This is a genomic window from Pedobacter sp. PACM 27299 (assembly GCF_001412655.1).
Classification (GTDB): Bacteria; Bacteroidota; Bacteroidia; order Sphingobacteriales; family Sphingobacteriaceae; genus Pedobacter.
Genome location: NZ_CP012996.1, coordinates 634,385 through 1,557,130 on the forward strand (window position 1 = coordinate 634,385; position 922,746 = coordinate 1,557,130).

Below are 922,746 nucleotides of genomic sequence, written 5' to 3' on the forward strand. Positions count from 1 at the left end.
ATTGAACATTCCAATGTGGAACTGAAGCGTAAACTTTTGAATGTGCAGAATGGAAATAAAGGCTTTGGAGAGCACATCAGCTCTTTAATTGTCATCACCGGAAAGCTGTCTTCCTTTTTCGCCTATGAAAGAAATCAGGTGTATATCGATGGAGGAATGTTCGCAATGTCTATCGTGTTGGGCTTGCATGCAGAAGGATTAGGGGTTTGCTGCCTGAATACCAGTTATGCTAAAAAGCAGTATGAAGCATTTACAAATTCCATGGAAATGGACAGCGACTGTGTTCCGATCATGTTTTTAGCCGTCGGAAACCTCAAAGAGAATTACAGTGTCGCCATCTCTGAGCGCAGACCATTGACAGATATAGTGGAAGTAAGGTAGTAAACGTAATTTTTAATATATAATTGATGAACAAGTTAAAAGAAGTATTTAAAGGGATTTATGTAGAGTTTTTCTGGTCTTTAGCCCTTTTCTGTTCCCTTTTTATAAAGGGTAAAAAGGACGCGAAGAAAGTATTGGTACTTCCTGCAGCCAATTTAAATGGTGGATTTGGAGAGGACATTATGATCACTTCCTTTATCAATAACTTCGCAAATGATGCGCAGGTTTGTATTTTAAATGGCCATAAAATTATTCGTGAAGACTATAGAGCGATCAATAAAAATGTGGTGTTTCTGGATGGCTTTAATGAAAAGGTTAATTTTCTTAAGCTGTTGTTGCTGATCAAAGATTGTGCTTTAGTGTATGTCATTGGAGCAGACATCATGGACGGTACGTATCGCATTCATAATTCTATCAACCGCCTTAGGGTGATTGAGCTGGCACATCGCATTGGCGTGAAAGCCCAAATCTCCGGATTTAGTGTCAGCAAAAACATATTGCCAGTGGTGAAAGCGAAGTTTTCATCGGTTGCAAAAGATGTTAAATTGAAAATCAGAGATGTAGAATCTTATGTAAGAATGAAAGATTTTATTCCTGCAGACCGATTGATCCTAACCAATGACATCGCTTTTATCTGTCCTGATTTACCTGGAGTTTATCAAACTGAAACTTTTGATGCCTATAAGACATGGGTTCATAAAGTAAAAGCCAGCGGTAAAACGGTAATTGGTGTTTGTCCAAATGCAATTCAAGCAAAGAAAATTGGGTTTGACAAGTATCTTTCTGGTTTCAAGAGCCTGCTGGAGGGATTTTTAGATGCGGGAGATTATGCTTTTGTATTTCTTTATCATGACATCAGACCGATTTGTGATGAGGCCAGCGATAGCACCATCAGTCGGATTCTGGACGGCTACTTCAGCGCTAAAAACCTGGACTGCTTTTTTACCGATCAGATTAAAAATGGGGTGGAGCTTAAAGGCTACGTTTCACTGGTAGATTTTACCATCACGGGAAGGATGCATTTGGGGATATCAGGGCTGACTTATTCGAAGCCGATGTTTGGCGTTTCTTATGCCAATAAGTTCGAAGGAATGGTAAAACTGTTTGATATTGATCCGAACCTTTGCCTGATTGATTACGATAAGCTGGACAATTCAAAAGAAAAGATCCGCCTGTTTACGGAAAACTTCCCAGCAATTCAAAATAGTGTCCATAAGCACATCAGTAGTGTAAAATTAGAAACCACTAATAACTATACCTATGGGTAAAGGAATATTATTATTTCTGATCATCTTCTGCTATATCTTTAGATCGGTAGTTCTTAAATCTAAAAATAAGGACACCAAATTTTTGTGGGTTAGTTTTTTTATTTTCTGCATTCCTTTTGAATTTGGAAAAGCATTAAACACCCCAAAGTTCAATGATATCGCCGGAACAGTACAGCCAATATATATCATTTCCTTAACCATAGGATTGATCATTGCGGTATTGCCCTCGGCAAAAAGAAGATGGATGGAGTATTCCTTTAAACCCAATAACTGGGTCAATTGTGTGTGCCTGCTGCTCCTTTTGTCCTTTCTGAATCCTTATAATTCTTTCCCTACAGGAACTTGGGTATTGGCCATCTTTTTCTTGTCGAACATCCTTTTATTTAAAATGCTCAGCAGTTTTCTGAGTATGGAAGATGTACTGAATGGCCTGTTTGATGGTTTAATGCTATTGACAGTTGCACAGTTTTTTCTGGCCATCTGTTTTCCAGTACTGGGGATATCTGCAGTCACCAAGCTGTTCCATGAATCAGCTGAAATATGGGCTACCAGATTGGATACCCGAAGCGGGGCAGTAGGCTTCTTTAACCATCCCGGCAGACTGGCTTTATTTATGGTGATTACCGCCGCGTTTTTCCTCGCTACCTACCTTTATGATTTTAGAAAAAAAGCCAGTAAAATGGCGCTGATTCTTTGTGTACTGATTATATTTTTAACGTATTCCAGAACTTCATATTTAGCCTTGATCATCACGCTTTCCAGCTGTTATTACCTCAATAAAAACGCACATAAAAACCTTTTTTCTGTTGGTAATATTTTGAAGTTCGTGGTACCAACGGTACTGGCCCTCGTTTATCTGATCGCTTATTCTCCTTTAAGTGAACTTTTCATGGGAAGTGATTCCTCTGATCAATATGACAACCGCATGGTGCATTGGCTGATGGCCCTTCATTTATTTGATGCTTCACCAATTATTGGTGTTGGCTTAAATGGTCACCTTTCTTACTTATCCCAACACCTCGGTATTGTCAATCAAATGACGACAGACGATTTTTTTGCCATCAATCCCATCCATAATATCCACCTGATTGTCCTCGCAGAAGTGGGGATTACAGGCATGATCTTATGGATCGGCTTTTTATTTGGCAACATCTTTAAAGCTAAAAAAGAAATTAGTAAAGGGCATAATGAAATCCTTTCCCTCAGTATGATCGGCTTATTTATCGCCTACATCATTTACGGACTTAGTGGCTGGGCTCCATTCTCAACCGCCATACTACCCATATTTCTTTTCATCACCTTTTTTTCAATTAAATATAGACAACAATGAGGAAGATATTAATTGTTACCCCCTATATGCCATTTCCTCTAAATTCAGGAGGCAGGATCGCCCAATTCGAATTCGATAACGAATTGCGCCATCATTTTGACATGACCATTGCATTTACCATGAAAGCTGAAGAGCAAAAAGATTTAGAGCAGCTGAAAGTCTTATGGCCAAATGTGAGTTTTAAACCCTATCTGATTACTGAGCAATCCCTTTCCGGTAAGATGAGTTCTGTACTATTCCGCTTCTCAGAATTTTCAAACCGTTTAGTTGGTAAAGGTGTGTTTTCTGCCTTTTGTAAAACAAATTTAGATCGGCTGCTGAAAGTAAATACCACACTTTTCAGGTCCAAAAGCTTTGGCTTTCCCCGCGGTTTTATCGACCATTTCAGGAATGTCCTGCTGGAGAATAACTTCGAATTTGTACAGGTAGAATTTCATCAGTTGATTTCCTTTGCTAAATATATTCCCCGCAGTTCTTACCGGATCTTCGTCCACCATGAGCTGCGATTTGTAAGAGAAAAAAGAGAACTGGAACTTTTCAGTTTTCAATCAGGTTTTCTAAACCGGGTATACAAAAAGAACAAATCATTTGAGCTGTCTGCACTGGAGAAATATGATATGGTCTGTACACTTTCAGAAGTAGATAAGGTCATTTTGGAAAAAGACCTGAAAACAGCGCGACTGGTTTCTTCTCCTGTTCCCATTAAAGCGATGGCATCCGGAACGAACTATTCTTTTGATCATAAACTAGTCTTTTTGGGTGGAGAAGATCATTTCCCAAATAAAGAAGGACTGGATTGGTTTCTACGAAATTGCTGGACAGGCTTGAAAGCAAATTACCCTAAACTGGAATTGATGGTGGTCGGAAAATGGCACCAGAGCAGCATCGCTGAATATGAAACTGAGGTAGCGGCCGTAAACTTCATGGGCTATGTAGAAGACCTATCTGCGGTACTGGCAAACAGCATCTTTATTGTTCCTATTCGTATCGGCAGTGGGATTCGTATGAAAATTATTGAAGCGGTAAATATGGGGATTCCTTTTGTGTCTACAGAAGTAGGGGTGGAAGGACTATGCTTTAAAAATGGAAAGGACTGCTTAATTGGCAATACGCCACAGGAGTTCTGCTCTTCTATTGCCAAGCTCATTGAATCCAATGATTTAGGGCCCCGTTTGTCAAAAAATGCACTGCATACGTTGAATGAAGAGAATTCTTATCAGAAGTTAATGGATAAAAGATTGGCTATATATAATTAATCGCTTAACCAGCAGACTAGAGGCAAGCACAGCGCAATAGCTTAGTAAAAACACAGACAATTTGATAGGAAATGAAAAATATTGAAAAGGAATCGCCAATGTTTCAGCAAAATAAATCAACGATGATGGAGAACGAGCAAAATACTAAACCGAAATTACTTGTTTTAGTAGTGCTGTATAAAAAGATGATTTCAGAATCTCCCACGATTAAATCTCTTTTGCTCCAACACAGAGATTTATTTGAGCTGGAACTGGTGATCTGGGACAATAGTCCGGAAAGGTGTCCAGACGATCAGATCTATGAACTTGAAAAGGAGTTTAGCAAATTTCAATACCGATGGACATCAGAAAATACCTGGCTTTCGAAGCTTTATAATAAAGTGTTGTCTGCCTGTACCTACGATTATGCTTTATTGCTGGATCAGGATACAGACATTCCACTTTATTATTTTGATAAGCTGAAAGATGCCCTTTCCAGATTTCCAAAAATTGCGCTGTTCCTGCCCTTGGTACTCCATAAAGAAAAAGTAGTAAGCCCAGGCGCCTGGGTTTATTTCAAAGGAAAACACTGGAAAAAAATAAAAACAGGAATCATCCCGGCAAAGAATGTATTGGCCATTACCAGCGGGATGGTGATTTCTGCAAAGGTGTTTTTTGAGCATCAAATGAAATTCGATGAACGCTTAAGCCTTTATGGAATTGACACAGGATTTATGCTCAGCTTTTCAAAATTTGAGAAGCAGCTGTATGTATTGCCCATCAAATTTGATCATGATACGGTATTGTGGTCTAATCCTTCTGCCGATGTCATGTTGGGCCGGTTTAGGAATTTGAAAAGCACCTGGCCTAAGATTTTATCTGATAGGCCTGTAGCAAGGGTGCTGGTTTATTTTTACAGTATGGCGGTGTCTTTTAAACTGGCACTGAAGTATCAGGACCTCCGGTTTTTGAAATAAAACTTGATGGATTAGTATTGGTTTTAATGGCCTTACTGCTGACGTACACGAAATAATGCGAAGACAGAAAATCGAGGCTTTGATCCTCACTGAATAACTTTTAAAATATAATCGCCGAATAATGAATATCATTTGCGTACACCAGAGTGCTGATATGTATGGTTCCGACCGGAGTTTTTTACAAGTTGTAAACTACCTGAGCCTATCGCCCAACTTTGAAAAGATCACCGTTATTCTTCCAAGAAATGGCCCATTGGTGCTGGAACTGGAAAAATTAAAGGTGGAAATCATTTTCATGAACCTTTCATTATTAAGTAAAACTTATTTGATGAAATTTCAATGGGGGAAGATCATTTTTCCTTTGTTTTCATTTTCCGCTAAAAAGAAACTGTTTGACCAATACGATGTAGTCTATGTAAACACTTCAGTGATTCTTGACTTTTACCTGTTGGCGCCCTTTCTGAAACAAATGAAAATTATTCATATCCGGGAGATTCCAAATCGGATGATCAGCAAAGTATTGTCTTTCTTCTTGAAAGGGGCTAACTCAAAAATCATATTCAATTCCCAGTCTACCTTAAAGAGTTTTGATCATTTAGCACAAAGTCTGGTGATTCACAATGCATTTGAAGGCTTTGCTAAAGTCAAAGACAGCCCCGAAACAGGAGCAATTCCTGAAACAAGAGCGGCGATTCCTTCCGAAACTGCGGTATTGACGCCTTCCGGTCAAACACCATTAAAGGTATTGCTGATTGGCAGGATTAACAGTTGGAAAGGACAGGATTTTACCATTGAAGCCTTAACATTAATCGCCAATGCAAATGTATTGTTGAGAATAGTGGGGAGTACCTCCGCTGGAAATGAACAGATGGTGCTGGATTTAAAGAAAAAAGTAATTCAGCTTGGCTTAATAGACAAAGTGGAGTTTCTGGGCTTTGTTGCTGATACGGCAGAAATTTATAGCTGGTCGGATGTAGTGATCGTACCGAGTACCAAACCTGAACCTTTTGGTAGAATTGCGATTGAAGCGATGAGCCTAAATAAACCGGTTATTGCAGCCAATCATGGTGGATTGCCAGAAATCATTGCGCATGGTTACAGTGGGTTTTTATTTGAACCGAATAATAAAGCTGAGTTTGTAAAGGTACTTCGCCAGTATATCGACGACCGGGATTTGTTGAATAAGCATGGCCGGAATGCGAAAATGGTATTTGAGGAAAAGTTCTCTTTAGTTGGTTTTTATAAAAAATTAGATGAAGCTTTTAAAAATGAACCCGTTTAAAAGAACTCAAAGAATAGCAAAATGAAAAAAATAATCTTCTGCTCTTTTCTACTTTATATCGCCTTATCGGGGATGCCGATCAATCCGGTTTACGGACAAAATGATCAGGCAGCCCATTTAAAAGTTGGTGCTTATTATTTTGATGGCTGGACAGGAAAAACCAACCACATTACCAAATCACTAACAGAGAATTATAAGGAACGTGCTCCCGTTTGGGGCTGGGTAACCAGTAAGCCAGAGATCATTCGCAAGCAAGTGGCCGCTGCGGTCAACGCAAACCTTGATTTTTTTACCTTTTGCTGGTATTACTCTGATCTTTCCAGGAAGAACCTGGAGGAACCCAGAAATAATGCACTTCAGTTGTTTGTCAATTCAAAAGATAAACAAGGACTGAAATTCAATCTGCTGGTGGCCAATCATTATGGATATATCATCGGCCCTGCCGATTGGCAGAAAGTTTCCAGTGTATGGCTTGATCTTTTTCAAAACAAGGCATATCTGAAATTTAATGAGAAACCTCTGATCTCCTTTTTAAGCTTAAAGATGCTGATGAGTTCATTTGGTTCTGCGCCAAAAATTAAATCGGCTTTAGATCAATTGAGAGCCGATGCCCTGCGTCGAGGAATGAAAGGGCTAAGTATTGGGATCAGCATTACACCGGATGAAAAAGAAATCGCCCTCGCTAAACAGTGTGGATTTGATGTCCTGACAGGCTATAATTACCATGACCAAACCTTAGTTAATGGACAGTCGGTTAGTCCGGCCAGTGCGATCCCTAAAAGAGAAAAGGCGGTTTGGACTAGCTTTTTGAAATTTGATATGCCTTATATCCCAGTGAGTACATTAAACTGGGACCCGCGGCCATGGGATGAAATGAATAAGATCAGTAAGCCTTCCCCTCATTTTAAAGGATATGCTCCGGAATCGGTTTATCAGACAGTGAAAGGGTTGAAAGAATGGACGCTCCAAAATAATCCGGCTAAATCGAATGATCAGATCGCAGTGCTTTATGCATGGAATGAATATGGTGAAGGCGCATGGTTAACCCCATCTGTGATTTATAAAAATGGACTGCTAGAGGCAGTTAAGAAAGCTTTAAAAAACTAATACGTTAATGAAAACAATATTTCAATCGATTATCAGAAAGAGAAATCCTGCTTTCAAATTTGATGAAAACATCAGCAGCCGAACTTTATTCAATCTGGCATTCAGTAAAAGTATGGAGCTGCTGAGGGGGATGCTGTTCCAGATTTTTCATTTGAAAAAGCCAAAGCCTATCTTTTTGGGCAGGGGAGTGAGGACCTTTAATAACCAGCACATCAGCATTGGAAAATGGGTTAAAATTGATACTGGGGTATACCTGAGTGGATTGGGTAAAGGAAAATTGATAATTGGTGATTCTTCTGGAATTGGAGCTTATTCTCAAGTGATCATTTCTACTTCATTTAACAATTTAGGAGAGTTTATACATATTGGTAAACAGGTAGGAATCGGACAATTTGCAAGTATTGGGGGCTCCGGGGGTGTTTCGATTGGAGACCATACGATCATTGGACAATATTTTAGCTGTCACCCGGAAAATCATAACTACAATGACCCGGGTAAATTGATCAAAAATCAAGGAACTACCCGTGCTAAAATTACTATTGGGCAGAACTGCTGGATAGGAGCCAAGGTAACTATTCTCGCAGGCGTTTCCATTGGGGATAATTCAATCATAGCTGCAGGAGCGGTGGTCAATAAAAGTATGCCTGCAAATTCTATTATTGCCGGCGTTCCTGCTCGCGTGATTAAAGGAACTTACGATAGAAATGGGCTTTTAATTTAAAACAGGTAAGATGTTTAACAAGAGGAAAAGGTTTAAAAATATTGTTTTAGCAGTTTTATGTACGCTGATTATAGGTGTTGGTGCTCCGGTGTATGGACGTAGTTTGTCAGATTCCATCCCTTTAAAAGTATTGATTCTGGGCAACAGCATTACCTGGCATGGCGCAAAGCCTGCAGTAGGCTGGTCTGGCAACTGGGGGATGGCGGCAAGCGCCGCAGATAAAGATTTTGTGCACCTGCTGAAGTCCAGGATAAACGGACTGAGTCCGCAGACGGAATTTAAATTCGCCAATATTGCAGATTCCTTTGAAAGGAAATTCTGGAAATATAATAACGCAGATTTCAAGAAATTCGGCGACTGGCATCCGGATTTAATTGTGCTGGAAATAGGGGAGAACATCAACGATACCTTAGCAGTAAGATACCAGCTAGGCAAGTGCCTGGGACGTTTAACCACTGAGTTGTCCAAAGGGAAATCAGTTAAAGTCTGCCTGGTAGGCAGCTTTTGGCCAAACCAGCATATAGACCAGATCATGAAATCAACTGCTAGCAAAAACAGTTGGATCTACGTAGATCTACAAGGTATTTATAAAGATAGAAATGAAAATACTGCCATTCAGCAATACCAGAATCAAGGCGTAGGGATGCACCCTTCCGATGCTGGAATGGAACATATAGCAAATAGAATCTGGAATGAAATACAACACTTATTTAAGTAATCTATAATGAAAATAGCAATTATTGGTACCCGTGGTATCCCAAATCATTATGGAGGATTTGAGCAATGCGCGGAATATTTAGCATTGGGTTTGGTAAAAAAAGGACACGAGGTTTTGGTTTATAATTCGCATAACCACCCTTATCAACAGGATAAATGGAATGGTGTTGACTTGCGTCATTGTTATGACCCTGAATACAAACTGGGGACGGCCGGGCAATTTATCTATGATTTGAACTGTATTCTTGATGTGAGAAAGCGAAAATGTGATGTGATTCTTCAGTTGGGCTATACCAGTGGCTCGGTTTGGGGATGGCTGCTGCCAAAGGATGTGGTGGTGACTACCAACATGGATGGACTGGAATGGAAACGGACCAAATACTCCAATAAAGTCAGGAAATTCCTGCAATGGGCAGAAAAACTAGGTGTACAATATAGCGATCACCTGATCTCGGATTCTATCGGCATACAGGATTACCTGAAGGAAAAATACAATGCGGACTCTACCTTTATCGCCTATGGCGCCACCTTGTTTAAGGAGCCTACGATAGGTATTCTTAAAAGTTACGACTTGCTTCCTTATCAATATGATATGCTGATTGCCAGATTGGAGCCTGAGAATAGCATTGAAATCATCCTGGATGGCGTCGCAAAGGCAAATGTGAAACGCCCGTTTTTGGTGGTTGGAAAGCATGAAACGACTTACGGGAATTATTTAAAAGAGAAGTTCGAAGCTCATCCGCAAATCAAGTTTATCGGAGGCATTTACAACATAGATATTTTGAATAACCTGCGTTACTATTCGAACATTTACTTTCATGGGCATACCGTTGGTGGAACCAATCCTTCTCTGTTAGAAGCAATGGCATCCAATAGCTTAATGTGTGCCAATGACAATCCTTTTAACAGGTATATTCTAGGGGATGACGCGATCTATTTCAGGACGGCTGAGGAAGTAGCTGATCATTTGAAAACGGTCCGTTATGACCTTGAAAAGTATCAAATGATGAGGAGGAACAATTGTGATAAGATTACAGAAATATACGATTGGGAATTGATCGTGAATCAATATGAAAAACACCTTCTGGAGGTGAAAGGTGTATTTACAAGGTAGTGGAATGAGATCCGGGGGGATGTAATTCCTTAGGCAGTATGGCAACGCATTTTACCGCGTTCCAATACTGCCGGGAATTCTTTTAAGTACCTGTTTGTTTCCACCTTTTAGGCTATTGAAAATCCTTTTTCAATTTCAGCATCAGGCCAAAGGAGTTGTTCAATAATTTTCCCTGATCCAATGCTGAGGCAAAACCTGCACTATAGCCATTTTTCAATGGTTTAGTACCCTCTAAATAGTAGGAAAACTGATTCACCTTTTGAAATATTTCATTATTTACCGGACTTTTTATATTCCCTGTAGAATTTCCGTAAATGCTGGTTCCAAAGGTTCCATAGTTATTGGAATAGGTGATTTTAGTCATGAAATCCCAGTTATAAAGCCTTCCGGTAAGTCCAGCATGAAGAGCTACTACCCGGTTGTTAATGAAGTAATCAGACTTTTTTACTGCCTGTCCTGCACGTGCGTCATGTCTGGGAGTGATCAATGGATTTCCCATTCCCATACCCTGGTAAGACCAACCCTCTACATAATAAAAGTTGTTGTAATAATCTTCGTCCCCCGACTTGGTGAACGTAGACCATGGGTATCCAGCCTGATCTTTTGAATAGAAGTATTCCAGTAATAGCTTCTTCCAGGCAAAACCTGAGCTTTTCGGGTCAAATCGTTTGTTTTCCAACGTAACCCCGGTTAACCCATCTTTGATGTTGGCCAGTTTCGATAAAGCACCCACATCATAAAAAGTTTGTCGGTAAAGCATCACCTTGAGGTCATTGAAATCATATTCCGCACCAATGTCGATGGAGCCCAGCTGGTTTCCGATTTTAGAAGTCGGAACCCCTTTTGTGCCATACGATTTGCCGGTCACTACATATAAAAAGGTTTCGGCAGGGGAGAGTTTGAAATTGCTGCCATAGGCAGCTTGTTCATTCCCCCAAAATACCTGGTGGTTGAATCCCCCATACATTTTTAAGCGCCAGTCTGCTTTTCCTAACCTTACATATAAGGACTTCTGATGGAAATAGCTGACCGGTTTAGTGTCGTTGATATAGTATTTAATAGTGGGGCCAGCAATGATGCTGTCCAGGATTTTTGTTCTTCCCAGCCAGCCATGCACAAAGTTTCCTTTCACAGAAAATAATCCGCCGAAGATGGGTATACTGTAGTAATTTGGGATAGAGAGCTCTAGCTTTGGTATGCCTGGTGCATTTCCGGAGACCGAAAAGTTACCCGTACTGAGCACCGTATCGCCATTTAAACCCATCACATCTTTTGACCTTCCCGCTTTGAGCTGAAAGATGCCCATTCGTCCTTTAGCATAAGCGGAGATCAATTGAATGCTTGAGCCTTTTCCAGCATTTGCCCTGGCTTCTAATCCAAATCCCCAGTCGAAAAGCCGTTTCTTGCCGAGGCTGTCCGTACTATAATCTTTCTCCGCTTTTCCCAGAAAACTTCCTGATATGCCGGAGAGCGGGACCGAGCCAAATTGGTTGGATCGCATCCAGAAAGGAACAACGTTATTCGTCGTGCCTATGGCTTGTGCCTCCACTGCGTATTTAATTTCAGGTTGCTGTGCCTGAACTGCAGCGGAAATTGTCAAAAGCAATAGTGTGGGGAGAAGCGCGTGTTTTACTTGTTGGATGCCATTCATATAGGAAGGGGTTTTAAGTAAGCTTATACATAGTGATTTCCATAGGTTTCTGCCATAGTTTTTACGACGTCTTTAATTTCCTGTTCCTGGTCTTTTGGGTAAATAAGTAAGGCATTGCCATCATCCACGACAATAAAATTATCGAGACCTCTGATGACTGCCAGTTTGTTTTCATTGATCTGAATGATGCTGTTTTTGGTGTCTTTGACATTGATCTGAGGGGCAGAAATGACGTTTCCTGCCGCATCTTTAGCTGCAGATTCATGTAAGGATGCCCAGGTGCCCAGATCAGACCAGCCGAAATCTGCCGGAATGGTGTAAATGTTATCCGCCTGCTCCATGATGGCATAATCGATAGAAATATTTGGAGCTTTTGGATACTGTGTGTCAATAAAAGCCCTTTCTTCCGGAAGATTGTAATATGGAGTTCCAGCTTCAAACAGCTCATGAATGCTGCTGGTATATTGCTTCAAAGCCTGAATGATTGATTTCGCCTTCCAGATAAAGATTCCTGCATTCCAGAGGTAATTTCCTTCTTTCAGGTACTCCATCGCAGTGGAAAGATTCGGTTTTTCCCTGAACTTCTCCACTTTATATATGCCTTTTTCACTTTCAGCCCCGTATTGAATATAACCATATCCGGTATCTGGCCGTGTTGGACTGATGCCTAAAGTAACCAAGGCCTCATGGGTATCGGTATATGCCAGGGCCGCGCGGATTTTCTCTATAAAAATAGCCTCATATTGTATAAAATGGTCGGAAGGAGCGACAACCAGATTGGCATCCGGGTTCAGTGCAGCCAGCTTAAAAGAAGCGTAGGCAATGCATGGTGCCGTATTGTTTCTGCTGGGTTCGCAAATCAGCTGGTCTGGAGAAATTCCAGGCAATTGTTCCTGCACAAGCTCACTATACTGACTATTCGTGACAATATAGAGGTGTGATGCCGGGCATAATTTCAGGAAACGCTCATAGGTGATTTGTAATAATGACCTTCCTGTTCCTAAAATATCTAAAAACTGCTTCGGAAAATGATTACGGCTTTTTGGCCAAAAGCGACTGCCCACACCGCCGGCCATAATCAGTACATAATTGTTTTTATCCATGTTTTTCAGGTGTTATAAAGACACAAGTTCATTTAGATTACCTGTGAGGTCTGCTTGATCTCCCTCCTCAGCTGCGTTTGCACCAGGAATAATTAAAGACCTTCCAATGCTATTATAATAATATCCTAAGTCGATCATTTTTTGAAGATCATATAGATTTCGGCCATCAAAAATGACTTTATGGTCCATGGTCTCCTCCATCTTTTCAAAATCTGGATTTCTGAAAACTGACCATTCTGTTGCGATTAACAGTGCATCTGCGCCTTTCAAAGCATCATATTGGTTGCTGGCATAACTGATTTGATCACCTAATAGGGCCTTGATATTATCCATTCCTTCAGGGTCAAAAGCAGTGATTGTTGCACCATTAAGTAGCAGTCTGCTGATGATGTATAATGCTGGTGCCTCCCTGATGTCGTCTGTTTCAGGCTTGAAAGCCAAGCCCCATAATGCAAAATGTTTGCCTTTCAGATCCCCTTTATAATATTTCAAAACCTTATCTACCAGTACCGTTTTTTGTTTTTCATTTACGGTCATGACTGCTTTTAAAATCTGGAAATCATATTGATTTTCTGCTGCTGATTTCGACAGTGCCTGTACGTCTTTAGGGAAGCAGCTGCCACCATAACCAAGACCAGGGAATAGAAAACGCTTGCCAATCCGTTCATCAGAACCAATTCCCATACGCACTGAATCCACATCGGCATAAACCAGCTCGCATAAATTAGCAATCTCATTCATGAATGTGATTTTAGTGGCAAGAAATGCGTTTGCAGCGTATTTAGTAAGTTCCGAAGACTTTTCATTCATAAACAAAATCGGATTTCCGGACCTGACATAAGGTGCATACAGCTCGGTCATCAGTTTCTTTGCCTTTTCACTTTTTGTCCCGATCACTACGCGATCTGGTTTCATAAAGTCTTCAACTGCAACTCCTTCTCTTAAAAATTCAGGATTGGAAACGACATCTACTTCTACAGCCGTATTGGCTTTGAAGACTGCCTTTACCTGATCTGCCGTACCCACAGGAACGGTAGATTTGTTGACAATCACTTTATAAGAAGTGATCAGTTTTGAGACATCTGCTGCAGCACCAAGGATATAAGAAAGATCTGCATTACCATCTCCACCCGGCGGCGTTGGCAATGCCATAAAGATAATCTGTGCATCTTTAATCGCCATGGCCAGGTTGGTAGTGAAACTCAACCTCTTTTGAGAGATGTTTCTCAGAAACAAAATGTCCAGTCCTGGTTCATAAATTGGAATAATCCCATGCTGCATCTTTTCAACCTTCAGCTGATCAATGTCTACACAGATCACCTCATTTCCTGTCTCAGCGAGACAAGTACCGGTCACTAAACCGACGTACCCTGTTCCTATTACCGCGATTTTCATAAATGATTTAATTTTTAATCTTATTTTATTGTAAAAATACCCATCATTTTGCGAAATGAAGTCCTGTGTATGTTGTTAATGTTGTTGTTTTTGTTAAAATACCTATTTGTGGGGAGCTTTTTATTCCGTAATGGAGTTAATTTTGGTGAATGTTATTGCGTTTTTAATCTAGCGGGATTATTTCCTGTTGTTATTTTTAATAATAATTGATTTTTTGAGTAGTGTTTATTGATAATGCTTTAATAATTCAAACTAATTTATCCAAATCCAGATGCAGACTCGTTATTTGTACTTACTTAGATACATTTTGCCAATTATCGATGTGGCAATGCTTAATTTAATCTATGTCTTAGCTTATTATCTTACGGAATATCTGGGAAAGACAGTTTCTTATGAGCTTTGGCGTCATTATATGGTCGTTTGTAACCTTGCATGGCTGTTTAACTCAGCAATTTTTGGTCTTTATACAGATTATGGCTCCAGAAAGTTGGAAAGAATTTATAGAGGAACCTGGAGAAGTGTGGCCTTACACGCGGTGATTTTTGCTTTATACCTGCTGTTTTCAAGGGATATTGAATTTTCAAGGACTTTTTTAGTGGTGTTTTATGCCTTATTAGTGTTCGGATTTGTACTGAATCGTTTTCTTGGGACGGCTTTTCAGTCCCTGCTGGTCCATAAGTTTAATGTCAGTAAAAAGGTGGCTTTGATTGGGGTAAACCCAACAGGTTTAAGGTTGGCTCATTACCTTGATCGTCAGTATAATATAGATTTTTATGGTTATATTGATGACGGAAGCCGCATTTATGCGGACGAAAACGGTCGCCTATCCACAAACTTCATCTCAAAAATGGGAAAAGCTGCATTAAACGGAGTGAAAGACATCTACGTCTCTTTGGAACCGCATAAAATGGCATTGGTACAGCCGTTTTTGCAGGAAGCCGATAAACATTGTCTCCGTGTAAAATTCATTCCCGATATGGCCACTACCATCGCCACACCTTATACCATTAGTTACGTAGGTGGGGAATTTCCTGTCATTTCACTAAGAAAAGAACCATTGGAAAGTATTGGAAATCGCTTCAAAAAACGTGCTTTCGACATTGTTTTTAGTCTGGGTGTGATTGTCTTTCTGATGAGCTGGCTTTATCCATTAATCGCTATTCTGATTAAAATGGAAAATAGAGGGCCAGTGCTGTTTAAACAGCTTAGAAGCGGGCGCAACGACGAGCCTTTCTATTGTTATAAGTTCCGGAGTATGAAGGTCAACAACGACAGTGACCAGAAACAGGCAACAAAAGATGACGATCGGATCACCGGTATCGGAAAGTTCCTGCGTAAATCCAGCCTGGATGAACTTCCGCAGTTCTTTAATGTATTAATGGGTAATATGAGCGTAGTGGGACCAAGGCCGCACATGCTGAAACATACAGAAGAATACCGCGCCATCATCAACCAGTTTATGGTGAGGCATTTCCTGAAACCAGGCATCACCGGATGGGCACAGGTAAACGGCCTTAGAGGAGAAACAAAGGAAGAAGGCGCTATGCAGAAACGGGTGCAGCACGATATTTGGTATCTGGAGAACTGGACCGCTATGTTAGAAGTAAAGATTGTGTTTATGACAGTCATCAATATGATCAAAGGAGAAGATAATGCCTATTAACAGCTTTTAAAGTATATAAAATGAGGAAAAAGATTTTAATTACCGGGGGAGCGGGTTTTATTGGCTCTCATGTAGTCAGACAGTTTATTAAAAAATACGCTGATTACGAGATTATTAACCTGGATAAGTTGACTTATGCAGGTAATCTGCTGAACCTTAGGGATGTGGAAGATGCCCCAAATTACCGTTTCATCAAAGGAGACATCACCGATTCGACATTCATAACGGAATTTTTTTATCAGGAAAAACCCGATGCAGTCATTCACCTGGCCGCCGAATCGCATGTGGATCGCTCCATTAGCAACCCTATGGAATTTGTGATGACCAATGTAATCGGGACGGTTAATCTATTAAATGCAGCAAAAGAAATCTGGAAAGGCGAGTATGCCCATCATCGTTTCTACCATGTGAGTACGGATGAAGTATATGGCTCTTTGGGCGAAATGGGGATGTTTACTGAAAAAACAGCTTATGATCCACACAGCCCATATTCCGCCTCAAAAGCAAGTTCAGATCATTTTGTTCGCGCTTACCATGATACTTATGGCTTGGATGTAGTCATTTCTAACTGTTCAAACAATTATGGATCTCATCATTTTCCGGAGAAATTAATCCCATTGGCGATTAATAATATCAAAAATAATAAGCCCGTTCCCGTATATGGAAAGGGGGAAAATATCAGAGATTGGCTTTGGGTAGAAGACCATGCTGCGGCAATAGACCGGATCTTTCACCAGGCTAAAGCTGGCGATACCTATAATATTGGAGGTCATAATGAGTGGAAAAACATAGACCTGATCCATTTGCTATGTCGGATAATGGACGAAAAACTCGGCCGTGAAGCAGGGGCATCCGCAGCGTTGATTACTTATGTAACAGACCGTGCAGGCCATGATCTTCGCTATGCCATTGACTCCAGCAAATTACAGCATGAACTGAACTGGACGCCTTCTTTGCAGTTTGAAGAAGGATTGGCGAAAACAGTAGATTGGTACCTGGAAAATGGCGAATGGTTAGAAAACGTAACTTCAGGGGTATATCAGGACTATTACAACGAACAATATGCAGCACATGAGCAATAAAAAAATACTTGTTTTTGGCGGACTTGGGCAGCTCGGTCAATGTTTGAGCAAAGTCACTAAAGACCGTAATACCGCTTCTTTTGTTTTTCTGGATGAAGTAGTTGGAGATATCCTGGATCTGGATAAATTAAGCCTTTTGTTTCAAAAGGAATCCCCGGAATTTGTCATCAATTGTGCGGCCTATACGGCAGTAGATAAAGCGGAAGATGAACCTGAGCTTTGTGAAAAGATAAACAGTATCGGGGCGGCAAATCTGGCTCGGTTCTGCGCAGAATTTAAAGCCACATTGATCCATATTTCCACTGATTTCGTTTTTGAAGGGAATGTGCCTGCCCTATTGAAAGAAACCGATGCGGCCTCCCCAATCAATGTTTATGGGAAGACCAAATTGCAGGGAGAAATGGAAATTGCGAAATGTCTGGAGGCGCATTACATCTTGCGCACCAGCTGGCTGTATTCAGAATTTGCAGGTAATTTTGTGAAAACCATGCTTAAACTGGGTTCGGAACGCGAAGAACTGAGTGTCATAGTGGATCAGGTAGGTACCCCAACTTATGGGGTAGACCTCGCTGCGGTAATTCTTGACCTCGTTGATTCCGGTCAGAAAGCTTATGGGACCTACCATTATAGCAATGATGGCCTGTGTTCCTGGTATGATTTTGCAAAAGCAATTTTCGAAATCAGCGGTGCTAAACTGACGGTTTATCCCATTCCAACAAGTGCTTATCCTACCAAAGCCAGGCGTCCGTCCTTCTCTGTGATGGATAAAACTAAAATTAAAACCACATTTAACCTTGAAATTCCTTATTGGAGAGCTAGTCTGGTTAAGTGTATTCACGCAATAAAATAAAGCATACATGAAAGGAATTATACTTGCCGGGGGAAGCGGTACGCGTTTACACCCTTTAACCCTGGTAATGAGTAAGCAAATGATGCCGGTTTATGATAAGCCGATGATTTACTACCCATTGTCTACTTTAATGCTGGCAGGCATTAACGAGATCTTAATTATATCAACACCGCATGACCTTCCTAATTTTGAGAAATTGCTGGGTGATGGTACTCAGCTGGGCTGTAAGTTTTCTTATGCCGTACAGCAGGAACCGAATGGTTTGGCACAAGCCTTCGTGATTGGTGCAGATTTTATCGGAACAGACAAAGTGGCATTGGTACTTGGAGATAACATATTCTATGGGGATGGAATGGCCAGGTTATTGCAAAGCAGCGCTGATCCTGAAGGTGGGGTGGTCTTTGCATATCCCGTGTCAGATCCTGAACGTTATGGGGTTGTAGAATTCGATGCCAACAATAAGGCCGTTTCTATCGAAGAGAAGCCAGCTCTTCCTAAATCTGATTATGCCGTTCCGGGCCTGTATTTCTACGATAATTCTGTAGTAGAAATCGCTAGAAACATTAAACCTTCTCCAAGAGGGGAGTATGAAATTACAGACGTAAATAAGGTCTATCTGGAGCAGGGGAGGCTTAAAGTAGGGGTGTTGAGCAGGGGAACAGCCTGGTTAGATACCGGTACTTTTGCTTCCTTAATGCAGGCAGGACAGTTTGTACAAGTTATCGAAGAACGTCAGGGATTAAAGATCGGATGTATTGAAGAGGTCGCTTACCGTATGAACTTTATTGACCGGGAACAGCTGTCTAAAATTGCTGCTCCATTGGTCAAAAGCGGTTATGGCGCCTACCTGTTAAAAATGATTAAATAGAGCATTCTCGTGTATTTTTTTAACTCTATTGTTTTCTTTTTTCAGCATAGTTTATAATATTTTTAGTCGTATTTTCTCTAATGACTTTTTTAAAATATAGAAATCTTATGTTAGGTATTGATTCTTGTATTTTCGGACAGTTTTGTAGGTAAATCATACAATTTTAAGCCTTAATAATCTGTCATTTTAGACAAGTGTTGTATTTAGGCCGATCTGATCGGCCAAATTTTTCATAAATTACTATAAAAGCATCCTTTTAACTCAGTGTAATCCATTTATTGAATCCCTGTTCAATAAAATCACTAGTTATAGGGATGCTTTTTTTGGGTACTTGGATTAGTTTTTGTGGTTAAATGGTCATTAGAAATTCAATTCCGAAGGAATTTTTCATTCCTGGAGGTTGTGAATCATTTGAGTTTCTTTTAAATTAAAATAACTAGTTTTTTATGCTGATGCTCATCCTTAGTTTATGTCTGTTCAAATCCACATTGCTCTTCATTCGAAGCAATAATCTTCCATTTGTATCGTTTTTCAATTGTCACTTTATTGATACCTTCTGATGAGGCAAGTTGAAATTTGTTCAAATCAGTCGAAAATGATGGTTTTTGATTGGAGGAAAGAGGAGGCGCCTTAAGAGAATAACTAGTTACACCCTTTTAAATATGAATCTAATCAATCCATAATTATTAATCTAATCCCTATTTACAATGTTAAATTATTATCTTAATTCTTTCGCTTTACGAGTCGTGAGCGAAACCAGTCAACGCTATGATGAGCGATCTTTAGACGTCAATTTGTTAATGAATAATTGTATCTGGTAGCAGTTTGGGGTTATCTACTTTTAACCTCCCAGCGCCTTTCAGTTTACATTTTTAGAGAAGATAAAGAACCCGTTTTTTATTTTTTTAATCTATTTAATTAACCTTATGGAATCTAATAACAACGTCATACACGATACCTGGAACAGGTATAGTGATTTTTACACACGTTCGACTATAGCCCTGCCTGAAGTGAATTTAGATCAGTTTTTGCCCTCATTTCTTAGCTCGGGCAACTTTTACTATTTAGTTGATTTTTGCGATAAAAAAATCAAATATATAGACCCGGGTATTGCAGATGTTTTAGGCCTTGACCCTTCATCCGCCACTGTAGATGATATTTTAGGACGTATACATCCTGAGGATGTCAATTACGTAGCCCAGACTGAATCAGCAAGCGTTCGATTTATGCTGGATCAAATGAACAAAGAAAGCATTAAGAGCTATTATAAAACATCTTATTGTTTTCGGTTTAAATTGGCAGATGGCAGTTATGAATTGTTTCACAATGAATCTGTTTACCTTTCAAAAGATGATTCAGGACGAATCAATCAGGTATTGCACATTCATACCAATGTGAACCACATCACCTCTGTCAATAATTATATGCCTTCACTGGTAGACACAAAAGGAATCAAGAAAGTTTGGCCGGTAAATGTCAGCCGTGATCCGGAAAGCCAGCCCTTGAATTTGCAGTTCAGCAAAAGAGAAATGGAAATCATTAAACTGATTGCATTGGGCTATAAAAGTGAAGAGATTGCGGATAGCTTATTCATCTCTCTGCACACGGTGCATTCACATCGTAAAAATATCATTAGGAAGTCTGGCGTCAAAACCAGCTCTGAACTGATTAGCTTATGTGTGAGAGAAGGCTTGATCTAACCTGAATCTAATCAAATAAAACAGCCTGTATTTCAATGAAATACAGGCTGTTTTGCTAAAAGTAATTTATCCGACCGTCACTAGTAAACGATGAGGGATTTTTCTTTCCTCCATAAAACACAGCCTTTCATATTTATACTCATTGACCTTGACAGTGTCCTGTAGATCCTGAAATATGGCAATCATAAGATCGTAGACCATAATACAATTGAGGTTGAGCTCATTTCTTTTGAAAATCTGCAGGCTTTCATTGGAATATTCATAAGCTTGTACAAATTCTCCACGCAGTCTGAGTTGATTGGCTTGTACCATTCTAAACATACATTCCGAATATTCTGTCAGCTTAAACCTAGTTCTGTTATGGTGAATTTCAGATAAAATACGCTCCAGCTGATCTGTTTTTTTTCCAGGCTGAATTTTTGACTTCGCCAGAGCAAAAATGTTCATGATAAATATGGGGAAAGCAGTCCTTTTAGAGAAAATCCTGGGCTGCTGTTTCCTGATGGCCTGCACAATTTCCAAGGTGCCCTTGTCTGTTCCGTAAAAGGTATTGAGCAGGATCAAAAGCAAGTAGGAGATGCCCTGCCTGGTATCCAATGTGGTTCGGTTTTCCAGAAATGGATAGTTAAAGTGCTCAAGATCCTTAATCAGAGGGTGGCTGGCATCTGCCCGGTTGCTGAGCTTCAGGTAAATCAGCCAGCAAACTTCATACGGACTGATAAACCAGTTGCTTAAATCCATGGCTGCAATTTTAGTCAGCCTCAGGGCAATGCTGTCCTGATCCATGCTCATCACGTCAAAAATGGCTAGGATACTTTGGTAAATCGCCCTGTTTTCATCATTGTCGGCCACATCTGCCAATACGTTGACTGCTTCTTTATAGCAGGAGTCGACGAAATCAAAGTTGATCAGCTGTTTGATCAGGATATCATGTAATTTATGCTCAGTCAGCAATTTAAAGGTATCCGGACTATAGCGGGCACGGAACCTGATGTTCTCTGCAATAAATAAAATAAGGTAATTGCGCTCAAAATAGTTGATTTCCAGGTCGAATACATGTGCCAATGCCCCAAAATCACCAATTCTGATGATAAAACGAATGGTCCATTGTATCAGGTGAAACCTCACATTGCTGTTTTCGTAATTGCGCTGAATGTATTCAAAGAAAGTCCAGTTGACTTGCAGGTGGAACTTTTCCAGCAGCTCAATAAATAAAAAATATTCGAAGAGATGCGGGTAAATAAAACGAACAAATTCTCTTGGCTGGTAATCATCCTGACTCTTTTCCTCCACCAAAATACCTTCGGAAACCAGTTCCATGTACGCATTTTTAAAAGCCGATAATTCTGCAATCAGCAAGTCTTTCGGTACTGAATTAGCGTTCTTGCCATATTCAGTGAGCTGAATAACTTTTTTTAAGAAAAGAATCTTCTCCGTATAGTAATTGGATTTATATATTTTTTCCTGAATGAACCTCGAAATCAGTTCATGGAAAGTAATGCTGCTCGAATAGTTAAAGTAAGGATCTTCTTCCTTCAGCTGATAATAAAGCTGGATATAGAGAGGGAATTTTAATTGAGATTTGAGTTTCGGATTTAACTCATGAACATCTGAATGGTTGATCTTATCAATAATCCGGTCAATCTCTTTACCTGTGAGGGGAGGTACATTGGAAACTTCATTGTGATTGAAGTAATTTCCAGTAAACCACTTAGACCTTAAAAATGCAGAATGTCTGATACAATCGTAGAATCTGGTCCAGGTAGTAGAACGCATGCTCATCACCAATTTTATCGAATCATTGTGCTCAATACTGCAAATGAAACTGATGATGTTTTCAAACATCTGCTTTTTTAAATCCCTTTTAACCATCACTTCAGAAAAGCCATCAATAATGACGACAAACTTTCTGCCCGTGGCCTTATGATTTTCTCTGATCAGTTCCAGGAGACTTTCGTGGTGGGGGATGCCCAATTGTATTTTTAGCAGATCCTCAAAACTGATGTTGTGCTGATCAGGATTGAAAATGTTATTGGCAAAGAGAAATAATACCGTAGAATCTAAATGCTGAGCAGTTTCTCCATGAAAAAATTTTTCTACTAAATGACTCAGTAAAATCGTTCTGCCATAGCCTGGCTGTGAAATGAAACAGGTATAACTATAATCACTTTTGAAAAAATCATCGAAATCATGTTCGGCAAACTTTCTACTGATGGTCATCTCATAAGGTATACCAGACCTGTTTTTAATGCCTTTTAACGTGAAATTCGTTACTTTTTTAGCATTCATCCGGATATCAGCCCAACTGTTGACCGGAGCTTGTGTGTTGGAGGGGAGTGCGCGGGTCCAAGTTTGTGGATCCTCCTTGTTTACGTACTCAGAAAGTGTCGTTAGCGTGAATTTAGAAAAATTGTGTTTCACAACAGCAAAACCAAACAACCGTTTGATCGTCGTTTCGCTGACGTTTTTATTGAGCGTTTTGCTGATTTCAATGGAGATCCTTTTACAATCAGCGGGAGTGATGGTTCGAATTCCTGTTTTTAATAGGATGAGACTCTTCACTTCATTTAGGGTAAATATATCCTCCATATGTAGTCTGAGTGAGCATTAATTTCTTAAACTAAACGAATATAATGCTTTCAGTACAATAATGAACAGGTGTAAATCAAGTAAAAACTGAATAAATATCCTTGTTGACGTATAAATATCTGCTGATTAGGTTTTTATACCTGTTTTTGTACAGGTTGAGAAAAATTGTCCACAGCAAAATGAACAAAATGAATAAGAAAATCATTTTGTTTTACTTAAATGAACAATTCGAACAGATCTAACGAGCGTGCGTATGATTAAAATTGCACTAAAGTAAAATTTAATCGTCCCAATTCCGCTCCTATGAAATCTACATCTACCCATTCGGGAAAGCTTAGAAACTTAAAGGTAATAAAATTTATTCTTATAGGTTGTATCTTTCTAACGCTAAATAATTTTAAAACGTATGCACAGGTAAAAAATTATGCAACGGTAACTCCTTCGACTGGTGCGTTTACCTATCCCGTAATTTTAACAGGTGAGGGGCCTGCTGTAGTTGATGCAACAGGAGGCTCCGTCGATGACCCTGGAAATGCAGCAACAGGAGGAACCGGGACATCCGCAACGATGAATGCGAATTTTATCTCTATCTTGGGCGTGTTGGGTTCTAATGGAGAATCCTGGTTGCAATTGAAATTCCCGCAGCCGGTAGGAGCAGGAAAAACAACTTATATCCGTTTTGACGCACCTACCATTACTAAGGGGGTTCATCTTGATTTACTGCAGATTGTAGGGAATTTGACAGGTTTGATTAAAAATAACCTGGTGAAATTTGAAGCTTATAAAGATGCCAATGCTGGCTCGATTGGAACGCTTGTAACGGATGCTAATCTTCAGGCTGGAGTAGTTCAGGATGCTAATGGTTTTACTTATTTCGCAGTAACTTCCTCTTCAGCATACAATTCGATACGCATCAAATTGAGCCTGAAGTCAAAATTACTCAGCCTTTCAGTAGCCTCAACACTGAGTATGAAGGTGTATGATGCCTTTACAATTTCACCCGCTGCTGGAGGAAATTGTTCAACAGCGGTGCTGGCAAGTACTGGCGAATCAACAGGAGTAAATGTAACCTTATCTTCATTAATAACCAACCCTGCACTTGCTGCAGATAATAACATCAATACTTTTTCTATACTTAAAGCAGGTTTAGTTGGTGTTGGATCAACAACAGCCCAATCCATATACTTTAATCAATCTTCTGATGCAAATGCAGTAGCTAAAATCTGGCTCTCTGTTCCACCAAGCTTATTGACCGTAAATTTATTCAATGGGATCCAATTCCAGGCCTATAATGGAAATACGCCAGTTGGATCTCAAGTTGCTGCCAGCTCTCTTCTTGGAGGACTGGACTTATTAGGACTTTTTGCAAACACAAAACCTATTCCCGTTTATTTTACTCCTGGTGGATCCTTTGACCGCATCCAGGTGATTATGAGCAACGTAGTTGCGCTTGGATCAAACATTGTAGGCGGCGGACTGAATATACATGAAGTAGAAGTAACGGTGCCAAAGCCATCTCTAGCTGGTGTAACTAATGGCGCCTTAGCGGGGGTCTGCGGAAATACAGTGAATCTAGGTATTACTTCCCCAGCAAGTGGTACCACTTATACCTGGTATCGTAAAAGCGGATCTTCGAAAGTCTCGCGTGGAACGAGCACAAATGGAACTTTTACAGAACAACTAACTAACCCTGGAACTTACACATACTACGTGTCTGCGCTAAAAACAGGATGTACGGCAGAGTCAGACTTGGATAGTGCAACGGTTACCCTAACAGCGATTCCGGTTTTACCAATAGTAACCGCAAACCCAATATGTTCCGGATCACCTGGAATTTTTACGGTAACTAATGCTGAAGCTGGTGTGGTTTACAACTGGTATACTGGTAATACAGGTGGAGTTCCGGTATTTTCCGGCAGCACTTACACCACCGGTCCTTTGTTGGCTAATGCTACTTTCTACGTGGAAGGAGCAAACGGCAGCTGTTTAAGTCCAAGCCGAACGCCAGTTACCCTTACGGTAAATGCAATTCCTGCAGATGCACAGGTGATCACCAACAATGTGATCATCAGCAGCGGGCAAACAGCAACCTTAAACGCGATTCCAACTACCGCAGGTAGTACGATAAGCTGGTACACTGCCTCATCAGGTGGCGCGGCTATCGCAACAGGAAATACCTTCACAACTCCGGCACTAACTACGCCAACCACTTACTATGCCGGAACGATCAGTGACGGTGGCTGCCCAAGTGTAAATCGTGTCGCCATATCGGTCACTATTGCCCCGGTAGGCACAGGATTGAATTGTAAAACAGCAAATGCGCAAACGAATGGCGTGGAAGGATTACTTTGTGTTGGATGTGCAATCGTGGATCCAACGTTTGCAGTTGACAATATCCCAACCAATTTTAGCTCGATACATGCGCCGGTTAGTTTGCTTGCTGCAGCTTATCAGCGACTGATTTTCCCTGCTGCGGGTATTGCTACGGATAGCATCCGCTTAACATTGGCAGTTCCAGGCGGACTGGCAGATGTTTCCCTACTTGGGGGAATTACTATAAATGTCATGAATGGCAATACTGTGGTCAGTCCTTATCAGATTAACTCTGGATTGGTACACTTGCAATTATTACAGGATGGTCAGACCGTTAAAGTAACCGTACCTGCAGGAGGAGTTTATGATAGAGTAGAACTGAGGCTTTCCGGAGTGGTACAAGCACTTACTACACTGAATGTGTACGGTGCAGAAGTGATCTATCCGAATCCAGTGATCAGTGCCGGAACAACAGTTTGTTCAGGAACAGGAACAAACTTAACCGCCACAGCTGTAGCTGGTACTACACTGAGCTGGTATGCAAACGCAACAGGAGGAACAGCACTGGCTACTGGAAATACTTATTCGCCGACAAATTTAACTGCTACCACTACTTATTATGTGGAAGTAGCCAGAGGCGGCTGTGTCAACACAGACCGTGTAGCGGTTGTTGTAACGGTGAATCCGGCAATCGTATTTGCAGCGACGACCTTAAACAATGCAACCATAGGTTCTTCTTATACTAAGCAGCTAAATGCGGCCACTGGTGGAACACCAGCCTTTACTTATACGCTGGCTTCTGGTAGTACGCTGCCTACTGGATTGAGCTTGTCCAGCACAGGTGTGATTTCAGGAATACCATCTGCATCCACCGCTCCAGCTGATTTTGCTTTCTCTGTGATCGCGAAAGATAGCAAAGGATGTGTGGCAACTGCAGCTTATACCTTCAAACTAACTCCGGCATTAGCTTTGCCAGCAGCAACACTACCTAATGGAGTGGTCAGCGTAATTTATCCAAACCAACCGCTGCCAGTAGTCACTGGTGGAACAGGTCCATATACTTATGTAGTCACTGGCACGCCTCCGGGAGTAACTTTCAATAATGACAATACCAACCCTGGCATTTCAGGTACCCCAACACTTGCCGGTACTTATACGGTAAAAGTGACGGCCACGGATGCCAATGGAAATAGCATCAGCCAGAACTATACCCTGATCGTGAAAGACCTGTTGGTATTGCCTCCAGCAACATTAGCCAATGGTACAGTAGGTGTCAATTATCCAGCGCAAACCATTCCGGCTGCTATCGGCGGAACTTCACCTTATACTTATGCGGCTACAGGAACGCCTCCAGGATTAACATTTAATACCAGTACCCGTGAAATTTCCGGAATCCCAGCAACTGCAGGTACTTATACCGTGCAGGTTACAGCGACCGATCTCGAAGGAAAAACGGTAAGTAATAATTATCCGCTAACTATCGGCCCTGCATTGGTACTTCCCCCAGCTACTTTGGCTGATGGTAATGTAGGGATAGCTTATACACCTCAAACTATTCCTTCTGCGATTGGTGGAACATCACCTTATACTTATACTATCGCTAACCTGCCATTAAACCTGACTTTCGATCCCATCACAAGGGTAATCTCAGGAACACCTGCACAATCCGGTGCTTACAGCGTCATTGTAACGGTAAAAGATCAGACGGGAGCTACGGCAAGCAATACTTATGCTTTAAGAATTATCGGTGCTTTATCTCTGCCATCTGCAGCTTTGGCTGATGGTACAGTAGGCACAGCTTATCCACCAGTAGTGCTGCCTTCAGTAACTGGCGGAACAGGACCTTATACTTATACCTCGGCAAATGTGCCAACGGGATTGAGTTTCGATCCAGCAACAAACACGTTGTCGGGAACACCAGCAATTGGCGGAACATTTACTTTCCAGATCACTGCAAAAGATGCAGCCAATAATAGCACCACTACAGATTTTGTGATTAAAGTAAAAGTAGGAGATCCTACAGTAGCAGCTGCCAGCACCTGCGCTGGATCAACGGCTACACTTAGCGTCACGAATGTACTTTCAGGCGTAACCTATAACTGGTACGCCGCAACAGGAAGCACCTCGATCTTTACCGGCAATTCCTTTACGACACCAGCATTAACTGCCAACACTACTTATTATGTAGAAGCAGTTTCTGGTACAGCAGTAAGTAACCGCATCCCAGTTGCCGTAACAGTAAGACCTGCAGCAACTTTAGCTGTAGTGACTGGAAACCAAATCATCAGTGCCGGACAAACAGCTACCTTACAAGCCACTGCAGATGCAGGAAATACCATCAGCTGGTTCAGCAATTCAACTGGCGGTGTGGCATTAGCCACAGGAAATAGCTTTACTACACCAATATTAAATACCACCACCACTTATTATATTGAAACTCAAAATACTGCTGGTTGCGTAAGCGCCACCAGAGTTCCGGTAACTGTTACCGTAACCGGCCTGCCAACTAACACCAATTGTAACGCGGCAACAGGTCAGCAAACTGCAATTGATGGGGTTTGTTTATTGTGTGGTATTACAGACGCGGGTGCTTCCACAGATGCAGACCCAGCCACATTCACGTCTATTCGTTTAACGGTTGGTGTTGGTGCAACTGGTTATCAGCGCTTAATCTTTGCGAATCCTGGAGTGGCAACCGACAGTATCCGTCTGGATCTTGGCTTCCCTGTAGGACTAGCTGATTTAAGTGTGCTGAGTGGCGCAACTGTGACCGTTTTCAACGGCACTACATCAGTGAAAAGCTATCCTTTAAATTCTACGCTCATCCACCTTTCTCTGTTAAGCCCATCAAGGCTGACCGCTACATTTGCAGCCACTGGTGTTTATGATAGGGTAGAGATTCGTTTCGGCGCATTGGTTTCTGCATTAAGTACGCTTAATGTGTATGGTGCCACCGTGATCTATCCAAACCCAACAGTAGCAAGTACAGGTCAGACGACCTGTGCAGGAAATACCACTACTTTAACTGCAACAGCAAATGGAGGGACTACCTTAAAATGGTATGCTACCGCAAACAGCGGTACGGTATTGGCAACAGGGCCTAGCTTTACTACTCCGGTTTTAAATGCAACCACTACCTATTATGTAGAAGTAAGTAAAAATAATTGTGCCAATACGGAGCGTATACCGGTTACAGTAACCATTACACCCGCACCCTCAGCACCAGTATTGGCCAGCGTATCAGCAGTATGCTATGGTAGTACTGCGAGCCTGACCGTAAATAATGCAACACCAGGATTAAATTACAACTGGTACACTTTGGCAGCAGGAGGTACTGCTGTATTCACAGGTGCAACATTTGTAACACCTGCTTTATTAGCCAATACTACTTATTATGTAGAAGCTGCCAGTCCGGGATGCGGCGTGTCTACCCGTACTGCGGTACCGGTAACGGTGAACCCAATAGTAGCATTACCACAGGTGACTGCTTCTGCAACTACGGTGAATGCCGGACAAACAGTGATTTTAAACATCAGTCCAGTCGCAGCGGATGTGACCTATAACTGGTTTACAGACGCGGCTTCAACAACTCCAGTGTATACTGGCTCTACTTTTGTAACGCCGCCACTATTGGTGAATACCACTTATTTTGTAGAGGCAAAATCAAACCTGACCGGTTGTCTTTCTTCAAGCCGTGTTCAGGTCACTATCACTGTAAACAATGGAGGTAACCCAAATCCAGTGCCTTGTCAGGCTGCAGTTTCGGAAACACATGGTGTAGACGGAGTAGCCTTACTTTCAGGAGTGTTTAACCCTGAACTTGCATTTGATAATGATACCCAAACCGGATCCTCATTATTGATGCCAGTAGGAGCATTGGGAGCTTCAGTTTATCAGCGCCTTAATTTTGGCAGCATCTCCACTGTAGGCGATACTGTTAAGGTTCTATTAAATACACCAGGTAAATTATTATCACTTGGTTTATTGTCAAATATTCAGATTGGAACCTATAACGGAGCCAACAGTAATAACGATGGAGTTCAAATCAATAATCAACTGGTGAACCTGCAGCTATTGAGCAACAATACACAGGCCTTGCTGACTTTTGTGCCAAAAGTACCTTTTGATCAGGTAGAAGTTCGCTTGAATTCTGGTCTCGCGGGTGTATTGTCAAGTGTGAACTTAAACTATGCACAGAGAGTGATGCTGGCGCCAACATTGACGGTTGCCAATCCAACCGCATGTGCCAATCAGGCGGTTACTTTAACAGTACTGAATCCAAATCCAGGCCTGATCTATACCTGGTATGATGCCACAGGTGCAACGGTACTTTCGACAGGACCAACGTTTAGCCCAACAGTAACCGCAAACACGATTTTCTACGTGTCGGCGAATGCGGGAACCTGCGCCAGCTATAAAACAAAAGTTTCCGTAACGGTAACGCCAATTCCTGATGTGCCAACCTTGGTGAATGCCAATGTTGAAACCTGTTCAGGAAGTGATGTGGTACTTACTGTAAAAGACCCAATGCTTGGCGTAACTTACAGATGGTACGACAGCAATAATATACTTCAGGCAGGCAAAGATGGGACTACATTTACCATTCAGAATGTAACTGCCAATACCTCCTATTCAGTAGAAGCTTTCATCAGCTCTTGCGGAATCAGTTCTGCCGCTAAAGCAACAGCTTCGATTACTGTAGGTAACTTAAGTAATCCAGTATTGCTGCCAGCATCAGTAACGGTAAGCTCTGGTGCTCCTGCAATATTGACAGCAACGTCAAGTACTGCCGGTGCAGTATTTAAATGGTACACTTCAAATGTGGAACCAGTTCCATTCTTTACTGGTGCAGTATTACAGGTTCCAGGAGTAGTAAATCCTGGTCCGGGTAACCTCGTGACTACCTATTATGTGACTGCAGAAATCCCAGGCGGATGTGTTTCTCCTACCAGATCTACAGCTACAGTTACCGTACTTCCTGCTGGCCTGCCAGTAGATGCACCTTGCGAATATGCTTCCGTTCAAGTAGCTGGAGGTGTAGACGGTGTGGGTGTATTAGCAGGTCTGTTTAATCCAGAAAAAGCAGTTGACAATTCCGCAACTACCGCTTCTTCACTAGTGATGCCAGTAGGCGTTCTAGGTGCCTCAGTTTATCAGACAGTTGGATTCACTAGCCTGTCGAATATCGGAGATACCGTTCGTGTACGTGTGACTGTCCCAGGTAAACTACTGGATGTAGGCTTGCTGTCTTCTATTGAATTGACAACTTATAACAACTTAGTAAGTAATGGCGACATAATTACGGTAAGTAATCCTTTAGTTAAACTTGATCTGTTAACGAATAATAGCGAAGGAATCCTTTCTTTCGTACCTGCAAAACAATTTGATGCAGTAGAATTGAGGTTGAGATCAGGACTGGCATCAGTGCTAAGTACTGTCGATCTGAACTATGTACAGCGCGTACAAATTGCACCAAAAGTATCAAGCACAACAGCTTCCGCTTGTGTGGGAACCGGTGCTGTGCTGAGCGTGCTGAACCCTAATGCTGGTTATACTTATAAATGGTATATCGGAACAGCAGCAACAGCCGCTGCAACAGGTCCTACTTATACGACCGCAAATAACCTTGCCCTAGGTAGCTACGATTATTATGTAACTGCTACACGCAACAATTGTGAAAGTGCAAAAACTAAAGTAACGGTGACGATACTGGCTGCACCAGATGCACCGGTAGCAGTGGCAGGAAATCCATTAACTACTTGTCCAAATCAACCAGCTGTCCTGGCCGTAACTGGAGTAGCAGGTGTGACTTACAACTGGTATGATGCTTTAACAGGTGGAAATGTACTGGCTTCAAATACCAGTACCTACACTACTGCTGCAAACCTGACTTTGGGTGCTCATGATTTCTTCGTAGAAGCAGTCAATGGCAATTCATGTGTGAGCACATTGGCGAGAACAAAAATCACCATTACGGTGAATCCTTTAGCTACACCAGCAGACATTACTGTAACAGGTGCTGACCTTCCTTTCTGTGGCACGACAAAAGCAACACTAACGGCAAGCACCGGTGCAGCGGTAATCAATCCTAAATTCGCCTGGTATACTGATGCGGCATTGACACAATTGGTATCCAGCAATGCAGTTTACGAACCTACCATTACTGCCAGCACGACTTTCTTTGTAACGGTGTTTGGAGATAACCTGTGTTTGGGTAACGCGGCAAGTGCGAAAGTAGTTAGCATTGTAGTGAATATACCTGCAACTGCAAATGACATTACCGTAACCGGAAATGAAGCTTCATTCTGCGCAGGAGCGAAAGCCAGTTTAAAAGCAGCAAGCACCATCAGCAACGCTACATTTGTATGGTATAGTGATGAAAACTTGACGACTGAGGTTTTCAGAGGACCAGTATATGAGCCAATAGTTACCGTAAGCACTACTTTCTATGTGAGTGTGAGCGGCGACAATAAATGTCCAAACCTTCCTGGAACAGGTAAAGCAGTCGCAATCACTGTCAATACTCCTGCAATTGCAAACGACATCACCGTAACCGGTGCAGATGCCGCTTTCTGTGCAGGTACAAAAGCAAGCTTAAGAGCGAGCAGCGTTGGTATTGATAATCCGACTTACATTTGGTATGCCAATGAAGGTTTAACGCAAGAGGTATTCAGAGGTTCATTATACGAGCCAATAGTAACCGCAAACACTACTTATTATGTAGTGGTTAGCGGAACGAATAAATGTCCAAACAATGTTGGAAATGCAAAAGTAGTCACCATTACCATGAATACACCTGCAACAGCAGGAGATATCATGCTGGATGGGAACAATAACAATTACTGTAAAGGATCTAAAGCAACCTTAAAGGCGAGCAGCACTACTGTGAACACTCCGGTGTTTACCTGGTACAACGATGTAGACCTGACGGATGTTGCTTTCAGCGGTCCGGTGTTTGAACCAGTATTGAATGCCACTACTACGTATTATGTCACTGTAAGCGGTGCCAATAGATGTGAAAATGTTAGAGGAACTGCGAAGGTAATCACCGTAGTGGTGAATCCGCCAGCCACAGCAACCGACATCAATATTGCAGGTAACAGCGCACCATTCTGTGTGGGCACCAAAGCATTATTAACAGCGGGCAGCGACAATGTGGACAGTCCGATATTTACCTGGTATAGCAACCCTGAACTGACAATTATAGCTTCAACAGGTCCGGTATTCGAACCTGTAGTAAACACCACTACCACTTATTATGTAACGGTAGCAGGTACCAACAAATGTCAGAATACCATGGGCAATGCCAGAATTGTAACGCTGGTTGTAAACCCACCAGCGACAGCTGCAGACCTTATCGTTTCAGGTGCAGAGACCGCTGTTTGTGAAGGGACATCGGTGAAATTAAATGCATCGAGTACCACGGTAAGTAGCCCGGTATTTACCTGGTATACCGATATCAATTTAACAAACGCGGTCTTTACAGGCCCAGAATTAGAAAAGGTGTTTACCGCCAGCACTACTTATTATGTGACCGTAAAAGGGGCCAATAAATGTGAAAACCTTCCTGGTACCGCTAAGATGGTTACAGTAACCGTAAACGCATTGCCAGAAGTACCGGTGATTGTAAATGCTGCAGGAGGCGGTGTGTGTGCAGGCGATGGAACTACCTTAAGTGTACAAACGCCAAGATCAGGCACGACTTACGAATGGTATGATGCTGCATCTGGAGGTACTTTACTAGGCAGCGGTTCCACTTTCTCAACAGGTTCACTATTAATGACTAAAGATTTCTACCTGCTGGCCACCAATACTTCCGGTTGCGGTCTGGTAAGCGGAAGAGTTAAAGTAACCGTAAATGTCAATGTGAAACCGACTGTGCCTTCTGTAGTATCGGCCGCAGTAAATGCATGTTCAGGTACTTCCACAGTATTAACGATAGCGAATCCGGTAAATGGAGTTACCTACAATTGGTACAACACTGCAGCTGGTGGGTCAATCCTGGGAACGGGTGTTAACTTTAACACCGGACCAGTCTTAAGTACCACTACTTTCTATGCAGAAGCCGCAACAGCTACTTGTACCAGTGCCAGCAGAACGGCAGTAGTCGTATCGGCAACTGCATTACCAGCCGCACCAGTATCAGTTTCGGGCAATACCGATCCATTCTGCAGCGGAAATACAAGTGTACTGACAGTGAACAATCCTGATCCAAGCCTGACTTACCAATGGTTTAGTGCAGAAGTTGGCGGTGCTCCTCTGGCAGAAGGCAATAGCTTTACTACACCAGCCCTGGCAGCCACCACTACTTACTATGTAGGCAGTAAAAATACAATTACCGGATGTATCAGCAGCAGCCGTACCGCGATAGTGGTGACCATCCTGCCTAAATTGACCGCTCCGGTAGTCGTAGTTCAGTCGGCTACAGCAACAAGCGTGACCTTCGGATGGGCCGCAGTAACAGGGGCAAGAGCTTATGAAGTGTCTGTTGATAATGGCAATACCTGGCAGTCACCAAGTTCAGGAACACCCGGAACCACACACACCATCGAAGGCTTGAAACCAGATCAGCAAGTAACGATCAGAGTAAGAGCAACAGGACAGCTGGCTTGTCAGCTAAGTGATGCCGCTGCTCTAAGTGGAAAAGCAGAAAATCCAATCGGCAACCAGGTGTTTATACCAAATACATTCACACCAAATAACGACGGTAAAAATGATATACTGTTTGTCTACGGAAATACAATTGCTAAAATGAAACTGCGCGTGTACAACCAATGGGGTCAGTTCCTTTTCGAGTCCAACAACATTCAGAATGGATGGGATGGTACTTACAAAGGCCAGTTACAGCCGAATGGAGTATATGTCTACCAGTTTGAAGCCGAGTTGAATGACGGTACTAAAACAACTAAAAAAGGAACAATAACCCTATTGAGATAATTAAAAACACATTTGTAATGAAGAACCTAATTAGAATTATTATAGTAAGCGCGTTTTTAAGTTTGGGAACAGAAAGGGTTATCGCACAGATAGACCCACACTTCTCACAGTATTATGCCAACCCCTTATGGCTAAACCCAGCCCTAACGGGGGTAACTGATGGAGATTATAGAGTATCTATCAACGCAAAGCAACAGTGGGGGACGATTTCTAATTCGTTTTTAACCGGGGGCGCGTCATTTGATATGGCCCCCGTTAAAAATCTAGCGTTCGGAGCCATGGTTTTAAATCAGAGTGCCGGTGATATCGGCTACAACTACCTGAACGCCCTGGTGTCTGCCGCTTATCGGATTCACTTCGGACAAACCGGATTGAATATGATCAACTTCGGAGTGCAGGCAGGGATTCTCAACAAAAGTTTTGATGCCTCCAAAATCACGCTGGGAAGTCAGTTTAACCCCGTTACCGGTTACGATCCCAACTTTGGTATCAATGAAAACTACTCGGCCACCAATTCACTCGTTCCCGATGTGAATGTAGGGTTGATGTATTTCGATGGAAATCCAGACCAGACGGTCAACGTATTTGGTGGTGCCACAGCAGCACACATCCTCCGACCTAACGATAAGTTTTTAGGCGCAGATGTCAAAATGCCCATCCGTTATGCCGCGCATGGCGGAGCAAGGGTAAGGGTAACCGATATGTTAGACATTACACCCAATGCTTTGTACATGAGACAAGGGAATGCCAGAGAAACTTCCTTCGGTGCCTATGCCAAGGTTATGTTAAATACAGAAGCCGACCTGATGTTTGGTACAAACTACAGGGTAGATGATGCAGCAATTGCCTTCTTCGGACTGAACATTAAAAATATGGTATTTGGATTAAGTTATGATTTCAATACTTCAAGCCTAAACAAGGCCACCCGAAGCCAGGGTGGATTGGAATTGTCTGTCTCCTTTACCAGAAGAAAAGGAATTATTGGCCCTAACTTCTTTTGCCCAAGATTATAACCCTACCTATCATGAAACTTAGAATATTACTCGTTTTTATGTTGCTGGCCAGTATGGCTTCTGCTCAGTTTGTAACCAATAGTAAAAGGGTTGCAGATGTATATTATCAGAATAAAGAATATTATGCTGCTGCCGAATATTATAAAAAAGCACTGCAGATCTCTTCCGATTCCGCTGGCTTTGTCGTTCCTTATGGCTTTGTCAGCAAGCTTCAGCCAGACAACCCGAAAAAAGAAGATTATGAATACTGTGTCTATCAATTGGCGGAATCTTTGAGACAGTACAAGAACTTTAGAGATGCCGAAAAGTGGTATGAAATTGCCGTAGGCTTCAATAACCCTAAATTCAATCTTGCGAACTTCTGGTATGGCGTTACCTTAAGAGCCAACCAGAATTATGATCAGGCCATTACCGCTTTCCAGACTTTTCAAAATAAATATAAAAAGCAGGATGAATATCAGGAACGTGCGAAAATAGGGATCGCTTCCTGCCAGTTTGCCCTTTTTGAAGTTAGCCATCCAAGACTGTACAGCCTCAGCAGATTGAACAACGAGATCAACCAGAAAGGGTCAAATTATGCCCCTTTAATGAGAGGCAGTATTTTATATTTTACTTCCTCCAGACCTACAGATACTAAAAGCAAAAGTATCATCCTTTCAGATGATAAAAGCAATGCAAAGGTGACCAGGAAAGAAAGCCCTTACATCAATGCGATTTATGAAACTGCTGGCAACCCATTGAATGAAAAGATCACGATCAGCAAAATTCCAAGTACCCTGAAAGGAAAAGATGTGGCGGCACCAGCCTTTCTCCCAAATGGGAGAACAATGTTCATGACTGTGTGGACTGCCAAAGACAACAGAAAAATTTACCAGAGTACACGTAATTCCTCTACAGAAAGTTCAGCATGGTCTGAGCCGGTTGAACTGGGTGGAAATGTAAATATCAATGGCTTCAATTCCATGCAGCCCTTCGTAAGCAGAAATGGAAAATACCTGATCTTTTCTTCAGATCGCCCTGGTGGAATAGGAAAATATGATTTATGGTATTGTGCGATTCGTCCGGACGGATCCCTTGGTCAGGCCGTTAATATGGGGAATACCATCAACACTGCCGGTGATGAAGAAGCACCCTACTACAATGTGAGAACGAAGAAATTACTCTATAGCAGTAATGGAAAAGTAGGATTGGGTGGCTTCGATTTTTATGAAAGTGAAGGTGATTTCGACAGCTGGTCGGATCCGCGTAACCTCGGCTATCCTTTCAACTCTTCCAAAGATGATCTTTACTTTACGCCTGTAGATGGTGATGATGTGGAAGGTTACATCAGTTCCGATAGGGAGTCTTTGTGCTGCCTGGAGCTCTTTTACCTGAAACGTGAATTCCTGAATGTAAGAGGCCAGATCATCGATTGCGAAACAAAAAAACCATTGGAAAATGTCATCGTAACGGTATCAGATTCCCTGCAGGAATTTAAGTTTACCACTGGTTCGGATGGCAAATACAATTTTAAACTGAATACCAATCGCCAGCTGCAGATTACCGCAGAAAAAACAAAATATTTCACTAAGAAGCTGCATTATAACTATGATCAGCTTGCCCAAAAAGACACATTGATTACTGAGGAAATTTGTCTGATCCCGAATGATGTACCGATTCGTTTAAAGAATGTGCTGTATGAATTTAATAAAGCCGAGCTGACGGAGGCCTCCAAAGCAGAACTGGAAATCGTATACAATGTGATGATGGATAATCCATTAGTAGCAATCGAATTGAGTGCCCATACCGATACAATAGGCTCCCAGGTTTATAACCTTGACCTCAGCAATAGAAGGGCTAAATCATGTGTCGATTACCTGGTCAGCAGAGGAATTCCCGCAAGCCGTATGGTCAGCAAAGGTTATGGGTCGACCATGCCAGTTGCGCCGAATTTCCTGAAAAATGGAAAAGATAATCCTGCCGGAAGAGCACTCAACAGACGTACGGAATTTAAAGCCATTAAAAACAAAGAGTAATAAGATAAACATAGATTCCCGGTTTAACCCCCGATTGGTAAAACCCGTTTTAAAGCGGATATATCAATCGGGGGTTTTACTTTGATTTCATGGTAACTCATTGCTAAATGCTCCTCAATTACAAGATAAATTTTACTGATAATGAATACTATCCTGATTTCTATACTTAGATTTGTGAATGAAACACTCAGAAAGTCATATTCAAATGGTCGCAGACACACTCATGCCTGGCTTCGTACCCAATGATCCTAATGAAACTACCCTGATCTTTCACTTTACTTTACCTCCGGATGAGAGCTATAAGGTGGAATATCTGAAATCTGCTAAAAACATCTGGGAATTTAGCAACGCTGAAAAAGTGGAACGCTAATAATTACAATTATTTTTTTTAAGAACCCCCCGGAATTTAATTACTTTTGATTGATATTCAGTGTGATAGCTGGATTGGTGTGAGGGCACCTCTATTTAAAATAGGATAATAAATATTTAATTGCAATAGCGTAGTTAAATAGGCTATTAAATCATCAAACTGAGTAATAATCTCCCGGAGTTTGCTGGGGGCTTATGATCTGTTTTTGAGCTTTTCATTATACGAGTAATGGGCAGCTTACCCGCATCTGGCCTGGTTATTGCAAAAAGATGCTATAGGGTGTGATTAATTTGTAATATGATTTTCTTCCTGTATACCATAGAGATACGCCATATCATGGGGTATGGTAATTGTTAAACGGTAGGTAACTAGATCTTAAAAAATTGGAAAATAACTTGGGGGGGGTCTTAGTTTCATCGAATGAAGAGGCAAGACTGGAAAATTTAAAAAAATACAAGATACTTTATACGAAAACTGAACCTTATTTTGATCAGCTGGCTGCGATTACTGCAACGATGATGAATACACCTATTGCGATGATCAATTTCGTAGATAAGGATGTAGTCTGGACAAAGGCCGATCAGCATGGACAAGCCGGCAAAGAAATAGAGCGAGGATCGAGCCTCTGCTCGCTGGCCATTCTAAATGAGAGTGTTACCGTATATGAAGATTTAATTCAAAATCCAGCATTGGTGTCTAATCCACTGTATTTAGGAGAATCCGGCCTGCGCTTTTATGCCGCTGCGGCCATCACTACCAACGAAGGGTTTAGAGTGGGGGCAGTTTGTATCGTAGATAAAAAGCCTCGTGTATTCGGAGAAGAAGACCGTAAAAAGCTGGAGAAAATTGCCTTGATGGTCAGACTGGAAATGAACAAAAGAATTGGAATCTCTTAAACAGTAATGCCTTCTTTTCTCAGGATGTAATTGTAAATTCCGGTAATTGGTTTCTGGTAGATCTTTCCTACGTGGATATGGTTCTTAGTACAGATTTCTCTCAGGATGTCCTGGTAGTAAAAGGCAATGGAGCCTACAAAATGGCAATTCAGCGTTTTATAATTGTTATACTCTTTGATGTTACTGTCTACAAATTCCTGAAATCCAGCCCTTAGAATGTGCTGAATGTAAGGATGATCAGTATGATCAGCCATGAAACGGCTTACTGAAGCCAGATAGGTATTTGGAGAGGGCATCTGATACAATTGTGTCACTACCGTCTCTTTGTCGATCTGATAGGCTTTCGCGAAAGCTGCGGAAAGTTCCGGAGGCATAGTACCATAAAGATATCCAGTGATCATCTTGCGGCCGAAAAACGTGCCCGAACCCTCATCTCCCAGTACATAACCCAATCCATGATGGCCGCTGTGTACATTCTTGCCATCATAATAAGAAATGTTAGAACCAGTGCCTAGAATACAAGTCAATCCTTCCTGATCACCGCAGGTCGCATACGCAGAACCAATCAGGTCATGCTCCACAGAAACATAAGCCTGGGTAAAAAAAGAAGAAATTCCGTTAGAAATCACTTCCACCTTATCCGGTGAAGAGCACCCAGCGCCAAAAAAGTAAATTTCCTTCACCTGATCTGCATAAGCGGCAATTTCCTTCTTCTTAGAAAAAAGTTTAAATATGTCCTGCGCATTCAAAAAATAAGGGTTAATTCCTTGGGTGCTAAAGCTAATGGTTTCTTCCGGGGTGTATCCCATCCAATCGGTTTTAGAAGAACCGCTGTCTGCTACTAGTATCATTCGCTAAAAATAACAATCTTATTGAATATTTAACGTTCCACTGATTTCTTTTAAGCTGATTTCTGTTAGTTTTGCCTGATATTGGGCATCTAAATAACGGGTAATAGCCGTTATAGAATTCTTTTGTGCCTCTCTGAGCTCCAATGGAGCGATACTGCCTAGTCGGTATTTCTCGAGCGTAATGTCCAGATTTTGTTTAGCGATGTCCAGATTGTGCTGCTCCACTTTCAGTAAGTCCAGATTCGTCTGGTAATTCTGAAAAGCAGTGAGCAGCTGTGCATTTAAATCCAGTCTGGTTTTCTCCAGGTTCAGCTCCGAGGAATTGATTTCTATTTTCGCATTGCGCTCATTCTGGCGCTGTAAAAAGCCATTAAAAAGATTCAGACTGGCCGTTACACCATAAGTGAAACCCTGGGCACGAAACTTCTGGTTAAATCCCGTCGGACTCGTGCTATTCGAAAACTCATAACCACTATTCAGACCAACCGTAGGGTACCGCTGTCCTTTTACCTGTTTTAAAGCCAGCTCGGCAATCTTTTTATTGATGAAAGCAGACTGTAATGTCGGACTCAACTGCTCGGTTAAACCGGCCAGTTCCGTATAGTTCAGGTTTTGTGCTATCCTGATGTTTTCATCTACTTCAAAAACCAGGTTAAGATCGCGGGCCATCACCTGGTTTAATGTCACCATGCTGTTTTTTAGCAGGTTCTTCTGCTGCAGATAAGCGGAAGTATCTGCATTATAATCCACGGTTGCGGCCAATACATCCAGTTTTGATCCCCTGCCAATGGCCAGTTTGTTTTGTGCAATGGTTAAGCGCATCTTAGAAATGTCTAATGATGTATCCGCTGCCATCACCAATTGCTGCTGTCTGGCAATGGCATAATAACCACTGATCACATCGGCAACGGTAGTGAGGATGGTGCCTTTTGCAGTTACCTCTCCCAATTTCTGTAATTCCTTCAAACGGTCGTAGTTTGCAAACATCTGGAAGCCATCAAAAACTGTCCAGCCCAGCGAAGCACCATAATTCTGGTTGGTACTTCTTACGCCATCCGATTTTTTTTCTACACCTGTTGCTGCGGTTTGCACCGTATTCTGTTTGCTGCCACCCTTACTATAATCAGCGGTCAGCTGTGGCAGCATACCTGCATTTCCAGGATTCACATTGTTTTTCGCAATGCGGATGTCATTGTTCACGAGCTTAATGTCGTAATTGTTCTTTAATGCAGTGCTGATGGCCTCTTCCAGACTCAGTTTTTGCTGTGCAAAACCAGTACTGCCCAGTAGCAACAGGGCAATGCTGAACAAGAGGTTTTTGCTTTTTAGAAGCTGATAGCTTGGAAACTGGATCATGATTTCTTATCGTTTTTTTCTGACGCTTCTTCTGCCAATGCGGCTTTCAGCGAAAGTTCTAATTCTGTATTTGCTTTGTGTTCTTTTGACCAGTAGGAATAAATAGCCGGGATCACAAATAAGGTCAGGATCAAGGCGAACATGGTTCCTCCAACGATCACAATTCCCATCCCCATCCTGCTTTTTGCAGCAGCGCCTAAAGCCATTGCAATTGGCAATGCCCCGATGGCAATCGCCAGACTGGTCATTAAAATTGGCCTTAACCTGGAAACAGAAGCTTCCCGGATGGCATCATGCACGCTTTTACCGGTTTCTTTCAGCTGGTTGGCAAACTCCACGATCAGGATCCCGTTTTTGGTCACCAGACCGATGAGCATAATCGTCCCAATCTGACTAAAAATATTCCAGCTTTGCCCGAAAAGCCAGAGCGATAAAAATGCACCGGCAACGGCCATTGGTACGGTTAAGATGATGATGATCGGATCAATAAAGCTTTCAAATTGTGCGGATAAAATCAGGTACACCAGCAATAGCGCCAGGCCAAAGGCAAACATGGTATTGGAAGAACTTTCCTTGAAATCTCTGGATTCTCCACCAAGATCTGTAGAGAAAGATTCGTCCAGAATTTTCTCAGAAATCCGGTCCATGGCCGCAATTCCTTCGCCAATACTTTTACCTGGAGCTAAACCTGCGGAAACAGTAGCAGAGATGAAACGATTATTTCTATACAGTTGCGGCGGACTGCTTTTTTCAATTGCCGTCACCAGGTTATCAATCTGGATCAGCTCGCCCTTGTCATTTCTGACATATACTGAACTTAAATCCAAAGGATCTTTACGGTCGTTCATCTCAAACTGCCCGATCACCTGGTATTGTTTGCCATTCATGAAGAAATAAGAGAAACGCTGTCCGCTCAATCCCAATTGCAGCGCAAGGCCGATATCGGAAACGGATACCCCCAGATTTCTCGCCTTATCCCGGTCAATGGTCAAATCAATCTCCGGTTTATTAAATTTCAGGTCTACATCGGAGGTCGTAAAAGTCGGATCTTTAGCCACCTCATCCATAAACAAAGGCATTTTTTCACGAAGCTTTTCGAAGTTTTGTGCCTGAATGATATAGTTCACCGGCAATCCCCCACGACGGCCCACAGAAATGGTAGGCTGCTGCGTAACGACAACTTTCCCTTCCGTATAACCTCTGGTAATTTTAGTCAGCTTGGCAGCAATTTCATCCTGTGTCCTGCCACGGTCGCCCGGATCACTTAAGCCCATCCGGATGAAACCACTATTCGTAGATCCCGAACCTCCAAATCCTGGAGAGGTGATGGTAATATTTACCTTCGTTTCTGGAATAGAATCACTGATCATCTGCTGGATTTTCAGCATGAAACGATCCGTGTATTCAAAAGAAGATCCCTCAGGGGTAGTGACCCTCATATTGATGGCACTCCTATCGTCATAAGGGGCGGTTTCTTTCGGTAACAGCTGCCAGAAAAGCCCGATAACAGCCACACATACTACAATAATCGGAATGGCCAGCCATTTTTTATCCAGGAATTTATTCAGATTTTCCGCATAACTTTCATTCAGCCTCACAAAATATGGCTCAGTCATGTTGTAAAACTTCGATTTTTTATGCCCCGTTGATTTCATCAGGTAGGCATTCAGCATCGGTGTTAGCGTTAAAGATACGAATGCCGAGATGAGGACCGCGGCACCGATCACGATCCCGAACTCCCGAAAGAGCCGGCCCACAAATCCTTCTAAAAAGATCACCGGTAAGAATACAGCGGCCAAAGTGACTGAGATCGAAATCACCGCAAAGAAAATCTCATTGGAACCTTTAATGGCAGCTTCAAAAGGAGAATAGCCTTCTTCCACTTTCTTGAAAATATTTTCTGTGACTACAATCCCGTCATCCACCACCAGACCAGTAGCCAGTACAATCGCCAGGAGCGACAATACGTTGATCGAGAAGCCGAAAATGTACATGATAAAGAAGGTGAATACCAAGGATACAGGAATGTCAATTAATGGACGGATGGCGATAGCCCAATCCCTAAAGAACAGGTAAATGATTAGGATCACGAGTACCAGGGACAGCATAATGGTTTCTGCAACTTCGGTCACCGACATTTTGATGAACTTCGTATTGTCTAAAGAGATATTTAGTTTAATATCTTCTGGGATGTCCTTTTTTAACTGCTCAAATCTTTTATCGAATTCCTTGGAAATTTCCAGGTAATTGGCCCCCGGCTGTGGGATCAAGCCCACGGCAACCATTGGTTTTCCCGATTCCCTTAAAATGGTTTCTTCGTTCTCTGAGCCTAAAGCGGCATAACCGATGTCCTTCAGACGCACCACCTGATCTCCGTCGTTTTTCAGGATCAGGTTATTAAATTCATCTTCATTGGTCAGTTTACCCAATGTTTTTACAATCAACTCCGTATTGGCTCCGGTAATTTTTCCGGAAGGCAGCTCTACGTTTTCATTGTTCAGGGCAGTCACGATGTCCTGTGTAGTTAAACCATAAGCCGCCAGTTTATCCGGAGAAATCCGGATGCGCATCGCATATTTCCGCTGTCCCTGAATTTGTACACTGCTCACACCGGTAATGGTTTGGAGACGGTCTGCAATCACATTTTCAGCATAATCACTCAGCTCCATGACATTCCTTTTATCACTTTGAATGGTCATGGTGATGATGGCATCGGAGTTGGCATCCGCTTTACTCACTACCGGATTTCCATCAATATCTTTCGGTAAACTTCTTGCTGCCTGAGAAACTTTATCCCTCACGTCATTCGCCGCGTCATCAATGTCTTTGTTCAGGTTAAATTCTATGGTAATATTACTGCTTCCCTGATTACTGGAAGAAGAAATGTTCCTGATCCCATCAATTCCGTTGATAGATTTCTCCAGAGGTTCTGTTATCTGTGACTCAATAATGTCTGAATTCGCTCCAGGATAGGAGGTTCTTACCGAAACTACGGTAGGATCGATGTTCGGGTATTCCCGGACACCCAGAAAATTATAGCCGATCACCCCAAAAAGGAGGATCATGAGGTTCATTACGATGGCCAGAACGGGCCTCTTTATACTGGTGGTTGAAATACTCATAAATAAAACTTAATTTTTAACCACAGTTACTTTCACAGGAGCATCCTGCTTTAAGGCCATTGCACCAGTAGTGAGCACGGTATCACCCACTTTTAATCCCGAAGTAATTACAATATTTTCCGCAGTACGCGTTCCCGCTTCCACAGGAATCTGCTGTGCTTTTCCATTTTTGCTGATGAAGACTGTTTTTCCTTTTAAGACCGGAATGATGGCTTCATTTGGAATGAGGATCGCATCTTTTGCTGTGCTTAGCGCCAGTTTAATTTTTGCAAATGAACCCGGACGAAGTTCCTGATCTGGATTAGGAACCAATGCTTTTATTTGTAAAGTTCTGGTTGCGGTATTGATGCCCGGCTCAATCGCATATACCCTTCCCGTAAATGTTTTCGGATAACCATCAGTGGTAAAGGAAATGTCAGCACCTGATTTAATCTGTCCGATGTATTTTTCCGGAACAGAGAAGCTCAGTTTTAAGGGGTTGATGCTGGATAAATTGGCGATCACCATCGTAGGAGTTAAATAAACACCTTCAGAGATAGAGCGCAAGCCTATTTTTCCATTAAATGGGGCATAAATAGCAGTTTTTGCCAGCTGCGCACGCACCAGCTGTACCTGGGCTTTTAAAGATTGCAGGTTGGCCAACGAGGTATCATATTCTTCCTGACTAATTGCGCCTTTATCCAATAGCTGTTTAGAGCGGTTTTCATTGGTTGCACTCAAACTTTGTTTGGTCAGTGCATCCTGTAATTGTGCCTGTATGTCGCGGTCGTTGATTTTTACCAGCAAACTGCCTTTGGTTACATTAGAGCCTTCTTTGAAATTAATTTTGGTCACCAATCCTGATACCTCCGAACGCAGGTCTACAGTTTCATTGGCCTCCAGTGTTCCGGTGATGTCTATATTGCTGTCAAAATCACCCGTAGAAACTACCATTCCATTCACTTGTAAACCCTTTGCCGGAGCTCCCTTGCCTTTCGACATTCCGGGGCCGTCGCCGGCAATTTTTTTATTCGCTGAAATCCGATAGTAAACTAAATAGGCGATGCCTAGAGCGATGAGGGTATAGATAATGTACCTTAGTTTCATATTTGTGTGGTGTGTGGGGTAATGTAACAAGCAAAAATATTTATTTAAACCGCCTCTAATCGCTTGTATTAAGGATGTTACAGCTTAATTGTCAATTTAAAGGCAAGCAAAAAAGGATAAGTCATAAATTTGCGAAACAGTATGACCCTTGAAAAGGCAGATGGTTTAGCGTAATTTAGGCAATTCGTATAATAATTGTGTGACAAAAGGAAAAGACCGGTGAGGCGCTTAACTGAGCCGATGAAAAGATCTGGGAAATATTAAAATCAGCAGGAAACAATTCAATGAAAAAAACAGTAACAGGATTAGTATTATTACTATCATTAGGTATGACCGCAAAATCGCAGGTGAAAGTAGATTTCGAGGTGAGCTTTATAGAGCCACAAGCCCACTATGTGGAAATGGAAATGAACATTTCCGGATTAACAAAAGACTATGTAGATGTAAAGATGCCAGTATGGGCACCAGGTTCTTACCTGATTCGTGAGTTTGAGAAAAGTGTAGAAGATTTTACGGCTACGGCGAACGGCAAACCTGCAAAATTTGAGAAAGTAAGAAAAAATGCCTGGAGGGTCTATTCAGCAAAAGCGAAAAACGTAAAAATTAAATATAGAGTGTATGCATTTGAAGTTTCGGTGCGTACTTCTTTCATAGACGACCGCCATGCTTTCCTATCGAGCACTGGTATTTTCATGTATCCTGATGGAATGCTGAACCTGCCAAGTACGGTAAAAGTGATCCCTTTTAAAGGATGGACACAGGTATCTACAGGTTTAGAGCCGGTACCAGGAAAGGCTTTCACCTATACAGCAGCAGATTTTGATATTTTATTCGATAGCCCTATAGAAGTGGGGAATCAGGATATCTTCGAATTTGAAGCTTCCGGTGTAAAACATACAGTAGCGATGTTTGGTGGTGGTAACTACGATAAAGAGCGCTTGAAAGTAGATATGGCGAAAGTTGTGGAGCAGGGAACCGCTATTTATGGCGAAAACCCGAACAAACATTACACCTTTATTGTGCATAACTTTTCAAGAGGCGGCGGCGGTTTAGAGCATTTAAACTCTACGGTACTTGGCGCTTCCCGCGATGCTTACAATACACCAGAAGGTTATTTAGGCTTCATGAATCTGGTAGCTCATGAATATTATCATTTATGGAACGTGAAAAGAATGCGCCCGATCGCTTTAGGCCCATTTGATTACGACAATGAGAATTATACCACCAACTTATGGGTATCGGAAGGTTTCACGTCTTACTATGAGAACAAACTGGTATTGCGTGCAGGTTTTATAAATCAGCAGGAATTTGTAGATGGATTGGTAACCGCAGTAGCCAATGTATCCAATACACCGGGTGCTAAAGTACAGTCTGCAGCAGAATCTAGTTACGATGCCTGGATCAAAGGATACAGACCAAATGAAAACTCTAACAACACGGGTGTTTCTTATTACAGCAAAGGTGAAGTAGTAGGTCTATTGATGGACATCGAAATTGCGAATGCAACAAAAGGAAAGAAAAGTCTGGATGATGTGATGAAAGCGATGTACCTGCAAGGGAAAAAATTAAACAGAGGATATACTGATGCTGAATTTAAGGCAATGGTAGAAAAAATCAGCGGGCAGGATTTTACTGATTTCTGGGCTAAATATGTGACAGGTACGCATCCATTGGAGTATGATAAATACTTAGGATATGCAGGGATCAAGGTCAAAAATGAAAACGAAGGAAAACAAATTCCTTATGTTGGTGTAGCAGCAAAGAAAACTGAAGGAAGAATTTTCATCTCTGCAGTATCGAGAAATTCGGCTGCATGGGTAGACGGCCTGAATGTAAATGATGAACTGATCAGCGTCAATGGTGTTCCGGTACGCGCAGTGGTTTTAGACCGTATGCCGGTGATTGCCAACAGCAAAGTAGGTGAGGTCATTACAGTGAAAATAGCAAGAGATGGCTTGGAAAGAGATTTCAAGGTAACGCTAAAAGCGAATCCAAACTTAAAACTACTAGCGGAAATGGATCCTAATGCCAGTGCCACGGCAGTTGCGGTACGTAAAGGCTGGATGGGTATTTAAATCGCTGGATAACCTATAAAAAAAGGGTTAATCTGCATAAACTTATGCAGATTAACCCTTTTTTTAATTCGTTTTTTTACGAAATTAGAACGTGAAACGGATAGATAGTCCTACGCCAGAAGCGTCGAAATCTGTTTCAGGAACCAATCCGATTGCTGGTTTCCAGTCTAAAGAAAGGTTAATTGGTGCATCAGCAAATTTGTAATCCAAACCTAAAACACCGTCTACTCCTAAATAAAGGTCGCTGCCATTGTGTGGTTTGTATTTAACAGATCCTACGGTACCACCAATACCATAGTACCAGTTTAAACCTGCAGCATTGTTGATCGGGTTATAGATTTCATATAAACCAGTTACGCGGAAATAATTCGAATGATCCGTAGATCTAAAGTTGGCAATTAAATCTATCATTTTATTTCCACCCAATGTTGTTTTGAAAGTCACACCGTTCGCAGCACCAAAGCGACCACCGATAGCATTCTTGTAACTTTGCGCGTTTGAAGTGGATTGGAATGCAAACGTAGCAATCACTGATAGACAAATAATAGTAAGTAATTTCTTCATAATTGTGTTTTATTTAATTTTTATAGCTGATTCGTGTCATAACAACTATTGTGCCGTATTCAACTTAAAGGGCTAATCGTGTAACATTTTAGTGGTGACTTAAGGTCTGATTTGGCGCTAATCACCTGATTTAATGGCGTTTTTGTCTTCCTTAGTCAGGCTCTTGGTATGAAAAACAAAATAGGCACCTGGTAGCGAGGATAATGCCGAAATGCTGTAAAATAACAAGCTGATTGTGATCGCTACCTGCGGATCAAGTACAAAATACTTCGCGCCATACATGAATACCAGTTCTCTTGCGCCCAGACCACCAATAGTAAGTGGAAATAAAGCCAATAAAGAGGAAGCCATAAACAGTAATATATAAGGTAGGAATGGCCCATCAACCCGCAAAGTATACAATATAAACAGGGCGCAGAGCAGCTGACAGGTTTGTCCGCCCAATGCTTTGAGGTGGATCATTAAAAACGAAGGGACATATTGCTTAAACCACAACTTCAATATCAGGTAATAGCCGGCAGTTCCCAGAATGATCAGGATCCATGCCCAATAAGCGGGGATAGGCAATCCGGTTGTTCTGGAAAGCAGCAGCAACAGCAATACGGTGAGTGCCCACAGACCACTCAGTTTGTCCATAAATACAGCGGTCACTAATTTACGCGTCTCGATGCCATATTCTTTACGCAGCAAAAAGATCTTATAGCCGTCGCCGCCAATTCCGCCAGGAAGAAACATATTGTAAAACATGCCCAGCAGGTATAATTTATAGTTGAGCCATTCCGAAAGCTTCAAGCCGATGCATTCAAAAAAACTTCTGACCCTGGAAGAGGCAAACAATTGAGAACATATAAAGGCAATAAAAGCGCCGGCTAATGGAACTGGATCTGCTTGTGCGACAGTTGCGCGGGTCTTTTCCAGATCTACATTGCTGAATACCCAGAATAAAGCGCCAGCGGTAAGCAGCACCTTGATCAGGATTTTAAAAATGGAAAATAGGGTTTTTGACTTTATCATGTCGCTTATATTGGTTTGGATACCCGCTTCACAAAAGAAGCAATCGTCACAAACTCTGCGTTTTTCTGTTTTAATTTATGGATAAACTGATCCATTCTGCTGATCATTTTCACACCGGTATTCTTGCGTACATATCCTGGAAAGCCAAAGCGCTCCGGATCATCCAGATCGGTGAATTCCCATGGATGAAAATAAACATTCAGGTAACCATCCGTTTTTATAGTCCAGCGGGCCATAGCCGTATACAGCCACAATGGAAGGTTATGGAAAGACAGCCAGAACAATGGGAACCTGATCAGTGGTGTCACTGAAGCCGGGATCTGCAAGACCTTGTCTGTTTTGAAATGAGTTCTTGGCAGGTGCAGGTTATTGTATCGGCCCGGCAGCCAGGTTGGATTAATCGAGCTGTTGTATTCATAACCTGCATTTTGTATGTCTAGATCATCGGTAGGCTGCATTCTCGCCATGCGGTATCCGATAACGGGCGCCTGAATGATCTTTTCCAGTTCCAGTCTGGAAGAAAGCAAATGCTCTACTTTGAAATCAGAATGGTAATATCCGTGAGATGCCAGTTCATGGCCCTGATCCAATATTCGCTGAATCGTTGCAGGCGCATTCTGCGCAAAAATAACGGTGCTAAAAAACGTTGCTTTTACCTGATAGCCTTCCAATATATCCAGTATCGCTTCCGTACCTGCAATAGAGATGTCCATTTGATCTTTAAAAGAGATCTCTTTATGGTATTCGAAGGGCATATCAAACTCTTCGATATCGAAACTTAGTAGTATCACGTGTGTTGTTTTTTAGCTTTTTATATTTGTTGACCGAACGATGTAATTCGGCCTTAATTTGACCTGCATAAACATCTTTCCAAGGTATATTCCAATAATACCCAGAATGATCAGCTGTAAGCCTCCAAAAAATGCAATGGTCATAATGATGGATGCCCAGCCAGAAACTTCGTGTCCAAAGGTAAAGGCATAGAGTACATAGGGCAAATATAAGACGGATATTCCGGAAAAGACAAATCCCAGGTAAACGACATTGTACAATGGCTTTATTGAGAAGGAGGTGACGCCTTGCAGCGCTAAACCAACCATCTTTTTAAAAGTATATTTAGAGCTCCCCGAAAATCTTTCTGCGGGGTCATAGCTGACCGCATATTGTTTAAAGCCGATCCATTTCACTAAACCACGTAAAAATGGTTCATTCTCATGAAATTCTTTAAAAACATCCACTACTTTTCGATCCAGCAGTCTGAAATCTGAGGCCCCCTGATCCAATTCCACAGAGGCCATCCGGTTCAGGACCTGATAGAACAATTTTGAAGTGATCCGCTTTTTAAAAGGCAGTCTTTTATCTTCATTTCTGATGGTATAAACCACTTCGTGGCCTTCTTCCCATCTTTGAATCAGCTCCGGAATCAGCTCCGGCGGATGCTGCATGTCACCATCCATACAGATCACACCCGCACCGCGCGCATGGTCCATCCCGGCTTTAACGGCCTGCTGATGTCCAAAATTACGGGAAAATTCAATATGAAAAATATGATCACTATGTTTGGCCATCATTTCCAATACGGCCATGGTGCTGTCTGTACAGCCATCTGCCACAAAAATGATTTCAAATGTATAGTTCGGCAAGCCAGCGAAGACTTCCCGGATACTGGCCGCAATTACAGGGATATTGTCTGCTTCATTGTAAGCAGGAATCACCACGGAGATTAACCTTTGATTAGTCATGAGCCGGAATGGATTTTCTAAAATCTACGGTCAACATCTGATATACGATGGTCAGCCAAACCAATACACAAGGTAATGCTTTTAAAGAATAAGGCATAATATAGGTTCTTCTGATGTGTCTCGGAAATAAATCTGAAGGGGAGAAACTGGTCAGTAACATGGCAAAAACAAATAGGGCAATGACCCACCATTTTTTTGGATCCGGCTGGATGATGAACCAGATGGCTACGCCCAGCATGGCAATAATATAGGTTGGCGATTCTGAACCACTGCTGAAGATCACAGTAAATATCAAAACCGAGCTCAGCATCATCAGTTGAAAATCAGTGCTTTTATATTGGCTCACACGAAGGTAAGGCAAGGCAAATAAGGCTAATCCTCCCAGCAAAAACGGGGTGTTTGGAATGGAAGCATCCCCGGAGATGCGCCTCACCATTCCCATGACGGAAATGTCCTGCATAGAAACCAGGGAGGCATTCAGTGAGTTTTTATAGATTAAGGATTCCTTCCAGTCAATATGAGAGGACCAGACAAAATTCAGGTCTGAAAGCACTGCAGGTAAAAATGTCAGTATCGGCAATAATATCAGTCCACCGACAACAAACTTTGTTTTATTCTTCGCAAAGAAGAAGAAAGCCAGTCCAACGATGCCATATAATTTCACTAAAAAACCAATGATGATCATCGCTGCAGCTTTGACTTCCTGCTGTTTATAGATAAAAGAAAAAGCGAGTAAGATCAAGCCGGTCAGCGCTACATTGAACTGGAAACTCAATAAGGCAGTGAGTGCCTCATGTAAACAGATGATGGCTACCCAGGACTGCTGTTTCTGCTTAATCGGCAGGTTATAAATCCCCCAATACAAGACCAGTGCATTACACACGTTCCATAGAACGGCTCCGAAAGCATCCGGTAAAAGTGCGAACGGAGCGATCAGCAGGGCAAAGAATGGGCCGTAGTGATTGCTGTCCAGATACAGCAGCGGATTTTCTGTATATAAATTCAGGTGGTTTATGCTATGCCAAAATACATGCTTGAAAATTTTGTAATTGTTGTAAGTGCCGTGTAAATACTGTTTGGTAGCTGAAACGACTGCAGCAATCAGGTATAAGCCCAGTATTACTTTTTTATCCAGGATAAATGCAACTAAGCGGTTCGGAGCTTTGCTTGGAATAGACATTGAAGACATAGATGCAAATGTGTGTGTGTTCCTGTTTTAATCAGTCGAGCTTGGTATTGATCAATACGATTAGGGATGTCGCTGGATCTCTTTGCTTACAGGTGTTTTTCTTAATCTAATTAATTTGGTAAATGGTTTTTTATAGCGCTCGCTAGCTGCGGTCTATGCTTTTTATGGAATAGCACGCTTTAATAAGCAAAGGTAAATTTTCGGCATATATAATAGATGATTTGATTGAAAATATGTTACATTAATTAGGGGAATAATTAAAATCAATTTAACTGAGGCTCAATGAATCTAACATGGCTTTGGAATGGCGTTTAAAGCGATCGGTTTAAAACACAAAGCTGTGATTGAATTTTTGATTGAATTCAGATCGCTGAAAACTGAGGCTATTTTCGGGAGATTACGGTAGGATAGTGCACAAAATCTTCTCCTGATTATTCTTGGAAAAAGAAAACATACCATTATAATAATTGGTTTTAATAGCACTAATAATTTGTTAGATTTGAGAAAGACCAGGTAATAATTATAAAAATAACCGTTTATGGCTGTAAATATCACACGCGTATTTGATTTACTTCAATACAATTTAGAGAATTTTCCCAAAGAGGAGTTTATAAGTGGTAAGGTTAAAGGGGAGTGGAAAAAATATAGTACCCAGCATTTTTGTGAAACGGTGGATACACTGAGCAGAGGTTTGCTGGGGATCGGTGTCAAAAAAGGGTCAAAGGTTGCTGTTATGTCTGCCAATCGCCCGGAATGGAACATTACAGACTTCGCAATTATACAGTTAGGTGCCTACCAGGTACCTTTATACCCGACATTAGCGGAGCATGACATTAAGTTTATTTTGGAAAATGCAGCTGTGAATGTTGTTTTTGTAGCGGATGAACTGATCTATCAAAAAGTAAAAATAGCTGCTGCAGAATTGACATCGGAGCTGAAGGTGTATAGTTTCGATCCGGTAAAAGGAATTCCCTCCTGGGAGGAATTGCTGGAGGCAGGGAAGGCTCAGGGCGGACTGGACTTGGAAGTTTACCGTGCGGAAGTGAAAGCTGATGATATTTTAACCTTAATCTATACCTCTGGTACTACAGGTACACCAAAAGGAGTGATGCTGACCCATGACAACCTGGTGAAAAATTTTGAAAAGTCTTCGGTGCTGGTGCCTCCTGGACTCCACAAGGCATTGAGCTTTTTACCATTATCGCATATTTTTGAACGCATGATTGTGTACCTCCACATGTACAAAGGAGCATCAGTATATTATGCAGAAAGTATGGAAACTATTGTGGGCGACATACAATTTGTGAAACCCAATGCTTTCTCTACTGTTCCACGTTTGCTGGAAAAGGTATACGATAAAATTATGGAGAAAGGAAAGGAATTAACAGGCATCAAAAGAGGCATATTTTTCTGGGCGCTTTCCGTTGCGGAAAAATTCGAATTCGATAACGGTCCTTTTTATAAGTTCAAACTCGGCATTGCCAGAAAGCTGGTCTTTAAGAAATGGCAGGAAGCGCTGGGCGGCGAAATTGTGGTGATTGTTTCTGGAGGAGCTGCTTTAAACGCGCGTTTATGCAGGATTTTCTGGGCAGCAGGAATGCCGGTCATGGAAGGATACGGCTTAACAGAAACTTCGCCGGTGATCACGGTAAATTATATCGGGGCCACCAGATTTGGAACTGTAGGGCCGCCGATTGATGGCGTAGAAGTGAAGATTGCTGAAGATGGGGAAGTATTGGCCCGCGGACATAACATTATGAAAGGCTATTATAACCATCCAGAACTGACTGCTGAGTCTATAGACAAAGACGGCTGGTTCCATACCGGAGATATTGGCGAACTGATCGAAGGCAGGTTCCTGAAAATCACCGATCGTAAAAAAGAAATCTTTAAAACGGCAGGCGGCAAATACGTAGCTCCACAGATGCTGGAAAATAAATTGAAAGAATCCCCTTTGGTGGAGCAGGTAATGGTACTTGGTGAAAACAGAAAGTTTCCATCGGCCTTAATTATTCCTACTTTTGCAGCGCTGAAAACCTGGTGTGCTAAAAAGGGAATTGCTTATACCACCAATGAACTGATGATCAAAGATCCGCAGGTATTGAAAAAGTATGATGAAATTGTTGCTTTTAGCGGCAAGGAGTTTGGCAAATGGGAACAGGTGAAACGCATTGCATTGCTCTCCAAAGAGTGGAGCATTGAAGGCGGTGAGCTGACCCCTAAACTGAGCTTAAAAAGAAAGGTCATTCTGGAGAAAAACGGACTGATCATAGAAAAAATTTATACAGATGCAGCGGATTATAAGGGCTAGATTATTTTTAAATATCAATGGGTTTTTGCTGATTACGGCCGTCCTATTATCAGGATGTGCAGGTACTCAGCCGGCTAGGAAAAATGAGAAAGACTACCGCAATGGGATGGTAGTTTCTGCCAGTCCTTTTGCCTCGAAAGTAGGGCTGGACATTTTGAAAAAAGGTGGAAATGCGGTGGATGCCGCAGTAGCCGTCCAATTTGCACTAGCCGTAGTATACCCCAATGCCGGAAATATCGGGGGCGGTGGTTTTATGGTTTATCGCGCTGCGGATGGCAGCAGCAATACCCTTGATTTTAGAGAAAAAGCCGGTGCTGCAGCATCAAGAGATATGTACCTGGATCAATCTGGTGCACCTATTGTCGATAAAAGCCTGTATGGGCAGCTGGCAGCTGGTGTTCCCGGTTCAGTTGCAGGTATGGTGACCGCACATGAAAAATATGGAAAATTGCCTTGGGCAACTTTAGTAGAGCCGGCAATTTTACTCGCCAGAAATGGTTTCCCCCTGAGCAAGCAGCAGGTGGGAGAGTTCAATGAGCTTCGCGAAAAATTACTGCAATTCAATCCGGATGGTACCGCTTTGCTGAAAGATGGCAAATGGACCGAAGGGGAGCTGCTGAAACAGGAAGAACTGGCCAGTACGCTGGAGCTGATCCGTGATCAAGGAAGGGCAGGGTTTTACGAAGGTAAAGTGGCGGATCTTTTATTAAAGGAAATGAATCGTGGTGGCGGTATCCTGACTAAAGCAGATTTACAACACTATCAGGCGATCTGGCGCAGGCCGATCACCGGAACATATAAAGATTACCGCATCATTACCATGCCTCCCCCATCCAGTGGAGGAATTGCGCTGATTCAGCTCTTGAAATCTGTGGAGCCATTTCCATTGAAAAAATGGGGATTCCAGCAGGATTCTACCGTACAGCTCATGGTGGAAGCAGAAAGAAGGGTGTATGCCGATCGTGCCACGCATTTGGGTGACCCAGATTTCTATGACGTTCCTGCAAATGCATTAATGAAAGATCAGTACATTAAGGACCGGATGAAAAGCATGGACTGGCTAAAGGCAACGCCCAGCGCTTCAGTTAAAGCAGGTGCAGTCCAGGGAAAAGAACATGAAGAAACCACGCATTATTCTATTGTAGATCAGGAAGGGAATGCAGTTTCTGTAACCACTACCCTGAACGGCTCCTATGGTGCAACAGTAGTAGTGAAAGGCGCAGGATTTCTACTCAACAATGAAATGGATGATTTTTCTGTGAAACCAGGGGCAGCCAATATGTATGGCCTGATTGGCGGCGAAGCGAATGCAATCGCGCCAGGAAAACGTATGCTGAGCTCTATGACGCCTACTATTCTTGAAAAAGATGGAAAACTATTCATGGTCGTGGGGACGCCTGGAGGATCGACGATTATAACGTCTGTTTTTCAGACCATTCTAAATGTGATCGAATTTGACCATAATATGCAGCAGGCAGTGTCTGCTAAACGTTTTCACCACCAATGGTTACCCGATTTGATCTATACTGAAAAAGGAGCAATAGATTCGATCACCCGCGTTAAACTGCAAGCTAAAGGCTATATCATTGCACCAAGAGGACCAATGGGTAGAGTAGACGCAATCCTGAAAACAAAACAAGGTGGTTATCAGGGTGCTGCAGATCCGCGTGGTGATGATCAATGGCTCGGTTGGTAGCTGTCTGAAATTCCACACACTTATTTTCAAATTACAGTCGTTTAAAGCAGTTTAAATAATTGGCCTGAGTATTGAATTGATTTCAATGATTAAACATTGTAATAATTTATTCAATACTTATCTTATGAAACAAAATCTATTTAAAGCCCTGCCTGTAGCTTTTGCTGCGCTCCTAATCGGAGGTTCTGTTCAGGCACAGGATCAAGCAGGTACAACCTCAAATCAGTTGACTACCTGGTCGATTGGCCTTAATGCTGGGGTTTTAACTCCTTTATCTCCTCTTGGTGGACATAATGATTTCTCTAATATGAAATCCAGCTTAGGTTACGGACTTTATATTAAGAAACAAATTACCCCTTATTTCTCCCTGCGTTTAGACGGAGTGAGAGGTAAATTGAAAGGTGATAACTCTGAAAACTGGAAAAGCGGTTCGCCAAATGCCAGTCCTGTAAATGCTTTTGAAACTAACCTGGACTATTCAGGAACTTTAAACGCAGTGGTAAATTTATTTAACATCAGTATGTTCAATGCGAACAGTGCAGTACAATTGTACGCTTCTGGTGGTGCTGGTTTAGCGGGTTACAAAGTGAAAACTTCAGCAACCTCTGGTGGTGCATTAGTAGACTATGCTGGTGGTAAAACAATTTCGGAATTGATTATTCCAGTTGGATTAGGTGCTAAATTTAAATTAGCAGACCGTGTAAACTTAGATTTAGGGTGGACTGTTAACTTTGTTGATGGTGATAATCTTGATGGTTATGCACGTGGTAACAGCAGCGATAAATATAACTACGGTTATGCAGGTTTAGAGTTTGCCTTAGGAAAAGGATCGAAACAATTGGCATGGCATAACCCGGTAGCTTTGACTTACGAAGAAGCTTTATCGGCAAAACAAACCGCAAATGCATTAAAAGCTGAGAATGATAAATTAAGAGGCGAAATGAACGACCTGTTAAAAGATTCTGATGGCGATGGTGTTGCGGATAAATTGGATAAATGTCCAGGTACTCCAGCAGGCGTTGTTGTTGACGGTTCTGGCTGTCCATTGAAAATCCCTGTACCAGTAATTCAGGAAAAAGTAATCATCACTGAAGCTGACCGTAAGGTAGTAGAAGAAGCGATTAAAAACTTAGAGTTTGATTTAGGAAAAGCAACGATCCGTGATAAATCTTACGCTACTTTAAACCGTGTTGCAGCATTATTAGTAGAGAAAAACTTTAGCCTTAAATTGGCAGGTCATACTGATAACACTGGTTCTATGGCTTTAAACTTACGTTTGTCGAAAGAAAGAGCGGAAGCTGTGAAAGCTTATTTAGTATCTCAAGGTGCTAATCCTTCACGTATTGAAGCAGTAGGTTATGGTCCAAACCAACCAATTGCAACGAATAAAACTGCCGCTGGTCGTCAACAAAATAGAAGAGTAGAATTTACACTTTACTAGTCGGTATTTAAATACTGAAAAGAAAACTGCCTTGCGATGAGCAAGGCGGTTTTTTTTGTGCTTAACTTTTTGAAGACATTCCATTTTTGTGATTTCATTTAAGGGAATTAGAGGGGCTTGGTAGGGCCCCTCTTCACAAATTTGCTTTCAAACCCTGTTTCAAGGGCGATTTTAAATACGATTAATTACTAATAATGTTAGTAATTAATTAAAGGTTATAAGAGGTGTGCTATTGTTTATTAGTATCTTGGTGTTTTATAATTCTAACCATTAACCCCTTGTATCATGGCAATATTCGCAGTTGGCCCTTTTGGGCGCCCTTCCGGGAAAATAGGAAACGTAGTCTTTTATGAATTAAACGGACAAATAGTGGGTCGTGGGATCGGAAAGGCAGGAAAGCCCAGCAAAAAACAATTGGCTAACCGTCAGGCCATGTCAGCGACCATGGATTTTTTGAAACCGATGACTGATTTTATCAATGTGAGTTTTAAATCGGAAGCCGAAGGCAGCTTGAAAAACCCGCATAACCTGGCCACCTCTTATAATAAGAAAAACGCTTTAACAGGTGAATATCCAAATATTCGGGTTGATTATACCAAAGCCATCCTCAGTAAAGGGCAGCTGGAATCGGCAAACCAATTAAAAATCAGCAAAGGAGAAAATGGTCTGCATTTGAGCTGGGATTCGAGTGTTGCTGAAAATGGCGAAAATGATGACTTGCTGATGGTCATGATCAGCCATCCGGGCAGAAAACGTGCAAGCAGCTATTTAAATGCAGCAAGAAGAGTAGAGGGGATTTGTTATCTTCCACTTGCTAAGGATTGGATGATGGAGGAGCAGATGGAAATTTATGTCTGTTTTAAATCGGCGAATGGCAAGTTGATCTCCGATAGTACCTATGTAGGTAATCTGAATGGTGCTCCAGCAACTAAAGAACAAAAGGCAGTAGAAACACAGTACCATGCGACGAAAACCCGCTATGATTTGGTGGCCGCTAATTACGATAAAAAAAGACTGGATTTTGCGGAGGGAATCCCTGAAAGCAAGGCCTTCCGCTGTCTGGAAACAGAATACTTCGCTTTAAAAAGTAAGCTGCTCATGCTGCAGGAAAAACCTTCCTGATCATCTGGAAAAATATTCTTTTTATAGGTCTGTTCCAGGCTTTTCTGTGTGTTTATCTCTCCTGTCTTTCTTGCTGCTGAAATAAAATAATATTTTTTTTCTTTGCTTGCATTTGATTTATTTATTCGATAGCTTTGTTATGCAAGCATAGTAATTAATGAAACAACAAGAGACAGTAGATTATTTCCTGAAAGTGGTTTGGCAGAACGTTTCCAACACTTATAATCAGATCGCTTCCGGGTTCGGAATCACGCAGGCCATTGGCTATGTGCTGATCAATATTGAGAAAGAAGGGACTGCGGTTTCTAAGCTGGCCGGTTTGCTCGGGGTGAAGGCTACCAGTTTATCAAGAATGCTAAACAATATGGAAGAACAGGGGTTAATATATCGGGAGACTTCGATCGGTGATAAGCGGTCGGTAAAAGTTTTCCTGACCGATTTAGGCAGGGAGAAAAGACTGCTCGCAAGAGAAGTGGTGATCTCTTTTAATGAATACCTGAACAAGCATTTTAGCAATCAGGAAAAAAATAACCTAATCTCGTCCTTACAGAAACTGAATAAACTTACACTGGCATATAAAATTCCTACTGAAAATTATGAACAAGAAGATAAATAGAGTAGCAGTATTGGGCTCAGGTATTATGGGTTCACGTATTGCTTGTCACTTTGCGAACATTGGAGTTGAAGTACTTTTATTGGACATTGCACCAAAGGAACTCAGCGCAGAGGAGCAGTCGAAAGGACTGAGTCTGGACCATCCTGCAGTTAAGAATCGAATTGTAAATGCAGCATTGCAGAATACGGTGAAAACTAATCCTTCACCTGTTTACAGCAAAAAGGTCTTGAATAAAATCACAACAGGGAACTTTACGGACGACATGTCAAAGATCGGCTCTTACGACTGGATCATTGAGGTGGTGGTAGAAAACCTGGACATCAAAAGAAAAGTATTTGAACAGGTAGAGCAATTCCGTAAACCGGGATCATTGGTCACTTCGAATACTTCGGGAATCCCGATCCATTTAATGGCTGAAGGAAGATCTGATGATTTTAAAGCCAATTTCTGCGGAACTCACTTCTTTAACCCGCCTCGTTACCTGAGGTTGCTGGAAATCATTCCTACACCGGATACCCATCCGGAACTGGTGGATTTCTTAATGCATTACGGAGATAAATTTTTAGGAAAAACGACGGTACTATGTAAGGATACCCCGGCATTTATTGCCAATAGGGTAGGTGTATACTCCATTATGGCTTTACTGCATCTGGTAGAGAAAATGGACCTGACTGTAGAAGAAGTTGATAAATTTACCGGTCCTGCTTTAGGCAGACCAAAATCGGCGACTTTCCGTACCACTGATGTGGTGGGATTAGATACCATGATTAAAGTTTCTAAAGGACTTTATGACAATTGTCCGGAGGATAAGGCACATGAGCTGTTTAAGCTTCCTGCTTACGTAGAGAAAATGGAAGCCAACAACTGGTTGGGCGATAAAACAAAACAAGGTTTTTATAAAAAAACAAAAACCGCAGATGGCAAAACAGAAATTTTAGCGCTAGACTTAAAAACCCTGGAATACCGTCCTCAGGAGAAAGTGAAATCGGCTACGCTGGACACCACCAAATCTATCGAGAATGTAAAAGACAGGATGAAAGTTTTTGCCGCAGGAAAAGATAAGGCCGGAGAATTGTTCCGCGCTTCTTTCTTCGGATTGTTTGAATATGTATCGGATCGCATTCCGGAAATCTCTGATGAGCTATACCGCATTGATGATGCCATGCGTGCCGGCTTTGCCTGGGATTTAGGCCCTTTCGAAGTTTGGGATGCCGTAGGCATTGCCGATGCAATTGAAGGTATGAAAAAATATGGCCATGAGGCTGCGCCTTGGGTGCATGAAATGCTGGCTGCCGGACATACTGCTTTCTATAAAGTTGAAGGTGGCGTAAAGAAATATTATGACATCCCTTCGAAAAGCTATAAAGCAGTTCCGGGAACAGAGGCCTTTATCATTCTTGATAATTTAAGGGCAAATAAAACGATCTGGAAAAATGGCGGTGCTTCTATCATTGATCTTGGTGACGGTATCCTGAATGTTGAATTCCATTCTAAAATGAATACGATTGGCGGCGATACATTACAGGCGATCAATAAAGCAATAGACCTTGCGGAAAAAGAATACAGAGGGGTAGTGATCGGAAACGATGGCGCCAATTTCTCTGCCGGTGCAAATGTGGGCATGATTTTCATGATGGCGGTAGAGCAAGAGTGGGAAGAGTTAAATCTGGCCATCCGTATGTTCCAGAATACTTCGATGCGCATCCGTTATTCTTCGATTCCGGTAGTAGTTGCTCCGCATAATTTAACACTTGGCGGTGGCTGTGAATTTAGTTTACATGCGGACCATGTGCAGCTGAATGCCGAAACTTATATGGGCTTGGTAGAGTTTGGCGTTGGGGTGATTCCTGGCGGCGGCGGTACCAAAGAGTTCGCTTTGCGTGCTTCCGATGAATATAAAGAAGATCAGATTGTACAAAATGTATTAAAAGACAGGTTCCTGACCATCGGTATGGCGAAAGTTTCCACTTCCGCTGTTGAAGCCTTTGAACTGGGTTATCTGCAGAAAGATAAATATTCGATTTCGATGAACAGAAGCCGATTGATCGCCGATGCGAAAGCAAAAGCAATTGAACTGGCAGATGCAGGATACACGAAACCAGTACCTCGTAAAGACATCAGGGTGTTGGGTAAACAAGGTTTAGGCATTGTTTATGCCGGCGCAAACACGATGTATTCCGGTCATTATATTTCTGAACACGATAAGAAAATCTCTGAAAAATTGGGTTGGGTGATGTGTGGTGGAGATCTTTCCTCGCCAACAGAGGTCACAGAACAGTATTTGCTGGATCTGGAAAGGGAAGCCTTCCTATCGCTTTGCGGAGAACGTAAAACACTGGAGCGAATTCAAAGTATTGTGACCAAAGGGAAACCTTTAAGAAACTAATTTTTTTCTATTAAAAGACACAAACATGCAAGAAGCATATATTATAGCAGGATATCGTACCGCAGTGGGCAAGGCTCCCCGTGGTGTATTTCGTTTTACCAGAGCTGATGATTTAGCGGCAGATGTGATCAGACAGCTAGTGGCCTCAGTGCCTAATCTGGATACGACACAAATTGATGATGTGATTGTTGGAAATGCAACTCCTGAAGCAGAACAAGGCCTGAATATCGGTCGTATGATCTCGCTGATGGGATTGGATACCGATAAAGTACCGGGCGTAACAGTCAATCGTTATTGCGCTTCAGGATTGGAAACTATTGCAACAGCAGTGGCAAAGATCAAAAGCGGTATGGCAGATTGTATCATTGCCGGTGGTGTAGAAGTAATGTCGGGCATGCCTTTTGGTGGTTGGAAAGTTGTTCCTAATCCTGATGTGGCAATGAAAAACCCGGATTGGTATTGGGGAATGGGCTTAACCGCAGAAGCAGTGGCCAATGAATATAAAGTAAGCAGGGAAGATCAGGATGCTTTCGCCTTTCAATCGAACATGAAAGCGGTGGAAGCGATCAAAAACGGTCATCTGAAAGCTGGCGTTGCGCCGATCAGGGTAGTAGAAAATTACCTGGACGGCAATATGAAAAAGAAGACACGCAGTTATGTGGTGGATACTGATGAAGGACCAAGAGCGGACACTTCTCTGGAAAAACTGGCCAAATTGAAACCTGTTTTTGCAGCGGATGGCAGTGTGACTGCCGGTAACTCTTCACAGACTTCTGATGGTGCAGCCTTTGTACTGGTCGTTTCTGAAAAGAAAATGAAAGAATTAGGCGTAGAGCCGATTGCTCGGTTAGTGAGTTATGGCATTGCTGGTGTTCCACCAAGAATTATGGGTATTGGACCGATTGAAGCGATTCCGAAAGCTTTAAAAATGGCAGGTATGAAACTGGAAGAACTGGACCTGATCGAACTGAATGAGGCTTTCGCTTCACAGTCTCTGGCCGTGATCCGGACTTTAGGTATCGATGCTGAGAAGGTAAACGTGAACGGTGGTGCCATTGCACTTGGACACCCGCTAGGTTGTACCGGTGCTAAATTATCAGTGCAATTATTTAATGAATTGAAACGAAGGGATCAGAAATATGGTATGGTAACCATGTGCGTGGGTAGCGGACAAGGTGCTGCCGGAATTTTCGAAATGCTTTAATAAAATATTATGGAAACTACAGACAAAAAAACAATTAAAGGTGGAGCGTTTTTAATTACAGAAACCAATTACCAGGATGTATTTATTCCTGAAGAATTTGATGAAGAGCAGCAAATGATTGCACAGACCTGCCGCGATTTTCTAGCAACAGAAGTGTATCCAAACCTGGATCGTATCGACACCCAGGAAGAGGGCTTGATGCCTTCGTTAATGGATAAAGCTGGTGCACTCGGTATATTAGGGGTTTCCATTCCTGAAGAATTTGGTGGCTTTGGCAAGAATTTCAACACTTCGATGCTGGTTGCTGATGTGATTGGTGCTGGTCATTCCTTTGCTGTAGCACTTTCTGCACATACAGGAATCGGTACATTGCCTATCTTATATTATGGAAATGAAGCGCAGAAAGCGAAGTACATTCCTAAACTGGGAACCGGCGAATGGAAAGCAGCATACTGCTTAACAGAACCTAATTCTGGTTCGGATGCCAATTCTGGAAAAACTAAAGCAAAGCTTTCTGAGGATGGGAAACATTACCTGATCACTGGTCAGAAAATGTGGATCACGAATGGTGGTTTTGCTGATATATTTATTGTGTTCGCTAAGATTGATGACGATGCCAATTTAACTGCTTTCATTGTAGAGCGTGATTTTGGGGGCATAACCATGAATCCGGAGGAGCATAAAATGGGAATCAAAGGTTCTTCTACCAGACAGGTATTCTTCAATGATTGCCCGGTTCCAGTAGAAAATATGCTTTCTGAACGTCAGAACGGCTTTAAGATTGCCGTGAACATTTTGAACATTGGCCGTATTAAATTGTCGGCAGCAGCGATTGGTGCTTCAAAAGCAGTGATTGATACCGCGATTAATTATTCAAACGAAAGAATTCAATTTGACCGTCCGATTTCTAAATATGGTGCCATCAGGTATAAATTAGCAGAAATGGCGGCAAAAGTGTATGCTGTAGAATCGGCCAACTATCGCGCAGGTCAGAATATTGACGATGCGTATGAAAGATTGGTTGCGGGAGGAATGGATGCGAGTAAAGCCAAACTGAAATCTACCGAAGAATATGCGGTAGAATGTGCAATCCTGAAAGTTTGGGGTTCTGAAGCATTGGATTACGTAGTAGACGAAGGGGTGCAGATTTATGGTGGTATGGGGTTCTCCGCGGAAGCGCCAATGGACCGTGCATATCGTGATGCTAGGATCAACAGAATCTTTGAAGGGACGAACGAAATCAACAGGTTATTAACAGTAGATATGATGTTGAAGCGCGCCATGAAAGGTGAGTTGGATTTGATGACGCCTGCTACTGCTGTAGCTGCAGAATTAATGTCTATCCCTGAATTCGGAGAAGAAGATGACGCGTTATTCGCGGCAGAAAAGAAAATTATTAAAAATCTGAAAAAGGCGACTTTAATGGTGGCGGGTGCTGCGGTTCAGAAATTGATGATGAGCCTTTCTAAGGAGCAGGAGATTTTGATGAACATTGCAGATATGGCCAGCTATGTTTATGTAGCAGAATCAGCGATGTTGAGAACAGAAAAGTTGGTGAGCCTTCGTGGTGAAGCCGCTTGTGAAGGTCAGCTGAACTTAATGCGTATCTATTTTGTGGAGGCGGTTGATGCTTTGCAAAAAGCGGGTAAAGAAGCTTTATGGGCATTTGCTGATGGAGATGAGCAACGCATGATGATGGTAGGTTTACGCCGTTTCACTAAAATGGAAGCCTTCAATGTGAAAGAAACCCGTCAGAAGGTTGCACAGCAAGTAATTGCTGCCAATAAATATTGCTATTAAGGTATATATTCATAATTAAACTGAACGCTCTTAATCTGATTAAGGGCGTTTTTTTTGTGGTCCCTTTTCTATTTGTTAAAATTGGTTAAAAATTGCGGCATCGCCAATAAAAGACTATTTTTGTCTATTATGTTAAAAAACAAGATTTTGCTGTTGTCGTTTTTGCTATGCGGTTTATTTGCTGCATGTGAGAAGACTCCTCCTTACGACTCGGAGAAACAGTTGGAATTGGACGCGATAACGATACAAAAATATAAGGACAGTACCAGAACAACTTTTACGGTAGACCCTTCTGGTTTGAATTATCAAATTACGGCCGTAGGGACAGGAACAGTGTTCCCAAGATTAGAAGATAGTCTGGTAGTGTATTTTGATGCCCATGTGTTAAAGTCAACGGCGTCTTTTCAGACGATTCCGGAAACAGATTCGGTGACGGTAAAGCTTGCTGATGCGATGAAAGGCTGGCAGATCGGCCTTCCGAAAATCACTAAAGGAGGCCAGATCAGGCTGATCATTCCCTCTGCTTTAGCTTACAAGGATTTTTCCGGCGCCAAAATTCCGCCATTTGCCATATTAGATTATACCATTACCCTAAAGAATATAAAATAGAAAATACAAAATGATTAAAAAGTTATCACTTTATACCATTGCCTTGCTGGCGACCATCGTTATTTTTAGTTCCTGTAAAAAGGAGTATGAGTCAGTTCAGACGATAGATGATACTAAACTGGCGGACTATTTCGCAAAAAACAACATCAATGCAATTGCGGATTCTGCTAAAACCGGTTATTTTTATGTGCCTGCACAGCCTGCTGGAAGTACAGATGCCAACAACTATAAACTGACGGATTCTGTGCGTTACCGCATCACAGTATCAGCATTTTCTAACGGAGCTGTATTTGCGACGACGCCTACTTATCGTAATGAAGGACAACGGGTGGGTACCACATTTGGATTTTTCGGTAAATCTATTCCTGCCATCTCTCAGGTACTTAGAAAGTTAAATCCTGGTGCAACGGTAAAAATTTACCTGCCTTCTTACCTGGCTTTTGGTAGAAATGGATTGCCATCTGTAGGCATTGCTTCAAATGAAATTATCGTAGTATCAATTACTACTTATAAAGAAAGTCAAGCGGTTCTGAATGATGGACTGATACAGGCTTATTTAGCAGCGAATTCAATTACTAATGCGGTTAAAGATCCTTCTGGCATATATCTGCAAACCACTACAGTGGGCACAGGAACAGAGGTCATCAACCAGAATTCTTTAGTGAACTTCAGTTATGTATTGAAGAGTTTAGACGGTGGCCTGAATCAGGAAGCCAGCATGACTTCTATGCCTAAAAAGTTAATTCCAGCATTTAGAATTATGCTGCCAAAATTCAGTAAAGGTTCTAAAGTAAGGATGTTTATTCCTTCCGGACTGGCTTATGGAAATGCGTTAGTCACTGATCCTAATGGTGGTGAGTCTATTCCTCCAAATTCAAACCTGGATTACAGCGTAGAAGTATTAGAAGTAACCAACTAAAATATAATGGCGGCATTATTCATTTAATGCCGCTTTAAAAACTTTCAAGACCCTTTCTCTGGCAAAAGCATGTTCTACCATTGGTAGGGTGTGCTTTAATTGTTTATAGGCAGGAACCCAACGGTCTACATATTCCAGCTTCGGGTCAAATTTCTTCAGCTGAAGTTCCGGATTAAATACCCTGAAATAGGGCGCAGCATCATTTCCTGATCCGCAAGCCCATTGCCATCCACCTACATTGCTGGCCATTTCATAATCCAATAGTTTTTCTGCAAAATAAGCTTCTCCCCATCGCCAGTCGATGAGCAAATGTTTACATAGGAAACTGGCTACCACCATACGTACACGATTGTGCATGTATCCGGTTTGGTTGAGCTGCCTCATACCCGCATCTACTAAAGGATAACCGGTATTTCCCTGGCACCAGGCCTCAAATTCATCTGGATGGTTTCGCCATTTGATCAGGTCGTATTTAGGTTTGAAGGATTTGGTTACAGTATGTGGGAAATGAAATAAAATCATCTGGTAAAAATCTCGCCAGGCCAGTTCCGAAAGCCATTTTGAAGCGTTTTGTTCCAATGCCGTTTTTGCGGCTTTCCGGATACTAATGGTACCGAAACGCAGGTGCATGCCAATATGGGAGGTCGCATCCGCTGCCGGAAAATCTCTGTTGAGTTCATAACCATCCAGCTTGTCTTCAAACTCTTTTCCTGGAAATGGCTGATTGCTTTTTTCAAATCCCAGGTCATTTAAGGTAGGGATTGGAAATGCTGCACCTGGCCAGAAGTTGTTGAAATATTTTTCGGTAGGGTAGGCGCGGAGGTAAAAGTTGTTGAGCTTTTGCTGCCACTGTCTAAAATAAGGCGTGAATACAGTATAAGGAAGACCATCTGCTTTGGTGATTTCATTTTTTTCGAAAATCACCTGGTCTTTGTAGCTGTAAAATTGAATGTTGGCTGTTTGTAGCTGTTCTTTGATGTCTGCATCTCTTTTGATGGCATCAGGTTCATAATCCTGATTGCAATACACAGCATTGATCTGATGGGTTTGAATTAACGCTGCCCAGATGTCTGCTGGTTTGCCGTGTTGAATCAGGAGGGAAGAACCCTGGTTTTTCTGGAGCTGATCGCTGAGCGTACTCAACGTTTGATGGAGGAAATTGACCCGGGCATCTTGTTTATTGGCCAGTTTGCTCAGGATATCCGTATCGAAAATGAAAAGCAGCAGCACCGGATAATCGCCTTTTAGAGCATGGTAAATGGCTGCATTGTCTTCCAGTCGCAGGTCTCTTCGCAACCAGCAGATGTTAATTTTAGGCTTCATATCGGGCATTTGAACGTTTAATGAGGGGTGGTTCGTTTTTTCTTCCTATTTAGTCTGGTAAATATCGGCTAAAGCCAGCTCTAATTCCGAATATTTAAACTTAAATCCGGTATTGAGTAGTTTTTGAACACTGGTATTATTGCTGCTCAAAACCACTGCAGAAAGCTCTCCAAGGATGATTTTTAAAACAAATTCAGGTACGTTAACCGGCCATACCGGTCGATGCAGCTGTTTGGCAATCGCTTTGGTAAGCGTGATATTGCTGACCGGATGTGTTGCCGCTGCGTTGTAAGCACCGATATAACTATCATTTTCTGCGGCAAGTGTAAACATTTCCAGGATGTCATCCAGGTGTACCCATGGCACCCATTGTTTGCCATTGCCCAGACCTGCGCCGAAGAAGTAACGAATTGGCTGTTCTATTGCTTTTAATGCCCCACCCTCTTTTGCAAGGATGACGCCAATCCTCCATTTTACGACTCTGATCCCCATGGATAGTCCTTGATCTGCTGAGGCTTCCCATTTCGCGCAGCATTCTGCGAGAAACCCGCTGCCATTCGGACTTTCTTCGGTTAGGACTTTGTCGCCCGCATCTCCATAATAACCAACTGCTGCTGCAGAAATAAAGGTTTTAACAGGGGCGTTGTGTTCTTTTATAGTTTTATATAATAGCTGAGCGGATAATACACGGCTGTCGATGATTTTTTTCTTGCGGGCAGCAGTCCATTTTTCTCCGGCAATATTTTCCCCTGCGAGGTGGATGACGGTGTCTATGCCCGACAAACATTCCGGATCTATTTTGGATTTGTAGACATCCCATAAATATACTTTCACATCTTTGATGGGGGTTGCTTTTCTAGAGAGCACCGATACTTGATGACCTTTTTCTATTAAAATTGGGATGAGCTTTTTGCCTACCATCCCGGTAGCTCCGGTAATTAGAATGTGCTTATTCATAATTAAATAACCAATAATTGTGTGATTAGTTTAGTTATCGCAATTAATCTTCAAATGTTTGTTGCGGTTATGTAAATATTACTTTAGTAATTCGTACTAAGCTAAAAATTCGTATATTTTTGTGGAATTGATATTTAATTGACCTTCCTTAATGAAATCTAAAAGAATACTAGTCTGGTTTAGAAACGATCTTCGATTACACGACAATGAAATGTTGGTTGAAGCACTTGCTAAATCTGAAAGTATTTTACCGGTTTATTTTTTTGATCCTCAATATTTTCACGAAACCAGGTTTGAAACTTTGAAAACCGGTATCCATCGGGCAAAGTTTTTATTGGAAAGTGTGGCTGCCTTAAGGTTGTCTTTTCAGCAGCTTGGCGGAGATATTCTACTGATTCAGGGAAGTCCGGAAGAATTCATGACAAAACTACTGGAAGATTTTGATATTTCTGAAGTCTACCACCATCGCGAGGTCGCGCCTGAGGAAACTTCCATCTCTACCAGAATGGAGGATCTTTTATGGAAGCAGAAGATCAATTTAAAACACTTCATCGGTCATACCTTATATAATAAGGAAGACCTTCCTTTTCCAATCAAGGATATTCCAGACGTTTTTGCACAATTCAAGAAGAAGACAGAGCGTGATGCTATAGTAAAGGCTTGTTTTTTAAGTCCGGAGGAGATCAGTTTTGTTGAAAATGAAGATTGGGGTGTTTTGCCAACGCTTGCTGATTTAGGATTTGAAGTACAGCCAGATGATTTTCCTGATGGGGCACAGATCGGCGGTGAGGATGCTGGATTAGCACACCTTAAGGAATTGCTGCTGGAAGGGGCAGAAATTCATCAAAAGCCAGTAAAAAACACAGGTGATAAGCAAGGTTTTGCTTCCAGATTATCGGGATGGCTGTCCTTAGGCTGTCTATCACCAAGAAAAGTATACTGGAAGTTGAAGGATGCGGAAGCAGAATTTGGCGGCAATGGAAATTTTAATCAGATTTTGCTGGGCTTATTGTGGCGTGATTATTTCCGTTTTATGTTTAAAAAACACAGTATTGCCTTTTTTCAGGAACCTGAAGATTTTGAAAAAGAATTTTTTAGTCCGACGGAAATTGGGCATCCTGACTTGCTGAAATGGAAAAATGGAGCTACGGGACACCCGATTATTGACCGCTACATGCAGGAACTGAATGTGCAGGGGTATATTACCCATACCGGGCGTTTATTGGTGGCCACTTATCTGATTCATGTTTTAAAAATCCACTGGACCAATGGTGCAGTTTATTTTGAGGAAAAACTGATTGATTATGCGCCGGCTAGTAATTGGGGTAACTGGGCAAATGTTGCCGGAGTAGGCAAGGACCTGAAATCGAAAAACACTTTCGATCTGGATAAGCAGATTAAGCTCTTGGAGACCGCGGTTTCTGATGCAGCTTCTATGGCTTAAATCCTGAAACAAAGGCAGTCTTCTTTTGTGGGATTAAAGCACATACCACCCGGGTATGGGAGCTGGTGGTTTTTCCTTTTATGAAGAAACTGGGCCTGCTGTGGCAAAGCGGAGCAGTTGATCCTGCACATGAACATTTTGCCTGCGATCTGATCCCTGAGCGGATCATTATAGAGCTCAATAAAGTGGGGCAGCCACCGATTTTAAAAACCAAGAAATTCCTACTTTTTCTGCCTCAGGCTGAAATGCATGAAAATGGCCTGCTTTTTGCAAAGTATTTAGTGAAAAGCCGGGGGCATGAAAGTTTGTACCTCGGATTGGAAACTCCTTATTCAGATCTTAAAAAAGTTGCAGACTCGTATCGGCCGGATTTTGCTTTTACTGTTTTAACTTCTTTAAATCTGGGGAAAAATATTAATAAAATTATAGGTAAAGTTATGGATCACCTCAACGTGCCCCTATTAGTGACAGGCAGTTTAATCTCTGAATTTGATGTCCTTGTACAGGATCGGCTTACGCCGCTAAAGAATGTCCGTGATATGACGGATTTTTTGGAATATTTATAAAGAAAATTGCCTTACTTAATAGGTAAAATCCTAATTTTGCTTCAATATAGCATATTCACACATAATGGATAATTTATCTTATCTCAGCGGCGAAAACGCCGAATACGTAGAGTCCCTTTATCAAGCATTTAAGGAAGATCCCAATTCGGTTGAATTTGGTTGGCAGAAATTTTTTGAAGGCTTTGACTTCGGGAGAAGCTCATCTCCGGTTACAGGAGAAGAAACCCCTGAACATTTCCTAAAAGAAGTTAGTGTTTTAAACATGATCAACGGTTACCGTCAGCGTGGCCATTTGTTTACACACACTAACCCGGTTAGAGAAAGACGCAAGCACTTGCCAACTTTAGATCTGGTAAATTTCAATTTGTCTGACGCTGATCTTGATACTGTATTCAATGCAGGTATTGAGCTGGGCATCGGAGCGGTTAAATTAAGCGAAATTGTTGCTTTCTTAAACCAGACTTACTGCCGTTCGATCGGTGCGGAGTACAAGTACGTACGTACTCCTGAAGTATTGTCATGGATTGAGAAAAAAATGGAGAGTGTTCGTAATACGCCTAATTTCTCTATTGAGGAGAAAACAAGGATCCTGACTAAATTGAATGAAGCTGTATGCTTTGAGAACTTCCTGGGTACAAAGTTCCTGGGGCAAAAAAGATTCTCTTTGGAAGGTGCTGAGGCATTGATTCCGGCATTGGACTCTGTGATTGAAAAAGGTGCCGCTTTAGGTATTGAAGAGTTTGTGATTGGTATGGCGCATCGTGGAAGGCTGAACGTTTTGGCCAACATTATGCAGAAATCCTATAAAGATATTTTTGCTGAATTTGAAGGTAAAGGATATAGCGCAGAATCTCCGTTTGGTGGTGATGTGAAATATCACCTGGGTTATTCTACGGATGTAACCACCAACAATGGCAGCAATGTTCACTTGAGTTTATGCCCTAACCCTTCGCACCTGGAAACAGTAAACGGAGTGGTAGAAGGGATGACCAGGTCGAAAATTGATTTCAAATATGATGGTGATGATGCTCGCATTGCACCAATCCTGATTCATGGTGATGCTTCTATCGCTGGTCAGGGAATTGTTTATGAAGTCATTCAGATGGCAGGACTAGACGGTTATAAAACTGGCGGTACGATTCACCTGATCATCAACAACCAGATCGGTTTCACGACGAATTATAAAGATGCCCGTTCGAGTACTTACTGTACAGATATTGCTAAAGTAACCTTATCGCCAGTTTTCCATGTAAATGGAGACGATGTTGAGGCCTTGGTTTATGCAATTAACCTGGCTATGGAGTACCGTCAGAAATATAAAAATGATGTGTTCATCGATATTTTATGTTACCGCAGATTCGGTCATAATGAGTCGGATGAGCCTAAATTTACTCAGCCTTTATTATACAAAGCTATTGAGCAGCATGCAAATCCTCGTGATATCTATGTTGATCAGCTGGTTAAAGAAGGTAAATTAGAAGCATCTGCTGCGAAAACAATGGAAAAAGATTTCCGTGGTATTCTGCAAGGCTGCTTAAATGAAGCAAAAGCGATCACTTCTACGTATCAGGATGTGAAATTTGGTGGCGCATGGAAAGACATGCGTATTGCTACCGTGAAAGATTTCGAAGTTTCTCCGGATACTTCAGTAGATGAGGCGACTTTACTAAGCGTTGCAGAAAGCATCAGTACTTTGCCTTCAGACAGAAAGTTTTTCAAGAAAATTGAGAAGCTTTTTGATGAGCGCAGCAAAATGGCAAAAACTTCTCATGTGTTCGATTGGGCAATGGGTGAGCAATTGGCTTATGGTACCTTATTAAACGAAGGCAAACGTGTTCGTTTAAGCGGTCAGGATGTAGAAAGAGGAACTTTCTCTCACCGTCATGCCGTATTAACTTTAGAAGATTCTGAAGAAGAATACATCCCATTGGCGAATGTTTCTAAAGATCAGGCTTCTTTTGATATTTACAATTCACACTTGTCTGAGTATGGTGTATTGGGTTTTGAATATGGTTATGCCATGGCAAATCCAAATGCATTGACGATTTGGGAAGCACAATTTGGTGATTTCTTTAACGGTGCTCAGATTGTAGTTGATCAATATATTGCCAGTGCAGAAACTAAATGGCAGCGTGAAAATGGTTTGGTGATGTTATTGCCTCATGGTTATGAAGGTCAAGGTCCGGAACACTCTTCCGCACGTATTGAGCGTTTCATGGAGCTTTGTGCAGATTATAACATGCAAGTAGCCAACTGTTCAACACCAGCGAATTTCTTCCATGCGATCCGCAGACAATTTAAACGTGATTTCAGAAAGCCATTGGTGGTATTTACGCCGAAAAGTCTTTTACGTCACCCTGCCTGTGTATCTAAATTAGCCGATTTCACGGAAGGTAAGTTCCAGGAAGTAATTGACGATGCAAATGTGAAAGCTGCTGAAGTAACGAGAGTATTGTTCTGCAGTGGTAAGATCTATTATGAGTTGTTAGAAAAACAACAAAAAGAAGCGATCAATCAGGTAGCTATTGTAAGGGTAGAGCAATTGTACCCAACGCCAGTAGCACAGATGGAAGCGGTTTATGCGAAATATAAAAATGCAACTGAAGCGGTTTGGGTTCAGGAAGAGCCTGAAAACATGGGTGCATGGCCATATTTGTTACGTAGACTAAGAAAAACTATCTTTAGTGATATTGAAGTGATTTCAAGAAAAGAAAGCAGCAGTACAGCTTCTGGTTTTGCAAAACAACATGCTGATCAGCAAGCGTATATTTTAGCTAAATCTTTTGAATTACCTGTTTCTAAAGGAGATAAAGACATCGCTAAAAAGTCTGTGAGTAAAGTATATAATGTAGATTAGAAAATATAATACATCAGTTATGAGTATAGAAATAAAAGTTCCGCCAGTAGGCGAGTCAATTACCGAAGTTGTTTTATCACGTTGGGTGAAAAATGATGGTGATGCAGTAGAAATGGATGAAGTAATTGCGGAATTAGAATCTGATAAAGCAACTTTTGAATTAACTGCAGAACAGGCTGGAACTTTAAGGATTGTAGCTGCCGAAGGTGATACCCTGGCAATAGGTGCAGTTGTTTGTAATATTGAAGAAGGTGGAGCTGCTCCTGCAGCGAAAGCTGAAGAGGCACCTAAAGCCGCTGTTGCTGAAGATAAAGCTGCTGCTCCTGTAGCTGCTGCAAAATCTGGTGATAGCTATGCAACTGGTACTCCTTCTCCTTCTGCCGGAAAAATTCTTGCTGAAAAAGGCGTAGACGCTGCTGCTGTAAAAGGTACTGGTGTTGACGGTAGAATCACTAAAGAAGATGCGTTAAAAGCAGAAAAAGCAGCGCCTAAGAAAGCTGCATCTCCTGCTGCTCCAGTTGTAGCTGCTGTTGCAGGTGCAAGAGGAGAGCGCAGACAAAAGATGTCGCCATTGCGTAAAACTGTTGCCAAACGTTTGGTAGCCGTGAAAAACGAAACAGCGATGTTGACTACTTTCAACGAGGTAAACATGAAGCCAATCATGGACCTTCGTTCGAAATATAAAGATCAGTTTAAAGAAAAATATGGTGTTGGTCTAGGTTTCATGAGTTTCTTCACGAAAGCAGTTTGTGAAGCAGCAAAAGATTTCCCGGCAGTAAACGCTAGAATCGATGGCGAAGAGGTAGTTTACAATGATTTTGTAGATGTTTCTATCGCGGTTTCTGCACCAAAAGGATTGGTTGTTCCCATCATCAGAAATGCAGAAAGCATGACTTTAGCTCAGATCGAGAAAACTGTAATTGAATTGGCTACTAAAGCTCGTGATAGCAAATTGACTATCGAAGAGATGACAGGTGGTACATTTACGATCACTAACGGTGGTGTATTTGGCTCTATGATGTCTACGCCAATCATCAACTCTCCACAGTCAGCGATTTTAGGTATGCACAATATTATTGAGCGCCCTATCGCAGAAAAAGGTGAAGTTGTGATTCGTCCGATGATGTATTTAGCATTGTCTTATGACCACAGAATCATTGATGGTAGAGAATCAGTAGGTTTCTTAGTAAGAGTGAAACAATTATTAGAAGATCCAGCTAGATTGCTGTTAGGTATCTAAACTTGGTTTTAAGGAAATAAAAAATCCCCGTATCCTATGATGCGGGGATTTTTTGTTTGTGGTTTAGGTGTATTTTATTGGTTTAATCTACTTTTCTGACTCTTCCAGATCCTGAAGATGCTTTGCTTACTGAGCTTGGATTTCCAGTGTAGTTTACGCTTCCTGAACCACTGGTAGCTGCATCAATGCTTTTTTGTGCATCAATATAAACTGATCCGGAACCGCTAACGTGTGCATCCACATTTTCTGCTGAGAATGCTCTGCCAGAAAATCCTCCGGATCCACTCACTGCGATGTCTGCCTTTTTTGCTTTTCCGCTGATGTTTAAACCACCGGAACCGCTCACTGCTGCATCAAAGGTCTGCGTATTCACTGTAGCTTTAATGCTTCCTGATCCGCTAAGCGCTACATCTAGGGAATTGGTATTGATGGTTTGTTCTACTTCAATACTTCCTGATCCAGATAAGGCCAGACTGGTTAGTTTTTTAACCGTGATGTAAGCCGTAACCCTGGTATTGTTGGAGTTATTCTTGAACCATCGTTTCCATTCTGAGTTTTTAGGTCTTATAGATAGCGTACCATCTTTCACTTCTGTGATCAGCTGATCTATAGCTTCCTGGTCACCTTCCAGCCTTAAGCTTTCTGTATTTCCTATTTTTACATAGGTTTTGATGGAACCTCCAATGGCAATGCCCGTGAAATTGCTCACTTTTCTTTCTTCATCCAATAAATGGGAAGCACTGATTCTTATAGGTGAAGTAGCCTGACTGTGTAATCCCAGGCTCAATAATGCGAATGTTAGTATTAAACTTAATCTTTTCATATTGTTTCGGTTTTCTATAAGACGCCAGGCCATTCCCAATTGTTGCAGAGTTTTGTGATTATTTATAATATATTTTTAGTTTTTATATAAAAGTTAGGGTCTGCTTGAAAATTAGCCTGATTTACACCAGTTGTTAAAGTGATGGTTTTCCATTTGGTGCTTGGGTAGATGAAAGAAAATTCTGCGGGTTTCAAGCTTACTTTTACCGGCATATCGAAATCTTTAACGGTTTCTGTCCAGCGATACGTCAGTTTGTTTCCCTCAATTTTATATTCCAGTGTGGGCACCATTGTGGTTCTTAAATACTGGTCAAAGATTTTATTAAGCTTCAATCCGCTTTGTTTGGCGATGTAGTTTTCTATTTCTTCAGTAGTCACCGTTTTATGGTAAAAGGTTTTGTTCAAGCCTCTCAGAATCCCTCTGAACTTCTCATCATCGTTGATCAATTGTCGGATGGTATGCAGCATATTGGCTCCTTTATAATACATATCGCCTGAACCTTCATGATTGACACCGTAGATTCCAATGATTGGAATGTCGTTGGCAATGGCTTTTCTGATGCCAATTACATAGTCGGAAGCCGCTTTTTTTCCTTGCGTAGATTCTGTAAACAATGCTTCAGAATAATTGGTAAAGCTTTCATGGATCCACATATCAGCAATATCTTTGGAGGTAATGTTGTTTCCGAACCACTCATGACCGCTTTCATGGATGGTGATAAAATCGAACTTCAATCCCCATCCGCTACCGGAAAGATCTTTGCCTAAATAACCTTGTTTGAACTGGTTGCCATAGGCAACTGCGCTTTGGTGTTCCATCCCAAGGTGTGGTGCCTGAACCAGTTTGTAACCGTCTTCATAAAAAGGATATGGGCCAAACCAATGTTCGAATGATTTCAGCATGGGTTTTACATCGGCATCCCAATGTGGGCGTGCCTGGGCGCTGTCTTCTTTTAAAGCCCAGTAGTCAATGCTGAGTTTTCCCTTTTCACCTAGAAATTCATCGCTCCAGTGTGCATATTTACCAATATAAAGGGCAACATTATAGTTGTTGATCGGATTGCTGACTAACCAATTGTACTGCGTATAGCCATCCGGTTTTTCAACGACACTTTTTAAGCGCCCGTTGGAAACGTCCTGAAGTCCTTTAGGGACACTAATACTGATCATCATGCTGTCTACTTCATCGCTTTGATGGTCTTTTGTTGGCCACCAGCTGCTGGCACCTAATCCCTGACAAGCCATAGACACCCAGGGATTTCCTGATTTGTCTTTACTGAAAATGAAGCCGCCATCCCAAGGCGGGGTTTTAGCAATGATCGGATTCCCCGAGTAAAAAACAGTAAAACTTTCTTTACTGCCTTTTTTGATGCTTGCTGGAAAGTTCACAAATACGGCATTGAATTCTCTTGTGAAAGGGAGCTCTTGATTTTTGTAGACCACTTTCTCTACTTTCAGGTTGGCGAAAAGGTCAAACTGCAGTTTGTTAAAATCCTGAGTAGCGGTAAAGCGGAATTCATTGCTGCCAGTGATGAATTTCTGGTCTATGTCGACTTTCACATCCAGGTGGTAGTAATTGATGTCGTAACAGCTGCGCAATGGACTTAAACTCCCTCTAAGTGTATCCGCGCGATTGAATGTATGTTTTTCTTTGAGCAGCTGTGCTTTACCCAGCTGATGGATGCTGAGTAAAGCCAGTAGTGTATATAATAACTTCTTCATTTTTAAATTAAGGCTTTAACACGGTCACAGATACCGCTGAGGCATTATTGGCATCATGATAAATGCGGTGTGTCGCTTTCTGGAAGTCACTGTCGGCAGCATGGTAAATATCTGTGAATACCTGTGGATTTCTATCTACCAATGGGAACCAGGAGTTTTGTACCTGAATCATGATGCGGTGGCCTTTTTTGAAAGTATGGGCCACATCAGGAATGCTGTAGTCCACTTTGGTGATTTGTCCAGGAATAAATGGCTCTGGTTTTTCGAAGCTATTTCTGAATTTTCCGCGCATTACTTCTCCGCGCACCATCATTTGATAACCTCCCATAATGATGTTTTTAGGGTTTGGTTCCATTGGAAGGGCATCTTCCGGATATACGTCAATCAGTTTAACTACATAATCTGCATCTGTTCCCGTAGTCGAAACTACAAGATTTGCCGTTAAGGGGCCTGCAAGAGTAAGGTCTTCTGTCAGGACTGCGGTTTGAAAAACCTGTACATCTGGTCGACGTGCGGCAAAGCGCTGGTCATCGATCATGTATTCTCTGGTTCTTCGGGCCTGGACGCCATCCTGATAAGGAACGGGGGCATTCGGGTCACTTTCATATTGGTTAAAGCTGTTGGTTGCGGTTGGTTTCTCAAAACTCAACAAGCCCTCTGGCTGGAAATAAAGCATTTTATTCTCCGTGTTTTTTGGTGGCCAGGTTTCAAAAGCTTTCCATTCATTACTGCCGGTGACAAAGATATTGGCTTCTGCGAGTTTCGCATCGGCAGCATCTTTCAGGTATTGCATAAAGAAAGGGAATTCCAGGTTTTTCTGATAGCTCGTGCTGGTGGCTTGTCCGAAATCAATGTCTCCGAAGCTTTCACCTGTGCCTCTAGACCATCCGCCATGGAACCATGGGCCCATGACCAGGTTATTTTTGGCGCCAGGATTTTGATCTTCAATCGCTTTATAGGTATGTAATGCACCATAAGCATCTTCTGCATCAAAGAAGCCGCCAACCACTAATACTGCTGGTTTTACACCTTTTAAATGCGGTCTGATGTTCATGTTCTTCCAGAACTGGTCATAGGTGCCATGTGCCATCAGGTCATTCCAGAACTTAATGCTATCGCCGAAGTATTTTTGCTTGGCATTTTTCAAGGCACCAAGGCCAAGGTAAAAACGGTAATTGTCTGCGATTGGGTATTTAAAAGGTTTTGGGCCTTTATCAGGGGTAATCGGTTTTGGTCTTGGAACGCCAAAAGAAGAGTAGAAACTGAAGGCATCGGCCAGCATGAATGCACCATTGTGGTGGAAATCATCTCCCAAAAACCAGTCGGTAACGGGTGCTTGCGGAGATACGGCTTTCAGGCCTTTATGGGCGCCAGGTAATGCTGCTGTGGAGTAAAAGCCAGGGTAAGAAATCCCATAAATACCGGCTTTCCCATTGTTAGATGGGATGTTTTTGATCAGCCAGTCGATGGTATCATAAGTATCCGAGCTCTCATCAATGTCTTTTTTACCTTTTTTCTGATCGTTGTGAGGCCTGACATCTACAAATTCACCCTCGCTCATCCATTTTCCACGTACATCCTGGTACACGAAAATAAAGCCTTCTCTCAGGAATAATGGGGAGGGGCCAAGCGTGGTTTTGTATTTATCTTCACCATAAGGTGCAACCGTATAAGGTGTTCGGTTGATCATAAATGGATATTTTTGGTTTTTATCCTTGGGGATATAAATGGCAGTAAATAATTTAATGCCGTCGCGCATTGGAATATTGCGTTCGATTTTGGTGTAATTCTGGCGTACATACGCGGAATCAGATAACTGTGCGAAGCCAGAGGTTCCTGCGAAAAGCAGCAGGATGGCTAGCCAGGAAAATTTAAAGCGGGTCATGTTAGGTATTGTTTTTATGGAAGCTTAAATATACAGAAATCGCGACTTGATTTTTGAGAATGTAACATTAAAGATGAGGAAAGAATTGCTTTTAGGGGGATTATTAGGATAGGTTTATTAACTTTGTTCCACAAAAAAAATCCTTAATATGCAATACGATGTAGTTGTTATTGGCTCGGGCCCGGGCGGTTATGTTGGCGCAATCAGATGTGCTCAACTTGGCTTAAAAACGGCAGTGATAGAAAAATATAAAACTTTTGGCGGTACCTGCTTAAACGTAGGCTGTATTCCTTCAAAAGCATTGTTAGACTCTTCAGAGCATTATCACAATGCTGCACATACTTTCCAGACTCATGGAATCAACCTGAAAGATTTGAAAGTGGATATGCCACAGATGATCGCTCGTAAGGATGATGTGGTAGCTCAGAATACTGCCGGAATTCAATACCTCTTCAAAAAAAATAAGATCGATTCTTTCCAGGGATTGGGTTCTTTTGTAGACAAGAACACGATTCTTATCACTAAAGAAGACGGAACTACAGAAACGATTACTGCTAAAAATGTGATCATTGCTTCAGGTTCTAAACCAACAGCATTGCCATTTTTACCAATCGATAAAAAGAGAATCATTACTTCGACGGAAGCTTTGAATATCAAAGAAGTGCCGAAAGAAATGGTAGTCATTGGTGGTGGCGTAATCGGACTGGAATTAGGTTCTGTGTACGCACGTTTAGGTACTAAAGTATCTGTAGTGGAATTCATGCCTTCGATCATTGGTACAATGGACGCTGGTTTAGGAAAAGAATTGCAGCGTGTATTGAAAAAATCTTTAGGCATGGAGTTCTTTATGGGGCATAAAGTAACTGGTGCAACTGCCAAAGGCAAACGTGTAACGGTAACTGCTGAAAATTCAAAAGGCGCTGCTGTAAGTATTGAAGCTGATTACTGTATCGTTGCAGTAGGCCGTACGGCTTATACTGAGGGATTAGGGTTAGAAAATATCGGCATCAAAACTGAAGATCGCGGCAACAAGATCCCTGTAAATGAGCATTTAGAGACTTCGGTTCCTGGTGTTTATGCAATTGGTGACGTAATTAAAGGTGCAATGCTTGCGCATAAAGCAGAAGATGAAGGTATTTATGTTGCGGAAACTTTAGCCGGACAAAAACCACACATCAACTACAACCTGATTCCAGGTGTAGTATATACCTGGCCGGAAGTAGCTTCAGTAGGATTTACTGAAGAGCAGCTGAAAGAAAAAGGTACGGCTTATAAGGCTGGTTCATTCCCTTTCAAAGCCAGTGGACGTGCAAAAGCAAGTATGGATACGGATGGTTTCGTAAAAGTATTGGCTGATGCGACTACAGATGAAATTTTAGGTGTACACATGATCGGTCCACGTGCGGCGGATATGATTGCTGAGGCTGTGGTAGCTATGGAATTCCGTGCTTCAGCAGAAGACATCGCAAGAATTTGCCATGCACACCCAACTTATACAGAAGCATTAAAAGAAGCGGCAATGGCTGCAACTGAAAACAGAGCGATTCATATTTAATCCTCGTTTTGATCTTACAAAGAAACCTCAAGTAATTGGGGTTTCTTTGTTTATGAGCTATTGTAAAAGGCTCAATCCCTTTGCTTGCCTGGTAAAATCTTTTAATAAATCGATCGTCTTAAAAGCCCTGCTAATTGTTGAACATAAAAAAGAGGAATCTGCATTTAGCAGATTCCTCTTTTTTATTTGATGATCCGGGCGGTTTAATGTTTACCGTCCAGGTCGTATTCTTTAACGTCTTTATGATCATAAGGTTCTGCGATCAGTTCTTCCATCGACTGGCCTTTTTTATTAAAGCCAAATTTAGTTAAGATGTTGTCAAAGATCTGATACATTACCGGTACTACAATCAGCGTCAGGAATAGAGAACTGGTTAGTCCACCTACGATTACCCATGCCAGACCGTTTTTCCATTCCGCACCGGCACCACTGGCCAATGCAATAGGAAGCATACCGATTACCATGGCAATCGTGGTCATTAGAATCGGACGTAAACGTGCATGGTTGGCCAGAATAAGTGCCTCATGTGTAGATTTACCTTCTGCTTTCATCTGGTTCGTAAAATCGACCAGGATGATCGCATTTTTCGCTACCAGACCGATCAGCATGATCAATCCTAAGATGGTAAAGATACCTAATGAGTTGTTTGTGATGGCCAGGGCAAGTAAAGCACCGATTACCGATAGAGGGATCGAGAACATTACGACTAGCGGATAAACGAAACTATCATATAACGCTACCATGATCAGGTATACTAAGATCACCGAAGCCATCATCGCGATACCTAAAGTACCGAAACCTTCACTCTGGTTTTCCTGGTCACCACCCCATACATAACTTACGCCAACTGGTTTTTTCAGTTTACCATTGTTTTCCAATTCTATCAGTTTATTCTGTAATTCGGTTACGATCGTACCTGTTGGTCTACCGATAGACTGCGCTTTTACAGAAACAGAAGTACTCTTATCTCTACGTTCCAGCTGACTTGGGCCTGAACCTTCTTTAATATCCGCAAATTGAATTAATTTTACTTTATCGCCTCTGTCGTTTATGAAAGTTAGGTTCCTTACGTCGTCGATGTTACGGCGATCGAAGCTTTGGAATTGAATGTTGATGTCGTACTCGTATTCACCTTTACGGTATTTACCATCGGTATTTCCACTAAATGCAGTTTGCATGGTCATACCTACAGTTTGCAGGGTCAATCCTAAAGCAGCCATTTTATCACGGTCTACCTGAACATTGATCTCTGGACTACCTTTCTCTACAGATAATTTCACCTCTGCAGATCCTGGAATTCCTCTTAATACCTCCATTGCACCTTCTGCGTATTTCATCGCACTATCCAGGTCGGATCCCATTACGACAAGGTCGATAGGGGCGTTTTCTGCGATACCTAAAATACTGATCGGTACTGTTTTTACTTTCGCACCAACCAGTGATTTCGACAATTCACGACTCACTTTCGTGGCATAAATATCCGAAGCATCTGCACGGTCTTTACGTTCTACTAATTTTACGTTGATCTCAGACTTGTAAGCAGTAGCCTGAGAAGCCCCCATATCACCACTGGATTGTCCAACGGTAGTAATCATTTGAGTGATCTCTGGTTTTTTCACTAAGAAAGCTTCTGCTCTTTGAGTAAACTGGTTTGTTTTTTCCAGAGAGGCATCTTTTGGAAGTTCAATCTGTACCAGGAACTCACCTTTATCACTCTTAGGGAAAAACTCTGTACCGATGAAACCACCGATTGTTAATCCACATGAGCTCAATAACAGCATGAATACACCAATAATCGTAATGGCTTTATGACGTAAAGTCCATTCTAAAATACCAGTTACCCAAACTGTAAATTTATGCAATTGCTTTTCGAACCATAAGATGAAACGTCCGAAAGCATTTTTGCCTTCAATTTTTTCCAGTTTACCGAAACGAGATGATAATAAAGGAACGATAGTAAATGAAGTCACTAATGATAGTAGGGTTGCAATAATTACCACCACACAGAATTGACGCAGGATATTAGAAACTAATCCTGAACTCACTGCGATCGGGAAGAACACCACCACAATTACTAAAGTAATCGATACTACGGTAAAGCCAATCTCTGCGGTTGCATCATAAGCAGCACGAACACGGTTTTTACCCATCTCCATGTGTCTGTAGATGTTTTCCAATACTACAATCGCATCATCCACCAGGATACCTACCACCAGGGAAAGTCCAAGTAAAGACATCAGGTTTAAGGTGTAACCGAATAAGCTCATCCCGATAAATGTAGCAATCAGGGAAGCTGGAATGGATACCATTACAATTGCCGCGTTCCGTAAACTGTGCAGGAAGAAGAGCATTACGAAAGCTACCAGGACAATTGCCATGATTAAATCGTGGATTACCGCATCAGCTGATTCTAAAGTAAAGATCGAACTGTCGTTGGCAATGATGATTTTCAAATCGTTTGCTTTGTAGTCTTTTTCAAGGGTAGCCACAATTTTGTGCATGCCTTTACTTACTTCTACCGCATTCGCATCAGATTGTTTAATGATCTGAATGGCGATCGCACCTTTTCTATCGATACGTGCAATTTTCTCTACTTCTTTTTGTGCATCCTGTACGTCAGCAACATCGCTTAATCTGATTTGAGCACCAGTTTTGCTCGTGGCCACGATCAGGTTTCTCAATTCGTCAACGGTTTTGAATTTACCGGAAAGACGGATCAATACATCCTGATTTTCAGTTTTCACACTTCCTGTAGGGAAGTCAAGGTTGGAGGTTAAAATCGCTTGTTGAATTTGAGGAATAGAAAGGTTGTATCCTTCAATCTTAGCTGCGTTTAAGCCCACTACGATTTCACGCTCAGAACCACCTACCAGGTTGACCTGCGCCACACCTGAGACCCTGGAAAGGATTGGGGCAATACGCTTATCGATCAAATCATAGAAAGCCGCATCATCCATTTTCGCGGATGCCGACATGGTGATTACCGGTAAATCATCCAGTGAGAATTTATTCAGGGAAGGCTGTTTCACATCCGTTGGTAAATCTGCAAGGATGGAGTTTACTTTACGCTGTGCCTCATTCAAAGATAAATCCACATTGGCTTTATCATTTAAGGTGATGGTCACTACGGATAAACTCTCATAAGATACCGCGTTTAGTTTTTTAATGTTCTCCATGGAGGAGACGGCATCTTCAATCTTCTTGGTTACGGTATTCTCTACCTCATTAGGTGAAGCTCCGGGATATATAGTGGAAATCGAGACTACATTGTTAGAGAACTTTGGTAATAATTCATAGCTCAGGCTAAAGTAGCTCAATAGCCCCATCAGCGTTAGCGCGGTAAAAACCACGATAACGAGTGTTGGGCGCTTTATAGAAATTTCTGTTATTTTCATCAGAATAGTTTTGTTATATATTCATGCTAAGGTGTTGGTTATTTTACAGGAACAACCGGCGTTCCATCAACTAAGTTGATTTGTCCACTGGTGATCACTGTTTCGCCTTCTTTCAGGCCATCCAGCACTTCAACATTTTCTCCAAGGATTCTACCTGCAACTACTTTACGCAATACTGCTTTATTTCCTTCACCCAATACAAAAATCTGGTTGCTGCTTACACTACCGAAGAATGCACCACGAGGGACGATAATGGTAGGGGCAAGGTGTGGGAATTTGAATACTGCAGTACCGTACATACCTGCTTTAAGTGTGTTTTTCTTGTTATTTTCTACTAAGATTTCTACTGGAAAGTTTAGAGAAGCATCTGCTTTAGCAGCAATGAAAGTTACTTTTCCCTGGAAGTCATCTGTTGGGAAAACGTTTGCTTTAATTGGTACCTGATCGCCAATGTTGATGTTAGCTACCTGCGACTCATCTACATTTACCTTAAGTTTCAATTTAGACACGTCTACCAATTCAAACAATTGTGTACCCTGTGCATTTGCATACGCACCAACTTCCACATATTTTTTGTTCACCACACCATTGATCGGAGACCTCATGTTCGCATCACTTACTCTTTTTTGTGAGCTCTGCAGTCTTAGTCTTGCGTTTTTAACCGCCAGTTTTGCCTGATCTAATTGTTGCTGCGTTACTCCGCCAGTTTGGAAAGAGCTGGCATATCTTGCTTCATCTCTGATTGCATTTTGTAAGGTTGCTTCTGCAGTTTCTTTATCCGTATTTAAGATTTCTGCATCGATGCGTGCTAAAGGCTGACCTTTAGTTACTCTATCGCCTTCTTTAACATAAATAGCAGTCACACGGCCAGCGATTTCCGCCATATAATTCAATTCCTGAATTGGAGCAAATACACCGTTAACGCTAAAATCAAGGTTAATAGGCTCTTTTTTCGCTACTTCAGTACGAACAGAAATTGCACCGCTACCTTCCGCAACAATTGCCGTTTTCTCTGCATTTTTCTTTTTATTGTTTTTCAACACCAGGGCGATCCCGACTATGGCAATTATGATTACTAAGGCAGTAATTATTCCTTTTTTCATTGTAGTAGTGATTTTATATTTCCGTTTGATTTGATTAATTGAATTTCGGCAATCTTATAGTTCAATAAGGCCTGGGTATAGCTGTTTTGTGCTTCTGTAAGTGCATTTTCTGTATCTAACAAGTCAGTTAAAGCAGCAAGACCATTGTTATAATTGTTTTGAGTGCTGTTGTAAATCTCCTGAGCAAGCAATACGTTTGCGCGTTGAGAGTTAATGGTATTTACACTGTTTTTCAATTGGATCTTTGCATTCTCATAAGCAAGGTTTAACGCATTGCGCGTCTCTCTTCTGTCTTCCGTTGCTTTTTTCAAATCTACATCTGCCTGACGAACTCTGGAACGGGTAGCGAAGCCATTGAAAATCGGTACTTTTAAAGTTACACCAACTGCTGAGGCGCCATACCAGAAAGCTTCACCGTTTTTCTTAAATAAATCGAATTTATCGCTCTGTCCGGTGTAAGAATAGTTGGCTGCTAAAGCTAGCGTAGGGTAGTATTCTGCTACATAGGCCTTACGCTGTAAAGTCAGCAGGTCTTTTTGGATGTTTAGCAGTTTCATCTCCGTTCTGTTCTCCACGTTTACAGAATCTGCAAAAGTAGGAAGTGTCGGATTGTGGTCTAATTCTGATTTAGGTAATACAATTGCGGTTTCTACTGGCATGCCCATAGAGAACTTCAATTGGTTTTCTAATTGAACGATGGCGTTTAAAGTCTGCTCACGTCTGGTTTCCAGGTTGGTCAGGTTTACCTTGATTCTATCCACATCAATTTTTCTGGCCAAACCGTTTTTGTACTGGTTGCCAATGATGTTTTCTACCACTTTCACATTTTTGATATTGGTATCGATCACATTCAGTTGCTGTCTGTTCACCAATACCTGATAATAGTTGTTGGCTACCTGCTCAATGATCTGCTCGTCGGTTAACTCAGCGCTGGCATTATAATAGCTTTCACTGGTTCTGGCTGCTTTCAAACCAGTAAAAACCTGCTGGTTAAACAGCTGCTGGTTCAATTGCACACCTGCACTTGAATTCCATGCTCTACCCATTTTGAAGGCTAAATCTGGTCCAACTACCAACTGCCCAATGATTGGATTATACGTTAATCCGGCATTTCCAGTTACTGATGGAAGCGCCTGAGCTCTGACCTCCTCTGTTTTATAACGACCACCTTCGATGTCCAATTTCGCTTTGCGCGTATTTGCACTGTTCTGAATGGCGTAGTTTAAGGCGTCTTTGAGAACCAGCGTTTGCTGTGCGCTTGCTACATTAGATAATAATAATCCCAGCAGCAGTAGCGGGATCAGTCTTACCTGTTTAATTATAGTATTCATGTTTATTATAATTTGTGGTCTATTGTTATGTAAATCCGTCTGTTATTTTATTGTTGTTCTTATCGTATTATTCATGACGTTTTAACCATGCTATGGTTATTTTAAGCCTTTGATAAATATCTTCGACAGCTGGTGCTGTTTCTCTAATATGGTCTTCATTTCCTTTTTGCTTGGGAATAACTCTTTATTGCCATGGAGTAAACATAGGGAAGTGATTCCCGCCTGACTGTCCAGATAAAGCTCCGCTATTTTGTAAGGATCAACAGGAGCGATTTCGCCATTATCGATTGCACGCTGTAAAACTTTGGCATGGAAATCTTCATTTTTAGCCTTCATCTCCAGGAATGATGCCCTAAGGCTATCAGAATTCAGAGAGGCATCCGGACTGCTGCCTGAAAGGTGCAGCATATAGTATTTTTGAAAATAACGATGTCTGATCTCTACAAAAGCCGCTAAACATTCTTCTACTGTAGTTTTTGTGGCCTGATCTTTTTCCAGTGCTTCAAAATAATCGCTGAAAATCTTCACAATTACAGCCAGTACCAGACTGCTTTTGTCCGGGAAATAATAATATAAAGAGGGTTTAGAGACGGACAAATCGTCTGCTATTTCGTTCATTGTGGTTTTGTTGATGCCATAATGCATAAACCGCTTGATTGCGCCCTCAATAATCAATTCTCTTTTTTTATCTGTCTCTACCATTCTACTTTTCTACTTTCTGACTTTTTTATTTCAACAGTCAAAAATACTACCATAATTTATTAACTAGGATTTTGTCATGAAAATCCAATGAAAATTACTTTATGATGACATATTTATTCTGGCTGAGCTTTTAATCCGCTTAGAAAGATGTCAGCAAACATTTTCTCTTTTGAAAGATGAGTTTAAACTGCTCTTTTCCTGGGAACATACTTTTGTCTTTAGACAGGATGTTGAAATGAATACCAGATAAGGCATCAATGAATATTTCGGTGGCGAGTTTAGTGTCACTGATAAAGAACTCTTTATTCGTGACCCCACGGCTAAATAAAGAGCCGATAATGATGAATTCGAAAGTTCTGGCCTTGTGGAATTTTTCCGCCAGGTTTTCTGGAAGTTCATTTCCTATGATCTGACTGGACTCCAGTATGTTGTAGTATTTTTGAATAAAAGCCTGTCTTTTTTGTAGCAGTTTAAGGACGCCTTCGCTAGCAGTTTTCGTTTTGTCAATAGATTTCACCAGATCTCTGCTGATGATTTGCATGAGGTGCTCTATTGCACTTACATAGAGGCTGAGTTTATCAGGGAAATAATAATAAAGCAATGCTTTAGAGAAGGAAATGTCCTTTGCGATTTCGGTCATGGTAGTTTTTGCTAAACCATAATGGGCAAAACGCTTTAAAGCCGCCTCAATAATTAAAATTCTCTTCTTATCCTGATTTTCCATTTAGATTTTTTGTTCCCGCTGCGATGATAAATACTGTTCTTTAAACAATAGAGACGAAAAATAGGCAATTTTTTTAAATATTTATTTAATCATATTGATTCCCCTCCCGAACAATTACATTTGTAGCCTATAGCAAATCTTTCATTTTAACTATGAGTATCTTCCAACAAAATACTTCCCTTAAACCTTATAATACGTTTGGTATCGCTGTTAACGCCCGTTATTTTGCAGAAGTAATTACAGCTGCAGATTTGCAGGAACTGCTGAATTCAGAACTGCTCCATACACAGTCCTTATTGATTTTAGGAGGGGGCAGTAATGTCTTGTTGACCAAAGATTTTGGAGGATTGGCGCTAAAAGTGAGTATTCCAGGGATTTCTGCTGTGGCGGATGAGGATGAAGTGCTGGTTACCGCAGGAGCTGGCGTAGTGTGGAATGATTTTGTGAATTACTGTGTGCAGTATGGTTATGCAGGTGTGGAGAATCTAACGCTGATTCCGGGTACGGTAGGAGCCTCTCCAATACAGAATATTGGTGCTTATGGCGTAGAACTGAAAGATGTATTTGAATCTTGTATCGGACTAGAGCTGGCTAGCGGTACATACAAGTCTTTTAGCCACGCAGATTGCCGCTTTGGCTATCGCGACAGCATTTTCAAAAATGAACTCAAGGGTCAATACCTGATTACCGAAGTTTGTTTTCGTTTAAGTCGTATAGCGAAAATTAATACGCAATATGGTGCTATTCAGGAGGAGTTGGCTAACCGCGGTATCAGTACACCAACCATCGCAGATGTATCTGCTGTGGTGGCTCATATCCGGGTGAGTAAATTACCCGATCCTTCTACGATAGGGAATGCCGGAAGCTTCTTTAAGAACCCGGTAATTGATCAGGTTGATTTTCAAAAGATCTACGAAAAATTCCCGGAAGTTGTTCATTATCAAGTTCCTCAAGGTAAAGTGAAGCTGGCGGCAGGCTGGCTGATCGAGCAATGCGGCTTTAAAGGAAAGATCGTCGGGGAAACAGGGACCTGGAAAAATCAGGCATTGGTACTTGTCAACCATGGACAGGCTACTGGACAGGAAGTGTACAGTTTTTCAGAAAACATTATAAATACGGTGGAGGCCAAGTTTGGTGTAAGATTGGAAAGAGAAGTAAATATTTTGTGACATAGGGCTCGTAGTTATAGCTAACCCCGAAAAACAATTTCTTAATATTGGTGTTGATTTTTTGGTACTAATGTTGTATAGCCTTTGGTGTGTAAGATTGAACAAACTAGCGAGCGCCACTCATAAATCTTTGTTTGTTTGCCTTTTTAACCATAAAACTTAAAACATTATGACAAAAAATGAATTCAACCTCCAACTAAACGACCATTCGGTTTCTTTGCAGTCATTCGCTTTAAATTTTACCAAAGATATTGAGGATGCAAATGACTTAGTACAGGACACCATGTTGAAAGCTGTAACTTACTACAGTAAATTTAAAGAAGGTACCAATTTAAAAGGATGGTTATTTACCATCATGAAAAATACCTTCATCAATAATTACAGACGACTGGTGAAAACCAACGCTTTAATTACAAAATCTGACGATATCTCTTCTGCTAATCTGCACTACAGTGCTTCTAAAAATACGAGCGACAGCAAGTTCATCATAGGCGACATCAATAAAGCTTTAGCTACGCTTCAGCCAGAATATTATGTGCCATTTATCAAATACTTTGAAGGGTATAAATACCATGAGATTGCGGAGATTTTAGATATTCCAATTGGAACTGTAAAAACCAGAATCCATGTAGCCCGCCAGATCCTTAAAAAATATCTGAAGACTTATTCAAAAGAAATCTTGGGAGCCGAAATCATGTAATCCTGAAGAAAAGATATATAAAGTGCCTTAATGTAATGTTGAGGCACTTTTTTTTGCTCAAAAAAGAAAATTGCTAAACGGGGTCAAAAGCATATTTTTGGGCTAAACTAAATGATCAATGAACCTTACTTATCTGCTGTTGGCATTGGGTATGCTGCTGATTCCCATCTTGCTGCTCTTTGTTAAAAAAACAAACCTCAACCAAACCATAAAATTTGCCATTCCTGCGGTGCTTGTCACTGGGTTACTCTTTTCCTTTTTCGCTACATTGTTCGTGATTTTTGGTGCATGGGTCTTTAATCCTACTTATTTATCAGGCATTTCTATTTGGTTGATCCCAGCAGAAGAAATGCTGTTTTATATGACGAGCTGCCTGGCAGGAATTGCCATCTATCAGGGATTAAACGTATTTTTTCCAGAAAACTCCCTGGATAAATTCAGCCTTTCAATGAGTAACCTGATGCTGGGGATTTGTATCGCCATGCTCTTTTTTGCGCACCTGAAATGGTATAGCACAGTGACCTTTGGCTTTCTTTTTATATTGATCCTTTACATAGAATACGTCAATAAATTGCGATTTAGTTATCGGTTTTACCGGGCCTATGTATTGAGTTTAGTGCTATTTTATATAGCTTATGGTGTAATTTCCCTACTTCCGGTGATCTCCTATAAGGACACGCTTGATTTACGAATCGGTTATATTCCTTTTGAAAGTCATTTTTACTTTATGGGGATGCTGCTATTGAGTGTTTATTTATTTGAATGGTTTAAAAGCAGGGCTAAAGGCTAATGGAATTACCACTGTATAGTAAACAGCAATTGGCTTTACGCAATGGACAGGACAAACCGGAGATCTGGGTGGCTTATCAAGGGATCATTTATGAGGTAACGGAAAGTCGGCTATGGCGAAACGGAAAGCACTATGAACATTGGGCAGGGCAGGACCTCACGGAGGAACTCGCCGATGCACCGCATACAGAAACTGTCTTTGAAAAATTCAAAGCAGTGGGGAAATTGAAAGTATAAAAAGGAGTGCTGATTTTCAGCACTCCTTTTTATTTTAAGCCGCAATCACTCTATTTGAGACAATATAGCAGGCTGGTTATAGGTTTTCAACTAAGCTTCAATCGTAAATGAACTCAGTTTCACAAATTCCTGAATACGGGCTGCAACTTCTTCATCCGTTAAGTTTAAGATTTTTTCTGTTCCGAATTTCTCTACACAGAAAGAAGCCAAAGCAGAACCATAGATGATGGCATTCTTCATGTTGTTGAAGTTTACCGTTCCTACTTTTGCCAGATAGCCGATAAAACCACCTGCGAAAGTATCACCAGCTCCTGTTGGATCAAATACTTCTGCTAATGGCAATGCCGGTGCAGAGAATATTTTGTCTTCATGGAATAACAATGCACCGTGCTCACCTTTTTTGATGATCAGGTACTTTGGACCCATTGCTAAGATTTTCTTAGCAGCTTTCACCAATGAATATTCTCCTGACAATTGACGGGCTTCTTCATCATTGATGGTCAATACATCTACCAATTTGATGGTTTCTAAAAGATCATCCATCATGATGTCCATCCAGAAGTTCATCGTATCCAAAACAATGAGTTTTGGTCTGTTTTTTAATCTTTCTATCACCGTACGCTGGATCACTGGTGTTAGGTTACCTAACATCAGGTACTCACAATCCTGGTAATTCTCCGGAATGATCGGATCGAAATCTGCTAAAACATTCAGCTCAGTGACTAGAGTGTCTCTGCTGTTCATGTCATTGTGGTATTTTCCTGACCAGAAGAAAGATTTTTCTCCTTCTTTTATTTGTAATCCTTCGGTATCAATTCCGTGTGTATTAAATGTATCAATGTCTTCTTTATGGAAGTCATCACCAACAACAGCGACGATTTTCACCTTATCATAAAAATAAGATGCAGCTAAACTTGCGTAAGTAGCGGCTCCACCGACTATCTTATCTGTTTTTCCGAAGGGAGTTTCAATAGCATCGAATGCCACAGTCCCTATGATTATCAGGCTCATAGATATTTTCTTAAAATTATTTTAAAATATTTCGTTACAAATATTGCATAAATAAATTAAAACCCCTAATATTGCATTCCCAAAACGAACGAAACTTAATGTTGTTTAAGACTTCAAAAAGCCGTTTATTTTGGTAGCCAGTACTCCTTCTTAGCTCAGCTGGTTAGAGCATCTGACTGTTAATCAGAGGGTCGCTGGTTCGAGCCCAGCAGAGGGAGCAAAATTTGAAAGCCTTTCAGTGAAAACTGAAAGGCTTTTTTTGTTAAATGCGATTTAAAATTAAACAGGCTATTGTCGGATCAATGCCAAAAGTTGTGGAGCAAGAGATAAAATTATAGCTTTGTCTATCTATATCCCATTTTATTTGGATCAATGCCAAAAGTTGTGGAGCAGTGGTTTGAATTTCGCTGTTAAGCATACAATTGTGTAAGTCTGAAAAGGAAGAATTCAATATTTTTGACGCCTCTAAACTGAGCTCTAAAAGCTTTGATTTTGGCGTTGAAAGATTCGGCAGAAGCGTTTGTAGATCTGCGATCAAAGTAGTTTAATATGGTCTGATAATGATTCTGTATCGATCTTGCAATGGTGTTGAAAGCCTTGAAGCCAGTTTGCCTGACTCTTTCGTGCCATTTAGCCAGCTTGGCCAGTGCAAAGACCTTATTCTTTGTGTTTTCAAATAGCTGACTAAGCCCCATACTCAGCCCATATGCTGTTTTAAGATCAGGAAATCTTTCAAATAGAAGCTCAGCACGATCCTTTTGGCTTTGGGTCCAATCGGCAGGCTTTTTATACAATACGTATCTTCCCCTGGCGAGTAATTGCTTGACCGTATCCCCGTTATGGAGTACTTCCGGATGAAAAGGGTGGCCTGTTTTCTTTGATTGCTCAATGGCTTCATTTTCGATATCCATCGCTTCCCATCTATGTTTAATCCGCATTTCCTGTAGCGCTTCGGTAGCCAGTTTCTGCACATGGAAACGGTCAGTGACTCTGATAGCTCCTGGAAAACAACGTTTGCAGATTAGTTCCATATTACCTGCCATATCCAGGGTAATCTCGGTCACCTTTTTTCTCAGCCGTTCAGGAATTTGTTGCAATACAGAAATCACCGTTTCGGCTTTAGTTCCCGCTACAATAGCCACGATAGCCCCTTTTTTACCTTTAGCAGCTTTATTGGTGATAATAGTATAAAGTTCACCATGGGACAGACTGGTTTCATCAATGGAGAGCTGTTCACCAAGATTCTCCGGGTATAATAGCCATTGTTTTGCATGTGCTTTTTGATCCCAGCTTTTAAAGTCGCTGAGGTAATCACGGTACTGACGAAGCAGGTTTTTGACCTTTACACCATAAAATGAACTGATCGTATCAACGCTACTCGGGGCTGTATCGATTGATTTCTTTTAAAAAAGCCGCGAAATCTCCTGTCATTCGCGTTCCTTTCTCAACTAAAGTCCAATCCCGGTAGATCACTTTGCCGCTTTCCAAATTGATCCAGCGCCGGCGTTTGATATGATAGAAGACCTTATGTCCACGAATGGGGAAATCCTGAACCACGATCTGCGGGAAAAAACCTTTTGACTGCACCTTGAGCGAGCCCCATTCTGTAGGCAGTTGATTGAGTTCTTCCAACTGAATATGAAAAGTGTCAGGGTCTTCAATGGCATTGGTAAATTCAAAATTCTCTATGATAAATTCCGGTAAAAACAGACGAAGTAAAGTGGTGCTCGCAGAAGGCATAAATAAAAGGATCAATCCCAAATGTTGTGGAGCAAAACTGATTTTCTGTTGTTAAGCATACAATTGAGTTAGTCTGTACAGGAAGAATTCTATGTTTTTCACGCCTCTAAACAGATTTCTGAAAGCCTTTATTTTTGCATTAAAAGATTCTGCGGAAGCATTAGTAGATCTGTTGTCAAAGTAATTTAATATAGTCTGATAATGGTTCTGTATAGATCTTGCAACTGTATTGAAGGCTTTAAATCCTGTTTGCCTTACTTTTTTATGCCATTTGGCCAGTCTGGCCAATGCAAAGATTTTGTCCGTTGTATTTTCAAAGATTTGACTAAGCCCAAAACTGAGGCCATAGGCTGTTTTAAGATCGGGAAACCTCTCGAATAAGAGCTCTGCACGGTCCTTTTGACTTTCTATCCAGGCAGAAGGCTTTTTATACAATACATATCTGCTACGGGCAAGCAACTGCTTGATGGTATCTCCATTATAGAGTACTTCCGCTTGAAATGGCCTACCTGTCTTTTTTGATCTTTCTATAGCTTCATTTTCCTGATCCATAGCTTCCCATCTGTATTTGATCCGCATTTCCTGTAGTGCCTCGATAGCCAGTTTCTGTACATGAAACCGATCGGTCACTCTGGTTGCTTGCGGAAAACAACGTTTGCAGATCAATTCCATGTTACCAGCCATATCCAAGGTGACTTCAGTGACCTTTTTTCTTCCCCTTTACGGCATTCTTTTCAACACGGAAATAACGGTTTCCGCTTTCGTGCCTGCTACAATGGCAACGATAGCCCCTTTCTTACCTTTTGCGGCTTTGTTGGTAAGGATGGTATAAAGTTCACCATGGGATAGACTGGTCTCGTCTATAGAAAGCTGTTCACCAAGATTTTCCGGATATAACAGCCACTTTTTTGCATGCGATTTTTGATCCCAGCTTTTAAAGTCACTGAGGTAATCACGATATTGACGAAGTAGATTCTTAGCTTTTACACCATAGAATGAACTGATGGCATCAACGCTACTCGGCGCTGTATCGATTGATTTCTTTTAAAAAAGCCGCGAAATCTCCAGTCATTCGCGTTCCCTTTTCTACTAAAGTCCAATTCCGATAAATCACCTTGGACGTTTCTGTATTGAGCCATCGGCGTCTGCGGATATGAAAAAACACTTTATGCCCACGGATAGGAAAGTCTTGAATTACAATCTGAGGGAAAAAGCCTTTGGACAAAACTTTGATCCCATCCCACTCTGAGGGAGGATTATTCAATTCTTCAAGTTCGATGTGGAAGGTTTCACTATCCTCAATAAGCCCTTTGAATTCAAAATTCTCTAGTATAAAATCTGGCAGAAATAATCTGAGAAAGGATGCAGTACCTGATGGCATAAATATAAAACTGTATGGAAATGCAAATCTATATTTTTATCGCATGCTCCACAACATTTGGGATTGATCCGTAGTTACGCCGTTCTTTTCCTGAACATAGTTTTTGTCCTTTGTTTCAGTGTCTATTTTGTTTTGATCCACATCACATCGCGTGTTTGTATGAACATCAAAGCTATATTCTATCTTGTCTTTTTTCTTCACAGTCAGTTGCGTACACTCGTAGTATGTTCTTACTGCCTCTGATTTCTTTGAGCAGGATAAACTGAGTGATATTGCTAGTATAGCTAAAAATATTTTCTTCATAGGGTCTTGGAAATTGAGCGTCTAAAATCAGTATTATCTAAGATTTATTTTAGCTCATTCTAACCATAAAATAGTTGTGAATGGGATTTGAACACCTATAGCGACACATTGTGCTCATTTTAAGCTCTTGTATTTTTAAGGCGATATCAAAAGCACACTTCTTATACAAAGTATGTAGAAGACTCATCATATTTTGGTTTTAACGGAAAGGTTTTTCAGTGTTCAGAAAAAAATCTATATTTGATCATTATAAAAATTAATGTTCTTAGTTCTCAGAAAATCAAGTCAGTATAAAAAAATACTGACAGCAGCTTAAAAGCTACATTCCTTCCGCAGTACAATATTCTTCCATAACACATTATTGGTGATACTTTTTATGGGTCAATCTATACAGGGCTTTTAAAAATTATGCAACTGACCCGTAATCTACATCAGAATGACATCGTGCTGGAAGGTTGAACCGTCTCAATAGAAATGAAGGATTTGAATTTACTTAGATGCTGAGCACTCCACATTTAAACAAAAATGAAAAATAAAATTTTAAAGAATGGCAAATAAATTAGACAAAATAGTCATCGTAGATATAGAAGCAACTTGCTGGAATACGGGACAGCCCAAAGGAATGGAAAGTGATATTATTGAGGTTGGTGTGTGCCTCCTGGATATTCGCAGCGGCGAAATCTCTGAAAATAGAGGAATATTAGTAAGGCCAGAACGGTCTGAGATCAGTGTATTTTGTACTGAACTGACTACCATCACCCCGGATATGATTGAAAAGGAAGGGATCGCATTTAAAGAAGCCTGCAGCATTTTACAAGATCAGTATTTGTCGCAGGGAAGACCTTGGGCAAGCTTTGGCGCATACGATCAGAAACAATTTCAGAAGCAATGTATTGCGATGGGGATTGGATACCCTTTTGGCCCTTCTCATATCAATGTAAAGACACTATTTGCATTAAAAAAGAAGTTATCCCATGAAAAAGGAATGTCGGCTGCTTTGAACTTATTGAAGATCCCTCTGCAAGGAACCCATCACCGTGGTGTTGATGATGCAAATAATATCGCCAAAATACTATACTGGATTTTAAGCTAAAGCTATCCTAAACATCAAAAAATCTGTTTTAATTATGGATTTGCTGTTAATTTGCATCTTCCTATTGAAATATGAAATATAGCTTCTTCCTTTTTATCGCTTTCCTATCCTTCCAGATTTCCACATTTGGACAACCTAAAAAAGTTCAACCACTGCATCAGTTGATGCAGGCAAACGCAGATTCCACGTTGGTTCTAGAGTTTACCAGCAGCTGGTTTCATTTTCCATCCTACTATCTGCTTAGCAAAAAAGACAATATCATCAGCTGCTACACCTATGAATTAGCTGAAAAACCCGGTGCTTTCGGGCCTACGCCAGCAAAGATTTCTGAGGCGATGTTTCAGCTTCAAATGAAAATACTTTCCGAACCAATGGATATCAATAATTTTTTTAGGAGTTACCTGGGAAAGCTCGAAGAACGGAAACAGTTTTGGAATCAGGTGGCTGCGCTTCAGCCATGGCAGCTGAAAGACGATGCTATGGAAGGCGATCGTTGCCCGGCAGCTCCTCATACCCATGCTGAACGCGATGCTCCGGTGGTTTATGATGGAGGCGGGATACAGCTCTATTTGATCACAAAAGCAGAAATCAAAATGCTTGACTTTGATGCGCCTCAATTTTATGAGGAAAATTGTCCGGGGAGGCCAGGCAGAATTGCGATCAACAAAATTGCCACTTTGTTTAAAGGTCATTTCTTACCTGAAAAAACTAAACGCTAATGATTTGCGCTATCCTGAACAGTTTTCTCTGCGTTCATCCCCAAAATCACGACAGTCCTGTACTTTATCTTTTTTATTGTGATTAATTCCGTTGATTTGTTTTCAAATAGCGGATTTTGAAAACTAAACCTTTATCACTTTATTGGAAATGTCAGCTGCTAGGCTGGACCAGCGCTTCCTCGTATTGGACGCTGCAAGGACTGCTGACTGGTGGTTTTCGTCTGGATCTGGCCTTGCTGCAATTGATTACAGATGTGTTAATCTATGTATTGATTACGCATTTGTATCGTAATTTCTCCCGCAGCCAGCATTGGCAGGACTTGCCCTTACGCAGTTTGTTTAAAAGAATTCTACCTGGCATAGTGGTAATGGGTATCATTTATACCATCGTTACCGTACTTAAACTCTATGGCATCCGGCTGCTTTTTTCTTTAAATTCTCAACAGTCTTTAACTGATTTTTTCAAGGAAAATGGGCTTGGGATCTTCATGGCAGGCATCCGTTTAATGGCCATTTGGTTATTAGCGTACCATCTCTATCATTATGCGAAAAGAGAACTTCGACTCGCAAATCAAAACGCAAAGCTGGAATTAAACTTTAAACAGGCACAGTTAGATAACCTTTACATGCAGCTCAATCCGCATTTCTTATTCAATGCGTTGAATACCATTAAATCGCTTAGCTATAGCAATCCCGCAGCTGCAGGGCGAGGAGTGGATTTGTTGAGTGAACTTTTGCGGGCAGGACTTTATCGTGGCAATGCCATGTTAATGCCTTTAGATGACGAACTTGCGCTGGTGAAGGATTATCTGGAGCTTGAGAAAATGCGGATGGGAGAAAGATTGACGTTTAAAATAGAAAGTGATGTGTCGTTTTCCATCATTCCAGTGCCGAGAATGAGTATTCAAGGACTGGTAGAGAACGCAGTGAAACACGGAATCGCTGTGAAGAAAGAAGGTGGATTTATCCATGTTGTCCTAAGCAATAAATCAGAGCAGCTCTGTATTGAGGTGACTAGTCCAGGCAAATTATCCAGAAATCATGATAAAGCTGGAATCGGTCTTGCCAATCTGGAAGAAAGGCTGCAGATTATTTATACTGGCAATGCACAGTTCGAAATTTATGAAAATGAAGAGGGCGTATGTGCCGTAATTAAAATTCCTTTGCAATGAAAATTATCAGGGCATTAATTATTGATGATGAGCCAGGGGCGAGGATGGAGCTCATACGGATGCTCAAAGCGTATCCCCAGGTCAGAGTTTTAGCAGAAGCCTCAAATGCAGATGAGGCGGAAAAATTGATTGGACTTTTGAAACCAGACCTGATATTTTTGGACATTCAGATGCCAGGCCGTTCGGGTTTTGAGCTATTGGAAGATCTGGACTGCTTACCGATCGTAATATTCGTTACCGCGTATGATGAGTACGCTTTGAAAGCCTTTCAGGTAGCTGCGCTGGACTATTTGATGAAGCCGGTCAGGGAGGAGCGTTTCGCTAAAGCCATGAATCAGATATTTGAACGGACTGCAGTTAAGGAGGAAGCTTCGGTTTTTGTGAAAGATAAAGACCGGCATCACCTGATCAAATGGAGTACAGTGTACCTGATTGAGTCTTTAGATAACTACGCCAGGCTGTATTTTGGAGAAGAGCAGGTATTGCTGAAAACTTCCCTCAACCAATTGGAGGGAAAACTGGACAAACACACGTTTTTCAGGGCTAATCGCAGTCAGCTAATTAATTTGAATCATATTAAAACCATTATTAGGCAAGCCAATGGGATGTTGGTCAGGATGGGCACTGGTGAAGAAGTGCGTATCTCAGAACGGCAGGCCGTTAAATTCAGAAATTTAAATCAATAATAACATTTGATCATCATGAAAAAGAACAGAAAAACCTTCGGTATGGCCATGCTATGTCTTTTATTTAGTCATTTAGGTTTTGGCCAAACGCTGACTTTACCGGATAAGGTAAAGTATGACATCGCAGATAGCGTGTTGATCAAAGCCCCCAATGGCATTACTTTATCCGCTGTAGTGGTCAGGAAAAAGGGTGCTCCTTTGCAGCAGCCAACTGCATTAATGTATTTTATTTATTCAGATACTAAAAGAAGTCTGATGGAGGCTAAATACGCTGCAGACCATGGTTATGTAGGAATTGTGGCGGATGCGAGGGGTAAGCGGCTCAGTCCGGATGATCCTGTACCTTATGAGCATGAGGCGAAAGATGTGAATTTGGTGATCGATTGGATCGTGCAGCAACCCTGGAGTGATGGACGCGTAGCGATGTATGGAGGAAGTTATTCTGGCTTTGCACAATGGGCGGCAGCGAAATACTTGCACCCTGCATTGAAAACTATTGTGCCTTATGTGGCTGCAATTCCCGGATTAGGGCTTCCTATGGAAAACAATATCTTTTTATTGGCCAATTACCAATGGCCGTTTTATGTAACCAATAACAAATATACTGATGATGCGGTCAATAATGATGGGGCACGCTGGCGAGCTATGCGCATGAAATGGTGGGAAAGTGGACTGGCGTACAATAAGGTTGACAGTTTGGATGGTACTCCGAATCCCTGGCTGCAGAAATGGTTGTCACATCCGGATTATGATACTTATTGGCAATCCATGGTTCCTTTTAAGCAGGACTATGCGAAAATTAATATCCCTGTTCTGACCATTACCGGCTACTATGATGATGGGCAGGTGTCGGCATTGGAATATTTGAGGGAGCATTACAAATACCGTCCCAATGCGGAACATTACCTGATTATTGGCCCTTATGATCATTTTGGAGCACAAAAAGGAGGCATTCCAAACTTACGGGGTTATCAGGTTGATGAGCGGGCGCTGATCAATACCCGGGAGATTACTTTTCAATGGATGGATTATATCCTGAAAGCCGGGAAGAAACCAGAACTGCTCCAGGATAAGATCAATTTTGAAGTGATGGGGGCCAATACCTGGCGTCATGTTCCTTCCCTGGATCAAATGGAAGCTTCTAAAATTCGCTTTTATCTGGACAAAACCGGAGAAGAGTATCGGCTTTCCCCACTGAAACCTGTTCAAGGCAGTTTTACGGATCAAACTGTCGACATGAGGGATAGAACCACCATGAACAACGATTATTATCCTGATCCGATTGTCAAAGATGAAATCGACAAAAGTAACGGCTTGTTCTTTTTAACTAAGCCATTTGATACTGCTGTTTCTGTAAGTGGTTCATTGGAAGGGGAACTAAAGGCGATCATCAATAAAAAAGATATGGATGTTGGCTTGACTTTATATGAGCTGACACCAGATGGGCAGTATTTCCAACTTTCCTATTTTTTAGGCAGAGCAAGTTATGCCCATGACAGCAGCAAACGAAAACTATTGTGTCCTGGAAAGGAAGAAACGATTCCTTTTTACCGCTCCAGGGTATTCAGCAGGCAGCTTAAAAAGGGAAGCCGTTTGTTATTGATGCTCAATATTGACAAAAATCCGTTTGCAGAGATCAATTATGGAACGGGAAAGCAGGTGAGCAGAGAAAGCATGAAAGACGCGGGGGAGCCTTTAAAGATTAAGTGGTCAACACAAAGCTATATAGATCTTGGTATCTCCAGCGCTGAGCAGTAAGCCAATTGACCTTTCAGGCACATTATTTGTATTTCTATGGTAGTCCTTTAATTTTCAACCCATTAAATGCTTACCTATGAAAAAATTACTACTACTTTTTATGCTTTCGGCTGTTAGTTTATTTAGCTATAGTCAAGTGCCAGCCGCTATAGACACCGCTAAAAGGTGGACTATCCATGGAGAGAATACTTTTTTAATTAACCAGAGTTCTTTTACCAATTGGGCAGGTGGAGGCGTTAATGCCTTTGCTGGAAATTTGTTATTTAACTACGATTTTAACTATAAAAAGGACAAATTGAGTTGGGATAATAAAGTGATTCTTGGCTATGGCCTGAGTAAACAGCAAGATATTGGTGTACGAAAAAACGATGATAAGATCATCCTGAATAGTTTGGTCGGGTATAAAGCAGCCAAATATTGGATGTATACTTTTTACGCCAATTTCCAAACACAGTTTGCTAATGGTTATACGTACCCTGCTTCTGGCAGAACGTTAATTTCTACGGCTTTTGCCCCCGCTTATTTAACTTTCGGACCCGGTTTTGCCTATAAACGTTCGGATAACTTCAGGGTGAATATTTCTCCAGCAGCAGCGAGGATTGTAATAGTGACCAATAAAGAATTATCTGATGCAGGTGCTTATGGCGTAGATCCGGGTAAGAAAAGCGATTTCCAATTCGGTGCTTCGCTGGATGCTTATTATAAAATCAACCTGATGGAAAATATTAGTTTTGAGAACATTCTGAAACTATATTCCAATTACCTGGATAAACCTCAAAATGTGTATACGGACTATACTGCGAATCTTTTCCTGAAGGTGAACAAATTTGTATCTGTAAATGCTGGTGCACAATTTATCTATGATGACAAAACAAAAATCGCTAAAGATGATGGATCTGGAGAATCCCGTTCCGTATTGCAAATAAAACAGATCTTTGGGGCTGGTTTAACTTACAAATTTTAACATGAAGTTCCTTTATCTGTTTATCGCAATCATCGCCGAAGTATTTGCTACCAGTGCTCTAAAAGCCTCGGAGCAGTTTTCTAAGCCCCTGCCTTCTATTATTGTAGTGGTCGGTTATGTGTTGGCCTTTTACTTTCTCAGTTTAACATTAAAAACCATACCTGTAGGCATTGCTTACGCGTTATGGTCGGGCGTGGGCATTGTATTGGTTTCAGCAGCCGGGTATTTTCTGTATAAACAGACTTTGGATTTACCGGCATTGCTGGGTATTGGATTGATCATTATCGGTGTGATTGTGATCAATGTGTTTTCAAAATCTGCCGCGCATTAAAAAGGAAAATAGCTCCATTTGATGTTTTCATGTGAACCCCAACAGTTGAAAGAAAACTTTTGGGGTTCATTTTAGCGCATGGTCAGTCTGTTTTAAATATTAGCGCTTCTCTATTTACATGAGAACTTTGTTTTCAATCACATTTGTTCTTTCAGATCACACCTTCTATTTTAAATCAGACCATTTCTTTTTTAAATATCTCTTCGATCACTTTGATTTCTTCCGCATAGATGGTCTTCTTTCTGGTCGAGAAATACAGCGTATTTTCAATCACATCATTTCCTTCCCAGATCACTTTCATCTGTCCGCTTTCTATTTCTTTTCGACATAAAAAGTCTGGAATGATGGCTACACCATTTTGTCCGCTGATACAACGTACAATAGAGCTCAGGTTTGGTACAATGTAATTGGGCTTGAAGTCTGGGCGCTTATTAAAGTTAAGGTGCCAGAAACGCCTTAAATGCTCCATATCGGCAGTAGTGCCATACCAGGTTTGCTGTTTCAGCCAGGCATGGACCTCTTTCATGTCTCCTTTTTGCAGCAATTCCTCAAAACCACTGGTGTCCGTTTTGCTGCCGGCAACAAGCACAATCTTCTCTTTTGAAAAGGGCAGGTAATTGATATTATTGGAATCCCCTTTTTGTGGGGTGATGATCAAGTCAAGGATGCCATTATCGAGGTCGCTGAGCATTTCCGGATATTCTCCGAATTTAATAATCACATTAAATGGGAGGCTTGGTAAATAAGATTCCAGGGTAAATTGAAAAGTTTCAAAACACATCCCGATGCTGATGGTGGGTGTATCCTTTTCTGTACTCTTATGAAAATGATGCTCCGCAGTTTCCAGTTTTGTGATTGCATCCAAGATGTAATTGTACAACACTTTACCTCTTTCCGTAGAGACCATTTTCCTGGAAGTCCGGTCGAATAGTTTATACCCTACATAGGCTTCTAAAGAATTGAGGTGTAAACTGACCCCAGGCTGAGAAATATACAATACCTCTGCTGCGCCGGTTAGCGTTCCCGTTTCATATATCGCTTTAAATGTTCTGAACCATTCTAGATTAACCATTTGCTATTTATTATAGTTGTACTGTGTGATTGTTTTTCTATTATAATTATGATACAAAGATATGATTTAAGTTATTTTAATTATAGAGTAAGTCTGCTTAATTTTGTATCATCAAAAAGATAATAAGATTTATGATCCAGATCATTAGGTGATTAAGGATCAAAATCGTTTAAAGGTTAAACAAAAATGCTGAACCTAAGATCAGCGCTAAAAAAGATAAAAATGAAAATATTTGTGATAAATGGTGGACAAGCTTTCGGTCATTCTGGTGGCCGCTTTAATGCAACAGTTGCTGCAGAAACAATTAGCTTTTTCGAGAATCAACCTGGTTTTGAAGTAAAATCGACAAATGTGAATGATGATTATGATCCTTTAGCAGAGGTAGAAAAATACACCTGGGCAGACCTGGTCATTTATCATACTCCCATCTGGTGGTTTCAGGTGCCTCATGGATTGAAAAAATATATTGACGTGGTTTTTACCGTAGGACACAATAGAGGAATTTATAAAAGTGACGGCCGTTCTGCAGAAAATCCAGCCATTAACTATGGTACAGGTGGATTGTTAACTGGTAAAAAGTATCTATTAACGACTTCCTGGAATGCGCCAAAAGAAGCTTTTACGCTTCCCGGAGAGTTCTTTGACCAAAAAAGTGTGGATGATGGCCCATTATTCGGATTCCACCGCATGAACGCTTTTACAGGGATGAAACCATTGCCAAGTCTGCATTTTCATGATGTGGAAAAGAATGCAGATGTGGAAACTGACTTGAAGAGATACCGGGCACATTTAGCTGCGCTTTTTATTCCCGACGCTAATGCAGGGAGCTTGCAGGAATCTGAGCTTGAAGCGTCCGCCTTGTAAAAATTGCAGTCAGTGAACGACTTGTTTTTGTGCCTAACTCTGGAAAATGATGCATCTCAAATCATTCATTTTAGAATCAAGCAACCGACCTGAAAAGGGTCGTTTCCACAGTGAAACGGCCCTTTTCTTTTGATAGGTAAAAATTAGTTATTTCTTTATTTGCCACCCTTTTAATGGTAACTTAGAATAATAGATAATTCCTTATGTCGAATATTAAACTGATTATTGAAGAGCGAGCGAGTAATATTGGTAATTTTATGGTGGGCAGGCTGCTGCCATTCCGTGAAAAAAGAATGGTAGGCCCATTTGCTTTTATCGACCACATGGGGCCTGTTTGTTTAAGTGACCATGAAAATCTTGATGTTCCTCCACATCCACATATCGGACTTTCTACGCTTACTTATCTTTTTGAAGGCAGTATTATGCACAAGGATAGCCTGGCAAATGAAATTGAAATTAAACCTGGACAAGTCAACTGGATGACCGCCGGAAAGGGAATAGTTCATTCCGAACGTACACCTGCCCACTTACGTCATTCTGATAAAATGCTTCATGGCTTACAAATTTGGGTGGCCTTACCCAAAGATCTGGAACACATGGAACCCGAATTTTTTCATGTAGAGGCTGAAGATATTCCATTCTGGGAACAAGATGGTGTCTCTATTAAACTGATCGCTGGTACTGCTTTTGGAAAGCAATCTCCGGTACCTGTTTACAGTCCGCTTTATTTCCTGGAATTGAAAACAAAAACGCGTAAAACCGTTAAAATTGGCGAAGATTTATTCGGAGAAAGTGGATTGTACATCTTAGCGGGCGCGATCGAAAGTGAAGGATTTACCTATGAACCGAAACAGCTGCTAGTCGCTAATGACAGTAAACTGTGTGAATTTGTGATGCAGGAAAATACGACGGTCTACCTATTTGGCGGTACTACTTTTCCAGAGGAGCGTTTTATCTATTGGAATTTTGTGGCTACTTCTAAAGAAATTATTGAACAGGCTAAAAATAAATGGCTGGAGCAGTCTTTTGAAAGAGTCCCTGGAGAAACAGATTTTGTTCCTTTGCCAGAGCAAGGGAGGAGTATAAAAAGTTAGATTTAAATTTATTCTTATGAAAATTGAACATCTAAATGAAAATAAAGGTGGCTATTTTAAAGCTGTAAATGAAGGCAAGACTGCGGCAATTATGAACTATGCCTGGGCTGGCCCGGGAAAAATCGTAATCGAGCATACAGAGGTCAAGCCAGATTACTCCGGACAAGGTTTAGGAAAGGATTTAGTATTCGCAGCGGTAGACTATGCCAGGCTACAGAAAGTAAAGATCCTTCCACTGTGTCCATTTGCTAAAAGTATCTTCAATAAGAATGAATCACTGAATGACGTGCTTTTTTAAAAGTTGAACCGGCTATCCCCCGCAATGGTGCCGGTTCCCCCCATAATAGAAATTCATTAATATCCAGATAATGAACGATTCAAATAAACAGTAGATTAACGCTATTGAATAGTAGTATTATTGGTTAAAGCGCTCATGGAAGGCGCGATCCAATTCCTCTCTGTGCATGGGATGGGCAAGGCTGATCAAAGCTTTGGCTCTTTGTTTTAAGCTCATTCCAAACAAGTTAACTTTGCCATATTCTGTCACAATCCAGTGTACATGCCCTCTGGTGGTCACTACGCCAGCTCCTTGTTTCAGGAAAGGAACAATTCTGGAAATGCCTTTTGAGGTTATGGAAGGGAGGGCAATGATTGGTTTTCCACCTTCAGAGAGGGAGGCACCATGGATAAAATCCATTTGTCCGCCAATACCGGAGTACTGATAAGTACCCATAGAATCCGCACAGATCTGACCGGTTAAGTCCAGCTCGATCGCTGAATTAATGGCAGTTACTTTAGGGTTTTTTCTAATGATGCTGGTATCATTTGCATAAGAGATGTCCATCACACGAACAATAGGATTGTCATTTACAAAATCATATAATTTCCGAGTGCCGATCATAAAAGAGGTGATGGACTTGCCGCGGTTTATCTTTTTAAGACTATTATTGATCACCCCATTTTGAATTAATGGAATCACCCCATCGGAAAGCATCTCTGTATGTAAGCCCAGATTTTTATGGCCGGTTAAGTTTTTCAATACCTGATCAGGAATACCGCCAATTCCCAGCTGCAGAGTGGCGCCATCTTCTACTAAAGAGGCAATATGTGCACCGATGGTAATCGTTGCTTCACTGGTTTTTGCAGAATAATCCACCTCTGGTAATTCCTGTTCAAAATAAACCAGGGAGTTAATGGCAGAAATGTGTACAAAACCATCACCATGTGTTCTCGGCATTTTTGGATTTACCTGGGCGATGATATGTTTTGCGGTATCTACCGCTGCTCTGGCAATGTCTACAGAAGTTCCTAAGGAGCAATATCCATGGGCATCAGGCTCAGAAACCTGGATCAGGGCCACATCAATCGGTAAAAATCCTTCTTTAAACAGTTTTGGAATCTGACTTAAAAAAATGGGGATGTAATCTCCATTCATGCTATTGGCTACCGCCCTGGTATTTGCCGATACGAATAGGGAATTAAAGAAAAAGCTTTCGCGATAAGGGCTTTGATTGAAATCAACATCTCCAAGTGTAGTGATGCTGGTGATCTCTACATTTTTAAGTTCCTGATGTCTTTTTTGTAAGGTTTTAATCAGGTGAACCGGCGTAGCGGCACTGCCATGAATAAATACGCGATCACCTGATTTAATGGCTTGCAGGGCTTGTTCTGCGGTAGTATAGTTTGGAACATTCATAGGTTTTGATGCTGCTTTAAGGAAATTTGGAGTTAGACTCCTTACCTAACAAAAAGGTAAGGATTTTGTGCTAAATCTCTTTACAAATCGCCGTAAAGCAGCTGATCTAAATCATGAAAATAACTGACCTTCGTCAGCTAGGCTCCTGCCTGATCCTGGAGCTCTTTCTGCAATATCTTTGAGGTTTTACCATTTCCGTCATGACTCCATCCCGGAGGATTAAACATATATTTCAGTTTATTCTTCCATCCCGGTGCTTTTTTAACATCATCAGAAAGTGCAATCAGCTCATGAAAAATAATATTTACTGCGCCCTGGCCTTCCGGCTGTGTGGTTAAGCCATAGTGGATTTCCTCTTCCGGTATTTCCTCCTGAAAAGTACCGAACCAGCGGTCCCATAAAATCAGAACCATACCCATGTTTTTATCCAGATAACGCACGTTACTGGCATGGTGAACGCGGTGATGTGAAGGTGTCACAAAGATATATTCGATCCATGGATGAAGTTTTCCGATGGCCTGCGTATGCACGAGATTGCCATAAATCTGAGTAATCAGGTAGGCGAAAAGTATGTCAAAGGCATTGAAGCCCATAAAAGCCAGTGGCAAATAGAAAAATACGCGGTATAGAGGTTCAAATACGGTAGACCTGAAACCTGTGGTCAGGTTGAAAAATTCCGAAGAATGGTGGGTCACATGCATCGCCCAGAATAGGCGTACATAATGGCCAGTGGTATGCAGCAGCCAGTAAAGCAGGTCCTGAGCCAGAATCAATACGATCCAATACAGCCACACATTGGAAATTTCAAACAGACGATAATGCTCGTAACAATAATCCAATAGGAAGAAAGTGGCAGTTTTCATGGTCAGGTTAACGATAAACGCTACTGCCATCAGGTACACATTGGTTAAAGTATCACGTCCATGATACACTTTTTTATCATGGACGTAACTAAAGTACATTTCTACTAAAGTAAGGATTACAACAAAGCCAAAGAGGGCAACAATGCTCAGGTTTTTGTCTACTAATTCATTCATCTTATGGGATCACTAACGTTCTTTTTTCTGTGGTATGTGCACTGAAAAAGCCGAGTGCGCCATTTGTTATATTGCTCAGTGGATTGGCAGGGGCAGCTCCATTATCAGAGCCTTCCGCAGCAGACAGACTGAAAAGGTAAAGGTAAACAGAAGGATCAATACTATGCATTTCGATACCTAATTTGTCTCCTTTTTTAAAGTTCCTTGACAAATCATCGGTTTTGTTTTCAAAAATGACAGCCGTTGTTACTTCCTGACCGGGAGTGAATTGATCGTTCATCATGCTGTAGTTCCTTTGACGTCTGCCATTGTGAAACAGCTCAAACCAGTAAAAGTTTGTCACGTTTGCCGGATCCTTATATTTTACATAAGTGGTGACTTTCAAGCTGTCAAAATCTTTGGCTTTCAGGTAAAAATCATCAAAAGGGACTACTAAAGGCATAGTGCTGGAAGCTTTGAAAGTTTCACCTTCTACAACAACAGTCAAATGATAAGTTTGACCTGGAATACCGGTTAAAGTTGATAATTTATATACCCCCGGACTATCTTCCAGCAGGGTATAAGCAGTGCCATTGTTTTCTATCTTCACTACTGCACCACTCAATCCGCTAAAAGGGTTGGTATCCTTAAAGTTTCTGGTTTTGCTGAGCAATACAGTACAGGAACCAGGTTCATTGGTAAGCGTACCTTCAATCACGTATTTTACTTCGTTATCCTTGTATTTTAAGTCGATCACCTTTTCACAGGAACCTAGTAATATAGGGAAGAGCAGGAGGATATAAGCTATGTTTTTCATGTGGGTATTTTTGTAGGGTCTTTAAAATTTGAAATCGTAAGAGATGGAAGGAACGAACCTAAACAGACTGGTTTTTACCGCTTCTGTTATGTTTGGTTGATTTTCATTCTCACGGAAAGCGATTCTGTAAGCATTTGCTCTGCCATAAGCATTGTACAAGCTAAAGCTCAGTTCAGAAGAGAAGTTTTTTCTCTTTTTCAAGATATGGGTAGCACCAACATCCAATCGGTGATAAGCAGGCATACGGTCTGCATTTCTCTCGGAGTAATAAAAATAACTTTCTCCAAGTAAGGTATATTTCGCATTAGGGAAGGTTACGGCATTTCCGGTTGCAAATACCCAGTTGGCAGAGAAGGACCATTTCTTGTTCAGCTCATATAGAGCCACAATGGAAATATCGTGCGTCCGGTCTTGTCGGGTATTGTACCAGTCATTGTTGTTGATGCCATCTACCTGTCTTTCTGATTTAGAAAGGGTATAAGCCAGCCATCCGGTTAGTTTTCCTGTTTTCTTCTTCAACAGCCATTCCACACCATAAGCACGTCCTTTACCAAAAAGCAATTGCGTTTCTATCGGTTTATTGGTATAAATATCTGCCCCATTTCTGTAGTCGATCTGGTTTTTTAAGTCTTTGTAATAGGTTTCTATGGTCAACTCATAACGGTCTCCGCTTAGGTTTTTATAATAACCTAAGGATACCTGATCGCTAAGTTCCGGTTTAATGATGTTCGTACTAGCTGTCCACCTGTCTATTGGCGAAGCAGAATTGGAATTTGAAATCAGGTGTAAATTCTGTGCATTACGTACATAAGATGCTTTAATGGCTGCAGATTCAGAAAGTTGGAAGGAGGCTGCAATTCTAGGTTCCAGATTCACATAAGTTTTCACCACTTCTCCTCTTTTGTAGGTAGTTTCTGAAGTCACCTGCCCGGCAGGGTTGATGTCATAGTAAGTGCCTTTACCCAGAATACTGAACGCGGATAAGCGCAAACCATACGTTAAGCTGAAACCATCAGAAACTTTCCAGGTATTACTCGCATAAATTGCATTCTCTAAAGAGTAGCGGTTTTCCAGATCTTGAGAAACCATGCCTGAATTACCTTCTGCACGTACTTCTCCTGGTTTAATCGTATGAAAAATAGAATTTAAACCAAAACTCAGTGTGTTGTTCCCATTGATATACCATTGCAGGTCTTCTTTGAAGTTCCAGTCTCTGATTTGAGAAAATAGGGATAAAGAGCTTTCATCTTCTTCGGCCTTGATCTTATAATTGTAATTACTAAAAATCAGGGAGGTATTGGAGAATAGTCTGCTGTTGAACAAGTGATTCCAACGGACAGTAGCCGTCGCATTTCCCCAGTTGATTCCGGCCAGCTGATCGGCAGCCAATACATCTCTTCCAAAATATCCGGATACGAAGATCCTGTCTTTCTCGCCCAGAATATAATTCGCCTTCGCATTTACGTCATAGAAATAAAGACTGCTGCTATTAATCGTGGAGTCATTAGAAAGTTTCAGGAAGGCATCCAGATAAGTTCTACGGGCAGAAATGAGGAAGGAAGACTTCTCTTTTTGTATCGGTCCTTCTACGTTTAAGCGGGCAGCAATCATTCCGACACCACCGCTGACGCCAAATTTCTGAAGATTTCCATCGTTCATTTTTACATCCATCACAGACGATAATCCACCGCCATATTGTGCAGGCATGCCACTTTTATAAAGCGTTACATTTTTAATTGCATCAGAATTGAAGGTAGAAAAGAAGCCTAAAAGGTGGGAAGCGCCATATACTGGTGCTTCATCCAGCAGGATCATGTTCTGATCTGCACTGCCTCCGCGGACAAAAAAGCCTCCAGAGCCTTCTCCTGCAGATTTTACACCTGGTAAAAGCTGCAGTGTTTTGATTACGTCACGTTCTCCAAGTACCATCGGAATATTTTTCGTTTCGGTCAGGTTGATGCGTTCCATTCCCATCTGGGGATTTTCAATGTTTCTCCTTGCGCTGGTAGAAGTGATGCTCACTGTTTCCAGTTCATTGGCATCTTCTTCTAAAAGAATATTCAAGCGCATAGGCCCATTCAGGTCGACTGTTTTCGTCATACTGCGGAAACCAATGGCCGAAACTTCTATTTGCTGTGTTCCTTTTGGCAAGCTGATCGAATAAAAACCATATTCATTACTTAAGGTCGCCACTTTAGTTCCAGCCCATCTTATGGTAGCAGCGATCAGCGTTTCTCCGGTTTTAGAAGAAGAGATCGTACCACTTAAACTGTACTTGTCTGCGCTCTTTGCCGGATTTGCCGCCGGATCGGCCATCGGCTTTTTTGCTTTCGTCGCGTCATATTGCAGGTGAATCTCCTGGTCCAGCGCATTGAATTTAAAAGGCTGACCAGTAAGTGCCATCGTCAGCACCTCATTTAAGGTTTTATTTTTAGCCTCTACAGAAATCTTTACCTTACTATTGGCCACTTGCTCATTGTAAGTAAATTTCACCTGTGTCAGTTTACTGATCTTGTCCAAAGCAGTTTTTAAAGGTTCTTCTTTTAGGCTGATGCTCAATCGCTTTTCTAATGGTGTTTGTGCATGAGCCTGCATTTGTATCAGGAGTAGGAATAGTAACATCAAGGCAACAACTGCCAGGAACCTTTTAGGTCCGTATTTTTTCATAACTTTATATTAAATGTTGATTTTATTTGCCCTTAAGTTCTCAAGGCTGGGGCATTTGAAATTTATTGAGGTAATTGTCCGGTCTTCTTTTCTAGAAACCGGACATTTATTTTGTGATTACATACTGCCCTCCATTTTTTTCCCAATTCGTTTCCATAACCGTGCACAGCTTTTTCAAGGTTTGTACCAGATCAGTGTTCATGTTGAGATGACCATAGAAACGATGATTTTGTAATTCTGGAGCAAGGCTGATCTGCACTTGATATTGCATTTCCAGGTCTTCTGCCACTTCAGAAAGCGGCGTTCCTTTATAATCGAAGAGCCCAATCCGTCTGTCCAGGAGATCTTTGGCATCCGGGAAGTTTATAGTACTCATTTTTTCTTCTTTCTTATTCACAGATACGCGCTGATTGGCGGTAATAATGGCTTCTGTAGTTTTTCCATTTGCATCAAATGATACGGCGACCTTTCCAGTCACCAGCGTAACATTGATGTCTTCCTGATCGGCATAGGCCGATAAGCTGAAACTTGTACCCAAAACACGGGTGCTAACCTGTCCAGATTTGATGATGAAAGGATGCTGAGTGTCATGGGCCACCTCAAAAAAGGCTTCTCCATCCAGGCTCACCAAACGATGTGCTCCTTCAAAAGCAACCGGATAAGTTAATTTACTATGTGGACTTAGCCATACTTTTGTGCCGTCCGGAAGCTGTATTTGCCGACGGCTGCTCGTTACACTGGCAATTTCCATTTTTGCAGCACCTCCAATACTTTGCTGCAATTCAGCACGGTAAAAGTAAATTCCGCAAAATAAGAGCAATACTGCTGCAATTGCTGCTGCATACCTAAACATCGGATATAACTTTTTGGCTGCAGCCGAATTAGTTATTGCGGCGACTTTTTGCTGGCTTTCCTGTGCTAGGAAATAAGGAATTAAACCCGTTTCCGGTGCCATCGGAGTCTGATCCCAAGTTGTAGACAATAAATTTTGGAGCTGGTCAGCCTCTTTCCCTTTTTGGATAAGGTTAAAAAAACGGTTCAGTTCTTCCGCAGTACAGCGGTTGCTTAAATACAGTTGATATAGATGCGCTAACTCTTCTTTTTCTTCCATGACTACTTACTATACAACTGTAAGCGCAGGTAGGACTAGTTGGAATGAAAATAATTTGAGGAAGCAAGAATAAAACAGATGACCCCACCATTTTTGCGGACATAGTCCCGGACAAATTTGCTGGCTTCCACCATGTGGTTTTTCACGGTGTTTTTAGAAATACTCAACTTTATGGCGATTTCCTCATGGCTCAGTTCTTCTGTGCGCACCATTTGATAGATTAGTTTCTTTTGCGCAGGAAGCTGTGCAATGGCTTCTTCATAGATCTTTCTCAGCTCTTTTTCGAGCAATTTATCTTCCGCGCGACTGTTATTCTCGGCTATACGCAGAAATACTTCTTCCTGTAAAGCCTTTTCACGGGCAATCTTTTTCAGGTGATTGAGCACATGGTTTAACGTAATTTTCTTAATGTAACCCTGAAAAGAAAAATCGGTATTGATCTGTTCATGTTTTTGCCAGATCCTGATAAATACTTCTTGTACAATCTCTTCGGCCGTATCAGCTGATTTGCTGAGCTGATACGCATAGCTATACACCTTATTTCGATACTGATTGTAGATTTTTACAAATGCAAGCTCATCTCCCTCCTTCAATTTAGTGAGTAGTTCTTTGTCCTCCAGTTGCTCCGATCTTTGTATCTCCATGAATATCCGGCTCAATGTTAAAAAAAATAAACAAGAAAACAGAAGAGGAGATCTTTAATCGCTGCTTACCTGCCGGTAAGATCTACTATAAATTCATCGAATAATCTAGCTTCATGGTCGTTATTCTCAGTATTCTTACCAGAAAGGGTGTAATATTCGCCCTTGATAGTAAATTTAAAAGGTGTTTTTTCAATGGCAATTCTGAGGAAGCCATGCTTGTTGTCACAATAGTTTTCCAAGACCACCTGCTCTAGTAACTCGTTTTCCGTTTGGTAATCTGGTTCCTCCGGATCTGCCAAAGCATGAAGTTCGTCGAAACCACCCGCACCTGCAACCACAAAAGGAAGGGTTTTTCCATCCGGATATTGCTTGGTAAAACGCTGGTAATTGTGCACATGACCGCTGAAAATCAGATCTGGCTTTACACCTGCCGCTTCAAAAGAAGTTTCTAAAAATTCTACCATCGGCATGCTGGAGCCATGATTTACATCCGCCGAATAGGGCGCATGGTGCATACATACAATGATTGCCTTTTCAGAGCTATATTTCGCAGCATGTTTCAGCTCTTTTATAAACCAGTCCTGCTGCTCTTTTTTTATGCAGCCAAACTTCGGTACGTTGGTGTGGAGGCCGATAATGGTAGCTAATGGGCTTTCCATTGTCCAGTATACATTGGGCTGTACCTGACTTTTTCTGCTGATCCCTGATCCGAAATGAAGCGTAGCAGGGCAGGTATTGCAAAATGCGGTGTAGAAAGCTTCCAGAGGTTCGTAATGTTCGCTTGAATTTGGATTCACATCCGTATCATGGTTTCCGGCAATCGCGTAAATAGGGCCGGGATAGCTTTCATAAGGTTTCAAAAACTGATCTTCATATTGATCTGCTTCTCCATAATGGTAAACAAGGTCTCCTAAATGATATAAAAAAGCAGGACGCTCTTCCGGGCAGGCCGCTTGCAAGTACTGCTGGGCCATTTGGCTGGCGATCTGTTTTTGCAGATCAGGCTGTTTGAATCCGCCGGTATCTCCCACCATATGGAATACCATTGCCTGCGGTCTAGGGTTATCCGATTTTACTTCCAGATTTAAGCGGTAAGGATAGCTTCCTGTTGGTGATGGCAATGGCTGGAAAGTATGACTGTCATCTACCGGATTTTTTTTAAAAACTGCTTTATAAAGAATCTTTGTACTGATCATCGTCCTATGTTTTTGATTTACTATGAAGTTATAAGGCTCATGTTAACTGAGCATTAAGGATTAAATATTTAACGTAAATTTAAAGGAGAGGTCATACCGGCTGCCATATTTCTATCAATTGTTGACATTGTAATGTTAAAAATCGAATAGCCCTGACATACAGCTGTCATTAGCCCCTTTAAATTTGCAGTATAAATCATTAACGCATTAAAAATTAAAAAATGGAAAAAGTAACATTAACGCCCTTCTTTGTAGTGGGCATTTCAGTGGAGACCAGCAATGACCCAGGTAAAGCAGCTATTGATATTCCTGGGTTGTGGGCCAGGTTTATCGGCGAAAATATTGGGGCAAAAATTGTAAACAAACTTCGTGATGAAATATACAGTATTTACACCGACTATGAAGGCGACTACACCAAGCCCTATACCACTGTAATCGGTTGTGCAGTTCCAAATCTGGAAGAAATTCCTGAAGGAATGCGTGGAGTGACTATTGCTGGTGGTTCTTATCAAAAGTATGCGTTGAAAGGCAACATGCAGGAAGGATTAGTTTTTAATGCCTGGCTAGACATCTGGAAATCAGGAATATCGCGTGCTTATACCACAGACTTCGAAGTCTATGGCGCCAAAGCACAAAACCCGGAAGCAACAGAAGTAGATATTTTCATCGCAGTCAGCTAATTTCAGCAGGCTAACCACCGATTCCATATCTTTTATTAAATTTGATATATACCTATATTATTTTTATATGATAAATATCAAAAAATCGATTGGAATCCAAGTGGTTGCAGGATCTATGTTGCTGCTTTCTGCCTGCAGCAGTTCCGATAAAAACAAGGAATTGCACTCTGGAATTGTCCTTAAAAACATGGATACCACTGTTGCTCCTGGTAACAATTTCATGGAATACGTAAATGGAACCTGGATTAAAAACACCAAGATTCCTGCGGATAAGTCTTCTTACGGCGCCGGTGCTATTGTGAACGATAAGGCACAGGAGGATGTGAAAGCCATCATCGAGAATGCAGCCAAAGACAAAGCTGCAGAAGGATCTGATCAGCAAAAGATCGGTGATTTTTATGAGTCTTATATGAACATGAAAGTACGTGATTCCATAGGATTAGCACCAATGCAAGCGGAATTTAAAAAGATTGATGGCATTACTTCCAATAAAGATCTTGCTGCTTATTTCGCTTATGCGAACAAAATCGGGAACTATATTCCTTTTAGTGTAGGGATCATTGAGGATTTTAAAGACCCTAAAAAATATATGCTATACACCTGGCAAGGTGGTTTAGGTTTACCAGAAAGAGAATATTATTTGCTTCAGGATGCTAAATCAAAAGAAACACGTGCCAAATATGTAATGCACATAGAAAAGATGTTAGGACTTGCAGGTGTTCCTGATGGGAAAGCAAAAGCCGCTCAAATCATGGCATTAGAGACTTTATTGGCTTCTAAACATATGAAAAAAGAAGAAACCAGAAACATGGCCGGCCTTTATAATAAGTATGCCATCAAAGATTTGGGTAAATTGACTCCTGATTTTGACTGGACTACTTTATTGACGGAAGCTGGTGTTAAAGGTCAGGACAGTTTGGTAATCACTCAGGTAGCTTATACGAAAGACCTGAATGCGATCTTCAAAAGTACCCCATTGGATACCTGGAAAACCTATTTGAAATGGAGTGCATTGACAGGAGCTGGTTCGGCACTGACGACTGCAATTGACGAAGAGAATTTCGATTTCTATGCAAAAACACTTTATGGTGTAAAAGAACAAAAACCAAGATGGCGTAGAGCAGTAGATGTGGTGAATGGCAGCCTTGGTGAAATGGTGGGTAAATTATATGTAGAAAAACATTTCCCGCCTGCCGCAAAAGAACGCATGCTGAAACTAGTGGACAACTTGTTGAAATCTTATGAAACCAGCATTAAAGAACTAGACTGGATGAGTCCTGAGACTAAAAAACAAGCTTTAGTGAAAATCAGTAAATTCACTCCGAAAATCGGATATCCTGATAAATGGAGAGATTATTCTTCTTTAAAAGTAGTGAAACATGACCTTTACGGAAATGAGAAACGTGCTGCTGAGTTTGAGTACAACCGCAACCTGAACAAATTGGGCAAGCCAGTAGATCGTTCAGAGTGGGGCATGACACCACAAACGGTGAATGCTTATTACAACCCGACATTGAACGAAATTGTATTCCCTGCGGCGATCTTACAACCTCCTTTCTTTGATATGGATGCTGAAGACGCGGTAAATTATGGTGGTATTGGTGCGGTAATCGGTCACGAAGTAGGACATGGTTTTGATGATCAAGGCAGTACTTTCGACGGTGATGGTGTGATGCGCAACTGGTGGACTCCAAAAGACAACGAAGAATTTAAAAAGAGAACTCAGGCGCTGATTGCACAGTACAGCGCATTCCAGGTATTCCCGGATCTGAAAGTAAACGGTGCATTTACTTTAGGAGAGAACATCGGTGACCTTGGTGGTTTAAGCATCGCTTTAAAAGCCTACAAAACCAGCTTAAATGGTAAGCCAGCACCAATAATGGATGGTTTCACAGGTGAGCAAAGGGTATTCATCGGTTGGGGTCAGGTTTGGCTGAACAAATCAAATAATGAATCCTTGAGAAATCAGGTAGGTACAGACCCACATTCTCCAGCTAAATTCAGGGTAAACGGTGTGGTTAGAAATATCCCGGACTGGTATACTGCATTTAAGGTAACAGCGAAAGATTCTTTATACCTGGCACCAGAAAAAAGAGTTAAAATCTGGTAAGCTAAATTGAAAATTTGGTAAGCTGGAAATAGAATACCAATAAAGCAGCCGGTTCTGTACAGAACCGGCTGCTTTATTTAAAATATAATTTGTTTAACGCTTGTAAAACCTAGCTGCTGATATAGCTTTCCAGTTGAGAAATCGTCTGTTTTTGATCTTCTATGATAAATTTCACGACGTCACCAATAGAGACCATCCCAATTAATTCCTCGTCCTGAATCACCGGTAAATGTCGGATGTGTTTATCCGTCATCGTTTGCATACAATGGTCCAGGCTATCTGCTGTGGATACTGTAATTGGCAAAGCCGTCATGACTTCATGGATTGGCGTATCTACAGAGGTCTTCCCCTGAAGAATGATCTTTCGGGCATAATCCCTTTCCGTAAAAATTCCTAATAATTTACGCTCCTCCATAATGAGCAGCGCACTGATATTTTTTTCCATCATTACCTGGAGTCCATCTAGCACCGATACATCGGCGGAAACGGAAAAAATTTCAGCTGATTTAGTGCTGAGTAATTGTTTTACGGTTTTCATAACACATTAATAATTAGCTAATTAAATTTAACGAATTAAAAGCTAATTTCCAATATGTACAGCCGAAATATTTATTTAACCATCATTGGCAAAATTTCTTCTACGTAGGTACGCTCATTTGCCAATCGGGGAACTTTATGCTGTCCACCTAATTTGCCTTTAGATTTTAACCAGTTATAAAAGGTGTTATAAGGTGCATTGTGCACTTTGGGTCTGCGGAGTGCCATGTCTTTAAAACGCTTGGCATCATAGTCTGAATTTACTTCACGAAGTGTGGCATCCAAAATGTCGACAAATTTTTCAAAATCATTAGGTTGCTGATCAAATTCTATGATCCATTCATGGCCTCCAACCTCTTCTCCTTTAAAATAAATAGGGCAGGCGGTATAATCCTTAAAGACGGCACCGGTTTCGGTACAAGCCTTACAAATGGCCTGTTCTGCATTGTCGATAATGACTTCTTCGCCAAAAGCATTGATGAAATGTTTAGTGCGGCCAGTAATTTTAATGCGGTAAGGGGACAGACTGGTAAATTGTACGGTATCACCAATCATATAGCGCCAAAGGCCGCCATTGGTAGAAATGATGATGGCGTAATTCTTATTGAGCTGTACCTGGTCTAAAGATAAGGTATCTGGATTTTCGCTATCCAGCAGTTCAATGGGTAAGAATTCATAGTAAATGCCGTAATCCAGCATCAATAAGAGTTCATCAGAGTTGACTTCATCCTGAATCCCGAAAAATCCTTCCGAAGCATTATAAGTTTCCAGATAATACATCTGGTTACAAGGGATCAATTCTTTAAACTGTTCTCTATAAGGTTTAAAATTTACTGCACCATGGATGTAAAGTTCCAGGTTTGGCCATACTTCCAGCAGGTTGTTCTTACCAGTAATTTCCAATACCTTTTTCGCTAAAACCAGTGTCCAGGTAGGTACGCCAGCGATATTGGTGACGTTTTCTTTGATGGTCGCCTCTGCCATCTTTTCCATTTTCTCCTCATAATTGTCCATCAGGGCAATGGAAATGTTTGGCGTCCGGTAATATTCGGCCCACATCGGTAGATTTTTGATTAATACGGCTGATAAATCACCATAAAAGGAATCTTCATTGAGCTGATTGATCTGGTGGCTACCTCCCAGTACCAATCCTTTTCCAGTTAAGATCTGGTTGTCCGGACGGTTGTTGCAAAAGATCGATAACAAATCTTTTCCACCTTTGAAATGACATTCCTGTAATGATTCTTCGGAAACCGGAATGAATTTACTCCGGTCGCTGGTGGTGCCTGAGGATTTGGCAAACCACTTAATTTCTGTAGGCCAAAGGATATTTTGCTCGCCTTTGAGCATCCTTTCTATATATGGTTTTAAGGTATCGTAGTTTTGTATGGTTACCCTTTGTTTAAACTGTCTGGGGATAGAATAGAACGGTAGTCATATTTGGTTCCCCATTCTGTATCAGCAGCACTGGAAATCAGTTTCTGAAACCATTCCTCCTGTACATCATGTGGATATTTCATGAAAAGCTCAATCTGATGGACGCGCTTTTTCATATACCAGGTAAAAATCGAATTTACTATAGCCATGTGTTGGGGTAATAAAGGGTTATAATTTTTTAGTACGGAGCACGAAGTTCGAGCCCAGGTATACGCGTCTAACCATCTCATTGGCAGCGAGCACTTCTGGTGTTCCAGATTCTAATATTTTACCTTCAAATAGTAAATAGGCCCTATCGGTGATGGAAAGTGTTTCCTGCACGTTATGGTCGGTAATTAAGATACCTATATTTTTTTGTTTTAATTTATGAACGATGCCTTGAATTTCTTCTACGGCAATAGGATCGACTCCTGCAAATGGCTCATCGAGTAAGATAAAGTTCGGACTGGCGGCCAATGCTCTTGCGATTTCCGTTCTGCGGCGTTCTCCACCGGAAAGTAGATCGCCCCGGTTTTTACGCACCTTATGCAAGCTGAATTCATTGATGAGCTCATCTAGTTTTTCATGACGTTCTTCTTTCCCCATTTTAGTCATTTCCAGGATGGCCATAATGTTATCTTCAACAGATAGTTTTCGGAATACAGAAGCTTCCTGAGCCAGGTAACCAATCCCTTTCTGAGCCCTTTTGTACATGGCATCAGAAGTGATGTCTTCGTCATCTAAAAAAATAGTGCCTTCATTAGGTTTGATCAAGCCCACAATCATGTAAAATGAGGTGGTTTTTCCCGCACCGTTAGGCCCAAGTAAACCCACAATTTCTCCTTGGCTCACAGAAAATGAAACGTCATTTACAACGGTTCTCTGTTTGTACTTTTTGATTAGATTCTCAGCTCTTAATATCATTTATATCTTAATCTCAAATGTTTATATGGTACGAATGATCGCTAATTAATTTTTATTCCTTTGATGTTTAACTGCAAACGTCGCTGTTCTCTCCAAATGTTTTCTTCAATAGTATAACAAATAGAAAAGGGTTTGTTTGATTGCAAAAGGCTTTCATATTCTGCCAGGCCAAATCCAATGCTTTCAAAAATAACTGAATTTTGTTGTTTTATACTCAATTTTAAATGTTTTGTAGCAACAACATGTGGCTTTGCCGCCAAACTCAGTCCATGGCTCACAAAAACAGGTGCCGGATTGTGTGGTCCGAAGGGTGCCATCTGTGAAATGATGCGTTGAAACTTGCCGTCAATCTGTGAAAACTGAAGCTCGGTATCAATCTTGATTTTCGGAGAAAGCATATCTTCAGTAATGCTGGAAGACACAATTTCTTCAAATCTATCGGCAAAAGCATCAATATTTTCTGGCTTCATGGTGAGGCCTGCTGCAAACTTATGTCCACCAAATTGAATCAGTAAATCCTGACATCCCAATAAGGCTTCATACAAGTCGAAACCAGGTACCGACCTTGCTGATCCCGTCAATAATCCATTCGACAAAGTAAGAACGATGGTTGGGCGGAAATATTTTTCCGTCAAGCGGGAGGCCACAATCCCAATCACTCCTTTATTCCAGCTTTCATGGTAAATTACTGTAGTCTTTTTATGAATTAAAATGTCACAGTCGGCAATTCTTGCGAGTGCTTCAGCGGTAATCGTATGATCTGTTGTTTTTCGATCTGTATTTTGCAGGTTGATGAACTCACTTTGTTCCAATGCCAGGTCGTCTTCTGTACAAAGCAGCATTTTTACGGCTTGATTGGCATGGTCCATTCTGCCGGCAGCATTGATTCTTGGTGCCAGAGAGAAGATCACATCAGTTAGGGTGTAATCTTTGTTTTTCCCAGAGATTTTCATCAATGCCCGTAATCCCATGGAAGGGTTGGTATTCAATTTAACGAGCCCATGGTAGGCCAATATCCGGTTTTCATTTTCAATAGGCACAATGTCTGCACCGATACTCACCATCACCAGATCCAGGTATTGTTCATATGCTGCTTTAGGTAATTGGTGCTGGATACTATAAGCCTGCGCCAGTTTAAAGCCAATACCACAACCCGCAAGTTCTTTAAAAGGGTAGGAGCAATCCAGGCGTTTAGGATCTAAAACAGCTATTGCTGCGGGTAATTCATCGCCTGGTAAATGGTGGTCGCAAATGATAAAATCTACGGATAAACTATTGGCATAAGCGATTTTGTCTACTGATTTAATTCCGCAGTCCAGGGCAATGATCAGGGTAATTCCTTGCTGTTTCGCGTAATCAATACCGGGTGTTGAAATCCCATAACCTTCTTTATGGCGGTCGGGGATGTAATACTCAATAGTGTCGGTAAATTGGCTGAAGAAACTATAGGTCAGCGCTACAGAAGTAGTACCATCCACGTCATAATCACCATAAACCATGATTTTTTCTTGATTGCTGAGGGCAAGGTCAATCCTGGCGATGGCCTTATCCATGTCTTTCATCAGGAAAGGATCATGTAGTTTGGCCATATCCGGCCTGAAATAATCTTTTGCGGCATCAAAAGAAGCGATGCCTCTTTGTACTAAAACTTCGGCTAAACTCTGATCTATATTTAATTGCTGTGCAAGTGTGTCTATGGTTTCAAAATCATCATTTACTGCCTGCACCCATATTTTTTCCATTAGTGTCTCTTGTATTTTTTTCGAATTATCGATTCTTGCAAGGAAGATTTGTGAATTGCGCCGACCGCTGTTGGTTTTGACGCTGGTATGAAGCGGATTTCAGCCAGGTTCCCTATCTTTGCAATGAATCGTAAATATATCATTTAATTATTTCTTCTTAAAATAACTACGCCATTGCAAGTATTCACTTTGTTCGAAGGCACCTATTCTGTAGATGCCACCAAAAAATTTTTACCATTTAACCCTGCTGTAGATCAGCCAAAAGACCGTCCGGCTTCTCTGTTTATCAATGTACAACCATTTTTAGTAAAAATGGAAGATCAGTTGATTTTGCTGGATACCGGATTGGGCTATAGCAATGAAGATGGGCAATTGATCTTGCATGAAAATATAAAAAAAGCGGGTTTTGATCCGGAAGATGTGACCTTGGTATTGATGTCTCATTTACATTTCGACCATTCAGGTGGGATGATTCATCATGTAGGCGACAAGATGGAGCTGAGTTTTCCGAATGCTGTCTATGTGATTCAGCGCGGAGAATGGGAGGGTGCTTTTACTAATCCTTCCTCTTCTTATCATACCGAAATTTTTGAATTCCTGCAGCGCAATGCACAATTGGTATTTATTGAGGGTTCCGGACAATTTACAGCGGAGATCAGTTATGAATTAACTGGCGCACATACGCCTTTTCATCAGACCTTCTTATTGGATGATGGCACAGATAAAGTGTTTTTTGGGGGTGATGTTTTGCCTGAGCCGGAAGAGTTACTCAGGAAGTTCATTGCCAAATATGACTTTGATGGCAGAAAAGCAATGGAACTTCGGGAAGTTTTCGGGGAGAAAGCAGCTGCGGAAAGCTGGAACTGTTTATTTTACCATGGCAAATCCAGGGCTACAGGCTTCGTAACTTTAACCGATGGTCAGTTTAAGATTCAATAGAATTCTGCTCAATTATTTTAAATAGCTCAGTCAGGCGTTCAATAGAAAGGGGTTTAGAGATAAACCCTTTCACACTTTGATAAGTCTTCGCTTTTTCAATATCATTCTCATATACCGAAGAAGACAGCATATACATGTCTATTTTTTGATTGATATTTAACTGTCCATAAGCATCCAGGAATTCCCATCCATTCAGTACCGGCATATTAATGTCGATCAGCACCAAATGCGGCAATGGTTCCTGTAAAGAAAGCATCATGGTGATATAATCAATCGCCATTTGTCCATTAGTCTTGGCGACCATTTCTACGTTGAACCCCGTTTTTTCTACTATTTTTTTTATAATGAAGATGTTAATGTCGTCATCATCAATAACAAGTAGCTTAATTTTTGAGGTCATCATAAATTTCAAAGGGTAACTGTAAAATTGTTGTGTGTAATATATAAAGTTATGAAATATGTAGCTATGGTAGAAGCGGTATCTGTTATGTTACAAAAAAAAGGCCACTATACGATAATGGCCTTTTTTTATATGAAATAAATAGAATTATTTTTTTGCTACCAGTTTAACCGAAAGCTCAAATTCGTCATTGATCATTTTATTTCCGATTTCTGGGAAAATGGTTTTTGACCTGAATTTGATGTCATATTTAGTTCTGTCAACGATGATTTTGTCGGCAGTTGCAGTTACTGAACCGTCAGCATTCCAGGCTAAAGTAGCAGGGAAACTAATTGGTTTTGTAATGCCTTTGATGGTTAAGTCTCCATTTACAGTTACAGCAGCGCCATTTCCGGTTACATTTTTAATCACAAATGTTGAGGTAGGAAATTTGTCGGCACCAAAAAAATCTGCATCCTTCAAATGTTTTTCTAAATTGGCACTATTGTCGGCATCTTTAATGCTGTTCATATCCAATACAAAATTACCAGCAGTTAACTTTTTTCCAGTGAAGGATAAAGCACCTGATTGTAAGTTGATCGTGCCATTGTGACCGCCTGTCAATTTTTTTCCAATCCAGGTGATCGAGGATTTCGAAGCGTCTACTTTATAGGTATCCGCTTTAAACACCGGAGCAATAAATGCAGAGGTAGTCATCACTACTAAAAGCAGTGCTAATGAGGTTAATTTTAGTTTCATATCCTTGTTTAATGGTTGAGTTACAGGCCCGTTTAGACCTTTTAATATATTTAAGACCTAAATATATTAAAAGGTTTAACGAGGCAGGTAAATATTTTAAACAGTTTCTTCTTCCATGTAACTTTCAATCGGCGGGCAAGCGCAAACCAATGACCTATCGCCAAAGGAATCATTTACTCTACCTACTGAAGGCCAGAATTTGAAAGCTGCAACATAAGGAAGTGGGAAAGCAGCTGTTTGTCTGCTGTAACCATGATTCCATTCATCAGCCGTTACAATTGTAGCGGTATGAGGTGCATTTTTCAATGGGTTATCGGTTTTGTCTAATTGACCATTTTCTACTGCAGTTACTTCTTTTCTGATCGCAATTAAAGCATCGCAGAATCTGTCTAACTCATGTTTCGGCTCACTTTCAGTAGGTTCTACCATTAGCGTTCCCGCTACTGGGAAAGATACTGTCGGGGCATGGAAACCATAATCCATTAAACGTTTTGCAATGTCAACTACCTCAATACCGTAGTTTTTGAAGCCTCTGCAATCCAGGATCATTTCGTGTGCACAACGTCCATTTGCACCGGAGTATAATACTGGGTAATGCTGCTCTAAACGCGCTTTCATATAGTTGGCGTTAAGAATTGCATTTTTCGTTGCATTCATTAATCCGTCGCCACCCATCATTGCGATATATGCATGAGAGATCACTAAGATCGAAGCTGAACCCCATGGCGCAGAAGATACTGCAGGGATAGATTTTTCTTTGTTGATATCCACCACTGCATGAGCTGGAAGGTAAGGAACCAGGTGTTTAGCTACACCGATTGGACCCATACCAGGACCACCACCACCGTGAGGGATACAGAAAGTTTTATGTAAATTAAGGTGACAAACGTCAGCACCAATGTTACCTGGGCTGGTTAATCCTACCTGAGCATTCATGTTTGCGCCATCCATGTAAACTTGTCCGCCATTTTCATGGATGATGTTACAGATATCGATAATGCTTTCCTCAAATACACCATGTGTAGATGGGTAAGTCACCATTAAGCAAGAAAGGTTTTCTTTGTTCTCTTCTGCTTTGATCTTTAAATCGGCAACGTCAATATTACCGTTTTCCAAAGATTTCACGATGATGATTTTCATTCCAGCCATTGCTGCAGAAGCCGGATTGGTTCCATGTGCAGAAGAAGGAATTAAAGCCACATTACGGTGATGGTCACCGCGATCCTGATGGTAAGCTCTGATCACCATTAAACCTGCATATTCACCTTGAGCACCAGAGTTTGGCTGTAAGCTCATGGCTGCAAATCCAGTGATTTCACTCAACCATTTGTCTAGCTCATTGAAAACAGTATAGTAACCCGCAACCTGATCTGCCGGAGCAAATGGGTGGATTCTACCGAATTCTGGCCAGGTTACCGGAATCATTTCAGTAGTTGCATTTAGTTTCATAGTACATGAACCTAAAGCGATCATCGAGTGACAAAGAGAAAGGTCTTTTGCTTCTAATGATTTAATATAACGCAGCATTTCATGCTCTGAATGGTGCGAGTTGAATAGTGGGTGTGTTAAGTAAGCAGAAGTACGTTGCAAAGCAGTTGGAATCACTGTTGCAGGATTTTCTTCAGACATTTCAACGCTATCCGCAGCGATACCTTTTACTTTCGCAAAGATTTTCACCAATAACTTCACATCTTCCAGGTCTGTAGTCTCATCTAAAGAGATGGTCACTACGCTGCCATTGTAGTTTAAGTTGATCTCATTGTCTACACATTCTCTATGGATAGAATCAACAAGGTGACCTAAGTCTAACTGAATAGTGTCAAAGTAAGATTTATTCAATTGTGTATAACCCGCTTTCTCTAACGATTCAGCTAAAGTTACTGTCAATCCATGCGTACGTTCTGCGATCAGTTTTAATCCTTTCGGACCGTGATAAACTGCGTAGAAACTAGCCATAATCGCTAATAACGCTTGTGCAGTACAGATGTTGGAAGTCGCTTTATCTCTACGGATATGCTGTTCCCTGGTTTGCAAAGCCATACGTAAGGCGTAGTTGTTATTGCTGTCGATCGTTACCCCGATGATACGTCCTGGAATAGAGCGTTTGTACTCATCTTTAGTCGCGAAATAAGCAGCATGAGGACCACCAAAGCCCATCGGTACACCAAAACGCTGAGTGGTACCTACCACGACATCAGCACCCCATTCACCTGGAGGCGTCAATAAGGTTAAGCTTAAAAGATCCGCAATTACGGTCACTTTTACATTTACACCATGAGCAGTATTAGCGAAACCGGTATAGTCGAAAACCTCACCATTACCAGCTGGGTATTGAATGATTGCACCGAAGAATTCTTCATTCAGTTCAACCGTTTGGTGATCGCCGATCACTAATTCAATTCCAAAAGGATTGGCACGGGTTTTTAAAATATCAATTGTTTGTGGGAAGATCAATTCTGAAACGAAGAATTTCTTCGCATTTGAGTTTTTGCGCAAGCTGAATTGCATGAACATCGCTTCAGCAGCAGCAGTACCTTCATCCAATAGAGAAGCATTTGCGATTTCCATACCTGTAAGGTCGATTACTAAAGTCTGGAAATTTAACAGGGCCTGTAAGCGACCTTGTGCGATCTCTGCCTGGTAAGGCGTATATTGAGTATACCATCCTGGATTTTCCATCACGTTACGCAAGATTACTCCTGGGGTAGTGGTGTCATAATATCCCTGACCGATATAAGATTTAAATACTTTGTTTAAGGAAGCAGTTTTCTTTAAGCTGCTTAGGTAATCCTTTTCAGATTTCGCCCTTGGCAGGTTTAATGGCTGTTTTAACCGGATCGATTGAGGAACCGTTTGTTCTATTAACTCGTCAACAGAACCCAAACCAAGGGTGTCTAACATGGCATTGGTATCCTCTGTATTAGGAGCAATGTGACGATCTTTAAAGTCTTCTTTGTAATGAATATTTAAGCTCATGAAATCTATATATAAAAAGTTCCGCAAAGGTAATAAAAAATACACTTAGCTCTAAGCGGAATTGATCATATATCGCTATTCTCCAACGAGTATCCAACCACTATCTTTTTTATACTTTAATTTATAAGATTTAGTGATGTAGTTACTAGCTGTGCCCTTGTTTTTCAGCCAGATAGCAAAATCATTTGGCTCTTTTTTTAAGGATACCGTCACACGTGCCACTTTCGAATCTCCTTTGATCATGGTGATCGGTTTCTCTGCATCCATCACATAGTCTAATGCACGAAGCGTAGCCTGAGAAACATTCTGTTTTAAAATGTAAGGTTTACTTTTGTCTGTTAAGACAATTTTATAAGTAAACACGCTGTCTTTCGACAAGAATTTCTTTTTTTGATCCTGCAGGTCAAGGGTTACCCAGCCTTTTTCCTGCAGGGTCTTATATTTTTCTAATGCTAACTTATCATTTTTACTCTTAAACCTGATTTCACCCACTTCCATTTTTACCTCTTCATAAACCGGGTTGGCTTTAAGATAGGTTTCAATGACATCTGTTGCGGTACTTTCGTCTAAATTCTCAGCGGCACCTTTACAGCCTGTGATGAACAAAATAAACAATGCGGAAATGGTCAGTAAATTCAGATTTTTCATAAGAGGGATAGGTTAATTTTGCAATTGACGGAGGTACATTTGAATGGTATTTTCCAGGCCAAGGTAGAGGGCGTCGCTGATTAAGGCATGGCCGATGCTGACTTCCAGTAATCCCGGGATGTTTGCTGCGAAATATTTTAGATTTTGTAAATCGAGGTCGTGACCAGCATTGATGCCTAAGCCCAATTCATTGGCAGTTTTCGCAGCGGCGATATAAGGTTTAATGGCTTGTTCGCGGTTTTGATGATAATGACGGGCATAGTCTTCCGTGTACAATTCAATGCGATCTGTACCACTTGCTGCGGCTGCTTTCACCATTTCTTCTACGGGATCTACGAAAATAGAAACGCGGATGCCGGCCGTTTGAAACAGCTGCACCATTTCTTGCAGATAATCCTGGTGTTTAATGGTATCCCATCCATGATTTGAAGTGATTTGGCCTTCTGTATCGGGTACTAGTGTAACCTGAGCAGGTTTATTGGCCAAGACCAGGTCAACAAATTTCTGCTCTTTACAATTTCCTTCAATGTTAAATTCTGTAGCGATAACTGCTTTTAAGTCGAACACATCCTGGTAACGGATATGTCTTTCGTCCGGACGCGGGTGAACCGTAATGCCCTCTGCTCCAAAGCGCTCACAATCCAGCGCTACCTTTACTAAATCTGGATTATTTCCGCCGCGACTATTTCTTAAAGTCGCAATCTTATTGATGTTTACAGATAAATTTGCCATGACGTAAAAATAGCGGATTATTTCCTTATTTTGTTCTAAGCAATGCTCCTAATTTATTAAGCCATTCTTCATGAAGTTTCTTTTTACATTTCTATGCCTGTTGAGTTTACAAAGCCTGGTGCATGGACAGGATGCAAAGACAGATCCGAAAGGTTTTCCAGTGATTGCACATCAGGATACGCTGTTTTACATCCAGAATAGGTTAGGCTCATTGTCTGCAAAGGAACGTGCAGAAAGAACTTCCGAGAAAGTCGCGAAATTGGCTGACGACCTGCTTTTTGTACCTGATTCGGTGAAGGTGGTTAAAGATTCCCTGGTGATGGATATTGCCTATAAAGGTGATATTCTGATGAGTTTATCTAAGCTGGATGCCGATTCTGTTCGGATGGATATGGACGTGCTGGCCAAAACTTATCAGCAGATCATTGTGGACAATGTGACAGAGTATAAGAAAGAAACCGATGTGGTAGAACTTCTGAAGCGTGCCGGGCTGGGGATTCTGATCCTTTCCGTACTTGGGGCTTGTCTTTTTTACCTGAATAAGTTTTTCAATCGCTTTCGAGGATGGATTAGTAAAAGACTTCATCAAAAACTGAGTAAACTTAAAATCAAAGACTACGAGCTGATCAATCGGAAAAGTGAACTTTTACTGATCAACAAGGCCCTGCATTTGGTGAAATTTGTATTGATGTTTTTATTGGTATATCTGACCTTACCCTTGGTATTTCGTCTTTTCCCATGGACAAAACCTTTGGGTGATCATTTGATGAACTTTGTACTGAATCCGCTGAAAAATATCTTTTCATCGCTGATCAATTTCATTCCTAACCTGATCACGATCCTGGTCATTTTCTTCGTCTTCCATTATGTGAAAAAGCTGATTAAATTTTTAGCAGGGGAGATTGAATCAGAAAAATTAAAGATCAATGGATTTTATCCTGACTGGGCAAAACCAACTTATAATATCATCAAACTGGTGTTAAATGCTTTTATGCTGGTGGTGATCTGGCCATTTATTCCAGGTTCCAATTCGGAAATCTTTAAAGGGGTATCGGTGTTTTTAGGACTGCTGATTTCTTTTGGATCTTCTTCTGCGATCAGCAATGGTGTAGCGGGAATGGTGATTACCTATATGCGTCCTTTTAAAGTAGGGGATGTAGTGAAAATAGGAGATATTACCGGTTCAGTATTGGAAAAATCCTTGTTGGTCACCCGTTTGAAAACAATTAAAAATGAAATCATTACGATTCCGAATAGCGCCATTCTGAATGGAAATACGGTCAACTATACGAGTTTATGCGTAGGAGAAGGTTTGATTATACATACGACACTCACATTAGGTTATGATATTCCATGGGCTAAAATCCATGAATTGCTGATTGGCGCTGCATTGGCTACAGAGGGAGTGATCAAAGAAAAACAGCCCTTTGTACTACAAACCAGCCTGGACGATTGGTATGTTTCTTATCAGCTGAATGCGTATGTATCAAGGCCGGATATAATGGCGGTGATTTATTCGGAGCTCCATAAAAACATTCATGAGGCTTTTGATGCAGCAGGAGTAGAGATCATGTCGCCGCATTACCAGGCGATGAGGGACGGAAATGCGAGTACGCTGCCTAATAAAGCAGTAGCGGATACAGGTGGTTTATTACCAGATTCAAAAGTTTAATCCTTAGCGCCTGCTATAAAAAAAGGGATGTTGTGTGAAACAACATCTCTTTTACTTTTTAAGCCTAGGCTTGTATTTTAAGTTTTTAGCGGATTTACATCCGCTAAAAACTTAATTTGCTTTAGTATCTGTAAGCCTCAGGTTTGAATGGACCTTCTACAGGAACGCCAATATAATCTGCCTGGTGCTGATCTAGAACGTCTAATTCTACACCGATTTTAGCTAAGTGTAAACGTGCTACTTTCTCATCTAAGTATTTAGGAAGCACATAAACTTTATTCTCATAATTAGCGGTGTTCGTCCACAATTCTAATTGCGCTAAAGTCTGGTTAGTGAAAGAGTTAGACATTACGAAACTTGGGTGGCCAGTAGCGCAGCCTAAGTTTACCAAACGTCCTTCAGCCAATAAGATGATATCTTTACCGTCGATGGTATATTTATCAACCTGTGGTTTGATTTCCACTTTAGTATCACCATAGTTGGTGTTTAACCAAGCTACATCGATCTCATTGTCAAAGTGACCAATGTTACAAACGATTGCTTTGTCTTTCATTACTTTAAAATGTTCTGCACGAACGATATCACAGTTACCAGTAGTAGTGACGATAATATCAGCTTCTTTAACAGCAGTAGCGAATTTCTTCACTTCATAACCTTCCATTGCTGCTTGTAATGCACAGATCGGATCAATTTCAGAAACGATTACACGTACACCTTGTGAGCTTAATGATTCTGCAGAACCTTTACCCACATCACCGTAACCGGCAACAACAGCAACTTTACCAGCCATCATTACATCAGTTGCACGACGAATCGCATCAACCAATGACTCACGACATCCGTATTTATTGTCGAATTTAGATTTAGTTACTGAATCGTTTACATTGATTGCAGGTAAATGTAAAGTGCCATTTTTCATGCGCTCATATAAACGGTGAACACCAGTAGTCGTTTCTTCAGAAAGACCTTTGATGTCTGCAATCAGCTCAGGGAACCTATCGAAAACCATGTTGGTTAAATCACCACCATCATCTAAGATCATGTTTAATGGCTGACGCTCAGGGCCGAAGTGTAAAGTTTGTTCAATACACCAGTCGAAATCTGGTTCGTTAAGACCTTTCCATGCATACACCTGAATTCCTGCAGCAGCAATTGCAGCAGCAGCATGATCTTGTGTAGAAAAGATATTACATGATGACCAGGTTACTTCTGCACCAAGTTCTACCAATGTTTCGATCAAAACAGCAGTTTGAATCGTCATGTGTAAACATCCTGCGATGCGTGCACCTTTTAATGGTTTCGAAGGACCGAATTCTTCGCGTAATGACATTAGTCCTGGCATTTCTGCTTCGGCTAATCCAATTTCTTTACGACCCCATTCCGCCAGTGAAATGTCCTTAACTTTATAAGGGACATAAGTTGTCTCTACTGATGACATATTTCTATATTTAAATGATTAAATGCGAACTTTTACCTTGTTCTTCATAGGCTCAGCATAGTTTTGCTGGAACCTTTTTGGAAACAGGCTAATTATGCGACAAAATTACACAATAGTTTGGCCAATTTCAAAACCGTTTCATTAGCTGTCAGATAGGAGAGTTGGTTATGACACAAGAAGGATAAAAGAATTATATTAGAATGATGGAGATACAAGGCATGGATACTGGTCGGGAAGAGACCTGCATTCCCAAAGCCTCTGGAGGGGGATGCTATAGGGTTTGGATAGCAGAGACTATCGCAACCCCTTCCGAGCCCTATGGCAATGTGCTTCTCTTCCCGATCACTACCCGACCACTTTCTCGTCTTTTTTTATTTTTTATTTAAATAAGGTTCAACGTGTATGAGGGTATCTTTTATATGAAGATTTGAGGCTCGCAATTCGTCTTTCACCTGATGGGCGATTTCATGTGCATCAAATACATTGGTATTTCCATCCACTTCAATGTGCATATCTACATAGTAGTCCAGTCCCATCTTTCTTACATAACATTTCTCTACTTTTTTAACTTCTATATGTAAAGAGGCAATATGGCTGATTGCGGCAACTAATTCGTCGGAAGGGGCTTTGTCCATGATTTCTTCAAATGCCGGACGGATGATCTTGAAAGCATTGTAGATGATGAAAAGACAGGCAAAAAGCGCAGCCCAGTCGTCCGCGCCTTCGTAACCTTTACCCAGAAAAATTGCGATGGAAATACCAATAAAGGCGGCAATTGAGGTAATGGCATCACTCCTGTGGTGGTAAGCATCGGCAATCACTGCCTGGCTGTTGATTCGCTTTCCGACCGCATAAACATAACGAAATAGGATTTCCTTTGCTGCAATCACCAGCAGCAGCACGATTAAGGTGTAGCTTTTTGGAAGTTCGTGCGGGGTATTGATAAAAGCGATCGAATGGTAGGCAATCCATCCTGCAGCAGCCAGCAGGAAAAATCCAATGAGGATTGCAGCTACAGGTTCGGCCTTCCCATGGCCATAAGGATGGCCTTTGTCTGGCGGTCGCTGGGCATAAATCAGGGCAACCCAAAGTAATCCTGAACTGATCACATCTGCTCCCGATTCCGTGGCATCGGCAATCAAGGCATAAGATTGGCCAAGATGACCGGAAATCCCTTTTACAAAAATTAAAATAATACTAATGATGATACCCAATTGGGTAGTACGGATGGCTTCCGAGGAAGGGCTTCTTTTTGCCTGCTCCATAAAAAAATAAAAATGTATAAATGACCCCAATTGAAAATTTGAGGAGTCGGCCTGGACAATTAATCTAAACTAAAAAGGAGGGTTGAGGTGGTCTGTAGGGTTTCCCGGAAAGTCTGGAAATTTCTTTTTCCCTATAAAAAAAACATAATTCATTGGGTTTGCAAGATTGGTTTGGGCTAAGCTCAAAACAAGGCTCTTGACAGAACAATAGTTGATGATGGCCGTATAAGATCTTTTTAAAAGGGAGCTTCATATCCTGCTTGCTATCATTGTCCACAATGTCCTTTCCCCAGTAATGCATGGAAAGAAAATCAACAAAGTTGATGTTGGGATTGCGGGAGGTATGATCAATGTAATGAGATACGAGTAAGGGAGCTTTGAAAAGCTCAGCTATCGCCGAACCAGATAAAATACAGGTAACCAGAAAGTAGATCATCACCCTTTTCACGACGCAAATGTACTCATTTCATCACAATTCAATTGCCCTTGGCATGGATTTAGCTAAACTGCCATCAAAATTACCTTAACCTATTTAAATTAGCCAAATCCTATGAAAATTACCACTCTATTATTGCTCTCAAGCCTACTGATATGCTTTGGATGCCGTTCACAAAATCGCATGACATTAAATTCTACACCATTGAAGATTGAAAAAAAAGCAGATTATGCTAAAGTACAGCCCTATTATGAACTAGATTTTAGTGCAGCTTTTTGCTTATTTGAGGTCAGGGTTAATGATGTATTGGTCTTTACGATGAACCTGGACGGACAGACTTCTACTATGATTCCAATCAATTCAGCTATTTTAGAAAGTGGAAAACAACAAATTGCGATTACAGTACTACCCCTGGCTGGTCAGAAGTTTTTAAACCCAAGCGCTCAGTTTAAATACAATATCAAAGTTTTTGATGCAGCTAATGAGCTCAATTTTAAGGAGCAGCTTCCCGGAGAATATGCTGTGGCGAAAGTGGATCCTTCGAAGAAACAGACCATACTTACACAAAGTGCCGATTTTAACGCAGAGCTGCCTTACACCATCAGAGCTTATCAAAATTCTACTGATCTCACTTCAGTAAGCGGATTAAAAGATAAACTGAATGATGCGTACCAGCAACTCTCAGCGCTCATCAAAAAAGGGGAGGTAGAGCAAATTAAAAAATTGATAGCCAATAGAGAAAGTGTCGCTGCGGTTACCATGTACCTGAGTAAAGAAGAATCAGATGATCGGATGGAAGGTATTGTCAGTAATCTAAAATCAGGATATAAACTAGCACCTATTCCTGCAGATGCCCTTGTAAAGATTTTTGGTAATGGAAAGCTTGCTACTTTAATCAGGCCTAATGGCGAGCCGGCTTTAATCCTGAAAAATGAGAAAGATCAGGAGGAACTGCAGTTGGAATTCACCTTTTTTATTCCTGCTGGTAAAACTGATCTTGAAATTATCTAGCTGAAGCTTTAACCATTTCGGATGATATGTATTTGAGAAAGAAGAAATGGGAAATTTTGCTTTTGGATAAACTAAAAAAGCCTTTCAGTATTACTGAAAGGCTTTTGCTATTTTGCTCCCTCTGCTGGGCTCGAACCAGCGACCCTCTGATTAACAGTCAGATGCTCTAACCAGCTGAGCTAAGAAGGAGTACTGGTTACCAAATAAACGGCTTTTTGATGCTTTAAGCAACATTAAGTTTCGTTCGTTTTGGGAATGCAATATTAGGAGTTTTTAGCCGATTATAAAAGTACTATTACAAGTTTTTTTTAGATTTTAAATTAAGCCCTTAGTTTAGTGGGGGTTAAAATTCATTTTTTATTTCCTAAAAACCCTCGAAACAGGGTTAAGCAGCATTAAATAGGTAAAATCAAAGTAATTTAAAGGTAAAATCAGAGGCGAAGCCGATGTATTTCTTTGATGGTAATGCACGTTGCTGTACATTTGTATGGATTAATGAATTAAAGAAAGAAAATATGTATCCTGAATATTTAGTAGAACCAATGCGTGCAGAACTTACTAAAGTAGGTTTCGAAGAGATGAAAACTGCAGCAGATGTAGATAATGCAATCGGCACTGAGGGTACCGTTTTTGTAGTGGTAAACTCTGTTTGTGGTTGTGCAGCAGCAAATGCTCGTCCTGCAGCAAGATTGGCAGCAGCAAATGAAAAACATCCTGATAAATTGATTACTGTATTTGCAGGTATGGAAAAAGAAGCAGTGGACAGAGCTAGAGGTTATATGATGCCTTTCCCTCCATCTTCTCCAGCAATGGCTTTATTCAAAGATGGTAAATTGGTTCACATGATCGAACGTCACCAGATTGAAGGCAGACCAGCACAAATGATCGCTGATAGCTTGATTGGTGCTTTTGAGGAACACTGCTAATTACTGCCAAATATTAGGCATATAATATATTAAAACAGGGGCTGGTTGTTAGAAACCAGCCCCTGTTTTGTTTAGGTTGTATTTAACCTTATTTTTTTTGTCGGGGGGTATACCTGATCTTTATCCTGTCTTCCAGGTAGATATAATATTTGCTCGACAGATCAGCTTTAAAAATCTTTATTCAGCAGTTTTTCCAGTTCTCCAAAAGAAACGTTCATCCGTACTCTTCCTTGTTTTGCATAAGCGATTTCGCCAGTTTCTTCAGAAATAATGACGGCAACAGCATCCGTAGTTTCGGAAACACCGATCCCAGCTCTGTGGCGTAAACCAAATTGTGGAGGGAGTTTGTCGTTATCTGTTAAAGGTAAAATACAACTGGCACTTTTGATTTTGTTTTCTGCAATGACTACGGCACCATCGTGCAGTGGACTGTATTTTTGAAAGATACTTTCCAGTAATCTTTTAGATATTTTCGAATCAATCACCTCACAGCTGTTGGCGAAAAGCTGATCGTCATAAAACTTAACAAATACGATTAAAGCCCCTGTACGAGATTTTTTCATGCTTTTGCAAGCATCAATGATTGGTTTAATGCGCACCAGATTATCTCTTTCAATATTTTTACTGCCGAAAATATAACCCCACCAAGCTTTATTCTGCTGTAGGAAGGTGTTTTTTCCAATCAACAACAGGAAACGCCGGATCTCCGGCTGAAAGATCACAATCAAGGCGATGATCCCCACGCTCATGAACTTGTTGATAATGGTAGAAAGTAACCTCATATTGAGCTGATCTACCGCAAACCAGATGATCAGAATGATCAGCATGCCCAGCAGTAAGTTTACCGCCAGCGTGTTTTTTATCAGGTTGTAGATATAGTAAATAAGGAGTGCGACAAATATAATGTCCACCACATCCGTTAATGATACTCTTAGAAAATCGAAATCAAATCCTTTCATTATGCCCAAGTTAGGTATTTTTTGATATTAATCGCGAGCATGCTTTTTTAATGCGATCTGGTTTTCTCTACCAGGGCAATACATTCTGCCGCTGCTTTTACATCGTGTACCCTTAGTATGCCCGCGCCTTTCATCAAGGCGATGGTATTTAGAATAGTGGTGCCGTTTAGGGCCTCTTGTGGATCATTTCCAAGAAAATTATAAATCATCGATTTCCTGGAGAAACCTACCAGCAATGGCAATTCAAAAATATCCAATTCTTCCAACTGGTTTAGCAATTGATAATTTTCATCGGTAGTTTTTGCAAAACCAAAACCTGGATCAAGGATGATGTCCTTTACACCTAACTTTCTTAAGGACGCTATCTTTTGAGAAAAATAATCCACCAGATCCAGGCCGATATTCGAATAACCGGTTTGCTGCTGCATATTTTGCGGAGTGCCGCGCATGTGCATCAGAATATAAGGAACTTGTAAATCAGCTGCGGTTTGGAACATGGCCTCATCCAGTTCTCCTCCGGATATGTCATTGATCAGATGTGCTCCGGCCTCTATACTTTCCTTTGCTACTTTCGCGCGGAACGTATCAATGGAGAGCCAGGCTTCAGGGAATTTTTTACTGATGATTTCTACCATAGGTACCATCCGGCTTAATTCTTCTGCTTCACTAACTTCTGCAGCACCGGGACGAGAAGAATATGCGCCAATGTCTATGAACTTAGCACCCTCATTCAGAAAAGTTTCCGTTCGTCTTAAAGCGTCATCGGCATTGTCAATTCTACTGTTATTGTAAAATGAATCCGGGGTCAAGTTGAGGATTCCCATCACCGTTGGCTTGCTGATATCTACAAGCCTGCCTTGCAGGTTTAGTGTGGTCTTTCGGTTTAAAAATGTATCTTTAGCCATCGTATAAAACAAAAATACGGTATTTAAATAGCTTTAAACTAAATATTTTAATTGTTTTGGCAACAAACACCTCAAAAGAATTCGATTCAGTAATTGCGGTTTGTAAATCGCTTTTTATAAAGAAAACAAAGGACTATGGAACGGCATGGCGCATACTTAGGCCGTCCTCCATTACCGATCAGATTTTCATCAAGGCACAGCGCATCCGTACCCTGGAAGATAAAAAAGTTGCTATGGTAGATGAAGGCGTTATTCCCGAATATATAGGCATCATCAATTATTGCGTGATGGGGATGCTGCAGCTGGAACTGACCGAAAATGATCCTTATGATTTGGATCCTGATCATGTAGAACAGCTTTATGACGAGAAAGTAACCCTCACCAAAGACCTGATGTTCGCTAAGAACCATGATTATGGAGAAGCTTGGAGGGATATGCGTGTGAGTTCTTTAACAGACCTCATCCTAATGAAAATTTTAAGAGTAAAACAAATAGAAGATAATGCCGGTAAAACATTAGCCTCAGAAGGGATCGATGCCAATTATCAGGACATGCTCAACTATTCTGTTTTTGCATTAATTAAACTTGGCCTGAGATAATGAAGAAAATTGCCCTAAATTTTGCCAGAATATTTGTTGGCGTCCTGTTTATATTCTCAGGACTGATCAAAGCGAATGACCCATTGGGCTTCGGTTATAAATTACAGGAATATTTTGAGGTCTTTCACCTGCCTTTTTTAAGTGGGATTGCTACCGGAATTGCCATCTTACTTTGTGTGATGGAAATCGTGCTTGGGGCATTACTGCTTTTCGGCTTCTGGGCTAAAAAGGTGACGGCGGGCTTATTGGTGGTGATCATCTTTTTTACTTTCCTAACTTTCGTTTCCGCATTTTTCAAAGTAGTAACCTCTTGCGGTTGTTTTGGAGACGCCATTCCTTTAACGCCATGGCAGTCTTTCTCTAAAGATTTAGTGCTGCTGGTGTTGATCATTTACCTTTTCCTATATAAGGATTTAATCCGCCCAATTACCAACAACCGGAGTTGGCAAAGCGCTTCTTTGGCTATTGTGTTGTGTGCTTCGCTGTTGTTCAGCCAGTATACTTATAGCAGATTGCCGATTTTGGACTTCCTGCCTTATAAGGTAGGGGCGAGTATTCCTGAATTGATGGCTATCCCTCCTGGAGCTCAGCCTGATGAGTTTCTGATCATGTATAACTTGAGCAATAAGAAAACAAAAGAGAAGAAGGTGATGAGCGACAAGGATTACCTGAAAACGGAAATCTGGAAAGATGAAAACTGGGAAATTGTAGGTACGCCTGAAAAGAAACTGATCAAAAAAGGATATGAGCCGAAAATTAAAGATTTGCTGATCAGTGATGCCTCGGGTACAGATTATACGAAAGAACTGATTGAAAATCCTTACTATAACCTAGTATACGTAGCCTATAACTTGAACGATACAGATGAAGAAGCAATCGCTAAATTAAACGCATTGGCGTTAAATGCTGCGGAACAATTTAACATCAGGACGGTACTGCTGACTTCCAATTCTGCACAGGATGCCCTTGCTTTCAGTAAAAAAATGAAACTGTTTACAGAAGTATTTTATGCGGATGCTGTTCCTTTGAAAAGTATGGTAAGGGCGAATCCAGGTGTATTACTGCTTAAAAACGGAGTTATTGTCAATAAATGGCATTACAATGCAGTGCCTTCTTTTGAAGTGCTTTCAGAAAAATATTTTAGTAAATAACCGATGTTTGCTTATGCCCTCAAGAAGTCTTTCTATGGACTGGCGGTAATGCTGGGGGTGCTGAGCGTGGTCTTTTTATTGTTTAATGTATTACCGGGCGATCCAGCCAGAATGACGATGGGGCAACGCTCCGACGTGCAGTCGCTGGAGGCTGTCCGAAAAGAATTTGGCCTGGATAAATCCAGGCCAGTTCAGTTTTTTCTATACCTCAACGATCTTTCTCCTATTAGTATTCATGAAGACAATGCCGAGAACCACAGCAAATATCACTATGTGAAATTGCTGCACATTGGGAACGAAGTACTGGTTTTAAAGTGGCCTTACCTCCGTAGGTCTTACCAGACTAAACGTGAGGTTACCATGATCTTAAAAGAAACAGTTCCCAATACTTTTGTACTGGCCTTATCGGCAATGATTTTTGCCACTGTAATTGGGGTACTTCTAGGTGTCGTTTCTGCCGTACATAAGGATACCTGGATTGATAAAGCGGCAAATTCATTTGCCATTCTGGGGATTTCTGCTCCTTCTTTTTTTGCAGGAATTATCATCGCCTGGTTGTTTGGCTTCGTCTGGAGCGATTATACCGGCCTGAATATGTCGGGCAGTCTATATAGTTATGATCCTTTTAAAGGGGAAATAATGACCTGGAAAAACCTTTTGCTGCCCATGCTGACGCTAGGCTTGAGGCCATTGGCCATCATCGTACAGCTCACCAGAAGTGCGATGCTTGATGTGCTCGCTCAGGACTATATCAGAACTGCGAAGGCTAAAGGTTTGAGCAGGCATGCGATCATTTACAAACACGCCTTAAAAAATGCTTTAAATCCTGTCATTACTGCGATTTCCGGTTGGTTTGCAGGATTACTGGCAGGTTCTTTTTTTGTAGAATATATTTTTGGATACAATGGCTTAGGGAGGACCACCGTTACTGCGCTGGAAATGTCAGATTTTCCGGTAGTGATGGGCTCAATTCTTTTTATTGCCTTTATATTTGTGGTGATCAACATTCTGGTAGACTTATTATATGCCGCTGTTGACCCCAGAGTTAAACTTGCTGAATAAAAATGAAGATATTTCTGATAGGATTTATGGGTTGTGGTAAAAGTACGCTGGGTAGAAAACTGGCGACTAAGCTAGGGTATGATTTTATTGATCTGGACCATCAGATTGAAAAACTCGTAGGGATGTCTATTGGTGCTTATTTTGCGGCCAATGGGGAATCTGCCTTCAGGATCTTTGAAAGTAAAACACTAAAAGAGTTTAATTACCCAGACAACTGTGTAGTGGCCACAGGTGGGGGAGCACCTTGCTATTTTGACAATATGCAATGGATCAATGACAATGGGTTATCCGTTTATATAGAAATGCCCCCTGCGGCATTAGCGAAAAGATTGGAAAGTGGAAAAGATAAACGCCCTTTACTAAAAGACATGAATGAAGAAGAATTAATTGCTTTCATTGCCAGTAAACTGGAAGAACGTAATCCTTTCTACCAGCAAGCAAGTCAGGTTGTAAATGGCATCAGCCTTACGCCCGATGCTTTAAGAGTATTGGTGCTATCGGACGTTTAAAGACCTTCTAAAGGTCTTCTTTCTCAAATTGTTCTTCGATAAATTTGATGTGGGTTCTGCCATGCGGCGCAGGATTACCATCTTCATCTACATTCACAAATACCATTTTATCAATGGTCAGAATACTTTTCCTGGTGATCTTGTTTCTAACTTCGCAGCGCATCGTTAAAGAGGTATTTCCGAAATCGGTTGCAGTGATGCCCATTTCTATAATGTCGCCCTGTTTTGCTGAGCTGACAAAATTGATTTCTGAGATATATTTAGTGACTACCCTTGGATTGCTGAGCTGTACAATTGCATAAATCGCCGCTTCTTCATCGATCCAGCGGAGCAAGCTACCGCCAAACAAAGTCCCGTTAGGATTTAGATCTTCTGGTTTTACCCATTTTCTAGTGTGAAAATTCATAAGCCTTATTTTATTCAAAATTAATCATTTAAGGCTTAATGAATCTCAGGTCGGTGTAAAGAATCAGTCGGTGTAAATGAATGGTACTTTTACGACCTCGTCTTTTTCTTCATTTGGTAGTCTACGGAGTAAGGACCTGAACCTACCACCCAGAATAGGACCAGCAGCATCAGTACAATGATGGAAAGCCATAATTCTGAATTTAGGAATGAAAATCCTCTGGATAAGTTAACAAATAGTATTGCACATACCAGAATTGGAATCTGGATCACTACGGCAAACCTCGTCAGCAGACCAAGTACAATCAGTAAACCACCTACCAGATGGACAAATCCAATTACATGAACTGCTACGCTTGCCATCATCCCTGAAAAACTAAACACATTATTTTGCAGCAGTAAATCCTGTAAGGCCGCTGTGTTGCTCACAATCGCGATACCCTTACCAAAAATAAGTAAACCTAAAACAATCCGTACCGCATCCAGCCATTTGGCATGGTGCAGGTCTCCCCAGTGTTCAATCCTTTGAATAACAGTCATGATATACCTCCTTGTTTTTGAAAAATGCTACTTGAAGTTAAGGAGAATAATCAAGATTATCAAGGGTTATTTGTTGGTTAATTTGCTGCTGTTCAGTCGCTTATTTGTCCTGTGGATTTGAGATTTCAAGAGCTGAAAGACAAATGATAATTTCTGTTCAAAAACGATGTTTTTACACAAATTCTGTTTGACTAGTGCCTTTGTTTTAGTTAAGTGGTTGTTTTTCAGTGATTAATGAGCCTTAAAATAATTTCCCATGTCACCACTTCGATAGGTTTTGTAGTTTATATTTGCCATGTATGAATTAAAATATAATCCCCTATTATCTTGAGATTCTAATACATTGATCAACGTTCTCATTTTTTTGTTGATTACCCGCTTGCATTTAGGCGTTATTGCAAGAGGGATTTATAAAACGCATTAATAACATTCAATATGTCCCCCCTATATTGAATTATCCCTCTTCATGGCATTCGGTAGGAATGCCATGAAGTTTGTTTTTTCAGTATTTTCTTATTTTGTATCTATATATGATCTCTTAATAAATTTTTTAAAAATAAATATACCCTAATGAAAATCAGCCAATTGATGCTTCAGACTGTGTTTTTGCGGAATTTTACTTCTTATTTTAACTAATAAAATAATTAATTATTGTTATTTTTCCAGAAAATTCAAAGTGATTTTAAATAAATTCCTTTTTATTGCATGGTTTTTGTATTTGAACCTAAAATTTATTTATTATATTAAAATTTTCTTCCAAACCATTCGTTAGCACTATTGTCCAGTTGTCCTTTATAAGAATCCAGTATTGATATGGTTAAAAAAGAACCCACAGAAGCCATTAAAAGCCGTTTATTAACGGAACGTAAGCTGATAGATGCAGTTGGTGCGATTATTAAGGCTAAAGGCTACCGTGCATTGGGCGTGAACGAAATCGCCAGGGAGGCCAAGGTCAGTAAGAAACTGATTTATCGGTATTTTGAAAACGTAGACCGCCTGATTGAAACCTATGTAATTGAAAAAGATTACTGGTTGTCGCATAAAAAACACATTTCCAGCGACATTGAGGGTATCAATAAAAAAAGCGCCTTAATTGATACCATTTCCTCTCTTCTTGAAAAGCAGTTTGAGTATTTCTGGAATGAGGAAGAAATGCAGAAGATCATTTTGTGGGAAATCTCAGAAAGAACCATCTTGCTGGACAGCGTGTGTAAAGTAAGGGCAGAACAGGGAGATGTATTGCTGGAGATGTCGGATCCTTATTTCAAGAACTCTCCGGTGAGTTTGAGGGGGGTATCAGCGCTGCTGGTTTCTGGAATTTATTATATGGTACTTCATGCGAAGAAAAATGACAGCACCATCTGTGGATTGGATATTAATTCAGAAGCGGGAAGAGCGGAAGTGAAGAAATCCATTAAACATATTATTGAATGGGCATTTCAGGCAGGTAAAATTAAAAATAAGACTATTTAAAAGTATCGAACTGCGGCTGCAGGATGGCCGAGAAAGTCGTTCTTGGTGGCAGATTAAGATAAGGGTAAGTCACCTTCGATAAATACAGCCCTTGCGGATGTGCAGGGGTAATCAGTCTAGGTGTTTCTTTACTGATCAGATGATGCTCAAATTCATCCACACTCAATTCCCCTTTACCGATTTTTAACAATTGGCCCATGATGATCCGAATCATCTTGCCTAGAAAGCGATTAGAGGAGATTTGGAAGCGTAAACGATCTCCACTGCTGTCTACGGTCAATTCTGCCGATTTCACATAACAGAGCGTATGCTCGTACTTATCCGGACTAGTGCAAAAAGCACGGTAATCCTGGTATTGAGGCAGCAATGCTGCGGCCTGTTTCATTTGATCAAAGTTTAGATCAGGTAAAAGGTAGTAGGCACTATGTCCGTTAAGAAAAGGGCTTTTATAAGTATGCATAAAATAATCATAGCTGCGCTGTACGGCATCAAAACGGGCATGAGGTAAGCCTTCCATTGGAATGATGTCAAAAACGGCAATACTGGCTGGCAACAACTTATTTAATCGAAACATCAGGTCGAAATCCCATGGCTGTTCTATATCCATGTGAAAAAAGAACTGACTGGCATGAACATGAGCATCGGTACGGCCACAGCCATTGATAAATATTGGGGTTTTCAGGATCTGTGTCAGTGCATTTTCGATCACGCCCTGTACATTCATCACTCCGGGTTGTTTCTGCCATCCATTAAAATGAAGGCCATGGTAGCCTATGTGTACGAAATACCTCAATGTCTTATCTTCTTGCTCTTTTATTTAACTCTTCTATTGGCATATTCATCATCCTTCCAATTGGCTGTTTGCCTCTGTAAGTAATCACTCTCAACATCGTTGCATCTTTTGGCGGTGTTAGTTTTTCCGTATACTTCGGATAAAAGCGATCCGGGAAGGAGTTGTCGAAACTGTAATAAATATCCAGTCCTGTGATTTCCGTGCTCAATTCAATGATCAGCTGTTTATCGGCAGACCTGCTGACTTTAAAAATAGGGTCATATACACTAGGCGCGTATTTCGTTTCCGCAACATCCAGGCGCTGAAAGTGCTGTTCTACTCTTCCAAAAAAGTTCTCCCAGTTTTTCTTTTCTTTAGGCGACCATACGGATTCCGCAATGGCCATCCCTCTTGGCCAGGTCATGTATTCGGCCTGACGGATATTGGTAACCTGCTCTGTCCATAGGTTGGCTTGTCCGCCTTTAATGTATTTCGGATCCACACCTGCAGGAATGGGATCAAATTCGTAGGCTTTACTCAAACGTAGGGAAGCATATACTCTTGGTTCTGTAATCTGGTCGGCCTGCATATAATCCAGGTAAGCATAAGTACTGGGACTCATCACCACTTCATGTTTTTTCATTGCAGCATCGGCTCCATTTTTTACACCTCTCCAGCTCATCACTGCAGCACTTGGAGAAAGATCCCCATCCATGATCTCATCCCATCCCATGAACTTTTTACCTTTGGATTCTACAATTGCCTGTACTCGCTTTTCAAAATAGCCCTGTACCTGATGCATATTCTTTAATCCTTCTTTCTGCATCAATGCTTTAATGGCATCGCTCTTTTGCCAGAAGTTAAAAGGGGCTTCATCCCCACCCATGTGGATATATTCGAATGGGAACAATGCGGCTACCTGGGTAATCACACTATCTAAAAAGCTGTATACTTTTTCATTCGCCGGGCAAAGGGTGTTGTCTACCAAGGCGGTTGGCGGTGCTCCTCTTGACCAGTCCATGATTCTTTCGCCAGAGCGAACACGGTAATTTTCTGCACCTGAAGTACAGGAAAGCTCTGGGTAAGAAGCTATGGCGGCTAAACTATGACCCGGGACGTCAATCTCCGGCATGATGTTCACAAACCGATCCTGTGCGTATTGAATGAGTTCTTTTAAATCCTCCTGGGTATAAAAACCACCATAAGTACGGGGCTCATCTGGTGTAGGTGGGATGAAATTTCCGAATTCTCCAGTTTTCTTCACGCTCCATGCGCCTACTTCGGTCAGTTTTGGAAAACCTTTGATTTCTATTCTCCAGCCTTCATCATCGGTGAGGTGTAAATGAAGTATGTTATACTTATAGCGAACCATTGTGTTGATGTATTGTTTTACTTCTTCTTTTGTGAAGAAATGGCGGGCTACATCCAGCATTAGGCCTCTCCAGCCTACACGCGGGTAATCGGTAATGTCTACGCAGGGTGCAGACCAGGTTTGTGCAGCTACTGGTTCTTTACTTTCTATTTCTTTAGGGAAGAGCTGTATCAGGCTCTGTGCGCCATAGTATAAGCCGGCTGCTTTATTGGCCCTGATCAGAATTTGACTGGTTTTAACGGTCAGCTGATAACCTTCGTTTCCTAACTGTGGATTTTGTTTATCATTTAAGATTAACCTGATTTGCGCATGATCTCCAGCATGGCCGCTCAGTACAGAGACATATCTGCCGGTAGGAACAGACAATCTTTCCTGTAGGAAAGCAGTTACTTGTTTCAATTCCGGGATTGCCGGGGCATGGATGGTTACATTTTCAGGTAAGATGAAATGACCAGCTTGTTTAATCACAGAAACAGGTTCTGGAATGATGGCAATTTCGGTAGGAAGCAGGTTTGATATTGCCGGCTCCGTCATCGTTGTGGTAGCTGGTAGAGGCCCCTGGCTATAACCAGCTGCGCTGATCATACCACTCAATACCAACAGAAATAATCTCTTCATAGCAAAGGTTAACCGTATTTCTTATGTTTAAAAACTGTCGCAATTTATCAATAAAAAGGCAGATAATGTGGCGATCCTTTTATTTTAAAGCATCCAGTACCTTGAATAGCTTCTTGTTAATGCCTGATCCGTTATAATTATTGATGTTGATTACGATGACGTATTTGTTGCCTGTTTTGTCTGTATAATATCCGGCATAGGCAGAAACATCGGCAATGCTGCCACTTTTTAACTTCATGCCGTTGTTGTCCGGGATTGATTTATAGAAGTCTGGAAACCAGGTTTCTTTTTGTGATTGAAAAAGGATTTCGGCCATGGCCAATGGGGTGACTCTGGTGGCCGGCGATAGTCCGCTGCCATCTACAATGTTCAAAGCACGTCTGTCCATCCCTTTTTGCGCCCAGAAGTTGATTTCTGTTTGTGCTCCATTGGCGGTGGTTGGTAGTTTGCCGGATTTCCAGGCCAATGTTTTTAGCAGGTGTTCTCCGTATAAATTGACACTTTTTTTATTGAACCAATACACCATTTCCGATAAGGTAGGAGAGGAGATCGTGATTAGTTTCTGTTGAACAGCGGGTACAGTTTGCTGATCTACAGCGAGCAGTCTAGCAGTAGTTGGGGGTAATAGTGTGGCAATACCTATTCTTTTCAGGGTATCCTGTAAACGAAATGCAGCGTCATAAGCAGGGTTAGGTACGGCAGTAGAGACACCTGGTTTGGAAATTCCCAAGGCCCAGGTTCCGCGAAGGTAGGCCAGGTTGCCATCAGGAGGCAGGTAGGAATACGCATGGTCACCGCTGCCCTCAGCACCAGCTTTCAACTCATTTATGATTTTAAGGTAAGGCATTTCCGGAACTACCTTTAAAATAGATACCGGTTGATCTTTAGAGTTGCTGGCTTTCAGGTGGATGTCGAACTGGTTTTCGCGCCAGCTGAGTGCGGATGGACCGGCACCGTAATAATTGCCGATATCTTGCCAGATCCAGCCATCAGGTGTGCTTTGCGTTCCCCAGATGCTGTCGTCACCAATGATTTTACCTTCAATTTTTTTAATTCCTGCGCGCTGTATGGCTGTTACCCATTGCTGCAGGATGTAATTTTCTTTAGTGTTTTCGTAGCGCCAGGAGCCTAAGGTAGGATCTCCGCCACCAACGATGATGAGGTCTCCTTGTAAAGTGCCATCTGGAGTAATCTGGCCGCTGTAAGCAAGGGTAGTTTGGTATTGGAAATCTTTGCCGAGCATGCTGAATGCCGTTGCAGAAGTAATGGTTTTCAAAGTGGAAGCTGTGGCCAGGCCCAATTCTTCATTTTTGCCTAGCAATAGCTTTCCGGTATTTGCGTCCAGAACGCAAAGGCCAATGATCGCATGTTTTGCCTGACCATCATCTTTTAATATCTGATAGGCTTGTTCCAGTTTTTCCATTGGAGTTTGGGCCTGGGCAAGCTGCTGTAAAAGGATCAGGGATAAAAAGACAATGTTTCTGACAATATTCATAATTGGAGGCAATGTAGCTATTAACGAAAAATTGAGGTACAGATTGCCTTTTACAGCGTTCCATACCTCAATCATTTATTTTATGGATGGAGAATTAAACCAGTTCGTTTTTAACCAGGTATTCTGCAATCTGTACCGCATTGGTTGCTGCACCTTTACGAAGGTTATCTGCAACGATCCAAAGGTTCACCGTGTTTGGCATAGATTCATCACGTCTGATTCTTCCCACAAATACTTCATCTTTTTCATGAGCATCCTTTGGCATTGGGTATTTCAGGTTGGCAATATCATCTACCACAACGATTCCTGGAGTTTTAGCCAATAATTCTCTCAATTCGATGACGTCAAATTCGTTATCAAACTGGATATTTACTGATTCAGAGTGGCCACCCATTACTGGAATACGAACTGTAGTCGCTGTTAAACGGATACTGTCGTCGCCCATAATTTTATTGGTTTCCTTGATCATTTTCATCTCCTCTTTTGTGTATCCGTTTTCTTCGAAAACATCAATCTGAGGGATCACGTTTAAATCGATAGGGTAAGCATAAGCCATTGGCCCATCCATGATGCCTTTACGTTCATTCATCATTTGCTCTACTGCTTTAACGCCAGTTCCTGTTACAGACTGGTAAGTTGAAACTACCACACGTTTGATCTTATATTTATCATGTAATGGTTTTAAAGCCACTACCATTTGAATAGTTGAGCAATTTGGATTGGCAATAATCTTATCATCAATAGATAATTCATGAGCATTCACTTCTGGTACCACTAATTTCTTAGATGGGTCCATGCGCCATGCCGATGAGTTGTCAATTACTGTGGTTCCTGCTTCAGCGAAACGTGGAGCATGTTCTAATGAGGTGCTGCCACCTGCAGAGAATAAAGCAATATCAGGTTTCATTGAAATTGCAGTATCCATGTTTACAATCGCATACTTCTTACCCTTAAAAGTGATTTCTTTACCAACACTTTTTTCGGATGCAACCGGAATTAACTCGGTCAACGGGAAGTTACGCTCTTCTAACACTTTTAACATTACGGTACCTACCAGACCGGTGGCGCCTACAACTGCAATTTTCATTTCTTTAATTGGTTTTTTATAGTTCTTATTAATTTATAGTATTCAGTTTTTTGTAATAAGTTCTTTTTATCATTGGCTGATTTCGGCCATATTTTTCAAATATGGTGAAATTTTTGTGCTTTTTGATGCTAAAGTACTCAAAACTTGCATTTTAATGCGCTTTAAAGATCATTAGAGAGGTATTCCCTCTGCTCACTGATCTTTAGGATTTAGTCAAAGATTTGTGGTCATAAAAAAGGGAAGTAGTTTTCGTAAACCACTTCCCTTGATATTTTAAGATTTTATTTTTCTTAAACCAATTCGCGACTTACGTAATCAAAGCTTTGCTTAATGCTAACAAATGGATCCTTGGAGAAATTCTCTTGTTCCACGATGGCATACTTCAATCCTGCCTGTTTGGCATGTTTAAAGAAAGATTTAAAATCAATTGCACCGGTACCAACCTCTGTATTGATGCCATGGTTCGCTTTGTCCATGTCCTTCACATGCCACATTGGGAAACGTCCTGGATATTTATTGAAGAAAGCAACCGGGTCATTACCAGATCTTACTACCCAGTATAAGTCCATTTCAAATTTTACAAGATTTTTGTCAGTTTCAGTCAGCATTATCTCATATCCTGTTTTGCCATCATATTTCTTGAATTCAAAATCATGGTTATGGTAAGCCAGTTTTAATCCTGCTTTCTTACAGATTACGGCAGCCTGGTTTAGGCGTTCCGCAACTTTTTTGTAATCATCAAGGCTTGATCTTAAGTTTTCACCCATCCATGGAATGGTTAGGAAATCCATCTTCAGTGCGTTTGCGCCTTCGATAGCAATTTTCAGTTCGTCCTGGTTTCCGTCTTTTAAGAAAGAATCCAAACCAAAGTGTCCGCTAGGTGCGATCAGTCCATTGTTATCCAACAGGCTTTTGAAGGCTTTAGGTGCCATACCGAAATAACCGTCTTTTGCAGAGTAACCGTAAGTTTCTACTTGCTTATAGCCTGCCTTAGCCACTTGCTCAATCACACCTTTAGGGTCTTTACCGATCACTTCTCTCAAAGTGTACAGTTGAAGTCCGACAGGTTTTACTTTAGCAAAGGCATGTGCAAATGAAGGAAACAACAGGGCTCCTGCTGCAGCCATACCTGCGTTTTTTATAAATGTTCTTCTAGAGTTCATAAGTTTTGATTTATACGTCACAAATATTTACGGCGTCTCTTAGAGATTTGATTTTATCTTTATACTTAGGAATGAATTCCTGCGCCAGATAACCTTTAAATCCCGTTGCTAATATAGCTTTTATAATTGCAGGATAAAACAACTCTTGAGTATCGTCTATTTCATTTCTTCCGGGAACACCCGCAGTATGATAATGAGAGATGTATGGATGGTATTTTTTGATGTTGCTGATGACGTTACCCTCATCGATCTGCATGTGGTAAATGTCGTACAGCAATTTGAAGTTTTCTGAGCCCAGTCTTTTGGCCAGTTCAGCTCCCCATTTGGTGGTGTCGCACTGATAATCAGTATGGTCAACTTTGCTGTTCAGCAATTCCATTACTAAAACTACATGGTGTTTTTCGGCAATACCGATCACTTGTTTCAGGCCTTCTACACAATTGTTGAGGCCGGTTTCGTCATCTTTTCCGCGTCGGTTTCCACTGAAACAGATCAGTTGTTTATAACCTGCTGCGGCAACTTTCGGAATCATTTCCGAGTAATTTTTAATTAATGTTGCATGAAATTTAGGATCATTCCATCCATCCACAAGGTTAATTTCTGCGCCATTACACATGGAAGAGTCCAAACCATGCTTCTTTAAAGTAGGCCAGCCGGCAGGACCAACCAGGTCGATCGCCTTAATTCCTATCTTTTTGGCTTCGATACACAGGGCATCTAATTCCATATCACCGAAACACCATTGACATACTGAATGGTTTACATTTCCTTTTAATGCGGTAGACTGATAAGGCTCCATAGCAAAACTTGGCAATGCTGCCGAAACGCCTAAAGCGGCGGTTCCGGCAACTATGTTTTTCAATGCAGATCTCCTGCTTAATTCTTCGGCCATTATAGATTTACCTGAGTTTCTACTTTTTTCTTATCAGTGAAGAAAACAGCAAACAATAAGAATACCACTAATGCGATTCCTGAAGGAATGATCCATACCATTTTCCAATCGAATGAGCCATCGGCGAGTTTATAGGTATCTGTAATGTATCCAGCTACTTCAAAACCGATTAGCATTCCTACACCATAAGTTGCTAAAGTAATCAGTCCCTGTGCAGAACTTTTGTATTTATCACCTGCAATAGAGTTGGTGTAAATCTGTCCTGATACAAAGAAGAAGTCATAGCAAATTCCATGAAGGGCAATACCAATGATCAGCATAAAGCCTAAATCACCAGCATTTCCGTACGCAAAAAGGGCGTAACGTAAGCACCATGCCAGCATACCTACCAGAATCGTTTTCTTAAAACCGAATTTCGTAAAGAATACCGGAAGCAATAACAGGAACAATACTTCAGAAATTTGTCCGATCGTCATTTTTCCTGTTGGATCCTGCACGCCTACATTAGATAGGAAAGGGTGTGCATTCTGATAATAGAAAGCCAGAGGGATACAAATCAAAATTGAAGAGACAAAGAAAATCGCGAAGTTTTTATCTTTTAATAATTTTAACGCATCTAAACCAAGGATGTCTGAGATTTTTACTTTCTCACCAGCAACAGCTTTTGGCGGTGTTTTTGGCAAGGCAAAGCTAAACAGCCCCATCACTAAGGAAGCAATACCTGCCATTAAGAAAGTATTTTTAAGCAAACCTGCTTTTGCACCTTCTGCAGTATCCCAGTGGAAGTAGAAACTGATCAATAAACCAGCAACAATCCATCCGATCGTTCCAAATACCCTAATAGTAGAGAATTCTTTTTCAGGATCTTTCATCTGATTGAAGGAAACTGAGTTGACTAAGGCCAGGGTAGGCATAAACAGAATCATGTAAGCCAGTACATAAGGGTAAAATACGCTGATGTCTGTGGCATTATACATTTGATACATGAGTACGGCACCGATTAAGTGCAGCACACCAAGGATCTTTTCTGCGTTAAAATAACGGTCAGCAATCAGTCCAATGATGAAAGGAGCAATGATTGCGCCCCAGCTTTGGGTAGAGAATACTGATGCCGACTGGCCACCTGTTGCATTGAGGTTGTTCCCCAGGAAGGTACCTAGTGTCACAAACCATGCGCCCCAGATGAAAAACTCCAGGAACATCATGAATGACAGTTTGATGCGGTTGTTAAGGTTCATTGTTTATTTCTTTTTTTATTTGGTGTAATATTTTAGCGTTTCCTACGCCTATCGGTTAAAGCTCTTTAATCAGGATGTTGCGGAACCATACCTCATCACCATGATCTTGCAAAGCAATTTTTCCGGTCTTGAATGTAGCAAAACCTTCCCAATTTGCAAACTTACTGCCGGCAACCAGCGCTTTAAACTGGTCGTCCCAAAGGGTAGTTTGTACTACTTTTACCCCATTTAATTTTAGCTCCAATTTACCATTTTTGCTGATGATCTCTGCAGTATTCCATTCTCCGACAGGTTTAACTGGCTCTGAGTTGCTCTTAATCAGGTCATAAAGATCTCCTGAACGATGTTTGGTGATTTTTCCATCCGGGTGACCTTCATTGTCTAATACCTGCATTTCCAAGCCTGTGCTATAGGTAGCTCCATACTTTGGCTTGTCTTCATGAACATAAAAAATAATTCCACTATTCGCTTTTGGTGCTACTTTCCAGTCGATTTTCAAGTGGAAGTTGCTATATTCTTTATCGGTCACTAAATCGCCACCACCTTTATTTCCAGCTTTAGGGTTAAAATGAAGCGTACCATCTGTCACTTCCCATTTTTCACCTGCGGTATCCTGGCCGTAAGTATGCCATCCTTTGGTTGTTTTACCATCAAAAAGTTTGGTAAATCCTTTGCTTTTGGATTGCGCATGACTATTGCTTGCAGCGAATACTGCGGTAAGCAGTATCGCTGAGAAGATATATGGTTTCATAATTTTTCTTTTTAGATTAAAAAAAGGAGGGTTAGTTTACCATCCTTTACGGTAGTCGCGTTTCACGAACTGGTTCACGGCATCAAAATTGGTCACTTTCATGTTGTTATTGTCCCAAAGTAATTTGATATCTCTTCCAGGGAAGGTTGCTCTTCCTTTATCATTTTTCACTTGAACATCCGTTCCTCTGATGGCTAGATTTGCCATCAATAAAGCTTCTGTCAGCGGGCCGGCAATATCGAAAGGAGAACTCAGCTCTTTCTTACCATACCCAGCGATACAACCTTCTACCCACTGGGCATAATGGCCATCTGCACCACCAGGAACACGCGCGAATTTCGCAGGAACTTTGATGTCTTTATTTTTACTCAATGGCAATAAACGAGGGTCTGCACTATAAGTACTGGCCATCATTTTTCCTTTGGTACCGATAAATAGTGTACCATTTCCACCATCACCAAAAACTTCATTTGCTTCCAGTTCTTCTGGTCTTTCCGGCTGAATACCGCCGTCCATCCAGTGAACTACAACGTCACCTTTAGTTTTATTGGTTTTAGGGAACTTCAAAGTCACGTGACTTGAAGGAGGACAGCTATCAGGGAAATATCCACGTTTAAATTCATCCACATAGACAGAGCCTACACTAGCTTGAACTTCTGTTGCATATTTCAGGTTCAGTACGCTGAATGGAGCTTCCAATAGGTGACAACCCATATCGCCCAATGCACCTGTTCCGTAATCCCACCAGCCTCTCCAGTTAAATGGAACCAGTTTATTTACGTAATCCTTGTAAGGAGCGGTACCTAACCATAAATCCCAATCCAGGTCTGCAGGCACTTCTGCTTTATTTGCCGACCATGGAATACCCTGGGGCCATACCGGACGATCTGTCCAGGCATAAACCGTATGAACATCACCAATTAAACCTGCATCATACCATTCTTTCATTTGTCTTGGGCCATCATTTGAAGCACCCTGGTTTCCCATTTGTGTCACCACTTTGTACTTCTGTGCTGCTGCAGTTAATGCACGGGCTTCGTAAATGTCGTGAGCCAGTGGCTTTTGAACATACACGTGTTTTCCCAGTTGCATGGCGCCTAAAGCAATGATGGCATGACTATGATCGGGGGTTGAAACAGACACTGCATCGAAGTTTTTATGCTCTTTATCGAACAATTCACGGTAATCCCTATAGTATTTTGCTTTCGGGAATGCCTTTACACTGGCTGCAGCCCTTGAATCGTGTACATCGCAAAGAAAACCGATATCGGCTTTTCCGCTTTTGTAAAAGTTCGCGATATCTGATTGTCCTTTACCTCCTGCACCGATTCCGGCGATAATCAGGCGGTCACTAGGCGCTATAAATCCTGGTCCGCCTAAAACATGACGGGGAACAATCATAAATGCTGAAGCAGCAATTGCAGTGGTTTTTAGGAAACTTCGTCGTGACGAAGTCTCCTGGTTTTTTTTGGTTTCTTCCATGGTTTATATTTGGTTCTGTGGTTCAGGTTATTTTTTCAGGGATAGAATGTAACGTACCATTTCTTTGGCATCGTCTTTCGAAAGGTTAGCATGTGGTGTCATTGGAACTTCACCCCAAACACCTTTACCACCTTCAATAATTTTGGTCGCCAGTTTTTCAACTGAGGCATCGTCATTTGCATATTTAGCCGCAATCTCTTCGTAAGTTGGGCCGATTACTTTGGTTACTTTATTGTGGCAGCCGATACAGTCAGAAGTGGCAATTAATCTTTCTCCTGGGTGTTTTTCTGTGGATGAACTCGTTGCTGCAGGTGTACTCTCAGTGGTTGCTGTGGTACTGGTAGAACTTGATTCCGGACTTCCGCAGGAAGCTAGAACCGAAATAAAGCAGGCAAGGATAAATAGTGTGTTTTTCATCTTAATGTGTGTTAATATATTATAGTCCTAAAATTTTATTGTTGAAGTCGTCATTTCCACCGGAAGCAGCGAAGTCATCGAATGCCCTGTCTGTTACCGGAATGATCAGCTTGCTGATCAGCTCTGCACCTTCTTTGGCACCAACTTGTGCGTCCTTAATTACGCATTCCCATTCCATTACCGCCCAGCCGCTATAATCGTACTGCGCCAATTTACTGAAAATGGTTTTGAAATCTACTTGTCCATCACCTGGAGAACGGTACCTTCCGGCACGGTTTGCCCAGCTTTGGTAACCACCAAAAGTTCCTTGTTTTCCAGTTGGGTTAAACTCAGAATCTTTTACATGGAAAGCCTTGATGCGCTCATGATAGAAATCGATGTATTGAATATAATCCAGTTGTTGTAATACAAAATGAGAAGGATCATACAGCAGACAGGCACGTGGGTGATTGTTTACTTTTTCCAGGAACATTTCGTAAGTGATGCCGTCAAAAAGATCTTCACCAGGATGAATCTCATAGCATACGTCCACTCCACAGTTGTCGAACTCATTCAGGATAGGTGTCCATCTTTTAGCCAGTTCGGTAAAAGCAGCGTCTACCAATCCTTCCGGGCGTTGCGGCCAAGGGTGGAACATGTGCCATAAGAGCGATCCACTAAACGTAGCATGCGCATTTAAGCCCAGGTTTTGTGAAGCTTTCGCCGCATATTTCAACTGCTGAACGGCCCATTTGGTTCTTTCAGCAGGGTTATTCTTTAAATGATCTGGAGCAAAGGCATCAAAAGCAAGGTCGTAGGCTGGGTTTACAGCTACCAGCTGCCCTTGCAGGTGCGTAGATAGTTCTGTAATCTCTAATCCGTAAGACGCTACTTTTCCTTTTAATTCATCTGCATAAGTCTTGCTTTCTGCGGCTTTTTGCAAATCAATGAATCTTGGATCAAGCGTTGGCATTTGAATACCTTTAAATCCTAATCCCGCTGCCCATTCACAAATGGCATCCAAAGAATTGAATGGCGCTTCATCACCGATAAACTGAGCCAGAAATACTCCGGGGCCTTTAATTGTTGTCATGATGTTTATATGTTAAAATCAAACCACTTTTGATCAGATGCAGAAGAAGCAACTACATTTTCAATAAATGCCATCCCTCTTACACCATCTTCCACTCTAGGGAAATCCAGCATTGCCTCAGTAGGTTCCTGCCCCTGACTGATTGCGCCGATGGTTAAGGCAAAGTTTCTGTAAATATTAGCAAAAGCTTCCAGATATCCTTCCGGGTGACCACCAGGAACACGGGTATTGTGTTTAGCAGCGTCAGAAAGGTAGGCTTGTCCGGCGCGGTAAATTTGTGCCGGTTCGTTTAACCATTTTACGATTAAGGTATTTGGTTCCATCTGGTGCCATTCCAGGCCTCCTTTTTCACCGTATATTTTAATTTTTAATGCATTTTCTTCACCTGCAGCAATCTGTGAAGCGATTAAAACACCATTCGCACCATTGTCGAATTTTAACAATACGTTTCCATCATCGTCTAATCCACGTCCTGGTACTACAATGTTTAAATCTGCGCAAAGTTTGCTGATTTTTAAGCCGGAGATGTACTCTGCCAATTGTGCGGCATGTGTACCGATATCGCCCATACAACCGCTTTTGCCACTTTTAGCAGGGTCGGTGCGCCATGCAGCGCCAGCATTGCCTTCACGTTCTGTTAAGGTGCTCAACCATCCCTGAGGATATTCTACCATGATTTTTCTTATGGCACCCAGTTTACCTTCTTTGACCATCGCTTTGGCTTGTTTCACCATCGGGTAACCAGAATAAGTATGGGTAAGGCACAAGATCAATCCTGTTTCTTTAACTTTTTCCTGTAATTGCTTTGCTTCTTCAAGTGACAAGGCAATTGGTTTTTCAATCACCACGTTAAAACCATGATCTAATGCCATCATTGCAGGTGCAAAGTGGGCAAAATTAGGCGTTACAATGGTCACGAAATCAATGCGTTTATCAGCAGGCAGCTGACTCTCTTTTTCAATCATTTCCTGATAATTCGCATAAATGCGGTCATCATCCAGGAAAAGCTCCTGTCCGGATTGTTTACCAACTTCAGGGTTGACGCTCAAGGCGCCACAGCAAAATTCAACCTGACCATCCATGTTTGCCGCAATGCGGTGAACGGCTCCGATGAAGGCATCTTTGCCACCACCGATCATCCCCATTCTCATCTTTCTGTTGTTCATCAGAATATTTTGTTTTTGTTGTTTTTAAAGTATCTAAACCGACTTAGCAGGGTTTAAACATAAAACCTGCATACCGGCTTTTACCAGTATGCAGGTTAATATTAAAGGTTTCCTTTTTTAAGTTCACTAACGGCAAAATCACAAGCCCTTGCGGTCAATGCCATATACGTTAATGAAGGATTCTGACAAGCAGCAGAAGGCATACAAGAACCGTCAGTTACGAATACGTTTTTCACTTCGTGCATTTGGTTCCATTTGTTCAATACTGATGTTTTAGGATCTAATCCCATACGTGCAGTACCCATTTCATGGATCGCCATACCTGGAGTAGAACCATTATCATAAGTGTTTACATCTTTGATTCCTGCGGCTTCCAGCATTTCAGCAGCATCGTTCATCATGTCTACGCGCATTTTCTGCTCGTTTTCTTTGAATTCACAATCAATTGCCAAAACAGGTTGTCCCCATTTGTCTTTTTTACTTTTGTCGATATATACACGGTTTTCATGGTAAGGAAGAGACTCTCCGAAACCACCTAAGCCCATATTCCAGCTACCTGGAACTGTTTGCTGATCTTTGAACTCGCCGCCAAATGCCATTTCTGCCACATCAGCATGCCAGTTTCCACGACTTGCGCCACCTTGGTAGCCGAAGCCCCTTACGTAGTCACGTTTGTCGCTGCCCACATTTCTATATCTAGGTACGTAAATACCATTGGCTCTTCTACCATAAGTGTATTTGTCATCAAAACCTTCTGCTCTTCCTGAAGCACCGCAACGGAAATGGTGATCCATTAAGTTGTGTCCTAGTTCACCACTCGCATTACCTAATCCATTTGGATGTTCTGCTGAAGTTGAATTTAACAACAGGAAGGTAGAACCTAAAGTCGAACCGTTTACGAATACAATTTTTGCATAGTATTCGATGTGCTCATTAGTTTCAGAATCAATGATGACTACACCTTTCGCTTTTTGCGTTTCTTTATCATAGATGATCGTATTCACTAATGAATAAGGACGAAGGGTCAAGTTACCAGTAGCTACCGCAGCAGGAAGGGTAGACGACTGTGTGCTAAAATAAGCACCAAACGGACATCCTCTGCTACAAAGGTCGCGGTATTGACATTTACCTCTACCACCATGTTCTACGGTTAAGTTAGCCGTACGGCCGATGGTCAGGATTCTCGACTTATTGTATTTACTTTCAATTCTTTTCTTTACATCTTTCTCCACACAGTTCATATCCATTGGAGGAAGGAACTGCCCGTCTGGGAAATGAGGATAGTTTTCTGCCTGGCCGCTGATTCCTGCAAATTTCTCTACATAATCATACCAAGGCGAGATGTCTTTATAGCGGATTGGCCAATCTACACCATGACCATCTTTTGCATTTTCTTCAAAATTCAGGTCACTTAAGCGGTAACTTTGACGGCCCCACATCAGCGATTTACCACCTACATGGAAGCCCCTGTACCAATCAAAACGTTTTACTTCAGTATACGGGCATTCCAGGTCATTTACCCAAAAGCTCTCATTGAATTCCTGATAAGGATAATCTCTTTTCTGTACCGGATGGGTTTCTTTCTGTGCTTCGGTTAATCTGCCGCGGTGTTCAAACTCCCATGGCTTTTTCATAGCCGTAGTATAGTCTTTGATGTGCTCCACGTTCCTGCCTCTTTCAAGCAATAGAACTTTCAAACCTTTTTCGGTTAATTCTTTTGCAGCCCAGCCGCCACTGATTCCTGATCCTACAACGATGGCATCATAAGTATTTTGCGCCGTTGCTTTAGTATTTAAATTGCTCATGTTTAATTTTTAAAAAGGTTTATGCCCAAACTTTTTGACCTGGTTTTAAATCCACACAACCGTCATAACGGCCAGGGATCTGTACATAGGCTTTCGCCTGTGTCGCACCAATTTCCGAAGTGAAATAACCCAGTAAGGTTAAATCTCTAGCGATCGCGAAGAATTGAGGTTTTGTTTTAGGTTTATCCTTTGGCGTCATTGCATTGCCTGGAGCCTCCTTTTCAGATTTTTTCTGAGTAATGTTTTCTTGTTGTTTCTCTAATTCGTCTTTTTCCGTTTTGCTTGCTGCAATGGTGGCTTCTCTTACTTTACCCAATAGCTCATTGCGCTGTGGTACAGAGATTTCCAGGAATGACTTTTTGTAGGTGTCCTGACATTGTTTTTCAAGATCTTCCAGACCTTTCACGAATGCTTGCTGTGCGTCTTCCGGGTAGCATTCCTTTACCATCATTACGATGAAAGGACCCACACCAGCTGCTTTTGCTCCTGGTGTACTTGTGGTAGGGATGATGATATCAGCAACTTCCGTGATGACCTTTTCCTGATCGGCAGAAAATAAGTTGGCGGCTGTTTTATTAGATGGTGAAGTGCAACTATCTAAAAATACTCCGATAGTAGTTGCAGACAATGCGCCTCCCATTAAAAAGGCAACACTTTTCACTGCTTCTCTTCTATTCATACTAGGCTGTTTAGGTGTTTTTATATGGTTAAAGTGTGTTTTGTTTTGTAATAATAAGCAAAAAATAATGGTTAGTGTGCGAAATACACAATAAATCTAATATATCATGTTTTTGTTACTTAACCAAGTTTTTACTGAGTAGGAGCAGGAAATGAACAGAAATTGTGGATAATTTTAACCTGATTTTCAGGCTTTGCCGTATTCCTAAAACGTTATTTCTATGAAATTAGTCTACCCTATTTTTTTGAGCAAAATTCTATTCGTTTATCTCTAGGGTTTAGTTGTCTTTTACCCATAAATGGGGGGCTAAAAGAAGGACAAAAATCACAAAAACAGATAAATCATAAACATTTTATAGAGGTTTGTTTCGTTTTTTTAACTTTGTCCAAATCCATACAAAAATTCATGATTGAGAAAATATTAGTATTAGGTTCTAACGGTCAGATCGGCACTGAATTAGTAACCGCCTTACGTAAGACTTACGGTGAAAGTAATGTAGTTGCTTGTGATATCCGCAGACCAGATTATGACATCAAAAATTCAGGACCATTTGAGTTCGTAAACGTACTTGAGAAAGACATTCTGAACAGCATTTTTCAAAAGTACAAACCTACTCAGGTTTACTTATTAGCGGCATTACTATCCGCTACAGGCGAGCAGAATCCTAAATTAGCATGGGACCTGAACATGAATGGCTTGTTGAATATTTTAGACCTTGCCATCGTTTATAAAACAGCAAAAGTTTACTGGCCAAGTTCTATCGCTGTATTCGGACCAAATTCTCCAAAAGACATGACGCCGCAATACTGTGTAATGGACCCAAATACGGTTTATGGAATCAGTAAATTGGCAGGAGAACGCTGGTGCGAATATTATCACCAGAAATTTGGATTGGATGTACGCAGTATCCGTTACCCGGGATTGATCAGCTGGAAAGCTGCGCCAGGTGGTGGAACTACAGACTATGCGATCCATATTTTCCATGATGCGTTAACCAAAGGCAGCTATGCTTCTTTCTTAAATGCAGAAACTGAATTGCCAATGATGTATATGGATGATGCCATCCGTGGTACGATTGAATTGATGGATGCCGAAGCGAGTAAAATCTCTATCCGTTCCAGCTATAACTTCGGTGGTGTTCACTTTACTCCGGAAGTACTCGCTTCAGAAATCAGAAAACATATTCCAGATTTTAAATTATCTTACACAGATAATGATCCACGTCAGGACATTGCCAACAGTTGGCCACGCTCTATCGATGATCGCTTTGCTCAGAAAGACTGGGGATGGAAGCCGGAATTTGATTTGTCGAAGATGACAGTGGATATGTTAAAGAACTTACAGAATAATCATTAATAAGGGAATTCCTTAAATAAAATATACAATGGGTAGAGCATTTGAGTTCAGAAAAGAAAGGAAATTTAAACGTTGGGCTAAGATGGCCGTACAATTTACCAGGATAGGTAAAGAGATTGTAATGGCGGTTAAAGATAACGGCCCTTCGCCGGAGACCAACTCCCGTTTGCGTACAGCGATTCAGAATGCAAAGGCAGTAAACATGCCTAAACATACGGTGGAAGCGGCAATTAAAAGAGCATCCAACAAAGACGAAAACGGTTACGAAGAGTTTGTTTATGAAGGATACGCACAGCATGGTGTGGCCATCCTGATTGAAACCGCAACTGATAATACGAATAGAACAGTAGCTAACATTCGTAGTTATTTCAATAAAACTGGTGGTACATTAGGTAAAACAGGCTCTCTGGACTTTATCTTCAACCGAAAGTCGATCTTTCGTTTCTTACCCGGCGAAAAAGACCTGGAAGAATTGGAGTTTGAATTGATTGACGCAGGTTTGGAAGAATTATATCTGGAAGCCGACGAAGAAGGAAATGAGATTGCAGTAGTACAAACTGCTTTTGAAGATTTTGGAAAAATGCAGAAAGCATTAGAAGAGATTGGCGTAGAAATGAAAAGTGCGAAATTAGAGCGCATCTCTTTATCTACGATTCCAGTAACAGAAGAGCAGGCAGCAGATGTATTCAAACTGATTGACAAACTGGAAGAGGACGATGACGTTCAAGCCGTTTATCACAATATGGCAGAATAATTGCCGCTACTTTTTCTTTTGATTAGAAAATAGCCATGGCAATAGTTTGGGATCTGCAAAGGCAGCGTCCCAACTGTTGTGATGGGCATCCGGATACAAAGTCAGCTTAGGCTCTTTTCCCAATACTTTGAGCTGATCCGAAATCATGGTAGAAAAAACTACAGGAACTACCTCATCTTTCTCTCCATGGAAGATCCATAAAGGCACATTTTTATATTTTTGAACATTGGCTACATTATCGCCACCACAAATAGCAATCGCTGCAGCGAAAAGTTTAGGCTTGCGTCTTAACAGTTCATAAGTTCCCATTCCACCCATTGAAAGTCCACCTACATAGACCTGGTCATGGTTGACGTAGGGTTTGTCCATAAAGTTGTCAATCATACCCAGTAAAGCTTTCATCGATTTTGTAGGCTTTCCTCTCTTTTGAAAATTGAAGGTTCTATTCCCGTTTGCATCTTTATCGAAGGTCACATTTGCCCAGAAACTATCTTCCGTACATTGAGGGAAAACGATGATGGCGGGGAATTGTTGCCGGATTTCTGGCTTCAGGAATAGTTTTCCACCATGTGTCAATTGTTTCTCATTGTCATTGCCACGCTCTCCGCTTCCATGTAAAAAGAATAGGATAGGGTATTTTTTATCCGCGCTAAAATTTTCCGGAAATAAGATACGGTAAGCAATACTGTCTTTGCCTTTGATAAAGCTTCCTCTATCATATTTTTTGAAGTCCTGCGCTGTTGAACTCAGGCTAAAAACGAGGAGTAGGATGGAGAGTGTTGACTGGATGCGGCTCATGATTCAAACTTAAACATTTTAAGAATCATTTAAAAATAAAGAACCCCTGTTGGTGATTTGCCAGCAGGGGTCTAACTATTTTATTTTGTCAGTTGAAATGGTATTTCCAGGTTATCTCTGGAATTGGTTCCTATAAATAATTTGAAATCGCCAGGTTCTGCGGCAAACTTCAGTTCTTCATTAAAGAACTTCAGTTCTTCCTCAGAGATTTTAAAACTTACTTCTTTGCTTTCTCCAGTTTTCAGGTCGACCTTTTCAAATCCTTTCAATTCTTTAACAGGGCGGGTAATACTGCCTACTAGATCGCGGATGTACATTTGCACCGTTTCTTTTCCTGCATAATCACCAGTGTTTTTTACGGTAACTGTAGCTGTAATACTCTCTCCAGGTTTAAAGCTGTTTTTGCTCAACCTTAGGTTGGAATAATTGAAGGTAGTATAGCTTAATCCGTAACCAAAAGGATATAGGGGTTCGTTGCTGACATCCAGGTAATTAGACCTGAATTTGCTGAACCATTTGCCTTCTTCCAGTGGTCTGCCGGTATTTTTGTGACTGTAATACAATGGAATCTGTCCTACGTTTTGTGGGAAAGTAGCTGTTAGTTTTCCTGATGGATTTACTTTTCCAAATAATACATCAGAGATTGCATTTGCGGCTTCGGTACCACCAAACCAAACATTTAAGATGGCAGGAACATTTTCATCTTCCCACTTCAGCGTCAATGGCCGGCCGGTAAATAAGACCAATACCACAGGTTTTCCGGTTTTTAGCAATGCTTTTAATAGGCGCTGCTGATTCTCTGGAATGTCCAGGTTGGTACGGCTTGAGCTTTCGCCTGTCATTTCTGAACTTTCGCCCAATGCAGCGATTACTACATCTGCATTTTTAGCGGTAGCGACTGCCTCAGCAATCATTTCTTCTTCAGAGCGCGAGTCTCTTGGCAGATCTCTGCCGAACATAGTGGCTCTTTTCTGATATTCAGGATCAGTTAATAGGTTAGATCCTTCACTGTGTAGAATTTTAAGGCCAGGTGCTGCATTGGCTTTTAATCCTTGCAGCAGGGAAATGGTATTGGCCAAATCACTGTTAACGCTCCAGGTTCCGGGCATATTTGTTCCTGTATTTGCCAATGGACCGATTAAAGCAACCGTTCCTGTTTTCTTCAATGGCAGCAATTGACCTTGATTTTTTAGCAGGACAAAACTTTGTGCCGCTGTTTCTCTGGCAACTTTCAAATGTTCTGGTTTAAGAATTTCCTTTTTTGCACGTGCTTCATTGCAATAGCGGAAAGGATCTTCAAATAGACCTAATTTGTATTTTGCTTCTAATACAAGTCGACAGGAATTGGTCACTTGCGCTTCCGTTACTTTTCCTTCTGCTACTGATTTTTTTAGCGTGCTTAGAAATCCTTCACCTACCATATCCATATCTACACCGGCATTTAAAGCAAGTGCAGAAACAGTTTGCAGGTCTCCCAATCCATGGTCAATTAACTCATTTACAGCCGTATAATCAGTTACTACAAGGCCATTAAACCCCCATTGTTTACGTAATAAATCAGTCATCAGCCACTTATTAGCCGTGGCTGGAACACCGTTAATGTCATTGAAAGAAGTCATGATACTGCCCGCACCTGCATCTAGGGCAGCTTTATACGGAGGAAGGTATTCATTATACATTCTGTTCAAACTCATATCTGTGGTATTGTAATCTCTGCCAGATTCGGCAGCGCCATATAGGGCAAAATGTTTTACACAGGCCATCATGGTATTGTATTTAGAAAGATCGTCGCCCTGATATCCTCTAACCATTGCTTTGCCGATTTCGGAACCCAGGTAAGTATCTTCTCCTGATCCTTCAGAAATACGACCCCATCTTGGGTCTCTTGAAATGTCCACCATAGGTGAGAATGTCCAGTTTAATCCGTCAGCGGTAGCCTCAACAGCTGCAATTCTTGCTGTTTTTTCGATCAATGCTAAATCCCATGTGGAAGATAACGCGAGTGGAATTGGGAAAGTAGTTTTATAACCATGGATCACATCCTGGCCGAAAATAATGGGAATTTTTAAGCGGGTTTGCGTTACTGCAATTTCCTGTGCCTTACGGATTCTGGCTGGCGTAGTTAAGCTAAACATACCGCCTACCTGACCTTTTTTAATTTTGCTTTCTACATCTGTGCTGACCACAGAACCTGTAGTGGCTTCACCGCCGGTTAACAGGTTTAACTGGCCAATCTTCTCTTCCAAAGTCATTTTGGACAGCAGGTCTTTTATGAATATATTCATCTGCTGATCGGTATTCGCTTTTTTCTGCTGCGCGGAACTGCTGCTAAAGCTAAAAATCGCGGCCAGCAAAAATAAGTACTTCGCTTTTCTCATTATTGTGTGATTATAGGTGTTTATTTATGGTTTAACCAGGAATGGTTTAATTTCTTTGATCCAAATGGCATAACCATTCGAGTTCATGTGCAGCATATCTTCCAGAAAAAGTTCCGGGCGCAAGGCTTTTTTATTTAACATTTTACTGTTCACATCCAGGAATTTTGTGTTTGGATAATGCTGCAGATATTCTTGAATCAGCAGATTGGTATGCGCATTTGTAGCAGCATACTTAGTTCTGGAAGGACTGTCTTTAATGGAAATGTATAAAACAGGGACTGCCGGATATTTCAGTCTGATGTTATTGAAAAAAGTGGCAAACCGGTTTAGCGTTTCAAGCGCACTTTGGCCGTCTGTAGCGATGTCGTTTTCGCCGCTGTAAATTACCACCTGACGCGGTTGGTATGGATAAACCAGATCTGCGATATAGTAATTGGCTTGAGCAAGCGTAGAGCCCCCAAAACCTCTGTTGATTGCAGCGTAATCTTTGAATACTGTTTCCAGATCTTTCCAATGTTCAAAAGAGGAACTGCCAACAAATAAAATACCGTTTTTAGGCGGCATGGAGATGCTGTCTTTATGCTTAAATTCTTGTATTTCTTTCCAGAATGCTGGTTTTTGCTGCGCTTTAACGAATACTGTACTAAGGACGAATACCAGAAGGAAGTAGTAAAATCTTTTCATTTTTTTGTTTATTTAAATCTGTTTTTTGCGAGTATAAAGGTTCTTTGCCCTTTATACTCGTAAAAAGGGTAAAAATAAGGATACACCTTCAGCAGGTGTGACAACCTATTTAATCGCCGGGCTGCTGAATCCTAATTTCGTCAGGCCATTTTGAACAGCTGGGCTACTCATGAAAAGCTTCCACAATAAACCGGTACGGTGGTTTTCTATCATCACGATAATCGGTCCCTGATCGATGGCCAGGTGCGATTTTGCCACCCAATTGTGCTGCTCACTAAAAGCATCGGCAAATCCATATTCCGTCCATAGCTGATCGCCTTTGTCCTCATAAAAATGTCTCAAAGCCTGCATAGAGTACTCTGGAGTGTATGGGAAGGCGGATAAAGCAGCAGTAGGCGTAATGACACCCAGATCCTCCGTTGGAGAATGTGCCGCATAACCTTGCCAGCTGTCGCTTGCCGTTAAGCCCCAGCTGTTGGCTCCATAACCTTTATAATGTTTTGGGTTTTCTATGCAATGTGCCCTATTGATCAGGGTATGGTTTCTATTTTGTTCCCAATAATCTGCATAGCGATCTTTCAACCCTCGTGGATCTAATCCTAAATAGGAATATTGAGAGAAGAATAATGGGCCGCCACCATCAAAACCTAATGGCAAAGTGATTTCATTGAACTTTTTACCGTTTAAAAATGTATTGCTCATTGCCCATCCTTCATGATAAACTCTCGGGTCTATGGAGAATTTTGGGGAAGATGCCGCGAGCACATAAGTGATCAGACATTCATTGTAACCTCTGATCTGATGGTCCATACTCCAGCCATTGTTTGGGCTCCAATGCCAGTAAAGGACTTTCTGACCCTGGGTAAACCAGTTCCATTCAATCCCTTCCCACATCCATTGGATTTTGTTTCTAATGTCTCTTTCTGTGGCGTTATCGGCAGTATAATATTGTGCTGCGGTCAATAATCCCTGAAAAAGTAAAGAAGTTTCCACGATGTCAGCGCCATCATCTTTCGGGCTGAAGCGGATCACTTTACCGGTTTCTCCATTTAACCAATGCGGGAAAGCGCCATGAAACATATCTGCCTTCCATAAAAAGTCTACAATTTTTTTTGTCCTCTCGGCAGCTTGCTCGCGGCTAATGAATTTTCTTTCTGAAGCGACGATGGTGGCCATCACGCCAAACCCTGTACCACCTGTGGTGACTACTTCATTGCCATATTCGAAAGCAACATTACTGCGTTCTCTTGCCATACCGCTTACCGGATGGGCGAAATCCCAGAAATAGCGGAAGGTCTGTTTCTGAACCAGGTCCAGCAGCTGATCGTCTGTTAGGTTTTTCTTTATTTTCAGGTCAGCTTTAATGCTTTCTGTGTGTTTTTGCTGGGCATTCAGCTGATGAGTTGAGCAAATCAGGCTTAACAGTAAAAAGGTATGTAGTAAGTTTCTCTTCATTTTATGGTGTGTTTATAAGTTGGGGCTGGTAAAGCCTAATTTTCTCATTCCTGTTTTTACTTCCGGGCTGTTCATGAAAAGTTTCCATAACAGCTGACTGCGGTGGTTTTCGATCATGATGATGATCGGGCCCTGGTCTATCGCTAAGGTAGAGCTGGCAAACCAGGCATCATGCAGGGAGAAGGCATCGGTAAAGCCATAATCTCCCCAGATTTTATCTCCCAGTTTGTAGTAATAATATTTTAAAGCCTGCATGGATTCTTTAGGTGTATAAGGAAAAGAGGCGAGGGCTGCGGTAGGGGAAATCACCCCATTGTCATTCGCGGGTTCATGGGCAAGGTATCCGTTGATGTCGTCGCTGGCGGTCAGTCCCCAGCAGTTCTCGCCATAGCCATAAAAACCTTTTACATTTGCTTTTGCATAGTTATAATGGTTGAGGGCATGGATTTTCGTCTGATTTTCATAATTGCCATAAGCATCAGATAGACCGTTCGGGTTGATGCCTAGGAAGGAATAATGGGAGAAAAATAATGGGCCGTTCATGCTGTTTTTCATGGTGCCATTACTGGCCCAGCCATTGTCGTAGACCGTTTTTTGAATCGGGTGACTTGTAGAAGAAGCGGCCATCACATACGTGATTAAGGCTTCATTCCAACCTTTGACGGGTAGGTTCATTTCCCAGCCTACTGTCGGACTCCAATGCCAATACAGGCTATTGTCTTTCACAAACCAATCCCATTCTACTTCATTGTAAATACGGGTAATGTCGGTTCTTAAGGTCGTTTCTGCAGGATTCGCTGCATCAAAAAATTGTCGGGCAGTTAACATGCCCTGCATCAATAAGGAAGTCTCCACCAGGTCGGCACCATTGTCTTTCGGACTGAATGGGACCACTGCTCCGGTATTGCCATTCATCCAATGCGGATAGGCACCATGAAAGCGCTGAGCCTTGTTTTTCAGAAAGGCAACGATCTTTTGCATGCGTTCCAAACCTTGGTCCCGGCTAATGAAATTCCGATGGATACCTGTCACCAGGGCCATCATTCCAAAACCAGATCCTCCACTGGTGACGATGTCAGCGGAAGTATTTCGCTCTCTGGCCAGGCCGCTTCCTGGATGTGCGAAATCCCAGAAATATTTAAATGTTTGTTTCTGCACTAAATCCAGTAAGGCATCTTCCGCAATCACAGGGAATTTGTCGGCCTCATCTACCGCGGTGATCAGGTTTACGATAATAGGGATATTTAAATTCTTCCCTTTATCGGAAGTTAAATTCGTTTGTACGTCTAGAAAGTATTTTGTGATGGCCTGGAGAGGCTCTACAGGCTTTACAACAAGTGTTTTGTCCTGATCTTCATAATTTAGCTCCAGTTTAACAGGAACACCATTTTTGTCTTTAATGACCACTGCTTTTGCTGCAGAACTTTTATCAATGACTGCGGAAAAGGAAAGCTTGAACACCGGACTGGTATTGATGCCATAATAACTGAACCCGGCAGACGCTTCATTTACTTTTATTTTGCTAAAGGTAAATGAATCAGTAATGGGGGCTACAGGCTCAATAGGCTTAGCGGTATCCTGCTTTGAGCAAGAAAACAACAGCAATGAAATGAGTACCAGAAGACAATGTCTTAGCTGCATTGAGATAGGGGCTTTTAGCTTAAAAAGCGTTGCAGAGCTGTGTCTGCAACGCTTTATGATATAGGATTTTTGGATTATTTTCCTTTACTTTCTAATTTAGATAGGGCACCGATTTCATCAGCTGTCAATGCTTTATTATAAATTCTGACTTCATCCAGCTTGCCTGTTAGGTTAGCAGCCCAGCTTTCTTTATTTCCTGCAGTAGTTAAACTTGGGGTAGTTTGAAATTGTAAGGTTCCAAAAACCATTTTCGTTGCATTCTGGAAAGTTAAGGGGCCGTTATTTGGAACGGTCAGTGCTTTTAATTTTCCGCCATTGATGTAAATGATGAAAGTAGAACTTACCTGATCATAACTCAAAGCAAGGTGTGTCCATTTTTTCCAGATGCCTGGAACCTTGAAGTTTTCTGATTGTGTAAGGACGCCATTGTTGTTCACACGGAATTGAATCACACCATTGTCGGCATCACCACCATTTTCCAGGAAGATGACTAAATTACCCCATCCTGCTGCGGAATTTGCGATGTCAATCAGGCCTGTTGCACCAGTGTTCAGCTCAGAATTGAACCATAATGTGGTCGTAAAACTTTTTAGTTTCTGTACTTCTGTTGGTGTATCAGAAACCACATATCCCGCACTGGATCCTTGTAAAGCATTGCCTTTAGTACCTGCTGCAAATGAAGTGCTGGTGGATACGCCGCTCACTTTAGAAACACTATCAATTAAACTGCCGTCGAAAGCCCAGTGTGCAACCAGACTAGCTGAAGCCACTTCTTTACTGCTGGTGTACCCACCAATATTTAGTGCTGGTGCATAACTCGAAGGATCGAATTTTTTGGTACAGGAGCTAACCGCCAGAGAAAGGGCTGCTGCTGATAATATATAGAATAATCTTGTTTTCATTTCTTTTCGTTAAATAAGATTAATAACCTGGGTTTTGCGTAAGGACACCAACACTCAGTTCAATCTGAGTATTTGGAATTGGCCATACTTCATTTTTATTTGCTTTCCAGCCTTTAGGCCCAAATACTACTGCAGCACGTCCTTGGCGAATCACATCAAAATAACGATCTGATTCCATCGCTAGTTCTACCTGTCTTTCATGGTAGATGGCTGCACGCAGTGCGGTTTGGTCTGTAGTGGTTACTTTAGGTAAGATCGCTGGATTTCCCTGTCTTGCTCTTAATCTCACTTGTTCTATAGAAGAAAGTGCCTGACCCGAATTACCCAATTCATTCGCAGCTTCTGCATTCATTAACAATACATCTGCGTAACGGATTACCCTTACGTTCTGCTGTCCACCTCTTGGATTGTTATTATCGTAAGGTGTAGCAAATGGAACATAAGGTTTGTGGCTGTATCTTACTGGATCTCCAGGAGCAGAAGTGATTAAATCTCCCTGAGGAGTGGTATTGCCTACGAATAGAATAGTACCTTCTCTACGCGGATCACCAGTTTCAAAAGCTGCTGCCAGTTCAGCAGATGGGGTGTTAAAACCCCAGTAGCCGGCTTGGTCCCTTACGCCTTGCACTTGTGCATACTGACTATTACTGGCATCTTTTGTACCAGGATTATACTCGCACTGAATCTCAAATACAGATTCAGAGCTGTTTTCATGATTCAAACGGAACACGGATTGATAATCTGGCAGAAGGCTATATCCTAATCCCATTACCGTATTGGTTAAGCTCAGTACCAGTGGCCATTTCTGTTGATACATGGCTACCTTGGCATGTAGTGCCAACGCGGCTCCTTTTGTTGCACGGCCAACATCGGCAGTCGAATAACTTGCTGGTAGTACTGCTGCAGCGTCATCCAGGTCTTTTTCAATTGCCGCATATACTTCCTCTCTTGAAGCTCTTGGCTTGTTAAATTGCTCAGGAGTACTAGGTACATTTAGGTGTAATCTTACGCCACCAAAAGCCCTTACCAATCTGAAGTAAGAATATGCCCTTACAAATTTAGCTTCTGCCAGGAGGCGGCTTTTTAGATTCGCATCCATTTCTATGCCTGGGACGTTATCCAATACCTGATTACAAAGGTTGATATTTTGGTATTGACCTTCCCAGAATCCAAGCACCTGTCCATCGGTAGAGGTAACTCTGAAATTTTCAAAATCGTTCAGATAACTAGCATCATTTGTGGAACTTCCTTTGTCTGCTTCATCAGAGGCAATGCTTTCTACAGCCAATGCTGGAAATGCGGTATTAGACCAGCTGCGTAAATTTCCATAAACGGCATTTACACTAGCTAATGCATCATCCTGAGATTTCCAGAATGTTTCTGCTGGTTGTTTGGCTTGTGGGGGAACATCCAAGAAACTTTTGGTACAAGAGGTGCTGAGTAAGATGGTTCCTGTGATGACTATTGCGCATGCTTTACGCAGCGCGGTATGGTTATATATTTTCATTTCCGGATCAATTAAAAGGTAACGTTTAGACCTAAGTTATAAGTGGCATACAGTGGGTATACATTTGCATCTATACCTGCACTCAGTGGGGTGTAATTACCCACGGTAGGTTTCCCGATTTCCGGGCTGAATCCTTTGTATCCAAAAAGGTTTACAGGATTTTGAGCATTTGCAAATATTCTTACTTTCTGCATTTTCCACTTGTTCAGTAAGTTGGAAGGCAAGGTATAGCCAATTTGTACATTTCTTAATCTGATGTAATCTCCTTTTTCAACAAAGAAAGAGTTTGGCGCTGAGTTTTTAGTAGTTCCTATGTTTGCAGAAGGGTAGGTGCTTGAACTGCCTTCACCATGCCATCTGTTTTTAAAGAAGTCTTCGGTGAAATTCTCATTACCATACCTTACACCAAGGTTCGCATTATAAATACTAACTCCAGCAACACCCTGGATGTCCAGAGAAAGGTCAAAGTTTTTATATGCGAAAGTAGTATTCAGCGCATAGTTGAATTTAGGGTTAGGGCTTCCAAGAGATACACGGTCTTTACCGTCAATCACGCCGTCACCATTTTGATCTACATATCTGAAATCACCCGCCTGTGCATCTTTCTGAGCAGAAGCTAAAACTTCGGCTGCATTTTGGAAGATACCATCCACTTTATAGCCAAAGAACTCACCAATTGGCCTGCCAAGAACAGTGCGTGTTGCAAGGGAGCCATTTGCTAGCCCTTCACCGCCACTATAAATAGGGTTTCTACCTGTTACTACTTTAGTGACTTGGTTCTGGTTGTAACCAAAGTTTCCACTGATGGAATAAGTTAATCCGCCTTCTGTTTTATCTCTCCAGTTAGCAGTGAATTCAAATCCACGGTTCCTAAGGTCGGCTTGATTACCAACTTGTTTTGCTGCAGCTAATCCTAAATCTGATGCTACTGGGATCTCAAAAATGGCGCGTTCAGTTATTTTGTTGTAATAATCGGCTTCAATACTTAACCTGTTATCTAAGAATCCTGCTTCTAAACCAATATCAGTTCCTGAACTACGTTCCCAGTCGATAAATAGAGGCGTAAGCTGATCAACAGACTTACCAGTATAGGCAACGCCATTAAAATAAGCCACATAACCACCTTTTGAGAAATGACGCGCTGAGTTGGATTTGTAGGAACCCCTGCATTTCCAACTTTACCCCAACTACCACGTAGCTTTAAATTGCTGAAAATCTCCTGACCTTGCATAAACGGTTCATTGCTGATCACCCAACCTGCACCGATAGAAGGGAAATAACCCCATGGGTTTCCATTAGAATAGAATTTTGAAGAGCCATCTGCACGCATCGAAGCATTTAACAGGTAGCGGTTCTTAAAGGCATAATTTACACGACCAAAGTAGGAGGCTGCAGTTTGTAGATTTCCGCCATCCAATATCGAACGTCCTGCTTCATTACCTAAAGACAGGTAAAGGTCGCCTTCACTAGAGTATGGTACGTTTAAAGATTTACCATTGATGAAATAATTTTTGTTACGTTGTGCCGTTTGCCCAGCTAGTACCGTTAAATTATGGTCACCAAATGTGTTTTTATAAGTCAGCGTATTCTCAACGATCCAGTTCCTGTCTTCTGTTCTGTCGATACCAAGGATGCTGGTCTCATTACGCTGTGCATTTGTGGCTTTATAAACCGGAGTATAGCTCCTTACCTCAGCTTGTGAGAAATCACCACCAAAACTGGTTCTGAAAGTTAAACTTTTAAGAATTTCCAGTTCTGCATAAATGTTTCCAGTGAACTTGTAGTTTTTAGATCTTCTATTAAAGTAATCAATAGTTGCTTGTGGGTTTGCACCTGCGCCACTACCCAGACCAAAATCATTAGGATCTCCGTAAGTACCGTCTGCATAATAAACAGGGACTACAGGTCCGGCAGTAAACATCTGACGAAATATAACATTGTCAATATCTTTTGAGTTACTAGCCGTTCCAGAAACGTTGTAACCTACCTTTAATGGTTTCAATACCTGGAATTCGCTGGTTAATCTGGCAGTATAACGGGTGTAGTTATTACCTTTTACAATACCATCCTGATCTAAATAACCAAGAGATAAGTTATAAGTGTTTTTCTCACCGCCGCCGCTGATGGATAACTGGTGGTTATTTACCTGTGCATTTCTAAGGATTTGACCGTACCAGTCAGTTCCTTTTCCGAAAGAAGCAGGATCTTTGAAAAGCAGGTCTTCATTTTTGGAAGCGTAGATTTCATTAATAATTGTTGCATATTGAGTGGCATCTGCCATTTTCACTGGATTGGTGACACTTTGGAAACCAAATGTTCCATTGTAGTTTACAACTGCGTTACCTTTTTTACCCCTGTTGGTGGTTACTAAAACTACCCCATTGGCCGCTCTGATACCGTAGATAGATAAACTTGACGCATCTTTCAGGATACTCATGTTCGCAATATCTGCAGGGTTTAAAAAGCTGATGTCATCATACCAAACACCATCTACTACGTAAAGCACACCTGTGTTACCATAGATGGTACCGGTACCACGAATCGTGATGAGTGGCGAAGCACCTGGAGCACCATTATTGGTGATAGAAACACCTGCAACTTTACCCTGTAAAGCACTTACCGGGTTTACAGAAGCTTGCTTGGAAATTTCTTCTCCTTTTACGCTGGCTACAGAGCCTGTCACATCGATTTTTCTTTGTGTACCGTAACCCACTACCACCACTTGTTCCAGTTCCTGTGAGGAAGAAGCCATTGCTATATTAATGGTTGTTCTATTGTTTACCGGTACCTCCTGTGTGACATAACCGATATAAGTAAATACTAATGTAGCAGTCGCCGGCGCAGTGATGGAATAGTTTCCATTGGCGTCTGTTTGTGTTCCTGTTGTTGTTCCTTTTACCTGTATACTTACAGCTGGAATACTGATTTTATCACCGCCATCTGTTACCTTTCCTTTTACAGTAATCTGCTGTGCAAAGGCAGAATAATTAAAAAGAAAACAGAGAAATGCTAAAACAGAAAATTTTGTAAAGATTCTTTTCATGCTCGTTTAGGTTATGTTTTATTTGATGGTTAAATCTCTATTACTATTCGGGTTATTGCAAAATTTTGACCTATACATGAATACGTCAGCACTGGTGTGTAGTGCATAATGGCGATTTTCTAAGGTGGTTTTTAGTCTAAATACCCTATTTATGACGTTTAAATACCATAAACAGGTGTTTCAGTTCCATCTAAAAAAATGAAGGTTTGTGGGGTTAAAAGAGTGGCTTTGTGTAGTAATGATGTAGTGTTATAGCTCCATTAAGAACTCTACAAGGTTCTTATCATGGGGTATTTCAAGCTTTTTACGTAGCCTGTATCTCCGGATTTCTACTCCTCTCAGAGAAATGTTAAGTAAAGATGCCATTTCTTTACTGCTCATATTCATATGTAAATAGGCACATAACTTCAGGTCATTTGGTACGAGATCCGGATGATTACCCTTTAGTTTTTTGAAAAAATTCTCATGCGCTTCATTGAAACTTCCCTCAAATAAATGCCAGTCGCGTTCGTCATTCATCCCTTCATCAATTACTTTTTGGATCTTCCTCGACTGATCTTCCGAAAGTGGTTTGCCCTGGCCATCTTTTAGTTTAGCAATCTCCTGACTGAGCTTTTGCAGTAGCTCATTTTTATAGACCAGGCTCATGGCCGAATTTGCTAATTCCCTATTTTTACCTGCCAGTTCTATCTGCAATTTTTCAGTTTGCAGTTTGATAATCTGGCGCTCATTGGCTTCTGCCTCTTTCTTTAAGAAAATCTCTTTTTCTGCCTGAATTTTCTTCTCAATTGCTTCCTGATCTCTCTTTAATTTGAGCTCATAAAGACGTTTTGCCGCAATGAACAAGGCAATGCCGCAAAGCCCATAAAATGCGATGGCCCAGTTGCTGGCATAGAAGGGTGGTAACACCTGGAATTCAAAGGTAGTTTCCTCAGGCAGCACCTGGTCATTGATTTGAGCACGTACCCGGAAGGTATAGTTTCCCTGACTAAGGTTAGTGAAATCTTTCTGTGAAGCAGTGCTCCATTCCGACCATTGGTTGGAATAGCCCTCCAAAAAGTACTGAAACTTGATTTTAGCCTGTCGGTAATAAGGCAGGGCATAGGAAATGCGAATGTTATTTCTGGAATAAGGGATTTGCATTTTTGATGCTGCATTCCCAATCTCACTCAATACCTGATAAGTATCTGTGATGTCTTCTATCTTCCTGATCAGTACTGCGGGTAAATTTTGTTTATTCAGGTTTGCAGAGTTGTTGTTCCCGTTGTAGATCACGAAACCATCATCAACGCTAATCAGGTAGATGTTATCACTGATCTTGCTGATGTTCTCATAATATTGGACCATCCTGCCATCCAGGATATTGAACCTGTTGGAGTCAATACTGAGCTTTCCGGATTCTGTGAGGTTCACCAAGGCCATTTTGCCCCGGTTAATGAACCAGTATTTTGCTTTGCCAGCATTAATAATTTTGTTGGCAGTAGCAAAGCCCTTTAATTCTTTATTAAGCTCGCTGTAGTTTTTAAAGCGGTTGCTGATGTCATCATAGATGTAAAAGCCTTTATCTGAAGAGAAAACCAGGTTGTTTTCGATCTTGAAAATATTGATATTATAGTCGTCTGGTAAACCATTTTTCTCATCATAAGTCCTGGTGGCGATTACCCTGCTCAAGTCAGGGCTCAACGTTAGCTTATATAAACCTTTATAAGCATGACTCACCCAAATATCTCCTTTACTGTCTCGCTCTACATATCTGGATGGTGCATCAAAATTGGCTATCTTGTTGTGGTAGCGCCACAATCCCCTGGCATCTTTCTTGTAAATGACCAGGCCGTTATAGGTTCCCTGAATCAGACAATCCTGTCCATCATCGAGCTTCTTTATGGTCCAGCCCCCATTGGCACTGGATGTTTTCTCTAATTTATTACCGGTTACATTAAAAGTCCCATTGTTATGTCCGCAGATCAACTGACCATCAATGACCGTCAGCTCCCATACCTGTCCCTGAGAATGTGGAATCAGCTTGAAATCAAAAGAATTGAAGGTGTTTTGTGTACCGGATTTCCAGGGACTATAGAACAAACCCTGATTGGTTCCCAGGTATATGGTATTGTTGTAAATCAGACTGGAATAAACGGTTCCAAACTGACCGGTTTTGTCAAAGTAAAAGTATAAGGGAGAGTTTAATTCTACACGGTCTATTCCATTATCGAGCCCTGCCCAGAGGTTCTGATCCTCATCGGCATAAAGACTCAGCACGGTATTGTTTTGCAGACCACTGGATTTGTTGATCTGCTGAACCACATTTCCCTGCTCATCAATAATGATTAATCCGTTTAAGATGGTACCATAAGCATAATACTTATTTAAAACCTTTACCCCATTATTGAGTTGAAAGGTTTTTAGAAAGTTATTGGCAGGTGTATTAAATGGGCTGAAAGTCTGGCCATCATATAAGAATAGACCATCCTTGCTGGTCCCAATGAGCAGTTTGTCCTCCTGATAAGGTAAGATAGACAGTACGTCGGTTGAATTGGCAGGGGTACTGCCTTTTAATGGAATTAGCTGATCGCCTTTCAATTCAAATAAACCACTACTCAATACTTCCACAAAGAATCTTTTTCCCACCTGGTGGAGGAAAAGGAAAGGTTTGGAAGCATTAATGGCTTTTATTTTATTGTTCTCATAAATGTAAATGGTAGAGAAGGACTGAAAGAATACCCTTTTCCCGTCGGAACAGATTTTCCAGATTTCGTCTTTTACCGGATTGGTCTTAGGAACTAGTTTCGTTAAAGAGGTATAGGTTAATTTATCATCTTTATAGGACCAATAACCTAATTCTCCAAAACCACCTGTGTAGATGATTCCAGAAGGATCAGCAAGTACAGACCGTACGATTTGTCGGTTGGGTAATTTGTACTGCTGCCAGTATTTGCCGTCGTAAGTCAGTAAACCCTGTGCATTTCCAAAATAAAGGATGCCATTTTTACCTTTACTAATCGACCAGTTTTGATTGCCGGATAGGTAAAGTGACTTTGGATAATTCTGGACATACGGCACCCCGATACTTTTAATATCGTCTGCTTTAGCAGCAAGGGAAATGAGTGCAAATAAAATATATAATATAAGGTATTTCCCTTGATTGTTCTTCATGAATGCTGATAACTCCTATTTAGAAGCGGTATTTACAAGCTGAGGTACTTTAACGTAATAACCAGTTCCGTCGTATTGACGTTTTCTTGGGTGTGTAGTACAAGCTACAGAACAGCAGCCTTCTAATTCTTCTCCGCAGGCATCACATTGTGTAATGTGTTCATTACATTCTGGATTTGCACAGTTGATCATTTTTGGCGTCACTACTCCGCAGGAGTAACAGGTAGATACGATACTCGGATTTACCGAATTCACGTCCACTGCAATCCTGTTATCGAAAACATAACATTTACCGTCAAAATCTTCTCCACCGGCTTCTTTTCCATATTTGATGATTCCACCATGTAATTGGTATACATCATTGAAACCATGGTGCAGTAGGAGTGCCGATGCTTTTTCGCATTTGATACCGCCTGTGCAGTAGGTCAGGACTTTTTTGTCTTTGTATTTGGCCAGTTCATTGATTTGTTCCGGGAAATCCCTGAAGTTTTCGATGTCTAGTGTAATGGCATTTTTGAATCTGCCTAAATTGTGTTCGTAGTTAGAACGCACATCCAGGATGATCACATCTTCTTCTTTAATCATCTTCTGAAATTCTACTGGCTCCAGGTGTTTTCCTGTACGCTGATTAGGATTGATGATGTTCGGATCTTTTAATCCTGAATGCACAATTTCGTCTTTATAACGGCAGTGCATTTTAATGAAGGAGGGCTCATCGACTTCGTCGATCTTAAACTCTGTTTTGGCAAAACGCTCATCCGCATGAATGGCTGCCATATAAGCTGCTACATTTTCTGTAGTTCCCGAAATAGTACCGTTCAGACCTTCATCAGCCACGATAATACGGCCAACAAGGTTTAAAGATTTACAAAAAGTAAGGTGAGTGGCAGCAAATTGTTCTGCGTTTGCTATAGGACTATAGCAATAATAAAGTATGGTCTGGAATTTTTTCATATCGTCATTGATACTGTTGCATACAGCGTTTAATGTGGCACAAAGTTAAGAAAGATAAACGAGATTGAAAAAGCTAAATCGCAGGGGTTCTGCCCCCATCCACTCTGATACTGGTTCCGGTCACATAGGAAGCTGCAGGAGAAGCGAGGAAGGCGACCACATTGGCGATTTCTTCCGCTTGTCCGAACCTAGCCATTGGAATACTGGAAATCATACTTTTTTGAACGTTTTCCACGCTCGTTTCCTGACTTGCAGCCGTACTTTCAATTAAACTGCCCAGTCTGGCGGTATCTGTTAATCCTGGCAGGATATTGTTGACCGTGATTTGATAAATGCCAACTTCATTGGATAAAGTTTTAGCCCAGGAAGCAACTGCTGCACGGATGGTATTGGAAACGCCAAGGTTTGGCAATGGTGTTTTGATGGAAGTGGAAATGATATTGATGATCCTGCCGTAGCCTAATTTTTTCATTCCCGGAAGGACTGCTGCAGCCAGCAAATGATTGCCAACAAGGTGCTGCTGAAAAGCAGATTCAAAATCTTCAGGACTCGCTTTGGTAATTGGACCTGCTTTGGGACCTCCCGTATTGTTGATTAAAACCGCAACAGGGTGACTAGAGGTAATTTTATGAATGGCATCCGATAACTGCTGCTTTTGAGAAAAATCCGCAATAGCATAGCTGTGCTGCTGCTGTCCATTTTGCGAGAGTTCTGCAACAGCTGCTTTCAATCCATCTTCATTTCTGGCCATGAGGATACAATTGGCGCCTAAACCTGCTAAAACTTTTGCCGTCGCCAATCCAATGCCTTGAGTACTCCCGCAGATTAACGCGTATTTTCCTTTTAATGAAATGTCCATGATGCTATTTTATTTTAAACTTATAGAAAATTTATGAGGTAACAATGTTTTTATCCTGTTGTTGGAGGATTGGAATATTGTTAAGTTTGCCTTCGTCATTATAAATCAGCGGGTGATTTGTGAGACGGAATAAATTTAAACACAAAAAATGACCAAAATTTCTATGAAACCAGTGCTATTGGCGGCAGGCCTTTTATTTAGCGCAGGTAGTGGATTTGCTCAGGATAACCTGGTAAATGCACTAAGCAACAACCACAGTACAGATAGTAAAAATAGCTTTACTTTTACCCCGGTAATCAATGCAGAGGCGACTTTTGTAAAAAACCAACAGTCTTCAGGAACTTGCTGGAGCTACAGTACCAATTCATTCCTGGAATCAGAAATGATTCGTGCGGGTAAAAAACCAGTAGATCTTGCTGATATCTTTACTGCACGTAATGTGTATGTTGAAAAAGGAATCAACTATGTACGTATGCATGGAGCCTTAACTTTAGGAGATGGCGGTGCTTGTCATGATGTGATCAATATGTTTGCTTTATATGGTGCAATGCCGCAATCTGCTTATGACGGTAGAAACTACGGTACAGCGACTAATAAATCTGACGATATGAACAAGCTGACTAAAGCTATTCTTGATAAAGCAGTAAATGCACCTTCAGGAAAGTTTGATCCAACCTGGAAAGCTAAATATATCTCAACGATCGATTCATGTTTAGGTGCTGTTCCAGAGAAATTCACGTTTGAAGGAAAAGAATATACACCTAAAACCTTTGCTAAAGAAGTAGTAGGTATTAATCCAGCTGATTATGTAGAACTTTCTTCTTTCACTACTGCTCCTTACTACACTAAAGCGGTATTAATGGTACCGGACAACTGGTCTTACGATCAGGTTTACAATGTACAGATGGACGACATTACTAAAGTGATCGACAATGCATTGAAAAAAGGATATACAGTTGCATGGGCTACAGACGTAAGTGAAAAAGGCTTTAGCTGGAAAAATGGTGTTGCTTTTGTTCCGGAAAAAGATTTCGAAGATATGTCTAAAGAAGAACGTGCTACGATGTTTAATGGTCCTAAACCAGAGAAAGAAATCACAGTAGAGATGCGTCAGGCAGCTTTCGATAACTACCAGACTACGGATGATCATGGTATGCAGATTACTGGTATCGCTAAAGATCAAAATGGTAAAGAATATTACATCGTGAAAAACTCATGGGGTGTAACGAACGATTATAAAGGGTACTTATACGTGAGCAAGAACTTTGTGAAATACAAAACCACTGCTTTCTTGTTAAACAAAAAAGGTCTTCCTTCAGATATTCGTAAGAAATTAAGTCTTTAATTCTATAAAGATGAATTGAAAGGCGGCTCCATAATCTGGACCGCCTTTTTTATTTTCTGAACATTTACTGAGGTTTGTTGTTGAATTTATATATAAAATGAGATTTATGAAGGTGTTTATAACTAGGGTCATTCCTGAAGAAGGTCGGCAATTATTGGAAGAAGGAGGAATTGAAATCCAGGAGTGGAAGGAGAAAAGGGCATTGACCCGGGAGGAACTGATTGCCTATTGCAAGCAAAGTGATGCCTTGTTGAGTGTGAGTACAAAGCTGGATGCGGCGTTTCTGCAAGCTTGTTCCCATTTGAAAGTAATTGCTTTACACTCGGTAGGCTTTGATCACGTAGCTATAGATACTGCAACCTCTTTAAATATTCCCATAGGAAATACGCCGGGTGTATTGAGTGCTGCAACAGCAGATACCGCCTTTTTATTGATGCTGGCCACTTCCAGAAAGGCATTTTACCTGCATAAAACCATTGAAAGAGGAGAATGGGGATTTTTTGATCCTACGGCCAATCTTGGTATAGAACTCCGGGGAAAGACACTGGGTGTTTTTGGACTGGGGAAAATTGGTTTAGAGATGGCCAGGTGCTGTAAAGCTGCATTCGGTATGAAAATAATCTACCACAACAGATCCCGAAATGAATCCGCAGAACAGGAATTAGGTGCAGAGTGGGTATCGTTCGAAAACTTGCTGCAACAAAGCGATGTCATTACAGTACATACCGCCTTAACCGAGGAAACCGCTGGGAAATTTGACTGGGCTGCATTTAGCCTGATGAAGCCCTCCGCGATCTTTATCAATACCGCAAGAGGGGCGATCCATCAGGAAGAGGATTTACTAAAAGCGCTGGTAGAAAGAAAGATCTGGGGCGCAGGATTGGATGTTACGAACCCTGAACCCATGAGACCCGACCATCCGCTACTGCAAATGCCCAATGTTTCTGTACTGCCGCATATTGGTTCCGCCACCGAAGAAACCCGTGCCGCCATGTCTGTCTTAGCAGCTAAAAATATTATTGCAGGTTTAAAAGGAGAACGAATTCCTTTTCCGGTAAATCCAGAAATCTATAAATGATTTCTGGTCACCTTACCCTTGACCAGAAATATACGTTTGATGGCCTTCCGCTGAAGAACAGTATCTCCCATATAATCCGGATTTAAGGAACGCAGTATAATCTGCTCTGGATCCTGATGTTCAAAAAGCAGTTTCACTGTGGTGATGTTGTTGGAAATTTCATCCGTCACCATCAGGTAGGCTTCTCCCCATTGAATGATCTCTCTGTTTTTAATCTCTTTGACGATAATGATTTCTCCATTGCTGAATTTAGGATACATACTGTCTCCGTAAACTGGGAGGTAAGCATCGCAGTCATTAAAAGGAAGGTAATTTACATAGTATTCCGGTGATTCCTGAAATACATTGAGTTCTCCTACGGTAATCTCCCCAAGGTTTACATTAAAATAAGGTACGCCCTCTTCTACCTGTGGTAGATGTTCATCCGAACCTGCCGACCTTAAAAACATCTCACCCATTCCTGTATTTAAATACCTCGGATTGATTTTATGGTAATCAATGAGGTCTTTCGATAATCTTTTCCCGATATTTCTTCTTCCGCTTTCTATAGAAGAACAATTCCCAATGTGTTTGGTAATCGGATGATAGAATTGTATCAGGGTCATTTGTTTTGCATAACGGATTTCCCTGAGCCTGGCGCCAGCTTGGTCGCTCTCTGAATAAATGTTTTTCCTCATAGCTTTAATTTTTATACACATTAATTTTTGTTACGATTAATTATACGTAAGATTGTGTTAATTATTTAGCTAATATAATATTTTAAAGTTTACAATTTGCACTATAAATTAATTAAATGTATTATGAGGAGAAGATATGATATGCTGGGAGTGCCTGGATTCAGGTACCTGGAAGACGAAGAATTAGAAAATCCACTTTTAGTGGTAGAAGAATTTTTTGAAGCAACTGAACTGGAATTGTTCAGGCAGGAACTCAGGCTATTTTTTGCGTTGGCCTTTAGTAATAAAGCTTATAAAACTGGTAAGTTATATGAACCTGCCAGGCAGGCCACGATTCATCAGCGCATCACGCGCCTTTTGGAAATGGCATGGCTGATCCTGAGCAACGATCGGATTGATTTGTCTATGAAAGCGGGAGATCCTTTGTTCCAGGTTTCCGGAATGTGGAGAAGGAAAGGTTTTATTGAAGTTGGAAAAAGAATGAAAGATGACAAAATGAAGTACTGCCGGGTATTAGAAGACGAAGAGATCAATAATGTGAAACTTGTATTTGAACAGCTCTTTCAATATCAATCCTTAGCTGCATGGCAGGATGAACTGGATATGCTGTTGTTCTATAGCCTTGGCGATATTCCTATGTCCGATGAATGTGAAAATGCTCAGGTATCCTTCCCGATGCTCGAACTCCTGGAGCGGCTATTGGAAACTGTTCATGTCATGTATGAACTTCGTATTAAAGGAGATGAAGGATGGAAAATACTGCCTGTAGATGTTGCTATTCAGAACAAGGACTATCGGTTTTTCCCACCCCATTTGATCATGAGTATTGTTCAGCAACATACGCTGATACCGGTTTAAGCGAACATTAATTGCTGAGGCTATAGGACAGTCTCAGCAATTAATATTTCTAAGGGTTTTAGAATCCGTAAGACAATCGGAATCCATGGTTGACTCTTTTATTGCCGTCATAAGCAAAGCCATAAGCGGCTCTAAAGATGAGGCGCTGCAGTCCGAAGTAAAACTCTGTATAGTTTCTTTTTAATGGCTGACTCAGGTAACTTACCCCCACCAGTTCTTCCAGTTTTAACTTACGAAGAATCGGTATTTTACTGCTGAACCTTCCGGAGAAGTTATGTTCAAAATGAGCCTCGAAATATTCGCGGTCTGTACTGAACAGATAAAAATCGAGGAATAGGAATTTCCTCATATTCGGCACGCTAAACAAAGAATTGTTACCGCTGAAATGTTTAAACTCCGGATAATACACCTGATTGTTATTTAGGAATTTACCAGCGCCAATCACAATGGAAGAGTAGCCCCATAGTCCAGAACTAATCCTGTTTTGAAAAATTTCAGCGGAGAGGAGGTCATAATCCACATCACTGCTCATGATACCCTTAATGCCTTTTTTATAAGATAAACTAAAGGTGGGATATTTCGATTCCAGGTAAATTTTACGGTCAGGCATCGTCATGTAATTTTGCCCAAATGTATATTTTAAAGAGGCATCAACACTGAACGATTCATAGGTAGGGAACAAGGGTGTCTCTGTTTCAGGGGTAAAAGGATTGTTGGATGTGAATTCCTCCTCCTTCAAATCTCTGATTTTAAAACTAGTGGTATTCACTAGGTTGTAGTTTTTGCTGTAATTTACTTTTAAGCTACCCATTAAACCATTGGCCAGCTCTCTCTCGGTTCCAATGTTAACAAATTCTTTCTTGTAAAATTTCGAGAAGTTGGTTTCAAAAAGAAGGGAGTTGAAGGAGTTTCCAATCAAACTCATACTTCCAAGATTGTTCAAATCGAAGATTCCGGATCCGCCACTGGCAGTAATACTGGCACGTTTAACCGCATCATAGTAATAGGTTCCACTAATTGATGCAGTGAGTTCTTTGTTGGATAAACCATAACGTACCTCTGGTCTGATTTGGTAATATTCACCATATTCCAGACGTTTTGTATACGTAATGCCATACCTCATCCCAAAACCTTCTACCGTATTGTAAAATAAAGCTGGTAGGATCGGATCAAACCTTAAGCTTTTCTTATCATAGCGATTATTAAGTGTGTAACCACCAATTAATAGCTTAAATGGACCGGGTTTATTATTTGCTTTTTCTACGGAATCCAGGTAATGTTTGGATGTTTTTAAGGCAGCCAGGCTATCTTTTCGAATGTAATCACGACTTTCGTCCTGCGTAAGCGGGATAGGTCTGTTATTTAACCAAAACAAAGAGTCTTTTTTATTGACTGCTTTCGTCACTTTTAAAATCTCTCCATTAAAGTAGTTTTTTGGGAATTTAGGATGCGTGTCATAGTTGCTGTATACACCTACATAATAACCTTCGAATTTAAAGCCAAATACATTCCCATTAAATTGGAAGTTGATATTAGAAGGCAGATAGGCCTGCTCGACCTTCAAAAATTGCTGGGAAATTTTTAAGGTGTCTATTAAATTGATGCCTGAACTTTTAGTCAGGTATACATCCGCATTCACTAAATGCCAATTGTCGTCAATGATGTAAATGATCCCATGGAAAACCGGATCATGGTCTCTTTTAGGGATGACCTCGATCTTGTTCACGGTTTTCCCGTTCTCTATCACTATACCTAATAATTTATATTTATAAAAAGATAGGGCATTATCGGCAATAGGGGATACAAAGCCGCGTGCGCTGAGTGTATTTTCCAGCAAAATATTCTGATAGAAATTAATGATCAGGTCTGAAGCTTTATTGAAACTGAAGGCATTATTTCTGCCAGCCACTTTAGAAGAAATCATCTCTTCATGTATTTTATCCGGCAGTTCGAAAGAGAATAAAGAAGTAGATTCTGATAAATAAAGGATTCCTTTTCTATTGGTATCTAGGTTCAGTGTCTTCTGGATGTCTCTGCCAAAGAATTTTTTTGGTGCACCTACAAGCTTTTGAACACCTTTAATGTAAACATCAGCGGTATAAGCCGGGACTTCCCTGAGGTGCTGTTTCCTTTTTTTGATGGCTTGCCTGATAATTTCGTAAGCAGGGTCCTCTGCATTTCCATCAATGGTGACGCCGGATAAGCTATAGGATTCCTGGGTTAAAATCACGTTTTCCAGGGTTTCCTCGCTAATGGTGATATTTTTCTCTACCGCCTTATAACCAATCGCTTTATAGACAATGGTAAAGCTGCCTTTATTTAAAGCAAGCGCATAAATACCATCCACATTTGCAGAAGTACCTTTTGTAGTGTTTTTAACATATACAGAAGCAAAAGGAACGACATCCCCATTTGTATCTTTAATATTCCCTTTTAATTTGTACTCCTGAGCAAATAGGGCGCTGGCTGCGATAAGTATCAGTAAAAGCGTAAGTTGGATTCTCTTCATAAATGGATTAATGCATAAATATCGGATATGTATTCCTAGTTAACAGCAAACTTTTGTTAAAGTTTGTTAATGGGTATTGCACAAGGTTGTTCAGGTAAGACGATATTTTTATAACTTTGGTTGCAACAAGCAAATAATAGTATGTATAAAACATTACAACCTGTTCTTCAACAAGAATTGGAGCAAATAGAAAAAGACGGTTTATTTAAACGTGAACGTGTGATTGTTACCCCACAAGGTGCAGATATCAAAATTAGTACTGGCCAGGAAGTGATCAACTTCTGTGCTAATAACTACTTAGGTTTATCTTCTGATCCACGTGTAACGGAGGCAGCCAAGAAAGCTATCGATAAATATGGCTACGGAATGTCTTCAGTACGTTTCATTTGTGGTACTCAGGATGTACATAAAGAGTTGGAAGAGAAATTATCTAAATTCTTAGGTACAGAAGATACCATTTTATATGCTGCGGCTTTTGATGCGAATGGTGGTGTTTTTGAACCTTTGCTAAATGATCAGGATGCCATCATCTCTGATGAATTGAACCACGCTTCTATTATTGACGGGGTACGTTTGTGTAAAGCAAAACGTTTCAGGTATAAAAATGCAGATATGGCTGATCTGGAAGCACAGTTAATTGCTGCTAAAGATGCAAGACACCGTATCATTGTTACTGATGGTGCTTTTTCTATGGACGGTGTGATCGCTCCATTGGATAAAATCTGTGATTTAGCAGATAAATATGAAGCATTGGTGATGATTGATGAATCACACTGTACAGGTTTTATTGGAAAAACTGGTCGTGGAACACACGAGCATTTTAACGTCATGGACAGAGTAGACATTATTACAGGTACTTTAGGTAAAGCTTTGGGTGGTGCATCTGGAGGTTTTACTGCTGGTAAAAAAGAAATTATTGACATGTTACGTCAGCGTTCACGTCCATATTTATTCTCTAACACTTTAGCTCCGGCAATTGCAGGTGCTTCTGTTGCAGTATTAGATATGTTGAGTGAAACGACTGATTTAAGAGATAAATTAGAAAGCAACACGGTTTATTTCCGTAAGAAAATGACTGAAGCTGGTTTCGATATTAAAGAAGGTGTTCACCCAATCGTTCCCGTGATGCTTTATGATGCAAAATTAGCACAGGAATTTGCTGCTAAAATGCTCGAAGAAGGTATTTATGTAGTTGGTTTCTACTATCCGGTAGTAGCGCAGGGCAAGGCGAGAATCCGCGTACAGCTTTCTGCTGCTCATGAGCAACACCATTTAGATAAAGCAATTGCAGCATTTACGAAAGTAGGTAAAGCACTTGGTGTGATCTAAAACATTAACGCTGAGTCCAATTTCTAGTCGGACATCACGTTCAAGTTGATTTTTGGACTCAGCGATTATAAAAATATTATATAAATAGCTGTATATTTGGCCTCATGTTACAAGAGAAGATAACACAATATACAGCTGAAATAAATGCGTTTTCTACGGATAACGCGGATGAGTTAGAGCAATTCCGAATCAAGTTCCTTGGTACAAAAGGAATCATCAAAGATATTTTCGATGAGTTTAAGGCGGTTTCACCTGAGGAAAAAAGAGTCCTGGGTAAAGTTTTAAATGAGTTTAAGCAATTAGCGGAAGCTAAATATCAAATGCTTAAAGATCAAACTGAAGTAGCCGATACGACTAAGGACCTGGGTTTAGACCTGACCTTACCTGGTGAAGGTTTTGAAATTGGTGCCCGTCATCCACTGGCATTGGTAAGAAGGGAGATTGTCGAAATTTTTAACAAATTAGGCTTTATTGTAGCTGAAGGTCCCGAGATTGAGGACGATTGGCATAACTTCTCTGCACTAAACTTTCCTGATGAGCATCCAGCACGTGATATGCAGGACACTTTCTTTATTAAGAAAGGTGGAGAAAAAGGGGATATCGCTTTGCGTACCCATACTTCTTCCGTTCAGGTGAGAATGATGGAAGAAGGAAAACCACCGTTCAGAGCGATTATGCCAGGTCGTGTGTATCGTAATGAAGCAATTTCGGCAAGAGCACACTGTTTCTTCCACCAGATAGAAGGTTTGTATGTGGATGAAAATGTTTCATTCGCCGATTTAAAACAAACGTTGTTCTATTTTGTACAGGAATTGTATGGTGAAGGCACAAAAGTTCGTTTCCGACCTTCTTATTTCCCTTTTACAGAGCCTTCTGCTGAGATGGATATTTCTTGTACCATTTGTAAAGGTGCCGGATGTCAGCTGTGTAAGCAAAGTGGCTGGGTAGAAATCTTGGGCTGCGGTATGGTAGATCCGAATGTATTGGAAAACTGTGGCATCGATTCAAAGCAATTTAGCGGTTTCGCTTTCGGAATGGGAATCGAACGTGTAGCAAACTTAAAGTTTGAAATCAAAGACTTGAGGTTATTCTCTGAGAATGACGCTCGCTTTTTGAAACAATATAAAACATCGTTGATATAACCTAAATGATTAAAAAGATAACCGGCGCATTTGTAGTCTTACTGCTTTTTGTAGGTTGTGGGAAGGACGAAGGAATGTACATTCCTAATGTCCTTGTCAACTTCCAGATCACAGAAGCAGAGTTTAGCATCAAAGCAACGGACAATATCTTATTAGTCGACAATCAGGGAGTTGCAGGCTTGATGATCATTAAACTTGCTCCTAGCAGCTATGTGGCCTTTGATCGCTGTAGTTCAGTAAATCCTGAACAGCGTTGTAAAGTAGTTCCGGATAATAATTTGATTACGGCAACTGACCCATGCAGCGGTGCTAAATTTTTACTGCTTGACGGCAGTCCGCAGAAAGCGCCGGCTGTTCGTTATTTAAAGGTATATCGCACCTCTGTTGGAAGCGGTGGAAGGATAAACGTATCTAATTGATGGAACCAGAGAAAATAAAAGAAAGCATAATCAGGGCTGCAAAGGAGTTGTTCAGAAAATATGGTTATCACAAAACAAGTGTTAACGAAATTGCGAAGAAAGCCAGAATTGCCAAGGCCACTATATACAAATATTTCGAGAGTAAAGAACAGGTTTTAGATGCGATCTTAATGGATTATCTGGATTTAAATCTCCATGAAATCCTAAAGAATAAGGCACAATTTTCTAATGAGGAAGAGCATCTGACTGCATTGGTGATGAAAACCTGCAGGTTAACCTATACTGTTTGTAATGAGTTTATAGGCTGGGACTTTGTGAGAGAGAATGCAAATTCTCAGGAGTTCCTAAAACACTTGTCGGATCAATTAGAATCTCTATTGCTTTCTGCTTACCTGGAACTGGATCATTTCAAAAATAATCCTTCACGTAAAGAAGGACTGGCCTTCTTATTGAAAGCTAGTAAAAGCATTGTCTTTTCATTTGCCTTTACTTCGGTAAGTGATTCGGATGTAAGAAAGAACTTTGTAAGTTTCCAAAAGGAACTCCTGCCTTTTCTGGTAAAAGCAGCGTTGTAAACTAATGGAAATGTTCCATGATATTGAAAACCTCCTGAAAATTCAGGAGGTTTTTTTATGCAGCAAAATGCTGAAATCTGCCTGATTCCGAGCATAATTTTGTTAAAAGAGGAGGAGAATACTGGTCGGGAAGAGATCTGCTTTTTTTGGGGGTTCGAAAGGGGTTCGGTTAGGGTTGCTGTAGTAAACATTGCAGGACCCCTACAGCAACCCTAACCGAACCCCCTGCAGTATCTATAATAAGTCCGATCTCTTCCCGACGAGTACCCGACCAGTACCCCGGTTTTTTATTCGATTTTTAATCATGAATTCTCGCTTCCTGATTAATGGTGTTCAGCTAAAAGCAGAAGATCCCAAATCCTAAAACAAATTCTCTTAAAACCACCTACCTAAACTTAAAATAATCTTTACAAAATGATAACGTATACCGTTTTGGTATTCGGTATAAAAAGACTTAACTTAGTAACGTTATCAACGTGTAAAACAATGAGTAAAGAGGTTTTGGAAATTTCTGTTTTGGTTGATGAGAAGTTTGATATGAGCTTTAATCTGGTTGAAGGCATCTTTGGTTTTATCCTTCGTGTTTTTGATAAGTAAAAGATAACATTGAACTTTCTTATTGAATAGGCTTTAAGAGCCTCAGGGAAATCTCTATGTCTTAAAATTCCATTTTTTCTTCCTGACCATAACTGCTGCTCAATTTAGAACTGATCTACCTGATCATCATTGAAAAACATTTACAACGCAATGAAAAAAAACTTAAATTTGCGGCATAATGAGTAGAAATAGAAAATCCGGAACGGTAACCATTATCCCCAATTTAAGTATTATTGATATTGCCGAAGAAGGCAAGGGAGTAGGTAAAGCAGATGAGTTGGTGGTATTTGTGGATAAAGCCGTACCCGGCGATGTCGTTGATGTTCGTGTTGTAAAAAAGAAAAAGAATTTCGCTGAGGCCGTAATTGAGGCTATACATGTGAAATCTGAGTTGAGAACGGATGCATTTTGTCAGCATTTTGGTACTTGTGGCGGCTGCAAATGGCAGCACATGGACTATAGTGCTCAATTGACATTTAAACAGAAAAATGTAGAAGCCGCTTTGCAAAGGCTGGCTAAAATTGATATCTCCTCCATGGAGCCGATTTTAGGATCAGCAGAGAATAAATACTATAGAAATAAATTAGAATATACCTTTTCAAATAAACGCTGGCTAAATAAAGCAGATATGCCGGTGATTGCAGATGCTGAAGCTTCAGCTGATGAGCATGCTGTAGTTGAAGAGATCGCTTCCCCAGAAAAAGCGGAAATGGAAATGAATGCTTTAGGTTTCCACGTTCCTTTGCGTTTTGATAAAATATTAGACATTGAGCATTGCTATTTACAGGCAGAACCTTCCAACACTTTGAGAAATAAAGTGAGAAGTTATGCTTTGGAAAATGGAATCAGCTTCTATGATCTGCGTAACCATGAAGGTGCTTTAAGAAACCTGATCATCCGTACCTCTTCTACAGGTGAAGTAATGGTTGTGGTGGTGTTCGCATACGTGGAACAAGCACAGGTAGATGGTATGATGGAATACCTGAAAGTGAACTTCCCTGAAGTGACTTCTCTTTTATACATCATCAACCAGAAGAAAAATGATACTATTTTCGATCAGGAAGTAATTACTTACGCAGGAAGAGACCACATCTTTGAAGAAATGAATGGACTGAAATTCAAAATTGGTGCGAAATCATTCTATCAGACCAACTCTTTACAAGCTTTTGAATTGTATAAGATTACGAAAGAGTTTGCTGGTTTCAGCGGAGATGAACTGGTATACGATTTATATACTGGTGCTGGTACGATTGCCAACTTTGTAGCAGGTAGCGTGAAGCAGGTAATTGGTGTTGAATATGTGCCTACGGCAATTGAAGATGCTAAATTCAACTCGAATTTAAACGGAATCAACAATACCACCTTCTATGCAGGTGATATGAAAGATATTTTAACCACTGATTTTATTGCAGCGCATGGTAAACCTGATGTGGTGATCACAGATCCACCAAGAGCAGGTATGCATGCAGATGTTGTAGCCAGATTGCTAGAGATGGAAGCAGAGAAAATTGTGTATGTGAGCTGTAATGCAGCGACCCAGGCAAGAGATTTAGCCCTGTTAAAAGAGAAATATGAAGTAGTACGCATCAAACCTGTAGATATGTTCCCGCATACACAGCATGTTGAAAACGTAGTGCTGTTAAAATTTACCGGTCTGACTACTGTTGAAGTAGCAGAAGCTAATTAGATAAAAATGGATATTGAAGAGTTATTGCCTCTGCAGGACCCTGAAGAAGGTAAAAAAGAGGATAAAAAGAAAGTAAGTCCATTGGTGAGTTTAGAAAAAGACCTGGAATTGTATTCAGATTCGATCAAAGAGGTATCCATCGCGATTCTCAATGAAGGGATTTCTACGCATCCAATCTTTGTAGCACACCAGCATACAGTTTCCATAGGAGAGATGATCCTGGACAGAACGGAGTTAAATACCGACTGGACCATTCAGGCTTCGACCTTGGATGAGTTTGTGCAAAAAGGGATTATCAACCCTGAGAAGAAAGCACTATTCTTGAAAAGTTATAAAAAACCACAGGAATTTATGTGTGTATTTGTGATTGTTCCTGAAGGCGCAAACTTCATTTATTATCCTTATAAAAAATAAAAGACCATAAAAAATCCCTACCAGGTAATACCTGTGTAGGGATAAACTAAAAACTAATGGTCTAAATTATTTTACATGAATCACATCTCCGCTTTTTGAGTTAGAGGTCTTATTCAATGCTGCATTTCCTTTATAATGGATATCACTGCCGCCACTTGCACTCGCTTCTAATCCTTTGTTTACATATACATTCGCATCTGAACCACCACTGGAAGTTACTTTTGCGTAATCACTGATCAGCTGGTAAGCATGTACATCACTGCCGCCACTGCTCTCTATGATCATATTTTTCACTGTTCCTTTAAGTTTTGCATCTGAACCGCCGCTTATCGTCACTTCCAGATCATCCGCCTGGATGTCTAAAGAAAGGTCGGCCCCACCAGAAGCACGCAGACTTAATTTTGGTGTTTTAATGGTATTCTGACTATAAACATCACTGCCGCCGCTAGCGGTAATGGCTTTCAAGGTTTTATAGTTCACATAAACCTTAACGCTTTGTCCTTTAAACTTTCTTCCCCAGCCTTGATTATCCTTGTATTTGATGTTTAAGCCTGAGCCATTCTTTTCAACTATCACATTTTTTAAAATCTCTTCATGGCCAGTCACTTTAATGTTCTCAGAATTACTCTGGGTAAGATAAAGGTCTATTCCGCTGGAAACAGTAACTTCATTGTAATTCGTTAAAGGGATATTTTTGTCTTGCTGTGCTTTTGCTGGTATCGTTAAGATGGAAAAAGCTAAAAGTACAGGTAGTGCTGATTTAAATAGTAAGGTGCTTTTCATGGGATTTCTGATTTGGTTACATGGATTAGACACCATTCCTGCCTAAACGTTGCAGGATTTGGAATTTATTTTTTAAATATTTGAATATACCCCTTAAAATCGTTCTTTTTGTAGTATAAACTAGTAAATAACAAATGGCAGAATCTCAATTGCTTATTCTTGACAAGAAGCAGATACAACAAAAGATTAATAGGATTGCTTACCAGATACTGGAAGATAACCTGAATGAGAAGGAAATTGTATTGGCTGGAATATGGGATCGTGGGTATAAAGTTGCCCTTCGACTAAAGAAAGTATTGGCCAAGATTTCAGACTTGAAAATTACCATGTTGAAAATTGAGCTGGATCGCTTAAATAGCAAGCTAGTTGCCAATACGGATCTTGATGAGAGCCATTGGAAAAATAAAGTCATCATCCTAGTTGACGATGTACTGAATAGCGGAAAAACATTAGCTTATGGATTGGGTGTTTTCCTGAATACCCCGCATAAAAAGATCAGAACCGTAGTATTGGTAGATAGAAGCCATAAAATATTCCCTATTGCAACGGATTTTGTTGGCTTACAGATGGCTACTGTTTTAAAGGAACATGTAGATGTAGTGATTGATGTAGCAGGAGAAGAGGATCGCGTTTATTTAAGTTAATCTTGGATTTAAGGCATATTTTTCTCATTTTAGAGAGATGTACCCTTCCCGTAAAAGCAAGTTAATTTTTCAATTCTTTTCTTGGTATAGCGCTTATATCATAAAAAAGGATTTTTCAAGCTATACTTACGACCGGCTGGAGGTAAAGGAGGACGAGGCGATATTGCTCCTCGCCAATCATTTTAGCTGGTGGGATGGTTTCCTAATGTTTCAATTGAATAAGGTCGTTTTTAAGAAAGAATTCCATGTGCTGGTCAGCGAAGAAGATTATCAGCGGCGATGGTATTTAAAATATCTCGGTGCTTTTGCTTCCAAAGTGAAGGGGAAAGATGTGGTTAAAACACTGGCTTATGCCGGACAGCTATTAGATGATCCTCAAAACTTAGTCCTTTTATTTCCTCAGGGGAAGCTCTACACCAGTTATGTGAGCAATATCTCTTTTGAAAAAGGGGTGATGCAATTGATCAATGCTTCAAAGAAGAAATTTCAAGTGGTATTTTCTGCTACACTTACTGATTATTTTGACAAAAGAAAGCCAATGGCAAAAAGTTATCTCTGTACCTGGGTGGCGGAAGAGTATATCAGCTTGCAGCTGCTGAAAAGAGAATACAACAAACATTACAATGGGGCAATTCATAGACAAAGCAAAAAGTCTGCATGATCTTTTTTCTTTATATCGTACTCGTCTTTTTGGTCCTTCGTTTTTCAGTTACTCTGTTTAATTTTCTTTCTAACCCTAAAATGGGGAATTATGGCAGGTCTTTTACAGACAAAGTGCTGATCATCATAAAAGTTCATCAATCTGAAGAAGAAGCAGAGAAATTGATCGCCAGCCTATCCGCACAGGATTATAAAAATTATGAGATCTTAATTCAGCCGATTCATAGCCCCGATGTCGTTGTCGCAGAGAAAGCTGCTTACTTTCTATTTCTGGATGCAGACACTGTAATTCAAAGAGGATTTATTAACAGTCTGATTTATCGGACTACTGTGTTTAAACTCGCGATGCTGAGTGTGATTCCTACTCCCCGAATTTCTGGATTTATAGCCAACTGCATGTATCCCCTGACAGATTTTGTATTATTGAATTTATTTCCTTTAAGGTTAGTTCGCCTGTTGAAACATCCTTCGTTTTCTATGGCAAATGGTGCTTGTTTGTTCTTTGATGCGGAGATTTATCGCCAATACGAATGGGATGAGGCCCTTAAATCTTCCAATCAAGCTGCGCTCGAAATCATGAAAATGGTCAAACAGGAAAAGCTAAATGCGGACTTGCTGCTGGGAAATAAATTGATCTATCAGAAAGAAAGTAAGCCTGATGTAGCTGGTGTTTCAGGGCGCCTGATGCTTAATTTCAATCAGCAGCCGATCGTTGCCCTTTCCTATCTAATATTAGTAATCGGCGGCCCAATTGCCATGGCGCTTACTTTAGCCCCTGTATTTCTGCTGCTGCCCTATGGGCTGATCTTTTTATCAAGAATGATGATCGCTTATCTGACTGCGCAAAAACCTTTTCCATCCATCTTGTACCATCCATTACAAATGATCAGCTTAACCTGGCTGGTGGTTCATCAATGCTGGAAAAGCTTTCTTGCTGTATTTAAGTCTAAGAATTAGCATATCAGACGTCAGAAATAGCATATCAAACTCTTTTTATGTAATTTTGTGACTGTATGAGGTCACTTATTAAATAATTTATGGGATACGATTTAGCCGTCACAATAGATAAAGCATCAGGATTTTGTTTCGGAGTAGTATATGCAATCGATATGGCTGAAGATATTTTAGACCATGAAGATTATTTATATTGCCTCGGCGACATTGTGCATAACGATGAAGAGGTAAAGCGATTAACCGCTAAAGGACTTCGTATCATCGATCATGAGCAGCTGCAGACCTTGAAAAATGAAAAGGTTTTGATCAGAGCACATGGGGAAGCACCTTCTACTTATCAGCTGGCGATGGAAAATAACCTGATCCTCATTGATGCTTCTTGTCCGGTAGTGTTAAAATTGCAGAACAGGATTAAAAATTCGCATGACGACGATGAGCAGATTCTGATTTTCGGAAAACATGGTCATGCGGAAGTGATCGGTTTACAAGGACAAACAGATGGGAAAGCCATCGTATTTCAGGATCTCGCAGAATTGGATCATGTGGATTTACCTTCAAAATTCACTTTATATAGTCAGACGACCAAAAGCACGGATAAATTCTACCACATCAAAGATCAGCTGCTGAGCAGAGGATATGAAGTGAAAGCAAATGATACCATTTGTCGCCAGGTGTCTAATCGTTATGGGGATCTGGAGAAATTTGTGGTTGATTTTGATAAGATCATCTTTGTATCGGGCAAGAAATCTTCAAATGGAAAGGTCTTGTACGATGTCTGCAAAAAATACAATCCCAATGCCTACTTTATTTCAAATGTGGAAGAAATCGATCAGAGTTGGTTTGCTGCAAATGATAAGGTCGGGATTTGTGGGGCCACTTCTACGCCAATGTGGCTAATGGAACAGGTAAAATCAACTTTAGAATCTTATTAATACATTATTACATCATAAAAAAGTAATTATTGGTTTTCCCAGTAGAGATACCGGGTTATAATCATTTGATTAATTATTTTTGCTAAAATTATGGGAAAAAAGGGCATACTGCTAGTGAATTTAGGAACTCCGGATAGTCCGGAAGTAAGTGATGTACGAACATATCTTGATGAGTTCTTGATGGATGAGCGTGTGATTGATATCAACGCATTTCAGAGAACATTATTGGTGAAAGGAATTATTGTTCCTTTTCGCAGCCCTAAAACTTCTAAGTTATACAAGGAGATCTGGGATGAAAATGGATCGCCTTTGTTATATTACAGCAAAATCCAGGCAGCGATGCTTCAGGAGAAACTTGGCGAGGAATACCAGGTTGAATTGGCCATGCGTTATCAAAATCCTTCCATTGCTTCTGGTCTGGACAGGCTAAAAGCTGGATTGGTAGAAAGTATCCAAGTGATTCCATTATTCCCGCAATACGCCTCTGCAAGTACAGGGTCGGTGATCCAAAAGGTAATGGAACTGGTGAGCAAATGGCAAACGGTTCCGCCAATCAGCTTCATCAACTCTTTCCATGATAATGAATTGATGATAGATACTTTCGCTGAGAATGCGCAAAAGTATCAGCCGGAAAGTTATGATCAGATCTTATTTAGTTTCCATGGCCTGCCAGAAAGACAATTAAAAAAATGTGACCATACCGGCCAGCATTGCTTGAAAAAAGACGATTGCTGCAGTACCTTGACCAATGTGAACAAGTTTTGCTATTCTGCACAGTGTCATGATACCGCCAGATTAATCGCTAAAAGATTGAACATTCCTGCTGAAAAGTATTCTGTATGTTTCCAATCGAGATTAGGAAAAGAACCTTGGGTACAGCCTTATACCAGTGATGTTTTAAAAGAACTTGCGGAAAAAGGTAAAAAGAGACTTTTGGTATTCTGTCCGGCTTTTGTGGCAGATTGCTTAGAAACACTTTATGAGGTAAGCGTGGAATATCATGAAGAGTTCAGAGCTCTCGGCGGTGAAGAAGTTCAGTTGGTAGCCAGCTTAAATGACGACCCCAAATTTATTGATGCGCTAGTTGAAATGGTGAAACCATCATAAACATCATTTCATAACTGATAGTAAACAATAGTTTCTGATGATGAATTAGAAATTACGAGTAATATAATCCAGGATCTGACGGGTAGAACCGGTTTTATTCTGTACATACTTCTGGGCGATCTTTCCCGCAGCTGCATTCTTTTGGAATTGTAGAAAAGCGGCAGAAAGATCGCTTTCTGTTTCAATACTAATTGCTGCTCCAATTTCAATCAGGTCTTTTGCCTCTTGGAACTTAGCATATTTAGGACCAAAAATTACGGGAATTCCATAAGCAGCAGCTTCCAGTGTGTTGTGAATGCCTGCCCCGAATCCTCCACCGATATAGGCAATGTTACCATATTGATAAAGCGACGAAAGCATGCCGATGTTGTCTATAATTAGGGTTTTGGCAATTTTTTTACTTCCTTTTAATAGTTCGGAATGCGTAATTGCTGCGGGAATAAGTTTTCTCAGTGCTGCAATATGTGAATCGTCTGTTTCATGAGGTGCAATGACGAATTTCCAGTCTGGGTGCTGGGCAATAAGAACAGCGATCAACTGCTCATCTGCCGGCCAGCTGCTGCCCGCAATAAATACTGGATCTGATCCGCAGAAATCTGCGACTTCCTGAATGGTTTTTGGCGATTGTGCATTTTCGGCCACACGATCGAAACGGGTATCTCCACTTAAACTTACATTTTCCAAATGGATTCTTTTTAATAAGTCAACGCTCTCCTGGTTTTGAACGAAAAAATGGGTGACGAAACTTAGGATTTTCCGGTTAAAGGAGCCGTACCATTTGAAAAATATCTGATCTGGCCGGAAAATTCCGGAGATCACATATAAAGGGATGTTGTGCTGATGCAAGACTTTGAAATAATGATACCAATATTCATACTTGGTGAAGATGGCAATTTCAGGTTTAATCGCTGCAATGAACTTTTTGGCATTTGCCTCAGTATCTAAAGGCAGATAAAAAACACCAGCTGCCAAAGCATAGTTTTTTCTGATCTCATATCCCGAAGGAGAAAAGAAGGTAACGACGATATTTTTATTGGGATAAAGGGTTTTAATCTTTTCCAAAACAGGTCTTCCCTGCTCGAATTCGCCCAATGAAGCGAAATGAAACCATATATTGGTTTTAGAAGGATCCAGTGTTTTTTCTATTTGCTCAAAAAGTTGAGTTCTACCCTCGATAAACAGTTTGGCTTTTGTGTTGAATAAGGAAAATACGCGCAGCACTAATCCATAAAAAGAGATTCCTATATTATAAAGCCAAAGCATTTTGTGTGTTTATTTATTATCTTAGCCGAAGATACTTCATTAAAATTAAAACGTAATTAATATATGAAAATAGCTGTTATTGGAACAGGATATGTGGGTTTGGTAACTGGTACCTGCTTAGCAGAAACTGGAAACAAAGTAATTTGTGTAGATATAGATGCTGCTAAAGTTAAAAAGATGCAGGATGGTCAGGTACCCATCTATGAACCAGGCCTTGACGTGTTATTTCATAGAAATATTGCTCAGGGAAGGTTAACTTTTACGACAGATCTGGCTCATGGCATTCAGGATGCACAGATTATATTTATGGCTTTACCAACTCCTCCCGGAGGTGATGGCGCTGCCGATCTTTCCTATATCCTTGGTGCAGCAAAAGATATTTCCAAATTGGTTACAGAGTACAAAGTGATTGTCAACAAATCTACCGTTCCAGTAGGGACAGCAGATAAAGTGCGTGCGGTTTTTGAAGCCAACACGAGCATAGAAATTGATGTGGTTTCTAATCCTGAATTTCTTCGTGAAGGGGTAGCTGTAGAAGATTTCATGAAACCCGATCGCGTGGTGATCGGTACAAGAAGTGAAAGAGCACAGAAGTTAATGGCTGAATTGTACGGGCCTTATGTGAGACAGGGAAATCCGATCCTGTTTATGGATGAGCGTTCTTCTGAGCTGACAAAATATGCAGCCAATTCTTTCCTGGCTACGAAGATTACATTCATGAATGAAATCGCAAACCTTTGTGAGATTGTGGATGCTGATGTAGATGCGGTACGTAAAGGAATTGGTTCTGATGCCAGAATTGGCAAGCGTTTCCTTTTCCCTGGAATCGGTTACGGAGGAAGCTGCTTCCCTAAAGATGTTCAGGCTTTAGCTAAATCTGCCGATGAGCATCAATATGATTTCCAGATCCTGAAAGCGGTGATGGAGGTAAACGAGAAACAAAAGACAGTTTTGGTAGACAAGCTGTTGAAATATTATAAAGGTGACCTGAAAGGCAAGCATTTTGCTTTGTGGGGATTAGCATTTAAACCAGAAACTGATGATATCCGCGAAGCTCCAGCGTTGTATATTATCGATGAACTGCTGAAACATGGTGCGACTGTTGCTGCCTTTGATCCGGAAGGAATGGAGAATGTGAGACGTCTTCTAGGTGATAAAATCAGCTTCGTTGCCGATCAGTATGAAGCTTTGCAAAATGCAGATGCACTATTGATCGCTACTGAATGGTCTGTTTTTAGAAATCCTGATTTTGAGAAAATGGAAGAAAACCTGGGTAATAAAGTGATTTTTGATGGACGTAATTTATATGACCTGGAAAAAATGATCGATTTGGGTTATTATTATAATAGTATTGGCCGTAAATTAATAGATTAATGGGACGTAAAAGAGTATTGATTACCGGAGCAGCAGGCTTCCTGGGTTCACATTTATGTGATCGTTTTATTAAAGAAGATTATCATGTGATCGCAATGGATAACCTGATCACCGGAGACCTTGAGAATATTGCACATTTGTTCAAACTGGAAAATTTCGAATTTGCACACCATGACGTATCAAAATTCGTTTATGTAGCAGGGGATTTGGATTATATCTTACACTTCGCCTCACCGGCAAGTCCGATTGACTATCTAAAAATACCAATTCAAACGTTAAAAGTAGGTTCATTAGGTACACATAATTTATTGGGTCTGGCAAAAAGTAAAAATGCCAGGATGCTGATCGCTTCCACTTCTGAAGTATATGGAGATCCAAATGTAAATCCACAGCCGGAAGAATATTGGGGTAATGTAAATCCAGTTGGTCCTAGAGGGGTTTACGATGAGGCAAAACGTTTTCAGGAAGCAATGACTATGGCTTACCATACTTTCCATGGTTTAGAAACCAGAATTGTAAGAATATTCAATACTTATGGTCCAAGAATGCGTCTGAATGATGGCCGTGTTTTACCGGCTTTTATCGGACAGGCATTACGTGGAGAAGACCTGACCGTATTTGGTGATGGTTCTCAAACCCGTTCTTTCTGTTATGTGGATGATTTAGTGGAAGGTATTTACAGGTTATTGCTGAGTGATTATGCCATGCCAGTGAACATCGGTAACCCTGATGAGATCACCATCAAGCAATTCGGTGAGGAAATTATTAAGCTAACCGGTACCACACAGAAATTAGTGCTGCGTGATTTGCCCGTTGATGATCCTAAACAAAGACGTCCGGATATTACTAAAGCCAGAGAACTTTTAGGCTGGGAGCCTAAAGTGAGCAGGGCAGAGGGTTTGAAGATTACTTATGAATATTTCAAATCTTTGCCAGCAGAAGCATTGGTGAATAAAGAACATAAAGATTTTACAACTTATAACCGCTAATATATAATAATGTCGAAAATACTAGTAACTGGTGGTACCGGTTTTATTGGATCACATACTGTCGTTGAGCTTTACAATGCTGGATATGACGTAGTGATCGTTGACGATTTTTCTAACTCTAATCCGAAAATCCTTAAACAGATTGAAACCATTACCGGAAGAGTACCTGAATTCGTTGAATTGGATTTATGTGATGAAGTAAAAGTAAAAGCATTCGCTGCAGCAAATACGGACATCTCAGGAGTAATTCATTTTGCTGCATTTAAAGCAGTAGGTGAATCTGTTCAACAGCCTTTAAAGTACTATAGAAACAATTTTTATTCTTTGATTAATGTCATCAATGGCTTTAATAGTAAGGTAAATCTTGTGTTTTCTTCTTCTTGTACAGTCTATGGTCAGCCAGATGTACTGCCAGTAACGGAAGCTGCACCAGTTAAAAAAGCAGAGTCTCCTTATGGCAACACCAAACAGATCGCGGAAGAGATTTTGCAGGAAAGCTGTGCTGTAACGCCTGAATTAAATGTGATTGCTTTGCGTTACTTTAATCCGGTAGGGGCACATGATTCTGCATTAATCGGCGAATTGCCAATCGGGGTTCCACAAAATCTGGTTCCTTTTATTACGCAGTCTGCTATCGGAAAACGTGGACCGATTACTGTTTATGGAAATGATTACGATACCCCAGATGGCAGCGCAATCAGAGATTATATCCACGTAGTAGATTTAGCTAAAGCGCATGTGGCTGCAATCCAAAGATTGGAAAACAATCATGCGGAAACAAATTATGAAGTTTTCAATTTAGGAACAGGCACAGGTACTACTGTATTACAGGTGATTGAGGCTTTTGAAAAAGCAACAGGTCAAAAATTAAGCTATACCATTGGTGCAAGAAGAGAAGGTGATATTGAAAAAGTTTGGGGTGACGTGACTAAATCTGCTAAAGATTTAGGGTGGACAGCTGAACGTGATATCAATGAGATGATGTCTTCTGCATGGAACTGGGAGAAATATTTAAAAGATAACCCATTTTAGATGTTATTGAGCGAGCATAAAGACCTCAAGCTGGAAATTAAATCCCTTCCTGAAAAGGAAAAGGATAAGCTGTTGCTCCGGTTGATCGCGAAAGATAAGATCCTGACGGAACACTTGCATTTTTTATTAATGGAAGGGGAGCAGGATTTGGTAGACAGGCAGGAGCAGCTTAGCGGCCGTATTGATGAGGAAATCGAAGAGCTGATGTCCAATAGAAGAAGGAATGCCAAAGAAGCGTTACTTAAAATGAGGAAGCTAAACGGCAGTATTACCCACCATTTTAAAGTGACGAAAGACTTGAACTCTGAAATTGAATTGCGAATTCATCTTTTCAAAGGGATTCCCATTGATTTTAATGAAGGGGTATTTTCTGCACTGCATAAGTTCAATGAAAAGTTAATGATCTATTTTGCTAAGTCTGTGTTTTCAGTATATAATAAGTACCTCAAAATGCACGAGGAAACTCAATTTGACCTTAAACCAAGTTTTAATGAAGTTCTAGCAAAATTGTATCAGCATAAAACAGCTCCTGTTGCTGAAGAATTAGGTTTGCCTAAAGAAATTTAAGGTATACCGAGTATTTAAAATGAAATACCTATTGAAATGAAAAAGAAAATATTAATCACGGGTGGCGCTGGATTTATTGGTTCACATGTAGTACGCCGCTTTGTGAGCAACTATCCGGATTATGAAATCCTAAATCTTGACGTATTAACGTATGCAGGAAACCTGGCAAACTTAACAGATGTAGAAGATTTGCCAAATTATCGCTTTGTGAAAGCAGATATTACTGATGCTGTAGCCATGAACGATTTATTTGAACAGGAGAATTTTGATGCAGTCATCCATCTGGCCGCCGAATCTCATGTAGACAGGTCAATTGCTGATCCAACTGCATTTGTAATGACCAATGTAATTGGTACGGTTAACCTTTTGAATGCTGCCAGAGCACACTGGAAAGGTGATTATGATAAGAAACGTTTCTACCATGTGTCTACTGATGAAGTATATGGCGCATTGGGTGAAACCGGAATGTTTACAGAAACTACTGCTTATGATCCGCATAGTCCTTACTCTGCCTCAAAAGCATCTTCTGACCATTTTGTGAGGGCTTACCATGATACTTATGGTTTAGATGTGGTCATTTCTAATTGCTCAAATAACTATGGTTCTCACCATTTCCCTGAGAAATTGATCCCTCTAGCGATCAATAACATCAAGAATAACTTGCCTGTTCCAGTTTATGGAAAAGGAGAGAATGTGAGAGACTGGCTTTGGGTAGAAGACCATGCACGTGCGATTGATGTGATTTTTCATGGTGCAAAAACGGGTGAAACGTATAACATCGGTGGACATAACGAGTGGAAAAATATCGATTTGATCCATTTATTATGTGACATCATGGACCGTAAGCTGAACAGAACAGCTGGTGATTCTGCGAAGTTGATCACTTTTGTGACTGATAGAGCTGGACATGATCTGCGTTATGCGATCGATTCTACGAAATTGCAGCACAAATTAAACTGGGTACCAAGTCTTCAGTTTGAAGAAGGACTGGAGAAAACAGTAGAATGGTACCTGGAAAATGAAGAATGGCTTTCGAATGTGACTTCTGGAAACTACAAAGCTTATTACGAAACACAATATCAAGGCAGATAATAGTTGCTGCTGATCAACAATAAAGGCCATCTTTAAGAGATGGCCTTTATTGTTTTTATGAAGTTTTATAATTACTCATATCTTAAGGCTTCCACAGGATCTAATTTGGATGCTTTTTTAGCCGGGTAATAACCAGACATGATACCAACAAGTACACAAAGTACGAATCCTCCAAAGATCCACAGCCATGGAATGATAAAGGAGCCTCCCATTGCCAATGAGATTACGTTCCCTATGGTGATTCCGAGGAAGATTCCAAATGCACCTCCCATCAGACATATAATCACCGCCTCAATTAAAAATTGTTTACGGATCACGGATGGATTTGCGCCAATCGCTTTCCTGATGCCTATTTCTCTTGTTCGTTCCGTAACAGAGACCAGCATGATGTTCATTAAGCCAATAGAGGCACCAATCAGAGTAATCGCACCAATCGCAATTCCGCCCCATACCACATATTTTAAGTTCTCAAATAGGGTTTGGGCAATGGCATCACTTTTTATGATCTCAAAGTTATTAGGTTCTGCAACTTTAACTTTTCTAATGTTTCTGAATTCAGCGGTAGCTTCTCCAATAATGTCTTCCTGCATCTCATTGTTGGGCACCATCACCACTATATTGTAAGAAGGATTCCCATTAGAATTAATTTTCTTGGCCTTTAATAAAGGGACATAAACGGCTCTGTCTCCAGAGAACCCCATACTGGATCCCTTTGAAGCCAGTAAACCGATTACTTTTAGTCGGGTACCACCAACGTTAATGATTTTATCAATAGGAGATTCTTTCTTGAATAATTTTTCACTGACCTCACTTCCGATGATGCATACGTTATTTCCGTTCTCCACTTCTGTGGTAGTAAAATTTCTGCCAGAGGTGAGTTCAAGTCCCATAGAATTCATTCCATTTTCATCAATTCCCTGAATATTAATGTTCGGATTGGTTTTTTCCGTTCCATATTTGATGGTGGCACCATAAGTTACCATGACATTGATGGCTACTGTTGCAGGGGTTTTTAGCTGGTTCTTAAAGGCAATTGCATCTTCGTAACGAATGGTCTTGAAGGGTTTAGGTCTTTTTCCACCTCCTCCGATCCGGATGCCTACTCCGCGATTTCTAATAGTAAACGAATTGGCACCCATGCTGGAAAAAGCTTCTGTCATACTGGTTTTAACCGCATCCAGGGTGGTTAGAATTCCTACTAAAGCAGATAAACCTATCGCAATGATCAACGCGGTCAGCATGGTACGCAACCGGTTACTTTTTATAGATTGTATGGCAATTCTTACGTTTTCTGTATAGGTCATTCTTTAGAAATAAGATTCTTGAAGGGATAAAAATAAAAAGTCCCGTTGTTAAGACAACGAGACCTGTTATAATGTTACAAAGGAAACCTAATTCCTATATAAAAATCTATTTAAGCAGAGAAGCTGGTGCCACAGCCACATGTGCTGGCTGCATTAGGGTTGTTGAACGTAAATCCTCTTGAATTTAGTCCGTCTTGCCAATCTACCTGCATGCCCATTAGATACATCTGGTGTGCTTTATGCATGAAAACCTTGATGCCATCAATGATGTATTCCTGATCTCCTTCTTTTTTTTGATCGAAACCTAAAACATAACTCATTCCTGAGCAGCCACCACCTTCTACTCCTACACGTAAGCCGAAGTCGTCAGCGATTTCTTGTTGGTCTTTTAACTTAAAAAGTTCTTTTACAGCAGTTTCTGTAAAGGTAACCGGTGCAAATGCGGTATCAACTGTATTACTCATGTTATTTAAAATTAGGAATAACAAATATAAATAAAATGTACATTTTTGTCAGGGTTATCGCTAATTATTACGGTATTTAAACAAAGGAATGAGTATAGAATCTATATTAACAGCAGTAGTGCCCATAACAGTTGCCGGAGTAGTGACCGTTTCTGTAGGTTACTATCTGATCAAGAACGACATTGATAAATATTTTAGATGGAGATTTGCCAGTAAGAAAGACGAAAGAACACAGTTATTTGCTTTGCGCCTTCAAGCTCATGAACGCTTAATTGTATTTGTAGAAAGAATTAACCCAAGTAATTTATTGCTTCGGGTATATATGCCTGGGATTTCTGTGCTAGAACTTCAAGCAGCGATTTTGAATGAAATCAGGTCTGAGTATCAGCACAATGTGACGCAGCAGCTGTATGTTTCTGAAAGAATATGGAATGTAATTCGTAAACTAAAGGATGATACTTTAGCGATGGTGAATAATGGCGTTCAGGGCCTACCTGAGCAAGCTACAGGAATGGATTTAAGTAAAAAAGTGCTGCAGCAGATGGCAGAAATTGCAGATAATCCTTATGATTTGACGCTGGATCTGATTAAAAAGGATATTCATCAATTGTTTTAATTATGGAAAAGAAGAAGATTACGACCACTTCAGGGATAGAAATCAAAGAATTATATACCAGCGCAAAACCGATGACGGAATTGCCTGGAGAGTTTCCTTATACCAGAGGGATTCAAAAGGATATGTATCGGGGTCGTCTTTGGACGATGCGTCAGTACGCTGGATTTTCTACTGCTGAAGAATCGAATAAGCGCTACCATTACCTGTTGAAACAAGGGACCATGGGTTTATCTGTTGCATTTGACCTGCCCACGCAGATTGGATATGATTCTGATCATGAAATGTCTGAAGGGGAAGTCGGAAAAGTAGGAGTAGCCATAGATTCTTTGAAAGATATTGAGATCCTATTTGATGGAATTGAACTTCAAAAGATTACCACTTCAATGACCATCAATGCCACAGCCTCTATTCTGCTGGCTATGTATATCGCGCTGGCAAAAAAGCAGGGTGCCGATATCAGGCAGATTTCTGGAACAATACAGAATGATATTTTAAAAGAATATGCAGCAAGAGGAACTTATATCTATCCTCCTAAATCTTCTATGAGGATCATTACAGATATTTTTGAATACTGCAGCAAAGAAGTGCCCAAATGGAATACAATCTCTATTTCAGGATATCATATCCGGGAAGCAGGTTCTACAGCAGTGCAGGAGCTGGCTTTTACTCTGGCAAATGGTAAGGCTTACTTAAATGCGGCTTTAGAAAAAGGGCTGGATATTAATGTCTTTGCAAAACGCCTTTCTTTTTTCTTTAATTGTCATAATAATTTTTTTGAAGAGATCGCTAAGTTCCGTGCAGCCAGAAGGATGTGGGCCAAAATCACTAAAGATTTAGGAGCTACAGATGAAAAAGCACAGATGCTGCGTTTTCACACACAAACGGGCGGCTCTACGCTAACCGCACAGCAGCCGTTAAATAATGTGATCAGGGTGACCAGTCAGGCCATGGCAGCAGTGCTGGGTGGTACACAGTCTCTACATACAAATGGTTACGATGAGGCACTATCACTGCCTACAGAGGCAGCAGCTAAAATCGCTCTGCGTACACAGCAGGTCATTGCCTTTGAAAGTGGAATTACAGATACAGTTGACCCATTGGCAGGTTCTTTCTTTGTGGAAAACCTAACTGATGAAATTGAAACTGCCGCACAGCTTTATATTGATAAAATTGATGCTATGGGCGGATCAGTGAATGCTATAGAAAATGGATATATCCAGAATGAAATCGGTAATGCCGCTTACCAATATCAATTGGAGATCGAAGATGGCAGCAGAGTCATCGTTGGCGTCAATAAATTCACTCAGGAAAAAGAAGGAATTAATGATGTATTTACCATCGATGAGTCGATAAGAACCATTCAAACAGACAAGTTAAATAAGTTGAAATTTGAGCGGGATTCGGCAGCTGTGGAAAAAGCTTTGAACGATTTATTACGCGCTGCAAAAGGACGAGAAAACTTAATGCCTTTTATTCTGGTAGCTGTAGAGGCATATGCGACGCTAGGTGAGGTTTCTGATGTGATGCGTAGTGTTTTTGGTGAATATTAAAGGGTATGTTAAAAAATAGTTATCCACATAATAAATTCAGGTTAAGTATGCTAATTCTCTGCTATTTAAGTGCTTACTGAATATATTAAAATTTAGTTTTTTTTGTTGATAATTTTTTGAATATTCGATATCTCGAAAGGGCATTATCAATGTGTCCATATCGTCCCTGTTAACCAACTAATTGTATCATAAAAATGGAAAAAACTTGTACCGAAGTATGGAAAAGCTGTCTCCAAATTATAAAGGATAACATACCCGGCCAGAGTTTCAAAACCTGGTTCGAGCCAATATCCGCTCTTAAGTTGGATGGCAATGTTTTAACAATACAAGTACCGAGTTTATTCTTCTATGAATGGCTGGAAGAACACTATGTTGGACTGCTGCGAAAGACAGTTAAGAAGCAGCTTGGTGATGACGGCCGACTGGAATATAATATTGTGGTAGACAAATCTTCGAAAAGCGGTTCTCCTTATACCACCAATATGCCGAGTAATGGCAATGGGGCGGAGGCTAAGTTTCAAACCATGCCGATTCCGGTTTCTATCAATAAAGACATCAGAAATCCATTTATCATACCAGGGTTAAAGAAACTGACCGTAGATCCTCAATTGAATTCTAACTATACTTTCGACAATTATATAGAGGGCGATTGTAATCGTTTAGCACGTTCGGCGGGTTATGCCGTTGCTGCTAAGCCAGGTGGGACTTCCTTTAATCCTTTAATGATTTATGGTGGAGTAGGGTTGGGTAAAACTCATCTAGCTCAAGCGATAGGCAATGAGATTAAACGAAACATGCCAGATAAATTGGTGATTTATGTTTCTTGTGAAAAATTTTGCCAACAGTTTGTTGATTCGTTAAAAAATAACACCATTAATGATTTTGTGAATTTTTATCAGGCAATGGATGTTATTATCATGGATGATGTACATAATTTTGCAGGGAAAGAAAAAACTCAGGATATATTCTTCCATATTTTCAATCATTTACACCAGTCAGGAAAGCAGGTGATCCTTTCTTCTGATAAAGCGCCTAAAGATTTGGCCGGATTAGAAGAACGCTTGCTGAGTCGTTTTAAATGGGGATTATCGGCCGATCTTCAGATTCCAGATCTGGAAACCAGGATTGCGATTCTTAGAAAGAAGATGTATGCCGATGGCATTGAGCTTCCTAATGAAGTTGTAGAATATGTAGCGCATAATATTGATAATAATGTCAGGGAGCTGGAAGGTGCAATGGTTTCCCTTTTAGCGCAGTCTACTTTAAATAAAAAAGATATTGACTTGAATCTTGCGAAGCAAATGTTGAAGAACTTCATCAAAAACACTTCAAAAGAGATCTCCATGGAATATATTCAGAAATTAGTTTGTGAATATTTTGAAGTTCCTGCAGATATGGTTAAATCTCCTACAAGAAAACGTGAAATCGTACAAGCCAGACAGATTTCCATGTATTTATCTAAGAGTCATACGAAGTCTTCTTTAAAAACCATAGGAGCATTTTTTGGTGGCAGAGATCACTCGACAGTGATTTATGCCTGTCAGACGGTAGAAGACTTAATTGATACAGACAAAAAATTTAAGGGCTATGTGCATGATATTCAAAAGAAACTAAAAATGACCTAGCTTTTAGTGGGTTGTTTACAAAAAAAGGCGTTGCTAAAGTTTTTAAACTTCAGCGGCGCCTTTTTATTAGAGGATAAATCTAAGTAATTATTTCATCGCTTCCAGCTTCATCAGGCCATAAAACAAGGCAGAAGCGTGTAAAGATTGAGCAATTTGATTGTCCATTAGTAGTTGTTTAACTGCTGGAATACTGTATTTCTCTACGGTCAGGATTTCATGTTCATCCAGGTGCTGTTCCTGTGTTTTAACACCTCCGGTGAGGAAATAGGTAAAAGTGACATTATCTGAGGTTGCGGGATTTGGATAAAGTGTAGCTAGGTGACTGATCGTTTTGAAGGTATAGCCGGTTTCTTCCAGTAATTCTCTTTTTACTGCATCTTCCGGCTTTTCATCTCCATCAATCACTCCACCTGGGATTTCCAGTGAGATAATATCTGCACCATGACGGTATTGACGCACCATGATGATCTCATTGTCTTCGGTTAATGCCACCGCATTCACCCAGTTTGGGTATTCTAGTACATAATAATCATCTTTTGTTGTTCCATTTTGGAGCTTACAGGTATCTATGCGTAAAGTTGCCCATCGTTCTTTCACCAGATATCTGGATGAAATCTTTTGCCATTTTAGTATTTCCATGTTAAGGATTAAAGGTATTGCTGGATCTTTTTTTGTCGATCCATGTTGGTCATGCTGATGATATGGTATTGCTTCTCCAGCATTTTATAAATGAGTTGTAATTTTTCTGCAATCAGTTTGTTCCTTCCCGTTTGCTGGGAAGGAGCTAGGTCTGCATAAAGGAATTGGCTAAACATATCCAGTTTTTCTGCTGGAAATTCTTTAGAAAGAAGGAAGGTGTTGAATTCCTCCTGAGTATAAGTTAGCAGTTCTTCTTCGGTGATTTCAAATTCTTTAAGTAAGGATTCTTTGAAAAGATCTTCAGCTGCCTGTAGTTTTCCTTCTAATTTTAGTCCCATAATTCGGGCGAGTACCTGAGCCAGTTTTTGAATCTCAGCGGTCATTAAGTCTCTTCTAAGCATAATATTTACCAGCTACCACTACTGCCTCCACCACCAAAACTACCTCCGCCGAAGCCGCCAAAGCCGCCGCCGCCACTACTGCTGCCACCGCCGAAGCCACTTCCGCCAGAACCTCTTCCTCCGCCCAATAACATGCTCCAGAAAAGTGCATCTGCAACACCTCGACTACCGATCACCTGACCACCCCCACCACTGCCGCCACCTTTTTTAAGGACTATAATTACTACGATAACGATGATGATAATCACGATGATACCACCGGCTCCCCCCTCACTTTTTCCAGCTTTAGGTTTGTCGTTTTTGTATTCTCCTTTGGTATAACTGATGATGGCATCTGTACCAGCCTGCAGGCCTCCGAAATAGTCACCTGTTTTAAAATAAGGCTTGATGTCATTGTCTATAATTCGGCGAACGTATAAATCAGGGAGTGCCCCCTCTACACCATAACCAGTCTGGATGGATATCTTTCGATCTCCCAGGGCTGCAACAATCATGATGCCGTTGTCTTTGCCTTTTCCACCTACGCCCCATTTTCTACCTAGTTCCAATGCATATTCACCAATATCATAATCACCTACGGATTTTACAATCGCAATAGCAATCTGTGTAGAAGTCGAATCGTCAAAGGCTACGAGTTTTTGTTCGAGCTGCTGGAGTTGAGCAGGAGTTAGTGTTCCTGTATAGTCATTCACCAGTTTGTTTGGTTTAGCAGGAAAGTCCTGTGCGAAACCTAAAGTTGAAATGAGGATAAATAAGAAAGCTATAATTAGTTTTTTCATGGCTTTACGGATTTATACTGGTCCATAAAGATAATTTCGTTGGGTAATTCATTGATATCACCTCCTTCATAAGGGAAAAAGGTGGCTAGTTTTTCTCCTGCTAACATGATTCCGGCAATAATTCCTTGAACCAGGTTACCACCAGAGAAATGTGCAGTCATGGCAACTTTTGTTGTTTCCCAAAAGTCTTCCGGGACTACTTTGTTGATGCCGCTATCGCCAATGATGGCAAATTTATGGTCAATATAAGCAAGGTAGATGAGTACGCCATTGTGCCTTGAGGTTTTTTCCATGCCTAATTTGGCGAAGTAGGAAGTTGCTTTCTCAATAGGGTCGCCTTCGCAATGTTTATCTACTGCGATTCTGATTTCGCCTGAAGTCGCTTTCTCGGCTTCTGAAATCGCATTGGCTATTAATTCTTGTTCTTGTTCTGTGAAAATTCCCATAATAGGATAACTGTATAAAGATAAGGGTAATCTGTGTTTTAACTAAAACACAGATTACCCTTAAATGTTGTGACGGTATTTTAGAATTCTACTTTTGGCGCTTTTTCTGCACCAGCATCGGCTTTAAAGCCTGCTTTTTGACTAAAACCAAATATGCCGGCAGTCAGGTTATTTGGGAAAGACCTTACTTTGGTATTATAGATCTGTACTGCTTCATTAAAATCTTTACGCGCAACAGCAATTCTGTTTTCTGTTCCTGCAAGTTCAGCAGAAACATCTCTGAATTGTTCCGTGGCCTTTAATTCTGGGTAGTTTTCAGTAACCATTAACAAACGTCCAAGCGCCTGACTCACCTGTCCTTGTGCTGCCTGGTATTTTTCAATATTTTCTGGAGTTAATTTATCAGGGTCAATCGTTACCTGAGTCGCTTTAGCACGTGCTTCTGTAACTTGAGTTAAAGTAGATTGCTCGAACTTAGCCGCGCCTTTAACGGTATTTACAAGGTTGGGAATTAAATCTGAACGTCTTTGGTATTGGGTTTCTACCTGGTTCCATTTCGCCTTTACATCTTCATCTAATTTAACCAGACCATTGTAGCCACACCCGCTTACGACTACCAATAAAACTAAAATACCGACTATTGCTAATACTGTTTTTTTCATAATTTCTGTTTTTAATTGACCTGATCGCTAACCGTTGTTATGTTCAGGTTTTGCGTTTTTGTTTTTCTAGTGTTAATTTACACATTAGAACTCAATTTCCGTACCTTTGTTACTAATCAGCATAAAAACATGACAGGTTTTTACAAAAATGACGAATCAGCCTGTAATTCTCAGTAATCGGCATTTTTGTCAGTCATTAACTCATTCATTAAGGCCTTTTTGCACTACTTCGCTAGATTAGCACTTCTATCATCACCCTAGGAATTCCTATATTTGCAGCGGTTCAGGATAAAAACCTGACATATTTATGCAAAAAGAAATAGAAATTACCCTGGCTCCTGAAGATGTTGAACAGGAAGCAATCTTAAAAAATGCCTTATCTGAGGTCTTAGAAATCAAACAAACACGAATTAAAGGATATAAGATTTTAAAACGATCTATCGATGCGCGCTCTAGAAGAGTGATTTATCGCCTGCAAGTAAGGGTATTTATTGATGAGGAGCCTGTGATAGATGTTTTTGAGATAAATTATCCAAATGTGAGCGATAAAAAGCCTGTAATTATTGTTGGAGCCGGTCCTGCTGGTTTGTTTGCTGCTTTACAATGTATCGAAAATGGATTTAAACCTATTGTTTTAGAACGTGGTAAAGATGTAAAACAACGTAGAAGGGATCTGGCGGCGATCAATAAGGACGGGATCGTAAATACAGAATCCAATTACTGCTATGGGGAAGGTGGTGCAGGAACTTATTCTGATGGTAAACTCTATACCCGATCCAATAAACGTGGTGACATAAATAAGGTATTGCAGATATTTGTGGAGCATGGTGCAACTGAGGATATTTTAGTAGACGCGCGTCCACATATTGGTACAAATAAACTACCTCAAATTATAACCGCTATCAGAGAACGGATCCTCAGTGCCGGTGGCGAGGTACGCTTTGATCAGAAAGTGACTGATTTACTGATTGATTTTGGGAAAATTAAAGGTGTGGTGATCAATGGGGAGGGGAAATTGATGGCTGATGCGGTTATTTTAGCCACTGGGCACTCAGCAAGAGATATTTATGAGTTATTAAATAATAAAAATATTCTCGTAGAAGCTAAGCCTTTTGCACTTGGTGTGAGAATCGAACATCCTCAGGCCATCATTGATGCCGCTCAATACCATTGCGACATTCGCAGTGAGTTTCTGCCGCCAGCTTATTACAGTTTGGTGGAACAGGTTGGAAGTAGAGGTGTTTTCTCCTTTTGTATGTGCCCAGGTGGAATTATTGCCCCTTGTGCTACCCACGACGATGAGATTGTGGTAAATGGATGGTCTCCCTCTAAAAGAAATAATCCATTCGCCAATTCAGGAACTGTGGTACAGATCACACTTGATGATGTAAAAGGAACAGATCCATTAAGGATGATGAATTTTCAGGCGGAAATTGAACGTGCCGCTTTCCAGCTAGGAGGAGGGAGTCTTGTTGCACCAGGACAAAGAATGGTGGATTTTGTAGAGAATAGGGTGTCCATTGATTTGCCTAAAAACTCGTATCTGCCAGGAACAAAAAGTGTGATGCTAAAAGATACTTTACCCGATTTTGTGGCTTCAAGCTTAAGAAATGCGCTGCCACTTTTTGGAAAGAAAATGAAAGGTTATTATACCAATGAAGCTATTCTTGTAGGAGTGGAAAGCAGAAGCTCTTCTCCAGTTCGTATTCCAAGAGATAAGGACACTTTTCAACACCCGCAAGTTGCAGGTCTGTTTCCTTGTGCGGAAGGTGCTGGTTATGCAGGAGGGATTGTTTCTGCCGCAATTGATGGGGTAAACTGTGCAAATGCGATTTTTAAACTAGCTTAATAGAAACAGATTTGTGTTTTTGTTGTTTATTTCGTCGGGAGGATGAATTGTGAATAGGCTTGCTTATTAATTTAATGCGTTTTGACTTGGATAGCCGGTTATGACTCTTGGTTTAGCCCATTCGCTTGTTCATTTGATTACTTGTGGATCAGTTTGATTTACTTCTGAAGATTGAATCGCTTTGTAATTTTTGCTGGCGCTGCGTTTAATTTTCTGCAGGAAAACTCCTTCCAAAAACATTTGAATACTCATCACAGTTTTTATGCTGCGATTTTTTAAGTAAACCTAAATATTTACAAAATGAAAAATACATTAATTATTGGGGCTTCCCCAAATCCCATGCGTTATGCTTTTAAAGCTGCTCATATGTTGAAAGCAAAAGGGCATCCCTTTGTTAATGTTGGCGTGAAAAAAGGAGAGGTTGCAGGAGTAACTATCGAGCAGCCAGGAACTGTACATGAAGATATTGATACGATTACTTTATATATAGGTGAAGATATACAACATAACTATTATGATTATATCCTCCAAACTAAACCTAAAAGAGTAATTTTTAATCCAGGTACAGAGAATGAAGAGCTTGAATCTCTTTTGAAAAAGAATAATATAGAGTCGGTAGAAGCTTGTACTTTAGTTTTACTATCTACAGGGCAGTATTAAATAGAAGTTATTAGTACCGGACAGGTCTAATATTGTTGATGAAATCGATCCTATTATATATACTATACCATTAAGACTACTAGATGCGCATCATGTTTTTCTAGTTCGTATATTCTATGTTAAATCTATGTTATTCTTTTGTGCTGTAATTCATGTAGTTAGAGGTATGATACAATTATAAGGGTAATATTGTTTGCAGAGCCGGTTAATTTTCCTACTTTTGCATCCCGCTTCGGAGGAAGGGTTTGAGTGAAAGGGATACAGAGAGAAGATTTTGAAAGATTGCAGTAGGACTTTGTTAAAGTCGGTTTTGCCGGTTTAACCACCAGAAAAACAAAAAGATTTATTTTCAAATAAAGCTTGACAATAACAAAAAGATTTCTACCTTTGCAGTCCCAACAAAAACGGGGGTTACCAAACGGAGTTTGATAACAAAACAAAAAAGACTGAAACAATCGAAATTCGATTGCAACATATAAAGAAGATCCGCGAGGTGATTCGAGAAGTTCATTAAAGAGATGTCATTTATAAACGTAGCGAGGTACAGATAGTACAGTTTCAAAGTACATGAAAACCAAAGCTATTATTTCGAGTCAGAAACTGACAGACAATACAAAAAAGAATAAAGACTATTATTAACAAGTTAAGAATGGTCAGCGTTCAAACACAACATTTTACAATGGAGAGTTTGATCCTGGCTCAGGATGAACGCTAGCGGCAGGCCTAATACATGCAAGTCGAACGATACCGAGAGGCTTGCTTCTCGGGAAAGTGGCGCACGGGTGCGTAACGCGTATGCAACCTACCTCAATCAGGGGGATAGCCCGAAGAAATTCGGATTAACACCGCATAAAATCACAGGATAGCATTATCCAATGATCAAATATTTATAGGATTGAGATGGGCATGCGTGTCATTAGTTAGTTGGCGAGGTAACGGCTCACCAAGACCACGATGACTAGGGGATCTGAGAGGATGACCCCCCACACTGGTACTGAGACACGGACCAGACTCCTACGGGAGGCAGCAGTAAGGAATATTGGTCAATGGAGGCAACTCTGAACCAGCCATGCCGCGTGCAGGAAGACAGCCCTCTGGGTCGTAAACTGCTTTTATTCGGGAATAAACCTACTTACGTGTAAGTAGCTGAATGTACCGAAGGAATAAGGATCGGCTAACTCCGTGCCAGCAGCCGCGGTAATACGGAGGATCCAAGCGTTATCCGGATTTATTGGGTTTAAAGGGTGCGTAGGCGGCTTATTAAGTCAGGGGTGAAAGACGGTGGCTCAACCATCGCAGTGCCCTTGATACTGATGAGCTTGAATACACTAGAGGTAGGCGGAATGTGACAAGTAGCGGTGAAATGCATAGATATGTCACAGAACACCGATTGCGAAGGCAGCTTACTATGGTGTCATTGACGCTGAGGCACGAAAGCGTGGGGATCAAACAGGATTAGATACCCTGGTAGTCCACGCCCTAAACGATGAATACTCGCTGTTAGCGATACACAGTTAGCGGCTAAGCGAAAGCGTTAAGTATTCCACCTGGGGAGTACGGTCGCAAGATTGAAACTCAAAGGAATTGACGGGGGCCCGCACAAGCGGAGGAGCATGTGGTTTAATTCGATGATACGCGAGGAACCTTACCCGGGCTTGAAAGTTAGTGAATCATTTAGAGATAGATGAGTGAGCAATCACACGAAACTAGGTGCTGCATGGCTGTCGTCAGCTCGTGCCGTGAGGTGTTGGGTTAAGTCCCGCAACGAGCGCAACCCCTATGTTTAGTTGCCAGCACGTTAAGGTGGGGACTCTAAACAGACTGCCTGTGCAAACAGAGAGGAAGGAGGGGACGACGTCAAGTCATCATGGCCCTTACGTCCGGGGCTACACACGTGCTACAATGGATGGTACAGAGGGCAGCAAGCTGGCAACAGCAAGCAAATCTCAAAAAGCCATTCACAGTTCGGATAGAGGTCTGCAACTCGACCTCTTGAAGTTGGATTCGCTAGTAATCGCGTATCAGCAATGACGCGGTGAATACGTTCCCGGGCCTTGTACACACCGCCCGTCAAGCCATGGAAGTTGGGGGTACCTAAAGTATGTAACCGCAAGGAGCGTCCTAGGGTAAAACCGATAACTGGGGCTAAGTCGTAACAAGGTAGCCGTACCGGAAGGTGCGGCTGGAATACCTCCTTTCTGGAGTAGTTCAGACTACTCGCTACGTAAATGATATAAATGACAATAAAATCTCAAAAGAAAAACCCATAGAATGAAGCATCATAAGTGTTTCTGACTAAGCGAGGGAGTGGATGAGGCTACAGGGATTGTGAATGAGACACCTCAGAACAATTACCGAAGCTGAATTTAACCTAGTCCCGTAGCTCAGTTGGTTAGAGCACTACACTGATAATGTAGGGGTCAGCAGTTCAAATCTGCTCGGGACTACATATATACTCTAAGGGGGATTAGCTCAGCTGGCTAGAGCGCCTGCCTTGCACGCAGGAGGTCAACGGTTCGACTCCGTTATTCTCCACATTACCCGGTCTAAATACGAGAGGCCATAAATATAATTGCCAGCAGGCAATTAGGGGAACTAAAGTTCTTTGACATATTGGAAGAAGTTAATAAAGAAGAGCAAACAACAATAGAGACGTTGTTAGCTTGGAGGGATGAAGTAAGCAATTACGACAAACTAAGAAGATAACGACAATCAAAAAAAGCATTTCCATAGGCGCAAAAGGCTATGGAGAGAAGAAAGTAAATAAGAGCACACAGGGGATGCCTTGGCTCTCAGAGGCGATGAAGGACGTGATAAGCTGCGATAAGCTTCGGGTATTAGCAAATATGAATTAATCCGGAGATTTCCGAATGGGGAAACCTGGCTAGTTGAAGACTAGTCGTACAATGTACGCAAACCTGCCGAACTGAAACATCTAAGTAAGCAGAGGAAGAGAAAATAATAATGATTTCCTAAGTAGTGGCGAGCGAACGGGAAAGAGCCCAAACCAGTTATGTTACGGCATAGCTGGGGTTGTAGGACTACGATATGGCATTAATGAAATGAAGTGGAACAGGATGGGAAGCCTGGCAATATAGAGTGAGAGCCTCGTACACGTAAGTAACATTAGTCTAGTAGTATCCTGAGTACCGCGAGGTCGGAGACGCCTTGTGGGAATCTGCCGGCACCATCCGGTAAGGCTAAATACTCCTGAGAGACCGATAGTGAACCAGTACCGTGAGGGAAAGGTGAAAAGAACCCCGAACAGGGGAGTGAAATAGAACCTGAAACTGTGTGCTTACAAGCGGTCGGAGCGTCCAGGTGGCGTGACGGCGTGCCTTTTGCATAATGAGCCTACGAGTTACTCTTCTCTGGCAAGGTTAAGTGTTTAAGACACGCAGCCGCAGCGAAAGCGAGTCTGAATAGGGCGTATAGTCAGGGGAGGTAGACGCGAAACCTTGTGATCTACCCATGGACAGGTTGAAGGTGCGGTAACACGTACTGGAGGACCGAACCGATAAACGTTGAAAAGTTTCCGGATGATCTGTGGGTAGGGGTGAAAGGCTAATCAAACTGGGAAATAGCTCGTACTCCCCGAAATGTTTTTAGGAACAGCGTGGTGGTTAAGTTATATAGAGGTAGAGCTACTGATTGGGTGCGGGGGAGTCAAATCCTACCAAATCCAGACAAACTCCGAATGCTATATAATATACACTGCAGTGAGGCCCGGGGTGCTAAGGTCACGGGCCGAGAGGGAAAGAACCCAGACCATCAGCTAAGGTCCCCAAGTTATAGTTAAGTTGAACTAACGAGGTCCGATTGCATAGACAGCTAGGATGTTGGCTTGGAAGCAGCCATTCATTTAAAGAGTGCGTAACAGCTCACTAGTCGAGCGATCGGGCATGGATAATAAACGGGCATTAAACTATACACCGAAGCTATGGGTAATATTAATATTACGGTAGGGGAGCATTCCAGCGGCAGCGAAGTTATGACGTAAGTTGTGGTGGAGCTTCTGGAAAAGCAAATGTAGGCATAAGTAACGATAAGGCGGGAGAGAAACCCGCCCACCGAAAGGATAAGGTTTCCTGATCAACGCTAATCGGATCAGGGTTAGTCGGGGCCTAAGGAGAACCCGAAGGGGAAATTCGATGGACAACTGGTTAATATTCCAGTACTTTTTATAACTGCGATGTGGGGACGGAGTAGTGACACTGCCGCGATCTGACGGAATAGATCGTTAAAGGGCGTAGGTATTAGGACTGTAGGCAAATCCGCAGACCTAGCTGAAACCCGATAGTACTGCAAACCTTCGGGGGCGTAGATAGCGCAGGTAATCAGACTTCCAAGAAAAACCGCTAAGCTTCAGGTTATAAAAACCCGTACCGCAAACCGACACAGGTATCCGGGAAGAGAATTCTAAGGTGCTCGAGTGAATCATGGCTAAGGAACTCGGCAAAATGGCCCTGTAACTTCGGGAGAAGGGGCGCTGGTAGCAATATCAGCCGCAGTGAAAAGGCCCAGGCGACTGTTTAACAAAAACACATGGCTTTGCAAAATCGAAAGATGAAGTATAAGGCCTGACACCTGCCCGGTGCTGGAAGGTTAAGAGGGGATGTCATCTGTTAAAGGAGAAGCATTGAATCGAAGCCCCAGTAAACGGCGGCCGTAACTATAACGGTCCTAAGGTAGCGAAATTCCTTGTCGGGTAAGTTCCGACCTGCACGAATGGTGTAACGATCTGGGCGCTGTCTCAGCCATGAGCTCGGTGAAATTGTGGTCCCGGTGAAGACGCCGGGTACCCGCAACGGGACGGAAAGACCCCATGCACCTTCACTACAATTTAACATTGACATTGGATACAAGATGTGTAGGATAGGTGGGAGACTGTGAAGCGGCATCGCTAGGTGTTGTGGAGTCAACGTTGAAATACCACCCTTTTTGTATTCGGTGTCTAACCCCTTTCGGGGGGGACATTGTTTGATGGGTAGTTTGACTGGGGTGGTCGCCTCCAAAAAGGTAACGGAGGCTTTCAAAGGTAAGCTCAATACGCTTGGTAACCGTATGAGGAGTGCAATAGCATAAGCTTGCTTGACTGTGAGGCAGACAAGCCGAGCAGGGTCGAAAGACGGATATAGTGATCCGGTGGTTCTGCATGGAAGGGCCATCGCTCAAAGGATAAAAGGTACGCTGGGGATAACAGGCTGATCTCCCCCAAGAGCTCATATCGACGGGGAGGTTTGGCACCTCGATGTCGGCTCGTCACATCCTGGGGCTGGAGAAGGTCCCAAGGGTTCGGCTGTTCGCCGATTAAAGTGGCACGCGAGCTGGGTTCAGAACGTCGCGAGACAGTTCGGTCCCTATCTGTTGTGGGCGTAGGAATTTTGAGTGGGGCTGACCTTAGTACGAGAGGACCGGGTTGGACTAACCTCTAGTGAATCTGTTGTTCCGCCAGGGGCATTGCAGAGTAGCTACGTTGGGAATAGATAAGCGCTGAAAGCATCTAAGTGCGAAACTAGCCACGAGATGAGAATTCCATATAGGACCGTAGCAGACTACTACGTTGATAGGTTACAGATGTAAAGGTGGTGACATCAAAGTCGAGTAATACTAATCATCCGAAGCTTTCAAGAGCAATAAACTGTTGTTTGTTCTTCATAATAACTTCTTTCAATAATATGTCACTGTTTGTGGGCCATAGGATATGGTTCGTGTATATGGGAATACCGATAGCTTTTGCTAAGGATACCTGATACGGAAAAGCAAACAATAAAAATATTTAGGTGCCTATATCGGCGGTGTCTACCTCTTCCCATTCCGAACAGAGAAGTCAAGCCCGCCAGAGCCGATGGTACTGCGGTAACACGTGGGAGAGTAGGTCGGTGCCAAATCTTAAAGGAAGCCTGTAGGAAACTACAGGCTTTTCTTTTACACATAACAAAGAACTCTAATTAAAGTATTAAAAATATTTAGGTGCCTATATCGGTGGTGTCTACCTCTTCCCATTCCGAACAGAGCAGTCAAGCCCACCAGAGCCGATGGTACTGCGGTAACACGTGGGAGAGTAGGTCGGTGCCAAATCTTAAAAGAAAGCCTGTAGGAAACTGCAGGCTTTTCTTGTTTACAGGGATTTTTTATTGGGAGCATACCATCTGTGCTTTCCTAAGTTTAGTTTCCCCTGGGCTGGACCCTGCTGAGGTATTGAGCTGGTCTATGTTTTTTAAATTTTGATCTCTTATTGAAACCAGGACTCATGCAGGAATGGGCGCTGCTGCTGGATTGGCGTCCTGATAGCTTAGATTTGAAGGATCAATGCCAAAAGTTGTGGAGCAAGAGATAAAATTATAGCTTTGTCTATCTATATCCCATTTTATTTATGCCTTCTGCGAGCACCACTTTACTTCGTCTGTTTTTACCGGAATTTATCATAGAGAATTTTGAATTTACCAATGCCATTGAAGACCCTGACACTTTTCATATTCAGTTGGAAGAACTCAATCAACTGCCTACAGAATGGGGCTCGCTCAAGGTGCAGTCAAAAGGTTTTTTCCCGCAGATCGTGGTTCAGGATTTCCCCATTCGTGGACATAAGGTCTTCTATCATATCAAACGCCGGCGCTGGATCAATTTGGAAAGCGGCAAAGTGATCTACCGGGATTGGACTTTAGTTGAGAAAGGAACGCGAATGACAGGAGATTTCGCGGCTTTTTTAAAAGAAATCAATCGATACAGCCCCGAGTAGCGTTGATACGATCAGTTCATTTTATGGTGTAAAGGTCAAAAACCTGCTTCGTCAGTACCGTGATTACCTCAGCGACTTTAAAAGCTGGGATCAAAAAGCACATGCAAAACAATGGCTATTATACCCGGAGAATCTTGGTGAACAGCTCTCCATTGATGAAACCAGTCTGTCCCATGGTGAACTTTATACTATTATCACCAATAAAGCTGCTAAAGGTAAAAAAGGGGCTATCGTGGCTATTGTAGCGGGAACTAAAGCCGAAACGGTGATTTCTGTATTGCAACAAATTCCTGAACGGCTGAGAAAAAAGGTGACCGAGATTACCCTGGATATGGCAGGTAATATGGAACTAATCTGCAAACGTTGTTTTCCAGGAGCTATCAGAGTCACTGACCGTTTCCATGTGCAGAAACTGGCTACCGAAGCGCTACAGGAAATGCGGATTAAACATAGATGGGAAGCGATGGATATCGAAAATGAAGCCATTGAGCAATCAAAGAAAACAGGCCACCCTTTTCATCCGGAAGTACTCCATAACGGGGATACGGTCAAGCAATTACTCGCCAGGGGAAGATACGTATTGTATAAAAAGCCTGCCGATTGGACCCAAAGCCAAAAGGATCGTGCTGAGCTTCTATTTGAAAGATTTCCTGATCTTAAAACAGCATATGGGCTGAGTATGGGGCTTAGTCAGCTATTTGAAAACACAAAGAATAAGGTCTTTGCACTGGCCAAGCTGGCTAAATGGCACGAAAGAGTCAGGCAAACTGGCTTCAAGGCTTTCAACACCATTGCAAGATCGATACAGAATCATTATCAGACCATATTAAACTACTTTGATCGCAGATCTACAAACGCTTCTGCCGAATCTTTCAACGCCAAAATCAAAGCTTTTAGAGCTCAGTTTAGAGGCGTCAAAAATATTGAATTCTTCCTTTTCAGACTTACACAATTGTATGCTTAACAGCGAAATTCAAACCACTGCTCCACAACTTTTGGCATTGATCCGATTTGAATGCATGAGCAGGAAATGTTGTACCTGAACATAGCTTGTCAGCAAGGGATCCTGAAATTGGGTTTCATCTCTTACTGCTGGTTGCCTAGCTAAATTATCTATCATATTTGCTTAAACTGCCTTTTCTTGTATTTGAAAAACGTATTACAGCATACAGCAGCTCTTAATGCACAGACTAATTATAAGGATTTTAAATGCATTTATTTCCTGTACTTACTATTCTTCCATGATTGCTGGCCAAACTTGTTGTTTAAAGAGGCGGTCAAGCACCGGATAACTGAACCACAAAAAACGATTACCGTATGCTCATCATTCATCATTACCGGAGAGCTGATCAGCTCCCATGATATCAATGATTATAAAGCGAGTTGTATACTATAAGTCTGGGTCGATTCATCTGTTTATAGTCTGCTGTCTCTCTGGGAGGTCAGGATCTGCCCGTATGTAGCGCTGGAAAGTTTAAACTTTATTTTGAAACAGGGATTTTTGCAGCTGGCATTTCAGTTTTGAGGTTAATCCCATCAATTTTTCTGGGGCTTACCACAAAAGATGACGTTTTTACTGATCATTCCTAGGTTAAGAGCGCATCTGTTCTGTGGATTTTAATCCGAATCATACCTTATTGCCGCAATGGCTTCAAATTAGTTTCAATTATTTCAAACAGCGATATCTATAGAATACGTCTAATGTACAGGGAGTTGGGGACTACTGCTGCGAATGCGCATATTGAAAACCCTTCATAATCGATCCTAAACCGATTATTTTAAAATTAATGTTTGCAGAGCCGGTTAATTTTCCTACTTTTGCATCCCGCTTCGGAGGAAGGGTTTGAGTGAAAGAGATACAGAGAGAAGATTTTGAAAGATTGCAGTAGGACTTTGTTAAAGTCGGTTTTGCCGGTTTAACCACCAGAAAAACAAAAAGATTTATTTTCAAATAAAGCTTGACAATAACAAAAAGATTTCTACCTTTGCAGTCCCAACAAAAACGGGGGTTACCAAACGGAGTTTGATAACAAAACAAAAAAGACTGAAACAATCGAAATTCGATTGCAACATATAAAGAAGATCCGCGAGGTGATTCGAGAAGTTCATTAAAGAGATGTCATTTATAAACGTAGCGAGGTACAGATAGTACAGTTTCAAAGTACATGAAAACCAAAGCTATTATTTCGAGTCAGAAACTGACAGACAATACAAAAAAGAATAAAGACTATTATTAACAAGTTAAGAATGGTCAGCGTTCAAACACAACATTTTACAATGGAGAGTTTGATCCTGGCTCAGGATGAACGCTAGCGGCAGGCCTAATACATGCAAGTCGAACGATACCGAGAGGCTTGCTTCTCGGGAAAGTGGCGCACGGGTGCGTAACGCGTATGCAACCTACCTCAATCAGGGGGATAGCCCGAAGAAATTCGGATTAACACCGCATAAAATCACAGGATAGCATTATCTAATGATCAAATATTTATAGGATTGAGATGGGCATGCGTGTCATTAGTTAGTTGGCGAGGTAACGGCTCACCAAGACCACGATGACTAGGGGATCTGAGAGGATGACCCCCCACACTGGTACTGAGACACGGACCAGACTCCTACGGGAGGCAGCAGTAAGGAATATTGGTCAATGGAGGCAACTCTGAACCAGCCATGCCGCGTGCAGGAAGACAGCCCTCTGGGTCGTAAACTGCTTTTATTCGGGAATAAACCTACTTACGTGTAAGTAGCTGAATGTACCGAAGGAATAAGGATCGGCTAACTCCGTGCCAGCAGCCGCGGTAATACGGAGGATCCAAGCGTTATCCGGATTTATTGGGTTTAAAGGGTGCGTAGGCGGCTTATTAAGTCAGGGGTGAAAGACGGTGGCTCAACCATCGCAGTGCCCTTGATACTGATGAGCTTGAATACACTAGAGGTAGGCGGAATGTGACAAGTAGCGGTGAAATGCATAGATATGTCACAGAACACCGATTGCGAAGGCAGCTTACTATGGTGTCATTGACGCTGAGGCACGAAAGCGTGGGGATCAAACAGGATTAGATACCCTGGTAGTCCACGCCCTAAACGATGAATACTCGCTGTTAGCGATACACAGTTAGCGGCTAAGCGAAAGCGTTAAGTATTCCACCTGGGGAGTACGGTCGCAAGATTGAAACTCAAAGGAATTGACGGGGGCCCGCACAAGCGGAGGAGCATGTGGTTTAATTCGATGATACGCGAGGAACCTTACCCGGGCTTGAAAGTTAGTGAATCATTTAGAGATAGATGAGTGAGCAATCACACGAAACTAGGTGCTGCATGGCTGTCGTCAGCTCGTGCCGTGAGGTGTTGGGTTAAGTCCCGCAACGAGCGCAACCCCTATGTTTAGTTGCCAGCACGTTAAGGTGGGGACTCTAAACAGACTGCCTGTGCAAACAGAGAGGAAGGAGGGGACGACGTCAAGTCATCATGGCCCTTACGTCCGGGGCTACACACGTGCTACAATGGATGGTACAGAGGGCAGCAAGCTGGCAACAGCAAGCAAATCTCAAAAAGCCATTCACAGTTCGGATAGAGGTCTGCAACTCGACCTCTTGAAGTTGGATTCGCTAGTAATCGCGTATCAGCAATGACGCGGTGAATACGTTCCCGGGCCTTGTACACACCGCCCGTCAAGCCATGGAAGTTGGGGGTACCTAAAGTATGTAACCGCAAGGAGCGTCCTAGGGTAAAACCGATAACTGGGGCTAAGTCGTAACAAGGTAGCCGTACCGGAAGGTGCGGCTGGAATACCTCCTTTCTGGAGTAGTTCAGACTACTCGCTACGTAAATGATATAAATGACAATAAAATCTCAAAAGAAAAACCCATAGAATGAAGCATCATAAGTGTTTCTGACTAAGCGAGGGAGTGGATGAGGCTACAGGGATTGTGAATGAGACACCTCAGAACAATTACCGAAGCTGAATTTAACCTAGTCCCGTAGCTCAGTTGGTTAGAGCACTACACTGATAATGTAGGGGTCAGCAGTTCAAATCTGCTCGGGACTACATATATACTCTAAGGGGGATTAGCTCAGCTGGCTAGAGCGCCTGCCTTGCACGCAGGAGGTCAACGGTTCGACTCCGTTATTCTCCACATTACCCGGTCTAAATACGAGAGGCCATAAATATAATTGCCAGCAGGCAATTAGGGGAACTAAAGTTCTTTGACATATTGGAAGAAGTTAATAAAGAAGAGCAAACAACAATAGAGACGTTGTTAGCTTGGAGGGATGAAGTAAGCAATTACGACAAACTAAGAAGATAACGACAATCAAAAAAAGCATTTCCATAGGCGCAAAAGGCTATGGAGAGAAGAAAGTAAATAAGAGCACACAGGGGATGCCTTGGCTCTCAGAGGCGATGAAGGACGTGATAAGCTGCGATAAGCTTCGGGTATTAGCAAATATGAATTAATCCGGAGATTTCCGAATGGGGAAACCTGGCTAGTTGAAGACTAGTCGTACAATGTACGCAAACCTGCCGAACTGAAACATCTAAGTAAGCAGAGGAAGAGAAAATAATAATGATTTCCTAAGTAGTGGCGAGCGAACGGGAAAGAGCCCAAACCAGTTATGTTACGGCATAGCTGGGGTTGTAGGACTACGATATGGCATTAATGAAATGAAGTGGAACAGGATGGGAAGCCTGGCAATATAGAGTGAGAGCCTCGTACACGTAAGTAACATTAGTCTAGTAGTATCCTGAGTACCGCGAGGTCGGAGACGCCTTGTGGGAATCTGCCGGCACCATCCGGTAAGGCTAAATACTCCTGAGAGACCGATAGTGAACCAGTACCGTGAGGGAAAGGTGAAAAGAACCCCGAACAGGGGAGTGAAATAGAACCTGAAACTGTGTGCTTACAAGCGGTCGGAGCGTCCAGGTGGCGTGACGGCGTGCCTTTTGCATAATGAGCCTACGAGTTACTCTTCTCTGGCAAGGTTAAGTGTTTAAGACACGCAGCCGCAGCGAAAGCGAGTCTGAATAGGGCGTATAGTCAGGGGAGGTAGACGCGAAACCTTGTGATCTACCCATGGACAGGTTGAAGGTGCGGTAACACGTACTGGAGGACCGAACCGATAAACGTTGAAAAGTTTCCGGATGATCTGTGGGTAGGGGTGAAAGGCTAATCAAACTGGGAAATAGCTCGTACTCCCCGAAATGTTTTTAGGAACAGCGTGGTGGTTAAGTTATATAGAGGTAGAGCTACTGATTGGGTGCGGGGGAGTCAAATCCTACCAAATCCAGACAAACTCCGAATGCTATATAATATACACTGCAGTGAGGCCCGGGGTGCTAAGGTCACGGGCCGAGAGGGAAAGAACCCAGACCATCAGCTAAGGTCCCCAAGTTATAGTTAAGTTGAACTAACGAGGTCCGATTGCATAGACAGCTAGGATGTTGGCTTGGAAGCAGCCATTCATTTAAAGAGTGCGTAACAGCTCACTAGTCGAGCGATCGGGCATGGATAATAAACGGGCATTAAACTATACACCGAAGCTATGGGTAATATTAATATTACGGTAGGGGAGCATTCCAGCGGCAGCGAAGTTATGACGTAAGTTGTGGTGGAGCTTCTGGAAAAGCAAATGTAGGCATAAGTAACGATAAGGCGGGAGAGAAACCCGCCCACCGAAAGGATAAGGTTTCCTGATCAACGCTAATCGGATCAGGGTTAGTCGGGGCCTAAGGAGAACCCGAAGGGGAAATTCGATGGACAACTGGTTAATATTCCAGTACTTTTTATAACTGCGATGTGGGGACGGAGTAGTGACACTGCCGCGATCTGACGGAATAGATCGTTAAAGGGCGTAGGTATTAGGACTGTAGGCAAATCCGCAGACCTAGCTGAAACCCGATAGTACTGCAAACCTTCGGGGGCGTAGATAGCGCAGGTAATCAGACTTCCAAGAAAAACCGCTAAGCTTCAGGTTATAAAAACCCGTACCGCAAACCGACACAGGTATCCGGGAAGAGAATTCTAAGGTGCTCGAGTGAATCATGGCTAAGGAACTCGGCAAAATGGCCCTGTAACTTCGGGAGAAGGGGCGCTGGTAGCAATATCAGCCGCAGTGAAAAGGCCCAGGCGACTGTTTAACAAAAACACATGGCTTTGCAAAATCGAAAGATGAAGTATAAGGCCTGACACCTGCCCGGTGCTGGAAGGTTAAGAGGGGATGTCATCTGTTAAAGGAGAAGCATTGAATCGAAGCCCCAGTAAACGGCGGCCGTAACTATAACGGTCCTAAGGTAGCGAAATTCCTTGTCGGGTAAGTTCCGACCTGCACGAATGGTGTAACGATCTGGGCGCTGTCTCAGCCATGAGCTCGGTGAAATTGTGGTCCCGGTGAAGACGCCGGGTACCCGCAACGGGACGGAAAGACCCCATGCACCTTCACTACAATTTAACATTGACATTGGATACAAGATGTGTAGGATAGGTGGGAGACTGTGAAGCGGCATCGCTAGGTGTTGTGGAGTCAACGTTGAAATACCACCCTTTTTGTATTCGGTGTCTAACCCCTTTCGGGGGGGACATTGTTTGATGGGTAGTTTGACTGGGGTGGTCGCCTCCAAAAAGGTAACGGAGGCTTTCAAAGGTAAGCTCAATACGCTTGGTAACCGTATGAGGAGTGCAATAGCATAAGCTTGCTTGACTGTGAGGCAGACAAGCCGAGCAGGGTCGAAAGACGGATATAGTGATCCGGTGGTTCTGCATGGAAGGGCCATCGCTCAAAGGATAAAAGGTACGCTGGGGATAACAGGCTGATCTCCCCCAAGAGCTCATATCGACGGGGAGGTTTGGCACCTCGATGTCGGCTCGTCACATCCTGGGGCTGGAGAAGGTCCCAAGGGTTCGGCTGTTCGCCGATTAAAGTGGCACGCGAGCTGGGTTCAGAACGTCGCGAGACAGTTCGGTCCCTATCTGTTGTGGGCGTAGGAATTTTGAGTGGGGCTGACCTTAGTACGAGAGGACCGGGTTGGACTAACCTCTAGTGAATCTGTTGTTCCGCCAGGGGCATTGCAGAGTAGCTACGTTGGGAATAGATAAGCGCTGAAAGCATCTAAGTGCGAAACTAGCCACGAGATGAGAATTCCATATAGGACCGTAGCAGACTACTACGTTGATAGGTTACAGATGTAAAGGTGGTGACATCAAAGTCGAGTAATACTAATCATCCGAAGCTTTCAAGAGCAATAAACTGTTGTTTGTTCTTCATAATAACTTCTTTCAATAATATGTCACTGTTTGTGGGCCATAGGATATGGTTCGTGTATATGGGAATACCGATAGCTTTTGCTAAGGATACCTGATACGGAAAAGCAAACAATAAAAATATTTAGGTGCCTATATCGGCGGTGTCTACCTCTTCCCATTCCGAACAGAGAAGTCAAGCCCGCCAGAGCCGATGGTACTGCGGTAACACGTGGGAGAGTAGGTCGGTGCCAAATCTTAAAGGAAGCCTGTAGGAAACTACAGGCTTTTCTTGTATACCGCCTTTTTTTCTGAAAGGGTTCAGTAAGCTGTATAGTTGCGATGCCACAAATTAATTTAAACAGTAACTCTGTTTTGGTCTTTAGCCTATATTCGTTCTAACTTTAGTTAATAATCAATTTATGCCTTAGAGATCCATTGTGTGTATTTATATGAGATACTGCTCAGAAGCTGTTATTCTGAATGCTAACGATCTCTATTCTGTCTATTAGCCATCATCTTTATATTGAGCTTTATTCAATCGATTGTTATAGTATTTCTATAAGTTATTCATTTTTTACTGAAGTAGTAATCTCAAGGTATAAGGAAATTGGTTCAATCTCGATTCTTTTTGTTAAGAACTTAGCATACCTGTAAGGAACTGATCTTTAATATAAGCCAAATAGGAAATTTTAAATGGTAGTAGTGGCTGAAGTTCTGTTATGAATTACGAAGATTTATTTTAATTAATAGGAATTCAAGAGATAGAATATTGAAAAATGAAGCTTATTGCAAATATCTCCCCTAATGGATTATTAACAACATTCCTATTGAATTATGCATAACTGAAATTAGGGGCTAATTCGATTTTAGAGCAGTATTAGTCAATAGGAGAGAACTGAGGGCATGTAAAGGTTTTTCCTGATGTTAGAGTGACAAAGTAGATTGTTAATTGCCTACAAAGCACTAAAACTTGACTGAATCTATTCAAACAAAAGATAAGGTCCAGGCATTTAATCATAAGCGCTTTCGATTATTGACCAGGTCGGCTTAACCTATTTTGTGATTTGTGTTATAATTTACGAAAACTATTTTGAGTGTTCATCAGTGATATTGTTTGCATTTATTGTGGTTTTTACTAGCTGATTTTACTACATATTTCTGTTGGGGATTAGATTTGTATTTATTTTCTGGAAATTTACCTTATTGTTATTGCTATTTAATTATTAATTTGAATGTTGAATATTTCACCAGATTCTGTCTTGATGGTCCGATTTTTTGAACTAAAAAAAGAATCAAATATTTTTGATTGAAATTAAAAATTTATTGAAATCAATCTATATATTATACAATATTTTGTTAATTATGGTATTTTTCTGGTCATAACGATCAAAAATAATTTTCAATTTTAGATTTAAGTGTCTAATTCCGTCCTGAAAACGCTCAGGTTTTGTTTTTTTGGTTTAAGTAAATAGGGTGTTTTTTTGAAGTGTTTTAGCTTTATTTGACGATAGTTATTGGCTATTTTTAGCGTAAAATAAATCGTTTTTTTGAGCAAAAACCTATTGAAATTGCAATGGGCGTTTTCGTAAATAACTGATAATAAACCGCTTTAAACGCAAAAAAGCTCACATTTCTGTGAGCTTTTAACGGTAGCGGGGAGCAGGATCGAACTGCCGACCTCAGGGTTATGAATCCTGCGCTCTAACCATCTGAGCTACCCCGCCGGGCGATCTTCTTTTCTAAAGAGTTGCAAATATAGAAAAAAATACTTTCCTTTAGAAATAAATAAAAAAAAAATTGTCCATTAGTTCAGAATGTAAGGATCCATCGATGTCAGAAAAGAAAAAGTTTACGTTAGAATATGAATTGAGATCATCCCCACGAATTTTGTTTAGCTTTATTAGCGAGCCAAATGGCTTGTCTCAGTGGTTTGCCGACGATGTAATTTTCCGTGACCAAGTTTATACATTTACATGGGATGATGAAGTACAAAAAGCGAAGCTTTTAAGTATTAAAGAGAATAAATTGGTGAAATTTAAATGGCTTGATGATGAACCGCATTGTTATTTTGAAATGGAAATCGTTCAAGACGAATTAACGAACGATGTTGCACTTTCTATTACAGACTTTGCTACTGAAGATACACTTGCAGAACGCACCTTAATATGGGATAACCAGATAACCTATTTACATAGTGTGCTTGGAGCATAATTTTTCAGTTGCTTTGTTTACCTTTGCATATTGAAAAAGATTCATTTACTTCTGCTCAAAGCATTTATTAGGCCTTTTTTCGTCACATTTTTTATTGTGATGTTTATATTATTGATGTTCTTTTTATTTAAGTACGTCGATGATTTAATTGGAAAGGGCTTTGAATGGTATGTAATTCTAGAGCTGATGTACTATGCATCAGCTGCTAATGTTTCAATGGCACTTCCACTTTCGATCCTATTGTCGTCTATAATGACTTTTGGAACACTAGGTGAGAACTATGAGCTGGTTGCTATAAAGTCTGCAGGAGTATCACTTCAAAAGGCAATGATGCCTTTATTGGTATTAATTGTATTTATAGCCATTGGTTCTTTCTTATTTTCTGACGTGATGTTGCCAAAGGCCAATTTAAAGTTTGGCTCTCTATTGTGGGATATACGAAACAAGAAATTATCTTTTCTAATTAAGGAGGGGGTATTCAATAATAGTATTCCAGGATATTCCATAAGAGTAGATAAAAAGGGTGAGGATGGTGTTACTCTAGAAGGCGTAATGATCTATGACCATACGAGTAATAGTGGAATAGCAAAAATCATCATCGCGAAAGAAGGGAAAATGGCTAGTGATGATAAGAATCTTCTTTTAAAGTTAAAGAATGGTGTGAGGTATGAAGAGTCAAGTGGTGAAAATACTTCTTATAACCCAAGGCAACAATTCACCCGAATGCGATTCAAAGAAACAGATCAAAAATTTGATATATCTAGTTTTAAAATGAATCGTACAGATGAGCAAGGTTTTAGAAATAATACCCAAATGCTCAATCTAAAAGGATTAGTCAAAAAACGGGATTCTTTAACAAAAGAATTAGATAGCGTCAATAAATTTGCTGGTATGACTGTCGCTAGTTACTTTAAACAGAATAACTATGTGAAAGGGTACACTAAGGTCAACACGGCTGAAAAGAAGATTACAGGCCCTGTTTTGAGGGGTTTACCGGTTGGAGATCGATTAAGGTCTATTCAGTCTGCAGTAGATCAAGCTAAGACTATTAAGGAAACTGTATCAGCTAGATTAGCTGATCATTCGGATAAGGTCCGTAATATTATAAAAGTGGAGATTGAGTATCAAAAGAAATTCACTTTGGCGGTGTCATGTCTGCTCTTGTTTTTCATTGGTGCGCCATTGGGTGCAATTATTAGAAAGGGAGGGCTAGGCTTGCCAGTGGTGATGGCAATCGTATTCTTTTTAATTTATCATATCATCGCTACAGTAGCTGAGAAATCTGCGATAACAGGCACATTAGCTCCTTTCTTCGGACCTTGGCTCGCTATTATTATATTATCTCCTGTAGGGGCATTTCTGACCTATAAAGCGACTGTTGATTCTGCCTTATTTGATATTAATGCGATTAAACAATCGATAACAGGTCTTTTTAAAAAGAAAAAACAGCGATCAAAATCTAAGGTATAACCTAAGCTAACTATAAATTATACTGGCGGATATTCATTACTTATTTATGATATTTTAGCGAAGGATATTGAATAGGAAGGTTGTAACTTTGTACTTAATCTTAATAGTTAAACAAGCAGCTAATCTTAGTGTTTGTACATAGATATATTTCAAAAAATGGAAATCAAACTTAATGCAATAGAAGAAGCTATTGCTGAAATACAAGCTGGTAAAGTGGTTATTGTTGTTGATGATGAAGACAGAGAAAATGAGGGAGACTTCCTGACTGCTGCTGCAAATGCAACTCCCGAAGTAATTAACTTTATGGCGACCCATGGAAGAGGATTAATATGTGCTGCTTTAACAGAAGAGAGATGTGACGAACTTGGTTTGGAACTGATGGTAGGCAAAAATACGGCTGCTTATGAGACAAATTTCACAGTGTCTGTTGATTTAATTGGCTATGGCTGTACCACTGGGATTTCTGCATCAGATAGATCAAAGACGATTCAGGCATTGATCAACCCAAATACAAATCCTGATGAATTAGGTAAACCCGGGCATATTTTTCCTCTGAGATCCAAAGATGGCGGAGTATTGAGAAGGTCAGGTCATACTGAAGCATCAGTTGATTTGGCTAGATTGGCCGGCATGGAGCCAGCTGGAGTTTTAGTAGAAATTATGAAGGAGGATGGCGAGATGGCTAGACTCCCTGATCTTGTAAAGATTGCTGCTCAGCATAACCTCAAAATCATCTCAATAAAAGATCTTATTGCTTATAGATTGAGTAAAGAAAGTTTAATTCAAGAAGAGGTAACAGTTAATCTTCCTACTCAATGGGGAGACTTCAAGATGACAGCTTATACACAATTAGATACTGGTGCCACTCATTTAGCAATAAGTAAAGGGGAGTGGACAGCGGATGAACCTGTTATGGTGAGAGTCCATAGCTCATGCGTTACCGGAGATATCTTTGGCTCTTGCCGCTGTGATTGCGGCCCTCAGCTGCATAAAGCAATGGAAATGATTGATAAGGAAGGTAAAGGACTAATCGTATATATGAACCAGGAAGGAAGAGGTATTGGTCTGGTTAATAAATTAAGATCATACAATCTTCAGGATGCAGGATTTGACACTGTAGAAGCTAATATAAAATTAGGTTTTAAAGGGGATGAGAGAGATTATGGAGTTGGGGCACAGATACTAAGAGCTCAAGGTATTTCAAAGATGAGATTGATGTCGAATAATCCTACAAAACGTGCCGGGCTGACTGGATATGGATTAGAAATTTTAGAGAATATTTCGATAGAAATTGAAAGTAATATACATAATGAGCAATATCTGAGAACCAAACGTGATAAAATGGGACATCAGATTATGAAAGGATAATCAACTATTTTTTAGGATTATTTTTTTGCTGTTCATTAAGAATAGCCTCTTTATTAATTAATTGCCTGGTTTTTGGGGTTTCCCCATGCTGGGCTTTTTTCTTTTGGTCTCTTTTGTATTGTCCAGTGATTTTTTTCAAAAACTCTCTAAAACTATCAAACTGCTGTGTATAAACTAGCCCCAATGCAGTTACATTATTGTTTTGATTGATCCCTGAAGTTGTAAAGATCGTTTGCTGCGTTGGAGGTTTATTGGATAATTTTCCAACCAGAGTTCCGTCTTTTTTGATTAAACCAAGAATTTCGACCTCGCCTCCTACATTGTTTCTGGAAAATCCATTTAATGACAAATCGTTGGTGCTTCCTCTGTTTACTATACCTGCATTTAGGACCACGCGATCATTAAACAATCTGAAGGAAGCATTTGCTTCAGTTAATGAGCGCACATTAAAATCAACAAAGTCTAGATTCAAAGAAGAGAGTACATTGTTAAGTTGATTAAATAATAATTCCGTGGCTGTACTGGTTACTCCACTGGTTAGCTGTTTTCCTAAGTCTTCATTTCCTGTTCCTGGAGCAAAACTTCTTCTAATAATTAAGCTCAGAGCTTGTAGATTGAGGTTGTTTGAGTCATTGAAATAAGCTTGCATTTCTTCTTTAATAGCCGGATTGGATGGAAAGAAGATATCCAGTTTGATATCAGGCTTTAATAATAGGCCTGATAAACCCATTTCTACTTCCGTTAGCACACGCTCATCCTTATTATTACCATCTCTATTCGCGGCAGTATATAGGTCTCTTAAACTTGTTCTAAGAGAATAAATGGCTTTCAATTGTATTTGAGCCATAGTTGGGTTGCCAGTCCAGCGAATAGTACCACCTTGTCTTATGCTGAATTTTTTATTAATGACTTCCTGAGCCGTAAAATCGAAACTACCATTTTCAATGATGTAATCTCCTGACATGTCAAAATCACCCTGGCTATTGATTTTTAAAGTCAGGTCGGTTGCATTTCCTCGTCCGCTTAGATTACCTAAACTGGTGAAAATATTTGCGACACTATTAGGGTCTACATCCAGTTTTAAATTCATGGTAAGTCCATCAAAACTGTTTTGTTTTTTTACAATTTTGGTAGTGTCTTTACTTACAAAGGTGATGAAATCCTTGCTAGAAACTGTTTCAGAGCTATTCAACGGTAAATTAAATACGGTTCCTTTTTCTGTTTTGGCGTCAATATCGATGTACATGCGATTAGTTGGGCCTTTGAAAATGAAAGTTCCTGTACCGTAAGCCTGACCATAATAAACAGGATTATCTTTTTCTGTGGTATTTAAAGCCATGAAGTTCGTCGCTTTGATAACGGCGTCAATGGTAGGGTTATCGAGGTTGTTTAAATCTACAGTACCGTTGGCAATAGCCTGATTATTATCTACATCTAAAAGCTTTAAATTATGCACTTTAATCACACTATTGTCGATGGTAACCTGATCATTTAATGTATAGGCCGTTTGCAGATAATTGATCGTCATTTTCCCTTTATCAAATGATACTTCTCCGTTGATAGCTGGCTTTTCGAATGGACCTTTAACGGCGAGATCTGCAGAAATATTACCTTTTAATTTTGAAACAAGCTTTTTCACAAAGGGTTCTAATACGGCCATTTCAGTTTCATCCAACTTAATATGGAGATCTATCTCTTTCTTCTCCAGATCAAGGCTCCCCCTTGCTTTTAAGGTCTCTTTATCGCGACTCATGATACTAGTATAGATGTTCGCTACATTCTCCGCTTGATGAAAAGATGAAGTATCCGTGAGACGTCCAATATAAGTGTCATTAAAGTTAAGGGAATCAATAGTGATATGATCTGATATTTTCGGAGATTTTAAAACGTGATAGAGTTTTGTTTCACCGTTTAATTTTCCTGCGAGCTTAACTCCCAGGGTTTTTACAAATGGATTTATTGTTTTAAGGTCAAACTGGTTAAAACCAACCTTGAGTAGGTCTGTGGGGTCATTTGATAGAATACCATCTATAGTTAATAATTGCGGTCCGTTACTAAGGTCAAAATTACTAATTTGAGTTTTTCCATCATGGAAACTGATTCTAACTTTCTCTTGAATTTTCCAATCCTCATTGTTTATTTTCAAAATAGAGGGTAAGATCGTGATACGACCTATTGTGTCTGTCGCAAATTCAACCAGTCCGTTTAAATCCAGTGAGTTGGCATCGTCCGCATTTGCGAGTTTGACATTCAGGCTTAAGCTATCATTTCTAAGAATATTCGAAATATTCACATTTTTTATATACAAACTATCATTCAGGTCTACACGATCTGAGGTGATAATAGCCTGTAACTGATTTGTAGAGGTGTTTTCATCTACAATGATATTATTGACTACTATACCTTTATACTTTAGCTTTTTTACAAACCCATTGATAGTTGCCACATTTTTTTGTGAGTCAAAATTTCCAAGAAAAACAGCCTGATCTTCTATTTCCAGACCTGGTACCAAGAGCTGTGCAACGGGTTCAAATTTTTTGATTTTAAGGTCAAATTTGAAGATCTGATCTTTATAATTGACGATGTCTGCTTTTAATGATGGAATATATGTTTTTGCGAGCGCTTTATAATAGGATGGAAGTGTATTTAGATCGTACTGACCCTTAATACTTGCATCTAAGATATCTGAATTGACAGTTAAGCTTCTATCTTTACCCATTCCACTAGCACTCAACTGGATTGAATCGATATGGTATATGCCTTTAACATTATTAAGCTGAACGTGTTGTAAAAGAAGATTTCCCTGAATATTATCTAAATTATTTCCTGTAAAATTGGTGCTGAATATCGCATCAATCTGAAGTGAATCTTTGTAGAGCTTCAGTGCTTTTAGTCTGGCATTTTTAATGTTGGCTTTAAAATTAAACTCTGGAAGTTTTCCATTTAAATTTACTCCTCCATCAAAGACCATCTTAAGATTTTTGTCATCTACTTTCAGACTGCCATCAAAATACTTTTTCTCAAAAGTTCCATCTATTTCGATATTTCTATACCTGTAATTATTAAAATCAATGTACTCAATATCTCCATCCAATCGTTCGGTAAGATTTTTGATCTCTGTTCCTCTGCCTTTGATGTTTAACGCTGCTGTAATTTTTCCCAAGCTTTTTTCATTGATCAGGTCGCCTAAATTAAAATCATAGGTTTTTACATTGCCCGAATAGGAAGGAACTCCTTGTTTATCAATTTTCATATTGACATCAGAGACCAGGCGGCCAATTTTTGTTTTAAACTCGCCATAGGCGATAAAATCATTTTGGAAGCCAGTAAAGGAACCATTAAAATTTACGTTACCAAATTTGGAAATGATTTCAGGGATTTTCTTCGCTTTTTTTCCCGTTACACTACTGAGTAAATCGTCCAGATCTTTTTTATTGGTTCCTGCCATCTCGATTTTAAGGTCCATAAAGGTCTCCTTAAGAACTGGCAACCCTTTAAGGGTAAAATCTCCCTTAATGTGTGTCGCTTTTCCTGCTTTAATCGCTAGTTTTTTTGCACGAAGATTTTTGACCAGACCTGTAATTTGTCCATCTACGTCTAGTTCTAAATTCATTTGATCTAGTTCAGAAGTAAAATAGGATACATCTCGGGAAGCAATATGACTATCCTTAAAACTGGCTTTCATTCTTACTTTGTTCACATAGTCTCTGAAGTCTCTGTACCGGCTAAAGCTCATTTTAAAGTAATCCTTTAACCTGGAATGATTGGTTTCCAGTAACAAACGTTCCAACTCTATTTTATTAGAATCTACTGTAGCGAATGTGGTTAAGTTTTTAAGATAGAAGCCACTTTTTTCCTTGAATGTCAGATTTTTGATATTTGCTTGGAGAATGTGGTCTGTAGTGTTTAATTTTTCAAGAATACCATTCAAATTACTGAGCTGGACATCTTCAAAATTAATACCTCTTATTACGGTATCGTATTTATAGTTTTTGTACCTGAAACCAAAATTATTCAGGATAACACGATCGAAAGTTACTTTGAAAGGCTGCTTCTTTTTTACGGTAGGTGCCCCGGAGTCAAAGTAATCGATGATGAAATCTAGATTTGTGGTTCCGTCTTTATAAGTTTTGAGGAAAAACGCGCCGTTATTTAGTTGTACGGTATTGACATCTACAATTCTTTTTTTGAGAGAAAGCTGGTTTAGATCAACTAAAAATTTGGGGGTGTTTAACAGTGTATCCTTTTGTTGATCGAGTACCAGTAAGTTCTCCAGAACAAGGGATTTAAATGGTTTGATGTAAATTCCCGATAAGGATATGGTTGTATTTAGTTCTTTAGATAAATAATCAGCTGCTTTTTTTGCGACAAAAGTCTGCACAGGCTTGAATTGAAGCGCGAATAATAGAATCGCAACTAGTAATAACACTGATGCAACAAACCAAAGAAGTATTTTTAATAGTTTTTTAATAGTTTTGTAGCTTAATAATAATAATCATTGTGCCAATAATCCTCGCTATAGAATCTTCTTGTGATGAAACTTCGGTTGCTATTTGTAACAACGGCAAAATTACTGCCAATGTTATTGCAAACCAAACAATTCATGAAAATTATGGTGGTGTAATCCCTGAACTTGCTTCAAGGGTGCATCAACAAAATATTGTCCCTGTTATACAGCAAGCCTTAATTAATGCTAATGTAGACAAAAAGGAGCTAAATGCTGTCGCTTTTACCCGTGGACCTGGCTTATTAGGCTCATTATTAGTCGGAGTTTCATTTGCTAAATCGTTCGCTTTGGCGTTAAATTTACCACTAATTGCCGTAAATCATATGCATGCACATATTTTGGCTCACTTTATTGATGATCCAAAACCTGCTTTTCCTTTTTTATGTCTGACAGTTTCTGGCGGTCACACTCAGATTGTGTTGGTAAAGGATTATTTTGATATGGAAATTGTGGGGGAGACACTTGATGATGCCGCAGGAGAAGCGTTTGATAAAACTGCAAAAATTTTAAACCTTCCATATCCTGGTGGACCATTGATTGATCGGCATGCGAAATCAGGAAATCCTCTGGCATTTAAATTTCCAGAACCTCAGATTAAAGAGCTGGATTTTAGTTTTAGCGGTTTAAAAACGTCTATCTTATATTTCATCCGAAAGCAAGAAAAGGAAAACCCTGACTTTATATCGGAACATTTAGATGATATTTGCGCTTCAGTTCAATATAGTATTGTTCATATTTTGTTGAACAAATTGAAGAAGGCTGCTCAACAATATGGAATTAAGGAAATTGCAATTGCTGGTGGGGTTTCTGCAAATAGTGGCTTACGTGATGGATTGGAAAAAACAGCTATGGACTTAGGTTGGAATGTTTATATTCCAGCTTTCGAATATTGCACGGATAATGCAGCAATGATTGCTATTGCGGGTTATCAGAAATACTTAAATGCGGATTTTGTGGGACAGGATACTGCGCCATTATCCAGAATGAATTTTTAATATAAGAACAGCTAATTATGAGTGCTACGAGTTTTATTTTTTTCGGCTTAATGCTGATTCCCTTCATCATTTTTATCATTTGGTTGATAAAACAGGATAAACAGAAAAATTACCTTGGTTTAGCTGTTTTGCTAGCTGCAATTATTGTAGCCATTATTGTGGCTATTTATGTTGATGCAAAATACATGAAACTTCAGTAGTCCATCAAGATTCATTTAATGGATCCAGAAGATAAACATAAAAAAAGGGGTGATCAATTGATCACCCCTTTTTTTATGTTACGCCCATTAGGCATTCAGCATTATGCTTGTGCAGGAAGTTCTTCCAGTTTATCACCGGTTACTTCTGCTCTGATTTTTGCTTCAATTTCTTCAGATAATTCAGGGTTATCCAATAACAATTGTTTTACCGCATCTCTTCCCTGACCAAGTTTCGTTTCTCCATAGGAGAACCAAGAACCTGCTTTTTTAATGATATTAAAATCAACACCTAAGTCGATAATTTCACCTACTTTAGAAATACCTTCTCCGAACATAATGTCGAATTCAGCAATCCTGAAAGGCGGAGCAACTTTATTTTTTACAATTTTTACTTTTACTCTATTTCCAGAAACTTCATCAGAATCTTTAATTTGAGAAGTTCTACGGATATCTAAACGTACTGATGCATAGAATTTTAATGCATTACCACCAGTAGTAGTTTCCGGGTTACCGAACATCACACCAATTTTTTCACGTAATTGGTTGATGAAAATACAGCAACATCCTGTTTTTGCAATCGTTCCGGTTAGTTTACGCAATGCCTGTGACATTAAACGTGCTTGTAATCCCATTTTAGAATCACCCATTTCGCCTTCAATCTCTGCCTTTGGTACCAATGCCGCAACAGAGTCAATTACAATGACATCAATAGCTCCTGATCTGATCAGGTTATCAGCGATCTCTAAAGCCTGCTCGCCATTGTCTGGTTGAGAAATCAATAGGTTATCTACATCAACGCCTAATTTCTTTGCATAATTTTTATCAAATGCATGTTCTGCATCGATAAAAGCTGCAATTCCACCCTTTTTCTGCGCTTCTGCAATAATATGCGTTGCTAAAGTTGTTTTACCAGACGATTCAGGACCGTATATTTCTATTACTCTTCCTTTTGGAACACCACCAATGCCTAAAGCAATGTCTAAACTGATAGATCCTGTGGAAATAGATTCAATAGGCTCTACAGCATTGTCGCCTAATTTCATTACGGTACCCTTACCATAAGACTTCTCTAACTTATCTAAAGTAAGTTGTAATGCTTTTAATTTGTCTGCGTTTACGCTCATATTGTTAAATTCTGGGAGTAAGATAAAATATTACCGTTGGAAGAACAAATAACCTTACTTACATGCTAATTATCTTAGCAAAGATAACGATTGTTTAATGTAAAGCAAGAAATAAAATAATTATTATTTGATCAAGCCAGTGTGTCGCTAATTATTTTAGTTTTTTTATTATTTTGTTGAAAATATTTACAAATATTGGTGATCTCACAAATGCTGCATTTCGGGGATCTGGCCAGGCAAACATACCTTCCATGTAAAATTAGCCAGTGGTGAGCCACATGAATGGTGTGCTCAGGTAGGTGCTTTACCAGGTCTTTTTCTACAGCGAGCGGCGTTTTTCCTGCTGAGAGGCCGATTCTCCTGGAAACTCTATACACATGGGTATCTACAGCCATTGCAGGAGCATTGTAAATGACAGATGCGATTACGTTTGCCGTTTTTCGACCTACACCCGGCATCTTTTGTAATTGGTCAATATCAGAAGGAACCACATTATTAAAATCATTTAATAACATTTGGGCCATTCCTACCAGGTGTTTTGCCTTGTTATTCGGGTAACTCACACTTCTAATGTAATCAAAAACGATATCTGGAGTAACCTCAGACAAGGCTTTTGCATTTGGAAAACGTTGAAAAAGTGCAGGTGTTACCTGATTGATTCGTTTATCCGTGCATTGAGCAGAAAGAATTACGGCCACTAATAATTGGTATGGATTATTGTAATGCAATTCCGTTTCAGCATCTGGCTGTTTGGCTGCAAAGTGTTCGACAAAAAGTTTGTACCGGTCTTTTTTGAGCATGCGCAAATATAATGAGAAGAACTTAGGAAGGATTCATAAATCTACAGGAAAAAATAGCAAACTATAAATACTGGCTTACAGATGATGTACTATTCAAAATCGTCTGGCTGTCCTTCCTCCAGAATAGGTGGAAATGCTGAAGGAATATAGAAAAAACTGCTAATGAGTTGAAAATAAGCAGTAAAACATTTAAAATGAAAAAGCTGCCAGTAAATCTGGCAGCTTCAATTCGTTTTTAAATTACTTGGCTCTGGAGTAGGCTAAAATTTTCGCGATGGTTTCATCGGAAGGATTTTTCCTTAAGCCATCCAGTTGGGGCCTAATTTGGTCATAGAACATCGTATCGAGTTCTATAACTACATCTGCAGCAGGTTTTTCCTGCTTTTGCACTGAGCAATTTAACTGGTTAAAAGAAGTAAAAGTTTCCATCATAAGCAACAATAAATGTTCGTTCACTAATATAAACGTTATTGTTTTACATTTATTTTAACCTAAACTACATTTTATGTAACTAGTTTGTTGCATCTTTTCCGGCGCATTACCTCGATTTTTCAGAAGGGGAGTATTGCTGATTTAAAGGGCGAATTACAACTCATTCGACCTGTAATATCAACAATTATCAAATGAGAGTAAACGATCTTTAATATGGATTTATCAGGAAATTTCTTTCACTTTCATCATTTTTCTTAGATTACTCAAAGCATAGCGCATCCTTCCCAAGGCGGTATTAATGCTTACGTCTGTAAGTTCTGCAATTTCTTTAAAACTCAGATCGGCATAATGGCGCATAATGAGCACTTCTTTCTGATCATCCGGCAATAAATGAATCATTGCGCGAAGGTCAAAATGTGTTTGTTCTCTCAGCATCTTTTCTTCAGCACTTTCTTCATGAATCTGAAGTAAGTTAAAGATGTCTGTACCGTCGGCGCTAGTAATGATAGGTGCACGTTTTTCACGTCTAAAATAATCGATCACTAAGTTATGCGCAATTCTCATTACCCAAGGTAAGAATTTACCTTCTTCATTGTATCGACCAGATCTAAGCGTATTGATCACCTTTATAAAAGCATCCTGAAAAATATCCTCTGCGAGGTATTGATCTTTTACTAAAAGATAGATGGAGGTGTATATTTTCGACTTGTGTCTTTTGAGAAGCTCTTCTAAAACCGATTCCTCACCGGTAAGATATGACTTCACCAAGTCCTGATCACTATATAATTCTAATTTCATAGGAGTATCCGTACTAATAAGTTCCCTGCTAATTGCTATAAAATACTTAGTAGATGTTTTAATCGATATCTTTCTCCTGTTAGTTAGTGGTTTAGTTTGTCTGTTAGTTCCCCAAAAGAACCAATTTTTTATCAGAATCCAATAGAAAAACTGTTAAAAAAAATTAAAACCGGATCGAAGGCCTTATTTTTGCATGAGCTCAAAAATGGCAATATTGCTTTTTTTGGGTTATCTTAGCACTATTCTATCCATATTCAATGAATAACGAAATCGATAAAGATCCACATCAACATATCATTATAAAGGGTGCCAGAGTCCATAATCTGAAGAATATAGACGTTGCAATCCCTAAAAACAAACTAGTGGTCATCACCGGAATGTCAGGTTCAGGGAAGTCATCCCTGGCTTTTGATACGCTATATGCCGAAGGTCAAAGACGTTATGTAGAAAGTCTTTCCTCTTATGCCCGCCAATTTATGGGTAGAATGAACAAACCGGATGTAGATTATATTAAAGGGATCGCACCAGCAATTGCGATTGAGCAAAAGGTGATCACTTCAAATCCGAGGTCTACAGTAGGTACTTCTACAGAAATTTACGACTACCTGAAGCTATTGTTTTCCAGAATAGGCAAAACCTTTTCACCGGTATCGGGCGAAATCGTGAAAAAAGATACGGTGAGCACAGTGGTGGATTTTATCTCTGGATTGGAGCCGGAAAGTGTAGTCACGATTTTTTGCCCATTATTTCCGCACAACAACAGGTCTATTAAAGAAGAATTGGCGGTATTACTGCAAAAAGGTTTTCTTAGAATCTTTTATAAAGGAGAGATTTTGAAAATAGAAGGCATTCTTGAGGATACTTCATTTGAAGATTTTGAACTGTCGGATGCCGATACCGTGAGAATTCTGATCGATCGGATTGTGGTGAATACAGATGAGGAAACCTTAAGCCGTGTGGCGGATTCTGTGCAAACAGGCTTTTTTGAAGGAAAAGGTGATCTATACGTAGAACATGATGGTAAATCGAATCATTTCTGTGACCGTTTTGAACTGGATGGCATTCGTTTCGATGAACCAACGCCTAATTTCTTCAGTTTCAACAACCCTTATGGTGCTTGTAAAAAATGTGAAGGCTACGGAAATGTAATTGGAATTGACGAAGATCTCGTGATTCCTGACAAGAGTAAAAGCTTATATGATAATGCAATCGCCCCATGGCGAGGAGAAAAAATGCGCGAATGGCTGAATAAGCTCATTAAGAACGCAGATAAATTTAACTTTCCTATCCACCGTCCATTTAACGAGCTTACTGAAGTGCAGCAAAGGTTGATCTGGACTGGGAATAAGTATTTTGCTGGATTAGATGCCTTTTTCAAAGAATTGGAAGAGCAGACGTTTAAAATTCAATACCGGGTAATGCTGTCCAGGTATCGTGGAAAAACCGTTTGTCCCGATTGTAAGGGCTCAAGATTACGCAAGGATGCTTCCTATGTGAAGATCAACGGCAAGTCAATTATTGATGTGGTTTTGATGCCTTTGGAAACTATCCTTAATTTTTTCAATCATTTGAAGCTATCTGATAATGATACAAAAATTGCAAAGCGACTATTGGCCGAAATTAGTAGTCGCGTACTGTTCTTAAATAACGTAGGGTTGGGCTATCTGACCTTAAACCGCTTATCTAACACCTTATCGGGTGGAGAATCGCAAAGAATTAACCTGGCCACTTCCTTAGGAAGTAGTTTGGTGGGTTCTATTTATGTTTTGGATGAGCCAAGTATCGGTTTACACCCAAGAGACACCAATAAACTGATTGAAGTACTCATCTCTTTGAGAAACGTTGGGAATACGGTTTTGGTGGTCGAGCATGAAGAGGAAATGATGAAGGCTGCAGACCATATTATAGATATAGGCCCTGAAGCGGGAACTCATGGTGGTCACCTCGTATTCAGCGGGACTTATAAAGAAATTATAAAAGATAAAAACAGCCTTACCGGACGTTACCTTTCCGGAGCCGAAAAGATTGCAATTCCTACGATGAGAAGGACATGGAAAGACCATGTGCTGATTAAAGGTGCCAGGGAAAACAACCTGAAAAATATTGATGTGAAATTTCCTTTAGGTGTTTTCACTGTAGTGACTGGTGTTTCTGGAAGTGGAAAAACCAGTTTAATCAAAAAGATCTTATATCCTGCTTTACAAAAGGCGATAGGTAACTATGCTGGTGAGCAAACCGGTGCTTATGATGGCATTTACGGGGATTATGAATTGGTGAGTCAGGTAGAAATGGTAGATCAGAATCCAATTGGCAGATCATCCAGATCCAATCCTGTAACCTATGTAAAGGCCTGGGATGATGTAAGGGCATTGTTTTCAGCTTTACCTGCTTCAAAAGCTGCCGGCTTAAAGCCTGCGGCATTCTCCTTCAACGTGGAAGGCGGACGCTGTGATGTTTGTCAGGGGGAAGGGGAAGTGAAAATTGAAATGCAATTCATGGCCGACATTTATCTTCCTTGCGAAGCTTGTGGCGGAAGAAGGTTTAAGCAACAGGTACTCGACATCACTTATAATGATAAAAATGTTGCGGATATCCTGGATATGACCATTGATGAAGCCGTTGGATTTTTCAAGGGTGAACCAAAAATTTTAACTAAACTACAGCCATTAGTAGATGTTGGCCTAGGTTATGTACACCTTGGTCAGTCTTCAAATACCTTATCTGGTGGAGAAGCCCAGCGCATCAAACTTGCTTCATTTTTGATCAAAGGAAACAATGCAAACAAGACCTTATTCATCTTTGATGAGCCAACAACTGGTTTGCATTTCCACGATATCAAGAAACTGCTGATCGCTTTGAATACTTTGATTGAACAAGGAAATACAATTCTGGTGATAGAGCACAATATGGACATGATTAAATCTGCGGATTGGATCATTGACATTGGTCCGGAAGGTGGCGATAAAGGTGGTCATGTTGTTTTTGAAGGTACGCCAGAAGATTTGGTATCCGCTAATTCATCATATACTGCGAAGTATTTATCAGCACACATGAAATAATTGTATCTTCGCGCATGCTATTTTTAACACTCTTTTTAGGGATAATTTTGAATATGGTTGGATACATTCCTCCGGGAAATATCAACCTGACAGTAGTTCAGATTACGATTACCCGAGGAATCAGACAGGCACTTTATTTTATTGGCGCTTTTTCCGCAATAGAGATACTGTTCACTTTTGGGGTGATGAGATTTGTACAATGGCTTTCCAGTGAGATTCAATTGGGCAGTATTATTGACGTGGTGATGGTCTTCATGTTTGGGATTTTGGGAGTGATTACCTGGAGATCAAGAAAGGAGATGCCGAAGGCCGACTATTCAAAAAAAGACAGTATTAAATATGGAATGCTGCTTGGGGTAGTAAATCCTATGCAAATTCCATATTGGTTATTTGTTGGAACTTATCTGATTTCTAAAGAGTGGATCGACATTGGTTACCTTTCTTTAACGGTTTTTAGTATAGGATCAGGGATCGGTGCTGCTTTAGCATTATATGGTTTTGCGCGTTTTGCACAGTATATACAGGAGAAATTTACGTTAAGCAGTTATGTAGTGAACAAAGGTATTGCCTTGTTGTTTTTTGCATTATCTGCTTATCACATTGTAAAAATCATCTATATCTATGGCTTCAAAAAATAGAAATGAATCTTTCATTTGAAGCCAATAGGGTATTCTTCAAATCTTAATTATTGGGTTTAGAGAAAGGGATCAGCTTCTTTACTGCTTAAGAAATTCAAGGTTCCATATCTTTTCCGCTTTTCTTCCGATGATCCAGAAAGATGCTGCAAGCACGCAAAAGAAAACTGCCTTATGCCAGCTGTCCCAGAAATATTCGAAATAGCGGGTATAAAGATTGATGAAAAGAAATGTAATACCGAATTCCCTTGCAATGTCATCTCTGTATTTTAAGCCGATAAATATACTGATGACGCAAGCTGATGCAGAAACTATGGCCCAATAGAATAAGCTCAGCTGTCTTACGCCATACCACTCCTCTAATGTGCCGAAATTTCCAAATACAGAAAGCAGCCATAATGAGAAGAAAAGATACATCATACCTATAATGTAAGTGATCTGGAAAAAGTGGCCCAGGCTTCTGGCTGAGGGATTGATAGCTGATGCTTCTTTTTTAGGAAGGGATTCTCCTACTTTTGTAGCTTCAGGCAATACTGCTGTTTCCAATGACCTGTTCTCTGCAGTCGCTGTGCTTTCTGATGGAGTCGTTCCTGAAAGTGTTCTTTTGCGAAATAAGGAAAAGCTTTTAATGTGGGCAGAAGAACCTTTCATCAAGAACGATGAGGCGGTGAGTACAAAGCCAAAGCAGACAAAGCGTAAGGGGTAATTCATGCCTATAAAGTACCAGTTTCCTCTGGATAAGTAACCGCTTTCCGTCCCAAACCAGGCGCCTAGAGAAATCAAGGCAAATGCCCAGATCAGTCTGGATTGGAAAATATAGGCGAGAATACCATAAATGAATACTGCAATGAGGAGTAACAATGAAAAGTGTGTGCCGCCGGCATGAATCGCTTTTCCTAAATACGCGATGGCATTGGCGGTGAGCATCACGGCAGTAAAGACCAATGCTTCATTGCTAAATACTTCCTGCGACTTTGTTTTTTTTCTTTTGAAACTTAGGTAATACAAATAGCCTGCAGCAATTGCAGAAAGCAAACTGATCACACCATCAGAAGTCTGATACAAGCTTTCCAGATATTTGAGCACTTTATTGTCTACCAATAATGCACCAAGGGAGATAACCCCACAAGCCATTGCAATCCAAAAAGAATATTGAGCTAACCTTCTCCAATCAAAATGCTTTGTCTCATAACTGCTGCGTAGCTTTTCGACCTGTGCCGGACTCAATAATTTTTGTTCCTGCCAATGTTCGAGCATCTCCTCTAAAAATTCACTTTTCTCAGCGTCTAGTTTCATTAAAATGTAGGTATGATTTTTAAAAGCATGGTCCTAAATTAAGCTTATATATATGATTTATCGTATAATGATCTCGATTAATTCCTTTTTAAGGAAAACTGTTTTATTCGTATCATCACGCAATAAAAATATAAACATCCTAATACTGGTATAGGTTTCCTGCTGCATTGAATGATAGAATTCTATCTACTGATCGCTCCATCGATCTTACTGTCTAACAGGTTATGGATCCCTTTATTAACTGTTGTTTTCAATGCCTTTAAAATAAAAAAGCCCCCAAAAAATATTTAAATTTTGGGGGCTACTCTAAACTTCTGGGCTATACAAGCTGAATTTGACAGCTGTAGAATGCAGGTCCGGGGACTCTATAAATCGTTACAAACACTTTGCAGCACAGGCAGCAAAATCATAATTGCTATATCCTGGTATAGATTTCTGGTTAACTGAACAATTCTGGTACCTTCTTGCTGTTACCAACAATCCATACGATATCTTCATTTTCGAATACCAAATTAGAATCCGGATTTAATATTCTTTCTCCTTTTCGTTCTACGCCGACAACCAGTCCCTGGGTTTTTTCACGGATTCCAGAACTGCGGATACTTTGTCCATAGACTGGAGAACTGCTGTTAATGACAATTTTTTGTAATGTCATATCCTTTTTAGGGAAATGAGATTCTTCCAGCAATTCCTCTTTTACACCTTCAAATAATGGTTTAATAGCGGCCAGCTGGTCATCCGTACCAATTACCAATACCTTATCATTCGGATATAATCTTTCGTCCCTTGCTGGCGTTGGAATCATAATTTTTCCACGTTCAATCAAGGCAATATTGATCCCATATTTTTCTCTTATCGACAAGTCGATCAATGTTTTTCCAACCAATTCTGATTCTGGAGCCACCACCAATTCTGCAAGGTGGGTATCCCAAGGCAAAATTTCTGGCTGTTCATTTTGTTTTTCACGAGCATTCAGGTTCAACAGGAACCTGCTTTCCATTTTATTATAGAATCCTTGCAGCTTTCTGGAGAAGATGAACATACCTAGAATGATCAGTGCAATGGCCACCACTACAGCAATCCAATTGCTATAAAATTGATAGATCAGGAAGCCAACAAAGAATAGCGCCAATGAAATTCTCAGCACCTCTAAAGCTACCAATGGGCCACGTGTATATTTCTTATTCAGCCATAAATGAGAATAGGCTTTTTTCTCTATTTTTCTAATCGCCAATGCCCATAAGAATGGGGTCATGAGGATCAATGTCAGGATTAAACTGATGATAATTCCATTATGACCGTTGATGATGTTTTCTGTAATAAAAGGCTGCAGGTATTTTGAACCCAGGAAAACAATGGCAATTATGATCACTGAGTGAATAATTGTATTAAAAGTATAAGATTTCAAAAGTACTTTCCAGTCGCTCATGGTGGTAATACCAGCGGTACTTGAACTGTATCTATTGATCGCTTCCACCCATTTTTTAGGCAGCGTACGCTCCAGGAAATTGTAAAAAGGTTCAGAAGCCTGGATTAAATAAGGCGTGGTAAAAGTAGTGATTGCAGAGACTGCTACCGCGATAGGGTATAGGAAATCACTGGTTACTTTAAGTGTTAAGCCAAGTGTGGCGATAATAAATGAAAACTCCCCGATTTGTGCTAAACTTAAACCTGTTTGCACAGAAGTTTTTAAAGGCTGACCGGAAAGTAAAGCTCCCATACCAGAGCTCAGGAACTTTCCTAAAATCGTAGCGATGGTAATCACAAAAATTGGTACTGCATAATCGATCAGGATACTTGGATCGATCATCATCCCTACAGATACGAAAAATATCGCTGCAAAAAGATCTTTTACAGACTTCGTCAGGTGCTCAATACGTTCTGCCTGAGTGGTTTCTGCCAGGATGGAACCCATAATAAAAGCACCAAGAGCAGGAGAGAAACCAACTTTAACGGCCAGTAATACCATTAATAAACACAAGGCAATAGAGACAATCAGCATCGTCTCATCATTCATCAGTTTCTTCGTCGCTTTCAGGAAAGTAGGCACTAAGAAAATACCACCAATGAACCATAAAATCAGGAAGAAACTAAGTTTTAGAATAGAGATCAGCATATCTGCACCTGCAAACTGCTGACTGACGGCTAGGGTAGACAATAATACTAATAACAAAATAGCCACTAAATCTTCTACAATCAGTACCCCGAAAACTAGTCCGGCGAACTTCTTATGTTTTACGCCAAGCTCTTCAAATGCACGGATAATGATCGTTGTAGAAGAAACAGAAAGAATACCTCCGAGAAAAATACTGTCCATCGTAGACCATCCCATCACCTTACCAGCGGCAAAACCAATCAAGAGCATAAATACGACTTCCACAATTGCAGTAATGGAAGCGGAACCGCCTACCTTGACCAGTTTCTTGAAACTGAACTCCAGTCCTAAGCTAAATAGCAAGAAGATCACCCCGATTTCTGCCCAGATGGTGATGCTGGCATTGTCGGTAACGGTAGGGATGAAATTAATATGTGGGCCAACCAGAAGTCCGGCAAGGATGTATCCCAGTACCAGTGGCTGTTTTATTTTTTTAAATAATAGAGTAGTGATCGCAGCTGCGGCAAGTATTAAACCTAAGTCAGTGATTAATACGGGTAAATGTATCATAGAAAATGTGTTTTTTTAAAGTTATAAAATAATATCGATGGGATTTCGACAATATTTAGCTACCAAAAAACATGTTTAGGATATAGAAAATTGAAAATATATGCATATCCAAAATTCTGAAATACGTGATACGTTCTGGTAATGACCAGTGGAATATATAATGTTTTATCCGCATTTCTTAGAAAGAACCAAGGCGTGTAGGATTGTTTTTGTGTCGGATGACTGATATAGGAAATGTCCTCAAAAAAGACCTTTTTTAAAGAAGTGCGTGCCTTAGAAAGTGGATTGAAATAGTGTTTCTTGGTGCTGAAATTGGATTTGCTCACATAAGGGCTCACCTGATCAACACCTTTTCCTTGTGCGGTTTGCAAGGAAATTACCTGGCTGAAAAATAAAAATATAGCAGATAATAAAAACCTCATTGCCGTAAATATAGCAAAAAAAAGCCTTTTTTCCGAGTAAAAAGGCTTTTAAATGCGGGTTACTTCGTTTTTTCGAAATAAGCCAAAGTAGCTAATTTATCCTGATGGAGCTGAATTTTAAGCGTCTCTAAACCTGTAAATTTCACATCATGACGTAAAAACTCGAGAAAAGTCATCGTAATATATTGACCGTAGATCTCTTTATTGAAATCGAAAATGTTGACTTCAATATTTCTGGTCATGCCGTTAATGGTTGGGCGCTGCCCGATATAGGCCATTCCCTTATAAGATTCAGTGCCCATGTCAATAGTTACGGCGTAAATTCCGTCCGAAGGGATCAGTTTATAAGTCTCTTCGAGAAAGATGTTTGCTGTTGGAAAACCAATCGTTCTACCGATTTTATCGCCTTTAATTACCCGGCCATGGATAGAAAAATTATAGCCTAAATAATTTGCAGCCAAGGCTACCTCACCATTCAGCAATGCTTTTCTGATTTTCGTAGAGCTTACCCCTACATCATCCACATCCTGCTCTGCGATCTCTTCAATTTTATAGTCGAATTGTTTGGATAACATTTCAAGTTCCTGCAATCCCCCTTTACGGTCTTTCCCAAAGCGGTGGTCGTAACCTACAATCAGCTGTTTAATGCCTATGGTGTCCACTAAAATGTTTTTAATGTATTCTGCAGGACTAAGGTTAGAAAAGTCTCTGGTAAAAGGAGTGATGATCAAATGATCAACGCCTAATTCCGAAAGAATCTTTATTTTCTCCTCTATCGTGTTGATCAGTTTCAAATCCTGGTTTTCAGGATCGATGATCATTCTTGGATGCGGAAAAAAGGTCAGTATTACACTCTCGCCACCAGTAGATTTTGCCAGTTCACAAAGTCTTTTGATGATTTTCTGATGTCCATAATGTACTCCGTCGAAAGTTCCTATAGTGGCAACGGCGTTGTCTAATTTTTTAAACTCAGAAAGATGGTGATATGTTTTCATCAGCTTGTTTTATGATTGTTGTTTTTGCTGCAGGTTTAATTGGTGGTTCTGGTTTACTATGGTGTTGTTTTTTACTATGGTCTTATTATTTATAAAGGCGTTTCATCTTTTTGACTGTGTCTTAGCGATCATGCTATGACTATCTATTGTGAATACGGCATCAAATTAGTTAATGTAAGGACTGCCGTTTCAGCACTACGCCACCTTTAATGTCTGCAATCTGCTGCTGGACTACAAAAGCATCTGGATCAATGTTCCTGATTTCTGTTTGCAGTTTTCCCATTTCCAGCTTGGTCAGTACTGTGTATAAAATGTCGATGTCTTTCTTTACGCCGTAACCGCCTTCTCCTTTATAAATGGTAACACCGCGTTTCATAGTTTCAATAATGTATTCTTTGATCTCATCGCTTTTATCTGAAATGATCGTAACACCTGTATATTGTTCCAGGCCGTTCACTACAAAATCAATGGTATTGGTGGCCGATAGATACGTTAAAATCGCATACATGGCCGTTTCCATACCTAGAAATATCGCGGCAAAAGAAAATATAATGATGTTTAATATCAGGATGATATTCCCAACGGTGAGCATGCTATTTCTACTGATGTACAAAGCCAAAACTTCTGTACCATCAATCACGCAGCCGCCTCGCATGGCCATTCCGATTCCTCCTCCAAGAAAGAAACCACCAAAAAAAGCGATCAGCAATGGAACGTGGGTAACCGGCTGAAAAGGGAGTACCACCAGGAAAATCGCCAGTGCTGTAATTGCCAGGGCAGTTTTTAGCGCAAATGCTTTTCCGATTTGCTTGTAACCGAGAAGAATAAAAGGAATATTGATGAGTATGATGAGGTAGGAGAGTTTCCAACCGGTTAGCGTACTGATCAAAAGAGAAATACCTGTAACCCCACCATCAATGAAATTATTGGGGATCAAAAAGCTTTTCAAACCAAAACAGGCAGATACGACGCCACAAGTAATCAGTAAGAAGTCTTTTAAGGACCTTGCATTTTTACTTTTAAAATGGCTTTGCATCACATATTAGATTTGTGGCGCTGCTGGAGCAACCGGTAATTCTTTTTTACTACGTAGGTGAGCAACTAAATCTGCCACTTCATAAGCGTTTTCTAAAGAGAAATTTCCGCTGCGTGTACGTGTTAAAGCAGATAGGTAAGCCCCATTGTTTAAATGTTTTCCAAAATCGGAGATCAGCGACCTGATATAAGTTCCCTTACTGCAAACAATCCTGAAGTCAACTTCCGGAAGGGCAATACGTGTGATTTCAAATTCAGAAACCGTCACAAAACGCAAACGAAGTTCTGTTTCTTCACCACGACGTGCTTTTACGTATAAGCGTTCACCGTTTACCTTTACGGCAGAATGTGCCGGTGGGTATTGCTGAATATCTCCTGTGAAAGGTGCAGTAGCGGCATAAATTGCCTCCTCAGTGATTCCGTCTATAGGATATTCCTGATCTACTACAGTCTCCATATCAAAAGAAGGAGTAGAAGCACCCAGGATCATTGTTCCTGTATATTCTTTATCTTCCGCTTGAAATGTATCAATTTGCTTGGTTAATTTTCCGGTGCAAAGGATCAGTAACCCTGTAGCCAGAGGATCTAATGTACCCGCATGACCCACTTTCACCTTTAAGGGTTTTAGCGAATTTCTAATTTTTCCAACTACATCAAAGCTGGTCCACTGATAAGGCTTGTTGATGAGTAACAGTTCACCTTCAGCAAAATTAAAGTCTGGAAAGGTCTTCGTATTTAAGTTATTTTCACTCTCTGTCATTGCAATACACGCTATTTTTTAATACGTTTTCTTTGTAATTTTTTTTGTTGATCAAGGTTTTCAAATGAGAAAAAGCTGGTCAACCTGTTTTATCAAATTCGTTTTTCCGGTTGATCAAGGTTTTCAAATGAGAAATCCACTAAGCAAGCTGTTTGTCAAACTCACTTGTCCGGTTGGTCAACGTTTTCAAATGAAGACCCATCAAGCAACCTTTTTTGCAAAAGACTGAATTTTTTAAATCAAGTATAGCTTTAGCCAGTTTTAATGCTGATTAAATCGCCAGGTCGATTCCCGAGAAATAAAGCGCGAGAATAACCACCCCAATAATAATTCTATAATAACCAAAAACCCTGAACCCATGTTTCGATAAAAACCCAATAAATGATTTTATCGCAATAATCGCTACAATAAAAGCAATTACGTTACCAAAAAGCAAAAGTTTGATGTTATCTCCATTTAACAAATGAGCACCTTTTAAAAGCTTATAACCTGTTGCTGCGCACATCGTTGGAACGGCTAAAAAGAAGGAGAATTCTGCGGCTGCATGTCGGGTTAATTTCTGCTGCATACCACCGATAATGGTCGCTGCACTTCTGCTTAAACCTGGAAATACAACTGCCAATACCTGGAAACAACCAATTTTAAAGGCAGACATGTTGGTGATGTCGGCTTCATGATCAATCTCTGGATTTTTAAACACTTTGTCGATAAAGAGCAGCACAATACCACCTAACAACAAGATGACCGCAATAAAGATCGGACTTCCCAGTTTATCATCAATAAAATCATTGAGTAAATAGCCAAATCCCAATGCAGGAATTACAGCGATCAGGAGTTTCACATAAAACTGCCATTTACTGAAGTCAAAAAACTTCTTCCAATACAGCACAACAACAGCTAGAATTGCGCCCAGTTGTATGGCAACTTCAAATAGTTTTACAAATTCATCATTTCCAATTCCCATTACTGCACTGGCAATCACCATGTGGCCGGTAGAAGAAACTGGCAAAAACTCCGTTAGCCCCTCTATAATAGCGAGGATCAGGGCCTGTAAATAGTTCATAGAGGCAGGTTATTTTTTTAGAATGGCATAAACTCCAAAGGCAAATCCAAATAACACCGTCATTGGTGCTAAAGTGGTTTTTCTGAAGTCGTAAATATCAGTGGTTCCCATCATTAAGATAAAGCCCAATACTACAATTGCGATGCTGATCAATAGCAATTGATAGTTCTTTTTTGTAAAAACAAGTTCAGATTTGCTTTCCTGATTTACAGGAACTGTTTTTTTCTCTGTCATTAGTTATAAAGGTCGTAAATTTTTAAACGTAAATATTTGCTGACTGCAAACGCAGTGCTGATGGCGGTAATAAAGATACCAACGCCTACTAAGCTCAGCAATACAATACCAAATTCTGTATAATTTCTTAGAATAATGATTTCAGGAATTTCTCTTTGTGCATAATACAAAATACCCAACAGAATTAAAATCGCGATAAATGCAGCGATTAAACCATGTAATGCTGCCAATAGAATGAAAGGCTTGCGGATAAAGTTTCTGGTAGCGCCAACCAATTGCATACTTTTAATTAAAAAGCGCTGCGAATAAATGGCCAGACGGATGGTATTGTTAATTAAAGCAATGGAAATCACCAATAGGATCGCTGCAAAAGCAAGGATAATCAAACCAATGGTATTGATGTTTTTATTGACCATATCAATTAAAGAGCTTTGATAAATCACCTCTTTAACCACCGGATTTTTTGCAATGCTTGCTTTTAAGGCGTCAATACTTTTATTATTGGCATAATCTGCTTTCAAATAAACATCCACAGTGGAAAGTAAGGGGTTATATCCTAAAAAGTTTACGAAATCTTCGCCTAGATCGGTGGTCAGATTTTTTGCCGCCATCTCTTTATTCACATATTGTGTGTTTTTGATCGCTGGATTCGCATTCAACTCCTTTTGGAAAGTTAAAACATCCGCTTCTTTTGCGCCTTCATCCACAATGATGTTCAATACGATATTCTCTTTAACGTAGTTGGAAAGATTTTTTGCATGTACTAAAATCAAACCCAACATACCCAGCATCAATAGCACCAAAGCTATACTGAAAATCGTAGAAATATAAATGGTTTTTGTCTTCTTAGAAGCATCGCTAACTTCAAATTCTTCCATGTATGTGTTTTTATGTTGTGCGAAAATAAAAAAATATAAGCAACTAATTTAAAATTATAGCCTTTATCCCTATTTAATCTTTAAAACTACAACGTCTGATCGCTTAAAATAGTTTAGCAAGCCAGGTTATATCCTTCCTATTTTAAAGAAGAAACATTAGTCTACGCAATTCTTGTGTAACATTTTTGTACCAAAACGGAATGTTTAGCGTTATTTTCGTGTTGGCGATCAGATTGGAGCATATAATGAATACCATGCTGTGCTCCGGATTAAATGAGAAAGTCAATCCAACCTATTTAGTAAAATCAATTGAAAAACAACAAAACCACCTATGAAGAAACAACTTACTTTCGCTACAATGCTGCTGCTTTTCATGGCAGGGATCGCCACGGGATGTAAAAAGGAAACTGGAGCAGACAGGTCACTAAAAAAGAAAATAGAAGGCAAGTGGCAGGTCTCCAAAGTAGAAACAACAATTGAAGGGACAGCAATGACGACCTATACCGGCATTCCAACCGATTTTTTCGAATTCCGCAATGACGATAATGACCAGGTAGAAGTAAGTATCGGAGCACAGCGGACACTCGGCACCTATGCTACGCTGGCAAATGACGACCTGAACCTGTCTTTATCCGGAAAAATACTCAAAAGTGTAGTGAACACCATTACCGACAATAAGTTTGAATTCACGGCCACCGTTGAGGGCTCTAGTCCTAAAGAAGTCAGAAAATACTACTTGAGCAGATAAAATTAAAGACAATAGCATCCCTATTCGCTAAACGCTGCCCTATTGTTTTCAAAAACAATATGGGCAGCTTTTTTTATATTTGCCTGAAGCCCTCCAATTTGAAAACCTCAGGGCTGGTATATGACGGAAAACAACGGCAATTTTTTAGGCTCCTTACCGAGATTTCTTAACCAGAATACCATTTTTTGTTACCTGTTAAAATGGACCATCATCTGTATTTTGGTGGGTGCTGCTGCAGGAACACTTTCCGCCTTGTTTCTTAGCCTTTTAAATTTAGCAACCGATTTCAGAAACAGTCATCCTCAGATGATCTATCTGCTGCCATTAGCCGGTTTTTTTATCGGCTTCATTTATTATCATAAAGGAAAGGGTGTAGAAAGAGGAAACAACCTTGTTTTTGATACGATCCACAATCCTAAAGATGTGATCCCATTTAAAATGACACCTTTAGTGTTATTTGGTACCATCATCACCCATTTGTTTGGTGGTTCTGCAGGACGGGAAGGAACGGCTTTACAAATGGCTGCCTCAACTGCTGACCAATTGCACCAACCTTTTCAGCTTAGCCATTCCGATCGGAAAATCCTGCTGATTGCCGGATTAAGTGCCGGTTTTGCGGCTGTTTTTGGTACGCCATGGGCAGGTGCTGTGTTTGGAATTGAAGTATTACTAATGGGTAAAATCCCTCAGAAATCTATATTCCCTGCAATTGCAGCCGCATTTATTGGCGCTTATGTAACCGGATTATGGGGCGTAGGACATACCCATTACCACATCAACTTTGTGCCTAAAATATCCATGATGGGTGTGCTTTATAGCATTGTGGCCGGTCTTGCCTTCAGCATTGCTGCAGTTTCCTTTGTCAGGGTCACCGATTTACTCTCCTCCATTTTCAAAAAAATAGAATATCCGGCAATTCGTCCCGTCATTGGCGGTTTTATTGTGCTTGGAATTGTGCTGCTGCTGGGTACCTATAAATATATTGGATTAGGAATTCCGGTCATTGTAGCTGCTTTTCAACAAGCTTCACAACCAGCCGATTTCGCCTGGAAAATCTTACTCACCGCCATCACACTAGCCGCCGGATTTAAAGGCGGAGAGGTAACCCCATTGTTTTTTATCGGTGCCACGCTTGGCAGCGCGCTAGCTGTTTTTCTACCCCTGCCAGTTGGCCTGCTTGCAGGAATGGGCTTTGTAGCCGTGTTTGCCGGAGCCGCTAAAACACCAATTGCCTGCTGTATCATGGCTTTCGAATTGTTTGGTGTTTCCTGCGGATGGTACGTCGCCATTGCCTGTGTGATTGCTTTCCTCGCCTCCGGACACCATAGTATCTACAATGCGCCTGAAAATAAAAGCCCTAAACATTTACTTTTTGGCAGGCTGGGGATTTAACAGCGGCAATCCTGCTAGTAAATCCATCAAAATAAAGCCCCTAAACGACCTATTTTAGAAAGCGTTTCTAATCCAATCTTTATTTCCTTATTTTCGCGCTATATATAAGGATATAAGGCAAAGCTGTAATGGATTATCAATTTAAAGAAATAGAACAAAAGTGGCAAGAGTTTTGGGCTAAAAATCAAACGTTTAAAGCAGAAGATCAGTCTGCGAAACCTAAGTTTTACGTACTGGATATGTTTCCTTACCCTTCGGGAGCAGGCTTACATGTGGGCCACCCGCTCGGTTATATTGCCTCCGATATATTTACCAGATATAAAAGGTTAAAAGGATACAATGTATTGCATCCGATGGGATATGATTCTTTTGGTTTGCCAGCAGAACAATATGCGATTCAAACCGGTCAGCATCCGGCATTAACTACGGAAACCAATATCAATACTTACAGAAGACAATTAGACCAGATCGGTTTCTCTTTTGATTGGAGTAAAGAAGTACGTACCAGTGACCCTGAATATTATAAATGGACACAGTGGATCTTTATGCAGCTGTTCAATTCCTGGTATAACAAGGAAACTGACCGCGCGGAAGACATCACCAGCTTAATAGAAAAATTTAATGCTTCAGGCAGCACTGATGTAAAAGCCGTTTGCGATGAAGATACCAAGTCTTTCCTGCCAAGCGACTGGGCCACAATGACCCCAGAAGAAAAACAGGAAGAACTGTTAAAATACCGTTTAACTTATCTTAGAGAAAGTACGGTAAACTGGTGCCCGGCATTGGGAACAGTATTGGCAAATGATGAGGTGATCGGTGGATACTCAGAACGTGGTGGCCATCCGGTTGAGCAAAAGAAAATGATGCAGTGGAGCATGCGCATTTCAGCGTATGCAGAGCGATTGCTGCAAGGATTAAACACGATCGACTGGCCAGAGCCGGTAAAAGAAATGCAGCGCAACTGGATTGGAAAAAGTGTGGGCGCAAGCGTTCGCTTTAAAATCGAAGGTGCAGCAGACCTAAGCGGATTAACCCAGGATTATATTGAAGTATTCACCACTCGTGTAGACACAATTTTTGGTGTTTCTTACCTGGTGCTCGCACCAGAGCATGAGTTGGTGACTGTTTTGACTAAGCCAGAGCAACTGGATGGTGTAAATAACTATATCGCTCAAACGAAGAAAAAGTCTGAGTTAGACCGTATGTCTGATGTAAAAACCGTTTCCGGTGCATTTACAGGTTCGTATGTGATCAATCCGGTAAGCGGCGAACGCGTACAATTGTGGATCGCAGATTACGTATTGGCAGGATATGGAACAGGTGCCGTGATGGGCGTGCCTAGCGGTGATCAGCGCGATTGGTTATTTGCAACTCATTTCAATTTACCAATTGTACAAATCTTGGATGGTCAGAAAGACATCGAAGTACAAGCAGATTCGACTAAAGAAGGTAAATACATCAACTCTGGTTTCATCAATGGGATGACTTATGCTGAAGCTACAGAAACCTTGAACAACTGGTTAGAAGCGGAAGGCGTAGGAAAAGCGAAAATTAATTACCGCATGCGTGATGCGATCTTTGGTCGCCAGCGCTATTGGGGAGAGCCAATTCCAGTATATTTTAAAAACGGATTGCCTTACCTGATCAAGGAAGAAGAATTACCTTTATTACTTCCTGAAATCGATAAATATTTACCTACAGAAAGTGGCGAACCGCCATTGGGAAGAGCTGAAAACTGGAGTTATGATGATCAGTATGAATATGAATTGAGCACCATGCCAGGTTGGGCAGGTTCGAGCTGGTATTGGTACCGATATATGGACGCCAATAATCATTCGGCTTTTGCTTCGGAAGAAGCCATTGAATATTGGAAAGATGTAGATTTATACATTGGTGGTGCAGAACATGCTACCGGGCACTTATTGTACAGTCGCTTTTGGAATAAGTTCCTGAAAGATCTTGGACACGTAAAAGCGGAAGAGCCTTTCAAGAAACTGATCAACCAGGGTATGATTCAGGGAAGATCTAATTTCGTATACCGTGTGGTAGATGAAGAAGGAAAAGGAACGAATACTTTAGTTTCCTATGGACTAAGAAAAGACTATAAAACTACGCCGCTGCACGTTGATGTAAACATCGTAGAGAATGAAATCTTAAATATTCCTGCTTTTAAACTGTTCAGACCTGAATTTGCTGATGCAGAATTTATCCTGGAAAATGGAAAATATATCTGTGGTGTAGAGGTAGAGAAAATGTCTAAATCTAAATTCAATGTTGTAAATCCTGATGTATTGATCGCCAGTTATGGTGCCGATACTTTGAGAATGTACGAAATGTTTTTAGGACCATTGGAACAGAGCAAACCATGGAATACCAATGGAATTGAAGGCGTATTTAAATTCCTTCGTAAATTCTGGAGGTTATTCCATAATGATGCATGGGTATTCCATGTGAGTGATTCAGTTCCTGCAAAAGCAGAATTGAAAGCATTGCATAAAATCATTAAAAAGGTGCAGGATGATGTGGAACGTTTCTCGTTCAATACTTCTGTTTCCAGCTTTATGATTGCTGTGAATGAGCTGACTGAGCTAAAATGTAAAAACCGTCAGGTATTAGAAGACCTGGTTGTGGTACTTTCTCCTTATGCACCACATATCTGTGAAGAACTTTGGGCAAATCTAGGCCATGATGCAGGAAGTTTATCTTATGCAAAATATCCGGAATTCAATCCTGCATATATGGTAGAAGATGAGTTCTCGTACCCGGTATCCGTAAATGGGAAAACCAGGTTGAACCTTAATCTAAGTCTGACTTTAGAAGCTAAAGAGATCGAAGAGATTGTATTGGCAGATGAGCAGGTGCAAAAATATCTGGAAGGTAAAACCCCTAAAAAGGTGATTATCGTGAAAGGACGTATTGTGAACCTTGTGATCTAATCAAATGTTCCTATTTTGAATAAAAACGCGCTGGGCATTATGTTCAGCGCGTTTTCTGTTTTAGTAGTGTTCGTGTCTTCTGGGGTTTTTATGAAGCTCTGGCAAAGCCGAGAGTCGGTCTTACTAGAGCATTGGGCCCTACAAGGCCCTACCAGCCCCCTGCTGGAACGCTCTTAGTACTCTGGAAGTGTAGAAGCCAAATAAAGGACATTTAGATTTCCTCCCGCTTTTTCATTCGGCTTTTTCTTTGGAATTTTTTTTTGGATTTGTTTTCACCGGTCAAAAAATGCAATTCACCGTAAAATAATTGCCAGAAATCTAAAATCTATAGTCCTGAATTGTAACAATAGATACCTTCGTTAGACTAAATAACAAACCGGAAAGCGAGTTGGTAATTGATTTGTCCGCAAGCTTCAAAATTAACATTTAAAATGAAAAAACTGATACTCTTATTTTTTGGTCTGGTACTTACAATTGGGGCAAAAGCTCAGTTTCCAATGGGCGGGGGAACTGCAAAAAAAATGGTTACGGGAAGGATCACCGCCTTAATCCTGGACTCTCTAACTAAAAAACCAATCGACTATGCGACTATTTCTTTAATTAAAAACAAAGACAATAAGTCTGTTAACGGAGCAGTAACCGATGAGCGCGGGAAACTGAGCTTGTCTAATATCAGTCCGGAGGAATATAAACTGTCTATCGGGTTTATGGGCTATAAAACAAAAATTATAGCCGTTAAAACCACCCCGGAAAAACCGGATTTAAATGTGGGAACGATTTATCTGAGTCCAACAGCAAGCAATCTGAAAGAAGTAGCCATCACCGGTCAGCAGTCATTAATTGAAAACAAAGTAGATAAAATTGTTTACAATGCAGAGCAAGATATCACCAATGCTGGTGGAGATGCAACTGATGTGATGCGTAAAGTTCCGATGTTATCAGTAGACGTTAACGGAAATCTTCAAATGAGAGGAAGTGCGGTACGCGTGCTGATCAATGGAAAACCATCAGGAACGATGGCTAACAGCGTAGCTGATGCCTTAAAAATGATTCCTGCGGAGCAGATTAAAAGTGTAGAAGTGATCACCAGTCCATCGGCAAAATATGATGCAGAAGGCTCTGGTGGAATTGTCAATATCATCACGAAAAAGAAATCTGCAGAAGGAACCAGTGGAAGTGTGAATGCTTCTGTAGGGACCCGTTCCAACAATGGGGCCTTCAATCTGAACGCAAAAACCGGACGTTTATCGCTAAATACAAGTCTTGGTGTAAACCATGCTTACCCTCAAAACTCACAGGTACGGTCCTTAAATAGTTCCACAAGACCTGACGGGAGCTTGAGTACAGTGTCTCAGGATGGCTTTTCAAAATGGTCACGTGTAGGCTACAATGGAAGTGCAGGCCTGGATTACGACTTCAATAACTACCATAACATTAGCAGTACTGTTAAAATAAACAGATTTTCTAATGGTGGCCCAGGAAGTTCCGCAATTTTAACCAATGGTTATCCATCTACAAATATTAGAGATATGGATATGGGATTCAATAATTTGGATTGGAATATCGATTACAGGAAAACCAGTAAAAAAGAAGGAGAAGAATTCAGTGTTTCTGCTCAGTTAACCACCGGAAGAAATACCAGCGACTATAGCAATAGAACTGTTTTCGATCAATTATTTTACCCAGCGAATGGTGATCCAGCTTACATCCCTGCTGATATTGTGGATGCAGGATCAAATACGGGAAAAAATAATGAGTATACTTTGCAATCGGATTACGTGTATCCATTCAGCAAAACAACGATTCTTGAAACTGGTGTGAAAGGGATCTTTAGAAATATCCTGAGTACCTATGGGGAGTCGCTTCAGGATTTCGATTACGATCAGAATGTAGCTTCGGCTTATGCCGTACTGGGTTTCAAGCTGACTAAGAAAATCACTGCTAAAGCAGGGGTAAGAGGGGAATATACCAATATTAATGCAATTTCTGGTCATAAAGACAAGTTCGGTAATGACTATACCAACCTTTTTCCAAGTTTGATTTTATCACAAGCTTTAAAAGGTGGAAGTACCATCAAATTGAGTTATAACAAAAGAATTCAACGTCCGAGTTTATTTTATTTGAATCCATTTGAAAATAAAAGTGACCCATACAATACCTTACGTGGTAATCCAGAATTAGATCCTGAATTGACACATAACATGGAATTGGGCTATTCTACCTTTATCAAAGGATCGGTGATTAACGCTTCTGTTTTTTACCGTACTACTGAGAATGTGATTGAAAGTGCCATTTTGCCAATCGATGGGACGGCAGCAACAGGCCAAAGGTTTTTGACTACCTACCTAAATATTGGCAGAAGCCAGTCTTATGGAATGAACGTGTTTGCAAGTTATAACCCTAAGCCAAAATGGACTCTAATGACCAACCTTGGCTTGAATACTTATGAAGTAAATAATTCTTCCAGCAATATAAATACGGGTAATTTTGTAAATTATACGGTCTTTGGACGTTCTGCTTATGCTTTGCCGGGTGGTTGGAATACAGAAATCTGGGGTGTCATCAATTCTCCAAAAAGAACTTTCCAGGGTAAAACAGATGCGATGTATTTCTATGGTGGCGCAGTGAAAAAAGAGATCATGAAGAAACAAGCCAGCATCGGACTGAATGTCTTGAACCCCTTCAGCCGTGATTTAGTGATCAATACGGTGAATAAGGGAGCGAACTACGAACAATCTACCAATATCCATTATCCATTGCGTTCTTTCGGTGTCAATTTCAGCTATAAGTTTGGTAAGTTGAAATTTACACAGCCTAAAAAAGGAGTGAAAAATGATGATGTGAAAAAAGAAGAGCAAGGAGGAATGGGCGGGGTTCAAAACTAAGCCTGTTCGATTCCTGAATTCTTTTAGAAGATTTTGCTGTTAAGACAGCATACCTTAGGGTTAAAAAACAATAAAAAAGACCTTTCCCTGAAAAGCGGAAAGGTCTTTTTTATTGTTTTTTAACCCGTTTTAAAATCATCAGATTTAATGGATTCGAAGGGTACCCGCTAATGTTATTTTGCAGCATCACCAGAGATTGATCATAAAGGATCGGAACAATGTTCGCGTAGGTCATCACCATACTGTCCATCTTTTGATAAAGTTTAAACCTTTTCTGCGGATCGATTTCATAATAACTGCTTTCAAATAATTTGTCGTAGTCTTTATTGAAATATCCGGTATAGTTAGGGCCATCAGGTACTTTGTTTTTGGAATAAAATACCGCAAGATAATTTTCGGCATCGCCGTAATCTGCAATCCAGGAACCCCGGAAAAAGTTGACCGCATTTTTGGACATCATATCCCTTAAACTGGCATTTGGATTCGCATCCACTTTTACTTTTATACCAATTGCAGCCAACTCTCCTTGTATAAATTCCATCAGGTCTTTATAAGTGGTAGAAGTGCTCAGGGTAATTGGCGGCATTCCTTTTCCATTTGGAAAACCGGCTTCCGCCAATAACCGGGCTGCTTTTTCAGGTTCATAATGGTATCCTTTTACCACGGTACTGTCGAAACCAGGCATACCCTGTGGCATAAAGCCTGCGGTAGCCGGAATACCTATGCTATTTCTGAGGTATTTGATCAGCTTCGGCTTGTCGATCGCATAATTTATCGCTTGCCGTACTTTTAGATATTTTACCGGAGAGTTTTTTGAAATGCTTTTAGAAGTGTCTACCAAGAATCCCAGGTATTCGGTACAGAGGTAAGGGCTTTTGATCATTTGAAACTTTCCTTTGTATTTGCGGGTCATATTTCCGCTCTTGCTGAGGATGTCATCGCGATAGCTGCCGTCCACTTTATCAAAAAAATCAAGGTCTTTTTTGATGAAATTCATGAAGGCGCTTTGCTTATCGCTGATAAAAGTAACTTTTACAGCATCTAGGTAGGGCAGTTGATGTCCATTGTCTTTTTCCCAGTATTTTTCATTTTTCAGGAGTACCAGGATTTCATCTTCCTTCCAGTATTTAAATTTAAAGGGTCCGGTGCCAATCGGGTGGTTACGGAAGTCTTTTCCATAATGTTCTACCACTTCTTTAGGTACTACTGAGGCATATTGGGCGGTCAGCAAGCTCAGGAAAGGAGGGAAGGGCTTGGTCAGTTTAATTTGAAAAGTAGAGTCGTTGAGCGCGATGAAGCTATGCTGGTCTTTTACTTTGTCACTAAAGATCCAGCTTCCGGAAGAAGCCACTTTAGGATCTATTAATCTGTAAAAGCTATAGGCAAAATCATCAGCTACTACTTTTCTGCCTTTTCCCCCAGCAAACGTTGGGTCATCATGGAAATAGACATCATCTCTCAAATGAAAAGTATAGCTCAAACCATCTTCCGCGATTTCCCAGCTTTTCGCAATGCAGGGCATGGTGTTTAACACACTGTCGATTTGTACCAGGCCATTGAAAACCTGGTTCACCATCCATAGTGCATTCTGGTTGCGGGCAAAGGCAGGATCAAGGGAAGTCAGGTTTTGGTCCAGGTTGATGTTGAACACTTTTTTTTCCTGTTCTTCGGCCTTTCTACCGCATGCTGTGAAGACAAACAGTAATAATCCGTAAAAAATATGGCTGATAATACGACGCATCGGTGTAGGAATACTAATTTTGCACAAAGTAATAAATAAAACAATATGTCTTTTTTAAATGCGGTTATAAATAAGGTGGAAGATGAAGTGCTCAATGAAATGCTTCAGGAGCGTGTGGATCTTGTCCAGCATAAAATAAAATTTATGGAGAAGGTATCTGTTGCCTGTCTGGATACCGAAAATCATTTAAACTGCGATCTGGAAGGCGTAATTAATGATGCTGGCGGTATTTTGCAGGCAGACATGAATCAGGCAAGGGTGATCATCTATGTGGAGCAAGGCGCAAGCATGCTGGGAATGATGGGTGTGGTTCCTTCTTTACTGCAAAAAGAATGGCCTGCTGTAGAATACAACAGGGTTTACTTATTGGACGATCAGGCTGCGGCAGCTGCTACTCCGCAAGAATGGGTAGCCTTATTGGAAGACATCGTAGAAATGTTATACCCTGGCTATTTTGTTTTCGGCAATGAAGGCAAAAGCTGGAGCAGTTTCGGTGTATAAACCGGATTAATATGCTATACCCGATTAAAACGCGATAAACTTGTCCATTTGCTGATTGGTGAATTTTAAGGTATCTTCCTTAAAAATCTCATCCAGCTCATTCAGCTCGGTTTTGATAATGGAAATGTGGATCCTTAATGGCAGTACATTTAAGTGAAGGTAGCTGCAAACCCCGCCGAAATGATCGATGCCACGGATATTCCCATATTTTCCAGAAGAGAGCCCTACTAAAGCGGCTTTTTTATCGTAGAAACTGTCTGGAAACTGACAGGCATCAATGAAAGTTTTTAGCACACCAGGGAAACTCCCATTGTATTCCGGGATGACGAACAAAAATTTACTGGTTCTGGTCATCATTTTCTGGATGGGTTCGAACTCCGGACTGCGCTTTCCATATAAGTCGGAAGCGATCAGGTTGTCTGGTAATTGTTCCAGACTGAAAAGCTGGGTTTCTAATCCTTTTTCTGCCAGGACTTTTTGATAATATTTTGATACTTTCAGCGTATTACTTCCAGGTCTATTGGTTCCCGAGATGATGGTGATCATGTAAAAAATTGTTAATAAGATGTGTAAAACACTATATTGGCGCTATGCAGTAAGTGTCAAATTGTTTGTATCTTAGCTAATCGTTAAAATGTGCCTAAATCAATACAAAAATAGCATTTTTTATAGATTTAAATCGGGTAACAATAAGCCTTCAGTAAATAATTGGTAATTATTAGAAAGATAAATGAGTAAAATTATTGCATTGGCAAATCAAAAAGGTGGTGTAGGTAAAACGACTTCATCTATAAACTTAGCCGCAAGTTTAGCCGTACTGGAATACAGAACTTTACTGGTTGACGCAGATCCGCAGGCTAACTCCACCTCAGGTATCGGCTTTGATCCGAGAAGTATTAAAAATAGCATCTACGAGTGTATCATCAATGATATCGAACCGATGGATGCCATTCAAAAAACAGAAACCCCTAATTTAGACTTGCTGCCGGCGCATATCGACCTGGTAGGAGCGGAAATTGAGATGATCAATCTCAATAACAGGGAATATAAAATGAAAGCGGTGCTGGAGAAGGTAAAGGATCAATACGATTTTATTATCGTGGATTGTTCTCCATCATTAGGTTTAATTACCATCAATGCGCTGACTGCTGCGGATTCGGTAATTATTCCGGTTCAATGCGAATATTTTGCATTAGAAGGATTAGGTAAATTACTGAACACCATTAAGATTGTTCAAAACCGCCTGAATCCGGAATTGGAAATTGAGGGGATTTTACTGACGATGTATGACGTGCGTTTACGCCTTTCAAACCAGGTGGTAGAAGAAGTGAGAACGCATTTCCAGGATTTAGTTTTTGAAACCATTATTCAAAGAAATACACGCCTGAGTGAGGCGCCAAGTTACGGTATATCTGTGATCATGCACGATGCCAACTGTAAAGGGGCGATCAACTATTTGAACCTGGCACGCGAAATCGTTCGTAAAAACGGATTGGTAACGGAAGTGCAGGATGTAAATAAAGCAATTATATAAAACTATTTTAATGACATCTTTTCAGCGAAAAACAGGTTTAGGTAAAGGATTAAGTGCGCTTTTAGATGACAGCGATTCGGTGAATCCACCGAAAAACGGAGTCAATCCTGTAAGCGAAAACAGGCAGGAAAATAGCAATAACAGCGCTATTGGACACATCAAAATCTCTGATATTGATACCAATCCCTACCAGCCGCGTACGGAGTTTGATCAGGTTGCTTTAATTGAACTTTCTGAGTCGATTAAGGTACAGGGTCTGATTCAGCCGATCACCGTAAGAAAGCAAGCAGGAAATCGTTTCCAGCTGATTTCAGGTGAACGCAGGTTAAGGGCTTCTAAGCTGGCTGGCCTGACGGAAATCCCTGCCTATGTGCGCAATGCCAATGATCAGCAAATGCTGGAAATGGCCTTAATTGAGAACATTCAACGTGAAAACCTGAATGCAATTGAAGTGGCACTGTCTTTCCAAAGAATGCTGGAAGAATGTAATTTAAAACAAGACCAGCTGGGCGAACGTGTGGGTAAAAACCGGACTACGGTGACCAATTACTTAAGACTGCTGAAATTGCCTCCATCGATTCAAATCTCGATCAGAGACCAGAAAATATCCATGGGTCATGCCCGTGCATTGATCAATGTCGAAGATGTAGAAAAGCAACTATACATCCACCACGAAATCCTGGATAAAGGCCTTTCTGTAAGGAAAGTGGAAGAGTTGGTGAGAGGGATCAATAGTTTGGACCTGAATGCCAAGCGTCCTAAACAATCCAATGGCGTGTCTTTTGAATACCAAAAATTGCAGAAAGACCTCGCTACAAAATTCTCTACGAAAGTGAAATTGAAAGTGGGAGAGAACGGTAAAGGTGCAATTGAAATTCCTTTTATGTCGGAAGACGACCTGAGCAGAATTTTAGAATTATTGGATTGGTAATGTCAAAGGCTTTTCTTTTGTCAGGATGCTTGTTTTTTGCTGCGATTGGAGTTAAGGCACAGGACGTGACACCGCTAAAAAAAGATAGTACCGCTGCAGTGGCAGCTCCGGTTAAAAGTAAAACAGATACTTTAAAGCCTAAATATATAAATCCTGGCAAAATTGCCGGTCGGCAGGCGATGCTGCGTTCTGCAATGTTACCAGGTTTGGGGCAGATTAGAAGTGGTTTTAATTTATATCGTGGGTTAAAAGTGGCGGGTATTTATACTGGCGCAACCCTATTGACTCTTTCTTATATTGATAATAACAACAGTTACCATATCTTTCTTACGGAATTACAGACCAGGGCAAAAATAACAGCCTATAATCAGGCAGTCGCAGCGAATGGTGGAACTCCACCTCCGGGGCTTGTGGAGCCGCTTGAAAAGCCAGATCAAAATTACGCTGCCGTAAGTGATGCCAATCTGGTGACTGCAAAGGACACGTATAGAAGAAATAAAGATGTGATCCTGTTCTCCTTTGTGGGCTTGTATCTATTGAATATCGTAGACGCCTATGTGGATGCCCGACTAAAATATTTTGATGTAGGGGATGTATCTGTGAAGCTGGCTCCCACCATGATGAATAACAGTACCATGTACGGCAGCAACAGCATCAATGGATTAAACCTGCCTGTACCAGGAATTAAATTAGCCGTCCGTTTTTAATTGACCCGGACGATAACAGCATAAAATTATTAATTGAACCAAAAAAATGAAAATAGCACTATTGGGTTATGGTAAAATGGGTCAGATCATTGAGCGTTTTGCCCTGGAAAGAGGCCACGAGGTGGTTTTGAAAATCAGCTCATCCAATCTGGATGACCTCAACACAGCTAACTTGTCGAAGGCAGATGTAGCCATAGATTTTAGTATTCCAGATGCCACAATAGGAAATATTTACCGTTGTTTTGAAGCCAATGTACCTATTGTTGTAGGTTCTACAGGATGGTACGGCCAATTGCAGGAAGTAAAAGATGAATGTTTAGCCAGTAACAATACGCTGCTGTATGGGTCAAACTTCAGTATTGGGGTAAATATATTTTTCCATATCAATCAGGTTTTAGCGAAAGTAATGAATAACTTCCCCGCCTATGACGTACAGGTAGAAGAGATTCACCACACTCAGAAGCTGGATTCACCAAGCGGAACCGCCATGACAATTGCTGAAGGGATCATTGATGCCTTAGACAGTAAGAAAGAATGGGTAAATGAATTGGTAGGTACTCCTTTTGAGGAGGTGATTAAAAAGGACCAGGTGCTGATTGAATCACACCGTATTGAACATGTTCCAGGAACACATACTGTAGTGTATAGTTCTGAAGTGGACGAGATTGAGATTAAACATACCGCACATAACCGTGCTGGTTTTGCTTTGGGTGCTATAGTTGCAGCGGAGTGGTTGCAAAATAAACAAGGCTTTTATAACATAGCCGATATATTTAATTTTAAATAGAAAAGTATGAATTGGAAATTCTGGCAAAAGAATAAAGATGCCAAGCCAGGTAAGAAAAAAACTAAAAGCCGCGAATGGTTCGATGCCATTTTATTTGCGGTAATAGCAGCCACCATCATCAGGGTGTTTTTCATTGAAGCCTATACGATTCCTACTGCCTCGATGGAAAGATCCCTTTTAGTAGGCGATTTCTTATTCGTGAGTAAAGTGAATTATGGTGCAAGGATTCCTATGACCCCTGTTGCCTTTCCTTTTGCGCACCATACGATGCCAATTACCGGCACAAAAGCGTATTGGGATGGCGTACAATGGAAATTCCGTAGGTTACCAGGCCTTTCGGATATTAAAAGAAATGATGTCGTGGTATTCAATTATCCGCAGGGAGATACGGTTGCTGTAGAATATCAGGATCAGGATTACTACCAGATGGTGCGTTCTTTAGGATGGAAACAGGTGAATAGCCAATTTACCATTGTGAGCAGACCTGTAGATAAAAGAGAGAATTATATCAAAAGATGTATCGGAATTGCCGGTGATACCATCAGTATGAAAAGCGGTTTGGTTTACCTGAATGGCAAGGCTGATCCACTAAAAAACACCGGACAGATTTCTTATGAAGTAGTTTTTAAAACTTCAGATGTGAACTTTAAAGTATTTGAAGATATTGGATTTAATGTTTCTGACGAAATTTCTGCGATTGGTCAAAATAATTACCAGTTTACAGGTACGGCTGAAATGTTGGATAAGGTGCGTAAACTGGATTTTGTACAGTCGGTGAAAGAGATTACGGAGCCTGCAGGTAAAAGAGATCCGGATATTTTTCCTTTTGATCAGAACAGAGATTGGAATGTAGATAATTTCGGTCCAATCATCATCCCTAAAAGGGGCTGGACGGTTAAATTGGACAGTGTAACGATGCCGCTTTATGAAAGAAGCATTCGTATTTATGAAGGAAATAAGGTAGAGAAATCCGGTAAAGGATGGCTGATCAATGGCCTTGCTGCGGATAGCTATACTTTCAAAATGGATTACTACTGGATGATGGGCGATAACCGCCACAGATCTGCGGATTCCCGCTATTGGGGTTTTGTACCGGAAGATCATATCGTAGGAAAAGCATTGTTCATCTGGATGAGCTATGATACCAACGGTTCTTTCTTCAGTAAAATCAGATGGAATAGGTTGTTTAGAGGAATCAACTAATTTTACTTAGCTATTTTTATGGACGGCTGATGCATTGCATCAGCCGTTTTTGTTTATAAGCGATTTCCCAACCAATAGTACCCTATCTATACGCTTCATCGCTAAATCTTTATGCGATTTCAATTCAAGTTGGCTTCACTTTAAAAATAATTTAAAAAGTATGCTTGCTTTGTGGTAAATAAATTTTAAGTTTGAGCTATTAAACCACAAACTTTTGACAGCTAGTACCAAAAAATATCGTCAGTTAAGGACAGATGTAATTAAACACTTGTATTACGGTAAGATGTTAACTCTTGCTGAATTGAGCAACCTTACACATAAAAGTCTGCCTTTGATTACCACCATGGTGAACAACCTGATGGCTGACGGATATGTGCTGGAATATGGTTTGGCACCGTCTACAGGGGGCAGAAGAGCATTGACTTTTCTTTTGAATAAAGAAAAACAAAGCTATATCATCGCTGTTGCGATGGATCAACTGGTGACTCAGGTAGTGATCTATGATTTGCTGAATGAGGTACGTATAGCCGCTGAACTTTTTCCATTTGCTTTGAATGGGGATCCGACAAATACGATAACCCTGATTGAATTCCTGAAAAATTACATCATCAGATCCGGCATTCCACTGGAGCAAATATTAGGTCTTGGCATTGGTATGCCAGGTTTTGTAAATGCGGCGGAAGGAGTGAACCATACTTTTTTTAAAATAGAAGGGCAGGGGAATCTAAAGGAACATTTGACAAAAGAATTGGGCCTGCCCGTATTTATCGACAATGATTCCAGTCTGATTGCATTGGCTGAATTGAAGTTTGGCATGGCTAAAGAGCGGAAGGATGTAATGGTAGTGAATGTAGGCTGGGGAATTGGCCTGGGGATGATCATCAATGGCAGCTTGTTTAGGGGACACAGCGGTTATGCAGGTGAGTTTAGTCACATTCCACTATCACAGAGCAATAAATTGTGCGCTTGTGGTAAACAGGGTTGCCTGGAGGTCGATACTTCTTTATTGGTATTGGTGGAAAGGGCCAAATTGCAAATTAAAAATGGGATGAAATCTAGTCTGGAACTAAGTTTTCTGGACGAAAGTAAACTCCATGGAGATCATTTTCTGGAAGCAGCTAAAGCGGGGGATCCTTTAGCAGTTTCTATTATGGCAGATGCTGCTTTTCTAATTGGAAAAGGGCTGGCCACTTTAATCCACATCATTAATCCCGAATTAATTGTGTTGGGAGGACGAGGCGCAATCGCCGGCAAAATGATGATGGCGCCAATTGAGCAGGCCATTCATGAATTTTGCATCCCCAGACTGGCAGAGCATACAGAGATCAAAGTATCCGCATTAAATACGGAATCTGCTCTGCTTGGCGCCGCAACGCTCGTTATTGAGAACTGTAATTTTAACTAAATATATGCGTAACCGCTTTTAGTGTAGGGATAGGCTAAAAGCATTTAACGTAACAGGATTAACAACTATTAACCAAATTTTAACAATTAAATCTTTATAAGATGAAACAGATGTACTTGAAGTGTATGGCCGTTTTGTTATTGAATGTAATAACAATAGCTGCTTATGCTCAGCAAAAGGTTACCGGGTCGGTAACAGAAAAATCAGGGCAGCCCATCCCTGGTGTGAGTGTTACAGAAAAGGGGACAAAAAATGGAACCTCCACAAATGGAGAAGGTAAATTTAATATTTCTGTAAAGTCTGGTGCCGTATTGGTGTTTTCTTCGATTGGTTTAACCACAAAAGAAGTAAGCGTTGGCACATCAGCAACTTTAAATGTAGTGCTTCAGGATGAAGAAAATAAATTGAATGAAGTGGTAGTAACTGCCCTTGGTATTAAAAGAGAGAAAAAATCTCTGGGTTATGCCATGCAGGAAATTAAAGGAGAATCTTTGGTGAATGCCAGGGAACCTAACCTTGTAAACGCACTCTCAGGTAAGGTAGCAGGTTTGCAGATTAGCCGTTCCAGTGCAGGACCAGGTAGTTCTTCTAAAATCACTTTAAGGGGTAATAACTCTTTAACAGGAGATAATCAGCCATTAATAGTAGTGGATGGAGTACCAATGGATAACTTTACTGGTGCTAAAAACAATGACTTTAATAATCCAAGTTTGGATATGGGTAATGGTTTAGCAGACATCAACCCAGAAGATATCGAAAGTATGTCGGTGCTGAAAGGCCCTTCTGCTTCGGCGCTTTATGGTTCAAGAGCTGGTAATGGAGTGATCTTGATTACAACAAAATCAGGAAAAGCTCAGAAAGGTCTTGGGATCACAGTGACTTCTTCTTTAGGTATCGAAAGTATTTTGACCGGACCGGATTTGCAAAATTCATTTGGTCAAGGTGAAAATGGTGCATTTGGAAAGACTTCTAACTTAAGTTGGGGACCAAAAATTGAAGGACAAACGGTAAATAAGTGGAATGACCAGGATGCACCGTTAAACAGTTACGATAACATTGGAAACTATTTCCAAAATGGGATTTCGCTGAACAATGGTATCTCCTTCCAACAACAATTTGATGGAACATCTATTTACACTTCCTTAAATCGTGCAGACGATAGAAGTGTAATTCCAGGTGTGAAATTGACCAGGACAAACTTATTGGCAAGAGCAGTGAGCAAGTTCGGAAAAGATAAAAAATGGACTACAGATACGAAGATTCAATACATGAATACTAACGCGGAAAACAGACCGATGTTAGGTTCCAGAAGTGAGAATAATTTCTCCACTCTTTATAATCTTCCAAGATCATTAGATATTCGTGATTTTAGTGCTGCAAAAACAGACGCTGGAAAAATGTTATGGTACGGTGGTGGTAGTCAGGTGAATCCTTACTGGGCTCGTAAATATAATCTTAACCAAGACACAAGAGACCGTTTCTTAATGAATGGGTCATTAAAATATGAATTCAATAGCTGGTTAAATGCAGAAGTTAAAGCTGGTGCTGATATCTATACTACTAATACAGAAGCAAAAGTATACGGAGGTAGCCCAATCGTTTCTACCGGAAGATACAGTACTGGAAAACGTACGTTCACAGAAACGAATTTCAGTGGTTTATTGACTGCAAGAAAAGATAATTTATTTAGCAAAGTTGGTGGTGCCTTCACTTTAGGAGGAAACTTAATGACCAATAAACAGTCTGAACTTACAGCCAATTCTGGTGAATTTATCATTCCTGATTTCTTCTCTGTAAACAATGGTGTAAATAATCCAGTGGTTACTGAAGATTATAGAAAGAAACAGATCAACTCTGTATATGGATCTGGACAGTTAAACTGGGATCAGTATTTATTCCTTGATTTGACTTTTAGAAATGACTGGAGCTCTACTTTGAGTAAAGCCAACCGCTCTTATTTTTATCCTTCTGTAAGTACTTCATTTGTGTTTTCTGATATGATCACTAAAATTGGAGGTACTTTGCCATCCTGGATGAGCTACGGAAAGTTTAGGGCTTCTTATGCAGAAGTGGGTAATGACCTTCCTGCTTATCAGTTGTATAACACTTATATTGTTGGTAAAGACCCTAATGGTAATGCCATCGCGGGAAGAGATAAAGTATTATATGATTCTTCGGTAAGAAGTGAGTTGATTAAAGCGATTGAAGTTGGTGCTGAAATGAGATTCTTTGATAGCAAATTTGGTTTTGACATTGCTTATTACAAGTCAAATGCAACAAGACAGCTGTTAAACATTCCTATGGATCCTTTAAGTGGTTATGAAAGTAAAAAGATCAATGCTGGTGATATCGAAAACCAAGGTTTTGAAGCCATGCTTGATGCCAAAGTTCTGACAGGTGAAAATTCATTGAACTGGAATATGACATTAAATTTTTCCACTAATAAAAATACCATAAATGCGCTAAATGATGAAATTGGCAAGTACCCACTGGGTGGTTTCGATGACCTTCGTGTATTGGGTGTGGCAAGAGCAAAATATGGCGAGATTTATGGTAGTAAATACCTGAGAGTAGATGATAAATCGAGTCCTTTCCATGGTCAATTGATTTTGGATGCTGATGGATTGCCGCAAAGAGGTGAGCAAGAAGCAAGGTTGGGTAACCAACAGGCGACCGCTTTACTGGGCTTTACAAACAGTTTTTCTTATAAAGGATTTGGATTGTCGTTTCTGGTAGATGCGCGTTTCGGTGGCCAAATTTTCTCTGGTACAAATGCAGCAATGCAAAGAAATGGAACGTCAGCAGTGACTGCTCCAAATGGCTTAAGAGACAATATGGTGGTAGATGGCGTGATCTTGAGTGGTGGTCAGTATGTTCAAAATACCACTGCAGTTTCACCACAAAAATACTGGCAGAAAGTTCATAGCTACGGTAACTTAGGTATTTCGGAGGCAAACATTTATGATGCTACAAATATTCGTTTAAGAAATGTTCAGGTAAGCTATGATTTACCACGTAAATTCCTGGCTAAAACTCCATTGCAAAAAGCTAAAATTGGATTGTCATGCAATAATGTATGGTTGATTTCTGGTGACATGAATGGTATTGATCCAGAGTCTGTTTATTCTACAGGCAGCAATGCAACAGGATTTGAGAACTTTAGTGCACCAACTACCCGCACTTTCTTATTTAACCTGACGCTTGGCTTCTAAATTTATTAACCTTAGGACATTCCTTAATTAAAAAAGATTTTGATGAAAACAATTATAAAAACCTCATGTATGCTGCTTGCAACGAGCTTGCTGCTGGTATCATGTAAGAAATTCGAAGACACAAATGTAAATCCTGTAGCCGCCAGTGGTGATCAGGTTCAACCGGAATATTTTCTAAATAATTCCATCATCGGTGCACAGCAAAATCCGGATATTGCAGAAAGAGCATTCGTTCTTTACTGGAAAACGGCAGGTCACCAGCATAGTAATGGTGGTTTGTCATCAGGTAGTTATGACGACTCTTATACCATCGCTTATTATAATCAGGTAGCTACCTGGTTAAACAATGCAAATACTGCAATTAAAATTGCTGCAGATAAAAAAGCTTCAGGTACTGATGCCCCATATACAAAAAACGTAGCTCAGGTAGCAAGAATCTGGAGAGCATACTTGATGAGTGAGATGTCTGATAATTTTGGTCCTATTCCTGTAAAAGGATTTGAGGGTACTAATCCTGAATTTAATGACGTAAAAACAGTTTACTATTATGCATTGGCAGAATTAAAAGATGCCGCTGCTCAGATTGATGTGAATGTAGCAAATACAGATGCGTTGAAAAAGCTTGATCCTTCTTATAATTATGATTATACAAAATGGGTAAAGTATGCAAACTCAATGCGCATGCGTCTGGCTATGAGGTTATCTGAAGTTGATCCTGCAAAAGCTAAAGCTGAATTCGAAGATGCTGCAGCCGGAAGTAAATATATCACAGTTATGAATGAAGCCTTTCAGGTAGCAGAAAGACCAGGATGGGACCCACTTACAGGGGTAATGAGTAGAGAATGGAACGCGCAATTTATATCGGCCTCCTTAAATAATCTTTATCTGGGACTTGGTGGTGTGAAATCTGCTGATCAATTGGACGCTTCTTTTGCTGCTTCGATTAAACCTGCTAATTGGTTAGGTTTAAAATTCGACCAGCACTTTACTTCAAAAACAAATAATCCATCAGCTGGATATTGGTTTGACGGTCTTCCAAATACGATAGATCCTCGTGCTTATAAAACCTTTATTATTCCTGGTGATTTTATTAATCCAGATTTCAATGCTTATCCATCATGGACTTCAGATGCTAAAAATACGGTAAGAGATCTGTTGGGCAGTGACGATAAGACATTGCTGTCGATTAATGCTAAATATACCTGGAATGCCTCTAATACTGGTGATTGGGGTGTTAAAGGAACCAGAAATCAGGTGAGAGCCTTCGTAGGTACTATGCCTCGTTTATCGAATAAATTTAGAACCAGTAATTCAACACGTATTTTCTTTGCACCTTGGGAAACCTATTTCCTATTGGCGGAAGCTGCTGAACGTGGCTGGGCAACACCAATTTCAGGTAAAGCAGCTTATGAAGCAGGTATTAGATCCAGCTTCGAGTATTGGAATGTTTCCAATTCGGTAGGCAGCTATTTAGCTTCTGAAGATTACAATAGAGTAGGTACTTCAGTAAGCTGGGATCATATTGCTGAGCCTGGCAATAGCCATACCATGGATTATAAAGATGGATACACAGGTGTAGCAGGTGTTGCAACAGTATTGTACCCTAAAAATGATTTGTATAAAAATGGTGCAGTTAAAAATGACCGTTTAACAAAAATCATTACTCAGAAATTTATTGCACAAACTCCTTGGCTTCCATTAGAAGCATGGAGTGATCAAAGACGTTTAGGTTTACCGTTCTTTGAGAATCCTGCAATAGAGAACTTATTGCCTAATTTACCGGCTTTAAATAACAGTAACTATATGACGGGAAATGTGAAGTTTTTCCCTCAGCGTTTAAGGTACCCTTCAGGTTTAAAGGATACGAATGCTCCGGGTTATGAACAAGCATTAAGCGCTTTAAATGGTGCTGATGAAGTATTGACTCCATTATGGTGGGCTAAGAAATAAGTTTTCTTATTCACGAAAAACCCTGCAGATCTTAGATATGCAGGGTTTTTCTGTGTTAATAGGTAATCTTTATAATGATTTTATCCAGGTCACCAGCTCATCGCGGGTTTTGCCTGTTTTCTGCTGTAATTTGCCATACATTTCATCTTCTTTACCTTCTTCGTACTTCAAGTCATCGTCGGTTAGATCGGCATAAGCTTGTTTTACTTTTCCCTTAACTTCGTTCCATTTTCCTTTTAATTCCAACTTATCCATAGTTCTTTTTTTAAATGATTAACAATAAATAGATACCTAAAGAACAGCTGTTAAAAATATTTGTTTGATTTTATGTAACCTTTTGGGCTTTTCGTTCATCTCCTATACAGAGATTACCGGACCACTAAACACCAGAATCAAATGAAAAAAATCATTTATCTACTCTTATTTACAACTTGTATTACCCAAACTTCCTGTACGATGATGATCAAAGGACTCGTCAAAAAGGTAGTCAAGCATTACGATGATCACATCGATATGAATGTATCTTCCTTCCAGCTGATGGATAACAAAGGAAAACTACAGTCTTTCGCAAATCTATATACCGGGAAGACCGTTTACTTATACACCTGGGCAGATACGAGCAGTCGGCCGCCGCATGATAAAAATTATAATGACCTGAAAGCACGTTTCGCTCCTTATCCGGATGTGGTGTTTGTAGATTTATTTATTGGATCAAATGAAAAATCATGGTTGGATTTTGAAAAGAAGAAGCCGGGGACAGATCAATATTTTCTAGTTAAAAACGGAGCTGCTGAAGCATTTTTGTCGGACTTGGAAGGATCCACTGTTGTTCCATTTATTGTTGGAAAAGACGGGAAAATGCTGGCCTTTAAGGCCCCTAAGCCACAAGATAAGATCTTAGTTGATTATGTACTTTTCGAGGCCAGACAAGGCATAGATGGCACCACTTCAGCGAAGAAACTGATCAAAGGGGTGAACAGTCAACAAAAGTTCAAAACTGAAGCGCTGAATAACTGGTATAAACAGCATTTTAACGTGACTGAAATAGATAAATTATCTTTTGGAGCTTCCTCCACTCAGTAGCATATTTAACTTAAAAAGGCCGGCTTAGAAAAATCTAAGCTGGCCTTTTAATAGGTTTTTTTTAAAAAATCGAGGTGGCTATTTCTGAGACTTTTCGATGATCTCTTCCACAACGGCTGGATCCAGCAAGGTGCTGATGTCGCCGAGATTACTGATATCGCCTTCCGCGATTTTTCTTAAAATGCGTCGCATGATTTTACCTGATCTTGTTTTAGGTAATCCGCTTACAAAAAGAATTTTATCGGGTTTAGCAATTGCACCAATTACACGGGTTACGGTTTGTAAGATGTCTTTACGGGTAAGATCTGCATCATTGTGGATATTAGGGAAAATGACGAAAGCATAAATACCTTGTCCTTTTACCTCATGCGGGAAGCCGACTACTGCACTCTCCACTACACCTGCGTGCATATTGATCGCGTTTTCAACTTCTGCAGTACCGATACGGTGACCGGATACATTGATCACATCATCTACTCTGCCTGTAATTCTATAATAGCCATCTTCATCTCTTAAGCAGCCATCACCAGTAAAGTAAAGGTTTTCATAAGTAGAGAAGTAGGTCAGTTTGCAGCGCTCATGATCACCATAAGTGGTTCTGAGCATTCCTGGCCATGGAAATTTAATACAAAGGTTACCATTCACGCCATTTCCCTCAATTTCTTTTCCGTTCTCATCCACCAGGATCGGTTGAATACCCGGTAATGGTAAGGTAGCGAAACTAGGTTTTGTTGGGGTTACGAAGGCAATAGGAGAGATCATGATGCCACCGGTTTCTGTTTGCCACCAGGTATCTACAATCGGGCATTCTCCTTTTCCAATGTTTTCATCAAACCAATGCCATGCTTCTTCATTGATCGGTTCTCCTACGGAGCCCAATACGCGAAGAGAGCTCATGTCGATGCCGTTTAAAGGCTCTAGTCCGAAGCTCATTAAAGAACGGATCGCCGTTGGCGCAGTATATAAGATGTTTACTTTATGTTTTTCTACCACCTGCCACATTCTGGAAGCATCCGGATAAGTAGGGATACCTTCAAACATCAGGGTAGTTGCACCTTGAGAAAGCGGGCCATACACGATGTAAGAGTGACCGGTGATCCAGCCAATGTCAGCAGTACAAAAGAATACTTCGTCTTTCTGATAGTTAAATACGTTAGAGAAAGTATAGCCTGCATAGACCATATAACCGCCAATGGTATGAACAACCCCTTTTGGTTTACCGGTAGAACCTGAAGTATATAAGATGAACAACAGGTCTTCTGCATCCATTTCTTCTGCCGGACAGTTGGTATCTACCAGTTTAATTTCATCTTCCCACCAGATGTCGCGGCCTTTCAGCATGGATACTGGTGTTCTGGTATGGGTTAAAACGATGACACGTTCTACGGTTGGGCATCCGATCAGGGCATCATCAATCACTTCTTTCAATTGAATCTGCTTGTTTCCTCTGAATGCACCATCAGCAGTAATCACCACTTTACATTCTGCATCATTGATCCTGTCGGCAATAGATTTGGCAGAAAATCCACCAAAAACTACAGAGTGTACTGCACCAATGCGGGCGCAGGCCAATACGGCAACTGCAAGTTCCGGTACCATTGGCATGTAAATACAGACACGGTCGCCTTTTTTAACGCCATTCTTCTTCAGCACGTTTGCGAAACGGCAAACTTGCTCATGCAGTATTTTATAACTTAGGGTAATGCTGTCTTTTGTTGGGTCGTTAGGCTCCCAGATAATGGCCGGTTTATCTCCATTTTCTGCCAGATGACGGTCGAGACAGTTTTCTGTGATGTTTAATTTAGCGCCCTCGAACCATTTGATGTTTGGTTCTGAGAAGTTCCAGGATAGTACTTTATCCCATTTCTTTCTCCACAAGAAATTATCAGCGATCCCTGCCCAGAATTGTTCAGGTTGGTCCACGCTCAACTTATAAGTTTCTTGATACTCTTCAATCGAATTAATTTGCATGATTTGGTTTATGTCAACAACTAAAACTCAAATATAACTTTATTCAGTTCTTGTCAAAATTTTAATATGATGTTTTAGCCTTGTTTTTTATATGATTTTTGTAAGAAAGGCGGAATATTGATGCTTTTATTGTAATTTATTAGGTATAAAAGGAAAATTTTTATGCTCGACATGTTCTCTTTGCATAATTCGTTCCGCCTGCTTTACAATATCCGGTTGAGCTACAGCTAAATTATTGTTTTCCTGTGGGTCATTGGTCAGGTCATAGAGTTGAATCTGGGCATTTGGGTTTTTGATGACTCCTTCTTTTATAGCTTTCCATTTTCCGATTCGTACCGCCTGGCGACCACCATCTTCATGAAATTCCCAATAAAGAAAAGAATGCTGGGCCTGTTTTCCCTTTTTTAATAAGGTAGGCAGTATAGAAATGCCATCGGTATTGGGAGGTGCCGGTTGTCCGGTGATTGCGGAAAATGTAGGAAAGAAGTCCCAGAAGGCACCAATATGGTCTGACACTTGTCCGCTTTTAATTTTCCCAAGCCAGGAAATGATCATAGGTTCCCTGATGCCACCCTCGGTCAGCTGTCTTTTGATTCCTTTAAATCCAGCACTGCTGTTAAAAAACTCCGGTTCATTGCCGCCTTCGCGGTGAGGGCCATTATCACTCGTAAAGACTACCAAAGTGTTTTTATCCAAACCCAAAGTTTTTAGTTTCGCCAGTACTGCACCAACATAGTTGTCCAGGCGACTCACCATTGCCGCATATGCGGCATGAGGATAGGCTTGTGGCTGGTATCCAAGGCCATTCCAATCTTTTTTAACTCCTTTGGGCTGTTCATTGAATTTTTTCTTATAGTATTCAAATGAGGCATCGCCATCCGGTAACTGGAGTGCGGCATGCGGCAGCGTGTAGGACAAGTACATAAAGAAAGGTTTGGATTGATTGGCTTCCATGAAGGATAAGGCACGCTGCTGGATCATTTCCGGCGCATAATCATTCTGCTGGCTGTTTGTATTGTTGAGCTCCACGCGTTTTTCATTGTCCCAAAGGTGATCCGGGAAAAAGTTGTGCGATTGACGCTGACAGTTGTAGCCATAAAATTGATCTATTCCCTGTTTTACAGGATCACCTTCTGAACCCGGAAATCCCATTCCCCATTTACCAAAACAACCGGTGATATAGCCTGCTTTTTTGAACATTTCCGGCATGGTGAAAGTAGCGTCTGGCAATGGCAGCTGACCTTCCGGTTTAATTTCATAGTTTCCTCTGATCGGGCTGTGTCCGGTATGAAGACCAGTCATCAAGGAGGCTCTGGAAGGGGCACAGACCGATGTCCCTGCGTAAAATTGGGTAAAGCGAATGCCATTGGCAGCGAGACGGTCGATGTTTGGCGTTTCAATCAGCTGCTGTCCATACACACCTAAATCTCCATAACCCATATCATCCGCCAGTATAAATATCACATTTGGCTTTTGCTGAGCTGCTGCAAATAGGGCAAAGGTGCTGATTAGCACCGTGAAAATTGATCTTTTCATATTCTTGCTTTCTTTAAAAGGGAGCAGCATTGATGCTGCTCCCGGTAGATTAATAACCTGGATTCTGTTTCAAGGCTGGGTCTGCTAATATTTCTTTTAATGGTATGGCGTATAAATACATCTTGGGTGCTGCAAAACTCAGCTGATCTACTGTAATTGGGGTATAGGTAAAGGTATTTCCTTGTTTTACAATCTTCATTCCTCTTACCGCGGAATTTCCTACCTGTTCCGCAATTTTCCAGCGTCGGATGTCCCAGAAGCGCTGCTCTTCAAAAGCCATTTCAATCCTTCTTTCATTTTGAATCGCCTTGCGCATTTCTGTCTGACTCAGGTCTGTTCTAAAGCCATGAGCATAACCGGTTGCTGTACCCAGCGGTATTCCTGCACGGTTTCTGATCAGTTTTAACTGTGTTAAAGCTTCCGCCTGATTTCCTGTTTCATTGATGGCTTCCGCATAGTTGAGCAGAATTTCTGCATACCTGAAAATAGGGAAATTATGTGTTTGATCCTGATAGGCAGTTGCGGTGCCAAAAAGTCCAAGGAATTTGCGCATGTAATAACCGCTGCGGGTTTGCAGGCGCATTCCTCCGGGCCTGTCTAAACCTCCCTCAAATGTTTCCACCGCTCTGTTCAGCCAGCTGGCGCCGTTAAAGAAAACGGTTAAGCCTAACCTTGGATCTCTGTTGGCATAGGGGTTTTGGGGGTCATAGGGCAGTGTAGGAGTGGTGGCATCAATCGCCCTGCCATCACTCATAGGAAAAGCGTCTACCAGATTTTGGGAGGGATTTACATATCCATTGCTGGCATTAGGTTCGGCAAAGCCGATAGGTGCATTTGCCGTTTCCAATGTTCTGTTTTGTCCTTTTTGATAAGCCAGAATGACTTCCGAATTTTTCCTGTTCAGAAATGCGCTGGTAAAAGCAGGGGTTAGGCTGTAGACATTTAAATTGATCAGGTCTTTGGCTGCATTTGCTGCCGCAAGCCATTTATTCTGATCATTAGCAGGGTTGTTTAGCGGACTGGCCGCATACAATAGAACTCTCGATTTTAAAGCATAGGCGGCTCCTCTGGTAATGCTGCCAAGAAAAGTATCCAATACCGGCTCTGTTCTCAGCAAAGGCTTAATGGCCTCGCATTCACTTAGGATATACTGCAGACACTCGTCGAAAGTGTTTCTAGGGATATTGCTCAGGTTATCATGTAAACCAAATACCTGATCTCCGAGCAGTGGTACGCCACCATATCTTTTGAGCAGTTCAAAATAATTCATGGCCCTGATGAAGCGGGCCTCTGCTTTCCAAAACTTGAGGGACACAGCATCATAGGGTACCACGTCAATCTTAGATAGAAATATATTTACTTTTCTAATGGAGATATAACTGGTTGCCCAGCGGTCGTCTGGATTTGTTCCGGCAGTGATTCCTGATTTTGCCAGCAGCTCTATCGGGCTTCCATATCTGGAAGCCAGGGCATCATCAGTAGCCGCATCCAGTACCACATTGTCTATCCGGTTAAATCCATCCGGCAAATAAGTATACAGGTCATTTCGCACCCATTGGGCATAGGTGCCGTTCTTGTCAAACTGATCGTAGATGATATCTGGGTTCACCAATTCATTCGGTACCTCTTCATATTTCTTGCAGGAAGAGATCAGTATTCCTATATATAACAGGATTATAATTTTCGCTTTCATAATTTTTTTTAGTTGATAACTCCTAAAATTTAACTGTTAAACCACCGTTAATCATTCTTTGTAAAGGGTAATCCAGACTTAATCCTTCAGGATCAAAGCGCTTAATTTTTGAGAAAGTAAGCAGGTTGGCTCCATTGACGAACAAGCGTACCTGTTTCACTTTGATTTTTTGCAGGAAACTAGTCTGCAGTTTATAGGCGATTTCTGCATTTTTTAACCTTAAAAAGTTTGCTTTTTGAATCCAATAAGAAGAGCTGACGTTATTGTTGACGTTGGGTCCTACAGATAAGCGAGGATAGGCAGCGGTATTGGCCGTTTCTGGGCTCCAGCGCTCGAGGTGCTGCTCAAAAGCATTACCTGTTCCATTATTCTGAAAAGCCCATTCTCCTAGACCCGTGACCATCAGGTTTCTGTTCGTAATGCCCTGGAATAAGACAGACAACTCGAAATTCTTATAGTCAAAGCCGAGGCTAAATCCATAGTAAACTAATGGTTTGTTGCCCCCAATCGCGGTTACGTCGTATTGATTGATGACACCGTCATTGTTCAGGTCTTTATATTTAATGTCACCTGGCTGAGATTTATAACCTTCTACAACTGGGCCTTCACCAGCAGTTTGCACATAGCCATCGGCTATATATCCGTAAAGCTGTTCCATTGGCTGTCCTTTTTTTGCCATCCAGCTATAAGGCATTGCAGGTTCATCGTTTTCAAGGACTTTGCTGCGGTTTACAGAAATGTTACCACTGATATGATAGCCAAAGTCACCGGTTTTATCCTTCCATCCGGCAGTAAATTCCAGACCTGATAACCTGGTTTTGCCAAGGTTTTCTAAAGGGTAAGCGATGCCTAAAAGCGAAGATGCTTGTCCGCGGATTTGTAATACATCCGAATAAGTATTGCTGAAATAATCGGCTTGTACATAAGCTCTATTATCTGCAAAGCCCATATCTAAACCGGCATCAAATTTCGTAGATTTTGAAGCGGCAACTGAAGTTGGCAAGCCAGCTTCCTGGGTTCCCTGTACTGCCGAAGGGCCTGTACCGAAGTAATAAGCACTCCCAGTATTGATATAAGAATATAGATACGCATAGTATAATGGGTCGATCATCCCCACTTTCCCGTAAGTGGTCCTCAGTTTTAAGGTATTCAGAAATCCATCTTTGCTAAAGAAATCTTCTTTGTTCATGTTCCAGCTCAGGCCAGCGGCAGGATAAAAATCGTATTGTTTTCCCTTTTTGTACCAGTTGTTTCCGCTGTAAGCAGCTGTGGCTTCCAATATATATTTATCTTTAATGCTGTAATTTGCAGAGACTCTTCCGGTATTGAAATTTTGAGGCAATTGACTATTGCTTCTATAAGTCTGCAGGTTATAAGCCAGGACCACATCCAGTTTATTGCCATCTGCTTCATGACCATAGCCAGCCGAACCTTCTGCGAAGAATTGCTGATTTCTATTGGTGACCGAAGAAGTATTTACCTGGGAGGTTTGTGTCCCATATCTCTGGTAGCTAGGCTGACCGGTAACTGGGTCAATCAGCAGTTGAAAAGTCTGAAAGTTTTTACTGCGGTCGATCAGCTGTAATGATTTTGCATAGAATGAAATGTTCGCTTTGATCCACAATCCCTTCCAAACATCATCCATCTGCCGGGTTAGGGCAAGGTCGCCAAAGCCATCTGATGTAGAGTTTCTGGTATATCCTCTATAGACAGACTGACCATAGATGTTATTACTGAATAATGCATTTCCACCCAAAGATCCATCTGGATTTAGCAGGGGATATGCACTTGATGGGGTGTTCAATAAACTGTTGTAAATTACATTACCTGTTGATCCGGGTGAGTTTTGATCCGCAATGCTTGAATAGAGATTAATGCTTCCTTTCAGACGCTGTGTCAGCTGCATTTCCAGGTTTGTTCTGAATACAAAACGCTCATAATCTGTATTGGTATTGTAGGTGTTCTGAGGAAGGGACTTTAATAAGCCCTCTTGCTTTAAATAATCCAGAGAGATAAAATAATTGACGTTTTTATCTGCGCCTTCCGAATTTAGGTTGTACCTGCTAAATGGCGCGTTTTTTTTAAAAATCTGGTCTTTCCAGTTTACGTTGGGATACAGAAAAGGATCGGAACCATTTTTATAGGCTGCAATTGCTTCGGGACTATAAATTGGCTGACGGCCATCATTTCTGAGTGCTTCATTGTAAAGTGTGGCATAGTCACCTGCTGAAAGTGCTTTTCGCTCCTTCAGACTGCTGCTCAGTCCAGTTTGTGCGGTCGCTTCAAAAGAATAACCCGCTGCTTTTTCTCCTTTTTTTGTGGTGATGAGTAAGACACCATTAGCCCCTCTGTTGCCATAAACTGCAGTAGATAATGCGTCTTTTAGCAGGGTTACCGAGGCGATTTGTTCTGGATTGATTCCGCTAAGGTCTCTGGGAATTCCGTCTATGACGATCAAAGGTACCCGACCTCTAAGCAGCACAGTTGGGGCATCCAGTCCGGGCTGTCCGGTAATTTGCAAGGTGTATAATCCAGCCAGTCTACCCGATAAAGTATGGTAAATAGAGGAGGCTGGGTTGGAAGTGAAGGCTCTTCCACCTTCCAGTACACCGATTGCGCTGACTTGTCTGAGTTGGATACTGTCGGTCTTCTCTTGTGCTTTTCCTCCGGCGACGGAGAAAATAACGATGCCTGTTTGCAGCATTAACAATCGCTGATGGCGTCGAATGGTATGATATAAATATGAGATCATGAGTTGCGGTTTAAGATTGATTGATAAATTCCATATCCTGCTGGATTACCATCCTGGATTTTGCTTTACTTCTCTGTTGATGCTGATTTCGGCAGTTGGAATAGGGAATAAGTAACTGTTTACTTTGAAGTACCGGGCGGTTCTTACGTTGATTTCCGCATAGGTATAAGTGTTACCGGTTTTGGTAATCCTCATTCCTTTTAGGAATTTACCATCATATTCTGCCCCCAGTTTCCATCTTCTTAAATCGAAGTAGCGCTGCTCCTCAAAAGCCAGTTCAATAAACCTTTCGTTTTGAATGAGCAGTCTGGCATTACCCTGTGTCATTGAAGCTGGGATACCATATCTGGAATCGGCTCCAGCATCTATTCCTGCACGTTTTCGCATGGCGATTAGTTGATTCAATGCGGTGTTTGTCTGTCCGCTTTCATTGGCTGCTTCTGCATAATTTAGCAGAATCTCCGCATAACGAATTAATGGTTGACAGCGTTGTGTATTGGCGGTACTGTTTCCATAAACCAGCTCATCGCACATTTTGCGGCAGTAATATCCGGTATTGGTAGCTGTATTTGCTGTTGCGGCCTGGATTCCATCCTGAGCGGCACCAACATAGGTGTATACAGGTGCCATGGCATTTAAGCGGCCATCAAAATACATTGCCCCATTGTAGATTACGGTATAATCTAGTCTTGGATCTCTGTTGGCATAAGGATTTGCGGCATCAAAACCTGATCCTGCTTCTCCTTTGAGTTTGCCGTTTTTCATTGGAAAGGCGTCTACCAATTGCTGAGAAGGGTAGATTAGAAAACTTCCTCCTCGGGTAGGTGGCAACCAGTTGCCTTCAAACAGTTTATTGTTGCCCAGCATTCTTTGAAAAATTGCCTCCGGATTGACTCTATCCAGGAACATTTTATAGAAACCATTTCCTGGTCTGGTGGTATTGTCTTCTACCAGTTGGTATTGATTCAGATCCATCACTTCCTTACTCGCATCCATTGCTTTCTGCCATCTGCTCGCATCTGCATTTGGATAGGCAGTTAATGGAATTACAGCCGCGTCTGTGGCGAGACTCCCTCCATTAAATAATGGGCTGGCAGCAGAAAGTAGCACTCTTGCTTTTAAGGCCAATGCGGCTCCCTTGGTTACCCTTCCATAATCCAGTCCCTGATTGGTTAAAGGCAATTGTGCGGCAACAGCATCCAGTTCAGCAACCACATAATTTACGCAGGCCTCATAGCTTGCCCTCGGATCAGTATTGGGGGCAGCCAGTCCTTTCACTTCATCTCCAACCAGTTGTACGCCTCCATAAAATTTCAGCAGAAAATGATAAAAATAGGCCCTCAAAAACCTGGCTTCTAATTTCGATTTTGCTTTCAAATTTGCTGATAAGGGGGCGTTATCGGCATTTTTAAGGTAGATGTTTGCCATTCTTATCCCAGTATATAAAAATGTCCAATCGTCATTGTTAGCCTTAGTAAAAGCAGTTCCAAAGCTACCCTGAAACATTTGAATGGGTACATTCTGACCACCTGGCCAGCGCGATTCCGCTTCATCTGTTGCGGCAGCAAAAGGTGCTCCCAGACTGTTCACTTCTACGGGATCCGATTGAAAAGCTACGCGGCTGTAAATTCCCAGCAGAAAAGCGGAGGTCCTTGCGCTATCTGCAAATACAGTCGTTTCATCCAGATCATTAGTGGATTGGCTATCCAGGAAACTGTTTGCTTTTTTACATCCTGTTGAAAGCCCAATAAACAAGGCAATACCTATTGTAAGTGTATAATATATCTTTTTCATAATTTGTCCTATTTAAGCGTTACCGATAATCCGATGTTTATTAACCTGGTAGTTGGGTATACATATCCATATACATCACTGGCCACTTCAGGGTCAAACTGATAGCGCTTGTAGAAATCGGAAATGGTAAAAAGGTTGTAACCATTGGCATAAATACGGACTGCATTTAGGCCTAATTTATCTGCAAATCCTTTTGGCACCCGGTACCCAATCTCGGCAGAGCGCAGACGCAGGAAATTGGTACTCGTTGCCCAGAAAGTGGAAAGGTTGCCTGATGGGTTCATATAAGTTCCGGCGAAAGTGGTGGTCAATGCCGGGAAAGTAGCGGTATTTGCAGTTTCCTGGGTCCACCTGTCTTTGTGGAATTCCTGCAGCTGAGTTTTGAAAGGAACAGCGGAATCAAAACCGGTATAAGATTCGCCATTTAAATTAGATTGGAATAACATAGATAGGCTAAAACCTTTATAATCGAATCCGATAGTGGTACCGATCACGGTGTTTGGTACGTTGGGATTACCTACGTAAGCCATATCCTCTTTATTGATGATGCCATTGCCATCTAAATCCTGATATTTTAACCAGCCTGCTTTGATGGTTCCTGGAGGTCTGGCCACTGCAGGGTTATCTACCTCTTCCTGACTATAGAACTGCCCGGTCCAGATGTATTTTTTGGCAAGCCCTACAGAAAGACCTGTTCCCCTTTGCCATGGCTTGGAAGGATCCACTTCGGGCTCATCCATAAATACGATCTTGTTCTTTGCATAGCTGAAATTTGTTTTGATGCTATAGCCCAGACTGCCGATTCTTGATTTATGGGTCAGCTCTATTTCAAAACCTTTATTAGAAACGGCACCAAGATTTACAGGCGGTAAGGTTTCCTTAGGTACGCCATACGCTGCAGGAACGGTTTGTCTGTTGATCAGGATTTTATCCCTGAAGTTGTCAAAGTAATCAAAACTACCACTCAGTTTACCGCCAAACATGGAGAAGTCCAGACCTATATTGGCTTTGCGTTCTGTAGCCCAGGTCACGTCGTTATTTCCAAGTTTACCTTCAAAGATGGTCGGGAAAGCATTGGCTGTTTCTCCAAGGTTATAGCCAGATCCGTTACTGTAAAAACTTTCATAACCATATTGGTAACCAGCAATATCATCACTTCCCGTATAGCCATAAGAACCTCTGAATTTAAACATCTCCATAAATGGAATCGCATGCTCCATAAAAGATTCCTTGGACAGGTTCCATCCTGCAGATACTGCAGGAAACCAGGTATACCGCTTTTGAGAGGTGAAATTGGAGGAGCCATTGTAGGCACCACTTACTTCAAACAGGTATTTTTCTTTAAAATTATAGGTTCCTCTAAAGGTATATCCCAGAAAGTTATTAGGTGGTTTTGCTGCCACAATTTTACTGGAACGGTTATACAGGAGGAGCCCGGCAACATCGTGGTCTCCAAAAGTCCGCTGGTAGGTTAGAATCCCCTGGTAGGTAATGATTTTAGCCGGTAGATCTGCACCTGCTCCAGTATAACTAAGGCTTAACGGAGCTACACGATATACGTTAATGTCTTTTGGGGTGTAACTACCATCTGTGGGATTATAATAAAAGGAAGGGATTGCGCCTCTGCTGAGTGTACGTGTAGCAGCATTATTATTTGAATAGGCGAATAGTCCTTTTAACGAAAGCCCTTTTGTGATGGCGTCTAATTTCTGAACTGCAGAAAAGTTAGCACTCAGGAAGTTGTTGAAATTTCTGTTGTAGCCACTTAATGCAACGATGGCTGCCACACTATTCATTCCATCTCTAGGCGAAAAAACTGCTGGATTAGCAAAGCCAAAACTGCCGTCAGGATTGTAAACCGGATAGGCGTAAGCATTTACATATTCATATTGGGTCATCTGGAAGCCCAGGTTTCCAACATCCGGCGCATTTTTCTCACTGAAAGTACCGTTTAGATCCAAGCTTAATTTTAGGGAAGGCGTGGCATCGATGTCTAAATTAGATCTGAATTTATAGCGTTTAAAATAATAGTTCGTATTGATTGGTGATTTGTCTGGCACCGGCATTGCACCTTTATATTCCAACTTATTGAATAAACCATCTTGAAATAAATAGCCTATGGAAGTGAAATATTTCACTTTTTCAGTACCACCAGAAATGTCTACATTATGGTCTGTTTGAATGGCGGACTTGCCGAAGACTTTGTCGTACCAATTGATGTCCGGATGTCCGTAAGGATCTGTACCGGATTGAAAAAGTTCCAGGTCTTGGGGGGTAAACTGAGGTTTCTCATTGTCATTTGCCAGGGCCTCATTACGGAGCAGTGCCGCATCATAGGAACCAAGCGCTTTAAAAGGAGAAATGGCAAGGTTCAATCCGACTTCCGACCTTACATTGATGACTGGTTTGCCAAGTTTGCCTCTTCTTGTGGTCACGAGGATGACTCCATTCGCTCCTTTAATCCCATAAATAGAGGTGGAAGCGGCATCTTTAAGAATGGAAACATTTTCAATTTCATTTTGGTCAATCATTGCAAACTGACTCAATTCATATTCGATGTTGTCCACCAGAATCAATGGAGCGGTAGAGAAACCGGAAAGCGTACTGACACCCCTTACGTAGATCTGAGCGGCATCATTACCCGGTTGGCCGGTTCTCTGCAAGGTCGTTAAGCCGGTCACTTTACCAGTGAGCATGTTCTGTAAACTTGCGCCTGGTGTACTATTGATTTCTTCCCGGGTTACCTGGGCCACAGAAGACGTAACGGTCGCTTTCTTTTGTTTACCATAGCCTACAATGACCACATCGCCACCTAATTCCATGGCAGCAGGAACCATTTTGATGAGCACATTATTAGTCGCTTTTACTTCCTGGGTATTATACCCAACATAGCTGATCACCAGGATATCATCGTTTAATAAGCCTTTAATGGCAAACTTTCCCTGACTATCAGTAATGGCGACTTGTCCGCTGCGCTTTACTTTTACAGTTGCGCCAGGAATGCCTTGTCCGGTTTCATCCAGTACTTTTCCGGCAGCATCATTCATCAGGATCATCTCTAAAGGGGAGGGGAGCTCCACTTTAGAGATTTTGACGGTAATGGTTTTATTTTTAATGGAATAGGTTAATGGCTGATTGATGAATACCTTTTGTAAGGTTTCTTCTAAGGAGAGCCTATCTACGTTAATATTTACCGGGTTGGCTTTTTTTATGGTACTGGAGATATAAACCAAATCATATCCACTTTGCTTTCCAATCGCCTTTAATACCCGTTCCAGTGAAGCATTTGTTCTGGATAAAGTGATTTTATTTTGAGCATAGGTGGATGCACTGACTTGCATCAATACCGTAAGACTCAATAACAGGGTTAATTTCATGGTTAGTAGTATCTTATCCTTGACATAGGATGCCCTATACGAGTTAAAATCGTAAAATTTCATACATTTGGTTTGTTTAGGTTTGAGACAAACGCCGGCACATGAGTATGCACCGGCAATTCATCAATTTTGATTTTCTAGCTTATTTTTGAATGGGGCCTGAACACAATAGGCCAGGAGCGCTCCAACGCTTCTGGTCCTTATCCAGTCCAACGATTCGAAGTGTAAAGTTTACTTCATAACGGTGATCCTCCTTCCTTCTACTTTAAATCGAACCTGTTCCAGGGATTCCAGTGTATTTAGGATTTCTGAAAGGCTTCTTGATTTTGAAGCGATTCCTCCGATTTCCACATTTTCTATTTCACCTTGATAAACAACGGTTATATTGTATACCCTTTCCATGTTTCTCATGATGGTTTTTAGGTCTCCATCAAGAGATATATAGCCATCTTTCCAGGCTAATGCCTCTTGGAGGTCGACCTTTTTAACGTTTAATTCTCCATTTTCTAAAACGGATTGCTCACCGGGTATCAGTGTTTTGTATTGGCTTGCAGCGGATTGTTTTTTGTTTCCTGACTCCATATTGACGAGTACGCTTCCTTCTGCAAGGGTGGTTTTTACTGCGGGCTCATTCTGGTAGGCATTGATGTTAAAATGTGTTCCTAAAACTTCTACTACCTGCCCTCTGCTGATGACTTTAAAAGACATCCCCTGGTGTTTTGCCACTTCGAAATAGGCTTCACCACTGAGGATAACTGTTCTTTCTTTGCCCATAAACTGTGGTGCATATTTTATAATGGACATCGCGTTTAGCCATACTTTAGTCCCATCAGGTAGGTTGACCTGATATTTACTCCCAGCGGGTGTGGAGATACTATTGTAATCGGATTGATTTTCTTTTTGATTTTTTGAAGGATTGGTTAATTGTCCTCCCTCAATGTCGTAGATCAACTGCCCATCAGAAGTTTTGGTAATTTTTATACCGGATTGCTCAGCGATTTTACCGTTAGCAGCATCGGTGAGGCTGATTTTTTTACCATTGGCCAGCGTGAGCACAGCTTTATTTTCCGGTGCATTGATGGTGTAGTCCTCGTGTGCTCCATATTGGAATGGCTTTTCAGGATTCGAATCCTGCTGCATGAATAGATAGACGGATAAACTGATCAGGACAATTGCTGCGGCGGCATATCGATAAATTGTGCTCAGCCGGTAGTGTTTAACCGGTTTTGGAAGGGCTTTATCTTTTATTTTATCTAATAATTCCGGGTCAGGCAGGTCGTAGCTGAGTGCTTCAGTCAGCTTTTTCTCATACCTGGAAAGCAATGCCGAATAGGCATCATCGTCTAGCCCGACCAGGTATTCATTGAATGCCTGGTATTCTGCTGTGGAAGCAATTCCTTTGGAGAACTGATCTAAAATGTTTTCTATTTCCTGCTTTTCCATGTCTTCGATTACTTGTAAGACGGAGCCGATTGAAAAAAGTACACCTGCTTTTCTGAAGAATTATTGAAATAAAAATTCTAACTGGAAAACACGCTGAAGAGATTAAGAAAGGATAAAAATGAACCAACACAATAATGGCCAGCCGGTTTTATGACGCAGCTCCTTTTTAATGATGTTGATGGCTTCATAAAGCTGTTTTTTTACAGCGGATGAAGAAATATGGAGTGCCTCAGCGATTTCATCTATAGACATCTCCTCCTCCATGCGCATGTCAAAAATCCTGCGTCTTTGCGGAGATAAGCCCTGTAGTGCCCCCTTTGCAATTTTATAATATTCGTCATAAACCAATTGATCATGGACGGAGGCGAGCTCCTTGCTGACCGCATTTCCTACCTTGTTGATCAGGCGTAACTGTGAATCCTGACGCCCCCGTTGGTCCAGCAGTTGATTTTTCGCCATTTTAAAAAGATAGGATTCAAAAGAGCGCAGTCCGATGATCTTTTCTTTTCGCATCCATACTTTAAGGAATACGTCCTGAATGACTTCTTCTGTATCCTCCTTATTCTGATTGGCAAATGGATAAATAAAACGGTAAAGTTTTGGTACATAGGTGTTATATAGAGCAGCAAATGCTTCCCAGTCCCCTGAAGCTACCTTCTCTAATAATTCCTGATTTTCAATATTCGTTTGCAACCCCCTAATGTTAACAATAATATTACGTTCTATAAAACTTGCTCAAGTTACATTTTATTCAGACTCAGATGTTATTTTTTTGGCATATCCATCAATTTATTTAGCAGGATTGCTGCTGTTAAATCAGCGCATAATTTACGTATATATTATCGCTGCCGTTAAACTTTAAGGGGGGATGAGTTGTCTATGGATAGATAGCTAATCACAAACTATGAGCAAGCAGTTATACGATCAGATTTCAGGGACGTTAAGAAGAGCGGAACTGGCGAACCAGCATTACCAGACGGAATCCTTAAAATGGAACCTTGATCCGAATAAGTCCGCGCATCAGGAAATGAGAGCAGCATTAAAAGAAATCTACGAAGTCTGGATTCCACTCAGGATTGTATCGATCATGAAAGCGATAGCGCTTCCAAGGTTAAATCAATTAATCTTACATGAAGTACTGCATCCGGAACTTCATACTTTTCAACCGGCTTATGGTGTAACCCCAACTTTATACCATTTGGAAGAATATAAACCGATATGGTTACAGCAATTGGGAGCTCAGGAAAAGCCGGAACTGATACATTATATCAACGATTTGCGGAGATATGTCTTACAATTTGAAAACCTGCTGGGCGATTTAGAAGAATCTGTCACTTCATAATCCGCATAAATGTTGTATATTGCACCCCGAGAGCATCCAGGGTAGGGATCTGGGCAGCAGTCCGTAACACGCTGTAAATAAATTCAAAATATTTTAGATACCTACTTGATGATTACAAATATTTTATTGATATTTGCACACTCTTAAAAAAATTAAGAAAACATAATTAACACTATATTTAAAGGCATGTCTAGAGTTTGTGATTTAACCGGAAAAATGGCAATGACAGGTTTTAATGTTTCTCACTCAAACGTTAAAACTAAGCGTAAGTTTTATCCCAACTTACAACTTCAGAAATTTTATATTCCTGATGAGGATCGTTGGATAACACTGAAAGTTTCTACTTCAGCTATCAAAACCATTAATAAAATTGGTATTACTGAGGCGATCAATCGCTTCATGAAAAAAGGATATTTGTAAATAACATTGGTTGATGTGAATCGACCTTAAGATTAATAAAATGGCAAAAAAAGGTAACAGAGTACAAGTTATTCTAGAGTGTACGGAGCATAAAACTAGTGGCATGCCTGGTATGTCTAGATATATCTCTACTAAAAACCGTAAAAACACTACTGAGAGATTAGAATTGAAAAAATTCAATCCAGTTTTGAAAAAGGTAACTGTACATAAAGAAATTAAGTAATACATTTAGTATTTAACTAAATACAATCTATTTAGATCATGGCAAAAAAGGTAGTTGCAACCCTTAAAACGGGAAAAGGTAAAGAATATTCGAAAGTTATTACGATGACTAAATCACCTAGAACAGGTGCATATTCTTTCAAAGAAGTTATTGTTCACAACGATCACGTTCAAGATGCTATTGCATCCAAAAAATAATTTTAATATTTAATTATATTAAAGCCGTCCCTTTTAAATGGGAGGGCTTTTTTTGTTTAATTAGACATTGTATGGGTTTATTCGATTTTTTCAAGAAAAAGGAAACTGCTCCCGAAGCGCAGGAAGCTCTAGACAAGGGTTTAGAGAAAACTAAAGAGGGCTTTTTGAGTAAAATCACGAAGGCCGTTGCGGGTAAGTCGACAGTAGATGATGATGTACTCGATAGTCTTGAGGAGGTTTTAGTGACTTCCGATGTTGGTGTAACTACCACCCTGAAAATTATTGACCGTATACAAGCTCGTGTAGCTAAAGACAAGTATTTATCCACCTCAGAACTGCAGCGTTTGCTGCGCGATGAGATACAATTGATGCTTTCTGAAAACAACAGCAATGACTTCCGTAAGTTTGAATATGGACAGCACAAGCCTTATGTGATTATGGTAGTGGGTGTAAATGGGGTAGGTAAAACCACCACCATTGGTAAACTTGCCCATAAACTGAAAGCTGAAGGGTTGAGCGTAGTTTTAGGTGCAGCCGATACTTTCAGGGCAGCAGCAGTAGAACAGATCAAACTTTGGGGAGAACGCGTTGGCGTAAGGGTAGTCGCACAGGCAATGGGTTCAGACCCTGCTTCTGTGGCTTTCGACACTTTGCAATCTGCAGTCGCCAATGGCGAAGATGTAGTGATCATTGATACTGCCGGACGTTTACACAATAAAATTGGCCTGATGAATGAATTGGGTAAAATTAAACATGTGATGGAAAAGGTAATCCCTTCGGCTCCACACGAAATATTATTGGTGTTGGATGGTTCAACTGGGCAAAATGCCTTTGAACAATGTAAACAGTTTACCGAGGCTACCGACGTAAATGCATTGGCCATTACCAAACTGGATGGTACCGCTAAAGGTGGTGTCGTGATCGGAATTTCTGATCAGTTTAAAATCCCAGTAAAATATATAGGCGTTGGCGAAAGCGTAAACGACCTGCAATTATTTGACAAAAAAGCATTTGTAGACAGCTTGTTTAACTAGTTTTTAGTTCAACAGAAGAATTCTACACCAAATAAAAAATCATGAATACAAAAACCACATCTAAAATCATTCCTGTTAAAAAACCTAAAATCAATGTCATTACTTTGGGTTGTTCTAAAAACCTGTATGATTCAGAAGTTTTGATGGGTCAGCTTCGTGGCAATAGCATGGATGTGGTCCATGAATCCGATAAAATGGGCAAAGATGATATTGTAGTCATCAATACCTGCGGTTTTATCGACAATGCCAAGCAAGAATCAATTGATACTATTCTTCAATATAGCGAACTTAAAGACGCCGGTAAAATTGCCAAAGTAATTGTAACCGGTTGTTTATCTGAAAGGTATAAGCCGGAATTGGAAGCGGAAATCACCAATGTAGATGCTTTCTTTGGAACCAATGATCTGAACAATATCTTACATTCCTTAGGTGCTAATTATAAGCATGAGCTGATTGGAGAAAGGTTATTGACCACTCCATCTCACTTTGCTTATTTTAAAATTGCAGAAGGCTGTAACCGCCCATGCTCTTTTTGTGCCATTCCTTTGATGCGTGGAAAACACGTTTCCAGAGATATGAATGAGTTGGTAAATGAAGCAAAAATTTTAGCCGCTAACGGTACAAAAGAATTAATTCTGATTGCACAGGATCTGACTTATTATGGTTTAGACATTTACGGAAAACGTAACCTGGACGAATTGCTAAGACGTCTTTCTGATGTAAATGGAATCGAATGGATCAGGTTACAATATGCTTATCCTTCAGGTTTCCCAATGGAGATTCTGGATGCAATGAACGAGCGTGATAACATCTGTAAATACCTGGATATGCCTTTACAGCATATTACAGATAATATGTTGAAATCTATGCGTCGTGGAATCACGAAACAGAAGACCATTGATATTGTGAACCAAATCAGAGATAAAGTGCCGAATATCGCCATGCGTACTACTTTAATTTGTGGTTACCCAGGTGAAACAGAAGCCGATTTCGAAGAGATGCTGAGCTGGGTGGAAGACACGAGGTTCGATAGATTAGGTTGTTTCACTTATTCTCATGAAGAAAAAACTCATGCTCATGACCTGGTTGATGATGTCCCTGCAGAAGTAAAACAGGAACGTGTAGATGCCATCATGGAATTACAGCAAGGGATTTCTTATGAGATCAATCAGGAAAAAATCGGTCATACCTATAAAGTACTGGTAGATAGAAAAGAAGGTGATTTCTTTATTGGAAGAACTGAATTTGACTCTCCTGAGGTTGATAATGAGGTTTTAATTGATGCTAAAACAGGTTATGCGGCTAATGGAAGCTTCGTAAATGTGAAGATTGACAGGGCAGAAGATTTTGATCTATATGGACAAATTGTAAAATAAATTTGTGATGTATTGACTTCTGGTTTATTAACTTAAATTCGTAGCAATGCAGGCCAAATACATCTCTTACCAGGAAACCAATGCCTTCTCCACCGCTGTACTCGATTACATCGACGGAAAGGACCAGTTAAGTGCTTTTTATAAGTACACACCGGATTTCGAAGGCTTTGCTAAAGCCATCGCTAACCGCGATTTTAAAGGAAATAGGTCTGTATTGACTGAGGTTCTGAAAAAGCAATATACCACCGTTGAAGCACCCGCTTTAGTGGAACAAAATATACAACTTCTAGCTGATGACCGGACTTATACCATTACCACCGGTCATCAGCTTAATATCTTTACGGGTCCACTTTATTTCATTTACAAGATTGTCACAGCCATTAACCTTGCAAAAGAGTTAAAGGAGAAGTTTCCGAATGAAAACTTTGTCCCCGTTTATTGGATGGCTACCGAAGATCATGATTTTGAAGAGATCAACCATGTGAAAATCGAAGATAGGAAGCTCAGCTGGAATAAAAATGCAGCCGGAGCCACTGGAAGATTAAGTACCAAAGACATCACAGAAACATTATTGGCTTATAAAGGCTATCTCGGCATTAGCGAGAATGGTTTGCAATTGGCCGAATTGGTCGAAAGGGCATACGGAACACATGGGAAACTTTCTGATGCCACCAGGGAACTGGTCAATGGGTTATTTGGAAAGTATGGATTGGTCTGTGTAGATGCAGATGAACCCGCGCTAAAAAAGGAATTTGCGCCTATTATCGAAGCAGATATTATTGGTCAGCATAGCTTTAAGCATATTTCTGAAAGCAATGCTGCTTTGGAAGCCAAAGGTTATAAGACTCAGGTAAACCCTAGGGAAATCAATTTCTTTTACATGACAGACCAGTTAAGGGAACGTATTGTAGCAGAAGATGAAGTATTTAAGGTGATGAATACCGACATTCAGTTCAGTCTCGATGAATTAAAAAAAGAAATCAGCGAGTTCCCGGAACGTTTTAGTCCGAATGTGGTGATGCGCCCGGTGTATCAGGAAGTGATTTTGCCAAACCTGGCCTATATCGGTGGAGGTGCAGAACTGACTTATTGGTTACAGCTAAAAGCAAACTTCGATTATTATCAGGTAGATTTTCCGGTTTTATTGCTTAGAAACTCCGCATTAGTGATCGATAAACGTTCTGAATTAAAAATGCAGATTCTTGGTATCAGTCATAAAGATTTGTTTAAAAATAACGAAACACTTAAAAACGATTGGATCAAAGCCCATGTTAATTTACAGCTGACATTGGGGGATGAGCAACGTACATTGAGCGCCATTTTTGATCAGATTAAGCTCAATGCTTATAAAATAGATAAAACACTTTCGCAATCGGCTGATGCTGCTAAAACTAAAGCGCTAAAATTGATCGTCAACCTGGAGAAGAAAATGCTGCGCGCTGAAAAGCGAAAGCATGATACTTCTTTATCACAGATTGACAATTTAAAAGGGAAACTTTTCCCAACAGGGGTGCTGCAGGAGCGGGTGCTGAATATTGCACCTTTATATGTAGCCTATGGCGATGAGTTTATCGCTTCCCTGATTTTGAATTTCAAACCATTGGACCATCAGTTTACGGTTCTATTTGCTTCATAAAAATGATTTTTCACACTTTTACAGAACAAAATTTACGTCAATTTACGGAAAGGGTATTCCTGAAAATGGGATGCCCTGCAGTCGATGCGCAATTGGCAGCAGATGTATTGCTAAAATCAGATTTGCGTGGAATAGATTCTCATGGAGTAGCCAGGTTAAGCGGCTATGTTAGATTATGGGAAAAAGAACGCATCAATGCGACACCTAACGTGCGTGTGGTTCATGAAACGCCAACTACTGCCACAGTAGATGGAGATGCAGGACTAGGACTGGTAGTGGCTCCTTTTGCCATGAAAGTAGCAATAGAAAAAGCAAAGATCTATGGGAGTGGATGGGTAGCGGTTAAAAATTCTAATCATTTTGGAATTGCCGGATATCATGCTTTAATGGCGGTAGAACAAGATATGATTGGGGTAAGTATGACCAATGCAAGTCCGTTGGTTACACCAACTTATGCGAATGAAAGGTTACTGGGTACCAATCCGATGTGTTATGCTTTTCCTGCTGGAAAGTATCCTCCGGTAGTGGTGGATATGGCTACCGCTGCGGCAGCAAATGGGAAGTTGGAAATCGCTCAAAGAGCAAATCTGCCGATCCCAGAAGGCTGGGTACAGGATAAAGATGGAAATGTTTCTACAAATCCACATCAATTGAAAGATGGTGGGTCTCTTTTGCCTTTAGGCAGTGATAAAGACCATGGCAGTCATAAAGGATATGGGCTTAGTGCTACGGTAGATATTTTATCAGCAGTGCTGTCAGGGGCAAATTATGGTCCTTGGGTGCCTCCTTTTGTGGCTTTCCTGGAACCATCAGCCAATCCTGTTGGACAAGGTATCGGACATTTCTTTGGTGCGATGCGCATTGATGGCTTCCGTCCGGCAGCAGATTTTAAAGATCATCTGGACAATTGGATTGAACGTTTTCAATCTGCAAAGACGATAAAAGAAGGTCAAAAAGTAGTGATTCCGGGAGAGCCGGAGTATGCTTTTGAACAGGAACGTAGAGTTCAGGGAATTCCAATTATCGATGTGGTAGTGAATGATCTGAATGAACTTGCGGAAAAACTAGGGATTGAAGGCTTAGCCTAATGGATATCATGTTTATAAAGAAGCCTGATCACAATCGTGATCAGGCTTCTTTATTTTAGGAATTTGCCTTCCGAATATTTGTTTTAGTAACCAAATATTTGTTCTAAGCTCAATTTGTTGAAGGTTCCGAATTTCTCCATATCTTCTAATTTTACTTTCTTATCGGAAGCTACAATACAGTAATTGTATGGTTTGTTGGCCACACGTGCTGCATGGAAAGCCTTGATATCTGTAAAAGTTAAAGGTTTCAATTCATTGTATTCATCGATTCTTCCATCATGGTCGATTCCTAGTTTTTTATTGGCAAAATAGGCTGCTATAATTCCATCCTTAGTGATTCTGCTGGTTTCTATCGAATTCATAGCATTGTATTTTGAAGCTTCAAATGATTTTTCCGATTCAGGAAGATCGTTTAATAACTCATTCATTCCTTTTACCGCATCATTCATTTTATCCGCCTGACTGCCCACATAAGCAACCATTGCATATTGTTTGTCGTCACGATCAGGAGCAGCGAAAACTGCAAAAGTGGAATAGGCCAATGCTTTAGATTCCCTGATGGTCTGGAACACAATTGAACCCATACCGCCACCAAAATAACTATTGAAAAGTGTCACTTTTCCTGCTAAATCGCCTTCATATTTACCTGCATTTCTTACCCAGCGCACTTCAGACTGCACCATGTCATAGTCTGCAAAATAAACCTGACTATTTGCATTTTCCGTGTAAACGAATTTCTTTGCTGCCGGTGCAGCAACAAATGCTGCAGGTAATTTATGCAGCTTATTGATGTTTGCACTGAAAGTAGCCTCATTTTGCGGACCATAATACGTGATCGTATGCTGATAGTTTCTCAGGTTGTGCAAGATGGCCAATAGCTCAGCAGAGCTAATGTTGTTTACCTCTTGATTGGTTAAAGTAAAGTTAGTTGGATTCGCTGAACCAAATTGTGCATAGCTCATCAAGCCGCTTAGGATAGCTGCTTTATTTAACTTATTGTTTTCTCTTGATTTAAGAATTCTACTTTTTAGTTCCGTTAAAGCCTGTTCGTTGGCTTTACAGTTGGTCAGGATATGCTCTACCAAAGTAACAGCCTTATCAAAATTTTCCTGTAAGCCGCTGATGTTAATCGTAGCCACTTCATTGCTCACATTAAAAGTATAATTACAAGCAATGTTATAGAATTCTTTACTGATTTCTTCTGCGCTGTATTTATCAGTGGCTAAGAAAGCAAGATATTGAGCTGCATAAGGTATTAGTTTGTTGTTGTAGGCACCCATCTCGAAGCGATAAGATAGACGGAAAATGCTATTTTCTTTATTCTCTACGGTGATGACCTCTGCGATTCCTGCATTACCGAAATTTAGGTCTTTCTGGAAATCCAGGAATTTAGGAGCAATAGGTGCGGATGGTAATGCCAATAGGTTTTTAGCAAATGGGGAAGTTTCTGTCGCATTGGTTTGTACTGGAGTAATGGTCGGTTTCTCTACCTTGGCGATGCTTTTATCTTCTCCTTTATGTTTATAAGTGGCCACATAATTCTCTTTGAAAAACTGGTTGGCAAATTCAATCACTTGTTTTTTCGTGATTTTTGCCATCGCATCCTGTCCATTTAAAGATTTGTCCCATTTAGTGGCACGGTTCAAGATAAATTCATTGGTGACGGCCTCAACACGGAAAGCATTCTCATCAAAAGACTGTAATAAGCTCAGTTTCTGATTGGCAACAGTTGCCTTAATCAGGCTTTCATCAAAATCTCCTTTTTTAAGAATATTCAGCTGATCCAATAACAATTGCTGCGCCTGCTCTAAAGTTTGTCCTTGTTTAGGCTGTGCAGTGAGGAAGAAAATTCCGTAATCCTTCATCTGCTGATAACCTGCGGATGCACGAAGTACTTTTTGCTGTTTATTCAGGTTAATATCCAATAAACCCGCTTTACCATTAGAAAGAATACTGGAAATCAGGTCTAACAACAAGCTTTGCTGCGTGTTTTCTGCAAAACCTCTGTAAGATAATCTTACGCTTTCTGCGCTAGGGCCATAAATGTCTAGTTTCTGAATTTTCGTTAATGGTTTTTCTGGTGCTGGCTGATACAGTTCAACAGGTTTTGATTGCATGAAAGAGAAAGACTGATCCACCTTTTTGATCATTTCATCCGGATTGAAATCTCCGGCCATAGCAATGGCCATGTTATTTGGTACATAGTATTTGTTGTAATACTTTCTGATTTCTACCAAAGAAGGGTTCTTTAAGTGTTCTACCGTGCCAATGGTCGTCTGCTGACCATAATTATGAGTCGGGAATAATAATTCTGCTGTCTTCTCATTAATTTTCCAGGAATCATCATCTAAGCCCCTGTTTTTCTCTTCATACACTGCTTCTAATTCCGTATGGAAAATACGGAAAATAGGATTACGGAATCGCTCTGCTTGTAAAGCAAGGAATTTATCGGTCGCATTTGAAGGGAAATCTTCATTGTAAACCGTTTCCTCATACCAGGTATGTGCATTTGTCGACTGCCCACCGATTGCTTTCATCATTTTATCATACTCATTGGCGATAGAATAATTAGAAGCTTCACCAGAAGTTTTATCAATCTGTGCGTAGATTTCTTTTCGTTTTGCCGGATCAGTTGTTTTATTGTATTGCTCATAAAGACCATCGATTTTATCCAACAATGGCTTTTCTTTTGCGAAGTCCAAGGTGCCGAATTTATCTGTTCCTTTGAACAACAAGTGCTCCAGGTAATGCGCCAATCCGGTTGCAGTACGCGGATCTGTATTACTTCCCGCTCTTACACTCATTCGGAATTCAATGGTTGGTTCTTTCGTGTTTGGGGATAAAATCACTGTTAAGCCGTTCTTCAAGGTATAAAAACGTGATTTTGTCGGGTCATTGGTCACATACTTATAAGTATATCCACCCGAGCTCGCCGTTTTCCATTGAAAACCGGATTGAGCCATTATACTCGACCCTGCAATTAGAAAACAGGCGAGTAGCAGTAATTTTTTCTTCATGTTTAATAAGTTATAATCCAAATATACTGGGAAAGTCGATTATGTCCTTAACATTCTATCTAATTCTCGTATTTTTGTGGGTATGAAGAAGCAAAATTCTAAACCTAATATTTTAGTGGTAAACGATGATGGAATCACAGCTCCGGGCATAAAAAACCTGATTGAAGTGATGAGAGAGCTGGGGAATGTAGTGGTGGTTGCACCAGACGGCCCGCAATCTGGAATGGGACATGCCATTACCATCGGAAAACCATTGCGTTTTGATCGCGTTGATCTTTACGAAGGCGTAGAAATGTATAAATGCTCGGGAACTCCTGTAGACTGTGTAAAGCTGGCCGTAAATAAGATCTTTAAAGGTCAGAAACCGGATTTATGTGTTTCTGGGATTAACCATGGATTGAATAACTCCATCAATGTCATCTATTCAGGAACGATGTCTGCTGCGGTGGAAGGAGCAATTGAAGGCATTCCATCGATTGGGTTTTCTCTGGATGATTTCTCCGAAGGTGCGGACTTCAGCCACTGTAAGAAATTTATTAAAGTAATCTCTGAAGAAGTATTGAAAAATGGCTTGCCGCAAGCCACCTTACTCAATGTCAACTTCCCAAAAGGAGCAGATTTGAAAGGAATAAAAATATGTCGTCAGGCCAATGCCAAATGGGCGGAAGATTTCGATGAGCGTAAAGATCCTTACCAACGTCCTTATTATTGGTTGACCGGAGTTTTCCAAAATAACGATAAAGGGGAAGATACAGATGTATGGGCATTGGAACATGGTTTCGTATCCGTAGTTCCAGTACAATTTGACTTAACGGCACACCATGCCATCCCTGTATTGAACACCTGGACATTTGATGTTTAGAAGAATTAAAGATTCGGTATTTATAGGACTGGGAGTCGGTATACTGGCTCCCGGTATCCTTGGCAGCATTTCCTGGTACCTGATGCACCGTTATGCTTTTTTGGCCAAGGCTGATTTATTGTTGATCGCCTCTATCGCCGTTAACGCTTTACTACTCCAATACTTTTTTAAACTTAATAAGGAAAATACAGGAAGAGGCATTATCAGTGCTACATTTCTTTGGGCTTTCCTCTTCTTTTTTTATAAAATCAACCAATAATGAGATACTATTTAGTAGCTGGAGAAGCCTCCGGAGATTTGCACGGTGCCAACTTAATGAAAGCACTAAAACTGGAAGATGCAGCTGCGGAGTTTCGCTATTATGGGGGTGATAAAATGAAAGCAGAAGGAGGGAAGTTGAAAAAGCATTACTCCGAAATGGCTTTCATGGGCTTTACAGAGGTGGTCATGAATTTGAGAACCATCTTCAGGAACATGAAAGCCTGCAAAGCAGATGTATTGGCTTACCGTCCTGACGTATTGATTCTAATTGATTTTCCAGGTTTTAACCTTAAAATTGCGGAATTTGCGAAGGCGAATGGGATCAAAGTAGCCTATTATATCTCTCCAAAAGTATGGGCATGGAACCAGAAAAGGGTATTAAAAATTAAGAAAATTGTAGATCAGCTTTTTTGTATTTTACCATTTGAGGTTGATTTCTATAAGAAATGGGGGATGGAGGTCAATTATGTAGGGAATCCCTTGCTGGATGAAATTGCATTATTTGTCCCGGATCCTGAATTCAGGACCAAACATCAGCTGAATAAAGATATTGTGGCCTTACTGCCTGGTAGTAGAAAACAGGAAATCGAGCGATTACTGCCGGATATGTTAAGTGTAACTGCTGCTTTTCCTGATCAGCAGTTTGTAGTGGCTGCTGCACCTAGTTTTGATGCCGCTTATTACCAGCAATTTATAAATACGGTAAATGTGACCCTTGTTTTCGGACAAACCTATCAGTTGCTTCATGTGGCCAAAGCAGCTATTGTAGCTTCCGGAACTGCAACTCTTGAAACGGCTTTATTCCATGTGCCACAGGTAGTCGTTTACCGTGGGGGTAAAATCTCTGTTGCGATTGCGCGGATGCTTGTAAATATCCGCTTTATCTCCCTGGTAAATCTGATTATGGATCGAAAAGTAGTGACCGAACTTATTCAGGAAGACTGTAATACCCAGCAGATCACCAATATCTTAAAAGACTTGCTTTATACCGAGGTTAGAAACACGATGTTGGCAGATTACGAAGAATTATCCGGTAAAATGGGAACTGCTGGTGCCTCAGAAAGAACCGCAAAACTCTTAATTTCCGACCTAAAAGGCCGTTAGATGGCTCAATAAGCTGATTTGTATTTAGTTTCACATAATATTTGATATTTAGAATATATTCTTTATTATTGATTTAGTAAAACGTATTAGTTCTTTACTAGTGCTTTTTAATAAAACGATCATTAACCAAAATATAACCAGATATGAATGATTCTACTTTTATTACACTACCCTTTGGCCATTTTTTAAAACGTATTAGCTTAGGTTTTTAGCCATAGTCCCTTTCCTTATTTGATTTTAAACGATTCCCGTTTTATGGCTGCCTGATCTTGAAATCAGGAAGGAATTTTTATGCCTTATTTTTAGGAATGGTAAAAGATTAGTAAAAGGGTTTACTACAGCTAATGCACAAGTTAAATTCACCAAATAGACAACCTAATATTCACTTTAACCGAGCACTATGAATAAATAAGCTAACTAGACTTTTCATGCTAAATCATTAAAACGGTTTAGTCCCCGTACTTAAAAAAGCTTCAGCAATGGAGATTGCATCTAGGGAATGCAAAACAACCAAATAACTAACCTAAATATAAATACTAATGAAAATTAAAAACTTAGTTTTTGCAGGGCTTCCTTTGCTCTGTTTAACGGGAATGCAGGCGCATGCTACACCAGCGGAGCTGATGATAAAGGCTGCTAAATCCCATTCTACTTTTTTGTTTCCTAATGCCACTCAGAAAATATTAATCACCGGAACAGTAGTAGATGAAAATTCTCAACCTGTGCCTGGTGTAGGCGTTAAATCATCGAAAAATAATAAAGCTACCGTAACTGATGCTTCAGGTAGGTTCAGTATTGAAGTTGAAAATGCGACAGATCAGCTGACATTCAGCTATATCGGTTATGAAACTCAAACTCGTCAGGCAGGATCAGGTGCTGCTCCACTGCAAATTAAATTAAAACCAGCCTCTGGGGTAGATCTGGATGATGTAGTGGTAGTAGGTTATGGAACCAGAAAAAAATCTGACTTAACGGGAGCTGTAGGTTCTGTAAAAGAAGAGCAATTGAAAGAACGTCCGGCAGCATCCTTGAACCAGGCATTGGCAGGACGTATTCCCGGAGTACAGGTGAACTCTAACTCTGGTCGCCCGGGTGGACAAACGAATATCCGTATCCGTGGTTTCAGTTCCATCAAAACAACTAATAATCCTTTATATGTTGTGGATGGGGTTATTCTTCCAGTAGGTTCACAAACGCAAAGCAGTAATGCGATCGACTTCCTGAATCCTGGAGATATCGCCTCTGTAGAGGTGTTAAAAGATGCTTCTTCGGTAGCGATTTACGGTGCCAGAGGTGCTAATGGGGTGATTATGATCACCACTAAAAAAGGTACTAATACGGGTAATAAAATCTCTTATGATGTAGATTTTAGTGTGCCAACTATTGGACCAAAGCGTGTGAAAATGCTGAATGCTCAGGAATTTATTGATGTAGAAAATTTAGCTTACGATAATGCTAAAATCTATGATCCTGCAGGATGGGCGAATAATCAATATGTAGATCCAAGAATAAAAAGAAAGAATTTGCCACTGCTTTTTAATGCAGATGGAAGTCCCATATATGATACCGATTGGTTTAAAGAATCCACTCAGAATAAACTGTCTCAAAATCATCAGCTTGGATTTACCGGCGGTAATGCAGAGAATTCTTATGGTTTATTCCTGAATTATAGAGATGACAATGGATTACTGAAAAACTCCTATCTGAAACGTTATTCTGGAAGGTTTGTGATGGATAGCCAGATGAAGAAATGGTTGAAAGTAGGTGGAAGCTTAAACTATACCAATCAAACAGAAAATCTGGTAGATATTGGTACCGGTGGACTGAATTCGGTAAGGATGATCACAGAAAGTTTCCCTTTTCTACCTGTTAAATATCCTGATGGTACCTGGGCAGATAATCAAAATTATCCGGGCGCAGAAGGTGGATCCAACCCAGTGCATATCCTGACAGATCGTAAATATCTTTTGCAAACACAGAATGTATTAGGGAATGCTTATGCAAACCTAAACCTTGCAGAAGGATTGGAGTTTCGTTCAGTTTTAGGCGCAAATGTGGTGACCCGTGGACGTTCTGAATACAATGGACGTAGCCTTTACGGAATCTCTTTTGATCAGAAAGGAACGGCTACGCTAGACAATAATAGAGAAACCTATTGGTCATTTGAAAATTACCTGACTTATAATAAACGTTTTGCCAAAGATCACGCGGTTACTGGTTTGTTAGGTATATCATGGCAGGAAACTAATATCTTTGGCTTCGCTACAGGCGCAGAGAACTTCTCCAGTGATTTTCCACAATACAACAACCTGATCGGGGGAAGTAAACCTACTCCGGGAACATCCAGAGCGGAAAGATTTGGATTTAACTCTTATTTCGGGCGTTTAAACTATAGCTACAAAGATAGATACCTTTTCACGGCTACGGGTCGTGCGGATGGTTCTTCTAAATTCGGAGAGAACAGTAAATATGCATTCTTCCCATCTGCGGCGGTAGCGTGGAAAGTTTCAGAAGAGGATTTTATCAAAGAAAGCAGGGTTATCTCTAACTTAAAATTACGTGCCAGTTATGGGGTGACAGGTAACTCTGAGATTCCTAGTTATTTATCAAAAGGTGTTTTGGGTTCAGGTTATGCCGCCATTATCAATGATACAAGGGTAGCTGGTGTAGGTACAAATCGCCTGGCTAATCCAGATTTGAAATGGGAAAAAACCGCACAGTCAGACCTAGGTGTGGAATTGGGATTATTCAATAACAGGGTGAACCTGGAAGCAGATTTATATTACCGTAAAACCTCTGATATGCTCTTGGATGCACCGGTGCCTTTAACCAGTGGTTATTCCTCGATTACCAAAAACATTGGCAGCATGGAAAACAAGGGCTTGGAATTTGCGATCAATACTGTAAATATCAGTACTGATGATTTTAGCTGGAATACCAGTTTTAATATTTCAATGAATAGAAATAAAGTGCTTTCATTGGCTACACCAGCAGATATTTTTGGTGTAGGAAATCCTGGGTTTACCAATGAAACCGGAATCATCCGTGTGGGTGAGCCAGTAGGTTCTTTCTGGGGATTAACCCGTCTTGGTACCTGGAGTGAGAGCGAGCGTGCAGAAGCTGCTAAGTACAATTATAGAGCAGGTAAACCAGTTCTTCCAGGTGATATTAAGTACCTTGATAAAAATGGTGATTACCAGATTAATGATGATGACCGTGGAATTATCGGCAATGGCAGCCCTAAAGCCTGGGGTGCTTTCTCTAATACTTTTAAATATAAAAAGTTTGATCTGACTGTAGAGATTCAGTATTCTGCAGGTAATGATGTGTTAGATATGACGAAACACTCTGCTGAAGATCGTGTAGGAATTGCAAATAGCTATGCTTCTGTATTAAATGCATGGACTCCGCAAAACCAAAACACGCCAATTGCTGCTATTCGCGATACCAGGGCTGGTTATGTGACCAATGTGGATAGCCACTGGGTAGAAGATGGTTCATTTATTCGTGGTAGAAATCTTTTACTAGGTTATACATTTGCGGAAAATATCACCAAGAAACTGAAAATAAACCGATTGAGAGTTTATGGTAGTGTGCAGAATTTCTTCCTGGCCACTAAATTCTCTGGTAATGATCCTGAAGTAACTACGTATTCCAATGCTTTTGCGCAAGGACAAACGTTCTTCGATTATCCTAAGCCAACTACTTTTATGCTGGGCTTAAATGTGAGTTTATAGTTCTAAAAATTGTCAATACTAATTAAAAGATCATGAAATTAAATATAAAATCTTCAAGTAAAATCCTCCTGATTGCAATGGTGGTACTTGGAACAGGGTGTAAAAAATTCCTGGAAGAAACAGATCCTTCAAACTTAACTCCGGAAACTTATTATACCATTCCTGAGCATGCGGAAGCTTCTATCGCTGCTGGATATGCACAGACTCGTTTTATCGGAAATGGTGCAGGTATCTTTGCTGCCAATTTCTCTATGCTGGAATTGGTAACTGGTACAGCAAAGACCGAGACCGGACAAAACTCAGATTTGAACAATCTTGCTGGCTTGTCTTTTACAGGAGAAAACCTATTGGTTAGAAACTGGTGGGCTGGCTTGTATAATGTAATTGCTCAGACAAACCTGACTTTGCAAAAAGTACCGGGAATTAACCCAATGGATGCTACAAGAAAAGCACAGGTTCTGGGTGAAGCGAGATTTTTACGTGCATGGGCTTACTTTTATCTGGTGAGGTTATATGGAGATGTGCCATTGATTCTATTACCACAGAGCACAAGTTCTGCTGATTTTTATCCTACAAGAACGGGGACAGAAGCAGTATATGCGCAAATTGTTGAAGATTTGACCATAGCAGAAACAGCAGGTTTGCCTTGGCAGCAGTCGAGTGGAACTGCAAGTAAAGGAGCAGCAAAAGCACTATTAGCTAAGGTCTATCTATCAATGGCTGGATTTCCTTTAAATAAAGGGACAGCATATTATAAACTGGCTGCTGATAAGTCGCTGGAAGTCATTAAAGATGGTGGCTTCGGATTATTTGACACTTATGGAGAGCTGCATAGCCTAGCTACTGAAAACAAAAAAGAACACATGTTCGAGATTCAGTATTTGGCTGCTGTAGCGACTAATCCGATGCAGCAGTTATTATTGCCAAACTTCAAAGATGTTTCGGCTTATAGTGATGAAGTAGGAAGTACAGTGCCAACAGTGAATTTCTACAATTCTTATGAGGCTGGTGATTTAAGAGCAAAAGATAGAGAGGGATTCTTTTACACTTCTTATTATACCGGTGGAAATGGTGCATTGAAACAGTTAAATGCGCCTTACATCTTTAAACATTTTGATGTAGTTGCCAATGGAACTTTAGGAACAGCAGGTACTGCTCAAAGCAGCTTAAACTGGCCTCAAATCCGCTATGCGGAAGTGCTGTTGACTTATGCAGAAGCACAGAATCGTGCGGATGGAACACCAAATCAAGCGGCTTATGATGCTGTAAACGCCATCAGAAAGCGGGCTTTATTAACTCCATTGTCTGGTTTAGGTCAGGCGCAGTTTGAAGAAGCAGTATGGCGCGAACGCTGGCATGAACTATGCTACGAAGGAATTACCTGGTTCGATATGGTACGCTTAAGAAAAGTGTATAATGAAACGACCAATGGTTTTGACAATTTCGTAGGACATGCTTTTGCAGCAACACCCAATGTGATTTTGGCAGAGAAACACTTACTGTTTCCGATACCAACTGTGGATTACAAAAACAACCCTAATCTGAGACCTCAGAATCCAGGCTATTAATTGATTCTATAATAAAACGGATGCTCATAAGGCATCCGTTTTATTGTTTCGAACCTGATTTGATACGGAATAGTTGTTTAATCCATGATCAAATTATTTTTAATTGCAAAGTCATACAAAGTATTGTAGAATCTCCAATTTCTAGTTTACGCGATGATGTTTTTTCTATGGTATAAATCGTGAATTCGGAAAGGTACAGTCGCTCTGCAATTTCTTTAGTTCTCCTATTCTGACATACCATGCGAATAATTTCTACCTCTCTTTTACTGAGTTTATGCTTAGTAAGGAAATCATCTAAATAGGAAGGAGATGCAGTTTTAATAAGTCCAAACCATTATTTACTGTATCAATGACGCTTAACTGAGCGTCTTTTTCCAGATAAGCTTGTATACCTTCTTAAATAGCAGGATGATCATCTGCCATAATGATAGAAATCTTCATTAGGGTCGAATTGTCTGTATTCCACCCTAAATTAGAAAATGTAATTGAGTTTACGGTGTCAAACTGTTTTTCTTTTTTACTGATTCTAGCATGTTATCCAGTGTGTTACGGTCTAATAGTGATCCTTTTGTAACCACCGCATAGATTTTTTGAGTAGCACTGATGTTTTGTAATGGGTTTTCATTGAGCAAAAGAAGGTCTGCTCTTTTCCCTTTTTGCAGACTACCATAAGCGGTCTTATTTAAGAAAGCCGGTGAATTGATCACCGAAGCCTGGAGTGCCTGCAAAGGTGTTAAGCCATACTTTACCATCAATTCTAATTCCTTATGGAGGCCGATGCCCGGATAAGTATAAGAGTTCAGGTAACCGGCATCTGTTCCAGCCATAATTTTCACACCTGCTTTTTGTAAAAGTGGAAGTGTTTGTACGGTTTTTTCAAACAACTGCTGTCTGAATTGAATGGCTTCAGCATTGTCTTGTTCTACTCTTTTTACACGACCTACATAAGTTTGCTGCAATCCTTTGCCAATGTACTTCAGATAATCATCATTTTTATGATTGTCTTGATCAAAATAAGCAAGAATATAGCTCAAGGATAGGGTAGGTGTTAAGTACATTCCATGTTTGGCCATATTCTTATAAGTGGCCATGGCTGCGGTTTCGTCAAAAGTATCCATCACTTTTTGATTGAAGGCTTTTCCTTTTAGTTTTCCTTCGGCTACTTCTTTAGATATTTCTTTTTCTACTTTGGAACCTGCTTTTAGTGCATAACCCAAATGTTCTACTGAGCTTAATCCAGCTGCGGCGATTTGTTCCATCGCAATTGAATTTGGGATATGCGCCGATACCCGAAATCCTTCGGCACGTGCCAAACGGATACTTTCTAAAAACAGTTCCGGGCTTAAAGTATTGTCTGTGATCTTTACAAAATCTACTTTTATCCTTTTCAAAGAATCTAAAGCGGCTTTGATTTCTTTGGTGTTTCCAACTTCTATGTCGCCAATCCAGCTGGAGTTATAGCCTTCCAATTTCGGACCTGAGGTTAGGATAGTTGGTCCCTGCAGTTTTCCTGCCGCAATTTCGTCCCTCCACTGCAAAACACTCAGACTAATATCTGCGGCAGCATCGCGGATGGTCGTGATGCCGTAAGCAAGATATAATGGCAATAGGTTTTTGTTTTCTTCAATCAATGCTGTCCCGCCACCAAAATGCATGTGGTTATCCCATAAACCGGGCATTACATATTTTCCTGTAGCATCTACCGTTTGGGTAGCGGTGTATTTAGAGCGCTGGCTTTCCGGAAATACGGCCGTAATCAAGCCGTCTTTTATGGCAATACCTTGCTTAGGAATTAGCTTTCCTGTTTTTATATCAATAATTGTCGCAGATTTAATTAATAAATCAACAGTTATTTTTTGTGCAAAGGTGATTTGGGCAAAAAGGCACCCAATTAAAATCAGTGATAGTTTTTTCATGTTTTATTTTCTTACTGCGGCGTTTTCCAGGATGTTTATCATCTCTTTAAATTTTTTCTTTCTAGCATGATCCAAAGCAGTCACACCGTTTTTGTCTTTAATACTGAGGTTGGCTCCGGCATCTACCAGCAGGTGTACAATTTTTACGTGTTTTGGTCCGCCGTCACTTAAGATCACGGCTTCTAGTAGTGCAGTCCAGCCTAGTCGGTTGACATGGTCAATAGGGTAGAATTTATCTTTCAGTAATTCCTCCACAACGGCCAGGTGCCCCTTTTCACAGGCAGGAATTAAAGCCGTTCCATTATATCTATTGAAAACCTTATAATCGGCTCCGGATTTTAGGCACAGTTTCAATATTTCGAGCTGTCCTGCGGCTCCGGCATATAAGAAAGGACTATTTTGCAGGTTATCCTGAGTATTTACATTGGCTCCAGCATCAATTAATAGTTTGGCCATTTGTACCTGATTCAGATAGGTGACTGCCATCAGCGGTGTTTCTCCTTTTTCATTTTTCAGTTCCAGGTTTGGCTTTTTACTGAGCCATACCTTCATTTCTGATAGATTTTGTTGGGCAATGATCTGGAAGATCTCATTTGTGCTGCTAGTCATCGTTTTTTCCTGAGAACAGGCGGTTAAGGTGTTTAAGCTGAAAAACAGCGAACACAGTAATAAAGTCATGCGGTATTTCATACACAAATTTATCTTTCTAAAAAGAAATGGAGTAGGACAGGTTAGCACATCAAGGGTACTAATTATTCATCTTGCGGAATTCTTGGGGGGAGAGGTCTGTATATTTCTTGAAAAATCTCGAAAAATAAGAGGAATCGTTAAATCCGAGGGTATAGGCAATCTCCTTAATGTCGAGCTGTGTTAAGCTCAATAACCTTTTTGCTTCCAGTAAAATCCGATCTCTGATCAAATCACCAGCGGTAATTCCGGCTTTTTTTCTACATACCTGATTCAGGTAGTTTGGGGTTACACTCATTTCATTCGCATAAAATCCAACTTCACTGTGTGCTGTATAATGCTGCTCGAGTAAGGCCAGGAAATTATTAATAATCCGATGATCCGGTGCATATTCATGCACATCAAAATTTTCAGAATACCATCTTTTCAGAAGTAAGAGTATGATTTGTAAGCGGGTTTGAATCAGGTCAATGTGAAGGTCGTCAGAAAGGACTTCTTCCTCTTCAATTTGTTTCAGCTCTAGAATTAAAGTTTGGTATTGCGCTGCTGTAAGGGGTAAGTATGGTGCTGCTGATAGATTGAAATAAGGAAAACGCTGACTTCCTGAAAGCAAAAACTTCATGGAAAAAAGGATTTGATAACCTGAAGTATCGGGAGATAAGTTCCATTGATGTGCTTGTCCCGGAGCAAGAAAAAACAACATCTGATCCTTTACCTGATGTTCTTTAAAATCTATAGTATGAGTGCCGCTTCCTTTTTCAATCAATAAGATCATATAAAAATCATGCTTATGGGCATGAGGAATAACCGTCATATTGATGGGTTGGTGGTGGACGAGTTTAAAATCCTCCTTAGTATAGGGAAGGTTGAAAATTTGTTCAATGCCTACAGTTGGTAATAGCATTTTAGGGGCCAATGAATAGGATCAGGCAATTAAAGGTATAAATAATTGTAATATGGTCTAGAATTTTGTGAAACTATCTTTTTTTATGCTGGCTTAGCCATTTTCTTTTGAAAAAGTATAAGTCATCTTATGAATGTGGTAATTGATGTCTTTATGAACCATTGTCATCGCAGGATCTGGACAGAATTTGAAGCCAACTGATTCGTAGCATTTTATTGCCGCATCATTCTTTTCCCAGGCAAATAGGTCAACAGCAGGAGTAGGGTAATGTTTCTTGATTTCTTCTAACAGCAATCTTACAAAATATCGTCCTAATCCTTTTCCCCTGAGTGCCGGATTTCCAACTAATATTCTTGCTAGTCTGGGTTTGCCACTTTCCTGGGGGATAATTTCTCCAAAGGCGAATGCGGTTTCCTCACTAGTATATCCGATATAAAAACGACGTTCCGGATGTGAAGCCTGATATGCAGTAATTTGTTGTCTGCTCAATGGATAAGAAAAATCTGTTCCGGCGAATTGAAGCAGGATTTCCTCATCAGTTACCCAGGAAGTAAGGAGGTCAAAATCTGAAGATTCATAAGGTTTGAGCATGCTGTCTGTTTTTGATTATTCTGCTTGCTTATTGTGGATAAATAATGGAACGGAATGATGGCTATATTGAAAATAGTGATTTCTAAGTCCCCTTTTTACTAAGGAAACCAGAAATGAGGTGTTGGATTAGATCGCCTAATTTTTATGAATTAGGCAGGCTCTTTTTTTTTAAAAAAGCCTGCCAGTTTTTTCTGAAGGACTTTGCTATAAAAATCAATAACTATTTACATTCGAAAGTTAATTTTTCTTCATGATTATATTCATAGCTATTTGAGCCAGAAATAGCACTCTGTTTCTCTTTTATGCTGATGATGTTTCCTTTAGCATCCTTCTCATAATTAAATTCAAAGGACTCAATAGTGTTAACTGAATTTTCAGAATGCGTCTCTACTGATACCACTTTTGTAGCAAGATTTTTAGATTTTTTACCAAAAAAACTGACTAATATTTCATTTACATCATCATGGAAAATTGCATCAAATACTTTTCCAGCAACGATATCATTGGAGAGTTCATCTGTACCATAAGTGAGGGTGGATAAAGTTTTTTCAACTACTCCTGCAGTAGTCGTACGTTCAAAAACTACATTGGTTAAATTGCCAGCAGTGTAGGTGAATGTTTGGGTTTCTGTAGTAGCATTGTTTGTTTCAGGATCTATATACTGCTTTTTTACCATTGATAAATAGCCATCAGAATTGTAGGTGACATTGGAAACTGTCTGCAGGTAATCGTCTGGGTAACTTGCAACTCTTCCTTGCGCGTCTAACGTATAAACCAGTTGTTCAGTTTCTTTTTCGCCTTCATAAATCAATTCAAAATTCATCGTGATTTTACTTTTTTCATAATTAATCGTTGCAAATTCTGTTGATTTCAAGGTATGAAAATCTATTCTTGTCACTTTCTGTTTTGCATTATAACTGAAGAATCTTTTATAGGAGTTTATCTCTTCACCAGAGGTCGTTATATAGTCACTGCTGGTGACAAGGCATTCACTTAGTTTTTCAATGGGCTCTTCTATTGTAATTTCTGGGATTCTTTTTGAGCATGACGCAAGAGTCAGCAAGCTGATGGTAGAGAGCATTAAAAATATTTTTTTCATGTGGTGTTTTGATTTTTTCATCGAATGTCCCTATCCGACTGGTTCTTGATTTTAGTCGCATGGGACTTAACTGAATCTGAAAATTACATGTTTCTACCAAATGGAAGCAGCTATGAGTCCTTCCTAAAGCATAGTGAGTAATGACTGAAGTTTTTGAGATTTTGGTTAATGCGAGCGTAATTTTTTTGGTAAATAGGTTTGGTTAAATGTACGAATGATTATTAGAAATAACAGCTGTTATTTCTAATAACTATTGAATGAAATCTTTTTTTGAAAGAAATAGCCGGCTTTAGGTTAATTGTAGATGAATTTTGAGCCATCTTTAAGTATCTGTTCTCGGATCTGAAGTACGGAGCTACTAAAAGCAACATTAGTTCTAACATGTTGATTCATAAAGAATTTATTGATAACGAGTAATGATGGTACTTTGTTCTCTAAAAGGGATTTACCTGAATGTGTGCCCCAAAGCTTACCATCCCGGGTATAAATTTTACATTCTAAATCAATATAGATTTGCTCTTTGCTGTTAAACAAAAAAACCTTTCTGTTTTCAAGAAAGGTTTTTTTATTGGAGTGGGGGGAGGAGGATTCGAACCTTCGAAGTCTTGCGACAACAGAGTTACAGTCTGTCCCATTTGGCCACTCTGGTATCCCCCCATTTTGTCTTTCTATCACACTCATTTTACCCGTAAAAACTTTCAAATGAAAGTAGATAAGTTTCCTCCTCATATTTTATCATGTAATCTGAGTATGAATGTCCAGTATCAATGAGCTCGTAAACTTCAAAGTCTTTTGTTCCAAATAGAGACCAGATGGAATACAATACCCTGTTTTTTATCATATCAAGCCAGTGAACATTGATATTAATCTTTGCATTCTTAAAAGATTCTCCTAATATCTCCAATATTCCCTTTAATGTATCAAAGCCAGAGGTCTTTATAGACATTAACTTCTTTGTGAAGTATTCGGGAGTGTTATTTGACCATCTAAAGCAGGTAAGCTCATCATTGAACTTCCTGAATGTATATTTGTTTTCTATGTATTCATTAACAAGGTTATCATAACATCCTGCCATTTCGAAATAATTTTGGATCAACTGGATTTTATAATCTTTATCAAATGCCTGTCTAAAGTGTACGGGAATGCTGGGTAAATTGAATTTAGAAAGACCTTTGGCAAATTGGGTAATAAACCAAATTTCATCCCATTCATCAGAGAGATCAGTATCATGTAGATTAAAGAAGTTCTCCCAAAACCATTCTTCCGGCAGTAACCTACCGTCTTTCTCAATCCAGAACTCTGGTTTACTTTCATCTGTTATTTCAATCTGGCTCTTTCCAAGTATGTCAACGTTATTCGATTCATCTAAAACATAATATATATAGGTGTCGATACCTAGTATTAAATATTCAGTTGGATTAGACCTTGCAATGCCATCCATTAATTGCGTTTGCTTTCCTTTCATAGTTCTATAAAACGTGTATTAACTGTAATTCAGCATTGAATGTACTTTATAATCAGATAGCTTTTATAAACGAGTTTAAATTACTTCGAATTGAATAATGGTATTGTGAGAAGATATCGTGCTCAATGTGCACAGAAAATCTGCTTTTAAAGCAAAAAACCTTCCAGGTTTCACTGAAAGGTTTTTCTATTGGAGTGGGGGGAGAAGGATTCGAACCTTCGAAGTCTTGCGACAACAGAGTTACAGTCTGTCCCATTTGGCCACTCTGGTATCCCCCCATTTTGTCTTTCTATCAAATAAGCGAAATCGCTTATCAACGGAATCAACTAAGTAAAAACTAAAAGCTTCAGATCCCTGAAGCTTTTTAAGGGTGGAGAATAGCGGAGTCGAACCGCTGACCTCTTGCCTGCCAGGCAAGCGCTCTAGCCAGCTGAGCTAATCCCCCTTGTGGCTTATGCTGGCAAAAATAGCAATTAGTTCCTGTAAAGCAAATTAAAACATATAATGGGCTAAAAAACAGGTTATTATTTTTTAAGTGGCCCAGTAAACTTCACAAATAGGTGCTAGATTCATTTATTACCACCTTTCATTTGCAATGATTTTATTTTTTTGCAATGTTTTATCGGGTAATTTATCAGCCATCGGAACAGCACTGCGCGGCTATTATAATAAATGCTGAGTACATTGAGTATACGTTAACCCTATGGGAATCATTTGATCACCGATCCAGATCTGTGACCTGTCAAATTTGCTCACCTTATTTTTAGCCACAATAAAAGTGCGATGGGTACGAATGAATTTTTTAGCTGGTAAGAGCAGCTGCAGTTCATTTAATGGAATTCTGCTGCTTAACAATTTATCACCGATTAAATGGATTTGAGTATAGTTTCCGGAAGCTTCAATATATAGTATGTCATCGAACTGAACTTTTATCTGCTCATACCCATCTTTAATGAAAATTGAGCTAATAGGATCAATGTTCGTGGATTTATTTCTTAAATTATATAATTCTTGGGCCTTATTACAAGCTTTTAAAAATCGCTGAATAGAGAAAGGTTTCAACAGGTAATCTATCGCATCAAGCTCAAAACTTTTTACCGCATGTTCAGAATACGCGGTGGTAAAAATGACCATAGGTGGATTGCTCAGCGTGTTAAAAAAGTCAATGCCACTGATGTCAGGCATTTTGATGTCGAGAAAGATCAAGTCTGTCTTATTTTCCTGCAAATGTGTTAGCGCATGGAAAGGATTTGTAAATGTGGCCTGTAGTTCTAAAAAAGGAACCTTGGAGGCATGAGCATTGACTATATCCAGGGCTATTGGTTCATCATCTAAAGCGATTGCGATCATATCTAAAGTTATTTTATTTCTTCCAGATCAATGGTTAAATGAATGAAAAATGTGGAAGCAGTTTCTCTGATAATCAATTCATGCTGCTGTGGATACAGTAATGCTAAACGCTGTTTTACATTTTCTAAACCGATGCCACTGTGGAACTTTTCAGGATCGTTTATGGTCTTTAGGTGGATGCTGTTCTCCACATCAAAATACAATTTATTGGTGCTGGTTTGGAGCATGATCCGGATATGTGACGGAGATTGCATGCTGATTCCATGTTTAAAGGCATTCTCTACAAAAGGAATAAGGATCATTGGTGCAATCTGTAGATCATTTATCTGTTCTTCAATTTGAGTCTCTATCAGGATATCAGGTGACTTCAATACCCTTAATTTCTGTAAGGCAATATAATTCTTTAAGTATTCTGTATCCCTTGATAAAGAAATTTTATCTTCCATATTTTCATGCAGCATAAAGCGCATCATATCCCCTAGCATTTGTATGCCATCACCGGTACGCTGGGCTTCTTCCTGGATGGCAGTCCCATATAATGTATTTAAAGCATTGAATAAGAAATGTGGATTGATTTGTGATTTTAAAAAGTTCAGATTGGCATCAGACTTCCCCAATTCTGTTTTCAGATTTTGAATTTCTTCTGTTTTTTTCTCATTTCTGGATTTGTAGACATTCCAGGAAAATAAAGGGACAATGAGAATTTGGGTAAGGAAATTTTGTAAGCATATAATGATGGTGCTATCATCATGAGGCTGCTGCTGATAAAAGAAGATGAAGAATATTAAGCCCAGAGGGATGAAAGATACCAATGTCAGCAGGAATGTTTTGCCCATAAACCTTAGGAACCGGTAATTCTTATGTTCGAGCGCTGGGAGTACATAGTGTAAGGAGTATAGGTAGGTTAGAATCGCAATCGGGGCAACTAAGGCTAAATAGTTGATCACTAGGTATGTGGAGTGTAATAAGACAGTTGCCCCGTATAAAAACGAAGAAATGGCAAATAGTAAGGTTAAATCACGGTACAATTGGTTGCTGGTGTTTTTCTTATTACTCATGACATGCAGGACTAACATTTTTATAGAGAGGAGAATAAAAAAGTAGACGCTGATGATGCCCATTGGGAAAGAAGCATACATGAAGAGATAGATCAGTAACACTGCATTTGAAGCAGTTTCATTTGCCTTGTCAAGTTCAGCACTCACGTATAAGGCAAGAAGATAATAACAAATGGCAGTCACCACATAACCGAATAACATGGACATCCACACTGTTTGCCCCTGTAGGATGGTGGAGCGATTTAGATTAAAAATTGTGCTGATCAGCAGATCCAGGATTAAAAAAGCTGTGACCACCCATAACTCTATTTTTGTTGATTCTTTTAATTTTATCATTTTTCTTTGCTAATGTACTATGGTGTGTAATTCTCTAACACAATAGTACATAAGTTATCCTGATTGAATATAGAAATGGGCTGAAACTACTGATATATGGGCTGAATCTCAGTTGCCTGAGTTTTTATGAAATATCCGCTACAAAATAGAATCTGACAAGCATTTCTGGTCACCCTTATTTTTCGCCAAATTGCCTGGATCATTATTTAGTTCTTTTTTTTCCTTATAAAATACCTGCTTTTCATCAGATTGACCTTCATAATGACTGAAAATACCTAGCTTAGAATCAGCTAACCAAATTGAGCATTAAAGAATGATGATATCAGATATATACAGAGAGAAATCTCCGCTGTCAGAGAAAGATTGTTTTGTAGTTTTTGACCGGACCAAATCATCATTTACCTTTCCTGTACACGTACATCCTGAGTATGAATTGAATTTTGTAGAAGGAGCAGCCGGGGCAATGCGCATTGTTGGTGATTCCATTGAGACGATAGGGAATAAGGATTTAGTTTTTATCGCTAATCCTGAATTAAAACATGCCTGGAAAGATGGAGAAGGCATGGCGACTGATATTCATGAAATCACTTTACAGTTCCACCCTTCTTTAATCGAACAGTGTTTAGATAAAAAGCAATTTCAAAGTATTCAGGAGTTGTTTCGAAAAGCAGCTAAGGGAGTGATTTTTGGCCGGGAAACGACGGAAAGAGTTCTTCCGCTTTTGAGAATAATTACCATGGAAAAGGATGGTTTTTATTCTGTGATGAAGCTATTTATTTTACTGTATGAATTGTCAAAAGGGGAGGATGTCAGAGCGCTTTCCAGTGCTTCATCTCCGGAAATGACCACTAATGAAATTATGGTTAATAAGCTACATGGTTATATTTCGGGTAATGTTTCTAGGATGATCTGCGTATCCGATGCTGCTGCGGCCTTAAATATGAGCCGTTCTACTTTTGCCCGCTTTATAAAAAGCAATACGCAGATGAATTTCAGCGATTACCTGTTGGATTTCAGGATCAAAATGGCCATGCAAAAGTTGAAAAAATCTACTCCTATTGCGGAAGTGGTGTCGCATTGCGGATTTAATAGCATCTCTTATTTCTACCGCGTATTTAAAAAAGCAAAAGGAATTACCCCTGCCGAATTTCGCGACAGTCATAAGCAACAGCAGCAACTGATCATTTGAGGCAATAGTTCATGATTTGATATCAGTTCCTCTTCCATCAAAAACTCTTCGATTTGAGTGTTAAAGCACATGTACATTGGAGGTTAAAACTTGTCCATATTCATAAATCAGCAATTTTAAGGTCAATCATCTGGAAATAGGTGAAAGAAAAGAGCAAATAGTTCAAGTCTGTTGAGCGAATTGTGCAATCAGATTTCTGTCGATTTTGATTTAATGTGCTGATTTTAATGTGTTTGTCAAATTTTTTAAGCCTTAAATGAAATCAACACTGTCAAGCCTATTTTCTGTTAGATCCCTGATATATATCCAATATCAGCCCTTTTTACTCCTCTTTTACGCGATTTCGTGCTAAATAAAGAACCAAAAGTCCAATTCAAATGAGCAAATTATGCAATTTCTCAATTTCGTTTTCGGCTAACTTATAACCTATAAACCAAATCAATATTAATGTATGAGACAGCATTGCTTATCGTTCGGTTGCCGAAAGGTGATCGGAGGAGATCAAATGCCCTGTTCCTTAATAAACCAAATAAAACCAAATATGAAAAGAATTGTACTAATGCTATTCCTTGCTGCAATAAGCCTGTCTTCATGGGCACAGCAAGTGATGACTGTGAAAGGCACAGTCAAAGACACCGGCAATAACCCTTTGTCTGGTGTTTCCGTTGTGATAAAAGGCTCTCCCGGGGGCACGATGACAGATGTTAATGGAAATTTCAGCACCAATGCGGCCAAAGGAAAGGTGCTTGTTTTTTCTTATGTAGGCATGCAGAAAACAGAAGTTACAGTAGGAAATTCCACCAATATTCAAGTAGTCATGGAAGATGATGATCAGTTGAATGAAGTAGTGGTGGTAGGTTATGGTACGGTTAAAAGAAAAGACCTGACTGGTGCTGTAGCTTCTTTAACTGGTAAAGAAATGCAGGCAGATGTAGCAAAAAGCACAAGTGGTGCATTGCAGGGACGTATTGCAGGGGTTTCAGTTTCTAGTGTGAGTGGCCAGCCAGGCGCGGGAATGAGCATTGACATTCGCGGTTTGAGCTCATTGGGTTCAAACACGCCTCTATATGTGATTGATGGCGTATATGGCGATATCAATATGGTAGATCCTTCGGATATCGCTTCGCTTGATGTCCTTAAAGATGCTGCGGCAGCAGCGATTTACGGTTCACGTGCAGCTAATGGCGTAGTATTGATCACGACCAAAGGTGGTAAGAGAAATACTGCGGCTACCATTACTGCCAGTTTATATACCGGAGTTCAGAAAATTGCAAAAAAACTGGATGTATTGGATGCGCAGGAATGGAAAAATATCATGAATCAAAGTGGCTATTTACCAAAGGAAGCGATAGATTTCCAAGGTCCAGGCACCAACTGGCAAGATGAAGTTTATCGTACTGCTCCGATTTCAAAAGCAAATGTAGGCATCACCGGAGGTTCAGAAACGAGCACGTATAATGTTTCTGCAGGTTATATCAACCAAAAAGGAATCCTGATCAATTCTGGATATGAATCCGTTAACTTGCGTACAAAAAACACCTTCTCTTTCTTTAATAATCATTTACGTATTGGAAATACATTGATGTTGAATACCTCAGAGAAACAAGATAATCGACTGACCATCACAGATGCATTGCGTCAAAATCCATTGTTAGCGGTATACGATCCAAATCAGCTGGGTGGTTATGCAGGTATCTTACCTTGGATGAAAAATATGGACAATCCTGTCGGAGCTTCCAGGTTATTTGATAACAAACTAAATAAAACAGACATTCTCTTGAATGCTTATGGAGAGGTAGACCTGGGCATTGAAGGATTAAAATACAAATTGAATTTTGGATACAACAGGAACATAGGGAACTATTATAATGCCAATGCTCCCTACAATTTTGGATCTGGTGCAATCCAATCCAGACTAAGTCAATCTGCTAATTTTAACACCCAGTGGCTAATTGAAAATACCTTGCATTTTGACCGTACTTTCGGTAAACATACCATTTCGGCCTTATTAGGTTATTCTTCTCAGGATAATAAAAATCCTGCTTTTGGTGCCAGTCGTACTGATATTCCTTTTGGAACAAGTACGATCGGTGCAGGTTCTACGCTTCAGCAGGGAACTTCCGGCTCTTTACAGGAATATTCATTAGTGTCCTTATTTTCCAGAGCCATGTACAGCTATGATTCGAGATATCTGTTTTCTGCTTCCGTTCGTAGAGATGGATCTTCGCGCTTTGCAGATGGCCACCGTTATGGGGTGTTCCCTTCTGTTTCTGTCGGCTGGAATATCATGAATGAGCAGTTCTTTGGCAGCTTAAAAAACACAATTAGTGAGTTAAAAGTCCGCATGAGTTATGGGGTGCTTGGAAACCAGGAAATTGGCAACTATGCAACTCAAAGTATCAGCAGCAGCGGAATCAATTATATTCAGGGTGGAACCTGGTGGATGGGCAGCAATACCGGTATCACTTGGCCTTCACCGAAAAACTTAACCTGGGAAGAGACAAAAACCAAAAATATAGGTTTGGATGGCAGCTTCTTTGGAGGTAAGTTGTCGCTAACCGCTGATTATTATATCCAGCAAACTGACGATGTGTTATTGAGCATCGCTATGCCAGGTTCGACAGGTATCAATGGCAGTCCGACTATGAACGCCGGTATCATTAAGAATAAAGGTTTTGAAATGCTGTTAAACCATAAAAATACGATTGGTGAAGTCAGCTACAATATTGGCGTCAATGGATCTGTAGTAAGAAATAGAGTAGAAGCAATTACTGTAGGTAGCTCAAAGCAAGAATTTGGAGGCTATAATCCACAAGGAGAAGGAACCATTACCTGGGCAAAAGTAGGTGATCCGATCGGTGCATTTTATGTGATTAAAACTGCTGGTTTGTTCCAAACAGATGCAGAAGCACAAGCTTATAAAACTCCAGCAGGAAAGGTAATTCAGCCGAATGCTAAAGCTGGTGATATCCGCTTTATAGATTACAATGGTGATGGACAAATTACTGATGACGATCGTCAATATGCTGGTAGTCCATTCCCGGATTTCAGCTACGGTATCCGTGGTAGTATAGCTTACAAAGGTTTCGACCTGGGTATTTTCTTTGATGGTATGAAAGGAAATAAGATCTACAATTATACCCGGGCACGTATGGAATCTATGAATGAGTTTACCAATTTCGGTGCTAATGTGTTGAATGCTTGGACGCCGGACAATAGAGATACGGATGTTCCCCGCTTTACGCAGCAAGATGAGAATAAAAATAGTCGCCGTGTGAGTGATCGCTGGTTAGAAGATGGTTCCTTTTTCCGCTTGAAAACCATAGAACTTGGTTACACTTTCTCTAATAACCTGGTCAGCAAAATCCATGTTAGAGACCTAAGAGTCTTTACTTCCATGGAAAATGTGTTCATCGCGACTAAATATAAAGGGTATACCCCGGACCTTGGTCAGAATGACGATCAGAATGGCGGTGGATCAAGCACCATGTCCAGAGGAACAGACCATGGCCGTTTCCCTTCTTCAAGGACCCTGATTTTTGGTCTCCAATTAAGTTTTTAATCATAAAAAAAAGCTAAGCATGAAAACGAATATATTGAAGCAACTGTCTTTTGTTGCAATACTGGCGATCTCTATAGGAGGTTGTAAAGAAGCTGATTTTCTGGACAAAGTGAACCCAAATCAAGCTGTAGAGAAAACTTTCTGGGTTTCCGAAGCGAATGCACAATCAGCAATAGCTACTGTTTATTCTCCTATCCGCGGACAAATGTATGGCTACTATGGAGGCTATACCGGATGGCATACCATGAACCGCGCAGATGATGTCTGGTTTATTTTAGGGGAGGAGATGCTGAATTGGGAACCGGCTACTTATACGAATACCGCGAATACTGCAGAAAGTGATTTCGGCAGGTTATACAATACCATCAACCGTGCAAATGTCGTGTTGAATAACATTAAGAGAGTGCCAATGAGCGAGGCAAAAATCAATGAACTTTCTGCCGAAGCAAGTTTCCTGAGAGGCTTTGCCTACTTTCTGTTGGTGACCAATTTTGGAGATGTACCATTACGCTTGATTCCTGCTACCGAAAGTACGGATGAAATCATGAAGCCATCTTCTCCTGAAGAACTGGTATGGAAACAAATCGAAGCTGATTTTAAAACAGCAAAACAATATTTACCAATTGTACGCCCAGCAGCAGAAGCAGGAAGGGTAACTAAAGGTGCTGCGATTGCTTATTTAGGGAAATCGTACAATTATAGAAAGATGTATACAGAAGCGGAAGCAGAATTGAGTATCCTCATGAAAGCCCCCTATACCTATGACCTGACCACTAAATTCGAAGATAACTTCAATGAAAATACAGAGCTAAATAAAGAATCTGTTTTTGAGTTAATTTATGACGGAAGCTTTGGTAGTGGCTCCTGGGGCTCTGAAGAAGCCACCAGTACGCAGGGCTTTGTGATTCCTAACTTTGTGGGTCCTCAGGGAACAGGCGGCTGGTTTAAATGGATGCCAACAGCAGCTATTGTGGCGGATTTTGTGGCGGAAGAAAGACCTGCTGGTTCAGATACCAGATTCGACAAAAGAATGTACACCAGTTTCTTCTGGAAGCATTCGGATTTTGAAACAACGATACCTGATGGTGCCTGGTTTGGTAACCTCTCTTTTGACCAGATCTGGGATGCTTCGGCGACGAAACGTTTGAGAGGAGAGCCGGATTATCCAACCATAAATGGTAAAAAAGGTCGCTTCCTGATCAAGAAATTTACCAATTTTTACAAGAATGAAGCCGATGCAAACAGCATGTACAATCAGAAAAACCAGAACAATAACCTACGTTTAATGCGTTTTTCAGAAGTACTTTTACTGCATGCAGAGGCCGCAATAAAAACAGGTAAAACAGGGGATGCAGCCAATGATTTGAAGCGTATCCGCGACCGTGCAGGCCTGGCTAATAAAACATGGACTGGGACAGAGGATTTATGGAAAGAAGTAATTCATCAGAATGAACTGGAATTCTTCTTTGAAGGTCACCGGTTCTTTGACCTGAAACGTTTCTATACCTATCCTGAGATGAAACAAATTTTGGTAAACAATAAAAAACAAGGTGCTGATAACTTCCAGGCCAAACATTTTTACCTGCCAATTCCTCAGAATGAACTGAATACAAATACTGCGATTCAGCAGCATCCTTTATGGAGATAATAAAATGAATAAAAAAAATAAAAAGGTGGGCCGGAGATTTATTCTTTCCCGCCTTTTTTAATAGATCATGAAATGATTGGAAATAGATGTTATGGGCTAAAAACAGGAATATTGTGCTTTATATTCCTATGCTTTACGGCTTGTAAGAAAGACAAGGTGGTGATTCTTCCTGCGGGAACAGCGTTCCAAAATTCCTTGGAAGGGATGCTGAATAATGGCATTCTTCTCAACAGTTACAGCAAAGAAAAAGAGAGTTATGTTTTTCATTTTGAGACCGGAGATATTGAAGTTCCAGAAGCGCTGGTACTGAATATCCAGGATCAGCCTGATCTTTGGAAAACAGTAATCCAGTTTAAAGATAAAGTTAGTCTTGCGATACCTTCTAAAGGAAGTTCCCTGGATTTTATGGTAAAGGATAAAGCGTTAAACCCTTCTGGATTTAATCCTTTGGCAGCAACAGTAGAGGTATTGCTGCCCGGAAGGGGACGGGTACAGGTAATTGTGGAAGGAAAGCCAGGTACAAATGGGAGTATACAGCATCTGTTTCTCGCTTCAAACCCCAGACAAACCATTCCGGTATTCGGGCTGTATGCCAATTATAACAATCGGGTGGCTCTAGTCTTTACAGATATGGAAGGCAAGGAGCGTGGGCGTACCTATATCCAAATACAAACGGCGGCATTGGATCTGAAGGCTTTTCCTGCTTTTGAAACCGTTGTGGCACAAAAAAGCCGTATGGAACCTGGATTAAACCTGGTGAGTTACCCCGGCGAAAGTGAAATCGATACCTCCTGTCCTTATATGGTTGATGCGGATGGCGAGATTCGTTGGATATTGCTGTTGAAACAATCGCCGAAACTACAAAGATTAGCAGCCTCAATAGGTTTAAAAAGAATGAAGAATGGGAATTTCCTTAGCGGAGATGGACAGGAAAGTCGTATTGTGGAGATCGATCTGTTCGGGAACCTGGTTAAAGAATGGGATTTGAAAAAATTAGGCTATACTTTCCATCATGAAGTAACGGAAGCTGCGGATGGCAATTTTCTAATTACTGTTTCTAAATCCGCAGCGCGTCTGCTCAATGGGAAACCAAGAATTAATGATCATATCATTGAATTAAACCCATTATCAGGTACGGTTGTGAAGGAATGGGATTTGGCCAATATGCTGGATACTGCCCGTTACGACCATCAAGGTGATTTGTCGGGCGTAGATTACAGTCAGACACCAGTGAATTGGGCACACAACAATTCCATTGCAGCAATGGGGCCTGATTTCCTCGCGACAGTACGTTTTCAGGGCATCATGTCTTTTACGAGAGGAGGAGCATTGAAATGGCTGATTTCACCGCATAAAAATTGGAGCAGCGCTTATCAGCAATATTTATTATCACCCCTGGATGCAAAAGGACAGATGATTACTGACCCAAAGGTAATTTCTGGTGCGATTGCACATCCTGATTTTGACTGGTCCTGGGGAATGCATACACCTGTACTCATGCCAGATGGCAACATCTTGGTTTTTGACAATGGATATAACCGTCATTTTAAGGCTAAAACACTGGGTAGTTCAGATGGATACAGTCGGATTGTAGAATATAAGGTAGATGAAGCAAAGAAAACGGTGCAGCAGGTATGGGCTTACGGAGAAAGCAGGGGAGCGCAAGGTTTTTCTGCGGCACTTTCCGGGGTTCAGTATCTGCCGGCAACAGGTCATGTGCTATTCTGTCCGGGGATGGGCGTGAAAACGAATAATGGATTAGGAGGAAGAGTGGTAGAACTTGATCCGAAGACAAAGGAAGTAATTTATGAATTGGAAATTACAGCACCTAGTGTTTCCGCTTTCCATCGGGTCACACGGATGCCTATGTATCCAGATAATAAGTAATTATCTAAATAAGCCAATGGCTTCCTTTATGGAAGCCATTGGTGTTTAAATCCAGGCTGTTCGCCCATTTGATAATTGAAGTTAATTTTGCGGCCTGCATATTCCAGCACATCACAAATGCGGACAGGCATATTTAAACTACATTGATAGATTTCCAAACGTTCTTCTTCAAAAGTGGTAATTTCCGTGAGGAGCTGGAGCGACTGTTCTTGAACCACTTCATCGGGAATTTGGATACATACCTGTTCATGAACCTTACAGTCTGTTCTTCCAATAGTATAAATATCTCCCAGATGGATTCTTTCAGGATGGAAATCCGATTGCGTTAGTCTGGTGTTTTCCTGTTTGTAATTTAATAACTGGGCGGAAACCCGTATGTTTTCAGGGATGAATATAGCTTTTTCCTGCATCTGTGGAATCAGGTTTAGCATGATGGCGACCTGAGGCTCTTTTCTTAATGCATTTAACATCGTTTCAGAGATGACCAGATGAATGGCCTGATCTGCTGGAAATGTATATTGAGTCGCGTCAGCACAAATCCATTCCTCAACATAGGCTTCCAGGTCTAATTCCCGATATAATTTCTTTGATGCAGTTAAGGAACGTTCATTGATGTCTAATAGGTGGAACCTGATTTCTTCAGGACTGAATAAAGTAGTAAATGGGGTCACTAAAGTTGCATAAGGTCCACAGCCTGCGTAAAGAATGTGTAACTGCTCAGCAGGAAAAGATTGCTGAAGTTTTAGAATCGCCTTATGGATACCTCGGATGAACATCGCTGTTCGCTGTATTTCCAGTAAACAATGTGCTGCACCAGTAGGTGAAATGGCCTTCCCAGAAGGTAAATATAGATCTGTATCGTTCATGTCTCCTGCCGAAATCTCAGTATGAGAGGAATAGAGCCGATGTAGCTCATGAAGGTCATCGTAGATGTCTTTGAAATTGTTGGGTTTGAATAAGAGGGTCTCTGTCGACTGTTTTAATATCATTGTGGCGTTATATTTGATTTGAAAATACACAAAAAGAATTTAGGTTATAAATTATCTATATCTTCCTGCTATGAAAAGAGCGATGATCTATATTTTCTTAATGATCGGTATGATCGGTATGATGGGTTGTCGGAATAGCCAGCCAGTTACTCCGCTTCATCAGCAGACAGTACCTGTCATCAGTCATTATGTAACCAACAATTTTCCCCATGATACGAGCTTATTTACAGAAGGGTTCTTGTTTCATGCAGGCAGGTTGGTAGAAAGTACCGGTGCTCCGCTACAACTTACAAATACCCGCTCATTAATTGGTATTCAGGACCTGAAAACCGGAACACTGGATATTAAAGTGGTATTGGATAAAGCAAAATATTTCGGAGAAGGAATCGCGATCTTAAAGGGGAAATTATACCAGCTGACCTATAAAAATCAATTGGGATTTATTTACGATGCCAGCACATTTAAAAAGATCTCGGAGTTTAAATATGCGAATTTAGAAGGCTGGGGCCTGACTACCGATGATAGAAGTCTGATCATGAGTGATGGGACTGATAATATAACCTACATCAGCCCGAATACCATGTCGCCATTAAAAACAATTTCAGTAACGGAAAATGGACAGCCACTTACGCAGCTGAATGAGCTAGAATTTATTAAAGGTTATATCTATGCAAATGTATACGGTACCAGCTTTATCGTTAAAATTGACCCCTCAAATGGTGATGTTGTAGGTAAACTGGACCTGACTAAGGTCGCTGTTACCGAGAAAAACATGAATTCCGGGGCTGCGGAAATGAATGGGATCGCTTATGATCCCATCGCCGATAAGGTATACATCACCGGTAAATTATGGGCACATATTTACGAAATTGACTTCAATAAATAAACCAAATTACATGAAAATTTATACCTTATTGTTCTTTATGAGCTTTATGGCAGTATTTCAGCTGCGAGCTCAGGAGGAAAGAAAAGACTTCAAACAATTTTATGATCAGCATCAGCTAAAAGGTGTTTTCGTACTTTACGACCAGAAAAAAGACCGCTACCTTTATTATAATAAGAAGGAATCAAATAAAGAATTTCTTCCTGCCTCTACTTTTAAAATCTGTAATTCTTTGATTGCCTTGGAAACCGGTGTGGTTAAAGATCAGTACGAGGTTTTTAAATGGGATAAACAGCAGCGTAGAATTCCGGAATGGAATGCCGATACCGATATGAAGCAGGCATTTAGAAATTCTACAGTTTGGTTTTATCAAAATCTAGCGGCAAAAATAGGCGAAGAGCAGATGAAATATTGGTTGCATGAGCTCGAGTATGGCAATGAAAATACTTCTGGAGGAATCAATGGCTTTTGGCTTTGGGGTGGATTAAGAATCACAGCAATGCAGCAAATTGACTTTTTACGAAGATTACAGGGAAATAAACTGCCGCTTTCTAAACGCAGTATGGAAGTCGTAAAGGAAATTATGATCTCTAAAAACGTTGATGGAAAAGTGGTTCGTGAAAAAACTGGTGCTACCAAACAAGATGGATCTTACCTGGGTTGGCATGTTGGCTACCTGACTACAAAAGACAATGTCTACTATTTTGCCAATTGTATCCAGACAGAAGACAAAACTGAAGGTTTTGAATCCGGCAGGACAGAAATCACTTTCCAGATCCTTCAGCAGTTGAATATTTTAAAAAAATAGAAAAACTAATCCCATCGTTCTATATTTAAGCGGCAATCATCACTGTATTCATATGAATTACATCCTAAGGAAACTCCTGGAGAATTATAAAGAGAATATTCGATTGAATTTAAACCTTATTAGAATATTTATCGCAATGCGCTTCACTGGGAGTGCATTTTTATTTAAAAGTAAAAGTTTTGTAAAATAAATAAGTCTAAGTACTTGTGTATTAATTACACTATGATTATATTGGTTTAACGGTATTTTTATTAAAGTGCCAAAATATTGACCAAACGAACCAAATCATTAATTAAATCCTAAAGCTTATGTAGCGTAATCTTAACTAACCCGATTATTAACTATCCTAACCAAATATCTTTATGCTTAAAATCACACCAACTCTCAAAAGGGGCACTCTCCTTTTGCTGGCTTGCCTGTCCCTATCCTTTGGGCTCAGCGCGCAAGTCAAAGTCACCGGTAAGGTTACCAGCAGTGACGACAAGTTACCCATTATCGGTGCTACCGTAAAAGTCAAGAATACGGCCATAGGAACGCTGACAGATCCGAACGGCGCTTTTGCAATCAATGTCAAACCTACAGATATCCTTTCCGTCTCTTTTGTAGGTTATGTTACCAAAGAAATCCTTGTAGGTAAGCAAACCAATATCAATATTGTATTAAATCCAGATGCGAATAGTTTGAACGAAATCGTGGTTACTGGCTATACCAGTCAGCGTAAAAAAGACCTGACCGGTTCAGTAGCTGTTGTTAATATTACACAGTTAAAAGAGCAGCCTGCAGCAAGTGCTGTAGAAGCTTTACAAGGTAAAGCACCTGGGGTTCAGATTGTGAATGATGGTGCGCCAGGCTCTACACCACAGATTCGCATCCGTGGGATAACTACGATCAATAATAATGATCCACTATATGTTATTGATGGGGTTCCTTATGAAGGAAAGCTGAGCTGGTTAAACCAGAATGATATAGAAAGTATGCAGATCTTAAAAGACGCTTCTTCTGCTTCAATTTATGGGGCAAGGGCGAATAATGGGGTCGTGATCATTACCACAAAAAAAGGAGTAGTGGGGCCGCCACGTATTACTTTCGATAGCTATTACGGCAGGCAGGTGCCAAGAAAGGGAACGTTCCCAAAAATGTTGAACCCTATGCAGTATGCGGAGTATATGTTTGCCTCCTATAAGAATGCAGGGTTGCCACCTGATGTTGGTACTAATTATGGAACTGGGGCAACGCCAACACTTCCAGAATACCTATTGGCGGGTAGCGCAACAGGGCAAAAAATTACAGCTGCTGATGTGGATCCTTCTAAATACAATTACAGTACCGATCCTGCAACTTTTTATCAGATCACAAAAGCGAATCAGGCAGGTACCAATTGGTTTGATGAAATCACTCAATCTGCACCAATTCAAAACTATCAGCTGAGTGCAGCTGGAGGAGGTGAGAATGCGACTTATAGCTTTTCTGCCGGAAGTCTCAATCAACAGGGAACAATCAAATATACCGGCTTTAAACGTTACAATGTCCGCGCAAATACGAGCTTTGCCGCATTGAATAAAAGACTGCGTTTTGGGGAAAATATTCAGTATTCCTATTCTGAAGGCTATGGTATTGGGGTAAACCCTAATGTATCCGGAGAATATCAGGATGAAGGCAGCCCGATTAGCTGGGCCTATCGGATGAATACCATCATTCCTGTCTATGACATCAAAGGGAATTTTGCAGGTAGCCGAGGCAGTCAGCTGGGTAACTCAGAAAATCCACTGGCCACCTTATACCGTGGTAAGGACAATGTAAATAAGAGCAACTTCTTCTTCGGAAATGTTTTCGGAGAACTTGATCTGATCGATGGCCTGACCGCTAAAACAAGCTTTGGTCTCCGCTATGAAAATTATAATGGCCTTACTTTACGTTATCCCAATCTGGAATTCTCTGAAGGAAATAACTCGAATAACCTGAATGAATATTTTGGTTATAATAACGAGTGGACCTGGACAAATACCCTGAATTATAACAAAGTATTTGCGGAAAAACATCGCTTGAATCTCTTGTTAGGTACAGAAGCCATCAGCTCCAGAACCCGTCGTGTGGATGCGGGACGCAATGATTTCTTCGTTCTGGGTGATTTGGATTACTACTACCTTGGCGTAGGTGCCTCTAATATCAGCAATGGTAGTACAGGTACAGTTGCCAGTTTGTTCTCTATATTTGGACGGGCAGATTATTCCTTTAATGACCGTTACCTGGCCAGCTTAACGCTTCGTCGTGATGGATCTTCTAACTTTGGACCAGAAAATAAATATGGATATTTCCCGGCAGGAAGTGTGGCCTGGAGACTTTCTGAAGAGGGCTTTATGAAAGGTAAAGTCAAATGGATTGAAGATTTAAAACTTAGAGTAGGTTATGGGGAAACTGGAAATCAAAGGATTCCTGGATTTCAATACCTGAACAGGTACCAATCTTCTCTGATCAATGCGGCCTATAGCTTTAGTGGCGACAATAAATTGACTTCTGGAGTATGGCAGAATAATTATCAAAATACCGCTGTTAAATGGGAGTCTTTAAGCTCGCTGAATATCGGTTTAGATTTTACCTTGTTTAATTCAGTGTTGGATGGATCGGTAGATTGGTACAATAAGAAAACCAGTGATATGCTTTATCCAGTGCCATTACCTGCTACCAATATTGGTATGGGAAGTTCTCCATATGTGAATGTGGGAGATATGAGCAATAAAGGAATTGAATTCAATCTGGCTTATCATTATGGAAAAGTAGACAACAAGCCTTTCAAATTTGATATTGGCATAAATTTCTCTAAAAACAAGAATGAAATTGTAAAATTGGCACCTGGAATTTCAGAGCAGATTTATGGTGTCTTTAGAAGTTTGCGAACCAGTATTCTTAAAGAAGGTTTGCCATTCGGTTCTTTTTATGGCTATGATGTAGTCGGCATTTATCAGAATGAGAGTGATGTGAGTCAGAGTGCCTCCTATCCTAAGGCCCGAGTGGGTGGCTTGAAATATAGAGATGTGAATGGCGACAATGTGATTACACCAGAAGATCGTACCATTATTGGTAATCCAAATCCAGACTTCTTGTACGCATTGAGCTTCAATGCTTCCTATAAAAACTTCGACATTTCGATGTTCTTTAATGGGGTACAGGGGATTGACTTGTATGAAGCAACCAGGTATTTTACAGACTTCCAGACTTTTCCAGGTGCTAAAAGTAGTAGATTACTGGATGCCTGGAGCCCATCAAATACGGGTAGCTTAATTCCTTCACCAAATGCTAATGCCGGTGATTACGAATTAGAATCCACCAGTTATTATGTACAGAATGGAAGCTTCTTACGTATGAAAAATCTTCAGATTGGATATTCCCTGCCTGTCGACAAAGTGTTCGGACCTAAATGGGGAGTAAGCAAAGTAAGGGTTTATGCCAGTGCTACGAATCTGTTTACCATTACCAAATACAAAGGACTAGACCCGGAAGTAAGTCAGGAAACAGAAACCTATTCTGCATTAGGTGTAGATAGAGGGATTTATCCAAGTCCGCGTCAGTTCCTGATCGGTTTAAGTGTAGGATTTTAACAATTAAACAAGAAACGTATGAAAAAGATTAACTATATCATATTCGCGATATGTATGATTACCGCAGCAGGTTGCAGTAAGTCGTTTTTAGAGAAGAATGCGCAAGCAGAACTGATTCCTGAACAATTGACCACACAAAAAGGAGTAGAAGCACTGTTAACCGGTGCCTATGGACTTTTAAATGGGAATTTAAACGGTACCTGGGGTAATTACGGGGCTGCACCAAGCCAATGGTTATTGGGGGAGGCGATTTCTGATAATGCCCATAAAGGAAGTTCCGACGGTGATCAGCCCAATATGACTGCATTAGAAATACATGAGGCAAACAGTAACAATGACAATTTAGAAAACCTTTGGGTACGTTGCTTTGAGGGAATCGTTCGCTGTAACAATACCTTGAAGTACCTGGCCCTGGTACAGGCTTCGGATAAAAGTTTCCCAGCCGATAGAGCTGCTGAAATTGCAGGAGAGGCTAGATTGCTGCGCGCACACTACAACTTTTACCTGGTAAGGGTGTTTAAAAATGTGCCCCTGATCACAGAAACGACTACTGAATCTGCCGTAGATAATATGAAGGACATTTATCCAGCTATTGTGGAAGACTTGAAGTTTGCAGTAGCCAACCTGAAACCTACCAGTCCCAAAGGAGAAATCGGCCGGGTGAATCAGATTGCCGCAAAAGCTTATTTAGGAAAGGTTTATTTATATCAGAAGAAATACCTGGATGCCTTGCCTTTATTTAATGACGTGATCGCTGCCAGACCAACGATTGAAAGTCTCCCCTTTACTAATAACTTTGATGTAACCAAAGAAAATGGGCCAGAAGCTATATTTTCTGTGCAGCATTCTGTGGGGACTGATGGAACAGGTGGTGAGAACGGAAATGTGGGTGACATGCTTAATTTTCCTTACGGTTCCACACCGATCAGTTGCTGTGGCTTTTTCCAGCCTTCTTTTGATTTGACCAATGCTTTCAAAGTAACGCCGGATGGTTTGCCTTTTCTGGATGGCAACTATAGACTTAAACCATATATTTCTGATTATGGAATGACGGATGCAGAAAAGTTAAGCTATGTGTTGGATAGAACTATCGAATTTGATCCAAGGGTAGATTATACCATGGGTAGAAGAGGCGTAGAATACCTGGACTGGGGTATCATGCCAGGTGATGCCTGGATCAGAGGAGTTACCATCGGAGGTCCTTTTGTGGCCATAAAAAATGTAATTAAGGCTTCAGAGATCGCCGGTAATACTGGTCCTGGAAATCCAAATGTGACTGGCCTGAATGTAAACATTATCCGATTGGCAGATGTCTACCTGATGGCGGCAGAATGTGAAGTGGAAGCTGGTAGTCTTCCATTGGCAATGAATTTGGTCAATAAAGTAAGAGCAAGGGCTGCTTTATTGCCTAAAAAACAAGCTGTTGGCGGAAATGCAGCTGTGTATAAGGTAAATCCTTACCTGAGTTTTCCAGATCAGGTGTATGGACGTAACGCCGTACGTTTTGAACGCCGTATGGAACTGGCCATGGAAGGACATCGTTTTTATGATTTGGTGAGGTGGGGAATTGCGAAAAAAACCATGACAGATTATTTTGCATTTGAAGGGACTTATCTTAAGTTTCTAACTAAGGCTGTAATGGAAGATAAGGATGAATATTTCCCGATCCCTCAGAGTCAGATCGATCGTAGTAAGGGAATATTGAAACAAAATCCAGGCTATTAATAAATTGATTTTGCTTTAAAACCGGCTGTCCTCTCTTCATGGACAGCCGGTTTTTTTTTGAATTGGAAATCCCGGAAAGAGAATCAAATAATGCTAACTTTGATTGAGTACCACCTTAACCATAATACAACCAATACAATTACATGAAGAAAATTATTTTATTGTTTTTTGCCCTGTTGATCTCCGTATCTGGATTTTCACAAGGCATATTGTCACTGTTTGCACGTTCTGAGGAATTTATGAAAACAATGGAGCAGGAGAAATTTCAGGACGCACAGGGATTTTTTGATGTCAGCGTGCAGTCTAAGATCTCTGCAGAAAACCTCCAGACCATTTGGAGTACCTTAACCAGCAACTATGGGAAATATGTGAGCATGGATGCTGTGCAAAGTAAAACCGAAGGGGAATATTTCACGGTATCTGTGGATGCAGAATTTGAAAAAGATACACAAGGTTTTCTACTGGTCTTCAATAAAAATGAAAAGTTAGTAGGCCTTTTCCCAAGACAAGTGCAAAGGGCTTCTTCTTATGTTAGACCTGCCTACGTGGATACCGCTGCCTATAAAGAAAAAGAAATTAATGTGACTACTCCCGGACATAGTTTGGTGGGTTTGTTAACTACACCTGCTAAAGGAGCTAATTTCCCATTAGTGGTGTTTTTACATGGCTCTGGCCCTGCCGATATGGACGAAACTGTAGGTCCAAATAAACCTTTTAAAGATCTTGCTGGTGGTTTAGCCAGTCAGGGAATTGCCAGTATCCGTTATGTAAAAAGAACATTGGCCTATTCCGGTGATTTTAGTAAAGCATTTACCGTAAAAGAAGAAGTGCTGGATGATGCCCTTGCGGCCATCGCATTAGCGAAAACTATTCCTGGCGTAGATAAGAGTAAAATCTTCTTATTCGGACACAGTATGGGTGGGATGCTGGCGCCAAGATTGGTCCTGCAGGTTCCGGACATTAAAGGCATTGTACTCGCTGCGGCACCAGCAAGGAAATTGACCGATCTGATTGAAGAACAGAATAAATATGCTGTGGCACAGGCGAAGGATACCACAGGAAACTTACAGAAACAATTAGATGAGGTGTTAAAGCAAACCGCACAGACGAGGTTTACTACCATAGGAAAGATGAAACCGGATTCCTTGATTCTAGGTTTACCTGTTGCTTACTGGGCGGATATCAACCAATATGATCAGGTTGCAGCCGCGAAAAAGCTGACCAGACAAAAGATCTTTGTAGCTCAGGGAGCGTTTGATTTCCAGGTTGCTCAACAGGATTTTGACTTATGGAAAGCTGCATTAGGTAAGAAAAGCAATGTGACACTGAAGTTATATCCCGATTTAAACCATTTGTTTATCCCTCAAACAGAAAAGGGAAACACTTCACAGTATGGGATACCTGGGAGTGTTTCAGGAACCTTGGTCGAGGACTTAGCCAACTGGATAAAAGCTAAATAAAAAAGAAAGGGGGGATTATTTCCCCCTTTTTGCCATGACTTGTTTGTGCCATTGTTTCATCACTTTTCGGCCTGCAAGCTCTGCTTTTGCTGCGTTTTTATGGCTGGAATCCAGCTGCTTAAAAACGACGTCTGCCAGCTCATTCATAAATTGTTCATGATTTTGCATATCCTCCTCTGAACGCTCTTCCTGGGCAAGATAATAAAGAAAGAAAAGGGTAGCCCAACGCTCATCGCCGTCTGGCTGACTGTAATAAAAAGGGAAGGAAACCCTATCCACAAATTTTTGAAGAAATGCCTGCGGTTCTACTTTAAATATATCGCAGAGCACGCTAAAGTCTTCCGGGGGATCAATGGTGACGTTTATTTTCATAAGCTTATATATTTGGTTAATTTTAATTGATGGCCAGGAGCCGCTGATAGTAGCTGTAGTAGATTTCCTGGTATTTATTTACCCGCTGTTCATAGTCCCTGATGATAAATAACCAGAGGTGAAGCTCCTGTATCTGGTCTATAAACTGTACCTGCAGCGTTCTATGTGCACTGTTACTGGGCAGCTCCTTACTGATGTTTAAAACCTTATAAAAAAAGCCCATTGCTTGGTTTTCTACCACCCTTTTGAGTCCCACATTGGCATGGACAATAGCCAGGGAAATCTGCGACATAAAATGCTGAAGGTATTCTTCCGGAGAACAGTTGTGTAGCTCACAAAGCAGGCAGAAATCCATTTTAAGCTGTAAGGTCTTGCCATCTTCCATCACTAAAGTGGTGTTCTGGGTTCTGGAACGTTCTATAAACGCAAAGATTTTTTTTACCAATGGCGCGCACATCTTCCTTTTTCTAGAAGGAGCTAAGTCAGGTGTGACCGAAATCTTGATGATCTCCCGAATATACCTTAAGATCGGCTCCCGATTTTTTATAAAAGCAGAACCACTTTCTCTGTGGATAGAAAGAGAATAATTTAGAAGCGTATTGGTCGCACATCGGTAAATGTCTTCAGACTTCTGGCTCAAGGAGTCATAAAACGAAACATGGTCTATGAAAAGTTGCAATACCTCTGGAATGGGTAACTGATAGGTTGCACAGGCAATCTTAAAATCCAGTGGAATGGTGGGGAAGATAGGTTTCTTGGTTTTCATGGTTGAATTGTTCTAAGTCATCACATTTTTTATTCCGGTCATTTCTGTTTCCTGCAGGATGCCCATATTATTCAAATACTTTTTCATACATGCAGCCATTGTCCTTGGACTTGACTCTTTTGAGTTTTGGGAAATCATTCTTTTTTGTCAAGCTGAGCAAGGCAGTCTGGAGGTGTCTTGGTGAAAGGGACTCCGATATCGTGCTGCGGCATTTTTGGTAAATTTGAAGCGGAGACTGGGGCATGTAAAACAGCTTGCCTTCAAAAAGCACATTGAGGATGGCTACCGCTTGAGCCTCAATTGACTGCTCTGTGATTTTATGGACATTGTGCTTCGTTTCGTTCTCTATAAGGTGAAAAATAGGCGTTTCCCCGCCTTCCTTTTCCAGCCTGGTCATCATGAACTCTGTTTTTACCTGACTGCTGATTTTTATCAGCTGATATTCGCTCTTACTGCTTCCGTTTTCAATACTGGGGATCAAACCCCTTAATGATGGCTCTTCCACCGCATGCTGGAAACAATGCATGTCCTCATAGGTAAAACCAATGCTGTTGAGCTCTTCTTTTTGTTTCATATAATCATTGGTATAACCCATTAAGAAAGAAACTTCTGAAGTGCTGTAACCCTTAGCTATTCTTTTAATCATGAAGCTGTATAACATCCCCACATTTACCGGGGAAAGCATTGCTTTATAAATTAATGGTGACGAACAATTGTGCTTATTTTTCATACTATATTATTGTAAATTATATTATATGTACATATAATCAATACAAACGTATGTATAATATGTCTATTTAACCAAATGGTGTATAGTTTATCTTTCTCATTTATATATTTATCTATACTTATTATTAGAAAAACCATATTAATCATGACAAAATTAGGAGAGTATCTAGCAAAAAGATCTGTGAACAAATCGCAGGTAGCCAAAAGAACAGGCTTAACAAAAGCAAGAATGAACGAGCTCACTTTAACGGATACGGCCAAGTTGAGAGCAGAAGAACTTTACCTGATTGCCTTGGCCATCAAGGTGAACCCTTGTGAAATGCTTTGCGATCTTTGTGAGGGTGTAGCATTGGTCTCAGAAAGTTAAATTATCTTTAAGATTATGCGCAGAAAACCGGCTTTCATCACACTCGTATACCTTGCTTTAGGAGCTTCATGGCTAATTTTGGGCAGTCAGTGGATTCGTTACCTGGATCAGAGTATGCCGGAAAAGGATATGCGCTTTCTGTATGGCTATAAAAACCTCATTTTTCTATTTATTTCCGGACTCATTCTATTTGTGCTGATAGAAATGTATCGGAGGAGTATCTCCAGAATGGAAAACAACTATAAACAGCTTTTTGAGGGTTCTATTGCCATCATCTATGTTTTTGACCGCAAGAGTTTCCGATTATTGGAGGTAAATGAAAGGATGGTAGAACAGTACGGTTATACCAAACCAGAATTGTTAAAGATGACAGTAATGGACCTTCGACCGGAAGCGGAGTTTAGTAAACTGACCGAATATCTTAAATCTCCACATAAGGAGGGGCGGGCGACAGAGGTTTGGCTTCACAAAACTAAAAGTGGAAAAATCTTTCATGCGCTGATTTCTCATCATAGAACTACCTACAAAGGACAGGATGCTTACACCGTGATTGCGATCGATATTGAAGTTTACGTGAAAGCAGAAGAGCGGATCAAAGAGCTGTTAAAGGTATATGAAACGGTAACTAGTGTAACGAATGATGTCATCTGGGAATATTGCCCTGGAACAAATGAACTGAAATGGCAAAATGGTTTCTCGGAAATTTTTGGCTATACTGAAGACTTAAGGGAAAATACCAAAGAATGGATTCTGACTAAGGTGCACCCGGAAGACCAGGAGTATATGGAACAGAGTATGGCCGAAAGCCTGGAGCAACTAAGTAATTCCTGGCGTTGCGAATACCGCTTGCAATGTGCCGATGGTAGTTATAAATACGTCTCTAACCAGGCCTTTATCCTGCTGGATGCTCATGGCCAGGCAGAAAAAATGGTAGGCGCCCTGAGAGATATTACGATCCGTAAGAATTATGAACATCGTTTGCTGCGTAAAAATGAAATACTTAAAAACATTGCCTGGGAGAATTCTCATAAGTTCCGCAAACCAGTCAGTAATATCATAGGAATTCTGAACCTGATGAAAATCGAAGAAAAAGGTATGGATGCGACCTTGTTAACCATGCTGGAACGTTCCGCACTGGAACTGGATGAAATGATCAGTAAAATAAATGAGCGTACCAATCTTATGGGGGAGGAGAAGTAGTTTTTCCATTTTATAGGATATTTATATCATCATTATTGCCGTTTTTTAATATGTGGCAAAATTGTTGCTAGTACTTCGCCGAAGTTCAATTTAAAAACAATTTAATATGATCAAAAGAATACATGTGCTTGAAGATGATGAAGATATCAGGTATATCATTGGCGTTTTACTTAAAGATGAAGGATATGAATTGCAACTATCGTCTACTTTTTCAGAGCTAAAAGGGAAACTGAAAGATTCAGTACCTGATTTATTCATTTTGGATGTGATGCTGCCTGATGGAGATGGAGCCGAAATCTGTAAAGATTTAAAATCGGATATGTTTACCAAACATATTCCAATTATTGTCATGTCTGCAAACGATCAGAATAAAGAATTAAGTATTGCTGCAGGTGCTGATGACTATGTGAGCAAACCCTTTGATATTGACTACATCGTGAAAAGAATTAATAAGTTATTGCTGGATTAATTCGGAATACTACATATAATAACGGCCCTGGATATTTAAAATATTCAGGGCCGTTTTTTTTACGCCAGACTATGAAATATTGGCCTGGCTTAAAATAGAAACAGGGATAAACCTTGGAGAGGTATCCCTGTTAATTGATAGTTGGCCCACCACAGACCAACCTAAACCAAACAAACTATGACTATAACGGATATAATTATGTGATAGTTTTAAGTATTTGAAATTAAACATTTCTATGACAATAGGCAGTAGTTATCCTCCTAAGATCTTGAAGCTACGTCAATGAATAATCTGAAATTGAAGCCCTTCTTCAGACGACTATTAATAGCTCCTTTTGATACTGATAATGCCTGTTTTTAATTCGGAAAGATTGAATCACAGTTGTTTACGTTAATCCTGTTCGACAGCGCTTATTTTACATTGATATATATTATATTTGGACCAAATACGAGAATAAAATGTCAGATCAGAAAAAAGAAATATTTGATGGCGTAGCTCAACGCTTAAAAATTGAAGGATTTAATGTGGTCAATCGTGATGAAAGCCGCCCATGGGGAGGTTTTTTCGTAATTGACGAAGACCAGGCACAACAATTTGCCAATGTTTATTTCGATGGACTAAATGTTGATGAATTGAAAATATCAGGTAAACTGAGCCCTAAAATATTAATTGTTGCCCCAAACACACGTTTATCATGGCAATATCACCACCGCCGTGCCGAAATATGGAGAGTAGTAAATGGTACAGTAGGTGTTTGTACCAGCGATACAGACGAACAAGGTGAAGTAAAACAACTGACACCTGGTCAAACTATTAAATTAAAACAAGGCGAAAGACACCGTTTAATCGGTTTGGACGATTGGGGAATTGTTTCCGAAATCTGGCAGCATACAGATCCAACAAATCCATCAGATGAAAGTGATATTGTAAGAGTACAAGACGATTTCGGCAGATAAAACCGAATGGACCTGATTTAATCCCGTATAGGTAAAACTTTTACGGGATTTTTTTTGCTATTTTGCAAGCCAAACACCAAGATCTGCCATAGGTCAATATTACGTATATACACAAATATGATTATTTTAGTTTTCTTCCTTTTACATTGGTTCCTCTCCTTATTTTCACAAACTTTCTTTTTACATCGTTATGCCTCTCATAAAATGTTTAAAATGAATGCCTTTTGGGAGAAGTTCTTTTATGCCATTACTTTCTTGTCGCAAGGCTCCTCTTTCTTAAATCCAAGAGCTTATGCCATCCTGCACCGGATGCACCACGCTTTTTCTGATACAGAGAAAGATCCGCACTCTCCACATTTTGTTAAAGATGTATGGGGAATGATGATCAAGACCAAAAATATTTACCTGAATTACTCCAAATTTAATGTGGAACCAGAAGAACAATTTAGAGATAAATATCCTTCCTGGCCGATTATTGATAAAATTGGAGATTCATGGATTACCAGAATGGTCTTTATAGGCTTCTATGTCTGGTTCTACGTGACTTTTGCAACCGCTTGGTGGATGTTCCTTTTATTGCCGATCCATTTCTTAATGGGACCGATTCACGGGGCTGTTGTCAACTGGTGTGGTCATAAATATGGTTATTCGAATCATGATAACGATGATCACAGCAAGAATTCCCTTCCTTTAGACTTCCTGATGCTAGGCGAATTGTTTCAAAATAACCACCATAAAAAACCAAATAATCCAAACTTCGCTTCGAGGTGGTTTGAATTTGATCCTACTTATCCATTAATGAAGGTGATGCACTGGATGCACATCATCCGAATAAGAAAAGTCTAAAAGCAACTAATATGGCAACACCCTATCTTATCTTAATTTGTTTAGTAGCGTGTTGCCTGGTCATGGCACTGGTTTGGTGCTGGGCCGTTAAAATTAACAATGCCGGGGTAGTTGATGTCTTTTGGGCACTCAACTTTCCCCTGATTGCCATCCTTCTCTTTTTTCTGGCTGATGGACTTGAACTCAGAAAACAGCTGATCTGCAGTATGGTGGTCATAGCCGGACTTCGTCTCGGTGCGCATCTATGGCAAAGGGTCATCGGCCATCTCCAGGTAGAGGAAGGTCGTTATCAACAGCTCCGTAAAGAGTGGGCGCCCCATGAAAATAAAAAGTTCTTCTGGTTTTTTCAGTTTCAGGCTTTCTCCAATGTAATCCTTGCTATTCCTTTTTTTCTGATTGCCGGCAATAAGGATACGCATATTCATACCCTTGAATATTTCGGAATTGGCCTTTGGGTGATTGCCGTACTCGGAGAATCCATCGCGGATATGCAGTTGAGCCAGTTTAAAAAAGATGCCTGCAACAGGGGCAAGGTTTGTCAGCTGGGATTATGGAACTATTCCCGCCATCCCAATTATTTCTTTCAGCTGCTCCTATGGGTCGCTTATTTTCTTTTCGCCCTGTATGCCCCATGGGGATGGATCGCCATCAGCAGTCCGGTCATCATTGGTTACCTGCTGTTCAAAGTAACTGGTATTCCCGCCACAGAAGAACAGGCCCTCCGTTCCAAAGGTGAGTTATACCGCCAATATCAGCAAAGTACCAGCGTATTTGTTCCATGGTTTAAAAAGCAGGTTTCTACCCTGAAATAAAAAACCATTCGTACTTAAATAACGTATAGTTAAAGTAATCAGCGATACTTTAACACAAAGATTCATGTGGTACGATACTTTAATTGAACAGAACAAATTACCAGATTTTATATTACGCAGCGGGATTCGCAGATTGCTAAAAAAACGTCTTCAGGATGAGACTCTAGGGGATGCAGAAGCTCAGCAGCATCGGCTGAATAAGCTGATTGCAAAATTGAAAACCGAACCCATTGCCGTTCATACGCAAGATGCAAATCAGCAGCATTATGAGGTGCCCACTGCTTTTTACCAATATTGTTTGGGCAAACATTTAAAATATTCTAGTGGGTATTGGAATCCAGGGGTGACCTCTTTGGATACTTCCGAGCAGGATATGCTTGAGCTGAGCACCAAGCGTGCAGATTTGAGAGATGGCCAGTATATTCTCGAACTGGGCTGTGGATGGGGATCTCTCACTTTATTTATGGCTCAAAAGTACCCCAGCAGTCAAATCACGGCAGTCTCCAATTCTGCAACGCAAAAGGCCTATATCGACCAGGCAGCAAGAGAAAGAAACCTGCACAACATTACGGTCCTCACTGAGGACATCAACGTATTTAATAGCCCCGTTCAGTTTGATCGTGTCCTTTCCGTAGAAATGTTCGAGCACATGCGTAATTATGAATTGCTGATGGGCAAAATTGCTTCCTTTATGAAAGATGATGGCCGACTGTTTGTCCACATTTTTAGTCACCACTCATTGGCGTATAAATTTGAGGTGAAGGATGAAACAGATTGGATGAGCAAGTACTTTTTTACCGGGGGGATCATGCCATCCAATCACCTGTTGCTTTACTTTAATCAACACCTTACTGCAGTGAATCATTGGGTGGTGAACGGTACAAATTACGCGAAAACATCCGAAGCATGGCTTAAAAATATGGATGCAAATAGAAAAGAAATTATGCCTATTTTAAGGGAAACGTATGGTGCAGACCAGGCCCTGAAATGGTGGGTCTACTGGCGCCTGTTTTATTTGTCATGCGCAGAATTATTTGCCTGTAACCAGGGCAATGAATGGATGGTTTCTCATTACCTGTTTAAAAAGAAAGCCTGATGGAAAAAGTCGCAATTATAGGTACTGGTATTGCCGGAATGGGTTGCGGTCACCTGCTCCAAAAGAAATACCATCTTACTTTTTATGAAGAACAGGACTATATTGGCGGACACACCAATACCATTACGCTCGAAGAACATGGGGAACCCGTTTATATAGATACCGGATTCATGGTTTTCAATCAGCAGACTTATCCCCAGCTGTCCAGGTTATTCGATAAAATACATGCGCCGGTAAAGACAACTGATATGTCTTTTAGCGTACAATACCTGCCCGATCACCTCGAATATAGCGGATCAAGTCTGAACCATCTTTTCGCACAGCGAAGGAACTTATTCAACCCTTCCTTTTTAAAGATGCTGATGCAAATCAACCGCTTTAATAAAGAAAGTGTGGCTATTCTTGACCAGCCGAAGTACGAAAATTACTCCATAGGCAAGTACATCAGCGAATTTGGTTATAGCCAGGATATGCTCTGGAAATACCTGATTCCGATGAGCTCAGCAGTATGGTCTACACCAATGGAGCAAATTCTGGACTTTCCTGCAGTATCATTGATCAGGTTCTTTAAAAATCATGGTTTCCTCGGACTAGACACCCAGCATCAGTGGTATACGCTTCACAATGGCAGTCAATCTTACCGCGAATTATTGATCAAGCCTTTTAAAGATAGAATCCAGCTGCGGAAGAAAGTAGTGGAAGTATCAAGAATGGCCGATGGGAAGGGGAGTGTACTTGCTGCGGATGGGAGTTCCGCCATATATGACCGCGTCATTCTAGCGTGCCATGCCGATCAGGCATATGGGATGGTAAAGGATAAAACCCCAGATGAACTGCGCCTGCTTTCTAAGTTTAAATACCAGCCCAATAAAGCAGTTCTGCATACTGACAGTAATTTAATGCCTAAAAAGAAACTGGCCTGGAGCAGCTGGAATTACCGGGTAGAAAAACAAGGCGATGCTTTGGTGCCTAGTACCATTTACTGGATGAATCGACTGCAGCAGGTGTCCAATCATCAGGACTATTTTGTTTCCATCAATCCTTCCAGTTCAATTGATACAAAAAAGATTATCCGTGAAATTGATTATGAACACCCCTTATTTGATGTTCCTGCAATGCAGGCACAAAAGGAGCTGCCAATTCTCAACCAGCATGGCCCTCTTTATTATTGTGGGAGTTATTTTAAATATGGTTTTCATGAAGATGCGTATGCCAGCGCAGTTGCACTTTGTGAAAATTGGTAATGATCATTGACAATGAATTCTTCTTTATATAGCTGTAGGGTAATGCACCATCGGCTGGCGCCTAAAACGCACAGCTTTGGCTACCGCGTATACCTGTTTTACCTGGATATTGAAGAACTGCCCATGCTTGCTAAAAAGCTGAGCTGGCTAAGTGTCAATCGCTTTAACCTGTTCAATTTTCGGGATAAGGACCATTTGCATTTGCCGAAAGAAATTGCCGATTGGCATCAGGATTCAGGGCAACAGAGCTCTACTGATCAAAATAAAAATCTGAGGGATAAACTCAGGAAATACCTGTATAAAAATGGATTAGAGCTGGGAGCAGGCCGTGTGATGCTGCTTACTAATCTTGCGGTTTTGGGTTATAACTTTAATCCGGTTTCATTTTACTTCTGCTTTGATGAGCAGGGGGCTCCGCTCTGTGCGGTGGCAGAGATCAGCAACACCTTCCGGGAGATGAAATTATTTCTGATTAAAAAAGAAGAAATGAAAGAGGAGAGGTTCCGGCAGCGGATCGAAAAATATTTCTATGTATCTCCTTTTATTGATCTGGATACGCTGTTCGACTTCGACCTGGCTATCCCCAATGAAAAATTAACCATTCGTATTGATGATTATGATCAGCAGGGCAATCGTTTTTTCCTAAGCACATTGATGGGGGATAGAAAGCCTTTAACCAACACAAATTTGCTGCGTTATTTTTTCTCAATACCCATGATTCCACTTCAGGTGATGAGCCTGATTCATTGGCAGGCCTTCTTATTGTGGAGGAAGAAATTCTCTTTTCATAAAAAGAAAGCAAACCAACATCTCCAAAAAGACGTATATAAACCTTTAAAAACGAATTAAAATGAGGTCTTCGCTTGCCATTACCAGACACAGCGCTGGATTTTACGAAAAACTAGTCTTGAATGCTCTGTCTAAAATGACAAAAGGCAGTTTAAAGATTACCTTGCCAGATGCTCAGGAAATACAAATTGGGGAAGCGCAATCAGTCTTAAAAGCCAATATTCAAATCACAGATGCCGCCTTTTTTAAAAACCTGATGTTATATGGTGACATTGGTTTTGGTGAAGCCTATGTAGATGGTTTATGGGAAACAGACAGTATTACCGATGTCATCAAATGGGTGCTGCTCAATATTGAAAATGCACCTTCTGTTTCTGGAAGCCAGCATAAAACCTGGGTATTAAACATATTCAAATGGTTAAACAGAGTATATCATAACAGCAGATCAAATAGCATCTCCGGTTCTCAAAAAAATATTTCTGAACATTACGACCTGAATAATGATTTCTTCTCGCTGTTTCTGGATCCTTCTATGACCTATTCCAGTGGTTATTTTTATAAAGAAGGATTGACCCTTGCAGCAGCTCAGGAGGCAAAATACCAGAGGCTTTGTACGCAGCTGTGCTTAAAATCTACAGATCATGTGTTGGAAATTGGAAGTGGATGGGGGGCTAATGCGATCTTTATGGCTAAAAATTACGGCTGTAAAGTCACCTCTGTAACGATTTCTAAAGAACAGCAGCATTGGGCAATGGATCAGGTTTGCGCAGCCGGTTTATCTGACCTGGTTACTGTGGAAATTATGGATTACAGAGACCTTAAAGGAAGCTTCGATAAGATAGTTTCTATTGAGATGCTGGAAGCAGTAGGACATAATTATTATCAGGAATATTTTAGTAAATGTAATGAACTGCTAAAAGCTGAGGGAATCCTTGCCTTTCAGGTGATCACCAGCCCGGACTCCAGATATGATAGCTTGCGTAAAGGAGTAGACTGGATTCAGAAGCATATATTTCCGGGCTCTTTACTGCCATCTGTAGCGAGAATAAATGAGGCGATCAATAAAACCAGTAACCTGACCATGGTTGATTTAAAGGATTTAGGCTTAGATTATGAACGGACATTGCAATTGTGGATGGAACAGTTTAACAGGCACCGTCTGGCAGTAAAAGCGCTGGGCTTTGACGATCGGTTTATTCGGAAGTGGCAGTATTATTTTAATTATTGTGAAGCGGCTTTTGCGATGAGGAACATCAATGTAATGCAGATGGTGTATGTGAGGCCGAACAATACAGCCAGGTAAATTTCAAAATCTACATCATTACTTTCATGCTGAAATCTTTTGCCCTAAAGAGAGACAAAATTATCAAGGTCTAAAAGTAACGATATAGATTTTCAGGTGTAAAACCCAATATTCGACTATAGAGTAGTTCTTTATTACACCGTATTCTGATCCTTATAATGTATTATTCTACTGGAGTTAAGTATTGTGTATACGAATAACCTTGTTCTCCATCATCGGTTTTAATGAGCCACCACTGGTCATTTTCTTTTCCAACAAGTGTTACAATTTCATGGCGGGCAGCTTTACCAACGATATCATCATTGGTACTTGGACCTTTGCGAATGTTGAGGTTGGAGCTGTTGGTGGTTACCTTTAACTTAGCGCCTTCAGGGATACCAGCTACACTATTGATGTTCATCACGAGGTCTCCTGAAGCATAATTTGGATCAAGGCGTTCGTAAGTATCCCAGAGCTGTTGTTTTACAGCACCACTGGTAGCACCATCAATATATAATACGCCATCCTGTTCACGAACATTTAAGTCGTTTACACCTGCGCTGGTTGCCGCATCAATAAGTTCTTTATATTTTTCTTGTAAAGCCATTTTTCTGTCCTCCTGGATTATTTAATCACCAATTGATTGTCTACCTTTTTAGGTTTCAAAGCATTTATTGCCATCATTAATTTTTGAAGGTCGGCTTTTTTAAGTTCTCCTTTTAAAGTAACCACACCATCGTTCACTGTTGCCGCAACTGTAGGAAAGTCCTTTGTAGCATCTTTTACCGCAAGTGCTAATGGGGTATCTGCACTCACTTCAACTTTAGCGACTTCTATAGTGAGGTTATTCACTATAGATTTCACTCCTGGAACTGCTGCTGCAGCTTTTCCCAAAGCATCTTTACTTGCTTCGTCTGTCACCTGTCCGGTAATTGTAACGACACCTTTGTCGACAGCAACACCTGACGCAGATAAGTTAGGGCTCGACTGGATTGCAGCTTCAACCGCGGTTTTTAGATCAGCATCTTTCGGCGTGCTTTTACATCCGGCAATTGCAGCCACCATAAAGGCAGTTACCATAACCAGAGCCATCATTTTGCTCATTAGTTTTTTCATGTTTAGATAGATTTTGTTTAAACTATTGTTGCTCACCTTTTTGTTAAGCGTGTATCTACAAGATAGCTAAATAACTTAACGTCTGATGTTAAAAAAAGTTTAACAAAATTGTTTTTTAAACAGTACTGGAAACTAAATTATTTGAAGAAAATCAATTGTAAATATATTTTCCCAATTATTTAATGCACTTAAATAAAGGCTAAGAAAGAAAAAATCCCCTGGCTCAAAAAACTCCCTGTAATTAGTATCCCTGTAATTTAGCCACCCTGCAATTTAACTTCCCCAAGTATTTTGACCATTAACAAAAAAAGCAAGCATGCTATGAGAAGACCTAGAAAATTTTACCCTTTTTCAGGGTAAAAGATTTCAGTCGTCGAATAGTCTTGCTTGCTTTTTTAGAAGAAGGTTAAAGTACCTTTCTTTTATCCTTTTGCTGCGCTGCCTTTAGAACTCCATCTGCGGCTGCCGCTGCTAGGTGTTCTTTTGGCTCCGCTCAGGTTAGGCTCGCGTTGTCCGCCACCTTGACCTTTACCGCCAGATGGCTTACCACCACCATTACCAGCTCTGCTATTGCCGCCACGAGAACCGCCACCACCACGTGAACCACCGCCACCTTTAGGTTTTTCAGTTGCCGCGCTCATCAGGCTTTGCCAGCTCATCGCATACGGATGATCTTCCGTTACCGGAATATTCAGCGCAATTAATTTTTCAATATCTTTCAAAAACTCTCTTTCTTCCGCATCGCAGAAAGAAAGTGCTGTTCCACTTAATCCCGCACGACCCGTACGACCGATTCTGTGTACATAAGTTTCTGGAATGTTTGGCAATTCATAATTGATCACATGTGCCAATTCATCCACATCAATACCACGTGCTGCGATATCTGTAGCCACAAGAATCCTTGTTGCTTTAGCTTTGAAATTAGTCAATGCCCTTTGTCTGGCGTTTTGTGATTTATTACCGTGAATTGCTTCAGCTTTAATTCCTACTTTAATCAGATCCTTAACGATACGGTCTGCACCATGTTTAGTTCTGGTGAAAACCAATGCTGTTTCGATCGACTTATCCTGTAAGATGTGAATCAATAAGTTTTTCTTATCGTTCTTAGCTACGAAAAACATTTCTTGTTTGATCTTTTCGGCAGTAGAAGATACTGGAGTAACCTCTACTTTCAGAGGGTTTGTTAAGATCGTATCTGCAAGTTTTTGAATCTCTTGGGGCATGGTTGCCGAGAAAAACAAAGTCTGTCTTTTTACAGGCAGCTTGGCAATTACTTTTTTAACATCATGAATGAATCCCATGTCCAGCATTCTGTCGGCCTCATCCAGAACAAAGATTTCAACATCCTTCAGGTTGATAAAACCTTGGTTCATTAAATCTAATAGTCTGCCTGGAGTGGCGATCAAAATATCTACACCACGGTTTAGCGCATCAGTTTGTGCTTTTTGGCCTACACCACCGAAGATCACCAAATGACGAAGCGGTAAGTTTTTACCATACGCTTTAAAGCTTTCCTCAATCTGGATAGCCAATTCGCGTGTTGGTGTTAAAACCAATGCTTTGATGTTCTTATGAACTTTAGTATTTGTGTGAGGCTTGCTTAGCAACTGAAGCATAGGAATTGCGAAAGCGGCAGTTTTACCTGTACCGGTTTGCGCGCAGCCTAATAGATCTCTGCCTTGAAGTATAGTTGGGATGGATTGTTCTTGTATAGGGGTAGGTTGTGTATAACCTTCTGTTTGGAGCGCTTTTAAAATTGGCTCAATCAGGTTTAATTCTTCGAATAACAATGTGTTTGTCTTTTAATGTATAATAATGAAACGAAAGAATATCGTTCAATGCAAAGATACGTATAACTTTTGGCTTTTAGGTAATTCGCTTATTTCTAGTTAAGTGGTTGCTGGTTAGCTGGTTTGTTTTCTTTGAAGCGGCTAAAAAATAATAAGGCGAGCACACAGAGTACAAAGCCAACGACTCCATTTAAGCGCAGTCCATAATCATGTCCGGGGTCTTTTCCATACACCGTCAGCATGGCGAAAATTGCAATTCCCAGCGTCTGACCGAGTTTAACAAACAGGTATTTTACCGCAAAAAACATCCCTTCATGATTTTCTCCTGTTTCTTCGGTGTCTTTCTGGGCAATATCGGCAAGGATGGCATTGGGCAGAATACCGAGTGCAGCAAGGGGGAAGGAAGCACAGCACACCAGGATTATCATCTGCATGGTGGGAGAAAAAGGAAGTTTTCCCAGGAAAAATATAGTCACAAATATCAGGCTGAGCACCCCAAAAGCAAGGAGCACCAATGGCTTCTTTCCAAATCTTTTAGCCCCATAATTGATGAAAGGATAGAAGACCAGCGATAGGAGTACCATGATGCCCATAAACTTCCCGCCGTCGGAATCTGGTAAACCTAATAACACAGTGACGAAGAACAGCAGTCCACTGGAAATGATGCTCAATGCGATGTAATAGCTGAAATCTGAAATCAGGTAATATTTGAAATTTGAATTCCTGAACGTGTTTCTTATCGCTGGCAGTAAAGCGATATGTGTTGGCTTGGCATTGGTATATTCTTTTTCATTGATAAAGATAATCGGCAGGATCATAACCAATCCGGAGAAAATACTGAGGCCCCAGATGGTATACTGCAAGGCTTCTGCACGTTCGGTTAACGGGAAAAATTGCTGTATCAGATCTGCATAATTATTACATAAAGCGGCCAGGATCATCCCCAATACAAAACCAACCTGCTGATACGTAGAAAGCCGTACTTTCTGATCAGCACTGTGCGTCAGCTCTGCCAGTAAAGCATTGTATGGAATGATATACGTGGTTACAGAAATGAAAAAACCGGCCAGCACAAAGGTCAGCCACCAAGCATTGGTAATGCTTTCGCCCTTCACTAATGGGTAGAAAACCAGCGCACAAAAAATAACTGCGGGTACAATCGCGTATTTCATGATCGGGATTCGCCGGCCTTTGGGATGATTGCTGGCATCACTCACCGAAGCTATAAAAGGATCATAAAGCGCGTCAAACAATCTGCCGGAGGCGGCAATGAGCGATAAAATATTGAAAGCCCCGAATACCAATAATTGCGGCACCAGTGGATATAAGCCTGAATTGTTTGGCGGCAGGTAAAAGTAAGGCAGCATCACAATGATCAGATTGGTCATGATGCTCCAACCCATCATTCCGGCAGCATAGGCGATTTCTTTTCTTAAAGGCAATGGTTTTATCGGCATATTCTATAATTCGGATACTGGTCTGTTTTAGGGCTAACTAGGTTTTATTGTTCCGTTTCAGGAGATAAGTATTTATAAAATAGAGCAGAATAAATCCGGCAAAGATCAGCAGACCATTTCTGCCGGCCTCTTTATCACTAAAATAGATGCTGAAGCCTACAAAAGAATAGGCGGCAATAAAAATCAATGGCAGCAGCGGATAAAATTTCATACTGTAAATGGTGTTCTTGTCCAGATGGGCAGTTTTTCTCCTTAGAAAAAAGATCGTTGCCGCAGAGCTGGCCATCCCGATACAGTCTAAAAATATAGTGTAATTTAAAATCTTATCGAAGGTTTGTGCGTAGAACAGCGTGAAAATAGAAATCACAGAAAATACGCTGAGACTTACAAACATCACGTCATTTTTCTTGCTCTTTTTACTAAAGACGGCAGGTAAAGCGCGCTCTTCGCCCATGGCAAACATCACCCTTGGGTTGCTCAGTAAATTCACATTGACATAGCCCAATACAGAAAAATAAACCAGGCAGGATAGGATGGTGAAACCCATTGGGCCGAATAATTTTCCGGCAAGGATGGCGGCAATACTTTCAGCAGTTTTCAATTGCTCAAATCCGATGACCTTTACATAAGCATAATTGATGGACATATACAGCAGAATAATAATGGCAAGACCGATCATGATAGCGCGGGGAATCACTTTGCTGGGTTCTTTAGTTTCGCCTCCGAAGTTGATGCTTTGCTGGTAGCCGCCAAAAGTAAAGGAGATTGCAATCAGGCACACGCCAAGTGCCTTCCCATAATCCATCCAGTTGGGCGCAACACCGGTGATCGTTTTAAATTCCGGTAAGCTATTGCTGATATTTGCGGCCCCAGGACCGGTAAAGATGGCGCAGATTAAGATCAGTACCATACCTATTTTCACCATAGATAACACATTCTGTGTCTTCGAGCTCACTTTTAAACCGAATAAATTGAGCAGGTAAAACAAGAAAATGGTCACTGCAGCAATCACAATCCTATAAAATTCCGTTTGCAGTTCCAGGGGAAGAATGATCTTACTAAAATATTCAGCACCAATGAGGGAAACGCCGGCAACAGAAGCTGCATTGGAAACTACAATGATACAATTGATGGCAAAGGCAATAGAAGGATGGTAAAAAGCAGAGAAAATCTTGTAATAACCGCCGGTAACGGGAAATCTGGAACCGATTTCGGCATAAGTCAGTGCACCGCAAAGCGCAACAAGTCCGCCAATGACCCATGCAGAGAAAAATAACTCCGGAACCTGTGCTGCTGCAGCCACATTTACTGGCGTCCGGAAGATGCCCATCCCGATCACTAAACTAATCACAATCATAGATAAGTCGAAGAGGGAGAGCTGTTTCTTCTCAGGCATAAGGGATTTGTTTTATTCCTTGAATATACGCGAAAATGTGTATTTGTTGAAACTTTGATGTTGATTCCCCAGCATATTACCTTAAATTTGTAATTCTACTCAAATTACATCATGGCTGAACCGAATTATAACGAAGATAGTATACGCTCCCTCGATTGGAAGGAACACATCAGACTGCGTCCCGGTATGTATATCGGTAAACTTGGAGATGGTTCTGCTCAGGATGACGGGATTTATGTATTGCTGAAGGAGATCGTCGACAACTCAATTGATGAGTTTGTGATGGGTGCCGGACGAACCATAGAAATTACCGTTTCTGATCAGAAAGTAAACGTCCGCGATTATGGCAGGGGAATCCCATTGGGTAAAGTGATTGATTGTGTGTCGAAAATCAATACCGGTGGTAAGTACGATAGCAATGCCTTTCAGAAATCTGTAGGTCTGAATGGCGTCGGTACCAAGGCCGTAAATGCTTTGTCCAATAATTTCGTGGTACAATCTTACCGTGACAATAAAACCAAAAAAGTAGAGTTTTCAAAAGGAGAGATCACCCTGGAGAATCCAGTCATTGATACTACACAGCGCAATGGTACTGCGATTACGTTCTATCCTGACGAAACGATTTTCAGAAACTACCATTACATCAGTGATTTTGTGGAAAGCATGATCTGGAACTATGTGTTCCTGAATGCCGGATTAACCATCAACTTCAACGGACAAAAATATTTATCTGAACGTGGACTTTACGACTTGCTGCACAAACACGCAGGAGCGGAAACGATTCGCTATCCGATCATTCACCTGAAAGGGAATGATATTGAGATTGCTATGACCCACGGCCAGCAATATGGAGAAGATTACCACTCTTTTGTAAACGGTCAGCATACTACTCAGGGAGGAACGCATCAGGCGGCATTCCGTGAGGCAGTAGTGAAAACCGTACGAGAGTTTTATAAAAAAGAATATGATGCTGCGGATATCAGGGCTTCCATTATTGCTGCGATTTCGATCAGGGTACAGGAGCCGGTTTTTGAATCTCAGACAAAGACTAAATTGGGTTCCCAGAATATGGGGCCAGATGGACCTTCAGTAAGAACGTTTATCAATGATTTCGTAAAGAAAGAATTAGACGATTACCTGCATAAACATACCGATGTAGCAGATGCTTTATTGAAAAGAATCTTACAGTCGGAAAGAGAACGTAAAGACATTGCCGGAATTAAAAAACTGGCCAACGATAGGGCTAAAAAAGCCTCCCTGCACAATAAAAAACTGAGAGATTGTAAGGTGCATTTCAACAGCACACATGAGAAAAGGTACGAAACTACCCTGTTCATTACTGAGGGAGATTCGGCTTCAGGATCGATCACCAAGTCGAGAGATGTGGATTGCCAGGCCGTATTCAGTCTGAAAGGAAAACCTTTAAACTGCTATGAGCTGACCAAGAAAGTAGTTTATGAAAACGAAGAGTTCAACTTGCTGCAGCATGCTTTAAATATTGAAGATGGCCTGGATGGCTTACATTATAACAATATTGTCATCGCTACCGATGCCGACGTAGATGGGATGCACATCAGGTTACTGATGATGACTTTCTTTCTGCAGTTCTTCCCGGATTTAGTGCGCTCAGGACACGTTTATATCCTGCAAACACCTTTATTCCGCGTTCGTAATAAGAAAGAGACGATTTATTGCTATAGCGATGATGAGCGTAAAGCGGCCATTACCAAGCTGGGCAATAAACCGGAAATTACCCGATTTAAAGGACTGGGAGAGATCTCACCAGATGAGTTTGGTTTGTTCATCGGAAAAGACATTCGTTTAGACCCAGTGATCCTGAAAGACCAAACGATTAAAAGCCTACTGGAATACTATATGGGCAAAAATACCCCAGACAGACAGCGTCATATCATCAAGAACCTGAGAATTGAAAAAGATACTTTGGAAGATATAGTCGCTCCGGCAGATCGCTCAAAGGCAGCTGCTGCATTAAAGGAAGCTGATGATGAAACCACAGATGAAGAAATGATCGCAGAATCTGCTTAATATAAGTTTCCGTAAATAAAAAAATGGCCGGTGAATCATTAGATCTACGGGCCTTTTTTTTTATTTACAAAAAAAGAATAGGGGTTAAACTATCCCTTCTTTAAATGAACCGTATCTTCCGGGTGCTGCGGAGGCAAGGCAGTCACTTCTTTTTCTACGACAACGACTTTAGTATGTACCGCATACTTGCTGGGTTTAATTCCAACGCTATATTTTTCCGCATAGGCCTGTGTAAATTCAGCTCCAAAATAAAGGATAATCGCTGTATAATAGATCCATAATAAGATCACGATGATTGATCCTGCGGCACCAAATGCAGAGGCTGGATTTCCATATTCTATATAAATACCAATCACATATTTACCAATACCAAAGAGTAAGGCGGTAAATAGCGCACCAATAATTGCGGGTTTCCATTTCAGTTCTACATCTGGCAATACCTTAAATATGATCGTGAAAATACTGGTCACCACGGTTAGCGTAACCGCATTGGTAACAATCAGCATCATCAGTTCGGAAACTTCTTCAAAGCTGATGTAAGCCGCAATCTTATGTCCCAGACCCACCACCACACTATTGACGACTAAAGAAACGAGCATTAAAAAACCTAAAGAGGCAATCAGTGAAAAAGAAAGCAGTCTATTCACAATGAGTTTTTTCCATCCTTTTTTAGGAACTGCTTTTACCTTCCAGATCAGGTTGATGCTATCTTGAATCTCAATGAAAACCGCAGTAGCACCAATGATTAAAGTGCCAATTCCGATGATCAATCCTAATGTACTCTTTCCGCTATAATTTGCATTGTTCACAAAGCTTCTCAGTTGATTGGCGGCATCTTTACCTACCATATCCCCAATTTCAGCAAAGAACTTTTCTCTCGGGTTGATGGTACTGATATCTGCAGTATCTCCTAAAAATAAGCTGGCCGCAGAAAGTACAATGATGATCAGTGGCGTTAAGGAAAATATGGTGTAATAAGCAAGAGCAGCGCTTAATTTCATTACGCGATCCTCCATAAAGCCTTTCCCGGCGGCAATAAATAGGTGCCCTGTGGCCTTAAGGAAGTCGAAAGTTTTCTTGATAAAATTCATGCTGCTGTTAGAATGGGTAACCAATACCCAGGTTAAAAGTTAAGTTTTGTTTTCTCCAGGTACTGCTGCCAAAATCGATGTCCTTGATCACCCATGCCGGTCCGGTAGGTAAATCAGGTCTCCTGATAGGGAAGGCAAGGTCCAAACGGATCACAAAGAAAGAAGCATCTACTCTTAAGCCCGCACCTGTTCCTACCGCCATCTGATTTAAGAAACTGTTAAATTTAAATTGCCCGCCGGGTCTGTCCGGATCATTTTTCCTCAGCCAGATATTACCTGCATCAATAAATGCCGCGCCATAAAGCATACTCACAATTTTGAAGCGAAGTTCAGAATTCAGCATGATTTTAATGTCACCTCCCTGATCTCTGAATTTTAATGTATCAGACACCTGAAATGTGCCAGGGCCCAATAACCTTGACCCAAAGGCGCGGATGTCACTGCTTCCCCCGGCAAAAAACTGACGAACGAAAGGGAGTGCCTTGCTATTTCCATACGCATAGCCCATACCTAAATTTAAACGATTGGCCCAGGTTACTTTTTTGTTGACCTTGTAATAGTTTCTTAAATCACCTTCCAGCCTGATAAATTGAGAAAGTGCGGTACCAAATATAGATTTTTGTCCTTGATCGTCTTTAGGGGCAAATAAGCCAAATAGAGTACCTGAGGTTTCTAGGTCAGCAGAGAAATAAATGTTGTTTCTTTTACTTTGATTTACCTGATCGTTATAGGTGAAATTATAGTTTAGGCCTATGATAAACTGGTTCTCTAAGCTGCTTCTTAACGAAGGACTGCTGGCAAATATCGTGGTATCTTTTACATTGGACCTCACATAATTAATCGAGATCGGGTTGAAAATGTGCTCCTTGTAAATGTTCTCTTTCCAGTCGTAACCAAACTCTCCTTTAATTGCATTTAAGCTGTAATCTTTTCTGTTTAGAATCTGATAAGAGGTTAGAATATTTGTTTTTGGAATGAATGCATTGGTACTATTGAACTTGAAAAATGGCAGCAGGAAACGTGGGAAGATCAACTTCGCCTGTCCAGTTAGGGAATAGGAGTTACCTTGTGCTTGCTGCGATCCCCTGATTTGCTGTTCAAAACCACCGCTGGCACTGATTTCCAACTGTTCAGCACCACGAAACACATTCCTGGTCGTTTGAGTAATCTTCACTTCTGAACCTACAAAGTTGTTCGACTTACTGGTTCCTATTACCTGGAAGGAAAGGGAATTTTTCTTTAAGGGTGTCAAATAAAAATTCACGTCCAGCTGGTTGTTTTTAAAGCTGTCTACAGGCAAAAAGTCTGCTTTTACCACCTTAAATGTACCAATATTTACCATCCTGTTTAAGGACTGATTATGGTCCTGACGGTTATACAATTCTCCTTTGTTAAAAAATACAAGGCGATCAAATACACCCAATTTAAAGGTATTCCTTGGGTCTTTAATGATGAAATCTTTATAAAGTACCGGTTTGCTGGCCCGGATTAAAGAATCAAATCTTAAGGAGTAATTAGGGTAAATGGTGATGTCATTAATGGTATAAGGTTTCAATGCTGCAGTTGGAGTAATCTCTTTTACTTTTAAAAAGATATTTACATGGTGCTTGCCAATTGTACTGTCTACCTGAAGAATCAGGTAATCTGGATTAAAGTAAAAATAACCACTTTGCTTCAGGTCATCATCAATACGCTCGCGCTCCGCTTTGAACACCTCAAAGTCGTAGAAATTACCTGGTTTAAGTAAACTTTTTGAAGCATTTGTGCGGATGATCGCGGCAATTCCTGAGCTGTCGGTTGGAAAATTGACCTTATTGATTTGATATCTATCACCTGTTTCAGCAGTATAAACTGCTTTAGCTCTTCTGTTTTTTACGATGGTATCTCCGGTTACTGTAGCTTGTAAATACCCTTGGCTAATTAAATAGCTAGTCAGCACAGCATTGTTATAAGGAATCTTAACCTGGCTTTGCAAAATAGGTGGTTCCCCAACTTTATTACGCAGCCAATAGCGAATACCTTTTTGCTTTTTGGGTTCTCCGGCCAGGTTATAGATGTATAACTTTATTTTCAATCCTAAGAATGATTTGTTAGGACGTGGTCTGGTTTTAGCCTCTAGAACGCCCTTCACATCTTTCTCCTCAGAAATCTTTCCTGATGAATCTGGGTTGATCCTTACCGTCGCACCTGTATATAAGTTCTGTCCAGCCGGCAGGTATTTAATATTGCTGCAGGCAGAAAATACCAGGCAAAGACTCATAAAAAATAAAGGTCTAATTCGCTTTCTCATTTTTGGGCTTCTGTTCTTTTTTAATCGTTCTTCTGTCTTTAAATCTTCTAAAGATCTCACTGAATTTATTGTAATCTACTACCAATGCAAAACCTAAACCGGTTTCTATGATCTGACCTTCAATAATACCTTCCGTTTGGTTCCTTCTGTAGGCACGTAGGCGGTAACGTCCGTCCTTAGATAGTAAATATTCTATGTTAACGTTTCCAGCAATGTTGCTGGCATTTTCATTATTCTGACCAGAACCTCCTTCTAATCCAAAAGAACTTCCTACTGTTACCGTCAGTCTGTCGTCTAAAAGTTTTTTGGATAACCCAATTTCCAACTCCGTACGGTTTTCTAATTTTCCGGTAGAATAATCCTCCGAAGTATTCAGTCCGAAGTTCACATCTACTCCTTTAATCAGATCAGAAGCCAGGTTGTTCAATTGCTGTGTCAATAGCTTGCTCACACTTTGACGAGCATAATTCGCCACAAGTCCATTTCCGCTTCCTGCTAAACTTTGGAAAGGATTATCTGCAACAAAGCGTTCCAGTGCCAGTAAAGCAAATACCTGTTTGTTCAATTCACTCTCATTGGCATTTACCTGTTGTAATTTGGTGTATACCTGGCCTCCAATAATTCCGCGTTCATTTTCCGGTAAGTCCAACTTGAAGTTGATGATTGGTTTCATAATTTCCCCGGTGATCATCAGGTATACCTGGAATGGGAATTTTTGTTTGGATTGAGTTCTTGTCGCATCACTCACCTGATCTGCGATCAGGTCAATAGCAGGGGCATTTACCTCATACAATGCGGTGATGTCCACGTTTGCGGATGTTGGCTCACCAGTCCAAACAATACTGCTGCCTTGCTGGATTTTAAATTCTCTGGTTGCCAGACCGCCAACAGAAAGTTTGTATGATCCATCACTCAACTCATACCTTCCAGTCATACTGATCTTGCCACTTGGATCCATGGTCGCATTTAAAGTACCTTCTCCTTTTACCTTCAACATATCGCCATTTGAAGGGTCAACGACTACGTTAAACTCAGCTTCTTTATCCATTTCTATATCTACACTCAGATTTATACCTTGGATTGGTGCTTTATTGAGGCTGTCCGCTGCACTTGATAATGCCATTTTACCATTAAATGGTGGTGCACTCTCATCTATAAACTGAACTACGCCTTCCTGATCTATAACAGAAGGATCTGAACTTGGCATGGCAAAGAAGAATTTGGTTCCTTTGTTAACGGACATCGCGATAGTGATCTGTGGCTGATTTAGATCTCCCCGTATTTTAAAGGCTCGGGTGCTGACAAATACTTTACCATAAATCATGTCATTATCGGCTTCCGTTGAATTCATCAGCCTGAAATTATCGGCAGAAATGTCTAATCCAAAACGAAAGTCGGTATAGGTTTTTGTATACACCATTCCATTCACTTTTAGCGACTGATTTAAGGAATCCAATACTGTAAAATTGTTGAACTTAATCCCTTCCTCATTGAAGCTGATGGTTTCATTTGGCATTCTGAAATACGAATTCACGTAGGTAGCAGTAAATGCAGCCTGGTTAAATTTCACTTCACCACGGATGACAGGTGATGTTAAAGCACCTTTAACTGACATTTCCCCGCTGATCGTTCCAGAGCCATTTTTAATCTGACCCATAGAAACACTTTCCAGCTGTTTCAGGTCTATCTTATCGACATGTAACGTTAAATCTAAAGCACTTTCAGGCGCAGTATAGTAGAAGCCATTAGCCCTAAGTTCATGAACGCCAGATAAGGATATATTCGTTTCAAATGCATTTTCTGTATTGTTATTGACAGCCAGGCGTAAAGTTCCTAGCTGGTCTTTCTGATAACGCAGTTGATCAATAGTCAGGTTAGCTTCAAACTTCGGTGTGCCCATCAGGTCTTTTGCATCTACCGTACCATTGATTGAACCACCAACTAAAGAACTATCCTGTTCTGCAAACTGAGTTAATGTCTCGATTTTGAAATCTTTGAACAACACTTTTAATGGCGCATTAGGCTCATTACTCACACTGTTTACACTCAAGAGTTGGTTATTTCTGCTGATGTCAAAATTCCTGGCTAGGATGCCGGATTGTCCAAACTGAATGTAATTGTCTGCTGCCACCACCCATTTCTGGTAGTTCAACAGTAGTTTTTGTGGATCCAGACTAAATCGGAAATCTTTATTGATCGATTGGAAAGTACCGCCCAGCAGGTATTTATCTTTCAGCTTGCTGTCTCTTAAATAAATGTTAACGCCTAAGTTATTGTTCACTGCATCTCCGCTAACCTCTGTATTGTAGAGATTAATCGATGAGCTTTGCAGGCTTTTTACCGTCAGCTTATAATTGATTTTCTGGTTTGTATTGTCAATGCTCAATTTGGTGCTGTCTACCTTGTAATCACCATAAACTACATGAGGAACCCAGGCTTTCATCGCTAAACTGTCTTTCTTTGTATCCAGCAATCCGTAGATATAGGAAGGGGAGAAGGTGGTTAGCGAAGGCACAAAATTCTGTATAAATTTAGGGTTGTAAATTTTAGCGAAGAAGCGAATCCGCTGATCAGGAATCTGTTTTACTTCTCCAAATTGATAGTATTTATTAATTTGATTGGTAACAGCTGTAGCCAGATTCGTTAATTGATACTTTCCGTCTATGCGGGCGCTCATCAGCTCTGATTTTAAGGTCAGCAAGCTTTTTTCTGCAGTGGTTTCTGCGTGAAGCTGAATGGTGTCCACGTTGAATTTTGTGCCCTCTTTTACCACTTGTAAGCCTTTGATAAAGAGGTCGCCATTCAGGTAATCGACATCCGCAGTGCTCAAGTCTGCATCTATTGTTCCTGCAACTTTAAATTCCGTCGGACTAAAGTTCAACGCTTTAAGGTCTACCTGCGTCAAGTCTATTTTTGCTTTTACGGCAGGATATTTACCAGCTATATTTACAGCGGCAGTTAGGTTGAAGTTCAGGTTACTGTCGGCCATATTGCTTTTCAGGTTTAACTTCTGCTGCACATATGTACCGTTCAAACTCAGGTTTCTGTAAGTGTATTTGTTATAAACAGCACTCAGCACTTGTCCATTGATCTTAACTGCGGCAGTTTTTGGATCTAAGCCGGTCCCATTGATATGCGCTTTAACAGTGATTCTACCCAGCTGTGCTTGTTGTTTTAACAGCTTTCCAACATTGAAATTGTTCAGGTTGATATCAGCGGTATATTGTTCTTTTCCTTTCGGCCCTTTCATGTTTGCCAGTAATTTGGCGGATCCCATATCCGTATTGATATTAAAGCCAGTATTAAAATTGGTTAAGGAACCGGTAAATTTACCATTGGCCTGAATCGTATTTGGAAGTTCTATATTGGTTGGCAATGTTCCTTTAGGGATCACCACCATCAGGTCTTGTTTGGTCATTGAAAACTGCTTAATGTTCAAGTCTGCATACAGCTTGTTCATGTCCGGCAAACCTCTGACTTTACCATTGACGTCGATTTTGGTGTTTTTTAAACCACTGGCCTGGAAACGTAGGATGTTCAGGTTATTTAGATAACCATTTAAACTGCCATCGATCTTTAACTTTTCATTTCTATAAGCAGCAGGAACTGCATCAGAGAAATAAACGGCATCCTTCAAACCTATAATAGAGTTTTTAACCACCAGGTTAATTTTTACCCTTTCCGGATGTTTGGTCAGATCATCCATTGAGGTGTACGTCAATGAAGTGGCATTTTCAACGGAAGTATTCGGTGTTTTTAAGATAAAGTTTTTAACGTAAATCGCTTTGTCAGTATAAGAAACATCACCTTGAAGTCTCGACAGCTGGAAGCCACTTTTCTCTTTCATAAACCCTTTTTTGACCTTCACCTTGATGCCCTCTGGATTGTAACTTAAACCCTCGGCGATCAGATCCAGATCCCGGATTTTTAGATGGCCCAAGTCCATGCCTTTAGTTGGCTTGGCACTAAGGTCGTCATACTGTATGTTGTTTTTTGAAAGGTTTAGCTTGCTTAAAAGTAATGAAATCGGAGCTGATTCAGCTGGAACTACGGCGCCCTTTTCGGCTGTTCTGGATTTATCAGCAGCACCTGATTTTTCAGTGGTTACGTTTTTTGCGGTTGCCCCGGATTTCCCTGTGGATGATGCTTTTGAAGGTGCTGCAGGTTTAAACGCAAACAACACATCAGAATTGTTTAACGTCGCCTCTTCTAACTGGTAATTGCTTTTCGTTAAATCTGCCATCAGTTTATTAATCGAGAATTCTTTCAGGTTTACTTTTGCCTTCATCTGTGTAGCGGAGGCTTTATAATCTACCGTAGAATTGTTGATTTTTCCAGTGGCAACGTTATATTTATTATGGGTCAGATCGGCAATTAACTGCGTCAATACCACCTCATTCAAGTTTACATCCGCACTCATCTGCGACACCTGGTCGTCAAAATTGATCTTCACATTATTAAAGCCAAAATCCTGGATCTCCACTAAAGGAAGCTTTCCTGATTCCGTTTTTGCCGTATCTATACTTTGTTCCAGGTGTGCTTTCAATACTGTAAGCGGTTTCCGCTGTGCGTATTTTAAATCGGTATTTTTTAGGGAAAGGGATTTGATCACATAGCGCTGCTGATCCATATCAAAATCCTTAATGTCGGTTTTAAATTCACCAAGATTAAGTTTCATCTCATTTCCTGCCACATCATCACGGTAAACAATTCCAATATCTTCCAGGCTGATTTTGCTGACCGAAAATTTTAGGGTAGAGGTCGTGTCTTTTTCCACCTGATCTTCCGGTTTATTCTGATCAGACATGAATGCGTCTACTAAAAAGGAGAAATTGAATGTGGTATCCGGATTAACTCTGGTCACATTTGCCCTGATTTTTTCTAAGGAAATATTATTGATCTCTACTTTATTGTTTAATATTTTGAACAGATTGAGGTCGACAGCCAATTTCTGCGCGTACAGTAAAGTGTCACCTTTTCGGTCTTCCAGGTAAAACTTATTCAGCACAATGTCCTTCGGAAAGGCAATATGAATGCTTTCCAGACGAACTTCGGTCTTGGTCTTGTTTTTTAAATAACTGATCGCCTGATCTTTTACGAAGTTTTGGACAGCAGGAATGTTTAGTGAAATCGCAAGCAGAACCACTAGCAAAATGAGGCTGGCGATAATCCATAGTACGACTTTAAGACTTTTACGTATATATTTATTCAATTGACTTAAATTGATAGTTTGTAGTATTATTGGTTAACTAAAACCATGCCACCGGACAGGTTTTGGAGCGATATTTCTATAAGTACAATCAATATAATAAAATTGTTTATGAAGTCTGCTAAAATTTGATGTTCAGTATAATTTCGAAATTTGTATGTTTAGCCCATGGAAGAAAGAAACTTCACAATCAGCTACCAGTCATTTCAGGGACTGGAAGCATTAAACGAAAAAGATCAGGCATTGTGCTTAAAGGCCGAAGAAGCCTTGAAAACCTCATATTCTCCGTATTCCGGATTCAAAGTAGGAACAGCTATACAGTTAAAAGGTGGGAGAGTGGTACTGGGCAGTAACCAGGAAAATGTAGCTTATCCTTCAGGATTATGCGCGGAAAGAGTGGCCTTATTTGCAATCGGTTCAGAAGATCCGAATGCAGTGATTGAAAGTATGGCAATTACCGCAAAAACTGATAACTTTGTCATTGAAAAACCGGTGACTTGCTGTGGCGGCTGTTTACAGGTCATGGCAGAGTTTGAACAAAAGCAAAATCAAGAAATTGAAGTCTTGTTCTATTGCATCAACGGGGAAATTTTAAAAGTTAAAGGGGTAAAAAATCTGATGCCTTTCGCATTTGTAGAATCGCGGCTTTCAGTATAATTCAATCCTTATATTTACAGCATACAATCCATTCTTGATGAGCGACGAAATAGAAAAAAACATAAACGAAGAAAGCAAACACACTGTAATTCCTATCAATGGACTTTATGAAAATTGGTTCCTGGATTATGCTTCTTATGTGATCCTAGATCGGGCCGTACCACACATTAATGACGGTTTGAAGCCAGTTCAGCGACGTATTTTACACTCTCTGAAAGAGATGGACGACGGCCGTTTCAATAAAGCCGCAAACGTGATCGGGAATACGATGAAGTATCACCCGCACGGGGATGCTTCGATTGGTGATGCCATGGTTCAGATCGGGCAAAAAGACCTGCTGATCGATTGCCAGGGTAACTGGGGTGATCCAATTACCGGCGACAGCGCTGCGGCGCCTCGTTATATCGAAGCCCGCCTCTCCAAATTTGCCAATGAAGTGGTCTTCAATGGAGATACGACCGTATGGCAATTGAGTTATGATGGCCGTAACAATGAACCCGTTACTTTACCTGTAAAGTTCCCTCTGCTATTGGCACAAGGAGCAGAAGGTATTGCTGTTGGTTTGGCGACGAAGGTCATGCCTCACAATTTTATCGAATTGCTGGAAGCTTCCATTGAAGTTTTAAGAGGGCAGCGCCCAAATATATTACCAGATTTCTTTACCGGAGGAATGGCCGATTTTTCTGCCTATAATGAAGGTATGCGTGGTGGTAAAGTACGGGTAAGAGCCAAAATCACAGAAAAAGATAAGAAAACTTTAGTCATCACAGAGATTCCTTTCAGCACCACTACCGGTTCTGTAATTGATAGTATCCTCTCTGCAAATGATAAAGGAAAGATCAAAATCAAAAAGATTGAGGACAATACTGCCGCGCATGTGGAGATTGTGGTACAGCTTGCCCCTGGTATCTCACCAGATGTGACCATTGATGCACTCTATGCCTTTACTTCCTGCGAAGTCTCGATCTCTCCAAATACCTGTATCATTAAAGGAGATAAACCTCATTTCCTGAGTGTAAACGATATTCTAATTGAGAATTCACAAAACACAAAGGCTTTACTGAAACTGGAATTAGAAATTAAATTAAACGAACTTCAGGAGAAGATTTTCTTTAGCTCATTGCTCAAAATCTTTATTCAGGAGGGAATGTATAAAAATGCGGAGTATGAGAACTCCACTAACTTTGATACGGTAGTAGAGGTGTTGAACAGGCTGTTCGAACCTTTTACACCAAAGTTGTACAGGGTGATCCTGCCGGAAGATTTCAAAAAGCTGATCGATAAACCGATGAGCAGCATCACGCGCTTCGATGTGAAGAAAGCGGATGATCAGATGCAGGCCCTGGCGGATGAGATCAAAGTAGTGAAAAATCACCTGCGCCATTTAACAGATTATGCCATTGCCTGGTTCCAGAGATTACTGGATAAATATGGCAAAGGAAGAGAAAGAAAAACAGAAATCCGTTTATTCGATAGGGTAGAAGCTTCTAAAGTGGCTTTGGCCAATGTGAAACTGTACCTGAACAGAGAAGACGGTTTCATTGGTACCGGTTTGCGTAAAGATGAGTTTGTAGCCGATTGTTCGGATATCGATGAAGTGATCGTGTTCAGGGAAGATGGAAAATGTATCATTACCAAGGTAGCGGATAAAACATTTGTGGGTAAAGGAATTCTGCATGCACAGGTATTTAAGAAAGGTGATGAACGGACGATTTATAACCTGATCTATAAAGATGGAGCAAGTGGCATTTCTTACGTGAAACGATTCGCTGTAGTCGGCATTACCCGTGATAAAGAATACGACCTGACCAAAGGCAGTAAAGGGTCTAAAGTACTTTATTTTACGCCTAATCCTAACGGAGAAGCGGAAATCGTCACGGTGATGTTAAAACCGCATACGAAATTAAAAAAACTGCAGTTCGACCTGGATTTTGCGGAAATCGCGATCAAAGGACGTGGCTCACAAGGAAATATTGTTTCTAAATATCCAATCAAAAAGGTCTTGCTGAAAAGTAAGGGTGTTTCTACCTTATCTGGATTGAAAATCTGGTATGACGAACTATTGAGAAGATTAAATGTGGACGGCAGAGGTAAATACCTGGGTGAATTTGACGGAGATGATAAAATCCTGCAGGTGCATAAAGATGGCTGGTATGAGCTGAGTACTTTTGATTTGACCAATCACTTTGATGCTGATTTGATCCTGATTCAAAAGTATGATCCTGAAAAACCATTTACGGTAGTTCAATATGAAGGTAAAGCGAAGAACCATTTCGTGAAACGCTTTGTTTTCGAACCGATTGCAGTAGGTAAAAAACTCAGCCTGATCTCTGAAGAAAATGGCTCAAAGTTCCTTTACCTGACCAGTAATCCTGAAGCAATGCTGAAGGTAGATGTGTTGAAAGGTAAAACACAAACGCCGGAGACCCTGGAAATCCTGCTTTCTGAATTTATTGACCTGAAAGGAATCCGTGCAAATGGAAATCGTTTAACACAGCATGATGTTCAGCATATCGAAATCTTCAACCATGAAGAAGAAGAATTAGAAGAACTAGGAAAAGCGGATACCATTACAGAGGAAGAATCGGAGGATACAGCCTCAGCAAATGAAAGCGGAACTGCTGTGGAAAACAATGGGGAAAGTGAAGATGAAGATGAAGATGAAGATGAAGATGGTGAAAAGGATGCTGACGATCAGGATGGTGATGATGAACCCACACCACCTAGTCCGGAAACTCCAGTACAGGCTGAGGAAATTGCAGTAACACCTGAAAAGGCAAGCGCAGCAGCCGAAAACGGACCTGCAGTAGAAAACATAACAGCAGCAGTTCCAATAAAAGAAACAAAGCCGAAAACTAAAAAGGTGGCATTGGAAGAAAATACCTCAGCAGCTCCTGTTGTGGAGAAACTGTTGGTAAAAGAAGATATTGCACATTCAAATGTGGATAACTCTGTGGATAAGGCTGTGGAGAATAAAGAAAAGCCAGTGCAGAAGAAGCCTTTTAATTCCCCTGAAAAAGAGGTTCTTAAGTCTGCCTCTGAGGCTGTGGAAAAACCGAAGCAGGCAGTGGCGCCAGTTGAGGAGAAATCAGCAGCTGCTCAGGAAAACACAGGAGCAGCACCAGCAGAAACAGAGAAGCCTAAGAAAGCATGGAATGCTAAGAAAGTTCCTTTAGAGATCACGAATAGAGATCAGCTGGATTTGTTTTAAATCCTTTTGAGCGGTTTGGACTGATCAAAAAATCATCAATAAAATGAGCCCATAAAGTATATAACTTTATGGGCTCATCTTTTTATAAGTGATTGTGCTTTATTTTTGTCGGGCTTGCTGCATCGGATTGCCGCCTGTAGAGCTGCCTCTAGGGGCTTGCTGCTGCTTGAAAAGCTCAAACCTGGAAGGCTGTGCTTTTCTTGGCCAGGAGTTGTTATTCTCGTCTATATCGGCCGTTTCACGATAGGGGTCAAGCTGAATGGAGGTAACTTCCTTGTCTTTTGCAAATACCTTGGTTACCTGATTTTCATTCTTTCTCCAGATATAGGCAGGAATGCGGTCAAGCTCCTTGCTGCCATCTTTAAAAGTCCATTCAATAATAATTGGCATCACTAGTCCACCTTCATTAGAAAACGATAATTCATAAAAGTTCTTTTTGCTTTCATATAGTTTTTTCTCCTCCGCAGATAATGAACCGTAGTATTTTTGGAACTGTTCATCTGCAGTTTTGCTGACTTCAAAACGGTCAAATTTATTATAAAAATCCATTAAGCTCGTGTCCTGTTCTACCGCGAATTTTACACCCTCTTTTCTGTTTCTGACTCTGCTGATGTTTTCATTGTTTTTTTCATAGGACTTTTGGTCTTCTTTATTTTCTAACGCCTGTTTCTTGCTGTCCATACGGTAATAACGGACCTCATTTAAGGCAATGTCAACAGGATCTGTTCCAAAAAACCAGCCTCTCCAGAACCAATCCAGGTCTACCGCAGAAGCATCTTCCATCGTGCGGAACAAATCAGCCGGTGTAGGGTGTTTAAAAGCCCATCTTTTCGCGTATTCTTTAAAGGCATAGTCGAAGAGCTCCCTGCCCATAACCGTCTCTCTGAGGATATTTAATGCGGTTGCCGGTTTCGCATAGGCATTCGGCCCAAAGTTGATGATGTTTTCAGAATTGGTCATGATGGGCTCCAGCTGATCTTTAGGCATTTTCATATAATCAACGATTTTATGTGCCGGACCACGCTGTGATGGATAATTGTTGTCCCATTCCTGTTCCGCCAGATACTGGCAAAAAGTATTCAATCCTTCGTCCATCCATGACCATTGGCGCTCGTCTGAATTTACAATCATTGGAAAGAAATTGTGTCCAACTTCATGGATAATTACCCCGATCATGCCATATTTTGTCGATTCTGTATAGGTGCCATCTTTTTCCGCGCGACCGTGGTTGAAACAGATCATCGGGTATTCCATACCATTAGCTGCCTCCACAGAAATCGCCACCGGGTAAGGATAAGGGATGGTATGTTTTGAATATACTTTTAAGGTATGGTCAATTACTTTAGTTGAGTACTTGCTGTAAAGCGGATAAGCTTCGGGACCATAATACGACATCGACATGATCTTTTTACCATTGATGGTGGTAGCCATCGCATCCCAGATTAATCTGCGGGAAGATACCCAGGCAAAATCCCTGACGTTTTCGGCTACATAAGTCCATGTTTTTGTGCTGGTTGCTTTTTTAGCTAAAGCAGATTTTGCCTCCTTCAGGTCTACAATTTCTACCGGAGATTTTGCAGTTTGAGCAGTATTCCATCGTTTTAAACTGCTGCTGCTGAGTACTTGTGCGTAATTCTGGCATTCGCCTGTGGCACCCAGCACATGGTCGGCAGGAACAGTCATGTGTACTTTATAGTTTCCAAATACCAATGCAAATTCTCCTCTTCCTTCGAATTGTTTGTTCTGCCAGCCCTGGTAATCGGAGTAAACCGCCATTCTTGGGAACCATTGGGTGATGGTGAAAAGATAATTGTCATCTTCGGGGAAGTATTCATAACCACCTCTGCCATGAACAGTCATCCTGTTGGAAATGTTATAAGTCCAGGAGATCTTTAATTTGTATTTCCCTTTAGGCTGAAGCACTGCCGGAAGGTCAATCCTCATCATGGTATTATTGATGGTATAAGGAAGTTTAGTCCCTTTTTCATCGGTCACACTGATAATTTTTACGCCCAGGTCATTCGGACTGTTGATGATGCCTGCCAGATCTTCGAAATTCATTTGATTGCTGATTTTGCTGGTTTCCGTCAGCTTGTTATCGCTGGTAGATTTATGTTCATTTTCATCCAGCTGCACCCATAAATAGCTGAGCGGATCAGGGGAATTGTTGTAATAAGTAATAGATTCTGAACCTTTCAGGCGTAGATTTTTCTCATCCAGTTCCGCATTGATTTCATAATCGGCACGTTGCTGCCAATAGGCTGGTCCTGGAGCTCCGGAAGCGGAGCGGTAAGAATTTGGGTCAGAAATGATGGTTCCCAACTGTTCAAACTTGTTGCCGTGATTGGATCCGGGATTGTTCAGATATTGTGCAGTGCTGTTGAAACCGATAACAAGTAAAGCAATCAGCAGTAAATTTCTTTTCATTAGTTATTCTTGAGGTGGTGGTTTGATTAAAATTGGTGCTGTGGTAAAATATTCTTGCCGATTTAAAAGGCAGCGGAAAAACGTTCAGCAGCCATGATCAAAGAGATACCAAATATAGCAGATGAAACAAAGAAAGTCCAGTCCCAGCGTTTAATTTTAAATACGCCAATAAGGATCGTGGAAAATAAAAGAATTCCGATGACAATGATCACCTGACCGAATTCCAATCCAAGGTTAAAAGCCAAAAGCTCAGGTACAATATTGCTGCTTTTCCCAAGTAAACTTTTCAGGTAATTGGAGAAGCCCAGGCCATGGATGAGGCCGAAAAATAAAGCCAGCAGGTATTTGAAATTTGTTCCTCCTTTTTTTTGTCTTTTGTTTAAAATATTGCCAGCCGCTGTGATCAGGATAGTCACAGGAATCAGGAATTCAATCAATGGCGTGTGCAGACTGATGACTTTAAAAACGCTTAAAGCGAGGGTGATACTATGCCCAATGGTAAAAGCAGTCACCAGAATCAGGACTTTCTTCCAGTCGCTGAGGGTATAGGTAACGCAAAGTACCACTACAAAAAGGATATGGTCGTATCCTTGCCAGTCTAAAATGTGTTGCCAGCCTAACTGGAAATAAAGCCAAAAATCTTGCATTGTGAATTGAATTCGTAATTTCGAATTAATTATACACACATTTTTTTAATTTCAGGGCATCCAGAAGGCTATGTTGAATATTCTATTGATTTATCTGTTACCTATTTTTCATCCGTTCTACGTAAGTGTAACGGAGATTACACAGGATCCCAAATCAAAAGTGCTGCAAATCAGTGTACGTGTGTTTTTTGACGACCTTGAAAAAGCGCTGGACCATCAGTATAAAGAAAAGGTAAATATTTTGAAGCCCGTAGACCGTAAAAAAGTTGATTTACTCCTGGCTGATTATATCAGGAAGCACCTGCAGCTTAAAGTCAATCAGCAAAATTTGAGTTTTAAGTACCTGGGTTATGAGATCGAAGAAGATGCCGCATGGTGTTACTTTGAAAGTCCTGCCCTTCCAGCCATTAAAAATATCGAGGTTAAAAATGACCTGCTCTTTGCCGAGCATGAATCCCAGTCTAACATGATCCATGTTACGGTGAACGGGAAAAGAAAAAGTACCAAACTAGACAATCCTAAAAGTTCGGCCAGCCTGTTTTTTTAATCAACTGCTCATTTTGTGTTTTTTATATTTTTTCAGGAAAGATAGCCCGATGGTTTAACTTCTGATTAATCCTGGATTTTACGGGATTTAGACTTTATTTTGTCCTTTTATTGCTTTGCCTCCCTTTTACTTTTGTTTTGCTGCAATCAAAAGAGGAGCAAAACAATAGCAAAAGAAAAGTAAAACAATAGCAAAACAGATAGCGGTCTAAAGCCCGTTTTATTCCAGGTTTCCTGAGGCCTATTTACCTTGTTTTTGTTTAACTCCCGACACGCTTTCTTGTTTTTTTTAAAATGCTATCTCTGATCTTTTAGAAATATTGCTGGAAATTTGTATTTCTTGAAATGCGTGTCTTGTTAATTTTATGGAGCTCCAGCTTATCTAAATTAAATACAGGTCATAAAAAAAGGAGATCCATTGGATCTCCTTTTAAAATATCGGAATAGCAGTGCTATTATTGGTATTGTATGTAAAGCGGCACTGGTTTTAGCTTCAATAACTCTTCCGGAGTCATCAATCTGTTTGGTGCTTTTTTCAAGTCATTCTTATAGAACAATTTAAATCCTGTGAATTGAACTGGTTCAGGGAAGATAAAGTGACGGTAAGTTCCGATTTTAAGATCCGGTTCACCCCATCCATCCATGTGCATCACTATTTGAACTTCCGGACGAAGTTTAATGTTCTTATAGTTCGTCACCATTTTACGGGTGAAACGGTGAACTACAAATACTTTTGGAGGAAGGTTGTATTTTTTTACCAGGTTAGCCAGGTATTCGGATACATAGTTAATGTCTGCAGCATCATAAGTGCCAATTTTCTTTCCTGGTTTACTGCCATCTTTCATAGAGAATTCCGGATCAATCCCTAAATGTACCTGAGGCATTTGCAGGTATTTTTCTAGTCTTGGCAATTCTTTTTGAATGCTGCTTAAGCCTACCTGAATATCTAAAAATACAATTGCATTCTGCATTTTAGCAATAGCTAGAACGGAGTCAATCTGTTTATCACCCATACGGTTAATGTACATTCCGTCTTTTCCTGGTGTACCACTTGCTACAGAAGCAATGTAATGCACACCTGGCTGTACCGGCGTACTTGGATCTGCCTTTTCCCAATGTTTAACTTCTTTGTTTAAGCGGCTCCACATTTCTTTAGGAGCATATTCACCTAATGCACCCATTTTTTTAGAATGTAAGTTTCCGTAATAAACAACAATACGTTTAAATGGCAGTATAGCACCTGCTAATGGATATGGTCCTTTTCTTAGTCCCCAGTTTCCTGTGGTATCGCCATTGGCCATTTTACGAACCAGGGCATTGTATTTTGCAGTATCTACCGGTTCGCGTACTGAGCCTATTTCAGGCTCTGGGGTAGCTAAGGTATCTCCATTGGCAGTAACCGCCTTTGTCTTATCGTTCGTTTTCTTTGCGTCAGAAGTGCAGCTAATGAATACACCTAGCGATGCCATTCCTATCAAAACTCTTCCTGCTAACTGAGGTATTTTCATATAAGGGTAATTGTTTTTTAAAGATAAATATTGTTACAAGTATAACACTCTTTAAAGTAATAAAAAAGCGGTTTGATAAAGCAGGCTGCTATTATTTATTAGTCTCGTTAGAATTATTCTAAATAATATTTGGAATAATTCTAAATAAGTCCTTATACTTGTAGCACTATTTGAAATGATTCTAAATAATTGAATAATGAAACGATTGCTGTTACTTCCTATTTTACTTCTTTTTCTCTTCATTACAGTGAATGCTCAGGAAAAAGGTGGATTTATCTCTGGAAAAGTAAATACAGCAGATGGCAGGCCAGCTGGAAACGTATTGGTTTTTATCAGAGGCTTGAAAAGTATTGCTTATACTACTGCTGAAGGAACCTTTAAAATATTTTCTCCACAGGGCACACAAGTATTGGTTGTTCAAACGGCTACCAAAAAACAACTGGAACAGTCAGTTACGGTAATGGCCAATCAGTCGCAGGAAATTCCTGCAGTCCGCTTAAAAGAAAATTCTTACGAACTTAACGAAGTAGTGATTACTGGTCAGTACGAACCACAATCCTTACGAAATTCTGTTTATAATGTCCGCACGATTAGCAGTGAAATGATCCGTTTACGGGGGGCAACAGAGTTGAAGAACATATTAAGTACCGAGTTGGGCATCCGCTTTATGACAGATCGGCCAACCGGAATCAGCAGTCCTGAGTTAATGGGTGTATCTGGTGCAGGGATTAAAATCCTGCTGGATGGTGTCCCGATGATGGATCGTGGTACAGGTAAAGAAAGTTTGGGACAGATTGATATCAACACTGTAGAGCGTATCGAAATTGTAGAAGGTCCAATGTCTGTGATTTACGGAACAGATGCCATGGCTGGTGTGATCAACATCATTACCAAAAGAGGCAGACAAGATCATTTTTCAGTAACCGCCAGAGTTCAGGAAGAAACTGCGGGCAAAGAATATGATGCCTTTGATGGAAAAGGAACACATAATGAGTTCCTGGGTTTCAACTGGCAGAAAAACGGCTGGAATGTGGCCGCTTCCGGAAGCCGTAATAATTTTGGTGGCTGGCAAGGAAATAAAACCGGTCGTGAACAGGAATGGTTGCCTAAAAATCAATGGCTGACCTCGGCAGCTGCCGGATATAAAAATGGAAAATTCGATTTATGGTACCGCTTCAATGGAGCTGATGAGAGTTTGAAGCTTTTAGGCCCAATGACCAATTCACCTAAAGTATCGGATAAAGAATACATTTCTAAACGCTGGTTCCACCAATTACAGGGATCTGTATTGGTAAATGATAAGCTGAGCATCGATGCTGCCGCCGCTTATACAGACTATAGCCGCCGGACTTTATCAACGGATTTGGAACTGGCTACAGGCAAAGAAACATTGTCTTTAGAACAGGGCGCACAAGATCTGGATGAATTGGGCACAGTGTTCTTTAGAGGTACTGTTCAGTATAAAATATCGCCGGAAATGATTTTACAGCCAGGTATTGAATATAACAGAAATTCTGGTCAGGGCGGCAGGATTAGCGGATCACCAGTGATCAATGATTATTCATTTTTCTTGTCCACACAATGGCAGGTAAATGAAGCCATTCAATTGAAACCTGGTTTCAGGCTGACTAAAAACTCCATCTATAAAGCGCCTCCAATTATTCCTTCCTTACATTCAAAAATCAGATTGAATAAAGACCTTGACCTTCGTTTATCGTATGCACGAGGCTTTAGGGCACCTATGCTTAGAGAGCTTTATTTTTACTACAAAGATGCCAACCACGACATCGCCGGTAACCTGGACCTGAAAGCAGAATACTCCAATAGTTTTCATGGCTCTCTTGCCTGGGCTGTAAAAACGACTCCAGATCTGCGCTTCAATACGATTGTGAGTGGCTTTTTTAACGACTATAAAAACAAAATTGATCTAGGACTAGTGGAAGGAACCACGAATGTAAATACCTACCTCAACATTGCTAAAAATAAAACTGCTGGCGGGGAATGGAACAATACCCTGTACTGGAAAGGCTTACAGGCAAGTTTAGGATTTGCTTATATCGGCCAATACAATATGTATTCGGAAGAAAAAGAGCAATTGGGTGATACTCCGAAATATGTATGGACGCCAGAAATTAATTCCAATATCTCTTATCTCGTACCAAAAATCAATACGAATATCAGTTTGTTCTATAAGTTCACTGGCGAGAAATCGACCTATATATTAAGCCAGGGTACCGGCGGTACTACTGCAAGGCTATCGAAAATGGCTGCTTTTCATATCGCAGACCTGACTTTAAATAAAACCATTAATAAATACCTGAGCATTAACGGAGGAGTAAGAAACCTGTTAGATGTGACCAGAATCCGCGCTACTGGTGTAGAAGAGGGTGCACATACGAATGATGGCAGCAATCCATTTGGCTATGGACGTTCTTACTTCCTGGGATTAACAATGAACTGGGCTAAAAAATAAACCAATTAAAAATAAAAATATTATGAAAAAAGTTTTCCATTTCCTTTTGATGATCTCCCTGATGGCAACGGCGGTTTCCTGCAAAAAGTCGGATCCACCATTGCCAGATAATACGATCAATTTTGAAGCTGCCAAGCAAGGTTTAGAGGCTGCAGCTTCAGAAGCAGTTTTGAAAATCAACCTAGCCAGAGCAGCAGATGCTGCTGTAGCGGTAACGGTTAATCTTCAAGGAACTGGTTTAACTTACGGAACAGAATATACCACTGAGCCAGCAGCAACTTCAAATACTTTGACATTGAGCATTCCAGCTGGTTCAACCAGTGTTTCATTTAAAGTGAAAAAAGTAGCCAATGCCATACTAAATGGAACAGAAACCATTGCCTTTACTATTGGCGCTGCCGGAAGTCCAGCAGTAATGGGCAGTACAGTGAAAACAGAACTGGCTTTCTCTTCAATTACTTCTGAAGGATCTCAATTGACGCTGAAAGGAATTTTCGGAACTGAGGCTGGAAGCAGTGCATTAAATTCAGTGTATGTTGATTTAAGCAGCAACTCAATGGTCAATGTGAAAAGAGATGCATGGGTGCTTGGTTTTGCTTCCGGAGCTGATTTCAGAGTAAGATTGAACAATACCAATGGAACTTCAGCAATCAAACTAGCGGCTAAAACCGATCTGAATACCGTAACTGCTTCGGATGTAGTATTGGATGACCTGGCTATTGCCTTAGGTACCTCTGAATCTGCTACAGACCATCCGTTTGTGAATATCGACAATGTTTATGGTGATGTGACTAAAGATGTGATTGCCAATGTTTCTGCGACTGATGCAGACAATAAAGTATATATCGTAAATCCTTCCGGAGGCAGTCATATTTCAGTATTGTCATTAGACAACTTATTGAAAATTCGTGTGCTGAGAAAAGGAACAGGATATACCTTACAGTATGCGAAATTGAAAGAAACCACTTTCAAAACGATTGATCTGGTTAAAGATGCAGCAAATAACTATGTGTTTGTTGATTTTAGCGATGTGGCGAAAGTAGTGAACGTAGAGCCTGCAAAAGCGAAATGGGATCTGGTTTGGACCTGGTCTATCTATTATGGAGCAGCAGGGGCAACGACTTATCCTTACGGCTTCTCTGATATTGTTTTTGTAAACAATGTGGGTGGTGTTCAGGCTGCACAGGTGGCGACAAGCACTGTGACTTTTGCCAACTATAAAGAAAGCAACATTGCAACGACGACTTTCAAAGCAGATCGTAATGTTATTGGTTCAGACTGGCGTTCTACCAGTCCTGCAACAGGAGTTAAATCGGACCGTTTCTATGTGATTAAAGACGGTTCAGGAAATGTATATAAACTGAGATTCATCTCAATGGGTGCTGGTGATGGCGGTAAACGCGGTGAGCCAGTGATTGAGTATGTACTCGTTAAGAAGGGCTAAAATTTGGTTAGTTTAGGTTGTAGGAAGCTTCCGGTGGATGCCGGAAGCTCACCTTTTTTCGTAGCTCATTCAGATTTTAAAAAGAAAAATATGAAATATAAACTGATTATTTTGTGCTGTAGCGTATGGGCACTGAGTGCCTGTAATGCCGGTGCAGACAAAAAAACATCCGATCAGCAGCTGGATAGTGTCAAAATTGTTTCCCTAAATGGAACGATTTCTGAGATTGTTGCCGGCCTTGGTCTGGAGAAAAATATTGTAGGGACAGATATCACCAGCAATTATCCGGAGAGCCTGAAAAGCAAGCCTAAAGTAGGACACAACCGGAGAATTAATGCAGAAGGTGTATTATCCCTACAACCAAATATCGTAATAGGCATGGCGAAAGAAATGAGCCCGCAGCTGGCTACGCAGTTTAAAGCAGCAGGAATCCGATTGATCCTTTTCGATCAGGAGTTTACTGCAGAAGGCACAAAAAAGTTGATCCATGCGGTGGCAGATAGCCTTCAGTATACGGCAAAAGCGGATTCACTGGCGAAAGCCTTTGAAACGCAATTGGCCGAAGCGCAAGCGCATGTCAATAACACTAAAAAACCTAAAGTGCTGTTCATTTATGCCCGTGGTACGGGAACAATGATGGTTGGCGGTACAGGAACACCGGTAGAAAAGGTGATTGAAATGGCCGGCGGTGTGAACGCCATCACTGAATTTGAAGAATACAAGCCTTTAACTTCTGAGGCATTGGTGAAAGCAAATCCTGATGTGCTGTTGTTATTTGACGACGGATTAGAAAGTTTAGGAGGTATTCCAGGACTGTTAAAAGTGCAGGGGGTAGCCGAAACCAATGCAGGAAAGAATAAAAGAATAGTAACTATGCAAGGTGAAATGCTGACCAGTTTCGGTCCGCGATTAGGCCAGGCGGTAACTTCATTAGCAGAAAAGATAAAGTGATCAAAAAAACAGGATATATTCTTTTGAGTTTAACCATCGTTTTAATTTTAACGATGGTCATTTCGTCTTGTGTGGGGGCGGTGCCCATTAGTTTTTCTGAATTAATGTCCATCATTGCTTACCATACCGGGCTTTCCGGACATCAGAATTTTGAGTCTCAGCAGGCAGCGGTATTTTTAAACCTGCGCTTGCCAAGGGTGATGCTGGGGGTGTTGATTGGTGCTGCGCTTGGGATTTCCGGTGCTGCTATTCAAGGGCTTTTCAGAAATCCATTGGCAGAACCCGGATTGATTGGTATTTCCTCAGGGGCTACGCTGTTTGCGGTCGTGATGATCGTACTGGAAACTAAAATATTTAAACAATTAACTGGAGTGCTTGGGTTTTACGCTTTGTCGGTAGCAGCATTTATTGGTGCAGCATTAACTACGATGCTGGTGTATCGCATTGCGATGAGAAACGGAAAAACGATCATCACCACTTTGTTGTTGGGTGGAATAGCGATCAATGCCCTGGCAGGAGCATTTACCGGACTCTTAACCTATATGGCTACAGACGCGCAGCTCCGCAACATTACATTTTGGAGTCTGGGCAGTTTAGGTGGTGCAAGCTGGCCAACAGTAACTGCTTTATTGCCTTTTGTATTGATCCCGATATTGGGCTTGCCTTTTTTGTCTAAATCCTTAAATGCACTGGCATTGGGTGAAGCTCAGGCGATGCACATGGGTGTAAATGTGAAGGTGGTAAAGATATTGGTGATTGGTCTGGCTACGATGGCCGTTGGTGCTTCGGTAGCAGTGGCAGGAATTATCGCCTTTATCGGGCTGATTATTCCACATATTTTAAGAATGATGTTTACTGCCGATCATCGCCTGGTTATTCCAGGATCGGCTTTGCTGGGTGCAGCTTTGCTTACCCTTGCGGATTTAATTGCAAGAACAGTAGTTGCACCAGCAGAATTGCCAATAGGCATACTGACTGCTATGATTGGTGCTCCTGTATTTATTTATATCATCATTACGGAAAGAAATAAAACGAACCCATAAATGATCAAGGTAAGAGAACTGAGTTTTAAGGTAGGGAATAAAAAGTTATTGGATAACCTGAGCTTTGACGCCCATAAAGGGGAGTTGCTGGCCATATTAGGAGCCAATGGCGCTGGAAAAAGCACATTGATGAAATTGCTTTGTAAAGAGATCCGCCCTTCTTCAGGAACGATTTCGATCAATGATAAAGCTTTAAATGATTACCGTCTGGAAGACCTGGCAAAAACACGTGCGGTATTGTCGCAGCACAATACTTTGTCGGTTTCTTTTCAGGTGAATGAGCTGGTTTTAATGGGGCGTTACCCTCATTTTAAGCAAAAGCCTACGGAAGAAGATTTCAAGATTGTCCGCGAGGCGATGGAGGAAACAGGGATTACCCATCTGGCTTCCAGAGATTACAACACGCTTTCCGGTGGAGAGCAGCAAAGGGTACAGCTGGCCCGGGTGATTGCACAGATTTACGACAGTCCGAATGCCTGTTTGTTTTTAGATGAGCCCACCAATGGCCTGGATTTATTGTACCAGCAGCAGATTATGGAGCTGGCCAGGAAATTAGCTGACCGCGGTTATTGTGTGGTTTGTATCCTGCATGATATTAATTTTGCTTCCCGTTTTGCAGACCGTATCATGATGCTGAAGCAGGGAAAAAAGGTGGCCGAAGGCTTACCAATAGAAGTGATCAATTGTGAAAATATACACGAAACCTTCAGTATAAAAGTTAAACTGATGGAATGTGAAGGTTATAACTGTCCGCTGGTTGTACCAGCAACGATATTAAAGTAAGAATTATGGAAAAGACATTAGATTTAAAACAGCAATGGGAAGCTTTCAAAGTTGAAAATCCTAAACTAAGAATCAGAGATGCGGCCAGAGCATTAGGCACTGCCGAAGCAGCGCTAATTGCCACCACGGTAGGCGATACCGCCATCCGGTTAAAAGATGAATTCCCTGAAATCCTTCAAGGTGTAGAAGCTTTAGGAAAGGTAATGGCTTTAACACGTAATGACAATTGCGTACACGAACGTAAAGGAGTGTATCATAAAGTGACTTTCCGTGGCTCCATGGGCCTTGCCGTAAATCCTGATATTGACCTGAGGTTGTTCATGAGTCAATGGGCTTCTGGTTTTGCTGTAAATGAAAACAATAGGAAAAGTCTGCAATTCTTTGGGAAAGATGGAGAGGCAGTACATAAAATATACCTGACAGCAGATAGTCTGGAGCCTGCTTATGAGGAGCTAGTGGCTAAATATACGGCTGAAGATCAAAAAACACCAGTAGCAATCAGCGCTGCAAAAGTTCCTGTTGCTGAATTACCAGATGCAGAAATTGAAGTGGAAGTTTTCCAGAAAGCATGGCTGGCATTGGAAGATACACATGATTTTCATGGCCTTTTGAAAACTTATACCGTAACCAGGACTCAGGCCCTGCGTTTGGCTCCGGAAGGTCATGCCTTCTCGATTACCTTAGATTCTTTGAAATCTATATTACATAAAGCGTCGGAAACTGACTTGCAAATTATGGTATTTACCGGTAGTGCAGGATGTATTCAGATCCATACAGGTTTGGTAAAGAAATTAGTAGAAACAGGTCCATGGTTCAATGTATTGGATCCTGATTTTAACCTGCATTTAAGAATGGATGCGATTGATTCGATCTGGTTGGTTAAAAAGCCAACAAAAGACGGTATTGTAACCAGTATTGAAGTTTTTGACCATAAAGGTGAAATCATCGTTCAGTTTTTCGGAAAGCGTAAACCAGGCATTCCAGAAGATGAAAACTGGAGATTTATTGCAAATGAACTGGCTGTAGTCAGCTAAAGAACTATCCCCTTCCTCATTGGGTTGCTTGGGTTTAGGTGTGTTTAAAGCGTCGGATTAGGCCCCGACGCTTTGTTTTTTATGGCTGAGGTGTGCTTACTTGCCGAAATGATTGAACTTTCCGAAAACACCCAATGGCAATTTAATGCCAGAGGTAGCTTGTAAGAACAATTCTCCAGTCTCCAGGTTTTGAACCTGTGGAAAGGAAGTTTTGATCAGGTTTTCTACAATCACAGAAGAGAATCCTAAAGAGTAGGTATTTAAGATTAAGAAGTGTTCTTCTTCATCCAATAGCTGCACTACATCCTGCATCATCTCCTGAATATGGTCTTCCAGTTTCCATTTCTCGCCATTTGGTCCATGACCAAATGCTGGTGGATCTAAGATGATACCATTGTATTTTTTACCGCGTTTCAGTTCTCTTTTTACAAACTTCAAAGCATCTTCTACTACCCAGCGTACATCTTTAAGGTTGGAAAGCTCCTGGTTTTCATTGGCCCAGTTCACTACCTGTTTGATAGAATCTACGTGAGTCGTATCTGCACCTGCTGCTTTCGCGATCAATGATGCTGCACCAGTATAAGCGAAAAGGTTCAATACTTTAGGTACTGGTGTTTTAAACTTCTTCACGCAGGAAGAGATATAATCCCAGTTTACTGCTTGCTCTGGGAATACCCCTACATGTTTGAATGAGGTTAAACCTAAACGAAGGTTGATGTTCACTTCATCGTTTTTATAGTTTACATTCCAGCGATCCGGAAGGTGTGCAGAGGTTTTTGTCCATTCGCCGGTTGTGGCCGAGCGACCTTTGAACCGGATATGGGTTAATTTTTTCCATTCTTGTTCAGACATCATCTTTTTCCATACAGCCTGAGGTTCAGGTCTGCATAAGATCAGGTTTCCAAAGCGTTCTAATTTTTCAAAATCACCACAATCAATCAACTCGTAATCTTTCCAGTGTGTGGGTGTTAACAGGCTTATCATAAAAATATGGGTATTAAAATTTGTCTTTTGCAGCTTTCATAAAGCGGCTGGCAAAAACAAAATCATTTAGTTCTTGAATGTCAGTATGGGCGATCTCTTTATTGGATCCTTCCCAGAATTTTTTTCCTTCGTGTAAGAATAGAATGTAATCTCCAATTCCCATTACGGAGTTCATGTCGTGTGTCACGACCACAGTGGTGGTATTGTATTCTTCGGTCAGCTCTTTAATCAGCTCATCGATCACGATAGATGTTTTTGGATCCAGACCAGAGTTGGGTTCATCCACAAACAAATATTTAGGGTTCATAGCGATTGCTCTTGCGATCCCTACTCTTTTTTTCATACCTCCGGAAAGTTCCGCAGGAAATAAGGCGTTTTTGCCAACCAGATTTACCCTTTCCAGACAGAAGTTTACGCGATCGAGCTTTTCAGAACGTGCCTGGTCTGTGAACATATTTAAAGGGAACATGATGTTCTCTTCCACTGTCATGGAATCAAAAAGTGCGGATCCCTGAAACAGCATGCCGATTTCTTTTCGGATCTCAATCTTTTCCTCAAAGTTCATGGTGGTGAACTCACGTCCATCATATTCTACACTTCCTTTTTCAGGATGGTGTAAGCCTATCATACACTTTAATAAGGTGGTTTTTCCGGAACCGGAACCCCCGATGATCAGGTTGGTTACTCCGGGTTTAAATGTGGCCGAAATCCCTTTTAGAACATCATTGCTGCCGAATGATTTGTAAATATCTTTGATTTCGATCATAGTAATAATTGGGTTACGATGTAATCACAAGCTAAAATAGTAATACAGCTCACTACAACCGCTCTGGTACTTGCCTGAGCGACTTCCAGAGCGCCGCCTTTTACGTAAAAACCTTCATAAGCAGGAACAGATGTAATGATAAAGCCAAATACAAAAGCTTTAACCAGGGCTACTACAATAGTGTAAGGGTTGAAGTCAGTAGTGATACCTTGAATATATTCAGCCGCAGAAACTGCACCTGATAATGTACCACCAATAAATCCACCGCCGATACTCAATACCATCGAGATGATGACCAATAGGGGAACCATCGTAATTCCGGCAAGGATCTTTGGTAAGATCAGGTATCCTGGAGAGTTGATGCCCATAATTTCTAAGGCGTCAATCTGCTCACTTACGCGCATGGTACCAATCTCTGAGGAGATGGCGGAGCCGATTTTTCCGGCCAGTACAATTGCGGTAATCGTTGGGCTAAGTTCCAGAATACTGGAGTCTCTGTTTACAGAACCGATAATGGTTTTAGGGATGAAATCGCTAACCAGCTGAAAGGCGATCTGTAAAGTCATTACTGCACCAATAAAGGTAGAGATGATAGAAATCAGACCGAGTGAGCCTACGCCGATAAAGTCCATTTGTTTGAAAATGGCCTTCATATATATGCTTAACTTCTCCGGCTTTCTGAAAACAGCCTTTAATAAGAGTATGTATCTGCCAAAATTGGTGAAATTCATTTAATGAAAAATTAGCTATGGTAATAATGCAATATTACTACAAAGAAACAACAAAAATTGTTGGGTCATTGCTTTATTTATTAAATAAATATTTCGTTTACTGCTCGTTTAGTGCGAGTTTAAGTGTGATAAGGCCTATATACTATAGGGCATTTTATGTAATATTGCTGACAAATTTATAGGAGATGAACGCTGTAATTACAGGAGCTACCAAAGGAATTGGAAAAGCGATTGCCATTAAACTGGCTGAAAAGGGGTACAATATTGCGATATGTGCAAGGAATGCCGCTGAATTGGAGGCTTTTAGCACTGAATTGACTGCTTTCGGAATTCAGGTATTCAGCTTTGCTGCAGACCTTGGGATTAAAGAAGAGGTTTCTGACTTTTGCAAGGCTGTTAATAAGTGCTTTTCCGAAGTTTCGGTATTGGTCAACAATGCAGGGGTATATTTGCCGGGGGTGCTGCTGGAGGAGGCCGATGATGCCTTTGAGAAACAGTTGAATCTGAACCTCTTGGCACCTTATTATCTTTCTAAATACTTCGGCAAAATCATGTCTGATCAACACTCAGGGCATATTTTTAATATCTGCTCGGTAGCCAGTAAAGAAATCGTGCCAAATGCAGGTAGCTACAGTGTAACTAAATCAGCCTTGCTTAGTCTTAATGATGTATGCCGGGAGGAGTTATCGAAGTATAATGTTAAAGTGACGGCAATTTTGCCAGGTTCCACCTTAACGTCTTCATGGGAAGGGACAGCAATCCCTGCGGAGCGTTTTGTGCAGCCGGAAGATATTGCAAATACAATATACAGTATTTTAAACCTAAGTGCCGGTGTAAATGTTGATGAAGTAACCTTAAAGCCGTTACAGTTTTAAAGAAAAATATAAATAAGAAAAGGAGGATAGAATTATGGAAAAGCGATTATTTAGAAATGAACACGATAAAGTTTTAGCTGGTGTTTCCTCGGGAATTGCGGAGTATATGGAGGTTGATGTAACCATTATCAGACTATTGTTTGTGCTATCGACCATATTTTTGGTGGGTACAGGGGTATTGGTGTACATTGTGATGTGGATTATTGTTCCTGTAAATAATGACCCTACAAAACGGTTCTCCAAATTCAACGACTTTTTTAAAGGACAGCCCAATAATCCTTTTAGTACGCCAGGGAGTTTTTCACAAGCTCCGCCAGCACCAAAACCAGAGCAGCCGGCTTCATCAAGCAGCTGGACTTCATCTACAATAAATGAAGATCCATTTAACTTTGGTGCTAAAGCTGAAGATTTGAATAAAGTATTCCCGAAAACAAATAATGAAACCGGGAGAACAGTAGGGGGCTTGTTCCTGCTGGTGATCGGGATTTACTTCCTGATGAATGAGTTTGATATCATCCCATTCTGGTTTAGCCTGGGTAAATTATGGCCATTGGTATTCGTGGCTATTGGTGCGAGTTTCATCATGAAAGGGAAGAATAAAAATGCCTGGGAAAATTGGAAAGAACAGCAGAGCAGGGGTTTTAATGGAGATGCAGCAGTAAATCCTGAAGCACCTGTAACTCCGGTTAATTCATGGCCTAGTGATTCGGCAGCACCTTCAACACCTGATGCAGGTACGGAAGGAACAGTGCCACCTGTAGACGACAGGTTTACCAAACGTGATCAATTGTAAGGATTTTTCATTTTATAAATTTAGACAGATGAAGACAGATAGAATAATGTGGGGTATCGTGCTGTTGTTTATAGGCGGCGTATTACTTCTGGAGAATTTTCATATTATTGATTTTTACTGGCGCAGTGTGATCCGCTTCTGGCCGATCTTCCTGATCATTGCAGGGGTAAACATCCTTTTTAGCAGGAATAAATCACAGGTTGGCGGGATTGTATCTATAGCCGTTTTAGTAGTCACCTTGTCAATGCTGTTCGTGAAAGGGCAGCAAAGACCAAATGATGGTCGAAATTGGCTGGGAGACGAGTTGAGTGCAGAAATCAATACCGATGAAAATGACAATGATAAAAAATATGAAGAGCTGAACTTCTCTGAGCCTTATACGGATAGTCTGGGTAAAAAGGTAGTGCTGAACATCTCTGGTGGAGGTACTTCTTTTGAACTGAAAGGTGCAACAGATAGCCTGCTGCAGGCACGTGTACAGAAAAAAGCAGGTGAGTTTTCGCTGAGTAAAAGTACGACAGATAGTTCCACCACGGTTACTTTCAAAATGAAAGGTAAAGGATGGAGCATGAATGACGGAGGAAATGATGTAGACTTTCATTTGAATAAAAATCCGGAATGGGACCTGCACATGAATATGGGTGCCGGAGAAGTGGATTTCGATTTTACCGATTATAAAGTGCGTAACTTTAACTTTGATGGTGGTGCTGCGGCATTGGACATTAAATTTGGCAGTCTGCTGCCAATCACTGATGTGAATGTGAAAACAGGGATTGCTGATGTAAAAATTAGTGTGCCAACAGAATCTGGCTGCAGGATAAAAACCAAAACCGGACTTTCAGCAAAGGATTTCACTGGATTTACAAAGCTGAAAGATGGTACTTATGAGACACCAAATTATGCCAGTTCAACCAACAAGATTTTTATTAATCTGGACGGTGGATTGAGTAACTTTGAAGTTAAACGTAATTAGTGCCGGAAATTAAAAGATGGTTTGCCATTTTTATCAATACTATATATATAAAATAATAAAGCATGGAAAAGGGGGGTAGCCCAGAATATACCGTTGTGATCAACGGAAAACCAACGGGGCCGTATGCTTTAGATATGCTGAAAACTTTGTCCATCCTCCCAGGAACATTTGTCAGGAAGCCTGGAATGGACGATTATAAAGAAGCTCAGGAGTTCGCAGAACTTCGTGAGCTTCTTGGTTTTACTTACACCAAGACCGCACCCCAGTATTTTGCTTCTTTTGACCAGCGCCTGCTGGCCAGTGTGATTGATTATTTTTTGATGACCATCGGCTACGCAGTTTTAGTGCTGATCAGCTTTGCTTTTATCTCGGAAAAAACAGAACGCATCGCTGCAATTGTTATCGGCTTGCCGCTGATCCCCATCGCCAAATTCTTCTATGGCAGCATCGCAGAAGCCGGAATTAAACAGGCAACACTCGGAAAGGCCTTGTTGAATATACAGGTGACAGATATCAAAGGAAACCGCATTAGCCTGGAGAAATCCTATGGAAGGAATGCCGCGAAAATTTTGTCGGTGCTTCCCGTTTTCTTTGGCTATCTGTATAGTTTCCTAAATCGGAAACAACAGTGTTTTCATGACCTGATTGCAGACACACTTGTGGTGAAGGATAGACTGATTTAACCAACATAATCTTTATCTTTGCTTCATATTTACATCGTAAGTTGATGTTGGTATCTTAAATTGATGGAAGAAGCAGCTGTTCAAAAAGAGTTAATTGGTGGGTATTGCAATAGTTTAACCCAATATTCTAGGTTTTTAACCCGTGAGGTGAACATCGGTGATGTGCCTATGGGTGGATTAAATCCAATCCGGATACAATCGATGACCACAACAGATACGATGGACACGATTGGTACTGTAGAACAAACCATCCGCATGGTAGAATCTGGCTGTGAATATGTACGTATTACAGCGCCAAGTATCAAAGAAGCGGAAAATCTAGCCAACATCAAGAAAGAACTGCGTTACCGTGGGTACCATGTACCCCTGGTTGCCGATATCCATTTTACACCAAATGCTGCAGAATCTGCAGCAAGGATTGTAGAGAAGGTAAGGGTAAACCCAGGTAATTACGCGGATAAGAAGAAATTTGAAAATATAGAATATACTCAGCAAGCCTATCAGGCAGAACTGGACAGGATCTATAAGAAGTTCATCCCCTTAGTGAAAATCTGTAAAGAGTATGGTACGGCCATGAGGATAGGTACCAATCACGGCTCTTTATCAGATCGGATCATGAGCCATTATGGTGATACCCCAAGAGGAATGGTAGAGTCGGCAATGGAGTTTATCCGCATGTGCGAGGCGCAAAACTATTATAACCTGGTGATTTCGATGAAAGCGAGTAACACGCAGGTGATGGTACAGGCTTACCGCTTACTCGTAGAAACGATGGTGAAAGAAGGGATGAATTATCCTTTACACCTCGGTGTAACTGAGGCCGGAGACGGCGAAGATGGCAGGATTAAATCGGCTGTAGGCATTGGTACTTTGCTGGAAGATGGTTTAGGAGATACAATCCGTGTTTCCCTGACTGAAGATCCTGAATTCGAAGCACCAGTAGCGAAAGCAATGGCTATGCGTTATGAAAAGAGAGCTTTAAATACTTCGCTAAGCCCGGAGCGCGAAAAAATCACCATCAAAAACCTGCCTTACCAACCCTATGAGTACAATCGAAGGGTGACTGCCCCTGTGCAGCATATCGGTGGGCATCATCATCCAATTGTGATGCTGGATGTATCAAAAGAAAATTTAAAAGATCCTTACTTCTTAACCGCTGTCGGGTATAAATATAGTGCAGGACTGGATAAATACAATATGGCAGATCAAGCTTGTGATCTTGTTTATCTGGGCGATGCACTTCCTTCATTTTCATTTCCTGGCAACCTGAAGCAAATCTATAATTACCATACCTGGTTAAATCTGAAAGATAAGCACAATAGTCACCCTTTAATGAGCCTTGCTGAATATCAGGAAGCCGTAGTAAAAGATGCACAGCTAAATCTGATCAGCGTGGATGCCAATCAGGAGGTAGACTTGTCGCTGTTGAAAGATAAAGATAACGTAGTATTGGTCTTGGAAACCACTGCCGATCATGGTACGGCCGCACAGCGCGCCTTCTTTATTCAGCTGTTAAATGATAAGATTCAGCTTCCGGTAATTATCAGAAGAAATTACCCAGAGTTGAATGCGGATGACTTAATGTTGTACGCTGCTACAGATACTGGGGCTCTGTTTACCGATGGTTTGGGCGATGGAATCTGGCTTACCGCCGCGGAATCTGTAGGTCTTGCATTGGTGAATTCTACCAGCTTTGGTATTTTACAAGCTACACGCACGAGGATTTCTAAAACAGAATATATCTCTTGTCCGAGTTGTGGACGTACACTGTTTGATCTTCAGGAAACAACACAACTGATTAGGTCGCGTACGGATCACTTGAAGGGAATCAAGATCGGTATCATGGGCTGTATCGTGAACGGTCCAGGTGAAATGGCTGATGCAGATTATGGTTACGTAGGAACAGGTCCAGGGAAAATTACACTTTATAGGGGTAAGGAAGTCGTTAAGAAAAACGTAAATGCAGACCGGGCGCTGGATGATTTGATAGATCTGATTAAAGAAGATGGTAACTGGGTGTATGTAAGTTAATTGTTGCTTTTTATTCCCGAAATTTTCATCATCTTAGGTGTATCAAAACCCAAAAGATGATGAAAAGAAATACATTGTTAGGATTAACCCTTTTTATAGGGTTTTTCAGCCTGAATGCGAACGCACAGGAGAAAAAGAAAGCAAGTCCGCCGGCAAACGTTAAGGAAACTACCAGTTCTGGAGTGACTATTGCCATTGATTATAGTCAGCCCTCTGTGAAAGGCAGAACAATTGGTGGAGAAATTGCGCCTTATGGTAAAGTATGGCGTACCGGTGCCAATGAAGCCACAACTTTTGAAGTCAGCAAAGACGTCAAAGTTGAAGGTAAAAATCTTCCCGCAGGTAAATATGGTTTGTACACGATTCCCGGAGAAAAGGAATGGACGATTATTTTTAATAAAACCTGGAAACAATGGGGAACAAATTATGCGGAAGCAGATGATGCTTTACGCGTAACTGTTAAACCGGAAAAATCTTCGACGTTCACGGAACAGATGACATTCAAAATTGACAAATCAGGTAAGGTGACGTTGCTATGGGGAGACAAATCGGTTTCTTTCCGTGTGAAATAAAGGTTTAAAAAAGAGGCTGATGATTCAAAGGCTGGAACCTTTGCCCGAAGAGGGCAAAATTCCTAGGCCTTTTCTTTCATCAGCCTCTTTTTTATTTGAGGTCCGTTGGGAGGTGATTGCAAAGAGAGATTTTGAACCTTGATTGCTTGCTAGGTTGAACCTTTTTGTTTTACTTGATTTGGACCTAGATTACTTTTTTTACTGAGTTTAAACCTAAGTTGTTTATTGAGGTTGGACCTTTTTGTTTTACTTGATTTGGACCTTGATTACTTTTTTACTGAGTTTAAACCTTAGTTATTTATTGAGGTTGGACCTTTTTTTTACTTGATTTGGACCTTGATTAATTTTTTTACTGAGTTTAAACCTTAGTTATTTATTGAGGTTGGACCTTTTTGTTTTACTTGATTTGGACCTTGATTACTTTTTTTACTGAGTTTAAACCTTAGTTATTTATTGAGGTTGAACCTTTTTGTTTTACTTGATTTGGACCTTGATTACTTTTTTTACTGAGTTTAAACCTTAGTTGTTTATTGAGGTTGAACCTTTTTGTTTTACTTGATTTGGACCTAGATTACTTGCGTTTTAGGAATTCAAGGCTCTTGTCGCAGGCTTCTTGTAAGTGTTTTGGCAGTTCTGTTTCCTGATAGGGATGACTGGCGCCAAATACATGGTTTGCTCCTTCAATTTTTTGAATTTCGGCTTTTAGTTGCTTCTGCGCTAGTTCTTGCGCGACACTGAATTTGACATTTACATCTTCATCACCATGTAGGATGAGCCAGGGGATTTTTACTCGCGCTGCGGCTTGGATAATGTTAAATGATTCTTTATTGGAGTTGAAATCTTGTAGCAATGTACTGTTTAAAGGCATCTTCTCTTTTGTTCTTGCATTTTCTACGTAGATTTTGCCAGTTTTTACCCATTCTTTTTCCTGTTCTGGTTTCCATAAACTGGAGAAATCGGCAATCGCTGCCCAGGTGATGAGCTTGGTAATTCTTGGATCTTTTGCTGCTTGCAGTATGACTAATCCGCCCCCTCTGCTATGACCGATGAGGTAGATGTTTTTTGGGTGATAGGTTTGTTCCATGTAGTTGATCACAGTGTTTAAATCTGCCAGCTCCATGCTGATCGTATTGGACGCAAATGCTTCCATATCTGTCACATCATTTGGCTTTTCCGGACTAACTCCGCTGTGCGACAGGTTAAATTTGAGATAAGGATACCCGTTTTTTGCAAAATATCGGGCAACAAGGTGATGCGCTCCCCAATCTTTAAAGCCTTTAAAGCCGTGAACGAAAATTATAATGGACGAATTTTGCTGCTGATCATCAACGGTATAATCACCAATTATGGGCTTCCCTGATGAGGCGGTTAGGCTAAATTGCTCGTTTTTAATCATGTAAGTGTGTTTTATTGTTTTACATCCTCTATAACAAAATTAAAGAAAAGATGTTTCTATAGCTTAGGTTTATTTGGAATCGTTTTAAATAGCTCTTAATTACTCCATAATGACAGTGAAATAAGCTTCGGTTGTTACTTTTGTTACACTAAAAATAAACAGAGTACGACATTTTGGAATATTTAAAAATCATTGCTTTTACGCATAAACATATTGACCTAAAAGCATTGGGTAAATTGGTGATATGTGAGCAGACATTAGACGACAGATTGAGGAACATTCAATCGGAGTTAGATGTTAAAGAAATATTCTACATCGGGACCTGCAACAGGGTTGAATTTGTGTTTACTTCTGCGCATCATCTGGACAAAGCTTTTATTACACGCTTCCTTACGGTATTGAATATGGGCTTGCCTGAAGAATACATGGATAAGTTTGTTGAAAACGTTGTGGTGTATGAACAAATAGCCGCTTTTAATCATTTATTACGTACTTCCTGCTCTTTAGAGAGTTTGGTCGTAGGAGAGAAAGAAATTCTTGCTCAGGTGCGGAAAGCTTATGAAGCTTGTCGCGTGGCAGGATTTACTGCGGATTATATGCGCATGATTATGAATAGGGTGGTGAAAACGGCGAAAGAAGTTTATACCCATACCAATATTTCTAAAAATCCGGTTTCAGTGGTATCTCTGGCTTATCGCAAATTGCGTGACCTGAAAATTGTCAGCAATTCAAGACTGCTAATTATCGGTGCGGGTGAGACCAATAAAAATATCGCTCAGTACCTTAAAAAACATAAATATTCCAACTTCTCGATTTTCAACAGAACAATTGAAAATGCAGAGGTATTGGCTAAAGAATTAAATGGGACAGCCTACCCGCTGTCTGAACTGGAAAACTTCAGCCAGGGATTTGATGTGATCATCACTTGTACAGGTGCTACTGAGCCCATCATCACAAAAGAAATCTATACAAAACTTCTAAATGGGGAAACTGGCAAAAAGATCATAGTCGATTTAGCTATTCCTAATGATACCGCTCCAGAAGTGGTCGCAGAATTCCCAATTCATTTTATAGAAGTCGAATCTCTGAAAGAGATTGCACGCAAAAATATTCAGGAACGTTATGATGAGCTGGTAAATGCCGAGCACATCATAGAAGAAAATATCAAGGACTTTGAATTGGTATTACGTCAGCGCAAGATAGAGATTGCAATGAGTAGTGTTCCTCAGAAAATCAAGGAAATTAAGCATACTGCTATCAATGGTGTCTTTGCCGAAGAGATCAGCGGTCTTGATGAAAACTCAAGATTGGTGTTGGAAAAAGTGATGAATTACATGGAAAAAAAATGTATCAGCATTCCAATGGTCATGGCAAAGGAGATATTGGTAAAGAATAGCTAGATTTGCCCAAAAAATAGCATTAACGTGAAAAGACTTATTATCGGTACGAGAGGTAGCGACCTGGCTTTATGGCAGGCCAATTTTATTAAGGATAGACTTGCAGAGATTGGTGCCGAAGCCGAACTAAAGATCATCAAAACTCAAGGAGACAAAATTCTAAACCTTAGGCTGGATAAGCTGGAAGGCAAAGGTTTTTTTACCAAAGAGCTGGAAGAAGAGCTTTTAGGTGGTACCATTGATATAGCCGTACACTCCCATAAAGATTTACCAACTACACACCCTGCTGGTTTAACCATTGCAGCGGTAACAGAGCGTGAGGATCCCTCAGAGCTGTTATTGATCCTGAAAGATTGTGTAGACATCAAGCAAAAACTCTCCCTGAAAACAGGAGCAATGGTGGGTACTTCTTCCAACAGACGTAAAGCGCAAATGCTTTCCCTTCGCGCTGACCTGAATATTGAAGATTTAAGAGGTAATGTGCCTACAAGGATTCAAAAGTTAAGAGATGAAGATTATGATGCAATTTTATTGGCGAAAGCTGGTGTAAATCGTCTAAATATCGACCTTTCAGAATTCCATGTAGAAGTAGTAGATACTACTGAATTAGTTCCAGCCCCTGCACAAGGCGCTTTAGCCATCCAGATCAGAGAAAATGATCATGAGCTGGCGGAATTATTGAAAAAACTAAACCATCAGGAAACGATCGATGCCATTGGTGTAGAACGTAAGGTGTTGAACCTTTTTGAAGGTGGCTGTCACATGCCTTTGGGATGTTACTGCAAAAAAGAAGATGGAATGTATGAAATCTGGACTTCCAAAGCGGAAACTGATGAACATTTCCCTGACCGTTTCTTTTGTCGCGAGGAAAGCCTGGAAGGTGTAGCCGAAAAGATTGTTGCTAAATTTAGTACTGATAGGAAATTACCTGCAAAGGTGTTTATCTCCAGAGAAATTGGTGAACATAGCTATTTTAGAAAAGCATTAGAAAAACATAATATTGAAATTGAAGGCAGATCATTGATCCGTACGTTCCCAATCGTAACCGTATTGGATCCTTTCTACCTGAAACACCTCAACTGGATTTTCTTTAGCAGCCGCAATAGCGTGGAATATTTCTTCGCATTGAAACCTTTATTGCCTAAACATGTGAAATTTGGCGTAGCAGGAAGAGGTTCTGAAGATTCATTGAGAAAAGCCGGATACCTGGCAGACTATGTAGGTGAAGGTGGTGATATTGATGAGGTAGCTGAGATTTTCGCCAAATTGGTAGCAGGACAAACTGTATTGTTCCCAAGAGCACAGGATTCATTACAGAGCATACAAAAAGCGTTAACACCGGATACGAAAGTGGTGGATCTGCCAATTTATGAGACTGTAATTGAAGAAGAGGTAGACCAGACGTATGCAGAGGTGCTGATCTTTACCAGCCCTTCTAATGTTGATGCTTATTTTGTAGAAAACTTATTAGAACCGGGACAGCAGGTTATTGCCATCGGAAATTCTACAGGAAAGAAATTTGATGAGATGGGCGTAACCTATACTCAGCCTTATTCTCCTGATGAGATCGGATTGGCAGAAGCAGTATTCGGAATAGATATAAAACAATAAAAGTAAATTTAATATGGTGCACCGTCCGCGTAGATTGAGAAAGAATCCTTTAGTGAGGGAAATGGTAGCTGAAACGAGGTTATCTAAAGACATGTTCATTTTTCCATACTTTGTAGTACCAGGAAAAAATGTAGTACATCCTTTAGGAGCAATGCCAGGCATCAGCCATTTTTCTGAAGATACTTTATTGAAGGATGTGGAAAAGGGATTAAAGCTAGGTGTAAACAAGATCATGCTTTTTGGTGTAGGTGATGAGAAATCTGAAGATGCCGCATCAGCATATCATGATCATTCACTGGTTCCTTCGGCAGTTCGCCTGTTAAAGAAAAACTTTGGAGAAGATTTGTACGTCGTAACTGATGTTTGCGTTTGTTCTTATACCACTCATGGTCATTGTGGGATTATGAAGGACGATTACGTTCAGAACGATCCTACAGTGGAAGTGATTGCTAAAATGGGATTGGCACATGCGGAAGCAGGTGCAGATATGCTGGCACCGTCAGATATGATGGATGGCAGGATCTCCGCAATGAGACATTTATTGGATGGACAGGGTTTTGTAAACACGGCAATCATGTCGCACGCTACAAAATTTGCTTCTGCTTATTACGGTCCTTTCCGTGAAGCGGCAGATTGTGCGCCTAGTAAAGGCGACAGAAAAGCTTATCAGATGGACTTTAGAAACGGTAACGAAGCGCTTAGAGAGGCTTTACTGGATGAAAGTGAAGGCGCAGATGTATTGATGGTGAAGCCAGCTTTGGCTTACCTGGATGTAATGCACAACCTGAAACAGCATACAGATTTGCCGATTGCTTGTTATAACGTGTCGGGAGAATACTCAATGGTGAAGGCGGCTGCGGAAAAAGGATGGATTGATGAGCAGAAAGTAGTGATGGAAACCATGCATGCCTTTGCGCGTGCAGGTGCAAGTATCATTACTACTTATCACATCAGGGATATGGTTGAAAAGAATTGGTTGTAAGTAAAAAAATATGTTAGAATCTTTAAAAAAAATGTTTTCAGGAAATGAAGGCGAAATGCCAGTGAATACTGGTAGTAAACCTGATATTTCGAGAGAAAAATCGGCAGAACTGTATGAAAAAGCAAAAAACTATTTCCCTGGAGGGGTAAATTCTCCAGTGAGAGCTTTTAAATCAGTATATGGCACTCCTTTGTTTATTCAAAAAGGAGATGGCTGTTTCGTATGGGATGCCGATGGTAATCAATTTATAGATTTTTGCGGAAGCTGGGGTCCATTAATTTTGGGTCATAACAACGCTAAGGTGAGGGAAAAAGTAACGGAAGTGATGCAGAGTGGAATGAGCTTCGGCGCACCTACCGCATTGGAAAACGAGCTTGCAGAACTGATCATTAAAAACAACAAATTCGTAGAGAAAATCCGTTTCACAAGCTCAGGAACTGAAGCCGTTATGTCGGCGATCAGACTGGCACGTGGTTATACCGGAAAAGATAAAATCATCAAGTTTGAAGGCTGTTACCATGGTCATACCGATTCATTATTGGTAAAAGCAGGTTCAGGCCTCGTTACTTTCGGTGAAACTTCTTCTGCAGGTGTTCCTAAATCATTCGCTCAGGAAACGATTGTGATTCCTTTGAATGATACAGAAGCCATAAAAGCAGCTTTCGAGCAGTTTAAAGATGAGGTTGCTGCGGTAATTATTGAGGGTATTCCAGCAAATAACGGTTTGTTAATGCAGGATGCTGAATACATCAAATTCCTTGAGCAAATTTGTAAAGAAAATAAAGCATTATTGATTTTTGATGAGGTGATCACTGGATTCAGAATCGGTTTTGAAGGTGCTGCAGCCTATTATGGGGTGAAACCTGATATTGTTACTTATGGTAAGATTATCGGTGGTGGATTGCCAGTCGGTATGTATGGTGCTTCAGCAGAAATCATGGGTCATATTTCTCCGGATGGCGGCGTTTATCAGGCAGGTACTTTATCGGGAAATCCGGTAGCAATGGCTGCAGGTATCGCTCAATTAACGGAGTTATTGCGTTCAGGTTTTTACAAAGAGTTAAACAATAAGGCGACAGAATTTGCAGAGAGCATTCAGCGTTTTGCAACAGCCAGAAACTACAAGCTGAAAGTATTCCACGTAGGTTCTATCTTCTGGATGGCCTTTACAGATAAAGATAAAATCCAAAGCGCTGAGGATATCGATCCGGCAAGCATGGAGAAATTTAAACTGATGCACAGAGAGTTGTTGAACAGAGGCATTTACTTAGGTCCTTCAGGATATGAAGTAGGTTTTGTGTCTGCTGCACACACTAAAATTGAATTGGAGAAAGCGAAAAGAGCCATCTTCGACAGTCTTGATGTGGTTTTCAGAAATAAGTAATTATAGCGTATATTTAAATAGTATAAAACTGCTGCTTTGAAGAAATCAATTGTCATCTTTTATTTTATGTTACTGTACTCGTTGGTACAGTTGATCTCCTGGGGAGCATTGGTAGTAAGATTGGAGCCTGCCAGAATGGCTATGGTCATGGGAGAGGGATCTGTATTCCTTTTTTTACTGTGTGTAGGTGCCTACTTTTTACACCAGTCGATTAAAAAAGAAGACCGTTTAAGAGAACAGCAGCAGAACTTTTTACTTTCTGTAACGCATGAACTAAAATCGCCTTTGGCAGCCATTAAATTGTCTGTTCAAACGATCATCAAACGCGACCTTGATAAAGCCAGACAAACTTCGCTATTGAACAATTCCTTAAAGGACATTGAGCGTTTGGATGACCTGGTTGAAAATATGCTGTTGGCCACGAAAATAGAGAATGGCTCTTTATCTTTTCCGAAAGAAGAGTTTGATTTTTCAGAGCTGGTGACTAAGGTGACAGATCGCCTGCAGATCCACTCCTGTGGCTGCGAACAGGTAATTACTCTAGCAATCACACCAGGCATAAAGGTAGTTGGAGATCAGTTCTCTTTATCCTCTGTTGTGACGAATCTTATCGAGAATGCTGTCAAATATTCAGGTCCATGTGCGGAAATAGATGTCGAATTGACAGTGAAAGATGGACACCCCTTTTTAAAGGTTTCCGACAAGGGTCCAGGTATTCCAGATCAGGAAAAAATGTTGATTTTTGATAAATTTTATCGCGTTGGTAATGAGAATGTAAGAAAATCAAAAGGAACAGGATTAGGCCTGTTTATTGTTAAGGAAGTATTACAAATGCACGACGCTGATATTAGCGTTAGAGATAACGTACCGCATGGTGCTATTTTTGAAATTACATTTAGTTGATCATTATGCAACAGAAATTAAGAATATTACTGGTCGAAGATGAAGACCACTTGTTAGATGCTATAAAATTGAACCTTGAACTGGAAGGTTATAAAGTTCATGCAGTAAAAGATGGTAAGACGGCTTTAAAAGTTTTTAAAGAAGAACGTTTTAACCTGATCATTCTGGATGTAATGCTTCCTGAAATGGATGGATTCCAGGTTTGTGAAACCATCAGATTAGAAAATACAGAAGTACCTATCCTTTTCCTTACGGCGAAAAATACAAGTGAAGACCGTGTAATGGGATTGAAAAAAGGTGCTGATGATTATCTGGTTAAACCTTTCAACCTGGAAGAACTGATTCTTAGAGTAGGTATTTTGGTGAAACGCAGCATGAAAGCTGATGACCTGAAAGAAATTAACTCTTATAAAATCGGTGATAAAACCATCTACTTCAACTCTTTTGAATTGAAACAGGATGACGGTGTAATTGTTCCTTTAACCAAGAAAGAAACTATGTTGCTGAAATTACTGATCGAGCGTAAGAACGAAGCAGTATCTCGTGAGCAGATTTTAGAGACAGTTTGGAACTATGATGTTTATCCTTCGACACGTACGATTGATAACTTTATCCTGACTTTCCGTAAGTATTTCGAACCAGATCAGAAAAACCCCGTTTATTTCCATTCGATCAGAGGCGTAGGTTATAAATTCACAGATATTCATTAATGTACAATAATAAAGGCAGGTATGCCCTCATGGCACTCTTCGTGATTGCCGCGGGAGTATGCCTTTTCTACGATCAAATTCAACTGGCTGTATTGGCCGGTTTTTTCTTTGCCTTTGTGATTTGGAGCCATTTCAAGCACAGCTCGATTTTATTGGCCTCCAAGTATTTTAAAAATGGGGATTACGAAAGAACAGAAAAGATATTGGCAGAGGTGCCTAATCCGGATCGCTTAGCGCGAAACAGAAGGGGATATTACGAATTTATGCGCGCCAATATTGCGCTCAAAGAGAAGAGTATGAAGACGCCGAGCGTCATTTTCAAATTGCCAGTCGCTTTCCATTAGGTGGTAAGAATGACAAAGCTTTTGTGATGATCCACTTGGCCAATCTCGCCCTGAGGAAAAAAGATCTGGAACGTACCAGAGCCTATATTGAAAGGGCTAAGGAACTGGCTACCACGCCCAGGGCACAAGAGATCATTAGTAAAATTGAGCAAGAAGCAAATCGATTATAAAACAAACACAATATAGATGAACACGTTATTTTTAGATGCCGCATTTTCGAAGCAAACAGAACGTCCACCGGTATGGATGATGCGCCAGGCTGGCCGTTTTATGCCTGAGTACTGGGAAATCAAAAACAAATACTCTTTCCTGGAGATGTGCAAAACGCCAGAAATTGCAGCGGATGTAACGATGTTGCCAGTGGATTTACTGGGTATCGATGCTGCCATCCTTTTCTCGGATATTTTAGTAACCGGAGAAGCTATGGGCGGTGACCTGAGTTTTACTCAAGGTGTTGGGCCAAGATTCGCCAATCCTGTACGCTCTGCGAAAGATGTAGATAACTTAAATGTAGATTGCCTGGGCGAGCTGCAATATGTAGCAGATGCCATTAAAGTAATTCAGCAGCGTTTAAATGGCAGTATTCCATTAATCGGTTTCGCTGGTGCCCCATTTACAGTAATGAGCTATCTGGTTGAAGGCGGTTCTTCAAAAGATTTCAAACTGACCAAGCTGTTGATGCACAATCAACCAGAAATTGCACATCGTTTATTAGCGAAAATTGCTAAAGTAACTGCGGATTATTTAAACCTTCAGATTGCTGCTGGTGTAAACGCAATTCAGATTTTTGATAGCTGGGCGATGGCATTGTCATGGAACGATTATCAGGAGTTTTCTCACCGTTATATCCAGGAAATCATTGCAAATCTGAATAGAAAAGATATCCCTGTGATCTCTTTCTGTAAAGGCAGTTCTGTATTTGCACCGATCATGGCTCAGGCAAAACCTGATGTGATCTCTGTAGACTGGAACGCAGATTTATTAAACATTAAACAAAGCTTGCCTGCTGGTATCGCTGTTCAGGGTAACCTGGATCCGTTTATCTTATATGCAGACAAACCGGTCATCAAAAAAACAATTCTTCAGTTGTTTGAGCGTATGCGTGGTGAAAAAGGTTTTATCTTTAACCTTGGTCATGGTATCATGCCAGACATCCCATTCGATAACGTGAAATATGCAATCGAAGTAGTTAAAGAATTCAGATACTAATATATAATCTAGGCCATCTCTAAAGCTTGCTTTACAGATGGCCTTTTTAATGATCAAAAAAGAAACAAAATGGAATACTATTATTACGTACTCTCTGTGCACATCATCTTTGTGGTTAGCTGGATGGCGGGGTTGTTTTATAGTGTCCGCTTGTTTATCTACCATGTAGAGGCCGAAACCAGACCTGAACTGGAGCGCAATATCCTGCAAAGGGAATATGAGCGTATGGAAGCCAAGCTTTGGCACATCATTACCACACCAGCAATGGTACTCACTGTTGCCGCCGGAATAACGATGATCTGCCTTAATCCGGGTTTGATGTCTGTTGGCTGGTTCCATGTGAAGCTCGCCTTTGTAGTCCTTCTTTTAATTTATCATTTCATTTGTCAGCGGATCATGAATCAATTGAAACATGGCCAATGTAAAATCAGCTCCTTTCAGCTGCGTTTATGGAATGAAGTGGCCACAGTCCTGTTGGTTGCTATTGTTTTCACTGTAGTGCTTAAAAGTGCAGTAAATTGGATTTATGGACTGATTGGTCTGATCATTTTTTCTTGTGTCATCATGATGGCCGTTAAATGGTACAAATCTTACCGTAAAAAACACGACTGCTAATCCCCCGTTTTATTATTTTTCATTATTTTTCATGCTGCGTGCAACCTTTAGTTGATCATGCTCATCTTCTATATACCAAACAAACAGATGATTTTGACGCAGTATACGATAAATGAACTCATGGAAGGCTGTAAAGCCGGAAAGCGAAAGATGCAGGAAGCGCTTTATCAGCAGACTGCTTCTAAAATGCTGGTCGTTTGCATGCGTTATGCGAAAGACCGGATGGAAGCGGAGGATGTTTTGCAAATGGGCTTTATCAAGATTTTTCAAAAGATTGGGGAGTATAGAGGAGATGGGGCTTTTGAAGGTTGGATGAGAAGGGTCATGGTGAACACTGCAATTGAGAGTTATAGAAAAAATTTAAGAATGCTGAATGTCGTACCAATTGAGGATGCCTATGAGCAACCAGGTGTGGGTTTCGATTTTAGCAGACTAGGAATGCAGGATTTATTGAAAGTCATACAAAAGCTTTCTGACGGTTATAGAATGGTGTTTAACATGTACATCATAGAAGGATATTCTCATAAGGAAATCGCTGAAACATTAGGGATTTCTGAAGGAGCAAGTAAATCGCAGTTGTCGAGAGCAAGGGCGATCCTAAGAGAGGAGATTATAAAAATGGAGGGTATAGATTATGCAAGCTATGCAGGATAAAGATTTTGATCAGTTGTTCAAAGATAAATTTGAAGGGGCAGAAATGAGGCCGTCGGCAAATTTATGGAGCAATATTGAAAAAGAACTGACACCAAAGAAAAAGCGTGTTTTCCCGATTTACTGGGCAGCAGCAGCTGCTGTAGCGGTGATTGCAGTGTCGGTAGGTTTATTAGTTCCGGAAACTGAAAAGATGCAGCTGCATGGGACTGCTGCGGTGGTTACTAAAGCTGGGAATAATATGACAGCAGCTGAAAGCACTAGTACTGGTGCAATAACAGTTCCTGTTACAGATGAGGGAGATCCTACCGGATCAACAGCATCAGTTTCAACTGGATCCAGTATTTCCGTTTCAGCAATAGGAACTCCTTTAGTTCTTGCGCCCAAATTGAAGTTAAAAAACCTGGTTCAGGAAAATAATTTAGTAGCAGTGCAACGAAATGAAAAGATCAGGCGTCATCAAATAAAAGCGGTGGAGATGAATACTACTTTGAAAGAAGAAGAGCTGAAATCAATGCCAGATTTATCAACTGAAAATGTAATTGCTAATGTACCTATCCCTGATGTACAGCGAGGAGATCAGGAGCTGATAGAAACAGAAAGCAGAGAAAGAAAAGGCATTAGAAATGTAGGAGATGTGATCAATTTTGTGGTAGATAAACTAGATAAAAGAGAGAAGAAACTGATACAATTTAAAACGGATGATGACGACAACTCTTCTCTAATTGCAGTAAACATTGGCATTTTAAAATTTAATTCAAAAAGTAACAAGTAGCACACATATATAGCTCAAACCAACAATATGAAGAAATTAGTATGGACAACACTTTTGGTAAGCGGGCTTGCCGGTGTTATGGCGCAAAGCGCATTTGCACAACAGGATAGTGTGAAGAAGAAATCATCATTTGGTATAGACAATGGGCTGATCTCTATCAAAATCAACGGAAAAGACAGTACCAGCAAAGCGAAGGCCTCGAAAGGTCGCTTTATGGGAGGGATTACCCTTACTCGCCTGGATATTGGTTTCTCGAGATTGGTAGACAATGGCAGTTTCTCTTTATCAAAAGAAAATGACTTTCTGGATTATACCGGTGGAAAAACAAGCACGATTTCATTTGACGTATTGCAGTTTGGCTATCGCTTTGATCCTCATTTTAAAGTGTATATCGCCGGTGGTTTCGACTGGACGATGATTCGCCTGAAACAAAATATTACCCTGAAAAAGAACAGTCCGACTTTAGATTACGACCAGGAGTCTATAGAGTTCTCTAAAAACAGGTTGTCTAATAGCTATGTGCACATTCCTTTGAATTTTGAATTGCGTACAAAAGAAAATTCCCATGGTAAGCGTTTTTACTTTGTATTCGGACCAGAAGTAGCTTTCCTGTTAAATGGAAAAGTAAAACAGATCAGCAAAGAGAAAGGAAAAGAGAAGTTTAAGGATGACTATAATTTCGAGCCTTTCCGTTATGGTGGTACATTGCGCATCGGATATGGTGGCCTTGGTATCTTTACCAAGTATTATTTCAACGATATGTTTACAACCACAGCGCAAAAAGGACTTAAAAATATGGCATTTGGTATCACCCTAGGATTGAACTAATCAACACACACACAAATATTACTGATCCCGTAACCTTCATAGGTTGCGGGATTTTTTTTTGGCAAGACTAAATACTTTATCTTTACCACGTGAAGGAAAACATCATCAGCGTTAAGAACATCAGCAAACAGTATCAGCAGGAACAGGCTTCTGGAATTCATAATATTAGTTTCGATATTAATAAAGGAGATATTATTGCCATTATCGGCGAAAGTGGTAGTGGTAAATCGACCCTGCTGAAATGTATTTATGGTTTATTAACCATTGATGAAGGTGAAGTTCGCTACCAGGATGAAAAGGTATGGGGACCAGATGTGTTGCTGATTCCAGGGCATAAGCAAATGAAAATGGTGACTCAGGATTTTTCATTGAACATCTATGCGAAAGTTTATGACAATATCGCTTCCATGATGGCCAATACAGATGTAAATCACAAACATCAAAAAACGATGGAAATGATGGTTCACTTGCATATTGATCACCTGAAAGATAAAAAGATTACAGAATTAAGTGGTGGAGAGCAGCAAAGGGTGGCAATTGCTAAAGCTTTGGTTACAAATACTTCCGTTTTACTACTGGATGAGCCTTTTAGTCAGGTGGACGCATTGCTTAAAAATCAGCTTCGTGCAGATATTAAAAGGATTGCTGCGGAGACAGGCGTGACCGTGATTATGGTTTCTCATGACCCTGCAGACGGATTGTTCCTTGCCGACGAGTTGTTGATCATGAAAGATGGTCATTTGCTGGAACGTGGTAAACCAGAAGATATTTATCAGCATCCTAAACATATATACACCGCTAGAATGTTAGGTAATGCCGTGGTACTAAATCCGGAAGAAGCGAAAAAACTAGGATTGGAGCTGAAGGACGGACATGCCGTGTTTTATCCGGAATGGGTGGAGCTGAACAATTCCTGGAACAGCAGACGTTTTGAAGTGAAAGACGTGTATTATAAAGGATTTTATGAGGAGTTGCTGCTAGAAAGAAATGGCGTGAAAATCAGAGCCATCCAATTGAATAGGGGAGTACATAAAAAAAACGACCACGTTCAGGCGAACATTGGTCGCTTCTTGTCATTATAAACTGATCGCTTTCGATTAACTTCGATCAGTTTTTAAAATTGATTATCTTAATTTTGAAGTCACAAAAGTAACTCTTAATCCCAGGTCTCTTGTTGGTATTTGAGGTATTAAAGTTTGATCTCCGGTAGTCTGGATGTCAATGATGATTGCGCCTCTCCTTACAGTGTGGGTGTAAGTTTCACCACCATAAACAAACGGCATTGCTCTGTATTCAGGGACGTTGTTGTCAGGATAAAGCGACACAATTACTGCGTCATTATTGAATGTAACATCGTCTAGTTCCGGGAAAGGAATTGTGGCTGTTAAAGTTGTCCTATTTGAACTGGCAACCCATGCACTTGGCTTTATGACTACTTCAATCGTTTCATTCGGAAGTCCTGGATCAACGATCACTTCCTTCTTGCAAGATGCCAAACCTAGCGTGGCCGTGCAAAGTAATAATAGTAATAACTTTTTCATATAATTTGTGTGTTTGATGTTCGTATAGCAAATCTTTTGCCATAAAAATACAATTCTGTTTTTACTTATACTGTATTTAAAATGTGATACAATATATTGTATGGTAATATAGCTAAAACTCAGTTGTTGATTGAATTATAATCAGCGTTTGGTAGAATGAAAAGGAAGTCCAGAGGCCAAATTTGTGATGGCATCTGCCATACGCTGGATCCTGGTTTGAAGAACGGGAGAGTCCAGCAGCCAGGTAAAACATTCTTGTTGTTTAATTGAGGATAATTTTTGAAAAGCAGTCCATGCTGCGGGCTCGTCTTTTAAGCATTCAATAAAATCTTCATTGGCAATTTCCAGTTTAGGATCACTGTCGGGGTACAGGCACACCCTAACCCACTCTCCTTGCTCTTTCTTAATCTCTTTGCGGATGGCAGCTTTTACCGGAAGGAAAAGTGTGCCTTTTTTCATGGGCATTAAAGTCACTTTACTGACCTCATAACCGTCGATACATCCCTTTACCTTTTGCCAGCTAAAATAATTATGCTTGCCAGGCTGTATTTCAGGGAAACGAACATAAGTCCAGCCGCCCTTGCCAGGGAAGCGTTCCAGTAATAAATCCTGGTCAATTAATGGTAATTCTTCCATAATTTGATGCCGCGTCTGTACTATTAATCGCTGATGTAAAATTATAAATATTTTGGCAAACTATACGCTAACAGACTTCAATGGCATTGCGAAGAGAAATTGTTGATTAATGAAAAATGCCGCATCAAGAAGATTGATACGGCATTCTATATACTTTGGGGCAGTAAACTAGTCTTGATGCTATTGCAGCCAAGTTTTACTTAGTAATTCTTTTAAACCAGGTATTCGAATAAAGTCTGATCGTTGTTCAATTCAATGATTTCGAACTTAAACTCTCTCATTCTTTGCAATAAAGATTCGTAATCTGTTGGCTCCTGAAGCTCAATTCCGACTAATGCAGGTCCACTTTCCCGGTTTGTTTTTTTAATAAACTCAAACCTGGTAATGTCATCATGCGGACCTAAAACGTTATTCACAAAGAGTTTTAAAGCACCTGGTCGCTGAGGGAAACGTACAATGAAATAATGTTTCAATCCTTCAAAAAGTAAAGACTTTTCTTTGATCTCCTGCATTCTCTCAATATCGTTATTACCACCACTCACTACACAAACTACTGTTTTACCAATGATTTGATCTTTGATTTGCTCTAAAGAGGCTACAGCTAAAGCACCTGCAGGTTCTACAACAATAGCATCTTCATTATATAACTTCAAAATAGTAGTACAGATTTTGCCTTCAGGAATCAATAACATTTGATCCAGGAGTTCATTGCAATAAGCAAAAGTAAGGTTACCCACTCTCTTTACTGCAGCACCATCTACAAAGCGATCGATGTCTGCTAATAAAACAGGAGCACCACTATTCAGCGCTTGTTTCATGGAAGGCGCACCTTCAGGTTCCACACCAATCAGTTCAATTGCTGGTTTCAGGTTTCTCAAATAGCTACCTACTCCTGAAGCCAGACCGCCACCACCGATAGGCATGATCACCATATCCAGTTCAGGAAGGTCTTCAAAAATTTCTACACCTACTGTTCCCTGACCTTCGATCACCTTTGTATTGTCAAAAGGAGGAACAAAAGTCATCCCATGTTCTGCAGTATAAGCCAAAGCTTCTCTTAAGCAGTCGTCGAAAGTATCACCAACTAAAACAATCTGAATATGATCGCCGCCAAACATTTCTGTTTGTTTCACCTTTTGTTTAGGAGTGATTTCCGGCATAAAAATAACGCCTTTAATGTTCAGCTTTTTGCAGGAATGGGCAACACCCTGTGCATGATTTCCAGCACTGGCGCAAACCACACCCTTTGCTACCTGCTCAGGTTCAAGGGTGCTGATCATGTTGTAAGCACCCCTTAATTTGTAGGAGCGTACCAGCTGCAAATCTTCTCTTTTCAGGTAAATATTTGCCTGGTAAGTTTTAGAAAGCCCTGCATTATACTCCAAAGGGGTACGTTTTACCGTACCTTTTAATCGTTCCGCTGCCGCCAGAAAATCCAGTATCACTTCTTTTTCTACACTCATTTTTTAGATAAATTTATTCATTGCATCCAGATAAGCATTGGCCGAAGCTTTTACGATATCTGTACTAAAACCATAGCCTACATAAGACTTTCCTTCGTAAGAAACCTTCATGTTTACCTTGCTCACATCATCGCTGCCACCATGCATGGCCTGAATGGTAAATTCATTTAATAGAATATCTTTACCTACGATCGATTGAATGGCTTTAATAGTTGCGTTAACAGGTCCGTTTCCAGTGGCCATTGCTTCTTTTTCTACGCCTTCATGTTCTAATCTGATGCTGGCAGTAGGGCTTAAAGGATCACCGCAAAGTACTTGTAACAAGTTCAATTTGTAACCGTTTTTAACGGCACCTTCTTCACCGTCACTCATTAAGAAAAGAATGTCATCATCACAGATTGTTTTCTTCTCATCAGCCATGATTAAGAAACGCTCGTATACCTGATCCAGGTTTAAACGATCGATTTCATAACCTAAACGCTCTAAATGGTGTTTTAAGGCATGGCGACCGCTGCGTGCAGTCAGAATAATATCTGCTGAGTTCAAACCAACATCTTCTGGATTGATGATCTCATAGTTTTCTCTATGTTTCAAGAAACCATCCTGATGAATTCCAGAGCTGTGGGCAAAGGCATTCTGACCAATGATCGCTTTATTTGGCTGTACCGGCATGTGCATCATGCGGCTCACCATACCACTGATTTCAGTGAAATGTTTGCTGTTGATGTTAGTGGTTAAGTTCAAAGCATGGTGTGTTTTCAATACCATGGCAATTTCTTCCAATGCCGTGTTTCCAGCACGCTCACCGATACCGTTAATGGTACACTCTACCTGACGGGCACCATTGATTAAACCGGCAAGACTATTCGCAGTAGCCAAACCTAAATCATTGTGACAATGAACAGAAATGATCGCCTGGTCTATATTTTTAACGTTTTCTTTTAGGTAAAGGATTTTTGAACCGTATTGATCTGGCAAGCAGTAGCCATTCGTATCAGGAATGTTCACCACAGTAGCACCAGCAGCAATTACGGCTTCAATCATCTGCGCTAAATAAGCATTGTCTGCACGGCCAGCATCTTCTGCGAAAAACTCAATATCTTCCACAAATTGCTTCGCATATTTTACTGCTGCAACCGCTCTCTCCAGAATTTCTTCTCTTGTGCTGTTGAACTTGTATTTAATGTGCATGTCTGAAGAACCGATTCCAGTATGAATCCTTGGTCTCTTCGCGTATTGTAATGCTGCAACAGCGGAATCAATGTCTTTCCTATTGGCACGTGTCAATGCACAGATGATCGGTTCTCTTATCGCTTTTGATAAGTCTACCACGCTCTGGAAATCTCCAGGGCTTGAAATAGGGAAACCTGCTTCAATCACATCTACTCCAAGTGCTTCGAGTGCTTTTGCAATTTGAATTTTCTCTGGGCTCGACAACTGGCAGCCCGGCACTTGTTCACCATCACGTAAGGTGGTGTCAAACACATAGACTCTATTAGGATCGTGTAACATAATTCTTGGTGTTTAGTTAGATTTTGAAGTATTCTGTGAAATATATTTTAAGACCAATTGACCCATTTCTTTAGTTCCAAGAACGTGGTAAGGGCTGGTCGTATCATCGGCAATGTCATTTGTTCTGTAACCTTCTTTCAATACCTGATCTACGGCATCAATGATCACTTTTGCTTCTGCCAGCAGTCCGAAGCCAATTTCCAGCATCAGAGAAACAGATAGGATAGAAGCTAGCGGATTTGCCAGATTTTTTCCGGTGATGTCATGTGCAGAGCCATGGATGGGTTCAAAGAAACCAGTGCTTTCTCCTACAGAAGCGGAAGCTAACATCCCCATAGAACCTGCAATTTGTGAAGCCTCATCAGTTAAAATATCGCCGAATAAGTTGGCTGTTAATACGACGTCAAACTGTTTCGGATCTTTGATCAATTGCATCGCTGCATTGTCGATGAACATGTGACTTGTTTCTACTTCCGGATATTGTTTTGCAACTTGCTGTACAGTTTCTCTCCATAATCTAGAGCTTTCCAATACATTGGCTTTATCTACAGAACAAAGTTTTTTTCTACGTTTCATCGCAGCTTCAAATGCTTTGTGTGCAATTCTCTCTACCTCATAACGGTGGTAGATCATTAAGTCAGAAGCTGTGTTTTTGTCTTCAGAACGGGTTTTCTCGCCGAAATAAACATCTCCGGTAAGTTCTCTGAAGAATAGAATATCGGTTCCTTTTAATATACTAGGTTTAATGCTGGAAGCATTTAACAACTCATCAAATAATAAAATCGGGCGTAGGTTAGCATATAAGCCTAATTCCTTACGGATTTTAAGTAAGCCTTGCTCTGGACGTACTTTCAAAGAAGGATCATTGTCATATAAGGCATGGCCTACTGCACCAAAAAGGATGGCGTCGCTTTTTTGTGCTTTTTCCAGCGTTTCATCAGGTAGGGGATTACCGGTTGTTTCGATTGCAGCATGGCCCATTAGCGCCTCATCATAGCTGAATTCGTGTCCGAAATTTTTAGCAATTTCTTCTAATACCGCTTTACCCCAGGTAGTGACCTCTGGGCCAATACCATCACCAGGAATGACTAATATATTTTTTTTCATTTTCTAAATGCTTTGTAATAAGTTTTCAACGGATTTTACTGCACCGTCTTCTAATAATATTCTTTTCTCTATACAGGATGGTAATTGTGATTCAAAATGGCCAACGTAAACTAACGTGGTGCCATCTTTACATAATTCATCTACCAGTTTGTTGAAATGTTGTGTTTGCTGCTGATCTAAGCCCTGACAAGGTTCATCAAGGATCAATATTGCTGGTTTTTTAACGATCGTTCTCGCCAGTAAGGTTAAGCGCTGCTTACCCAAAGGCAATTCATTCATCAGTGTGTTTTTATAGGCCGTTAAGCCGAAATACTCCACTAATTCATCTACCTGGGAATGTTTGGTAGAGCCCGGACTGCAATACAATCCTGAACTGTCGTAAAAACCAGAGGCGATGCTTTGCCAAACGGTAGCAGAGGCATCGAAATACCAGTGCAATTCCGGTGAGATTATACCAATGCGTTCTTTGATCTCCCAAATACTTTCACCTGTTCCTCTTTTATTCCCGAAAAGATAAAAGTTGTTGGCATAAGCCTGAGGATGATCTCCACTGATTAAGCTCAATAAAGTAGATTTTCCAGAACCATTATGCCCCTGTAAGATCCATTTTTCGCCTGTTTTAACCTCCCAGTTGATGTTCTTCAATACCTGCTTGTCCCCATATCTGATGTTCACATCAATCATTTTGATGATGTGTTCAGTTGTGGTTGAAGAAGGCGATGAGCCAAAAATTGAAGTAGAAATGCTTGTGGAATCTGAAACCTTCTCTTTTTGAAGAAAAGAAGGTAAAGGTTTGATGATTTCTTCCGCTTCTTCCCTAAGAGATGGAGGGGAGGAAATCTCTTTTAACTTACCTGCTTCCAAAACTGCAAAGCGATTGATGGTTGCTGGTAATTCAGTTTCATTACCAATGATGATCAATTGTGTTCCACTTTCCGATAATTCGGTCAATAAATCGTTTAGATTAGCACGGGAAAGTTTATCTAATCCATTGTAAGGTTGATCTAAGATCAACAATTGAGGTTTCGACCATACAGCCTTCACCAATTGCAATTTCTTATGTTCTCCGCTCGATAATTGTAAAAGTGCGGAGTTTTTTAAAGCAGCAAAACCTAAAGCGGTCAACAGCTGCTCTAAAGTTTCAAATGAAAGTCCTTGATCGTTTCCAAAGCGCGTTAATTCTGCGATCACTGTAGCCGTAATTGCAGTGGCTAAACTTTGGTAACGCTGCTGATAATAGAAATTAGAAGCACCTTCAAGATCTTTAAACTGGTACCAGTTGGCTACATAATAAGCTTTTGCTGGTAATGCAGAAGAAAGATCAAAATTCAGCTGAATGTCGCCCTCAAGGCTAGGGATCAAACCTGCAATTACTTTTGCTAAAGTGGTTTTTCCGCTGCCGCTTTCGCCGCATAACAACCAATTGTCATTGCGATTTATCGTCCAGCATAAATCCTGTAATACAGGTTGCTGCTGATACTTTAAATTAAGGTTGTGAATATGGACGACGGGATTTGACATTATTTTGCTTGTTCAAATTCTTCAATTAAATGCTTTTGGTTTAAGATGAAATCGATGTCATCATAACCATTGATTAAGCAGGATTTTTTATAGGCATTGATTTCAAAACCTTCTTTGGCACCAGTATCAACGATAGTTACCGTTTGATTTTCTAAATCAACTTCCAGTGCTGCAGCATGGTCTTTTTCAACAGTGCTGAAGATTTCTGCTAAGAATGCATCTGTTACCTGGATAGGCAATAGACCATTGTTCAAAGCATTTCCTTTAAAGATGTCGGCAAAGAAACTGCTGATCACTACATCGAAACCTGCATCCTGGATCGCCCATGCGGCGTGCTCACGACTACTGCCACAGCCAAAGTTTTTTCCTGCAACCAGGATTCTTCCTTTGTATGCTGGGTTATTCATGACGAAATCAGCTTTTAAAGTCTGATCACCATTGTAACGCCAATCGCGGAATAAGTTTTCACCAAAACCTTCACGGGTCGTCGCTTTTAAGAACCTTGCCGGAATGATCTGATCCGTATCAATGTTCTCTATGTTTAAAGGCACAATTGCCGAGGTTAACTTTTCAAATTTTCTCATGATTCTTCGGATTAAGCGTGTACAGGTTCGTCTAATAAAGTTCTTACATCGGTTACCTTACCCGTAATTGCTGCTGCTGCCGCGGTTAACGGACTGGCTAAAAATGTACGGGAATCCGGACCTTGTCTGCCTTCAAAGTTTCTGTTAGAAGTAGACACACAGTATTTTCCAGCAGGGATTTTATCCTCATTCATTCCTAAACAAGCACTGCATCCTGGTTCACGCAATTGAAAACCTGCCGATTCAAAGATCTTATCCAAGCCTTCAGCAATCGCTTGTTGCTCCACTTGTTTAGAACCCGGAACAATCCATGCAATTACATTTTCTGCTTTCTGGCGACCTTTTACAAATTCTGCCACCTCACGCAAATCCTCAATTCTGGAATTGGTGCAGCTGCCGATAAATACATAATCAATCGCTTTTCCTACCAATTCAGTATCTTCCTTGATGCCCATGTAATCCAAAGCTTTCTGGAAGGAAGCTTGTTCAGAAACCGCCTGATCCCCTGTAGCAGGGATGTGTGCGGCAATGCCCATACCCATACCCGGATTTGTTCCGTAAGTAATCATAGGGCTGATGTCTGCTGCGTCAAACGTTAATACGCTATCAAACTTCGCATCAGCATCGCTATATAATGTTTTCCAGTAAGCTAAAGCTTTATCCCACTCTTCGCCTGCCGGAGCAAATTCTCTTCCTTTGATATAATCATAAGTGATCTGGTCAGGGGCAATTAAACCACCTCTGGCACCCATTTCAATACTCATATTACAGATCGTCATTCTCGCTTCCATACTCAAAGCTTCAATAGTCGACCCAGCATATTCGATAAAATAACCTGTACCACCGGCAGCAGATATCTTAGCAATAATGTATAGAATAATGTCTTTAGCAGAAACACCTTTACCTAACTCCCCGTTTACCTCGATTTTCATCGTTTTCGGGCGCTGTTGTAATAAACATTGTGTTGCAAAAACCTGCTCTACCTGTGAAGTACCGATTCCAAAAGCAATCGCACCGAAAGCACCATGTGTAGAAGTATGACTATCGCCGCAAACCATGGTTTTTCCTGGAAGCGTGATGCCCAATTCCGGACCGATCACGTGAACAATCCCTTGGAAAGGATGACCCAAACCATACAACTCGATACCGAATTCTGCACAGTTTTTAGTCAGCATATCCACCTGAAAACGCGAAAGTTCCTCTTTAATCGGCTGCAGCTGATTTAAAGTTGGAACGTTATGATCTGCGGTCGCAACAGTTTGCTGCGGGCGGAAAACAGGCAAGCCTCTTTTGCGTAAACCATCAAATGCCTGAGGTGAAGTCACTTCATGGATCAAATGGGTATCGATATATAAAATATCAGGGAAACCAGCTTCGCTTTTTACAACATGCGCATCCCAAATCTTTTCTACTAATGTTTTTGACATCTTTTATTCTTTTTAAATGGCTGAAGTCATGTAGACTTCAGCCGTTTTTTATGATTAGGCAGTTTTAATTGATTTCATTGCGGTCATCGCTTTTCTCAGCTCAGCACCAACAAGTTCCACCTGATGTGAACGAATCACTTCATTTACTGCGATTAATGCTCTGTTATCCACAGCACCATCTTTACCTTCATTGTAGTTCTTACCTACCAATTCAGTATCTACCGTTTTCATGAAGTCAGCAAGTAATGGTTTACAAGCCTGATCAAATAAGTAACAGCCATATTCAGCTGTATCAGAAATTACTCGGTTCATTTCGAACAATTTCTTACGTGCTATCGTGTTTGCGATTAGTGGAGTTTCGTGTAATGACTCATAGTAAGCCGACTCAGGTTTGATCCCTGCTTCCACCATCGTTTCGAAAGCCAATTCCACACCCGCTCTCACGAAAGCAACCATTAAAGTATAGTTATCGAAATATTCCTGCTCCCCGATTTTAACATCACCTGCTGGTGTTTTCTCAAAAGCAGTTTCACCGGTTTCAGCACGCCAAGCCAATAGGTTTTTATCACCATTTGCCCAGTCTTCCATCATGATGCGGCTAAATTCACCACTCATGATATCATCCTGATGCTTTTGGAACAATGGACGCATGATAGTTTTCAATTCTTCAGAGATTTCAAAAGCTTTGATTTTAGCAATATTGCTCAATCTGTCCATCATCGCAGTGATACCACCTTGTTTCAAAGCTTCAGTAATCACTTCCACACCATATTGAACCAATTTAGAAGCATAACCTGGATCGATTCCTTTTTCTACCATTTTATCAAATGATAAGATAGAACCAGTCTGTAATAAACCACAAAGAATCGTTTGCTCACCCATTAAATCAGATTTCACTTCTGCAACGAAAGATGATTTCAAGACACCGGCTTTATGGCCGCCTGTACCCACGCAATAAGCTTTAGCCTGTAATAGACCCTTTCCTTCCGGATCATTCTCAGGGTGTACAGCGATTAGGGTAGGTACTCCAAAACCACGTACATATTCTGCTCTGACTTCACTTCCTGGACATTTTGGAGCCACCATGATTACCGTAAGGTCTTTACGGATCTGCATGCCTTCTTCCACAATGTTGAAACCATGAGAGTATAATAAAGTAGCACCTGATTTCATTAGTGGCATTACAGCAGTCACTACTGCAGTATGCTGTTTATCAGGAGTAAGGTTGATCACTACATCAGCTGTAGGGATTAATTCTTCGTAAGTACCAACTGTAAAATTGTTTTCCGTAGCATTTTTCCAGGAATCTCTTTTACCTTCGATAGCTTCTTTACGTAAAGTATAAGAAACATCTAAACCGCTATCTCTTAAGTTTAAACCTTGGTTTAGTCCTTGTGCACCGCAACCGATCACGACTAGTTTCTTGCCTTTAAGCGCATTTACGCCATCCAGAAATTCTGAACTGTCCATGAAATCGCATACACCCAGTTGGTTTAATTTTTCTCTAAGAGGTAACGTGTTGAAATAGTTTGACATCTTGTTATAGTTATTTGATTGTAAAGGTTCTTTTAATTTTTATTGTTGTTTATGATTCTTTTGATCGCTGTTGCACATCCATAGTGGTAGGCATCATGGATTGGAAAAAACTGAACTGCATCCTGAATATCATTTAAAGTCACGCCATAGCTGGTGGTATAAACATTATAGTTGATGAATACCTGATTTTTCAGGTCTTCTTCCAGCTCATCGACTGTGTTTAGCATCAAATCTTTCAATTCATTGAGTTCATCCTGACCGATAAACCTTTCCGGCTTTGTTCCTTTTTTATACTCATTCAGATAATCAGGAGAACTCTTGGCTTTTAAACCTGAAAGCGTATAACAAAGTCCATGCAGACTGGCGATGATGTGGCCAAAGTTCCAGATGATGTTGTTGTTAAAACCTTCAGGAACCTGATTTGCTTCTTCAAGCGTACAACTGTCCAATAGTTGGATAAAGTTGTTCCTGGTTTGTCTGATGGTTTTGAAATGCTGTTCCATGTTTTCCGTTTATATTGTGTTTCCGTTTTACAACGGGGGTTTACATGCTGAATACGTTTTTCTCTGCGTCAAGGAATTCGTTTTCGATCACTTCCTGTCCTGGCTCTCTGCGCTCAAATTCTCTGAGTTTGCGGTTAAAACCATCGCTGTTTTTGATGATCGCTACCCTTGCACTTCTCACAAATTCGATCAGACCAAAAGGCTGTAAAACTTCGATCAGCTTATCAGTTTCCTCACGGTGGCCGGTAGTTTCAAAAACCGTATAATCTTTACGGATCACTACCGCTCTTGCACCGTTTTCACGAAGTAAACGTTCAACCGATACCAACTCTGCAATCGTATCTGTAGGCACTTTATAAAGCGCCATTTCCTGCCAGATGATATCCTCATTGGTATTGAAATATACTTTCAATACTTCTACTTGTTTTTCAATCTGACGGGCCAGCTTGCGTACTACTTCTTCTGTTTCGTTGATCACGATGTTGAATCTGTGAATGTGCTCAATCTCCGAAGGAGAGGTGTTTAAGCTGTCAATATTGATTTTTCTTCTTGAAAAAATAATGGCAATACGATTCAATAAGCCGATTTGATTTTCGGTATATACAGTAATCGTAAATTCCTGTTTTTCGTTTGTTTCTATATCCTGGGAATTGCTCATGATCTTTAATTATTTAAGTCTGATTTCACTTACACTGCTACCTTGAGGAACCATAGGGAACACATTGTGCTCCTGGGCTACCATTACTTCTAGAAGGAAAGAACCTTTATGGTTCAACATTTCTTCTAATGAACTCACTAAGTCTTCACGTTCTGAAACTTTCTTTCCGGCGATATAATAGGAATCGGCAAGTTTCACGAAATCCGGACTGGTGATGTCCACGAAAGAGTAGCGTTTCTCATGGAACAATTGCTGCCATTGGCGAACCATTCCCAGGAACCTGTTATTTAAGATCATGATTTTCACATCAACGCCACTTTGCATGATGGTACCCAATTCCTGACATGTCATTTGGAAACCTCCATCACCGATTACCGCAACCACGGTACGGTCTGGAGCACCAAATTTAGCACCGATAGCAGCAGGTAAGCCAAAGCCCATTGTTCCTAAACCACCACTCGTTACATTACTTCTGGTATGGTTGAATTTTGCATAACGACAAGCTACCATCTGATGCTGCCCCACGTCAGTTACCACAACCGCTTCGCCTTTAGTTAAGATGTTCAATTGATTGATCACCTCACCCATAGTCAATTCTCCTGTTCCAGGATTCAATTCAGGATGAATGACAACTTCTTGCTCTGTTTTATCAAAAGCTCTGAATTCTGCCAGCCATTCTGTATGTTTTTTCTCTTCAACCAATGCAGTTAAAAGTGGTAAAGTTTCTTTACAATCTCCCCAAACCGGAACATCCGCTTTTACATTTTTGTCGATTTCTGCAGGGTCAATATCCAAGTGAATTACTTTTGCTTGTTTCGCATATTTGTCTAAACGGCCAGTTACCCGGTCGTCGAAACGCATACCGATTGCGATCAATACATCACAGGAATTGGTTTGTACATTCGGACCATAGTTACCGTGCATGCCCAGCATTCCAACATTTAAAGGGTGGTCTGTAGGAATAGCGCCAGCACCTAAAATCGTCCAGGCTGCAGGAATACCGCTTTTCTCTACGAAAGCTTTAAATTCCTGTTCTGCATATCCTAAAGAAACGCCCTGACCGAACAAGATGAAAGGTTTTTTTGCTGAATTGATTAATGCTGCAGCGGCCTCAATATATTCTTTACGAACATTTGGTTTTGGACGGTAACTGCGTACATGGTCGCAAGGAACATAACCAGCATATTCAAACATTTGCAATTGCGCATTTTTGGTAATGTCGATCAATACCGGACCTGGTCTGCCGCTGCGGGCAATGTAAAAAGCTTTCGCTAATACTGCTGGAATCTCAGTAGCATCCGTAATCTGGTAGTTCCATTTGGTCACCGGGGTAGTGATGTTGATCACATCCGTTTCCTGGAAAGCATCCGTACCTAATAAGTGTGCATACACCTGACCGGTGATACAAACCATCGGCGTGCTGTCGATTTGAGCATCTGCTAAACCTGTTACCAGATTGGTAGCACCCGGACCACTGGTCGCAAATACGACACCCACTTTTCCGGAAGTACGTGCATACCCCTGACCGGCATGTGTGCCGCCTTGCTCATGACGTACTAAAATATGTTTTAATTTTTCTTTGTAATCGTATAATGCATCATAAATAGGCATGATGGCACCACCTGGATAACCAAAAATGGTATCCGTACCTTCTGCTATTAATCCTTCCAATAAAGCCACAGAACCAGAAACAGTTACTGTTTTCTTCGGTTCCGTTAAGGTGGTTGCTTCCTCTTGTACTGTGTCCATTATTTTATTTTTAGGTATGGGGTTTTTAAATTGATTAGTGAGTGTAGGCATCAGTTACACAGCCTTCGCTGGCATCGCTTACTTGTTTCAGGTATTTATAAAGTACGCCTCCTTTGACGGGTGGCGGCAGTTGCTTCCAAACCGCTTTACGGTTTTCCATCTCTTCTTCGGTAATCTGAAGGTGTAAGGTATTGTTCACTGCGTCAATGATGATGATGTCATTGTCGTGCACAAAAGCGATATTTCCACCATCCCAAGCTTCAGGAGTGATGTGACCTACTACAAAACCATGCGTACCACCAGAGAAACGGCCATCAGTAATTAAAGCCACTGACTTTCCTAATCCTGCACCAATGATGGCAGAGGTTGGTTTTAACATCTCCGGCATCCCAGGAGCACCTTTAGGACCTACCTGTCTGATCACCACTACATCACCTTTTTTCACTTTGCCACTTTGAATTCCTGCGATCAATGATTTCTCACCATCAAATACACGCGCCGGACCTTCAAATCTTTCTCCTTCTTTACCAGAGATCTTCGCTACCGAACCTTTTTCTGCGATGTTACCATATAGCATTTGAAGGTGACCTGTTGCTTTAATCGGGTTAGTTATTGGAAGAATTACCTTTTGAGTATCAAAATCTAAGTCTAAAGCGCCTTCCACATTTTCAGCAAGCGTTTTTCCGGTTACCGTGATACAGTCGCCATGAATCAAGCCTACTTTCAAAAGATATTTTAGAATGGCAGGAACACCACCAATTTCATGAACATCCTCCATTAAATAGTTCCCACTTGGTTTCAAATCCGCTAATACTGGAGTCGCATCACTTACGGCTTGGAAATCATCTAATTTCAAGGTTAATCCTACTGATTTCGCCATAGCGATTAAATGTAGTACTGCATTTGTAGAACCGCCCAATACCATTACCGTTACAATCGCATTGTGAAATGCTTTCTCCGTCATGATATCTGAAGGAAGGATGTTTTTCTCTAATAAAACACGGATCGCTTTACCGGCAGCTAAACATTCTTCTTTCTTTTCTGCACTCAATGCAGGGTAAGAGGAGCTGTAAGGTAAGCTCATTCCTAAAGCTTCGATTGCTGAAGCCATCGTATTTGCAGTATACATACCGCCACAAGCACCAGCGCCTGGACAAGTGTTGCGGATGATACCTTGAAAATCTTCTTCATCTAAATTGCCTGCCAATTTCTCGCCTAAGGCTTCAAAGGCTGATACAATGTTTAAAGTTTTTCCTTTATATTTTCCAGAGTGGATACTTCCACCGTATACCATGATTGAAGGACGATTTAACCGACCCATTGCCATGATAGAACCCGGCATATTTTTATCACAGCCTGGTAATGCAATCACGCCATCGTAATATTGTCCACCACAAATGGTTTCAATTGAATCTGCAATTACATCTCTGGAAACCAAAGAATAACGCATTCCATCTGTACCGTTAGACATCCCATCGCTTACACCGATAGTGCTGAAGGTTAAACCGACCATTCCATTATCCCAGACCCCTTCTTTAACGATTTTTGCTAAATCATTTAGGTGCATGTTGCAGGTGTTTCCATCGTATCCCATACTTGCAATGCCGACCTGGGCTTTGTCCATATCTTCTTTGGTCAAGCCAATTCCATACAACATGGCTTGGGCAGCAGGTTGGGTTGGGTCCTGCGTGAATACTTTACTGTAGCGGTTTAATTCTGGTGATTGTGACATATTATATGATTACTTCGTAATTTTGTTTTTCTAACACTAAACATTTGTAAGTGCGTTGTATGGTGGCTCCAACACTATCATTCCATCTGATTGGGAACTGATATTCATCTACCGATGCAATTCCTGCAATCTCTGTTGCGGTGCCGCAGAAGAAAGCACTGTCTGCATGTTTTACATCCGCAACCGTCAGGTGTTTTTCTATAATTTCTATATCCAGGATATGACATAGCTCAATTACTGTTGCACGGGTGATTCCTGGAAAGATGTTACCTAGTTGTGGAGTGTATAATTTTCCGTTTTTCTCGATAAAGATGTTTGATGCTGGACCTGCAGCGATATTTCCGTCCATATCCAACAATAACGCCTCATCAAATCCATTGCGTTTTGCTTCAATAGTCGCTAAAGTGGAATTCCCATCGTTGCCAGTAACTTTAGCTGCTATAGGAAAAGATTTTGGATTCGGACTTTCATAACTGGACACCCCAACTTTTAATTGTTCGTTACCAGGGTAGGCATCCCATTCCCAGGCACAGATCATGATCGATACCTCTGTAGCCGCAACCATCGACATGTTAGGGGCACAGTATACCAAGGGACGGATGTAAGCATCTTTTAAATTATTCAATTGAAGTAACTTATAAGTTTGCTTGATCAGGTCACTTACTTCCCATGGAAAAGGTAGATTCACCAATTCTGCAGATCTTTTTAATCTTTCGAAATGTTCTCTGGCTTTAAATACACGGGTTCCATTGTGCGTTTGATATGCCCTGATTCCTTCAAATACTGCATAGCCATAGTGGAGCGATTGCTCATATATCTCGGCGGTGCTGTTGGCGGCTTTCTGGAACTTGCCGTTTAAGTATAACACTGTATTTGAATTGACGTATTTCATGTTGGTTAGGCGGTTAGGTATCGTGTTGGTTGTGGTATTGATTCATTAAAAAAGCGCCACTTGTGGGGGGCGCTTGAGTTTATTTTTGTATTTAAAATATTCTATTGCAGCGCCTTATCCTTCTGAATTACCAGCAGAAGAATCACATTAATAATGACAATAATTAAGGCGGTGATGTTAAAGTTCATTTTGTTAGTTTATAAGCAGTTCGTATTTGCTATTGCTTTATAAATCCAATTTAGGTCTTGTGATCAATACTATCAATAGCTGTATAGAAATAAATGAAAAAAAATATAATTTGCAATAATGGTATATATAACAAATATAATACCTGAAAATACACTGTTTTAATTGCTTTACGTGGACGCTACTATACCAAATATGAAATCGGTATTCGGTATGGGTATTATGCTTGCATTGTATTTTATCTCATTTTCTGCCTAAAATCGGAGAATGGTCAAAAAAGTTGAAGAAAATACGACTAAAATAAGGGGAGGTAGCCAAATAAAAATTGGCAGTCTTTTCAAAGAAATAAATACAATTTCTGTTACCGTTTTAAAATAGCGTATCGTTATTTTACAGGATGATTTGATGACGTTCAAAAATCAGGGACAAAAAAAAAGGATGTCGTTTCGGACATCCTTTTTTTATTATGCTTTAAATATTAAGCAACCCCTTCGGCTAAAACAATAATCTTGTTTTTCAAAACCTCTACAACGCCACCTTTAATATTAAAGGTTTCATCGCCTGTTTTGGTTTTAACAATTACTGGTCCGTCTTCTAAGGTTGAGATAATAGGAGCATGGTCATGCAAAATTTGAAATGATCCCATGGTACCTGGTACAGTAACAGCTGTTACTTCGCCTTCAAAGACTTTTTTATCTGGTGTTAATATTTCTAGTGTCATATTCAAAGTGTATGCGCTTTAATTAAGCGTTTGCCTCAGCTAATAGTTTTTTACCTTTTTCGATTGCATCTTCGATACCACCTACTAAGTTAAATGCAGCCTCTGGATATTCATCAACTTCACCATCCATAATCATGTTAAATGCTTTGATGGTATCTTTAATGTCAACCAACACACCTTTTAAGCCTGTAAACTGCTCAGCTACGTGGAATGGTTGAGATAAGAAACGTTGAACACGACGCGCACGGTGAACGATTAATTTATCCTCTTCAGATAATTCGTCCATACCTAAGATCGCGATGATATCCTGTAACTCTTTGTAACGTTGTAAGATTTCTTTCACACGTTGAGCAGTGTTATAGTGCTCATCACCTAATACCGCTGGAGATAAGATTCTTGAAGTTGAATCCAATGGATCCACCGCAGGATAAATACCTAGCTCAGAGATTTTACGAGACAATACTGTAGTTGCATCTAAGTGGGCAAACGTTGTAGCCGGAGCTGGATCCGTTAAATCATCCGCAGGGACATAAACCGCCTGTACAGAGGTAATAGATCCACGTTTAGTGGAAGTAATACGTTCCTGCATTAATCCCATCTCTGTTGCCAAAGTTGGTTGGTAACCTACCGCAGAAGGCATACGACCTAAAAGTGCCGATACTTCAGAACCTGCCTGAGTGAAACGGAAGATGTTGTCAACGAAGAAAAGAATGTCTTTTCCAGCGCCTTCGCCATCACCATCACGGAAGTATTCTGCAACTGTTAATCCTGATAAAGCTACACGAGCACGAGCTCCTGGAGGTTCGTTCATCTGACCGAATACCAATGTTGCTTTAGAATCTTTTAGTTTTTCTGTGTCAACCTTGCTTAAATCCCATCCGCCTTTTTCCATCGAATGAAGGAATTCTTCACCATAGTTGATTACACCAGATTCGATAAACTCACGTAAAAGGTCATTACCTTCACGTGTACGCTCACCTACACCAGCAAATACTGATAAACCAGCATACGCTTTCGCGATGTTGTTTACCAATTCCATGATCAATACTGTTTTACCAACACCAGCACCACCGAATAAACCAATTTTACCACCTTTAGCGTAAGGCTCTAATAAATCGATTACTTTGATACCAGTAAATAGTACTTCTGATTCAGTTGATAGCTCGTCAAATTTTGGCGGAGCATTGTGGATTGGTCTACCGTTAGTTTTATCAATCGTGTTGATACCATCGATAGCATCACCAACAACATTGAATAGACGACCTTTAATCTGATCACCAACAGGCATTTTGATAGGTGCGCCAGTATCTACTGCTTTCATGCCACGAACCAAACCGTCGGTTGAGTCCATTGCAATTGCACGTACGCGGTCTTCACCAAGATGTTGTTGAACTTCTAAAACGACCTTTTGACCGTTTTCTTTTTCAATCTCTAATGCAGAGAAAATTTGAGGTAAATGAGCATCGTCAGCAAAACTCACGTCAACTACCGGTCCTATAATCTGCGCTATTTTTCCAATGTTAGGCATATATTGTTTTGGGTAAAATTATAAATATCAAAATGTTAAAGGCCGTTTTCAGAGCCCACAATTCGGTTTGCAAAGTTAAGATTTTTCAACATAAATTGCATATATAAATAAAAAGTTTTTCCACAGTTTTTAAATCAATATTTTAGCGGGTATAAAACAAGGTACGAACAAGCCGTTTTTGACGTTAAAAAGAGCGTATTTGTGGCTGTACATTCATCATAAGGAAACTGAGAAATTCATGAAAACAATATTAGTAACGGGGAGCAATGGCCTTCTAGGGCAGAAAATCACAGAAAGAGTGCTCGCAACAAAACAGTTTAATCTGATTGCGACCGCAAAAGGGGAGAACCGTTATCCAATTAAAGAGGGATATGTTTATGCTGAAATGGATATTTTAGATGCTGCCAATGTGGAAGAAATTGTAGCGAAATATAAACCCGATGCCATCATTCACACTGCCGCAATGACCAATGTGGATACCTGCGAAGATCAAAAAGAGTTGGCTTATGCGCTAAATGTGAAAGCAGTGGAGACACTTATTGCAGTTTGTGAGCAATTCGACGTGCAGCTGGTTCATTTGTCTACAGACTTTGTTTTTGATGGCAAAAACGGACCGTATGATGAAGAAGCGCCTACCTGCCCTTTAAGTTATTACGGACAAACCAAAGTAGAGGCCGAACAAGCACTGCAAAAGTCAAATTGCAAATGGGCTGTATTGAGGACGATTATCGTATATGGTATTGTGAGCGATATGAGCCGCAGTAATATTGTACTTTGGGCAAAAGGTGCTTTAGAAAAGGGACAGCCCATTAATGTCGTGAACGACCAGTGGCGCATGCCAACCCTGGCAGAAGACTTAGCCGATTGCTGTCTGCTGGCCATAGAGAAAAATGCGCAGGGCATATATAATGCTTCTGGAAAAGATATGATGAGCATTTCAGAATTAGTGGCTATAGTGGCCGATTTCTGGAACCTGGATAAAGGACTGATTAAAGAGATCTCTGCTGAAACTTTAAACCAAACCGCTAAACGTCCGGCAAGAACCGGATTTATCCTGGATAAATCCATCCGCGATCTGGGCTATGCCCCGCACAGCTTTGAAGAAGGACTGACCTTATTAGCTACACAATTGCAAACAACCGTTTAAATTCTTAATTATATATACTATGGCATTACAAGTTGGCGATCAAGCCCCGGATTTTAAATTATTCAGCTCAGACCTGAAAGAAGTATCCCTATCTGATTATAAAGGAAGGAAATTAGTGATCCATTTCTTCCCATTGGCTTTTACTGGTGTATGTACCGCCCAGTTGTGTACCATGAGAGATAGTTTTGGTTATTATGAAGGAATGAATGCAGATGTAGTAGGTATTTCTGTGGATTCTCCTTTTACCCTAGCTAAATTTAAAGAAGATCAGAGCTACCAATTCCCTTTGCTTTCTGATTTTAACAAGGAAGTATCCCAGGCTTACGGTGCTTTTTACGAAGATTTCGCTTTTAATATGAAAGGAATTTCAAAAAGAGCTGCTTTTGTGATCAATGAAGAAGGAAAAGTTATTCATGCAGAAGTATTAGAAGACGCAGGGAATATGCCTGATTTTGACGCAATTAAGCGCTCAATTGAAGCCTAATCGCAGTTTTTAAGCAGTAGTGTTTGAAGTTTTTTTTAAATAAAGTTTGTATTTTCAATTTCAAACACTACTTTTGCAGTCCAATAACGAAACAACGTTTGAAGGAAATGCATTTGTAGCTCAATTGGATAGAGCATCTCACTACGGATGAGAAGGTTTGGGGTTCGAATCCCTACAAGTGCACGAAAAACCTTAGAGAAATCTAAGGTTTTTTTTGTTGATCTTTTCGATTATAGGTTTTATAGCCGATATCGATACAACGCAAATGAAAACCGCATTTGTAGCTCAATTGGATAGAGCATCTCACTACGGATGAGAAGGTTTGGGGTTCGAATCCCTACAAGTGCACCACAGAAAGAGGGAATTTCAGCAATGAGATTCCCTCTTTTTTTATTCATTAGTCTGATCATAAGGGATCAAGTGATAAAAAAAAGCCGAGATGCCGCATAGATTACGGTTATGTTAAGTTATCGTTAGCTTGTTCGATTTCTAAATTGGGCTGACTACATTTGTTGCTGTACTTCAGGTATCCCAATTGAAACAGCAGGAAAAAAAGCAATACATCACTAACCTATATAATAAGTTCTGGAAGGAACTATATATTATTGCCTTTCGCCGCCTGAAGGACGAAGCGCAAGTGGAGGATATTCTACAAGACCTGTTCCTTTCTTTGCTGGAAAGTGATTATGAACTTGAAAATGAAAATTCGGTTCGCTCGCTACTCCACACGCGTCTGAAAAGCCGTATCATAGATTTTTTTAGAAAGGAACTTTTGAAACTAAATTTCAAAAATCAAGAGGCTTCAAAAGTCGAAACCAACTCCAACTCTAGCGATGACCACCTGATGAGCCGCGAACTGGAATCGGTAGTCATGCAGGAAATCAAAGCATTGCCGGAAAAAATGAAAGAAATATTCCTACTCAGTCGCCACGAAATGCTTTCAAATGATGAAATAGCTGGGCGACTAAATATTTCCAATAAAACAGTGAGAAACCAATTGAGTACGGCCATAAAAAGAATCAGGCTGACAGTTAACAGGTACAACTCGGACGAATGTGAACCCGCATCCGTTAACCTGATCATCACATTAGCGGCCTTACTGTTAAGAGATTATTAACGGAAACCATCATTCGTATTAAGTTTTATTTTGCTCTGGGACAAGTGTTCTGCCTGTTCGGTTATATAGGCAAAAGCACAACATATGGAGGAACGGGAAAATAAAAGATTATTGGACAATTGGTATGCAGCCTTTGATCTTTCTGGCAAGGATTTGAAGGTGTTTACCGATGCTGAACATGAAGAGGGAGTACGTATCAGGTTACTCAATAAGATCGTTGCCCACATCCCTGAGTCTAAGCGCCGACCTCATCTTTTTATTCGGACACCTATCCGCTGGATGAATGTGGCAGCTGTACTGGCTTTTTTCCTTCTTAGCATTCCGATTTATCAGTACTTAAAAAAGTATGACAGGCAGCATATTACAGCTACCACTCTTACTTCCAGTAAAGCCGGATCAGGTAAGATGCTTAAGGTGACGTTGGCAGATGGATCGGAAATTCTCCTAAACTCAGGATCTGAACTCAGGTATCCTCGTCAATTCAGTGGTAAACAGCGGTTGGTTTACCTCAATGGTGAAGCTTTCTTTAAGGTGAAGCACCGTGCGGATCAGCCATTTGTAGTGACTACAGGTAAAATCAAGACCACAGTATTAGGTACCTCCTTTAACATCAAGGCCTACTCAGGTTTAGATCACATTGCGGTGAACGTAGCAACGGGTAAAGTAGCTGTTGCAGCCTCCGGCAAGACCCTGGCCTTACTCCTCCCGAACCAGCAGATCAATGTTCAGACGGCTAGCGGCAATTTTGAGCTGCTGGAATTCAACGCCCAACTGGCCAGCTCATGGCAAGACGGCAAGATCAGATTAGATGGAGCTTCTTTCAAGGAACTATCCTTAGTGATTAAAAATGCCTGGGGACTTACACTTGAAACGAAAAGTGCCAGAATTACTGCAGCAAATTTTAAAACCACATTCCATACAAACAATAAAATCACAGAGGTTATGAAAGCAATCAGCAAAATGACAGGTGCAAAATACCGCATCAGGGACCATACAATCACGCTATATGAATAGATAAGTATCAAAAACAGAAACAGCGGCTAACGCCCCGTCGAAAGTTTGTTAGTACCGCTGTGTAATTAAAGGCATTAACCATTTAACCACAATCAAAAATAGGAAAGCGATGTGAATTGACAATACAATTGTCGGATTTATTCATGCGCGCTGTCTATACTGTTTTTGAACAACAAAACACACATGAAAAAAAATGTTACGGCGATTATGAGAATCACAACCGTTGTATTAGGATTATTAATTGGCTTCAGCAGTATGATCTGCGCCCATGAGAGCAAGGCACAGAAACTGAATGAAGTGATGATTAATCTCCAGGTAAAAAATGAAAACATGGCAGCTGTATTGGCTAAAATCGAAGTCAGTACGGGTATTGCCTTCACTTATGATAAAACTTTACTGAGCAAGTTAAACCTCTCCGCTCAGGATTATCAGGGGGAATCACTTCCTCTGGTTCTCCGAAAGCTGTTAAAGAATACAGGTTACGAATATGAAGTCATCAATAATAATGTGGTGATCGGCAAAGCGAAAACAGCAGCTAAGCCTGTTAAACCCGGAAGCATCAGCGGTAAAATCATAGATGAACGGGCTGATGTGCTGCCTGGCGCAACGATTAAAGTAGTAGAAACAGGACAAACGGTTCAAACAACTGTTGATGGTAAGTACATCATTACCATAGAACCCGGAACTTATACCCTGGAAATCAGTTATGTTTCTTATCTAAAACAACGGATCACAGAGGTTATCGTAAAATCTGGCGAGCATACTGGTCTTGACATTTCCATGAAACCGGATTCCAAAGGTTTGTCTGAGATAACGATCACCAGCAGCTACAAAAAGGCCTCCGTAGCGAGCCTTTATGTTCAGCAAAAAAATGCTGCTAATTTATCGGATGGTATTTCTTCTGAACAAATCAGCGCAACGCCAGATAAGCATTTGGGCGAAACATTAAAAAGAATCACTGGTGTAACTACCAATGAAAACAAGAAAGTAATAGTTCGTGGTATTGCGGAGCGCTATAATGTATCCTTGCTCAATGGAAGTCCACTGCCAAGCACCGACGTACAGGAACGTGATTTTGAGTTCAACCTGATCCCTACTAACCTGGTAGAGAATGTGGTAGTGGCCAAGTCTGCTACTGCTGATATGCCTTATGGTTTTGCCGGTGGACTGATTCAGATCACGACTAAATCTGTCCCTGAATCCAATTTTCTTTCTTTTAGTGCGGGTAGTTCTTTTAACAGCCGCACAACTGGGAAAGATTTTCTAGGCTACGGACGTGGTAAGTATGATTATTTGGGTTTTGATGATGGGAGTAGGGATCATTTTCCTAAAGACCTCTTGAATCTGGCTGCCTATGACGCTTCAAAACCAGACGCCGGTAACCAGATTAAGGTCGCTCAGATCGGCGCACAAAACAAACGCATCGGAGGAACGGAGCGCCTGGGCACACGTAGCTTTCAATCTATGCCTTCGCAGAATTACCAGTTTAGTTTAGGGAGAAGCTACGCACTCAGCACTACCAAAGAGCGTAAACTGGGCTTTGTAGCTTCAGTGAGTTATCGAAATACACAGAATATCGATGACATTTCCACTATGAGGCGAGGCGACTGGACTCATGAACCCACGCGTGGTGATGATCCGACAGACATCAATACGGGAAATGTCTATGGCTTCAACACCACTTTAGGTGTTATGCTGAACGGCGGTATCAAGACAAGGGAGCATCAGATCAGTACTTATAATTTATATACCCGTATTTTCGACAATAGATTCAGCCGCTATTCAGGTTGGAGTTACCATAATCCGAAGAATGAGGGTGATAATTATCCGAACATTCAAGAAGACGACAGGCCTAAATTCACGGATCTGCTGCAAAATAAAGTTAGCGGTGTTCATCGGATCAATCCGGTAAAGATAGAGTGGAGCCTGGCAAGAACATCTTTAAAAGCCCTGGAACAGGATGCAGTAAGTGCTGATTTGAATAGCCGGGAAATCGCAAATACAGTGCTGTACAGTTACCAATTGAGTAGCACCAGCGATCCGGGATTTGGCACCTTTCACCGCGACCAATACGTTTACAAGGAAAATAATTTCGATGGAACACTTAGTGCTGCCTACGACTTTAAGCTGGGCCTTAGCAAGCATATTGTTAAGATCGGTGCCAATTACCTGAAAAAGCATGCTTTCTATGATTGGAAGATCTTGCCAATCGCCATGAGTCCGAAATCTACCATACCTATCGAAACGCTGCCCATTCAGGAATGGGGCAACCACATGAGCATGGAAGATCTTGCAAACAGCATATTCTATTTCAATAAAGAATATACCTTAAATAAATTTGAAGCCAAGAGTGTCAATTCAGGTGTTTTTGTTATGCTGGACCATAAAGTGCTCCCCAATCTGCGTTTCGTATGGGGAGCGAGGGCTGAATACTTTAAGCTGGATACTATTGTTAACTCTGCCAGTTTATTGAAGGATAAAATAAGTGAAATTTTCTTTGAAGAAAAGAAAAATTGGTATATCCTTCCTTCAGCAAATATTACTTATTCACCACTGAAAGAGTTGAACCTGCGTACCTCTTATGCCAAATCGGCTGTAAGGTCAGGATTGATGGAAAGTTCCAGGTTCTCCCGATACAATCCGAATTATGGCTCTGTCATCAGAAGTAGCGGAGTGAGTAGCACATTGATTGATAATTTCGATGTGAAGGTAGAGTTGTTTCCGGGATCAGGAGAATTGTTGTCGGCCGGCTATTTCTATAAATTCTTTGATAAACCCGCTGAATACTACAGACTCGACAACGAAAACAATGGAAGAGGCTATATCACGATTTCCAATTCAGACTGGGCTAAAGTAAAGGGCTGGGAATTTGAGCTTCGTAAGAATTTGGGATTCGTATATGACGGACTGCCTTTTCTGAAGAATATCTACCTGAGCGGTAACCTGACGATTCAAAGTTCAAAAGTAAGAGCAAGGGCTATACAATATGATAAAAAAGCTGATGGTACCGATTCACTCTATTATAAATACCTAAAGTACCCGCGTGCCTTATACGGACAGGTGCCCTTATTATACAATGCAGGGATCCAGTATATCGGTAAAAATTTGGGCTTAAACTTGACCTATAATCATTCCGGCTATAAAACTTTCATTACAGGTGTAGAACCTGCATTTGTAGAATATGAAAGGCCACGCTCACAAATGGATGCCCAGATCAGCTATAAATTTCTGAAGGGAAAAATGGAAACGAAACTAAATATGAGCAACCTGCTGGATGCGCCTTTCCGTTATTTTATCAATGACCCAAGTACTTATGAATTGAAACCAGGTAATGAAGGCGCATTGGAACTGGAGTGGAATGACAAATACGAATACAAATTTGGCTTCTCAGAGAAATTTGAAAAGGGGTATGTAGATAAGGTTACCAATAGGCGAGTTGGCGATCGCGAAACCTTTACACGTTATGTCGGCCGTACTTTCAGTCTGTCTTTATCCTATAATTTCTAACCTCATATCATGAATAACAAATTTAAAATCATATACCTGGCTGCCATCCTGCCGCTATTCCTGTTCAGTGCCTGCGAAAAAGACGGGACTAATGTTATGCCGATCATTAAAGGCATCAATAAAAAATTCGACATCAGTGCATTTGTTTTGGGAGATACCATTGAACAATATTTCGATGGGGTTAAAATGCGGGAATACTATGGTCGTGTAAGTACCTTGGGCTCATTTAGTCAGCTCGCATTTGAGAAGGATGAGATCAATATGGAGCTGAAAAGGAAAAGTACCGCTGAGGTCATCTATAAACAAACGTTCCATATCAGTGATAAGGACAACATTGTTCCAAAATTCTATTTTGACGGAAAGAAAATCAGTAACCAATACATTTATCCCGACCCAGAAGGGGATGACTATACGGTGAATTTTTATCTGAGTCCTTCGAATGGCACAAAGCCGGCAGATATCAATATTGATGTACTTGAATATTATGAAGACAGTACCAGGCCGGGCGGAATCTATGTAGTCAATACAACGTCCTTTACAATTGCTGAAAATGTACAGGTCGGCACCTGGAGCCCTTATTATAAGATTCCAGTACCTGTGGTTACGCCTACCCGAACTGACACCGATCTCTACCCAATTGTAGTGATCAGAGATGCTAAAACGAAAGACTATTACATGAATGACAGAGATGGAAGCACTTTAGCGGTAGAGTTGCCCTACGATGGTAGTTCCCCGGGTAAAGTTCAAAGTTGTTTTCTTGCAAAAAAGAGAAGTATCGATAAGAAATTTTATATGGAGTTTTATGATCTTGTCCAATTGTTTCCCCGCTAGTATTGCATATTAATTAATAACCTCATCAGTAGAGCCTGTATCGTAAATGATCAGGCTCTTTCTCCAAAGGCTTACCATCCACCGCCGCCGCCTCCGCCGCCACCGCCACCAGAAGAACCACCACCGCTACTTCCAGAACTCCAACTTGAACTTCCAGACGATCCGGAAGAAGAACCTGTATCAGGTTTACTTTCAGTAACCGCGGTGCTAAATGGTACCATAAAACGTTTGGCAATCTGAGGATAATAAAACTTGTCGCCTTCATACCAATCAGGACTGTAATCTGCGGCATTAAGTAACGCTTCAAATTTGGCGCCCCAGGCATTTTCTACATCAAGCGCAAGCGCATAAGGCAAAAACTTCTCAAATAATGCCGGGGTATGTTCAGGAGGATTCAATAGGTTCAATCTATGTTCCTCGGCCGTTTCCAGATACATTTTAAATCCTTTAATCTTACTGATGGCATCGGTTCCTGCTGGGGTAGGTGCTCTGATCAGGTAAACATATAGCGCGTACATGGTCATGCTGACTGCGATGAATACCAGCGAAACGATGGGTAATTTGTTCAGGTTAGAAAGCAGCATGTACAGCGGAACACCGCCGAAGCCTGCTCCCCAAATGATCAGAAAAAGTCCTACAGGTATAGATTCTCGAATCATTTTGAACCCTCCAAAGAAGCAAAATCCTCCGATCAGAATAAAAGGAAGGAAAAAAAGCATCATCAAAGGAGTACCAGTTTCTACAAAAACCATAAATACAACAAATGCTGCCAGCGTAATCAGCGTCGATTTGACTAAATGTTTTTTGTGACTAATAAAGAAACTTTTTAAATCAAGCTGTGGTTTCAATCGATCGCTATGTGCATTCTTTGCTGCATTGATGGTCGAACCATTCGATTTATTGATGTATATCCTATTTCTTTTGTTGAAGAAGCGCACGTAAATGGCATCTTCTTCTTTCGATAGTACATTTGTTGAACCCGTTGATTTTTCAACCGCATAATCTTCTTTTTTAGGATCCGCCACCCCCTTACTGATTTTTATGACTTTTTTCACAGCCATATTGATGACCGAGATGGCAAAAGACTTATCATCTATTTTTTTGATGTAAAAATAACGAAGTAAGGCTGGAGACCAGTCATTGGGTATATTAAATGTAGGGATGATCACCGGTTCCTGAGGATCCCGTCCATAACGCGACCAGCTGATGTAATAGTAAGTTCCAAGACCAATCAGCAGCAGCAGGGTCAAGGTTATTTTCAGATAGTCCTGGTAAAAAAGTTCAAAATTAGAAGGTCTGTGAATGATCCCTTTGGTAAAAGCGGAAGCCACAGTAAATCCACTTCCTGAGGACAAGCTTTCAGTCGTTTGAAAGCTGATGGAATGATCTGGATTGATGCTGATATTACAGTTTTTACCTGTCGAACCAGCAGGACCGGTGTAACAAGCGGTATTGCCCGGTAATGCTCCATTAGGAAGTGCAATGGTTGCAGAGGCTTTCTCTATCTCGAAATCCCAATCGTTACCGGTAACATTCCAGTAAATTTCATCATAGTTTCTAAAGAACCCAACCTGTCCTTTTGTTTGGTAATTGATTTCATAAGTATAGATGCCTGGATCAAGAATAATATCTTCATTTCCCATATAGATGCTGCGAACGTTGCCATCATTTTTGGTCTTATAATTCTCTTTTTTTCCATCCCTTAAAATGCTGGTTATCTTAAAATCTGCGGATTTCCTGTCGCCAAATATGTCTTTTCGATAAACTGGAATACTCCTGACAAGACCACGTTTAATCCGAGAACCAGATGCGTAAATCTTGATTTTTTCAGACAGGTACATCATGCCTGAAGTATCAATCCTGATGTCGCTGTGAAAAGAAATGATTCTTTCAGAATGGTTCTCCTGTTCGCTTTGTGCGGTAAGTGGTTCCTGTGCTAAAGCTTTTGTGAACAAAGCAGGTAGGAACAGCAAAATCAGGGAGACACTAAGCAGCGTAAATAGAGATTTTATTTTCATATTGAAGCTTTTAAAAAGAAACCTTTACCGGGTCGCGTTCTGTAGAATTGTTTATTTCGAAGAAAGCGCCGTTTTCGAATCCAAATACCGAGGCGACAAGATTGGAAGGGAAGGACTGAACCTGATTGTTATGCTCCCTCACTGTACCATTGTAGTATCTTCTGGAGAGTTCAATTTCCGATTCTATGGTTTCCAGCTGATTCTGGAGCAGTTGGAAATTAGTGCTTGCCTTCAAATCAGGATAATTTTCAGCAATCAGCATCAATCTGCTGATGTTTTCTGAAAGATGATTCTCCGTGTTGATTTTCTCTTGATTTTGCTGGGCCTGAATCGCTTCATTACGCAGCCGAACCAGATCCTGCATCAGTTTTTGTTCATGACTGACATAACCTTTAACCGTTTCAATGAGGTTCGGAATCAATTCATACCGTTTCTTTAAATACACGTCGATTCCGCTCCAGGCTTCTTTCATCCTGTTTTTCGTGTTCACAAGTGAGTTGTAATAATAGATGCTGCCAACTATTAGCAAGCAAATTAGGGCGATTAAGAGGTATAACATAGGTAAGAGAAAGATAGAAAATTATCCTGTAAATATCACATGATGCTTTTTTTGACTACAATAAAAGTCGTTTTGACTACACCGAAGAATGGTTTTCTTTCAAACTTTGGACTGCAAAATAACGTATGATAAAGATGAAAGTATTTGTGACAGGAGCCAGCGGATTTGTTGGCACAGCAGTGGTAAAAGAATTGTTAGCTGCCGGACACCAAGTGTTAGGCTTGGCGAGATCTGCAGCTACCTATCAGATCAACTCCATATATCGCCAGGTTATTTACGCAGTCTACTCCATTTGCTTACCGGGCAAAATACACAGCAATTCATACATCAAAAGCTGACGGATAAAGCCAAAGAAAAGTTGAGTACCAGTAAACTATCAGTAAGTGAAATTGCCTATGAATTGGGATTTGAGCATCCTCAATTTTTTAGCAAGTTTTTTAAGAAAATGACCAACTCCACACCAGTAGCTTTTAGACAATTATTTCAATAAAATTCTTCATCCAAAATTTATAATTTCGTCCGGTAAAGGTGTAAATTTTAATTGCTTATAAAGCTAATCCCAGGTCATATGAAAAATAAGATCGATGAAATGCTGTCAACTTACGGACTGAACGTCGAATCCAGTATTTTGCCCTTGCTGGCAGATATTGCATACTTATTCGGATCTGAAAAAGGAAGATTGCATTATTGGAATTGAAGGAGGGGATTTTATTTATAGTTTTGATCAGAACTATGTTTTTATTACAGATGATATCTGGAACTTTAATTTGATTGCCAGCCCTTCAGTATTGATCATGCTGGCTGAAAAGATAAAAGCATTAAAGTAAATCTCAACAATTTAATAAAATGACGAATAGTAAAGAGCTGACAAAGATTAGTAAAGTCCTAAGTCTGGTGCTGAGACATCAGCCAGAATTTATTGATATTGAGCTCGATCAGCATGGATGGGTAGATGTAGAGCTGTTGATACAGCAAATGAATATTCATCACATCGCTATAGATCGTGTACTATTGGACGAGGTGGTAGAAACCAATAGCAAAAAGCGCTTTAGTTTTAACGACAGCAAAGATCAGATCCGGGCTAGCCAGGGCCATTCGGTTTCTGTAGCGCTAGGCTATGCCGCACAGCTTCCACCTGATGTTCTTTTCCATGGGACTGCGGAGAAATCTGTGGAGTCGATCTTAAACAGTGGCTTAGAAAAAGGCGAAAGGCAGCATGTGCATTTAAGTCAGGAGCTGCAAACAGCGATACAGGTGGGAGGAAGACACGGTAAACCTGTTGTATTTAAGGTGAAATCGGGTCTGATGCATCAGGCTGGCCATTTATTTTATCTGTCAGATAATATGGTATGGCTTACAGACCATGTTCCTGTTGATTTTCTTGATAGAACATAAATAAATGGAAAACATCAATCTTACAAAACTACAAGCAAGGAAAATTATTGTTACAGCCGCCGGACTGGCCAGAAGGGCTCAGTTTGGAACTGGAATAGAAGCTGTGTATCGTCTGATTGACCATTTGGGCTTCGTCCAGCTGGATACAAATTATGTGGTGGAACGTGCCCATCACCATGTGATGGCTGCACGCGTACCAGATTATCAAACAGAATGGCTGACTGAACTTTGCGAAGATGGCCGTATTTATGAATATTTCAGTTCGGATGCAGGTTATCTTCCCATGCCTGATTTCCGCTTTTCCTTGCCGGTAAAACAAGCTTTTGAAACACAAGGAAAACCGCTCAGCAAAGCAGAACACCATTTAATGCAGCAGATTCTGGATCGGGTGGAAAGGGACGGTGCCGTAATGGTTGGTGATTTTGACAACGACCGCATTGAAGCGAGTACCGGCTGGTGGGATTGGCGACCGGCTAAAGTGGCACTCGAAAGGCTTTACCTGGAAGGAAAGCTAATGATTAGCCGCAGTAAAACCTTTCAGAAAGTTTACGATCTGCCTCTCAACCTGGTGCCTGATGATATAGATTTAAATATGCCTACAGCGGAGGAATATGCCCGTTTTATCATCCGTCAGACTTTAAACGCATTAGGAATTGCTGCTCTGAAGGAAATGAAATGGCGATCCCGTCGTGTAAAAGACAATCTTCTTAAAAAAGAGCTGGAAAAAATGATCCTCAACACTGAAGTGAAATCGGTCAATGTAGAGGGCTTGAAAACTCCTTTATATATGCTCCACAATCAGGAAATCAATCTTGAGCTAGCTGATGAAGTCTTCATTCTTTCTCCTTTTGATATCCTGAATGTTTTTCGTCACCGCTTAAAGGACTTTTTCAATTTTGATTACCAGATCGAATGCTTCGTGCCTGCTCCTAAACGTCTTTATGGTTATTTTTCACTACCTGTGCTTGCAGGGGATACATTTATCGCAAGGATGGATGCAAAAGCTGATCGCAAAAAGAAGCTGTTGATCGTTCATAACATACATTTTGAAGCCATAGATCTCGATCAATCCACCATAGAAAAATTTATTGAAGCTTTAAAAGAGTTCGTAAGGTTCAACAAATGTCAGGACATTGTTTTCAAACGATCCAATAATGAAAGTTATCTGGAACTGATCAGCAGGAGTTTCTCTAACGAAGACTAAATATGATCTACTATTCTTGTATCGCTGCCGCTCCTTTTTGTATTCATGGCATTCCAAACTATTATCGTATTTTTGCGAAGTAATAGCAATTCCATTTTGAAAACAGATCTTTTCCTTGTCACCCCTCCCTTTACCCAGCTGAATACCCCGTATCCTGCAACGGCCTATATTAAAGGTTTTTTGAATACTAAAAATATTTCATCGACTCAGGCTGATTTAGGTATTGAAGTGATTTTGGCTTTGTTTTCAAGGAAAGGCCTGGAAGAACTGTTCGCTCATGCGGAGAAAAAAGCCATCTCTCAGAAAAGTCCGAATGCAAGACGGATTCATGCTTTAAAAGAGGAATATATCAAATCTATTGATGCGGTGATTGCTTTTCTTCAAGGTAAAAATCCAACCCTGGCTTTGCAGATTTGTCAGGAGGATTATCTGCCGGAAGCCTCCAGGTTTGAGCAATTGGATGAGCTGGACTGGGCATTTGGAAGCATGGGGACGCAAGATAAAGGAAAGCATTTGGCCACCCTGTACCTGGAAGATATCTCGGATTTTATCATTGAATGTATTGACCCGAATTTTGGATTTAGTCGTTATGCAGAGCGGTTAGGCAGGAGTGCCAACTCATTTGATGAGCTTTACGAAGCGTTAAATCAGGAATATACCTATATGGATAAACTCCTGATGGAGATTCTGGAAGCAAAGCTTGCATTGATTCAACCTAAAATGTTCTTGATTTCTGTTCCTTTTCCAGGGAATTTATATGCGTCATTCCGATGCGCACAGTATGTGAAAAGAAACTATCCTGAGATTAAAATCTCCATGGGCGGCGGTTTCCCAAATACAGAGTTACGTTCTCTTTCTGATGCAAGGGTATTTGAATTTTTCGATTACATCTCACTTGATGATGGAGAATTGCCGATTGAACTGATCTACAATGCAGTCATAAAACCAGGGGAATTTCACCTGTATAAAAGAACTTTTGTGTTAGAAAACAGCGCTGTTGTTTATAAGAATGATGCATTAAGAAGTGATTATAAACAAGCGGATGTAGGCACACCTGATTATAGCGACTTACAGTTAGACCAATACATCTCTGTCATAGAAATCGTAAATCCAATGCACCGGATGTGGAGTGATGGACGATGGAATAAGTTAACGATGGCGCATGGCTGTTATTGGGGTAAATGTACATTTTGTGATATCTCCCTGGATTATATCAAGGTATATGAGCCCGTTGCTGCTAAGTTGATTGTAGACCGGATAGAAGAACTGACTGAAAAAACGGGACAGAATGGCTTTCACTTTGTAGACGAAGCCGCACCGCCAGCATTAATGCGCGAAGTGGCACTGGAGATTCTAAGAAGGAAAATTTCGGTCACCTGGTGGACAAATATTCGCTTTGAAAAAAGCTTTACCAGAGATTTATGTATCCTGCTGAAAGCTTCCGGATGTATCGCCGTTTCCGGTGGTTTAGAAGTCGCATCTGATCGCTTATTGAAACTAATTGACAAAGGTGTAACGGTAGAACAAGTAGCCCGCGTAACCCGAAATCTGACAGAAGCAGGCATATTAGTGCATGCTTATTTAATGTATGGTTATCCAACTCAAACGATTCAGGAAACTGTTGACAGTCTGGAAATGGTGAGGCAATTATTTGAAGCAGGTGTCTTACAATCAGGTTTCTGGCACCAGTTTGCCATGACCGCGCACAGTCCCGTTGGCTTGTATCCAGAGAAGTTTGGTGTGGTCAAGGAAACAGAAGCCATTGGAACCTTTGCCAATAACGACATCAATTATATCGATAAAACAGGCATAGACCATAACAAATTTAGTTTCGGATTAAAGAAATCGCTGTTTAATTTCATGCATGGGATTTGCTTCGAGTACAAATTGCAGCAATGGTTTGATTTTAAAATCCCGAAAACAGAAATCCCTGCCGACTTTATTGAAAATGCCATAAAGGAAGATAGTAAGTTAAATACTAAACCAACGGCTAAAGTAGTATGGCTAGGGGGAAAGCCCCATACAGAAATCTTTACAAAGTATAGAAAGAATAAGCCTTTGGAAACAATGGTATTGACTTTTCATGATAAAAAAGAAAGCTTTACCATTCAGGCCGATAAAAAGGAAGGAGAATGGCTGACTTCCATTTTGCAGAAAATAGCAGCCTCTAATACGCAGGTTTATACTTTTCAGGACATTAAAGCTGATTATGAACAGTCAATGGAACTTTTTGAGCTGTTCTGGTACTCAGAGCCTATTTATAACCTAAGAGATTCAGGTTTATTGGTGCTTTAACTTATCATTCAGGATTCAAAGTCCATAATTTACATTTCAAAACTTAAAATAGTAAAACTAAAAGGATTTGATGCCTCATTTTTACACTTAATATCTCTGAATTTATAAATCAGCACCTTTTAATGTCTTAATTATGTTAAAAAATCATCATGATTTCATATTTTAAGCCCTAACATTTTGATAGGTAATGATTTTTAGACTATTTGCTTCATGAATTTACTGCTAGTTGAAGATGAGCCAAACGTTGTTTCTGTAATTTCAAGAGGGCTAACCGACGAAGGATTTAGTGTAAGTGTAGCTCCGGATGGTTTAATAGGGGCAGAAATGGCTGGTAAAAGTCAGTTTGACCTGATTATATTAGACATTATGCTGCCAGGGATCAATGGCCTGGAACTCTGTAAAATCATTAAGAAAAACACACCAACAGTTCCCATCATTATGCTGACTGCCTTAGGCACCACAGAAAATGTGGTGAATGGCCTGGACAACGGGGCTGATGATTACCTGACTAAACCCTTCCAGTTTGCAGAACTTTTTGCCCGTATCCGGATGTTGCTCAGGCGCTACGGTGGCGCTGTGGTAAACGACCAGATTATTACGATTGCAGATTTACAATTAAACTTATCAGCTAAGACTGTAAAAAGAGCCAATGTTGAACTGAGCCTAACCGCAACAGAATACCGCTTATTGGCATTTTTGGCTAAGAACAAATCAAAAATCCTATCGAGGATTGACATATTAGAGAATGTCTGGGATATTGATTTTAACCTGGGTACTAACGTGGTTGATGTGTATGTAAATTACCTGCGTAAGAAAGTGGATAAGCCAGGTACTCAGAAACTCATACACACTGCAATTGGATTGGGATACGTTTTAAAAGATGCTTAATGAATATTGCTAAAAAAATAACTCTCCTTTTCGCCATTCTATCTGCTATCATTATTTCCTTGCTGAGTGGCTTTGTCTGGTACTTTGCGAACGATTTCGCCTTTGAAGATTTCTATAAAAGATTAGAAGCCAGGGTGAATATCGCTGCGGAAATCAGAACTTCTGAAGATCAGAACGACAACGTATATGCGAAAGTGCGTAATCAATATCTGGAGCGTCTACCCGACGAAAAGGAATACGTGATTGAGAAAAATAAGATCGGTAATCCAAAAATAGGCGTCGACCTACCAAAGACTTTTTATGACCAGATTAAAGAGGGGAAAATAGCACGATACCGCACAGAAAACCATTTCTACGTAGGGAAATATTTGGCTGAGGATCGGCAAAGCCACATCATCATCGTTTCAGCGAATGATCCTTTTGGATTTAGAGAACTAAAGGATTTGCAGAAAATCTTATTTGCTGGTTTCTTTCTATCTATCGTCATGTCTTTTGTCGTAGGATGGAAATTCTCAAACTATATGCTGACCCCTTTAAGAAATATTATTAAAAGTGTCAAAAAGATAAAAGCAGAAAATCTGCATTTAAGGCTGGAGGTACGAGGTAATGATGAGATGGCTCAACTTTCTCAAACTTTTAACAATATGTTAAACAGGCTGGAAACTGCTTTTGAAACACAAAATAACTTTATCAGCAATGCTTCACATGAGCTAAGAACACCTTTAACCATTATTAGTGCAGAAGTAGAATTGGAGTTGAAAGCTGAAGATGGAAGTATCAGACAGCGTCAGGCACTCAGCAAAATAAAGGATGAATCAGATCGGTTAGAACATATATTGACCAGCTTGTTAGGTTTAGCCCAATCCGGCTTCAATGGTAAAACCCAGCCCTGGGAGCAAGTCAGGATGGACGAATTGATCTGGGATGTCCAGCGTACCGTAAATCAGGTACACCCGGAAAGTAAAATTGAGATCGATTTTAGTCAGCTGCCAGAGGACGAAGATCAAATCACCGTAAAAGCTAATCTTAACCTGCTGAAACTCGCCATTACCAATATTGTCAGCAATGCCTGTAAATACTCTAACAATAAAACCGTATTGGTCACTTTAGAAAGCAAGCTCAATGTATTATCCGTTGCGGTAAAAGACCAGGGGATAGGTATTCCTCCAGGTGATGTACAGCATATTTTCGAACCCTTTTACAGAGCCTCAAATACGACAGATTTTAAAGGATATGGCATTGGCTTACCCTTGTCATTAAACATCATTCGCTTACATCGGGGGAGCATTGGCATCAGTTCGAAGGAACAGGTGGGGACGGAGATTAAGGTGATCCTACCCATAAACTAAGCTCAGAAAGCTCTTTTCTGAAATTCTAATGCTATTTTAATGTGTTTCTTAATTCGCTATAATAACATTGCGCTAGACTTGGATTAATTAATTGATCCACTTATTAAAACAAGAAGCGTTATGAAAACTGTCTTAGTACCAACCGACTTTAATGTAGAAAGCTTAAAAATTATCGACTCCCTGGTTTTAACCAATAAACCCGAAAATGTAGGCATCATCTTCATGCATGCGTTTAAACTTTCCGATTCCATTGCGGATATGCTTATGTTAAGCAGGAGGAGTAGAGATTATGAAAGGGTGAGTGATGAGTTTTATACAAAGATGGACGCCTATAAAGAGAAATATTCAAGTGAAATAGAGTTTATGGGAATAGATTATTTTTATGGAAGTACTGTTGCCGCCTTTAAAAATTTCATTGAAGGAGTGAATGCAGACTGTATCGCCTACCCGAAAGCATATCATTTTAATCCTATCCACAAATCTAGCATTGATCCTAGATTATTGACAAAACGCTGCGGATGTGAGGTCAAAGAACTCGATATACATGAATTCTCAGGAGAAGAGAAATTGTTTGACACTAAAATGCCAGCAGAAACTGTGAAGGTCCTTAGTGCTTAATTTTTAACTATACTAAGCTCATTAATTATGCTGTTACGAAATAATATACCCCTTACTTATATCTTTGGAAAGATCAAAACAGAGCTGTTTTTTGTAATCGCTTATTCATTAGGTATTGTGATCCTTTATCAGAACTTTCATGTTACCAGGATTTCTATACCCATTGCAGTTCCTGCACTTTTAGGGACCATCATATCCTTATTACTTGCTTTTCGCTCCAATCAGGCTTATGATCGGTGGTGGGAAGCCAGGATTATCTGGGGAGCAATTGTAAATGATTCAAGAAGTATATCCAGACAAATCCTGTCATTCGTAGAAAGCCCTTACGACCTGGAAGAGGTGGAACAGTTCAAAGTGCGGTTTATCAAAAGACAAATTGCCTGGTGTAATGCACTCAGTCAAAGCCTGAGAGGCTTTAGTCCACACAAAGGTCTGGAAAGATACCTGGATAAGAAAGAGCTTGCTTTTGTTAAAAACCAACGTAATGTGACTGTTGCTTTATTAGAATTACATGCTATGGATTTAAAAAAGGCTTTGAACGAAGGCTGGATAAATAAATACCAGCAAATAGAAATCAACAGAACAATATCAGCTTTGTGTAACCACATGGGTGGATCTGAGCGCATTAAAAACACCGTATTCCCGGTGACTTACAGCAAGTACATCAGCATGTCTATACACTTGTTTATTGTACTTCTGCCCTTCGGATTGATCGAGTATTTTGGCTATATGGAGATACCACTGGTGATTGCTATCGCTGCATTCTTCTTACTGGTAGAGAAAATGGCAGTACACTTACAGGATCCATTTGAAAATAAACCTACGGATACCCCTACCACGACGATCTGTAGAAACATCGAAAAAGATCTTTATCAAATGATTGATGAAAGCAATTTATATGAAGATTTGCCTCAACTGGAAAAAGCAGGGATTGGCTCTTATTATATCTTGTAGCGAACCCATAACCAATATTAAGCCTCTTTCTAATAGAATGGAAAGAGGCTTTTTGAGTTTAATGGGCAGTTTCGATTCCGGCTAATTACAAGCTATTGTCAAACTGTACTTCCTTCTTTTTCTTTGGTACGCTGCCAAAATTATAACTCAATCCAAGGTAAAATATTCTGGAATTACTATTCGTTTTTACATGCTGAACAAGATATGGCCCTTGCAGGTCAACCTCCTGTCTTTGGGTTTTAAACAAATCCGAACCTGCCAGATAAATCGATCCTTTCTTCGCAAAAACATCTTTTCTCAGCGCTGCATTCATGACAAAGCTGGGTAGAAAAGTTCCTTGTGGTGTCAATCTGGATGATTTATAAATGGAATTTAGCTGAAAGCTAAGCGTATTTGTAATTAAATAACCCATATTGAAGTTTGTTGACCAGGTGATCGTCGATCTCTTATTCGCGTACCCCAGGTTACTCGCATCAATCTGATTATAGAAAATATTAGGCGTCAAACTCATGTTTATCTTACTGCTGATGTTGCCAGAAACGACTACATCTGCACCCATAGCCTTGTCATTGGCCAGATTTTCCTGTTTGGTGACCAATACAGAGTCATTTAAAAGGCTGGTGATAGAAGTAAAGCGGTTTGCCGTGTACCTGTAATAAATACCCGGTAAAATGCTCAGGCCGTTTTTCCTCCACAAGTATCCTGCTTCAACGGAATGGATGATTTCCGGAAGTAAATAAGGATTTCCAATCCTGATATTTGTCGGGTCTGCATATTCGGCAAATGGGTTTAAATCGTCACCTTCCGGTCTTCTCACCCTTCTGCTGTAATTTAATTGCAGCTCCTTATGGTCATTTAGTTTGTAACTGAAATGAAGCGTCGGGTAAACCTTGAAATAATGGTTTGGGATGGAGGTCCCAGCACTAATCAGTGCAGATTTAAGCTCAGTATATTCTGCCCTAAGTCCAACCATTATTGAAATTTTATTGACTTCATGAGAAAATGTGCTGTATACAGCATGAATACGTTCATGATAGATAAAATGATTGGTTCTGAGTACATCAGCGCCATAGAAATCCATGTCATCTTTATTGAATTGCCCATCATAGCCAGCTTCCAGTTTGGTATTTTCCGAAAGTGGATTTTCATAATTCAGCAGCAGGTTTTTAACATCTGTGGTCTGTTTGATCAAGGTATAATCTCTTTGATCTGCCTGAACAGGGTATCTGAAAATATTAGTAAAATGGTTGTTTTCGGTTTCCGGGGAATGCGCAATGTTGAATTCCATCCTCAATTTATGGTTCTCTTTCGCGAAATTATGTTCAAAATACAATAGTGCTGAGCCATTACTTTCTTTTTCTGAATTTTCCCTTACACGATCGTAATCCTGTTTTAAACCGCTAAAATCACTTACCTTTTTTACAGTTAAGTCATGTTTCTGTTGTTTTCGAAGGTAATAATTGCCGGAAAGGCCAAAGCTGTTTTGATCATCAATGGTATAATCCAGTCCTAATGTTGCAATATTGGAAAAAGGACGTGTTTTAGATTCCAGCTGATCCTGATAACTATTTACGGCACCGCTTTCCGGATCCTTTTGGGTTCTGTTGTTGATGGTCGTCCTGATCCGGTCGTCCTGACGGATGCTGTAACTGCCGAAAACATTCATCCGACCTGGATTATAACTGAAGGAGCTGCTCGCATTATACCTTTCCCTATTCCCTACATTTCCTGTTAAATTGCCATTCCAGCCTCTTTTAGTCGTCTTTTTCAATACAATGTTAATAATTCCGCCGGTACCATCGGGCTTATATTTTGCAGAGGGATTGGTAATTACTTCAATCCTTTCAATACTGTTTGCCGGAAGTTGCTGTAATACTGCAGCTGCGTTTTTTCCCATTAAGGGAGAAACTTTTCCATTGATCAATATGGTAGCTGTAGAATTCCTGAGGCTCACATTTCCATCTATATCTACTTGTACCAAAGGAACGTTTTGTAAGACCTCTGATGCCGAACCTGATTTTGCCATTAAATCCATATCTACCTGATACACTTTTCTATCTATAGAGCTGCTGAAAATTGCTTTTTTTGCGCTCACCTGCACTTCATTTAAGGTCTGCTTGGAGTCGTCCATGAAAATCGGGAAAACTTTTGTGCCCTCCAGATGGAAGATAGGTGTTTTCACATCGTCGAAACCGATGAAGCTAGCTTGTAAGAAATAGGTCCCTATTGGGATGTTTTTTAAGTTAAATCCCCCTTTTTGGTCGGTTACTTCATGAACAACGACGGCACTGTCTTTCGCTGATTTCAGTACAATGTTTACAAATTCCATTGGGAGCTTAGAGGAAATTGCGGATACTTTTCCAGAGATACTTCCTTTAGACTGTCCATAAACGGGAAGATTACTGCAAATAAGCAGTAGGAAGAGGCTTAGATAATGAGTCGATTTCGACATACAATAGATTCAATTTCGACATAATTACGAAGCAAATCTGTGTTTTTTCTGGAGTTTAAAAATAAAATAACAATAAAATAAAGCTGGAGGAATAATGGAAGAACTTTGCGCAAAATAGTCCTTTATTTAACAGGTAGAAAATCGACACTTTTAGAGAATATCTTAAAACGCCAGTAACCTTTCACCCTGAGCAGACCTTTATTGGTGATAAAAGCATAAGAGCTCCATTCTTTTCCGGTTAATGCATCGTAGATCACCCCATTTTCCCAGCTATTGCTCTCTTTATTAAACGCAAGAAGTTTAAGTATTTCCAGGCCAAGTATCTTTCGTTTTCTTAAAGCAGGATCAGGATTTTGATCGTCTCTTCTCATTTCTGCAGGCCTGTTGAGGTCGTCGGTATCATCAAACCAAACTATTTTTGCTTTGTATTTATGGTCTTGTTTATAAACTTCTACAATCAGATTTTTCTTTTCAGTAATCCATTTGCCCACAATGCGGTCAGGGTCCCTATGCTGATCTTGGGGAAAAGCAGGGGACGTAAAGAATAAAGTCAGTACTAAGGATGTTAATAAAAATAATCTGCCCATACAAAAACTACCTCCATCGGTCATGTTGGAAATAATTTTCACACGAGAAGGTACGGACAAAAATTTAAAGGAATAGCAAAAATTAACTAAAAAAATTAGAATGATCGAATGGAACAATCAGGAAAAACCATTGGATCTCTGCACTAGGGTGCTAGAGTACCATTATCATTTCTGGACAATACCGCTGGACTGGCATTCGCATATTTCTTTAAAAACTTCAGGAAATGACTCAGGTCGTTAAAGCCAAAATCATTACTGATTTCTTTTTTAATTTTACTGCCGGAATTCAGCTGCGTTTCAATCAGTTTATATTTGTAGTCATCAATATATTGTTTAATAGAAACCTTTATTTGTCGCTTAAACAGGCTGCTTAAATAATTTGGAGAGAAATTGAAATGTAAGGCCAAAACACTCAGTTTCAAAGATTCCGGCTGATGGATGTGCGCATGGATAAATTCAATAATAGAAATCACCAGGTCGCCATTGGAGGAAGGCTGTGCAATAATGTTTCCAATTGCATTTCTTTTCAGAATACTGAACACACCACGTATCAAATGAAACATCACCTCATTGCCGATTCCAGGATTGGCCTCCCATTCCTGTACAATTAACCGCATCAACTGCTCGATTTTCTCCATATCCTGCTCAGATTTTACCAAACAGGTATCATAAGTAGCAGCAATGGCCAATAAATGATCTACTAGTTTTTTCCATGCTGAAGAGGATTTTTCATTTGATACCCCCTCCAGATATAGATGATTGAACTTCAATACGCTGAATTCTGTACAGGCTTCAATTTGGAAAATATGAGCATCCTGCGGGGCCAGCAAGAACAAACTTCTCCCGGAATAATGCTGATCTACCTGGTTGTGGGAGTGAATACCCTTTCCAGAATGAATAAACACCAATTCATAATGGTCGTGGTTATGCAAAGGAAAAGGCCATTTTTCCGTTTCAAAATGCCTCACAAATAAGGCTTCATGCTGAATAAATCTTTTCACAGTTGCTTTTTACAAGTATAAGATGAATATCTACCATTTATAGGGTCGCTGGGCTAATAGCTTTGCAGCATTCATCAAATGTCAATTATGTTAACCCATCAAAGTACAAAGATACGCAGAGGAGTGATTCCTTTAATGGCAGTTTCCGCAGGTATTATAGTAGCAAACGTGTATTATAATCAACCTATTCTTAGAGAAATCGGACTAACAATGCAGGCTTCAGAAAGTGAAATTGGCAAAATATCTATGATTTCACAATTGGGATATGGACTGGGCATGTTTTTTTTGCTGCCCCTTGGCGATAAAGTAAACCGGAAGAACCTGATCATTTTACTCTCCTCATTGCTTTGCCTCAGCTTAATATTAGTGAGTTTTTCAAATACACTTTTACAGATTTCTGTTCTCAGTTTCTTTGTTGGCTTATTCTCTACACCGGCGCAGATTATTCTGCCGATGGCAGCTACTTTGGGAAAGAAAAACCGTGGCGCAACTGTAGGGAAAGTATTTAGTGGAATCCTAGTTGGAATTTTAGGGGCAAGGGTGATGGCTGGCCTCCTGACGGAGTTTTTTGGCTGGCGTTCTGTGTTTGCTCTTTCCGCATTTATGGTGCTTATCGTCAGTGTTTTATTGAAGATATACCTTCCTGAAGCACCTGCTAAATTCAAAGGGAACTACTTAAACTTACTCAAATCAACTTTATCCTTAATCAAAGAATACAAGGTGCTTCGACAAGCTGCAATCCTGGGTGCTTTTACTTTTGGGGTGTTCTGTTCCTTTTGGACGACACTTACTTTTCATTTAAGTGCAGCTCCCTTAAATTTTCATGCGGGTACCATCGGCTTATTTGGCCTGATTGCGATTGGAGGTGCTTTAGTCGCTCCTTATTTTGGGAAGCTGGCGGATAAAGGGAGTGTTTACAAGTCTTTGATGATCACTGTTTCCCTGATCATTGGCAGCATTATTCTGATCAAATTATTCCCTTTTTCTGTGGCAGTACTGGTGATCAGCGTATTCTTTCTGGACATTGGGGTGCAAGCCACACAAATCACCAATTTCACCAGAATTTATAGCCTGGATGAACAAGCACACAGTCGGTTAAATACCATCTATATGACTACTTATTTTATTGGCGCTGCGGTAGGAACCTATGCCGGTTTATTGGCCTGGAAATTTGGAGGCTGGGAGGGGGCCACTTGGCAGATGCTCGCATGGAGTATGATAGCCCTGATGATTGTATTGCTTTCCAGCAAGGCAAAGGCATTTATCCGGCTGAAATCAACTGCTGTATAAGGTTTTTATAAACTGATATTTAAGTACCGAACACCATAGTGTTATATTTACACGATGTTTCAACCTAAAATTAACATAAATAGGAAATTCATGGCTAAGAATTTGTCAAAAATTAACTATACTAAATTAATAATTATATATTTGCAACCTCAAAAGGACTTTACTTGTTTTGAACGTTAAAACAGGTAATTCGAGCTAAAATTGGCGTCTTTCTTAAAGAAAGCATCATTTTTATCCTTGAATCCTCTAGAAATGGTCTCCAAAATGATAGGCTGGTTTTGAAGACTGAAAGTATCAGATGATTTGAAATCTTTTTGTTTGCCAGGTGGATTTGCAGGGTAGGAATTTAGGGCTGGGATCATTTGAATAATTACACTAAATAGGAAACTAAAGTCGCAGGCGAAGGCCACAGACTTTCTAAATTTAAAGACAAACCAAATGCTTAATTTTGTTCTCTTTGGCCCACCGGGTGCAGGCAAAGGCACTCAATCTCAGAAATTGATCGATCAGTATCAATTGATCCACATTTCCACAGGTGACCTTTTTAGGGCTCACATTAAAAATCAATCACCATTAGGGCAGAAAGTAAGTGAGTTGATCGCAGACGGACAATTAGTTCCTGATGAGATCACCATCGCTATGCTGGAAGAAGAAGTGGATAAAAACCCGGAAGCTAAAGGCTTTATTTTTGACGGGTTTCCACGAACAGTTCCTCAGGCAATTGCACTGGATGAATTTTTAGAGAGCAAAGGAAGCAGTATTGCAGGTGTAATTGCTTTAGATGTTGATCAGGAAGAATTAACCAAACGCATCGCACAACGTCAGTTGGAAAGTGGTCGTGTGGATGATCAGGCAGATAAACTGCAAAAAAGAATCGACGAGTATTTTAGCAAAACTATCCATGTTTTGCCATACTACGAAGCACAAGGTAAACTAAGTAAAGTAAACGGTATCGGTAATATCGATGCGATCTTTACGGAGTTACGTGCGGTTGTTGATCAGTATTAGTATAAAAGATGTGTCGGAAACTCCGGCATATTTATCATAAATTTGGTGCTGTTTTAAATCAGTACCGCAAAAGCCCGACTTTTAAGTCGGCTTTTTTATTTTTAAAAAGGAAGGTTATGTCGCAAGGATCAAATTTTGTAGATTATGTTAAAATATGCTGCCGCTCAGGTAAGGGAGGGGCAGGGTCTTCACACTTGCATCGTGATATACGCACTTCTACAGGTGGGCCTGATGGTGGTGATGGTGGACGCGGTGGACACATCATACTGCGTGGAAACTCGCAATTCTGGACTTTACTCCACTTAAAATACCGTAAGCACATCATTGCTCAGGATGGTCAGCCAGGATCAAGTGGTACCTCTTCCGGTAAATTTGGTAAGGATGAAATTTTAGATGTACCGCTTGGGACCATCGCTAAAGATGCGGAAACCGGTGAAGTACTTTTCGAAATCACCAAAGAAGGAGAGACTAAAATCCTGACACCAGGTGGTCGTGGTGGCTTGGGAAACTGGCACTTTAAAACGCCAACTTTACAAACTCCACGTTTTGCTCAGCCAGGTGAATCTGGTAAAGAACAATGGATGGTACTGGAATTAAAAGTCCTTGCCGATGTAGGTTTGGTAGGTTTCCCGAATGCTGGAAAATCAACGTTGCTATCTGTATTGTCAGCAGCGAAACCAGAAATCGCAGATTATCCATTTACTACTTTAGTGCCAAACCTGGGTATTGTAGCCTACCGTGGCGGTAAGTCATTTGTAATGGCAGATATCCCTGGAATTATTGAAGGCGCCTCAAAAGGTAAAGGTTTAGGATTCCGCTTCCTTCGCCACATCGAAAGAAACTCCGTATTGTTGTTTATGATACCTGCAGATACACACCGTACCATTTCGGAAGAATATGAAATTCTGAAAACAGAATTGAGAGATTACAATCCGGAATTGATGCAAAAGCCTCATTTATTAGCCATCACAAAATCTGATATGCTGGATGAAGAGTTAATGGCAGAAATGAAAAAGGAGATTCCTTCACATGTTCCATCTATATTTATCTCTTCTGTAGCTCAAAAAGGTTTAACAGAATTGAAAGATATGTTATGGGAATCCATTAATGAAGAAGCATAAGTAACACCTTCCGATTACCGAATATAAGAGAGACCTTTCTATTGCCTAAACAGCAGTAGAAAGGTCTTTTAATTTCTTCTCCATACAAATACTGTCTGCTACATGCTCATATTGGCCATAATTTGAAATTTGCTGATAGCCTCTTTTCTGGTATAAAATGACCGCTTCTTTCTGCTTTTCGCCGGTTTCCAAAATACACCTTTCATAGCCCATCTCTTTTGCCCATTGTTCCAGATGACTGAGGATTTTTGTGGCAATGCCGGTATTCCGAAACTCCGGATGTACAAACATACGTTTCACTTCCATGGTGCCTGAATCATATGCTTTGATGGAGCCACAGCCAATTGCAACGCCTTCCATATAAGCGATCACTACATGTTTAATTTGATCAGTTTTATTGAACTGATCAAAAAAGGATTGCGCTTCCCCATTGTTTTCACTTAGATTTTCATCTAAAAGCGCAATGAGTTTCCTGAAATCTAAATGATCAGGATTCGTTCTGCTAAGGTGTATGTTGGTATTCATGGCACGATCAATTTTCCCCTATAAATATATGCTCAGTCAGTTGTTTAAAGCTTTAATTTAACCTGGCTGACGTTTTAATTAAGGTATGGATTTTTTGGAATATTCTGTAACTTATACCCTTCTTTTTTAAGATACTGCAGCGCTTCAGCTGTAGGTGTTTCCTTAAAAATAATGGCGGATAAAACTTGTCCTGGGATGATTTTTAATTTCAATAACAGGTCGAGAATCGACTTTTTAAGATAAATGGATCTGAACTTTTTGCTGCGGTTATCGGCAGTGATTCCCTCTGCACCGCTAAAATAAAAGTTTGGGTTGATGCGCTTAAAAGCAACCATCGGTAGATTAAGGCCGGCAGCAAATTTCTCAAACTCACGTTCCGATACTTTATAGACAAAATTGCCGACTGGTTCATAAGAGAATCGGTTTTTCCAGACACTGGAGCCGAGATTGCCTTTGATGGAGTTTAAGGTATTCACCATAAACAGCAGCAGTGGCATTTTTGAAATCGGATCCTGTGGTTCGATGATCACAATACCTTTTTTACAAACCCGAATCATTTCGTACAACGCCGAATAAGGCCTTGGAAAGTGGTGGTAAGATTCCTTGCAAAGCACAAAATCATAGGTGTTGTCTTCAAAAGATAGTTTTTCCGCATTTTCTGAACGGAAATCATTTACTATTCCTTCCTGATGGGCAATGCTGAGGAAATCTGTGTTCAGGTCAGTTGCTGTAGCCTGATTACCATTGTTAAGGATGTATCGGGCATCAAAGCCATAAGCATCGCCAACAGTGAGCCATTTCTGATCTTTATTCTTCAGCAGCGGATTCAGGCAATCAAAAAATAAGCGCTGTAACCAGGAACCTATGCTCGTAGTATCTTCGTATCTGCTCTTTTTAAAGTAAGCAGATTTAGCCTCCGGAGTCGGGAACTTTTTATTGTACCATTTTTCATGGAGTTCATAGCTTTCTTTGTGGAACATTTGTGGTCAATTGCTTAGGTTATATTAAATCTAAATATTTTTTTTCTGAAGAAATTAAACGTAAATGTTAAATTGTGTTAATATTCCTCTTATTCTCATGTAATTAGCAATTCTATGAGTTCAGTGCGGAGGAAAGGCTTGATCTTTGAGTCCCAGAAGGCCTAAGCAGCTTTCATAGAAAAGAATACCTTGGAAGAAACATTAATGCGGTGACCAGGAAAGGACACCATTACCTTTAAAACAATAATATACGCATGAAAAAATGCTTGATCCTACTTTTTGTCTGCTTTAGCAGTTTCGGTTTTGCACAGGATAAATATTGGCAGCAAGAAGTCAGTTATAAAATTGATGTTGCCTTAAATGACCAGGCAAAAACCCTGAAAGGCTCCGAACAGATCGTTTACAAAAATAATTCTCCCAGTACCCTCGATTTCATCTGGTTTCACATCTGGCCAAATGCCTATAAACAGGAATCTACAGCGCTGTTCCAGCAATTGAAAAATGATACCAGCAGAACCAAGAAAATGGAAAAATACACTTTCGGCAGTATCGATGGGTTAAATTTTAAAGTGAATGGGCAAACTGCAGTTACAGAAGCCCATCCCAATCCGCAATATATTGATGTGATTAAAGTAAAATTGCCGAATCCTTTAAAACCGGGCGAATCAGTCAATATCAGTACAGACTTCAATGTGAAACTGCCTTCTTATTTCTCTAGATCAGGTTTTGCTGATGGAGAGTTTATGATTTGTCAGTGGTATCCAAAACCTGCAGTATTTGATAAAAGTGGCTGGCATGAGTTCCCATACCTTGATATGGGCGAGTTTTATAGCGAATATGCTGCTTTCAAGGTCAATATTACCTTGCCTTCAGATTATGTAGTAGGTGCTACCGGAGTACTGCAGACAGCCGATGAACTGGCCCTGTATAAAAAACTGGGTGCCGCAAATACCGCTAATAGAACCGGAAAGCCTGAGCTTTATAAGCCGATTCGCAAGTCTCCAACAAAGACACTGACCTATGAGATGAATAATGTGCCTGATTTTGCCTGGTTTGCAGCAAAGAATTTTGTGATCCAATATGATACGGCACAGCTGGCTTCTGGAAAAGTGGTGGATGCCTTTACCTATTACCACAATAAAAAACCTACCTTATGGACCAACAGTATTGATTATACCAAAGATGCCGTAAAACATTACAGTAAATGGATTGGCGAATATGAATATCCGGTGGTTCAAGTAGTAGAGGGGCCGGTTAACAATTCAAGCGGTGGGATGGAGTACCCAACCATTACGTTAATCACCAGTCCGGATGCTAAAAAAGAAACTTTAGATGCGGTCATTACGCATGAAGTAGGGCACAATTGGTTCATGAGCATGCTGGGCAGCAATGAGCGTCAGCATGCCTGGCTGGATGAAGGATTAAATACTTATTTTCAATTCAGATATGAAGCGGAAAAATACCGTTCCAATAGTCTCTTTGGGGATGCCATTCCTGAGCAAGTAAAGAAAATGCCGGAAAAAGAGTTTCTAACCAGTATTTACAATGCGCTAGCCTCAATTCCTATGAAAGCAGCTATTGAAACCCCTTCAGATAAATTTAGCAGTTCAGATGAATACAGTATGGCTTCCTATGTGAAAACAGCGTTATGGCTGTTCATTTTAGAGAATGAAGTGGGAAGAGAAAAAATGGACAAAGCTTTTCAATATTATTTCAGCTTATGGAAGAATAAACACCCTCAGCCAGAAGATTTGAAAGCGGCATTTGAAACCTCTTTAGGAGTGAATTTAGATGCTTATTTTAAGCTGGTTAACAAAGAAGGAGGCTTCAAATAACACTTTATCCATAAGCCATATTCACCTTTTAAAAGGTGAATATGGCTTATGGAAAAGCAGAATCAATATCATTAAATTTGATGGCTAAATTTTTCTATGAACCAGTATAGATACGAAGAGATCTCGGCAAAGATCGCAATTAATATTACCGAAGGAAGGTTAAAACCTGGACATAAACTTTCTTCGGTTAGAAGTTTGAAACAGCAATACAAAGCAAGTTTAAGTACCATTAACAAAGCCTATGAGCTTTTAATTATTTTGGGACTGGTTGAATGTGTTCCCAAATCCGGTTATTATGTGGCATTGCCCAAAGCAAATACTAATGCTGCACTCGTTATCCCACCAAGCCACACCAGGCTTAGAGATGAGCTGTTTAGAAATAATTTACTAGCCATCACGGCTAGTGTAAATCCGCGGCATCGTCATAGTCTTAGTGAATTTAATGTAGCTGCCCCGGATAATCTATTTATCCCTCAGAAAATGATCCTGAGAAATATGCAGCAGGTGATCCGGGAAAATGGGACAAAATTACTCAGATATTATCCTTCCAATGGTTCTGAACCGCTGAAAGAGCAGATTACAAGACATTCGGCCTTAAACCAGGGAACTTTTGATACTGAAGGATTAATCATTACTGATGGGGCACTACAAGCCTTCTATATCGCCCTGGCTGCGGTAACCACTGCGGGTGATGCGGTGGCAATTGAAAGTCCATGTGTGTTCTCAATGTTACAGGTGTTGACCACTTTGAAGCTTAGAATTGTGGAAATTCCAGTGCTGGGTGCTGATGGTTTTGACCTGTATTTTTTGGAGCAGACCCTCAAGACTGTTCCTATAAAAGCGATTGCACTTACCCCCAATTTTCATAACCCTACAGGCTTCCTGATGTCGGATGAAAACAAATTAAGGTTACTGGAAATTGCCAGAACCCGAGATATTCCCATCATTGAGAATGATATGTATGGCGACCTTAATTTTGGCGACCACCGTCCGGGAAACATCAGTTCCATGGACGATACTGGATTAGTCATGACCTTTTCCTCTTTTTCTAAAACCCTGGCCTCAGGGATTCGCTTAGGCTGGCTGTTTACCGGAAGATTTTTTAAAGAGGCGGAACAAATCAAGTTTTCATTGGGCAGTACGGTAGCTCCAGTATACCAGGAAACCATGCTGAAAATTTTATCGACCAATAGCTATGAACGCCATATCCGTTCCTTCCGGATGAAATTGGCTAGCCAGTGTTATCAGACTATGGAGCTGATTTCTATGCATTTTCCAGAGAAGACCCTAATTTCGACCCCTAAAGGAGGGTATAGCATCTGGCTTAAAATGGAAAGGGATATTGATATGGCTAAATTTTATGATCATTGCGAAGAAATTGGCGTACGCTTCACACCAGGTTATACTTTTTCCTACAGTAATGCCTTTGAACAATATTTTAGAATCGTTTTTGCAGTGAAGTATACTACTTTCCGGGAGAATGTCCTGAAACAGGCAGGGTTATTTGCAGGGAATATTCTTCAGGAATAGCATCTGTACCCCATAGATCAAAGTGTACTGAACCCCTTTTATCTTTCTGCAATACTTAATTTGCCCCAGAAATAGATCATCAAGGATGCCACTCAATGATAAAGAGGAACAGCCATCAGGGATTGATCTTTAATGACGATGAACATGGAAAATAAGATAAAAACAAAGTTTACTATCGCCTCCGAAGAAGGAATTGCCATACTGCAGGAACTGGGGGAAAAGCGCGCGCAAGAGAAATATACCGGATTACTGAGTCCCAGTCAAATTGAAAACTACTTGTTCGATAAATTCAATACGGATACCATTATCAGTAATTTAAATACATTTTCTAATCAATTGATCGTGGTTTATGTGGAGGATCAGCCTGCGGGATATGCTTACTTCAGTGTAAATGGAGAGGTCCCGGAAGCATTGAAAGATAAACGTGTAGTTCACCTCGAAGATATGGAAGTGCTGGATGCTTATAAGGACAGCGGCGCAAAAGAGTTCCTGATGGAAAAATTCCTGAATGTCTGTAAATCTTACGAAGCGTTAAAGAGCAGAGAAAGAATCGATGTACAGGATCACATTGCTTTCTATGAACATTATGGATTCCAACAAAAAGGAATGGAAGAGATCAGTATAGCCGGGGTAACTTTTCCATCGGTTATACTGATCAGGGAGAACCCTTAAATACCTTACTATTTTCTATTGATAAAAGATTCTTTTTTCATGGTGTTCCTGCAAATCCATAAGCTGATCAGCATAAATACTGCAGCGGCAAGGAAGGGAGCACCGGAAAATTTAAATGGTGCTTTTGGACTGGTAAACCAGGCAAATAAATTGGTCATCAGCAGGGGACCTACAATAGAAGTGGCACTCATCAGACTGGTTAAAGCACCTTGTAGCTCTCCTTGTTCGTTCTGTGGGACGTTTTGAGAGATCGTGGCTTGTAAGGCAGGGCCAGCAATTCCACCCAGACAGTAGGGCACGAGAAAGGCAAACATCATCCAGCTTTGGTTGGCAAAGGCAAATAACAGCATACCCAGGACAGAAAAAGCAAGGCCGATATAAATGCTCTTTTCATTACCTAACCTCGGACTCGTATACCTGATTAAGCCGCCTTGAACCAATGCAACTAATATTCCAGCAGTGGCCAGCGAGATGCCGATGAGGAAAGTATTCCATTGGAAACGTTCGATATTAATGAAAGTCCAGGTACTTTGCAGCGCCTGACCAGCAATATAAATGAAAATTAAAGACACAATTAAACCACCAACACCTTTGTACTTTTTGAGACAAAGTAAGGAACCCATCGGATTTGCTCTGGACCATTCAAAAGGACGTCGGTGCGCCTTATCCAGTGATTCTGGCAGTACAAAATAGCCATAAATCACATTGATAAATGTAAGTACTGCCGCCGCAATAAAAGGGACTCTTGGGCCAAGCTCACCAAGCAGGCCACCTAAAGCAGGACCAACTACAAAGCCTAAACCGAATGCAGCACCAATTAAGCCGAAGTTTTGTGCCCTGTTTTCCGGTGTACTGATATCAGCAATATAGGCCGTAGCAGTGGTCATACTGGCACCAAACATACCCGCAATGATGCGGCCAAGGAATAACCACCAGATACTTGGCGCTAAAGCCAGAAAAATATAATCGATGCCGAAGCCAAATAAAGAGAAAAGTAATACTGGTCTTCTTCCATATTTGTCACTTAGGTTTCCTATGATCGGGGCACAGATGAATTGCATAATGGCATAAGCAAACATGAGTAAGCCGCTCCATTGTGAAGCTTCACTGATATTGCCATGGATCAACTGTTCTATTAATTGAGGGAATACTGGAATGATCAGCCCAATGCCAATCACGTCCAATAACATGGTGATGAAAATGAAGCTTAACGCCGCTTTTCTGGATGATGCCATAAAATTTTTAGGATTTGAAGGCGCAAGTTATTGCTTCTAATTTAAAAATCGGGCTTACTGATCTGATATATTATGGATTATGCGCTATTTTTTTTAAAAAATTCTTCAATGATGTGCCTAGAATATAAGTCCAGCCTTGCTGAAATGAGTCCCTGGAAAAATCAGGATTGTTGCTGGGCAAGGTGTCTAATCCGCTATGTTTAAGTTTTAATCTGGTTTTCCCTCACTTTCAGCTAGCGTAAAACTGACCAGCATTTCTCCTGGAAACTGATCGTATTTCCAGCTGTAACTCAGCTGTTTTTCTGGAATTACGGTGGTTACTTTACAAATATGCAGGTATTTCGTATCATCTTTTGACCCGTAAAATTTAAATTCAAACCGAGCTCCGGCTTAAACTCTGCCAAATCAAAGTACCACTTTTTCATTTTGGCGTTAACCGTCAATGCCTCCCATACGCTAGAAAGGGGGGCATCGAGCAAATATTCTAATTCAAGTGCTGCTGTTTTCATCTTTCTTGGCTTTTTAATTTCTCTAAATCCACTGTCGAGGATGTTCCTTGTCAAGCAATAGAGCGCATATTCTTTTTGAAGATACCGAAAGCATTACAATTTCGGTTATCGAAAAAATGAAGAAATAGTGTGTAATTGGTCGGGTAGTGTTCGGACACTGGTCGGACTTGGTATAGGGTTCGGATAGGGTTCGGAAGGGGTTGCCGTAGGGTTGCCCTACTCTCGGCTATCCCAACCCTACGGCAACCCCTTCCGAACCCTATGCGAAGGCAAATCTCTTCCCGAGCACATCCAGACTTGTCTTTGAAGAGTCTTGGTGCCTTTAATTGCAGGCCTCTAATGTGGTACTCATCAGTTGGTCATTTTCATTGTATACGTAGGAGCAGGTCTTGCAATTGTCTTCCTTATGCCTGATGTATTTAAATGTACTGACTAGATCAGCTGTTTTACCTGTAATCATCTGGCGGTTATTGTCCCAGGCCATTTCATTAATACTAACCAACTTTTTAGGACTTAAGCTGTAATAGCTAAATTTTGTATAAACATCTTCCTCATCGTTCAGATATTGATAAATAAGTTCAGAATCGTGTGTGCTTTCTTTAATCAGTCGACCCAGATGGTCATAACTAGATCTGAGGTCCCATAGATAGAAGGTTTCATAGGCAACAGGTACCTCATCTTTTAAGGTCACTTTATAGTAACGGTCCGATTCATACACGAACCAGGTGAGTGTTTTCCCGTTTTCATTGTTGATCATTAATTTTTGAATGAGACCATAGTCATCCCTGATATAATTTAGCTTACTGGTCATGTGGCTTCCGTTCATATCCCTGGACTCTATCAGCAGGTGTTCCTTATTGTATACATAATGAGTTTTTCCTGATAGGGGCTGTTGCATCAGGCTATCACTAAATTCCTGATAGGTGCTTTCCTGGCAATCGCAGGGGTGGAGCTGTTCCCTTTTATAAACCTTGGCATAATCGAAAGTATTGCCGTTTTTAATCAATAAGCTGGCATAAGATTGGTCTGGCTCAAAGTTAGAAAGTAGGATACGATCCATCTCTTGCTGATACCTTGTCATTTTAGCAAATGATATTTTTCGCGTATAGCGTGGAACAGGGCTGCTGATTTTTTGAAAATAGAGATAGCCAGCTGCTAAAATGACAAGAACGAATAAGGCTAATCCAATCTTCGTCAAGGTTAGTTTTTCTTTAAGATACCTCTGGTCATACTTTCCTCAAATAAATTCTGAGTATGGTCCCATAATACCTCTGAACCATCCTTCATTTTGCATGTTTTTTTCAGTACCATATCATATTTTACCTCAAATTCGCTCCAGGTTCCTCCTTCATTGGATACGTTTTGAAGAACTGGTTCCAGTCTGTCAATGGACTTGGCAAACTTAGATTCTGCAGTGATTCCAGCTTCAAATTCTTCCCATAGTGAAATAAATTCTTCTGCTTGCTGCTCGGGTAAAAGGCCAAAAATTCGTGCTGCAGCCTTCTGTTCTTCGACAGTATTGTCGTGATTCGCGTTGGTATCATATAAAAAAATATCTCCTGAATCGATTTCTACAATGTCGTGAATGAGCAGCATCTTAACCACTTTCATCACCTCTACTTTTTCATTCGCGTGCTCGGCAAGTACCATGGCCATCATGGCGAGGTGCCAGCTGTGCTCAGCATCGTTTTCATGTCGCGTACTGTTGAATAGACGCGTTTTTCGCTGTATATATTTGAGTTTGTCAATTTCGTGAATGAAGGCCATTTGTTTGGCCAGGTTCGTTAAATTCATAAGGTTTTTCAAAATTTTTAAAGACCCAAAAGTAGGATTTTATTCCTCTTTTTCTATTATATTCAGGTCAGGTGTATCCCCGTTACTGAGGAGCTAATTTGGCAGTGGCCTTGCTTTTTAGCCTCGTTTTTCGTACCTTTGTCGTGTTTTTAATTTAAAGCTCAGTGGATTCGTCAGGATTTGCTAGTCAATTTCTTTTAAAGAAACAGATGTAAATCTGTTCAAATGTCTAAGGGGATTGCCCCCCCGATTTTCATTTAATGTTTTATTTAAAGCATTTGATTACAAACAGTAATGGAACTGGTTTGTACTAATAAAATATTATGGTAAAATTCACACAGCTCATAGGCTGTTTAACACTATTTTTTGTTGTCCCACTGACGACGCTGGCCCAAGATCCAACCCCCATATTAACCGCTGCAGCCCGAATTCCATTAGGAGCAGATCAGCTGGACAGGAGGGATCAGCCAGATTCGACAAGAAAGGCAGGCAGAGAAGGCCAGGCAAACAAGGCCTTTCCGAAAAACAAGTCAGATACGATCAAAAAGAACGTTCCAAATGAACCGGATGTTCCAATTAGGGAGCGCATTCCGACTACACAAAAAGATACAGCAGGCCAGGGAAAACAGGCAGATTCAATACGACAGGCAGAAAAGCCTACACTCAAAATAGGGGGTGCATTAAGGTTCAACTACAACCTTTCCTCCTGGAAAAAAGAACAAGTAAAAAGAGGCGGAGATTTCGGACTGGATATGTTCAGAATCAATGTAGATGCCTCCCACAAAAAACTAGATTTCCACGCAGAATATCGGTTTTATGCTAAAGCCTCCGGCGGATCTTTTTTAAAAGATGGGTATTTAACCTATCACCTCAATGACAGTACCAATCTTGCAATTGGACTAGTTCAGAATCCCTTCGGGAATACAACATATAACTCTCATAACTGGTTTTTTAACCTTCCCTATTACCTGGGCTTTGAAGATAAAGCTTCCATGGGAATCAGGTTTCATCAACGCAGCAATCGCTGGATGTATGATTTGGCCTTCTTTAAAAGTGCAATGGAGCTAGATTTTGGTGATAAAACCAGCATCGATCCTTCGCGATATTCTTATGATGTTGCGGGCAGAAATAAAGAAGTAAACCAGGGGAACGTAAAAACGGAGTACTTCCTCTCAGAAAATAAACGAATTGGTATTTCTGGAATGCTGGGCGGTGTTTACAACATCCCTACCGGAAATATGGGCTCCAGGTGGGCAGCAGCCATACATACCGACCTAACATTTGGGAAGTTCAATGTAAAACTGCAGTCAATGTATTATCAATACCATCTCGCAGATTCGGCACAATATAGCCAAACTATAAATCTGGGTGCTTACGGTTCCACTTATGATGCGGCCACAAAAGCATATTTACACACTGCGTCTGTTGCCTTTACTCAAGCGGTAAAGATTGGTCCGGTCAATTCAATCACCTTTTATGAAAACTATTCCTATATGGATAAGACGCAAGAGGGAAGTACCGATACACAGATGAATGTATTGGGAATGATGCTGAATGCAGGTAACCTGGTTACTTATGTGGATTGGGCATCAGGAAAAAATCAACCCTGGTTAGGTCCTGAATGGCAAAATGGTCTAGCCTCAGGAAATCCAGATGCCAAATGGCACAGTCGCTTTAACATTAACATCGGCTATTATTTTTAACATCACATCTACGAAAAATGTCTAAACTTAAAATAGAAGACCTTACCCTAATTTTTGGGAAGGAAAAGGAAGCTGCGCTTTCTTTATTGAAGCAAGGGAAATCCAAAGCGGAGATCCTCAAGGAAACAGGTTGTACAGTAGCGGTGAAAAATGCCAGCTTCGCAATTGAAGAAGGTGAATTTTTTGTCATTATGGGATTATCAGGAAGTGGTAAATCCAGTTTATTGCGTTGTCTGAACAGGTTAATTGAACCTACCGCAGGAAGCGTGATTTTAAATCAAAGAAACATTACCTCTCTTGGTGACCTGGAATTACAAGCCGTTCGTCGTAAAGAAATGGCGATGGTGTTCCAGAATTTCGGATTGCTGCCACACCGTACAGTGTTGGAAAATGTAGCATTTGGATTGGAATTGCAAGATATTCCAAAAGAAGAAAGAGAAGAAAAGGCGAAAACTGTGATTGATCTGGTGAGCCTTCGTGGTTATGAAAATCAACATACAGCTGAGCTTTCCGGTGGGATGCAGCAGCGTGTTGGTTTAGCCAGAGCTCTAGCCAATGACCCGGAAATATTGTTGATGGATGAAGCCTTTTCTGCATTGGATCCGCTGATCCGTACACAAATGCAGGACGAGCTGATCGATCTGCAGGAGAAAATGCACAGAACTATTGTTTTTATTACACATGATCTGGATGAAGCGATTCGATTAGGAGATCGTATTGCGATCATGAAAGATGGAGAAATTATACAAATAGGTACACCAGAAGATATTTTAACCAATCCGGCAACAGATTACGTGGCTTCTTTCGTAGAGAAAGTAGACCGTAAATCGATCATCACTGCTGCCAGTCTGCTTTTTGAAAAACCAACCGTAGCGATTTTCAAAAAGGATGGGGTAGAAGGTAGTTTGCGTAAAATGCGTATTTCCGGATTGACCTCTTTACCAGCAGTATCAGTGGATAAACATTTCCTGGGTTTTGTATACCTGAAGGATTTGCTGGAGCTGAAAGCACAAAAAGAGCATACGATTGAAAAAGCCATCATCAAGGATATTCCGGTTGCTTATCCGGAGACAACCGTAGAACAGATGCTGCCATATATTGCTGAAAACGGCAGAGCGGTGCCTGTAGTAGACGAAAAAACAAATAAACTGATTGGAATCGTATCCCAAACCTCCCTGTTAATTGAAACAACGGGTACAAGCTGGGAAAGCGCCACTGGAAACACAATTGATCACCTTCAAAAAGAAATTATTTAATGATACATATAGGGACATACATAGAACAATTTATAAACTGGCTGACACTCAACTTTGGGGCATTTTTTAACCTGATCAAAATAGTGGTAGAATCTGTCGTTAATTCGGTAGAATGGGTACTGATGTTTCCTCCATTTTACATCGTGATTGCCTTAATCGCCTTTCTGGCCTGGAAACGTACTGGCTGGGGCGTAACCGTCTTTACTATTCTGGGAATGGGTTTGATTTGGGGAATGGGCTATTGGGATCAGACGATGGCTACTCTGGCGCTGATTTTATCTGCGGCTTTTATCGCCTTGCTGATGGGAGTTCCATTGGGGATCTGGGCGGCTAAAAATCCAACGGCTGGAAAAATTATCCGTCCGGTACTGGATTTAATGCAAACTATGCCCGCATTCGTTTACCTGATTCCTGCGGTGCTGTTCTTTGGCTTAGGTAAAGTGCCTGGTGCTTTTGCAACGGTCATCTTTGCGATGCCACCTGCAGTTAGATTAACCACTTTAGGGATCAGTCAGGTGCCTGCTTCTATCGTAGAGGCTACGCGCTCATTTGGTGCAACACCTCGTCAGCTGCTTTTTAAAGTAGAATTGCCGCTGGCATTACCAACCATCCTGGCTGGCGTAAATCAAACCATTATGATGGCACTTTCTATGGTCGTGATCTCTGCAATGATTGCAGCTGGTGGATTAGGTGAGGTGGTATTGAAAGGAATTACGCAGTTGAAAATCGGTTTAGGTTTTGAAGGTGGGATCGCTGTAGTGATTCTGGCTGTGATCCTAGATAGGATTACACAGTCGTTTGGCGTAAAGAAACCAGTTAAGGTTTAAGTTTAGAAAATAAAGGTTAAACACAAAGGATGCTATAGACGAGGCTTCCTGAATGAATATTGAAAATTAGTACAACATCATAAAATAAGATAACATGAAAAAAATATTTGGTAGTATATTGATCGCATTGGTAATTGGTATCATCGCTTCCTGCGGAAAAACCAATGATGATAAAAAAGTAACGATCGCTTATGTAAACTGGGCAGAAGGGGTGGCAATGACTCAATTGTCGAAAGTTTTATTGGAAAAGGAAGGTTATACAGTAGCGCTGAAAAACGCGGATGTAGCACCTGTTTTTGCAGCTGTAGCCGGCGGTGATGCCGATGTTTTCCTGGATACCTGGATGCCGGTAACGCATAAAGAATACCTGGATAAATTTGGTGCAAATCTGGAAATTTTAGGAACGAATTTTAAAACTGCAAGGATTGGTTTTGTGGTTCCAGAATATGTAAAGATCAGCAGTATTGAAGATCTAAACGTAAATGCGAAGCTTTTTAACGGTAAAATCGTTGGGATTGATGCCGGCGCTGGCATCATGAACAAGGCAGAACAAGCCATTAAGGATTATGAGCTGAAATTAGAATTACAGTCTTCAAGTGAGGCGGCTATGCTGGCGGTATTGAAGAAAAGTATCGATGCGAAGGAGCCAATAGTGATCACAGGATGGGCACCACATTATATCTTCAGTACTTATAAATTAAAGTTCTTAAATGACCCGAAAGCTGTTTTTGGTACGGTAGAATCCATTCAAACAGTAGCCAATAAACATTTTGTAGCAGCTAAGCCGAAGCTGGCAGAATTTTTTAGAAACTTCCAGCTGGATGAAGCAGAACTAAGTTCATTAATGGCCGCTTTGGAAAGTAACACGAATGAAAAAGTAGCGGTTGTGGACTGGTTGGCTAAACACCAGGAACTGGAAATGCAGCTGCGTTCTTTTATAAAATCAGATGCAGAGTAATTTAAGCATATGCTTATAGTAAAACAGGGTGTGTCCTATGATACACCCTGTTTTGGTTTATATGAATTGTTTTCTTGGAACAGCCTGTCTTTCCACCTCATAAACATGACATAATTTTTAAGATTCTATATTAAAAATATCACTCTTCTACGCAGAATATAGGTACTTTTGCCCCATAATTTCAGGGATTTGGAGCTGTTTCTTCGAAGCCATGAATTTATGCCAGCAGGAAGGAAGATCTCGAATTATAATTAGCGGGACGGACTAGGACTGTAACCAACAAAATAACCAACAAGAACATCGATAACTAACATTTTCAAATGAAAATAGCAATTAATGGTTTTGGTAGAATTGGCCGTATTTTTTTACGCAGTGCCATCGAAAAAAACATCAATGTTGTGGCCATCAATGACCTCGGAGATCCGGCAACACTCGCGCATTTATTCAAATACGACACGGTTCACCGTGGATTTAAGGGTACAGTCAGCTTTGAAGCTGATGCTTTAATTGTGAATGAAAAGAAAATCCAGGTTTATGCAAAGTCTAATCCGGCAGAATTGCCTTGGGCGGAACTTGGAATCGATCTGGTTTTAGAATCTACCGGTAAGTTTACCAGCAGAGCAGGAGCGGATCTGCATTTGCAGGCGGGAGCGAAGCAGGTATTGATTTCGGCACCTGCCGCAGATAAGGACATTCCTATGGTGGTATTGGGTGTAAATGAAACGCATATCGATTTGAAGTCGCCCATTCTGTCTAATGCTTCCTGTACCACAAACAATGTGGCACCAATGGTGAAAATCCTGGACGACAACTGGGGTGTATTGGAAGGATATATTACCACGATCCACTCCATGACTGGTGATCAAAACCTGCATGATGGACCGCATAAAGATTTAAGAAGAGCGAGAGCGGCTTCGGCTTCGATCATTCCAACGAGTACAGGAGCGGCAAAAGCGATCACCAATATTTTTCCTCATCTGGAAGGGAAATTGGGCGGTGCAGGAATCAGGGTTCCAGTATTGAACGGTTCCTTAACTGATTTTACCTGTCTGCTGAAAACAGCAACCACGATTGAAGAAATCAATGCTGCATTCAAAAAAGCATCAGAAAATGAATTAAAAGAGCTGGTAGAATATACCGAAGACCCTATTGTTTCCGTTGATATTCTAGACAATCCACATTCCTGCATCTTTGATGCACAGCTGACCTCTATCGTTGGTGATATGGTGAAAGTGGTGGGTTGGTATGATAATGAGTCTGGATATTCCAACCGTTTGGTGGATCTGGTATTAAAAATTGCAGCAACACATGATTAAGAGAATTACAGCGGCAGAGACCTTGCCACTAAGAAGTTTAGTCCTGAGAAATGGGATGGCTTACGAGCAGTGTGTTTTTCCTCAGGATGATCAGGCGGGTGTTTTTCATCTTGGCTGTTTTGAAGGAACAAAACTGGTTACTGTAGCGACATTTTTCCCAGAGGATCGTCCAGAACAAGGCTCAGGAGGCTTTCGCTTGCGCGGTATGGCTTCTGATCCGGCCTTTGCTGGAAAAGGATATGGCGCAAAGCTGATAAAATTTGCAATTGATGAGCTGACATCAGCTAATGCTGCTTATATTTGGTGCAACGCGCGTAGTTCTGCAGCTGCTTTTTATGAGAAGCTGGGCTTTGTATTGATTTCTGAAGAGTTTGAAATACTAGGCGTAGGACCTCATTTCGACATGTTCAGAAAGCTGTAAATTTCATTTGAACAAAGCGGTATGACGTAAATTATTTAATACTCTTTTAAAGTAGTACCATTCAAAACCAATAATTCTAAACAATAACAATAATGAGAACAATAGACCAGTGTAATTTCAAAGATAAAAAAGCTTTAGTAAGGGTAGATTTCAATGTGCCTTTGGATGCTGAATTTAACATTACTGATGACAAAAGAATGCGTGCTGCATTGCCAACCATTACTAAAATTTTGAATGATGGTGGTTCAGTAATCCTGATGTCTCATTTAGGTCGTCCAAAAAACGGACCAGATGACAAATTTTCTTTGAAACACATCTTAGGTGATCTTTCCAGAATGTTAGACCTGGAAGTGAAGTTTGCAAATGATTGTATTGGAGAAGAGGCTGCCGACAAAGCTAGAAACCTGGAGCCAGGACAAGTTTTGTTATTGGAGAACCTTCGTTTTTACAAGGAAGAAGAAAAAGGAGATCGCGATTTCGCAGAGAAATTATCGAAACTTGGAGATGTATATGTGAATGATGCTTTTGGTACTGCACACCGTGCACATGCCTCTACAGCAATCATCGCTGAATTCTTTCCGAATGACAAATACTTCGGTTATTTGATGGCTGAAGAGCTTAAAAATGCGGAAAAAGTAAACGATGGTGCGGTGAAACCTTTCACTGCGATCATGGGTGGCGCGAAAGTGTCAGATAAGATTTTATTGATCGAAAGCCTGTTGGATAAAGTGGATAACCTGATCATCGGTGGTGGTATGGCTTATACTTTTGCGAAAGCTCAGGGTGGTGAAATCGGTACTTCTCTTTTAGAGGAAGACAGAATGGCGCTTTGTCTGGAATTGCTGGTTAAAGCGAAAGCTAAAGGGGTGAATTTATACCTTCCTTTAGACACCGTGATCGCGGATAAATTCTCTAATGAAGCAGAGAAGAAAAACGTGGATACGGGTTGTATTCCTGCAGACTGGATGGGCTTAGATATTGGTCCAAAAACGATTGCTTTATTTTCTGAAGTGATCAAAGGTTCGAAAACTTTGCTTTGGAATGGTCCGATGGGTGTTTTCGAAATGGCAAACTTCGAGCAAGGAACACGTGCAATTGCTGATGCAGTTGTAGCTGCTACTCAGGACAATGGCGCGTTTTCATTGATCGGTGGCGGAGATTCTGCTGCGGCCATCGCAAAATTCAATTTAGAGGATAAAGTGAGTTATGTTTCTACCGGTGGTGGTGCATTATTGGAGTATATGGAAGGCAAAGAATTGCCAGGTGTAAAAGCCATTAATGACTAGTCTTTTCGTCTGAAAAAATAGACAGGCGCTTCGCTATTTTGTGAAGCGCCTGTTTTTTTTACCACCTCATTTACTGTGTTTTCGATCCCCTCAAGGCACAAAAAAAGTGGTATGAATTATGTGGATAATTTTTTGTGGTAGAATGTGGTAAAAAGTGGTAGAAATATCTATTTTTACACTACATTATAAAGACCACATAAAGAAATGGTTCAACTGTTAGGAGAGTTTGATTGTAAATTGGATGCGAAAGGCCGCTTGATGGTTCCTTCGTCTCTGAAAAAACAATTGCCTAATGTTGAGGTTGAGGGACTTGTGATCAATAGAGGTTTTGAAAAACACCTGGTGATCTACCCTAAAAAAGTATGGGAAGGAATAGTGGAAGAGTTGAGTAAGTTGAATCCATACGAACAAAAAAACAGAGAATTTATTCGATACTTCACTCGCGGCGCTACGGAATTGACGTTGGATGCAGCTGGAAGGGTTAATTTACCTAAATCTTTATTGGAATCTGTAGGCATTGAAATCAACACAGAGTTGGTTTTGGCTTGTCAGTTTGATAAGATTGAGGTATGGTCGAAAAAAGGATATGATGCTTTGTTTGATAATGAGCCAGCTGACTTTTCAAAACTTGCAGAAGAAGTAATGGGTAATAAAAATAGGAGGAGCGATGGAGAATAATTACCACATTCCTGTCATGTTGAAAGAATGTATCGATGGTTTGAATATCAAACCCGATGGCGTATATGTGGACGTTACCTTTGGTGGTGGCGGACATTCTAGAGAAATATTAAAGCATTTAGGAAAAGACGGAGTGTTGATCGCCTTCGATCAGGATCCTGATGCACAGCGCAATAAAATTGATGACCCGCGTTTCATTTTTGTAGACCAGAACTTTGCCTTTATCAAAAATAACCTGCGTTTGCTAGGTTATAAAGCGGTAGATGGCATTTTAGCTGATCTAGGCGTTTCTTCACATCAGTTTGATGTTCCAGAGCGTGGTTTTTCTACCAGATTTGAATCTGACCTGGATATGCGTATGGACAAACAAGGTGCGCTAACCGCTGCCGATGTGTTGAATACCTATGCAGAAGATAAACTACACAAGATCTTCGGCATTTATGGAGAAGTGAAAAATGCAAAATCGCTGGCGCGTGCGGTTGTGACCGGTCGTGTAGAACAGCCTATTAAAACCCTTGCGGATTTTAAGAAAGCGGCTGGTGCTCATATCCCTAAAGGGAAGGAAAACAAGTACATGGCTCAGGTTTTTCAGGCTTTACGCATTGAAGTAAACAAAGAAATTGAAGTGTTAGAGAATTTTTTAATGCAAACAGCTGATATCCTGAAACCAGGTGGTCGTTTGGTGGTGATGTCTTACCATTCATTGGAAGATAGACCAGTTAAAAGTTTTCTGGCTAAAGGGAAGTTCAGAGGAGAGGTGGAGAAAGATTTTTATGGTAACGAAGAGAAACCATTTAAAGTCATCACTAGAAAAGCGGTGATTGCAGACGACGAAGAGTTGGAACGCAATAGTCGCGCAAGGAGTGCGAAGCTCAGAATTGGAGAAAGATTATGAATAACCAGTTCAGGCAAAATATAGAAGAAGAGGATGAACTGGGATCTGAAGAAATTCAGATTAAGAAACCCAGAAGGAAGAATAGGGAGCCTGAGAGTGGTAAAGCGTTCTTTAAGAAGTTATTTACCGAAGGGGTAGTAACCAAGGAAGCGGCAACAGATATGTTACCGTTTTTACTGTTTTTGTCGGTTTTGTGCATGCTTTACATCGCAAACAGTCACATGGCAGTGAAGAACATCAGAAATATTGACAAGTTAAATAAAGAAGTAAAAGAGTTGAGCTGGGAATATAAATCGCTGAAAGCTGATTTAATGTTCAAAAGTAAGCTGACTGAAGTTGCTAAAAAAGTAGATACCCTGGGGATTAAGGAATTAACCGAACCCCCTAAAAAAATTGTTATAAACGCTAATGAACATTAGAGCAAACATATTATTACGTGTTTATCTGTCATTCGGACTGATTGTACTGCTTGCCGTAGCAGTATTGGTCAGACTATGCGATGTACAATTTGTAGAGGGGCATAAGTGGCGTGCCATGGCCGACAGCCTCTCTACTAAGTATATCAATGTAGAAGCGGCTCGTGGAAATATTTATTCTTCAGATGGAAGTCTGCTGGCGACCTCCATTCCTGAATATGAATTGAGAATGGATTTGTTTGCTGGTGGGATTGACGACAACAAGGTGTTCTTTGGAAAAGTAGATTCTTTAGCCATGAAATTATCGGAATTCTTTAAGGACAAAAGCCCTAAAGAATATTCGCGTTACCTGCGTTCAGCCAGACAGGATAGCTCACGTTACCTGCTGATCAAACGTAAAGTAGGGTACCAGGAATTGAAAATCATCAGAACGTTTCCGCTATATAATATCGGTAAATATTCAGGCGGTCTGATCGCGGTGCAGCAAAACAAAAGAATTAAGCCATTTAAGTTTCTGGCATCCAGAACGATCGGATACAAAAATGAGAATGTGGCCAATGGTGTAGGACTGGAAGGTGCTTATGGCAATTACATCAATGGTGAAAGTGGAAAAAGATTGGTACAGCGTATCGCCGGTGGCGTATGGATGCCGGTAAATGATGAAGCAGAGGTGGCTCCTAAAGAAGGTGCAGATATCATTTCTACCATAGACATTAATATGCAGGATTTAGCGCAAACCGCTTTGGAGAGACAGCTGAAATTAAGTGATGCAGACCATGGTACGGTGATCCTAATGGAGGTCAACACTGGTGAAGTGAGGGCAGTAGCCAATTATACCAGGGTATCAGAAGGGGTTTATGAAGAGAAATTTAACTATGCCATTGGCGGCAGTCAGGATCCAGGGTCTACTTTTAAACTGGCTTCATACATGGCATTGCTGGAAGATAAAAAAGTAGATACGAATACTTTGGTCGATACTGGTGATGGTTTTTACCGTGTTCCGGGACATACCATTAAAGATTCACATGGTGGTATTGGTGTGGTAACCGTGATGAAAGCATTTGAACAATCGGCAAATACAGCAGTTGCTAAACTGGTAAATACACATTACAAAGATAATCCAGCTCAGTTCACGGATCATTTGTATGATATACACATGAATGAGAAATTACGTTTGCAGATTCCTGGTGAAGCAAAACCGGTCATTAAAAACCCTTCGAACAGAAGCTGGAATAAGAACCTGACGCTCGCGCAAATGGCTTATGGATATGAAATGCAAATAACGCCATTACAGATCTTGTCATTTTATAATGCAGTGGCTAATGATGGGAAATATATTTCACCAATTTTTGTAAAAGAAATCAGAAGACTGGGCAACCCTATTGAACAATTTCATGCAAGGGTCATCTCTGAACAGATTTGTTCGCCGAAAACAGTAAAAAAACTTCAGGCTATGCTGGAAGCGGTAGTTACCAAAGGTACAGGGAAACTGATGAGCTCTCCATTTTATCGCGTTGCAGGGAAAACAGGAACAGCTCAGGTAGCTGATGGAAATAAAGGGTATAAAGCGAAGAGAAGTTACCAGGCTTCTTTCTGTGGATATTTTCCTGCCGATAAACCTAAGTATTCAATTATGGTATCTATCAATGGACCAAAAAATGGATACTATGGCTCAACTGTAGCAGGACCGGTTTTTAAAGAAATTGCAGATCGCATTTACGCAAGTGACATTGAGATGTATAATAATGTTCAGGATCACCTGGTAGGCAATACAAAAAATCCGGAAGCAAAGTCGGGACAAAGTAAAGCGGTAAAGAAAGTATACGGTGCTTTTGGGATCAAATCTTTATATGCAGCGAAGTCAGACTATTTCAATAGCGTGGATACCAATAATGGAGTTGCTTATGAAGAATATAATTCCGTAAAAGGAGTGATGCCTAACGTAAATGGAATGGGACTGAAAGATGCCCTATTTCTTTTAGGAAATGCAGGTTTGAAAACAAGAGTGTTTGGAAGTGGAAAGGTGTTTAGTCAGTCGATTCCTTCCGGCAGTAAAATAGGTAGAGGATTAGGAGTAGATTTAGAATTAAGATAATATGCAATTACAAGACGTTTTATATGGAATCGCCATAACAAACCTGGTTGGGTCTACCAATAGGGAGATAACTGCGCTTGTTTTTGATTCCCGTCAGGTGATTAAAGATGCGGTGTTCTTTGCCATTAAAGGGACGCTTTCAGATGGTCATAAATATATTGAAAATACAATACAGGCAGGTGCTTCGGTAATTGTGTGTGAGCAAATTCCTGCGCAGACTGTTCCAGGAGTAGTTTATATACAGGTAGACAATAGTTCGGTCGCTTTAGGAGAAATGGCTGCTAATTATTATGGCAACCCTTCTTCGAAATTGAAATTGGTAGGCATTACCGGTACGAATGGTAAAACGACGATCGCAACGATCTTGTTTAAGCTTTTCCGTACGCTGGGTTACCATGTAGGATTGATTTCTACCGTACAGAATCATATTGATGATGTGGTGATTCCGGCTACACATACGACACCAAACCCAATTGCCTTAAATGAATTGCTGCAGAAAATGATGGATGCTGGCTGTGAATATTGCTTTATGGAAGTGAGTTCTCATGCGGTAGTGCAGCACCGTATCGAAGGTTTAGATTTTGTAGGCGGTGTGTTTTCGAACATTAGTCATGACCATTTAGACTTCCATAAAACTTTCGACAATTACATTAAAGCTAAAAAAGCATTTTTTGATGGATTGCCTGCAGGGGCTTTTGCATTGACCAATCTGGATGATAGAAACGGTATGGTGATGCTGCAGAATACCAAAGCCACCAAAATGACTTATGCCTTAAAACAGCTGGCTGATTTTAAAGCAAGAGTGGTAGAAAATAGCTTCAATGGTTTACATCTGGAGATTGATCAGGCAGATGTATTCTTTAAACTGGTGGGTTCTTTCAACGCATACAACTTGCTTGCCGTTTACGGTACTGCAGTATTGTTAGGGGAAGATAAACTGGAAGCATTAACCGCGCTGAGCAACCTTACGGGAGCCGAAGGCAGGTTTGATTACATCACCTCGAGTAACCAGATCATCGGGATTGTAGATTATGCACATACACCAGATGCAGTGCAGAATGTATTGAGTACCATTGCCGACATTAGAAAAGGCACAGAACAGGTGATTACGATCATCGGTTGTGGTGGTGATAGAGATAAAACAAAACGCCCGATTATGGCACAAGTGGCCTGCGATTGGAGTGATAAGGTGATCCTGACTTCGGACAATCCAAGGTCGGAAAATCCGCAAACGATAGTAGAGGAAATGGAAAAGGGCGTATCGCCAACAAATAAGAGGAAGACGTTGAGTATAGTAGATAGAAGAGAAGCGATTAAAACGGCTTGCCATTTAGCAAAACCAGGAGATATTATCCTGCTGGCTGGAAAAGGGCATGAGAAGTATCAGGAAATCAATGGCGTGAGGTATCATTTCGATGATAAGGAAATATTAATGGAACAATTAAACTTGATCAGCTAATGTTATATTATTTATTCGAATACCTAAACGCACATTACGATTTCCCGGGATTGAGGCTGTTTCAATACATCACTTTCCGTACTTCCTTAGCGATCATTATTTCCTTAATCATTACTACTGTTTTTGGCCGTGCCATTATCAACTATCTGCAGAAAATGCAGGTGGGGGAAACCGTAAGAAACCTGGGTTTAGAAGGACAAATGCAGAAACAAGGAACGCCAACAATGGGTGGAATCATGATCCTGTTAGGGATTTTGGTGCCTACTTTATTACTGGCTAACCTTTCTAATATTTATGTATTGCTGATGATCATCACCACCGTTTGGATGGGAGTGATTGGCTTTGTAGATGATTATATCAAGGTTTTCAGAAAAAACAAAGAGGGTTTAGCAGGTAGGTTTAAGATTGTCGGACAAGTTGGTCTGGCTTTGATTATCGGATGGACGATGTATTTCAATCCTAATATTGTTGTACGTCAGACGGTGGATGAATCGGGTATTACCAATGCGACAGCACCAATGGTACTGCGACAAAAAGGAGAGAGTTTTTACTATACACAGGATGTAAAATCTACCTTGACGAATGTTCCTTTTTACAAAAATAATGAGTTTGATTATGCCAAAGTCCTGAAATTTTTAGGAGAAGGCTATGAGAAATATTCGGTGTTTGTATTCCTGTTTTTTGTAGTCATTATTGTGACTGCAGTATCCAATGGGGCAAATATTACAGATGGGATTGATGGATTAGCCACAGGGACCTCCGCGATTATCGGGATTACCTTAGGCCTGCTGGCCTATGTATCGGGTAATACCGTGATTGCCGATTACCTGAACATCATGTATATCCCCAATTCAGGAGAGCTGATGATCTTTGCGGGTGCTTTTGTTGGTGCTTGTGTTGGCTTTTTATGGTATAACTCGTACCCTGCACAGGTGTTTATGGGGGATACCGGAAGTTTGGCCATCGGTGGTATTATCGCCGCTTTTGCGATCATGATCCGTAAAGAATTACTGATCCCGGTTTTATGTGGCGTATTCCTGATTGAGAACTTGTCGGTAATCATTCAGGTGAGCTATTTTAAATATACAAAAAAGCGGTTTGGAGAGGGCAAAAGGGTATTTTTGATGTCTCCTTTACACCACCACTATCAGAAAAAAGGATACCATGAAGCTAAAATTGTGACACGGTTCTGGATCATTGGGATTTTATTGGCCATCATTACGATCATCACTTTAAAACTTCGATAATGGAAAAGCAAAGGATAGTCGTTTTAGGAGCCGGTGAAAGCGGTGTAGGTGCCGCAATGTTAGCACAGAAACAAGGATTTGATGTTTTTGTCTCTGATCTAGGTGCCATCCCTTCGCAGTACAAAGAACATTTGCAGGAACTGAATATCGCCTTTGAAGAAAAGCAGCATACAGCTGAACTGATCTTGAATGCGGTAGAGGTAGTGAAGAGTCCTGGAATTCCGGAAACTGCTCCAATGATTAAAGCATTGAAAGCAAAAGGCATATCAGTGATCTCGGAGATTGAATTTGCGAAAAGATATACTAAGGCAAAAACGATCTGCATTACCGGGTCGAATGGTAAAACAACGACCTCCTTGTTGACGTACCACATTTTGAAAAATGCGGGATTGAACGTTGCCCTGGCAGGAAATATTGGGAATAGCTTTGCAGCATTAGTCGCAACGGCTGATTTTGACTATTACGTATTGGAAATTTCCAGCTTCATGTTGGACGATATGTATGAATTCAGAGCTGATATCTCCATTTTATTAAACATTACGCCGGATCATTTGGACCGGTACGATTATAAACTGAGTAATTATGCAGCCTCAAAGTTGCGGATCACTCAAAATCAGCAGAGTGATGATGTTTTCATTTATTGTGCTGATGATGACGAGACTTTAAAAGCGATGAAGTCTGTCAAAATCAATTCAGGGATGCTGGCTTTTTCTATCCGTAAAAAGATTGAAAATGGCGCTTACCTGGAAGGCAATAACCTACACATCAACATTAACTTAAAAGAAGAATTAACCATGTCGATCACAGAATTAGCTTTACAAGGCAAGCATAATGTTTATAATTCTATGGCTGCGGGCATAGTTGCGAAAATATTGGATATTAAAAATTCCGTGATTCGTGAGAGCATGAGTGACTTCAAGAATGTGGAACATCGTTTAGAACATGTCGGTAAAATTTCCGGTGTGGAGTATATCAATGATTCCAAGGCGACTAATGTGAACTCTACCTGGTATGCGCTGGAAAGTGTGAACCCTGGCGTGATCCTGATTATGGGTGGCGTAGATAAAGGCAATGACTATAGTATGCTGAAAGACCTGGTTCGTGAGAAAGTTAGGGCAATCGTGTGCTTAGGGAAAGACAATAAAAGGATTCATGAGGCTTTTGAAGATGATGTAGAAGTGATTGTCAATACCTTCTCCGCAAATGAAGCAGTTCAGGTGGCTTACCACTTGGCAAATAAAGGGAATACGGTGCTGTTGTCACCGGCCTGCGCAAGTTTTGATTTGTTCAAAAACTACGAAGACCGTGGCAATCAGTTTAAAATGGCTGTGAAAGAACTATAAGTTATGATCGCAATTAATCAGATTTTAGACAAGACAAAAGGAGATCGCTGGATATGGCTGATCATTATCCTTTTATCGCTGATCTCTATACTTACCGTGTATAGTGCAACGGGAACGTATGCCTATAAAGTGAATAAGACCGTAGAAAAAGTTTTATTAACCAAACACCTGATCTTCGTGATCATGGGTATAGGGATGATCTATATCTCGCATTTACTGGATTATAAATATTACGCTGGGATTTCCAAAATCCTGATGATCATTACCATTCCATTGCTATTCTATACTGCGGTATTTGGAGCGAATATCAATGATGCTTCGCGTTGGGTAAAGATTCCGGTAATTGGATTGACGTTCCAGACTTCCGATTTGGCAAAACTTGCGCTGATTACCTTTTTGGCAAGGATGCTGACGAAGAAGCAGGAAAATATTAAAGATGTAAAAGAAGCCTTTGTTCCGATTATGGGATCGGTATGTGTGGTTTTTGTACTGATTGCCTGGGCGAATTTATCGACGGCAATTATGTTGTTTGGGGTGAGTATCCTTTTGTTAATTATCGGCAGGATCTCTATTAAACAAATCTCCATAGTTTGTGCCGGTGGTGCAGTTTTGCTATTGTTTATTGTGTTTTTAGGACCCAGAGCAGGAACGTATAAATCCAGGGTAAACTCATTCTTACATCCGGAGCTGCAAAATTCGGATAAGACCTATCAGGCAGATCAATCTAAAATCGCACTGGCAACAGGCGGTGTTTTTGGAAAAGGCCCCGGAAATAGCACGCAAAGAAATTTCTTACCTCACCCATATTCGGATTTTATCTTCGCGATTATCGTGGAAGAATATGGTTTGCTGGGGGCGATGACGGTGATTGTGCTCTACCTGGTGCTGCTCTACCGATGTGTACGGATTGTGACGCAGAGTCCCAAGGCCTTCGGGGCCTTGCTGGCTGCGGGCTTAAGCTTTAGTCTGACCATTCAGGCTTTTGCCAATATGGCCGTAGCCGTAGGTTTAGGTCCGGTTACCGGGGTACCTTTACCATTGGTCAGCATGGGGGGTACTTCCATGATTTTTACCAGTATCGCCTTTGGAATTATCCTGAGTGTGAGCAGAGATGTAGAAGAGAATAGTCATAAAAAAGTAGTGGTAGGTGAGATTCCTGCGATAGATTAAGAAGATGAAGAGAGCAACGAGAGTAATTATTTCAGGTGGTGGTACCGGCGGACATATTTTTCCGGCGATATCGATAGCGAATGCCTTAAAACGCATGGAGCCTAGCTGTGAGATTTTATTTGTCGGCGCAACAGGCAGAATGGAAATGGAAAAAGTTCCTGCTGCCGGATATAAGATCATTGGTTTAAACATCAGCGGTATACAAAGAGGCTCAATCGTAAAAAATTTAAGTTTGCCATTTAAAATGCTAGGAAGCATGCGTAAAGCCTTGCAGTTAATTGCTGATTTTAAACCTGATGTAGTGGTTGGTGTAGGTGGCTATGCTTCCGGACCCATCCTATTTGCTGCATCATTAAAAAATATCCCTTACCTGATTCAGGAGCAAAACTCCTATGCAGGGGTAACCAATAAGTGGTTAGGGAAAAAAGCAGCGAAAGTATGTGTGGCTTTTGACGAGATGGATCAGTTTTTCCCAGCAGCGAATATCCTGAAAACAGGAAATCCAGTTAGGAAAGATGTGGTAGACATTGCGCATAAACATCATGCTGGCGCAGAATTGCTGAAACTGGACCCATTAAAGAAAACCATCCTGGTGACAGGTGGAAGTCTGGGTGCAGGTACCTTAAACAAAAGTATTGAAAAGCATTTACAAGACTTAATTGCTGAAGATGTTCAGGTGATCTGGCAGACGGGCAAGTTTTATTATAAAGGGATTGTAGAGCGCTTAGGTTTGGATTACCATCCGAACGTATGTATTCTGGAGTTTCTGAATAAGATGGACATGGCTTATGCCGCTGCTGACCTGATCATTTCCAGAGCAGGAGCAGGCACTATTGCGGAGCTTTGCCTGATTAAAAAGCCAGTAATTCTGGTGCCTTCGCCAAATGTGGCAGAAGACCACCAGACAAAAAATGCAATGGCATTGGTGAAGCACCATGCAGCGCTTTTAATTGCCGATCGCTCTGCGGAAGATACGCTGGTATCAGAAGCATTAATGTTATTAAAAGATAAAGATCGCTGTAAAATGCTTTCTGAAAATATAGGAAAAATGGCTTTGCCTGATGCGGATAACATCATTGCAGAAGAGGTGTTAATTTTAGCAGGGAAAGGAGGTTTACGTGAAGTTAGATAAGATTAAGAGGATTTATTTTGTAGGCATCGGTGGTATTGGCATGAGTGCGCTTGCCCGTTACTTCAAAAACAGAGGTTGCGAGGTTTGCGGTTATGATAAAACCAGGACCAATCTGACAATCGCTTTAGAAGAAGAAGGAATTGCGGTTGCTTACATCGACGAAGTATTGGCTTTGCCAGTAGAGTTTTTAGCCCATGACGAATACACGTTAGTGGTGTATACGCCTGCGATTCCTAAACATAGTGCCTTACTTCATTATTTCCAGGAACAGGGATTTGTGATGAAGAAACGTTCTGAAGTATTAGGGATCATCAGCGAAGGACAATTTTGTATCGCTGTTGCTGGTACCCATGGTAAAACCACGACTTCTTCTATCATTGCTCATGTGCTGACGGATACCGGTTTTGGCTGTACTGCTTTTTTAGGCGGCATTGCCAGCAATTATAACAGTAACTTTTTATTGGGGACCAATCACGTAGTGGTGGTAGAAGCCGATGAATATGACCGTTCTTTCCTGACTTTGCATCCGGATATTTCTGTGATTACTTCTATGGATGCGGATCACCTGGACATCTATGGTGACGCGAACCAGCTGGAAGAGTCTTTCCGCCTGTTTGCCGGACAATTGAAACCGGAAGGGACTTTGTTCGTTAAGGCAGGTTTGCCTTTGGAAGGCGGTCTGAATTACAGTGCAGGGATGGATGCTCCGATCAAAGGGGAAAACATTCGCGTAGCAGGATCAAAGTTTGTTTTTGATTATGTAGATGGCGAGGTTAAGATTTCCGATGTACAGTTAATGCTGCCTGGAAAACACAATGTTGAAAATGCAGTAGCAGCAATGGCAGTGGCCTTAAAGCTAGGCATTGATGCGGATAAAATAAAGGGCGCTATTGCCAGTTTTAAAGGAGTGAAAAGAAGGTTTGAATATATTGTGAATACAAAAAATCACATTTATATTGACGACTATGCGCACCATCCTGAAGAATTAAAAGCTTGTTTTCATGCGGTCAGACAACTGTATCCGGATAAGAAAATGACAGTGATTTTTCAACCCCATTTGTTCAGTCGCACGCGCGATTTTGCCGATGGATTTGCAGAAGTATTGAGTACCGTTGATGACCTGATTTTACTGGACATCTACCCGGCAAGAGAGCTGCCGATTGAAGGCGTTGATTCGGCATTTTTGCTGGATAAAATCACCTTAGAAAGTAAAGAGATTTGCGCGAAAGACCTTGTGCTGGAGCGTATTAAAACTAAAAACCCGGAGCTGCTGATTACTGTAGGTGCCGGAGATATTGACACGTTAATACAACCGTTAAAAACTAATTTCACTCATGTTTAAAGACATCAATTGGAAATTTGTATTCAGATGCTTTGCATGGGTAGTTTGCCTGTGTGGAGTGGTTGTGCTCATGAGTTTCATCAGCATGAAGAAGGATACGGTGACCATTACGAATGTCAAAATATTGATCCCTGGAGCAGATAATTTTATTGAGCGAGAGGAGATAGATGCGGTTTTAAAGCAGAGTCAGGGCTCTTTAATCGGTCGGAAGCTGGAAGATATCAACCTGCAGGCGATAGAGAAAAAGATACAATCTAACCCCTATATTGCTCAGGCAACGGTGTATGCGGACATGGATGGCGTGATTCATATTGAAGTTAAACAGCGTCAGCCGATTTTAAGGGTAATTAACGCTGGCGGTCAGGACTATTACATTGACCGTGACGGACTAAAAATGCCAGTGTCTCCGAACTTTACGGCTAACGTTTTGGTGGCTAATGGAAACATTATGGAACGTTTTAGTGGTAGAGTAGACACTTTAATCACCAAATTGGCAGCAGATTTGTACGAGACGGCATTGTTCATCAAAAGAGATACTTTGTGGGATGCACAAATTGAGCAATTGTATGTAGATGATAGAATGGATATTGAGTTGATCCCAAGAGTAGGTAACCAGCGCATCTTGCTGGGCTCTGCTGATTCCTTGCAGGTGAAAATGAGAAATCTTCTGGCGTTTTATAAACAGGCCATGCCGAAAGTGGGATGGGATACCTATAAAACGATCAATATTAAATATACGAATCAGGTGGTTTGTGAAAAGAACAAACCAGATTCGCAGCTAGTGAATGGAGTGAAGCGGCCGAAAATTGTGGATACCGCAAAAGCGAATAAGGGAGTGATTAACGCATTGGTTTTGCAGCAGATTGCAAAGGAAATGAAAAACGATGCGGATGATCCTTATGTTCCGGATGGAGCAATTGCTGCAGCGCCAGTTAAGGCTTCAGCGCCGAAGCCGGTGAGTAAGCCTGCGGTAAAAAAGGTGGAAGCTGCGAAACCTGTAATTAAAAAGCCTGAGCCGAAAAAATCGGAACCGAAAAAGACAGCAGCGGTAAAGCCTCCGGTCAAGAAGCTGGCGACTAATCCGGTTGCAAAAGCAAAGCCAGTGACGAGTCCGGTTAAAAAGACGAGTACTGCAAAAACAGAGAAAAAAACAACTGCAAAGAAGCCGGCAGCGGCAGCAGAAAAGAGATAAGAATAAAGATACCAGAAAAACAACAAGAATATAACTCAGCAAATCGATATAGTTATGGGCAAAGAAAAATCTATCGTGCAGTCTCCAATCGTAGTAGGATTGGATATTGGTACTACAAAAATTTGCGTGATCGTTGGTCGGCGCACTCAGCATAAAAAAATAGAGGTATTGGGCATTGGAAAAGCGGAATCAGCAGGGGTAACCCGTGGTGTGGTTTCGAATATTCAAAAAACAGTTCAGGGAATCGCACAGGCAGTTGAAGTTGCCAGCGGTCAATCGAATGTAGAAATCCGCGTGGTGAACGTTGGTATCGCTGGTCAGCATATCAAGAGTTTACAGCACCGCGGCATTTTGACCAGGAGAGAGCTGAACAATGAAATTGGAAAGAAAGACATCGACAAATTAATTGATGATATGTTCAAACTGGTGATGCCCCCAGGAGAAGAAATCATTCATGTCTTGCCTCAGGAATTTACGATCGATAATGAGCCCGGTGTGAAAGACCCGATCGGGATGGCAGGGGTGCGTTTAGAAGCGAACTTCCACATCATCTCCGGACAGGTAACTGCGGTTAAAAATATAATGAGGTGCGTAACCAATGCTGGGTTGCAAACTCAGGAATTAATTTTAGAGCCTCTTGCTTCTTCAGAGTCGGTGTTGAGCGACGAAGAGAAGGAAGCTGGTATTGCTTTAGTGGATATTGGTGGTGGTACAACCGATATTGCTATTTTTCATGAAGGCATCATCCGCCATACTGCTGTGATCCCATTTGGGGGTAACAGTGTAACGGAAGATATTCGTGAAGGATGTTCTGTGATGAGAAACCAGGCTGAATTGTTGAAGACCCGTTTCGGTTCTGCCCTGGCTGAAGAGAACAAAGAAAATGAGATCATTTGTGTTCCCGGCCTTCGTGGTAGAGAGCCAAAAGAGATTTCTGTGAAAAACTTAGCTTATGTGATCCAGGCCCGTATGGAAGAAATCATTGAGCATGTTTATTATGAGATTAAATCGTCTGGTTATGAGAAAAAATTAATCGGTGGTGTAGTGATCACCGGTGGTGGTGCATTGCTGAAACACCTTTCTCAGCTGGTAGAATATGTAACTGGCTTAGATTGCCGCGTGGGTTATCCTAATGAGCATTTATCGAAATATGAAGATATGCCGAAGACCATTTATGACGATTTGAAAAGTCCAATGTATGCAACCAGTGTTGGTTTGCTGATCAAAGGAATTCAAAAAGCGGAAGAACTGATCGAAGAAATGAAACAGCCAGGCGTATATGTTGAAAAACCAAAGGATCCTAAAGACAAGAACAAGAATTCTGGTGGTGGACTGTTCGACAAGCTGCTGGCCAAGGCTAAAGACTTCGTAAAGGACGATATGAACGTAAGCGACGAAGATTATATTAAATCATAAATACTTATCCACAATTAGCGATTTTTCCACATTCCAAACAGTAATAGAAAAGCCCTGTTAAAAAATGGTATTATTACGTTGGTAGATGAACAGGAAAAACGAATTTTTAAACAACTGATTCATAAAGATATGCAGTTCGAAATGTTAAAAGATAAGTCATCAATCATCAAGGTAATTGGTGTTGGTGGCGGTGGTGGTAATGCGGTAAACCATATGTACCGTCAGGGAATTACAGGTGTAGACTTTATTATTTGTAATACAGATGCGCAAGCATTGGAGTTTAGTCCGATCCCTAACAAGGTGCAATTGGGTGCTAGCTTAACAGAAGGAATGGGTGCAGGCTCAATTCCTGAGGTAGGAAAGAACTCTGCAATAGAGAATATAGATGACATCAAACAGATGCTTGGAAGCACTACAAAGATGTTATTTATTACTGCCGGAATGGGTGGTGGTACCGGAACAGGTGCAAGCCCAATCATTGCAAAAGCAGCAAAAGAATTAGATATATTAACGGTAGCCATTGTGACTACGCCATTTGCTTTTGAAGGTAAACGACGTAAGATGCAAGCCAATGATGGTTTGGATGAGCTGAAAAAATATGTAGACTCTTATCTGGTGATTTCGAACGACAGGTTAAGGGAGATTTTTGGTAACCTGACTTTAGGTTCCGCATTTGCCCAGGCAGATGATATCTTAACTACCGCAGCCAAAGGAATTGCAGAAATTATTACAGTACCTGGATACATCAACGTGGATTTTAAGGATGTGCGTACGGTGATGAAGGACAGTGGGGTTTCGATCATGGGTAGTTTTGCTTGTGATGGTGAAAATAGAGCTTTAAATGCAGTGGAAGGTGCTTTAGCTTCTCCATTGTTAAAAGATAACGAGATTGAGGGTGCCAGATATATTTTATTAAATATCAGTTCAGGATTACGTGAAGTAACAATGGATGAGGTGACGATCATCACAGACTATATTCAGGACAAAGCAGGATTATCTGCAGACCTGATCTGGGGTAACTGTATCGATGAGAACCTGGAGGATAAATTGTCGGTAACGATTATTGCCACTGGATTCCAGACTACGGAACAACGTGATGAAGAAAAAAAAAATGTAAGAAAAGTTTCTTTGCTTACGCCTGAGGAAGCACCATTGGTGAAACCGGTAGAACCTGTTAATTCTTTTATCGCAGCAAGACCGGAAGCTTATTCAAATGAGCCAGTGATGAAAACTAAAGAAGAGATCAAACAATCTGATCTTTTTGGTGATCTGTATGGCAACAATAAAAGAGGCTATCAGGAACCGGATAATAATGGTATCGTCAGACATACTTTAGTAGAAGAAGAAGCGGTTGCTGAAGAACAGCAGGATCCTTCTTTTGAGTTTGAGATTAAAGTAGCTGAAACCGATTTTACCTTTGAAAAACCAGAATCTGTATTCCATAATAATGTGGAACCGCAACGTCAGGAAGTGGTGGAGCAAGGAGCAGATGATGATAAAAATGACGATTCTATCGAAGATCAGCTGAAAAAATCTAAAGAGCGTATCTTGAGATTAAAAGACCTGAGCATGAAACTGAGAACAAGCAATGGTTTACAGGAGCTGGAAAATGAACCGGCTTATAAACGTAAGCAAATGCAGTTGGAACAGGTTCAGCATTCTTCAGAGTCTCAGGTTTCAAGATTTACCCTGAGTAATGATGAGGAAGGATCAACAGAGATCAGACCTAATAACTCATTTTTACACGATAACGTTGATTAATCAGTCGATTTAAATATTTGAAAAGCCTTAGCAATTTATTGTTAAGGCTTTTTTGGCATAATAATCGTGTGGGAAGGGCAAGCGGACTAAAGCGCTGCCAGGTAAAATTGCTATTGCAGCAGATTAACCTTAAATTTGCAGAAAAATAAGATACATAACATTTAAATAAATACACATTGGATATTTTTGATAAAGTAGCAAAACGCATGGGACCGATTGGTCAGCACCAGAAATGGTCACATGGATATTTCTCTTTTCCTAAATTAGAGGGGGATATCGCACCTCACATGAATTTTCGTGGCAAAGAACATTTAGTTTGGAGTTTAAACAACTATTTAGGATTGGCTAATCACCCTGAAGTTAGGGAAGCGGATAAGCAAGGTGCGACGGATTTTGGTATGGCTTACCCGATGGGTGCAAGAATGATGTCCGGTAACTCTAAGTACCATGAGCAAATGGAGCAGGAATTGGCTGAATTTGTTGGGAAAGAAGATGCATTCTTATTAAATTTCGGTTACCAGGGTATGGTATCGATCATCGATTGTTTAGTCGATAGAAATGACGTAATCGTTTATGATGCGGAATCTCATGCTTGCATTATTGATGGTTTACGTTTACACATGGGTAAGCGCTTCGTTTATCAGCACAATGATATTGAAAGTGCACGCAAGCAATTAGAACGTGCTACTAAACTGACGGAACAATCGGGTGGTGGTATTCTTTTGATCACGGAAGGTGTATTTGGGATGTCAGGTGCACAAGGTAAATTGAAGGAACTGATTGAATTGAAAAAAGAATTCGATTTCCGTCTTTTAATTGACGATGCACATGGTTTCGGTACTATGGGTCCAACAGGTGCGGGTACTCATGAAGAGCAAGGCTGTGTTGAAGGTGTGGATATTTATTTCGGTACTTTCGCAAAATCAATGGCAGGTATTGGTGCTTTCGTTGCCTCTACACAAGAATTAACCAACTATTTCCGCTACAATATGCGTTCGCAGACTTTCGCGAAGGCTTTACCAATGCCAATGGTAATTGGTTTATTGAAAAGATTAGAGCTGCTTAAAAATAATCCAGAGTTAAGAGAACGTCTTTGGCTGATCGCAACTACCCTTCAAAAAGGTTTAAGAGAACGTGGTTTTGATTTAGGGATTACCAATACGATGGTGACGCCGGTGTTCTTAAAAGGGGAATTGTTAGAAGCTACGGCATTGACAATGGATCTACGTGAGAACTACGGTATCTTCTGTTCGATTGTAGTTTATCCAGTGATTCCTAAGGGATTAATTGAGTTAAGGTTGATTCCAACCGCTGTTCATACTTTGGAAGACGTACAACGCACTTTAGATGCTTTTAGCGAGGTGTCTGAGAAGTTGAAAACAGGTTATTATAAAGAACATCAGTTCTCTATGGCTTAGGCTATTTTATAAGAATTTAGGAAAGACTGCTTTTTTTAAGGCAGTCTTTTTTTTGTGTCTAAAAATTAGTTTTCAAAAGGTCTTTATTTATTGTCTGAAAATCTTTTTTTTATAGAATAAACACCTTACTTTAGTAATAGAGTATCAATCAAACCATTAAAAACTAAAAAGGAGTAAATTAACGATGAAAAAATTTAATGAAGCAAAAGAACTTGTTGCTGCTTTAGAAGCAGATGCAGACAAATTCTACAACAAAGCGAATAGCGCTGCTGGAACACGTGTTCGTAAAGGTATGCAGGATCTTAAGAACTTAGCTCAAGCGATTCGTTTGGAAGTTCAGGAAACTAAAAACAAAGACGCTAAATAAGCTTTTTGATTCAAAAAAAAGCGTCCAGGCAACCGGGACGCTTTTTTTATGGAATATGGTTTTTACAGCTTCGCTGTTTTATGCTTTTAATGATGTTTTAAGCAGTAATTCTATTGGTTTCTGCAATGATCGCTTTGCGCAGGCTGTCAGTTACCTGTACCAATGGCAAACGCACATAGTCGTCACATACGCCCAATTGCTTCAATGCTGCTTTTACGCCACCAGGATTTCCTTCTGCGAAGATCAGTCTGGTAAACTCGATTAAGTCCAGATGTAATGGAGCTGCGGCTTTAAAATCACCATTTAGACACAACCTGATCATATCAGATAATTGCTGAGGTAAAGCGTTTCCTACTACAGAAATTACGCCTACTGCGCCTAATGCGATCATGGGCATTGCCACTGGATCATCACCTGAGATCAGCATAAAATCTGCTGGTTTATCGCGCAGGATCTGGTTGAACTGGTCGAAACTTCCAGATGCTTCTTTAGTACCAATGATATTTTTGAAATCATTAGCTAAGCGGCAGGTCGTTTCAGGACTTAGATTGCTGCCCGTACGTCCAGGTACATTGTAAAGAAACACAGGTAATGCGCTGGCTTCTGATACTGCTTTATAGTGTTGATAAATGCCTTCCTGACTTGGCTTATTATAATATGGACTGGCTGATAAGATCGCATCATAACCACTCAGTTCGAAATCTTTTATACTTTGGGCAAGTTCAGCCGTATCATTCCCTCCGATACCAGCTACGAGCGGTAAACGGCCATTGTTAATTTCAGCAGTAAATTCCCAGATCTTCTTCTTGTCGCTCTTATTCAGTGTTGATGCTTCTCCCGTTGTACCTAAAGATACCAGGTATTCTACTTTTCCTTCAACGAGGTGATTGATCAGGTTTTTAAGGCCTGTATAATCCACTGTTCCGTCTGCATTAAATGGGGTGACCAATGCCACACCCGTTCCGTGAAATTTGTTCATCTTTTTTATTTACTTCAATAACGCTAATAGGCCATCCTGTGAAATCAGGGGGACATTCAATTTATTTGCCTTTTCCAATTTGGAAGGTCCCATATTATCACCCGCGACAAGGTAGTTGAGTTTTGCGGAAATGCCGCTCAGGATCTTACCACCATTGCTTTCAATTATCTCTTTGAGTTCTTCCCTACTGTAATTTTCAAAAACTCCCGAAATTACGAATGTTTTTCCAGTTAATTTGTCACTTTGCAGCGTAATTTCTTTTTCTACCACTTCGAACTGCAGTCCATAAGACTTTAACAGCTCAATTTGACGGATATGTTCCGGTTTTGCGAAGTATTCTATGATGCTTTCCGCAATTCTTTGTCCGATTTCATCAATTGCAACGAGTTCTTCCAGCGTTGCAGTCATTAACTTGTCGATATTTTTAGTTCCAACAGCCAGTTTTTTTGCAACAGTTTCCCCAACAAATCTAATTCCTAATCCAAAAAGCACTTTTTCAAAAGGCATTTGCTTAGAGTTTTCAATTCCTTTCAGCATATTTTCTATAGAACGTTCACCGAAACGTTCCAATGTTTTCAAATCTTCTGATCTTTCATGCAGGGTATAAAGATCGCTGATGTGGGCAACCAGTCCTTTTTGATAAAAGGTTTCGATCGTTTCATCGCCCAATCCGTCTATATTCATCGCCTTTCGGCTGATAAAATGCTGGATTTTACCTACAATTTGCGGCGGACAAGCTTCATCATTGGGACAGTAGAAGGCTACTTCTCCTTCTTTTCTGATCAATGGCGTGTTACATTCCGGGCATGCGCTGAGGTAATGTATTTTTAAAGCTCCTGGCTTACGTTTCTCTAGGTTTACATGGATGATCTTAGGAATGATCTCTCCGCCTTTTTCTACAAATACGGTATCACCTTCATGAAGATCTAGTCGCTCGATCTCATTCGCATTGTGCAGCGTAGCTCTTTTTACCGTTGTTCCGGCAAGCTGAACCGGTTTTAGATTCGCTACTGGCGTCACCGCACCAGTACGTCCTACCTGATAAGTCACTTTCTCTAGGATAGTTTCGACTTCCTGCGCCTTGTATTTATAAGAAATTGCCCATCGTGGAGATTTGGCTGTAAAGCCCAATTCCTGCTGCTGCGCATAACTATTTACTTTGATCACGATTCCATCAATATCATAAGAAAGTTGGAAACGCTGTTCTTCCCATTTGTGTACAAAAGCAAGTACATCATCGATGGTACTGCTCAGCTCCGTATGCTCGCATACATTGAAACCCCAGCTTTTTAAGCTTTCTAAACTTTCCCAATGCGTCTTGAAATAGTTTTTATCAGTATTCAGAGAATATAAGAAACAGTCTAATGGACGTCTCGCCACTTCTTTAGAATCCTGCATTTTAATGGTTCCTGCGGCAAAATTTCTAGGGTTGGCATATTGTACCTCTCCAAATTCTTCACGCTCTCTGTTGAGGCGATCGAAGGCTGCACGGTGCATAAATATTTCCCCTCTGATTTCAAATAGCGGAGGAACAGTTTCATTTTTTAACTGATGAGGGATGTTCCTGATGGTTTTAATATTGGTGGTCACATCATCACCTTTGGTACCATCACCGCGGGTAACGGCGCGAACCAATTTGTGGTTTTCGTAGGTTAAGCTGATGGAAAGCCCATCAAATTTAAGCTCACATACATATTCAAATTGGTCTCCAATTGTTTTCCTGACGCGCTCGTCAAAATCACGCAGGTCTTGTTCGTTATAGGTATTTCCCAGCGAAAGCATTGGCCATCGGTGGGCTACGGTTGTAAAGTTTTTGGTGATGTCTCCACCAACTTTTTGGGTAGGGGAGTTGGGATTTGCGAATTCTGGATGTGCTTTTTCTAATTGCTCCAGCTCTGCTAATTTCTTGTCGAACTCGTAATCTGCAATGGTAGGCATTGCCAATACATAATAATTGTAACTATGTTGGTTAAGCTCCTTAACCAATGCTTCCATTTTGTCTTTGATCTCCGTAAGTGGCATAAGACAAAGATAGAAAAAGTCGGACTATATTATAGGTGGGAGCATACGCTCTATGCGCTTAAAAATGTCCAGATATTCCGGTTCTAAGGCATCACGATAAATGATCAGTTTTTCGGTAAGCATTTCTGTCTGTGTTTCCGTAAAAGGATTTGGCCAGATGCGCATGCAAATTCTGTTGAGCGCATAGGAGATGTTTTCGATCTTCTGATAGCTGAACAGGTAGCGGCTCGTGATGAAGTTGTCCAGGAATTTCATGAAAATACTGGTGTCTGTGACTCCACAGTTTTTTAAGAAAAGTTCAATGGCTTTTTTATCAGATTTGATGAGCTGTTCATAGAAAGTATGGATGTTGATTATTCCTTTAACGGTCAGGATATGGTCTAACACCAGTTCAATGCCAATATGTGCCAGGAAAAACGGTTTCACCGGACTGTTTTCACAAGCAGGTAAAATCAGTTGTTTTAAGGCATGGGTTTGTACTTTGAAGAAGTCTGAATTGTGAAAAACCCGATCTACCTCCAGGTGTCTTTCCCAGCCTTTTAATAGTGAATGCTGAATTGGATCCCCTAAGAAAAGCTGTTTTTCTTTTAGTGGATATAGGTTGATTTCTTTCTGTGCATTTTTAATCAGATCAGGCAAAATGACGCCTAAGACGATGTTTTCGTCAGGATTGTCTCGTTCAAAATAATAGTGGGAAAGAAAGTTCATCGCTTTAAAAGTAGCGATTTTTGTTCAGTTTCGCCCTTTCTGAAGGGGATTGAATTGCTTCATATCCTAAGCTTCTTCCATATTTGTCTTATATTTGCGACAAACTAAGGAGATACATAATGACCAATTTCGTTGAAGAGTTACGCTGGAGAGGCATGTTGCAGGATATAATGCCTGGTACTGAAGAAAAATTAAATGAAGGAATGACATCGGGGTATATCGGCTTCGATCCAACTGCAGATTCATTGCATGTGGGCCACCTGACTCAGATCATGACTTTAATACATTTTCAACGTGCAGGACATAAACCTTATGCTTTGGTAGGCGGAGCAACAGGAATGGTTGGTGATCCTTCAGGTAAATCTGATGAGCGAAACCTGCAAACGGAGGATATGGTAGAACATAACCTTGCTGGAATGAGAAAACAGCTTTCGAAGTTCCTGACGTTTGAAGCAACTGGAAACGGTGCAGTAATGGTGAACAATGCAGACTGGTTTAAGGATATGAATCTTTTTACTTTTATCAGAGATGTAGGCAAGCACATTACTGTGAACTATATGATGGCAAAAGATAGTGTAAAGAGACGTCTTGAAGGTGATTCAGGTTTGTCATTTACAGAGTTTTGCTACCAGTTGATCCAGGGTTTCGATTTTTACTACTTGTGGAAACACCACAACTGTTTAGTGCAGATGGGTGGGTCAGATCAGTGGGGAAATATCGTAACGGGTACAGAATTGATCAGACGTAAAGATGCAGGTACTGCCTTTGCAGTAACGACAAAGCTGATTAAAAAAGCGGATGGTACTAAATTCGGTAAAACGGAAAGCGGTGCGGTTTGGCTGGCACCAGAGAAAACTTCTCCATATAAATTCTACCAGTTCTGGCTGAATGCTTCTGATGATGATACTAAAAAATGGATCAGAATCTTCACCCTAAAAACAAAAGAAGAAATTGAAGCCTTAGAAGTTGAGCATGATGCCGCACCACATCTTCGTATTTTGCAGAAAGCATTGGCGGAAGACATCACGGTGAGAACACATTCTGAAGAAGCTTTAGAGACTGCGATCAAAACCTCTGAGTTTTTATTCGGTAATGGTTCTTTAGATTTCTTTAAGACTTTAAATGAAACACAGGTATTAGAGATTTTTGAAGGAATTCCTCAGTTTGAAATTTCAAAAGAAGAATTGATGTTAGGTATTGATGCAGCAACTTTACTGGCAGAGAAATCAGCTGTGCTGGCTTCAAAAGGAGAAGCTAAGAAATTGATTCAGGGCGGTGGTGTAGCTGTTAACAGAGAGAAATTGAAAGATGCTTCAGAGGTCATTGGTTCAGCGCACCTTTTGAATGATCAGTTTATCATTGTACAAAAAGGAAAGAAAAACTACTTCTTATTGACTGTTAAATAAGAAAGACATATCATAACATAAAAAATCCCGGCCTTTTAAGGACCGGGATTTTTTATGTTATGATATTTTACGGAGTGAAATGAACTTTAAAGTGATTACTGAACGAGCAGGTTACAACCTCTGATATCCGCATTATCGAAGCGGCCTAATACCTCAAATGAGCCATCAGGGAACAAGCGGCCTAAGTCTTGCGTTGCGATAAAAGCGCAGGAGTTTACGTTGGAAAGGTCGATCACATTGATTCCACCAGTACTTTTATTTTCGACCAGGCTCAGCGGATCATTGGTATCACGCAGGTAAATTTTCATCCATGGCGGACAATTGAAAATACCAGCTCCTTTAGAATAAGCCTGACCTAATAATTCGGTCATGCCATACTCACTATGGATATCGGCTACGCCAAAACCTTCCTGCAGCAAATGATGGAGTTCTTCTCGTACCATCTCTTTTCTTTTTCCTTTCATGCCGCCAGTTTCCATGACAACCAGTTCCGGGAAATTAATCTGATAATTTTCAATAAAGTCCAGCAGAGCATAAGTGACGCCGATCAGGATGGTCTTCTGGCCGCTGGCCTGCAGTGTGGTTAATTTTTGATGTAATTCTTCATGGTTGTGCAGGAAATAACCGCTATCCGGATGTTTGCTGTCTCTGATTAAAGCATCAACCATATAGATTAATGAGGATCCTTCCCGTTCCAGATAAGAGGGTAGTAAAGCCAGAAAACAAGTATTTTCAATGCTGCCATAAAACTGCTCAAATGCTAAGGTAAAGCTCTGGTCGTAAACAGATATGTCAGTTACCAGATGCTTGCTTTGCGACATTCCAGTAGTGCCAGAGCTACTAAATGTAAGCTCCACCGGATCTTTGCTGCTCAATACTTCATGAGTTTTGAAAAAACTAATCGGCAGAAAAGGAATTTCTTTGGCCGATTTGATGGCCTCTGGCTGCACCTTAAGATGAGAAATATAGGCTTTATAAACGTCGCAGTTTTCTACCTGGTGTTTAAATACCTCCAGGCAGGTTTCTTCAAACTGTTCGTTATTGGAGATAGAAAATATTTGCTTGATTAAGTTCTTCACCCTGCAAAAATACACAAGAATGCTTTAGTTGGCGGGTTGATTTTTATTTAGCAGCGCTTTTCTGAATTGATAGCCGCAAAAACCACTGACAGCGGCTGCAAAAGCGCCTAGAATAGTCGTGAGTACCAGTACTAGATACCAGCTTTTTACGCCGATCATTTCTGCCACACGGCCGGCAAGTATATGGTCGTTGGGGATACTTTTAAAAAGTGCCATTCCCAACCAGAGTAGTAATATGGCGAAGAAAGGAGCCCATAAAGATATTTTTGCGGTCTTGCCGATCAATCCGCAGGTAGCGAAAGAAATCACAATGATAATCCACCATGGAAGTACCATTTGCAATAGGAAGGACACGATGAGTATGACTAGAAAAACCATTGGCTTATTTTTTGGTTATTTTTAAGGAAGAAATTATTTTGGCAGCAGGATCATTCGGGCTTTGCATGAAATAAAGATCATACAACTTGCCGCTGGCCCAGGTATCGATCATGTTGTCATAGAAGCGACTTCCAGGATTTCCTGATTGTCCACCAGGAAATACCCCATGTCCTTTAGGATTTTTGCCGAGTTCAATGACCATCCTCCAGGAAGGACCGTTAGTTTCACTCAGGGCGTTGATGGTCATTTTTCCACCGCCTGTCATCAATACTTTAGAGCCAAAACCTGGAATTTTGGCAAGGTGTGGCACATTGCTATGTTTCACATTTGCCCATGCCCATTCCATGCTGATGGCACCGTATTTTCTTTCCAGGCTGTCGCAGGCATATTTGAAAGCCTCATTCACGGCGTCATTTAATGTTTCTTTTGCAGGGGTATTGATGTTATCAAACCATTTTGAATTTGGTTCTTTTTGGATCAGCTGAACGGTACGGTCCCTGGATGGGAAGCGCATTGGAACAGCATCCACTGTAAATTCATCATTCCAGATATTGAACATCAATCTTTTTGTCCATAGGTCGAATACGCTGGCTCCAACAGATTCGGCGCCATAATATTTGTTCCATCCTGAGGTGATCCTGAAAGCTTCTTTTTGTGTCGCATTGAGCCCTGGCTGATCGACCAGCGGGAGGATATGTGGCAGGATGTTTTGTGCGTAGATGCTATAGGAATCGGTTTGCATTAGGCGTATACTATCGGCGGTAGCCTTAGTCATGGCAGTTAAGCGGTCGTTGATCCTTTTTCCGCGTTCATAAGGACTGAATTCCCAATTGATGTAATACGGGTAAGTTTGATCCGTAGAAGATTGATTGGCAGAGCTGACAAAGTTTCTCGGTGGATTTTTAACTGTTGGATTTTGCGATGCAGGAATCCATCCTTGCCAGTCATTTTTAGGCTCTGTTCCATCTAAGATAAATTTCCCCTGGTCTTTCCATTTTAGTGGGAATTTACCATTTGCGGTGATGGAAATGTCATTGTCTGCGGAAGCGAATACAAAGTTCTGTGCTGGTGCAGTGTAATAAGTAAGGGCTTTCCGGTAATCGTCGTAGTTTTTGCCTCTGTTTAATAAGTAAAAGGTTTTTAACTCATTGGATTTCTCATGTGCGATCCAGCGAAGGGCATTCCCGATCGGCACATTTGCCGCTTTAGAGAAATCTTTAGGCTTTTGAAGGTAAACTACAGGACCATGATGAGTATAGAATACGGTGTCAACTTCCGTTTTTTCTCCGAGGATTTTTATCTTTTCCAGTCGGGTGCTGGTATTTTTCCATTGGTTGTCATACCAGTAGCTTTTATGGGTATTGTCTTTGAATTTGATCTGGTAGAAATCCAATACATCTGCGGCCACATTGGTGACACCCCAGGCGATATTTTGGTTGAAGCCAATGACGATTCCTGGTGCGCCGGGAAGGGATACTCCGTAGGCATTTAAGCCGGGTGCATGGAGTTGGATCTGATACCAGATGGAAGGTAAGCTCAGGTCCAGATGGGGATCATTTGCCAGGATAGGAGATCCAGAAAGCGTTTTTGCTCCGGATATTGCCCAGTTATTACTGCCGATGCCCTCTATTTTCTCTTGAGTTTTAATGTTCGCAGTATTCATTTCTGTAAACGCAGCAGGAGGACTAGGAATTGGCAGTGGTTTAAAATCCCATTTTGTACCTACCGGGATGATCGGATCTTCTTTGAAAGGATAATCAGGAAACAAGTCTTTGACTACTTCGGTGCCAAATTTCTTCCGGATATTGGTCATGTAAAATTCGTCGGAACCCATGGCCAGCACAGCCGACATCTGTTTTAACAATAACGCACATTTTAGTGGAGTCCAGTCTTCTGGTGTAAAATCTAATATTTTGTATTCTAAAGGAAGTTTAGCTGTATTCAGGCTGTGGATATAAGCATTGATACCTGCAGTATAGGCCAGGATCATTTCTTTGGATTTCGGGTCTGCCATCATGCCTTCCAGTGATTTCTCTGCGCCATACACCATACCCATTCTGCGTTGGTACCTGTCGAGTTCTATGGCTTTTTTGCCAACTACTTCTGATAAGCGCCCGGCAGCATAACGTGTCTGGAAATCCATTTGCCACAAACGATGCATTGCGGTCACGTAACCCTGTGCATAATATACATCATGGTCGTTTTGCGCAAAAACATGAGGGATCATACGATCGTCAAACGCAATATCTACGTTTTGTAAGGTCCCTTTCAAAGCCAGATTCGTTTTTGAGGAAATTGCTTTATTTTCAGCGTTTTGCCAAAATCCTGTGAAGGGATTCAGAAATTTAAGTAACGGAGGAGTATTCCCAAACTTCGTATTCAAGGCATACGCAAGGAGTATGGGAATAATCACGCAAACCAAGGCTTTTAATTTATTCATCATGATTGAATTAAATGTACGCTTTATCTTGTCAATAAAAGGGAATAGATTTTTTATGCTTTTGCAATTTAACATAAAACTAATTCATTTAAAATGAAAATTAGATTTCGTCAATTAAATTGTATACAAAATTCAGTTTGGATAATTAAAAAATTGTATTAATTTTAAGATAAATTAACCAATTATAAATTCTCGAGTATGAGCAAAACTTTTACAAAAACGATCCTCACGTTTTTATTGCTGTGTATGACCGCCGTATTTGCACAGGCACAAAATGTGATCATTAGTGGGACAATTACTGATAAAATCACTAAGGAGCCAATACCAGGTGTTGGGATTACCGTTAAAGGCACTACCTCCGGCACAGCAACGGACATTAATGGAAAGTACAATTTTAGTACTTCGCAGAAAGCTCCTTTTATTCTGGTCATTTCCTATGTAGGATATGCGCCTATCGAAAAGCAAATCACAGGAAACGCATCAAATATGGATGCAGCAATGGAACAAGTGGGTATTCTGGGGCAAGAGGTGGTCATTTCTGCTTCGAGAACACCAGAGCGTATTTTGGAATCTCCGGTTTCGGTGGAAAGAATGGGCGCTACTGCAATCAAAGAAATTGCCGCACCGTCCTTCTATGACGCTTTATCGAACATGAAAGGAGTAGAGATGAGTACTCAAAGTTTAACTTTTAAATCTATCAATACCAGAGGATTTAACTCCAATGGAAATACACGTTTCAATCAATATGTGGATGGAATGGATAATCAGGCTCCAGGATTAAATTTCTCTGTGGGCAACATCGTTGGGATCAACGACCTTGATGTAGACAATGTAGAGCTGTTACCAGGTGCTTCATCTGCATTGTATGGGGCAGGTGGGATTAGTGGTACCATGCTGATCACTTCAAAAAATCCTTACGACTATCAGGGTGCAAGTTTTCAATTTAAAAGCGGGATCAACCATGTGAATGATGGTAGTACTGATGTACAGCCTTTCAATCAGCTGGATGTTCGTGTTGCGAAGGCATGGAACAATAAGTTTGCATTCAAAGGAAGTTTCTCTTTCCTGCAGGCAGAAGATTGGCACGCCAATAATTACACCGACTTTGACCGTGCTGCACGTAAAGTGAAAGAAGGAAATAGAATTTCAGATCCTAACTATGACGGGATTAACGTTTATGGAGATGAAGTAAGTCAGAATATGAAAAATGTGGCTCAGGCGGCTATAAACGCTGGAACTTCTGGTTTTGTACAGCAGGCCCTGGGCTTGTCAGCCCCGCCAACAGCAGCTCAGATTGCTGGGTTTAAATCTAATCCGGCAGGTTTAGCCGCTTTAAATGGCTTTCTTGGAACAGACCCAAGATTTAGACCATTCGTTGCAGGATTGGCAAATCCAGCATTACTCCCTGATCAGGCGGTATCCAGAACAGGTTATGAAGAGGCAAATCTGGTAGACTATAAAACACAGTCGCTGAAAGCTTCCGGTGCCTTACACTACCGTTTTTCGCCAACTATCGAAGCGATTGCACAGGCCAACTGGGGAACTGGAACATCCGTATATACGGGTTCAGACCGCTACTCACTGCGTAATTTTAGTATCGGACAGTATAAACTGGAATTAAAAGGTCAGGATTTCTTCTTAAAAGGATATACCACTCAGGAGCGTTCTGGAGATTCTTATATCTCTTCCATTTTGGGGAGTTATATCAATGAATCATCTAAGAAATCAACAGATTGGTTTCCTGAATATGTAGGTAATTTTATCGGTGCAAAAGCATCAGCTCCGGGTGTAACAGACGCTCAGGCACATGCTGCGGCAAGAGCTGCGGCAGATAGAGGCAGATTTCAGCCAGGATCTCCTGAGTTTGAGGCTGCAAAAGACAAGATCATGAATACTACTATTGCCAGCACAGATTTCAAAAAAGGCATTTATGGAGCTAAATTCAATGATAAAACCAATTTGTATCATTATGAAGGCATGTATAATTTCACAAATGCATTGAATAATGTAGTGGAATTGCAGGTAGGTTCTTCTTATCGGATGTATCAGTTGAGGTCTGGAGGTACAATTTTCGATGATCTTAACAACAGTATCGACATCAATGAATACGGTGCATTTGCTCAGATCGGTAAGAAATTCTTCAATGAAAAGGTGAAATTAACCTTCTCTGGCCGTTATGATAAAAGCTCTAATTTTGATGGCAGGTTTACCCCAAGAATCACCGGTGTATTCACTGTTGCACCAAATAACAACATTCGTGTTTCCTATCAAACCGGTTACCGTAATCCAACCACACAGAATCAGTACATAGATTTATCTGTGGGTGGTGGTTCTCAGCGATTGATTGGTGGTTTACCAGCAAGTTTGAACAAATATGAATTGCTGACCAATAAGCCGTATACGGATGTGAGTTACCGTGCATTTTTAGCTTCTGCTTCAGCGGGAGCTCCAAATCCAGCTTTATTAAAGGCTTATGATTTTGATGTTAAAGGTGTTCGTCCGGAAAGTGTGCAAGCTTATGAATTGGGTTATAAAGGCTTGTTAGGTCCTAAAGTCCTGATCGATGCTTACGCTTATTACAGCATCTATAAAGATTTCATCACCGCTGTTGATGTGTATCAGAATAAAGATGGTGCTTTCACCAAGTTTGGCGTTCCGGTAAATGCGACAGGAGAAGTGAAAACTTATGGTGGTGCTATCGGTCTGGATTACCTGATTGGTAAATATAATTTGAGTGGTAACGTTTCTTATAACAAGATCGGTGATCTTCCTGTTGATTATATCAATGATTTTAATACGCCAGAATTCCGTTATAACCTAGGATTTGGTAACCGTGAAATCATCAAAAATGTAGGCTTTAATGTGAACTGGCGCTGGCAAGGTAAATTCTACTGGAACTCTTCTTTTGCTTCAGGAGAAGTACCTGCATTCAGCACGCTTGATGCACAGGTGAACCTGAAAATCCCTTCGGTGAACTCTATGATCAAGATTGGTGGCTCTAACGTATTGAATAAATATTACTTCACTTCTTATGGTAACCCTTCTGTTGGAGCGCTGTATTATGTGTCTTATGTATTCAATCCATAGTCTCTCTTTACTTTAAATTTGATAAACCCTGGCAGCAATGCCGGGGTTTTTTATTCGCTAAGGTTTTAGTTACCAATCCGGAAGCTTAAAATAATCCTTTGGTTTACTGTAAATTTTAACAATCTTAGTTGTACAAAATACACGATCTACCAATCTACTACTTATAAAAAACGATTTTAATGGAAGAACAACACGAACTAGGGAGAGAAATAAAAGAGGAGGAGAAAATTCCCGAAATTGTTGAGGATACAATTCAACATTTAAATAATCCTGTTACCGACTTAAAACCTATTGTAAAAAAATATCTGTCTGCTGTTCAGAAGGTGAGTAAAGAAGGGAATAAGTTTTTCTTCTCTGATGGGGATGCCTGCGTTGAAGTCAGGGTAGTGAGCGATGAAATTATTAGGATAAGATTGGCGCCTCATGGTGTTTTTCTGGATGATTTCTCCTATGCCGTACCCGTAGTGGATCAAAAGGTGACTACTTTCAATATGAATGAGCTGGAGGACCACTATGCGATTTCTACAAATACCATTACCTGTAAGGTGGCAAAGGCAGATTTCAACATCTCCTTTATGGAAAACCTGAATCAGATGGTGATGAGCGAGGATGATGCGCCGATGCATTGGGAGGAGAATGTGGAATTTGGCGGTTACTATGTTTATGCGACTAAGAAATGCCATGCGGAAGAAAATTTCTTTGGTCTAGGTGATAAATCAGGAAACATGAACCTGAGAGGTCGTCATTTCCAAAACTGGAATACTGATGCTTATTCCTTTGGATGGGATCAGGATCCTTTGTATCGCACCATTCCTTTCTATGTGGGCGTACACCAGCAGGCTGCTTATGGTATTTTCTTTGACAATACCTTCCGCTCTTATTTTGACTTTGGAAAAGAAGACAATCAGAAGACCAGTTTTTGGGCTGATGGCGGTGAATTGCAATATTATTATATCCATGGGCCACACATGATGGACGTGGTTAAAAGATACCAGACCTTAACAGGAACGCATCCTATGCCTCCTAAATGGGCACTGGGCTACCACCAATGCAGGTGGAGCTACTACCCGGAAAAGAAGGTGAAAGAAATCGCCGATGGCTTCCGTTCCAGAAATATCCCTTGTGATGCGATCTATCTGGATATTGATTATATGGATGGCTACCGTTGTTTTACCTGGAATAAAAACTATTTCCCGGATCCTAAAAGGATGATCAAAGAATTGGCTAATGACGGCTTTAAAACCGTGGTGATGATCGATCCGGGGATTAAAGTGGACGATAATTACTGGGTTTTTAAAGAAGGTAAAGCGAATAATTATTTCTGTAGAAGGAGTGACGATTATTTTATGGAAGGTCATGTATGGCCAGGTAGGTGTCAGTTTCCAGACTTTACCAACCCCGCAGTCAGGGAATGGTGGGGTAATTTATACAAGGAACTGGTAGATATTGGCGTGGCCGGAGTTTGGAACGACATGAATGAGCCTGCAGTTTTCGGTGCAGGAACTTTTCCGAATGATGTAAGACATAATTATGATGGATATAGAGGTTCACATCGCAAGGCACACAATGTATATGGGATGCAGATGGTACGCTCTACCTATGACGGATTAAAGAAGTTGATGCGCAATAAACGCCCTTTTACCATTACCAGAGCAGGTTATTCTGGAATGCAAAGGTATGGTTGTGTGTGGACAGGGGATAACGTAGCAACCTGGGAGCACTTAAAAATGGGCAATATCCAGTGTCAGCGGATGTCAGTTTCCGGCGTTCCATTCTGCGGAACAGATATTGGTGGATTTAGCGGAGAACCAGATGCAGAGTTGTTTACGCGCTGGATTCAACTCGGTACTTTTTCTCCTTTTATGCGTGCACACTCCGCAGGAGATACCGCAGAAAGAGAGCCATGGAGCTTTGGAGAACCATATACGAGTATCAACAGGACTTTCATCGAGTTGCGGTATCGATTGATGCCTTACTTGTATTCGGTGTTCTGGGAACATCACCGTTACGGTTTCCCTATCCTCAGACCATTGGTGATGTTGGAGCAGGAAAATGTAGGCAACCATTACCGTCAGGATGAGTTTACTTTTGGAGATAAAATCCTGGTTTGTCCGGTTTTGGAGCAAGGTGCAACCTCCAGAATGGTCTACTTACCTAAAGGAAAATGGTATAATTTCTGGACGCATGAAATCCTAAGCGGAGAAAGTGAACACCTGATTCAAGCTGCTTTAGACCACATGCCGCTATTTGTTCGCGCAGGATCTGTAATTCCTGAATATCCAGTGATGCAGTATGTAGGCGAGAAAAATATCGATGAAGTATTGCTCAATATCTATTATTCAGATTATGAAGTGAACTCCTTTTTCTATGAAGATCATGGAGATACGTTTGCCTACGAACAAGATATATATTCAGAAAAAAAGTTTAGTGTAAAAGGTGACGCTCATAAACTGAGTATCGAGCAAAGTGTAGCCGGTCTTTATACTCCAAATTATGAGTTGTACGACTATACAGTGATCGGAATTCCATTTAAAGTGAACAAAATCACAGTAGATGAAAAGGATGTAAAAGATTATTATATGGATGAACGTAATTGCTTACGTTTCAAATCCAACAAGAATTTCATGACAGTAAAGATATATGGTGAGTAGGATAACAAATTAAAATCAATTTCATGAGCATACCGGTGAAGCGCAATTCCGATAAAATAGTAGATGATAAAGCAGTGCCAGCAGTTGGGCAACAGCATAAAAGTGTTTGGGTGTATAGCTTATTTACTGATTTTGATGTGTCCTTGTTTGTCAGTGGAAAGCATTTCCGACTGTATGAAAAAATGGGAGTCCACCTGCAGCAGGTCGCTGGCAGAGATGGCGCCTATTTCGCTGTTTGGGCACCAAATGCACAAAATGTAAGTGTTGTTGGTAACTTTAACCAATGGGATGCCAGTGCTCATCCATTGAACAAGCGATGGGATGCCTCCGGAATCTGGGAAGGCTTTATTCCTGACCTGAAAAATGGAGAGGTTTATAAGTATGGAATTAAAGGTTTCGATGGCGTAGACATCCAGAAAGGTGATCCATTTGCCAGGCATTGGGAACATCCTCCAAGAACAGCTTCGGTGATCTGGGAAGTGGATTACCGATGGAAGGATAAAAACTGGCTGAAAAAACGGCCAAAGATAAATGCACTAGATCAGCCATTATCGGTATATGAATTGCATTTAGGCTCCTGGCAAAGGGATCCTTCAGAACCGCAGCGCGTGCTCACTTATAAGGAAATTGCCACTAGTCTGGTGCCTTATATCCTGGATATGGGCTTTACCCATGTAGAACTGATGCCCATCATGGAATACCCTTATTTTCCCTCCTGGGGCTATCAGATTACCGGATATTTTGCAGCGAGTTCCAGGCATGGAACTCCAGAAGAATTAATGTACCTGATTGATGAACTTCATAAACATGATATCGGAGTGATCCTGGATTGGGTGCCTTCTCATTTTCCTGGGGATGCACATGGGCTTTTTCATTTTGATGGCACTCATTTGTATGAGCATGCAGATATGAGGAAAGGTTTTCACCCAGATTGGAAGTCCTACATTTTTAATTATGATAGAAACGAGGTTCGTTCTTTCTTAATCAGTAATGCGATGTTTTGGATGGACAAATTTCATGCAGATGGACTTCGAGTAGATGCAGTGGCCTCAATGCTGTATTTTAATTTTTCAAGAAAAGCCGAAGAAGCGGCAACGAATGAGTTCGGCGGACCGGAAAATCTGGGAGCGATACAATTTCTTAAGGACTTGAATGAGGCCGTTTACGGTAGCTTTGAGGGCGTACATACCATCGCAGAAGAAAGCAGTACTTATCCTGGAGTGACGCATCCGGTAAAGGATGGTGGACTGGGTTTCGGTATGAAATGGATGATGGGATGGATGAATGATACCTTGAAGTATTTCAAGAATGATCCGCTGAATCGCAGTTTTCATCATCACCAGCTTACTTTTAGCGCTACTTATGCCTTTACTGAGAAGTTTATGCTGCCTTTTTCTCATGATGAAGTAGTGCATGGGAAATCTTCTATGATCTATAAGATGCCCGGTGATGAATGGCAGAAGTTTGCCAATCTACGCCTTTTATATGCCTATATGTTTACGCAGCCAGGAACTAAATTGCTGTTTATGGGGAATGAGTTCGCACAAACACATGAATGGGATTTTAAAAGTTCCCTGGATTGGCATTTGCTCCAACATGCACCTCATCTGGGGATGCAGAAAACCGTTAGGGCGCTAAATAATTTTTATCGCAGCGAACCTGCACTCTATGAACATAGTTTTTCTTATGAGGGCTTTGAATGGATTAATGCGGATGATACAGATAATTCTGTTTATGTATACCTGAGGAAAGGACTTAAAGCGAAAGATACATTAATCGTTATTTTGAATATGACACCTGTTTTACGGGAAAATTACCGTATAGGACTTCCTTTTAAAGCAAAATGGAAAGAAATATTCAATACAGATGCGGAGGAATTTTTTGGCAGTGGAAAAGGAAATCAAGGCATCCTGCTGGCACCTGAACTGTTGGCTTCTCAGGGTCGCGAATATTCTATTCAATTGCAGCTCCCCCCTTTAGGAGCTATCGTATTGAAACAAGGGAAATAGGTATTTATAGATCTATTTAAACGACAATAGCCTCCATTTATGGAGGCTATTGTCGTTTAAAACTAAAGGATTTAGGTCTTTTAATCCGGTGATTGAAAGTTGTAGATTACCTGAGAAGTTAATCTTTTTTTGTCTTTTAATCGCTCCAGATTATCATGTAAAGCACTTTTGTCTTCTATACCAGTACTGTTCAATAGTGCTTTCTTATAGAATTCATTGGCTGCTTCCCATCTTTTATCCTGCTCTGCGTAAATTCCCATTTGCTCATAAATACAGCATTTGCAAACGCCTTTAGTAGCAAGCGCTTGTTTAAATACCTGCTCTACTAATCTTGACATCTCTAAAGTGCAGAGCAGTCGTAAATAAGGAAGGTAAGTATCCGGAAATTCAGGATCTAGCTCCATACATTTCTTGTAATAATAGCCTGCAGTTTGATAATTTTTAAGCTTATCCTGATAGATATTCGCCAGGCTGCAGTAGGCTCTTGCATATTCAGGATCTTCCTGGATAATTGCATTTAGTAAATGAAGTGCTTTTGGCGGCTCTCCGAAATTTAATTCTTCAAGAGCTTCCAAATACTTTTCTTCGGTGGTATATAAAATGTCCATAAGGAATCGTGTCGTTTTTAATCCGATAAGAAAATTCGGGGTGTTATGAAATCGTTATTGTGGTCGCTGGCTGAATATCAGCAGGGATAAAAAGGATATTCCATGGCGATCCGATGCAGACAAGCCATTGGGCTGCTGCTGATAAACCGGAGATGTGAATAATTTAACATGGCCTTTTTTCTACAAAGATAAGGATATGTGGCTTAATATCAAAACGTTTGGTTTTCCTATTGTCTGTTCCTCATTTATGAGGCATAAAATATAATTTTATTAGATTTAGGGACACAATGTAAGAAAGCTGGATAATAAAATACTGTTGATCCTGGCTATCCTTTGTTTAATGCAGCCAATTGAATGGTATCACTATGTTAGAAGTGTAGCTGATACCGGTTATACTTTGCCTGTCAAGCAAGCTGATGCACTTTATGGAGAAATAGGTAAGGTGGTGGCCAGCGGTAATATCGGGGAGTTTTTCATTGTAAATGTAACCACCGGGCAAAAAGTCAGTTTATTATGGGCTATTGAAGGTGGAAGATTTAAGCAAACCATGGGCTTATTTATGTGGGGATTGTGGATTGGAAGAAAACAGCTGTTTCTGGATTCGAAAGAAAGCAGGAACTTCTGGTTGAGCGCTTTAATCATTTCAGCTCTATTGTTTGCTCCATTATATGAGTTCAAAGTGATCATGATGGATAAAAATACGGATGAAATCAGCAAATCTACCGTAGGGGTAGTGTTGGACATGTGGTTCAAATTTTCGTTTACCATCGTATTGACCGCTTCTTTCTTGCTCTTGTATCAAAAACTGAAGTTTAGAAACCTGACTTCATCCCTGATCCCTTATGGGAGAATGAGCTTAACCAATTATGTGAGTCAATCTATTTAGGTGCTTTAATTTATTTCCCTTTTGGCCTGTCTTTGGCCAAGTCCTGTGGCATGACGCTAAGTTTAATGATTGGTATTGTCGTTTTTCTCGTTCAGGTACAGTTTTGTAAATGGTGGTTGAGCAAACATAAACAAGGACCTTTAGAAGGACTATGGGCAAAAGCAACCTGGTTAAAATAACCAGGCTGCAACCGGTTTAATATAAAAATGAAATTATTAATCATGGAATTATTACATTAGAAATAGATTTCAACCAACAAACCAACCATTACCTACATGACCACTACCATTAAAGAAAAGAGTGCCTGGGCTTACTTGCTGAGTGCACCAGTAATTGTAGCCTCTCTTGGCTATTTTGTAGACATCTATGATTTACTTTTATTTGGTATTGTAAGGATTCCCAGCTTAACAGAATTGGGCCTAGATGAGGCTGCGCGCTCTATTGAAGGAGCTAGTATCATCAATTGGCAGATGACCGGTTTACTGCTGGGGGGAATTCTATGGGGAGTGCTAGGCGATAAAAAAGGCCGGTTATCTGTACTTTTTGGTTCCATTATCACTTATTCTATTGCCAATTTTGCATGTGGATTTGTACAGGATGTTTTTGTTTACAAGATTTTGCGTTTTATAGCAGGAATAGGTTTGGCTGGGGAACTTGGCGCTGGGATCACACTGGTTTCTGAAAGTTTACCAAAAAAACTGAGAGCATTAGGGACTTCCCTGGTGGCAGGAGTAGGATTACTAGGTGCGGTAGTTGGTTATTTCACTGTAGAGCTCTTCAGCTGGCGAAATGCTTATTTCATTGGTGGTGGAATGGGAATTCTTTTATTATTCCTTCGAATAGGTGTTTTTGAATCGGGGATGTTTCATGCCATGAAGGCTAAACAGCAATTGAGCAAAGGCAATTTTCTTTCTTTTTTTACTAAGAAAAGCAGGTTGATTTTATATTTAAAATGCATTGGTGTAGGCTTGCCTACCTGGTTTGTGATCGGTATTCTGGCTACATTTAGTAATGAAATTGGTAAGGCCTTACATATTTCTGAAGCCATAAAACCAGGATTAGCAGTGATGTGGTGTTATGTAGGTCTTGCTGCGGGAGATTTGGTGAGTGGGATCATCAGCTATTGGCTGGAATCACGTCGTAAGGCTGTGGCTTACCTGATGTTGTTTGCGGCCATCGGGAGTCTGATATTTCTATATGGAGGCATCTCCACTACAAAAGGATTGTACGCCATGTGTTTATGGGTAGGATTTGGCATTGGCTACTGGGCCATGTTTGTAACGATTGGTGCGGAGCAATTTGGTACAAATGTAAGGGCAACAGCAGCTACTACTATTCCAAATATGGTGCGTGGAACGGTAGTCCTGATGACTACCGGTTATACTTTTTTAAAACCCCATGTGATGGAACTGAATGCCGCTGCAATCATTGGCCTGCTTTGCTTCGGAATAGGATTTTATTGCATCAAAACCATTCCTGAAACCCATCATAAGGACCTTGACTTCGTAGAAGACTAAATCCTCAGGATGGACAACAGATCTATTTGATGGGCTGAAGAATTACTGATTTCAATTTGAACAGTTCTTTGGTATTGTTCAGTTCAGGTCTTAAGTTCAAGGCATATATTCCTGGTTTTAGAACGGTGATTGTCGCTACAGGATGCTTAATAAATAGCAAAGGTCTGCTGGAATTGAATTCAGAAGTCCTTAAAGTTTGAAATTTATAGGTTTTATGGTCAAATTCCATAATCCCTTCTTGTTTTGCACTGGCCTCTGGACAAGCATATTCCAAGAGTACTTTATAGTCGCCGGGAGAGGTGATGTTAAATTGGAAAGCGGTTTGATCTGTTGGTTTTATCATATCTGTGATGCAGGTGGTATGCTTCCAATCGCCAAAATAATGACTGTAGGTTAAGGTCTGCATTTTAGCAGCGCCGCTGGTTTTTGAATGAACTACTTCCAGCATATTGTTAGGGTAGGAAGCGGAAACCGTAGGTATATTGTTGAGGTAACCATCATTGAGCTGTCCATTAAACGCGACTTCAATGACCGCATGGTAAGGATCAGTTTTCGAAGGAAGGTCTACATAAAGTACCTGCTCTTTAATTTCATATTTCAAGGTAGTTTTGTGGCCAAGCTGGACAATATTTGTCACTTTAACATGGATTCCAGGAACCCTGATTTTTCCATTTTCCGGAGGATTAAGGATATGCAGGAATAACTTTCCTGGTTTGGAAGTGGTAACGCCCCATGGCTGGGCAGGGACAAGGCCATAGGTACTTCCATAAATGCTCTCCCCATTTTTCTTTAGCCATTTTCCAGTCTCCCTAAGATATTTTTCCGAGTAATAAGGGATGTTTCCTTCTCCGTCCGGACCGATATTGAGCATCAGATTTCCTCCTTTGGAGGCTACATTGGCTAATAGCTGCGTGATTTCTTCTGGTGTTTTGAAATTCATATCATGACTGATGTAACCCCAGGAATCGTTATGGGTGTAAATAGATTCCCAGGCACCTTTTATCGGCGTTGCCGGAACCTCAGAATCGCCGAAAGTACGGTAATCTCCTAGCCCTTGTCCCACACGGCTGCTAAAAAGGCTTTTCGGCTGCAGGGCATGCATTTCATCAACTAAGGCCTGTGTTTGCTGTTTATCTAGTCCTCCTGGCATGTCAAACCAGACCATACCCAGGTCGCCATAATTAGTCAGCAATTCTTTTAGCTGCGGGATGGACTTGTCCTTATAATATTTTAAATAATCTTTGTCGGCCTCTTTAAAGTCCCATTTATTGCCGCCGCCATTCGGCTCGTGCCAATCCAGAAATTGAGAATAATAAAAGCCAAATTGAATCCCTCTTTTTCTCGTTGCATTGGCCAATGCTTTCATCGGGTCCTTGCCATAAGGCGATGCTTTTACGATGTTGAAATCGCTTACCTTAGAATCGTACATCGCGAAACCTTCATGATGTTTTGCGGTAATGACCATATATTTGATCCCTGCATCCTTCGCCAGGTCTGCCCATTCATCAGCATTAAATTTTTGCGGGTTAAAACTCTTGGCAACCTGCTCATATGCCTTCGCAGGAATCTTGGCCTGGTTCATCAGCCACTCGCCGCTGCCATAATAATCTTTACCCTCCCATACGCCTGCCAATTTAGAATATAACCCCCAATGGATAAACATGCCAAACTTGGCATTTTGAAACCAGGAGGCATTCGGATTTTCTTTTCCAGTACTGCTTTTATCCCATCTTTCGATGTCCTGCGCAAAAGATGTACAGATTGTGGAGAAAAATAAAAATAAGTAAATGAAGGATTTTTTTAGCTCGTTCATATTTGGATATCAATTGATGGTTAGTCGATTACTAAGATAAGTTCCCTGTTTTTTTATAGTTATTCATTTATAGCCAATGATTAAGCGCTTTTGGCAAGATCTACCTGTTTATAGGAAAAGCTTGATAGTTTGGGTTAAAAGATTTAGGTTTATCCTCCCAAAGTAGCAGAGGATATGGAAGACCAATTGAGGACAGAGCAGGCGATATTGAATTATAAAGAGAAGATTACCTGGTTGGATTTACTAAAAGTGATTGCCGTTTTTATGGTCATCGTGGCGCATGCTAATGATAGTATCATCTTAAATCAGGATGGTAATTTTAATTTTGAGTGGGGAACATATATCGGTTCTCTATACCGTTTTTCGCTGCCTTTATTTGTATTGATTTCTGGAGTTTTACTGCTGCCAACCAAACTTAATACCATAGATTTTTATAAAAAAAGACTCTGGAGAATCCTTCCGGCATTGCTATTCTGGGGTGTCGCTTATGTGTTGTTTGAGGGATTGGTTCTCCAGCAGAAATCCTGGGATAAAATTTGGATGGAGATCGTTCGGCTGCCCCTAAGTTTTGGTGATGCCTCCCCGCATTTATGGTATCTGTATATGTTGGCGGGCCTTTATTTAATGATTCCCATCATCTCCCCATGGCTGGCTAAGGCCACAAAAAGAGAGCTGGAATTGGTCCTGTCCATCTTTATTTTCTCTACTTTTATTCCCTACCTGAAGTTTTTAACCGGCTTGGCTTTTGGCATGTCTGACTGGAATGAATTCCATTCTTTTTACTATTTATCGGGCTTCATCGGTTATTTATTGATGGGGTACTATCTCTATACTTACCTGCCAGGATGGAGTATACTGACTAAAAGAACTGCTGGTGCCGTCTTATTTCTAACTGGTTATGGCATTACTTATTACCTCAGCATCAGTGTTCCTTTTTCTATCCCAAATATTGAAATGGTATGGTATTACTGTTCCCCGAATGTGCTTTTGGAAGCAGTGGGGGTGTTTTTAATGGTGGAGGGCATGACTTTAAAAAAGGGTATTTTCACAAAGATTATTCAAACTATTGCCAAGTATTCATTTGGTATTTTTTTAATACACTACTTCTTTATAGGCATTATTTTCAGATACCTTGCTGCGCAGTTTGACCTTCATGAGGGATTAAATGTATTGATGTCCAGTTTAATGACTTTATTGCTGTCCTTTATAGCTGTTTGGCTGCTGACCAGACTGAACTGGATGCAAAAGTTGCTCATGTAGACTTTCATATTTTTCCTTAGGCTTCTCCGATAGTGCTTTTAATCTTCTTGCCTGCTACCGAAGAGGCACTATAGGCTTTTAGGTGTAATGACAGCTCTACTGATTCCTTTTGCCGTTTTCCAGGAGTCTTTTCATCAGTTGGAGGATAAGTCCCATATCACTATTATTTTCTATATCATGGATGGTATTCATGTTTTGCACACCAAGTTCAGGATTAAGCTTTTTGAATAGACTGAGCTTTACATTTAGGATTTTCGCAATTTTTAGGAGCAAATCATCCCCAATATCATTCTTCTGTTCCATTTTTGAAACAGCTTGCTGACTAATGCCCAGTGCTTTAGCTAATGTGGTTTGTTTCATTCCGTAGTAGCCGCGAATTCGGCTTAGGTTTCTTCCTAAATGGGGTTTCTTGATCATCTTGTTAATGGTAAATTTATAGTGGTTTCCTGAATTTCTAATCGATTAAGCAATTGTAAAAAACAACTGATTTATTGTTAATTACAACCTCATTTTATTCCCTAAATAAATACATGTTTTATACTTTTGGTTAATTAAAACGTAAAATATGACAATTATCGCCAAAAGGAGAGAAAAGGGACTAAAAACTACCTATTTAAATTTTGATCTAATTTATTTCATACAATTGAAGAGGATAGCTTCCCAGTTTTCGCAGGAAGAACTTTCCTTTTTAATGGGTAGAAAAAAGGGCTTTATTAAAGATCGGGAAGCATTTAAACAGAATAAGGAATTGTGGCTGGGAGACGTGTCGGCCATGGCAAAGATATTTAACTGTCACACTGTTGACTTTTTCAGAAGTATGGACGGTATTCCTAAAGAAATCAAATTATGCGCAGTACAATCAAAACAAGGGGATTTTATTCAGTATAAGGTCTTCCAAGTCCATGAAGAGCATCCTATGGAACTGTTGTATATGATGAATGAAACAGATCCTATGAAACGTTACCATGAAAATGAATTGGTTACTTTTAGTCACCATGCTAGAATTGAACTTAGTCATTTGATGGTGGAAGGTTTTTTCGACAGTCAGCCAAAAACACCGCTGGAAATTTTTAGTGTGTGTAGAAATCGCGCTGGGCATTTGATTAGAGCAGAATTTTTGGAAGCAGCACTGGAGGAATGTTTAGGAGACGCTAAAGGACAAGCTTTGAAGAGGTACAAGCATAAGGATATGGGATTAGTTTATGAGGCAGTATAGTTTCCATAGAGCTGCCTGGTCATCATCATCGTTTTAGGAAGAGGGGAAATAATGAGTTAATTGAATAATATTTTGATATTTTAGTAAGACCTTATCCTTTAGTGGCAGACTTAAATGATAACCTAACCAAAAAACGCTAAATTCTTAAACTCAAATAATGATATGAACCTAAAAGTTGGCTTAATTATCCTGACCTCCGCACTGATCCCGGTATTAAATTTCATGAACACTGAAGATCAGACACCAAAAGATTTACCTATCCAAGGTACCTGGCAACTCGTATCAGGTGTGACGATTGAAAAGGGAAAATCTACATTTACCGATTATAAAAAAGACATGAAGCAGATCAAGATCATCAATGATACTCATTTTGCCTTTTTTAACCATGACCTGAAGCAGGGAAAGGGTCCCAAGCCTGTTTTTGTGGCAGGAGGAGGTAAGTATACTTTAAAGGGAAATGAGTATACGGAACACCTGGAATATTGTAATTACAGAGAATGGGAGCATAAGACATTTAGCTTTAAATTAACGATGAAAGGGGATACTCTGATTCAACGGGGATTGGAAAAGGATGAGAAAATCGGCGTCGACCATGAGATTATCGAAAAATATGTGAGGTTAAAAGATTAACAGGATTTATCCTTTCAGTCCATGCCAGGCTGAGCTTTATGGTGTTCATCCTGGCATGAACTGGAAAAGGCGATTATCATTTTTTATATCCAGGCATTTGGGCTACCTTTGTGCTAATGGATCCCATTAGGCATATCAATCACTTTCGTTTTAACCAGCTCGCTACACAATTGCGAAGGGTATCGGCGGTGTCTTGCCATTTTTTATCTCTGCAATATCGTTTAGGAGATTCTTTTCTTAAAAGCAGTAAGGACTTTATTAAGTAAGCCCCAGCCTTTGTAAAGGTTTGGGGATTTGACCTTAATTCTTTTTTCCTTCTATCTTTTTTCTTTCTTATCATGAAAAAATCAGGCATCATACCCTTGCTAAGGGGTGTTCTTGTATGGCTTTCTGTATTAAATCTAGGTGTTTTGCTGATGTCCATTTTGACGGTTAAACCGTTATGGATAGGCTTGTCTATCAGTTTCTTTGCGTTAATGATCGCTTTTCAAAATCATCATCAATCTGAGAAATCTGAGGAACTTCCAGTTTTGGGAAAAGAAAAAACTAATGCTGATTAAGATGGGAATATTAGTTAGGAGGAATCGGGATTTTGATGGTTTAGCCCCAGTTGAGTATTAGACTGGGGCAAAGGTATCACACATTATTTATTATTTAATTCAACAAAAAAATATCATGACTACAAGCTCATTAAAAATAGACGAAACCCCAATCATTTTATCCACTGGAATCTTTGATTTATTGAAAGACCACCTGAGAAGAAGAAAGCTAAGTAAGTTTAATGAAGATAAATTGAAACTGGAGCTTCGTTTTGCCAAGCAGGTATTGAATAAAGAATTGCCGGAAGATGTAGTAACCGTAGACAGAGCGGTACGGGTAAGAGAAATGGAATCGGGTAATGAATTTACGTATAAACTGGTTGCACCCGCAAAGGCAAGAGATAAACATAAAACACTTTCCATTTTATCACCAATTGGGGTAGCAATGGTAGGTTATGTAAAAGGCGCCCAATTACAGTGGGAAATGCCTGATGGCATAAAGGTTTATCGCATTGAAGAGGTGAATAAAATCGCTTAAGGTTCAATGACGAAATACGCAGTTTAGTTCCAAAGCTCGGCTGCTGATTTGTCATTCCTATGGTTTACAATAAAGCTGTTCAGGGAGTTCCTGAACAGCTTTATTAGTATCGAGCAAACTGTTATTTCTTGAATAAGGCTTTGATTTTAGACCGGTTAGAACTTTTATGCTTTCTGAATCAGTAAGTTGTCTTTCTTAACCAGTTCTTTAGCGTTGTTTCTATACTTAACAAGGTTAATCAGCAACACACTTCCTAGGATTACAAATAGACCAATAATCTGTATAAAAGTAATTTTCTCATTAGTAAAGGTCAGGCTTAATAGAATCGCCACTACTGGATTCACATAAGCGTAGGTACTTACCTGTGTAGCAGACCTTACTTTTAATAACCATACATAAGCACTAAAGGCGGCGATAGAGCCAAAAATAATCAGATAGATAATGGAAAGCCAGGCATCCAAAGAAACCTGTGACCATTTAAAAGTCTGATATTCTGAGCTAAAAATACTGCCAGGGATAAAGAGTAGTCCTGCAGCAATCATCTGCCATGCCGTATTTACGGTTACTGAACTGTTCGGATCGGTTTTATATTTCGCATAAAGTGATCCTCCAGCCCAACCAATAGGGCCAAGCACTAACAATCCCATTCCAATGACCTCTTTTGTACTCTGCTGTGTATTAAAAGAGTGGATCATTTGTTCACCAAACAATAAGATCACGCCAATAAAACCAATGATCACACCGGCCAGCGTAGATTTACTGGTTAAATTCTCTTTCCATTTGGGTTTATCCAGAATCACAAACCAAATTGCCGCAGATGCCACCATAATAGCAACGAGACCGCTCGGAATAAATTGCTCCACCCAAATGACAATTCCATTTCCTAAACCCAGCATCAATATGCCGCCAATGGCTGCAATCCTGATGTTTCTCTTATTAAAGATCTGTTCCCCCTTAATCAGACACCAGGAAATGAGCAATCCTCCCGCAACCAGAAATCGGAAGGAGCCTAAAATGAATGGAGGAAAACCAGCAAGGGCTTTTTGAATGAAAAAGTAAGTGGAGCCCCAAACGATATAAACAATGGCAAAAGCCAGATATACCATTATTGGGGAAGCAGATTTAGTTGGAGCTGTCATAATAGGTTCAGTAGAGTTCAATTATTTTTCTGGGATAACCAATTGTATTTCTTCCTTTACAGTTTCGAGAACAATGGTGGTTCTTATAGATTGTATGGTCGTTATTTTGCTAAATGATTCTCTCATTAATGCCATTAAGGAAGCCGAATCTGTGGTTCTCACCTTCACTAAATAGCAGTCGTCTCCAGCAATAATATGTACTTCCTGTACCTCTTTAATCTTGGACAATTCCGTTGCGGTAGTGGTACAGCCGATGCTATGAGAGGCTTTCATGGAAATGAAGGCCAGCAATTTTAAGTCTACAGCCGCAGGATTGATTCTCGCGGTGTATTGTGTAATCACATTCTTCTGTTCTAACTTTTTCACGCGTTCCAGCACCGCAGAGGGAGCCATCTCTAATTCTTTGGCCATGTGCACATTGGAAATCCTTGAATTTTCCTGCATCAACCTTAAAATAGCAAGATCGATCTTATCCAAATTGATATTGTTTTCGATTATCATTCTGTAAATGTATTTATATTCAGAATAATATGCAAACAATATTTATATATTCTGATTATTGTTCTCTTTGGTTGTGATTGTTTAGATTCTGTAAATTGATTATTTTTAGCTCTTCAACTCAGTTTTAATACTGTTGTGGCGGTGATTTGAAAAATGCACTGTATATTGCCGGTCAACTGGAAACTCAAAATAAGCGATGAAAAATGTAAAGGCCGTACTATTTGATCTTGATGGAACATTAATTGATTCCGAGTATTTTCACTACGAATGCTGGAATGAAATCCTTGAAGATTATGGTATACAATTAGCGTATTCCGACTGGTTGAAAAATTATGCAGGAATTCCACTTCCGCAGAACGCAAAAAATCTACTGACAAAGTATCAGATCAATGCCGCTTTGGAGGATGTGGTGAAAAGGAGGGAAGCCCTGACCTTGGAAAGATTGAAAACAAAAGATGTAGGGCTAATGCCTTATGCTTTAGAAATGATCAAATTTTTGTATGAAAGAAAACTCTTGCTGGCCATTGTCACCTCTAGTCCGCGGGAGGATGTGGAAGCTATTTTTGATAGAAATGGATTAAGGGAATACTTTACGCTGATCATTACCAGGTCTGATGTGGTCCAAAATAAGCCAGATCCTGAAGGCTATCTCAAATGCTGTGCAGCCCTTGGGCAAAAGAAAGAAGAATGTATCGTATTTGAAGATACACTAAATGGAATCAAAGCAGCGAAAGCAGCTGGACTGAGGTGTATTGCGATCCAAAGTAATTTGGAAGTTCATCCGTCATTAGCCATAGCGGATGAATTGTTCCCTGATCTAGCAGTGGCTAAAACAACATTATTCGCAGCAAGTTGATCAATTTCATGTGGATCAACTCAGCTCATCAGGCGTATAACGATATCGATAGCTAAAGATCGGTATCAATAATCTTGTGTTTAAAAGCAAATACGACTAACCCTGCCACATTTTTTGCGCCGGTTTTAACCAATAAATTATTTCGGTGTCCATCCACCGTACGTAAGCTGATCGACAATCTATCGGCAATTTCCGGAGTAGTCAATTCTTCACAAATCAAACCTAATATTTCTTTTTCGCGTTGTGTAAGAGAGGAGCTGGCATCAAATCCCCTTAAGCTAGTCTTGTTCAGCAGCTTTCCAGATTGTAAGGTCTTTAACACCATTTCATTGAAGTAGAAGCCATTGTGATAAGTAGTTTCAATGGCATTTTTAAGCTCACTCAACTCTGAGTTTTTAGCGATATATCCGTTTACCCCCTGTTGGATCATCCTGGTTACATGTTTCTCTTCGCCATGCACGGATAGGACAATCACGCGTACATCCGGGAAGGCTATTTTTAACTGTTTAGTAGCTTCCATTCCGTTCATTTCAGGCATGTTCAGGTCCATCAGCACGATGTCTGGTTTAACCTCACCACATTCATTCATGGCTTTTAATAGTTCCAGTCCATTCCCTGCTTCAAACATAACTTCCATGTTTCCAAAGCTTTTGATATTGTTCACCAGGCATTCTCTAAACATCACCTGATCATCTGTAACTGCAATCTTTATCAATTTGTTCATTTTATTAAATTAGTGTAGGGAAATAGATGGAGACGCCAAATCCTGGACTATCGGTATGATAGGTCAGCTGACCGCCGTTCATTTCTACCCTGCTGGTGATGTTCTGTATGCCCAATCCTCTGCGAACCAGATCTTTGTCAAAGCCTATGCCATCATCTTTATATTGATACATCACTTCCATTTCAGTACAGTTAAGCTGTATTTCTACATGTTTTGCGGCAGCATGTTTTACTGTATTACTGATGAGTTCCTGAGTGATGCGGAAAAGTGCAAGTTCTATTTCTGTGCGGCCACATTTATCTAGTCCTTCGCTTTCAAAGCTGACATCCAGTCCGTCGGAGCCTTCTATCTGAAAGCATAATTCTTCGATTGCAGCTGCAATCCCAAACATTTCCAGTTCATTGGGAATCATGTTATGAGAAATTCGCCTTACGCTCATGACTCCCTTATCTACAAGGAGCTTGGTTTCTTTGATCAGGTCGATGCCACCTACCGCATTGGATGCCGGGCTGTTTTTCTTCTCAAACTGTATAATTTTCATACCGATAGTAGAAAATATACTGCCTACCTCATCATGTAAATCTTTGGCGACTCTGCGGCGCTCTTCTTCAATTTTTTCAATGTTATTGTGCAATAATTTTTGCTGGTATTCCGCTTCTTTTTCCCTGAGTTTCACCTGCTGGTTATAGAATTTTTTCTGATATACGAAAAAAAGCACTACCACAGCAGCGCTCAGAATAAACATGACAATCATTCCCGTGAAGAGAAAAAAGTAAACATCTATGTTTTCTTGTGCTGCCATAAGCCAATAAAGATTAAAATATTATTAACAATAGAAAGAAAGGCATGGAATTGCCAAACCATCATGTTGAATTTAAAGCTATATGGCAGAATATAATTGCTAATTGTAAACAATAAGAAACTTCCCGAAAAGTAAATAAAGAAGCCGGTATTGATCCAGAATACAGGGCTTTTCTCAATTTGTGTGTAGAGTGTTTGACGGGTAATTTTATAATAGTAATATAGGGAAGCACCAATCACCAGAATGCTTTCCAGCGTTCGCGGATAGGTATTAAATATTTTCCAGTCCTGAATACAGGTGGCGTTGATCAGGCAAAATACAAGAAAGCAGGTGATGAGCACCCAAAACCAGATCTTATCGATATATGTTTTGAAAATTACCTGGTAGAAAAGCATGATTCCGGTAAATTCTACCATTGTGTAAACGTGCAATACCGGAAGGTTATTTTTAAGCTGTGACCATAAATAGGCACTATATGCTCCAAGAGTTGCAATAGAAACCAGGTACAGTGTGATTACTTTTAATTCCTTAGGATAGGACTTGACATTCATCAAAGCCAAAATCAATGGGCATAGAATGATGCCCATTGAAAAGTACAAATAAATTTTTTCTAACGCTGAAGCCATTATTTAATTAAAATTCATCAGGTGAGCAGGTTGGCGGGCAAGGCATTGTAAAATCGAATACATTGCTATCAACAGGACCCTTAAGGTCTGTTCCAACGTTCTTGTTTACCATATCTTGTCCATAAATGTCAGCAGGAACCATGATCATTCTTTGTTGTCTTCCATCTTCCATTGAGTTATCCCAGCCAAAATACATTCTGATATATTTAACGCCATCTTCCTCAAGCATGTCTTTCAATTCCTGTGCATCAACCAGGAAAGCTTTGATTAGGTTTCCTTGTGCTGCCCAGGCAGCAGTCAGTTCTTTAGCTTCAGCTAAAGGAATTTCATACATACTTTTGTTGTGTTTTTCCATGAGTTATTTTACTTTTTTGGTTTACAGGTCTTTTTTAGAACTTTTGGTTTTAAAATCTTAATCTAAAATAAAACATTCCTTGTTAAGCTCACCAATTATTTACAGTTAATTTATATTTGTTACGCTCCTGTTATTAAAACAGGTATAAATACCTGTTTTTCTATTCGGGTAATCTAGCGCATTTGTACGCTAAACCATTTCCGGATCTTTATCTGTATTGAACCAGTACATTAAACGACCGATTTATTTATGAAAGCTCCAGACCCTTTGTTTATTGCCTACTGGTTGGGTTATGCGAATCAAAAGATGATTATTGAAACACTGCCGGAAGGGATTGATGTGATCAATTTGTTTAGCCTTAGCCTGGATGCTGAAAAAACACTGCAGAATTTATACCTGACAAGTAATGGAATGAGCTGGGAAAATATCCTTTCAGGTGTCCGGGTGCAGCAGCAAAGAGGAGTTAGGGTACTGACTTCCATTGCGAGTGCTGTTCAGCCAAAAATTTCCTGGAATACCATCGCTGATCCCAAAAGTTTTGCCGCCAGTGTTTATGAATTGGTAGTCAATACCTGGGGGCTGGATGGAATTGATATAGACCCGGAAATGGGTGGCGATGTTCCTAACGATACTTTTATAAAAGTGATTATGGAGCTGGCCAAATACTTTGGACCACGTTCTGGAACAGGTAAAATCATGAGTTATGTCACCTATCAGTATTATGCTGATGAGCAATTGTTAAAGCGCTGCAATGCCTGTTTTGATTACGTATCTCTGGCTGGTTATCTCTGGGACGTAGAAACAATGATTCATCAGTTTGGATTATATGCCGGACTGGTAGGTGTTAAAAAGTTATTGATTGGTGTGCAGCCAGGGCATCATCAGCCCAATTCTTTAACAGATGCGATTCAGCTTTCTCAATGGCAGCCTGATAATGGCTTAAAAGGAGGGATGATGCTTTTTAATATCAATATCGACCAGGACTTTCATTATACCAGACAGCTGATAGAAGCACTTAAATCAACTGTGCAAAGAAATTAAAATATAGGAGCTCTCAAAACTTCTGGCGGAGGCAATTATTTATGTTGTTTCCGCTTTTTTGTTTAAAAGAGCGTTATAACTTTTCTATAGATTTTCCAAAATACCAGCATATCCAGCTAAAGAAAGGTGCAGCAATTACATCGGCTGTATAATGTACATGCTGAACCAATAGCAATACGCCAATAATTCCGGCAGCAATGAAAGCAATGGTTTTCTCTCGTTTATTTTCAAGGCATAAAGCACCTAAGAAGACAGTAGCCGTATGACCGGAGAAAAAAAGATCCTTGGTAATGATATTACCACGATAAAATAGAACAGAACATGGGTCTATTAAATCGATAATATCTTTTGGCGGATGCAATGGGACAATGGAAATGGTAATGATCCTGGCAGTACACAGAAATATATACGACCATAGTGCAGTAAGGCAGATGGACGTATTTCTGGACATACGGACAATGAAAAACACTGACATGCCGTAAAGGATAATAAAGATCCACCAGGAGACATCAATTGCAGGTATGTTTGCCAACACCCAGTCGTTTAATATAAATCCTTTCTCTCTATTCTCCACAAAAGCGAAAAAATGAGGAATGAAAAGAAGGATTAGGGCAAGAATAGAGATCCCCAAAATAAACTTAAGTCTGAATGGCGGGTAATCCCAGGCAATTTGCCAGGAGAATTGTTTAAACTGCATTAAAGTGTTCTGTTGGTATATTTTAAACTAAACAAAACAAATAACGGAATTAATCTATTATAAATGAATAGCCAAGCTAAGAAATCGTGGTTATTTCTATAAATAAATAAGATGTTTAAACAGGTAATTTGTAGGTTTTTAGCTTAAAATAAGCTGAGTTGCTGCGCTCTGATTGGTTTAGCATCTCCAAAAATGGTTTTCCCTCCATGTTTCCAGGAATCTCTGCTCTCTTTTTCAATTAATGCTTCAAAATTATCATTTGGAACAAAGTCTTTTTCTACGTTTCGAGAGATAATACTCAATTGATGAATGGCTTGCTGTTTATCTGAATGTCCTATTTTGGCCTGCTGAACTGCTTTGCTCAATACTTCGATAGTTTCATCATAAACGTTTATGGGCACAGGGAAGGGATGTCCATCTTTTCCGCCATGCGCAAATGAAAAACGAGCAGGATCTGTAAAACGAGAAGGTGTACCATAAATAACCTCACTAACCAGTGCGAGCGATTGCAAGGTTCTTGGGCCCATACCTTTCAGCAGCAGAAGTTCCTCAAAATCTTCGGGTTGATTTTCTTGTGTGAGCCATAACATGGCACCCAGACGTTTTAGGTCAACATCTTTCGCTTTCACTTCATGGTGGTTGGGCATGATGAGTTTTTTGATTTCCATGATCATCCGATCCGGATGTTCAGTAGTCATGGCCAGCATCGCTTGCTGTGCAGGAGCAGCAGCCTTGTCAACGAGGTTCATGATTTTACCTTGGTGGACACCACAGACGCCAGTATGCGGTTCTTCTACGAAAGAATGGAGGCTGGAGGAATGCCAGTGATACCTTCTTGCAGTACCGCTGTCATTTCGCATTCCTTGCTGAACAACAGTCCACAAGCCCTCTTTATTTAGGATGAAATTATGGGTATACAGCTGAAATCCATCTTGAATGGCCGTATTGTCTACTTTTGCACTAAGTTTGCTGCACCTCAGCAGATGATTTCCATCTAAGCCAGTCTGCTGGGCAATATTCAATAATTCTGCAGGAGTTTGTTTTGATCTTTTTCCCTTCCCACCGCAAATATAAATGCCTAATTCTTTACTATGAGGATTGATCGCAGCTTTTAAAGCGCCCATTACGGAAGTCGTGATCCCCGAAGAGTGCCAGTCCATTCCCATCACCGCACCGAGACTTTGAAACCAAAAAGGATCGCTTAATCGACGCAATACTTCGGCAGTACCATATTCGGTAATGATGGCTTCTGTAATGGCTAAACCAAGACGGGTCATCCGTTCGGATAACCAACTGGGTACATAGCCATAATGTAAAGGTAAATCTGCCGTTCCTGACGCTTTCATTACTAACAAAATTAGTAAAAATAAACCGTAGTTAATCCCAAAAATTATCGGGTTCGGAATCTTTTACCGGTAAATTCCTGCTGTTCGTCGGACTTTTTATTGGCTTTGACTGTCGCTGCTTTCCTAGCTGCTTATAAAACTGCATTTTTGGACAAGCTAATTCCTAATCACTAAACTAAAAAAAGATGAACATAATGATTTTTAAAACCTCGGTACAGGATCAAAAAGATCTGACTTCAATCAGACCTGTGATGAATACTTTATTTGGAGAAAAAAATTGGTCTTTAGCTTTTGAAGATGTCGACAAAATTTTAAGGGTAGTAAGTTCGATTCCTGCAGTTGCAGTGGTGAAACATATTCTGATGAATAATGGTTTCTTTTGCGAAGAACTTCCTTACTCCCTGGACGAATTTAACGTGTAAACTTATTTCTTGAATTCGCTGATGTCGACAATTCTATCGTTATCATTTTTTTTCAAAAGGAAACGCCTTGTTTGTTCTTTTGAAAACTGAAGTTGTTTTGCACCCAGCTGTAGATCGCCGGTACTTCTGAAGGTAAATCACCTGGGAAAGCTTGTGTTAAGGTTTCATCAGTGATAAAATTCACCTGATATAATTCTTTTGGCGTTGCAAAAACAATGGTTTGTCTATCCGGTGACAACATTAAAAACTTTCCAGCTATTCTCTGCTCAGGATCTTGTCTTTTCAATAGGTAAGCTTTTGCAGTCACACCAGTGATGAAGAAATCATTATTGATCAAATGTCCTGTGCGACCCAGTCTGTTGATGCCTAAACCAGATTTTTCACCCGGTCCAGGTTTGGTTGGACGCTCTAAGCTGACCACTTCCAGTTTCCCATCTTTTAAGGAAATAATATAAACTGGTGCTGCCGATGCAGTTGCATCTGCAGTCTGTACAAGTAAGCTTGTTTTCTGTGTATTAATGAATTCTGCAAATGTAAAGTGCTGGGTTGATTTTTTGGCATCCGAAGGATCTGTTTGGATACTCACCGTGCTGTCTCTGAATTTTACTGACAACCACTCATCCTGTTCTGGTTTGTTGAGTTTATAGATGGTAATCGAATCGGCCTTTTGTTCTGAATACTGATTAAAGGCTTCGTTTTTTGTTAAAACTCTAGGTACGTAGTTTTTTATTTTTTCTTCGTCTTTACTACAGCCAAAGATCAGTGTCATCAGCATAAGGGCAAGCAGGCATTTTTTCATAATTGAACGGAAAGTAATTGTGGTCTGTTTCTACACAAATATATAAAAGAAAGGGAAATTATTGCCTATACAAGAAAGGGATGTTCCATCCAGACACATCCCTTTTCTAACCAAATATAAACCTGTATGAACGGGTTTTACTTTAAATTTCCGTAGTACTCTACGAATTTAGCTAATGCATTAGAATAGCCCCATTCGTTATCATACCAAGAAACCACTTTTACGAAGTTGTCATTTAATGCAATACCTGCATTTGCATCGAAAATTGACGCATGATCATCTCCTATAAAGTCAGAAGAAACTACTTCATCTTCTGTATATCCTAGCACACCTTTCAAGTAACCTTCTGAGGCTGCTTTCATGGCTGCTTTAATTTCTTCATAAGTTGCTGCTTTTTCCAGACGAACTGTTAAATCAACAACAGATACATCAGCTACCGGTACACGGAAAGCCATACCTGTTAATTTTCCTTTTAAAGCAGGAATTACTTTTGCTACTGCTTTCGCTGCACCAGTTCCAGAAGGGATAATGTTAGAGAAACCTCCACGTCCACCTCTCCAGTCCTTCGCTGAAGGACCATCAACTGTTTTTTGTGTAGCAGTTACTGCGTGTACTGTGCTCATTAAGCCTTCAACTATACCGAAGTTGTCGTTTAATACTTTAGCGATTGGCGCTAAACAGTTAGTCGTACAAGAAGCGTTAGAAACTACAGTTTGATCAGCAGTTAACAACTCATGATTTACACCCATTACGTAAGTAGGGATTGAATCATCTTTTGCAGGAGCAGAAAGTACTACTCTTTTTGCACCAGCTTGAATATGTTTTTCAGCGTCAACTTGAGTTAAGAATAAACCTGTAGACTCAATTACTGTTTCTACACCTACTTCATCCCATTTTAAGTTTGCTGGATCTCTTTCCGCAGTGATACGGATTGTTTTTCCATTTACTACAAGGTGTCCGTTTACTACTTCAATAGTACCATCAAAACGACCGTGTGTAGTATCGTATTTTAACATATAAGCCATGTAATCCGGCTCAACTAAATCATTGATTGCAACAATATCTAATCCTCTTTTTAAAGCAGCTCTAAAAACCAGTCTGCCGATACGGCCAAAGCCGTTTATTCCAATTTTGCTCATTTTGTTAATTTGAATAGTAGTTTAGTAAATTATATATCGGTTCTTTAGTAATCGATGTTATTTCCAGTCCATGCTTTTTTGCAGTTGCTCGCAGCTCTTCCTGAAAGTTTCCGGCCACAAGTCCTACAAAATGTATTTCTTTACCGGGATGTAATTTTAATGTTGGTAACAAATAAGTGTTAAAATAACTTTCAAATCCTTTCTCTATTATTCCTAACAAAAATTTATCGTTTCTGTTTTCTAAAAAGAAGTCAAAAAAAGAACTTAGAAACTGCTGAGCCAGAGGGCGTTTGTATACGCGTTCCAGGATTTGAGGCCTGTCCAGATTATACTTCAGTTCAAACTTTTTATGCAGGTCCTTTGGCAGTTTATCCTGAACAAAATACTTTAACAGTGTTTTTCCAAGGTAGTTTGCCGAACCTTCATCTCCCAGGATATATCCCAGTCCAAAGTTGTTCTTCTCCGGTTTCTTTCCGTCATAATAAGCGCAATTTGCTCCGCTTCCCAATAAACCTACAATTCCAGGGTTATTGTAACAGGCAGAGATCGCTGCACCATACAGGTCGTCTTTAACCGTTATTTTACTATATCTAAAGAACATTCCAAGCGTTTCCGCTAATTCATTTCTTCTTTCTTCTGAGGAAGCTCCAGCAGCAAAAACATATATTTTCTTAATGCTTTCTGCGTGATTCACCAGAATCGATTTTTTATTTAAGAATTGAAGTATAGACTTCTGGTCATTAAAACAGGGGTTAATCCCTGGCATATTGCATTCAGCAATGGTTTTTCCATCTTGTGCAATTTTCCAGTACGCTGTTTTAGATCCACTGTAAACTACGGCTATCATAATTAAATGGATAAAACCTTAGTCATTTCTAACAGGTCGCTCTCCAATTTAAAAGTATGCCTGGTTAGCGCTTCGTCTATACTTGTCGTCTTTATATCATTTCCACGTAATCCAACCATTTGCATGGTACTTCCTTTCAACAATTCATTCACAGCTGCAAAGCCTAAACGACTGCCTAAAATTCGGTCGAAACTACTCGGGCTGCCTCCACGTTGCAGGTGGCCTAATATCGTAACTTTCGTGTCATAGTGGTTAAAACTCTCTTTCACCTTTTTCGCAACATCATAAGCACCACCAGCTTTATGGCCTTCTGATACAATTACAATGCTCGAAGATTTCTTGGTAGATGCACCAATTGCCAATTGTGAGATCAGTTCATCCAGACTGGTTTCTTTTTCCGGTAGGAGTACTGCCTCTGCGCCACTGGCGATCGCACTTCTCAGGGCTATACATCCCGAATCTCTGCCCATTACTTCAATAAAGAATAAACGGTCATGGGAATCTGCAGTATCTCTGATTTTATCTATTGCTTCAATAACGGTATTTATTGCCGTATCGTATCCTAAAGTGAAATCTGAGCCGTATAAATCATTGTCGATCGTGCCTGGAATTCCAATTACACGAATTCCGAACTTCTTTCCAAAAAGCTGTGCACCTGTAAATGTACCATCTCCTCCAATCACTACCAAGCCATCAATGTCACGGGCTTTTAAGTTTTCAAAAGCCAGCTGCATTCCTGCTTCAGTCTTAAACTCCAGACAACGCGCTGTTTTTAAAATGGTACCACCTAAGTGTATAATGTTACTAACGGATCTTGCGTCCATTGGGTTGATGTTGTTGTTGATCAAGCCCTGGTATCCCTGCAAAACCCCAAACATGTTGATTCCATTGTATATGCCGGTACGTACTACTGCTCTAATGCAGGCGTTCATCCCTGGAGCGTCTCCTCCAGATGTCAATACGGCGATATTTTTAATATTTGGTTTCATGATTTGTGATTACGAATATAGCGTGTATTTTTTACACTAAGTAATTTATTTTTTATTTTCCTATGTAATTAGGATGCAAGTGTATTTTTTTGCCTCAATGTTTAAAAATTTAATAGTTTTTATAGTTTGATAAAAGATGTCTGTTGCTGTAATGATTTAGCAGCGCTGAAAAATTCAATATTCCGAGCCATTATTTCTACAAAAATCAGCATCATATCTTTATTAACAAGATCGATCATCCCTGCATCCGAAGGATTAGCGCATGCAATATAGAAAACACGACTGAAAAATCCGATTCAAGAACTCATTTCCTGGCAGATTCTTTTGCAACATTATTTTTATAATTATACTTTTCATTTTGTTTTTAACTTAAATCCTGTTAATCTTGTTAAAACGAGATATTATTTAAGAACTTTATAGATTAAACCCGAGTGGAAGAGATGGAGCGTATAGCAGCGGGTGTAAGGGAAAAGAATAGAAAAGATAAATAATCTACAACAAATTAACGCCTTAATTGAATTCAAGGCAGATTGAAAAATAAGTTTGATAAATAAAATTTGATATTTTGAAAGAAGTCTTACCAAAGTTTAATTCCACTTTCTCGATTGATTGTGTGCTGTTCGGATTTGATGAAGGAGAATTGAAAATTCTTTTGATTGAAAGAAACGAGGAACCCTTTAAGGACTGGTGGGCATTGCCAGGAAATATTGTTGGAGAAGACGAAAGTTTAGACCAGTCGGCCTCCCGTATTTTGCATGAGCTAACCGGTTTGGGTGATGTTTATATGGAACAATACTACACCTTTGGGGATGTAAACCGACATCCACAAGGAAGGGTAGTGAGTATAGCCTATTATGCGCTATTGAGGTTAGGTGGCGATAAAGCCCTGAAACCACTGAGTAATTATGCCAAACAAGCCCATTGGATCAATGTGCAGAACCTACCAAAGCTGGCATTCGATCATCAGCAGATCTTCGATAAAGGGCTGGAAAAAATTAAAAGAAGAATCAAGCACCAGCCCATTGCTTTTGAGCTGCTACCAGAGAAATTTACCCTCACACAATTGCAGAATGTGTATGAAATTATCTTGAGTAAAAAACTGGATAAAAGAAACTTTAGAAAGAAGATGCTGAGCTTCGGCGTATTGAAAGACCTGGAAGAGAAACAAAAAGGAGTGAGCTTTAGGGCAGCAACCCTGTACAAATTCGACAAGCGTAAGTACGCCAAATTATTTGGCAAAGAAATCTCTTTTTAACCTCAGATACAATCAATTTCCTGCCTTTAAAAAAAGATGGCCACAGTATGTAAATACTGCGGCCATCTTTTTTACCTCCGATTTATTTCCCCTTATGGATGGCAATCTTATACTGATAAGTAGCCAGGAAATACCTCCTGAGAATCTGCTGTTCAGAAGTACTGACAGAATTTTCACTTGCATAGCGATAAACAGAGATACGCTGGTTTAATACATCGAATACAGATAATTTTAGTTGTCCACGGTCTTTTTTGAACATTTGTACACTGAGCGCAAGGTTCAATATATTAGCACTTTTTGAGAAGCCTTCGCTGAGGTTTGGGTTGTAGTTAAAGTTGTATTTACCATCAATGATGATTCTTTTTGGCCATCTTAAAGTCAGTTCCGCCCCAATATTATGTGAGGGGGTATTGATATTTTTATAATCTACTTTTTTATAGGTCGTGATGGATTGTCTGAAATCGTATTTCGTGCTGATGGTAAATAAAGATTGATAATTGAAGTTGAAACTCTGACTGGCGTTTGCATAATAATTGTATTGTACGCCCTCATCCTGATTTAGAAAAAAAGCACTTCTGGTGGCATTGAAGGAAATATAGCTTTCCAATCCAAATTGCCAGTCCTGAGACTTTTTAAACTGCTTGCCAAAATTTGCGCCCACATAACCTGACACTCCGCCATCTTTGTTAATAGGCGTGGTGGTCGTCGTTCCATTGGCGTCTATCGTGTTTTTTTCTATGGTATTGTTGTCAGTGAATGTTAATCCGCCATAGGCATTAAAATTGACCTGCTTTTCATTATTGTATTTGTAGAGATTTCCTATAAGCTCGCGATTGTATTTGGGCTTCAGCTCAGGATTCCCAATGTACTTGCGGAGCTGTGTGTACGTTCTGGTGATGGGCTGCATCTGAGCGATGTTAGGCTGTTCGATTTGTTCCTTATAGGAGATAGAAAAGCCAGGACCTTGAAAGGAAACTACTGGAAATAAGTTAAAGTATTTTAAATATTGATCGGGAATGGCTTTGTTAAACTTGTTTTGCAAGTTTTGTAAGGTGGCATTCATGCCGACTTTGATGTTGTATTCTTTTGAAAAGAGGTAGGAAAGCTGCGGCATTAGCTTTTGTGTCCAGGTATTCCTGGTCAGTTCGCTGCTCTGCTCAGCAAGAAAAACGTTGTACAAACCATCTGCCGGATTTTTGTCGTAATTGGATACCTTTTCTGTAGAGTTGATATAGTTAGCCCCTGCCTTGAGCTCTATTTCCAGGGATTTACTGAGAGGGTAACTATAATCTATGCTGATTGCCGCATCATTCGATCGGTTATTATTGTCTTCCAGCCGATCTAAAAGTTCTGATTGAATCGTTTCCACATAAGACTTTAAATCCAGGAGAGAATAATTGTCAGCAGCTTTTCTATTCAAATTTAAAAAGTGCTCAATGTTTATGGATTCGCCCTCCTTTTTAAACCGTCTGAAGTAGGAAGCCGTATGGGAAAACCCACGTTCGTCCGACTGATTTGTGTGTACACTATTAGACTCAGACAGTTTCGGATGTAAGGTGTTAAAACTGCTGCTCATACCTGAATTTTGATGGTAATCGCTGCCTAAATTAAGTGTTGGCCGATACCGGAAACGATTTAAAGTATCGGGTGCCCATTCCATTAAACCAGATATTGCATGTTTATTCTTGTTGTTCCGGCTTTCTGACCTGGAAGAAGAACTGAGTATGGTTTCTGCCAATGTTTGCTCATTAAAGTTTGTTGAACTAGCTGTAGTACGGGTATTGGTATAAAAATAGGTCAGATTGGTTTTTAGCTTTTCGCCATAATTATGATTGATATTTAGGCCTCCGCTGCTCACTTTTTCCATATGGCCACCCCAGCTTTGTCCACCAAAGGTGCCGTCATAAAATTCTGAGCCACCAGATCGGTCGAAACCTCCCATTGAGTATAAATCGTCCTGAGAAAAGCCGGTTTTATTCAGATTATTAGATAAGCCAATGAGACTGACCTGTAAAGTATCTCTAAAATTACTCAGGATTCCTCCTACTTCATAACGATCTCTGCTGCCGGATCCAGCCTGAATTTTGCCTATAGTACTTTTTTTGATTTTGCTTTTTAATTTCAGGTTGATGATTTTTGAGAGCTCTGAAGAATTGAGCTTATGGGCCGGGTCATTTTCCCGGTCATCATACACCTGGATCTTATCAAGTAGGTCGGCATCCAGATTTCTGGTGGCCACCAATGGATCATTCCCAAAAAACTCTTTACCGTCAATCAGCAGCTTGCTGATCTTCTTCCCATTCACCAGAATAGAACCATTGCTGTTGACCTGCACCCCAGGTAATTTTCTGAGCAGCTCTTCTACTACGGCATTTGGCCTAGTTTTAAAAGCTTCAGTATTAAACTCTATGGTGTCTTTTTTGATCAGTACTGGTGACCTTTCTCCCTGAATGATAACTTCTTTCAGGTGTGTACCACTAAATAATAAGGTGCCAAAATCTTTGACTTCTCCAGTTTTTAACTGCAGGTTTTGTCGGTAGGTCGGATAGCCAACATAAGAAATGATCAATTTTGTAGCGCGGTCCGTGGGAATACCCGATAATTTAAACCCTCCCTTTTTATCGGATAAGGTATAAGAGATTAAAGTGGTGTCTTTTGAATTGACCACCGCAATAGTGGCAAATTCTATAGGCGCATTAGTGCTGGAATCAGCTAAAGAACCTTTTATGGCTGCTTTATTTTGTGCATAGGTATTAGATGCTATTAAAAATAGCAGGAGAGCAGCTAAAATTTTAAACATGAAGCGCGTTGTATGGTTTGTTGGTGTGTTTCCTTTTAGGAAAAACATCTGGTTACCCAAGTATACTGCATTTTCATAACTATGTCTAGTTAAATTATGTTAAAACATTTATGGCCAAAAAAAAGAGGATACCTGATTCAGGCATCCTCTTTTTACTTTATAGTAATACTGTGATTATTTATTCACAGTATTCATGTGGTAATCTACTAAATCATCTATAGGAGAACGGATCACTTTACCAACGCCCATTTCATATCTATCGGCCACCTGGCTTAAAATATCTCTGAAGCTATAACCTACAGATCCAACACAGTTTAACGTATATTCTTTGTAGTTTGGATAATGAATCACCAAATTCTCAAAGAATGCTGTAAATGCGAAATCTACTGTAGAGAAGGTATAATCTTCGTAATTGTCTTTATAGTCATATAAGAACTTGCTGAAACCAGCGCAAAAACGATTCGGAAGTGGTTTATTATAAATATGGTCAAAAATGTCCTCATTCGTTAAGGCAAAGTTATCATAGAAACTTTCTCTTAAACCTTTAGGCATATAACCTTTCATGTAATCACTAAGAATTCTTTTTCCGATATAACATCCACTACCTTCATCTCCCAGGAAATAACCCAGAGAATCAATGTTCATGGTAATGTCTTTACCGTCATACAAACAAGAGTTTGTACCTGTGCCTAATATAGCTGCAAAACCAGGCTCGTCACCTAGTAAAGCACGGCATGAAGCCAATAAATCGTGTCCTATGTTGATCTTTGCATTAGGAAAAACCTGCTGCATTGCATCTGCTACAATCTTGCGCTTGGCATCTGTTGAACAACCTGCACCATAGTAATTTACTTCGGTAAGTTTATCAGTTTCTAAATGATCCGGAAGAGATTTTCTTAACGAACCAACAATATATGCGGTATCTGAAAAGTATGGATTGTATCCCTCTGTATTAAATAGAATTTTTCTGCCTGCTTCATTAATTAAACACCAATTGGTTTTGGTTGAACCACCATCTGCAATAACTATCATCTTAATTTGTTTTTTTCGGGATAAAAGTAAATAATCCTAACACTTTTGTAGGGTTTTTTTTCATAAATTTAATTCTTTGGTTTAAGTTTTTAAATAATTTTCCGCCTTTATTGTACAAATAATGGCGTTTTTGCTCGTTTTATTTATTGATTTAAAGTTACCATATTGTTAAAAAAACACTAAGCCTAAAATACACTTGTTATTTTGAAATCCAAATTTAAAATCAAGCATTTACGGGAATTGATATTTTAATTGGGAGAAAAGGACTTTTTTAAAATTTAAAAAACCTCAATTAAAAGGTTAATAAACGTTTTAGTAGCGTTAAAAGGTGTTTTTTAATAAAAGTTAGACATTCTTGATTTAATGTAATTATCTCGTTAGCTCCCCGGATTTTGTACTGCACCTCTTTTTAACGACATTTAAAAAGATAATATTTGTAGACAAGCTTATAACATAAGATGATAGGAATAAAGATTGATTTGAGAAGCGATACCGTCACCAAACCAACGGCAGGCATGCTGGAAGCCATGATGACAGCGAAGGTTGGCGACGATGTTTTCGGAGAAGACGAAACCGTTCATCAACTGGAAACGAAGCTGGCTGCGACGTTTAATATGGAAGCCGGACTGTTTTGCCCCTCAGGAACAATGACCAATCAGATCGCAATCAAATGTTTTACCCAACCCATGGATGAGGTCATTTGCGATCAGACTGCGCATGTATACCGATATGAAGGCGGCGGAATTGCCTACCATTCTATGGCCTCTGTCAGGTTGCTGAATGGGCCGCGCGGTATCATTACCCCGGAAATGATAGAGCCAGAAATCAATGATGACAATATTCATTATCCAAATTCAAGTCTGGTGGTATTGGAAAATACCGTTAATAAAGGAGGAGGAGCTTGTTATCACCTGGCCCAAATCGAACCGATTCATACCTTATGTAATATTAAAGGGCTAAAATTACACCTTGATGGGGCCAGAATATTTAACGCCCTGGTTGCTACCGGCAATTCCCCAAAACACTACGGACAATATTTCGACGGCATTTCTGTATGTCTTTCCAAAGGACTCGGTGCCCCTGTAGGCTCTGTTTTGTTGGGCAGCAAAGAGATGATTAGAAAAGCGGTGAAAATCCGTAAAGCATTTGGAGGAGGCATGAGACAAGCTGGATTCCTGGCTGCGGCTGGAATTTATGCCCTGGATCACCACGTGCAAAGACTGTCTATCGATCACGATCATGCTAAATCTCTATCTGCAGCATTAAAACAGGTCAATTATGTCGTATCGGTGATGCCCGTAGCAACAAATATTGTGATTTTTGAAGTCGCAGCAGGCTTTAAAGCCGAAAATATTGTCCATCTTTTGGCAGAGAAAGGCATCGCCTGCAATACCTTCGGACCCGCAACAGTCCGCATGGTGACACATCTTGACCTTTCATCGGAGATGATCGACCGCGCCATAGAAATCATTTTACATTTACATCCTTCTGCTCATAAATAACCTTTACATGAAGAAAATTTTGATAGCCAATAGGGGCGAGATAGCATTGCGTATCATGCGTTCTGCACGTGAAATGGGGATTAAAACAGTAGCCGTTTATTCGGAAGCCGATAGAACAGCACTTCATGTGCGCTATGCCGATGAGGCCATCTGCATTGGACCGGCAGCATCAAATCAAAGTTATCTGCTAGGTGAAAAAATTATTGAAGCTTGCCAGATAACAGGGGCAGATGCAATCCATCCTGGCTATGGTTTCTTATCTGAAAATGCCAATTTTGCCAGGTTAGTGCAGGCTTCGGGCCTGACTTTAATCGGTCCAACACCAGAAGCAATGGAAATCATGGGAAATAAGCTTTCTGCAAAAGCAGCGGCATTGAAATACCAGATCCCTATGGTTCCAGGAACAGAAGAAGCCATCACTGATATTGAGGAAGCAAAATCCAGAGCAGTAGCAGTAGGTTTTCCTATCCTGATCAAAGCAGCTGCCGGTGGTGGTGGAAAAGGAATGCGCGTAGTAGAACAGGTCAGCGATTTTGAAGAACAAATGCATTTAGCTGTCAGCGAAGCAACCTCCGCTTTTGGTGATGGTGCTGTGTTTATAGAGCGCTATGTGTCTTCACCCCGACATATTGAAATACAGGTTCTGGGGGATGCTCATGGTAATATTGTACACCTTTTTGAACGCGAATGTTCTGTACAGCGCAGGCATCAAAAGGTGATCGAAGAAGCGCCTTCCAGCGTGCTTACAGCAGAAATCAGAGCAAAAATGGGTAAATGTGCCGTAGATGTAGCCAGATCTGTAAATTATGTAGGTGCCGGTACTGTAGAGTTTATTCTGGATGAAAATCTCGATTTCTTCTTTTTAGAAATGAATACCAGGCTTCAGGTAGAACATCCGGTCACGGAATTGATCACCGGACTGGACCTGGTCAAAGAACAGATTAAAATAGCCCGCGGTGAAGCGCTTTCCTATGCGCAGGAAGACCTGAAAATTCATGGTCATGCGATAGAATTGAGGGTATATGCGGAAGATCCGGAGAATAATTTCTTGCCTGATATAGGCGTACTTGAAGTTTATCAGACGCCAAAAGGAAATGGGGTACGTGTAGATGATGGCTTTGAACAAGGTATGGAAATCCCTATTTATTATGATCCTATGATCGCTAAATTGATTACTTACGGTCAGAACCGGGAGGAGGCGATGGAAAGAATGATCAGGGCTATTGACGAATATCACATTACCGGGATAAAAACTACGCTGGGTTTTGGTAAATTTGTGATGCAGCATGAAGCCTTTAGATCAGGGAATTTCAACACGCATTTCGTAAGTAAATATTTTAGTCCGGACCGGATAAAGCTGACTGACGAAAATGAAGCGCTGATGGCAGCAGTCATAGCTGCAATAACTTATAAAAAGAAACCAGATGTATGGATTGCTGAGCCTCAGGGACAGCAAATCAGCAATTGGAAAAGAAACCGCACAAAATATAATTAGCAGATGTTTACAGGAATTATTGAAACATTAGGAGAAATTACAGCGATTAAAGAAGAAGGTACTAATCTTCATTTTACCGTTCAATCGCAATTGAGTAACGAATTAAAGATCGATCAAAGCGTGTCCCACAACGGGGTATGCTTAACGGTAGTGGCTTTAACAGAAAACACACATACCGTAACGGCTATTCAGGAAACTCTGGAAAAGAGCAGCCTGGCTCATTTAAAAATTGGTAGTAAAGTGAATCTGGAGCGTTGTATGCAGATGAACGGACGCCTGGACGGACATATTGTACAAGGTCACGTAGACCAGACCGCTACCTGTGTAAAAAGAGAAGAATTAGATGGCAGCTGGGAATACCGCTTTAAATATGAGGCACAAAATGGAAATGTGACCGTAGAAAAAGGCTCAGTTTGTGTAAACGGAATCAGTTTAACGGTCGTAGGCTCAGCAGATGATGAGTTTTCTGTTTTTATCATTCCTTATACTTTCGAGCATACCAATCTTCATCAGGTGGACGTTGGAGATACCGTAAACCTTGAATTTGACATCATCGGTAAGTATGTAGCCCGTTTAGTTGGCCGTACGTCATTACCGCTTTAGTTCTTCAATTTTATTCTTTATAAAAACGATCAGCTTGGGCTGTTCAGCAGTGTTTATCGTTTTCAGGTATTGCTGGTAATAACTGATGGCATTTTTCTTGTCATTAAGCTTGGTTTCATAAACCAATGCGATGTTATAATATAAACTGCCATTGTTCTCAAATAACAAGCCCCGCTTGTAAGTAGTGATGGCCTGATCGTTTTTATCAAGATTCTCATAAGAGTCCCCCAATAAACCATAATAACTGGACGTTTTAGGGGAAATGGCGGCTTTCACCGTTTTTTCCAGATATTTAACGGCATTCTGGTAGTCCTTAATTCCCCGGTAACTCAAGGAAATGTTGTACAAAAGTCCCTCTGCATCTTCGCTTTTACTGTTGACCATTAGAAAGTAATTCAGCGCTTTTTGATAGTTCAGCAATAAGAAATAGCTCTTCGCAATATTGTTCAGTACGAAGCTGGAACTGTCTCCATAACTCATTAACTTCTCGCCGGTCTGAATGGCCTCCTTATATTTTTTAGAAGCTATTGTTGCCGGCATTTTCATCTTTAGCAACTGTAGATTGCTGCTGTCGGCAGCCAATGCGGGCTCCAGCACACTTAATGCCTTCTCAAAATAGTTCATCTTGAAGTAAAGCTCACTTAACTCATAAGCGACATCAGCATCTTCCGGATTCAGCTGATTGGCCTTTTTATAATGGTCAATCATAGGAATCAGGTCTCCCTGCTCTTTTTCTATACGTCCGATCTGCTTGTAAGCATTGAAATTATTGCTGTCCAGGGTAATGATATGGCTGATATATTCCTTCGCCTTACTGTTATTGCCCCTTCTTAAATTGATATTGGCCAGGTTAAATAAGCCTGGAATATCATCGGGCTTTTCTGCATAAAGCTTCAGGTAGTTTTTTTCTGCTTCTGTAAGTTTACCCGCCATTAAATAGGCATAAGCCAATTGTGAAATCGCTTTTGGGTCTTTTGTATCCTCCTTATAAATGCTCTGCAAGTATTGAGCAGCATCCAGGTACCGCTGAGATTGAAAAAAATCCAGTAATTTCTCTTTATCTAAAACAGGGTTGGTTTGTGCATTTACAATAGCGGTACAGCTCAATATCAAGAGGGAAAAGAGGAATTTTTTCATTTAACGTATAGATTGATTTTATAGGATGATGTTGGAGGAACAATTTCGTTCCAATAAACTAAGTTATTAGTTTGATCTCAGTATTCCAAATTTGAACCTGATAATATGGTCTAATAGGAGAAAATGAAAATATCTTGGCAAGGTAATTGGTTCTACTAACGTATCAATAATAGGTTAAACTAAATCGATAAAAACATGGATACATTAAAGAAGTTTGAATTAATGGAGAAGATAGTCAGGGAGTTGGTTGATTTACAGCATTCACAACAAGCGATTATCCAGAAGATAGGAAAGATTGAAGTAGACAACATTGAACTGGGAGATAAAAAACTAGATAAAGATCTTCCTGACATGCACCAGCGGGTTTCAGACAATCTGGAGACCATCGTAGGCATCCTGGCTTACTTCGGTGATAAAACCGAGAATTTTGGTAATAAAAACAATGTGGAAGCCCTGAAAGAGAAGCAAACCATTGACGAGGCTACTGGCCATTAAAGAAACATTATAGCAGGTGAATGGATCATCATCATCCTGATGAACCTGAAAAAAAACCGATACGGGCATAAACCCGCATCGGTTTTTTTATTTCATTTGTTTATTGTTCAAATCATCTTTTGGCGGGGCAACGGGGATAAATAAATTGAATCGCGTTCCTACACCCAATTCACTTTCGACGCTAATCGTTCCGTCATTACGCTCCATAAATTCCCTGCATACCACCAATCCAAGTCCTGTTCCTTTTTCGTTTAAAGTTCCTCGCGTAGACATGTTCTCTCCGCTAAATAACTTTTTCACAGTTTCTTCTTTGATACCAACCCCATTGTCATGAATCGTCAGCATCATCTGACCTTTTGTATAAACGGAGGATATATCGATCTCACAGCCCTCGTAACAGAATTTTATAGCATTGCTCAGTAAATTGCGCACCACAATCTGAATCATCAGCATATCTGCATATACCATAATTCCTGGAAACACATCCTGTATCATCTTCACATTTTTTGATTCAGCAGAAGGTAAATGGTAATTTACTTCATTGATGATCATACTCCTCAAATCGAAATACTCTTTATTCAGTCCGTATCCTTTTAATTGGCTTCTGGACCAGTGTAAAATATTTTCCAGCAGTTCTGTGGTGTATAAGATGTCCTTGTTTAAGGTCGGTGATAACATTTTAAACTCCTCAATCGTAATCTGATCATTAGAAATCATTTTGAGTACTTCGGAAAGATTCACCAAAGGGCCACGAAGGTCATGCGCAATGATAGAGAAAATCCGGTCTTTTAGCTGATTTAGCTTTTTAAGCTCTTCGGTTTGCTGCTGAGAGCGGAGTGCCTCCTGTTTAAAATGGGTCAGGTCCTGAAATTTAATCACGGTAGCCACATTGCTCAGCTGATTGTCGTCCAGGTAAATAATATCGGCCTCCAGGTCATGGACACCCAATGGGCTTTCCACACTGAGTTCTACCTTCCCTGATTGATGTTTCCTTAAAAATTCAAAGAAATTATCCTGTTCCGGAAACAGGGATTCAATGCTGGAACCAATGATTTTTTTACTGTTAGGTTCCTCAAGATATTTTCTTAAAGCCTGATTATAATCAATAATCCTGTACTGTTTATCAATCACGACAAAGCCATCCTGTATCAAGTCCAGCACCTTTTCTCTGGCCACAGGCAATACATCAAAAAGTTTGTACCGGTAAGCAGCGAGTGCCACAAAAGCGATGGTTCCTCCAAAAGCAAAAGGGGTAAGGTCTAGATTTTCGACAGGGCGGAAGCCAAAAACATAGGCGATATTAGTCACCCAGGGGATGAGCGCAGCAATGATAATGCTGTAATTCTGCCTTTTATAGATGGGATCAGCCTTGCGAAATGTGGCAATCAGCAGGTAACTGCCAATGCCCAGTAACAGATAAAAGTAAGCGGTAAATATTTTATACGAGATGCCAGGTTTGATGGAAACCATAGGAAATGGACCGCTGGTGTCCATGAAATAATTTTTATAATGCAGGTGATGAAGGTCATTGGTCCAAACCAGAAGGGTGGTAATTGAAGTGACGCTGACCAATAAAGACAAGTTCAAAGTTCGCTTATACCAGTACTCTTTTCCGGATAGTTTCAAGCAGAACAGCAGCCAGTAAAGTGGAACTGTAGTAATGCCGATATATTCAATGTCTATGAAAAATTTTGCTGTTTTTAAATCGCTGGTAGCGAGTTCAAATCCATATCCTAAAGACCAGATGGCATAAGACAGCATCACCAGGCCGAAAAGTCTAACTGCGCCATGGTCTTTGCGGTATGCATACCAGGATAAGAAAAGCGTGACCGCCCCAAAAAAGATCAAAAAATAAGAGTATGCATTAAATGTAAAATCCATCTAAATAGGTGATGATAAGGGATTCAGCTTTGAATTCTAACACGATTTCAAACTGGCGATTGTAAATATAAAATTACGTAATATACTGATGAATTAAAAATATTCTTAGTTTTACATATCAGTATAAAATCAACCTAACATTACATTATGAAAAAAATAATCTTATCTGCGTTATTCATCTGTTCGAGCATGATGGCGTTTAGTCAGATCTTACCTAGCTTTCAATTCGGATTAAAAGGTGGTGTCAATATGACCAAGTTCAGCACAGAAGGTACTTTTAAAAGTGAAAATAGAGCAGGATATTATGGTGGTATTTGGGCGCGTATTGGCGCAGCTGGAATTCACTTACAGCCGGAGATGTATATTTCAGGTAAAAACACAACTTTAAAAGATGCCAATGGCTTTGAGAATAAAGTAGATTTTACAAGTTTGGATATTCCTGTATTAGTAGGTACAAAAATCGGTGCAGCCGGAGTGGGAATTCGTTTAAACACTGGTCCAGTGGTTTCTTTTGTATTGAGCAAAGATCAATCCATTAAAGATGCTACTACTCAGGTATTCAAAGGAAACTTTAAAGATCAGAATTTTGCATGGCAGTTTGGTGCAGGACTGGATGTCAGTAAATTAGGAATCGACTTAAGATATGAACAAGGTTTGTCCAAAATTGGCAAAGATGATTACAGTAATGCAAAAAAACTAGGCTTATTCACGCTAGGACTGGCTTACCGTTTGTTCTAAAATACAATTTTTCAACAATTGTTGAAAAGGGCTGAACTTTAGGGTTTTGCCCTTTTTTTTGGCGCTAAAATTGATATTATGATTCTCCCTAACTTAAATAAGAAGACCATGAATATCAAAGAACTATTATTGAATGGAAAAGGCTTCTCAGAGCTGCTGAAACAATTCTCTATTGAAGCTGATGATGTCAAAATTCAGGATGAAGACGTGATCCTGTCTGACCAGATTTTGCGACACAAAGACATTGTAAGAGAAAGCATTTGTATTGAAGGTAAAAACAAGGAAGGCATTGTCAACCTATTTGGAACCCTCCATTATAACCTGCTGAATAAACTGGCCGTCTTTGAAATGCAGGGATTTGAGAAAATCGCCACAGCATAAAAACCTGGTTAAGTACCCTTCACTACTTCCTTTATTTCATAGTTGAATGCGCCCTTTATAGGGCGTATAGGACGGTTTTTGTCGTCACTCAGCACTTTTACATAACAAGCTCCGAAGTAAAAAATGAAGGAGGAATAGAAAACAAATAGCATGATCAGGACAATAGAGCCTGAAGTGCCATAAATGTTGCCAATGCCGCTCAGTGGCAGCATAATTCTAAGAATAGACTTTCCAATGGTAAAGAGAATCCCCGTAAGGATCCCGCCATGGATCGCAGATCTCCATCGTGGACGTCCATTGGTTAAGTACTTAAATAAGACCGAAAACCAGGTCGTCACAATGATAATAAATAAGATCTGGTTTAAAACCAATAGGAAAAATCTTCCAAAAGTTGGCGCAGCATTGTTCACATACGTGCCAATGATAGCCTGCATACTGTCTGTCATGATCCCGACAAAAAATAACAGTCCTGCCAGTAAAATGATCACAAATGAACGCGCCCGAAGCTTCATCTTGAAGTAGAACCCCATTTTCTCTTTAATCCCAATAGACCAGATTTGATCCATGGAGTTTTTGATCACTGCAAAAAGGGTCGTGGCTACAAATAAGAAAAATATAAAACTCAACACAGTTGCATACCATTGGTGGTCTACACCTCTGATATTTCGCAGCACCTGTTTAATTTGAGTCGTACTGCTGTCGTCCAATACAGTACCTAATCGTTCAAACAAAGTATTAGCCAGGGTTTTCCTGTCCGTGAAAAATCCAAATAAGCGGATTAAGATGATTAGAATAGGAGGTAAGGCGAAGTTGGCAAAAAAAGCAGTAGCCCCGGCAAGTCGCAGTGGATCATTCTTTTGGAATAATTTAAATGCCGCACTAAAGCGTGTAAAGAATAATGAAATGCTTCCGATGATGTTAATGTCCATTCCCCGCAGGTTGCCTTTATGGCCGAAATTAACTATTTTTTTCGTAAATCTCTGCCTGCTATCTGGTAAAAAAGCCAGCACTGTTTCCAGACTGGCTTTCGTTTTATGAATAATAATCTCAGTTTTTTATAAATTACCCCTCAGTTCCTGCTCCCTTTCCAAAGATTCGAATAAGGCTTTAAAATTGCCGGCACCAAAGGATTGTGCGCCTTTTCTTTGGATAATTTCAAAGAATAAAGTTGGTCGGTCTTCTACCGGTTTAGTGAAAATCTGTAACAGATAACCCTCCTCGTCGCAGTCTACCAGGATTCCCAGCTCTTTTAACTGTGCAATCTCCTCGTCAATCTGACCCACGCGGTTTGGCATCATGCTATAATAGGCTTCAGGGGGTGCACTTAAAAACTCAACCCCTCGAGCTTTTAAGTCCTTTACCGTAGACAAAATATCTTTTGTAGCTACCGCAATGTGCTGCACCCCTTCGCCTTCATAAAATTCTAAATATTCTTCAATCTGTGATTTCTTCTTTCCTTCTGCAGGCTCATTGATCGGGAATTTGGAAAAACCATTCCCATTGCTCATCACCTTGCTCATCAGTGCAGAATATTCAGTATTGATCTGCTTATCATCAAAGGATAAGATGTTCACAAATCCCATCACATCTTCATACCATTGTACCGTCTCATTCATTCTGTTCCAGCCCACATTGCCTACGCAATGGTCAATGTACAGTAATCCTGCTTCTTTAGGCGCATAATCGCTGCTCCAGACGCGGTAACCCGGCATGAATGTGCCGTTATAGTTTTTACGTTCCACAAACATGTGGATGGTTTCACCATAAGTATAAATCCCCGACATACGTACCTCTCCAGATTCATCGGTTAGCGTCACCGGTTCCAGGTATGGTTTTGCACCGCGTTTAGTCGTTTCTTCAAACGCGCTATAAGCATCATCCACCCATAAAGCCAATACTTTTACGCCATCACCGTGCTTTTTCACATGTTCTGCAATCGGACTTTCCGACTTCAAAGCAGTGGTCAGTACCAATCTGATCTTTCCCTGCTGTAGCACATAGGAAGCGCGGTCGCGTACACCTGTTTCTGGTCCTGCATAAGCCAGCGATTGAAAACCAAACGCTGTTTTATAGTAATGTGCAGCTTGTTTTGCATTGCCTACATAGAATTCTATGTAATCCGTTCCATTTATTGGAAGAAAATCCGGCGCTTTAGCGATCTTTTCTGCAAATGTTTGTGTACTCATGATTTTAATAATTTAAACTCTTTATCTGATTATACTAAGGTTTGTTTACTCTACGTTTTGCTGCCAGCTTTTGTAGTAATTCTCATCTTCAATACTGATGGCATCTTCCGTTAACATTAAAGGGCGGAAAGGATCAATCATGACGGCCAGTTCTTCTGTGCTTTCTTTACCGATCGATTTCTCTACTGTTCCCGGGTGTGGCCCATGAGGAATTCCACCTGGATGTAAGGTAATCTGACCTCTAACCACACTTTTTCTGCTCATAAAATCACCATCTACGTAATACAATACCTCATCACTATCCACATTACTGTGGTTATATGGAGCGGGAATAGAAAGCGGATGGTAGTCGTATTTTCTCGGAACAAAAGAACAGATCACGAAATTATGCCCTTCAAAAGTCTGATGTACTGGAGGCGGCTGATGTAATCGGCCTGTAATCGGTTCAAAATCATGGATAGAAAATGCCCATGGATAATGAAAACCATCCCAGCCTACAAAATCAAAAGGGTGGGTGCCATAAGTATAAGGATACATTAAGCCTTGTTTCTTGATCAGCACCTTAAAATCACCAAATTCATCGATGGTTTCCAGGTCTTGAGGACGCCTGATGTCACGCTCACAGTAGGGAGAATGCTCCATTAACTGCCCGTATTCATTTCTATAACGTTTTGGGGAGCGGATAGGACTGAAACTTTCGATGATAAAAAGCCTGTTTTTCTCGTCGTCAAATTCCATTTGGTAAATGGTACCTCGAGGGATGACCAGGTAATCGCCATAGGCAAAACGGATCTTTCCGAAGCCTGTTTTTAGCGTTCCGGTGCCCTCATGGATAAAGATCACTTCGTCTGCCTGACTATTCTTATAAAAATAGTCGGTCATAGATTTTCTTGGCGCTGCCAAAGAGATGTGTAAATCGCTGTTCACGAGTACAGGTTTCCTGCTTTTCAGGTAATCGTCTTCCGGTTTGATATTAAAACCAATCAGACTGGTATGACGCAGGTGCTTTTCGCGCGCAATCTTTGGCTCCACCGAGTAAGGCTCACCGAGCGATTTAACAATGGTTGGCGGGTGACAATGATAAACGAGTGAGTATAAGCTGGAAAACCCTTCAGTAGAAACAAGCTCCTCTGCATATAAATTGCCATCTGGCTTTCTAAAAACGGTATGACGTTTCGCAGGAATAGTTCCTAAGGTATGATAAATAGGCATAACAGTAGGTTAATTTGGTTAGAATTATATGTATATTAATAACAGTAAAACGTTGAAAACGTTTTATTCAAAAGCAAGGAATGCTAGTTGGAATATTGGGCGAAAATGAGCTTGGAAAGCATCGCATACCGGAAGGCAGCCAACGCTTGTTTGGCTACTTGATTTTGATATGTGAGTGGTAAGTTCATTTTGTTTACGGAGCTAAATTAAGTAATAATTATAGTAATCAACAAACAATCAGAACGATTATATGTAGATAAATTATATTTAACCACCGAAGCTGTATTTTTATATAGCTTTGAATAATTTGACAAAAAACTGAGCATATATGAAGCTGGTATCCTATAAAACAGAAGACAGAGAACACCTGGGTGTTTTTGTAAATGGACATATTTATAACCTGAATTCCTGCGACAAGCTGTTGCCAGATGAGATGAACGCTTTCCTGCAAGGTGGCGTAGATCTGATGGATCGTGCTAAAAAGGTAGATGCACAGATCAAATCCGGCGAAATCGAACCTAAAGAAGAAGCTTTCTTTGAGCTGCTAGCACCAGTACCTCACCCAACTTCCTGCAGAGACGGTTATGCTTTTCGCCAGCATGTAGCTGCCGCACGCAGAAACCGTAAGGTAGAGATGATTGCGGAGTTCGACCAGTATCCCATTTTCTATTTTACCAATCATAATGCCATTCAGGGGCCAGGCGATATTAAATGTATGCCTGATCATTTTGAAAAACTGGATTTTGAGCTGGAAGTGGCCATCGTTATCGGTACTAAAGGCCGCAACATTCCCGCCGCAGAAGCTGATGGCTATATCGCTGGTTATATGGTGATGAATGACATGAGTGCAAGGACCTTGCAAATGGAAGAAATGCTCCTCAATTTAGGCCCTGCAAAAGGAAAAGATTTCTCTACTGTAATTGGACCATGGCTGGTGACCCCAGATGAACTGGAAGAATATCTGACAGCAGCAAAGCCTGGTCATACTGGAAATGCCTATAACCTGGAAATGACCTGTACCGTTAATGGCCTGCAGGTATCTGCTGGAAATATGGCAGATATGGACTGGACATTTGCCGAAATCATTGAACGCTGCGCCTATGGTGTAGACCTATTGCCAGGAGATGTGATCGGTTCTGGAACCGTAGGCACAGGTTGCTTCCTGGAACTAAATGGTACCGGATTGTTAAATAACCCCGATTTTAAATCTCAATGGCTGCAGGAAGGTGACGTAGTGGAAATGGAAATCACCGGCCTTGGTCACCTGAGCAATAGCATTATAAAAGAAGACAGCAGCCTTTCTATTCTTGCTTTGAAAAAGAAATAAATTAGAAATCTCCGGTAAAATGTATAAACATAGGCTGCCGGAGATTTTTTATACCCTGCCGCCTATATATATCCAGGCTAAAACCTGCTAAAATTCATCCTTCCCTTTTTTAAACTACATTTAGACCCTAACTTTGACCTTAAACAAGCTCAAACCTCTATGCTGACTATTGATGTAACCAAACTTTCCCCTGTTCAATTACAAAACTACCTGCAATATGCCATTGCGCCCAGACCTATCTGTTTTGCAAGTACCATTGATGAGGAGGGAAACATCAACCTTAGTCCTTTTAGCTTTTTCAATATGTTCAGTACCAATCCACCTTTATGTATCTTCTCTCCATCGAGAAGGGTGAGGGATGGCAGTAACAAGCACACGCTGGAAAATGTATTGGAAGTGAAAGAATGTGTGATCAATATCGTCAACTATCCGATGGTACAGCAAATGAGTTTAGCGAGTACAGACTATGGGAAAGGTGTTAACGAGTTTGAAAAAGCAGGTTTTACGATGCTGCCTTCCGTACTGGTAAAGCCACCAAGAGTGGCAGAAGCGCCCGTACAAATGGAATGTATCGTTAAAGAAGTGATTCATTTGGGCGATCAGCCAGGCGCTGGTAACCTGATCCTGGCAGAAATAAAAATGATCCACATTCAGGAAAATATTTTAGATGCAGATGGAAAGATCGATCAGCACAAGATAGACCTGGTGGCCCGTTTAGGCGGTGATTGGTATTGCCGCGTGACCCCAGAAAGTTTGTTTAAAGTAGCTAAACCATTAACCACACTAGGTATCGGCGTAGATGCCTTACCGAAGGCTGTAAGGAATTCTTATGTACTTTCCGGGAATGACCTCGGGAGACTAGGAAATATTGAACAGCTCCCTTCTGCCGATGATATCGATGAAATGCAGCGCAATAGTCAGGTGAAAGAAGTATTAGATGCCACCATTGGTGACGCGGCAAATCGCGAGCGGGAACTTCATGAATTGGCGAAACAGTTCCTCAATGAAGGAAATGTCATGGATGCATTGAAAGTGGTGCTGTTATAAAATGCTCACTACTTTCATGAACCGTTTCTTATAGAAACCTTCGCTTAAGCTCGTAATCGTGACTCCTTTTGCACTTCCAGAAGAAGAGTGGATGAATTTAATCTCATCACCATCTACCTCGGAAATAATTCCTACATGGCCCACACGACGAACACGGCTATTGGTGCCGGTAAAGACGATGACGTCCCCAACCTGTGCATCAGCGAGCTTTTTATCGTGGCCTTTTGTGGCGAAATCTCGGGAAGAACGCGGTGCATTTACGCCAAAATTCTTAAACACATAGTTTACAAATCCGGAGCAGTCAAAACCTATTTTAGGATTGCTGGATGCATAACGGTAACGCGTACCAATCATAGACTTAGCAAAAGATAAAAGATTGCTCGGTTGAAATTTGCTGGCAGGAAGTGCCGGCAGGTGTTCCATTAGTTTGAAAACCACATCCTGATAAGGAATCGGTGACAGCCCCTGCGACTTTGCAGCAAAGGTACTCATGGAAAGAAATAGGACAATGATGATACTTTTCTTCATAGGGATTGGGCTAAAGATATATAAAAAATCTTTAGCCAAAAGTGATGTTGATAACTAATTGATTAAGGGGTGGTTACTGCGACAGGGATCACTTTTCCATTGAAAAACTTATGACCCGTCTTCGCAAAGTCAGCCACATATTTTCCCATTTCAAAGGCCATAACCGGCGATTGATAGCCCGGGAAAGCCTGTTCTAACATTTCTGTTTGTGCAGAACCTAAAGCCAGACAGTTCACTTTAATGCCGGTTTCTGCCAATTCAAAAGCCAGACATTCCGTTAAAGTATGTAAAGCAGATTTGCTGGAAGAATAAGCAGCAAGGCCAGGAAACTTTACGCTGCCCTGAAAACCACCCATACTGCCAATATTTACAATATGACTGCCTGCAGTCATCAAAGGCAGTAAATTCTGGATCATATTGAAATGACCCAATACATTGCTTTCAAACATCTGGTACAAATCCTCTTTACTGGTTTCCAGAAAAGGTTTATTGATCAGCGATCCTGCATTGTTGATTAAAATATCTACAGTACCCAGTCTTTCCTTCAAAAAGGGAAGCAACACGGCATAGTCGTCATTTACAATGTCAAACTCTACTGGAAGTAATACACAATCAGGATTGATGCTTCTGGCAATTTCCAATAGCTTTCGTAGCTTGTCGGCCGAACGGGCAATACATACAATTTTGTTTGCTTTGTAGTTGGAGAACTCTAAAGCAGCTTCAAAACCAATCCCACTGCTCGCACCTGTTAATACTATATTCATTTAATCTATTTTCTGTAAACAATGGCGCGCTGGTAACCCATCAGCGCCATTGCTAATTAATCTTCTTCTGTAATCAATTGGCTTACCGGATTTTCAATCACGTGTAAACCATCGGTAATTAATTTATGGTGATCCGGTTCATTTGCTGCTTTCAGCTCCAGATAAATACGCAGTTCTTTCTCCAGTTCAGGATCAAGATTCTTGTGGTAAAGAATCTCCAGAATCTCTAAAGAAGCCAGCCAATCGGAACGATGTTCTTTCTTTAAAGTTTCAAATAAAGCAACTACCCGTTCATAATTTCTTTTGTCTTCGCGAATGCTGCGAATTTCTTTATAAATCGCATGCAGCTGCTGTGTTTTCTCGTCATAGGTTACCTTATGCGTTACTTTATCACTGATATGGGTGATTTCTTCGTAAGCATCTTTATCGGCAGCACCATTAAATACGGAAACAATTTTCTCTCCGACAGCCATATCATAAGTGCCCCATTCCGGTTGGAAAAGTACGTTTCCATTGCCTTCTTTTACCGTACAGTCTTCAAATACCATCAGGATGTTTTTACCATTGTGCTGTACAATTTCTTTTAGTAAACCGTTCAGGTGAATGCCGCCATCAAAATTCAATTCTGCTCTGCTGCCTTCAGTAATCCCTTGTTCTGCCAGTTCTGACAAGCTCAGGTCTTCCAGGATTAAGCCATTTAAGCGGCCAACAGGGGAGGAGAAGCCATCTTTATGGTAAAACTTACCATGACCTTCCAATTGTTTCGAATCTACCGCTAACGCAGAAGGTCCCGTTGTTTTAATGAAAGTTAACTCATCAGCAGCATTTAAACCCATATCCGTAAAGATACCGGTTACCTGTAGTCCAGAGCTGTAAACTGCTGTTGCCGGGTTTTTACACTCAATTGCTTTGACGATACTTTCCGTACCTCCGCGTCTGAATGCCATCGTATCAGCAAACTGCTCCAAAACATCGATCAGGTTTTGGAAGTTCTCCGTTACAAAAAGCTGTGGCTGCGGTTTGGTAATGTCGTACGAGTAATTGATCGTATCAATATTGTACCAGATTTTCTTCACTTCTTCTTTCATACAGCTGGAACTTTCGCCAATTGAAGAAAGTAAACCTGCGCCGTATATTTTCGGGTTTTCCAAGGTACCGATCAAGCCGTACTCAACAGTCCACCAGTGTAAACGACCCAATAAAGCCATTTCTGAAGGTTCTCCCATATTTTCGGCAACCACCTGCAGATGTTTTTCTGCCTTGGCAATTTCCTGTTCCGGCGTATTTGCCGACTCTTTTAAAATACTCAGGTTGCGAATCGCTTCATAAAGCTCAAAATCTTTCGAAGAAAACATGGCTTTCGCGCCAATAGAGCCAAAATAGCTCAGGTAATTGTTGTAATCGGTATCCGCAATAATTGGGGCATGCCCTGCCGACTCATGGATGATATCCGGAGCTGGCGTATATTCAATATGGTTAATCTGACGTATATCTGCTGCAATCACCAATACCCGGTAAGCCTGGTATTCCATGAAAGCGGCAGGAGGGATAAAGCCATCTACAGTCACAGCACCCCAGCCAATTTTGCCAAGGTTATCGTTCATGGTCTGCAAATTCGGGATGTGTTCAATACTCAAACCCGCGCGCTGTAAACCTTTGATATAAGGATAATAGGCCACTTGTTTCAGATAACTGTAGTTTTGACGCATCACATAGCGCCAAACTGCCTGGTCAATTGGCGTATATTTTTCATAATGCTGCTCTACAATAAATTGCCTTAAATGCTTAGGAAGCTTAGCTACTCGTGGATTGTTAAAGTCATTAAAATCACTCATTACCTATATGGTTTATATGAAGGCCAATATAAGAAAATCTATTTCTTCTCCTAAACAAAACCGGGCTTGATTTATGAAAAATAACGGAACTAAGACATAAAGCAGGTCATGCTCCCCTTATTTCTTCACTTTAAATGAGAAGTGCTTTTGTGAGAAATAACTAAAAATAGCGAGTAAAAAGGAAATGATCACCTTGGAAACTGTAGGATAAAAACCAAAGGACTCAATCAGGACTTTTAATAAAGCATAGCTGATCAGAATATTGGTGGCAACTACTGAGCCATACCTGAACAATTGAATCCTGCCTTTTAAGGTGGATTTCGTGAAAACCAGGTATTTATTCAGTGTAAAACCGATGATAAAAGTAATTACCGTCTCTATGGCAAATGCGGCAATAGGGGCGGTAATGAGCTTTGGCAGGAAAGGAAGATCCAGCTGAACATCCTGCTGTTTTAAGATCCAGTTATAGACGATATAGTAAATCACAATACCCGCTGCGGTGGTGCTGCCCCCGGAAGCGATGTACCTGAATGTATGCAAGGAAATGTATTTGGAAAAAGGAGGATAGAAAAAGTCTATGAGCTTTAACAAAGCTTTGCGCATACTTACTATTTATAGGTTAACTGGTTTGCGATCATTCTGTTGTTATACTGTTGTCTGAAGGCTTTTAACTTCTTTTCCATGGCTGCGGCAACCTCCGGTTCTTCTGCTAAAATGTTGTGCTGAGTCAAACGGTCTTTTCTTAAATTATACAGCGCAATGTTGTCTTTACCATCATTTACCAGGTAATAATCACCCATGTAAAAGTTAAAAGAACCGTCATTATTGCTCACTACAAAGTTATCAGTTTTCTGATCAAAAGCATCAAAGCCGAAAGAGAAGTAGGGTTTGTCGTAGTGCAGGTAATTCAATACCGTAGGCATAATGTCCATCTGCTGTACCAATTTATCCGACATTCCTTTTAAAGCGCCATCCGGGCGATAAAAAATGATGGGAATGGAATAATATCCGGTGGTATTCTGGTATTCCGGGTGATAAGATACTGTCGCATGATCAGCACAAAGCACAAATAACGTGTTTTTGAACCATGGCATCGTTGATGCGGTTTTAAAGAAATTACGCAAAGCCATATCGGTATAGCCTAGCGGTTCCTGCACTGGAAGCGGTCCTTTCGGGAATTTACCTATATACTCTTCCGGAACACGGAAAGGGTGGTGAGAAGATAAAGTAAAGACACTCGCAAAGAAAGGCTGCTTTAAGGTATTGAGTGTTTTCGCAGTAAATTGTAAAAATGGATCATCCCAAATGCCCCAGGTGCCATCAGAATCACCGGTTTTCTGGTATTCATTCTGACCGAAATATTTCTTTACCCCGGCAAGATGAGTATAAGAAGAGAAGCCCATAGAGCCATTCGGTGCCCCATGGAAAAAGGCCGTTTCATAACCTTCATCGCCTAGTATTTTGGCAATACTGGTGGTTTTATTACTCGAATAAATAGACAATACGAAAGGTTCATTGATGGTCGGGATTCCGGTAATCACAGAAGGAAGGGCGTCAATAGACTTTCTGCCGTTCGCATAGCTGTGTTTAAAAGTATAACTCTCGCCCACAAGAGAATCCAGAAATGGGGTGTATCCTTTGTATTTACCACCATCAAGGTCTTTGTTCAGACTGCCGATGTGTTCTTTTCCCAGACTTTCCACGATGATCACCATCACGTTTAATTTCTTAAAGTTCCCGGTATCTTTAGGTAGGTGAATCGGATTGTATATCGAGTTTAACGTTTGTTCGTCGTAATAATTCAGTGGTTTCAGCTTGGAAGCTTTTAAGGTTCTGAAGATGGCAAAAGGCGTATTCAGGACCAGACTCATCTGATCCGGGGTATCTACAAATTCACCGGCGTTACTTAAAGTAATCGGTCTGGTACCAAATCCCCATCCGCCACGAACACCTGTGATGCACAATACGGCGATCATAAATAATAGTACCGTATGTAAAACATAGACTGGCCAGGTAAAACGTACCGTTTTTTTTACCTTTACGAGTTCATATAATTTGATGAACAGCCACACTAAAACGGCTAGGATCAGTAATAAATACCAATAGTCTTTTAGGAAATCACCGAAGAGTTTCAGCTTGTTTTGCTCATTGCTGAATTGATTGAAAACCGTGGCAGTGGTTCTTTTGAGCGTAAACTTATAATAGACAAAATCAATGAGGTTGGCTACAATCCCTAAGCTGTTGGTGATGATGAACCACCATTTGAAAAATTTTTGATACCCCTCGTTATAGCGAAAAGGAAAAGGAATCAAATGCGCAAGGAGGTAAATAGAGTTGATATATATTAAAGCGGAAACATCAAATTTTAGTCCACCCCAAAGGATGTACAGGTACTTAGGTAGGGTGATATTTTGGAAGAGGTCCTGATTGAAAAGGTAAAATCCGATTCTACATAACGTATATAGCATCAGTAAGATCAGAAATCGATAGGCCAGCACCAGATAGAGGTTAAGGCCTGTAGTGTCTTTTATTTTCAAAGTTTTGAATATTTGTTCCAAAGCTAAGTATTGATAATGATTTATTAATGTTAAATTAATCAAAAGGGCTATCTCCTGATGGAAGACAGCCCTTTTTGACCATTGCTATTTCTCTATAATATCATGCTCTAGGAGAAATAGATATCTTTAAAGTTCAACGTTTTCGTCGTGTCGATTCTTCTGTTGAAACGTTCTGGTTTAATCTCATTTAAGGTGTCAAAACCGCAAGCTTCCATCAGCTCAATTGTGGCATGAACGGTGTTTTTATGGAAGTTGGCGACACGATGTTTTTTATCGGTTACGTCAATTCCTTTAAATAAACTTTTATCCTGTGTAGCGATACCTACAGGGCATTTGCCACTGTCGCATTTTAAGGCCTGAATACAACCCAGGGCCATCATCATTCCTCTGGCACTGTAACAAGCATCCGCACCCAAGGCCACTACACGCATAATGTCGAAACCGGTGATGATCTTTCCTGAAGCCAGGATTTTAATGTCTTTTCTTAATCCGTATTTTTTCAGGGTGATGTTTACAAAGGCAAGTGCATCCAATAGAGGCATCCCTACGTAATCTGTATATTCAAGCGGCGCTGCACCTGTTCCACCTTCTGCACCGTCAATGGTAATGAAATCCGGAGAGATTTTAGTGGCGATCATCGCTTCACAGATGTCGATAAATTCCTCTTTACTACCGATACACAATTTAAAACCAATCGGTTTACCACCTGAAAGTTCACGCATCTGCTGGATAAACAGCATTAATCCATTGGCGTCAGAGAAAGTGCTGTGTGCTGGCGGCGAAAGAATTGTTGTTCCTGCTACCACATTTCTGATTTCCGCAATCTCCGGAGTATTTTTGGCTGCTGGTAAAATACCACCATGACCAGGTTTTGCCCCCTGAGACAATTTAAGCTCTATCATTTTCACGTATTCTCTTTTCGAGTTCTTTTGAAACAAAGCGGCATCAAATTTACCTTCCGCATCTCTACAGCCGAAATAACCTGTTCCTACCTGCCAGATCAGGTCACCACCACCTTTTACGTGGTAAGGACTGATTCCTCCTTCGCCGGTATTGTGGGCAAACTTATTCAGGTTGGCACCGTTGCTCAGCGATTGAATCGCCGTTTTACTCAATGCACCAAAACTCATCGCCCCGATATTCAGGATACTTAAGTCGTAAGGCTGCGTACAAACGGAACCCCCAACTTTTACCCTCAGGTCCATATTGGAAATCTTTTTAGGGTAAATACTGTGTGATACCCATTCATAACCTTCCTCATAAGGGTCTACCTGCATCCCGAAAGCTACAGTTTCACGCTCATTTTTTGCCCTTTGGTAAACAATAGAGCGCTGGCGACGGTTGAAAGGTTTTCCATCCAATTCCGACTCAAAGAAATATTGACGCATTTCCGGTCTGATGGATTCGAAGAAATAACGTAAACGCCCAATTACCGGATAATTCCGAAGCACAGCATGCTTAGACTGAAAACGGTCGTAGGCCAGGGCCGTGATCAGGATAACGGGCAACGCAATTAATAAATGGAAAGCGGATTTTTGATAAAACGCATTCACGATTAAAGCGATAATGCCTAATAAGGCGATCCAAAGAAATACTGTTCCAAGTATGGAACGAAATCCTTTTTGTTTCATAAGGTGGTGATAAATAAAAGTAGATGAACATCTCGAAAGGAATAATGATTTTTGAATCTTATGCCTTCAAAATGAGTTTAAAAAATAATTTTTCGAATAGAAGAGGCCCCTGAATCGAGAATCTTATGGAGAAGGACTCGGGGCTAAGAGAATAAAATCTCTGGAGGTACTCTGGAAAACAAAGCCAAAGGCGTAGTTCTCCCGCTCATATCGCGCGAAGCGCCTATATGCGGTGTTATACTTATCCTCAGTCGTTTTCATTGGCGCAAATCTCGGCACCTTTTTGCGCAATTCAAAGGATTTCGACGTTATTTAATTGTAAATATTAATCTGGAAGGGATACAAAGTCGATCACTGCACAATAACGGTAACGCGGATGAGGTTGAATGCTCAGTCCAACGGTGTTCAGCTCAGAGGAAGTATTGAGGATGAGTTTTCGGTGTCCAAGGTTGGGTACGCCCTTATCTAACAGCAACATACAGATGTTTTCCAGACCTGAATTGAAGCCGAAAGCAATACATTCTCCATTGGATTTTTTAGGGTATACGGTACTGATCCGCTGATTTAATGTGCGTCCATCTTTAGAAGTATGTCCGGCATAATTGTTTCTGTTTAAGTCTTTTGCATGAGCTTTGGCGATGTTTGTCAGTGCCTGATCGGGCCAAAACACGGGTAAATTCTTAATTTCCTGCAAGTCTCTGCGCAAACTGCGGTAATAACTGTCATTTCTATTCACTTTTAATTCCGCATAATTCCCGTATTGCTGCATCCTGGTATTGTAAGCATCTACAAAATCCTGGAAGTAGGTGTCAAAAAATCTGGCGCCATCCATTCTGACTAGGTTCATGTAAATCACCATGTCTTTCTCTTCCGCAGTCAGGTAGCTGGCATTGCCCGCTGTATTGGCCATTTTTAGTTCTTCTCTGGTCCAGCTGTCATCCGGCGACTGTGCTTTTAATGCAGGACTAAATGAGGTAAATGGGAGGGTTAATAGGAGCGCAAGGGCAAAAATCTTCATCTTATCTTTCTTTATTCAAGGACCTATGCTCATTCAATAGTTCCGTTTTGCTGCATTAACGCAAAACACAGGCCATTTGATATGAACCTCCAGGTTTTTCTGCTGAAATCGATCTTATTGTGGAATATGATTTAGGGCCTTTTTTAACTAAGACTTAACAAAGGAAGGTAGGTGATTTTTCCTTGAAAACCTGGTGATCTTCTTTTGTCTTTGTCTTGCCATTGTTTTCCTCAGCTAAAACTAAAGCAAAGCAAGAACAAAACAATAGCAAAGCAATAGCAAAACAGATAGCGTCGACAAGGTGCTGAAATCTGTTCCATTCTCGGCTGAAAAAGGAACAGATTTTTAGAGAAACTATGGAAAACTTTCAAATTATTCTGGAGAATTATCTGTTTTCTAGTATAAACGAAGGAAATTATTGTTTCTTGCTTAAGATTCAATATTTCATAAATATATATTGCATATAGCTAATTACCCTTCCAAAAAACTGATGATTTCTAAATCCCTGGCAAAAGAGATGGGCTGGAAAAACAAAAAGAGCGGTCTTTTCAGACCACTCTTTTTGTAGTGATGTATTTAGGAATACCTGATTAATTTTCTTAGAATTTATAGCTTAATGTGGCTACAAATTGTCTTGGAGGAATTGGATTCACACTATAGTTCTCATGAACGAAATAGTTCAACTCATTCGTGATGTTCGCGATTTTAGTCAATAAGGAAAGTTTTTTCCATTGGTAACCTGCAGAAAGGTCAAATGTGGTGAAAGCTTCCAACGGGATAATTCCTGTCGAAGTTCCCGATTTATTGGTGTTTCTTCCACCATTACGGTCACCTGTGTAATAAGCAGATGCGCCTAATTTCAACCCTTTAAGGCTGCCATTTTGCAAAGTATAGAAAAGGGAGCCATTGGCTGTGTTTTTAGTGGTACCGACTAAACGTTCACCTTCAACTATACCTCCTGGAACCACTACTAGCTTATTCGTTTTAGGGTCTATGTATTCCGATTGTTCACGAGTGTGGGTATAGCGCATATAGTTGTAACTATAACCTGCAAGGAAACTTAGTCCCTCTACAATTGTTCCGGTAACGTCCAGTTCAATACCATCGCTAGCAGTTTTACCAGTAAACTCTTTTAAATTGGTATCCCCATTTACACTGCCATCAGGTTTAAATTCCGCAGTTTGTGCAAACTTACTGTTGATAATTCTATATACAGTTACGTTGGCTGTTAGTCTGCCACCAAGAAAATCATTTTTAACCCCTGCCTCATACTGATCAATAATTGAAGGATCCATAGGTGCATTTGTAGCGATGTTTAGCCCTGCATTTGAAGTGAAGTTATTTGCATAACTCACATAAAATGAAGTGGTTTTGAAAGGTTCGTAAATGAAACCTAATTTAGGAGAGAAAGCACTTTCAGTCTTTGTTTTTTCAATACCATTAGCAACAAGAGTTTGTATTCCTGTGTCATAGGTAAATGCTTTTGATCTTGGTGTTCTTTGGTAAGTGTAACGAAGTCCAGCCAATACTTTAAACTGATTTGTTAAGGCAATTAAGTCCTGAACAAAACCACCCATTCTATAAATTGGAGTTTTAGTATCGGAAATCACCGATGTTTCGGGCATATTAAAGTTAGAAGGGATATTAAAGCTAGAAGGGTCCAGGATATTTACCGTATCATAATATTTCGCCCCTTTCGCATCTTTCAACAAGTTAGGATCAGAAAAACCATAAGCTTTAGTAATTGACTGATCAGCATCAGCTCCTACTAATAAAGTATGTGCGATACCAGCAGTTTTAAAAGCACCAGACAAGTTGATTTGTTGGTTATAAGTTCCTTCATCTGTTTTAGAACGAGTCAATGCACGGTTCCATGAACCATCTGCTAAGGCAGCCGGACGTTCAGAAGAGAAATAATTTCTGGTATAAGATTGAAGAGAAGCCACTACATTTAATTTCCAGTTGTCGTTAAACTTATGGGTAATGTTGGCTTGCGCAGTAGTAGTATTGGTTTTATTGTATGCCCAGCTGGTATTTAAAAACATATTTCTGCTGATGTTTGCAGGCAATTGGTTACCAACGGTTCCTACACCAAAATCTGGTGTGAAATCACTTTTCAGGTAATCTCCCTGCAGTAAAATTTCAGTTTTGTCGCTCAATTTGTACAATAGTGAAGGGTTCACATAGACTCTGTTAGAAGTTACATGATCTCTGTAACTGCCGGCATCTTCATAGGTGCCAATTACTCGGAAAGCAAGATCTTTGGTAATTGGACCATAAATATCAGCCGTAGGCTTGTATAAATCATAGCTGCCAGCACGCATGGAAACTTCACCACCATAGTTGAACTGTGGTTTTTTAGTCACCATATTCACTACCGCACCACCAGAAACACCACCATACAGTAAAGCAGCACTACCTTTTAAAACTTCAACAGATTCTAATGTACTGGTTTCCGGCATTCCACCAGTAGTGGTACGGGCGCCATTTTTGAACACATTATTAGTACCTAAAGCATAACCACGTGCGTAAAAAGTTTCACCACTTACACCACCACGATTGGCACCAAAAGCAACACCATTTACGTTTTTCAACACATCGCTTAGTCTGCTTGCTTGTTGGTCAGTAATGGTTTGGCTATTGATAATTTGTACTGACTGAGGAAGGTCTCTTACAGGAATGGATACTTTGCCCACACTCACTGGTTTTAGGTTCGGACTCACATTAGCCGCGATGATAACTTCATTCAGCTCCGAAGAGGTTTCGTTAAGTGTGAAGTATAGTTTAGTGTCCTGACCTTCAATTACAGTTGCGGTTTGGGTTTGTACTTCTAAACCGATATAAGAGGTTTTTACTGTGTATTTTCCAGATTTCAGGTGGTTAAAGATAAATGTACCGTCTTCTTTAGTTAAAGATTTTCTGTTGTTTTCTACAATCTGCACATTCACATAGGCAGCTGGTTTACCATCACTTGTACTTACTTTTCCACTGATCGTACCTCTTACTGGTGCTGAAGCCAGCTGAGCAAAAGTGGTATTGGTTAATGAAATAAGCAGCGCGAGGCTGAATAATATGTAAAGTTTCTTCATAGGGTTTATTTAGATTAATTCTAATTGGCCGCAAATGTAAGTGCTGCTTAGGAGAACTGCAAATTTATTTAGAATTAAAATAAATAAGGTGATTTTAGCTCATAGCTGAAGGATAGCTAACCTATTACAGCAGCTGGAACAAAAAAAGAATCGCATCCGCAGGACTGCGAATGCGATAAATAAAAAATATTTTCAGTCGGGTATAATAAACTGAATAGACAAGCGTCTATATATATGAGAGCGTTAATTTAAACGGGGAGGTTTCGGAGGAAACTTCCCCGTTTTACTTTTAAAGCTTATTTTAAACACCACACATGGTAAGTGCCATCTTTCATTTCAGAGCCTTCCACTACCTTTTCAAAACCAGGGAATTTCGTTCCCCATTCCTGTAGGCTGCGGATATAGCTTAACCAAGGACCGTCTGCAGGGCCGAAGCTTTCACCTGGCATAATGATTGGAATTCCTGGAGGATATGGAATCACGCCTACTGCAGAAGTTCTGCCAGCCAATTTATCCAACGGTAATAATTCTACATCACCCGACATTAGTTTTTGGAAACCAACTCTTGGCGTGGTCACTGGTGTTGGAAGCTGACTAAATGCCGCGGTTTGCCATTTATCCATATTGCTTTCTCTCATATTATGGAACATTTCATCAGCAAGGTCTTTTAATCCCATTTTTCCATAACGGTCAGGATAGTTGGCAGGAAGGTCAGGAATCGTTGCTGTTAATGGCGTGTTATCATCATAATGTCTTTTGAACTCTAAAAGAGCATTGATCAATGTACCCCATTTCCCCTTAGTATTTCCTACAGAGAACAGGCAAAGTACCATGAAATCTGTAGTCCTGGAAGGGATAATACCTTTGGCATATAAGAACGAAGAAACTACTGCTGCGGGGATTCCCCAGGCACTCAATTTACCGTTATCTTCCATTCCCGGGCATAAAATCCCCGCTTTAATCGGATCCAGCATACACCAGTTTTCGGTCATCTGGTCGAAACCATGCCAGGCATCACCAGGTTTCAATACCCAGCAATTCGAATCATGGCTCAGCAATTCCTTCGGCGCATCGGCAAAATCTATTTGCTTTCCAGTTTCCGGATTGGTTACTGTTGGCGCATTCCATGAACCAAAGAACCAGTCTTTTTTCTGATGGAAAGCGCGTTGGGTACGGGCCAATGCCTGGCGGAAATCTACGGCCTCATCAATCACTTCCTGTGTCAGGATTTCTCCCTGAGGACCATCCATCATCGCTGCACCAATTTCATTAGAAGCGATAATCGCGTACAATGGAGAAGTGGTAGACTGTAAAAGGTAAGATTCATTAAATCGACTGTGTTCAATTGGCTTCCTGCCATTCCGTACATGGATGTAAGAAGACTGCGACAGTGCCGCCAGCAATTTATGTGTAGAGTGTGTTACAAATATGGTTGGCGCATCTTTTGGATGGTCTTCCGCTTTGCCGCGCAAGCCGTAACGATCTTTGTATAATGGGTTGAAACGGGCATAAGCATACCAGGCCTCATCCAGATGGATCTGGTCTACGGTTGGTGCCAGTAAGCTTTCCAGCTCCTTAGAATTGTAACACATGCCGTCGTAAGTACTGTTCGTCACTACCGCATAAACTGGTTTATCCTGTGTCGCATGACTTTTTAGTGCATGATTGTTTATTTTCGACTGGATCACTTCCGGAGAAAATTCTTTCGCCGGGATTGGGCCGATAATACCAAAACGGTTGCGGGTAGGGATAAAGAAGACTGGAATCGCACTCGTCATGGTCAAGGACTGCTCTATGGATTTATGGCAATTTCGATCGCATAAAGCATACTGGCCATCTGCAACTGCAGCGATAAATACTGCTCTGTTGGAACCTGAAGTTCCATTCAGCATATTATAACTTAAATGCGATCCAAATACTTTTGCGACATAGGCTTCCGATTCTTTTACAGGCCCTTCATGGTCTAACAGAGAACCTAGTGGCGTTCTTTCAATCCCAGTATCCGTACGGAAAAGGTTTTCTCCAAAGAAATCAAAAAACACTCTTCCTACCGGGGATTTGGTAAAGGCAATTCCACCCTGGTGTCCAGGAGCAGCCCAGGAATACTCTGCCGAATTCTCTGTATAATTGATTAAAGCTTTTGTAAATGGAGGTAATAAGTTTTCAAAATAATGATGAATCGCAATCTCAATTCTTCCACCAAGGAAGGAAGCAGTGTCTTCCAGCATCCATATAAATTCATTGGCCAGGCTCATGGCTTCTATAGTGAATGAGTTCTGGTCGCCTTTCTCTGCAATTAAGAATACGGGAACGGAAGCATTTCTTTTTCTAATCTCCAGTAATAATGCGGTGCCTTGCTGATGGGTAGCCTCATCATTATTACCCAAAGTCCAGTCGAGCAATACACAGCTGATTGCCGCATCAGAGATGATCACCGATAAGGCATCGTCGTAGGAAATGGCCTCAATGACTTCAAAATTCCGGTCTTGCAATTCATTTACCAATGCTCTGACCGCTCTTCCATTGGCTGTATTTTGAATAAGAAGTTCATCATCGATGATCAGAACTTTTCTTTTGTTGAGTTTATTGATACGTTGAATCATAGGTTTATTTATTTAATTAGAATCAAGTGGATAAGCGCCTTTATGGGTACGGTTATAATTAAAAGCATATAATGCAGTAGTAATCAGTACAGAAACGAACGCGCCCAATACAGTAGTAGAATCGGAACTCACCACAGACCAGATGCAGTAGATAAAGGCAAGGCCGATAATGACGATGTAAGCATTTCGTTTTTCACCCAGGTTTCCATGACCGATGAGCATCAATGCTGCACAGGTATAGATATAAGGAATCACGGTAAAGATCACAGTGATCGAAGAAACTATACCAAATTGTTTGGCCGCATTTGGTGAAATGGTGGTCAGCTGCAACACGGTCATCAGCACACCCACAATGATTAATCCGGTTACCGGAATCCCATCTTTATTTACTTTAGCAAATATCTTAGGGAATAAACCATCATCAGCCGCTGCTTTTGCCGTTTGTCCGGCAACCAATGTCCAGCCACCAACTGATCCTAAGCAGCCCAACATCGCACAAAAGGCAACTACTGCACCAGCAGTTTTACCTAAGGCCATCGCTACTGCATCGCCGAAAGGAGAAGAAGAAACCTGTAATTCCGCATTTGGAATCATTCCCATAATAGCGGTACTGGATAATATATAGGAAACCGCAGCAATTAATACTCCGCCAACGGTAGCAATAGGTACATTCTTTTTAGGGTTTTCAACGACTCCTGCAACAACAGAGGCAGTTTCTACGCCGATAAATGCCCATAAAGTAATATTTAGAACACTTTGTACGGCACTAAGAGAATCTTTTCCACTCACATTCCAGGCTTCCATATAGGTGCTGCTCTTAAACCAGAACCAACCGAATACGGCTACACCGATGATTGGGATCAAAGCTAAAACAGTCGTAAATGCCTGTACTTTGGTCATCAATCGCGGTCCGGAGATATTGATCAGGACAAATGCCCATAGGATGCCAATGGAGCAGATGGTTGCAGGAATCGGTTCTTTTAAGAAGGGAAAGAAGTAACTGAGGTACCCTACACCGACCACTACGATCGCGATGTTACCTACCCAGGCCGCTACCCAGTACAGCATATTGGTCTGGTAACCTAAAAAAGGACCAAAAGCCCTTCTTGCATACGCATAAGAACCACCCGGACTACGGTCTATCGAAGAGATCTTCGCATATACTATAGATAAGGCAATCGCACCAACAATGGTGACCAGCCAGCCGTAAATGGCAATTCCGCCCGTAGCCGCCAGATTCGCAGGGAGCAGGAATACCCCGGAGCCCATAATGTTTCCCGCAACCATCAGCATTACAGGGATTAAACCAACTTTCTTATTGTTTTCTGCCATAATATTTAAGGATTAGATAGACCTTAAAACAAAGCTATTGATACACTTCAAAAAAGAGTAGGAAGGACGAGCGCAATGCGTTTCACTTTAGAATGTGGAACATACTGGAGCAGATACAGGTATGGCTTTTATGTATTTTGAGGAATTAATTATATTATGGCGCTGACTGAAAACCGATTAATTAAGCTATCTATTTATCTCACAGGTGTTTTTGCTTTGTTGAGCATCTGTTTTGGCTTGTTCACAGATGCCAAGGCCATCATTTTTGACGGCCTTTTCAGCCTGATTGGGATGGTGCTGTCCATTGCCTCCATATTTGCACTGCAGTTTATCCGAAAACCCGAAGATCAGGTATTTCCCTATGGAAGGGCACATTTTGAGCCCTTTATTATTTTGATTCAATGCCTGGTGATCATTTTCCTTTGTCTCTATTCATTAATCACTGCAACATTGGATTTTATGCATGGCGGCAGAATCGTAGACTTGGATGTGGCCATTGGTTTCTTGATTTTTTCTGCATTAGGTTCTTTAGTGATCTGGGTGTATTTCAAGAGAAAAGCAAGGAAAGTGTCTTCTGAGTTTGTCAGGATTGAAGCCTTGGAATGGCAGCTGGGTGCTTTTTTAAGTGTGGCTATTCTGGTAGGTATGGTGATCGCTTTTGTTCTGGACCGACTCGGTTTCCATGCGGTTGTGCCTTATATCGATCCCACACTGGTGATTCTGGCTTCTCTTATTTTTCTCATTGAACCAATCAAAACAGGGATTAGAAATCTGAAAGAATTGCTGCTGTTCGCCCCTGACGATGAGGTAGAAAGGACTACTAAAGCATTGGTAGAGGAGATTGTGAGCTCAAAAAACTTTCTGGAGGTGAAAAGCCATATCGCTAAAACCGGGAAGTACCACCTGATAGAAATTGATTTTCTTTTGCCAGAGGGCTATCCGCTCCGTTCAGTAGATGAGCTGGATCTGATCCGGGCAGAAGTATATGATGGCATTAAAAATAAAAATAACAACCTATGGCTCACCATTTCTTTTACCGCACAAAGAAAATGGATGCTATAAGAATAGGCAAGGTTGCCATGAGATAATAATACTATATATAATATAACATACGATCAAATTATGCTTTTGAAACAGACACTTACTTTTTTACTTCTTCAGATGGTGGTGATGACCGTTTTTGCCCAAAAGGATTCCCTGACACGGAAACGCCTCGATAGCCTGGAGACCCGCTTAAATTACCTTGATATCCGATTAAAGAAAAATGCTTCGCCACCGAGAACACAAACCAGAAGTGCAGTAGAATCCGGGAGATATACAGGGGTGGTGATGGCCGATGATGAAAGTGTAGCACTGCAGATTGGTGGTTTTATACAGACGGATGCGATTCATGATTTTCACAATAACAACAGTCCTTTAGGCTTTTTATCTTCAGGAATAGAGATTCCCAATGCTAAAAAAAGCAATACTACTTATAGTGTTGCCGCCAGTCGTTTTAACCTAAGTGGACAGATTCCAATTGAAGGAAAGGGATTAAAAACAGTGCTGGAGTTCGATCTTTTCAATAGTTCCTTTAGTCCGAATTTGAGAATGGCCTATGCCGAATACGGGAAGGTGCTGGTTGGAATGTACTGGTCTAACTTTATGGATGTAGATGCTTATCCAAATACCCTGGATTATAATGGGCCCAATTCCATGACTTTCGGCAGGCAGGTGCAGTTCAGGGTAACCTTGCCAGTCAGCAAAACTACGGATGTAGTCTTGGCGCTGGAAGATCCGGAGAGTTTTTTGACGCTTCCTGATGAGTCTGGTTTTAAAGCACTAAAGCAAGTTCCTGATGTGACTGCCAGTATTCAGTACAGTAAAAACGGGAGTCACCTGCGTTTTGCCTCAGTACTGCACCCAATTGTTTACCAAAATACGCTGCAGGAAAGAGAAAGTAAGGTCGGTTATGGCTTCACTGCCAGCGGTGTTTTGCAGCAGCCTGGAAATAAGGATAATTTCGTGTTTCAGGCCAGTTATGGTAAGGGAATCAGCAAATACATTAACGACATTGGGCCGGATAATTACGATGGCGTCTATAATCATGCTAGTTCCAGCCTGGAAATTCTGGGTGTTTGGGGACTTTCTGCTTCTTATGACCACTGGTGGTCGGATAAATTCAGTTCTACTGCTGGCTGGGGTTATTTGAACCTTGAGAATGATGGAGTGCTTGCAGATCAGAGCTTTAAGTCCTCAAATTATGGTGTGCTAAACCTGATTTACTACCCTAATAGCTTTATCAAAGGGGGCATAGAGTATCTATATGGCACCAGAAAGAATGTAAACGGCGATTCTGCCAATAATAGTCGCATTCAGCTCAGTTTGCAATTTAGATTTTAGTTATTCTTTCCGGGAGTTGTGTGTTAAGAAATTAAATGTTTCAACGCTTTTGTCTTCATAAAAGTTGAATGACTTTACATAGAATTATTCTGATAATAATCCTCTATTTAGGTAATTATTTATTTTAAAATAAATAAAACCTTTTGCCCTTAATAATGTACTATAATAAACCCGGATCTCTTAAAAAGGGATTTTTGGCTCTAGTTTTAGAGATATAGGTTGTGAAATAATTAATTGCTTAGCGGAAAAAACTTACAAAATCCATTACCTATGGAAAAACATACTCCTCATGCTAACAGGTATCTCCGTCCGGGATAATCTGCCTGTTGCCCCAATACATCCTATCTATCCTTGAAATCATAAATACTATGTTATATGGTACATTTTTCCCTGCAAATTGATAATCACGCCTTTGTAAGCGCCGCTTATCTGCTTTTTTTCGTTCCCCAAGTCGTAAAACACCCCCTGTTCCGATTTATCAATACCCTCAAAAAGAAACTTTCCCCTGAACATAAGAAGGAAGAAGTAGAGCCGCTTCAGCTGGAAGAAGGCGATAACCTATGTCAGGGGCAGCTGCTTTATACTAAAGATAAGCGCAATGCCTATCTGCAAACCCTGGAAAAAACTCTTGCTGATCAACAGCCTTTCCTGACCAAGGGCTACTCTATTAAAGACCTGGCAGAAGATACTGGTATTCCCGCTCATCATCTTTCTTGCCTGATTAACAAGGAGTACCAGCTAAATTTCCAGAATTTCATTAACTTTCAGAGGGTGGAGTATGTGAAGTCACAAATCCATCAGGAAGAATGGAAGCAACTGTCTTTAGAAGGCATGGCCTGGCAAGCAGGCTTTACTTCCAGAACAACGTTTTTCAGGGCCTTTATTAAAAACACCGGTAAGGCGCCTTCTTATTATTTAGGTGATGCTCATCATAAGCTCTAATTTAATGAAGTTTAAAATTTTAACGTTTTTATCTATACTGTGTACGCCGGTTTTATTAAAGGCACAAGGAGTCGAAATTCCTGTGTCTTCTAAAACGAAGCTGACCTTATCAGGGATGCTGCAAAGCCAGTTCAATTATTCACTGGACGATGATGTTGACATCAAAGGGCAGCACCATTCCGGTGATGAGCATTTTGCACACAATTCCTTTTCTGTGAAACGGGCAAGGGTACAGTTGAATGCCGCCATCAACGACCGCATCAATGCCGTAATCCTGGTCAACTTTGGTGACTTCACCGGAAATCCGCAGAACAAGGTTTTGGAAAATGCCTATATAAAATATAGTGTCAATGATTATGTGAATTTTCAATTCGGACAGTTTCGTCCGCAATTTGGACAGGAAGATAATTATCCGGTAGATTTTGTAAAATCGATAGACTTCTCTAATCAATATTATTTGTTCGGTGCTAATAGCTGGCAAAGTTTCCAGATTGGTGCTAGTTTCTCCGGACAGATTAAAGACATCGACATTCCTATTCAATATTCGGTAGGCGTGTTCAACGGCAATAATAGAAACCAGGTCAGCGATAACGACGATGGTAAGATTTTTCCTGCACGCGTAGTACTGGGTTTAAGTAAAAATACGCATCTGGGTGGCAGTGCTGGATTTGGCAAAAATATGGGACAGAAAATCTGGGCCTATGGCGTAGATGTAGACTATACCAAAAAGCTAAATGAAAGATGGGGAATGTCCTTTGTTTCTGAATATAAACAAGGGATCAATAGCCAGGAGTTTTTTGGCCAGGAAACACCCCTGATCCCAGTTAGCAAATATGCGATGAGGGGGATTTACGTCTTGCCAAATGTGAGCTACAGCTTTAAAAACACACGTTTGAAAGAGCTGGAGTTTGCCTTTCGCTATGAATACCTGGATGCTGATTTCAGACAGGCAGGGAATTCCAGAGAAACTTATATCCCAATGCTCAGCGCTTCTTTTGCAGATGCCTATGCCATCCGCGTACAAATAGGTTTGCAAATGGACCGATACGAAAAAAATATACCGAACACCACACAGTATAATACCAATCGCGTGATTTGCCAGATGCAAGCGCGCTTTTAGTATTTGATATCCATTTTTAATAAAGAACAAACTGAATCATGCAAGAAGTAAACTACAAAATGCTACTGATTACCCTGGCATTCGGACTCATCATCTGGTTTATCCCAGAACCAGAAGGGGTTAAGGCGGAAGCCTGGCACTTGCTGGCGATTTTCCTGGCCACCATTCTAGGGATTATTCTCAAAGCAGCGCCAATGGGCACGATGTCTATGATCGCGATCGCTTTAGTGGCCATCACTGGTGTACTCGCTCCCGGTGATCCCGGAAAAGCAATCTCATTAGCACTCAGCAGTTTCGGTGATAAGGTGATCTGGTTGATCGGTATTTCCTTTTTTATTGCCCGTGGATTTATTAAAACGGGACTGGGAAGCAGGATTGCCTATCTTTTTATCCGCGTATTTGGCCGTAGTTCTTTGGGATTAGGCTATGGCCTTGGATTGGCGGATTTAGTACTGGCTCCTGCAATTCCCAGTAATACAGCCCGTGGCGGCGGTATCATTTATCCGATTATGAAATCTATGGCCATCAACTTTGGCTCTTTTCCCGATAAAGAAGAAACCCACCGCAAGCTGGGTGCTTACCTGAGCTTGAGCAGTTACAATGTCAACCTGATCACTTCCTCTATGTTCCTGACTGGTACGGCCAGTAACCCGATGTGTCAGAAGTTTGCTGCCGACCTGGGGATTCAGATTACCTGGATGTCATGGATGTGGGCAGCCATCGTTCCCGGCATCATTTCCCTGATCCTGATTCCTTATGTGCTGTATAAAATATATCCACCGGAAATAAAAGTGACCCAGGGTGCCACAAAAATGGCCTCGGATAAACTGAAAGAAATGGGCAAAGTGTCTACCAATGAATGGCTGATGCTGATCGCTTTTGTGATCCTGCTGGTATTGTGGGTAAGCGGCGACTTCTTTAAGATCGATGCCACCACGACTGCCTTCATCGGATTGGTATTTCTATTGCTTTCCAGAGTACTGACCTGGGAAGATGTGAAAAGTGAAAAAGGAGCCTGGGACACGATTGTCTGGTTCTCCGCCCTGGTGATGATGGGCAGCGCGTTAAATACCCTGGGATTAATTCCATGGTTGAGCAATGTAGTAAAAGACCAGATCGGTGGCTTAAGCTGGACAATGGCTTTTCCAATTATCATCCTGGTTTATTTTTACAGCCATTATCTGTTTGCCAGTGCAACTGCACATGTGGCTTCTATGTATGCCGCTTTCTTAGGGGTAGGTGTGATTATTGGCATTCCGCCGATGCTGCTCGCACTATCATTAGGTTTCTGCGGTGGTATTTTCGGCACCTTAACGCATTATGGTCATGGACCCGCTCCTGTATTTTTTGGAAGTACGTATGTCGATGTCAAAGATTGGTGGTCGAAAGGCTTTGTACTGAGTATTATTTTCCTGATCATCTGGATCGGAATCGGCGGACTATGGTGGAAAGTAATTGGCGTATTTTAATTTAAAGCTATGGATAGAAAATCAAATACCTCTACGCTGATGCGTAAAACATTAATGGCTTTAACAGGTTTATTCCTCTGCTTTTTCCTGGTGATTCATTTGCTGGGAAACCTGCAATTGCTATTGCCAGCAGAACAGGCAAAAGGAAGCTTTAACGGTTATTCCCAACTGCTTTCAGGCAATATTTTTATTAAAATCATTTCTTATGTGCTGTATGCCTCGATCATTATCCATGGGATTGATGCCCTGGTGATCACATTGAAGAATAAAAAAATTGCCGGTAAATATGCGGTTGACGGCAGGGCAGCGACCAGCAAATGGTACTCCCGGAATATGGGGATCTTAGGTACGCTGATCCTGATCTTTCTGGTGTTTCACTTTAAAGATTTCTGGTACCAGTATAAGTTTGGAACATTGCCAATGGATGAGTTTGGCCATAAAGATTTATACACGATCGTGATCGCCGCCTACCAGGATTGGTGGTACGTATTGTTTTACGTGCTTTCCATGTTTGCGCTGGGTTATCACCTGTTACATGGTTTTTTTAGTGCCGCCCGTTCACTAGGATTGTATCACCCAAAATACGTGGCCTGGGTCAGGAATTTTGGAAAAGTATACAGTTACGTGATTACGTTCGGCTTCGCAATTATCCCAATTTATGTTTATTTAACACAGCATGTGGTATGGAATTAAATGCTAAAATCCCCCCGGGTCCATTAAAAGATAAATGGAGCTTTTATAAAGACCATGCCCGATTGGTGAATCCCGCCAATAGAAAGAAAATGGATGTGATTGTGGTAGGTACCGGACTTTCTGGAAGCGCCGCCGCGGCATCTCTAGGAGAAATGGGTTATAATGTAAAATCATTTTGCTTCCAGGATTCCGCAAGAAGAGCGCATTCCGTTGCCGCACAAGGTGGTGTGAATGCCATGAAGAACTATAAAAATGACGGTGATAGCGTGTATCGCATGTTTTATGATACGATAAAAGGAGGGGATTTCCGCTCCAGAGAAGCCAATGTATACCGTCTGGCAGAGTGTTCCGCACAGCTGATCGATCAGGCAGTTGCCCAAGGCGTGCCTTTTGGCCGCGAATATGGCGGATACCTGAACAACCGCTCTTTTGGAGGGGTGCAGGTGAGCCGGACTTTTTATGCCAGAGGACAAACCGGACAGCAATTGCTGTTAGGGGCCTATCAGGCGCTCATGAGACAGGTGGCCGCTAAAACAGTGGCCCTATACACGAGGCATGAAATGCTGGATCTGGTGATCGTAGATGGCAAAGCAAGAGGGGTAATCGTGAGAAATCTCGATACCGGTGAAATCGAAAGACATAGTGCACATACTGTGATTCTGGCCACCGGCGGTTTCGGTAAGATTTACTACTTGTCTACCTTAGCCATGGGCTGTAACGCTTCGGCGATATGGCGCGCGCATAAAAAAGGAGCCTTTATGGCTTGCCCAAGCTGGACACAGGTGCACCCTACTTCTTTACCGCAATCTGGAAGTTACCAGAGCAAACTCACCCTGATGTCTGAATCTTTAAGAAACGACGGCAGGATCTGGGTGCCTCTGCATAATCCGGAGAGCAGAAAACCCAATGATATTCCCGAAGAAGAAAGAGATTATTACCTCGAACGTAGATACCCTGCGTTTGGAAATCTTGCACCAAGGGATATTTCTTCCCGCGCCGCAAAAGAACGGATTGATGCCGGATTTGGTGTAGGGCCACAGCTCAATGCCGTTTATCTCGACTTTTCAAAAGCGATCAAAGAGCAGGGACAAGGAAAGATTAAAGAGAAGTACGGAAACTTGTTCGATATGTACCGTAAGATCACCGACATTGATGCTTATAAAGAACCCATGATGATTTCCCCTGCTGCGCATTTTTCTATGGGTGGTTTATGGGTGGATTATGAATTGATGACCACCATTCCTGGCTTGTTTGCTTTAGGGGAAGCCAATTTTGCCGATCACGGAGCCAATAGATTAGGTGCCAATTCTTTACTGCAGGCTTGTGTGGACGGTTACTTTATTGCGCCTTATACGGTGTCAAATTACCTGGCCGAAGAAATCAAATCTGCCAGACTAACCACCTCCGAGGCCGAGTTTGTGGATGCCGAAGTTCGGGTAAGGGCGCATCTCGGAAAATTACTCGCCATCAATGGCACAAAAACCGCAGATCACTACCATAAAATATTGGGAAAGCTTCTTTACGACTATTGTGGTTTATCAAGAACTAGAGAAGGTTTAATAAAAGCAATACAGGAGATCAAAGACTTGCGCGCAGACTTCTATCAGCATCTGAAGGTAACAGGTACAGACGAGGAAATGAATGGGGAACTGGAGAAAGCAGGCCGTATCAGTGACTACCTGGAGATTGCAGAACTGATGTGTCAGGATGCCTTGACCAGAGAGGAATCCTGTGGTGCCCATTTCAGGGAAGAATACCAGACTCCGGAAGGAGAGGCCTTGAGAAACGACGAGAAATATTGTTTCGTTTCCGCCTGGCAATACCAAGGGGAGGATCAGGAAGAAATTTTGGTCCCAGAACCCCTCCATTTTGAAAATGTAGAATTAACCGTAAGGAGTTATAAATAATATACCGGCTATGAAAATCTATTTAAAAATATGGCGACAAAGTGATGCCGGTAGTCCGGGGAAATTGGTCGATTATGAATTGGACAATGTGATTCCTCACATGTCCTTTCTGGAAATGATGGACACGCTGAACGAACAGCTGATTTTGAGCGGTGATCGTCCGGTGGAGTTCGACCATGATTGCCGGGAAGGTATTTGCGGACAATGCGGGATGATGATCAACGGTCGTGCACATGGTCCGATCAAACATTTGACCACTTGTCAGCTGCACATGAGGGAGTTTAAAGATGGGGATACGATTTATATTGAACCCTTTAGAGGGGCCGCATTCCCGGTGAAAAGGGATTTACGGGTAGACCGTTCTGCTTTCGATCGCATCATTCAGGCCGGAGGTTTTGTGTCGGTAAATACCGGTCAGGCACCAGAAGCAAATGGCATTCCGATCACGCATGAACAGGCCGAATCGGCTTTCGATAGTGCCGCATGTATCGGATGCGGGGCTTGCGTGGCTACCTGCAAAAACTCCAGCGCGGCATTGTTTACTTCTGCAAAGATTGCGCACCTGGTAAAATTGCCGCAAGGAAAGATGGAATCTAATAAACGCGTGCTGTCTATGGTGGCACAAATGGACCTCGAAGATTTTGGCCATTGTACCAATACCGAAGCCTGTGAAGTGGAATGTCCGCAAAGTATTTCCGTCTTGAATATCGCCAGAATGAATTGGGAATATACCCTGAGTAAAGTTTTAAAAAAGTAATATGTTTAAACAAATACATACCTATAAAAATTATGCCCTGCTTTGTGGTCTGATGGCTTGTGGCATGACTGTGAATGCACAAAACACCTCATTGGAAGATTGTTTTAACCTTGCAAATCAAAACAACCTGAGCCTCAGACAAGCGAAATCTTCTTTGGCTTCAGGGGAGGCTAACCTGAAAGCAGAGAAGAAAAGTTACTTGCCAAAAGTGGATTTATTGTCGAGCTATACCTACCTGAGCAGTCCTTTAACGATCAATCTGCAGCAGGCAAGAGATGGTGTGGTGAACGGTTCTTCTCAGCAAAGTGTGAATACGGCCAATGAGGTGTTCAAAGAAATTACCGGAAATCCACTGCCTCAGTCTGTGCAGGATCGCATATATAATACCTCTAAAAATGTAATCGGAGCCATTTATCCGGATTATAATCCGAGTTTAAGCAGACAATCTTATTTCGTGGCTGGGGTAGGTTTTCGACAGCCCATATTTTTAGGCTATAAATTAGATGCTGCGGGAAACCTGGCAGAATCCCTGGTGAAGTCGGCAGATATCAATGTAGACCTGGTAGCGAAGGAACTGGAATTCCTGATTTCTTTGCAGTACCTGCGGATTTTATACTTAAATACCTTGCTTTCTGAGCAGCAGACCATGGTGAATGCGCTGATGAAAAATAAGGAGTATGCACAGCAGCTGGTGAAAAATGAGATCCTTGCCCCATACCAGAAAAGCTGGACAAATGTAGTCTTGATCCAGGCAGAAAGTCAGTTTAACAATATAAAACTGGAACAGGAAAATGCCAAGGTGGAATTGAATAAACTACTGGGGATTCCTTTAGACTCGAATATTGTGATCGCGGATACGCTAAAATATTGTCCTATAGAACCAGCAGCTCCAAAAGAAGATTTCTGGGTGTCGAATCCGATTTACAGACTCGCGGGCAGCAAAATCAATTATGCGAAAACCGCAGAAAAGATCAGCAGGTCTTTCTCTCTGCCTAATATTTTTGCCATCGGTAATTATAACCTTTATCAAAAAGACCTTCCGGTTACGATGCCGGATTGGTTTATCGGCCTGGAGATGCAATGGAGTTTGTTTAACGGACAGACCCGTAAACGCACCCAAGCTGCTAGCAAGCTGGTGGAAGAGGCAAAACTTGGAGAACAGAGTGCCGGATTGGCCTTGCAGGTGCAATCTACGGTAGCTCGAAATAAAATGAAATCACTGCAAAACGATGTATACGCCTTAGGTAATGCCCGTAAGGAAGCACATACAACAAGTACTTTGATCGGTGAAAGGATGAAAAACCAGCTTTCTTCTCCTAAAGATGTGAACGATGCTTTATTGGTAGAAACGGAAATCGACAAAGGTTACCATACCGCAGTGTTTGGGTATTACCTGGCTGTTGCCGCTTACTTTAACAGCATTGGAACGCCAAAAGAACTGGCGAAATACCTGAAATAAAATTACCTGGATATAAACATAAAAACTCAAGCTATAAAACACATATACATGAAAGATATCATCAAAAATTACTGGGCTTTACTGATCCCTATTATCGTGGTCATCGCCACTTTGTTCTTCTTTCTGGCAGGGAATAAGAAACAAGACAATAATTTCATCGGCATGGTAGATGCTTCCAGTGTAGATGTGGCGGCTGAATTTCCTGGTCGTCTGGATTCTTTATTGGTAGAACTTGGCGATACGGTAAAAGAGGGGCAAATTGTGGCCATTCTTCGTTCTAACGAGATAGATGCGATAAAAGCACAAGCCCTTGCTGCCATTGATGCAGCAAAAGGGCAGCAGGAATTGCTGTTAAAAGGTGCCAGACCAGAACTGATCGATGCGACTTCCAAACTGTACCAGATCAGCGAAGATCAGTACAAGTTATTTAGTGCCACTAATGATAGGATGCAGCGTTTGTACAATGCGGACGTGATTTCCGGTCAGGAAAGAGATGTTTTCTATTTCCGCTATGAGGCGGCTAAAAAAGAAATGGAAATGGCAAAGCTGAACTTGAAAATGCTGAAAGATGGCACGCGTCCGGAGATTATGAAAACGGCGAATGCGATTGTAAAACAAGCGGAACAGGCTTATGAACTGACCAAATCTTTAGGCGACAATACCCGCGTACATGCACCTGCAGATGGGGTGATTTCTAGTTTAGTGACGCACCAAGGTGAAATTGTTTCTATAGGTTATCCAATGATGACTATTGAAAAGAAAAACTCTAAGCTGATTCGGTTCAATGTCCGCCAGGATGAGTCTAATCTGTTGAAAGTAGGTTCTGTAGCTTCAGTGAAAGTGCCGGGTTGTGATCCTGAAACTTTTGAAGTGAAAGTGACTTCTATTGCGCCAACCTTAGAGTTTGCGAATTGGGTACCTACAAAAGACAAAGGACAGTTTGAACTGAGAACATTTACAATAGAGCTGAAACCAGAAAACGCTGCCGGAATTAAAGGTTTACGTGCTGGTATGACGGCTTCCTTAATTTTGCCATAATGCGCTCCACTTGTCAAATCATCATTCGGGAATGGAACAGGATTCTCCATCTAAAGGTATTTTACCTGGTGATGCTGGTGGTTCCTGCTCTGTTGTTTTCTTTTTATGCGTATATCTATCAGGAGAAAGAAGCGAAAAACCTTCCTTTTGCGATTTGGGATGACGATCAAAGTCCGGTAAGCCGACAGCTGATTTTCTTGCTGGAGCAGCGGGATGCGTTACGAATTACCAAAAGGTTGTATAGCGAAGCAGAAGTGCAGCGCGCCATACAGAAAGGGGAGATCATGGGTGCCGTACATTTCCCGGTAAATATGCAGAACGATATATATAGCCGTCATCCCAGCACAGTGACGTTGTATACGAATGCGGCGGCTTTAGTACCCGCCAAAATGGTGTATAAAGCAGCAGCGCAGGTGATCATTACCGGAAGCACAGGGGTCATTTTGAAAAAGCTGGTGAAGACGGGAATGCCGCCAGATCGGGCTATGGCTTTAGCGAACCCCATTAAACTGGATACCTATCAGCTGTACAATGCGACTTATAATTATCAGGAATACTTGGTACCCGGGCTGATTACGGTGGGGATGCAGATGATTTTGATCATCAGCAGCATGCTGGCGCTAAATTATGAATACAAGACCAATACGATGCCGCAGTTATATGAGCTGGCAAAGGGATCAGCATTTCGCGTAATTGCCGGTAAAACGATCGCCCATCTGGTGGTCAGCTGGTTCAATTTTGCCATTATTGCCTTTATTCTCTTTCCTTTCTTTGATATCGGTGTGCCAGCAGCAACAGGTAAGTTTTTTGCACTGTATACCCTGCTGTCTATCGCTTGTATCGGTATCGGAATGTTCATTTCTGCTTTGTTTAAAGATGTCATGCTTTCGGGTGATGTGGCTTTGTTTTATACTTCGCCGGCCTTTGTGTTCAGCGGTTTTACTTTTCCAAGATGGGCAATGCCCTGGTATGATCAGTACTATGCGACGATTATGCCCTATACGCCATTTCTGGATACTTTCTTTAAGATATATTATATGAACCTGCCTTTCTATTATGCGCAGGCTGATTTGTATAAATTATTGTTGTTTCCAGCAGTCATGTTCCCGACTGCCTTAATTCTTTTCCAACGTCAATTTAATAACAGCAAAAATGAAGCAGCAGTCGAACCCGTCCTTAATTAATCTTTTACTGAGAGAAGCAGGGCTAGTGGTGAAGGACCATAGTTTGCTCCTTACACTGCTGATCGCACCTTTGCTTTATGCTTTTTTTTATGGCAGTATTTACATTAACAAAGAAGAAGAAAATGTGAAACTGGCCATTGTAGATGACGATCAGACTCGCTTGTCTCGTTTATTACAACAGCATATAGACAATTCTCCAATGGTAGAACTGATCCATTTTTCTAACCTGGAAGATGCAAAAGAACAGATGTATGAAGGAAATTGTCAGGGCTATATGTACATCCCAAGAGGAACGCAGACTAACTTGTTAAGTTTGAAGCAAAGCAATGTGGTACTGGCGGTAAATGCAGCCAGATTTCTGCCTTCCAGTGACATTCTGGCCAGTGTACAAGCCATCTGCCTGACTGTCGGTGCAGGAGTTCGGCTCCAGTTTTTCGAGAAAAGCGAGGGGATGACTTCCGCCATTGCCATGCAGAATGTGATGCCTGTCAGTCTGGATTATCGTCCGCTGTTTAATGAACGTTCGAGTTATGGCGCTTTCTTATTGCCCGGCTTGCTGGCACTGATCCTGCAGCAAACCTTGTTAATAGGTCTTTCCGAAAGTGTAGCCGCAGAAAGACAGCATTCCACTATTGGTGGTTGGTTAAGGGGAGGAGCGTCCATGGCAATTTGGGGAAAGGGATTATTTTACCTGATCCTGTTTTCCGCTTATGCATTTTTCTTTCTGAATGTGAATTACAGTTTGCTGAACCTGCCCATGAGGGGCAATGGTTTTGAGCTCAGCTTATTACTGCTGCTGTTCCTGCTCACGTTAATCCCTATGGGACAGTTTATCGGTTCCCTGTTCAAATCGCAATTACTCTGTTTACAGATGATGGCCTTTTCCACGTATCCGATTTTCCTGATTACTGGATATTCCTGGCCTTTTGAGTCTTTACCCTTGCCGATACAGTGGTTGTCGATGTTATTACCAACTACACCCTTTATCCAGATCTATACAGCAATGGTACAGTCGGGGGCAAGTATATGGGAGAATCCAAAGTTATTGCTGCACCTGATGCTGTTGTGGGCTTTCTATAGTGGCATTTGTTATGCACGTTTGCATACTTTGAGAAAGCGGGTTTTGGCTTAGTTTTTTTAATGACAAAAGCCTGCAATCTTTGGATTGCAGGGCTTTTTATAATGATTTGGACGACCTTATCTTAAAAGGTTTTTCCAGCTTACTCTGCTAGAGATCAATTCTTCCAGGTCTTTAATGTCAATTCTTTGCTGTTCCATCGAATCACGGTGACGGATAGTTACGGTATTGTCTTCTAAAGTCTGGTGATCTACAGTTAAACAGAATGGCGTACCAATCGCATCTTGTCTGCGGTAACGTTTACCAATGGCATCTTTTTCTTCATACACACAGTTGAAATCAAGTTTCAGGCTGTTCATGATTTCTCTTGCTTTTTCTGGTAAACCGTCTTTCTTCGTTAATGGGAAGATTGCTACTTTAACCGGTGCTAAACAAGGGTGTAAGCGTAGTAAAGTTCTGCTGTCTTGTTTTTCTTCTGTACTCAAATCCTGCTCTTCGAAAGCATTGATCATTGTTAATAAAAACATACGGTCTAAACCGATAGAAGTTTCGATCACGTAAGGAACATAATTTCCGTAAGGCTTGCCTTCTTCGTTTAGTTCGGCGTCGAAATACTGCATTTTCTTACCAGAGAAAGTCTGGTGCTGTGTCAAATCGAAATCTGTACGGCTATGGATACCCTCTACTTCTTTAAATCCGAATGGGAATTCAAATTCAATATCAGTAGCGGCATTTGCGTAATGTGCTAATTTCACATGGTCATGGAAACGGTATTTCTCCGCAGGAGTACCTAAAGCCTCATGCCATTTTAGACGTGCTTCTTTCCAGTAAGCAAACCATTTTGCATCTTCACCTGGACGAACAAAGAATTGCATCTCCATTTGTTCAAATTCACGCATTCTCATGATGAACTGACGGGCAATGACTTCATTTCTGAACGCTTTACCAATCTGTGCGATTCCGAAAGGAATTTTCATTCTTCCTGATTTCTGCACGTTCAAGAAATTCACAAAGATACCTTGTGCAGTTTCCGGACGTAAATATACTTCTTCAGCACCTTCTGCCATGGCACCAAACTGTGTGCTGAACATCAGGTTAAACTGGCGTACATCCGTCCAGTTTTTTGTACCACTCACCGGACAAGCAATTTCATGCTCTTCGATCAGTAGTTTTAAGCGTGGAAGATCATCAGCTGTTAATGCATCATCCATATCAGCTTGCAATTTTGCAGCTTTATCAGTTTTACCGTCTTTCTCGTAACGGGCAATTTTATCTTCTAACAACTGGTCTGCACGGTAGCGTTTTTTCGAGTCTTTATTGTCGATCATTGGATCGCTAAAGCCGTCTACATGTCCGCTGGCTTTCCATACTTTCGGGTGCATAAAGATTGCAGAATCAATTCCTACAATGTTTTCATGCATCTGAACCATGGATTTCCACCAATAAGTTTTAATGTTATTTTTTAATTCAGAGCCTAATTGTCCGTAGTCATATACCGCACTTAGTCCGTCATAAATCTCGCTGCTTTGAAATACAAAACCGTATTCCTTGGCATGTGATATTACATTTTTAAATTGTTCGTCGTTAGTGTTCTTTGCCATAATGATGCAAATATAGAAGATTAACAAATATATATAGGACCTAAATTCCTACTTTTGACCATGAAACAATTTAATCTGCTTCTGGTAGGCTTGTTAATGCTTGCCGTATCTTGCACAGGACAAACGAAAAACTACATTTCTTTTAGCAATGGCGAGGAATTAAGGTCATTTTTAAATAGAAAAACACCTGGTTATCCACTGATATCCGCACATAGAGGAGGACCTATGAAGGGGTTCCCTGAAAACTGTATCGCTACTTTTGAGCATGCTACAAAATATCAGCCGGTAGTGATCGAGTTTGATGTGGCCTTGAGTAAAGATTCGGTTTTGGTGATCATGCACGACGATCGCCTGGACAGAACCAGTACAGGTACCGGAATGATTGGTGATTATACTTATGCAGAATTGCAAAAACTGCAGCTGAAAGATGATGACGGAACTTTAACCCCTTATAAAATCCCTACTTTAAATGAAGTACTGGTTTGGGGGAAAGGAAAGGTGTTATTTACGATAGATGTAAAAAAAGGAGTGCCATTTTCTAAAATTATCGCCGAGGTACGCAAAACAAGATCAGAATCAAATTCCATCGTGATTACTTATAATGACAACCAGGCGGTAGAAGTACACCGTTTGGCACCAGACCTGATGATTTCTGCTTCGGTAAAATACGATACAGATTTAGAAAGATTAAATGGTAAAGGGGTGCCAAATAACAGGATTGTAGCTTTCGTAGGCACTTCGCTTCCGGAACAGAAAGTTTTTCAGGGTTTACATGAAAAGGGGATTACCTGTATCATGGGCACCATGGGCAACTTAGACAAACGATCACTGGCCAGACCAAATGGCAAATACTACTACCAGTACCTGGAAAGTGGTGCCGATATGATTTCTACGGACAATCTGGAACTGGCAGGAAAAGAATTCGATCAATATAGAAAAGATAAAAAGATTCGTTCTTCACACGTTAAAAAGGTAAAATAAATTGAGCATTCAGGTCAGTTCACTCAGCAAGCATTTCGATCAGCAGAAAGCGGTAGATGGCATTAGCTTTAATGCTAAGCCAGGTAGGATTTTAGGATTTTTAGGCCCGAATGGTGCCGGGAAATCTACTACGATGCGAATGCTGACGAGTTATCTGAGCCCTACATCCGGCACCGCGAGTCTATGCGGCTTTGATGTCCGGACACAGTCGATTGAAGTCAGAAAGATCATGGGCTACCTTCCGGAAAACACTCCTTTATATGCGGATATGTATGTGCAGGAGTTTTTATTGTTTGTAGCGGAAACCTATCAATTGAAAGAGGCGAAGCAGCGCGTAAAGGAAACCATTGAAAAGGTGGGGCTTGCTGCGGAACAGCATAAGAAGATTGCCATGCTCTCTAAAGGATACAAGCAAAGGGTTGGTCTGGCACAGGCGATCATTCATGATCCGCAGGTGCTGATTTTAGATGAACCCACTTCAGGATTGGATCCCAATCAGCTCACAGAGATCAGGGAACTGATCAAACAGCTGGGTAAAAATAAGACAGTGATCATTTCTACACACATTATGCAGGAAGTAGAGGCCATCTGTGATGAGGTCATTATCATTGATAAAGGGCGGATTGTAGCGAATGCATCAATTGATGAACTCAAAAAAGAACACCAACTGACTTCTTTAGAGGATATTTTCAGGAAATTGACTTCCTGATGAAGATTTTTTGAGGTGTTTATCGCCATTGGCCAAGTTTTTGTATTTGTGTATTGATTTTATATCAATAATAAAAATTAAACTTAAACACATGAAAAAATTATTTTTACTAACAGCGATCGCAGGTATTTTTGCATTTTCAACTGCTCAGGCTCAGAAAGATCCTGCTATGAATGGACCTAAGTTAGGTATAGGTGCAGAATTCGCGTTCCCAGTAGGAAACTTTGGAGATTTCCAGAACTTCGGTTATGGTGGATCATTAAACTACCAACACCCAATCGCGCCGAATTTGAATTTAACAGGAAGTGCCGGATACATTAATTTCGAGTCAAAAGAGATATTAGGTACTAAATTCAATTCTGGATTTATTCCTGTTAAAGCTGGTGCGAGATATTTCCTTGCAGAGAACTTTTACATCAACGGTGAACTAGGTGCATCATTTGCAACGGGTAGCAATAATAGCGGAACAGCTTTCGTATACTCTCCAGGTATTGGTGTTGAATTCCCTGTTTCAGATAAATCATCAGTTGATTTAGGCGGTCGTTACGAGGGCTGGTCTAACAATGGTACAGCTTCTTTCTTTGGTATCAGAGCAGCATTTAACTTCGGTTTGTAGGCTATACTAATTTTATACTGTGCCGGTTTAGCACAGTTGCAAGGCCTTCCTGTTTCTAGGAAGGCCTTGTTTTTTTTATTCCTTATTTATCAATGCCAACTTCTGTTCGAATCTGTATTGATCTCATCATGATATGGTATTATTGCTTCACTCAGGTCTTACCAGTGTAATGAGCCAGGCTCCAATTATTATCTGATTGAGCAGGCCAGATTGTCCCCATTTCGAAGACATCCAGGTAGCATATATTTGACCATTTTTCCCCTTAAAAAAAGACGGATTTTTAGAGATTTTTTAAAACATTATGTCCGACTTGATCGGTTTTGGGAAGAATTTGATTTTTCAGCCCTTATTTTCAGGTCAAAATCGTCTTGTTTTAGGTCATTTTTAGCCCATAAAAATCCAATTTTAGAAAAAAAAGAAATTATTTTAAACTTTTTTTGTTTAATTATTTGTAGTGTAAAATTAACACTAACCGCTTCTTTTGGAGAAGATTTGTAACGATGCTTTTACTTTGTCAATTTAAAGTAAAAAGATAATATTTTCTAGCAGCTATTTACTTAAAACCAAGTCATTTCTCAATAAGTTAATTTTTTATACTCAGGTGATTTTTTTTAAATCACTTTTTTACCTTCTCCCGGAAGGTTTTTAGAAAAATCAACTACTTGTACACTTATCTATTTTATTCACAACGCTTAATGACTTATTAAAAAAATATAAAAGTATTGAATTCTTAATTTAACTTTTTATATGTTTATGTAAACCAAACGCCAAATATGTCTGCAACAATAAAAAAGAGTGCGCAACTAAGAAGAGAACTACTTAGGCACTTGTATTCAGGCTTCTCACTTTCTTTGAATGAGCTCAGTAAACTGACTCAGAAGAGCCTACCTATTGTGACTGCCGTAGTGAACGAACTCATCACTGATGAATTTGTCATCAGCGATGGCCTTGCACCTTCCAGTGGTGGAAGAAGACCATCCATGTTTCTATTGAATCCTAAAAAAGAACGTTATATCGTTTCCGTTGCTGTAGATCAGATGGTTACCCGTATGGTCATCTATAATTTAACCCATCAAATTCAACTCCCGCTTCAGGTGATTGAAATAGATACTTATACAGATACCGATGCGCTGGAGAAATTAATTGCTTTTATCCAGCTTAATCTGGAGAAATCTGCCATTAATCCGGATCATATATTGGGGATCGGCATTGGTATGCCTGGTTTCGTCAATATCGAAGAAGGAATCAATTACACCATATTTCCGATCAGCGAGGGGGAGAACCTGAGAGATTACCTGAGTGAGAAATTAAATCTTCCGGTTTTCATCGACAATGATTCCAGTTTAATTGCTATGGCAGAGCTGAAGTTTGGAAAGGCCAAAGGAAAGCAAGATGTGATGGTGATCAATATGGGCTGGGGTACCGGACTGGGAATGATTATAGACGGAAAGATCTTCAGAGGTCATAGTGGTTTCGCAGGTGAATTTAGTCACATTCCGCTGTCTGGAAGCAACCAATTGTGTTCCTGTGGCAAGCGTGGCTGTCTGGAAGTAGAAACTTCCTTATTGGTCATGGCAAAAAAAGCAAAAGCTCAGGTAGAAGCAGGGGTAGAATCCAGTATGAAACGCTTGTTTCTGGATGGATCCAAACATGATGGCGACCATTTTCTGGAAGCCGCGCGTTCTGGCGATCCATTGGCTGTTTCCATCTTAGCTGATGCCTCTTTCCATTTAGGAAAAGGTGTAGCCACCTTAATCCACATCATGAATCCCGAAAAAATTGTATTGAGCGGCAGGGGCGCGATTGCAGGAAAGATGTTTATGCCTTCTATTCAGCAGGCTATTAATGAATTCTGTATTCCCAGGATTGCAGAATGTACCCATATTGAAGTTTCTGAGATCGCCAATGATGCGGAATTACTCGGTGCAGCCAATATGGTGATGGAAAGATCCGAATTTTCATAAGCACAGTTATCACATAGATAGAACCATCCTTTACCAATTATACAAACCCAATTCTAAACTAAAAAACTATGACTAAACTACTACTAAAAATGACATGGCTCAGCTGTGCCATGTTATTCTGGAGCATCGGCGTCTTTGCCCAGACCGGTCGTACCGCAACAGGTACCGTAAAGGATGAATCAGGCACACCCATGCCCGCAGTAAGCGTCCGGGTGAAAGAAACAAAAAAATCAACCAGCACCAATTCAGAAGGAAAATTCTCCATTGAAGCAGTCGCGGGAAATACACTGGAATTCAGATACCTTGGCTATGCCAGTAAAGAACTGAAGGTGGGAACTGATATGGTTCTAAACGTAAGTTTAGCACCTACAGATAATGCCTTGAAGGAAGTAACCGTAGAAGGTGCACTCGGTGTGAAAAAGATCGATAGAAACCTGGGGTATTCTGTCACCAAGATCAAAGGAGATGAGATTACACGTACCAATACGGTGAACCCCATTACAGGTTTACAAGGTAAGGTTGCCGGTGTGAATATCAATGTGGTGGGAACTGCAGGAGTCCAGACTTCTCCTTACATCCAGATCAGGGGTGCTAAAGTTCTGGGAAGTGGAGAAAGACAGGCCAATAATCAGCCAATCTTTGTAATTGATGGTCAGGTGATCACCAATAACATTGTGAATGGTGATGCCAGTGATGGTGGTTCTCAGCTTAAAAACTTAAACCCGGATGATTATGAATCGATCACGATCCTAAAAGGTGCAGCAGCAACTACATTATACGGTTCCAGAGGCTTAAATGGAGCAGTAGTGATCAACACTAAAAGAGGTAAAAGTGGCCAAGGATTAGGCATTGAGGTGAGTAGTACTTATCAGATCACTGATGTTTATAAGAGTTTTATGGACCTTCAGAATGATTATGGTATGGGAAGTTTTGTGACCAGAGAAGGCGCATTCAGACCAGATGGTACGCAAAGTAGAACGAATGGTAACTGGGGGCCGAAATTCGATGGAAGGTTAACACCTGCGATCTATAACCCATCAAAAATGGTGGCTTATGAAGCACAGCCAGACAATTGGAAAACCTTTTACCGCAATGGAAATTACATCAATAACAACGTTGCTTTAGGTGGAAGTACAGATAAATTCAATTACCGTGTTTCTTATTCTAATACCAGCAACAAAGGAACACTGCCTAATAACGGATTGAAAAGAGATGCGATAGACCTTAAAATTGGTGGTGAAATCAATAAGATCTTCTCTTCTGAAATGGGATTGAGCTATGCAAATACGGTGACTAAAAACTATTATAACCAAGGTAGGTATTCTACAATCGGTGATAATGCTTTAGCTTTCAGTACTTACTATTTGCCTAGAAACCTGGATTTTGCGGATTGGTATGCCAACTACAGAAATCCTGCAAATAACGAAATTTATACCTATAGCAGACCTGGAGGGAACTTTGATGCCGTGGTCAATACTTTTTCAAGAATCGACAAAAAGAACTATGCAAATCATGAAAATTCTTTATTAGGTTTTCTTCAGTTGAAAGCTCAGGTGAATCCATGGTTAGATTTTAGTGCAAGAGGTAACTTTAATTACCAGAAAAACTTTGAGGAAACTAAGGAGTATGGGAATGAAAAAGACAACAAAGGAGGATATTATAGTGTAGGTGGTGGTTATTCAACAGATTATACCTTATTGTTCATGGGACATGCCAATAAAGACATTAATGAAGACCTGAATGTTGATTTTAGGTTGATCAATGAGATTTATGGCAATAAACTGGGAGAGACTTATAGTGCGGCTACCAGTGGTGGTTTAGCGGTTCCTAATAACTTCTTCCTTGCCAACTCCATTCAGCCAGTAGAAGGCGGCCCAGGTAATACGACCACCAGAAAATATGGTATTTCTTTGCCTTCTTCTCTAACTATTGGTTTGGCAGGAGTAGTGAATTTTGCTTATAAAAAATACCTGAATTTAGAGATCTCTGGACGTAATGACTGGATTTCTACGTTAACTTATCCAACAATTGTTCCGGGTAAGAACAACAACTCTGTATTTTATCCTTCTGCAAACCTATCTTATATTTTCTCTGATCACTTTAAAGATAAAATGCCATCCTGGTTGTCATTTGGAAAGATCAGAGCTTCCATTGCTTATGTTGGTAGCGCGGGTATTGCCAGAGCCTTTGATACTGGTGCTGGATATGCGCCAAGTGTGATGGTGGACATCAATGGCAAAACAGTGCCTTTAGCCACGCAAATCAATGGGGATACTAAACCAAATTATGACCTTAAAGCACAAAGACAACGCGAAATAGAATTTGGTACAACCCTGTCCTTCTTGAAAAATAGAATTGATGTTGATGTAGCCTGGTATAAAGGAAATACCTTCAATCAGCTATTGAAGCTGGATGGTGTTTATGAAACCGGTTATCCTAAATCGTTCTTTAATGCGGGAAATATTCAGAATCAAGGTTTTGAAGCCACAATTAGCGGATCTCCAGTTAGAACGAAAGACTGGGGTGTAGATTTATCCCTTAACCTGGCGCATAATAGAAGTAAGATCATTGAATTTGGTAAAGGAATCAAAGCCTGGAACATTACAGGAGATTATGAAGGTGGACAGGTTTGGGCTTATGAAGGCGGCGATTTTGGCGTGCTTGAAATGCGTGCAAATACCACAGTAAAGATTGATCCGGCCACAGGTTTCCCTTTTATCATCAATGCGCCTAGATTGGCAAATGCAGATCCAAACTTGAAATATAATGTAGCCAATTATAACCTGGTTGACAATGAGGAAAGTGACCTGCCAAATGGAAGGTTGCCAATCGGTAGAGTAGAGCCAAGCTTAACAGGCGGATTCTCTGTGAACTTAAGGTATAAGAACTTCAGCTTGTTTACACAAGTAGATGCTCGTTTCGGTGGTTATGTGTACTCAGAAACTTACGCCTATTCTATGGGTAATGGTGTTCCTTTGGCTTCGTTGAAATATCGTGATCAGGCACATGGTGGTGTTGCCCGTATCGATTCTTATACAGGTCAAACAGTATATGATGGTGCGATTCCAGATGCTGTTTTTGCTGCTGGACAAATGAGTTTAATTGATCCTACTAAATCAATCGGAGGAATGACCTTCAGAGCTGCTTATGATCAAGGATTGGTAGAACCATGGAAAGCTTCTGTTTATTATTCTTACACTAAAGGATGGCAGAATGCATTGAACAACTCAGGAGCTATTTCTAAAATGTCATGGATCATGATGCGTGAGGTGACTTTAGGTTACCAGATCCCTACTCAAATTCTGGATAAAGTGAAAATTAAAGGTGCGCGCATCAACTTTACAGCGAGAAACCTGGGTTACTTATACAACAGCTTAGTGGGTGGGCAAAACCCAGAATCTGTTCAAAGTAACGATCCTTTTAGCCCATGGATTACTGGTGGTGTTCCTTTTACCAGGAATTATGCAGTTTCCTTAAATGTTAAGTTCTAATCCCTAAAAATTAAAAAAATGAAAAAGAAACAACTATATATATTAGGGCTGATTGTCTTCGCCTCAGTTGGGCAATCTTGTAAAAAAACCATGATTGACCTTAATACAAGGCCTGATACCCTGGAAGATGTAGATCCAAGGTATTTGTTCACCTCTACTGTCCAGGATATGAATTACAATGGAAGAGATAGAATCATCAACAGGTATACCTTTATGTCTTACATGCAGTATATCGTGAGGGATGGTGCTGATGCGGATCTTACTGCTTTGTATTGGGCTCCAGGAGCTAATAAAGGCGGAAGTCCTCCGGTGTCTTCTTATTATGAAGATTATTATAAAGTGATAGGCGTGGGCATCAACAGGTTGTTAGCTAAAATTGAGGTTATGCCGGAAGATCGCAAGCCAAGATATGAAAATCTAAAAGCGATGGGCCAGATCACGGATGTTTATGAAGCATGGAGAGCGGCAGATGTGGTAGGTGCAATGCCTTACGATCAGGCTTTTCAGGATATAAAGTTTCCAAATCCCGCTTACGAATATGATTATGACCTGTATAAAAAATTCGATGCCAAGCTAAAAACGGCAGCTACAGCGATTAAGAATATTCCTGGCGACCAAATGGACATGAGCCTTAATGATTTGTTCTATAATGGTGACATGACCAAATGGTTGAAGTTTGCGAATACTTTACGTATTAAACTTGCACAGCGCTATGAGAAAAGAGACCCTGCAAATCTTGTAGCAGTCCTTAACGACATCCAGACCAATTTCGGTGCTCAGCTGATTGGTTCTTACGAGGACTCCTTCGGAATTAACCATACCAAAGACTGGAACAATAACGTGGATGATATCAATGCGATAAAAACTACTTACAATGCAGCTTATCCTTTTGTAGAATTCTTAAAATCAACAAAAGATCCAAGATTGGCAGTATTGGTTCGTGAAAATCAATTGGGAACTAATAACCCTGCTTACAGTGCTTTATTGCCAGTGGCTACTCCAGCTACTTTGGCAAGATTAGCAACACCTGAATATAAGGAGCGCTATTATGGAAAACATACTTTCCCTGCCTCACAATCTGCGGCTTATGGGCCAACAGGTGAAGGTCGTTTCCAGACTTTTGCAACTACTGGCAACTCTGTAAGTTTAACTTACCAATCGCTGATTCAAGGTCGCTATTTTGTGAAGAATAGTGGTTTTAAAGTAGATGTTCCAGATCCGTTATTGAATACCAATGATAAATTGGTTGCGGGTAGTTTATTGAAATACAAATCTTTATTTTTAAGCTACGCAGAAACTTGTTTTATGATGGCGGAAATTGCGGCTAAAAAAGGCAGTGAGGCTTTAGGAAAAGATGCTGCAGCATGGTATAATGCTGGTGTGACTGCTTCATTTGATCAATACAAAAAAGTAGGAACAGACATCAGTGTACCTTATGCTGAAACCCTTGCTATGGGCGACTTTTTAACCCGTTACCCTTACCGTAATCTGGAGAGCATTTATTCTCAAGCCTGGGTACATTACCTGGCACAACCAGAAGAAGCATGGGCAATGTGGAAAAGAACAGGTTATCCTCAGTCTAAAGATTTCAGACCTGGACAGCCAACTACTCCTGGAAATATTGGAGATGGTACTGGCGTTGCCTACCTGGAAAACCTTTGGAATGGTAATGCCAACCTGACCAAACCAAGAAGAGGTGTGCTTCCTGGTTCTGACTTAAACAGTGCTAATAAATTTAAAGCAGTGGCTGATATGAAAGCCAAAGATGCGGCTTATGGTACCGATATCAACGATACCAAAGGCAGAATCTGGTGGGATCAGCAATAATAATTAAGATAAGGAATAGTTAATGTTTGGCTGTCCGATTTTATCGGGCAGCCTTTTTTTGTCTTTTAAATTTTCTAACTTCGGCAGCATTAATCCAAATGAATGTACGCGGTATTTAAAAGAGAGTTATTTAGTTTATTGAATTCATTGATGGCCTATATTACCATCGGTGTATTTTTACTGGCATCCGGCTTATTGCTCTGGTTTTTTCCAGATACCTCTATCCTGGAATATGGATATGCCGAGCTCAATGGCTTTTTCAGCCTGGCTCCTTTTTTATTCCTTTTTCTGATCCCTGCCATGACCATGCGTTCTTTTGCAGAGGAGCGGAGGGAAGGGACTTATATCCTGCTGGCTACACGGCCGGTAACCGACTGGCAGATTATTTTTGCCAAATACCTGGCCTGTTTTGTACTGGTCATCTTCGCTTTGCTGCCTACCCTGATTTATTCTTATACCATTTCTGAGCTGGCCTTGCCAATAGGAAATATTGATAGCGGTGCCATCATCGGTTCTTATATAGGCTTGCTGCTATTGGGCGCTGCATTTGTCTCCATTGGGATTTTTGCCTCTTCGCTGACTAAAAACCAGGTGGTCGCTTTTGCGCTTTCCGTATTTCTATGTTTCTTCGCTTACAGCGGATTTGAGGCGATGAGTCAGATTTTTGGCCTTCGGGCAATTGAAAATATATTACTCAGTCTGAGTGTGAATGAACATTATCAATCGATGAGCAGGGGTGTACTGGATACAAGGGATCTGGTTTATTTCCTGAGCTTTATTATCGTTTTTCTAGGCGCAACTAAATTGGTGATCGGAGGTCGGAAATGGTAATTAAGCAGCGTAAAATAGTTAGTATTGCCATTTTCATTATCGCGTTGGTTTTAATCAATGTCCTGGCGCAATATGTGTATACCCGAATCGATTTTACCAAAGAAAAACGATATACATTAACCCTAAAATCGAAGGAGATCCTGAAAAATATTAAACACCCGATTACCATTACCGTGTTCCTGGATGGCGATTTACCAGCTCCTTTTAAAAGATTGAGAAATGCCACCAAAGACTTGCTTGCGGATTATAGAGCAGCAGCCGGACAGGAAATTAAAGTGATCTTTAAAGATCCGATTTCAGGGCTGTCTATCGCAGATCAGGATACGGTGATCAACCATTTATATAGTGCAGGGATCGAACCTACTACCATCAACATTAAAAATGATGCAGGTTTTGCACAGAAAATAGTCTTTCCGATGGCGATGCTGGAGAGTCCGGATCGGCAGCTTCCGGTAAAGCTGTTACAGAATTTAGGGGCAACCGGTGGTTATGAGGAGAACATCAACAACTCGATTCAGAATTTAGAATACCTCTTTACCTCAGCGATTCAGCAAGTGCTTTCTTCAGAACATCCCCGCATCGGTTTTACTGAAGGAAATGGAGAATTAACGGATTTAATGTTGAACGATGCCATCACGACGCTTTCCGATAACTATGAGGTGGGCAGGGTAAACCTGAATACCATTGATGCTGCGGGATTGGACAAGTTGAAAACATTGATCATTGCCAAACCTCAGCAGGAGTTTACAGAAGCTGAAAAGTATAAAATCAATTATTTTGTGATGAAAGGTGGTCGGGTAGTCTGGGCGATCGATCAGGTGAGTGCCGATCTGGACAGCCTGAAAGATTCGGGAGAACAGCTGGCTTTTAACAAGAAACTAAACCTGGACGACATGCTCTTCATGTATGGTTCAAGGATCAACTACAACCTGATTGCCGATGCCAATTGCGCAGAAATTCCATTGAGTATGGGTGGAAACGGTCAGATTGAAATGGCACCATGGGTATATTATCCCTTAATACAGCCAGATACTTCACATAACCTCGTTAAAAATATTGATGTCATCAGAGGGGAATTTGTCAGCACGATAGATACCATTGCAGTGAAAGGATTAAAGAAAACGGTAATTTTACATTCTTCTCCTTTTAATAAGGTGTTCAATGCGCCAAAATTGTTGTCTTTACAAATGGTAGCAGAGCAGCCGGATCCACGTGATTATGCGAGCAAGCCACAGGCTTTGGGGGTCCTGATTGAAGGCAGTTTTCCTTCGGTGTTTTTAAACCGTTCTGTTCCGGCAGGAATTACAGGAAATTATCCGCTTCCGGCAACGAGCAAGCCAACCAAAATGATTGTGATCGGCGACGGTGATGTCTTCAAAAATCAAATCAGCAGTAAGGACGGTTCTGCATTTCCGTTGGGCTTCGACCGATACACGCAAAAAAACTACGGAAATAAAGCTTTGCTCCTAAATATCGCAGATTACCTGTCAAATGACCATCATTTAATCGCTTTGAGGAATAAAGAGGTTAAGATCAGACTGTTGGATAAGGCGAAACTGCGTACCGAAAAACTTCAATGGCAATTGGTCAATATGGCTTTGCCATTATTATTGTTAATATCGTTCGCGATTTTTCAACATTATTACCGCAAGTATAAGTATGCGAGGTAATTTTTATATTTTTGAGAACTGACAAGATCATACTATGAGATTTATTGTATCCACATCAACGTTATTAAAACATTTGCAAACAGTAAACGGTGCGTCAAGCAGCAGTACTGTATTGCCGATATTGGAGAATTTCCTTTTTGAAATTAAAGATGGAAGTTTAACCATCTCTGCTACTGATTTACAAACCAGCATGACCACCTCTTTACCGGTTGAGTCTAAGGAAGGCGGAAAAGTAGCTGTGCCAGCAAAAATACTTTTAGACACATTAAAAACATTACCAGATCAGCCGATCTCTTTCAATATTGATGACAACACTTTCTCTATTGAAATCAGCGCAGGTGACGGTAAATATAAACTAAGCGGAGAAAATGGGGACGATTTTCCGAAAATTCCGGTAGTAGAAAATGCTTCATCGATAAACCTTCCTGCTTCGGTATTGACAGAAGCAATTACCAAAACTATTTTTGCAGTGAGCAGCGACGAGTTACGTCCAGCAATGACAGGTGTATATTGCCAGTTATCTGAGCAGCACATTACTTTTGTAGCGACTGATGCACATAAATTGGTAAGATATAGAAGAATGGACAGTAAAGGCGAAAAAGCTTCTTCTTTCATCCTTCCTAAAAAAGCATTGACTTTATTAAAAGCAGCGTTGCCATCTACAGATGTGAATGTTTCTGTAGATTATAATGCCACAAGTGCTTTCTTTAAATTTGAAAACATCAACCTGGTTTGTCGCCTGATTGATGAGCGTTACCCAGATTATGAAGCGGTAATTCCTGCTAATAACCCTAATAAACTGATCATCGACCGTGCTTTGTTCTTAAATACCTTACGTAGGGTAGTGATTTTTGCGAACAAAACCACACATCAGGTGCGTTTAAAAATCAATGGTTCTGAACTGAATATCTCTTCTGAGGATTTAGATTTCGCCAATGAAGCACATGAGCGTTTGAGCTGTCAGTATGAAGGTGAAGATTTAGAAATTGGTTTCAATGCCCGTTTCTTAATCGAGATGCTTAGCAATTTAAGTGGTGAAGAAGTGACTTTAGAACTTTCTACACCTAACCGTGCAGGATTGTTAATTCCACACACAAATGACGAGAACGAAGATGTTCTGATGTTGGTGATGCCAGTGATGCTGAACAACTATAACTAGAATTATCTTAAAGTATAATGAGAGGCCTGGTATTTTATCAGGCCTTCTTTTTGCAAAATTCCCAGAAGAACCACGGAATTTATTCTGTCACAGCTAACTAATTATTGAATACTAAAATTCAAAATAAGATGTTTATTAACATGTTATTCTTAATTTTGGGCTTAAACTATACGATTTGGAACTTTTATCACAACTAGTAGATTTTATATTGCATACCGATAAGGCTTTAGTGCAGCTGGTAAGCGATTATAAGACATGGACTTACCTTATTTTATTCTTGATTATTTTCGCGGAAACCGGATTTGTAGTGACCCCATTTTTACCTGGTGACTCGATGCTGTTTGCCGTTGGTGCATTGATCGCAAAAGGTGGAACCGGCCTTGACATCTGGATCATGTTCCTGCTCCTCACCATTGCTGCAATTGCTGGAAACAGCTTGAATTACAGATTGGGTAGCTATTTCGGTATTAAAGTATTTAAAGAAGGAAATAAAATCCTGAAACTGGAATACTATAACAAATCCCATGAGTTTTTTGAAAAGCATGGTGGTAAAGCAATTATTTTTAGTCGCTTTCTTCCGATCTTCAGAACGATCGCTCCTTTTGTAGCTGGTGTAGCTAAAATGCCTTTCGGCAGATTTACCTATTACAACGTAGTGGGTGGTATTGGCTGGATCTTCAGTTTGCTGTTTGCTGGTTTCTTACTTGGACAAATTCCAATTATCAGAGATAACTTTTCAATTGTGATCATTACGATTGCTGTCGTAACTTTCGGTCCTGTGATTTATGCGGCGATTAAAAGCAGAATTAAACCTAAAGATATTTTAAAGGACTAATTTGGTTCTCTAATCAAAATAGGCCCATTGGGCAGCGGCGCGGCTTCGAGTTCTTGAACATCACTGGAAGCCGCGTTTTTTTTAGGCATCTTTTTTAAGTCGGGTTGTCCAGCGTCGATCCAGGCGGAATACCAATAACTTCCGGTCGCATGGACTGCAGATCGCATTTGCTTTTCCACCATCTGGTTCATTTCCTGATGATAAGCGGTGGAATAAGCTATGGAGTATTGCCGGATCAGCAATTGCTGTCGCTTCGAAAAACTGTATTTCTTCCTTCCAGGGGTGTTTGCACTTACTTTTGCTTCCATAGCTAGTACACTATCTAGTAACCGGTGACTGTTACTAATGATTTTCCAGGCAGTTTTCAAAGGGTCTTCGAGGTATACTGCCTTTCCGACCCGAAAATTGTATTGCGCTGCAAATAATTCCGGTAAGCGGCTTTCCCAAAAGGCATGAATGCCATGCTGGTTGCTGAGCTGACCATTGTGATTTTGAGTAGTATGCAGCGGCACATGTGCATCAGAAACGTAATGACCGAGGTAGGCGGAATAGATTAATATTTTTAGAGAATCCCTTTCTGCAAAGGCCCGAACGAGCTTGAAATAGGATTTTTGAATCTGCCAGGGCAGGCTGCCATTCGTGGATAATTGCTTGAGGCCGTATTTTTTCTGCGCCTCTGTCCATTTTCTGGGAATGCTATCTATGTTTTTTTCATAACATTCCACATCTATGAAATGTCTGCTTGCTTCTGCAGTGTCCGCATAGCGACGTTTGTCGGGGTCTACCGCATGATCACTGAGATAACTGATGTTTGCCTTATAGAAAGCATTCAGGCCTTTAGGAAGCGTGAATACGGCCAGATAGTTGATTCGCTGATGCGCATAAAATCCCCAGGAGGAGCACAGCAGCCAGGTCATAAAAAGCAAAACAGGGATCAATACACGATTCATCCCTGTCAAGCTATATATTTTAACCTATTACCTGGTTATTCTTCGATGCTTTTTCCTTTCATGGCTGAAGAAACGGCCATATCCATTACTCTTTCCGCAAATGGACGGGTGAACTCATTCAACTCATCCGCCTTTTTCAATATCGTATCTTTTTCTGCGGTTGCCAATGCGCTTTTCAGCGATTCAATATGAGTTTTAGTGTCTGTAATTTCAGTAGCTGTTAAGAAGTTGCCATGTTTTTCGATGAAGCGTTCCGCAGTGTAGACCAATTGTTCCCCTTCACTTCTTGCTTCAATTAACATGCGTTGCTCGACATCACTTTTAGCATGGGTAATGCTGTCGATCAGCATTTTCTCCACGGTATCATCGGTAAGGCCATAACTTGGGCTGATGTCGATTTCCTGCTTTACGCCAGAACGAAGTTCTATGGCCTGAACAGTAAGGATCCCATCTGCATTGAGCATAAAGTTGATGTCTACTTTTGGCAATCCTGCTGGCATTGCAGGAATCCCTTTCAGGTCGAATTCTGCCAGTTTTCTATTTTCTTTTACCAGGTCACGTTCTCCCTGAAATACAGAGATCTTCATGTTCACTTGTCCGTCGATAGAAGTGGTGTATTGTCTGCCTGCTTTGGTAGGTACTTTTGCGTTTCTAGGGATGATGACATCCATTAATCCACCCATGGTTTCAATTCCCAAAGATAATGGGGTTACATCCAGTAAAAGGATGTCTGAACGATTTCCAGCAAGAATGTCAGCCTGTATTGCAGCACCTAATGCCACTACTTCATCCGGGTTAATCTGATCATGTGGTGTAGAATTGAAGAACTCGGCTACTTTTGCTTTCACATAAGGTGTGCGTGTAGAACCACCCACAAGTACTACTTCATCAATTTCTGCTACTGTTAAATTAGCGTCGCTTAAAGCTTGTTTACAGGCGTTTAAAGTTTCAGCAACTTTAGCTGAAATCAGGTCTTCAAAAGTCTGCTTGTCTAAGGTACACCAGATTGCTCCGATCTGCTCATTGAAAAGGTTTTGAGTACTCAATGATTTTTTAGCTTCTTCCGCTTTTAGTCTTAGAGACTGCATTAAACCTTGATCTGCTGATAAGGCAGCGCTATCTAATTTATTTTTTTCTATCCAGTAATGAACGATGGCACGGTCAAAATCATCACCTCCTAAAAAGGTGTTGCCATTGGTGGCCAATACTTCGAAAATTCCGTTTTGAATAGATAGGATGGAAACGTCAAACGTTCCTCCACCAAGGTCATATACCGCAATTGTTTTTTGCTGAGTAGGATCCAGGCCGATTCCGTAAGCCAGACTGGCTGCGGTTGGCTCGTTCACAATTCTCAGCACGTCCAGACCTGCTAACCTGCCCGCATCACGGGTGGCCTGGCGCTGACTGTCGTTAAAATAAGCAGGAACCGTAATCACCGCACGGTTTACCGGGGTTTTTAACGCATGTTCTGCTCTTGCTTTCAGTTCCTTCAGTATTTCTGCTGAAAGTTCTATTGGCGTATAAAATTTATCACCAGCTTTAATTTTCACCAAAGAATCGTTTTCGTCATCTATGATTTTGTAAGAAAAAGTATCCTGATGTGCAGCAACATCTTTATAAGATCTGCCTAATAATCTTTTAACGGAAAATATAGTATTTGAGGGATCGCTGATTAAAAATTCTTTGGCATCATTACCTACAACTGCATCGCCATTGGCATTAAAATGCACGATTGATGGCACCAAAACACCTTTTCCTGTGTCATTAATGACCATAGGGTTTTTGTCGGGGTTGATAAAGGCGACCAAACTATTGGTGGTACCAAGGTCAATGCCGACGATGATTTCTTCTTTCTGTAAGGAACCTGTTGCGAGGTTAATGGAGATCTTTGCCATAGTGAGGCAAATTTAGGAATGTTTTGTTCTTTTTTTGTTTTAAGGTTGTAATGTTTTAACCTTCTGAGCAGGAATCAGCTCTTTTTATGAATATTATATAACCACAATACAATATCCTGATAGCTATCTGTTCCTTTTTTCTGGTTGTTTAGCTTTAAAAAGCTGTCCAGGGCCACATCCATATAGCCATACATGTCGCTATTGTATTTTTTCCAAAATGCCCTTTCTATCTTGAAATCATTTAAAGTAACTGGGTTTATCTTTTCATATAAGCGTTGATAATCTTCAGGAGATTTGATTTTGATCTCAAAAAGAATACTTCTCAGCATATTGTAAGCCGCAGAATACTGGAAATTTTGATCGGTACTGTGGATGGCCACAAGGTAACCGATCAGATTGGCCTCATCTTCTCTGCCAATGCCCAATTGGTGGGCAATCTCATGGCAGGTCACAAAAGGTAAGGAGGTTGTGGGCAGTCGGGTGTTTACATTGGCTTCGCCTGATACCGGATTGTAATAACCTTCAATCCCTATTTTGGTCACGACCCAGCTGTTCAGGACCGCCTTAACTGAGGGCGCCCGGTAATTGAAGAAGGCATTGGTTTTCTTTAGGCTATCGTAAGCTGTTTTTGCCTTACTTTCCAATTGATCCAGGTTATAGTGTTCTTTTTTGATGCTTTGTAAACCATTCAGCTTGGCGATAAAATATTCCCCCAGCAGCACTAATTCTGCAGTAGTATACTTTTCATTTGAAATTCCCAATTGCTTGCTGATCGTAGGTCGGGAATAGTTTAATCCCCATAAGATTTTAAACACCAGGTATAAAATCAATCCGAAATTCATCACCTGCAAGGGAATGTTGATTCGATCTGAAGCGTTTAGTCTCTTTTGAAAGACCTTTTTGAAAAACAGATAAAGGCTCCTTAAAATGTATAAAACGAGTAAGAGATACAGGAAATCGCCAACAGGAAAGGTAAATAGGGAACTGATCCATCGCTGAATCACTGAACTGACCTGGTATAGGCCATTGGAATAGTATTTTTCTATAAAATTACTGCTCAGTCCGGCAAGAAATACGATTCCCGACAGACTGAACAGCAGGACAAACTGTTTAACTCTGGGTTTGTCCATTAATTTCATGAGTTGTTATTCATTAATTTTAAGACCTGTTAAAAGCTAATCTCTTTCCTTTTTCATTGGTCATAAAGCTGCCTTTTTGATAGGCTAAATTTCCAGAAACAAAGGTATGTGTGATTTCCGACTGGAACGTTTGTCCTTCAAAAGGCGACCATCCGCATTTGTACCAAAGGTTTGCCCTGGTCACTTTAACCGGATCATTCAGGTTCACTAAAACTAAATCTGCCCAGTAACCTTCTCTAATGAAACCTCTTCTGTCTACCTGGAAACAAGTCGCCACATTATGCGCTGTTTTTTCTGCAATCTGCTCTAGTGTGATTTTCTTTTGATGGTACATTTCTAATAAGGCAGACATCGCATGCTGTACCAATGGGCCACCAGAAGGGGCCTGCAGGTAAGGCTGTTCTTTTTCTGCAATCGTATGAGGAGCATGATCTGTCGCAATAATGTCGATATGACCGTCTAAAACACCTTTTAAGATCGCATCTTTATCCTGTTCTGTTTTTACTGCCGGATTCCATTTGATCCAGTTGCCTTTAGTGGCGTAATCTCTGTCGTCGAACCAAAGGTGATGGATGCAGGCTTCGGCAGTGATTCTTTTATCCTTTAATGGCGTAATGTTGTCAAAAAGCGCGACTTCTCTAGCGGTTGAGATGTGTAGAATATGTAAACGTGTCTGGTATTTTTTAGCCAGTTCTACTGCCATTGAAGAAGAAATATAGCAAGCTTCTGCACTTCTGATCAATGGGTGCATGTCTATGGTGATATTGTCGCCATATTCTGCCTTGTAGCGTGCCATGTTTTCTCTGATGGTCTTTTCATCTTCACAATGTGTGGCCACCAACATCGGCGCTTCTTTGAAAATGTTTTCTAAAACCGTCGCGTTGTCTACCAGCATATTTCCGGTAGAGGAACCCATGAATACTTTAATCCCGCAAACGTTGTTAGGATCAGTTTTTAAGACTTCATCGAGGTTGTCATTGGAAGCACCCATGAAAAACGAGTAATTCGCTAAAGAAACATCTGAGGCGATCTGATATTTATCAGCCAGCAGCTGCTGACTTAAGGTATTAGGAACAGTATTGGGCATTTCCATGAAGGAAGTGATCCCTCCGGCAACGGCAGCCATACTTTCAGAAAATATGTCCGCTTTATCCGTTAGTCCGGGTTCTCTAAAATGTACCTGATCATCGATCATTCCCGGGAAGAGGTGTAAGCCCTCTGCATTGATTTCTTTTGCGCCCTCCGCCGTGATGTTTGGCGCAATTTTTACGATAAATCCCTCTTTAATGAGTACGTCAGCAACAAATATTTGGCCTTCGTTTACCACTGAGGCCGCTTTTATCAGAATGGTGTTCATGCCTTCAAACTTAAATAAAAAAAATGTTATTTGCCCTTCCAGATGTTGTCTGCAGGACTGGCATCCATAAATATGCCGCCATCCACCTGAACTTCTACCACTGTTTGCTTTGCATTCAGAGAAATGATTGTTGATTTTTGATTGGCCTTCCAAACCGCTGAAGTTTGATGAAACACGCCTGTTGATCCATCTTTATACTTCAGTTTTATATCAAATGGAACGGCGAAACCACCCACGTTATCCAGTTTAATCTGGTAAAGGAGTCCTTTATTAGATACTTGTTTAACAGCAAGGTCAATGTAATTGTTGCTGAAAAACCAGTTGTTCCAATACCAGTTCAGGTTTTGTCCGGATACATTATTAAAGGTGTAGAAGAAGTCCCATGGAATGGGATGTTTGCCATTCCAGCGCTCCATATAAGCATGAAGGTACTTTTTAAAGGCAGCGTCACCCAGCATGTCTTTTAAGGCAAGGTAGGCAAGGGCAGGTTTAACATAAGCATTATTGCCATAACCAGCGCCGGATACCTGTGTAGATAGCGTAATTACTGGCTGATCTTCTTCCCCGGAAGGATCATTGATCCATCGGTCTACACGGAATTTTTTGAAGTTCTCATCTGCTTTCACTTTTCCAAGCTGTGCAGTAGAGATCAGGTACTCTAATGTGGTGGCCCAGCCTTCATCCATGTGTGCATACCTGGTTTCATTGGTGCCCATGTAAAAAGGGAAATAAGTATGTGCCACCTCATGATTCAATACAAATTGGGAAAATTCCAGATCTGGCGTGGTCGAATCATTGATCATCATTGGGTATTCCATATCTGCAAAGCCCTGCACTGCGGTCATCTTTGAAAATGGATAAGCTACGCCTGGCCAGTGGTTTGAAAACCAGGATAAAGCTTGTTTTGTCCAGTCTGCTGCTTTTGGGAAATCGATCGCTTTGGCATCGTAGGCGGCCTGTGCACTCGCTCTTCTACCGGTTTTTGGGTCTACGACCACACTTCCGCCATCCCATAGATAGTGGTTGCTCAAGGCAAATGTCACATCTGTAATGTGATCGGCAGTAAATACCCAGCTGTTCCAGTCGTTTTGCTGCGTCACGAGTCCCTTTGTCATTTCTTCTGCGTTGGCAATTGGGGTAATGGCCTCACTGGTATAGGATTTTTTTAATCTTTCTGCAAAAACCGGCTGCAGTACTTCCTGCGGATTTTGTAAATCTCCGGTGGCCCATACCACAAAGTTTTTAGGCACTTTTACCGTTAAGCGGTAGTCGTTAAAGTCGTTGTAAAATTCAGCCCTGTCGGTATGGGGGATGAGGTCCCAGCCATAATAATCGTCATAAACAGATACCCTGGGAAAAGCATAAGCCACAAAAAATGTACTGTTGTCCAGCTGACCTTCTCTGCCGCTTTCTTTAGATAAAGGGTAAGACCAGCTGATGTTTAATTCGGCCGTCTGCCCCGGATTCAATGGTTTTTTTAATTCAAGTTCCCCTACAGTTCCCCAATTTTCATTCTTTACATTGTATTTCTGCTGATCAATTTGCAAAGAACTGATGGTTAGCCCATCAGATAGAAAGTCTTTATTCACATAATTTGCACGTGGAGCTTCTGGTTTATGTAAATTATTGACAAACCGAATTGCAATTTGATGTAAGGTGTCTGGACTGTGGTTCGTGTATTTGATCGTTTCCGTTCCGCTTACGATTTTACTGACTGGATCTACACTGATCATCATGTCGTATTTACCTTTATTCTGCCAGTAATTTTTGCCCGGTTTCCCGTCTTTTGACCGGCTTCCTTTTTCATAAGCCATCTTTATATTTCTTGGCAGGTATAGTTCCTGGGCATAAGCAGCTGTGCTTCCGCAGAGCAGTAAGGCAAAGGCAGCTGGGAATATTGCCTTTAACCATCTGTTTTGTTGTTTTTGCATCTGGTTCATTCGTTATACTTATAAAAGTACATTATTTAAGATTTTTTAAAACAATCGTGATCATAAATAATACGTTGAGCTGATGATCCTATAAATAATAGTATCTTTGCAAAATGCCCAAAACATTTGAAGAGTTTAACCTTAATCGACAGATTTTAAATGCTGTAGCTGATGCAGGGTTTACTGTTGCCACCCCAATACAAGAAAAATCAATAGCACCCGTTCTATCAGGACAGGATATATTCGGCATTGCCGAGACTGGAACCGGAAAAACAGCAGCTTATGTTTTACCGATCCTGATGCAATTAAAATATGCACAGGGTGATGCGCCAAGAGCCTTGATCCTTGCACCAACCAGAGAGTTGGCGATGCAGATCACTGAACATGTCAAAATTTTCTCTAAATATACAGACTTGCGTACCGTTGTTGTTTTCGGCGGTATTGGTCCAAAAACACAAATCGAACAGATTAAAGCAGGTGTAGACATAATTGTGGCTACGCCGGGAAGATTTTTAGACATCTATCTGGCTGGACACATCAATACACAATACCTTAAGTTTTTAGTTCTGGATGAAGCGGATAAAATGATGGATATGGGCTTTATCGGTTCCATTCACCGGATTTTAGAAGTGGTGCCCCGTCGTCGTCAGAATTTGCTGTTCTCTGCAACCATGAGTGATCTGGTACAGAAAATTGCGGGAGACTTCCTGAAACACCCCACTATCATTGAAGTAGGCCTGCAAGCTACTCCTGCGGCAACAGTGACGCAGAAGCTGTATGAAGTGCCCAATTTCAAAACAAAAATCAATTTATTACAGCACCTGCTGAAAAATGATGAAGAGTTTAAAAGACTGATCATTTTCTGTAAAACGAAGACGGTTGCCGATAATATTTTCAGTTTTATCGTGCGCAGGTTCGGTGAAGATGCCGTAAGGGTAATTCATGCCAATAAAGGGCAAAACACAAGAATCAACTCTATCAACAGCTTTAAAGAAGGAAACATCAGGGTATTAGTGGCTACAGATGTGGCTTCCAGAGGGATTGATGTTTCTGAGGTGAGTCATGTGATCAACTTCGATGTACCAATCATTATTGAAGATTATGTACACCGCATCGGCCGTACGGGTAGGGCTTATGCCAAGGGGGATGCCTTGACTTTCGCTACGCCTGCGGAAAAATATTACATTGAGAAAATAGAGAAGTTGATCAGACAACAGATTCCTGTGCTACCTTTGCCGGAAGAAATTTTCGTAGAAGAGACTCCTTATGAAGAACGTCAGGCAATTGCCAGAGCAATTGACGACCAGAAACGTAAGGATGATCCTGAGTTCAAAGGAGCTTTCCATGAGAAGAAGCATGCCGCGGCAATTGCAGCTTCAGAAAGAGAGAAAATGAAAAATAAAACTCCTGCCTGGAAGTCTAAGAAGTTCAAAAATAAAAAGTAAAACAAGGGAATTGAAAGTAAAACTGACACCACTTAACATCATTTCTGCAGTTTGTATTGCGATTGCAGCTGTGCTGTTGTTTGAAAAAAGACCGCCATCAAATGCGCATACGATCAACCTACAGCCCATTCTGATTGGCTTTAGTTTGCTCATCGCAGTGATCGCTTTTATATCCGATCAGATTTTCAGGAAGTTTATTCCTGAGCTGAAAAAGATATGGATAGTGGAATGTACAGTAATTCTTTTTACTGTTCTCTTATTTGTCATTATAAAAGTTAGCATAAATTAAATGAAACAAGCAGAAATCAAAATTACCGTTGAATTAGACGACAATAATGTCCCTGATAATATCCTTTGGGAATCTACAGATTCAGCTACAAAAGAGCAGGTACCTGTAAAGTCAATGATGTTGGCACTTTGGGATCATAACTATAAGAACTCTATGCGCATCGATCTATGGACTAAAGACATGCCTGTAGATGAGATGAAAAGATTCTTTTATGAAACTTTGCAAACGATGGGAGATAGCTTCCTTAAAGCTACTGGAGAGAAATTGATCGTTGAAGATTTACGCGATTATTGCGCGCATTTTGCCGATAAAATGGGAATTAATACGCAGCAATAAAATCAGGATGAAAATTCAGGGAGTTATTGGTGCAGCAATTATGGCTGCTGGCGGATTCTGTCCGCTGATGCGCTTACCAATTATTGGAAACTGGAACTATTTTGATATAGACATCACATTAGCCATTACTTTTTATGTGGTGGTAGCGGTGGCTTTATTAGGTTCTTTAGCTAATAAAATAGGTTTAATCAAGTTTGCAGGATGGGCAGCAATTGCATTAGTTGCAATTTCGCTGGTCGGTATTTATTTTAAAGTCAACGATTCTTTTGGCTTCCTTCATTTCAAAAAGCTGGTGAGTGTGGCTTCAGGAATGGTGAAACTAAAATGGGGTTGGTACGTGATTCTGGCTGGTGCCGCAGTGTTAATCACCGTAAGGAGACCAAGGGTGGTACTGGTACAAAAGGGAACACCAGAACTGGCTAAAGAGGTTTCATAACCAAAGAAAAGGTGCTTTGATCACCTCATAAATTTTAAATAAAAAAAGAGCTGATCGGATCCGATCAGCTCTTTTTTTATGCTCATCTTAATTCAATCCGCCAAGCGCTTTTTGTTTTCTTTTGCGTTTGTAATGGCTCTGTTTAAGGGTATCCGTGCCGGTAATGATGCTGATGTTTCCGTCTACTTCAAAAATGGCGAGTTTCACCTCCTTGAATTTCTCCACGCCGTGTTCCCGCATGGCCTCCCTCAATTCATCATCGGTGATGTCGAGTTTAGCCAGTTTTTCAAAATCCAGCTTGCCATTGTGGATCAGAATTTCAGGTTTTTCGGATAGCAGGTTTCGGAACCTCTTACTCTTATACATTAGTTTTTTCAGTGCGAAGTTGAGGGTAAATAGGACAGCAGCAGCCACCAATCCCCCCAGTAAGCTGGTATTGTTGCCCACCATCGCATTTTGAACCGCATTACTGATCAGTAAAATCAATACTACATCAGTGGTGTTGAGCTGAGAAAGTTCCTTTTTCCCAGTCAGGCGGATGGCAACCAGCATAAATGCATAAACGGCAAGACTTCTTAGAATAATATCCAGGTATTGGTTCATAGGTTTTTGATTTAGAAATCAAGTGTCATTTGTCCTTTTTTACTGAGGGCCCTTTCGTGATCCAGCAGCCATTTTTTGCGCCATAATTCTCCGGCATAACCCACGAGTTTGCCGTTACTGCCAATTACCCGGTGACAAGGGATGACAATGGCCAGGTTATTTTTTCCATTTGCTGCAGCAATTGCCCGAATCGCCAGCACGTTATTTTGCTGCCTGGAGAATTCCAGATAAGAACAGGTATTCCCATACTCAATGGTTTGTAAAGCAGTCCATACACCTTGCTGAAAGCTCGTCCCTGCTTGTTTTAGCGGCAAACTGAAAACAGTTAATTTCCCTTCAAAATAATCATTTAGCTGTGCCGCTGCTAATTTGCTGACCTTATTCTCTGAAAGGCCTTGCGTATCGCTCTCCTTGAAAGTAATTTTGCTTACTGAATCTTCCTCGGCAAACACGTAAATTATGCCAATCGGACTTTGTAAAATACTGCAGTAGGTACTGGTCATAAGCATCCTTAAGTAATTTTTGCTATTCAAATGTATAAAATTTTAGCGCTTTAGTTTTTTTTGCTAGTATTGCCCTGATATATAAAATGGAAGCGCAAGAGTTTGTTGATATTGATGAGCTAGACTTCAACAGGAGTATAGCGAGGTGGGTGAAGAAGAACCCACATATTATGCGTGCAATGGCTGGACATCATTTGTTGATCTTATTGAACAATGGTAACCTCCGCATCAACCTGAATCATTTTAGTCCGGAATATCAGGATAAATTTATTGACCATAATTTCGAACACTATTGTCTTAAATTTATAGACCGTTTAGACGAGCCCATTGCCGGTTACCTGAATACCTGGGGGATTCCTCAATGTGGACTGCATTTTATTTTTCTTTTGAAAGGAAGAAGTTTTCAAAAGCACATCACCTATCAGCTTTAGATAAATAATAATCCTCCTCATTAGCAAATCGGAGGTTTAACAATTATCTTTGCGACCGGATGAATTTAGCAGAACAGATCAAACATTTAATAAAAAAGGAATTGCTGTTAGAATGGCGTTCCAAATACGCTTTAAACGGCGTGCTTTTGTACGTAGTCTCCACGGTTTTCGTTTGCTTTTTATCTTTTGTGAGTACAGATAAGGTCACTTTAAATGCTTTATTCTGGATCATCATGCTTTTCGCCTCAATCAATGCGGTTTCCAAAAGTTTTCTTCAGGAAAGTAGGGGCCGACAAGTTTACATCTATACCATTGCCAGTCCTTTGGCCCTCATTATCTCCAAAACTATTTATAATGCTTTGTTAATGATGGTGCTGACAGTGATTGCCCTGGGCTTTTATATCCTCGTTTTTGATTTCGGCCCCGAGGATTTAGGCTTATATCTGGTGGCCGCTTTATTAGGCAGTCTAAGCTTTTCTACGATTTTCACAATGGTTTCTGCCATTGCCTCTAAAGCAGGAAATGGAGGGATGCTGATGGCAATCCTCAGTTTTCCAATCATCATTCCTGTACTGGTGGTACTGATTAAGCTCACAAAAAATGCAATGGATGGCCTGGATCGCAGCGTAAGTCTGGACGAAATTGGCTTATTGCTCATTATCAATGCCCTGGTGATGTCGGTATCCGTTTTATTATTCCCGTACCTCTGGAGAGATTAAATATTTCGTAAGCTCTGCGTCATTTACGTTACTTTATAAAGAAATAACCAGCATTTATCGACTGTATGATCATAAAGTTATAACGGAGTAGAGAAATTTCTCGCTACATTTGCCGATTAATAGCGTATAAAAGATCAAATTTTAATGTCGATGTATAAAAACTGGTGGAAAGTATTAGGCGCAATATTGGTGATTTATTCAACCGTTGCAGGTTTTCTAATGAAAACTCCTGAATTGCCAATTATTCGGGAAAGTATCAGAAACCTTTATTTTCATGTGCCAATGTGGTTTAGCATGATCGTATTATTTAGCATTTCCGTTTTTTACAGCATCAAATCCTTAAGAAGTAACGACCCATCTGATGATATTAAGGCCGTTGAAAGTGTGAATGCAGGAGTGGTATTCGGTCTTTTAGGGATCGTAACCGGTGCCATCTGGGCTAAATTTACCTGGGGACAAGCCTGGAGTTTTGACGTGAAACAAAACTTTGCCGCAATAGCAATCTTACTTTATTTTGCTTACCTGGTTCTTCGCAATGCGATTGATGAAGAACAGAAGAGAGCAAAAATTTCTGCGATTTACAATATTTTTGCCTTTCCAATCATGGTCGTCTTACTATTTGTATTGCCGCGTTTATCGGATTCCCTGCATCCAGGGAATGGGGGGAACCCAGGCTTTAATGCCTACGACCTGGATAGCCGCATGAGAATGGTGTTTTACCCAGCTTGTTTAGGCTGGATTCTGATCGGCTGCTGGATTTACAACCTCCTGTACAGACTTCGCGATTTAGAAAGAAATAAATTATCAAAATAAATTCAGGGTTATTCGATAGCCTTATAATCCTCAAATGATATACTCATGAAAAAATTTACAGCAACCTTTTTAATGTTCTTATTGACGCTGCAATTGTTCGCACAGGGATCCGGTTCTACCATTACCGACAGCCTTTATGCTTCGGATAAAATATACGTAGTGGTGGCCTGCGTCCTGTTAATTCTCCTTGGCTTGCTTTTCTTTCTGTTTACGATAGAAAAAAGATTAAAAAAGTTAGAAAAAAAATAATTGGCTAAAAGCCAATTATAAATCGTTTCAGCCCTGTTTTGGCGCTTGTTTTGATGTAGTGTGTGCCTTACACTAAGTGAATTGCCATTTGCATAAGTGGTTTTTTTTACTGCAATTTTGCAGGTAATTAGTATAAGAACTTATATTCAATTCATAAAAAACAAAGAATGGCTAATACAGCAAACGAGACAAATTTTTTTGCAGACGTATGCAAAAATTTTGACAGTGCCGCGCAATTTACTTCTCATCCAGAAGGTCTGCTCACCCAAATCAAAGCTTGTAACAGTGTGTATCGTTTTCAATTCCCTATCCGTAGAGGAAATGGTTTTGAAGTGATCGATGCATGGCGCGTTGAACATTCTCATCACATGAGTCCTACCAAAGGCGGTATTCGTTACAGTGAAATGGTAAACGAGGATGAAGTGATGGCCTTAGCTGCATTAATGACGTACAAATGTGCGATTGTAAATGTTCCTTTCGGTGGTGCTAAAGGTGGGATCAAAATCACCCCTAAAAATTATACCGTAGGAGAGCTGGAAAACATCACCCGTCGTTATACGACAGAATTAATCAAAAAGAACTTTATCGGTCCTGGTATTGACGTTCCTGCTCCGGATTACGGATCAGGTGAGCGTGAAATGAGCTGGATCGCAGATACTTATATGACCATGAACCCAGGTCAGCTAGATGCTTTGGGCTGCGTTACCGGAAAGCCAATCGCTTTACACGGGATCCGCGGACGTAAAGAAGCAACCGGCCGGGGGGTAGCTTATGCCATCAGAGAATGTGTAACTGTAGCAGAAGATATGGCTAAAATTGGCTTTAAGGCTGGTTTAGGTGATAAACGAGTGATCGTTCAAGGTTTAGGAAACGTAGGTTACCACTCTGCTAAGTTTTTAGCGGAATTTGGAGCAACTATCGTTGGCCTTTGCGAATTTGAAGGCGCCATCTACAATGAAAACGGATTGAACATTGATGAAGTGTTTGCACACCGTAAACTGACAGGATCTATCTTAGGTTTCCCAGGCGCCAAAGAGTTTAAAAACTCAATGGAAGGTTTAGAACAGCCATGTGATATCCTGGTTCCTGCAGCATTGGAAAATGTGATCACTTCAGACAATATCAGAAACATCCAGGCGAAAATTATCGCAGAAGGTGCAAATGGCCCTTGTACTCCTGAAGCAGAAGCTATCTTCACTGAAATGGGTGGTATCATTATTCCTGATATGTACTGTAATGCCGGTGGGGTAACGGTATCCTATTTCGAATGGTTAAAAAACCTTTCCCACGTAGCGTTTGGCCGTATGGAAAACCGTTATGCAGAAAACTCAAACAGAAATCTGATCAATACTTTAGAAAGTTTAACCGGTAAAAGCATTCCTGCAGAACACCGCTTAATGATTGTTAAAGGAGCCTCAGAATTGGAATTGGTGAACTCTGGTTTAGAGGATACCATGATCCATTCTTACCATGAAATCAGAGAAACTTTAATGAGCAAACCAGGCATCCAGACTTTAAGGACGGCTGCTTTTGTAGGCTCAATTGATAAAATTGCCATTTCATATATGAATCTTGGTATTTGGCCATAGGACAACGTCGGTTCTACGCTTAGTTATAAGAAGAGGCTGGGATTTTATCCCACCTCTTTTTTTTGTCATTTTTCTGTAGCACTTTATAAACTGCAACATCTTTCTTTAGCTGATTCCCGTATCTTGTAGGAACGGAGGGCTAAATAGATGAAGATATTGAGTTTTGCTGCTTTAATGGTTTTGGGCTTATGGACAGGCTGTTCTGATGGTAAAAACCTGCAGCACCTCGAAAGTAAAAATGGTTTTGCAGTGATCAGCCAGCCAGCAGCGAATGAAAAACTAGCGACTTTTGCAGGAGGCTGTTTTTGGGCCACTCAGGAGGCCATGCTGGAGTTAAAAGGGGTTCATAAAGTGATCAGCGGTTATGCCGGAGGCCATGTCGAAAATCCAAACTACCAACAGGTACAGACTCAAAATACCGGTTACGCAGAGGCCGTTCAAGTCTATTACGATCCTTCTATCATTTCTTTTGAAGACCTTTGCAGGGCTTTCTTTTACGCCCATGATGCAACACAAGTAGATGGGCAAGGGGCAGATCTTGGTACGGAATACCGATCGATTGCTTTTTTCCGCTCTCCGGAAGAATACCATACCATTTCCCGCCTCATTCATCAACTGGAATCACACGATTTTAAAGGGCAGACGATAGCCACAGAAATCCTTCCTTTCAAGGTGATCTATCCCGCCGAAACAGAACATCAGGATTACTATCCTCAAAATCTCTGGGATCCCTATATCAAAAAGGTTTCTATGCCAAAGGTGATGAAAATGAGGGCGAAAATGCCAGAATTCATCAAACCGCAGTACCTGAATTAGCCCGAAAATTTTCTTTTTCTATCATTGTTCCTTGAATTGCGTTGTTTTTGTCAGAGAACTATCAATAAATCGTAATCAAAGTGAATTGCAGGGCTCTAAAAGATTTTAGGTAACTATATTTTTTATCTTTGTCTTATTCTAAAATTTTATTAGCATCATGAGAAAAAGTGCAATTATTGGTTTAATCACAATAGCGATCTGTGTAGGGTTCTTAATTAGTTTAAATGCCGGTACCAGTAACTATTCTACCTTTACTGAAGCTGCCAAAGATTCCAGAGAATTTCACGTCATGGGATTCTGGGAAAAAGAAAAAGGCATGTACTATGATGCTCAGAAAGATGCCAATCATTTCGCTTTCTTTATGAAAGATGAAAAAGGTGAAGTGAATAAAGTGGTCTACAATGGCAGTAAGCCACAAGACTTTGAACGTTCAGAAAAATTAGTTTTAATAGGTAAAATGAAAGATGGTACCTTTTATGCTTCAAAAATATTAATGAAATGTCCTTCTAAATACAACAATGATCTGGTGGAGATAAAAGAGGACGGTCAGGTAATAAAATACAACTAATCTTAATGGATATACAATTTTTTGGAGAAAACCTCCTGCCCGGTAAAATCGGCCAATTCTTTATTGTTTTAGCATTTGCTGCTTCATTACTTTCTACGATAGCTTATTTTTTTGCGACTAAGAATAAAGACCTTGGAGATCAATCATGGACACGCATAGGTCGGGTTTCATTTCTAATCAACTGGGTAAGTATCCTGGGAATTGGAGTTACTTTATTTTATCTGATTTTAAATCACAATAACGAATATTACTACGTTTATTCACACTCCTCCAAAGAACTTCCGGTGTATTACATTGTTTCTGCCTTCTGGGAAGGACAGGAGGGGAGTTTCTGGCTATGGGCCTTCTGGCAATCTCTGCTGGGTGGTATCCTGATGTGGAGAGCGAAATCATGGGAAAATGGCGTGATGACCATTGTTGCGTTTTCACAGGTTTTCTTAACTTCAATGCTATTGGGCGTACAGATTTTCGGAGAGCGCATCGGTAGTTCTCCATTTATCCTGCTGAGGGAAGCGGTGAACCTGAAAGATATGGCACCGGTTGTATTTGCCGATCCTGAGAACTTTAAAAACTATTTGAAATTTATTACTGACGGCAGAGGATTAAACCCATTACTGCAGAACTACTGGATGGTAATTCACCCGCCAACGCTGTTCCTGGGTTTTGCCAGTATGATCGTTCCTTTCGCTTATGCGGTGACCGGCTTATGGCAGAAGAAATATAAAGAATGGGTTAAACCAGCAATGCCATGGGCTTTGTTTGCGGTAATGGTCCTGGGAACTGGAATTATCATGGGCTCTTTCTGGGCTTATGAAGCACTAAACTTCGGTGGCTTCTGGGCATGGGATCCAGTAGAAAATGCATCGATCATTCCTTGGTTAACGCTGATTGCGGGAGTACACGTTATGATCGCTTTTAAAAATACAGGTCACTCGTTCTTCACAGCAATTATTTTAATCATCATCAGTTTTGTACTGGTACTTTACGCTTCTTTCTTAACCAGAAGCGGAATCCTTGGCGAAACTTCTGTACACTCTTTTACAGATCTTGGGATGTTTGGTCACCTGATCTTATACAATGTGGTTTTCCTAACCATTCCAGTGGTTTTATTGATCATCAGGTGGAAGCAATTGCCAATTACCAATAAAGATGAAGAAACTTATTCCAGAGAATTCTGGATGTTTATCGGTGCTTTAGTGATTACAGTAGCCTGTATTCAGGTGATCTTTTCTACTTCCGTACCGGTATTCAATGCGGCCTTCGGAACTAAATTTGCTCCTCCGATTGATGCGATTAAATATTATAACCAATGGCAGGCACCTTTCGCCATCCTGGTTACTGTGATCTCCGGTTTCTCACAGTTCATGAAATACAAGAGAACTGACATCCGTAAATTTTATAGCAGCTTAATCGCTTCCATCGTTTTTGCGATTGTCATTACTGCAGGTTTTGTTTACCTGACCAATATCTACACCAACTTAATGTACATCCTGCTTACTTTTAGCTGTGTATTTGCCATTCTTGCGAATGCAAGGGTACTGGCGCAAGGGCTGGGTGGAAAACGTAAATTGGTAGGTGCTGCTGTGGCACACATGGGTTTTGCCTTATTGCTGATTGGCGCTTTAGTCGCTGCTGCCACTAATAAACCGATCTCTATCAACACCACAAACTTCATCCCGGTGAAGGATTTTGAGAAAGCAGAAAAACCTGGCGAAAACATTGTATTGTATAAAAATGAACCTAAGAAAATGGGCAGGTACACGGTCACTTATACCAGAGATACCACCATTGCACCAAATACCATTTATACACTGAACTTTAGGGTATATGATGAGAAAACCGGTAAGCTGAAAGAAGATTTTGAATTGAATCCGCATGTTCAGGCGAATGAAAAAATGGGATTGATCGCTTCTCCGGATACCAAACATTACTTTACCTATGATGTGTATACCCACATCACCAGTGCTCCTGATAAGAAGGCAATGCATGAGGATCATGAAGGACACAGTCCGGAAGAAAATTATAAAGCGCCTAGAATTGTCAACGTGAAAGCAGGTGATACTTTACACACCAGCAGTGGCATCATTACCATTAAGTCGCTGAACAATAAACCGGAAGCGAAAAGCTTAGTATTGGCAGAAAATGACCTTGCAGTAGGTTTACCGCTGGAAGTAGAAGTGAATGACAAGGTGTATAAAACGGAGCCTATCTTCCTGGTAAAAGGAAACAATACCTTTGATTTTGCCCGTAATATTGATGAGCTTGGATTAAGATTCAGGTTTACTAAGGTACTTCCTGATCAAGGAAAAGTAGAGTTGCAGGTTTTCGAAAAACCTCAGCAAGCGAAGGATTGGGTAGTGTTTAAATCTATTGAATTCCCTTATATCAATTTATATTGGGCGGGTACGATAGTCATGGTGATCGGATTTTTACTGTCGATCATCAGGAGACAAAAAGAAGCTAAAGTAGTTTAATTGTATACAGCCTGAGCTTTCCTGATGATTCGATTCGTTTGGCAAGCTCAGGCTTTTGTTAAAGCTTAAAAATGAAAGTAGTTTGTATCGGTTCTGGTCATGTGGCCACACATTTTTCTACTGCAATTGCTGCAGCAGGAATGGAATTGGTACAGGTATGGAGTCAAAGTCAAGACCATGCTCAGGTATTAGCAGATCTACTGGGCGCTAAGGCTATTTCCGATAAAGCGGACATTGACCTTCATGCAGATTTATATGTGATCGCAGTAAAGGACGACGCGATTCCAGAAATGGCCGCTCTATTGGGCGGTGTAAACGGTTTGGTAGTGCACACTTCTGGTGCAACAGACCTGAATGTATTCCCTGCTGCGATGAAAAACTACGGGGTGCTGTATCCTTTACAAACCTTTTCAAGGACTAAAGCGCTCGACTTTTCAAAGGTGCCGCTTTGTCTGGAGGCAAAAAATGAAACCATCCTGACTACTTTAAAAAATATTGCTTTGCAGTTGAGCCCGCTGGTTTATGAGGTAAGTTCGCAGCAAAGAAGAATCCTGCATCTGGCGGCAGTTTTTGCCTGTAATTTCAGTAACCACCTGTACGCAATAGGACAGGAGATTCTGGAAAAGAACCAGCTGGATTTTGAGATTTTAAGGCCTTTAATTTTGGAAACCGCTGAAAAAGTGCAGCATGCTTTTCCACGCGATGTACAAACCGGACCGGCCATCCGACACGATGAACAAACATTATTGAAGCATAAAGAATTGTTAAACGGGATGCCTGAACTTCAGGTTATCTATGAAACTTTAAGTAAAAGCATTAAAAAAACAGTTTAATCATGTAATTGCCGTTTTTGGTGCTTATTTTTGAGACATAAATTATGAGTATTTTTAAATTAAAGATAAATTTTGAAGAGAAAGGCAAAGAACCAATTGAACTTCCAATCGCTGGAGGAGAATCGGTTCTTGATGTATGCCATGATCACGGAATAGAATTACAACACAACTGCGGTGGTGTTTGTGGATGTAGTACTTGTCATGTTTACGTGACTAAGGGTATGGATAATATTCAGGAAATTTCCGATAAGGAAGAAGACTTTATTGACCGTGCTGTTCGTCCTAGAATTACCTCTAGATTAGGCTGCCAATGTGTAGTCATCAGCGGAGATATTGAAGTGACGATCCCGGATCAATCCGAATTTTTAGGCCATTAATTAACAAACAACCAGCATTATGCAAGATAAATTTGCTTTACCAATTTATTGGAACGATCACGAAGACATCGCTCAGGAATTATATGAGAAATTTGGTGACGATTTCAATGAAGCCAAAATATACCGTATCAGGTTTACTGAATTATTAGAATGGGTACTTTCTCTGCCTAATTTTAAAGGAACCAAAGAAGAAAGTTCTGAAGGTCACCTGGAGCAAATCCAGTCGGCTTGGGTTTATGAATGGAGAGATAACCAAAACTAAACCAAATGTTTCTGCAAAAACTTAAAGAGATTACCACCTTCATCTTTGATGTGGATGGTGTATTGACAAACGGAGATATTCTGGCCTCAGATTCGGGGGAGTTTTTGCGGACATTTAATATTAAAGATGGTTATGCCCTGCAGCTTGCTGTAAAAAAGGGCTACCATGTTTGTATCATCTCCGGAGGTAAAGGACTGGCCATGCAGAAACGCTTTGAAGGATTGGGCATCACTGCCATTTTTCTGGGCGTATCTGATAAGGTGCAGGTACTCCATAATTACCTGGAGAAACGTCAGCTCAGCTTAGCTGAGGTCACTTATATGGGAGATGATATTCCTGATTTAAAGGTCCTGAAGCTGGTAGGGCTCCCTACTTGCCCTGCAGATGCCGTCTCTGAAATTAAAGCGATTGCTCAATACATATCTCCTTATAACGGCGGTAAAACTGCAGTCAGAGACTTGATTGAAAAAGTAATGCGTGTACAGGGGAAATGGTTTGATGAAAACCCTGCTGCTGCTGACTCCGGTAAATAAACGCGATTATTATTAGTCAGAAGCCCAATTCGGGGCTTAAAAAATCTTACTTATTTTTATTTCTAATTTTTCTGTTTCTTGATGCTATTTGTAATAAATATGTTACATTAGAGGCATTAAACCATGGGCGGTGTTCTTCCTCTAATCTTACAAAAAACAAGGTGTTTTATACGGAGCGAAATTTCTCGGATCTGCATGTAGGACTCCTGATTTTATAAAATTAAATAGAACCTCATGAAGAAATTATTAATGATCTGCGGACTGTTATTCAGTGTAATCACATTCGCACAGGCGCAAGATGGTGCTGGTCGTCAGAAAATGACACCGGAACAAAGAGCACAAAGAAGTGCGGAAGGTTTGGCAAAAAAACTAAGCCTGAATGATGACCAAAAAACTAAAGCTACGGCGATCTTTATGGATCAGGCCAATGCGATGGAAAAAGCCCGTGCCGCTGGTAACGCTGATAAAGAAGCCAGAAGAGCAGAAATGATGAAATTAGCAGATGATACGGATGCAAAGATTGGTGCTATTTTAACCGCTGATCAGAAAAAAACTTACGAAACCTGGAAAGCAGAACGTAAAGAACGAATGAAAGGTAATAGGATGGGTCAGGGACCCAAAGTGGGGGGGGAGCAATAATTATATTTTATTGCAAATAATAAAGGCGGCCATTGGCCGCTTTTATTATTTTTGCACAAATATTTTTTATGTATCAGCAAAAACTTCCCATTATTCTGGCCTCTAAATCTCCCCGCAGACAAGAGCTAATGACTGCAATGAACCTTGATTTTAAGGTGGTATTGAAAGAGGTAGATGAAACCTATCCGGAAGAGCTGCTTCCAGCAGAAATTGCGGTTTACATTGCAGAGAAAAAAGCAACAGCATTTGATGAAGACAGCAAAGGCAGTATTATCATTACTGCAGATACTATTGTAGCCTATAATGGCGAAATTCTTGGTAAACCAGATGATGCACATCATGCGACAGAAATGCTGACCAAACTATCGGGTACAAACCACCAGGTATATACCGGTGTTAGCTTAACCTTTAATGGCGAAATGCGTTCGTTCTATGATACTACAGAAGTATTTTTCAATGAACTCACGCCAGCACAAATTGAATATTATATTAAAAATTACCAGCCTATGGATAAGGCCGGATCTTATGGCATTCAAGACTGGATCGGTTTAATCGCCGTTGCGAAAATCATCGGTTCTTATACCAACGTAATGGGCTTGCCTACAGAACGACTTTACAAAGCTTTAGCAGAAAGCAATTGGTCAGTCTGATCTTTTAAACTTGCCAAAACGCCCATCTTAAGGTCGTAGGTAGATAAACTCATTTGCTGAAGGTTGCCCAGTTCCAGGATATAATCTGTGAGCAGGGCGGCCATCACAATCATATCTACCCTTAATTTGATCAATCCAGGCATTTGGTCTCTCTCCTCATGACTCGAAGCGATAAATTTTTCTGATAACTGCTGATAATCAGCAAGAGGAATTGGATAAGATTTGATCGCTTTTAAATCCAACTCCGGATAAAGCATTCCAGTAAAAGTTTCAAAGGCGCCCGCAGAGCCAATCAAATGATTTGGCTGGTACAAGTTCAGGTTTTCCTTTAAATCGGCTAATTCTTGATCTAAATGCGTTGTAATGGCTTGTTTATCGCTGATATTGATGGGGTCAGAATGAAAATAAGCCTGCATCAATCGCGCAGCGCCGATATTGTAACTTTTCTTCCAGTAAACCTGTGTAGGATCACAAATGATAAATTCAGTGCTGCCGCCGCCAATATCCATAATCAGGCAGCGTTCCTGAATCAATCCAGTAGCTTTTACGCCCTGGAAAATGTAGGCTGCTTCTTCTTCACCACTGATCACAGTAATCTCAACTCCTGCATAACTTTTAGCCGCCTTTACGAAATCAGCGCCATTTGCAGCACTCCTGATGGCAGAGGTAGCCGTTGCTTTAACCAGTTTTACCTCATGTTTTGCGATCTCGGTACTGAATTGTTCCAGTGCCAGGAGGCCTCTTTCAAAAGCCTCCTGGATGATCATGTTGTCATTGATTTTTCCTTCTCCCAATCTCACCGGGAGATTAGTTTTATAGATGATTTTAGGCTCAGTACCTTCCAGATCAGCGATGATCAGGTGAAAAGTGTTCGTACCTAAGTCTATAACTGCAACCTTCATCTTGTTAATTTTTATAAGTAAACCACTTGATCATTTCTTTCAGACTGGTTTTCTTGCCATACATTAAAATTCCTACTCTGTAGATTTTAGAGGCCAGCCATACGGTGCCAATAAATCCTACGATTAGAATCAGCATAGACAGTGCCAATTGCCAATCTGGTACACCATAAGGTAAACGAACTACCATGGCAATAGGAGAGGTAAAAGGGATGATGGATAGCCAGAAAGCGATCGGTCCATAAGGATCGTTGGCCACTACGCTTAAAGAAAGGGCATAACCAACAAATAATGGCATCATCATCGGCATCATAAATTGCTGCGTCTCTGTTTCAGAATCTACGGCAGATCCGATAGCGGCATACAATGCGCTATAGAACAAATATCCGCCAATAAAGAAAAATATAAATACAAGAATGATCTTGGTCAGGTCTAAACCAGCCAGACTTTTCTGCATCGACAATACCGGACTATCTACCGTATCCACAGCTCCTCCACTGACTGTTGTGCCATCTGCTGCTTTCATTGACATCGTACTGCTTTGCTTCAATTGGTCTTTTCCAACTAAAGTGGTCACTGCAAGTGTCGAAATAGAAGCGGTCAGCACAATCCACAAAATGAATTGGGTGAGGCCAACCAAGGCAATGCCGATGATTTTTCCCATCATCAGTTGAAAAGGTTTCACCGATGAAATCATGATCTCTATGATCCTGCTGGTCTTTTCTTCAATCACACCGCGCATCACCTGGATGCCATACAGCATGATAAACATAAACATCAGAATACCGGCAACGGTGCCGATAATGGTGCTGGCACCTGCACTGGAATCTTGTTCTTTTCCAGTCTCGCTAATCTTTTTGGTATCAATATTAACAGTAGTTTTTAAACCATCCAACGCGGTTTGAGAGATCCCGGATGCTTTTAACTTTTGGTTTCGGAGGATGTTTTCTATATCTCTGGAAATTCGGCCATTGAGCGATAAACCCGCTTGTTTCGTACCCAGGAGCTGAATTCCCTGTGGTTTATTGAGCTCAAATGCGGGGATGTATAAAATGTAATCGTAATCTGTCTTTTTAAAAGATGCTTTTAGTGCATCCAATGGCTGGTCTACATAGTGGTAACTGATGTTTTTATTGGAAGTCAGTTTTTCAGTAAGCGCAGTATTTTCTGAGACTACTGCTACTTTACTATATGTCCCTTTTACGCCTTCAATTGAAAAGTAAATGATGAGTCCGTAAAAAGCGGCAATGAGAATCGGGGTTAGCAACGTCATGATAATGAAAGACTTTTTCTTCACCCTTGATAAGTATTCTCTTTGTATAATGAGTAAGATTTTGTTCATGGCTTAGCTTTTTTGGGTTACTTTTTCAATGAAAATATCGTTCATAGTAGGGATGACTTCATCTAGTCTGTTAATAGCGACGTAAGGAAGTAAGGCTTGTAATACCTGATTGGCAGTTTGCTGCGCGCTGATTTTGATTTTTAGCCTGGTTTTATCCCCAATAACTGAGTGTTCCAGCACTTCAAATAGCGCCTGCGCATTTTCAAAATTATATCCACCGTGGTATTCCAGCCAATAGATATTGTTGCGGTACTGCGCCTTAATTTCTGCAACCGGGCCGTCCAATATCTTTTTTGAACGGTGGATCAACGCGATATTGTCGCAAAGTTCTTCCACGGATTCCATTCTATGGGTAGAGAAAATGAAGGTGGCTCCTTCTTTATTGAGGGCTAAGATTTCGTTTTTGATCACGTCCGCATTTACGGGGTCGAAACCTGAAAAAGGCTCATCCAGGATGATCAGCTCTGGTTTATGTAAAACGGTGGCTACAAATTGTACTTTTTGCTGCATTCCTTTACTCAGGTCTTCCACCTTTTTACTCCACCAATCAGCCATACCCAGTTTCTCAAACCAATACCTGATTCTTTTGGTTGCTTCGGCAGTGCTCAACCCTTTAAGTTTGGCCAGGTATAAAACCTGTTCGCCGATCTCCATTTTCTTGTAAAGCCCTCTTTCTTCCGGCAGGTAGCCGATTTGGGAGATGTGCTGGACGTTGAGTCTTTCTCCGTTAAAGATCACTTCTCCACTGTCGGGAGCAGTAATTTGGGTAATGATTCGTATCAGAGAGGTTTTTCCTGCGCCATTAGGACCTAAAAGTCCAAAGATTTTTCCTTTTTCTACATGCAGACTGACGTCATCCAGAGCGCGATGAGTAGCATACTGTTTTACAATGTTATTTATGATCAGCATCCTTATAGTTTTAATAGTTTAGTAGCTTAACTTATTAAATTGTTACTGATGAAGAGATAATAAATAAAAAAAAGCCACCTAAGGGTGGCTTTTTAGCATGCTGACTAACCGGAATTAGTCAAAATATTCTTTCATTTTTTCAAAGAAACTCTTGTCATTCTTTCCTGGCTGAGGTTTGAAGTTAGGGGATTCCCTAAGTTTCTCCAGCATACTTCTTTCTTCCGAAGTTAGCGCCTTCGGCGTCCAGATGTTCACATGGATGATCTCATCACCACGGTGGTAAGAATTGATTTCCGGAATACCTTTGCCTTTCAAACGTAAAAGCTTGCCGCTTTGAGTACCTGGTTCAATCTTGATTTTTGCTTTACCATCAATCGTAGGAACTTCCGCACTATAACCTAAAGCCGCATCCACAATAGAAACATGTAAGTCGTAAACCACATTGTTTCCTTCGCGTTTTAGAGATTCGTGAGGAATTTCTTCAATCAGGATGATCAAATCACCTGGAATGCCACCTTGAGGGGCTGCATTACCTTTACCACTCATGCTCAGCTGCATTCCATCACTTACTCCTGCTGGGATATTGATGGTAATGGTTTCTTCACCACGAGTGATGCCTTCACCATGACAGGAAGTACATTTAGAAATAATCTGTGAACCGCTTCCATTACAGGTAGGGCAGGTAGAGGTCGTTTGCATTTGTCCCAATATGGTATTGGTTACTCTGCGCACGGCACCGCTTCCACCACAGGTTTGACAAGTGCTGACCGAATTACGGTCTTTAGCACCTGAACCATCACAGGTTTTACAGCTTACTTGCTTGTTAACTTTGATTTTCTTTTCTACACCGTTGGCGATTTCTTCCAGGGTAAGTTTTACTTTAATGCGCAGGTTGGTTCCTTTCGCTACACGTCGGCCACCACGAGATTGTTGACCACCGCCGCCAAAGAAGCTATCAAATGGGCTGCCGCCACCACCACCGAAAATGTCTCCAAACTGACTGAAGATATCTTCCATGTTCATGCCGCCTCCGCCATAGCCGCCACCGCCGCCAGAAGCACCACCAACACCCGCATGTCCATAATGGTCATAGCGTTGTTTTTTCTCCGGATTACTTAAAATCTCGTAAGCTTCAGCTGCTTCCTTAAACTTATCCTCTGCTGATTTATCATCCGGGTTTTTATCCGGGTGAAACTTAATGGCTAACTTGCGGTAAGCCTTTTTAATCTCTTCAGCAGATGAACTCTTGGTCACGCCAAGCACATCATAAAAATCTCTCTTGCTCATAAAATATTAACTCCCTACAACGACTTTGGCAAAGCGAATCACCTTGTCGTTTAAAGTGTATCCTTTTTCTAATTCGTCCATCACTTTTCCTTTTAACTCCTCATTTGGAGCAGGAATTTTCGTTATTGCCTCATGAAGATCTGTATCAAATGGGGTATGAATGGTTTCCATTTCTTTCAGTCCTTTTTGGCCTAATGTACTTTTTAATTTATGGTGAACCAATGCTAAACCTTCCAGGATCGGAGCTACATCAGTAGCACCTTCCATAGCCTTGTTGGCACGGTCAAAATCATCCAATACCGGAAGCATAGAGACAATTACGTCTTTACCTGCAGTTTGTAAAAGCTCTACGCGTTCTTTTTGAGTACGACGTTTGTAGTTGTCGAACTCTGCAAATAAGCGCAGATATTTATCATTTAATGCAGCAACTTCCTGTTGTAGTTTTTCTTCAACTGAAAGTTCAGGCTGAACTTCTTCTGTTGTTGAAGCGGCATCTGCACTTTCTTCGGCTTGCACGTTGGTTACCTGCTCATCAGCAGTATTTTCCATTATAGGATCTTCGATGTCGTTTTTTTTCTTCTTGCTAAACATGGTATAGTAGAATTTTTGGATTCAAACTCAAAAGGTTTGCCAATGAATGATATCGGCCATACTGTCAGTTTTCAAATGAAAAACTGACCAGAATGGCCGGATAATAAATAATTTGTCAGAAAATGGTTACACAATTTGTGCATCCTGATGCACTACACCAGCTTCACATTTAATGATTCTGGAAGGCAAAGTGCGGATAATATGGTAGTCGTGGGTCGCCATTAATACTGCGGTTCCTCCCTGACTGATTTGTTTCAGCAACATCACAATTTCTTCAGAAGTATCCGGGTCCAGGTTACCTGTAGGCTCATCAGCCAGGATGATTTCCGGGTTATTCAATAAAGCACGCGCAATCACCACACGCTGCTGCTCGCCACCGGAAAGCTCATGTGGCATTTTTCTGATTTTAGAACGCAAACCTACTTTTTCCAGTACGTCTTTAATGCGCTCCTGAATTAAGGCTGCATCCTTCCAACCTGTTGCTTTCAAGACGAACTCTAAGTTTTTTTCTACCGTTCTATCCGTCAGCAGTTGGAAATCCTGAAACACAATACCCAGTTTTCTACGCAAATAAGGCACGTCTTTAATCGCCAGGTTCTTTAAATCAAATCCAGCAACCTGTCCTTCACCGTTTCCGATGTGCAGGTCCCCGTAAATGATTTTCAGTAAACTACTTTTACCAGATCCTGTCTGACCGATTAGAAAAACGAATTCTCCCTTATCCACATTCAGATTTACATTAGATAAGACCAGGTGTTTCTGCTGGAACACATCTACGTTCTTTAAATTTATAACTGCGTTTTCTGTCATGTTTAAATATCTAATTTAGCAATTTGTCCGAAAGGCAAATCGTTCACAAAATTCATTATATAGGGTAACTTATCGCCCAAACCGAGTTTCTCTAAAGATTTATCAGGTCTGTCTACCCGAAAATACGCCAATAGCGTGAATTTATCATCCCGCAACTGTACATAGTCTGGGATTTTGGCAATGCCTTTAACTTTGATTACATACATTTTGTTCAAAAATAGTATTTCAAATTGAGAAATGAAGAGAAATGATCTGTTCCCCTGATTTTACCACCGGTTCAATTGTGATACAATAATCAGACCCTTATATCCCGTTTAGGAAGGCAATCGTGTCTACATTGTCTGCATAATCCCATAATTTAGGCGCCTGACTTTGGCCTGGGGCCAATACCTTGGTATTTAGTTTTAAATCTGCTTTAGAAACCACACATTGGATGTTTTCCTCTTCTTTTGCCAGTCTTTCCTGCACCTCTTCCAAATTTTTATAGCGCTCATAAAAAAGTACAGCCAATGGCGATACCATGTTTTCATCTTCCTTCAGTAATAGAAAACCATTGTCGAAATGCGTTGCCGCATTAACCAGGTAGATCGACTTGTTATAATCGTAGTTGTTATTGTATTTGAAGTGGTTGATGATGTTCTGGAATGATTCTATAGGCTCGTAAAAGCTCTTGATATCGTAATTTTCAGGAAGGAACAGTTTAGATACATTTCTGCAGCCTAATCCAAAGTAATCGAAAATATCATGACCCAGCATCGCGATTTCTTCCTTGCTTTCTTCGCCAGTCAGGACCGCTACACTGTTTCTGTTTTTTCTGATGATATTAGGCACTTTGCCGAAATAGTATTCGAAATATCTGGAAGTATTGTTGCTGCCAGTCGCAATCACCGCATCAAAATCTTTTAGTCTTTCTATGTAAATGATGTGGGGGGCAAGCAAAGGCTCAATTTCCACCAATCTTTTCAATAAAGCTGGCAATAGCTTGTCATCCGAAGAAGAAAGTTTGATTAATACAATATTTCCTGTGGCCAGCACAGCGATCACATCATGAAAACCAACCATCGGAATATTCCCAGCTAGAATCAGTCCTATCTTTTTAGGCTGCTCTGCAATCTTGATGGATTTAAACCAGGTTTCAATATCCTGGTCATTGAGCATCTGGTGTAAAGCTTTTAAGGCTTTTTCCACTTCCTCAACGGTAAACCAGGCATTGCTATTTGGTGCTGATAAAATTAAATTTTTAAAGTCAGGATCGGGATTGGCAGTAAATTGACCAAGCTTTTTGAGTGCAATTATGAGTTTTTCAGCAGTAAGGATTGCCATATTCCAATTATTTTAAAGTTTATGTGTTATATTTGCAGTGCAAAGGTAACCTTAGCATTAGAATTAGACGAAGACATGGCTATTAAAATAACAGACGAATGTATTAACTGTGGAGCATGTGAGCCTGAATGCCCAAATAATGCAATTTATGACGCAGGTACAGCCTGGAGATTCTCTGATGGTACCAATTTAAACGGCATCATTGATTTTGGCGGTAAAGAGTTGGACGCAGAAGCTTCTATGGAAGCAGGATCGGACGAAGTTTATTACATCGTTTCCGATAAGTGTACAGAGTGTAAAGGCTTTCATGACGAACCTCAATGTGCGGCAGTATGCCCGGTAGATTGTTGCGTTGACGATGAAGATGTACGTGAAACTGAAGAAGAACTATTGGCTAAAAAAGCCTGGTTACATCAGGAAAATTAAGCACATAAATATTGAAAAATATAAAGGACGCTTAGGTAGCGTCCTTTTTTTATGCCTGATATTTTAAGGCAGCTACTTATTCTTTATCTTCAAATTTATTAGGGACAATCAGCACCGGGCAGGCTGATTTTCTAGCCACATGTTCAGCAACACTGCCCATTAGGAAATGATACAGTCCTGTGCGGCCATAAGTACCGATGACAATCAGGTTGGAACCCCATTCATCAGATTGCTGGATAATTCCATGGGCCGCATTGTCAATCACACTTAAATAAGTGGTTGGAATGCCTAAACTATATTTAGCTTCAATTTCTTTCAATAGCATTGTGCTATTTTCTTCGCTGTTGTCGTAAGTCTCCAGAAAAACCGGGGCAAGCGTCAGGTCCGGATTAATATTTGCCGGAATGGGTTCAATGATGTTCACCAGTGCTACTTCTGCACCAAATGTTTTTGCGATTTCATACCCTGTCTTGGCCGCCTTTTCGGAGCAGGTACTATTGTCGACAGCAATTAAAATCTTTTTAAGGTTCATGGTCTTACAATTTAATGGTTATACTATTAAGACATATTGCAACTTGAATTGTTTGCTGATTTCAGGTGATATAATGCCTAATATATAGATTTCCATTGAGTTTGTAATAATGAGGCAGATATTGTTATTTTTATAGCGCCAGAAGCGCGTTAATATGGAACAACAATATGGAATTTGCAGGGTAGCTATTGCCCCTTTAAGGACTGAGGCCTCTGATAAGGCAGAAATTAGTTCTCAATTGCTTTTTGGCGATCATGTAGAGATCCTGGAAAAAAAAGAGAACTGGTGGCTGGTTTATAACGCCTATGATGGTTATGAAGGCTGGATGGATTTCAAGCAGCTGACCATGATTTCCTTAGAGCAATATGTGAACAACCATGATTGTGACCATGTGGTTCCTGCAGAACTACTCGGGACAGTGATAGATGAGCAAGGGACTAAATATTACCTTTCTCCGGGAAGTAACCTTCCGATGCTGGAAAATGGCTTCTGTTCGCTTGCTGAGCAAAAATATGCAGTCATGTTTACCCCTTTAAAAATCTCTGCTTTTCATACAGTAGAAGAATTGATCAAACATGCACTTTTCTTCCTGAATGCTCCATACTTGTGGGGTGGAAGGAATCTGTTTGGGATTGATTGCTCTGGATTTATACAAATCGTCTTTAAGTTAAATGGAATCCATTTGAAACGTGACGCCTGGCAGCAGGCAGAACAAGGGGAGGTGGTAGACTTTTTACCAGGTGTAAAACAAGGGGATGTCGCCTTTTTCGACAATGCCGAGGGCAGGATCATCCATGTGGGCATCATGCTCAGTACCGATCGCATCATTCATGCCTCAGGTAAGGTCAGAATTGATCCAATAGATGATCAGGGTATTTACAATGCGGAGTTGGGACGTTACAGCCACCAACTCAGGATCATCAAACGATTTATTTAACTGCCTTCTATTACGAAACCTGGAGCACACTTTACCGGGAAATTGCAGGAATTGGCGATGAAACACATTTTGTGTGCCTGATCATGTAAAGCATTCGCTTTTTCCTGGTCTGCCGCTCTGGTAATGGTGACTACCGGATTTAAGGTCACTTCTGAAAAATAACCGCTGCCATCTGCGTTTTCAATCATCGTACCTACCGCATTGTCCTGATAATCCATGACAATAATGTCGTTTTGTGAACAAAGGTGAAGGTACCAAAGCATGTGGCAGGAGGAGAGCGAAGAAACCAGTAAATCCTCAGGATTGTGTTTGTTTTTATCGCCTAGAAATGCGGAATCGGAAGAGCCTGCAATATCAGGTTTTTGAGCAATGGAAATCACATAGTTTCTGTCGTACGAGCGATAATCCATAGTTCCTGAACCTTTATTTCCTGTCCAGGTGACTGCGGTTTTATATTGATGTTCTTTTGCCATGATTGGTACTATATTTATACCAATTTAAACATTCTTATATTTCTTTCCTCAGTTTTTTGAAAGTAAATGGCAGTATTCTGATAACCTGCTAGTTAAATTTCCAAACCATCACTTGTCGGTCGTCTCCGGTAGAAATCAAGTATTTACCATCTGTACTCCAGATCAGTTTATTGATGGAATGGAAGTGTCCTTCCGTATTCTTTTCCAGGCTTAGGATTTTGTACAGTTTAAAATCGGTACTGCCCCAGATCTTAATGCCTTTATCCTGACTGCAGGTCGCAAAATAAGGTTCAGTAGGGTGAAATGCAATGGCATAAATGCTGAATAGATGTGCAGCGATACTATTGATCAGCTCATAATCAGGTAAACTCCAGACTTTCAATTGCGCATCCCGGCTGCCTGAAATCAGGTAATCTCCGGCAGGAGAATATTGCAGGGAGGTGATTGGTAAAGTGTGACTCATTAATTCCTTCAGCAGGCTGTAATCCTCCGTATGATAGATTCTGACCAGGCCATCTTTACCACCCAATGCCATTTCCTTTTCATTATTACTCAAAGCGATGACCCTGACAGTTTGTGGGATCACCTGAAAATGATACAGTAAAGAGAAGTCAGCTAAAGACCATACGGCCAGCATTCCATCTTCTCCGGTACTGATCAGTTCGTTCTTGTAGGTGATGGTTTTCAGGTCAAATACGCCTTTCTGATGGAAGCTTAAAGTGGCAACCACTTTTTCTTCCTCGAGGTTAAAGACCAGGATAGAGCCGCTGCGCTGTGCGATGAACAGCAGGTTGCCGAAACGGTGCAAAGCATATACAGAGCTTTGCACCGGCACCAGCACTTTTACAAACCCCATTGTTTCCAATGACCATTCTACGACGCCTTTATCATTTCCGGCACTAAAAAAGGTATCTTTTTTAGGGGAGTTTACTAAAGCATAGATTGGGTTTTGGTGTCCGTTTAAGGTATGTAAGTGTTTCAGCATTTTAATTTATTCTTGGTAAGGCTTGTCTTTATGGACAGCAGCTTATGATTTACGGTGTCTTTTTTCCAGGTTTTGAGCAATCTCCGTCAAGCTTTTTCCTTTTTCTTTTAGCAAGACTAAAAGGTGGAAAATCAGGTCGGAACTTTCATTCACAAAATCTTCATCGGTTTCATTTAAAGCGGCAATCACAGTTTCTACACCTTCTTCACCTACTTTTTGCGCAATTTTGTTCAGTCCTTTCTGACGTAACTTGTTGACATAAGATTCTTTGGAAGGGTTTTCATATCTGTCGGAGATGATGCTTTCCAATTCAAACAGGAAGTTCTGATTGTAATCCGTTTTAAAGCAGCTTCTGCTGCCCGTATGGCAGGTTGGACCTACCGGGCTCGCTTTGATTAAAATCGTATCGCGATCGCAGTCAATATGTGTATCTTTTACGAAAAGGAAGTTTCCACTTTCTTCTCCTTTAGTCCAGAGGCGGTTTTTAGACCTGGAAAAGAAGGTAACTTTACCTTCTTCCTGAGTTTTTGTCCAGGCTTCCTGGTTCATGTAACCCAGCATTAAAACTTCCAGTGTCTGGTGGTCCTGAATGATGACAGGAACCAGGCCATCCGTTTTTTCAAAATCTATAATCATAACCTTACAGGTATATTGTGGTATTTTAATTTTTGTTTCAGGTCGGGGATAGGGATCTCAGCAAAGTGAAATACCGAAGCCGCAAGGGCTGCATCAACGCCTGTTTTTTCAAAGACTTCTATGAAATGTTCAATGGTTCCGGCACCTCCAGAAGCAATTACAGGGATATTGATCATTTGCGTAATGCGATTCAATAACTTGCAATCAAATCCTTGTTTTGTCCCATCATGGTCCATGGAGGTGAGTAGAATCTCTCCAGCACCCATATTTTCCGCCTGTTTGATCCAGTTTTCTGTTTCCAGTTCAGTAATCAACCGGCCGCCGTTTAAATGCACGCGGTTTTTGCCTTCCACCAATTTGGTGTCTACAGCGACCACCACAAACTGAACGCCAAAAGCAGCGGCCAGTTCTTCAATTAAAGCAGGGTTTTTCACTGCTGCCGAGTTGATGCTGATCTTATCAGCGCCTGCATTGAGCAAAGCTTCAGCATCCTGGATGGTGGTGATACCGCCGCCAATGGTAAAAGGGATGTTCAGCTGGCGGGCAACTGATTTCACCATTTCTATCATTGTTTTACGACGTTCATGGGTAGCAGTAATGTCCAGAAAAACAAGTTCATCGGCACCTTGCCGGGCATATTGCCAGGCCAGTTCTACCGGATCCCCTGCATCTTTCAAGTCTACAAAGTTAACCCCTTTAACCGTTCTACCATCTTTAACATCCAGACATGGAATGATACGTTTACTTAGCATCGGCCTAAAGAGAAGTCATTTGCTTTAAATTCCATTCTTTGATCTCCTCAATGGTGATTCTGTTTTCATAGATGGCTTTACCCACTACCACAGAACGAATGTCTAATTTTGCCAGCTCTTTAATGTCTTCCATAGAACTTACACCGCCAGAAGCGATCAATTTAATGAAAGGAGAGTGCTCCAATAGTTTTTTATAAAGGTCTACCGCAGCTCCGCCTAGTTTTCCGTCTTTGTTAATATCGGTGCACAGGAACCTGAAAAAGCCAAGTTGAAGGCATTTATCTACGTAATCCATTAATTTTACCGGCGAACTTTCCATCCATCCAGAATATTTGATTACTTCATCCAATACATCGATCGCAATCACGATTCTGTTGGCATAATCATATTTCTTACCTACTTCCTGGCTCAATTCCGAAAGGAAATCTGGATTAGTGATGGCTTGTGTACCTACGATGACGCGGTGAATTCCTGCATCCAATAGGTCTGTAACCTGTTGAATGGTTCGGATACCCCCTCCGTACTGTACACGCATATCAGTTTTACTGATGATTTCAAACAATGCTTTCTGATTACTAAAATCACCTTTGGCACCGTTTAAGTCAATAATATGTATGAATTCTGTACCGTTAGAACGGTATGTTTCGATCATTTCAGCGATGGAAACATCATATTCAGTTTTCTGGTTATAGTCACCTTCTCTAAGACGAACGACTTTACCATCTAAAATATCAATAGCAGGAATAATGTACATTTTATTGTTTTAAGTTTGAAAAATTCTTTAATATATGTTCTCCGGCATTCCCAGATTTTTCTGGGTGGAACTGAACGCCGTAGAAGTTATCTTTTTGTATCGCTGCAGAAAATGGCTCGCCATAGTTTGCAGTGGCAATATCAAAAATAGGGTTATATTCAATAAAGTACGAATGCACAAAGTAAAATTGTGTGTCGTTCGCCACGCCATCAAATAATGGATTGTTTTTATGCTCAATATTATTCCAGCCCATGTGTGGAATTTTAATGCCCTGGTTTTTATCGAATAACCGGGTATTTAGTGGAAATATACCGGTTAGTCTGGCATCCCCTTCTTCAGAATGATCTGTTAGGAGCTGCATGCCTACACAGATGCCCAATACTGGTTTTTTAAGCGCTTTTATCGGCACTACCAGGCCGGTTTGTTCCAGCTTTTTCATGGCTGCAGCGGCATGGCCTACCCCTGGAATGATGATATGGGTATATTTATCAAGATCAGCTTCCGTGTTGACCATCCCGTAGTTCAGGCCTTGTCTTTCCAATGCTGAGGTCAGCGAAAAGATGTTGCCAGCTCCATAGTTTACAATTCCAATCATTACAATACGCCTTTAGTACTCGGTAAGACTAACTTTTCTGCATCTCGTTTAATTGCCATTTTGATGGCTTTTGCGAAAGCTTTAAAGATCGCTTCAATTTTATGGTGCTCATTGTCGCCTTCCGCTTTAATATTCAGGTTGCATTTTGCGGCATCGCTGAAGGATTTAAAGAAGTGGTAGAACATTTCTGTAGGCATATCACCTACTTTTTCGCGTTTAAAATCAGCCTCCCAAACGATCCAGCTTCTGCCGCCAAAATCAATGGCTGCCTGTGCTAAACAATCGTCCATTGGTAAGCAGAAACCATAGCGTTCCAGACCTAATTTATTGCCGATTGCCTTTGCAAATGCTTCGCCAAGGGCGATTCCGGTGTCTTCAATGGTATGGTGCTCATCAATGTGAAGGTCGCCATTGGTTTTTATTTTCAGGTCGATACTGCCATGACGGGCGATCTGATCCAGCATGTGGTCAAAGAAGTTCAATCCCGTAGAGATTTCTGCTTTGCCGGTGCCATCCAGGTCAATATCGATGCTGATCTTAGTTTCATTGGTATTTCTTTCATGGTGAATGGTCCGTGTTCCGGCTTTCAGCATGGTATAGATATCTTCCCAGTTTTGAGTTTTTAAAGCGATATATTCGCTCAGGGCCTCAATTTTATCTAGTTTTTCATTGGCACCTAATTGCAGGTTATTGCATAACCAGATGGCTTTTGCACCTAAATTTTTAGCAAGAATGATGTCGTTGATGCGATCGCCGATCACAAAAGAATTTTCCAGGTCATAATCTGCAGTCAGAAAATGCTGCAATAAACCGATGTTCGGTTTGCGCGTTGGGGCATTTTCATGGGCAAAAGTTTTGTCGATGATTACTTCATTGAAAACCACACCTTCATTGGCGAAGGTTTTCATGACAAAGTTGTGTACCGGCCAGAAGTTAACTTCCGGGTGGGAATCCGTTCCCAATCCGTCCTGGTTGGTTACCATCACCAAATCATAATCCAGCTCTTTGGCTATTTTTGAAAGGTAATAAAGAGATCTTGGGTAAAACTCCAGTTTCTCAAAAGAGTCAATCTGCTCATCAGGTGGTTCATTAATGAGGGTACCGTCTCTGTCAATAAATAATACTTTTTTCATCAGAATGTTATTGTTTTTCAATGGTTATGAAGCCATTAAAAAAAGGTTTCATGTTTTATGAGTTCAGCGCTTTCAAAGCGTTTAAGAGGATTTCGTTTTCTTGTGGGGTTCCTATTGTGATTCTTAAGCAGCCTTCACATAAGGTTACTTTAGAGCGGTCTCTGACGATGATGCCCTGGTTTACCAAAGCGTCATAAGTTTTCAAGGCATCGATCACTTCAATGAGTATGAAATTGGCATCAGAAGCATGAACTTTTTTAACGATTGGCAGGTTGATCAGCTCTTCGCTCAGGTTTTCTCTTTCTGTAACGGTGATTTTGATCCATTCATTGACCTGTGCGATGTTTTCCAAAGCTTTCAATGCCAGGTCTTGTGTAGCCTGATTGATGTTGTAAGGAGGTTTCACTTTATTCAGAATATCGATGACTGGGCGGGCAGCAAATGCCATTCCCAAACGCAATGCGGCAAGACCCCATGCTTTAGAGAATGTTTGCAGGATCACCAGGTTCGGGTATTCCGTCAGCTCCTGGATAAAAGTGCGTTGTTTGGCGTAGTTAATATAAGCTTCGTCAATGATCACTAATCCGTTGAAATTAGCCAGGACCGTTTCAATATCGGTGCGGATAATGGAATTTCCTGTTGGGTTATTTGGAGAACAAATGAAAATCAGCTTCGTATTCTCATCGATTGCTTCAGCGATTTTCTCCAGATCCAGCTGAAAGTTTGGCAGGAGGTTCACTTTTCTGGCTTCTACATTGTTGATGCCTGCAGAAACTTCATACATGCCATAAGTAGGAGGAAGGATGATCACATTGTCTTTTCCAGGTTCGCAGAAAGCGCGGAACAATAAGTCTATCGCTTCATCGCTGCCATTCCCAAGGAAGGTATTTTCAATTGGTACACCTTTGATTTTGCTGATGGCATCTTTAAGATCCAGTTGCAATGGATCCGGGTATCTGTTAAAATTAACATCTAACGGAGAACCGTATCCGTTCTCATTAGCATCTAAAAATACACTGGCCTGTCCTTTATATTCATCTCTAGCAGTAGAATATGGTTTCAGATTTTTGATGTTTTCTCTTTGGAGGTTATTGATATCCATCTTTATGATTTTAAACGAATAGTGATTGCATTTTTGTGAGCTTGCAGACCTTCTGCAGCGGCCAACACCTCAACGGTATTGCCAATATTGGTTAAACCTTGTTCCGTGATGTGCTGAAAAGTGATTTTTTTGATAAAAGAATCCAGAGATACGCCAGAGTAGGCTTTGGCGAAGCCGCTGGTAGGTAGGGTATGGTTGGTGCCCGAGGCATAGTCGCCGGCACTTTCCGGAGTCAGGTTGCCTAAAAATACAGAACCTGCATTCTCAATCAGCGGGATCAGCTGCTCAAATTGAGCGGTAGCTAAGATCAGGTGCTCCGGAGCATATTCATTGCTAAATTCCATGGCTTGTTCCAGGTCGTCTACTAATACTGCATAAGAATTGGCGATCGCTTTTGCGGTAACGTCTTTTCTAGGAAGTACAGCAATCTGGGCTTCGATTTGTTTTAGCGTTTCGGCAATAATTTCCGGAGAAGTAGCCACTAAAATCGCCTGACTGTCGGCACCATGTTCTGCCTGAGCCAATAAATCGGAGGCAATAAATGCTGGATTAGCGGTCTCATCGGCAATCACTAAAACCTCTGAAGGACCCGCAGGCATGTCTATTGCCGTCATGCTGCTGGACTGGATCAGTTGTTTAGCCTGAGTCACATAACGGTTTCCCGGTCCGAAAATCTTGTATACTTTCGGAACGCTTGCTGTTCCGTAAGCCATTGCGGCAACAGCTTGTGCACCGCCAATCATATATATCTTTTTGATGCCCAGCTTCAGGGCACAGTAAGCAAGGAAACAATTTGTTTTTCCGTCTTTCTGAGGAGGGGAGCACACCACAATTTCTTTACATCCTGCCAATACAGCCGGGATACCGAGCATCAAAAAAGTGCTGGGCAATACTGCAGATCCGCCAGGAATGTATAAGCCTACGCGAGAGATGGGTCTGGATTCCCGCCAGCAGCTGACGCCGGGCATGGTTTCCAGTTTGTTTTCCGTATGGGCCTGTGCGGCGTGAAAAGCATGGATATTTGCATAAGCAGTATCAATCGCTGCTTTTTCTGCTGCAGGAATAGTCGCAGCAATACTTTCAATCTCGGCTTCTGAAAGAAATAATTCTTTTAGGGCTACCTGATCAAATTGCTGTGCATAATCTACCAAAGCAGCATCTCCACGTGTTTTTACCTGCTCAATAATCTGAGTGACACGATCCAGGATACTACTATCGTCTTCCAGTTGTCTTAAACAGAGATTTTTGATCTCCTGCTCAGTCAACTCTTTATAACTATAGGTTTTCAATGTCTTGTTTTTTTAGGTGAAACTTAAGCGATGATTTTCTCAATTGGCATAACCACAATTCCCTGGGCGCCGGCAGCTTTCAGGCTGTTGATCTTTTCCCAGAAATCGTGTTCCGCAATTACAGAATGAACAGCCACCCATTCTTCATCAAACAAAGGCACCACCGTTGGACTTTTTACGCCTGGTAATAAATCAACCACTTTCTTCAGGTTGGTCTTTGCCACGTTCAGTACCACATATTTGGTTTCTTTGGCGCGCAATACCGAAAGGATTCTTTGTAATAGCTCCTGTACTTCAGGAAGCAATTCAGATCCTTTGCTGCCAATCAGGATGGCTTCAGATTTCATCACTTCTGAGAATGGTTTTAAACCGTTGCTCTTTAGCGTTCCGCCAGTAGATACAATGTCACAGATGGCATCACTCAATCCTAAGCCAGGACCAATTTCTACCGAACCGGAAATGGTTCTTACTTCTGCATTGACATGGTTGTCTTTCAGGTATTTTTCTAAAATTACCGGGTAAGAAGTGGCGATGGCTTTACCTTCTAATTGCGCGATCTCGGTGATTCTGCTTTCATTAGGAATAGCGATTTTTAACGTGCATTTACCAAAACCTAAGCGTTGAAGATAAGTCACATCAGCACCGGATTCTACGATTACGTTTTCTCCAACAATACCGATATCGGCAATGCCATCCTGAACATATTCTGGAATGTCGTCATCTCTCAGGAAAAGAATCTCTAAAGGGAAATTAGTAACGGTGGATATAAGGGAACTTTTGTAGTTTTCGAATGATAAACCACAATTTTTAAGAATCTCTACTGATTTTTCGTTTAATCTACCAGATTTCTGGATAGCTATTTTAAGTGTTTTCAATTAGTATGCTAGGTTGAAATTATTGAATATTAGACAAGAAGATATTTCGGAAACAAGTTTTGAAGTACAAAACATTACATATACATCGCCGACAGGCGATGGTGCAAATGTAAATGATGGTTCAAAATTTGGTTCATAATTCTTTTTAAGTCCTTAATCAACAATGTTTAGCATGTTGTGGAACTGCAAATATATAGATTGAAAGCAAAAAACAAAATATATATGGCATTTAATTTGCCCAAAGGAGTTTGATAATGACAATTAACGTCTAGTTTTGTAAAAAAAATACCACATTGAAAAAAATACTGTTCTTCTTAATCCCGGTTTGTTTGCTTTTAAATGGTTGTTCTTGGTTTAAAGATACGCCAGAGATTGGTTTGGTGCTGTCGAAACATTTTGATCGTAAACTTTATAAAGATTTTGATACTGCGGAGTATAATGTAGTGTTTAAGCAACAATTTGATGCCTTAAAAGGGAAATTGACAAACCCGAATACCATAAAATACTTTTATGCAAGCCACAATGAAGAGCCGCGTCTGGTGACTCAGTTTTTCATTAACGGTGGATTAGATACGCTAACTGCTTACATCGCGAGAGTGGATGCGCATGGCTACAACCCATCACTCTTCCGACTGGAGGAACTGAAAAAATCATTACAGGCTTTATCCCTTAACAAGTTCAAAAATATCCAGGATGTTTATCCTGTCATTGCTGATTTAGAATTAAATGCAGCAGAGAGCTTAACCAAGTACGATAATTTTGTCGCCTATGGCAGTGTAAACCCACGTAAATTGTTCTCCCGTTATTATGTGGCGGTGAAACGCCCGGACAGTGCGAGTATCTCTAAGGTATTGGCAACTGCGGATATTCAAGGTTTACTGAAAGAAATTCAGCCGGATTCTAAACAATATATTGCCTTGCAGCGCAAATTGGCAGATTTAAAAGTCGCTGGTTTAGGGAAAAGTGACCAGGCGAAAGCGATTCTGGTCAATATGGAACGTTTGAGGTGGAAGTTACCCGAGATGGGGACGGAATACGTGGAGGTTAATATTCCTGATTTTTCACTGACCTGGTTTAGCAAAGAAGATACTTTGACGCACATGAAAGTCTGTGTAGGTGGAAAGAGAGAAGAAGGATACGCAGAGAAAATGGCCAAATATGCGAAAAGTGGCAATCTGGATGATAAGCCTAAAAACCACGAAACACCAATCTTATATAGTAAGCTGAATTCTATTCAGGTAAACCCAATCTGGAACATTCCGGTGAGCATCGCCAGAAATGAAATCTATTGGATGGCCAGAAAAGATCCTTATTATTTATCTAACAGCAATATCAATGTGTACCGCAATGGTAAATTGATCGGAGAGCCGGATACCATTCAATGGAGCAACTATTCCAGAGAGAAATTGCCTTATCAGTTTAAACAGGGCTCTGGAGATGGAAATGCTTTGGGTAAGTTTAAGTTTATCTTCGACAATGGTTCCAGCATTTACCTGCACGATACCAACAATAAAAGTGGTTTCGCAAAGGCCAATCGTGCCATCAGTCATGGCTGTGTGCGCGTAGAAAAACCTCTGGAGTTTGCCCAGAACCTGGTGAAGGATAAAAACCGTTACGATCAGCTGAGGATGGAAGTGAACCTTCCGCCTTTAGATACCACAAAAATGGAGCTGTACCGCAAAAAACTGGCAAAGAAAGCAGATACGGTGAATTTGTTCAAGCTAAAACCAACCTGGTTTGGTACCAAGAAGCAGGTTCCACTGATTATAAATTACATTACAGCCTGGTCACAGAACGGTTCAATGCAATATAGAGCCGATGTGTACGGATTAGATGAAACTTTATGGTCAGCTATGAGGAAATTCATGTAAAAGTTCTACCTTTGGTTTTTAATGAATTTCCTATACCCAGGTTTTCTTTTCGCACTGCTGGCAATAGCCATTCCTATTGTAATTCACTTATTTAATTTTAGGAAATTTAAGAAGGTATATTTCAGTAATGTACAGTTTCTTAAAGAAGCGAAAGAGCAGAATTCTTCCAGGGATAAACTTCAGCATTTATTGGTATTGGCCTGCAGGATCCTTGCGGTGATGTTCCTCGTGTTTGCTTTTGCAAGGCCATATATCCCATTGGAAACAGGCGCAGATCCTGATAAAGGGAACCTGATCAGTGTGTATATCGACAATTCCTACAGTATGGAAACGGTAAACAAGGAAGGGAATTTGCTGGACGAAGCGAAGCGCAAAGCGAAAGAAATTGCCAATGCTTATCAGCTGAATGATCAGTTTCAATTGCTGACCAATGATTTTGAAGGCAAACATCAGCGCAAATTAAATAAAGAAGCGTTTATCCAAATGCTGGAAGAACTGAAAATATCACCGGCCAGCAGAACAATGCAGCAAGTGGTCAACAGACTACAGCAGGAAGGCGATTCCAGAAAAAATCATTTGGTTTACCTGCTGTCTGATTTTCAGCAGAACTTTGTTGGAACTGAAAAGATCAAATCTGATTCCAGCATCCGCTATTCTTTCATCAGTTTAAAAGCCAATGCACTTCCAAATATCGCGGTAGATAGTGTATGGAGCTTATCTCCGGTTCATCAGCCCAAGCAAGCGGAGCAATTAGTGGTGCAGCTGCATAATTATGGAGCGGAAGATGCAGCCGATATCCCTTTAAAATTAACGATCAACCAACAGCAAAAAGCCATTAGTAACCTTAATGTCCCTGCTGGTAAATCTGTGAAAGACACCCTTTCTTTTGGCGGTCTGGAGAAAGGATGGCAAAAAGGAGTGTTGAGCATTAAAGATTTCCCCATCACTTTTGATGATGAGCTGAATTTCAGCTTTCGCGTGAATAGCGAAATGAAGGTTTTGACCATTTCTGGCGACCCTACTCAGCAATTCTTAAAATCACTGTTTGCTGCCGATCCTTATTTCAAACTGAGGGAAATGGCAGAGGCAAATATCAACTATTCAACTTTCCCGGAATACAGTCTGATTGTGCTGAATGGATTGAAGCAACCTTCTTCCGGATTGGCACAGCAGCTGAAAAGCTATGTGCAAAATGGAGGTTCCCTGGTGATTTTCCCAGATCTTGATGCAGGTGCGGCAGTTTATACGCCATTTTTAACGGCCTTATCCCTGCCTGTTGTACAAGAATTAAAAACAGGGAAACCGGTTAGCAGCAGCATCGAACTCAAAGACCCCTTGTTTAAAGACGTGTTTGATCAGATTCCTGCAAATATGGACCTGCCGATAGTGAATAGGTATTTCAGCTATCTGGAAAGAAATACCGCAGGGAAAGAAAGCATCCTGCAATTGCCATTGAGCCAAAGTCTTTTTGCAAGATACCCTGCCGGAGCAGGAAAAATATATTTATCGGCCAGCACGCTGAGACCCGAAGATGGAAATTTATCCAGACATCCAGTGTTTGTACCGCTGCTTTTTAAAGTGGCTTTTAGCAGTGCGAAAGAACAGCCTATGTATTATACAGCTGGAAAAGATGACTTGCTGGAGCAGCAGAAAACGAGTGTTAGCGCTAATCAATCGCTGGTTCTAAAATCAACAGATGGCACAGAAATCATCCCTGAAATCCGACAAACTCCTGGAAAAACCTTGCTCTATATCGCTGATCAGCTGAAAAAACCAGGCTTTTACGACCTGAAAAGAACAGATTCTGTATTGGCCGTATTGGCCTTTAATGACAACCGACGAGAATCAGATATGCGTTATGCCAGGGATCAAAACCTGAAAGATTTATTTGCAGGACAGCAGATCTCGGTACATAATTCTGAGAAAGATGCCTTATCGTTAAATATAGAAGCAAAAAATAGCAGTATAGAGTTATGGAAACTTTGCCTAATTTTGGCTGTTGTGTTTTTAGCCATCGAAATACTATTGATCCGATTTTTTAATAAAACAAAAAACATACAAAAACCATGAATCTTCTCATCACTGGGGTAACCATTGCCGACCCAAACAGCCAGTTCCATCAAAAAACTTGTGATGTACGTGTAGAACAGGGCAAAATTACCGCCATTGGCAGTAACTTGCAGTCTTCCGGCAAGGAAGAAGTTTTTGACGGAGCAGGTGCCATTTTATCGCCAGGTTTCTTTGACCTGAACTGCTCCATTGGAGATCCTGGATTTGAAACTAAAGAGGATATTGAAACAGGAACACGTGCCGCTATGGCTGGTGGTTTCACCGGACTGGCCGTTTTACCGCATACCAGACCGATTGTTCATTCTAAAGGTGAAGTTGCTTATATCATCAACAAAGCCAAAGGAAACCTGGTAGATGTATTGCCTGTAGGGGCAGTGAGCCAGGATCTGGAAGGAAAAGAATTAGCAGAGATGTACGATATGCAGCAGTCAGGTGCCGTGGCCTTCTCTGATGGTAATAAAGCAATTGCTGACGATGGATTTATGAGCCGTGCTTTGCAATATATCAAAGGCTTTAACGGCCTGATGATGGTGCACCCGGAAAATAAATCGATCTCCGGAAAATCGCAGATCAATGAAAGTAAAACTAGTGTATTGCTGGGCATGAAAGGTGTTCCGGCATTAGCCGAAGAGATGCACATCAGCAGGGATATTTTCCTGGCTGCCTACCATGAAGCCCCGTTACACATCAGCAATATCTCCACTGCCGGTTCGGTAGCCCTGATTAAAAAGGCTAAAAAAGACGGCTTAAAAATCAGCTGTGATGTGGCTGCGCACCATTTAGTATTTACAGAAGAGCTTTTGAATGATTTCGACAGCAATTACAAAGTGAAACCGCCATTGCGTGGTAAATCAGATGTAAGGGCATTGATCAACGGCCTGAAAGATGGTACTATTGATGCCGTGTGTTCGCAGCACCGTCCGCAGGAAATAGAATTTAAAGCAGTAGAGTTTGAAATTGCCGCTTATGGCATCATCGCCTTGCAAACTGTGCTTCCATTGATGCTGAAAGCCGGATTGGATGCCACACAAATTGCAGAAAAACTTTCTATCAACCCCCGCAAATTGTTAAACCTTGCAGTTCCAGTGATCGCAGAAAACGAGATCGCCAATTTCACGGTGTATCATCCAACATTGGAATGGGAATACAATACGACAAATAATCAATCAAAATCAGCGAATTCACCGCTTTTAAATAAGAAATTAACCGGAAAAGTTCAACTGGTATATAACAACAAACAATTACAATATGGATAATCATGTTAGAACAGCGCTAATTGCGTCGTTAGATAAATTTGCTGAGGTTTCTGGAATAGATTCCATCAAATTAGAAGAGGGGTTGATCGAAGTATTCAGTAAAGATCTTGGCTTCCTGGAAAAAGTGGAAGAATTTGACGAAGTATTCAACGAATACCCTGCATTTGAGCAGTTGAGAGAAGTTTTCTTCGATTTATTGATGATTAATTTCTTCGCTAATGATGTGAAAAAATTAGAAGAAGATTACCTGGAAACTGATGAGTGGGCGGATATTGAAGAAGAGACCATCGATAGAGGCACAGAGCTTTTAAACCTGTTGTTGTACATCAATGAATGCCATGATGAGCGCATTAAGCCAGAATTGGGCGACTTCCTGAAAGAATTTTTATTGGTAGAAGAGGATGAGTTCCAGGACGAATTCCATATCTATGAAGATTTAATTACCAACCAAAACCTGGTAGAAAGTAGTGTAGAAGATATTTGCAGCCATGTAGGTATGATCGATTTAGGCGAAGAAATGGAAGAATTATTTATACCTTTCATGTGTTTCTTCCACCAGCCGAAAGTAAGTGAAGAGGTGATCAAAGATTTACAGGAATATAGCCCTAATAAAGAATTTGATGTTGCAGTTTATACGTTAATTGCTAATTTTAACAAAAACTAAAACCTTTATATATGCACCAAAACTTAATTGAGTTAGAGAAGAAGCCTAATAAACTGGCTTTTCAGGCAGCTATTGCTTTCGCTCTATACTTTTTTGTACTCATTTTTGTGTTTAAATTTCTGAACATCAGTCCGGCAAATACGCATTTGTCTACCGCTTCTAAAGTAGTAAGTCAGCTGTTGTCTTATGTGCCTTTCTTTTTAGCGATTGTCTATGTACAAGCGAACCATAAAAAGGAATTGGGGGATTACATGACCTTTAACCGCGGATTTTCTGCTGGATTTAAAGTGGCTGCTTACGCTGGATTATTGCTTTTTCTGGTACAGGTGATCTATTATTTTGTAGATAAATCTGCTACCGATGAATTGCTTGCTGCTGCAATTGAGCAAGCGGATGGTGATGAGCAAAAAGTGAAAGGTGTAGAAATGATGCGCCCTTATATGGGACTTTTTGTTGGTTTTGGAACCGCGATGACTTATACCATAATAGGTTTGGTAGCGAGCTTAATTGGCGCCGCAGTTTTCAAGAAGGAAAGACCCTTTGACGTAGATTAAAGTAATTTAACCTATGTATTTATAAATACACAACGTGCAGTTTTATCATTTTATTTGATGAAATTTGCACGTTGCTTTTTTTTAGCACGTTATTAAGTCATGGATATTTCTATTGTAGTTCCTTTATATAATGAAGACGAGTCTCTTCCGGAGTTAACTTCCTGGATTGCTAAGGTGATGGAAGCGAATAACTTCTCTTACGAAATCCTGTTTGTTGATGATGGGAGTACCGATACTTCCTGGGCAGTGATTGAAGAATTGAAAACTCAGTTTAATGCGGTAAAAGGCATTAAATTCAGGAGGAATTATGGTAAATCAGCGGCGCTGAATGTTGCTTTTGAAGCAGCACAGGGTGATGTCATCATCACCATGGATGCAGATTTACAGGATAGCCCTGATGAGATTCCGGAACTATTCCGTAGGATCAAAGAAGAAAAGCTGGACATCATCTCCGGATGGAAGAAAAAGCGTTACGATCCGATTTCAAAAACTATTCCTACTAAATTATTCAATGCGGCGACCAGAAAAATGTCTGGAATTCAGCTGAATGATTTCAACTGTGGCTTAAAAGCCTACCGTAAAGAGGTGGTGAAAACCATCGAAGTTTACGGAGAAATGCACCGTTATATCCCTGTAATTGCAAAATGGGCAGGTTTCAAAAAGATCGGTGAGCAGGTGGTAGAACACAGAGCAAGGAAATACGGCGTCACTAAATTCGGACTGAGCAGGTTTGTAAATGGCTTCCTGGATTTATTGTCGATCTTTTTTGTAGGCAAGTTTGGTAAAAGACCCATGCACTTTTTTGGTTCATTAGGGGTGTTGAGCTTCCTTTTGGGAACCATCATGGCGCTTTGGATGATCGGGGTAAAATTATATCATATCGCAATGCTGATTCCTTATAAAAGGGAAATCACCGACCAGCCTTTGTTTTACATTTCATTAGTGGCCATTATTTTAGGTTCTCAGCTGTTCCTTACGGGATTTGTGGCAGAACTGGTGACCAGGAATGCACCGGAAAGAAATGCTTATCTGATTGAAAAGGAGATACTTTAAGCCATGTTTTTTTCTATAATTATCCCGCTATATAATCGTCCGCAGGAAATAGATGAACTGCTGGGTACCTTAACAAAGCAGACCTACCTTCAGTTTGAGGTGCTGGTGATCGAGGATGGCTCTACCAATGATGCGAAAGCCATTGTGGCGAAATACGAGAATAAACTGGACATTAAGTATTTTTTTAAGCCTAATGCCGGACAAGGTTTCGCTAGAAACTACGGTTTTGAACGTGCCAAAGGTGATTATTTCGTCATCTTCGATTCTGATTGTCTGATTCCTGAGGATTACCTGGAAACAGTAAAAGACTATCTTTTTGAGCACCATCTGGATGCCTATGGCGGTCCGGATGCGGCACATGAGACTTTTACGCCAGTTCAGAAAGCGATCAGCTATGCCATGACTTCTCCATTTACTACTGGAGGTATCAGAGGAAACAAGAAACACATTGGCCAATTCCATCCTAGAAGCTTCAATATGGGGGTTTCCAGAACGGTATGGGAAAAAGTTGGCGGTTTTATCCTGACGCGTTTAGGAGAAGACATTGAGTACAGCATCCGAATCCATGAAAATGGCTTTAAGATCGGGCTCATTCCTGCAGCCAAAGTTTTTCATAAGCGAAGAACCAGCTTCGGGCAATTTTATAAACAGCTCCATTTTTTTGGCAGGGCAAGAATCAACATTTACAAGCATTTCCCTTCGGAACTGAAATTGGTCCATTTCTTTCCTGCAGTTTTTACCTGTGGTGTGATCTTTACGATATTGATGAATTTCGTTTGGCCACCATTAGCCTTTATCTGTAACTTTATACTATTGCTGTACTTTGCGATGATCTTTTTTCATTCCTGGCAAGTCAACAAATCTTTAAAAGTTGCATTTTTTAGTATCATTGCATCATTCATTCAACTAACTGCTTATGGGTTGGGTTTTATGCAGGATTTTTTTAAGCGTGTAGTATTTAAACAACCATGATAAATTTTTTAAAGGAGAGTACGTTTACGGTGAAGGATGTGATTATGCAGGCCTGGATCGTTACGCGCGACAATTATTTTTCTATTGCCACCTTGTGTTTCCTGGTTTTTATAACCGTTTCCACTTCTACTTTTATGGCCTTCTTTATGGGAGAACTCCCAACTGGCGTAAGGGTAGTGATGCTGCTGATCTTCGTGTTATTGTATTGTATCGTTAACCTTTCCTTGTTGAAATACATTTTCCGTCTGCTGGATAAGGAAGACGATAAAGACATTCAAATTATTGAAACCTTACCCACCAGAACAGAAATCATTCGTTTCCTGGTAGGTACCGTGTATTTTGGAATCAGTATTTTCCTGGTAGGCATCCTGCTATTGCCAGTATTGTACGTTTTAGACTTGATTTTAAAGTTTGCAGTGACCCAGGGTTTCATCGGCAATTTCACCGCTGCGGGTAAAGTAATTGTCAATATTGCAGTCGCGATTGCGATCCTCAGCATTTTCTTTACCTTCATCAGGATTATTTTTTTTCCTTTCTTTATCATCGATAAACATGTGCATCCTTTCGAGTCGATTAAGCTAAGTTTAGCCACCACCAAGGGGAACTTCATTAAATTGCTGTTTATTTTCGGAGGTTTTGTGCTGATTCAGGCGATTGTATTCGGATTTTTCTATATCGTAGTGGTGAGTGGTTTTCAATTGATCAGCTTGATTTTTAACTACGAGATTTACTCTTACGTTTCTTTATTTACAGCTATTTTCAGTTCCTTTATTGTGGTGCCATTCTCCACAGCTTTAGTGACTGTGGCGTATCGCCGAATGGTTAAAGAATATAAAGGAGATGAACATCCTGATATTTTACACAACATCGTTTAAGAAATGTTATGGGATTAAAAGCGGCATTAAGTAAACCGTTTGCGGCACTGGTAGTCAGGGGCATCAATAAATGGAAAAAAAATGCAGTTTCTGCGCAGCAGACCATTCTTGCACAGCTCATTGATTCCTCAAAAAATACGGCTTTCGGTAAAGACCATGGTTTCGGGGAAATCCGTAACTATGAAGATTTTAAAAAACAGGTTCCTTTAAGAGATTACGAGGCTTTAAGGCCTTATATTGATCGGGTAGTGGCCGGCGAATCCGATGTGATGTGGAAAGGTAAACCACAGTATTTCGCGAAAACATCAGGCACTACTTCTGGCGTAAAATACATTCCGATTTCTAAGGATTCGATGCCTGAGCACATCAAGGCGGCAAGAAATGCTTTATTAACGTATATCCATGAAACGGGTAAGGTAGAGTTCATCAATGGAAAGATGATCTTTTTGCAAGGCAGTCCGGTGATGACCAGGAAAAACGGCATCAATGTAGGTCGCTTGTCGGGCATTGTCGCACACCTTGTTCCTAAATACCTACAGAAAAACAGGCTCCCTTCTTATGAAACCAATTGTATTGAAGATTGGGAAGAGAAAGTGGATGCGATCGTAAAAGAAACTATTCAGGAAAATATGACGCTGATCTCTGGCATCCCGCCATGGGTACAGATGTATTTTGACAAGCTGCAGGAGAAATCCGGTGGTAAAAAGATCAAAGATATTTTCCCAGATTTCAGTCTTTTCGTGTATGGGGGAGTGAATTACGAGCCTTACCGCTCAAAAATCGAAGAAAGCATCGGCAGAAAAATTGATGCGATCGAAACTTATCCTGCTTCAGAAGGGTTTATTGCTTATCAGGATAGTCAGAAAGATAAAAGTTTGCTATTATTAGCGAAAGCAGGAATCTTTTATGAGTTCGTGCCGGCCGATGAATATTATAATGAAAACCCGACGCGTTTGAGCTTGGGAGAGGTGGAGCTGGAAAAAAATTACGCTTTAATCCTGAATACCAATGCTGGTTTATGGGGATACAGCATCGGCGATACCGTTAAATTTGTTTCCAAAGACCCTTACAAGATCATGGTAACGGGCAGGATCAAACATTTTATTTCGGCTTTCGGAGAACATGTGATCGGCGAAGAGGTGGAGCATGCACTTTTAACCGTGGCCAATGAAGAGGGGGTAGGTATCACCGAATTTACGGTGGCGCCACAAGTGAATACCCCACATGGAGAATTGCCTTACCATGAGTGGTTTGTGGAGTTCTCGGCTGCGCCAAAAGACCTGCTGACCTTCAGTAAAAAGGTAGATCAGGCCTTACAAAAGAAGAATATTTACTATTTTGACCTCATTGAGGGTAAAATATTGCAACCTTTAATCATTCGTTCCCTTCAAAAAGACGCTTTTGTGAACTATATGAGGGCGGAAGGTAAGCTGGGTGGACAGAATAAAGTACCCCGTTTATCAAATGACAGGAAGATTGCAGAGGTTTTAAGTAGTTTTACAATTCGTCAGACAGACGAAGAACAGGGAGAATTTAATTGAAGAACATATCAATATTAGGGTCTACAGGATCTGTAGGCACTCAAGCCTTGGAGGTAGTGCAGGCAAATCCTGGACTATATAAGGTGTTAGCGTTAAGCGCTCAATGCAATGCCAGTTTACTAATCAGTCAGGCTTTAATATTTGCGCCTGAGCTTGTTGTTATTGGTGATGAAAGTCAGTATCTGACGTTGAAAACTGCCTTGGCGGGAACTTCAATCAGGGTATTGGCGGGTGAAGCTGCTTTATGTGAAGCTGCGGCTTTAGCGGGAGTAGATGTGGTACTGACTGCTGTGGTAGGTTCTGCAGGTTTAAAGCCAACGATCGCTGCGATTGAAGCCGGAAAAGACATCGCCCTGGCCAATAAAGAAACTTTAGTAGTGGCTGGTGATTTGATTACCAGTTTAGCGAAAAAACAAGGGGTAAAAATCATTCCTGTCGATTCAGAGCATTCGGCGATTTTCCAATGCCTGGTAGGTGAAGGAAATGAAGCCCTGGAAAAGATTTACCTGACTGCTTCTGGTGGTCCTTTCAGAGGGAAAGACCGCGAGTTTCTAGCCAATGTAACTAAAACACAAGCCTTAAAACATCCGAATTGGGTGATGGGTGCCAAAATCACCATAGATTCTGCTTCTTTAATGAACAAAGGATTGGAAGTGATTGAAGCAAAGTGGTTATTCGACCTGGAAGCCGATCAGATTGATGTCATCGTACACCCACAGTCGATAGTTCATTCTATTGCGCAATTTAAGGATGGTTCGATGAAGGCGCAAATGGGCGTCCCCGACATGAAATTGCCAATTCATTACGCTTTAGCTTACCCGGAAAGAATAAGTACCGATTTTAAGCGTTTTAACTTTCTGGAGTACCCGGAACTGACCTTTTATCCGGCGGATAACGAAACCTTTAGAAATCTTGACCTGGCTTATACTGCTTTGAGAAAAGGAGGGAATATGCCATGTATCATTAATGCGGCCAATGAGGTGGTAGTAAACGCGTTTTTACAAGATAAAATTGGCTTCTTGGAGATGAGTGAGGTGATCGAAAAATGTATGGAAGGGATTGCATTTATCGAGGCACCAGGGCTGGAGAATTATCTGGAAACGGATCAGCATACGCGTATATTTGCGAATCAACTAGTAACAAAATAAGAATTAACGAATCAAAATTAAAACATTAATATAAGATATGAGCGGATTGATTATGGCAGCCCAGTTGCTTCTAGGGTTATCGATACTGGTAATTTTACACGAATTAGGACATTTTCTGGCGGCACGTGCCTTTGGGATTAAAGTTGAAAAGTTTTATTTGTTCTTTGACGCCTGGGGCTTCAAATTATTTAGCTTCAAACGTGGTGATTGCGAATACGGAATAGGATGGCTACCTTTAGGTGGTTATGTGAAAATTGCAGGGATGATCGATGAATCGATGGATACTGAGCAAATGAAACAACCAGCACAGCCATGGGAATTCAGGTCTAAACCAGCTTGGCAACGTCTGATTGTCATGTTGGGTGGTGTAATTGTCAATATTGTAGTAGGTATCTTCATTTTCTGGATGATGACCTTCAAATATGGAGAAACTTATATTCCAAACAGCTCTGTACTGGTAGGGATCAATCCTGGAGAGATCGGTAAAGAAATCGGTTTACAAAGGGGAGATAGGGTAATTGCTGTAAATGGCAAAAAAGTGATTCGTTTTGAAGAACTGATCAGCTCTAAAGTATTGCTTGGAAATACTACTTTAACGGTGGTTCGCGGGAACAAAACTTTGGACATTAAAGTTCCTGATAACATCCTGAATAAAGTATCTGATCAGGGAATTGAAGCCTTTATCAGTCGTGTGCCGCTCAGAACAGCAACGGTAGACAGTGTGGTTGCTGGCAAGCCAGCGGCCGTTTCAGGTGTGTTAAAAGGTGACCAGATTGTGGCCATCAACCAACAGCCTGTTAAAAGTGACATTGATGTTCGCGAACTGATCTTAAAAAACAAAGGTAAAACGACTGATTTTACGATTAATCGTGCAGGAACAGCTTTAGATCTAAAAATTCCTGTGGACACTGCAGGTACGATCGGTTTTGCCTTTAACCCAAATGAGATTAAACAAGAAACTATAAAATATAGCTTGCTTGCGGCGCTTCCTATCGGAGCAGATCAGGCATGGAAAACTTTCAGCGACAATGCGAAAGGAATCTGGAAAGTATTAACCGGAAAAATCAATGCCAATAAAGCCTTCTCTGGCCCTGTAGAGATCGCACGTAAGGTTTACGGTGGTGAGTGGATCTGGGCTAGATTCTGGGCTTCAACGGGCTTTATTTCCATCGCATTGGCATTTATGAACTTATTACCTATTCCAGCATTGGATGGTGGACACGTAGTATTCCTATTGATCGAAATGGTAAAAGGAAAACCGCTGGGTGATAAATTTATGGAGCGCGCACAGATGGTGGGCTTCATGATGTTATTAGCATTGATGGTCTTTGTATTGGGGAACGACTTGTTCAAAGTGTTCTTCAAACCATAAAGCAATGGTAGATTACTTTGAATTTTACGGTTTACCCGTTACTTTTCATCCCGATGCTGCGGAGGTTAAAAGAAAGTTTTATGAACTGAGCAAAAAGTATCATCCGGATTTCTATATCAATGAACCCGAAGAAAAACAGGCGGAAGTTTTGGAACTGAGCACCCTCAATAATAAAGCTTATCAGGTGCTGAGCAATCCTCAGAAAAGGGTGCATTACATCCTGGAATTGAAAGGACAGTTAGTCGAAGGAGAGAATTATAGCCTTCCTCAGTCTTTCCTGATGGAAATGATGGACGTGAATGAGGCGCTGATGGATTTACAATTTGATCCGGATGTGGAACGTTTAGCTGCATTAAAAACTGAGGTAGACGAAATAGAAAAGGGTTTAAGCGATCAAATTGCTGCCCTGACGACTTCTTTTGAGCTTAAGGATAAGGAAGCCCAGCTTCGCATCCTGACTGCTATAAAGGATTTATATTACCGCAATAAATACCTGTACCGAATCCGGGAAAGTATCAAAAAGGCAGAATCTGCCGCATAAGGTGTTACGGCATTGTAAAAAAGCCTGCTCGGGCTTTTTTACAATGTTTGTTTGAGGTACTTTTGGGCTCAAACCCATTTATATGAACACACTATCCATTTTTAGAAAAGTTGCCGTAGCTGAAGGGCTGTCTTACCTGCTGTTGTTATTTATAGCAATGCCATTGAAATATTGGGCTGATATGCCGCTAGCGGTTAAATATACCGGCTGGGCACATGGTTTACTGTTTGTGATGTACATTGTGATCCTAATCATGGCTTGGACAGAGTATAAGTGGAATTTCAAAAAAGTAGCCATGATTGGCGCTGCTTCTTTACTTCCTTTTGCACCATTTATAGTGGACAAAAAGTTAAAAGAAGAAAACTAAAATAAAAATTTGCATTTATAAAACAAGTTCCTATATTTGCAACCCGCTAACGAAGGAAATGCCCGGATGGCGGAATTGGTAGACGCGCTGGTCTCAAACACCTGTGGGAAACCGTGCCGGTTCGACTCCGGCTCCGGGTACATTGGAAAGTCTTAGAGAAATCTAAGGCTTTTTTGCTTTCTGGTCATTCTGATCGGCTGTTATTATTAAAAGAAGCCTTGATCAGCTGATCCCATTTTTTGTTTCAGCTCTAGTGGATATGCTGCATAAGCAGCGCAGGATTATTAAAATTAAAATCATGGTAAAATTATTTGTGGTGGGTTATCCACTAGATATTCAGGAAGCTGATCTGATGGATATATTCAGCATTCATGGAAACATACACAGCATACATTTGCTAACCGACAAATTTACAAAAAGACATAAAGGTTTTGGGTTTATCGAAATGGAAGAGCAGGCAGATGCCGATAGAGCAATTGCTGCGATCAATGGAATGGTATTGAAAGGTAGAAAAATTAGCGTTAAGCTAGCCGAAGAAGATAGAGCAGAGAAACCGAGAACGCTGAGAGAAAACCGTTTCAATTCTCAGGAATTGCAAGGTAATGCTAGTCAGGCTACAGTTGAGCCTTTCAAAATGAAGCGCCCAAGAAAACTAATGTCAAATACCTTCAGAGCAGAGAAATAGTCAGAGCGGAAAACTAATAAATTATACTAAAAAGTCCTGCCAGATTATCGAATCGGGCAGGGCTTTTTAATTTTTCAGGATGAACAAACTTTATTATGGCAAATAAATATGTCCGCTGAAAGATAAAATTGCTGCATTCGTGCCATCACCTTTTCCCAGAGAGTGGAAAGCACCCATATCAGAACCGGCAACAAATAAAACATCTCCGCCATTCTTCTTTCTGATTACAGAGAAGTTAAAACCAACTACCGCGTCTATGACTCCAGACTGGCCTGCCACCTGTGTTGGACTGGTTAAGGTTTCCTCTTCTGTAGATTTCGGATTGATCTTTCCGTTACCCAGCTCACCGTATACGTTTTCGCCCCAGCCCCAAAGTGTGCCGTCAGTTTTTGTAGCCAATACGCTTCGTGCAAAAAGACTGACAGTATTCCAGTTTTTATCGGTACCTACCTGTATCCAATTCGTTTGCGTATCCATATTTCCAATCCCTAATTCTCCGCGGCTATTTCTGCCGACTGCCCAAAGCGTGCCATCTGTTTTAATGGCTAAGGTGCCTCTGGCTCTGCCATACGCCACCATTTTATAAGTAGAACTGCCGCCAACAAGCACCGGACTCAACTGGTTGTTCGTATCACCAGTGCCCAGCATACCATTTTGGTTGACACCCCATGCCCATAACGTACCGTTCTTTTTGATGGCGAAAGAAGCGCCCCAGTTGTTACCAGTAAACAGTTTATCCCAATCTGATGCTGATCCTACCTGTGTGGGTACTAAGGTTTCACCGGTACTCAAACCATTTCCTAAGCGTCCGCTGCTGTTGCTGCCCCAAGTCCATAAAGTACCGTCGCTTTTAAGTGCAATGGTATAACTGCCACCCACTAATGCTTGTTTCCAATTGTTGTCGGTACCAATTTTTTGCTGCGTATTGACGCTGATTCCTTTCGCGCCGGTACCCAATTGACCAGAGCTGTTTCCGCCCCAGGCCCATAAACTGCCATCATTTTTAATCGCAACCGTATGTTCATAGCCAGTATTGATAAATTTCCAGGTTTTCTCGGTAGAAAGCAGGGTCGGAGTAGCCACACTGGTCGTTGTTCCAGTACCTAATTGTCCGGAGTCATTGTGTCCCCATCCCCAGATGCTGCCATCAGATCCAAGAGCCACAGTATGTGATTGACCGGTACTCATGGAAGTCCATGTGTTTTTAAGCACTTCAGGGCCGACTGGTTCAGGTTCGTTAGTGCTGCTCTTTTTACAGGATGAAGCGAAGAGTGATAAAAGAAGTGTACTCCCCAGCAAAATGCTAAACGCATTATATTTCCGATTCATGTTTTGTATTTATATAGTTTCTTAATAGATATTTAATTAATAGACGTTTTTACTCTGATGTCGGGTGAAAAACATTTTCATTATTTTTTCACCCTCCCGCTGCCATTTCTCGTCATTCTAATAAACAAGCAATTGGAAGAGCAGAAAAAGATAGATTTTGATCCGGGAAAAGGTTGGGCACGTTTTTCAAAACGCATTGAAGAAGATCAGCAGCAACAGGTGATACTCCGTATGAAACGGATGAATCAACTGAAATATGCTGCGGTGTTATTTATTCCTGTGGCATTGGTTGCCCTTTTCTTTTTCTCCAATCCAGGACAATCGCAAAATACAGCAGCGAAGTGCTTCAGCTCAATTAAAGCAGGTACCGGAGAAATGAAGAAAATCATTCTTCCCGACGGATCCCAGGTATGGCTCAATGCAGCATCTGAATTGAGGTACAGCTGCAGCTTTCAGGGGAAAGCCGAAAGAGTGGTTTCCCTGATCAAAGGCGAAGCCTATTTCGAAGTGAAGCACAATGAACAGCAGGCTTTTGTGGTAACAGTCAATAAAATGAAGGTGAAAGTATATGGTACCAGTTTTAACATCAATAGCTACCAGGAAAATGTGAAAACCACCTTGTTAACTGGCAGCATTGGCGCTACTGCTGGGAAGGAATCACTGCTGCTTAAACCTGGACAGCAGGCTACATTTTATCCATTGAAAAACAACTTTGCAGTCAAAACTGTCAATGCAGTGGAAGATGCACTTTGGCGTACCGGAACGATCAATTTCGATAATACCAGCCTCAAAGAGATTGCGGAGGTCATTGAACGACAATACGGGTATAAATTTCATTTCCAATCGGCTAGTCAGCAAGACCTGCGCTTTACCACAAAACTCAAACTTAGTGATGGACTTCCAACGCTACTGAACAACCTTTCTAAAGTTTCCGGCCTAACATTTAAGCTCCGCAACAAAACCGTTTTCCTGAATAATTAATCATTTATAATGTCAAAAATTTACCCTTTAATTTTAGTGTGCCTGTTGCTTTCCTATAGTTTGGCAGCTCAGAATCTGAGCCGTTCCCTGCCCTTAGTCAGCATTAACGCTAAAGAAATCAGCTTAACCGAGCTGATCAGTCAGGTCAAAGCACAAACCGGCCTTAACGTCGTATACAACAACAGTCTACTGGATCAGCAAAAGAAAATCAGCCTTAAACTCCACAAACTTCCAGTGGAGGAGGTGATGAAAAGAGCGCTGCTATTTACCAACCTATCTTTCTCTATTGAAAACAATACCCTTTACATCATTCCCGGAAAGCACAATGGTAGCAATAAACTAGGTTATTTTAACAACATTCAAACGGTAACTGGTACTTTATACGACACCGAAGGCAAGCCACTTCCCTCAGGAAGGGTAACGTCTATGGAATTTAACCAGTCGGTATTTACCAATCCTGATGGAACCTTTAAAATCAGCATAGAGAAAAAACAATGGGCCGGTGTGACGCTTCAGTTTTCTTACATCGGGAAACAAAGTAAAACCATGCTGATACAGCCAGACAGCAGCTATCAAAACCTGAAAATTACACTGTCGGAGAATTCATTATACCTTTCTGAAGTGGAAGTAAATGCCAATCGGGCGATGACTGGAAATTCCAATTCCTCCATATTCTTCAACAGAGAAGCAATAGAACTGACCCAGGCCTTATCACTTTCTGACGTGCTAAACCTGTTGCCTGGCAAATCTGTAAATGCCCCGAATCTGACCAATCCAAACATTTTAACGCTGCGATCAGTGGCTGGAGATAGCTGGGCAAATAATGTATTCAGTAGGAATAATGCATTCGGGATTACTTACGTGATGGACGGCGTGCAGATGAGCAATGATGCCAATATGCAGAGCTTAAACCCGGGAGCAAACGGATTTAATAGCCCTTATATACAAGGTGAATACGGCTTAGGACTAAATAATCGGAATACGACTACCGGTGATAACGCCTATTCAGGAATCGATATGCGACAGATTGCAGTTGACAATATTGAAAGTATAGAAGTGGTGTCTGGCGTGGCCTCCGCAAAATACGGTGATTATACCGATGGAGCCATCATCATCAACCGTCAGGCAGGAAAATCTCCTTTATCCGCCAGGTTATCTTTAAGAAATGGAACAACCCAATATAGCCTGAGCAAAGGTTTCCTATTGGATAAAAATCAAGGTGGATTAAACGTGGATTTTAATTACCTGAGGGTTAATAACGACCCGAGAGATAACCTGAAAGCTTATAACCGCGTAAGCGGTCGAATCATGCATACCCTTAATTTTGGGAAGCAAAAGCAATACCGCAACACAGTGTCTATTGGTGGTTCAGCCAATCTGGATGGAACTAAGCTCGATATTGACGACCGTGCAGAGCGTAAAGCGATTTTTGAATATACCAATTTCAATTTCACGAACAGGCTTTCCTATACTTTCAAGGAGTCTTCTTTTTTCAAGAAAGCGGAATGGAGTGCCGGTTTAACTGCTGGACGCCAGTATTCTTCGATGCAGTATAAGGTGGCTGGGGAGTCATTCCCTTATGTGAGCGGTTCCAATGAAGGTTTAAATGTGGGTGATTATGCCAATGGCTATTACCTTGGGAAAACCATCGTAGAAGGTAAGCCAGTGACGGCAAATACCAATTTCAACCTTTCTGCGAATTACCGTACCGGAAAAATACCACACCAGCTGAACGTTGGTGGAAACATTTATTACTCCGCAAACTTTGGCCGCGGACAAATCATAGATCCTGAACAGCCCTTGTTTTCTACCGGTAATGAACGGTCTTACAATTACAATGAGCTGAAAGGAATCCTCAATTACGGTGTTTATATCGAGGATAATTTTATCGTTCCTTTATTCAATAGAGATTTGAATTTCCGGACGGGTGTCAGGATAGATCAGCAGGGTGGCGCAGTGAATCTCTCACCTAGGATCAATACCAATTACCGCGTAAATGATAAAATGACTTTTGGTGCTTCTTATGGGATGGCCACCAAAGCCGCAGGATTAGCGCACCGTTATCCGGGACCTGTTTATTCCAATACCCCACTGATCAGAGCCAATAACGAAGACCCGGACAAACGTCTGTACCTGGTTTACACCAATATCATCAGACCGGACAACAACGACCTGAAGCCGCAGAAATCTAAAACATTTGAGCTTTCCTTCAATTATAATGAAGGCAGGACAAACTTTTCCGTATCCTATTACCATAAGAAAACATCCGATGGTTTCTCCACTAAAAGTATGATTAAGGAATTGAGCATCCCGAATTACACCTATTACATCGACGAGAATGGTAAAGCAGCCTATAAAGCCACCGGCGGAATCAGTAAAAAGCCAGTGAGCTACTCACAGATCATCAATAGCCAGAACACCAGTAACAATGGGATTGAATTTATGCTGAGTACACCTAAAATCCGGACAATTGCTACTTCCTTTAATATTTCTGCAGGGTATACAAATTCTTATTTCTACGATACCGCACCTCAGATGAATATTTTAAACCTGGCGAGCACCGACTTTAACCAGGAAGCTGTTTTTGCGGTTTTCCCACCGGAGAACAGAAGAAATATCCAATGGCGAACCAGCTTGTCCAGCAGCACACATATTCCGGCTTTGGGCTTAATGGTGAACCTGATCGGTGACTTGCCTGTCAAAACGAAATCAATCTATTACAAGCGTTCCGCTGATCCGATCGGATATTATGATGCCTTATTTAACTATCACCCGATCGACAATTATGACCCGGAAAATCCGATTTATGGCCACCTCGCTACACTCACAGAATCCAAATACAAGGAAAACGAAAGACACCCGATTTTCTATGGAAACCTGCACCTGCGGTTAAGCAAGGATGTGGCAAAAAAACTACGGTTCTCTTTTAACGTGTACAACATGCTGAACTGGAGACCTAGTTATATCGTGGCCAGCTCTGAAAATAAGGTCGTGCTGAATGAAGCACCGTCTTTCGGTGCAGAAATCAGTTTAAAATTATAAGGCAGCTGGAAGAACGCTAACCTTAACCAAATAGGCCCTTCTGAATCTCATTATTAATAATACCTGAACATGAAAAAAAACATTACCCTTTATAATACCGGCCATAAAATAAATCTCTATAACATAACCAAAGTGTTTTTTCTCAGTTTTTTGCTGCTGGGTTTTGGCGCTTGCCGTAAAGAACTCATTACCCAGCTGAAGCCTGTGGACATTACCATTATGGTAGATTTTGACCCTGCCGCTGCGGCTTTAAACCTCCCTATAGCTGGACTGGAAGTGCGATTGAAAAGCCTGGAAACAGGTGTGGAAACTATTTTGAAAACAAATGAAAAGGGAGCGGTTGTTTTTCCTGGGATCAGCTCAGGCAGCTATGATTTTATGGTCAGCCGTAAATTTAATCCTGCAGAATATAAACAGCTGACGGGTATTGAAGAAAAGAAAGAAGTGGTGTACAATGCCGGAACCAGTAATTTCAGCATTAAAACAAATACTGGTGCTTATACCATTCCAATGACGCTCAAACGAGGGATAATGGGCGATTGGGTCATCAAGCAATTGTATTATGCAGGTTCTGATCTTTACGATGGAGCCTCATTGAGAGATAATTTCTTTGAGATTTACAACAATACTGATCAGCTTTTATATGCCGATAAGCTGTGTATGATGTTTGTTTATGGGCGTTTATCGACTACCTACAGATTACCAGATTTATTGCAGCCTAATGGACAGTTCGACTGGACAAAATCAGTAGGCACGGAGCCTGCACCAGCAAATGCCAATGAAGATTACCTGTATGCACAGGCGATTTACCAATTCCCTGGTAAGGGAACCGATTACCCTGTTCAACCCGGACATGGGCTGGTAGTAGCTAGAAGTGCCATCAACCACCAAAAACCATTTACCAATAAAAATGGAAAAGTCTATGAGGTTAAAAATCCATCACTTACCGTAGACCTCAGTAATGCTGATTTTGAAGTCATCACTGCACCTTATCTGGCACCTGGAGAGAGCGGGTCATTAATCGATATTCCTACGCCAGGAAAAACCAGTTTGGATGTGATCCAGAAATTCGGCGCCAATATGATGATGGACAATATCGGCCGCATCGCTTATGCCTTATTCCGCACAGAAGAAGACATGACCAAATGGCCTAAATATACTGAGGTAAAAGAAACCACAATTGAAGGAAAAACTTTGTATACCCGTGTCCCTAAAAAGTACATCATTGATGCAGTAGAAACACAGCCAAGTACGCCCGGAAGACGAATCCCTAAGAAACTGAGTATGGAATTAGACGCTGGTTTTGGCTTCGTTCCGGGAAGTTCTTACAGCTCTCAGGCACTCATCCGCAGGGTAGAAAAAGTAGAAAACGGACGTCGGATATTGATGGATACCAACAACTCGTCTGTAGATTTTGAATGGATACAACCTGCTATTCCAGGAGGTTTTAAGAACTAATTATGCGCTTTATTAATAGTAATTTATATTTTATGCTGATCCTTTGTCTGGCTTTTTCTGCTGGCGCACAGGACTCTGTGAGTGTTTGGGAAATCAAACGTAGCATTGCTGCTCAGCAGGATTATGAGCTAACCACCAGCTCAGGTTTATTTCTTTTGCAAAGTCCGATCAAACGGACTTCCTTTTCCATACTAACCTATGAAGGTTTTGGCGGTGGTTTTAAAGCCGCTCAGGAAGGCAGGAAAAACAGTCGGGTTAGCTTTGAGTCGGAAGGGATCAGAACGATAAAAAAACTGAAATTATGGGGCAGTTTCTCTTATCAGTTTGAACAAAATGACAGCATCCGTTTTAGTCACCGGCTGAACAATGCAGATCCTGCACCTTTCTATTATGGATCACAGAAAGCAGTGCATTATAGTCGGACAGATTACCAGATTAAAACACTGGCCACCTTGCCAATTGTAGCGGGTATTTCTGCCGGATTAGGCCTGGATTATGGCATGGGTGATCATTATAGCACCAACGATCCAAGAGCTGCACTCAAGCATTTTCGCCTAATTGCAAAGCCAGAACTGATTTACAACAAGGCCGAATTTGCCATCGGTTTAAATGGAACTTATGGTTACGGCCAAAACGAGTACCAGGTAGATTATCGGAATAAGGAATATTACGAGTCTGCTTCTTATCCGGAATACCTGAACTATTTGGTCAATGGTTATGGGATGATCCGGGATGCCCTGGATTTCTCTGACCGTGTGTTTGTGATCAATAGGAAATGGAAAGGGGCGGGGCTGCAAAGCCAGGCTCAACTATTCGGAGGAACTTTAAAAGCATCGCTTGCTTACCTGCTTCGGGAAGAAGATTTTGAACGTGGAAACTCTTCCGGTAAATATGCCAGCAGAGAAAATTATGGAACATTCGACCTCCATAAATGGGATGCAATGTTGAAATACAACAACGATTCCTGGGCGGCCACCTTGACCTGGCAAAAACAAGAAGGGAAGGAGTACAATATTAGATTAGGAGGAAATAACTACCTGTATCATACCGAAAAAGCAGATTTCAACCTGATCAACACCAGGATGCTGCAGCAGAAAAAGTTTGAATTGGGACTGCTGTTATCTGTGAAAAATGAAAATCAGGTAGATGGAAATTATGAGATCAAGCGCGACCGTTCGATGGCCGGATTGGGTGTAATGGCGGGCAGGGAATGGATTAACAACTCATTAAATAACCTGACTACAAAGTTTTCATTGGCTTATCATGTTCCTTTTCAACTGGATTTCCGGTACAACCCGGAAAAGCTGACCAGCTTTATCACACAAGTCGTATTGCCCGATGCAGCAATGGATAAACAAGGATATACGACGCTAAATGCTGCCGCTTTTTACAGAAGAAAAGCGAAGGCTTTCAATTGGCAATTTGGTCTGGAAGGGGAGTATCTGCAGGCAGAGAAGGCAAGCGCGATCTCAGAATTGACAAAATACCTACCCGGTCATCAAGCCTACCATTTCCGATTGTCGGCGGCCTTGTTCTTTTAATCTGCTGGCTGAAGTTTAAATGTATGTTGATTTTAGTATATCGTAATGAAGAAGTTTAATGTATTATTTGTGCTGTTTTTGGGATATCTCTTGCTGGCATTTTCTTTTAAAAATGTTGATCCGGAAGAGTTTTTGAAAAGCTTAAGAGCACAATATGAGCAGGATCCATCGAAATGGCCTGCTCCGGAAATAGATTCTGGAATCGTTTGGAAGGAACTGGCTGCCATGAATTACCCTCCCGCTCCAATAAAAGATAGCATCCTGCTAAAAAAGATTCAGTTGGGCAAAATACTGTTCTTTGATCCAAGATTGAGTACTTCTGGGCAGATTTCCTGTTCCAGCTGTCATGACCCTGAGTTAAGCTGGACGGATGGGAAGAAATTTGCCATCGGGCATGACCATCAGCAGGGGCTAAGAAATACTCCTTCTATCCAGAATCTGGCGGCAAATCAGGTTTTCCTATGGGATGGCCGCAGGCAATCCCTGGCAGAACAGGCAAAAGATGCCATGCTCAATCCCAAAGAAATGCACACCGACCTTAAGAAACTCCCTGCTAAACTCAATCGCATTAAGGGGTATAAAGTTTATTTCGATGAGGCGTTTGGCGAAAAACAACAGCGAAATGAGCAGCAAATCCTGGAAAGCATTGCAGCTTTTGTAGGAAATATCAGCAGTAGAAACACGCGATTTGATAATTTTATGATGGGTAGGAAAAGGGCTTTATCAGACCAGCAGGTCTGGGGATTACACCTCTTCAGAACTAAAGCACGCTGTATGAATTGCCATAATGGGGCGATGTTTACAGATGGAGATTTTCATAATCTGGGCTTCAGTAATTATGGGGCTGAAAATCAAGACCTGGGCAAGTACACGATCAGCCATGATCGGGAAGATGTGGGGAAGTTTAAAACCCCTTCTTTAAGAGATGTAATGCGCACCAGCCCATGGTTTCATGATGGACGTTTCAATGAAATAGAAGCCTTGCTGAACATGTACGTATCTGGTATGAAGCAGCCCAGACCAAAAGCAGGACAGCTAAACGACCCCTTGTTCCCCAAAACATCTCCACATTTGAAACCTTTGAAAATCAACCTGGAAGAGCGGGCAGCCATCATTTCATTTTTAACGGCCATTAGTTCTGCACCACTTGATTTCAAACGACCGGAATTACCCCAGTAGATTAAAGCATAAAATACTTGTACAGTAATGGGATATATTGTAATATTGCGCACTATTTATACTTAGTCTAAATAATAATAGATAATGAAGGGGAAAGTTATCGAACTGGAGGATGTCAAAAAGTTGTTTGATCAACACTATACTGCTTTATGTGAAATAGCTTACCGTATTGTGTCCGACCGCGATTTGGCGGAGGATATTGTGCAGGAATTTTTCTATGAAATATGGAAGAAGAAAACCGCCATCAGGCTGGAAGGTGTTTTTTATCACTATGCTTCGAGAGCGGTAAGAAATGCCGCGATCAGCCACCACAGAAATAAAAAAGTGCAGCTCACTGTAGTGACGGATCAGATGGAAGAAGACCTGCCGGAAGAAAGCGGTTACGACCATGGCATAGATGACCATGTGAAACAGATTTATGCCATCGCGGAGCTGATGCCAGGCAAGCGCAGGAAAATATTTCTGTTGAACAATAATGAAAACCTGAAATATGCCGACATCGCATTGATGCTTGGGATCTCTATCAATACTGTGAAGACCCAGATAAAACTGGCCTACCAGTTTATCCGGGAGTATCATAAGGCACCTTAGTCAGCAGCAATTCCTTTTAACAGCAAATCCTGTTTAGACAGCGGTTACATCGTCCCGAGGTGCGTATGTTTAAAAGAATCTCTGTATTTTAGTCCATAGCCCAGCATCCGGTCGAACGACGAATGTGCAAACAATAGGATACCAATACTGGTCCATAGTTCCTGTTTACTGAAAACTCCTATAGCTATTACAATCAAGGCAATCGCCCGATGGTGAAAAAGATTATAAGTAACCGCACCTATTTTTGTACCTAATAAATAACCGATCATCGAAATATCCGGACTAAAGAATAACAGTATCCAGATCCACCAGGAAAGCCCAAGCGTATGCTGAGAAAGAAAATAAATGGCCAGGGCAGTAATTGCTGCTTCTTCCACTTGAATATTGAGGTTCATTTTTTTACTCATCACCTTACATTTTTAATAGGTCAGGTCAAAGGTAAGACAGGAACAATCATTTTTGAATTGACAAAAATCAAGAAGTTTTTTTTCCACGGATGCGGCTTAAGGTTTCGGGTGTCATGCCCATCATGGAAGCCAGGTATTGCAGCGGCACCTGGTGGAACAATTCTCGGTGGTGTTCAAATAACAGCTGGTAACGTTCTTCTGCGGATAAAGAAATCTGCTGGAACATCCTGTTTTCCAGCGTGACAAAACACTTCCCAATGAACAGCTTTTCAAACTCGTTCCATTTCGGGATCAATTCGCCAAGTGTTAAATACTGATCATGGCTGATGGTGTATAAAGTGACTTCAGTAAGCGCCTGAATGTTCCATCTGCTTGGATTTCGGAATAGAAATCCCGAAAGATCAGTCACAAAATTTCCACTGCTGGCGATCCATTGGGTCACTTCTTTATCCGGCAGGGCGACAAACAGCCTCAAAAGACCATGCGCGATAAAGCTCAGCCTATTGCTTTGCTGCTGGACTTTTAGGAAAAATTCTCCTTTGGCTAGTTTTTCTTCCTGGAACAGCGCAGCTAACTTCTGACAATCGTGCTGTCCGATGCTGAAATAATGATGCAGGTGGTTTTCGAGTTCCGTCATTTTTTAAATGTCTTCATTTTTTGTTAAAAACAATACTACTATTATAATGCTGTTGTCTGAATATTGTTTAGAAATATTTGATCTGATACATCGGAAATCAGCATGGTTTCTTCCCATAAAAGGACCTAAATCCCCCTTTCTTTTGTCTCGTTTAGCCTCATGATTTCCGTATTAAAATCTTGATATTAGTGTAGTTGAGGAGATGCTCAATAGAACCTTATGATTTAAAACCTAAGAAAAATGGCAACAGCAAAAAATCCTTTTGGATGGACAGAAATTTACGTGGAAGATATGGCAAGGGCTCAGAAATTCTACGAAACAGTATTGGCAGTAAAATTAGAAGCGATGCCTATGCCAGCAGGTATCGACATAGAAAAAGATTGCGAAGATGCTTATGAAATGGTGTCTTTTCCGGGGGATATGGCCGCTCCTGGAACCAGTGGTGCATTGGTTAAGTCGAGCATGTTTAAACCAGGTTTCGGTGGAACACTGGTTTATTTCAGCTGTGAAGATTGTGCCGAAGAAATTTCAAGGGTAATCTCCGCTGGAGGAAAAGTGTTGAACGATAAAATGTCGATCGGAGCGTATGGATTCTGTGGCGTTTGCATGGATTTAGAAGGCAATGCCATCGGGTTCCATTCTATGAAATAAGCAGGGAAATAAAACAGGGCCTTCAGATAGAGGAGGCCCTGCTGGTATAAATTGACACGAGTTTATATTTTCTGCTTGTAAACTGATTTTCCTTCTTTAATCGTTTCCGTAACTTTAATGTCCTTTATTTTCAAAGGATCTATTGTAGTCGGATCTTGATCAAGAATCACTAAATCGGCAAGTTTACCTGCTTTCAGTGAGCCTTTACGGTCTTCTTCCTGATATTGATAAGCGGCATTGATCGTGATTGCTTTTAAAGCTTCCAGTGGGGTGATCTTTTCATCCGGACCTAAGATTCTTCCCGACTGTGTTCTTCTGTTTACAGCAGCGTATACGCCGGTCAGCAAATCAGGAGGCGTAACTGGTGAATCATGATGAATAGTGAAACTGATTCCTGCTTTTCTGGCAGAATTTGCCGGACTTAAGAATTGGCTTCTTTCCGGGCCAAAAACGCTGGTATAATGCCAATCTCCCCAAATGTAGACATGCGTAGAGAAATAAGAAGGCAATACCCCTGTATCTTTAATCTTCTGAATATGATCTGGCCTGCTGTTTTGCACATGGATTAAGGTAGCGCGCATTTCAGGTTTGTAAACCCCTTCTTCCTTTAATTTTTTAAAGGCACCAAGGGCTTGATCGATAGCCGCATCACCATTAACATGCAATTGTGCGGTAAAGCCATGCTGGAAAACTTTTTTCAGGCCATTGTACACAAATTCATCGGTAAAGGCAGGGAATCCTTTATAGTCTTTACTGGCACCCACAGGAGGAACCAGGTAAGGAATGGTTAACCAGGCTGTTTTTCCTTGCGGAGAACCATCTAAAGAAAATTTAAAGCCACCTAATTTTAAATGATCCGTATACTTCATGTATTCCGGTTTAAAATCATCGATTTTATCCTTGTACATATCGTAATCCGGGAAATAAACCACATCGGCAATCAGTAATTTTTTTGCTGCGGCTTCTTTTAAAAGTGGAATGCTTTCGCCCATCGTTCTACCGTCGCAGATCGTGGTTTGTCCATATTTTAACCATTCATCCTGCGCTTTCATCAGGTTTTGAATGGCCATGGATTCTTCTCCGGGTTTTACTTTGGGTACCGGCATCATCGTTACCAGCTTATTTAAAGCCATAAAGTTGGCATTCTCTTCTAATTTACCATTCAGTTTTCCGGTTTTTCTATCACGGCCATAATGTCCGCCCGGAGGATCTTTGACGGTTTCAGCAATGCCCAAAAATCTAAGCATGGCTGAATTAACCACACTGACGTGGCCTGAAGCATGTAAAGCTAATATTGGGTGTGTATCAGAAATGGCATCCATTTCCTCCAAAGTTGGATTGGTATGCTCTACCATTAAGGCATCGTCATAACCATTGCCCAATAGTGGGGTATTTGGCGGCATCGGATGGTCTTTAATATATTTTTTGATGGTTGCCTGCATGTCTGGAATTGAATTTACCGTTCCATAAGGTGCAGCACCCAGGTCTATCGCGGATTCCATACCTGCTCTGGAAGTCAGGTGGCCATGCGCATCTATAAAACCAGGCATTAGTGTTTTGCCCTGGAGGTCATGAAGTTCGGTTTTATCTCCTACATATTTGTCGGCTTCTACCTTTTTTCCAGTGAATAAGATTTTCCCGTCTTTAACTACCAGGGCTTCTGCAGTAGGTGCTGTATCCTCCATTGTTAAAATTGGACCGCCAAAATAAATGGCATCACCTTGATCACCTGTCGTTTTACTCTGACAGCTGAAAAGAAGCGCAGAGACCAGCAGTTGTAAATAGTATCTTTTCTTCATAATGTATATTTATTTAACACAGGTGTTACTTAATAGCTATACATTTATTGAAGAGAAATTGTTTTAATGTTTTTCAATTACCCCTGCCGGGTTAACTTCCTTTTGTTTCGTAATGTTAAATCTATAAAGGTCTTCTGTAGGAACGAGTTTTCTCGACACTTTTTCAATATCCATCCCTGCTTCGGTCCATAAGTAGGGTCTGAAACTATAAGATTTATTGCCATCGAGGTTGGCAATAAATTGATCCCAAGTAGACCACCTTAAACCTTTATAAAAATCAGAAAGATCACCATCCAGGCAAAAACGAAGAAATTCGGTGTAACCTAAACCTAAAGATTCCCATTTCAGACTGTTAGGCGCTAAGTAATAGACACTTTTTATATCCGAACCAAAAGCACCATAATTGATGGCAAAGAAACCACCGATCGCATCATCTGCAACCAAGGTGAAATCAGGCTGCTCACCATATTCTTTAATACTTTTCCCTTTATTCCATTCCGGTACAGAGCGGCTCAGTTTGGCGCTGCCTGATCCTAAAATCCTCAGCCAGCCACTGTCGATCATAATTCCTCCGGTATGGTAAATCACTGCGCCTAAAGTTGCATAAGTGGATACCTGCGCCTGGTATAAGGCAGTTTTAGCGAGTACTGAATCACATTCCAATACCTGAACTTTATTCTTTGCAGAATCCAGCCATTTCTGAACCAATGGCCATGCAGGATCGGTTGTGTTGAGAAGCTGTTCCAGGCTTTGCATTTTTTGCTGTGCAGAACTGGTCAAAGAAAAAAAAGTCAGACCGATGATGAGGGCGGATTTTAGAATGCTTTTCATAGCTATGAATATTTTTTTGTCAAAGATAAGCGCTTCTCCGAGAATAGGGCGCTTGTCTTTGTGTTTTCTTTTAAGGAAAGATGAAGTGGAATGATGATCTTAGTTTTTTAGATAAATTGAGGTTGATTTGGGGCTAAATCACTGGAAATAGCCGCAGAAAAGACCTACTTGTGCTCGGGATGACACCTGCTGGCTTGTAGGGTCTGGAAGGGGGGCGCGTAGGGTTTGGATAGCACAGACTAAGGTAATCCTACGCGAACCCTATCCGAACCCCTTCCGCTCCCTATTATAAGGCACTTCTCTTCCCGAACAGTATCCGACCAGTATTACAATACTAAGATTTAAAGTTTTTTTAGGAAACAATGGCCAGATATTTGATTGTTGTTAAACGAAAAATAGCTGCAATTTATGATGGTAAATCAGAAGAAAAAACTCAAAAGAACCGTTTCATTAGTCAAAATTCTCGCGAAATATGGATTTGGCGAATTGTTGAATTATACAAATAATGACAGCAGCAATGAGTATGCTTCCTTAACGGTTTATGAGCGGATTCGGATGACTTTAGAAGAGCTTGGTCCAACTTACGTGAAATTCGGACAAGCCTTCAGTATCAGGGAAGATCTTTTACCAAAAGAAATGATTGTTGAACTGCAGAAATTGCAGGACAATGTAGAGGCAAAGCCGATCGCTGTAAGGGAGTTATTAGCGGAAGATCTGAATATCGATCCCGGGCTTTATTTTTCTCATATTGACGAACTGCCTTTTGCTTCCGCTTCTATCTCACAAGTCTATAAAGCCACTTTGGTTACTGGGGAAGATGTTATTTTGAAAATCAAACGTCCAGGGATCCGGGAAATCGTGACTTCAGACATGCTGATCATGAAAGACATTGCCAAAGTACTGATCAGTTACAGTGAAGTATTCCGCAGGATTAACCTGGTAGAAGTACTGGAAGCCTTTGAAAAATCTATTTTTCATGAGCTTTCTTTTGTAAACGAGCTGGATAATATAGAGCGCTTTTCCAGGAACTTTAAAGGACATCGATCGATTTATCTGGCCAAGGTGTTTCCAGAGCTCTCCAATGATAACATCCTATGTATGGAATTTATTCAGGGCGCTAAAATCACAGACAAGCAGGCTTTAATTGAAATGGGACTGAAACCTGTTCAGATTGCTGAAAATGGTTTGGATTTATACCTGATCCAGGTCTTAGAACATGGCTTTTTTCATGCTGATCCGCATCCTGGAAATTTGATCGTCTTGCAAAGTGGACAGATTGCCTTTATTGATTTCGGTTCTATGGGTAGTATGATGCCGATTGAAAAAGAAATGCTGGAAGATTTTATTTCGCATTTTATGGCGCAGGATGCCAGAAGACTAATCATGACGCTGAAAAGAATGGCATTGCGTTTTAATGTAAGTGATGAGCATCAGCTGGAACGCGATATCCACGGTTTTTTTACACTGCTGGAAGGGGCTTCACTCCAGGAAATGGACATCAAAGAAGTGCTCACGAAATTCTCTGCGATCTTGAATCAAAATGAAATCCTGATGCCCGACCATCTTTATCTGCTGGTTCGTGGGATTGTGCTCATTGAAGGAATAGGCAGGGCATTGGTGCCGGATTTGAATATTGTAGAAAGCCTGCGGCCGTATATTTTGAAAATCGCCTTGCGAAAACTCAGTCCGGATGAAATGAAAAAGAATGCCTTAAACCTATTGAGGACGCTTACGGAGGCGATGAAAACCATGCCGGAAGAATTCCAATCTGTATTGAGCAAACTGAATAACGGGGAGTTGAAGGTGATTCAGGAAGTCCCTCAGTTGGAGCCCAGCAGGAAAATGATCGGCAGCTTAATGAATAGACTGGTAATGGCATTGCTGATGGCTGCTTTAGTCGTCGGTTCTGCGATTTTGATTGCTGCCGACCGGCCACCAAAATTTCATGATATTCCAGTCCCTGCGGTGTTTGGATTAATACTCAGTTTCGCCCTCTCGCTCTGCATTTTTGTTCCCATGATTTTTAAGAAAAAATAGCAGTATCGGGTATCAACCACAAGAACTTTTGTCAGAAATATGAAATTTTGACAATCGAAAGCCCCTGAAAAACATAGTTTTAGAGAATTGGTACGCCTCTTGCTATCTGCTGAATGAATGATTTTAAAACAAAGAAAGGAGGATGGTAGATGTTAAAGAGATTTTGCAATGATAAATATAAAAATGACCTGACTACAAATGTGGGCGATTTCCTGGAATCTTTACTAGGGGATGCAGAACTTTCCATGCTCAACCCTGCTGGAGTTCCTGCGGTAAACCACAGTGGATCAAGTGTAAAAGATACGGTAGTGCTTGGATTGAATCCCCAGGAACAAGTAAATTTACACAAAGTATAAACAATTTTCCTTCTGCGGTGTTGTGCTCATAATCCCGGTCATTGTGATTGATAACGCTTTCTTATACTCACCATAAAAAATATTGGTTTGGGATTTGTTCGTCATTATGGCTATGGATTTAGCAAGACATCAAATTTTAAATATAAAATCAATACTATGGAAACACAAGTTTTAGGAAACATCAGAAAGACGGTTAAATATTGGTATTTACTGGGCTTATTAGGCTTAGCCCTAATTTTAGTAGGCATTTGGGTGTTTATGACACCTCTTCAGTCGTACATCACCCTCTCTATGTTGTTCGCGGTTACTTTTCTTTTTACCGGAGTCATGGAATTGGTGTATGCGATTTCTAATCGAAAGTCGCTGGACAACTGGGGCTGGTCACTGGCCGGTGGTATTGTCGATTTCCTAATTGGTATCATGCTGGTCGCAAATCCACAGATTTCTTTATTAGTACTTCCATTTTATGTTGGTTTTGCAATTCTATTCCGCTCAATTATGGCGATAGGATGGTCGATAGAACTCAAAAAACAGCATGTGCTAAGCTGGGGCAGTTTGTTGGGGATAGGGATCATTGGTTTGATCTTTTCTTTCATCATGCTTTGGAACCCGATTTTTGCAGGGATGACCATTGTTTTTTATACTGCCGCCTCATTTATTGTGATTGGTATATTTCAGGTTTACCTTTCATTAAGGTTAAGAAAACTTAAAGATTAATTTCTTCAACAAAGATTAATTCCGTCAGCACGGAAAATTATAGATTGCCGTCAGCTTTAAAAATGAAAAGCGCCGTGATATAAAAATAGGCTGCCTCCAACAGGACGCAGCCTATTTTTTTTAACCTGGTATTTGAGGTTAGTTTTGTGGGGAAAAACAAGACAATATAGAAGTTTTACAGGCAATTAAAATACTTGAAGTCTAGGTACAAATACGATTTTTTGTAGGTGATAAATAGCTGTATTCTGACTTGATTTTTAGTGTAAATACTTTTTAAATAGAGTAGAATGCCCTGGATAAGTATAGCAGACTGCGCTGGAGAAAATTACTTGCTACCATAAATTTCAACAAAAAAAAGAGGTTGGAAATTTATTTCCAGCCTCTTTTTTAATGTATAGCTTTAAAATTAAGCGCGCTACAAATTTTATTATTTCTGTACGAATTCAGTGTTTGCAGTTAGAGTTACTTCTTCACCTAACATTGCTGAACCATATTTAGTACCAAATTTAAAGTCAGCTCTTTTGATAGTTCCAGTAACTTTGAAACCAGCAGTAGGCTTTTTAGACATTGGGTTAGTGGTTAAGCCTCTTAAAGTGGCATCTAAAGTCACCGGTTTAGTTACACCGTGGAAAGTAAGGTTACCAGCAACTTTGTATTTGTTGCCGCCAACTTTCTTTACTGAAGTGCTTTTGAAAGTTAATGTTGGGAATTTAGCTGCATCAAAGAAATCTTCACCTTTCAAGTGTTCGTCTCTTTGGCCATTGTCAGTATTTACAGAGTTTACATCTGCAGTTAAAGTAATCACTGCATCAGAGAAATCTGGTTTCGAAGAAACGATAGTAGACTGGAAGTTTTTGAAAGATCCTTCTACGTCAGAGATCATCATGTGAGTGATTTCAAAACCTATTTTAGAGTGAGATGGGTCAATTTCCCAAGTCGTTTGTGCATTAGATTTGAAAGAAAAAAGGGTAGTACCTAAGACTACAACAGCTAAGATTAATCTTTTCATTTTTTTGTTTTTGATAAGTTTTTAAATATTTAGTACAAATAGAAGGATTAATTACAGCATTGTTATTGACCTATGGTAAGAAAAAACAAAAAGAACAAAAAGATGAGCTTTTGTAAAGCACTATATTTTTGATAATATTGTACTGGCTCTCGTGATTTGTTAAATTCATTTGTAACTACTGAAATATTCATGACCGAGGTTTATTAATCGCTTCTTCATGAACTTATTGTGCGTAATTTTACTCTCCCTTTCTACAATCAATAGCCTGGCCTTAATTTTTAAAACAGGGAATCAGCTGTTAAAAAACAAGATGTTAGGGATTTCCCTACTTTGTTATAACATCTCTTTACTGGTGTACTTCCTGTGGATAGATACTGGATTTATCATAGAATATCCCCATTTACTGCGCGTCATCAGCCCTTTAATTTATCTGAATGCCCCTTTCTTTTATTTTTATATACGGAACTCTCTGAGCAATACGGATGGTTTAAAAAAGTATGATTACCTGCACTTTCTTCCTGCATTGATTCATTTTTTCGATTTGATCCCATTTTATATTTTACCGCTCTCAGAAAAGCGGGAAATCGCAAATTTGATCTTCAGGAATAAGGATTTACTGAATTACATCGGCTCAGGAATTATTCCTATTTCATTTCATTATCTTTTTAGATTGGTCATTCAATTAGGATACCTCATTTATTGCCTTTATCTGGTTGTAAAATTACAGCCGCAATACCTGAAATTAATTCATAAAGCAGAATTGAAGAACTGGCTGTCCATCTCATTAATGGCCATGGCAACGATCATGATCAGCAATTTTTGTTTCATGATGTTTACTTATTTTGGAGAAAATCAGGACCAGTATTCCGGGCCTAAATTTGCCTGTTCGCTGATCGCTTTTTTAGGCATCCTGTTTCTCAATGCTTACATCAATTTTAAACCGGAACTGGTATATGGCTATCCTGGAAATCCATTGCTGCAATCCGAATTTCCAGAAAATACTGCTGATGAAAAGCAAACTGCCATTCTAAACCCTGAGGTGGAAATTCCGGTCGAATTGGAGATCAAAGGAATGGATCAGGGCTTGGAAAAGATTCGCTATGCTTTGGAACAAGAAAAGGTTTTTCTGCTGAAAGGCATCACTATTATTGACTTTGCAAAGCATACGGGGATTCCTCCGAAAGTATTATCGGTGCTGATTAACAGGAAATTTAAAATCAATTTCAACGAATTAATCAACAATTATCGGGTGGAATATGCCATAGAATTACTCGATCAGCAGATTTTGGAACGTTATTCCATTGAAGGATTGGCCTCAATGGTTGGATTTAATTCTAGAATTACCTTTTTCAACGCTTTTAAAAAGAAAATTGGTTATAGCCCAAAGGAATATATGAAAACTAAGTTAACAGCTACTAATTCAGTTTTTTAACCATTTTAATCGCTCCTGTTTTTTTAATAAAAACAGAGAGATTTGTTTCAATATGCTCTTTTGAAACAACCTGTGGTTGTGTATCGCCTTTAATTTGTGGTATTTCGTGGTGCTCAGCAAGGCATCATTTCGATCGTCCATTCCAGGATTTTTCGATCCTCATATTTTAGTACGCTCAATCAAGGCGGCGGAAGTTTTTCAGCCGCTTATTTTTTGAAATGTTTTTTCCGGTCATGGAATACCACCAGCGAAGGGAGGAGATTATAGAATCAATACAAATGTTCCCCCAACAATTAATAGGGCACCGATGGCAGTTTTTATAGTCAATGTTTCACCAAGAAATAACACAGAAAGTAAAATCGTAATGGCCACACTTGCTTTATCCAGCGGAGCGACCTGAGAAACTTTTCCTATCTGCAGGGCTTTAAAATAAAATATCCAGGAAAGGCCGGTAGCAATACCAGAAAGAATCAAAAACGTCCAGTTCATACGGGATAAACCTCCCAATCCACTTTCCGCATGCTTGTAAAATACCATGCTCCATGCCAATACCAAAATAACCAGGGTGCGAATGGCTGTAGCGAGATCGGTGTCCACGCCTTTGATCCCGATCTTTGCAAGAATTGCCGTTAAGGAGGCGAAAAGGGCCGATAGTAGAGCATAGATCCACCACATAGTTTTTTATTTTAAAAATAAGGAATAATTCTGTAGGAATCTGGTAGTTAAGTTTCTAACTGTAGCTCCGCGAAAATGGGTATAAACCAGCGGATGGCAATTGTGGAATCATGGAACTTCAAAAAGTACACAGATTCTCGAGGTAGCTTAGGCTCCATAAAATGATTACACCTTTAATTTAACCTTATGAGAAGATTCCTGTTACTTTTTTTACTGATGCTCGGTTTTTCCTTCGTAAATGCCCAGAATATTAAAATTACACTCTCCGGACGTATCAAAGACAGCCATACCAAATTACCGCTCTCCTTTGTAAATGTAGGCCTGAAATCTGTAAAAGACAGCAGTTTTATTACTGGTACTGTTACTGATGATCAGGGCTTCTTCAAATTGGAAGAAATGAAAAGTGGAAGTTATCTTTTGATCATTTCTTTCATGGGACATCAAACGAAGCGGCAGACGGTATCAATAGGGCAGCTGACTCCCTTTCTTGACCTGGGCTGGATCGAATTGCAGAGCGAAGTTAAAACCCTCACAGAAGTCGTTATTTCTGGTAAAACAGAAAGCCTGAGCAGTAAAATGGATAAGAAAACTTTTAATATGGCAGATCAGCTGAGCCAGGGAGGAGGTTCTGTATTACAGGCGATGAAAAACCTGCCGGGGATCAGCACAAGTTCAGATGGGAAAATCATGCTTCGCGGCAGTGATAAAGTAGCAGTGCTTATTGATGGTCGACAAACCGCATTAACCGGCTTTGGTGGACAAAACGGACTGGATAACATCCCGGCATCTGCCATAGAACGTATTGAAATTATCAATAATCCCTCGGCAAAATTTGATGCAAATGGCAACGCAGGGATTATTAACATCATCTATAAGCAGCAGAAACAGGAAGGATGGAATGGTAAAATTGGCTTAACAACAGGCCTGGGGGCGATTTGGGAGAAAAAAGAAAACCTGCCAGGTATTCGTCCGCAATATCAGGGAACGCCAAAAATTAACCCCTCTCTTTCCCTAAATTATCGTAAAAATAAGTTGAATACTTTTATGCAGGCAGACTGGCTGTATACGCAAACCCTGAACCGGAATGAATTTTCGACCCGGATTTATGACACTGCTGAGGTCATCCGGCAGCAAGTGAAACGGAACAGAAATACGTCTTATGCGACATTGAAAACTGGTGCCGACTGGAATCCAGATGATCACAATTTGTTCTCCTTCTCAGGCTTGTTTAATCGGGAAAAGATCATTGACAGGGGAGATATTCCTTATTTTAATGAAGATTTATCCAGCAGGTATCGCCTCTGGCAATTTCTGGAAGATGAAGTAAAATATACGGCAACAGCTACGGCTTCCTATCAGCATAAATTTAAGCAGCCGGGGCACTTGCTCAATGCCGGGTTTAATTATACTTTCCACCGTGAAGATGAGCAGTACTTTTTTACCAATATCATGCCTGCATTTACTGGGGAAGATGCTTTTAAATTGCTTTCTGACGAGCGTGTCGCTGATTTCAATGTGGATTATGTACGTCCGCTAAAACATGGCAGAGTAGAAGCAGGAATGAAATTCCGAAACAGGACCATTCCCGTAAATATGCAGTTTTTTCCTGGCCTGAATTCTCCGCTGGATGTGAATGCAGGCGGTTGGGCGGATTATAAAGAAACCATTCCCGCCTTATATGGGAATTACGTTTTCGAAAGCTCAAAAGTGGAACTGGAAGCAGGGCTGAGGATGGAATATGTGAAAGTGAGCTATGATGTAAACCCCAATCACCCGACCTATAAAAGTAGTGGATATGACTATACGCGCCCTTTTCCAAACCTGCGCTTCGCCTATAAACTCGATGACCAAAATAAACTCTCTGTATTTTATAACCGTAGAGTAGATCGACCAAATGAGGTAGACATTCGTATTTTTCCTAAATATGATGAGCCGGAAGTGATCAAAGTAGGAAATCCGGGGTTACGTCCTCAGTTTACCAATAGCCTGGAGCTGGGTTACAAGACCAATTGGAACAAAGGGTCTTTCTATTTTGCAGCTTATCGTCGAAATACGGAAGGTACGATTACCAGGATTGCCACGCAAGCCCCTGGAAGTAACCTGATTTACAATGTATTTCAAAATGCCGGACACAGCAGCAATACAGGCGGGGAAATGGTAGCCCAGCAACAAATGAGTCCCTGGCTTACCCTGAACCTGAATGGAAACATTTATCAGAATAAAATTGATGCTTTTACCGTGGAGAATCTCTATCCCGTTCCTGTGATTTATACCGCCAAAAAAGATAACTTGATTTCAGGAAATCTGAAGTTAAACGCTTTAATGAAGTTTCCGGAATTTGCAGAACTGCAGCTGACCGGGATTTATCTGGCACCAGATCTGGTCCCGCAAGGAAGAATTGCTTCGCGATTTTCTATGGATATGGGATTTAAAAAGACTTTACAAAAAGGGAAAGGAGAGCTGTTCTTAAATGGAACTGATATTTTGAATACACTGCAAATTAAAAAGAATATTTATGGTAATGGTTTTCAATTGATCAGTACAGATTATTATGAAACTCAGGTATTCAGATTGGCTTACAGCTATAAATTTTAATCAAAAAATAAGGTTGGAAAACTAATTTTTCAACCTTATTTTTAAGAGTTCTTGCGCCATTAATGCTTCATCCTTTCCCATTCTTTCCATGGCTAAAGTTATTTCTTTGCAAACTTATCTGCAATCAGGTTTAAGTTTAAGCCGTGCTCCATATAGGCTTTTAATCCATCCAGAACGGTAGTGAAACCGCCGCTTGCCCCATTGATTTCTGCGATTAATTCCTCAGCAGAAGTTTGGAAACCGTATCTAATCAGCATCTGCGCTTCTACAAAAGGACCGTTAGTTTTCATGTGATTTTATTTAAAAGCCCAAATGATTTTTTTAGACAGTTGAAAATACAATTTGATCAAGAATCCCAGTTTTAACCGAAATATGGTGTAAAACAGGGATTCCTTGATATAATTAAGGGTTAATTAAACCTCTTTTTCTCAGCATCGGTTTAATATCTGGCTGATGCCCGCGGAAATTATAGAACATTTTGCCCAGGTCTTCCGTATTTCCTTTTGACAAGATCATATCACGGAAACGCTGTCCATTAGCTCTGGAAAGCCCGCCATTCTCTTCAAACCAGGAATAAGCATCGTTTTCTAACATGGAAGTCCAGGTATAGGCATAATATCCTGCCGCATAGCCATTGCTCCAGATGTGTAAGAAATAGCTGGAACGGTAACGTGGTGGCACCTCATACAAGTCTAGTTTTGTTTTCTTCAGCGCATTCGCTTCAAATTGATCTACATTTTGCAATGGTAGATTTGGTGCTAAAGTATGCCATTGTAAATCAAGTTCTGCAGCAGACAGCGCTTCTGTAAATTCATATCCCTGATTAAATGTACTTGCTTTCTTAATCTTGTCCAGCAATTGCTGCGGCATCGGCTGACCTGTTTTATAATGCAGCGCATAATGTTTCAGGATTTTCGGATCTGTAGCCCAGTGTTCATTGAACTGTGATGGGAATTCTACATAATCACGGGCCACATTGGTACCCGACAAACTCACATACTGCTGATCTGCGAATAATCCATGGAGGCCATGGCCAAATTCATGGAACATCGTGATCACATCATCAAAACTAATCAATGCAGGCTCGCCATCTTTAGGTTTAGTAAAATTGCAGACATTGTAAATCACTGGGATTGTACCCAGTTTTTTGGATTGAGGAACCACATTGTCCATCCAGGCGCCACCATTTTTATTGTCGCGTTTGTAATAATCGGTGTAAAATAAACCCAGCTGACTACCATCTTTGTCCATCACATCAAAAACACGAACATCTTTTTGGTATACAGGAAGGTCTTTACGTTCTTTAAAAGTGATGCCATACAACTGATTTGCGGCATAAAACACGCCTTTTTCTAATACAGTATCCAGCTCAAAGTAAGGCTTGATTTCGTTTTCATCCAGGTCATATTTCGCCTTGCGTACCTGCTCGGAATAGAAGTTCCAATCCCATGGGGCCAATTTGAAACCTCCTTTTTGCTGGTCGATCACCGCCTGTATGTCTTTTGCTTCTGCTCTGGCTTTTGCAGTGGATGCAGGTACCAGCTGACTAAAGAAACTGGCTACCGCTTCCGGTGTTTTTGCCATCTGATCCTGAAGTTTCCAACTCGCATAGTTTTTAAAACCTAAAAGCTGCGCCTGAGTTGCACGGATTTGTGCAATTCTGGAAATTACTTCTCTGGTATCATTGGCATCGCCTTTTTCTGCACGGGTCCAGGAAGCATTGAATAGTTTTTCACGTGCTGCACGATCTGCCATTCCTGATAATGGTGGCTGCTGTGTAGTATTCGCTAATCCTTTTCCTGCTGCCAGCAGTTTGGTGCCAAAACTGGTGCTCAAACTCGCTTCTTCTTTATTCAATGCTTTTAGCTTTTCTTTATCGGCTTCGGAAAGTTTTGCTCCCGATAATTCAAATCGCTGGTAATAATAATCCAGTAGTTTTTTTGATTCCGGATCTAAAGTTAACTTTTCGCGCTGCTGATAAACGGCTTCTACGCGCTTAAATAGTTTGGTGTTCAGGTAAATCGCATCATTGTTGGCCGTTAATTTTGGTGCTTCCTCTTCCTGGATTTTTTGCAGTTCAGGATTGGTGTTTGCACCGGTCAGCAAGTTGAAAACCCGGTTCACACGGCCAAGTAACTGCCCGCTGTTTTCAATAGCGAGGATGGTATTTTCAAATGTTGGCGCTTGCGTATCGTCAATAATCTTTTGTATTTCCTCCATCTGCTGTTTCATTCCAGCTTCAATTGCCGGTTGAAAATCGCTGTCTTTGATCTTATCGAAGGCAGGTGCCTGAAAAGGAAGTTTGCTGGGCTCAAAAAATGGGTTAGCAGAAGAGAAGTCTTCGCTGCTCGCCGCAGTTTTCTTTTGTGACTGGTTACAAGCCCCGGTGATTGCAAATAGGGCTAGTAATGGGAGGTAAGATATTCGTCTCATAGTTTATAATAGAAGTTAGTTATTTATAAAAATAAGGATTTATTAGTTAGATTACGAGAATATCGATTGTCTTGATCTGGCGCGATTCCTTCTTGCAATAATTGGATTTTTCCTTATTAATGCCAGAGATTCCAAAAGACAGGGGATGATTGACTACTGATTTAATAGACTTTATGTGTAGATATTCTATTATTTTTATATTTTCGTTCTGGGGAACTAAGTCTAATGTTGGAATATAAAATACTCAGTGATCGGGAATTGACCAGCCTGCTCAGAAAAGGTGATCAACTCGCCTACGCTGAGATTTATAATCGTCACAAAAATCTGCTTCAAAATCACCTGTATAAGAAATTAGGTGATCTGGAGTTAGTGAAGGATGTTTTACAGGATCTTTTTGTGAAACTGTGGGACAATAAATCAGAGATTCCACTCACTGATAACTTACCAGGATATTTATTCTGCGCGGCAAGAAATCGTGTTTTTAACCATTTGTCGCATAAGCAGGTGGAGTCTAAATACATCAATTCTATCCAGACTTTTATCAATGAGAACAATTACCTCACTGATCTGGCGGTAAGAGAGCATGAATTTGCCCGGATTATCCGTCAGGAGATCGAAGCCTTGCCACCGAAAATGAGGGAAGTTTTTGTCCTGAGCCGTGAAGGCCACCTTTCCCATGAGGAAATTGCGAAACAACTCCAGATTTCTTCGCAAACAGTTTCTAAACAAATCAGCAATGCCCTCAAAATTTTAAGAGTGAAATTGGGTGTGCTTTTCTACCTGCTGTAATCTCCATAAAAATATTTTTATTTTCTTCTACCTGTTGGGTATCCCTATAGCTGTCTTGCTATTAAACGGGAAAAATTCCTGATTATTTATGCAAAAAAAGACGCTACTGATTTATTAAAGAAATATCTGGCAGGAAATTGCTCAGAAGAAGAGTGTGGACTGCTGGAAACCTGGTATCTAAAATATGAGGAAAAAGCATTGCCAGAGGTTAGTCAGGAGACAAAAGATGCGCGGCTGGAGGAAATCTGGGCTTTTCTTTCGAAAAGAATGGAGACGAGGTTTGAGGAGACAATACCATCAATCCCGCTACGCAAAACTTCGCTGGTTTGGACAAAAATTGCAGTCGCGGCAACCATATTATTCGCTTTAAGTATTGCTTTTTATTTCTATAATATCCCATATAAAACAGGTATAGCTCCTCGGGAACAGCTCAGTCAATCTAAAATAAACCCTGTTCATCAAAAAGCGATGCTCACACTCGCGGATGGAAGGAGAATAACTTTAGATGAAGCAGAAAACGGCGAAATTGCCGAACAGGGCGGGGTCATTATCACTAAAACCAAGGATGGTCAGCTGGTTTATGAAGGCTCAGCAAATGAAGGCTCAGTAACTGAAAAATCAACAACTGAAGGTTCAGCAAGTACAGCCGCGGCCCGGGGAAACGCTCCTAATAAAATAGAGACACCTAAAGGCGGACAATATCAGGTGAACCTGCCTGATGGCACAAAAGTATGGCTGAATGCAGCTTCTTCTTTAAGTTATCCGGTATCATTTACCGGGGATAAACGAGAAGTAAAATTGCTTGGTGAGGCTTATTTTGAAGTGGCTAAAAATAAGAATATGCCTTTCGTAGTATATAGTAAAGGGCAGGAAGTAGAAGTTTTGGGAACGCATTTCAATGTGAATGCTTATCCCGATGAAGCAAAGACAAAAACGACCTTGCTGGAAGGAAGTGTCAAAGTGAAACTGCTGGTTGCAAAAGGAACAGCGCTCCTTAAACCCGGTCAGCAGTCCGTTTATGAAGGAGATCAGCTGGATGTGAATGCGATTGACGTTGCTGAGGTCATTGCCTGGAAAGAGGGTTATTTTCTTTTTCAGGATGAGGACATCAGGTCGATTATGAGAAAAATTGCAAGGTGGTATGATGTGGAGATAGTTTATGCAGCTAATATCAGCCCTAAAGAAATTGGTGGACGAATTTCCCGGAACAAGTCCCTGGACTACGTGTTAAGAACACTCTCCAGGACTGATAAATTTAACTTTAAAGTAGAAGGAAGGAGGGTTACAGTGATGCCTTAAATTTTACGATCTCAAAGGCCTGTAACAAAAAAACCAGAAGCGTTGAAGCCGCTCCTGGCTGATTAAAGTTTTTACAGGTACCCATTACAAAAACACGAAAGTATTATAAATGACCAGGAACGAGGTTAATGGCATTGCTGTGCCTCGTTCATAAAAAACCAACTAAACCAAATGTATGAATTTATAACCTTTAATTCCTACGACTATCGTCGTATGAAACGCAAATTATTATTGACAATGAAACTGACCGTACTGTTGTTAATGTCCTGTTTATTGCAAGTGAGTGCTGCAGGTTTTGCTCAAAATAAAATTACGTTGTCCCAGAAAAATGCTCCCCTGAGAAAGGTGTTGAATGAGATCTCGAAACAAAGCGGCTTCGACCTGATCTTTGTTTCAGACGCTTTGAAACTGGCAAAACCAGTAGACATTCAAGTGAAAGCAGTGAGTCTGGAGGAGGCTTTGAAGCTTTGTTTTAAAGATCAACCGCTGGTTGGTTATTCCATTGAAGGCCAAAGCGTGATTGTGAAAGATAAAAAAATAAACCCGGTTCTGCTCAGTCAGCAGATTGGACAGTTAGTGGTGGAGATAAAAGGAACAGTGCTAGACGAAACCGGTCAGGCCGTTCCCGGAGCAACAGTAAAAGTGAAGGGGACTGGGCAAGGGGCGGTTACAGATACCAACGGACAGTTTCTTTTGAAAGGCGTAGAAGAGCATGCCACATTAGTAGTTTCTTACCTGGGTTATATCAGTCAGGAAGTAAAGCTAAATGGGCAAAAGCAAATTACGGTGAAGCTGCTGGTTGACTTAGGACTGCTGAATGAGGTAGTGGTGGTAGGTTACGGGGTCCAAAAGAAAGTAAATCTGACTGGTGCCGTTTCTGTCGTAAAAGGTGATGAGCTGGAAAACAGACCGGTGGCGAATGCTACACAAAGTTTACAAGGACTGGCTCCCGGACTAAATGTTTCAGTAGCTGGAAATACCAAACCCGGACAAAGTTTCAATGTCAACATCAGAGGTGCAGGAAATTTAAGTCAGAGTGATGGTGCTTTTGTATTGGTCGATGGAATGGCGATGTCCTTATCGGATGTAAATCCCAATGATATCGAATCTATTTCCGTATTAAAAGACGCCGCTGCATCGGCAATTTATGGGGCAAGAGCACCTTATGGGGTGATTTTGGTGACTACAAAAAAGGGAGCAGCAGATCGTACCAGCATTTCCTATTCTGCCAATGTGGGCTTAACCTCTCCACTTTTACTGCCGCAGATGGCCAACTCTTATGATTTTGCAAAGTTCTTTAATAGTGCGACTTTCAACGCCACAGGAAGCAAGCAATATTCTGATGAGAAACTGGCTTTATTGCAGCAATACATCAATAATCCTACTGGAATGAACATCTTTCCTGAAGCCAATGATAATTACTATTCCAACTGGGAAAATACCGCGAATGGAGTGGCCAATACCGATTGGTTTGCTTTTCACTACAAACTTTTTGCAGTACGACAGTCGCACAACGTAAGCGCCAGCGGAGGAAATAAAAATACGCAGTTTTATGTGTCTGGTGCCTATTACAATGAAGGGGGAAGCCTGCGTTATGCGGATATCAATTTCGACAGGTATAACCTGAATGCCAATATCAGTACGCAATTGGCGAGCTGGGTAAAACTAAAGTTGAATACCAAATTTACACAGTCTACTTATAAATCTCCATTCAGCGGATTTGAAGATTTATTCTTTCATAACCTGGCCAGGATGAGACCAAATATCTCTCCTTACGACCTGAACGGGAATTTCTCTGAGATGTCTAACGTCCCTTACCTTCAATCTGGTTCCAGCGATGTGACCAAAGAAAGAACGCTGGCGATTTTACCGGGCCTGGAATTGGAACCGGTTAAAAACTGGAAGATCATGGCAGATTTTAACCTTTTGAATAAAAATATCAATGAGGATATTTTAAAATTGCCAGGCCAGATTTATGGGATTGATGGTACGCCTAAATTTGTCAACAGATCAGAATACAACATCCCATTGCAGGGTGGCTATGAGCGTCACGTGAGGGGAACCAATTATTTTTCCCCAAATGTTTATACTTCTTATAATTTTACCCTGAATGAGGACCATAACTTTTCTGCGATGCTGGGTTTTCAGCAGGAACTGAATGAATATAACAGGCTGACTTCTTCCGTTCAGGATTTGATCAGCCCGGGCAGACCTGGGTTATCCCTGGCCACAGGGAACCAGACCACTACTGAAGAACGCACGCATTGGGGCACACAGGGCTTTTTTGGCAGGTTCAACTACAACTACAAAAGTAAATACCTGGTAGAGATCAATGGCAGATATGATGGTTCTTCCCGCTTTGCCTCGGACAGCAGATGGGGATTTTTCCCTTCCTTCTCTTTAGGGTATAACATCGCTCAGGAGAAATTTATGGAGCCGCTGAAGGAACAAATCAGTCTGTTGAAACTTCGTGGATCTTATGGTTTCTTAGGCAATCAATCTGGTGCCGGTTTGTACGCTTATGCGCAGACGATGAACATTGTTGTTCCGGGACCATCCGGTGCAGGTGGACCATGGTATTATCAAAATGGCAGAGAAGGTTATATCAAGGCACCAGACCCTTTTAATCCTGAAATTACCTGGGAAAAGGTGCAGAATGGAAATATCGGATTAGACTTTGAAGCCTTAAAAGGCCACCTTTCCGGAAGTATTGATGTTTACCAGAGGAGTACGAAAGATATGTTGGGCCCATCATTGGATGTGGCAGATATGTTTGGGGGCATCCCTCCAAAAAGTAACAATGCCAACCTTAGAACCAGAGGCTGGGAGCTCTCCCTGAACTGGCGTGATAAGCTGGACAATGGCATCCAATATTCCCTTGGCGTGATGCTGTCAGATAATAAATCTGTGGTGACGAAATACCAGAATCCTACCAAAAGCGATCCGGGAGGTGAAAAAAGCTGGTATGAAGGAAAACAAGTGGGAGAAATCTGGGGATATCGGGCTTCCGGTCTGATTCAGACGGCAGAAGAAGCTGCAGCCTTTAATAAACTGAACCATTCGTTTCTTTCACCGGTAAACTGGGTGCCTGGAGACGTGAATTACCTGGACCTGAATGTTGATGGAAAGATCAATAACGGCGCTAATGTATTGGGAGATATGGGCGATAAAACCATTATAGGAAACAGTACCCCGAGGTATGCTTACTCCTTCAATGGTTCCATTCAATGGAAAGGGATTTCTGTTTCTGCCTTATTTCAGGGCATAGGAAAAAGAGATTATGCACCGGGATCTGGTGATGTTTATTTCTGGGGAGCAGGAGCCTTAGCTCAGGTCACCGTATTTAAACAGCACCTGGATTATTGGACACCTGAAAATACAGGCGCATACTATCCGAATCCTTATGCCGCTCCAGCTGGTTCAATAGGCACTTTTACAAGTAAAACACAGCAGGTTGTAGATCGGTATGTGCAGAATGCCGCTTATTTAAGGCTGAAAAATGCCACCATTAGTTACTCTTTACCGGAACAATGGATTAAAAAAGTAAAACTGAGCAAGGTGAATGTATTTGTAACCGGAGAAAACCTATTTACAATCACCAAGCTGGCTAAAATGCTGGACCCGGAAACGATCAGCGGAGGATATGCTCCTGGAAAAATTTACCCGCTCAGCAGGGTGTATGCAATGGGCGTAAATGTTGGTTTTTAAAAGATAAGAAAATGAAAAAGAATTTAAATATATGCGTGTTACTAGGCTTGCTGTGTGTCTTTTCTGCTTGTAAGAAAGGCTTTCTTGACCTTGAGCCACTAGATACCTTAAGTACCACCAATAGTCTGGCATCTACCAATGAGTTGAGAATGTATATGAACCAGTTTTATCAGGGAACTCAGCTGAATCAGAGTGTTGTGCCGAATGTGGATATTTATCCAGAATCTTTTCCGTTACAGCCTAGAGATGTAGGTGGTGCAGGAATTGCCTTTAATGATGCAGGAACTGACAATATGATCTTCTCTGCGGTAAACACCCGAACCAGCGGGCTGTTCTCCCTGAGCGCCGCACCTGCGATTAAGGAATATGTGGCGGTAAGGAACCTGAATTATTTCTTCGAAAACTTTAAAAATGCAAAGGGAAATGCGACAGAGAATAATAAGTTTTTAGGGGAAGCGAGATTTTTCAGGGCCTACTACTATTTTGCCATGCTGAAAAGAATCGGGCCGGTAACCTGGGTAAATAAGGTATTGCCGGGAGAGAGAGAGGTGATGGAAGTGCCGAGAGCCTCCAGAACTTTAATCGTCGATTCTGTATTGGCAGATTTGGATCAGGCAGTGGCTTTATTGCCTGCAGTAAATAACAGTGCCAGTATGCGCCTGCATAAAGATGTGGCATTGGCTTTTAAATCCAGGGTAGCCCTTTATGAAGCGACCTGGCAGAAGTACCATAAAGCTAAAAACGATCCCTTTTTTACTAAAGATATCGGTCCTGAAAAGATTCAAAGCTATTTTGAACAGGCACGTGACGCCGCATCGGCGGTGATGACCGGTGGTAAATGGTCGATTTATACTACTGGTAAACCGCTGGAAGATTATGGCAACCTTTTTATCACCACAGATCTATCCACCAATTCAGAAGTCCTGCTTTGGAAAAAATATAATGCCAATGACAATATTGCCCATAGTGTGAGCAAATATACCTCTACAGGAGGGGCCGATCTGGGCTTAACCTTATCTCTCGTGGATGATTATTTAACCAGAGATGGCAGGCCATTTGTAGGCACTGAGCGTGCAGAAGCACAAAAAGTATATGCCAAAGAACTGAGCCCTTCGCTGAGGGACCCACGATTGGGGCAAACCGTAGCGCTTCCGGGAAAACCTTTAAAACCAGCCGTAGTGGTTCCGGGATATCCGCCGATCAACCAGACTGGCTTTAACAAAAGTACCACGGGTTACCCGTTGTATAAATTCCTGGAATATAACAATGCCGCTGCGGTTGCTGATGACCTTAAAAGTGTGGCCCCGGCAATTATTTTCCGTTATGCCGAAGTTCTGTTAAACTATGCAGAAGCAGTTGCCGAGTTAGGTGGCGATCCTGCCGCCATCGCAAATGCGCTGAATCCATTGAGAATACGTGCTGGAATGCCTGCTGTCGATTTTAACAGAGAGTACAATACCGATGCTGGTTATCCTTTCCGCAGTTTGAGCAATGTGATTCAGGCAGTAAGAAGAGAACGAAGGGTAGAGTTCGCCGCTGAAGGAATGCGCTTAGATGACATCCTGCGCTGGGCAGCAGCAGGAGAACTGCTAATTGGAAAACGCCAGTTAGGGACGCTTTTTGTAGGTAGCGACATGACCAGCCAGAATGCTGCAGGTGGATTTTACAGCAGTTCATTGCTGTATTATGATACCGCACCAGCAGGGAAATCTGTCAATCTTTACTTAAATGGCAATGCTGGTGATGCGCAGCGGTACATCGATCCTTATAAAAGTGTGCTGCCAAATGGCGCGGGTTTTAATCCGCAGAGAGATTATTTGATGCCGATTCAACAGCGAATGATACAGTTAACAGCAGGTCAATGGGCTCAAAATCCAGGATGGTAACCACAATCTAAACTAAAAGAAATGAAGACAATCGATTATAAATTGAAAATCAATCCTAAATTGAAATTACTGCTTTATGTGCTGATCATTGGCCTGGCCTCCTCTTGTAAAAAGGAGGTAGGTTCGCCAAAACCATTACCTACTCCTTTTTCTGCAGTGGTAGAAGGTGGGGGGAGCTCCTTTCCCGCTGCCGGTGGGAAACTGAATATCGTGATCAGCGCTGGCGCCGACGGCTGGTGGATTACGAGTTCGCAACCCGATTGGCTAACTATTACCAGGATGTACGGCTCGGGGGATTTTAAGCTTCCGGTCACGATAAAAGCAAATACAACTGGACAGGCAAGGGTACTTACTATAAATGTAAATCCTACCTTTAACCTTCCACCTGTTACATTTAATATAAACCAAGATTAATGAAATCTTTCAGGCGGTAGGTTAGACCGCCTGAATTTTAAACCTAAACACCCTAAAATGAAAAGAATTTCCCTGTTATTTTTATTGCTCTGCGGACACTTAACCCATGCCCAGCAGCAGCCCAACATCATCATTATTGTTTCCGACGACCATGCTTTTCAATCTATTGGTGCCTATGGCAGTAAACTGATGAAAACACCATCTATTGATAGAATTGCGAAGGAAGGAGTCCGTTTTGATAAAGGGTACGTAACCAATTCTATTTGCGGCCCAAGTCGCGCGGTGATCTTAACCGGTAAATACAGCCATAAAAATGGCTTTAAAGACAATGAAAATTCCAAATTTGATGGCAGTCAGGATTCTTTTGTGAAACAATTGAGGACTGGCGGTTACCAAACCGCATGGATTGGCAAATGGCATTTGGAAACTACGCCGCAAGGATTTGACCATTGGCAGGTATTGCCGGACCAGGGACAATATTATAACCCGGATTTCCTGATGCAGGATGGAACAAAGAAAAGATATGAAGGTTATGTCACCAATGTGGTAGAAGATGTAGCGGAAGATTGGTTGGATCAGCGTGATCAGTCGAAGCCTTTCTGCCTGGTGATCGGTCATAAAGCAACCCACCGCGTGTGGTTGCCGGATACTGCAGACATGGGGATGTTCGATAAAGTAAAATTCCCTTTGCCGCATAATTTCTATGATGACTATAAAACCCGTGAAGCGGCAAAAATTCAGGACATGAGCATTGCTAAAACCATGGTGATGGGCTATGATTTGAAGATGTTTGGTTCAGAAGCCGAAGCAGACAGAGAAGGTTCCGTGAAAAGAATGAACCCTGCGCAAAGGGCGAAATTTAATGCTTATTATGAGCCTATCGCAGCAGATCTAAAAGCCAGGAATTTAACGGGTAAGGCATTAACGGAATGGAAATTCCAGCATTATATGCAGGATTACCTGAGTACAGCTGCCTCTTTAGACCGTAATATTGGTAGAACACTGGATTACCTGGATAAAAAAGGGCTGACCAAAAATACCATCGTCATTTATATGTCTGATCAGGGGTTTTACCTGGGTGAGCATGGCTGGTTCGACAAAAGATTCATTTATGAAGAGTCTTTCCGTACGCCAATGGTAATGCGTTACCCTGGTGTGATTAAACCTGGTTCAGTTTCTAAAGATTTTGTGATGAATCTGGACATTGCTCCAACCATGCTGGACGCAGCAGGTATTGTCATTCCTAAAGATGTACAAGGGAAATCAATGCTTCCTCAGCTAAAAGACAGTAAAAATGCCGGTAGAAAGGTGATGTTTTACCATTATTATGAAAATGGAGAACATTCGGTATCGCCTCATTTTGGCATTAGAAACAGCAGGTATAAGCTGATCCGCTTCTATAAACGTGTGAACAGCTGGGAGCTTTTTGACTTGCAGAAAGATCCTAATGAGCTGAATAATTTATATGGACAGAAAGGTTATGAAAAGATTACCGATCAAATGAAAAAGGAACTGGATGCGCAGATCGCAAATTATGAAGATCAGGATGCTGCAGCTATTCTAGCGAAAGGTATATAATAGGCTAAGACATGACGTTGCATCTTTATTACCACAATAAAATCTAAAGGATCGACCTTTAAAAATCAATTAAATGATATATTTGCGGCAATGAAAACGATAAAACACTTATTTCTACTGGTTTGCACAGCGGCATGCTTTGCAGGTTGTTCCAAAGATTTTGATCAGGATAAACAAGCTAAACAAGATACAGAGCTGATTAAAAAGTTTATTGCTGAACATAACATTCCTGATGTAAAAGAAGACGCGTCAGGGATTTTTTACCAAATTATCGACCGTGGTGCTGGTACCGTAATTTACTCTGCTAATACTTCGATTTCGGCGAAATACGTGGGAAGATTATTGAATGGTAGTGTATTTGATGACGGAAGAGGAGAGACAATTGATTTCAAACTGGGTGGTGTTATTCCAGGATGGCAAATTGGAATTCCTAAGATTCAAAAAGGCGGAGAAATCCGGTTATTGATTCCTTCTCATTTGGCTTACGGAAATTCTTCTCCATCAGGTGCAATTCCTAAAAATTCAGTATTAGATTTTACAGTGAAATTAATTGACGCTAAATAAGCGGATCAAATATTTAAAACAAAAAATGTCCTGTAACAGCTGTTACAGGACATTTTTTGTTTTACAAAGCACTTGTTTTTAGGCGCTTTCGTAAAGTTTGAAGCTTGTTGATAAAGCCAATTGCTTTCCTTTTTTGTCATTTGCAGCAGCATGATGCTGGTTTTGGCGGGAAAGACCCCTGTTTTTGTCGCATTTACGGAGCGTTATATCAGAAGCTTCGTGTTATATTTGAATTGCTGAACGGTTGTTGGAATTAATTCTATGATCAGTTGGAATTAATCCGGTGATCAATTGGAAACAATTCGATAAACGACTGGAATTAATTGACTGATCAATTGGAGTCAAATCCACTGATTCCTAAAAGCTATACCTTAAAAATTGAAATCATGAAAAAGCTGGAATTTAAAACGATGATCAATGCTGCTCCGGAGAAAATATGGGAAGTATTGCTGGGTAAGGATACTTATCCGATCTGGACTGCGGTATTTGCGGAAGGCTCCAACGTAAAGACGGACTGGAAGAAGGGAAGTAAAGCGATTTTTCTGGATGGCAAGGGAAATGGAATGGTTTCTGAGATTGCTGAAAATATCCCGGCCAAATTTTTATCCATCAGACATCTTGGAGATGTGATCAATGGAAAGGAAGACCTGGAAAGCGAGAAAGTAAAAGAATGGGCAGGTGCATACGAAAATTACACGCTGACTGAAGTTAATGGGCAAACAGAATGGAGCATCAGCCTTGATATTGTGGAGGACTATGAAGATTATATGATGGATACCTGGCCTCAGGCTTTAAAGAAAGTGAAGGAACTGGCAGAAAATAAGGAGTAATTCTCCTTATTTTCTTAGGCATAGCATTTATCTTTTTAGCGCGTAAAAATAGCCATTGGAGTCGCCAAAATAAACCAGGTCTTTATCTACTATTGGTGTAGAGAGGATTGCTCCTAAAGCAAGGATTCTTTTTTCTACTTCCAAATAGTTCTTTCCATCCGGATCAATATCTTTTCGGACGGCGTCCTTTTCATCGAATAATGCGGAATAGCGCTTTTTGCTTTCTTCGGTTTGAAAAGTCGCATTCACCTTTCCGGATTCAGGATCTACAAAATACAGTCGGCCATTGAAACAGCCGAAAACCAATTCCTTATCCATAAAAGCAGCAGCGCCATAAACCCTCATATTGAGTGGTAAAATCCATTTTATATCACCATAAGTGCTGCCCATACTATAAAATCGATGGGTATCCGAAGTGCCCACAAACAGATGCTCATGATTAAGCAGGGGGGGAGCAATGATCCAGCTGCCACTTTCTTTCCTGTTCCATAACCCAGTTCCGGTTTTTAAGCTGAGCGAATATATATTGAAATCCCGGCTGCCAAAGAGGACTGCATTTTCGGTTGCCGCTGCCGCTTTCTGTATCTCCCCTTTTGGGAAATACAGATCTCCTACGGTTTTAAATTTCCAGATGAGCGTCCCTGATTTACTATCCAGGGCATAAAATGACCCATCATAACTACCTACCAGTACTTTGTGGTCTTTAATCAGCGGTGTAGCATGTACAATGCCTCCGGTTTTAAAAGACCAGTGCTGTTTTCCGCTGGCTACATCAACTGCGTAAATGCTGCTGTCTCCACTGCCAAAATAAACCATCTGATCAGCCACAACGGGAGAGGAGAGGTAATAATCCCAGGCATCATATTGCTGTTCTCCTTTAGTGGCAAAGCTCCAGATCAGTTTTCCATTTTCATGATCCAATGCGTATACTTTTCCATCGGCACTGGAGAAAATTACCATATTGCCATGGATCAATGGATCTGAATGTATTGCGCCTTTGGTTTTAAATTTCCACTGGACCTTACCTGAAAGTTTGTTTAATGCGTAGAAACTGTGATCGCCGCTTCCAAAATAAACCAGGTTCTGATGAATTGCGGCTGTGCTGTATACTGCCGTATCGGATTTAAATTTCCATAAAACACTGGGTTGTGAATTGCCATTCAGACTAAAAAGGAGGAAAGAGATCAGCATGGCTAAACGACTGAATCTGCTGAAAGTTGAGCGCATTATTTTCATAAGAATATCCGTTTTAAGAGCCTCACCCCTTTTAAGAGTGTGAAATGATTGAGCATTGAACCTATTTATAAATATATAAAAATAACTTAGCTGTAGAATTATTGCTTATTTTTAAGGAAAATAATAAGATGCATACAAACGCCCTCTCCATAGCCAATTATGCCTGAACAACCTGTATTCTCCAGTCATAAACGATTGCTGTTTGCTGTGCTGGTGTTCACTTTGTTGTTCGGCAGTACCAAAGGTTTTTCTCAAATCGCAGAGGTTAGAAAGCTGGAATCTATATTGCCGAAAGTTAAGGACAGTATCCTCTATACAGATGTACTGAATCGTATTGGCATGCTTTCCCACTTGCAATACCGGGATTCCTGTCTCTATTATGCGCAAAAAGCAGAGGCAATTGCCCTTAGACATCAGTATGAGAAAGGAGTGTCGGACGCATTTAATTGCCAGGGCATCTATTACATTGCGATTAATAACTACCTCTCTGTCAAGTATTTTAATGATGCACTTCAGATTTATAAAAAAATAGATGATCTGGAAGGGATTTGTCAGGTGAAGATGAACATGGCCACACTGATTTCGGTGAATAAATCGGGTGGTAATGCCCTGCAATATATTCAGGAAGCCTACGAAAATAGCAAGTCGCTGAAAAATGACTCTATCAGATCCATCCTTATCAGTAAATACCTGGACATCGATACCAGTTTAAGCAATCCGCAGTTTAAAGCGCTTTTTGACGAAGGGTATGCCATTGCTAAAAAATATCAGGACCATCGAATGATGATTTTATACAATGCCACGGCTGGTGTGACGCTATATGAGGAAGGCCAGAAACAGGTAGGGCTGGACACGCTGCTGAATGCCTTGAAACAAGCGGATCTGATGGGCTTCGAAAGTGTAAAAGTTTGGACTTATGCTGCGCTCAGTGATATGATGCTGGATCAGAAAAATGATCAGCTGGGCATCAATTACCTGACCAACGGACTGGAAGCATCTGAAGAATTCGGTTATGCGGAATATTATACCACCTTCGCAGAGAAGTTATATCGGTATTATAAATCACATGGACAGCCGGAAAAAGCCTATTATTATGTTTCTCTTTTATTAGCTAAAAGAGATCAAATTGCAAAGGCTGCGGATCAATCTGGCTATAATTACCTGAATTTCGCCCTGCGCGAAAATGAAAATCTGGAGCTTAAAAGTAAGGCAGATTCCAGGTCTCGGATGATGGTTTTATTGGGTTGTTTATTTGCACTCAGCGTGGCCTTGCTGTTTTTTGTATACCGCTCGCTGCGGGTAAAAAAAGAACATGCGGAAGCCCAGCGGAAACTGCATGAATTGACCCTGCGCCAGAATACAGAACTGCAGAAGACAAATCATTTCAATACCATGCTGATTTCTGTGATTGCACATGATGTCAGACAGCCGTTCAGTACGGTGGTGATGCTCTCCAGTATTTTTAATGAAGAGGTCGATTTGCTGGGAGAAGCTGAAAAGCTGGAAATCATGAGGGAGCTGAATGGAACCGCGCAAAAAAGCCTTTCCTTTATGGATGGGCTGTTGGAATGGATTAAATCGAAGAAGAATGGCTTTGAATACCATCCCGAAAAGCTGATGCTCAAAGCACTTATCCATGAAGGCAATACCTTTTTCCAGATGGGGCAGGTGAAGAAAATGATCCGTTTGGAATTGGAGGTTGCGGAAGAAGTCAGCGTATGCGCACACAAGCAAATGCTGCTTTTTATCCTGCGTAACATGCTGAACAATGCGACTAAGTTTTCGCCGGTTGGGGGCCTCATTACCGTTGCAATCGAGGAGAAAGCAGATGAAATCATCGTGAGCATTAAAGACCAGGGTGGAGGAATAAGCCAGGAAAAAATAGACCACCTTTTTACTTTAGCCGCTGCTGATGGAGAGGAAAATCACAACCATGGTGCCGGACTTGCCCTAAGTATTTCTTATGAGATGGCCAGTATCATGAATGCGAAAATTTACGCCAAAAGTGCATTGGGGCAGGGTACTACCTTTTTCTTGGTACTGAAGAAAAAAGTATAGTGCTTATTTGTTTGAATTGTGTAATTTTTGTTTTCGAAGTATAGTGTGATTTAGCTTTTTTACTGCCATTGAAGCGTTTTTTGGTGGAGATCTTCTTTGCTTTAGTTGAATTATGTAATCGCATGTTTGATTCTCATAATTCTCCCTGCTGGTAAATTGTTAATTTTGCCGCATCTATGATGACGAGTCTTTCTAAAACAAAAACAATAAAAGAAAAACATCAGCAAATCGCTACCTGGCTTGCTTTTGCTTTACTTCCTTTATCGGGCTTTGCTACCGATATTTATATCCCTTCGCTGCCTACAATGGCTGGCGTTTTGAATGTTTCCAGTATCCAGGTACAGCTTACCTTAAGTATTTTCCTGATCAGTTATGGGGTTTCCCAGTTATTTATCGGGAGTGTGCTCGATAGCTTTGGCAGGTATAAAGTTTGTCTGGTTTCTTTGCTGATCTTTGCAGCAGCGAGTCTGGTGATTGCCCTGACCCATAACATTTACCTGATTTATGCGATGCGTGTGATCCATGGACTTACCGTTGGCGCGATTGTAGTTGCGAAAAGAGCCTACTTTGTAGATGTTTTCAAAGGCGATGAATTGAAACATTACCTCAGCTTATTTTCTATTATCTGGTCTACCGGACCTATTGTTGCCCCTTTTGTTGGCGGGTATCTGCAAACAGCTTTCGGCTGGGAATCCAATTTCTATTTTCTGGCTGGCTTTGCCGTAGTTTTTGCGGTACTCGAACTGATCTACAGCGGGGAAACACTGGTGCATGTCACTGAGTTTAACTTCAGAAAGATTGTAAATATCTATCTGGAGATGATCAAAACTGCCAGTTTTACCTTGGGGATTGTGATGCTCGGATTGGCTTACTGTATGGTGATGGTGTACAATATGACCGGTCCATTTATCATAGAACATGAGCTTCATTTCTCTCCGGTGATCGCTGGTTACAGCTCATTGGTATTGGGTTTTGCCTGGATGGTAGGTGGCTTTATAGGTAAAGCAACAATCAATAAACCTTTCTTCAGCAGGCTAGCCTGGAATGTTGGCCTGCAGCTGGCATTCGTTGCCGTCATGATTTTGAGCCTGAACTTCATTAGTAACTTATATTCTTTGATCTTCTTTGCATTTATTATTCATGTGGGTGCAGGGTATACTTTCAACAATTATTTCACTTTCTGTCTGAGTAAATTCCCTAAAAATGCAGGAATTGCCGGCGGACTTACCGGAGGCTTCACTTATGTCATTGTTTCATTTTTAAGCTATGGCATTGTAAGTATTGTTCCTGCACAGGATGAAAGAAATCTGAGTTACAGTTATCTCATCCTGATACTATTGTCTATTATCATTATGTTTTTTATCTTTAAAATGAATAAGAAGCAACCAGATAGTGTGGCGGCATAGGTTGATTTTATTTTTGATTTTCCTAAACTTTAGTTAATTTAGATGTAATCATGCCCAAATCTACCTCTCAGATGATCATAGATCATCCATCCCAAAGCATTCGCTATCTTTATGATCAGCATGCGGGAATGCTATTAGGCTATATATTTGAAGTGGTAAAAGACCGAAAGTTAGCCGAAGATTATTTAGTGAAGATATTTTCTGCGCTCTCTCTGAGGGACGAGATTCCGAATCAGGAACAGGTCAGCAGCTGGTGCAGCCTGCTGAAATTTGCAAAGGCAAAATTACAGTTGTTTCATGCGGGTAACCCTTATGAAACAGCTCATGTCCAGTCAGGAGTTGCATTGTCTCAGCCAGTCAATACTTATCTTGACCGTTTAAATGAATTGCAAAGAAGTGTTTTTTGTGGGGTTTATCATCATGGAAAGACGATTTCAGCACTTTCAACAGCATTAAATACAACTGAAGATTTAACCAGAAAGACTTTAAAAGAGGCTTTCCTAATTATGAGAAGTGATGGTTAAGATAAACGAGTACCTGGAAAGCGGCGCATTAGAGACTTATGTATTAGGTGTTGCTACTGATGACGAAATCAAAGAATTGTTAGCCCTTAAATCGCGCCACCCTCAGATTGAAGAGGCTCTTGCTATTCTGGAAGCAGATCTGGAGCGTATTGCGGAACACATGGCCATTACGCCGCCACCAAATACCTGGGACAGGATTGAAACCAGTATGAATGAATTGGTAAAAAGACCGAAGATGGAACATCCAAAAATGGAATACCTGATTGGCGATGAACCGGTAGAAAGAAGTCGCCCGAGCTCGCGTAAAAGCGAACAGTTTATAGAGGTAGAAGGGGAATCCGGTCACATGCGCATTCGTAAAGCCTGGCGTTGGGTGTTTGCTGCAGTATTTGTACTGGGCAAAATATTCCTGGCCTTTGCGATTTATTATTACCTGGAAAACAAACATACGCAGGAAGAGATCCAGCAGCTGAAAATTGAAATGAGGAGCATGCGAAGATAAAATCAAGCATTTGATAACTATAAAACCTGGATGATTGCTTAATGCAATTATCCAGGTTTTTTGATTCAAATCAGGCTTGTTTATTTGAATAAGCCGATCACCTTGTCGTATGATAGTTCCTGGTAATCGTTGATGTATAAATCACATTTAGGAAGTTCTTCAATGGCATGTGAGGTCAAAACACCTACCACCCGCATTCCTGCATTTAAAGCAGCTGAAATTCCTGAATAAGAATCTTCGAATACCAGGCATTGTTCTGGTGTAACACCTAAATTTTTTGCGGAGCTGAGGTATACTTCCGGATCTGGTTTGTGTTTTTTCACATCTTCACTGGCCAGGATAGAGCCGAGTTTAGACCTGATGTCTACTTTGCTCAGGATCAACTCCAGGTTGGCATAAGGAGCAGAGGTGGCTACGCCCAGTTTTACACCATGGTTTTCCAGATCAGAGATGAACTCCACAATTCCGGCAATCGGCTCAATGTGGTCTTTGTAAATTTTGCGGAATAAACCTTCTTTTTCTGCCTCCAGCTCCAAGAGTTCAGCGCCAGTAATTGGCCTGTTGAAAAAGTGGCTGAAGATATAACTATTGCTTTTTCCATACATGTGCTGGGCAAATTCAGCTTCGGTAGGGGCGAGGTTTCTAAGTGCAAAGAAATCACGGAAGGCAAGAGAATGATAAGGATTGGTATGGCAGATGACGCCATCCATGTCAAATATGACTGCAATTTCTTTATTCATTCCGTAAAGTTAATGACTATAGGGAAAGATAAAAGCGTATGGAATTTATTCTGACAGTTTTGACAAAAAAACAACCGCCTGCATTTTCCGGGGGGAGAAAATACAGACGGTGTTTAATTAGCTTTAACTAATTTTTATTAGGGTATTAGAGGAATTTTGGATCAGAGGTTCCGGCGATTTCGGCAGTGATGTCCCCAATTTTAGAGACGAACTTTTTATTGGTCGCATCCCATTGGAAGAAATAAAAGGTCTTGCCTTCAAACTCAATACCTGGCATGATATAAATACCTTTGGTACCATAACCTAAACCTGCTCTTCTGGTCAATGTTTTGGTTACCACCCCAGTAGTTGGATTGGTTGTTTTGGTATATAAGGTCACAGTTTTAGTGCCGGTTTTCGTCAAGGTAAGGATAGAATCCTTTAGTTTCGTACCTTCACGTGAAGCGCTGAATACATAACCCGGTGCTACAAAATCAGTTGCCAGAATATTGCTAATCGTAGCATTCATATCTACCCAATCTTCTTTTGTTGCTCTTTCAAACCTCAGCTCCACATGTTTTCTGTTGGTTTGAAAAATAAGGTCTCTATCGGCTCTGCCATAGCTTAAAAACTCAAACTCTCCGCCTCTGGCTCTACCACCCATCCCTGGCTCTGCAAAAGAAGCATCTGCGAGGTCATGAAGGATGCTGTAAGTGCTGAATTCTAATTTCAGTGTAGATCCTAGTTTAAGCGCATACTCGCTGGTTTCCAGTCTGGTTAAGTCTAAGGTAGACTTCATCTGTACATGCGTGTCGTCTGTGAATTTGAACAGGAAGGAGTAACTTTTGTTTGCCCCAGGTACCACTGTTAGTGCTTCAGTAGACATCGGGAAATAAACAAGTTTCCAGCCTTCAGGTGATGATTTTAAATCTGCACGCAGTTCCTGCTTGGCTGTTTCCAGTCTGATCGTCGAGCTTTCCTCGAATATTTTATCGTCTTTTTTACTGCAGGAGGCCATGAGGATGACTAGTGCCATAGCCGCGGTAGTAAATTTTATTTTAGAAGTGGTCTTCATCTTTGTAAGTTTCATTTTCTATTAAACAATTTTGAGTGATGGTTCTTCCCGCTTTCCCGGGCTGTACAATTAAGGTTTACTCAAATAAGCGGCTCTTTTCTGCGCTGTTTTTTCCTGTAGTTTATAGATGTCAATGCCATAAACTTTAGTGAAATAACTCACTACTAAGCCCTCTTTCCTTCTTAGGTCTTCTTTTGCTTTAGTAGCAGTAGTAGATCCTTCGAAATCCTCAATACTATTGATGAAATTGTCCCATTCCGGGCGGGTCATGGTTAACATGAATTTTACCATTTCAGCAAAATCCTCACCCACATTCATCCTTGCATAACTCGATACAAAACCTTCCAGATTTGACTCCCAGTCTTCGAAATTCTGCCAGTTGGCGGTATAGCCTGCAGGGGTAATCTGCTTATAGGCGGCCTCGTCAAAATTTCTGATCTGATTCAAAATATGGGCGTACTCATGGTGAATTAATCCACTGTAGCCGTTATAGATATTTGGGTTTTTCAAACGCTGAGCAGTGACCTCATTGACACTAAAAAGTGTAATGGTTTTTCCACCGGAAGCTTGTCCCCAGGCACCATTACCACCATTTGTGGTCAAGTCATCACCACCTCTGAAAATCAGCTCTCTTGGGGCGATCTTTTTCACAAAATCAGGACCTGCAATCTCTGAATAAGATTCAATCCAGGTGTTTTGAAGTACTTCCAGCAAAAGTCTTACTTTTTGCGGTTCAGGTGGGATGTTGTACCTTCCGAAGTCGCTCATGTCGCCTTCATCCCATTTGTATTTAATTTTGATATTGTAAGGACTGGTATAGTTGCTGGTAATCCATTCGTCAAAAGCAGTTTTAACGGGATCACTAACATCCAGCTGACTTTGATCCGGCAGCACTTCTTTTTTAGCGCAAGACGTCAGCATTACTATATATAGGGCGAGAAACGGAATTATTCTTTTCATGATTATCTGTTATTAGGTTCTAAACCAAACTCTAAAGCCACTTGTGGGATCTGAAGTTGTTTTCTTGGGTCATTTTTGGTCAATACAATGTTTTGTAATCCTGTTAAAGTATGGGTTACTTCCATATTGAACCTTCTATTGTCGAACCACCTCATGCCTTCAAATGTGAATTCTCTTCTTTTTAACTCCGATACTGCCTGTACCAAACTCGCCTGGATATCTGAAGCAAATGGGTAAGATGGCGTTAGCAAGGTTTTTGCATTTGGATAAGTCGTCAATATTCTGGCTTCTGTCAATGGTCTTGTAGCAGGGTTGTAATTCACCAGTTTTTTAGTGTAAAGCAGGGTCAAATCTGCGATAGCATTGGCATTGTCGCCTTTCATGGCATAAGCTTCTGCACGGTTCATCAACACCTCATCATAAGTCAGGGCCACATAAGCCATATAGTCATTTCCAACTCCAGCTTCGGCATTGGTATACACGAAATTGTTTCTGAATTTTCTGATCACAATATTTCCACCCACTTCGTACTGCACATAACCATAAGCCCATGAAAGTCCTAATGGATTGGTTGTTGCAGGAAGAATCACAGTTTGTCCAAGTCTAAGGCTCAAGGAGAAACGGTTGAAAATGCAGAAGTACCAGTACTGACTGCAGTTACCACTGGCTACCATCACATTGGCAGGTTCTTCAGTAGAAGAATAAAGTGGCAATACATTGTCAGATCCAAGGGCTCTGTATTTTACAGCCCAGTCTCTCAGCAGGGTAGCAGGATTTTTCAGAATATCAGAAGAGTACTGAATTACTTTGTCCCAATCTCCTTTATACAGGTAAAATCTGGAAGCAAAAGCTTTGGCTGCTTCTGGAGAGAACTTGAATTTAGGAGCCGTTGTATTCGTTTGAATAAGTGCCATTCCTTCCAGTAGATCTCTCTCTATCAGGTCGTACACTTCTTGTACCGAAGCACGTTTGTAACGTTTAAAAGGCTCGTCTTCTACTTCCTGAACATAAGGAACGCCAAGATCTGTTGCCGCAGTAGCAGGATTATAGTGTTTAGCCCAAAGGTTTACCAGCATGAAATGGTAATAAGCTCTGATGAGTAAAGCTTCTCCTTTTGAGGCTGAAATATCAGCTGTGCCTTGCAATTTCTCGATGCTGGCTAAGGCCTGATTAGCTACTGCAATGGATTTATAGCAAGCGAGCCAGTAACCGATTGGGCTGGATCCATCTTCATCAATATCATTAGTTTTCCAACGGTAAGAGAAATCGTTCACCTGGTCGAATGCGGTCACTTTTCCGCCATCTAACACGTTGTCTGACATCGGTTCAGTGAAGGCGAAATGTGCAGGGCCATCATAGGCACCTGCCAATAATTTATCCACCTTTTCTTTAGAATTGATGGTTGTTCTGTTATCTGGCATTTCTGACAAATACTTTTTGCAGCCGGATCCGGTGATGCAAATCGCTAAGACAGCTAGTGTATATAGTAAGTTCTTATTTTTCATGATAATTTCAGGGATTAAATACCAATGTTCAAGGATAGGATGTATTGTTTAGAAACGGGTTGAGCTACCCCACCTACGTTATAAAATTCAGGATCTGCACCGTTAAGTTTTTTATCCGAATAGATTAACCATGGGTTGGTTGCTGCAAGACGTACAGAAACATTGTTCAAGCCAATTCTTTTCACTAAGTTTTCATTTAATTTGTAAGATAATGCCACATTTCTCAAGCGAAGGAAAGTACCATCAGCTACTTGTGCAGTAGAGAAATTGTAAGAATTATAGGCTCTTGCCAGGTTTCCATCTTCTGCTAATAAACGCTGATCTGCAATCACAGGCACATTAGTGCGTAGCTCATCACCAGCTAACAGCCATCTATTGGCAAAGTCTTTTGTAGGGACAAAGCCTTCTGTATAGCTAGAAGAGAAGATTGGAGTTTTACGGATTTTATTTCCTGTAGAACCATATAGGAAGAAGCTGAATCCCCAGTTTTTGTATTTAAAATTATTGGATAGACCCATAGTCATGTTTGGATCTACCGAACCTTCATTGATCAGGTAGCTCAACACGTTATTTCGGTCTTGCATGTTCACATCACTTACCGTGATCAGGTCGCCCTGTGAATCTTTAACTTTGAATTGAGGTAATCCTTTATCATTTAACCCTACAAAATTCAGGGAGAATAAGGAGCCTCTAGGGTAGCCAATGCTATTGCCGCCATTCTGCTGAACCAGGTCAAATACAGAAGATCTTACCTCTAGCTGCGTGATTTTTTGTTTGAAATGGTCAAAGTTAAGGGTGGTCTGCCAGCTGAAATCACCATTGGTAATATTGGTCGTTTGGATAGCAACCTCTATACCTCTTGTGGTCATATCTGCATTGTTTGCTGTTTTTAACAGCTCACCGCCGATACCACTAGCTTGAAGATCATCAATCAAATCAAAAGATTTTTTCTGATAAACATCAGTTGATACTGTAATTCTATTGTTTAGGAAACCAAGGTCTAAACCAAGGTTGGCAGAATATTGTTTCTCCCAGGTTAGGTATCTGTTAGCCAGTTCACTGATATTGATTACTGATTCTCTGTCTGCACCATTCACACGGTTAATGCTGACGTTGTTTTTATAAATCGTATAGGCATTGGTTGCCGGGCCGGTATTTGCAGTCAGACCATAAGAAGCACGGAATTGTAAAGCACTCAGGTCAATGCTTTTATTGAAATCCTGCATGAATTTCTCCATATATAGATCCCATTTACCACTCACCGTCCAGGTAGGTAACCATCTTGCAGAAGAAGCTTCTCCTTGTCTGTTGGAACCATCATATCTTCCTGAGGCAGAAATCACATACTTGTCCAGGAATCCGTAAGTTGCTTTACCAAGGAAGGCAACAGAGCGCTCTCTGAACGCTGGTACCTCGAAGTAATTAATCCCTTCATTGAATGCTTTTTTCAAGATCGAAATGTCCGTGTATGGTACATAACCATCATCAAATTGCATCCCGAAACCAGTGAATGAACTTCCACCACGGTCAATGTAACGCATTTCCTGAGCAGCAAGGATGTCTAAATCATGTTTTCCATTAAATTTATCATAGTAGTGTAGGGTGTTTCTCAGGTAATAATTGGTCAGAGAGTTGTCGTATTTAGAATAAATACCTCCGTTTGGAATAGCTACAGTTGGAATATAACCTACTACATCCGGATCTCTATATAAGAACCTGTTATTTTCTCTGATTAAAGCAGTAGAAGCTGATCGGTAGGCGCCAACTCTGTTCGATTTTTCCAAAGCAAAAACTTCTCTTTCTGAATTCACGAAACGTGCAGAACCGATAGAAGAGAAATCAATTTTATCAGTGATTTTGTATTTGAAGTCTGCCTGGAATTGAAAATCTTTTACATTGATGTCCATGTAATTGTTTTCAATCTCATTCAGGATGTTAAAAGGAGCGAAATTTTTACGGTAATATTCCAGGTTTCCATTTTCATCATAAGGTCTTAACACACGACTGGTAGATAAGGCATAGCTAAATGGATTGATGTCGAAATCTCTGGTTACTGTACCGAAATACGAGTCAGGAGAGGAGTTTAATGTTCCTGGTGCTTTTTGCTTCCTGATCGAGCTTAAAGTCGATAAGGTCAGGTTCACTTTATCTGAAAAATAGAATGTGTTTTTGAAATTGATCGCCAGCTGATCTACTTTATCTGCTTTTGTCCATCCTGGATCATTCAGGTAACCTACTGAAGCATAGTAACCATTTTTAGCACCACCACCAGAAAAGGTAAGGGTGTGGTTATTCATCAGTGATGGTCTGAATAAAGTACTGAACCAGTCGGTATTGGCCATTTCATATTTCTGAAGGAAACGGTTCAGGTCCTGGTCTGTATTGCCCAATTGGAAGGTTTTCGTAATTGGGTCATAAGTATTCATTTTGTCATAAGCCATTCCATAAACACCAGAATTACTTACCCCAGCTAAATTGCTCTGGTTCAGGAATCCTTTAGATTTTAATTCTGTTAAAATGCCCATGTTCTCATAAGAATTCAGGATGTCAAACTGGTTGTAACTTGGGGTTTGACGTACCGAGAATTCTCCAGTATAAGTAACAGCAGTCGGGGTATCTCTTCTTCCTTTTTTTGTGGTGATTACAATCACACCATTCATAGCTCTAGCCCCATACAATGAGGTTGCAGAAGCATCTCTAAGGATGTCAATACTCTCAATGTCGTTGGTGTTGATACCGGCTACGGTAGAACCAATTAGGGTTTCCGCATTTCCTGAAGTCAGGTCATTTGTAGTTTGTTCTACAATATCTTCCCTTACTACACCGTCAATTACCCATAATGGTGCAGTCTGACCTTTGATCGAGGAACCACCCCTGATGCTGATCTTTGGTGCAGCACCAAAAGTACCGGAGATATTTTGAACGTTTACCCCAGCAGCACGACCTTGCAGCATACCTGTAATGTCTGTAGCTCCATCCAGTTTGATCTGGTCCATTTTCAGGGTCTGAGTAGCACCGGTAAATAGCTTACGCTTGATGGTCTCCATACCGGTAACGACTACGCCTGATAAAAGATTTTCATCTTCTTTCAGGGTTACATTGAGTACGGTTTGACTGCCTACTGCTTTAGCCTGGGTCATGTAGCCGATATAGCTGAATATCAAGGTGGAACCCTGGTTTTCCAGTTTAATCGAATATTCTCCTTTGGCGTTGGTACGGACTACATTTTTAGTGTCTTTTTCAGAGACGCTGGCACCTACTAATGGGCCGGTTGCGTCGGATACTTTACCTGTAATCACCTGCTGCTGAGAACGAATCAGGAAAGCCTGTTCCGCTTTTGGCGACAAAGGATTGATCAGAATGATATTCCCTTCAATCTCAAATTGAAAAGGCTGATTGCTCATCGCCTGATAAAGTGTTTCATTGATGGTAGCGTCTTGTACCGAAATACTTACGGGCCTTGATTTTTGCAAGAGGTCTGTGTTGTATACCAGTTTATAGCCGCTTTGTTTTCTGATTTCCTGCAAGACCTCTCTCAGTGGTGTATTTTTTACGGATAAGGTTATCTTTTGAGAGAAAGTTTTAGCTGAAATCTGCAGACTGGCAATGACCATTAAAAATGCTGTCAATTTCATGGTTAGTGAAAGTTTGGTGGTTAGGTTTTTCGCAAGGATTATATTCCGCCTAAGGCAGAGCAATAGCTTGCGCTGAACATTTAAATTCATAGATTTGTTTAGTTGTAAGGTAATTGGTTAATTAATTGTTTTCGGTTGCCTGAATCATCGCCGGTTGCATTGCAGTGCAATCGGCTTTTTTCTTTTGTAGACTTTTACATAAGCATTGGTTTTAGTGGTTTAGTTTGATGGTGTTATTTACAATTTGAAATTTTAGGTTCCCTGTTTTTTCCAGCATTTGAAGCACTTTTAAGAGCGTTTCATTACGGGATACCAGGATGTTATATCGGGTGTTTGGAATGTCATTGTAATCGACTTCTACATTGTACCATCTGGCGAATTGCTTTAGAATTTCTTTTAAATGCACATCCTCAAACAGGAAATTGCCATTCTTCCAGGCGCGGGCACTCTCTGCATTTACTTTCAGGACGGAAAGTTCATGATCAGAATTGAGGATAGATTGCTCCCCAGGGCTCAATGTTTTGCTGTTATTGCCCGTTTTTCCGCTCACATTTACGATGCCCGACATTAAAGTAGTTTTTACCAATTGGTCATCTTCGTAAGCGCTAATATTGAATTCAGTGCCCAATACCTGAACTACCTGTCTAGAAGTCTCTACAAAAAATGGCAGACGTTTTCCATCAACTGTTACTTTTTCTACTTCAAAATATCCTTCTCCACTTAAAGAGACACGTCGCTCATTTTTTGCGAATTTTAAAGGATACCTTAAGGAAGAAGAGGTATTTAGCCATACCCGGGTGCCGTCTGGAAGTAAGACTTCATATTGCGCACCTTTAGGCGTCCTCAATTCATTATAGGCAGGAACCTCAGAAGTCACGTTTTTGCTGTCTACTTCATAAACAAGCATGCCGTCTTTAGTTTTACTGATGGTGATGCCTTTTTGATTCAGCACGGTATCGCTATCGTCAGCACTCAAGGCAATCGTAGAACCATCTTCCAGTACAAGTGTTGCTTTACTGCTGCCCGGCTGTACATCATGAACGAGGGCTGGAGTATCATTAATAACCCCCTTTTGATACTCCTGAAAAAATAGGTAGGCTGTACCGAGCATTAAACCGGTCATCGCTGCTGCAACCAGATATTTTTTATAACGGTATAAGAAGAATTTATTGGTTTCTTTTTCAGGAAAGAGCGTGTTTTTCAGGTAATGGTCTGTTTGCTCAAATACGGCAATCACCTCTGGCTGAGATTCGAAATTTTCTGGTGCTGCTTTACCCAGTTCTTCCAGAATCAACGATTTTAATTCCGCATCCTCGTGGATTTTGCCAAAATAGTTCAGCAATGCTTTCACTTCTTCAGGACTGCATTGATTACTTAGGTAAAGATTAAATAGCTGAGAGACTGGTTTCATTGTATTCCTCTTTTAAGCTAATACGCTTGAAAAAGAAAAAGCAACTACTCCAATTGTTGATTTTAGTTAAAATAGGTTAAATAAATAATGAACAACACAAAATCTATATGCGAAAGCTTCTTTTTAATGATGCTGGTAGCCTTTACAATGTGGTTATTTACCGTAGCAGGGGAGATATTTAACATCAGACTTACCTCATTATAACTTTTGCCATCAATTTTACAAAGTTTAAAAACGGTGCGGCATTTAGGAGGCAATTGTTCTATTTGCTGTTCCAGCAGGTCAAAGTTTTCTTTGAGATGAAAAGCATCTTCAATCGGATTGTATTCTTGTCCGATAGTCAGGGCGATCAGCTGCTCTTCCAGTTTTTTATCACGACTCGCTTTTCTGAAAAAATCATAGACTTTATTCTGAGCTATACGGAAAATATAATGTTCAATGGGTTGTTTGGGATCGATGTAATCCCTGTTGTGCCAAATGGTCACAAACGTTTCCTGAAGCAGGTCGGAAGCCAATTCCGAAGACTTCACCATTTTTAAAATATTCGCATAAATACGACCTCTGTATTTCTTATAAAAGAAATCAAAAGCACTGCTATCTCCGGTTTTTAATCGAACAAGCATTTCCTCATCTACAATCAACTTACTTTTCTCCATCCTATGAGTGTAATTCTAGTTCAGTTATACTTTTTGTTGTTTTTATACGTTATGCTTTTCCTGTTTTTTGTTAGAAAAATGGCTGCATATTGCCCATTTCTCCCTATTAAAGCATGTTTTATTTGTTTTTTGGCTATTATTTCGATCTAGAGTTAGTCAAAATTTTGATTCAAATTAAGAATTTTTACAACAATAGATTGAAAAATAATAGAATTATATTTTTATTGATTTATTAACTTAGGGTTTAAAGAAGATTTTTTTTTATTGTTTTTAAGAGAAATGAAGTAGGATGGAACTCCTGAAAAACAACACAGCCCCTGTAGGATTTTCTACAAGGGCTGTGTTGTTTTTAATTTTTTAGAGACGATTTAAGGGAATCTTATTTATGCGTTCTCTTTCTATCATTGTCTTTGTTGGAAGTCTGATCAGATCGTTGTCCACCACCATTGGTAATGCCTACTTTTTTCTTGTCGTCTTTAACATTGTGATGAATGCGATCTGAGGTCGGATTCCCTTGGCTGACGCCACTGTTTTTGGGATGCTGTTCTTTGTTCATGATGATTCCTTTCTTTTGTTATCATTAAAAAACAAGTCTTGCGAACTTTAGTTTTAATCACCTGCTATATTGGGTTAAATAGCTTGGGGTATTAAGTTACATAACGGTATCCAAAAGATGGGTTAGTTCAGTTTCTTCGAGCACAAAACGTTTGGAGCCAACATCCTTAATAAATTTCCATTTGATCAGGCGGATTTTTCCATCCCCGATCTCTATGCCGGTGATGTCTCCATCATTAAAACAACAGCATCCGGTATTGAAGTAGGTGTTCTTAGAATATACTTGCCGTGGACTGGTGTCCCCGCTAATCTTACCGGCAATCAATTCAGCTTCCAGTTTTTGAACCATGTCCTGCTGTCCGTTTTTTCTGGCTTCATCTAATCGGATATAGGTTCTTTCCAGGTGGGTGAGGGAGTTGAATACCGGTTGATGGGTATGCCCGGTGATTAAAGCCATGTTATTTTGCTGGGCAGTCCAGTCGTACATGATCGCATTGTGCGCAGATTTTAACTGGTTGTCGAAAGCGGGTGTATTCGGGTTGATGCGGAGATAAGCCTGAAAAGGGGCCCATATATTGGAGACAAACCATTTGCTGAACCAGTTGCCGTCACTTTGCAGGTCGCCCTGGTGGCCATGGGTTAAAAAAATAACCAGCTTTCTGGAATCCAGCAGAATGCGGATTATCATGCCCTCATAAATTTTCACTTTGCGGCCATATATTTTTTCCAGATGGTATCCAGCCAAAGGGTCATTGTCCCAGTATAAATCATGATTCCCAAAAATCTTAAAAAAAGCATCCCGTTTTAGAAACTGGGCTTCCTGCTCAAAAGTTGCTTTGTTGTGTTTCAGGACACTCCATACCGGGTATTTCCAAAACTCTTCACTATCTCCTAAACTGCAGTATAGAAACTGCTCTTCATTGTAGTACTGTAATGCAGCAAGGTAGTTTTTTTCCGATAGAGCGAAATCATCACCTGGATTTCTATTGCCCTTGTGCTGATCTGAAAATATGATGAGCCTTTGGTCTGAATGGAAATCAAGAATTAAACCCTGCTTCCCCTGATCTTTCAAAATAGTTTTAAATAAAGCACTGAGGGCCTCGTGTACGCGTTTTGGCGCTGGTCTGGAACTGTATTTATTGGCCAGTTTAATGACCCGTTCTGTGAGTAGCTTTTGTAAAAATACGCGCATGTTTGTAAAATATTTTCAATTTTATGTAACCTTCTGTCGATTAGATACATCTTATACATAGAAAACACGATCACCATAACCATTCACCTTACCTGATGATATGCATAAATGCGTAGGTGGAAAAACTATGTCTATATGAAAACGAAAATATACTACTTCTTTCCCTTGTTGTTCAGTCTTTTGTTATTTATTTTTAGTACTGCACAAGCACAAAATGCGGTTGTCATCTCGGGAGAGATCTCAGGGAAAGTCCTTGATGAATCACAAAAAGCATTTCCCTATGCCAGTATCAGTTTGTTGAATGCCAAAGACTCCAGTTCTGTAAGGGGAACTTTAACCGGTGACAACGGAAACTATGAGTTCAAAAACATTCATCCAGGAAAATACCTGGTTTCCATTTATGTGGTGGGGTACCGGAAAATAGTAAAAGGTCCTTATCAGATTGGAGCGGATCAACGTTTACATACCATTGCACAGGTTCAAATGGTGGTTGATGCACAGCAATTGCAAGGTGTTGATATTGTGAAGCAAAAGCCTTTGATAGAAAGACAAATCGATAAAACGGTCTTGAATATAGAAAACAGTATTCTGGCGACTGGTAATACCGCATTGGAGATTCTACAGAAATCTCCGGGGGTGACGGTAGATAAGGATGGGAAAATTGCCCTGAGGGGGAAACAGGGAGTGACAGTGATGTTAGATGGGAAACCAACCTACCTTTCAGCAGAACAGCTGGCCAATTTATTGCGTTCCACAGAAGGCAGTGCCATTCAATCTATTGAGCTGATCACCAATCCTTCTGCTAAGTATGATGCGGCTGGGAACTCAGGGATCATCAATATTAAACTAAAGAAAAACCGTAATTACGGTACGAATGGCTCCTTATCGGCAGGAGTTGGTTATGGCACAAATTATAAATTCAATACCGGCCTGAACCTGAACCATAGAGAGAAGAAGTTCAATATTTTTGGAAATGCAGACTTTGGATTGAACAACCGTTTCCAGGAAACTGACATTATGAGGGTCAACAATACGGCTACCAATCAGACCTATTTCGACCAGACCGGTCATACGGATGCCAGACGTAGAAACCGGAACTTTAAAGCAGGAATGGACTATTTTATCAATGACAATAATACCATCGGCTTCTTTGTAAATGGTTACCATAGCAACAGAAAATCTAATGCAGATGTGCTGACTTTAATTGGCGACAGGCCCGGTAAGACGGATTCTTCAGTAGTGGCGCCAAATACCAGCACTGGAAAGTATACCGGAATTACCTATAATTTAAATTATAAAGGAACATTGGATACCCTGGGACAGGAGATCAGCATGGATGTCGACTATTCCCGTTACAATGGTGATGAAGACAATGTTTTCAATAATCAATTTAAGAATGCCAATGGAGCACCTTTAAAACCATCTTATATTTTTAGGAATTCAACCCCCTCAATGGTGAAAATATGGGGCGCAAAAGTAGATTATACCTATCCCATTAACAAAACGATGAAGTTAGACCTGGGGGCAAAATCCAGCTTTGTGAGTACAGACAATAGCTTCCTTTTGAGAACTTTGTTCAGGACCAATGGCAGACTGATGGGGTAAAAAGCAACCAGTTTATATACGATGAAAACATCAATGCGGCCTATGCGAATTTTAAAACTAAATTTAAGCGTACCACAATTCAATTGGGCTTAAGGGCGGAGCAAACCAATTCTAAAGGAAATTCTATCACGGAAAAGAAAGTGGTGAAAAGAGATTATATCAATTTATTCCCTAGTGTATTTATCAATCAGGAATTGTCAAAAGACCATGAAATAGGGCTGTCTTATAGCCGCAGGATCGATCGCCCGGATTATAGTTCCTTAAATCCTTTTATTGATTACCTGGATTTATATTCTTACAGACAAGGGAATCCTTTCTTAAAACCACAGTTTACCAATGCATTTGAGTTCTCTTATTCCTTCAAAAAGACATTAAATGCGACCATCGGCTATAGCCATACCAGTGATGTGATGACGGATGTACTGCTCACCGATACCGCAAGGAAAACTATTTTTATCTCTGTGCAAAATCTGGCCAAACAGGATTCTTATAACCTCAACCTGAGCTATCCAATAGCCATTACAGAATGGTGGAGTACCAATAATAATTTAACTACCTATTACAACCGTTTTCAAACTCCTGATATTTTAGGGAATCCTTATAAAAGCGGACGATTGGCTTACAACCTGAATACCACACAAACGCTGACCTTAAATCCGACTACAAAATTTGAATGGTCGGGCTATTTCCAGTCCAAACAAGTCTATGGAACGCTGTTGATTGCGGCACAGTATGGAATAGATCTGGGCGCCAGTAAGTCCTTTATGGACAATAAACTGAATATTAAATTTGCTGCCAATGATGTGTTTAAATTGCAAAAAAGCAAGATTACCAGTGCGTTGGCTGATCAAAATTATGTAGTGAATGAAAGATGGGAAAGTCAGGTATTTCGCCTAACTTGTACCTATCGTTTCGGAAGTAAAGATGTTAAGGGGGCCCGTCAGCGCTCAAGTAGTTCCGAAACAGAGGGGAGACGGGTTAAATCCGGCCGTTAAGGCCATATAAAATGATGGGTAGATGATGTATACTTCTGAAAGAGATTATCATTCAACAAAATTGATTAAAAGAGGAGAGAAGGAATTGGATAGTTCTTTTTCCAAATTTGCAGACTGGGTTCTGGAAGAATTTGGATGGCGTCCTATCAATATTATTTACGATAAAATTGACCCGAATGACCGGCCTAAACTCAGCCTGATCTTTGAACTTCAAGGACAGGCCTCGGTTTTTCATAATGGCAGTGGTTACGATGAAAAGAAGAGAAAATCAGTGGTCGATAAGTTTAAAACTTTTGCTCATGAAGGCATTGGTATCTCTGATAATTCGGATATCTGGGTGATTTTTCAGGAGTTCGAATCTGCAGAGCAGGCTGCTTGTAATGAGCGGATTCCAAAGGAAGAAGTGGAAGCTTTTAAAGCAAAATACGCGGATCAAAACCTTTGGGAGATTTCCCGTTTTGGCGCTTATACCACCTTTTTCTTTTTAACGAAAGATCAGATGCTGCAGAGTAAAGACAGCGGAATGCAGTCGGAAATCAGAGCCGAATACCTGAAGCTGCTGAAACCTTACGATGAGTTTAATTATTTCAATCTGGAGAACTTACCGATTGTATTTGATAATAAAGAAAATTTTGATGAGCATTACCAGGGAAGCTGGCATCAATTTTACAGATAAGGCTGTTTTCATCTTATTTGATAATGGAACACAGATCAGGTTGAAAACCATATTAGGTGCTACCTGCGGAACTAATCCGCAGGTAGCACTGGTTCCAGATCTTTCAATTCTTCCTCGGTAAATAACTTGGAATGGATTAAAAAGCCCATATCTAGGGTGGATTCAAGAGAAAAGCTCGCTGCTCTTCCAGGAATGACATCCAGTGTCAGTTTCGTATGTTTCCAATACTCAAACTGATCTCCGGCCATATAAAATTTACAGCCTTCAATTTCGCCAATACACACATCATTGGAGCCAAGCAGGAAACCGCCTTTCTCAAAGCAATGCGGATAGGAGCCTTCGCAGCAGCCACCACTTTGGTGAAACATCAGTTCTCCATATTCTTCTTTAAGTTTTGCGATGACGGCTTTGGCTGCTGCTGTTGCCTCAATTCTCTTGATTCCCATTTTCTTGTGATTTATTGATCCGCAATTTGTAAGACCATCCTTCCATCAATCTTTCCTGCTTTCATCTGATCGAACACTTCATTGATGTCTTCCAGTTTTGCTGCGGTTACCGTTGCTTTAACTTTTCCTTCTGCTGCAAATTCAATGGCTTCCTGTAAATCTTTTCGGGTACCTACAATGGAGCCACGGATTGTGATCCTGTTCAATACAGTATCAAAAATAGAAAGGTCGAAATTTCCAGGAGGAAGTCCGTTTAAAGCCATAGTTCCCTTTCGTCTCAGTGTTTCCAATCCTTGTTTAAAGGCAATTGGAGAAACAGCAGTGACCAATGCACCATGCATCCCACCAGTTTCTTTTTTGAGGAATTCCCCTGGATTCTGTTTCATGGCATTCACCACTAAATCTGCGCCAAGTTTTGTGGCGAGTTCCAGCTTGTCATCAGCTACATCAATTGCGGCCACGTGCATGCCCATCGCTTTTGCATATTGAACGGCAACATGGCCCAATCCACCAATTCCAGAAATAGCTACCCATTCCCCAGGTTTTACTTCTGTTTCTTTTAATCCTTTATAAACGGTTACACCGGCGCATAAAATTGGCGCCATTTCCAGTAAATTGGAATTTGCAGGTAAATGGCCTACGTAACGGGCATCAGCAATCACGTATTCCGCAAAACTGCCGTCTACACTGTAACCGCCATTTTGCTGGCTTTCGCAGAGGGTTTCCCATCCGGTGATGCAATGGTCGCATCCGCCGCAGGCACTGTAAAGCCAGGGCACGCCTACCAGATCGCCTTCTTTAACATTATTCACTTCTTGGCCAAGGGCTACTACATAACCTACGCCTTCATGACCAGGAATTAAAGGCATTTTCGGTTTTACCGGCCAATCTCCAGATACGGCATGTAAATCTGTATGGCATACGCCACTGGCAATTACTTTAACCAGGATCTGATTTCTGCCTGGTCTTTTAACTGCTACTTCTTCAATCTGCAATGGTTTTCCAAATTCGGAAATCACTGCGGCTTTCATCGTTTTAGGGAGCATAAAATATGGGGGTATAAATGAGAATAAAAAAATCCCGGAAAACTACCTGCTGTCCGGGATTGAATCATCAACCATTAAAAGAATCCTAATTTATTTTTATCGTAAGAGATCAGCATATTTTTGGTGCTGCGGTAATGATCCAGCATCATTTTATGGTTTTCTCTTCCGAAACCTGATTTTTTATAACCTCCGAATGGGGCATGTGCAGGGTAGGCATGGTACTGGTTTACCCAGATTCTTCCTGCCTGAATCGCGCGCGGCACCTGATATAGTTCATGTGCATCACGGGTCCATACGCCTGCACCCAATCCATATAAGGTATCGTTTGCAATTTCTATCGCTTCTTCTACCGTTTTAAAGGTAGTCACACAAAGTACAGGACCAAAAATCTCTTCCTGGAAAATGCGCATTTTGTTGTGTCCTTTTAATATCGTAGGCTCGATGTAATAACCAGTCCCTAATTCTCCTTCCAGCTTGTTGGCCGTACCCCCAATCAGAAGTTCTGCACCTTCTTCTTTACCAATGTTGAGGTAAGAAAGTATCTTTTGATACTGCTCATTCGAAGTCTGCGCGCCCATCATACTTGTTTTGTCTAATGGATGGCTGATTTTTATCGCTTTAGTACGCTCGATCACGCGGGCGATAAATTTGTCGTAAATGCTTTCCTGAATCAGGAGACGCGAAGGGCAGGTACAGATCTCTCCCTGGTTTAAGGCAAACATCACGGCACCTTCCACCGCTTTATCGAAAAAGGCATCGTCTTTATCTGCTACAGATTCAAAGAAAATATTCGGAGATTTTCCACCCAGTTCCATCGTGGAAGGAATGATGTTTTCTGCTGCATACTGCATGATTAAACGGCCAGAAGTGGTACTGCCGGTAAAGGCGACTTTCGAGATTCTTGAAGAAGTAGCTAAAGGTTTACCCACTTCAATTCCGTATCCGTTTACAATGTTTAGTACACCTGGAGGCAGGATGTCGCCGATCAATTCCATCAGGATGATGATCGAAACCGGGGTTTGTTCAGCAGGCTTCACTACCGTGCAGCAACCTGCAGCCAGTGCTGGTGCGATTTTCCAGGTCGCCATTAATAAGGGGAAGTTCCAGGGGATGATCTGGGCAACTACGCCGATCGGCTCATGCAGGGCAATGCTCACCGTATGCTCATCATGCTCTGCTATCGAACCCTCATCAGCTCTGATCACTCCAGCAAAATACCTGAAATGGTCTACTACCAGGGGTAAATCTGCAGCCAGTGTTTCCCGGATCGCTTTTCCATTGTCTATGGTTTCTATGGTAGCCAGGTATTCTAAATTGTCTTCTATTTTCTGTGCAACCTTTAACAATATATTGCTTCTGTATACTGCCGAACTTTTGCTCCAGGTTTTGAATGCCTCATGTGCTGCATCTAATGCCAGTTCTACATCTTCTTTACTCGACCTCGCGGCTTTCGTAAATACTTTTCCATCTATCGGAGAGATGTTGTCGAAATAAACGCCCTTTACAGGAGCTACAAATTTGCCGCCAATGAAATTGTCGTAATGCGATTTAAATGACGGTCTTTTTACCAGATTTTCCATGAATATGTCGTCTTTTTAATGATTTTTAAAGTACATTGAATTTGAACGGGAAGAACCCGCTATTACAAACCTAGGGCAATAGCCCGGGCAGTGGTAGGAGAATTGTTTCATAGTATAGCACTATTGTCTCATTGTACTAACTATTTGCGAGGCAATATGTTTGAATTAAGAATTGAATAGGTTAAACCAAATTATATTTTTGATATGCAGCACAAATTAAATCCATTCGGACTCAGCAGAGCAGAAAGTTTAAAGACACTCGTAGAAAATAGAACCGCATATACCTTGCAAAACTGTGAGTTAAATGTCTTTGAGACCTATACAGAATCTTATCGTGTACCGCTTGTATTTAATGATTTGGTGATCACCAGTATGTTAAGAGGAAAGAAGGTGATGCACTTGTCCGGGAAATCTGAATTTGATTATTATCCTGGGCAAACGGTGATTGTACCGCCATCATTGTGCATGAATATCGATTTCCCTGAAGCAACGAGTGACAACCCAACACAATGTATTGCACTGGCGATTGATCCGGATCAAATCAGAAAAACAATCACCTATCTCAATGAATTTTTCCCTAAAGAAGCTGCTGCTAGTTTGTGGCAATTGAATTTTGAGGAATGTCATTTTCAGAATAGCGAAGATATTGCAGGCTTAATTAATAAAGTAGTCAGAATTTGCTCAGAACGCTCTGGAGCTACAGATATTCTAGCTGATCTGACCTTAAAAGAATTACTAGTACGCATCATGCAAAAACAGCATCTGAAGAGTTTGGGGGCAGATTTATCGGAGCAGAACCGCAATCCATTGGCTTATGTACTCCATTATATCAAAACTAATCTGAATGAAAAAATAAATATCAATAGCTTGTCGGATAAGGCATGTATGAGTAAGGCCACGTTTTATCGCTTATTTAAGCGAGAACTGGGATTAAGTCCGAATGAATTTATTCTCTCTGAGAAAATTGCAAAAGCAAAACAACTGTTGAGTAATCCAAAAGCCAAGGTAGCTGCCGTTAGTTATGAGCTTGGATTCAGTGATGCAAATTACTTTATACGTGCATTTAAAAAATTGGTAGGAATGACACCTGGTCATTACCAGCTTCAAGTAAATGCCGGTTTCTAGTCATTTTAAAAAAGGATGGAATGTGTTTTTATAAATGTTTGATTGTGTTTTCTAGTTTTTAGGAATATAATGAATGAATTGAACGGAGTGAATTTATACATTATTAGTTAGTTTTAACTAAATCCCGCTGTAAATAGAAACGTTCCTCATATCCATTTTATGAAAAGCTGAAGGTCCTCCTTCAGCTTTTTTTTGTTACAATCCCTGGTAAAAGGGGAGCAGGTATCCAACCAATTGTTTACAAGACCAGTATTTTTTACTGTTTATATTTTATATTTTGTATCATTAACTTAGCGTTTGACCCACAGCTGAAACACCAAATAAACCAAATATAAAATGAAACAATTAATGCCTGCAAAGCTCTTTTTGGGCTGTTGTCTGCTGTTTACATTAGCTAGCAGCCCAACTTTTGCAAAAGAGCTCTACATTTCTGTAAAAGGAAATGACAATAATCCAGGGACAAAAGAAAAGCCCTTGGCCAGCTTTAAAAAAGCACAGCTGATGGCACGAAAAATCAATGAAGCGCTGACCGTTTATGTTCGCGGCGGAACCTATTACCTGACTGCTCCAATAATTTTCACCAGGGAAGATGACAGGTCTGTAAAAACAGCAGTAGTATATAAAGCATTTCCTGGAGAACAGGTGAAAGTAAGTGCTGGAAAGCCACTGCAATTGACCTGGGAATCATTTTCCGCTGGAATTAAAAAAGCAAAGGTTGCTGATGAAATCGCTTTTGATCAGTTATTCGTTAACGGAAAACAGCAGCGCATGGCGAGGTATCCAAATTACAATCCGGCAATCCGTTTTTTCGGCGGGGCTTCTGCTGATGCCATTAGCCCGGAAAGGGTGAAAAGTTGGAAACATCCGGAGGGAGGATTTGTACATGCCCTTCATAAACATGAATGGGGAGGATACCAATACGAGATCATCGGAAAAGATGAACAAGGTAAATTAGCACTGAATGGCGGCTTTCAGAATAACCGGCAATTAGGAATGCATGATAAATACCGTTTTGTAGAAAATATTTTCGAAGAACTGGATACCGCCGGGGAATGGTATTTTGATAAAAAAGATAAAACACTGTATCTGTATCCAGAAAAAGGAGTTGATTTAAGTAAAACACTACTGGAGGTTGCGCAGTTGAAATCACTTTTTGAGTTCCGTGGAACTGCAGCACAGCCGGTACGAAATATTCGGCTGGAAGGAATGGAGCTTAGCCATACGCTAAGGACTTTCATGGAAACCAAAGAACCCTTACTACGCAGCGACTGGACGATTTATCGTGGCGGAGCCGTAGTGATGGAAGGTGCAGAAAACTGTGTCATCAGCAATTGCTTTTTCAATTCAGTTGGTGGAAATGCTGTTTTTATGAGCAATTATAACAGAAATAATGTGGTCACAGGCTGTCATATTCTTAATGCAGGTGCCAGTGGGGTTTGTTTTGTGGGTGATCCAGCTGCAGTGCGTTCTCCAAGTTTTGAATATGGACAGTTCGTTCCTTTAAAGGATATGGACCTGGAGAAAGGACCTAAAACGAATAATTATCCGGCGAATTGCAGTGTTGAAAATACTTTAATGCAAGGACTAGGCAGCGTAGAAAAACAGGTTGCCGGTGTAGAAATTTCTATGTCGATGGACATAAAAGTAAGCCACAATACCATTTATGATGTGCCCAGAGCGGGAATAAACATCAGCGAAGGCACCTGGGGCGGACACTTGATTGCCTATAATGATGTGTACGATACCGTATTGGAATCAGGAGATCATGGCGCTTTTAATTCCTGGGGCAGAGATCGTTTCTGGCACCCGGATTATGCTTCGATGGCCGAAATTGCTAAAAATAACCCCGAACTGATTAAGGCTGATGTGATCAAACCGATCGTCATTCATGACAATCGGTTCCGCTGTGACCATGGCTGGGATATTGACCTGGACGATGGTTCTGGTAACTACCATATTTATAACAATGTTTGTCTGAATGGCGGACTAAAACTTAGAGAAGGTTTTTTCAGAACCGTAGAAAACAATGTGATCCTCAACAACTCATTTCACCCTCATGTCTGGTTTAAAAATAGCGGAGATGTTTTTAAACACAACGTAGTGATGCGTCCTTATTATCCGATCCGGGTGGAAGATTGGGGTAAAGAAGTGGACTACAATCTTTTTCCTGATCAGGATGCGCTGCTGCAAGCTCAAAAAGCAGGCACAGATGTGCATTCGATATTCGGAGATCCTCAGTTTATCCATCCTGAAAAAGGAGATTATCGTGTAAAAGCCAGTTCTCCTGCCTTGAAAGTAGGCTTTAAGAATTTTTCAACAGACCAGTTTGGGGTAACTAGCGCCAGCTTAAAGGCATTGGTTCGTCCGGTAAAGCTCCCGGTAATCGTTTCCGATGGGAAGTCTGATGAGGTAGTATATTATCACTTCCTTGGCGCAAAGGTGAAAAATCTAAATACACTGGGAGAACGTTCTGCCACAGGCATGGCTACTGAAACAGGTGTGTTAATCCTGGAAGTCCCAGAGAAAAGTATTTTGCATGGCTTACTGCAGGAAAATGATGTGCTGCTGATGTGCAGTAATCAGCAAATTAGTAACTGGAATGAGCTGGCTAAGGTACAGGGAGGTTTTAAAGCTGGACAAAAAGTACCCATCTCGATTTTTAGAAATCAGAGTTTAAAGAAAATGGAGGTCCTGATCAAATAGTGTCTGATGAATAATGAGCAGCTGCTGATGCTGCTCATTAAAAAAATGGTAACATTATGATACTGTTTTGAGGATAATGAATGGGTTTCTTTAAGTTTGAATGTTTAACCAAGCCAATAACTGGATCCTATGTCAGATTTTCGTCTAGAAGTATTCTATACCGTAGCCAAACGTCTTAGCTTTACTAAAGCCGCTGAAAGCTTATTTATTACCCAGCCGGCTGTGACAAAACATATCCATGAATTGGAGCATCAGTATAATAATAAGTTATTTATCCGCAAAGGAAATCGGATTGAGCTGACACCTGCTGGTGAATTGTTATTGCAGCATGCAGAAGAATTATTTGCGATTTATAGAATCATCGATTTTGAGATGAATGCCTTGGTAGACAAGAAAGAAGGGCTCTTAAACCTGGGTGCCAGTACCACGATCGCGCATTATGTAGCCGCTCCGCTGCTTGCCGGTTTTAGAAAGAAATTTCCCGACATTCGTTTGAACCTGATCAATGGGAATACAGAACAGATTGAAAAAGCCCTGATTGACAGAGCAATTGATCTGGGGATCGTAGAGGGCAAATCTAAAAACCAGGAAATCAGTTATACGGAATTTATTAAGGATGAAATTGTGCTGGTCTGCGGAAAAGATCATCCATTGGCAAAGAAAGACCAGCTGAGTCCAGAAACACTCAAAGATTATGCTTTTGTGCTTCGGGAACAGGGATCTGGAACGAGAGAAGTGCTCAGCCATGCGCTAAAATCCATAGGCTTAAAAATGTCCGATCTAAAAGTCGAAATCCAGTTGGGCAGTACTGAAAGCATGAAATCGTATTTAATGAACTCTTCTTGTTTGGCCTTTATCTCTATTCATGCCCTTAGTAAAGAACTTCAGAATGGTAGTCTGACTGTGATTGATGTCAGCGGATTGAGTATTGAACGTTATTTCTACTTCATTCATCTTCAAGGAAAACTGGATGGATTATCTGAAGTGTTCTTGCGTCATGTTCAATTGATGTATAACTTAAAGTAATATCGGATCAGGTTTTTGTATTTGACCAGTCTTCCCATTCTTCTCAATTTTGTAAGACAAAAGAAGAGAAATTATGGAACTGAGCGAGCGAAAACGGAAGGTTATTTTTATCACAGCGGCATTGTTTTGTCTGCTGCCATTTATGTCTGCCCCATTGGCCTTATTATTAGGTTTGGTGATCGCGCAGCTGATGAAACATCCGTTTCAGGAACTCAACCACAAAGCGACCAATCTCTTATTGAAAGTATCTGTGGTTGGTCTCGGTTTTGGAATGAACGTATTTGCCGCTATGAAAGCTGGAAAAGAAGGGGTATTGTTTACCATCGCCTCCATTGCAGGGGTGCTGATGCTTGGCTATTTCCTAGGCAAAATCTTCAAAATTGAACGTAAAACTTCTTACCTGATCTCTGCCGGAACTGCGATTTGTGGTGGCAGTGCGATTGCCGCATTGTCGCCGGTAATGAAAGCAGAAGAAAAAGATATCTCTGTTTCTTTAGGAATCGTCTTTATTCTGAACTCTGTAGCCTTATTCCTTTTTCCCATGATTGGACATGCCCTTGATTTAACGCAAAGCCAGTTCGGAATGTGGTGCGCCATTGCCATTCATGATACGAGTTCAGTAGTGGGCGCGGCCAGTAAATATGGGGAAGAAGCATTAAAAATTGCGACAACAGTAAAATTAGCCCGTGCGCTATGGATTGTTCCACTGGCATTTGGAACGGCTTTTCTCTTTAAAAGCGACCGCTGTAAAGTGCAGCTGCCTTATTTTATCGGCCTGTTTATCCTGGCGATGCTGGCCAACACCTTCCTGCCTTTTGTAAGCGTATTATCACCTTATGTGGTGAGTATTGCTAAAGCCGGATTGATACTGACACTGTTTCTGATCGGCTCCGGGTTGTCCTTTAAAGTAGTGCGGGTGGTGGGTATCAAGCCATTTTTGCAAGGACTGATTTTATGGGCAGCGATTTCTGGCGCTTCCCTCTGGGCGATTATGACTTTAATTTAAAACTCCGCCATTTTATTTCATTAAAATGAGAATAGATCCTCTGCTTTTCACGATTTTTGAAGACACACCAACCTCATCGTTATGACAAAACAAGATTATATCCATATTTACGAAAGAGATCTTCAAAGATTGATTACGGAAATGGAAGCTTATGGCCAGCAAGAAGAAATTTGGTTAACAGCTCCGGGGATCAGCAATACTGCCGGCCACCTGACACAGCACCTGATTGGGAATTTAAGAACCTTCGTTTGCCTGCCAATGGGTGGTTTTCCTTATGAACGCGATCGCGAGGCTGAATTTAAAGCGGTCAGGTTTACTTACGAAGCATTACTAAAAGAGCTTTACGCTTTAAAAGCAGATGTAAAGACAAGTATTGAAAAGCTTGAAGACCTGGATGCGGCTTATCCAATTGAAGTAAAAGAAGTATATGAAGGCCAAACGAACGATTTTATGTTGTGTCATTTATTAGCTCATTTGGCCTACCATACTGGTCAGATCAATTACCACAGGAGATTGCTGACCAAATAAATTGTTTCCTGTATTTATTCCAGCTCAAAAATAGCCTGGATTTCAACAGCTGAATTCATTGGGAGAGAGGAAGCGCCAACAGTAGCCCTGGTGTGCATTCCGCTCTCTCCAAGTATTTCTACGAGTAGATTTGAAGCTTCATTCATTAATACGGCGTGCTTGGTATAGCCAGCTGCAGTGTAGAAAAATCCGGTTAATTGTACCGCTTGTTTCACCTGGTCTAAATTGCCGCCAGCCGCTTGTTTTAAAACCGCAAGTACGTTTAAAAGCGTTTGTCGTGTCGCCAGTTTAGCCTGTTCTTCTGTAACCTCAGTACCCACCATTCCTGGATGATCTACTTTCCCTGCATTTAAAGCAATCTGGTTAATGAAAACCTGTTTGCCGGAAATGCGGAAAGGCTTGTAATTTCCAACGGGTGCAGGAGCTTCGGGTAAAGTGATATTCAATGCTTTCAATCGCGCTTCAATTTTACTTATTGTAGCTGTTACTGTGATCGTACTGCTGCCAGTATTGGAATGGGGATTGTTTGTATTTGCAGTGCTTATGGAAGGCATTGGCGCACTTTCTTTAGTTGCCTGGTAACCTTTAGCGGCCTTCGCCAGGGCGTAGCCTTGAAGTGCTGCCAGGTGTAATTCAGCTGCTGAAGGTCTGGTCACCGCATTTGCACCCGCTAATGAAGTCGCACCAAATGCCGTGTTTCCCTGTGGGATGGTTTTGTCAATTTCCTGATTTCCCATGATACCGGTAGGAACGATCACCATGCCGTGTACGGCAAGCGTACTCCAGAATGATAAAATCGCAGCCTCGCGTCCATCACCGCTTCCTGCCGACATAAACACGGTTGCAGGTTTACCTTCCAGCTTACGGGCAGTCCAGATGCCTACACTCTGGTCCAGAAAATACCGCATATCTGCCGACATATTTCCAAAATGAACCGCAGAGCCAAAAGCAATCCCATCATAATCTGGTAATTCATCAATTGCAGCATAAGGAACGTTAGCAAATGCTTGTTTATTCTCATTGGCCAGAGGTTTAATTCTTGGCACCTGCTTCAATACCGCAGTTGCACCTGGAAATTTTTCTATGCCGGCAGCCATCGCTTCGGCCATTTTATAGGTTCCACCACTTTCTGTATTGAAAAGTATCAGAACTTTTAGAGCTGTAGGTTTTGTGTTCATTTTACGCTGGGCTTTTAGAGATACGGTGCTCAACAGGCATAATCCGACTAACAAACCTGTTTTTACACGTATTGAATTTATAAAATTCATTGAATATTGATTTAAAGATGTAATAAGAACACAAAGGTCGCTAAAGCTGCTTGTCTTTAAATGTCTATATTTGCCAATAACATGTCATTTTACGACACATGAATAAAGCAAGATTTTGTCATTTAACCGTTGATTCGGTAAAAAAGGAAGCCTATGTATGGCATGAAGCAGATTGGAAGTTTTCTGACGACTGGCATGCCCATCAAATGGGGCAGTTGATTTTTGTAGAAAAGGGACTTCAATACCTACATACGGCAGAAAGAACCTATTTATTGCCTAGTCAGCATTGCGCCTGGATTCCTCCCGGATTGGCGCACCGGACTTCCAGCCCCTTGAATCAGGTATACCTGCGCTGTATCTTTTTAAATAAAACCAGCGACAGCCCCTTTTTTAAGGAATTGAATATTTTTCATACTTCTAAGGTGCTGCGGGAGATGATCCTGTTTACAGAACAATGGTCGAGACTGGAAGAAGAAGAACCCCTGGAACAAGATTTTATAAAGGCGCTGATTGGCATTTTACCACTTACTTTCAACGCCGCTTTGCCATTGGTACTTCCGGTACCCAGAGATCCCAGGATCACTAAAATGGTAGATTACCTTGCGGAATGTGTAGATAATGGAGGTGTTCTGGTCAATGAACTCAAAATTCCTGATGTCGCTGCAAAGTTTAACCTCTCTGCAAGAACAATGGAAAGGTTGTTTAAACAGGATATTGGCATCACCGTGGCCGGATACCTCAAATTGTATAAAATGATCAAGGCTGTAGAATTACTTTCTATCTCTGGAGAAACGGTGAAGGGAGTATCGATGAAAGTCGGATATGATAGTGTATCTACTTTTAGCAATACCTTTCAGCAGGTGTTAGGACTTCGGCCGCATGAGATGATGGTGCCTTAATAGAGGCCATTAAAAAATGAAAGGCTCATCAGTGTTTACTGTGAGCCTTTATATAAAGGGGGCATTAATAGCATGTGGAAATAAAGGGTAACTTATACTTTAGAAGGATCATAATGTAATCCCGGCGATAACCAGTATAAAAGCACCATTCTGGAATACCTGTAATTGAATGGGGAGAATAAGAATACACCCACCAATAAGATGGCCACATAGTACCACAGGTTCTCATAAGTTAAAGGCAGGCCTAAAACATAAGCTGCAACACTTATAGAGATCATTTGCGCTACGTTCATCGCATAACTCACAAACATTGCTACATAGAAATAGCCCGGTTCGCGCTCAAATTTTAAACCGCAGTGTGGGCAGAATTCATTCATTTTCTGTACTTTGAAACCGTAGGTCGCGCCTGTGAAAACATTACCTGTACGACATCTCGGGCATTTAGAATGGGTGATACCATACCATTGGGAAACATGTGGTGTGTGATTTAACTGGTCCGTACTGCTCATATCTTGTGTTTTATTTATCTTGTTTTCTAAATTTATCTGGGGTTGAACCCACGTGTTTTTTAAAGAATTTTATGAAGTAAGAGGGATCACTAAAAGCGAGCTTATCTGATATTTCTGCAATGGAAAGCTCCATATTGATCAGTAATCGCTTGGCTTCTAAAATCACCCGATCCCGGATGAGCTGACCTGCAGAGATGCCCAAAAGATCATTGCATAGCGCATTTAGATGATTTGGAGTGATGTATAACAGCGCTGCATATTGTTTAGGAAACCTCAATTCTATAAAATTGGTTTCAATTAATCTTTTAAAACTCTTCAGCAGCGTCTGGTTGTAAGAATTGGTTTGCGGCTGCTGTTTCAAACTCAATCCTCTCGATACCTGAATAAAAATATTCAGCATCAAAAGCCTTACCAGATCGGCATCAAAGGGCCTGGCTTCTTTTCCTTCATGCAGGATTTCTTCAAAAAGGGAAACCACTTTTTCCATCGTCAATTCTGGCAATACCAATACTGCATCACCGGAATGCTCGTCAAAGAAGCTGAAATTCTCCAAGTATAGCGGATTGTATAAAAACGACTTGAAGTAATTTTCAGAGAAGTTGATGATATATCCTTCCACTTCCGATTCAAAAGCCCAGCTGTGCACCTGTCCGGGAGTCATAAAATAGATCATGCCTGGTAATACAGGGTAATTTTTGAAATCTATCGTCTGGCTGCCGCTTCCTTTTGTGAAGCAGACCATGTGGTAAAAGGAGTGGCGATGCGCCGAATGTAAGTGTAAGTACTGCTTAGAATAATGGCCAAACCTGCTCACTAGGATACCCGCATTTTTGTATTCTTCAAAAGTACTGATGTCATAAACAGGGATGTCATTCTTCATATACAAAGATACTGCTTAAGCTGGATTTTTAAGCGGTACTAATTCTTCATAAAATGGTACTTTTTACTGATTGTGATTTATGTGTTTTGCAGATAATGCCCGCATTAGCCTTTTATGTCGGCTGGTTGTGGTGTTTTTGAATCGGTAGTACTTTTTTTAAAGACCCAGTATTTTTGCAGGGTATAATTGAAACCCAGGGAAACGAGGATGTCTACCATGATCCTGGTTATTTTATAATCCAGGCGCAATAGGTTGCTGAAAAGATAAGTTCCTGAAGATTTCAGGAGAATACTTCCGGCAACTACAAATACAAATTTGACCAGCTGGCTGCCAACCGGCAACTGTGGGGATTTATTCGCATTGAAGGTCCAGTAACGGTTGATGGAAAAATTAACGATGGCGCCAATGACGCCACCAATAGCGATGGAAATGGTATAATGAATGTGCAGGAATTCTGTACAGGCGATCATGATCAGGTAGTCGATAATACCACCTGAGAAAGCGGAAACCTGTGCCTTTGCAAAAACGTATACAGATTTCTTAATGCTCATTAACGCGCCTTTTGTTGTTTTGCTTCACGCTCTGCATTGTCCCTGATGTCGCCCAGTTTCAATAGTTTCCTTGTGTCCAGGAAATTGATAATGAATAGTACCAAACAGATTCCAGTAGCAAAATATTCAATTAAATGACCAAAAATAACTTCTAAAATAATGATAATGGCAAGAATAATTCTGATCTCAGTAGGACCTACAATCCCTGCATCAATGCTGTAAATGTCAGTAATTTTATAACGAAGCTGAGAAATGATCATCGCCCAGCCATATAAGGCTACAAATATAAAAGCAATTAGTTCATACTCATTTCGGGCATAAACCAGGTAGCCTAAGCCAATCAGAACGGTACTCGCCCAGTCCATAATGATGTCTAATGAAAAACCATACCATTTACGGGGTGTATTTCTATAATAAGCCATTCTTCCATCCAGGGAATCACCAAACCAATTGATCGCTAAACCTAAGGGGCCTAATAATAAATAGTCTCTGCTGATGTAATTACCCATGATAAAACCTGCTAATACAATTACAGAACCGGTAGTACCGATAAATGTCAGCATGTCTGAACTGATGAAACTAGGGATACGTTTTACCAGCCAGGAAATTGTGCTTTGCTCTATACCGCTTAAAATATTGGTTCTTTTTCTATCCTGGAATATTCTTTTTAAAATGCTGTTGTCGCCAGTTACTTGATGCGCCTCTTCTCTCAATTTATTTTCTTCCATTCAGGTTGTGTAATTATACTCTTGTAGTATATGCTGCAAAAATATGGAATTGAAACTTCAATTGAAGGGAAATTCCGTTATTTATTAGGGATTATTAGCAATTATATGACCGAAATTCAAAAATGAATAATTTATTTAAAAAAGACTATTGATTTAGTAGACTTTATTGTATCTTTGCTGATAGTAAAGTTCATTCATTTATTTACTTATCCAGAAAGACTGAGGGAAAGGCCCTGTGATGTCTTAGCAACCTGTTATTTTAATAAGGTGCTAATTCCTGTCCGCCATTTGGCGGAAGAGATAAGTTGTTAGAAAACCTGTATTTGGATTTTCTGGTAAACTCATCCATGCCTTATTCTTGTAAACTGATTAAGTAGATTTTTTTAAATCTATTAAAGCAATTCACATGAGAATTTATTTAGACAATGCCGCAACCACACCGTTAAACAGAGAAGTATTCCTGGCAATGGAGCCCTATTTCTTTGAAAATTTTGGGAACCCATCCTCTTCGCATCACCATGGCAGGGGAGCGAAAGTAGCCATTGCCCATGCCCGGGGCATTATCGCAGACCTGCTCAATAGCAGTCCGGACCAGATCGTGTTTACTTCAGGAGGTTCCGAAGCGGATAATACGGCGATCCTTTCCGGGATTCGCAGCAATGGCATCCGACTTGCCATCACTTCTACTTTTGAGCACCATGCCGTACTGCATACCTTGCAAGCTTTAGAGAAAAGCGGAGAGATTAACCTGGTTTATCTTCAGCATGATGCAGCAGGTAATCTTTCTCTGCCTCATCTGGAAAAATTGCTGAGTACTAATGAAAAGGCATTTGTTTCTTTAATGCATGGAAATAATGAGATCGGAAACCTAAATGATATTTCCGAAATCGGAGAACTCTGTAAAAGATATGGCGCAGTTTTTCATTCGGATACCGTACAGTCTATGGGACAGTACCGTTACGATACCCCTGATTTGAACGTAGATTTTCTGGTGGGTTCTGCACATAAATTCCATGGTCCGAAAGGCGTTGGCTTTTTATACAGGAGTACCAAACAGAGGCTTTATCCTTTGATTAACGGGGGGGCTCAGGAACAAAAGCAACGTGCAGGTACAGAAAATGTGACCGGCATTGTTGGATTGGCAAAAGCATTGGAAATCAGTTATAGAAACCGGGATGTTGCTCAGCGGCATTTGATCCAATTAAAAGAACGCCTGATCTATAAGCTAAAAGACAGGATTGTTGGAGTAACTTTTAATGGGAATTCTGCAAATACTATGCTCAGTTTAAATAGTGTGCTAAGTGTTTCTTTGCCTGATCCGCAGAATGGAATTGACCTTTTAAATTATCTGGATCAACAGCAGATTTCAGTTTCTGGCGGCAGTGCCTGTAATAGTCATTCTGGTGCAGGTTCTCATGTGCTTACTGCTTTGGGACCTCAGTTTGGCAGATCAACAGTTCGTTTTTCTTTTAGCCGATACAATACCGAGGAAGAGATTGATTATGCCCTGGAGAAACTGGCGAAATGTTATGTGGGGACAGGGAAAGGGGTTTATACAGCAGAATTTTCGCTTTAGACCGTATTTACGTATAAGCTTTATACTGTGTTTGCGTATCAATTGTACTAGCAAACCTGCATCGGATGATCTGTTATTGATGCTATGCAGGTTTGCTGATTATAAATATACTTGGTTGGCTGAATAAACTGATCTTATCTTCTCGTTTTCTTCAATTCGATGACGGTAATTTCCGGCCAGATGCCTACTCTTCCTGAGAAACCAAGAAAGCCAAAACCTCTGTTGATATTCAGGTACCTGCCATTTGCACTGGTAATACCTGCCCAATGCGCATAGCGATATTTTACAGGACTCCACTTGATGCCAAAGGCTTCGATTCCAAATTGCATCCCATGGGTATGACCGGATAGGGTTAGTTGTATTTTTGAAGGCCAGTTTTTTACTTCAGATTCCCAATGGGTAGGATCATGAGAGAGCAAAACCTTAAAATCATCCGGGTTTACGTCTTGCAGTGATTTTTTCAGATCGCCGCGCTCCCCAAAGCCAATTCCCCAGTTTTCTACTCCTGCAAGGATGATATGCTGTCCATTTTTTTCAATCCGTACATGTTCATCTAACAGCAGCCGGTAGCCCATTTCGGCATGGTGCCTTTTTAAGCTTTGTAAATTGGTCTGTTTCTCTGTTTCGTTTTCCCATTTGATGTAATCTCCATAATCATGGTTTCCGAGGATCGAAAATTGACCATGAGGTGCTTTTACCTGTGAAAAGTGCCCCATCCAGGGTACGATTTCCTCTGCTTTGTTGTTCACCAGGTCTCCGGTAAACACAAAAAGATCGGAGTTTTGTGCTTTGATCAGGTCGATGCCCCTTTGTACTGCTTTCGAATTTTTAAAGCTGCCTGCATGTACATCGGAAATCTGTGTGATGCGAAAGCCATCAAATTGTTCCGGCAGCTCGTCGAAGAATAAAGTATGTTTGATCACGCGGTAAGCGTATTTACCTTTAATAATACCATATAAGAAGATCAATACGGTGATTGCAAATAAAGCTAATCCGAATTCTACCCAATACACGCTTCTTGTACCACCAGTAATCACCCGGTAACCGTCGCCAAGAATTAAAATAATCACAAAGACCAGTTCACTTGTGATCAAGACTAAGAACGTATGTGTAGTGATCTTGAAAAAGATATCCATGCCATTGTCGCGCATGCGCTGAATGGAATAGGTAAGGGAAACCAGAATGAAAATTAGGAAGCCCCAGAACACCGGACTCAGCCAACTGCTGTTTGTTAAAGTTTCAATGCCAGAAAGGACATACCAGTTGAGTAAAAATACAAAAGTGGCGATAATGGCGAAGGGTAAAAGGTTGATTTTTCTTTTCATAAAAGACTTAGTATTATAAAAGTAAGTTTTCAGATGGGATTTTGTTTTGATCCTGATCAATTTGACAATTTGCCGATGATTAGGTAGTAGAGGAAATCATGGACAGGTTTGGGGCAGGAGTTAGCGCAATAGGGATCTGTTGCAGGTATCAATACATAGCTCAAATGATTTCGGACAGGGCTCGGATAATTCCGGATAGCTGCGTAATGCAAAGAAATCTAATAAAAATAACTCGCCTTAATTTGCTTATAATCAGTATTATTGGTTTTATTGCAATTAATTCCATAGAATTGGTAGTAAATTAATTAGCTGAAATACAGAAGGTTGCAAATCTTTTACTAATCTAATGTACTACTAAACCTATATACTTTATATATTTGCTTTATGAACCAAACAATTTACAACGGAAATCTAATGTTAACTCACTGCATGTGTGGGTAATGATTTCGGCTGTAAAGAGTAAAAATATTTAAAAGCTTCTTCAGTCTCCCCGACAGAAGAAGCTTTTTTCAAATAAGACCAAACGTACTATGCAAAGTTTTAGAACAGAGTTAGAAAATCCTGTTGTTGAAAAGGATATTATAGATCTTGAGAAAAAGATCAGAGCTTTTCGCGAAGGAAAAATCCATGAGGAGAAATTTAGAAGCCTGCGCCTTGCCCGTGGTGTTTATGGACAAAGACAGCCTGGCGTACAAATGGTGCGTATTAAATTGCCTTTTGGAAAAGTAACCTTCAAACAACTGTTACGCATCGCCGATGTTTCTGACGAGTATGGCAGTGGAAACCTCCACTTAACCACTAGGCAGGACATTCAGATTCACTATGTGAGTTTAGACAGGACCCCTCAATTGTGGGAGGAACTGGAACGCGATGATGTCACGATCCGTGAAGCTTGTGGTAATACGGTAAGAAACGTCACCTCCTCGCCGGATTCCGGGATCAATCCAAACGAATTGTTTGATGTTTCTCCTTATGCACATGCGTTTTTCACCTATTTCCTGCGTAACCCGATTTGTCAGGAAATGGGAAGAAAGATTAAGTTTTCTTTCTCCTCGGATGAAAAAGATACAGCCTATAGCTATATCCATGACCTTGGTTTTATTCCGAAAATCAATGAAAAAGGAGAACGTGGTTTTAAAGTGATGCTGGGTGGTGGATTAGGTGCACAGCCTTTCCTGGCCAGTTTAGTACATGATTTCCTGCCGGAAGATCAGATTATTCCTTATGCAGAATCTGTATTAAGGGTGTTTGACCGTTACGGAGAACGTACCAACAGAAACAAAGCACGTCTTAAATATTTAGTACAGAAATTAGGATTAGAAGAGTTATTGAGACTGATTGACGAAGAAAGAATCGCCAATAAATCAAAGTCTTTTAAAATTGATAGAGATGCCGTGCTTTCTCCGGAGCCTCCTGCTTTGCTGGAATATCCGGAATTGGAAGTGTCAAAAACCTTGGAATACCAGCATTGGCGCGCTACAAACGTAATTGCTCAAAAACAAGAAGGTTTTTACGGCGTCTACGTAAAGGTGCCGGTAGGAGATATTAAAACCGACCGCGCCCGTAAATTGGTGGCAGGAATCAGTCCTTATGTGGCTGATGAAATCCGCGTTACTCAAAATCAAGGACTACTTTTAAAGTTTGTCAGAGCAGGTGCTTTACCAGCTTTATATGAGGCATTGAAGGCTGTAGATTTTGCGACTCCAGGATTTGACAGCATTGGTGATGTGACCACCTGCCCGGGAACAGATACCTGCAACCTTGGGATTTCGAACAGTATGTCGCTTTCTGTAGCACTGGAAGAAGTGATCTATGAAGAGTTCCCGGAATTGATTTACGATAAAGACATTAAAATAAAAATTAGCGGATGTATGAATTCTTGTGGTCAGCATGGTCTGGCACACATTGGATTCCATGGCAGTTCCGTGAAAGCAAACGGAAAAGTAGTACCTGCAGTACAGGTGATGCTGGGTGGCGGTACCGTTGGTGATGGCGCAGGACGAGTAGCGGAAAGGGTGATTAAAGCACCTTCTAAGCGTGCAACCGATGTGTTAAGAACGATATTAAACGATTTTAGTGCAAATCACCAGGAGGAAGAAAGTTTCCATGCTTATTATGACAGACAAGGCAAAGATTATTTTTACCAGCTGTTAAAACCACTGGCGGATCTGAGCACCTTGAAAGAGGAAGAATATGTAGACTGGGGGCATGAAGAGATCTTTAATACGGCAATTGGTGTTGGAGAATGTGCAGGTGTAGTGATTGATTTAGTGGCTACTTTGCTATTGGAAGCAGAAGAGAAATTAGGTTGGGCAAAGGCTTCCTTTGAAGCAAAAGCTTGGTCTGATGCTATTTATCATACTTATGCAGTATTCGTAAACGCAGCAAAAGCACTGTTACTGGATAAAGCAGTCAACAGCAGTACACAGATCGGTGTGATCCGTGAGTTTGATACCCATTATGTGGAAACAGGAGAGTTTAAACTGAAAAGTACTTTCAATGAACTGGTGTTACAAATCAATAAGAATGAGCCTACAGCAGAATTTGCTGCCGCTTACCTGGCTGATGTCACCGACTTTTTTAATCAGATCAATGCAAAAAGAGAGGAGCAAATCTAATGAGTACTAAAAATATAAACAACAAAGAACCAAAGATTACTTTGGTAGGTGCCGGCCCAGGTGATCCTGAATTGATCACGATGAGAGGCGCAAATGCCTTGAAATCTGCCGATGTAGTATTGTATGATGCTTTAGTGAATGAAGGTGTATTGGATTATGCCAACCCTGACGCGATCAAAGTATATGTGGGCAAACGTTCTGGCGAACATTCTTATTCGCAGGATGCTGTGAATAAACTCATGATTGATTATGCCCTGAACTACGGTCACGTGGTACGCTTAAAAGGTGGTGATCCTTTTGTATTTGGCAGAGGCTACGAAGAATTGGATTTTGCTGCGGGTTATAGTATTCCGGTCACAGTGATTCCAGGCTTATCAAGCTCTATTTCTGTTCCTGGTTTACAACAAATTCCCGTTACTCACAGAGGATTAAGCGAAAGCTTTTGGGTGGTAACAGGTACCACGGCTTCTGGGAAAATCTCTAATGATTTATATGAAGCCGCAAGGTCTAAAGCTACGGTAGTCGTATTGATGGGATTGGGGAAACTGAAAGAAATTGTAAAACTTTTCCAAAATGAAGGAAAAGGAAAACTTCCGGTTGCTGCGATTCAAAGCGGTTCGACACAAAATGAAAAATTGGCGATTGGCCTGGTAGATACGATTGTAGAATCAGTAGAAGAAAAAGGAATTGAAGCACCAGCATTGCTGATCTTTGGTGAAGTAGTGTCTTTACACCCTTCTTTTCAACCCATCAGAGAATTTTTCAATGCACTTAAAGAAGAACAATAACTAATATGGAAGGCAATCAATTATTTCCTGTCTTCATTAAATTGAACACCATTCGCACAGTGCTGATTGGTGCAGGTCCGGTTGGACTGGAGAAATTAGCAGCCATATTATCAAATAGCCCTGAAGCTCGCATTAGGGTAATTGCAAAGGAGATTTTACCAGAATTCAGGGAATTGGCTGCTGCACATGAAGGGGTGATCATTCTCGAAAGAGAATTTATCACCGGAGATCTGGATCATGCCGATCTGGTAGTGGCTGCAACAAATAATAATGCGTTAAACCAGCAGATCAGACTGGAAGCCGATCAGCGGAATCTGCTGGTGAACTTTGCGGATAAGCCTGACTTGTGTAACTTTTACCTGGGGTCGATCGTGAAAAAAGGAGACCTGAAAATTGCGATTTCTACCAATGGGAAATCACCAACGATTGCGAAACGTTTAAAAGAAGTGCTGAATGAAAACCTGCCGGAAGCACTGATTGATACTTTAGGAAACATGGAGGCCCTAAGAAATACTTTAAGTGGGGATTTCGCGGAGAAGGTGACCAGGTTGAATGAAGTGACCTCTATTTTAGTTGCGGAAAAAGGTGCAGCGAAAAATGGTGTTTCAAAAGAGAGTAAGGTCTTAAATGATCAGGCGATTTCAAATGAAGCCGGGAACTTTATTGAAAGTCAATCGGCGGTAATTGATGTAATTTCAAATGAGCATACGGGAACAGGAAATGGTATAGTTTCAAATGAAACTCTGGTAGCCGAGAACAATGCGGTTCCTGAAAAGAACATAGATAAGGTTAAGAAAAACTTCAAATGGCTGATCTGGACCTCTATCGTGCTTTCTTTTGCTATAGTCATCACTGCTTTCTGGCATAAGGAACCTGAATTTCAGGCTTACCTGACGCATTTAGATCCTATGTTTTACTGGTTTCTGATTGGCGGCTTTGTATTTGCCATGATTGACGGTGCCATTGGGATGTCGTACGGGGTAACCTCCACTTCATTTTCTCTGGCAATGGGTGTGCCCCCGGCCTCAGCGAGTATGGGTGTCCATTTATCAGAAATTTTGAGTAACGGGATTGCCGGCTGGATGCATTACCGTTTTGGAAATGTAAACTGGAAGCTGTTCCGCATGCTGTTGATACCAGGGATTGTAGGGGCCGTAGTAGGCGCCTACCTGTTGTCGTCATTGGAGCACTATAATCATTATACGAAGCCCATCATATCAGTATATACCCTGATTCTTGGTGGTGTGATTCTTTCCAAAGCCTATAAAATCAACCGCAGGGTGAAAAACCCGAAAGGTAAAATCAAAAAGATCGGTCTTCTAGGCTTATTTGGCGGTTTTATCGATGCTGTTGGTGGCGGTGGCTGGGGATCCATTGTTTTGTCCAGCTTAATCGCAGGAGGAAGAAACGCGCGTTTCTCTTTAGGAACGGTGAAAATTACCAGGTTCTTTATCGCTCTGATGAGCTCCCTGACTTTTATCACCATGTTAAATGGTGCACATTGGGAAGCTGTTGGTGGTTTGGTGATTGGTAGTGCATTGGCTTCGCCGATTGCGGCAAGAGTATCCAACAAGATCTCTGTGAAAACAATTATGGTGTCAGTAGGTGTGTTGGTGGTATTGGTGAGCTTACGCAGCATCATCAACTTTATCCTTAAAGAATTTTAGTCATGAAAGAAGATTTAACAGCAATAGCTGAACAAATAAAAGATAAAGATCCGGTAGAGGCCCTGCGTTATTTTGCAGCTGCTTATCCGGAGAAAATAGTATTCTCTACCAGTTTCGGCTGGGAAGATCAGGTGATTACACACCTGATTTTTGCAAATGATATTCCCATTGAAGTGTTTACCCTGGAAACAGGCAGGCTATTCCCGGAAACATATTATGTATGGAACAGAACATTAGAGAATTATAAAAAACCGATCCTGGCCTATTATCCCCAAGCAGAAGCGCTCCAGGAAATGGTGAATGCGAAAGGACCAAATAGTTTTTATGAATCGGTAGATAATAGAAAAGAATGTTGTCATATTCGTAAGTTAGAGCCATTAAAAAGAGCGATTAGCGGTAAAGATTGCTGGATCACGGGCATCCGTTCTGAGCAATCTTTAAACCGTACAGATATGACCAATCTGGAATGGGATGAGCAAAATAACCTGCTGAAATTCCACCCTATATTTTACTGGTCACTGGAAGAAGTAAAGGCGTATATTAAGAAACATAACATCGTTTATAATACCCTGCACGATAAAGGTTTTCCGAGCATCGGATGTGCTCCCTGTACCAGATCGGTGCAAGAAGGGGAGGATTTCAGAGCCGGACGCTGGTGGTGGGAAGATCAATCAAAGAAAGAATGTGGTTTACATGCCACTAAGTAAAAGATAAGAAAATGAGTAAGTATAATTTAGATTATTTAGACGAACTGGAAGCCGAAGCCATTCACATTTTACGTGAAGTGGCCGGGCAATTTGAAAAGCCAGCATTGCTATTCTCCGGAGGAAAAGACTCGATTACCCTGGTACGACTTGCCGAAAAAGCATTCCGCCCAGGAAAGTTTCCTTTCCCACTGGTACACATCGATACTGGACATAACTTCGAAGAAACCATTTCCTACCGTGATAAAATGGTGGAACGCCTGGGTGAAAAACTCATCGTTGGTCATGTACAGGAGTCTATTGATCAAGGAAAAGTAGTAGAACAAACCGGAAAAAGTGCCAGCAGGAATTCCCTGCAAACGGTCACTTTACTGGACACGATTGCCAAACATGGTTTCGATGCCTGTATTGGTGGTGCACGCCGCGATGAAGAAAAAGCCAGGGCTAAAGAAAGGATTTTCTCTGTAAGGGATGAATTCGGACAGTGGGATCCTAAGCGCCAGCGCCCCGAACTCTGGAACATCTATAACGGTAAAATCCATAAAGGAGAAAATGTACGCGTTTTCCCAATCAGTAACTGGACGGAACTGGATGTCTGGAACTATATCAAAAGAGAAAATATTGATCTTCCTTCTATCTATTTCGCACACCGCAGAGATGTGATCACCAGAAATGGTCAGCTGATGGCCGCTTCGCCATTCCTGAATATGGATGCAGAGGATATCGTAGAAAATAAAATGGTTCGTTTCCGTACCGTAGGTGATATGAGCTGTACCGCAGCCGTAGCATCGGAAGCTGATCAGATCGAAGACATCATCAGTGAAATCAGTGCATCAAAAATTAGTGAACGTGGCGCCCGCATGGACGATAAGGTATCAGAAGCTGCTATGGAAGACCGCAAAAAAGGAGGGTATTTTTAATGAATTTATTGAAATTTTTTACAGCAGGAAGTGTAGACGACGGAAAGAGTACACTTATCGGAAGACTGCTTTACGATACAGATTCTATTTTGGCGGATCAATTGGAAGCCTTACAGCAATCTAACCGCAAAAATGACGATGGTACCATTGATCTGGCCATTTTAACAGACGGTTTAAGAGCGGAAAGAGAACAGGGGATCACCATCGATGTGGCCTATAAATATTTCCAGACAGCGCAGCGTAAATTTATTATCGCCGATACCCCTGGTCATATTCAATATACCAGAAACATGGTTACCGGTGCTTCGACCGCTAAATTGGCCATTATTTTAATTGATGCTAGAAATGGGGTCGTAGAACAAACGATCAGACATTCGTACCTGGTCTCTTTATTGGGAATCGAACATGTAGTGGTAGCCATCAATAAAATGGATATGGTGGATTATAGCGAAACGGTATTCGATGCGATCACTGAAAAGTATAAAACACTGGCCGAAGAATTGAAACTCAAAGCCGTAACTTTCATCCCTGTAAGTGCTTTAAAAGGCGATAATATCGTTCATGAGTCTCAAAATATGGTTTGGTACCAGGGACGTAGTCTCCTGCATTTCCTGGAAACAGTAGATGTTGAAGATAAACAAAGTTATAACCTCGCCAGAATGCCGGTACAATGGGTAGTGAGGCCTCAAACGGATGCGCTTCATGATTACCGTGGTTATGCGGGCAGAATATTAAGTGGTTCATTTAAACTGAATGATAAAGTAACCGTATTGCCATCAGGAAGCAGTTCTACTATCGATAGGATCGAAATATTTGACCTCAGACCGGAAGAAGTGCATGCCGGACAATCAGTTACGATTCACCTGAAGGACAATATCGACATCAGCAGGGGTGATGTTTTAGTCAATGCAGCTCATTTACCGCAAAACTCGAAGTTGATTGAAACAGATGTTTGCTGGATGGATAGCCGCCCGCTTGACGAAAGTATCACTTACCTATTACAGCACAATAGCAAAGTCACAAAAGCAAAGATCAGCGAAATTATTTATAAGGTAGACATCAATACTTTAGAGAAGCAGGATGCAGTAGATTTCAAATTGAATGATATTGGCAGGATTTTAATTAAAACAGCTGATGAATTGGCTTTTGATCTTTATACAGATAATAAGGCTAATGGTGCAGCAATCCTGATCGACAGCAGAACGAATTTAACGGTTGCTGCGCTGATGTTTAGAGCGGTTGCAGATTAATATTTTATAAGTTTAAAAAAGAAGCATTACTAAGAAAAGGTTGAAATCTTTTGCGCTGAAGGGCATAAAACTTTCTATACCTTTTCCTTAGAACGCTTCTTTTTTTTAGCAATCAAGTAAAGAATATTACTTGATTTTCCCTTTTCCCGTTCCCCTTTCCCCACTGTCCAGCTCCCAACTTTCTATTCTCCCTTTTTCCCTCCACAACTATTCGGCGTTAATTTTGCTTTAAAAATTTATGCTATGGAGAGACCTAGAAAATTTTGCGCCCTTCAGCGCAAAAGATTTCAGACTCGAATAGCTAAATTTTTAATTAAAATTATTTGCAGGAATAATTGCCATTTTACCTTGTATTACCTATTTTATGATACTTTTAACCCTTTGAGAATTATGGAGATTATCCACCTGAGTGCAGAATGTTACCCTATTGCTAAAGTAGGTGGTTTAGGCGATGTTGTTGGCGCTTTGCCAAAATACCAGAATAAGCTTGGCCATGTTGCTAAAGTGGTAATGCCCGCTTATCAGACTAAATTTATGCAGGAAAACGAGTTTGAAGTGGTGTATGATGGATGGGGGAAGTTGGGCTTTCATGATTTTCCGGTCAGGATATTTAGAGAACTGACCAATAAACTGGGTTTTGATTTATACCTGGTTCATATTTCCGGTTTAATGGATCGACCCAATGTTTACGGCTATGACGATGATACAGAGCGTTTTTTAGCTTTTCAGATTGCTGTATTGGACTGGATTGCGCAGTGGGAACATAAGCCAGATGTGATCCATTGTCATGACCACCATACGGGATTAGTCCCTTTTATGATGGCGTATGGACATCAGTTTAAAAAGTTAAGTCAGGTGGCTTCGGTATTGACTATTCATAATGCGCAGTATCAGGGGCAGTTTGGCTGGGATAAATTACACTATTTACCACCATTTGATTTATGGAAATCTGGACAGCTGGACTGGAAAGGATCGATAAATCCATTGGCTGCGGCCATTAAATGTGCCTGGAGAGTCACTACAGTGTCGCCAAGTTATTTAGAAGAAATTAGTTTTAAAGCCAATGGTCTGGAAGATTTACTCGCGCAGGAGCGCTCCAAATCTGCGGGCATTTTAAATGGAATTGACAATGAGGTATGGGATCCGCAGCATGACCCTATGCTGGAAAAGAAATATGCAATTCGTACTTTAGATACCGGGAAAAAAGCAAATAAAGCCGCTTTATGTAAAGTTTTTAACCTGGATCCTGAAAAGCCGTTGTTTACTTTTATCGGGCGATTGGTAGGAGAGAAGGGGGCAGATTTATTGCCTGAGATTTTTTATAATGCCTTGTTAAAAGGAAATGGCGCGATTAATGTATTGGTTTTAGGATCTGGAGATCCTCAGGTAGAGGCTAGATTGATGCAGTTGAAAGAGGCTTTTCCAGGAAATTATAATACGTATATTGGGTACAACGAACAGTTGTCACACCAGATTTATGCCGGGGCCGACTTCCTGCTGATGCCAAGCAGAGTGGAGCCATGTGGACTGAATCAGATGTATGCGCTGCGTTATGGAACCGTTCCTATTGTTCGTAGGATTGGAGGATTAAAAGATACGGTGATAGATATTGGAGATGGCGGTTTTGGTATTTGTCATGATCAGACTAGTGTTTGGGATGTAGGGCACGCGATAGGTAGGGCTTATGAACTGTATCAGGACCAGCAGAAGCTAAAGGAAATCCGTAAATATATGATGCAATTAGACCACTCATGGGATAGAGCGGCTCAACAATATATTGATTTGTACCAAATATAAACTGAATATTTATGACTGATAAAGTATTAGGTGTCATCCTGGGCGGTGGCCAGGGATCTAGGCTTTCCCCACTAACACAAACGCGATCCAAGCCTGCTGTTCCTATCGCTGGAAAATACAGATTGGTCGATATTCCTATTTCTAACTGCTTAAATTCAGGCATACATCGCATGTTTGTCCTGACGCAGTTTAATTCCGCATCGCTGAATAAGCACATCAAGAATACCTATCATTTCAGCCATTTCAGTGCTGCTTTTGTAGATATTCTCGCAGCTGAGCAGACTCCAGACAACCCGACCTGGTTTCAGGGAACTGCAGATGCCGTTAGACAAGTGATGCACCATTTGCTGAACCATGAGTTTGAGTATGTACTCATCTTATCTGGGGATCAGCTATACCAGATGGATTTCAACGAAATGGTCAATGCGCATATTGAAAGTGGCCTACACCTGACGCTGGCAACTATTCCGGTAACGGCAAAAGATGCCACTGATTTCGGGATTCTGAAAACCAATTCCGATAATATTATTACCTCATTTATTGAGAAACCAGCCGCAGAATTATTGAAGGACTGGACTTCTGATACTGGAGAAGAGATGCGCGCAGAAGGACGTGAACACCTGGCTTCAATGGGGATTTACATCTTCAGCAGAGAATTGCTGATCAAGATTTTTGCGGAAAATGCGGAAGAGAAAGATTTTGGAAAAGAGATTATCCCAAGGTTACTACAGTCGAACCGTGTGTTGAGCTATCAATATGAAGGATATTGGACCGATATCGGTAACATCTCTTCCTTCTTTGAAGCAAACTTAGGGCTGACGGATGACCTGCCTAAGTTCAATCTTTTTGATAGTAAGCATAGTATTTTTACCAGGGCACGTATGCTGCCGCCTTCTAAAATATTAGGTACTACACTGGATAAAACTATTATTGCCGAAGGCTGTATTTTACATGCCAAATGTATCAAGCATTCAGTAATTGGCATCCGGGCAAGAATTGGTAAAGGAACTACGATAGATAGCTGTTACATTATGGGTAGTGATAAATATCAGACATTGGAGGATTTGGAGATCGATCTGGAAAATAAAAAACCATGGATCGGGATCGGCGACAATTGTACCATTACCAATGCCATTCTGGATAAAAATTGCAGGATAGGGAATGACGTGCAGATTAATGGAGGCCCACAGCTTCCTGATAGCGACCACGCTTTATATACGGTAAAAGATGGTATTGTAGTTGTTAAAAAAGGCGCAATTATTCCTGATGGAACGGTGATTTAAAATTGCAGGAGTAAAAAAATAGAATTTTTATGAAAAGCAGTTGTAGGTGTTTAAGCCTGCAACTGCTTTTTTTTGGATGCCCGAAATTTTATTGATACCTGAAAATCAGAGAGAATACCGTTTTCTCATAAGGGATGGAATTTACTTCCAGGTTCCCGTGGTGCATTTTCATAATATTTCTGGTGATGGTAAGCCCAATGCCTGAACCATTTTTTCTGGTGGTAAAGAAGGGGACAAAGATCTTTTCAATCAATTCTGTATCAATACCCTTTCCATTGTCGCTCACCTCCAGGTAAAGTTTATTCTGATCCATCCGGTAATTGATTTCTATAACCGGGTGTTCTACTCCTTCCAAAGCATAAATACTATTGGTCACCAGGTTGATCAATGCCTGTTCTACCAGTTTCAAATCAATTTGAATGGTAATCTTGGAAGAGGTTTGCTCCACTTTAAGAATGATGTTTCGGCCGCTGGCAAAAGGCTGCATCAATACTTTAATGTGCTGCAGGATTTCTCCTATGGTATGGTATTCCAGGTCTGGAGTTGGCAATTCTGCAATTAAGCGATAATCTTTTACGAAGTCCAGCAGCCCCTCAGACCTTCTTTTGATAGTTTTTATGGCTGGTTTTAGATCTTCCAGGTCTTCGTAGTTTAAGGACTGCTTATCCGCAATCATACTGTTTACGGTGTCGGATAATGAGCTGATTGGTGTGATCGAATTTAGGATTTCGTGGGAGATTACGCCAATTAAGCGGTTCCAGGCCTCAGATTCCTTTTGCTCTATCTCATCTTTAATGTTTTGGAAGGAAATGATGGTGTAATCGGTCAGATATAGGTTTAAAGGAATCACTTCTGTAGAGAGCTGGATTTGTTTATCCTGGATTTTAAGCTCCATAAAGCGTTTTCCTCCTTTGCCAATATCTTCTATTTCTTTGGCAAATGCGGGACTATGCTGTGCCAGTCGGTGCCAATATTTATAGGCTGGTATCCCCAGTAAACTGGTGGCTGCCTGATTAAAAAACACGATTTCTGCTTGTTTGGCATCCTGCTCATTGTCTTTCACCACGATGACCCCTACAGGCACTTGCTCCAATATAGTTTTGATCAATTGGAACATGGAGTCTTTTTCCAGCTGCATGTCTTTTTGTGTCTGTATGATGTCGTTAAAAGACTCATACAGTTCTGGAAAACTTCCGCTGGTTGCTTTATTCCTGAAGTTTAAGGTGCTGTCGCGGGTTTTTACTGCCAGGATGAAACGTTTAATGTCGTCTCTGATTTGATTTATATAGTAATATAAATTTATTAATGCGGCGATCAAAAGGACACTCAATCCGGAAATGGTAAACCAGAGTTCTGTTCTTTTGATCAAATGATACAGCAGGATCCCCAGCACATTGATTAAAACTAATCTGCAGAGCAGTTGGAAGGTGAATCGGTTATAGAACATCATAGGTCAAACTTTTCTATGCGTCGGTAGAGTGCAGCACGGGTGAGGCCTAGTTCCAATGCGGCTCTGGAGATGTTTCCTTTATGTTTATCGATTGCTTTTTGCACCATCAGCTTTTCCATTTCTTCCAATCCCATTTCTGGCTGTATGACGGTACTGCCTCCAAATTTCTGCGGGCTCAGCTGCAGGTCATGTGCAGAGATCTCTATGCCATCGGCCATAATTACGGCACGCTCAATAACGTGCTGCAATTCTCGCACATTTCCCGGCCAGTGGTAACCCAGTAGCAGTGTTTCCGCTTTTGGCTCAAATTTGTACAGGTTTTTATGGTATTTGGTGCTGAAGCTATGCAGAAAGTGGTTGGCCAGCAGGGTAATGTCTGCTCCACGCTGCGCTAATCCCGGTAATAAAAGTTCTACAGTATTGATGCGGAATAGTAAATCTTGTCGGAAAGTCCCTTTTGCCACCATATCATTTAAAGGCATGTTAGTGGCGGTGATCAGCCTGACATTTACCTTTCTTTCTTTACTTTCTCCCAATCTGGTGACGGTTCTATTTTGCAGTACGCTCAATAATTTAGCTTGCAGCGGCTGGGATAAATTGCCGATCTCATCCAGAAATATCGTTCCGCCCTCGGCAAGTTCGAACCTGCCGGGTTTATCTTCTTTTGCATCCGTAAAAGCACCTTTAGCATAGCCAAAGAGTTCACTTTCGAAAAGGTTCTCATTGAGGGAGCCTAAATCTACATGCATGAAAATGGCGTTTTTCCTTAGTGAATGCTTGTGCAATTCGTAAGCAAATACCTGTTTACCTGTTCCGTTTTCGCCCAATATCAATACATTCGCATCGGTAGGGGCCACTTTTATCAGTGTGTGCTGTAAGTGTTTGATCGGTTCGGAGTTTCCAACAATATGATCAAATTGTCTGGCCTGATCCTTTTGCAGTGAAGAATGGATCTTTTCCAGTTTCTTCACCTTTTTATTGGATTGCCTTAATCGGGAGGCAGAAGATAGGGTCGCAAATAGTTTTTCATTTTCCCAGGGTTTCAGGATAAAGTCTGTCGCGCCTTTTTTGATTGCCTGAACAGCAAGTTCTACGTTTCCATAGGCAGTCATCAGAATCACGACATAATCTTTATCAATTGATAAGATGTGCTCCAGCCAGTACAATCCTTCTCGGCCATCACTAGCCCCTTTCTGATAGTTCATGTCGAGCAAAATGAGGTCTACGTCATTGTGACTCAATAATACATTGATCTCTTTTGGTGATTTACAGGTGATCACCTGACTGAAGTGCTGCTTTAGAAATAAGCGTGCACTTAATAGGATATCATCGTCATCATCAATTACTAAAACATTTGCATCTATCATTATGGTATGAATTTAAATCAAAAATAAAAGAAACTGTTCGATGATGTACAGCTACTGTCCGATTATGAACGGTTTTTAATATGGTGTTGATTTAAGTAATTGATATACAGTAATATAAATGTGTTTATTCTGATTGGCACAGCCTTGGCTTATGGCTCAGCAATAAGCGTAAGATAAAAATGGATAAGATTATACAGAAGAAACGGTTCAATAAGAAAACGATATTAACTATTGTAGGTGTGGTTGTTTTAGTGGGGCTAGTGGCCTATGGGTATAGCTTATCCTTGAATAAGGTGTACAAAGCAGATGCAGAGAAAATAACCATCAACCAGGTCAGTTTTGGTGATTTCGAAGATGTCGTATTATTGAATGCCAGTGTTGTTCCTTTAACTTCTGTGATTGTGAGTTCGCCGGAAGGTGGAACGGTAGCGGAGATTTTTACAGAGAACGGAGCATCCGTCGTAAAAGGAACGCCTTTATTGAGAATCACTAATCCAAATGCTTTATCTAGCTATACTTCCAGCGAAACCAGCATTACGGAGCAGATCAATCAATTGAGAAAACTAAGATTGGATCTGGAGCAAAACCAAAGGGTAATGGGGCAGGATATGATGGATATTGAAAACAGTTTGAGAACTGCAACCCGTAAATATAAAATTGACAGTGCTTTGTTCAAGAAGAATGTGATCACCAGGGAGGAGTTCAATACCTCCAGTCAGGATTACGAATACTATCAAGGCAGAAGAGGGATATTAAGACAAGCTATCAAACAGGAAAACGAAGGTAGGGTCATGCAATTGAAACAAATTGACATTTCAATCGGAAGAATGAATGAGAGCCTGGAAACCATCCGACAAAATATAGAAAACATGACAATTAAGGCTCCTGTAGCCGGTCGTCTCTCCTCTTACGATCCGGTTATAGGTAAGTCTTATTCTCCTAATGAGATGCTGGGTAAGATTGATGTCATGCAAGGTTATAAATTACAGGCCAGTGTAGACGAATATTATGTAAACAGAGTGAAAGAAGGGCAAACTGCCAGTGTGGAGTTCAATGGTAATACCTATAAGTTAGTGGTTAGGAAAGTAATTCCTGAGGTAACTGCCGGACAGTTTCAGGTGGAGCTTGTGTTTGAAGGCAAAGCACCGGAAGACCTGAGAAGAGGTTTGTCTATGCAGGTGAAACTGACCTTGTCTGACAATAGTAAATCATTGCTGATTGCTCAGGGACAGTTTTTCCAAAGCACTGGAGGTACCTGGGTATTTGTCCTGAAAGATGGGAAAGCAACCAAGAGAAATGTGAAGATTGGCCGTAAAAACCATAAATATTATGAAGTATTGGAAGGACTGCAAAAAGGAGAGGATGTGATTACTTCATCTTACGATCAGTTTAATCAATATGATATTGTAGAAGTGAGTAAATAAGATAAATTTAGGTTAGTTAGCCCGCGGTTTGCGTTGACCCGGGCGCTCATCTACTAAAAAGAAACCCTGAAAGAAAAAATATAGCCATGATAAAAATTGAAAACCTGGAGAAAGTTTACAAAACTGAAGAAATTGAAACAACCGCTTTGAATGGAATTAACCTTCATGTGAAAGAAGGAGAGTTTGTCTCTATTATGGGACCATCCGGATGCGGTAAATCTACCCTTTTAAATGTGATGGGCTTACTGGATAAACCAGAAAGCGGCAGCTATAAATTTATAGATACGGAACTGCTGAAACTAAACGATAAAGAACGTTCTAATTTCAGAAAACGCAATATGGGATTTGTGTTTCAGAACTTCAACCTAATTGATGAACTGACCGTTTTTGAAAATATTGAACTGCCTTTGATTTACAATAAAGTAGCTGCTCCGGAGCGCAAGCGTCTGGTGAATGAAATCATCGAGAGGATGAATATCGTGAATAGAAGCGGGCACTTTCCTCAGCAGCTTTCCGGTGGACAGCAGCAGCGTGTGGCCGTAGCCAGAGCACTGGTGACTAAACCTAAATTGGTACTTGCGGATGAGCCAACCGGTAACCTGGATAGTTCTCATGGTAATGAAGTAATGGAATTGCTGTGTGAACTTAACGAAACAGGAACTACCATCGTTATGGTGACCCACTCTTCTCATGACGCCAGTTTCTCCAACCGCATCATCAACTTAAAAGATGGTCATGTGATCTCAGAGAAAATTAATAAGACCCGTACCGAAGAATTAATTTAAAATATCAAATCCTGATGTTCCGACTCAACCTCAAAATCGCTATGCGCAACCTTTGGAAAAACAAAGGATATACGCTGATTAACATTCTTGGTTTAAGTATCGGTTTGGCCGTTTTTTGTGTCATACTGCTATTTGTAAACCATGAAACCAGTTATGATCGTTTTGATCAGGCTATGGACCGCGTATATCGTTTAGGCTACCATAAAGGCGAGAAAAAATCGGATTATTTCTCTTATATGGATGCTGGATTGATTAAATCCAATGAGCCGGCGGTAGAAGATTTTACTGTGATTGAATCGCCAAGGAACGACCAGGAGATGTTGGTAGAAAGTAATCAGCAGGCATTTTACCTGAATAAAATCATTAGAGCAGATGCGAATTTCTTTAAATTCTTTCCATTTGTTTTGCTGGAAGGAACTAAGCATACGGTGTTCTCAAACACCAATAGTATCGTGTTGAGCAAAGCGCTGACTGAAAAATTGTTCGCTGGGAAAGAGGCTATTGGACAAACCCTGAAAACTAAAGATATTTTCAATCAAACCACTACTTATACCGTTACCGGAGTTTTAGACGAACAGAAAAGTGCTTCTCATTTAGATATGAATGCCTGTGTATATACCGCTAAAAGCGATTTTCAGAAAACGGAAGGGTATGGTGTTTACAATATTTATTTCCGTTTGAAACCTGGAGCAGATCTGGCATCGGTAGATCAAACGGTAAACAGGCTAATTTCAGATAAATGGGCTAAGAAAGCAGGACTTGCCCTAGCCGGAAAATCAGCATCAAGTGATGCAAAGGTGGAAACATCTACTTCAAAAGATAAATCCCTTCCTGAAGGGGCTTTTTTAGAGAAGAGTCAGAACATTCACCTTTATCCTAAAATGGATGTGGGCAGCAACCTCCAGGTCATCAATATTCTTGGATTTCTGGCCATATTTATCCTGGTTCTGGTAGGCATTAATTTTACTAATCTATTGGTTGCAAGATCTTTTAAGCGTGCTAAAGAAGTAGGAATTAGAAAAGTATTGGGCGCGCAGGTACCCGCCATTATGACTCAGTTTTTGGTAGAAGTGATGGTCCAGCTATTCGCTGCATTTTTAATTGGAATGGTATTGATGGAATTCATGCTGCCCATCTTTAATGGCATGCTCGATTTGTCTTTAACCTTTTGGACCAACCCCTCCATCTCGGGGATTTTAGCTCAGATTGGCCTGGTTTTACTAGGCACCTTATTGTTTACAGGAGCCTATCCAGCATGGTATCTTTCGCGTTTTGAACCTGCAAAAGTATTAAAAGGAGACATCAGCAGGAGTCAGGGGGGCAACCGTCTGAGGAATGGCCTATTGGTATTACAGTTCGCTATATCTGTGATATTTTTGGCAGGAATGCTATTGGTGAAGGAGCAGGTAAATTTCATCAGGAAACAGGATCCCGGTTTTAATGCAGCACAGGTGCTGGCGATAAAAGCACAGACGACGCCAACAGCTTATGAAAACTATAACCGATTGAAAAGTCGTTTAGAAGCAGTTCCAGGGGTAACGCTTGTTTCTAAAACTACCTTTTTACCCGGCGCTCAGCTCCCGATTACGTTAGGGTTAAACCACAATGGAAATGTAGTACAAACGAAAAAAATTGCCGCATCCATTGGATATTTCGACGTGATGAACATTCCAATCCTGCAGGGCAGAGCCTATACAGGAAAATTTAGCAGCGATACCACGGATGCAATTGTCTTGAATGAGGCAGCGGTGAAAGCTTTAGGTATCAGTGATCCTATTGGTAAGACTGTCAGTTTTGAAAACAATAAATATGATAAATACACGACCAGGAAAATTATTGGCGTGGTAAAAGATGTGAACATGCAAGGCTTCGAAGTGGGAGTGGCTCCAGCCTTTTATGTCCCTGATCTAATGATGGGCGGAGGCTGGCAAAATCAGATTCTCGTTCGCTTAAAGGAGGGAGAGATCCAGAAAACGATGGCTGCGGTAAAAAACGTATGGGCAGAAATAGAACCAGGTTATCCAATGTCTTATGTGTTCGTAGACGAACAATTTAACCTGAGCTATGGAAAGTATATTAGATTGAGTGAACTGTTCAGCGCTTTTACCTTTTTATCGGTCTTCATCACCATCATGGGACTGTTGGCATTGGTGGCTTTGATGACCGCTCAGCGAACCAAAGAAATCGGCATCAGGAAAGTGCTGGGAGCCTCAGAATTGAACATCATCATGATGCTGAATAAGTCATTTGTTAAACTGGTCTTTATTGGCAATATCCTGGCTTTACCAGTGGTATATATCCTGATGAAAAGCTGGTTGGACAGTTTTGCGTATCGCATGGAAATGCCGGTTTGGCCATACTTGCTGGCAGTGCTGACTTCGATATTGCTGGCAATGCTGACGGTGTCCATGCAAACTTTTAAAACAGCCAGGAAAAACCCGGTTGATGCCCTTAAATACGAATAATTAAAGTAGAAATATTAATATGTTCAGACTTAACCTTAAAATCGCATTGCGTAACCTTTGGAAAACCAAAGGTTATACCTTGTTGAATATCTTCGGGCTATCCATCGGTCTTGCAGGATTTATCATCATCCTTCTGTACGCAAATCTGGAAAAAAGTTATGATACCTGGAACCCGGAGGCGAAAAATGTATACCGTCTTTCTATTAAATGGGGCCCAGATCAGGACGAGTATTCCTCCAGTCCAGCTGAATTAGCACCTGCGTTAAAGGAAATGACCCCTGAAATTGAAGATTATGGGCGTTATTACGTATGGGATAGCTATCAGCGATTGCTGACTGCTGGTTCTAAAGAGATGTACGTAGACCATATTCTTGGGGTAGACAGTAACTGGTTTAACCTGTTCCCTTATAAATTCATTTACGGAGATGCGAAGTCATCCATCCTATCGAATAATCAGATTGTCCTGAGCCAGCCGGTAAGTGAAAAGTTCTTTGGGAAAACGAATCCTGTAGGACAGTCTTTAGTAGTCAATGCCGATAAGCGTTATACCGTAAGCGGTGTTTATGAATTGCCAAATACACCCGAGCATATAGAAGCAGAAGGCTTTGTAAAGAAATCTTCAAAAGGAGATGGTTGGGGCAATGGTAATTTTTATACCTACCTAAAAGCTAAACCTGGAACAGATGGGAAAATGTTGAGTCATAAGCTAAATGCCGCATTTCAGAAATTGCCGATGGTAAGAAAAGATACGAACATGCAAAAGGTTCAATTGATCACGCTGCCAGTAACTGATGTTTATCTGCATGCCACTAGTCTGCAGGATCCTGTTAAAAGAGGAAATCCAGCAATGGTCACAATTTTGGTGTTATTCTCTTCTTTATTACTCATTATTGCCTGCATCAATTTTACGAATCTAGCGATTGCTCAATCGGTAAAAAGAGCAAAGGAAACCGGAATTCGTAAAGTATTGGGCGCTGTGAGAAGCAATCTGATCACCTATTTCTTAACGGAAACAACGATTCAATGTTTGCTGGCCTTATTACTGGCCTTCGTATTTGCGGAAGTATCCTTGCCTATGATGAACCGTTTAATGGACATCAACCTGTCGATATTTACCTATAGTAATCCTGGGCAGCTGATCCTTCAGGTTGGTCTGGTGATGTTATTGGTGATTGTTCTTTCCGGAGGATATGCAGCTTTCTTTTTGTCGAGTTATGAACCGGTTAAGGTATTGAAGGGTAATTTTTCAAGAGGTAACGGTAGTCTATGGATGCGTAAAGTATTGATCTCAGTGCAATTTGTAGTCGCTATCGTCTTTATCATTTCTTTGATAGTGATCAAACAACAGGTGAGCTATATCAAAAATCAGGATGTAGGCTTCAAGAAAGATCATTTGCTGGTATTTAAAATTAGAAAAGCTGATACCAGAAGGAATTTTCAGCCCGTAAAAGACAGGTTGTTGAAAATTGATGGGGTAACCGGAGTAAGTCGGGTAAACTATTATCCTGGTGTAAAAGATATGCAGGTTGTAGGAAGAGAGTTTAACGGCCAGCCTATTGAGAACATGAGTGTGGTGACGGTAGGTTTTGATTATTTCGAGGTAATGGGCATGCCTCCGATAGCTGGCAGGGTATTCTCTAATCAATTTAAAACGGATAGTACCTCCGTTGTAGTGAATGAAGCTGCGGTTAAAAAATATGGATTACAAAACCTGATTGGCAAAAAGTGGTTCGATGATAGGATTATTGTAGGTGTAGTAAAAGACCACATCCAAAAAGGGATGGAGCTTGCTGCAGAGCCGACAGCCTTTATGATAGAGAGTAAAAATTCCAATGCCGCGAATCAGGTGGTGTTGAAACTGAATGCTGAACATACACAGGCCACGATAGAAGAGGTGAAGAAACTGTGGGAATCGGTAGAACCCTTTCCATTTCAATATACCTGGCTGGATCAGAGTTTTGCCAATGTATATGTGCAGTACATCAGGCTTGATAAGATTTTCAATGTTTTCACTTATGTCACGCTCGCACTCGCTATACTCGGTTTGTTTGCACTGGCTTCCTTTACTGTGCAGGAACGTACCAAAGAAATTGGCGTAAGAAAAGTGCTGGGTGCAGAAACCCGGGATATCCTGAAAATGATCAATAGCACTTTCCTGATCCTGGTACTGGTCGCCAATCTAATCGCCATTCCGATCGCTTATATTTTAGCCAGCACCTGGTTGTCTGGATTTGCTTATCGCAGCTCGATCACCATCTGGCCGTTCCTTGCCGCAGCGTTCGTTTCGGTATTGGTAACCGTATTAACGGTTAGTGTGCAGACATATAAAACTGCCAACGCAAAACCAGTAGATGCACTTAAATACGAATAACTACTCAAATAAAAGATATGTTTAGACTAAACTTAAAAATCGCCCTGCGTAACCTTTGGAAAAACAAAGGCTATACCCTCATCAATGTAGGTGGCCTGGCTATTGGCTTGGCTAGCTGTATGCTTTTGTTATTGTATGTGGCCTATGAATGGAGTTACGATAAACATACTTCGGGTTACGATCGTACTTATGTAGTCTATAGTAATCAGAAGAATGCAAACGATATCGTGAGTTATGCCTGGACACCTGGTGTTATGGCGCAGACTTTGAAAGAAACAGTACCTGAGGTAGCTTATGCTTCTCATTCCACTTATCCTGATGAGTTCTTAATCAGTAACCAGAATAAATCCTACAAGAAAAAGGGGGTGTTTGCTGATCCTTCTTTTCTTAAAATTTTCGATTATAAGTTTATTAAAGGAAATAAAGATCAGGCTTTGAACGCTCCTAATGGGATCATTCTTACTGAAAGACTGGCTAAAATTTTATTTGGAGCGGAAGATCCCCTGAATAAAACGCTGAAGTTTGCCGGTGAAGAATTGCTGACCGTGGAGGGGGTGATCGAAGATGTACCCGTAACCAGCAGCATTCAGTTCGACTACTTGCTTTCCTGGCAGTTCTACGAGAAATTAAATCCATGGAGCAAAAGGGCTGGCTGGGGAAGTAATTTCTGTTTAACCCTGCTGCAATTACGGGATAACAGTTCCTTTGAAAAGGTAAGCAAGGAAATCCATGGCGTCTATGGCAGAAACCAAAAAGATAATGACAATGCTACTATTATCCATCCTCTTGCTAAATGGCATTTATATGATCATTTTGAGCAGGGGAAATCTGTTGGAGGTAAAATTGATATGCTGAGGATTTTCTTTATCCTTGCTTTTTGTATTCTACTGATTGCCTGTATTAATTTTATGAATCTTTCTACCGCAAGGTCTGAAAAGAGAGCAAAAGAAGTAGGGGTGAGAAAGGCCATTGGTGCAGCAAGGAAATCATTGGTTGGTCAGTTTATGCTGGAATCTATGTTACTGGCCTTTCTGGGAATGATCGTTGCTTTTGTACTCATAGAAATTAGCCTTCCTTATTTTAATAACTTACTCCATGTAACCTTAACGATCAATTATTCCGATTGGAAATTTTGGTCGGTATTACTTGCATTGACACTTTTCACTGGTTTTATTGCCGGTAGTTATCCCGCTTTTTATCTGTCTTCTTTTGAGCCGGTAAAGGTATTAAAGGGATTCAGCAGAAGTGCTGGTACTTCTTTATCGATCAGGAAAGTATTGGTGGTCTTTCAATTTGTATTCGCTTCCTGCCTGATTATTTGTACTGCGGTGATTTATCAGCAGCTGATGTTTATCAAGGACAAACCAATCGGGTACGATAGCAATGGTTTGATTGAAATTCCCATAGAAGGAGTGTTGAAAGATGCCTCAAAAGCATCATTATTCCGTGACAGGCTGCTAAAAAGCGGCGTAGTTAGCCATGTGAGTACTTTTAGCCGGAGCTTAACTCAAGGAGGAAATAATACGACTTCTATCGCTTGGTCCGGTAAAAATCCGAATGAAAATATCCTGTTTAACTTTAGGTTTGCCTATGATGATTTTGCAGCTACCCTGGGAGGAAATATGCTGGAAGGAAGGGACTTTTTACCCCACTTTCAGGATTCCGCCAATGTGGTCATCAATGAAGCTGCGGTTAAAGTAATAGGACTTTCGAAACCGCTGGGCTCGGTCATTACCTGGAATGGAGATAACTATACTGTAGTAGGGGTGATGAAAGATTTTGTAATGGAATCTCCTTATCAAAGTACTACGCCTATGGTGATCCTAAAAGGTATTGAAACAGAAGGGGTGATGGCGATGCGCTTGAATTCAGCAAAAAATCTCAGTACTGCTATCGCAGCAGTGGAAGGAATGATGAAAGAATTAAATCCTGATTTTCCAGCCTCCATCACTTTTGTGGGAGACAGCTTTGAGGCGAAGTTCAATAATGAAAAATTAATGGGCACACTGGCCAATTGGTTTGGCGGTTTTGCAGTGTTTATTTCTTGTTTAGGACTGCTCGGACTCACGCTATTTATGGCTGAACAGCGTAAAAAGGAAATCAGCATCCGAAAAGTGTTAGGTGCAAATACTTTCCATATCCTTACTTTATTAAATAAAGATTTTATTAAACTGGTGGTGATTGCCAACCTAATCGCCTTTCCAGTAGCCTACATTGTCATTAGTAAATGGCTTTCTAAATATGAATTCCGGGTGGAAATCTCTTTGATCCCTTTCGCAATTGCCCTTGCCTTATCCTTGATTATTGCCCTGTTTACAGTGAGTATGCAATCTGTGAAAGTGGTGAAAGCAAACCCCGTTGATGCACTTAAATACGAATAGAAAATGTTTAGACTCAATCTTAAAATCGCGCTGCGTAACCTTTGGAAAAATAGGATTTATACTGCCATAAATATTGGAGGATTAGCCATTGCGTTAGCTGCTTTTATTTTAGTCGCCATCTATGTACGTTTCGAAACTACTTTCGACCATAATGTCCCTAATTATAAGCAGATCTATCAGGTGGGAAGAATATTGCCTGATCGCAAAACGAATTATACTGCGATGTCTTTGGCAAAAGCACTGAAGGATGCGATTCCGGAGATTGAAAATGTAGGGAGGAGCAGACAGACGAATTTTGAATTCGCATTTAGTACTCAGGATGGCCGAGTGTATGGAAAACAGGTGATTTCTGTAGATTATACCCTGGCTAAAATGTTTGATATCAAACCAGAAAATGGCTTGACTAAACCAGCAGGCGGAGCATTGGATTTATATGTACCGAAAGAATTTGTTTCAACCATGTTTCCAAAGAAAGCGCCATCTTTTCCTGTTAAGGTTGGTATTGGGCCGTCAAATGCGCTTCAGTACGGTGATATTATAGGAATTGTCAATCATAATTCTGCGCATTCCAATCTGGTTTTCGATGCTTTGATCATTACCGATGACGTGGGTGCCGGACAAGAACCAAGTGCTAATAATTACCAAACCTATATTGCAGTTAAGGAAGGTACCGATCTGGATTTGCTGCAGAAAAAGGTGGATGCTGTTTTTAAGGAAGAGTTGAAAAAGTCGCGGTTGACGGCCGCTGCTGATCGGGAAGGCACATTAAAGACTGAAACCGACGTAACGATGTCTGCTGATCTTCAGGTGCTAGATAAATCGGGTGTCTTCTTAGATCCTCTTGATAATTTACATTTAAGACCGATTGCAGGTAGCAATACCAATTATAAAATTGTAATGGCCTTGTTGGTACTGACTATATTGGTGATGGTGATTGCCTGTATTAATTTCACCAATCTGACCATCGCACAAACTAATAAGAGGGCAAAAGAAGTAGGGGTGAAAAAGGTATTGGGGGCATATCGCATCCAGCTGACTTTCCAGTTTCTAATAGAGATTTTTATGCAGTGTCTGGTCGCTTTGCTGATTGGAGTCTTGCTTGCAGAATTGTTCCTGCCGCTATTTAATGATGCTTTTAGTGTTTCCTTCTCCCTATGGAAAGGTAACACTGCTCTGGCCTGGCAGCTCCCATTGGTATTGCTGATCATTACATTGATTTCCGGTGTTTACCCTGCATTAGTATTGTCAGGATTTAAACCGGCTTCTGTGTTAAAAGGGAATCTTCAAACCAGCTATAAAACCTTATGGCTCAGGAATGGCTTATTGGTGGCACAGTTTACAGTGGCGATCATTTTCATGGCTGGATTACTGATTGTGAGCAGTCAGCTGAAATATATGAGGACAGAGGATACCGGTTTTAAAACTGGACAGGTGGTGTACATCAAAAATATGGTGTGGTTCGACCGTGGTTATTTTGAGAATATGAAAGCGCGCGTTCTGGCTATCCCTGGGGTTAATTCTTTTACCGTGGCTTCGGATGTTCCTGATGGCTCAAGGCCAGGAAGAGTCAATTACTCTGCAGAAGGTAAGGAATTAGGAATGGACATTGTTCATACCGATTTCGACTATTTCGAAACCCTTCAGCTGAAACTTAAAGACGGTCGCTTTTTTTCCAAAACTTTTCCTGCAGATGCTGAGAATGGAATTGTGCTCAACGAATCTGCAGTGTCAGCTTACGGGATTACGCATCCTGTTGGAAAGACGATCAGGGGTTGTGATATGGACTACCGAATTGTAGGGGTGGTTAAAGATGCCAAAATGCAAGGCTTCGAATCGGCAGTTGAACCTACAGTTTATGCTGTGAATAGCCCTTGTGCAAATGGTAAAATGAAGCTGATGGTGAATATAGACCCTGATCGTATGGCGGGTGTACTGGCCGTTCTAAAGTCAGACTGGAAGAATTTGAATAAGATGGATGGTGATGATTTCAGGTACGAGTTTATGGACGAGTTATATGGCCGCTTATTTAAAAAACAAGAGCAGCTGCAATCGGTATTTTATGGGGCAGCTTTGCTTACTATTTTCATTGCTACTTTGGGTCTTTTCGCATTTTCTGCCTTCACAATCGGTAGTAGGATGAAGGAGATTTCTATTAGAAAAGTGCTGGGCGCTACAGATTTTAATATCCTCAGCTTGCTGAATAATTTCTTTATCCGAATTGTATTCGTAGCCAATCTTATTGGCTGGCCAGTTGCTTATATCGCTGCGCAAAGATGGCTAGATACCTTCGCTTATAGAATTACAATGCCGGTATTGCCCTTCCTGATTGCCGGATTGATCAGTACCCTTTTGACTTTGTTAACCGTAAGTTTTCAAGCAAGGAATGCTATAAAAACAAGTCCTGTTGATGCTTTAAAATATGAATAATAAATATTTCAACCATGTTTAAACTGAACCTAAAAATCGCCTTACGGAACCTTTGGAAGTATAAAGGTTATACTGCGATCAACGTAATTGGGCTGTCCATAGGACTGGCGAGTTGTATTTTGATCTTTCTTTTCTTAAGATTCCAGACTAGTTTTGATGCGCACTATGATAAACAGGACCGCATTTATCGGGTGGTGTCTTACTGGACCTATCCGGATGGAGATTTCTATTCCAATGGGGTGCCTGTGCCTCTGGCTCCTGCTATGCGCAATGACTTTGCACAATTGGAACAGGTGGCTGCGGTCCGGAGCAGGAATGGGGTGGTGTTAATAAAGGCAGCTCCAGGAGTAACAGAAGTGAAAAGAAAGGAACAGCTCTTTTATGTGGAGCCTCAGTTTTTCGATATCTTCAATATAGAATGGTTGTCGGGAAAACCTGCTCAGGCATTGTCTGGTCCGGGAATGATGGCTTTGTCTGAAAAAATGGCAGTTAAATATTTCGGTTCCTGGCAGAATGCAATTGGAAAAACTTTGAATTTTAGTCAAAAAACAGACTTCAAGATCACAGGTGTTTATAAAGATATGCCTCAAAACAGCGATTTCCCATTTAAAATGATCGCTTCTTATGCTTCATTTGCGGGCAAAGATTCTAAAGCATGGGGGCAAGTAACGAACCGTTCTGAGTGTTTTGTATTGCTAAAACCTGGGGTAAACGCTGCGGATCTTGAGGCACCATTGAAAAAGTTTGTGGCAAAATATTATACAGATCCGGGACCTGGAAAAGAGAACCATATTTTCCAGCCAATGACACAGGTACACCATGATACGCGTTTCAGTAATTTCAGTTACAATACCATTTCTTATAAGGAACTTACAGGATTAGGGGTGATTGGTCTCTTTCTTTTGATCACTGCCTGTATCAATTTTATCAACCTGGCTACCGCACAGGCTATCAGCCGTTCTAAAGAGGTGGGGGTACGAAAAGTAATGGGCAGCCGCCGAGGTCAACTGATCTTGCAGTTTCTAAGTGAAACTACATTGATTACCGTAATCGCCTTATTGCTGGCTTGTGTGATTACAGAATTGTCTATACCTGGGATGGAAAGCTTAATGGATGATAAGGTGTCATTCCGTTTATTTTCCGAACCTATGATTTTTGTATTTATGCTGCTACTGGTATTGGTGGTGAGCTTCCTGGCAGGTCTTTATCCGGCTTTCGTGATTTCTGGATTTAGTCCGGCACTGGCCATTAAAAACAAAATCAGCGTGGCTAATGCCGGAGGTTTAGGATTAAGAAAAACATTGGTGGTGGTGCAATTTGCCATTACTGCAGTATTGATCATCTCTACATTGGTGGTGATCAGGCAAATGAAGTTTGTGAGAGAGCAGCCTTTGGGCTTTAACCATCAATCGGTTGCCATAATTGATGTTCCGGCAGACAGTATCAACATGTCTAAATTGAGTGGATTCAGAGAAAGAATCATGCAATTGCCTGGCATCGAAGAAAGCAGCTATTTCAGTGCCGCCCCATTGTCGAATGGTAATAATGAAGTTAATTTTTCTTACGATCACCGTTCGAAAGATGAAGAGTTCCAATTGAATGTAAAAGATGCTGATGAACATTATCTGAAAACGTTCGATATGAAGTTAGTTGCCGGACGGGGTTTATCTAAAAGCGATACAGTGAAGGAATTTATGGTCAATGAGAAGTTGCTGAAACTGTTAAATGTACTGCGTCCGGAAGATGCAATTGGTAAACGGATTGTGATGAGTGCAGGGGAAGGACCTATCGTTGGGGTCATCAAGGATTTCAACAACAAATCACTCAAAGAGGCAATTGGTCCTGTGGCGATCTTCAGCAGATTGAAAGCCTACAATTCCATGGCTTTGAAGCTTGATCCGAAAAAGATCAGTACAGTAATGCCGCAGGTAGAACAAATTTGGAATAGTACCTTTCCTAATCATGTGTATGACCTCGAGTTTATGGATCAGTCTATTGAAAGCTTTTATAGAACAGAGCAGGTGATGGGAGTACTTTTTAAAGTGTTTGCCGGAGTGATCATTTTCATCTCTTTTATTGGCTTGTTTGGACTGGTTTCTTTCATCGCTACCCAAAGAACAAGGGAAATTGCCATTCGGAAAGTATTGGGTGCTTCCACATTGGAATTGGTGAAAATGCTGAACCGTTCCTTTCTATACATGGTACTTATTGCCAACCTGGTGGCCTGGCCGCTGGCTTATATCCTGGCTTCCAAATGGCTGGCAGGCTTTGTTTACCGAACACAGCTGAGCGTCTGGCCATTTGTTCTGGCGATGGTGCTATCGGTGCTGATTACAGTGATTACCGTAAGTTTACGGTCTTTAAAGGCCGCTAAGACCAATCCAATAGATGCACTGAAATATGAATAATTCAATTATATATCAATAATAAAATATCACATTAAACAAGCTGATCATGATCACACTTAAAAATATAGAGAAATATTACGCAAATAAAGGGGTTAAAAGTTACATCCTCCGCCATGTGAGCACGGAAATTAAACAAGGGGAATTTGTGTCCATTATGGGGCCTTCCGGTGCCGGGAAATCAACTTTACTGAACATATTGGGTATGCTGGAAGAGCCTACTTATGGCGAATATGAGTTTATGGGAGAAGATGTGCTTTCTCTTAATGAACGTAAGAGGATTGAGTTGTACAGGAACCATATCGGTTTTGTTTTTCAGGCTTATCATTTGATTGATGAGATGACGGTAGCAGAGAATATTGAAGCGCCATTATTGTATAAAAAGGTAAGCGGAGCGGAACGTAAAAGCAGGGTTGCTGATGTATTGGATCGTTTCAACATGGTGGCTAAAAAAGACCTGTTTCCAAATCAGCTTTCTGGTGGTCAGCAGCAATTGGTGGGAATTGCAAGAGCTTTAGTGGCCCAGCCTTCCATTATTCTGGCGGATGAGCCTACGGGAAACCTGCAATCTGCACAGGCCCTTCAAATCATGGAACTGTTTAAGAAACTAAATGAAGAAGAAGGGATCACCATTATTCAGGTGACACATTCGGAAATAAACGCCAGTTATGGCAGCCGTATCCTTCATTTATTAGATGGGGTGATCAAAGAAGATATTGCTCTTGAGCAAGGTGTTTAGCTGGAGGTTTTAACTCCAGGTAGGAATTGAATCATAAATAAGAAATGTTTTTTTTTACAACTAATCCGGACGATCGATGTTTAAATTGAACTTTAAGATTGCGCTCAGAAATTTATTGAGAAATAAGACTGCATCGATGATTAACATTAGTGGTCTGGCGATCGGCCTTGCTGCTTGTCTGATGTTATTAATGTACGTAGCCTACGAATGGAATTATGATCGCGGCTATAAAAATAAGGACAATATTTACCAGGTGATGGTCAATTTTTCTGATCAGAATAAACAGGTGACGGCAACTGGGGATCAGGCACCAAATGTCCTTGCTAAAACTTTAAAGCAAGAAATTCCTGAGATTGAACACATTGCTAGAGTCCTATGGCCTATAAAACGTCTCCTTGTAAATGGAGAAAATACGTTTAAAGTAGAAGGCAGGTCCGCAGATGCTGAAATATTAAAAATCTTTGATTATAAATTTATCACTGGCAGTCCAGAAACTGCTTTTAAGGATCCTAATTCGGTTATTCTGACTGAAAGTACGGCAAAAAAACTGTTCGGAAGTACTGATGTATTGAATAAGGTATTGAAATATGAAAATCAGGCAGATGTGAAGGTCGGTGGGGTAATCAAAGACCATGAGCCAAATACAACCTATCAGTTTGATTGTTTAATTCCATGGACTTTACAAGCAAAGCTGGATGACTGGGTTGAAAAACCAAATTGGGGAAATTTCGCCTTTTATACGTTGCTGACTTTGAAAGAAGGGGTTAATGTAGACCATTTTAATACTAAGATTAGCAATATCATAGTTAAGCACGCACCAAGCGATAATATAGACCCTAGCGTTTTTGTACAGCCATTGGTGGATCTTCATCTATATGGAGAATTTAAAAATGGACATCCTTCAGGAGGGAGAATTGAGCAGCTGCGTTTCTTTGTTGCGCTTGCCTTAGGAATTTTAATCATTGCCTGCATTAACTTTATGAACCTGGCTACTGCAAGGTCTCAGAAGAGAGCAAAAGAAGTGGGTATAAAGAAGACGATTGGAGCATCGAGAAAATCACTGGTCGTACAGTTTCTATTGGAATCGTTATTGCTCACCTTTGTGAGTGTGGTACTGGCAGTAATGCTGGTGGAGCTGGCCTTGCCTAAGTTTAATCATTTGCTGAATATTCAGCTGGAACTTAATTACGGAAACCCATTTGCCTGGTTAACTGCAATTGCATTGATTTTAGTAACGGGTGCATTGGCAGGAAGCTATCCAGCTTTTTACCTTTCTTCTTTTAACCCGATTCAGACGATGAAAAAGGCGGTAAATGCGAAGCAAGGTTTTTCATTGTCGTTCAGACAAGTGTTGGTCGTAGTTCAATTTAGTTTTGCAATTGTACTCATTGTGGGGACGCTGATTGTGTATCAGCAGCTTCAATACCTTAAGAATAAACCATTGGGATATGAGGTGAATTCCTTATTGGAGATGCCTCATGAGGGTAATTTATACCCGAAGTTCGACTTGCTAAAGGAACGACTTCTGGCTTCTGGTGCGGTAACAAGCGTATGCCAGTCGTCGGGAAGTATTTCTATGCCCAATTCAAATGGTTCAGGAATGGAGTGGAAAGGGATGTCTGAGGATGGTAAACGAATGTCTTTTAACCAGATTTATACCAGCTATGATTTCATTAAAACAAATGGGATAAAACTAATAGAAGGTCGGGATTTTGACCCTAAAATTGCTTCAGATAAAATGGCTTTGATGCTCAGTGAAACTGCGATTAAAACCATGGGTTTAAAAGATCCTATAGGTCAGAAGATTAAACTATGGGGTGCGGACAGGACTGTTGTAGGGATCTTTAAAGACCTTACCTGGGGAGATCCAGCAAAAATGAACCTGCCAATGATGATTGGTTTTAATCCACTGAATAGTGATGTGATTAATATGCGAATGAATACTTCAAATCCTACATCTGAAAATATAGAAACTATCAGCAGGATTACAAAAGAAATTAATCCTGAATTCCCTGTCGACATTAAGTTTGTAGACCAGCTGATTCAGGCAAAATTTGAAAATGAAATGATCCTTGGTGTGCTGTCTAATCTGTTTGGCGGACTGGCGATATTCATTTCCTGCCTGGGCTTATTTGGCTTGTCTGCATTCAGTGCGGAACAACGTACAAAAGAGATTGGGGTGCGAAAAGTACTGGGTGCCTCTGTAGGAGGGCTGATGAAACTATTGTCGTTGAATTTTGTGAAAATGGTATTGATTGCCTTAATTATAGCGATGCCGATCGCCTATTTGATGATGGACAAATGGTTGTCGAAGTTTGATTTCCATATTGCTATTGGCGTTCCTGTTTTTGTGGTGACAGCGCTGTTAACACTCCTGGTGGCGCTGCTGACGGTGAGTTGGCAAGCTTACAAAGCCGCGAAAACAAATCCAGTAGAAGCGCTTAAATACGAATAGATTTTTGGGGAATGACATGTATCTTTGTGGGATGCAACGTCATTTTACAGATCAGCTTAATCGCAGTATAGCTATTAATTATCCTCCAAAAAGGATCATCTCACTAGTCCCATCTCAGACTGAATTATTGTTTGAGTTGGGATTGGATACAGAATTGATTGGGATTACCAAATTCTGTATCCATCCGGAAGCGAGGTTGAAGGAAAAGACTAAAATCGGCGGTACCAAGAAACTAAATATGGAGCTGATCAGGAGCCTGAAACCTGATTTGATCATTGGGAATAAGGAAGAGAACGAACAAGGGCAGATTGAGGAATTAATGGCCGAATTTCCGGTTTGGATGAGCGATATTCATGATTTGGATGGGGCGAAAAGAACGATTACAGAAATAGGAGTGCTGGTAGACCGGCAGCCCGAATCTGCGTACCTTAATCACCTGATTACCGCTGGATTCAATGATCTGCAAACTTTAGCCCTGCAAAATGGCCTGAATAAATCAGTGGCTTACCTGATATGGAAGGGACCTTACCTGTTTGCTGGAAGAAATACGTTTATCAATCAGATGCTGGCCATGAATGGCCTGAATAATGTGGTTAAAGAAAACCGTTATCCCGAAATGGATTTGGAAACACTCGCAGGGCTGAATCCTGATCTGGTATTTTTATCCTCAGAACCTTATCCTTTTAAAGAAAAACATCTAGAAGAAATCAGAGCGGCATTACCCAATGCAAAGGTGATGCTGGTGGATGGGGAAATGTTCTCCTGGTATGGCAGCAGACTGGTAAAAGCTGTTCAGTATTTATTTCAATTGCAGAAAGAATTGTACTAATTTCATTGATTTTAGTTTTGATTTTAAAGAGCTGAAAAAAAGATTGAAAATTAAATCCTGCAAGATCAATAGGTTAGCTAAAGTGGTGCTGAATAATTGAAAAAGAGTTTTTAAGTATAAAAACAATATCTATATTTGCAATCCCGAAAGGGAACATCCTAACTGCGGAAGTGGCGTAATTGGTAGCCGCACCAGACTTAGGATCTGGCGCTTCACGGCGTGGGGGTTCGAGTCCCTTCTTCCGCACAACAATTGAAAAATCAGCCCCGAAAGGGCTGTTTTTTTTACCCAAAAATTTCAGTTTTTTTCGCTCAGGACAGTTTTTTCAGGTGATAGACTATTGTGGTTGTGCTCCATGTTTTTACAGCCCTGGCTAAGTTTTGGTAGAGGGCTGATAGGGCCCTGCTAGGGCCAAAGGCCCTGTTAGAGCTGTTTTAGTGACTTAGCAGATCTTGGGTAAAGAAGACTCAGGGCAGGTCTATTCATTTGTCCATTATTTGTGGTACCGATTCGGAAGGATTGACCGGTTAAATATCTGATTGTTTGAGGTTAAAAGAAAGGCTGCTTATTGGGTGTCAAAAAAACATATTTTTTATTTAAAATATTTATGAGTTTTTAAAAAACTATTCTATCTTTGCAATCCCGAAAGGGAATATCCTAACTGCGGAAGTGGCGTAATTGGTAGCCGCACCAGACTTAGGATCTGGCGCTTCACGGCGTGGGGGTTCGAGTCCCTTCTTCCGCACAAAAAAAGGTGATAACTTGCAAAAGTTATCACCTTTTTTATTTTCAGGTAATTTAAAGGCCTTTTTCTTCATAGCTGCTCAGCAATTGAAGGTGCAAATGGAGCTGTGTTTTCAGTGAGGTATATCCACTGTTTATTTAATCTTTGGGAGGCTGAGATTCAGATACTCAGTAGCGTAATATTTTCAATTATAGGCTTTGAAATCAACAAAAAAGAATATATTTGCGCCCTCGAAAGGGAAATTTGAGCGGTGGATTGGAGTCAATTCTTCCGCAATAAAAGTTCCTCCGGAACACGGGGGATTTTTTGTATATAGACATTAATAATTATTGATTCAGAAAGATGAACATTACACAGGAAAAAATTAACGACTTAAACGCGGTTGTAAAAATTAAGATTTCACCTGAAGATTATACTGAAAAGGTTGATAAATCTATAAGAGAACAAGCTAAAAAATCAAACCTTCCTGGTTTTCGTAAAGGAATGGTTCCTGCAGCACATATTAAGAAAATGTTCGGCAGAAACATTTTAGTGGAAGAAATCAATACCCTATTGAGCGAAACTTTAAGCAAGCACCTTGCAGATAATAAAGTAGAAGTTCTTGGTCAGCCATTACCAATCATGGATGATACTAAAGAATACAAATGGGATGGTACTGATGAATTCGAGTTTGACTATGAATTAGGTCTTGCACCAGCAGTAGAGGTAAAAATCACAGCTAAAGATAAATTTACACAATACGTTGTTAAAGCAGATGCTGAAACATTGGCTTCACGTATCAAAAATATCAGAAGAAGCTATGGCAAAATGACAAACCCTGAAGTTTCGGCAGAAGATGACGTCCTTTATGCCGATTTAGCACAACTTTCTGCTGATGGTTCAGTTTTTGAAGGTGGCATCACCAGTACAGGATCTATTCGTTTAGATCAGGTAGCTGATAAAAAGATTTTGAAAACCTTAGTTGGTTTGAAAAAAGACGATGTTGTGGAATTAGATGTTCAGAAAGCGTTTGATAACAATGAGGTGATCATTGCCAAATTGTTAAACATTCCTGAAGAAGAAGCTAAAGAAGTAAAATCGAAATTCCAGGTAACGGTTAAAAATGTAAACCGTTTAGAGGAATCTGATTTAAATCAGGAGTTCTTTGATAAATTATTTGGTGAAGGCGTAGTTACTGATGAGGCTGGTTTTACCGCTAAAATCACAGAAGAAGTAGAAGGAATGTTCAAGCAGGATGCAGATCGCAAATTGCAGAATGACATCTACACAAAACTAACTGAATCCGTGAAAATGGAATTGCCAGATGAGTTTTTACGTAAGTGGTTAAAAGCAACTAACGAAAAACTAACTGACGCTGAATTGGCTGAAGGATATGATGATTTCGCTAAAAACCTGAAATGGACTTTAATTGAAAATAAATTAATTAAAGACAATAGCATCGAAATCAAATATGAGGATGTATTCCAAACTGCTAAACAACGTTTAGATGCACAGTTCAGAATGTACAGCCCAAGTCCAATGCCAGAAGATCAATTGGCCCAGTATACGGCTACTTTCTTGAAAGAGAAAGACAATGCAAACCGTATTTTTGATGAAGTAAAAGCGATTAAAGTTTTTGAATACATCAAATCTGTAGCTACTATTGAAGAAAAAGAAATAGCTTATAATAAGTTCATCGAAATGAAGTAATCCGGGGTAAAACCAGATAATTTAATCGATATTAGAATAAGGCGGCTTTATTAAGGCCGCCTTATTTATATAAAGACATTACAGAATTTTACAATACCACAATAATTTACCAATTTAGTTTTGCTAATTTGGTGAAATTCGAAGGGTAGAATTAAATATAAAATAGACATACTGATGAAAATAGACAAAGACGAATTTAGAAAATACGCTGTTAAACACCATCGTATTAATGGTTTAAACGTGGATCGTTTTATTGGTGCTACCAATAATTCTCCAAAAAGTATGACTCCTTATATTATTGAAGAGCGTCAGCTTAACGTGGCACAAATGGATGTGTTTTCACGTTTAATGATGGACCGTATCATATTTTTAGGTGATGCGATCTATGATGGTAACGCAAACATTATACAAGCACAATTACTGTTTTTACAGTCTACCGATAACAATAGAGACATTCAGATTTATATCAATTCACCAGGTGGTTCTGTATATGCAGGATTAGGTATCTATGATACGATGCAATACATTACACCAGATGTGGCGACTATCTGTACCGGTATGGCTGCCTCTATGGGCGCTGTATTACTTGTAGCGGGGGCTAAAGGAAAACGTGCTGCATTGCCACACTCACGTGTGATGATCCACCAGCCATCAGGCGGTGCTCAAGGTGTTGCTTCGGATATGGAGATCAACCTGAGAGAAATGTTGAAACTGAAAAAAGAATTATATGATATCATTTCTAACCACTCCGGACAAGATTACGAATGGGTAGAAAAAGCTTCAGACCGTGATTACTGGATGAAAGCTGATGAAGCCAAAGGCTTTGGAATGATTGATGAAGTGCTGGGAGCGAATAACAAAGAAAAAAATGGCGAAACAAAATAAAGAATCCCGTTGCTCTTTTTGCGGATCAGGTAAGCAGGATACTTTAATGCTTATTGAAGGTCTTGATGCCTACATTTGCGATAAATGTGTGACTCAAGCCAATCAATTACTGGCTCAGGAACTGGGAAGCAAAAAAGGGAAACCAATGGATACCTCAATTACCTTATTGAAACCAATGGAAATCAAAGCGCATATTGACCAATACGTAATCGGTCAGGATGATGCCAAGAAAGTACTTTCTGTAGCGGTATACAACCACTATAAGAGATTGGGCCAATCGGTAGACCAGGCAGACGAGGTGGAGATTGAGAAATCAAACATCATGCTGGTAGGGGAAACCGGAACTGGAAAAACCTTATTGGCGAAAACTATTGCGAAGATCTTACACGTTCCTTTCTGTATTTGCGATGCGACGGTATTAACCGAAGCCGGATATGTTGGAGAGGATGTGGAAAGTATATTAACCCGTTTATTGCAGGCTGCGGATTACGATGTGGCATCGGCAGAACGTGGTATCGTTTACATTGATGAGGTGGATAAAGTGGCGCGTAAAAGCGATAACCCTTCTATTACCAGAGATGTATCGGGAGAAGGCGTACAACAGGCTTTATTGAAGATTTTAGAGGGTACTGTAGTCAATGTTCCACCTCAGGGTGGACGTAAACACCCGGATCAGAAAATGATTCCTGTAAATACCAACAATATATTGTTCATCTGTGGTGGTGCTTTCGATGGTATCGAACGTAAAATCGCGAACAGATTGCGTACACAGGCAGTAGGTTATAAAGTGAAAAAGGACGAAGAAGAATTAGACCTTAAAAACCTTTATAAATACATCACACCTCAGGATTTAAAATCTTTTGGTTTGATTCCTGAGTTAATTGGACGTGTGCCGGTGTTGACTCACTTGAATCCTTTAGACAAAGCCGCATTGCGTAACATCCTGACTGAACCTAAGAACTCTTTGTTCCGTCAGTACGTAAAATTGTTTGAATTTGAAGGTGTGAAATTGACTTTCGAAGATGATGTTTTAGACTTCATCGTAGATAAAGCAATGGAATATAAATTGGGTGCCAGGGGCTTGCGCTCGATCTGTGAAGCAATTATGCTGGATGCCATGTTTGACATTCCTTCCGATCCTAGCATTAAGGAGTTGAGCATTACGCTCGAATACGCGCTGGAGAAATTTGAGAAGGCTGATTTTAAAAAGCTGAAAGCTGCCTAAATAATTTAATCCCCGTTTTACGGGGATTTTTTTTAACTTGTTATTTTAGGATTTGAAATAAATTGTGACATTTCCTAGCGGCAATAAAATATGAATACAACTATACTAGAAAAAGGAGATATATGAACGAAGAATTAGAAGTAAACAAAGACGGACAAGAGGGTAAAAAAATAAAGAAAGTTAAAGAGGTCGAAACTCCCGTAAAATCTGGTTTGAAATCTAAAGGTGATATCGTTAAAAACTGGCTTCCAAGATACACAGGTAGGGCATTAGAAGATTTTGGACAATACATCTTATTGACCAATTTCAGCAAATACGTCCACATGTTTTCTGAATGGAATGGTGATGCCCCGATTATGGGTTTAGACAAACCAATGCAGAGCGTCACTGCTAATGGGATCACCATTATTAATTTTGGAATGGGCAGTCCGATGGCAGCGACGATGATGGATTTGCTGACTGCAATCGAGCCTAAAGCTGTGTTGTTTTTAGGGAAATGCGGTGGTTTGAAAAAGAAAAACCAGTTGGGTGATTTGATCTTACCCATTGCGGCGATCAGAGGAGAGGGGACTTCTAATGATTACCTGCCTGCTGAAGTACCGGCATTACCGGCCTTCGCCTTACAGAAAGCGATCTCTACAACCATTCGCGACCATTCCAGAGATTACTGGACCGGAACATGTTATACCACTAACCGCAGGGTTTGGGAGCATGATAAAGCGTTTAAAAAGTATTTAAAAACTTTACGTGCGATGGCTGTTGATATGGAAACTGCTACAATTTTCACCACAGGATTTGCCAATAAAATTCCTACCGGAGCATTACTGCTGGTTTCTGATCAGCCAATGATTCCTGAAGGAGTGAAAACAGCAGAAAGCGATAGCTCAGTAACCAGCAATTATGTGGAAACACATTTAAGAATTGGAATTGATTCCTTAAAGCAGTTGATTAATAATGGATTAACAGTGAAACACTTGCATTTTTAGTCTTCATCAGCGCTTTTGGGAAAATCAAAAGCCAATAAATTACCGGTATGGTGGCTTATCTGTGCCCATTTTTCAAATGGAAACTCTATAAGCACTGTACCACAAGTAGGGATATTATAGAGGTTCGCACTACTCAGGTAATTAGCGAATTCTGTAAGTCCCGGATTGTGACCAAATAGGGCTGCTGTATCATGTTTGTCGCTCAGCTTATTTAGCACATTCAGCAATGCTGTCACATTGGCTTCATAAATTGATGTTTCTTCCTGAATCTGTGTCAAGGGTTTGTTCCAAACTTCAGCAAAATACTTTGCAGTAGTTAGTGCGCGAACAGCCGGGCTGCTCACTAATAACTGAGGAACCTGATCTTTTTTTAAGATCCTGTCCGCCATTTCAGGTGCATTTCTAAGCCCGCGGGCGTTTAATGGTCTGTCAAAGTCGGAAATATGGCTATTTCCCCAATCAGATTTTCCGTGTCGTATCAATAGAAGTTGCTTGCCCATGAATTAGTTTATTTAAAACACTATTTATAACAGTTGATTCGGTTAAATTGTTCATGCAGGCAAAATCACCTCTGTAGCATGGAATATTGCCATAAACAGAGCATGGGCGACAATACAAATCGATTTGTACTGCGTCATGAATAGATTGTCCGTAGCCCAAAAATCCAGCATAAGGATGTGTAGCTCCCCATACAGAGACTACAGGGATGTTTTTAAGCGATGCCAGGTGCATTCCTGAGGAATCCATACTGAGCATCACATCCAGGTTTGATATAAAATCTAATTCTTCATCCAGCTTGATTTTCCTCACCAGAGAAGTGATATTTTCGTGTTTGGCAGCCCAGCTATCGGCAGTTGCTGCTTCTTCCGGTGATCCGCCAAAAATAAAGAGGTGGTGTCCCAGACCTGCCAGTCTAAGTACTACATTTTCCATTTTGTGCAGCGGATATACCTTTTGTAAATGCTGGGCAAATGGGCTTACACCAATCCATTTTTGCGTTTTCTCTGGGAATAACACGTTATTTAATGGCGCTGGATGAGGTTTTTTTAAGGTGTTGGAAGGCGTAAAAGGGAAGCCTAATTTTTGGAATACTTTTGCATAACGTGCAACCGTCAATTCGAGAGGGATGAAAACTTTATCAGCTTTTCGCGTTAATGCAGCTTTCTCCTTTCTTCCTTTGTCGACAGACACAGATTTAATTCCTTTTAACAGAAAGAGGAAACATAATATTTTACTCCTGAGGTTGCTGTGTAAATCAGCAATTGCGGTAATGTCCTGTCTGCTCAGTTCCCGGAAAAGTTTTAATAACCCGAAAAAACCTTTGTGTGTCCCTTTAGGATCAAAAGCATGAAAGCTCAGTCGATCCACTTCATTAAAAAAAGGCTTAAAAAAAGGTCTGCTGACTACCAGCAGCTGATGTGAAGGATAATGTTCGGTAAATTCTTTTAGAATGGGGGCAGTCATAGCGACATCCCCCATTGCTGAGAAACGGATTACTAAGAGCTTAGCAGTTTCCTTAGGCATTAATTACTTGTTGTTATAAAGCACAGGGTTCATGCTTGGATCATTGTACATTTTCATCTGCTTATAAACTTTCATGTATTTTGCACCACTTTCAATATCAGCGATCAATTCATCTAAACTAGCAGAAAGATCTGTCCTTTGGTTTAACAGAATGTTAAGTTTTGCAGTACAGCTGATTTTATGTTCTTCAGACGCATCTTCACGAAGGGTCTCTTCGTTCATGTGGTAGATTTTTAAAGCTAAGATCGATAACCTGTCGATTACCCATGCCGGGCTTTCAGAATTGATCTTTGCATTTGCTGCTGGTGTGATGTTTTTATATTCTTCCAGGAAGTAGCTGTCGATATATTCGACTACGTCTGTACGTTCCTGATTCGAAGCATCAATGCGGCGTTTCCATTGCAGTGCGATGACCGGATCAATTTCCGGATTGCGAATCACATCTTCCATGTGCCACTGTGCAGTATCGATCCAGCATTTCATGTACAGTAAATGTTCTAGTGTACCAATTGGGAAGGGATTTTCAATGGGTTGATCTATATTGTTGTGAACGTGATAATCATTGATCACATCTTGAAATATTTTATTACAAAGCTGGCTAATCATGGCTCAAAGGTAAGGATAACTATTTTTTATTGTCGAAGTATTCTGAGATATCTTGGAGCGTCATGGCGTTTAAACACTGTTTTGCTTCAAGGCCGCCTTTTCTACCGATCAGTACGCCATAGTGCATGTCATAGAAGCCTTCCATTCTATGGGCATCTGGGTTAACGGATAATAAAACACCTTTTTCTAAGGCGTAGCGGTGCCAGCGCCAGTCGAGGTCTAAACGTAAAGGATTGGCATTGATTTCGATGACAACTTTATTGGCTGCGCAGGCATCGATCACTTTTGCATAATCAATTGGATAACCTTTTCTGCTCAGTAGTAACCTGCCGGTAGGGTGTCCAAGAATCGTTGTATAAGGGTTCTCTGTGGCTTTAATTAGCCTTGCTGTGGCTTTCTCTTCATCCATTCTTAGATTGCTGTGCACAGAGGCTACGACAAAGTCGAATGTTTTCAAAATATCATCACTATAGTCTAAAGATCCATCGTTTAAGATGTCACTTTCAATTCCTTTAAAGATTTTGAAAGGGGCAAGTTTGGCGTTTAGGGCGTCAATTTCCTGATGCTGTGCATATAAGCGCTGTTCGTTTAATCCATTGGCATAGAATGCTGATTTGGAGTGGTCGCAGATTCCGAAGTATTCCATTTTCAGGTTGTCCTTGCAGAAAGTGGCCATTTGTTCCAGGGTATGTACACCATCGCTCCAGGTGGAGTGGTTGTGTAAGCTCCCTTTCAGGTCTTCGTAGCTGATCAGCGTTGGCAGTTTGTTTTCTTTTGCCAATTGTACTTCGTTTAATCCTTCGCGGATTTCAGGAGCTACAAATGCGAGTCCAGCGGCTCTATAAATGGCTTCTTCAGTTTCAAAAGGACCATTTCCTGCCAGGGCAAGCACTTCATTCACATGATGTTCGTTGCCGGTTAGCTTAAACCAATTCAGATAGAATGCTTCTTTCGGACAGAGGTGTATTAGTATTTTTAATCCGGAGAGGGTAGTGGTATGAAAAGTTCCATCCGCCTGCTCTTCAAAAGTAAGGCCGTCAAATGAGCTGATTTTCTCCTGAACTTCTTCAGGGCTAGTGGCCCCTATCAGGAAAGGAACATTTTCAATGATCTCCATGCAACGTCTGTATTCTCCGGCAATACCTAATAATGGCGTTCCAGAAATCTGGTTTAACCATACCGCAAGTTCTGCATATAGCTTATTTACGGTGCTTTCTGCATGGGCGTATAGGAATTTCCCTAGTCCGGCCATCCTAAACTCAATGATCTTTTTGATCTCTTCCTGGGTTTTCAATCCAAAGCCTTTGGCTTCGATCAGGCGATTTTCATTACAGGCGTAATAAAGTTCTCCGATGTTTTCAATACCAAGGTCTTTCCAGATCACGAGGATCTTTTTAGGTCCAATACCTTTGATGCCCAGCATTTCGACAATACCTTCTGGTGTTCTTTCCAGAATTTCTTGTAGATCACTCATCGTGCCTGTTTCCAGGAGTTCCCAGACTTTGGCAGAAATGCTCTTTCCAAGTCCGTCGATCTGTGCGATTTCCTCCAGACTTTTACCTTGAATGGCAAAAGGAAGTTTATCTACTTTTAAACCAGCATTAGCTACTGATTTGATCTTAAAAGGGTTCTCATTGTGTAATTCCATCAATTGAGAAAGCAGTCGCAAATTGCGTGAAATGGTCTTATTTTCCATGGGGATGCTAAATTAAATAAAAAGCCCCGATTTTCCGATTAAACTGGAAATGCCTGGACTTTCCTGCTTTCTAATGTTGGGAATCGGTAGCAGCGGCTGGATTGTGAATTGGAGAAATAGGCTGGATCGGCCATAAAAAAAGGTCTAATCTTTAATCCGCTATTCAGGGATCAAAAGATTAGACCTTTTGAATTTTTAAATCTGTTTAGTTCACTGTGATGTCAAATGGCATTCTTGCCTGTACACCTGATTTCGAAACTGCAGTTTTAATTTGCTCATAGATCAGGTAATTGGCACCTAGTTCCTGTTTGGCATAATAGCTTTTTATTTTATCAGTTGAAGTTTCCAGTAATGCTTTGATCGGGTCAATCATTTCTGGGTATTCTACGATTCTATAGTCGGTGATTTTAGCTTTTTTAGCAGCGGCTTTGATGGCATCTTCGAAGCTACCTGTTCTATCGGCCAGGCCAATTTTAACGGCATCAGTTCCAACCCAAACACGGCCACCGGCGATGCTGTCGATATAGGTTTTACTTTTCTTGCGTCCTTCTGCTACACGGGTAATGAAACTATCATACACATGGTTTACGCTATTTTGAATGATCAGTCTTTCTCCGGCAGTCATTGGGCGGTTGGTACTCATGATGTCTGCATATTGTCCGGTTTTTACTCCATCAAATGTAACTCCAAGATGGGTATTCAGTAATTTCTGTAAGTTAGGAATCATACCGAATACACCTATTGAGCCGGTAATGGTATTTGGCTGTACAAAGATAGAATCGGCAGCACAGGCGATATAATATCCGCCGGATGCGGCTACGTTACCAAAAGAAGCGATTACTGGTTTTACTTTTTTAGTCAGCACCACTTCTCTCCAGATCACGTCTGAAGCAAGGGCGCTGCCACCTGGTGAATTTACCCTTAAAACAATGGCTTTAATACTCGTATCAGTTCTGGCTTTTCTGATGGCTCTGGAAATTCTTTCCGAACCGATCTGGTCATTGCCGCCTTCGCCGCCCATGATATCGCCATTAGCATAGATCACCGCAACTTTGGTTCTGTTGGTATTTCCTTTGCTGCCCATGATGACATTTTTCGCATAATCATTGATAGAGATGGTGGTTATATTTTTGCTTTTACTTGTTCCGCTTAAAGATTTTAACTCATCAAGAATTTCGTCTTTATACCTCAGTCCATCCACCATTTTATATTTTTCTGCATCTTTAGGCTGCTGAATTTTATAGTCATTGGCAATCTGGAAAAGACTGTCTTTAGAAATGTTTCTGCTTTTTGAAATGTCATTCAGGAAGGTTGCATACAGTCCGTTTACATAAGCTGTTACCTGCTCCCGGTTTTTATCACTCATTTTGGTATCGATAAAAGGCTCTACAGCACTTTTATAACTACCTACGCGAACGATTTGCATTTCCACACCTAACTTATCTAATGCGCCTTTAAAGAAGGGCATCTGTGAGCTTAATCCTTTAAATTCCAATGCACCTTCAGGATTGATGTATACTTTATCGGCCACTGAGGCTAAGTAATAAGCTCCTTGGGTATAGACTTCGCTATAGGCGATAATTTTCTTTTTACTGGTTTTAAAGTCGATCAGGGCTTCTCTGATTTCTCTCATGTTGGCATAGCCTGCATTTGGAGAAGAGACACTCAGGTAGATACATTTAATATTGTCATCATACTTTGCTGATTTCAGGGCTTTGATGATGTCAGTAAAACCGATGCTTTTTTTTCCTTCATCGCCTACGATAGGTAATTCAGATAGCGGATCGCTATAAGTACGTTCAGTAACAGCCTGGTCCAGGTTGAGGTAAAGTACAGAGTTATTGTCGACTACCACCGTTTTATCTTCCCCAATAGAAGAAACGACGCCTACGATAATTGCGATGAACAAGAATAAAAACACCACTACCGATAAAATAACTCCTACGACAGTTGCAAAAACATACTTAAAAAATTCTTTCATTTGACGGTTAAATATTTAATTTGTAAATATAGTTAAAAAAATGCCTAAGGCTTTTATATGGAGTTGGATAGTAAAAATGTTTATTTGTTACTGGGAAGTAATTTAGGGGATCGGGAAGCGCTGTTAACAGAAGCCATTGTAGAAATTGGGAATCAGGTTGGTGCAATATTTGCGCAATCGTCATTTTATGAGACAGCTGCCTGGGGTAAAACTGATCAGCCAGCCTTTTTAAATCTGGCTTTAGGCTTGAAAACGACGATGGGTCCATTGGAGGTTTTGAAAGCGGTATTGGGAATTGAAGCTGAATTGGGCCGGGTGAGGAAGGAAAAATGGGGGGCTCGACTGATTGATATTGATGTGATGTTTTATGGTGAGGAAGTGGTAGATCTGGGTGAAGAACTTCAAATACCTCATCCTCAGCTACAATACAGAAAGTTCGTATTGGTTCCTTTAGCAGAGATTGCAGGTGAGATAATTCATCCCCTTATCGGAAAACGTGTATCAGAAATATTAGCTATATTAGAGGATAATTTAACTGTAACAAAAATTTAATTTATTAGATTTGTTTTAATGATCGACCAGAATAAAAACAACGAACCACTTGACCTGACTTATCTGAAGGATATGTCAGGGGATAGCGCCGAATTTATTATAGAGATGCTAGACCTTTTTAAAGCACAAACTCCTGCTTATGTTGCGGATTTGGGCAGGGCTTTGGCAGATGAAGATTGGGCAAGGGCATCGAGCTGTGCGCATAAAATCAAACCTACATTTGCGTATGTAGGACGTGAAGATGCGAAAGACCACATGCAGATGATGGAAAGAAATGCCAGAGAACTCACTAATATTGAAGGATTGCCAGCTGCATTTGAAGAGCTTAACGCATTTGTTGCAGTGTTGTACAGACAACTGGATGAAGCTAAAGCCGATCTTAAGAAACGGCTTTAACTTTTGTCGTTCTATTCTCTATAATGGATAGAACGATATACAATACCAGAATAAGTGGGATCGCCACAAATTTGAAGATCACTAATAGTAGTATAGAAGCGATAATCAGGATATATCTGAAGCTATTTTCAGCAAAGCCGAAGCTTTTAAATTTTAAAGCGATTAGTGTAATTTCACTCACCAGTAAATAGCATGCCAGGGGAATAAAGGCCAGGTATACTACTATGGTAGTTGTAGAACTGTCTAAATAAAACGAATCACTTTCATAGATAAAAGGTACGGATGCAATCACTGCGGAGATAGCCGGAGTGGGTACGCCTATAAATTTATCAGTCTGCCTGGTATCAAGATTGAATTTCGCCAGTCGGTAGGCTGAAAATACCGCAATAAAGAATGCCAGGTAGGAAAGGATCGAGTAGTTCCCATATATATACATAGCTTTTGGTGCGATATGGAACAGGATCACTGAAGGCAATACACCAAAGCTTACCATATCTGCTAAGGAATCCAGTTCCTTACCCATAGGTCCGCTTACGTTTAAAAGGCGTGCGGCAAAACCATCAAAAAAGTCGATGAAGAGGGAGATAAGAATGCAGAGTGCAGCCATTCTTAAATCGCTGTTAAATGCGAAAACAATACCAATACATCCACTAAAAAGGTTAGCGGAGGTAATGGCATTGGGTATCTGTTTTATGATCATTTCAAATTAGCTATTCATAGAAATCAAAAACTCTTCGTTGGTTTTTGTATTTCTGATTTGCTGTTGTACAAATTCCATGGCTTCCTGAGCGTTCATGTCGGCCAGATGATTACGTAAGATCCATACACGTTGTAAAGTGTCTCTATCGTGTAGTAAATCGTCTCTACGTGTACTTGATGCTGTGATGTCAATAGCAGGGAAGATACGTTTGTTAGATAATTTACGATCCAACTGTAATTCCATGTTACCAGTTCCTTTAAATTCTTCAAAGATTACCTCGTCCATTTTCGAACCGGTATCTGTTAAAGCAGTAGCAAGAATGGTTAATGAACCACCTCTTTCGATGTTACGTGCCGCACCGAAGAAACGCTTAGGTTTGTGCAATGCATTGGCATCCACACCGCCTGATAATATTTTTCCTGAAGCAGGAGCAGTGGTATTATAAGCTCTGGCTAATCTGGTGATGGAGTCTAATAAGATCACTACATCATGACCGCATTCTACCAGGCGCTTAGCTTTTTCCAAAACGATATTGGCAATTTTAACATGTCTTTCTGCAGGCTCATCAAAAGTAGAGGCGATAACCTCAGCTCTTACGCTTCTTGCCATATCTGTTACCTCTTCCGGACGCTCATCGATCAATAAAATGATCAGGTATACTTCTGGATGGTTTTTAGCAATCGCATTTGCAACTTCTTTCAGTAAATTAGTTTTACCTGTTTTTGGTTGTGCAACGATCAGACCACGCTGTCCTTTACCGATTGGAGTAAACAAGTCGATGATTCTGGTCGAGTAGTTGTTGCTTTCCGTGAACAGGTTTAATCTTTCTGTTGGGAATAATGGGGTCAGGTAGTCGAAAGGAACACGGTCCCTTACATCAGCAGGTAAACGTCCGTTGATGGTTTCTACCCTCACTAATGGGAAATATTTTTCGCCTTCTTTTGGAGGACGGATACTTCCTTTTACGGTATCACCAGTTTTCAAACCAAATAATTTGATCTGAGATTGTGATACGTATATATCATCCGGAGAAGACAGGTAATTATAATCCGCAGACCTTAAGAAACCGTAACCATCAGGCATAATCTCTAATACCCCTTCATTGGTGATGGTATTGTCGAAATCCAGGTTTGAATAGCTGTTTTCGCTTTGTTTCTGATTGGCGTTGTGGTTAGGTGTTTTTTGTGGCCTGTTGTCTTCTCTTACTGGACGTTGTTTTTTGCTTTCCGTTTGAGGGTTTGAAGCGGTTTCGGTTTTTACTTCTGCAGCAGTTGCTGTTCCTGGTGCTGTAGCTTGTTCCTGCGCGGATTCTGGAGCGTTAGTAATTTTCTCTTCTGCAACTGGTGCTGGTGCTTTCGATTGCGCCTGGGATGGCTCATTTTCGAATAATGCAGCTCTGTTAAAGTTGTTGTTCTTGCTTTCTTCTTCCTCTTTAGGCGTAATTCTGATCCTTTTTCTGGTAGATTTTTCAGCAGGGCTTTCTTTTACAGCTTTTACTTTTGGCGCTTTTGCAGGTGCTTCACTTTCAACAGGTGCAGCAGCTGGTTCTTGCTCTGCCATTTGAGAGATGATTTCAACCAGTTCAGCTTTACGCAACTCATCGGCATTTAGGATACCTTGAGTTTTAGCTATCTCCCGCAATTCGGCGGTGAGCTTTTCATTTAATTCTGTTTTGTTAAACATTATATGGGTGTAGAGAATATTTTAAATAAAATTGTTTATCCAATTGAACAGAGCAAAAAATGCATTTATAAAAGATGGTATGGAACAAAATTTTATGAGATTTTCTGGAATGGTCAGATAAACTTTAGGGAATTATGCCACAATTGTATGTATTTGTAAATTAATCTCCAAGAAAAACTTTCAAATGTTTATAAAAATTACATTGAAAAGTTTAAAAACAAGATTAAATTCCTACGAAATTTGGCATCTTTGCACACAAAATTACGCATAGATGAATAAAAAACAGCTATTTGAGCAGATCCAGATTAAAAAATCTTTTTTGTGTGTTGGGCTTGATCCGGTATTAGAAAATATCCCTCCTCACCTTCTAAAATATGAAAATCCAGTTTTAGAATTCAATAAGCAGATTATTGATGCTACGAAAGATTTGTGTGTGGCGTATAAACCGAACACTGCTTTTTATGAATGTATGGGACTGAAAGGTTGGGAAACATTGATCAAAACCTGGCAATATCTGCCGGAAGATATTTTCAGTATTGCAGATGCAAAAAGAGGAGATATTGGCAATACTTCTGCGATGTATGCGGATGCTTTTTTCAATGAGGCTAAGTCGGACATGAGTTTTGACTCGGTTACCGTGGCACCATATATGGGTAAGGACTCCGTAAGCCCGTTCTTAAATTACAAAGATAAATGGGTGATTTTATTGGCACTGACCTCGAATGCTGGTCATGGTGATTTTCAATTACACCAGACTCCAGAAGGAAAATTATACGAAGAAGTGATTCGTATTTCTTCTCAATGGGCAGACAGTGAGCAGTTGATGTATGTTGTTGGTGCAACCAGGGGTTCAGAATTTAAAAATATCAGAAGATTGGCACCAGATAATTTCTTGTTGGTACCAGGGGTTGGCGCGCAAGGCGGAAGTTTGGCCGATGTATGCGAGTATGGCTTAAATAAAGAGTGTGGCTTATTGGTGAATTCTGCCAGAGGCATTATTTATGCAAGTAAAGGGGAAGATTTTGCAGAACGAGCAAGAGAAGAAGCATTGAAATTACAGCAGGAAATGGAAGTAATTCTATTGGCTGCGAAATTGATATGACCCAAAAGACCGATGTAAAGCTGATCGGGGCTTTATTGGTAGTTGCCATTGTATGGGGGACTACCTACCTTAGTATTCGTGTGGCGGTAGAAACGATTCCTGCCTGGTTTGTGGCAGCGATGCGACAAACCATCGCTTCATTGATTCTGATGACTATTTTGATCTATAGAAAAGAACTGGTCTGGATGGGCTGGCCCTATCTGCGTCGTCAGATTGTACTCTCTACGTTAATGGTGGTGATGGCCAATGGTATGGTGACCGTGGCAGAAGAAACGATTCCCAGTGGTTTAACTTCCCTGTTGAATTCCTTAAATCCTCTGGTTGTTTTTCTGGCCTGTGTGGCTGTTGGTTTACAAAAACCAAGCTGGAAGGGGTTTATAGGTGTTATGATTGCTTTTCTTGGAGTAGTGTTTATTTTTAGAGATGGCATTAGTGAATTGCTGGATCCAAACTATAAAACGGGGATCATGTTCCTTTGTTTCGCCATCAGTGGCTGGACTATAGGAACAATTTATACAAAGAAAAATAGTCATAAGTCAGATCATATTTTACTGGACCTGTTTTATCAGTTTGCATTTTCAGCAGTAGCGCAGTTTACGCTGGCTTTCCTGTTTTCAGGATCTACTTCGCTGAGCAATTGGAGTTTGCATAGCCTGATGGCAGTGACCTATCTGGCGGTATTTGGTTCTGTGTTGACTTTTTTCTGTTATCATTACGCCTTAAAAAGGGTTTCGCCTACTGAGGTTTCTATCCTTACTTATTTTAATACAGTGATTGCCTTGTTTTTGGGCTGGCTGATTCTAGATGAGGTGATTACGAAAGACATTGTCATCGCAACGGTATTGATTATTACCGGCGTATTTATTACAAATTATAGAAGAAAATAACTTATTGATTCTTTGGTGATAATTTAACTCTTTATAGTTAAGTTAGACTGCATGAGATTCCTTGAAAGTTTTCTTCATTTTATTTGGCAATTCCGACTGTTCCAGGTTTTGAATTTGTTTTGTACCACAGGGGAGAGCTTGTGTATCCTGGGCGTTGGAATGGCCAACAAGCATGCAGGGCCGGATTTCAATCAATCGAAACTGTGCATCGGCGACCGTACCTGGATTGGTGATGTAGAAATTCATTTGAAGTCATCCGACTGGTTGTTACATGGTCATCAGGATGATCCAGCTTATGACGCCGTGATTTTACATGTGGTTTATGAGCATGATCAGGTGATTTACCGGAAGGATGGCAGCTTGATTCCGGTGTTGATCCTGAAAGAACTGTTTCCAGAGCACCTTTTGCTGCATTATGAAGGGCTAATCCATTCTATCCATTCTTTTCCCTGTGAAAAACAAATTCATAGTATAGATCCGATCATCATAAATGGTTTTTTATCCAGAATGATGATTGAACGGCTGGCGCAAAAATCAGACCTGGTGTTTGACCACCTGGCTAAAGTAAAAGGGGATTGGGAAGGTACTTTTTATCATTTCCTGGCTAAGAGCTTTGGTTTTAAGGTGAATGAGATTCCTTTTGAACTTCTAGCGACTTCATTGCCTTTGTCGGTGATTCGGAAACACCTGGATCATCCTTCGCAAGTAGAGGCTTTGGTATTTGGACAGGCTGGGTTTTTATTCGGATCTTTTAAAGATGCGTATCCCCGGAAATTGAAAAAAGAATACCGGTTTCTACAAAAGAAGTATGGATTGAGACCTATTGGTGTAGGGGCCTGGCGGTTTTTGAGAATGCGGCCGCAGAATTTCCCAACGTTGAGGTTGGCGCAATTTTGCGCTTTGCTGTTAAAATCAGATCGTTTATTTTCCAGGGTGCTTGAGCTGGAAGAATTGGCGGAATTAAAGCTGCTGCTGCAAGAACTACCTGTCAATCCTTATTGGAAAACCCATTATCACTTTCAGAAAGAGACAAAAAAAGTAAAGATTCAACTGGGACAGCGCTCCGTTTTACACCTGATTATGAATGCGGTTTGTCTTTTTGCAGCGGCTTATGGTAAATATTCAGATCAGCCGGATTTGATGAATCGTGGCTTGCAGTTGTTGGAACAAATGCCTGCTGAAAGCAATGTGATCATCAGGCATTACCAGCAAGCAGGTGTCGTGGTAGAGAACGCTTTTTTCTCTCAAGCAGTCCTTCAACTAAATAAATATTATTGTGCTCAAAAAAAATGCTTAAATTGTGGTATCGGAATTAAGATATTAAACCAATAAGATGTTCCAACGTATCATTACATTTTTTGAAAAGCAAAGTTTTGGGGTGTGTACCTATCTTGCTGAACGATTTAACATATCGATCAGTAAAATCAGGCTGTTTTTTATTTATTCTTCTTTTCTGGCAGTTGGTTTTCCAATTATTTTTTACATTCTAGCGGCATTGGTGCTGGATGTGAGACATTATGTGAAAAAAATCAGGCTGCGCATCTGGGATGTTTAATTTCTTTTATGACTCCTTTTCCTGTGGTTTGGAAAGCTTTAAACTTTCAAAATAGCCGCAATTTCCGGAAATCCTTTTTCGTCAGCAAGGTCTGTTGGCAGTTTGCCGCCTTCCATTCTAATGTCCAAAGCTGCTCCATGTTCCAATAATAGGATAATGATCTCTATATTTCCAATTTGTGCAGCGGCATGTAATGCGGTTAGTCCGGCTTGTTGTTTTGCATTGACATCAGCACCGGCCTCTAAAAGCATTTTGGTAATGGCAAAGCTTTTTGCCGCAACGGCGGAATGAATTGGGAAAACGCTGAATCCATTACTGGCAGGAATGTTTGCGTCTGCTCCTTTGAAAAGTAATAATCTGGTGATTTCTTCATGGCCGAAATAAGCGGCTAGTCCTAAAGCAGTGAAACCATCTTTTGAAGTAGTATTGAGCAGTTCTGGCTGCTGTGCTAATAGCTGATCTGTTTCCTGAAATTTGCCTAGTGCACAAGCTTCAAAAAGCGTAATGTTTTTCGCAAAGCCAGCGATTATCCCTGCAGTGACAGGTTTTTTATAATAACAGGCGAGTAGTAGTGGTGATATCCCATGACTGGTTTCCTGGCTGGTTAGTTCCGGATGCTTGGTCAGCAAATCAGAAATCTCTTGTTTATTGTCTGTTTCTATTAGTGTTTCGAGCTGAGAGATGTCCATTGTTAGATTTAGATCTTAAAATACGGGAATAAATTAACAAATTTTAAATGACATCAACATAAAAAAAATCCCAGCAGATAAAAATACCTGCTGGGATTAACCTTAAAACAAAACTTATCTCTAATTAAAACTTAAACGCTACAGGTATGACTATGATTGCTTTAGAAGGTTTAATCGGTATTGAAATGGAGTTCAGCTTTCTCTATTTAAGCAGTTAAGAATTTTTGTTTAATAAGTATACGTTTAAATGTATTTATAATAACTTAGTACATACAAGGATATGTTTTATATTTGTTGTGTATAATATTAGTCACGAAAAATGTCGGTAAGGGGAAATCAATTCAGGTCCAATTCGTTTAAAAACGAATCTGGCGATAAACAGAGCTCGAAGTCAACAACGTCCAGACCATCAACAGAAAGATTTAACATCATGCCGCGCCTGGATTTTCAGAATGGCAGGTTGTTTAAGATCATCGGGTTAGTGTTTGTGGTATTGTCTTTATATTTTCTAATTGCTTTTACTTCTTACCTTTTTACCTGGCAGGAAGATCACAGTTATGTGATTGATGCTAATGGCGGATGGAGTAATCTTTTTAAGACTTATGAAGAGCTGCAACAGGTAAATATCAATCCAGTGGTGTCTAATTGGCTAGGTAAAATCGGGGCTTTACTGGCACATCAGTTTATTTATGAATGGTTTGGTTTAGCTTCTTTTTTGTTCATATTTGTATTCTTTGTGATTGGCTACCGCCTCCTGTTTAAGGTGAAAATATTCTCTATTGAAAAAACATTGGCTTATAGTCTTTTCTTTTTATTGTTCATCTCTTTAACCTTTGGTTTTGCACATTCTTTTATCAGCGATGCACCTCATTTCTTTGAAGGTGAGTTTGGATACTGGACCAATAAATTACTTACTGCACAAATTGGAAAGGCCGGTGTAGCTGGATTAATTGGCTTTTTAGGCTTATCAATCCTGATCATTGCCTATAACATTGACTTTAAATTGCCGGAACGTAAGAAAAAAGAAACGATTTTACCTGATCTTTCAGAAGAAGATGTATTAGGAACTGATAATGAAATGCGCTCAGAGCCGGTAGAATTTACTTTAAATGACCGGTTGGCAAGAGATCAGAAAAGAGAACAGCAAACGATCAGGCCTTCCAGCAGGTTTGAAGAAGCCGAAGAGCGGGAATTGGATCGAGATCCCATTCGAGAATATCGTGCTGCAAATTCACCCGCGGCCTCGCCATTGGCTAATGTACAGTTGGAAACCACTCCAGTAACTCCAATACCACCGGTGCCTGTAGTGCCACCGGTAGCGCCAGTATTGCCACCAGCTCCACTAATGTCGGCAGTAACGATGCCTATGGAAATTACACCAGCTCCCGAACCGGAGCCGGAATTAGAGCTTACACCAGAATTAGTGCCAGAGGAAGAACCCGAATTGGAATTGGTGATTGAAAAGTCGGAGGATGAAAAAACTTCTGATGAGCTGGTGAAACAGTTTGGTAATTATGATCCTACTTTAGATCTTGCGAGTTACAAATATCCTGGGCTTGATTTATTAGAGAATTACGGTTCCAACAAGATTCCTGTGAATACGGACGAGTTGGAAGCGAATAAGAATAAGATTGTCAATACGCTGCTTCATTACAATATTGAGATAGATAAGATTAAAGCAACGATTGGTCCAACGGTTACCTTATATGAGATTATACCTGCACCAGGAGTGAGGATTTCCAAGATTAAAAATCTGGAAGATGATATCGCTTTAAGTTTAGCGGCTTTGGGAATCAGGATTATCGCTCCAATGCCAGGAAAAGGTACAATTGGTATTGAGGTGCCTAATTTACACCCAGAAATGGTGTCTATGAAAAGTATTCTGGCAACAGAGAAATTCCAGACCACCACTATGGAACTGCCAATTGCCATGGGTAAAACCATTTCCAATGAGGTTTATATAGGTGATTTGGCGAAAATGCCCCATTTGTTGGTGGCTGGTGCTACGGGGCAGGGTAAATCGGTGGGGATTAACTCCATTCTGGTTTCGCTGCTTTATAAGAAACACCCTTCGCAGTTGAAATTTGTATTGGTCGATCCTAAGAAAGTAGAGTTAACCTTGTTCAATAAAATTGAACGTCACTTCCTGGCTAAACTTCCAGGAGAAGCAGATGCGATTATTACGGACACCAAAAAGGTGATCAATACACTGAACTCTTTGTGTATTGAAATGGATCAGCGTTACGATTTGCTGAAAGATGCGCAGGTGAGAAACCTGAAAGAATACAATGAGAAGTTTATTAAAAGAAAACTGAATCCGAATAATTCACACCGTTTCCTTCCATACATTGTATTGATTGTGGATGAGTTTGCGGATTTAATGATGACTGCCGGTAAAGAGGTGGAAGCACCGATTGCCCGTTTGGCACAGCTGGCACGTGCGATAGGGATTCACCTTGTGCTGGCTACGCAGCGTCCTTCAGTAAACATCATAACGGGTACAATTAAAGCGAATTTCCCTGCCCGTTTGGCCTTTAGGGTATTGTCGAAAATTGACTCCAGAACGATCCTTGACAGTGGCGGTGCCGATCAGCTGATTGGTAGAGGAGATATGTTATTGTCTACAGGAAATGACCTGATCCGCTTGCAGTGTGCTTTTGTCGATACACCAGAAGTAGATCGCATTTCGGAGTTTATTGGCAATCAAAGAGGTTATCCGGAGGCTTATCAGCTGCCTGAATATGTAGATGAAGCTGCAGAATCGGCGAAATTGGACTTCGATCCTAAAGATCGTGATTCAATGTTTGAAGATGCTGCACGCTTAATTGTAATGCATCAGCAAGGTTCTACTTCCTTGATTCAAAGGAAGTTGAAGTTGGGTTATAATAGGGCAGGCAGGATCATTGATCAGCTGGAAGCCACAGGTGTGGTAGGGCCTTTTGAAGGTAGTAAAGCCAGAGAGGTACTGATTCCAGACGATTATGCTTTGGAACAGTTCTTGAATGACCTGAAGAATAACTAATCCGAAATAGAAATAGATGAAAAAGATAATATGGTCGTTACTGGTATTGACAGGTTTTGGATCTTCCAGTTACGCACAGCAGGATGCGAAGGCAAAAGCAATATTAGCAGAAGTAAGTAAGAAATATCGTTCTTTTGATGTGGTTAAGGCAGATTTTACCTTTTCTTTAGACAATCCACAGGCTAAACTCAAGGAGAGTCAGCAAGGTACTATCATCGTCAAAGCGAAAACAAATAAGTACCGGGTGACGATGACGAAACAGGAATTGATTAGCGATGGTAAAACGCAATGGACTTATTTAAAAGAAGATAAAGAGGTGCAGGTAACAGATGCAGACCATAGCGGTGATGCACTAAATCCTGCTCAGCTGTTCACGATTTACGAAAAAGGCTTTAAATATGGTTATACCGGCGAAAGTAAGGTCGGAGGCAAAGTTTATCAGATGATTGACCTGGCACCTATAGATGTCAGCAAATCTTATTTTAAGATCCGTCTGGGAATTGATAAGGTCGCAAAACAGATTGGTACTGTAGTTATTTTTGATAAAGGCGGAAACAAATACGGCTATAACGTGAGCAAAATGGTGACCAACCTGAAGGTTCCGGAAAGTACTTTTTCTTTTGATCCTAAGAAGTATCCTGGAGTAGAAGTTGTAGACTTAAGGTAATTTGTTATTTTTGAAGATATGGTCTCAACTCATCAATTTTGAAGGTTACATTTTTAGGCACAGGTACTTCCCAGGGGATTCCAGTTATCACTTGTAATTGTGCGGTTTGTCAGTCGGCAGACCATAAAAATAAGCGGTTAAGGGTTTCTGTACTGTTGGAAATGGGAGATAAGACGATCGTTATTGATAGCGGGCCTGATTTCCGTTACCAGATGCTGCGCGCAAATGTAAAAGACCTGGATGCGATCTTATATACACATGAACATAAAGACCATGTGGCGGGTTTAGATGACATCAGGCCTTTTAATTACCTGCTGAAAAAGAACATCGACATCTACGCAACCACTAGAGTTCAGGATGCTTTAAAAAGAGAGTTCTCCTATATTTTTGCAGATACGCATTATCCAGGCTTGCCTCAGATAGAGCTGCATACGATTACAGATCAACCTTTTGAAATTGGTCATACAACAGTGATTCCATTAAATATCATGCATTATAAGCTGCCAATTTTGGGCTTCCGGATTCATGATTTTACGTACATTACTGATGCGAAAACGATTTCTGAAGAAACAATAGCAAAAGTAAAGGGTACAAAGATTTTGGTGATCAATGCATTACAGCATGAAGAGCATATTTCTCATTTTACACTAAAGGAAGCAGTCGCTTTTGCGCAAAAGATAGGGGCAGAAATGACCTATCTAACTCATATCAGTCATAATTTAGGCTTGCATGAGGAGGTAGAACGCGAATTACCAGGAAATATTAAATTAGCTTACGATGGTTTAAGTTTATTCTCCGAATAAATATATATTTGCGATAGAAATACCCAGGTGGCGAAATTGGCAGACGCACCACCTTGAGGGGGTGGCGCTTGAAAAGGCGTGGCAGTTCGAATCTGCTTCTGGGTACTAACCAGATTCATGGTTAATTTTTTGAAGGGTTGCTCGTTAAAAAAGCAGCCCTTTCTTGTTGACTTTCAATAGGTTATCGTGGAAGGTTCTGTCTAGATATTTTGTTCTAAATGAACCCTGCCCCCATAGCAGACTATCTTTGAACAAACCTTGCACTAAAGTATGCTTTTGAGTCACATTTGCCTTATCCTATAAACGGAAAAGATTCTCAAGTCTAGGCAATAAACGCTCAACCAATCGTTTTTCAAGTTGAAGCTTTTTGAACCATGTGTTATAGGTAGATGTTTCAATTTCATCATTTATCATTCTTTCTTCCAACTTATAAATTTTGTTGTTGATCTCTTGAAGTTCCTTTAGTTTTAGACCATGACGCTCATTTTTCATTTTAATGGGTTCTTTCAGCATCACTTTTGAAGCCTCAATGATAAAACGTTCTGACCCGATAGCTATCGGGTGACAAAAAATATAAATCACAAAACTATTAAGTGCTTAAGTCTAAATAGTTAAGGGGTCTGTTTTTTTGAATTCTAAACCTTGTCCAAGTTTTTCTATTTGGGCAATAATTTTAAACTGCATATTATTTCGGTTCACCCTCGACTCGCTCAAGTCTTAAGCGCAGCGTGATTTGTGCATTCAAAATCTGGAACAAGACAGGTATTCGGTGGTTGAGGCATAGGATTAGGGCAGTTTGAGGAGTACAATCATATTTTGGATACCTTGGAATCCAAATTCCTCTCTATGATTGATGTTCTTTACTTTAATGGATGCCTTGTACTCTGTTAGATAGTTATCTAAGCTCTTATAAAATTCCATAACAATGGTAATGCTCCAGTTTCTGCCAGGGCAGCTGTGTTGGCCAATTCCAAAGGAAAAATTTTTCAAATTTGGTATACTTTGTATTTCGGCTACATCTCTTTTCGGCGTGTTTGAGTTCGCCGCTCCAATCATTAGTGAAACTTTGTCTCCATACTGAAAATCCAATTCAGGAAAATGAGTGATAGGATTGATTACTTTCCTGTTGCAGACTTGAAAGGGTGAATAAAGTTTAATGAGATCAAGCAGTTTTTCTTGCTGAATTTTGATGTTTTGTTGTTGTTTTAGCGCAGCGTAATCAATTACCACCCTTCCACATAGGGCAATCAACGCATCAACTACATCTAAAAAAGGTAGAAGGCCGACTGCGAGACCAAGTTTGCCTGTTTTAGCCAGTTGACTTAAAAAACCCTGCTTAGTTAATTTTTGTTCACGAGTTAAACGTTCGATTATTGTTGACCATTCGTCTAATGCATTGTGTTTGGTAGTTGGATTATCTACCTGTCCGCGGCCATGTAATAGCTGCAGTATAGGATTTATCAAATGGTAAGCATTCTGAAATGCTGTAACCTTCATACCAGCAATTTCGCAGAGCATATGAACCACATAAGGATTAATCACCTGTTTTATAAGGTCAAATTCTTTGATTGAAGTTCCTATCGCGTTCGCCATATCAAAATATTTGTAGGACAGCTCCATACGCTTTGGAAAACAAGCTATGAATTTTTCTCTCCAAAATTGGTGTTCAGCACCGCTCATATACATTAACCAGTTTTGATAGAAAAAATTGATCGAATCTGGAGTTCCTTGGCCAATTAATAACTTTTTTAGGTTCTGTCGATTGGAATCTAGGCTAGGTTCATGAAACAATTGGGTAATTAAATTTGGAGAATTGATCAGCCAATGCCTGTCTTCCTCGATTAAGAAGGCATCACCAGTCTCATTCAGTTTTCTGTAAAATAATGCCCTGTCATGATTTGCGAGCAAAAGTGCTAATCTTGGTAGTTTATGAACTTTTACGGGTGTTGTTGACATACTAGCGGTTCTTTATCATAACTCAAAGAAGTGTATTGGTAATGGATTTTAGCAGATTTACAGGTTTTGTAAAGGATAGTAGGAAGCGCAGCAACTTGGATAATCGTTCTGGCAAGGATCTCCCTCAATTCCTTTGCTAGCGTTTCTGGAAGAAGTGCTATTTTTTTTAAATTATTTTCGCATTGCTCCCTGAAATATGATGGAATTTGAGGTTGAAGACAGGAAAAATCCTGATTACAAATTTCCAGTAGGAGGTTATCGGAAAAAATACCGCAGGGAACGAACAGTCCCTGTTTTGATCTATACTGATCTGAGCCGATCGGAAGGAGATCTTTTAAAGGTTTTTTTGGTATGCTGAGTTCACCTGGATCATTAACCTGGAATGCTACTAAATCTAAAAAAGGCAACCTTGCTTCCAGCTGGTTGACTAAAGAAGTGCAATCGGTATGGAGCAGGGTCAGATGTTGAGGTAATCTAGTCCAACGATCAAACTTTAACCAGTCTGATGGAGCCATTGAATTTGTAAATGGTTCAAAAAAGGAAGCGGTCTGATCCAGTTTAATGTGGGAAAGTTTCTTTGCTATTTCAAAGGAGTGCTTATGTCTTTTTAATACGGGATGGCCCATTGATTTCTTATAATAATGCGGATATCCGCAGAAAATCTCATCTGCACCTTCACCACTAAGTACATTTTCTATCCCATCTTTTCTCATTTCTTCCATTAAAATGCTCATCGCAACGGTAGAAAGTGTAGAAAATGGCCGGTCTATGTAGTTCCATAATTTCTTTAGATGATCCAGTAAGTTCATTTCGTTTATCAAAACTGTTCTCTGATTTTTTTCTGGTTCTTCTGGTTTTTGCACAATGGTGTAACACGGGATCTCAGGAGCTACTAGTTTGATCAGTGAAGAATCTACACCTCCGCTGAATGCCAAAGCCGTTTTTCCAGGTTCATAACGATTGTGGACTGCGGTAGCTAGTTGATCTAAAATAGAGGTATCGCCGAGATGCTTAATAACGTTGCTAGAAGACCTAGTGGAGTGGAGGTTATTATCAAAAAATATGATCTCACCAGGTTGTACTGAATAAACGCCTTCAAATGCGTTTGCCGAAGGGGTAACTCCGAATTCAAATACATGCTGTATACTCAGCCAATCAGGAACCTGCCCTGTGTTAGTTATTAAGGAAACGGCTTTTGCAGATGACGCGAAGGATACTTGGTTATGGTTATGGGAATAAAATAAAGGTTTGGTCCCCATGATATCCCGAGCTAAAATTAACTCATTCCGTTCTTGGTCGTAAAGCGCCAACGCGAATTCGCCATCGATCATTTTAATCACCTCGATTTTGTCTTGGCTGCTGGACAGGATCAATGCCAAAGCCTCTGTATCAGAAAGATTTCCTTCAAAACAGACTTTGTCACTATTTACCAGTCTTTTTAATTCATGTATATTGTAAATTTCACCGTTAAATGAAAGAACGTATCGCTTATTAACGACCACGGGTTGGGGGCGGAGACGGTCACCGGATCTTGCTAACCTAGCGGATAGCATGCTACAATGATCGGATTGCCAAGCCCCGTATACATTTCCTCTCCAACTAGTCGCGTTCCAGGCTTGTAGCAAATTATGCTGATAATTAATTGCTCCGACAAAACCACACATTATTTTACCTTGGATGTTTTTAAAAGTTTGAAAATTCTGTTCATTTCGTCATCGCTTGCGCGGGGGCCGTCATGAGACGAAATGTAGCCAGGGTAAGTTTCAAACGTTACCGCAAGACTACTGTTAATCGGCTTCCATTCTCCTTCTGGAATACCAAAAAGAGGTATTAGTTTAATGTGTGCATGATTTACGCCCATACCTTCAGCAATTAGTGCAGTCCTTTTGGTACTTAATTTTGCATTAAGTATTTTGGAAACCTCTTTGCCAGCGCTTATTAAACTAAATAGTTTATCTTGTGGTAGTTGAAGTACGTCACTGTCAAGATGCAGTTTTGTGGCTACTACGGTAAAGCCTGGAGTATTCGGGAATGGGGTTAGGAATGCGAGATGATCCTCATCTTCCCAAATTGTCCAGCTAAAAATTTCTCGGCTTGCAATTTTACAAAAAAGGCAGTCCTCTTGTTCCATCAGGTTTTTGATTTTAATGCCATGGCCATTTGTTAACTTCCCAAATTCGTTCTCCATGTCCCTCAACTATTAATCCCCCATCAACAGTAGCAGATAGGAGGATGCCGCCCCCGCGATCTCTACATTGGTAGGGCCGAAACTTGGCGCAATCTTCTGAGGTAAAGGTAAGATATCACGTTCATCAGTCATACGTTCTTGAGAAGATAAAGATAGGATAGCCTCTGACATGAAGTAACCCGCACCTATGAACTTTTTGTTATGTTTTTCTGAAAATATTCGAGCCTTACGAAGGAGGCCGATTGGCTCATCTGCAGTGAACAACACGGCATCGACTGATGCAATAATCGTTTCCAAATTGTTATCAGTGATTTTTTCCTTATGTACACTTATATTTAATTCTGGATAGCGCTCGTGAAGATTTTCTTTTAGAACTTCAACCTTGGATCTGCCTATATCTTTCAAGGTCCAAAAATATTGACGGTTAAAATTACTTTTCTCAATCTGATCATGGTCTGCGAGGACGATCGATTTGATGCCTCCACCGGCGAGAATTTGAGCGGACAAAGATCCGATTCCTCCGCAACCAACTACGGCAATTGAACACGCTTCGATTTTGGCGTAAAATTGCATAATTTGGTCGCAGTCGTCAGCAATGCAGCATAAATAAGCTGCAGTTCTGCTGGTCTCATCGGTAAGTAATTTTTCCTGAACAAATAATATTGAGACTTCGTCACCTGTTAATATGGCATTGACAGCAATTAAGCTGGTGAGGAAGTCTGCTGATTCATTCGGATTTATTGTTGCGGTACCCCTTGGGCCGGTGACTTGTATTTTGTTCGTGGTGTCAAAAAAAGACAATTGAACTGCTGGATTTAGGATTGCAGCGGCTTTTTGCTCTTTGAGAATGACATGTTTATCTAAGCGGTAAGGTTCAGGTAGCTGTGGGAATTTCCTCATGACGAAAGTATGAATGAAAAGACCTGCATCGCAGGTCTTTTCATTGTTGTGATTAGTTAACTGAAGCGTTGGCTTTTAAATAGCCGGCTAGTTTTTCAATCTCAATGGATTCGATCCTTGAGACAATCTCTTCTCCAAATACAGTTGAGAGCTGGGCAATTTGCTCGGCAGTCAAAACGATTTGTACTTTCTCTTCGTTTTCTTTTTGAGGCATAATTAAGATATTTAAGTTTATAATATGAAAATAACACATTTATTTGATAAAAACAAAAAAAATAAGTTGTTACTCGCTGATTATTAATAAGGTATGGTTTTTTTTGGGTCTATTCGAATATTTTAGTAAGCATCTTGTTTTCTTAAAATACCTATACTCAACCATGCTTCCCAAAATATCTGGTCGGTTATCAATAAAATTTGATAATTTGGATCCCTTTTTTATTTGCTGGTGAGATATGTATCAGAACCTCAGACAGTTTTTTGTTTTGTTGTTATGGTGAGTTTGTATACTAGTGTATCAGATCTCACTAAAACTGATCTGAACGCTAAATTAATCTCGAAACTCATGAACCAACAAATAACATTAAAAAAATGCTGTATGCTTACCGCATTTTTCATGCTGAGCAGTTATTGCTTTGCCCAAACTGAAACAAAAGCACGTGTGCGTATCCCGGAAAATGAAAAGTTATCAAAATGGTCAAGGCGGCCGATTGTGACGAAACTTTCCCTCAAGGGGGCGAACTCAAAACTGAGTATATAAAAAAGAATAAGGAAGTAACCTACACGTCCAGTACCGTGGATAAACCTGCTGTCTCTAAGACCGTTAAAATTGAAAAAACTATTGAAAAGCCAATGCATCCCAATCTAGTGGACGGGCAAATATTAGGGCTGATGAAAAAGATCCTTCCATACTTCATGTTAATTACTGGCTTGCCAGCGCTGTGGTAGTGAAGAAGGGTACCAACATCATCAACATCAAACGGGTGCTAGAATGCAGCGGAACTTATACAGAAACAAGGTTGCCCATCCAGACGCTTACGAATAATACCACTTATCATCTTGCTAAAGTAATGGCTGCTGACCTTGTAGCTATACAACTCGCTAAATGGTATGTGAATGCGGATGAGATTATAGAGGTGTTAGATAAGCAGGGCAAAATCGTATATTATCTTATTGACCGGTACGACAGGGATGCTGACTACCAAATTAAACTTGAAAATCGGGGCTTTGTGTCTTTTACTAAAAAAAGCTTGGAGTATGGGCCGGTTGTGATTCCTATCAAGTATCGTTTATCGAGAGAAAGAGGCGCGATCAAAGTGAAGGATGAATTTACCACTGACTTGAACCTTGGGGTATACGGTGCCTACAGGTTTAGGAAGTATGGGGTACGTTATCTGACTGGTGAAACCTTAAAAGAGGTGCCGTCGGTTTCATTTAGTATTGCTGGGTTCATTAACCTTGGGACTGTCACACTAGATTCCCTATCCACTACCTTAGGCACAGCACCCTTAAAAGGTGAAGAAGAGGAAACAATTGGAGTGTTTTCTTCTGGTTTGGGAACGATGTTGTCCTTGGGAGATCTTCAAGTAGGACTTTATTCTGGTATTGACTTTGGTTTTGGCCAAAATGCCAAAAACTGGAATTATAACAATAGACTTTGGCTTGGTTTCGGGGTAACATACAACGTGAATCGGTTTTGGAAAAAGTAGTAGTACTAAAGGCACTTCTTAGCGAAGATCTTAAAAGTGCTCAACGTTAAATTTATCTCCCTACATGATACCTTAAATTTAAACTTCTTTATTACTTATTGTTAAAAATATAGAATTAACAGATAATTAATTTTCAAGTTTTTGTTAACTTGCTTGTGCGACTAATGTTAGCGTAAAAAAAAACATATAAATAGCTCATCTTAATTATCTCCTCTCGATATGATTTATAGAAAATTGTTAGACCAATATGCTGAACTCAAACACCTGGAGAAAGCAGTTGCAACCCCGAAAACTAGTGAATATATAGAACTTATCAGACACTTAAGGGCCATAAAGCCTGGTCAGTTTGGCGGTCAAACCGTAATAATTGGCGGTGCTGGGATGGCTGGTCTCTGCTCTGCATATGAATTGTCGAAATTAGGATTTGACGTGGTTTTACTTGAAGCACAAAAAACACATATTGGAGGAAGGGCGCGTACTTTCAGATTGTCAGAACATGTTTATGGTGAATTTGGAGCAATGCGTATTCCTGAAAAGCACGAACTGACTAGATTTTATATTTCAGAGTTTAAGTTAGAGTTAAGAAAATTTGTTCAAGCAAATCCTGAGGCGATTTCCTATGTGAGGGGAAAGCGGTTAAAGGTTGCGGATGTAGAACAGATTAAAAAATCATTTAAACTGAGCGAAGAAGAAGCTGGAAAAAGTACTTTGGATTATTGGCTCGAGATTATAGTAGCGCTAATTGCCTCTTTAAATGAACTCCAAAAGGATGAACTTTTCAATTCTGAAATAACTGATGCGACCATTAAGGAGTTGGATAACAAATCTTTATATGAGGTTCTTCTGCAAGGAGGGTTTTCGAAAGAGGCAATAGAAATGCTGGTCTCTACTTGGGGTTTTGAAACTTCTCTTCAATTTTCATTACTTGAATTCTTAAGAGAGGAAATCGAAGGAATTTGGAGCGGAGAGTTTGATGAAATTGTAGGGGGGACAGACTTATTAGCGAAAGCATTTCATGAAGAATTAAAAATATGTACATTTCAGAACGCTATTATTACAAATGTAGAACAAAGTTCTAATTCAGTTACTGTAAATTACAAAAATAGTGATGGTGAAAAAGATAGCGTAACTGGCAATTGGTTTATTTGTACACTGCCTTTAGGGGTTTTGGATAAAGTTTCTTTCGAACCGGCACTTTCATTTGCAAAATCTGAAGCGATAAGGAGGGTAAATTATGATTCTTCAACCAAGATTTTGGCTCATACAACCAAGAGATTTTGGGAGTTAGATGATCAAATTTATGGTGGAGGAAGCAGTTCAGACAGTTTGATTGGGTCAACTTGGTATCCATCAGACAATCCCGATAAGGATGTTAAAGTGTCTAATTCAGAATCTATGTTTTTAAGCTCGTACACTTGGGGTCAATCGGCGCGACGTATGGATCAAATACCCGAAGCAGATTTGAAAGAGTATATGACTAATGAATTGGGTAATTTGCATCCAAGCTTATTAAAAGATCCTTCAGCAATTAAAATGTTTTATCGTTGGAGCTGGACAAATTGTCAATGGAGTAATGGTGCTTATTCTTTTTTTATGCCTAATGAACATTCAGAATTTTATAAAGATCTGATCGAACCAGAAGGCAAAATACTTCTAGCCGGAGAACATGCCTCACTTACTCATTCTTGGATGCAGGGAGCGTTTGAGTCTGCATTGAGGGTGGTGTCGCATATTGTCGATACTTTCAAAGCACCATAATTATAGCCTTTGCGAAAATGCAAATGAACTTCTGTCAGATTTACCAATTTTTTTGTTCTATTATAATCTGGTCAGGGTGGTCTAATCAAAAATCACCTTGATTTTTAACGGCTGATTATATGAATCCTTTTCTCTCCAAATCTTCAATTATAGGTTCAATAAGCAATAAAAAGCGATTTAAATGTTCAAAGTATTCCTGCTGATTAGTACTTAGTAAAGCCTTAGAGAAATCTAAGGCTTTTTGCTTTTCGGCCATTTAGCTCTTAAGCGATATTTCACAATAGCATCTGAACATCTCCTGTCCATATCGGTCAAAAAAATGCAATTTACAGGCTATATTAATCCCATAAAATACATTACTATGTTCCTTTAGTCGATCGTTTATTTTATATTTAGGCGATTTTAAAATATGGATAGGTTTACCATTAAGAATCTATCGAATAATTAATCTTATAAAGCAAAAATCAATATGTCGAATACATCAAAAATTATCTACACCAAGACCGATGAGGCGCCAATGTTGGCAACCTATTCACTTTTACCAATCGTACAAGCTTTTACCGCATCAGCAGGTATTGATGTAGAAACAAGAGATATTTCTTTAGCAGGTAGAATTTTAGCAAACTTTCCTGAGTTTTTAAAAGACGATCAAAAAATAGGTGATGCTTTAGCAGAGCTTGGTGCATTAGCAACAACACCAGAAGCTAACATTATTAAATTACCAAATATTTCAGCTTCTATCCCTCAATTGGTAGCAGCTATTACTGAGTTACAAGGACAAGGTTATGCTTTGCCGAATTACCCAGATAACGCACAGACTGAAGAAGAAAAAGCAATAAAAGCCAAATATGGTAAAGTATTGGGTTCGGCAGTAAATCCGGTTTTACGTGAAGGTAACTCTGATCGTAGAGCGCCTAAAGCAGTTAAAAATTATGCAAAAGTAAATCCTCACTCTATGGGTGCATGGTCTGCAGATTCTAAAACTCGTGTAGCCAGCATGACTGAAGGTGATTTTTACGGTTCAGAGAAATCTCTAACCCTTACTGATGCGAGTCAATTTAAAATAGAATTTGTTGCTGAAGATGGTAGTGTAGCTGAATTAAAAGGTTTAGCTCCTTTAAAGGCAGGTGAGGTAATCGACAGCTCAGCTTTAAGTCTAGCTGCTTTGAAAGCATTTGTAGCGAAAGAAATTGTAGCCACAAGAGCGGAAGGAACTTTATTGTCTGCTCACTTAAAAGCAACAATGATGAAAGTTTCTGATCCACTAATTTTTGGTGCTATTGTAGAAGTTTACTTCGCTGATGTGTTTGCTAAATATGCAGATTTATTTAAGGAGCTGAATGTAGATACGAGCAACGGTTTAGGTGATGTGTATGCAAAAATTGCTGGCCATCCTAAACAAGCAGAAGTGGAAGCTGATTTAGCTAAGGCAATAGAGAATGGCCCGGCATTGGCTATGGTAAATTCTGATAAAGGAATTACTAACCTTCATGTGCCTAGTGATGTCATTGTAGATGCTTCTATGCCTGCAATGATTCGTAATTCAGGCCAGATGTGGAATAAAGACGGTAAATCTCAAGATACGACGGCTTTAATTCCTGATCGTTGTTATGCAGGTGTTTACACGGCAACAATTGATGATTGTAAGGCAAATGGTGCTTTTGATGTAGCGACCATGGGTTCTGTACCTAACGTAGGTTTAATGGCTCAAAAAGCTGAAGAATATGGTTCACATGATAAAACTTTCCAGGCAAAAGCAAATGGAACGATCCGTGTAACAGATGCAGATGGCAAAGTTTTCTTCGATCAGAAAGTAGAGAAAGGTGATATCTTCCGCATGTGTCAAACTAAGGATGCGCCAATTCAGGATTGGGTTAAATTAGCCGTAAACAGAGCTCGTTTATCAGCTACGCCAGCAGTTTTCTGGTTAGATGAAAACAGAGCACATGATAGAGAAATCATTGCAAAAGTGAAAAAATATCTAGCTGATCATGATACTGAAGGATTGGATATTAGAATTCTTGCACCAATTGAAGCCACTAAATTCACTTTGGAAAGAATCAGAAAAGGCTTAGACACCATCTCTGTAACTGGTAACGTATTGCGTGATTACTTAACAGATTTATTCCCGATTTTAGAATTAGGAACTTCTGCTAAAATGCTATCAATCGTGCCTTTAATGAATGGTGGTGGTTTGTTCGAAACTGGTGCTGGTGGTTCTGCCCCTAAACATATCGAACAATTTATCGAAGAAGGCTATTTACGTTGGGATTCATTGGGTGAGTTCTTAGCTTTAGGTGCTTCTTTAGAGCATTTAGGTCAAACACAAAACAATGCAAAAGCTTTAGTTTTAGCAGAGACTCTAGATGCTGCAACTGAAACTTTCCTGGCTAATGATAAATCTCCAGCTCGTAAAGTTGGACAAATTGATAACCGTGGTTCGCATTTCTACCTAGCTTTATATTGGGCTCAGGAATTAGCAAAACAAAGTAAAGATGCTGATTTACAAGCTAGATTTGCACCATTGGCTAAGGCATTAAGCGAAAATGAAGCTAAAATTGCTGGCGAATTAATTGCTGCCCAAGGTAAACCACAAGAAATTGGCGGTTACTTCCATCCAAATGATGAATTGGCAAATAAAGCAATGCGTCCAAGCGAAACATTGAATACTATTTTAGCTTCTTTATAAGCTAATTGAATAATATCAGCGTCCTGATATTCTTCAGGGCGCTTTTTTTATAGGTTAATTTTTACATTAAAGGAATCTCTAATTAAAACGCAGCTCATTTGGAGTGTCATCGCATATCAATCTAAATAAAATAACTATTTTATTTAGATTGATTCCAAGTAATTAATTAGCTTTGGGCAAATTTAATCACCGTGCCCGGATCTCCTTCAAGTCAGGATCAACTTCCCTTTAATATTCATCAAATCGATGAGCAAGGCTTTGAGCGTATTTATAGAGACTGCTGGAAAACTGTTTTTGGGATCATCTATAATTATACCCGGGATGAAGAAATTGCAGAAGAAATCAGTCAGGATTTATTCGCTTCACTTTGGGAACGTCGGGAGAAAATCATTATCAAAACTACAATTGAGCAGTATTTATATCGCGCAGCAAAGCTGGAAGCATTTGAATATTTGCGTAGCAGCAGCAGTCATCGGGAACACATCAATTGCGCTTTAAAGAGCCATTGTGGATCAAGAAACTGTACAGAAGACCAGGTATTATTTAATGAGTTGAACGGAAACCTTAACCTGTTGGTAGCTGAATTGCCTTGCAGGTGTCGGGAAGTGTACCGTTTAAGTCAGGACCAGGGGATGAACAATAAAAAAATCGCCACTATTTTATTGATATCGGAAAAAACGGTGGAGTACCACCTGTATAAAGCGATGAACTACTTGAGAAATAATTTACAGGAATTCAGGTAGTTATAATATATTTCCGTTTTTTTTGATTTTCCACCTAGGGAAAATCGGGACTTATCCGGCTTAAGGTATATGAGCACATTTAAAGGGCTCTTTGCTTATGCGGATTACTAAAGAACTTATTGAATGTTATCATCAGGGGCGATGCGATCCAAATGAAAAGGATGCCGTTGAAAAATGGCTGGAATCTGATGAATTGGAAATGAGTTTTCCAGCAAATTCCGATCTGTCTTCCATAGAAGATAAAGGATGGAGGAGGATTTCAGCCCGTTACGATATTTCAGTTCAGCCAGCAGCAAGCAAGTCCTTTAAATTGAACAATTATCGTTATATCTGGCAGTTGGCTGCATGTTTCTTATTATTAGTAGGTATTGGAATCACCTATTATTTAAACAATGAGGGGAATAACAGTCATCAATCTGCACTGATTTATAAAACGATAATTACGTCTAAAGGTCAGAAACTCCAGGTAACGTTACCGGATGGTACGATGGTATGGCTGAATTCTGAAAGCGTTTTACGTTTTCCTGAAAGATTTAGAGGTAACCTGAGAAAGCTGGAGTTTTCCGGAGAAGCATATTTCGATGTCGCTAAAGATCCATCTAAACCTTTTATCATCCATACTTCAAAGACAAAAGTGCAGGTGCTTGGTACCCGGTTTAACTTAAGGGCATTGGCTACAGAAACAGCTACATCAGTTGTGGTAGAGGAAGGGAAGGTGAAATTTATTGGTCTACTTGGCAAGCAGGAAACGATCCTTACTGCGAATAGGAGGGGAATCTTTGAAGCATTATCGGTTCCGGCTATGATTGTTCATGAGGTATCTGCAGGACAATATATAGCTTGGAAAAACAATGAGTTACTGCTCGATAATTTGACTATTGAGGAGGTTGCTCAGACCCTTGAACGCTGGTACAATGTGAAGATTAAGGTCAATAGCGCAGATTTGGCCCATGAACGTTATACTGGAAACTTTAAGAATCCAAGCTTAAAACAGGTGCTGGAAAGCATGAGTTTTGCTGTAAAATTCAACTACAGGCAGGAAGAACAAACCTATGTTTTTTATTGATTTATCCCCAAAACAATTACATAAACAAACCCGGTTTCAGTCGGCAAACTTCACACCGGGCTATTGAAAAATCAACTCATCATCAATTTAACAACAAACAAAAGTATGTACAAAGGATGTACCCCAAAGAAACAATTTGTAAAATTCCTGCTATTGATCTGCAGTTTACTATATCTGCCTTGCAGCAGTTATGCCAGACAGCAGTCGGTTTTGGAAAAGCCAGTCACCATTCAATTGAATAATGTGAGTCTTAATGATGCATTAAAGGCAGTTGGCGATGCTGCAGGTGTTCAATTTTCCTACAGCAGCACGCAGCTTAATTTACAGAAAAAAGTAAACCTGAACTTTAAAAATAAAACTTTGAATGAAATATTGTCGGAACTGCTGGGTGGGCAGTTAAAGGGTTTAAGCGTAAATGGTACGCAAATTACCATACAAACTTCAGGAGCAAAAGGAAATATTAAAGGAAGCGTTAAAACTAAAGACGGTAAACCTGCTGAGTTTGTTACTGTGGGAATTAAGGGATTAAAAAGCGTTCAGGTAGATTCAAAAGGTAACTATTTGCTGAAAGACATTGAAGCAGGTACGTATAAATTGATTGCTAGTTTTGTAGGATTAACTTCACAGCAGAAGGAAATAAAAGTAATTGCAGGAGAAGCAGTTTCAGTCAACTTTGTGCTGCTAGAAAACAATGAACAGCTAGATGAGGTAGTCATCAATGGTGGCGGTATCAATAAGTTTTCAGTTAAGAAAACGACGACTTCCGCAAAAATGCCATTGGGAAACCTGGAGAATCCACAAGTGTATACGACTATTCCAAAGGCTTTATTGACTGAACAGATGGTAACTGAGTTTAGTATGGCATTAAAAAATAGTCCGGGTGTCTATAAAATTCAAGGCAGTAGAGGTATCAATACTGCAGGAGCTACTTTTTATAGTATGCGTGGATTTCGTGTGGAGGCTGCGCTGAGTGATGGCGTGCCTTCACAAACAAATGGTGAAATAGATCCGGCGAATATTGAGCGTGTGGAGCTGATTAAAGGCCCTTCAGGAACTTTGTTTGGTGGTTCCGTGGTTTCTTACGGAGGACTGATCAACATTGTAACGAAAAAACCTTTAGATACTTTAGGAGGAGAGCTGAGTTACACTACTGGTAGTTATGGTTTAAACCGTTTTTCTGCAGATGTGTATGGACCTGTCACTAAAGATAAAAAGCTACTTTTCAGATTGAATTCTGCCTATCAGCATCAAAATAGCTTTCAGGATGTGGGTTTCAGGAAGTCGATATTTGTAGCACCCGTGTTAGAATATAAGGTCAATGATAGACTGAATATCAGCCTGAATACAAGTTTTGCTACCTTGAAGAGTACAAGTCCAGCGGTGATTTTTCTACCAAGGACACGCCAATTTATTGCCACCAGACCTGAGGAATTGAACTACGACTGGAAACGTTCTTATACCAATAAGGACTTAACGATGAAGAACCCTACATTAAATGCAAAAGGACAGGTAAATTACAAGCTGTCAGATCAATGGGCTTCTCAAACTATTTTCTCTACAAATAGCCGTAAATCAGATGGTTTTTATCAATACCAATTTATAAGAGGAGCCACAGATGAAATGCTGGAAAGAAATGTCTCTTTGCAGAATTCTACGAATACCTCCACAGACCTGCAGCAGAATTTTAACGGTGATTTTAAGTTGTTTGGAATGCGCAACAGGGTTGTTGTTGGGTTAGATTATTTACATCAGACCGTTAAAAACAACAATTCCCCAAACATCGTATTTGACAATGTGAGCGGAACAAATCCGAATGATCCGAATTACTCCAACATTTCCCGTTCTGCGGTGGAGGCGAAGATAGCGGCAAGCACGGCATTGCCGACTAAAAACCATGCAGAAAACAATGTCTACAGTGTGTATGCTTCAAATGTGTTGAACCTGACTGACAGGTTAATTACTATGCTGAGCCTTCGCGTGGATCGTTTTCAAAATAAAGGAACATTCAATGAGAACACGAATCTTCGATCCGGTGAATTTATGCAGACGGCAGTTTCGCCAAAACTTGGCCTGGTGTACCAGGTCGTAAAAGATAGGGTTTCCTTATTTGGTAACTATATGAACGGATTTACTAATGTTGCACCTATTACACAGCCAGAAGGTTCAGGCGCTTCCGGAACTTTTAAACCGGAACATGCCAATCAGTTCGAAGCGGGGGTAAAAACAGATCTTTTGGATGGTAAATTAAGTTTTACGGCTAGTCTATATGATATTAAAGTGGAAAACACCACTTATACGGAACCAGTAACAGTGAATGGGGCAAATTATGTAATTACCGTACAAAATGGTACACAGAAGAGCAGAGGACTTGAATTGGAATTGATTGCCAACCCAATAGAAGGTTTGAATGTGATCGCTGGTTACAGCTATAATTATAGCAAATTGACTGATGGTAATCCTGATCTTAAAGGTCGCAGACCAGCCTCAGCTGGCCCCTCTACTTTGATCAACTCCTGGATTAGTTATGCTATTCCACATGGTGAGATCAAAGGATTAGGTCTGGGTGTAGGAGTTAATTATATCGGAAAGCACTTAACAGGGAATTCCGCGAAAACAGGTGTGTTTACCTTACCTTCCTATATTATGGCAACCGCTACAGTGTTTTATGACAAGCCAAAGTATAGGTTAGGATTTAAAGTCGATAACCTGGCCAATGAAGTATATTTTACGGGCCAGGGGGTATTGAGCCCACAAATGCCAAGAACCTTTGCTGCAAATGTCACTTTCAAGTTTTAAAATCACCATCAGACAAATACACCTCTGGCTCGGATTAGCTTCCGGGCTGGTGGTGTTTGTATTGGGGCTAACGGGCGCCATATATGCTTTTCAGGACGAAATAAAAGAGCTGGTTTATAAAGATCGGCTGTATGTTGAACCTGGAAAATCAAGACTGCCCTTGAGCGTACTGCTGCCCATTGCAAAACAAGCTATAACTGAGGATCGTAAAATCTCGCGCGCCGAACTTTCTCAATCACCAGGACGCACCTATATGTTCCGGGCTTTAAAAGTAGATAAAAAAGCTTTCGGTTATTGGAACTATTATCAGTATTATGATAAAGTTTACCTGAATCCTTATACCGGTAAAGTGGTATTTAAGGAGAACGCAAAAGCGGAGTTTTTTACTGTTGTCCTGGCCCTTCACATGAATTTGCTACTGGGTGATGCGGTAGGACATTTTATCATCCGATGGTCTGTAGTCTGTTTTGTGATTTTACTCTTGTCAGGAATGGTGCTCTGGTGGCCCAAAAACTGGAAGTTTAAACAGTTGAAGAAAAGTTTTCAGGTCAAATGGAATGCGAAGTTTAAAAGATTGAACTATGATCTGCACAATGTATTTGGCTTTTATAGTTTTCTGATCTTGATGATCATCGCATTAACAGGATTGATGTGGTCTTTTGAGCTGACGACTGAAAAGAAAGGAAAAACACTTTCTGATACCAGTCAGGCGTTGGGGATGATACCTGTAGATCAGATTCTGGATCAAGCCCTAAAAGCCTCCCCTGAAACAGCTTATTTTTTATATAATTTTCCTGCAGCTAAAAGTGGAACAGTGAATGTTTCAGCTTACCAGGATAAAATAAGGTTATACGATCGACAGCAGTATAAATTTGACAGGTACAGCGGAGAGTTACTGCAAAAAGGAGTCAGTTTTGGCCAGCTGCCTGTCGGGGAGAAACTCATTGCAATGAATTATGACCTTCATACAGGAAGCGTACTTGGGCTTGCTGGAAAAATCCTGGCTTTTTTTGCAGGATTAATTGCCGCAGGATTACCAGTTACCGGATTTTTAATCTGGTGGAAAAAAGGAAAAACTGCTAAACTTAACTAAGGCTGATCAGGAGCTGGTTTTGGATAATTCTAGATAGACATTTTACGGTATTGGTGCATCACTTGATCAAAGCATATTTTTAGCCATTCCGTATAGACGTCCTTATGGTTTTTTAAATCTAACTCCAGCTCCTCCATGTTGATGTATTTAAAGTCTGCCACTTCCACAGGATTGGGCATTGGCAGTGTATCGCTGCTGCCAAAATAAACATGATCATATTCGTTTTCCACTAGTTCATTTTCAACTTCAGCACGATAAGCAAAACTAAAAACAGGTCTTAATTCACATTCCATACCCATTTCTTCTTTTAACCTTCTTTTCGCAGCATCCGCAGTAAGTTCTCCAGGTCTGGGGTGACTGCAGCAGGTATTGGTCCATTTTCCTGCAGAATGGTATTTATCAAGTGCACGCTGCTGCAGTAAAAGTGCTCCTGAGCTGTTGAAGATAAAAACGGAGAATGCCCTGTGGAGCTCGCCTTCAAGGTGTGCCTTTAATTTTGGCATAGTGCCAATTGGATTGTCATTTTCATCAACCAGGATTACTTCTTCTTCTCTCATCAAGTTCATCTTTTCTTTTTCTTCAGCTGCAATTTTATATACCTAATAATGGGGAGCTGCGAAGTTCAGCATTTTTCTTAATGAAAGCATTAAATGGATGGTTTTTTCTGAGAAGCCTGATCAATGAATGTTGATTTCCTCTTTTTTCTTTGTACTAATCTTTATTATAATGAGTATATTAGTTTACACTAATATGACTATTATGAAAAGATTGCTCCTTCCAATGCTGGTTTTACTGCCATTTAGCGTGTTGTATGCTGTGGAAAGTCATCCTAAGGCTACTGTAAAAAGTAAGATTTCTATAATTGATGCCTCGGTCCCTACTGTGGATACAGCAAAAAAAGAATCCAGAGCTACAGAATGGGCGAAAATGGAAAGGCAGCTTAAAAAACAAATGCCAAAGGATCTGGCCAAAATCATGGTCAAACAAATGAGGTCAGTGATGCCTGGTAACGGCGGTTTGATTGATGCGGCCTCTCTGTCTAAATTTGCCATACAAAGTGAGGCTTTTTCCACTGAGATGAATGCTTCATTGGATAAATCAGATTATGAATTAGAGCGTAAAGAAATCATAGCGGGATTTAAAAGTCTTGAGTTTGAGAATGCTTCCGACCGTAGAGCGGCCAGAAAAGAGATGAAACAAGACCTTAAACGCATTAAAGAAGCCTACCAACGATCAATAAGCGGGTTAAATTCGCAGAATAAGGAAGTTATAGCACTTAATATATCACCCCGTTAACGATGATAAAAATGGGATTCTAGCTAAATCTGGTTAGAATTTATTGCAGTTATTTGCTTGATTTACTGTTCTTTCTTCTATTATAGCGGATAAATATTAATAAATTTGCGCTCTTATGAAATTTTTGGGAGGAAACATTACATCATACTATGCTCGTTAACAAATCAGGTGAAACGTCTAATAATCTGCGTAAACTTTTCGTTTTATTTCTCGCTTTCACTTTTTTAATAGCCGCAGGGTCTTTATTACTGAGGCACTCTATCTTTAAAAAATTGGATACACTCGCAGAGCAATTGCGGGGACATGCACAGAATCAGGAAATCAGCAATATCCTGCTCGATTTAAATGGTGCTGAAAGTGATTTTCAGCAGGCGATTTTATATGGGGAGAGTCAGAAGCTGGAAGATTATAAAACTAAACTGACCCGAACATTTAATCAGATTGAAGTTATACTGAAAAAGTATGATCTGGATAGTACAAGGATGTTATCTGCGAATAAAGTGCAGCTTGGAAAAGCATTTGATGATAAGCTGTTGATTTCTAATGAAATTTTTAGTCTCAAACATAATTTTGATTCTTTGCTAAGAATCACGAATATTCAAAATATTGGAGGAAAACCCTCTAAAGACATTATTGAAAAGTATAAGGTCAATACTACCATAAAAAGAAGCACTGGAAAGGCAGATACTTCTGTACGTGTCATTAAGCCTGAAGCTAAGAAAAAAGGGCTTTTTAAACGTCTTCAAGATGCTATAGAAAACAAACAGGAAAGTTCACAATCTGTTAAAGTGGTGACGGTAAATCGTGAAAAGCAGATTCGAGATTCGGTAAACCGGTCTGTACTTAGAAAACAGAGCAATTCTCAGGGAGATATTCTACGAAAACTAAATGAAGAAAATGGGCGGTTAGCGAAATCCAACCAACAGCTCATTTCTGCAAACCTTAGTTTGGTGATTCAATTACACCAATTGGTGCAGGAGTTGAAAGATATTCATTTGAATGACTGGGAAAAGGCGAGGGCAGAAATGCTCAATCAATATCAATCGGCTACAAATGATATGAATAGCTTTACTGGGGTAGCAGTATTGATGATTTTGATTTTTATTGTATTGCTGATTATTTATATCCGCAAAGCAGGGAAATCTGAAGACAATTACATTCGTGAAAATGAACGTGCAGTGGCATTGGCAGAACAAAAATCAGAGATGCTGGCCATTATGAGTCATGAAATTAGAAATCCACTGACCACCATTACCGGTCTAATTTACCTCCTGAACCGAAGTCCGCTTACTGATGATCAAAAGAAAAAACTTAATTCTATCAACTTATCCTCAAGTATGCTGATGAATACCATTAATGATATTCTTGATGTCAGCAAAATTGATCATCAAAAAGAAACTGCTTTGAATGTTGTTTCTTTTCAGCCTTGCGCAGAGATTAAAGAGACGATTGCTGCCATGACTTTCATCGCTGAAAGGAAGCAGATCTCTTTAACCGCAGAATTCAGCGGGATAGAAGAAGCCACGGTTAAAGGTGATCCTTTCCGCCTAAAACAAATCATGATCAATCTATTGAACAATGCAGTAAAGTATACGGATCAAGGTGGGGTAGTGGTAAAAGTAGAACTATCCGAGAGGAATGAACAGCAGATGCTGTTGAATGTCAGTATCATTGATACCGGAATTGGCATTCCTAAAGATCAGCAGGGAAAACTCTTTACCAGGTACTATCAGGCGAACAGATCCTCAGGGAAACCAGGAACAGGATTAGGTCTTTACATCTGTAAACAGTTGATTGACCTTCAAAATGGGCAGATCAACGTGGAGAGTGAAGCTGGAAAAGGATGTCATTTTAAATTCTCGATTCCTTATCAAAAACCAGCGTAGCAAACAAAGCGTTAATTTTTCTGTTCTCTCAATAATCTAGGGGCTATTTAGTAACTTTAGATACATTTAAAATATGAAATATGAGATACATTTCGCTGTTACTTCTATTCACTGCAATTTCATTTTCCGGATTCTCTCAAACGAGCGATGCTATTTTGGGACAATGGGTTAATTCTTCCGGTGAAGCACACATTGAGATTTTTAAAAAGGGAAGTCAATTCTTTGGTAAAATCGTTTGGTTAAAGGAACCGAAAGATGAGAAAGGCAACCCTAAATTAGACGTGAAAAATCCTGCTGAAAACCTAAAATCCAGACCAATATTGGGCCTTGAAATGCTGAAGGGTTTTGCTTACGACAATGGTAAGTGGGTAGATGGGACTATCTATGACCCGAAAGTAGGAAAAACCTACAGCTGTAATATGAGCCTGAAAAGCAATGGGGATTTAAATGTTAGAGGTTATATCGGTTTCTCACTGATTGGTAGGACGGATGTTTGGAAAAGATTTAAATAGATGAGAGGACTTATTTTTTGTTTATTATTTTTTCCTCTATACTCATTTTCACAAACTTATGATCTGGTTCCAGTCACTTCAGGTGAGAATACCAGTCTGCGGGGAATGAGTATAGTTTCTGATCAGGTGGCCTGGGTAAGTGGTAGTAATGGCCATATTGGCAAAACGACCGACGGGGGTAAAACCTGGCAATGGATTAAACCTGAAGGTCGCGAAAAACTTGACTTTAGAGATATCGAAGCCTTTGATGCGGATAAAGCAATTGTGGTAAATGCAGGTTCTCCAGCCTATATTCTACAAACTAATGATGGTGGTAAAACTTGGTCTGAGCGGTATAAAAACCTGGATTCTGCCATATTTCTAGATGGAATGGGGTTTTGGAATGACCAGCGTGGGATCGTATTCGGTGACCCTATTAATAGTAAGATGCAATTGTTGAGGACAATTGATGGCGGCCTTTCCTGGAATGATATTTCTGAAAACCTTCAAGCCAAAATGGGATTAGGTGAAGCAGCATTTGCTGCCAGCGGAACCACAATTAAAACCCTCGGTAATGGGAAAGTCTGGATCGCTACCGGAGGTAAGGTGTCAAATATTTATTATTCCAGTAATTTTGGCTCTACCTGGCAAATTTTTGAATGTCCAATTCTTCAGGGAGAAAGTAGTACCGGCCCCTTCTCTATGGATTTTTATGATGATGACCATGGGGTAATTGTTGGGGGTGATTATCTAAAAGATAAGGAAAATGAGAACAATGTTTTACTGACCAGCAATGGCGGTAAAACCTGGATAAAACCAGCGAAACCAGTAGATGGCTATCGCTCTGGAGTTGCCTATATTACCGATAAAACACTGGTCGCTACTGGCAGTTCAGGGACAGATGTTTCTTCAGATGGCGGTAGAAATTGGTATAATATTTCTGTGGTAAGCATGAACGTGATTCAAAAATCAAAAAGCGGTAGCTTAATTCTGTTAGCAGGTAATAAAGGACAGATTTATCAGTTAACCATTACTACAAAGTAATTCTATGTTAAATAAAGTTCATCATGTTGCAATTATATGCAGCGATTATAATGTTTCTAAGAATTTTTATACGGATGTATTGGGGTTAACCATCATTCGTGAGGTGTATAGAGCAGAGAGAGCATCTTATAAATTGGATCTCGCGTTGAATGGGGAGTATGTAATAGAGCTTTTCTCTTTTCCAAATCCACCCGCTCGTCCTTCCAGACCGGAATCGGTAGGCTTAAGACATCTGGCTTTTCAAGTCGAGGATCTGGACAAAGTGATGACCAGGTTAAAAGAAAAAGGGGTAGAACCGGAGCCCATTAGAGTGGATGAGTTTACCGGTAAGCGATTTACTTTTATTGCAGATCCTGATTTATTACCTGTAGAGTTCTATGAGCAATAATATTTTTTAGGAGGCATACAATAATTGGATGATTTAATCGTCTTATTATGTGAGAGCGTTAATTTAGATGACGGGGATGTGGCTGGAAGCTATATCCCCGTTTCTTTTTTGCTTTTTTTATACAAATAAAAAAAGCCTGCCTAGAGGCAAGCTTTTAAAGACGTCATGGGCGGATTCGAACCGCCGTAAAAGGTTTTGCAGACCCATACCTAACCACTCGGCCACATGACTTTTTATAGTCTAAGACGCTGACAGCGGTAAATATAAATAAAGTATACTAAAATAGTAGTATTTATTTTAACTATTTTATTTCCCTGGTTTTTTAATAGAGCTGCTACATCATTCCCAATTCAAATCGGGCACTTTCCGACATCATATCCCTGTTCCATGGTGGGTCCCAGGTTACCACAACAGACACCTCATTTACTCCTTCAATATTTTTCACCTTTTCTTCCACTTCCAGTGGAATACTTTGTGCGGCAGGGCAGCCTGGTGCAGTGAGTGTCATCACGATTTGAACATTATTGAATGGAGCCATCACTGTTGTTTCATAAATAAGCCCTAATTCATAAATATTAACCGGTATCTCCGGGTCATATATGGTCTGCAAGCAGTCAATCACTTTTTGTTTCAATTCATCCTGATCCATGATTTATTTATTTTCAAGCTCTTCAATGGATTGAAAAGCCAATGCATAATTTTTCATTTGTTTGATCATTGCTAATAATCCGTTAGACCTGGTCTGCGCCAGATGGCTGAACATGCCGATTTCTTTGATAAATTCCAGCTTGGCCTCCAGAATGGCTTTAGGAGGCTGACCAGACAATACTTTGATCAACATGCTCACTAGACCTTTCACAATCATCGCATCACTATCTGCTTTAAAAAATACTTTCCCATCCTGGTAGGAAGCTATCAGCCATACGCTCGACTGACATCCTTTTATCTTATGATCGTTAGTTTTATAAGCTTCCTCTAATTCCGGTAATTGTTTTCCTAAATCAATCAGGTATTCGTATTTGTCCTCCCAGCTGTCAAACATGGAAAAATCGGAGATGATTTCTTTTTCTATTTCGGAGATGTTCTTTTGATTCATTAGGATAACATTTTAATAGCTTTATAAATTCCTGCAATAAGCCCATCTATTTCTTCTTTCGTATTATAAACTGCAAAAGAAGCCCTTACTGTGCCGGGAATACCAAATCGCTTCATCAATGGCTGAGTGCAATGGTGCCCGGTTCTGACGGCTATTCCCAGGTTGTCCAGTAGGATACCCATGTCTTGAGGGTGGGTGTTTTTGATGATGAATGAAACCAGGCTTACTTTTTCTTTTGCTTTTCCGATGAGTTTTAAACCCGGTATGTTTTCTAGCTGACCTGTTGCATAATGAAGTAATTCATGCTCATGTTTTCTGATTTGATCTTTTCCTATGCTTTTGATAAAGTCGAAAGCTGTTTTTAAAGCAATGGTATCGGCAATATTTGGTGTTCCGGCTTCATATTTATAGGGAAGGTCATTGTAGGTAGTCAGTTCAAAACTCACTTCTTTAATCATTTCACCACCACCTTGAAAAACAGGCATCGCTTCCAAAAGCTCCTGTTTTCCATAAAGCACTCCTATGCCAGTAGGAGCGTATAACTTATGTCCCGAAAAAGCGAAAAAATCACAGTCCAGATCTAGCACATCAATGTCCAGATGTACTGCGGATTGGGCACCATCTACCAATACTTTTGCCCCAAATTGATGCGCCATTGCAATCATTTCTTTTACAGGATTAACAGTTCCCAAAGCATTTGAGACATGTACAATGGCAACGATTTTTGTTTTTTCGCTGAGTAACTGCTGATATTGGTCCATAGAAAGGGTTCCATCATCCAATACAGGAATCACCTTTAAAACCGCATTTTTCTCCTGACATAGCATCTGCCAGGGTACAATATTAGAGTGATGTTCCATTCCTGAGATTAAAATTTCATCTCCGGCTTTGATATTTTGCCTGCCCCAGGTATAGGCAACCAGGTTGATTGCTTCAGTGGTTCCCCGGGTAAAAACTATTTCTTCTACCATTGCTGCCCCAATGAACTCCTGAACCGCATATCGACTCGCTTCATAAGCTAATGTAGCTTCTTCTGCCAACGTATGTATTCCGCGGTGGATATTGGCGTTATAGCGGCTGTAATAATCGCTTAGCGCATCTATGACAGCCTGAGGTTTTTGAGAAGTTGCCGCGTTATCAAAATAAATCAGATTTTTCTCATTCACCTTTCTACTTAGAATGGGGAATTGTGTTCTGATGGCTTGTACATCAAAAGAGACCTTTTTGTAATCAGCAATACTGGCTTGTTCGTCTGATTCAATGTGTTTGTCTATTGATAGAGAAGATTTGGAGGCTGGCGTTTTCATTTTATGAACTGGCTAAGTGAGCTAAAATTAATTGTTCAACATGCTTGCGTAAAGGTTCCAGTTTGATTTGATTTAAAATATCTGATGAAAAGGCCTGTAATAATAAGGACTCCGCGGATTTTAAAGGAATTCCCCTTGCTCTTAAATAGAACATCGCTTCTTCATCCAGCTGTCCAACGGTACAGCCATGAGAACACTTAACATCATCGGCAAAGATCTCCAGCTGCGGCTTGGCATTTATCGTGGCCAGGTCTGACAAAATGATATTTTTGCTGGATTGATAAGCATTGGTCTTTTGCGCATCCGGCTGTACAATGATTCTTCCACTGAAAATTCCGGTTGCAGTATCATTCGCTATTCCTTTGTAAAGCTGATTACTGAAGCAATTTGGCTGCTTATTGTCCACCAAAGTGTGATGGTCTACATGGCTTTTCCCTTTTAAAAGAGAAAGACCGTATAGGTGTGTTTCATTACCCGGAGAGTCTAAAATGAGGTTCAGGTTGTTACGGATCACTCCGCCATTCAGGGAAATCGTTAAGGATTGCACATAGCTTTTTCCAATTTGATGGATCTGTGTACTGCTCAGCTGTGCTGCATTTGGCCCGTCATTTTGAAGTTTATAATAAGCTAGAAATGCACGCTCTTCCAGGACAATTTCTATAACCTCATTACTAAAACTTTCCATGCTGCCTAGCGTCGTATAGGTTTCTACAAGCTGTAAATTAGAGTTTTCTGCCAAATAGACGAGGCTGCGTGGCTGGGAAATAATATTTTCTGTAGTGGCCTGAGTAATGTGGTGCAAATACAAAGGCAGCTCCAATTGCTGCCCCTTAGGAAGGTAAATGAAAACACCTTCTTGTATAAATGCAGTGTTTAGCGCATGAAGACCATCTTTCAGATATTTACTGCTGCTGCCTAAATGTTCTTTTACGATTTTTTGATAAGGTCCGGCAGCCGCTGTTTCCAATGGTAAAATGACCAGTTCTTTTTCAGAAGAACGGATCTTTGATAAGCCAGGCATAAATCGTCCATCAATAAAATAGAGCACATTGGCTTCATTTTGTCCAGGTAAATTAAGCGCTTCCAAGGCCGAATAACTAAGCTCTTCCTGGGAATTGTCTTTTGAAAACTGATAGTTCTTTTCAAATAAGCTGCTGATGTTCGTGTATTTCCATTCTTCCAGTTTAGACGTTGGTAATCCTGATCGATTAAAGTTCTCAAAAGCAGCTTTACTCAGTTCCTTTATGGTATCGGTAGAATCATCATCGGCTAAACCTTCAAATTGATCTTTAAAATAAGCGATGTTGGTCATTATCTTTTCTTTTTAAGGAGATCCTTTTAAGGAGAGCTCATTGTTTTTAAGGAGAATCCATTGTTTTTAAAAAGGATCGCTTATGCTTTTGCAGCTAAATCTGTTTCATCAGTAATGAAATCGTATCCTCTTTCTTCCAGTTCCATGGCGAGTTCTTTACTACCTGATTTAACAATTCGGCCATTGTAAAGTACATGTACATAGTCTGGCTGGATATAATCCAGGAGTCGCTGGTAATGGGTGATCAATAGTATCGCACGGTGTTCGTTTCTCAATTGATTGATGCCATTGGCCACAATACGCAAGGCATCAATGTCGAGTCCGGAATCTGTTTCATCTAGGATGGCAAGTTGGGGCTCCAGCATGGCCATCTGAAATATCTCATTACGTTTCTTTTCTCCTCCAGAAAAGCCTTCATTAATGGAACGGCTGAGTAAAGATTGATCAATTTCTACCAAAGCCATTTTTTCTTTCATGGTCTTCAAAAAGCGAGGGCATCCAGGGGTTCCTGTCCATGATACTTGCGCTTTTCATTGACTGCGGCTTTAATAAAATTTGTTGTGCTCAGTCCTGGGATTTCAACAGGATATTGCAGGGCCAGAAATAAGCCCTCCCTAGCACGGTCTTCAATAGATAAATCCAATAGATTTTTATCTAAAAAGGTAATGCTGCCTTCGGTCACTTCATATTCTTCTCTTCCTGCAAGTACAGAGGCTAGTGTGCTTTTTCCGGAGCCATTTGGCCCCATAATCGCATGGACTTCTCCGGCTTTGATGTCCAGATTGATACCCTTCAGGATCTCTTTGCCCTCAATATTTGCGTGTATATTTTTAATAGATAACATCATATTTGAAATTTTAAGGATTTGAAATTAGCCTACGCTACCTTCCATGCTGATGGCGAGTAATTTTTGAGCTTCAATAGCAAATTCCATTGGTAATTGATTCATCACTTCTTTAGCAAAACCGTTTACGATCAGTGCGACCGCGGCTTCTGCGTCAATGCCCCTTTGACGACAATAGAAAAGTTGGTCTTCTCCAATTTTAGAAGTCGTCGCTTCATGCTCGATAATGGCGGTTTTATTTTTTACTTCTATATAAGGAAAAGTATGTGCACCACATTTATCACCTAATAAAAGGGAGTCACATTGCGAGTAATTGCGGGCATTAATGGCGCCTTTCGCTGTACGAACCAGTCCGCGGTAACTATTCTGACTTTGTCCGGCAGAAATTCCTTTGGCCACAATTCTACTTCTCGTATGTTTTCCAAGATGTATCATTTTAGTCCCCGTATCTGCTTGCTGGTGGTGATTGGTAAAGGCTACTGAATAGAATTCACCAATAGAATAGTCTCCTTTGAGGATCACACTTGGATATTTCCAGGTGATAGCCGAACCGGTTTCTACCTGTGTCCAGGAGATTTTAGCATAGTCTCCCTGGCAAATACCGCGTTTAGTCACAAAATTATAAATTCCTCCATTCCCTTCCTTATCACCAGGATACCAGTTTTGAACCGTAGAATATTTAATTTCTGCCTTTTCCATCGCAATCAGTTCTACCACTGCGGCATGTAATTGATTTTCATCTCTCATTGGTGCAGTACAACCTTCCAGGTAGCTCACATAGCTTCCTTCTTCTGCAATGATCAATGTTCTTTCAAATTGACCAGAGTTTTCGGCATTGATTCTGAAATAAGTAGAGAGTTCCATTGGGCATCGTACTCCTTTTGGAATATAACAGAAAGATCCATCCGTAAAAACTGCAGCATTTAGGGCAGCGAAGTAATTGTCGGTCATTGGCACTACCGAGCCCAGGTATTTCTTTACCAGTTCCGGATGTTTTTGAATGGCTTCACTGATGGAACAAAAGATGACCCCAATTTCGGACAACTGTTCTTTAAAAGAGGTCGCAATCGATACACTGTCCATCACCACATCAACTGCTACTCCTGTAAGCCTCTTTTGTTCATTCAAGGAAATGCCTAGTTTTTCAAAAGTTTTTAGGAGTTCCGGATCAACTTCATCCAGACTGTTGAGCTGCTCTTTTTGTTTAGGTGCCGCATAATAAATAATATCCTGATAATTAATTGGCGGGTGTTTGATATTGGCCCAGTTGGGCTCAGCCAGTTTTAACCAATAAGCATAGGCTTTAAGTCGCCAGGCAAGCATCCAGTCCGGCTCGTTTTTTTTCTTAGAAATGAGTGTAATCACCCCCTCATTTAATCCTTTTGGGAGGGTATCTGTATCTATTTTTGTAACAAAGCCGTACTTGTAATCATTTAGTGCGGATTGCTCCAACATATCCAAATCTTCATTCATGATATTGGTGTTTTATATGGTGCTCACAATAACTGTACCCTATAAAGATACGGCTAAACGCTGGCGCATACAAAAAATCAAAAACAGCTAAATGTAAGATTTATAGTGTGTTCTGTGGTTAAATAGAGTAGGAGAGTCCATTTTTATGCCTGGAATCGAAGCTTGGATTTCCTGTAAAAGTAAAAAGCCTGATTACAAAATTGCAATGCCCTGATAAAGCGTATAACTTTTTAGGAACATTGACAATCTTATGATCAAGCTTCTTTTTTAGGTGGTAATTTATAGCTTATTCCTGATCAGCAATTAATACACCGGAAACATTCCAGGAGCTGAAGCTGGTGCCTTCAGGTTTTCCAAGAGGAATTGCAACTTGCAGGGTATGTTTTCCCGGACTTAAGTTCTCCAATGGGATTTCTACAGGAAGGGTTAGTGTTCCAGGGCACCAGTTTGAACGACTTAAATCTGAAGAAGAAAGACCATTTCCGAAATTACCAGAAGAAGGGTTGCTGAAACGGTACGTTGCACAATCTTCTCTCCAGGGAATAAAGTGATAAACCCTTTTCCCATCTACAAAAAGTTCATTCAGTTTCGGAACAAATTCATCGCCTTTACCCCAGCCGCCATGGCCGGTTGTGAGGTACCTTAAACGAAGGTTTTTCAAGCCTTGCGGTACATCAATTGTGACTGTTAAGGAATCTTTTTCGAACATAGTTCCGTATTCTTGTCCAGCCATCTCCATTAGGTTGGTGGTATTAAATACAGGCATGAGGTAAGATTTTTTTTCTTTCTCTTTTTCGCCCTCGTATCCTGGATAATAATTTAGATTCAAACTCACCGTGTGTCCACCTTTATCGTAGTTTCCGATAAACACACCAATCCAAACTTCGCCTTGCAATTTTGGTGCAAGCAGGGTAATGTCTTGTTTGTAAATGACAGAATCTGCCCAGTTGTATCCTTTGATTTTTGCCTGTTCATTGAAATGTTTTACCCCAAAGGAGGTGAAGAAACGCATCAGTTCCAGCGGTGGTAGATAATTATCTGTCGCAATTACCCCTTGATATTTTTTGCCATTACGGGCACTGTACACTGGTAAAGTCTTTAAGCCATTTTGCAAAGCATCCAGGAAAGAAATAGACTTATCTACCGGAATCATAAATACGGAACCTGTTCTGTCATAAGCATCACCATTAGAATTTTGGATCAGTTCAGCAAAAACGGATTGCCCCGCTTTTACGGTTGGAAGTTTTACTTTTTTAAGAATTACCGTACCGCCAGAAAAATGATAAGTGGCATTCAACTGATCAGCTGCAGGGTTCTCTATTTTATTTCCAAAACTGATCTTTTCCTTATTGAAGATACTGATCGTTTGGTAACGACTTTCAATCATTTGACGCTGATAAGCGGCTTCGTCAAGCAGACTGCCCCATTGTTTTGGCCAGGCAAGTTCCTCGGCTTTTACTTTGCGGTAATCCATCTTTTTCGCGTAAGTTTCTGTATTGCCATTGCGGATGGTTTTTAAAATAAGACCAAGTCCCGGTGCAATAGTCAGGTCGGGCGTTCCCTTAATTTTCAAGTCGTTTGTGTACCATATTTCAATGGTATTGGAACGGATAAACACCTTTGCTTTTTTGCAGGGGATACCCATGATGGTATCTATACCTGCAATTAGTTCTGCCGATACATATTCAGAGAACGGTTTTTTTAAGGTGTATAGATTTCCGTTGCTATTCAGTACCTGATAGGTAGCTGCTTCCGAAAATTGCAGAAATTGTTCTTGTTTTGCCTGGCGTTCCTGACCGGAGATTCTGGCTTGACTTCCTTTGATAAAAAGTTTTTTTTCTCCGCCAACTTCTTTGCCGTTACTGCGGGAACCATAAGTGATGACTGCTTCTGTGGCTTGTGTGTTTTTTTGTGCGAATAAAGCAGTGCTGATGAATAGCATTGCGATGCTAAATAAATGGGTCTTCATAGGCGATAAAGCTAAGAATTATTCTGGTAGGGGATAGAATCACCCTTCTGAAATTTCTATTGATTCGCCGCAGGTATTTAAAATTTTAGTCAAAAAAAAGCCTCTTTACGGGCTGTAAAGAGGCAATGTACTCAGAGCGGGAATCGAACCCGCACGACTTTTAAGGTCACAGGATTTTAAGTCCTGCGTGTCTACCAGTTCCACCATCTGAGCAGGTATTAACCTTTTAAATTAAATCCCTTCTATCTGGAAGGGATTAGAGCGAAAGACGAGATTCGAACTCGCGACCCCGACCTTGGCAAGGTCGTGCTCTACCAACTGAGCTACTTTCGCGTTGATGACGATACGAAGATAGGTATTGTTTTGACTTTTTTATACTCCTCAGGGAAGATTTCACCGAATACACTGGATTTCAAGTAGAAAAAAATAATTTATTTTTTCTTGCCCTCTATTTTTAACTTAATATATCCAGTTTAAACCCATAAAACAGCCATTGTACTTCGTAAATGAGCTTGTGTTTTTTAAAGAAAAGCATTATTGTCCCTAAATTTCGGTCATAGCGACAAAAACGCAACAGAAATTCTATTCCTCAGCAATCAATTTTATGCTTTCATAGGATCAATTATATAGTTTCAGTCTAATGGGTTTAAAATAAATTATATATTAGTAAAACTAACGCAGCCCAGATAAAAACTATCTGGATAAAATGAATAAGTACAGAAACGCGATCATCTAAATGAAATACTTAGAAATGTGTATGTATTTCACTTAAATAGTTCCTATTATTTTTATTCCATAAAGGGAAATAAGAATATTATGATAGTGCCAGTCGGAAGTATAAATAGTATTGAATTGATAAATAATAAAAGACTAAATGATGAAAAAGAAAATAACTGAAATGAATAATGAAGAGCTCATTTTAAATGAAAAAATAGCTAAGACGGCTGCGTTTACTTTTATAGGAATTTTAATCATTTCCTTGGTAGTCATCGTTTCCTTAATGTTCAACAAGGGGTTTACTGCATTAATCGTGACGCCTATCGCATTACTTCCTATATTGATTCTTCTCCTGAATAACTGGAATGAAACTAAAAAAGAAATAAAGTCCAGGAATTTATCATAAGACTTCCCTGCTGAGTTCAAAATAGCTACTCAGCTTTCAAAGATCCAGGCGAATAGGTGTTTCATCCTGTTAAGAATAGAAGGGCAGCGCTGGTTTCTGCGCTTTCTTTGCGCTGAGAAAGAAGATTTAGGGATGATTTGCCGAATAATTTCTGGCTGAAAATAAAAAAGCCTTCCAATGGAAGGCTTTTTGAGCGAAAGACGAGATTCGAACTCGCGACCCCGACCTTGGCAAGGTCGTGCTCTACCAACTGAGCTACTTTCGCTGTTAACGTGCCACGAAGATATGGATAGTTTTTATTTTTCTGCAAACTCTTTTTAATATTTCATCGAAGCGACTGGATTTCAAGGATTAAAATTTTAATTGCAGTCTTCCCAGCATAACTCAACTGAGTTTTTTGTTATTTTTCTGCAGTTCTAAAGGCAATCAGATAGGCAGCAATCGGAGTTAAATTCGTGTTCATAAACCGCTCTGTCAGGAGCAATTCGTATTCCTTACCGGGTAAAAGATCCACATCAATAGTGATAGACCTACCATCTTCAGAGAATCCAACCACATTTTTTACACGTAACAGCTTGTCGACACCAGCTGATGGTCCTACATCAAATCCTCTACTTTTTTTATTCATTGGGGCAGAGAATTCAATGGTGAGTTGTTTGATAGAGGGATCTACATCCTGGCTGTGATTTTTGAGCTGTTTAATGCCAACAACCTTTGGAATCTGGCTGTCGTACTCATTTTTCAAGCTTTTTACTGATTTAAAAAAATATCCGGATTGATCTACAAAATTTGCCAATTTGGTGCTGTCATTGTAGTCTAGTTCTATCATCTCTTTTATAGCTTGTTTTTTATTCTTAGCTTTTTCATAATATTTTTCACAAATGGCATAGCCAATATAATACCCTAAATCTCGTTGCCCAAATTGATTTACTGCATTAGTATATAGCCAAAATCCAGTTGAGGGGTTAAACATTTGTAAAGAAAATGCGGCTTTAATTTTTTCCTCATTGGCTATTCCTTTTTCATCTTTAGTTTTAGCATAGGCTAAAGCGGGTAATGTAGAAGGTTTTCCTGTAGCTTTTACCGCTACATATTCGGCAGCACCTTCAAGTGTAGCTTGGCCCAGAAGATAATTTGCTTCAGTAGTTTTCTGTTGTGTATGGACGTATTCATGAACGTTTAGAAATCCGAGGTCATGTATTGGATTGGTGTTAAAATGAGTTTTTAGGTGCTGGTAGTTACTGGGGAATTCTTTGGTTTCGGTATACTGATCTGCCATGGAAATCTCCGCACCGATCAGAACCATTCCGTTCAATGTGGTTCCTCCGGTTTTTAGTGCGCCAATAGTAAAGTAAATATTTGCAGGGTTTAATTCCGGATACAATTTCTTCATTTTAAGCACATCCATTTCAATCATTTTAGCAATGCCCTTTGCTTTGAGTGTGTTTTTTCTGATAGAATTCCAAAATAGGGGATAGTTGTTTATGGCGTCAATGTATGATTTAGCGGTATAGTTGTTCACCTCTATAATGGCTTTTAGTCCTGGTGACCCCTTTTTAATGAATAGCAGATTTAAATAACGGTATTGTGCAATACTATCTTTGGTGCTGGTCACTTTATCATAAGCTGTCCAAAAATTATCAATATCATAAGTCAGCACCTTACCGGTATTTTTTTGTGCAACCAGCTTTAAGGAGAAAACCAGATTTGTGAAAAGCAGCAGGAGAGCTAAGGGGATAGTGCGAGAGATTTTCATATCCTAAAGGACGGATATTTTTTTGAAAGGTTTCAATTTTTAGGGTAAAAAAAAACCTCTCTACTTTCGTAAAGAGGCTGTGTACTCAGAGCGGGAATCGAACCCGCACGACTTTTAAGGTCACAGGATTTTAAGTCCTGCGTGTCTACCAGTTCCACCATCTGAGCAGGTGTTAACCTTTTAAATTAAATGACTTCATGATAGTTGAAGTTATTTAGAGCGAAAGACGAGATTCGAACTCGCGACCCCGACCTTGGCAAGGTCGTGCTCTACCAACTGAGCTACTTTCGCATGGTTTTTATTTTAACATCATCCGATGTTCCCATTTCTTAAAGTGTATTTTGTAATACCCTTTGTTTCGTTTGGGAATGCAAATATAGGGACTTTTATCTTTCTGTCAAGTTTTTTTTATAAATAATTTGAGTGCTTAGTATAAATCATTGTCTTTCAGTACTTCCATGATTAAATTATTTTCAAATCCCTTTGTCATTAAGTGTGTAATGAGCTTATTCCTTCTTTTATACGGATCATTTTCCTTAATTAAATTTGACTTTTTTTCCGCAGAAACCAATATAGCTTTTAAATAATCATCATAATCAATCGTATTTAAAGCTTTTAAAATCATTTTCTCAGGCACCTTTTTTATTTTTAAGGCTTGCTTGATTTTTATTTTACCCCATTTCTTGATGTTAAACTTGCCGGAAACATAAGCTTGCGCAAACCTTTCTTCATTTAAATAGTTGGTGGTGATGAGTTCAGAAATGTTTTCTTCCACCTCATCGGGCCTCAATCCCCATTCATAAAGCTTATTCCTCACTTCCTGCTGTGCGCGTTCCTGATAAGCACAATAATGCTCAACTTTGAATAAAGCTGTTTTCTTATCGTATTTGACGGTTTTTTTCTCTGAATTTTCCAATGTTTACAATAATACACAATCAAGATCTACCAGAATTAGAAATCATATCAGCTTTTAATAATATTGACGTTTTTAATACAAATGAAGTATTTAACATCATTAAAGCATGGATCGGCAAAGCACTACAGCTGAAAAGTAGAAAATAGTATGGTTATAAAAAAGAACCCTGCTAAAATCATACTTAAATTACAGGCAAGCGATGGTTATCCCTGTAAAAACTTTAATTTTGAACCATGAGCAGTACCACCTATACTATTGACCATTTTGCGGAAATTCTTCATGCAAAAGCTTTTATTCCTCAGCCGCAACTGATCGTAACCAGACTGGTAATCGATAGCAGAGCGGTAATTGACCCTGAAAGCTCTTTATTTTTTGCCTTGCAGGCGAAGCGTGATGGTCACGAGTATCTGAAAGAGGCTTATGCTAACGGAATCCGTTGTTTTGTGATCAGTGACGAACAGTATTTTAATGTTTTTCCGGATGCAAACATGCTGCTGGTTGAAAGTGTGGGTCAGGCTTTGCAGACATTGGCCATCGCTCATCGCGATCAATACGACTTAAAAGTACTGGCCATTACCGGAAGCAATGGGAAAACTATTGTCAAAGAATGGCTTTATCAGCTTTTAGCTGCCGATTACAACATTATTCGCAGTCCTAAAAGCTTTAACTCTCAGATCGGAGTACCGCTGTCGGTATGGAATATCCGGGAGGAACATACACTTGGGATTTTCGAGGCCGGAATCTCCAAGGAAAATGAAATGGAAGCACTACAACGCATTATCCAACCAACAATTGGAATATTAACCAATATAGGGGAGGCACATGCCGAAGGCTTTCCTTCACAGAAGGTGAAATTGCTGGAAAAATTAAAACTATTTAAAGAGGCGGAACTATTTATTTATTCTCCAGAATATACCAGCGGAATTCCGATTCAGGAACTCCCTGGACAAAGGAAATTCTCCTGGAGCTTAAGCCAAAAAGCAGACCTGCAAATTTCTTTCGTGGAGCCAATTGAAGACAAGACTTATATTCGTGCGCTCTATAAAGCTGCAGAAATAGAATGTCTGATCCCGTTTAGCGATAGGGCTTCGGTTGAGAATGGCATTATTTGCTGGGCCACCCTACTTTCAATGGGCTATTCGCCAGAAGAAGCGGATGTGCGCCTCGAGAAATTAAACCGGGTAGGGATGAGGCTAGAATTAAAAAACGGCATCAACCAATGTTCCGTAATTGATGATTCTTACATTGCCGATATCCCTTCACTTGCGATAGCACTTGATTTTCTGAACCTTCAAAATCAGCACCCTAAAAAAACATTAATCCTATCCGATTTACATGAAACCGGGAAGCAGGAAAGCCTGCTGTATAAGGAAATTGCGGATCTGCTCAAACAGAAAAATCTGCAGCGATTGATTGGGATTGGTCCTAATATCTCTTCTATGGCCTCCTTGTTTGACCTGGAAGCCTCATTCTTTGAAAGTACACAGGATTTTATAGATCATTTTCCAGCAGTACATTTCTACGATGAAACCATTCTGGTAAAGGGGGCGAGAAAGTTTGAATTTGAGCGCATCAGTAAGCTGATTGCCCAGAAAGTTCATGATACGGTATTGGAAATCGACCTGAACGGGCTTGCCGGAAACCTACAATTCTATAGGAATAAACTGCAGCCTGGCGTAAAAATCATGGCTATGGTGAAGGCATTTTCGTATGGAAGCGGTAGCTTTGAAATTGCCAATGTATTACAATACCATAAAGTTGATTACCTGGCTGTAGCCTATACAGACGAAGGTGTAGCCTTAAGAAAAGCTGGGATTACGATGCCTATTATGGTGATGAGTCCCGAGCCTTCTGCATTTGATGCCATCGTGAAATATAAATTGGAACCTGAAATTTATAACCTGGATGTCCTGAATAGCTTTTTAAATTTCCTTCATTTTGAAATCCGGGATTATCCGGTACATCTTAAAATTGATACCGGGATGCACCGTTTGGGATTCGAAGAAACTGAGGTTGATGAGTTATTGCGTACCCTTCAGGGGACTAAAAAACTTAAAGTGGCCTCCGCTTTTTCTCATTTGGTAGGCAGTGATGAAATCCAACATGATGAGTTTACAAAACATCAAATTGAACGGTTTAAGTCTATGGCGCAACGTATAACTGAGGGACTCGATTATAAATTTATCTGGCACATATCGAATACCTCTGGCATCTCTCGTCATCCGGAAGCCCAGTTTGATATGGTGCGTTTAGGTATCGGTTTATACGGACATGATGGTGGGTTAAACCACAATAAAGGGCTGCAAACTGTTGCCGTATTGAAAACAACGATCACCCAGGTAAAGGAGCTGAAGCCAAATGAAACTGTTGGCTACGGCCGCCAAGGGCTTTTACCAGATGGAGGAACGATTGCAACAGTCAAAATCGGTTATGCTGATGGCTATACCAGAAGGTTTGGAAACGGGGTTGGAAAGATGCTGGTCAATGGTCAGTTGGTGCCAACCGTTGGTGTCATCTGCATGGATATGTGCATGTTGGACGTAACCGGATTGGATGTTAAAACAGGCGATGAAGTGATCGTTTTTAATGGAAAGCTGACCGTAGCGATGCTTGCCGAGCAGATTGGAACTATCCCATATGAGATTTTAACGAATATTTCACAAAGAGTTAAACGGATTTATTTTTATGAGTAGTTTTGCAGCATGAACAGAATCGGTAGAGCCTTGTTAAGATACATCATCAAAGGACTCTTAATTGTATTGCCTATTGCGCTAAGTATTTTTATTGTGATCGTTGCTGTAACCACAGTAGACAGCTGGTTAAACGTGAACAATATCCTGGGTGTTGATCCTCAGACCGGAGCCAGCAGAAACATTCCTGGCCTTGGTTTAGCACTTGTAGTGGCCATCACACTTGTAGCCGGTATTTTCGTTACGAATTTCGTAACTGAACCTATGTATAATTGGTTTGCCAGAATATTGGACAGACTGCCTATCCTTAAATTTATTTATTCGTCCATAAAAGACCTTACAGAAGCTTTCGTTGGCGATGAAAAGAAATTCAATAACCCCGTACTGGTAGAGGTAGAAGGTAATTTGAAGCGAATTGGGTTTCTTACTCAGAGCGACTTATCAGCAATCGGCCTTCCAGGAGAATCTATTGTATATTTTCCCTTTTCTTACTCTTTCGCTGGACAAGTATACGTAGTTAAAAATGAGAAAATTAAGCCTTTAAATATGACTGCCGCAGAGGCTATGAAATTGGTTGTTTCAGGCGGAGTAAGTCATTTCTAAATGATTTAAATGCAAATCTAGTAGCCATAATTAATCAGAAGCATTCATCAAATGAAACACCTGCGGTCTTAATTATCATCTAAAAAAAAGATAGCTGATCGACCGACTTTCAATCTTTCGCCCTTCAGCGAAAGATTTGAGGAGGGGAGCAACTATCTTTTTTAACGTACCGGAGTTAATCCTGCCAAATGCTAAATATGGTGTTCAGCATACTGAAGTTTTAAACACCAAGTAGCAAATCCTAGAAATTAGGTTTTAACACATATTTATCATAGAACCTGAAAATATGCTCAGCAGCTTCTTCTGCAGTATCTACTAACCTAAACAAGTTCAGATCTTCCGCATGAATGTTATGTTCTTTATTCAGCATTGTTGAAGTAATCCAATCTACTAAACCACCCCAGTACTCTTTCCCCACTAATACAATTGGGAATCTGGCAATTTTGCCCGTCTGAATCAAGGTAATCGCTTCGAAAAGCTCATCCATTGTACCCATACCACCAGGTAATACGACAAAACCCTGTGAATATTTCATGAACATCACTTTCCTGATGAAGAAATAATCAAATTCTAATAACTTATTATGGTCAATATATTTGTTGTGGAATTGTTCAAAAGGAAGGTCAATGTTTAAACCTACAGACTTCCCTCCATTCATGTGGGCGCCTTTATTTCCTGCTTCCATAATTCCGGGACCACCACCGGTGATCACGCCATATCCACGTTCTGTAAGTAACCTGCCACATTCTACTGCAATTTCATAGTACTTATTTGTTTCCGCTGTTCTTGCAGATCCGAAGATAGACACGCATGGGCCAATTTTCGCTAATTTCTCAAAGCCATCTACAAATTCAGCCATGATTTTAAAGATCTGCCAGGAATCTGTAACTTTTATTTCCTGCCAGTTTTTGTTCTCAAATGCACTTCTAATTTTCTCTTCACTTGTCATTCTATAGATATTTAGTTCTTAAAATCTGGTTTGCAATGCTGTTTTTTTACTGATCAGCAACAGTCCGATAAAGGTGATCAATCCGTTCACCAGAATCAGTTCCACACTAAATGTATATCCGCCAAGTAAAGTGGCAGAGTTTGCATTGAGCAGGTAACATATCAATGGTGATAGGATACATACTAAAGGTACTAATTTATCATGAAGTCCTCTGTTCTTCATGAAAAGGCCAAAGCTATATAAGCCAAGTAGTGGGCCATAAGTATAGGAGGCCACTTTAAATATCCCTTTAACGACCGACTCATCATTTAAAGTATTGAAAATAATGATCACCACAAACATCAGCAGCGAAAACGCAATATGTACCAGGTGTCTTTTCTTTACAGCTCCATCTGCATTGGCATTTTCACTCTTATCCATGTGCAGGAAATCTACACAGAACGAGGTAGTTAATGCGGTTAATGCCGAATCGGTTGTGGCAAATGTTGCCGCAGTTAAGCCCAGCATAAATACGATGGCCGGTACTACACTTAAATGATTGAGTGCGATTTCCGGAAAAAGAAAATCCGTTCTTGGTTTTCCGGTGATGTGATCCAAAGGAATCTCAATACCATTTTTAGCCGCATAGATATATAACAAAGCACCTACACTCAGGAAAAAGATGTTTAGGATCACAAAGATTCCAGTGAAGGTAAACATGTTTTTTTGTGCCTCCCCAATAGTTTTCATACTCAGGTTTTTTTGCATCAAATCTTGATCCAAACCTGTCATAGCAATCGTAACAAATACGCCTCCAATGAACTGTTTACTGAAATGGAAGCCATTGGTCATGAAGTCTTCGTAAAAGAAAATCTTGGAATAACCACTTGTCTTAATGGCTTCGAAAGCTTGCGGGATATTCATATCCAGGCTGCTGCAAATGAAATACAGCGTCAGAAAAACTGACAATACCAGGAAAAATGTTTGTAGCGTATCTGTAATAATAATTGTTTTTAATCCACCTTTGAAGGTGTAGGACCAGATGAGGGCCAAAGAAATCAATACGGTTACCCAAAATGGAACCCCATAACTGTCAAAGATAAAACGCTGTAAAACAATCACTACGAGATATAAGCGGAAAGCTGAACCTATCGTTCTACTGATTAAAAAGATTGATGCAGCAGTCTTATAACTGTAAAAACCCAATCTTTGTTCGATATAACTATAAATCGAAGTCAGCTTCATCCGGTAATATAAAGGCAGTAGTACTGTTGCGATAATGATAAACCCGACCGCATTTCCCAGTACAAATTGAAAATATTGAAATTGATTGCCGGAAGGTGCGCCTACTTCTCCGGGAACGGAAATGAAAGTCACACCGGATAAAGCAGTACCAATCATTCCAAAAGCAACCAGGTACCATTTTGAATTTCTATTTGCAATAAAAAAGGTAGCATTGTCTGATGATTTTTTGGAAGTAGCGAAGGCGATAACGATCAATAGCAGGAAATAACCAATCAAAAAAGACAAAAGTATAGCTGGGCTCATAGTATGTTTTTAGCAGCTAAATGTAAGAAAATCATATTTTAAAAATCAAATAACGGAAGATAAATATAAATTTGTAAAATGAACTTTTCATCCAAGCTTCTCGAAGACGCTGTCAACGAATTTTCTAAGTTACCGGGAGTCGGACAAAAGACGGCATTACGCTTGGTATTACACTTGTTAAACAAGGAACAGGAAGAGGTTTCTAACTTCGGCAATTCCATTATTAAACTGAGACAAGAGATCAAGCATTGTGCGGTTTGCCATAACATTTCAGATCATGTACACTGTGAAATCTGTACCGCTAATAAACGTGATAAAGAAATTATTTGCGTGGTAGAAGATACCAGAGACGTGATGGCTGTAGAAAATACCTCACAATATTTTGGCGTTTACCATGTGCTGGGAGGTCTAATCTCTCCAATGGATGGCATCGGTCCTGCTGATCTTTTTATTGATTCCCTGGTGCAGCGTGTGGCGACCAGTCCTGTTAAAGAAGTGATTTTAGCACTGAGTGCTACCATGGAAGGAGATACTACTCTTTTTTACCTTTATAAACGTCTTAAAGATTTTCAAATCCCGATTACCGCTATTGCCCGAGGAATCGCCTTTGGTGGTGAACTGGAATATGCAGACGAAATCACCCTGGGGCGCTCTATCATTACAAGGGTGCCTTATGAAAACTCATTAATCAAATAATCAGCATGGATTTTAAGAATAAAGTAGTCATCATTACCGGAGCATCTTCCGGTATAGGAAAAGCTTGTGCCGAAGAATTTGCCAAACGTGGTGCAAATCTTGTGCTTGCTGCCCGTCAATATGTAACCCTTTGCGAAGTTACTGCCGATCTGGAAAGTAGATACGGCATTCGTGCAGTTGCTGTTCAAACGGATGTGAGTAAAGAGCAGGATTGTGAGGAATTGAGTAAACAAGCCGTACTCAGTTTCGGTAAGATCGACATTCTGATCAATAATGCAGGTTTGTCGATGCGTGCATTATTCAATGACCTTGACCTTTCTGTCTTGAAAAATCTGATGGATGTGAACTTTTGGGGCAGTGTATATTGTACAAAATATGCTTTGCCAGAGATTTTGAAAACCAAAGGTAGTATTATTGGCGTATCTTCTATTGCAGGCTACCGTGGACTGCCGGGACGTACCGGGTATTCCGCTTCAAAATTTGCGATGAATGGATTTATGGAGTCTTTAAGGACAGAATTGTTAAAAACAGGCGTACACGTGATGGTAGCTTGTCCTGGTTTTACCGCCTCAAATATCCGTGTTACGGCATTGGCAAAAGACGGTGCTGCGCATGGGGAAACTAGTATGGAAGAAGGTAAAATGGTGACTGCAGATGTGGTGGCAACCACTATTGTGGACGGCATTGCGTTAAGAAAACGTACATTAATCATGACCGGACAAGGTAAGTTAACCGTCTGGCTTAATAAATTGTTACCTGCGTTGACAGATAAATTGGTGTTCAACCACTTTACCAGAGAGAAAAACGCATTGATAAAATAACACATGAAAACCAGGGTATTACTGATGCTATTCGCTTTCTTCGGACAAATATTCAGTTCGGCTGCCCAGATCAGGGTAGAAAAAGAGGTTGATTATGCTCAGGAAAAAGGGAAGGTCAGTAACCAGCTGAATATCTATTATCCGGCGGATACGGTCGTTAAAAAAGGTGTGGTTATTTTCATTCATGGAGGATCCTGGAGCAGTGGTAAAAAGGAAACTTACTGGTGGCTGGGTAGAAATCTAGCACGTAAAGGACTGGTTGCAGTCCTCCTAAATTATGGATTAGCCCCCGATCAGGAATATCCACAAATGGCAGCTGATTGTGCTGCTGCAGTAACCTGGGTATCTAAAAATATCGTCCGTTACGGTGGAAATCCAGAAAGGCTATTCCTGATGGGACATTCTGCCGGTGGCCATCTTGCAGAACTGATCAATGCAGATCCTCAGTATTTAAAAGCTGCAGGCTATCAAGGAAAAATTAAAGGGATGATCTTAAATGATGCTTTCGGCCTGGATATGAATGAATACCTGAGCAAGGCTGATCACGATGATAATTATTACAATTTCCTGCGCACGTTTACGGAAAATCCGGAAATATGGACCAAAGCCTCTCCACTAAATTATGTGCAGCAAATCAAGAACCCTCATCTGATTTTTTACGGAGAAAAAACATATCCAGCGATACAAATACAATCAGAACGCATTCAAAAGCAGTTAACTGCAGAGCAGGTGCCGAGCTCGATCTATGTGATCAAGGGTAAAAAACACGTAGGCATGATTAGTCAGATGATCTTTGGAAGCAACCAACTGTACCAAAAGATTCTTGATTTTGTAGCAAAGAATTAATTTGCAGCAAAGCACTAAAGGTCTTTAACTGAATCTCCTGAATCCGATGGTGCTATTGCTCCGATTTTGGAAAGATCAATGGTAGTTCTGCCATTGCCATCTTTGGAAAAAATATTTGAAAATTTAGCATCATGCAAAATGTCTTCATCGCGGTAAGAAGTTCTCGTGTGTACAGTTTGCGAAAATGTATCATCAAAAGCTTTCAGTAAAACCAGAATTTCTACTTCTGCATTGGCAAGATCCTGGGCTGTTTTCTGGAAAATCGGACTGTGCTCATCAATGGGATGAACCACCGTCCAGCTTAAGGTCAGCAGACCAATTTTCGCTCTTTCCAATTCCAGTGGATAAAATCTGCGTGAGACCTTTCCATTGACGGTTTCATTGTAAGACAATACGACCTGTACTTCAATCTCTATCAGCTGGTTGTTTCGTAAATTGGCCAGTCTGAACATGAGCCCTTTGCCTTCCTTATAAGGCGCAATCACCATTTTATCACTGTAAATGATCTTGGCATTAGGTCTGGAAAAACGGCCATACAATAGGCCTGTCGCCAATGCAAAAGCCAGCAGTCCCAGCATCGACTCAAAAGCGGCCACGCAGCTCGTGATAAAACCATCCGGACTAATGTGTCCATACCCCACGGTAGAAATCGTTTGTGCGGAAAAGAAGAACGCATCAAAAAAATGATCTCTGGGATTGATTCCACTAGCACCCTGTAAATGTTCGATGCCAATCCACACATAGATCAAGGCGAAAAACGTGTTCACCAACAGGTAAACAATCAGGATGATCAGCAGAAACTTTTTCCAGGACATGGAAATCAGCCAGTTATAGGTGTCGGCAGTTCGGAACAATGGAAGTCCAGTTCTTTTGATATTAGAACTGCCATCAGCATTCATTAACCTTTGATTCGCGGTAACCGGTTGGTTACCAAATCCTAAATCGTCGTCGATTTGTGATTTCCGTTTAAATAATGCCATAATTCCTTACTAATTTTAAGAAAAATTTTGCAATTATTAAAAACTATTACATCTTTGCTTTAGATGATACAAACAAACGTACTTAATCTTTGGTGGTGGCGCAACGCATTAGCGTAGTGTAACCCCCTGTCTGAACGTTTTATTTACATAAAAATATTTTGAGGGTTGCTATTAAGGCAGCCTTTTTTGTTTTATACCCATGAAGAAAATACTAAACCACTTATTTGAAAACAAGACCTTCAGCAGAGCTGAAGCGCAAAGAATATTGACCGCTATTGCTTTAGGTGAGTTTAATACTTCACAGATTGCGGCGTTTATTACGGCCTATGGCATGCGTAACATTACGGTGGAAGAGCTGCAGGGATTCAGAGATGCGATGTTGGAGTTATGTGTCAAACTTGATTTCTCCGACTATGAGCTGGTTGATCTTTGTGGGACTGGTGGTGATGGTAAAGATACCTTTAACATCTCTACACTCGCTTCTTTCGTCGTTGCTGGTGCTGGCCATAAAGTGGCAAAACATGGTAATTATGGCGTGTCTTCCGGTTGTGGTTCTTCTAATGTGATCGAGTATCTGGGCTATAAATTTACAAGCGATCCTGATACATTAAAGAGAAGCCTGGATACTTCAGGAATTTGCTTTATTCATGCACCATTGTTCAATCCCGCGATGAAAACGGTAGCTCCAATTCGTAAAGAGCTTGGCGTAAAAACATTCTTCAATATGCTTGGCCCAATGTGTAATCCGGCACAGCCGAAAAATCAATTGGTAGGTGTGTTTAGTCTGGAATTAGCGCGTTTATATGCTTACTTATATCAGGATACCGATAAAAACTATACTATTCTTCATGCGGTGAATGGTTTTGATGAAGTTTCCTTGACCTGCGATTATAAAGTCTTCAATAAAAAGGGAGAAGCCTTAGTAAAGGTATCAGATATTGGTTTTGAAGAGATGGATGAGGCGCTGATAAAAGGCGGAGATACCGTGGTCTCTTCTGCGGAAATATTTATGAACGTATTAAACGGAGCAGGAACAGATGCACAGCACAATGTGGTCTTATGTAATGCAGCCCTGGCTATTCAAACCATCAGCGATACTAAATCTTTTGCCGATTGTTTCTATGAAGCCGAAGAATCATTGTTCAGTAAAAACGCGTTGAAACGCTTTAAAAGCCTGATTGGGTAATGAGTACTCCGCAATTGAAAATATGTGGGATGTTACATCCTGAAAACCTCAGGGAGGTTGCGGCTCTACAGCCAGATTACCTGGGTTTCATCTTTTTTAAAGGCTCTAAAAGATATGCCGGCGACGTGTTACCGGAAGTATTGGCAGCCTTACCTGAAAACATAAAGAGAACTGGCGTTTTTGTGAATGAAACTCTGGAAACAGTGCTCAGCCTAGTTGATAAATACCAACTAAATGCGCTGCAGTTACATGGTGCAGAAAGTCCGGAATATTGCAGGGAGTTGAAAGTTAGGTTAAGCGAAATGATGGCATCAGATTCAGCTGAGCCAAATGCAAATTCAATAGCTGTAAGAACAAAAGCAAGTGAAAAAACTGAAACAATTGGAAAAGTACAGCTGATCAAAGCTTTTGGTATCAGCGAGGCTTTTGATTTTAGTCGGTTGAATCTATACTTAGGAACTGTAGATTACTTTTTATTTGATACACAGACCCCGGATCATGGCGGTTCAGGCAAAAAGTTTGATTGGCAGCTCCTGACAAACTATACCCTGGATCTACCTTACTTTTTAAGCGGTGGAATAGGTGTTGAAAGTGCAGAAATGTTGAATAGCATTGTAGACCACAGGCTGTTTGCTATTGATGTAAATAGCAAGTTTGAAATAGAACCAGGGTTAAAAGACCTGGAACAACTGAAAGTATTTAAAAGCAAATTGTTATAAACTGATGCCCTAATTAATACATTAAATAAAGGCCAGTTAACCCATAAAAATGATCCTGGATCATATCTGTAATTAAAAATGAGGTCAGGATCAATAAAAGAAATAAGAACAAGATTATGAACTATTTTGTAAACGAAAAGGGATACTTTGGAGATTTTGGAGGAGCGTACATCCCTGAAATGCTGTATCCTAATGTAGAGGAGTTAAGAACCAGATACCTGGAAATTATCGCTGATGAAGGCTTTCAAAAGGAGTTTCATCAACTGTTAAAAGACTATGTCGGCAGGCCTTCGCCATTGTACCTGGCAAAACGCTTATCTGAAAAGTATGGAACCAATATCTTTTTGAAAAGAGAAGATTTGAACCATACCGGAGCACATAAAATCAACAATACCATTGGTCAGATTTTAATGGCAGAGCGTTTAGGAAAAAAACGCATCATTGCAGAAACCGGCGCAGGACAGCATGGTGTAGCCACCGCTACTGTATGTGCGTTACGCGGACTGGAATGTGTAGTTTATATGGGCGAAATTGACATCCAGCGTCAGGCACCAAACGTGGCCAGAATGAAAATGCTGGGTGCAAGGGTGGTTCCTGCTACTTCTGGCAGTAAAACATTGAAAGACGCGACAAATGAGGCCATGCGCGACTGGATTAATAATCCAATCGATACCCATTATATCATCGGATCTGTAGTTGGCCCACATCCTTATCCCGATATGGTGGCTACTTTTCAATCGATCATTTCGGAAGAAACAAAAAAACAATTATTGGAGCAGACCGGTAATGATCAGCCTGATTACGTATTGGCATGTGTAGGTGGTGGAAGCAATGCCATGGGGATGTTCTATCATTTCATTAACGATGAAAACGTAAAATTGATCGCAATTGAAGCTGCCGGAAAAGGGGTAGACAGCGGACATTCTGCAGCAACCACTGCTTTAGGGAAAGAAGGTGTATTACATGGGAGCAGAAGCATTCTGATGCAAACAGAAGACGGACAGGTGATTGAACCTTATTCTGTGTCTGCAGGTTTGGATTATCCTGGTGTTGGCCCTCAGCATGCGCATTTGTTCAAGACCCATAGAGGTCAGTACGTTTCCGTAACGGACGATGAAGCTTTACAAGCAGGTTTGTTATTGACACAATTGGAAGGAATTATTCCTGCAATTGAAAGTGCACACGCCCTGGCATATTTAGAGAAAATGGAGTTTACAGGTAAAGAAAATGTAGTGATTTGTTTGTCCGGAAGGGGAGATAAAGACATGGATACCTATATGAAGTATTTTGGATTATAAGAACAGCAATGAATAGAATTAATAAGTTATTTCAAGAGAAAAAAAACATACTATCCATCTATTATACTGCGGGTTACCCGAACTTAGGGGATACAGTGGCCATTGCAGAGGAGCTGGAAAGATCTGGTGCAGACCTATTGGAAATCGGATTTCCATACTCAGATCCTGTTGCCGATGGACCAGTGATTCAAGCCAGCAGTAAAGCGGCTTTAGATGCAGGAATGACGCTTAAATTGTTATTTGAGCAATTGAAAGACCTGCGTAAAACTGTGAGTATCCCTGTTTTATTAATGGGATACGTCAATCCTCTATTACAATATGGCGTAGCTAACTTTTGCAAATCATGTGCAGAAGTAGGAGTAGACGGCTGTATTGTTCCTGACCTTCCAATGGCGGAATACGAAGAATTATATGCAGAAGATTTTAAAGCACAGGGCTTAACCAATATCTTCCTGGTTACGCCTCAGACTGCGCCGGAAAGAATTCAAAAGATCGATGGTTTAAGCAATGGCTTCATCTACCTGCTGTCGTCATCTGCAACCACCGGACAAAATTTAAGCGTATCAGAAGGTACAGAAGCTTATTTCTCCAGAATTGCAGATTTAAAGCTAAAGAACCCAACTATGATTGGTTTCGGCATCAGCAGCAAAGAAACTTTTGATAAAGCTTGTCAGTATGCTAACGGAGCCATCATCGGGACTGCCTTTGTGAAAAGCCTGAAAGCCGATGATGTATCCGGTAGTGTAAAAGAATTTATGAAAACATTTAAGCCGTAAGCGCTTTCTTTTTGTGGATGGATTTCAGGTAGATAAAACCTGCTAATCCAGCAATTATGGAGGCACAGAGGATGGCAAATTTGGCCTCCGTCACGTGCATCTCGTCGCTGAAAGACAATAGGGAAATAAAGATCGACATGGTAAAACCGATTCCGGCAAGCATCCCCAATCCGATGATGTGCTTCCAACCGGATCTGGAAGGTAAAGTCCCTAGTTTGAGCTTTACCGCCACCCATGAAAATAAAGTCACCCCTATTGTTTTTCCGACAAATAAGCCCAGGATAATTCCCATTCCAAGCGGCGAAACCAATCCACCTAACATCTCTTTCTGAAAAGTAATGTTTGTATTTGCCAGGGCAAAGATGGGCATGATAAAGTAATTTACCGGGCCGTTTAACAGGTGTTCAAGTTTTTCCAGCGGAGATTCAATATTTGTCTTGTTGCAAGGAATAGTGAAAGCTAATAATACCCCTGCAATAGTCGCATGAATACCGGAATGATGGATAAAATACCAAAGGAAGACACCTGGAATCAGGTAAAAATATAAGGCTTTTAAGTTCAGATAATTGAACAGGAATAAGACGGCCAACACGCCTGCCGCCATTAATAAGTAATCAAAATGAACCTCACTGGTGTAAAAAACGGCAATCACCAGAATGGCACCAAGGTCATCTACGATGGCTAAGGCTGCTAAAAATACTTTTAAAGAGGTAGGTACGCTCTTGCCCAGCATAGAAATAATGGCCAGTGCAAAGGCAATATCAGTAGCCATTGGAATACCCCATCCACTCGCAGTAGGAGATCCTGTATTGAATGCAAAGTAAATTCCAGCGGGAACCAGCATTCCACCTAATGCAGCAATAACAGGTAAAGAGGCTTTCTTCAAAGAGGACAGCTCTCCTTCCAGTAGTTCTCTTTTGATCTCCAGACCTACCAAGAGGAAAAATACAGCCATTAAAGCATCATTGATCCATGCAGATACGGTATAAGAGATGCTGGTGCTGCCAAAATTAATGCCTAATTCGGTAGTCAGCAGATTTGCAAATCCTGTACTAAAAGAGGAGTTTGCGATAAATAAAGAGATTGCTACACAAACCAGCAGGATAACTCCCCCAATTTGTCCGGAACGGAAAAAATCCCTGAATGCTTGTAAATTTAATAGTTTCGCCATGTGCTAAAGATAAGATTCGAGCTGGAGTTAGGCAACAGTTTAAAGGAGACTTTCCAGATCGCCTTTACCTTCACGGATAATTTCAAAGGTTCCGGAAGTACAATCTACTACTGTAGAAGGTTCATTATCACCGTAACCACCATCAATTACCAGATCCACACTGTCTTCATATTTTTCATGGATTAATTCCGGATCTGTAGAATATTCAATCACTTCATCATCGTCCCTAATAGAGGTCGATAAAATCGGGTTTCCCAGCATTTTCACAATTTCTCTGGCAATGTCATTGTCCGGTACCCTGATCCCTACTGTTTTCTTTTTAGAACTCAGTAGCTTGGGCACATTGTTGCTCGCATTGAAAATGAAAGTAAAGGGGCCGGGAAGGGCTTTCTTCAAGACCCTGAAAGTAGCGGTATCTATCGGTTTGACGTAATCTGAGATGTGTCTCAAATCAGAGCAGATGAACGAGAAATTAGCCTTCTCAGGCTTGATGCCACGTAGTCGACAAATTTTCTCTACTGCTTTTTGATTGGTAATGTCGCAGCCTAATCCATAAATAGTATCGGTGGGATAAATGATGATGCCTCCTTTTTTCAAGACTTCAACAACTTCTTCAATTGCCTTGGGATTTGGATTTTCAGGATAGATTTTTATGAGCATGTGTAAATTTACACAATCTTTATACCGATTTTGGTTTATTGTTGTTGTAATGGTATGTTTTCATTAAATTATCCTTTATGAGAAAAGCTTTTATCGCAATTGCTGCATTTTTGGTGAGTGCTACGCTGATGATCAGCTTCGCCTGGCCACCTTTTTATTGGGCATTTATTTTTATTGGCCCAATCATTCTGCTTGGTATATATGATTTATATCAGCCCAAGCACAGTATAGTCAGAAATTATCCGGTATTGGGTAGATTAAGGTATCTGGCGGAAGACCTTCGTCCAAAAGTATACCAGTATTTTGTAGAAAGTGATACCAATGGAAAACCTTTCAGCAGGTTAAACCGATCGCTCATTTACCAGCGTGCAAAGCGGGAGAATGATACGATTCCATTTGGAACCCAGCTCGATGTTTATGAAAATGGGTATGAATGGCTAAGCCATAGCATCGCAGCGATCAGTCATACCGAATTAGATGAAGATCCGCGAGTATTGGTTGGTGGCCCTGAATGCAAGCAGCCTTATTCTGCGAGTATTTATAACATATCGGCCATGAGTTTTGGTTCTTTAAGTCAGAATGCAATTCTGGCGTTAAATGGAGGGGCAAAACTGGGAAACTTCGCCCACAATACCGGAGAAGGTGGAATCAGTGATTACCACGCCGGGCCCGGCGGAGATTTGATCTGGCAGATTGGTACCGGTTATTTTGGCTGCCGTCACCATGATGGGACCTTTAATTTCGAAGCTTTTGGAGAAAAAGCGAAAACAGCGCAAGTAAAAATGATCGAAATAAAACTTTCCCAAGGGGCTAAACCTGGGCATGGCGGGATTCTGCCGGCCAAGAAAGTGACTCCTGAAATTGCTAGAATTCGTTTGGTAAAAGAAGGTTTCGATGTGATCTCTCCACCAGCGCATTCGGCTTTTAAAACACCTTTAGAGTTGGTCGCTTTTGTACAAAAACTTAGGGAATTATCCGAAGGTAAACCCATTGGTTTTAAACTCTGCATTGGCCGGAGATCAGAATTTTTCGCCATTTGCAAGGCGATGTCTGAAACCGGAATATATGTAGATTTTATCACCGTAGATGGTGGCGAAGGTGGAACTGGTGCCGCACCGCAGGAGTTTTCAAATGCAGTAGGAATGCCATTAAGAGAAGGCGTTGCCTTTGTTTATGATGTGCTGACCGGCTTTAACTTAAAACAGCACATTAAGATTATTGCTTCAGGGAAAGTGGCTTCAGGTTTCGATCTGGTAAAAAACATCGCCCTTGGTGCAGATTTATGTAACTCTGCAAGGGGAATGATGTTTGCCCTGGGTTGTATTCAGGCTTTGGAGTGTAACAGTAATACCTGTCCGACAGGTGTAGCCACACAAGACCCAAGTTTGATGAAAGGTTTAGTGGTAGAAGATAAAAAGGTACGGGTACATAATTTCCATAAACTGACGGTAGGTAGCGCCGTAGAATTATTGGGTGCTGCGGGTTTACAGCATACTTATCAGCTCAGCAGGGCTTATATCAACAGGAGGATCGCTCCAAATGTGATGCAGTCTTATATGGAAACTTTCCCTTATATCCCGGAAGGAAGTTTATTGAAAACGCCTTATCCGCTGCGTTTTGAACTGGGAATGGCTTTAAGTACTTCCAGCAGTTTTGCACCTACAGATTACAAGGTTTCAATTGTAGATTACGCACATGCGAATTCCTTTAATGATAACCTGCCAACTGCAGCACAAAGTTAAGTGCAGCTGTGCCATTAAAGACAAAACAAAAAGGGCCGGATTTTTGAAGATCCGGCCCTTTTAAATGAAAATATATACAGCTTAAAATTCCGCGTTTTTTGGGAAGCGAGGGAAAGCAATTACGTCTCTGATATTCGTCATACCACTTACAAAAAGTACCAGTCTTTCGAAACCTAATCCGAAGCCGGAGTGTGGTGCAGATCCAAAGCGTCTGGTGTCTAAAAACCACCACATTTCTTCCTGAGAGATGTTTAACTCATCCATTCTTTGTGTCAGCTTGTCTAAGCGTTCCTCTCTTTGAGAACCACCAATCATTTCACCGATTCCAGGGAAAAGAATGTCCATTGCGGCCACTGTTTTTCTACCTTGAGCATCAGGCTCATTCTGGCGCATATAGAAAGATTTAATATCTGCAGGATAATCGGTTAAGATCACTGGTTTTTTGAAATGTTTTTCTACCAGGTAGCGTTCGTGTTCTGATTGTAAATCTGCTCCCCATTCGTCAATAAGATACTTGAATTGTTTCTTTTGATTCGGTTTAGAAGACCTTAAGATCGCAATCGCTTCCGTATAAGTTAAGCGCTCGAAGTCATTGTCTAAACAGAAGTTCAGTTTGTCAATTAAGGAAAGTTCAGAACGCTCATTCTGAGGTTTAGTTTTTTCTTCTTCTAACAAGCGGTTGTTTAAGAAGTCGATTTCCTCTTTACAATTCTCTAAAGCATATTTAATCACATACTTCATCATGTCCTCGGCCAATTGCATGTTGTCTTCCAGGTCTGCAAAAGCAACCTCTGGCTCAATCATCCAAAATTCAGCAAGGTGACGGGTAGTATTTGAATTTTCCGCTCTGAAAGTAGGGCCGAAAGTATAAATCTGTCCAAAAGCCATAGCAGCAAGCTCACCTTCTAATTGTCCGGAAACGGTTAGGTTAGTTGCACGGGCAAAGAAATCCTGTGAGAAATCTATTTTACCATCTTCAGTTTTTGGTGGATTCTCTAGGTCTAAATTGGTTACCTTAAACATTTCGCCAGCACCTTCTGCATCAGAAGCGGTAATGATAGGAGTGTGCATATAAGTAAACCCTCTGTCATTATAAAACTGGTGAATAGCAAAAGCTAAAGCATGACGCAATTTAAATACCGCATTGAAAGTATTGGTACGGAAACGTAAATGCGCGATTTCTCTTAAAAACTCCAGACTGTGTTTCTTAGGCTGTAATGGGAATTTCTCCGGATCACTATCACCTAATATTTCAATTGTATTCGCTTTAACATCAACTCTCTGTCCTTTACCAACAGATTCTACGATTGTACCAGTTACTGCAATGGCAGCGCCAGTAGTAATGCGTTTCAATAAATCTTCAGGGGTATTATTAAAGTCAACAACAATCTGGATGTTTCCCATGCAGGAACCATCATTGATAGCAATAAACTGATTGTTGCGGAAAGTACGCACCCAACCCATCACTGTTACTTCTCTGTCGAACTGCTCTGTCTCTAACAGGCTTTTTACTTTTTCTCTTTTGATCATGATTTTATTGTGGAGAGGTTCAAAAATAAGGATTTAATTGATTTTTTTTATGTTTCTTATTGTATTAAGTTTGCGAAGCGACATCTCAATCTTAATTAGCGTGCAATCGAATCATATCAAATCTTTTTGGCAAAAGGCCATAGGCGACATCGGGGAATTTTCTTTAGAGGAGCGTATTTTTAATACTATATGTATTTTTGCATTTTTTGCCCTGATGGTGGAAGCGCCATATAATTATTTAATGGAGCTTAAAGAATTGGCTTGGCTATGCTTTCTAGGCATGGTCTTTATTGTTGGACTGTATTACCTTTCCAAGATAAAAAGGAAAGCCAATCTGGCCATTACGCTTTTCTGCATCATCAGTAACATTACTTTTACCTATTGCTATTTTTATAATTCTGGAATTCTTGGGCCAAATGTGCTGCTTTTTGCACTTTCTTTTTTCCTCGTCATCACCATCATCCCAAGAGCACAGTATAAATTTTGGGTGCCGGTCAATATATTTATAGTATTGGCAGTACTGGCATTGGAATATCATCAGCCGCAATTAGCACCTGATCTGTATTACAGTCCTTTTGCAAGAGTTATTGATTTTGCGGTCACTTATATCGTTTCTACGGTTTTAATTTTTCTGTCTATCAGTTACATGCGGAAAAATTACGACTATGAGCGTTTGTCTGTAGAGCAGCGTAACCGGGAAATTGAGGCGCAAAAAGATGAGATTCTATTGCAAAAGGGGGCACTGGAATACTTGAACAGAGAAAAGGATCGCCTGTTGTCTATCGTAGCGCATGATGTACGGATGCCTTTGAGTTCCATTCAGGGCTATTTGGAAATTCTGAATTCCATCGGACTGGATGAAGCGGAAAAGCAATTGATTGAAGGACAGCTATTGCAAATTACCAGAGATACTTCTGAAATGCTCATGAATCTGCTTTCCTGGTCGAAGACGCAGCTGCAAGGGGGGAACGTGCAGTTGAAGGCCTTAGATGTAAATGAAGCCCTTCAGGGCTGGTTAAAAATAGAAAATACCATTGCTAATAAAAAAGGAATCCGTTTGCGAATGCTCACTGCCGGACAACTTTATTTAATGGCTGATCATGATATGCTTCATCTCGTAGTTCGGAACCTGGTTTCTAATGCTATTAAATTTACCCCTGAGGGGGGAGAGGTGATCGTTTCCACGCGTTATCGCGGAACCAGCGGAATGATCATTATATCTGATAATGGAATCGGCATCACGCCCGAAAAACAGGAACATCTGTTCCAGCTCAATGCTTCCGCTACTTATGGAACCAATAATGAAAAAGGGATTGGTCTTGGCTTACTCTTGTGTAAGGAGTTTACGGAAAAACAGCAAGGAAATATCTGGTTTGAAAGTGAAACGCAAAAAGGTTCCGTTTTTTATGTTTCCTTGAAATTAGGAGGTATTTAGTGTCTTTATTTTAGTCTTTTGTTAAAATAATTGTAAAATAATCTATTTTAACCTCATTTTTTAACTCATTTTATGAATTATGTGTTTTAAAATCTATTTATGTCAGTTATTTATGGTAAAATATTAATATTTCAATCGATTATTCGGTGTTTTTCTTCTATTTTTTGGTTTTAGTGTTAATTCTGAGGTGTTTTTTGTTTAATTTTTACTGTTTAATCATTTTTATTGCAATTTATTTTTAAATAAATTGGGAATTGTCTGTTTAACTTCTATATTTGTGTCAGCTCGTTTAATTTATATTTGGTTAAAGAAGCCTCAGGTTGGATGACCTGAGGCTTCTTTTGTTTTATAGGCGAAATAAATGCAGTAAAAGCTCAGGATAAATTCAGTACCGAGCTTTTTAGCTTTAAGAACCAAAATTTCAGGTATAAAAAAAGGCCAATTGAATAAACAATTGACCTTTTAGATTTTTAACTAAGAACTGGTACTTATGCCAATACTTTAGTTACTAAATCTGCAGCATCTTTCAATGCAATTGCAGAATATACTTTTAATCCTGACTCATCGATTAACTGTTTCGCTTCAGCGGCATTAGTACCTTGTAAACGACAGATGATTGGTACAGGAATATCACCGATTTCTTTATAAGCATCAATTACACCTTGAGCAACACGGTCGCAACGAACGATACCACCAAAGATGTTAATTAAGATCGCTTTCACATTTGGATCCTTAAGGATAATGTTGAAACCTGCTTTTACAGTTTGTGCATTCGCAGTTCCACCTACATCCAGGAAGTTAGCTGGCTCACCACCTGCAATTTTGATGATGTCCATGGTCGCCATTGCTAAACCAGCACCGTTCACCATACAGCCAACGTTACCATCTAATTTCACATAGTTTAAGTTAGACTCACTTGCTTCCACATCTGTTGGATCTTCTTCCAATTTATCACGCATTGCTGCATAATCAGGATGACGGAATAAAGCGTTCTCATCTAAGTCAACTTTAGCATCAACAGCGATGATTTTGTCATCAGAAGTTTTTAATACCGGGTTAATCTCAAACATCGCAGAGTCGGTAGCGTCATAAGCTTTGTAAAGCGCAGTGATAAATTTCACCATGTCTTTATGAGCAGCACCACTTAATCCTAGATTAAAGGCAATTTTACGAGCCTGGAATCCTTGAAGACCAACTTTAGGGTCAATCTCTTCTTTGAATATTAAATGAGGAGTTTTTTCTGCAACCTCTTCAATGTCCATTCCACCTTCGGTAGAATACATAATGATGTTAGTTCCAGTTGAACGGTTTAAAAGCACGCTCACATAGAATTCTTTAGTTTCAGATGCTCCAGGATAATAAACATCCTGTGCCACTAAAATCTTGTTCACTTTCTTTCCTTCCGGGCCAGTTTGAGGAGTAACCAATTGCATACCTAAAATGTCGGTTGCTCTTTGTGCTACTTCTTCCAGGTTTTTCGCAAGCTTTACGCCACCGCCTTTACCTCTTCCGCCTGCATGGATTTGTGCTTTAATCACAACCCAATCAGAATTGTAGTCAGTTTTCATTTTTTTAGCCGCTTCTACAGCCTGCTCAACCGTGTGGGCAACGACGCCTTCTTGTACGGCTACACCAAAACTTTTAAGTATTTCTTTACCTTGATATTCGTGGATATTCATTTGCTGAAAAAATTTGTCCAAATCTACAATTTCAGATTGGTTTTAAAAACAGTAAGTTTGCATTTATGCTAAAAGCAACAGGTATAAAGAAAGCTTATGGAAATTTACCCATCCTGAAAGGGGTAGATTTTGAGGTGGAAAAGGGAGAAATTGTCAGCATTATCGGCGCCTCTGGTGCAGGTAAAAGTACCCTGCTGCACATATTAGGGACTTTAGACAAGCCAGATCAGGGAACTGTCGAATTAAATGGTGCTAAGGTAAATCAACTTTCCGGAGAGCTGCTGAGTGTATTTCGTAACAAAAATATAGGCTTTGTTTTTCAATTTCATCATCTGCTGCCTGAATTTAGTGCTTTGGAGAATATCTGTATCCCTGCATTTATCGCTAAGACCAGTAAAAAAGATGCAGAGCGCCGCGCAATGGAGCTTTTGGATTTGCTGGGATTGAAAGATCGGGCGGCGCATAAACCCAATGAATTGTCGGGAGGGGAGCAGCAGCGGATTGCCGTAGCGAGAGCACTCGTGAACCATCCCGCGATTATTCTGGCTGATGAACCTTCCGGAAATCTGGACTCCGCCAATGCCAATGCCCTGCACGAATTTTTTATCACCCTCCGCGATAATTTTAAACAGACCTTTGTGATTGTTACCCACAACGAAGGACTGGCAGAAATCAGCGATAGGGTAGTCACCATGAAAGACGGATTAATCATATAACATTTTGAAAATACTAATTACAGGAGGTAAATCTGCCTCAGCATTAAAGCTGCTGAAAGCTTTTGCCAACCAACCTATATTACTTGCCGATTACGGAGATATGCCTGCTTTTTCTTCTGCGGCTTATCAAATGCACTCCTTGGGGACTAGAAATGACGATACCACTGCACATACTTTGCTCAATAACTGTCTGGACGAAAATGTAGAAATGCTATTGCCAATCCATGATTTTGAAATTGAAGCAGTAGCCAAATCCATGGTCTTATTCGAGGAATTTGGGATTGAGGTGTTATTGCCGCAGCCAGCAGATTTGCCTAAATACCTCAGCACTGAGAAACAAAGCGGAGATTGGGCATTGTACCAGAAAGGCATATTGCTATTCCCTGAAAACGCGAACGAAGCACAAAAAAAATTAGGCATTAAAGAAAAATTGAATGGTGTATTTTACACCATTGACAGTCCTGAAGGCCTGAAACCAGTTTTATTTACCATTAATTCCTAATCATTTTACCCATGAGGCCAGAAGAATTACTAAAAAACAAACAAGCATTCGTTTTTGAACTGGACAATGTCATTTATCCTGAAAAGGATTATTTATTGCAGGTTTACTACCTGTTCGCACAATTTATTGAATACGGCGAACAATTAAATGCCAGTGATATTGTAAAATATATGCAAGAGGAATACCATGGTCATGGCACTGTAGATCTATTTGAGAAAACTGCTGCAGAGTTCAAAATTCCAGAGAAGTATAAAGTAAATTATGATCTGGTCATGCAAAATGCAAAACTTCCATTAAAGCTACTAATCTATAATAAAGCGCTTACTTTCTTACAGGAAATTGTTGCCAATGGCAAACAAGTGTTTTTATTTGTAGATGGTGATTCCCTGATGCAATTAAATAAAATTAGACAAATAGAATGGAACGGATTGGAAAAGAACCTGATCGTTTATTTTTCTGAAGAATCTGAACCTAAACCTAGTACAAAAGGAATAGAAATGATCCTGGAACGCCATGATTTAAACCCAGAGCAGATGGTGTTGATTGGTGCTAAATCCGCAGATCAGAAATGCGCTCTGAATGCAGAAATTGAATTTTTAGCCATCGAAGAAGTGCTGGTATAACCTGCTTATGTTTAAACAGCTTGGTTTATGATGAAAAAAATTAAGCTGTTTGAAATAAAATACCTGTTAAATTGCTGATCATCATCAGGTAATGAGTTTTTTTATTATAGATTTGTAATAGAAAACCTGACTAAGGATGATAAAACGATTGAACTCTAGAAAGTACATTTTAATCGCATTGGCACTTGTTCCTGTGCTATTCAATGCTTGCAAAAAAAGCAAGGTCAATCCAGAAAGTCCTGACACTGAGCAGCCGCAGCCTGGTGTTGGAAATACCAAACAAACGCCCACCTCAGACCGAAGATCGCTGACCAACGATTCACTATTTTTATATGCCCAGCAGATTTATTACTGGAACGATAAACTGCCTACCTATGATGTTTTTGATCCTAGAACTTACACAAAATTAGGTACTGATCTGGCCAATTTCAATAATGAGCTGTTCAACATTACCAAACTTTCCGGATTTGAAACGGTCGCTGGTTCCTCTTTCCCAAAATACGCATTCATCAGGGATGAAAATACCGCAAATGGCAGTCAGAGCACTGCTCCAGATAGATCATCCAGCGTAGACCTGTCGGACATTGGTTTTGATATGGGCTTTTTAAATTTTCAAGGTTACGGTGATAACACAGGATATGAACTTTTTGTGAAGGCTGTTTATCCGAATTCACCTGCTGATCTTGCAAAGATTACACGCGGAACGAAGATTACCAAAATTGGTAGTCGTGCTATTGGAACTAATTTCGATGCAGAAGTAGCTCTCATCAATAATGTCTTAAATGGGAGCACCAGCAGCACCACTTTTTCTGGGATCAGACCGGATGGAACAACTTTCAACGATGTGGCACTTAGTGTTAAAAAATATACGAGCAGTCCGATATTTGCTTCGAAAGTAATTGATCAAGGAGGGAAAAAGGTTGGCTATCTAGCTTATTCGCTCTTTTCAGTATTGACAAATCCTGATAGTAAAAATCCAACGGATACTCGAATAGATCCAGTTTTTGCCAATTTTTCGGCTAATAATATCACAGATTTAGTGATCGATTTACGCTATAATGGGGGAGGTTCTGTGGAAACGGCAGAGTATCTGTTGAATCAGCTCGCTCCAGCCAATACCAATGGAGTGATGTTTTCTGAAACTTACAATAGTGTGATGAAGAGTGGGAAAGCCAGCATACTCAAGAACCAACCTTTAACAGATTCCAAGGGGCAAATTCAATACAGCAGTTCAGGTAAAATGTATACATTGAATGATGTGGACTGGTCTGATGCCGGAAATATATACTCATTTTCAAAAAAGGGACCTTTAAACGGATTGAAAAATATTGTGTTTCTGGTTTCCAGTAATACTGCATCTGCAAGTGAATTGCTGATCAATAGCATTAAACCTTATATGCAGAGTGTAAAATTGGTCGGTACTACCACTTATGGCAAGCCTGTCGGATTCTTTCCAATCGTCCTGGACAAACACTATTCTGTGTATTTGCCAAGTTTTGAAAGTAAAAATAAAAATGGGGAAGGTGGTTATTATACTGGAATGAAGCCAGATTTTGCGGATACAGGAGGATCAGATCTTTATGATGATGCTGAGCATGATTTTGGGGACCCTAAAGAGAGTTATTTAAATAAAGCACTTTCTCTTCTTGCCCCGGTGGCTCCATCAGTTTTGGCTAGCCGAATCTCTTCAAAAGGGATAGCCGGCGCTACTGCTAATTCGGTAAAACTCATGAAGACAGATTATTCAAATAGCAACATGGCTGCCGCGGGTATGGTGGAAACACGTTACCGATTAAAAAAATAAAACCTTGTTAATCAGCGTTTTTTGATCATTGTAAAATCCTATTTACAATAGGATGTCAAAATGACTTTGATCTATGGCTTTTAATTGCGATTTTAAATTAAGAAACGCATATTTATTACAATTTAGCCAGAGTATTATGATTGGGGAATTAATCGAGAAAGAATCAATAGACATCAGTCAGATCATACCTGCTGACCAGAACCATACCGAAGAATTAAGAGATAAGTTGAATTCTGCACAACGCCTGGGGAATGAATTTAAATCAAAAGCAGATATTTCCTTTAATACAAAAGAAGGACCTAAAACTGTTTCTACTACCGTATGGCAGGTGACAGAAAAATACTTACAATTGAAAAATGGAATTCATATTCCTTTAAACAGCCTTTTAGCCATAGAGTTCTAATCCTATTGCTTTTTCATCTGTAGTTTTTGTCTGAAAATAGACTGCAGATCACGTTCTTTATCAATGTTGTTAATGATTTCCAGAATGGAAGCAGCAGCATTGGTAAAGAACTTTTTGTTGATATTCTGATACTTATCCGAGGCCTGGTGGTAATCTTTATGGTCTTCTACTCCGAAATATAAGAAGGGAATGTTTTTCGCATTAAAAGAGCCCTGATCACTTTGATTTGTCCAGTCTTCATGGCCGGTTTTTGGATCATCATGGCCCATGATTACTTTAACGGTCGGTTTACTGGTAATGAAATACTTTTTTAATTGCGGGTATTTAAAAGTGCCGCAGGCATACAATTCGTTTTTGTCATTGTGACTGATCATGTCCATATTCACATTCATCCGGATATTCCCTAGCGGAATCGTTGCTAACTCTACAAAAGCCTTTGAACCCTTCAATCCCATTTCTTCGGCATCAAAAGCGGCAAATACCATACTGTAATTAGGTTGATGCTTTTTAAAGTAAGCGGCAAAGTTCAATAGCGCAGCTACACCGGAGGCATTGTCGTCTGCCCCATTATAAATTTGGTCTTTTATGATCCCTACATGGTCATAATGTGCAGAAATTACGATCACTTCTGTGTTTCGCCCCGGCACATAAGCCAGCATGTTTTTACCTGTAATGTCCAGCCCAGCCCTGTCTTTGAACGTAAAAATCTGTTCATAATTACCAAGGTGTGGGAGCGGCGCTAAGCCTATTTCCTGAAATCGCTGTTCGATATATGCTCTGGCCATTTCAGCGCCCTTAGTGCCTGTTTTACGTCCCTCAAAACGATCAGAAGATAAGGTCTCTACATCCTTTAATAGTTGTTGTTCCGTTTTACTGATAGGTTTGCTGATTTGTGCCTGCGAGGGATTTTTTTGAGCATTACAGCTCAATAAGGCAATTAAAGGGATTAGCAGGTGAATTCTCATTCTATGGGAGCTTGTGTTATATAAAGGTAAAAATATTATCGGAAAAGCCCCGATGCTCCAAAAAAGAAAACTTAATGATAGGAGTGGTGTTTTTGTAATACTTTAAAAAACACGAATAAGACAAATAAATGAACATATCAATTCATTAAAATATAAAATTAGATGGAATATAGACGTTTAGGAAAATCAGGATTGCAGGTGAGTGCGCTTTCATTGGGCAGCTGGCTTACTTTTGGTCAACAGATTAGTGACCAGACTGCAGATGAACTGATGGGAATTGCTTATGATGCAGGAGTCAACTTTTTCGACAATGCCGAAGGTTATGCGGAAGGGAAATCTGAGGTCGTAATGGGAAAGATTCTTAAAGCCAGAAAATGGGAACGGGAATCTTTTGTCGTCTCGAGTAAGGTGTTTTTTGGAACAGAAAATAAGGGCCCAAATCGGATGGGATTGTCCCGTAAACACGTAATTGAGGCCTGTCATGGGGCATTAAAAAGGCTACAGGTAGATTATCTGGATCTTTATTTCTGCCACAGACCTGATAAGAACACGCCGATTGAAGAAACGGTTTGGGCGATGAATACCTTATTACAACAGGGAAAAATCCTATACTGGGGAACTTCAGAATGGAGCGCTTCAGAGATTATGGAAGCCATTCGCGTAGCTAAACAGTACAATTTAATCGGTCCTACGATGGAGCAGCCGCAGTACAATTTATTGGAACGCAATAAAATGGAAAATGAATATTTACTGCTGTTTAAAGAGTATGGACTGGGAACTACGATCTGGTCGCCCTTGGCTTCCGGCTTATTGTCAGGTAAATACACTTCAGGAGTGACTAAAGATACGCGACTGGAACTCAAAGGAATGGAATGGTTGAAAGATGTGGTATTAAATGAAGATAAGCTGAAAAAAGCAGAAAAACTTCAGGGACTTGCAGATCAGTTGAACATTCCTCTGGCGAAATTATCTCTGGCCTGGTGTTTAAAAAATCCAAATGTCAGTACAGTAATTTTAGGCGCTTCGAAAACCGCGCAATTAAAAGAAAACCTGACCACTTTAGAAGTACTGCCATTGCTTACTGAAAAAGTGTTGACAGATATTGAGGACATCATGAAGACGAAGCCTCATTTGCCACAGTTTTAAATTAGTATTGCTGTTAAAGAACTTTAATATCAAGGAATTTTAAGAACTGCGATTGTTGAGGTATTAATGCTAAATAAACAGTGCTGATGCCAACAAAAAAAAGGGCTTTGTTTTAACAAAGCCCTTTTTAATTAGGTGTTTTTTTGAAATTCTAATAATATGTTAACCTCACTACCCCCGCTAATTTCTTAGCCAGCCGGATCACTTGTCTGGTGTAACCATATTCGTTGTCATACCAGGCATATAATACTACTGATTTATTGTCTTTGGCCATAATCGTAGCTGGTCCGTCGATAATGGAAGCATGACTGTTGCCAATTAAATCCGTACTTACCAGTTCATTTGAAATAGAGTATTCGATTTGCTCTGATAAATCTCCGAACAAAGATGCCTGTCTGAGTATTTCTGATACTTCTTCTTTAGACGTGACCGTGTTCAATGATAAGTTTAAAATGGCCAATGAAACATTTGGCGTAGGAACCCGCACCGCATTTCCGGTCAGCTTGCCGCCTAAATGAGGGATTACTTTTGCCACCGCTTTATCCGCGCCGGTTTCTGTGATCACCAGGTTTAGCGCAGCAGCTCTGCCTCTTCTATATTTTTTATGGTAATTGTCTAGTAAATTTTGATCGTTCGTATAAGAGTGAACGGTTTCTATGTGTCCTTTTTCAATACCAAAAGCATCGTCAATCAGTTTTAAAACAGGGACAATGGCATTGGTGGTACAAGAGGCATTCGATAAAATTGTTTCCGATTCATAATCAATCCCTGCATCGTTGATTCCAGCCACAACATTCAGGATATCTCCTTTGGCAGGGGCAGTAAGCAATACTTTACTGATTCCATTGGCATTCAAGTGTCTGCTCAAACCTTCGCGGTCACGGAAAACGCCAGTATTGTCAATCAATAAGGCGTCATGAATATCATATAAGGTATAATCTACCTCTTCTGGTTCTTTGGCTACGATAAAATAGATGGTTTGTCCATTAATAATCAAGGCTTTATTTTCAAAGTCTTCGGTAATGGTACCATTAAAAGGACCGTGAACAGAATCTGTTCGTAAAAGTTCTGCTCTTTTGATCAGTTCTTCATCACTGTAGCTACGAGTTACAATTGCCCTTAAGCGCAATTGCTCACCTTTACCTGCTTGTAAGATCAACTCACGTGCGGCAATTCTGCCAATACGGCCAAAGCCATACAGGACTACATCCTTAGGAACTAAATTTCTTTTGTCTTTACCAATGTGTTTGCTGAGTTTACTCACTACAAAATCATGAATGGTAGGATAGTGGTCATTGTCGTCCAGCCATTCTGAAGCTAATCGGCCAATGTCAATGCGGGAAGGGGCAAGGTTACATTTTGATATGGTCAAAGCCAGTTCCAGGGTTTCGTAAATACTGATGTCTTTTCCGCTGATTTGTTTCGCATATTGGTGGTGCGAAAGGATTTCGCTGCTGCCAACATCAAATAAAGGTTTGCGGAACAATACAAGTTCGATAGATCTGTCGAACCAGAGCTGGCCTACGACGTTAATCAGCTCAATGGCTTTTTTCTCTTTTTCAATCCAACTTTGGAATTCGGATTGGTACTTCTTTAGCATGTGGCAATATTTTTGGTTAGAATGCCACAAAAGTAAAAAAGATTGAGCGAGATACCCAACCTTTTTACTTTATAAATTTATCACACAAGGTGTTAAATGGAACTAATAGACTAGCCCAAATATGATTTTAAGATTTTACTTCTTGAAGTATGACGTAAACGTTGTAACGCTTTGTCTTTAATCTGACGTACACGCTCACGTGTCAGGTTAAATTTCTCACCGATCTCTTCTAAAGACAGTGGATGGTTTGTGCTCAATCCGAAGAAAAGTACAATAATCTCGCGCTCACGCTCAGTTAAAGTTGAAAGAGAACGTTTGATTTCCTCAGAAAGAGATTCATTGATCAAACTGCTATCCGTATTTGGCTCATGATTTTCCAATACATCTAACAATGTATTTTCTTCTCCCTGAACAAATGGTGCATCCATTGATACGTGACGGCCGGAGTTACTTAAAGTATCAGAGATTTTATCTACTGTAGTTTCTAAGATATCTGCCAATTCTTCCGGAGAAGGCTCACGTTCAAATTCCTGCTCTAATTTAGAAAAAGCCTTGCTGATTTTGCTTAATGAACCGACCTGGTTTAATGGCAAACGTACGATACGACTTTGTTCAGCAATAGCCTGCAATATAGATTGACGAATCCACCAAACAGCATAAGAGATAAATTTGAAACCCTTAGTCTCGTCAAAACGCTTTGCAGCCTTAATTAAACCCAGGTTACCTTCGTTGATTAAATCTCCTAGTGTTAAACCTTGATTTTGATATTGCTTTGCTACTGAAACCACAAAACGTAAATTCGTTTTGGTTAAACGCTCTAATGCGGCCTGATCTCCCTCGCGTATTTTTCTTGCTAATATTACTTCTTCTTCGGCGGTGATTAAATCTACTTTACCAATTTCGTGAAGGTATTTGTCTAAAGATTGACTTTCGCGATTGGTAATGGATTGCGTGATTTTGAGTTGTCTCATTTATATGCTTTGGTACTCGTTATGTGTTTGAACTTGCAAAAGTAAGAATTTAAAAGCAATTTGAAAACATAAATTCCTGAAAATGTTACAGTTTACAACTGCTATTTCTACGGAATTTAAGTAGCAATAATTATTCCAAAATACTTTTGTCAGTATTTTATGGCGGTATTATGAATATCAAGATGTGTATTGTTATTCAATAAATAAATATTGATAAACAATAACAAATCAGTTATGTTTGTACTTAATTAGAGATTGTCTAGCATAAGTCAGAATGTGAAAATGTTTATTGCGGAATATTAATTTCGGGAAAGATAGCGAAACTGTCAGTTGACATAAAGCAAAAAGAACTGAAAAAAAGTACAAAAAAATGTTATAGCGGAGAAGAATGCGGAAAAATTAAGAATTATTGGCAGATGAAGATTTTATTATTGTGCTTTTAAGGGTCCTGTTTTTTGGACAATAGTGTAAAATGATAGTTTTTGTACGCAGGATCAGCCTAACTTTGCAGCGATAGCAATACCGAAGCAATTTAAGCGTAAATAAGGAAATAAATATGGCAATAGTAGTAAATTTAGACGTGATGCTGGCCAAGCGAAAAATGTCGTTGACTAGTTTAACACAGGAAGTAGGAATCACAATGTCAAACTTGTCAATTTTGAAAACAGGAAAAGCAAAAGCAATTCGATTTGAAGCGCTGGACGCTATCTGTCGGGTATTGGATTGTCAGCCTGGGGATTTGCTGGCTTACCAGCAGGAAGAATTAAATGAAGAAGAGAGAAAAAAAGTAAAGCCTGTCCGCTTTCGATGAAAAAGAACAGGCTTTACTTTTTTATGCTGAGTTTTATCAAGCTTAGCTGAGATCCACAACCTCCGCATCTGGTGCATTCTTTTTAACGGATTCAATGCCATTTTCGCGACTGGCCTCCGATTCATACATTTCGCTGGTACCAATTACCTGTCCGTTGGTTGCCTTTAGATTGAAATATGGTTTGCCATTACTGGAAGTCTTTCTTTCAAATTTGCTGTCATCTTTAGCGTTTTTCTTAACGGATTCAATGCCGTTATGACAATTAGCTTTTGCAGTATAGCCTTCACTAGTGAGTATGACCTGGCCATTGCCTGCTTTCAAATCGAATTGAAATTCGCCGTTTTTCCTTGTTTTGATTTCGAATTTTCCCATAATCGTTTAATTGGTTTTTTGTATCCAGGTTGAAATTTTTATTTCAATATATAAAAAAATGGATATCAAAACAATATTTTGATATCGATCATTCTATTCATTATCAGGATTTAGCGCGGAAATTGGGCCAGCTTTGGCAGGACTGTGTTTGTTGTTTAAGAAATAAATTAGGGTAATTAGAAATGTTTATTTCTAGTTGATTTCCTGGTTAAAATTCAAATTTCAAAAAATGACAGAATTTAGCGACTTTAAAATCAATAAAAGGAACTGAAAATCAGGGATAGTTGCTGGGGAGAGATTGGGATTTGTTCGCTATCTGTTTTGCTATTGTTTTGCTTTTCTTTTGCTATTGTTTTGCTTTTCTTTTGAGGCAGCAAAACAATAGCAAAACAATAATAGGTTTTGGGGAAAGGCCAATAAGATGAGAATCCGATTTAAGTAGGCGTTAAATGGAGGCTTGATTGAGGTTTAGTGAAGCTATAGACTGGCGAGATCGAATGTACGATCCAGCTTGATGCCTTTTTCCGTTTGCTGAAGCGTGCAACATTCATTTACTGCATCGTGTTCCAGGAATAAGATGTATTGTTTTTCAGCGGCTTCCTCTAGGAATGATTTTTTTTCAGTCAGTGTTTTCAAAGGAAACATATCATAAGCCATCACATAAGGCAAAGGGATGTGTCCTACGGAAGGCAGTAAGTCGGCCATATATACAATAGTATGCCCTTTATATTGAATCTGTGGCAGCATCATGGCATCAGTATGGCCATAAGCAAAACGAATATTGATGCCTTCATGAAATTGAACGCCTTCTTCATCAGCAACAAAACGCAATTGTCCGCTTTCCTGGATAGGGAGGATGTTTTCTTTTAAAAAAGATGCTTTCTCTCTGTCGTTTGGGTTTACTGCCCAATCCCAATGTTTCGCATTGCTCCAATAAAACGCATTGTTGAAGGCTGGTCTGAGTTTATCGCCCTGGCGGATAATAGAGCCCCCGCAATGGTCAAAATGTAGATGGGTCAAGAAAACATCGGTAATGTCTGCTCTGGAAAATCCTTTGGCAGCCAGTGATTTGTCAAGGGTATCCTCACCATGAAGGTAATAATGGCCCATAAACTTCTCATCCTGTTTATCACCAATCCCATTGTCGACTAAAATCAATCGGTTTCCGTCTTCAATTAGCAGGCAGCGCATGGCCCAGGTACACATATTATTGGCATCGGCAGGCGTAGTTTTCTGCCAGATCGATTTTGGCACTACTCCAAACATGGCACCGCCATCTAATTTAAATAAACCGGTATTGATGGTATGTAATTTCATGCGCAGCTAGAATTAGTAATTGAAAAAGATAAAAGTAAAAAAAAAACCTGTTGAAAAACTCAACAGGTTTTTTAAAACAATCAGCCTATCTTAAGAAAAGGCGATTTTATAATTTATAAATGAATCACTTCACCGTAAGCATCAGCTGTAGCTTCCATAATAGCCTCACTCATAGTCGGGTGTGGGTGAACCGCTTTTAACATTTCGTGTCCTGTAGTTTCCAGTTTACGGGCAACTACGATTTCAGCGATCAGTTCAGTTACATTGGCACCAATCATGTGAGCACCTAGTAATTCGCCGTATTTTGCATCATAGATCATTTTAATAAAACCATCTTTAGCGCCTGCTGCACTTGCCTTACCTGAAGCTGAGAATGGGAATTTACCAATTTTCAATTCATATCCGGCAGCTCTTGCTGCTTTCTCCGTATAACCAACAGAAGCAATCTCAGGACTGCAATAGGTACATCCAGGGATGTTATTGTAATCTAAAGGTTCTGGTTTCTGACCAGCAATTTTCTCTACACAGATGATTCCTTCTGCAGAAGCTACATGAGCCAATGCCTGACCAGGAACAATATCACCAATTGCATAGTAACCTTTAACGTTAGTGCTGTAGAATTCATCTACGATCACTTTACCTTTTTCAGTTTTAATGCCAGTTTCTTCTAAACCGATGTTTTCGATGTTTGCAACTACACCAGCAGCAGAAAGAACGATGTCGCATTCTAGAGTCTGCATACCTGAAGCTGTTTTTACCTGAACTTTACAGCCAGTGCCACTAGTGTCTACAGATTCTACGCTGGAAGAAGTCATCACTTCGATGCCTGCTTTTTTAAAGCTGCGCAGCAATTGTTTAGAAACGTCTTCGTCTTCAACCGGAACAATATTGTCCATGAATTCTACTACCGTTACTTTAGTACCTAAAGTAGCATAGAAGTAAGCAAATTCAACACCAATAGCACCAGATCCAACTACCACCATAGATTTAGGCTGCTCAGGTAATACCATCGCCTGTCTGTATCCAATGATTTTTTTACCATCTTGTTTCAGGTTCGGCAATTCTCTTGATCTACCACCAGTAGCTAGAATTATGCTGGTTGCAGTGTAGTCTTTTATAGTACCATCCGCTGCTTTCACTTCCACCTTGTTTCCAGGTTTAGCTTTACCAGTGCCCATGATCACGTCAATTTTGTTCTTTTTCATCAAGAATTGAACACCCTTGCTCATGCCATCAGCAACACCACGGCTACGTTTGATTACTGCTGCGAAATCGGCCTCAGCCTCCGCAGTTTTAATACCGTATTCAGCAGCATGATTGATATATTCAAAAACCTGTGCACTTTTCAATAAGGCTTTGGTTGGGATACATCCCCAATTAAGGCAGATTCCGCCTAAAGATTCGCGTTCTACTACCGCAGTTTTTAAACCTAACTGAGAAGCTCTTATTGCAGCTACATATCCACCAGGACCGCTGCCAATTACAATTACATCGTAGTTCATATCTTATATAAAGGAATTTTTAACTTAAGTAATTGCCAAAATTAAAAAAATTGTTCATTAATACCGCCTGTTAGATTTTTGTACACTGCTTTTCAGGGCTTTAATTTAAAAAGGGGCCTCTAAACACAGATGTTGTATTTATTTTGTAATTTAACAAAATACTGACAAACTGTACGTTAGATATGTTAAAGAAGATGTTAAATGTTGAAAATTATTGTGATATTTAATAATAATTTAACATTGGAATCATGATCCTGGATGATTTAATTTTTACCTTTGTGCCGTTATATTGTATTGTAGTATCATAAAAAAACAAACATTAATTAAAAAAAGTATGAAGAAATCTTTACTATTTAAGGTTGCGGTAATCATTTTTGCTTTCGTTGGATTCATCACCAATGTAAATGCTCAGGTTACTACATCAAATTTAAATGGAGTTATTGCTGATGCAAAAGGTCCATTGCCGGGAGCAACCATAGTAGCTGTTCACAATCCTACAGGAACGCGTTATACTGCGTCTTCTAATACAGATGGAAGGTACAATTTTGTAAACATTAATACTGGTGGTCCTTATACCATAACTGCTAGTTATATCGGTTACAAAGTAGAGAAAATTGAAGGTATTTATTTGAAATTAGGCGAAACATTTACGCTTAAAATTAAAATGACTGAAGGCGGACAAGAATTACAGGAAGTACAGGTTGTAGGAAAAAATAGCACCGTATTGAACAGTAAAAGAACAGGCGCTTCTACTACTATCGGCAAAAAACAAATTGAAGAAATGCCAACTTTGAGCAGAAGTCTTTCTGATATTACGCGTTTAACACCTCAGGCTAACGGTAACTCTTTTGCTGGTGCCAACAATCGTTTCAACAACATCACTATTGATGGTGCGGTAAACAATGACGTTTTTGGTTTATCTGCAAATGGTACTCCAGGTGGACCTGCCGGTACACAACCAATCTCTTTAGATGCAATTCAAGAAGTTCAAGTAGTAGTTGCACCTTACGATGTAACTCAAGGTAGTTTTACAGGAGGTGGTGTAAATGCAATTACCCGTTCAGGTACTAATACAGTAGAAGGTTCTGCTTATTTCTTAGGTAGAAACCAGAATACAATTGGTAAAAGTGTAGATGGTTTGAATACCAAAGCAAGTGATTTTTACAATACTACTTACGGTGCACGTATTGGATTACCAATCGTTAAAAACAAATTATTCTTATTTACAAGTGTAGAAGCAACTCGTATTCAAGCGCCGACTTCTTTTAATGCTGGTGATCCTAGAGCAGTGCTTACTACAGATGAGGCACAGAAAATCTCTGACTTTGTTAAAAAAGAGTATGGTTATGATGCAGGTTCTTATGGTGAAACTCAGAATCAGACGCAAAGCAATAAATATTTCGCACGTTTAGATTGGAATATTAGTGATAAACATCAATTGACTTTACGTCACAATTACATCAATGCATTTGATGATAACCTTTCAAGAAGTACAACTGGTTTCCGTTTCGGAAATAACGGTTACAGATTCAAAAACAGTCAAAATGTATCTGTTTTAGAATTGAGAAGCCGTTTCAACGAGAATCTTTCTAATAACCTGATCGTAGGTTATTCAAGAATCAGAGACAGCAGAGCTATAAATGGACAGTTATTCCCTCAAATCACGATCAATAACATCGGTAATGTTTCTGGACAATCTGTAACTTTAGGTTCAGAAAGAAGTTCTGGAGCGAATGAATTAGATCAGGATATCTTTGAATTCACAGATAACCTTAAATTATTTGCAGGTAAACATACCTTCACTTTAGGTACGCACAATGAGTTCTTTAAATTCAGAAACTTATTCATCAACAACATCAACGGTTTCTATCAGTTCAACAATATTACAGATTTTAACAATAAAATTCCTAGCAGAGTTCAGGCCGCATATTCAATCGTTCCAGGTGATGATCGCCCGGCAGCTGAGTTTGCAGCAGCACAGTTAGGTTTCTATTTCCAGGATGAAATCGAAGTTGATGAAAGCTTTAAATTGACAGCTGGGTTAAGAGTTGATGTACCTCTATTCTTCGATAAACCAGCACTTAATCCCCTAGTTCCAACAACTTTCCCTGGATTAAATACAGATCAGTTGCCAAGTGGACAAATCCTTGTTTCTCCAAGAGTAGGCTTTAACTGGGATTTATCGGGTAACAGAACGGTTCAATTAAGAGGTGGTATTGGACTATTTACTGGTAGAGTTCCTTTTGTTTGGATGGCCAATCAGTTTACTAACAGTGGTATGTTATATGGTAGTGTAGATCAAAACAATCCACCTGCTTTTGTACCAGATCCAAATCAACAAAGTACTGCAGGTACTCAAGGTAAAACTTATGAAGTGAATTTATTAGCTAGTAAGTTTAAATTACCACAAGTATTACGTTATAGCTTAGGAACAGATATTAAATTACCAGGTGGTGTTCTTGCTACTATAGATGGTATTTACTCTAAAACTGTAAACAACGTTACTTATTCTAACATCAACATCAAAGGTCAGACAGGTACGCTTCCTGCAAACCTTTCAGGTGGACAAGATAACAGACCTGTTTATGGTGGAAAAGTGAATTCAACTTTCACGAACGTACTTTTATTAGACAATACGGATAAAGGTTCATCATACAGTTTAAGTGGACAACTGTCTAAATCATTCAACTTTGGTTTAAGTGCAATGGTTGCTTATACCTATGGTAAATCTGAAGACGTAAATAGTGGAGCAAGCAGTACTGCTTATTCGAACTGGCAGTTCTTACAAATCGTTAACGATCCAAATAATGCACCGGTTTCTTATTCAAACTTTGACTTAAGACATCGTGTAATTGGTAGCTTAAGCTATGGTATCAACTATGGTAAAAACAAAACTTTCGGAACTTCGATCTCTATGTTCTACGTGGGTAAATCTGGTTCACCATTCACTTACCTTTATTTAGGTGATATTAACGGTGACGGCGCGAATCAGAATGATTTATTGTATGTACCAAGAAATGCAAGTGAAATTAAGTTAGTTCCTTTCTATGCAAGAGATAAAGACAATAAAGTAATCATTTCACCAAATAGTGCTACACCTGCAGAACAGTGGACTGCGCTTGATAACTACATCAGCAACGATCCTTACTTAAGCAAACACAGAGGTGAGTATACTGCACGTAATGCAGCTAGAATGCCTTGGGAGCACCAATTTGATGTTCGTATCATGCAAGATCTAGGTGGCATGATCAAGGATACAAAAAACAGATTACAATTATCTGTTGACATTATCAACTTTGGTAACTTATTGAACAAAGCTTGGGGAAGAAAATACTTTGTACCAAACAGTGCAAATACTGTAGTGAACTACAATACTACTCAGGCTACTGATAGAGGCTTTAACTTTAAAGCACCTTCAGATGGTCTACCATATAGCGTATCAGCATTTGATTCAAGATGGCAAGCACAAGTTGGTCTTAGATATATCTTCAACTAATCTAATTACAACTATAAAAAAATCCCCGCCCTTGAAAAAGGAGCGGGGATTTTTTTTGACTTTTATTTTAGTGTAAAATGGAGTTGGTTACTTTTCTTTGATGACCAACATCCAGCCTTTTCCTGCGGTAACAGGGATCTCCTGATCTGCATTAAAGCTTGCTGCGGGCTGGAAGTTTTTAATCTCCGCTGCGGTAATGCTGGCTTTCGCAGGATCGATATTTAATGCTTTCCAGTCGATCGTTAAACGAATGCTGACATCAGTTGGTGCCCAGCTCGCCAAAGACACCAATGCCGTTTTATCTTTCTTATAAATAGTAACCGGTACATTGGTATCATTGCTCTTCACTGGATTGTTTTCTACCCAGTAACCGATCATTTTGCTGCCCTGCATGCCAAAGTTATCCCATGCTTTCCAGATCGGACGAGGGTCTGCACCATCACTCCATGGCATTCTGTTGGTCATGCCATACAGCATTCCTCTCCAGGCATTCCCGCCATCCTGCAGCATCTCGCCCATCAGGCCAAAAGGAATACCAGAGACTTCTGTTAAAAAGAAATCAGGACTGTTCTTGTCGTAATAGAAATATTCGCCGAACCATAACCTGTTCAGATAAGGGAAATGCTCCATATATAAGTTGGCACTGTTGTTAAAACCATCGCTTTTATTATACTGATTTGCAGAGTGTAAATCGATGATTCCCGGATGACCGTCTTTTGTCAATACTCTTTTTATTCTTTTCATAGTGGTACGGTCAAAAGCAACATCATCCAGGTAAATCCCGTCGATGCCTACATTTTCTACCAGCCAGTTCATACCTTCCACATAGTAGTTGTGCCACCTGCTCATGCCACTGTTCACCACCGCTGCATCTTTGATTTCCGGTACATACCAGGCAGCGATATAATCCTTGCCCAGGTGCTCTTGCAGCCAGGAATAACCTCCGCCATTTCCAGGGGAATAAATCTCATGTCCCAGACTCCTTAAGGGGAAAGTTTCATAAGCACTGTTGGATAGCTCACGAACAGTATTGTAGATCTTTACTTTTAAACCTTTCAGATGTGCTTCATTGAGGTATGATTTCATCTCTTTATGCGCGATAAAGGGATAATTGATATAAGGGTTGATCGGAGTGGCATGGTGGATATTGATCAGGTTGGCACCAGTAGCTTTGATCGTATCAAGATTATCATATTTATGATAAAAGCGGTTGCTCCATTGAAAATCGGTATTGATTGGGTGGAAAGGAGTAATGAGCAAATTAAAGTTGTAATACAGCGTATCTCCCTTTTTCATGATTTGCTCTCCGCTGTAGTTGTCGGCTAAAATCGCTTTTCCTTTTTTAAACACCTGGATGCCTCCTTTACCCTCATTTCCCCAGGAAGTAGGGAGCAGCAAAGGTTTTTGTAAATAGAAATTGGTATTGAGCGGGCGGACATAATGGTTGTCTTTTAAGGTGTATTGCAAGCCCGCGTTGACGTCGCCAATCCATGCCCCATCCTGATTTTTGTGGGCTACATCCCATTTCCATTTTAAGGAATCCGGCATGTTACCGCCTTTTAAGCCAAGACCCATCATGTATTTGGAAGCCTCTGGAGTAAAAGGAATGTGCAGGCGGACATCGTTCAGTTTCAGGTCCTGCAGGGCAATCAATTTCACGGTATAAGAAAGAAAGCCATCAAATTCTATCGTAGCTCCTACTTCCATTTTTAGACTGTCGGAAGTGTTTGTGTTATTCCATTTTACCGTTCCCGGCTGCTGTTCGGTAAAGGTTAATGGACCGTTTTTCCATACGAAATCTTTGTTCTTGCTGTTTTTTACATGGAAATGGATCGGTTCGGTTAGGATATCTTTTCCAGTTTTGGAAAATTCCGTCATTTCCGGCGTAAAGAAAGTCTGGATTTGCGCTGGAAAGCCGTCTTTGTTTAAAGTTACTTTTCTACCCAGTAATGAAATACTTTGGTCTTTGACCAGCAATGGAACATAAGGGGCAATGACGTCATTTTTTTGTGCAAGGGTAGAGTTTAGCCAGGTTAAACGAGTTTGCTTCCAGGGTTCGTTGATGCCACCATCTGCTAAGGTTTGGTTGCTAACAGTTAGGTTCAGCTGGATTGGGGTAGCCGGAACGCCATTGGCAGTTACGGTGACCGTACTAGTATACGTTCCGGGAGCCGTATTTTTAGGCAAATTAGCCAATACCCAAAGGGCTTGAACCTGAGCTTTGGCAACATCTACCGTTTTATGTAAGGTTTGTGTGTTCCAATCTTTGCCATCCGTATTCAGGCAGGAGAGTATGCTGGCGGGCAGGCGCGCTCCGCTTTTACTTTTAAGGTCGGTAAATTTTAGCTGTACATTTTTTAAGTCCTGTTTCACTGGATAAATGCCCAGTTGAAATGCGTAGTTTTCTCCCTTTGCCGCGGTACCTGAAAACAGCGGTTTCCAGCCTTTCATGATCCAGCGCTGCGGCAGATCATCGGTCATTTTTATTGGATTCAGGCGGTCTTCCGGAAATACAAAATAAGCTTGCTGCGGATGTGCTTTGATCAGGTCTTTAGTTTCTTTTGCTGTCGCGATCACCTCCATCGGATAATTGCTGTTCATGGCATTCACCGATTCAATTTCCTGGATTTTTACGGTAGCCAGGTTTGCTGCTGCCGATGGCCAGGAAGTATTCGCGCTGGTTTTTCTCTGCAGGTAAATGGCATTCGGGTAATTAGAACGGCCATCTACTTTGTAAGGTTGGTAATATACATAGTAAGTGCCAATTCCAGAACTCGGTTCAAAATAAATGGTGCCTTGTTCCCTATTGATTTCGCCAATCTTCAGTTGTTTTACCATCTGGTTGGTTTTTGCATCTACCACCCAAATTTCTTTTAGTTCTGGTTGCAGGTCCCTTCTGCGCCATGGAATGACAGCCTTTGCAACGGCTCCACTGCTGGTCACCTGGAGCACCACACGGTGGTTGCCCAGGGAGTCTGGATTCCAGGTATCCTTTCCATTGGTATATTTCAGCTCCTGTGCCGATGCAGCCCCGGCGAGAAAAACCAAAATAAATGGGACAAAGTATTTTTTCATAAAAACGGTTGTGTTGATTTTTATATTAAAATTAGGTGTTATTTATCACTGCTGTGGAAAAAAAAATAGCGCAACCGTTTGATTTGGAGTTGAAAGTAGGTTTGTGATGAAAATACAGGCCATCAAAACAATGATGATACTGCTGATGTTGTATGGAAAGTTTAGGATGGGGGAAGGTGATTAAAGAGAACTATTTAAACCTGATCTTGTGATGAAAAGAACAAGTATAATGCTCGTCATTCTGGGGATTGTCATGGCTATCGCCGGTATACTAATGATTCAAGATTTAAACTATGTAAACACCGTTGATGGACATACCAGACCAATGTATATCCAGGGAATCAGAACTTTCCCCTGGCTCGCTTTTCTGGGTGGTTTATTTATAGTCGTTGGTGTATTTTTTTACATTACTGATCTCCGGAAAGATCCTAAAGATTAACTGGCTGCTTATTTCTGATCAGGTATTGTCTGGCAGAATCACATAAGGCAGTAAAAGCCCCTGCCATCATGATCAGGTCTTTTATGACCAGTCTGCCGCGTGCGGAAAGGAGTGGAAATCCATGGTTAGGATCTCCAAGATCCGGTACCCAGGATTCTTTTGTGCTGATTAAAAAGGATAGGGTAACTACCGACATGAGGATCACCAATGCTGCTCCAGCCATCCCAATCCCTGGATGATAATGGTTTAATAATAAGGTGATGCCCATTAAAACGAGTACCGTACCTAATCCATAAGAAAACAGATAGGTGTGGTTGGCGCTATGCCAGGCGATTTTTTCGGGATTTGCTTCTCCTTCTTTCTGCATGTAGGGTTTATATCCGGTTGGATCTGCATAAAAGAAAGACATCAGTGCTGAATTGGCCACAAATGGCACAATCCCCTCTGCTTCATAGTGATAAACTTTTAAACCGCCAATCCAAATCAGGACGATGGCAATTGCAATTCGAATTAAACGGATACTCAGGGAAGATAAACCCGCAAGGGTTTGAAGGAGGGTAGTAAATTGACCAGACATAGCATATATATTGAGCTGGTAAAGGTCGGGATAGTATAAGGATCAGACCATGGACTATACCTCCGATTAGATGGACAAATCAGCCACTATTGAAATTCCGGTCTTTTCCCTGAAGATTTGCGGTGATACCCCTGTCATCTTTTTGAAGAAGCGGCTGAAATAGTATTCATCTTCAAAATTAAGTGCGTAAGCAACTTCTTTAATGCTTTTTCTGGTCAGATGCAGCAGTTTTTTAGCTTCCAGTATCAGGCGTTCCTGAATCAGGATGGTTGGTGTTTTACCGAAATACCTTTTACAGCGTTTGCTAAAGGTATTGGGGTTGAGGTGGAGCAGCTCTGCATAATCTGCAGGTTTACGAAGGCTCAGGAAGTTCTCTTCCAATGCGCTTTGAAAGGCTTCCATCAATTCTTCTTTTACCGGCTGTATTGCTGCTGGTTTTGATTTTAATTTAATGCGGCTGGATTGTGCCAGAAACAACTGCAGGTATGCCGTGAGTACTACCTCATTGGGCTGTTCCTGGTTTAGCTCTGCTTGTAGCTGCCCTAACAAATGATCAAATGATTGTGCTTCCTCTTGGTTTAAATTGATGGATGGCTCAAGAAAAATGTTGTTAAACAAGAGACCATTGCAGGCTACTTCCGCTTTATGGTAGGCGATACAGTAAAAATCACCATGAAACTGCAGCATCATCACTTTCGTTTTTGGAATATCTTTAAAATAGATGGTCTGAAAAGGGGTGGCAAAAAAGATGATTGGTCCTTCAAAAGAGAAGTTGCCGAAATCAGCCTGAAAAGAACCCTTCCCTTTTGGAATAAACAGAATGGTATAAACCGGATAGGATACAGGCTCGCCAAGCTGCTTCGCATCAACCTGCTGAAGTGATAACAAAGGGGCGCCTGATACTGAAATGATTTTTTTTTCTGTATATTTCAAGGTCTGGTGTTTTGAACAATTGGCTAAATTTAGGCAATAATTAAAGGTTAGTCAATCTAAATCTGTGATTACTCTTTCACTTAAGCTTATTCTTAACTGAATTCTAAACTTAGAATTTGGGGATAGCAATAAGTACTAAATCCAGTAATAAGTTTAAAGCATCAGCAATACTTCAAAAAGAATATATGAATTCCTCAAATATCAGTCATTATATAAATACGCTTTTTCCTCAGTTTGAACCGGCTTTAAAAAAGACGTTAATTGAGCAGGTTACGATCAAATCGGTTAAAGCTGGAGAACACCTGATGCAAACCGGGCAATATTTTAGGTCTACAGTTTTAATTGTAGAAGGACGGGTGAAGCTGTATCGGGAAGGCACCGATGGGAATGAGTTTTTTATGTATTACCTGCAGCCAGGTGATGCCTGTGCGTTATCGATGATTTGCGCTGCAAAACAGGAGTCCAGCGGGATTATGGGGAAAGCAATTGAAGACAGTACCATTTTAATGGTGCCTATTGCCTTGATGGATGAGCTGATGAAGCAATTTCCAAGCTGGTATTATTTTGTAATGGAAACTTACCGTTCTAGATTTGAAGAGCTGCTGGAGGTGATTGATGGCATCGCTTTTAAAGGGCTGGACGAAAGGTTAAAGTTTTACTTAGAAAAACAACAGCAGCAAGTCCAAAGCAATGAGCTTCATCTGACTCATCAGGAGGTGGCCAGCGACCTGAATTCTTCGAGAGAGGTGATCTCCCGATTACTGAAGAAGATGGAGCAAAGGGGTGAAATCAAGTTGTACCGAAATTATATTGAAATGATAAAATAATACTGCGTGACTTTTGTCACCGTAAGTCAGGTGCAGAATCTATAGCTTTGTTCTAAAGGAATAAAATATGGAAGTTATTGCATACCTGGCCTCAGCGCTGATTGGTATTTCATTAGGTTTAGTAGGCGGCGGCGGGTCGATTTTGACGGTGCCTGTATTGGTGTATTTATTTGGCGTTTCTCCATTGCTGGCCACTTCATACTCCTTGTTTATTGTGGGGAGTACGAGTTTGGTGGGTGCCTTCCAGAATTATAGAAATGGCCATGTACAGGTAAAAACAGCATTATTGTTTGGATTGAGCTCCGTGACTACGGTATGGCTGACCAGAAAGTTTTTAATTCCAGTGATCCCGCATCAAATTGCTTCTTTTGAGCATTTTCAATTGACCGAAAGGATGTTGATGATGGTACTTTTTGCCATACTGATGGTGATTGCTGCAATTGCCATGATCAGAAGTGGGAAGGATAATACTGCGGAATCTGTTGCTGTAAAAAGTCCAAACCTTGCGAAATTGACTTTTTTTGGCATTGGAATCGGCTTAACCACTGGTTTGCTGGGTGCCGGAGGAGGATTTTTACTCATTCCTACATTGGTGGTATTATTGGGATTGCCTATGAAAGAAGCGATCGGTACTTCTCTGTTCATCATCGCACTCAATTCCTTAATTGGGTTTTCCGGAGATTTTGGTCATTTCGAAATCAATTGGGAATTTTTATTAAAGATTACACTGATTGCTATTGCCGGGATTTTTATAGGAGGTAATATCAGCAGGAAGGTAGATAGCAGGAAGCTGAAAATTGGCTTTGGATGGTTTGTGCTGATCATGGGGCTGTATATCCTGACTAAAGAGATTTTTCATTAAAAAGTATTGCAGTCAACATTTTAAATGGTGTCTACTGAAACGTAAATAATTAACAGAAATATGAATATGATAATAGAGTTTATAAAACAACCCTGGCCTTGGTACTTTTCGGGTTTGATGATTGTGGTAGTGATGTTGTTACTCAATTTTTGGGGTAAGTCCTTTGGATTTTCTTCTAATCTAAGGACAATCTGCAGTATGGCTGGAGCAGGTAAAAAAGTGAAATTCTTTGATTTCAACTGGAAAGCGCAGCGCTGGAATCTGATGTTTTTGATAGGTGCTATCATTGGAGGCTGGATTTCTAAAGAATTCCTGGCCAATCCCAATGCGCTGGATTTATCAGCAGCTACCATAAAAGATCTTCAGGCGATGGGCATTCATTTTAACGGAGGTCTAAATCCAGATGAGCTGTTTTCTTTAGAGGCATTAGCTTCGCCGAAAACTTGGATTTTATTGCTTTCAGGAGGGATTTTGGTTGGTTTCGGTTCCAGATATGCTGGTGGCTGTACTTCTGGTCATGCGATTTCAGGCTTATCAAACCTACAGCTGCCTTCTTTGATTGCCGTCATTGGTTTTTTTATCGGCGGATTATTGATGACCTGGCTGATCCTGCCTTCCCTGATTTAAGGAATCATCAGTAAAGCCAATTTGATAGATAGTTTAGTAAAATAACGATTGTAAATTATTAAAGAAACAACATGAAAACATTAAAATATATCCTTGCCGGCATCCTTTTCGGCATCATCATGAGTAAATCTGAAGCCGTTTCCTGGTTTCGAATCCAGGAAATGTTCCGTTTTCAATCATTTCATATGTATGGAATCATTGGAACGGCAGTGGTGCTTGGTGTGATTGCCGTGTTCCTGATTAAAAAGTTCCATCTGAAAGATTCTGAAAATCAGCCGATTGTTTTTCCTGATAAAGACAGGCAGTATAAAAAATACATCATTGGAGGAACAATTTTTGGTCTGGGCTGGGCCCTAACCGGTGCCTGTCCGGGCCCGATGTTTGTAAACCTTGGTTATGGTTATTTAACCATGGTCATTGTCATTTTTGGCGCTTTACTCGGAACTTACCTTTATGGATTGTTAAAAAATAAATTGCCGCATTAAAAGAAACATAAAAAAGCAGTATTGACCAGGTACATGCTGCTATGTGATATAAGTCACAAAACAACTGCTTTTTTATACTGAAATTTGTATATGATCAACGCTAATAAGGCATAGATTAAGTTTTTAATTTAAATAAATAAAAGATGATTATAGAACAGTTTAAAGATGAGTTTTTAGCCCATTATAGCTATGCAATATTGAGCGAATGTGAGCAAAAAATCGTATTGATTGATCCTGCGCGTAATCCTGAACCGTATTATGAATTTGCAAAGAAATTTGAGGCTCAGATTATTGGGGTAATAGAAACACATCCTCATGCCGATTTTGTGAGCAGCCACCTGGAAATTCATGAAACTACCGGTGCTAAAATATATGCACATAGCTTAACTGGTGTCGCTTATCCGGTGCATCATTTTGATGAAGCAGAGACGCTTAGCTTTGGTAAAATAAAACTGACCAGTATTCATACGCCAGGTCATTCTCCAGATAGTATTTCGGTATTGCTGGAACATGATGGCAAAGCTACAGCGGTTTTTACTGGTGATACCTTGTTTATCGGTGATTGCGGCAGACCGGATTTAAGAGAATCGGCAGGCAACTTACAAGCGAAAAGAGAAAAACTCGCCCTGCAAATGTACCACTCACTAAGGGATAAATTGATGGTGTTAGGAGATGAGGTAATCGTATACCCTGCTCATGGTTCGGGTACATTATGCGGTAAGGCCTTAAGTACGGCAAATTCGAGCACTATCGGAGCGGAAAAAATCAGCAACTGGTCACTGCAGGAAATGACAGTGGATGATTTTATTAAAGAGCTGACCACCGATCAGCCATTTATTCCTAAATATTTTGGTTATGATGTAGACCTGAACAGAAAAGGTGCAGCTCCTTTTAAGCCCTTAGTAGATCAGGTTGAGCTCATCAAACAGCCGGAACTGGAAGAAATTAATGCCACCATTATCGTGGTAGATGCCCGTCCCGAAGCTGAATTTAAAGCTGGTCATTTTCCTGGAGCAGTTAATATTGTATATGGTAAAAAGTTCGAAACCTGGCTGGGCAGTATCATCAGACCCGGAGAACACTTCTATTTAACAGCTTCAAGTCCGGCACATTTAAAGGAATTAATTGAGCGGACTGCAAGTATCGGATATGAAGGCTTTATTGAAGCCGCTTTTGTAACGCATTCCGGTGATGTATTGATGCCTGTATTACCTTTGGAATGCTTTATCGCCAATCCTGAAGAGTTTACCATTATCGATGTCAGGAATGAAAATGAAGTGAAAAAGAAAAAGGTATTCGCCAATTCGACAAACATTCCTTTAGGAGAGCTTAGAGAAAGGATCAAAGAGGTTCCTGCTGATAAACCGATTGTGGTGCATTGCGCAGGTGGCAGCAGAAGTGCTGCTGGAAGTAGTATTATTGCTGCTGAACTTGGCTCGAGGACCCCTGTTTACGATCTTGGTACAGTGGTTAAAGATTTCGCAAAAGCAGAGGATTAACTGCTTTAAATTCCTGCAGCCAATTAAATAAGTCCCAATGAATTTGTTTGTATGTTGCTCATAATTAACAGTTTATTTGGGCTTAACAATTTGTTCATACTGCTATGGACTGATTTTTACAGAAAAAATAATTAATATTGAGGAGGATCTTTCTGAAAAATGGGAATAAATCCTGAATAATGACTTCGTACACCGCCTTAGCTGATATTGATTTAGTTGCCCATTTGAAAGAGGGTGACAAGGCTGCTTTTACCGAAATTTACAACCGGTATAAAGGCTTATTGTACATCCACGCCTATAACAAACTCAGAAATCAGCCAGAAGCGGATGATGTAGTTCATGAGCTTTTCGCCAGTCTCTGGACCAAAAGAAATGACCTGATTTTAAAAACACATCTTTCTGGTTACCTTTATCAGGCAGTTAGAAATCGGATTATAGATTTGATTTCTCATAAAAAGGTAGCTTCGGAATACATGGTTTCCCTACAGTATTTTATTGACCATAGTGAAGGCCAGACTGACCATTTAGTAAGGGCTAATGAACTGACAGCCCTGATCGAAAAAGAAATCACCGCATTGCCGCCAAAAATGAAAGCAGTTTTTGAACTGAGTAGAAAGGCTAACCTTAGTCATAAGGAGATTGCTGTGCAATTGGATCTTTCAGAATCTACCGTCAAAAAGCATGTCAATAATGCACTTAAAATCCTCAGAGGGAAGTTCGGTATTGTTATTTATCTGCTGTACATCAGCTATAGATAAAAAAAATCATTTTTTTTTACGCCCAAGGTCCAGGCTAACCGTCTATAAGGTAATTAGCGGTTAAAATTGGTATGCAGGCAAAAGAATTATTAGACAAATATAAAGCAGGAAATTGTACAGATGCGGAAAAAGCAATTGTAGAAACCTGGTATCTGAAATTCTCAAAAGAAGGAGCGGAGTTAGCGTCCTCAGATCTCGAAGCGGCGACGGATAGGATCTGGGACAGATTACCCATCCATGAAACAGCAGAAATGCCAGTTAAAAAAACTGTTTTATGGCCGCGTATTGCCACCGCTGCTGCCGTGCTAATGGTTGCAGGAATCGCTTTATATCTTTTTAGCAATAACAACGCTGCTCATAAACTTGCTGATTTATCCACGGAAGAGAATTATGGCATTAAAAAGCCCATCCTTCCAGGCGGCAATAAAGCAGTGTTAACCCTTGCCGATGGTCAGCAGATTACGCTGGATGAAGCTGGAAACGGTAAACTAGCAGAACAATCTGGCATCACCATCACTAAAACCAAGGACGGTCAGCTGGTGTATACGGTTTCAGCAGCGCTAAAATCGAACACCGTAAAAACGGCGATGAATACGATTGCTACTCCTAAAGGTGGACAATACCAGATCAATCTTCCTGATGGGACTAAGGTGTGGCTGAATGCTGCATCTTCTTTACGTTACCCTACCGCCTTTACTGGAGAAAACAGAGAGGTGAGCCTAACTGGAGAAGCGTATTTTGAAGTAGCTAAAGCAAATCCTGCACAGTCATTCAAGGTGTCTACCAGCACACAAACGGTAGAAGTACTCGGTACTCATTTTAATATCAATGCTTATACGGATGAACCAAGTACGAAAACCACGCTATTGGAAGGTGCAGTAAAAGTATGGAGTAAAGAAAGAGCAGACCGTTCTTTAATATTGAAACCAGGACAGCAAGCTGCATGGACTGGAAATCAATTCCTTGTTAATTATGACAAAGAAGATGAAGCTGTGGCCTGGAAAAATGGGGTGTTTAAATTTGAAGACGCCAATCTGGAAAGTGTGATGCGTTCTGTAGCCCGTTGGTACGATTTAGACGTAACCTATGAAGGGGCACTTCCTGCCAGACAATTTTCAGGAGAAATTGACAGAAACAGTAACCTCTCGCAGGTGCTGGATATCCTTAGCTTCTTTAAAGTGCATTTCCGCGTAAATGGAAAGCAAATTATAGTAACCCCTTAAACAGGGACCCCGATTGAACTTATAAATACCAAACCATACTCACCAAAACAAACCCATTTAAGATGAAAACAAGACTACGAGAGCATTGACACCACAAGGGATAAACAGCGTCTTTTTCAAGATATAAAGAACCGCAGAAGTGTTCGAGCACAACTGCGGTAAATGCTGAGTTAACCCTTCCCGGCAAAGATCCGGGACAAACAATTTGCAAACTATTCACGGTATTAACCCAAACATTACAAAAGTATGAATTTTAATGCTATTACTACAGCTATGTCCAAGACTTGGCTGCCCCCTAAATTGCTACTGATTATGAAGTTGACCACCATCTTGTTGTTTCTGGCTTTTATGCAGGCCAGTGCAAAGGGATATAGCCAAATCAATTTAAAAGAAAAGAATGCACCGCTGGAAAGGATTCTAGAATCTATCAAAAAGCAGACGGGTTATGTTTTCTTTTATGACAGCAATGATGTCCGCCAAACCAGGATGTCTATTGAGGTGAAAAATGCTTCTCTTGAAACGGTATTGAGAGAATGTGCAAATGTGCTTCCCTTAACTTTTAAAGTGGTTGGTAATAATGTATTGCTAAGAAGAAAAGATCTGGCCATTGCGATGACTAATGATGCCTTCAAAATGATGGTATTAAAAGGAAAAGTATTAGATGAGATCGGAAAACCTCTTCCAGGTGTGAGCATTGTGCTGACCAGCGATGATTTTAAACAAACTGCGCAAACTAATGGTAATGGAGAATACTCCTTCAACCTTTCAAAATCTGGTAAATATCAGATGACTGCTTCATTTGTTGGTTATGAGAAATTTGTATCTCAAATAGAGGTTAAAAACACAGATGTAATGGCCAACATTAACATGGTTCCTTCTAATCAGGACCTTGCAGAGGTAATGGTGGTTGCCTATGGCACTCAAACAAAAGCTTCTTATACAGGATCTGCGAAAATGTTAAAAGCAGCCGTGATCAACGGTAATCCAAATGTGAGCATTCAGGAAACTTTACAAGGAAATGTAGCTGGTGTAGCTGTTTCCAGTGGATCAGGGCAACCAGGTGCAGTGCCTAATGTAAGGATTCGTGGTATTGGTTCTGTTTCTGCAGGTAGTAGCCCACTTTATGTAGTGGATGGTATTCCTTTGGAATCTGGACAAATCAATAGCTTGAATAATTTTGACGTAGAGTCGGTAACAGTATTGAAAGATGCTGCAGCTGCTTCAATGTACGGTTCCAGAGCGGCAAATGGGGTGATTTTAATTACTACCAAGTCTGGCGTTGCTGGTAAAACAGTGATCAGTGCTTCTGCTCAGGTAGGTACAAATAAGGTAACTAAAGTGAAAGGTCATGACTTGTTAAATACCAATGAAATGTTGGAGTTGTTGAGAGAAGGATGGGCGAACAAGAAAAATGACCCGGCACTTTTTGATAAACAAATGGTTACTGATGGTGTAAATTCTAATGTAAATACAGATTGGTATGATTTACTGACACGTAATGGAAACTATTCTCAATTTGATCTTTCTGCAAGTGGTGGTACTGAAAAAACGAAGTTCTATATTTCAGGAAGTCATTACGTGGCTAAAGCAGCTTTATTAGGCTCAGAATTTACACGCAGTACAGGAAATCTGAAATTGACTAACCAGGCTACAGACAAACTGTCGTTTTCTGGTGGATTACAAGTGAATTACCGCAAAAATCAAACTCAGGCAGATGGTGGAACTTTCGGAAATCCAGTACGTATGTATACGCTTTATCAGCCTTGGCTAAAAGCTTATAATGATGATGGTACTTACGATTTCAGTTATTACAACAGATATAATCCAATGGCTCAGGTAAAAGAGAGTTATGATAAAAGCAATGCTTATGGAATGCTGGGTAATTTCTTGGTGAAATATCAGATTCTTCCTTCTTTATCTATTGAAAACCAGAGTAACATCAATTTCTTATACAGAGAGATGATCAGCTATAATAAATCTGGGGTTGGTACTTCGCGTACTGATGGTGGAAGAGCTACCAATTCTACAGATAGAATGAGCAATTTCGTCAACACCTTGATCCTTCGTTACAACGAAACTTTCGGTGATTTTGGCTTGAAAACTTATGCGGGTTATGAAGAACAAAGCGTGGATGAAGTAGGAAATTATGTTTCTAAACGTAACTTCCTGCCTAATACTTATACTTTAGACAATGCTTCTATTTTAACTGCTGGTGGATCTACTGCAACAGGTAATTCTTTGAGTTCAGTTTTCTTCAATGCTTCATTTGATTATTTATCGAAGTATTATTTAAGTGTTTCTGCACGTCGTGATGGTTCTTCCAGATTCGGTTCAGAAAAAAGATATGGTAATTTCTTCGCCCTTGGTGCTTCATGGAACATCAGCAAAGAAAACTTTATGCAGAAACAAGATGTGATTTCTGATTTACGTTTCCGTACCAGTTATGGTGTAAATGGAAACCAGGACATTGGTAACTTTGATTCCAGAGCATTATACAATGGTTCCAGCTATGACAATGCACCAGGTTTAGTTTTCTCTAACTATGGTAATAATTTGCTGACCTGGGAGAAAAATAAACCTTTCAATGTGGCCCTTGATTTCGGTGTATTGAACAATCGCTTAACAGGTACTTTTGAGTATTATACCCGTGCGACTTCAGATTTGTTATTGGACAAACCAATTTCATCAACCAATGGCGTAACCAGCTTCACGGATAACATCGGTGCCATGAAAAACTCAGGATTGGAACTGGAATTAAATAGTGTCAATATTAAACCTGATAATGATGGTTTTGGCTGGAATACCAGTTTCAACATCTCTACAATGAAAAACAAAATTACCGCATTAAACAATCCGATTGTAAGCGGTGGTTACAACCGTTTTGTAGGTGGCGATTTCTATCAATTGTATCTGGTAGGGTATGCAGGTGTAGATCCTTCAAACGGAGATGCATTGTGGTATAAAGATGGTTCAAAAACTGAAACCACAAACGATTATAACAAGGCTACTCAGTTTAACCAAGGCAGTGCTTTACCGAAAGTATTTGGAGGTTTAACGAATACGCTTTCTTATAAACGTTTCTCATTGAGCTTCATGCTATACTTCAACTTAGGTAATAAAATCTTTGATAACTACGGTGCAACAAGTTTCAGCGATGGCTCAGGAGGCTTTGCCCCAACTACGAAGATGACACGTTACTACTATGAGAACAGGTGGACACATGAAGGTCAGATCACAGATCAGCCTAAAGTGGTATTCAACGGAACACAATCAGGTTCTTCTTCTCAGAGCTCAACACGTTTCATGTATGATGGAGACTATGTGCGTTTGAGAGATGTAACCTTAGGTTATCAATTGCCAAATCAGTGGATCAAAAAACTAAACTTATCTAGTGCAAGGATTTATTTCAGAGCAAATAACCTGTTTACTTACATCAGAGATAAACGCATCAGCTTCGACCCTGAAGTAGGTATTGAAGGATTTGCAGATAAAAATATCCCGATTTACAAAACTGCACTCCTAGGTCTTGATCTTAAATTTTAATTACAGCTACAGATGAAAATGATAAAATATACTTCAAAAATATTACCATTAATTGTGGTAGCCTTATCCTTTGGCGCTTGTAAAAAGGACTTGCTGAACATCAATCCCCAGCAGCAAACTGATGTGGAATTGGTAGTGATTGATTTACCAACTACCAAAGCTGCGGTAATGGGTACTTATGGTCTTTTACAGTCCTCTGCCTATTACGGACGTACCATGATGATTTTGCCGGATCTAATGGCAGATAATATGTATATCAGTAAGAAGAACTCTAAAAGATATACCAATTACGATCAATATACAGTAGCCACAAATGATAGTTATTCAGCTGCAACCTGGAATATCTTGTACCGTACTGTGGTGAACGCGAACATCATCATTTCTAAAGGAAAAGCATTGACCGTTCCGGAAACCGAAACTGCCGAAGTAAATCACCTGATTGGGGAAGCTCATGTGTTAAGAGCATTGGCTAATTTTGATTTGGTACGTCTATATGCTGCACCTTATAATGCGACTCCAGATGCCAGCCATATTGGTGTGCCGGTAGTGAGCGTAAGTGGTACGAGTAAGGAAGATATCATCAGCCCAAAAAGAAATACGGTAAAAGAAAGTTATGATTTGATCGTAGCTGATTTGAAAAGAGCAGTAGAAATTTTACCAGCTGCTCCGGTAGGATTTACAGTGATTAACAAAGGTCATATTGGTCGTTTTGCTGCAGAGGCCTTATTAGCAAGAGTATATCTGTACATGGGCGACTATGTAAATGCGGAGCTAGCCGCTACAGACGTAATCACTAATGGTAAATATACTTTGCTAAGCAATGCGAATTACTTGAATTTCAGAGTTCAAAATAACTCGGAGTCAATCTTTGAAGTGGTTTTCAATACCACCAGCAACAATGGTACAGATGCTTTATCTAACTTCCTGACTCAAGGTGGAAGTTATGGTGATGGCCTGGCCACCGAAAATCTATTCAATGCTTACAAAGCAACGGATGCGAGAAGAGGTTTTGTGGTCAAAGGTAAAAGAACGGGTTCAGGTGGTGAGGATCCTGCTTATGTGATCACGAAGTACAATAACATCAGTACTTATGAGGAAGGCATCAAAGTGATCCGTCTTGCAGAAGTTTACCTGATTCGTGCAGAAGCCAGAGCAAAACAAACTGGAAAAGATGCTTTAGCAGCAGCTGATCTTGATGTGATCGCTAAACGTGCTGATTTAACGGCTACTACAACTACGGCAACCGGACAAGCTTTAATCGATTTGATCATCAATGAAAATAGGAAAGAATTTGCTTTTGAAGGACACCGTTTGTTCGACTTAACACGTAATAAATTGGCTTTTACTAAATATGGTATGAGTGATTTTGTGCTTCAAGTCCCTAATAATTCTTTGAAAACCGTTCTTCCAATTCCTTTGAGAGAGATGAACGCAAATCCAAATATGGAGCAAAACGAAGGTTATAAATAACGAATTATGAAATTACTAACGATAGTCTTGCCGCTGGTTTTCAGCTTCCTCAGTTTAACTGCTTACGCCGCTGCTCCTTCTGGAGATGGTCCTTATGTATTGTATAAAAACAACCAGATTGAAGTAAGCAGTATTGTGGTGGAAAACGGTGTGCAGAAAGTGAAACTGGAAACTTACCCCTTGAATAAGAAGTCTGGGGTACCGATAAATGTGGAGTTTTCTGAACATCCGGAATGGAATTTCTCTCTGAAATTGCAATCTGTACTGAAAAATGAACCAGCAGAATTTAAGCAGCCGGATAAGCTCCTTGCTCTTTCTGACATAGAAGGGGAATTTGAAGCATTAAGGAAGCTGCTGCTGGCCAATAAGGTAATGGATGAGCAATACAACTGGACCTTTGGTAAAGGACAACTAGTGATCTGTGGTGATTTATTTGACCGCGGACAAGAAGTGCCAGCTACCATTTGGCTGCTGTATAAACTCGAGCAGGATGCGAAAGCTAAAGGAGGGTATTTACATACGATTCTTGGCAATCATGACATCATGAACCTAAGTGGCGACCTGCGTTATGTAAAATCAAAATATTTCGACAATGCGAAGCTGATGGGCCTGGATTATATTCAGTTATACGGTCCTGATGCTGAGCTTGGACGATGGTTAAGAAGTAAAAACCTGATCGAAAAGATCGGTGATAATCTTTGTCTGCATGCAGGCGTAGCACCTATCATCAATACTTTGAAGATGAGTTTAAAAGATATCAATAACCGTTGCAGACCTTATTATGATCAATATAAAAAACCAGGAATGATTCCCGATAAAGAGGTTATGATGTTCTTTGATGGTACACGTTCTTCTTTATTCTGGTACAGGGGATACTTTGTAGAGCCTAAAGCAACTGAGGAGGAAATAGATCAGACTTTGGCACTGTATAAGGTGAAAACCATTATCGTTGGCCATACGATTACCGATACCAATGTAGGATTTTATTATAAAGGAAAGGTATTAGGAATAGATGTGAATCAGCATGCAGGAAAGCATGAAGGTGCTTTATACGAAAATAAAGCCTGGTATAAAATTGATACAACAGGTCAAAAAAACAATATTGGAACCTATTAAATAGGGGATTCCTTAGGGGGGATCATCCATCATCCACATTCAAAAATAAGCCGTCTCATAGTTAATTATGAGGCGGTTTTTTTTTGCTCTTACTCCTTACTGCGCTTCAGCTGAGCACTGACCCAGTAATGAGGCTTTATAGATGGTGTTTATTTGTTAATTAATGATTTAATTTGGTGTTATTATCAATAATTTGTGTTAGTTTTAATCCTGGTATTTAAAGAGAATAGGATATTTTGATAATACTGGCAATAATTTCTGTCGGTCGCTAATGAAAAAAGGCCTGTCAAATACATTCCGGGGGGAGTGAAATATCTTGATATTTGTCCGCTCTCTTATACTATCTTCAGCAGCTCTTCTATAAAAAGAGTTGCTGATTTTTTTCTAAAAACCCCCTTCTGCCATAAAATATAAGCTTCTTTATACAGCTCTTTTCCAGTAATCGGTATGGCAACCAGATCGTCCCAGCCAGTAATGGTCTTTTCATTGATAATGGTGACCCAGTTTCCGGTATCCACTAAAGAAAGTAGTGAATGTGTATCATTCATCTCTATTTTAATGTTCGGAATGATGTTGTTTTTTTTGAAAATTTCGTCCAGCATGTCTCTGGAGCTGAATCCTTTGTTGGCTAAGATCATTTCCGTTTGAGCCAATTCTTTTAAAGAGATCTTGTTTAATCCCGCTAAGGGATGCTTTTTGGAGGTCACCATTTTTATCCTGGAAGAAAATAGCAATTGCATTTCCAATCCTTCATTATCAGATTGCTCATGAAAGGCGAGGATAAAATCAAGATCTGCGGTTTTTAGCCGGGCTTCCAATTCTCCGGCAATGCCGGATTCGATATGTAGTTTAATGCCGGGATATTTATTGGAGAAAGGGGTAAGAGAGGGGAGAAGCAAAGAAATGAAGGCATACGTCACGCCAATTCTCAGCTCTCCATTCACTAGGTTGTTCAATTCAAAAATCGCTTGCTTGGATTTCTTGATCTCCAGCATGATCTGCCTGGCGTGGTTTAGAAATAACTTTCCTGCTTCAGTGAGCTGTACATGCTTGCCCACCCGGTCGAATAATAGCATACCCAGCTCTTCTTCCAGTTGTTTTACCTGCTGTGATAGGGTGGATTGGGTCACAAAACATTGCTCCGCGGCTGCAGTGAAATGCAGCAATTCTGCCGCCTTGATGAAATAACTAAGTTGTCTGAATTCCATATTATTTTCGGGTTTAGAAAGGTGCTAATCGATCGTTAAAACTAATCAATATCATTAAAACTATCAATTTTACAAATATATTCTTTATCCCGAGATTTGAGGTGTGACAAAAAAAGCTCACCAATAAAATCGCATGACATTATTTCGATCCCTCAAATCCCGCAACTTTAAACTGTTTTTTTACGGACAATCTATCTCCCTGGTGGGTACTTGGATGCAGAAGACGGCAGTGAGTTGGTTGGTATATCAGCTCACAGGATCTGCGTTATTATTAGGTGTAGTTGGCTTCGTAAGTCTGATACCTTCTTTATTATTATCACCTTATGCGGGAAGTCTGGTCGATCGACATAATCGCTATAGAATTTTAGTACTTACGCAGATCGCCTCGATGTTACAGGCAGGAGCCCTGGCCGGAATCATATTTTTTGGCTATTATAACATTCTCCTCATCGTTGCGCTGAGTTTGGTCCAGGGTATCATTAACGCATTCGACATGACCTGCCGACAATCGATTATGGTGGAAATGGTAGATCATAAAGAAGATTTGCCAAATGCGATAGCGCTCAATTCTACCATGGTGAACTTTGCCAGAATCGCTGGTCCTGCCGTCGCCGGAATCATTCTGAGTACATTCGGTACAGACTTTTGCTTCATTTTGAACTTCCTGAGCTATGTCCCCGTATTGATCTGTCTGTTCATGATGCGACTAAAAGCAGTTGAAATTATAAAATCAGAGAAAAGTATCTGGAAAGAGCTGGATGAGGGATTTAAATACGTTTCCGGAGATAAAAACCTGAGCAGTATGTTGATCATGATCGGCCTGAGCAGCTTGTTTGTGATCCCTTTTAATACCTTGATGCCCATCTTTGCCAAAGATATTTTTAATGGAGATGCAAGGACTTTTAGTTGGTTTGAGAGTGCTGCCGGACTTGGCTCTATCATTAGCGCAGTTTATCTGGCCAACCTGAAACACAGCAATGGCCTCATGAAAATGGTGACCATCGCCGGTGGAATCCTGGGCGGTAGCCTGCTGTTTCTGGCCTATGCACCTCAATTGCCATTGGCTTTGTTTTTCATGACGCTTACAGGAGTAGGAATGATGGGACAAACATCTGCCATCAATACTTACATACAAACACATGCCGTTCCAGAGATGCGCGGCAGGGCAATCAGTTACTATGTAATGGCTTACCAGGGCATTCTTCCTATCGGCAGTCTGCTGATTGGCTGGATGGCTAATGTAATGGGCCCGAGACCAGCCATCTTCTTAGAAGGACTAATCGGCATTGCCGCCACTGTAGGCTTCGTGATTTATAGAAGTAAATATGGGGAAAGAAAGACGGTAACGGTGTAATGTATACTTATTAATGGTCACAATTACTTAACTTTGGGTAACAAAACTAATTTATTATATCATGAGAAAAACAGTTTATCTGCTGTTGTGTGCACTGGTTATGTCCTTTGCAAACACAGTTAAGGCAGATGAAGGGATGTGGATCCCGATGCTGATAGGAAAGAACTATGAGCAAATGAAGAAGCAAGGTTTTAAGCTAACCGCAAAAGACCTTTACAATGCAAATGGCTCCAGTCTGAAAGATGCAATCGTTCATTTCGGTGGCTTCTGTACTGGTGAGATCGTTTCTGATAAAGGACTGATCTTTACCAATCACCACTGTGGTTACGATGCAATCGCCTCAAATTCTACTCCTCAGAATAACATCCTTGACAATGGTTTCTACGCTAAAAATTATGGCGAAGAGAAACCTATCGACGGATTGTTTGTGAAATTCCTATTGAAAATGGAAGATGTAACACCACAGGTTGAAGCCGCTACAAGAGGCCTTACCGGTGCTGAGAAATCTTCTAAAATGCTGGAGGTATTCAATACGATCGCTAAAGCCGCTGTAACTGGCCCAACCATCGAAGCGAATGTGAAAGATTTTTATAAATCTAACCAGTTTATCCTTTTTGTATACGAGCGTTTCGACGACATTCGTTTAGTTGGTGCACCTCCTCAAAATATTGGTAAATTTGGCGGTGATACAGACAACTGGGAATGGCCACGTCAGACCGGTGATTTCTCTGTATTCAGAGTTTATGCCGGTAAAGACAATGCGCCTGCAAAATATACAGCAGCGAACGTTCCTTATACCCCTAAAAAATTCCTTCCTGTTTCTATCAAAGGAGTGAAAAATGGTGATTTCTCGATGGTTTATGGCTATCCTGGTCGTACGGACAGATATTTAACTTCTTATGGTGTAGATTTAGCCACTGAAAAAGTAAGTCCTACGATCGTTAAATTACGTGATATCCGCCTTAAATCCTGGAAACAGGAAATGGATAAAAGCGTAGATACCCGTTTGAAGTTGTCTTCTCAATATGCAAATATTGCCAACTACTGGAAATATTATATCGGTCAGACAGAACAGTTGAAAAGACTGAAAGTTGCCGATTCAAAAAGAAAAGAAGAGAAAGCTTTCACGGATTGGGCAGCTCAGAAAACTGAATTCGCTGGTCTGATGGAACAATATGCTCAGATCTATAAAGAAATCGACCCGATCTCTGTACAGCGTACCTATATCAATGAAGGCTTTATGGCTTCTGCATGGGTGCCTAATGCAATTACTATCGTACGCTCTTTTGCAGCGGTAGATCAGAAAAAAGGAGATGCTGCTTTCGCTGAAAAAGTAAAAGCAAGCCTTCAGGCTGCTGCAAATGCTTATGAAGAAACTTATGTTGAAGCTGCTGATAAAAAAATCTTCGCTAAAATTCTAGCTAGTTTCTACCAGGATGTTCCTGTGAAATCTCAGCCTAAATTCTTCGCGGAAATCGCAGAAAAATACTGGACAGGAAACCCTGAAACTACTTTCGAGAAGTTCACAGATTACCTATGGGAAAATAGTAACCTGATTAAACCAGCGAAATTGAAAGCGTTCATGGCTAAAAACCCATCTATCGAAGAGGTTAAAGCCGATCCAGGTTATAAATATGCGGCCAATGTATATCCTCCAGACTACATCAAAACTAATTTCGGTTCTCTAGTAGCTGATTTTGAAAGCAAAAAAGCAGATCTTGATCACCTGTATTTAAAAGCTACTCTGGAAAAAAACAAAGGTAAACTGATGTATCCAGATGCAAATTCTACCATGCGCCTTTCTTATGGTAACGTTCAGGACTACTCTCCGAAAGATGGTATCGTGTATAAAACGACTACCACTATCGATGGTATGATGCAAAAATATATCCCTGGCGATAGTGAGTTTGACCTTCCTGCAAACCTGATCGAAAACTACAACAAAAAGAACTTCGGTCAGTATGGTAACGACGGTACCTTAACGGTAAACTTCATCACTAATAATGACATTACTGGCGGTAACTCAGGTTCTCCTGTTATCAATGGTAATGGGGAGTTAATCGGTCTTGCTTTTGATGGTAACTGGGAAGCAATGAGTGGTGATATCGCTTTTGATAAGAAATTTAAACGTACAATCTGTGTGGATGTGCGCTACGTGTTGTGGTGTATTGACGTGTTGGGTGGTGCGAAAAACATTATCAATGAGTTGTCTATTCGTAAGTAATAGGTAAAAAATATTTACTCTTCTCCTACTCGAATCTTTGCTGAAGAGCAAACCTTCGCAGGTAGTCAAAGAGAAACATTTTTTCCTGGAAAAAGGATAATCCTGCATCATAATTGTACAACAATAAGGTGTTTAATCATGATGCAGGAAAATAGTAAGGATCAGACGCCAAGTCTGATCCTTTTTTTATAAGTTGGATATTTGCTTTTAACCGATTTTATTTGAGCGTTTGCCGCTAGTTGTTAGTCTTATTTAATAACTATGGTTTAGGACTTTATTTAACAACTCTGGTTTAGGGTTTTATTTGACAACCTTGGTTTAGGGTTTATATTTAATAAGCGTGTTTAATAGGTATGTTTAACAATCCTGGTTAATCATTCTGCTTAGCAGCCCTACGGAATAACCATCCTTTTTAACCTTTTTGTTCGAATGCAGGTAAGAATAATTAATGTTAAAAAAAGGAATACCTTCTCAGAAAAGGCTTAGAAGGTTTTACGCCCTTCAGCGCAAGGCTTTCCGCCTTTGAAGAGCGAGGTGTTCCTTTTTTACCTCCTTAATTTCACAAAACAAGAAAACCGGCAATAAAATCACCGGTTTCCTTTATAAATCACGCTATTCAGCGAAATTAAATACTTAATTATAAACAAACGTACCTTTTTCGCTTTCTATAGTCACTTGTTTCTGCTCAGAAGCTTCTACACGTCCAATAATTTGCGCATCAATATTGAAGCTTTTAGAAATGGCGATAATATCCTCAGCAATTGCTGCAGGAACATATAATTCCATTCTATGGCCCATATTGAATACTTTGTACATTTCTTTCCAATCTGTGCCAGACTGTTCCTGAATTAGCTGGAACAATGGAGGAACAGGGAACATATTGTCTTTAATGATATGAACATCATCGTTTACGAAGTGAAGCACTTTAGTCTGCGCTCCGCCACTGCAATGAACGAGTCCGTGAATCTGACTTCTATATGCGGTTAAAATCTGTTTGATCACCGGAGCATAAGTACGTGTAGGAGAAAGCACCAGTTTTCCAACGGTAATTTCTGTATCCTCATCAATCTTAATGGTATCCGTTAACTTTTTGCCACCAGAAAATACCAGGTCAAAAGGAACAGAAGGATCAAAGCTTTCTGGATAGCTTGTGGCCACCGACTTATCAAAAACATCATGTCTGGCTGAAGTAAGCCCGTTAGAGCCCATACCACCGTTATATTCAGTTTCGTAAGTAGCTTGTCCGGAAGATGAAAGACCAACGATCACATCACCAGCCTGAATCTTATGGTTGCTAATGATCTTTTCTCTTTCAATTCTGCAGGTTACCGTAGAATCTACAATGATGGTGCGCACAAGGTCGCCTACATCAGCAGTTTCACCGCCTGTAGAGTAGATCGAGATGCCTAGTTCTCTAAGTTCAGCAAGGATTTCTTCAGTACCATTGATGATTGCAGCAATTACTTCTCCTGGGATCAGGTTTTTGTTACGTCCGATAGTAGAAGATAAAAGGATTTGGTCTGTAGCTCCTACACAAATCAAATCGTCGATGTTCATGATGATGGCATCCTGAGCAATTCCTTTCCATACGGAAATATCACCTGTTTCTTTCCAGTATACGTAGGCTAGGGAAGATTTAGTTCCTGCACCATCTGCATGCATAATGTTGCAGAATGCGTCATCATTCCCTAAAATATCAGGTATGATTTTACAGAAGGCTTGCGGATAAATACCTTTATCTATATTCTTGATGGCTTGGTGCACATCTTCTTTTGACGCAGAAACGCCACGTTGGTTGTACCTGTTATCACTCATGTTGTTGCAAAGATAGGGAAACGGCCGAATGTTGAGGCCTTAACCATAAAAAAATAACCCTTCAAAATTCATTGAAGGGTTATAAAAACTAAAATTTAGTGGTTTATTGAGGTTTGGTTCTATTTCAAAAACAATAATTCTCTGAATTTTGGAAGAGGCCATACACTGTCGTCAACAATTTGCTCCAATTTATCAGTGTGGTAACGGATCGTATCGAAGTATGATTTTACATTCTCATCGTAAGCGATTGCTTTATCACGGCTATCTTCAATAGCATTCGTTTGTTTACGTTCTTCCAGCATCTTATCGATGTTTACTTTCAGACCGCTTAAATGCTCAGACACTTTATTGATGATGTTAACAGGAGTTTCCAATGCTTCTTTTGAAACGCCTAGATCTTTAAGACCTTTAGCATTTTCAATCAATACATTTTGGTAAGTGATCGTTGCAGGAATGATCATGCTGTTTACCACTTCACCCATTACCCTTGCTTCGATTTGAAGTTTCTTGTAATAGCTTTCCAATAAGATTTCATGACGAGCGTGTAATTCACGTTTGCTGAAGATGTTTGTATTGGTGAAAAGCTCAGCAGTTTTATCAGATACATAAGCATCTAATGCTTTTGGTGTGGTTTTGATGTTTGATAAACCACGTTTCGCAGCTTCATCTTCCCACTCCTGGCTGTAACCATTTCCTTCAAAACGGATGTCTTTTGATTCTTTAAGGTATTTTTTGATGATGGTTAATAGTGCCACATCTTTTTTCTCACCCTTTTTGATCAATTTATCAACTTCAACTTTGAATTTATTCAATTGATCAGCAACGATAGCGTTTAATACCGTCATTGGTGCTGAAGAGTTTTCAGAAGAACCTACTGCTCTTAACTCAAACTTATTACCAGTAAAGGCAAAAGGAGAAGTACGGTTACGGTCGGTCGTGTCAAAAGAGATCTGTGGGATCTTAGGAATACCTAACCATAATGAATCTTCGCTTTTTACTTTCTTAATGATGCTTCTTGAAGATTCAATTTCATCTAGCACATCGTTCAATTGAGAACCAAGGAAAATAGAAATGATTGCAGGTGGAGCTTCGTTAGCACCTAAACGGTGATCATTGCTCACTGAAGCAATACTTGCTCTTAGAAGATCTGCATGTTCGTGTACCGCTTTAATCGTGTTCACGAAGAATGTTAAGAACATTAAGTTATTTTTAGGCGTTTTTCCTGGCGACAATAAGTTTTTGCCGGTATCCGTGATCAACGACCAGTTGTTGTGTTTACCTGAACCATTGATACCTGCATATGGTTTCTCATGTAATAACACTTTGAAGTTATGTTTTATAGCAACTTTCTCCATTAAATCCATCAACAATTGGTTGTGGTCAATGGCAAGGTTGATTTCTTCATAAATTGGTGCACACTCAAATTGAGAAGGCGCAACCTCATTGTGACGGGTTTTCAAAGGAATACCTAATTTTAAGGCTTCGTTTTCAAAATCAACCATGTAAGTGAATACACGCTCAGGGATAGATCCAAAATAATGATCTTCTAACTGCTGTCCTTTTGCAGAGATATGACCAAATAAAGCACGACCTGTTAAGGCTAAATCCGGACGAGCATTATACAATGCGCGATCAACAAGGAAATATTCCTGCTCAATACCTAAAGAAGCGGTTACTTTAGTGATGCCTTTGTCAAAATACTGACAAACGTCAACTGCAGCTTTATCTAAAGCAGATAATGCTTTTAAAAGAGGGGCTTTATAATCAAGGGCTTCACCTGTGTAAGCAATAAATACAGTAGGAATACAAAGTGTTTTACCTGCTTTGCTTTCCATAATGAATGCTGGAGAAGAAGGGTCCCATGCAGTATATCCACGTGCTTCGAACGTGTTACGGATACCACCATTAGGGAAACTTGAAGCATCTGGCTCTTGTTGAACCAATGCACTTCCTGCAAATACTTCAATTGCACCATCCTTACTTGGCTCAAAGAAAGCATCATGTTTTTCTGCTGTAGAACCTGTTAATGGCTGAAACCAGTGCGTGTAGTGTGTCGCACCTTTAGACATAGCCCAAGTTTTCATTGCAGTAGCGATGTGGTTAGCATCTTCATGGTTAATCAGCTCACCTTGGTCAATCGTTGAACTTAATTTTTCAAATACTTCTTTTGATAAGAAGTCTTTCATTTTTTTCTTATCGAAAACATTCACTCCGAAAAACTCAGAAATCTTAGTCGAAGGCGACTTTACTTCTGGTGAAATTCTTGATTGTGCCTCTTTTAATGCAGTTGTCCTTAAGCTTTTCATTTATTTGTTTAAAATTTGGTCAAAAATATATTTTTTGTTTGGTATTTCTCTTGATTTGTTTGTAAAAATACGAATGTCAATAGATAATCAAAGAAATATTTCTCGTTTTTTAGTGTTTTTAGAAAAATAGGCTCAAAAATGGCGCTGTTGTGCTTTCTCTTTGGGCTTTTTGTTGTTTTTGGCCTAAACTATTAAAAATGGGTATGGATTATGGAATACGAGGGATAATCCCATCATCAGATTGAAAAACCTTCTAATTATGCTAAACTCCTCTTCAAACCTGTACAAGTCCGAGTGGCTCGACCTTGTATTCAAAAACAGAAATCAAAATTATGGCGCTTTTGTATTGAGAGCAGAATCGTCAAAAATCCTTTTGCGTTCCCTTTTGATTGCAACACCCTTGTTTGTGATTCCTTTCTTGCTGACCATGATTAATCGTACGCCGGAAATAGAACAAAGAAAAGATACTGTAGTAGAGTTGAGACCACCAGCAGCACCACTGGTTCCTAAAAAGAAGAAAAAGCGCCAGTGCTGGAACCGGTAAAAGAAAAGCTAAAGACCTATAAGACGGTAGGCAGCCCAATTGTAGTAGAGACTCCGGTAGCTGAACCGCCTACCTTAAAAGAAATGGAACATGCAGTAGCAGGCCCGATCACACAGGCGGGCTTAGAAACCAATTTACAGGTGCTGCCAGAAACAGGTAAAGGTGGAAAGGGAGCTGGTGTCGAAGGATCTGGCGGTACAGCAGAAGTAGACAACCAGATTTATGATGCCAGAGGGATAGAAGTATATCCGGAGTTTGAAGGTGGAATGAAGGGTTGGGCAAGATTTCTTCAAAGAAACCTGAGGTATCCTAGCTTAGCGCAGGAAAATGAAGTCCAGGGTAGGGTGATGGTGAGTTTCGTGATCGAAAGAGATGGATCCATTTCAGATGTGAAACTAATCAGTGGTATTGGTTCAGGTTGTGATGAGGAAGCACTTCGCGTGATTCGTAAATCACCAAAATGGAAACCTGGGCAACAAAATGCGCAGCCGGTTAGGGTGAGGTATACGATGCCATTGGCTTTCGCATTGGCACAATAAATAAGATCAATCGCAGGCATCTGCTATATGTATATATAATACATATAGCAGATGTCATTGTAAGGCCTAATATTGTACTGAGAACTCTGGTTGCAGAATACGCTTTTTAGGGGATCTTTTCTTTTTCCCTTTTTTCAGCCAGATGATAAAACCAGTAATTGGTAAACTGGCAGAAATTAAGCTGGCTATAGTAGCTATAATCTTTCCGAATAAACCAAAAAACTGTCCGGTATGAATCTCATATATACTCGCCTCTATGGTATCTGCCCGGTTAAAATCTTTGTAAAGTTTGGAGCGGATGAGCTGCCCATTCTCGGAATTATAAAAAAAGGTATTTTGTTTTCTTGCCCAGTCTGAAGAATAATTTAATCGGAGCCTGATGCTTCCGTCTTTACGCGTGGATAAACTAGTTAGAATTGAGCCAGGAAATTAAACCATTGCTTTATGGTATATCTGCTGATGCCGTTCTGGAATTGTACCTTTGCCTGCTGCTGGTAATAAAGGCTGTGCTGCTTTTTTACCTTCCGTTAACTTGGACCCGCTTAAAAAGCTAACAGCCGTTTTTACCTCTTTAAAACCAAAATAGAGTCCTGATAAAGAGATCACCAGTAAAATCCCTGAACCATAAAAACCCAATACATTGTGCAGATCATAATTAATACGTTTAATAGCGCCTTTCCATTTAATCGTTAGCCCTTGTTTTAATAACCTCATCTGACCGGGAAACCATAAGATTAAACCGCTTATCAGCATCAGCACAAAAATCACCCAGTTTGTGGCTGAATTGATTGAAATCGGTGGATTTTCGAGAATTTTGGAGAAAACTAAGCAAATTAAAGCAAGTGAGAGATCCCAATACAAAATTGACACGCTAAACAAACAAAGTTGACACGTTAAACAAAACTAGCACTTTGCGAGCGTCATACATTTGTTCTATAACATTTAAACAAAAAACAAAATGGAAAAGAACAATTATCAAGGCGCATTACAACAGCCATTGGGTTCAGGTTTTAGTGCTACCTCTACAGCAACAGAAGTGATTAAGGATATTGACCTTACTGGTAAAATCGCAATTGTAACTGGTGGCAACGCTGGTATTGGTTTAGAAACCACGAAAATACTTGCGGCAGCAGGGGCAACTGTCATCGTACCTGCCAGGGATCTGGAAAAAGCTAAAAAGAACCTGAAAGGTATTCCAAGCGTAGAAATTGAAGCAATGGATCTCGCTAAGCCTGATACGATCGATGCATTTGCGGAAAAATTCATTGCATCCCACAGACCCCTCCACCTACTGATCAATAATGCCGGAATCATGTGGGTGCCTTTGCAAAGAGACAACCGTGGTATTGAATCACAACTATCGACCAATTATTTCGGACAGTTCCAATTGGTAGCGAGATTATGGACTGCTCTTAAAGAGGCAAACGGAGCACGCGTTATAAATGTTTCTTCTCTAGGACACCACATGGCAGCTTTCAATTTCGACGATCCGAACTTCGAGCACAGGGAATATCAGACACTACTCGGTTATGGACAGTCAAAAACAGCTAGTAACCTTTTTGCCCTTGAGCTAGATAACCGTGCAAAAGCACATCTGGTAAGAGCTTATTCTTTACATCCAGGATCAATTGCCGGAACAGAACTGGCCAGAGATGCAGATATGGAACTGTTCAAACAGATGGGATTTATTGACAAACATGGCAACATGCGCCCAGAAATACTAGCAAGCCTAAAAACAATCGCACAAGGTGCTGCAACTTCAATATGGGCTGCAACAAGCCCCTTACTAAACAACATAGGTGGCGTTTATTGCGAAGACGGAGATATTGCCGAGCTTTTTTCTGAACAACCGTTAGTTCAAACCAGCGCTAAACTACATCAAAGCGGAGTGATGCCTTATTCATTAGACGAAATCAACGCCAAAAGATTATGGACCCTAACAGAGCAAATGATAGGCGTTGAATTTAAAATAAGCTAGGTCATGAAAAATTTAAAAGGAAAAATAGCTCTAATTACGGGCGGTAAAAGCGGTATTGGATATGCCGCTGCAAAAGAGCTGAAAGTATGCGGTGCAGAGGTAATCATAACTGGACGAAAAAAGAAGCGGTTGAAAAGGCCTCACTAGAACTGGGTGTTATTGGGCTTATTGCTGATCCGTCAAGTTTAGTAGATATAGATTCGCTAACTGCAGAAGTTGCGAGATAATTCGGTAAAATTGATGTCCTGATGGTTAATGCAGGGTCACAAAATTATCCCTTATTGAGCAAATGCCCGAATCAATTTTCGATGAGGTGATGAACGTTAATTTCAAGGGTGCCTATTTTACCCTTAGCAAATTCTTTCCCTTGTTAAATGAAAATGCTTCAGTGATTTTACTGTCCTCTACCTCTGCACATATCTCTCCTCCGCAGGCTTCTATTTATGCGGCCAGCAAAGTAGCTTTGAATGCAGTCATGAAAATCGCAACACTAGAATTGGCAGACCGCAAGATCAGGGTAAATGCAGTTAGCCCAGAACCAGTATCAACTGAAATTATAGATAAAATTGGTTTAACCCAATCTTTGGAAGACCACATGATCAGTACCACTCCTTATCAAGGTTTGGAAAGGCAGAAGAAGTGGCCAAACTGATTGCCTTTCTTTCGAGTGAAGATTCTGCATTCATCACAGGTTCCGAATATATAATTGATGGCGGTCAGTGGTTTAACAATGCTGTGGTTTTCTTTAGCGAAATCCACCTAAAACCAATAACTTTAGCACAATGGAACATATATCCAAATACCTGACCAGAGACATTAAGCTTTCCAGCTATGAAGACAAGCTGTTCAAATCAGACCTGATGTTCCATGACCACATGCTGGTCTGGTTTATTTCGGGAGAAACAAAAATCATTCAGTCAAAATCTACCTTCACTTTTAAAACAGGTGATATTTTCCTTATTCCAAGGAATGAATTGGCAACGATTATCAACTATCCAAAAAATGGACTACCACATAAAACTGTAGTAATGCATTTATCAATTGAACGGCTCAAAAAATACTACGAAAAAATTGATTCCATAAAAAAAGGAAAGCCCGAGCAGCAGATCTACCGCTTCAGCAATCATCCACTTTTAGAAAGCTGTCTGGCTTCACTGATACCCTATTTTGATGTAGAAAGTGAATTTCCAGAAAGCCTAGCCACACTTAAAATCGAAGAGGCGATTCACATTCTGAGGTTGATTGATCCTGGTGTGGATAGCGTATTGGCCAACTTTGATGTTCCGGGAAAAATTGATCTGGTTGATTTTATGCAACGCAATTTTATGTTTAATATGTCCTTGAAAAAATTGGGTTACCTAACCGGTCGTAGCTTATCAACTTTTAACAGAGATTTCAAGAAATTGTTCGACACCTCTCCGCAAAAATGGCTAACCGAGAAAAGACTGGAACTAGCCTATTATCACCTTGCAGAGAAAAAGAAAAAACCGATCGAGGTTTACCTAGAAGTCGGTTTTGAAGACCTATCTCATTTTTCCTTTATTTTTAAAAAGAAATACGGAATTTCACCAAATCAAATCACATAAATTCAGTATATCTAACATCTAAGGTGGATAAATGTTAAACAAAAAAAGCAGTCTTTTCAGACTGCTTTCAAAACTGGGGTGGAATATGGGGCTCGAACCCACGACCCTCGGTACCACAAACCGATGCTCTAACCAACTGAGCTAAAACCACCATGTTTTTTCAACGTCACAAAAGTACGATTAATATTATTTAATGCAAATATTTTTGAAGTTTAACACGACCTTTTCTTTTAACCAATTCAATTTCAGCATATTTAATTTTCATATTAATATTTATTAGGAATCATAAATTGCATTTAAAGCTTAAAAACATAGATTTGTCCAGATATGATTGAGATTTTTACAGATGGTGCAGCAAGTGGAAACCCCGGACCAGGCGGTTATGGAGTGATTTTGCGCTCAGGAAAGCATTATAAGGAATTGAGTGGCGGCTTTCGCATGACTACTAATAACCGGATGGAATTATTGGCCGTGATTGAAGGTTTAGAGGCTATTAAAACTCCCGGACAGCAAGTAACCGTAGTCTCCGATTCCAAATATGTGGTAGATTCTGTAGAAAAGAAATGGGTATTTGGTTGGGTGAAGATAGGCTTCAAGGGCAAGAAGAATAAAGACCTCTGGAAGCGCTTCCTGGATGTCTATAAATTACATGATGTGAAATTCGTATGGATCAAAGGCCACAACGCCCATCCTGAGAATGAGCGTTGTGATCAATTGGCCGTGGCAGCAGGAAAAAACAAAGCTGCATTGGCTATAGATGTAGAGTTTGAAAAAGAGAGAAATAAAGAAACGTTATTGTAACGTTCCTTTATTTTTTATTAACCTACCTGTTTTAATTTTTGTGTAGCTGTGGCATTGACGTTCTTCTCCGCAGAAAATTCAGCCATCATTCCTTCTGCCATATTGACCATTTCTTTTGAGCCAATAAAAATAGAGCTGCGTTGATGTAATTCAGTAGGCTCGATATCGAGGATTCTGTTAAAGCCATCAGAAGCAACGCCGCCAGCTTGTTCTACAATGAAAGCCATCGGATTGCATTCATATAATAACCTTAATTTTCCATTTGGTGAGCTTGCAGTAGTAGGGTAGATGTAGATCCCGCCTTTAATCAGGTTTCTATGGATGTCACCAACCATAGAACCGATATATCTGGAGGTATAAGGCCTATTGGTTTCCTCATCATGAACCTGTACATATTTCAAGTATTTCTTTACACCTTCAGGGAAGTGCACATAGTTTCCTTCATTTAAAGAATAGATGTTTCCGCCATCAGGAATGGTCATGTTAGGATGGGATAAGCAGAATTCACCAATTGAAGGGTCAAGTGTGAAACCGTTTACGCCTTTTCCTGTGGTGTATACCAGCATGGTAGAAGAGCCATAAATTACATACCCTGCAGCTACTTGCTGTGTACCTTTTTGTAATACGTCTGCCAGGGTTGCTTCTCCTTCAACTGATTTCCGGCGGTAAATGGAGAAAATTGTTCCGACAGCCACATTACAATCAATGTTTGATGAGCCATCTAAAGGATCAATACATACGATGTATTTTGCATTTTTAGAGACAGGCGAATCTATGCGTACAAATTCATCTTCCTCTTCAGTAGCTACAATACAGCATTCACCGCCACTGGTTAATGCGCTGATAAATTGAATGTTGGCAAATACATCCAGCTTCTTTTGGCCTTCACCCTGAATGTTGACTGTTCCGGCATCTCCTAGGATATCTACTAAACCCGCCTTGTTGACCTCCCTGTTCACAATTTTAGCCGCGATTCCTATATCCCGAAGCAATCTGGAGAGTTCTCCTTTTGCGTATGAAAAATCAGCCTGTTTTTCAATGATAAATTGGCCTAGTGTTTTGATGCCTGACATATTACTTAGTGTATTTTATACGTTATCTACTTCCTATTTCTATGGCCTCTAAGGTATGGATTTTTTCGTCTGAAATACAAAATCTGATTAATGTTTTAACCTTGTGCCAGCCTGAATTTCCTGCTGCACCGGGATTTATATGGAGGCAATTGATTTTTGGATCGAACATTACTTTCAGGATATGAGAGTGTCCGGTGATGAATAACATAGGTGGCTTAGTGTATATTTCACGCTTTACATTTGGAGCGTATTTTCCTGGATATCCGCCGATATGGGTCATCCATACATCTACCTTTTCACAGTTAAATCTGAGGTGCTCTGGGTATTCTGCCCGAATTTCTTTCCCGTCAATATTCCCGTAAACCCCTTTAAGCGGTTTAAAGGCCGCAAGTTGCTCGGCTACGTCCGGACCAAAGTCGCCGGCATGCCAGATTTCATCGCATTCATCGAAGTGTTTGAAGACGGCATCATCAAGAAAACCGTGGGTATCGGAAAGAAGTCCTATTTTTTTCAAAGTATAGCTTTTATTGTCAATACAAAGCTATGTATATTGAAGAGTAGATCCACAAAAAAGGCTGGAAAGAATCTATAATAGAATCAGAGAAAAATAATAGAAGAATGCTAAAAAATGTTTGAAGAATGGAAGAGAAATCCTTAAAAGGCCAGAAAAAAATCTTTTAGCAATTCCTTATAAGCTGGAGTATGGATGCCTTTAGACTCGTAAATGTAAAAAATTTCCGAAGCTATAGCTGCTGTTTTTTGTTTTGATAAACAGATGATGTGACGGATCACTGGTCTGCTTTGATCAGAACAAATGGCAATGCGTCTTTGCAATGATAATTCGTATTTTGTTGCGCTTTCCACAAGTAGCTCTGCTTGCTTTACGGGTAAAATTAACCAGAAGGAACCTATATCACTCAGTATTTCGCTTACTTTTTGGACCAAGGATTCAAAGAATTCTTCATCTGCATGTCTTGCAATACCTTTTCTGATCTCCGGGTTTTTCAAATCATTCACAAAGAAAGGAGGGTTTGATACTACTAAGTCGTATTTACGTGTCGTTTGATAGTCGGCAATTGGGCTAAGGTGTGCTTTGCTGCGTGTGGCGAATTTTGAATTTTCAAAATTATTAATAGCAGCATTTGCTGCGGATTCATCAATTTCTACTGCATCAACCTGTGCTTCCGGGAAGCGTTGTGCCAACATCATGGCAATAACGCCTGTTCCTGTACCAATATCTAATATATATTCAGGTTGGTTCTGAACTGCCGTAGCACCCAATATTACCCCATCTGTATTGATTTTCATGGCACAGCCGGCTTGATTAACCTCAAATTCCTTAAATTTAAAAACACTGCCCATGATGGTAATCGATTGATATAAAAGTAACTATAAAACTAAAGAGGGGGATTGGAACGCGACAAAGATAAAAAAATACATTTATTTCATTGAAATATTGGGAAATCAAATTTTAATGCTACTTTTGTGGCCTTGAAAAAACATGGTGGTTTTAGCTCAGTTGGTTAGAGCATCGGTTTGTGGTACCGAGGGTCGTGGGTTCGAGCCCCATATTCCACCCCAAATGGGACGAAGTCTTTAAAAGAGACTTTCGTCCCATTTTTTTTGCTTGTAACTCTTTGTTTTTCTGTTAGATGAGTTCGGCTGCTAGATTCATTGAGGGTGTTCGATACGTCACCCCATCAAAGGTCGGTTTCTCTGGGTACAATATCGCTATTTAACAAAAGCTCCCATAGGGGACATAAAAAACGGCTCCGTCATTTTTACTGTCGTGATGGCTCACCTAAAACACATTCCTCTGTTACTAAAGTGATTAACAACAAAGCAGGTTAGCTTTGTATATAAATGCCTATTTTTATTTTTTTTGCACGAAATGGCTAAAATTTTTATCGTCGAAGACGAAGCAGAAATACGGGAAGAACTGATACAATTAGTTAGTGCGCGGACTCATGATGGTATCGTAGGGGCCTGCGGCTCGGTTAAAGAAGCATTGCTACTCATCCCATCTGCGGATCCGGATATTATATTGATGGATATAGAACTTTCTGATGGCCAGAGTTTTGAGATATTGGAGCGCCTTCCTTTAACACCTTTTTCAGTAATTTTTGTAACTGCCTATGAGCATTATGCGCTACGTGCCATCAAGGCGGGGACATTGGATTATCTATTGAAGCCCGTAAAGGAAAAGGAATTGTATGATGCCCTCGATAAAGCCAGCTTGCGACCTAATGTCTTGCATGCGGTACAAAAGGAAATCCTCTTCGATAAGCAATCGAAAATGTTGGTATTGAAAACCCTTAATGAAACGTATTTTGTACGCCATTCCGATATTCTATATTGTAAGGGAGATGGTGGCTATACTACCTTCTTTTTACTTGATGGCAGAGAAATTACAACAAGTACAACACTCAAAGAATATGAAACCTTGCTGCCGGAAGGTTTGTTTCTGAGAATTCATAAATCTTTTCTGATTTGTCTAAACTTAATTATTTCGTACCATCATGATGGCTTTGTTTTTTTACAAGGTGGTATACAAGTGCCTGTATCTACCCGTAAGAAAGATTTATTGATGCAAAAAATGACAATTAATAATGCATAATAAACCCTTGAAGATCTCCTACCTAATCTCTATTTGGCTAATCATTACCCTATTTACCAGCTGCGGGGGGCCTTCTTCTCCGCGAATAAATCAAGGTCAGTTACTGGATAGCTTATTTGAGCAGATAAAACTAAATAAACAACCTAAAAAAGCAATACCACAGCTACAACAATTAATAAAAGAAAATCAAACGGATAGCTCTATACTTAGTCGGGCTTATTTTTACCTCAGCTATTGCTTACTTAAAAATAAACAAGATTCTGCTTCGTTTGAAGTGGCCCAAAAAGCTTTAAATATATTGCCTTTGTCGGAAAAAAATGGAGCCCAGGCAGCTACCAATTTCTATTGGATGGGCTATCTTGAGCAAAAAAAAGCGCAATATTATGCAGCAACTTACTACTACACACAAGCCGCATATCTTATTGATGCAGGCAATTTGAAGCTCAGTTTTCCAAAATCTTCCGGTTTTATTTTATTATGGGCATCACAACTAAACAGTTTCAATAACAGATTGGATTTATCTAATAGATTTGCCAGGAAAATACTCTTTCTTTTGAAAAAAGATACCAGTATGTTGGCAAAAGACTTGTCTATATCCGCGAATTTATTGCTTTCATTAGGGTATTTAGATAAGAAAGGACTGGCTAATGACTCCGTTTGATTATATTTAAATCAGGCTACAGAAATAAAAAAGAAAACCAAACTTGCCCGTATAGATTACAATTATTATATATCAAAAGCAAAAATGTTTTACGAGGGTAAAGAATTAGATTCTGCCCTTTACTATCAATTAAAAGCCTATAAAGCAGATACCTCCAATGCTTTTATGGCCTACAACAATCTATTGGGCATTTATGTAAACAAGCATCAATTGTCAAAAGCACGTGTGGCAGAGCGTGAAGTTACCAAGCGGTTAAGCCAATTTGATGCAGATGATTACCTGATGTATCTGGAAAATAAGATCGCGTTTGCTATCGTTCGTGGCGATAATAAAAAGGCACAATCGTCATTTGAAGAGTATGTTCAAAAAAAGAAAGAGAGAGAAGAAAATGAAAACCGAAAAGCAGCAAACGAAATATCTTCGCTCTATAAAACAGTGCAAAAAGACCAACAAATTGGTGCATTAAACAAAAATATAGATAAGATAACGGGACAATTGGAGTTGAACAGGCTCTGGTTGGCGGTGATTATCCTTTTTTCGGGATTGCTATTTGCGATGATATTATTACTGGTTTTAGACCGAAGGAGAAAAGAACTCATTACCGAAAATAAGCAGGTTTCAGATCTCAATATCAAACTTGAATTGGAACAAAGGTTGTTGCGGAGCCAAATGGACCCTCATTTTATTTTCAATTGCTTAGCGAGTATTCGTGCTTTGGTTCGGCAAGAGAAAACTCAGGAAACACTCACTTACCTGGATCATTTTTCCGTTTTGATGCGAGAGAAACTAACGGCAGGTAAACAACGAAATATTGACTTGAAATCTGAAGTCGAATTTCTGGAAAACTATTTAAAGCTGCAGCAAATTAGGATACCAGGCAAATTCGACTATGTATTTGAATTGGACAATGAGGTTGCCAATATGTTTGATGAAATAGAGATTCCGGCAATGTTACTTCAGCCATTTATAGAGAATTCTATTTTACATGGATTTAAAAACATCAGTTATAAAGGTCATATACACGTATCAATGGCCATTAATAATGAGATTTTAAAGATCATCATTAACGACAATGGAGTTGGTCTCGATACCACTGAAAAGCCGACCCATACTTCGCGTGCCACCCAAATTGTAACAGAACGAATTCAGTATTTACAAACTGAAGGTTTAGGAGAGGCTAGCCTGTCGATGAATTCCCAGGTGGATGCTCCTGGTACAATTGTCACTTTACGGATTCCGGTTTAAGTGTAGCGCTTGTTAACTGAAAGCCGGCACTTCTTTATCGACTTATCCACCTTAGATTTTATTTCTTTTATTTGTTTTTTAAGTAATTTTTTGACTTAAAATGATCTGCTGCGCTTATAGATTTCCAGCAATCCCAATGCCATTTGAAACAAAAAATAGATATGATGAAAACAATTATTTTAACTGCATTTATTACGTTTGCAAGCCTAAGTTTAGTATCTGCAAAAGCAAAAATCCCTATTTGTCTTCCCTGCGAATCCATCGAAACTGTGCAGGAATTACCTACAGATTCTGAAATTCAAAAATTGGCCGGACAAAAAGTAAACCTATCTTATGCTAATAAAGAATATGGCATTTTTGGGATGTCTATTTGGAACACTAATGGAAGATTTGTATTGAGTGACATTTCAAATAATATGTATTTTGAAATTGATCCCCAAGCAGCTAAAATATTAAAAGAGAAACATGATTTTGATGCGGAAACTGCAGAAAATCCTTTGTCTTTTTGGAAAAAAGTAGGAGGAAAACTTGTTTTCTTAGTTATAATAGCATTACTAATTTGGGGAAGTATTCCTTCAAAAAATAAAACTAAAGACGTAGAACCAACTAATATTTAAAATAAGCATCTTTTATGAATCCAATATTCTTAATTCCTGCAGTATTAGTAATTGCCGGTATGTGTTTTATGATCTACATGAACAAAAAACACCAATCAGCAAAATCACAAATAGACTTAGATTTTGAAAGAAATAAATATGATGTTTACAAACAAGAGGTTTTAGCACAAAATTTCCCGCAAATAAAGCAATGGATGAAAGGAAAATCAATAGATGCCTATACCTCTGCATCTGTACCTCAATCTACAGCAAATAAAGTTCAGGGTGTTATAAGTGATGGCATAAACAACGTAGCCCTCTCTGCAATTGGTGTAAAACTTAGACGAATAGAAACCGAATGCTTTTGGGTGTTAAGTGGCAGCGATTTACATTTTTTTAGCACCAATACTGTTGGCGAATTAGATGAACATGTGGTTTTTGACAATTTCAGAATGGAAGAAGCAACGCTTCGGTATGGAGGTATATTAAAATCACAGTTAGGTGTTTACTCAAAGTCTTCGGAAGAGTATTTACCAAAAACACATATTATCACATTTAACATCGATGGTACTCTTTTGTCACTTGAAATTCATGACAGACTAAATTATGTACCAGACCCAACCGATATTTTAAACATGAACAAACAGTTAATGACAAGAGTTAAATATCAAATAGTGGGTGAAAAATTTGTGAAAATATTGCAAGACAAGTTCCCAAACCTCCAGGTAGCATAATTGTATGAGCATATTTTCGAAATTTATTAACGCCTTTAAGAATCTAAGACTAAACGATAAAAATGTAGTAATTGGCCTGCAATTAGATCATCTACTAATTAGTTCAATGTATGCAGAACAACAAGCTGCCTATCTTAACTCTTATGAAACGGGGCTTGATAAAGGCACATTGAAAACAATTCTAGAGGATTATTGGGAGATCTTTGACAAAGATGATGCAATTGAAGTTCTTTCAGATCTGCAAAACAGAAATCAAGACGAGTATTTAGATATTGTGTATAATGCCTTCGAGGATAGGGAAAATTATGTAGCTATATTAAAATCTAATCTACCGGATGAAGAAGACGTTTTTAAACACTATGTGGAAATATATCGAAAATTAAGCAATGTTGTACCTGAGCTTGTAGAACAGAATGTATTTCAGGATTTCTCAGCTATTAAGAATATAAGAGATACTGCCTGGAATTATGGAAGAGGTGCATTTTTATCACGCTGTTGTTATGAAGCAGGCTATATTTCTGAAGTAGAATTGATTGAATACTTACAGAGATCACATACAGGGCTAAGAAACTATTGCAGAACCTGGAAAGAATACACAACCAGTTATATTTTCGGAAGAGCAATTTGGGGTGGTTCAAACAACGATGGAATGATACAGATTGCAGACGATCTGCTGAATAGTGAAAAAAGCCCATTGAAAAACAAAATCTATTTGTAAAAAAATGCCGGTCAGCCGCTACAATTTGGTAATAATGGAGTTTGACCGGCAATAGGCGGTATTAATAATCTGAATGAATCTCTTTTTCGTACTTCGATTGCCGGTTCAGAATGTATAGTTCCCAAGCGATTAATCTTCAACAGAAAAAAATCACATTAGATCACAATGGGCTAAAAATGAAATTCAATATGAAATTTAGACTTTTAATTTCGTCTTTAGTGATCCTTGGTTGTGAAACAAAAAAAATGGAAGCAGTAAATGAAAAGTTTTCTATTGGTAACATCAACAATTACAATGAAAATGACACTGCATTTGTAAGTTTGAAACGGAATATAGAAACCGATGAAATCGAATGCGGAGAAAATAATTGTTTGATAAATATTGAATTTACAGAAAATATTCCCAAAATAAGTATTGACCAAAGTTTGGGGGTTTTTATTTCTAAAACGGGAGATTTAAATGAGGATAAAGCAAATGAAATAATCATTTTTTCTCGAACCAATGAAGGTTACTGGCATAATATTTCAGTCTGGTCGTTTAAAGGCAGTAAGTGGAATGAAATTGCAAAAACTAGAGCATTTATATCAGAAAATCTAGACTTTGAAAATAGGATAACTAAAGAAGACGGCAACTATTATTTAATTGGAGAAAACCAATGGGAGGAAGATAAAAACGGAGATTTTAAAAAAATAAAGGTCAAAATATAAAATCCACATCGCTACGCTGCGGAGGGTTAGCGGTAAGTTTGACTGGCCGACTGCAAGCGACAGAAATAAATATTAGCTTAAAATAAAAAATTAGTGGAGCTTGGGATACGGAATATTTGACGACGACACAGAAAAAGTTATCAGTCACAATTCTGAACTAAATGAATGTTGGACAGACAATGAAGATCTTTACCCCAAATGGAAAAGAAATATTGAAAAATTAATAGAACGACTGAAATAGAAATGAGTAGAAAAAACCAAATTTCAAAACATTTTGGAAAATCAGTTTTAATTGCCTTTAGTCTAGCTTCAGTTTATGCCATAATTGCACCTGTTTTAATAAAGGGAATGTATGCTGAACTTTTTCATTTTTCCGTTGCAGTTGGTCTATTTTTAGGAAGCATTATTTTTTATTTCATTTTTATATTTTTCAAATCTATACAAAAACTACCATGGCTTTTTGGTGGTATTGCTGTTTATATTTCTATTGTAGTTATAGCCAATACTGATGTTGATATTTATTTCAGAAACTTGTTTAACAATAGTCATTTACCTCAGCAATATAGTGAATATCAAGACCTAAAACAGCCTGTATTACAGTTTAAAAACAAGGAAATGAAACTTGTAATTGATGGCAGTATTGATTTGGAACACTATTTAACCACAAAAAATCACTTAATAGTAGTTGAGGTTAAACATGAAAGAACAGGTACTGAGGCTATACAACAAAAAGACTATTCTAAATTTGATAGTCTAGGCAATTTCATGGCTAAATACAAGCCAACTCATTCCAACGAAATTTTGTTTGAAGGTTATCTGATCAATGTAGATGAGAACTACTACAGAACCTGGCCTTTAGATGGTGATACTTCGAAAATAAAAATCGAAACGCAGAACGCAGATTTTAGTTTCGATGCGAACAAACAAGCTGATTTTATTGCAAACTTTGAGAAAAGGGCTACTTTTCTATTTTCAAAACAATGTTGGACAGTTGACCAGCCATCCAAGAAATTTATAAAAACAATATTTAGGGAAAACGATAAATGGATTGCGTTTTATAATGATACAAAAGCCAATCGGACTATTAAAAGTAGAGGTACGGTTTATAATGATCTATTCAGATATTATTCAACAGAAGATTATAAATTGGTTCCATATGATAATGAAAACATTCAATACCAATATTTTCAAGAAATAAAGTTGAAGCGCAGTGATTCTGGCACGGAAAATTGGGATGGTTACTTGTATACCAATGTCATTGTTAACAAAGACACTTTGAAAATCAAGGAAGCTTTAAAATTGGGGATGGAATGGGAAATCAACCAATCAAAAATTAAGGAGAAAGTTGTTGGAGGTCTGTCCAAAAAAAGCCAGGGAGAATATTCACGTTATCTTTTTTATAGTAACCCCAAACTTGAATATCAATTATTTACAAACCATCTCGGCAAACTGTATATCATCAAAAATAAATGAAAAACTCACAAAAAAGCAAAAAACTAGTTGCATACTATTTTTTATTCATCATCTTTTTAAATTCTTGCTCTTCGAGATACGTTAAATTGGTAAGTCCTGATACAAAAACAGAATTTGGAATAACACTAACAACACCTTCTCAAGGAATATTTTTTGTGGAAAATGAAAAAGTTGCTGCCTCAAAAAATAAAATTAAAATCCATACCAAAACCGCTAACTCAATTTACAACTATTATGGACCAGCAACAGACAAAAGGTTTGTAGGAAGAACAAATGCCCGACAATTAAAATTTAATGTCAAAGACAAAACATATCTAATAGATATTACAAAATTTAAAAAAAGAACTGCTATGGTTTTGTTTAACGGAGAAAACAAGCCCATCATTAGGTATAACGCAAAAAAATACAATGCTGTAGTTGAAGATTATTTTGTTGCACAATACAAATAATATGCTTAACACTAACAAGGGTTCCTGCTTAATTTAAAAGTGGTTTTTGACTTGCAAAGTCAGTATTTAGCTGAAAGTGTATGCTTCGAAACCAGTTTTTTCAACAAGCTACCACAACCGTAGGCGGTAATTTTAGACAGATCAAAACCATATGAAAATAACAGACAAGCTGACGTCGTTGTTCATACAAGGCATCTACAATATGGTTTCATAAAAACGAACGACATGTTTTTTATCACTACTAGAGATTATGAACTTCTCAAGTAGTGATGAATTTTGGCTGATGTTAATATCATTTATGTGGACGGGAATTAGCTGTTTTTAGCCCTTTTCCAAGTTCATCTATTTTTCTTTTCAAATTGCCCAACCGCTTCAAATCAGCAATAAACTGAGAATTAATCCGTACCACAAGCGACCCCAAGTTTTGAGAAACAGACTGAAAAGTCTGCTTTTTTTTTGTCCAATGTTTTTTTCTACAACCAAAAATCAGACTTGACTATTCTTTAGCTGCCAATACCAAGCTATTTGAACTTTTGAGAATATAATCTGTTATCTTTAGATAATTTTTTAAGTATATGTCAGCAAAAGATATTGAATTAACAGGGGTAAAGGAAATCGCAAGAAGAGCAAATGTTTCTATAGGGACAGTAGATCGTGTGATCCATGACCGCAAGGGAGTATCACAAAATACTAAGGATAAGGTTAACGCAATTATTAAAGAGCTCGACTATCAGCCTAACATTTTGGCAAGAAGGCTAGCTTCTAAAAAACAGGTTGTTTTTGCTGTGCTGATTCCAAAGATTTCACAGGAAACAAATTATTGGGAGGCCCCACTGCTGGGTATTGACCAGGCAGGAGCGGAGATCAGTCCCTACGGAATTACCTTACAGAAATATTTATTCGATGTGAATGATAAAAACTCTTTCCTGGAGCAGATCAAGCTGATCGATCTTTCCATGGTACAGGGGGTACTTTTGGCACCAAGTTTTATTGAAGAGTCGGAACGTTTCGTGAAAAAGCTTGAAACAAGAAAAATACCATATGTATTTATCAACTCGGATATACAGGGACACGACAGCTTAAGTTATTTCGGTCCGGATCTTTATCAGAGTGGTTACCTATCTGCCCACCTGATGAAATACCTTGTTAAAAAAGATGACGAGATCCTAATCGTTAACATCTCACAGGAAATAGATAACCAGCATCACTTGTTGCGTAAAGAGCAAGGTTTTAGAAATTATTTTGCGGATAAAAAGCTAAAAAATGCAATCCTAAAGATTGATATCAAACAGACAGACTATACCTATATCAGCAAATCACTGGAAGATGTCTTAAAAAAACATAACATCGTAGCTGTTTTCGTCACCAATTCGAGGGTCTCCACTGTAGCTAAGTATTTATCAAAGACTGGAGATCAGCATAGAATTTTAATCGGATTTGATTATACCAAAGAAAACCTGACTTTCCTTAAAGAAGGTGATATTGATTTTCTGATCTGTCAGAAACCTAGGGAGCAGGGATATAAAGGGCTGATGGCATTATATCAATTTGTGGTACATGCTAAAATTGGAGAAAAAAACAATTTTATGCCAATAGATATTATCACGACCGAGAACTGCGATTTTTACCTGAATTAAAGCCTTCATATCATTCCTATTCCTATCAAAAACAAAGTAACATTCTTCAGCTTATTTGGAATTCACAATAATGTTTTGTTTATTCGTGTACGTTAACGTTAAGCACGGTAAACTATATGGACAAGAAGACTTATCATAAATCTTTATATATCATCGCGGTACTTTTCTTTGTCTTTGGTTTCGTGACCTGGATAAATGCAATGCTGATCCCGTACTTCAAAATCTGCTGTGAGCTCAACAATCTCGAGTCTTATTTTGTAGCTTTTGCTTTTTATATTTCTTATTTATTCATCTCCTTTCCCGCTTCCTTACTGCTCAAGAAATATGGCTTTAAGAACGGTATGATGATCGGTTTTTTTGTGATGGCTGTTGGTGCATTTATGTTTGTGCCAGCTGCACTATTGCGTAATTACCTATTATTTTTAGTCGGTCTGTTTACGCTAGGAGCCGGGCTGGCTGTTTTACAAACAGCAGCAAATCCTTATGTCACTATATTAGGTCCAAAAAACAGCGCAGCAATGAGGTTCAGTATGATGGGAATCTGTAATAAGTTTGCAGGGATTCTCGCTCCCTTGCTTTTTGCTGCGGTGGTACTCCAATCTTCGGATCAGGTATTATTTGAACAAATCAAGTCATTAGGAGCAGCTGAAAGGGCACCGATTCTGGATGAATTAATCAGAAGAGTGATTGTTCCTTATTTATGCGTAGGTGGAATCCTGGTTTTACTAGGTTTTCTGGTTCGTTTTTCTTCTCTGCCAGAGATTAATACGGAGCAGGAAGATGAGCTGACCGCAGCAACGAATAAAGGGAAGCGCAACATCTTTCAATTTCCACACCTCGTTTTAGGTGCAATTGCCATATTTGTTCATGTAGGGTCACAAGTAATCGCGGTGGATACCATTATCGGATATGCCCATTCCATGGATATTTCTCTTTTAGAAGCAAAGGTATTTCCTTCTTACACACTTGCCGCAACAATTGTCGGTTATCTCCTGGGCATCTCGCTGATTCCAAAATACCTTTCTCAGATTTTCGCACTGCGTGCATGTATCATTTTCGGGGTCATATTTACTTTATGCATCGTTTTTAGCAATGGCAGCGTGACGATATTAGGCCATAAGGCCGATATATCTATATGGTTCATTGTATTGCTGGGTTTTGCAAACTCTATGATATGGGCTGGAATCTGGCCATTGTCTATGGATCGACTAGGGCGTTTTATAAAAATCGGCGCTGCAATTCTGATCATGGGACTTTCCGGAAATGCAGTGATGCCACTATTATATGGCCACCTGGCCGATATTTATGGCTTACAGAATGCCTATTTAGTGCTTTTACCATGTTATGTCTACCTGCTATTTTATGCTTACAAAGGGTACAAACTCGAGCGCTGGGTTAGTTAATGTTAAATCACCTTTATTATTCTGCATAAAATTTCAAAATGAACTTAAACATCTTTTATCTCCATGAAGATTCCAATGTCTCTCCTGAACAGCTTTCAGAAAAACTAGCTGCCTTTCCCAAACATCAATTGAGCAATGATTCCTGGCCGGATATCGCTACAATTTGTACAGCCGACTTTACCATTGCCTACAGGAAGCAAGAGATTCTGTTAAAATTCAGGGTATACAATGATTATTTCCGCTCGATAAAAAGACCGATTAATACGGAAGTACACTTCGATAATTGTGTCGAATTCTTTGTTGCTTTTGATCAGTCTGATCAATATTATAATATTGAATTTAATTGTCTGGGGATTGGGAAGATGGCTTATGGCAGCCAAAAGGACAAAAGAACCTTATTGCAGGAATCTGTCGTACAAAAAATTCATACCTGGACAAAATCAAATACCAAGGGAGCAGTGTTTAACTGGGAGATGATGATGAGTATACCTGCAGAGGTGTTTGTCTTCCATCAAATTCAAAGCTTTGAAGGCCTTATTGCTAAAGCCAACTTTTATAAATGCGGAGATGGATTGCCAGACCCTCATTTCTTGTGCTGGAATAAGATTGTCTCTTCAGTACCTGATTTTCATAGTCCGGACTATTTTGGGGCTATCCAGTTTATGTCTGCGCAAGCGGAACCGGGTAGTTCTAAATGATCATAAGTATATTTTTTTAAATAAATTCGTGTACGTACCCGTTTATTTAATATATTAGCATTTAGATAGTTGTATTTGTTGCTCGACTGGATTTCTATCTGTCATTTACTAACCAAAACTAACCAAACAAGATGAAGAAATTTTTACTTTTACTGCCATTGATCTGGACTTGTAAGCAAGATGTGGCTGCTTTCAGCAAAGAGAAAGTACCAGACAGTGCTGTTGTATCGACATCCATACCCGCTGCAGCTACAACTTTAAAATTTGCTGGATACACCTGGATTATTAAAACCGGAACTGGTTTGGGACCCGGACCTAATTCCTGGGGCGAACGAAATGCCTGGGTAGATGCAGCAGGATTACTTCACCTTAAACTTTCTTATGATAAGGCGACGTTAAAATGGTTGTGTGCAGGGATTACCTCGAAGGAAAATTTTGGACATGGTACTTACCAATGGCAGATTCAGGGACCAGCCAGTACTTTAGATAAAAATGTGGTAGCAGGGCTTTTTCATTATGCTGGTCCTGATGGATTTAACGAACTGGACATTGAATTTGCACGTTGGGGAGAAGCAGCTAAACCTAACGTAAATTATAGCGTTTACCCAGCAGCCGGAAGTAAGGGAAAGCAGCAGCGGATCACTACAGAGTGGAAGCAATCTGGTGGTACAGCAAGTACACACCGCTATACCTGGACTAATGAATCGGTTGTAGTTAAAAGTATGAACGGCTTCTATAATGATGATACAAATATGTTCTTTACACATACTTTTTTGCCTCCTTTAGCGGTCATACCAACAGATAAAATGCCAGTAAAAATGAATCTCTGGTGTTTCCGCGGTATGCCTCCTAGCGATGGAAAGGAAGTAGAGCTGGTCATCAGAAGCTTTAAATTTACTCCAGCTCCATAATAAAAAAATTTGACTTTTAATCGTGTACGTAAACGTTTTATTGTCCTTAGTTTAGTAATTTACAACACCTAGTAGGAGAGGGCAGAACTGTTACCGTTGATGCCGATCTAATCTATCAACCAAATAAAACCGCTAATGAAAAAGATATACTTAATGGCCATGATGGTCGCATTTTCCATGCTCAGTGCCTTTGCCCAGGTCAACCCCGATAAAGGGACAGGATTTACTTTAACCGGGCAGGTAACTGATGCAAAAACGAATGAGAGCCTGATAGGTGTTTCAATTCGTGTGCAGGGAACAGATAAAGGTACTGCAACAGATAAGAATGGTAAGTTTAGTCTGGGTGTAAATCCTGGGGCAGTTATTTTGGTCAGCTATATTGGTTACCAGAATCAGACTGTTAACGTCGGAGATCGTAAAACCTTGGATATCAAACTTGCGGAAAGCGGAAAGCAGCTTTCTGAAGTCACGATTAATGTGGGCTACGGTACTCAAAAGGTGAAAGAAGTAACTGGCGCTGTCGGTTCAATTTCAGCTAAGCAGATGGATAACCATGCGCTGGGGGATGTGAATTCCAGTCTTCAGGGAAAAATTGCCGGACTTCAGATTACGAGCAATTCCGGAGAACCAGGTGCTGGTGCCACAGTTAGAATTCGTGGTGCGTCTTCAGTCAATGGAAGCAGTCAGCCACTATATATTGTAGATGGTGTTCCTATCAACGCTGATACTTATGGTGGTGGATTGGTAGATGATGCCTCTACTTTCAGTCCTTTGGCAGACTTGAATCCCCAGGATATAGAATCGGTAGAAGTATTGAAAGATGGAACCGCATCTATATATGGTTCCAGAGCATCTAACGGTGTAATTATCATCACTACTAAAAGTGGAAAAAATGCGAAGAAGCCAGAAATACAGTTCTCCGCTAATGGAAGTATTGCTGACATCACCAGGAAAATTGGCGTGCTGAATGCCCCGCAATTCAGAAGCGCATTTATAGACGCGATATATAATTTCACAGGAGCACAGACCACTAAAGTTTCGGTGATAGATTCCCTGCATCCCTATTATAATAAGTCTAACAATTGGCAGGATCTGATGTATCGTACCGCGTATCAGTATAAAGCTGATGTGAGTGTCAAAGGCGCTTCTAAGGATAATAATATGAATTATTTTGTGAGCGCGGGCTATAAAGATATAGATCCTATTATCATCAATACTAAATTTAAACAAGCTTACGGTTCTGCAAAGGTATATTATACAGTGAATAAGACCATTTCTGGAAATACGAACTTCAATGTATCTACTAATGATTACAATAGAATCCTCAGCGGACTAAGCAACCAAAGCGCGATTTATCAGGCTTTAAGTACCATGCCTGTTTATTCACCTTACGATCCCATCACAGGACAGCTGATTCCGCTTTTAGAGGGAAGTAAGCCCAATCCGATTGCCATCTCTGAGCTGGCAGCCAATAAAATCAATAGGTGGAGGATGTTTGGAAATCAGGACCTGAGGTTTAAAATTATAAAAGGCCTGGAATTCAAAACTACTTTAGGCTTTGACTATTCGAATACAGAGGAAACAAATTTCACGCCCCAAACACTATTGCCGCAAGGTCAGATCAGTTCCTCTTACCTGACTACAGGGAAAAACTATTCTTTAATTAATGAGAATACATTAAACTACAGGACTACTCTGTCTAAAGACCATAACCTTACTTTTCTGCTTGGACAGTCCTATCAGAAATTCACCGACAATACGGTCAATGTGATTGGCAGGGGCCTGATTGATGCCACCATTACCTCTATCAATGGTACCTCTGTGGTTTCACTTTACAATCAGAACATCGAAGAACATAGCTTGCTTTCTTACTTTACCAGGGCAAACTATGATTACAAAGGAAAGTATCTTTTCTCTGCGGTGATGAGAGCAGATGGTTCTTCAAGGTTTGGAGCGGATAATAGATTTGGATATTTCCCTTCATTTTCTGCCGGATGGAGATTATCGGAGGAAGATTGGTTTAAAAAAATCAGCTTTGTTTCAGATGCAAAGATCCGGGGAAGCTATGGTGTAACAGGTAACCAATCGATTGGGAACTATGCATGGCAGGGATCACTTACTAGTGTGGGTACTTATTTAGGAAATGTAGCCATCGTTTCGAATGGAGTTCCAAACGCATCCTTAAAATGGGAAACGACGAAACAATCAAACTTAGGTGTTGATCTTTCCTTTCTGAATGATAGAATTCGCTTCACTGCGGATGCATATCTGAAAAAGACAACAGGGCTGTTATTTGATGTTGCCGTTCCAGGGACGACAGGGTATTCGACTGTTCCTGCCAACTTTGGCAGTTTAGAAAATAAAGGACTGGAATTTACACTTTCAACAGTTAATATAGATAAGGAGTTCAAATGGAACTCCACATTCACCTTCTCGTTAAACAGAAATAAGGTACTTTCTCTTCCTGGCAATCAGGATTATCGCCCAAACATTTATAATATGGCCAGAGTTGGCGAAGCTGCAGGTGTGTTTTATGGACTTAAAGCGAAGGGCGTATACGCTTATGATACAGATAATGTTTACAAGCGAGATGCGGGAGGAGCAGTGGTTCCTTACCGTCAGGGATCTGCAAATGGATCGATCTATAAAGGTGGCGATGTCATTTGGGAGGATGTAAATGGCGATGGTATCATCAACGATTCCGATTTACAGGTAATTGGAGATCCAAATCCTGATTTTACAGGAGGTTTCCAAAATGAATTCAGCTACAAAAACTTTACGCTTTCTACATTAATCACCTACAGTTTTGGGAACGACGTGTTTAATGAGGTAAAAAGAAATCTGGACGCTACCCCTTATGATCAGAATTTTACTACAGATCAGCTGAGAAGATGGAGAAAACCAGGGGATGTAACTGATGTTCCAAGATTGGTGAAAACTGATCCAATGCTGAACAATGCCATCTCCAGTAGATTTGTAGAAGATGGTTCCTTTATCAGGATTCAAAATGTTGCACTGAATTATAGAATTCCAGCAAAAACTTTAAGCAGGTTAAAAGTAAGCAATGCTACAATAGGCTTCTCAGTAGTTAACCTGTTCACATTTGGTTCCTACACGGGTTATGATCCCGAAGTCAGCTCCTCAACCAATGCATTGGCGGTTGGTATAGACCGGGGATCTTTCCCAAGAACCAGAACCTATAATTTATCATTGAACTTTAGTCTTTAATATTATGAAACGAAAAGATTATAAAATATACAGCATCATGCTGATCACATTGATTTTCTTATCCAGCTGTAAGAAGGCATTAGAAATCGATCCGACCACTTCTTATTCCAGTTCTAATTTCTGGACGGAAACCCCTCAGGCAACAGCAGCTTTGTATGGTGCATATAACCTTTTACAAGGAGCCATGGCACCGGAATCTGTTTTATACGGAGAAGGAAGAGCGGATAATGTGGTGATCAATCCATTAGCATTGAGCTCACAAACCTTAAACCTGTTAACGAATAACCTAAACTCAAGTCTGCCGATCACAAACTGGAGTGGTATCTATCAAGTGCTGAATCAAAGTAATTTAATTCTAAAGAACACGCGGGAGATGAAGGCGAAAGGATTATATGCGGGGAAAGATGCAGAATACAATAGTGTAAGAGGGCAGGCTTTCGCTATTCGAGCATTCTGTTATTTTTACATGACCCGTATCTGGGGCAAATTGCCTATAGTAACTGAACCGTTTTTAGATGCGAAACAAAATGTAAGCATTGCACGTTCCGATACGGCTGCGGTGTATGCACAAATTCAGTCAGATCTTGATTCGGCAGCATTGGCGCCAATCCCTGCATCGTATACCACAAGTTCAGCAACCAGAGCTCAATTTACAATGGGGGCAGTAAATGCCTTGTATACTGATTTTTATATGTGGCGTCATCAATATGAGAATGCATTGGTGGCTTCACAGAAAATCCTGACGAACTCTACCTATTCACTAGCGGCACTTTACAGTGCATCATCTACTGTAGATTATAATATAAATCCAGCATTAATAGACAATACTGCTTATGCGCAGATGTTTACTAAAGGGTTTTCTAATGAATCTATATTTGAAATCGATTACAACTTCGCAGAGCGGGCCACGCGATCATTTTTAATTACCGTTTATGGTGACCTTGGCTTTCAGCCTTTTTTCAAAGCCAGTGGTTACCTGTCCAGCAAATTCAGTTCAACAGATTTACGCTCTAAAGTTAATTTTGATACCAATTCAGGTATTGTTAAATTCTTTGAGAAATCGGGTTTCGTTCGTGGTACGCAGGACGACAAGAACATCATCGTCTATCGTTTAGCCGATATCATATTGTTACGTGCTGAAGCATTGAATAGAACCGGCAATATTCCCGGAGCAATGGCACTCGTGAATCAAATTAGAGCCAGAGCTGGAGCAACCGCTTATACAGAAGCTTCCTACAATGGATTGACTACTGATCAAATAGAAGACCTCATCCTTGACGAACGTGCGAGAGAGCTTTGTTACGAAGGAAAACGATGGTTTGACCTGGTACGCACAGGCAAAGCTATTAAAGTTATGGGGCCAATCAATGGATTGAGTCAAGCCGAAAATTTCCTTTGGCCATTGAGCCTTACCGAAATCAGGTTAAACCCGCTATTGGATCAAAATTCATATTATCAATAAAAATATTTAAAGATGAAAAAACTAAATCTTTACCCAAAAGTCATTTTTCTCTGCATGTGTATGCTCACAATTATGGGTTGTGGCAAACTCGAATTATTGAAAAATGAAGATAGTGATGGAGCCGATGCTGGAGCTAACCTCAAGGCCCAAACCATACAGCAGTTTTTGCTGGAAGACCACAGCTCAGATTTAACAGAACTTGACCTCTTTGCTTCGGCAGTGAAACGTGCAGGGCTGATGGATATGCTGGGGAAAACGGACGATCATACCGTGGTATTCTTAACCAACCCAGGAGTTAAACAACTTCTGGCAACGATAGGCTACACTACTGTTAATGATGTCCCTCCAGTAATTCTCAAAAACTTGTTGGGTGATCTGATCACCAAAGGCAAATTAAAGTCCACTGATCTTAATATCGATGAGACCAGGAAAATAGAAACCATTAATGGAAACTATATTTATTACTCCAGGAAATCGAACGCATCCGATCAATATGTGCTGACGATTAACCAGAATCCAACATTGGGCTCAACAGCAGCTCTGGTAAGGTCGCAGGATCTGGAATTTAACAACGGAGTGGCTCAAGTTACCGCACAGTTTACTTTCTACAGATTGTTAGACGATAAACCAGATGAAGCAGATCCAGGAGGCAATGTGATTACTCAAAAAATCAATGTAGCTAAAGACGTTTACATTCGTGGCGGTTCTGGCAATTCGAATGCGAATTTCAACGATTTGGCAACCATAGATTTAAAAGCGGTCAGCAATGCTGATGCTACTGTTGGTCGGATTGGGGTAATGCAGTTCCCATTGGAAAAACCAACCTTTGGCGACAAAATTGGTGCAGCAAGAATGTATGTCTATGTTTACAATACAGGCTTAACACCTACCACCACCTTCTCATTTTCTGCGCATTTGGGAGAAAATAAAGATTGGGCGGAAACTGCCATTACCTGGAACAATGCACCGACTCATAATTCCGTTCCAATTTCCACCTTACCTATTCCTGGGGGAACTACCGGATGGGTTTCTTTTGATGTGACCTCCGCAGTGAGTCAGCTGTACGCAAATAATCAAACCTTTATCAATGTATTCCTAAAACATAATGTTGACAACTTCATTAAGCTTCGCCCAAGGGAATTTTCGGCAGGAGCTTTCAGTTCCTATCTCAGCATCAGTTCTCCACCACAGACACTATTGAAGCTAGGTCTGGTAAATGTGCTGAATGTTTCTGCCCTTGAGCAGATTGCACCTTTAACACTGGCTAACCTGAAAATGGAAGGAACAATTGACAATAACATTACCTACACGGTAAAACAGGTTCCAACAGCTGGTTTCTTAGTGAAATATGGGATTCCGCTTGCTGCAAATGCTTCTTTTTCGCAAGCTGATCTTGCAAAAGGAGCAATTAAATACCTATACGGCGGATCAGGCAGTACGGATAAAATCATTTTTGAAGCTAGAGACCATAATGGTGGTTACTTTGAATCACAACTGAGCCTGGATGTTGCCATTAAATAAACCCTGTCTGGTATTTGCTTAAACCAATATTCGGAATAAAAATAAATATTATGAAAAGAACAGTATTTCTTGTGATGCTTTTAACTTCAATTTTTGGTTATGCAAAAGCATTTCAAAATGAGCTAAATGATCCGGTTTCCCCATTTTCAGTAAGAGGATTTCACCTCGATCTACGTATTCAGGCCATCCCTATGCCGGCATTAAAAAAGCTTGCATCACAATTGGTGGAGGGCGGTATCAATACCCTAGTGATGGAATGGGAGGCTACCTATCCTTTTCAGGAAGAACCTTTGATCCCTAATCGTTTTGCTTATACAAGAGAAGAAGTAAAGGATTTTATTGCCTACTGTAATTCCATAAAATTGGAGGTTATTCCACTTCAGCAAAGTTTCGGACATGTGGAATATATTCTTAGAAATCCTAAATACAAAGACCTGAGAGAAGATCAGAAAGATTACTCTCAGGTGAATCCAATTCGAGAAGCCGAAGCTAAAAAGCTTTTCACGACGCTTTACAAGGATCTGATTGCTACGCATAATTCTCCTTATATCCATATTGGTGGTGATGAAACCTATCTTTTAGGACACTCAGAAGAATCTAAAAAGAAAATTAAAGCAGTTGGTATCGGAAGACTATACGGCGATTATATCAAAATGCTTTGCGAGGTGGTAGTGGGATTGGGTAAAAGGCCGGTTCTTTGGGCAGATATCGCTTTGAAATATCCAGAGGCATTGAAAGGATTGCCAAAAGAAACCGTTTTTATTGATTGGAATTACGGATGGGACATCAATATGTTTGGCGACCATGAGAAGTTGATGAAGAGTGGGTTTGAGGTATGGGGAGCACCTGCAATCAGGAGTCATCCAGATAATTACTTCCTTACTCAATGGGGGAAACACTTTAAAAATATCTCTGATTTTGTGCCATTGGCAAAGAAACTGGGGTATAAAGGCATCATTATGACTTCCTGGTCGACTTCTGGATTGTATGCTCCAGTATTCGAAACCACCAGAGATATCGTAGATCTTTATGCAATCCGTCGTGTTTATCCCATCAGTGGATTTAATATGCTGATTGCGGCCTTTATTGAATCTATAAAATCCGAAAAAGCATTAGATGCTGAAAACTTCATTTACAGGTATGCCAAATCGCAATATGGCCTTGATGAAAACGATGCTAAGGTGTTTTGGAAAGCCGTTTCAGCTGTTCCTTTCGAGATTACACAGGGAAAACCTATCCATACCGATTTAAGCATTGGTCAAATGCTGGATAGTACTAGAAACGCAGCACTTACCCTCGGGAAACTGAAGCCGGTTAAAAATGCAAAAGAGTTCGAACATTACCGCTTAATGGCTGCTATTCGAGTACAATACCTGACATACCAGTCGATAGAATCCAGGGCAAATGCACCCGAAATGGATGCTGAAAAACTTAAGCCATTAATTGAGGAACTGGAAGCATTACGTACCAGGGAACTGGACAAGAAGTTTATCGCAGCCAATTCTGAGGTGATGTATCCTTCAGAGATTGCACAGGAAAATGAACTAAGGAGCGCAAAAATCCGCGTATTGCTGGACAGGTTGAAAAGAGTTAAATAACCCTACTTATCTATCATTAAAGAAAAGAAAATTGTATAAAATAATCTATAGTTACGTACTGCTGATGCTGTTTATTGGAACAGCTGGCCATGCGGCTAAGCAACAGTATTCAACACCAGATCAGCTGGAAATTGGCTGGCAGGTTTACGAAAATCATTATCTGGGTAAAGATCAGACACTTTTTTCAATTAGCATTAATAACCATGCAAAGCAGCCCTTTCCAAAAACAGGTTGGAAAATATATTTTAACCTGGGAAAAAGAGTGACCACAGTCTCCGGAACACAGCAGCTTGAAATAAAGCATGTAAATGGTGGCCTTTATTATATTTCTCCAGGTAAGGACTTTAAGTCGCTTGCGCCTGGAGAAAACCTGGATCAACAGTTTATTTCCAATTCCTGGGTAGTGAATAGCAGTGATGCACCACAAGGATTTTACTTGGTATGGGATAATTCTCCGGGTACTGGCATCCCTTTAAAGGAGGTTAAAATCTCCACTCCGAAGGATCAGCATAAAATGGATAGGTTTGCTGGAGACAAGGAGTTAACCCAAGCACAGCTTTACCTGTCGAACGAACGTGGCAAAACTGGAAATAGCAGTCTGCCAAAAATATTCCCAACACCACTTTCTTACACAGAAACACCGGGCCATTTTAAATTGGATCATAGCGTTACTTTAGTATCAGATCCTGACTTTGACAATGAAGCGCAATTGTTTGCGGAGGAGCTGAAATCGATAACCGGAAAAAGACCTTTAGTCTCCAATAGTCCAAAAAATCCGGGAACAATCAGGCTTAAAAGAGATGCTGCTATTAAAAAAGACGAATATAGTCTAAAGGTAAGTCCAGCTGGCATTATAATTTCTGCCAATGGCCCTAAGGAAATTCATTACGGCATTCAATCATTAAAAGTGATGCTGGATCCCTCAGCCTATGCTGATCAGGGAAAAAAGAAGGCACTACTGGTAAAGTGTGTAACAGTGGTGGATCGTCCTGCTTTCGGATTTAGGGCAATTATGCTGGATGTCGCTAGAAATTTTCAGTCTAAAGAAGAAGTCATGAAGCTGATTGATTTATTGTCATTGTACAAACTCACTACGCTTCACCTCCATCTCAATGACGATGAAGGCTGGAGATTACAGATCAATGCTTTGCCCGAACTGACTAGTGTGGGGGCGCAACGTGGACATGGATTAAATGAACAGGAAAGCCTGATGCCTGCTTATGGATCTGGTCCGATTGCTGGGCAACCCTCTGGAAGTGGCTTTTATTCAAGGGCAGACTTTATTGAGATCTTAAAATATGCCGCAAGAAGGCACATCAATATTATCCCGGAAATTGAAACACCTGGTCATGCCCGTGCCGCGATCGTGTCCATGCAGGCCAGATACAATAAAATTATAAAATCAGGTGATACCCTAAAAGCAAAACAATATCTGCTCAGAGATATGGCAGATTCTTCAGTTTACCGTTCTGTACAGCAATGGAATGATCATGTGATGGATGTTTCTATGCCCTCCGTATACAACTTCCTGGAAACTGTTACAGATGAAATAATTGAGATCTATAAACTGGCCGGCGCGCCATTGCAGACCATACATTATGGTGGAGATGAAGTGCCTGCAGGGGTATGGACAGGATCTCCATCTGTGAATGCATGTAAAGCAACGCATCCGGAAGTGAAAAATGCTGCTGATCTTTGGGACTATTTTTTCAGTCGCATTGCAGCCATGCTGGATAAAAGGAAATTATACCTTTCTGGATGGGAAGAAACGGCATTGCGGAAATCAACTGTTGCCGGTGAAAAAAAATGGCAGCCTAATCCGCTGTTCCTCGACAGAAACTTTCATGTGAATGTATGGAATAACATGTCGGGCAATGAAGACCTGGCGTATAGACTGGCAAATTCAGGATATAAGGTCATACTTTCATTTGTGACCAATTTCTATTTTGATATGGCCTATGTCCGTGAGTTTGATGAGCCAGGATTCAATTGGGGTGGTTTCATCAATTTGGAACAAGCCTATAAATTTATTCCTTTTGATTACCTGAAAAACCAGCATACGGATTATGTGAATAGGCCATTGCCTAAATCAATGCTCCAGCAATTTGAACCATTAACCGAAGTCGGCAAGCAAAATATATACGGTATTCAAGGACTTTTATGGACTGAAACGGTAAAAACTGCTGAGCGATTGGAGTACATGTATTTACCAAGGCTTCTGGCTTTGTCTGAAAGAGCATGGGCTTCCACACCGGCATGGGCAACGATGCCAGATACTTTAAAAGCGAAGCAATTGTATGAGGCCAACTGGTATCAGTTCAGTTCATCTGTGAGACGGGAGCTGAACCGCCTGGATCACTATGCCGGAGGCTTTGAATATCGGATACCTACGCCAGCAATTATGCTGCGGGATGGAATGGTTTCTGCCAATACGGATGTTCCCGGATTTAAAATTTACTATACTACAGACGGATCCACTCCAACTGTAAAAAGTAAACGCTATCAACAACCAGTTCCCCACTTAAAAGGACTTCGTTTCCGTGCATTTAATGAGATCGGAAGAGGAGGGGAAGTTGCGAAAAATAACACTGAAGAAAATGGAAAAGATCAAGCTATATAATGGTAAAATAATTACTCCCCATCGTACGATTAATGGGGGCTGTATCATTATCGAAGGAGGAAAGATATTGGAGGTCAGCACTGCTGATATTCCTGTTGAAGATGCGCTGGAAATAAATGCAATGGGCAATTATATTGCACCTGGATTTATTGATTTGCATGTTCATGGTGGGGGGGGGCACGATTTTATGGATAACGAGCCTGAGGGTTATTTAGCCATTGCAGCACTACATGCCAAACATGGTACAACAGCACTCATGCCTACTACATTGAGTAGTGAGCATCAGGATTTAATGGATACTTTAAGTGTATATGAAACTGCCAATGCCAGAAATGTGAATGGTGCACAGTTTATAGGGATACACATTGAGGGGCCGTATTTCTCCATGGAACAGCGAGGAGCACAAGACCCAAGATATATCAGAGCGCCGGTTCCGGCAGAATATCAGGAGATCATTGCCAGTTCCAGGTCTATTAAACGCTGGAGTGCTGCACCGGAGCTTAGAGGGGCCCTGGAATTTGCGCAATACCTTAGCGAAAGAGGGATTTTACCCTCCATTGCACATACCAATGCGATATATGAAGAAGTATTGCCGGCATTTGAAAAAGGTTTCAGACATGCGACACATTTTTATTCCTGTATGTCGGGGGTTTCCAGGCGAAATGCATACCGTTATGCAGGAGTAATAGAAAGTGCTTATCTGCTGGATGCGATGACTGTAGAAATCATCGCAGATGGGATTCATCTTCCAGCACCATTACTCAAGCTGGTACTCAAAATAAAAGGGGCAGACCGAACTGCGTTGGTTACTGATGCGATGCGCGCAGCGGGTATGCCGCCAGGGCCAAGTATTCTTGGTAGCCGACGCGATGGTCTGGAGGTGATTGTGGAGGATAATGTGGCTAAACTAAAAGACAGGACTGCCTTTGCAGGTAGTGTGGCTACGATGGATAGGTTGGTAAGAAACATGGTAACCATGGCTGAGGCTACATTGGAAGATGCGGTTAAAATGGCTTCCCTTAGCCCGGCAAATATCATCGGTATTGGCGATCGAAAAGGATCGCTGGTAGCAGGCAAAGATGCAGATGTCGTTATTTTCGATGAGGAAATAAATATTTTGCGAACGATGGTGGCTGGAAAAAGTATATATGAAAAATTAATTTAAAACGAATGGTACTAGAAAAAGATTTAAGTCTGCCTAAGGTTAATATTTACGAGTCAAGGAAACTAATGGGAGAGGCGGCAGCCAGCCGGCTTGCCAAAGAGATGGATGCTGTTCTGAAAAATAAGGAGGAGGTTAATATCGTATTCGCAGCAGCACCTTCACAAAATGAATTTTTGACCGCTCTTTTTTATGAGCCGATCAATTGGGAACAGGTGAATGCTTTTCATATGGACGAATACATCAGCCTGGATGAAAATGCGCCCCAAAGATTTGGGAATTTTTTAAAAGAGCGCCTATTTGAAAAGTTCAATTTTAAGGCTGTTCATTATTTGGATGGGAATGTTGAGGACATTCAGTCAGAATGTAAACGTTATTCCACATTGCTTGAAAATCATCCGATTGATATCGTTTGTATGGGGATAGGTGAAAATGGGCACCTGGCTTTTAATGATCCTCCTGTTGCCAATTTTAACGATCCTGAAAACGTAAAAGTGGTGACGCTTGATTTGCCATGCAGACAGCAGCAAGTAAATGACGGATGTTTTGCCAGTCTGGAAGAGGTACCAACTCATGCCCTAACGCTAACAATCCCTGCGTTGATGAGTGCAAAAGTGATCAATTGTGTGGTGCCTGGACCAGCTAAAGCAACCGCCGTGCTAAATACCTTAACCAAGCCAATATGCAGCGATTTCCCATCTACAGCATTACGAAATCATAATGGGGCGATACTTTTTCTGGATATGGACAGCAGCAGATATATTCGATAGTGTAAAATAGTCCTTCAGGAGTTAATAAATGGAACAATCTTGTTTAATTCAATACTGAGTTATAATATTTAACTCCGGGGTATAAATATGATGCGTTCCCCATCATGCTGAAATTTGATTCTTGCAGGCTTTCAGAAAATGTTTTATTCATTTAAAATAAAAACATCTATCTTGCAGGATCAAATATGGGGGTTTTGAGCTTTTTTTCAAGTATTAGTTGTTTTTTTCTGCTCTTACTTTCCTTACATCTGTTTTTCGCGAAACGTGGAGTAAAGGTGTTGAATCGTTTACTCTCAGTTATTTTTATTTCAAGATTCGGTCAGGTCCTGATCTTTTTACTCGTTAATTCCGGCGATAGCGCTATTTTTCCGTATTTCTACCAGCTGTTTACGCCAATTTATTATGCTGCTCCCGCCTGTTTCTATTTGTATGTAACCACTTTTATCAGTGGTCGCAGCCACCTTCGTAAATTTGAATGGCTATATTTTATTCCTGTTCTTCTAGCCATCATCCATGTGCTGCCTTTACCTGTTTCTTCGGTGATCAGATGGGAACTTATCGCTAATGAAATTGATCAGAATAAACAGCTTTTTGTGACGGAACGAAGCGGTTTATTTCCCGGCTGGTTTTATTACCTGGGGAGGCCATTCTTATTGCTAACCTATCTGACTGCAACTTGGATTGCCATATTAAGATCAAAAGTGCGGATTGAAAAAATGGATGCTGGTGCTAAAAAATGGATTTTCTTTTTCCTGAGGGTAGCTACTTTCTTCCAGTTGATCAGCTTTATTCCCTTACTGACATTGGATTTAGAAGCACCTTTATTTAAAGCCTCTTTTATTCTGATCAATTGTACGGTGCTTTTGATGATTATTATATTCATCCTGCACCAGCCCAAATTATTTTATGGATACCTTTTTGTGGCGGTAGATCTGGACCAGGAGAAAGATAGTACAATTGATAAAGTTAGTCTAAATGATCCCGAGCTGCCTAAGGCTATAGCTGTACCCAAAAAAACAACGCGCTTACCTGATCAGTTGATCGGTTATGTCGATTCGATGAAATTTTTTATGGAAAGTAAAAGACCCTACCTCCAGTCCGACTTCCAAATAGTTGATTTAGCCAACGAACTCAATATTCCAGTGCATCATTGTTCATTTGTAATTAATAGCTCTTTCGATAAAAATTTCCGCGACTGGATTAATGGCTATCGGATTGCTTTTTTTATCAGGCAATATCCACTTAAATCCCATAGGATGACGATCGAAGCAATAGCCTACGAATCGGGGTTTAAGAGTCTGACGACTTTTTATAATGCCTTTAAAAAAGAGACAGGCTTGATGCCTAAAGCCTTTTTTTTACAGCAGCTTGTATCGTAAAACCCCTTCTTTTTCTATAACTATTCAATGGTTGCAGGAAGATTAAGGTATTTTTAGGCCATTCATGATGATCTGAGCGTACATTTGTCAATAATAGAAAAATTCATTTTTCCTCTATTCCAAATTAATCAGCTCTATATGAAACGCACGTTACTCTTTTGCATCTCCCTATTGTTATTTTTTTGAAAGCAAAATCTCAGGGTATATAAATAATAAAATACATAGTGTCGCAATGCCAGTATAAGTTTCCTGTTGTCCCGTTTTTTTCAATGGTGATACCAGGCGAATCTAATTACTTCCGCAGGTTTTATAACAACAGCAAACGCTGACTCTCAGGTAGCAGGCAGCCCTTAGGCGATTAGGGCTGCTGCTGCTAATTATTCAAACCAAGTTTACGGTATTTAGCAGCTATCGCAGGTTGTTGAAGTCTTCAACTAATTGTTATCTTTGCATAGGTGATGAAGGATCAAAAGATATATTATAAATGGCAGATAATGAGATTTTTATTGGTCTTTTCTCTGCTGCTGTCTTTTTTCTGTACTTCCGGATATATCGGCTATTCTACGCTCCAACCTCAAAAACACCTTACAGAAGCTCGCTGGTCTAAACAGCAAAAATCGTTATCCCGCAGTGTTCATTACCAGGCCGGACTAAGCGTTGAAATTTCAAGTCATGTTAGTTTATTACGGAGCAGCTTTGAACATTCCGCAAGGTTGAACTATACAGGTTTACTAAAAACAAAACTGAATCAGTTAGCTGAAAAATTTAAACGATTTAAGTCTGGTACATTGTATCAGGAGCTTTTTATTGAATTCATCCATCATCAAAATACCCCTTCCATCCGATTCATTTCTTGCCTGTTTCGGGCATATTCCATGAATTAATCAAAGCTGCTTGGAGGCAATCATTGTCAGTCAGAAATTTTTGAATTTTAATCAATCACATGCGAAGTTTAAAGAAAGCTTTGAAGCTATTGTGCTGGGCTTTGCTGATTATTTTGGCTTCATTTGGCATTGGGATAAGTGGTGGTGTAGCCATACCTGCCAATAGAAGAAGAGCGGATGATCCCATTACCATCGAAATGGTAGATTTAGATCTTCAGCAATCAACAGTCAAAGCCGAGGAAGAAGAACAGAAATCCTGAATTTAGAAATAACCATCAGATAAGGGCCGACATGATTTGAAAGTGCCAGCTTCTTATCTGTTTTTAGCTTAATGCCATATTGTAAAGAATAAAGCGACTGCTGCTGCACCCATGATGAAAAAAGTGGTCCAAAGCAATGTCTTCGATAACCATCCGCTTTTGTATTCCCCCATAATTTCATCACTTGCCGCAATTTTAACAATCAGATATAATAGAGGTACAGCTGCTATACCATTAATTACCGCCGTATACACCAAGGCCTTTACCGGATCGATTCCTATGAAATTGATGAATAAACCAATGAATGTGGATATGATAATAACGCCATAAAAGCCATGTGCTTTTTTGAGTTTAAGATTAAGACTGGCACTCCAGTCGAACGCTTCGGCAACGGCATAAGCCGCCGATCCTGAGAGTACAGGGACTGCCAGCAAACCAAGTCCAATGATACCTACGGAGAAGATTAATTTGGCCAGGTAACCGGAATTAGGAAAGGAGTGTACTAAGGGTTCAAGTGCTTTGGCTGCATCTGCTGCATTTTTCACATCAGTAATCCCGCTGCCATGCAGTACAGTAGCACCTACTAATAGAATACACCAGGTGGTAAACTCTGAAATGATCATGCCTACATTATTATCTTTACGCATGGCATGGATATTTGGCCAGCCGATCCTTGGTTTCCCATCCCTGATCAGGCCCTTTTCCTTTTGTTCCTCCACCTCCTGTGAGGCCTGCCAGAAAAACATATAAGGGGTGATGGTGGTTCCAAACACGCCCGTGATGATAAACAGGAAATCAAATGAGAATTCAAAATGTGGAATCACAGTGGCTTTTAACACCGTTCCCCATGGCTGATCAATCATGAATGCCGTAATCGGGTAGGCGAGTAGGGCGAGTGCCAGCCATTTTAAGATCTTGGAATAAGCCCTGTAGCTGGTGAAAATTTCGAGCATCAGGATGGTGGTAGTAAAAAAGAAGGTCAATACCACAAAATGTACAGGAACTAAGAGCTGTGCCGCTGCAGCCATCGCTCCAATATCTGCACCAATATTAATGGTATTGGCCACTACCACCAGTCCAACTACTGCATAGAGCACATTGCGGCTGTAATGTTCTTTAATGACGGCAGCAATACCTTTTCCGGTCACCAATCCTATTCTTGCACAGGCCTCCTGAACAGCGGTCATGAAAGGGAGCATATACAATGCAGTCCACAGTTGCCCGTATCCAAATTGTGCCCCGGTTTGAGAATAGGTCGCAATACCTGATGGATCATCATCCGCAGCCCCTGTAGTAAGTCCTGGCCCTAAAAGGCTAAAGAATTTCTTGATTTTTCTGATTCGAAATTTTGCGCTGTGCTTTAAGGCCATAGGTAGGGAGCGATTAATCTGTTATAGCTAACTAAATATACTAGCTAATTTATTAATATCCGAGTTTTCTATGCAGTTGTTCTTCTATATTTCTGTGGATGATGTGCTCCTATGCAGTTCTGTTCTGGAACAGGACTGCCGCTTCCTTGAATAAGGTCTGTAAGAGTTTTTGGCCCTACAAGGCCCTATCAGCCCCCTACTAGTACCTAGCTAAAGCTTCACAGGTTGCGCGCACATGGGGAAGAGTAGTCATTACTGAAACTCATACTGCTAAACTGAATATTTTGATATTTTATCATTTTTCAATTATTGAGGGCAGCGATAAAGAAAAGGCTTGAAATTAATCACCTTCCAATGGAGGTAATCTCTCTTCCAAATATACGACAAAAAAGATCAGATCAGGGTCATAACTGAGGCAATCTACCTGTTTTTGTCCGATGTTTGTTGTTATTTTAGTCATTTTCAATTGCATCATTATTACTTTTTAAAGTATCTTTGCAGCACTTTATGAATATGATCTTTTTCTTCGAAACCCCATCTGCCAAGATTTACGTCTTGCAAGTAAACCGGAGCCTGACACCAGCTGATATTTCAAAATTAAGTTGGCTGTTTGGAGGCGCGAAAGTTAAAACCGAAACTTCCTTAAATGGTTTCTTTGTTGGCCCAAGGGCAGCAATGGTAACCCCATGGAGCACAAACGCGGTAGAGATTACCCAAAATATGGACCTTCATGGTATCGTTCGTATTGAGGAGTTCGAAACGGTCACTGCTGATGCTTCGGACTATGATCACATGTTGTTTCAAAAATATGAAGGACTAGGTCAGGATGTCTTTACGACTAATGTTCAGCCAGAAGCGATTCTGGAAATCTCTGATATTGCTGCTTATAACAAGCAGGAAGGATTGTCATTGAGCGACGAAGAAGTAAATTACTTAAACCAGCTAGCTGAAAACCTGGGTCGTAAGCTTACAGATTCAGAAGTATTCGGTTTCTCTCAGGTAAACTCTGAACACTGTCGCCATAAAATCTTCAACGGAAGATTCGTGATCGACGGAGAAGAAAAACCTTATTCTCTATTCAAAATGATTCGTCATACTTCAGAAGCACACCCTAACGGAATTGTTTCTGCGTATAAAGATAACGTTGCCTTCGTAAAAGGTCCGGTAGTACAGCAATTTGCTCCAAAAAGAGCAGATGTGCCTGATTATTACCAGGTAAAAGATTTCGAATCTGTAATTTCTATTAAAGCGGAAACACATAACTTCCCAACTACTGTGGAACCATTTAATGGTGCTGCAACTGGTGCTGGTGGAGAAATCAGAGATAGGTTAGCAGGCGGACAAGGGTCATTACCGCTTGCAGGTACTGCAGTTTACATGACTGCCTTATCAAGATTAGAAGAAAATCGTCCCTGGGAAGCTGGTGTTGACGAAAGAAAATGGTTATACCAAACACCAATGGATATTCTGATCAAAGCCTCTAACGGAGCTTCAGACTTTGGTAATAAATTCGGACAACCGCTAATTACTGGTTCTGTGCTTACTTTCGAGCATGAAGAAGAAGGCAGAAGATTAGGTTACGATAAAGTGATCATGCTTGCCGGTGGCGTTGGCTACGGTAAAGCAGATCAGGCTTTAAAACATAAACCAAGTACAGGTGATAAAATTGTCATCTTAGGTGGCGAGAACTACCGCATTGGTATGGGTGGTGCTGCGGTTTCTTCTGCAGATACTGGTGCACTAGGTTCCAGCATCGAGCTGAATGCAATTCAGCGTTCTAACCCTGAAATGCAGAAAAGAGCAGCCAATACCGTTCGTGGTATGGTGGAAAGCGATATTAACCCTATCGTTTCTATTCATGATCACGGAGCTGGTGGTCACTTAAACTGTCTTTCTGAACTAGTTGAAGAAACAGGTGGATTGATCGACCTGGATCAGCTTCCGGTTGGAGACCCTACGCTTTCTGCGAAAGAAATCATCGGAAACGAATCTCAGGAACGTATGGGATTGGTCATCGGCGCAGACAGCATCGATATTCTACATAAAATTGCTGATCGTGAGCGTAGCCCAATGTATACCGTTGGTGAAGTAACCGGCGATCACCGCTTTACTTTCGCCTCTAAAACTACTGGCTTAAAACCAATGGACTTAGAGCTGAAAGACATGTTTGGCAGCTCGCCAAAGGTGGTAATGGAAGATACGACAATCGACAGGAAATATGAGCCTGTTACTTATGATATCAATCAATTGGATACTTATTTGGAGCAGGTATTGCAACTGGAAGCAGTAGCATCGAAAGACTGGCTGACTAATAAAGTTGATCGTTGTGTAGGTGGTAAAGTGGCCAAACAACAATGTACAGGTCCATTACAATTGCCATTAAACAACTGTGGGGTAATGGCACTGGATTATCAGGGAAAAGATGGTATCGCGACTTCAATTGGTCATGCACCAATCTCTGCTTTGATTGATCCTGCTGCGGGTAGTCGTAACGCCATTGCTGAATCTCTTTCCAACATCGTTTGGGCACCATTAAAAGATGGATTGGATAGCGTTTCGCTTTCTGCCAACTGGATGTGGGCTTGTAAAAATGAAGGTGAAGATGCCCGTCTATATGAAGCGGTGAGAGCATGTTCTGAATTTGCCATCGAATTAGGCATCAACATTCCTACAGGTAAGGATTCCTTATCAATGAAACAGAAATATCCAGACGGAGAAGTAATTGCTCCAGGTACGGTGATCATTTCTGCCGGTGGTCATTGCGATGACATTACCGCAGTAGTAGAACCTGTTCTTCAGAAAAATGGCGGTTCAATCTATTATATCAACCTTTCAAATGATACTTATAAGTTAGGTGGATCTTCTTTCGCGCAGATCATGAACAAAATTGGTCATGAAACTCCGGATGTAACAGATGCTGCTCAATTTAAAAATTCATTCAATACGCTTCAGGAATTGATCAAAACTGGTAAAATCCAGGCTGGTCATGACATCGGCAGCGGAGGTTTAATCACCACCCTATTAGAACTTTGCTTTGCAGACAGAGACCTTGGCGCAGCCATCGATCTTTCTGAATTGAGCAATGAGGACCTGATTAAGGTATTGTTCGCAGAAAATATTGGTATCGTATTCCAGGCTGATCCATCTGTAGAAGGATTACTTGCAGAAGCAGGTGTAGCTTACCATAAAATTGGTATCGTGAAATCTGAGCCGGTATTAACGGTTAAAAACGCGACAAGCAGCCATAGCTTCGATATCGATCACCTTCGTGATGTATGGTTCAAAACTTCTTACCTGTTAGATCAGAAACAAGCAGGTGCGGTTAAAGCAAAAGAACGTTTTGATAACTACAAAAACCACGTACTAAATTATACCTTTCCATTACAGTTTGATGGTAAAAAAGCTTCTTTTGACGCGAGCAAACCAAGGCCAAAAGCAGCGGTATTGAGAGAAAAAGGAAGTAACTCTGAGCGTGAACTGGCAAATGCCATGTACCTTGCAGGTTTCGACGTGAAAGATGTACACATGACAGATTTAATCTCTGGCCGTGAGACTTTAGAAGACATCCAGTTTATCGGTGCTGTTGGAGGTTTCTCTAACTCAGACGTATTGGGTTCTGCAAAAGGCTGGGCTGGTGCTTTCTTATACAATGAAAAAGCAAGAGTAGCTTTAGAAAACTTCTTTAAACGTGAGGATACACTTTCAGTAGGTATCTGTAACGGTTGTCAGCTGTTTGTGGAATTAGGATTGATCAATAAAGATCATGAAGAAAAACCTAAGATGCTGCACAATGATAGTCAGAAGCATGAAAGTATCTTTACTTCATTAACCATTCAAGAAAACAACTCTGTCATGTTATCCAGCCTTGCCGGAAGCACATTAGGGGTATGGGTTTCACATGGTGAAGGTAAATTCCAATTGCCGTACGCAGAAGATCAGTATGGTATCGTAGCGAAATATGCTTACGAAAGCTATCCTGCCAATCCAAATGGTTCTGATTACAACACCGCAATGATGTGTGATAAATCAGGAAGACACCTGGTGATGATGCCGCATATTGAACGTTCATTGTTCCAATGGCATTGGGCTAACTATCCGAAAGGACGCAAAGACGAAGTAACTCCATGGATGGAAGCTTTTGTAAACGCCAGACAATGGCTGGAAAGCAAATCTAAATAAGCGATTTTTTTTAAACGCCTCCCGATTCAAATTGGGAGGCGTTTTTTCGTTTATAAGGAACCAGATTCCTACTTTAGCAATGCTTAATAAAAACATTGTTATGAAAAATGTCCTGCTGGCCAGTACCTCTACCTTATATGGAGCGGAATATCTTGCTTATCTATTGCCGGAATTGTCTGCCTTTTTTGCCGGTGTTTCCGAGATCATATTTATTCCTTTTGCCCGCCCGGGAGGCATCAGCCATGATGACTATACCGAAAAGGTAAGGCAAACTTTTGCTGCTATAGGGATTAGCGTTCGCGGATTACATACTTTTCCTGAGCCGGAAACCGCAATCGCGGAAGCAGAAGGCTTTTTCACAGGGGGTGGAAATACCTTTTTACTCGTGCAGCAGCTACACAATTTAAACCTGATGGAAGTATTGAAACAAAAGGTAGAAAGCGGAGTTCCTTACTTAGGAACGAGTGCAGGGAGTAATATCGGAGGTGTCAATATGAAAAATACCAATGATATGCCCATTGTCTATCCCTCGGATTTTACAACAATGGGCCTGATTCCATTTAATATCAATGCCCATTACCTGGATCCGGATCCAACAAGTACACACAATGGCGAAACCAGGGAAACGAGAATCAAAGAATTTCATGTGTTCAATGATACGCCTGTAGTTGGACTTCGTGAAGGAAGCTGGATTCGTGTAAAAGGGGAGGCCATCACCACAGAAGGCAGCAAAAATTCCAGGATTTTTCTCACCGGGACAGTGCCTTATGAATTGGCACCCGGATCACCATTAAAATTCAGCTAAAACGGTTATGGAAAAAGCAACTTTTTATCCGCTCGGTGATTCCGCTATTGTGATTCAGTTTTCCGAGCTGATCAGCCCGGAAATTCATCAGAAGGTGAGGGCAGTTGCAGCTTATCTGGATGAATATGCTTTTGATGGATTCGTAGAATATACGCCGGCATTTACTTCGGTAACGGTCTATTATCAGCCCTGGGTAATCGATTATTCAGCGGTAAAGCCGCTGCTGGAAGAGATGCTGGACGATTTAATGGAAGAAGTAGAGATTCTTGAATCGGCAGCAATTGAAATACCAGTAGTATACGGAGGAGATCGGGGTCCGGATCTTGATTTTGTAGCCCGACAGCACCAATTGAGCACTTCAGAGGTCATCTCTATACATTCTGAAGCAGAATATGTGGTCTATATGATTGGCTTTGCACCCGGTTTTCCTTACCTTGGTGGGATGAGCGAAAAGATCTCAGCTCCTAGAAAGGAAAAACCTAGAGCAGTCATTCCTGCCGGTTCTGTGGGGATTGCAGGTCTGCAAACCGGAATTTATCCTATAGAAACCCCGGGTGGCTGGCAGATTATCGGACAAACTCCGCTGCAATTATTTGAGGTAAACAGAGCGGTTCCAGCTTTGTTAAAGGCCGGCGACCGACTCCGGTTTGTAGCTATTTCTGAAACTGAGTTTAAGAAAATAAAAAGGAATTAGATGGGAATTAAGGTCATAAAAGCAGGAATGCTAACTACTATACAGGATCTTGGTAGAATTGGATACCGTAAAGATGGAGTCATTGAAAGCGGGGCGATGGACAAAGATGCACTCCTAATGGGTAATTTATTACTTGGAAATGAGGAAACCGATGCTGGACTGGAGTGTACATTATCAGGACCATCACTTCTTTTCGAAAATGAGGCGTTGATTGCGATTACAGGTGCTGATTTATCGGCAGAAATTGATGGTGCTTCAATAGATAGGTACCGTCCAATATTGGTGCCTAAAGGTGCTGTGCTTTCTTTTGGCGAAGCTTTAGCCGGCTGTCGTGCTTATTTAACCGTTCAGGGAGGTTTTGATATTCCTCAGGTTTTGGGCAGTTACTCCACCTATCTCCGTGCAGGTTTTGGTGGTTTCGAAGGACGTGCTTTAAAAAAAGGAGATCAGATTGCCTTTAACCAGGACATTCCTGTTTTACCAGAGCGATTGAACTGGAGCTTAAGCCGAAGCATGTATACGTCATTAATCCCACAGGTAATTCGTGTGATAAAAGGTCCGGAATTTGATTTGTTCCAGGAGAAAAGTATTGCTGATTTACTCCTCAAAGAGTTTCGTATCAGTAATGCGGCAGATCGGATGGGGTATCAATTGGAAGGTCCGCTTTTACAACTGAAAACAAATAAAGAAATGTTATCCTCCGCTGTTGCATTTGGAACCGTGCAGGTCACTGCTCAGGGAAGTCCGGTGATTTTAATGGCAGATCATCAGACCACTGGTGGTTATCCAAGGATCTTACAGGTGCTCAGCGTTGATCTTGGGAAATTAGCTCAGCTGTCCCCAGGAAAGGTGATTCAATTTGAAATGCTAACCTTAAAGCAGGCACAGAAGCTGTTAACAGCCAGAACCGAAGAAATAAACCAGTTGAAGCAAAGCTTAACTTTTAAATATAAAAACCATGGCTAAAACTTTTAAGGTGGACCTGAATTGTGATATGGGCGAAGGATTTGGTGCCTTTGACATCGGCAATGACGCCGCAATTATGCCCTTTGTTTCCTCAGTAAACATTGCCTGTGGTTTCCATGCAGGAGATCCGGCAGTGATGAAAAGAACAGTTCGGCTGGCCATCCGTCATGGAGTAGCGATTGGTGCTCATCCAGGGCTTCCGGATCTTCAGGGATTTGGCAGAAGAGAGATGGCAATCACTCCCGAGGAAGCTTACGATATGGTGATTTATCAGGTTGGGGCACTCGATGCTTTTGTGAAAACGGAAGGTGGAAAGCTGCATCATGTGAAACCACATGGGGCTTTATATAATATGGCAGCAAAAGATAAAGCGCTCGCGGAAGCCATCGCCATGGCAATTTATAAAATAAATCCAGGTTTGATTTTATATGGGCTTTCGGGTTCAGAGCTGATTCTTGCCGGAGAAAGTGCAGGCCTGAAGGTGGCAAATGAGGTATTCGCAGACCGTACTTATCAGCAGGATGGAAATTTAACTTCCAGAAAACAGCCCAATGCCTTGATTACAGATCATTTATTAGCTGTTGCTCAAGTGATACAGATGGTAAAAGAAGGGACAGTGATTTCTGCACAGGGGACTTTAGTGCCTATCCAGGCCGATACCATTTGTATTCATGGGGATGGGAAATCTGCGCTTACTTTTGCAGAGCAGCTCTGTAAAGAGTTTCACAAAGAAGGACTGCTCGTTAATACTGTTCCCCAATGAAAGTGATCAAAAACAGAAGTGTCCTGATTGGGGCTGCATTTCTGATGGCTACCTCTGCGGTTGGTCCGGGATTTTTAACACAAACCACCTTTTTTACCCAGTCGCTTGGCGCAAGCTTTGGTTTTGTGATCCTGGTTTCCATTATTATAGATATAGGCGTGCAGCTCAATATATGGCGCGTAATTGCAGTATCTGAAAAAAGAGCACAGGATATTGCGAATATGCTTTTGCCTGGATTAGGTGGCTTCATCTCTTTTTTAATTGTTCTAGGTGGATTGGCCTTTAACATTGGAAATATAGCAGGTGCAGGTCTCGGATTACAAGCCTTACTGGGGATTTCTGTCATTAACGGGGCGATCTTTTCGGCTGCCTTAGCCATCGCAATTTTTATGGTTCGGGAAGCTGGAAAGGCAATGGATCGCTTTGCACAATTGATGGGTTTTATAATGATCATTGTGATCATCTACATCGCAATTACATCCGCTCCTCCAATAGGAGAGGCGGCAATCAGAACGGTTTTACCTTTAAAGATAGACTTTGTAAGTATTGTCACACTGGTTGGTGGAACGGTAGGCGGCTATATTACTTTTGCTGGCGGTCATCGTTTACTAGATGCCGGAGTGAAAGGAAAAGAAGCTTTACCTGCGGTAAATACGAGCGCAGTAATGGGGATTTCTGTGGCTTCGTTAGTGCGCGTATTCCTGTTTTTGGCTTCTTTAGGGGTGATTAGCCAGGGACTGACAATTGATGCGACGAATCCTACCGCCTCTGTATTTCAGCTGGCAGCGGGAAATCTGGGCTACCGGTTATTCGGATTGGTGATGTTTTCAGCTGCGGTAACCTCCGTAATCGGCTCTGCTTATACTTCGGTTTCTTTTATCAAATCTTTTAGTTCTAAAATCAGAGACCATGAACGGATCGTGATCATTGCTTTCATTCTTGTATCTACCTTGATCTTTGTATTGATTGGTAAGCCGGTCAAATTGTTGATTCTGGCAGGGGTACTGAATGGGTTTATCTTGCCGGTTACGCTCGCAACCATCCTTTTCGCAGCCTATAAAAAGAAGATTGTCGGAGATTATAAGCATCCTTTATGGCTCAGCATTTTTGGAGCTTTAGTGGTGCTGATTGTCGGATTTATGAGCATAAAAGTACTTTATGATATGATTTTTGGATAAGGCTGGCGGCTTAGTTAGAAGCCGCCGCCTGCAATGCCCTTTGTATAAAGCTTTGCTGTTTTAATTTTTCCTCCGCCTCAGTGATGGCCTTCAGCAGGTTGTTCTCCGTGTCGGTCACCTCAGATAAAATACGGGTCATGAGCTGCCATACCGGCTGCATTTTAGCAATCAGTTCTTCTCCTTTTGCCGTCAGCTGCACCAGCCGTTTCCGCTCATCTTTTTTGTCTTTTTTAGAACGGATCAGCTTTTGTTTTTCCAGTTCTTTCAGCAAGCTGATGGTGGAAGGATGGGTATAACCGATTTCCGTAGCCAGTTCTACAACGCCCAATGGCTGTTTGTGATGAAGCGTATAAATCACCGGAAACCATTTCGGTTCGAAATCAATTTCATAGGTTTTGTAGAGTAGGGCACCGTCTTTCCGGAGCTGCTCACTCAAGCGCTGTAAACGTGTAGAAAGGGCCAGGATACCAAGTTCGTCTATGACGTTCATTAGGATAGTTCTAATTGGTAAAATACGGAATCTCCACCCATCAAAGGGAATTGTACGGGCAGGGCCGATTTTTCCATTTTCAGAAAGCCATTTCTCTCATAAAAACGAAGGGCTGCTTCCAGTACTGGAACTGTTCCAAGATAAAGATGATCAATTCCATGGCTTTTGCAATGTGTGATCAGGTTTTCCAATAAACGCTGTGCAATACCAAGCTCTTTTCCTCGGTATTCTTTTTTTACAAACATTTTTCTGATGGCTGCTTCATGATCGTTGAATTTAATCATGGCAATGGTGCCTACCAATTTTCCGTCAATTGTTGCGCCCCAAAAGGAACCACCTTTTTGATAGTAAACTTCTTCTATCGCTAATAAATCCGGTTGATCGCTTAAAGTAATGGCTACCTTAAATTCGATTTGCTGGATGGGTAATATCAGGTCAATGATGGCTGCTGCGGATTCGTTTTTTATTTGTGAGATATGTACTTCCATTACTTTTTTTTATGGTACGGTACAAAACTACGTAGTTGACTACGTATATCCAAATCGTTTATTATATTTTTAATATATTTGTGTCCTTGTCAAAATTATATGTCCTGTTTCGGTTATTGCAATGATTGTGGGGAAATTCACGAATTGCCCTCAGTACTTGCTATCCCTCATTGCCATGAACTTATGGCGCAGCTTTCTATGTATAAAAGAATAGATTTTGATGTTCCTTTAGCATTGGCAGATCCAAGATTGTCTACTGATATTTTATACTCGAAAATGAGGGGACGCATGTTTGGGATCCTGGTTTGCGAGGACGCAGCAGGAAATGAAGTCATCCTTCGTGCCTTTTCTTCCAGACACAATGGGGTATGGAATGTAGCCGGATGGGTGCCACCACTAGTAGATGAACATGCTTTCGTAGCAGAGGTGGAACGTGGTAATCTTGACATTCATCCCTTAACGGATTTAATTGCCAGCCTTCCTAAAGAATCTAAAGAATGGTATTCTAAACTGGCGGAAAGACGGCTGGTTTCTCATGGAATACTGGCAAAACTGAACGCGCTTTACACCTTCCATAATTTCAATAAGGAAAGCAGGAGCCTCGAGCAGGCTTTTCAATTGAAAAAGGGAATTCCTGTAGGCACAGGAGATTGCTGCGCCCCAAAATTGCTGGATTATGCGGCAAAAAATCAGCTGAAACCTCTGAGTATTGCCGAATTTTTCTGGGGAAAGGAAACGGCTTCCGGCCATCGGACAGAAGGCAGTTTTTACGCCTCCTGTGAAGAAAAATGCCAGCCAATACTTGGTTTTATGCTTTGCGGGGTAAACAAGTTGTTACACTTATAGTTCCCCTGTTTATAATTAATCGGTTGTTTTAGCGTTGTTATAAATTATGTTTAACTTTGATTAGTAGATAAAATCGGCTAACCGATAGAAATTTATATTGATCCTTTTTTTATCAATGAAAAACAAACAACGCTCTTTCCTTCTTATCTCTGCAGTCATTATATTGTTTATCGGATTTTTATTTCGAAATTCAGTTGTGCAGCGTGCAGAACAATCTACGCTTGTTTCCAGTCTTAAGGAGTTAGAAGTTAATAACTTGAGAATTTCTAAACTGGATACAATTACCCTTAGTTTACAAACAGCAGAAAATAATTTCAGAATGTATACCACACTCTGGGATACCGATTATTTTAAGAAATATGTGATGGATATCAAGTTGATTTCCAGCTTGCTAAAAGACCTTTCTGCAGGAGATAGCAGTGATATTTCAGATGTTATTGTAGGAGATCTCAGAGACAAAAGTGGACAGATGGCCATATTTAGTGAACTGAAAAGACTTACTGATTCTTTAAATAACATCAATGTGCAGATGGAATTGCTAAAGATTACCGGAACTGCACCTAAGCTGAAGACTTATCCTAAGGCGATGCTGAAAAAGATAACTAAGGTGGAAGAATTGGCTGCAGCACCCGCAGCGCCAAAGCAAAAACTATTCAAAAGGCTGAAAAATGCTATTCTTAATAAAGGGGATCGGAAAGATTCTACAAAAATGGTGAAAACCGAAGTCACGTATGAACAGACCGCGAGTGATATTGAGGCTTACAATAAGAAAAACCTGGAAAATATCGAGCAGTTTTACGCCCGTCTTTTCCAGGATCTGAAGAGTAACCGTAATAATTTAACCAAAAAGGAAGAAACGATTCTGAAGTTAAATGAAAGTATCTTTCAGAATATTAAACGCCTGTTTCAGGAATATAGAAGTAAAGAAAATATCAACTCCGAGCTGAAAAAAGCGATATTGAAGAGCAGAGCAGACCAATCTCTTATTGCAATCGGAAGATCCAGACAAATTAACTTTGGAATTAGTGTGCTTTCTTATCTTGCGATCATCCTGCTGATGTGGAAGCTCTACCGTGCATACGATAAAACATTAAGGGCAAATCAGCTGGCAGCGGAGCAGGTCATCATTAAATCCAGGTTCTTTACCAGCATCAGTCATGAGATGAGAACGCCCTTAAATGCAATTATCGGGGTGTCTGAGCAACTCAAATCTACGCCTTTGAATGAAGATCAGCAACAGATGTCTAAGCTGCTCGATAGTTCTTCTTCTATGTTATTATCGGCAGTAAATGAAGTGTTGGATTTCTCCAGATTGGAAACAGGGAAGCTGGCATTGGCGAAAACACCTTTCCGTTACAAGCGGATTCTCTCTGATATTGCGTCTACTGCAAGGATTCTGGCAGATCAGAAAGACCTGACTTTAGAACTCGTTCTTGGTGATTCACCAGATTTACTATTGGATGGAGATCCTTATCGATTGAAACAAATGGTCATGAACCTGATTGCAAATGCAATTAAGTTTACAGACAAAGGGAAAGTGCTCATTCAGGTGAGCTTAAAGAAAACTGATGAAAAACACATTGTCTTATTGATTAAGGTGAAAGATACCGGGATTGGTATTTCTGCGGAAAACCAGGCCTTGATTTTCAATGAGTTTTCACAAGTGATCAATTCTAAACGTAGCGATTGGCAAAAAGGTTCTGGATTGGGATTAGCCATTAGTAAGAAATTGGTGGAAATGCATAAAGGAAAAATTTCTGTGGAAAGTACCTTGGGTAAAGGTTCTACTTTTACACTGGAAATCCCCTATGTAGTGGCCGAAAATGATCGTGAAGAGCTGGATGAACAAAAGTCATTGGTGATCAATAGTGATCACTTTAAAAACCTTCATTTACTGGTGGTTGATGATTCAGAAATGAATTTACTGGTGATCAAAATGATCTTTAAGAAAATAGGAATCAGCTTTGATACGGCAACAAACGGGCAGGAAGCCTTAAATTTCCTGGAGTCAAAACGCTATGACATGGTGCTGACCGATATTCAGATGCCTGAAATGGATGGAATAGAACTCACCAAGAGAATTCGTGCGCTGGAGGATCAACAAAAATCTCAGCTGCCTATCATTGCCATCACCGGGCAGATCAGCAGCGAATCGCATGAAAGATACCTTTCGGCTGGCTTAAATGATTACATCATTAAGCCCTTTACGGAGTCTGAACTGATGGAGAAAATCCTCGATTACCTTAAATAGACTATAAATCAACCGCCAGGCAGATTTGCTTTGAAAATTACGCAACCGTTTGCAATGGTTGATGCAAACGATTGTGTGCTTCCTCATGGTTTTGTCTTGGCTTTTTTTGGTTAATATTTTCTTACAATTGTGTAAAGACAACTGGACTGAATAGTTTGTCCGCATGCTTAAACAAACCAAATATTGTTATGAAAATTAAATACCAGGCGCGCTTTTTACTAGCCATATTGCTGTTGTCCAGTTCAGCGGCATTCGCCCAGTTTAACCTAGTTCCATTACCTCAGCAGATCGTAACGGGAGAAGGTTCATTTCTAATTAAACCACAAACAAAAATATTTTATGAGAAAGGACTGAAGCAACAGGCAGAATTGCTAGTTTCAGCACTATCTCCAGCCACAGGATTTGATTTTGTATTGCTGGAGTCAAATACTACCCCTGTAAATGGCATCGCATTGCGTATTGGAAATTCAGGTTCTTCGAATAAAGAAAGCTATAAATTAACTGTCAGTAAAGACCTGATCAGCATTGTTGGAAACCACAGTGCAGGGGTATTTTATGGTATACAAACTTTAGTTCAAATGTTACCTCCGGAAGTTTACCATAAGGAACGTCAGAAAGCCGTAAAATGGGAAGTTAAAGCTTCGGTCATCACAGACGCACCATTATACCCATGGAGGGGCATGATGCTGGATGTTGCCCGTTATTTCTTCTCGAAAGAATATGTATTGAGGTTCATCGATATGATGGCGATGTACAAAATGAATACACTTCATTTTCACCTGACGGATGATTCTGGATGGAGAATAGAGATCAAAAAATACCCTAAGCTGACTACTGTTGGTGGCTTTAGTGGGGTTGGATCAGATAGAAAAGGTGGATATTATACTCAGGAAGACCTGAAAGAAATGGTGGCCTATGGTCTGGCACGGAATGTAGACATTATTCCAGAATTGGAATTGCCCGCTCATGCACAGGCTGCTATTGCTGCTTATCCTTATTTATGCTGTACCGGAGAACAATATGATGTTCCAGGACAACACTTTATCAGTAAAGAGCTTTTATGTGCAGGCAAGGACAGTACTTATGAATTTATTGAGCACATCATCAAAGAAACAGTGGCGTTATTTCCTTCAAAATACCTGCATATTGGTGGTGATGAAGCAGTGTATACGCGCTGGAAAGCCTGTCCGATATGCCAAAAGAAAAAAGCAGCACTTGGTCTGAAAACAGAAGAACAGCTGCGCCTTCATTTCAACCGCCGCGTTCAGAAAATCGCTGGCAAGTATGGAAAAACCATTGTTGGATGGGATGAGATTATTGAAGATGGTTTAGAAGATCAAGCAGTAGGCATGATCTGGCATGATCCTAAAAAAGCATTTACAGCAGCTAAAGCCGGACATTATTCTGTGATGTCGTTAACCGGTTATTGTTATTTCGATGTGGCAGAAAGTGCCATTCCTGGTGAAATTAAAGCGGCAGGCTGGCTACCTCCAATCTCTTTGGAAAAAGTCTACCAGTTAAACCCAATGCTGGAAGGCATGGACGAAAAGTACCGTCCATTGATCCTAGGTGCATCTGCTACTTTATGGGCGGATCAGTTCATTCATGGGACGATACTTCAGGAAATTCCGCTGATAAATGAAAACCGCTCGGAGAAATATTTTGACTACCTGACCTTCCCAAGAATGTCTGCATTGGCAGAGGTTTTATGGACACCATTGGCCAGACAGCACTGGCAAGATTTCGAAAACCGCATGCGCAGTCAGTACAGTCGCTATGATGCTGCCGGGATCGGTTACCGCATGCCAGTGCCAAAATTAATCGGTCAGGAGAAAACTGCAGCAGGATTTTTGATCAAATTAGAAAACCTGGTAGATGGAGCGGAGATTCGCTACACCACAGATGGCAGTCTGCCTAATGCATATTCGCCGGTTTATACGAAAGCGGTTGAGGTTAAGGAATTGGCAGATTTCTATGCGATTACTGTATTGAACAGAAGTCAGTTTTCCCTACCCTTCTATTTCCCTGGTAAATATGAGCAGTTTAAAAAGTATGGGGAGCTGGTTGCCGAATGGAATCCTCAAAATGTTCCGGGGAAAGAATTTGGCCTGCTGGAAATGAATGGTGGTGGAAAAATCAGGGGCAATGGTACGTATGCACTTCATTTCTGGTACACTGCTGGTGATTCACGTTTGGAGATTCAATCGATAACAGTTTATAAAAATGGGCTAAAGATCACAGAAGATGTGCACGATGGTTTCACAGGAACTGAAGCGAACAACAATAAGTATAGTTTCAAAATCGACAATTATGAAACGGGCGCTGTATTTACAATAAAAGCAAAGGTACGTGGTGATGTGGATGAGAGTACCAATGGGGTAGTGATGATCAAAAAGATCTAACATCAATCTAATAGGAAGTACTTTGAGCTGTTAAATCATAACAAGGCCTTTAAAATTATAAGGAGGGTATACACCTCCTTATAATTTTACCTGTCGGATGATGTTTTTTACATTCAATTCAATAATATCCGTCATGGTTTCACATTCCAGATAATGCTCATCTTCAAAATGTGCTGCCATCCCTGATTTTAGCTTATTGGTGTTTTCAATAGTAGTTAATACATCTTCATTGGATACATCTCTTAAATCCGCTAAACGGTGACGTTCACTGCGTACCCGGTGTAGTATCGAGGATTTTTCCTCCTGCTGGTATTGCAGAAAAGTTTTATCAGTCAGCTGTTCCGTGCATAATTTCACATAAGGGAAGTTCTCTTTAAAAAACTGCGGCAGGTATACCTTTAAATTGCCCTCATAGAATTGCTGGTCAAAATCTATGGCCCTGATTCTAAATTGAATATCGTCAAAGTCTGGCGTAATCTGTACCACAAAATTATAGGCGCGCATATCTCCAAGGAGCATGACCAAACACCGCTCATTAAATTTCACGAACTCCTTTGCAATCCTCGTCTGGTTGTATTCCGGGTTGTGTAAATAGTTTTTTGCAAATACATCACCAGGGATTCCGGCAATATGTTCTTCAATCAGTGTTTCCCGATCTACCAGGTAATTTACTTGATTTGGCGATAAGATTTCTTCCAGTTCCAGGCCATAAATCCGGGAAGCATCAGCTTTTTTTACATAGAAATAATCGTAAACATCATTTAGGCGGTTCACAATCCGAATCCGGAAGGGATGGGTATTGCCGAAGGTGCAGTATTCAATCTTATCAATGTATTTGTGCTGCACAATACGCAGGTTCCCGGACGCTTTTAAGTTGGCATAAATCACTTTTAAACCATTATGTAGGTTTTCAATACGCTCTGAAGAATAAATCGGTCCTTCCCATAAAGTGTCTTTGCCGTATTTATCCATGAGCGGAAAGGACTCATCGAACATCATCAAATCATTATAACTAATCGGGAGCCTGGATTCCCGCTGGTAACTTCTCAGGTATTTCTGTAAGGCAGGGGAAACCGGAAAAGTCGGTTTCTTACGTGATATTTTTACATCATTATCTTCCATGGATTCGTATTTACGCTCAATTTAGTGTTTTCTACAGGGAATCAGGCTATTCGGGACAATATTTGAATCGGTCTTATTTTAAGAGTTTTTTGTCTGAATGTTCCATTCTCTGGAATCTGCCAACCGTACTTTTGTCGTGTAAATCAACAATAACAATGGCATCATTAAGAAAATACATCGTCGTAAAAGGAAGCCCAATTTTATTCCCCTCAGATCTGATTCATGCAGAAGTAGCTGGGCAGGATAACGTGGTGGAGAGTGCAGGTTTTTTCGTAATTGTAAAGGATAAAAAAGGTAAACGTGTAGTTTGTATTGGGGAAAGTACCTCTTTATCTATAGCAAGTAAGCCGGAAATAGATCAGAAACTAATTGCACGCTACCTGGGGATTGACGATTAATTGATCTATAGAACTGAAAATATCACACAAAAACAATCATAATTAATCATTTAAAAGCAACAAGATGAAAAACAAATTTTTAGCCGTATTACTAGTGATCGCAGCTGCATTTACTGCCTGTAAAAAAGATAAAGTACAAGAACCTGAAGAAAATGTACTGCCAGCTGGAAAATACAGACTGATTGAAATGCAGCAAACTGATGCTGCCGGAAAAGATTCCGTAACCGTTAAATATCCGGTAAGCAGTTTAAGCCTGACCTTTGATCAGGAAAAACAGACCGCAAATGTTACGGGAAAACCAGAATTGCTGCAAATGACAGGAAGTTATAATGTCAAAGCTGATGGCAGCCTGACCGATGCGAAAGTTTCCACTTCCAGAAGTGTTCCTGGAGAAAACGATATGAATGTAGCAGGTCATTTAACCGCCGGAGAAAAATTTGAAGTAAAAGGGGGAACCATAATTATACATGCAAAAAACAAAGGTTACCTGGTTTTTAGTATGCAGAAGTAATATAATAAAGAATTAGGGATTCTTTTTATAATTACTGCAGACAGCAGGCCTTAAGGCTTGCTGTTCTGTTTTTCCAAAATATCGCCAGGCAATACCTGGAACATGTGCTTATAAACTTTGGCAAAATAATTAGGGCTGCTATAGCCCAATTCATAAGCCACTTCCTGGACACTTGAAAAATTACCACTGCTTAAAAGCTGCTGTGCCAGTAACAGTTTCTCATTCAGGAAAAATTGATTTGGACTATCTTTTAATATCTTTTTGAAAAGTCCTTTATACTTTGAAACGGACATTTCTGCCATATCAGCCATCTTTTGTAGACCTGGAAATTCGGAGAGCAGGTTTGCCATCAGGTATTCAGAAGTTAAAAATATACGTTCTATATCCTGATTAGATAACTTATTGATAATCGGCTCAAACCTGCTGGCACGTTCTACCAGATAACCCAATAAATATAAAGCCGTACTTTTTAGCTTTAGCTCAAAAGAAGGGCTGGCAAAATCATGCTCCTTTAGCTGGCTGAGCAGTATTTTGCTCCTGCTATCGATATGGCTATAGAATAAAAGTGTGTTCTTAGACTCATCAAAAAGCAGGTTATTTGTTTCCAGATCCCTGGTAGATGCGGCCAGCTCTTTTAGGTGACCTTTATCAATAAATAACCTTAAACTATAGGAGCGCCTGCCTATTGGCGGCATGATGACACCTTTCATACTGCAGTCCATAAAACCCATCCCCAGTTTAGCATGGTACCCGGCTTTATGAACGGTATTGCCAATAATGTGTGTGGTGATCTCGTCCCCAATGTCAAAATAAACCATATAATAGTTATGGTCGGTAGGGATTCTGGTAATGGCTACAGGAACCTTAAAGGTCATATCCAGCAGCAGTACCGATAATCCTGGGGTCACCTCCAGAAATATGGAAGCTCCATCAGCAATGTTCCCGGGCATGGTTAAAATTTTATTGTCTTTTAGCGTTGCACCGATTCCATCCACAATTTGCTGCTGCCATTCCGGCCCAAGGGTATAGTGGTAGAAAAATTCGATCCTTTCCTCGGTCATATTTATAGTTGGCTAAGGTATTCTTTTGGGGGGACGCCAAATGCGTTTTTAAATTGCTCAATCAGGTGTGTGGAATTGAAAAAGCCAAATTTATCGGCAATTTCTCCAATGGTAAATTCACCAGTTTCCAGCATTTCTTTAGCATAAGAAAGCTTATTGCTTTGAAAAAATACATGCGGACTAATGCCGCTGATCTTTTTGAAAAGCTTTTTATACTTGGTTTCCGACATATTGGCTTCCCCGGCAAGGAAATGAATCCCCGGAAATGCAGTTTCAATATGTGCAATCAGGTATGCCTGAGAACTGATAATATGAACTACATCTTCAGGAAATACCTGTTCAATGATGATTTCCTGATTGATGATCTGGTCCAGATAATCAGCGATAAGCCCATATATGGTGCCGGTAATATAGACGTCGTATAAAGGCCCGGAAGGAGGTACTTTTCTGAGTTCATTCATGAGCCACCAGGCATGATTGCTCATCCGATCAAATCTGACAATGGTATTGAGCTCCGGATCAAAAATAGACTCTACAATTTGCTGGTGCTGTGGAATTCTGGAGAGGTATTGTTTCAATGCGGTTTTCTTAATGAAAATAGCAATCATATAGGTAGTAGCTCCCGCTTTCACCTGGAAATCACCGTTTAAATCTGCATCAAATATGCCAAGATTATATCCCCATCTTCCGGCAGATCTGGTGACCTCATTTAAAATGTGAATGGAATCGCCTTCGCTTAGGTTGAAATAGAGTCCTACAAAGTCCTTGCGTGTATTTCTTAACTTGTAGACGACATCTTGCCGATAGGTGACATCGATGATAAACGCAGACAGCTGATCATTGATCTGTAGGACATACCGGTTGCCTTGCTGTACCTCATCGGCGATGCGGATGTAGTTCGCCTCCACATAACCGTTTATTCCTGCGGCAAGTCCTGCAACCCAATCTAATTCTACACCATATTGGTGGATCACTTCCTTCATTTAAGATGCTCTTTAAGTTTTTGCACAACTAGATCAATCTTAACCCAAAGATAGTTTTTCCATTTAGTATCTTTTAAAAATTTAACATCCTGTTGATAGCCTAATATTTTTGATAATTTGTTAACCTTTCTGCCGATATGATGGTATTTCTGTCAATCTACTTGTGTTTTTATTGATCTGCTAATTTTTCTGTCAGTCTGTTGATCTCCAATGGCTTCAGCGGAGTTAGAAAGCTGGATTACATTTTTCATTCCTAAAAATAATATGTAATTTTCTACTTTATAAATTAGCGACAGATTCTCCATCTTACATCTCATGAAAAAAACAATGCGTTATCGGACATCCCTTGTTTTCCGTTTTAAAAAATGGCTAAGAGCTATGGTCATTCGCTGGAAAAAAAGAAATGAAGTAACTTCCAACCTAGAGAAGTTTCCTTTAATGGAATTTAAAGAAGTCGCATTGGTTAGGGCTGAGATCAATACCGGGATTGTTTTAGATGAAGCGTGTAATTAT

The 922,746-nt window shown here is 40.5% G+C and carries 764 protein-coding genes, 24 tRNA genes, 7 rRNA genes, 5 pseudogenes and 1 riboswitch (2 of these 801 only partly in view); of the genes and pseudogenes, 467 read left to right on the top strand and 333 right to left on the bottom strand.

Annotated features, from left to right (window positions below; translation table 11 throughout):
- From AQ505_RS02685 to AQ505_RS02730, 10 genes are all read left to right on the top strand, one after another.
- Positions 1-381, top strand: the final stretch of a protein-coding gene (locus tag AQ505_RS02685; RefSeq protein WP_062546755.1) for a nitroreductase family protein. The gene continues 627 nt to the left of window position 1, outside the view; 381 of the gene's 1,008 nt are visible here — the last part of the coding sequence; its start codon lies beyond the left edge, outside the window; it ends in the stop codon at positions 379-381.
- Between the two features lie 26 nt (positions 382-407).
- Positions 408-1,649 (top strand): polysaccharide pyruvyl transferase family protein, encoded by a 1,242-nt coding sequence (locus AQ505_RS02690; protein ID WP_062546756.1) that lies wholly within the window; start codon positions 408-410, stop codon positions 1,647-1,649.
- The gene (locus AQ505_RS02695; protein WP_062546757.1) at positions 1,642-2,979 is read left to right on the top strand and encodes an O-antigen ligase family protein; all 1,338 of its coding nucleotides are present in this window, start codon (positions 1,642-1,644) and stop codon (positions 2,977-2,979) included. Before AQ505_RS02690 ends, AQ505_RS02695 begins: the two co-directional genes overlap by 8 nt.
- Positions 2,976-4,235 carry a glycosyltransferase gene (locus AQ505_RS02700; RefSeq protein WP_062546758.1) on the top strand — a complete coding sequence of 420 codons (1,260 nt, stop codon included), beginning with the start codon at positions 2,976-2,978 and terminating at the stop codon, positions 4,233-4,235. The genes AQ505_RS02695 and AQ505_RS02700 overlap by 4 nt, the downstream gene beginning before the upstream one ends.
- 71 nt (positions 4,236-4,306) lie before the next feature.
- Complete coding sequence (locus tag AQ505_RS02705; RefSeq protein WP_062546759.1) at positions 4,307-5,191, top strand: glycosyltransferase; 885 nt, start codon at positions 4,307-4,309, stop codon at positions 5,189-5,191.
- 121 nt (positions 5,192-5,312) lie between these two features.
- Positions 5,313-6,473, top strand: a complete 1,161-nt coding sequence (locus AQ505_RS02710; protein ID WP_062546760.1) for a glycosyltransferase family 4 protein — start codon at positions 5,313-5,315, stop codon at positions 6,471-6,473.
- 21 nt (positions 6,474-6,494) lie between these two features.
- Complete coding sequence (locus tag AQ505_RS02715) at positions 6,495-7,580, top strand: glycoside hydrolase family 99-like domain-containing protein (RefSeq protein ID WP_062546761.1); 1,086 nt, start codon at positions 6,495-6,497, stop codon at positions 7,578-7,580.
- Between the two features lie 7 nt (positions 7,581-7,587).
- Positions 7,588-8,301 (top strand): acyltransferase, encoded by a 714-nt coding sequence (locus AQ505_RS02720; protein WP_062546762.1) that lies wholly within the window; start codon positions 7,588-7,590, stop codon positions 8,299-8,301.
- A 10-nt stretch (positions 8,302-8,311) separates the two neighbouring features.
- Positions 8,312-9,019, top strand: coding sequence for an SGNH/GDSL hydrolase family protein (locus tag AQ505_RS02725; RefSeq protein WP_062546763.1), 708 nt, complete (start codon positions 8,312-8,314; stop codon positions 9,017-9,019).
- A 6-nt stretch (positions 9,020-9,025) separates the two neighbouring features.
- Positions 9,026-10,132, top strand: coding sequence for a DUF1972 domain-containing protein (locus tag AQ505_RS02730; RefSeq protein ID WP_062546764.1), 1,107 nt, complete (start codon positions 9,026-9,028; stop codon positions 10,130-10,132).
- A 112-nt stretch (positions 10,133-10,244) separates the two neighbouring features.
- Here AQ505_RS02730 and AQ505_RS02735 read toward each other — a convergent pair whose 3' ends face one another.
- The 3 genes from AQ505_RS02735 to AQ505_RS02745 are packed head-to-tail and all read right to left on the bottom strand — an operon-like array spanning position 10,245 to position 14,281.
- Positions 10,245-11,783 (bottom strand): capsule assembly Wzi family protein, encoded by a 1,539-nt coding sequence (locus AQ505_RS02735; protein ID WP_062546765.1) that lies wholly within the window; start codon positions 11,781-11,783, stop codon positions 10,245-10,247.
- A gap of 23 nt (positions 11,784-11,806) precedes the next feature.
- The gene (locus tag AQ505_RS02740) at positions 11,807-12,886 is read right to left on the bottom strand and encodes a mannose-1-phosphate guanylyltransferase (RefSeq protein WP_062546766.1); all 1,080 of its coding nucleotides are present in this window, start codon (positions 12,884-12,886) and stop codon (positions 11,807-11,809) included.
- 12 nt (positions 12,887-12,898) lie between these two features.
- Entirely contained in the window at positions 12,899-14,281 is a 1,383-nt protein-coding gene (locus AQ505_RS02745) for a UDP-glucose dehydrogenase family protein (RefSeq protein WP_082461392.1), read from the bottom strand.
- A gap of 328 nt (positions 14,282-14,609) precedes the next feature.
- Between AQ505_RS02745 and AQ505_RS02750 the strand changes: the two genes are divergently transcribed.
- The 5 genes from AQ505_RS02750 (at position 14,610) to AQ505_RS02770 (ending at position 20,444) form a co-directional block, all read left to right on the top strand.
- Positions 14,610-15,944 (top strand): undecaprenyl-phosphate glucose phosphotransferase, encoded by a 1,335-nt coding sequence (locus AQ505_RS02750; RefSeq protein WP_231635012.1) that lies wholly within the window; start codon positions 14,610-14,612, stop codon positions 15,942-15,944.
- Between the two features lie 20 nt (positions 15,945-15,964).
- Positions 15,965-17,026 carry a dTDP-glucose 4,6-dehydratase gene (gene rfbB, locus AQ505_RS02755; protein WP_062546768.1) on the top strand — a complete coding sequence of 354 codons (1,062 nt, stop codon included), beginning with the start codon at positions 15,965-15,967 and terminating at the stop codon, positions 17,024-17,026.
- Positions 17,016-17,876, top strand: a complete 861-nt coding sequence (gene rfbD, locus AQ505_RS02760; protein ID WP_062546769.1) for a dTDP-4-dehydrorhamnose reductase — start codon at positions 17,016-17,018, stop codon at positions 17,874-17,876. Before rfbB (AQ505_RS02755) ends, rfbD begins: the two co-directional genes overlap by 11 nt.
- Positions 17,877-17,883: 7 nt before the next feature.
- Positions 17,884-18,744 (top strand): glucose-1-phosphate thymidylyltransferase RfbA, encoded by an 861-nt coding sequence (gene rfbA / locus AQ505_RS02765; RefSeq protein ID WP_062546770.1) that lies wholly within the window; start codon positions 17,884-17,886, stop codon positions 18,742-18,744.
- 926 nt (positions 18,745-19,670) lie between these two features.
- Positions 19,671-20,444: a LuxR C-terminal-related transcriptional regulator gene (locus tag AQ505_RS02770; protein WP_062546771.1), complete on the top strand. Its 774-nt coding sequence runs from the start codon at positions 19,671-19,673 to the stop codon at positions 20,442-20,444.
- 66 nt (positions 20,445-20,510) lie between these two features.
- On the opposite strand, the gene AQ505_RS02775 is transcribed toward AQ505_RS02770, so the two are convergent.
- The gene (locus AQ505_RS02775; protein ID WP_231635013.1) at positions 20,511-23,006 is read right to left on the bottom strand and encodes a hypothetical protein; all 2,496 of its coding nucleotides are present in this window, start codon (positions 23,004-23,006) and stop codon (positions 20,511-20,513) included.
- Between the two features lie 330 nt (positions 23,007-23,336).
- Here AQ505_RS02775 and AQ505_RS02780 point away from each other — a divergent pair, with 330 nt between their 5' ends.
- The 5 genes from AQ505_RS02780 (at position 23,337) to AQ505_RS02800 (ending at position 38,577) form a co-directional block, all read left to right on the top strand.
- Entirely contained in the window at positions 23,337-34,283 is a 10,947-nt protein-coding gene (locus AQ505_RS02780) for an Ig-like domain-containing protein (protein ID WP_062546773.1), read from the top strand.
- 17 nt (positions 34,284-34,300) lie between these two features.
- Positions 34,301-35,296: a PorP/SprF family type IX secretion system membrane protein gene (locus AQ505_RS02785; protein ID WP_062546774.1), complete on the top strand. Its 996-nt coding sequence runs from the start codon at positions 34,301-34,303 to the stop codon at positions 35,294-35,296.
- An 11-nt stretch (positions 35,297-35,307) separates the two neighbouring features.
- Complete coding sequence (locus tag AQ505_RS02790) at positions 35,308-37,311, top strand: OmpA family protein (RefSeq protein WP_062546775.1); 2,004 nt, start codon at positions 35,308-35,310, stop codon at positions 37,309-37,311.
- Between the two features lie 178 nt (positions 37,312-37,489).
- Entirely contained in the window at positions 37,490-37,681 is a 192-nt protein-coding gene (locus tag AQ505_RS02795) for a hypothetical protein (RefSeq protein ID WP_062546776.1), read from the top strand.
- Positions 37,682-38,064: 383 nt separating this feature from the next.
- The gene (locus tag AQ505_RS02800; RefSeq protein WP_062546777.1) at positions 38,065-38,577 is read left to right on the top strand and encodes a GAF domain-containing protein; all 513 of its coding nucleotides are present in this window, start codon (positions 38,065-38,067) and stop codon (positions 38,575-38,577) included.
- Here the strand turns inward: AQ505_RS02800 and AQ505_RS02805 are convergent.
- The 4 genes from AQ505_RS02805 to AQ505_RS02820 are packed head-to-tail and all read right to left on the bottom strand — an operon-like array spanning position 38,574 to position 44,992.
- Positions 38,574-39,428 (bottom strand): hypothetical protein, encoded by an 855-nt coding sequence (locus AQ505_RS02805; RefSeq protein WP_062546778.1) that lies wholly within the window; start codon positions 39,426-39,428, stop codon positions 38,574-38,576. The two genes, AQ505_RS02800 and AQ505_RS02805, sit on opposite strands and share 4 nt — an antisense overlap.
- An 18-nt stretch (positions 39,429-39,446) precedes the next feature.
- Positions 39,447-40,784 carry a TolC family protein gene (locus AQ505_RS02810; RefSeq protein ID WP_062546779.1) on the bottom strand — a complete coding sequence of 446 codons (1,338 nt, stop codon included), beginning with the start codon at positions 40,782-40,784 and terminating at the stop codon, positions 39,447-39,449.
- Positions 40,781-43,906, bottom strand: coding sequence for an efflux RND transporter permease subunit (locus AQ505_RS02815; protein ID WP_062546780.1), 3,126 nt, complete (start codon positions 43,904-43,906; stop codon positions 40,781-40,783). Before AQ505_RS02815 ends, AQ505_RS02810 begins: the two co-directional genes overlap by 4 nt.
- A 9-nt stretch (positions 43,907-43,915) precedes the next feature.
- Positions 43,916-44,992, bottom strand: a complete 1,077-nt coding sequence (locus tag AQ505_RS02820; RefSeq protein WP_062546781.1) for an efflux RND transporter periplasmic adaptor subunit — start codon at positions 44,990-44,992, stop codon at positions 43,916-43,918.
- 284 nt (positions 44,993-45,276) lie between these two features.
- On the opposite strand from AQ505_RS02820, the gene AQ505_RS02825 reads away from it, so the two are divergent.
- The gene (locus tag AQ505_RS02825) at positions 45,277-47,067 is read left to right on the top strand and encodes a M61 family metallopeptidase (RefSeq protein WP_062546782.1); all 1,791 of its coding nucleotides are present in this window, start codon (positions 45,277-45,279) and stop codon (positions 47,065-47,067) included.
- Between the two features lie 84 nt (positions 47,068-47,151).
- Here the strand turns inward: AQ505_RS02825 and AQ505_RS02830 are convergent, their stop codons facing one another.
- From AQ505_RS02830 to AQ505_RS02850, 5 genes are all read right to left on the bottom strand, one after another.
- Positions 47,152-47,631 (bottom strand): hypothetical protein, encoded by a 480-nt coding sequence (locus tag AQ505_RS02830; RefSeq protein ID WP_062546783.1) that lies wholly within the window; start codon positions 47,629-47,631, stop codon positions 47,152-47,154.
- Between the two features lie 117 nt (positions 47,632-47,748).
- On the bottom strand, positions 47,749-48,645 hold the full coding sequence (locus AQ505_RS02835; protein ID WP_062546784.1) for a lysylphosphatidylglycerol synthase transmembrane domain-containing protein: 897 nt from the start codon (positions 48,643-48,645) through the stop codon (positions 47,749-47,751).
- A 5-nt stretch (positions 48,646-48,650) separates the two neighbouring features.
- Positions 48,651-49,436 carry a polysaccharide deacetylase family protein gene (locus AQ505_RS02840; RefSeq protein ID WP_062546785.1) on the bottom strand — a complete coding sequence of 262 codons (786 nt, stop codon included), beginning with the start codon at positions 49,434-49,436 and terminating at the stop codon, positions 48,651-48,653.
- A 12-nt stretch (positions 49,437-49,448) separates the two neighbouring features.
- On the bottom strand, positions 49,449-50,387 hold the full coding sequence (locus AQ505_RS02845; RefSeq protein ID WP_062546786.1) for a glycosyltransferase family 2 protein: 939 nt from the start codon (positions 50,385-50,387) through the stop codon (positions 49,449-49,451).
- A complete protein-coding gene (locus AQ505_RS02850) occupies positions 50,380-51,576 on the bottom strand; it encodes a glycosyltransferase family 87 protein (RefSeq protein WP_197286290.1) in 1,197 nt (398 codons plus the stop codon). Before AQ505_RS02850 ends, AQ505_RS02845 begins: the two co-directional genes overlap by 8 nt.
- A gap of 538 nt (positions 51,577-52,114) precedes the next feature.
- Between AQ505_RS02850 and AQ505_RS02855 the strand changes: the two genes are divergently transcribed.
- The 10 genes from AQ505_RS02855 (at position 52,115) to AQ505_RS02900 (ending at position 65,680) form a co-directional block, all read left to right on the top strand.
- Complete coding sequence (locus AQ505_RS02855) at positions 52,115-53,887, top strand: AMP-dependent synthetase/ligase (protein WP_062546788.1); 1,773 nt, start codon at positions 52,115-52,117, stop codon at positions 53,885-53,887.
- The gene (gene ggt, locus AQ505_RS02860; RefSeq protein WP_062546789.1) at positions 53,865-55,583 is read left to right on the top strand and encodes a gamma-glutamyltransferase; all 1,719 of its coding nucleotides are present in this window, start codon (positions 53,865-53,867) and stop codon (positions 55,581-55,583) included. The genes AQ505_RS02855 and ggt overlap by 23 nt, the downstream gene beginning before the upstream one ends.
- Before the next feature lie 124 nt (positions 55,584-55,707).
- A complete protein-coding gene (locus tag AQ505_RS02865; RefSeq protein WP_062550863.1) occupies positions 55,708-57,024 on the top strand; it encodes an OmpA family protein in 1,317 nt (438 codons plus the stop codon).
- A gap of 285 nt (positions 57,025-57,309) precedes the next feature.
- On the top strand, positions 57,310-58,146 hold the full coding sequence (locus AQ505_RS02870; RefSeq protein WP_062546790.1) for a DUF6266 family protein: 837 nt from the start codon (positions 57,310-57,312) through the stop codon (positions 58,144-58,146).
- Positions 58,147-58,303: 157 nt separating this feature from the next.
- Positions 58,304-58,762, top strand: coding sequence for a MarR family winged helix-turn-helix transcriptional regulator (locus tag AQ505_RS02875; protein ID WP_062546791.1), 459 nt, complete (start codon positions 58,304-58,306; stop codon positions 58,760-58,762).
- Positions 58,743-61,148: a 3-hydroxyacyl-CoA dehydrogenase/enoyl-CoA hydratase family protein gene (locus tag AQ505_RS02880; RefSeq protein WP_197286291.1), complete on the top strand. Its 2,406-nt coding sequence runs from the start codon at positions 58,743-58,745 to the stop codon at positions 61,146-61,148. Before AQ505_RS02875 ends, AQ505_RS02880 begins: the two co-directional genes overlap by 20 nt.
- Before the next feature lie 25 nt (positions 61,149-61,173).
- The gene (locus tag AQ505_RS02885) at positions 61,174-62,352 is read left to right on the top strand and encodes an acetyl-CoA C-acyltransferase (RefSeq protein ID WP_062546793.1); all 1,179 of its coding nucleotides are present in this window, start codon (positions 61,174-61,176) and stop codon (positions 62,350-62,352) included.
- A gap of 9 nt (positions 62,353-62,361) precedes the next feature.
- A complete protein-coding gene (locus AQ505_RS02890; RefSeq protein ID WP_062546794.1) occupies positions 62,362-64,152 on the top strand; it encodes an acyl-CoA dehydrogenase family protein in 1,791 nt (596 codons plus the stop codon).
- Between the two features lie 129 nt (positions 64,153-64,281).
- Positions 64,282-64,761, top strand: a complete 480-nt coding sequence (locus AQ505_RS02895) for an FKBP-type peptidyl-prolyl cis-trans isomerase (protein ID WP_062546795.1) — start codon at positions 64,282-64,284, stop codon at positions 64,759-64,761.
- Between the two features lie 10 nt (positions 64,762-64,771).
- On the top strand, positions 64,772-65,680 hold the full coding sequence (locus AQ505_RS02900) for an FKBP-type peptidyl-prolyl cis-trans isomerase (protein ID WP_062546796.1): 909 nt from the start codon (positions 64,772-64,774) through the stop codon (positions 65,678-65,680).
- Positions 65,681-65,695: 15 nt separating this feature from the next.
- Here the strand turns inward: AQ505_RS02900 and AQ505_RS02905 are convergent, their stop codons facing one another.
- Both AQ505_RS02905 and AQ505_RS02910 read right to left on the bottom strand, forming a co-directional pair.
- Positions 65,696-67,003, bottom strand: a complete 1,308-nt coding sequence (locus tag AQ505_RS02905; protein ID WP_062546797.1) for a cryptochrome/photolyase family protein — start codon at positions 67,001-67,003, stop codon at positions 65,696-65,698.
- Between the two features lie 45 nt (positions 67,004-67,048).
- Positions 67,049-67,960, bottom strand: coding sequence for a TIGR01777 family oxidoreductase (locus AQ505_RS02910; RefSeq protein WP_062546798.1), 912 nt, complete (start codon positions 67,958-67,960; stop codon positions 67,049-67,051).
- A gap of 151 nt (positions 67,961-68,111) precedes the next feature.
- On the opposite strand from AQ505_RS02910, the gene AQ505_RS02915 reads away from it, so the two are divergent.
- The 4 genes from AQ505_RS02915 (at position 68,112) to odhB (ending at position 74,067) form a co-directional block, all read left to right on the top strand.
- Positions 68,112-69,404 carry a DASH family cryptochrome gene (locus AQ505_RS02915; RefSeq protein ID WP_062546799.1) on the top strand — a complete coding sequence of 431 codons (1,293 nt, stop codon included), beginning with the start codon at positions 68,112-68,114 and terminating at the stop codon, positions 69,402-69,404.
- Between the two features lie 80 nt (positions 69,405-69,484).
- Positions 69,485-69,970 carry a hypothetical protein gene (locus AQ505_RS02920; RefSeq protein WP_062546800.1) on the top strand — a complete coding sequence of 162 codons (486 nt, stop codon included), beginning with the start codon at positions 69,485-69,487 and terminating at the stop codon, positions 69,968-69,970.
- Positions 69,971-70,034: 64 nt separating this feature from the next.
- The gene (locus AQ505_RS02925) at positions 70,035-72,827 is read left to right on the top strand and encodes a 2-oxoglutarate dehydrogenase E1 component (RefSeq protein ID WP_062546801.1); all 2,793 of its coding nucleotides are present in this window, start codon (positions 70,035-70,037) and stop codon (positions 72,825-72,827) included.
- Between the two features lie 19 nt (positions 72,828-72,846).
- Complete coding sequence (gene odhB / locus AQ505_RS02930; RefSeq protein WP_062546802.1) at positions 72,847-74,067, top strand: 2-oxoglutarate dehydrogenase complex dihydrolipoyllysine-residue succinyltransferase; 1,221 nt, start codon at positions 72,847-72,849, stop codon at positions 74,065-74,067.
- Positions 74,068-74,149: 82 nt separating this feature from the next.
- Here odhB and AQ505_RS02935 read toward each other — a convergent pair whose 3' ends face one another.
- The 3 genes from AQ505_RS02935 to AQ505_RS02945 form a co-directional block, all read right to left on the bottom strand.
- Positions 74,150-74,890, bottom strand: a complete 741-nt coding sequence (locus tag AQ505_RS02935; protein ID WP_197286292.1) for a head GIN domain-containing protein — start codon at positions 74,888-74,890, stop codon at positions 74,150-74,152.
- A 62-nt stretch (positions 74,891-74,952) separates the two neighbouring features.
- On the bottom strand, positions 74,953-76,611 hold the full coding sequence (locus AQ505_RS02940) for a M1 family metallopeptidase (protein WP_062546804.1): 1,659 nt from the start codon (positions 76,609-76,611) through the stop codon (positions 74,953-74,955).
- Positions 76,612-76,618: 7 nt separating this feature from the next.
- The gene (locus AQ505_RS02945) at positions 76,619-78,496 is read right to left on the bottom strand and encodes a CocE/NonD family hydrolase (protein WP_062546805.1); all 1,878 of its coding nucleotides are present in this window, start codon (positions 78,494-78,496) and stop codon (positions 76,619-76,621) included.
- A 148-nt stretch (positions 78,497-78,644) separates the two neighbouring features.
- On the opposite strand from AQ505_RS02945, the gene lpdA (AQ505_RS02950) reads away from it, so the two are divergent.
- Entirely contained in the window at positions 78,645-80,051 is a 1,407-nt protein-coding gene (gene lpdA / locus AQ505_RS02950; RefSeq protein WP_062546806.1) for a dihydrolipoyl dehydrogenase, read from the top strand.
- A 203-nt stretch (positions 80,052-80,254) separates the two neighbouring features.
- Here the strand turns inward: lpdA (AQ505_RS02950) and AQ505_RS02955 are convergent, their stop codons facing one another.
- The 5 genes from AQ505_RS02955 to AQ505_RS02975 all read right to left on the bottom strand — a co-directional run bounded on the left by AQ505_RS02955 (position 80,255) and on the right by AQ505_RS02975 (position 87,306).
- A complete protein-coding gene (locus tag AQ505_RS02955; RefSeq protein WP_062546807.1) occupies positions 80,255-83,446 on the bottom strand; it encodes an efflux RND transporter permease subunit in 3,192 nt (1,063 codons plus the stop codon).
- Between the two features lie 38 nt (positions 83,447-83,484).
- Entirely contained in the window at positions 83,485-84,549 is a 1,065-nt protein-coding gene (locus AQ505_RS02960) for an efflux RND transporter periplasmic adaptor subunit (RefSeq protein WP_062546808.1), read from the bottom strand.
- Positions 84,546-85,880: a TolC family protein gene (locus AQ505_RS02965; protein WP_062546809.1), complete on the bottom strand. Its 1,335-nt coding sequence runs from the start codon at positions 85,878-85,880 to the stop codon at positions 84,546-84,548. The genes AQ505_RS02960 and AQ505_RS02965 overlap by 4 nt, the downstream gene beginning before the upstream one ends.
- Before the next feature lie 96 nt (positions 85,881-85,976).
- Positions 85,977-86,582: a TetR/AcrR family transcriptional regulator gene (locus AQ505_RS02970; RefSeq protein WP_062546810.1), complete on the bottom strand. Its 606-nt coding sequence runs from the start codon at positions 86,580-86,582 to the stop codon at positions 85,977-85,979.
- A 139-nt stretch (positions 86,583-86,721) separates the two neighbouring features.
- Positions 86,722-87,306 (bottom strand): TetR/AcrR family transcriptional regulator, encoded by a 585-nt coding sequence (locus tag AQ505_RS02975; RefSeq protein ID WP_062546811.1) that lies wholly within the window; start codon positions 87,304-87,306, stop codon positions 86,722-86,724.
- A 152-nt stretch (positions 87,307-87,458) separates the two neighbouring features.
- Between AQ505_RS02975 and murB the strand changes: the two genes are divergently transcribed.
- The 4 genes from murB (at position 87,459) to AQ505_RS02995 (ending at position 90,201) form a co-directional block, all read left to right on the top strand.
- Positions 87,459-88,475 carry a UDP-N-acetylmuramate dehydrogenase gene (gene murB, locus AQ505_RS02980; RefSeq protein WP_082461393.1) on the top strand — a complete coding sequence of 339 codons (1,017 nt, stop codon included), beginning with the start codon at positions 87,459-87,461 and terminating at the stop codon, positions 88,473-88,475.
- A 169-nt stretch (positions 88,476-88,644) separates the two neighbouring features.
- Positions 88,645-89,175 carry an RNA polymerase sigma factor gene (locus tag AQ505_RS02985; protein WP_062546813.1) on the top strand — a complete coding sequence of 177 codons (531 nt, stop codon included), beginning with the start codon at positions 88,645-88,647 and terminating at the stop codon, positions 89,173-89,175.
- 118 nt (positions 89,176-89,293) lie between these two features.
- The gene (locus tag AQ505_RS02990) at positions 89,294-89,965 is read left to right on the top strand and encodes a lycopene cyclase domain-containing protein (RefSeq protein WP_062546814.1); all 672 of its coding nucleotides are present in this window, start codon (positions 89,294-89,296) and stop codon (positions 89,963-89,965) included.
- Positions 89,965-90,201 (top strand): cytochrome b5 domain-containing protein, encoded by a 237-nt coding sequence (locus tag AQ505_RS02995; RefSeq protein WP_062546815.1) that lies wholly within the window; start codon positions 89,965-89,967, stop codon positions 90,199-90,201. The genes AQ505_RS02990 and AQ505_RS02995 overlap by 1 nt, the downstream gene beginning before the upstream one ends.
- 90 nt (positions 90,202-90,291) lie before the next feature.
- Here the strand turns inward: AQ505_RS02995 and AQ505_RS03000 are convergent, their stop codons facing one another.
- A complete protein-coding gene (locus AQ505_RS03000; RefSeq protein ID WP_062546816.1) occupies positions 90,292-91,212 on the bottom strand; it encodes a PfkB family carbohydrate kinase in 921 nt (306 codons plus the stop codon).
- Between the two features lie 144 nt (positions 91,213-91,356).
- Here AQ505_RS03000 and AQ505_RS03005 point away from each other — a divergent pair.
- Positions 91,357-91,430: transfer RNA gene (locus AQ505_RS03005), tRNA-Asn, on the top strand.
- Positions 91,431-91,622: 192 nt separating this feature from the next.
- On the opposite strand, the gene AQ505_RS03010 is transcribed toward AQ505_RS03005, so the two are convergent.
- From AQ505_RS03010 to AQ505_RS03025, 4 genes are all read right to left on the bottom strand, one after another.
- The gene (locus tag AQ505_RS03010) at positions 91,623-92,606 is read right to left on the bottom strand and encodes an ISAon1 family transposase (RefSeq protein ID WP_062546817.1); all 984 of its coding nucleotides are present in this window, start codon (positions 92,604-92,606) and stop codon (positions 91,623-91,625) included.
- Complete coding sequence (locus AQ505_RS03015; protein ID WP_062546818.1) at positions 92,587-92,952, bottom strand: ISAon1 family transposase N-terminal region protein; 366 nt, start codon at positions 92,950-92,952, stop codon at positions 92,587-92,589. Before AQ505_RS03015 ends, AQ505_RS03010 begins: the two co-directional genes overlap by 20 nt.
- 51 nt (positions 92,953-93,003) lie before the next feature.
- Positions 93,004-93,636, bottom strand: coding sequence for an ISAon1 family transposase (locus AQ505_RS03020; RefSeq protein ID WP_231634866.1), 633 nt, complete (start codon positions 93,634-93,636; stop codon positions 93,004-93,006).
- Between the two features lie 331 nt (positions 93,637-93,967).
- On the bottom strand, positions 93,968-94,333 hold the full coding sequence (locus tag AQ505_RS03025; protein WP_062546819.1) for an ISAon1 family transposase N-terminal region protein: 366 nt from the start codon (positions 94,331-94,333) through the stop codon (positions 93,968-93,970).
- Positions 94,334-95,183: 850 nt separating this feature from the next.
- Here AQ505_RS03025 and AQ505_RS03035 point away from each other — a divergent pair.
- The 7 genes from AQ505_RS03035 to AQ505_RS03065 all read left to right on the top strand — a co-directional run bounded on the left by AQ505_RS03035 (position 95,184) and on the right by AQ505_RS03065 (position 101,359).
- Positions 95,184-95,729, top strand: coding sequence for a 3'-5' exonuclease (locus AQ505_RS03035; protein WP_062546821.1), 546 nt, complete (start codon positions 95,184-95,186; stop codon positions 95,727-95,729).
- A 71-nt stretch (positions 95,730-95,800) separates the two neighbouring features.
- On the top strand, positions 95,801-96,448 hold the full coding sequence (locus tag AQ505_RS03040; RefSeq protein ID WP_062546822.1) for a hypothetical protein: 648 nt from the start codon (positions 95,801-95,803) through the stop codon (positions 96,446-96,448).
- 116 nt (positions 96,449-96,564) lie between these two features.
- The gene (locus AQ505_RS03045; RefSeq protein ID WP_062546823.1) at positions 96,565-97,620 is read left to right on the top strand and encodes a sensor histidine kinase; all 1,056 of its coding nucleotides are present in this window, start codon (positions 96,565-96,567) and stop codon (positions 97,618-97,620) included.
- Complete coding sequence (locus AQ505_RS03050) at positions 97,617-98,306, top strand: LytR/AlgR family response regulator transcription factor (RefSeq protein ID WP_062546824.1); 690 nt, start codon at positions 97,617-97,619, stop codon at positions 98,304-98,306. The genes AQ505_RS03045 and AQ505_RS03050 overlap by 4 nt, the downstream gene beginning before the upstream one ends.
- Positions 98,307-98,321: 15 nt before the next feature.
- Positions 98,322-100,064, top strand: coding sequence for a CocE/NonD family hydrolase (locus tag AQ505_RS03055; protein ID WP_082461394.1), 1,743 nt, complete (start codon positions 98,322-98,324; stop codon positions 100,062-100,064).
- 76 nt (positions 100,065-100,140) lie between these two features.
- Positions 100,141-101,028, top strand: a complete 888-nt coding sequence (locus AQ505_RS03060; protein ID WP_062546825.1) for a DUF3078 domain-containing protein — start codon at positions 100,141-100,143, stop codon at positions 101,026-101,028.
- 1 nt (position 101,029) lies between these two features.
- Positions 101,030-101,359, top strand: a complete 330-nt coding sequence (locus AQ505_RS03065; protein ID WP_062546826.1) for a DMT family transporter — start codon at positions 101,030-101,032, stop codon at positions 101,357-101,359.
- Positions 101,360-101,534: 175 nt separating this feature from the next.
- Here AQ505_RS03065 and AQ505_RS03070 read toward each other — a convergent pair whose 3' ends face one another.
- A complete protein-coding gene (locus AQ505_RS03070) occupies positions 101,535-102,431 on the bottom strand; it encodes a LysR family transcriptional regulator (protein ID WP_062546827.1) in 897 nt (298 codons plus the stop codon).
- A 222-nt stretch (positions 102,432-102,653) separates the two neighbouring features.
- On the opposite strand from AQ505_RS03070, the gene AQ505_RS03075 reads away from it, so the two are divergent.
- The 3 genes from AQ505_RS03075 to AQ505_RS03085 all read left to right on the top strand — a co-directional run bounded on the left by AQ505_RS03075 (position 102,654) and on the right by AQ505_RS03085 (position 104,687).
- Positions 102,654-103,295: an NAD(P)H-dependent oxidoreductase gene (locus tag AQ505_RS03075; RefSeq protein WP_062550865.1), complete on the top strand. Its 642-nt coding sequence runs from the start codon at positions 102,654-102,656 to the stop codon at positions 103,293-103,295.
- Between the two features lie 203 nt (positions 103,296-103,498).
- Complete coding sequence (locus AQ505_RS03080; protein WP_062546828.1) at positions 103,499-104,389, top strand: pirin family protein; 891 nt, start codon at positions 103,499-103,501, stop codon at positions 104,387-104,389.
- Positions 104,390-104,405: 16 nt separating this feature from the next.
- Complete coding sequence (locus AQ505_RS03085) at positions 104,406-104,687, top strand: GNAT family N-acetyltransferase (RefSeq protein WP_062546829.1); 282 nt, start codon at positions 104,406-104,408, stop codon at positions 104,685-104,687.
- 117 nt (positions 104,688-104,804) lie between these two features.
- On the opposite strand, the gene AQ505_RS03090 is transcribed toward AQ505_RS03085, so the two are convergent.
- The 7 genes from AQ505_RS03090 to AQ505_RS03120 form a co-directional block, all read right to left on the bottom strand.
- Entirely contained in the window at positions 104,805-106,085 is a 1,281-nt protein-coding gene (locus AQ505_RS03090) for an acetyl-CoA hydrolase/transferase family protein (RefSeq protein WP_062546830.1), read from the bottom strand.
- Between the two features lie 137 nt (positions 106,086-106,222).
- The gene (locus tag AQ505_RS03095; RefSeq protein WP_062546831.1) at positions 106,223-107,122 is read right to left on the bottom strand and encodes a sterol desaturase family protein; all 900 of its coding nucleotides are present in this window, start codon (positions 107,120-107,122) and stop codon (positions 106,223-106,225) included.
- A 1-nt stretch (position 107,123) separates the two neighbouring features.
- A complete protein-coding gene (locus AQ505_RS03100) occupies positions 107,124-107,918 on the bottom strand; it encodes a DUF4249 domain-containing protein (protein WP_062546832.1) in 795 nt (264 codons plus the stop codon).
- A 21-nt stretch (positions 107,919-107,939) separates the two neighbouring features.
- Complete coding sequence (locus tag AQ505_RS03105) at positions 107,940-110,585, bottom strand: TonB-dependent receptor (RefSeq protein WP_082461395.1); 2,646 nt, start codon at positions 110,583-110,585, stop codon at positions 107,940-107,942.
- Positions 110,586-110,691: 106 nt separating this feature from the next.
- Positions 110,692-111,696 (bottom strand): FecR family protein, encoded by a 1,005-nt coding sequence (locus AQ505_RS03110; protein ID WP_062546833.1) that lies wholly within the window; start codon positions 111,694-111,696, stop codon positions 110,692-110,694.
- A 35-nt stretch (positions 111,697-111,731) separates the two neighbouring features.
- Positions 111,732-112,340 (bottom strand): RNA polymerase sigma factor, encoded by a 609-nt coding sequence (locus AQ505_RS03115; RefSeq protein ID WP_062546834.1) that lies wholly within the window; start codon positions 112,338-112,340, stop codon positions 111,732-111,734.
- Positions 112,341-112,405: 65 nt separating this feature from the next.
- Complete coding sequence (locus tag AQ505_RS03120) at positions 112,406-113,536, bottom strand: metallophosphoesterase family protein (protein ID WP_062546835.1); 1,131 nt, start codon at positions 113,534-113,536, stop codon at positions 112,406-112,408.
- A 221-nt stretch (positions 113,537-113,757) separates the two neighbouring features.
- Here AQ505_RS03120 and AQ505_RS03125 point away from each other — a divergent pair, with 221 nt between their 5' ends.
- Positions 113,758-114,216 (top strand): GyrI-like domain-containing protein, encoded by a 459-nt coding sequence (locus AQ505_RS03125; protein ID WP_062546836.1) that lies wholly within the window; start codon positions 113,758-113,760, stop codon positions 114,214-114,216.
- A gap of 67 nt (positions 114,217-114,283) precedes the next feature.
- Positions 114,284-116,326 carry a M13 family metallopeptidase gene (locus AQ505_RS03130; RefSeq protein ID WP_062546837.1) on the top strand — a complete coding sequence of 681 codons (2,043 nt, stop codon included), beginning with the start codon at positions 114,284-114,286 and terminating at the stop codon, positions 116,324-116,326.
- Positions 116,327-116,435: 109 nt separating this feature from the next.
- On the opposite strand, the gene AQ505_RS03135 is transcribed toward AQ505_RS03130, so the two are convergent.
- The 4 genes and pseudogenes from AQ505_RS03135 to recJ all read right to left on the bottom strand — a co-directional run bounded on the left by AQ505_RS03135 (position 116,436) and on the right by recJ (position 120,945).
- On the bottom strand, positions 116,436-116,864 hold the full coding sequence (locus tag AQ505_RS03135; RefSeq protein ID WP_062546838.1) for a CBS domain-containing protein: 429 nt from the start codon (positions 116,862-116,864) through the stop codon (positions 116,436-116,438).
- 71 nt (positions 116,865-116,935) lie between these two features.
- Positions 116,936-118,449, bottom strand: a pseudogene (locus AQ505_RS03140) (GH3 auxin-responsive promoter family protein).
- 19 nt (positions 118,450-118,468) lie between these two features.
- Positions 118,469-119,203: an LPS export ABC transporter ATP-binding protein gene (gene lptB / locus AQ505_RS03145; protein ID WP_062546839.1), complete on the bottom strand. Its 735-nt coding sequence runs from the start codon at positions 119,201-119,203 to the stop codon at positions 118,469-118,471.
- 41 nt (positions 119,204-119,244) lie between these two features.
- Positions 119,245-120,945 carry a single-stranded-DNA-specific exonuclease RecJ gene (gene recJ / locus AQ505_RS03150; RefSeq protein WP_062546840.1) on the bottom strand — a complete coding sequence of 567 codons (1,701 nt, stop codon included), beginning with the start codon at positions 120,943-120,945 and terminating at the stop codon, positions 119,245-119,247.
- 174 nt (positions 120,946-121,119) lie between these two features.
- Between recJ and AQ505_RS03155 the strand changes: the two genes are divergently transcribed.
- Entirely contained in the window at positions 121,120-121,884 is a 765-nt protein-coding gene (locus AQ505_RS03155) for an MBL fold metallo-hydrolase (RefSeq protein ID WP_062546841.1), read from the top strand.
- Here the strand turns inward: AQ505_RS03155 and AQ505_RS03160 are convergent.
- The 5 genes from AQ505_RS03160 to AQ505_RS03180 form a co-directional block, all read right to left on the bottom strand.
- On the bottom strand, positions 121,871-122,287 hold the full coding sequence (locus tag AQ505_RS03160) for a response regulator (protein WP_062546842.1): 417 nt from the start codon (positions 122,285-122,287) through the stop codon (positions 121,871-121,873). The genes AQ505_RS03155 and AQ505_RS03160 overlap by 14 nt on opposite strands.
- Before the next feature lie 144 nt (positions 122,288-122,431).
- The gene (locus tag AQ505_RS03165) at positions 122,432-123,022 is read right to left on the bottom strand and encodes a YceI family protein (RefSeq protein WP_062546843.1); all 591 of its coding nucleotides are present in this window, start codon (positions 123,020-123,022) and stop codon (positions 122,432-122,434) included.
- 96 nt (positions 123,023-123,118) lie between these two features.
- Positions 123,119-125,998 carry an aminomethyl-transferring glycine dehydrogenase gene (gene gcvP / locus AQ505_RS03170; RefSeq protein ID WP_062546844.1) on the bottom strand — a complete coding sequence of 960 codons (2,880 nt, stop codon included), beginning with the start codon at positions 125,996-125,998 and terminating at the stop codon, positions 123,119-123,121.
- Positions 125,999-126,073: 75 nt separating this feature from the next.
- Positions 126,074-126,646: a hypothetical protein gene (locus AQ505_RS03175; RefSeq protein WP_062546845.1), complete on the bottom strand. Its 573-nt coding sequence runs from the start codon at positions 126,644-126,646 to the stop codon at positions 126,074-126,076.
- Positions 126,647-126,658: 12 nt separating this feature from the next.
- The gene (locus AQ505_RS03180; RefSeq protein ID WP_062546846.1) at positions 126,659-127,378 is read right to left on the bottom strand and encodes a pyridoxine 5'-phosphate synthase; all 720 of its coding nucleotides are present in this window, start codon (positions 127,376-127,378) and stop codon (positions 126,659-126,661) included.
- 70 nt (positions 127,379-127,448) lie between these two features.
- On the opposite strand from AQ505_RS03180, the gene AQ505_RS03185 reads away from it, so the two are divergent.
- Positions 127,449-129,050 (top strand): mechanosensitive ion channel family protein, encoded by a 1,602-nt coding sequence (locus AQ505_RS03185; RefSeq protein ID WP_062546847.1) that lies wholly within the window; start codon positions 127,449-127,451, stop codon positions 129,048-129,050.
- A gap of 121 nt (positions 129,051-129,171) precedes the next feature.
- On the opposite strand, the gene ahcY is transcribed toward AQ505_RS03185, so the two are convergent.
- Both ahcY and AQ505_RS03200 read right to left on the bottom strand, forming a co-directional pair.
- The gene (gene ahcY, locus AQ505_RS03190; RefSeq protein ID WP_062546848.1) at positions 129,172-130,488 is read right to left on the bottom strand and encodes an adenosylhomocysteinase; all 1,317 of its coding nucleotides are present in this window, start codon (positions 130,486-130,488) and stop codon (positions 129,172-129,174) included.
- A 371-nt stretch (positions 130,489-130,859) separates the two neighbouring features.
- Positions 130,860-131,753 (bottom strand): cation diffusion facilitator family transporter, encoded by an 894-nt coding sequence (locus AQ505_RS03200; RefSeq protein ID WP_062546850.1) that lies wholly within the window; start codon positions 131,751-131,753, stop codon positions 130,860-130,862.
- Between the two features lie 640 nt (positions 131,754-132,393).
- On the opposite strand from AQ505_RS03200, the gene AQ505_RS03210 reads away from it, so the two are divergent.
- A complete protein-coding gene (locus AQ505_RS03210) occupies positions 132,394-133,200 on the top strand; it encodes a hypothetical protein (protein WP_197286293.1) in 807 nt (268 codons plus the stop codon).
- 115 nt (positions 133,201-133,315) lie between these two features.
- Here the strand turns inward: AQ505_RS03210 and AQ505_RS03215 are convergent.
- A tRNA-Asn gene (locus AQ505_RS03215) sits at positions 133,316-133,389 on the bottom strand.
- 326 nt (positions 133,390-133,715) lie between these two features.
- On the opposite strand from AQ505_RS03215, the gene AQ505_RS03220 reads away from it, so the two are divergent.
- Positions 133,716-134,126 (top strand): BrxA/BrxB family bacilliredoxin, encoded by a 411-nt coding sequence (locus tag AQ505_RS03220; protein ID WP_062550867.1) that lies wholly within the window; start codon positions 133,716-133,718, stop codon positions 134,124-134,126.
- Between the two features lie 167 nt (positions 134,127-134,293).
- Here AQ505_RS03220 and cdaA read toward each other — a convergent pair whose 3' ends face one another.
- Positions 134,294-135,085 (bottom strand): diadenylate cyclase CdaA, encoded by a 792-nt coding sequence (gene cdaA, locus AQ505_RS03225; protein WP_062546853.1) that lies wholly within the window; start codon positions 135,083-135,085, stop codon positions 134,294-134,296.
- A gap of 47 nt (positions 135,086-135,132) precedes the next feature.
- Positions 135,133-135,990, bottom strand: coding sequence for a dihydropteroate synthase (folP, locus tag AQ505_RS03230; protein WP_062546854.1), 858 nt, complete (start codon positions 135,988-135,990; stop codon positions 135,133-135,135).
- Positions 135,991-136,046: 56 nt separating this feature from the next.
- On the opposite strand from folP, the gene AQ505_RS03235 reads away from it, so the two are divergent.
- The 4 genes from AQ505_RS03235 to AQ505_RS03250 are packed head-to-tail and all read left to right on the top strand — an operon-like array spanning position 136,047 to position 139,311.
- On the top strand, positions 136,047-136,589 hold the full coding sequence (locus AQ505_RS03235) for a DUF1599 domain-containing protein (protein WP_062546855.1): 543 nt from the start codon (positions 136,047-136,049) through the stop codon (positions 136,587-136,589).
- The gene (locus tag AQ505_RS03240) at positions 136,589-137,740 is read left to right on the top strand and encodes a BT_3928 family protein (RefSeq protein ID WP_062546856.1); all 1,152 of its coding nucleotides are present in this window, start codon (positions 136,589-136,591) and stop codon (positions 137,738-137,740) included. Before AQ505_RS03235 ends, AQ505_RS03240 begins: the two co-directional genes overlap by 1 nt.
- A 3-nt stretch (positions 137,741-137,743) precedes the next feature.
- Positions 137,744-138,802, top strand: a complete 1,059-nt coding sequence (locus AQ505_RS03245) for an ABC transporter permease (protein ID WP_062546857.1) — start codon at positions 137,744-137,746, stop codon at positions 138,800-138,802.
- 2 nt (positions 138,803-138,804) lie between these two features.
- On the top strand, positions 138,805-139,311 hold the full coding sequence (locus AQ505_RS03250) for a shikimate kinase (RefSeq protein ID WP_062546858.1): 507 nt from the start codon (positions 138,805-138,807) through the stop codon (positions 139,309-139,311).
- A 7-nt stretch (positions 139,312-139,318) separates the two neighbouring features.
- On the opposite strand, the gene AQ505_RS03255 is transcribed toward AQ505_RS03250, so the two are convergent.
- Both AQ505_RS03255 and AQ505_RS03260 read right to left on the bottom strand, forming a co-directional pair.
- Entirely contained in the window at positions 139,319-139,717 is a 399-nt protein-coding gene (locus tag AQ505_RS03255) for an acyl-CoA thioesterase (protein WP_062546859.1), read from the bottom strand.
- 89 nt (positions 139,718-139,806) lie between these two features.
- Entirely contained in the window at positions 139,807-140,256 is a 450-nt protein-coding gene (locus tag AQ505_RS03260; RefSeq protein WP_062546860.1) for a DoxX family protein, read from the bottom strand.
- Positions 140,257-141,069: 813 nt separating this feature from the next.
- Between AQ505_RS03260 and AQ505_RS03265 the strand changes: the two genes are divergently transcribed.
- On the top strand, positions 141,070-141,729 hold the full coding sequence (locus AQ505_RS03265; protein WP_062546861.1) for a TetR/AcrR family transcriptional regulator: 660 nt from the start codon (positions 141,070-141,072) through the stop codon (positions 141,727-141,729).
- Here AQ505_RS03265 and AQ505_RS03270 read toward each other — a convergent pair.
- The 14 genes from AQ505_RS03270 to AQ505_RS03335 all read right to left on the bottom strand — a co-directional run bounded on the left by AQ505_RS03270 (position 141,722) and on the right by AQ505_RS03335 (position 157,738).
- Positions 141,722-142,522 (bottom strand): tRNA pseudouridine synthase A, encoded by an 801-nt coding sequence (locus AQ505_RS03270; RefSeq protein WP_062546862.1) that lies wholly within the window; start codon positions 142,520-142,522, stop codon positions 141,722-141,724. The genes AQ505_RS03265 and AQ505_RS03270 overlap by 8 nt on opposite strands.
- 4 nt (positions 142,523-142,526) lie before the next feature.
- Complete coding sequence (locus tag AQ505_RS03275; protein ID WP_082461397.1) at positions 142,527-144,491, bottom strand: beta-N-acetylhexosaminidase; 1,965 nt, start codon at positions 144,489-144,491, stop codon at positions 142,527-142,529.
- A 79-nt stretch (positions 144,492-144,570) separates the two neighbouring features.
- Positions 144,571-145,986 (bottom strand): D-alanyl-D-alanine carboxypeptidase/D-alanyl-D-alanine endopeptidase, encoded by a 1,416-nt coding sequence (gene dacB, locus AQ505_RS03280; RefSeq protein ID WP_062550869.1) that lies wholly within the window; start codon positions 145,984-145,986, stop codon positions 144,571-144,573.
- 94 nt (positions 145,987-146,080) lie between these two features.
- Positions 146,081-147,073, bottom strand: coding sequence for an aspartate-semialdehyde dehydrogenase (locus tag AQ505_RS03285; RefSeq protein ID WP_062546863.1), 993 nt, complete (start codon positions 147,071-147,073; stop codon positions 146,081-146,083).
- 290 nt (positions 147,074-147,363) lie between these two features.
- Complete coding sequence (locus AQ505_RS03290) at positions 147,364-148,236, bottom strand: sugar phosphate isomerase/epimerase family protein (protein ID WP_062546864.1); 873 nt, start codon at positions 148,234-148,236, stop codon at positions 147,364-147,366.
- Positions 148,237-148,246: 10 nt separating this feature from the next.
- Positions 148,247-149,128 (bottom strand): hydroxypyruvate isomerase family protein, encoded by an 882-nt coding sequence (locus AQ505_RS03295; RefSeq protein ID WP_062546865.1) that lies wholly within the window; start codon positions 149,126-149,128, stop codon positions 148,247-148,249.
- Positions 149,128-150,366: a nucleoside permease gene (locus tag AQ505_RS03300; protein WP_062546866.1), complete on the bottom strand. Its 1,239-nt coding sequence runs from the start codon at positions 150,364-150,366 to the stop codon at positions 149,128-149,130. Before AQ505_RS03300 ends, AQ505_RS03295 begins: the two co-directional genes overlap by 1 nt.
- A 55-nt stretch (positions 150,367-150,421) precedes the next feature.
- A complete protein-coding gene (locus AQ505_RS03305; protein ID WP_062546867.1) occupies positions 150,422-151,117 on the bottom strand; it encodes a 3-keto-disaccharide hydrolase in 696 nt (231 codons plus the stop codon).
- A 36-nt stretch (positions 151,118-151,153) separates the two neighbouring features.
- Positions 151,154-152,599 carry a Gfo/Idh/MocA family protein gene (locus AQ505_RS03310; RefSeq protein ID WP_062546868.1) on the bottom strand — a complete coding sequence of 482 codons (1,446 nt, stop codon included), beginning with the start codon at positions 152,597-152,599 and terminating at the stop codon, positions 151,154-151,156.
- A gap of 27 nt (positions 152,600-152,626) precedes the next feature.
- Positions 152,627-153,016 (bottom strand): c-type cytochrome, encoded by a 390-nt coding sequence (locus AQ505_RS03315; RefSeq protein ID WP_062546869.1) that lies wholly within the window; start codon positions 153,014-153,016, stop codon positions 152,627-152,629.
- A 19-nt stretch (positions 153,017-153,035) separates the two neighbouring features.
- Entirely contained in the window at positions 153,036-154,088 is a 1,053-nt protein-coding gene (locus AQ505_RS03320) for a sugar phosphate isomerase/epimerase family protein (protein ID WP_062546870.1), read from the bottom strand.
- A gap of 5 nt (positions 154,089-154,093) precedes the next feature.
- The gene (locus AQ505_RS03325) at positions 154,094-155,254 is read right to left on the bottom strand and encodes a Gfo/Idh/MocA family protein (protein ID WP_062546871.1); all 1,161 of its coding nucleotides are present in this window, start codon (positions 155,252-155,254) and stop codon (positions 154,094-154,096) included.
- A 101-nt stretch (positions 155,255-155,355) separates the two neighbouring features.
- Positions 155,356-157,059 carry a GMC oxidoreductase gene (locus AQ505_RS03330; protein ID WP_062546872.1) on the bottom strand — a complete coding sequence of 568 codons (1,704 nt, stop codon included), beginning with the start codon at positions 157,057-157,059 and terminating at the stop codon, positions 155,356-155,358.
- Positions 157,060-157,078: 19 nt separating this feature from the next.
- Positions 157,079-157,738, bottom strand: a complete 660-nt coding sequence (locus AQ505_RS03335; RefSeq protein ID WP_062546873.1) for a gluconate 2-dehydrogenase subunit 3 family protein — start codon at positions 157,736-157,738, stop codon at positions 157,079-157,081.
- Between the two features lie 405 nt (positions 157,739-158,143).
- Between AQ505_RS03335 and AQ505_RS03340 the strand changes: the two genes are divergently transcribed.
- Positions 158,144-159,094 (top strand): NAD-dependent epimerase/dehydratase family protein, encoded by a 951-nt coding sequence (locus tag AQ505_RS03340; RefSeq protein ID WP_062546874.1) that lies wholly within the window; start codon positions 158,144-158,146, stop codon positions 159,092-159,094.
- 28 nt (positions 159,095-159,122) lie between these two features.
- Entirely contained in the window at positions 159,123-159,848 is a 726-nt protein-coding gene (locus AQ505_RS03345) for a YebC/PmpR family DNA-binding transcriptional regulator (RefSeq protein ID WP_062546875.1), read from the top strand.
- A 6-nt stretch (positions 159,849-159,854) separates the two neighbouring features.
- On the opposite strand, the gene AQ505_RS03350 is transcribed toward AQ505_RS03345, so the two are convergent.
- The 12 genes from AQ505_RS03350 to AQ505_RS03400 all read right to left on the bottom strand — a co-directional run bounded on the left by AQ505_RS03350 (position 159,855) and on the right by AQ505_RS03400 (position 177,222).
- The gene (locus tag AQ505_RS03350; protein ID WP_062546876.1) at positions 159,855-160,646 is read right to left on the bottom strand and encodes a prolyl oligopeptidase family serine peptidase; all 792 of its coding nucleotides are present in this window, start codon (positions 160,644-160,646) and stop codon (positions 159,855-159,857) included.
- 80 nt (positions 160,647-160,726) lie between these two features.
- On the bottom strand, positions 160,727-163,024 hold the full coding sequence (bglX, locus tag AQ505_RS03355; protein ID WP_062546877.1) for a beta-glucosidase BglX: 2,298 nt from the start codon (positions 163,022-163,024) through the stop codon (positions 160,727-160,729).
- 24 nt (positions 163,025-163,048) lie between these two features.
- Entirely contained in the window at positions 163,049-163,708 is a 660-nt protein-coding gene (locus AQ505_RS03360) for a GDSL-type esterase/lipase family protein (RefSeq protein ID WP_062546878.1), read from the bottom strand.
- 105 nt (positions 163,709-163,813) lie between these two features.
- Complete coding sequence (locus tag AQ505_RS03365) at positions 163,814-165,163, bottom strand: glucoamylase family protein (protein ID WP_062546879.1); 1,350 nt, start codon at positions 165,161-165,163, stop codon at positions 163,814-163,816.
- 12 nt (positions 165,164-165,175) lie between these two features.
- Positions 165,176-166,804 (bottom strand): glucoamylase family protein, encoded by a 1,629-nt coding sequence (locus AQ505_RS03370; protein ID WP_062546880.1) that lies wholly within the window; start codon positions 166,802-166,804, stop codon positions 165,176-165,178.
- Positions 166,805-166,878: 74 nt separating this feature from the next.
- A complete protein-coding gene (locus AQ505_RS03375) occupies positions 166,879-167,706 on the bottom strand; it encodes a LamG domain-containing protein (protein WP_062546881.1) in 828 nt (275 codons plus the stop codon).
- 19 nt (positions 167,707-167,725) lie between these two features.
- Positions 167,726-169,213 (bottom strand): RagB/SusD family nutrient uptake outer membrane protein, encoded by a 1,488-nt coding sequence (locus tag AQ505_RS03380; RefSeq protein ID WP_062546882.1) that lies wholly within the window; start codon positions 169,211-169,213, stop codon positions 167,726-167,728.
- Positions 169,214-169,224: 11 nt separating this feature from the next.
- Positions 169,225-170,328 carry a TonB-dependent receptor gene (locus tag AQ505_RS26785; protein WP_231635014.1) on the bottom strand — a complete coding sequence of 368 codons (1,104 nt, stop codon included), beginning with the start codon at positions 170,326-170,328 and terminating at the stop codon, positions 169,225-169,227.
- Complete coding sequence (locus AQ505_RS03385; protein WP_231635015.1) at positions 170,226-172,256, bottom strand: SusC/RagA family TonB-linked outer membrane protein; 2,031 nt, start codon at positions 172,254-172,256, stop codon at positions 170,226-170,228. Before AQ505_RS03385 ends, AQ505_RS26785 begins: the two co-directional genes overlap by 103 nt.
- Before the next feature lie 249 nt (positions 172,257-172,505).
- Entirely contained in the window at positions 172,506-175,409 is a 2,904-nt protein-coding gene (locus tag AQ505_RS03390; RefSeq protein WP_062546883.1) for a ligand-binding sensor domain-containing protein, read from the bottom strand.
- 15 nt (positions 175,410-175,424) lie between these two features.
- On the bottom strand, positions 175,425-176,363 hold the full coding sequence (gene trhO, locus AQ505_RS03395; protein ID WP_062546884.1) for an oxygen-dependent tRNA uridine(34) hydroxylase TrhO: 939 nt from the start codon (positions 176,361-176,363) through the stop codon (positions 175,425-175,427).
- A 73-nt stretch (positions 176,364-176,436) separates the two neighbouring features.
- On the bottom strand, positions 176,437-177,222 hold the full coding sequence (locus tag AQ505_RS03400) for an SDR family oxidoreductase (protein ID WP_062546885.1): 786 nt from the start codon (positions 177,220-177,222) through the stop codon (positions 176,437-176,439).
- A 148-nt stretch (positions 177,223-177,370) separates the two neighbouring features.
- On the opposite strand from AQ505_RS03400, the gene AQ505_RS03405 reads away from it, so the two are divergent.
- Together AQ505_RS03405 and AQ505_RS03410 are read left to right on the top strand one after the other, a co-directional pair.
- Entirely contained in the window at positions 177,371-178,567 is a 1,197-nt protein-coding gene (locus tag AQ505_RS03405) for an aminopeptidase C (protein WP_062546886.1), read from the top strand.
- Positions 178,568-178,673: 106 nt separating this feature from the next.
- Positions 178,674-179,645 carry a 2-hydroxyacid dehydrogenase gene (locus AQ505_RS03410; RefSeq protein WP_062546887.1) on the top strand — a complete coding sequence of 324 codons (972 nt, stop codon included), beginning with the start codon at positions 178,674-178,676 and terminating at the stop codon, positions 179,643-179,645.
- Here the strand turns inward: AQ505_RS03410 and AQ505_RS03415 are convergent.
- Positions 179,636-180,322 (bottom strand): S24 family peptidase, encoded by a 687-nt coding sequence (locus tag AQ505_RS03415; protein WP_062546888.1) that lies wholly within the window; start codon positions 180,320-180,322, stop codon positions 179,636-179,638. The two genes, AQ505_RS03410 and AQ505_RS03415, sit on opposite strands and share 10 nt — an antisense overlap.
- A 123-nt stretch (positions 180,323-180,445) precedes the next feature.
- On the opposite strand from AQ505_RS03415, the gene AQ505_RS03420 reads away from it, so the two are divergent.
- Positions 180,446-181,180 carry a hypothetical protein gene (locus tag AQ505_RS03420; RefSeq protein WP_062546889.1) on the top strand — a complete coding sequence of 245 codons (735 nt, stop codon included), beginning with the start codon at positions 180,446-180,448 and terminating at the stop codon, positions 181,178-181,180.
- Positions 181,181-181,238: 58 nt separating this feature from the next.
- On the opposite strand, the gene AQ505_RS03425 is transcribed toward AQ505_RS03420, so the two are convergent.
- Complete coding sequence (locus tag AQ505_RS03425; protein WP_062546890.1) at positions 181,239-183,689, bottom strand: DUF5686 and carboxypeptidase regulatory-like domain-containing protein; 2,451 nt, start codon at positions 183,687-183,689, stop codon at positions 181,239-181,241.
- A 141-nt stretch (positions 183,690-183,830) separates the two neighbouring features.
- On the opposite strand from AQ505_RS03425, the gene kbl reads away from it, so the two are divergent.
- The 7 genes from kbl to AQ505_RS03460 all read left to right on the top strand — a co-directional run bounded on the left by kbl (position 183,831) and on the right by AQ505_RS03460 (position 189,852).
- Positions 183,831-185,018, top strand: coding sequence for a glycine C-acetyltransferase (kbl, locus tag AQ505_RS03430; protein ID WP_062546891.1), 1,188 nt, complete (start codon positions 183,831-183,833; stop codon positions 185,016-185,018).
- Positions 185,019-185,122: 104 nt separating this feature from the next.
- The gene (gene pheS, locus AQ505_RS03435) at positions 185,123-186,160 is read left to right on the top strand and encodes a phenylalanine--tRNA ligase subunit alpha (RefSeq protein ID WP_062546892.1); all 1,038 of its coding nucleotides are present in this window, start codon (positions 185,123-185,125) and stop codon (positions 186,158-186,160) included.
- 5 nt (positions 186,161-186,165) lie between these two features.
- Positions 186,166-186,579 (top strand): hypothetical protein, encoded by a 414-nt coding sequence (locus tag AQ505_RS03440; protein WP_062546893.1) that lies wholly within the window; start codon positions 186,166-186,168, stop codon positions 186,577-186,579.
- On the top strand, positions 186,579-187,154 hold the full coding sequence (locus tag AQ505_RS03445) for a TetR/AcrR family transcriptional regulator (protein WP_062546894.1): 576 nt from the start codon (positions 186,579-186,581) through the stop codon (positions 187,152-187,154). The genes AQ505_RS03440 and AQ505_RS03445 overlap by 1 nt, the downstream gene beginning before the upstream one ends.
- A 486-nt stretch (positions 187,155-187,640) precedes the next feature.
- Entirely contained in the window at positions 187,641-187,751 is a 111-nt protein-coding gene (locus AQ505_RS03450; protein ID WP_062550870.1) for a hypothetical protein, read from the top strand.
- Positions 187,752-187,929: 178 nt separating this feature from the next.
- Positions 187,930-189,438 (top strand): 23S rRNA (uracil(1939)-C(5))-methyltransferase RlmD, encoded by a 1,509-nt coding sequence (rlmD, locus tag AQ505_RS03455; RefSeq protein ID WP_062546895.1) that lies wholly within the window; start codon positions 187,930-187,932, stop codon positions 189,436-189,438.
- A 6-nt stretch (positions 189,439-189,444) separates the two neighbouring features.
- Positions 189,445-189,852 carry a hypothetical protein gene (locus AQ505_RS03460; protein ID WP_062546896.1) on the top strand — a complete coding sequence of 136 codons (408 nt, stop codon included), beginning with the start codon at positions 189,445-189,447 and terminating at the stop codon, positions 189,850-189,852.
- A gap of 66 nt (positions 189,853-189,918) precedes the next feature.
- Here the strand turns inward: AQ505_RS03460 and AQ505_RS03465 are convergent, their stop codons facing one another.
- Positions 189,919-190,635: a head GIN domain-containing protein gene (locus AQ505_RS03465; RefSeq protein WP_062550871.1), complete on the bottom strand. Its 717-nt coding sequence runs from the start codon at positions 190,633-190,635 to the stop codon at positions 189,919-189,921.
- Between the two features lie 134 nt (positions 190,636-190,769).
- On the opposite strand from AQ505_RS03465, the gene AQ505_RS03470 reads away from it, so the two are divergent.
- The 5 genes from AQ505_RS03470 to hemH all read left to right on the top strand — a co-directional run bounded on the left by AQ505_RS03470 (position 190,770) and on the right by hemH (position 194,932).
- Positions 190,770-191,279, top strand: a complete 510-nt coding sequence (locus tag AQ505_RS03470; protein WP_062546897.1) for a phosphoribosyltransferase family protein — start codon at positions 190,770-190,772, stop codon at positions 191,277-191,279.
- Between the two features lie 37 nt (positions 191,280-191,316).
- Entirely contained in the window at positions 191,317-191,940 is a 624-nt protein-coding gene (locus AQ505_RS03475) for a 1-acyl-sn-glycerol-3-phosphate acyltransferase (RefSeq protein ID WP_062546898.1), read from the top strand.
- The gene (locus tag AQ505_RS03480; RefSeq protein WP_157262179.1) at positions 191,937-192,896 is read left to right on the top strand and encodes a glycosyltransferase family 2 protein; all 960 of its coding nucleotides are present in this window, start codon (positions 191,937-191,939) and stop codon (positions 192,894-192,896) included. Before AQ505_RS03475 ends, AQ505_RS03480 begins: the two co-directional genes overlap by 4 nt.
- Before the next feature lie 80 nt (positions 192,897-192,976).
- Entirely contained in the window at positions 192,977-193,825 is an 849-nt protein-coding gene (locus AQ505_RS03485) for a 4-hydroxy-3-methylbut-2-enyl diphosphate reductase (protein WP_062546900.1), read from the top strand.
- 90 nt (positions 193,826-193,915) lie between these two features.
- Complete coding sequence (gene hemH / locus AQ505_RS03490) at positions 193,916-194,932, top strand: ferrochelatase (RefSeq protein WP_062546901.1); 1,017 nt, start codon at positions 193,916-193,918, stop codon at positions 194,930-194,932.
- Between the two features lie 45 nt (positions 194,933-194,977).
- Here hemH and AQ505_RS03495 read toward each other — a convergent pair whose 3' ends face one another.
- Positions 194,978-196,195 carry a 3-deoxy-D-manno-octulosonic acid transferase gene (locus tag AQ505_RS03495; protein ID WP_062546902.1) on the bottom strand — a complete coding sequence of 406 codons (1,218 nt, stop codon included), beginning with the start codon at positions 196,193-196,195 and terminating at the stop codon, positions 194,978-194,980.
- Between the two features lie 63 nt (positions 196,196-196,258).
- Here AQ505_RS03495 and AQ505_RS03500 point away from each other — a divergent pair, with 63 nt between their 5' ends.
- From AQ505_RS03500 to rfbB (AQ505_RS03520), 5 genes are read left to right on the top strand one after another with little or no spacing between them, the layout of a single operon-like run.
- Positions 196,259-197,569 carry a UDP-glucose dehydrogenase family protein gene (locus AQ505_RS03500; protein ID WP_062546903.1) on the top strand — a complete coding sequence of 437 codons (1,311 nt, stop codon included), beginning with the start codon at positions 196,259-196,261 and terminating at the stop codon, positions 197,567-197,569.
- A complete protein-coding gene (locus AQ505_RS03505; protein WP_062546904.1) occupies positions 197,569-198,558 on the top strand; it encodes a UDP-glucuronic acid decarboxylase family protein in 990 nt (329 codons plus the stop codon). The genes AQ505_RS03500 and AQ505_RS03505 overlap by 1 nt, the downstream gene beginning before the upstream one ends.
- Positions 198,559-198,567: 9 nt before the next feature.
- A complete protein-coding gene (galE, locus tag AQ505_RS03510) occupies positions 198,568-199,590 on the top strand; it encodes a UDP-glucose 4-epimerase GalE (protein ID WP_062546905.1) in 1,023 nt (340 codons plus the stop codon).
- Positions 199,591-200,157, top strand: a complete 567-nt coding sequence (locus tag AQ505_RS03515) for a hypothetical protein (RefSeq protein ID WP_062546906.1) — start codon at positions 199,591-199,593, stop codon at positions 200,155-200,157.
- A 36-nt stretch (positions 200,158-200,193) separates the two neighbouring features.
- Positions 200,194-201,249 (top strand): dTDP-glucose 4,6-dehydratase, encoded by a 1,056-nt coding sequence (gene rfbB, locus AQ505_RS03520; protein WP_062546907.1) that lies wholly within the window; start codon positions 200,194-200,196, stop codon positions 201,247-201,249.
- 71 nt (positions 201,250-201,320) lie between these two features.
- Here rfbB (AQ505_RS03520) and AQ505_RS03525 read toward each other — a convergent pair whose 3' ends face one another.
- Entirely contained in the window at positions 201,321-202,553 is a 1,233-nt protein-coding gene (locus AQ505_RS03525; RefSeq protein WP_062546908.1) for an ABC transporter permease, read from the bottom strand.
- Positions 202,554-202,663: 110 nt separating this feature from the next.
- On the bottom strand, positions 202,664-203,017 hold the full coding sequence (locus AQ505_RS03530) for a HesB/IscA family protein (protein ID WP_062546909.1): 354 nt from the start codon (positions 203,015-203,017) through the stop codon (positions 202,664-202,666).
- An 88-nt stretch (positions 203,018-203,105) separates the two neighbouring features.
- Between AQ505_RS03530 and AQ505_RS03535 the strand changes: the two genes are divergently transcribed.
- From AQ505_RS03535 to dnaA, 3 genes are all read left to right on the top strand, one after another.
- A complete protein-coding gene (locus AQ505_RS03535) occupies positions 203,106-203,633 on the top strand; it encodes a DUF7935 family protein (RefSeq protein ID WP_062546910.1) in 528 nt (175 codons plus the stop codon).
- A gap of 2 nt (positions 203,634-203,635) precedes the next feature.
- Positions 203,636-205,183, top strand: a complete 1,548-nt coding sequence (locus AQ505_RS03540) for an acyl-CoA mutase large subunit family protein (RefSeq protein WP_062546911.1) — start codon at positions 203,636-203,638, stop codon at positions 205,181-205,183.
- 194 nt (positions 205,184-205,377) lie between these two features.
- Positions 205,378-206,808, top strand: coding sequence for a chromosomal replication initiator protein DnaA (gene dnaA, locus AQ505_RS03545; protein ID WP_062546912.1), 1,431 nt, complete (start codon positions 205,378-205,380; stop codon positions 206,806-206,808).
- Positions 206,809-206,895: 87 nt separating this feature from the next.
- Here dnaA and AQ505_RS03550 read toward each other — a convergent pair whose 3' ends face one another.
- From AQ505_RS03550 to AQ505_RS03570, 5 genes are all read right to left on the bottom strand, one after another.
- Positions 206,896-207,447: an NUDIX hydrolase gene (locus AQ505_RS03550; protein ID WP_082461398.1), complete on the bottom strand. Its 552-nt coding sequence runs from the start codon at positions 207,445-207,447 to the stop codon at positions 206,896-206,898.
- A gap of 8 nt (positions 207,448-207,455) precedes the next feature.
- The gene (locus tag AQ505_RS03555) at positions 207,456-207,848 is read right to left on the bottom strand and encodes a hypothetical protein (RefSeq protein WP_157262181.1); all 393 of its coding nucleotides are present in this window, start codon (positions 207,846-207,848) and stop codon (positions 207,456-207,458) included.
- A 5-nt stretch (positions 207,849-207,853) separates the two neighbouring features.
- Positions 207,854-208,627, bottom strand: a complete 774-nt coding sequence (locus AQ505_RS03560) for a TPM domain-containing protein (protein WP_062546914.1) — start codon at positions 208,625-208,627, stop codon at positions 207,854-207,856.
- On the bottom strand, positions 208,624-209,073 hold the full coding sequence (locus tag AQ505_RS03565) for a TPM domain-containing protein (RefSeq protein ID WP_062546915.1): 450 nt from the start codon (positions 209,071-209,073) through the stop codon (positions 208,624-208,626). The genes AQ505_RS03560 and AQ505_RS03565 overlap by 4 nt, the downstream gene beginning before the upstream one ends.
- An 80-nt stretch (positions 209,074-209,153) precedes the next feature.
- Positions 209,154-209,735 (bottom strand): LemA family protein, encoded by a 582-nt coding sequence (locus tag AQ505_RS03570; RefSeq protein ID WP_062546916.1) that lies wholly within the window; start codon positions 209,733-209,735, stop codon positions 209,154-209,156.
- 307 nt (positions 209,736-210,042) lie between these two features.
- Between AQ505_RS03570 and AQ505_RS03575 the strand changes: the two genes are divergently transcribed.
- From AQ505_RS03575 to rrf (AQ505_RS03650), 15 genes are all read left to right on the top strand, one after another.
- Entirely contained in the window at positions 210,043-211,584 is a 1,542-nt protein-coding gene (locus AQ505_RS03575) for an NAD(P)/FAD-dependent oxidoreductase (RefSeq protein ID WP_062546917.1), read from the top strand.
- A 300-nt stretch (positions 211,585-211,884) separates the two neighbouring features.
- Positions 211,885-212,244 carry a CoA-binding protein gene (locus tag AQ505_RS03580; protein ID WP_062546918.1) on the top strand — a complete coding sequence of 120 codons (360 nt, stop codon included), beginning with the start codon at positions 211,885-211,887 and terminating at the stop codon, positions 212,242-212,244.
- 676 nt (positions 212,245-212,920) lie between these two features.
- A 16S ribosomal RNA gene (locus AQ505_RS03585) occupies positions 212,921-214,442 on the top strand.
- 175 nt (positions 214,443-214,617) lie between these two features.
- A tRNA-Ile gene (locus AQ505_RS03590) sits at positions 214,618-214,691 on the top strand.
- A 14-nt stretch (positions 214,692-214,705) separates the two neighbouring features.
- Positions 214,706-214,779 (top strand) — tRNA-Ala (locus AQ505_RS03595).
- Positions 214,780-214,997: 218 nt separating this feature from the next.
- A 23S ribosomal RNA gene (locus AQ505_RS03600) occupies positions 214,998-217,877 on the top strand.
- Between the two features lie 146 nt (positions 217,878-218,023).
- Positions 218,024-218,135: ribosomal RNA gene (rrf, locus tag AQ505_RS03605) — 5S ribosomal RNA — on the top strand.
- 78 nt (positions 218,136-218,213) lie between these two features.
- Positions 218,214-218,325 (top strand): 5S ribosomal RNA (rrf, locus tag AQ505_RS03610).
- Together the 16S, 23S and 5S rRNA genes with 2 tRNA genes alongside form the textbook arrangement of a ribosomal RNA operon.
- Before the next feature lie 295 nt (positions 218,326-218,620).
- Entirely contained in the window at positions 218,621-218,986 is a 366-nt protein-coding gene (locus tag AQ505_RS03615) for an ISAon1 family transposase N-terminal region protein (RefSeq protein ID WP_062546818.1), read from the top strand.
- 10 nt (positions 218,987-218,996) lie between these two features.
- Positions 218,997-219,950, top strand: coding sequence for an ISAon1 family transposase (locus tag AQ505_RS03620; RefSeq protein ID WP_157262177.1), 954 nt, complete (start codon positions 218,997-218,999; stop codon positions 219,948-219,950).
- A 1,310-nt stretch (positions 219,951-221,260) separates the two neighbouring features.
- Positions 221,261-222,782 (top strand): 16S ribosomal RNA (locus tag AQ505_RS03630).
- Between the two features lie 175 nt (positions 222,783-222,957).
- Positions 222,958-223,031, top strand: a tRNA-Ile gene (locus AQ505_RS03635).
- A 14-nt stretch (positions 223,032-223,045) separates the two neighbouring features.
- A tRNA-Ala gene (locus tag AQ505_RS03640) sits at positions 223,046-223,119 on the top strand.
- A 218-nt stretch (positions 223,120-223,337) separates the two neighbouring features.
- Positions 223,338-226,217 (top strand): 23S ribosomal RNA (locus AQ505_RS03645).
- A 146-nt stretch (positions 226,218-226,363) separates the two neighbouring features.
- Positions 226,364-226,475: ribosomal RNA gene (gene rrf / locus AQ505_RS03650) — 5S ribosomal RNA — on the top strand.
- Positions 226,476-227,871: 1,396 nt separating this feature from the next.
- Here rrf (AQ505_RS03650) and AQ505_RS03655 read toward each other — a convergent pair.
- Positions 227,872-227,945: transfer RNA gene (locus AQ505_RS03655), tRNA-Met, on the bottom strand.
- A 106-nt stretch (positions 227,946-228,051) separates the two neighbouring features.
- Here AQ505_RS03655 and AQ505_RS03660 point away from each other — a divergent pair.
- From AQ505_RS03660 to AQ505_RS03670, 3 genes are all read left to right on the top strand, one after another.
- Positions 228,052-228,432, top strand: a complete 381-nt coding sequence (locus tag AQ505_RS03660) for an START-like domain-containing protein (protein WP_062546920.1) — start codon at positions 228,052-228,054, stop codon at positions 228,430-228,432.
- A 30-nt stretch (positions 228,433-228,462) separates the two neighbouring features.
- Positions 228,463-229,902 carry an LptF/LptG family permease gene (locus AQ505_RS03665; protein ID WP_062546921.1) on the top strand — a complete coding sequence of 480 codons (1,440 nt, stop codon included), beginning with the start codon at positions 228,463-228,465 and terminating at the stop codon, positions 229,900-229,902.
- Between the two features lie 156 nt (positions 229,903-230,058).
- Positions 230,059-231,270, top strand: coding sequence for a bifunctional 3,4-dihydroxy-2-butanone-4-phosphate synthase/GTP cyclohydrolase II (locus tag AQ505_RS03670; RefSeq protein ID WP_062546922.1), 1,212 nt, complete (start codon positions 230,059-230,061; stop codon positions 231,268-231,270).
- Positions 231,271-231,274: 4 nt separating this feature from the next.
- On the opposite strand, the gene AQ505_RS03675 is transcribed toward AQ505_RS03670, so the two are convergent.
- Complete coding sequence (locus tag AQ505_RS03675) at positions 231,275-235,651, bottom strand: translocation/assembly module TamB domain-containing protein (protein ID WP_231635016.1); 4,377 nt, start codon at positions 235,649-235,651, stop codon at positions 231,275-231,277.
- Between the two features lie 119 nt (positions 235,652-235,770).
- Here AQ505_RS03675 and tsaD point away from each other — a divergent pair, with 119 nt between their 5' ends.
- Both tsaD and AQ505_RS26575 read left to right on the top strand, forming a co-directional pair.
- Positions 235,771-236,772 carry a tRNA (adenosine(37)-N6)-threonylcarbamoyltransferase complex transferase subunit TsaD gene (gene tsaD / locus AQ505_RS03680; RefSeq protein ID WP_062546924.1) on the top strand — a complete coding sequence of 334 codons (1,002 nt, stop codon included), beginning with the start codon at positions 235,771-235,773 and terminating at the stop codon, positions 236,770-236,772.
- A gap of 17 nt (positions 236,773-236,789) precedes the next feature.
- Positions 236,790-236,972 (top strand): hypothetical protein, encoded by a 183-nt coding sequence (locus AQ505_RS26575; protein WP_062546925.1) that lies wholly within the window; start codon positions 236,790-236,792, stop codon positions 236,970-236,972.
- A 101-nt stretch (positions 236,973-237,073) separates the two neighbouring features.
- Here the strand turns inward: AQ505_RS26575 and recA are convergent, their stop codons facing one another.
- From recA to AQ505_RS03705, 4 genes are all read right to left on the bottom strand, one after another.
- Entirely contained in the window at positions 237,074-238,096 is a 1,023-nt protein-coding gene (gene recA, locus AQ505_RS03690; RefSeq protein WP_062546926.1) for a recombinase RecA, read from the bottom strand.
- A gap of 131 nt (positions 238,097-238,227) precedes the next feature.
- Positions 238,228-238,896 (bottom strand): endonuclease III, encoded by a 669-nt coding sequence (gene nth, locus AQ505_RS03695; RefSeq protein ID WP_062546927.1) that lies wholly within the window; start codon positions 238,894-238,896, stop codon positions 238,228-238,230.
- A gap of 240 nt (positions 238,897-239,136) precedes the next feature.
- Positions 239,137-239,328 carry a hypothetical protein gene (locus AQ505_RS03700; protein WP_062546928.1) on the bottom strand — a complete coding sequence of 64 codons (192 nt, stop codon included), beginning with the start codon at positions 239,326-239,328 and terminating at the stop codon, positions 239,137-239,139.
- 222 nt (positions 239,329-239,550) lie between these two features.
- Positions 239,551-240,126, bottom strand: coding sequence for an RNA polymerase sigma factor (locus tag AQ505_RS03705; protein ID WP_062546929.1), 576 nt, complete (start codon positions 240,124-240,126; stop codon positions 239,551-239,553).
- Positions 240,127-240,383: 257 nt separating this feature from the next.
- On the opposite strand from AQ505_RS03705, the gene uvrA reads away from it, so the two are divergent.
- On the top strand, positions 240,384-243,185 hold the full coding sequence (gene uvrA, locus AQ505_RS03710; RefSeq protein WP_062546930.1) for an excinuclease ABC subunit UvrA: 2,802 nt from the start codon (positions 240,384-240,386) through the stop codon (positions 243,183-243,185).
- 53 nt (positions 243,186-243,238) lie between these two features.
- A complete protein-coding gene (locus AQ505_RS03715) occupies positions 243,239-243,823 on the top strand; it encodes a lysine transporter LysE (protein ID WP_231635017.1) in 585 nt (194 codons plus the stop codon).
- A 78-nt stretch (positions 243,824-243,901) separates the two neighbouring features.
- Here AQ505_RS03715 and AQ505_RS26790 read toward each other — a convergent pair whose 3' ends face one another.
- From AQ505_RS26790 to AQ505_RS03760, 9 genes are all read right to left on the bottom strand, one after another.
- Positions 243,902-245,116 (bottom strand): DUF2157 domain-containing protein, encoded by a 1,215-nt coding sequence (locus AQ505_RS26790; RefSeq protein WP_062546932.1) that lies wholly within the window; start codon positions 245,114-245,116, stop codon positions 243,902-243,904.
- A gap of 439 nt (positions 245,117-245,555) precedes the next feature.
- Entirely contained in the window at positions 245,556-247,781 is a 2,226-nt protein-coding gene (locus tag AQ505_RS03725; RefSeq protein ID WP_062546933.1) for a cation:proton antiporter, read from the bottom strand.
- 59 nt (positions 247,782-247,840) lie between these two features.
- The gene (locus AQ505_RS03730) at positions 247,841-248,203 is read right to left on the bottom strand and encodes a hypothetical protein (RefSeq protein WP_062546934.1); all 363 of its coding nucleotides are present in this window, start codon (positions 248,201-248,203) and stop codon (positions 247,841-247,843) included.
- A 59-nt stretch (positions 248,204-248,262) separates the two neighbouring features.
- Entirely contained in the window at positions 248,263-249,198 is a 936-nt protein-coding gene (locus AQ505_RS03735) for a bifunctional riboflavin kinase/FAD synthetase (protein ID WP_062546935.1), read from the bottom strand.
- Positions 249,199-249,367: 169 nt separating this feature from the next.
- A complete protein-coding gene (locus AQ505_RS03740) occupies positions 249,368-250,234 on the bottom strand; it encodes a YitT family protein (RefSeq protein ID WP_062546936.1) in 867 nt (288 codons plus the stop codon).
- Positions 250,235-250,240: 6 nt separating this feature from the next.
- Positions 250,241-250,993 carry a tRNA pseudouridine(55) synthase TruB gene (gene truB, locus AQ505_RS03745; RefSeq protein ID WP_062546937.1) on the bottom strand — a complete coding sequence of 251 codons (753 nt, stop codon included), beginning with the start codon at positions 250,991-250,993 and terminating at the stop codon, positions 250,241-250,243.
- 271 nt (positions 250,994-251,264) lie between these two features.
- On the bottom strand, positions 251,265-252,056 hold the full coding sequence (locus AQ505_RS03750; protein ID WP_062546938.1) for an undecaprenyl-diphosphate phosphatase: 792 nt from the start codon (positions 252,054-252,056) through the stop codon (positions 251,265-251,267).
- A 9-nt stretch (positions 252,057-252,065) separates the two neighbouring features.
- Entirely contained in the window at positions 252,066-252,290 is a 225-nt protein-coding gene (locus AQ505_RS03755) for a DUF3098 domain-containing protein (RefSeq protein ID WP_062546939.1), read from the bottom strand.
- Entirely contained in the window at positions 252,290-253,168 is an 879-nt protein-coding gene (locus tag AQ505_RS03760) for a cell division protein FtsX (RefSeq protein ID WP_062546940.1), read from the bottom strand. The genes AQ505_RS03755 and AQ505_RS03760 overlap by 1 nt, the downstream gene beginning before the upstream one ends.
- Before the next feature lie 331 nt (positions 253,169-253,499).
- Here AQ505_RS03760 and AQ505_RS03765 point away from each other — a divergent pair, with 331 nt between their 5' ends.
- From AQ505_RS03765 to AQ505_RS03780, 4 genes are all read left to right on the top strand, one after another.
- The gene (locus AQ505_RS03765) at positions 253,500-253,916 is read left to right on the top strand and encodes a lipocalin family protein (RefSeq protein WP_062546941.1); all 417 of its coding nucleotides are present in this window, start codon (positions 253,500-253,502) and stop codon (positions 253,914-253,916) included.
- A 120-nt stretch (positions 253,917-254,036) separates the two neighbouring features.
- Positions 254,037-255,308 carry a voltage-gated chloride channel family protein gene (locus AQ505_RS03770; protein ID WP_082461400.1) on the top strand — a complete coding sequence of 424 codons (1,272 nt, stop codon included), beginning with the start codon at positions 254,037-254,039 and terminating at the stop codon, positions 255,306-255,308.
- Between the two features lie 128 nt (positions 255,309-255,436).
- On the top strand, positions 255,437-258,244 hold the full coding sequence (leuS, locus tag AQ505_RS03775; RefSeq protein ID WP_062546942.1) for a leucine--tRNA ligase: 2,808 nt from the start codon (positions 255,437-255,439) through the stop codon (positions 258,242-258,244).
- Between the two features lie 431 nt (positions 258,245-258,675).
- Complete coding sequence (locus AQ505_RS03780) at positions 258,676-261,129, top strand: TonB-dependent receptor domain-containing protein (RefSeq protein ID WP_062546943.1); 2,454 nt, start codon at positions 258,676-258,678, stop codon at positions 261,127-261,129.
- Positions 261,130-261,238: 109 nt separating this feature from the next.
- Here the strand turns inward: AQ505_RS03780 and AQ505_RS03785 are convergent, their stop codons facing one another.
- Positions 261,239-262,870, bottom strand: coding sequence for an ABC transporter substrate-binding protein (locus tag AQ505_RS03785; RefSeq protein ID WP_062546944.1), 1,632 nt, complete (start codon positions 262,868-262,870; stop codon positions 261,239-261,241).
- 45 nt (positions 262,871-262,915) lie between these two features.
- Between AQ505_RS03785 and AQ505_RS03790 the strand changes: the two genes are divergently transcribed.
- Positions 262,916-263,371, top strand: coding sequence for a hypothetical protein (locus AQ505_RS03790; RefSeq protein ID WP_062546945.1), 456 nt, complete (start codon positions 262,916-262,918; stop codon positions 263,369-263,371).
- 24 nt (positions 263,372-263,395) lie between these two features.
- Here AQ505_RS03790 and AQ505_RS03795 read toward each other — a convergent pair whose 3' ends face one another.
- The gene (locus tag AQ505_RS03795; protein WP_062546946.1) at positions 263,396-263,917 is read right to left on the bottom strand and encodes an NADPH-dependent FMN reductase; all 522 of its coding nucleotides are present in this window, start codon (positions 263,915-263,917) and stop codon (positions 263,396-263,398) included.
- 184 nt (positions 263,918-264,101) lie between these two features.
- Here AQ505_RS03795 and AQ505_RS03800 point away from each other — a divergent pair, with 184 nt between their 5' ends.
- From AQ505_RS03800 to AQ505_RS03835, 8 genes are all read left to right on the top strand, one after another.
- Complete coding sequence (locus AQ505_RS03800) at positions 264,102-264,905, top strand: ParA family protein (protein ID WP_062546947.1); 804 nt, start codon at positions 264,102-264,104, stop codon at positions 264,903-264,905.
- A 10-nt stretch (positions 264,906-264,915) separates the two neighbouring features.
- A complete protein-coding gene (locus AQ505_RS03805) occupies positions 264,916-265,836 on the top strand; it encodes a ParB/RepB/Spo0J family partition protein (RefSeq protein WP_062546948.1) in 921 nt (306 codons plus the stop codon).
- Positions 265,836-266,543, top strand: a complete 708-nt coding sequence (locus AQ505_RS03810) for a DUF5683 domain-containing protein (protein WP_062546949.1) — start codon at positions 265,836-265,838, stop codon at positions 266,541-266,543. Before AQ505_RS03805 ends, AQ505_RS03810 begins: the two co-directional genes overlap by 1 nt.
- Before the next feature lie 46 nt (positions 266,544-266,589).
- Positions 266,590-267,330 carry a 4-hydroxy-tetrahydrodipicolinate reductase gene (gene dapB / locus AQ505_RS03815; RefSeq protein WP_062546950.1) on the top strand — a complete coding sequence of 247 codons (741 nt, stop codon included), beginning with the start codon at positions 266,590-266,592 and terminating at the stop codon, positions 267,328-267,330.
- Between the two features lie 6 nt (positions 267,331-267,336).
- Positions 267,337-268,533, top strand: a complete 1,197-nt coding sequence (gene lepB, locus AQ505_RS03820; RefSeq protein ID WP_062546951.1) for a signal peptidase I — start codon at positions 267,337-267,339, stop codon at positions 268,531-268,533.
- A 214-nt stretch (positions 268,534-268,747) separates the two neighbouring features.
- On the top strand, positions 268,748-269,938 hold the full coding sequence (locus AQ505_RS03825; RefSeq protein WP_062546952.1) for an ROK family protein: 1,191 nt from the start codon (positions 268,748-268,750) through the stop codon (positions 269,936-269,938).
- 101 nt (positions 269,939-270,039) lie between these two features.
- Positions 270,040-273,150: a SusC/RagA family TonB-linked outer membrane protein gene (locus AQ505_RS03830; protein WP_062546953.1), complete on the top strand. Its 3,111-nt coding sequence runs from the start codon at positions 270,040-270,042 to the stop codon at positions 273,148-273,150.
- Positions 273,151-273,192: 42 nt separating this feature from the next.
- A complete protein-coding gene (locus AQ505_RS03835) occupies positions 273,193-275,100 on the top strand; it encodes a SusD/RagB family nutrient-binding outer membrane lipoprotein (RefSeq protein WP_062546954.1) in 1,908 nt (635 codons plus the stop codon).
- Between the two features lie 69 nt (positions 275,101-275,169).
- On the opposite strand, the gene AQ505_RS03840 is transcribed toward AQ505_RS03835, so the two are convergent.
- Positions 275,170-275,355 (bottom strand): CsbD family protein, encoded by a 186-nt coding sequence (locus tag AQ505_RS03840; RefSeq protein WP_062546955.1) that lies wholly within the window; start codon positions 275,353-275,355, stop codon positions 275,170-275,172.
- Positions 275,356-275,496: 141 nt separating this feature from the next.
- Here AQ505_RS03840 and AQ505_RS03845 point away from each other — a divergent pair, with 141 nt between their 5' ends.
- Positions 275,497-276,183, top strand: coding sequence for a TlpA family protein disulfide reductase (locus AQ505_RS03845; protein WP_157262183.1), 687 nt, complete (start codon positions 275,497-275,499; stop codon positions 276,181-276,183).
- Between the two features lie 78 nt (positions 276,184-276,261).
- Here AQ505_RS03845 and acs read toward each other — a convergent pair whose 3' ends face one another.
- The 8 genes from acs to AQ505_RS03885 form a co-directional block, all read right to left on the bottom strand.
- On the bottom strand, positions 276,262-278,154 hold the full coding sequence (gene acs, locus AQ505_RS03850; RefSeq protein ID WP_062546957.1) for an acetate--CoA ligase: 1,893 nt from the start codon (positions 278,152-278,154) through the stop codon (positions 276,262-276,264).
- 126 nt (positions 278,155-278,280) lie between these two features.
- A complete protein-coding gene (locus AQ505_RS03855) occupies positions 278,281-279,690 on the bottom strand; it encodes an arylsulfatase (RefSeq protein WP_062550874.1) in 1,410 nt (469 codons plus the stop codon).
- Positions 279,691-279,739: 49 nt separating this feature from the next.
- Entirely contained in the window at positions 279,740-281,383 is a 1,644-nt protein-coding gene (locus AQ505_RS03860; protein WP_062546958.1) for a RagB/SusD family nutrient uptake outer membrane protein, read from the bottom strand.
- 22 nt (positions 281,384-281,405) lie between these two features.
- Complete coding sequence (locus tag AQ505_RS03865; protein ID WP_082461403.1) at positions 281,406-284,135, bottom strand: SusC/RagA family TonB-linked outer membrane protein; 2,730 nt, start codon at positions 284,133-284,135, stop codon at positions 281,406-281,408.
- A gap of 45 nt (positions 284,136-284,180) precedes the next feature.
- The gene (locus AQ505_RS03870) at positions 284,181-285,929 is read right to left on the bottom strand and encodes a RagB/SusD family nutrient uptake outer membrane protein (protein WP_062546960.1); all 1,749 of its coding nucleotides are present in this window, start codon (positions 285,927-285,929) and stop codon (positions 284,181-284,183) included.
- An 8-nt stretch (positions 285,930-285,937) separates the two neighbouring features.
- The gene (locus AQ505_RS03875; RefSeq protein ID WP_062546961.1) at positions 285,938-289,369 is read right to left on the bottom strand and encodes a TonB-dependent receptor; all 3,432 of its coding nucleotides are present in this window, start codon (positions 289,367-289,369) and stop codon (positions 285,938-285,940) included.
- A 168-nt stretch (positions 289,370-289,537) separates the two neighbouring features.
- Entirely contained in the window at positions 289,538-290,749 is a 1,212-nt protein-coding gene (locus AQ505_RS03880; protein ID WP_062546962.1) for a FecR family protein, read from the bottom strand.
- A gap of 102 nt (positions 290,750-290,851) precedes the next feature.
- Positions 290,852-291,442 (bottom strand): RNA polymerase sigma factor, encoded by a 591-nt coding sequence (locus AQ505_RS03885; protein ID WP_062546963.1) that lies wholly within the window; start codon positions 291,440-291,442, stop codon positions 290,852-290,854.
- A 211-nt stretch (positions 291,443-291,653) separates the two neighbouring features.
- Between AQ505_RS03885 and AQ505_RS03890 the strand changes: the two genes are divergently transcribed.
- From AQ505_RS03890 to AQ505_RS03920, 8 genes are all read left to right on the top strand, one after another.
- A complete protein-coding gene (locus AQ505_RS03890; RefSeq protein WP_062546964.1) occupies positions 291,654-292,091 on the top strand; it encodes a hypothetical protein in 438 nt (145 codons plus the stop codon).
- Between the two features lie 186 nt (positions 292,092-292,277).
- Positions 292,278-292,511: a 50S ribosomal protein L28 gene (rpmB, locus tag AQ505_RS03895; protein ID WP_039866682.1), complete on the top strand. Its 234-nt coding sequence runs from the start codon at positions 292,278-292,280 to the stop codon at positions 292,509-292,511.
- 40 nt (positions 292,512-292,551) lie between these two features.
- Positions 292,552-292,734, top strand: a complete 183-nt coding sequence (gene rpmG / locus AQ505_RS03900; protein ID WP_008242799.1) for a 50S ribosomal protein L33 — start codon at positions 292,552-292,554, stop codon at positions 292,732-292,734.
- A 38-nt stretch (positions 292,735-292,772) separates the two neighbouring features.
- On the top strand, positions 292,773-292,931 hold the full coding sequence (locus tag AQ505_RS25945; RefSeq protein WP_082461406.1) for a DUF4295 domain-containing protein: 159 nt from the start codon (positions 292,773-292,775) through the stop codon (positions 292,929-292,931).
- A 71-nt stretch (positions 292,932-293,002) separates the two neighbouring features.
- Positions 293,003-293,965 (top strand): signal recognition particle-docking protein FtsY, encoded by a 963-nt coding sequence (gene ftsY, locus AQ505_RS03905; protein WP_062546965.1) that lies wholly within the window; start codon positions 293,003-293,005, stop codon positions 293,963-293,965.
- Between the two features lie 41 nt (positions 293,966-294,006).
- Positions 294,007-295,341, top strand: a complete 1,335-nt coding sequence (rimO, locus tag AQ505_RS03910) for a 30S ribosomal protein S12 methylthiotransferase RimO (RefSeq protein ID WP_062546966.1) — start codon at positions 294,007-294,009, stop codon at positions 295,339-295,341.
- Positions 295,342-295,387: 46 nt separating this feature from the next.
- Positions 295,388-296,977 (top strand): bacillithiol biosynthesis cysteine-adding enzyme BshC, encoded by a 1,590-nt coding sequence (bshC, locus tag AQ505_RS03915; RefSeq protein WP_062546967.1) that lies wholly within the window; start codon positions 295,388-295,390, stop codon positions 296,975-296,977.
- Positions 296,978-296,979: 2 nt separating this feature from the next.
- Positions 296,980-298,065 (top strand): Ldh family oxidoreductase, encoded by a 1,086-nt coding sequence (locus AQ505_RS03920; RefSeq protein WP_062546968.1) that lies wholly within the window; start codon positions 296,980-296,982, stop codon positions 298,063-298,065.
- An 83-nt stretch (positions 298,066-298,148) separates the two neighbouring features.
- Here the strand turns inward: AQ505_RS03920 and AQ505_RS03925 are convergent, their stop codons facing one another.
- Positions 298,149-301,082 carry a M16 family metallopeptidase gene (locus tag AQ505_RS03925; RefSeq protein ID WP_062546969.1) on the bottom strand — a complete coding sequence of 978 codons (2,934 nt, stop codon included), beginning with the start codon at positions 301,080-301,082 and terminating at the stop codon, positions 298,149-298,151.
- 82 nt (positions 301,083-301,164) lie between these two features.
- Between AQ505_RS03925 and surE the strand changes: the two genes are divergently transcribed.
- The 5 genes from surE to AQ505_RS03950 all read left to right on the top strand — a co-directional run bounded on the left by surE (position 301,165) and on the right by AQ505_RS03950 (position 308,614).
- Positions 301,165-301,944 carry a 5'/3'-nucleotidase SurE gene (surE, locus tag AQ505_RS03930; RefSeq protein ID WP_062546970.1) on the top strand — a complete coding sequence of 260 codons (780 nt, stop codon included), beginning with the start codon at positions 301,165-301,167 and terminating at the stop codon, positions 301,942-301,944.
- The gene (locus AQ505_RS03935) at positions 301,937-302,203 is read left to right on the top strand and encodes a hypothetical protein (RefSeq protein WP_062546971.1); all 267 of its coding nucleotides are present in this window, start codon (positions 301,937-301,939) and stop codon (positions 302,201-302,203) included. Before surE ends, AQ505_RS03935 begins: the two co-directional genes overlap by 8 nt.
- Positions 302,203-303,309, top strand: coding sequence for a lipid-A-disaccharide synthase (lpxB, locus tag AQ505_RS03940; protein ID WP_062546972.1), 1,107 nt, complete (start codon positions 302,203-302,205; stop codon positions 303,307-303,309). The genes AQ505_RS03935 and lpxB overlap by 1 nt, the downstream gene beginning before the upstream one ends.
- A 539-nt stretch (positions 303,310-303,848) precedes the next feature.
- Complete coding sequence (locus AQ505_RS03945; protein WP_082461408.1) at positions 303,849-307,046, top strand: SusC/RagA family TonB-linked outer membrane protein; 3,198 nt, start codon at positions 303,849-303,851, stop codon at positions 307,044-307,046.
- Between the two features lie 32 nt (positions 307,047-307,078).
- Positions 307,079-308,614, top strand: a complete 1,536-nt coding sequence (locus AQ505_RS03950; RefSeq protein WP_062546974.1) for a RagB/SusD family nutrient uptake outer membrane protein — start codon at positions 307,079-307,081, stop codon at positions 308,612-308,614.
- 88 nt (positions 308,615-308,702) lie between these two features.
- Here AQ505_RS03950 and AQ505_RS27315 read toward each other — a convergent pair whose 3' ends face one another.
- From AQ505_RS27315 to AQ505_RS04005, 12 genes are all read right to left on the bottom strand, one after another.
- Complete coding sequence (locus AQ505_RS27315) at positions 308,703-308,855, bottom strand: hypothetical protein (RefSeq protein ID WP_082461409.1); 153 nt, start codon at positions 308,853-308,855, stop codon at positions 308,703-308,705.
- 250 nt (positions 308,856-309,105) lie between these two features.
- The gene (locus tag AQ505_RS03955; RefSeq protein ID WP_062546975.1) at positions 309,106-310,530 is read right to left on the bottom strand and encodes an amidohydrolase family protein; all 1,425 of its coding nucleotides are present in this window, start codon (positions 310,528-310,530) and stop codon (positions 309,106-309,108) included.
- A gap of 3 nt (positions 310,531-310,533) precedes the next feature.
- Positions 310,534-311,220, bottom strand: a complete 687-nt coding sequence (locus tag AQ505_RS03960) for an ankyrin repeat domain-containing protein (protein ID WP_062546976.1) — start codon at positions 311,218-311,220, stop codon at positions 310,534-310,536.
- A gap of 58 nt (positions 311,221-311,278) precedes the next feature.
- Positions 311,279-312,121, bottom strand: a complete 843-nt coding sequence (locus AQ505_RS03965; RefSeq protein ID WP_062546977.1) for a helix-turn-helix domain-containing protein — start codon at positions 312,119-312,121, stop codon at positions 311,279-311,281.
- 93 nt (positions 312,122-312,214) lie between these two features.
- Positions 312,215-312,712, bottom strand: coding sequence for a GNAT family N-acetyltransferase (locus AQ505_RS03970; protein WP_062546978.1), 498 nt, complete (start codon positions 312,710-312,712; stop codon positions 312,215-312,217).
- A 220-nt stretch (positions 312,713-312,932) separates the two neighbouring features.
- A complete protein-coding gene (locus AQ505_RS03975; RefSeq protein ID WP_157262185.1) occupies positions 312,933-313,811 on the bottom strand; it encodes a hypothetical protein in 879 nt (292 codons plus the stop codon).
- 574 nt (positions 313,812-314,385) lie between these two features.
- Positions 314,386-314,468: transfer RNA gene (locus tag AQ505_RS03980), tRNA-Tyr, on the bottom strand.
- Positions 314,469-314,493: 25 nt separating this feature from the next.
- Positions 314,494-315,276 (bottom strand): hypothetical protein, encoded by a 783-nt coding sequence (locus AQ505_RS03985; RefSeq protein WP_062546980.1) that lies wholly within the window; start codon positions 315,274-315,276, stop codon positions 314,494-314,496.
- A 195-nt stretch (positions 315,277-315,471) separates the two neighbouring features.
- Positions 315,472-315,554, bottom strand: a tRNA-Tyr gene (locus AQ505_RS03990).
- A 93-nt stretch (positions 315,555-315,647) separates the two neighbouring features.
- A tRNA-Ala gene (locus AQ505_RS03995) sits at positions 315,648-315,721 on the bottom strand.
- Between the two features lie 218 nt (positions 315,722-315,939).
- A complete protein-coding gene (locus tag AQ505_RS04000) occupies positions 315,940-316,626 on the bottom strand; it encodes a LytR/AlgR family response regulator transcription factor (protein ID WP_062546981.1) in 687 nt (228 codons plus the stop codon).
- Positions 316,627-316,634: 8 nt separating this feature from the next.
- A complete protein-coding gene (locus AQ505_RS04005) occupies positions 316,635-318,020 on the bottom strand; it encodes a sensor histidine kinase (protein ID WP_062546982.1) in 1,386 nt (461 codons plus the stop codon).
- A 313-nt stretch (positions 318,021-318,333) separates the two neighbouring features.
- Here AQ505_RS04005 and AQ505_RS04010 point away from each other — a divergent pair, with 313 nt between their 5' ends.
- From AQ505_RS04010 to AQ505_RS04025, 4 genes are all read left to right on the top strand, one after another.
- Positions 318,334-319,209 carry an AraC family transcriptional regulator gene (locus AQ505_RS04010; protein WP_231635018.1) on the top strand — a complete coding sequence of 292 codons (876 nt, stop codon included), beginning with the start codon at positions 318,334-318,336 and terminating at the stop codon, positions 319,207-319,209.
- A 541-nt stretch (positions 319,210-319,750) separates the two neighbouring features.
- On the top strand, positions 319,751-322,771 hold the full coding sequence (locus AQ505_RS04015; RefSeq protein ID WP_062546983.1) for a SusC/RagA family TonB-linked outer membrane protein: 3,021 nt from the start codon (positions 319,751-319,753) through the stop codon (positions 322,769-322,771).
- 19 nt (positions 322,772-322,790) lie between these two features.
- On the top strand, positions 322,791-324,419 hold the full coding sequence (locus AQ505_RS04020; RefSeq protein ID WP_062546984.1) for a RagB/SusD family nutrient uptake outer membrane protein: 1,629 nt from the start codon (positions 322,791-322,793) through the stop codon (positions 324,417-324,419).
- A gap of 72 nt (positions 324,420-324,491) precedes the next feature.
- Positions 324,492-326,306: an aryl-sulfate sulfotransferase gene (locus AQ505_RS04025; RefSeq protein ID WP_062546985.1), complete on the top strand. Its 1,815-nt coding sequence runs from the start codon at positions 324,492-324,494 to the stop codon at positions 326,304-326,306.
- 26 nt (positions 326,307-326,332) lie between these two features.
- Here the strand turns inward: AQ505_RS04025 and AQ505_RS04030 are convergent, their stop codons facing one another.
- Entirely contained in the window at positions 326,333-327,295 is a 963-nt protein-coding gene (locus AQ505_RS04030) for a class I SAM-dependent methyltransferase (protein WP_062546986.1), read from the bottom strand.
- A 70-nt stretch (positions 327,296-327,365) separates the two neighbouring features.
- Between AQ505_RS04030 and AQ505_RS04035 the strand changes: the two genes are divergently transcribed.
- From AQ505_RS04035 to AQ505_RS04055, 5 genes are all read left to right on the top strand, one after another.
- Positions 327,366-328,181, top strand: coding sequence for a glutaminyl-peptide cyclotransferase (locus AQ505_RS04035; RefSeq protein ID WP_062546987.1), 816 nt, complete (start codon positions 327,366-327,368; stop codon positions 328,179-328,181).
- A gap of 10 nt (positions 328,182-328,191) precedes the next feature.
- Positions 328,192-328,986 carry a class D beta-lactamase gene (blaOXA, locus tag AQ505_RS04040; protein WP_062546988.1) on the top strand — a complete coding sequence of 265 codons (795 nt, stop codon included), beginning with the start codon at positions 328,192-328,194 and terminating at the stop codon, positions 328,984-328,986.
- A 362-nt stretch (positions 328,987-329,348) separates the two neighbouring features.
- Entirely contained in the window at positions 329,349-332,582 is a 3,234-nt protein-coding gene (locus tag AQ505_RS04045) for a SusC/RagA family TonB-linked outer membrane protein (protein WP_082461412.1), read from the top strand.
- A gap of 18 nt (positions 332,583-332,600) precedes the next feature.
- The gene (locus AQ505_RS04050; protein ID WP_062546989.1) at positions 332,601-334,307 is read left to right on the top strand and encodes a RagB/SusD family nutrient uptake outer membrane protein; all 1,707 of its coding nucleotides are present in this window, start codon (positions 332,601-332,603) and stop codon (positions 334,305-334,307) included.
- A gap of 143 nt (positions 334,308-334,450) precedes the next feature.
- Positions 334,451-335,767, top strand: a complete 1,317-nt coding sequence (locus tag AQ505_RS04055) for a DUF3887 domain-containing protein (RefSeq protein ID WP_062546990.1) — start codon at positions 334,451-334,453, stop codon at positions 335,765-335,767.
- A gap of 15 nt (positions 335,768-335,782) precedes the next feature.
- On the opposite strand, the gene AQ505_RS04060 is transcribed toward AQ505_RS04055, so the two are convergent.
- From AQ505_RS04060 to AQ505_RS04070, 3 genes are all read right to left on the bottom strand, one after another.
- Positions 335,783-336,139: a hypothetical protein gene (locus tag AQ505_RS04060; protein ID WP_062546991.1), complete on the bottom strand. Its 357-nt coding sequence runs from the start codon at positions 336,137-336,139 to the stop codon at positions 335,783-335,785.
- Positions 336,140-336,161: 22 nt separating this feature from the next.
- On the bottom strand, positions 336,162-336,905 hold the full coding sequence (locus AQ505_RS04065; RefSeq protein ID WP_062546992.1) for a hypothetical protein: 744 nt from the start codon (positions 336,903-336,905) through the stop codon (positions 336,162-336,164).
- A gap of 67 nt (positions 336,906-336,972) precedes the next feature.
- Complete coding sequence (locus AQ505_RS04070; RefSeq protein WP_062546993.1) at positions 336,973-337,635, bottom strand: hypothetical protein; 663 nt, start codon at positions 337,633-337,635, stop codon at positions 336,973-336,975.
- A gap of 144 nt (positions 337,636-337,779) precedes the next feature.
- On the opposite strand from AQ505_RS04070, the gene AQ505_RS04075 reads away from it, so the two are divergent.
- The 10 genes from AQ505_RS04075 to AQ505_RS04120 all read left to right on the top strand — a co-directional run bounded on the left by AQ505_RS04075 (position 337,780) and on the right by AQ505_RS04120 (position 346,716).
- Positions 337,780-338,001 carry a helix-turn-helix domain-containing protein gene (locus AQ505_RS04075; protein ID WP_062546994.1) on the top strand — a complete coding sequence of 74 codons (222 nt, stop codon included), beginning with the start codon at positions 337,780-337,782 and terminating at the stop codon, positions 337,999-338,001.
- A gap of 15 nt (positions 338,002-338,016) precedes the next feature.
- Positions 338,017-339,201 (top strand): PAS domain-containing sensor histidine kinase, encoded by a 1,185-nt coding sequence (locus AQ505_RS04080; RefSeq protein WP_062546995.1) that lies wholly within the window; start codon positions 338,017-338,019, stop codon positions 339,199-339,201.
- Between the two features lie 106 nt (positions 339,202-339,307).
- Positions 339,308-339,670: a response regulator transcription factor gene (locus AQ505_RS04085; protein WP_062546996.1), complete on the top strand. Its 363-nt coding sequence runs from the start codon at positions 339,308-339,310 to the stop codon at positions 339,668-339,670.
- Positions 339,671-340,128: 458 nt separating this feature from the next.
- Positions 340,129-340,626 (top strand): phosphoheptose isomerase, encoded by a 498-nt coding sequence (locus AQ505_RS04090; RefSeq protein WP_062546997.1) that lies wholly within the window; start codon positions 340,129-340,131, stop codon positions 340,624-340,626.
- A gap of 117 nt (positions 340,627-340,743) precedes the next feature.
- The gene (locus AQ505_RS04095; protein ID WP_062546998.1) at positions 340,744-341,472 is read left to right on the top strand and encodes an acyl-CoA desaturase; all 729 of its coding nucleotides are present in this window, start codon (positions 340,744-340,746) and stop codon (positions 341,470-341,472) included.
- Positions 341,473-341,483: 11 nt separating this feature from the next.
- On the top strand, positions 341,484-342,284 hold the full coding sequence (locus AQ505_RS04100) for a DUF1295 domain-containing protein (protein WP_082461413.1): 801 nt from the start codon (positions 341,484-341,486) through the stop codon (positions 342,282-342,284).
- A 64-nt stretch (positions 342,285-342,348) separates the two neighbouring features.
- Positions 342,349-343,380: an SAM-dependent methyltransferase gene (locus AQ505_RS04105; RefSeq protein ID WP_062547000.1), complete on the top strand. Its 1,032-nt coding sequence runs from the start codon at positions 342,349-342,351 to the stop codon at positions 343,378-343,380.
- Complete coding sequence (locus AQ505_RS04110) at positions 343,380-344,624, top strand: NAD(P)/FAD-dependent oxidoreductase (protein WP_082461415.1); 1,245 nt, start codon at positions 343,380-343,382, stop codon at positions 344,622-344,624. The genes AQ505_RS04105 and AQ505_RS04110 overlap by 1 nt, the downstream gene beginning before the upstream one ends.
- A 12-nt stretch (positions 344,625-344,636) precedes the next feature.
- Entirely contained in the window at positions 344,637-345,473 is an 837-nt protein-coding gene (locus tag AQ505_RS04115) for a DUF1365 domain-containing protein (protein WP_082461416.1), read from the top strand.
- Between the two features lies 1 nt (position 345,474).
- Complete coding sequence (locus tag AQ505_RS04120) at positions 345,475-346,716, top strand: SAM-dependent methyltransferase (protein ID WP_062547003.1); 1,242 nt, start codon at positions 345,475-345,477, stop codon at positions 346,714-346,716.
- 163 nt (positions 346,717-346,879) lie between these two features.
- On the opposite strand, the gene AQ505_RS04125 is transcribed toward AQ505_RS04120, so the two are convergent.
- From AQ505_RS04125 to AQ505_RS04145, 5 genes are all read right to left on the bottom strand, one after another.
- The gene (locus AQ505_RS04125; protein WP_062547004.1) at positions 346,880-347,302 is read right to left on the bottom strand and encodes an SH3 domain-containing protein; all 423 of its coding nucleotides are present in this window, start codon (positions 347,300-347,302) and stop codon (positions 346,880-346,882) included.
- A 17-nt stretch (positions 347,303-347,319) separates the two neighbouring features.
- Positions 347,320-347,811 carry a BON domain-containing protein gene (locus AQ505_RS04130; RefSeq protein ID WP_062547005.1) on the bottom strand — a complete coding sequence of 164 codons (492 nt, stop codon included), beginning with the start codon at positions 347,809-347,811 and terminating at the stop codon, positions 347,320-347,322.
- 422 nt (positions 347,812-348,233) lie between these two features.
- Positions 348,234-349,601 carry a DEAD/DEAH box helicase gene (locus AQ505_RS04135; RefSeq protein WP_062547006.1) on the bottom strand — a complete coding sequence of 456 codons (1,368 nt, stop codon included), beginning with the start codon at positions 349,599-349,601 and terminating at the stop codon, positions 348,234-348,236.
- Between the two features lie 95 nt (positions 349,602-349,696).
- Positions 349,697-351,058: an MFS transporter gene (locus AQ505_RS04140; protein WP_062547007.1), complete on the bottom strand. Its 1,362-nt coding sequence runs from the start codon at positions 351,056-351,058 to the stop codon at positions 349,697-349,699.
- Between the two features lie 37 nt (positions 351,059-351,095).
- Entirely contained in the window at positions 351,096-352,454 is a 1,359-nt protein-coding gene (locus tag AQ505_RS04145; protein ID WP_062547008.1) for an APC family permease, read from the bottom strand.
- A 111-nt stretch (positions 352,455-352,565) separates the two neighbouring features.
- On the opposite strand from AQ505_RS04145, the gene AQ505_RS04150 reads away from it, so the two are divergent.
- Entirely contained in the window at positions 352,566-354,500 is a 1,935-nt protein-coding gene (locus AQ505_RS04150; RefSeq protein ID WP_062547009.1) for a DNA topoisomerase IV subunit B, read from the top strand.
- 89 nt (positions 354,501-354,589) lie between these two features.
- Here AQ505_RS04150 and AQ505_RS04155 read toward each other — a convergent pair whose 3' ends face one another.
- Genes AQ505_RS04155 through AQ505_RS04165 form a run of 3 tightly spaced genes read right to left on the bottom strand, consistent with a single transcriptional unit; the run spans position 354,590 to position 363,093 of the window.
- Positions 354,590-355,591: a YihY/virulence factor BrkB family protein gene (locus AQ505_RS04155; protein ID WP_062547010.1), complete on the bottom strand. Its 1,002-nt coding sequence runs from the start codon at positions 355,589-355,591 to the stop codon at positions 354,590-354,592.
- Positions 355,592-355,598: 7 nt separating this feature from the next.
- On the bottom strand, positions 355,599-357,881 hold the full coding sequence (gene tamL / locus AQ505_RS04160) for a translocation and assembly module lipoprotein TamL (protein WP_062547011.1): 2,283 nt from the start codon (positions 357,879-357,881) through the stop codon (positions 355,599-355,601).
- Positions 357,865-363,093 (bottom strand): translocation/assembly module TamB domain-containing protein, encoded by a 5,229-nt coding sequence (locus AQ505_RS04165; RefSeq protein ID WP_062547012.1) that lies wholly within the window; start codon positions 363,091-363,093, stop codon positions 357,865-357,867. Before AQ505_RS04165 ends, tamL begins: the two co-directional genes overlap by 17 nt.
- Positions 363,094-363,258: 165 nt before the next feature.
- Between AQ505_RS04165 and AQ505_RS04170 the strand changes: the two genes are divergently transcribed.
- Both AQ505_RS04170 and AQ505_RS04175 read left to right on the top strand, forming a co-directional pair.
- Positions 363,259-363,747: a cytidine deaminase gene (locus AQ505_RS04170; RefSeq protein ID WP_062547013.1), complete on the top strand. Its 489-nt coding sequence runs from the start codon at positions 363,259-363,261 to the stop codon at positions 363,745-363,747.
- 37 nt (positions 363,748-363,784) lie between these two features.
- Positions 363,785-366,397: pseudogene (locus AQ505_RS04175) on the top strand (DNA gyrase/topoisomerase IV subunit A); the annotation flags it as partial.
- Between the two features lie 660 nt (positions 366,398-367,057).
- On the opposite strand, the gene AQ505_RS04180 reads toward AQ505_RS04175, so the two are convergent.
- Together AQ505_RS04180 and AQ505_RS04185 are read right to left on the bottom strand one after the other, a co-directional pair.
- Positions 367,058-369,385, bottom strand: a complete 2,328-nt coding sequence (locus tag AQ505_RS04180) for a M1 family metallopeptidase (protein ID WP_062547014.1) — start codon at positions 369,383-369,385, stop codon at positions 367,058-367,060.
- Positions 369,386-369,447: 62 nt separating this feature from the next.
- The gene (locus AQ505_RS04185) at positions 369,448-370,032 is read right to left on the bottom strand and encodes a HupE/UreJ family protein (protein ID WP_062547015.1); all 585 of its coding nucleotides are present in this window, start codon (positions 370,030-370,032) and stop codon (positions 369,448-369,450) included.
- 70 nt (positions 370,033-370,102) lie between these two features.
- On the opposite strand from AQ505_RS04185, the gene AQ505_RS04190 reads away from it, so the two are divergent.
- Positions 370,103-370,579 carry a DUF6702 family protein gene (locus AQ505_RS04190; protein WP_062547016.1) on the top strand — a complete coding sequence of 159 codons (477 nt, stop codon included), beginning with the start codon at positions 370,103-370,105 and terminating at the stop codon, positions 370,577-370,579.
- 454 nt (positions 370,580-371,033) lie between these two features.
- Here AQ505_RS04190 and AQ505_RS04195 read toward each other — a convergent pair whose 3' ends face one another.
- Positions 371,034-372,086 carry a hypothetical protein gene (locus AQ505_RS04195; protein ID WP_062547017.1) on the bottom strand — a complete coding sequence of 351 codons (1,053 nt, stop codon included), beginning with the start codon at positions 372,084-372,086 and terminating at the stop codon, positions 371,034-371,036.
- A gap of 196 nt (positions 372,087-372,282) precedes the next feature.
- Between AQ505_RS04195 and AQ505_RS04200 the strand changes: the two genes are divergently transcribed.
- From AQ505_RS04200 to AQ505_RS04225, 6 genes are all read left to right on the top strand, one after another.
- Positions 372,283-374,559, top strand: a complete 2,277-nt coding sequence (locus AQ505_RS04200; RefSeq protein ID WP_082461419.1) for a TonB-dependent receptor — start codon at positions 372,283-372,285, stop codon at positions 374,557-374,559.
- Positions 374,560-374,581: 22 nt separating this feature from the next.
- Positions 374,582-376,003: an HmuY family protein gene (locus tag AQ505_RS04205; protein WP_062547018.1), complete on the top strand. Its 1,422-nt coding sequence runs from the start codon at positions 374,582-374,584 to the stop codon at positions 376,001-376,003.
- 90 nt (positions 376,004-376,093) lie between these two features.
- On the top strand, positions 376,094-376,954 hold the full coding sequence (locus tag AQ505_RS04210; RefSeq protein ID WP_062550879.1) for a heme/hemin ABC transporter substrate-binding protein: 861 nt from the start codon (positions 376,094-376,096) through the stop codon (positions 376,952-376,954).
- Complete coding sequence (locus AQ505_RS04215) at positions 376,951-377,997, top strand: FecCD family ABC transporter permease (protein ID WP_231635019.1); 1,047 nt, start codon at positions 376,951-376,953, stop codon at positions 377,995-377,997. The genes AQ505_RS04210 and AQ505_RS04215 overlap by 4 nt, the downstream gene beginning before the upstream one ends.
- The gene (locus AQ505_RS04220; protein ID WP_062547019.1) at positions 377,998-378,780 is read left to right on the top strand and encodes a heme ABC transporter ATP-binding protein; all 783 of its coding nucleotides are present in this window, start codon (positions 377,998-378,000) and stop codon (positions 378,778-378,780) included. It begins immediately after the preceding gene.
- 5 nt (positions 378,781-378,785) lie between these two features.
- Entirely contained in the window at positions 378,786-379,814 is a 1,029-nt protein-coding gene (locus AQ505_RS04225; RefSeq protein ID WP_062547020.1) for a hemin-degrading factor, read from the top strand.
- A gap of 96 nt (positions 379,815-379,910) precedes the next feature.
- Here AQ505_RS04225 and AQ505_RS04230 read toward each other — a convergent pair whose 3' ends face one another.
- The 3 genes from AQ505_RS04230 to AQ505_RS04240 are packed head-to-tail and all read right to left on the bottom strand — an operon-like array spanning position 379,911 to position 382,295.
- Positions 379,911-380,798, bottom strand: coding sequence for a class I SAM-dependent methyltransferase (locus AQ505_RS04230; RefSeq protein ID WP_062547021.1), 888 nt, complete (start codon positions 380,796-380,798; stop codon positions 379,911-379,913).
- Positions 380,799-380,811: 13 nt separating this feature from the next.
- Entirely contained in the window at positions 380,812-381,564 is a 753-nt protein-coding gene (locus tag AQ505_RS04235) for an ABC transporter ATP-binding protein (protein ID WP_062547022.1), read from the bottom strand.
- The gene (locus AQ505_RS04240; RefSeq protein WP_062547023.1) at positions 381,561-382,295 is read right to left on the bottom strand and encodes an MlaE family ABC transporter permease; all 735 of its coding nucleotides are present in this window, start codon (positions 382,293-382,295) and stop codon (positions 381,561-381,563) included. The genes AQ505_RS04235 and AQ505_RS04240 overlap by 4 nt, the downstream gene beginning before the upstream one ends.
- 185 nt (positions 382,296-382,480) lie before the next feature.
- Between AQ505_RS04240 and AQ505_RS04245 the strand changes: the two genes are divergently transcribed.
- The 6 genes from AQ505_RS04245 (at position 382,481) to AQ505_RS04270 (ending at position 388,222) form a co-directional block, all read left to right on the top strand.
- Positions 382,481-383,170: an SDR family oxidoreductase gene (locus AQ505_RS04245; RefSeq protein WP_062547024.1), complete on the top strand. Its 690-nt coding sequence runs from the start codon at positions 382,481-382,483 to the stop codon at positions 383,168-383,170.
- Positions 383,171-383,204: 34 nt separating this feature from the next.
- Complete coding sequence (locus AQ505_RS04250) at positions 383,205-383,963, top strand: PspC domain-containing protein (protein ID WP_062547025.1); 759 nt, start codon at positions 383,205-383,207, stop codon at positions 383,961-383,963.
- A 28-nt stretch (positions 383,964-383,991) separates the two neighbouring features.
- Entirely contained in the window at positions 383,992-384,936 is a 945-nt protein-coding gene (locus tag AQ505_RS04255) for a LiaF transmembrane domain-containing protein (protein ID WP_062547026.1), read from the top strand.
- Between the two features lie 62 nt (positions 384,937-384,998).
- A complete protein-coding gene (locus AQ505_RS04260) occupies positions 384,999-385,619 on the top strand; it encodes an RDD family protein (protein WP_062547027.1) in 621 nt (206 codons plus the stop codon).
- A 63-nt stretch (positions 385,620-385,682) separates the two neighbouring features.
- Positions 385,683-387,650 carry a (E)-4-hydroxy-3-methylbut-2-enyl-diphosphate synthase gene (gene ispG, locus AQ505_RS04265; protein ID WP_062547028.1) on the top strand — a complete coding sequence of 656 codons (1,968 nt, stop codon included), beginning with the start codon at positions 385,683-385,685 and terminating at the stop codon, positions 387,648-387,650.
- Positions 387,651-387,709: 59 nt separating this feature from the next.
- Positions 387,710-388,222, top strand: coding sequence for a DUF2911 domain-containing protein (locus AQ505_RS04270; RefSeq protein ID WP_062550880.1), 513 nt, complete (start codon positions 387,710-387,712; stop codon positions 388,220-388,222).
- Between the two features lie 571 nt (positions 388,223-388,793).
- Here the strand turns inward: AQ505_RS04270 and AQ505_RS04275 are convergent.
- Complete coding sequence (locus AQ505_RS04275; RefSeq protein ID WP_062547029.1) at positions 388,794-389,618, bottom strand: alpha/beta hydrolase family protein; 825 nt, start codon at positions 389,616-389,618, stop codon at positions 388,794-388,796.
- Between the two features lie 173 nt (positions 389,619-389,791).
- Between AQ505_RS04275 and hemA the strand changes: the two genes are divergently transcribed.
- The 14 genes from hemA (at position 389,792) to AQ505_RS04340 (ending at position 402,109) form a co-directional block, all read left to right on the top strand.
- Entirely contained in the window at positions 389,792-391,018 is a 1,227-nt protein-coding gene (hemA, locus tag AQ505_RS04280; RefSeq protein WP_062547030.1) for a glutamyl-tRNA reductase, read from the top strand.
- Positions 391,019-391,042: 24 nt separating this feature from the next.
- Positions 391,043-392,626 carry a hydroxymethylbilane synthase gene (hemC, locus tag AQ505_RS04285; RefSeq protein WP_197286294.1) on the top strand — a complete coding sequence of 528 codons (1,584 nt, stop codon included), beginning with the start codon at positions 391,043-391,045 and terminating at the stop codon, positions 392,624-392,626.
- Positions 392,627-392,639: 13 nt separating this feature from the next.
- Entirely contained in the window at positions 392,640-393,608 is a 969-nt protein-coding gene (hemB, locus tag AQ505_RS04290) for a porphobilinogen synthase (protein WP_062547032.1), read from the top strand.
- Positions 393,609-393,618: 10 nt separating this feature from the next.
- The gene (gene hemL / locus AQ505_RS04295) at positions 393,619-394,992 is read left to right on the top strand and encodes a glutamate-1-semialdehyde 2,1-aminomutase (protein ID WP_197286295.1); all 1,374 of its coding nucleotides are present in this window, start codon (positions 393,619-393,621) and stop codon (positions 394,990-394,992) included.
- A gap of 36 nt (positions 394,993-395,028) precedes the next feature.
- Positions 395,029-395,895 carry a sensor histidine kinase gene (locus AQ505_RS04300; RefSeq protein WP_062547033.1) on the top strand — a complete coding sequence of 289 codons (867 nt, stop codon included), beginning with the start codon at positions 395,029-395,031 and terminating at the stop codon, positions 395,893-395,895.
- 5 nt (positions 395,896-395,900) lie between these two features.
- On the top strand, positions 395,901-396,605 hold the full coding sequence (locus tag AQ505_RS04305; protein WP_015809248.1) for a response regulator transcription factor: 705 nt from the start codon (positions 395,901-395,903) through the stop codon (positions 396,603-396,605).
- Entirely contained in the window at positions 396,605-396,949 is a 345-nt protein-coding gene (locus tag AQ505_RS04310; RefSeq protein WP_231635020.1) for a hypothetical protein, read from the top strand. The genes AQ505_RS04305 and AQ505_RS04310 overlap by 1 nt, the downstream gene beginning before the upstream one ends.
- Before the next feature lie 23 nt (positions 396,950-396,972).
- Positions 396,973-397,119 carry a hypothetical protein gene (locus tag AQ505_RS26795; protein WP_231635021.1) on the top strand — a complete coding sequence of 49 codons (147 nt, stop codon included), beginning with the start codon at positions 396,973-396,975 and terminating at the stop codon, positions 397,117-397,119.
- Between the two features lie 16 nt (positions 397,120-397,135).
- Positions 397,136-398,158 (top strand): uroporphyrinogen decarboxylase, encoded by a 1,023-nt coding sequence (hemE, locus tag AQ505_RS04315; RefSeq protein WP_062547034.1) that lies wholly within the window; start codon positions 397,136-397,138, stop codon positions 398,156-398,158.
- A 69-nt stretch (positions 398,159-398,227) separates the two neighbouring features.
- Positions 398,228-398,773 (top strand): protoporphyrinogen oxidase HemJ, encoded by a 546-nt coding sequence (gene hemJ, locus AQ505_RS04320; protein ID WP_062547035.1) that lies wholly within the window; start codon positions 398,228-398,230, stop codon positions 398,771-398,773.
- Between the two features lie 87 nt (positions 398,774-398,860).
- Positions 398,861-399,427, top strand: coding sequence for an RNA polymerase sigma factor (locus tag AQ505_RS04325; protein WP_062550882.1), 567 nt, complete (start codon positions 398,861-398,863; stop codon positions 399,425-399,427).
- Positions 399,408-400,199, top strand: a complete 792-nt coding sequence (locus AQ505_RS04330) for a hypothetical protein (protein ID WP_157262187.1) — start codon at positions 399,408-399,410, stop codon at positions 400,197-400,199. Before AQ505_RS04325 ends, AQ505_RS04330 begins: the two co-directional genes overlap by 20 nt.
- A gap of 27 nt (positions 400,200-400,226) precedes the next feature.
- Positions 400,227-401,027, top strand: coding sequence for an outer membrane beta-barrel protein (locus AQ505_RS04335; protein ID WP_062547037.1), 801 nt, complete (start codon positions 400,227-400,229; stop codon positions 401,025-401,027).
- 89 nt (positions 401,028-401,116) lie between these two features.
- Positions 401,117-402,109, top strand: coding sequence for an ABC transporter ATP-binding protein (locus tag AQ505_RS04340; protein ID WP_062547038.1), 993 nt, complete (start codon positions 401,117-401,119; stop codon positions 402,107-402,109).
- A gap of 42 nt (positions 402,110-402,151) precedes the next feature.
- Here the strand turns inward: AQ505_RS04340 and AQ505_RS04345 are convergent, their stop codons facing one another.
- From AQ505_RS04345 to atpD, 16 genes are all read right to left on the bottom strand, one after another.
- Positions 402,152-402,523 carry a hypothetical protein gene (locus AQ505_RS04345; protein WP_157262189.1) on the bottom strand — a complete coding sequence of 124 codons (372 nt, stop codon included), beginning with the start codon at positions 402,521-402,523 and terminating at the stop codon, positions 402,152-402,154.
- Between the two features lie 186 nt (positions 402,524-402,709).
- Positions 402,710-403,204, bottom strand: coding sequence for a DUF1905 domain-containing protein (locus tag AQ505_RS04350; RefSeq protein ID WP_062547040.1), 495 nt, complete (start codon positions 403,202-403,204; stop codon positions 402,710-402,712).
- 212 nt (positions 403,205-403,416) lie between these two features.
- Positions 403,417-404,667: a threonine ammonia-lyase IlvA gene (gene ilvA, locus AQ505_RS04355; RefSeq protein ID WP_062547041.1), complete on the bottom strand. Its 1,251-nt coding sequence runs from the start codon at positions 404,665-404,667 to the stop codon at positions 403,417-403,419.
- Positions 404,668-404,670: 3 nt separating this feature from the next.
- Positions 404,671-406,179, bottom strand: a complete 1,509-nt coding sequence (locus AQ505_RS04360; protein ID WP_062547042.1) for a 2-isopropylmalate synthase — start codon at positions 406,177-406,179, stop codon at positions 404,671-404,673.
- 12 nt (positions 406,180-406,191) lie between these two features.
- Entirely contained in the window at positions 406,192-407,286 is a 1,095-nt protein-coding gene (leuB, locus tag AQ505_RS04365) for a 3-isopropylmalate dehydrogenase (protein ID WP_062547043.1), read from the bottom strand.
- Positions 407,287-407,289: 3 nt separating this feature from the next.
- A complete protein-coding gene (locus AQ505_RS04370; RefSeq protein ID WP_197286296.1) occupies positions 407,290-408,807 on the bottom strand; it encodes an ATP-binding cassette domain-containing protein in 1,518 nt (505 codons plus the stop codon).
- Positions 408,807-409,391, bottom strand: coding sequence for a 3-isopropylmalate dehydratase small subunit (gene leuD / locus AQ505_RS04375; RefSeq protein ID WP_062547045.1), 585 nt, complete (start codon positions 409,389-409,391; stop codon positions 408,807-408,809). Before leuD ends, AQ505_RS04370 begins: the two co-directional genes overlap by 1 nt.
- A gap of 11 nt (positions 409,392-409,402) precedes the next feature.
- Positions 409,403-410,818: a 3-isopropylmalate dehydratase large subunit gene (leuC, locus tag AQ505_RS04380; RefSeq protein WP_062547046.1), complete on the bottom strand. Its 1,416-nt coding sequence runs from the start codon at positions 410,816-410,818 to the stop codon at positions 409,403-409,405.
- Between the two features lie 54 nt (positions 410,819-410,872).
- Complete coding sequence (ilvC, locus tag AQ505_RS04385; protein ID WP_062547047.1) at positions 410,873-412,354, bottom strand: ketol-acid reductoisomerase; 1,482 nt, start codon at positions 412,352-412,354, stop codon at positions 410,873-410,875.
- A gap of 32 nt (positions 412,355-412,386) precedes the next feature.
- Positions 412,387-412,857, bottom strand: coding sequence for a DinB family protein (locus AQ505_RS04390; protein ID WP_062547048.1), 471 nt, complete (start codon positions 412,855-412,857; stop codon positions 412,387-412,389).
- A 40-nt stretch (positions 412,858-412,897) separates the two neighbouring features.
- Complete coding sequence (gene ilvN / locus AQ505_RS04395) at positions 412,898-413,515, bottom strand: acetolactate synthase small subunit (RefSeq protein ID WP_062547049.1); 618 nt, start codon at positions 413,513-413,515, stop codon at positions 412,898-412,900.
- A gap of 9 nt (positions 413,516-413,524) precedes the next feature.
- Positions 413,525-415,264, bottom strand: a complete 1,740-nt coding sequence (gene ilvB / locus AQ505_RS04400; RefSeq protein ID WP_062547050.1) for a biosynthetic-type acetolactate synthase large subunit — start codon at positions 415,262-415,264, stop codon at positions 413,525-413,527.
- 34 nt (positions 415,265-415,298) lie between these two features.
- Positions 415,299-416,996 carry a dihydroxy-acid dehydratase gene (ilvD, locus tag AQ505_RS04405; RefSeq protein ID WP_062547051.1) on the bottom strand — a complete coding sequence of 566 codons (1,698 nt, stop codon included), beginning with the start codon at positions 416,994-416,996 and terminating at the stop codon, positions 415,299-415,301.
- Between the two features lies 1 nt (position 416,997).
- Complete coding sequence (ilvE, locus tag AQ505_RS04410; RefSeq protein WP_062547052.1) at positions 416,998-417,888, bottom strand: branched-chain-amino-acid transaminase; 891 nt, start codon at positions 417,886-417,888, stop codon at positions 416,998-417,000.
- Between the two features lie 664 nt (positions 417,889-418,552).
- A complete protein-coding gene (atpC, locus tag AQ505_RS04415; protein WP_062547053.1) occupies positions 418,553-418,795 on the bottom strand; it encodes an ATP synthase F1 subunit epsilon in 243 nt (80 codons plus the stop codon).
- Between the two features lie 22 nt (positions 418,796-418,817).
- The gene (gene atpD, locus AQ505_RS04420; RefSeq protein WP_062547054.1) at positions 418,818-420,323 is read right to left on the bottom strand and encodes a F0F1 ATP synthase subunit beta; all 1,506 of its coding nucleotides are present in this window, start codon (positions 420,321-420,323) and stop codon (positions 418,818-418,820) included.
- 238 nt (positions 420,324-420,561) lie between these two features.
- Between atpD and AQ505_RS04425 the strand changes: the two genes are divergently transcribed.
- The 8 genes from AQ505_RS04425 (at position 420,562) to AQ505_RS04460 (ending at position 428,423) form a co-directional block, all read left to right on the top strand.
- Positions 420,562-421,470 carry an SDR family oxidoreductase gene (locus AQ505_RS04425; protein ID WP_062547055.1) on the top strand — a complete coding sequence of 303 codons (909 nt, stop codon included), beginning with the start codon at positions 420,562-420,564 and terminating at the stop codon, positions 421,468-421,470.
- 19 nt (positions 421,471-421,489) lie between these two features.
- Positions 421,490-421,954, top strand: a complete 465-nt coding sequence (locus AQ505_RS04430) for a redoxin domain-containing protein (protein WP_062547056.1) — start codon at positions 421,490-421,492, stop codon at positions 421,952-421,954.
- Between the two features lie 109 nt (positions 421,955-422,063).
- Positions 422,064-422,137: transfer RNA gene (locus AQ505_RS04435), tRNA-Arg, on the top strand.
- A gap of 91 nt (positions 422,138-422,228) precedes the next feature.
- Positions 422,229-422,305 (top strand) — tRNA-Arg (locus AQ505_RS04440).
- Positions 422,306-422,489: 184 nt separating this feature from the next.
- On the top strand, positions 422,490-423,071 hold the full coding sequence (locus tag AQ505_RS04445) for an RNA polymerase sigma factor (protein WP_062547057.1): 582 nt from the start codon (positions 422,490-422,492) through the stop codon (positions 423,069-423,071).
- 84 nt (positions 423,072-423,155) lie between these two features.
- Positions 423,156-424,085 (top strand): FecR family protein, encoded by a 930-nt coding sequence (locus AQ505_RS04450; protein ID WP_062547058.1) that lies wholly within the window; start codon positions 423,156-423,158, stop codon positions 424,083-424,085.
- 183 nt (positions 424,086-424,268) lie between these two features.
- Positions 424,269-427,592 (top strand): TonB-dependent receptor, encoded by a 3,324-nt coding sequence (locus AQ505_RS04455; RefSeq protein WP_062547059.1) that lies wholly within the window; start codon positions 424,269-424,271, stop codon positions 427,590-427,592.
- A gap of 9 nt (positions 427,593-427,601) precedes the next feature.
- Entirely contained in the window at positions 427,602-428,423 is an 822-nt protein-coding gene (locus AQ505_RS04460; protein ID WP_062547060.1) for a hypothetical protein, read from the top strand.
- A gap of 71 nt (positions 428,424-428,494) precedes the next feature.
- Here the strand turns inward: AQ505_RS04460 and AQ505_RS04465 are convergent, their stop codons facing one another.
- Together AQ505_RS04465 and AQ505_RS04470 are read right to left on the bottom strand one after the other, a co-directional pair.
- Complete coding sequence (locus AQ505_RS04465) at positions 428,495-430,441, bottom strand: DUF2207 domain-containing protein (protein WP_062547061.1); 1,947 nt, start codon at positions 430,439-430,441, stop codon at positions 428,495-428,497.
- Positions 430,442-430,451: 10 nt separating this feature from the next.
- Positions 430,452-430,931 (bottom strand): LemA family protein, encoded by a 480-nt coding sequence (locus tag AQ505_RS04470; RefSeq protein ID WP_231635022.1) that lies wholly within the window; start codon positions 430,929-430,931, stop codon positions 430,452-430,454.
- A 194-nt stretch (positions 430,932-431,125) separates the two neighbouring features.
- Here AQ505_RS04470 and AQ505_RS27190 point away from each other — a divergent pair, with 194 nt between their 5' ends.
- The 10 genes from AQ505_RS27190 to AQ505_RS04515 all read left to right on the top strand — a co-directional run bounded on the left by AQ505_RS27190 (position 431,126) and on the right by AQ505_RS04515 (position 439,703).
- Positions 431,126-431,338 (top strand): NAD-dependent epimerase/dehydratase family protein, encoded by a 213-nt coding sequence (locus tag AQ505_RS27190; protein WP_335337988.1) that lies wholly within the window; start codon positions 431,126-431,128, stop codon positions 431,336-431,338.
- Positions 431,293-431,490 carry a helix-turn-helix domain-containing protein gene (locus tag AQ505_RS26805; RefSeq protein WP_335337989.1) on the top strand — a complete coding sequence of 66 codons (198 nt, stop codon included), beginning with the start codon at positions 431,293-431,295 and terminating at the stop codon, positions 431,488-431,490. Before AQ505_RS27190 ends, AQ505_RS26805 begins: the two co-directional genes overlap by 46 nt.
- 78 nt (positions 431,491-431,568) lie before the next feature.
- The gene (locus AQ505_RS27130; protein ID WP_257720570.1) at positions 431,569-431,697 is read left to right on the top strand and encodes a hypothetical protein; all 129 of its coding nucleotides are present in this window, start codon (positions 431,569-431,571) and stop codon (positions 431,695-431,697) included.
- Positions 431,698-431,846: 149 nt separating this feature from the next.
- Positions 431,847-432,395 carry an RNA 2'-phosphotransferase gene (locus tag AQ505_RS04485; protein ID WP_062547065.1) on the top strand — a complete coding sequence of 183 codons (549 nt, stop codon included), beginning with the start codon at positions 431,847-431,849 and terminating at the stop codon, positions 432,393-432,395.
- Positions 432,396-432,399: 4 nt separating this feature from the next.
- Entirely contained in the window at positions 432,400-433,599 is a 1,200-nt protein-coding gene (locus tag AQ505_RS04490; protein WP_062547066.1) for a winged helix-turn-helix domain-containing protein, read from the top strand.
- 96 nt (positions 433,600-433,695) lie between these two features.
- The gene (locus AQ505_RS04495) at positions 433,696-435,894 is read left to right on the top strand and encodes a B12-binding domain-containing radical SAM protein (RefSeq protein WP_062550883.1); all 2,199 of its coding nucleotides are present in this window, start codon (positions 433,696-433,698) and stop codon (positions 435,892-435,894) included.
- A 210-nt stretch (positions 435,895-436,104) separates the two neighbouring features.
- On the top strand, positions 436,105-436,782 hold the full coding sequence (locus AQ505_RS04500) for a response regulator transcription factor (RefSeq protein ID WP_062547067.1): 678 nt from the start codon (positions 436,105-436,107) through the stop codon (positions 436,780-436,782).
- Positions 436,782-438,131, top strand: coding sequence for a sensor histidine kinase (locus AQ505_RS04505; protein ID WP_062547068.1), 1,350 nt, complete (start codon positions 436,782-436,784; stop codon positions 438,129-438,131). Before AQ505_RS04500 ends, AQ505_RS04505 begins: the two co-directional genes overlap by 1 nt.
- Before the next feature lie 120 nt (positions 438,132-438,251).
- The gene (locus AQ505_RS04510; RefSeq protein ID WP_062547069.1) at positions 438,252-438,749 is read left to right on the top strand and encodes a hypothetical protein; all 498 of its coding nucleotides are present in this window, start codon (positions 438,252-438,254) and stop codon (positions 438,747-438,749) included.
- 27 nt (positions 438,750-438,776) lie between these two features.
- On the top strand, positions 438,777-439,703 hold the full coding sequence (locus AQ505_RS04515) for a bestrophin family protein (protein ID WP_062547070.1): 927 nt from the start codon (positions 438,777-438,779) through the stop codon (positions 439,701-439,703).
- Between the two features lie 85 nt (positions 439,704-439,788).
- Here the strand turns inward: AQ505_RS04515 and AQ505_RS04520 are convergent, their stop codons facing one another.
- The 3 genes from AQ505_RS04520 to AQ505_RS04530 form a co-directional block, all read right to left on the bottom strand.
- Complete coding sequence (locus AQ505_RS04520) at positions 439,789-442,155, bottom strand: TonB-dependent receptor domain-containing protein (protein ID WP_082461422.1); 2,367 nt, start codon at positions 442,153-442,155, stop codon at positions 439,789-439,791.
- A gap of 122 nt (positions 442,156-442,277) precedes the next feature.
- On the bottom strand, positions 442,278-442,784 hold the full coding sequence (locus tag AQ505_RS04525; RefSeq protein WP_157262193.1) for a DUF2147 domain-containing protein: 507 nt from the start codon (positions 442,782-442,784) through the stop codon (positions 442,278-442,280).
- Positions 442,785-442,885: 101 nt separating this feature from the next.
- Positions 442,886-443,743, bottom strand: coding sequence for a helix-turn-helix domain-containing protein (locus tag AQ505_RS04530; RefSeq protein WP_062547073.1), 858 nt, complete (start codon positions 443,741-443,743; stop codon positions 442,886-442,888).
- 87 nt (positions 443,744-443,830) lie between these two features.
- Here AQ505_RS04530 and AQ505_RS04535 point away from each other — a divergent pair, with 87 nt between their 5' ends.
- The 3 genes from AQ505_RS04535 (at position 443,831) to obgE (ending at position 447,162) form a co-directional block, all read left to right on the top strand.
- Positions 443,831-445,033, top strand: coding sequence for an MFS transporter (locus AQ505_RS04535; protein ID WP_062547074.1), 1,203 nt, complete (start codon positions 443,831-443,833; stop codon positions 445,031-445,033).
- Positions 445,034-445,471: 438 nt separating this feature from the next.
- Entirely contained in the window at positions 445,472-446,041 is a 570-nt protein-coding gene (locus AQ505_RS04545) for an adenylate kinase (RefSeq protein ID WP_062547076.1), read from the top strand.
- Positions 446,042-446,157: 116 nt separating this feature from the next.
- On the top strand, positions 446,158-447,162 hold the full coding sequence (obgE, locus tag AQ505_RS04550) for a GTPase ObgE (protein ID WP_062547077.1): 1,005 nt from the start codon (positions 446,158-446,160) through the stop codon (positions 447,160-447,162).
- Between the two features lie 45 nt (positions 447,163-447,207).
- On the opposite strand, the gene AQ505_RS04555 is transcribed toward obgE, so the two are convergent.
- Positions 447,208-447,687 (bottom strand): GNAT family N-acetyltransferase, encoded by a 480-nt coding sequence (locus AQ505_RS04555; protein WP_062547078.1) that lies wholly within the window; start codon positions 447,685-447,687, stop codon positions 447,208-447,210.
- 74 nt (positions 447,688-447,761) lie between these two features.
- A complete protein-coding gene (locus AQ505_RS04560) occupies positions 447,762-448,667 on the bottom strand; it encodes a class I SAM-dependent methyltransferase (RefSeq protein WP_062547079.1) in 906 nt (301 codons plus the stop codon).
- Positions 448,668-448,921: 254 nt separating this feature from the next.
- Between AQ505_RS04560 and AQ505_RS04565 the strand changes: the two genes are divergently transcribed.
- The 3 genes from AQ505_RS04565 to AQ505_RS04575 all read left to right on the top strand — a co-directional run bounded on the left by AQ505_RS04565 (position 448,922) and on the right by AQ505_RS04575 (position 452,704).
- A complete protein-coding gene (locus AQ505_RS04565; protein ID WP_062547080.1) occupies positions 448,922-450,502 on the top strand; it encodes a M1 family metallopeptidase in 1,581 nt (526 codons plus the stop codon).
- Between the two features lie 96 nt (positions 450,503-450,598).
- Entirely contained in the window at positions 450,599-452,032 is a 1,434-nt protein-coding gene (locus AQ505_RS04570; RefSeq protein ID WP_062547081.1) for an aminotransferase-like domain-containing protein, read from the top strand.
- A 144-nt stretch (positions 452,033-452,176) separates the two neighbouring features.
- A complete protein-coding gene (locus AQ505_RS04575) occupies positions 452,177-452,704 on the top strand; it encodes a GNAT family N-acetyltransferase (protein ID WP_197286297.1) in 528 nt (175 codons plus the stop codon).
- 8 nt (positions 452,705-452,712) lie between these two features.
- Here the strand turns inward: AQ505_RS04575 and AQ505_RS04580 are convergent, their stop codons facing one another.
- The 5 genes from AQ505_RS04580 to AQ505_RS04595 form a co-directional block, all read right to left on the bottom strand.
- Entirely contained in the window at positions 452,713-453,939 is a 1,227-nt protein-coding gene (locus AQ505_RS04580) for a TCR/Tet family MFS transporter (RefSeq protein WP_062547083.1), read from the bottom strand.
- A gap of 207 nt (positions 453,940-454,146) precedes the next feature.
- Positions 454,147-454,275 carry an SRPBCC family protein gene (locus tag AQ505_RS26810; protein WP_335337999.1) on the bottom strand — a complete coding sequence of 43 codons (129 nt, stop codon included), beginning with the start codon at positions 454,273-454,275 and terminating at the stop codon, positions 454,147-454,149.
- A complete protein-coding gene (locus AQ505_RS26815; RefSeq protein ID WP_062547084.1) occupies positions 454,257-454,448 on the bottom strand; it encodes a hypothetical protein in 192 nt (63 codons plus the stop codon). Before AQ505_RS26815 ends, AQ505_RS26810 begins: the two co-directional genes overlap by 19 nt.
- A gap of 322 nt (positions 454,449-454,770) precedes the next feature.
- Complete coding sequence (locus AQ505_RS04590) at positions 454,771-455,646, bottom strand: hypothetical protein (RefSeq protein ID WP_157262195.1); 876 nt, start codon at positions 455,644-455,646, stop codon at positions 454,771-454,773.
- Between the two features lie 2 nt (positions 455,647-455,648).
- Positions 455,649-456,242 carry an HD domain-containing protein gene (locus AQ505_RS04595; protein ID WP_062547086.1) on the bottom strand — a complete coding sequence of 198 codons (594 nt, stop codon included), beginning with the start codon at positions 456,240-456,242 and terminating at the stop codon, positions 455,649-455,651.
- Between the two features lie 323 nt (positions 456,243-456,565).
- Between AQ505_RS04595 and AQ505_RS04600 the strand changes: the two genes are divergently transcribed.
- The 22 genes from AQ505_RS04600 (at position 456,566) to AQ505_RS04705 (ending at position 481,940) form a co-directional block, all read left to right on the top strand.
- Positions 456,566-457,945 carry a hypothetical protein gene (locus AQ505_RS04600; RefSeq protein WP_062547087.1) on the top strand — a complete coding sequence of 460 codons (1,380 nt, stop codon included), beginning with the start codon at positions 456,566-456,568 and terminating at the stop codon, positions 457,943-457,945.
- A gap of 17 nt (positions 457,946-457,962) precedes the next feature.
- Positions 457,963-459,201: a quaternary amine ABC transporter ATP-binding protein gene (locus AQ505_RS04605; RefSeq protein ID WP_062547088.1), complete on the top strand. Its 1,239-nt coding sequence runs from the start codon at positions 457,963-457,965 to the stop codon at positions 459,199-459,201.
- Positions 459,201-460,028 carry an ABC transporter permease gene (locus AQ505_RS04610; RefSeq protein WP_062547089.1) on the top strand — a complete coding sequence of 276 codons (828 nt, stop codon included), beginning with the start codon at positions 459,201-459,203 and terminating at the stop codon, positions 460,026-460,028. The genes AQ505_RS04605 and AQ505_RS04610 overlap by 1 nt, the downstream gene beginning before the upstream one ends.
- A 94-nt stretch (positions 460,029-460,122) precedes the next feature.
- On the top strand, positions 460,123-460,986 hold the full coding sequence (locus tag AQ505_RS04615) for a glycine betaine ABC transporter substrate-binding protein (protein ID WP_062547090.1): 864 nt from the start codon (positions 460,123-460,125) through the stop codon (positions 460,984-460,986).
- A 320-nt stretch (positions 460,987-461,306) separates the two neighbouring features.
- Complete coding sequence (gene gap / locus AQ505_RS04620; protein ID WP_062547091.1) at positions 461,307-462,302, top strand: type I glyceraldehyde-3-phosphate dehydrogenase; 996 nt, start codon at positions 461,307-461,309, stop codon at positions 462,300-462,302.
- Entirely contained in the window at positions 462,295-462,723 is a 429-nt protein-coding gene (locus AQ505_RS04625; protein WP_062547092.1) for a GNAT family N-acetyltransferase, read from the top strand. The genes gap (AQ505_RS04620) and AQ505_RS04625 overlap by 8 nt, the downstream gene beginning before the upstream one ends.
- 92 nt (positions 462,724-462,815) lie before the next feature.
- Positions 462,816-464,009 carry a phosphoglycerate kinase gene (locus AQ505_RS04630; protein WP_062547093.1) on the top strand — a complete coding sequence of 398 codons (1,194 nt, stop codon included), beginning with the start codon at positions 462,816-462,818 and terminating at the stop codon, positions 464,007-464,009.
- A gap of 204 nt (positions 464,010-464,213) precedes the next feature.
- The gene (gene mraZ, locus AQ505_RS04635) at positions 464,214-464,687 is read left to right on the top strand and encodes a division/cell wall cluster transcriptional repressor MraZ (RefSeq protein WP_062547094.1); all 474 of its coding nucleotides are present in this window, start codon (positions 464,214-464,216) and stop codon (positions 464,685-464,687) included.
- On the top strand, positions 464,677-465,582 hold the full coding sequence (gene rsmH, locus AQ505_RS04640) for a 16S rRNA (cytosine(1402)-N(4))-methyltransferase RsmH (RefSeq protein WP_062547095.1): 906 nt from the start codon (positions 464,677-464,679) through the stop codon (positions 465,580-465,582). Before mraZ ends, rsmH begins: the two co-directional genes overlap by 11 nt.
- The gene (locus AQ505_RS04645) at positions 465,579-466,001 is read left to right on the top strand and encodes an FtsL-like putative cell division protein (RefSeq protein WP_062547096.1); all 423 of its coding nucleotides are present in this window, start codon (positions 465,579-465,581) and stop codon (positions 465,999-466,001) included. The genes rsmH and AQ505_RS04645 overlap by 4 nt, the downstream gene beginning before the upstream one ends.
- A complete protein-coding gene (locus AQ505_RS04650; protein ID WP_062547097.1) occupies positions 465,991-468,093 on the top strand; it encodes a penicillin-binding protein in 2,103 nt (700 codons plus the stop codon). The genes AQ505_RS04645 and AQ505_RS04650 overlap by 11 nt, the downstream gene beginning before the upstream one ends.
- Before the next feature lies 1 nt (position 468,094).
- Complete coding sequence (locus AQ505_RS04655; protein ID WP_062547098.1) at positions 468,095-469,552, top strand: UDP-N-acetylmuramoyl-L-alanyl-D-glutamate--2,6-diaminopimelate ligase; 1,458 nt, start codon at positions 468,095-468,097, stop codon at positions 469,550-469,552.
- Positions 469,552-470,799 carry a phospho-N-acetylmuramoyl-pentapeptide-transferase gene (gene mraY / locus AQ505_RS04660; protein WP_062547099.1) on the top strand — a complete coding sequence of 416 codons (1,248 nt, stop codon included), beginning with the start codon at positions 469,552-469,554 and terminating at the stop codon, positions 470,797-470,799. The genes AQ505_RS04655 and mraY overlap by 1 nt, the downstream gene beginning before the upstream one ends.
- The gene (gene murD, locus AQ505_RS04665) at positions 470,799-472,142 is read left to right on the top strand and encodes a UDP-N-acetylmuramoyl-L-alanine--D-glutamate ligase (protein ID WP_062547100.1); all 1,344 of its coding nucleotides are present in this window, start codon (positions 470,799-470,801) and stop codon (positions 472,140-472,142) included. Before mraY ends, murD begins: the two co-directional genes overlap by 1 nt.
- 3 nt (positions 472,143-472,145) lie before the next feature.
- Positions 472,146-473,312, top strand: coding sequence for an FtsW/RodA/SpoVE family cell cycle protein (locus AQ505_RS04670; protein ID WP_062547101.1), 1,167 nt, complete (start codon positions 472,146-472,148; stop codon positions 473,310-473,312).
- A 4-nt stretch (positions 473,313-473,316) separates the two neighbouring features.
- Positions 473,317-474,444, top strand: a complete 1,128-nt coding sequence (gene murG / locus AQ505_RS04675) for an undecaprenyldiphospho-muramoylpentapeptide beta-N-acetylglucosaminyltransferase (protein ID WP_062547102.1) — start codon at positions 473,317-473,319, stop codon at positions 474,442-474,444.
- On the top strand, positions 474,431-475,786 hold the full coding sequence (murC, locus tag AQ505_RS04680) for a UDP-N-acetylmuramate--L-alanine ligase (protein ID WP_062547103.1): 1,356 nt from the start codon (positions 474,431-474,433) through the stop codon (positions 475,784-475,786). The genes murG and murC overlap by 14 nt, the downstream gene beginning before the upstream one ends.
- Positions 475,779-476,978, top strand: coding sequence for a cell division protein FtsQ/DivIB (locus AQ505_RS04685; RefSeq protein WP_062547104.1), 1,200 nt, complete (start codon positions 475,779-475,781; stop codon positions 476,976-476,978). Before murC ends, AQ505_RS04685 begins: the two co-directional genes overlap by 8 nt.
- A gap of 54 nt (positions 476,979-477,032) precedes the next feature.
- Positions 477,033-478,394, top strand: coding sequence for a cell division protein FtsA (gene ftsA / locus AQ505_RS04690; RefSeq protein ID WP_062547105.1), 1,362 nt, complete (start codon positions 477,033-477,035; stop codon positions 478,392-478,394).
- Positions 478,395-478,523: 129 nt separating this feature from the next.
- Positions 478,524-480,155, top strand: coding sequence for a cell division protein FtsZ (gene ftsZ / locus AQ505_RS04695; RefSeq protein WP_062550884.1), 1,632 nt, complete (start codon positions 478,524-478,526; stop codon positions 480,153-480,155).
- A gap of 176 nt (positions 480,156-480,331) precedes the next feature.
- The gene (locus AQ505_RS04700) at positions 480,332-481,573 is read left to right on the top strand and encodes an aminotransferase class I/II-fold pyridoxal phosphate-dependent enzyme (protein WP_062547106.1); all 1,242 of its coding nucleotides are present in this window, start codon (positions 480,332-480,334) and stop codon (positions 481,571-481,573) included.
- Positions 481,574-481,757: 184 nt separating this feature from the next.
- Positions 481,758-481,940 (top strand): hypothetical protein, encoded by a 183-nt coding sequence (locus AQ505_RS04705; RefSeq protein ID WP_062547107.1) that lies wholly within the window; start codon positions 481,758-481,760, stop codon positions 481,938-481,940.
- Between the two features lie 97 nt (positions 481,941-482,037).
- Here AQ505_RS04705 and dapA read toward each other — a convergent pair whose 3' ends face one another.
- The 3 genes from dapA to AQ505_RS04720 are packed head-to-tail and all read right to left on the bottom strand — an operon-like array spanning position 482,038 to position 485,649.
- Positions 482,038-482,919: a 4-hydroxy-tetrahydrodipicolinate synthase gene (dapA, locus tag AQ505_RS04710; protein ID WP_062547108.1), complete on the bottom strand. Its 882-nt coding sequence runs from the start codon at positions 482,917-482,919 to the stop codon at positions 482,038-482,040.
- A 9-nt stretch (positions 482,920-482,928) separates the two neighbouring features.
- Entirely contained in the window at positions 482,929-484,941 is a 2,013-nt protein-coding gene (gene ligA / locus AQ505_RS04715) for an NAD-dependent DNA ligase LigA (RefSeq protein WP_062547109.1), read from the bottom strand.
- 24 nt (positions 484,942-484,965) lie between these two features.
- Positions 484,966-485,649 carry an ACP phosphodiesterase gene (locus tag AQ505_RS04720; RefSeq protein ID WP_062547110.1) on the bottom strand — a complete coding sequence of 228 codons (684 nt, stop codon included), beginning with the start codon at positions 485,647-485,649 and terminating at the stop codon, positions 484,966-484,968.
- 119 nt (positions 485,650-485,768) lie between these two features.
- On the opposite strand from AQ505_RS04720, the gene tyrS reads away from it, so the two are divergent.
- Positions 485,769-487,055, top strand: a complete 1,287-nt coding sequence (gene tyrS / locus AQ505_RS04725) for a tyrosine--tRNA ligase (protein WP_062547111.1) — start codon at positions 485,769-485,771, stop codon at positions 487,053-487,055.
- A gap of 95 nt (positions 487,056-487,150) precedes the next feature.
- Here the strand turns inward: tyrS and AQ505_RS04730 are convergent, their stop codons facing one another.
- The 3 genes from AQ505_RS04730 to AQ505_RS04740 are packed head-to-tail and all read right to left on the bottom strand — an operon-like array spanning position 487,151 to position 490,955.
- Positions 487,151-488,134: a LuxE/PaaK family acyltransferase gene (locus AQ505_RS04730; RefSeq protein ID WP_062547112.1), complete on the bottom strand. Its 984-nt coding sequence runs from the start codon at positions 488,132-488,134 to the stop codon at positions 487,151-487,153.
- A gap of 24 nt (positions 488,135-488,158) precedes the next feature.
- A complete protein-coding gene (locus tag AQ505_RS04735) occupies positions 488,159-488,512 on the bottom strand; it encodes a hypothetical protein (protein WP_062547113.1) in 354 nt (117 codons plus the stop codon).
- A 4-nt stretch (positions 488,513-488,516) separates the two neighbouring features.
- The gene (locus AQ505_RS04740) at positions 488,517-490,955 is read right to left on the bottom strand and encodes a penicillin acylase family protein (protein WP_335337990.1); all 2,439 of its coding nucleotides are present in this window, start codon (positions 490,953-490,955) and stop codon (positions 488,517-488,519) included.
- Positions 490,956-491,150: 195 nt separating this feature from the next.
- On the opposite strand from AQ505_RS04740, the gene AQ505_RS04745 reads away from it, so the two are divergent.
- The 3 genes from AQ505_RS04745 (at position 491,151) to glgB (ending at position 498,699) form a co-directional block, all read left to right on the top strand.
- Positions 491,151-494,039, top strand: coding sequence for a TonB-dependent receptor (locus AQ505_RS04745; protein ID WP_062547114.1), 2,889 nt, complete (start codon positions 491,151-491,153; stop codon positions 494,037-494,039).
- Between the two features lie 179 nt (positions 494,040-494,218).
- Positions 494,219-496,690, top strand: a complete 2,472-nt coding sequence (locus AQ505_RS04750; RefSeq protein ID WP_062547115.1) for a glycoside hydrolase family 31 protein — start codon at positions 494,219-494,221, stop codon at positions 496,688-496,690.
- 23 nt (positions 496,691-496,713) lie between these two features.
- On the top strand, positions 496,714-498,699 hold the full coding sequence (gene glgB / locus AQ505_RS04755) for a 1,4-alpha-glucan branching protein GlgB (RefSeq protein ID WP_062547116.1): 1,986 nt from the start codon (positions 496,714-496,716) through the stop codon (positions 498,697-498,699).
- An 80-nt stretch (positions 498,700-498,779) separates the two neighbouring features.
- Here the strand turns inward: glgB and AQ505_RS04760 are convergent, their stop codons facing one another.
- Positions 498,780-499,307, bottom strand: coding sequence for a hypothetical protein (locus AQ505_RS04760; RefSeq protein WP_062547117.1), 528 nt, complete (start codon positions 499,305-499,307; stop codon positions 498,780-498,782).
- A 559-nt stretch (positions 499,308-499,866) separates the two neighbouring features.
- Here AQ505_RS04760 and AQ505_RS26820 point away from each other — a divergent pair.
- A pseudogene (locus AQ505_RS26820) lies at positions 499,867-500,372 on the top strand (DUF418 domain-containing protein).
- A 96-nt stretch (positions 500,373-500,468) separates the two neighbouring features.
- Positions 500,469-501,710: an MFS transporter gene (locus AQ505_RS04770; RefSeq protein ID WP_062547119.1), complete on the top strand. Its 1,242-nt coding sequence runs from the start codon at positions 500,469-500,471 to the stop codon at positions 501,708-501,710.
- A gap of 22 nt (positions 501,711-501,732) precedes the next feature.
- Here the strand turns inward: AQ505_RS04770 and AQ505_RS04775 are convergent, their stop codons facing one another.
- A complete protein-coding gene (locus AQ505_RS04775; protein ID WP_062547120.1) occupies positions 501,733-503,523 on the bottom strand; it encodes an alpha-L-fucosidase in 1,791 nt (596 codons plus the stop codon).
- A 174-nt stretch (positions 503,524-503,697) separates the two neighbouring features.
- Between AQ505_RS04775 and AQ505_RS04780 the strand changes: the two genes are divergently transcribed.
- Positions 503,698-504,783: an acyltransferase gene (locus AQ505_RS04780; RefSeq protein WP_062547121.1), complete on the top strand. Its 1,086-nt coding sequence runs from the start codon at positions 503,698-503,700 to the stop codon at positions 504,781-504,783.
- Between the two features lie 96 nt (positions 504,784-504,879).
- Here the strand turns inward: AQ505_RS04780 and AQ505_RS04785 are convergent, their stop codons facing one another.
- Positions 504,880-505,200 carry a helix-turn-helix domain-containing protein gene (locus AQ505_RS04785; RefSeq protein ID WP_062547122.1) on the bottom strand — a complete coding sequence of 107 codons (321 nt, stop codon included), beginning with the start codon at positions 505,198-505,200 and terminating at the stop codon, positions 504,880-504,882.
- 148 nt (positions 505,201-505,348) lie between these two features.
- Between AQ505_RS04785 and AQ505_RS04790 the strand changes: the two genes are divergently transcribed.
- The 4 genes from AQ505_RS04790 (at position 505,349) to AQ505_RS04810 (ending at position 507,706) form a co-directional block, all read left to right on the top strand.
- The gene (locus AQ505_RS04790) at positions 505,349-505,999 is read left to right on the top strand and encodes a hypothetical protein (RefSeq protein WP_062547123.1); all 651 of its coding nucleotides are present in this window, start codon (positions 505,349-505,351) and stop codon (positions 505,997-505,999) included.
- A 162-nt stretch (positions 506,000-506,161) separates the two neighbouring features.
- On the top strand, positions 506,162-506,629 hold the full coding sequence (locus AQ505_RS04795) for a hypothetical protein (protein WP_062547124.1): 468 nt from the start codon (positions 506,162-506,164) through the stop codon (positions 506,627-506,629).
- A 338-nt stretch (positions 506,630-506,967) separates the two neighbouring features.
- A complete protein-coding gene (locus AQ505_RS04805; RefSeq protein ID WP_062547126.1) occupies positions 506,968-507,189 on the top strand; it encodes a hypothetical protein in 222 nt (73 codons plus the stop codon).
- Between the two features lie 115 nt (positions 507,190-507,304).
- On the top strand, positions 507,305-507,706 hold the full coding sequence (locus AQ505_RS04810; protein ID WP_062547127.1) for a GreA/GreB family elongation factor: 402 nt from the start codon (positions 507,305-507,307) through the stop codon (positions 507,704-507,706).
- Between the two features lie 164 nt (positions 507,707-507,870).
- Here the strand turns inward: AQ505_RS04810 and AQ505_RS04815 are convergent, their stop codons facing one another.
- Together AQ505_RS04815 and AQ505_RS04820 are read right to left on the bottom strand one after the other, a co-directional pair.
- Positions 507,871-508,845, bottom strand: coding sequence for an EamA family transporter (locus AQ505_RS04815; RefSeq protein ID WP_062547128.1), 975 nt, complete (start codon positions 508,843-508,845; stop codon positions 507,871-507,873).
- A 21-nt stretch (positions 508,846-508,866) separates the two neighbouring features.
- Positions 508,867-509,346: an Lrp/AsnC family transcriptional regulator gene (locus tag AQ505_RS04820; protein WP_062547129.1), complete on the bottom strand. Its 480-nt coding sequence runs from the start codon at positions 509,344-509,346 to the stop codon at positions 508,867-508,869.
- Between the two features lie 196 nt (positions 509,347-509,542).
- On the opposite strand from AQ505_RS04820, the gene AQ505_RS04825 reads away from it, so the two are divergent.
- Positions 509,543-510,202 carry an HAD family hydrolase gene (locus tag AQ505_RS04825; protein WP_062547130.1) on the top strand — a complete coding sequence of 220 codons (660 nt, stop codon included), beginning with the start codon at positions 509,543-509,545 and terminating at the stop codon, positions 510,200-510,202.
- 52 nt (positions 510,203-510,254) lie between these two features.
- Here the strand turns inward: AQ505_RS04825 and AQ505_RS04830 are convergent, their stop codons facing one another.
- The 4 genes from AQ505_RS04830 to AQ505_RS04845 are packed head-to-tail and all read right to left on the bottom strand — an operon-like array spanning position 510,255 to position 512,709.
- Positions 510,255-510,926 carry a response regulator transcription factor gene (locus AQ505_RS04830; RefSeq protein ID WP_062547131.1) on the bottom strand — a complete coding sequence of 224 codons (672 nt, stop codon included), beginning with the start codon at positions 510,924-510,926 and terminating at the stop codon, positions 510,255-510,257.
- Between the two features lie 4 nt (positions 510,927-510,930).
- Entirely contained in the window at positions 510,931-511,728 is a 798-nt protein-coding gene (locus AQ505_RS04835; RefSeq protein ID WP_062547132.1) for a sensor histidine kinase, read from the bottom strand.
- Complete coding sequence (locus AQ505_RS04840; protein ID WP_062547133.1) at positions 511,707-512,354, bottom strand: hypothetical protein; 648 nt, start codon at positions 512,352-512,354, stop codon at positions 511,707-511,709. Before AQ505_RS04840 ends, AQ505_RS04835 begins: the two co-directional genes overlap by 22 nt.
- Before the next feature lie 7 nt (positions 512,355-512,361).
- Positions 512,362-512,709, bottom strand: coding sequence for a hypothetical protein (locus AQ505_RS04845; RefSeq protein WP_062547134.1), 348 nt, complete (start codon positions 512,707-512,709; stop codon positions 512,362-512,364).
- Positions 512,710-512,958: 249 nt separating this feature from the next.
- On the opposite strand from AQ505_RS04845, the gene AQ505_RS04850 reads away from it, so the two are divergent.
- On the top strand, positions 512,959-513,750 hold the full coding sequence (locus AQ505_RS04850; protein WP_062547135.1) for an EndoS/ChiA family endoglycosidase: 792 nt from the start codon (positions 512,959-512,961) through the stop codon (positions 513,748-513,750).
- Positions 513,751-513,823: 73 nt separating this feature from the next.
- On the opposite strand, the gene AQ505_RS04855 is transcribed toward AQ505_RS04850, so the two are convergent.
- Together AQ505_RS04855 and AQ505_RS04860 are read right to left on the bottom strand one after the other, a co-directional pair.
- On the bottom strand, positions 513,824-514,447 hold the full coding sequence (locus AQ505_RS04855; protein ID WP_062547136.1) for a phosphatase PAP2-related protein: 624 nt from the start codon (positions 514,445-514,447) through the stop codon (positions 513,824-513,826).
- A 143-nt stretch (positions 514,448-514,590) separates the two neighbouring features.
- Positions 514,591-515,793 (bottom strand): DUF763 domain-containing protein, encoded by a 1,203-nt coding sequence (locus AQ505_RS04860; protein WP_062547137.1) that lies wholly within the window; start codon positions 515,791-515,793, stop codon positions 514,591-514,593.
- A 185-nt stretch (positions 515,794-515,978) separates the two neighbouring features.
- Between AQ505_RS04860 and AQ505_RS04865 the strand changes: the two genes are divergently transcribed.
- Positions 515,979-516,215, top strand: a complete 237-nt coding sequence (locus AQ505_RS04865; RefSeq protein ID WP_062547138.1) for a hypothetical protein — start codon at positions 515,979-515,981, stop codon at positions 516,213-516,215.
- 52 nt (positions 516,216-516,267) lie between these two features.
- On the opposite strand, the gene AQ505_RS04870 is transcribed toward AQ505_RS04865, so the two are convergent.
- From AQ505_RS04870 to pfkA, 4 genes are all read right to left on the bottom strand, one after another.
- On the bottom strand, positions 516,268-517,014 hold the full coding sequence (locus tag AQ505_RS04870; RefSeq protein ID WP_062547139.1) for a hypothetical protein: 747 nt from the start codon (positions 517,012-517,014) through the stop codon (positions 516,268-516,270).
- A 137-nt stretch (positions 517,015-517,151) separates the two neighbouring features.
- Positions 517,152-518,153: a type I glyceraldehyde-3-phosphate dehydrogenase gene (gap, locus tag AQ505_RS04875; RefSeq protein ID WP_062547140.1), complete on the bottom strand. Its 1,002-nt coding sequence runs from the start codon at positions 518,151-518,153 to the stop codon at positions 517,152-517,154.
- A gap of 4 nt (positions 518,154-518,157) precedes the next feature.
- Positions 518,158-519,000, bottom strand: coding sequence for a hypothetical protein (locus AQ505_RS04880; RefSeq protein ID WP_062547141.1), 843 nt, complete (start codon positions 518,998-519,000; stop codon positions 518,158-518,160).
- 2 nt (positions 519,001-519,002) lie between these two features.
- On the bottom strand, positions 519,003-519,989 hold the full coding sequence (pfkA, locus tag AQ505_RS04885; protein WP_062547142.1) for a 6-phosphofructokinase: 987 nt from the start codon (positions 519,987-519,989) through the stop codon (positions 519,003-519,005).
- A 565-nt stretch (positions 519,990-520,554) separates the two neighbouring features.
- On the opposite strand from pfkA, the gene AQ505_RS04890 reads away from it, so the two are divergent.
- Positions 520,555-521,244: an NUDIX hydrolase gene (locus AQ505_RS04890; protein ID WP_062547143.1), complete on the top strand. Its 690-nt coding sequence runs from the start codon at positions 520,555-520,557 to the stop codon at positions 521,242-521,244.
- An 82-nt stretch (positions 521,245-521,326) separates the two neighbouring features.
- On the opposite strand, the gene AQ505_RS04895 is transcribed toward AQ505_RS04890, so the two are convergent.
- Together AQ505_RS04895 and AQ505_RS04900 are read right to left on the bottom strand one after the other, a co-directional pair.
- A complete protein-coding gene (locus AQ505_RS04895) occupies positions 521,327-524,044 on the bottom strand; it encodes an outer membrane beta-barrel protein (protein WP_062550886.1) in 2,718 nt (905 codons plus the stop codon).
- A 174-nt stretch (positions 524,045-524,218) separates the two neighbouring features.
- Entirely contained in the window at positions 524,219-525,076 is an 858-nt protein-coding gene (locus tag AQ505_RS04900) for a hypothetical protein (RefSeq protein WP_062547144.1), read from the bottom strand.
- Positions 525,077-525,534: 458 nt separating this feature from the next.
- Here AQ505_RS04900 and AQ505_RS04905 point away from each other — a divergent pair, with 458 nt between their 5' ends.
- The 3 genes from AQ505_RS04905 to AQ505_RS04915 are packed head-to-tail and all read left to right on the top strand — an operon-like array spanning position 525,535 to position 528,676.
- Complete coding sequence (locus AQ505_RS04905) at positions 525,535-526,578, top strand: threonine aldolase family protein (protein ID WP_062547145.1); 1,044 nt, start codon at positions 525,535-525,537, stop codon at positions 526,576-526,578.
- A 7-nt stretch (positions 526,579-526,585) separates the two neighbouring features.
- Positions 526,586-528,073 carry an acetyl-CoA carboxylase biotin carboxylase subunit gene (accC, locus tag AQ505_RS04910; RefSeq protein WP_062547146.1) on the top strand — a complete coding sequence of 496 codons (1,488 nt, stop codon included), beginning with the start codon at positions 526,586-526,588 and terminating at the stop codon, positions 528,071-528,073.
- A 3-nt stretch (positions 528,074-528,076) separates the two neighbouring features.
- Positions 528,077-528,676: a riboflavin synthase gene (locus AQ505_RS04915; RefSeq protein ID WP_062547147.1), complete on the top strand. Its 600-nt coding sequence runs from the start codon at positions 528,077-528,079 to the stop codon at positions 528,674-528,676.
- Here AQ505_RS04915 and AQ505_RS04920 read toward each other — a convergent pair.
- Complete coding sequence (locus AQ505_RS04920; protein ID WP_062547148.1) at positions 528,665-529,813, bottom strand: tetratricopeptide repeat protein; 1,149 nt, start codon at positions 529,811-529,813, stop codon at positions 528,665-528,667. The genes AQ505_RS04915 and AQ505_RS04920 overlap by 12 nt on opposite strands.
- A gap of 195 nt (positions 529,814-530,008) precedes the next feature.
- On the opposite strand from AQ505_RS04920, the gene AQ505_RS04925 reads away from it, so the two are divergent.
- Positions 530,009-530,308: a hypothetical protein gene (locus AQ505_RS04925; protein WP_062547149.1), complete on the top strand. Its 300-nt coding sequence runs from the start codon at positions 530,009-530,011 to the stop codon at positions 530,306-530,308.
- Between the two features lie 87 nt (positions 530,309-530,395).
- On the opposite strand, the gene AQ505_RS04930 is transcribed toward AQ505_RS04925, so the two are convergent.
- Positions 530,396-532,189, bottom strand: coding sequence for a sensor histidine kinase (locus AQ505_RS04930; RefSeq protein ID WP_062547150.1), 1,794 nt, complete (start codon positions 532,187-532,189; stop codon positions 530,396-530,398).
- Positions 532,190-532,336: 147 nt separating this feature from the next.
- Here AQ505_RS04930 and AQ505_RS04935 point away from each other — a divergent pair, with 147 nt between their 5' ends.
- Complete coding sequence (locus tag AQ505_RS04935) at positions 532,337-532,927, top strand: porin family protein (protein ID WP_062547151.1); 591 nt, start codon at positions 532,337-532,339, stop codon at positions 532,925-532,927.
- A gap of 108 nt (positions 532,928-533,035) precedes the next feature.
- Complete coding sequence (locus AQ505_RS04940; protein WP_062550887.1) at positions 533,036-533,308, top strand: hypothetical protein; 273 nt, start codon at positions 533,036-533,038, stop codon at positions 533,306-533,308.
- A gap of 8 nt (positions 533,309-533,316) precedes the next feature.
- Here AQ505_RS04940 and AQ505_RS04945 read toward each other — a convergent pair whose 3' ends face one another.
- The 3 genes from AQ505_RS04945 to AQ505_RS04955 form a co-directional block, all read right to left on the bottom strand.
- Complete coding sequence (locus AQ505_RS04945; RefSeq protein WP_062550888.1) at positions 533,317-534,237, bottom strand: YihY/virulence factor BrkB family protein; 921 nt, start codon at positions 534,235-534,237, stop codon at positions 533,317-533,319.
- A 126-nt stretch (positions 534,238-534,363) separates the two neighbouring features.
- Positions 534,364-535,494 (bottom strand): 4-hydroxyphenylpyruvate dioxygenase, encoded by a 1,131-nt coding sequence (gene hppD, locus AQ505_RS04950; protein WP_062547152.1) that lies wholly within the window; start codon positions 535,492-535,494, stop codon positions 534,364-534,366.
- Between the two features lie 45 nt (positions 535,495-535,539).
- The gene (locus AQ505_RS04955; RefSeq protein ID WP_062547153.1) at positions 535,540-536,706 is read right to left on the bottom strand and encodes a homogentisate 1,2-dioxygenase; all 1,167 of its coding nucleotides are present in this window, start codon (positions 536,704-536,706) and stop codon (positions 535,540-535,542) included.
- 328 nt (positions 536,707-537,034) lie between these two features.
- Here AQ505_RS04955 and AQ505_RS04960 point away from each other — a divergent pair, with 328 nt between their 5' ends.
- Both AQ505_RS04960 and AQ505_RS04965 read left to right on the top strand, forming a co-directional pair.
- Entirely contained in the window at positions 537,035-538,033 is a 999-nt protein-coding gene (locus AQ505_RS04960) for a fumarylacetoacetate hydrolase family protein (RefSeq protein WP_062547154.1), read from the top strand.
- A 159-nt stretch (positions 538,034-538,192) separates the two neighbouring features.
- The gene (locus tag AQ505_RS04965; RefSeq protein WP_062547155.1) at positions 538,193-539,080 is read left to right on the top strand and encodes a flavin reductase family protein; all 888 of its coding nucleotides are present in this window, start codon (positions 538,193-538,195) and stop codon (positions 539,078-539,080) included.
- Here AQ505_RS04965 and AQ505_RS04970 read toward each other — a convergent pair.
- The 10 genes from AQ505_RS04970 to adiC all read right to left on the bottom strand — a co-directional run bounded on the left by AQ505_RS04970 (position 539,075) and on the right by adiC (position 554,438).
- Positions 539,075-539,608 (bottom strand): C40 family peptidase, encoded by a 534-nt coding sequence (locus AQ505_RS04970; protein ID WP_062547156.1) that lies wholly within the window; start codon positions 539,606-539,608, stop codon positions 539,075-539,077. The genes AQ505_RS04965 and AQ505_RS04970 overlap by 6 nt on opposite strands.
- Positions 539,609-539,670: 62 nt before the next feature.
- Positions 539,671-540,372, bottom strand: coding sequence for an SDR family NAD(P)-dependent oxidoreductase (locus AQ505_RS04975; protein ID WP_062547157.1), 702 nt, complete (start codon positions 540,370-540,372; stop codon positions 539,671-539,673).
- Positions 540,373-540,428: 56 nt separating this feature from the next.
- Complete coding sequence (locus AQ505_RS04980) at positions 540,429-542,207, bottom strand: aromatic amino acid hydroxylase (RefSeq protein ID WP_062547158.1); 1,779 nt, start codon at positions 542,205-542,207, stop codon at positions 540,429-540,431.
- Between the two features lie 117 nt (positions 542,208-542,324).
- Positions 542,325-542,810, bottom strand: a complete 486-nt coding sequence (locus tag AQ505_RS04985) for a GtrA family protein (protein ID WP_062547159.1) — start codon at positions 542,808-542,810, stop codon at positions 542,325-542,327.
- Between the two features lie 5 nt (positions 542,811-542,815).
- A complete protein-coding gene (locus AQ505_RS04990; protein ID WP_062550889.1) occupies positions 542,816-544,744 on the bottom strand; it encodes an LTA synthase family protein in 1,929 nt (642 codons plus the stop codon).
- A gap of 128 nt (positions 544,745-544,872) precedes the next feature.
- A complete protein-coding gene (locus AQ505_RS04995) occupies positions 544,873-546,396 on the bottom strand; it encodes an FMN-binding glutamate synthase family protein (RefSeq protein ID WP_062547160.1) in 1,524 nt (507 codons plus the stop codon).
- Between the two features lie 325 nt (positions 546,397-546,721).
- Positions 546,722-547,414: a CAP domain-containing protein gene (locus tag AQ505_RS05000; RefSeq protein WP_062547161.1), complete on the bottom strand. Its 693-nt coding sequence runs from the start codon at positions 547,412-547,414 to the stop codon at positions 546,722-546,724.
- Between the two features lie 599 nt (positions 547,415-548,013).
- Positions 548,014-550,503: a TonB-dependent receptor gene (locus AQ505_RS05005; RefSeq protein ID WP_062547162.1), complete on the bottom strand. Its 2,490-nt coding sequence runs from the start codon at positions 550,501-550,503 to the stop codon at positions 548,014-548,016.
- Between the two features lie 296 nt (positions 550,504-550,799).
- Positions 550,800-553,106, bottom strand: a complete 2,307-nt coding sequence (locus tag AQ505_RS05010) for an Orn/Lys/Arg decarboxylase N-terminal domain-containing protein (RefSeq protein WP_062547163.1) — start codon at positions 553,104-553,106, stop codon at positions 550,800-550,802.
- Positions 553,107-553,118: 12 nt separating this feature from the next.
- A complete protein-coding gene (gene adiC, locus AQ505_RS05015) occupies positions 553,119-554,438 on the bottom strand; it encodes an arginine/agmatine antiporter (RefSeq protein WP_062547164.1) in 1,320 nt (439 codons plus the stop codon).
- Positions 554,439-554,594: 156 nt separating this feature from the next.
- Between adiC and AQ505_RS05020 the strand changes: the two genes are divergently transcribed.
- The 12 genes from AQ505_RS05020 (at position 554,595) to AQ505_RS05075 (ending at position 568,521) form a co-directional block, all read left to right on the top strand.
- Entirely contained in the window at positions 554,595-555,500 is a 906-nt protein-coding gene (locus tag AQ505_RS05020; RefSeq protein WP_062547165.1) for a cation diffusion facilitator family transporter, read from the top strand.
- Positions 555,501-555,566: 66 nt separating this feature from the next.
- Entirely contained in the window at positions 555,567-556,820 is a 1,254-nt protein-coding gene (locus AQ505_RS05025; protein WP_157262197.1) for a DcaP family trimeric outer membrane transporter, read from the top strand.
- A gap of 375 nt (positions 556,821-557,195) precedes the next feature.
- Entirely contained in the window at positions 557,196-557,762 is a 567-nt protein-coding gene (locus AQ505_RS05030; RefSeq protein ID WP_062547167.1) for a helix-turn-helix domain-containing protein, read from the top strand.
- Positions 557,763-557,766: 4 nt separating this feature from the next.
- Complete coding sequence (locus AQ505_RS05035; protein ID WP_197286299.1) at positions 557,767-558,882, top strand: porin; 1,116 nt, start codon at positions 557,767-557,769, stop codon at positions 558,880-558,882.
- Positions 558,883-558,920: 38 nt separating this feature from the next.
- Positions 558,921-560,351 carry an anion permease gene (locus tag AQ505_RS05040; protein WP_062547169.1) on the top strand — a complete coding sequence of 477 codons (1,431 nt, stop codon included), beginning with the start codon at positions 558,921-558,923 and terminating at the stop codon, positions 560,349-560,351.
- Between the two features lie 9 nt (positions 560,352-560,360).
- Entirely contained in the window at positions 560,361-561,044 is a 684-nt protein-coding gene (locus AQ505_RS05045; protein WP_062547170.1) for a succinate dehydrogenase cytochrome b subunit, read from the top strand.
- Positions 561,035-562,951: a fumarate reductase/succinate dehydrogenase flavoprotein subunit gene (locus AQ505_RS05050; protein ID WP_062547171.1), complete on the top strand. Its 1,917-nt coding sequence runs from the start codon at positions 561,035-561,037 to the stop codon at positions 562,949-562,951. The genes AQ505_RS05045 and AQ505_RS05050 overlap by 10 nt, the downstream gene beginning before the upstream one ends.
- Positions 562,952-562,961: 10 nt before the next feature.
- Positions 562,962-563,708 carry a succinate dehydrogenase/fumarate reductase iron-sulfur subunit gene (locus tag AQ505_RS05055; RefSeq protein WP_062547172.1) on the top strand — a complete coding sequence of 249 codons (747 nt, stop codon included), beginning with the start codon at positions 562,962-562,964 and terminating at the stop codon, positions 563,706-563,708.
- A gap of 1 nt (position 563,709) precedes the next feature.
- Positions 563,710-565,167 (top strand): TolC family protein, encoded by a 1,458-nt coding sequence (locus tag AQ505_RS05060; protein ID WP_062547173.1) that lies wholly within the window; start codon positions 563,710-563,712, stop codon positions 565,165-565,167.
- 48 nt (positions 565,168-565,215) lie between these two features.
- Positions 565,216-566,205, top strand: coding sequence for an HlyD family secretion protein (locus tag AQ505_RS05065; protein ID WP_062547174.1), 990 nt, complete (start codon positions 565,216-565,218; stop codon positions 566,203-566,205).
- Positions 566,205-567,389, top strand: a complete 1,185-nt coding sequence (locus AQ505_RS05070; RefSeq protein ID WP_062547175.1) for an ABC transporter permease — start codon at positions 566,205-566,207, stop codon at positions 567,387-567,389. Before AQ505_RS05065 ends, AQ505_RS05070 begins: the two co-directional genes overlap by 1 nt.
- Positions 567,358-568,521 (top strand): ABC transporter permease, encoded by a 1,164-nt coding sequence (locus tag AQ505_RS05075; protein ID WP_062547176.1) that lies wholly within the window; start codon positions 567,358-567,360, stop codon positions 568,519-568,521. Before AQ505_RS05070 ends, AQ505_RS05075 begins: the two co-directional genes overlap by 32 nt.
- Positions 568,522-568,586: 65 nt before the next feature.
- Here AQ505_RS05075 and AQ505_RS05080 read toward each other — a convergent pair whose 3' ends face one another.
- Complete coding sequence (locus AQ505_RS05080; RefSeq protein ID WP_062547177.1) at positions 568,587-570,068, bottom strand: glycine--tRNA ligase; 1,482 nt, start codon at positions 570,066-570,068, stop codon at positions 568,587-568,589.
- A gap of 60 nt (positions 570,069-570,128) precedes the next feature.
- Here AQ505_RS05080 and AQ505_RS05085 point away from each other — a divergent pair, with 60 nt between their 5' ends.
- The 10 genes from AQ505_RS05085 (at position 570,129) to AQ505_RS05130 (ending at position 584,151) form a co-directional block, all read left to right on the top strand.
- Complete coding sequence (locus AQ505_RS05085) at positions 570,129-571,049, top strand: glycerophosphodiester phosphodiesterase family protein (protein ID WP_062547178.1); 921 nt, start codon at positions 570,129-570,131, stop codon at positions 571,047-571,049.
- Position 571,050: 1 nt separating this feature from the next.
- Complete coding sequence (locus tag AQ505_RS05090) at positions 571,051-571,758, top strand: ATP-binding cassette domain-containing protein (RefSeq protein ID WP_062547179.1); 708 nt, start codon at positions 571,051-571,053, stop codon at positions 571,756-571,758.
- Positions 571,759-571,849: 91 nt separating this feature from the next.
- A complete protein-coding gene (locus AQ505_RS05095) occupies positions 571,850-572,374 on the top strand; it encodes an outer membrane protein (RefSeq protein WP_062547180.1) in 525 nt (174 codons plus the stop codon).
- Positions 572,375-573,147: 773 nt separating this feature from the next.
- A complete protein-coding gene (locus AQ505_RS05100) occupies positions 573,148-574,338 on the top strand; it encodes an ROK family protein (RefSeq protein ID WP_062547181.1) in 1,191 nt (396 codons plus the stop codon).
- Positions 574,339-574,406: 68 nt separating this feature from the next.
- The gene (locus AQ505_RS05105) at positions 574,407-577,829 is read left to right on the top strand and encodes a SusC/RagA family TonB-linked outer membrane protein (RefSeq protein ID WP_062547182.1); all 3,423 of its coding nucleotides are present in this window, start codon (positions 574,407-574,409) and stop codon (positions 577,827-577,829) included.
- An 18-nt stretch (positions 577,830-577,847) separates the two neighbouring features.
- Entirely contained in the window at positions 577,848-579,656 is a 1,809-nt protein-coding gene (locus AQ505_RS05110; RefSeq protein ID WP_062547183.1) for a SusD/RagB family nutrient-binding outer membrane lipoprotein, read from the top strand.
- Positions 579,657-579,758: 102 nt separating this feature from the next.
- Positions 579,759-580,487, top strand: a complete 729-nt coding sequence (gene gldF / locus AQ505_RS05115; protein WP_062547184.1) for a gliding motility-associated ABC transporter permease subunit GldF — start codon at positions 579,759-579,761, stop codon at positions 580,485-580,487.
- On the top strand, positions 580,481-582,157 hold the full coding sequence (gene gldG / locus AQ505_RS05120) for a gliding motility-associated ABC transporter substrate-binding protein GldG (RefSeq protein WP_062547185.1): 1,677 nt from the start codon (positions 580,481-580,483) through the stop codon (positions 582,155-582,157). The genes gldF and gldG overlap by 7 nt, the downstream gene beginning before the upstream one ends.
- Positions 582,158-582,191: 34 nt before the next feature.
- The gene (gene dnaN / locus AQ505_RS05125; RefSeq protein ID WP_062547186.1) at positions 582,192-583,316 is read left to right on the top strand and encodes a DNA polymerase III subunit beta; all 1,125 of its coding nucleotides are present in this window, start codon (positions 582,192-582,194) and stop codon (positions 583,314-583,316) included.
- Between the two features lie 175 nt (positions 583,317-583,491).
- A complete protein-coding gene (locus AQ505_RS05130; RefSeq protein ID WP_062547187.1) occupies positions 583,492-584,151 on the top strand; it encodes a VTT domain-containing protein in 660 nt (219 codons plus the stop codon).
- On the opposite strand, the gene AQ505_RS05135 is transcribed toward AQ505_RS05130, so the two are convergent.
- The 5 genes from AQ505_RS05135 to AQ505_RS05155 form a co-directional block, all read right to left on the bottom strand.
- Positions 584,148-585,101, bottom strand: a complete 954-nt coding sequence (locus AQ505_RS05135; protein ID WP_062547188.1) for a zinc dependent phospholipase C family protein — start codon at positions 585,099-585,101, stop codon at positions 584,148-584,150. The two genes, AQ505_RS05130 and AQ505_RS05135, sit on opposite strands and share 4 nt — an antisense overlap.
- 35 nt (positions 585,102-585,136) lie before the next feature.
- Positions 585,137-586,996: a Fe-S protein assembly chaperone HscA gene (gene hscA / locus AQ505_RS05140; protein ID WP_062547189.1), complete on the bottom strand. Its 1,860-nt coding sequence runs from the start codon at positions 586,994-586,996 to the stop codon at positions 585,137-585,139.
- Between the two features lie 74 nt (positions 586,997-587,070).
- On the bottom strand, positions 587,071-588,126 hold the full coding sequence (locus AQ505_RS05145) for a DUF3810 domain-containing protein (protein ID WP_231635023.1): 1,056 nt from the start codon (positions 588,124-588,126) through the stop codon (positions 587,071-587,073).
- Between the two features lie 28 nt (positions 588,127-588,154).
- Positions 588,155-589,492 carry a dihydroorotase gene (locus tag AQ505_RS05150; protein WP_062547191.1) on the bottom strand — a complete coding sequence of 446 codons (1,338 nt, stop codon included), beginning with the start codon at positions 589,490-589,492 and terminating at the stop codon, positions 588,155-588,157.
- A 26-nt stretch (positions 589,493-589,518) separates the two neighbouring features.
- Positions 589,519-591,423 (bottom strand): M1 family metallopeptidase, encoded by a 1,905-nt coding sequence (locus AQ505_RS05155; protein ID WP_082461752.1) that lies wholly within the window; start codon positions 591,421-591,423, stop codon positions 589,519-589,521.
- A gap of 113 nt (positions 591,424-591,536) precedes the next feature.
- Here AQ505_RS05155 and AQ505_RS05160 point away from each other — a divergent pair, with 113 nt between their 5' ends.
- The 4 genes from AQ505_RS05160 to AQ505_RS05175 are packed head-to-tail and all read left to right on the top strand — an operon-like array spanning position 591,537 to position 593,929.
- The gene (locus AQ505_RS05160) at positions 591,537-592,868 is read left to right on the top strand and encodes a DEAD/DEAH box helicase (RefSeq protein ID WP_062547192.1); all 1,332 of its coding nucleotides are present in this window, start codon (positions 591,537-591,539) and stop codon (positions 592,866-592,868) included.
- 10 nt (positions 592,869-592,878) lie between these two features.
- The gene (locus tag AQ505_RS05165; RefSeq protein ID WP_231635024.1) at positions 592,879-593,157 is read left to right on the top strand and encodes a hypothetical protein; all 279 of its coding nucleotides are present in this window, start codon (positions 592,879-592,881) and stop codon (positions 593,155-593,157) included.
- The gene (gene gldC / locus AQ505_RS05170) at positions 593,158-593,493 is read left to right on the top strand and encodes a gliding motility protein GldC (protein WP_062547194.1); all 336 of its coding nucleotides are present in this window, start codon (positions 593,158-593,160) and stop codon (positions 593,491-593,493) included. It begins immediately after the preceding gene.
- Positions 593,494-593,500: 7 nt separating this feature from the next.
- A complete protein-coding gene (locus tag AQ505_RS05175; RefSeq protein ID WP_062547195.1) occupies positions 593,501-593,929 on the top strand; it encodes a hypothetical protein in 429 nt (142 codons plus the stop codon).
- 87 nt (positions 593,930-594,016) lie between these two features.
- Here the strand turns inward: AQ505_RS05175 and AQ505_RS05180 are convergent, their stop codons facing one another.
- Both AQ505_RS05180 and AQ505_RS05185 read right to left on the bottom strand, forming a co-directional pair.
- Positions 594,017-594,532: a DUF421 domain-containing protein gene (locus AQ505_RS05180; protein WP_062547196.1), complete on the bottom strand. Its 516-nt coding sequence runs from the start codon at positions 594,530-594,532 to the stop codon at positions 594,017-594,019.
- Positions 594,533-594,543: 11 nt separating this feature from the next.
- Entirely contained in the window at positions 594,544-595,035 is a 492-nt protein-coding gene (locus AQ505_RS05185; protein WP_062547197.1) for a methylated-DNA--[protein]-cysteine S-methyltransferase, read from the bottom strand.
- Between the two features lie 86 nt (positions 595,036-595,121).
- Between AQ505_RS05185 and AQ505_RS05190 the strand changes: the two genes are divergently transcribed.
- The 14 genes from AQ505_RS05190 to AQ505_RS05255 all read left to right on the top strand — a co-directional run bounded on the left by AQ505_RS05190 (position 595,122) and on the right by AQ505_RS05255 (position 605,988).
- On the top strand, positions 595,122-595,466 hold the full coding sequence (locus AQ505_RS05190; RefSeq protein WP_062547198.1) for a hypothetical protein: 345 nt from the start codon (positions 595,122-595,124) through the stop codon (positions 595,464-595,466).
- A 59-nt stretch (positions 595,467-595,525) separates the two neighbouring features.
- Positions 595,526-596,185: a heme exporter protein CcmB gene (locus AQ505_RS05195; RefSeq protein WP_062547199.1), complete on the top strand. Its 660-nt coding sequence runs from the start codon at positions 595,526-595,528 to the stop codon at positions 596,183-596,185.
- Between the two features lie 150 nt (positions 596,186-596,335).
- Positions 596,336-596,998: a cytochrome c biogenesis protein CcsA gene (gene ccsA, locus AQ505_RS05200; RefSeq protein WP_062547200.1), complete on the top strand. Its 663-nt coding sequence runs from the start codon at positions 596,336-596,338 to the stop codon at positions 596,996-596,998.
- Between the two features lie 45 nt (positions 596,999-597,043).
- Complete coding sequence (locus AQ505_RS05205) at positions 597,044-597,247, top strand: CcmD family protein (protein WP_062547201.1); 204 nt, start codon at positions 597,044-597,046, stop codon at positions 597,245-597,247.
- A 167-nt stretch (positions 597,248-597,414) separates the two neighbouring features.
- Positions 597,415-598,836, top strand: a complete 1,422-nt coding sequence (locus AQ505_RS05210; protein WP_062547202.1) for a Glu/Leu/Phe/Val family dehydrogenase — start codon at positions 597,415-597,417, stop codon at positions 598,834-598,836.
- A 147-nt stretch (positions 598,837-598,983) separates the two neighbouring features.
- Entirely contained in the window at positions 598,984-599,652 is a 669-nt protein-coding gene (gene msrA / locus AQ505_RS05215; RefSeq protein WP_062547203.1) for a peptide-methionine (S)-S-oxide reductase MsrA, read from the top strand.
- Between the two features lie 157 nt (positions 599,653-599,809).
- Positions 599,810-600,220: a cytochrome c maturation protein CcmE domain-containing protein gene (locus AQ505_RS05220; RefSeq protein ID WP_062547204.1), complete on the top strand. Its 411-nt coding sequence runs from the start codon at positions 599,810-599,812 to the stop codon at positions 600,218-600,220.
- Positions 600,221-600,225: 5 nt separating this feature from the next.
- Positions 600,226-602,694, top strand: a complete 2,469-nt coding sequence (locus tag AQ505_RS05225) for a heme lyase CcmF/NrfE family subunit (protein ID WP_062547205.1) — start codon at positions 600,226-600,228, stop codon at positions 602,692-602,694.
- Between the two features lie 71 nt (positions 602,695-602,765).
- Positions 602,766-603,527, top strand: a complete 762-nt coding sequence (locus AQ505_RS05230) for a Rossmann-like and DUF2520 domain-containing protein (protein WP_062547206.1) — start codon at positions 602,766-602,768, stop codon at positions 603,525-603,527.
- 44 nt (positions 603,528-603,571) lie between these two features.
- Complete coding sequence (locus AQ505_RS05235) at positions 603,572-603,904, top strand: 2Fe-2S iron-sulfur cluster-binding protein (RefSeq protein ID WP_062547207.1); 333 nt, start codon at positions 603,572-603,574, stop codon at positions 603,902-603,904.
- Positions 603,905-603,923: 19 nt separating this feature from the next.
- Positions 603,924-604,166, top strand: coding sequence for a Fe-S cluster assembly protein IscX (gene iscX, locus AQ505_RS05240; protein ID WP_062547208.1), 243 nt, complete (start codon positions 603,924-603,926; stop codon positions 604,164-604,166).
- Between the two features lie 5 nt (positions 604,167-604,171).
- On the top strand, positions 604,172-604,699 hold the full coding sequence (locus AQ505_RS05245; protein WP_062547209.1) for a KdsC family phosphatase: 528 nt from the start codon (positions 604,172-604,174) through the stop codon (positions 604,697-604,699).
- A 234-nt stretch (positions 604,700-604,933) separates the two neighbouring features.
- A complete protein-coding gene (locus AQ505_RS05250) occupies positions 604,934-605,338 on the top strand; it encodes a hypothetical protein (RefSeq protein ID WP_062547210.1) in 405 nt (134 codons plus the stop codon).
- A gap of 68 nt (positions 605,339-605,406) precedes the next feature.
- Positions 605,407-605,988, top strand: a complete 582-nt coding sequence (locus AQ505_RS05255; protein ID WP_062547211.1) for a Maf family nucleotide pyrophosphatase — start codon at positions 605,407-605,409, stop codon at positions 605,986-605,988.
- Here AQ505_RS05255 and AQ505_RS05260 read toward each other — a convergent pair.
- From AQ505_RS05260 to AQ505_RS05295, 8 genes are all read right to left on the bottom strand, one after another.
- Complete coding sequence (locus tag AQ505_RS05260) at positions 605,952-606,890, bottom strand: Ppx/GppA phosphatase family protein (RefSeq protein ID WP_062547212.1); 939 nt, start codon at positions 606,888-606,890, stop codon at positions 605,952-605,954. The genes AQ505_RS05255 and AQ505_RS05260 overlap by 37 nt on opposite strands.
- A gap of 4 nt (positions 606,891-606,894) precedes the next feature.
- Positions 606,895-608,229, bottom strand: coding sequence for an ABC transporter permease (locus AQ505_RS05265; RefSeq protein WP_062547213.1), 1,335 nt, complete (start codon positions 608,227-608,229; stop codon positions 606,895-606,897).
- Between the two features lie 3 nt (positions 608,230-608,232).
- Positions 608,233-609,138, bottom strand: coding sequence for an ABC transporter ATP-binding protein (locus tag AQ505_RS05270; RefSeq protein WP_062547214.1), 906 nt, complete (start codon positions 609,136-609,138; stop codon positions 608,233-608,235).
- Positions 609,139-609,252: 114 nt separating this feature from the next.
- Positions 609,253-610,425, bottom strand: a complete 1,173-nt coding sequence (dnaJ, locus tag AQ505_RS05275) for a molecular chaperone DnaJ (protein WP_062547215.1) — start codon at positions 610,423-610,425, stop codon at positions 609,253-609,255.
- Positions 610,426-610,431: 6 nt separating this feature from the next.
- On the bottom strand, positions 610,432-611,016 hold the full coding sequence (locus AQ505_RS05280; protein ID WP_062547216.1) for a nucleotide exchange factor GrpE: 585 nt from the start codon (positions 611,014-611,016) through the stop codon (positions 610,432-610,434).
- Positions 611,017-611,142: 126 nt separating this feature from the next.
- On the bottom strand, positions 611,143-611,826 hold the full coding sequence (locus tag AQ505_RS05285; RefSeq protein WP_062547217.1) for a cell division ATP-binding protein FtsE: 684 nt from the start codon (positions 611,824-611,826) through the stop codon (positions 611,143-611,145).
- Positions 611,827-611,828: 2 nt separating this feature from the next.
- A complete protein-coding gene (locus AQ505_RS05290; RefSeq protein ID WP_062547218.1) occupies positions 611,829-612,032 on the bottom strand; it encodes a hypothetical protein in 204 nt (67 codons plus the stop codon).
- Positions 612,033-612,129: 97 nt separating this feature from the next.
- Positions 612,130-613,149 (bottom strand): acyl-CoA reductase, encoded by a 1,020-nt coding sequence (locus AQ505_RS05295; protein ID WP_062547219.1) that lies wholly within the window; start codon positions 613,147-613,149, stop codon positions 612,130-612,132.
- Positions 613,150-613,224: 75 nt separating this feature from the next.
- Here AQ505_RS05295 and AQ505_RS05300 point away from each other — a divergent pair, with 75 nt between their 5' ends.
- Entirely contained in the window at positions 613,225-613,575 is a 351-nt protein-coding gene (locus AQ505_RS05300) for a 4Fe-4S dicluster domain-containing protein (RefSeq protein ID WP_062550891.1), read from the top strand.
- 76 nt (positions 613,576-613,651) lie between these two features.
- Here AQ505_RS05300 and AQ505_RS05305 read toward each other — a convergent pair whose 3' ends face one another.
- The gene (locus tag AQ505_RS05305; RefSeq protein WP_062547220.1) at positions 613,652-614,107 is read right to left on the bottom strand and encodes a universal stress protein; all 456 of its coding nucleotides are present in this window, start codon (positions 614,105-614,107) and stop codon (positions 613,652-613,654) included.
- Positions 614,108-614,261: 154 nt separating this feature from the next.
- Here AQ505_RS05305 and AQ505_RS05310 point away from each other — a divergent pair, with 154 nt between their 5' ends.
- A complete protein-coding gene (locus tag AQ505_RS05310; protein WP_062547221.1) occupies positions 614,262-615,044 on the top strand; it encodes a C40 family peptidase in 783 nt (260 codons plus the stop codon).
- Here AQ505_RS05310 and AQ505_RS05315 read toward each other — a convergent pair.
- The 10 genes from AQ505_RS05315 to hisG form a co-directional block, all read right to left on the bottom strand.
- On the bottom strand, positions 615,041-615,517 hold the full coding sequence (locus AQ505_RS05315; RefSeq protein WP_062547222.1) for an OsmC family protein: 477 nt from the start codon (positions 615,515-615,517) through the stop codon (positions 615,041-615,043). The two genes, AQ505_RS05310 and AQ505_RS05315, sit on opposite strands and share 4 nt — an antisense overlap.
- Before the next feature lie 88 nt (positions 615,518-615,605).
- Entirely contained in the window at positions 615,606-616,502 is an 897-nt protein-coding gene (locus AQ505_RS05320; protein WP_062547223.1) for a WD40 repeat domain-containing protein, read from the bottom strand.
- A 42-nt stretch (positions 616,503-616,544) separates the two neighbouring features.
- The gene (hisIE, locus tag AQ505_RS05325) at positions 616,545-617,138 is read right to left on the bottom strand and encodes a bifunctional phosphoribosyl-AMP cyclohydrolase/phosphoribosyl-ATP diphosphatase HisIE (protein WP_197286300.1); all 594 of its coding nucleotides are present in this window, start codon (positions 617,136-617,138) and stop codon (positions 616,545-616,547) included.
- Entirely contained in the window at positions 617,135-617,890 is a 756-nt protein-coding gene (hisF, locus tag AQ505_RS05330) for an imidazole glycerol phosphate synthase subunit HisF (RefSeq protein WP_062547224.1), read from the bottom strand. Before hisF ends, hisIE begins: the two co-directional genes overlap by 4 nt.
- A gap of 4 nt (positions 617,891-617,894) precedes the next feature.
- Positions 617,895-618,644 (bottom strand): 1-(5-phosphoribosyl)-5-[(5-phosphoribosylamino)methylideneamino]imidazole-4-carboxamide isomerase, encoded by a 750-nt coding sequence (gene hisA / locus AQ505_RS05335; protein ID WP_062547225.1) that lies wholly within the window; start codon positions 618,642-618,644, stop codon positions 617,895-617,897.
- 1 nt (position 618,645) lies between these two features.
- On the bottom strand, positions 618,646-619,239 hold the full coding sequence (gene hisH, locus AQ505_RS05340) for an imidazole glycerol phosphate synthase subunit HisH (RefSeq protein ID WP_062547226.1): 594 nt from the start codon (positions 619,237-619,239) through the stop codon (positions 618,646-618,648).
- Complete coding sequence (gene hisB / locus AQ505_RS05345; RefSeq protein ID WP_062547227.1) at positions 619,239-620,372, bottom strand: bifunctional histidinol-phosphatase/imidazoleglycerol-phosphate dehydratase HisB; 1,134 nt, start codon at positions 620,370-620,372, stop codon at positions 619,239-619,241. Before hisB ends, hisH begins: the two co-directional genes overlap by 1 nt.
- A gap of 55 nt (positions 620,373-620,427) precedes the next feature.
- A complete protein-coding gene (gene hisC / locus AQ505_RS05350) occupies positions 620,428-621,474 on the bottom strand; it encodes a histidinol-phosphate transaminase (RefSeq protein ID WP_062547228.1) in 1,047 nt (348 codons plus the stop codon).
- 2 nt (positions 621,475-621,476) lie between these two features.
- On the bottom strand, positions 621,477-622,763 hold the full coding sequence (gene hisD / locus AQ505_RS05355) for a histidinol dehydrogenase (protein WP_062547229.1): 1,287 nt from the start codon (positions 622,761-622,763) through the stop codon (positions 621,477-621,479).
- 23 nt (positions 622,764-622,786) lie between these two features.
- Positions 622,787-623,638 carry an ATP phosphoribosyltransferase gene (gene hisG / locus AQ505_RS05360; protein ID WP_062547230.1) on the bottom strand — a complete coding sequence of 284 codons (852 nt, stop codon included), beginning with the start codon at positions 623,636-623,638 and terminating at the stop codon, positions 622,787-622,789.
- Positions 623,639-623,931: 293 nt separating this feature from the next.
- Between hisG and AQ505_RS05365 the strand changes: the two genes are divergently transcribed.
- From AQ505_RS05365 to AQ505_RS05435, 15 genes are all read left to right on the top strand, one after another.
- On the top strand, positions 623,932-625,509 hold the full coding sequence (locus AQ505_RS05365; protein WP_062547231.1) for a L,D-transpeptidase family protein: 1,578 nt from the start codon (positions 623,932-623,934) through the stop codon (positions 625,507-625,509).
- A gap of 21 nt (positions 625,510-625,530) precedes the next feature.
- A complete protein-coding gene (locus tag AQ505_RS05370) occupies positions 625,531-627,579 on the top strand; it encodes a vWA domain-containing protein (protein WP_062547232.1) in 2,049 nt (682 codons plus the stop codon).
- Positions 627,576-628,835 carry a dihydroorotase gene (locus tag AQ505_RS05375; RefSeq protein ID WP_062547233.1) on the top strand — a complete coding sequence of 420 codons (1,260 nt, stop codon included), beginning with the start codon at positions 627,576-627,578 and terminating at the stop codon, positions 628,833-628,835. Before AQ505_RS05370 ends, AQ505_RS05375 begins: the two co-directional genes overlap by 4 nt.
- On the top strand, positions 628,828-629,499 hold the full coding sequence (locus AQ505_RS05380) for a hypothetical protein (RefSeq protein ID WP_062547234.1): 672 nt from the start codon (positions 628,828-628,830) through the stop codon (positions 629,497-629,499). The genes AQ505_RS05375 and AQ505_RS05380 overlap by 8 nt, the downstream gene beginning before the upstream one ends.
- 11 nt (positions 629,500-629,510) lie before the next feature.
- On the top strand, positions 629,511-630,053 hold the full coding sequence (locus AQ505_RS05385; RefSeq protein WP_062547235.1) for a DUF4199 domain-containing protein: 543 nt from the start codon (positions 629,511-629,513) through the stop codon (positions 630,051-630,053).
- A 99-nt stretch (positions 630,054-630,152) separates the two neighbouring features.
- Positions 630,153-631,106: a glycosyltransferase family 2 protein gene (locus tag AQ505_RS05390; protein WP_062547236.1), complete on the top strand. Its 954-nt coding sequence runs from the start codon at positions 630,153-630,155 to the stop codon at positions 631,104-631,106.
- Positions 631,107-631,109: 3 nt separating this feature from the next.
- The gene (locus tag AQ505_RS05395; RefSeq protein WP_062547237.1) at positions 631,110-632,078 is read left to right on the top strand and encodes a glycosyltransferase; all 969 of its coding nucleotides are present in this window, start codon (positions 631,110-631,112) and stop codon (positions 632,076-632,078) included.
- Entirely contained in the window at positions 632,075-632,953 is an 879-nt protein-coding gene (locus AQ505_RS05400) for a hypothetical protein (RefSeq protein WP_062547238.1), read from the top strand. The genes AQ505_RS05395 and AQ505_RS05400 overlap by 4 nt, the downstream gene beginning before the upstream one ends.
- 8 nt (positions 632,954-632,961) lie before the next feature.
- Positions 632,962-634,494, top strand: coding sequence for a GH3 auxin-responsive promoter family protein (locus tag AQ505_RS05405; protein ID WP_062547239.1), 1,533 nt, complete (start codon positions 632,962-632,964; stop codon positions 634,492-634,494).
- A complete protein-coding gene (locus tag AQ505_RS05410; RefSeq protein ID WP_062547240.1) occupies positions 634,491-635,642 on the top strand; it encodes a 1-deoxy-D-xylulose-5-phosphate reductoisomerase in 1,152 nt (383 codons plus the stop codon). The genes AQ505_RS05405 and AQ505_RS05410 overlap by 4 nt, the downstream gene beginning before the upstream one ends.
- A gap of 37 nt (positions 635,643-635,679) precedes the next feature.
- Entirely contained in the window at positions 635,680-637,014 is a 1,335-nt protein-coding gene (rseP, locus tag AQ505_RS05415; RefSeq protein ID WP_062547241.1) for an RIP metalloprotease RseP, read from the top strand.
- 4 nt (positions 637,015-637,018) lie between these two features.
- Positions 637,019-637,555 (top strand): Fe-S protein assembly co-chaperone HscB, encoded by a 537-nt coding sequence (gene hscB / locus AQ505_RS05420; RefSeq protein ID WP_062547242.1) that lies wholly within the window; start codon positions 637,019-637,021, stop codon positions 637,553-637,555.
- Positions 637,556-637,637: 82 nt separating this feature from the next.
- Positions 637,638-637,922, top strand: a complete 285-nt coding sequence (locus tag AQ505_RS05425) for a DUF3817 domain-containing protein (RefSeq protein ID WP_062547243.1) — start codon at positions 637,638-637,640, stop codon at positions 637,920-637,922.
- 60 nt (positions 637,923-637,982) lie between these two features.
- Positions 637,983-638,062, top strand: a tRNA-Leu gene (locus AQ505_RS05430).
- Positions 638,063-638,220: 158 nt separating this feature from the next.
- Positions 638,221-638,607 carry an RNA recognition motif domain-containing protein gene (locus tag AQ505_RS05435; RefSeq protein ID WP_082461754.1) on the top strand — a complete coding sequence of 129 codons (387 nt, stop codon included), beginning with the start codon at positions 638,221-638,223 and terminating at the stop codon, positions 638,605-638,607.
- A gap of 93 nt (positions 638,608-638,700) precedes the next feature.
- Here the strand turns inward: AQ505_RS05435 and AQ505_RS05440 are convergent, their stop codons facing one another.
- Positions 638,701-639,936, bottom strand: coding sequence for an RCC1 domain-containing protein (locus tag AQ505_RS05440; RefSeq protein ID WP_231635025.1), 1,236 nt, complete (start codon positions 639,934-639,936; stop codon positions 638,701-638,703).
- A 132-nt stretch (positions 639,937-640,068) separates the two neighbouring features.
- Between AQ505_RS05440 and AQ505_RS05445 the strand changes: the two genes are divergently transcribed.
- From AQ505_RS05445 to AQ505_RS05470, 6 genes are all read left to right on the top strand, one after another.
- On the top strand, positions 640,069-640,917 hold the full coding sequence (locus AQ505_RS05445; RefSeq protein ID WP_197286301.1) for a FecR family protein: 849 nt from the start codon (positions 640,069-640,071) through the stop codon (positions 640,915-640,917).
- Positions 640,918-640,926: 9 nt separating this feature from the next.
- The gene (locus AQ505_RS05450) at positions 640,927-643,959 is read left to right on the top strand and encodes a TonB-dependent receptor (protein ID WP_157262199.1); all 3,033 of its coding nucleotides are present in this window, start codon (positions 640,927-640,929) and stop codon (positions 643,957-643,959) included.
- 69 nt (positions 643,960-644,028) lie between these two features.
- Positions 644,029-645,417, top strand: coding sequence for a DUF4876 domain-containing protein (locus AQ505_RS05455; RefSeq protein WP_062547247.1), 1,389 nt, complete (start codon positions 644,029-644,031; stop codon positions 645,415-645,417).
- Between the two features lie 2 nt (positions 645,418-645,419).
- Positions 645,420-646,958 (top strand): DUF6850 family outer membrane beta-barrel protein, encoded by a 1,539-nt coding sequence (locus AQ505_RS05460; RefSeq protein WP_062547248.1) that lies wholly within the window; start codon positions 645,420-645,422, stop codon positions 646,956-646,958.
- A gap of 45 nt (positions 646,959-647,003) precedes the next feature.
- A complete protein-coding gene (locus AQ505_RS05465) occupies positions 647,004-648,137 on the top strand; it encodes a cytochrome-c peroxidase (protein ID WP_062547249.1) in 1,134 nt (377 codons plus the stop codon).
- 84 nt (positions 648,138-648,221) lie between these two features.
- A complete protein-coding gene (locus tag AQ505_RS05470; RefSeq protein WP_062547250.1) occupies positions 648,222-648,728 on the top strand; it encodes a sigma-70 family RNA polymerase sigma factor in 507 nt (168 codons plus the stop codon).
- Positions 648,729-648,772: 44 nt separating this feature from the next.
- On the opposite strand, the gene AQ505_RS05475 is transcribed toward AQ505_RS05470, so the two are convergent.
- Together AQ505_RS05475 and AQ505_RS05480 are read right to left on the bottom strand one after the other, a co-directional pair.
- Positions 648,773-649,135: a DUF4260 domain-containing protein gene (locus AQ505_RS05475; RefSeq protein WP_197286302.1), complete on the bottom strand. Its 363-nt coding sequence runs from the start codon at positions 649,133-649,135 to the stop codon at positions 648,773-648,775.
- Between the two features lie 67 nt (positions 649,136-649,202).
- Positions 649,203-649,772 carry a Crp/Fnr family transcriptional regulator gene (locus AQ505_RS05480; protein WP_062547251.1) on the bottom strand — a complete coding sequence of 190 codons (570 nt, stop codon included), beginning with the start codon at positions 649,770-649,772 and terminating at the stop codon, positions 649,203-649,205.
- Between the two features lie 240 nt (positions 649,773-650,012).
- On the opposite strand from AQ505_RS05480, the gene AQ505_RS05485 reads away from it, so the two are divergent.
- Positions 650,013-650,423, top strand: coding sequence for a VOC family protein (locus AQ505_RS05485; RefSeq protein WP_062547252.1), 411 nt, complete (start codon positions 650,013-650,015; stop codon positions 650,421-650,423).
- Positions 650,424-650,485: 62 nt separating this feature from the next.
- Here the strand turns inward: AQ505_RS05485 and AQ505_RS05490 are convergent, their stop codons facing one another.
- Both AQ505_RS05490 and AQ505_RS05495 read right to left on the bottom strand, forming a co-directional pair.
- Positions 650,486-652,222, bottom strand: a complete 1,737-nt coding sequence (locus tag AQ505_RS05490) for an amidohydrolase (protein ID WP_062547253.1) — start codon at positions 652,220-652,222, stop codon at positions 650,486-650,488.
- A 63-nt stretch (positions 652,223-652,285) separates the two neighbouring features.
- Positions 652,286-653,053 carry a DUF2625 domain-containing protein gene (locus AQ505_RS05495; RefSeq protein WP_197286303.1) on the bottom strand — a complete coding sequence of 256 codons (768 nt, stop codon included), beginning with the start codon at positions 653,051-653,053 and terminating at the stop codon, positions 652,286-652,288.
- A 408-nt stretch (positions 653,054-653,461) separates the two neighbouring features.
- Between AQ505_RS05495 and AQ505_RS05500 the strand changes: the two genes are divergently transcribed.
- The 3 genes from AQ505_RS05500 to AQ505_RS05510 all read left to right on the top strand — a co-directional run bounded on the left by AQ505_RS05500 (position 653,462) and on the right by AQ505_RS05510 (position 656,163).
- Positions 653,462-655,090: an ABC1 kinase family protein gene (locus AQ505_RS05500; protein WP_062547254.1), complete on the top strand. Its 1,629-nt coding sequence runs from the start codon at positions 653,462-653,464 to the stop codon at positions 655,088-655,090.
- 149 nt (positions 655,091-655,239) lie between these two features.
- Positions 655,240-655,446, top strand: a complete 207-nt coding sequence (locus AQ505_RS05505) for a hypothetical protein (protein ID WP_062547255.1) — start codon at positions 655,240-655,242, stop codon at positions 655,444-655,446.
- 156 nt (positions 655,447-655,602) lie between these two features.
- A complete protein-coding gene (locus AQ505_RS05510; RefSeq protein ID WP_062547256.1) occupies positions 655,603-656,163 on the top strand; it encodes an HdeD family acid-resistance protein in 561 nt (186 codons plus the stop codon).
- 427 nt (positions 656,164-656,590) lie between these two features.
- Here the strand turns inward: AQ505_RS05510 and AQ505_RS05515 are convergent, their stop codons facing one another.
- The gene (locus AQ505_RS05515) at positions 656,591-657,172 is read right to left on the bottom strand and encodes a YceI family protein (protein WP_062547257.1); all 582 of its coding nucleotides are present in this window, start codon (positions 657,170-657,172) and stop codon (positions 656,591-656,593) included.
- Between the two features lie 217 nt (positions 657,173-657,389).
- Between AQ505_RS05515 and AQ505_RS05520 the strand changes: the two genes are divergently transcribed.
- Positions 657,390-658,604: a helix-turn-helix domain-containing protein gene (locus AQ505_RS05520; protein WP_062547258.1), complete on the top strand. Its 1,215-nt coding sequence runs from the start codon at positions 657,390-657,392 to the stop codon at positions 658,602-658,604.
- 261 nt (positions 658,605-658,865) lie between these two features.
- Here the strand turns inward: AQ505_RS05520 and AQ505_RS05525 are convergent, their stop codons facing one another.
- Positions 658,866-659,279: an EamA family transporter gene (locus tag AQ505_RS05525; RefSeq protein WP_062547259.1), complete on the bottom strand. Its 414-nt coding sequence runs from the start codon at positions 659,277-659,279 to the stop codon at positions 658,866-658,868.
- A 186-nt stretch (positions 659,280-659,465) separates the two neighbouring features.
- On the opposite strand from AQ505_RS05525, the gene AQ505_RS05530 reads away from it, so the two are divergent.
- Positions 659,466-661,874: an outer membrane beta-barrel family protein gene (locus tag AQ505_RS05530; RefSeq protein WP_062547260.1), complete on the top strand. Its 2,409-nt coding sequence runs from the start codon at positions 659,466-659,468 to the stop codon at positions 661,872-661,874.
- Between the two features lie 98 nt (positions 661,875-661,972).
- Here AQ505_RS05530 and AQ505_RS05535 read toward each other — a convergent pair whose 3' ends face one another.
- Both AQ505_RS05535 and AQ505_RS05540 read right to left on the bottom strand, forming a co-directional pair.
- Entirely contained in the window at positions 661,973-662,164 is a 192-nt protein-coding gene (locus tag AQ505_RS05535; protein WP_062547261.1) for a hypothetical protein, read from the bottom strand.
- Between the two features lie 112 nt (positions 662,165-662,276).
- Complete coding sequence (locus AQ505_RS05540; protein WP_062547262.1) at positions 662,277-664,307, bottom strand: M3 family metallopeptidase; 2,031 nt, start codon at positions 664,305-664,307, stop codon at positions 662,277-662,279.
- Positions 664,308-664,532: 225 nt separating this feature from the next.
- On the opposite strand from AQ505_RS05540, the gene AQ505_RS05545 reads away from it, so the two are divergent.
- The 8 genes from AQ505_RS05545 to AQ505_RS05580 all read left to right on the top strand — a co-directional run bounded on the left by AQ505_RS05545 (position 664,533) and on the right by AQ505_RS05580 (position 675,375).
- The gene (locus AQ505_RS05545) at positions 664,533-665,096 is read left to right on the top strand and encodes an RNA polymerase sigma factor (RefSeq protein ID WP_062547263.1); all 564 of its coding nucleotides are present in this window, start codon (positions 664,533-664,535) and stop codon (positions 665,094-665,096) included.
- Between the two features lie 198 nt (positions 665,097-665,294).
- The gene (locus tag AQ505_RS05550; protein ID WP_157262201.1) at positions 665,295-666,395 is read left to right on the top strand and encodes a FecR family protein; all 1,101 of its coding nucleotides are present in this window, start codon (positions 665,295-665,297) and stop codon (positions 666,393-666,395) included.
- 171 nt (positions 666,396-666,566) lie between these two features.
- Positions 666,567-670,103: a SusC/RagA family TonB-linked outer membrane protein gene (locus AQ505_RS05555; protein WP_197286304.1), complete on the top strand. Its 3,537-nt coding sequence runs from the start codon at positions 666,567-666,569 to the stop codon at positions 670,101-670,103.
- Positions 670,104-670,114: 11 nt separating this feature from the next.
- Positions 670,115-671,989: a RagB/SusD family nutrient uptake outer membrane protein gene (locus AQ505_RS05560; RefSeq protein ID WP_062547266.1), complete on the top strand. Its 1,875-nt coding sequence runs from the start codon at positions 670,115-670,117 to the stop codon at positions 671,987-671,989.
- Between the two features lie 21 nt (positions 671,990-672,010).
- Entirely contained in the window at positions 672,011-672,403 is a 393-nt protein-coding gene (locus tag AQ505_RS05565) for a BACON domain-containing protein (protein ID WP_062547267.1), read from the top strand.
- Between the two features lie 57 nt (positions 672,404-672,460).
- Positions 672,461-673,981, top strand: a complete 1,521-nt coding sequence (locus AQ505_RS05570; protein WP_062547268.1) for a sulfatase family protein — start codon at positions 672,461-672,463, stop codon at positions 673,979-673,981.
- A gap of 90 nt (positions 673,982-674,071) precedes the next feature.
- The gene (locus AQ505_RS05575; RefSeq protein ID WP_062547269.1) at positions 674,072-674,545 is read left to right on the top strand and encodes an FKBP-type peptidyl-prolyl cis-trans isomerase; all 474 of its coding nucleotides are present in this window, start codon (positions 674,072-674,074) and stop codon (positions 674,543-674,545) included.
- Between the two features lie 386 nt (positions 674,546-674,931).
- Entirely contained in the window at positions 674,932-675,375 is a 444-nt protein-coding gene (locus AQ505_RS05580; protein WP_062550895.1) for an SRPBCC domain-containing protein, read from the top strand.
- 27 nt (positions 675,376-675,402) lie between these two features.
- On the opposite strand, the gene AQ505_RS05585 is transcribed toward AQ505_RS05580, so the two are convergent.
- Positions 675,403-676,611, bottom strand: a complete 1,209-nt coding sequence (locus tag AQ505_RS05585) for an outer membrane protein assembly factor BamB family protein (protein ID WP_082461424.1) — start codon at positions 676,609-676,611, stop codon at positions 675,403-675,405.
- Between the two features lie 159 nt (positions 676,612-676,770).
- On the opposite strand from AQ505_RS05585, the gene AQ505_RS05590 reads away from it, so the two are divergent.
- The 4 genes from AQ505_RS05590 (at position 676,771) to AQ505_RS05605 (ending at position 681,101) form a co-directional block, all read left to right on the top strand.
- Positions 676,771-678,669, top strand: a complete 1,899-nt coding sequence (locus tag AQ505_RS05590; protein ID WP_062547271.1) for a sensor histidine kinase — start codon at positions 676,771-676,773, stop codon at positions 678,667-678,669.
- 176 nt (positions 678,670-678,845) lie between these two features.
- Complete coding sequence (locus AQ505_RS05595; protein ID WP_062547272.1) at positions 678,846-680,075, top strand: MFS transporter; 1,230 nt, start codon at positions 678,846-678,848, stop codon at positions 680,073-680,075.
- A gap of 50 nt (positions 680,076-680,125) precedes the next feature.
- Entirely contained in the window at positions 680,126-680,599 is a 474-nt protein-coding gene (locus AQ505_RS05600; protein WP_062547273.1) for an RNA polymerase sigma factor, read from the top strand.
- Complete coding sequence (locus AQ505_RS05605) at positions 680,592-681,101, top strand: hypothetical protein (protein ID WP_062547274.1); 510 nt, start codon at positions 680,592-680,594, stop codon at positions 681,099-681,101. The genes AQ505_RS05600 and AQ505_RS05605 overlap by 8 nt, the downstream gene beginning before the upstream one ends.
- Before the next feature lie 80 nt (positions 681,102-681,181).
- Here the strand turns inward: AQ505_RS05605 and AQ505_RS05610 are convergent, their stop codons facing one another.
- The 9 genes from AQ505_RS05610 to AQ505_RS05645 form a co-directional block, all read right to left on the bottom strand.
- The gene (locus AQ505_RS05610; RefSeq protein WP_062547275.1) at positions 681,182-681,841 is read right to left on the bottom strand and encodes an HAD family hydrolase; all 660 of its coding nucleotides are present in this window, start codon (positions 681,839-681,841) and stop codon (positions 681,182-681,184) included.
- A 145-nt stretch (positions 681,842-681,986) separates the two neighbouring features.
- Positions 681,987-682,910: a DUF4302 domain-containing protein gene (locus AQ505_RS05615; protein ID WP_062547276.1), complete on the bottom strand. Its 924-nt coding sequence runs from the start codon at positions 682,908-682,910 to the stop codon at positions 681,987-681,989.
- Positions 682,911-682,964: 54 nt separating this feature from the next.
- Entirely contained in the window at positions 682,965-683,855 is an 891-nt protein-coding gene (locus AQ505_RS05620; protein ID WP_062547277.1) for a substrate import-associated zinc metallohydrolase lipoprotein, read from the bottom strand.
- A 2-nt stretch (positions 683,856-683,857) separates the two neighbouring features.
- Positions 683,858-685,360, bottom strand: a complete 1,503-nt coding sequence (locus tag AQ505_RS05625) for a RagB/SusD family nutrient uptake outer membrane protein (protein ID WP_082461426.1) — start codon at positions 685,358-685,360, stop codon at positions 683,858-683,860.
- A 14-nt stretch (positions 685,361-685,374) separates the two neighbouring features.
- Complete coding sequence (locus AQ505_RS05630) at positions 685,375-688,995, bottom strand: SusC/RagA family TonB-linked outer membrane protein (protein ID WP_197286305.1); 3,621 nt, start codon at positions 688,993-688,995, stop codon at positions 685,375-685,377.
- A 211-nt stretch (positions 688,996-689,206) separates the two neighbouring features.
- Complete coding sequence (locus tag AQ505_RS05635; protein WP_062547279.1) at positions 689,207-690,406, bottom strand: FecR family protein; 1,200 nt, start codon at positions 690,404-690,406, stop codon at positions 689,207-689,209.
- A gap of 62 nt (positions 690,407-690,468) precedes the next feature.
- Complete coding sequence (locus AQ505_RS05640; protein WP_062547280.1) at positions 690,469-691,062, bottom strand: RNA polymerase sigma factor; 594 nt, start codon at positions 691,060-691,062, stop codon at positions 690,469-690,471.
- 379 nt (positions 691,063-691,441) lie between these two features.
- Positions 691,442-691,618, bottom strand: a complete 177-nt coding sequence (locus AQ505_RS26585) for a hypothetical protein (RefSeq protein ID WP_197286306.1) — start codon at positions 691,616-691,618, stop codon at positions 691,442-691,444.
- A gap of 96 nt (positions 691,619-691,714) precedes the next feature.
- The gene (locus tag AQ505_RS05645; protein ID WP_062547281.1) at positions 691,715-692,809 is read right to left on the bottom strand and encodes a metallophosphoesterase; all 1,095 of its coding nucleotides are present in this window, start codon (positions 692,807-692,809) and stop codon (positions 691,715-691,717) included.
- Between the two features lie 135 nt (positions 692,810-692,944).
- Here AQ505_RS05645 and AQ505_RS26825 point away from each other — a divergent pair.
- A pseudogene (locus AQ505_RS26825) lies at positions 692,945-695,409 on the top strand (outer membrane beta-barrel protein).
- 22 nt (positions 695,410-695,431) lie between these two features.
- Positions 695,432-696,085, top strand: coding sequence for a hypothetical protein (locus AQ505_RS05660; RefSeq protein WP_062547284.1), 654 nt, complete (start codon positions 695,432-695,434; stop codon positions 696,083-696,085).
- Positions 696,086-696,156: 71 nt separating this feature from the next.
- Here AQ505_RS05660 and AQ505_RS05665 read toward each other — a convergent pair whose 3' ends face one another.
- The 3 genes from AQ505_RS05665 to AQ505_RS05675 all read right to left on the bottom strand — a co-directional run bounded on the left by AQ505_RS05665 (position 696,157) and on the right by AQ505_RS05675 (position 699,157).
- Positions 696,157-696,531: a DUF779 domain-containing protein gene (locus AQ505_RS05665; protein WP_062547285.1), complete on the bottom strand. Its 375-nt coding sequence runs from the start codon at positions 696,529-696,531 to the stop codon at positions 696,157-696,159.
- Between the two features lie 11 nt (positions 696,532-696,542).
- Positions 696,543-697,577: an alcohol dehydrogenase AdhP gene (adhP, locus tag AQ505_RS05670; RefSeq protein WP_062547286.1), complete on the bottom strand. Its 1,035-nt coding sequence runs from the start codon at positions 697,575-697,577 to the stop codon at positions 696,543-696,545.
- Between the two features lie 74 nt (positions 697,578-697,651).
- Complete coding sequence (locus AQ505_RS05675; RefSeq protein ID WP_062547287.1) at positions 697,652-699,157, bottom strand: aldehyde dehydrogenase family protein; 1,506 nt, start codon at positions 699,155-699,157, stop codon at positions 697,652-697,654.
- Positions 699,158-699,361: 204 nt separating this feature from the next.
- Between AQ505_RS05675 and AQ505_RS05680 the strand changes: the two genes are divergently transcribed.
- The 5 genes from AQ505_RS05680 to AQ505_RS05700 all read left to right on the top strand — a co-directional run bounded on the left by AQ505_RS05680 (position 699,362) and on the right by AQ505_RS05700 (position 705,545).
- Positions 699,362-700,282, top strand: coding sequence for an AraC family transcriptional regulator (locus AQ505_RS05680; RefSeq protein ID WP_062547288.1), 921 nt, complete (start codon positions 699,362-699,364; stop codon positions 700,280-700,282).
- A 336-nt stretch (positions 700,283-700,618) separates the two neighbouring features.
- On the top strand, positions 700,619-702,985 hold the full coding sequence (locus AQ505_RS05685; RefSeq protein ID WP_062547289.1) for a right-handed parallel beta-helix repeat-containing protein: 2,367 nt from the start codon (positions 700,619-700,621) through the stop codon (positions 702,983-702,985).
- A 129-nt stretch (positions 702,986-703,114) separates the two neighbouring features.
- On the top strand, positions 703,115-704,011 hold the full coding sequence (locus AQ505_RS05690; protein WP_062547290.1) for a LysR family transcriptional regulator: 897 nt from the start codon (positions 703,115-703,117) through the stop codon (positions 704,009-704,011).
- A gap of 73 nt (positions 704,012-704,084) precedes the next feature.
- A complete protein-coding gene (locus AQ505_RS05695; protein WP_062547291.1) occupies positions 704,085-705,017 on the top strand; it encodes a YeiH family protein in 933 nt (310 codons plus the stop codon).
- A gap of 81 nt (positions 705,018-705,098) precedes the next feature.
- Positions 705,099-705,545: a DinB family protein gene (locus AQ505_RS05700; RefSeq protein ID WP_062547292.1), complete on the top strand. Its 447-nt coding sequence runs from the start codon at positions 705,099-705,101 to the stop codon at positions 705,543-705,545.
- Positions 705,546-705,559: 14 nt separating this feature from the next.
- Here AQ505_RS05700 and wrbA read toward each other — a convergent pair whose 3' ends face one another.
- The gene (gene wrbA / locus AQ505_RS05705; RefSeq protein WP_062547293.1) at positions 705,560-706,813 is read right to left on the bottom strand and encodes an NAD(P)H:quinone oxidoreductase; all 1,254 of its coding nucleotides are present in this window, start codon (positions 706,811-706,813) and stop codon (positions 705,560-705,562) included.
- 98 nt (positions 706,814-706,911) lie between these two features.
- Here wrbA and AQ505_RS05710 point away from each other — a divergent pair, with 98 nt between their 5' ends.
- Positions 706,912-707,712 (top strand): AraC family transcriptional regulator, encoded by an 801-nt coding sequence (locus tag AQ505_RS05710; RefSeq protein ID WP_062547294.1) that lies wholly within the window; start codon positions 706,912-706,914, stop codon positions 707,710-707,712.
- 92 nt (positions 707,713-707,804) lie between these two features.
- Here the strand turns inward: AQ505_RS05710 and AQ505_RS05715 are convergent, their stop codons facing one another.
- The 4 genes from AQ505_RS05715 to AQ505_RS05730 all read right to left on the bottom strand — a co-directional run bounded on the left by AQ505_RS05715 (position 707,805) and on the right by AQ505_RS05730 (position 710,380).
- Positions 707,805-708,221, bottom strand: a complete 417-nt coding sequence (locus AQ505_RS05715) for a DUF983 domain-containing protein (RefSeq protein WP_062547295.1) — start codon at positions 708,219-708,221, stop codon at positions 707,805-707,807.
- Positions 708,222-708,231: 10 nt separating this feature from the next.
- Positions 708,232-709,101 (bottom strand): AraC family transcriptional regulator, encoded by an 870-nt coding sequence (locus tag AQ505_RS05720; RefSeq protein WP_062547296.1) that lies wholly within the window; start codon positions 709,099-709,101, stop codon positions 708,232-708,234.
- A 104-nt stretch (positions 709,102-709,205) separates the two neighbouring features.
- Positions 709,206-709,652 (bottom strand): GtrA family protein, encoded by a 447-nt coding sequence (locus tag AQ505_RS05725; protein WP_197286308.1) that lies wholly within the window; start codon positions 709,650-709,652, stop codon positions 709,206-709,208.
- Complete coding sequence (locus AQ505_RS05730) at positions 709,652-710,380, bottom strand: CDP-alcohol phosphatidyltransferase family protein (RefSeq protein ID WP_062547297.1); 729 nt, start codon at positions 710,378-710,380, stop codon at positions 709,652-709,654. The genes AQ505_RS05725 and AQ505_RS05730 overlap by 1 nt, the downstream gene beginning before the upstream one ends.
- Positions 710,381-710,583: 203 nt before the next feature.
- A riboswitch (SAM riboswitch) is annotated at positions 710,584-710,687 on the top strand.
- A 99-nt stretch (positions 710,688-710,786) separates the two neighbouring features.
- On the opposite strand from AQ505_RS05730, the gene AQ505_RS05735 reads away from it, so the two are divergent.
- Positions 710,787-711,956, top strand: coding sequence for a cysteine desulfurase family protein (locus AQ505_RS05735; protein WP_062547298.1), 1,170 nt, complete (start codon positions 710,787-710,789; stop codon positions 711,954-711,956).
- Positions 711,957-712,090: 134 nt separating this feature from the next.
- On the opposite strand, the gene AQ505_RS05740 is transcribed toward AQ505_RS05735, so the two are convergent.
- A complete protein-coding gene (locus tag AQ505_RS05740; protein WP_062547299.1) occupies positions 712,091-713,281 on the bottom strand; it encodes a metallophosphoesterase in 1,191 nt (396 codons plus the stop codon).
- Positions 713,282-713,811: 530 nt separating this feature from the next.
- Here AQ505_RS05740 and AQ505_RS05745 point away from each other — a divergent pair.
- The 8 genes from AQ505_RS05745 (at position 713,812) to AQ505_RS05780 (ending at position 724,308) form a co-directional block, all read left to right on the top strand.
- Positions 713,812-715,899 (top strand): HEPN domain-containing protein, encoded by a 2,088-nt coding sequence (locus tag AQ505_RS05745; RefSeq protein WP_062547300.1) that lies wholly within the window; start codon positions 713,812-713,814, stop codon positions 715,897-715,899.
- On the top strand, positions 715,899-716,687 hold the full coding sequence (cobA, locus tag AQ505_RS05750) for a uroporphyrinogen-III C-methyltransferase (protein ID WP_062547301.1): 789 nt from the start codon (positions 715,899-715,901) through the stop codon (positions 716,685-716,687). Before AQ505_RS05745 ends, cobA begins: the two co-directional genes overlap by 1 nt.
- Positions 716,688-716,692: 5 nt before the next feature.
- Positions 716,693-718,354 carry a TSUP family transporter gene (locus AQ505_RS05755; protein ID WP_062547302.1) on the top strand — a complete coding sequence of 554 codons (1,662 nt, stop codon included), beginning with the start codon at positions 716,693-716,695 and terminating at the stop codon, positions 718,352-718,354.
- 2 nt (positions 718,355-718,356) lie between these two features.
- The gene (locus AQ505_RS05760) at positions 718,357-719,061 is read left to right on the top strand and encodes a phosphoadenylyl-sulfate reductase (RefSeq protein WP_062547303.1); all 705 of its coding nucleotides are present in this window, start codon (positions 718,357-718,359) and stop codon (positions 719,059-719,061) included.
- Positions 719,062-719,072: 11 nt separating this feature from the next.
- Positions 719,073-719,978, top strand: a complete 906-nt coding sequence (cysD, locus tag AQ505_RS05765; RefSeq protein WP_062547304.1) for a sulfate adenylyltransferase subunit CysD — start codon at positions 719,073-719,075, stop codon at positions 719,976-719,978.
- Positions 719,978-721,228 (top strand): sulfate adenylyltransferase subunit 1, encoded by a 1,251-nt coding sequence (locus tag AQ505_RS05770; RefSeq protein WP_062547305.1) that lies wholly within the window; start codon positions 719,978-719,980, stop codon positions 721,226-721,228. Before cysD ends, AQ505_RS05770 begins: the two co-directional genes overlap by 1 nt.
- A gap of 390 nt (positions 721,229-721,618) precedes the next feature.
- Complete coding sequence (locus tag AQ505_RS05775; RefSeq protein ID WP_062550898.1) at positions 721,619-723,025, top strand: glycogen synthase; 1,407 nt, start codon at positions 721,619-721,621, stop codon at positions 723,023-723,025.
- An 11-nt stretch (positions 723,026-723,036) separates the two neighbouring features.
- Positions 723,037-724,308 carry a glucose-1-phosphate adenylyltransferase gene (locus tag AQ505_RS05780; protein WP_062547306.1) on the top strand — a complete coding sequence of 424 codons (1,272 nt, stop codon included), beginning with the start codon at positions 723,037-723,039 and terminating at the stop codon, positions 724,306-724,308.
- 88 nt (positions 724,309-724,396) lie between these two features.
- Here the strand turns inward: AQ505_RS05780 and AQ505_RS05785 are convergent, their stop codons facing one another.
- A complete protein-coding gene (locus tag AQ505_RS05785; protein WP_231635026.1) occupies positions 724,397-725,758 on the bottom strand; it encodes a sensor histidine kinase in 1,362 nt (453 codons plus the stop codon).
- Positions 725,755-727,125, bottom strand: a complete 1,371-nt coding sequence (locus tag AQ505_RS05790; protein WP_062547308.1) for a sigma-54-dependent transcriptional regulator — start codon at positions 727,123-727,125, stop codon at positions 725,755-725,757. Before AQ505_RS05790 ends, AQ505_RS05785 begins: the two co-directional genes overlap by 4 nt.
- Before the next feature lie 179 nt (positions 727,126-727,304).
- On the opposite strand from AQ505_RS05790, the gene AQ505_RS05795 reads away from it, so the two are divergent.
- The 16 genes from AQ505_RS05795 (at position 727,305) to AQ505_RS05870 (ending at position 750,936) form a co-directional block, all read left to right on the top strand.
- On the top strand, positions 727,305-728,549 hold the full coding sequence (locus tag AQ505_RS05795) for an efflux RND transporter periplasmic adaptor subunit (protein ID WP_062547309.1): 1,245 nt from the start codon (positions 727,305-727,307) through the stop codon (positions 728,547-728,549).
- Between the two features lie 86 nt (positions 728,550-728,635).
- Positions 728,636-729,334: an ABC transporter ATP-binding protein gene (locus AQ505_RS05800; RefSeq protein WP_062547310.1), complete on the top strand. Its 699-nt coding sequence runs from the start codon at positions 728,636-728,638 to the stop codon at positions 729,332-729,334.
- A 14-nt stretch (positions 729,335-729,348) separates the two neighbouring features.
- Complete coding sequence (locus AQ505_RS05805) at positions 729,349-731,799, top strand: ABC transporter permease (RefSeq protein ID WP_062547311.1); 2,451 nt, start codon at positions 729,349-729,351, stop codon at positions 731,797-731,799.
- Positions 731,800-731,818: 19 nt separating this feature from the next.
- Positions 731,819-734,170 carry an ABC transporter permease gene (locus AQ505_RS05810; protein ID WP_062547312.1) on the top strand — a complete coding sequence of 784 codons (2,352 nt, stop codon included), beginning with the start codon at positions 731,819-731,821 and terminating at the stop codon, positions 734,168-734,170.
- Positions 734,171-734,187: 17 nt separating this feature from the next.
- A complete protein-coding gene (locus AQ505_RS05815) occupies positions 734,188-736,551 on the top strand; it encodes an ABC transporter permease (protein WP_062547313.1) in 2,364 nt (787 codons plus the stop codon).
- Between the two features lie 3 nt (positions 736,552-736,554).
- Positions 736,555-738,978 carry an ABC transporter permease gene (locus AQ505_RS05820; RefSeq protein WP_062547314.1) on the top strand — a complete coding sequence of 808 codons (2,424 nt, stop codon included), beginning with the start codon at positions 736,555-736,557 and terminating at the stop codon, positions 738,976-738,978.
- Positions 738,979-738,992: 14 nt separating this feature from the next.
- Positions 738,993-741,386, top strand: coding sequence for an ABC transporter permease (locus AQ505_RS05825; RefSeq protein ID WP_062547315.1), 2,394 nt, complete (start codon positions 738,993-738,995; stop codon positions 741,384-741,386).
- 46 nt (positions 741,387-741,432) lie between these two features.
- Complete coding sequence (locus AQ505_RS05830) at positions 741,433-742,122, top strand: ABC transporter ATP-binding protein (RefSeq protein ID WP_062547316.1); 690 nt, start codon at positions 741,433-741,435, stop codon at positions 742,120-742,122.
- Positions 742,123-742,198: 76 nt separating this feature from the next.
- Entirely contained in the window at positions 742,199-744,577 is a 2,379-nt protein-coding gene (locus tag AQ505_RS05835) for an ABC transporter permease (RefSeq protein WP_062547317.1), read from the top strand.
- A gap of 31 nt (positions 744,578-744,608) precedes the next feature.
- Entirely contained in the window at positions 744,609-745,406 is a 798-nt protein-coding gene (locus tag AQ505_RS05840) for an ABC transporter substrate-binding protein (RefSeq protein ID WP_062547318.1), read from the top strand.
- Positions 745,407-745,570: 164 nt separating this feature from the next.
- Positions 745,571-745,652 (top strand) — tRNA-Leu (locus tag AQ505_RS05845).
- Positions 745,653-746,069: 417 nt separating this feature from the next.
- A tRNA-Leu gene (locus AQ505_RS05850) sits at positions 746,070-746,151 on the top strand.
- A gap of 342 nt (positions 746,152-746,493) precedes the next feature.
- Positions 746,494-747,840, top strand: coding sequence for a trigger factor (gene tig / locus AQ505_RS05855; protein WP_062547319.1), 1,347 nt, complete (start codon positions 746,494-746,496; stop codon positions 747,838-747,840).
- A 174-nt stretch (positions 747,841-748,014) separates the two neighbouring features.
- Positions 748,015-748,725: an ATP-dependent Clp endopeptidase proteolytic subunit ClpP gene (clpP, locus tag AQ505_RS05860; protein WP_062547320.1), complete on the top strand. Its 711-nt coding sequence runs from the start codon at positions 748,015-748,017 to the stop codon at positions 748,723-748,725.
- Positions 748,709-749,950: an ATP-dependent Clp protease ATP-binding subunit ClpX gene (clpX, locus tag AQ505_RS05865; RefSeq protein ID WP_062547321.1), complete on the top strand. Its 1,242-nt coding sequence runs from the start codon at positions 748,709-748,711 to the stop codon at positions 749,948-749,950. The genes clpP and clpX overlap by 17 nt, the downstream gene beginning before the upstream one ends.
- 122 nt (positions 749,951-750,072) lie before the next feature.
- Entirely contained in the window at positions 750,073-750,936 is an 864-nt protein-coding gene (locus AQ505_RS05870) for an AMP nucleosidase (RefSeq protein WP_197286309.1), read from the top strand.
- On the opposite strand, the gene AQ505_RS05875 is transcribed toward AQ505_RS05870, so the two are convergent.
- The 5 genes from AQ505_RS05875 to sppA all read right to left on the bottom strand — a co-directional run bounded on the left by AQ505_RS05875 (position 750,933) and on the right by sppA (position 756,743).
- A complete protein-coding gene (locus AQ505_RS05875; RefSeq protein WP_062547322.1) occupies positions 750,933-751,436 on the bottom strand; it encodes a SixA phosphatase family protein in 504 nt (167 codons plus the stop codon). The genes AQ505_RS05870 and AQ505_RS05875 overlap by 4 nt on opposite strands.
- On the bottom strand, positions 751,396-752,460 hold the full coding sequence (locus tag AQ505_RS05880; protein WP_062547323.1) for a glycosyltransferase family 9 protein: 1,065 nt from the start codon (positions 752,458-752,460) through the stop codon (positions 751,396-751,398). Before AQ505_RS05880 ends, AQ505_RS05875 begins: the two co-directional genes overlap by 41 nt.
- A 3-nt stretch (positions 752,461-752,463) precedes the next feature.
- The gene (locus tag AQ505_RS05885) at positions 752,464-753,066 is read right to left on the bottom strand and encodes a DUF4254 domain-containing protein (RefSeq protein ID WP_062547324.1); all 603 of its coding nucleotides are present in this window, start codon (positions 753,064-753,066) and stop codon (positions 752,464-752,466) included.
- Between the two features lie 19 nt (positions 753,067-753,085).
- Positions 753,086-754,762: a DNA polymerase/3'-5' exonuclease PolX gene (locus tag AQ505_RS05890; RefSeq protein WP_062547325.1), complete on the bottom strand. Its 1,677-nt coding sequence runs from the start codon at positions 754,760-754,762 to the stop codon at positions 753,086-753,088.
- Positions 754,763-754,967: 205 nt separating this feature from the next.
- Complete coding sequence (gene sppA / locus AQ505_RS05895) at positions 754,968-756,743, bottom strand: signal peptide peptidase SppA (protein WP_062547326.1); 1,776 nt, start codon at positions 756,741-756,743, stop codon at positions 754,968-754,970.
- 57 nt (positions 756,744-756,800) lie between these two features.
- Here sppA and folK point away from each other — a divergent pair, with 57 nt between their 5' ends.
- Both folK and AQ505_RS05905 read left to right on the top strand, forming a co-directional pair.
- Entirely contained in the window at positions 756,801-757,295 is a 495-nt protein-coding gene (gene folK, locus AQ505_RS05900; RefSeq protein WP_062547327.1) for a 2-amino-4-hydroxy-6-hydroxymethyldihydropteridine diphosphokinase, read from the top strand.
- A gap of 18 nt (positions 757,296-757,313) precedes the next feature.
- The gene (locus AQ505_RS05905) at positions 757,314-757,691 is read left to right on the top strand and encodes an Hpt domain-containing protein (RefSeq protein ID WP_062547328.1); all 378 of its coding nucleotides are present in this window, start codon (positions 757,314-757,316) and stop codon (positions 757,689-757,691) included.
- Here AQ505_RS05905 and pssA read toward each other — a convergent pair.
- Together pssA and rho are read right to left on the bottom strand one after the other, a co-directional pair.
- The gene (gene pssA / locus AQ505_RS05910; protein WP_062547329.1) at positions 757,675-758,391 is read right to left on the bottom strand and encodes a CDP-diacylglycerol--serine O-phosphatidyltransferase; all 717 of its coding nucleotides are present in this window, start codon (positions 758,389-758,391) and stop codon (positions 757,675-757,677) included. The genes AQ505_RS05905 and pssA overlap by 17 nt on opposite strands.
- A gap of 6 nt (positions 758,392-758,397) precedes the next feature.
- Positions 758,398-760,074, bottom strand: a complete 1,677-nt coding sequence (gene rho / locus AQ505_RS05915) for a transcription termination factor Rho (protein ID WP_062547330.1) — start codon at positions 760,072-760,074, stop codon at positions 758,398-758,400.
- 271 nt (positions 760,075-760,345) lie between these two features.
- Here rho and pyrF point away from each other — a divergent pair, with 271 nt between their 5' ends.
- The 4 genes from pyrF to AQ505_RS05935 are packed head-to-tail and all read left to right on the top strand — an operon-like array spanning position 760,346 to position 763,618.
- Positions 760,346-761,176, top strand: coding sequence for an orotidine-5'-phosphate decarboxylase (gene pyrF / locus AQ505_RS05920; RefSeq protein ID WP_062547331.1), 831 nt, complete (start codon positions 760,346-760,348; stop codon positions 761,174-761,176).
- Complete coding sequence (locus AQ505_RS05925) at positions 761,173-762,063, top strand: DMT family transporter (protein ID WP_062547332.1); 891 nt, start codon at positions 761,173-761,175, stop codon at positions 762,061-762,063. The genes pyrF and AQ505_RS05925 overlap by 4 nt, the downstream gene beginning before the upstream one ends.
- Positions 762,064-762,114: 51 nt before the next feature.
- Positions 762,115-763,395: a DUF2851 family protein gene (locus tag AQ505_RS05930; protein ID WP_062547333.1), complete on the top strand. Its 1,281-nt coding sequence runs from the start codon at positions 762,115-762,117 to the stop codon at positions 763,393-763,395.
- Between the two features lies 1 nt (position 763,396).
- A complete protein-coding gene (locus tag AQ505_RS05935) occupies positions 763,397-763,618 on the top strand; it encodes a PspC domain-containing protein (protein ID WP_062547334.1) in 222 nt (73 codons plus the stop codon).
- A 38-nt stretch (positions 763,619-763,656) separates the two neighbouring features.
- Here the strand turns inward: AQ505_RS05935 and AQ505_RS05940 are convergent, their stop codons facing one another.
- Positions 763,657-764,307 carry an ankyrin repeat domain-containing protein gene (locus tag AQ505_RS05940; protein WP_062547335.1) on the bottom strand — a complete coding sequence of 217 codons (651 nt, stop codon included), beginning with the start codon at positions 764,305-764,307 and terminating at the stop codon, positions 763,657-763,659.
- 319 nt (positions 764,308-764,626) lie between these two features.
- On the opposite strand from AQ505_RS05940, the gene AQ505_RS05945 reads away from it, so the two are divergent.
- The 4 genes from AQ505_RS05945 to AQ505_RS05960 all read left to right on the top strand — a co-directional run bounded on the left by AQ505_RS05945 (position 764,627) and on the right by AQ505_RS05960 (position 768,904).
- On the top strand, positions 764,627-767,329 hold the full coding sequence (locus tag AQ505_RS05945; protein WP_062547336.1) for an FtsK/SpoIIIE family DNA translocase: 2,703 nt from the start codon (positions 764,627-764,629) through the stop codon (positions 767,327-767,329).
- Positions 767,330-767,345: 16 nt separating this feature from the next.
- Positions 767,346-767,996, top strand: coding sequence for a LolA family protein (locus AQ505_RS05950; RefSeq protein ID WP_062547337.1), 651 nt, complete (start codon positions 767,346-767,348; stop codon positions 767,994-767,996).
- A 38-nt stretch (positions 767,997-768,034) separates the two neighbouring features.
- Positions 768,035-768,799 (top strand): MBL fold metallo-hydrolase, encoded by a 765-nt coding sequence (locus tag AQ505_RS05955; RefSeq protein WP_062547338.1) that lies wholly within the window; start codon positions 768,035-768,037, stop codon positions 768,797-768,799.
- Positions 768,800-768,820: 21 nt separating this feature from the next.
- Positions 768,821-768,904: transfer RNA gene (locus AQ505_RS05960), tRNA-Leu, on the top strand.
- 192 nt (positions 768,905-769,096) lie between these two features.
- Here the strand turns inward: AQ505_RS05960 and AQ505_RS05965 are convergent.
- From AQ505_RS05965 to AQ505_RS26285, 6 genes are all read right to left on the bottom strand, one after another.
- Entirely contained in the window at positions 769,097-769,312 is a 216-nt protein-coding gene (locus AQ505_RS05965) for a hypothetical protein (protein WP_062547339.1), read from the bottom strand.
- Between the two features lie 273 nt (positions 769,313-769,585).
- The gene (locus tag AQ505_RS05970) at positions 769,586-770,755 is read right to left on the bottom strand and encodes a hypothetical protein (protein ID WP_062547340.1); all 1,170 of its coding nucleotides are present in this window, start codon (positions 770,753-770,755) and stop codon (positions 769,586-769,588) included.
- Positions 770,737-772,419, bottom strand: a complete 1,683-nt coding sequence (locus AQ505_RS05975) for an asparagine synthetase B family protein (RefSeq protein ID WP_062547341.1) — start codon at positions 772,417-772,419, stop codon at positions 770,737-770,739. The genes AQ505_RS05970 and AQ505_RS05975 overlap by 19 nt, the downstream gene beginning before the upstream one ends.
- Entirely contained in the window at positions 772,419-772,943 is a 525-nt protein-coding gene (locus tag AQ505_RS05980; protein ID WP_062547342.1) for an HIT family protein, read from the bottom strand. Before AQ505_RS05980 ends, AQ505_RS05975 begins: the two co-directional genes overlap by 1 nt.
- A 12-nt stretch (positions 772,944-772,955) precedes the next feature.
- The gene (locus AQ505_RS05985; RefSeq protein WP_062547343.1) at positions 772,956-773,843 is read right to left on the bottom strand and encodes a ThiF family adenylyltransferase; all 888 of its coding nucleotides are present in this window, start codon (positions 773,841-773,843) and stop codon (positions 772,956-772,958) included.
- Between the two features lie 52 nt (positions 773,844-773,895).
- On the bottom strand, positions 773,896-774,057 hold the full coding sequence (locus AQ505_RS26285) for a hypothetical protein (RefSeq protein WP_157262205.1): 162 nt from the start codon (positions 774,055-774,057) through the stop codon (positions 773,896-773,898).
- A gap of 381 nt (positions 774,058-774,438) precedes the next feature.
- Here AQ505_RS26285 and AQ505_RS26290 point away from each other — a divergent pair, with 381 nt between their 5' ends.
- The 8 genes from AQ505_RS26290 (at position 774,439) to AQ505_RS06025 (ending at position 785,694) form a co-directional block, all read left to right on the top strand.
- Entirely contained in the window at positions 774,439-774,600 is a 162-nt protein-coding gene (locus AQ505_RS26290) for a hypothetical protein (RefSeq protein ID WP_157262207.1), read from the top strand.
- A 223-nt stretch (positions 774,601-774,823) separates the two neighbouring features.
- Entirely contained in the window at positions 774,824-775,549 is a 726-nt protein-coding gene (locus AQ505_RS05995; RefSeq protein WP_157262209.1) for a hypothetical protein, read from the top strand.
- Between the two features lie 219 nt (positions 775,550-775,768).
- Entirely contained in the window at positions 775,769-777,307 is a 1,539-nt protein-coding gene (locus AQ505_RS06000; RefSeq protein WP_062547346.1) for a flavin monoamine oxidase family protein, read from the top strand.
- A gap of 469 nt (positions 777,308-777,776) precedes the next feature.
- Positions 777,777-779,996: an NADP-dependent isocitrate dehydrogenase gene (locus AQ505_RS06005; protein ID WP_062547347.1), complete on the top strand. Its 2,220-nt coding sequence runs from the start codon at positions 777,777-777,779 to the stop codon at positions 779,994-779,996.
- Between the two features lie 191 nt (positions 779,997-780,187).
- A complete protein-coding gene (locus tag AQ505_RS06010) occupies positions 780,188-780,739 on the top strand; it encodes an RNA polymerase sigma-70 factor (RefSeq protein ID WP_062547348.1) in 552 nt (183 codons plus the stop codon).
- Positions 780,740-780,836: 97 nt separating this feature from the next.
- The gene (locus tag AQ505_RS06015; protein WP_062547349.1) at positions 780,837-781,805 is read left to right on the top strand and encodes a FecR family protein; all 969 of its coding nucleotides are present in this window, start codon (positions 780,837-780,839) and stop codon (positions 781,803-781,805) included.
- A gap of 63 nt (positions 781,806-781,868) precedes the next feature.
- Positions 781,869-784,601 (top strand): TonB-dependent receptor, encoded by a 2,733-nt coding sequence (locus AQ505_RS06020; protein WP_231635027.1) that lies wholly within the window; start codon positions 781,869-781,871, stop codon positions 784,599-784,601.
- On the top strand, positions 784,582-785,694 hold the full coding sequence (locus AQ505_RS06025; protein WP_062547351.1) for a PepSY-associated TM helix domain-containing protein: 1,113 nt from the start codon (positions 784,582-784,584) through the stop codon (positions 785,692-785,694). Before AQ505_RS06020 ends, AQ505_RS06025 begins: the two co-directional genes overlap by 20 nt.
- Before the next feature lie 29 nt (positions 785,695-785,723).
- Here AQ505_RS06025 and idi read toward each other — a convergent pair whose 3' ends face one another.
- Positions 785,724-786,260, bottom strand: a complete 537-nt coding sequence (gene idi, locus AQ505_RS06030) for an isopentenyl-diphosphate Delta-isomerase (protein WP_062547352.1) — start codon at positions 786,258-786,260, stop codon at positions 785,724-785,726.
- A 193-nt stretch (positions 786,261-786,453) separates the two neighbouring features.
- Here idi and AQ505_RS06035 point away from each other — a divergent pair, with 193 nt between their 5' ends.
- The 5 genes from AQ505_RS06035 to gloA2 all read left to right on the top strand — a co-directional run bounded on the left by AQ505_RS06035 (position 786,454) and on the right by gloA2 (position 790,799).
- On the top strand, positions 786,454-786,990 hold the full coding sequence (locus AQ505_RS06035) for a hypothetical protein (RefSeq protein WP_062547353.1): 537 nt from the start codon (positions 786,454-786,456) through the stop codon (positions 786,988-786,990).
- A gap of 272 nt (positions 786,991-787,262) precedes the next feature.
- Entirely contained in the window at positions 787,263-788,876 is a 1,614-nt protein-coding gene (locus tag AQ505_RS06040; protein WP_197286310.1) for a sensor histidine kinase, read from the top strand.
- An 80-nt stretch (positions 788,877-788,956) separates the two neighbouring features.
- Entirely contained in the window at positions 788,957-789,388 is a 432-nt protein-coding gene (locus AQ505_RS06045; RefSeq protein ID WP_062547355.1) for a DUF2147 domain-containing protein, read from the top strand.
- Positions 789,389-790,411, top strand: coding sequence for a WD40/YVTN/BNR-like repeat-containing protein (locus AQ505_RS06050; RefSeq protein WP_062547356.1), 1,023 nt, complete (start codon positions 789,389-789,391; stop codon positions 790,409-790,411).
- Between the two features lie 4 nt (positions 790,412-790,415).
- Complete coding sequence (gene gloA2 / locus AQ505_RS06055) at positions 790,416-790,799, top strand: SMU1112c/YaeR family gloxylase I-like metalloprotein (RefSeq protein ID WP_062547357.1); 384 nt, start codon at positions 790,416-790,418, stop codon at positions 790,797-790,799.
- Between the two features lie 160 nt (positions 790,800-790,959).
- On the opposite strand, the gene AQ505_RS06060 is transcribed toward gloA2, so the two are convergent.
- The 11 genes from AQ505_RS06060 to AQ505_RS06105 all read right to left on the bottom strand — a co-directional run bounded on the left by AQ505_RS06060 (position 790,960) and on the right by AQ505_RS06105 (position 799,133).
- Positions 790,960-791,030 (bottom strand) — tRNA-Cys (locus tag AQ505_RS06060).
- A gap of 103 nt (positions 791,031-791,133) precedes the next feature.
- Positions 791,134-791,448 (bottom strand): iron-sulfur cluster assembly protein, encoded by a 315-nt coding sequence (locus AQ505_RS06065; RefSeq protein WP_062547358.1) that lies wholly within the window; start codon positions 791,446-791,448, stop codon positions 791,134-791,136.
- Positions 791,449-791,451: 3 nt separating this feature from the next.
- The gene (locus AQ505_RS06070) at positions 791,452-791,895 is read right to left on the bottom strand and encodes a SufE family protein (protein ID WP_062547359.1); all 444 of its coding nucleotides are present in this window, start codon (positions 791,893-791,895) and stop codon (positions 791,452-791,454) included.
- Positions 791,895-793,202, bottom strand: coding sequence for a cysteine desulfurase (locus AQ505_RS06075; RefSeq protein WP_082461432.1), 1,308 nt, complete (start codon positions 793,200-793,202; stop codon positions 791,895-791,897). The genes AQ505_RS06070 and AQ505_RS06075 overlap by 1 nt, the downstream gene beginning before the upstream one ends.
- A 1-nt stretch (position 793,203) precedes the next feature.
- On the bottom strand, positions 793,204-794,514 hold the full coding sequence (sufD, locus tag AQ505_RS06080) for a Fe-S cluster assembly protein SufD (protein WP_062547360.1): 1,311 nt from the start codon (positions 794,512-794,514) through the stop codon (positions 793,204-793,206).
- A gap of 80 nt (positions 794,515-794,594) precedes the next feature.
- Entirely contained in the window at positions 794,595-794,990 is a 396-nt protein-coding gene (locus tag AQ505_RS27195; protein ID WP_335337992.1) for an ABC transporter ATP-binding protein, read from the bottom strand.
- A 5-nt stretch (positions 794,991-794,995) separates the two neighbouring features.
- Entirely contained in the window at positions 794,996-795,361 is a 366-nt protein-coding gene (locus AQ505_RS27200; protein WP_335337993.1) for an ATP-binding cassette domain-containing protein, read from the bottom strand.
- A 24-nt stretch (positions 795,362-795,385) separates the two neighbouring features.
- Positions 795,386-796,831 (bottom strand): Fe-S cluster assembly protein SufB, encoded by a 1,446-nt coding sequence (sufB, locus tag AQ505_RS06090; RefSeq protein WP_062547361.1) that lies wholly within the window; start codon positions 796,829-796,831, stop codon positions 795,386-795,388.
- A 286-nt stretch (positions 796,832-797,117) separates the two neighbouring features.
- Positions 797,118-798,800, bottom strand: coding sequence for a PNGase F N-terminal domain-containing protein (locus AQ505_RS06095; RefSeq protein ID WP_062547362.1), 1,683 nt, complete (start codon positions 798,798-798,800; stop codon positions 797,118-797,120).
- A 128-nt stretch (positions 798,801-798,928) separates the two neighbouring features.
- A tRNA-Leu gene (locus tag AQ505_RS06100) sits at positions 798,929-799,013 on the bottom strand.
- Between the two features lie 47 nt (positions 799,014-799,060).
- Positions 799,061-799,133, bottom strand: a tRNA-Gly gene (locus AQ505_RS06105).
- Positions 799,134-799,674: 541 nt separating this feature from the next.
- Between AQ505_RS06105 and AQ505_RS06110 the strand changes: the two genes are divergently transcribed.
- Positions 799,675-799,923 carry a hypothetical protein gene (locus AQ505_RS06110; protein ID WP_062547363.1) on the top strand — a complete coding sequence of 83 codons (249 nt, stop codon included), beginning with the start codon at positions 799,675-799,677 and terminating at the stop codon, positions 799,921-799,923.
- Positions 799,924-800,115: 192 nt separating this feature from the next.
- Here AQ505_RS06110 and AQ505_RS06115 read toward each other — a convergent pair.
- The 5 genes from AQ505_RS06115 to AQ505_RS06135 all read right to left on the bottom strand — a co-directional run bounded on the left by AQ505_RS06115 (position 800,116) and on the right by AQ505_RS06135 (position 802,595).
- A tRNA-Gly gene (locus AQ505_RS06115) sits at positions 800,116-800,188 on the bottom strand.
- A 135-nt stretch (positions 800,189-800,323) separates the two neighbouring features.
- Positions 800,324-801,679, bottom strand: a complete 1,356-nt coding sequence (locus AQ505_RS06120; protein ID WP_062547364.1) for a hypothetical protein — start codon at positions 801,677-801,679, stop codon at positions 800,324-800,326.
- A gap of 82 nt (positions 801,680-801,761) precedes the next feature.
- Positions 801,762-801,846: transfer RNA gene (locus AQ505_RS06125), tRNA-Leu, on the bottom strand.
- Between the two features lie 51 nt (positions 801,847-801,897).
- A tRNA-Gly gene (locus AQ505_RS06130) sits at positions 801,898-801,970 on the bottom strand.
- Positions 801,971-802,106: 136 nt separating this feature from the next.
- Positions 802,107-802,595, bottom strand: a complete 489-nt coding sequence (locus tag AQ505_RS06135) for a regulatory protein RecX (RefSeq protein ID WP_062547365.1) — start codon at positions 802,593-802,595, stop codon at positions 802,107-802,109.
- A gap of 233 nt (positions 802,596-802,828) precedes the next feature.
- On the opposite strand from AQ505_RS06135, the gene AQ505_RS06140 reads away from it, so the two are divergent.
- Positions 802,829-805,288, top strand: coding sequence for a bifunctional UDP-N-acetylmuramoyl-tripeptide:D-alanyl-D-alanine ligase/alanine racemase (locus AQ505_RS06140; protein WP_062547366.1), 2,460 nt, complete (start codon positions 802,829-802,831; stop codon positions 805,286-805,288).
- Between the two features lie 9 nt (positions 805,289-805,297).
- Positions 805,298-805,888, top strand: coding sequence for a DUF502 domain-containing protein (locus AQ505_RS06145; protein WP_062547367.1), 591 nt, complete (start codon positions 805,298-805,300; stop codon positions 805,886-805,888).
- Between the two features lie 241 nt (positions 805,889-806,129).
- Here AQ505_RS06145 and AQ505_RS06150 read toward each other — a convergent pair whose 3' ends face one another.
- Together AQ505_RS06150 and AQ505_RS06155 are read right to left on the bottom strand one after the other, a co-directional pair.
- Positions 806,130-806,837 carry a TIGR00730 family Rossman fold protein gene (locus AQ505_RS06150; RefSeq protein WP_062547368.1) on the bottom strand — a complete coding sequence of 236 codons (708 nt, stop codon included), beginning with the start codon at positions 806,835-806,837 and terminating at the stop codon, positions 806,130-806,132.
- Positions 806,838-806,855: 18 nt separating this feature from the next.
- Entirely contained in the window at positions 806,856-808,364 is a 1,509-nt protein-coding gene (locus AQ505_RS06155; RefSeq protein WP_062547369.1) for a sodium:solute symporter, read from the bottom strand.
- Between the two features lie 78 nt (positions 808,365-808,442).
- On the opposite strand from AQ505_RS06155, the gene recR reads away from it, so the two are divergent.
- Genes recR through AQ505_RS06170 form a run of 3 tightly spaced genes read left to right on the top strand, consistent with a single transcriptional unit; the run spans position 808,443 to position 810,727 of the window.
- A complete protein-coding gene (gene recR, locus AQ505_RS06160; RefSeq protein WP_062547370.1) occupies positions 808,443-809,060 on the top strand; it encodes a recombination mediator RecR in 618 nt (205 codons plus the stop codon).
- 5 nt (positions 809,061-809,065) lie between these two features.
- Positions 809,066-809,881 carry an SDR family oxidoreductase gene (locus AQ505_RS06165; protein ID WP_062547371.1) on the top strand — a complete coding sequence of 272 codons (816 nt, stop codon included), beginning with the start codon at positions 809,066-809,068 and terminating at the stop codon, positions 809,879-809,881.
- Between the two features lie 3 nt (positions 809,882-809,884).
- Positions 809,885-810,727, top strand: coding sequence for an alpha/beta hydrolase (locus AQ505_RS06170; RefSeq protein WP_062547372.1), 843 nt, complete (start codon positions 809,885-809,887; stop codon positions 810,725-810,727).
- 14 nt (positions 810,728-810,741) lie between these two features.
- Here AQ505_RS06170 and AQ505_RS06175 read toward each other — a convergent pair whose 3' ends face one another.
- Positions 810,742-811,707 (bottom strand): ion channel, encoded by a 966-nt coding sequence (locus tag AQ505_RS06175; RefSeq protein ID WP_062547373.1) that lies wholly within the window; start codon positions 811,705-811,707, stop codon positions 810,742-810,744.
- Positions 811,708-811,906: 199 nt separating this feature from the next.
- Here AQ505_RS06175 and trpD point away from each other — a divergent pair, with 199 nt between their 5' ends.
- The 4 genes from trpD to trpA all read left to right on the top strand — a co-directional run bounded on the left by trpD (position 811,907) and on the right by trpA (position 815,686).
- The gene (gene trpD, locus AQ505_RS06180) at positions 811,907-812,893 is read left to right on the top strand and encodes an anthranilate phosphoribosyltransferase (protein WP_062547374.1); all 987 of its coding nucleotides are present in this window, start codon (positions 811,907-811,909) and stop codon (positions 812,891-812,893) included.
- Entirely contained in the window at positions 812,893-813,612 is a 720-nt protein-coding gene (locus AQ505_RS06185; RefSeq protein ID WP_062547375.1) for a phosphoribosylanthranilate isomerase, read from the top strand. Before trpD ends, AQ505_RS06185 begins: the two co-directional genes overlap by 1 nt.
- A gap of 116 nt (positions 813,613-813,728) precedes the next feature.
- The gene (trpB, locus tag AQ505_RS06190; protein ID WP_062547376.1) at positions 813,729-814,910 is read left to right on the top strand and encodes a tryptophan synthase subunit beta; all 1,182 of its coding nucleotides are present in this window, start codon (positions 813,729-813,731) and stop codon (positions 814,908-814,910) included.
- An 8-nt stretch (positions 814,911-814,918) separates the two neighbouring features.
- Positions 814,919-815,686 (top strand): tryptophan synthase subunit alpha, encoded by a 768-nt coding sequence (trpA, locus tag AQ505_RS06195; protein WP_062547377.1) that lies wholly within the window; start codon positions 814,919-814,921, stop codon positions 815,684-815,686.
- On the opposite strand, the gene nhaA is transcribed toward trpA, so the two are convergent.
- Positions 815,676-816,857 carry a Na+/H+ antiporter NhaA gene (gene nhaA, locus AQ505_RS06200; RefSeq protein ID WP_062547378.1) on the bottom strand — a complete coding sequence of 394 codons (1,182 nt, stop codon included), beginning with the start codon at positions 816,855-816,857 and terminating at the stop codon, positions 815,676-815,678. The genes trpA and nhaA overlap by 11 nt on opposite strands.
- A 39-nt stretch (positions 816,858-816,896) precedes the next feature.
- Positions 816,897-817,517 carry an L-threonylcarbamoyladenylate synthase gene (locus tag AQ505_RS06205; protein ID WP_062547379.1) on the bottom strand — a complete coding sequence of 207 codons (621 nt, stop codon included), beginning with the start codon at positions 817,515-817,517 and terminating at the stop codon, positions 816,897-816,899.
- Positions 817,518-817,594: 77 nt separating this feature from the next.
- Here AQ505_RS06205 and AQ505_RS06210 point away from each other — a divergent pair, with 77 nt between their 5' ends.
- Positions 817,595-819,259, top strand: a complete 1,665-nt coding sequence (locus AQ505_RS06210; protein WP_062547380.1) for an FMN-binding glutamate synthase family protein — start codon at positions 817,595-817,597, stop codon at positions 819,257-819,259.
- Between the two features lie 81 nt (positions 819,260-819,340).
- On the opposite strand, the gene asnS is transcribed toward AQ505_RS06210, so the two are convergent.
- Positions 819,341-820,789 carry an asparagine--tRNA ligase gene (asnS, locus tag AQ505_RS06215; protein ID WP_062547381.1) on the bottom strand — a complete coding sequence of 483 codons (1,449 nt, stop codon included), beginning with the start codon at positions 820,787-820,789 and terminating at the stop codon, positions 819,341-819,343.
- A gap of 100 nt (positions 820,790-820,889) precedes the next feature.
- On the opposite strand from asnS, the gene AQ505_RS06220 reads away from it, so the two are divergent.
- Positions 820,890-822,224, top strand: coding sequence for a sensor histidine kinase (locus AQ505_RS06220; protein WP_197286311.1), 1,335 nt, complete (start codon positions 820,890-820,892; stop codon positions 822,222-822,224).
- A gap of 488 nt (positions 822,225-822,712) precedes the next feature.
- On the opposite strand, the gene sucC is transcribed toward AQ505_RS06220, so the two are convergent.
- Entirely contained in the window at positions 822,713-823,903 is a 1,191-nt protein-coding gene (gene sucC / locus AQ505_RS06225; protein WP_062547383.1) for an ADP-forming succinate--CoA ligase subunit beta, read from the bottom strand.
- Between the two features lie 65 nt (positions 823,904-823,968).
- Between sucC and AQ505_RS06230 the strand changes: the two genes are divergently transcribed.
- The 5 genes from AQ505_RS06230 (at position 823,969) to AQ505_RS06250 (ending at position 827,951) form a co-directional block, all read left to right on the top strand.
- A complete protein-coding gene (locus tag AQ505_RS06230; RefSeq protein ID WP_062547384.1) occupies positions 823,969-824,619 on the top strand; it encodes an ABC transporter ATP-binding protein in 651 nt (216 codons plus the stop codon).
- Positions 824,620-824,623: 4 nt separating this feature from the next.
- The gene (locus AQ505_RS06235; protein ID WP_062547385.1) at positions 824,624-825,121 is read left to right on the top strand and encodes a hypothetical protein; all 498 of its coding nucleotides are present in this window, start codon (positions 824,624-824,626) and stop codon (positions 825,119-825,121) included.
- Positions 825,122-825,132: 11 nt separating this feature from the next.
- Entirely contained in the window at positions 825,133-825,744 is a 612-nt protein-coding gene (locus tag AQ505_RS06240; protein ID WP_062547386.1) for an HAD hydrolase-like protein, read from the top strand.
- A 148-nt stretch (positions 825,745-825,892) separates the two neighbouring features.
- A complete protein-coding gene (locus AQ505_RS06245; protein ID WP_197286312.1) occupies positions 825,893-827,548 on the top strand; it encodes a S41 family peptidase in 1,656 nt (551 codons plus the stop codon).
- A gap of 136 nt (positions 827,549-827,684) precedes the next feature.
- On the top strand, positions 827,685-827,951 hold the full coding sequence (locus AQ505_RS06250; protein ID WP_187667801.1) for a hypothetical protein: 267 nt from the start codon (positions 827,685-827,687) through the stop codon (positions 827,949-827,951).
- A gap of 2 nt (positions 827,952-827,953) precedes the next feature.
- Here AQ505_RS06250 and AQ505_RS06255 read toward each other — a convergent pair whose 3' ends face one another.
- Positions 827,954-828,916, bottom strand: coding sequence for a M28 family peptidase (locus AQ505_RS06255; RefSeq protein WP_062547388.1), 963 nt, complete (start codon positions 828,914-828,916; stop codon positions 827,954-827,956).
- Between the two features lie 162 nt (positions 828,917-829,078).
- Here AQ505_RS06255 and AQ505_RS06260 point away from each other — a divergent pair, with 162 nt between their 5' ends.
- Complete coding sequence (locus AQ505_RS06260; protein ID WP_062547389.1) at positions 829,079-830,062, top strand: potassium channel beta subunit family protein; 984 nt, start codon at positions 829,079-829,081, stop codon at positions 830,060-830,062.
- 151 nt (positions 830,063-830,213) lie between these two features.
- On the opposite strand, the gene AQ505_RS06265 is transcribed toward AQ505_RS06260, so the two are convergent.
- Positions 830,214-831,662 (bottom strand): glyceraldehyde-3-phosphate dehydrogenase, encoded by a 1,449-nt coding sequence (locus AQ505_RS06265; protein ID WP_062547390.1) that lies wholly within the window; start codon positions 831,660-831,662, stop codon positions 830,214-830,216.
- Between the two features lie 110 nt (positions 831,663-831,772).
- Positions 831,773-832,633 (bottom strand): sigma-70 family RNA polymerase sigma factor, encoded by an 861-nt coding sequence (locus tag AQ505_RS06270; RefSeq protein WP_062547391.1) that lies wholly within the window; start codon positions 832,631-832,633, stop codon positions 831,773-831,775.
- A gap of 556 nt (positions 832,634-833,189) precedes the next feature.
- Here AQ505_RS06270 and AQ505_RS06275 point away from each other — a divergent pair.
- Complete coding sequence (locus AQ505_RS06275) at positions 833,190-833,444, top strand: helix-turn-helix domain-containing protein (RefSeq protein WP_062547392.1); 255 nt, start codon at positions 833,190-833,192, stop codon at positions 833,442-833,444.
- A gap of 42 nt (positions 833,445-833,486) precedes the next feature.
- Here AQ505_RS06275 and AQ505_RS06280 read toward each other — a convergent pair whose 3' ends face one another.
- The 3 genes from AQ505_RS06280 to lpdA (AQ505_RS06290) form a co-directional block, all read right to left on the bottom strand.
- Positions 833,487-833,816 (bottom strand): YegP family protein, encoded by a 330-nt coding sequence (locus AQ505_RS06280; RefSeq protein WP_062547393.1) that lies wholly within the window; start codon positions 833,814-833,816, stop codon positions 833,487-833,489.
- A gap of 477 nt (positions 833,817-834,293) precedes the next feature.
- Positions 834,294-835,133: an MBL fold metallo-hydrolase gene (locus AQ505_RS06285; protein WP_062547394.1), complete on the bottom strand. Its 840-nt coding sequence runs from the start codon at positions 835,131-835,133 to the stop codon at positions 834,294-834,296.
- 113 nt (positions 835,134-835,246) lie between these two features.
- Positions 835,247-836,635, bottom strand: coding sequence for a dihydrolipoyl dehydrogenase (gene lpdA, locus AQ505_RS06290; protein WP_062547395.1), 1,389 nt, complete (start codon positions 836,633-836,635; stop codon positions 835,247-835,249).
- 334 nt (positions 836,636-836,969) lie between these two features.
- Between lpdA (AQ505_RS06290) and AQ505_RS06295 the strand changes: the two genes are divergently transcribed.
- Positions 836,970-840,131 carry a TonB-dependent receptor gene (locus AQ505_RS06295; RefSeq protein WP_062547396.1) on the top strand — a complete coding sequence of 1,054 codons (3,162 nt, stop codon included), beginning with the start codon at positions 836,970-836,972 and terminating at the stop codon, positions 840,129-840,131.
- Between the two features lie 87 nt (positions 840,132-840,218).
- Here the strand turns inward: AQ505_RS06295 and AQ505_RS06300 are convergent, their stop codons facing one another.
- Positions 840,219-843,206, bottom strand: coding sequence for a glycoside hydrolase domain-containing protein (locus AQ505_RS06300; protein ID WP_062547397.1), 2,988 nt, complete (start codon positions 843,204-843,206; stop codon positions 840,219-840,221).
- A gap of 211 nt (positions 843,207-843,417) precedes the next feature.
- Between AQ505_RS06300 and AQ505_RS06305 the strand changes: the two genes are divergently transcribed.
- On the top strand, positions 843,418-843,645 hold the full coding sequence (locus AQ505_RS06305) for a hypothetical protein (RefSeq protein WP_157262213.1): 228 nt from the start codon (positions 843,418-843,420) through the stop codon (positions 843,643-843,645).
- Here the strand turns inward: AQ505_RS06305 and AQ505_RS06310 are convergent.
- Positions 843,635-844,222 carry a DUF417 family protein gene (locus tag AQ505_RS06310; RefSeq protein ID WP_062547399.1) on the bottom strand — a complete coding sequence of 196 codons (588 nt, stop codon included), beginning with the start codon at positions 844,220-844,222 and terminating at the stop codon, positions 843,635-843,637. The two genes, AQ505_RS06305 and AQ505_RS06310, sit on opposite strands and share 11 nt — an antisense overlap.
- 66 nt (positions 844,223-844,288) lie before the next feature.
- Complete coding sequence (locus tag AQ505_RS06315; protein ID WP_082461433.1) at positions 844,289-845,155, bottom strand: helix-turn-helix domain-containing protein; 867 nt, start codon at positions 845,153-845,155, stop codon at positions 844,289-844,291.
- A 185-nt stretch (positions 845,156-845,340) separates the two neighbouring features.
- Between AQ505_RS06315 and AQ505_RS06320 the strand changes: the two genes are divergently transcribed.
- The 10 genes from AQ505_RS06320 (at position 845,341) to AQ505_RS06365 (ending at position 857,565) form a co-directional block, all read left to right on the top strand.
- Complete coding sequence (locus AQ505_RS06320; RefSeq protein ID WP_157262215.1) at positions 845,341-845,982, top strand: Crp/Fnr family transcriptional regulator; 642 nt, start codon at positions 845,341-845,343, stop codon at positions 845,980-845,982.
- A 67-nt stretch (positions 845,983-846,049) separates the two neighbouring features.
- Positions 846,050-846,844: a sulfite exporter TauE/SafE family protein gene (locus tag AQ505_RS06325; RefSeq protein WP_062547400.1), complete on the top strand. Its 795-nt coding sequence runs from the start codon at positions 846,050-846,052 to the stop codon at positions 846,842-846,844.
- 60 nt (positions 846,845-846,904) lie between these two features.
- Entirely contained in the window at positions 846,905-847,471 is a 567-nt protein-coding gene (locus AQ505_RS06330) for a YeeE/YedE family protein (RefSeq protein WP_062547401.1), read from the top strand.
- Between the two features lie 71 nt (positions 847,472-847,542).
- On the top strand, positions 847,543-847,956 hold the full coding sequence (locus AQ505_RS06335; protein WP_062547402.1) for a DUF6691 family protein: 414 nt from the start codon (positions 847,543-847,545) through the stop codon (positions 847,954-847,956).
- Between the two features lie 143 nt (positions 847,957-848,099).
- Positions 848,100-849,455 (top strand): MBL fold metallo-hydrolase, encoded by a 1,356-nt coding sequence (locus AQ505_RS06340; protein ID WP_062547403.1) that lies wholly within the window; start codon positions 848,100-848,102, stop codon positions 849,453-849,455.
- 179 nt (positions 849,456-849,634) lie between these two features.
- Entirely contained in the window at positions 849,635-850,213 is a 579-nt protein-coding gene (locus AQ505_RS06345; RefSeq protein WP_062547404.1) for an RNA polymerase sigma factor, read from the top strand.
- A 71-nt stretch (positions 850,214-850,284) separates the two neighbouring features.
- Positions 850,285-851,436, top strand: a complete 1,152-nt coding sequence (locus AQ505_RS06350) for a FecR family protein (RefSeq protein WP_062547405.1) — start codon at positions 850,285-850,287, stop codon at positions 851,434-851,436.
- Positions 851,437-851,748: 312 nt separating this feature from the next.
- Positions 851,749-854,979, top strand: a complete 3,231-nt coding sequence (locus AQ505_RS06355) for a SusC/RagA family TonB-linked outer membrane protein (protein ID WP_197286313.1) — start codon at positions 851,749-851,751, stop codon at positions 854,977-854,979.
- 12 nt (positions 854,980-854,991) lie between these two features.
- A complete protein-coding gene (locus AQ505_RS06360; RefSeq protein WP_062547407.1) occupies positions 854,992-856,449 on the top strand; it encodes a RagB/SusD family nutrient uptake outer membrane protein in 1,458 nt (485 codons plus the stop codon).
- A gap of 6 nt (positions 856,450-856,455) precedes the next feature.
- Positions 856,456-857,565, top strand: coding sequence for a metallophosphoesterase (locus AQ505_RS06365; RefSeq protein ID WP_062547408.1), 1,110 nt, complete (start codon positions 856,456-856,458; stop codon positions 857,563-857,565).
- Positions 857,566-857,900: 335 nt separating this feature from the next.
- Here AQ505_RS06365 and AQ505_RS06370 read toward each other — a convergent pair whose 3' ends face one another.
- The gene (locus tag AQ505_RS06370; protein WP_062547409.1) at positions 857,901-858,773 is read right to left on the bottom strand and encodes a LysR substrate-binding domain-containing protein; all 873 of its coding nucleotides are present in this window, start codon (positions 858,771-858,773) and stop codon (positions 857,901-857,903) included.
- Between the two features lie 133 nt (positions 858,774-858,906).
- On the opposite strand from AQ505_RS06370, the gene AQ505_RS06375 reads away from it, so the two are divergent.
- Both AQ505_RS06375 and AQ505_RS06380 read left to right on the top strand, forming a co-directional pair.
- A complete protein-coding gene (locus AQ505_RS06375) occupies positions 858,907-860,127 on the top strand; it encodes an MFS transporter (protein ID WP_062547410.1) in 1,221 nt (406 codons plus the stop codon).
- 58 nt (positions 860,128-860,185) lie between these two features.
- On the top strand, positions 860,186-862,351 hold the full coding sequence (locus AQ505_RS06380; protein WP_082461435.1) for a S46 family peptidase: 2,166 nt from the start codon (positions 860,186-860,188) through the stop codon (positions 862,349-862,351).
- Positions 862,352-862,984: 633 nt separating this feature from the next.
- Here AQ505_RS06380 and AQ505_RS06385 read toward each other — a convergent pair.
- Together AQ505_RS06385 and AQ505_RS06390 are read right to left on the bottom strand one after the other, a co-directional pair.
- Complete coding sequence (locus tag AQ505_RS06385; RefSeq protein ID WP_062547412.1) at positions 862,985-864,166, bottom strand: AIR synthase related protein; 1,182 nt, start codon at positions 864,164-864,166, stop codon at positions 862,985-862,987.
- 119 nt (positions 864,167-864,285) lie between these two features.
- Complete coding sequence (locus tag AQ505_RS06390) at positions 864,286-866,472, bottom strand: glutamine synthetase III family protein (protein WP_062547413.1); 2,187 nt, start codon at positions 866,470-866,472, stop codon at positions 864,286-864,288.
- Positions 866,473-866,731: 259 nt separating this feature from the next.
- On the opposite strand from AQ505_RS06390, the gene AQ505_RS06395 reads away from it, so the two are divergent.
- Both AQ505_RS06395 and AQ505_RS06400 read left to right on the top strand, forming a co-directional pair.
- Positions 866,732-867,016, top strand: coding sequence for a hypothetical protein (locus AQ505_RS06395; RefSeq protein ID WP_062547414.1), 285 nt, complete (start codon positions 866,732-866,734; stop codon positions 867,014-867,016).
- Positions 867,001-867,555, top strand: a complete 555-nt coding sequence (locus tag AQ505_RS06400; protein WP_062547415.1) for an energy transducer TonB — start codon at positions 867,001-867,003, stop codon at positions 867,553-867,555. The genes AQ505_RS06395 and AQ505_RS06400 overlap by 16 nt, the downstream gene beginning before the upstream one ends.
- A 66-nt stretch (positions 867,556-867,621) precedes the next feature.
- Here the strand turns inward: AQ505_RS06400 and AQ505_RS27320 are convergent, their stop codons facing one another.
- Positions 867,622-867,972 (bottom strand): PepSY-associated TM helix domain-containing protein, encoded by a 351-nt coding sequence (locus tag AQ505_RS27320; protein WP_082461764.1) that lies wholly within the window; start codon positions 867,970-867,972, stop codon positions 867,622-867,624.
- A 12-nt stretch (positions 867,973-867,984) separates the two neighbouring features.
- Complete coding sequence (locus AQ505_RS06405) at positions 867,985-868,269, bottom strand: PepSY-associated TM helix domain-containing protein (protein WP_231635028.1); 285 nt, start codon at positions 868,267-868,269, stop codon at positions 867,985-867,987.
- 244 nt (positions 868,270-868,513) lie between these two features.
- Here AQ505_RS06405 and AQ505_RS06410 point away from each other — a divergent pair, with 244 nt between their 5' ends.
- The 4 genes and pseudogenes from AQ505_RS06410 (at position 868,514) to AQ505_RS06420 (ending at position 871,119) form a co-directional block, all read left to right on the top strand.
- On the top strand, positions 868,514-869,533 hold the full coding sequence (locus AQ505_RS06410) for an SDR family NAD(P)-dependent oxidoreductase (RefSeq protein WP_062547417.1): 1,020 nt from the start codon (positions 868,514-868,516) through the stop codon (positions 869,531-869,533).
- A gap of 3 nt (positions 869,534-869,536) precedes the next feature.
- Complete coding sequence (locus tag AQ505_RS26590) at positions 869,537-869,680, top strand: SDR family NAD(P)-dependent oxidoreductase (protein ID WP_197286314.1); 144 nt, start codon at positions 869,537-869,539, stop codon at positions 869,678-869,680.
- A gap of 169 nt (positions 869,681-869,849) precedes the next feature.
- Positions 869,850-870,340 (top strand): annotated as a pseudogene (locus tag AQ505_RS26595) (SDR family oxidoreductase).
- Positions 870,316-871,119 carry a helix-turn-helix domain-containing protein gene (locus AQ505_RS06420; protein ID WP_062547418.1) on the top strand — a complete coding sequence of 268 codons (804 nt, stop codon included), beginning with the start codon at positions 870,316-870,318 and terminating at the stop codon, positions 871,117-871,119. The pseudogene AQ505_RS26595 and the gene AQ505_RS06420 overlap by 25 nt, the downstream one beginning before the upstream one ends.
- A 74-nt stretch (positions 871,120-871,193) precedes the next feature.
- Here the strand turns inward: AQ505_RS06420 and AQ505_RS06425 are convergent.
- A tRNA-His gene (locus AQ505_RS06425) sits at positions 871,194-871,270 on the bottom strand.
- A gap of 176 nt (positions 871,271-871,446) precedes the next feature.
- On the opposite strand from AQ505_RS06425, the gene rnhA reads away from it, so the two are divergent.
- A complete protein-coding gene (rnhA, locus tag AQ505_RS06430) occupies positions 871,447-871,920 on the top strand; it encodes a ribonuclease HI (protein ID WP_062547419.1) in 474 nt (157 codons plus the stop codon).
- Between the two features lie 17 nt (positions 871,921-871,937).
- Here rnhA and fbp read toward each other — a convergent pair whose 3' ends face one another.
- From fbp to AQ505_RS06445, 3 genes are all read right to left on the bottom strand, one after another.
- A complete protein-coding gene (gene fbp, locus AQ505_RS06435; protein WP_062547420.1) occupies positions 871,938-872,993 on the bottom strand; it encodes a class 1 fructose-bisphosphatase in 1,056 nt (351 codons plus the stop codon).
- Positions 872,994-873,015: 22 nt separating this feature from the next.
- On the bottom strand, positions 873,016-873,507 hold the full coding sequence (locus AQ505_RS06440; RefSeq protein WP_062547421.1) for a metallophosphoesterase family protein: 492 nt from the start codon (positions 873,505-873,507) through the stop codon (positions 873,016-873,018).
- Positions 873,508-873,647: 140 nt separating this feature from the next.
- Positions 873,648-874,301 carry a tRNA1(Val) (adenine(37)-N6)-methyltransferase gene (locus AQ505_RS06445; RefSeq protein WP_231635029.1) on the bottom strand — a complete coding sequence of 218 codons (654 nt, stop codon included), beginning with the start codon at positions 874,299-874,301 and terminating at the stop codon, positions 873,648-873,650.
- A gap of 196 nt (positions 874,302-874,497) precedes the next feature.
- On the opposite strand from AQ505_RS06445, the gene AQ505_RS06450 reads away from it, so the two are divergent.
- The 24 genes from AQ505_RS06450 to AQ505_RS06565 all read left to right on the top strand — a co-directional run bounded on the left by AQ505_RS06450 (position 874,498) and on the right by AQ505_RS06565 (position 901,726).
- Positions 874,498-874,574, top strand: a tRNA-His gene (locus AQ505_RS06450).
- Positions 874,575-874,884: 310 nt separating this feature from the next.
- Entirely contained in the window at positions 874,885-875,610 is a 726-nt protein-coding gene (locus tag AQ505_RS06455; RefSeq protein WP_062547423.1) for a LytR/AlgR family response regulator transcription factor, read from the top strand.
- Positions 875,603-876,271, top strand: coding sequence for a hypothetical protein (locus AQ505_RS06460; protein ID WP_062547424.1), 669 nt, complete (start codon positions 875,603-875,605; stop codon positions 876,269-876,271). The genes AQ505_RS06455 and AQ505_RS06460 overlap by 8 nt, the downstream gene beginning before the upstream one ends.
- Before the next feature lie 84 nt (positions 876,272-876,355).
- A complete protein-coding gene (locus AQ505_RS06465; RefSeq protein WP_062547425.1) occupies positions 876,356-877,516 on the top strand; it encodes a sensor histidine kinase in 1,161 nt (386 codons plus the stop codon).
- Positions 877,517-877,677: 161 nt separating this feature from the next.
- Positions 877,678-878,133, top strand: a complete 456-nt coding sequence (locus AQ505_RS06470) for a hypothetical protein (protein WP_157262219.1) — start codon at positions 877,678-877,680, stop codon at positions 878,131-878,133.
- Between the two features lie 14 nt (positions 878,134-878,147).
- On the top strand, positions 878,148-878,846 hold the full coding sequence (locus AQ505_RS06475) for a hypothetical protein (protein ID WP_062547427.1): 699 nt from the start codon (positions 878,148-878,150) through the stop codon (positions 878,844-878,846).
- Between the two features lie 106 nt (positions 878,847-878,952).
- Positions 878,953-879,564: a DUF1266 domain-containing protein gene (locus tag AQ505_RS06480; RefSeq protein ID WP_197286316.1), complete on the top strand. Its 612-nt coding sequence runs from the start codon at positions 878,953-878,955 to the stop codon at positions 879,562-879,564.
- Between the two features lie 188 nt (positions 879,565-879,752).
- Positions 879,753-880,271, top strand: a complete 519-nt coding sequence (locus AQ505_RS06485; RefSeq protein WP_157262221.1) for a hypothetical protein — start codon at positions 879,753-879,755, stop codon at positions 880,269-880,271.
- A 243-nt stretch (positions 880,272-880,514) separates the two neighbouring features.
- Entirely contained in the window at positions 880,515-881,744 is a 1,230-nt protein-coding gene (locus AQ505_RS06490; protein ID WP_062547430.1) for a hypothetical protein, read from the top strand.
- A complete protein-coding gene (locus AQ505_RS06495) occupies positions 881,741-882,193 on the top strand; it encodes a hypothetical protein (protein WP_062547431.1) in 453 nt (150 codons plus the stop codon). The genes AQ505_RS06490 and AQ505_RS06495 overlap by 4 nt, the downstream gene beginning before the upstream one ends.
- A gap of 575 nt (positions 882,194-882,768) precedes the next feature.
- Entirely contained in the window at positions 882,769-883,830 is a 1,062-nt protein-coding gene (locus AQ505_RS06500; RefSeq protein WP_062547432.1) for a LacI family DNA-binding transcriptional regulator, read from the top strand.
- A 116-nt stretch (positions 883,831-883,946) separates the two neighbouring features.
- Entirely contained in the window at positions 883,947-885,233 is a 1,287-nt protein-coding gene (locus AQ505_RS06505; RefSeq protein WP_062547433.1) for a sugar MFS transporter, read from the top strand.
- A 38-nt stretch (positions 885,234-885,271) separates the two neighbouring features.
- Positions 885,272-885,931 (top strand): carbohydrate-binding family 9-like protein, encoded by a 660-nt coding sequence (locus tag AQ505_RS06510; protein ID WP_062547434.1) that lies wholly within the window; start codon positions 885,272-885,274, stop codon positions 885,929-885,931.
- 131 nt (positions 885,932-886,062) lie between these two features.
- Positions 886,063-886,842 carry a glycoside hydrolase family 16 protein gene (locus tag AQ505_RS06515; RefSeq protein WP_062547435.1) on the top strand — a complete coding sequence of 260 codons (780 nt, stop codon included), beginning with the start codon at positions 886,063-886,065 and terminating at the stop codon, positions 886,840-886,842.
- Between the two features lie 135 nt (positions 886,843-886,977).
- Positions 886,978-890,070, top strand: a complete 3,093-nt coding sequence (locus tag AQ505_RS06520; RefSeq protein ID WP_082461436.1) for a SusC/RagA family TonB-linked outer membrane protein — start codon at positions 886,978-886,980, stop codon at positions 890,068-890,070.
- Between the two features lie 4 nt (positions 890,071-890,074).
- Complete coding sequence (locus tag AQ505_RS06525; protein WP_062547437.1) at positions 890,075-891,532, top strand: RagB/SusD family nutrient uptake outer membrane protein; 1,458 nt, start codon at positions 890,075-890,077, stop codon at positions 891,530-891,532.
- A gap of 12 nt (positions 891,533-891,544) precedes the next feature.
- Entirely contained in the window at positions 891,545-893,053 is a 1,509-nt protein-coding gene (locus AQ505_RS06530) for a CBM96 family carbohydrate-binding protein (protein ID WP_157262223.1), read from the top strand.
- Between the two features lie 50 nt (positions 893,054-893,103).
- Positions 893,104-894,651, top strand: a complete 1,548-nt coding sequence (locus tag AQ505_RS06535; protein ID WP_062547439.1) for a beta-N-acetylhexosaminidase — start codon at positions 893,104-893,106, stop codon at positions 894,649-894,651.
- A 31-nt stretch (positions 894,652-894,682) separates the two neighbouring features.
- Complete coding sequence (locus AQ505_RS06540) at positions 894,683-897,271, top strand: family 20 glycosylhydrolase (RefSeq protein WP_157262225.1); 2,589 nt, start codon at positions 894,683-894,685, stop codon at positions 897,269-897,271.
- The gene (nagA, locus tag AQ505_RS06545; protein WP_062547441.1) at positions 897,249-898,436 is read left to right on the top strand and encodes an N-acetylglucosamine-6-phosphate deacetylase; all 1,188 of its coding nucleotides are present in this window, start codon (positions 897,249-897,251) and stop codon (positions 898,434-898,436) included. Before AQ505_RS06540 ends, nagA begins: the two co-directional genes overlap by 23 nt.
- Before the next feature lie 5 nt (positions 898,437-898,441).
- Positions 898,442-899,203, top strand: coding sequence for a glucosamine-6-phosphate deaminase (locus tag AQ505_RS06550; protein ID WP_062547442.1), 762 nt, complete (start codon positions 898,442-898,444; stop codon positions 899,201-899,203).
- Between the two features lie 278 nt (positions 899,204-899,481).
- Positions 899,482-900,582 (top strand): helix-turn-helix domain-containing protein, encoded by a 1,101-nt coding sequence (locus AQ505_RS06555; RefSeq protein ID WP_197286317.1) that lies wholly within the window; start codon positions 899,482-899,484, stop codon positions 900,580-900,582.
- A gap of 494 nt (positions 900,583-901,076) precedes the next feature.
- Complete coding sequence (locus AQ505_RS06560) at positions 901,077-901,466, top strand: hypothetical protein (RefSeq protein WP_157262227.1); 390 nt, start codon at positions 901,077-901,079, stop codon at positions 901,464-901,466.
- A 59-nt stretch (positions 901,467-901,525) separates the two neighbouring features.
- On the top strand, positions 901,526-901,726 hold the full coding sequence (locus AQ505_RS06565) for a hypothetical protein (RefSeq protein ID WP_062547445.1): 201 nt from the start codon (positions 901,526-901,528) through the stop codon (positions 901,724-901,726).
- Between the two features lie 68 nt (positions 901,727-901,794).
- Here AQ505_RS06565 and AQ505_RS06570 read toward each other — a convergent pair whose 3' ends face one another.
- Positions 901,795-903,096: an NRAMP family divalent metal transporter gene (locus tag AQ505_RS06570; protein ID WP_062547446.1), complete on the bottom strand. Its 1,302-nt coding sequence runs from the start codon at positions 903,094-903,096 to the stop codon at positions 901,795-901,797.
- A gap of 340 nt (positions 903,097-903,436) precedes the next feature.
- Positions 903,437-903,571, bottom strand: a complete 135-nt coding sequence (locus AQ505_RS27135; protein WP_257720571.1) for a hypothetical protein — start codon at positions 903,569-903,571, stop codon at positions 903,437-903,439.
- Positions 903,572-903,609: 38 nt separating this feature from the next.
- On the opposite strand from AQ505_RS27135, the gene purL reads away from it, so the two are divergent.
- From purL to AQ505_RS06600, 6 genes are all read left to right on the top strand, one after another.
- Positions 903,610-907,275: a phosphoribosylformylglycinamidine synthase gene (gene purL / locus AQ505_RS06575; RefSeq protein ID WP_062550904.1), complete on the top strand. Its 3,666-nt coding sequence runs from the start codon at positions 903,610-903,612 to the stop codon at positions 907,273-907,275.
- Positions 907,276-907,375: 100 nt separating this feature from the next.
- On the top strand, positions 907,376-908,080 hold the full coding sequence (pepE, locus tag AQ505_RS06580; RefSeq protein WP_062550905.1) for a dipeptidase PepE: 705 nt from the start codon (positions 907,376-907,378) through the stop codon (positions 908,078-908,080).
- A gap of 7 nt (positions 908,081-908,087) precedes the next feature.
- Positions 908,088-908,774 (top strand): 5-oxoprolinase subunit PxpB, encoded by a 687-nt coding sequence (gene pxpB / locus AQ505_RS06585; protein WP_062547447.1) that lies wholly within the window; start codon positions 908,088-908,090, stop codon positions 908,772-908,774.
- Entirely contained in the window at positions 908,775-909,740 is a 966-nt protein-coding gene (locus AQ505_RS06590; protein WP_062547448.1) for a biotin-dependent carboxyltransferase family protein, read from the top strand. It abuts the gene before it with no gap.
- Positions 909,733-910,503, top strand: a complete 771-nt coding sequence (locus AQ505_RS06595; RefSeq protein WP_062547449.1) for a LamB/YcsF family protein — start codon at positions 909,733-909,735, stop codon at positions 910,501-910,503. The genes AQ505_RS06590 and AQ505_RS06595 overlap by 8 nt, the downstream gene beginning before the upstream one ends.
- Positions 910,500-911,681 (top strand): NRAMP family divalent metal transporter, encoded by a 1,182-nt coding sequence (locus tag AQ505_RS06600; RefSeq protein ID WP_062547450.1) that lies wholly within the window; start codon positions 910,500-910,502, stop codon positions 911,679-911,681. Before AQ505_RS06595 ends, AQ505_RS06600 begins: the two co-directional genes overlap by 4 nt.
- Before the next feature lie 10 nt (positions 911,682-911,691).
- Here AQ505_RS06600 and AQ505_RS06605 read toward each other — a convergent pair whose 3' ends face one another.
- Both AQ505_RS06605 and AQ505_RS06610 read right to left on the bottom strand, forming a co-directional pair.
- Positions 911,692-912,171, bottom strand: coding sequence for a MarR family winged helix-turn-helix transcriptional regulator (locus AQ505_RS06605; RefSeq protein ID WP_062547451.1), 480 nt, complete (start codon positions 912,169-912,171; stop codon positions 911,692-911,694).
- Positions 912,171-912,659 (bottom strand): GNAT family N-acetyltransferase, encoded by a 489-nt coding sequence (locus AQ505_RS06610; RefSeq protein ID WP_062547452.1) that lies wholly within the window; start codon positions 912,657-912,659, stop codon positions 912,171-912,173. The genes AQ505_RS06605 and AQ505_RS06610 overlap by 1 nt, the downstream gene beginning before the upstream one ends.
- A gap of 198 nt (positions 912,660-912,857) precedes the next feature.
- Between AQ505_RS06610 and AQ505_RS06615 the strand changes: the two genes are divergently transcribed.
- From AQ505_RS06615 to AQ505_RS06625, 3 genes are all read left to right on the top strand, one after another.
- Complete coding sequence (locus tag AQ505_RS06615) at positions 912,858-913,505, top strand: hypothetical protein (RefSeq protein WP_157262229.1); 648 nt, start codon at positions 912,858-912,860, stop codon at positions 913,503-913,505.
- Positions 913,506-913,620: 115 nt separating this feature from the next.
- A complete protein-coding gene (locus tag AQ505_RS06620) occupies positions 913,621-915,756 on the top strand; it encodes a response regulator (RefSeq protein WP_062547454.1) in 2,136 nt (711 codons plus the stop codon).
- Positions 915,757-915,944: 188 nt separating this feature from the next.
- On the top strand, positions 915,945-918,158 hold the full coding sequence (locus tag AQ505_RS06625; RefSeq protein ID WP_062547455.1) for a beta-N-acetylhexosaminidase: 2,214 nt from the start codon (positions 915,945-915,947) through the stop codon (positions 918,156-918,158).
- Between the two features lie 78 nt (positions 918,159-918,236).
- On the opposite strand, the gene AQ505_RS06630 is transcribed toward AQ505_RS06625, so the two are convergent.
- Positions 918,237-919,280: a hypothetical protein gene (locus tag AQ505_RS06630; RefSeq protein WP_062547456.1), complete on the bottom strand. Its 1,044-nt coding sequence runs from the start codon at positions 919,278-919,280 to the stop codon at positions 918,237-918,239.
- Between the two features lie 155 nt (positions 919,281-919,435).
- On the opposite strand from AQ505_RS06630, the gene AQ505_RS06635 reads away from it, so the two are divergent.
- Together AQ505_RS06635 and AQ505_RS06640 are read left to right on the top strand one after the other, a co-directional pair.
- On the top strand, positions 919,436-919,678 hold the full coding sequence (locus AQ505_RS06635; RefSeq protein ID WP_062547457.1) for a hypothetical protein: 243 nt from the start codon (positions 919,436-919,438) through the stop codon (positions 919,676-919,678).
- 64 nt (positions 919,679-919,742) lie between these two features.
- On the top strand, positions 919,743-920,189 hold the full coding sequence (locus AQ505_RS06640) for a hypothetical protein (RefSeq protein WP_062547458.1): 447 nt from the start codon (positions 919,743-919,745) through the stop codon (positions 920,187-920,189).
- Between the two features lie 50 nt (positions 920,190-920,239).
- Here AQ505_RS06640 and AQ505_RS06645 read toward each other — a convergent pair whose 3' ends face one another.
- Together AQ505_RS06645 and AQ505_RS06650 are read right to left on the bottom strand one after the other, a co-directional pair.
- Positions 920,240-921,250, bottom strand: coding sequence for a helix-turn-helix domain-containing protein (locus AQ505_RS06645; protein ID WP_062547459.1), 1,011 nt, complete (start codon positions 921,248-921,250; stop codon positions 920,240-920,242).
- 2 nt (positions 921,251-921,252) lie between these two features.
- A complete protein-coding gene (locus AQ505_RS06650) occupies positions 921,253-922,233 on the bottom strand; it encodes a helix-turn-helix transcriptional regulator (RefSeq protein ID WP_062547460.1) in 981 nt (326 codons plus the stop codon).
- A gap of 315 nt (positions 922,234-922,548) precedes the next feature.
- On the opposite strand from AQ505_RS06650, the gene AQ505_RS06655 reads away from it, so the two are divergent.
- Positions 922,549-922,746, top strand: the 5' portion of a protein-coding gene (locus tag AQ505_RS06655) for a hypothetical protein (protein ID WP_062547461.1). It continues 168 nt past the right edge of the window; the window shows 198 of its 366 coding nt (coding positions 1-198); it begins with the start codon at positions 922,549-922,551; its stop codon lies off the right edge, out of view.

What these genes read in the sequence shown, in the direction of transcription:
- AQ505_RS06110 (WP_062547363.1), top strand. Translation starts at nt 799,675, where the DNA reads ATGATGAAAAAGAAAATAACTGAAATGAATAATGAAGAGCTCATTTTA.
- AQ505_RS06640 (WP_062547458.1), top strand. Translation starts at nt 919,743, where the DNA reads ATGAAAAACAAATTTTTAGCCGTATTACTAGTGATCGCAGCTGCATTT.
- AQ505_RS03735 (WP_062546935.1), bottom strand. Translation starts at nt 249,198, where the DNA reads ATGAAAACATATCACCATCTTTCTGAGTTTAAAAAATTAGACAACGCC.
- hscA (WP_062547189.1), bottom strand. Translation starts at nt 586,996, where the DNA reads ATGGCAAAGATCTCCATTAACCTCGCAACAGGTTCCTTACAGAAAGAA.
- hisIE (WP_197286300.1), bottom strand. Translation starts at nt 617,138, where the DNA reads ATGATTATAGATTTTGAAAAAACGGATGGCCTGGTTCCTGTCATCATT.
- AQ505_RS03925 (WP_062546969.1), bottom strand. Translation starts at nt 301,082, where the DNA reads ATGAAGAAAAAATTACTGCTACTCGCCTGTTTTCTAATTGCAGGGTCG.
- AQ505_RS05440 (WP_231635025.1), bottom strand. Translation starts at nt 639,936, where the DNA reads ATGAATCGGAAATATAATGCGTTTAGCATTTTGCTGGGGAGTACACTT.
- AQ505_RS02925 (WP_062546801.1), top strand. Translation starts at nt 70,035, where the DNA reads ATGGATAATTTATCTTATCTCAGCGGCGAAAACGCCGAATACGTAGAG.
- AQ505_RS05060 (WP_062547173.1), top strand. Translation starts at nt 563,710, where the DNA reads ATGTTTAAACAAATACATACCTATAAAAATTATGCCCTGCTTTGTGGT.
- AQ505_RS02835 (WP_062546784.1), bottom strand. Translation starts at nt 48,645, where the DNA reads ATGATAAAGTCAAAAACCCTATTTTCCATTTTTAAAATCCTGATCAAG.
- AQ505_RS03800 (WP_062546947.1), top strand. Translation starts at nt 264,102, where the DNA reads ATGAGTAAAATTATTGCATTGGCAAATCAAAAAGGTGGTGTAGGTAAA.
- AQ505_RS06525 (WP_062547437.1), top strand. Translation starts at nt 890,075, where the DNA reads ATGAAACGAAAAGATTATAAAATATACAGCATCATGCTGATCACATTG.
- AQ505_RS05055 (WP_062547172.1), top strand. Translation starts at nt 562,962, where the DNA reads ATGAAAATCTATTTAAAAATATGGCGACAAAGTGATGCCGGTAGTCCG.
- AQ505_RS06615 (WP_157262229.1), top strand. Translation starts at nt 912,858, where the DNA reads ATGTATAAAAGAATAGATTTTGATGTTCCTTTAGCATTGGCAGATCCA.
- AQ505_RS04350 (WP_062547040.1), bottom strand. Translation starts at nt 403,204, where the DNA reads ATGGAAGAATTACCATTAATTGACCAGGATTTATTACTGGAACGCTTC.
- AQ505_RS05425 (WP_062547243.1), top strand. Translation starts at nt 637,638, where the DNA reads ATGAACACACTATCCATTTTTAGAAAAGTTGCCGTAGCTGAAGGGCTG.
- AQ505_RS05515 (WP_062547257.1), bottom strand. Translation starts at nt 657,172, where the DNA reads ATGAAAAGATTAATCTTAGCTGTTGTAGTCTTAGGTACTACCCTTTTT.
- AQ505_RS05880 (WP_062547323.1), bottom strand. Translation starts at nt 752,460, where the DNA reads ATGCCTAAGGAAACTGCTAAGCTCTTAGTAATCCGTTTCTCAGCAATG.
- AQ505_RS25945 (WP_082461406.1), top strand. Translation starts at nt 292,773, where the DNA reads ATGGCAAAAAAGGTAGTTGCAACCCTTAAAACGGGAAAAGGTAAAGAA.
- AQ505_RS04100 (WP_082461413.1), top strand. Translation starts at nt 341,484, where the DNA reads ATGGCAACACCCTATCTTATCTTAATTTGTTTAGTAGCGTGTTGCCTG.
- AQ505_RS04150 (WP_062547009.1), top strand. Translation starts at nt 352,566, where the DNA reads ATGGCTGAACCGAATTATAACGAAGATAGTATACGCTCCCTCGATTGG.
- AQ505_RS06335 (WP_062547402.1), top strand. Translation starts at nt 847,543, where the DNA reads ATGAAAACATTAAAATATATCCTTGCCGGCATCCTTTTCGGCATCATC.
- hisF (WP_062547224.1), bottom strand. Translation starts at nt 617,890, where the DNA reads ATGCTAAGTAAACGTATCATTCCATGTCTGGATGTTAAAGATGGTAGA.
- AQ505_RS03095 (WP_062546831.1), bottom strand. Translation starts at nt 107,122, where the DNA reads ATGAATGAATTAGTAGACAAAAACCTGAGCATTGTTGCCCTCTTTGGC.
- AQ505_RS06505 (WP_062547433.1), top strand. Translation starts at nt 883,947, where the DNA reads ATGGACAAGAAGACTTATCATAAATCTTTATATATCATCGCGGTACTT.
- AQ505_RS05270 (WP_062547214.1), bottom strand. Translation starts at nt 609,138, where the DNA reads ATGCTGATCATAAATAACATTGTAAAACAGTATGCTACTCATCGCGCT.
- AQ505_RS05710 (WP_062547294.1), top strand. Translation starts at nt 706,912, where the DNA reads ATGAATAAAGCAAGATTTTGTCATTTAACCGTTGATTCGGTAAAAAAG.
- recA (WP_062546926.1), bottom strand. Translation starts at nt 238,096, where the DNA reads ATGAGCGTAAACGCAGACAAATTAAAAGCATTACAACTTACTTTAGAT.
- AQ505_RS06165 (WP_062547371.1), top strand. Translation starts at nt 809,066, where the DNA reads ATGGATTTTAAGAATAAAGTAGTCATCATTACCGGAGCATCTTCCGGT.
- AQ505_RS05575 (WP_062547269.1), top strand. Translation starts at nt 674,072, where the DNA reads ATGAAAACGATAAAACACTTATTTCTACTGGTTTGCACAGCGGCATGC.
- AQ505_RS05890 (WP_062547325.1), bottom strand. Translation starts at nt 754,762, where the DNA reads ATGGAAAATAAGACCATTTCACGCAATTTGCGACTGCTTTCTCAATTG.
- AQ505_RS04205 (WP_062547018.1), top strand. Translation starts at nt 374,582, where the DNA reads ATGAAAAAAGTTTTCCATTTCCTTTTGATGATCTCCCTGATGGCAACG.
- AQ505_RS02955 (WP_062546807.1), bottom strand. Translation starts at nt 83,446, where the DNA reads ATGAAAATAACAGAAATTTCTATAAAGCGCCCAACACTCGTTATCGTG.
- AQ505_RS03315 (WP_062546869.1), bottom strand. Translation starts at nt 153,016, where the DNA reads ATGAAAAACACACTATTTATCCTTGCCTGCTTTATTTCGGTTCTAGCT.
- AQ505_RS05100 (WP_062547181.1), top strand. Translation starts at nt 573,148, where the DNA reads ATGTCTGCAACAATAAAAAAGAGTGCGCAACTAAGAAGAGAACTACTT.
- AQ505_RS05720 (WP_062547296.1), bottom strand. Translation starts at nt 709,101, where the DNA reads ATGAAGAATGACATCCCTGTTTATGACATCAGTACTTTTGAAGAATAC.
- AQ505_RS03015 (WP_062546818.1), bottom strand. Translation starts at nt 92,952, where the DNA reads ATGCCTTCTGCGAGCACCACTTTACTTCGTCTGTTTTTACCGGAATTT.
- wrbA (WP_062547293.1), bottom strand. Translation starts at nt 706,813, where the DNA reads ATGAATTTTATAAATTCAATACGTGTAAAAACAGGTTTGTTAGTCGGA.
- AQ505_RS04610 (WP_062547089.1), top strand. Translation starts at nt 459,201, where the DNA reads ATGATACATATAGGGACATACATAGAACAATTTATAAACTGGCTGACA.
- AQ505_RS03700 (WP_062546928.1), bottom strand. Translation starts at nt 239,328, where the DNA reads ATGATGGAAACTTTTACTTCTTTTAACCAGTTAAATTGCTCAGTGCAA.
- AQ505_RS05970 (WP_062547340.1), bottom strand. Translation starts at nt 770,755, where the DNA reads ATGTCAACAACACCCGTAAAAGTTCATAAACTACCAAGATTAGCACTT.
- AQ505_RS05570 (WP_062547268.1), top strand. Translation starts at nt 672,461, where the DNA reads ATGAAAAGAATTTCCCTGTTATTTTTATTGCTCTGCGGACACTTAACC.
- AQ505_RS05520 (WP_062547258.1), top strand. Translation starts at nt 657,390, where the DNA reads ATGAACTTATTGTGCGTAATTTTACTCTCCCTTTCTACAATCAATAGC.
- AQ505_RS02790 (WP_062546775.1), top strand. Translation starts at nt 35,308, where the DNA reads ATGAAACTTAGAATATTACTCGTTTTTATGTTGCTGGCCAGTATGGCT.
- AQ505_RS05265 (WP_062547213.1), bottom strand. Translation starts at nt 608,229, where the DNA reads ATGAACAAAATCTTACTCATTATACAAAGAGAATACTTATCAAGGGTG.
- AQ505_RS03275 (WP_082461397.1), bottom strand. Translation starts at nt 144,491, where the DNA reads ATGAAGAGATTATTTCTGTTGGTATTGAGTGGTATGATCAGCGCAGCT.
- AQ505_RS06140 (WP_062547366.1), top strand. Translation starts at nt 802,829, where the DNA reads ATGAGCAGTACCACCTATACTATTGACCATTTTGCGGAAATTCTTCAT.
- lpdA (WP_062547395.1), bottom strand. Translation starts at nt 836,635, where the DNA reads ATGAACTACGATGTAATTGTAATTGGCAGCGGTCCTGGTGGATATGTA.
- AQ505_RS03295 (WP_062546865.1), bottom strand. Translation starts at nt 149,128, where the DNA reads ATGGCCGAAGAATTAAGCAGGAGATCTGCATTGAAAAACATAGTTGCC.
- AQ505_RS05675 (WP_062547287.1), bottom strand. Translation starts at nt 699,157, where the DNA reads ATGGAAAATCTGGTAAAAAGACCGTCATTTAAATCGCATTACGACAAT.
- ilvN (WP_062547049.1), bottom strand. Translation starts at nt 413,515, where the DNA reads ATGAGCAATTCCCAGGATATAGAAACAAACGAAAAACAGGAATTTACG.
- AQ505_RS05160 (WP_062547192.1), top strand. Translation starts at nt 591,537, where the DNA reads ATGCCCAAAACATTTGAAGAGTTTAACCTTAATCGACAGATTTTAAAT.
- AQ505_RS03445 (WP_062546894.1), top strand. Translation starts at nt 186,579, where the DNA reads ATGGAACCAGAGAAAATAAAAGAAAGCATAATCAGGGCTGCAAAGGAG.
- clpP (WP_062547320.1), top strand. Translation starts at nt 748,015, where the DNA reads ATGAAAATAGACAAAGACGAATTTAGAAAATACGCTGTTAAACACCAT.
- AQ505_RS04545 (WP_062547076.1), top strand. Translation starts at nt 445,472, where the DNA reads ATGCTTAATTTTGTTCTCTTTGGCCCACCGGGTGCAGGCAAAGGCACT.
- AQ505_RS04880 (WP_062547141.1), bottom strand. Translation starts at nt 519,000, where the DNA reads ATGATAGCCGTAGTTTACAGTGGATCTAAAACAGCGTACTGGAAAATT.
- AQ505_RS04050 (WP_062546989.1), top strand. Translation starts at nt 332,601, where the DNA reads ATGAAAAAGATTAACTATATCATATTCGCGATATGTATGATTACCGCA.
- AQ505_RS05280 (WP_062547216.1), bottom strand. Translation starts at nt 611,016, where the DNA reads ATGTTTAGCAAGAAGAAAAAAAACGACATCGAAGATCCTATAATGGAA.
- AQ505_RS05305 (WP_062547220.1), bottom strand. Translation starts at nt 614,107, where the DNA reads ATGAACCTTAAAAAGATTTTAATTGCTGTCGACAATAGTACCTGCTCC.
- AQ505_RS02725 (WP_062546763.1), top strand. Translation starts at nt 8,312, where the DNA reads ATGTTTAACAAGAGGAAAAGGTTTAAAAATATTGTTTTAGCAGTTTTA.
- AQ505_RS04090 (WP_062546997.1), top strand. Translation starts at nt 340,129, where the DNA reads ATGTCAGATCAGAAAAAAGAAATATTTGATGGCGTAGCTCAACGCTTA.
- AQ505_RS03000 (WP_062546816.1), bottom strand. Translation starts at nt 91,212, where the DNA reads ATGAGCCTGATAATCATAGGGACTGTGGCATTCGATGCTATTGAAACT.
- AQ505_RS05760 (WP_062547303.1), top strand. Translation starts at nt 718,357, where the DNA reads ATGAAAGAAGATTTAACAGCAATAGCTGAACAAATAAAAGATAAAGAT.
- AQ505_RS05295 (WP_062547219.1), bottom strand. Translation starts at nt 613,149, where the DNA reads ATGGCAATCCTTACTGCTGAAAAACTCATAATTGCACTCAAAAAGCTT.
- odhB (WP_062546802.1), top strand. Translation starts at nt 72,847, where the DNA reads ATGAGTATAGAAATAAAAGTTCCGCCAGTAGGCGAGTCAATTACCGAA.
- AQ505_RS05175 (WP_062547195.1), top strand. Translation starts at nt 593,501, where the DNA reads ATGAAAATTCAGGGAGTTATTGGTGCAGCAATTATGGCTGCTGGCGGA.
- AQ505_RS04200 (WP_082461419.1), top strand. Translation starts at nt 372,283, where the DNA reads ATGAAACGATTGCTGTTACTTCCTATTTTACTTCTTTTTCTCTTCATT.
- AQ505_RS05375 (WP_062547233.1), top strand. Translation starts at nt 627,576, where the DNA reads ATGAATCTTCTCATCACTGGGGTAACCATTGCCGACCCAAACAGCCAG.
- recJ (WP_062546840.1), bottom strand. Translation starts at nt 120,945, where the DNA reads ATGGAAAAAATATGGGTGCAGGCAGTAAATGATGATTTTGAAACCATA.
- AQ505_RS04750 (WP_062547115.1), top strand. Translation starts at nt 494,219, where the DNA reads ATGGAAGAACAACACGAACTAGGGAGAGAAATAAAAGAGGAGGAGAAA.
- AQ505_RS05510 (WP_062547256.1), top strand. Translation starts at nt 655,603, where the DNA reads ATGGAAACACAAGTTTTAGGAAACATCAGAAAGACGGTTAAATATTGG.
- AQ505_RS06405 (WP_231635028.1), bottom strand. Translation starts at nt 868,269, where the DNA reads ATGAGGTTATTAAAACAAGGGCTAACGATTAAATGGAAAGGCGCTATT.
- accC (WP_062547146.1), top strand. Translation starts at nt 526,586, where the DNA reads ATGAAGAAAATTTTGATAGCCAATAGGGGCGAGATAGCATTGCGTATC.
- AQ505_RS04270 (WP_062550880.1), top strand. Translation starts at nt 387,710, where the DNA reads ATGAAAAGAAATACATTGTTAGGATTAACCCTTTTTATAGGGTTTTTC.
- AQ505_RS04915 (WP_062547147.1), top strand. Translation starts at nt 528,077, where the DNA reads ATGTTTACAGGAATTATTGAAACATTAGGAGAAATTACAGCGATTAAA.
- AQ505_RS05370 (WP_062547232.1), top strand. Translation starts at nt 625,531, where the DNA reads ATGAATTTCCTATACCCAGGTTTTCTTTTCGCACTGCTGGCAATAGCC.
- blaOXA (WP_062546988.1), top strand. Translation starts at nt 328,192, where the DNA reads ATGAAAATTTATACCTTATTGTTCTTTATGAGCTTTATGGCAGTATTT.
- AQ505_RS03880 (WP_062546962.1), bottom strand. Translation starts at nt 290,749, where the DNA reads ATGGAAAAGCAGGAAATAGAAAACATTTTAGATCAGTTCTCCAAAGGA.
- AQ505_RS03305 (WP_062546867.1), bottom strand. Translation starts at nt 151,117, where the DNA reads ATGAAACCATATATCTTCTCAGCGATACTGCTTACCGCAGTATTCGCT.
- hisB (WP_062547227.1), bottom strand. Translation starts at nt 620,372, where the DNA reads ATGAAAAAAGTATTATTTATTGACAGAGACGGTACCCTCATTAATGAA.
- AQ505_RS03890 (WP_062546964.1), top strand. Translation starts at nt 291,654, where the DNA reads ATGAGCAAGCAGTTATACGATCAGATTTCAGGGACGTTAAGAAGAGCG.
- AQ505_RS06560 (WP_157262227.1), top strand. Translation starts at nt 901,077, where the DNA reads ATGAGATTTTTATTGGTCTTTTCTCTGCTGCTGTCTTTTTTCTGTACT.
- gap (WP_062547140.1), bottom strand. Translation starts at nt 518,153, where the DNA reads ATGAGCAAAATTGGAATAAACGGCTTTGGCCGTATCGGCAGACTGGTT.
- AQ505_RS04515 (WP_062547070.1), top strand. Translation starts at nt 438,777, where the DNA reads ATGCTGTTACGAAATAATATACCCCTTACTTATATCTTTGGAAAGATC.
- pepE (WP_062550905.1), top strand. Translation starts at nt 907,376, where the DNA reads ATGAAAAATGTCCTGCTGGCCAGTACCTCTACCTTATATGGAGCGGAA.
- AQ505_RS04825 (WP_062547130.1), top strand. Translation starts at nt 509,543, where the DNA reads ATGAAAAATGTAAAGGCCGTACTATTTGATCTTGATGGAACATTAATT.
- AQ505_RS06410 (WP_062547417.1), top strand. Translation starts at nt 868,514, where the DNA reads ATGGAAAAGAACAATTATCAAGGCGCATTACAACAGCCATTGGGTTCA.
- AQ505_RS05785 (WP_231635026.1), bottom strand. Translation starts at nt 725,758, where the DNA reads ATGATGTTCTATAACCGATTCACCTTCCAACTGCTCTGCAGATTAGTT.
- AQ505_RS02690 (WP_062546756.1), top strand. Translation starts at nt 408, where the DNA reads ATGAACAAGTTAAAAGAAGTATTTAAAGGGATTTATGTAGAGTTTTTC.
- AQ505_RS06600 (WP_062547450.1), top strand. Translation starts at nt 910,500, where the DNA reads ATGAAAGTGATCAAAAACAGAAGTGTCCTGATTGGGGCTGCATTTCTG.
- AQ505_RS06210 (WP_062547380.1), top strand. Translation starts at nt 817,595, where the DNA reads ATGAGAAAAGCTTTTATCGCAATTGCTGCATTTTTGGTGAGTGCTACG.
- AQ505_RS03050 (WP_062546824.1), top strand. Translation starts at nt 97,617, where the DNA reads ATGAAAATTATCAGGGCATTAATTATTGATGATGAGCCAGGGGCGAGG.
- AQ505_RS03060 (WP_062546825.1), top strand. Translation starts at nt 100,141, where the DNA reads ATGAAAAAATTACTACTACTTTTTATGCTTTCGGCTGTTAGTTTATTT.
- AQ505_RS02990 (WP_062546814.1), top strand. Translation starts at nt 89,294, where the DNA reads ATGAACCTTACTTATCTGCTGTTGGCATTGGGTATGCTGCTGATTCCC.
- AQ505_RS04095 (WP_062546998.1), top strand. Translation starts at nt 340,744, where the DNA reads ATGATTATTTTAGTTTTCTTCCTTTTACATTGGTTCCTCTCCTTATTT.
- AQ505_RS05610 (WP_062547275.1), bottom strand. Translation starts at nt 681,841, where the DNA reads ATGAATAAAGAAATTGCAGTCATATTTGACATGGATGGCGTCATCTGC.
- AQ505_RS04455 (WP_062547059.1), top strand. Translation starts at nt 424,269, where the DNA reads ATGAAAAAAAATGTTACGGCGATTATGAGAATCACAACCGTTGTATTA.
- AQ505_RS06205 (WP_062547379.1), bottom strand. Translation starts at nt 817,517, where the DNA reads ATGCTCATAAAAATCTATCCTGAAAATCCAAATCCCAAGGCAATTGAA.
- AQ505_RS05195 (WP_062547199.1), top strand. Translation starts at nt 595,526, where the DNA reads ATGAATTTAGCAGAACAGATCAAACATTTAATAAAAAAGGAATTGCTG.
- AQ505_RS03985 (WP_062546980.1), bottom strand. Translation starts at nt 315,276, where the DNA reads ATGAAAGGAAAGCAAACGCAATTAATGGATGGCATTGCAAGGTCTAAT.
- AQ505_RS03975 (WP_157262185.1), bottom strand. Translation starts at nt 313,811, where the DNA reads ATGAAAAAAATATTTTTAATGCTCTCTACCATCAGCTTGCTGACTCTT.
- AQ505_RS06610 (WP_062547452.1), bottom strand. Translation starts at nt 912,659, where the DNA reads ATGGAAGTACATATCTCACAAATAAAAAACGAATCCGCAGCAGCCATC.
- AQ505_RS05835 (WP_062547317.1), top strand. Translation starts at nt 742,199, where the DNA reads ATGTTTAAATTGAACTTTAAGATTGCGCTCAGAAATTTATTGAGAAAT.
- AQ505_RS03040 (WP_062546822.1), top strand. Translation starts at nt 95,801, where the DNA reads ATGAAATATAGCTTCTTCCTTTTTATCGCTTTCCTATCCTTCCAGATT.
- AQ505_RS05820 (WP_062547314.1), top strand. Translation starts at nt 736,555, where the DNA reads ATGTTTAGACTCAATCTTAAAATCGCGCTGCGTAACCTTTGGAAAAAT.
- AQ505_RS04460 (WP_062547060.1), top strand. Translation starts at nt 427,602, where the DNA reads ATGAATAACAAATTTAAAATCATATACCTGGCTGCCATCCTGCCGCTA.
- AQ505_RS04605 (WP_062547088.1), top strand. Translation starts at nt 457,963, where the DNA reads ATGTCTAAACTTAAAATAGAAGACCTTACCCTAATTTTTGGGAAGGAA.
- AQ505_RS03615 (WP_062546818.1), top strand. Translation starts at nt 218,621, where the DNA reads ATGCCTTCTGCGAGCACCACTTTACTTCGTCTGTTTTTACCGGAATTT.
- AQ505_RS06635 (WP_062547457.1), top strand. Translation starts at nt 919,436, where the DNA reads ATGGCATCATTAAGAAAATACATCGTCGTAAAAGGAAGCCCAATTTTA.
- AQ505_RS03390 (WP_062546883.1), bottom strand. Translation starts at nt 175,409, where the DNA reads ATGAAGAACAATCAAGGGAAATACCTTATATTATATATTTTATTTGCA.
- AQ505_RS06340 (WP_062547403.1), top strand. Translation starts at nt 848,100, where the DNA reads ATGATTATAGAACAGTTTAAAGATGAGTTTTTAGCCCATTATAGCTAT.
- AQ505_RS05230 (WP_062547206.1), top strand. Translation starts at nt 602,766, where the DNA reads ATGAAAGTAGTTTGTATCGGTTCTGGTCATGTGGCCACACATTTTTCT.
- AQ505_RS06280 (WP_062547393.1), bottom strand. Translation starts at nt 833,816, where the DNA reads ATGGGAAAATTCGAAATCAAAACAAGGAAAAACGGCGAATTTCAATTC.
- AQ505_RS03025 (WP_062546819.1), bottom strand. Translation starts at nt 94,333, where the DNA reads ATGCCATCAGGTACTGCATCCTTTCTCAGATTATTTCTGCCAGATTTT.
- AQ505_RS05040 (WP_062547169.1), top strand. Translation starts at nt 558,921, where the DNA reads ATGCAAGAAGTAAACTACAAAATGCTACTGATTACCCTGGCATTCGGA.
- AQ505_RS06295 (WP_062547396.1), top strand. Translation starts at nt 836,970, where the DNA reads ATGAAGAAATCTTTACTATTTAAGGTTGCGGTAATCATTTTTGCTTTC.
- AQ505_RS04905 (WP_062547145.1), top strand. Translation starts at nt 525,535, where the DNA reads ATGATAGGAATAAAGATTGATTTGAGAAGCGATACCGTCACCAAACCA.
- lptB (WP_062546839.1), bottom strand. Translation starts at nt 119,203, where the DNA reads ATGATATTAAGAGCTGAGAATCTAATCAAAAAGTACAAACAGAGAACC.
- AQ505_RS03345 (WP_062546875.1), top strand. Translation starts at nt 159,123, where the DNA reads ATGGGTAGAGCATTTGAGTTCAGAAAAGAAAGGAAATTTAAACGTTGG.
- AQ505_RS05495 (WP_197286303.1), bottom strand. Translation starts at nt 653,053, where the DNA reads ATGAAAAGCATTCTAAAATCCGCCCTCATCATCGGTCTGACTTTTTTT.
- AQ505_RS02865 (WP_062550863.1), top strand. Translation starts at nt 55,708, where the DNA reads ATGAAACAAAATCTATTTAAAGCCCTGCCTGTAGCTTTTGCTGCGCTC.
- AQ505_RS04450 (WP_062547058.1), top strand. Translation starts at nt 423,156, where the DNA reads ATGGAGGAACGGGAAAATAAAAGATTATTGGACAATTGGTATGCAGCC.
- AQ505_RS04360 (WP_062547042.1), bottom strand. Translation starts at nt 406,179, where the DNA reads ATGTTACACGATCCTAATAGAGTCTATGTGTTTGACACCACCTTACGT.
- tamL (WP_062547011.1), bottom strand. Translation starts at nt 357,881, where the DNA reads ATGAGAAAGCGAATTAGACCTTTATTTTTTATGAGTCTTTGCCTGGTA.
- AQ505_RS04250 (WP_062547025.1), top strand. Translation starts at nt 383,205, where the DNA reads ATGGAAAAGCGATTATTTAGAAATGAACACGATAAAGTTTTAGCTGGT.
- rfbB (WP_062546768.1), top strand. Translation starts at nt 15,965, where the DNA reads ATGAGGAAAAAGATTTTAATTACCGGGGGAGCGGGTTTTATTGGCTCT.
- AQ505_RS03450 (WP_062550870.1), top strand. Translation starts at nt 187,641, where the DNA reads ATGAGTAAAGAGGTTTTGGAAATTTCTGTTTTGGTTGATGAGAAGTTT.
- AQ505_RS03550 (WP_082461398.1), bottom strand. Translation starts at nt 207,447, where the DNA reads ATGGAAATACTAAAATGGCAAAAGATTTCATCCAGATATCTGGTGAAA.
- AQ505_RS02880 (WP_197286291.1), top strand. Translation starts at nt 58,743, where the DNA reads ATGAACAAGAAGATAAATAGAGTAGCAGTATTGGGCTCAGGTATTATG.
- AQ505_RS03425 (WP_062546890.1), bottom strand. Translation starts at nt 183,689, where the DNA reads ATGAAGAGAATCCAACTTACGCTTTTACTGATACTTATCGCAGCCAGC.
- AQ505_RS05250 (WP_062547210.1), top strand. Translation starts at nt 604,934, where the DNA reads ATGAAGAAATTATTAATGATCTGCGGACTGTTATTCAGTGTAATCACA.
- AQ505_RS04570 (WP_062547081.1), top strand. Translation starts at nt 450,599, where the DNA reads ATGAACCAGTATAGATACGAAGAGATCTCGGCAAAGATCGCAATTAAT.
- AQ505_RS05235 (WP_062547207.1), top strand. Translation starts at nt 603,572, where the DNA reads ATGAGTATTTTTAAATTAAAGATAAATTTTGAAGAGAAAGGCAAAGAA.
- AQ505_RS02885 (WP_062546793.1), top strand. Translation starts at nt 61,174, where the DNA reads ATGCAAGAAGCATATATTATAGCAGGATATCGTACCGCAGTGGGCAAG.
- AQ505_RS06595 (WP_062547449.1), top strand. Translation starts at nt 909,733, where the DNA reads ATGGCTAAAACTTTTAAGGTGGACCTGAATTGTGATATGGGCGAAGGA.
- AQ505_RS06150 (WP_062547368.1), bottom strand. Translation starts at nt 806,837, where the DNA reads ATGACAAGTGAAGAGAAAATTAGAAGTGCATTTGAGAACAAAAACTGG.
- glgB (WP_062547116.1), top strand. Translation starts at nt 496,714, where the DNA reads ATGAGCATACCGGTGAAGCGCAATTCCGATAAAATAGTAGATGATAAA.
- AQ505_RS02845 (WP_062546786.1), bottom strand. Translation starts at nt 50,387, where the DNA reads ATGACTAATCAAAGGTTAATCTCCGTGGTGATTCCTGCTTACAATGAA.
- AQ505_RS05580 (WP_062550895.1), top strand. Translation starts at nt 674,932, where the DNA reads ATGAAAAAGCTGGAATTTAAAACGATGATCAATGCTGCTCCGGAGAAA.
- pyrF (WP_062547331.1), top strand. Translation starts at nt 760,346, where the DNA reads ATGAATAAAAAACAGCTATTTGAGCAGATCCAGATTAAAAAATCTTTT.
- AQ505_RS04920 (WP_062547148.1), bottom strand. Translation starts at nt 529,813, where the DNA reads ATGAAAAAATTCCTCTTTTCCCTCTTGATATTGAGCTGTACCGCTATT.
- AQ505_RS05245 (WP_062547209.1), top strand. Translation starts at nt 604,172, where the DNA reads ATGTTTCTGCAAAAACTTAAAGAGATTACCACCTTCATCTTTGATGTG.
- atpD (WP_062547054.1), bottom strand. Translation starts at nt 420,323, where the DNA reads ATGCCTAACATTGGAAAAATAGCGCAGATTATAGGACCGGTAGTTGAC.
- AQ505_RS04795 (WP_062547124.1), top strand. Translation starts at nt 506,162, where the DNA reads ATGAACCTAAAAGTTGGCTTAATTATCCTGACCTCCGCACTGATCCCG.
- ccsA (WP_062547200.1), top strand. Translation starts at nt 596,336, where the DNA reads ATGTATAAAAACTGGTGGAAAGTATTAGGCGCAATATTGGTGATTTAT.
- tig (WP_062547319.1), top strand. Translation starts at nt 746,494, where the DNA reads ATGAACATTACACAGGAAAAAATTAACGACTTAAACGCGGTTGTAAAA.
- AQ505_RS02785 (WP_062546774.1), top strand. Translation starts at nt 34,301, where the DNA reads ATGAAGAACCTAATTAGAATTATTATAGTAAGCGCGTTTTTAAGTTTG.
- pheS (WP_062546892.1), top strand. Translation starts at nt 185,123, where the DNA reads ATGTTACAAGAGAAGATAACACAATATACAGCTGAAATAAATGCGTTT.
- AQ505_RS05470 (WP_062547250.1), top strand. Translation starts at nt 648,222, where the DNA reads ATGAAGGGGAAAGTTATCGAACTGGAGGATGTCAAAAAGTTGTTTGAT.
- AQ505_RS06070 (WP_062547359.1), bottom strand. Translation starts at nt 791,895, where the DNA reads ATGAATCAAAAGAACATCTCCGAAATAGAAAAAGAAATCATCTCCGAT.
- AQ505_RS02770 (WP_062546771.1), top strand. Translation starts at nt 19,671, where the DNA reads ATGGAATCTAATAACAACGTCATACACGATACCTGGAACAGGTATAGT.
- AQ505_RS04535 (WP_062547074.1), top strand. Translation starts at nt 443,831, where the DNA reads ATGTTAACCCATCAAAGTACAAAGATACGCAGAGGAGTGATTCCTTTA.
- rpmB (WP_039866682.1), top strand. Translation starts at nt 292,278, where the DNA reads ATGTCTAGAGTTTGTGATTTAACCGGAAAAATGGCAATGACAGGTTTT.
- AQ505_RS03950 (WP_062546974.1), top strand. Translation starts at nt 307,079, where the DNA reads ATGAAATTAAATATAAAATCTTCAAGTAAAATCCTCCTGATTGCAATG.
- murD (WP_062547100.1), top strand. Translation starts at nt 470,799, where the DNA reads ATGGAAAAGCAAAGGATAGTCGTTTTAGGAGCCGGTGAAAGCGGTGTA.
- AQ505_RS03090 (WP_062546830.1), bottom strand. Translation starts at nt 106,085, where the DNA reads ATGAATGTTCCAAACTATACTACCGCAGAACAAGCCCTGCAAGCCATT.
- AQ505_RS03740 (WP_062546936.1), bottom strand. Translation starts at nt 250,234, where the DNA reads ATGCAAAGCCATTTTAAAAGTAAAAATGCAAGGTCCTTAAAAGACTTC.
- AQ505_RS04940 (WP_062550887.1), top strand. Translation starts at nt 533,036, where the DNA reads ATGAATATCAAAGAACTATTATTGAATGGAAAAGGCTTCTCAGAGCTG.
- AQ505_RS03290 (WP_062546864.1), bottom strand. Translation starts at nt 148,236, where the DNA reads ATGAACTCTAGAAGAACATTTATAAAAAACGCAGGTATGGCTGCAGCA.
- dnaJ (WP_062547215.1), bottom strand. Translation starts at nt 610,425, where the DNA reads ATGAGCAAGAGAGATTTTTATGATGTGCTTGGCGTGACCAAGAGTTCA.
- AQ505_RS05385 (WP_062547235.1), top strand. Translation starts at nt 629,511, where the DNA reads ATGCACCAAAACTTAATTGAGTTAGAGAAGAAGCCTAATAAACTGGCT.
- AQ505_RS06570 (WP_062547446.1), bottom strand. Translation starts at nt 903,096, where the DNA reads ATGGCCTTAAAGCACAGCGCAAAATTTCGAATCAGAAAAATCAAGAAA.
- AQ505_RS05725 (WP_197286308.1), bottom strand. Translation starts at nt 709,652, where the DNA reads ATGAGCATTAAGAAATCTGTATACGTTTTTGCAAAGGCACAGGTTTCC.
- pssA (WP_062547329.1), bottom strand. Translation starts at nt 758,391, where the DNA reads ATGATCATAAAACAGATACCCAATGCCATTACCTCCGCTAACCTTTTT.
- AQ505_RS04000 (WP_062546981.1), bottom strand. Translation starts at nt 316,626, where the DNA reads ATGATCGCAATCGCTTTAGATGATGAACCAATAGCCCTGGATATAGTC.
- AQ505_RS02960 (WP_062546808.1), bottom strand. Translation starts at nt 84,549, where the DNA reads ATGAAAAAAGGAATAATTACTGCCTTAGTAATCATAATTGCCATAGTC.
- AQ505_RS06075 (WP_082461432.1), bottom strand. Translation starts at nt 793,202, where the DNA reads ATGAAAACGCCAGCCTCCAAATCTTCTCTATCAATAGACAAACACATT.
- asnS (WP_062547381.1), bottom strand. Translation starts at nt 820,789, where the DNA reads ATGATCAAAAGAGAAAAAGTAAAAAGCCTGTTAGAGACAGAGCAGTTC.
- AQ505_RS05965 (WP_062547339.1), bottom strand. Translation starts at nt 769,312, where the DNA reads ATGCTGAAAGAACCCATTAAAATGAAAAATGAGCGTCATGGTCTAAAA.
- trpA (WP_062547377.1), top strand. Translation starts at nt 814,919, where the DNA reads ATGAATAGAATTAATAAGTTATTTCAAGAGAAAAAAAACATACTATCC.
- AQ505_RS26285 (WP_157262205.1), bottom strand. Translation starts at nt 774,057, where the DNA reads ATGCCTCAAAAAGAAAACGAAGAGAAAGTACAAATCGTTTTGACTGCC.
- AQ505_RS03480 (WP_157262179.1), top strand. Translation starts at nt 191,937, where the DNA reads ATGATCTTTTTTCTTTATATCGTACTCGTCTTTTTGGTCCTTCGTTTT.
- AQ505_RS06345 (WP_062547404.1), top strand. Translation starts at nt 849,635, where the DNA reads ATGACTTCGTACACCGCCTTAGCTGATATTGATTTAGTTGCCCATTTG.
- AQ505_RS05455 (WP_062547247.1), top strand. Translation starts at nt 644,029, where the DNA reads ATGAAAAAAAACATTACCCTTTATAATACCGGCCATAAAATAAATCTC.
- ftsA (WP_062547105.1), top strand. Translation starts at nt 477,033, where the DNA reads ATGGGCAAAGAAAAATCTATCGTGCAGTCTCCAATCGTAGTAGGATTG.
- AQ505_RS06350 (WP_062547405.1), top strand. Translation starts at nt 850,285, where the DNA reads ATGCAGGCAAAAGAATTATTAGACAAATATAAAGCAGGAAATTGTACA.
- AQ505_RS03375 (WP_062546881.1), bottom strand. Translation starts at nt 167,706, where the DNA reads ATGAAAACAAGATTATTCTATATATTATCAGCAGCAGCCCTTTCTCTG.
- AQ505_RS03810 (WP_062546949.1), top strand. Translation starts at nt 265,836, where the DNA reads ATGTCAAAGGCTTTTCTTTTGTCAGGATGCTTGTTTTTTGCTGCGATT.
- AQ505_RS06480 (WP_197286316.1), top strand. Translation starts at nt 878,953, where the DNA reads ATGTATGCAGAACAACAAGCTGCCTATCTTAACTCTTATGAAACGGGG.
- AQ505_RS05155 (WP_082461752.1), bottom strand. Translation starts at nt 591,423, where the DNA reads ATGCAAAAACAACAAAACAGATGGTTAAAGGCAATATTCCCAGCTGCC.
- kbl (WP_062546891.1), top strand. Translation starts at nt 183,831, where the DNA reads ATGTATAAAACATTACAACCTGTTCTTCAACAAGAATTGGAGCAAATA.
- AQ505_RS04565 (WP_062547080.1), top strand. Translation starts at nt 448,922, where the DNA reads ATGAAAAAATGCTTGATCCTACTTTTTGTCTGCTTTAGCAGTTTCGGT.
- AQ505_RS03400 (WP_062546885.1), bottom strand. Translation starts at nt 177,222, where the DNA reads ATGGACATTTCATTAAAAGGAAAATACGCGTTAATCTGCGGGAGTACT.
- AQ505_RS04230 (WP_062547021.1), bottom strand. Translation starts at nt 380,798, where the DNA reads ATGATAAGCCTGTTAACACCCACACACTGGAAAGATTACGAGTTGATT.
- purL (WP_062550904.1), top strand. Translation starts at nt 903,610, where the DNA reads ATGATCTTTTTCTTCGAAACCCCATCTGCCAAGATTTACGTCTTGCAA.
- AQ505_RS05105 (WP_062547182.1), top strand. Translation starts at nt 574,407, where the DNA reads ATGACTAAACTACTACTAAAAATGACATGGCTCAGCTGTGCCATGTTA.
- AQ505_RS03135 (WP_062546838.1), bottom strand. Translation starts at nt 116,864, where the DNA reads ATGAAAACCGTAAAACAATTACTCAGCACTAAATCAGCTGAAATTTTT.
- hemH (WP_062546901.1), top strand. Translation starts at nt 193,916, where the DNA reads ATGGGAAAAAAGGGCATACTGCTAGTGAATTTAGGAACTCCGGATAGT.
- AQ505_RS06285 (WP_062547394.1), bottom strand. Translation starts at nt 835,133, where the DNA reads ATGAAATTACATACCATCAATACCGGTTTATTTAAATTAGATGGCGGT.
- AQ505_RS04945 (WP_062550888.1), bottom strand. Translation starts at nt 534,237, where the DNA reads ATGGACATTAACATCATCGGAAGCATTTCATTATTCTTTACACGCTTT.
- AQ505_RS03120 (WP_062546835.1), bottom strand. Translation starts at nt 113,536, where the DNA reads ATGATCAGTACAAAGATTCTTTATAAAGCAGTTTTTAAAAAAAATCCG.
- AQ505_RS06265 (WP_062547390.1), bottom strand. Translation starts at nt 831,662, where the DNA reads ATGCTAAAGAAGTACCAATCCGAATTCCAAAGTTGGATTGAAAAAGAG.
- AQ505_RS04145 (WP_062547008.1), bottom strand. Translation starts at nt 352,454, where the DNA reads ATGCCTGAGAAGAAACAGCTCTCCCTCTTCGACTTATCTATGATTGTG.
- AQ505_RS02750 (WP_231635012.1), top strand. Translation starts at nt 14,610, where the DNA reads ATGCTTAATTTAATCTATGTCTTAGCTTATTATCTTACGGAATATCTG.
- AQ505_RS03405 (WP_062546886.1), top strand. Translation starts at nt 177,371, where the DNA reads ATGACCAAAATTTCTATGAAACCAGTGCTATTGGCGGCAGGCCTTTTA.
- AQ505_RS04010 (WP_231635018.1), top strand. Translation starts at nt 318,334, where the DNA reads ATGATGATATCAGATATATACAGAGAGAAATCTCCGCTGTCAGAGAAA.
- AQ505_RS04025 (WP_062546985.1), top strand. Translation starts at nt 324,492, where the DNA reads ATGATTGGAAATAGATGTTATGGGCTAAAAACAGGAATATTGTGCTTT.
- sufB (WP_062547361.1), bottom strand. Translation starts at nt 796,831, where the DNA reads ATGAATGAAGATTTGGATATGTTGGAGCAATCCGCACTAAATGATTAC.
- AQ505_RS06550 (WP_062547442.1), top strand. Translation starts at nt 898,442, where the DNA reads ATGGTACTAGAAAAAGATTTAAGTCTGCCTAAGGTTAATATTTACGAG.
- AQ505_RS04065 (WP_062546992.1), bottom strand. Translation starts at nt 336,905, where the DNA reads ATGAAAACCAAGAAACCTATCTTCCCCACCATTCCACTGGATTTTAAG.
- AQ505_RS03350 (WP_062546876.1), bottom strand. Translation starts at nt 160,646, where the DNA reads ATGAGCCGCATCCAGTCAACACTCTCCATCCTACTCCTCGTTTTTAGC.
- AQ505_RS03285 (WP_062546863.1), bottom strand. Translation starts at nt 147,073, where the DNA reads ATGAAAATTGCAGTTGTAGGCGCCACCGGTCTGGTAGGTACCGTAATG.
- AQ505_RS04225 (WP_062547020.1), top strand. Translation starts at nt 378,786, where the DNA reads ATGGAAAAGACATTAGATTTAAAACAGCAATGGGAAGCTTTCAAAGTT.
- AQ505_RS05735 (WP_062547298.1), top strand. Translation starts at nt 710,787, where the DNA reads ATGAGAATTTATTTAGACAATGCCGCAACCACACCGTTAAACAGAGAA.
- AQ505_RS02905 (WP_062546797.1), bottom strand. Translation starts at nt 67,003, where the DNA reads ATGAAGCCTAAAATTAACATCTGCTGGTTGCGAAGAGACCTGCGACTG.
- AQ505_RS03065 (WP_062546826.1), top strand. Translation starts at nt 101,030, where the DNA reads ATGAAGTTCCTTTATCTGTTTATCGCAATCATCGCCGAAGTATTTGCT.
- idi (WP_062547352.1), bottom strand. Translation starts at nt 786,260, where the DNA reads ATGAACTTGATGAGAGAAGAAGAAGTAATCCTGGTTGATGAAAATGAC.
- AQ505_RS04045 (WP_082461412.1), top strand. Translation starts at nt 329,349, where the DNA reads ATGCTTAAAATCACACCAACTCTCAAAAGGGGCACTCTCCTTTTGCTG.
- AQ505_RS03265 (WP_062546861.1), top strand. Translation starts at nt 141,070, where the DNA reads ATGGTTAAAAAAGAACCCACAGAAGCCATTAAAAGCCGTTTATTAACG.
- AQ505_RS03565 (WP_062546915.1), bottom strand. Translation starts at nt 209,073, where the DNA reads ATGGGAATTTTCACAGAACAAGAACAAGAATTAATAGCCAATGCGATT.
- AQ505_RS02895 (WP_062546795.1), top strand. Translation starts at nt 64,282, where the DNA reads ATGTTAAAAAACAAGATTTTGCTGTTGTCGTTTTTGCTATGCGGTTTA.
- AQ505_RS05255 (WP_062547211.1), top strand. Translation starts at nt 605,407, where the DNA reads ATGTATCAGCAAAAACTTCCCATTATTCTGGCCTCTAAATCTCCCCGC.
- AQ505_RS04555 (WP_062547078.1), bottom strand. Translation starts at nt 447,687, where the DNA reads ATGAATACCAACATACACCTTAGCAGAACGAATCCTGATCATTTAGAT.
- AQ505_RS03330 (WP_062546872.1), bottom strand. Translation starts at nt 157,059, where the DNA reads ATGAGCAATTTAAATACTAAAGCAACGGCGCAAAATACTTATGATGCC.
- AQ505_RS06300 (WP_062547397.1), bottom strand. Translation starts at nt 843,206, where the DNA reads ATGAAAAAATACTTTGTCCCATTTATTTTGGTTTTTCTCGCCGGGGCT.
- AQ505_RS04180 (WP_062547014.1), bottom strand. Translation starts at nt 369,385, where the DNA reads ATGAAAAGAAATTTACTGCTGATTGCTTTACTTGTTATCGGTTTCAAC.
- AQ505_RS03175 (WP_062546845.1), bottom strand. Translation starts at nt 126,646, where the DNA reads ATGAAAAATCTGAATTTACTGACCATTTCCGCATTGTTTATTTTGTTC.
- AQ505_RS05950 (WP_062547337.1), top strand. Translation starts at nt 767,346, where the DNA reads ATGAAAAAGATAATATGGTCGTTACTGGTATTGACAGGTTTTGGATCT.
- AQ505_RS03840 (WP_062546955.1), bottom strand. Translation starts at nt 275,355, where the DNA reads ATGGATAAGTTGGAATTAAAAGGAAAATGGAACGAAGTTAAGGGAAAA.
- AQ505_RS06465 (WP_062547425.1), top strand. Translation starts at nt 876,356, where the DNA reads ATGTTTTACGAGGGTAAAGAATTAGATTCTGCCCTTTACTATCAATTA.
- AQ505_RS02740 (WP_062546766.1), bottom strand. Translation starts at nt 12,886, where the DNA reads ATGGATAAAAACAATTATGTACTGATTATGGCCGGCGGTGTGGGCAGT.
- AQ505_RS03475 (WP_062546898.1), top strand. Translation starts at nt 191,317, where the DNA reads ATGTACCCTTCCCGTAAAAGCAAGTTAATTTTTCAATTCTTTTCTTGG.
- AQ505_RS04645 (WP_062547096.1), top strand. Translation starts at nt 465,579, where the DNA reads ATGAATAACCAGTTCAGGCAAAATATAGAAGAAGAGGATGAACTGGGA.
- AQ505_RS03795 (WP_062546946.1), bottom strand. Translation starts at nt 263,917, where the DNA reads ATGATCACCATCATCTCGGGAACCAATAGACCTGGAAGTAATACGCTG.
- AQ505_RS06250 (WP_187667801.1), top strand. Translation starts at nt 827,685, where the DNA reads ATGATTGGGGAATTAATCGAGAAAGAATCAATAGACATCAGTCAGATC.
- AQ505_RS04130 (WP_062547005.1), bottom strand. Translation starts at nt 347,811, where the DNA reads ATGAAAAAACTAATGAGCAAAATGATGGCTCTGGTTATGGTAACTGCC.
- AQ505_RS06475 (WP_062547427.1), top strand. Translation starts at nt 878,148, where the DNA reads ATGAATCCAATATTCTTAATTCCTGCAGTATTAGTAATTGCCGGTATG.
- AQ505_RS04850 (WP_062547135.1), top strand. Translation starts at nt 512,959, where the DNA reads ATGAAAGCTCCAGACCCTTTGTTTATTGCCTACTGGTTGGGTTATGCG.
- AQ505_RS04770 (WP_062547119.1), top strand. Translation starts at nt 500,469, where the DNA reads ATGACCACTACCATTAAAGAAAAGAGTGCCTGGGCTTACTTGCTGAGT.
- AQ505_RS02780 (WP_062546773.1), top strand. Translation starts at nt 23,337, where the DNA reads ATGAAATCTACATCTACCCATTCGGGAAAGCTTAGAAACTTAAAGGTA.
- AQ505_RS05490 (WP_062547253.1), bottom strand. Translation starts at nt 652,222, where the DNA reads ATGAAGAAAAGATACTATTTACAACTGCTGGTCTCTGCGCTTCTTTTC.
- AQ505_RS05930 (WP_062547333.1), top strand. Translation starts at nt 762,115, where the DNA reads ATGAGATTCCTTGAAAGTTTTCTTCATTTTATTTGGCAATTCCGACTG.
- ftsZ (WP_062550884.1), top strand. Translation starts at nt 478,524, where the DNA reads ATGCAGTTCGAAATGTTAAAAGATAAGTCATCAATCATCAAGGTAATT.
- AQ505_RS05755 (WP_062547302.1), top strand. Translation starts at nt 716,693, where the DNA reads ATGGAAGGCAATCAATTATTTCCTGTCTTCATTAAATTGAACACCATT.
- AQ505_RS02745 (WP_082461392.1), bottom strand. Translation starts at nt 14,281, where the DNA reads ATGAAAATCGCGGTAATAGGAACAGGGTACGTCGGTTTAGTGACCGGT.
- AQ505_RS03365 (WP_062546879.1), bottom strand. Translation starts at nt 165,163, where the DNA reads ATGAAGAGAAACTTACTACATACCTTTTTACTGTTAAGCCTGATTTGC.
- AQ505_RS04810 (WP_062547127.1), top strand. Translation starts at nt 507,305, where the DNA reads ATGACTACAAGCTCATTAAAAATAGACGAAACCCCAATCATTTTATCC.
- AQ505_RS05565 (WP_062547267.1), top strand. Translation starts at nt 672,011, where the DNA reads ATGAAGACAATCGATTATAAATTGAAAATCAATCCTAAATTGAAATTA.
- AQ505_RS04155 (WP_062547010.1), bottom strand. Translation starts at nt 355,591, where the DNA reads ATGAATTTTATCAAGAAAACTTTCGACTTCCTTAAGGCCACAGGGCAC.
- AQ505_RS03505 (WP_062546904.1), top strand. Translation starts at nt 197,569, where the DNA reads ATGGGACGTAAAAGAGTATTGATTACCGGAGCAGCAGGCTTCCTGGGT.
- AQ505_RS04820 (WP_062547129.1), bottom strand. Translation starts at nt 509,346, where the DNA reads ATGATAATCGAAAACAATATCAATTTGGATAAGATCGATCTTGCTATT.
- AQ505_RS03715 (WP_231635017.1), top strand. Translation starts at nt 243,239, where the DNA reads ATGGTTGGATACATTCCTCCGGGAAATATCAACCTGACAGTAGTTCAG.
- AQ505_RS06230 (WP_062547384.1), top strand. Translation starts at nt 823,969, where the DNA reads ATGCTAAAAGCAACAGGTATAAAGAAAGCTTATGGAAATTTACCCATC.
- AQ505_RS04020 (WP_062546984.1), top strand. Translation starts at nt 322,791, where the DNA reads ATGAAAACGAATATATTGAAGCAACTGTCTTTTGTTGCAATACTGGCG.
- folP (WP_062546854.1), bottom strand. Translation starts at nt 135,990, where the DNA reads ATGGCTAAAGATACATTTTTAAACCGAAAGACCACACTAAACCTGCAA.
- AQ505_RS06255 (WP_062547388.1), bottom strand. Translation starts at nt 828,916, where the DNA reads ATGAGAATTCACCTGCTAATCCCTTTAATTGCCTTATTGAGCTGTAAT.
- AQ505_RS03160 (WP_062546842.1), bottom strand. Translation starts at nt 122,287, where the DNA reads ATGATGACCTCAAAAATTAAGCTACTTGTTATTGATGATGACGACATT.
- cysD (WP_062547304.1), top strand. Translation starts at nt 719,073, where the DNA reads ATGAGTAAGTATAATTTAGATTATTTAGACGAACTGGAAGCCGAAGCC.
- AQ505_RS05815 (WP_062547313.1), top strand. Translation starts at nt 734,188, where the DNA reads ATGTTTAGACTAAACTTAAAAATCGCCCTGCGTAACCTTTGGAAAAAC.
- AQ505_RS04580 (WP_062547083.1), bottom strand. Translation starts at nt 453,939, where the DNA reads ATGGCATCATCCAGAAAAGCGGCGTTAAGCTTCATTTTCATCACCATG.
- AQ505_RS02875 (WP_062546791.1), top strand. Translation starts at nt 58,304, where the DNA reads ATGAAACAACAAGAGACAGTAGATTATTTCCTGAAAGTGGTTTGGCAG.
- AQ505_RS06495 (WP_062547431.1), top strand. Translation starts at nt 881,741, where the DNA reads ATGAAAAACTCACAAAAAAGCAAAAAACTAGTTGCATACTATTTTTTA.
- AQ505_RS04925 (WP_062547149.1), top strand. Translation starts at nt 530,009, where the DNA reads ATGGATACATTAAAGAAGTTTGAATTAATGGAGAAGATAGTCAGGGAG.
- AQ505_RS05730 (WP_062547297.1), bottom strand. Translation starts at nt 710,380, where the DNA reads ATGGAAGAAAATAAATTGAGAGAAGAGGCGCATCAAGTAACTGGCGAC.
- AQ505_RS06390 (WP_062547413.1), bottom strand. Translation starts at nt 866,472, where the DNA reads ATGAAAAGCTTAAGGACAACTGCATTAAAAGAGGCACAATCAAGAATT.
- AQ505_RS04425 (WP_062547055.1), top strand. Translation starts at nt 420,562, where the DNA reads ATGAAAACAATATTAGTAACGGGGAGCAATGGCCTTCTAGGGCAGAAA.
- AQ505_RS27130 (WP_257720570.1), top strand. Translation starts at nt 431,569, where the DNA reads ATGAAAAATAAGATCGATGAAATGCTGTCAACTTACGGACTGAACGTC.
- AQ505_RS02900 (WP_062546796.1), top strand. Translation starts at nt 64,772, where the DNA reads ATGATTAAAAAGTTATCACTTTATACCATTGCCTTGCTGGCGACCATC.
- AQ505_RS03360 (WP_062546878.1), bottom strand. Translation starts at nt 163,708, where the DNA reads ATGAAAAGATTTTACTACTTCCTTCTGGTATTCGTCCTTAGTACAGTA.
- AQ505_RS05665 (WP_062547285.1), bottom strand. Translation starts at nt 696,531, where the DNA reads ATGGGAATCAAGAGAATTGAGGCAACAGCAGCAGCCAAAGCCGTCATC.
- AQ505_RS05595 (WP_062547272.1), top strand. Translation starts at nt 678,846, where the DNA reads ATGATGACGAGTCTTTCTAAAACAAAAACAATAAAAGAAAAACATCAG.
- AQ505_RS02710 (WP_062546760.1), top strand. Translation starts at nt 5,313, where the DNA reads ATGAATATCATTTGCGTACACCAGAGTGCTGATATGTATGGTTCCGAC.
- AQ505_RS03705 (WP_062546929.1), bottom strand. Translation starts at nt 240,126, where the DNA reads ATGAAATTAGAATTATATAGTGATCAGGACTTGGTGAAGTCATATCTT.
- AQ505_RS03165 (WP_062546843.1), bottom strand. Translation starts at nt 123,022, where the DNA reads ATGAAACTAAAATTAACCTCATTAGCACTGCTTTTAGTAGTGATGACT.
- bshC (WP_062546967.1), top strand. Translation starts at nt 295,388, where the DNA reads ATGCAGGCCAAATACATCTCTTACCAGGAAACCAATGCCTTCTCCACC.
- rsmH (WP_062547095.1), top strand. Translation starts at nt 464,677, where the DNA reads ATGGAGAATAATTACCACATTCCTGTCATGTTGAAAGAATGTATCGAT.
- gldG (WP_062547185.1), top strand. Translation starts at nt 580,481, where the DNA reads ATGGTAATTAAGCAGCGTAAAATAGTTAGTATTGCCATTTTCATTATC.
- AQ505_RS04650 (WP_062547097.1), top strand. Translation starts at nt 465,991, where the DNA reads ATGAACATTAGAGCAAACATATTATTACGTGTTTATCTGTCATTCGGA.
- AQ505_RS03075 (WP_062550865.1), top strand. Translation starts at nt 102,654, where the DNA reads ATGAAAATATTTGTGATAAATGGTGGACAAGCTTTCGGTCATTCTGGT.
- AQ505_RS05450 (WP_157262199.1), top strand. Translation starts at nt 640,927, where the DNA reads ATGTCAAAAATTTACCCTTTAATTTTAGTGTGCCTGTTGCTTTCCTAT.
- dacB (WP_062550869.1), bottom strand. Translation starts at nt 145,986, where the DNA reads ATGAATATTGTCAGAAACATTGTCTTTTTATCCCTGATCCTTTTACAG.
- AQ505_RS06145 (WP_062547367.1), top strand. Translation starts at nt 805,298, where the DNA reads ATGAACAGAATCGGTAGAGCCTTGTTAAGATACATCATCAAAGGACTC.
- AQ505_RS05395 (WP_062547237.1), top strand. Translation starts at nt 631,110, where the DNA reads ATGTTTTTTTCTATAATTATCCCGCTATATAATCGTCCGCAGGAAATA.
- AQ505_RS05210 (WP_062547202.1), top strand. Translation starts at nt 597,415, where the DNA reads ATGGCTAATACAGCAAACGAGACAAATTTTTTTGCAGACGTATGCAAA.
- AQ505_RS05005 (WP_062547162.1), bottom strand. Translation starts at nt 550,503, where the DNA reads ATGAAGAAACTTTACATATTATTCAGCCTCGCGCTGCTTATTTCATTA.
- AQ505_RS05285 (WP_062547217.1), bottom strand. Translation starts at nt 611,826, where the DNA reads ATGACAGAAAACGCAGTTATAAATTTAAAGAACGTAGATGTGTTCCAG.
- AQ505_RS06490 (WP_062547430.1), top strand. Translation starts at nt 880,515, where the DNA reads ATGAGTAGAAAAAACCAAATTTCAAAACATTTTGGAAAATCAGTTTTA.
- AQ505_RS04490 (WP_062547066.1), top strand. Translation starts at nt 432,400, where the DNA reads ATGGAAAACATCAATCTTACAAAACTACAAGCAAGGAAAATTATTGTT.
- AQ505_RS05300 (WP_062550891.1), top strand. Translation starts at nt 613,225, where the DNA reads ATGGCTATTAAAATAACAGACGAATGTATTAACTGTGGAGCATGTGAG.
- ggt (WP_062546789.1), top strand. Translation starts at nt 53,865, where the DNA reads ATGCAGCGGATTATAAGGGCTAGATTATTTTTAAATATCAATGGGTTT.
- AQ505_RS26585 (WP_197286306.1), bottom strand. Translation starts at nt 691,618, where the DNA reads ATGAACAAAGAACAGCATCCCAAAAACAGTGGCGTCAGCCAAGGGAAT.
- rfbA (WP_062546770.1), top strand. Translation starts at nt 17,884, where the DNA reads ATGAAAGGAATTATACTTGCCGGGGGAAGCGGTACGCGTTTACACCCT.
- AQ505_RS03085 (WP_062546829.1), top strand. Translation starts at nt 104,406, where the DNA reads ATGAAAATTGAACATCTAAATGAAAATAAAGGTGGCTATTTTAAAGCT.
- AQ505_RS06120 (WP_062547364.1), bottom strand. Translation starts at nt 801,679, where the DNA reads ATGAAAATCTCTCGCACTATCCCCTTAGCTCTCCTGCTGCTTTTCACA.
- AQ505_RS03760 (WP_062546940.1), bottom strand. Translation starts at nt 253,168, where the DNA reads ATGGAAGAATTTGAAGTTAGCGATGCTTCTAAGAAGACAAAAACCATT.
- AQ505_RS05135 (WP_062547188.1), bottom strand. Translation starts at nt 585,101, where the DNA reads ATGAATCGTGTATTGATCCCTGTTTTGCTTTTTATGACCTGGCTGCTG.
- AQ505_RS04980 (WP_062547158.1), bottom strand. Translation starts at nt 542,207, where the DNA reads ATGAGTGATTTTAATGACTTTAACAATCCACGAGTAGCTAAGCTTCCT.
- AQ505_RS05685 (WP_062547289.1), top strand. Translation starts at nt 700,619, where the DNA reads ATGAAACAATTAATGCCTGCAAAGCTCTTTTTGGGCTGTTGTCTGCTG.
- AQ505_RS04685 (WP_062547104.1), top strand. Translation starts at nt 475,779, where the DNA reads ATGTTTAAAGACATCAATTGGAAATTTGTATTCAGATGCTTTGCATGG.
- AQ505_RS03460 (WP_062546896.1), top strand. Translation starts at nt 189,445, where the DNA reads ATGGATATTGAAGAGTTATTGCCTCTGCAGGACCCTGAAGAAGGTAAA.
- AQ505_RS02940 (WP_062546804.1), bottom strand. Translation starts at nt 76,611, where the DNA reads ATGAAGAAGTTATTATATACACTACTGGCTTTACTCAGCATCCATCAG.
- AQ505_RS03955 (WP_062546975.1), bottom strand. Translation starts at nt 310,530, where the DNA reads ATGAAAAAACTATCACTGATTTTAATTGGGTGCCTTTTTGCCCAAATC.
- AQ505_RS04655 (WP_062547098.1), top strand. Translation starts at nt 468,095, where the DNA reads ATGCAATTACAAGACGTTTTATATGGAATCGCCATAACAAACCTGGTT.
- pxpB (WP_062547447.1), top strand. Translation starts at nt 908,088, where the DNA reads ATGGAAAAAGCAACTTTTTATCCGCTCGGTGATTCCGCTATTGTGATT.
- AQ505_RS05020 (WP_062547165.1), top strand. Translation starts at nt 554,595, where the DNA reads ATGGCGCTGACTGAAAACCGATTAATTAAGCTATCTATTTATCTCACA.
- hemL (WP_197286295.1), top strand. Translation starts at nt 393,619, where the DNA reads ATGTTAGAATCTTTAAAAAAAATGTTTTCAGGAAATGAAGGCGAAATG.
- AQ505_RS06325 (WP_062547400.1), top strand. Translation starts at nt 846,050, where the DNA reads ATGGAAGTTATTGCATACCTGGCCTCAGCGCTGATTGGTATTTCATTA.
- AQ505_RS05585 (WP_082461424.1), bottom strand. Translation starts at nt 676,611, where the DNA reads ATGAAAATAATGCGCTCAACTTTCAGCAGATTCAGTCGTTTAGCCATG.
- AQ505_RS03670 (WP_062546922.1), top strand. Translation starts at nt 230,059, where the DNA reads ATGGAAATCAAACTTAATGCAATAGAAGAAGCTATTGCTGAAATACAA.
- AQ505_RS04775 (WP_062547120.1), bottom strand. Translation starts at nt 503,523, where the DNA reads ATGAACGAGCTAAAAAAATCCTTCATTTACTTATTTTTATTTTTCTCC.
- hisH (WP_062547226.1), bottom strand. Translation starts at nt 619,239, where the DNA reads ATGATTGGAATTGTAAACTATGGAGCTGGCAACATCTTTTCGCTGACC.
- AQ505_RS27135 (WP_257720571.1), bottom strand. Translation starts at nt 903,571, where the DNA reads ATGATGCAATTGAAAATGACTAAAATAACAACAAACATCGGACAAAAA.
- AQ505_RS05875 (WP_062547322.1), bottom strand. Translation starts at nt 751,436, where the DNA reads ATGGGCAAGCAACTTCTATTGATACGACACGGAAAATCTGATTGGGGA.
- AQ505_RS05475 (WP_197286302.1), bottom strand. Translation starts at nt 649,135, where the DNA reads ATGAGTAAAAAAATGAACCTCAATATTCAAGTGGAAGAAGCAGCAATT.
- AQ505_RS03855 (WP_062550874.1), bottom strand. Translation starts at nt 279,690, where the DNA reads ATGAAAAGATCAATTTTCACGGTGCTAATCAGCACCTTTGCCCTATTT.
- AQ505_RS26790 (WP_062546932.1), bottom strand. Translation starts at nt 245,116, where the DNA reads ATGAAACTAGACGCTGAGAAAAGTGAATTTTTAGAGGAGATGCTCGAA.
- AQ505_RS02830 (WP_062546783.1), bottom strand. Translation starts at nt 47,631, where the DNA reads ATGAAGAAATTACTTACTATTATTTGTCTATCAGTGATTGCTACGTTT.
- AQ505_RS06000 (WP_062547346.1), top strand. Translation starts at nt 775,769, where the DNA reads ATGATTTATAGAAAATTGTTAGACCAATATGCTGAACTCAAACACCTG.
- AQ505_RS06625 (WP_062547455.1), top strand. Translation starts at nt 915,945, where the DNA reads ATGAAAATTAAATACCAGGCGCGCTTTTTACTAGCCATATTGCTGTTG.
- AQ505_RS04865 (WP_062547138.1), top strand. Translation starts at nt 515,979, where the DNA reads ATGAACATAATGATTTTTAAAACCTCGGTACAGGATCAAAAAGATCTG.
- dapA (WP_062547108.1), bottom strand. Translation starts at nt 482,919, where the DNA reads ATGAACAAATTTCACGGAACGGGTGTGGCATTGGTCACCCCATTTAAT.
- AQ505_RS04255 (WP_062547026.1), top strand. Translation starts at nt 383,992, where the DNA reads ATGAAGACAGATAGAATAATGTGGGGTATCGTGCTGTTGTTTATAGGC.
- acs (WP_062546957.1), bottom strand. Translation starts at nt 278,154, where the DNA reads ATGCAAATTAATTCGATTGAAGAGTATCAAGAAACTTATAAGTTGAGC.
- AQ505_RS02975 (WP_062546811.1), bottom strand. Translation starts at nt 87,306, where the DNA reads ATGGAAAATCAGGATAAGAAGAGAATTTTAATTATTGAGGCGGCTTTA.
- AQ505_RS05625 (WP_082461426.1), bottom strand. Translation starts at nt 685,360, where the DNA reads ATGAAAAATAAGAACTTACTATATACACTAGCTGTCTTAGCGATTTGC.
- AQ505_RS03325 (WP_062546871.1), bottom strand. Translation starts at nt 155,254, where the DNA reads ATGAACAACAGAAAGATGAGAATGGGGATGATCGGTGGTGGCAAAGAT.
- sufD (WP_062547360.1), bottom strand. Translation starts at nt 794,514, where the DNA reads ATGACCAACATCGCTTATTTTAAAGATCAATTTGAAGGTTTAGCCGAT.
- AQ505_RS03440 (WP_062546893.1), top strand. Translation starts at nt 186,166, where the DNA reads ATGATTAAAAAGATAACCGGCGCATTTGTAGTCTTACTGCTTTTTGTA.
- AQ505_RS05810 (WP_062547312.1), top strand. Translation starts at nt 731,819, where the DNA reads ATGTTCAGACTTAACCTTAAAATCGCATTGCGTAACCTTTGGAAAACC.
- AQ505_RS04245 (WP_062547024.1), top strand. Translation starts at nt 382,481, where the DNA reads ATGAACGCTGTAATTACAGGAGCTACCAAAGGAATTGGAAAAGCGATT.
- AQ505_RS06485 (WP_157262221.1), top strand. Translation starts at nt 879,753, where the DNA reads ATGAAATTTAGACTTTTAATTTCGTCTTTAGTGATCCTTGGTTGTGAA.
- rlmD (WP_062546895.1), top strand. Translation starts at nt 187,930, where the DNA reads ATGAGTAGAAATAGAAAATCCGGAACGGTAACCATTATCCCCAATTTA.
- AQ505_RS04070 (WP_062546993.1), bottom strand. Translation starts at nt 337,635, where the DNA reads ATGAAAAATAAGCACAATTGTTCGTCACCATTAATTTATAAAGCAATG.
- ftsY (WP_062546965.1), top strand. Translation starts at nt 293,003, where the DNA reads ATGGGTTTATTCGATTTTTTCAAGAAAAAGGAAACTGCTCCCGAAGCG.
- AQ505_RS05945 (WP_062547336.1), top strand. Translation starts at nt 764,627, where the DNA reads ATGTCGGTAAGGGGAAATCAATTCAGGTCCAATTCGTTTAAAAACGAA.
- AQ505_RS03485 (WP_062546900.1), top strand. Translation starts at nt 192,977, where the DNA reads ATGGGATACGATTTAGCCGTCACAATAGATAAAGCATCAGGATTTTGT.
- AQ505_RS06095 (WP_062547362.1), bottom strand. Translation starts at nt 798,800, where the DNA reads ATGAAGACCCATTTATTTAGCATCGCAATGCTATTCATCAGCACTGCT.
- AQ505_RS03100 (WP_062546832.1), bottom strand. Translation starts at nt 107,918, where the DNA reads ATGAAAAACATAGCTTATATCCTCCTGCTCTTCCCTATATTACTAGGT.
- AQ505_RS06370 (WP_062547409.1), bottom strand. Translation starts at nt 858,773, where the DNA reads ATGGAATTCAGACAACTTAGTTATTTCATCAAGGCGGCAGAATTGCTG.
- AQ505_RS04500 (WP_062547067.1), top strand. Translation starts at nt 436,105, where the DNA reads ATGAATTTACTGCTAGTTGAAGATGAGCCAAACGTTGTTTCTGTAATT.
- AQ505_RS05390 (WP_062547236.1), top strand. Translation starts at nt 630,153, where the DNA reads ATGGATATTTCTATTGTAGTTCCTTTATATAATGAAGACGAGTCTCTT.
- AQ505_RS04895 (WP_062550886.1), bottom strand. Translation starts at nt 524,044, where the DNA reads ATGTTTAAAATTTTAGCTGCTCTCCTGCTATTTTTAATAGCATCTAAT.
- AQ505_RS04125 (WP_062547004.1), bottom strand. Translation starts at nt 347,302, where the DNA reads ATGGCTTTACAAGAAAAATATAAAGAACTTATTGATGCGGCAACCAGC.
- cdaA (WP_062546853.1), bottom strand. Translation starts at nt 135,085, where the DNA reads ATGAAAGGATTTGATTTCGATTTTCTAAGAGTATCATTAACGGATGTG.
- AQ505_RS03525 (WP_062546908.1), bottom strand. Translation starts at nt 202,553, where the DNA reads ATGACCTATACAGAAAACGTAAGAATTGCCATACAATCTATAAAAAGT.
- ilvA (WP_062547041.1), bottom strand. Translation starts at nt 404,667, where the DNA reads ATGAGTGTAGAAAAAGAAGTGATACTGGATTTTCTGGCGGCAGCGGAA.
- AQ505_RS06355 (WP_197286313.1), top strand. Translation starts at nt 851,749, where the DNA reads ATGAAGTTGACCACCATCTTGTTGTTTCTGGCTTTTATGCAGGCCAGT.
- AQ505_RS04140 (WP_062547007.1), bottom strand. Translation starts at nt 351,058, where the DNA reads ATGCCGATAAAACCATTGCCTTTAAGAAAAGAAATCGCCTATGCTGCC.
- AQ505_RS06620 (WP_062547454.1), top strand. Translation starts at nt 913,621, where the DNA reads ATGAAAAACAAACAACGCTCTTTCCTTCTTATCTCTGCAGTCATTATA.
- AQ505_RS03870 (WP_062546960.1), bottom strand. Translation starts at nt 285,929, where the DNA reads ATGAAAAAGATATATTATACACTTACAATAGGTATTGCCTTGTTTATT.
- AQ505_RS05315 (WP_062547222.1), bottom strand. Translation starts at nt 615,517, where the DNA reads ATGGCAAAAGAACATCAATATAAAACCGCAGTCACCTGGACAGGAAAT.
- msrA (WP_062547203.1), top strand. Translation starts at nt 598,984, where the DNA reads ATGAAGATATTGAGTTTTGCTGCTTTAATGGTTTTGGGCTTATGGACA.
- AQ505_RS05905 (WP_062547328.1), top strand. Translation starts at nt 757,314, where the DNA reads ATGATCGACCAGAATAAAAACAACGAACCACTTGACCTGACTTATCTG.
- AQ505_RS05535 (WP_062547261.1), bottom strand. Translation starts at nt 662,164, where the DNA reads ATGAAAACTAACGGTCCTTTTGTAGAAGCGCAGATGCTGATTAGATAC.
- hppD (WP_062547152.1), bottom strand. Translation starts at nt 535,494, where the DNA reads ATGAGTACACAAACATTTGCAGAAAAGATCGCTAAAGCGCCGGATTTT.
- lpdA (WP_062546806.1), top strand. Translation starts at nt 78,645, where the DNA reads ATGCAATACGATGTAGTTGTTATTGGCTCGGGCCCGGGCGGTTATGTT.
- leuD (WP_062547045.1), bottom strand. Translation starts at nt 409,391, where the DNA reads ATGAGAAAATTTGAAAAGTTAACCTCGGCAATTGTGCCTTTAAACATA.
- AQ505_RS05605 (WP_062547274.1), top strand. Translation starts at nt 680,592, where the DNA reads ATGGTTAAGATAAACGAGTACCTGGAAAGCGGCGCATTAGAGACTTAT.
- AQ505_RS06050 (WP_062547356.1), top strand. Translation starts at nt 789,389, where the DNA reads ATGAGAGGACTTATTTTTTGTTTATTATTTTTTCCTCTATACTCATTT.
- recR (WP_062547370.1), top strand. Translation starts at nt 808,443, where the DNA reads ATGAACTTTTCATCCAAGCTTCTCGAAGACGCTGTCAACGAATTTTCT.
- AQ505_RS05530 (WP_062547260.1), top strand. Translation starts at nt 659,466, where the DNA reads ATGAGAAGATTCCTGTTACTTTTTTTACTGATGCTCGGTTTTTCCTTC.
- AQ505_RS04275 (WP_062547029.1), bottom strand. Translation starts at nt 389,618, where the DNA reads ATGATTAAAAACGAGCAATTTAGCCTAACCGCCTCATCAGGGAAGCCC.
- AQ505_RS04830 (WP_062547131.1), bottom strand. Translation starts at nt 510,926, where the DNA reads ATGAACAAATTGATAAAGATTGCAGTTACAGATGATCAGGTGATGTTT.
- AQ505_RS06455 (WP_062547423.1), top strand. Translation starts at nt 874,885, where the DNA reads ATGGCTAAAATTTTTATCGTCGAAGACGAAGCAGAAATACGGGAAGAA.
- hisC (WP_062547228.1), bottom strand. Translation starts at nt 621,474, where the DNA reads ATGGATATCAATAACCTCCAAAGAGAAAACATCAAAAATCTGAAACCA.
- AQ505_RS03570 (WP_062546916.1), bottom strand. Translation starts at nt 209,735, where the DNA reads ATGAAAAAAACAGTATTAGCAATAGTCGGTATTTTAGTTTTATTGGTA.
- AQ505_RS05460 (WP_062547248.1), top strand. Translation starts at nt 645,420, where the DNA reads ATGCGCTTTATTAATAGTAATTTATATTTTATGCTGATCCTTTGTCTG.
- AQ505_RS02820 (WP_062546781.1), bottom strand. Translation starts at nt 44,992, where the DNA reads ATGAAACTAAGGTACATTATCTATACCCTCATCGCTCTAGGCATCGCC.
- AQ505_RS05380 (WP_062547234.1), top strand. Translation starts at nt 628,828, where the DNA reads ATGGATAATCATGTTAGAACAGCGCTAATTGCGTCGTTAGATAAATTT.
- AQ505_RS05260 (WP_062547212.1), bottom strand. Translation starts at nt 606,890, where the DNA reads ATGAAGGTTGCAGTTATAGACTTAGGTACGAACACTTTTCACCTGATC.
- AQ505_RS04790 (WP_062547123.1), top strand. Translation starts at nt 505,349, where the DNA reads ATGACAATTATCGCCAAAAGGAGAGAAAAGGGACTAAAAACTACCTAT.
- AQ505_RS03220 (WP_062550867.1), top strand. Translation starts at nt 133,716, where the DNA reads ATGTATCCTGAATATTTAGTAGAACCAATGCGTGCAGAACTTACTAAA.
- AQ505_RS03335 (WP_062546873.1), bottom strand. Translation starts at nt 157,738, where the DNA reads ATGAATAGAAGAGAAGCAGTGAAAAGTGTTGCCTTTTTAATGGGAGGC.
- AQ505_RS03495 (WP_062546902.1), bottom strand. Translation starts at nt 196,195, where the DNA reads ATGCTTTGGCTTTATAATATAGGAATCTCTTTTTATGGATTAGTGCTG.
- ilvD (WP_062547051.1), bottom strand. Translation starts at nt 416,996, where the DNA reads ATGTCACAATCACCAGAATTAAACCGCTACAGTAAAGTATTCACGCAG.
- AQ505_RS06175 (WP_062547373.1), bottom strand. Translation starts at nt 811,707, where the DNA reads ATGGCATTATTTAAACGGAAATCACAAATCGACGACGATTTAGGATTT.
- hemE (WP_062547034.1), top strand. Translation starts at nt 397,136, where the DNA reads ATGAACACGTTATTTTTAGATGCCGCATTTTCGAAGCAAACAGAACGT.
- AQ505_RS05780 (WP_062547306.1), top strand. Translation starts at nt 723,037, where the DNA reads ATGACTGATAAAGTATTAGGTGTCATCCTGGGCGGTGGCCAGGGATCT.
- gldF (WP_062547184.1), top strand. Translation starts at nt 579,759, where the DNA reads ATGTACGCGGTATTTAAAAGAGAGTTATTTAGTTTATTGAATTCATTG.
- AQ505_RS03105 (WP_082461395.1), bottom strand. Translation starts at nt 110,585, where the DNA reads ATGAAAAAATACGGACCTAAAAGGTTCCTGGCAGTTGTTGCCTTGATG.
- hisA (WP_062547225.1), bottom strand. Translation starts at nt 618,644, where the DNA reads ATGTACATTATTCCTGCTATTGATATTTTAGATGGTAAAGTCGTTCGT.
- AQ505_RS04955 (WP_062547153.1), bottom strand. Translation starts at nt 536,706, where the DNA reads ATGCCTATTTATCATACCTTAGGAACTATTCCTGCGAAACGTCATACC.
- AQ505_RS03465 (WP_062550871.1), bottom strand. Translation starts at nt 190,635, where the DNA reads ATGAAAAGCACCTTACTATTTAAATCAGCACTACCTGTACTTTTAGCT.
- AQ505_RS26590 (WP_197286314.1), top strand. Translation starts at nt 869,537, where the DNA reads ATGAAAAATTTAAAAGGAAAAATAGCTCTAATTACGGGCGGTAAAAGC.
- AQ505_RS03770 (WP_082461400.1), top strand. Translation starts at nt 254,037, where the DNA reads ATGACGGAAAACAACGGCAATTTTTTAGGCTCCTTACCGAGATTTCTT.
- AQ505_RS04670 (WP_062547101.1), top strand. Translation starts at nt 472,146, where the DNA reads ATGATCGCAATTAATCAGATTTTAGACAAGACAAAAGGAGATCGCTGG.
- AQ505_RS06005 (WP_062547347.1), top strand. Translation starts at nt 777,777, where the DNA reads ATGTCGAATACATCAAAAATTATCTACACCAAGACCGATGAGGCGCCA.
- sppA (WP_062547326.1), bottom strand. Translation starts at nt 756,743, where the DNA reads ATGAAAGAATTTTTTAAGTATGTTTTTGCAACTGTCGTAGGAGTTATT.
- AQ505_RS02995 (WP_062546815.1), top strand. Translation starts at nt 89,965, where the DNA reads ATGGAATTACCACTGTATAGTAAACAGCAATTGGCTTTACGCAATGGA.
- rnhA (WP_062547419.1), top strand. Translation starts at nt 871,447, where the DNA reads ATGATTGAGATTTTTACAGATGGTGCAGCAAGTGGAAACCCCGGACCA.
- hemB (WP_062547032.1), top strand. Translation starts at nt 392,640, where the DNA reads ATGGTGCACCGTCCGCGTAGATTGAGAAAGAATCCTTTAGTGAGGGAA.
- AQ505_RS06515 (WP_062547435.1), top strand. Translation starts at nt 886,063, where the DNA reads ATGAAGAAATTTTTACTTTTACTGCCATTGATCTGGACTTGTAAGCAA.
- AQ505_RS04015 (WP_062546983.1), top strand. Translation starts at nt 319,751, where the DNA reads ATGAAAAGAATTGTACTAATGCTATTCCTTGCTGCAATAAGCCTGTCT.
- AQ505_RS06365 (WP_062547408.1), top strand. Translation starts at nt 856,456, where the DNA reads ATGAAATTACTAACGATAGTCTTGCCGCTGGTTTTCAGCTTCCTCAGT.
- AQ505_RS05630 (WP_197286305.1), bottom strand. Translation starts at nt 688,995, where the DNA reads ATGAAATTGACAGCATTTTTAATGGTCATTGCCAGTCTGCAGATTTCA.
- AQ505_RS04870 (WP_062547139.1), bottom strand. Translation starts at nt 517,014, where the DNA reads ATGAAAAAATGCCTGCTTGCCCTTATGCTGATGACACTGATCTTTGGC.
- AQ505_RS04815 (WP_062547128.1), bottom strand. Translation starts at nt 508,845, where the DNA reads ATGACAGCTCCAACTAAATCTGCTTCCCCAATAATGGTATATCTGGCT.
- AQ505_RS03300 (WP_062546866.1), bottom strand. Translation starts at nt 150,366, where the DNA reads ATGAACCTTAACAACCGCATCAAACTGTCATTCATGATGTTCCTGGAG.
- AQ505_RS05660 (WP_062547284.1), top strand. Translation starts at nt 695,432, where the DNA reads ATGATGTATACTTCTGAAAGAGATTATCATTCAACAAAATTGATTAAA.
- AQ505_RS02965 (WP_062546809.1), bottom strand. Translation starts at nt 85,880, where the DNA reads ATGAATACTATAATTAAACAGGTAAGACTGATCCCGCTACTGCTGCTG.
- AQ505_RS05770 (WP_062547305.1), top strand. Translation starts at nt 719,978, where the DNA reads ATGAATTTATTGAAATTTTTTACAGCAGGAAGTGTAGACGACGGAAAG.
- AQ505_RS03785 (WP_062546944.1), bottom strand. Translation starts at nt 262,870, where the DNA reads ATGCGTCGTATTATCAGCCATATTTTTTACGGATTATTACTGTTTGTC.
- AQ505_RS03960 (WP_062546976.1), bottom strand. Translation starts at nt 311,220, where the DNA reads ATGAAATACCGCATGACTTTATTACTGTGTTCGCTGTTTTTCAGCTTA.
- AQ505_RS04900 (WP_062547144.1), bottom strand. Translation starts at nt 525,076, where the DNA reads ATGATAGTTATTGCAGATGGTGGTTCAACCAAAACCAATTGGTGTTTA.
- AQ505_RS02805 (WP_062546778.1), bottom strand. Translation starts at nt 39,428, where the DNA reads ATGATACTAGTAGCAGACAGCGGTTCTTCTAAAACCGATTGGATGGGA.
- trpD (WP_062547374.1), top strand. Translation starts at nt 811,907, where the DNA reads ATGAAGAAAATACTAAACCACTTATTTGAAAACAAGACCTTCAGCAGA.
- AQ505_RS03080 (WP_062546828.1), top strand. Translation starts at nt 103,499, where the DNA reads ATGTCGAATATTAAACTGATTATTGAAGAGCGAGCGAGTAATATTGGT.
- AQ505_RS03420 (WP_062546889.1), top strand. Translation starts at nt 180,446, where the DNA reads ATGAGGAGAAGATATGATATGCTGGGAGTGCCTGGATTCAGGTACCTG.
- AQ505_RS06395 (WP_062547414.1), top strand. Translation starts at nt 866,732, where the DNA reads ATGCTAAACTCCTCTTCAAACCTGTACAAGTCCGAGTGGCTCGACCTT.
- fbp (WP_062547420.1), bottom strand. Translation starts at nt 872,993, where the DNA reads ATGTCAGGCATCAAAACACTAGGCCAATTTATCATTGAAAAACAGGCT.
- AQ505_RS05790 (WP_062547308.1), bottom strand. Translation starts at nt 727,125, where the DNA reads ATGATAGATGCAAATGTTTTAGTAATTGATGATGACGATGATATCCTA.
- AQ505_RS04110 (WP_082461415.1), top strand. Translation starts at nt 343,380, where the DNA reads ATGGAAAAAGTCGCAATTATAGGTACTGGTATTGCCGGAATGGGTTGC.
- trpB (WP_062547376.1), top strand. Translation starts at nt 813,729, where the DNA reads ATGAACTATTTTGTAAACGAAAAGGGATACTTTGGAGATTTTGGAGGA.
- AQ505_RS02700 (WP_062546758.1), top strand. Translation starts at nt 2,976, where the DNA reads ATGAGGAAGATATTAATTGTTACCCCCTATATGCCATTTCCTCTAAAT.
- AQ505_RS03560 (WP_062546914.1), bottom strand. Translation starts at nt 208,627, where the DNA reads ATGAAAAAACTAATTATAGCTTTCTTATTTATCCTCATTTCAACTTTA.
- AQ505_RS04735 (WP_062547113.1), bottom strand. Translation starts at nt 488,512, where the DNA reads ATGGTTTTTCTAGTCATACTCATCGTGTCCTTCCTATTGCAAATGGTA.
- AQ505_RS02850 (WP_197286290.1), bottom strand. Translation starts at nt 51,576, where the DNA reads ATGTCTTCAATGTCTATTCCAAGCAAAGCTCCGAACCGCTTAGTTGCA.
- AQ505_RS03530 (WP_062546909.1), bottom strand. Translation starts at nt 203,017, where the DNA reads ATGAGTAATACAGTTGATACCGCATTTGCACCGGTTACCTTTACAGAA.
- AQ505_RS06360 (WP_062547407.1), top strand. Translation starts at nt 854,992, where the DNA reads ATGAAAATGATAAAATATACTTCAAAAATATTACCATTAATTGTGGTA.
- ilvB (WP_062547050.1), bottom strand. Translation starts at nt 415,264, where the DNA reads ATGGACACAGTACAAGAGGAAGCAACCACCTTAACGGAACCGAAGAAA.
- AQ505_RS27195 (WP_335337992.1), bottom strand. Translation starts at nt 794,990, where the DNA reads ATGAAAGAAAAAATGGCTTTGGTAGAAATTGATCAATCTTTACTCAGC.
- sucC (WP_062547383.1), bottom strand. Translation starts at nt 823,903, where the DNA reads ATGAATATCCACGAATATCAAGGTAAAGAAATACTTAAAAGTTTTGGT.
- AQ505_RS04465 (WP_062547061.1), bottom strand. Translation starts at nt 430,441, where the DNA reads ATGAAAATAAAATCTCTATTTACGCTGCTTAGTGTCTCCCTGATTTTG.
- AQ505_RS03730 (WP_062546934.1), bottom strand. Translation starts at nt 248,203, where the DNA reads ATGAGGTTTTTATTATCTGCTATATTTTTATTTTTCAGCCAGGTAATT.
- AQ505_RS04310 (WP_231635020.1), top strand. Translation starts at nt 396,605, where the DNA reads ATGTACAATAATAAAGGCAGGTATGCCCTCATGGCACTCTTCGTGATT.
- AQ505_RS06650 (WP_062547460.1), bottom strand. Translation starts at nt 922,233, where the DNA reads ATGAAGGAAGTGATCCACCAATATGGTGTAGAATTAGATTGGGTTGCA.
- trhO (WP_062546884.1), bottom strand. Translation starts at nt 176,363, where the DNA reads ATGAAAAAATTCCAGACCATACTTTATTATTGCTATAGTCCTATAGCA.
- AQ505_RS04615 (WP_062547090.1), top strand. Translation starts at nt 460,123, where the DNA reads ATGAAAAAAATATTTGGTAGTATATTGATCGCATTGGTAATTGGTATC.
- AQ505_RS27315 (WP_082461409.1), bottom strand. Translation starts at nt 308,855, where the DNA reads ATGGTATGTCAGAATAGGAGAACTAAAGAAATTGCAGAGCGACTGTAC.
- AQ505_RS05830 (WP_062547316.1), top strand. Translation starts at nt 741,433, where the DNA reads ATGATCACACTTAAAAATATAGAGAAATATTACGCAAATAAAGGGGTT.
- AQ505_RS05045 (WP_062547170.1), top strand. Translation starts at nt 560,361, where the DNA reads ATGGATAGAAAATCAAATACCTCTACGCTGATGCGTAAAACATTAATG.
- AQ505_RS05840 (WP_062547318.1), top strand. Translation starts at nt 744,609, where the DNA reads ATGCAACGTCATTTTACAGATCAGCTTAATCGCAGTATAGCTATTAAT.
- AQ505_RS04705 (WP_062547107.1), top strand. Translation starts at nt 481,758, where the DNA reads ATGAAAAAATTTAATGAAGCAAAAGAACTTGTTGCTGCTTTAGAAGCA.
- AQ505_RS06420 (WP_062547418.1), top strand. Translation starts at nt 870,316, where the DNA reads ATGGAACATATATCCAAATACCTGACCAGAGACATTAAGCTTTCCAGC.
- rho (WP_062547330.1), bottom strand. Translation starts at nt 760,074, where the DNA reads ATGTTTAACAAAACAGAATTAAATGAAAAGCTCACCGCCGAATTGCGG.
- clpX (WP_062547321.1), top strand. Translation starts at nt 748,709, where the DNA reads ATGGCGAAACAAAATAAAGAATCCCGTTGCTCTTTTTGCGGATCAGGT.
- AQ505_RS03750 (WP_062546938.1), bottom strand. Translation starts at nt 252,056, where the DNA reads ATGAACTATTTACAGGCCCTGATCCTCGCTATTATAGAGGGGCTAACG.
- ilvE (WP_062547052.1), bottom strand. Translation starts at nt 417,888, where the DNA reads ATGAAATACGTCAATTCAAATACAGTGTTATACTTAAACGGCAAGTTC.
- AQ505_RS04305 (WP_015809248.1), top strand. Translation starts at nt 395,901, where the DNA reads ATGCAACAGAAATTAAGAATATTACTGGTCGAAGATGAAGACCACTTG.
- AQ505_RS03415 (WP_062546888.1), bottom strand. Translation starts at nt 180,322, where the DNA reads ATGAGGAAAAACATTTATTCAGAGAGCGACCAAGCTGGCGCCAGGCTC.
- AQ505_RS05525 (WP_062547259.1), bottom strand. Translation starts at nt 659,279, where the DNA reads ATGTGGTGGATCTATGCTCTACTATCGGCCCTTTTCGCCTCCTTAACG.
- AQ505_RS04055 (WP_062546990.1), top strand. Translation starts at nt 334,451, where the DNA reads ATGAAGAAAATTATTTTATTGTTTTTTGCCCTGTTGATCTCCGTATCT.
- AQ505_RS06045 (WP_062547355.1), top strand. Translation starts at nt 788,957, where the DNA reads ATGAGATACATTTCGCTGTTACTTCTATTCACTGCAATTTCATTTTCC.
- AQ505_RS04335 (WP_062547037.1), top strand. Translation starts at nt 400,227, where the DNA reads ATGAAGAAATTAGTATGGACAACACTTTTGGTAAGCGGGCTTGCCGGT.
- AQ505_RS05290 (WP_062547218.1), bottom strand. Translation starts at nt 612,032, where the DNA reads ATGTATGTAATCAAAGTTAAAGGCATTGCCAAAATCCCAGACTATGTA.
- rimO (WP_062546966.1), top strand. Translation starts at nt 294,007, where the DNA reads ATGAATACAAAAACCACATCTAAAATCATTCCTGTTAAAAAACCTAAA.
- AQ505_RS02810 (WP_062546779.1), bottom strand. Translation starts at nt 40,784, where the DNA reads ATGATCCAGTTTCCAAGCTATCAGCTTCTAAAAAGCAAAAACCTCTTG.
- AQ505_RS05030 (WP_062547167.1), top strand. Translation starts at nt 557,196, where the DNA reads ATGGTACATTTTTCCCTGCAAATTGATAATCACGCCTTTGTAAGCGCC.
- AQ505_RS03755 (WP_062546939.1), bottom strand. Translation starts at nt 252,290, where the DNA reads ATGACAGAGAAAAAAACAGTTCCTGTAAATCAGGAAAGCAAATCTGAA.
- AQ505_RS04075 (WP_062546994.1), top strand. Translation starts at nt 337,780, where the DNA reads ATGACAAAATTAGGAGAGTATCTAGCAAAAAGATCTGTGAACAAATCG.
- AQ505_RS04935 (WP_062547151.1), top strand. Translation starts at nt 532,337, where the DNA reads ATGAAAAAAATAATCTTATCTGCGTTATTCATCTGTTCGAGCATGATG.
- AQ505_RS05075 (WP_062547176.1), top strand. Translation starts at nt 567,358, where the DNA reads ATGAAGCAGCAGTCGAACCCGTCCTTAATTAATCTTTTACTGAGAGAA.
- AQ505_RS05940 (WP_062547335.1), bottom strand. Translation starts at nt 764,307, where the DNA reads ATGGACATCTCTCAGCTCGAAACACTAATAGAAACAGACAATAAACAA.
- AQ505_RS06155 (WP_062547369.1), bottom strand. Translation starts at nt 808,364, where the DNA reads ATGAGCCCAGCTATACTTTTGTCTTTTTTGATTGGTTATTTCCTGCTA.
- AQ505_RS04970 (WP_062547156.1), bottom strand. Translation starts at nt 539,608, where the DNA reads ATGAAGAAAAGTATCATCATTGTCCTATTTCTTTCCATGAGTACCTTT.
- AQ505_RS03320 (WP_062546870.1), bottom strand. Translation starts at nt 154,088, where the DNA reads ATGACAACAATTAAAGGCCCCGGAGTATTTCTGGCTCAGTTTATCGGT.
- AQ505_RS03765 (WP_062546941.1), top strand. Translation starts at nt 253,500, where the DNA reads ATGAAGAAACAACTTACTTTCGCTACAATGCTGCTGCTTTTCATGGCA.
- AQ505_RS03250 (WP_062546858.1), top strand. Translation starts at nt 138,805, where the DNA reads ATGAAGATATTTCTGATAGGATTTATGGGTTGTGGTAAAAGTACGCTG.
- AQ505_RS03920 (WP_062546968.1), top strand. Translation starts at nt 296,980, where the DNA reads ATGATTTTTCACACTTTTACAGAACAAAATTTACGTCAATTTACGGAA.
- AQ505_RS04190 (WP_062547016.1), top strand. Translation starts at nt 370,103, where the DNA reads ATGTTGAATATTCTATTGATTTATCTGTTACCTATTTTTCATCCGTTC.
- AQ505_RS05805 (WP_062547311.1), top strand. Translation starts at nt 729,349, where the DNA reads ATGTTCCGACTCAACCTCAAAATCGCTATGCGCAACCTTTGGAAAAAC.
- iscX (WP_062547208.1), top strand. Translation starts at nt 603,924, where the DNA reads ATGCAAGATAAATTTGCTTTACCAATTTATTGGAACGATCACGAAGAC.
- AQ505_RS06445 (WP_231635029.1), bottom strand. Translation starts at nt 874,301, where the DNA reads ATGAAAATCAATACAGATGGGGTAATATTGGGTGCTACGGCAGTTCAG.
- AQ505_RS04760 (WP_062547117.1), bottom strand. Translation starts at nt 499,307, where the DNA reads ATGGACATTTTATATACCACCGAAGAAAAGTATTTGGAAGCTCTTGAA.
- nth (WP_062546927.1), bottom strand. Translation starts at nt 238,896, where the DNA reads ATGCTCAAAAAAGACCGGTACAAACTTTTTGTCGAACACTTTGCAGCC.
- AQ505_RS03470 (WP_062546897.1), top strand. Translation starts at nt 190,770, where the DNA reads ATGGCAGAATCTCAATTGCTTATTCTTGACAAGAAGCAGATACAACAA.
- AQ505_RS06590 (WP_062547448.1), top strand. Translation starts at nt 908,775, where the DNA reads ATGGGAATTAAGGTCATAAAAGCAGGAATGCTAACTACTATACAGGAT.
- AQ505_RS02730 (WP_062546764.1), top strand. Translation starts at nt 9,026, where the DNA reads ATGAAAATAGCAATTATTGGTACCCGTGGTATCCCAAATCATTATGGA.
- AQ505_RS06630 (WP_062547456.1), bottom strand. Translation starts at nt 919,280, where the DNA reads ATGGAAGATAATGATGTAAAAATATCACGTAAGAAACCGACTTTTCCG.
- AQ505_RS03725 (WP_062546933.1), bottom strand. Translation starts at nt 247,781, where the DNA reads ATGATACATTTACCCGTATTAATCACTGACTTAGGTTTAATACTTGCC.
- AQ505_RS04855 (WP_062547136.1), bottom strand. Translation starts at nt 514,447, where the DNA reads ATGCAGTTTAAACAATTCTCCTGGCAAATTGCCTGGGATTACCCGCCA.
- AQ505_RS06310 (WP_062547399.1), bottom strand. Translation starts at nt 844,222, where the DNA reads ATGTCTGGTCAATTTACTACCCTCCTTCAAACCCTTGCGGGTTTATCT.
- AQ505_RS05035 (WP_197286299.1), top strand. Translation starts at nt 557,767, where the DNA reads ATGAAGTTTAAAATTTTAACGTTTTTATCTATACTGTGTACGCCGGTT.
- AQ505_RS05500 (WP_062547254.1), top strand. Translation starts at nt 653,462, where the DNA reads ATGATGGTAAATCAGAAGAAAAAACTCAAAAGAACCGTTTCATTAGTC.
- AQ505_RS04930 (WP_062547150.1), bottom strand. Translation starts at nt 532,189, where the DNA reads ATGGATTTTACATTTAATGCATACTCTTATTTTTTGATCTTTTTTGGG.
- AQ505_RS04120 (WP_062547003.1), top strand. Translation starts at nt 345,475, where the DNA reads ATGAGGTCTTCGCTTGCCATTACCAGACACAGCGCTGGATTTTACGAA.
- mraZ (WP_062547094.1), top strand. Translation starts at nt 464,214, where the DNA reads ATGGTTCAACTGTTAGGAGAGTTTGATTGTAAATTGGATGCGAAAGGC.
- AQ505_RS03020 (WP_231634866.1), bottom strand. Translation starts at nt 93,636, where the DNA reads ATGGCTGGTAACATGGAATTGATCTGCAAACGTTGTTTTCCGCAAGCA.
- AQ505_RS05885 (WP_062547324.1), bottom strand. Translation starts at nt 753,066, where the DNA reads ATGATTAGCCAGCTTTGTAATAAAATATTTCAAGATGTGATCAATGAT.
- AQ505_RS05980 (WP_062547342.1), bottom strand. Translation starts at nt 772,943, where the DNA reads ATGGAGAACGAATTTGGGAAGTTAACAAATGGCCATGGCATTAAAATC.
- AQ505_RS05400 (WP_062547238.1), top strand. Translation starts at nt 632,075, where the DNA reads ATGATAAATTTTTTAAAGGAGAGTACGTTTACGGTGAAGGATGTGATT.
- AQ505_RS04035 (WP_062546987.1), top strand. Translation starts at nt 327,366, where the DNA reads ATGAAAAGAGCGATGATCTATATTTTCTTAATGATCGGTATGATCGGT.
- AQ505_RS02695 (WP_062546757.1), top strand. Translation starts at nt 1,642, where the DNA reads ATGGGTAAAGGAATATTATTATTTCTGATCATCTTCTGCTATATCTTT.
- AQ505_RS26290 (WP_157262207.1), top strand. Translation starts at nt 774,439, where the DNA reads ATGCTTACCGCATTTTTCATGCTGAGCAGTTATTGCTTTGCCCAAACT.
- AQ505_RS06375 (WP_062547410.1), top strand. Translation starts at nt 858,907, where the DNA reads ATGACATTATTTCGATCCCTCAAATCCCGCAACTTTAAACTGTTTTTT.
- AQ505_RS05405 (WP_062547239.1), top strand. Translation starts at nt 632,962, where the DNA reads ATGGGATTAAAAGCGGCATTAAGTAAACCGTTTGCGGCACTGGTAGTC.
- AQ505_RS06275 (WP_062547392.1), top strand. Translation starts at nt 833,190, where the DNA reads ATGGCAATAGTAGTAAATTTAGACGTGATGCTGGCCAAGCGAAAAATG.
- AQ505_RS05180 (WP_062547196.1), bottom strand. Translation starts at nt 594,532, where the DNA reads ATGAACCAATACCTGGATATTATTCTAAGAAGTCTTGCCGTTTATGCA.
- AQ505_RS03385 (WP_231635015.1), bottom strand. Translation starts at nt 172,256, where the DNA reads ATGAAAAGAATCTTTACAAAATTTTCTGTTTTAGCATTTCTCTGTTTT.
- AQ505_RS06535 (WP_062547439.1), top strand. Translation starts at nt 893,104, where the DNA reads ATGAAAAGAACAGTATTTCTTGTGATGCTTTTAACTTCAATTTTTGGT.
- AQ505_RS04220 (WP_062547019.1), top strand. Translation starts at nt 377,998, where the DNA reads ATGATCAAGGTAAGAGAACTGAGTTTTAAGGTAGGGAATAAAAAGTTA.
- AQ505_RS05800 (WP_062547310.1), top strand. Translation starts at nt 728,636, where the DNA reads ATGATAAAAATTGAAAACCTGGAGAAAGTTTACAAAACTGAAGAAATT.
- AQ505_RS03555 (WP_157262181.1), bottom strand. Translation starts at nt 207,848, where the DNA reads ATGCTTAGAAGAGACTTAATGACCGCTGAGATTCAAAAACTGGCTCAG.
- rfbB (WP_062546907.1), top strand. Translation starts at nt 200,194, where the DNA reads ATGAAAAAGAAAATATTAATCACGGGTGGCGCTGGATTTATTGGTTCA.
- AQ505_RS03965 (WP_062546977.1), bottom strand. Translation starts at nt 312,121, where the DNA reads ATGCTATTACCAACTGTAGGCATTGAACAAATTTTCAACCTTCCCTAT.
- dnaN (WP_062547186.1), top strand. Translation starts at nt 582,192, where the DNA reads ATGAGATTTATTGTATCCACATCAACGTTATTAAAACATTTGCAAACA.
- AQ505_RS04745 (WP_062547114.1), top strand. Translation starts at nt 491,151, where the DNA reads ATGAGCAAAACTTTTACAAAAACGATCCTCACGTTTTTATTGCTGTGT.
- AQ505_RS03370 (WP_062546880.1), bottom strand. Translation starts at nt 166,804, where the DNA reads ATGCAGCTAAGACATTGTCTTCTGGTACTCATTTCATTGCTGTTGTTT.
- AQ505_RS04330 (WP_157262187.1), top strand. Translation starts at nt 399,408, where the DNA reads ATGCAAGCTATGCAGGATAAAGATTTTGATCAGTTGTTCAAAGATAAA.
- AQ505_RS04060 (WP_062546991.1), bottom strand. Translation starts at nt 336,139, where the DNA reads ATGAAAATAAACGTCACCATTGATCCCCCGGAAGACTTTAGCGTGCTC.
- AQ505_RS05485 (WP_062547252.1), top strand. Translation starts at nt 650,013, where the DNA reads ATGGCAACAGCAAAAAATCCTTTTGGATGGACAGAAATTTACGTGGAA.
- AQ505_RS27190 (WP_335337988.1), top strand. Translation starts at nt 431,126, where the DNA reads ATGATAAAGATGAAAGTATTTGTGACAGGAGCCAGCGGATTTGTTGGC.
- lpxB (WP_062546972.1), top strand. Translation starts at nt 302,203, where the DNA reads ATGAGATACTATTTAGTAGCTGGAGAAGCCTCCGGAGATTTGCACGGT.
- gldC (WP_062547194.1), top strand. Translation starts at nt 593,158, where the DNA reads ATGAAACAAGCAGAAATCAAAATTACCGTTGAATTAGACGACAATAAT.
- AQ505_RS03935 (WP_062546971.1), top strand. Translation starts at nt 301,937, where the DNA reads ATGTTTAGAAGAATTAAAGATTCGGTATTTATAGGACTGGGAGTCGGT.
- AQ505_RS04965 (WP_062547155.1), top strand. Translation starts at nt 538,193, where the DNA reads ATGCTGACTATTGATGTAACCAAACTTTCCCCTGTTCAATTACAAAAC.
- AQ505_RS05690 (WP_062547290.1), top strand. Translation starts at nt 703,115, where the DNA reads ATGTCAGATTTTCGTCTAGAAGTATTCTATACCGTAGCCAAACGTCTT.
- AQ505_RS06320 (WP_157262215.1), top strand. Translation starts at nt 845,341, where the DNA reads ATGAATTCCTCAAATATCAGTCATTATATAAATACGCTTTTTCCTCAG.
- AQ505_RS02855 (WP_062546788.1), top strand. Translation starts at nt 52,115, where the DNA reads ATGGCTGTAAATATCACACGCGTATTTGATTTACTTCAATACAATTTA.
- AQ505_RS03790 (WP_062546945.1), top strand. Translation starts at nt 262,916, where the DNA reads ATGTCTTTTTTAAATGCGGTTATAAATAAGGTGGAAGATGAAGTGCTC.
- AQ505_RS04235 (WP_062547022.1), bottom strand. Translation starts at nt 381,564, where the DNA reads ATGATCGAAATCAAAGATATTTACAAATCATTCGGCAGCAATGATGTT.
- AQ505_RS04835 (WP_062547132.1), bottom strand. Translation starts at nt 511,728, where the DNA reads ATGGCAGCACAAGAAAACATAGATGTTTACTTTTTTCTCTTCACGGGA.
- rpmG (WP_008242799.1), top strand. Translation starts at nt 292,552, where the DNA reads ATGGCAAAAAAAGGTAACAGAGTACAAGTTATTCTAGAGTGTACGGAG.
- AQ505_RS05975 (WP_062547341.1), bottom strand. Translation starts at nt 772,419, where the DNA reads ATGTGTGGTTTTGTCGGAGCAATTAATTATCAGCATAATTTGCTACAA.
- AQ505_RS04785 (WP_062547122.1), bottom strand. Translation starts at nt 505,200, where the DNA reads ATGATCAAGAAACCCCATTTAGGAAGAAACCTAAGCCGAATTCGCGGC.
- AQ505_RS06015 (WP_062547349.1), top strand. Translation starts at nt 780,837, where the DNA reads ATGCGGATTACTAAAGAACTTATTGAATGTTATCATCAGGGGCGATGC.
- AQ505_RS06645 (WP_062547459.1), bottom strand. Translation starts at nt 921,250, where the DNA reads ATGACCGAGGAAAGGATCGAATTTTTCTACCACTATACCCTTGGGCCG.
- AQ505_RS05985 (WP_062547343.1), bottom strand. Translation starts at nt 773,843, where the DNA reads ATGAGGAAATTCCCACAGCTACCTGAACCTTACCGCTTAGATAAACAT.
- AQ505_RS02870 (WP_062546790.1), top strand. Translation starts at nt 57,310, where the DNA reads ATGGCAATATTCGCAGTTGGCCCTTTTGGGCGCCCTTCCGGGAAAATA.
- AQ505_RS04485 (WP_062547065.1), top strand. Translation starts at nt 431,847, where the DNA reads ATGACGAATAGTAAAGAGCTGACAAAGATTAGTAAAGTCCTAAGTCTG.
- lepB (WP_062546951.1), top strand. Translation starts at nt 267,337, where the DNA reads ATGAATTGGAAATTCTGGCAAAAGAATAAAGATGCCAAGCCAGGTAAG.
- AQ505_RS05560 (WP_062547266.1), top strand. Translation starts at nt 670,115, where the DNA reads ATGAAAAAGAATTTAAATATATGCGTGTTACTAGGCTTGCTGTGTGTC.
- AQ505_RS04085 (WP_062546996.1), top strand. Translation starts at nt 339,308, where the DNA reads ATGATCAAAAGAATACATGTGCTTGAAGATGATGAAGATATCAGGTAT.
- AQ505_RS03180 (WP_062546846.1), bottom strand. Translation starts at nt 127,378, where the DNA reads ATGGCAAATTTATCTGTAAACATCAATAAGATTGCGACTTTAAGAAAT.
- tyrS (WP_062547111.1), top strand. Translation starts at nt 485,769, where the DNA reads ATGACCAATTTCGTTGAAGAGTTACGCTGGAGAGGCATGTTGCAGGAT.
- AQ505_RS02735 (WP_062546765.1), bottom strand. Translation starts at nt 11,783, where the DNA reads ATGAATGGCATCCAACAAGTAAAACACGCGCTTCTCCCCACACTATTG.
- AQ505_RS05615 (WP_062547276.1), bottom strand. Translation starts at nt 682,910, where the DNA reads ATGAAACTTACAAAGATGAAGACCACTTCTAAAATAAAATTTACTACC.
- AQ505_RS02795 (WP_062546776.1), top strand. Translation starts at nt 37,490, where the DNA reads ATGAAACACTCAGAAAGTCATATTCAAATGGTCGCAGACACACTCATG.
- AQ505_RS06025 (WP_062547351.1), top strand. Translation starts at nt 784,582, where the DNA reads ATGTCACTTTCAAGTTTTAAAATCACCATCAGACAAATACACCTCTGG.
- AQ505_RS05935 (WP_062547334.1), top strand. Translation starts at nt 763,397, where the DNA reads ATGTTCCAACGTATCATTACATTTTTTGAAAAGCAAAGTTTTGGGGTG.
- AQ505_RS03380 (WP_062546882.1), bottom strand. Translation starts at nt 169,213, where the DNA reads ATGAAAATATATAACCATACCGCGCTGCGTAAAGCATGCGCAATAGTC.
- AQ505_RS03865 (WP_082461403.1), bottom strand. Translation starts at nt 284,135, where the DNA reads ATGATCTCATATTTATATCATACCATTCGACGCCATCAGCGATTGTTA.
- AQ505_RS04985 (WP_062547159.1), bottom strand. Translation starts at nt 542,810, where the DNA reads ATGCGCAAAGCTTTGTTAAAGCTCATAGACTTTTTCTATCCTCCTTTT.
- hscB (WP_062547242.1), top strand. Translation starts at nt 637,019, where the DNA reads ATGGTAGATTACTTTGAATTTTACGGTTTACCCGTTACTTTTCATCCC.
- rseP (WP_062547241.1), top strand. Translation starts at nt 635,680, where the DNA reads ATGAGCGGATTGATTATGGCAGCCCAGTTGCTTCTAGGGTTATCGATA.
- AQ505_RS04780 (WP_062547121.1), top strand. Translation starts at nt 503,698, where the DNA reads ATGGAAGACCAATTGAGGACAGAGCAGGCGATATTGAATTATAAAGAG.
- AQ505_RS05010 (WP_062547163.1), bottom strand. Translation starts at nt 553,106, where the DNA reads ATGATTCAACGTATCAATAAACTCAACAAAAGAAAAGTTCTGATCATC.
- AQ505_RS05635 (WP_062547279.1), bottom strand. Translation starts at nt 690,406, where the DNA reads ATGAAACCAGTCTCTCAGCTATTTAATCTTTACCTAAGTAATCAATGC.
- AQ505_RS03070 (WP_062546827.1), bottom strand. Translation starts at nt 102,431, where the DNA reads ATGGTTAATCTAGAATGGTTCAGAACATTTAAAGCGATATATGAAACG.
- AQ505_RS06270 (WP_062547391.1), bottom strand. Translation starts at nt 832,633, where the DNA reads ATGAGACAACTCAAAATCACGCAATCCATTACCAATCGCGAAAGTCAA.
- AQ505_RS03860 (WP_062546958.1), bottom strand. Translation starts at nt 281,383, where the DNA reads ATGAAAGCGAAAATTATAATCCTGTTATATATAGGAATACTGATCTCT.
- AQ505_RS03245 (WP_062546857.1), top strand. Translation starts at nt 137,744, where the DNA reads ATGTTTGCTTATGCCCTCAAGAAGTCTTTCTATGGACTGGCGGTAATG.
- AQ505_RS06605 (WP_062547451.1), bottom strand. Translation starts at nt 912,171, where the DNA reads ATGAACGTCATAGACGAACTTGGTATCCTGGCCCTTTCTACACGTTTA.
- AQ505_RS04630 (WP_062547093.1), top strand. Translation starts at nt 462,816, where the DNA reads ATGAGAACAATAGACCAGTGTAATTTCAAAGATAAAAAAGCTTTAGTA.
- AQ505_RS05320 (WP_062547223.1), bottom strand. Translation starts at nt 616,502, where the DNA reads ATGCTGAAACACTTACATACCTTAAACGGACACCAAAACCCAATCTAT.
- bglX (WP_062546877.1), bottom strand. Translation starts at nt 163,024, where the DNA reads ATGAGAAAAGCGAAGTACTTATTTTTGCTGGCCGCGATTTTTAGCTTT.
- ahcY (WP_062546848.1), bottom strand. Translation starts at nt 130,488, where the DNA reads ATGTCATCAGTAGAGACAACTTATGTCCCTTATAAAGTTAAGGACATT.
- AQ505_RS04595 (WP_062547086.1), bottom strand. Translation starts at nt 456,242, where the DNA reads ATGAATTTAACGAACCTGGCCAAACAAATGGCCTTCATTCACGAAATT.
- AQ505_RS04600 (WP_062547087.1), top strand. Translation starts at nt 456,566, where the DNA reads ATGGTAAAATTCACACAGCTCATAGGCTGTTTAACACTATTTTTTGTT.
- AQ505_RS04510 (WP_062547069.1), top strand. Translation starts at nt 438,252, where the DNA reads ATGAAAACTGTCTTAGTACCAACCGACTTTAATGTAGAAAGCTTAAAA.
- AQ505_RS03410 (WP_062546887.1), top strand. Translation starts at nt 178,674, where the DNA reads ATGAAGGTGTTTATAACTAGGGTCATTCCTGAAGAAGGTCGGCAATTA.
- ligA (WP_062547109.1), bottom strand. Translation starts at nt 484,941, where the DNA reads ATGCCACTTACGGAGATCAAAGACAAAATGGAAGCATTGGTTAAGGAG.
- AQ505_RS06185 (WP_062547375.1), top strand. Translation starts at nt 812,893, where the DNA reads ATGAGTACTCCGCAATTGAAAATATGTGGGATGTTACATCCTGAAAAC.
- AQ505_RS05620 (WP_062547277.1), bottom strand. Translation starts at nt 683,855, where the DNA reads ATGAAAAGAATAATTCCGTTTCTCGCCCTATATATAGTAATGCTGACG.
- AQ505_RS04325 (WP_062550882.1), top strand. Translation starts at nt 398,861, where the DNA reads ATGATTTTGACGCAGTATACGATAAATGAACTCATGGAAGGCTGTAAA.
- AQ505_RS06565 (WP_062547445.1), top strand. Translation starts at nt 901,526, where the DNA reads ATGCGAAGTTTAAAGAAAGCTTTGAAGCTATTGTGCTGGGCTTTGCTG.
- AQ505_RS05740 (WP_062547299.1), bottom strand. Translation starts at nt 713,281, where the DNA reads ATGAAAAGAAAAATCAACCTTTTACCCTTCGCCATTATCGCCACTTTT.
- AQ505_RS04805 (WP_062547126.1), top strand. Translation starts at nt 506,968, where the DNA reads ATGAAAAAATCAGGCATCATACCCTTGCTAAGGGGTGTTCTTGTATGG.
- cobA (WP_062547301.1), top strand. Translation starts at nt 715,899, where the DNA reads ATGAGTACTAAAAATATAAACAACAAAGAACCAAAGATTACTTTGGTA.
- AQ505_RS03130 (WP_062546837.1), top strand. Translation starts at nt 114,284, where the DNA reads ATGATAAATATCAAAAAATCGATTGGAATCCAAGTGGTTGCAGGATCT.
- murG (WP_062547102.1), top strand. Translation starts at nt 473,317, where the DNA reads ATGAAGAGAGCAACGAGAGTAATTATTTCAGGTGGTGGTACCGGCGGA.
- AQ505_RS05065 (WP_062547174.1), top strand. Translation starts at nt 565,216, where the DNA reads ATGAAAGATATCATCAAAAATTACTGGGCTTTACTGATCCCTATTATC.
- murB (WP_082461393.1), top strand. Translation starts at nt 87,459, where the DNA reads ATGAGTATCTTCCAACAAAATACTTCCCTTAAACCTTATAATACGTTT.
- AQ505_RS05640 (WP_062547280.1), bottom strand. Translation starts at nt 691,062, where the DNA reads ATGGAGAAAAGTAAGTTGATTGTAGATGAGGAAATGCTTGTTCGATTA.
- AQ505_RS03875 (WP_062546961.1), bottom strand. Translation starts at nt 289,369, where the DNA reads ATGAAATTTTACGATTTTAACTCGTATAGGGCATCCTATGTCAAGGAT.
- leuS (WP_062546942.1), top strand. Translation starts at nt 255,437, where the DNA reads ATGGATTATCAATTTAAAGAAATAGAACAAAAGTGGCAAGAGTTTTGG.
- AQ505_RS06240 (WP_062547386.1), top strand. Translation starts at nt 825,133, where the DNA reads ATGAGGCCAGAAGAATTACTAAAAAACAAACAAGCATTCGTTTTTGAA.
- AQ505_RS06510 (WP_062547434.1), top strand. Translation starts at nt 885,272, where the DNA reads ATGAACTTAAACATCTTTTATCTCCATGAAGATTCCAATGTCTCTCCT.
- pfkA (WP_062547142.1), bottom strand. Translation starts at nt 519,989, where the DNA reads ATGAAACCAAATATTAAAAATATCGCCGTATTGACATCTGGAGGAGAC.
- AQ505_RS03500 (WP_062546903.1), top strand. Translation starts at nt 196,259, where the DNA reads ATGAAAATAGCTGTTATTGGAACAGGATATGTGGGTTTGGTAACTGGT.
- mraY (WP_062547099.1), top strand. Translation starts at nt 469,552, where the DNA reads ATGTTATATTATTTATTCGAATACCTAAACGCACATTACGATTTCCCG.
- AQ505_RS04390 (WP_062547048.1), bottom strand. Translation starts at nt 412,857, where the DNA reads ATGGAACAGCATTTCAAAACCATCAGACAAACCAGGAACAACTTTATC.
- AQ505_RS05190 (WP_062547198.1), top strand. Translation starts at nt 595,122, where the DNA reads ATGGAAGCGCAAGAGTTTGTTGATATTGATGAGCTAGACTTCAACAGG.
- AQ505_RS04625 (WP_062547092.1), top strand. Translation starts at nt 462,295, where the DNA reads ATGATTAAGAGAATTACAGCGGCAGAGACCTTGCCACTAAGAAGTTTA.
- AQ505_RS06460 (WP_062547424.1), top strand. Translation starts at nt 875,603, where the DNA reads ATGCATAATAAACCCTTGAAGATCTCCTACCTAATCTCTATTTGGCTA.
- AQ505_RS04720 (WP_062547110.1), bottom strand. Translation starts at nt 485,649, where the DNA reads ATGAACTTTCTTTCCCACTATTATTTTGAACGAGACAATCCTGACGAA.
- AQ505_RS04575 (WP_197286297.1), top strand. Translation starts at nt 452,177, where the DNA reads ATGGAAAATAAGATAAAAACAAAGTTTACTATCGCCTCCGAAGAAGGA.
- AQ505_RS03185 (WP_062546847.1), top strand. Translation starts at nt 127,449, where the DNA reads ATGAAGTTTCTTTTTACATTTCTATGCCTGTTGAGTTTACAAAGCCTG.
- AQ505_RS05825 (WP_062547315.1), top strand. Translation starts at nt 738,993, where the DNA reads ATGTTTAAACTGAACCTAAAAATCGCCTTACGGAACCTTTGGAAGTAT.
- AQ505_RS05795 (WP_062547309.1), top strand. Translation starts at nt 727,305, where the DNA reads ATGGATAAGATTATACAGAAGAAACGGTTCAATAAGAAAACGATATTA.
- AQ505_RS04005 (WP_062546982.1), bottom strand. Translation starts at nt 318,020, where the DNA reads ATGATAAAATTAAAAGAATCAACAAAAATAGAGTTATGGGTGGTCACA.
- surE (WP_062546970.1), top strand. Translation starts at nt 301,165, where the DNA reads ATGAAGAAGCAAAATTCTAAACCTAATATTTTAGTGGTAAACGATGAT.
- AQ505_RS04185 (WP_062547015.1), bottom strand. Translation starts at nt 370,032, where the DNA reads ATGCAAGATTTTTGGCTTTATTTCCAGTTAGGCTGGCAACACATTTTA.
- AQ505_RS03255 (WP_062546859.1), bottom strand. Translation starts at nt 139,717, where the DNA reads ATGAATTTTCACACTAGAAAATGGGTAAAACCAGAAGATCTAAATCCT.
- AQ505_RS05600 (WP_062547273.1), top strand. Translation starts at nt 680,126, where the DNA reads ATGCCCAAATCTACCTCTCAGATGATCATAGATCATCCATCCCAAAGC.
- leuB (WP_062547043.1), bottom strand. Translation starts at nt 407,286, where the DNA reads ATGAAAAAAAATATATTAGTCATTCCTGGTGATGGTATTGGCCCAGAG.
- nhaA (WP_062547378.1), bottom strand. Translation starts at nt 816,857, where the DNA reads ATGGCGAAACTATTAAATTTACAAGCATTCAGGGATTTTTTCCGTTCC.
- AQ505_RS05070 (WP_062547175.1), top strand. Translation starts at nt 566,205, where the DNA reads ATGCGCTCCACTTGTCAAATCATCATTCGGGAATGGAACAGGATTCTC.
- AQ505_RS06385 (WP_062547412.1), bottom strand. Translation starts at nt 864,166, where the DNA reads ATGAGTGATAACAGGTACAACCAACGTGGCGTTTCTGCGTCAAAAGAA.
- AQ505_RS05700 (WP_062547292.1), top strand. Translation starts at nt 705,099, where the DNA reads ATGACAAAACAAGATTATATCCATATTTACGAAAGAGATCTTCAAAGA.
- AQ505_RS03540 (WP_062546911.1), top strand. Translation starts at nt 203,636, where the DNA reads ATGGAAAAGAAGAAGATTACGACCACTTCAGGGATAGAAATCAAAGAA.
- AQ505_RS04210 (WP_062550879.1), top strand. Translation starts at nt 376,094, where the DNA reads ATGAAATATAAACTGATTATTTTGTGCTGTAGCGTATGGGCACTGAGT.
- galE (WP_062546905.1), top strand. Translation starts at nt 198,568, where the DNA reads ATGTCGAAAATACTAGTAACTGGTGGTACCGGTTTTATTGGATCACAT.
- AQ505_RS02705 (WP_062546759.1), top strand. Translation starts at nt 4,307, where the DNA reads ATGAAAAATATTGAAAAGGAATCGCCAATGTTTCAGCAAAATAAATCA.
- folK (WP_062547327.1), top strand. Translation starts at nt 756,801, where the DNA reads ATGGAGTTGGATAGTAAAAATGTTTATTTGTTACTGGGAAGTAATTTA.
- AQ505_RS02815 (WP_062546780.1), bottom strand. Translation starts at nt 43,906, where the DNA reads ATGAGTATTTCAACCACCAGTATAAAGAGGCCCGTTCTGGCCATCGTA.
- AQ505_RS03340 (WP_062546874.1), top strand. Translation starts at nt 158,144, where the DNA reads ATGATTGAGAAAATATTAGTATTAGGTTCTAACGGTCAGATCGGCACT.
- AQ505_RS02920 (WP_062546800.1), top strand. Translation starts at nt 69,485, where the DNA reads ATGAAGAAACTGGGCCTGCTGTGGCAAAGCGGAGCAGTTGATCCTGCA.
- AQ505_RS03115 (WP_062546834.1), bottom strand. Translation starts at nt 112,340, where the DNA reads ATGGAGATACAAAGATCGGAGCAACTGGAGGACAAAGAACTACTCACT.
- AQ505_RS03240 (WP_062546856.1), top strand. Translation starts at nt 136,589, where the DNA reads ATGAAGAAAATTGCCCTAAATTTTGCCAGAATATTTGTTGGCGTCCTG.
- AQ505_RS05645 (WP_062547281.1), bottom strand. Translation starts at nt 692,809, where the DNA reads ATGCGCGTATTTTTACAAAAGCTACTCACAGAACGGGTCATTAAACTG.
- AQ505_RS05715 (WP_062547295.1), bottom strand. Translation starts at nt 708,221, where the DNA reads ATGAGCAGTACGGACCAGTTAAATCACACACCACATGTTTCCCAATGG.
- AQ505_RS02935 (WP_197286292.1), bottom strand. Translation starts at nt 74,890, where the DNA reads ATGAAAAGATTAAGTTTAATACTAACATTCGCATTATTGAGCCTGGGA.
- AQ505_RS03035 (WP_062546821.1), top strand. Translation starts at nt 95,184, where the DNA reads ATGGCAAATAAATTAGACAAAATAGTCATCGTAGATATAGAAGCAACT.
- AQ505_RS03970 (WP_062546978.1), bottom strand. Translation starts at nt 312,712, where the DNA reads ATGCTCAAACCTTATGAATCTTCAGATTTTGACCTCCTTACTTCCTGG.
- AQ505_RS05205 (WP_062547201.1), top strand. Translation starts at nt 597,044, where the DNA reads ATGAAAAAATTTACAGCAACCTTTTTAATGTTCTTATTGACGCTGCAA.
- AQ505_RS05310 (WP_062547221.1), top strand. Translation starts at nt 614,262, where the DNA reads ATGGAACAACAATATGGAATTTGCAGGGTAGCTATTGCCCCTTTAAGG.
- AQ505_RS05145 (WP_231635023.1), bottom strand. Translation starts at nt 588,126, where the DNA reads ATGGACAAACCCAGAGTTAAACAGTTTGTCCTGCTGTTCAGTCTGTCG.
- AQ505_RS03580 (WP_062546918.1), top strand. Translation starts at nt 211,885, where the DNA reads ATGAAAAATACATTAATTATTGGGGCTTCCCCAAATCCCATGCGTTAT.
- AQ505_RS05150 (WP_062547191.1), bottom strand. Translation starts at nt 589,492, where the DNA reads ATGAACACCATTCTGATAAAAGCGGCCTCAGTGGTAAACGAAGGCCAA.
- AQ505_RS03805 (WP_062546948.1), top strand. Translation starts at nt 264,916, where the DNA reads ATGACATCTTTTCAGCGAAAAACAGGTTTAGGTAAAGGATTAAGTGCG.
- adiC (WP_062547164.1), bottom strand. Translation starts at nt 554,438, where the DNA reads ATGGCAGAAAACAATAAGAAAGTTGGTTTAATCCCTGTAATGCTGATG.
- AQ505_RS06260 (WP_062547389.1), top strand. Translation starts at nt 829,079, where the DNA reads ATGGAATATAGACGTTTAGGAAAATCAGGATTGCAGGTGAGTGCGCTT.
- obgE (WP_062547077.1), top strand. Translation starts at nt 446,158, where the DNA reads ATGTCGCAAGGATCAAATTTTGTAGATTATGTTAAAATATGCTGCCGC.
- AQ505_RS05590 (WP_062547271.1), top strand. Translation starts at nt 676,771, where the DNA reads ATGCCTGAACAACCTGTATTCTCCAGTCATAAACGATTGCTGTTTGCT.
- hemJ (WP_062547035.1), top strand. Translation starts at nt 398,228, where the DNA reads ATGGAATACTATTATTACGTACTCTCTGTGCACATCATCTTTGTGGTT.
- AQ505_RS03535 (WP_062546910.1), top strand. Translation starts at nt 203,106, where the DNA reads ATGAGTATAGAATCTATATTAACAGCAGTAGTGCCCATAACAGTTGCC.
- AQ505_RS04505 (WP_062547068.1), top strand. Translation starts at nt 436,782, where the DNA reads ATGAATATTGCTAAAAAAATAACTCTCCTTTTCGCCATTCTATCTGCT.
- adhP (WP_062547286.1), bottom strand. Translation starts at nt 697,577, where the DNA reads ATGCTCCCTAAAACGATGAAAGCCGCAGTGATTTCCGAATTTGGAAAA.
- AQ505_RS03835 (WP_062546954.1), top strand. Translation starts at nt 273,193, where the DNA reads ATGAAAACAATTATAAAAACCTCATGTATGCTGCTTGCAACGAGCTTG.
- AQ505_RS26815 (WP_062547084.1), bottom strand. Translation starts at nt 454,448, where the DNA reads ATGAAAACAGCAGCACTTGAATTAGAATATTTGCTCGATGCCCCCCTT.
- gcvP (WP_062546844.1), bottom strand. Translation starts at nt 125,998, where the DNA reads ATGAGCTTAAATATTCATTACAAAGAAGACTTTAAAGATCGTCACATT.
- AQ505_RS04520 (WP_082461422.1), bottom strand. Translation starts at nt 442,155, where the DNA reads ATGTCGAAATCGACTCATTATCTAAGCCTCTTCCTACTGCTTATTTGC.
- AQ505_RS04240 (WP_062547023.1), bottom strand. Translation starts at nt 382,295, where the DNA reads ATGAATTTCACCAATTTTGGCAGATACATACTCTTATTAAAGGCTGTT.
- AQ505_RS05000 (WP_062547161.1), bottom strand. Translation starts at nt 547,414, where the DNA reads ATGAAGATTTTTGCCCTTGCGCTCCTATTAACCCTCCCATTTACCTCA.
- AQ505_RS02890 (WP_062546794.1), top strand. Translation starts at nt 62,362, where the DNA reads ATGGAAACTACAGACAAAAAAACAATTAAAGGTGGAGCGTTTTTAATT.
- AQ505_RS05775 (WP_062550898.1), top strand. Translation starts at nt 721,619, where the DNA reads ATGGAGATTATCCACCTGAGTGCAGAATGTTACCCTATTGCTAAAGTA.
- AQ505_RS03780 (WP_062546943.1), top strand. Translation starts at nt 258,676, where the DNA reads ATGAAAAAACTGATACTCTTATTTTTTGGTCTGGTACTTACAATTGGG.
- AQ505_RS02720 (WP_062546762.1), top strand. Translation starts at nt 7,588, where the DNA reads ATGAAAACAATATTTCAATCGATTATCAGAAAGAGAAATCCTGCTTTC.
- AQ505_RS06470 (WP_157262219.1), top strand. Translation starts at nt 877,678, where the DNA reads ATGATGAAAACAATTATTTTAACTGCATTTATTACGTTTGCAAGCCTA.
- dapB (WP_062546950.1), top strand. Translation starts at nt 266,590, where the DNA reads ATGAAAATAGCACTATTGGGTTATGGTAAAATGGGTCAGATCATTGAG.
- gloA2 (WP_062547357.1), top strand. Translation starts at nt 790,416, where the DNA reads ATGTTAAATAAAGTTCATCATGTTGCAATTATATGCAGCGATTATAAT.
- AQ505_RS04030 (WP_062546986.1), bottom strand. Translation starts at nt 327,295, where the DNA reads ATGATATTAAAACAGTCGACAGAGACCCTCTTATTCAAACCCAACAAT.
- AQ505_RS02910 (WP_062546798.1), bottom strand. Translation starts at nt 67,960, where the DNA reads ATGAATAAGCACATTCTAATTACCGGAGCTACCGGGATGGTAGGCAAA.
- AQ505_RS05695 (WP_062547291.1), top strand. Translation starts at nt 704,085, where the DNA reads ATGGAACTGAGCGAGCGAAAACGGAAGGTTATTTTTATCACAGCGGCA.
- AQ505_RS04860 (WP_062547137.1), bottom strand. Translation starts at nt 515,793, where the DNA reads ATGAAAGCGTCAGGAACGGCAGATTTACCTTTACATTATGGCTATGTA.
- AQ505_RS04560 (WP_062547079.1), bottom strand. Translation starts at nt 448,667, where the DNA reads ATGTTCCACAAAGAAAGCTATGAACTCCATGAAAAATGGTACAATAAA.
- AQ505_RS02970 (WP_062546810.1), bottom strand. Translation starts at nt 86,582, where the DNA reads ATGGTAGAGACAGATAAAAAAAGAGAATTGATTATTGAGGGCGCAATC.
- AQ505_RS02915 (WP_062546799.1), top strand. Translation starts at nt 68,112, where the DNA reads ATGAAATCTAAAAGAATACTAGTCTGGTTTAGAAACGATCTTCGATTA.
- AQ505_RS06065 (WP_062547358.1), bottom strand. Translation starts at nt 791,448, where the DNA reads ATGGATCAGGATGAATTGAAACAAAAAGTGATTGACTGCTTGCAGACC.
- AQ505_RS27200 (WP_335337993.1), bottom strand. Translation starts at nt 795,361, where the DNA reads ATGATGTTATCTATTAAAAATATACACGCAAATATTGAGGGCAAAGAG.
- AQ505_RS05505 (WP_062547255.1), top strand. Translation starts at nt 655,240, where the DNA reads ATGTTAAAGAGATTTTGCAATGATAAATATAAAAATGACCTGACTACA.
- AQ505_RS05095 (WP_062547180.1), top strand. Translation starts at nt 571,850, where the DNA reads ATGAAAAAATTATTTTTACTAACAGCGATCGCAGGTATTTTTGCATTT.
- uvrA (WP_062546930.1), top strand. Translation starts at nt 240,384, where the DNA reads ATGAATAACGAAATCGATAAAGATCCACATCAACATATCATTATAAAG.
- nagA (WP_062547441.1), top strand. Translation starts at nt 897,249, where the DNA reads ATGGAAAAGATCAAGCTATATAATGGTAAAATAATTACTCCCCATCGT.
- AQ505_RS05110 (WP_062547183.1), top strand. Translation starts at nt 577,848, where the DNA reads ATGAAAAAGAAACAACTATATATATTAGGGCTGATTGTCTTCGCCTCA.
- AQ505_RS04170 (WP_062547013.1), top strand. Translation starts at nt 363,259, where the DNA reads ATGGAAGAAAGAAACTTCACAATCAGCTACCAGTCATTTCAGGGACTG.
- AQ505_RS03515 (WP_062546906.1), top strand. Translation starts at nt 199,591, where the DNA reads ATGTTATTGAGCGAGCATAAAGACCTCAAGCTGGAAATTAAATCCCTT.
- AQ505_RS03110 (WP_062546833.1), bottom strand. Translation starts at nt 111,696, where the DNA reads ATGGAAGAAAAAGAAGAGTTAGCGCATCTATATCAACTGTATTTAAGC.
- AQ505_RS04430 (WP_062547056.1), top strand. Translation starts at nt 421,490, where the DNA reads ATGGCATTACAAGTTGGCGATCAAGCCCCGGATTTTAAATTATTCAGC.
- AQ505_RS04975 (WP_062547157.1), bottom strand. Translation starts at nt 540,372, where the DNA reads ATGAATATAGTATTAACAGGTGCGAGCAGTGGGATTGGTTTTGAAGCT.
- AQ505_RS03260 (WP_062546860.1), bottom strand. Translation starts at nt 140,256, where the DNA reads ATGACTGTTATTCAAAGGATTGAACACTGGGGAGACCTGCACCATGCC.
- AQ505_RS05870 (WP_197286309.1), top strand. Translation starts at nt 750,073, where the DNA reads ATGAACGAAGAATTAGAAGTAAACAAAGACGGACAAGAGGGTAAAAAA.
- AQ505_RS04105 (WP_062547000.1), top strand. Translation starts at nt 342,349, where the DNA reads ATGTGGTACGATACTTTAATTGAACAGAACAAATTACCAGATTTTATA.
- AQ505_RS04260 (WP_062547027.1), top strand. Translation starts at nt 384,999, where the DNA reads ATGGAAAAGGGGGGTAGCCCAGAATATACCGTTGTGATCAACGGAAAA.
- AQ505_RS06305 (WP_157262213.1), top strand. Translation starts at nt 843,418, where the DNA reads ATGAAAAGAACAAGTATAATGCTCGTCATTCTGGGGATTGTCATGGCT.
- AQ505_RS02715 (WP_062546761.1), top strand. Translation starts at nt 6,495, where the DNA reads ATGAAAAAAATAATCTTCTGCTCTTTTCTACTTTATATCGCCTTATCG.
- AQ505_RS05745 (WP_062547300.1), top strand. Translation starts at nt 713,812, where the DNA reads ATGCAAAGTTTTAGAACAGAGTTAGAAAATCCTGTTGTTGAAAAGGAT.
- AQ505_RS04370 (WP_197286296.1), bottom strand. Translation starts at nt 408,807, where the DNA reads ATGTCAAATCCCGTCGTCCATATTCACAACCTTAATTTAAAGTATCAG.
- AQ505_RS05225 (WP_062547205.1), top strand. Translation starts at nt 600,226, where the DNA reads ATGGATATACAATTTTTTGGAGAAAACCTCCTGCCCGGTAAAATCGGC.
- AQ505_RS04840 (WP_062547133.1), bottom strand. Translation starts at nt 512,354, where the DNA reads ATGGCTTCAGCGTTAGAAAAAATTTATTTGTACTTTTCAATGGGCATC.
- truB (WP_062546937.1), bottom strand. Translation starts at nt 250,993, where the DNA reads ATGACAGAGAGTGAAAATAACTTAAATACGAAGACCTTTCCAGACTTT.
- AQ505_RS04115 (WP_082461416.1), top strand. Translation starts at nt 344,637, where the DNA reads ATGAATTCTTCTTTATATAGCTGTAGGGTAATGCACCATCGGCTGGCG.
- AQ505_RS05480 (WP_062547251.1), bottom strand. Translation starts at nt 649,772, where the DNA reads ATGACGGAACTCGAAAACCACCTGCATCATTATTTCAGCATCGGACAG.
- AQ505_RS05080 (WP_062547177.1), bottom strand. Translation starts at nt 570,068, where the DNA reads ATGGCAAAGAACACTAACGACGAACAATTTAAAAATGTAATATCACAT.
- AQ505_RS05540 (WP_062547262.1), bottom strand. Translation starts at nt 664,307, where the DNA reads ATGAGACGAATATCTTACCTCCCATTACTAGCCCTATTTGCAATCACC.
- AQ505_RS06170 (WP_062547372.1), top strand. Translation starts at nt 809,885, where the DNA reads ATGAAAACCAGGGTATTACTGATGCTATTCGCTTTCTTCGGACAAATA.
- AQ505_RS06330 (WP_062547401.1), top strand. Translation starts at nt 846,905, where the DNA reads ATGAATATGATAATAGAGTTTATAAAACAACCCTGGCCTTGGTACTTT.
- AQ505_RS06520 (WP_082461436.1), top strand. Translation starts at nt 886,978, where the DNA reads ATGAAAAAGATATACTTAATGGCCATGATGGTCGCATTTTCCATGCTC.
- dnaA (WP_062546912.1), top strand. Translation starts at nt 205,378, where the DNA reads ATGGAAAAAACTTGTACCGAAGTATGGAAAAGCTGTCTCCAAATTATA.
- AQ505_RS26575 (WP_062546925.1), top strand. Translation starts at nt 236,790, where the DNA reads ATGAGTGCTACGAGTTTTATTTTTTTCGGCTTAATGCTGATTCCCTTC.
- AQ505_RS04195 (WP_062547017.1), bottom strand. Translation starts at nt 372,086, where the DNA reads ATGAAAATACCTCAGTTAGCAGGAAGAGTTTTGATAGGAATGGCATCG.
- AQ505_RS04080 (WP_062546995.1), top strand. Translation starts at nt 338,017, where the DNA reads ATGCGCAGAAAACCGGCTTTCATCACACTCGTATACCTTGCTTTAGGA.
- leuC (WP_062547046.1), bottom strand. Translation starts at nt 410,818, where the DNA reads ATGTCAAAAACATTAGTAGAAAAGATTTGGGATGCGCATGTTGTAAAA.
- AQ505_RS04995 (WP_062547160.1), bottom strand. Translation starts at nt 546,396, where the DNA reads ATGAAACAAAAAGGATTTCGTTCCATACTTGGAACAGTATTTCTTTGG.
- AQ505_RS03125 (WP_062546836.1), top strand. Translation starts at nt 113,758, where the DNA reads ATGGAAAAAGTAACATTAACGCCCTTCTTTGTAGTGGGCATTTCAGTG.
- ispG (WP_062547028.1), top strand. Translation starts at nt 385,683, where the DNA reads ATGGAAGAAGCAGCTGTTCAAAAAGAGTTAATTGGTGGGTATTGCAAT.
- AQ505_RS06035 (WP_062547353.1), top strand. Translation starts at nt 786,454, where the DNA reads ATGAAAAGATTGCTCCTTCCAATGCTGGTTTTACTGCCATTTAGCGTG.
- AQ505_RS03200 (WP_062546850.1), bottom strand. Translation starts at nt 131,753, where the DNA reads ATGGAGCAGGCAAAAAGAAGCCCTTCCTCGGAAGCCATCCGTACTACC.
- AQ505_RS02985 (WP_062546813.1), top strand. Translation starts at nt 88,645, where the DNA reads ATGACAAAAAATGAATTCAACCTCCAACTAAACGACCATTCGGTTTCT.
- AQ505_RS06500 (WP_062547432.1), top strand. Translation starts at nt 882,769, where the DNA reads ATGTCAGCAAAAGATATTGAATTAACAGGGGTAAAGGAAATCGCAAGA.
- ilvC (WP_062547047.1), bottom strand. Translation starts at nt 412,354, where the DNA reads ATGTCAAACTATTTCAACACGTTACCTCTTAGAGAAAAATTAAACCAA.
- AQ505_RS04960 (WP_062547154.1), top strand. Translation starts at nt 537,035, where the DNA reads ATGAAGCTGGTATCCTATAAAACAGAAGACAGAGAACACCTGGGTGTT.
- gap (WP_062547091.1), top strand. Translation starts at nt 461,307, where the DNA reads ATGAAAATAGCAATTAATGGTTTTGGTAGAATTGGCCGTATTTTTTTA.
- AQ505_RS03575 (WP_062546917.1), top strand. Translation starts at nt 210,043, where the DNA reads ATGCAAAAAGAAATAGAAATTACCCTGGCTCCTGAAGATGTTGAACAG.
- AQ505_RS04845 (WP_062547134.1), bottom strand. Translation starts at nt 512,709, where the DNA reads ATGGAAAAACACAACAAAAGTATGTATGAAATTCCTTTAGCTGAAGCT.
- AQ505_RS03660 (WP_062546920.1), top strand. Translation starts at nt 228,052, where the DNA reads ATGTCAGAAAAGAAAAAGTTTACGTTAGAATATGAATTGAGATCATCC.
- AQ505_RS03055 (WP_082461394.1), top strand. Translation starts at nt 98,322, where the DNA reads ATGAAAAAGAACAGAAAAACCTTCGGTATGGCCATGCTATGTCTTTTA.
- AQ505_RS05545 (WP_062547263.1), top strand. Translation starts at nt 664,533, where the DNA reads ATGTTGGAATATAAAATACTCAGTGATCGGGAATTGACCAGCCTGCTC.
- AQ505_RS05435 (WP_082461754.1), top strand. Translation starts at nt 638,221, where the DNA reads ATGGTAAAATTATTTGTGGTGGGTTATCCACTAGATATTCAGGAAGCT.
- AQ505_RS05925 (WP_062547332.1), top strand. Translation starts at nt 761,173, where the DNA reads ATGACCCAAAAGACCGATGTAAAGCTGATCGGGGCTTTATTGGTAGTT.
- AQ505_RS05555 (WP_197286304.1), top strand. Translation starts at nt 666,567, where the DNA reads ATGTATGAATTTATAACCTTTAATTCCTACGACTATCGTCGTATGAAA.
- AQ505_RS05220 (WP_062547204.1), top strand. Translation starts at nt 599,810, where the DNA reads ATGAGAAAAAGTGCAATTATTGGTTTAATCACAATAGCGATCTGTGTA.
- AQ505_RS03310 (WP_062546868.1), bottom strand. Translation starts at nt 152,599, where the DNA reads ATGGAAGAAACCAAAAAAAACCAGGAGACTTCGTCACGACGAAGTTTC.
- AQ505_RS03845 (WP_157262183.1), top strand. Translation starts at nt 275,497, where the DNA reads ATGAAAAAAATCATTTATCTACTCTTATTTACAACTTGTATTACCCAA.
- AQ505_RS03945 (WP_082461408.1), top strand. Translation starts at nt 303,849, where the DNA reads ATGAAAATTAAAAACTTAGTTTTTGCAGGGCTTCCTTTGCTCTGTTTA.
- AQ505_RS05465 (WP_062547249.1), top strand. Translation starts at nt 647,004, where the DNA reads ATGAAGAAGTTTAATGTATTATTTGTGCTGTTTTTGGGATATCTCTTG.
- AQ505_RS02825 (WP_062546782.1), top strand. Translation starts at nt 45,277, where the DNA reads ATGAAAAAAACAGTAACAGGATTAGTATTATTACTATCATTAGGTATG.
- AQ505_RS04740 (WP_335337990.1), bottom strand. Translation starts at nt 490,955, where the DNA reads ATGATGAATAAATTAAAAGCCTTGGTTTGCGTGATTATTCCCATACTC.
- AQ505_RS02945 (WP_062546805.1), bottom strand. Translation starts at nt 78,496, where the DNA reads ATGACCCGCTTTAAATTTTCCTGGCTAGCCATCCTGCTGCTTTTCGCA.
- rfbD (WP_062546769.1), top strand. Translation starts at nt 17,016, where the DNA reads ATGAGCAATAAAAAAATACTTGTTTTTGGCGGACTTGGGCAGCTCGGT.
- AQ505_RS05085 (WP_062547178.1), top strand. Translation starts at nt 570,129, where the DNA reads ATGAAACAATTTAATCTGCTTCTGGTAGGCTTGTTAATGCTTGCCGTA.
- AQ505_RS05680 (WP_062547288.1), top strand. Translation starts at nt 699,362, where the DNA reads ATGCAGCACAAATTAAATCCATTCGGACTCAGCAGAGCAGAAAGTTTA.
- atpC (WP_062547053.1), bottom strand. Translation starts at nt 418,795, where the DNA reads ATGACACTAGAAATATTAACACCAGATAAAAAAGTCTTTGAAGGCGAA.
- AQ505_RS05185 (WP_062547197.1), bottom strand. Translation starts at nt 595,035, where the DNA reads ATGACCAGTACCTACTGCAGTATTTTACAAAGTCCGATTGGCATAATT.
- AQ505_RS05050 (WP_062547171.1), top strand. Translation starts at nt 561,035, where the DNA reads ATGGAATTAAATGCTAAAATCCCCCCGGGTCCATTAAAAGATAAATGG.
- AQ505_RS06530 (WP_157262223.1), top strand. Translation starts at nt 891,545, where the DNA reads ATGAAAAAACTAAATCTTTACCCAAAAGTCATTTTTCTCTGCATGTGT.
- AQ505_RS03830 (WP_062546953.1), top strand. Translation starts at nt 270,040, where the DNA reads ATGAAACAGATGTACTTGAAGTGTATGGCCGTTTTGTTATTGAATGTA.